Origin of the sequence: Paraburkholderia sp. JPY419 (genome assembly GCF_050435705.1) — a bacterium.
GTDB classification, from domain to species: Bacteria; Pseudomonadota; Gammaproteobacteria; order Burkholderiales; family Burkholderiaceae; genus Paraburkholderia; species Paraburkholderia youngii.
In genome coordinates this window covers 115,344-1,038,089 of sequence record NZ_JBNDKV010000004.1, presented here as the reverse complement: position 1 = coordinate 1,038,089, position 922,746 = coordinate 115,344, and the positions used below count along the sequence as shown (strand labels likewise).

Here is a 922,746-nt window from a genome sequence, read left to right as displayed (position 1 = left end):
CTAGTCTAACCGCAAGGAGGACGGTCACCACGGTAGGATTCATGACTGGGGTGAAGTCGTAACAAGGTAGCCGTATCGGAAGGTGCGGCTGGATCACCTCCTTTCCAGAGCTATGCATTCAGTGCATTCAAGTGCTCACGCTTATCGGCTGTGGTTTAGAGAAGCAACGCAGACAGACTCAGGGGTCTGTAGCTCAGTCGGTTAGAGCACCGTCTTGATAAGGCGGGGGTCGATGGTTCGAATCCATCCAGACCCACCATCTTTGTCTGTGGTGCTGACTGGGACACCCTTGAGTCGGGTATGACCGGGGGATTAGCTCAGCTGGGAGAGCACCTGCTTTGCAAGCAGGGGGTCGTCGGTTCGATCCCGTCATCCTCCACCAATCCTCAATGCGCAGGGTTCTGCCTGAAGGCAGAGCGTTGCGCATTGGCGATTGAGCCAGTCAGAGCGGTACACGACTCAATCGTGATATCGGCTGTCGTTCTTTAACAATCAGGAAGAAGTAGTAAAGAGATTCACGAAAGCGTACCTGGAGATGGGTATGCGAGTAGGTGAATCAGGGTTGTGATTGTATCGATGTATTTTAAGGGAATCGAGAGATTGCCTTTGGAATACGGCGCAACACGAATACTCAACCTGTAGCGGCATGTGATCTGCGGTGAGCAATCATTGAGACACACCCGTTATAGGGTCAAGCGAACAAGTGCATGTGGTGGATGCCTTGGCGATCACAGGCGATGAAGGACGCGGTAGCCTGCGAAAAGCTCCGGGGAGCTGGCAAACGAGCTTTGATCCGGAGATGTCCGAATGGGGAAACCCACTCCTAATGGAGTATCCGTAGCTGAATCCATAGGCTACGTGAAGCGAACGCGGTGAACTGAAACATCTAAGTAACCGCAGGAAAAGAAATCAACCGAGATTCCCAAAGTAGTGGCGAGCGAAATGGGATGAGCCTGTACTCTTTATTCTCATTGTTAGTCGAACGCTCTGGAAAGTGCGGCCATAGCAGGTGATAGCCCTGTAGACGAAAACAGCGGGAAAGAACTGGGTGTACGAGAAGTAGGGCGGGACACGTGAAATCCTGTCTGAAGATGGGGGGACCATCCTCCAAGGCTAAATACTCGTGATCGACCGATAGTGAACCAGTACCGTGAGGGAAAGGCGAAAAGAACCCCGGGAGGGGAGTGAAACAGATCCTGAAACCGCATGCATACAAACAGTCGGAGCCTCTGCGAAGGGGTGACGGCGTACCTTTTGTATAATGGGTCAGCGACTTACATTCAGTGGCGAGCTTAACCGATTAGGGCAGGCGTAGCGAAAGCGAGTCCGAACAGGGCGTCCAGTCGCTGGGTGTAGACCCGAAACCAGGTGATCTATCCATGGCCAGGTTGAAGGCACGGTAACACGTGCTGGAGGACCGAACCCACTAACGTTGAAAAGTTAGGGGATGAGCTGTGGATAGGGGTGAAAGGCTAAACAAACCTGGAAATAGCTGGTTCTCTCCGAAAACTATTTAGGTAGTGCCTCGTGTATCACCTTCGGGGGTAGAGCACTGTCATGGTTGTGGGGTCCATTGCGGATTACTACGCCATAGCAAACTCCGAATACCGAAGAGTGCAATCACGGGAGACAGACATCGGGTGCTAACGTCCGGTGTCAAGAGGGAAACAACCCAGACCGCCAGCTAAGGTCCCCAAATATGGCTAAGTGGGAAACGAAGTGGGAAGGCTAAAACAGTCAGGAGGTTGGCTTAGAAGCAGCCACCCTTTAAAGAAAGCGTAATAGCTCACTGATCGAGTCGTCCTGCGCGGAAGATGTAACGGGGCTAAGCCATATACCGAAGCTGCGGATGCACATTTATGTGCATGGTAGGAGAGCGTTCCGTAAGCCTGCGAAGGTGCACTGGAAAGTGTGCTGGAGGTATCGGAAGTGCGAATGCTGACATGAGTAGCGATAAAGGGGGTGAAAGGCCCCCTCGCCGTAAGCCCAAGGTTTCCTACGCAACGTTCATCGGCGTAGGGTGAGTCGGCCCCTAAGGCGAGGCAGAAATGCGTAGCTGATGGGAAGCAGATTAATATTTCTGCACCATTGTGAAATGCGATGGGGGGACGGATCGCGGAAGGTTGTCCGGGTGTTGGAAGTCCCGGTCGCTGCATTGGAGAGGGTGCCCTGGCAAATCCGGGCACAGGACTCAAGGGTGTGGCGCGAGCTTCTTCGGAAGCGAAGCAACTGGAAGGGGTTCCAGGAAAAGCCTCTAAGCTTCAGTTTCACAGTGACCGTACCGCAAACCGACACAGGTGGGCGAGATGAGTATTCTAAGGCGCTTGAGAGAACTCGGGAGAAGGAACTCGGCAAATTGGTACCGTAACTTCGGGATAAGGTACGCCCTGGTAGCTTGACTGGCCTGCGCCAGGAGGGTGAAGGGGTTGCAATAAACTGGTGGCTGCGACTGTTTAATAAAAACACAGCACTCTGCAAACACGAAAGTGGACGTATAGGGTGTGACGCCTGCCCGGTGCCGGAAGATTAAATGATGGGGTGCAAGCTCCTGATTGAAGTCCCGGTAAACGGCGGCCGTAACTATAACGGTCCTAAGGTAGCGAAATTCCTTGTCGGGTAAGTTCCGACCTGCACGAATGGCGTAACGATGGCCACACTGTCTCCTCCCGAGACTCAGCGAAGTTGAAGTGTTTGTGATGATGCAATCTCCCCGCGGCTAGACGGAAAGACCCCATGAACCTTTACTGTAGCTTTGCATTGGACTTTGAACCGGTCTGTGTAGGATAGGTGGGAGGCTGTGAAGCGTGAACGCCAGTTTGCGTGGAGCCGTCCTTGAAATACCACCCTGATCTGTTTGAGGTTCTAACCTTGGTCCGTGATCCGGATCGGGGACAGTGCATGGTAGGCAGTTTGACTGGGGCGGTCTCCTCCCAAAGTGTAACGGAGGAGTACGAAGGTACGCTAGGTACGGTCGGAAATCGTGCTGATAGTGCAATGGCATAAGCGTGCTTGACTGTGAGACTGACAAGTCGAACAGGTGCGAAAGCAGGTCATAGTGATCCGGTGGTTCTGTATGGAAGGGCCATCGCTCAACGGATAAAAGGTACTCTGGGGATAACAGGCTGATACCGCCCAAGAGTTCATATCGACGGCGGTGTTTGGCACCTCGATGTCGGCTCATCTCATCCTGGGGCTGTAGCCGGTCCCAAGGGTATGGCTGTTCGCCATTTAAAGAGGTACGTGAGCTGGGTTTAAAACGTCGTGAGACAGTTTGGTCCCTATCTGCCGTGGGCGCTGGATATTTGAAGGGGGCTGCTCCTAGTACGAGAGGACCGGAGTGGACGAACCTCTGGTGTACCGGTTGTCACGCCAGTGGCATCGCCGGGTAGCTATGTTCGGAAGAGATAACCGCTGAAAGCATCTAAGCGGGAAACTCGCCTTAAGATGAGATATCCCCGGGGCTTCGAGCCCCTTGAAGGGTCGTTCAAGACCAGGACGTTGATAGGTCAGGTGTGCACGTACAGTAATGTACTGAGCTAACTGATACTAATTGCCCGTAAGGCTTGATCCTATAACAGGTGTGTCTCGACAACCGTTAGCGCTTTAGCGCTTACGGGTGTCCGATCCCCGAAGGGGATGAAGACATGCAGTTTGAGATCGGTGTTGTGCCAGAAACAACACAACCCCAAAACACGAATCCTTTACGCTTCTTCCCGATTGGCTGTGGCGCCGGGTTGACCCCAACCCGACTGCGACGCAGCAACCCGTCATGCCTGATGACCATAGCGAGTCGGTCCCACCCCTTCCCATCCCGAACAGGACCGTGAAACGACTCCACGCCGATGATAGTGCGGATTGCCCGTGTGAAAGTAGGTAATCGTCAGGCTCCCCCAAAAGCCAGAAACCCCACCGCCCAGCGGTGGGGTTTTTGCGTTTACGCGGCCGAAATCAAAAACAAGATGCTCGACCGAGGGCAAACAATACGCGTGGCCGGACGGCGTTGCCAGCCACTGGCGAAAGTAGCCCGTTTTTCGACGGCAACTACGTCGCGCATATGGCCAAAGCCTGACGCGCCAACGGCGCTCTCGTGTATTGAACACTTCAATGAGCGCCACCCGCATAAAGCCCTGAAATCCGCTCGCCGCGCGAGTTCAGGCGTGCTGCAGCGGGTTCATAGACCTAACGGTGTCCGCATGTCCTGAGTGACAGGGACGACAACTCCGCCCATCTGCACTGAGTCATCTACGCATCCCATTTGCGCCACCTCGGCAAGCAACGCTTCGTCGCGCGCAATCACTTTGGGCAGATGCGAGCGCAAGAATTCGACCCACGTGCGCGTCTTTGCATCGATGAATTTGCGCGACGGATAGAGCGCATAAACAGTCGTCTTCTGCAGCGTATATTCTGGCAACACGCGAACCAGCGTACCATCGCGCAACCCGGAAATGGCCGCGTAGAGCGGCACCATGCCGATGCCCATGCCTTCGCGGATCGCCACGATCAGTGATTCTGCGATGTTCACATGCACGGGTCCGTCGACTTCCATCAACTCACTGCCGTTCGGGCCGTCGAGCGTCCATTCATGTGGCGGGAACGCCGGCGTATGAAGGATCAGACATTCGTGATGCGCAAGGTCAGCCGGTTCTTGCGGCGCGCCGTGCGCGCGCACGTAAGCCGGCGATGCGCACAAGATGCTGAACGTCGTCCCCAGCGGAAACGATATGAGGTCCGAATTCGGCAGCATCGACGCGCCGATCACGGCCACATCGGCGCTGCCCTCGAACAGATCGGGCATGCGCTGTGACAGCGTCAACTCGACGGTCACATCAGGATATAGCTCGCGATAACGCGAAATAGCCGGCAGGACGTAGTGCTGGCCGATGCTCGCAAAGCTATGCATGCGCAGCGCGCCGGTCGGTCGCTCGTGTGCGCAACTGGCTTCTTCTTCCGCGATATCGACATCCGCGAGAATCTGCTGCGATCGCTTCAGATAGCGCTCGCCGGCGGTGGTCAACGCAAGCCGACGAGTCGATCGATTCAGCAGGCGCGTGCGCAGGTGTGCTTCAAGTTCCGAGACCGCGCGAGACATCGCGCCGGTCGTTGAATTGAGCGATTGCGCGGCCGCGGTGAAGCTGCCGGCTTCAACCACGCGCACGAACACTCGCATGTTTTGTAGCGTGTCCATCAAACCTTCTGTTTCATGACCAGGATCATATTTTCCGTCAGTCCCGGGGCACTATTGTTGTCTGTTTTGGAACAGATGTTCTGCACTCGTCGTCTTAATGCGTGCAACGGGGACTCCTACAATCGGCGCCTCGCCTGTCGGTGTCAGCGATTCTGCCCGGAGGCTCTCTCAGCGACCACGTGGGGTGCACTGTTTTCAGATGAAACCCGATCATGCGATCGAACCGTCGTCGGATTTCTTCGGTCCGCGCGGTCTCATGCGGCGACGACTCGGTCGAGCCAAACTCAATCGGGTCTTGCGTGACTGGGCCAGCAGCGACGGTCTGACCTGGCTTCATCTGCTGAAGACGGTAACCGCCGGGCTGCTGGCGCTGGGCATCGCGATGCTGCTCGATTTGCAGCAGCCGCGCATTGCGATGACGACGGTCTTTGTGTTGATGCAACCGTTCAGCGGCATGGTGCTCGCGAAGAGCTTCTACCGGATTCTCGGAACGGCGGGAGGGACCGCGGCCGCGCTCGTGCTCGGCGGGCTGTTCGCCCAGCAGCCCGAACTGTACATGCTCGGCATGATCGCGTGGGTGAGCGCCTGTATTGCTGCGGCGGTCCGGTATCGGCATTTCAGATGGTACGGTTTTGTGCTCGCCGGTTACACCGCCGCGCTGATCGGCATTCCGAACGTGACGACGCCCGAGGGACTGTTCCTCGCAGCACTCGCGCGCGCGGCGGAAGTGGCGGTTGGCATCGTGTGTTCGAGCGCGGTCAGCGCATTGCTGCTGCCGCAACGCTCGAGCCTTGCGCTACGACGTAACCTTCAGATCAGGTACGCGGATTTTACTGCCTTTGCTGTCGATGTGCTCGCACGCGGGCTCGAGCGCCATCAGTTCGAACGGCGGTTCGCGGATTTCGTCGACGAAATCGCTGGCTTCGAAGCAACGCGTACGTTCGTCGCATTCGAAGACCCGGCGATGCGCTCGCGCAGTGCGCATCTGGCGCGCCTGAATAGCGAATTCATGGATGCATGCGCACGTCTGCATGCGCTGAATCAGTTGCTCAAACGGTTGCGTGCGAGCGGCGCAGTGTCGATACTCGCGGCCATCGATCCATACCTCGACGAACTCGGAGCCTTGTTCGAAGCACAAGCACCAGTTGAAGCAGGCGTCGAAGCCTCGCACGCAGCAGCCGATCTGCGCCTCTTTCGAGCAAACCTGCCACGCCGGGTACGCGAAACGAGGCGGCCCCTCGAAGCCGCGTCCGCGGAATCGCTCGCGGACTTCGACACGGCAGCCGAATTGCTGTATCGATTCGTGGGCGAATGGATGAATTATTCGCAAACCTATGCAAGCTTGTGGCGCAAATCAGAAAGCCGGCAGCAAAGCCTGCGACGCGGCTCGAGCCCACAAAAGAGCGACTGCACGAGCAGACCGATCAGCCACACAAACCACTTCGCCGTATTGTTCACGTTTCTGCGCTCGGCTGTCGTCATCGGGATTGCCGGCGCGTTCTGGATCGCGACCAACTGGCCGAGCGGCGGCCTTGCCGTGATCGGCGCAACGCTGGTCTGTGCGTTGACGTCCACCGCGCCGAGCGCTACCAGGATGGCCATGCAGATGGCGATCGGCGCGGTGCTCGCGACGCTGACCGGCTACGTGTTCATGTGCTACGTGTATCCCAACATCGATGGTTTCCCGCTGCTTTGCGCGGCACTCGCGCCGGTGCTCGCACTCGGCGCATTCATCGCGACACGTCGCGGCGCAGCGGGGTTTGGCATCGGCTTTTCGGTGTTCTTCTGTCTGCTGGCCGGACCGGATAACGTCGTCAGCTACGTGCCTGATCTGCTGATCAACAACGGCATTGCGCTGAGCGCGTCGATGCTGCTCGCGGCTGTTGCATTCGCGGTGGTCTTTCCCGCCGATATGCGCTGGCTGATCGACCGGATCATGGGCGACCTGCGGGCGCAAACGGTATCGGCATGCAAGGAGGCTCTGCCGGGACTGAACCGACGTTTCCAGGCGGGCACGCACGATCTGACTTCACAACTGCGCGTGCTGCTGACGCGTCGTTCGCGACGACGGCGCGACGCACTTCGCTGGATGCTCGCGACGATCGAAGTGGGTCACGCCGTCATCGATCTGCGCAACGAAGCCGCGCGCGCCGATTATGCCGACATCCTCCAGCCGCGCTGGCGCAGCGTGATCGAACACACCTGCGACGATCTCGCCCGGCTCTTCGAACGCCCCGGTCCGGGCTCGCTCGAACGCGCACTCGTCACCGTGCGCTCGGCCACCTGGCTCGCGCAAGACATGCTGCGGACCGTGCATGCCGAGCGCGACCGGCGTCACGATCTGCAGCGCATCCTGAGCTGTCTGCACTTCATTCGTAGCGCGTTGCTCGACAAAGACGCGCCGTTCAATCGTCGCTGAGCAATGCTTCGTAAATTCTTCTGCCATATGGAAAGATCTCTTCCGGGCGGCCCCGTTAATCCGCGTCGATGCCGGTCATATAGTGCCGTCACTGCCTCGCAGTAGGCGTCGCAGTAGTTGTAAGCACTGGAGAATGAGATGAAAGTCTTGAAGTTGGTCCTGATCGCCTGTTCTTTGTCTACCGCTGCCGCCGCCTATGCACAGACGGCGCCGGCCGCGCCGGACCAGCAGGTTGCGCAAGCGGATAGCCAGCGCGCCGATAAAAGTGCCGCGCGCAAGCATGCGCAAGCGCCGAAAGGGAAAGCCGACGAATGCGTTGGCCCGATGAGCTTCTGCAACATCTTCTTCGGCAGCTGAGTCCGGCTGCTTCACGCGCAACAACCTGTCGCGGACCCTGTCACGCGACCCGCCACCTGCTCGCGACGCCGTCCGATCGAGACGCCGCAGCGGGTGCGGCTACCGCCTATTGAGCGAAGCACACCGCAGACGTGCGCACCAGTAGACGGAGCTGGCGACTATGGAGAGACTCCCTTTCATGTACGAAGACCGAATTCGCTGCACCGCCCTGCGCGGAAAAATCACCACGGCCGCTGACGCGGCGCTTCTGATTCACGACGGCATGCGCGTTGGCGCAAGCGGTTTCACGCGCGCGGGCGACGCGAAAGCGGTGCCGGTCGCGCTTGCCGAGCGTGCGCGCCAGTTGGGCGAGCCGCTGCGCATCACGCTGATGACGGGCGCCTCGCTCGGTCATGACGTCGACCGCATGCTGACCGAAGCGCATGTGCTCGCGCGCCGTTTGCCGTTTCAGGTGGACAAGACGCTGCGCGACGCAATCAATCGCGGCGAAGTGATGTTCGTCGATCAGCATCTGTCCGAGACCGTCGAGATGCTGCGCGCGAACCAGCTCGGCAAGCTCGATGTCGCGATCATCGAGGCCGCCGCGATCACGGAAAGCGGCGGTATCGTGCCGACAACTTCAGTCGGCAATTCGGCGAGCTTCGCGATTCTCGCGGACAAGGTCATCGTCGAGATCAATCTTGCGCAGCCACTCGAGCTCGAAGGCCTGCACGACATCTGGATTCCGGGGCGCCGGCCGCATCGCGAGCCGCTGCCGATCGTGCGCGCGCAAGATCGCGTCGGCACACCCGCGATCGAGATTCCGCCGGAGAAAATCGCGGCGATCGTGATCACTGACATGGCCGACAGCCCGTCCACCGTGCTGCCTGCGGATCGCGAAACCGCGTTGATCGCCGGCCACTTGATCGAATTTTTCCAGCACGAAGTCACGCGTGGCCGCATGCCGAAGCAGTTGCCGCCGTTGCAGGCTGGCATCGGTACGATCGCCAACGCGGTGCTGGCGGGCTTCGTCGATTCGCCTTTCGATGTGTTCGAAATCTATTCGGAAGTCTTGCAGGATTCGACGTTCGATCTGATGGACGCCGGCAAGGTCGCGTTCGCGTCCGGCGCGTCGATCACGTTGTCGGCCGCTCGGCAGGCGCAGGTGTTCGGCGATATCGAACGCTATCGCGACCGGCTCGTGCTGCGTCCACAGGAAGTCAGCAACCATCCCGAGGTGATTCGGCGGCTCGGTCTGATCGCGCTCAATACCGCGCTCGAATTCGATATCTACGGTAACGTCAATTCGACGCATGTCGGCGGCACGCACATGATGAACGGCATCGGCGGCTCGGGCGACTTTGCGCGCAATGCGTCGTGCGCGGTGTTCGCGACCAAGTCGACCGCGAAGGACGACCGCATCTCGAGCATCGTGCCGATGGTGCCGCATTGCGACCACAACGAACACGACGTCGACGTCGTCGTCACCGAGCAAGGTCTCGCCGACCTGCGCGGCCTCGCACCGCGCGAACGTGCGACGCTGATCATCGAGCATTGCGTACACCCGCGCTATCGCGAACTGTTGCGCGACTACTACCGCGATGCGTTGCGTTGGGGAGGGCAGACGCCGCATTGCCTCGATCAGACGTTTGCATGGCATACGCGGCTGCGCGATACCGGCTCGATGCTGCCGGCCTGATCCGCAACGGCCGCAGCGCCAAAATCGCCGCGATAAAAGCAGCAGAAACAGGCAATAAAAAAAGCGCCAGCGGCACGAGCCCGCTGGCGCTTGATGAAATCGAATGCTGTGCTCAGGAGCCTCGTCGCACGAGCCGGATAATAAACAGCAGAATGACCGCGCCGATCACCGCGGTGATGATCGAGGCGATCCAGCCGCTGCCGATCGAGATATGCAGCACGCCCGCGAGCCAACCGCCGATGAACGCCCCGATGATCCCGACGATGATGTCGACGATCAGGCCGAAGCCGCCACCCTTGACCAATACGCCCGCGAGCCAGCCAGCAATCGCGCCGATGATGAGCCATGCAATGATGCCGTGTTCCATATTCGAGACTCCCTGGTTGAGTGTGAACAAATCACGGTGACAGAGCTTAGTCGAAGGTTATGGGACGGTCCACGTTCGGGACGCGGAATTAACACTACCTGAATCTGCTGCAAGCTAAGTGTAGACGATGCGCGCGAACAGAGGAGACTTGTGCACAGCGCTTCACTCCGGTGTCGGTTCCGCTTCCCGCGCGGTCCAACTGACGCTGGAGACGCTCTTTTCCATGCTCAGGCGGCTCGCCATCTGTTCGAGCTTCGATTGATCCTTCGGATGCATCGTCAGCGTCGCCGTCACGCGAATGCGCGCCGGCTCGTCCTCGACATCCTCGCTGGTCAGGCTCTGGAACGACAACGGCGCCGAGTACATCGAGTTGGAAATCGCGGTGCGAATGTGGATCTCGTCGGCTTCGCGGCAGACGATCGTCAGCACGTACTCGCGCACGAGGTCGGCGTTTGAAACCGGTGTCTGGTTGATCATCCGGCTCACTTCGCGCAGTACGGTGTTGGCCAGCAGCACGACCGCGGTGCCGGCGAACGCCGGTCCGTAATGTCCCGCGCCGCTCAATACGCCGACGGCCGCCGAGCACCACAGCGTCGCCGCGGTGTTGATCCCCTGGATCGAACCCTTGTCGCGCATGATGACGCCGCCGCCGAGAAAGCCGACGCCGGACACCACATAGGCCGCAATCTGCGTAATGCCGCTGACGCCGTTGCCGGTCAGCACGCCGAGCGTGACGAACAGGCACGCGCCGCTCGCCACGAGCGTGATCGTGCGCAGGCCGGCAGTGCGCTGGCGGATCTGTCGTTCGAGGCCGATCGCGACGCCGCAAGCAAAAGCGGTCAGAAGCCGCAGGAAGAATTCGAGTGTCATCGTTCAGAAAGGTTGGCGTGCGTGCTGTCGCAGTGTGAAGCCTACGCGTGAGAACACCAGATCGTCTACCTCGTGCGCGGCAAACGCATGCGGCGGGACGAAGTACGCGCGCACACAAGTGCAGCGGCCGGAGCGTGCGGTATCGGCATGGCATCGAGCCACGCCGTGCTTTACCGACAGTACGCGAATGACAATGAAATGAGAGCGACGTGCGCCATCGAGCCTGAGGGCAGGACGGCGACAGAAAAGACTGACGCGGAAATCCTGCGGCTCAGGCGAGCGGGCAAATCGATACTCGGCTCGTACAACTGCTACTGTCCAAGATCGTGATTCCGGTTAGAAGAATTGCGCGAATTTTAGGGGGCTGCGCAAAGATCAGTCAAGCCGCGAGCGGTACGGAGTGTGCATTTAGTGTTGCCATAGCCCTAATGCTGAAAGACTGCAATTAATTGCTCCGGACTGCGAATGTTGAGTTCAATCGGGTTCGCCCGGTACGAGTCTCAACCGTGTGATCTCCGAAGGCGCGCCGAGTCGTTTGGGCGGTCCCCAATAGCCCGTGCCGCGACTCGTATAAACCCATAGTCCGTCCAGACGCGCGAGGCCCGCCGTAAACGGCTGCTGCAGCCGCACGAAGAAATTCCACGGAAAGAACTGACCACCGTGCGTATGACCCGACAACTGCAGCGTGAAGCCGGCCGCCGCGGCCGCTTCGGCCGAGCGCGGCTGATGCGCGAGCAGCACCCTGATCAGCACGTCCCCCGGCGCGCCGGCGAGCGCCGCGACCGGGTCGCTGCGATGCGCGGGGTCGTGATGACCCGCCGAGTAATCGGTGACGCCGGCGATCACGGCGCGCGCGCCGTCATGATCGACGATCACGTGTTCGTTCAGCAGCACCCGCAAGCCGAGCCGGCGGAATTCAGCGATCCACGAGTTCGCACCGGAGTAGTACTCGTGATTGCCGGTCACGAGAAACGCGCCGTGCCGCGCGGCGAGCCGCGACAGCGGCTGCGTATGCCGGCTCAACTGCGGCACGCTGCCGTCGACGACATCGCCCGTCACCGCGATCAGATCCGGCTCGAGCCGGTTCACCGCGTCGACGATCGCGTCGACATAGCGGCCCTTGATCGTCGGGCCGACGTGGATATCGCTGATCTGCACGATCGTGAAGCCGTCGAGCTCGGCGGGCAGATCGTCGATCGGTACTTCGATCGTGACGACACGCGCGCGACGGCGCGCGTTGACGAGACCGATCAGCGTCGACAGCAACGCGAGCAGCGGCACCGCCGCGGCCGAGCCGGTGCGCCAATGCGCGATCGTGAGCGTGTTCGGCCAGATCGCGTCGATCGTCAGCAGCGACGCCAGCATCAGATCGCGCGCGAATGTCAGTACCAGCAGCGACGAGAAGAAGCCCATCGCTAGCAGGCCAACCCACGCGAGCCGGTCGCCGAGCGGCTGGCGCTTGAAGCCGCGCGCCATCATGCCGACCGGGATCAGGTAGATCGACAGCAGGAGCCACAGCACGCACAGTCCGCGGCCGGCCGGGTCGATCGGCATGTCGGGAATCAGGCGCAAACCAACGTAAATATGCAGCAGGATGCCAATCAGGATGATGCGGACAAGAAACGATGAACGTCGCATAAAGAGGATCAGGACGGGAAGGAGGCCAAAGGGCCGGCATGACAGCGACAGCGCGGCGGCGATCCGTTGGCGGGCAGCGCTTGCGTGCGCGACGGTTAGCGAACGCGGCGAATCATTCTACCGACATGTTGGGTCCCTTGCCGTGGCTGCAATATTCATGCTCCCGCACCGCACGAGACGCCCGCCGGAAGGCGCCGGGACGTGCCACGACAGCGCTTCGCCGGGGGCAGGCGCATTCCGTGCTCAGCACATACTTACAAGGGCACCCGCGACGTATTTAATGCCTATGCAAACGAATTAAATGGGCTTTGAATGGTATTCATGCGTGGAGTATGCTTGAAACCAAACAGCTTGTTGCCGGGGCAGCGCAGCGCGCTTCGGCCATGACTGGTTCTGTCGCCGGAGAAGACCGGCGGGGGGAGGCACACCATGAAGCTGCTCAAACCGGGCCACCTGTGGCACCACGCGGACGACGTGCATCATGCTCATCATGCGCATCATGTCGGATACGAGGGTAGCCATGTGATGCTGCCGCTCGTCGGCATTTCGCTGATGGCGATTGCGCTTTACATCGGCGTGCGCGGCATCGATTTCTCCGAACTCGGCAAAAGCGCGCTGTTCGACGTCGTGATGGTGTGTGTCGCGCTCGGCATCGCGGGCCTGTTCGGCGCGGTCGGCGCGTGGCTGCGCTCGAATGGCGACGAAGCCGATGAGGGCTTCTGCTTCGTCGGCGCGCTGATCGGCACCGTGGTGTTTTATATCGCGCTGCTAACCTGACGAGATTCGATTCAACGCGAGGCGCGACACCCGCCGCGCCATCCATCATCAACGCACCGTCACACTATCCGCGCCGCTTCGTCGAACGAAAAACGCGGGCTGCGAGGAAACACCTGGACGGATCGCCATAGCCGAGATTGATCAGGAAGTTCGACTTCACCGTCGCGCCCGCAAAGAACGCTTCGTCGACCTTGGCCTGATCGAAGCCCGACATCGGCCCGGTGTCGAGACCGAGCGCACGCGCGGCGAGAATCAGATAGCCGCCTTGCAGCGTCGAATTGCGAAACGCCGTGTCCGCGATCAACCGCTCGTTGCCGACGAACCAGCTGCGCGCATCGGCATGCGGAAACAGTTTCGGCAGCTGCTCGTAGAAGGCCATGTCCATGGCGACGATCACCGTGACGGGCGCGGCCATCGTTTTCTCGAGATTGCCGGCCGACAACGCCGGGCGCAGTTTCTCCTTGCCCTCCGGCGTCCTGACGAACACGAAGCGGCCTGGACTCGAATTGGCCGAGGTCGGGCCGAGCACGACGAGCTCCATCAACTCGCGCAGCACGGCGTCGTCGATCGGTTTGTTCTGCCAGCCGTTGTGCGTGCGCGCGTCGCGAAAGAGCTGCGCGAGCGCGTGATCGGAAAGTGTCATGGAAGCGACCCGTGCGAAAGAATAGAGGGAACGCGCAGAGCCGCGTCGAATGAAACAGCAAGGCGGGTGAATCAGCGCGTGAGCCGTCGTCGCCATAATAGCCAAGGTACTTACTCGTCCGCTTGCATCCAGGCATTCCGATGAACACCGATCTTTTCAACGACCTGCCGACCCCCGACGTCGACTGGTATCCCGACTGGCTCGCACCGGCCGACGCCGAACGCCTGCTCGCCCGCCTGATCGACGAAGTGCAATGGCGCCAGGACATCATGGGCACGCCTGGCGGCCGTGTTGCACTGCCGCGTCTGACCGCCTGGCAGGGTGAGCCGGACGCGGTGTATGTCTACTCGGGCATCCGCAACGTGCCGCAAGCGTGGACACCCGCCGTCGCTGAACTGAAGGCCGCCGCAGAGGCGACCAGCGGCGCGCGTTTTAACAGCGTGCTGCTAAATCGCTACCGCAGCGGCGCCGACAGCATGGGGTGGCATGCGGACCGCGAGCCCGAACTCGGCAAGCAACCGGTGATCGCGTCGGTGAGTCTCGGCGTCGCGCGCAGGTTCGATCTGCAACACAACCGCAGTGGCGTCGTGCAATCGTTCTCGCTGAAGGGCGGCAGCCTGCTCGTGATGAAGGGCGACACCCAGGCGCAGTGGCGTCATCGGGTGCCGAAGGAGCCGCGCGTGAGCGGCGAGCGCATCAATCTGACGTTTCGCTGGGTCACCCCGAGAGTCACGCCGAGCTGAATCAGCGAGGGGCAATGCTCTGATCGGCGCGCTATACCAAAATTGGTATCGAGGGCGCGAATCATATGATTGGACGGTTAACGCGTCGCACAGTACGCTACATCACGATCCATGCGCCGTGAGGGCCACGAGGGCCGGGCTGACCGCTGGGTCGTCTACACAACAACGATTGGAGACTGTCATGGCGAATACACGACGTGCCGCGTGTCGCGCTCTGGGCGCGCTCGCGCTTTCCGCGAGTCTCGGAGTGCTAACGCTGGCCACGCCAGGCGCGCATGCCGAAGACAAGAAAATAACGCTCGGTTTTGCGCAAGTCGGTGCGGAAAGTGCATGGCGCACCGCGAATACCGAATCGGTAAAGTCGGCAGCGACGGAAGCCGGTATCAACCTCAAATTCTCCGACGGGCAGCAGAAGCAGGAAAACCAGATCAAGGCGATCCGCTCGTATATCGCGCAAAAGGTCGACGTAATCGCGTTCTCGCCGGTTGTCGAATCGGGCTGGGAACCGGTGCTGCTCGAAGCCAAGGCCGCGAAGATTCCGGTGATCCTGACCGACCGCAACATCGACGTAAAGGATCCGTCGCTGTACGTGACGATGATCGGCTCGGACTTCCTCGAAGAAGGACGACGCGGCGGCAAGTGGCTCGAGGAGAACTACAAGAACGATAAAGGTCCGATCAACATCGCCGAGCTGCAAGGCACGGTCGGCTCCGCGCCGGCGAATGACCGCCACTCGGGTCTGATCGAAGTGATCAAGAGCGATCCGAAGTTCAAGATCATCGCGTCGCAAAGCGGCGACTTCACGCTTGCCGGCGGCAAGCAGGTGATGGAAGCGTTCATCAAGACCTACGGCAACAAGATCAACGTTGTCTATGCTCATAACGACGACATGGCGCTCGGCGCGATCCAGGCGATGGAAGAAGCCGGCATGCATCCGGGCAAGGACGTCGTGGTGGTTTCGTTCGACGCAACCAAGGGCGGCTTCCAGGCGATGGCCGCCGGCAAGATCAACGTCGACGTCGAGTGCAGCCCGCTGCTCGGACCGCAGCTGATGACGGCGGTGAAAGACGTGGTGGCTGGCAAGCCGCTGCCGAAGCGCATCCTGACTCAGGAGACTGTCTTCCCGATGAGCGTCGCTGCGCAAACTTTGCCGTCGCGTAAGTACTGACGCGGCGCGCAACGTCGCCGCGGCATCGCTCGCGCGAGTGCCGCGGCGTGTGCGGTGTTCAGGCGCCCGGGCCGACGCGGCCCACGGCGCGAAGGAGATGTGCAGTACGGACGCATCGAACAGGTTTCTCCAGTGGTGCCTGACCGCCCGGGCTGCTTCCTTCTGCAGCGGGCGGTCTCTTTTCAGGAGCCTGCGTCCGCGGGAGCATGCCGCTGGGGCCTGCCGAACCATGCATAGCCGATCGAGCGAGGTCCATGACCCAATCCGCTACCGAACCGACTCAGCCGGACCAGCCGCAGCGCGGCACGTCGCCGGGTGCGCGAAGCCAACAGAATGACACGAGCGCGCGCGAACCGATCCTGGCGACCTCCGGCGTCAGCAAGACATTTCCGGGCGTGAAGGCGCTGCAACACGTCGACTTCCGCCTGTTTCCCGGCGAGGTCCATACGCTGATGGGCCAGAACGGCGCCGGCAAATCCACGTTGATCAACGTGCTCACCGGCGTGCTCGCACCCGATGCCGGCACGATCCGCCTCGGCGGCGAGGTGGTCGCGTTCGCGTCGCCGCAGGAAGCCGAGGCGGCCGGCGTGCGCACGCTGTACCAGGAGGTGAACCTGTGCCCGAATCTGTCGGTCGCGGAGAACATCTTCGCGGGCCGGCAGCCGCGTCGCTTCGGCGCGATCGACTGGCCCGACATCAAGCGGCGCGCACAGGAAGCGCTCGCGCGCCTCGACGTGTCGCTCGACGTCACGCGCTCGCTCGACGCCTATCCGATCGCCGTGCAGCAGATGGTCGCGATCGCGCGAGCGTTGTCCGTCGATGCGCGCGTGCTGATTCTCGACGAGCCGACTTCGAGCCTCGACGACAGTGAAGTCGCGCAGCTTTTCAAAATCCTTCGCCATCTCAAGCAATCGGGCATCGCGATCCTGTTCGTCACGCATTTCATCGAGCAGACCTACGCGATCTCCGATCGCATCACGGTGATGCGCAACGGCGAGCGCGAAGGCGAATATCTGGCACGCGATCTGTCCGCGGATCAACTGGTCGCGAAGATGGTCGGCCACGAGCGCATGAGCGCGCGTCTGCGAGAAGCGGCGCACGAAGGTCAGGCCGCCGACGATCTGCAGGAGATCGCGCACGATCACCCGGAGCAAGCAACGGCCAAGCAGCCGTTCATCGAACTGCGCGGCGTCGGCCGTCGCGGCACGCTACAGCCGATCGATCTCGAAGTGCACGCCGGCAAGATACTCGGCCTCGCGGGACTGCTCGGCTCGGGGCGCACCGAAACCGCACGTCTGCTGTTCGGCGCGGATCGCGCGGACAGCGGCACGATCCTCGTCGAAGGGCGTCCCGTGCGGTTGCGCACGCCGCACGACGCGGTGCGCCACGGCATCGGCTATTGCGCGGAAGACCGCAAGAAGGAGGGCATCGTCGCCGAGCTGTCGATTCGTGAAAACATCATGCTCGCGTTGCAGGCGCGGCGCGGCTGGTGGCGCAAGATCAGCCGGCAACGCGCGCGCGAACTCGCCGATACGTGGATCGAGCGGCTCGGCATCAAGGCGTCCGACGCCGAGCAGCCGATCGCGCTCCTGTCCGGCGGCAACCAGCAGAAGGCGCTGCTCGCGCGCTGGCTGGCAACCGATCCGAAACTGCTGATCCTCGACGAGCCGACCCGCGGCATCGACGTCGCCGCGAAGTTCGACATCATGGACCGGCTGCTCGCGCTGTGCGCGAACGGCCTGTCCATCCTGTTCATCTCGTCGGAGATCAGCGAGGTGCTGCGCGTCAGCCATCGCGTCGCGGTGCTGCGCGATCGCCGCAAGATCGCCGAGGTGGCCGGCAAGGCATCGAACGAGGACAACATCTACCGACTCATCGCAGGGAGCGGCGAATGAAGCTATCGAACTGGTTCGCGCGCGACGGCGTCGAGCGGCCGCTGCTGTGGCCATGCGTGACGCTGGTATTGCTGTGCGGACTGAACCTGCTGGTCAATCCGCATTTTCTCGCGCTGCGCACGCTCGACGGTCACCTGTTCGGCGCGCCGATCGACATTCTGAATCGCGCGGCGCCGCTGGTGCTGGTCGCGATCGGCATGACGCTCGTGATCGCGACGCGCGGCATCGACATCTCGGTCGGCGCGGTGGTCGCGATCGCGGGCGCCGCGGCCGCGACGATACTCGCGACTCAGGCCGTGCCGAGCGGTGCGCTGATCGTGCAGGCGCTCGTGGCCGCGCTCGTCGTCGGCATCTTGAGCGGCATGTGGAACGGGCTGCTCGTCGCGTTCGTCGGCATGCAGCCGATCATCGCGACGCTGATTCTGATGGTCGCCGGCCGCGGCATCGCGCAACTGCTGACCGCCGGGCAGATCATCCCGATCGGTGCGCCCGGCTATCTGTTCGTCGGCGGCGGCTACTGGCTCGGCGTGCCGTGCTCGGTATGGATCGCGACCGTAGCGGTGCTGGCGACCGCCGCTTTGGTGGAGGGCACGGCGCTTGGCCTGTTCATTCGCGCGATCGGCGTGAACCCGGTCGCGACCCGACTCGTCGGCTTGCGCTCGAAGGCGATCGTGTTCGCGGTGTATAGCTTCTCGGGCTTGACCGCGGCGCTGGCCGGCATCCTGATCAGCTCGAACGTGCGCAGCGCGGACGGCAACAACGCTGGCCTGCTGCTCGAACTCGACGCGATTCTTGCCGTGACGCTCGGCGGCACGTCGCTGCTCGGCGGCCGCTTCAGTTTCGCGGGCACCGTGCTCGGCGCGCTGATCATCCAGACGCTCACGTACACGACCTATTCGATCGGCGTGCCGCCGGAAGCGACGCTCGTCGTCAAGGCGGCCGTCGTGCTCGCGGTCAGCGTGATCCAGTCGCCTGCGGCGCGCGCGCTCGCGGTGTCGTTCGGCGCGTCGCTCATCAAATCGCGCGGGGTGGCACGATGACGCGCTTTCTCGAAGCACTCGCCCGCGTGATCGATCCGCGCACGCTGCCGATCGCGGTGACGGTCCTGCTGTTCTGCGCGCTATTCGGCTTTGGTTCGGTGATGTACACAGGCTTCTTCTCATGGCAGGTGCTGCTCGATCTGCTCGTCGATAACGCGTTCCTGCTGATCGTCGCGATCGGCATGACGTTCGTGATCGTGTCGGGCGGCATCGATCTGTCGGTGGGCTCGATCGTCGCGCTGACGACGATCGTCGCAGCCGTGCTGTCCGAGCACATGCACGTGTCGGTGTGGCTGATCATTCCGATCGTGCTGTTGATGGGCACGGTGTTCGGCGCGGTGCAGGGCGCGCTGATTCACTATTTCCGCCTGCAGGCGTTCATCGTGACGCTGGCGGGGATGTTCTTCGCGCGTGGCCTGTGCTTTCTGATCACGACGCAGTCGATCACGATCACCGATCCGACCTTCAAGGCGATCTCCGCGTTCCGTCTCAATGTTGGCGTCGGTTCGGTATCGGCGAACGTGCTGATCGCCCTCGTGGCGCTCGCGGCCGCGATCTATGTCGCCCATTTCACGCGCTTCGGACGCAACGTATATGCGGTCGGCGGCAATCCGCGCTCGGCGCTGCTGATGGGGCTGCCGGTCGCGCGCACGCGGGTCGGCGTGTATGCGCTGAGCGGCTTCTGCTCGGCGCTCGGCGGCGCGGTGTTCACGTTCTATGTGCTGTCGGGTTATGGGCTGCAAGGGCAGGGTATGGAGCTGGATGCGATTGCAGCGACGGTGATCGGCGGCACGCTGCTGACCGGTGGCGTCGGTTATGTGGTCGGCTCGCTGTTTGGCGTCGGCATTCTCGGCACGATCCAGACGCTGATTACGTTCGACGGCACGCTCAGTTCGTGGTGGACGCGGATCGTGATCGGCGCGCTGCTGTGCGCGTTCTGTTTGCTGCAACGCTTGATCGAGCGGCATGCGAAGTCCGTGCGTCGGCCCGGCGGCACCAATGCGGTCACCACCACGGGGCATGGGCACGGCCATGACGAGCCGTCGACGACGGCGGCGTCGTCGGATTCGCAGGTGTTGGGGCGCGCGCCCGGCTAGGGCGCGGTCTTCCAGCGCGTCATACGGCGGCGCCCCGTTCTTCGGGGCGCCGCTTTTCCATCAGTCGCTAACGACTCGATTCGCTCGCGTCGCTGCCTTCGGTGCACGGCGATCGCAGCATCGTCCATGCCGGTCTGTCGTATTGGCGCAAGTGTGCCGAATTCGCGAGGATGCCGGTCCCCGACGAATCGCCCGGCCACCATTTCTCACCCGCGATGACCGCGCTCGAGGCAGCCGCCGACGGCGCTGGCGTCGTCGTCAGCTCGCCGTTTCCGTCGCTACGCCGGTGCGCAGCGACGTTGCCGATGAGCACGTTTCCGTTCGTGTGACCTATTATCTGAAAGAGTTGTGACCAGTACGACCGCGGTTGCGAGGCAACTGATTGCAGATGTCGTGGGGAAACAAGCGATGGTTCGCACGGAAATACTCAACGCGCTGCGGGCATACACCGATCCGTTCCGCGTCACGAGCGGCAAAGATTTCTTCCTGAAGAATTTCGATCCCGGCGAGACGCTGGGACTCAAAATGCATAAGGGAGAGGCGCAGCAACTGCTCCAGCGCGGATCGAAATGGCTCGCGATGGAGCAGGAGATCCTCTACGCGCAGGATTCCTGGGCCGTGCTGCTGGTATTCCAGGCCATGGACGCCGCGGGAAAGGATGGGACGATCAAGCACGTGATGTCGCGCGTCAATCCGCAAGGGTGCGATGTCATCTCGTTCAAGCAGCCGTCGGATGAGGAACTCTCGCACGACTTCCTTTGGCGCTATTCGAGGAAAGTGCCTGAGCGCGGGCACATCGGTATTTTCAACCGCTCGTACTATGAAGAGGCGCTGGTGGTGCGCGTGCATCAGCATCTGCTCCGTGCGCAGAAGATTCCGCCGGTACGGGTCGGCAACAACATATGGGACGAACGGCTCGCCGACATCGCGCGCTTCGAAGACTATCTGACGCGCCAGGGCGTGGTCATAGTCAAGTTCTATCTGAACCTGTCGTACGGAGAGCAGAAGAAGCGGTTCATGGAACGCCTCGACAATCCCGACAAGAACTGGAAGTTTTCCGCATCCGACGTTCGCGAGCGTCGCTACTGGAACCACTATATGCACGCCTATGAAGAGGCGATCCGCGCGACGGCCTCCGCAGCGGCTCCGTGGTACGTCGTGCCTGCCGACAACAAGCCTTTCACGCGCCTCATCGTCGCGGCGGCGATCGTCGAGGCCGTCGAGAAGCTCGACCTCGCATATCCGAAAGCGACGCCAGAGCAGATGAAGGATCTCGCCGCCGCGAGGGAGGAGCTCGACGCTGAAGCGGTGGACGAGACGTGACCCGATCAACCCGGGGACGATCCGGATCATTGAGAGCGGCCCCCTGACCCGAAATCACTGGAACCGGGAGACACGAGGATGAGCTCAGTTGAGAGTGCGACGCCGTGGCATGCGATGCCGGCCGGTGACATCGAACGGCAGTTCAACGTCGATCCCGCGCAGGGCCTCGATGCCGCGGAAGCGGCCGGGCGGCTGGCCACCTATGGGCCGAACCGCCTGCCGCAGGGCAAGAAGAGAGGGCCGGTCGCACGCTTCCTGATGCAGTTCCACAACATTCTGATCTACGTGCTGCTCGTGGCCGGTTTCATCAAGTTCATGATGGGCCTTTGGCTCGATGGCACGGTCATTCTTGCCGTCGTGATTCTCAACTCGCTGCTCGGCTTCATTCAGGAAGGACGCGCCGAGAAGGCGCTCGATTCGATTCGCAACATGCTGTCCGCCGAGGCGCGCGTGATGCGTGGTGGAGCGGTTCGCTTGATCCCCGCCGATGATCTCGTTCCTGGCGACATCGTGCTACTGGAATCGGGCGACAAAATCCCGGCGGACATGCGTCTCGTCGACGCGAGGAATCTGCACACGGAAGAAGCGGCTCTCACGGGCGAATCCCTCCCGGCCGAGAAGAGCACCGCGCCGGTGCCCGCCAAAGCGACGGTCGGCGACCGCGAGAACATGGCGTTCTGCGGCACGATGGTCCTGTCGGGCCGGGCAACCGGTGTCGTGGTGACGACCGGCAGCCAGACGGAGCTCGGCCGGATCAACCAGATGCTCGCCGAAGTCAGCGCGCTCGAGACGCCGCTGCTGCGCCAGATCAAGAAATTCGGCTACGTCATCACGGCGGTTATCGCCGTTGTCAGCGTGCTGCTGTTCTCCTATGGGCATTGGCTCGGACACATGACGTTCGTCGAGCTGTTCCAGGCCATCGTGGGGATTGCGGTGTCGGTGATCCCGGAAGGCCTGCCGGCGCTGATCACCATCACGCTCGCCATCGGCGTGCAGCGGATGGCGCAGCGCAACGCCATCATTCGCCGCCTGCCGGCGGTCGAAACGCTGGGCGCCGTCTCGCGCATCTGCTCGGACAAGACGGGCACGCTGACCCTGATGGAGATGATGGTGACCTCCGCCGTGACGGCGGAAGCCGGCTATTCCGTTACCGGCGACGGCTACGCCAGCGAAGGAGAGGTCAGCGCCGATGGCAAGCCGCTCGGCGCCGCGCCGGACGTGCTGAAGCTGATGGGCCGTGTGTCGCTGTTGTGCAACGACGCCGAGCTCTTCGAGGAAGAAGGGAAATGGAAAGTGGAGGGTGACCCGACCGAGGGCGCGCTCTATCCGTTCGCTTCCAAGCTGGGCATGGACCGTCCCGCCGAGACCGCGGCCGCGCCGAGGATCAACGTGATTCCGTTCGAGTCCGAGCACAAGTTCATGGCGACGCTGAACCGCTCGGTCGACGGCGAGATGCTGCTAGTCAAGGGCGCGCCAGAGGTCATCATCGATCATTGCGACCGGCAGCAGACGGCGCAAGGCCCGGTCCCGCTCGATCGCGAGCATTTCGCAAGAGAGGGAGACCGGCTCGCCGCGCAAGGTGAGCGCGTGCTCGGGCTGGCGTGGCTGCCTGAGCCGGGTCTGCGCACAGGGACACTCGGGCCGCAGGACCTGCCGCGTAATCTCGTATTGCTCGGCCTCGTGGGCCTGATGGACCCGCCGCGCAAAGAGGCGATCGAGGCCGTGCGCGAATGCCACGGCGGGGGCATCCGCGTGACGATGATCACGGGCGACCACAAGATCACGGCGGCGGCAATCGCAAGAATGCTGGGCATCGGCGACGGCAAGACGGCCGTGTCCGGCGCCGAGATCGAGGCGATGAACGACGCGGCGCTGCAGGAATGCGTGCGCAGCGTCGACGTGTTCGCGCGCGCGAGTCCCGAGCACAAGCTGCGGCTCGTCAAGGCGATCCAGGCGAATCGGCAGATCGTCGCGATGACGGGCGACGGCGTCAACGATGCGCCCGCGCTGAAGAAGGCCGACATCGGCGTCGCGATGGGGATCAAGGGCACCGAGGTGACGAAAGAGGCGGCTGGAATGATCCTCGCCGACGACAATTTCGCGTCGATTTCCGCGGCTGTCAAGGAGGGGCGCACGGTCTACAACAACATCGAGAAGGCGATGCTGTTCATGCTGCCGACCAATATCGCGCAAGGCGCGGTGATCGCGGTGGCGATCCTGTTCGCCTTCACGCTGCCGATCACGGCGCCGCAGATCCTGTGGGTCAACATGGTGACTTCGGTCGCGCTCGGCCTGACCATTTCTTTCGAGCCGCACGAGGCCGACGTGATGCGCCGCTCGCCGCGCGCAATCGACCGGCCGATCGTCACGCGTTTCGGCATCTGGCGCATCCTGTTCGTCGGCGCGGCGCTCGTGCTCTATACGCTATCGACCTTCTTCTGGATGAAGTCGCACGGGGCGTCGGATGATTTGGCGCGCACGGCCGCGGTCAACGCGATTACGCTGGGCCAGGTGTTCTATCTGCTCAACATCCGGTATCTGCTCGATTCGTCACTGACCGTGCGCGCGCATATGGGCAATCGTCATCTGTGGTACGGGATCGCCGGGGTCGTGGTGTTGCAGCTTCTGTTCACCTATACGTTCCCGTTCCAGGCCGTTTTCCACACCGAGGCTTTGCCGTTGTCGGCTTGGGGGTGGCTCTTTGCAGGTGGCGTCCTGTTCTTCCTCGTGGTGGAACTGGAGAAGCTCGTCTTCCGACTCACTCCCGCATTGAGAGGATTTGTGACTTCGCAACAGGAGGGCGGCGCGGCCTTGCGCAATGATCCGGCGGGGTAGGCCCGCCGTGGCGGACTGCCGCTACATCTTTTGAACGCGGCGGAGGATGAAAAACAGATTCGCCGACACTGCATTGACGATCGGTATGCGCTCGAAAGCCCGGTTCAGCTTCATGCCGATATTGGCCAGTGCATTGAGCGCTCCACCGCCCTTTATGCCTTTTGCGAACGTCGGAAAGACCTGATGATAGCCGCATTCTTCCAGTACGAATCCCGACCTGAGAAACAGGCGCTTCGCGTCGCTGAGGCTGTACAGTCGATTATGGCCCGTGTACTTCTTCATCACTCTGCAGGCGTTTTCTGTTGCCGATAAGCGGTTAGGTAGAAATGTGATTATCAGCAAACCATTGTCTTTCAGCACGCGCCATAGCTCGTCGATGCTTTTTTGTTCGCGAGCCACGTGCTCGAGTACACCGCTTCCAATCACCACATCGAATTGATTGTCTTCGTACGGCAGCAGAAATTCATGATTGAGCGCAGCGAAAGATAACCCGGCGTACTGATGGAATTCCGCGAATTGCTCATCATTGCATCGGTCGCAGCCATAAATCTCGATGTCCCGGAAGAGCGTACGAAGCATGCACGAATCTGGGGCGTGACGGCATCCCCAGTCGAGCACTTTCATTCCACGCTTGATATACGGGGCATAAATTTCGAACGCGCGCACATGACGATCGAGACTAGCGTCGTTGGCAATGACCGATTGCACATAGTCCCGGTATTCACCATCGGCGCGATGCGCAAGGTAGTCCTCGCAAAGCTTGGCATAAGTCGTCTTGACCTGCTGCAATTCATTGCTCGGAATCGTTTCGGTGTCGATGGGTCTATGCATGTCTCCCTCATATCGGTGCGAAGGCGGAGTTCTGCGCAACTCGTTTCCAGAATGCCGGCTGTTGCTACACGTGTGACATCAGACCGATAAATTCGCGGGAAGTTGATCAGTCTGAATTTGAACCTGCTGCTTCAACTGCGTTGCGGTTCAGGTTTTGTGTAAGGCTCTGTGCAGCCGGACAATCGCTCGAGGGCGGTGCACGCGACATGTGTCGCAGGCAACCCGGCAATGGAACGACGGGGCAAAAAATGTCGCGATAGTGCGGGACAACTCATGGATCCCTCTTTCCGAGTGCGCGCGCATGGGAGTGCGCTCGAGAACGGGTCGACTTCTTTCAAGGATAGCAGTTGGCCCCCCCGCATTTGGCCACGAATCTCCACGTTTCGCGCCTTATTGTGATGGTTTTGCGCCCTCGGCTCCCGGTGATGCGGTCGAGACCCGTCCCGCCGGGTCGAAGTGGGCTCTGCAAGGTATGCAAATGAAATATCCGGGCGGAGAAATCGATTCGGGCGTGGCAGCGTTGCGTTAGGGCAGACACCTGGGCGAATCTCGCGTTGTTCAGCGGCCGACACATTCAGGGGCAACCGGAAGATTTATATGAAACGCTTATGCTCCGCGCTCGAGGCGCCTGCGCACCGTCCCGACCAGTCTGTCGAACGGCCATGCACTGGCAGCCAGCGCGCTAGTCTCCGAAAAATACTCCTTCACGATATCCGTCAACACCTGCCCCGGCGGCGCCTCGACCAGCACATGCGCGCCCATTTCCTGCATCACGGTGAGCGCATCGAACCAGCGGACGGTGTAGCGCATGTTCGTCGCAAGATCTTCGCGGATCGCGTCGGCCGTATACAACGGCCGTCCACCGCGATTGCCGATATAGATGCCGCGCGGTGTTTCGAAACGCAACTCGCGCGAGTACGCCAGCAGTTCGTCGCTCGCGTGCGCGAGCAACTCGCAATGCGAGGGCACGCTGACCGCGAGCCGGGTGGCCTTGCGCGCGCCGGCCGCAAGTGCGCGTTCGATGAACAGGTCGAGCGCATCGTTCGCGCCGGCCATCACGATCTGGCGCGGCGCATTGACGTTGCCGATATAAACGGGTTGCCGCTGCTCTTGCGCCTGCTGCGCGACGAGCGTTTCCACCTGCTGCTCGTTCAAGCCGGATACGGCCGCCAGACCATAGCCCGACGGGTAAGCGGTTTCCATCAATTCGGCGCGCCGCCGCACCATCATCAAGGCATCGCGAAACGGCACCGCGCCGCTACTGACCGCTGCCGGATATGCGCCGACCGACAGCCCCGCGCTGATTTCCGCCACCAAACCTTCAGCGGCGAGCGCGCGCGTGATCGCGACGCCCGCGATCGTCAGGCCCAGTTGCACGGCGACGGTCGAGTCCAGAGCGTCGGGCGAGTCGAGCGTCAGCACGTCGACGCCGAGCGTGTCCGATGCTTCAGCGAACGCGTCCTGTACCGCGCGATGCGGCGGCAGTCGATTCAGAAAGCCTTCGCTTTGCGCACCCTGACCGGGGAAGATAAGCGCGAACATCAGGTAGCGCCATCCTGAGCGACCTCGGCCCACGGATTGGCGATCAAGCGGGGACCGCTCGCGTGGCGGGCCAGCACGCGCGCCTTTCCCGCAGCCCACTCCGCGAGCGCGACGCCGCCCGCGGGCGTTTCGAGTTGTGCATCGATGCGCACACCGATACGAGCCGAGAGCGTTTGAAGTTGCTCCAGCAAAGCACTCGCAACCTTCAACGCCAGCGGTTCGGGCACGCGGATCAACAGATCGAGATCGCTGGCTTCGTTCACGGTGGGAGCATGCGTCGCCAGTTCGAATCCCGCGCTACCAGAAGGACCCCAAGCGAATCCAGAAAGCGGACCGCTCCGGTCACGTTGCAACGAATTCAGCGCAACGAAGGAAGGCAATGCATCACGCTCGGGACCGGGTCGCGCCTGCGCCAGGGACTCCGGCGCTACGACGCCGACGATATCGTCCGCATGCGCCCAGGTGCCGTAACGCTGCGCTCGCTCTGCGCCGCGCACGCCGATCGCGACGAAACCTTCAGCGGCGAGCGCGCGTCGCACGACCGCGTACGGTGCGCGTTCGAACGCAGCGCGGACCCACGCGGGTTCGTCATCGAGCGCATCGAGTCGTCGCAAGCGCAGCAGATCATGCGGCCGCCAGCGCGCGTCGCACGACGTGGCGCAAGCGGTCGGAAAGGGCGCAGCCGCACACACGCGCATCACACGGCGTCCCACTGCTCGGCAAGACGCCGCCGCACCTCGATCGACGCGGCGCGAGTCTGCCGCGCCGCAACCGATTCCAGCCGACGCGCGAGCGTCCGATCCCCGTCGCGCGCGCTGCGAATCTGTTCGACCAGCACGGTGCGCACGCGCTCGATCTGCGCCGCGTCGGGCGCATCCGCGTCGACGCCGTCGATCAGCTGATCGAGCAGCCCCAGCTTCGCGAACGAGGCCATCGAATACGACATCGGCACGATCGTCTCGCCGAGTTCGTCGAGTTCTTCGACCGTGCGGCGCGTGACGCGCGCGGCTGCTTCCTTGCCCATCGCGTGGACCATCGTGCCGGGCACGTCGAGCGCGACGATGCGGTTCGCCTGATAGCCGTGCGCGAGGAACGCGCCGGACATCGCCGGACCGACGATCAGCGCGATCACCGGATGGCCGGCGTCGCGTGCGCTCGCGTAGGCGTCGACCGCGGCCGCGCAGGCGAGGTGGATGCCGAGCATTTCCTCGCGATAGCCATACGCCTGGCTTTTCACATCGACGATCGCGACGATCGGGCGGCGTGTGCCGGCGCCTCGATCCGCCTCGATGACTGCGCGCACCGCGCGCGCGAGTTGCCAGCCCTGTTCGAGTCCGACCACGTTGCTGGTCGCGCGTGGAAAGCGGTTCGCGGCATCGGGCACGACCGCGATAAAGCGCGCGGTGTCGCCGCCGAGCGGCGCATCGCTGCTCCAGACCGGCGCGGCGCTCGACGATTCGCCGGCCAGTGCGTTGAACCAGCGCGCGCCGCGCGTGAGTGTCGTGTCGCTCATGCCTGCTCCTTGTTCGATGCATCGCCCGCTTGCGGGTTGTACACATCACGCATTGTCTCGGGCGTGACGCTCGCCGGATCGATCCGCGCGAGCCGCCGCAGGAACGTGTCGACCTGCTCGCTGCGATGCGCGGCCGGCACGCCCTGCGCGAACGCGGCGAGCACGGCGGCGCGCACCGCGTCGGCATCGTCATCAACCAGGGTATCGGCGAGCGCGCTCGCGACGCGCTGCTCGCCGCCGATCAGTTGCCACACGCGGCGGCGATCGCTCGCATCGAGTTCTTCGATCCCGGCTTCCTGCTCGATCACTTCGGGTCCGTTCATGCCGAGCCGTCCCTGCTTCGTCACGATCAGGTACGAGCACAGCGCGGCCGCGAGCGACATGCCGCCAAAACAGCCGACCATCCCCGCGATCACGCCGACTACCGGCACGTGCCGGCGCAGCGCGACGATCGCCGCCTGAATCTCGGCGATCACCGCGAGCCCGAGGTTCGCTTCCTGCAACCGCACGCCGCCGGTCTCGAACAGCACGACCGGGCGCACGAGCTTGCCGCGCTCGCAGTCGCGCCGCGCCATCTCGAGCGCCGCGGCGATCTTGCTGCCCGACACTTCGCCGATGCTGCCGCCCTGGAACGCCGCTTCGATCGCCGCGACCACGGCCGGTTCGCCGTCGATCGTGCCGCGCGCGATCACACAGCCGTCGTCGGCCTGGCAGACGATGCCCTGCATGGGCAGCCACGGCGACGCGATGCGGTCGAACGGTCCGAGCAGTTCGCGGAAGCTGCCCGCGTCGAGCAGCGAACGGGCGCGCTCGCGGGCGGGCAGTTCGATGAAGCTCTCGTGCAGCAGCGGTGCGCGGTGAATGCTGGCGCTCGTGCTCATACGCTGTCTCCTTCCTCGGCCGCTTCGACCGCTTCCGCGAGCCGCAGCGCGACCACGCCCGGCGTCGCGCCGAAGTCGTTGATCTCGATGTTCGCAGCGCCGTCGTAGCGCGTGAAAAAGCGGTCGAGCACGCTCTTCCAGATGTGGCTGTAGCCGTCGACGCTGGTGCGCACGACCACGTGCGCAGCAAGCGCCGAGCCGCCTGCTTCGGCGGCGGGCGACAGCAGTACTTCCAGATCGCCCGAGCCGACTACGCCGACGTGCGCGCGGGTCGTGACGGCGCGTTGCGCCGGATAGTCGAAGGTCAGATGTTCCATGAGGCTCAGCTCCGGCTGGCGTCGCGATGCGCCAGCATGTCGAGAAAGAGGGTGGCGGCGAGCAGATCGGCCGCGCCGCCAGGCGATGCGTTCAGCGCCAGCAGTTCGCGATCGAGCGCGTCGAGCGCGACGCGGCCCGCGGCTGTCGAACTGCCGCCCGCGTCGAGCACGCGTCGTGCGCCGCGCTGCCCCGCATGCAAGCCGGCGAGGCCCGCGCGATGCAGCAGGCAGGTGTCGTCGAGCGTGCTCATGATCGCGAGCAAGGCGTCGATGCGCGCGGTGTTTTCGTCGATGCCGCGTGCGCGCGCCGCGTGCAATGCGGGCAGGCCGACGTCGAGCGCGTGCGGGAAGCCGTCCTGCGCTTCGCGCCGCGCGCCGCCGACCTGATAGCGTCGCCGCGCGCGTTCGCCGTGGCTATCGGAAGAAGCGGCGAAGCGGTCCGGGAAGCAGGCGATCTGCGCGGCCAAAGTGCACACGCGCGAGGTATCCAGAGGGTTCGGCGCGCCAGGTCCGTGCGTATGCATCGAGGCACTCGAAGACGTTTCGAGCGCGACGCCCGCAACGAGCAAGCCGATGATCCAGATCGCGCCGCGATGCGCGTTGCAACCGCCGGTCGCCTGCATCATGTCCTGTTCGCCCGCGCGGCCGATCTGAGCGAGTTCGGCGCGCAGCAGCGCCGACGGTTCGCCGCGACGGCGCGCGGTGCGCGCGAGCGCCGCGAACGTCGGTTCGAGCGCGTGCGCGGAGCGCCGCATGATCGCGAGATCGAGGTCGCGATGCGCGCCGCTGCCGCGCTGGTCGACGAGCGCGGGCTTCGGCGTGAGCTCGGCCTCGTCGATCAGCGCGGTGATCGCGTCGCGCGCGAGTTGCGCGTCGGAAAACGGCGCGATCGGTGAAGTGTCGCGCGCATCATTGCGCAGGACTGGAGCAAATAGCGCGTCCAACCGTTCGAGAACAGCAGCAGCGGACGCCATCGTCACCAGCTCCGGAAGCGCGCGGGTGGCGCGTACAGTCCGCCCGACCACGTGACCAGATCGTCGATGCTGCGCGCCGCGAGCAGCGAACGCTTCGCTTCGCCGCGCCGGATGCCGAGATCTTCCGGATACGCGACGATGCCGCGCCGGCGCAACTCGGCGGTTTTCTCGGGCTTCGCGCGCAGGCCGATCGGCGTGACACCGGCCACCGCCGCGATCGCCGCGCGCCGCTCGTCGATGCCTTCGGCCTTGTGCAGATGCGCGATGCCTTCCTCGGTGACCACATGGCTCACGTCGTCGCCGTAGATCATCACCGGCGCGATCGGCATGCCGTTTTTCGCGCCGACGGCGATCGCGTCGAGTTCATCGACGAAGGTCGGCTCGCCGCCTTTCTTGTACGTTTCCGCGAGTTGCACGACGAGCTTCTGACCGCGCGACACCGCGCCGTCGCCCTTCAACAGCTTCAGCCACGCCTCGCTCGCATGACGCCGGCCGCGCGGATCGTGGCCCATGTTCGGCGCTCCGCCGAAACCGGCGAGCCGTCCGCGCGTGACCGTCGACGAATTCGCGTCCGCGTCGATCTGCAGCGTCGAGCCGATGAACAGATCGACGCCGTATTGGCCGGCCAACTGACACAGCACGCGGTTCGAGCGCAGGCTGCCGTCGTTGCCGGTGAAGAACACATCGGGGCGCGCCTCGATATACGCCTCCATACCGACCTCGCTGCCGAAGCAATGGATGCTGTCGACCCAGCCCGATTCGATCGCGGGGATCATCGTAGGGTGCGGGTTGAGTGTCCAGTTGCGGCAGATCTTGCCTTTGAGGCCGAGCGCTTCGCCGTAGGTGGGCAGCAGCAGTTCGATCGCCGCGGTATCGAAGCCGATGCCGTGATTGAGCGACGTGACGCCATACGGCTCGTAGATGCCGCGAATCACCATCATCGCGGTCAGCACCTGCAAGTCGCCGATATGACGGGGATCGCGCGTGAACAGCGGCTCGACCGCGAACGGCCGGTCCGCCTGCACGACCACGTCGACCCACGAACCCGGGATGTCGACGCGCGGCAACTCATCGACGATCTCGTTGACCTGCACGATCACGATGCCGTGACGGAACGCGGCGGCTTCGGCGATGGTCGGCGTATCCTCGGTGTTCGGGCCGGTGTACAGATTGCCGTGACGGTCGGCCTTGTCCGCGCACAGCAGCGCGACGTGCGGCGTCAGGTCGACGAACATGCGCGCGTACAGCTCGACATACGTATAAATCGCGCCGATTTCCAGCTGGCCGTCTTCGAGCAGTTGCGCGACGCGCAGACTCTGCGGCCCCGCGAACGAGAAATCGACCTTGTGCGCGATGCCGCGCTCGAACAGCGTCAAGTGTTCAGGACGACTGATGCTCGAAATCAGCAGATGCACGTCGTGCAGCTTTTGCGGATCGACCTTCGCGAGCGAGCGCGACAGGAAGTCGGCCTGTTTCTGGTTGTCGCCTTCGAGCGCGACGCGCTCGCCGGGCTGGATCAGCGTTTCGAGCGCATCGACTATGCGGTGCGTGGGCAGCACGCCGTCTTCGAGCCACGGCGCGATGGCCGCGAGGCGGCGGTTCTTCTCGTCGCGACGGGTCGTCCACGAGCGGGCAGTGGACCGCGATGCGGCGGCTTCGGCGGGGTGGTTCATCGGCTCGGGCATCGGCTCATTCATCGGCTCATTCATCGGTTCAGTCAGCTCCCGGTGTGGACGCGCGGGCGTCGGCCGCGCGGCTTCGGTTGATGCGCCAGCGCTTCTTCGCGCGCGCGCTCGGTCAGGAAACGATGCAGAAGCTCGCCGGTGCCGAGCAGATGCGCGACCACCAGCGACTGCGCGGTCGCGATATCGCGGCGCTCGACGGCTTCGAGTAGCGCGGCGTGCTCACTGTCGGACTCGCCCTTGTACGACGGCAAGCCGAACTTCAACCGCAGATAGCGTTCGCCGCGCCGGTGCAGCAAGCCGATCATGTCCTGCAACTGCGGCCGGCCGGCGGGCGCGTACAGACACATATGGAACGCGGCATTGCGCGTCACGTATAGCGACGGGTCCTCTTCGCGCTCGGCGGCGCTGCACAACTGCGCGGCTTCGCGCAGCGTCGCCGCGGTGTGGTTCGGAATCGCGAGGCCGAGCGCGAGACTTTCGAGCGCCGAGCGGATCTCGTAGATCTCGCGCGCCTCGCTGGCGGACAAAGGCGCGACGGTCGCGCCTTTGTGGACGGCTGCGCGCGCCCAGCCCTCGCTTTCCAGCTGGCGCAGCGCCTCGCGCACGGGAATCGCGCTGACGGAGAAATGCCGGGCGATCGCGTCCTGGCGCAATGGTGCGCCGGGCGCGAGCGTGCCGTCGACGATCGCCGCGCGCAGCGCCTCCGCAATCATGTGCGAGGTGCTTTCGCGGGGTGCCGCGGCCGGAAGAAACGAGCCGGGCAGGGGCGCGTCCAGGGGAAAAACCTTCAGTTGCGTCGGTCATAGTATCAAATATTATATATAAAAAGACGCGTATTTCAGCGCGGGCAAACCCGGACGGGTCTTCACCCACAGTCCCGGCAATTTCCCCGCGCCGTCCTCTGAATCAGTTGTACGAGGACATCGCCGATCAATCAACGTCGTCGATCCAACCCCAAGCGCGCCCGTCGTTTTTCGTTACGTTCAACCATCGTAGGCTGGAGGAGCAAGATGAATACACTGACCGACCGACGAGCGCTCGCGCGTCAGCGCACACCGCTCAATCGTTCGCAGATCGCAGGGTTTTGGGGCGCGTGGGCCGGCTGGACGCTCGACGGCATGGACTCGTTCATTTATGCGCTGGTGCTCACGCCAGCGCTGACCGAGTTGCTGCCGCGTTCGGGCTTCGCGGCCACGCCGTCGAATGTCGGCCTTGCGGGATCGATCCTGTTTGCGCTGTTCCTGGTCGGTTGGGGGCTGTCATTCATCTGGGGACCGCTCGCCGATCGCTTCGGCCGCACCAAGGTGCTCGCCGCGACGATCTTTACGTTCGCGATTTTCACCGGGCTTGCCGCGACCTCGACCAATGTGTGGCAGCTCGGTATTTATCGCTTCATCGCGGGCGTCGGCATCGGCGGGGAATGGGCGCTCGCGGGCACCTACGTGGCCGAGGCGTGGCCCGAGGATCGCCGCAAGATGGGCGCCGGTTATCTGCAGACCGGCTACTACGCGGGCTTCTTTCTCGCGGCCGCGCTCAATTACACGATCGGCGTGCATTTCGGCTGGCGCGCGATGTTCCTGACCGGCGCGGTGCCGGTCGTCGTCGCGATTCTGATTCTGCTGCGCGTGAAGGAGCCGGAGAAGTGGCAAAAGGCCGACGCCAAGACAGTGCGCGTGAAGCCGCTGCGCGAGATCATGGGGCCGGCTTACCGGCGTCGCACATGGGTCGCGTGCATTCTGCTCACCATCGCGATCATCGGACTGTGGGCGGGTGCGGTCTACGAGCCGTCGGCGGTGATCCAGCTCGCGGCGCGCGCCGGCATGTCGAAGGGCGATTCGATTCGCACGGCGTCGCTGGCGACTGGCTTGCTATCGATCGGCACGATCCTCGGCTGTCTCGCGCTGCCGGCGATGGCCGAGCGCATCGGCCGCAAGATGACGTTGGCGGTGTACTTCGCGGGGATGGCGGTGTCGATCGCGGCGAGCTTCGGCTGGGCGTTCTATCTGCCGAACGGGCTCGCGCCGTTCATCGCGTGGCTGTTCGTGCTGGGCTTTTTCGGCGGCAACTTCGCGTTGTTCAGCCTGTGGCTGCCCGAGCAGTTCGAAACCCGCGTACGCGCGACCGCGTTTGCGTTCTGCACGTCGTTTGGACGCTTCGTCGGCGCGGGCGTCAACTTTCTGCTCGGCGCGGCGGTGCTGCATATGCAGACGCTCGGTGTGCCGGTCGCGTTGACCGCGCTCGCCTTCGTGCTCGGCCTGTTCGTGATTCCGTTCGCGCCGGAGACGAAGGGCGAGACGCTGCCGCAGTGAGCACCAGGCGGGCGGCGCGCGTTATTTCGCGTGACTGCGCGCGTGACTGCGCGCCCGCCCGGCCGGATGCAGCAGCGTCAGCAACGGCCAGCCGAGATTGACGCCGAGACTCGCGGCGACGATCAACGCCATGCCGGCCAGTTGCGCCAGCGACAGCGCCCGGCCATACACGAGCGCATCCACGACGATCGCGGTCAGCGGATAAACGAACAGCAGCACCGCGATCACCGGCGTGCTGAGCTTCGGCAGCGCGCCGTAAATCAGCACGTACGACAATCCCGTGTGCAGCACGCCCATGCCGATCAGCCAGAACCACTGCATCGGCCCGATATGCGTGAGCGTCAAAGGCGCGATGAACGGCGCGATCAGCGGCAGGCAGATCACGCCGACCGCGCATTGCATGAGCGTCAGCAGATGCGGGCGCATGTCGCCGAGGCTTTTCGCGATCAGCGTGACGCTCGCGTACAGCAGCGAGCCGAGCAGCGCTTCGCTCAAGCCGATCAGGTAGCTGGTGTGGCCCTGCAGATTGCCGGCCGCGATGACGCCCGACGCGAGCACGAGCCCGACGAACGCCGTCGCGATCCAGCCGAGCCGGTCCGCACCGAGCCGCTCGTTGAACAGCGCCGCGCCGATCAGCACGACCCAGAACGGCTGCACATGAAACACGACGGTCGCGACCGCGATGCTGGTGCGATGAATCGCGTCGAAAAAGCCGACCCATTGCGTAACCATCAGCACGCCGGAAATCAGCGCGAGCGCGACCGTGCGGCGCGTGAACTGCGCGCGCGTGAAAAAGCCCTTCCACGCGCAATAGGCGGCGAGCGACAGAAAGCCGAACAGGCAGCGGAAGAACACGAGCGTCAGCGCATCGAGCCGCGCCTCCTCGACGAAAACGCCGATCGTGCCCATCAGCAGCCCGCCGCCCGCCAGCGTGATCGCGCCTTGTTGACGTGAGGTGAGGGACATGCGCAACGACTCCGTTAGATGATGCCTGCGAGTATTGCGCCGCTTGCGGGCTTATCACAAACGAATTAAATTGAGCAATTCCATAAGCCCGGTTGATAAGTCGTGAACCCTGAATTCGACGTCGATCTGTTGCGCAGCTTCGTCGCGGTCGTGGAGGCGGGCAGCTTCACGAAGGCGGCGGCGAGCGTGCATCGCTCGCAGGCGGCGGTCAGCATGCAGATCAAGCGGCTCGAAACGATGCTCGGCACGACGCTGTTCGCCCGCAACACGCGCAACCTGTCGCTGACACGGCCCGGCAACACGCTGCTCGAATACGCGCGGCGCGCGCTTGCGTTGCAGGAGGAGGCGTGGTCGGCGATCGTGCGGCCCGAGGTGACCGGGCGCGTAGTGCTCGGCGCGCCGGACGACTATGTGTCGTCGCTGCTGTCGCCGGTACTGCGGCGTTTCGCGACGCTGTACCCGCGCGTCGAGATCGAGATCGTCTGCGCGCAGAGCACGGCGCTTGCGCCGATGCTCGCCGACAACAAGATCGACCTCGCATTCGTCACGCGCGACCGCAAGCTGCGCGGCGAATTCGTGCGCAGCGAGCCGATGGTGTGGGTCGGGGCGTCGGTCGATACGCCGGTGTTGAAGGCGTCGCCGTTGCCGGTGGGGTTGTACGAGCCTGGCTGCGTCGCGCGTCAGCATACGCTCGCCGCGCTGGATGGCGCGCGCATCCGCTATCGCGCGGCGTTCAGCAGCGCGAGCCTGATGGGACTCGTCGCGACCGTCGATGCCGGTTTGTCGGTGATCGCGCTGACGCGTTGCAGCGTGCCGCCGCGGCTCGCGATTCTCGGCGACGCGCAAGGCCTGCCGAAAATCGCGCCGCTCGAAATTGTCGTCGCACGCAGCGCGAAATCGGATCGGCCGACCTGCGATTATCTGGCGCAGCAGATGGTGCAGGATCTGTCGTTGCGGTAGCCGAGCTTGCCAACCCTGGTCGCCCTTCAAGCCCGCGTATAGGCGGTCACTTCACCCTCGACCGCTAGCCGCACGCGCTCGCCCGGACGCGGGCACAGATAACCGGGCACGCGTGCGCGCACCATCGTCTGCGTGGCGGACTGCAATTGCAGCGCGACGCTCGCGTCCTGCCCCTGGAAGATCACATCGGTGACGAGCGCATCGTGCGCGGCACCCGTGCGCGCGGTTTCGTCGGCGCGCAGCAGACGGATCTGCTCGGGACGCAGCATCACGTCGACCGCGCCGTTGCCGACGGGCGCGGCCAGTGCTAGTTCGCCGAGCTCGCAGCTCGCGCGATCCTGATGCGCGACGCCCGGCAACAACACCGCCTCGCCGATGAACGACGCAAGCTCGCGCGTCACCGGACGGCGGTACAGCGCTTCGGGCGTCGCGGTCTGGATCAGCCTTCCGTTCCACAGCACCGCGACCTCATGCCCGAGCGACAACGCCTCGGACTGATCGTGCGTGACCAGCACGGCAGTCGCGCCAGCCGCGGCCAGCGCATTCGCGACCGCCTGACGCGTCTCGACGCGCAACGCGGCGTCGAGCGACGAGAACGGCTCATCGAGCATGACCAGCGTCGGCGCGGGTGCGAGTGCGCGGGCGAGCGCAACACGCTGCTGCTGACCGCCCGACAACTGCTGCGGCGCGCGCTCCCCGAAATGCGCGGGCAGACCCACCAGCTCCAGCAACTCGGCCACGCGATGGCGCGCGCGACGCTGCGTGCGCGACAGGCCGAACACGATGTTGTCCGCGACCGACAGATGCGGAAACAGCGCGCCTTCCTGCGGAACATAGCCGATGCGGCGTTGCTCCGACGGCACGTGCAGGTTGTCGCCAACGACACGTCGGCCGTCGATCTCGACACTGCCGCCGTCCGCGCGCTCGAAGCCGCACAAGAGCCGCAGCAGCGTGGTCTTGCCGCTGCCCGAGGGCCCCAGCAACGCGAGCAGCGTGCCGGGCTCGACCGAAAGATCGATGCCGTGCAGCACGGGATGACCGTCGAACGATTTCTGCAGTCCGCGGATACGAAGTTCGCTCATGAAATCCCGAAGAAGGTCGAACAAAAAGCAGCGATGAAAAAGCCGACGCGTGTCGGGTCAGCCGCGCTCGCCGAGCAGCGCCGAGCGGCCGAGCAGCGCGAACAGCAGCCCCGACGCGCACAGCGAGATGCCGGTTAGCAGCGCCGCATACGGCGCGGCGGCGGCGAACGCCATCGTCGACGTATCGGCCCACACCTGGGTCGCGAGCGTTTGCGTGTCGAGCGGCGACAGCAGCAGCGTCGCGTTCAGCTCGGTGACGACCGAGATGAACACCATCGCGGCGGCCGCGCCGAGCCCGGGGCCCGCGAGCGGCAGCACGACGCGCACGAGTGTTTGCGTCCAGTTCAGGCCGAGCGCGCGCGCGGTTTCCTCGAGGCGCGGCTGCGCCTGCATGAACGCCGCGCGCACGCTGACCAGCGCGACCGGCATGAACAGAATCGCGTAGGCGACGATCAGCAGCGTAGCGCTTTGATAAAGCGGCCGCAGCGCATGCACCGCGAGCGACACGATCGCGAGCGCAATCACGAGCCCCGGCACGCCTTGCGCGAGAAAAACGGTGCGCTCGAACAGCGTCGCGAAACGGGTCGGGTAACGCACCAGCAGAAATGCGAGCGGCACCACGAGCAACGTGGTCAGCACGGCGGCGGCGAGGCCGAAACCGAGCGAAGACATCGTCGCGTTCCACAGCAATTCGGGCGAGACATCGGCGGGTGTCACCGCGGCCGCGCCCGGCTGCGTGAGCCAGAAGCCGATCATGCCGAGCGGCACGCCGAGCGTCGCGAGCGTCAGCAGCGCAAAGCCCGCGACGACGAGCCAGCGCCACGCACCGAGCTCGTAGCGCAAAACCGCGCGGCGCGTGCCGCGATCGACGCGCTCGTAGCGCGCCGCGCCGCGCACGCGAAACTCGAATGCAAGCACGACGAGGCAGATCACGATCAGCAGACACGCGAGCAGCGATGCGCCGCCGGCGTCGAAGCTGGTGCGGAATTCCGCGTAGATCTGCGTGGTGAAGGTATGAAAACGCAGCAGCGTGAACGCGCCGAACTCCGACAGCACGCCGAGCGCGACCAGCAGCATGCCGCCGAGCAGCGCCGGCCGCAGTTGCGGCAGCACGACGCGCACGAAGCTGGTCCAGCGGTTGCAGCCGAGCGCGCGGGCGCTTTCCTCGAGTGCCGGGTCCATGCCGCGCAGCGCGGCGGCGACCGGCAGATAGACGAGCGGAAAATACGCGCAGGTCAAGACGAGCAGCGCGCCGTTGAAATCCTGCAAGTCCTCGCTCAACGACACCCACGCGTAGCTCGAAATGAAAGCCGGCATCGCGAGCGGCGCGGCACACAGCACGGCCCACGCGCGCCGCCCCGGCAGATGCGTGCGTTCGACGAACCACGCGGCGGCCGTGCCGATCACCGCGCAAACGAGAGTCGTGGTGGCGGCGATCAACACCGTATTGACGAGCAGCTCGCCGACGAGCGGCCGCCAGATCAGATCGAGCGCGTCGCCGATGCCGAAGCTCGCCGCGCGCCAGAACGTAAACGCAATCGGCAGCAGCACCAGCAAAGCGCTGAGTGCCGCCGCCGCAAGCAGGCCGCGCGGCGCGCGCGTGCGTGCACGCGCCGGGGCAGGGGGGACAGCCGGCGGACCGGCTGACAGGGCGTCGCTCATTTACAGCAGGCCTGCCCGACGCAGCAATTTGCCCGCCTGGCTATCGTCGCCGAGCTGCTGAATCGTCAGCGTGGGCGGAGTCAGTTCGGCAAACGGTTTGAGGACCGGGTCAGGCGCGACACCCGCATGCAGCGGGTACTCGAACATCACGTGGCTATTGGCCATCAACTGCTGCGCGCGTTCGCTGACCAGGTACGCGAGAAACTTCTGTGCGCCGTCCGGGTTGTGCGTGGACTTCAGCACGCCCGCGCCCGAGACGTTGACGAGCGCGCCGGCGTCGCCGTGGCTGAAGTGGTAGATCGCGCTGCGGGTTTTCGCATCGCCGATTTCCGCATGCAGACGCGACCAGTAGTAGTTGTTGATCAGACCAGTCGCGACCGCGCCGCGATTGACCGCGGCGACCAGGCCTTCGTCGTCGTCGAAGATCTGCGAGTTGGCTTTCAGGCCCTTCAGCCACGCGAGCGTCTGCTCGTCGCCCTTCAGTGCCAGCACCGCGCTGACGAGCGGCAGGAAGTCGGCGTCGCTCGGCGCGATGCCGACCTTGCCTTTCCATTCAGGCTTCGCGAGGTCGAACACCGATTGCGGCAGTTGCGACGGCTGCAGCTTCGCCGTGTTGTATGCGAGCACGCTCTCGCGCGCGGTCACGGCGACCCATACGCCGCTCGGCGAATTGAAGCGCGCCGGCACCGCGCCGAGCGTCGCTGCGTCGACCTTCGCGAGCAGACCCTTTCCCTCCAGCAGCATCAGCTCCGGCGAGTTCTCGGTGAAGTACACGTCGGCGGGCGAGGCCGCGCCTTCCGCGACGATCTGCGCGGCGAGCGCCGGGCCTTCGCCGTTGCGGATTTTTACCGAGATGCCCGACTGCTTTTCGAAGTCCTTCGCGAGCAGATTGACGACCTGCTCGTGCTGCGCGTTGTACAGCGTGATCGATGCCGCATGGGCCGCCGACGGCATCGTCGCGAGGGCGGTGAGCGACAGCGCGGCCACGCTGCCGAGTGCGCGCAGGCGGGAGGCAAACCAGGAATGAGCCATGTTGCAGAAGTCCGTTCAGATTGTGTTTAGTGAGAGAGGCGCTGCGCGCCCGGCGTGCTTCATGTGCTTCATCACGCTTCGAACAGCCCCGCGCCGACATACGAACCCGGCTTCGCCCCGGGCGGCACGACGAAGATCGCGCTGCCCACGTGGGTCGTGAACTGGTTCATCATGTCGAACTTCGCGAGGCGGTCGTTGATCGGGATGAAGCCGGTGCGCGGGTCGCTCTGATGCGCAATGAAAATCAGCCCCGCGTCGTACTCGGTTTCCTGACGCCACGGCGGCCAGCGCTCGATATAGAAGTTCGTGCCTTCGTTGTACGAATAAGAGCGCCGCAGAATCTGCGCGCCGTTGTTGCTCGCCTGATTCGACAGACGCACGTGCGAGTTCTCCGGGATCACCGGATCGCCGTTCTTGTCCTCGGCTTTCAGGTCCACCGCGTCGAACTCGTTCTTGCTGCCGATCGGCGCGCCGCTGTACTTGTGGCGGCCGAACACCTGTTCCTGGAAGCCGAGCTCGGTGTTGTCCCAGTGTTCGAGCGTGATGCGGATGCGGCGCACGACCGTGTAGGTGCCGCCTTCCATCCACGGCGCGTCGTTGGTGGCGCGGGCCCACACGAACTGGTTCATCAGCTCGGGTTTCGCGGTCGACGGATTGTTGGTGCCGTCCTTGAAGCCCATCAGATTGCGCGGCGTCTGGCCGCGCGGACCGGACAGGAAACCGGCCTGGCCCCAGCGCATCGCTGCGACGCCGTAGGCCCGGCGCGACAATTGGCGCACCGCGTGAAACGCGACCTGCGCGTCGTTCGCGCATGCCTGGATGAACAGGTCGCCGCCGGTCTTCTCCTTGATCAACTGATCGCCGTTGAAGCGTGGCAGATCGACGAGCGCGGCGGGGCGGCGCGACGCGAGCCCATAGCGGTCCTTGCCGTCCTTCGTGAAGAGGCCGGGGCCGAAGCCGAACGTGATGGTCAGACCGTTCGGGCCGAGGCCGAGCACGTCGCCGGAATCGGGGGCGGGCTGGTCGTCGCCGGCGGGCATCGCGAAGGCCGTGCCGCCTTGCGTGAGGCGCGCGGCTGCTTCGGTCCATGTGCGTAGCAGTGCGATCACGTCGTCGCGCTTGTCGGTGGTCAGATCGAGCGCGGCGACGTAGGTGTGGCTCTGCTGCGGCGTGACGATGCCGCCTTGATGCGGACCGTAGAACGGCTCGACCGCGAGCTGCGGATCGGCGTTCTGCGCGCTATGCGCGGGCGCCGTCGCGAGCGCGTCCGGCGAGCTCGCGAGGCCGGCGCCCAGCGATGCACCGGCGGCGACCGCCGCGCCACCCGCTTTGAGAAAGCCGCGTCGTGACGGCCGTGGGGGTTGATCGTTTGTCATGGTCACTTCACCTTCCTGCAGCCTGCGTGGGTGCCGCTTACTTCGCGAGCACCAGCGTGTTCACGTCGTCTTCGACGTAGTAGAAACCGTCGCCTTCGGGCGTCATCGCGATACCGAACAGGTCGCCGTTGCCGGGGGGCGATTGCGCCTTGTCGGTATCGATCCAGCGTGCGTATAGCTGCTTGCCGGTCGCCGGGTCGATTTCGACGACCTGGCCGTTCAGCGCGTTGGTCACGAGCAGGTGGCCGTTGGGCGCGGTGGCCATCGCGAGCGGACGATGCAGCAGGCCGTCGGCGCTCAGCTGGCGGCCGACGCCCGCGCTGGTGTCGCGCGTGAGCGGATCGTCGATCTCGGTGATGCGGTTGCCGATTGCGTCGGACACGTACAGCAGTTTCTGATCGGCCGACAGCGCGAGCCCGGTCGGCCCGACGAGGAACACGCCCTTGTCGGCCTGCGCGCCGAAGCCGCTGCCGATCACGGTTTCCTTCTTCACGACGGGCGGCTTGCCTTGCGGTACGTCGAGGTCGATGCGCAGGACGGTGGCCTGCTTGAACACGGGCGGATTGCCTTGCGCGCCGCCGACGCCGAAGCCCGCGTTGCTGACGAACAGCGTCGCGCTCGCGCCGTGATCGACGACCGCCATGTTGCCCCATGGGTCGTTGATGTTCGGCGTCGAGATCGTCGAGGCGATCTTGCCTTGCGGGTCGATCACGATCAGGCAGCCGGCGCCTTTGGTGCCGGTCGTGCCGTCGTTGCTCGGCGTGCTGCCGACGATCACCCAGCCCGACTTCAGCATGGTCATCGCGGTCGAGAGGCCGATGCCGCCCGGACATTCCTTCAGATCGCGCGGCACGGTCGCGAACACCGTCATCTGTCTGGTGTCCGGGTGATAGTCGATGATCGTGCTGCCGGTGCCCTGCAGGTTCGTCGAGTTGTTGAAGTTGCCGACCAGCACGTCGCCTTGCTTCACGGTGCCCGCGCTGACGGGCGCGACCACGATCGCGTACGGGTTCTGGTCGCCGTTGTCGGGGACGGTGTTGGTCAGCGTCGTGTGATGCTTGATCGTTTCAAGGAAGCCTTGCGGCTCGGCCTGCGCGGGCGCAGCCATCGTAAGGGCGGCAGCGCCGGCCATCGCGGCGAGCAGGGCGCGCGCGGCGCGCGGCGCAAACTTGCGCGTGACTGGGTTCACGATTGGGCCTCCGTGCGGGCGCAAAAAGCGGGAGTGGCGGTGACGGTCGAAAGCATGGGAAGTGCTGGTCCGGTTGCGTGGGGTGGCATGTGCTTGCGTGGATGAAAGCGCGCGGCGGGCGGCATCAGAAGTTGATAGTGGTCCGCACGCCGACGACGAACGTATTGCGCAGCGGCTGCGTCGGGTCGTTCGGGTTCTGGCCCGCACCGGCGTTGAACGTGTATTGCGCGTCGGCCTGCACTTGCCACCACGGATTGATCTGGTACTGGTACGTCGCCTCAAGCGTGGTTTCGCTGGTGCGCACGCCGTACGGGCTGCCGTTGAATGCCAGGAAGTCCTCGTCGAGTCCGTTCACGTGGCTGCCGACCTTGATGTAAGTCAGCGCGAGGCCGGCGCTGTCGTTGTCACGCCCCTTGAACGGCGCCTTCAGCACGACGCCGAGATTGGCCGCGACTTGCACAAGATTGCGATCGCCCGGCGCGCCCATCACGCGCGCGAACACGCCGAGGCTGCGCGGTTCGTCGGGGTCGGGGCGCCACACCATCTGGTCGGCGACCGCATAGAAGCTGTAGTTGCCGCTGTGATGCGCGGCGATGCCGGTCGACGCAGGATTGGCGAGCGACAGTCCCATGTTGTCGAAACGCTGATCGGCGAATTTGTTGGTGTTGTACCAGACGCCGAGCTTGTAGGTGCCCGGCAGACCGCCGCCGCCCGTGCCGACCATTTCGCCGTCGGACGGCTGGTTGATCGCGTACTGCAGCTCGCCGATCCACAACGCGCCGTTATGCAGGTTGAAGTTCGTGCCGCTCATGTTGTCCGGGTTGTTGCCGAGCGGATCGCCCGAATACACACCGGCCAGCGCGGTCAACGAAGGGGTGATCTGGCCGCGCACGCGCACACCCAGACCCGCGAGCGGATAGGCGGGACCGCCCGACGGCAGGTCGTATGAGGGCAGCGCGGGCCAGCCGAACATGGTGTTGAGGAACAGCGCCGCATACGTGCTCGTGATGAATTCCTGGTCGAGACTCTGCTGACCGATCTTCACGTCGACGCGTTTGTTGAGGAACGACTGCTGATACCAGAGCTCCCACAGACGCGTCGCGTTGTCGGCCTCGATGCCGCTCGCCGTGTTCAACGTGCCGAGCTTGTTCGCGCTCAGGTTCGAGCCGTGAATCTGTAGCGCGCTGACGTTGAAGAGGCCGCCCGGCAGGCCGAACGCCTTTTGCGTATCCATCTGCAAGGTGGCGGTGGTCAGGCCGTCGTAGTCGGCGCCGCGCGCGAGACCGCCGCGCAGATTGGCCAGCACTTCGCTGGTTTCGGTCAGCGTGAAGGTCATGCCGTACTTGCCGAGCCACGGACGCAGGCCGCCCATGTCGCCGAGCATCTGCTGACGATTCCAGAAACCGGTCCACTGGCTGGTCTGCGTCGCCTGAATGTTCAGGTCGGCTTCGGGCGCTTCCGGGTTCGCATCGGGATTGGCTTCGGCCAGCGCCGCGTGGCCGGTCAACGAGGCCCACGCGAAGGCCGTGCACAGTGCGACGCGCCGCATAGAAGGCAAACGCGTACGATGAATTGCGCCGGTACGTGCCGAAGAGTCGCAAAAGGGACGCGCGTTGGCGCGCAGTCCATTGAGTTGGGCGAACTTCATCGAAATCCTTATTGGTGTTGGTTCGTCCGATGCCGAAGCAGCTGATGGCGAGATCGTACGCAGGCCATTTGCGAGAGTCAACACAAATGAGAACGATTCGCATCAATATTACTGGCATGTAAACCCGGGATTAACGGACTGCTCGTAAAGCGCATGAAGGTGTAATGCCGTAGTAATGCGCTCGTAATGAAATAGTATTGATGTAGTCAGACCGAACGCGCGACAGGGTGAGGTGTCGAAGTGCACGAGTAACCCCGAAAGTCAAAGTGAGGAGGTCGAAATGAGCAAGCGCATTCTTCTGGTTTCGTTGCTGGCGAGTGGCGGTCTGTTGTTGGGCGGCGCCGCGCACGCGCAGTTGAATCTGAAGCAGTTCGGTATCGGCGGGGGCGGTGACAGCTCGGCCAGTGCCGAGGCGTCGTCGGGCGGCGTGTCGCAGCTGCTGCAGAGCTATGTTGGCGCGAACCAGCAGGTGCTGAGCGGGCAGTCGAGCCTCGCGTCGGCGATGGGCATGACGAGTGCGGCCGGCCAGGCGCAGCAGGCGGCGGGGCTGCTCAGCGGTGGCACGCCGTCGGTCAGTCAGTTGACGCAGGTCGGCAGCACACAGCAGTCGCTGTCGCAGAAGCTCACCGATGCGTTCGCAAATCATGCAAGTGGCGGCGCGTCGGCGACGCCGGTCAACAAGGAAGCGTTCACCCAGGGGCTGTCGTCGCTCGGCAAGGGAGTGAGCCAGTATTCGAGCTTGCAGTCGGGGCTTGGCAGCCTTGGTCAGATGAGTCCGTCGTCGCTGCTGCAATCGGGCCTCAATCCGCAGACCGCGCAAAGCGCTTCGTATATCGCGCAGTCGGCGCCGGGGCAGTTGCAGTCGCTGATGTCGACGCTGAGCTCGGCCGTGCAGTTCGCGTCGAGCCACGGTATTACGGTGCCGTCGATCGCGACGTCGGCGTTGAAGGGCATGTAGGCGCGTTTCGCTTCGCCTCGCGCGATTGATTCAACGCGAAAGCGCTATGATCGCGTCGAACCCGCTACTCAACTGGAATTCCGCCGATGTCCCACTCCGTCAATCTGGAAAACTACTTCGCCCGCATCGGCTATCAGGGCCCGCGCGCCGCCACGCTCGAAGTGCTGCGGGCGATTCACCTGCTCCATCCCGCCGCGATCCCGTTCGAGAACCTGAACCCGCTGACTCGCCAGCCGGTCAGGCTCGAGCTCGAAGCGATCGAACGCAAGCTCGTGACCCAAAAACGCGGTGGCTACTGCTTCGAGCAGAACATTCTGTTCGCGAACGTGCTGATGCAACTCGGCTTCAAGGTCACGCCGATGCTTGCGCGCGTCATATGGGGCCGCGAGCCCGGCACGATCTCGCCGCGTACGCACATGGTGCTGCGTCTCGATATCGACGGCGACGAATGGATCGCCGACGTCGGCTTCGGCGGCGTCACGCTGACCGCGCCGCTACGCCTGACCGCCGGCCTTGCACAACCGATTCCGCTCGGCACGTTCCGTCTCGCCAACGCGGGGCACGACACCGTCTATCTCGAGGTGCTGGCGCCGGACGAGAGCTGGTCGCGCGTCTATCACGTCGATCTGCGCGCAGTCGAGTGGGTCGACTATGAAATCTCGAACTGGTACACGTCGACGTCGCCCGATTCGAAGTTCGTGAATAACCTGCTGGCGTGCCGCGTGCTACCCGAACTGCGCCTCGCGCTATTCAACGATCAGTTGAACGAGCGCGACGCGCAAGGGCAGATCGTCAGCGAACGGCGCCTCGCGAGTGCCGCCGAACTCGCCGACTGCCTGCGCGAGCGCTTCGGCTTGAACCTGGAGGACATCGATATCGCCGCCGTGTTCGAGCGCGTGCGCACGCGTGATGCGTCCGCATAACACCAGCCCATGAGGGAGCCGCGATGGTCGCACGTCTGATTCTGCAATCGCTGGCCTGGCTGGCGTTCATGGGCGTGCTGCTGTTCGGCGCGGCCGGCACGCTCGCGTGGCCGGCCGCGTGGTGGTATCTGCTGGAGCTGGTGGTGTTGAGCCTGTGGGTCGGCTTGTGGCTCGCGCGTCATGATCCCGCGCTGCTCGCGGAGCGGCTCGCGCCGTTCGTGCAGGCGCAGCAGAGCCGCTGGGATCGTGTGTTCATGGTCGCGATTGGAGCCGCGTGGTGCGGCTGGCTGGTCCTGATGGGCTTCGACGCGATGCGGTTTCGCTGGTCCGGGCCGCTGCCGTTGTGGCTGATGGGCTTCGGCGCACTATGCGTGTTCCTGTGCATCTTCATGTGCCGCTTCGTGTTTCGCGCGAACAGCTACGCCGCGCCGGTGGTCAAGGTTCAGGCGAGCCGCGGGCACAAGGTCGCCGACACCGGGCCTTACGCGTACGTCCGTCATCCGATGTACGCGGCCGCGCTGGTGTTCTTCGTCGGCACGCCCTTGATGCTCGGCTCGTGGTGGGGGCTCGTGGCGCTGCCCGTGATGGCGTGCGGCATGGGCTGGCGCGCGGTGCGCGAGGAGCGGCTGCTAGCCGAGCAACTCGACGGCTACACGGCGTACATGGAACGTGTCCGTTACCGTTTCGTGCCGTTTATCTGGTAGCGCGTCCAGGTGGTCTCGCCGCCGTCGAAGCGGGTAAGATGGCTCCCGGCCGCCGGAGAACCGGCCACGGTGTACCTGATGTAACACCGGCGAATCACCGATGAGGTTTGGAGTGAAAACAACTACACAGGCGCGCATCGCGCCCGCCGCACAGGCCGAGCAGAACCAGGACGCCGCCGATCGCAACCGTGACACGCCGGTCAAGGCGATGCCCGCCTACGAGCAGATCAAACGCTACGTGCTCAAGCGCATCAGCGAAGGTGCATGGAAGCCGGGCGGACTGATTCCTTCCGAAACGGAGCTGGTCAAGGAGTTCGGCGTCGCGCGCATGACGGTGTCGCGCGCGCTGCGCGAGCTGACCGCCGAGCGCGTGCTCACGCGCGTGCAAGGCTCGGGCACCTTCGTCGCGCCGCAGCGATATGAATCGACGGTGCTGGAGATCCGCAATATCGCCGATGAAATCGCCGCGCGCGGTCATCGTCATTCGGCGCGCGTGCTGACGCTCGAACCGAGTGACGACGCCGATGCGCTCGAAGCGCTCGGTCTCGCGAGCGGTCCCGCGTTTCATTCGTGCATCGTGCACAGCGAGGAGGGCGAGCCGATTCAATACGAGGACCGTTTCGTCAATCCGAGAGTGTTCCCCGAATATCTGCAACAGGACTTCTCGGTCGAAACACCGAATCACTATATGGTGCGGCTCGCGCCCGTGCAGCGTGCCGAGTTTCGCATCTATGCGCAGAAGCCCGACGCCTATGTGCGGCGTCATCTGATGATGGATATCGGCGAGCCGTGTCTGCTGCTGTGGCGGCGCACGTGGGTCGGCGAGAACGTCGCGACGTCGGTGCGGCTATGGCATCCGGCGTCGCGGTTTCATCTGGCGGGGACCGTGTAGTCCGGTTGCTGAAGCACGCTTTATCCCTGCCGCTGCGACGTATTCGGCGAAAAGCGGCAACCAAGCCGGTAGCGCGAACCCGGATGCACGAAACGCGCGAACGTCACCGCGACGCCGCTCGTCCACGTGCGGCGTGTCAGCGTCAGGCACGGTTCCTCCGCGTGAATTTCGAGCAGCTCGGCTTCGGCGGGCGTCGGCAGCGCCGCGTCCACGACGTGTTCGAGATCGTGCATCGGCACGGCCGTCAGCAGATACTCGGACGGCTTCAGCGCCGAAAAATCGTGCTGCAGAAAATCCGGCGCGACGGCCGGATTCACATAGCGATCTTCGAGCTGCACCGGCAGGCCGTTCTCGCGATGCACGCAGACCACATGAAACACCGAAGCGCCCGGCGCCAGCCCCAATGCGTTCGACACCGTGACCGATGCGGTCTCGCGCTGCAACAGCACCATGTCGCAACGATATGCGTGGCCGCGCGAGCGGATCTCGTCGCCGATATGGGCAATCATCAATAGTGTGGATTGCGGCTTGTTCGGTGCGACGAAAGTGCCGACGCCCGATACGCGGGTGACGAGCCCCGCGTCGGCGAGCTCGCGCAGCGCGCGGTTGACCGTCATCCGCGATACGCCGAGCGTCCCGACGAGATCGAGTTCGGAGGGCAGACGATCGCCCGCCTGGCGTTCGCCCGAGTCGATGATCTGGCGAATGTGCTGCTTGACCTGCTCATAGCGCGCGGCGGGCGCCTCATCACTGCCGCGCGCGGTTCTGGCCGCGGCGCGGGCCGCGCTGGCGGAGAATTTGCCGTGAGGCTTGTTGCGAGCGGTGGTGCTCATAGCGGCGGGGTGTCGTCGGGGCCGCGCGTCCAGAACGCATTGCGGTCGAAATAGTTCTGTAGAAACTGCCGCAGACGCGGCTGCGCGGCATTGTGAAACACGTCGCGCGGCTTGCCCTGCACGGCAATGCGGCCTTGGTCGATGAACATGACCTTGTCGGCGACCTGCGCGGCGAAGCCCATTTCGTGCGTGACCACGGCCATCGTCATGCCGTCGCGCGCGAGCTGCTTCATCACCAGCAGCACTTCGCCGACGAGCTCCGGATCAAGCGCCGAAGTCGGTTCATCGAACAGCATGATGTGCGGCTCCATCGCGAGCGCGCGTGCAATCGCGACGCGCTGCTGCTGACCGCCCGACAGCTTCGCCGGATACGCATCGCCCTTGTGCGCGAGGCCGACTGTCTCCAGCATCGCGTTCGCGCGGCGGCGCGCTTCGTCGTTCGACAGGCGCCGCACGCGCAGCAGCGCTTCCATCACGTTGCCGAGCGCGGTCATGTGCGGCCACAGGTTGAACTGCTGGAACACCATGCCGACGTTGCGGCGCACGCGGTTGATCTCGCCATGCGACGCGCGCACGCGTTTGCCGTTGCGCTCGGTATAGCCGAGCAGTCCGCCTTCGATGCGCACGTCGCCGTGGTCGTAGGTTTCGAGCGCGGCGAGGCAGCGCAGCAGCGTGCTCTTGCCCGAGCCCGACGGCCCGATGATGCAGACCACTTCCGAGCGCGCGATCTCGAGATCGATGCCGCGCAGCACCTCGACATCGCCGAAGCGTTTGCGCAGATCGCGCACTTCGATCAGCGGTGCGGCATTCGATGCGTTCGCCGTTGCGCTGGCGGACGGCGCGGATGATTGCGCGGGGGAGTGCATGTCGGCGATGGCGTTCATAGGGGGTCCCGGAATCATGCCATGAAGCGTGCGAGGCGGGCTTCGGCCCACATGCCCGCGCGCGAGGTCAGCTCGACCAGCGCGAGATAGCACACGCACAGCACCAGCAGCGTTTCGACGAAAGCGAAGGTGGCCGAGCCGATACCGGTCAGCACGAAGGTCAGTTCGGGCACCGTGACGATCGACAGCACGGCCGTTTCCTTGCTCAGCACGATGATCAGATTGGTCAGCGCGGGCACGATCAGCACCAGCATTTGCGGCGCCTGGATGCGTATGATCGCCTGCCAGCGTGTGAGCCCGAGACAGGACGCCGCTTCGAGATGGCCTTTGGGCACCGACTGGAAGCCGGAGCGGAACGCCTCGGCGAAATACGCACTGCCGTAGAGACCCAGGCCGACGATGCCGGCCGTCATCGGTTCGAGCGTGAGCCCGATCGACGGGCCGCCGTAGTACAGCAGAAACAGCTGCACGAGAAACGGCGTGCCGCGCAACAGTTCGATATAGACGCGCAGCGCGGCGCGCAGCCAGCGTCCGCAGAACAGTTGCAGCACCGCGATCAAAAAGCCGATCACGAGACCGATGGCGACGCCCGCGGCCCAGCTGCCGAGCGTCGTCGCGAGACCGGCGGCGATAGGCTGCAGGTTGTGCGTGATGACGGTCGGATCGAACGTTTGCATGGCGAGGTTGGCTTAAACGTGAGTCGATTCAGGCGTGCTGCAAACGGTGCTCGGCCGCATGCGCGACGAGCGCGAGCGAACCGCAGATCACGAAGTAGATCAGCCCTGCCGCGACATACGCTTCGAGCGGCCGGTAAGTGCTCGCGGCGATGTTCTGCGCGGTGCGCGTCAACTCGGCGACGCCGACCACCGAGATCAGCGAAGAAGCCTTGATCAGCAGCACCATTTCGTTGACGAGCGACGGCAGCGTCAAACGGAATGCTTGCGGCACCAGAATGCGCCGCAGCGTATCGAGCGGGGAGAGCCCGAGCATGCGCGCGGCTTCGAGATGTCCGGGCGGGATGCTTAGAAACCCGCCGCGCAGAATCTCGGCTATATACGAGGCCGAGCACAACGACACCGCGCTGATCGCGGCGACGATCGGCGACACGTTGATACCGGCGAACGGCAACAGGTAGTAGACGAGCAGCAGCTGCACGAGCATCGGCACGCCACGAAAGAAGAACACGTAGGCGCCGCCCGCGAGCCGCGCGGCGCGATGCTGCGACAGCCGCGCGGTGCATACGCCGATGCCGACGAAGAAGCCGATCACGAGCCCCGTCAGCGAAATGCCGACGGTGGCGAGCGCCGCATGCAGCAGCAGTGGCAGGCCCTGAACGAAGACGGTCGTGTTGAACATGGGTCGCGGCCGGTGGAACTGGAAGGACGACGCGTGCCGCCCACGGACGCTCAGTAGTTCGGCGTGGGCATCGTGGAAGGCATCTCCATTGCGACGCCGAACCACTTCTTCTGCAACGCGGCGAGGCGGCCATCCTTCTGCATCTTCACGAGCGCGGCATTGAACGCGTCGGCGAGCGGCTTGCTGTCGGCGTCCTTACGCAATGCGTATGCGAAGTACACCTTCGCGCCGAACGGCGGCTGCACGACCGCGAACATCTCGGGGCGCTGCTTGGCGACATACGCGATGTTGGTCATCGAGTTCGCCACCGCGGCGATGCGGCCCGCCGCGAGGTCCGCGTAAGCCTGATTGTTGTCGACATACTCGCGGATTTCCGGCGGCTTCGGCAGCGTGGCCGCGTAGCTCTTCAGCTGATCGAGCTGCGCGGAGCCCTTGCCCGCGCCGATCGTTTTGCCCGCGCTATCCGCCGATTGCTTGATCGACGCATCGTTCGCGCGCTTGAGCAGCGCGTCGGTCGCATCGGCGACGGGCAGCGTGTACGTGTAGCGTTCCATGCGCGCCTTCGTGACCGTCAACGGGCCGCCGACCATATCGAACTTGCCCGCTTCGAGACCGGGCAGCACGCTCGGCCACGGCAGATCGATGAAGCGCACCTTGACGCCGATTTCCTTGCCGATCTCCGCGAACAGGTCTTTGTTGAAGCCGGCCTGCTGACCGTTCTCGAGGAAGTCGAACGGTGCGAACTGCATTTCGGTGCCGACCACCAGTTCGCCGGCCTTCTTCACTTTGGCGAGCTGGTCTTCGGCGTGCGCTGCGACGCTCGCCGCGCACAGCGCCAGCACGACCAGACCACATTTCCAGCCTGCAAGGATACGCATGAGGTTCTCCGGGGCGAATTGCTGTTGGGTGGCCGGCGTGTCGAAGTCTTCGTTGTGGACCCGCCGCGCCGACGCCGATTGCGGGCCCTGCAGGGCAGTATATACTGCGTTTCAGGCGAAAAATAAATGCTCGCGCGAGTAGAGAAAAGCCCTGACATGGAGGTGCGCGAAGCAACTTGCGGCAGTGCTTTTGGCGGTATATACCACTGCAATACCGATCCTCGAAGGAGCAGCGCGATGCCCGCGACTCGCATTCCGATCATCGATGTCGCCGGCGTGCGCGCGGGCGACCAGCAGGCGCTCCGACGCGTCGCGCAAGAAATTCATGAAGCGTGTACGACGATCGGTTTCTTCTACATCGTCAATCACGGCGTACCGCAGGCGACGATCGATGCCGCCGCGCAAGCCGCGCGCACCTTCTTCGCGTTTCCGGTCGACACCAAACGACGCGCGGCCGTCAATCATCGGCATCGCGGTTTCAATGCGCTGGGCGACGCGACGATGTACCAGGCCAAGCGTCCCGACTACAAGGAGTTCTTCAGCATCGGCCTCGAACTGCCGGAAGACGATCCCGACGTGCTGGCGGGGCAAGCACTGCGCGGGCCGAACAACTGGCCGGAGTTCATGCCCGGGTTGCGGCCGGTGTTGTATGACTATTACGAGGCGGTCGGCGCGTGCGGCGCCGATCTGTTGCGCGCGGTCGCGGTGAGCCTCGGCGTCGAGGAAAATTTCTTCGTGCCGCGCTACACGAAGCGCATGCAGCGCACGCAAATGGTCTACTACCCGCCGCAGCCGCCGCAATCGGATGAAGATCAGTTCGGCGTCGCGCCGCATACCGACTACGGCTGCATCACCTTGCTGTGGCAGGATCAGGTCGGCGGCCTGCAGGTGCGCGAAATCGCCAACGATACGTGGGTCGAGGCGCCGCCCGTCGAAGGCAGCTTCGTCGTGAACGTCGGCGATCTGCTCGCACGCTGGACCAACGACCGCTTTCGCTCGACGCTGCATCGTGTGATCAATGCATCGGGGCGCGAGCGCTATTCGATCGCGACGTTCTACGATCCGACCTATGGCGCGCTCGTCGATCCCCGTGAGCTGGGCGCGAGCGACGCGCAAAGCAAATATCAGCCGGTCGCCGCGGGGGACTATATCCTCGGCCGCATCAACGATTCGATGGGCTATCGTAAGAAACTCGCCGCTACGGCACGGTAAGGAACTCCTGCATGACAGAGCAGAGCATCACCGAAGACAAGAGAACCCAGATCGCAAGCGCGACCGCGCCGCTCGCGACGACACTCGAGGCGTTGCGCGCCGCGCTCGGCGCCGACGCGGTGCGCGTCGGCGAACAGATCGGCGAACACGCAATGACCGACTGGACGCGCCACGAGCCGACGCGTCCGGCGGCGCTGCTGCTGCCGCACACGACCGACGAGGTGTCGCGCGCACTGGCGATCTGCCACGCCGCGCATCAGCCAGTGGTGCCACAAGGCGGCATGACCGGACTCGCGGGCGGCGCGATTGCGCGCGCCAACGACATCGCGTTGTCGCTGGAACGCTTGAGCGGCGTCGAAGAACTCGACGCGGCGTCGGCCACACTGACCGTGCGTGCCGGCACCACGTTGCAGGCTGCGCAGGAAGCCGCCGAGCAAGCAGGCTTCGAACTCGCGCTCGATCTCGGCGCGCGCGGCTCATGCCAGATCGGCGGCAATCTGGCGACCAACGCGGGCGGCAATCGCGTGATCCAGTCCGGCACCGCGCGCGATCAGGTGCTCGGTCTCGAAGTGGTGCTCGCGAATGGCGACGTGCTCAGTTCGCTCGGCAAGATGGTCAAGAACAACACCGGCTATGACCTGAAGCACTGGTTCATCGGTTCGGAGGGCACGCTCGGTGTGATCACGCGCGCGGTGTTGCGGCTGCATCCGCGACGCGCGGCGCGTCATACGGCGCTCGTCGCGCTGAACGATTACGATGCCGCGGTGAGCCTGCTGCGCCGTCTCGCGACGCGCTTCGGCAACGACATCGGCGCGTTCGAGATCATGTGGCCGGACTTCTACGATTTCGGCGTGAAGCTGACCGGCGCGCGCTCGCCGTTCGACGTCGCGTATCCGCTCTATGCGTTGATCGAACATGCGGGTTTCGATGCCGACGACGCTGGCGAACGCTTCGCGCAAGCGCTAAGCGATGCGCTACAGACGGGCGCGCTGCGCGACGCGGTGATCGCGCAGTCGGTTGCCGATGCGCGCGCGCTATGGGCGATCCGCGAGTGCACCGCGGAGTTTCCGCTCAAGCTCGACCCGATCAACTTCGACGTGAGTCTGCCGATCGGCGAGATCGGCAGGTTCGTCGACCGTTGCCGCGCGGCGCTCGATCAGTGCTGGCCCGGCAACGAAGCGTATTTCTTCGGGCATATCGGTGATTCGAATCTGCATCTGACCGTTGATGGCCATTCGATTCCGGGCGTCGATCATCACTCGGTCTATGCGTTTGTCTACGAGATGCTGGGGCCGCTGCGCGGGTCGGTGTCGGCCGAGCATGGCATCGGGTCACTGAAGCGCGAGTTCCTGCCGATTTCGCGCTCGCCGGCCGAGCTTGCCGCGATGGTCGCGATCAAGCATGCGCTCGATCCGCACGGCGTTCTGAATCCGGGCAAGCTGTTTTGATACTGATGGAGGCGGCGCGTGCGCCGCCTGATCGCTCAGTGCGCGGCGACCGGATCGAGCCCGGTTGCACGAACCGTTTCCTGTGCGGCCGGCGACGCCGAGCCGCTTGAACATCGCGCTGAATATAGACGCCGCTTGCGCTGTCCGAGTAGGCGATCGACTTCGCACGGCACATCGGCGATGCCGCGCCGTCAATGCGCGTTCAGATAGCTGACGATCAGCGGATAAACATCGACCGCCGCGTTCTTGCCGAAGATGCAGTCGATATGCCCATAGCCGGGAACCAGATGCCGCTCGTACGGCTGCTCGGGGAAGCGCTCGCGCAGCAGGTCGTAAGTGCGTTCGGTGCTGACCGGCAGATAGGTTTCGTTCTTCTCGCCGTGAATGAAGCCGATCGGCAGACGCATGCCCTCCAGTCCTTTCATGCCGTTTGCACCGCTCAGATACACGTCGTCGCCGCGCGCATCGACGACATGGCCCGCGCGGACCATCGTGGCCAGATGCTGGAACACGGCCATGTCGTGAATGCCGAACAGTTCCTGCAGGTTCGCATGCAGCATCTCGTTCAGCTTGTCGTGCTCATAGAGCAGGCCATACAGGAACGTCGCCCGATGACAGATCGCATTGCCGCAGCCCTCGTCGTGATCGACCGGATAGAGACGCAGCGCTTCGTCGAACAGGTTCTCGGGCCACGAATCTTCCTGCGTATAGGCAGTGAGGTCGCGGATGCGCAGATGCTGCATCAGGTCGGGAATATGCAAGCCGGCCTTGATCCGTTGCAGCGTGCCCGGCACCGGATGTGCGGACACCTGCGAAATCACCGCCGAGCGCACGCCCTTGAGTCCGTATAGCAGCGACATGCTGAGCGCGAGGCCGCCCAGGCAGTGGCCGAGTACCTGGATGTCCGGCGCGCCGGTCACCTCGCGAATCTTCGCGACCGCGGCGGGAATGTCCTCGCGCGCGACCATGTCGACGTTGGCCGGCACCAGCACGCTCGGCAGTTCGATGCTGACCCGCAGATCGACGAGCCATACGTCGTAGCCCGACGCGACCAGATATTCGACGAGGTTGGTCGATATCAGATCGGTCGAGAAAATGCGGCTCGAGACGCCCGAGCCGTGGATCAGCAGGATCGGCTTCGACTCTTTGTCCGCGGCGGGATCGAAGTAGCGCGTGAGCTTGAGTCGAGTGCGGTCCGGTGTATCGAAGTAGGTGATCTGCGGCGCCGGCGCGCGCAGCGTGCCCTTGGCGCGCGGCGGCGTGTACGGATCGTAGAACTGCAGCGGCGCGGCGACGCCGCCGTATTCGTTGAACAGCACGCCCGCGAAGAATTTGCCGAACTTCAGCGTCCATTCGAGGCGCGTCTTCAGGTCGGGCGCGTGCGTGACTTCGAGCGTGCGCTGCTGCTTGAGGAAGTTTTCCGGCGTGATGACGAGCGTGGCGGTGCCCACGACGGGCGCATTGTCGTTATTCGACGCGCGTATCTCCGCATACAGCGTGTTGGTCTGCTCCCACAGGTTGATCGGCGACGTGCGCGTGATGATCTTCCTGCCGGTCAGATACCAGGTGTTGCCTTCGGCCGCGTCGAGCGTCATCCGGTAGTTCATGTTGCGCTCGTCGACGTCGGACTCATCGACGACGAACAGGTTGAACGTGCCGTCGCTGATCGTCAGCGGTTGTGCGGAGAGGGCGCCGCAGGTCAGCGTGCCGGCGGTGCGCGCGAGGTGATCCGGGTTGCTCAGCATGTCGGCGAGATCGTCGGACTCGACCGTCAGCGTGAATTCGATCGAGCTCTTTGCAGCTTCGCCCGCCACCTCGGGCGTGTAGGTGCCGACCATCGTTTCGGTGAAGCGCAGGCCGATCTTCTGCGCGGGCGGCGCGGCGGCGGTGCCCTTCGACGCGTAATCGATCGACCAGTCGTGCGCTTTGGCCAGCAGCGCGCAGTTGCGTTCGGCGAGCGCGGAGATGGTCAGGAGTGGATTGACGCCGAGCGACATCGGCATCACCGCGCCATCCATCACGTAGAGGCCGTCGTGCACCGCGGCGCCGTCCGTGCCGCTGAACACGCGGCCCAGATGATCGACCACGCCATGCGCGGCATCCTCCGCCATGCCGCAGCCGCCGAGCGGATGCACGGTCACGGTGCGCCGGCCGGCGATCTTCGTCGAAATCGGGTTGCGCAGATATTTGCCGCCGAGCGGCTTGCTGGCCTCGATCAGCACGTCCTCGACGGTCTGGAAGATCGGCTGGCGTCCGGCGTTTTTCCATTCGATGCGCGCACGGCCTTTGTCACCGATCTTGATGCGGCCGCTTTCGTCATCGTGCGCCATCACGAGGTAGCTTTGCGTGTGATTGAGCGCACCGTGGTACGGGCCGCGGATCAGGCTCTCGATCGCGCGCGCGTCGTAGGCCGTGCGCTCGAGCAGCGACGGGGCGCCGGCCGCATCCACGCCTTCGAGCGGCGCGACCGCGCCGAGCATGCCGACGAGCGCTTCGCCGACCGGGCCGGCCAGCGAGCCTTCCTCGATCACATAACCATCCCTGACGTTTTTCTCGGCGGCGCGATTGTCGATCAGGCCGGTGATGGTCGGCCCGACCGGAGGAATCTGCCCTGGCTTGTGCTCGCCCCAGCCGACGCCGTTGATCGGGTCCTTCGTGTTGTACGCGAAGGCGAGCACGTCGCCGTTGCCGGTGAAGTGCTGGCCGAGCATCTCCGACGTGCTCAAGCCGGCGGCGCGCGAGCGCAGCAGCAGCGCGGTCGAGCCGATCGTGCCCGCCGCGACGATGACGATATCGGCCAGCACGAACAGATCGGGCGCGTCGTAGCTTTCGCGGCCGAGCTTCACGAGCTGGAAGTTGACCTTCCATTGCTGGGTGTCGGGATCGCGCAGCACCGAATGCACGGCCGTGCCGGTGAAAATCTGCGCGCCGTGGGCGACCGCGTCGGGCAGATAGTTCATGTGGGTCGAGTTCTTCGCGTCGTAGTTGCAACCGGAGTTGCAATCGCCGCAACCGACGCAGCGCTGCTGCTCGACGCCCGCCGCGTTCGGGCCGGTCTCGAACGTGACCGTGATCGGCGGACGGCTGAAGCGGTCCGCCATGCCGAGCGCCTGCGCCGATTTTTCGAGCGCCTGCAGCTTCGGCAGCGGCGGGAAGTCGTCGGGGACCGGCGACGGCGACAGCATTGTCCGGGCGAGCGCATAGCCGTCGTCGCGTCCGGCTTTGTCGGCGCGCAGCGCGGCGGGCCAGCGCGGGTCGTCCCACAGGCGCGGATCGGCCTCGAGCGCGACGTTCGCATTGATCAGCGACGTGCCGCCGAGCCCGCAGCCCACCACCGCGTTGACGTCCTCGTTCACGTGCACTTCGAGCAACGCGAGCGGTGAACCGATCTGCGCCTCGGCCGTGTTGTACTGGATATTCTCGGCGCCCTGTACGGGCGTGCGCGGATACTCGCCGGCCATGAATTCGCGGCCGCGCTCGAGCACGCATACGCGACGGCCCGCGCGCGCCATGCGGCTCGCGGCGATCGCGCCGCCGTAGCCCGAGCCAATCACCACCACCTCGTAATGCCGTTGCAGCGCCGTCGGCGCGCTCGATAAGCGGTTCATCAGGACCACCTCGTCTGGAATCGGATGCGGGGAAAGGAAGCGCGGCTTCGGAATAAAGACGGCGTGCTGCGGCAGCTTTTTTATCGTAGGCGGAATATCGCTGCAAAAAAAGCGAATGCAAAAAATGCGCGCCATGAAGGGGCGCGCCGAAGTCGTAGCGTGCGACATTCAGGGCGGCATGACCGGCCGGCCATTGCCGGGTGTACCCGGCCGTACGGGCATGCGCTCTTACTCCGCTTCTTATGTGGCCTGTTGGTTCTCCGAACTATTACGCGGCCACTTCATTGAATTCGCTATCGCTCGATTCCGCCGCGAGCAGATTCAGCGCAACCAGAATCGCCGCGCGATTGTCGACGTCGATCTCGATGCCGAGCGCGTCGGTGAGCCAGCGGCCGATCTTGGTGTTGGAAAATTCTTCGGCGCCGGCCGTCTTTTTCATCGTGACGCCGAGTTTGACGGCGCGATAGTGATAAGAGGGCACTCGATGCTGCGCCGCCACCGCCGAAAGCCCGCCTTTGCCTTCCGAGCACCAGCCGAGGCTGCCGGCCAGCACGATCCGCTCCGGTTCGTCGAGCCCTTCGATGAACTCGCGCGCCGCGCGCCGCACCTGCTGTTCGTCGAGGCCGCATTGCAGCAGCACGCTTGCCACCGGGTCTTCGAGCGCGTGCGCGTGCAGATCGATTTCCTGCGCGACGCCCTCGGTCTCCATCGACACGTTGCGCTGATGGCACGCGCTGCGCAGGCAGTCGATCAGATAGCGGCGGAAATACGCGCACACTGCGTAGCTGTTGGAGGGCGCGCTGTCGGCGCAGGCGTTCGTTTCGGTGTGGCCGGGCGCGAGGCGCAACACCTTCGCGTAGATGAACTGCGCGACCAGTTCTTCCTTGTCCTCGCCGAGCGCCTGCAATTCGAGCGGGTGATAGGTCCGCAACGCGCGCTTGACCAGTTCGACCATCGACACCATTTCGTCGGCGGAGAGCCGGGTGCGTCTGCGCCACAGGTCGGGCAGGATCGCGTCGTCGAGTTGGCGGGCGAACTCGTAGCTCGGGACTGCGCCCATGGAAACCTCCGTCACGGTTGGCAGGGAGCGCGGTGAGCCGCGGCGCGTGGGCCGCGAAGCGGGGGGATTTGCCTGTGTTGCCGCGCTGAAACGTGAATGCAGTATGGTTCGCGGCAAGGCCTTCGCCTATATGGAAGAAGTGTTAGCTGATGGGTAAACTCCCGGGTAAACCTTCTGACGGATTGCTGACGATTCGTCTGAAGCGTGCGCATTCGCCGTAGAATGAACCGCGCGGGCGGCGCGTTTGGTCGCCCGGTTCGACCCGCGGTTTTGCCGGAGCATCGCCGCCTGGCCAGTGCTTCGTCTCAACGAAGTTGCGATGCCCCCGCGATCAAACTGCGTGGGATCGGATCAGGCGCTAAAGCGCTAACGCCGATCGACAAAGGAGAGCGCCCCATGCGGGCCGACCCGATCCAGCGTGCCATCGACGAAGACCTCGTGCGCGTGCTCTACGCGCAGGACCCGATCGCGTTCTTTTCGCACTGGTTTTCGATTGCGGTGCTGGTAGCCATCTACTGGCCGCATGTGCCGGCGCCGCCGTTGTTTATCGCGTGCTTCGTTTTTTATGCGCTCGCCAATTGCGCGGGCCTCGCGCTGTGGATTTGCAATCGCCGCTATCCGCAGCTGGCGTCGCCGCGCGACTGGATCTATCTGCACGCGCTGCGTGGCGTGCTCCTGTACAGCGGACCGGGCTTCGCTGTGTGGTTCGCGTTCCAGAGTCCGCAAACCGATCTGCCGCTATTGCATACCGTGCTGCTGGTGACGCTCGCGGCCGGCGTGTTCATGTCGAATGGGTTCGACCTCCTCAATTTTTCGACGTCGATTCCGTTTCTGCTGCTGCCGTCGATCGTGCTGCATTTCGGCTCGCATACGTTCGATCGCACGATTCTCGCGATCGTGCTCGCGTTTTTCTTCTGCGCGATCAACGTCTACGCGATGAGCTATCGCAAGCTGTTTCGCCAGGTCGTGCAGGCTCGTGTCGATCAGCAGTACCTCGCGGAATCGCTGGCCGCGCAAAAGCGCGTAGCCGAGGAAGCGAGCCTCGCGAAGACGCGCTTTTTCGCGGCCGCAAGCCACGATCTGCGTCAGCCGCTGCATGCGATCGGGCTGCTTGCGGCGTCGCTGAACGACCCAGCGGCGACGCCCGCGCAGCACGCGAAGACGGCCGGGCACATCGTCTATAACGTCGAGGCGCTCAATCAGCTGTTCAACCAGGTGCTCGATCTCGCGCGGCTAGAAAGCGGGGTGACCCAGGTGATCCGGTTGCACTTCCGGCTCGCCGAGCTGTTCGAGCGGGTCGGCAGCCAGTATCGTCCGCAGGCCGCGGCGAAGGGGCTCGCGCTGCGCATCGCGCCGACTTCGATGGTCGTCTATGACGATCCCGTGTTGCTCGAGCGCGTGCTCAGCAATCTGCTGTCGAACGCGGTGCGTTACACCGAGCAAGGCGCGATCTGGCTCGGCTTCCGGCGCGCGGGGCGACAAAAGGGCGGCTATATCGAGGTGCGCGATTCGGGCGTCGGCATTGCGCCGGAGGAGCATCAGCGCATTTTCGAGGAGTTTTACCAGGTCGAGAATCCGCAGCGCGACGCGCGTCAGGGACATGGGCTCGGATTGCCGACCGTCAGGCGGCTGGTCGGCCTGCTTGGCGGCGAGTTGCAGCTGCGCTCGGCGCCGGGGCGCGGCTCGGTGTTTCGCTTTGCGGTGCAGGCGGGCGACGCGAGCGGCATCGTCGCGAGTCTGAACGATTCGGTTGCGGGCGGCCCGGCTTCGCTGGGGCGGCGCGTGCTGTGCATCGACGACGAGCCGTCGATACTCGAAGGCCTCGCGAGCCTGCTCGAGCGTTGGGGCTGCGAGGTGCGCGGCGCGCGCGACGAGGCCGGTGCGCTCGCCGCGCTGGCGGAGGGCTTCGTGCCCGACGCGGTGCTGTGCGACTACCAGCTTGCCAATCGTCGCACCGGCGCGCAGGCGCTGAGCGCGATGCGCGGCGCGCTCGCGCGCGAGGGGCACGGCAATGTGGTCACGCTGCTGATCACCGGCGATATGGCGTCGGCGGAGCTGGCGGCGCTCGCGTTGCAGGGAATTCCAGTGCTGCACAAGCCGGTGACGCCGGCGCGGTTGCGGCGCACGCTGGAAATGCTGTGGCAGCAGACGGAACTCGACAAGGGGCGGCTGGCGGGACCAGTAGTGTTGGGAGACGGGGCGGCACAGGTTGGTTCAGCGCAGTCGCGCGCGGGGGGCGGCTCGCCGCAAACGGAAGCGGGCTCCGGGGCGCAAAGCGAAACGCAGCCTTAGCAACGCGGAATCAGCGACGGTTGGCGCTGCGGCGCAGCGCTACAGCGTTTTCCCCGCCTCCAGCCATCCATTGATTACCGCGATCGCCGTCGAGCGGTTATGCACGCCGAGCGCGCGGAAGATCACCGACAGATGCACCTTCACGGTACCCTCGGCGACGCCGAGATCGCGCGCGATCATCTTGTTGGTCCAGCCGCGATGCACGAGCCGCATGATGTCCTGCTGACGTGGTGACAGATTCTCCAGCAAATGCTGCTGATGCGGCTGCAGCGACGGCATCTGCCTGAGAGGTTCGGTCTGCGCGGCGGCGTTCGGGGGCGGCGCTGCTGCCGATGCATCCGCTTCTGCGCCCGCGCAGCCGGCCGCCTGCGTCTCGCGCGTGCCGAGCAGACTCAGCGCTTCCATCGGCACATAAGCGCCGCCGGACAGCACCAGTTCGATTGCCTTCAGCATCACACTGGCGGGCTGGCGCTTCGGCACGAAGCCGAGCGCGCCGGCCGCGAGCACGGCGCGCATCTCGTCGGGCGATTCTTCAGCGGACAGCACCACGACCGGCAGCGCCGGATTCGCCTTCAGCAGCGATTCGAGCGACGTCGCGCCGCTCATCCCCGGCATATGCAGATCGACGATCGCCAGATCGTGATTGGCGTCGGGGCGCGCGGCGGTCGCAAGGGTTTCCCAGCTGTCGGCTTCGTCGAACTGGGCGTCGGGATCGAAGCCGCGCAGCATGCCTTTGACGCCTTGCCGGATCAGTTCATGGTCGTCGGCTACAAGAAACTTCATGATGTCTCCGCGAGTCGAGCCAGTCCGTTGAGGGCTGCCGCCGATGCGCATTCCGCCGTTGCGGGCTGCGCACTTGCAGCGTAAATAACTGCGGTACTCATGACACACATCATGGCCGGTCTTCCGCGCTTCTTGGTCGATCTCAGGGACCCCGGACGAGCCGATCCGATTGCCGTTCTCTCGTGCTGCGATTCGCATCCGGCATCGTTCCAGCTCGCCAGGGTCCCGCTCCCTTGCCGTGCCGCGCGCCGCTTGGCAGGGCTGCGACGCGCATGGCCGGCTGCCGGCATCGTTCGATGCGCTTCGTGATGTTAAGGCAGGTCTCCCGCGCATAGGTTCCGGCTTGCTACGTAGACGAGCCGCGCGCACCTTTTTTGAAGCGCTGGCGGGCGATCCGGCAAGTTATGCCCATCGGATCGGCACGGGTTCGCGCGCCACTATCTGACCGCAAACAGCGTCGCTTTCATCAGAAGCTTGAAGGCGAAACCGAGCGACATCGCCGCGGCCACGCCGAAGCACCAGAGCGCGATGAACCAGAGCCAGCCCGGCAGCTTGCGGCCGGGCGCTGCCGCATTGGTAGCGGGAGCCGACGCGCGGACACCCAGCTTTTCAGTGGTAGTGACGTTGGTCGCCATGACGCACCTTACCTCGAAAGACCCAGTAACCCATCGTCGTATAGGCGACGATGATCGGCAGGATCACCGCCGCGCCGGCCAGCGTGAACGTCTGGCTCGTGCGTGGCGCGGCGGCTTCCCATAGCGTGAGGCTCGACGGAATCGCGTACGGCCACAGGCTCACCAGCAACCCGAGATAGCCGAGCAGCACGAGCGCCAGCGCGAGCACGAACGGCGTGTTGTGGTGGCGCGCGCGCACCGCGCGATGCATGAAGAACGCGCAGATCGCGACGAGGAACGGCACCGGCAGCAGACGATAGAAGATCCCGTCATGGAACCAGCGTTGCGCGATGCCCGCATCCATCAGCGGCGTCCACAGGCTCACGAGCGCGATGAAGCCGAGCAGCACCAGCGTCAGCGGCCAGACCACGCGATGCAGTCGGCGCTGCAGGTCGCCTTCGGTCTTCGCGACGAGCCAGCAGCAGCCGAGCAGCGCGTAGGTCGCGACGAGCCCGAGGCCCGTCAGCAGGCTGAACGGCGTGAGCCAGCCGAACGCGTCGCCGGCATACGCGCCATCGACGACCGGAATACCTTGCAGGAAAGCGCCGAGCACGATGCCCTGGAAAAACGTCGCGCCCGCCGAGCCGCCGATGAACGCGAGGTCCCACAGGTGCCTCGTGCGACGCGACTTCGCACGGATCTCGAACGACACGCCGCGAAAGATCAGGCACACCAGCATGAACACGAGCGGCAGATAGAGCGCTGACAGCACGGTCGAGTAGACGACCGGAAACACCGCGAACAGCGCGGCGCCGCCGAGCACGAGCCAGGTTTCGTTGCCATCCCATACTGGCGCGACCGTGCTCATCATCAGGTCGCGTTCTTTCTCGTCCGGGAAGAACGGAAAGACGATGCCGATGCCGAGGTCGAAGCCGTCCAGCACGACGTACATGAAAAGGCCCAACGCAATGATCGCGGCCCAAACGACGGTTACGTCCATATTCTTTCTCTCGTAGCGTGGGTTAGACGACGTCGATCATCCGATCGGCGGCGGACAGCGGGCGGCGCGCGGTCTGCGCGGGCGTCGGCTGCGGCAGGCCGTGCGGCGTGTCGTGCGGCTTGCCGCCGGGCAGTGCGGGACCCGAGCGCATCAGCTTCAGCATGTAGTAGATGCCGGTGCCGAACACGAGGAAGTAGACGGCCACGAACGTCATCAGCGACAGACCGACCTGCTGCGTGGTCAGCGGCGACACCGCCTGCGACGTGCGCATCACGCCGTACACGACCCACGGCTGACGGCCCGCTTCGGTGGTGACCCAGCCGGCCAGCAGCGTGATGAAGCCGCTCGGCCCCATCGCGACGCATAGCCGCTGGAACCACTTCGCTTCGAACAGACGTCCACGGCGATGCAGCACCCACGCCGCGATCGACATCGCGATCATCAGTACGCCGAGTCCGGCCATGATGCGGAAGCTCCAGAACACCACGGCCGAATCCGGCCGGTCCTGCGGCGGGAATTCCTTAAGCCCGCGGATTTCGCCGTCCCAGCTATGCGTGAGGATCAGGCTGCCGAGGTGGGGGATCGACACCGCGTAGTGCGTGGTTTCGGCCTTCATGTCGGGGATGCCGAACAGGTTCAGCGCGGTGCCGCCTTTTTCGGTGTCCCAGATGCCTTCGATCGCCGCGATCTTCGCCGGCTGATATTCGCGCGTGTTCAGGCCATGCTGATCGCCGACGAATGCCTGGATCGGCGTCAGAATCAGCAGCAGCCACAGCGCCATCGAGAACATCTTCTTGACGGCGGGATCGCGTCGGCCGCGCAGCAGATGCCACGCGCCGACCGCCGCGACCACCAGCCCCGCGACGATGAACGCCGCCAGCGCCATATGCGCGAGCCGGTACGGGAACGACGGATTGAAGATGATCTGGAACCAGTCGAGCGGCACGACATGGCCGTCGACGACCTCGAAGCCCTGCGGCGTCTGCATCCAGCTATTGGACGCGAGAATCCAGAAGGTCGAGATGAGCGTGCCGATCGCGACCATCAGCGTCGCGCCGAAGTGCGCGCGCCGACTCACGCGCTGCCAGCCGAACAGCATGATGCCGAGGAAGCCCGCTTCGAGAAAGAATGCGGTCATCACCTCGTACATCAGCAGCGGACCGGTGACGGGCCCGGCGAAACTCGAGAAGCCGGACCAGTTGGTGCCGAACTGATAGACCATCACGACACCGGAGACGACGCCCATGCCGAAGGCCACTGCGAAGATCTTCGACCAGAACAGACAAAGATCTTTGTAGTAGGCCTTGCCGGTTTCCAGCCAACGCCATTCGAGAACGGCAATGAAGCTGGCGAGACCGATGCTGAGCGCGGGGAAAACGATGTGAAAAGAAACCGTGAACGCGAATTGAATGCGCGCGAGATCGAATGCCGATAGTGCCGAGTTCATGATCCTGTTGTGCGTGATGGCCGCGTGAGCGGAATTACGCGCATCGACCGATATCGGTGCGCACTGCGCGGGGCAGATGGCGCAAGAGTAGGGGATCGAAACAAAATGTGTTGCAATGCGCTGTGCGTCAAAAAACCGCCTTGTTTTATGCCAAATACGCTAATCGATGAGGCAAGCCGTTGATGAGTCTCAAGTTTCCTTTAGCGGCCGATGCATGGCCGCATGTGCGTCGTTGCGGGTGCTGCGTCAATCGACCGCGCTGCAGCAATGCTGGCTGCGCGGCCTTGCGCGGCAAGGTCGAGAGCGGTGCCCGTCGTCAGCCGACAATCGATCCATCCAAACCGACTTCGTCGGCTCGCGCGCTAGTCAGGCGATTTTTTTATCTCTACGATTCGGCCGTTTCCGTAGTTCGGTTATCCATTGCCGTATTCGCACGGCGTTCCGTCATGCGTCGCGCGCATGCTTCGTGAGCAGCTTCCGCTTCATCCACCTGCCGGCGACGGCAGACTTCATCGAAAAAGGAGTCAGCAGATGAGCACGATCAGGACGAAAGACGGTACTTCGATTTTCTACAAGGACTGGGGCAAGGGTCGCCCGGTCGTGTTTTCGCACGGCTGGCCGCTGACCGCCGATGCGTGGGATGCGCAGATGCTGTTTCTCGGCAGCAAGGGCTTTCGCGTGATCGCGCATGACCGGCGCGGCCACGGCCGCTCGGAGCAGCCGTGGGACGGCAACGAGATGGACACCTACGCCGATGACCTCGCCGCACTGATCGAACATCTCGACTTGCAGGACGCGACGCTGGTCGGCCATTCGACGGGCGGCGGCGAAGTCGCGCATTACATCGGCCGGCACGGCACGGGGCGTGTCGCGAAGGCCGTGCTGATCGGTGCGGTGCCGCCGCTGATGCTGAAGACCGCCGATAATCCGCTCGGCCTGCCGATCGATGTGTTTGACGGCATCCGCAAGGGCGTCCTCGACGATCGCTCGCAGTTCTTCAAGGACCTGGCCGTGCCGTTCTATGGCTACAACCGCGAGGGCGCGAAGGTGTCGCAGGGCGTGATCGATTCGTTCTGGCGCCAGGGCATGGCCGGCTCGATCAAGGGGCTGTACGACTGCATCAAGCAGTTCTCCGAAGTCGACTACACCGAAGATCTGAAGAAGATCGACGTGCCGACCCTGGTGCTGCACGGAGACGACGACCAGATCGTGCCGATCGACGCAGCCGGCCGACGCACCGCGGAGATCGTCAAGAACGCGACGCTGAAGGTCTATGCGGGCGGCCAGCACGGCATGTGCACCGTGGAGGCCGACAAGGTCAATGCCGACCTGCTCGAATTCATCGGCGCTTGAGCGATCAGAAACGCGCAATGAGGTGATTTTTTGACCGCGCGGGCGGCGCATGGACGCCGCCTGCGCCGGATGCCAGGCGACCGCGGGCGTCAGGCGAATGCACTTGTCGAACAAAAAAAGCAGCTGAGTTATACGATGTCACATGAACACGACATTCGTATGTCTTTATTTTTTAAGACGATATGAAACCCGCCTATGCAATTTTAGGGTAAATGCGGAGTTGAAATCCGCTGGTTCATCGTCGATAGTACGTTATCGTACAACTTTGGTGTGTTATGCGACGCGCGCAGCACGCTCCGCCGGCCGCTCAAACCTCTGTCTGTTCTCTGTAGACCTCGCGCGCGGCGCAGTTAAAGGAACCCCTATGAAGAAGATTGCCCTGAGTGGCGCCGGCGGCCAGCTCGGCTCCGTGGTACGTGCTGAATTCGTCGCGCGGGGCGTGCCGTTGCGCTCGGCCGCTGGCTCGAAAGTGCTGACGCCGCTCGTCGAAGGCGAAGACGTGATGAACGGCGACCTGCGCGACCCGGCGGTCGTCGACCGTCTGCTGAACGGCGTGGACGTGCTGATCCATTTCGCCGGCACGAGCGTCGAGCGTCCGCTGCCCGAGATCATCGAGAACAACCTGCGCGGCCTCGTCGAAGTCTACGAAGGCGCGCGCCGCAACGGCGTGAAGCGCATCGTGTTCGCGAGCTCGAACCACGCGATCGGCATGTATCCGGTCACCGAGCATCTGAGCCTCGACTGCGAACTGCGCCCGGACGGCTTCTATGGTCTGTCGAAGGTGTGGGGCGAAGCGCTCGCGCGCATGTACTGGGATAAGCACGGCATCGAAAGCGTGTGCGTGCGCATCGGCAGCTGCCTCGAGCGTCCGACCGAGCAGCGTCACCTGAGCACCTGGTTCGGCCACAAGGACCTGATGCATTTTCTCGATCGCTGCATCGAAGCGGAAGAGGTCGGCTTCATGACCATCTGGGGCGTGTCGGCCAATACGCGCAGCTGGTGGGACAACAGCGTCGGCGCCGCGCGTCTCGGCTACGAGCCGAAGCAGAACGCCGAAGACTACGCCGAAGACATCCTGTCTCGCCCGAATCCGCTCGATGAACTGGGCCAGCGCTTCCAGGGCGGCGGCTTCGTCGGCATCGACTATTCGCGCAAGGACTAAGTCCCGGGCAGTTCAACGGGCAATGCATCACGAGGAGATGGAGCGGTGAAGATCAAGGGTATTCGCTGGTGGATGGTCGCGCTGGTCGCGGCCGGCCTCATCATCAATTACCTGGCGCGCAACACGTTGTCGGTCGCGGCGCCGACGATGATGAAGGAGCTCGACATCACGACCGAGCAGTACGCGCACGTGGTCGTGGCGTGGCAGCTCTGCTATGCGTTCATGCAGCCGGTCGCCGGTTTCGTGCTCGACACGATCGGCACCAAGATCGGCTTCGCGGTGTTCGCGCTGGCGTGGTCGGCGGCTTGCGCGGCGGCATGGGCGACTACAAGCATCCGCGCAACCAAAAGCTGCTGGGCAACGCCGAGCGCGACTATATTCTGAGCGGCCAGGAAGCGAAGCATCACGATGACATCAACACGCCGAAGCGCAACTGGCGCGCGATGCTCGCGAGCCGCGATTTCTGGGCGATCGGTATTCCTCGGATTCTGTCCGAGCCGGCATGGCAAACGTTCAATGCGTGGATTCCGCTGTACATGATGACCGAGCGTCACATGAACCTGAAGGAAGTCGCGATGTTCGCGTGGATGCCGTTCCTCGCTGCCGATATCGGCTGCGTGCTCGGCGGTTATCTGAGCCCGCTGTTTCACAAGTACGCAAAAGTGTCGCTGTTCACGTCGCGCAAGATGGTGTTCGTGGTCGGTGCGCTGTTCATGATCGGGCCGGCGTGCGTCGGTCTCGTCGAAAGCCCGTACATGGCGGTGGCGCTGCTGTGCGTCGGTGGCTTCGCGCACCAGACGCTGTCGGGCGCACTGTACGCGATCACGTCGGATATGTTCGGCAAGCACGAAGTCGCGACCGCGACGGGCATGGGCGGCATGGCTGGGTATCTGGGCGCCGCGGCGTTCACCACGCTGTTCGGTGTGCTTGTCACGCAGATCGGCTACAGCCCGCTATTCGTCGTGCTGGCGGTGTTTGATCTGATTGCTGCGGTCGTGGTGTGTCTGATGGCCAGGAGCTCGGAGAAGATGCCGGAGCCGCAGTGGGTATCGTCCGATGCGGTGGCGGCGAAGTAAGGCGAAGTGGGGTCGGCTCTGGGGGGCGATCCGGCGAAAGAAGCGGCGCTCATGAGGTGGGCGCCGTTTTTTTTTTGGTCGGTTGTGCGGCCGTTTTCGAGTTGGCGATGTCGCGCCGTGAGTGTTGCAGCCGGCAAGCAGACTGGTCGCCCAATAGACGTTTTAATTCTTCTAAGAAGGATGCGGGAGCATCGGGACAAACTACTCGCTGAGAAGCCTCTTTAATTCGTCAAGAAATGAGGCGGTCGTGTAGCCCCATAGTTTGGGAGAAAAATCTTGACCATAGGCATCTTTGAACGCTGAGTCCAAATCGTCCCGGCGTTCGACCATAAATGAATTGATTTCATGAACCATCTCGAGGTGGCTCTCCCGTGGGCAGTCTCTCTTGTAGCAAGAGATGATTTCAGGAATCGTATCTCCCCATATTTCAAAATCCTCATTCAGGTATGCACCAAACAGCTGATACATTTTGGGGTAGCGGGTTGATAGCATAGATTTCTCTATCTAATGTAAGCAGTAACAATATAGTATGGCATTCCGTTGTAGGTTTGATATTTCAGAACGACTACAACCTCATTCATGGGCGTCAGTTTTCCTGTCTTATGCCATAGCCGACGTTACCCGCTACGCGCCGCGTCAAAGCGAGAGGGCCGCCTCGGCCCGAAGACTGCGCCCATTCCCGAATGATGGTCGCATTGGCACGCATGACTTCTGAGATGGCCGATTCGGCCCGTTCAAGGTTGGTGAACGACGAAACCTTCTCTCGACGCGGCTCGCGTTTGAGTCTTTCTCGCAACTGCGCTTCGGTCCGTCCGACATGCTTCAAGAGCGTGTGTCCGCCTATCCCGCTCCCTGCCCTCGCTTCGTGCATGTCCAGACTGATCCGGCCCATCGCGATGCGCGAAGCCCGTATAGCCTTGATCGAACTAGCAAAGCCAAACGGCACGACCATATCGAGCCACAGACCGATATTGTTCGCCATATCGGGGCTGGCCTTCATCGCTTGCGCGAGTTTCGTCGTGCCCTGTTGGGTCAGCGTCGCCGTATCTCGCGCCGTCCAGATCTGACGCAAGCCAGCGGCCGCCGTGTCCGAGCCATGTACGCCGAACACAACGCATCCAGCCTTGCTCGCCATGGTCGGTTCAGGCATCACACACAGCGCGCCGGCCCCGACCATTTCCAGCAAACCGCCGACAAGTTGCAATCCGCCCCATAACCGGTTGGAAAGCATTTCGCCGTGGCTGATCGATTGGCGGGTCAGCACCGCCGCTAGTTGCGGCGCACTCAGCACGACACGCACGCCGTCTCTATCTTGTTCGCACGACATTCGGTATTCCTCTGTGATTGTTCGAGGCCGCCAACGTAGCAGTCGACCACAGGGACAGGAAATGGGCGATGGATGATTCTTGTGTCCCATTAATCCGATGAGCTGCGATTCATTGACTGCATATCGCTGGTAGTCATGCACTAGCGACGCGGCTTAACGCACAGGAGCAGACGTCAATCCGAGGAGACACGGGGTAGGGAGTCGCCATCGCTAAACACGATACAAACGTGTCGCGTCAGGCGGCGAAAAAGCTCTACGGCCCGGAAGAGGGAAAGGGCATCACGCGCGAACTACGCACGACGCCCAAAAATGCAGAGTGCAATCGAGCCGGCCATAGGTCAAATAAATACCGACGGACAACCCGATTGCAACGATTTCGAACCTACATCAAATCAAGCCGTCTTCTGCCCAATCTCGTGATTCGCGAGCACTTCGAGCGCGCGCACCATCGCCGAGTGGTCCCACGCCTTGCCGCCGTGCGCGACGCACGCGTTGAACAGCGCCTGGCAGGTGGCGGTGTTGGGCAGCGACACGCCGAGCGCCTGCGCGGTCGACAGCGCGAGGTTCAGGTCCTTCTGGTGCAGCTCGATGCGGAAGCCCGGATCGAACGTGCGCCTGGTCATGCGCTCGCCGTGCACTTCGAGAATGCGCGACGACGCAAAGCCGCCCATCAGCGCCTCACGCACGCGCACCGGATCGACACCCGCCTTCGACGCGAGCAGCAGCGCTTCGCCGACCGCTTCGATGGTCGCCGCGACGATCACCTGGTTGGCCACCTTGCACACCTGGCCCGCGCCCACCGCGCCGATCAGCGTGACGTTCTTGCCCATCATGTCGAACATGGGCTTCACGCTGTCGAACGTGGCCTGTTCGCCGCCGACCATGATGGTCAGCGAGCCGGCCTTCGCGCCGACTTCGCCGCCCGAGACCGGCGCGTCAAGATAGTCGGCGCCGGTTTCGCGCACCCGCGCCGCGAACTCGCGGGTCGCCATCGGCGAGATCGAGCTCATGTCGACGACGGTCTGGCCGGCGCGTAGCGCGCTCGCGAGGCCGTTCTCGCCGAACAGCACGCGTTCGACGTCCGGCGTGTCCGGCACCATGATGAAAATCACGTCCGCGTTGGCTGCGACCGCGGCGGGGTTGTCGCATGCGACGGCGCCGGCCTGCGTCAGTTCCGCAGGCACGCCGCTACGCGTGAACGCTGCCAGCGACACGCCGTTTTTCAGAAGGTTGGCGGCCATGGGCTTGCCCATGATGCCGAGTCCGATAAAGCCTGCTTTTTTCATGGAATGCTCCGAAGATATCGTGGCGGCCGCGTTCAAGCTTCGCCCGCCGGTTTCTGCATGAAGTGTTTCTGCGCCGCTTGAGCGGCGCCCTTGAGCAGCCCGAGATCCGCGCAGACGGCGACGACGCGCGCGCCCATCGACAGATAACGTTCCGCGTCGGCCTGCACCGGCGCGAGAATGCCGCTCGACTTGCCTGCCGCCCGCGCGCGCTCGAACACATGCGCGATCGCCTGCTGCACGTCCGGATGGCCCGCGTTGCCGAGGTGGCCATACGATGCCGCGAGGTCGGACGGACCGATGAAGACCGCGTCGATGCCGTCCACCGCGAGAATGCTGTCGATCGCCTCGACTGCCTTGCGGCTTTCGATCTGCGGAATCACGCAGATATTGTCGTTGGCGAGCGCAAAGTAGTCGGGCACGGTGCCATAGCGGTTGCCGCGATGGCCGACCGACACGCCGCGGATGCCCTGTGGCGGATAGCGCGTTGCCGCGACCGCGCGGGCCGCGTCGTCAGAACTGTCGACGAACGGCACGAGAAAGTTCGAGAAGCCGCTGTCGAGGAATCGTTTGATCACGACGCTGTCGTTAGCCGGTGGTCGGACGACCGGCGCGCTGCCGCTGTCCTTGAGCGCCATCAACTGGGGGATCAGCGTGAGCACGTCGTTGGGCGCGTGTTCGGCGTCCAGCAGCATCCAGTCGAAGCCGACCGTGCCCAGCAGTTCAGTGGCGATCGGGCTGGCAAGCGATGCCCAACAGCCGATCTGGGTTTTTCCCTCGCGCACCGCGCGCCGGAAGCGGTTGGGCAAGGATTCGTAAGGCGTGACGGCGGGCATGCGGTGTCTCCTCGAACTACGATGGATCGGGAACCAGGCTTCGACGACCGCAACAAATCACGCAGAATGCGAGGTTATAAGTCGTCGTATGACCGTGGCAGATTAGCACTGAGCCCCTTGGTTGTAACGGTCGTGTAAACCCGAATGAGCCTGTCCGGCAAGCGTTTCGGGTTGCGTGGAGGCCCCGCAATGTTGTAGGATGACCTATATCTGAAGCCTTCATTTAAGGAAAGCCAAAATGCCCATTACCGGTGAAATGCTGATCGGTCGCAAAGCAGTGCGCGGCGAAGAAAAACCGCTGCGCGCGTTCAATCCTGCCACGGGTTCCGAGATTGCCGAGCCGGTGTTCGGCAGCGGCACCGTGGAGAACGTCGAGCAGGCCTGCGCGCTCGCGCAGCAGGCGTTCGACGCCTACCGTCAACTGCCGCTCGCAGTGCGCGCCGAGTTTCTCGATCGTATCGCGGACGGCATCACCGCGCTCGGCGACGAGCTGATCGAACGCGCGATGGCTGAATCGGGCCTGCCGAAGGCGCGTCTGGAAGGCGAACGCGGCCGCACCACCGGCCAGTTGAAGCTGTTCGCGCAAACCGTGCGTGCGGGCCAATGGCTCAACGCCACGCTCGATTCGCCGCTGCCTGAACGCAAGCCGTTGCCGCGCTCGGATCTGCGCATGCAGAAGATCGCGCTCGGCCCGGTCGCCGTGTTCGGCGCGAGCAACTTCCCGCTCGCGTTCTCGGTGGCGGGTGGCGACACCGCCGCGGCGCTCGCTGCCGGTTGCCCGGTCGTCGTGAAGGCGCACCGCGCGCACCTCGGCACCTCGGAGCTGGTCGGTCGTGTGATCCAGCGCGTCGCGCAGGAAATGGATCTGCCCGAAGGCGTGTTCTCGATGATCGTCGGCGCGGGTAACTCGGTCGGCGAGGCGCTGGTTGCGCATCCGGCCATCAAGGCGGTCGGCTTCACCGGTTCGCGCGCGGGCGGCACGTCGCTGATGCGCGTCGCGGCGGCACGTCCGGAGCCGATCCCCGTCTACGCCGAAATGAGCAGCATCAATCCGGTGTTTTTGCTGCCGAACGCTCTGACGGCACGCGGCGACAGCATCGCGCGCGGTTTCGTCGACTCGCTCGTGCTCGGCGCGGGCCAGTTCTGCACGAACCCGGGTCTCGCGATCGCGATCGACAGCGACGCGCTGAAGGGCTTCGTCGCGACGGCATCGGAAGCGCTCGCCGCCAAGCCGGCGCAGACCATGCTGACTTCGGGCATCCACGCCGCGTATGAAGACGGCGAAGGCAAGCTGGCTGCAACCAGGGGTGTCGAAGTCGTGGCACGCGGTGTCGCCGCTACCGGCCCGACCCAGGCTTGCGCGGCGCTGTTCGTGACCGACGCGCAGACGTTCCTCGCGAACCCGGCGCTCGAAGACGAAGTGTTCGGCCCGGTGTCTACGATCATCCGCTGCAAGGACGAGCAGGAAATGCTGAAGGTCGCCGAGCACTTCGCCGGCCAACTAACCGCGACGCTGCAGATGGACAGCGCCGACGTGGCGGCTGCGAAGAAGCTGGTGCCGATTCTCGAGCGCAAGGCCGGCCGCATTCTGGTCAACGGTTTCCCGACTGGCGTCGAAGTGTGTCACGCGATGGTCCACGGCGGCCCGTTCCCGGCAACGTCGGACAGCCGCGCGACCTCGGTCGGCACCACCTCGATCGACCGCTTCCTGCGCCCCGTCTGCTACCAGGACTTCCCGGCCGAGCTGCTGCCGCAAACGCTGGCCGACGGCAACCCGCTGGAACTGTGGCGTCGTCGCGATGGCGAACTCACGCGCGGTTAATCGTGTGACGCCGTCCTGAACGGATGCGCGCCTGGTGCCAATATGGGCATGGGCGCGCATCGAAGGGAAGGGCAGTTGCAATCACAAAAAAAGGCCGGGAATTTTCCCGGCCATTTTTTTTCGCCCGCGTGCTTCGTGAAAATCAGCTGTTCGCGTCGTTCGCTTCATTCGCGCGACGCAACCGCTCGCGGCTATTCGACAGATGCATGCGCATCGCCGCCCGCGCGCCTTCGGCATCGTGCCGGCTGATTGCCTCGAGGATGCTTTCATGCTCGAGGTTCACGAGCGACAGATATGCATCCGGATCGGCGCGCGCGATGCCGGCCGAGTCGAGCCGGTTGCGCGGAATCAGTGCGCTGCCCATCTGCGACAGGATGTCGACGAAATAGCGGTTGCCGGTTGCACGCGCGACCGAGATGTGGAACTGCAGATCGGCCTCCACACTGTCGAGCCCGTTGTGACGCGTGGCTTCGATCGCGTCGAGTGCGGTACGCATGTGCGCGAGGTCGTCCGGCGTCGCGCGTTGCGCGGCAAGACCGGCGCATTCGGTTTCGAGGCTGATGCGCAGTTCCAGAATGGACAGCACGTCGCGCAGCGTGGTGGCGGGCACCATGTCGATGCCGAGTTTTTCGCGCTGCGGCTCGAGCACGAAGCTGCCGATACCGTGCCGCGTCTCGATGATTTTGCCTGCCTGCAGGCGGGAGATTGCCTCGCGGATCACCGTGCGACTCACGCTGAGCGTGTTCATCAGCTGCGATTCGGTCGGGAGTTTGTCGCCCGGCTTCAGCACGTTGGCCGCGATCTGCTCGGTGACGTAGTTGACGACGAACTCGGCAAGATTGCGAGCGCGTCGTGGCGGTGCCGCGGATGCTAGTGGTGTAGCCATCGAAAACGCTCCTTGTTTGAAAAATCGCGGGGAATCCTGCATTTTTATTATATCGTCGTCTGACGACTGATTATATAAGCGCCGGATCGAATTCGGCGCGATTGTCACGTATACCGGCGGATGCCTGAAGTTTGGCGCCTCGGTGCGCATGGCTCGCGCGAGGCGCCGGGCGTCCGCCGCCCGGAAGTACGATAACCGGAACGATAACTGAGCCTATAACGGCCTCACGCCGAACGCAACTCGACTCGCCGGATGTCCTTGACGATCACCAGATAGCTGATCACCGTCATCAGCGCGTTCGCGCCGACGAACACCAGCGCGCCATTGAACGAGCCCGAACGCGCGACCAGATAACCGATCACGATCGGCGTCACGATGCCGGCGATGTTGCCGAACATATTGAAGATCGCGCCGGACAGACCGAGCGCTTCCTTCGGCGCCGTATCGGCGACGACGGCCCAGCCGAGCGCGCCGATGCCCTTGCCGAAGAACGCGAGCGACATCAGCGCGACGACGATCCAGTCGGTCGACACGTAGTTGCAGCCGATGATGCAGGTCGACAGCAGCATGCCGCCGACGATCGGCGCCTTGCGCGCGACGGTCAGCGACCAGCCGCGGCGGATCAACCCGTCCGACAGCACGCCGCCGAGCACGCCGCCGAGAAAGCCGCAGATCGCCGGCAGCGAGGCCACGAGGCCCGCCTTCAGGATCGTCATGCCGCGCGCCTGCACGAGGTAGATCGGAAACCACGTCAGGAAGAAGTAGGTCAGCACGTTGATGCAGTACTGCGCGAGATAGACGCCGAGCAGCATGCGGTTACCGAGCAACTGACGCACGAGCGTCCAGCCGCCGGTCTTCGACACGTCGTCCGGACCCGTCTTGCGCGCACCGCTGACGAGGCCGCCGCCTTGCTCGATGTACTCGAGCTCGGCGCGCGACACGCCCGGGTGATCGGCGGGATTCTTCATGACCTTCAGCCACGTCAGCGCGAGCAGCAGCCCGACCACTCCCATCACGACGTAGACCGTCTCCCAGCCGAACGCATGCGTGAGCCACGCCATCAGCGGCGTGAACACGACCGCGGCGAAGTATTGCGCGGCGTTGAAGATCGCCGACGCGGTGCCGCGCTCGTTGGTCGGGAACCAGCTCGCAACGACCTTCGCGTTCGCCGGAAACGCCGGCGACTCCGCCGCGCCCATCACGAAGCGCAGCACGAACAGCGCGGTGATCGCCGCACCGGCGCTGCCGAGCAGGCCGACCGAGCTTTGCAGCAGCGTGAACAGCGACCACAGGAAGATGCTCGCCGCGTACACGCGGCGCGCGCCGAAACGGTCGAGCAGCCAGCCGGCCGGCAGTTGCGACAGCACGTAGGCCCAGCTGAATGCGGAAAAGATATAGCCCATGCGGATCGCGTCGAGGCTGAACGCGGTGCGCATCGCGGAACCGGTGACGGACAGCGTCGCGCGGTCGGCATAGTTGAGGGTGGTGATCACGAAGATCAGCGCCAGAATCCCGTAGCGGACCTTGGTGCGTGCCGCGCTAGAGGCGGCGTCGGTGGAACTGGCCGTGCGGCTCAAGTCCATTGGTCATCTCCTGTATTGTTGGGCGAGGTGTGGTGTCCAGGCCGGGCGGTCCGCAGACCACCTGCCTGTCGCGCAAATGCACGAACGCCCGGCAACGTTGCCGTGCCGGGCGTTCGCAACGGGGCCGTCTATGCAGCCCTCGTCGATGAGGCTCGCGAGCTTCTTCGCTCGAAGCCCGACGCCGGTGCGTTACTGCGGTCCGAGCTTCTTGATCAGCGCGTCGAGCTGTTCCAGTTCTTCCGGGGTCAGGTCGGTCAGCGGTGCGCGCACCGGACCTGCGTCGTGGCCGACCAGCTTCGCGCCAGCCTTGACGATGCTTACCGCATAGCCTGCGCGGCGGTTGCGGATCTTCAGGTACGGCAGGAAGAATTCGTCGATCAGCTTGCCGGTCGTTGCGTGGTCGTCAGCGGCGATCGCGCGGTAGAACCCCATCGCCGTCTTCGGGATGAAGTTGAACACCGCCGACGAGTACACCGGCACGCCCAGCGCCTTGTACGCGGCAGCGTAGACTTCCGCGGTCGGCAGGCCGCCGAGGTACGAGAAGCGCTCGCCGAGCCGGCGGCGGATCGTCACCATGTTTTCGATCTCGCCCACGCCGTCCTTGAAGCCGATCAGGTTCGGGCAACGGTCGGCCAGACGCTCGAGCATGTCGGCGTTGAGCTTCGAGTTCGCGCGGTTGTAAATGATCACGCCCATGCCCGGAACGGCCTTGCAGACCTCTTCGGCGTGCGCGGCGATACCGTCCTGGCTTGCTTCGGTGAGGTAGTGCGGCATCAGCAGGATGCCGTGCGCGCCGAGGCGCTGCGCTTCCTTCGCATAGGCGATCGCCACGCGGGTCGGGCCGCCTGCGCCGGCGAGGATCGGTACCTTGCCCTTGCAGACTTCGACCGCGGTCTTGACGACTTGCGTGTAGTCGTCTTGCGTCAGCGAGAAGAATTCGCCCGTGCCGCCGGCGACGAACAGCGCCGAAGCGCCGTACGGAGCGAGCCATTCGAGGCGCTCTGCGTAAGTGTTGGCGCGGAAGTCGCCGTTAGCGTCGAAGTCGGTGACGGGGAAGGACAGGAGGCCTTCGGAAACGATCTGCTTGAGTTCCTGCGGTGTCGTCATGATCTAAATATCCAGGCGTCGGATTGGGTCGTTAGTAGGGTCCAACTAGTACGACAGACGTCGTACCAGGAGAAAATCTGAAAAACAGATTTCTTATACGTCATCGTACAACAACGAATCCCGTAACTCAACGGGGTTCTCGCGGCATAATGCTGTCTATAGGGTAAATACGGAACAGCCGAGCAAACTCTAACGTTGTAGGATGACGTATGATGCCTGGCGAAGGAGGCCTGTCACGCCTCAAGGATTGATCAATGGAACAAACTCCGCTCTACATCCGCGTTCATCCCAATGACAATGTCGCGATCGTCGTGAACGACGGCGGTTTGGGCGAGGGCGCGGTATTTGCCGATGGGCTCAGGCTGCGCGAGCGTGTGCCGCAGGGCCACAAGGTCGCGCTGGCCGATCTCGCCGAAGGCGACGAGGTCATCCGCTACAACGTCGTGATCGGTTATGCGCTGAAGCCGCTGCCGAAGGGCAGCTGGATCAACGAGCACGTGATCCGCATGCCGAGCCCGCCGGGACTCGAAGACCTGCCGATCGCCACGACCAGGGCGCCGGACATGCCGCCGCTCGAAGGCTACACGTTCGAGGGCTACCGTAACTCGGACGGCTCGGTGGGCACGCGCAACATCCTCGCGATCACGACCACCGTGCAGTGCGTCGCCGACGTCGTGCAACACGCGGTCACGCGCATCAAGGCCGAGCTGCTGCCGAAATATCCGAATGTCGACGATGTCGTGAGCCTCGGCCACACCTACGGCTGCGGCGTCGCGATCGACGCGCCCGACGCGATGGTGCCGATCCGCACCGTGCGCAACATCGCGCTGAACCCGAACTTCGGCGGCGAAGTGATGATGGTGAGCCTCGGCTGCGAGAAACTGCAGCCCGAGCGTTTGATGCCGCCGGGTACGATCCCGATCGCCGCGGTGGTCGACGACGTCGCCGACATCGGCGATGTCGCGCTGGACCAGAACGGCGACGTCGTGGTGCTGCAGGACGAATCGCACGTCGGCTTCCAGTCGATGATCACGTCGATCATGAGGATGGCCGAAGGGCATCTGAAGCGCCTGAACAACCGTCGTCGCGAAACCTGTCCGGCGTCGGATCTGGTGATCGGCGTGCAGTGCGGCGGCAGCGACGCATTCTCGGGCCTGACCGCGAACCCGGCCGTCGGCTTCGCGACCGACCTGCTGGTGCGCGCCGGGGCGACCGTGATGTTCTCGGAAGTCACCGAAGTGCGCGACGGCGTCGATCAGCTGACCGCGCGCGCGGCCAACGCGGACGTCGCGGCGGCGATCATCCGCGAGATGCAGTGGTACGACGATTACCTGAAGCGCGGCGGCGCGGACCGCAGTGCGAACACGACGCCCGGCAACAAGAAGGGCGGCCTGTCGAACATCGTCGAAAAGGCGATGGGCTCGATCATCAAGTCGGGCAACTCGGCGATCTCCGGCGTGCTGTCGCCCGGTGAGAAGGTCAATCAGAAGGGCCTGATCTACGCGGCGACGCCGGCCAGCGACTTCATCTGCGGCACGCTGCAGGTTGCGTCGGGCATCACGCTGCACGTGTTCACGACCGGCCGCGGCACGCCGTACAGCCTCGCCGAAGTGCCGGTCATCAAGGTGGCGACGCGTTCGGACCTCGCGCGTCGCTGGCATGATTTGATGGACATCAACGCCGGCACGATCGCGACCGGCCAGTCCAGCATCGAGGAGGTGGGCTGGGAGCTGTTCCGCCTGATGCTCGATGTCGCGAGCGGCCGCAAGGAAACCTGCGCGGAGAAGCTCGGGCTGCACAATGCGTTGACCCTCTTCAACCCGGCGCCGGTGACCTGATCAGGCAACCCGCACCATCCAATCTCAGGCGAGCGCCGGTCCAACCGGCGCTCGCTTTTCCGTTCAGAACACCCGACCGCAATCACAACAGCAAAGATATATGACCGATTTGAACGTTGACCGCTCCGCGGCAAAGAAACCCTTCCGCCGTCTGCTGCTCACTGGCGCCGCGGGCAACCTCGGCAAGCAACTGCGTCCCGCGCTCGCGCAGTGGGCCGACATCGTGCGCGTATCCGATATCGCGCCGCTCGGCGAAGTCGCCGCGCACGAGGAAGCCGCCGTCGTCGATCTCGCCGATGCAGCGGCCGTGCACGCGCTGCTCGAAGGCGTGGACGCGGTGGTGCATCTCGGCGGCATTTCCGTCGAAGCGCCGTTCGAAGACATCCTCGAAGCGAATATCCGCGGCCTGTACAACGTGTACTCGTCGGCGCAAAAGCACGGCGTGAAGCGCATCGTCTACGCGAGCTCGAATCACGCGGTGGGTTTCCATCCGGTGACGTCGGTGCTCGGCACCGACGCGCCGCTGCGTCCGGACGGCATGTATGGCGTGTCGAAGTGCTTCGGCGAATCGCTGTCGCGCTACTACTTCGACCGCTTCGGCCTCGAAACCGTGTGTCTGCGGATCGGCTCGTCGTTCGAGCAGCCGAAGACCGCGCGCATGCTCGTCACGTATCTGAGCTACCGCGACTTCATCGAGCTCGTGCGCTGCTCGCTGTTCACGAACCGCGTCGGCCACGCGATCGTCTACGGCGTGTCGAACAACCGCACCGCGTGGGTCGACAACACGAACGCCGCGTTCCTCGGCTACCGTCCGCAAGACAGCTCGGCGCAGTTCGAGCACCTGTTCCCGCCGAGCGCCCCCGACACGCGCTTCGACGACCCGACCCAGCTGTACCAGGGCGGCCCGTTCGTGCTCGCCGGTCCGATGGAGCCGAAGCGGGAGCCTAAATGATGAGCGCGAATCCGCAAGTGGAACGCTTCGAAGCGGCCGGTCCGTTGCCCGCGGCCACCGGTGAAAGCCCGGTCTGGCGCGCGGCCGAGCAGGCGTTGTACTGGGTCGATATTCCGGCGAGGAAAATCGTGCGCGGCTCGCTCGAAACTGGCAAGCGCACCGAATGGCTACTGCCGGAGCAGGTTGCCTGTATCGCGTTCGATCACGCTGGCACCGTGCTCGCCGGCTGCGAGACCGGCTTGTTCGCGGTCGCGCTCGCCGACGCGTCGAATGCGCGGGGCGGCGAGCCGCTGACAGCGTCGCTGCGCAAGCTCGCGGCGCCTGAATTCCCGCATCGCGGCATGCGTTTCAACGACGGCCGTTGCGATAGGCAAGGGCGCTTCTGGGCCGGCACGATGGTGATGGACATGGCGGCCGCGATCCCGGGCGGCGCGCTGTACCGCTTCGATGAGAAGGGCTTGCTGTCGGCGCCGGTCGTCGATTCGCTGATCACGCAGAACGGCCTCGGCTGGTCGCCGGACGGCACGACGATGTATCTGTCGGACTCGCATCCGCTGCGCCGGCTGATCTGGGCGTTCGACTACGACGTCGACACCGGCGAGCCGCGCAACCGCCGCGTGTTCGCCGATCTGCATCACTATTCGGGCCGTCCGGACGGCGCGGCGGTCGATGCGGACGGCTGCTACTGGATTTGCGCGAACGACGCCGGTCTGCTGCTGCGTTTCACGCCGCAGGGCAAGCTCGACCGGCAGATTCCGGTGCCGGCCATCAAGCCTGCGATGTGCGCATTCGGCGGCCGCGATCTCGATATTCTGTTCGTCACGTCGATCCGCCCGGCCAACGGCGCGAGCGAGCACGATGGCCATGTGTTCGCACTGCGGCCAAGCGTGAGCGGGCTGCCTGAGCCCGAATTCGCGGGCCAACTGTAATCTTGCTTACATGAGGCATGCGCCGGGACGAACTTTTTCTCCCGGCGTTTTTATTTTCGGGGCCGTTCGTGTGGCCCTTTATTCGTCACTCGTCATACAACATTTGGCGGGAAGACCAGTTCCCGCATCTTTGTTCGGCAGAAATACAACAATTCCGGAGACCGATGCCAATTCGCTCTCATTCGGCGCCGGACGGCGCGGGGCTTGGCGGCGTGCGATGCCGGTCATATATGCCGGCGCTCTTCTTGATCCGGGTAAATACCGTCTGTACAAGTTAAAACCTCTTTTATAGACTTCGTATGTCGTCGTACAACATATAAGTCCAAACAAACGGCTTTCTGTGTTTGTGTGACAAGTGCAATTTGGTAGGTTTTCAGGTCAGTCGTGCGGCTTTGGTCGATGCCGCATGCATGTCGGAAGCCGGCCGGCGTGATTGAAATAAGTAGTCGAGTTGTCGATTGGAGTGCTGGGTCAACTGTGCCGGGGAAGTTGCACAGCCAGTACGGCCAGCGCCCGCACCTGCGAAGGCGGCGGGCGCGAAGCCGGAGACGCGTCAAAACCATGTCACATCCGCTGTCGCTGGGATGGTCCATTTTTCAAGGAATGTCACGATGAACAAGAAGTTTGCCTCTTCCCGTGTTTCGATGATCGTCGCAGCCGCGGCGTTGGCGTTCAGCACGATGTCGGCTGAAGCACGCGTGTTCCGCGTTGCCGATGTGCACGGCGACACCTTCCCGACCAACATGGCCGTGAAGTACATGGGCGAGCAGATCAGCAAGGCGACCGACGGCAAGGACTCCGTGAAGGTGTTCGGCAACAGCGCGCTCGGCTCGGAAAACGACACGATCGACCAGGTTCGTATCGGTGCGCTCGACATGACGCGCGCGAACGGTGCTGCGTTCAACGAAATCGTGCCGGAATCGATGATCCCGTCGCTGCCGTTCCTGTTCCGCGACGTCGATCATTTCCGCAAGGTCATGTACGGTCCGGAAGGCCAGAAGATCCTCGACGCGTTCACCGCGAAGGGCATGATCGCGCTGACGTTCTACGAGAGCGGCGCACGCTCGATGTACGCGAAGAAGGCAATCAAGTCGCCGGCTGACATGAAGGGCCTGAAGGTTCGCGTGCAACCGTCGGACCTGATGGTCGACGAAATCAAGGCAATGGGCGGCACGCCGACGCCGATGCCGTTCTCGGAAGTCTATACGGGCCTGAAGACCGGCCTCGTCGACGGCGCCGAAAACAACATCCCGTCGTACGAAGAAACCAAGCACTTCGAAGTCGCTCAGGTCTACTCGGAAACCCAGCATTCGATGACCCCCGAAGTGCTGGTGTTCTCGAAGAAGGTGTGGGACACGCTGTCGCCACAAGAGCAGCAGATCATCAAGAAGGCCGCGGCTGACTCGGTGCCGTACTACCAGAAGCTGTGGACCGCGCGTGAAGCCGACGCGCAGAAGACCGTCACGAAGGGCGGCGCAACGGTGGTCGCGGCTTCGCAGATCGACCGTGCGGCTTTCGTGAAGGTGATGCAGCCTGTGTGGACGAAGTACGAAAAGACCCCGCAGATGAAGCAGATCGTCGACGAGATCCAGGCAATCAAGTAAGTCTCGCGTCCCGGGCGCAATCAGCAATAGCAACGTTTGTCGCAGCAGCGGCGTGAATGGTCCGCGAGGAAACTCGCGAGACATTCCGCCGCGCAGTTTCGCGCGCGCGGATCGCGTCGGGACGGCTGAATTTCAAGCACAGGTCGGACGTAAGCAAGGACAGGATCATGAGTTTCCTGAAACGCCCAAATGATTTTCTTTTTCGCGTGCTGTTGGTCGTGGCGTCGGTCAGCCTCGCCGCACTTTGCCTGCTCGTGATTTATAGCGTGGTGATGCGCTACGTGTTTAGCGACGCACCCGATTACGTCGAGCCCATCGCATTGTTGCTGGTGATCCTGATCGCGATGTTCGGCGCCGCATTGAAGGTTCGCGAGGGCGGTCACATCGGACTCGACTCGCTCGTCAAGAAATTGCCTGAGAAGGGCCAGGTGATCGCGAAAGGGATTCAGCACCTCTGCCTGATTGCTTTCGCGGTGGCCGTTTTCGTCGGTTGCTTCGAGATGGCCGAAACCACGATGGGCGACCGCATTCCGATCATCGGCGTGCCGGAAGGCGTGCGCTACTGTATCCCGATCTTCGCGAGCGTGTGCATCGCGTTGTTCTCGATCGAGCATCTGCTCGAGCTCTTTGCCGGGAAACGGGAAGAGCCAGCGCTCGAACTCTCCGCCACGGAATAAAAGCAGAGCCATCATGGAACTTGCCCTCCTTACCGTCAGTTTTCTGGTTTTCCTCTTTCTAGGGGTTCCGGTTTCCTTCGCGCTGGGCCTGTCCTGCGTCCTGACGTATCTGTTCGAAGGTCTGCCGACCGCGACCGCGATGCAGTCGATGATCTCCGGCATGAACGGTTTCTCGTTCCTCGCGGTGCCGTTCTTCATCTTCTCCGGCGAGCTGATGCTCCACGGCGGCATCGCCGACCGCATCCTGCGCTTCGCGCAGGCCACGGTCGGCCATTTCCGCGGCGGCCTCGGCATGGCCAACGTGGTCGCCTGTACGCTGTTCGGCGGCGTGTCGGGTTCGCCGACCGCGGATACGTCGGCAATGGGCGGCGTGGTGATCCCGCTGATGAAGCGCGAAGGCTATAGCGCCGCCTACGCGGTCAACGTGACCACGCACTCGTCGCTCGCCGGCGCACTGATGCCGACGTCGACCAACATGATCATCTACGCGTTCGCGGCGCAAGGCGTAAGCGGCGTGCTGAACGGCAAGCAGATGAGCGGCGTGTCGATCGGCGATCTGCTGTTTTCGGGTCTGTTGCCGGTGCTTTGGGTGATGGGCCTCGTGCTGATCGCCGCTTACTGGCAGGCCGTCAAGTTCGGCTATCCGCGCCGTCCCGACGGTTCGACCCAATTGCAGCGTTTCCCGGGCTGGATGGCGGTGCTGCGTACGTTCATCGGCGCGGTGCCGGGTCTGATGGTCATCGCGATCATTCTGTTCTGCGTGGCGCGCGGTATCGCCACTGCGACAGAGGCGGCCGCGATCGCCGTGGGTTATTCGCTGATATTGACCATCGTCGTATATCGCACGCTGACGCTGAAGAAGCTCGGCCATGCGCTCGGCAAGGCCGCGAAAACGACCGGCGTGGTGCTGCTGCTGATCGGCGTGTCGAACATGCTGCGCTTCCAGATGGCCTATCTGGAGATCCCGGACGCGATCGAACGCATGCTCGACGGCGCGACCTCGCTGCCGTGGCTGATGTTGTTGTACATCAACGTGATTCAGGTGTTCCTCGGTACGTTCGTCGACATGGCGGCGCACATCCTGATCACGACCCCGCTGTTCCTGCCGATGGCGATGCACAACGGCGTGGGCCCGGTTCAGTTCGGCATCATGATCCTGCTGAACTGCGCCTTGGGTCTCGTGCATCCGCCGATTGGCTCGGTGCAGTTCATTGGTTGCGCAATTGGCAATGTGTCGATAGGGGAAACTACTAAGGTGGCGTGGCCGTATTACCTCGCTATCTTCTCGGCCATCAATATTGTCACTTACGTACCGTGGTTCTCGACGTGGTTGCCGAGCGTCATCAACGGTCATCCGGTGTTCTGATTCAAATAAAACGTCTTACCCACACTCTGCGGCGCTTGCATAGCGCTGCTTCAAAAAGTTTTTAACAGAGGAGTAGAAATGAAAAAGACTCTCGTGGCTTCGGCAGTGGCGTTGGTCGCGCTTGGTGCACATGCTCAAAGCAGCGTGACGCTCTACGGTATCGTCGATGCTGGGTTGGGCTGGCAGAACAGCTCGACGTCGTTGAGCGCACTGGGATCGTCGAAGCCCTCGCCCGGTGGTGCTTCGAAAGTCCAAATGATCAACGGCGTCTGGGCTGGCAGCCGTTTCGGCCTGAAGGGCTCGGAAGATCTCGGCGGCGGCACGAAGGCAATTTTCCAGTTGGAACAAGGCTTTAACAGCGCAACCGGCGCGCAAGGCGTGTCGGGTCTGGCATTCAACCGCCAGGCATGGGTGGGTATGACGAACGGCCAGTTCGGTACGCTGACGGCCGGCCGCCAGTACACGTCGTACTACACGCTGCTGTCGCCGTATAGCCCGACCACGTGGCTGACCGGTTTTTACGGCGCGCACCCGGGTGATATCGACTCGCTGGATACGCTGTACCGCGCGAACAATTCGCTGGTCTATACGTCGCCGAGCTTTGGCGGCCTGACGGTCAGCGGTTCGTACTCGCTGGGCGGCAACGCAGGCAGCTTCGCCGCTGGCCAGGTTTGGAGCGTGGCAGCACAGTACCTGAACGGCCCGGTCGGCATCGCCGCAGGTATCCAGCGTATCGACAATGCGGGCATCTTCACCCCCGCCACCGCCACGGCCGCAGCCAGCACGAACTGGAATTCGGCGATGTCGAACAACGGCGCACAGCCGGCGGTCTCGGCAATCAACAACGGCTTCCAGACCGCAGCGAAGCAGCAGCGCGTCGCAGTGACGGGCGGCTACGCGTTCACCTCGGCGTTGGACGTTTCGTTCGCATACTCGAACGTTCAATACGCTGCAGGTTCGGGCTCGTTGTTCCACGGCACCCAAATCTGGAACACGGGTGGCGCAGTGCTGCACTGGAAGCCGATCTCGGTGCTGGACCTGGCCGCTGGCTATAGCTACACCCGTGCAACCTCGTCGAACGGCATTTCGGACACGGCCAGCTACAACCAGTTCAACCTGTCGCAGTACTACACCCTGTCCAAGCGCACCGGTCTGTACGCGCTGGAAGCCTATCAGCGTGCTAACGGCAAGACGCTGGCAGGCGACGGCAAGACGATCATCAACGCACAAGCAAGCATTGGTGACGGTCAAAACAGCGCGCCGGCATCGTCGCGCAGCCAGGTCGCTGTCGGCGTTGGTATCATCCACAAGTTCTAAACAGTTACTGAACACGTGGCGGCGCGTTGTTTTGCCGCCACATCGACGCGTTTTTTTTCGCGTTGTAAGCCTCGAAAGCTGCGCACCTCACGTGCGCAGCTTTTTTTTCGATGCCTCGTTTTTTATGCATCGAGGCGCTGGTCTCGCCAGCGCTTTTCCGGGTCGATCAGGCCTCCGACCACAAACGCCCACCCGTCGCCCAGTTTTCGCGCTTCACGTCGGTCGGGATGATGTCGACCGAGTTCGGCTCGACGCCGAGCGACTCGCAGGTGGCTTTCGTGATCGCTTCGACGAACTGGCGTTTCTGTTCCAGCGTACGGCCTTCGAAGAGTTCGATATGAAACGTGGGCATGACGTTGCTCCGTGGGGTTGTGAGTTGGGACTGGAATGAAGCGGACCGGCTCGGGCGTTCAGGCGCGATAGCCGCGATCGAGTCGATCGAGCTTGCGCAGCAGCGCGAGCCATTCGAGCGCGCCTTCGATCGGGCCGCCATCGTAGAGCTGCTCCGCCGTGCGCGCGGCGACCGCGTCGCTCGGCACGACCAGCGGCGCGCCGCAGCTTTGCGCCTGAATCTGGATTTCACAGGCTTTCAGCGGCGTCGCCATCAGCACATAAGTTTCGGCAACCGTGCGTCCGAGCGTCAGCGTGCCGTGATTGCGCAACAGCATCGCGGGGTGATCGGCGAGATGCGCGACGAGGCGCTCGCCTTCGGCCGGCGTGAACGCGAGGCCTTCGTAGTCGTGATATGCAAGCTGGCCGTAAAAGCGCAGCGCGTGCTGCGAAGCCGGCAGCAATGCTTCCGGCTGCGCGGACACAGCCACGCCCGCGGTGTTATGCAGATGCATCACACATGCCGCGCCGTCATGCGCGCGCATAAGGGCCACTATTGACGCGGAATCCTCGGAGAGTGGAACGAGCTTCACCGTGCAACTTCCGCGCTTTCCGTGGAATTCGCAGTGACCTGTACGGTGTTCCGGCTCGACCCGCGACTGGAATGGCGGTCGTCAGGAAAGCGGGCTTACGTCTCGTGCCTGACCAGCGTCGGCAATGGGTTTGCGTGTCGCCCTTGGCTGCGCCGCAGGTATCGACGAGGGGCGATCGGCAAAAGTCGGCCAATAGCCGCCGATCACCGTCGCCGTCATGCGGACCTTCGAGCGGCTGCTCCGCGCAGGTTTCGGACTTTGATGGTCCGTGGGTCGCTGTCGCTTGACAGTCACCGAGCCTCGCCTGCCACCATGCGAAACATGACTGGTGAAACATGACTGGTGCGGCCCCCAATCACCTAAACTTGCCAGTACGTCGCGCGCGCTTCCGTCGGCGCGCGACAAACAGCACTTTTCGCTGCGCATAGCGGGCGACCCGTGGCCCCTTGCGTATGGCTACATCCCCTGATCATGGCGAAGGGTTGTCTTGATGAAGCGCATCGTGATGCCGGTGCAGACTGTCATCCTTGTCAGCTTCGTACTGGCGGGCTGTACTGCAACCCTCCCCAATGTCGCAGTGCCACCATATCAGAACCGCGCCGTGACACGCATCGAGGGCGACGTGGAGGTTTCGACAGCCGTGCTTTCGCCGGCGGAGAGTGCAGCCATCTATGGCGTCCCGCTTGCTGAAAGGAGGATTCAGCCCGTCTGGATCGAAGTCCGAAATCGCGAAGACAGTAACTACTTTCTTCTGTCGCCTGGCCTTGACCCGAGCTTCTTTCCCGCGTCGGAGGCGGCTGAAGCGTTCGCGGGTAACGCTTCCCGTAAACAGCAGGCAGAACTGGACAGCCGCTTTCGTGCGCTCGCCTTCCGTAACCCCGTGGGTCCCGGGGAGACGGTATCGGGATTTGTTCTGACCAACCTCAACGTCGGTGCGAAGCTGGTACAGATCGACCTCGTCGCGCGGGGACGCGCCCGGACGTTTTCGATCTTCGTGGCGGTACCCGGCTTCGAGGCCGACTACAAGCGCAGCCAGGTCTTCCAACGCGCTGCCGATCCTGACGAGCCTATCGTCAATTTCACCGATGACGAAAGCTTTCGCGCCGCGCTCAAGGCCCTGTCATGCTGCGCAACGAACGAAGACGGCTCGAAGAATGGCGACCCCCTCAATCTTGTGATCGTCGGCGGCCTCGACGATGCCTTTCCGTCGCTCGTTCGCCGGGGCTGGCGGCTCACAGAACAGAAATGGTCGGGCGCAATCAGGCGGATGATCAGCGCCGCGCTGTCGGGTGAACCTTACGTCAACGCACCCGTGAGCGACCTCTACCTGTTCGGCCACGCTCAGGACCTCGCGCTGCAAAAAGCGCGCGGCGACATCCACCAGCGCAATCACATGCGTCTGTGGCTCAGCAACATGCAGTACCACGGAAAACCCGTCTGGGTCGGACAGGTCAGCCGCGATATCGGAATCCGTCTCACATGGCACTCGTCGACGTTTACCACGCACAAGATCGACCCGGACGTCGATGAAGCGCGCACCGCGCTGACGGAAGACATGACGTACTCGCAGAATCTCGCGAAGATCGGCCTCGTGAATGGCGTGGGTGCCGTGCCGGAAAGCGCACCGCGCGAAAATCTGACGACCGACCCGTACTTCACCGATGGCTATCGCGTCGTGCTCGTATTCGACCGCACGCCGACCTCGCTGGCGGACATCGAAGTCTTCCCGTGGGTCACGCCGTACAAGGTCGTGCGCGTCGCACCGGGAGCGAAGCCATGACTGCGCGCGCTCCCATGCATAGAGCACGGATGCGTGCAGGCGCGCTATTGCTCGTGCTGACGCTGGCCGGATGCGCGACATGGCAGGCACCGTCCGCGGTGGACGAAAAGCCGCTGCGCGAGCGTGAAGTCAGCGATACCCATCACGGCGTTCGCGTGGGCGCAACCGTGATGAGCAGCGAAGACATCAAGCGCATCTATGGCGCCGACATCAACGATACGAAGGTCCAGCCGCTATGGATCGAAGTGCATAACGGGACCTCGCAGGCGCTATGGCTGTTACGCTCAGGAACCGATCCGGACTACTTCTCCCCCGATGAGGTCGCGTGGTCCATGCATACCATGCTCGGAGGTTCAACCAACAGGAGCATGGACGACTATTTCAGAAGCCTCCGCTTCGGCAACCCGATCGCGCCGGGTGCGACCCAGTGGGGCATCCTGTTCACCAATCCCGATCGTGGCATCAAGCTCGTCAATATCGACCTGTTCGGAAACCACACGCTGATTCCGTTCTCGCTCTTTCTGCGCGTGCCGGACAGCACGACAGATCCGAGCCTCGCGCAGATTCCTTTTCCGTTCCCCGCGTCTGCCGTCACGGACTGCCCTGATCTCACATCGCTGCGCGCCGCAATCGAACGGCTGCCATGCTGCGCCACCGATGCGACTGGCACGGTTCAGGCCGATCCGCTGAACGCCGTCGGGATAGGCCAGCTCACTGACATCGGGGCGGCGCTGGTGCGGCGCAACTATCGGCGCGATGCGCGCGAGATCGACCTCGCGCAACGGGTCTTCGGGCGTGAACCGGACTTCGTCATGCGCAAACAGGCCCACGCGGGTGCCCCTGCGGACCTGGATCCGCGGATGGCTCGCCCCGATCCGCTTTCAGGGGCAACTGGTCTACATCGCGCAGGTCGGTCGACCCGTCGGCGGACGCTTCGCGTCACGCGGCGAGACACGCCTGACCCTGCACGAGAACGTCGATGAGGCTCGTAACTACCTGATCCAGGACCTGATGTATTCGGGCGGTCTCGACAAGCTCGGCTTCGCGAACGGCGTTGGCGAGGCATCGCCGGCCCATCCCCGCACCACACTCGACGGCGCGACCTACTACACGGACGGATTGCGTGCGGTCGTGTTTTTCACAACGCGCCCGCACAGCCTGTCGGATGTGGATTTTCTCGACTGGGTGCCCTATCTGGACAGACGCGACAACCTTCAATCTGGAGCAACCGGCGATGCACGTCAGTGACCCGGAAGGAACGCCATCACTGGCCTTGCCACATCGACAGGTTGTCGCCGCCGCTGCGTGGCGTGGAGGCCGCGCAGCACTGGCAATGGCGACTGCATGCGCTGCGCTCGGTGCATGCGCGACGAAGCCGTTGATCCCGTACTCGACCGATACGCCGCCGCTGATTCTCTCACCCGCGACTCAGGCCGGAATAGCGGATGAGCGGGGACGCTTCCGGGAAATCTTTTGTGCGGTCCTCGAAGCGCGCGGAGCTGAGGTGCCCGATAACCGTCACTGCGAGGACGCGCTGACCCGCGTGGGCAAGGAGCCGGCACCGACGGGCAGACCTGTCGACTTGGGGCAATCCCGACAGCATCTGATCGCGGTCGTCGTGCCCGGTGTCGGCTACGACTGCTTCCGGCCGTGGCTGGATTCGCCGAATACCGTGATCTCGCATGTGCGCCGGTTCGGTTTCGACGCGTCGCTGCTCGACGTCGATGCGCTGTCGAGTTCCACCAACAACGCACGCCAGATTCGAGACGCTCTCATGGCGATGCCTGCACCTGACGGGCCGCCGCGCATCGTGCTGATTGGCTATTCGAAAGGCGCGCCGGACGTCCTTGAAGCGCTGGTCGCCTATCCAGAGATCCGCAGCCGCCTTGCGGCCGTGGTGAGCGCCGCCGGCGCGGTGGGCGGATCGCCGCTTGCCGACGACGCCGAGCAGTACCAGGCCGACCTGCTGCGCCATGTTCCCGGCGCAACCTGCACGTCGGGCGATGGGGGCGCGGTGCAAAGCCTGAGACCGGCGACCCGCAAGGCTTGGCTCGCGCAGAACCCGCTTCCGCCCGGACTGCGTTATTACTCCATCGTCACGTTTCCGCAACCCGAACACATCTCGTCCATCCTGACATCAAGCTATGACAAGCTCTCGCGAGTCGATCCACGAAACGACAGCCAGCTGATCTTCTATGACCAGCTCATTCCAGGCAGCACACTTCTCGCTTACGTGAATGCCGACCACTGGGCGCTGGCTGTACCCATCGCCCGAACGCATCCGACAATTGGCGCGCTCTTCGTAACGCAGAATGCGTATCCGCGCGAGGCCCTGGTGGAAGCCATCTTGCGCTTTGTGGAGGAGGAAATGACGGAGCCCATCCGGTGACACCGTGCCGCCCCGTGAAAGGGCCGTTTGCCTTTAGAAGCGGTCGTTGAGCTTGCGCGAAGCCCGGCGTCAGCAATGGGTCGACTTGCGGCGGTGGTCGTCGGCCCGGGTTGCTAGCACGATGCGGTTGTCTTGGCGTCGGTGTAGGCGAGTTTCGCCCACGCGAACGCCTGCGGGCCCATCAGTTCCTCGCAGCAGTCCGTGTAGGCGCAGAAGTGCTCAAAGTCATCCATCGCGGTATGGCCGCGATCGTTCGGTTCAAGCGGCACCGTTTCGAGCAGATTTTCCAGCAGTTCAACGGGTTTCTGGTAGCACATGGCGCGGCCCTCCGACGTTCAACGCGGTCGACCACCACAGGCGATTTCCGCGCGAACGTCGCGGCGCACCGGAATACGGTCGAACTGCCGAAAACGAAAGCCAGGCAAGGCTGTCAGCGCGTTTTTAGAGTTATTTATAGTCGACACGACAGCACAGAGAACGCGTCGTCGCGCGCGGCATGCACGGCCGCGTGCAGCGCAAAGCCGGTGGCATTCACCGGATGTTGGCTGGCGCCGACGACATTGCCCGCGATGTCGATCTTCACGAGATTCGACGCGCATACCTCATCGAACGCGAGGCCGAACGGATTGATCAGGAAGTGACCCGGTTCGCCGGGCACGCTCGCGGAAATGTGTGTGTAGATCAGATCGTCCCAGCCGTTGAGCGCGGCGAGTCGATAGGCGGCGGCCAGATCGATGCGGGTTCGCTGTTCCGCTTCCGACAGCGGACCGGACTCCGCGATGCGGCCGGCGGGTAAGTGGGCGAATGACATATCTGTCTCCTGTCGGCCGGAGTGAGTGTTTTAGCACTGACTGCGGCGCCATGCGATTGATCGCCAAGGCAAGAAGGTTGCTGAATGCGAGGCCGCGCGACGCGGGAACCGGCTTGGGATGCTACCGCACAATGCCGCGCCGTTGGCGACAGCGCACGCCCCATTCTTGCGTTACGCGCTGCGGCGCCCGAGCGACTGGATGGTCCACGTTGCGAGCACGAACGGCGCGGTCATCGTAAGCCAACCGCAATGCAGGGCGGCCGCTTGCAACAGCACCGACATCGCGATGCCGCCCAGCATCGCAGGGTAGCCCGAGTCGGCAAGCGCGAGCGCGGTCAGCGCGCCGTTGAACCCCCACAGGCCGGCGTCGAATGAAGCAACGCTCGCGCCGAGCAACAGATGTGCCGCGCTCGCCAATGTCGCGCCGCCCAGCGCATAGAGCGCGTGTTTGCGCGAGGCGGCGGCAATCCCGAGCAGCACCAGCACACCCGCTGGCGCGCCCGACGCGAAGCCGGTCTGCGCAACGCCCGCGAGCACGCCGCTGACGAACCGCATCGCGCCGAGCGGATGAGCGGCGTCGGGACCCGCCGACAAGGAACGGCTCGCGATCAGCGGCAACCATAGCCACGTGACGATCAGGCACGGACTCGACAGATAACCGAGCCCACGCACATGCAACCAGCGCGACCACGGTCGCAGCAGCCATGCGGTGGCCGTCGCCGCAAGAATCGCGACGGCCGACGCGCGCGCCGGATCGCCGATGAAGCTGAACGCGGCGAGGCCCGCGAGCGCGCCGTTGAAGCCGGGCAGGCCAGCAACCAAGTCGGCGTCGGCCGAACCGGCGAGCATCGCGCTGACGTTGGCCGCAATCGCGCCGAGCAGCGCGGCGCACACGAGACGCGGCTCGCTGAGAAGCCACGCGCCGAGCATGCACGCGCCGGTCGCGGCGTTCGATTGCAGCACGATCTGGCCGAGGCTGCGCAGCAGCGTGCGCAGCGGGGCGCTGAGCGAGGAAGACGGGGCATCGGTCGCGGCGGCGTGCATCGGCGGCGGGTTCGGAGTCACGACAAACCGCGAGCATAGTCGAGCGGCCAGCACTCAGGCATCTCGCGCGTTGATACTGGCTATTTGCCGGCCGTAAGCGCCTGGGTCGGGATTGACTCGCGCGCGCACTTTCGCGCTACGATGAAAGGCCGGCGCGCCCACTGCGCCGTTTCGCGAGGAGACGCCGATGCGTGAATTACGATGGGCCTCGGAAGAGGGCGACGGCATCGAACATCTGGTATTCGATGCGCGCGACGACGGCTTCGCCGTGGAAAGCGTCGTGATCGGGCAGCGCTATGGCAAGGCGTACGGGCTGCATTACGCGGTGCGCTGCGACGCGCGTTGGCGCACGCGCTATGCGCACCTGAAGATCGTCGGCGGCGGCGAGCTGGAATTGCATGGCGATGGCGAAGGCCATTGGCACGACGGGCACGGCCTCGCGCTGAGTGCGATCGAGGGCTGCATCGATATCGATATCGCCGCGACGCCGTACACCAATACGTTGCCGATCCGCCGGCTGCAACTGGCCGAGGGCGAACGTCAACCGATCGAAGTCGCGTACATCTCGACGCCGGACTTGCAGGTTACGCGCGCCGAGCAGGCATACACGTGCATCGAGTTGAATGGCGAGTACCGCTACGAAGGCATTTTTCGCGAGTTCACCGCCAATATGCGCGTGGATAGCGATGGCCTCGTGATCGACTATCCGACCTTGTTCGCGCGTTTGCCGCGCGCGCGTTAGGTTTAGCCTTCGGCGTCGCGGTTGCTAGGCCGCGCCGTGCGCGCGGCGGACTACCCGTGCGTGCCGCCTGCCGCGTTTGAAACGTCGTCGGGCCCGGTCGATGCGCCGCGGCCGAGCGTGCGTTGCATCAGTGTCGTGTCGAGCCAGCGGCCGTGCTTGTAGCCGACCGCCTTCAACGTGCCGGTCAGCTCGAACCCGAGCTGCGTATGCAACGACAACGACCCGCCGCTGCCGCCATCGGCGATCACCGCGATCATCTGACGCCAGGGTCCGGTCTCGCAACGATCGATCAGCGCCTGCAGCAGCAAGCGTCCGATGCCGCGTCCGCGATATGCGTCGTTCACGTAGATCGAGTCTTCGATCGTGTTGCGATAGGCGGCGCGCGGGCGATACGGCGTCGCATAGCAATAGCCGGCGATCTCGCCGTCGATCTCCGCGACCATATACGGCAGTCCGTGGCTGCGCACGCTTGCGAGCCGCGTGCGCAGCTCGTCGACGGACGGCGGGGTTTCTTCGAACGACGCGACACCGGTCAGCACGTGATGCGCATAGATCGCCTGGATCGCGGGGAGGTCGGCTTCGGTGGCGTCGCGGATCAGCGGGGCGTCGAGCGGAGGGCGGGTTGAACTCATGCGTGATCCGGTCGTGGCAGGCTCAGTTTGGTGGAAGCCTTCACTATGCCTGTGGCCGGCGCGGATTTGAAGCGGGTCAAAGATCGAATTGGTCGAATTCGCTCTGCAACTCGCGATTGCGCGCCACGCGTTCGTCGATAGCCGGCCCGCGCCGTTCGACGACCGCCGAGATCAGCAGGTTGAACAGGCACGTCAGCGGCGCGAGCGAATCCCAGAACTGACCGACGTCGGTCTTCACCTGCAGCAGGTCGCCGTCGAAATCGCGCGCCCACGGACAGTAGATATCGGTGACCAGCGCGAACGGCAGACCGCGTTGCGAGGCCGCCTGGCAATAGCGTCGCGCGATCGTCGAATAGGCGCGCGTGTCGGTGACGATCAGATACGGCGTGCTGAACTCCGAGTTCAACGAATCGACGTAGGAACCCGACATGCCATCCGAATAGAACACGCGCGGGCGGATGTATTCGAGGTAGCTGTAAAACGCGTTGCTGATACCGCGCGTCGACTGGATGCCGAGGATATAGACCGCATCGGCGTTCGCGATGCGCTCGGCGACGCGCGCGAAGGCCGGCGAGCGCGCGAGTTCGTATACGTGTTGGATCGCGCCGATCTCGAGCTCGAGCGATTGGGCGAGCGCCGCGTCGCGCGGCGAAGCGCCGTCAGCGACGCACGGTTCATGCGGCTCACGGGTTTGGGTGCTGTCGCTCGGTCCACGGCGGAACGCGTCGAGCCGGTCCGTAATCAGCCAGGGCCGCTGCTGCGTGCCGCGCAGCTCGCGTTTCAGATCGTCGAGATTGCGATAGCCGACGCTGCGCAGAAAGCGGCCGACCGAAATGCCGCTGGTGCCGGCTTGCTGCGCGATCTGGTCGGCGGTCTCGAGGCCGAGCCGATCGAGGTTCGCGAGCATGTAGCTGGCGACGCGTTTCGACGTCGGCGTGAGTTCGGCAAAACGGGCTTCGACGGTTTGGGCAAAAGCGGTCGTCATCGTCAGTCGCGGCGCAAGGCGCTGGTTGTGCCAATCTGCGAAATGATGACATATCGACCCACGACTCGCGCGATTCGATCGTGAAAAAGACCGTTTGCCGTGCGCTGGTCGAGCCGCGTCAGGCCGCCCGCCGCGCCGGCGCCGCGTGCGAAAAATGCCGAGCGCCCGCCACGCAGGCGACCACGATCACGGTGACGATGATCATCGACGGCGGGACCTGTTCGTGCAGCAGCACGCCGGCGAGCAGAAGCCCGAAAAACGGCTGCAGCAACTGCAGTTGACCGACCGCCGCGATACCGCCGAGCGCGAGTCCGCGGTACCAGAACACGAAGCCGATCAGCATGCTGAACAGCGACACATACGCGAGTCCCCACAGCGCGGCGGCGCCGACACCGTCGAACGACACGGGGCGCGTCCACCAGGCGAGCGGCAGCATCAATGGCAGCGACAGCACGAGCGCCCACGAAATCACCTGCCAGCCGCCCACGTGACGCGACAGCCGCGCGCCTTCCGCGTAACCGAGCCCGCACACGATGATCGCCGCGAGCATCAGCGCGTCGCCGAGCGGCGACGCGTCGATGCCGTGCCGCAATGCGAACGCGGCCGCTGCCGCGCTGCCGAGCGCCGAGAACAGCCAGAACGCCGGCTGAGGCCGCTCGCCGCCGCGCAGCACGCCGAAGATCGCGGTGGCGAGCGGCAGCAAACCGATGAACACGACCGCATGCGCAGCGCTCACATGCCGCAGCGCCAGCGCGGTCAGCAACGGAAAGCCGACCACGACGCCGAGCGCGACCACCACGAGCGGCAGCAGATCGCGGCGCTGCGGCCGCGTCTCACGGAACACCAGCAACAATAGAAGACCGAGAACGCCCGCGATCGTCGCGCGCGCCACGGTCAGAAACACCGGATCGAGTCCCTGCACGGCAAGCCGCGTGGCCGGCAGCGAGCCGCTGAAAATCAGCACGCCTGCGAAACCGCTGAGCCAGCCGTTGGTGGTCTTGTCCATTGCGTACATCCCTGCGCTCAAAGAGTCACATGATGCGCGCCGCCGCCGTAAACGTTAAGCTACAGATCAGTACAGTTCGCACAAACTGTACCGAACATGGAGCAGTACAGATGGCGGGAAGCGACAGCAACGAGACGGTGCCGGGCACGCGCGTCGGCCTCGTGATGGACAATCTGCGCGAGCGCATCGCGAGCCGCTCGCTGATGCCGGGCGCGCGCGTGCCGTCGATTCGCGCGATGACCGACACGCTCGGCGTGTCGAAATCGACCGTGGTGGAAGCCTACGACCGTCTCGTCGCGGAAGGGGTGATCGTCGCGCGGCGCGGCTCAGGGTTCTTCGTGTCGGGCCATGCGCCGCCGCTCGCGCTCGCCGATCTCGGGCCGCGGCTCGATCGCGAGGTCGATCCGCTGTGGCTTACGCGGCAGTCGCTGGAGACCGGCTCGAAAGCGCTGAAGCCAGGCTGCGGCTGGATGCCGGCGTCGTGGCTGCCGGAAGACGGCGTGCGCCGCGCGCTGCGTGCGGTCGCCCGTGATCCGCAGTCACTGCTCGCCGACTACGCGAGCCCGGCCGGCTTGCCGGCGCTGCGTCAGCAGCTTGCGTGGCGGCTCTCCGCGCACGGCGTCGATGCGCCGCCCGAGCAGATCCTGCTGACCGACGGCGGCACCCATGCGCTCGATCTCGTGTGCCGCTTCCTGCTCGAACCCGGCGACACGGTGTTGATTGACGATCCGTGCTACTTCAATTTTCAGGCGCTGCTGCGCGCGCATCGCGTGCGGATTGCGAGCGTGCCGTACACGCCGCAGGGACCGGATCTCGCAGCGTTCGAGCGCATTCTGGTCGAGCAGCGTCCGCGGCTCTACGTGACCAACTCGGCGATCCACAATCCGACCGGCGCGACGCTCGCGCCGGCCGTCGCGCACAGGCTGCTGAAGCTCGCTGGGGAGCACGATCTGCTGATCGTCGAAGACGACATCTTCGCGGACTTCGAAGACGAACCTGCGCCGCGACTCGCCGCGTTCGACGGGCTCTCTCGCGTCGTGTCGATCGGCAGCTTTTCGAAGACGCTGTCGGCGGCGGTGCGCTGCGGCTATATCGCCGCGCGAGCCGAATGGGTCGAACCGCTGATCGATCTGAAGCTCGCGACGTCGTTCGGCAACGGCCAGCTAGCGGCGAGCGTCGTGCATCGGATGCTGGTCGACGGTACCTATCGGCGTCATCTCGAGGCGATGCGCGCGAAGCTTGCCGATGCGATGGGAGAGACCATCAGGCGTCTCGGCTATGCGGGCCTCGAGATCTGGACACGGCCGCGCGCGGGCCTGTTCGTGTGGGCGCGCTTGCCCGAGGCGCTCGATGCCGCCGACATCGCCCGTCATGCGTTGACGGCGGGCGTCGTGCTCGCGCCGGGCAACGTGTTCAGCGCGTCGCAAGCGGCGGCGGGCTTTCTGCGTTTCAACGTGTCGCAATGCAATCGCCCGAAGGTGTACGAGGCGTTGCAACGGGCGATGGATGCGTGCGCGGTGTCGGCCGACGCGGCGCGCGAGCGCGTCTGAAACGAACCGAATCGAATCAGGCGCGCGGTCCTTGCTACGGCGTTATTTGCACAGCAGAAGCATCCGCTCCTGTTCCGAGCAGGGCGTGTGCGGTTTCGGCGCGGGTTGCGCGGCCGCCGCGCTCATCGCCGCGGTGCGGTTCGCGAGACACGCGCGCAGGTGCTTCTCAACCGGACCGTAATACTTCCATCCGCGTACGAGCGTCGGCAATTCGAGCTTCACCTGTTTCCATTTCGGATGGCCGTGCTCCTGCAGATTGTCGAAGTTCGCGCACAACGAGTCGGCGAAATGATTCAGATTGCTGACGGTGTCGCGCAAGCCATAGTCGTAGGTGACCAGAAACGCTTTGACCGTGAGGCCCGGCACGTCTTCCTTCAGCCAGCCTGGGTAGCTGCTCTGACGGATCGTCGTCGGAAAGTAGGTCTGCTTTGCGCGGTTCGTCTCCGGCGCGCTGGGATCGGCGGGCAGCAGACGCAGTTGTGACAGCAGGTCGGGCTTCATGCTGGTGAATAGATTCGCGGGTTGCCCGACCACGATGATCGCGACGTCGATTTTCTTCACGATCAGCGCGGCCAGCGCGTCCTCGTTGCTCAGATGCACGACGTTCTGCTCGGGAATCGGCTGGCCGAACATCAGGCGGTAGAGCGTCGTCGCCGACTGCGCGGTGCCGCTGCCCAGCAGGCCGACGCTGATGGTCTTGTCCTTGATGTCGGCGAGCGTTTTCAGCGGCGAATCCGCCCGCACGACGACGTTAATTTCCTCGTCGTAGAGCGGCATGATCAGTCGCAACGGCCGGATCGTCGTGCCCGCATCGGGATTGCCCGTGTTGGCCATGTCGATGAACGCCTGGTACACGTCGGACTGCACGAGCGCGAGCTTCACGCCGGGCTCGAAACGCATGCGCTGCACGTTCTCGGCCGAGCCTTTCGACGCCACCACTTCGAGGTCGATGCCGACCGGCTGGGCCACCCATTTCGACAGGTCGTTGCCGATCTGGATATAGGTGCCGCGCTCCGGCCCGGTGACGATCTTGTAGTGCGCCGGTTCCGCGCCGGCCAGCGAACATACGACCAGTACCACCAGCCCCAGCCAGCCCGCGAGAAGTCTCTTCAGCATGGTCATTCTACCTATCGGTCAGGTTGATCCCGCTTCACGCGTGGCGCGTGGAAGCACCAGTGATCCGGTTGCCATGTCATGTTCAAACTGCTGTCAGGGCCCCTCCGTCTGTTGCCGCTCAGAGGGCGAATGATTATGTGGGAATCGGCACAGACGGCGACCATTCGATCTGGTATGCGAAGCAATGTTTTTGCGCGACGGCGCAGTCTTTCGCGTCTCCGCGACACTGAACGGAGGGTTGCGTCGCGCTTGAGCGCTAGTTGCTCCGCGGCGTCGCAGTTCGTACGACGCCGGCGTTCGTTGCCGTCGCGGCAAGCGCGCCGTGCTCCAGCATGCCGGCGGGCAGCGGTACCTGCAGTTGCGCCTGCGCGAGCGGCGCGCCCGGTGCGGCGTCCGTTGCCGCATGCGGCGGAGTCAGCGGCGCCCAGCCGGTCTCGCGAATCACGCGCTCGAGGATCACTTTCGCCGCGTCGTTGCTGCTGTCGATCGCGAGTGCCTCGTTCGCGTGCTGACGCGCGCACGGCCACGACTGCTGCGCGACGCAGACCTGCGCGGCCTGCAGCGCGGTATCGCGACGCTGGACGAGCGGCCGCATCTGATCGGCCAGAACCTGCGCATCGCTGTTTCCCGGTTGCAACGTTTGTGCGGCCGCGAGAGCGGCCTGCGCGGCGGACAGGTCGTTGGCGCGGATCGCGGTCCTCGCGACCTGCAACGCCTGTGCGGCGTCGTGGAATGGCGTCGCGGGCCGCACGGGCGTCGCAGCGAGCGGCGGCGCGACAGGCGGCGCAGCCGGTGTCGCCGGAATGACGGGAACCGTGGGCACGACGGGCGCGGGCTTCGCCGCCAGTTCGCTCACGGGCGGAGGCGCAGGCCTGGCCGCGGCCGGCGCGTGTGCGGTCTGTGCCTGAGCCATCACCGGTGCGGACGCAAGCGGCGCGATCATGCCGGTCGTCGTGGTGCGGACATCCTGAGTAATCTGCTCGACGCCTTTATCTTCCGATTCGCCACCGTCGCTGAATAACGTATAAGCGATATACGCCAGGCCGATCGCGATGACCGCGCCGATCACGTATAGCACGCGCCAGATCGTCTGCGCAGTGTTGCGCGGCGCGTACATCGGATCTTCGTAAGGTGGGATAGCGGTGTCGGTCGACACGAGCGCCGTGTGCATGATCGGCTCGCTCTGCAACAGAGATTCGGACGCCATCGCGGCCGAGGCGATGACGGGCTCATCCCGTGTGCCGAGCTCGTCGTCGAAGCGGGGCAGCGGCTTGTGCGTAGCGCTCGCGCGGCTGCCTGGAATACCGGTGCGGATGTGCGGATCGTCTTGCTCGAACGGATGCGCAGCGCCACAGTAGGGGCAGGCGTCGACTTGTCGGTACAGTGCGCCGCCGCAGCGTTTGCAGGGCGTGGGAAAACTTTGGCCGGTTGCTGTCTGGGTGGACATGCCGTGGACCCACCTTTGGAAAACGATGCCGTAAAGGCATGCTCCGGATCGTGTTGAGGCAGGAGCCTTGTCCGCGGAATCACGATCCACATGCGCCGGAGGTCGCGGAGACGTAGGCCGCGCCTGCGTTTCCACGGTTTCCAATATGTGATGTTTCACGGGGGACGTCAACGCGGTAGGCCCCTGGATTGTGTGCGCTACCGCTCATTCGGAGGTATGAAGAAACTTTGCCGTTACGCTCAAAAACGAATGTATGTGTCTGTTGTTTCACGACAAATGCACGGGCGCGCCCCATCTAGTGAGCGCGACAAAAAAACAACGAGGCCGACGCGCTGCGCGTGCGGCCTCGTGATCGCCCGGCTATTGGATGCTTGCCGGTAAGTGTTTCATCAGCATCCGGTTCAGGCGCAGACGAACGCTCAGTGCCTGCGCAACGGATGATCCTTCAGCAGCCATGCCAGCGCGAAGGCGAGCACCACGACGCACGCGGCCGACAGATACACGGTATGCAACGCGCCAGCAAACGCATGCAGATAGTCATTGCGCAATGCTTCGGGTAGCTGATGAATCGCGGCGGGACCCAGGGCCTGCGGAAGTTCGGTATCGGGCGGGATCAGCTTTTCGAGGCGTGCGGCGAGTCCGTTCGAAAACACCGCGCCGAAACCGGCCACGCCGATCGAGCCGCCGATCGAGCGAAACAGCGTGACGCCCGACGTCGCCACCCCCATATGCTTGAACTCGACGGTGTTCTGGACCGCGAGGACCAGCACCTGCATCACCATGCCGAGGCCACAGCCGAGCAGGCCCATGTACAGATACATCACATGAATCGGCGTATCGATCTGCAGGCGCGCGAGCAGCAGCATCGCCACGGAGACGAGGAACGTGCCAATGATCGGGAACAGCCGATACTTGCCGATCTTGCTGATCAGACGGCCCGTCACCATCGACAGGATGAACAGCCCGCCCATCATCGGCAGCATCTGCATGCCGGCTTGCGACGGCGTGGAGGCCTTCACGACCTGCAGATAGAGCGGAATGAACGTAACGGAGCCGAACAGCGATACGCCGATGATGAAGCTCACGAGGCTGCTGATCAGAAACGTGCGCTGCTTGAACAGTCCGAGCGGCATGATCGGCTCGACCGCGCTGCGCTCTTCGTGAATGAAGCCCCAGATCGCTACGAGGCCCATGCCGAGCGTGAACCACAGTTGCGGCGAAGTCCACGGCAGGATCGTGCCGCCTTGGCTCGTGAACAGGATGATGCAGGTCAGCGCGCCGGCGAGAAAAGCGGCGCCCATGTAGTCGATCGTGTGCTTGACGTGGCGCACGTGCGGCTTGAACACCGCGCCGATCACGATCAGCGACAGGATGCCGAGCGGCAGGTTGATGTAGAAGATCCAACGCCAGGTCAGATGCTCGACCAGAAAGCCGCCGAGCAACGGACCGATGACGGTGGCGAGACCGAAGATGCCGCCGAACACGCCCTGATAACGGCCGCGCTCAGCGGGCGGAATCACGTCCGCGATCGCCGCCATCGTCACGACGAGCAGGCCGCCGCCGCCGAGGCCTTGCAGCGCGCGCAGCACGATCAGCTGACTCATGTTTTGCGCGATGCCACACAGCGCCGAGCCGACGAGAAAGATGACGATCGCCGTCTGCAGCACGATCTTGCGGCCGAACAGGTCGCCGAACTTGCCGTACAGCGGCACGACGATCGTCGAGCTGAGCAGGTAAGCGGTCACGACCCACGACAGGTTATTGAGCCCGCCCAGATCGCCGACGATGGTGGGCAGCGCGGTCGACACGATCGTCTGGTCCAGCGCGGCGAGCAGCATGACCAGCAGTAGCGCCGGAAACAGCAGCCGGATCGGCGGATGAGCGGCTGCGTCTGCAGCCGAAGCCTGGCGGGGTTCGTCGGGCGCGGAGTCGACGGACAGGGTCGTAGCGGGTTGTTCCATGGTGGCAACGCGTTGAAATTAATTAACCGAACGATTAATATAGGCGACATCGCCTCTCACGTCAAATTCAATGCAATGACAAGGATCTCGTCTGATGACGCCGCAGCGGACCACGTCGTGACAGATGCGGGGCCACCCGCGCGAATTGCCGCGAAAAAGCGTGGCGCGTCGAAGCCCAAACTCGAGGCGACGCAAGCGGATACGCAAACCGCGAATCTCACAAGCGGCGCGCCAACCGGGTCGCCCGCCCGCCGCCCCGGCCGGCCGACGGGCGCCGCGCGCGGCCCAGAGCAACGTGCGCGCTTGCTCGACGCTGCGCTAACGTTGTTCGCAAGGCAGGGCATCGTCGAGACATCGCTCGGTGAGATCGCCCGCGAGGCCGGCTTCACACCCGCGATGGTGCACTACTACTTCAAGACACGCGATCAACTGCTCGATGTGCTGATCGACGAGTGTTTCGCGCCGTTGCGCGCAAGCCTCGGCCTGCCGTTCCGGGAAAATCCCGACGATCCGGTCGCGGCGATCACGCAGTTCACCGAGCGGCTCGTGCAGATCGCGAGCGATAACCCGTGGTTCGCGTCGCTATGGATTCGCGAAGTGATCGGCGACGGCGGTCTGCTGCGCCAGCGCATGCATGAGCGTTTCGGCTTCGCGCATCAGAAGGAGTCGCTGCTGGCGATCGCGCGTTGGCAGAAGGAGGGGCGCCTGAATGCATCGCTCGAACCCGCGCTCGTATTCGTCACGCTGCTCGGCATGACGATTCTGCCGCTCGCCACCTCGAAGCTGTGGCGTAATGATCCGTTGCGCCGCAATATCGGCGGCGCGGAGATCGCACGGCATGCGGTGGCGTTGCTGGTGCAGGGCATCGGGCCCGCCAAGGGCGCTTGAACCGGCGGCCGGTGTGGTGTGCACCGGTCGCCGTTCCGTTTCAAAAGGCCCCTAGATTTTGCGGTTTTTCTTCCACTCGTCGAACGCCGCCTTCGTCTCGTCGTTCGGCGGATAGGTGCCGGGTAGCGCGGCGCCGGCACGAATCCTTTCGGTCAGAAACGCTTCGAGCCGTTCCTGTTCGGCCGCGGCTTGCGCGACGTCGTCGGCCATCTTCAGCGGAATCACGACGACCCCATCCCCATCGCCGACGATCACGTCGCCCGGAAACACCGCGACGCCGCCACAGCCGATCGGCACGTTGATGTCGACCGCGTGATGGCGGATCAGATTGGGCGGCGCGCTCGCGCCGGCGCAAAACACCGGCATGTCGAGCGCGGCGATCGTCGCGCTGTCGCGCACCGGCCCGTCGGACACCATGCCGGCCACGCCGCGCACCTGCAAACGCAGCGACAGAATCGAACCGAACGACGCGCTGCCGCGCTCGCCGCGGCAATCCTGCACGAGCACATGGCCCGGCGGAATGGTCTCGACGCATTTGCGTTGCGCGTACTCAGGGTCCGCGAATAGCTCCAGCACGTCGATGTCTTCGCGCGACGGGATATTGCGCAGCGTGAACGCCGGCCCAACCAGATTCGCGCAGCGGAGCGGACCGAGCGGTGCGACGCCCTGCATGAAGGTATTGCGAAGACCGCGCTTGAATAGCTGCGTGGTCAGCGTGGCGGTGCTGACGTGACGAAGGATCTCGAGCGTCGCGGAGCAAAGCGCGGACGATGTGGCGGACATGGTGTCGGGTGGCCTCGGGTTGGGATGAGGGGACATCGATAGACGCGTGCGGACGGCCGCGAACCCAAGCATGCCGCGCATGCGCGCCCACGATGATAGCGCCGCGGCGCCAACGGTTAGCGGGTAAGCGCCAATTCATCTTTTTGTCATCGACACGCGCGACCCGGCCCCTCTTCACGTGACGCGAACCCCTGCATGGAGGCACGCGACATGCTTGCAGAGTCGTCGGATGCGAGCGGCGCAACACGAACGACAGCGCCGCGTCGCGCAAACAATACGAAGGACGGAATCGAGACCGGGCGGAGAAGGCCGTACGAACGGGGTTCATGCGAACCGCGCCGGAACATCGGGTGCCGGCAATCGGCGAGCCGCGGAAAAACTGCGGACACTCAGCAGCTAAATCGCGGCATGCGTCGAGCGCCGTTTTTTCATCGACGTGCAATTTTGGCGCGTTACCGTGCGCACGCGTTGTACTCGGGAAGGTGCTCAGCAATGTTTTACAATCGCGGACCTGTCTGCAACTCGGCGTGCGAAATCGAGTCGGAACCATGGACAGCAACACATCGGCCGCGCAAATCGGCGGCAATCAGCAGACTGAAACATTGGCCACTTCCGATGGCCTAACCGGTTTTCCAGAGCAACAACATACGATGAATGCAGCAATGAGGCTCGATCAGGCCACGATCGTGCTGGTAGAGGACGACCCCGACAGCCGGGAATCGTTGACCTTGCTACTCGAGGCGGAAGGCGCGAAGGTATGCGCGGTCGCCGATGCGGAAGAGGGTGTCGTGGCGGCGATGGAGTTGCTTCCCGACGCGGTCGTCTGCGACCTCGACTTGCCGACCATGGATGGCTTCTATCTGATCCAGCGGCTGCGCGACCACGAGATTTGCGGCGGCCATTCACCCGCGGTGGCGGTGGCGCTGACCGGCCATACCGACGACGCATATCGCCTGCGCAGCATCGGCGAAGGCTTCCAGCATTTCATGACCAAACCCGCGTTACCCGAAGCGCTCGTGACGTTGCTGCGCGACGCGATCGACGCCCGCGCGGCGGGGTGATCGCCGCTTCGTAGCGGGCTCGCAGCGGGCTTTCGTGGAGAGCGAGTAGTAGCAGGCCGGCGCGCGGCGGGAAGACGTCGTTTTGCGGAACAGCGCGCGGCCATCGACGCTTCGCAGCGCATCACACCGCGTTGCGCACCTGACGCGTAGCGCGCCGCTATTTCGCCGCGGCCACCGGCGCGGCTTCGCCAGCCATTGCGGCCGCCTGACAGGCCGCACAGAGGCCCTTCAACTCGATTTCGTCGCTCGCGAGCCGATAGCCCGCGTCTTCGATCTGCGCGATCAGGGCCTGGCGCAGCTTCGGTTGATGCAACTCGGTGACGCTGCCGCATTGCTGGCATACGACGAGAATGCCGTGCTGGCATTGCGTCAGATCATGGCAGACGGTGAACGCATTGATTGACTCGATCCGATGCACGAGTCCCGCCGACAGCAAAAAATCCAACGCGCGATAGACGGTTGGCGGCGCCGAGCCCGGGTGAATCTGGCGCATTTCGTCGAGCAGTGAATAGGCCTTGGTCGCGCGTCCCGAGTTCAGCAGCAGTTCGAGCACCTTGCGCCGGATCGGCGTGAGTTTTTCGCCGCGTTCGCGGCAATATTGCTCGGCCAGTGCGAGAGCCGCTTCCTGCGACGGCTGATGCACGTCGTGATGCACATGATGCTCGTGCGCATCGGCGGCGGAGGCGGCAGGTGCGGGAGTGACCGGATGGCCGGTTGCGGCGGGCTTGGCGGCGGGGTTGGCGGTTTTCATGCGTCGATTATAGAGGCATGCGCGGTGGGTCGCCGCGCCGGTCGGTGGATCGGCGCGGCACAGGCGCGGCACAAGCGCGCGGGCGGCGCTTACGAAGTCGCCAATGAACCGGCCGTTCAGGTCAACGGAAAATCCACGTACTTCTTGAAGCCGGTGCGCGTCGTCAGACGCGAATACCAGCGCTCCAGACTCGGCAGCGACGGCCGCTGCAAACCGTCGAGGCCGAACCAGCGCTTCGCGTACGCGCCGATCACGATATCGGCGAGCGTGAACTTTTCGCCTTCGAGAAAGAAGCGGCCCTGCAGATGCGTGTCGAGCAGGCGCCACAGCACGGTGACCGCCTTCACGTCGGCGGCGAGTTTGGCGGCGTCGCGCTCGGCCTCCGGCGTGCGCACGAGCGACCAGAACACGGGACGTTCCACCGGCTGCAGCGTCGACAGCGACCAGTCCAGCCAGCGGTCGATGCTCGCGCGCAGTTTCGGCTCGGCCGGATACAGCAGGCTCGATTCGCCGTATTGCATCGCCAGATAGCGCAGGATCGAGTTGGATTCCCACAGCACGAAGTCGTCGTCGACCAGCGTCGGAATCTTGCCGGTCGGGTTCATCGCGAGATAGTCGGGTTCGTTGTTGCGGCCGAATTGCAGGCCCGCGTCGATGCGGTCGAATGGCAGTACGAGTTCGTCGCAGCACCACAATACTTTCTGGACGTTGACTGAATTGGTACGTCCCCAGATCGTAATCATCCGGTAAATCCTTTTCTCTTACGGTTGGCAAGCCGCGCCTCGCGCGCGGCGTTCAGCCAGTTACGATACACGATGCGCGAAGCTTTGCGCGGCATCCGAGAGGCGCCCTCCGCGCGAGGCGGCACGCAGCCTCGCGGATGCGACGCCCGCCACCGCGTTGCGTACAATGACCGCACCCCGAATTGCGCACTGAGCCGACACGCGTGGACTCACGCATCCAAACCCAATAAGGCACCGCATGGCCCGCATTGTTCCCGACGACTGGAAGAGCCTCGAAGCGACCGGCGCGGCGGCGCGCGAACGCGAAACGCTCGCGCTGCTCGAACAGGCACTGCCCGACGATTACACCGTCTATCACGGCGTGCATTGGACTCGCCTGAACCAGAACTTCTCGGTATTCGGCGAGGCCGACTTCGTGATCGTTAGCCCCGCCGGGCGTCTGATGATCATCGAGCAGAAGACCGGCTTTCTGCGCGAAACGCCGAAGGGGCTCGTCAAGGTGTATCTGCAGACCGAGCGCAACGTCGCGATCGCGCTCGCGCATACGATCGAGAGTCTGCACCGGCGTTTTACCGCGGCGTTCGGCGCCGGCACGTATTTCATCGAGGAACTGCTGTACTGTCCCGATCACATCGTCAAGGATGCGGCGATCGCCGGCGTGAATCCCGCGCGCATCGTCGACGCGACACGGCGCGAACGGCTCGCGGCGATCATCCGCGAAGCGCTGCCGGCCGATGAGCCGCGCCTTCCCAGCGCATCGAAAATGCATCACTTTCTCGCCGACGAACTCGCGCTGGCACCCGACACGAGCGCGCTCGTCGGCCAGGCGGGCACGCTCGTCACGCGCCTGTCGGGCGGACTCGCCACGTGGGCCCGGCGGCTCGAATTCGCGCCGTTCCGTTTGCGCGTGGTCGGCACGGCGGGCTCCGGCAAGACGCAACTCGCGGTGCAGGTGATGAGGGACGCGGTCGCGCGCGGCGAGCGGCCGTTGTACGTGTGCTTCAACCGGCCGCTCGCCGATCACATCGCGCGGGTCGCGCCGCCGGAGGCGAAGGTCGCGAACTATCACCAGCTGTGCGACTGGATCATGCGCGACGCGGGCCGCGCGCCCGATTTCCAGTCCGCGCAGGTATTCGACCAACTGGAGGCCGGATTCGCCGACACGCCGATCGAGCCGCGCTGGCGGTTCGACGTGCTGATCGTCGATGAAGGGCAGGATTTCCAGCAGTCGTGGATTGCCTCGCTCGAGCGGCTGCTGCGGCCGGGCGGCGCGTGGTGGTGGCTCGAAGACCCGCTGCAGAATCTGTACATGCGCGAGCCGGTGTCGTTACCCGGCTGGGCCACGCTGAAGGAAACCACCAATTACCGCAGTCCGCGTGACATCCTCGACTATCTGCGCGATGTGGTCGGCTCGTCGGTGCCGCTTGCCGCGGCGCTCGCGTCGGGCAGTCCGTTCGACGGCTCAGACGTTTCGGTGTCGGTCTACGACGAAGCGCAGGCCGCCGAAAGCAGTATCGACGCGACCAAGCGCGCGATCACCCACGCGCTCGGGCTCGGCTTTCGCAAGCAGGACATCGTGGTGCTGTCGTTCCGCGGCAGGGACGGTTCGGCGATGAGCGCGCTCGATCATCTCGGACCGCATCGGCTGCGCAGCTTCACCGGCAAATACGATCTGTTCGGCAACCCGGAGTATCGCGACGGCGACGTGCTGTTCGAATCGATCTACCGCTTCAAGGGGCAGGCGGCGCCGTGCGTGATCTTCACCGAGATCGACTTCGACGCGTTCGACGAACGCGTCGCGCGCAAGCTGTTCGTCGGCGCGACGCGCGCGACGATGAAGCTGATCGTCGTCGCGTCGCAGCGGGCCGCGCGTCATTTGCAGTTGCGCGAGGGCAAGGACAAGTAGAGCGCTGAGCTCGGCTCAACTCCACGCCCTTGCGCTCACCAGCATCCCCGTGCGCGTCAGCGCATCCCACCAGATCACTCGCAACAAAGGCGCCTGCTGCGCGATCAGCAGCGCCTGCACCGGATCGCTTTCGACGAAGTGCGTGACACCCGAGCGCAGCGCCGCGCTCGCCTTGTGCGCGGCCGCGCCGGAGGGGCTGTCGTCATGCAGGCCGGGCGCGCGCATCACCAGTTGCAGATGAGCGAAGCCGTGTCGCGCGAGCCACGCTTCGGTGCGCGCGCGATCCATCTCCGGACGCCCCGTGATGATCGTGCGCACGTGTTGCAGGTCGATGCCGGGCAGCACCTCGAACGGCAGCAGCGCGTCGCGCTCGGCGAGCGCGCCGGCAAGGTCTTCGTCGTAGCGCGCGAGCGGGACGTCGGGCAGCAGGATGCCATCGAGGTCGATCGCGTAAGCCGCGTATTCGTGGTCGTAGGCCATCCCCGGCGCGGCGCCGGCTTCGACGCGTGCCCAGTCGTCGCGGTAGCGCTCGGTGTACGCCTGGCGCTCCCATGGAAAGAGGGCGAAGTAGCCGCGCGCGTCGATCGCGTAGTCGGGCTGCACGCGGCTCAGTTCATCGACCGCGGCGGTCAGCGTTTTGACTTCGAGCCCGTGCGACTGCAGGAACGCGATGCAATCGGCGAGCGTAAAACCGCGTCCGGCGATGTCCTCGCACAACAGCACTTTCGAGCCGGCGGGCGGGATCGGCAGCGTCGAATCCCATGCGACCGCGCGCGTCTGGCGATCGTAGCGCAGGAACGCGACCGGCGCGCCGACCGCGTGCGACACCATCAGCGCGAGCGGCGCGCCGCCGCGCAGAATGCCGAGCGCCATCGTGAAACGCTCGGCGAGCAACTCGGTTTGCAGCGATTCGATCCAATGATCGAGCTGTTCGTACGTCAGGGGCAAGACCGGCTTGTTCATGACTATCGGGTTTTTGAGTCAGCGCATTTTGGCGATATTATGCATTCGGGTCAAAGGTCGCGTGTCGGGGCGGCACGCGTTTGACTGCACGGTATGGCGCAACACTTCGCGTGGCATAAGATCGGTTGACCGTGGCGCCGCCCACGGTCCGGCGAATCAACTAAAACGGATAAAAAAAGCAAATGGCCAACCTGATTGCAACGCTGCGCAATGCAGCCGGCGAAACCGGTGTGCCCTCGCGGATGCGCTGGCTGGCGGGGCTCGCGGGACTGATCGTCGGGCTTACCGTCTATGGCGCGCATGCGCAGCCGGGCGTGCGGCAGTCGCCGGCGCTGGCGCTCGACGTCGAGGGCAAGATCGCCAACACCAACGACGCCGCGCATCGCAGCTATCACTTCGACGAGGCTCAACTGCTCGCGCTGCCCGTGCATACGATCACGACTTCGACCACCTGGACACCGCGCTCGACGTTCGCCGGTCCCAGGCTCGCCGACATCCTGAAGGCCGTCGGCGCGCGCGGCAGCGAAATCGAGCTTCACACGTACGACGATTACACCTACACCGTGCCGGTCGCGGACTGCGAACGCTACGGCGTGATCGTCGCGTACAGCATGAACGGCCAGCGCCTGAAACTCAGCGACTTCGGGCCGCTGTTTCTGATCTATCCGCGCGACGCTTTTCCGGATGAACTGACTGGCGCGGTCGGCGACTCGAAATTCGTATGGCAGATCAAGGCCCTCATCGTCAAATAGCGCGTCGTCCGTGGCGGCGCGGGATGTACGTGCTGATCTGGCTGATGGCGCTCGCCGCGCCCGTCGGCGCGATCGGCTACCTGCTGTATGCGAACCTGTTGAACCCGCGCGCGACCGAGCAGTTGACCGGCACCTACGACGGTTTCTACTGGGACGCCGCACAACTGCAGATCGCCTACGCTCGCTTCGAGAACCAACTGCTGCTGTATCAGTCCGGCGCCGACGACGACTATCAGCGGTTGCTGCTGCGCTTCCAGCTGCTGCAATCGAAGCTGCGCGTGATGGCCGGCTCGACGCAGCGGCTCTCCGCGCAGCTCGCTCTGTTGCAACGGCAGATCGACGAAATCAGGACGCTCGAGAATGTGCTCGACGACATCCAGCCCGAGATCGACGTACTACCGCGCGACCGCACCCGTGCCGCGCGAATCGACGCGCAGCTGCGCCAGCACTGGAGCGAGGTCAACGATCTTGCGCTGTCGCGCCGTTTCGCCGATGTCGCCGACCGCGAAGCGATGAACCGCGATTTCATCGACAAACGCCGCCTCCTTTTCGCGGGTGGTCTGGTGCTGCTGTTGCTGTCGGCGGCGGCGACGCTGCTGCTCGTGCTCAACGGCCGGCGCCGCACGCGGCTCATGCGCCAGCAGCGCGCGGCGCTGGAAGCCGAGCATCAGGCAAGCCGCGCGGCGCGCGAGGCGAGCCTCGCGAAGGATGCGTTTCTCGGCATGATCAGCCATGAGCTGCGCACGCCGTTGCATGCGATCGTGTCGTCGGTGGAACTGCTCGGCTTCCACTATCACACGGAGGCCGACCGCAAGGTTATCCAGCGGCTCGAAACCGCGGCGCGCCATCTCGAAGCGCAGATGAAGGACCTGACCGACTACGCGCGCCTCGGCGCCGGCAAGCTCGAACTGCGGCACCAGCATTTCGAGCCGCGCGAGCTGCTGGCATCGATCGTCGATGAACACACGATGTCCGCCAAGGCGCGCGGCCTGAAGCTCGAAAGCGAGGCGAGCGGCACGAGCGGGCTCGTCGAGTCGGACCCGCACCGCATCCGGCAGATCGTCAACAACCTCGTCACCAACGCGATCCGCTACACCGAGACCGGCACGGTGCGCGTCGAGCTGCGCCAGCAGCCGGCGCTGCTGGTTTTCGTCGTCAGCGATACGGGACCGGGCGTGCCGGCCGAGCAGATCCCGCTGATCTTCGAGGAGTTCACGCAGCTCGACGCGAAGCGCTCGCGCCGTTTCGAAGGCGCCGGCATGGGGCTCACGATCGTGCAAGGGCTCGTCAAGCTGTTCGGCGGCACGGTGGATGTCGCGAGCACGGTCGGCGAGGGCACCCGCTTCACGGTGACGATTCCGGTCGTGCCGGTCGCCACCGTCGAGCCGGCCGACGTCGCGGTGCAAGCAGAGCCGGACGGCGCGCAACCGTGCGTGCTGATCATCGACGATAACAGCCTGATCCGCGAGTCACTCAGCGAAATGGTCGCGCACATGGGCTACGACTCGCTCGCACTCGGCAACGCGAACGACGCGCTCGCGTGGCTCGCTACACACCGCTGCGAAGTGGTGCTGCTCGATCTGCATATGCCGGGGCGCGACGGCTACACGTTTCTCGAGGACTTCGCGGTGCGCGGTGGACCGTCGGCGGGCGTGCCGGTGATCGTGGTCAGCGCGTACGCGCCGGAGGTCGTGCGGGATGATGAAGGTGGGGTGACTGGCGCGCCGTCGGTGTTCGAGGCGCTGTTAAAGCCGGTCCATTACGAGGATCTGAAGCACGCGCTGCAGCGCGCGCTGGCGGCGCGGCATCAGGCGTGAGGGCGGTGCCGCGCCCGGGGCGCATCGGCGCCAGCGGTTCAGAGGCGATTCAGCCGCTTCGACAGATCGGCGACGAGGATCGCCATGCGCGCGGGCTTTTCGTAGCACGCGACGTCGTAATCGCGGATCACTTCGCTGATCTCCGATTCGCTGGCCTTGCCGGTCAGCAGCTCGCCCGTCAGCACGAAGATCGGCGCGTCCGGGTTCTCCGACGCGCGCACCGCGCGAATCGCGGCCGCCGAGGTCTGCGAGCCGAACAGCCAGTCGATGATCACACCGTCGAACACCTGGGTTTGCAACTGCTCGCTGAAGGCCGCGAGCCCATAGATCGCGACCGCCGCGAAGCCGCTGCGCTCCAGATAGTCGCGCAGGTTATCGGCGCTCGCGCAATCGTCGTCGACGACCGCGATGGAAGGCTTGTCGGTTTCGGCGCGGCGCGGATAGATCTCGATCTTGTGGACTTCATAGGCGCTCTGATACAGCGCGCCATCATGTCGCGAGACACGCCATTGACCGAGCCGCGAATAGGCGACGAACTCCGGACGGCTACCCGGTTCGAGCGCGGCGCCGACCCACGCGGTACAGGCGATTTCGGTCGCGCCGATGCAGAACACCGCCTCTTGGGCGATCGCGCCGACCACGCCCGGATCGAGCGACTGCGCGCCGAACAGCTGCGCCGCCGGTTCGTCGAATACCTCGGCGACTTTCTTGATCTGCGACAGCGTCCATGGACTATTGCCGCGCAGTTTGCGGTGCCCCTGAGAAAAACTCAGATCGAGGATGCGGCATAGCTCCGTGGTTTGCTGGCGCTTGCCGATTCCATGCCGGCTCATCAACTCGCGCACGCGCTCGGCAACCGCGATGGAGTCCGGTGAGTGTGTTTCGTTGGCCATACTGCGTGAAAATCCGCGAGTTAAAAGGTACAGGTGGTACGCGGTCGACAGGCGCAAGCCGACCGTGCGCATGCAATGCGCATGAATCGGCCACGCGGGGACAGCAAATGTACCGTAAAAAAATTCACTGTTTATGATTTTGTCAGACCGTCGCCGAGGCCGCTAATGCAAGCGACGCAGCCGTCGCGCGGGTGACTTTTGATGCATTGAGCATCAAAAAGTATTCTACCGGTGAAACGATGACGAAACCGTAGGGAATCCACGAATGAGTTGTGCGCAAGCCAACGGTTCCGGCTTCTGGCCGCAAAGCGTTCAACTCGCCGGCATCGTGTCGAGCCGGGCCGCCGAGTTTTGAAGTCCCTTGAAAATCCGCTCGGCGACCTTGCCCGGAAAGCGCTCGGGCAACGCCGCCGACACCCGCTCGATCACGCCGGGCGTCTGCTCGATCAGACGCTGGATCAGCGGCTCGGCGTTGGCGCCGTACGAACACTTCAACGCCATCGCGTTGAAATGACGCCGCTGCACGTCGCGAAACGCATCGTGCTTGCTGCGCGACCACAGACCCATCGCAAGCCGCACCTTGTACCACGACCACTGGTTCGGGCCACTGGTTCGGGCCATTGCCTTCGACCGGCCAGATCGACATCACGTCGTAAAGCGGCGTCAGACGGTACTGGCCGCCCGCGAGCAGACGGATGCTGAAGTTCTTCGCGTGGCCGTCCGGCGCGGCCAGCATCCAGAACAGGATCTGGCTCGCGAGCAGGGTCTCGAGGTCCTGCCGCGCATCGACCGACTGCTGCAGAATCCGCGCGAGATCGAGCACGCCGGGGCCGCCCTCGTTCTCGTACTTGCGATGCGACGGCACGCCGTACACCTGGCAGAAATCTTCCTGCGGCAAACGCAATAGCCAGCTGCCGCTCGAATGCATCTGCCGGTCGAAGCGTTCGACGGCGAGCACGCGCTGTTGGCCGAAGCTGAGCACCTCCGTGTTCGCGACCGGCAGGCCGAACTCGCGCAGAATCCGCATGCACAGCCACTCGTTTTCGACCGACGTGCTCAGATCGGCGAGCCGGTTGCCGACTAGCCCCAACGGCAGCTTGAAGATATGCGTGGTCGGCGTCGCGCCGTGCGGCCGCTGCCATTGGCCGTCGTGCCACAGCAGCGCGGTTTTCTCCTGCGCGCCGGCGAGCGAGATGCGGAAGTCGTCGGGTTCGTCGGGCGCGCCGAGCGTCGGTTTGCCGACCGTTTGCGCGAGCAGCGCCTCGATGTCGTCGTCGGAGAGCGGCGTGCCTTCGATGCGCTGAACCCCGACCGGCGCGTCGTCTTCGCCGAGCAGTTGGACCGCGCCGACGCAGTCGCGGCCGATGGCCCGCAGCAGGTCGAACGCGTCGAGCGTTTCGGTCCGGTAGCGCTGCGCGATGCGTTTGCGGATAGCGTCGCTGTCGGGCAGCAGGTTGTCGAAGTAGTTGAGCACCCGCGGCCCTTTGTGCGTCATGTTGCGGGCGTGAACGGCAGCGACAGCGACAACGGACGACCCGCGGGCGACGCGATCCAGGCGGCGTCGTAGGCGAACTCCATCGGACCACGCGCGGGCAGGCGCCAGACGCCGACGCGCTCGCCGTTGGCCCAGACCGACAATGCCTTCGAGGCGGTTTGCCGGGCCATCTCACCACTCGACGTTCGGTGCCGGCTCGGCGCTCGGCTGATTTTTGTCGCGCAACTGCAATTGCAGGCCGTAGGCGCCGCACAGCGCGAGCAGCTGCGTAAGCGTGAGCCCGCTCGCATCGGTTTCGAGCGCGGAAATGCGGCTTTGGCTCACGCCGACGCGCGCGGCCGCCTCGGTCTGCGTGAAGCCGGCCTGGCGGCGGCTGGCCGCCAGCAACTGCGCGAGCTGGTCCGACGTGGTGATCAGATGGAGCATGGCGGATTATTTGCGAGACGAATAAACGCAATTTATGCGTTACACGAATATTTGTCAAATATTTGCGTCACAGATAATCGACGAATATCCGTGTGACGGATAATCGCGGAATCCGGCAGGAGCCGGTGCGTCGTCCTGGCTGCGACCAGCAGCGGTGCCGAACTCACGCGGCATTGCGGACAATGGCCGCCACTGCGAAGATGACGCCCACGTCTCCAACCCGCCCAACCAATGACCACGACTTACCCGCTGCACTCGACCTTCACGCCCGCCGACCAACCGTTTCCCAGCCGCGCCGACGTCGTGATCGCGGGTGCCGGCATCATGGGCTGCGCGGCCGCTTATTACCTGGCGCGGCGCGGCCTGTCGGCGGTGGTGCTCGACAAGTCGCGGATCGCCGGGCAGCAGTCGTCGCGCGCGTGGGGCTTCGTGCGCCAGCAGGGTCGCGAAGCCGCCGAGGTGCCGCTGATGATGGCGTCCATTCCGTTGTGGAAAGAACTCGAGCGTGAGCTGAATTTCGATCTCGAATGGCGCCAGGGCGGTTGCCTGTATGTCGCGACCAATGACGAAGACTGGACTTCGTTCCAGCAATGGCTCGAAGTCGCACGTCAGCACGGCCTCGACACCCGCACGCTCGACCGCGGGCAGATCGACGCCGTCGTCACCGGCATGCAGGGGCCCGCGCTTGGCGGGCTGTACACGCCGAGCGACGGTCAGGCCGAACCGCGCCGTGCGGCCGCGGCGTTCGCCGCACGCGCGGCTGAAGCCGGCGCTTTGTTTTTCGAGGGCTGCGGCGTGGTCGGCGTCGAACGCGCGGGTGGCGCGATCGCCGGCGTGGTCACGGAGCGCGGCACGATTCGTACCTCGCGTTTGATCTGCGCGGCCGGCGCGAGCAGTTGGCGGCTCCTAAGGACGCTGGGTCTCGAACTGCCTCAGCAGGCGGTGCGCGGTACCTGCATGCGTACCAATCCGCTGCCGCCGATCACGGCGTCGACGTTCTGGGGGCACGGCCTCGGCATCCGGCAGCGCGCGAGCGGCGCGATCAATCTCGCCGACGACATGCAGGTCGACGTCGACATGACGCTCGGCCATTTCCGCGCGCTCAAATGGTTCTTGCCGGAACTGTGGACGCAGCGCGAGAAGTTCAGCTTCCATCTGAACGGCGCCTGTCTGCGCGATCTGCGCGAACGTCTGCCGGGCGGCGTGCCCGACGCCGAACGTGTGCTCTATCCGCGCGACCCGCATCCGCAGCCTAACCCGAGCCACGCGCCGCGCGCGCTGAACAAGCTGCGCGCGCTGTTTCCGGCGTTGCGCGACGCCCAGGTGGTCGAGGCGTGGGCCGGGCTGATCGACGTGTTGCCCGATGGAATTCCTGTGATCGATGCGCCGCCGCAGGTCGCTGGCCTGACGATCGCGACCGGTTTTTGCGGACATGGGTTCGCGATGGGGCCGATCGTCGGCAAGCTGCTCGCTGAACTCAACGATGGCGGCAACGCGTCGCTCGATCTGTCGGCGTTCCGTTTGCAGCGTTTCTTCGACGGCACGATGAAGCGGCCGCGCAGCATGCTGTGATTGTGCGCAACGCAACCCGACCCAGTACAACTCGACCCGATCGATACCAGCGATGACCGAACCCGTTCTCCGCCACGCCGATGTTCCGTACTACACGCAATGGGGCAGCCCCGAGTGGGTGCGCGACATCGTCGAACAGCAGCGCGATCCGTGTGACGACCCGCACTGGCAGCGCAGCGGTTTCGCCGACCCCGAGCACTATCGTTTCTGGGCGCAACGCCTGTGCGGGCTGACGTGCCTGGAATCGGCGCTCGACTACTGGGGCATCGATCACGCGCCGCGCGCCGCATTGCTCGACGACGCGCTGCGGCACGGCGTGTATCGGCTGCGCGACGATGGCGGTGTCGACGGGCTGATCTACCGGCCGTTCGCCGACTGGGCAGGCCCGGCCTTCGGCCTCGATATCGACGTGCTGCCGCAGGCGTCGCTCGAGGAGATCGCGGCGCGGCTCGACGCCGATACGCTCGCGATCGTGTCGGTGAGCCCCGAGATCCGCTATCCGGAGCGGCCGAACCGGCAGCGGGGCGGTCATCTGATCCTGCTGCACGGCCGGGATCGCGACGGCGTGTGGTTCCATAACCCGTCGGGCGTCGCGCCGCATCAGTCCGACGTGTACCTGCCGTTCGCGACGATGTCGCGTTTCTATGCAGGGCGGGGGATGACGCTCGGCCGCAGCACGAGCTAGCTGGCGCGCTGGGCATGACGCGGCCTTCGCGATTCGGGTCTGCTTCCTGCTGAGGCAGCATCTTTGACGTGCGACCTATCGGATCTCCCATGAATCGAGCCTTCCGCCTGCTTGCCGCCAGCCTCGTCGTGCTCGACGCTGCCGGCGCCGCGCAGGCCGCGACCCGCGAAGAACAGGCCCATGCGTGCCGTCATGATGCGTTCCATTTCTGCGCCGCGGAGATTCCGCACCGGGCGAAGATCATCGCCTGCATGAAGCGGCACCTCGACGAACTGAGCCCGGCGTGTCGGGCGATGTTCGGCAACGGCAACGGTAACGGCAACGGCAAGAACGGCGACCAGAACCGCGACGGTAACGGCGGGAAGTAGCCGCCCACACGACTAGTCAATTTTCTTGCGCTCGGTTACGGTGACGCCATGCCCACTCCATCCAGCATTGGACCGTCCCGCCCATGACCCGCCCGACCACGCAGATCTTCGACGCCGCCGCCACCGCGCGGCTGATGCCTTATGCGGCGCTTGTCGACGCATTGCGGCGCGCAAGCATCGACTACGCGCAACGACACATCGTGAGCCCCGAGCGGCTCGTCGTGCCGCTGAACGCCGGCGGCATCATGCTGTCGATGCCCGCCACCGCGCCCGATCTGGCGATCCACAAACTCGTCAACGTGTGCGCGAGCAACGGCGCTCGCCATCTGCCGACGATCCACGGCCAGGTGATGGCCTTCGATGCCGATACCGGCGAGACGCTGTTCGTCCTCGACGGTCCGACCGTGACCGGCCGCCGGACTGCGGCGATGTCGATGCTCGGCATCGCGACGTTCGCCGCGCGCACGCCGCGCGAATTCCTGCTGATCGGCACCGGCACGCAGGCGCTCAATCATCTGGAAGCGATCGGCGAACTGTCTCCCGACGCGTGCGTGTGGGTCAAGGGCAGCGCGCCCGCGCGCGCCGAAGCGTTCTGCGCGGCGCAGCGCGGCAAGGTGCGTGAGTTGCGGCCGCTCGCGGAAACCGGCGCGACGATTCCGGCTTCGGTCGAGGTCGTGATCGCGTTGACCACGAGCAAACAGCCGGTCTACGACGAGACAGCGCGCGCCGAGCGGCTCGTGATCGGTGTCGGCGCTTTCACGCCGCAGATGGTCGAGATCGGCGCGACGACGATCGCGGGCAGCGCGCTGTTCGTCGACGACGAGGCCGGCGCGAAGCACGAGGCCGGCGATTTCATCCAGGCGGGCGTCGACTGGGCGCGGGTGGGCGGGATCGCCGCGGTGCTCGGTGAGACGCAGCCGGTGCCGGCGGGACCGGTGGTGTTCAAGAGCGTCGGCTGCGCGGCGTGGGATCTGGCCGCGTGCCGGGTCGCGCGAGACGCGCTGGCGCGCGGCTGACCGTCGGCGGTCCACCCGCCAAAATCGCGCAAAATATCCCGAAAAACAACCGCGTGGCGCGCAAGCTTGGCAACTTGCGCTAACCTGCGGCAGATGTTGCCGTGCAAACTATCTCAAAACGTTGCACCATAGAAGTTTGCCGGAAAAAGCGCCATACCGGACGTGAGCCATAGCCCGTCCGCCCGCCGCCGATTCCTGATCGACGCCTTCCCCCTAGACGCTGCGACCGTGCCATGAAGACCCAACAAGCTCCTGCCACACCCGACCTGCCGCTCGACATGATCATCTTCGGCGGCACCGGCGACCTGTCGTTCCGCAAGCTGCTGCCCGCGCTGTACATGGCGCATCTGCACTGCAACCTGCCGCCGGACACCCGCATTCTGACGATCGGGCGCAAGCCCTGGTCGCGCGAGGAATACATCAGCGAATTCATGGAGCAGAAGGCCAGGCCCTTCATCGACAAGAAGGCGTTCGATGCATCCGCGTGGGACAAATTTCTCGCGATTTTCGAATACGTGCGGATGGACGTCGATTCGCCCGAGGACTACCAGCGCCTGAAAGAAGCATCGCGCGACGGCGTGAACCGCGTGTTCTACCTGGCGACGTCGCCGGATCTGTTCACCAATATCTGCGACAACCTAGCGTCGGCTGGGCTTATCGACGGTAATTCGCGTGTGGTGCTCGAGAAGCCGCTCGGCCACGATCTCGCGTCCGCGCAGGAGATCAACAACGCGGTCGGCAAGCATTTCGAAGAATCGCAGATCTACCGGATCGACCACTACCTCGGCAAGGAAACCGTGCAGAACCTGATGGTGCTGCGCTTCGGCAATCCGATTTTCGGGCCGCTGTGGCAGGCGCCGTACATCAAGAGCGTGCAGATCACGGTGGCCGAAACGGTCGGCGTGGGCACTCGCGCGGGGTTCTACGACAAGACCGGCGCGCTGCGCGACATGGTGCAGAACCACCTGCTGCAACTGCTGTGCATCGTCGCGATGGAGCCGCCGGTGTCGCTCGATCCCGACGCGGTGCGCGACGAAAAGCTGAAGGTGCTGCGCTCGCTGCGGCCGATGACGCCCGAGGACATCGCCCGCGACACGGTGCGTGGCCAGTACACGGCGGGCGCCGTCGACGGCGAGGCGGTCAAGGGCTACCTCGAAGAAGAAAACGTGCCGGCGGGCAGCCGCGCCGAAACCTTCGTCGCCTTGCGCGCGCGGATCAACAACTGGCGCTGGGCCAACGTGCCGTTCTTCCTGCGCACCGGCAAGCGGATGCAGAAGAAGCTGTCGGAGATCGTCATCGAATTCTCGGAGCTGCCGTTCTCGATCATTCCGAGCAATGGACGCACCTACGGCAACCGGCTGGTGATCCAGTTGCAGCCGGAAGAGTCGATCCAGCTGCAGGTGCTCGCGAAAGAACCCGGCAGCGGCATGCATATGCTGCCGGTGAACCTGAACCTGGACCTGCAGCAGGCGTTCACCGAGCGTCGCGCGGAAGCCTATGAGCGGCTGCTCATCGACGTGATCCGCGGACGGCTGACGCACTTCATGCGCCGCGACGAACTCGAAGCGGCATGGGCGTGGGCCGAGCCGATTCTCGACGGCTGGGCGAAGTCGGGCGAGCGGCCGCGCTCGTATTCGGCGGGCACGTTCGGACCGGCGGCATCGACCTCGCTGATGACGCGGGAGAACGCCGTGTGGGCGGAGGAATCGCAGTAATGCGCCTTTGACGGCGCGCAATTCGAGGCGGCTCGCGACGTTGCAGTGGCGTCGCGAGCCGCTTTTGCTTGCGCTGTCGTTGTGCGTTGATTGTTCGTCATTCACATGGCTTGCGCCTATGATGGTTTCCTTGTCCGCGTCATTCAGCGGCATTTCAAAGGAGGCATCGATGAGGCGAATTCTCGTGGCATTGATCTGGGCGGCAAGCGTGGCAATCACACTCGATCTCACGGCTTACGCCAGCACCGGTGTCAATGCCCGAAGCGATCCGCCGAAGGTGATCATCGACAGCGACTACAACACGCTCGGCGACGACGGGCAACTCGGCGTGATGGCCGCGCAATTGCAGGCGCAGGGTTCGCTGAAAGTGCTCGGCATTACCGTGGTGTCCGGCAATCAGTGGCTCAAGCAGGGTGTTGCCGATGCGTTGAAATCGGTCGAGCGGCTCGGCGTCGAACAACAGATCGGCGTGTATGCGGGCGCGAATTACGCGCTATCGCACGACTTCACGACGATCCAGCGGGAACTGAAAGAATTCCCCGGCGGGGACGGTTACATTGGCGCATGGAGCAAGCCCGAGCCGAAATCGGCAAGCGAGCTCGTCGCGCCGCCGGATGGCTTCGCGACGCACACCAAGGTGCGAAGCCAGAGCGCGATCGACTTCATCGTCGAATCGGTGAAGCGCTATCCGGGCGAGGTGACGATCCTCGCAATCGGCCCGCTGACCAACATCGCGTTGGCCACCCGCGAGCACCCCGAAATCGTGCCGCTGATCAAGCAGATCATCTACATGGGCGGCGCGATCGACGTGCCGGGCAATACCACGCCCACTGCCGAGTTCAACTGGTGGTTCGATCCCGAAGCGGCGAAAACAGTGCTGCATCTGCCGATCAGACAGACGGTGATTCCGCTCGACGTAACGAATACCGTGCAAATGGACAAGGCGCTTTACGACCGCATTGCACACGATCCGGCGAAGCAGACCATCATCACGCAACTGTTCAGGACGCTGAACGGTTACGGCTACGACGGCAAGAACGGCTTCGAGACCAATCCGAACTACACGACGAACATTTGGGACACGCTGACGCTCGCGTATCTGATGCATCCGTCGTTCGCGACGCAGACCGTCGAGGAATGGGTGGATGTGGATACGGGCATCGGCGCCAACGATGGCAAGGCAACGGGCTACGCGAGTTCGCCGCCGCCGGGTTTGCAGAAGATGACGGTCGTCAAACGATTTGATAATCCGGCGTTTTTCAATTTCTTTGTCGATCTGTTGACGAGGCCCGTGCCGGTGCGGCCGATGGACTAATCAACGCGCGAGCGCCGCGCGCCCGCACCCGCTTTATGCGGGATGCAGGCCGCGCAGCAACTGACGCACGCGCGACAGATCCTGCTCGACGTGGCCGGCCTTCTCGAACAGCTCCGCGAGCCAATCGACGAACGCGCGCACGCGCGGCGACACGCGGCGGTTTTTCACGTACGCGACCGAGACCGGCATCGGCACGGGTTTCCATTGCGGCAGCACTTCATGCAGCAAGCCCGAGTCGAGGTAAGGCTGTGCGGCGATGCGCGCGGGCTGGATCATGCCGAGGCCTTGCAGTCCGCAGGTGAGGTACGCCTGTTCGTCGCTGACCTGCACGAAGCCGTTGAGCTTGACCTTGCGCGCTTCGCCGTCCACTTCGAAATCGAAGTCGCATTCGCGGCCGCTATGCGGCGACACGCAGTTGACCGCGACGTGCGCGCGCAGCTCGTCGAGATCGGCTGGCGTGCCGTGGCTGGCCAGATAGGCTGGACTCGCGCAGGTGACCTGATCGAGCGTGCCGAGTTGGCGCGCGACGAGATTGGAATCGGGCAATTCACCAAGCTGGATGCTGCAGTCGATTGCTTCGGAAACCATATCGACGGTGCGGTTGCTGACGCCGATCGCGAGATCGAGGTTCGGGTAACGGGCGTGGAACTCGTCTAGCGATGGAAGCACGATTGCGCTTGCTACTGCGCTCGGCATTTCTATGCGCAGGCGGCCGGTCAGGTTGTCGGTCGAGTTGCGGATGCTGGCTTCCATTTCGTCGATGTCGGCCAGTATTTGCGCGCAGCGTTCGTAATAGGCGGCGCCTTCTGGTGTGATGCTCAGGCGGCGGGTCGTGCGGACTAATAGCGCTGTTCCTAGCAGGGCTTCCAGGTTCTGTACGATCGTCGTCGCGGTTGCGCGCGGAATGTTCAATGACTCCGCTGCGCGGGTGAAGCTGTTGGTGTCCACGATTCGGATGAATGTGCGCATTGCAGTTATTCTGTCGATCACTGGGATGCTCCAAATGAGGTTTCTCTTTTTTTGCCTGCGGCGGGTGGTTTGTCTTTGTTCTTTGCGGTGTTGGCCTTTCCTTGATTTGTTGTCGGTCTATTAGCGTTGCCCCTGTGCGGGGCGGCACCTACTTTCTTTGCTGCTGCAAAGAAAGTAGGCAAAGAAGACAGCTCAAACCGCTAATTCTTAAGCGGGCACCGTGCCCCACAAGCGGCAGTGGTGCATCTGGAATCCGTGCCCCCCACATTCGACGGCAGTGACAAAGCCGTCATCCATCCCACTCCGCACTACGTGCGTCGCGGACCGGTATGCAGGGGAAACCAGTGTGTTTTTTTGTGTTAGTGGGGCCATCGGCTGCGCCTCGGCGACACGCTGAAACAACCAATGGTGAGAACAGTGCTTCGGCGCGCGCAGCGCCGCCGGAGGTATGACTGCCTTGTCACTAACGCGAAATGCGCGAGATGACAGATTCCAGATGCACCACTACCTCACGCGGACCGAGGGACCCGCTTATGAGCTTGCGGTTTGAGCTGTCTTCTTTGCCTACTTTCTTTGCAGCAGCAAAGAAAGTAGGTGCCGCCCCGCACAGGGGCAACGCTAATAGACCGACAAGAAATCAAGGAAAGGCCAACACCCTAAGAACACAGAAAAAGCGCGAAGGCAAAAAAACACAACAACAAAACAAAACAGAACCTCGCGCCGCGGGCGCAAAAAAATGCCACCCGCTGCGCGGACAAAAAAAAGCAACTATTTCCGCAGGGAATCCATATCAACCACAAACCTGTACTTCACATCGCTCTTGAGCATCCGCTCATAAGCCTCATTGATCTTCTGCATCGGAATCATTTCAATATCCGAAGTAATGCCATGCTCCCCGCAGAAATCGAGCATTTCCTGCGTTTCGGCAATACCGCCAATCAGCGAACCAGCAAGGCGCCGCCTCTTGAAGATCAGATTGAACACCTGCGGCGACGGATGATCGTGCTCCGGCGCACCGACCAAGGTCATCGTCGCATCCCGCTTCAGCAGATTCAAAAACGGATTCAGATCATGCTGCGCCGCCACCGTATTGAGAATGAAATCGAAGCTATTCACATGCGCTTCCATCTCCTGCGGATTCTTCGAAACAACAACTTCATGCGCGCCAAGCCGCTTCGCATCCTCGATCTTCGACGGCGACGTCGTAAACAGCACGACATGCGCACCCATCGCCCGAGCCAGCTTCACACCCATATGGCCGAGTCCGCCGAGGCCGACAATCCCGACCTTCTTGCCCGGGCCCACGCCCCACGTGCGCAGCGGCGAATACGTGGTGATGCCCGCGCACAGCAGCGGCGCGACACCCGCAGGGTCGAGATTCTGCGGCACGCGCAGCGTGAAAGCTTCGTCGACGACCAGTTGCGTCGAATAGCCACCGTACGTGATCTGTCCGTCGACGCGATCGACACCGTTGTACGTGCCCACCCAGCCGTTCTCGCAATACTGCTCGAGACCTTCCGCGCAGCTCGAACAGGTGCGGCACGAATCGACCAGACAGCCGACCGCGACCAGTTCTCCGACCTTGTACTTCGTTACGTTCGGACCGACCGCGGTCACGCGGCCCACGATTTCGTGGCCCGGCACAACCGGGTAGATCGTGTTCTTCCATTCGTTGCGCGCCTGATGCAGGTCGGAATGGCACACGCCGCAGTACAGCACTTCCATCTGCACGTCATGGGCGCGGGATGCGCGGCGCTGGAATTCAAATGGGGCGAGCGGCGTGGTGGCGTCGGTCGCTGCATAGGCATACGTCGTGCTCATGGGTAAACTCCAGCAAAGAGGGTGATGGCGCAACATGCGACGCGCCGGCGATGCGCAACACTGGGTTGCGGATGCGGCGGGCCGCAGCATGAACCGGAGTCGGGGCGCGTGCGTAGGTGGCCAACATCAGCGTCCAGCAGACTGATGGTGGCCAATTACCGCGCACGCTGCGCGCGGCGAAAAGGGCGATCCGGCAGGGTTCCCATCTTAGGAGTCCGGCACCCGCCGGGGAATACCTGATTGTCTTGAAGGTTTGCCTAAAACTCTGGAGGAGCAGCGCGATACACTGTTTGGTGCTAAATTCCAGGCATTATTCTCCTGGCTGTCACCATATCGTCATGTCCACTCAAGCTGTCGATTACGTCACGAACGATGCGGCGCAGCGCCGCGTGCTCGAACTGTTCAACCTGCTCGCGCCGAATCCCGGCATCACGCGTTCGAGCCTCGAAGGCGTCGACCTGCTGCGCGCGAATCAGCCGATGGCGCGCAGGCCGGTGATGTACGAGCCGAGCATCGTGATCGTTTGCCAGGGACGCAAGCGCGGCTTTATCGGCGATCAGGTGTTCCAGTACGACGCGCAGCAGTACCTGGTGTTGTCGGTGCCGTTGCCGTTCGAATGCGAGACCGAAGCAAGCGAACAGGAGCCTTTTCTCGGCATTTCCGTGCGCGTCGATCTGACGATGGTCGCCGAGTTGCTGATGGCGCTCAACGAGACTCAGGGTATCGCGCAGCACGAACCGGCCGGCATCTACTCGACGCCGCTCGATCCCGCGCTGAGCGGCGCAGTGAAGCGTCTGATGGAAGCACTCGCAGCGCCGCTCGATGCGCGCATCCTCGCCCCTGGAATCGTGCGGGAAATCTGTTATCGCGTGTTGACCGGCGAGCAGGGCGGCGCGATTCGCGCGGCGCTCACGCACCAGAATCACTTTGGCCGCATCGCCAAGGCGCTGCGGCGCATTCATGCGGACTACCACGGCTCGCTCGATGTCGATACGCTCGCAGCCGAGGCCGGTATGAGTCTCGCGGTGTTTCATGCGCAGTTCAAGGCTGTCACCGCGACGTCGCCGATGCAGTACGTGAAGACCACGCGTCTGCATCACGCGCGTCTGTTGATGGTGCAGGATGGCTTGAATGCCGGCGCAGCCGCCGCGCGGGTCGGGTACGAAAGCGCGTCGCAGTTCAGCCGCGAGTTCAAGCGGCTATTCGGCCTGAGTCCCGGCGACGAGGTCAAGCGCATGCGCGCCGCTCACGATGCGCCGCTGCCGCGCGCGCACAAGCCGGTGCCGCGTTATGTGACCGCGGTCTAGAGTCCGCTGAACCAGTTGTAGCCCTGATCTTCCCAGTAGCCGCCGGGGTTCGTGTTGGTCACGAAGATCGCGGCGATATGCTTCGGGTTCTTGAAGCCGAGCTTGGTCGGCACGCGCAGCTTCAGCGGATAACCGTATTTGGCCGGCAGCGGCGCGTTGCGGAAATCGAGCGTCAATTGTGTTTGCGGATGGAGCGCGGTCGCCATGTCGAGGCTCGAGTAATAGCGGTCCGCGCATTTGAAGCCCACGTAGCGCGCGCTCAGATCGGCGCCGATCAGTTGGAGAAAGGTGCGAAACGGTACGCCGCTCCATTGTCCAATCGCGCTCCATCCCTCGATGCACACGTGACGAGTGATCTGCGAAACTTGCGGCAATTTGCGCAACTGCTCGAGACTCCAACTGCGCTTGTCCGCGACGAGCCCCGACATTTCGAGCCGAAAGCTCGAGCCGTCGATATCGGGTGCATCGAACTCGGGATAGAACGCGTTGAACGGAAACGGATCGGTGATATCGCGCGCGGCATAGGTCGGCGCTAGCTTGTTGCGATTGAAGAGCCACGCCTGCACGCGATCGTTCCAGCGCGACATCGCCCACAGCACTTTGTCCACTGAATCATTGTCCTGCAGATTGCAGCCGGACAGCATCGCGAGCGCGCCAATGGATAGCGAGGAGCGCAGAAATAAGCGGCGTTGCAATTGCTCGATTTGCGGCCGGTGCTCGGCAAGCACGATGCATGAGCGGCGCGCGCCGTCTGTGTTGGCGTGTGTATCGTTCGCCGTGTCGGTTCGTTGCGGGGCGCTCATGCGCGAGTCCTCCGAGGGACTTGATTGATCCGATGCGTGCGGTGCCGGGCGCGTCCGGTGAACATCGGCGGCAACGTGCGCGGCACCAGCAGCACCAGCAGCACATGCACGACGACGAAGCCGACCACGCCGGCCATCGCGACGAAATGCACGCGCCGCGCAAAATCGAAGCCGCCGAACAGCGCGGTCAGCCACGAGAACTGCACCGGCTTCCAGATCGACAGTCCCGATGCGACGAGCAGCACCCCGAGCAGCAGCACCAGCAGATACAGCGCGCGCTGCACGGCGTTGTACCGGCCGGTCTCGTGCGGCAGTCTGAAGCGCAACGCGAGCGCCGCATCGCGCGCCACGTCGCGGGCACGCACCGGCAGCAGCTTGCGACGCAAATGGCCGCTGGCGACGCCGTAAGCGAAATAGAGCAGCCCGTTCACGCACAGCAGCCACATCGCCGCGAAGTGCCATGCGATCGAGCCGCCGAGCCATCCGCCGACCGTCGCCCCTACGGGAAACCGGAACGGAAAGATCGGCGACGCGTTATAGATTGCCCATCCGCTCATCACCATGCAGACCATCGCGAACGCGTTGATCCAGTGCGTCACGCGAACGAAGAGAGGATGAACGATCAGAGCTGCTTGCGAGTCGGGCATTGGCTTCAAAGACGAGAGGGAGGAAGACGAAAGAAGTGCCGCGTTACATCGGCGGCGTCACGCCATGCTCACCGGCCGAAATGAAATTCGCCGCCATCGAGCCGTCTGCCTCCTTGTGCGCAAACAGCACGACCTTCGCGCCGGGCGTCAGCAGCGCGCGGCTGCCAGGCTCCAGACTGACGATGGGCACATCCTGCGGAATCACGATCTTCTTCTCGCCGTCCTTGTACTTGACGGTGATCGTGCGGCCGTTGCTGACCACCAGCGAGCCGACCGTGCCGTTCGTCATCGTGCTGTTCGCGCCGAGATCCCACGGTCGATGACCTTCGCCCGAGCCGCGCATGCTCGGCGGGAACACATGCACTTCGAGCGCTTTCAGCGTGCCGTCGGACTGCGGAATCGCGGCGGTGCCGACATAGCTGTCCGGCTTGATGTCGGTGACGTTCGCGAGCGTGACGCCGCGAATCGGCGTGTCGGCGGCGAGCTTCACGTCGACGTCCTGGCCGTCGCGCGTGTGGACTTTGAGCAGATCGCCCGACAGCGACGTGACCGTGCCGCGCACGCCGGTCGGCACGGCAGTCTGGGCCAAAGCCGCGAACGTCGTAGCGAACAGCGCGGCGGCGAGTGCGGGGACGGCGAGGGCGCGCAGCGTGCGTGCGCGGACAGTGTTCATGCGTGTCTTCATCAGGCAACTCCAGGAAAGGGATGCAGCGTGGTGGATGGTGCTTTCAGACTAGCCGCCACATCGGCTCATCAAGGTGACGGGAGGATGACAAAAACGTCATCAATGGCCGACGGCGGCCACGTAGAATGGCCGCCGGGGAGCGTCGCAAGTTTTTTCGAGCGCTCCCGTCAGGCGTTTATTGCGCGCGCGAGCCCGGCCTTGCGGGTCGAGTCGTGCGCAGGAGCGGCGAGCAACATGAGCATTCTGGTTATCGAAGACGATCCGAAAACCGGCGACTATCTGAAGAAGGGCCTGCGCGAGAACGGCTACGCGGTAGACCTCGCGCGCACCGGCACGGACGGCCTTCACCTGGCGCTCGGGCACGACTACGAACTCGTGGTGCTCGACGTGATGCTGCCCGGCATCGACGGTTGGGAAATCATGCGGGCGTTGCGCGCGCGACGCGATTTGCGGGTGATTTTCCTGACCGCGCGCGATCAGGTCAGCGACCGCATTCGCGGTCTGGAACTCGGCGCCGACGACTATCTGGTCAAGCCGTTCTCGTTCACCGAGTTGGTGCTGCGCATTCGCACGCTATTGCGCCGTGGCGTGATCCGCGAAAGCGACGTGTTCGAAGTCGCCGACTTGAAGCTCGACGTATTGCGCCGCCGGGTCACGCGCGAGGGCGTCGACATTCCGCTGACCAACAAGGAGTTCATGCTGCTGCATCTACTGGTGCGCCGCGAGGGCGAAGCGCTGTCGCGTTCGCAGATCGCGTCGGAAGTGTGGGACATGAATTTCGATAGCGACACCAACGTGGTCGACGTGGCGATCAAGCGCCTGCGCGCGAAGGTCGATCACCCGTTCGAGAAGAAGCTGATTCACACGGTGCGCAGCATCGGCTACACGTTTGGCGACGGCGCATGAGACTCTGGACCGAACGCTCGCTGATCGCGCGCACCACGTTGCTGTTCGCGCTAATCGCCTGCGCGGTGATCGGTTCGCTCGGCGCGTATTTCTATCATTCCGCCGAAGTCGCGCTGCAACGCCGCGCCGATGTCGTGCTGAGCGGCCGCGTCGAGCATTTCAGCCGCATCGTGCACGACCTTTACTCGGTCAGCGAACTGAAGAAGCGTCCGCTGCTGTTCGAGACGATGCTCGGCGCGGAGGAGGACGTGCTGATCTTCCGGCGGCCGGGCGAAGCGCCGTTCGTCGACGTGAATCCGGGCGGGCTCGCGGTGCCTGATTTGCCGCTCGCCCCGGCAGGTGATCCGCCGCGCGCCACCGACGTTCGTCGGACGCACCTTCCCGACGGCGTGCCGGTGCATTGGGCGATCGCGACCGCGACAGCGCGCGAGGATGGCACCGAAGTCGAGGTGATCGCCGGCCATCCGATGACACATGAAATGCGCATGCTGGCCGAGTACCGCAACCGCATCGTGCTGGCGGCGCTGACCGGCATGCTGGCCGCGACGCTGCTCGCTTACTGCGTGCTGCGCCGCGCGCTGCGACCGGTGCGCGAGATCGCCACCCGCGCCGCGCAAATCAGCCCGACGAATCTGGCGGTGCGGCTCGACGATCGAGCGGCGCCGGTGGAACTGCGTCAACTCACGTACGCGTTCAACGCGATGCTCGATCGTCTCGCCGACGGCTATCAACGCCTGCAGCAGTTTTCCGCCGATCTCGCACACGAGATTCGCACACCGGTCGGCGCGCTGGTCGGCCAGACCCAGGTGGCGCTCGCGCAGCCGCGCGAAGCCGACGAGTATCAGCAACTGCTCGAATCGAATCTGGAGGAGCTGAATCGCCTGAGCCATATCGCGGAGAACATTCTGTTTCTCGCGCATGCGGACCATGCGGCGTTGTCGATCGAGCGGCAGCCGGTCGATCTGCATGGCGAGCTCGTCAGAATCGCCGACTATTTCGAAGGCCTGGCCGACGAACGCGGCATGCGTTTCGAAGTCGACGCGGCAGGCATCGCGTCGGCCAATCCGATGCTGTGCCGCCGCGCGATCAACAATCTGGTCGTCAACGCGGTGCGTTACGGCGCGGGCGGCACGATCGTGCGCCTTCGCGGCGAGCAGGACCAGGCGGGCGCGCTGGTGACGGTCGAGAACGAGGGCGAGCCGATTCCGGCCGCGCAACTCGACCGGCTGTTCGATCGCTTCTATCGCGGCGACGCGGCGCGCAGCGCGTTCACGGAATCGAACGGACTCGGGCTCGCGATCGTGAAGGCGATCATGCATCTGCATGGCGGCAGCGCGCGCGTGGTGTGTCCGCTGCCGGGCGTGGTGCGTTTCGAGCTGCGCTTTCCGGGCGCGTGACCTGCTCGCGGGGTAGGTCCGGCGCCGCGTCAGACGCCGCCGCCTATACTTTTCAAAGCGCTTTGAAAGGATCGTTCGCTGCCGACCTCACCAGGAGTCGCATCATGGTCAAGCTCGCTTTGTATGTCCGTCTGGAAGCCAAGCCCGGCAAGGAAAAGGAAGTCGAGGCGTTTCTGCTCGGCGGCCTGCCGCTCGTCGAGCAGGAACCGGCCACCGCAGCGTGGTTCGGTCTGAAGCTCGGTCCGTCGATCTACGCCATTTTCGATGCGTTCGACGACGAAGCCGGCCGCGACGCTCATCTGAACGGCAAGGTCGCGGCCGCGTTGATGGAGAAGGCGGCCGAGCTGTTCGCGTCGCCGCCGAGCATCGTCCGGCTGGATGTGCTGGCAGCCAAACTGCCGGGCTGAGTGAGCTCGAGCGACGAGCGTTGCGCCGGCGTGGCGAACGCCTGACGCCCTCGGCCGTTACTTCGCCGCCGCCTCCACGCCCGGCTGCGCGTCGTAGTGCGCGCGCTTTTCCTCATACATCAGCAGATCGGCGCGCTGCACGCCCGCTTCCAGCCGATCGCCGCGCTGGCAGGTCGCCGCGCCCATCGAGAAGCTCAGCGGCGAGCCCGGATAGAACTGGTTGTTCATCTCGACCAGCTGGCGAACCGCGTCGATCATCGCCGCGCCACCGCGCTCGTCGGTATCGGGCATCAGGATCGCGAACTCGTCGCCGCCGATCCGCGCCGCGTGGAACGGCGACTCCATCGCCTTCACGAGCACCTCGCCAGCCCGCCGCAGCAGCGCGTCGCCGGCCGCGTGGCCGAGCTGATCGTTCACGCGCTTCAGGCCGTTCAGGTCGGCCATGATGATCGTGACGGGCCACGGTCCCTTGCGTTCCAGCCGGTTCAGTTCGTCGACGTAGAACGAGCGGTTGCGCAGCTTGGTCAGCACGTCGTGCTTGCCGAGAAATTCCAGATAGGCCTCGGCCTTCTTGCGCGCGGTGATATCGGTCAGCGCGACGAGCACGAGATCCCAGTCCCGCTCGTGGCCGGGCAGCACCGAGAATTGCAGGTGTACGTGAACCTCGTTGCCGTCGAGTGAATAGTTGAGCACCTCGCGCTGCTGGAACAGCTTGTTGTCCCACAGGTCGATCAACTGCTCGCGGAAATGCGGGCGCATCTCGTCGCGGAACACGTCGGCGAGGCGCGCCAACAGCGTCTTCTTGTCCTTCGCGCCGAACATACCGAGCGTGTGGTGGTTGACGTCGAGCACATGGATTTCCGCCATGCAGCGTTCGACGAACTCGGGATGGACGTCGGTAAACACCCGGAAATCGTTGATGCCGGCCGCGCGCGCGCCGTCGAGCAGGCGTTTGACCGCGCTGAAATCTTCGACCCACAGCGATACCGGCGAATGTTCGAAGAGCCCGCGCGCGTATTCTTCCGCTTCCACGACACGGCGCCGCGCGCCTTCGAGCTCGGTGATGTCTTCGGTCGACACCAGCACGCGGTCCCAGCGTTGCTCGTGACCGGGCAGCACCGCACCCTTGAGCAGCACGTCGAGGCGCCGTCCGCCGAGCGTGTAGTTGACCGTGTGGCTCGTGAAGCTCGACTGGCCGGCCAAGAGCTGGCACAGCTCCTCGAGGTGCGTTTTCAGCATGTCGTCGCGGAACACCGACGCGAGGTTGCTCGTCAGCGTGTCGAAATCGGCGGCCTCGAATTGCGTGAGCGTCTGCCGATTGACCTTGATCACGCGGATGCGGTGAGCGCATTCGGCAACGTGGAGCGGGTCTGCGGCGAAATGGGCGCGCAGATCGGTCACGCCCGCGGCTCGCCATTCATCGAACAACGCGCGCACGCCGCTGAAATCTTCGAGCCACAGCGACACCGGCGCGAGTTCGAACATTCCAGAGTCGTCGTTGATGGGCGCGGCGCCGCCCGTGAGGGTATCCAGCATGAGGTTCTCGGAATCGGAAGTGCGGCTATTTTAGACAGGTTGGCGCCGGCCGAAAATGAAAGACGATTGGCCTGTCGTTTTTGCGCAGATGTGCCTGGCGAGTGACGGTGGTCCGCTATTTCTGATCGTCGCGCGCCGCGCGCGTGCCGATGTACTCGTACTCCTCGGTATTGAGCCGCGAAATGCGCAGTTCCACCGCGCTGCGGTGATACGAGTACGCGATGCGCCGAATCTCGAGCAGCGGCGCGCCGACATCGACGCCAAGCTGCGCGCTTTCGAGCTCATTGGCGAGCGCAACGCTCACACGCTCATCGGTCTCGACCACGTTGATGCCGAAACCGTCCTGATAGAAGTTGTACAGCGTGTTCGGCCGGTTGCGCAGCTTGCTTTCGGTCAAGCCGGGAAACAGCGCTTCGGGCACGGTGATATGTTCGATCAGCACGGTCTTGCCGTGCAGCGCGAGCCCGTTGACGAACTGCAGCACGCGCGCGCCGGTCTCGATACCGAGCGCGGCGACCGCCTCGCGCGACGCTCGCGCCTTCTTGAACTCGATCAGCGTGAAAGCATCGTGCTACGAAATGAATCTGACTTGACTTGTCCTGACACATTGATTCTGGGTCTCAAATTCGGTGCGCGTCGAGTCACAGCCACCTTTCAAGGAGTGACCCGTCTAGGGCTCGAGAACGGCGGTACAGTCAATATCGTGCTGTCGATGGAGAGGGCACGGCCGAACACGCAAGTTGAAGCACTTGCACGCAATCTGTTGAAGTGCTCATTGCCGGGTAAAAGAACAGCTCAACACATTGTCTATCTGCATCCGACTGCCGGCTTTGCGATCGCTATAGAGTTCGATTTGTTCATCATCCGGGAACATGCAAAGTGGAGACGAATATGCCGCCCCTCACAAGTCGTTTTTTTTGTGCCTCTCTCTTCGGCCGCTTCTACAATCAACCCGCCATGCCGGAGACATGCGCCGCCCACTCTTCCTTCATCGGGCAGCGCTGTTCGAGCAGGTCAGTCTTGTGATAGGCCACATCAACCTTGTTCGCAACCATATGCGCGAGCGCGCACTCGACAAAATTCCAGTTAAATCTTCAGTCCCGGTCATAACCATAAAATGAGCGAACCAGATACCGAAACGACAAGCCCAAAAGAGTTTGCTGCCGAATCCATCGTACAACGCGGCCCGATGCGGCAGGGCAACTATCCTGCACGTCGTCGAGCCAAAATCCTGCATTGATCTCGGCGAGGGGAACAGCAGGCGCATCGTTTTAGCCCGGGTCGACGCGGCGGCTGAATGCGAACTTTTCGGACCTCACGGCCTAGATTAGTTGCCACGGTCGCTTTGCGACCTTATGGGGGTACTCACATCCGCGCCGCTCGCTCCCAACCTGCCACTACCCGCACGCCCCCACCTCCCCGCACGCGGTACAAAAATCGCAGCCATCCTTGCGAATCACCGCATTCGCGCCACACGAAGCGCATTTGCGTCCGAGCATCGTGTGCAGCCCTTGCGTGCCGTTCGGCTGCAGCAACGCGTCGGCGCTATCCGCCGGATTCGGACGCAGGCCGAAATCGGCGGACAGCGCCAAGTCTGTTTTCATTTGTCCGCGGGGCAAACGCGCAAGCATCCGCGATGCGATCTGATTGCCCTCGGCGTCGAGAAAGCCGCGTCGATAGAGGATCTGCTGGATCGCGAACGCGAGCGCCGCCACTTCGGAATCGTGCCAGCGCGGTGCGCGATGACCGTCGAGCCGCTGCACGTCGCCAAGCCGCACCTGGCCGCGATCCCACGACACCTTGCGCATATCCTGCAGATTGCGCGCGACGAAGCCGCCGCGCGCGGCCAGCGACAGCGAACGCATCGTCGCGGTGATCCATTGCTGCGACTCGTCGCGCTGACCGACCGGAATGAAGAACTCGATCGGCCGCTCGATCGTCACGTCCTCGCCGCCGAGCCGCCCCGTCACCTCGATGAACGACACCGCGACATACAGTGACTTCTTGCCCGCCTGCGTCAGATACTCGACCTTCTCGATGATCGCCGGCAATTCGCCCCTCGGCCGATGATCGATCGCGATACGCAGCGGGTCCTGATCCATCTCGGCGAGCGTGTCGTCGGCCTGCGCGGACGACACGCTCAGCACCGCGCCGAGCGTGTCGTTCGGGCGATAGGTGGCAAGGCCCTTCAGCCCGCTTTTCCATGCATCGAAGTAGAGGCTTTCGAACGCGTCGAACGGATAGTCGGCGGGCACGTTGACGGTCTTCGAGATCGATGTGTCGACGTACGGCTGCACGGCCGCCATCATGTCGAGATGGTCGCGCGCGGACATCTGCAGCGCGCTGACGAAATAGTCGGGCAGGCTGGTCACATCGCCGCCGAGCTCGCGATAAAGCCGGTATGCGTAGTCCTCGACGTCGAACGATTCGCGGCCGCCGTCGGCCATCACCTTCATGCGCGTATAGGTCCACGAGAACGCCGGCTCGATGCCGTTCGACGCGTTGTCCGCGAACGCGAGGCTCACGGTGCCGGTCGGCGCGATCGACAGCAGGTGGCTGTTGCGGATGCCGTCGCGGCGGATCGCCTGCTTGATGTCGTCGGGCAGACGCGATGCGAAGGTGCCGGCTTCCAGATAGCGCGCGGCGTCGAACAGCTCGAACGCGCCGCGCTCCTTCGCGAGTTCGACCGACGCGCGATACGCCTCGTCGCGCATCAACCGCGCGATGCGTACCGCGAAATCGCGGCCTTCCTGCGAGTTGTAGCGCAGGCCCAGCATCACCAGCGTATCGCCGAGGCCGGTGAAGCCGACGCCGATGCGCCGCTTCGCGCGCGATTCGGCGTATTGCTCGGGCAGCGGCCACAGCGTGACGTCGAGCACGTCGTCGAGAAAGCGCACCTGTGTGCGGGTGCGGCGTGCGAGGCCGTCCCAGTCGAACGATGGCTGGCGCCCCTGCATCTGCGCGAACGGATCGACGACGAAGCGCGTCAGATTGAGCGGTCCGAGGTTGCAGCAGCCGTAGGCGGGCAGCGGCTGCTCGCCGCACGGATTGGTCGCGCGGATCGTTTCGACCGCGCGCAGATTGTTGTCCTCGTTCATCCGCGAGATGAACACGATGCCGGGCTCGGCGACGTCGTACGTCGAACGCATGATGCGGTCCCAGATCGCGCGCGCTGGACGTTCGCTATAGACCCACAGGCCGTCATCGCGCTGCCGCACGTCGCCGGCCGCGCGCAGCGCCGGCGACGGCTCGGCGCGATGGACCAGTTGCCACGGCTCGTCGTTCTCGACCGCGCGCATGAATTCGTCGGTGACGCCGACCGACACGTTGAAGTTGTTCCAGCGCCCCTTCGAATGCTTGGCCTCGATGAATTCGAGCAGGTCCGGATGGTTGCAGTCGAGCACCGCCATCTGCGCGCCGCGCCGCGAACCCGCGCTTTCGACGGTGCGGCACGATGCGTCGAACACGTCCATGTAGCTGCACGGACCCGAGGCGGCCGAACTGGTCGTGTGAACCCGCGCGCCCTTCGGCCGGATCGCGGAGAAGTTGTAGCCGACGCCGCCGCCGCGGCGCATCGTTTCGGCCGCTTGCAGCAGCGCGACGTAGATGCCCGGCAAACCCTGTTCATCGACGCCCTGAATCGAATCGCCGACCGGCTGCACAAAGCAGTTGATCAGCGTCGCGGCGATGCCGCTGCCCGCCGCGCTCATGATGCGGCCCGCGCCGAGCGCGCCGTGGCGCATATTGTCGACGAACTGTTCCTCGACCGACGCTCGCAACTCGGGCGGCTCGGCCTCGGCGACGCCGCGCGCGACGCGGCGATACACGTCGTCGGCGGATTGCTCGTCGCCTTTCGCATACTTTTCGAGCAGCACGTCGAGCGAGAACTGCTGCGGCGGGATCAGCGAAGCGGGAGGAGCGGAGGAAGCGGGAGGCGTGGAAGCGGCGGTGGCCGCGCGGGTTTGCGGCGTGTCTTCTGCCATGATCGGCCCTCAAACGGCGTCGCGGCGGGCGCGGCGCGGTGGTGGAAGGCGCGCAGCCGGCGCCGGGTAGCGAGCCGGCAGTCGGGCGGGCGCAACGAGTCCACCTTAACGCACGAGGCGCGGGGCGGCAACCGTGAGCGGGGGCAGCGCGGCGGCGGATCATGCGATGCCGCGGCGGCCGGGCACACGGTCGTTAAGGGGCGCATGGGCGGAAGGAAGACAGACGAGGTTGAAACTCGCGCTCCGGCCGCGGTAGTCGGGAACGTTCCGTGCGTCAGGCCGCTTCGAGCAGCGGTTCGAGAATTTCCGCGCAGATCATCGCGGACGCATTCGATGGCGCCGGGCGCTCGGCCGGCTTGAACACCGGGTCACCGCGGCGGATCTTGCGGCGCGACACCGCGCAGGTGCCAGACGAATGCGCCGAGCGGCGGCGCCAGCGCTGTTCACCGTAGTGGCAGCGGCCCGGCTCGACCCAGCGGATCACCAGCGTCGTGTCGGAGCTCTCGAGAATTTCGATGCGTACGCCATTGCTACCGTCGAGGGGGATGGACTCCAGGGTCATCATCGACTCCGTATTGTGGAGTGGCGAATTTAGTCCCGTGCGCGCCGGATAGCCATTGTGTCATCGTTGAAACACCGTTCCGGAATTAGCAATAATCACACTTGACATTTGCGACTTGCTGAAATGACGGGCGTTGCAAGCATTTTTATGTGATTTTTTAATAATGCACGTTTTTGCAACGCTGTGTTGCCTATGGCGCGACGAGGAGGGCGGCCGGGAAAAGGGCGGCAACGCTTCCTTTAAGATGTTGAGTGTCGGGCGGCGAACTGAGCCGTCAGTGTAGCGGGTTTGAATTTTTCAGGTCGGCTCGTGCGCACACTGTTCAAAAAACACCAGAGTTCACATGATTCCACGCCCTCCCGCCGTCCCGCCCAACTCTCCCGAAACGCCGTCCGTCGCCGTCGAGCGCCAGAAAAAGCAGAGGGCCGCGTCGGTCGTGCTCTATATCGGGCTCGTGCTGCTCGCATTGTGGGTGGTGCGCGATTTCATCGTGGTGGTGGCGTGGGCGGCGGTCGTCGCGATTGCACTGTGGCCGCTGCTGCACAAGGTGGCGGGGAGCCGCTGGTTCAGGGGGCGCACGACCCTGCTCGCGACCGTCTTCACGCTGGCGATTGCCGTGCTCGTGCTGCTGCCGGTCGGGCTCGGCATCGCGCAGGCGCTGCGCGAGGCGCATGAACTGAACGAGTGGTTCCGCAGCGCGCAGGAGAACGGCATCCCGCTGCCGGACTTCATCAACCGTCTGCCGTTCGGCGTGCAGCAGATCAGCTCGTGGTGGCAGGCCAATCTCGCTCAGCCGCTGCGCGACTCGGCGGCGATGAAAGGCTTGCACAGCGAAACGGTGATGACGCTCGGCCGGCATTTCGGCGCCCGCGCCGCGCATGCGGCGATGGTGTTCGCGTTCATGCTGGTCACGCTGTTCGTGATTTTTCAGGCGGGGCCGCGTCTGTCCGGCTCGTTGCTGAAGGCCGCGCGACGCGGTTTCGGCGATAGCGGCGCGGACCTCGTCGCGCATATGGGGACCGCTGTGCGCGGCACCGTGTCGGGCTTGATCGTGGTCGGCGTCGGCGAGGGCCTGCTGCTTGGCGTCGCGTACTTCGTGACCGGCGTGCCGCATGCGGCGTTGCTCGGCTTCGTCACGGCGATCGCCGCGATGCTGCCGTTCTGCGCGCCCATCGTGTTCGGTCTCGCGGCGCTGTGGCTGCTCGTGCAGGGCTCGATGGTCGCGGCAGCCGGGCTGCTGATATTCGGCTCCGTCGTCGTGTTCGTCGCCGAGCACTTCGTACGGCCGGTGCTGATCGGCAACTCGACGCGCCTGCCGTTTCTGCTCGTGCTGTTCGGCATTCTCGGCGGCGCCGAGACGTTCGGGCTGCTGGGGATTTTCATCGGCCCCGCGTTGATGACGGTGCTGATGGTGCTGTGGACCGATCTCGTGGAATAGCGCCGGCTCAAGGCCGTTGATTGGACGGATGCTCCAGCGCCGGCGCCGGCGGCTTCACGCAGCCGAGCGTGTATTTGAGCGCGGCTGGCAATAGCGCGCTCCACACGTCCCACGTGTGGCCGCCGTCGATGATCCGCAGCGCCGCTGGATTCCCCGCAAGCCGCAAACGCGTGTACAGCAGCGACGCGTCCGCCTGGATATCGAGGTCGTCGTCGCCGGATGCGATGAACATCGGCAGGCGATACGGCTGGCTCATATAGCGGTCCCACTGCGCCGGATAGTTGAGCTCGTGCCAGATGCGCGGATCGAACTGATGCTCGCCGAACACGCCGACCCGCCGCGCCGCCGACGCGCGCGGCGGCTCGTTCGCGTAGATCGCGGGACTCAGCAGCAGCGCGCCGCAAAACATCTCGGGCTGCGTCAGCGCGTAGCGCAGCGCGCCGAAGCCGCCCATCGATACGCCGCCGATCATCCGGCCGCCGCGCTGCGTCGCGACCGCGTAGTGCGTTTCGATCTCGGGCAGCAGATCGCCGAAGAACGCGCTCTCCATCTTTTCCTTGCGGTCGACGTACCAGTCCGTGCCGCCTTGCGGCATCACGATCACGACCGGTGCAATCTCCTTGCGCTCGATCAGCGTGTCGGCGGCACTCTGCAGATGACCTTGCGCGAGCCAGTCGTTGGCGTCGCCGTTATTGCCGTGCAGCAGGTAGAGCACCGGCAGGCGCGGACCGTCCGCGCGATAGCCGGCCGGCAGGTAGATCGTGTAGTTCCAGTCGCGGCCGAGCGCATCGGAATGGAAGCTGCGGCTCGCGACCGTGCTCGCGAACGCGGGCGCGCCGACGGCGGAGGCAAGCAGTGCGAGGGCGAAACAGAGGAATCGACGCATGTCAGTGAGGATGGCCGGCTGGCGCGGGATTCGCGCGCGGCCGTCATCCTATCAGCATTGGCGCCAGATTTGAGATGGGAAGTGGCGGACAGGCGGACGGCGCTTTATGCGCGCAAGGTTCTTCAGCCCGAGGTCCGCAGCCGCCCGTCAACGAAGCGCGCGACGAAGCGCTTCAGCGGCTCCACGCCCAGCGCGACGGCAAACAGCGCGCCGACCGCGGCCGCATCGGCGAGCAGTCCGAGCGGATAGTTCAGGTAACCGTCGGTCGCCGCGTAGAGCACCGAGTCGATCACCAGCGAAATCACCGCGCCGGCAATGAAGCACAGCAAGCCCTGCCGGCCGATCAAGCCGACCCACGGCAGCCGCCCCGCGACCTTCTTCGCCCAGCCGAGCTCGATCAGATTGGCGACGAGCCACGCGATCGCGAGGAAGTTGCCCGCGCGCAGATAGGACAAATTCTGCTTGAGGCTTCCGGGAAGGGGCGCGTGCAGCAAAACCAGCTTGTAGTAGGCGGCGCCCACGACCACCGCGAACGCCAGCACGCTGACGAGCCAGCCGGATCGATGCGCGCGGGTTCGCTGATACACCGGCTGGCAGCGCGCGAGCACGCCGAGCACGAACAGCAGTTGCCACGCGAACGGGTTGAAGTCCCAGTGCATGTCGGGCGCGGCGGGCAGGTACTTGTTGATCGCCGGCGCGCCGGCCCACAGCGCGACGCTGCCGGCGACCAGCAGCCACGGCTTGCTGCGCGCGAGCGGCAGGATTGCGGGGACCAGCAGCGCGAAGAAAGCGTACATCGGCAGCACCGACGCGAGGTACGGCTGGCGGCGCAGCAGCACGATGTCGCGCAGTGCGGCGAGCGGCGTGTCGATCAGGTCGTCGAGATCGGTCGTGGCGAGATTCGGCCCGTCGATGCTGAATGCGGTGAGCACCGCGCTGACCAGCAGCATCAGCCCGGCGGTGACGAGAAACGCGCGATAGATCTCGAACGAGCGGCGCACGAAGCGGCCGCGCGCGATCGTCTCGTTGCGCCGCTCGGCGAGCGTCGCATAGGCGGTGGCGGTCGCGAAGCCGCCGAGGAACACGAACACTTCGGCGGCATCGCACAGCGCGTACGCATGCAGCGTCACGCGCGACAGAATGCTGCCGCCGATGTGATCGACCACGATGATCAGCAGAACCAGTCCGCGGAAAAAGTCCAGTTCGATCAGGCGGGAGGAGGGCTTGTCACGCATTGTTCGAGTCAAAAGCAGCCCCGTGCGACGGCGCGCTGATCCAGCGCGGCGGGCGTCTCACAAGGCTTTGTAATATGGGATTGGGTGCTGCGGCGGGAAGGCGATCCGGGTTGGCGTCGCCTGTGGTCCGCGTCGCCGACTTCGGCCGCCATTTCTGGGCGGCGGGTCAGCGGGCTGTAAAGATGACCTTCGCTGCGGCATCGAGTTCCGTTGCATGGCAGCAGAGGCAGGGGATTATATTTCTTTTTATGACAATCACGCAGCGAGACCGGCAGCCGCGGCTGCCGTTTACCTGAACCGACCTTACGAAAAAAGAGGAAACAACGCGCAGTGGAGAATTAGCAACATTCCCGCTGCTTGGCGCATCCACTCATGGACGGCCGGACGATGTCGTGTGAGGATTTCTGGAAAGCGCAGCCATTGGAGCAGTCCTCAGAACTGCTGGGAAAGTGATGAGAATAAAAAGCAAAGAGAACAAAGCGGCCGGATCGAGTTGTCCTATCACTCGAGGTGCAGGGAGATCATCATGAACAAGCAAGTGTTCGCGCTGGCTGTCTCCGTTGCTGCGTCTTCCGTTCTTGCCGTGCCTGCCGTCGCGCAGACTAGCGTCACGCTGTATGGCGTGATCGACGAAGGCATCAACTACACGAACAATGTCGGCCACGGCCATGTTTATGAACTCGCCAGCGGCCTTGCACAGGGGAGCCGCTGGGGCCTGAAGGGCGCCGAGGATCTGGGGGGCGGACTGAAGGCGATCTTCCAGCTCGAGAATGGTTTCGATCTGAATTCCGGGCGGCTCGGGCAGGGCGGCCGCCTGTTCGGCCGCCAGGCTTTCGTCGGACTCAGCTCGCAGGCGTACGGCACCCTAACGTTTGGCCGACAATACGATTCGGTCGTCGATTATCTGGCGCAGACCACGGCCAACGGCAATTGGGGCGGTCAGCTGTTCTCGCATCCGTACGACAACGACAACACCGACAACACGTTCCGCCTGAACAACACCGTCAAGTACACGAGCCCGTCGATCTCGGGCTTCCAGTTCGGCGGCACGTACAGCTTCAGCAACGACACCAGCTTCGCCAACAATCGCGCGTACAGTTTCGGCGGCCAGTACACATATGGCGGGCTGCTGGTCGCGGCGGCCTATCTGCAGGCCAACAATCCTGGCGGCAGTGCGAACGGCGCGGTCGCCACGAACGACGCCGGCTTCGTCGCGACGCGCATGCGCGTGTTCGGCGGCGGCATCACCTATACGTTCGGACCGGCGACGGCGGGCTTCGTCTACAGCAACTCGAACTATCTGGAGCCGACCGCAAACGGTTATCTAGGCATCGAGCCGTTAGTGCCGCTCGTGCCCGTCACGCCGCCGGGCGTGCTGCTGAACTCGCTCAAGTATCAGAACTTCGAGATCAACGGCAAGTACCAGATTTCGCCGGTGCTGTTCGTCGGCGCGCAGTACGTGTACACGATGGAAACCTACGACGCATCGAACGGCGGCGTGAAGCCGCGCATCCATACGTTCGGGCTGATGGCCGACTACAACCTGTCCAAGCGCACCGACCTCTATCTGCAGGGCGCCTATCAACAGGTCGCCGGCGATTCCACACTGTCGATCCTCGATTTCGCATTCATCCCCGGCACGCAGTCGCCGTCGTCGACGTCGAAGCAGGTCGTCGTGCGCGCGGCGATCCGGCATAAGTTCTAGTTCGCTGCTCGTCGAACGCGGATTGGCCAGCCTTCGAATTTCGAAGGCTGGCTTTTTGTGCTCTCCGCCTCGACCGATGACTATTCAAGTTCCCCCCGCATCTGCCGATAAGCCGAAGGTCAACGAGTCTGAACGCGCCGCGGCGAAGCGGCGATGTGTGCGTCGTTGATGTGCCCAAATACGTGCCGTCGTAACGCGGAAATACGGCTCGTAACGTCTGTATCAGAGTGTGTGGCGCGGCGCGTTTTTATTAAACGGCACTTTAGAATTCCGCCAGAAATTTGATCGGCAAGCAGGCACGGGGTGAGCGCCCTTCGAGGCAGCTTAGCCGTGTCGTCGGGAAGGCCACGCGGCCGAAGATCGCGCGCCTTGTCAGCGGCATCGGCGTATCCGGCTTGCGCATCTATACAGCAGGAGTCGGACAGAATGAGAAAGCGTTTCGACAGAACGATCTTGGCCGGTCTCGCCGGCGCATGGGTCGCGCTGGCCGTCAGCGGTTGCGCGAACGTCGGGCAGCCGAACGCGCAGAACGATGTGGCAAACAGCACCAACGCAGCGTCCGGCGTGCTGGCGGCGAATGCGACGGGAGCCGCGTCTGGCGATGCGGCGGCAGCCGCGCCGCTGTCGATCGATGCCAGCGATAACACGTCGCTGAAAAAGTCGCCGCCGCTCTTGTATCGGGTCAGGCGCGGCGACACGCTCGCGCGGGTCGCGCAGCGTCACCACATCAGCGTCAAGCAATTGCAGGCATGGAACGGGCTGAAGGCGTCGGCGCGGCTGAAGCCGGGGCAGGTGCTGCACGTCGCGTCGCCGGAGACGGTGCGCGCGGTGAAGGCGGCCAATGCGGCGGCCGCCGCGAAGGCGGCGGCGCGATCCGCGGCGCCGAGTGATTCACAAGCGACAGCGCCAACGTATTCACAAGCGACAGCGCCAACGTCGGCACAAGCTTCGACGCAGTCCGCCGCACCCGCTCCGGATGCCGCGGAAGTCCGCCAGGTCACGCGGGAAACCCGCCGGCATGCGAGCAGCGTGACGCTTGCATGGCCTGCCGCGGGCAGCGTCGTCGAAGCGTTTCAGCCGGGCGAAACACGCGGCATCGAGATCGGCGGTAAAGCGGGCGATCCGGTGCGAGCCGCCGCCGACGGCAAGGTGATGTACGCGGGCACCGGACTGAACAGCTACGGCAGCCTGATCATCGTCGAACACAACAAGGATTTTCTGACCGCGTATTCGCACAACCGCAAGCTGCTGGTGAAGATTGGCGACATCGTCCGCAAGGGGCAGCAGATCGCGGAGATGGGCGACGAGAACAACTCGCGTGTGTCGGTCGGGTTCGAAGTGCGGCACGACGGCAAGCCGGTCGATCCGCTGCGCTACCTGCCGCAGGGGCGCAGTTGAGCTTCGGCGTTCCCGCAAAAGCTCACCTTGAATTTATTCAGCTAACCCAGGTAATCTGCTTGGCCGCGCCTTCCAGGCGGTCGACAAATCGTTGCCAAAGTACCTTCACGTCAGAGCATTTCGCTCAATTTACGCAGAAGTACCGGCCATCGACGATGCCGCACCGACGTGCGGCCGCTTATCAACGGTGAGGAAATGCAGGAGCCGGCAAGCTGCGCACGCGCCGCCGCCGTGCTCCGCGCGAATCGCCGTTAGGTCGTTTGCACGCTGCGCAGCAAACGCGATACCTCGCCGTGGTAATGCAGGATCGCCGGATCGGCCTGCAACAGAGGCAGATAACGCGGCAGGAAGTGGTTGTTCGGTTGCTCGGGCGAGAACAGTCCGATCACGGCCTCGGCCGTCGCGAGACGGTCGCCGGCCTCGGCCTCCGCGTCGTCGAGAGTCTCATCGACGCTCGCGATCACCGTTGAAAGCGGTGTCAGCCAGCGAAACCCCGAACCGTTGATCAGCACCTGCAGGAATGCCGCCGGCGTCACCGGGCCGAACTCCTTTTCGTATACGGCGCGTTCGTGATCGAGAATCGCCTTGTGCAGCGCAAGCAATGGTCGGCGAACATCCGTGAGGAATTGAATACATTGCGGGTCGTTCATCGGCGGCTCCAGCGGCTGAGGTGACACGACGGAATCGCGCGTCGCAACACCACTCGGTGCGATGCAGCGGGTCGCGCGACGGATCGATCCATCGATGGTAACGCATCGCCCCAGTCGGTACATGCGATCCACCCCGCATAGCATGCGAGGTGCCGCCTGGCACCGCCAAAGCGCACTTCTTTCGACACGACTACAATCGGCCGGTTTTCTGTCGACACCCGCTCGATCACAGGCCGCTTTTCATCGCGGATTAGCGCGACATGCCGAACAAAACCGCGCATGTTCGCGCTCTGGTGCGGTGTCGCGATCTAAACCGCGTGACCACGACAACATCCCCACCGGAGCCGCTCATGACAACGCTCAATATCAACGGCGAAACCCATACCGTCGATGCCCCGCCCGACATGCCCCTGCTGTGGGTGCTGCGCGATCTCGTCGGGCTGACCGGCACCAAGTTCGGCTGCGGCATCGCGCAATGCGGCGCATGCACCGTGCATCTCGATGGCGTCGCGGTGCGTTCGTGCGTGTTCCCGGCGGCGGCGGTCGGCGACCGCAAGATCGTCACGATCGAAGCGGTCGGCGCCACGCCCACGGGCCAGAAAGTGCAGCAGGCCTGGCGTGAACTCGACGTCGTGCAGTGCGGCTACTGTCAGTCCGGGCAGGTGATGTCGGCGGCGTCGCTGCTGGCGCGCAATCCCAATCCGAGCGACGCGGACATCGACGCCGCGATGGCGGGCAACATCTGCCGCTGCGGCACCTATCACCGCGTGCGCGCGGCGATCAAGCAAGCTGCGAAGGGGGCCTGACATGTCCCAGGGATTGCTCGATGCGCAGAACGGCGCGCAGCCGACCGACACCAACACGCGGCATGCGCACGGCATCTCGCGGCGCACGTTCCTCAAATTCGGTGTGACGGTCGGCGCCGCGGCCGGCGGCGGTCTGCTGCTCGGCTTCAGCATGCCGGCCGCGAGCCAGGATCAGAAGGCGGCCAAGAGCGTGATCGGCGGCGATGCGAACGAGGCGCCGCAAAGCGGCGTGTTCGCGCCGAACGCGTTCATCCAGATCGACACCGCCGGCAAGGTCACGCTCGTGATACCGAAGGTCGAGATGGGTCAGGGCGTCTATACGTCGATTCCGATGCTGATCGCCGAAGAACTCGAAGTCCCACTCGACTCGGTCACGCTCGATCACGCACCGCCCAACGAAAAGCTCTTCATGGACCCGCTGCTCGGCGGGCAGTTGACCGGCGGCTCGACGTCGATCCGCTTCGCGTGGGAGCCGATGCGCCGCGCCGGCGCGACTGCGCGCATGATGCTGATCAACGCGGCCGCGCAGCAGTGGCAGGTCGATCCGGCCAGTTGCCATGCACAGGCCGGGCAGGTGGTCCACGCGGCCAGCAATCGCAGCGCGAGCTATGGTCAGCTCGCGCAGGCGGCGTCGGCGCTTCCCGCGCCGCAGAACGTGCCGTTGAAAGACCCGAAGGATTTCAAGCTGATCGGCACGCCGGCGAAGCGTCTCGATTCGCCGGAGAAAGTCGACGGCACCGCGCAGTTCGGCCTCGACGTGCGCTTGCCCGGCATGGTCTACGCGGCGATCGCGAACTGCCCGGTATTCGGCGGCACGCTCGCGAGCGTCGACGCGACGCATGCGAAGCAGATTCCCGGCGTGCGCGAAGTCATCAAGCTCGACAACGCGGTCGCGGTGATCGGCGACCACACGTGGGCCGCGAAGCGCGGTTTGCAGGCGCTCGATATCAAGTGGAACGAAGGCGCGGGCGCGCAGGTCTCGATGAAGCGCATCGTCGAAGATCTCGCGGCGGCCTCGCAACACGGCGGCGCGGTGGCGCGCAAGGACGGCGACGTCGGCCGCGCGTTCGGCGATGCGAAGTCGCGCGTCGACGCGGTCTACCAGCAGCCGTTCCTCGCGCACGCCACGATGGAGCCGGTCAACGCCACGGTCCACGTGCGCGGCGACGCGTGCGAAATCTGGCTCGGCTCGCAGGTGCCGACGCGCGTCGTCGATGCGGCGGCCGCGGTCACGGGCTTGCCTGCCGACAAGATCATCGTGCACAACCATCTGCTCGGCGGCGGCTTCGGGCGGCGGCTCGAAACCGACATGGTCACGCAGGCCGTGAAGGTCGGCAAGCAGGTGTCGGCGCCGGTCAAGGTGCTGTGGACGCGCGAGGAAGACATCCAGCACGACATGTACCGGCCGTACTACTACGACACGATCTCGGTCGGGCTCGACGCGAATGGCAAACCGATCGCGTGGCAGCATCGCATTGCCGGTTCGTCGATCATGGCGCGCTTTGCGCCACCCGCGTTCAAGAACGGGCTCGATCCCGACGCGGTGGAAGTCGCCGCCGATCTGCCGTACGACCTGCCGAATCAGCTGGTCGATTACGTGCGCGTGGAACCGCACGCGGTGCCCACCGCGTTCTGGCGCGGCGTCGGGCCGACGCGCGGCACGTTCGTCGTCGAGAGCTTCATCGACGAGCTCGCCGCGCACGCGAAGATCGATCCGGTGCAGTACCGGCGCAATCTGCTCGGCAAATCGCCGCGCGCGCTGAACGTGCTGAACGTGGCCGCGCAGGCCGGCAACTGGGGCAGCGCGCTGCCGAAGGGGCAAGGGCGCGGCGTCTCGGTGATGCACGCGTTCGGCAGCTTCTTCGCAATCGTCGTCGAGGTCGCGGTCGAGCAGGGCGAGGTGACGGTCAAGCGCGTAAACTGCGCGGTCGATTGCGGGATGTACGTGAATCCGAACACGATCGAGGCGCAGGTGCAGGGCGGCATCATCTTCGGCATCACGGCGGCGCTGTACAGCGAGATCACGATCAAGGACGGCCGCGTCGAGCAGAACAACTTCACCGACTACCGGATTTTGCGCATCAACGAGACACCGCCGATCGACGTGCATCTCGTGAAGAGCGGCGAGGCGCCCGGCGGCATCGGCGAACCCGGCACCGCGGCGCTCGCGCCCGCGCTGACCAATGCGATCTATGCGGCGACCGGCACGCGGCTGCGGCAATTGCCGGTTGGCCGTCAACTGCACAGCGCGTAACGCGCAAGGAGCCCGACATGAAAAACATGCTGAAGGGTCTTGGCGCGGCGCTGTGCGTCGCCTTGCCGATTCTCGCGCAAGCGCCTGCTGATGCCGCGACTCCGGCGGGTGCCGGCGCAGCCGATCAAGCGCTCGTGCAACGCGGCGCCTATCTCGCTCAACTCGGCGACTGCGCGGCTTGCCACACCGCGCCGAAAGGCAAGCCGTTTGCCGGCGGTCTGCCGATGAACACGCCGATGGGCCGCATCTACGTGACCAACATCACGCCCGATGCGCAGACCGGCATCGGCGGCTACACGGAAGCGGACTTCGCGCGAGCGCTGCGCGAGGGTGTCGCGAAAGACGGGCACAACCTGTATCCGGCGATGCCGTACCCGTCCTACGCGAAGGTCAACGACGACGACGTGAAGGCGCTGTACGCGTTCTTCATGCACGGCGTCGCACCGGTGCAGCAGGCGAATCGCGAGTCCGACATCAAGTGGCCGCTGAACATGCGCTGGCCGCTGATGTTCTGGAACATGGCGTTTCTGCAGAAGGGCGCGTATCGCGACAAGCCGGGCAAGGACGTCGCGTGGAATCGGGGCGCGTATCTGGTGCAAGGGCTCGGACATTGCGGGTCGTGTCACACGCCGCGCGGCGTTGCGTTCCAGGAAAGCGCGCTCGACGAAAGCGGCAGCGCGTTCGTGAGCGGCGCGCTGCTCGACGGCTGGTTCGCGTCGAACCTGACCGGCGAGCACAACAGCGGGCTCGGCCGCTGGAGCGACGAGGATCTGCGCACATTCCTGAAGACCGGCGCGAATCGCCATGCGTCGGCGTTCGGCGCGATGACGAGCGTGATCAACAACAGCACGCAAGCGCTGAGCGACCAGGACATCGCGGCGATGTCGGCGTATCTGAAGTCGCTGCCGCCGGTCGGCGGCAACGGCGCGCCGGCCTATACGTACGATCCGCAGGCGACGAAGGTGTCGCTCGATCGCCCCGCGAACGATGCCGGCGCGCGCGTCTATACCGCGTATTGCATGCACTGCCACGGTGTCGACGGACGCGGCTTCGCGCCCATGCTCGCGCCGCTTGCCGGCAATCCGAACGTGCTCGCGAAGGACGCATCGTCGCTGATCAACGTGACGCTGAACGGCACCGGCGATCTCGTGATCAACGGCGTACCGTCGCCGTTCCCGATGCCCGGCTTCGCGGCGGTGCTCGACGATAAGCAGATCGCCGACGTGCTGAGCTTCGTGCGCGCGGGCTGGAACAACGGCGCGCCGGCGGTTGGGGCGGCGGAGGTGGCGAAGTTGCGGCAATCGACGCAGGCGGGGCGGTGATCGAGAGGTGAGTGCGGGGGAACGGAGCGCAAAAGCGGCAACCCATGCAGCGCAGGGTTGCCAGTTTGCTCGAGAGCACGGCTTTATGATTTGTGTTGCGAGAGTGCTGGAACAGCATGCATTGCTCGACGCTCCGCATCCTCAAACATCTCACGTAGCGTTTGTCGCTCGTTGTCGCTCAGATGTGACGCAGCGGACGGCATCGCGAGAACCAGATGTAACGTCAAGTCCCCGCGCGAGCCGCTATGGTTCGTGAGTCCATGCCCAGGCAAGCGGATCGTGGTGCCCGCGTTCGCATTCGGTGGAATCTCCAGCTGGAGGGTGTGGCCGAGGATCTGTGCGGCGAAGTTGCCGCCGAGCGTGGCCGTCACGAAATCAACATGGATATCGCACGCGAGATTCAGCCCGTTGCGACGGAAGGCCGTATCGCACACGATCACGACCGAGAAGATGGCGTCGCCCGGCGGACCACCATTCGTCCCGGGATGGCCGCTGCCTTCGACGACAAGACGCTGGCCATCCCAGGCGCCCTGCGGAACCTTCACCACCTCTGATTTCCGGTAGGTCCTGCTACCCATGCCGAGACATGTCGGGCACGTCTCACTGGTTGGCGGGCGCCCGGTGCCGTCGCAGTCGGGGCAGCGCGAGCTGGCGGCCGACAGGCCGCTGCCGTGGCAGCTCATGCACGGAGAGCCCCTTTCCTGACATTGCTGACACGGACCCTTCACAGGGTAGCTCGCTTCGATCTCGCCGCCATAGATAGCGGCTTCGAGCGGCACGAAGAGTTCGATCAGGCAGTTCGCGCCACGCATCGGCGGCGCGTTATGGCGCGCGCGAGAGCGAGCTTCCTTGTCGTGATCCTGAGCCGACGTCCCCATCGAGCTTCGCACGGGCGAGCTGCGCTCACCGGTCAGGATTTCAAATGCTTCCTGAATGCGCTTGAACACCGGCTCGACCATCGATTCGCGCCCCTTGTTGCGGTCCGGATGGTACTGAGCTCTTAGCCGCCGGTATGCGCGCTTGATGTCTGACGGTGACGCATTGCACGGCAGGTTCAGCCGTCTGTAATATTCATCGACGCTCACACACTGCTCCGTCGTTCTTTTAGAAGGCGTAACTCTATCAAGACAAAGCGAAACGGCTGTCAGTTGACCTCGAAACTTCCAATGGAGATCATCGGCGTGGCAGTGGGTTGCCGATGCCGGATGAGTTTCGTTGCGCAGGGGAGACGGCAGGGCGTCGGAAAGCAGTGGGCGAGGGCATGTATATGTGGCTCAGGACGACCCGGAACTGCCCTTCAAGCATGCACAAAATCAACGGCAGCTTCCGGGTGCAACGGCCCTTCGGGTTCATTTCGGAAATTCCGCTTTGCGGTCGCCGTGACGACTCCGGCTAGCCGGGTTGCGGCCAGCTCGACGTTCATCTAGCCGCCAAAAAAATAGCGGCGTTTCGCGTCGACACACCGCACAAGGAAATTAGGGAATTGTGCGGCGCGTTGCATTCTGGGCCAGGTGGGCCGCGTCGCCATTAGTGAAGGTGCTTCGGAGGCCACCGCGGGCGCGGTTTCCTTCTGGCCAGCTATTGTCGGTGTGCATCGCGAAACGTGAGATGGGGGCTTCCATCGGTCGATGCAATCGCCTGGAGGCGGCCTTCATGGCAGCACGACGATCTTCCCTCCAGCCTTGTTCTCTTCCATGCACCGGTGTGCTTCCACGATTTCGTCGAGCCGGAAAACCTTCCCAACGGGGACGCGAAGTGTTCCGGCCTTCACCTGCGCCAGTAATTCGTCATACGGCGTCGCCATGAATTCATTGACTCCGCCGTCGTAAATGGTGAGTTTCACCGTGCTCGGTATCACTTCCATCGGACTGAAGGTATCGAACGACCACTGGTTGCCAACAATGCCAGTCATGCACACCACGCCGCTTTGTTTTGCACAGCGCAACGAGTCCTTCAGCGTCGTGGTTCCGATGAGTTCCAGCACTTTATCCACGCCGCCGGGCGACACTTCGCCGATCTCCTGCGCGATTGCGCCCGAGTCTATTACGACACGGTCGGCGCCGTTCGCACGCAGCGCGTCGCCTTTCTGCGGATTGCGGGTCGTCGAAATCACAAACGCACCGTGCGCTTTGGCAATTGCCGCGGCGGCAAGTCCAACCGATGTCGTTCCGCCTCGAATCAGCAGCCGGTCCCGCTCTTGCAGCGCGAGGGCCTTGAACAGCGAGCCCCACGCGGTCTGAAGCATTTCCGGCATTGCGCCGAGCGTTTCCCAAGCCAAGCCAATGACCAGTTTTTGCACCTGCCGGGCAGGTACGCAGGTGTACTCCGCATAGCTGCCGTCGAACTCACGCCCCAAGCCTCCCATCGCGGTGGCAACCGTATCGCCCTTGGCGAACTCCATTCCCGGTGCGTCTTCCACGATGCCGACCGCCTCGATTCCCAGCACGCGCGGAAACTTCACGCTCTGGGAAAATCCCTGGCGCGTAAACATTTCGGACCGGTTGAGTCCGAACGCCTTCACGCGGATCAGCACCTCGCCTTGCTGCGGCGTCGGTATGGGACGTTGTTCGAGCCTGAGCACCTCAGGACCACCCGGCTCGTAGATCACTGCTGCTTTCATGGTCGTCATCGACGCCTCCTTTGCGGCTCGCGAGTGTCTATTCGAAACCATAGACGAGCCGCGATTTTCCGGTAGACGGAAAAGCAAAAAAACGTTTTCCAGTTCCGGGAAGGTCGGCGTGCCATGACGTGTCACGTGCGCGCTCGTACTCCCGGGTCGGCGCCCGTTCTTGCGACGCCGCTGACGATTGGCGCACAATGGTTTTCCAATGATGGAAAAGCGATGGCGAACCTCAGCTCGCTGGTGATATTCGCAAAGGTGGTCGAATCGGGCAGCCTTTCCGGGGCGGCACGCCGGCTTGGCATGCCGGTCTCTACGGTCAGCCGGCACATCGCAGAGTTCGAGAAGGCACTGGGCGTTCGGCTCCTGGAGCGCTCCACGCGTAATCTCACCCTCACCGACCTCGGCAAGGAGGTGTATGAGCAAGCCGTGCGAGGCGCCGAGCTGGGTGAGGCCATCGACAGAGTCGCTTCCAGCCATCTCTCGGACGTGTCAGGGCTCTTGCGCCTTTCGGCGCCGCCGAGCGTTTCGGACACCTTGCTGACGCCGCTCGTCTTGGAATTCCAGAAGCGCTATCCGAACGTGCGTTTTCAGATTCTCGTTACCGAGCGCTATGTCGAACATATCGCGGACGGCGTCGACCTTGTGTTCCGGGTTGGTGCATTGCGCGATTCGTCGCTGGTCGCGCGGGCGCCTTCTGGCCTATCGGCATCGCATCGTGGCAACGCCCGCCTGCCTTAAGCGCTGCGGGGCGATCCGAAAGCCGCAGGATCTGCTCGAGCATCGCCTCCTTGCGTTTTCGCACTGGAAGGCGGATTGCAGCTGGTGCTTCGTGCACGAGAATGGAAGGGAAAAGCAGACGCTCACGTTCCAGCCGTTATTCGCGATGAACGATTTTGCCGGCCTCGCTTCCATGTTGCTGGCGGGTGCCGGCATCGGTGAACTGCCCCCTGTGGTCCGGCCCGATCTTGTCCGCGAGGGCAAGCTGGTGGAGGTGATGCCGCAGTGGCGCCTCCCGACATACGACCTCTCACTCGTGTACTTGGGCAACCGGCACATTTCGAAACCGTGCAGGCTCTTCAAGGAATTCGCGATTGAAATGGCACCCGTGTTGTTTCCGGATTTTCCGGAGCAAAGCGCGGAACATTCGAGCTCCTGACGGACGGACTTCGAATGGTTGAAACGGGGTTCGGTGGTATCGCCTGTTTTCGCCTTTTCAGGACGGTAAGGTGCCAAAGAGCCCAGGCACCATCTTCGACGCAAAGTCCCTGAAGATGCGGACCTGCCGGGGCAGATAGCGGTCGCGCAGGTTGGCGATGGTCAGGTCGAACACCGGCAGATGCCAGTCCGGCAAGACCTCGACGAGCTGCCCGCTGCGCACGAGGTCTGGCTGGACGATGGGCGGCAGTTCCCCAATGCCGCAGCCCTCGAGCAGCGCCACAATGAGCCCGGTGTAATCGTTCATGGCAATTGTCGGCTGGAAGGAAACCGTTTCGGTATCCCGGCCGTTGACATGAACGAAGCTCCAGCAATAGTCCGGCTTCCAGAAAGAGAACGCGAAAAGCCTGTGCGCGGGAAGGTCCCGCGGCGATTCCGGAGGCGGGCATCTGGCGAGGTACTTTGGACTTGCAACGAGCTGATGCCGGTAGGTCAGAAGCGTGCGCGCTGCGAGCGTCGCGTCGGTGAAGGTTCCGACCTTGAACGCGATATCGACGTCCTCGGCAATCTGGTCGACGATGCGTTCGGTAATGAATACCTTCACCTCCACGTTCGGGTAAGACTGATGAAAGGCTCCGACGACAGGTACGATCAGCGAATCGGAGAGGTTTGGCGGCGCACAGAGCCGTACGGCGCCGGACACCTCGGGCAGGCGGTTCGAAATGACATTGTCGACCGCTTCGCTGACCTCGGTGGCCTGTCTCGCGAGCTCGAATACTTCGGTGCCGAAGTCTGTGAGCCTCAGGTGATGCGTGGATCGATCGAGCAAACGAACACCCAGCTGATTTTCGAGTTCGGCAATACGGCGGCTCACTGAGGAAATGGGCATCTTCAGCCGCCTCGCGCCCTCCGAGAAACTGCTCGCCTCGACAACCTTCGCAAAAATCAGCAGCGTATTCAGATCTTTCATTACCGTTACGCTCCGTCTGCCCCGCACCTTGCTGACGATCTGCGGCCTCAATCGTCTGACGCAGATTACCGCCGCAACCGGGCGGCAGCAAGGCAGCCGTCCGCCCGTGGCGACGTAAAGGATACAGTCGCCTACAGCACGACTCGCTCGCCGTTCGGATTGCCTTGAAAAGTCCAGCTTCCGCCGCTATGGAACGACGCGCCTGTCGCGAACGTGTCCTCCATGAACTGGAGATACGTGCAGCGGCCATGTTCGACCTTGGCGAACACTGCGAACGGCGTTGTCACGATCTTTGAGAGTACCCTCGATCGGTACGTGAAACGGCCGAACATGGCGGCGTATTCGTCAAAGGTCTTCACGATGCTCTCGGGACCGCGATACGTACCCGGCCCACAGCATGATCCGTTCAGAACGGGATTCTCGTAGTTGAGCGAAACATAGGTCACGTCAGGTGTGACGAGCGCACGGACGCGCTCGATATCGGTTGGCTTCTCGAGTATCGAGGACAGCACTTCGGTTGGCGCGAGCACGGGCTTCTTCCTCCCCATCAGGGGCACAAGTTCGAGCATACAAACGCGGCCTCTCGCGTGAGCTTTCCAGAAATGGAAATCCGATTTCCGCGATGTCCGTTAGCGGTCAGCCGAACGCTTGGCTACCATCCAGAACACATTGCGTGTCACGAGCGTTTGAGCAGTAGCTCTTAACGAAACGGGAAACCGGACGGGAGTGTGATATGGCTTTTAATTTGCGAGGTCGGCCTGGCTTCACCGCGCAGACGAACACGCGAATGTGCGAGGTGTTCTGCGAAGTCGCTAGTCTGCCTGCGGGCGTCGTCAACGATGGGCCGCTCGCGCCGGGCGCCTTCTATCGTTCGGCACTTCTGGAGCTCAACGACCATTCCCCGGCGATCGCACAGACGGAAGTGTTCGGGCCGATCCTCGTCGTGCACGCTTTCGACAGCGAAGACGAATGCAAAGCGTCACTGATTACATCATCCGCCGCGATGCACCGTTGCGGTTACGCAGGCGGGAAACAGAAAGGAGCGCAACTGTCATGAGCACGGCAATCATCGGCCTTGGAAACATAGGCTCCCGGCTGGCGAAGAATCTGGTAACTGGCGGGGAGACGATCATCGTCGCGGCAAGGACGCCGGATAAGGCCGAGGAGGTGGCCCGGGACCTCGGCCGCCATGCCGAAGCGTCGACGGTCGAGGATGCAATGGCCAAGGCGGACGTCATTGTGCTGGCGATCCAGTTCGACGCAATCAGGCAATTTCTCGTCACCCATCGTGAGGCGCTGGCGGGGAAGATCATCGTGGACCCATCAAACCCGATCGCCCCGGACGGTAAGGGCGGATACACGAAGATCATTCCTGACGAGCAATCTTCTGGCGTGTTGATTTCCGGGCTGCTCCCGGATCGGGCGCGTCTCGTCAAGGCGTTCGGCACGCTGGGCGCCGAATCGCTGGAAGCCGGCGCAAACCGGTCGCCGGAGCGTGCCGTGCTGTTCTATGCAGCGGACGATGCGCAAGCCGGCGAGGTCGTGGCAAGACTCATTACCGTCAGCGGTTTTTCTCCCGTGCGCGTGGGCGGCATCGACCAGTCGATCCGGATCGAGGTTGGCGGCGATCTGCACGAGTATGGAAAGCTTGGCAAGCTGGTCAGCGCAAAAGAGGCCGTGTCGCTCGTCTAAGCGGCCTGCGCACCGTGCATCAGATCATGGAGGAACGACTCACCATGAACACCGAAACGCGCACCGTCTCCACGCTCGCCGAATTGCAGACGGCAGTCGATGACGACCAGGTTCTGTATATCGTCGTTTCAGCGCAGATCGATGGGGTCGCAGCCCTTCGCCTGCGGCCCGGTCTGGCTCTGACCGGCATCGACGCACATGCCGCCCTGCGCTTCGCGCCCGGCAGCGACGGGCTCCAGCTGTCGGCCGACAATCGGGTCGAAGGCTTGCGGGTTGCCACGGACCCCGATCGGCGCGCCATTTTCAACGACACGCGTGTCGACGGATTCGGTCGGCTCGTGCTGCGCCATTTGAGTGTTGCGGGCGTCGTGCAACTGCTGGCCCGCGACAGCGTGGCTGGCGGCCATGTCGAAGCACACGATATCGACATTTGGGCCGCGGACGCCCGTGGCTATGAAGAGCGCCCGAAGGGATACGGCGTCGAAGTCGTTCCTGGCGTCTTCACGCTCTGGAATCAGAGCGAAGACCGCGGCGTGGTCATCACGGCGGACCTCACCGGGCTTTCGGCGGGCCGTGCCGGTGCGCCGGTCCGCGGCAGCGGCATCTTCGTTGGTGGCGCCGGAGAGACGGGCGGGCGTGTCGTGGCGAATCGCCTGGAGACAGGCGCCGTCCACAGCGATGGCGGCATCGCGCCCGGGACGCCGGATCGCATCACCGGCGGCGTGTTCGTCGTGTCGGGCGCATTCGTTGCCAGTGTGCGCAATCACGGCCCGGTGACGACCTACGGTTCGAATGACATGGTGCTCGACAACTGGGGAACCGTCGATCGCTGGATCGTCGACGGGAAGGTCACGTCCCACGGGCCGAGCGGCATCGGCTTCGTCAATTTCGGCTCCCTCGAGCGGCTCGAAGTCAACGCGTTGATCGAGACGTTCGGGCAGGGATCGCGCGGCTTCAATGTCTACACGGGCACCGTGCGGTCGGCGCAATTCGAGCGCGTCGTCACGCATGCTGATGGCGCAGTGGGCATTCAGATCAGCCAGCCTGTCGGCGAAATCACCGTCCGCCGGGGCATCGAGACGTGGGGGGGTACGGGCGACTCACTGGTCAAAGGCGTCGTTGTCCGGCTTGCAGCGACGGCGCTCAGCATCAAGCCCGGAGGATCGGCGCGCAAGATCGGAATCGCCGGCGGCCTGATCACGCATGGCGAAGGCGTCAATCCGCTGGAACTGCATGGCGCGATCGATGCGCTTGAGGTCAGCGGTGGATTGACGGCTGCCGGTGGCGGATTCGCCACCATCTAGCATCGAACGACAACCAGGGAACGCAATGGACCACACGACAAAATCCGGTATGGCGGAACAGGCTCGTGCGCGGCGCGAATTTCTGCGTGCGGGCTCGACCTCGGCACTCATGCTTGCCTTGTCCCGCCCGGCGCTGGCCGGGGGCGAAAAGGCCAGGGCCGACGTGGAGAGGGGCGGCTTGCCGCGGCCGGGCGGACCGCTTCGGTCTGCGGGAGCCCTTGAGTTCGGGCCCGACAATGTCCTCTTCGTCGGCGATATCACGGGTGCGGCCGTCCATGCGTTCGCACTGAAGGATTCGGACGTAACCTCACAGCTCGACGTGGAGATGGGAAATTTTCACAACTTCGAAGGCCGCGATCTGGTTTTGGGCGTAGATCAGAAGCTCGCTGCGCTCTTCGGCACGACGGTCGGAAATATTGTCATCAACGATATGGCGATCCATCAGCCGTCGCGACAGATCTTCATGTCGGTCGAGCGCGGCAGCGGACCAGGTGCCATGGCTGCGATTGTGAAGGTCAATCACGGCAAGCTCGAGTTGCTCGAACTGGACGGTATTGCGCACTCGCAAATGGCAATTCCAAACGAGCCGGACCAGAGGGCGATGCTGGAGTTCGAGCCCCAGCAGGTCTATGCGATTACGGATGTCAAGTACTACAACGGCGAGGTTTTCGTCACAGGGATCTCGAATCAGCGCTTTGCATCGACGCTCTATCGCATGCCGTACCCGTTCAGTTCCCGCCTGTCGACGAGCACCGTAGAAATCTGGCACCCGACGCACGGGGAGTTCGAAACGCGCGCCCCGATCGTGCGGCAACTGATCCGGGAGATGGACGGGAAACCGTATCTGTTTGCGGTGTACGGTTGCACGCCGCTCGTCCGCTTCCGTCTGGAAGATCTGAAGGACGGCGCGCATGTGCGTGGGGACACGATCGGCGAGCTGGGCTATGGGTCGAATCCGCTGGATATGCTGACTTATACCGATCCGACCGACCATAAGGACTATTTGCTGGTGACCATTGATGTGCGGAGCGCGTCGCGTATCGAAGCTGCGGAGTTGACGACCGCGAAACCCGGGCCGACCGGTGGTCCCATCGACTTTGGGCCGGGCGGCCTCGGGCGCACGCAGCGCGATCTGCCAATCCGGGCGGAACATATCGCGATTCTCGATCCACGGTGGGCAGTCGTCATCTGGCGGCATCCGAAGACGTCCTGGCGACTGGACATCGGCACGCTGATGGTTCCGTACTTCTTCGACCGCAGATTGGGAATGGCGGAAATGAACTGGCCGAATGGCCCCGATCCGTTCCACTACCGCGAACATCGCAACGAGATCGACCACGCGTAGCGGTGGGCAGATCACGCAACGAGACTGGGTAAGGATGCCAATGACACTTCAGCCAACACTGCGGGTCGACCACGAGACACAGCGGAGCGGGGCGGCTTGCGTCGGCGTGTACAACCTCGATGCGGATCTCATTGAGTTTCTCGTCGAACGCCAGGGAACAGCCCGCCAGCTGCAATCCGTGCTGCGTGTGAACGTCATCGATGCTGCCATGCGCGGCGGCGACGAACTTCCCGATGTGGCCGGCCGCTATCAGCTTCTGGAGGCCGGGGTGCGATTCGTTCCGCGGTTTCCGTTCGAACCGGGCGTTCGCTATCGGGCAAGCTTCGATCCGCGGCCGCTCGGCCGGGTCGGGTATGCGGACGTGCTGACACTCGAATTCTCGCTACCGAACCCATTGGGGGGCGACCCGGCTTCGGTAACGGGTGTCTTTCCATCCGCCGATGTGCTGCCGGAAAACCTGCTTCGCTTCTACGTTTGCTTTTCCAGCCCGATGCGGCGTGGCGGTGCCGAGGCGCAGATCAGTCTCATCGGCCCCGATGGACGGCCTGCGCGCGACGTGCTCTATCGGCCTGCGGTGGAGCTCTGGGACAGGAGCATGCGATGCCTGACGGTTCTGCTGGATCCGGGCAGGCTGAAACGCTGGGTAGGTCCCAATCGGGAACTGGGTCCGCCGCTGAGGTTGGGGCAACGCTACGCGTTGGCCATCGGCTCGGCAATGGTCGACTCATCCGGTCGTCCGCTTCGGCAGAATTTCTACAAGCATTTCGTTGTCGCTCAGGCGGTCCGGGAGCCCGTTGCGCTCGCGGATTGGACGCTTCTACCTCCTGCGGCGCAGAGTTATCAACCTCTGGAGATGGTGTTTCCCAGGCCGCTGGATTGGGCGTTGCTGCGGCGCGCGATTATGGTCGTGAGCGACGACGGACTTCCGGTAGCAGGGCGCGTGGCGATCGAAAAGGGCGAAAGACGCTGGACCTTTACGCCGGATTCGCCCTGGACGGCGACGCGGCCAGCCATTCGCGTCGCGCCGTACCTTGAGGACGTCTGCGGCAACAATCTGTTCGAGGCGTTTGACGGGCCGCTCCGAGCGCACCGCGAATTGACCGTGGAACGCACCAACCACAGGATTCGCTTTGAACTCACACGAGCAGCGAATTCAGCGTAACGAGCGTGGCGGCAACCCTTGGCCTTCGGCGGCTAGTCGTCACCTCACCGATGCTGCCCGACCTTCTGCCGCTTCTCCAGCACGCGCGCATACCAGGTCAGCGGAAAACACATCGCGAAGTAAATCATCGCGACCATGCCGTAAATCGGAAACGGCCGGAACGCGGCATTCGTGATCATCGTGCCGGTCTTCGTCAGTTCGATGAAGCCGATGATCGACGCAAGCGCGGTGCTCTTCACCACCTGCACGAGAAAACCGACGGTCGGCGCGACCGCGATCTTCAGTGCCTGCGGCCACACGATATAGCGCAACTGCTGGCCGAACGTCATGCCGAGGCTCGCGCCCGCCGCCCACTGACCGCGCGGCACCGCTTCGACGCAGCCGCGCCAGATGTCGACCAGATAAGCGCTCGTATAGAGCGTCAACGTGACGGCCGCGGCGGCCCACGGCGACACGTCGATGCCGATGAGCGGCAAGCCGAAGAACGCGAGAAAGAGCTGCATCAAGAGCGGCGTGCCTTGAAACACCTCGACGTACAGCACGACGATGCGGCGCAGCCATGCGATCGGTGACACGCGCATCGCGAGCAGCACAAGCCCGACGACCCCGCCGCCGACGAACGCGATCAGCGACAGCAGCACCGTCCAGCGCGGCGAGCAGCAGATTGCGGGCGATATCCCACAGCGTGAATTCGACCATGATCAGCGCTCCGTCGGCAGGGTACGCGCGCCGCGCCACATCAGGCGGCCGCGCCAGTTGCGCGGCAAGCCGTCGTTGCCGCTGCTGCTGCTGTTGGCGCCACGCGCGGCGCGGCCCGCGAACAGCCCGCGGCCGAAGCGGTTCAACAACTGCCGCAACACGATCGACATCAGCAGATACGTCGCCGTGATGATCACGTAGCTCTCGAACGAACGGAAGTTGCGCGACTGGATGAAGTTCGCCGCATAGGTCAGGTCGGGCACCGAGATCTGCGACACGACGGCCGAGCCGAGCATCACGATCAGCACCTGGCCGAGCAGCGCGGGAAACACGTTGGCGAGCGCCTGCGGCAGCACGACGTAGCGGAACACCTGGCGTCCATGCAGGCCGAGCGCCTCGGCGGCCTGCACCTGGCCGCGCGAAATCGAATCGATGCCGGCGCGCACGATCTCGGTTGCGTACGCGCCGAGATTGACGCTCATCGCCAGAATCGCGGCCTGGATCTCGTCGATATGAATGCCAAGGCTCGGCAGGCCGAAGAACACGAAGAACAGCTGCACGAGAAACGGCGTGTTGCGGATCAGCTCGACGTAGCTCGCGACCAGCCAGCGCGCCCACTTCGGCCCGGCCGCCGCGATGCTCGCGCCGGCAATCCCGACGAGCCCGCCCGCCAGGGTCGAAACGGCCGTGAGACCGAGCGTCACGGCGGCGCCGCGCGCGAGCATCCCCGCATAGAGGCCGAAGCCGCTGAAATCGAATGCGTAAGTCATGGCCTCGTGCCCATCGTAGGATCAGTTTGCGGCGCGGACTTCACAGCACCGAGCCACGGGTTTCAGAGATCGGCTGGCAGCGGCGCGCGCAGCCACTTCTGCGAGATCGCGTTCATCGTGCCGTCCTTGCGGGCCTTGGCAATCGTTTCGTCGACCTTCGCCTTCAGGCGCGGCTCGTTCTTGTTCAGACCGACGTGATCGGGCGAGCTGAACAGCGCGAACTTTTGCTCCGGATCATTTGCCGGATGCCGCGCGAGAATCGTCGCGCCGACGTCGTTGCCGACCACCATCAACTGTACCTGACCAGAAAGAAACGCCGAAATTGCGCCGTTCGGATCGTCGAAACGTTTGATGTTCGCCGACGGCGGCGCGATCTTCGTGACGCTCAGGTCTTCGAGCGTGCCGCGCGCGACCGAGATCGACTTGCCGCCGAGATCGGCGGCGTTCTTCACCGGCAGCGACTTCGGGCCGAACACCGCGAGGTAGTACGGCGCGTACGGTTGCGAGAAGTCGATTACTTTTTCGCGCTCCGGCGTCTGGCCGACCGACAGCAGCATGTCGGCCTTGCGATCGGCGAGGAAAGCCATGCGGTTGTCGCCGGTCACCGGTACCAGTTCGACCTTCGCGTTGAGCGCCTTGCCGATCAGATTGGCGACGTCGATGTCGTAGCCAACCGGCTTCATGTCCGCACCGATCGAGCCGAACGGCGGATAGTCCTCGAACACGCCGATGCGCACGGTGCCGGACTTCGCGATGTCGTCGAGCGCGTCGGCATGCGCGGCCGATGGCAGCGCGCCGAGCGCGGTGATTGCGAGCGTCGCGGCGAGGGTCGCGAACACGCGGCGGGTCGATTGGAGAGCGGGGCGCTGGTTCATCATCTGGTCCTCTGTCGTCATGCGGTTTTATCAAAGCGAAGCGTGTGGGATGGGTTCGGGAATCAGGCGGTGCGCGCTGCGATCAGCTTACAGGCGTGCGGCGGCAGCTCGGCGAGCACCGGCATGCCGAGCGCGAGCCCGGGCGTTTCGCGCGGCGTGGTCGCGGCGGTCAGCGTGAAGCCCGCGCAATCGATCGTCGCTTCGAGCGAGGCGCCGACGTCGCGAATGAATGTGACGGTGCCGGGCAGCCGGTTCGCGTCCGGTGTCTCCGTGGCCGCCTTCACGCAGATGTCCTCGGGGCGGATCAACAGGCGGATCGCGTCGCCGCTCGCAACCGGCTGCCGCGCATCGGCGAGCGGCGCGCCCGGGTTCGGCGTCACCGCGATGCGCCGTCCGCCCGGCAGGCTCACGACGCCCGCGCCGTCGTACCGCACCGGCAGGATATTGCCGAGCCCGATGAAGTCGGCGACGAACTCGCTGACGGGATCGCGGTAGATGTCGAGCGGCTTGCCGACCTGCGCGATGCGGCCTTTCTCCATCACGACGATCTCGTCGGCCATCGTCATCGCTTCGCGCTGGTCGTGCGTGACCATGATCGTCGTGATGCCGAGGCGTTGCTGCAGCAGGCGGATTTCGACCTGCATCGCTTCGCGCAGCTTGGCGTCGAGCGCGGACAGCGGTTCGTCGAGCAGCAGCAGTTGAGGCTCCGAAGCAATCGCGCGCGCGATCGCGACGCGCTGACGCTGTCCGCCCGACAACTGCGTGACCGGCCGGTTCGCCATGTGCGGCAGCCGGATCAGTTCGAGCAGTTCGGCGACGCGGCGCGTTTGCTTCTCTGTTGCGACCTTGCGCAGCTTCAGCGGATACGCGACGTTCTGCGCGACCGTCATGTGCGGAAACAGCGCGAGCGACTGGAACACCATGCCGAAGTCGCGCCGGTTGGCCGGCAGCCACGTGATGTCGCGGCCGGCGAAATGGATGCTGCCCGAGCTCGGCGTTTCGAGCCCGGCGATCATCCGCAGCAGCGTGGTCTTGCCGCAGCCTGACGGGCCGAGGAAGCAGACGAGCTTGCCGTCGGGCACGCTCAGGTCGACGTCGTCGACGGCATGCACGGCGCCGAAGCGCCGCGTGACGGCTTGCAAGGTCAGATGGGTCATCGCAGGCTCCAGCAAGGTGGCGGGTTCACAGCGCGACGCCTTCGTCGCCGATCAGCTTTTCCAGCAGCCAGATCAGCGCGAAGTCGATCGCGACGATGACCACCGCGAAACAGAACACGGTCGGATCGAGCGACGACACCGTGCGGCTATAGAGCCACACGGGTAGCGTCATCGTGTCGATGCTATACAGGAAGAACGTGACCGTGAACTCGTTGAACGACACGATGAACGCGAACAGCATGCCGGCGAGAATGCCGGGGCGCATCAGCGGCAGCACCACGTCGACGAGCGCGCGGCCGGGGTTCGCGCCCATCACGAGCGCGGCTTCCTCGAACTCGGGGCCGATCGATGCGACCGACGCCGCGCAGTTCTTCACCGTGAACGGCAGCGCCAGGATCACATGCGCGATGATCAGCCGGCCGACGCCCAGCTCGACCGGCAGCACGTTGAACACCAGCAGCAGCGACAGGCCGAGCATCACGAGCGGATAGACGAGCGGCAGCGCGACCAACTGCTCGACCGCCGGCTTGCCGCGAAAACGGTAGCGCGACAGTGCATACGCGGCGGGCACGGAGACCAGCGTCGCGATCAGCATCGTCGATAGCGCGACGATGAGGCTCGTGGTCAGCGCGGCGCCCATCGACAGCGTATCGGTCGCGTCCGGCGACACGAAGCTGTGCCACGCCGCGCGATACCAGTGCAGGCTGTACGCGTGCGGCGGGAATTCGAGCGTGTCGGCCGCGCTGAACGACATCGCGATCATCGTCAGGATCGGCAGCGCGGCGAGAAACAGCACGACGCCGGCCACGAGCGCGGTTGCGCGGCGGAGCTGCCCGGGCATCGTCTCGGGCAGGCGCGGGAAGCGCGGCGAACGAGGTTCGGTGCGCGGCAGGCGCGAAGCTGGCAGCGGCGTGCTCATGAGTGAGGCTCCCCGGTCAGACGTTGGGTGCGGCGCACGAGCCGTTGCGAGAGTGCCATCACGGCGAGCGTCGCGACCATCAGCACGACGCCCGAAGCGGAGGCCGCCGGCCAGTTCAACAGCGGCGCGACCTGATCGTGCACGAGCACGGCGAGCATCGGCACGCGCCGGCCGCCGAGCAGCAGCGGCACCGCGAACGCGCTCGCGTTATACGCGAACACCAGCAGCGCACCCGACACGAGACCCGGCATCGCGAGCGGCAACAGCACGTGGCGCAGCGTTTGCCAACGCGTTGCGCCGAGCGTCGCGGCGGCTTCCTCGTACGAGATCGACACCGCACGCATCGCGCTGGACAGCGGCAGCACGGCGAGCGGAAACGCGGTCTGGATCAGCCCCAGCAGTACGCCATGCTCGCGATACAGCCACATGACCGGACGCTCGACGAGCCCGCTCGCGAGCAGCGCGTGATTGAGCAGGCCCGCCGGGCCGAGGATCACCAGCCAGCCATAGCCTTGCAGCAGCAGATTGACCAGCAGCGGCAGCAGCACACCCGCGAGCAGCAGCCGGCGCGCGAGCCGCGAGGTCGTGCGCGCCATCGCGAGCGCAACCGGAATCGCGAGCACGACCGCGCACAGCATGCTCTGGAACGCGAGCCGCAGCGTCAGCCACAACGACTTGAGGAAGTAGCCGTCGAGCAGGTCCGCGTAGTTCTGCAGCGTGAAGCTGCGCCATTCGTTGCCGGACGTGCCGAAGCTCATGCGCAGCACGACCAGCGCGGCCGCGCCGAGGATCGCCAGAAACACCAGGATCGGCGCGAGCAGCAGCCACGGCCGGGCTTTCGCGAGCGTCGTTGCGCCGCCAGCGGGGGCGGTCAAGGCAGTCTCGACGATTACGGAAGCGCAGGCAGCGCCGCCGGGCGTCGGACCCGGCGCCGCTTCGTCCGGCATCATCGCGGCACGCCGCGGGAAGCGCGCGAGCATCGTGGTTACGCCGAGAAGATTTCGGTGTAGCGCTTGATCCACGCCGGCTGCACGACGGCGAGCGCCTTGTCGTCATGCAGCACGGCTTTCTCGGCGATCTGCTGCGGGCTCGGCACGAACGCGCGGCTCTCGGCCGGAATCATCGCTTTCGAATTGACCGGGCCGTTCAGCACGTCGGCGGCCATGCGGCCTTGCACGCCGGCGTCGAGCGAATGATTGATGAACGCGTGGATCAGGTCGCTGTCGCCCGGATGCGCTTTCGGGATCACCGTGAACATCAGCTGCGTCGCGAAGCCCTCCTTCATGCCGTAGGTGACGCCCATCTTGTACTCGGGCTTGCGGATCTGGTCCGGGAAAAACGCCGGCGAATAGATGCCGCCGATGTCGAGCGAGCCGGTGCGGAACAGGTCGGCCACCTGGTTCGGGTTCTCGCCGAGCGTCATCACATGGTCTTTCAGTTGCGCGAGCTTCCTGAAGCCGGGCTCGATGTTCTGCTGTGAGCCGCCGTTCATCTTCGCGGCGATGATCGCGAGGTCGACCGCTTCGGCCCACTCGGGCGGCGGGAGGAATACGCGACCGCCGTATTTCGGGTCCCACAGTGCCTCGTAAGACGAAGGCGGCGTCTTGACCGTCGCGGTGTTGTAGATGAGGCCGTCGGACCACAGCAGATAGCCGACGCCGAAGCCATTAGCGCCGGTGCGGTATTGCGGCGCGACGTCTTTCAGGTTCGGCAGGCGGTCGAGCTCGGGCTTCATCAGCAGGCCCGCGTCGGCGAGGCCGGCCGCGCCGACGCCGGCGAGCGTGATCACGTCGTAGGTCGGGCGCTCGCCCGCCGCCTTGACTTTCGCGACCATGCCGGAAGTGCCGTCGGCGCGATCGGCGATCACCTTCGCGCCGGTCTTCGCGGTGAAGGTCGCGGCGATGTTGCGCAGCGCGGCCGTGCCGGTATCGTCGGACCATGTCAGGATGCGCAGCGTCTTGCCGCTGAAGTTGTGCTCCTGTGCGCGCAGATTGAGGAACGGCATCGGCAGAGCGGATGCCGCGAGCGCCGTACCGATCGTCTTGATGACCTGCCTTCTACCGCGTTTGATCTGCTGCATGACGGTCTCCTGTGATGAACGCCCGTTGCCCATGAATCGCTATGACCGCTGCCGGATGAACCGTGCGTGGAGGCACTGTAGGTTTGCCAAAATCACGCAACAATCGAAATATGCGCATGGGTGGCATGACCTGCGCTCATGGCTCGTGGTGCGCGGGCGCGGCGGCGCGCGGTTCAGCGACGCGACAGGAGACTACGGGCGACGGTGCATGCGGGTTAACGTCCATCTCTAACCGGTGAATACAAGGTGCATCGGGGTATGAGGAAAGCTCGGTTCTGGTGCGGGTGCGGCAGGTCTTTCGCACCACGGCGGTGCCACATCGGGAGGAACGCGCATTTTTCGCGCGCCATGAGCGGAACGCATGCGGGTTCGCCCGCACGCCGGCTCGTGCGCGCGCGGCCGATCGCGTATGCTTTGGGCATAACGGGCAGGGCGGCGACGGGCGCTGCCGCAGCCGCGCAATGATTTTTTCTGATCCAGGACGACATCCGATGCGACGCCTACCGCCGCTCAACGCGCTGCAGATTTTCGAAACTGTCGCGCGGCATCGCAGCTTCACGCGTGCCGCCGACCATCTGTGCCTGACGCAAGGCGCGGTCAGCCGGCAGATCATCGCGCTCGAGGAGTACTACAAGTTTCCGCTGTTCAAGCGTCACGCCAAGGGACTGACGCTGACCGCCGAGGGCGAAATGCTGCTGCCGACGGTCAAGGAGAGCTTCGCGCGGATCGAGGAAATGTCGCTGCGCCTGACGAGGCAGCGCACCGATCTCGCGCTGAAGGTGCCGACCTGCGTGATGCGCTGGATGCTGCCGAAGATCATGCGCTTCCAGTCCGAGTATCCCGATCTGCACGTGCAGATCACGACCACCTGGCAGCACGACGTCGATTTCCAGGGCGAGCCGTTCGACGCGGCGATCATCTACGGTTCGTCGCCCGGTGCGGACGTGCAGGCGGTGTCGCTGTTCGAGGAGCGTCTGACGCCGGTCTGCACGCCCGAGCTGCTGAAGGACAAGCCGCTCGCGCAGGTGGCCGATCTCGCGCGGCACACGCTGCTGCATCCGACGCGCGATCACCGCGACTGGAAGATGTGGCTCGCGAAAGTCGCGGAGACCGATGCGACGGGCGCTGCCACGATCGACGCGGAGCTCGGCCCGAGCTTCGATACGCTCGACATGGCGACCAATGCCGCAGCGCAGGGCTTCGGCGTCGCGATCAGCGACCTCGCGCTGATCGACGAGGACGTCGCGGCGCGGCGCCTGATCCGGCCGTTCGACACCGTGCTGAAGACCGGCTGGCGCTATTACTTCGTGTATCCGGACTCGGTCGCGCAACAGCAGAAGCTGAATCTGTTCCGCGACTGGATGGTCGAGCACTGGGAAGAGTGAGTCACCGTCCGCCCCAGCGTCGGATTGGACAACAGATCAAGGCGCGAACGACAAAAACAGATAAGCCGCGAACAGCGATAGATGCACGGCGCCTTGCAGAATCGTCGTGCGTCCGGTGCTGAGCGTCAGCGTGGCGACCACCAGCGTCAGCGCGAGCAGCACCATGTCCTTGCCGTTGATGCCGAGCACGATGGGCTGACCGATATACAGGAACACCCCGGCGACGGTGGGAATGGTCAGGCCGATACTCGCCAGCGCCGAGCCGAGCGCGAGGTTCAGGCTGGTCTGCAGACGATCGGCGCGCGCTGCGCGCAGCGCCGCGAGTCCTTCCGGCAATAGCACCAGCGACGCAATCACGATGCCGACCACCGCCGGCGGCGCGCCCGCGCCGAGCACCGCGGATTCGACCACCGGCGACAGCACTTTCGCGAGCAGCACGACCGCGACGAGACTCACCAGCAGCAGCACGCCGCTGATGGCTGCGAGGCGCGCGCCCGGCGGCTCGGCATGGACGTCTTCGTCGGGCACGCCGGCGAGGAAGTAGTCGCGATGGCGAACCGTCTGCACGAACACGAACACGCAGTACAGCACCAGCGACGACACACCGGCAAACGCGAGCTGCGGCGGCGACAGGACCGGCCCGGGGCTGGTGGTCGTGAAGTTCGGCATCACGAGCGTCAGCACCGACAGCGATGCGAGCACCGCCAGCGCGGCCGCCGCGCCGCGGCTCTGGAAGTCCTGTTCCAGATGGCGGATGCCGCCCGCCAGCAGACATAGTCCGACGAGCCCGTTGCAGACGATCATCACGGCCGCGAATACCGTATCGCGCGCGAGGCCGGCTTTCTCGGGACCGGACGTCAGCATCACCGAGACGATCAGCGCCACTTCGATCACGGTGACGGCGATCGCGAGCACCAGCGTGCCAAACGGCTCGCCGACGCGATGCGCGACCACTTCGGCATGATGGACGGCGGCAAACACGGCCGCGCACAGCGACACGCCGACCAGCGCGAGCAGCAGCGCATTGCCCGGGATCGCATAGGCGGCACCGAGCACGATCCAGCTAATGACTGGCGCGACGAGGGTCCAACGGGGCAAGACGGTCACCGGCGAAGTCATGCGGCCTTCCTTTCGGTGCGTGTATGAACTTGAAGTTATATCTTAAGGATCGACCTTAAGCTGTTCAATTATAAGGGAAAAGCTGCCCCAATAAACCCGCGCTGCACGGACTCGTCCGTTCAACATATCGCGGTTTCGAGGGCGCGGGGAAATCGTCGCGTCGGGCGGTGCTAGGGCTGCACCGGGGTAATCGTGTCGAGCGACGGATCGGAGGGGAAATTGGCGTCGCGACGGAGCTTTCCGCCATCGACGCCAGCTTGCTGCTTTTACCGCAACTTCTTCGGCTGGTTCACCGGCTTACTGGCCAATTGCGCGGATCGACAGTGCGCTCTTCACCGACGTCACGCCATCCACGCCTTGAGCGGCGTTCGTCGCGATTTCGATCTGAGCCTGCTCCGGCACCGAACCTTCCAGCGTGACGGCGCCGTTGCGTGCGCGCACGGTGATGTTGCCGACGGTCAGGCCCTTCGTACGTGCGAGCTTCGCGCGGACCTTCTTCTGCAGAGCGCGATTAGCCTGTTTATCCTGCTTGGTGGTCGGTGCCGCTGCCGCCGGCGCTTCGGTCGCGGCCGCATCGCTGCTTTGCGCGTACGCGTTGAGGGAAGCGAGAACGACCAGCGCGCCGCCGATCACCTTGATTGCCGAGAATGCTTTCATTCAACCATCTCCTATTGTCGTAGAACGTCGATCCCCCGGATGGGGTCGATTTTTTTTTACACCAGCGGGTACAGCGGGATTCAATGCGAATGAAACAGGTACAGCAGCCATGCGAACACTTTCAGCCGACACGGATGTTTCCGCGAGCCGCGAAGTGCGCGCCGAAACATGCAAACGGCCGTGTGACCGGCCGGAAGCACACGATACAGCAATTGGTGCCATGTTGACTTGCCGGCGCAGAAAATGAGGCGTCGGTACAACGAATTTGTAGATCGCAATCGGTCTATGACGTGGGATTTCAGCACCGGCTTAAGGACATCCAGCCCATGCGAAACGAAGCTCTTCCGATCCGACCGTTACACCGCGACGATCTGCCCGTCGATACGGTCGAACTCGCGCGCTTCATGGTCGGCAAATATCTCGTGCACGATCTGCCCGAAGGACGCCTGAGCGGCCGCATCGTCGAAACCGAGGCGTATCCGCTCGGCGATTCGACGAGCCACGCGTTTACCGGAAGGCGTCCGTACAACGGCTCGATGTTTCTCGCCCGCGGTCATGCCTACGTGCGGCTGACCTATGGCGTGTCGTACATGCTGAACATGTCGTCCGAAGCGGAGGAGGTCGGCGCCGGGATTCTGCTGCGCGCGATCGAACCGCTCGAAGGACTCGCGCTGATGGAAGCGCGCCGCCCCGGCGTGCCGCTGCGCGATCTCGCCCGCGGACCCGGCCGGCTGACAGTGGCATTCGGCATCGGCCAGGCGTTCGACGGCCACGATCTGTGTACGGGGCGCGGGCTATGGATCGGCGTGATCGAAACCGGCGACGCACCGGTCGGCGTGACGACGCGCATTGGCCTTTCGCGCGAGATGCACCGGCCGCTGCGGTTTTTCGAGCCGGGCAGCGCGTTCGTCAGCGGCCCGCGCAAACGACTGATGATTCCGCATTCGGGAGCATGACATTTCGGCCGCGCCCGGAATGTTCCGGACGATTGTTGCCCGCAACATCATGCGGGGCGCATCGACTCCGAGATATTCCGCGACATTGTTGCGATCAGCACAATTTTATATCTCACAATTAAGGGTTTTCCCTTGCTCATGCGGTGACTAGACTGAACTTGTTCGCTGCACACCACGGTGTCGGCGATGCAGAGAAAACCACATTGGAGGGAAGTCATCATGAAATCGCTGATCAAGGCAGTTGCCATTGCAGCCATTGCCGCCGCGCCGATCGTATCGTTCGCGCAATCGAACCAGCAGCCGGTCACCCGCGCCCAGGTTCGCAACGAACTGATCCAACTGGAGCGCGCGGGCTATAACCCGTCGACCTCGAACGACACGGAATATCCGGCCGACATCCAGGCCGCCGAACAGCGCGTGCAAGCGCAAAATCCGGCCGTCGCGCAAACCCAGCCGACCGCGAATACCAGCGGTTACGGCGCGCCGATGAGCGGAGCGACGCAAGCGGGTCGCCCGACCCAGCCGCAGCCGACGAGCGGCCCGAAGAGCGTGTATTTCGGCAACTAATTTCCCTAACCGGTAACCACGCACGCAGCACCACGCTGTGCGCCGCTTTCGCGGGCGCACAGCGTTTCGTACCAGGTACTGTTTAAATCAAGCGCGCCGCACCCATTCGCCAGCGAGCGTGTGATCCGTGCGCGGGTTGCGTTCCTCTTTCCGAAGGAACCTCCGCTGCCGCAAGGTAGCTTGGCCCAAGCTCTTCCTGGCTTGGGCCTTTTTTGCGGCCGGTCCCGAGCGGATGAACGCCAGGCGATCGCTCGGCGAAACTCGTGCTTCAGCGTCATTCGCCGTGGAGTCGTTCGCCGTGAATATAGAACTCGAGTTGCTGGATGGTGAACTGCTGTTCCGCGATGATGTCCTTCACGAGGTCCCCAATCGACACCATGCCGATCAGCCGGTCGTTCTCGATGACAGGCAGGTGACGCATGCGCCGCTCGGTCATCAGCGCCATGCACTCTTCGGTCGTCTGGTCGGGGCGAACGAAGCGCACCGCCTTCGTCATGATGTCGCGTACCGGCGTCGCCTTCGACGACCGGTCCATCAGCACCACCTTGCGAGCATAGTCGCGCTCCGTGATGATGCCGGCGATGCTGTCGCCGTCGGTCACCACCAGCGCTCCGATACCCTTCTCGGCCATCAACCGGATCGCCTCATAGACGGAGTCGTCGGCGCCAATCGTGTAGACGTTGGAGGGGTTCGGTTTCGTTTTGAGAAGCTGTGCAACGCTTGACATGGAGCGGCTCCGTTTCGCAATGCAGCACGCCGAAGTGGCGCGCTGTCGTGAGGGACAGGCGATTCCAGTATAGGCGCGAGGTTCGCCCGCGGTACACCGGGAATACCTCTGGCACGCCGGACGATGTGCGCTGGTTCGGCCAGATTCGCACGGACTTGCCGGTCCCGTCGTGGGGCGCCAGCCGTTGTCGCGGGGGGCTGCGTTCCGTGCTCGCGAAGGGGCATCCGGGTGCGGCATGCGGATTAGCGGTAAACTCGCAGTCCACACCTTATCCCCGGCTCGCCGGGTTCATGCCTGCACCATTGCTTAACGCCATGCTCACGTCTCAGGATTCATCGCCCGCAGCGGACGGCGCCGTCACCGGCGAATGCGTCGTTCTCGACGCCACCGCCACGCTACCCACGCGCTATGGCACGTTCACTTCCTATGTGTTTCGCGTGCTCGAAAGCGGCGCCGAACATCTCGCGCTCGTAATGGGCGATGTCGCCAACCAGTCGTCCGTGCTGACGCGCCTGCATTCGGAATGTCTGACGGGCGACGTGCTCGGCTCCTATCGCTGCGACTGCGGCGAGCAACTAGACCTCGCGCTGCGCTATATCGCGGCTGAGGGATGCGGCGTGCTGCTGTATCTGCGCGGCCACGAAGGACGCGGCATCGGCCTGTCGAACAAGATCCGCGCGTATGCGTTGCAGGAGCAGGGGCGCGATACCGTCGAAGCCAACCTCGATCTCGGCCTGCCCGACGATTCACGCGAATACGATTCGGCCGCGGGCATCCTGCGCACGCTGAAGGTCACGTCGGTGCGGCTGATGAGCAACAATCCCGAGAAGTTCGACACGCTGTCGAAGCACGGCATTCCGGTGTGCGAGCGTGTCGCGCTCGCGATTCCGATGCGCGAGGAAAACGAGCGCTATATCCGCACGAAGCAGCTGAAGTTCGGGCATTACTTCGACGAGAACGAATAGTAGCAAGTCGAGACCTGTCCGGGTTCGTCCATAGTGAGCCAATGGATGCTTCAAGTATCTGAATAAAAAAGAAAAAATATCGGAATAGCTCGCTCAATTGGCACATCAACGCTTTTCTGTGTGCGACTAAACTCGGTACCTTGGCGTAGGTTCTTGCTGCATTGTGCTGCAAACCTACGCCGAGTATGCTTCTCTCAGAAAAACCTACGCCGAGGGAAGTATGCGCTTTGATGCACGTGTCGCAGCTAAGCTGCCCAGTGGCGAGCACATGACCTTTGAGGGGTTTCCAGGACTAAGACTCCAAGCTTCGGCGAGCCGCAAATCGTGGACGTACCGCTACAAGTCGCCAATCGACAGCCGCATGCGGCAAGTGAAGCTTGGTGAATGGCCGGCAATGTCGTTTGCCGCAGCTATCGCTGCGTGGGAGAAGAGCCGTATCGAGAGGGACTCCGGTGCGGAACTCTCCGCGCTGCGTCGAAAGCAGGAAAATGAGGCCAATCGGCCATCGCCAGGTGATTACACCGTTAGACAGTTGTGCCACGACTATCTGCAGGGATATGTAGAGCTCAATCGAAAGGCAAAGGGCGCGACCGAGGTCGCACGTATATTCAGGGCGATGTTAGGGCCGGTTGCGGATACGCGTGCAATTGCTGTCACGCGCGCCCAGGCTTTCGATTTCCTGGAGTCATATCGTTCGACGCCTGTTCTCGCTGCACGCCTTCGCATGGAGCTCGGTAATGCCTGGCGTTACGCGCTAGATGCCGGTCGTCTTCCTGAAAACACCGCGAATTGGTGGAAGGAAGTTCTACGAGGGCAACTGAAGAGCAAAGGGCGCAAGATTGAAGGCAAATACACCGGGACACAGAAAAGGGTGCTATCGGTAGACGAGCTCGGCACATTGATTCGGTGGTTGCCGAATTTCAGTCTGACTGTCGCTGATGCGTTGACGCTCTACCTCTGGACAGGCACGCGGGGAGGCGAGATCGTCAGTATGGAGAGCACGGAGATCGCAGACGAAGGCGACGGTCTTTGGTGGACGATCCCCAAGCAAAAGACCAAAGTGCTACATAACGAGAAAGCAACGGATCTGCGCGTGCCGCTCATAGGCCGCGCCGAAGTAATCGTGCGGCGACGCCTCGATCAGGCCAAGGGAACGGTCCTATTTCCTTCCTCGCGTGGGGTGGCGATGGATCAGACCGTGGTCCAGCACGGCGTCTACTACCATCAGCCGTACTGCAAGATTGCTCCGAACCATGATCGGCCTCGTTTACCCGTCACGCATTGGTCAGCTCATGATCTTCGACGCACAACCCGGACGCTGCTTGCGACCCTTGGATGCCCAAACGAAATTGCCGAGGCAGTCCTCGGGCATGTTCAGCCTGGCATCATCGGCGTCTATAACCGCCATACCTACGACAGCGAGCGTCGCGAATGGCTGGGGCAACTGTCACATCGCCTGGAAGCGATTGCGGCGGCATATCCCCCAAAGAAGTAGCACGCATGTAACCATTGCGCGGGTGTTCGGCAGTGGGGCGAGATCAGATATCAACGGGGCATCGCGTGAAGCATTCCACTTCCCGTTACACCGGCCGGATCCAATCTCCATCGAACTTCAAATGAGAAGGATCAACGCTAAGCAGCAGGCATTGAGAAGTTTCCGGCTCAGCGTCGTCTAGCAAGCGGCTCTCTGCGGAACTTTCCGGAAGCGCATCGCTTGGTGGCTGCGCTGGCAAACAGAATTTTCTTTCTCTGAGGGCGTTTGCCACAATTAGTGCTGCCAATTAAATTCCGATGTACGTGCTCAACCGTAACGATGAATCGCTCGCAGATCAATCCTCCGTTCGTTCATGTTGACGACGCCTCAGTGCAGTCCGGAACCAACGGTAACAGACGAAGGTAAAGTCGCAATGAAGATCTGTCTCTCTCTAAAAGAAGTGGCAGAGGCACTCTCTCTGTCACCGACGACCGTACAGCAACTGGTACGCGAGAAAACGTTCCCCGAACCACGATTGCTTTCCGGCCGAAGGGTGGGATGGCTCGCACATGAGGTTCAGAACTGGGCTGACGCACGCCCGATCGCCAAGCTACTGCCGCCAGAGAATTCAGGCGCTAAGAAGCGGCAAGTCCCTCGAGACGTGATCGGCCGAAATAAAGACGATTTGGACTCCATGGCGAGAACTGCGGCGACAAGTGACGCGGCCATTCGGACGCCCGCGAGAGTGCTTTGAGTTCTGGAGATCTATTGTGGGGATGACAAATTGGGGCGACCCAGCAATAGATAAGCGGAGAAGGAATCGGCCAGATGAACAGACAAGATGTCGGCGCCAAACGCGTGGTGCTGCACAGCGGCTTTTTCCGCTTCTCGGACTGATCGACGAAGCGGGCGCTTTGAAAAAAGGACATCGACGTTCAGATCGACGCGCGCGTCGATTGTCTGTCGATCGACTGAGCGCGCGGTCTGCCGGCAGTGAACTACGTGCCGCCCGGCTTGCCGGGCAGCACGCGCTTGAATACCTCATCGCGCAGCACGTAATGATGAAGCAGCGCGGCGGCGGCATGCACCGCAGCGATGACGATGATGGCCCAGCCGACGAGATCGTGCGCCTCGCCGATAGAATGAGGCGTGGCCTTGCTGGTCGGCGCGAACGGAGCGGGAATCAGCAGCCCGAAAAAGCTCATCGATTCGTTGCCGGACCAGCACAGCACGAAACCCAACACCGCTTCGGCCACAGCAGTGCGTACAGAAGATAATGGATGCCTTTGGCGCCCGACTCCATCCATCCCACGGCGGACACGGGACTATGATGTCCGGGTATCAGCCGCTATCGGATGCGCACGATCAAGACGGCCGACAGCACCCAGTACGACGCTTTCTCGATCCTGTTGGATCACGGCCATTCTGGTGGTGTGATGCGTTTCGAGTGCGTCGTCGTCGACGCGACGCGGGGTTCAATGCGACCCGCCATCGTTCTTTTGCCGCAAGCCTGTGGCCGGCTCCTCTGACGTTGGTCGTCTTCCGCTAAGATCGTCGCGGGATTAACCGACCCACACGACGGCGGCTCCATCAAGTGCCACGCCTAAGCGCAAGTTCACCACCCAACACGCCATGGACCGTATCGACGCCATGAAGGTCTTCGTCGCCACGCTCGACGAGGGAAGTCTCGCAGGCGCAGGCCGCCGGCTCGGCCGCTCGCCGGCGGCGGTGAGCCGGGCCATCGCGTTTCTGGAGACCCACACGGGCACGCCGCTGCTACACCGCACCACGCGCACGATCCGGTTGAGCGAGGCGGGCGAGCGCTATGCGCTCGCGTGCCGGCGCATTCTCGCGGACCTCGAGGAGGCGGACCTGCTCGCCGCCGACGAGCGCTCCGCGCCGCGCGGCCTGCTCGGCGTGACGGCGGCGATCGCAGTGGGCGAGGAGGTGCTGCGCCCGATCGTCGATTCGTTTCTCGATCGCCATCCGCAGGCGTCGATCCGCCTGCATCTGCTCGACCGGCCCGTGAGCCTGATCGACGAAGGCATCGACGTGGCGTTGCGCATCGCGCATCTGCAGGACTCGACGCTCGTCGCCATTCCGGTGGGCGAGGTGAGGCGGGTGGTGGTCGCGTCGCCCGACTATCTCGCCACGCATCCGGCCATCGTCGCGCCCGCCGATCTCGCCAGCCATCCGATCATCTCGATGACGCATTTCGGGCTCGATTCATGGAGCTTTCCGGCGACCCGTCAAACGGCGCTGCCGCAGGTCGTGCGGTTCACGCCGCGCGTCATCGTCAACACGATTCGCGCGGCGCGGGCTTCGGCCGTGGAGGGGCGCGGGCTCACACGGCTCTTTTCCTATCACGTGGCAGATCACGTCAAGGCCGGCGCGCTGAAAATCGTGCTGCGCGACAGCGAGCACACGCCGCTGCCCGTGAATCTGGTGACGCCGCACGGCCGCCTTGCCGTGCCCAAGGTGCGCAGTTTCGTCGATTTCGCCGCGCCGCTGCTGCGCGAGTATTTCGAACAGGCGAAGCAGATCACCGACGCCGATCGCCGCTGAATCGATCGCCGCGCGGAAGAATGACTTACGCAGCGTGGCGATTCTCCCGGAATGCGACTCGAGCTAGACTGCTCCCATCTTCATCGGGTGCTTAACAGCACGGGTCCGCGGGAGTCGTCATGCAGCAAGCCGTCTCGAATCCGGCCGGTCCGGCCGGCTACAACGTCTGGCGGGGCACGCTCGCCGGGGCCAGCGCGAGCCTGATCGGCATCGGTCTCGCGCGGTTTGCCTATACGCCGCTTTTGCCGGCCATCATCGGCGCGCACTGGTTTCCTGCTTCGACCGCCGCCTATCTCGGCGCGGCGAACCTCGGCGGCTATCTGGCCGGCGCGCTGCTGGCCGGTGCGATGGTGCGCGTGGCGAAACCCGCCACCGTGCTGCGCGCGATGATGCTGCTTGCAACCATCGCCTTCGTGGCCTGCGCGGTGCCCGTGTCGTTCCTGTGGTTCTTCATCTGGCGCCTCGCGTCGGGAATTTCGGGCGGCGCGCTGATGGTGCTCGCCGCGCCCACCATCCTTGCGCACGTGCCGGCGGCTCGTCGCGGCTTCGCGAGCGGCGGGATCTTCACCGGCATCGGGCTCGGCATTGCGGCATCGGGCACGATCGTGCCGATCCTGCTGCGTCAGGGACTCACGTGGACGTGGCTCGGGCTCGCGGCCGTTTCGCTCGGGTTGACCGCGGTGGCGTGGAACGGCTGGCCCGAGCACGCGGCACCGGCGCATGTTCATGCGCATTCGCGCTTCGAAACAGCCCCGGCCTATCCGCGCGCCGGCCTGCGCTCGCTCTATGTCGAATATGGCCTGAACGCGGTGGGACTCGTGCCGCACATGCTGTTTCTCGTCGATTTCGTGGCACGCGGGCTGGGGCGCGGCGTCGAGGCGGGCGCTGAATTCTGGGTGCTGTACGGCTTGGGCGCGATCGTCGGGCCGCTCGCGGCGGGGCATCTGGCCGACCGCGCGGGTTTCGGCCGCGCGCTGCGTGTCGCGTATCTGGCGCAGGCCGCTGCGGTCGCGATTCCGGCCGTGGGCTTGTTCGGGCCGGCGGGACTGATGGTGTCCGCCTTTGTCGTAGGCGCGTTCACGCCGGGCATCGTGCCACTGGCGCTCGGTCGGGTGAACGAACTGCTTGCGCACCATCCGTCCGCGGTCAAGGGCGCGTGGAGCCGCGCGACCACGAGCTTCGCGGTGATGCAGGCGCTGGCGGCCTATGGTCTTTCGTTCGTGTTTTCTTCGAGCGGCGGCAATTATCCGGTGCTCTACGCGATCGGCGCGGTGGCGCTGCTGCTCGCACTCGCGGTCGATCTGCTGGCCGCACGGAGCGCGAAATGAACTCGCCGGTTTCGTCCTCATCGGTGGCGCTCGCGGCGCCGCCTGCGCGGCACGACGCGCGGCCGCGCGGCTATGCGGAGCGCAACGTCCAGTACTGGCGGCGCAATCTCGTCGTTTGCGTGTTCGGCTCGTTCACGACGCTCGTGAGCCTCAGCATGCTGCTGCCGTTCCTGCCGCTCTATGTGCGGCAACTTGGCGTCAGCTCGCAGTCCGCGGTGATCCAGTGGTCGGGCATCGCATTCGGCGCGACCTTTCTCGGCACCGCGCTCACCGCGCCGCTGTGGGGGCGTCTGGCCGACCGCTTCGGGCGCAAGCCGATGCTCGTGCGCGCGGCGATCGGTATGGCGGTGGTGATGTCGTTGATCGGCGTGGCGCACAATGTGTACGAACTGGTCGCACTGCGTCTGATCGCCGGTCTGGTAGGCGGCTACGCGTCAGCTTCCACGGTGATGGTGGGCACCCAGGCGCCTCGCGAACGCGCGGGTTGGGCGCTCGGCATCCTGTCGACGGGCGCGCTCGCGGGCAACCTGGTAGGGCCGCTCGTCGGCGGCGTGCTGCCGGACTGGATCGGCATTCGCGGCACGTTCTTCGCGGGCGGCGCGATGATCGCGGCGGCGGCGCTGCTGACCATCTTCGTGGTGAAGGAAGAGTTTCACCCGGCCAGCGACGGCAAAGCGCGCGCATCCGGCAGCTCGGACGTACCCGTGCGGCGCACCAACTACGCGGTGATCGCGGCGCTGCTCGTCACGGCGATGATGGTGTTGCTCGCCAATATGTCGATCGAGCCGATCATCACCGTGTACATCGGTGATCTCGGCGTGAGCGCGCCGCATCTTGCTCGCGTTGCGGGCGTGGTCATGGCATGCTCGGCGCTCGGGAGCATGCTGACGGCCGCGCGCCTCGGCGCGCTGGCCGACCGCTTCGGGAGCTGGCGCGTGATCGTCGCCTGCCTCGTGCTGACGGGACTGGCAATGGTGCCGCAAGCCTTCGTCACGCAGTGGTGGCAGCTCGCGGGGTTGCGCGTGCTGATGGGTATGACGCTCGCGGGTCTGTTGCCGTCGATCGGCAAGCTCGCGCGGCAGTCGGTGGATGAAAGCAGGACCGGCGGCATGCTCGGCTATCTGCAATCGGCGCAATTCAGCGGCCAGGTGGTGGGCCCGGTGATCGGCGGCGTGATCGGCGTTCACCTCGGGCTGCACGCGGTGTTCTTCGTGACTGGCGCGCTGCTGATCGCCTGCGGCGGCCTCGCGCGCTGGGCGCACCGCCGCACTGGAGCCTGACCGGCTGGCAAGCTGGCAGCCACATTGAACCTCTAACGCATCCGGTGGGAAGGGAACATGAGCACTCAAGCGAACAACCGCGCGTTGTTGCGCACGCTCGGCATCCACAAGCCGATCATTCAGGCGCCGATGGCCGGTGTCACCACACCGGCGCTGGCCGCCGCGGTGTCGAACGCGGGCGGTCTCGGCTCGCTCGGCGTGGCGGCGATGAACTCGGAGAACGCGCGTAAAGCGATTCACCAGACCCGCGAGCTAACGACGAAACCGTTCAACATCAACGTGTTCTGCCATCGCCCGGCAACACCCGATGCGGCCGTCGAGCGTGCATGGCTCGCCTGGCTCGAACCGGTGTTCCGGCAATACGGCGCGACGCCGCCGCAAGCGCTCTCGGAGATCTACACGAGCTTCGTCGTCGACACCGCGATGCAGGCGATGCTGCTCGCGGAGAAGCCGGCCGTCGTCAGCTTCCATTTCGGCTTGCCGCCCGATGCGGTGATCGCGCAACTGAAGCACGCGGGCATCCGTTTGCTCGCGAGCGCGACCAATCTCGACGAAGCGGCGGCGGCCGTCGAGGCAGGCGTCGATGCGATCGTCGCGCAGGGCATCGAGGCGGGCGGTCACCGTGGCGTGTTCGACACCACCGCGCGCGACGAACGCCTCGGCACGTTCGCGCTGACGCGGCTCCTCGCCAGCGAGTTCGACCTGCCGGTGATCGCGGCGGGCGGCATCATGGACGGCGCCGGCATCGCGGCCGCGCTCGCGCTGGGCGCGCAGGCGGCGCAATTGGGCACCGCGTTCGTCGCGTGCCCGGAAACCTCGATCGACGACGCCTATCGCCGCGCGTTGCTCAGCGATGGGGCGCGCTCGACGACGTTCACGTCGGCGATCTCGGGGCGCCTCGCGCGCAGCATCGTCAATCGCTTCACCGCGCTCGGCGAGGACCCGCAGGCGCCGCGTACGCCGTCCTATCCGATCACCTACGACGCCGGCAAGGCACTCAATGCAGCGGCCAAGGCCAAGGGCGAGTTCGGCTACGGCGCGCAATGGGCGGGCCAGGCTGCGCCGCTTGCGCGGTCGTTGGCGGCGGGCGAACTGATGGCGCAGCTGGAGCGCGAAACGCGGGAAAGTATCGAGCGGCTGCAATCGGTGTGGAACTGAGCAGTCGGGCCTCGATGCCTCGCACGCATGGATGGCATCGAAACACGTGGCGCACGCACCTGCCGATGCGGGTGTGGCTTCCGGCGTCAATTGTCGGTCGTCAGTTCCGCGTCCATGCGTTCGCTGCCGCGCGGCCGGGATCGACAGGTTCTTGAGCCAATAGACGAAGGCGGACAGGCATGCAACGCAAATTCGACGATCTGCTGCTCGGCAGCATCGAGCTCTTCTGCCTCGCGGCCGAGCTCGGCAGCTTCACACTGGCGGCCAATGCCGCGAGCGTCACACCCGCGGCCGTGAGCCGCTCGGTCGCGCGGCTCGAGGAGCGGCTCGGCGTGCGCCTGTTCGTGCGCACCACGCGCCAGATTCGACTGACCGATGCGGGGCGGCGTTACTTCGAGCAGTGCCGCCAGGCGCTCTCGCAACTGATGGATGCCGAGCGCGAAGTGACGGGCGAGCAGACCACCCCCGCTGGCGTGCTGCGCATCAGCATGCCGACTCCGTACGGGCACTATCGCGTGTTGCCGCTGCTGCCGGCGTTTCACGAGCGCTATCCGCAAGTCCAGGTCGAAACGCACCTGAGCAACCGCAACATCGACTTCTCGGAGCAAGGTTTCGATCTCGCGATTCGCGGACGCGCGCCAGCCGATTCGAACCTCGTCGCGCGCAAGCTCGAAGATGCCGAAATGGTCGTGGTGGCGAGCCCCGCCTATCTGAAGCGCGCGGGCGTGCCGAGGAGCATAGAGGACCTGCGGGACCACGAATGCATCCAGTTCGAACTGCCGAGCAGCGGGCGTCATCTCGCGTGGACCTTCGAGGGCTCGCCCGAGGATGGCGACGTGCTGACGAGCGGAAGCTATCGAACCTCCGGCGACGCGCTTGCCGGCGTGACGCTCGCGCGTGCCGGCGCGGGGCTGTTTCAGACCTATCGCTTCGTCGTCGAGGATGATCTGCGCGAAGGGCGCCTCGTGGAAGTGTTGCGCGACGCGGGCGCACGCACGCGGCCGTTCATCCTGCTCTATCCGCATGCGCGTTATTTGACGTCGCGCGTGCGCGCTTTCGTCGATTTTCTGATGGAGCAGTTGGCGAAGCCCATGACGCCCGCCGCGCCGGTGACGCGCGCGCATTGAGCCTCGTACGCGCGCGTCGTGTCGTGGTTTGCTCAGTGGCCCGCGCTCTGGCCGCCGTCCACGTGCAGGATCTCGCCCGTCACGAACGGCGCCGAGTCGAGATAGAGGATCGCATTGACGATGTCGCTCATCTCGCCCATATGACCGATCGGATGAAGCGCGCCGAGCGCCGCATGCGTTTCGGGCGCATGCATCGGCGACTTGATGATGCCGGGCGACACCGCGTTGGCGCGGATGCCGCGCTTCGCGTACTCGATCGCGAGCGAGCGCGTCGCGGCGGCGAGGCCGCCCTTGGTCAGCGAGGCCAGCACCGACGGCACGCCGTCGATCGCGTGATCGACGAGCGTCGTCGTGATGTTGACGACGTGGCCGCGCTCACGCTTTTCCATCTGGGCGACTGCAAGCTGCGTGATGTAGAAAAATCCCGCGAGATTGATGCCGGTGACCGTCGCGTAATCTTCGGCCGTGTATTGCGCGAACGGCTTGGCCACGAAAATGCCCGCATTGTTGACGAGCGTATCGACCCGCCCGAAGCGCGCCACGGCTGTTTCGATGACCCGTCGAGCCGTGGCCGGATCGGCGATGTCACCGGCCACGGTGACGAGGTTGGGATCGTCCGACGGCTTGATGCTGCGCGATGTCGCGACGACGTTGTGGCCGAGCTGGCGAAACGCCTTGACCGTTTCGGCGCCGATGCCTTGCGACGCACCGGTAACCACGATGACTTTGGGAGACTGACTCATAGTGAACCTCGAAGTAAATTGGATCAGCACTGTGTGATCGGGCTGATGGCTCCGACGGCTACTAATTTATGCAGTCGTGCTCCGCTTTTGCATACAGGGCGCGGACAAACACTTGTGAGCGGCAGGAACAAGAGGTCAGTCGTGACACGTCGCGTGCGTGTCGCGGCGTCTGACCTCAGCGGCACCGATCCGCATTCAGGATGTTTGCGTTCGCGGATCGTGATCGAACTCGAGCCTGATCCCGCCCGGTTCATACACCATCGTGTGGCGTTTGGGACCGGCACCGAGGTCCTCCGGCGCGAATTCGACCTTCACGCCGGGCCACGCCGATACGCGCGCGAATATATCGGTGAGCGCTTCCTCGCTGCTCACGCGCAACGCAAGATGATGAAGTCCGACATGAACCTTGCGATCGAATTCGACGATGCGGCTCGGGTCGGTGACCTGCCACAGCGTCAACATCACGTGTCCGTCCGATACGAACGCCGCCGGGTAAGCGGGCCGTTCGCCAACCTGTTTCCAGCCGAGGCACTTCACGAAGAAGTCGCGTGTGAGGTTCAGATCGCGGACCGTGAGTCCGACGTGATCGATACCTGAAGTAAGCGGGTTGTCAGTCATGATTCTGTCTTCCTGAAAAGAAAGCGGCGGTCGAATCCCCGCCAGAACATCATAGCCACATGTAGCCACATGAAATCGCGTCGATTGTCGCTGGCGGCGCAATTCAGTTTTTACACCATGTGGCGCATCTGGCGAACAAATCCGCTTGCTTAAATCTGCATAGTCAAATAATCTGAAGTCAGATATCTTGGAGACGACCGATGGACGATTCGACCAACGAAGACTTTGAGCGCGCGCAAAAGCTGGTGTCCGTGCTGGGTCAGGCGCGTCAGCTGATTGGAAGCGAGCTCAGATCGGGGCTCGCGGATGCAGGGCTGAACCTGCAGGCGCGCGGCGTCCTGCTCACGCTTGCGCGCGGCAACGTCACAACGCCGGCCGCACTTTCGAAACAGGCAGGTATCCCCCCGGCCCGGATGACCCGCGTGCTGGACAGGCTCGAAAAGAGCGGACTGATCGAGCGCGCGCGTAACGAGAGGGATCGCCGTCACGTGGACGTGTCGTTGACCCGGGAAGGGCAGGCCGTCGCCGCCCGCAATGTCCGAATCACCCGTGGCGCTTGGAGCGAGCGGCTCTCGCACTTCTCGAAGTCGGACTTCGATACGTTGAACGTGCTGCTGTCCAGACTGCTGAACGACTAGGCGGCATTTTTTTTATTCGATTATCTGACATATCAGATATCAGCCCGCAATCGAAGGGCGCTTCGAACCGAGACGAGGAGTTGCAATGAACCCATCGACCAACCCGGCCGCGCCGGCCCAGCTGACTGGCGCGAAATTCGCCATCGGCACGTTCGCCGTGGCGCTCGCGACCTTCATGAACGTGCTCGATTCGTCGATCGCCAACGTCGCGATTCCGACGCTCTCGGGCAACCTGGGCGTCTCGATCGACGAAGGCACGTGGGTCATCACGCTGTTCGCCGCGGCCAACGCGGTGTCGATTCCGCTGACAGGGTGGCTCACGCAGCGCATCGGGCAGGTCAAGCTGTTCGTCTGGGCGATCCTGCTGTTCGTGCTGTCGTCGGCGGCGTGCGGCATGGCTCCGAACCTGCTGGTGCTGCTCGTCGCGCGCGTCGTGCAGGGCGCGGTGGCGGGGCCGCTGGTGCCGCTGTCGCAGGCCATGCTGCTCGCGTCGTTTCCGAAGGAAAAAGGCTCGAGCGCGCTTGCGCTGTGGGCGATGACGGCGACGGTCGGGCCGATCGCGGGCCCCGCGCTCGGCGGCTGGATCACCGACAGCTACAGCTGGTCGTGGATTTTTTACATCAACGTGCCGGTCGGCCTGTTTGCCGCCGGTGCGATCTGGGTGGTCTACCGCGACCGCGAGACGCCGTCGCGCAAGCTCCCGATCGACAAGGTCGGGCTGATCTCACTGATCGCCTGGGTCGCGCCGCTGCAGATCATGCTCGACAAGGGCCGCGACCTCGACTGGTTCAGCTCGCCGGTAATCTGGGTGCTGACGATCGTCGCCGTGGTCAGCTTCCTGTTCTTCCTGATCTGGGAGTTGACCGAGGAAAAACCGATCGTCAACCTGCGGCTTTTCGCGAGACGCAACTTCCTCGGCGGCACGATTGCGATTTCGGTCGCCTACGCGATCTTCTTCGCCAACCTCGTAATCCTGCCGCAGTGGATTCAGGGCTTCCTCGGCTACCGGGCCGTCGACGCCGGGCTCGTGACCGCGCCGCTCGGCATTTTCGCCGTGATCCTCGCGCCGGTGATGGGCAAGATCATGCCGCGCTCGGACATGCGGGTGCTGGCCACGCTTGCGTTCGCCGGATTCGCTGCGGTGTTTTTCATGCGCTCGAACTATACGACCGGCGTAGACGCGTGGACCCTCGTGCTGCCGACGCTGCTGCAAGGCATCCCGACCGCGTTGTTCTTTACGCCGCTGACGGCGATCATCCTGTCGGGCCTGAATCCGGAGGAGATTCCGGCGGCGGCGGGTCTGTCCAACTTCGTGCGGATTTTCGCGGGCGCGGTGGGCACCTCGCTGATGAGCAATGCATGGAACGACCGTACGATCCTGCACCATGCGCGACTTGCCGAGCAAACCAGCGTCGAGAACCCTGGTTTCACCGGCGCGATCGCGCACCTGCAGGCGGCGCTGGACACGAGCGTTCCCAAGGCCACGGCGTTTTACGAGGCCTCACTGAACGCGCAGGCCACGATGCTGGGCCTGAACGACATCTTCTGGATTTCGGCGGTGATCTTTTTGGTCATCATCCCGCTGATCTGGGTCACGAAACCGACCAAGGGTGGAGCCGCGGGCGCGGCAGCCGCCGGCGGACATTGAACCCGATTGGGCAACCCGGTTTGGGGCGGAAAATGAAACACACAATCCTCTCCTTGACATTATCTGATGATGCAGATATTGTTGAAATCAACAAGGAGAACACCGCCATGGACCACTACACGACGAAGAACTTCATGCTTACCGAAAGTATCGGCTTCAGGCTCGTCAAGGCCCGCAACGTCGTCGTCGCGGAAATGGACGCGGCGCTCAAGGACCTGGACATCAACGGCCAGCAGATGGGTATCCTGCTTTCGCTGAAGCAGGGTGTGGCCACCACGCCTTTCGAGCTGTCGAAGCTGCTCGGCATCGACACCGGTCTGATGACGCGGATGCTGGACAAGCTCGAATCGAAGGGGCTGCTGGAACGTTCGCGTGACCCGCAAGATCGCCGCGTGGTCAATCTGACGTTGACCGCGCAGGGGCAGAAAACCGCCGCGCGGATTCCGGAAGTCGCACCGCATGTGTTGAACGCGCGCTTGCGCAAATTCACGAAGGCCGAGTTTGCCGAGCTGGACCGCCTGCTTCGCAAGTTCACAGGCGAGTGAGCGGCGCGGCCGTGGGCCGCGTTTTTTTGACCCATTAATCTGATTAGTCAGAAAATGAAAACGCAAACTTCCAGGGCAAACACCGTCGCCCGTTCGCTGAAGCTCGGTGTTTCGGTGATCTCCTTCGCAGTGCTGGCAGCATGTGCAAACTATGCGGGCATCCACAGCGACAAGCAGATCAATCAGCCACAACAGCTGGAAACGGCCCGGAGCCTGCCGCAGGAGCATGGGAACTGGCCGTCCCCGGACTGGGTCGACCAGTTCGGCGACGCTCAACTGAAGGCGTTGATCGCCGAGGCGCTGCAAGGCAGCCCGACGCTTGCCCAGGCGCGCGCCCGGGTCGAACAGGCACAAGCCTACAGCGAAACGGCGAAGGCGGGCACGCTGCCGCGCGTCGACGCTTCGTACTCGCTGACGCGCCAGCAGTTCAGCAGCAGCGCGCTGATCCCGCCGCCCTATGCCGGTTCGTGGCAGACGGAGAACAAGGGGCTGCTCAGCGCTTCCTACGATCTCGATCTGTGGGGCAAGAACCGCGAAGCGCTGCGCGCGGCTGTGTCGGAGGCGTCCGCTGCCGAGGCCGACGAGCAGGTCGTCAGGCTCACGCTCGACACCTCGATCGCCCGCACGTACAACGAGCTGGCGCGGCTCTACGCGTTACGCGATATCGCGCAACAGGAAGTCGCGCGGCGCGAGCAGATCGACCGCATTACCTCCGGCCGCATCGCAAACGGTCTCGACACCGAAGTGGAGCGCAAGACGGCCGACGCGAATCTGTCGACGAGCCGTGCCCGCGTCAGCGCGCTCGACGGCAGCATCCTGAGCACCCGCTATCAACTGGCGGCGCTGCTTGGCAAGGGTCCCGACCGCGGACTCGCGATCACGCGGCCGACGCTCGGCGTAGGCGACGACGTGCGTCTGCCGGACAACCTGCCGGCCGATCTGCTGAGCCGGCGGCCCGACATCGTCGCGGCGCGCTGGCGCGTCGAGGCGATCACGCATGAGGTGAAGGAAGCGAAGGCCGAGTTCTATCCCGACATCAACCTGAGCGCGGCGATCGGTCTGGACGCGTTCGGCTTCGGCCGCTTCCTGAGCGCCGCGAGCCGCACGGCTTCGGTGGGCTCGGCGATTCATCTGCCGATCTTCGACGGGGGCGAGTTGCGCGCGCAGCTGAAGGGCCGCTACGCCGAGTTCGACTATGCGGTGGCGACCTACAACCAGACGCTGATCGGCGCGCTGAGCGGCGTGGCCACGCAGCTCGCGCAGATTCGCGCGAGCGACGCACAGCTCGGCGATGCACAAGCCGCGCAGCAGGCCGCGCGCGACGCCGACCAACTGGCGACCACCCAATACAAGGCTGGCCTGACCAACCAGTTGACCGTGCTCAACGCCGACGTCACCGCACTGAACGCCGACGAGGCGATCGCCAATCTGAAGATGAACCGCCGCGACCAGCAGATCGAGCTCGCGTCGGCGTTGGGCGGCGGCTATGTCGATACGTCGGCGGACACCGACCATCATGCGGACGCGGCTCGCGCATCCGCCAGTCAAGTCAATCCCACGGTTGCCGCACGTTGAACGGCTCGCCGGGAAACCTATCAGGAGAACTGCAATGAGCGATTCGATCACGACCGACCGCGAACTGGCGGATCAGGAAGCCGTACAGAAGACCGGCGCGCAAGCGCCCGCCACGCCCGAAGGCGACAACAAGGCGACGCCCCCGTCGAGCCGCAAGCGCCTGATCGCGCTGCTCGGTGCCGCGGTCGTGCTCGCGGGCGCGGCCTACGGCGGTTACTACTACACCGAGGGCCGCTATCATCAGGAAACCGACGACGCGTACGTCAGCGGCAATCTCGTGCAACTGACGCCGCAGGTCACCGGCACGGTGATCGCGGTCAACACCGACGACACGCAGATCGTCAAGCAAGGCGACCCAGTCGTCACGCTCGATCCGGCCGATGCAAAGCTCGCGCTCGCCGATGCCGAAGCGCAGCTGGGCCAGACCGTGCGGCGCGTCTCCGGCCTGTATGTGAACAACGACTTCTACGCGGCGAACGTCGCGCAGCGCGAAGCCGATCTGGCCCGAGCCCGCGACGACCTGCGCCGGCGCGAGGCCGTGGCGGACACGGGCGCCGTGTCCGCCGAAGACATCGCGCACGCCCGCGACGCGGTCAGCGTCGCGCAGGCCGCGCTCGACGCCGCGCGCCAGCAGGGCGAAGCCAACCACGCGCTGACCGACCGCACCACGGTCGAACAGCATCCGGACGTGCAGGCCGCCGCCGCGAAAGTGCGCACCGCGTGGCTCGCCTATGCGCGCGATACCTTGCCAGCGCCGGTGACCGGCTACGTCGCGCAGCGCCGGGTTCAGGTCGGCCAGCGCGTCGCGCCCGGTACGCCGCTGATGGCGATCGTGCCGCTCGACGGCGTATGGGTCGACGCCAACTTCAAGGAAGTGCAGCTCAAGCACATGCGAATCGGCCAGAAGGTCACGCTCACATCGGACGTCTACGGCCGCCGCGCCCGCTATCACGGGCGTATCGAGGGCTTTTCGGCCGGCACGGGCAGCGCGTTCGCGACGCTGCCGGCGCAGAACGCCACCGGCAACTGGATCAAGATCGTGCAGCGGCTACCGGTGCGCATCGAACTCGACCCGGCCGAGCTGGCCGCGCATCCGCTGCGTATCGGCCTGTCGATGACGGTCGATGCCGACACGCGGGACGAGTCCGGTTCGCAGCTGGGCGCAGCGCAGAACACGCGCTATAGCACCGACGTTTTTGCGCGGTACGATGCAAAGGCCGACGCCGAGATCGACAGGATCATCAAGCAAAACGAAATGGTTTCCCGCGCGATAGCCGCGCAACCGCAATCACAATCCGAATCGCAACGCTTGGCGTCGCACCAGCACAAGGCAAACGCGGGTTGAATCGATCCAGGTCCAGCCAGCCGCGACACGGCATCGAGCGGCAGGCCACCGAGGCGGGGCTCAACTACCGAGCGCCGCCTCATCTTCGGCCAGTGCCGTCGGCACGGTCTCGCGCAGAAAATCGACGAAAGTTCTGATCTTGGCGTCCAGATACTGGCGCGATGCATGGACCGTGAAGGCCGTCAGCTTCTGCAGCCGATACTGCGGCAGCACGCGAACCAGCGCACCGCTGTTGAGCAAGGGCAGGGCACTCGACATCGGCAGCGCGCCGATGCCCACCCCTTCGCGCAAGGCGACACCGAGCGCATCAGGCAAGTTCATTTCGACCGCGGCTCTTGGAAGCACAATCGTTTCGCGGCCGTTGGGTCCGTCCAGATGCCAGCGATCGCGCGGGAAGATCGACATGACGAGCTGTAGGCACGTGTGACCGCGAATGTCCTGCACCGTGCGCGGCGTGCCGCGCGCATGCAGATAAGCGGGCGCCGCGCACAGCACGCTGTGGACGTCGCCGAGCCGATGCGAAACGAGTCCGGAGTCCGGAAGATCGGTCGAACTCAATCGAAGCATCAGATCGTAGCCATCGTCGAGAAGATCGGGCGTGCCAGACGATAACGTCAGCTCGACCGACACGGCAGGATAGCGCTCACGATAGTGGACCGCTGCCGGCACCAGATACGTCGTGCCAAAACCAGGCGACGCATGCACGCGCAGCCGGCCCGAGGGTTTGACTTGCGCATTGGCTGCCTCGGCGTCGGCCTCGTCGACCGAGGCGAGTATCTGTTGGCAGCGATCCAGATATCGCTCGCCCGCATCGGTCAGCGCGAGCCGCCGGGTACTCCGGTGCAGCAGACGAGTGCGCAGATGTATCTCGAGTTGCGCGACCGCCCGCGACGCGTTGGCCTTCGGAATGTCCAGACGGGAGGCCGCCGCCGTGAAGCTTCCTTCTTCAGCGATGCGGACGAATATCCGCATCATGTTGAGCTTATCCATTACAAATGCATGCGAATCTTTTCGGTAAATGCCCGTATCACTTCTTCATTGCGCGACAGGAAAACCCATTGGCCGACTCGCCGCGGAACCAGAAGTCCCGCATCGACCAGCAGGGCGACATGCATCGATACCGTCGACTGCGCCAGACCGCTGCGCGCCTGGATCGCGTGCACGGGTACGCCGCGGCCGTGGCCTGCGTAGTCGTCCGGAAAGGTCGCGGCGGGGGCTCTCAACCACCCGAGGATGTCGCGCCGCAGCGGATTCGCGAGAGCCTTGTGGATCAGGTTCATGTCTAACATCGATTTCTCCGTACGCACCCGGCGTTTCGTTCCGGCAGCGTCAACAACGCCGTGGCGATCGTTCCCGCGGCATGTTCGCCGAGGTCTTCCCGCACCAGCGACAGCGCGAGGTGGATTGCCGCACTCGCACCGCCCGACGAGTACAGGTTGCCATCCTTCAGGCAGCCGGGATTCGATACCACATGGACCAGCGGATATTCGGCCGCGAGGCGATCGGCGTCGCGCCAATGGGTATTCAGCCAGCGGCGATCGGCGAGACCGGCGCTGGCAAGCAGAAACGCGCCGTTCGAAATACAGGCGAGCCTATGGGCCTTTGGCCCCGCATCGCTCAGCCAGTCCACGAGTTCGCGATGCTCGCGCGCAGAACCGGGCACCGGCGAGCCGGGCACGACGACGAGATCGAATGGCGGGCGCGAATCGAACAGGCATTCCGTCGTACCCACGGCCGTTCCGTTCGAAGCACGCACCGGCCCGGGCGACGGGCCGATCAGATGCGATTCATAGAAGACACCCCCATACAGCCGGTTTGCCTGATGAAACACATCCATCGGACCGCTGACTTCGAGCAGCTGAAATCCTGCATAGAGCATCATCGCGACACGCATACGCACTCAGCCGGTGAACGCTCGCGACACGAGCGCGGATTGCACTGCCGCATGCGCCGCGTGCGATCCCGGCGCGGTCGATGCCCAGGCATCCGGTCCCGCGTACAGCAGCGCCTTGCCGGTCGGCAGAATCTCGCGTAGCAGCGGCTCGGCGAAACTCCATGCGCCCTGGTTGCGCGCTTCCTCCTGGCACCAGACCACGGTCTTCAAGTTCGGATAGCGGGCGAGTTCGGCGGCCAGCTGTTGCGCCGGAAACGGATAGACCTGCTCGACGCGGATGATCGGGGTGTCGGTGATACCGGCGCTGCGGCGATGATCGAGCAATTCGAAGTAGAGCTTGCCGCTGGTTACGATCACACGCTCTACACCAGCCGCGCGGGACGCGTCGATGTGGATGTCTGGCAAAACCTCGCGGAATTCGCCGTGACTCAACTCGTCGAAGGTGCTGGTCGCTTCCGCGTGGCGCAGCAGCGACTTGGGCGTCATCACCACGAGCGGGCGCCGTGCGACGGTGCCGGCTTGCATCAGCAGCAAATGGAACAGCTGCGCGGGGGTGGTCGGTTGCGTCACCCGCATATTGTTCTGCGCGCTCAATTGCAGGTAGCGCTCGAGCCGCGCCGATGCATGCTCGGGGCCCTGGCCTTCCTGCCCGTGAGGCAGGAACAGCGTCAGGCCGCTGTGTTGTCCCCACTTGGCCTCGCCCGCCGCGATGAACTGGTCGATCACCACCTGCGCGCCATTGGCGAAGTCGCCGAATTGCGCTTCCCAGATCACCAGCGCATTGCGATTCACCGTCGAATAGCCATACTCGAATGCCAGCACGGCGGCCTCGGAAAGAATTGTGTTCGTCACGCTGAACCGGCCTTGCGCTGCGCCGAGATGATCGAGCGGAACGTAGACCCCATCGGGACGATGCATGCGAGTCTGATCGTGCAGCACCGCGTGCCGGTGGTTGAAGGTCCCGCGCGCGCTGTCCTGCCCGCTCAGCCGCACACTGACCCCGGCTGTGAGCAACGAGGCGAATGCCAGGTGTTCACCCATGCCCCAGTCGAGCAGGCGTTTTCCGGAGGCCATTTCCTGCCGCCCGCTGATCATCTTCCTGACGAGCGGATGCAGCGTCAGGTCTGCGGGAACGGTCGAGATCCGCTGCGCGAGCGCGCGCAGATCGTCGGCCGATGGGACGAGGTGGCGGGCTGCGCCTGTCTGCGCGGCTGAGCGCGCGCGCTTGGCGCGTTCGTCGTGCAGCGGCGACGCATAGGAACCGACGGTTTCGTGCGCCCGCTGGAAAAGCTCGCGGCGCGCGCTGACGTAGCGTTGCGCCTCTTCGGCCGTCAGCACGCCTTGCTGGATCAGCCGGTTTGCGTAGCGGGTCCGCACGCCTGGATGATTCGCGATCGAGCGATACATCAGCGGCTGTGTGATGCCCGGAGTGTCCTGTTCCTGATGCCCGTATCGGCGGAAGCAAACGAGATCGATGACGACGCTGCGTTTGAAGGTGGTGCGATAGTCGAGCGCCATCCTCACCGCCATCGCGACCGCTTCTGGGTCGTCGCCATTGACGTGCAGGATCGGCGCTTCAATCATCTTCGCGACATCGGTCGTATAGAACGACGAACGCGTGTCGCGCGGATCGGAAGTCGTGAAGCCGATCTGGTTGTTGACGACGACGTGGACGGTGCCGCCCGTTCCGTGTCCGCGCGTATAGGAAAGGCTCAGCGTTTCCATCACCACGCCCTGGCCGGACATCGCCGCGTCGCCGTGGATTTCCACCGGCAGCACGTCGTCGCCGTCGGCACTGCCGGCGAGATCCGCCTTCGCGCGCGCCATGCCTTGCACGACGGGATCGACGATCTCCAGGTGCGACGGGTTGAACGCGAGCGTCACTTCAACCGGTCCGTCGTCGGTTTCGACCGAACTCGTGAAGCCCTTGTGATACTTGACATCGCCTGCCGTCAGTTTTTCGGCATTCTTGCCATCGAATTCGTCGAACAGCGCGCGTAGCGGCTTGCCGACGATATTCACGAGCACGTTCAGGCGGCCGCGGTGCGCCATGCCCATCACGAGCGCGCGCAGCTTTTTGGACGCACCATAGCGGACCAGTTCGTCGAGCAGCACGATCAACGACTCGCCGCCTTCCAGCGAGAAACGCGTTTGCCCGACATAGCGTGAATGCAGGTGTTTTTCGAGCCCTTCGGCCGCGCTCAAACGTTCGAGCAGCCGCAGTTTTTCCGCGGCTTGTAGCGTCGGTCTCGCTCGCGTGGATTCGAGCCGCATCTGCCACCAGCGCCGTTGCTGCGCGTCGGCGAGGTGCATGAACTCGGCGCCGAGTGTGCCGGTGTACGTTTGCTCGAGCGCGTCGACGATGTCTTTCAGCGTCGCGTCGTCCTCGAACAGAAAGGTGTCGGCGGTGCTGAAGGTGGTCGACATGTCGGCGGCCGACAGGCCGTAGTAGGCCGGGGTCAATTCGGCGTAGGAGCGGGGCGGCGTCCAGGCGAGCGGGTCGAGATCGGCGACGCGCGTGCCGATCATCCGGAACGCGGCGATCAGCGATTGCACCGCGACCTGCTTTCTCGCGAGGCCCAGCGCGTCGACGGCCTTTTTATCGGTCTGGTTATCGTCGTCATGGCTGGCCGCGACGACGGCACGCGGCGTTCGCTTTGCCAGTTCGACGAAGCTGGAGATCACCGGTGCATGCGGCTGGTCGTCGCGATCGCTGCCGTCGCTGGCGGGGGTATCGCGCAACGCATCGAACCACGCCCGCCACTCGGCCGTGACCGCATCCGGGTCAGCCAGGTAAAGCTCATATTGCTCTTCGACGTAGGGGGCGTTGCCCCCGAACAGGAAGGATCGCTGACGTTCCTTGAACATGATGAATCTGCCCTTGGTCGCTGTGCGGTCGTGAGCCGGCCGCAACACATGAAGTGACTGCTATCGCTGCGTATAGTCGCCCCCGGTACAGCCAGGCATTGACGCGCGTCACAAGCGCCGTCCTGAGCGGGAGACTTCCCGGCATGCCCGGTTGATATGCCCGGGCCGCGGTCGTGTACACAGTCTAGTTAAGCGAGGCAGTGGCGGAAACATGCCGATGGTGAGTTCATCTGCCAACTAGTTGAGGTTTTGAGCCACGCACGCGGTCGAGGCGTGCGGCGTGTCGGGCATCGTGGCGGCGACAGATTTGTTACTCGCAGACACAATAGTTTTTCCAGACGCTGACGGCATGCGCGGCCGATGATGCGGTAAGCTGCGCCACGCATCGCAAACATAGTTCCCGTCATGAAGGTCACGGCATGAAAGTCGCCATTGTTGTATTCGATGGTGTGCAGGCGCTGGATGTAGCAGGCCCACTCGATGTGTTCGCCGAGGCGAATACGTTCCTGCCCGAGCATCAGCGCTACGAGGTCACACTGGTCGGGCGCGAGGCGGGCACCGTGACCTGCTCGAATGGCATGCAGCTGGCGGTTTCGTTCGGCTATGCCGACCGTGACGTTCAATGGGACCTGCTGCTGGTGGCAGGAGGACCGCAGTTACCCGATGCCCAGCCATCGAATGAATTCCTGGCGTGGTTGCAGAATCAGGCGCGCAGCGCGAGCCGCTTCGGCTCCGTGTGCAATGGCGCGTTCGTGCTCGCGCATGCCGGGTTGCTCGACGGCAAGGAGGTCACGACGCACTGGTCGGACGCGCATCGGCTGTCCAGTGAATTTCCGCAAGCCAATGTGCAGCCGGACAGAATCTTCGTTCGCGACGGACGGCTATTCACATCGGCCGGCGTGACCGCTGGCATCGATCTGTGTCTCGCGCTCGTTGCCGAGGACTGGGGGCACGAGCTCGCGGTGCGGGTCGCGAAGCGTCTGGTCGTGTATATCCAGCGCGAAGGCGGTCAGTCGCAGTACAGCCCCTACATCGGTGCGGGCAAGGACGAAGATCCGATCCTTCACAAGGTCTATCGATTTGTGAGCGAGCATATTGCCGAGGCGCTGTCGATCGACGACCTCGCGAGCGCGGCCTCTGTGAGCCGCCGCACCTTGTCGCGGGTGTTCGCGAAGCACGCGAAGTTGACGCCCTCGGTGTTCGTCGAGCAGGTGCGCGTCGATACGGCAAGAAAGCTGCTCGAGAATACCGATGCTCCGCTAAAGACGGTCGCGTTCAAATGCGGCTTTCACAACGCCACGCATATGCGCACGACTTTCTCGCGGCGACTCAACGTCACCCCGAAGCAATATCGGATGCGATTCAGAGGGGAGGCGAGTGCGCAACAGTGAGTCCATCGCGGAGCTTTCAGACGTGTCGCCGATAGCGAATGACGATGCCGCGCAATCCCTGCCCGACGTCATCGGGCCCGGATTGTCGATCCTCTTTTGCGGCATCAATCCCGGATTGCTCGCGGCGTCGACTGGACATCACTTTGCAGGCAGAGGTAACCGGTTCTGGAGGGTTCTTCATCGTGCAGGTTTCACGCAGGAGGAGTTTCGCCCCGAGAACGACCGTCAATTGCTGAAGGGTGGATATGGTCTGACTGCTGCGGTCGCCCGCCCGACGGCTCGTGCGGATCAGTTGTCGAAGGCGGAGATTCAAGCCGCTGCGGCGCAGTTCGAACAGAAGATCCGCCACTACGCGCCGCGATTCATCGCGTTTCTCGGCAAGGTGGCGCTCGCCGAAATGTCCGGCCAGCGTGAGATCGAATGGGGCCTGCAAGCGCGCAATTTCGGCGGTGCGCGCGTATGGGTGCTGCCTAACCCAAGCGGCCTGAACCGGTCCTTCAGCCTCGATGCACTGGTGAGCGCGTATCGCGAGCTCCGTATTGCGGCGGAATTGACGCGCTTCGATTAGGCGGCCGCTTGCTGCCTCCATCTCGCTTTGCTGCCTCCACGGCCGCACTGAGCCATATCTCCCGCTTTGGCCCGAACACATACGGGTCAATTCCGGCCAGCCGGTAACCACTGGTCGCGCATCGGCGTTTCGCCTGACTCAAGCCAGCAACTGAATGGAATGGCCCGCGACGAACCACCCGGTTTCGTCGCGACGCACGCTTTTGCGCCCGTGCCGCGCGCGGCACGCAGCCGTTCGCGACAGCGTGGCCTGGCCAGTTTTCCGTACTAGATGGCCCAAAACCCGACATGCCGAAGCTTTCGGAAATCGTCCCGATCTCTGACAATTAAGCAATCGGTGAACAGCAGCGAAGCGCGGTGAGCCGACAGCTGACTATCCCTATCGGGCAGTACAGCTAACCAAACGGGAGCGGGTGAAACCTATGACGACTGAAATGGAAGCGCCGAGTATTCCGCGATCGCCGGAGCCCGCTCCCTTGCGCGTGATGGCGGCGCCGCCCCAGACGCCCCCTGCGCAGGTGAGCTTCACGGCGCGCATCGCGCTCGGGCTCGTCGGCATGCTGTTCGCGTCGCTGCTGGCGATCCTCAACGAGCAGGTTACCGCGGCCGCGATGGCGGATATCCAGGGCGCCTTCCTGATCGGACATGATGACGCAACCTGGCTAACCGCACTATTCGAAGCGGCGAACGTCGCAACGATGGTGTTTGCGCCGTGGTTCGGCATCACGTTCACGCTCAAGCGCTTCACGATTGGCGCGGTGCTGGCGACGATGTGCTTAGGGCTGCTGTGCCCGTTGGCTCCGAATCTGCCGGCTCTGTACCTGTTGCGCATCCTGCAGGGAATCGCGGGGGGAAGCCTGCCGCCGATGCTGATCATCGTGGCGCTGCGCTATCTGCCGCCCAATCTGAAGCTGTATGGCCTCGCGGGCTATGCGCTGACGGCTACTTTCGGCCCGGCCCTCGGCACGCCGCTCGCCGCATTGTGGACCGAGTTCGTCAGCTGGCGGATGGCGTTCTGGCAGATCGTTCCGCTAGGCGTGCTGTGCTGCGTAGCCATTCAGCAGGGGCTTCCCGCGGATCCGATGAAGCTCGAGCGGTTTCGCTCGTTCGACTGGGTCGGCTTCGTGACCGGATTTCCCGCGGTCGCGATGCTCGTGACCGGTCTATTGCAAGGCGATCGTCTCGACTGGTTCGACTCCGGGTTCATTCGCGTGATGTTCGGCGCGGGGTCGCTGTTGCTGGTCGCATTTCTCGTCAACGAATGGTTTCAGCCGGTGCCGTTTTTCAAGCTTCAGCTGCTTGCGCGCAGGAACTTCACACATGGACTTTCGACCTTGCTCGGCACCGTGATCCTGCTGGTGGGCATGGCGGCGATTCCGGGCCAGTATCTCGCGAAAGTGCATGGCTACCGCCCGCTGCAGACCGCGCCGCTGTCGCTGTCTCTGGCCATCCCGCTGTTGATCACATTGCCGCTGACGGCTGCTTTGCTCAACACGCGCCGCGCCGATCACCGCTGGGTGATCGCCACGGGTCTCGCGCTGATGTTCGCGACCTGCGCGTTGGGAAGCTTTATGACGTCGGAATGGATTCGCGACAACTTCTACCTGCTGCAATCGTTGCAGATCGTCGCGCAGCCGTTGGTGATCATGTCGATCCTGATGGGCGTGACGACGGGGCTGCCGCCCACCGAGGGTCCGTTCGCTTCGGCGATGTTCAATACCGTCAAGACGTTTTCCGCGGCGCTGGCGAGCGGACTCATCGAAGCTGTGGGGACTGCGCGCGAGCACTTTCATTCGAGCATGCTGGTCGATCAACTGGGCAACCGGTTACTGATCGCGAACCAGGGCGTCGACGCGAACTACGGTCTCGGTCAGCTCGCGCACCGGATTCACGAACAGGCGGTGGTTCTGACTTCCGCCGATCTGTATCGCGTGATGGCGTGTGTTGCCGTTGCGCTTCTTCTGCTGGTTCCCGTGTTGCCTGTGCGCATCTATCCGCCGTGGAGCACGACGCCGCCTTCTTCGCATTGAGGAACGATTTCCATGTCATCGACTATGCCATCCCCACTGAAGATCTTTCGTGTTGCCGCGGTCATCGGCGTCGTCGGCCTTGCTGCATGGGCTGCCACGCGGCTCTTTGCGAGCCCGAGTACCGAGTCCACCAACGACGCCTACGTCACCGCGGACTTCACGCTCGTCGCGCCGCGCGTCCCGGGCCAGATCACCGACGTACTGGTCAACGACAACGAGGACGTGAAAGCGGGCCAACTGCTCGTGCGCATTGATGACCGCGACTTTCGCGCGGCGTTGATGAGCGCCGATGCGGAAGTGGTCGCGGCGAAGGCGTCGGTGGCGAACTTCGACGCGGAGATTGCGCGGCAGCCGTCGCTGGTCGAGCAGGCGCGCGCGACGCTGCGTGCCGACGACGCATCGATCGGTTTTGCTCGGGCTAACGCGTCGCGGTACCAGAACCTTTCCGACGCCGGCGCTGGGACGGCACAGGAACAGCAACGCGCTTCGAGCACACTCGCGCAGCAGCTTGCGCAGCAGTCGCACGATCAGGCGGCGTTGCTGGCCACCGAGCAGAATCTGGACGTGCTGCGCACGCAGCGCGACAAGGCCGCAGGCGCACTGCAACATGCCGAGGCTGCGCTCGAGCAGGCGAAGCTGAACCTCTCGTATACGGAGATCCGCGCGCCCGTCGACGGCAAGGTCGGCCGCCGATCGGCGCGGGTCGGCGCGTTCGTGACGCCTGGCGCGCCGGTGCTGGCGATCGTGCCGCTATCGGATGCATACGTGGTCGCCAACTTCCAGGAAAGCCAGATCACCAACATGCGGCCGGGTGAAACCGTGCGCGTGACGGTGGATAGCCTGCCCGGCGTCGTGATCCGCGGCCGGATCGATAGTCTCGCTCCCGCGACCGGCGTCAGCTTCGCGCCAATCGCGCCCGACAACGCCACCGGCAACTTCACGAAGGTCGTGCAGCGCGTACCCGTCAAGATCACGATCGATCGCGGCCAAGCGAAGGCGTCGGCATTGAGCGTGGGGCTTTCGGTCGAGGCGGAAGTCAAGGTAGGTCACGGTGACGAAGCCACGGCCGAGGGAGCGGAAAGAGAATGAACACGAGCGAATACTCCTTGCGCGGTGTCGTCGCCGCGCTTCTGACCTGTATTGCGCTGACGGCATGTACGGTGGGTCCGAACTTCGAACGTCCACAGACGGCTACGCCGCGGGTGTTCGAGCGCACGCAAGCCGCGCAGTCGCCGAGCCGCGCCGTGCAAGCCCAGTTCGGTCCAGACTGGTGGACGCTGTTCAACGATCCGGTATTGAACGATCTGGAAAAGCAGCTAGCCGACGCCAATCTGGACGTCGCAGCGGCCTCCGCGCGTTTGCTGCAAAGCCGGGCCGAGCGCCGCGTGGTCGGCGCGGCCGAGTACCCGACCCTCGACGGCGCCGCTTCGTACAACCGCGAACGCGGCAGCGAAAACGGCATCCTGTCGCTGCTCGGCGTTACCCCGACGCAGAGCCAGCCGCAATCGGCTTCCGGCAGCGCGCCGCTCGGGGTGGCGGCCATGCCGGGCTCCAATGGCTCGCCCGCCTATAACCTGTATCAGGCTGGGTTCGATGCGTCGTGGGAGATCGATCTGTGGGGGCACGTGCGCCGCAGCGTCGAAGCGGCGACCGCGATGTCAGAGGCCTCGTATGAGGACCGCAACGCCGTGCTGTTGAGCGCGCGCGCGGAGCTGGCGCGCGACTATATCGAGCTGCGCGACACGCAGGACCTGCTCCAGATCGCGAAACAGAATCTCGACATCGCCAATGATGCGCTCAAGCTCACGCGGGTTCGTGCGCATGAAGGCGTCACCACCGATCTCGACGTATCGAACGCCGCCGCGCACGTGGAAAACATCGAAAGCCTGATTCCGACGCTGGAGTCCCGCTCCGAGACCACGATCAACGCGATCGGGCTGCTGCTCGGGCAGGATCCCGGGGCGCTGCGGCAGACGCTTGCCGCGCCTCGCGAGGTGCCGGTGTTGCCCGCACAGGTGCCGATCGGCTTTCCGTCGGAGCTCGTGCAGCGCCGGCCCGATATCCGCAAGGCGGAGGCGGACCTGCATGCGGCGACCGCGACGGTCGGCGTCGCGAAGGCCGATTTCTATCCGCGCATTACGCTGAACGGTAGCGCGGGCCTGCAGAGCCTGCAATTGTCGAATCTCGGCAGCTGGGCGTCCGGGCAGTTCGTCGTGGGACCGTCGATCACGTTGCCGATCTTCGAGGGCGGTCGTCTGAAGGGCACGCTGCAATTGCGTGAAGCGCAGCAACAGGAAGCCGCGATCGTCTACAGGCAGACGGTGCTGCGGGCGTGGCAAGAAGTCGACGATGCGCTCGTCACCTACGATGCCGAACAACGCCGCCGCGATCGGTTGGCCGCGGCCGTCAGCATGAACGAGCGCGCGCTCGTGGTCGCGCGGGCACGCTACAAGGCGGGCGCGCTCGACTATCTCGACGTGCTGAACGTGCAGCGGCAACTGCTCGAAGCGCAGAGCAATCTGCAGACGAGCAAAGCCACCGCCGCGACCAATCTGATCACGCTCTGCAAAGCGCTGGGAGGGGGATGGGAATCGACCTACGGCGGGTAACCAACGCGCCGGCGATGTCGTGGAAATCGCGTCCGGAGTGTAGACCGCCGCGACGCGGCCGCGCTCAGACCTCGGTCACTCTGATCGGTTGTCCTGAGATGCGCGCGTGCAGCCGTGGTGTCGCGAAGTCGAGAAAGGCGCGCAGCTTCAAAGGCAACGGCGTTTGCCCCGCATGCACGAGATGGATCGGCAACGGCGCCGACTCGAACGCATCGAGCACGACACGAAGCTCGTTCGCATGGATCGCGTCCGCCACCTGGTAGGAGAGCACACGTATCAGTCCGACGCCGAGAATCGCCGCCGCGATCGCGGCGTCCGCCGTGTTCACGGTGAGGCGAGACTGCACCGGCACGGTCAGCACCGACTGGCCGGAGCCGAAGGTCCACGCGCGCGTCGACTCGAGCACCTCGAACATGATGCAGCGATGCGCGCCGAGATCCGCTGGTCTGGCCGGCACACCCTGCGCATCGAGGTACGCGGGACTGCCGCAGATGACCCGGCGCACCGCGCCGACGCGCCTCGCGACCAGCGTGCTGTCGGGGAGTTCGCCGATCCGGATCGCGACGTCGGCGTGCTCGTCGAGCAGATGCACGATGCGGTCCGTCAGCACGAGATCGATGTCGATTTCGGGGTAGTGCGCCAGAAAATCCGCGACTACCGGCACGACGTGCAGACGGCCGAAAACGATCGGCGCGGTGACCACCAGTTGGCCCCTCGGTGCCGCGTATTCGCCCGTCGCGGCGCGCTCGGCTTCGCCGATCTCTTCGAGAATCCGCCGGCACGCGGCGACGTAGGAAGCGCCGGCCTCGGTCAACGATAGCTGGCGCGTGGTGCGGTGAAGCAAACGTGTTTTCAGATGCGATTCGAGTTCTCCAACCTTGCGGCTGACCGTGGCGAGCGGCATGTCGAGCCGGCGGGCGGCAGCCGACAGACTGCCCGCATCGACGACCGCGACGAGGATGGACATCGCTTCGAGACGGTTCATGATCCTCTCGTTCGATGGAAGGATGAATCTCGATCCTGACGGATTCTCTTGATCAGCGCAAGCGCGTAACGTTCATAACCGGAAGCCGGAGGGCGGCATGTCGCCGCAAAAGCCGGAGCGAGTAAACAATAAGGAGCTTTGCAGTGCCCGACTCAACCCACCTCACCGATCGGTCCGCCGCGCCCGCATTCGTGTCGCGCGGAAAGATCCTCATGATGGCGATCATCGCCGGCGCGGTGATCACCAACATTTACTGCACGCAGCCGATCCTGCCGCTGATCGCGGCGGGCCTGCGCGTCGACGTGACGACGGTCGACCTGGTCGCTGCGGCGGCACTGCTCGGTTTTTCGAGCGGGCTCGCATTGCTGCTGCCGCTCGGCGATCGGTTCGACCGCCGCAAGCTCGTGCTGATCCAGATCGCGCTCGCGTGCGTGTTCGGCGTCGCCGCGGCCGTCGCGCCCGGCATCTGGTCGCTCGTCGGGGCGTCGTTTGGTCTCGGCATCGTCAGCTGCGTTCCGCAGCAACTGGTGCCGTTCGCCGCCGTCATGTCGCGGCCGAGCGAGCGCGGGCGGAACGTCGGCACCGTCGTGAGCGGGATCATGATCGGCATCCTGGCCGGACGTACGGTCGCCGGCGTGATCGGCGCGGCGTATGGATGGCGCGCGGTGTACGGCGCCGAAGCGGCCTTCATGGTGCCGGTCTGGATCGCGGCCGCGGCGCTGCTGCCGCGCGGCGTGCCGTCGACAAACCTCTCCTATGGACGTCTGCTCGCCTCGCTGTGGCCGCTTGCGCGCGACAATCGTCCAATTCGCGAATCGATGCTGATCCAGGCTTTGCTGTGGGCGTGTTTCAACGCGTTCTGGGTCAATCTCGCGGCGCTTCTCGCGAGCGGACCGTGGCATCTCGGCAGCGCGTGGGCGGGCGGTTTCGGCGTAATTGGCGCGGCCGGCGCGTTCGCCGCTTCACTCGGCGGCAATGCGACCGATCGCGTCGGGTTCCGCAAGGTGATCGGCGCCAGTATCGGCATCGTCACGCTCGCGTATCTGTTGCTGTCGGGCGCGGCGAGCTCGCTGACGCTGTTGATCGTCGGCGTGATCGTGCTCGATATCGGCGTGCAGTCCGGCCTTGTATCGAATCAGACGCGCGCTTTTGCCGTCGATCCGAAAGCTCAGGGGCGCATCAATAGCCTTTATATGACGGCCACGTTTTTCGGCGGTGCGGTCGGCGCGACGCTTAGCGGCTGGCTGATGGCGCGCTATGGCTGGACCGGCATCGTCGTATTCGGCATCGCGCTCGGCGTGCTCGCCGCCGCGATTCACTGGATCGGCGCGAATCGGGGAACGGTAGTCGATGTCCAGACAACCCCCGATTGATCGCGTGTTACCGCCTGGTTCGAAGGTCGTTGACTGCAGAGGTGAATCATGAAGGTCGCGATGAAAACTGTCGTCCGTAAAGATGATGCTCCGACGATCGTGCATGCGATGAAGTCGGTCGATCCCGACGCGAAAGTCGAAGTCGACGTCGTCATCCGAAGCCGCTTCGCCGGATCGGATCGCCGCGCCGTTGGATGGCCCGGATGCGATCCATGCTGGCCCGTGGATGAACCTTTTGTCCAGGCAAGCCGCGGCGATTGTCGTCAGAATCCAGAGGACCAGTTTGACGCGAGTCAGGTATGAGCAAAAACCCGAAAACTGCCGTACAGGAAATTCATGAAGCACCGTCTGCCGGTGAATCGATGTCGGGTGCCGACATCATCTTGCGCGTGCTCAGCGAACAGGGCGTCGATACCGTGTTCGGCTATAGCGGCGGTGCAATCCTGCCGACCTACGACGCTGTGTTCCGTTTCAACGAACTGCATGCACACGATCCGGCACGGCAGATCAACCTCGTCGTACCGGCCAACGAACAGGCTGCGGGCTTCATGGCCGCGGGCTATGCGCGCGCGAGCGGCAAGGTCGGCGTTTTCATGGTCACGTCCGGCCCCGGCGCGACCAACGCGGTGACGCCGATCGCCGACTGCAACGGCGATTCGGTGCCGGTCGTGCTGATCTGCGGACAGGTGCCGCGCGGCGCGATCGGCAGCGATGCATTCCAGGAGGCGCCGGTGTTCAACATCATGTCGGCGTGCGCGAAGCAGGTGTTTCTCGTCACCGATCCGGACAAACTCGAACAGACACTGCGCACTGCATTCGAAGTCGCGCGCACCGGACGGCCCGGCCCCGTCGTCGTCGATGTGCCGAAAGATATCCAGAACTGGACCGGTAGGTGGCAGGGGCAGGGCACGCTCGCGTTTCGCGGCTACTCCGATCGTCTTCGCAAGGTGGCCAAAGGCGCGCATCTCGACCACGGCAAGCGCGCGGAGTTTTTCGATTTGCTCGCGCAAAGCCGGCGTCCGCTGCTGTATGTCGGCGGCGGCATCATCACAGCTGGGGCGACCCGGGAGCTGCGGCAGTTCGCCGAGCGTTACCGGATTCCCGTGGTGCATTCGTTGATGGGGCTCGGCACGATATCGGTAAAACACGAACTGGGCCTTGGCATGCTCGGCATGCACGGGGCAGCCTGTGCGAACTATGCAGTAGAGGATTGCGATTTTCTAATCGCGGTGGGCGCACGGTTCGACGACCGCGTCGCCGGCGGCCGCCCCCACGCCTTTGCGCCGCGAGCGCGCTACGTCGCGCACATCGATATCGACGAGGCCGAAATCAACAAGGTGAAACGCGCGCATTGGGCCCATGTCGGCGATGCGAAGAACGCGTTGCTATCGTTGATGGACCACGATGCACAGTTCGAGGCTCCGGCGGCGTGGCTCGACCATATTGGCGAACTGAAGCGGCATTACGGCATGAACTACGAGCGCAACAGCCCGCTGATCCAGCCGCAGTTCGTCGTCGAAAAGCTCAGCGAGATCACCGGCGGCCGGGCCATCGTGACTACCGGCGTGGGGCAGCACCAGATGTGGGCTGCGCAGTTCTTCGACTTCGTCGAGCCGCGAAGCTTTCTGAGTTCGGGCAGCATGGGGACGATGGGCTTCGGGCTGCCCGCGGCGATCGGCGCGCAGATAGGGCGCCCGGATGCCCTCGTGATCGACATCGACGGCGATGGCAGCATGCGGATGAATATCGGCGACCTCGAGACCGCGACCACGTATGGCGTTCCAATCAAGGTGCTGTTGCTCAACAACGTCGGTGACGGGATGATCCGGCAGTGGCAGCGTCTCTTTTATGACGGACGCTTATGCGTGAGCGACAAGTCACTTCATCGGAAGGACTTCGTGATGGCGGCCAAGGCCGACGGGTTCGAGTTTGCGCAGCGCGTCGAGTCGATCGCCGAATTGGAAGGCAAGCTCCGAGCTTTCGTCGGATTCCCCGGACCGGCTTTTCTCGAAGTGATGATCGACCAGAACGCCGATGTGTTTCCGATGGTCGGGCCGGGACAAAGCTATGCGGAGATGATCACCGGGCCTTTCATCCCGTCTCGCAATGAGCAGGAAGCTGGCGGCAAGCACGCGGTGCGTCAGGCGGCGTCGGATATGTTCTAAGTGAAGTGAGCCGGCTTTGGGCCGGCTCACGAGGCGCTTCGAGTCGCGACTTGCGGGGCGCGAAGCGGGAAGGGCATCAATTGCGTGTGGTGCGGGCCGCTCAGGCGCGCGGAATCTTAGCAATGGCGACAATTTCGACCGCAGCGTTGGCGGCAACCTCGCTATGCGAAAACGCCGAGCGCGCATGGGCCGCCTTGTCGGCGACCACGGCGGCGAACACCTCCAAAACGCCGCCGACCACGGCGGGCTGATCGTAGAAGCCATCGGCTGAACTCGCGTGCATGCGCAATGGGCAAGCGAACACGACCGCTACCTGTCGTCCCTCGGATTGCCTGCAACGGCGGAGCCATTCCAGCAAACGCAGATCAGCGATGACGCTCGCGAATTCGGCCAGGCTGTGGATGGCAGCCAACTCGCTAGGGGAAGCATCCTTAACTCGTTTCACATCGCGCTGAAGTTCAAGGCTGTCTGGATAGTGTCATCTTGCGTGCGTTCTTGCCTGCGGTTACTGGCAAGACCGGTGGCAGATTGATTACGTCCTACGCCGGTCCGCTCCATTACGCGGCGGAATAGTGTCTATGACGCCGCGTCTATAGAGCGATCATTCTGGCTAGCCTAATGTAGTCCAACAGCGACGGTTCGGAAGGCACGGTGTACGGCCAAATCCCGAGCGTTCTCCATTGCGGGTGACCAGTAGGTCTGCCCGATACCGGGAAAAGTGAAATGTCCTACGCGCAATTACCACCGCAAGCGGCGCCGCGCGGACTCGAGCGCGAGTCCGCAGCGTGCATCATTCCACGACGATATCCGCACGCGGAAGATTTGCGAAATGACGATTCGCGAGCAGGACATTCGCGTGCAATCGAGCCCATGACGTATAACGGTTCGCGAACCTCCGCCGCAAACAAGCCCGATTTCCCCAATCTGATGTTCGCCCCCGATTACCCGGTCCATTCCGATCGGGACCGAAACTCATAGCGTTCCGACGAAGCGCGCTTCAGACGCTTTGCGGCGCTTGTGCTTACAGCACACGTACACGCCCGGTTCGCATCGCCGGGCTGGTGCGTGAGGCGCACGGCCTCTCACAAGCACTTCATTCGCAGTCCAACTCAGAGCAATACATCTAAAGCGCCGTGCGTTGCCTGACGAGCGCGAAGGGAAAGCCATGCCCTTTTTCGAGTATCGCGGCTTGCGTCGGTGTGTCAGCGTCCCGCTCATCGCGGGCGCCGCGGTTGCATCATGCTGCCGGGTAGCAACCGTCCATGCAACCGAGGGCGGGGGGAACAACTATCCGGTCGGCGTGAACACACTGCTGCCGGGCATTCAGCCCGCCCCAGGCAATCACTTGTATGTCTACCTGCAAGACTACGAAGCGACCACGCTGGCAGGAAACAACGGCGACCCATCGAGCAGCGTATCGGATTTTTCGCTTCATGCGCAGGCATTGGCATTCCGCTTGTCGCACGTGTGGCGGGACGTGACGCTGTTCGGTGCGACGCTCGAGTCGAGGACCAACATCCCGTTCGTCAATCTCGACGTGCACTTCGACGCGCACACGCCAAAAGGTCGGGTATACAAGAGCGGGCATGCGACGGGGCTGTCCGATCTGACGCTCGGACCGCTTTTCCTCGGCTGGCATATCGGCAACCTGCATCAGGTGATTGGCCTCGAATTTTTTGTCCCGACAGGCAGCTACGACCCGGGCCGGATCGTCAATCCCGGCCGCAACTACTATTCGATGCAGCCGAATTACGCGGTCACATGGTTGCCGACGCCGAATATCGAATTCAGCGCGCGAGCGCTTTACAGCGTGAACTCGGTCAATCACGCTACCGATTATCACTCCGGCAATGAATTCATCGTCGACTACAACGCCGGTTATCGCTTCACGCCGATGTGGCAGGTCGGCGTGAGCGGGTATTTCTACAAGCAGACGACGGACGATTTACAACACGGCGTTCCGGTCAACGGCAATGGCAACCGCGGACAGGCGTTGGGCGTGGGCCCGTCGATCGCATACGGCAATCGCAAGTTTTCCGTCGCACTCAAGTACCAGCGCGAAATGATGGTCCGCAACCGGCCAGAAGGAAACCGCGTCTGGCTGCAGATGTATATGCCGTTTCAATAGTAGATGTGCGATCGAAGCCTCGTCGTCGATCCGCATCGCATGAGGAGAGACGAGCTTCATTCCACGACGGAATAGTGTCCATGACCCGACATGCGTAGTACTGAACATATCGACGCGGTACTGTAGATAACAGAAAGACACACGACGCGTTCACGATGCGACGAATGCAATAAGTGTCCATGATTTGCGCGTTGTTTGCCGATGCATCCATCACTGACCTGATAAGGAGTCGCTTCGCACATGAGTACAACGAATTACACCAACGCGGAGCCGCGCGCGTGCTCCAGTTGTGAATATCCAATCAATCCCAACACGGAGGTGACACCATGTCCGTCGCGCTAATCACTGGAGCAAGCCGAGGTATCGGCGCAGCCATTGCGGCCGCCTTGGGCAGGCAAGGCTACAAGGTCGTCGTCAATCATCGCAACAGCGCGGCTCAGGCCGATGACGTGGTCGCCACGATCGCTGCGGCCGGCGGTGAAGCCATCGCGATTAAAGCCGACGTCACCCGGCCTGACGACGTCGCCGCGATGGTGGAGCACGTGAACGAGCGCTGGGGCGGAGTCGACGTCCTCGTGCACAACGCGCTGACGCCGTATGACGTGACCTCGTTCGCCGACCTGAGCTGGGAGCAGCTTGGCGGAAAGCTGGATACGGAACTGCACGCCGCCTTTCTGGCAACCAAGGCCGTGGTTCCGGGCATGATGACCCGGAGGCATGGCCGGCTCATCTATCTGAGTGCGCTGCTGTCACGTCGGCCGCGCAACGGGATGATCACGCTCGGCACCGCGAAGGCGGCTCTCGACCAGTTTGTGCGCTATGTCGCGCTTGAATTGGCGCCGCACGGCATTACCGCCAATCTCGTCGCGCCGACCACCGTCGAAGGTGCGACCTCGGCAGGCCTGATTTCCGCGGAGCGCCTGAAGGCGATCGCGGCATCGATACCGATGGGCCGGCTCGCGCATCCGACGGAAGTGGCCGATACGGTCGTCTACCTCGCAAGCGAAGCGTCGGGCTTCACCACCGGGCACTACCTTCCCGTCAGCGGCGGCTTTGGAATGGAGTAAGCACGGCAGGTCGCCGAATCGGATCCACGGCCTCGCGAAACACACTTTCAATTGCATCTGATTGTCCTGACAGGAGATTCACATGACGAAGCTCTCGATCGACCTGACTTATGTTGGTGCGGGTATTCACGAAGAACTGGTCGCGCATGTCGCTGATCAGGAGGGATATTTCGAAGATGAAGGCGTTCACGTCGCGTTGCGTGACGGCGCCGTCTGGAAAACCGAGCGCGTGCGCGCCGGCGCAACCATCGGTCTGGGCCGCGCTTTATTGTCGCGGATGACCGACGGCATCAAATGGACGGCGCTGAGCGTCAATACGCACCAACCGCTGTTCTGGTTCGTCGGCGCTAATGGCGTGCGGTCGATGGAACAGCTGCGTGGCCGCCGTCTGGCCGTGCACGGGGCGCGCACCGCGCCGGGGGTGTTCGCTCGGATCGTGTTGCGCAAGCACGGGCTGGATCCCGATCGCGACGTCGAGTGCGTCGAGCGAATCCCCGGCGACTACCAGATGGATTTGCGGCGTCTGCGCGACGGAACGATCGACGCGGCTTACGTGGGCAGCACGTTGTCGGCAGAACAGGTGGCACGCGAAGAAGGCTTTTCGGTGTTGGCCTGGGTCGGCGATCACTTCCAGATCCCCACCGTGGGGCTCGCGGTTGACCCTTCGCGCATCGCACTCGACGACCAGGCGCTGCAAGCGCTGGTACGCGCGTACAAACGATCGCTGAAAACGATCGCCGAACAGCCGAGCCTCGCGGTCGAACATATCGCGTCGATGTTGGGGCGACTCACGCGCAGCGAAGCGGAACAACACTACGAACGCTACATCCGGCCGCATTTCACCTCCGATGGCCGGGTCGATCTCGCGCTTGCGAAACAGGGGGTGGCAGCGGTCGCCGCCGAACTGGGGCTCGCCACGAAAGGGGCCGACGAGATGTACCTGGCGACGTTGTAATCGGGTAGTCAAGTCAATCGGGTCGAGTTGGAGAAGGTGTCGAAGTACTTCGCCACTTACCTTCTCGTCCCGGGTTCGCGGGCGCGATGCGCTTCCGTGGCGTTTGGAGAACGCAGCCCCCGCACAACGTTGGATTTGGAGACCGCGTCATGCCTAACACGCAGAAAAGACGAGAGCTGGCATCCGACTCTGCCATCGCCACGCTGCAGCCGAATCTGCCGGCGACGACGGTGGCGGACGTGAGCGCGACCGACTTCAGGCAGGCGCTGTCCAGCGCGATCACGCCGGTCACGATTCTCGCCACCGATGGGCCCAACGGAAGGGCGGGTATGACCTGCTCGGCCGTTTGCTCCGTATGCGACACGCCGCCGACCGTGCTCGCCTGTGTAAACCGCAAAAGCTTCGCCAATGGCGTAATCAAGGCGAATGGCGTACTCACGCTCAACTGGCTCGGAGCCGAACAGAGCGAACTTTCGCAGCTCTTCGCCGGCGTCGGTGCCGCCTCCATGCAGGAACGGTTTGCCGGCAGCGAGTGGGGAACCCTCGCGAGCGGTGCGCCGTATTGCAAACAGGCGCTGATGACGCTCGATTGCCATCTCGTCGATGCGATCGAGTTCGGCACGCATAGCCTGTTGTTCGCTCGCGTGATCGCGACGATTCAGTCGGACGACGGCCGGCCGCTTGCTTACTATCAGCGCGCCTATGTAACGACTCACCCCGCCACCTGTTAATCAGCGGTCTCTTCACTTCATTACGCAAAAGGAATAGTCATGATCCGAACCGGTCGCCAATACCTCGAATCCCTGAATGACGGGCGTCAAGTCTGGGTGGGAAACGAAAAGATCGACAACGTCGCCACGCATCCGAAAACGCGCGATTATGCGCAGCGCCACGCGGATTTTTACGACCTGCATCATCGTGAGGATTTGCAGGACGTCCTGACCTACGTCGACGAGAACGGCGGGCGCCGTTCGATGCAATGGTACGGACATCACAACAAGGATCAACTACGGCGCAAGCGGAAGTATCACGAAACGGTGATGCGGGAAATGGCCGGCGCGTCGTTTCCGCGTAGTCCGGACGTGAACAACTACGTGCTGCAGACTTACCTCGACGATCCAGTGCCGTGGGAGAAGCAATCGATCGGCGCGGACGGCCATATCAAGGCAAAGAACATCGTCGATTTCGTCAACTTCGCGAAAGACCACGATTTCAATTGCGCGCCGCAATTCGTCGATCCGCAAATGGACCGCTCGAATCCTGACGCACAGGCACGCTCGCCGGGCCTTCAGATCGTCGAGAAGAACGAAAAAGGCATCGTCGTCAACGGCATCAAGGCGATCGGCACGGGTGTCGCATTCGCCGACTGGATTCATATCGGCGTGTTCTTCCGGCCTGGCATACCCGGTGAGCAGGTTATTTTCGCGGCTACGCCGGTCAATACGAAGGGAGTGACGATCGTCTGCCGGGAAGGCCTCGCGAAGGAGGACTCGATAGAACATCCGCTCGCATCGCAGGGGGATGAACTGGACGGCATGACGCTTTTCGAAAACGTATTCATTCCGTGGTCACACGTGTTTCACATCGGCAATCCCGAGCATGCGAAGCTCTATCCGCAACGGGTTTTTGACTGGCTCCACTACCATGCACTGGTACGTCAGATGGTGCGCGCGGAGTTGATGGCGGGCCTTGCTGTGCTGATCACCGAGCATATCGGAACCAGCAAGATTCCCGCGGTGATGACGCGGGTCGCGAAGCTGATCGGGTTCCATCAGGCGATGCTCGCGCACGTGATCGCGGCGGAAGAACTCGGGTTTCATACGCCGGGGGGGCACTACAAGCCGAATATTCTCATCTACGACTTTGGACGCGCACTGTATCTTGAGCACTTCTCGGCGATGATCTACGAGCTCGTCGACCTGTGCGGGCGCAGTGCGCTGATCTTCGCGAGCGAGAAGCAGTGGAACGATGCGACGCTCAAGCCGTGGTTCGAGCGCCTGAACAGCGGCCCGGTCGGCAAGCCGCACGACCGCCTGAAGATAGGCCGAGTGATCCGCGACCTGTTCCTGACGGACTGGGGCAGCCGTCTGTTCGTGTTCGAAAACTTCAATGGCACGCCGCTGCAAGCGATTCGCACGCTGACGATGCAGCGCGCCGAGTTCTCCGGCTCGGGCCCGTACGCGAAGCTCGCCCGGCGCGTCTGCGGAATCGAGTCCGAAATCGACGACGACAGCGACTACAAGGCGACCGCGGACTACGCGAAGGCGCTCGATTCGGCGCGGCATCAGGAGTCGCTGGCATTGAGCGGCACCATGGCCATCTGAATAGTCAACGGCTCGGATCAACGTGTGACTCGAGCGGCGGGCGATGCGAGTACCGTGCATGAGCACGGTACCGTTCTTCTCAACAACGGGAGTCTTGAATGCTAGTCATCTCCGATCCACGCGAATTCAGACTATCGGGGTCGGTGGTGTCGATCGGCATGTTCGATGGGGTCCATCACGGACACCGACATGTGCTGCAGAAGTTGCGGGAACGAGGTGCGGTCTCGTCGCTTCCTACGGTGGTGGTCACGTTCGATCCTCATCCGCTCGCCACCCTGCGTCCCGCCGCCTGTCCCGCGTTCCTGTCCACGCTCGAAGGTCGGATGTCGCTGCTCGCATCCACAGGCCGCGTCGACTATTGCGTGGTGCTGCGGTTCGATCGGGCTCGCAGCGAAGAGTCCGCGGACGATTTCGTCGAGCAAACGCTGGCGGGCAGACTGGGCATCCGCTCACTCGTCGTCGGCGAGAACTTTGCGTGCGGCAGCGGGCGACGGGGCGATATCGAGTATCTGAGTGCGCTCGGCGGCCGACTCGGCTTCGAGGTCGTTCCGGTGCCGTTGCAACTCGATTCGCGCATCGCGGGTGGCGCGCATTGCTCGTCGAGCGAGACCAGACGTTTGATCCAGCGAGGCGATATCGTCGCGGCCAATGCGATGCTGGCCCGTCCGCACGAGTTGCCCGGCACCGTGCACGGCCTGCTCGCGGCGCCTTGCCATGCAATCGACTTGACCGTGCCCGGTGACATGTGTTCACCCCCCGCCGGAAACTACGCCGGCACGGTGAAAAAGCAGGGCGCGTCGCCATGGACCAGCGCGATCCTGCAGGTACGCGAGCAACAACCCGGCCGCGGTGGCCGCGCGGTTCGCGTGCTGGCCGCGAGAACCACGAAGATCGTCATCGGTGACGCAATGACCGTTAGGTTCCTCGATCGAACCAGCGTGACTGCGAGCCGCGTTGCGGTCGGCACGACAGCCGATCCAAAGTAATTGAGGTGACTACTATCATGAACGAGTTCGTTTATACGAGCCATGCTCAGCGCGTCGTATTTGGTGCCGGAGCTTTGAGCCGGCTGGAAGCGGAAGTCGAGCGGCTGCGCGCCCATCGCGCATTGATACTCGCGACTCCCGATCAGCGCGAGGACGCCGAGCGCGTTGCGGCACTTCTCGGCGCGCGCGTAGCTGGCGTGTTTGCGAAAGCGGCCATGCATGTGCCTATCGAAGTTGCCCGCGAGGCACGCGAGGTGGCGCGCCGTCTCGACGCTGACTGTGCGATCGCCATCGGTGGAGGATCAACGACAGGACTCGGAAAGGCCATTGCATTGGAGTCGGACTTCCCGATCCTCGCTATTCCGACGACTTACGCCGGCTCTGAAATGACACCGATCTACGGCATCACCGAAGCGGGTTTAAAAAAGACCGGCCGCGACAGTCGCGTGATACCGAGGACAGTGATTTACGATCCCGAGCTCACGTATTCGTTGCCGGTATCGCTGAGCGTGAGCAGCGCGATCAATGCGATTGCTCATGCGGCTGAAGGCCTTTACGCGGTGGACGCAAATCCGATCACGGATCTGGTCGCGGGCGAGGGCATCGCCGCGATCGGACGGGCACTGCCGCTACTGACTCTCGATGCCGACGATGCGAACGTACGGCGCGCACGCGCGGATGCGCTGTATGGCGCATGGCTGTGCGGATCGGTGTTGGGGGCGGTGACAATGTCGCTGCACCATAAGCTTTGCCATACGCTCGGCGGAAGCTTCGACCTGCCGCACGCGCAGACGCACGCGATCATCTTGCCGCACGCACTGGCCTACAACGCGAAGGCCGCCACACGTGCGATGGGGCGGATCGCGAGCGCGCTTTATGGCGTCAGCGCACCGCAAGCCGTGTTCGACCTCGCGGAAAAGAACGGCGCACGGCTGGCGCTGAAAGACATCGGCATGAAAGAGTCGGACCTCGACAAGGCGAGCGCGATCGCGCTGCAGAATCAGTATCCGAATCCCAGGGCGCTAGAAAAGTCGGCGATCAGGCAATTGCTACAGGACGCCTACGAAGGCGTGCGGCCGAGTATGTGACACGGCGAGTTCAGCAAGCGGTGTGACATAGGCTTTCGCATCGCTCGATTAGCGTTATCCACGCAACTTCCTCCGGAGCCAAACATGCGCAATCTCGACGAACACACTGTCACGGACGCAGTGCTCGATCTGCTGGCCGCTACGCCGGATCCCCGTTTGAAGTTCGTCCTCACGAGCCTCATTACTCATTTGCACGATTTCGCTCGCGACGTCGAACTGACCGAAGCCGAATTGCGCGCTGGGATCGAATTTCTGACCCGGACCGGGCACAAGTGCGACGACAAACGTCAGGAATTCATCCTGTTGAGCGACGTGCTGGGATTGTCGATGCTGACCGTCGCGATGAACAACAGGAAGCCGCGAGGTTGCACGGAATCGACGGTGTTCGGCCCATTCCACGTGGACGGCGCGCCCGAGTACGCAAATGGCGCGGACATCGCCAATGGGGCATCGGGCGAACCTTGCATCGTGCGTGGCACGGTGAAGAACCTCGACGGCGTACCGTTGGCGGGTGCGCGGATCGAAGTGTGGCAGGCCGACGCCGCGGGTAATTACGACGTTCAGTACCCGAATCTCGACATCCATCAGGCGAGAGGCGTGCTCAGCTCACAGGAGGACGGCAGCTTCGAATTTCGTACCGTGCTCGCCGTCGCCTACCCGATTCCGGACGATGGCCCGGTCGGGGAACTGCTGCGCGCGACTGCGCGACACCCGTGGCGTCCTGCGCACCTTCATTTCATGATCAACGCAAAGAACTATCAGACCCTCGTCACGCATGTGTTCCGCGAAGGGGATCGCTATCTGGATTCCGATGCCGTATTCGGCGTGAGAGAAACGCTGGTGGCGGAGTGGGTCAAACAGCCGGACGGTGGCTACACACTAGACTACGATTTTGTGCTGAACTCAGTGAACTGAGCCAGGCGGTGCACATATCGTGTGTGACGCAGCCGTAGCAAAGATCTTGCGACGCCCGCGGATTCCGATGCGAACTTCCATCCGGATTCGCGTTCGGGTTTCCATTCGATCCCGCCGTGGCGGAATGAGTTCAGCACCGCGTCGAAAAGAGCTTGCGAAAGGTATTGCGAAGCCACTGGTTGCCGGGCTCGAGGTGACATCGATCGTGCCAGTACTGGGCGATTTCGAGCCTGGGCAGCTCGATCGGCGGCTCAACCAGTTGCAGATCGAGATCGCGGCACATTGCAACGGCGAGGCTTCGCGGCACGGTCGCGATAACATCCGAGTGTTTCGCTATCAGCGCCGCCGACGTAAAGACCGGAACCCGACACACGATGTTCCGGCTCGGTACCTCGGACTCGATGAGCCGCTCTACGGCCAGGTGTTCGTGACCGGTGCCCAGTGCGGACACGAGTGCATGCTTCTCCGCGATGAAATCCGCTTTGCTCGGATGACTGCCGATGCGCGGGTGGTCCCTGCGCGTTACGCTCACATAGGACTCAGTCCACAGCGGGACGCGCCGGATACCCATCGTCAGCGAAGGGAAGGAGCCGATCGCGAGGTCGACGAGACCCGATTCGAGCCACAGATCTAGATGTTGCGCATCGCAGGGAATCGACTGCACGCAGATGCCGGGTGCTTCCGCCGCGAGATAGTTCAGAAGTGCCGGGAAGATCTTGATTGCCCCCGCATCGACCAGAAAGAAACTGAATTTGCGTGTCGACATCTTCGGATCGAATGATGCGTACTCGGAGCGAAGAGCGCGAAAGTTCTTGAGTATCGACCTCACGGGTTCCGACAGCTCGAGCGCTTTGGGCGTCGGCTCCATGCGCAATCCCACACGCACGAACAGCGGGTCGCCAAAATACAGTCGCAGCCGCGCGAGCGTCTTGCTCAACGCGGGCTGCGAAAGGTTGAGCACGCGCGCGGCTTTGGTGAGGCTGTGTTCGGTCAGCAGGACATCGAATACTTGCAGATGGTGAAGATCGAGTTCGAGGTCGCTCTCACTCTTTTGAGGAATGGTGTGCATGCAGATGCAGCCCTATCAATCTCTGATTGGCCACTGTAGCCGATTCAGAAATCGCTGCCACTCGGCGTTATCACCGACGTCGTGCGTGCTTTTCAAAGCGCGCCAATCGCCAAATCCTGCCGCCGTGGAGTGTACCGTGGCGAGCACGCATGGTTCTGTGATTATTCGAAATATCTGGAACGAACGGCCGATACCGCACGCACGCATCCCGGAGCTGAAGAACGCCGTTTCGGATCACTGTGAACGGGCCGGTGTCGGCAGGCTGGCGTCGACCAACCACCGAGCCGAGCGCGCAGTCATGCGATAGGCTACCCTGTCAGCTGTCGAAGTAATGAAAATGGTCAGGAAAATGGCAGATGAAAGACGCGGGTATTAGCGGACTGTGTCGAGCAATCCTATTCGCCGATTATATAAGTGATCCTGATCTTCCAGGAACCGCGTCGTCACAATATTCTTATCGCGACACAACCCCTGTCCATCGTTTGCGTTCTCAGGGGCAACATGCCTGGCCTTTTCCTGAGCCGCATAGCAAATTGACGACTACCATGGAACACATCAGCCCGGACCTGTGCGAGCAATCGCCGTGCTTATTGACCCCCATACTCCGCGTTTATGCGGTCGAGTTCGCCCGATTGGCGTGCCTGCTCAAGCTCCTGCTTAACCTGGGCCCGGGTCTTTCCCATTGGAGCGCCAGCGTCACTCCTCGTGGCGGGCACACCACCCACAGAATTTGCCGAAGACACGCTGGGATTTGTGGGCTGTGTTGCGGGCGCCATATCCTGCGCCTGGACATATCCGAATGCAATAACCGCGGCGATTGCTACCACGACTTTTGGCGATTTCATATCTATGTACTCCATGAAGTTCGATAGGTTTGGTTTTCTGACTCGCGGCCCAATCAACGCGTGGTCATTGAAATTTCCGCGTGCGGGTCAGGCCTGCGTTGGCGACATAGGAGGAGCTAGCTGCCCTGAAAGATATCGCACGAAAGGCCCACTGTGCACGGCGCACCGTTTCTGGCTTTGCCGCTGCCGCTGCTTCCACCGGGCTGGGGTCCATAGCCCGGGTCAGTGGTGTGGTCCAAAGCCGTGGCCGGCTGAGCAGTTGTCATGGGCTGCGCAGACGACGGCTCGGTTGCGCCCGGCGGTTGCATTTGCTGCGACTGGGCGGCGCCGGTCGCACCGAGCAGGTACACCGCACTGACTACACCTATAAGTTGCACTTTCATCTCGTCACCTCTTTTTCGTCAATGGGTTGCAAAAAGCACGATCCTCGAATAACAAGGAAATTGGCATCCGGTGTAGCGTGCGAAAGTTGCAATAGACCTTTTCTCGCTACTTGCCGATTCTTTTTTCGCTCCATCAGATGCCAAACAGCGTCGTCTCCAACGACGTTTAGCCGAGCAAATGCGAAGTTGGCTTGTGGCACCGTTTGCGCGCAAAGCCTGACCTATTCGATGACTACGTGGGCGAGGCTGGGACCGGGCGGGGCAGAGGGGGTGCGCAACAAGTGTGCTGGCGAAAGGACGTTGTCAAGTCATTGACCAATAAGAACCTTGCTGCATCTATGTTATAGAACACTAAGGTCGCGATTGACAGCGGAATCGACAATCGGCAAATCAGGGACGACAGTTGCGCCTAGTCGTTCGCACCGCTAGGCGCGCCAAAGGGTGCTTTGCGGTTTGTAAGTGGTCGAGACGGCGACGCGCCTACCAGCATCGATCCGCGATGGTCTTTGAAGACAGTCCACGCTCAATCGTGCATGAAGTCCGAAAATTCTTCGATCAGATGTGCCAAGGGTCGGGTCTCCTGTTGTGGCTGCTCCAGGCAATCGAGAAAACGCGGCCATGATCTGGCCGTTGAAACGAATCGCTGACGAGACCAGCGACAATGGCGAATCCGCTGGCGTCGACACTGAAGGCGTACCCAGCGATCAGCGGCAGCCTCTACGTCCTGTGCGACGAACGTGAATTCACTGATATCGAAGTATTGGGCGCGACAACGAGGAGTTCAGCGGCAATCTGTCGAAGTGCCGCGCGCGCAAAACCCCGTTCGGAACAATGCGCAAGAAAACGCTCACGCTCCTCTGGCCATGATCCATCCCGATAGCGACCCAACGCTTCCGGATAGCTATAGATGCCCCAAAGATGATCCACGTTCCCATTTCGCGACCCGGTACTGCAACGCTCCGGCGATGACGATTCGCCATGATGAGTTGCGGGCGGCGCCCGCGCCGGGCAGCCGCCACTCTTTTGGCACGAGGGCCGAGTCTCAGTGACGCTTGCTCAACTTCTCCAGCAATGCCTTTGCGGCCGGCCCCGACGATGCGGGATTCTGGCCGGTGAGCAGCAGCCCGTCTTCGAGCACATACGGCTGCCAGTCGGGGCCCTTCGAAAAGTTTCCGCCCTTCGCCTTGAGCTCGTCTTCAACGAGGAACGGGACCACCTTGGTGAGCCCAACCGCTTCCTCCTCGCTGTTCGTAAAGCCGGTGACCGACTTGCCGTTGACGAGCGGCTTGCCATCCGGGCCCTTCACGTGTCGCAGAACCCCGGGCGCGTGGCAGACGAGATCGACGGGCTTCCCGGCTGCGATCGTGCGCTCGATAAGCCCGATGGAGTCAGGGTCTTCCGCGAGATCCCAGAGTGGACCATGGCCGCCGGGGTAGAACACGGCGTCGAATTCGTCATGGGCGACATCCTTGAGCTTTGCCGTGTTGCCCAGATCCGCCACCGCAGCCGGGTCTGCTTCGAAGCGACGTGTCAGGTCAGTCTGAAAGTCCGGCTCGTTGCTCTTGGGGTCTAGTGGAGGCTTGCCACCCTTGGGCGACGCAAGCACGATCTGCGCGCCGGCGTCCTTGAACACGTAGTAGGGCGCGGCGAGTTCCTCGAGCCAGAACCCGGTCTTGCGTCCCGTATTGCCCAATTCGTCGTGCGAAGTCAAAACCATCAGAATCTTCACGATGCTCTCCTTGAATGCATTTTCACAACTTCCGGTTGCAGAGAATTCCGGTCGACGCGCTTGGCGCGCCGAATCAGATTACCGATCCGCCATCAGCCGAAAGCAGCAAGATGAATCATGGCGTTCACGTTCAGGGGAAGGACAGGCGTTCGGGTAGAGGGCCGGTAGATGATATCGCCGCCACGGATCGCTTTGCCGCTCACCGCGCACATGCCGGCCCGGCGTGCCTTTGCGCAGACCCAGATTTGATAGCCGTAGTGGCACGAGGCGGAGCACCAGCGCAACACAACGGTTCGGGGGGAGAGGCGCTCGAGCAGCGTAACGACGGCTGCGCAGGGTGCGTCGATCGTAGCGTCGCGCCCTTTGCCGCACCTTCCGTCGTTGCGGTGTGGCCCGGCGATGCGCGCACTGGGTGCGGGTTCGGTGGAGCTGAGGCTCTGTGCGCGTGATTCCGCCGCACCCAGCCTGTCGAGTAGCAGGAGTGTCTGCTCCCATGGGTCCGGGCGTGAGGCGTGTTTGTTGCCAGCCATTGCCGCCAGGTTCGCGCGGCTATTGCGCGAACGTGTTCGAAGTCCCTCGTCCGTGTTCATGCGAGGCCTGAGATGAAAATTGATAGCGGCACAATGCAACCGGTGCAATTGCGCGCGAAGCTCGCTCTCGAGCGGGCCACGCGCGTTTACTTGATGAGTCCCTTCTGTCGTCGATAGACGTCGGTAGGCAGGCCACCCCATCCCCAGTTTTCCGTTGGCACTTCTTCGATGACCACGAAGGTCGCCTCCAGCGGTTTGTTCAGCACGTCAAGCATGAGCTGGCTCACGCCCTTGATAAGCTGGGCCTTTTCTTCCGCGGTGACGGAATCCGTGCCGGGCCGTGTGCCCTCGCGTGTAACCTGAATTGTGACGATCGGCATTTCGCTTTCCTTAATGTTGATCTTTGCAAGGCGCGCCGGCGAACGGCGCTCCTCGTCTGTCCGGCGGAGCCAGTGGAGCGCAGCGCGCTTTAGTGGCCGGCGACCTGACCGCCGTCGACGTGAAGGATTTCGCCCGTCACGAATGGCGCCGAGTCGAGATAGAGAATGGCGTTCACGATGTCGTTCATCTCGCCCATATGTCCCATCGGATGCAGCGCGCCGAGCGCGGCGTGGGTTTCGGGCGCGTGCATCGGCGACTTGATGATGCCGGGCGAAACCGCGTTGGCGCGAATGCCGCGCCTGGCATACTCGATAGCCAGCGAGCGCGTTGCGGCGGCGAGACCGCCCTTGCTCAGCGAGGCCAGCACCGACGGCACGTCGTCGATCGCGTGATCGACGAGCGTCGTCGTGATCGTGACGACGTGCCCGCGCTCGCGCTTTTCCATCTCCGCAATTGCGAGCTGCGTGATATGAAAGAACCCCGCGAGATTGGTAGCGGTCACCGTCGCGTAATCCTCAGCCGTGTATTGGGTGAACGGCTTTGCCAAAAAAATGCCGGCATTGTTGATGAGCGTATCGATGCGGCCAAAGCGCGACACGGCCGTTTCGATGACACGGCGACCCGTGGCCGGGTCGGCGATATCGCCGGCCACTGCAACTAGATTGCCATCGTCAGTCTGTTTGATGTTGCGCGACGTTGCGACCACCTGGTGGCCGAGAGCGCGGAATGCCTTGGCGGTTTCCGCGCCGATACCTTGCGATGCGCCAGTGATCACGACGACTTTGGGGGATTGACTCATCTAAACCTCGAAATAGGTTGGACTATCTTTCTGATCGGGCTTGCTGTTCCGATGACGACAAATTTACGCATCTACGCCTCCGGCGTGAATACGGGACGTGGACAAACAGTTGTGAGTCGCAGGAACAAATGGCAGCAAGCCGGGCGCGATGACGCGCAGTGAAAAAGCCATACGAACGACGCTTACTTTGCTTGGGATCAGGCTAGCTTCCATGCGACTGCATCAACAACGTTCTGGCGTTGTTCCCGCCGCACGTTCGTCGAGCGGGTTCGCGTCGACATGGCGTGGAAACTCCTGGAGGACCCTGATTCGCCGCTCAAGACGCTGGCATTCAAATGCGGCGCTTTCATCGCGCCCCGCATATGCGCATGGCGTTGTCTCGGGGGCTGAGCATCACCCCAAAAGAACTTCACGTGCGATTCCGGGGGAGGGACGAGTGCATAACGACGATTCCCGGTCCGAGTTGGCTACCGAGAACTCAGTATGACGGCTGACGTGTCGCGTGAATGAATAAGCGGCTGTAGATATTGGGCATGCGCTTCGGAACGCCTTGAAAGTTCACTATCGCGTTGACTCAGCATGCATTCGCCTTCGGTCGTCACGCCGCTCTCGCATAGCATAGAAGATACGCATTGTTTCGCAGCGTTTCAGTAACGAAGGACATGAAAGACCGAATTTTTCGGCTCGTCCCGCGCCGCTTGAGATGAAGCAGGTTGACCGGCGTTGATTCCTGCTCGTATGACACGAAAAGTGGGCACCAGATTTCCGCGGTTGCGAAACTCCGGTAACAGAAACGCAAATGTGGCTGACCAGATCGCGCGGATGCGCGGGTTCTCCATGCTCGGCGAAATAAGCGGGAGCCGCGAAGGTTTGCCGCCGCATGGAGCCGAAACGCCCCCAAATGTGGACGATTCTTCGAGATGACCGATACTTATGGCGATATCCACGCCTTCCTCAAGCAGGCGTGTGAGACGATCTGGGCAAACCGCGTTCACGCTGACTGCTCAGCGGAAGTGCGGGCTTTCAGAGTCTGCAACCCTCGAGTCTGGCCACTTGGGCGCCCGGGCAGTTCGTCGTCGGCCCTTTCACGACGGCCCCTCTTCAAAGGCAGTCGCCTGAAAGAAGCGGCGCAGCTGCGTGAGGCGCAACAACAGGAGGCTGCGATCGCCTACGAGGAGACGGTGCTGGGCGCGTGGCAGGAGGTGGACGACGCGCTCGTAACCTACGAGGCCGAACAGCGCCGCCGCGACCGGCTGGCGCAGGCCGTGACCATCAACGAGCGCGCGCTCTCGGTCGCGCAGTAGCAAACCTCGAATAGCGCAGAGCCACGGCGGCCACGAATCTTATTACGCTTTGTAAAGCGCTGCGAGCGGGATGGCAGTCGACCTATGGCGGGTAATCCATCGCTCGATGTCCATTGTTCAGGTCAATCGATGACTTCGCTGCGCCGGCAATGGCGCAAAGACGGGCGCGCGCGCAAAATCATCTGCGAATGAAAATCGCATCATGACAGGAGCGTCCGCCGTGGATCTCGCTGGATATGAGCTGGAGCCGCTGCGCGACGACGGCGATTTTTCACTGTATCGCGCCCGCAAACCCAGCCATCCCGTCTCGGTGCTCGCGCTAGTCGCCACGCGTGCGGACCTGGCGGGCGTGAAGCGCCTCGAGCGCGAATACGGGTTTGCCGCGTTGCTCGATTCGAGCTGGGCGGCGCGGCCTCTCGCGTTCTACCGGCACAGAGAGCCGCCCATGCTCGTGCTCGACGACGACGGCGGCGAGCCGCTCAGTCGCTCGCTTGCGGGCCCGTTCGAACTCGCGCGCCTGTTGCGCATCGCGGTCAATCTGGCGAAGGTGGTGGGCCACGTGCATCGATGTGGCCTCGTTCATAAAGACATCAAGCCGGCGAACGTGCTCGTCGACAGCAGCGGCAACGTGCGGCTCACCGGCTTCGGCATTGCTTCGCAACTGCCGCACGAACATCAGCCGCCCCCACCGCCCGAGATCGTGGCCGGAAGCTTCGCGTATATGGCGCCTGAGCAGACCGGACGCATGAACCGTTCGATCGACACGCGCAGCGATCTCTATTCTTTCGGCGTCACGCTTTACGAAATGCTCACCGGGTCGCTGCCGTTCAAGGCCTCGGACGCGATGGAGTGGATTCATTGCCATATCGCGCGCAAGCCCACGCCGCCCCGTGCGTTGCGCGACGCGATTCCGCAGGCGCTCGAGGGCATCGTGCTGAAGCTGCTTTCGAAGGCCGCCGAAGACCGGTATCAGACTGCGGCGGGATTGGAGGCCGATTTGCGCTCATGCCTCACAGCATGGGAAGCGCAGCATCGCATCGACCCCTTCCCGCTGGGGGAGCACGACGCGTCCGACCAGTTGCTGATCCCCGAGAAGCTGTACGGGCGCGAGGCGGAAATCGAGGCACTGACCACCGCGTTCGATCGCGTGGTGGGCAGCGGGTCGGTCGAACTGGTGCTGATCTCGGGCTATCCAGGCATCGGCAAGTCGTCGGTCGTGAACGAGCTGCACAGGGTGTTGGTCCCGCCGCGCGGTCTCTTCGCGTCCGGCAAGTTCGACCAGTACCGGCGCGGCATTCCGTACGTGCCTTTCGCGCAAGCCTTCCAGAGCCTCGTGCGCAACCTGCTGAGCAAGCGGGAAGCCGAGGTCGAGCCGTGGCGGCGCGCATTGATGGAAGCGCTCGGGCCCAACGGGCAACTCATCGTGAATCTGATTCCCGAGCTTGCGCTCATCATCGGTGAGCAGCCGGCCGCACCGACGCTGCCACCTCAAGACGCGCAAAATCGCTTCCAGATAGTATTTCGACGTTTTCTCGGCGTATTTGCGCGGCCAGAGCACCCACTCGCCTTGTTTATCGACGACCTGCAGTGGGTGGATACGGCGACGCTCGATCTGCTCGCGCATCTCGCCACGCATCCGGACGTGCGGCACGTTCTGCTGGTCGGCGCCTATCGGGACAATGAGGTCGACGCTTCGCACCCATTTGCCCGCACGCTCGAGTCGATTGCCCAGGCCGAAGGCAGAGTGCGGCAAATCGAGCTTGCACCGCTCACGAGGGACAGCGTGGCACACCTCGTGGCGGATGCACTTCACTGTGACCGCGCGAACGCCGCACCGCTCGCGCAACTGGCGCATGAGAAAAGCGGCGGCAATCCGTTCTTCACGATCCAGTTTCTGACCGCGCTCGCCGATGAAGGCCTGCTCACATTCGACCCGCGCGCGGCGAAATGGCGTTGGGAACTGCCGCGCATTCGCGCAAAAGGCTACACCGAGAACGTCGCCGATCTGATGGCGACCAGGTTGAGCCGGCTGCCGCCCGCCGCGCGCGACGCACTAGGCCAGTTGGCGTGCCTGGGCGATGTTGCCGAAGTCGCCGCGCTGACCTGGGTTCGAGGCGGCTCCGAAGAGAAGATGCACGCTGACCTGTGGGAAGCCGTGCGAGCGGGCCTGGTGTTTCGCGAGGCCAATGTCTATGTATTCGCGCACGATCGGGTGCAGGAGGCAGCGTACGCTCTCATTCCCGCCGACGAGCGTGCCGCCGCGCAACTGCGCATAGGCCGTGCGCTGGTGTCGCGCACACCGCCGGATGCACTCGAAGATGCGATTTTCGATATCGTCAATCATCTCAATCGCGGCGCGGCGCTGATCGTGGACGAAACGGAGCGTGAGCAGGCCGTTGCCTTGAACCTCATCGCGGGAAGGCGGGCCATGCGTTCGACGGCCTACGTGGCCGCGCGCGGCTATCTGGCGCAAGCCGTGGCGTTGCTGTCGCCCGATGCGTGGACGCGGCGCTACGAGAGCACGTTCGAACTCTATCTTGCGTTAGCGGAGTGCGAATATCTGGTGGGCGATTTTGCAAAAGCGGATGCCCTGGCGGACATGATGCTTGCCGCGGCGCACTCCAGTCTTGACCGCGCAAAGGTCTACAGCCTGCGCATCGAGTTGTATCAGCTCGCCGGAAGATATGACGAAAGCTTCGCGGTCGCGCTCGTCGCGCTTCGCGGCTTCGGTGTCTGCTTTCCTGACACCGACCAGGAGATTCAGGCGGCGTTCCATACCGCCTTGCACGACGTCCGCGTCAATCAGGCCGGCCGCTCCATCGGCGAACTGGTTGACGCGCCGGTGGCGACGGACCCTGCGATCCACGCGATCGTCAATCTGCTCCTGCAGGCGATGAACTGCGCTTTTGCGGCGCGGCCCGCGTTTTATCCGCTCATCGCGCTAAAGGCGGTCAATCTGTCCTTGCAGCACGGCAATACCGAGAACTCCAGTTTTGCGTTCGGCAATTACGCGCTCATCCTGGTTTCGCTGATCGGCGACATCCCAACTGCGGTTCAGGTTTCGGAGATGTCGCTGAAGCTAAACGAGAAGTTCGGTAATCGGCACCTCAATGGGAAACTGCTGCACCTGTATGGCGCTCATGTCAATTTCTGGCGCCGCCACATCGCCGAGAATCTTCCGGTGCTGGAACGGGCGACAGCCGAATGTATGGAAGCGGGCGATTTCGTTTTTGCCGGCAACGTGGCGTTCAACGCGGTTTGGCAGGCGCTCGAGAGCGGGGCCGCGCTCGAAGACGTGCAGGCGATAGCGGAAAGGTACGCGGCGCTCATGCGGCAGAGCCACAACGACGCGGTCTACGAACTGATTCGCGTCGAACGGCAATGCGTCATCAGTCTGCGGGGACGGACCGCCAAAGCTTTCGATCTGAATGACGAGACCTTCGACGAAACCGCCTGTTTCGCGTCGATCGTCAAGTCGAATTTCGGTTGTGCCATTGGCGTCTATCGAATCATCAAAGTCATTCTCGCGTTTCTCGAAGGCCGTTACGCCGATGCGCTGAAGGCCGCGCAGCGGGCACAGGCAGTACTTAGTCCGGTGATGGCGCTGGCGATTGAGCCGACCTTTCACTTTTTTCATATGCTGACGCTGACGGCGCTTTATCCCCAGTCCTCCGCCGAGCAGCAGAGGATTTACAAACGCACGCTAGCCGAGGCACTCGAGAAGTTTGAAATCTGGGCCGCACACTGTCCGGAGAACTATCAAAACCGCCATGCGTTGCTCGGCGCGGAATTCGCGCGTCTGGAAGGGCGCGATCTCGACGCGATGCACCTTTACGAGCAGGCCATTCGCTCCGCTCGCGAGAATGGCTTTGCGCATCACGAAGGCCTCGCCAGCGAACTTGCCGGCCGCTTCTATTTGCGCATGGGTCTCGCGACCAGCGCCGAAGGCCATTTGCGCAATGCGCGCCGATGCTTCGTCGCATGGGGCGCGCAAAGCAAGATCGTGCAGCTCGACGGCGAATTCCCGCGTCTGGCCGATCTCGAAGGCAGCACGCTGACCTCGACGCTCAGCTTCGGTTGGCGTCAGTTCGACGCCGCAACGCTGCTCAAGGCATCCCACGCACTTTCCAGCGAGATCGAACTGAAGAGCCTGGTCGAGCGCCTGATGACGATCGCGCTGGAAACCGCAGGCGCCGACCGTGGTCTGCTGATCATGCCCGAGCAGCCAGACGGCTACCGCGTCGAGGCGGAAGCGCGTATCGACGGCAACGGAATCGAGGTGAAGCGTTTGCCGGATAGCGGCTGCGCGACACCGGCCGCGCTGCTGCGTTACGTCATGCACACGGGCAAGCGCGTCATCATCGACGATGCCGTGACATCCGGTCTTTTTCCTGAAGACGGGTATCTGGCGAGCGGAGCCACGCGGTCCGTCTTCTGCCTGCCGCTCGTCAGACAGGGAAAACTCAGTGGGTTGCTGTATCTGGAGAACACCGAGACTTCGCACGTGTTCACCGCACGCCGCTCCGCACTGCTCGATTTGCTCGCGTCGCAGGCTGCCATTTCTCTGGAGAACACTCGTCTGTATGCCGATCTTCAGGAACGCGAAGCAAAGGTGCGGCGTCTGGTGGATTCCAATATCATCGGCATCCACATCTGGGACTTGGAAGGCAATGTCGTCGACGCCAACGATGCGTTTCTGCGCATCGTGGGTTATTCCGCCGAAGATCTCCGATCCGGGCGGATTCGCTGGCCCGACCTCACTCCGCCGGAATGGCACGAACGCGATGAACATGTGAGGGCCGAATTGACGGCCACGGGTAGCGCCAAACCATTCGAGAAGGAATATTTTCGCAAGGACGGCAGCCGGGTGCCCGTTATGGTTGGCGCAGCGGCATTCGGCGACCGCGAGGGGCAGGGCGTCGCGTTCATCCTGGACCTGACCGGGCAGAAGCGTGCGCAACAGGATGTGCGCGACAGCGAACGACGCTACCGCGAACTTCAGACGGTGTTGGCGCATTCGAACCGCGTGGCGACGATGGGTCAGCTATCGGCGTCGATCGCGCATGAAGTGAAGCAGCCGATCACCGCGATCGCGGCGTATGCGAGCGCGGCCTTGCGCTGGCTCGCGGCCCGCCCACCGAATTTCGACGAAGCGCGTCTCGCGCTGACCCGGATCGTCGCGGACAGCGACCGCGCCAATGGCATTGTCGACAGGACCCGCGCTTACTTCAAGAAAGAGCCGCTGCGCACCGATGGGCTCGATGTCAACGACATGATTCAGGAACTGATCGCGCTCGTGCGCGGCGAAGCCGGCAAGTCCAGGGTTGAACTCACGGTGGAGCTTACCGAGGAGTTGCCGCGCGTTCAGGGCGACCGGGTGCAACTGCAGCAGGTCATGCTCAATCTGATGATCAACGCCCTCGAAGCGATGAGCGAAATGAAAACCGGCGAGCGCACGTTACTTGTCCGCACGGATAGGGCCGGCGAAAACGAACTTTGCATTACCGTGCAGGATTCTGGGCCGGGTCTCGGCGCCGGCAATCCGGAGGACGTATTCGAGGCTTTTTTCACGACCAAGTCCGACGGTCTGGGCATGGGATTGCCCATTTGCCGCTCGATCGTGCAAAGCCACGGCGGGCGCTTATGGGTGACGCCGAACGACCCCGTTGGCGCCCGCTTTCATTTCACGCTTCCCGCACAAGGCAACGCCTCGCCGCCAGTCCGTGTTTAGCGCCGCATCGCCACGCCATTCGACTCTTCGGATAGCGAAGACTTCCGCTTGGTCGCCCTGGCCGGAAACGAGCCCGGAATGTCCCGAAACCGTCGCAGCTAGCACCTCAGTCGGCAGCCGTAAAACATAGACTGTTCTCGTCGGTGGTCAATGACTGTCGATCCCGGCGGGGAGTCATGCAGATGCCCGGCCACTTGACTTGATGCGCGCTGAAATGCGGACTCTTTTCGATCCATGCGCAGCGCTGGACCTGTAAAGGATGGACGTATGAGCGAAGCAAACCAGGGCGCGGTGCGCCAACTGAAACATTTCATCGACGGTGAATACACCGCTGGCGCGAGCGGCCGATTCAACGACGTGTACGATCCCGCCCACGGCCGCGTTTCAGCGCGCGTGCCGGTTGCCAATACCACTGAAGTTGCCGCCGCCGTCGCGGCCGCAAAGACCGCCTTTGGGGCCTGGAGCGAAACCCCGCCGCTCAAGCGCGCACGCTTGATGTTCAGGTTCAAGGAGCTGCTAGAGGCACACCTGGACGAAATCGCCGAACTCATTACACGCGACCACGGGAAGCTGCTCTCGGACGCCAGGGGCGAGGTGATGCGCGGCATCGAAATCGTTGAATTCGCGTGCGGCATTCCGAACCTGCTCAAGACCGATTTCACCGATCAAAGCAGCAGCGGCATCGACAGCTGGAATTTGCGTCAGCCCCTGGGCGTGATTGCCGGCGTCACACCGTTCAATTTTCCGGTGGTGGTGCCGTGCTGGATGTTCGTCATGGCCGCCGCGACCGGCAATACATTCATCCTCAAGCCTTCGGAGCGCACGCCGTCGTCGTCGATCCGGCTGGCGGAACTCTTCATCGAGGCGGGTTTTCCCAAAGGTGTTTTCAACGTGGTGAATGGCGACAAGGGCACCGTCGACGCGCTGATTCAGCATCCCGACGTAGCAGCGATGTCCGTCGTCGCCTCCACGCCGGTGGCCGAATATATCTACGCGGAGGGCGCCAAACGCGGCAAGCGCGTGCAGGCGCTGGGCAGCGCGAAGAATCATCTCGTCGTGATGCCCGACGCCAATCTCGATCAAGCCGTCGATGCGCTGATCAACTCGGCATACGGCTCAGCGGGCGAGCGGTGCATGGCGACTTCGGTCGCGGTGGCGGTAGGGCGCATCGGCGACGAACTGGTCGAGCGTCTCGCCACGCGCGTGCGCGCGCTGCGCATCGGTTCGGGCATGGAGCCCGATCTGGACATGGGGCCGCTTATCAGTGCCGCACATCGCACCAAGGTGCGGAGCTATATCGATGCGGGCGTCGAGGCTGGCGCGAAGCTCGTCGTGGACGGGCGTGGCCATACCGTGGCGGGGCACGAAGAGGGCTTCTTCCTCGGCGGCACGCTCTTCGACAACGTGCAGCCGAATATGAAAATCTACCGGGAAGAAATCTTCGGGCCGGTGCTTTCGGTGGTGCGCGTCCCGGATCTCGCCAGTGCAATCGAACTTGTCAACGCGCACGAACTGGGCAATTGCGTCACCCTGTTCACAGCGGATGGCGCAGCGGCGCGCACGTTCACCAGGAAGATTCAGATCGGCATGGTGGGCATCAACGTGCCGAGTCCAGTGCCGTCGGCGTGGCATTCGTTCGGAGGCTGGAAGCGCTCGCTGTTCGGCGATCATCACGCCTACGGCGAGGAAGCCGTACGCTTCTACACGCGCTACAAGAGCGTGACGCAGCGCTGGCCCGACAGCATCGACAAGGGCGCTGAATTCGCCATGCCCGCGTCGAAGTGAGCGAAGCGCGGCGTGAATGCGCCGCGCGCTCGAAGTTGGCCGGCCGGGCATGGCCGGCTACCACTCGCTTTTGTACGGGTGCACCCCTGGGCCATTGGAAGGCGTCCAGGAGCTAAAGCCAAGTTGGTTATCGGCTAAGTGGGTGTGATCTTCTGAACCCATTGGCTGCGCCAACCGGGCGCCTCAAAGGGATCCGAAAAATATTGAGTTTCGTGCACGACCTTGCCGTCATGGAACTTCATGATGCTCACGGTGAAAGCAGATCGCCCCTGGTATGTGATGGTGTACTCGGTCACCCAGAGATTGCCTTCTCCCTGCATTCGTCTGACCTTGAAACCGGACGGCCTGTCGGGGTGATGTCCGCGTAGGGCCTGCAAATTCCTGCGCCCATGGATGCGTTCGCCCGATTGGGGATAGTCGCAGATGGCGTCGTCGGCGTAGATGTCATGTTCGGCTTCGAGATCGCCGGCCGCCGACGCTTGCCAGTGCGCATGCAGCGCTTCACGTATGTTCGCGTGTTGCATGAGAAACCTCCGGGATAAAGTACGGCAGTACTTCGCTGTGCAATTCGTCCAATACGTCGGCATACGGGCGAGGCGTGACTTTCGGATTCAGCGCGACGTGGCTGACGCCCGCTTCTCGTGCCTGCTCGAGAAAGTATCTGAGCGAGCGGCTGCCGATGACGAATCCGCCCTTGATGGCGCGGAACGGGTAGTCAGGCCTTGGGTGCAGATAGAGGTAGCCGCCAAACGCAATCGGCTTGAAGGCTTCGCGGCCCATCGACTGAGCGACGTGCTCGTTCCAGCCGCGCACGAATGCATCGAGCGCGTCGGGGCCGGGCACGAAGCCGAGGTAACCGTCCATATGCGCCGCGATCCATTCGAGACTCTGCTGCGCCCGTCCAACCGCAATCGCCGGGATGCGTCCGTACTGCGGCTTGGGCAGCATGTCGAGCGTGCCATCCGATTTGCCGAAGCGGAGTGAGGAGAACACAGGAAAGGGTTGCTCGCCGACCGTGCGGTAGGTCTGGAAGGCGTCGCGAAACCGCTCGCCGCGCGTATCGAAGTCGATGCCGAAAACAGGATACTCGGAGGGCCGATCTCCCGACGACATGCCCAACAGCAGCCTTCCATTCGTCAACTGGTCGAGCGAATTCGCCTGCTTGGCCAGCAAGAGCGGGTCGCGCATCGGCAAGACGATGCCGGTCGTGCCGAGCGCGACCTCGCTCGTCACTGCCGCAAGGCTGGCGATATACACCAGCGGTTCGAAAATCTGCCCGGCGTCGCCATACGCGGGGTCGTAGAACGGGATGTCGCGCATCCACAGCGCGGCCAAACCCATCGACTCGGCGCGCTGCGCCATGGCGACATGATCGCGCATGGTCGGGAAAGGCGAGTCCGGATGCGTTTCGAGCGGCAGGATGAGTCCCACCGTGAGCGCGCCCTCGCGAAACACCCGGCGCCACGCGGGCTGCTCCGCAAGCGCGGGTTCGATGGGCGCGGAAGCCTTGATGGCGGTGATTGCTGACATATCCATTGCGTCTCGCCTTGCGTTTTCCCTATTGCGAGCCAAGATTACGCACGAACGACGCTGACAGAAACCGCCTGCGATGAACAACAGTTGATACTCGCGCGCAATAACGCGGGGAATTCAAGCGGTGGACATGCGCGCCTCGAGGCGCCGCGACATGAAGTCGAGAAACGCGCGCAGCTTCAACGGCCGGGGCGCTTGCCCCGCATGCACCGGATTGACGGGGCTTTGATTACGCCGTGTAAAGAGTGAATTGAGGCGCCCCTGGTTGGTGGCAGTGGACGTTGATCCTATAGTTGTCCAGACTGGTTCCCCATACAGAGAGGTGGAAAATGAAGTTCGCGATGAAAACTGAGATCCGCAAGGACGATCTTCCGACGATTGTGCATGCGATGAAGTCCGTGGATGCCGATGCGAAGGTCGATGTCGATATTGGCGCACAAACCGTGAGCGTCGATTCGTGGTTGATGCCAGAAGAGTTTCTCGTGGCGTTCTACGACGAGGACTTGGACGTAGGCATTGCCGAATGGTAGGGGCAGCCGACGGTCAGCCGCGGTGTTTCGTTTAACGAACTGCCACGCCGATGAGCCCGAGCGTCGGATCACCCTCGTCGTACCCGCCAACGAACCGACCGCCGGTTTCATCGCTGCGGGTACGCGGGCGCGAGTGGAAAGCTCGGCGCGTTCATGGTGACGTCGGGTCCCGGCGCGACCCATGCCGTGACACCGATTGCCGATTGCCGATTGCAATGGCGATTCGGTCCCGATGATCCTGATTTGCGGAAGGTGCCGCGGGTCGCGATTCTCGACGATCGCGTCGCCGGCGGCCGCCCTCAGGCATTTGCGCCGCGAGCGCACCACGATGCGCATATCGCATTCAGCCGCGGTTCGTGGTGGAAAAGTTTCGTTCCATCGAGGGACCGCGACCAGTCCGGGGGCACGCGCGCAGGTGATCAACCGGCTTCCGACATGTTCCAGCCCGGTACAAGCGCGCGGGCTCGCTCGTGAGTCGCATTGCGTCTTTCCGCCATGTAACAAAAGATGTTCTGGCTACTGCGTTTATCGAGTCAGACCGCAACCCTATAGTCATTGCGATGGCTGGGAGCGATGCGGGGCATGGGGTCCTGCGGGCCCCGCGTTGTCTCTTCATTTGGGCGAGCAAGAATGAAACTGATCTATGTCGGCGATCCGATGTGTTCGTGGTGCTATGGCTTTGGCAAGGAGCTCTCAGCGCTCGTCGCGCGCGTGCCGGATCTGAAACTGGAAATCGTGGTCGGCGGCATTCGCGCGGGCGCGACCGATGTTCTCGATGCAGCCGGCAAGCGTTTCCGGCTGCAGCACTGGCAACGCGTGGAAGCGCTGAGCGGCTTGCCGTTCAACCGCGAAGCGTTCATGGCGCGCGAGGGGTTCGTCTACGATACCGAGCCGGTTTGCCGTGCCGTTGTGGCGGCGCGCCGGTTCGTCAGTGGCGATGCATTGCTTTCGGTGTTTCGCGCGCTTCAGAATGGCTTCTATGTGCAGGGGTTGGATACGACCGACGCTCGCGTGTTGAGCGATATCGCAGCGACAGCGCTGGCGGCCGTAGGCGTTCAGGTGAGTGCCGACTCGTTCTACCTGGCATGGGCAGGGGTAGAAGCGAAAGAAGAGACGCAGCGCGATTTTGCGCGCGCGCGGGCGCTTGGCGTCGCGTCGTTTCCGACCTTGCTGCTTGAAGAGCAAGGTCGGATGTACGCCGTGAATTCGGGCTACGCGAGCGTCAACACCCTCGAAGAAAGATTCAACCAGATCGAGCGGCTGGTTGCCTGATCGCGTTTGATCCTGGGTTGTTCGAAACGGGCTGCGCAAGCGATTGCACAGCCCGTTTCGAATTGCGGACCGGGCGGAAATCAATAAGGAGCGGACTGCAACGAACAATAGCAACGAAATCGTCGAACTCGTCCAGCACTATTTCGACGCCATCCGGCGAGGGATGTAAAGCCACTGAGAATGGTGTTCGATGCGCACGCGATCGTGGCGGGGGAGGTGAATGGCCGGCCCTGCTACAAGACGATGGACGAGTATCTTGCGGGTGTTGCAAACAGGCCATCGCCGGCCGAATTGGGCGAGCCGGTCGAAACGGAACTGCCGATGCTCGAAGTTTAGAAAAACATCGCGGCGGCGAAACTGCGCGTACGCATGCTGCGTTTCAATCACTACAATCACTTGTCGAACATCCGCCAGCGCGACGCACGGCTCGTCATTACGAAGACGCTAACCCACGTGGCATGAGCGGCTGCCGCGCGCCTGCGCCCCGACGAGCCATCAAGTCTCGGAGCGCGGGCGTTGCTCGAGCGCTTAGTGACCGGCGCTCTGGCCGCCGTCCACGTGCAGGATTTCGCCCGTCACGAACGGCGCCGAGTCGAGATAGAGGATCGCATTGACGATGTCGCTCATTTCCCCCATGCGACCGATCGGATGCATCGCGCCAAGCGTGGCGTGCGTTTCGGGAGCATGCATCGGTGACTTGATCACCCCGGGCGAAACCGCGTTGGCACGGATTCCCGCACGCGCATATTCGATTGCGAGCGAGCGCGTCGCAGCGTTCAGACCGCCCTTGGTGAGCGACGCAAGAACTGACGGTACTTTGCTGTTGGCCTTGTCGGCAAGCGTGGTGGTGACGTTGACCACGTGCCCGCTGCCGTGCTTCTGCATAGCTTCGATCGCATATTGCGTGACATGGAAGAAGCCGTTCAGGTTGACGTTCAGGATCGCGGCGTAGTCGTCGGCGGTGTACTGCGTGAAGGGCTTCGCAATGAAAATGCCCGCGTTATTGACGAGCGTATCGACACGACCGAAGTGCTCGATGGCGGCGTTCACCACGCGGCGAGCCGTGGCAGCACCGCCGATATCGCCGGCCACGGCGACATAGTCGGCTTCAGCAGCCGGTGTGATGGAACGGGCCGTGGCGACCACGCGATGGCCCTGCGCGCGGAAGGCCTTGACGGTTTCAGCGCCGATGCCTTGCGATGCCCCGGTGACGATGATGATCCTGGAAGTGCTCATTGTGTATCTCGCGGTAAGGGTAAGTCGGCCAGACGGCCGTTCGAATCGACGGATCCGGTGAAGGAGCACTGTAGGCGCATCGGTTGCTCATGCGAACACACACCATGGACAAAGAGTCTTGCGTCATGAGAACAAATCGCGGCGGGCTGACGTCGCTGCGCACGCGGCGATCACTCAGGCGGCGACCTCGGTCGGGTGGCACTGTTGGCGGTATTGCCGGGGGGTAAGCTCGAGGAGCCTTTGAAACACCATGCGCATGTGAGCGGCGTTATGAAAGCCACAATCGAACGCGACGGTTTTCATCGGAATGTTGCGTTCCTCCAGGAGCTTCTTTGCCGCACCGACACGGACCTGATCCACGAATGCAGAAGGGGTCGTGTGGAGATGCTTCGCGAAAATCCTGGATAGCGTGCGCCGGCTTACATGGACCGCGCCGGCGAGTTGCTCTATCGAAAGGACATCGGACAGATGGTCGTCGATATGGCGTTGTACTCTTCTGATAATCGTGCTTTCATCGCCTGGCGTGGCAATGCAAGGATTGCGTTCGCAGGACTCGCTGTGCAGTTTGGCGCCAAGACGCCTTGCCACCTGTTCGGCGAGCGTCTGGCCCCAGTCTTGCGAGACGAGAGAGAGGCCAAGGTCGAGTCCGGCAGTCGCGCCGCCAGATGAAATCAGGCGTCCGTCGCGGATCAGATTCTTGTCGGGACGTATCCGGGCGCGAGGGAATTCGCCGGCCATCTGGCTCGCGTCGGCCCAATTCGCAACGATCTCCTTGCCATCGAGCAGACCTGCGCGCCCCAGCAGCCATGCGCCGTTGCAAACGCAGCCGTATCGCTTCGATTCGAGTGCGCGTCGCCGCAGCCAGTCCAGAAAATCCTGCTTCGGCCGGACGTGAGTTGGGTGAAAGGCGCCTGTCACCAGCAGAACATCGAGGTTTGCGCGAAAGTCCACGTAAGCCCACGGCACGCACAGTTGCATTGCGTTCGAACAGGTCACCCCGCCTGCGTGCTCTCCGACGAGGGACACCCGATACCGACGTGACTCGCTGAGCAAACGATTCGCTTCGGCGAACACGTCGAGCACGCCTGCCACGTCCATCGCCTGAACACCATCATGCACTACAAGAGCGACTTTCATTTTGCGCACCCACTCTGACCGACGATGCCGACAGCGCGATGACCCGTTCGTAATATAGGTTAGGCGTGCAGCGCCACCCTGACCATTCTCCGAATGGCTGAAGCTATATCTTGCCGGCATGCGGTCCCTCATACGCCGGTATGACCCGTGAAGCTCTCAGGCGTGGTGTGCCATAAGGAGCCGGGCTGACGAGTGTGATTTATGGGGGCGCCTGCTTCAAAGGAAAGCAATGCTCACAGTTTGCAAGCGGTAGCGATAAGTCTCGATATTGCTTACCATACGGCGAGCATCGGCAGCTTTACGCCGTCACGAACATTTCGAAGATCGAGCGATGACACACGATAGCGTTGGGACGCGAAGTGAACAACTACCGGACTCGCTCGTGTACGTGATCGACGACGATGAGTCTATCCGAGGCGCGCTCACCAGTCTGCTGAGGTCGGTGGGCATCGAGGTTCGAGCGTTCGCATCGGCTGACGAATTTCTCGCCGAGAAGATGCCGGATGTGCCGAGCTGTCTCATTCTCGACATTCGATTGCGAGGCGAGAGCGGTCTCACGCTTCAGCAGGAAGCTTTTAAAGAGAGCATTCGATTTCCCATCGTCTTTCTGACGGGACACGGCGATATCGGCATGACCGTCAAGGCGATGAAAGCCGGTGCTTTCGATTTTATGACAAAGCCATTCAAGGATCAGGATCTGCTCGATACGATCGCTGCGGCGCTCAAGCGCGATGGCGAACTGCGGCGCCAGGCGAAGCTCGTTGCGGGCATTCGTCAAGCCTACGATTCACTGACCTCCCGCGAGCGCGAGGTGATCGGGATGGTTGCGGAGGGTCTGTTGAACAAGCAGATTGCCGACCGCCTGTGTCTCAGCGAGGTCACGGTCAAGATCCATCGGGCGCAGGCCATGCACAAGCTCAATGCGCGCTCTGTCGCCGAACTCATCAAGAAGTTGCAGCAAGTGCAGGCTCCTCAGAGCGCCAGATAAGCATTTGCCCATTCGCTGCGCGATGGCTGCCTGCGTCAGCGCGCGGATCTCCCCCGGCTAATACGGACTGGCACAAGAATCATTCGAAGGTGTGATTGCTGCACAATCGGCCGGCTTGTATTTTGCAGAAAGATTCAATCTTTCTGCATCATTTCGATGGCCACCGGACCCCAGATAAAACCAGCGCTTTCGTCTGCAATGATCGGCCTGGTGGACGACGATGAGTCCGTCAGGATGGCGCTGTCCAGTTCGCTGCGTTCGGCGAACTGGAACGTCATCGACTACGCGTCCGCGCATCATCTTCTGGGCGATACGCGCCGCTCCAAACTGAAACTCGTCGTCGCCGATATCCAGATGCCAGGCATGGATGGTTTTGCGCTACTCGAGTCGATCAAGCTGTGGAAGCGTCCTATCCCCGTCATTTTCATTACCGCGTACACAACCCCGGAAGTGCTGGAGCGCGCAAAACGTAACGGCGCCGCAGGCTTCTTCTCGAAGCCTGTGGATGACGCGGGACTTCTCGCACGGGTTAGTGAACTGCTAAAGCAATGACGTGGCCGAACGCTCTAAAATTGGGCGCTATCTGGCCTGAGGGATCTGCCGCTATGCCGGCCGCTGGTTCAGGCCATCCGGATGTATTAGACGCGCACGCGCCTGCATCAGGCGTCACATCATATTGGACGATACCGCCGCGCGGCTTACGCGATTAAGCTTGAATCGTCGACCAGAGCGAAACTTGCGAGGTGCGTGATGGACCAGCTTTACATGTTGCGTGCATTCGTCGCTGCTGCGAGGTATCAGAGTTTCAGCAAGGCCGCCGAATCGTTGAACGTGACCACCGGGTCTGTTTCAAAAGCGATCGCCAGGCTTGAAGAATGCGTCCAGACGAGAGTCTTGCTCAGGACCACGCGGTCCGTTTCCTTGACAGACGCAGCACAATCGTACTATCTGATTTGTTGCCGTTTGCTCGAAGAGCTCGACGAGGCTAACCGGCGCATTGCGATGGAGCACGAGGTCAATGGCGGAAAATTGAGCCTTGTCGTGCACCCCATGCTGGTAAACGGGGCGTTCCCACGCTTGGTGCGGCGCTATCGAGCCATCGCGCCTCATGTGAATCTGATGGTTTCCGTTCAGGATCACCCCGCGAACCTGTTCGATGGCCGTTTCGATATCGCCATTCTTCCGCCTCAGCTGGTCGAGCAGTCCACCGTAATTCGCCGGACGCTAGCGCACTCGCCTCGCATTCTCGTCGCCGCTCCGGCCTATCTCGAGCAATATGGCGCACCGGAATCCGCTGCGCAGCTCGCCAATCATTTTTTACTGATCGATTCGGAAACGAGAAAGAAAAATGCGGAGTTCATCGATCTCTATGAGGGTGTCCGGAAGGTGAGCGTTTTGACCATGTCGTCGATGGAAGGTGACCAGCTGCTGCTTCGCGCGGCAGCGCTCGAAGGTACCGGCATTGCCACGCTGCCTGAAACCATGGTTCGCGACGACATTGATAGGGGAGATCTCGTGCACGTCCTGCCGGAATGTACGGCATCGGAAAGCAGCATTGAAATATGCCTTTTCTATGCTCATCGGGAACTGATCTCGGCACGGATCAGGATGTTCGTCGACTTCTGCACCGAGTTCTTTCGGGCTCCTGCCAGGTCGGCAGTTATTGATGTAATGCGCGTGCCGCGACCGGCCGTGCGGACCGAAGATCTCGAGATGATTTCGTGATGGCGTGTTGATGCCCCGCCCACTCGCGCCGTATTTGCAAAATGGACGCCCGCAGCCCTAACTGGGAGAGGAGACGCCCGCAATAGAGTGGGCGTGTTTGAGGAGGTGGTATCGCAGCGACGCCTCATTGCGATATATACCACCACTCGTTGACGACGTCCCGTAAGCCAGCTTCTCGATACTCCCATGGAATGGAAGGATCATTCCCGAGGCTACGGGATTCTCTTGGCTATTGAAGGTGATTAATCTGCCTAGGTGTTTCCCCGGGAGGCCCCCCTCCATCACCTTGCTAGAGAGATCGAAATGAAATTGCTTACTGCTGTTCTTTTTGCATGTTCGCTGTCGGCCAGCTTCGCTGTTCACGCAGAACCCCTTGCCCCCGCGCATGCGGATGTTCAACAAGCGGCCGAGGCGGGTACGTCCGCGGCGAATACATCCGAGGCGAATACGAATCGCGCGCCGCGGCGCCGGGCTGCGGCTCCGGCCAGGGACCCTAATGCCTGTGTGGGTCCGGCGAGTTTCTGCGACCTGTTTTTTGGCAGTTGAGGTTGCTAAGGGTTGGCGCCGCGCGCATCGATTGATCGCGATCGAGCACACACAGCGGGAAAAAAGAGCGATTCACCGAGCGTGTGAATCCCCTCATCGAGGCGCGGCGACCATAGTTTCTCGTCGTTGAACTCAACCGCCGGATTGGCGCGCACAGCGTGTCCAGGCGAACGCATGACTCCGGGTTGCGACCGAGCCTGAACTTCATTCAGCCATCGGAGCGCATCGGTGCAGAATCATAAAACCTACGGCTTGCACTGACCTGCCGCGAAACCGATCGCTCCTGGTGCCGGCTTGCTTGTGGACGAGGATGGGTCGATGCTGTGGAAGAACTCAATGACCGTCTCTCTCACGACGTTTTCGGGGGTCTTCTTACGGGCACGCGTGCGGGCGAAGGTTCATCGGCCGTATCGGCGCGACCGCGCTTCCGTGTATCACAACGCCTTTTACGGAGTTCGTGGCCCGGAGAACGAGCTTTCCATGCTGCTCCAAGCTTCGCATGACGCGCTTGGTCGGCAGCCGCAGGTTATCGCGCTTGTCGCGGAGGCACGCCTCAGGAAGACCGGCATCTTGCAGGAGTTCTGCCGTTGGCTGAACCAGTTTGAGGATGCCAGGAACTACTGGCCCGACACGCTTCCAGGCGGCGATGGCACCCAGCATGTCAATCGTATCTTCAAAGGGTATTTCTAGCCATGTTCAATATCCTCCTCGTTCCGCTGGACGGCACAGCCCAGAGTGTCCGCGTCGTCGACCTGGCCAGCCGCGTGGCGGCTCCAGGCAGGGCAACCGTACACCTTCTTTGCGTTGTCGACCCATCCTACTTTTTGCCTCCCGGTAGCGAAAGTGGCACCGCACCCGATCGCCTGAATTATCCGCCTGCACGGGCGCAGACATCTTTCGCACAAGCCGTCCTGACTGCAGCAGCCGCCCAGCTTGCCGACCGGAATCTCACCGTGGAACAGCACCTCTGCGCGGGAAATTCCCCGGCCGACGTCGTCATCGAACAAGCCCGGCTGCTGACCGCGGAGGTCATTGTGATGGGACATCACCATTTGTCGCGGCTACGCCGCTGGGCGAACCCGTCGACGAGCGGGGAGGTCATTGATCGGTCGCCGTGTGCGGTACTGATCGAGACATGGGACAAAGGCTAACCGGGGTGACTTTGATTTCCGGTCAATTCTCCGGCTAGCCGCACCCAAGCTAGCCGTGGGTTTGCCTTTGCTCGCCAAATCAAATACGTGCAAAATCAGTTGGCTGCTGTCTATCCGCCCGCGCTGCAACGCGTCAATGCTTTTGTAAACGGCGCAAAGTGCCAGATGCCGCGATAGACGCTTTTTCAGATTGGCCCGACACCGCCGCACCGCAGTTCGTCGTGTGCCTCATGATCTTACGTTGAATTGATTCCAACATCGCCGTGGTTCGTGGGCGGAGCACGATAGCCTTGGGTCCATTCCGAGGAACGAAGCGATGCGCGCACAGACGAAGGATGGTGCCATGCAGACGAACCATGGCGATACGGCAGGAGGTAGGGCAACGGTTGAAAAGGGGATGGCCGGAGTTCTGGAAAGGTTGTCAGGACGTCTTCCCGCGGTATTGATCGACTCGCTGCGAGAGCAGTGGAGGGGCCTGGATACGATCGACCGGCAGGGCGGTCAGATCGAGCGCCGGTTGCTGGAGTGGATGAAGGACGATCACTCAGCCAAAGCGATCGCAGCAATTCGTTGCGTAGGGCTACTCACTTCGACGCCGGCAGTGGCTACGATGGAACACGCCGAAGCCTTCAGATCCGGCCGCGAGTTTGCTGCATGGCTGGGTCTTGTGCCGGGCCAGACTGGCTTTGGCGGAATATCAGGCTGTGAGGACTCAGTAGGCGAGGTGACACATATCTGAGGACTTTGCTGGTTCATGGAACGCGCAGGATTATCTATCGGACCAAAGAGCCGGGGCAGTGGGTGGAGCAGATGAAACAGCGGCGTCCGTTGAACGTCGCAATCGTCGCCATGGCCACCAAGCTCGCCCGAATAGGCTGGGCGGTGCTGGCGCATCAACAGCCATACCGTGCAAATCACCGGCGCAAAAAACCTGCGTGATCCAGACGGCAGTACCTTGCTCATCTTTGAAAGTAAGCGTAAGCGGCTCGGCAGGGCCGGTCCCCGATCCTGCCCGGTCAAACGGCGGGCGGGGGCGGAGTGGCCGGATTCAGTTTGACGGCCACGTTCCAGGGAAGCAGTTAGTCGATGCGGTTGACCTTGTGGTCCGCAATATGAGTGAGCACGTATTCGAGATAGGCACGTGGGTTGATTTCGTTGAGTTCGCACGTACCGATGAGACTGTACATCGCCGCCGCACGCTCACCGCCGCTGTCGGAGCCGACGAACAGGTAGTTTTTCCTGCCCGACGCTACGCAGCGCAGGGCATTTTCCGCGAGCACGTTGCTGATCTCGGCGCGTCCGTCCTCGCAGTAGAACGTGAGTGCCGCCCAGTGGTTCAGCGAGTAGTTGATCGCGCCCGTGAGCGTGGACTTCTTCGACATCGTCGCAAGCTTTGCACTGATCGTCGATTCGAACGTGTTGAGCAGCGGTTTGCTCTTTTCCTGCCGCACAGGGAACCGCTCATCGGGTGGTTTGCCGCGAATGTCGGCTTCGATGCTGTAGAGCTCGCCAATCATCTCGAGTAGTTTCCGGGTATCTGGAGTCGGTGTACGCTCGTGAACGTCGCATATGTACTTCCTCGCGTGATCCCAGCACGCCGCTTCGTGCACGTCGCCGTTCGCATACAGGTGATCAAGCCGGCGTAGGCATCCGCCTGCAGGATTCCCTCGAAGTTGGCGAGATGCGTTTGCGGATGAATACCCTTGCGGTCCGACGAGTACGTGAACCAGACTGCCGCAGGTCCGCCGAGCCCGAGCGCCTCACCCAGCGAATGCATGTTCGTCGCGCATCTGGGGCAGAGCGGATCAGGCTCGAGTACGATCTCCTCGCGCGGCAGGTGTGGCGGGAGCGGCTCTCGCGAAGCCGATTTGCTGGCCGGCGCATTCGGTGTCCTGTCTCGCTGTTCGCGCCTCGGCAGCACCACGGCCGCCCGTCAGGTCCTCCAGCTGCGCCTCGAGCTTGTCGATCTGCGCCTTCAGGCGTTCGATCCCGTCATCTCGCGCGGCGAGTTCCTGCACCATCTTCGCGATCGATGCCTGGTGCTCAAGCAGCGATGCCTGTTGCGCGAGCACCATGGCATGAGCTCGGCGACATTATCGGGCAGCGGCGCTTGATCGGGCATGCGTCGCAGTTTACGAGCCTTCCTCGCGGTTTACAACATCGAGAGTGCGGCGGTGCGTCGTGGCTGTCGCCAGTCGATGCCCTCGAGCGACATCGACAACTGTGCGCTCGTCAGATGGATCTTGCCGCCATCGGCCTGTGGCCAGATAAAACGGCCTCGCTCCAGACGCTTTGCGATCAGCCAAAGCCCGTCGTCGGTCGCCCACAGAAGCTTCACGAGATCGCCGCGGCGCCCGCGAAAAATGTACAGGTTGCCGCCCAGCGGATTCTCCTCGAGTGCCATTTGCACCTTGGCAGCCAGGCCCTGGAAGCCTCGGCGCATGGCCGTGATGCCCGCAACAAGCCAGATATGCGTACCCGTTGGCGGAGAAATCACGAGCGCAAGCTCCCCAACACTGTCCGAAGCATCTCAGCGTCGACAATACCGTCGACCTTAACCAGTGCCCGGCCGATCCGAACCTCGATTGACCCGGCCGGCGCAGCGGGCCTCACGACCTCAGACTCTGGCAGCGCAGAAGGTTCATTGACCGATGACACCTCGTTCACGATTGCCACTGGAACGAGTTGCACCGCCTCGGCTTGCTGTTCCGCCAGATATCGGCGCCGCCAGGTGAACACGAGGTTCGCGTTCAAGCCGTTCTTGCGGGCCAACCTGGAGATTGACACCCCCGGTTCGCAAGCTGCCATCGCCAGGCGACGACGGAATTCGGCACTATGGTTCGGGCGACCTTTACGGCTACCGGGCCTCTGTGTTGGCTCTGACAAAATGGTGTCCACCACTTCGAAAATGATGGACATCACTTTGATGCCGATACTTGCGGCCGTCTACAACGGCCACCGCGAGCCGCTTACTGTGCTCCTCCAAATGCTGTTTGCGTTTTCATCGTCAAGCGCTTATTTCACCTCTACGGCCAGGACGTGTCTGGCAAGGTTTTATTTCGAAAGAGGGTATCGCGTCGGCAGCTAATCGACTTCTTCACTCAGCGTTGATCCTTGGGCGCCCAAAACCGGCGACGGCCTATCCTGCCATCCCTCGTTTTAATATCGTTTTTTAACCTGCTGGCTAAACGCTTTCAGGAAGCTCGGCCGGAAAATTCCGTAAAGTGGCCACATGCGTCCGCGGGATGCACCTCATGAATCCGCTGGTCGTCCTTTGCTCGACCGCACACCGTATCTCTTGATGCGTGATGTCGATTGAACGAGTCCGCAACCGGGCAGGCCGATTTCTGAGTAGTGATCCGGTCCACTGCCGCTCCCTGACGGTCAGATGTCTGCGAGGGCTGCAGCTTGAGTCGGAAATCGCAGGCACTGAATCGGCAACGTCGATTCAGCTTCGGGCCGCTGTTGATCTCCTAAAATCTCCCGGATCTTTCCCAAAGGTATGCAGGCAGGGCTATCGGGAGTTCGTAGAGAAGGGATATGGTCTGCGAGACTATCATGACTCTGTCGGCTCGCAGTTCCATTGTGTGGATCCTGACGGCCAGAATGATTCGTCCCGTTTCCTGTGATCGTTCTGCGCCTGCGCCGTCGTGAAGTTTGCCCGGAATGCCTTCGCTACGTCTTTCCGGACATCGGGCCGGTCCGTTGCTCGTGCCAGACGCGTCCAAAAAATTTCTTTATTCCAGCGCGATCCGGCTGATTCCACGACGTCCCGACAGCGAAAATCCGGCAAAAAAACAGCTGTTGACGGCGCCTTCGTGAGTGAACAAGATGGGATGAAGAGAGCACGACGGAGCGAGCCATGCCAGTTGCGAAAAGCTATACCCGGGCGCAATGGGATGAGCTTGTCCGTTCTCTGGAATCACTGCCGGTCAAGCCAGAGGCCGAGCAGCGCCTCTCTATTACCGATGCGATGAAAGAGATGCGTCTGGTGATCGGTGCGGTGAGAAAGAAGGGATATACGCTGGAAGAAATCGTCGAACATGCAAGAAAGAAGGGCGTCGATTTTAGTGTTGGCTCCGTCAAGTACGCGCTATACCCGTCGAAGAAAGACAGGCCAGTTCGACAGGCTGCAAAGGAATCGGCAAGAGGCAATGCCGCGCCATCGCCTCGTGCGAAGAGAGGAAGCAACGACGATGTACCGCGCGCGGAGGCTTTCAGAGAAAATCAAAAGCAGGATGGGGGAAAGATGGGTGGCAGGCCGGGAAGCATGGTGATGCGTGACGCGTTCTCATTCGAGATCAGGCCTGACACCGAGAACCTTTAGAGGATTCAAATGGACATGACGACTTACCCCATCTATCTCGTCGGTGGCAGCAAGGGCGGCGTGGGCAAGAGCTTTGTTGCGCTCGCGCTGGCCGATTATCTGCTCCGGCGGGATATTCATGCGGCGCTGGTGGAAACGGATACTGCCAACCCGGACGTGATGAAAGCAGTCCAGGATGAGATGCGTTGCATCGCCTATAACCTGGACGATGCAGACGGCTGGATCGGCCTCGTCAATTTCTGCGATGAGCAGCGGGACGCGGCGATCGTTGTGAACACTGCGGCGCGGAGCCAGACGGGTGTTGAGCAGTTCGGTGCGACACTGGCCGGTGCGCTTGGCGAGCTTCGGCGCCGGCTTGTTGTCCTGTGGGTGATCAATCGGCAACGCGACAGCCTCGAATTGCTGAGCGCTTTCAGCGAGACGTTCCCGGACGCGGTAACGAATGTCGTGCGTAATGGCTACTTCGGTCCGGCGGACAAGTTCACGCTGTATCAGGGATCGCAGCTTCGCCGTTCCGTCGAATCGCGCGGTCACTCACTGGACTTTCCCGATCTTGCGGATCGGGTTGCGGACGAGCTTCGCAGTCAGCGCATGTCGATCCGCAAGGCGGCGGCGACGATGCATATCGGTGAACGGGTCGAGCTATTGCGTTGGCGTTCGTTTTGCGATGCCATGTTCGCGAAGGTAACGGTCGATGGATAACAGGCAGGGCAGGCCGGTGGATACGCTTGCCTGTCTGTTTCTCGATGTCACGGGTGAATTGCCTGACAACGCCAGTGTGCTGCGAATGCGGCGGGTGTCGAGTGCGCTCAACCTCCGCGACAACGATGCATTGTGGTCTGTGCTGGTCATGCTCGAACATTACGGGCGACTCTACGAAGCCATGCCGGAGCGGATCCGGCAGGCGGGCGCGGACAGTATGGATCTCGTGCGGACGGAGGCGCGGGCAGCGACGGATGCGTTGATGATGCAGCATCGTGACGCGCTTGCCCGCTGCAAGGCCACGATCGAACTGGCGGAGCAAATGACCGCCGAGCACGAAGCGCGCTACCGGGCTGCGGTTGCGGCGCTGAACGACGAGGCGCTGGCTACACTCACGCAGCGGGCAGCGAACCACATTGCCCGCGTTGCTGGTAACCGGCTCGTGGGGGCGACGGCGGTCGCTACACGTGAACAGCAGAAGCGGATCGATACGGCGCTCACGTCATTCGAGCGCATCGCCATGCGGCGGCTCGTACGGGCGTGCCATGGGCTGGTCGTTGGCGGATTGATTGTGATGCTGCTGGCAGCGGGCGCGGGCGCGCTGGCCGGATGGTGCGCGGGCGTCCACTGGGTGCGGGCAGACGGTTCGTCGTCAGCCCGCACGGGTTACACCTCGTCGGTGTCGCCCTTCATGAATTCGGCGGCGTGGCGGAGCACGTCTGCTGCCGTGCCGTTCTGGTCGAAGGCAATCATCGGTGCGAGGGAGCCTTCATCTTCGGCGCGGGCAAGGGCCATGTCATAGTCCTGGCCTTCGTCGTATTGCAGATCGGTGGCTTCAACGAAAGTCAGGTAGAGGTCGGGCGAGCCTTCGGCATTGGTGGCGAGCACGGCCATGCGCATGCGGTTGGTCATGATGGGTTTCTCTCGTTCAGTCCGGCAGGCGGCGGATACGGGCTTGCCGCCTGCTTCGCCTCGTTGCCGGGGCGAGGGGTTGCATTACGTCGCGAGCGGGCGGGATTGCGTGCCATTCATGCTGTCGGAAGTCGGGAATGGCCACGGCGTCGGCGGGCTACCGGCGGCGGGTGCAACTCCTGCGTCGGTGGGTGTGTCGTTGACGTATTCTGTGCCGTTACTTGCATCCAGTTCCGCACCGGGGGCCTCGCCTTTCGGCGTTTCGTCCGCGCCGTCTCCGGTGTCCGCGTCGTCGCTGTCGGTCTCACCCTCGTCGTCACGGTTTTCCCATGATGATATGGCCGGGAATTCACGATCGGTGAGGATTTCCGGGAGCCATGCTGCCTTTGCGAGCCGAAGCTCCGCTGCTGCTGCCGCGTCTGCTTTCTTCATCTTTTCGAGGTCGATTGCGGCCTTGGGTGACACGGCGGCGGACACGACTTCTGCGATACGCGCCTTGCTGACATGATCGAAATACGTCGCACGCGTCGCTGTCCAGTACCGGGTCATGTCGAGGTTCAGCGCACTTGCGAGCGTGTTGATCGCAAGCGGCTTTTCCTCGGCCACGATTCCGTCGAGCAGGGTGCCGGTGCAGAACGCGAGCAGGTCGAGCAGCGTCGTGCCGGGATCCTGTTCGATCAGCCACGGCAGGAGGTCGCTCCGCTCTGCGGGCAGTTCCCCAATCCAGCGCGCCCGCTGCGTTTCGATGGCATTCCATGCAGGGCTGGCGGACAGGTCGTCGGCAGCACGCAGCAGGCTGTCGTGGTTGTTCTCGCCGGACAGTGCGAAATAGCTGCGTGAGGACGCCTGCCCGTAGTGCTCGGGCAGCGCCTTCGGGACCAGGTAGTGCAGCAGGGCGGCGAGCGCTACGGTGGGCTGCGCGACCAGTTCCGCGTGGACGGCAGCGGTGCGGTGTGCCGTGAGTCGCTGGCAGAGTTTCGCGCTGTGGACGGGTTTGACTTTCACAGCCTTCGCGCATGCGGTATCTGGGCCTTCGGCTGTGGCGATGCCAGTTACGGTCGCGCCTGCCGCGTCGAGCGCGGCGCTATTCTCGCGTCGCACGAGGCCGCGTTCGATGACGAGTTCGCCCTGCGGCCCAACGATCACGAATGCACCCGCATCGGCCATTTGCTGCGCGTCCCAAACGAGCGTGCGGCTTTCGAGTGCGATGATCGCGGCATTGACCTGCTCCATTTCGTCGTTGAGCCGGTCGGCTTCCTCGTAGGCATCTTCGTCGCCCTCCGACAGTGCTTCGATCTTTTCAGCCAGTTCGTCCTGCTGCGCGGTGAAGGCGTCCATTTCGCGCTGTTCGTCGTCGGTGTATTGGCGCTGCACCGGGCGCAGCCTGCCGTGGCGGTTCAGTTCGGCAAAATCGCGTTCGACTCGCGTTTCCGTCCAGCCCCATCCCTCGGCCTGGACTTCGGCTGCAGCAGCGTCGAGCTTTTGCGCGACGAGCTTCTGCAGCAGTTCCGCATCGGCGATATAACCGGCGTTCTCGTCGTCGCTGAACAGGTCGCGACGCACGTAGCCGCCCGCTGCTTCATAGGCGGCGAGGCCAACAAAGCGTACGAGACGGCTACGGCTCGCGTCGATCTCGGCGCGCGTGATCGACTGCCGCAGGTAGTTCGGCTGACGTTGCCACTCGTTTGCGTCGAACCACATATTTTCCTGTGTTTCGTGATCGTCTGCGAGGGCGAGCGCAGCAAGCTGATCAAGCGTGATTGCGTCGTCGCGCAGCAGCGTGAGCAGTTTGGGCGACACGTTAGCGAGCCTCATGCGACGCTTGACCGTGAGTGGCGAGGCAGAGAACAGCGCCGCGATGTAATCGACACTGCGGCCTTCCTCAGCGAGCATCCGGTACGCGCGCAGCACGTCGAACGGGTCGAGTCCTTCGCGTTCGCTGTTCTCGATCAGTGAAATGGCGAGGGCTTCGCCTTCGCTGACGATCCGCACCGGCACCGGATAGTCCGCCGCGATATGGTTCTGCTCGTAAAGCAGGTCGAGCGCGGCTTTGCGACGCTGGCCCGCGCAGACCCCATACCGGCGCTGTTTGCCCCGCGATCCCTTCATCTCATGGACGACGAGGTTTTGCAGCAGACCCTTTGCCCGGATGCTCGCGGCAAGCGCCGGAATGTTGGAGAGCGGTTTCGTGCGGGCGTTCAGCGGCGAGGGCCGCAGGCTGGAATACGCCACGGTGGCGACCAGCTGTTCGTTGCCGAAGTTGGTTTCGAGCGGCGAAACGGTTTCGTCAGTGGTTGCCGCAGGGGTTTCGACTTGAGATTGCATGATCTGACTCCAGAAAATTAAAGAAGGTTCCGGGACGGGTCCTGCCGGATTCCATCAGGACGTATCCTGGCTAGGAGTCCTGATGGAACGAGGCGGGGGGACGTTGCCGTCCCTGAGGCGCTTATGCTTTCATCTGGCGCATGGCGTCAGCGAGCATCCACAGCGCGCGGTTGAGCTTCACGTTCTGGTCGATGCCGGTGATGGGGCGAGTCGACATGGCGCGTCCACTGCGCGAGCGTCCATGCAGCCCGCCCTTCGTGAGGTTTTCCTGCACGCGGTTGAATACGGTCCACAGGTCGTCGCGGCGATCCTCGAAACGGCGCGGTGCCAGTAGCTGGCTTTCGGTGACGGGGGCCAGTGCCTCGGCGTCGGTCGGGTCGTAGCGCAGCGCAAGGGCGGAACGGGCGAATGCATGCTGCTCGTCGCGGCTCAGATCGACGGCGCGCATGCTGTCCTTCTGCTCGCGGATCAGGTCGAAGCCGTCGAGCACGTCGAAAGCGCCATTGATTACGTTCTGGATGACGTTGCCTTTGTGTGGCACGCGGATATCGGCGATGTTCTCGCCCGCGACCATGCCGTTCTGGCAGACAAACCGGAATGTGCCTGCCAGCATCTGGTAACTGCTGGTGCCGTCGTGCGAGTTCAGCAGCACGATTTCGTCGGCTTCCTCGCCGGTGATCTGGTCGGCGTGGCGAAGCCGCAGCATGTGTTTTGTGAACTCGCGCTTGCCCTGATCGCGAACACGGGTCTGGCAGATCATGAACGGCTGAAACCCTTCGTTGCGCAGACCACGCAGGACGTCGATGGTGGGAATGTAGGTGTAGCGTTCGGAACGGCTTTCGTGTTTGCCGTCTGCGAAGATGGAAGGGGCAACGTGGCGAATCTGGTCGTCCGAAAGCGGCGAGTCAGCGCGCAGCATCGGGGACCGGTTATGGAAAGAGGAAGCGAGTTGCATGGCAATCTCCACAGTCAAGGTTGAGGACCTGAACCGGGCGAGGGGAGGTTCCTTGGCATTGCGGTTGGACACTTCCCGGTGGAACTCGGGGTTGGCGTTGCTACCGCCTGGCTCCCGGGTTCCCGCCCGTGCGACTGGAGGAGCTGATAGCGGGCGGGTGTCAAGGAAAAAGGCGAGGGAGGGGTGCGGGCAACACGGTCCCTCGCCCCTTGATGCGCGCCCGCTATCGGCTACTGTCGCGGGTCAAGGGCGGGAAGCTGGGAGCCGGGTGCATGCCATGCCGTGAGTTGACCGGGCATTAAGGAGCGGTTCTAAGGGCATGGCCGTGAAGGCCGGCCCTCGATAGAAAGCGACGGGGTTGACTGTGGTGCCTTCAATTGCTGACCGACCATCGGCGCAATAGGGTGATTAACGATGGTGCGCGAGTGCAGGCCAAAATGCCCCCGTCCTCCTCGGACTGACCGCAGTTCTGCAGCCTTCCGCTTCCACGGCCTCGCGGCCGCCGGCCTCTCTTAGCGAAGGGATCGGGAACTTGCCGACATCGTGACGCGGGGCGGGTTTTCGGCCACAGCCGACATTGGGCTGGGCTGAGTTCTACGTCAGCGATAAGGCGGATTGCTGACGGTCGTGGCACCGACCAGCCGAACGACAGCTTCCTCGATCGGCGAACTCACACTCCCGTTAAGGGTTATTCGATGCCTGCCCATACGCACAGGACCGTGCGGCGCTTGCGGGCAGGCGTCGAATAAGCCTCGAGGGAGGAAACCGCGGAGTGGTCCGTTACGGTCAGAGTGTTGGATGGCTATGGCGATTGATGGTCCGGCATCCTCAGCCTTGATAGAGCAAGGCGGCGCAAACGGGATGCTCGAAGTGCCCAGGCGCCTGGATGATGCGATGAATTCGCGCGACGATGGTGACGAAGTCGGCGTTCAAGGGAGTGCTTGAAGCGGCGGGCGCGAACGTCTGCTCGTGGGTCGCGTTGCCGCAAAGCCGACGTTGGTAAGCATGGAACAGTAGCGTTCATGTTGCGCCCCGCGAGATGGGTGGTGCGCGAATCGGTGCGGTGCGCTCGAGGATATCGATGACGATCATCGGGGCGCCACAGTGCCGGCAGATGAAGGTGGGCCGGGTTTCGGTGCCGGTGTCGTCGGATGCCGTGTCAGGTTCGGGCGTGACATGCAGCAGCGCACGCACCTTGGCGAGACTGGCGCGGCGCACCGGGTTGGCGAGCAGCCCGTAGTGACGGATGCGATGGAACCCGCCGGGCAGCACGTGCAACAGGAAGCGGCGCATGAACTCGCCGGTGTCCAGCGTCATGGTCTTGTAGCGGGTGCGCCCATTCTCGCGATAGTCCTTCCAGCGGAACGTCACGCCGCGCTCATCGAAGGCGAGCAGACGCTGGTTGGAGATCGCGACGCGGTGCGTATAGCGCGAGAGGTAGGCGAGCACCGCTTCCGGTCCCGCAAAGGGACGCTTGGCGTACACAAACCAATCGCAGGCACGCAGCGGTGCCAGCCACCGTGCAAAGGTGGCGGGATCGGCGAGCGCCGCATACTCACCGAAGAACTGCAGCTGGCCGTGCCGGTGGGCATCGGTGAGCGCTTCGACGAAGCGGCGCCGGAACAGGCGCGAGAGCACGCGCACCGGCAGGAAGAAGCCCGGCCGGCAGCCGATCCAGTGCTCACCATCGGGCGACAGCCCACCACCGGGAACGATGCCGTGCACATGCGGGTGATGCGTGAGCGCCGAACCCCAGGTGTGCAGTACGAGCGTGGCGCCGATCTGGGCGCCGAGATGCCTGGGATCGGCGGCGATCGTGCGCAGCGTGTCGGCGGCGACGTCGAACAGCAGGCCGTAGATGATCCGCTTGTTGTACCAGGCGATCGCACTGATGGGCGCGGGCAGCGTGAAGACGACGTGGTAGTACTCGACCGGCAGCAGATCAGCCTGACGTGCTTCGAGCCAGCGGCGTGCGGCATTGCCCTGACACTTCGGGCAATGGCGATTGCGGCAGGAGTTGTAGGCGATCTCGGTGCGCGCGCAGCCGGAACAGCGCAGCACATGCCCACCCAGCGCCGCGCTGCGGCACTGTTCGATGGCCGACATCACCTTCAGCTGCCCGAGGCTCAGGGGGACCGTGCGTCGCCACGCTGGCCCGCAGGCGCGGAAGATGTCCGCGACCTCCAGCATGAGGCCCTGCGAAAGGCTATTGGGCGGGCAGGCGCTCCAGCGGACTGATGACCTCGCGCAGCAGGTCGGTCGCTACCTGTGCGTAAAGCGCGGTGGTCTCGAGCTTCTTGTGGCCGAGCAGCACCTGGATCACGCGGATGTCCACCTTCTGTTCGAGCAGGTGCGTGGCGAAGCTGTGGCGTAGCGTGTGCATTGACACGCGCTTGTCGATGTCCGCAGCCACGGCGGCAGCATGAATGGCGCGGTTCAGTTGATGCGTCGTAAGCGGATCAATGGGGTCGAGCCCGGGAAACAGCCATCCGCCGTCCAGCATCTTGCCCTGGGCACGGGCCACGCGCCACCAGACGCGCAGGCGTTCGAGCAGCACCGGCGAGAGCAGCGCGTAGCGGTCCTTGCGGCCCTTGCCCTGTTCGATGCGCAGCGTCATGCGCTGGCTGTCGACGTCGCCGACCTTCAGCGCTACCACTTCGCCGGCGCGCAATCCGGCGCCATAAGCGACCGATAGCGCGGTCTGGTGCTTCAGGTTGCCCGTAGCAGCGATGAGCCGCCGGACTTCATCGGGGCTGAGCACGACGGGCAGCGTGCGGGGTACGCGCACGGGCTGCATGCGGGCCATCCGTTCGGGGTCGTGTAGCGTGACTTCGAAGAAGAACTTCAGCCCCGTGATTGCGGCGTTCAGCGAGACCGGGGATGTGCCGTGGTCGACCAGGTGCAGCTGGTAGCCTCGCAGATCCTCGACGGTGGCCGTATCGGGCGAGCGTCCGAGAAACCGGGCAAACTCGCGCACGATGCGCAGATAGGTGCCTTGTGTCTTGGTGGAAAGCTGGCGCATGCGCATGTCGTCGATCATGCGCTGGCGCAGCGGGCTGACGGTCGGTTGGGCGGAGGTCATGATTCGGCTCCTGCTGGAGAACGAGGCGGATTGCCTCATTCGCCAACATAAAACCGCGTGACCGGCCTCTCCCTGACCCCCAGCGTCGGGACGGAGCCCCCTACCGCGCGAGCGGTTTCGTTCCCCGACCCGAAGCTGCCTATCGATTGCAGAAGATCGAATGGCAGGTTGCCGAAGGTAACCGGCCAACTGCTGCCCTAGAAGTTGTATTGGAAGTAGATCTGGCTAAAGTTCAAGCCTGGGTCCGGCTGCTTGATGTCCGCGTTCGAGATGTGCTGAAAGCGAAATCCGGCCTGATAGCTCCCATGCTCGCCGAATTGCGCTCCAATGCCTACCATGTCCGCGAACTGGAACGACGACGACATCGTGCGGGACGGCGTCTGCCGCACATGGGACAGCAAGCGTATGCCTATGCCTGCCTCGAAGAACGGCTTGAACCAGCCGGTGTCCTTAATGATCCGGAACACCGGCGTGACGCCGAACTCCCAGGTGTGCGAATAGATGGCGTTCGAGTCGTCCAGCTTCCAGTACGCAACGTGCGCCTCGCCGACGACCGTCAAGTGAAAGCCGGCGATGTGCCACCATTGCAGCCCCGGATCCCACACGAGGCCGAGGTCGAGCTTTTTCACGTTGTCATCCGCAACGCCCGGGCCGAACTGGAAGCCGAACCTGTTCTCCGCATGTGTATTAGCCGCAGCACATGCAAAGAGCGCCGCGCACGCACCACGCACGACACGCGCTCGCCAGACCGATGATCTCGCTGTCATGTATTTCCCCGATTCGGAAAATTCAGCACGACGTCAGTGTCCGGAACGGCTCACATCGGCTCCATCCATACCCGAACTTCGCCTCGCGAATTCAATCGCGATATGCACTGCAGCACATTCGCATTCTGCCAATCGAAACGCGCACGCCCTCCGACGTTCACTCATGATCCACGCGCATATGAGTCCGCAGTGTAGCCTCGAAAAAGTCAAAACGCTCGTTGCCGCGCCAACACCGGGAAACCGCGTGAAGCCCACGACATCGCAGTTGCGGACTGATTGCTTTCACGGTGAATTGCCATTTCTGATCAATGACCTGTTTCGACCGGTCAGACGCAGAATTTGAGGAGTATCGGTAGCACCTTTGTTGGTGGATATGCCGCGATTGCCCCTTTTCTGTAAAAACGACTGGGTCAAGCCGGGGGGAGGTGGTTACTGGCGTTTTCCGGCGACAGGGTTCGCGCGCATGGGATAGGTCACGGCCGCCAGCGAACGAGTGCGCGCACCAGGCCGCTATTGAGTGCGGAGTTGAAGTTCGAACGTCCTTGAGAAGGAACGAGGCAATGACGGGGGATGGCCGACTTCACCCGGACGCGCATGCCCGCAGGCGGACCCGGAGAACGCGTGGCTTTCAGTCTCGCCGGCCGCTCGACAAATCAGGGTCTGCGAACGGATTGCTTTCACACGAGCTTCAGGCCGCGCCTTACTCCTCGGCCCGGTCCCGGTTATTTGTCAACGTGCCAGCTCGCCTTCCGTTGCCGCGACGGCGAGTCAGGCCGAAGGGCTGGCAGAAAGTTCTCCCTGCATAGCCGTCGTCTTTGTGTGACGCAAAAGCAGTTGGAACACTCGTGATGTGAGCCGCCTGCCAGCACCGTGGCGGCCGGCAAGCCACGCTTTCTCATTCTTTGCCGGACTGCGTTGCGGCTTGTTCGATCAGCTTCGCGACCTCCGCCGGGTGCGAGATGTAGGCCACGTGGCTCGAGTTGATCTCGACCGTCTTGCTGCCCGCGCGCCGGGTCATGAAGCGTTCCAGATCCGGATTGATAGCGCGGTCCGCGGTCGCCACGACAGCCCAGCTTGGCTTCGTTCTCCACGCGGCGTGCGTGATCGGAACGCCGAACGATTGCGCGGCGGGCGTGACCTGTGAGATGGCCATGAAGCCGGCTTCGGCGCTGGGCAGGTCGGCGGCGAAATCCGCGTGGAAATTAGCCGGGTCGATGTACAGATGGCCGTCGGCAGTCGCCTTGATCGCCTTGGTCGCGGGCGGCGTCTTTTTCGTCAGTTCGATGGGCGATTCTCCCGTGTCTGGCTGGAACGCGGCCACATAAACGAGACCCGCGACCTTGTCGTCGTTGCCGGCCTCGGTCACCACCGCGCCACCGTAGCTGTGGCCGACGAGGATGCTTGGACCGTCCTGCGCATCGACAACGCGGGTAGTGGCTTTCACGTCGTCGTCAAACGAGGTTTCCGGCTCTTGCACTACCGAGACCTTGTAACCATCGCGCGTGAGGATTCTGGACACCGCCTGCCAGCCGGAACCGTCGGCGAAATAGCCGTGCACGAGGACAATGTTCCTGACGGGTGCGGCGCTAGCCGCCTGCGAGCCGAGTGCGGCTGCCAAAAGGGCAACTGCGGCGGCTATGGTTAAGAATGAGGAAACCTTCATTTTGACGCTCCTGAAAAGAGGTTGCTTGAGAATCGACCACAGAAGATAGGCTCTGCGCGATGTAGCCATCCTACTAGTAGGATGGTAGATTTGCAAGCACTTTGTCCGAGCTGGCAATGGGTCCCCGGGCCGCGTAAACTGTCAGTGATTCAACCGACTAGATGGTAGATACAATGACGGTAAGCGGAAGTCAGACGGCAGACAGGATCATTGCCGCGGGGCGGCAACTCATCATGCGTCGCGGCTACAACGGGTTTAGCTATGCCGACATCTCAGAGGCGATCGATATTCGCAAGGCGAGCATTCACCACCATTTCCCCACCAAGACGGATCTCGTTATCGCGGTGCTGAACGAATGGCAGCAGGCATTCGACGCCGATGTGGCGGCACTCCAGGCGAGCGGCGCCGATGCCATTGCGCAGTTACGTGCGTACATCGGACATTGGGAACGCTGCATCGCGGACGACACGGCTCCGTTCTGCATAGCGGGCATGCTTGGTGCCGAACTCCCTTCGCTGCCTGCCGAAGTGGCACAACGCGTGAAGGCGTTCTTCGAAAACCTGACTTCCTGGCTTGAGCAGGTGCTCGAGTCGGGCGCGAGAGGCGGCCTCATCCAACTTGATTCGTCGATTCAAACTGAGGCTGCAGCACTCATATCGTTGGTCTACGGCGCCATGCTTGCGGCGCGCGCTTTTGCCAACGTCGGGTTATTCACGGAGGTTACCCAGGGCGCAGTGCAAAGACTGGCGCAGCCGCGCAAACGCACACGATCCAGCTGACGCGGTGCGGGAGATCTCGGTTTTTCAGTCAGGTGACAGGCCGCTACCGGCAGCTTAACGGACGTTTAGACGTCCAGGAATAGGGACGCGCGAATGGCCCTTCGTGGCCGACTGTACTCATCCACAGAAGCCCCCGAAAGCTGCCGTCGAAAATTTCAACGGCGGCTGTTCAGACCTTCATCGAACTGGTGCTCTCGGCCAAATTCCGCCGCTCGCTGGACTCGCAGAGCGGTCACTCGAACGGCTGGTGCAGTCAGTAAGCGGCGCGAGGCTCAACGCGGGGCTACCGGCCGTTGAGGTGGCCATGCCAAGTGCTGATGTCGCTCTTCTGCTCTTCGCTCCCGGATCGTCGGAGGCGTCAGCGCGCGCTGTCCGCAGATATGTACTCTCGACGCCTTATGTGCAGACCGAACTATGCAAGAGCGCACAGAAGCCAAAATGACGGACGAGCACCGATCCTCTCGTGTCTAGCGCCTGCTGTAGGGACGTTGCCCATCGTGCGGGTCGCCATACACCAGCGGTGCCGTAGTCAGTAACGTTAGCAGTGAAGGGAGGGATACCCTGACGCCGCCCTGAACTCGTCATGTGGCGCGCTTTCAAGAAGAACAACATGCGGGCAAGACGTCCTATGCTGCTGTGGACGACAGAGCATCCTCGAGCAGTGTCCGACCTTCCGGTCTTGGCGTGGGAACACCCGATCTCCACACGGCCGCAGCGGCAATCGCCGTCTTCCGGGAGAGCAACTCGTTCGTGGGCGCATTGGCGCTTCCGGGCGATGCGTCTCGTCTTAATGTTGCTCACACCGATGATGATTTCGCCTTGCGGCGCCTGAGCGCAGCAACGATTCATCGCTGCATATCGGCACGAGCGTCGCGATCCACGAACAAATTTTTCGCAAGTGACGGCGCACAGTCGAACCCGGGTTAAACACCATAAAGCTTGCTGCAGAGGTCGGCACTCGCGCCCAGCCGTCGGGAAAGATCGGCCGCCGTATCTAACTGTGCGCGGTCGAGCGCGCCACTCGCACCGGCCTCACTGAGACGCGATGCAGGACCGGACAGCGTTAGCGCGGCCATGAACTTGTCGCCCGCGCCGAAAATTGGCGTCGCAAAGGCCGCCGTGTGCACGTCGCGCGCGCCCGACGTAAAGAGCGGCAAGGTCGGCTGTTCTCTGAAGATCGGCTCCCCCAACCCCCAGAAGCGGATCACCTGACTGATCGCTGTATCGTCGAGCGGAAGGGATGTGCCCGCGAGCCGCGTTTCGCGCAAACCTTCGGACGGTTCCACCCGGAACAGGCAGAGCCGTTCCCCCTTTTCGTGGACGTAGTACGATGCGCTCTCTTTTGTCAGCGCTGCGAGCGCACGCAGCGCCGGCTCGACAACAGAAGCAAGACGAAACGACTGCTCGTAAAGCTTGCCGAGATACAACACGCGATGGCCGAGCGAGTAGTCTCCCGTCTGCGAGCGCACGACATAGCCCATCCGCTCCAGAGAATTCATCAACCGGTACACGGTTGTCTTGTGCATGCCGGACGCCTGCGCCAGCGCCGATAGAGAGTGCGATTCGGCCCCCGGCCTGAAGCAGTCCAGCAGCGACAGCGCTTTCTCCACCGCCGCAACGCCTTCGTTTCCCATCTCGCTCTCCGGTTAGTGGTTCCGCTGCATTGTACTCCGTACAACAGCAATTTACTTGATAAAAGGGTTAACGCCAGTGGTCTCCCGCCCATGCCTTGCCTTATAGTGGTTTCACGTCGTACACGTGCGTTGTACAGAGTAAAACATATCACTGAGGTGAAATCCATGAGCGCAGCTTCCGCAGGACAGTCCCCCATCAATCGCAATATCGAGCGCGTGTCGCCTGAACTCGTTCAGGCAGCCGCGAAGTTTCAGGCCGCCATCCTCGCGGACGTCGCCGGCCGGCGCGGCACGCTGCACGGTCGCGTGCAGCCGCTGTCGAAGGCGATGAAAGTCGCAGGCCCGGCGATCACGGTCGAAGTCCGTCCCGGCGACAACCTCGCCATCCACGCGGCGCTGGCTATCGCGAAGCCGGGCGACGTGATCGTCGTCGACGGCAAGGGCGATCTGTCGTGCGCGCTGCTGGGCGAAATCATGGCGACGCAGGCGAAGGTGAGCGGCATCGCCGGCATCGTCATCGACGGCGCCGTGCGCGACTCGCATGAGCTCGCGAAGGGCGACTACCCGATCTTCGCGTCCGGCCTGAATCCGTGCGGCCCGACCAAGAGCGTCGCGGGCGTCGTGAATGCGCCGGCTTCGGTCGCGGGTGCATCGATCAATCCGGGCGATCTGGTCGTCGGCGACGCGGATGGCGTCGTCGTGATTCCGCGCAACGATGTCGCACGCATCATCGAACTTGCGCAGAAGAAGCTGGATGCCGAAACGGCGCGCATCGCCGGCATTCTGAAAGGCGAGGCGTTGCGTCCGGCATGGCTCGAGAAGGAACTGCGCGCGTTTGGCATGCTGGGCGAAGGCGAGGCGCTGTGATGTCGACGACCCCGCAAAAGCCGGTGATTCTCGTCACCGCCGCCGATCTCGCGCCGCAAGCGCTCGACATGCTGACGCAGTTCGACGTAGTGTTCGCGGGCAAGCAGCCGACCGAAGACGAACTCGTCGCATTGAGCGCGCAACATAACCCGGTCGCGATCATCGTGCGCTACGGCAAGATCAACGCGCGCATCATGGACGCGGGACAGAAGCTGCAAGTCATCTCGAAGCACGGCAGCGGCATCGACGTGATCGATCAGGCGGCCGCGGCCGAGCGCGGCATCGCGGTGCGCGCGGCGGTCGGTGCGAACGCTGCGGCCGTGTCGGAGCACGCGTGGGCGCTGATCCTGGCGTGCGCCAAGTCGGTGCCGCAACTCGACTTGCGCATGCGTGACGGCCATTGGGACAAGTCCACGCACAAGTCCGTCGAACTCGATGGACGCACGCTCGGTCTCGTCGGCCTCGGCGCGATCGGCCGCCGCGTGGCGTCGGCGGGCATCGCGTTCGGCATGAACGTGATTGCGTTCGATCCCTACGCGAAGGACGCGCCGCAAGGCATCAAGCTCGTTTCGCTCGACGAGCTGTACGCGCAGTCCGATGTCGTGTCGCTGCATTGCCCTCTGACCGCCGAGAACCGTCAGATGCTCAACCGCGAGACGCTCGCGCGCTTCAGGCAGGGCGCGATTCTCGTCAACACGGCGCGCGGCGGGCTTATCGACGAAGCCGCGCTCGCCGAAGCGCTCGCGAGCGGCCGGATTCGCGCGGCTGGTCTCGATAGCTTCGACGTTGAGCCGATGGCTACGCCGCATCCGTTCCAGCGCATTCCCAACGCGATTCTGTCGCCGCATGTCGGCGGCGTGAGCGATGCCGCCTACGTGAACATGGGTCGCGGCGCCGCAGCCAACGTGCTCGCGGTGCTGGAAGAGCAGACCCGCGACGTCGCCTGAAACGGGCAAGGGAAGGTTCAGCATGTTCTATCTCATCTCGCCCGAAGTGCGAGCAGCCGAAGTCTTCACGCGCATGCCGGAGAAATTCCGCAAGCCCGACGTTCAGACGGACTGGGCGCGCGCCAACCGCGGCGGCCTTGCCACGGACTCGTTCCTCGAAGGCCCCGTGTGGGACCCGCAAGGCTATCTGTTCGTGACGGACATTCCGCACGGACGCGTCTTCCGGATTTCACCTTCGGGCGAATGGGAGCTCGTCGTGCAGTACGACGGAGAGCCGAACGGCATGAAGCGTTTCGACGATGCGCACATGCTCATCACCGACTATCGCTACGGGCTGATGCTGCTCGATATCGAACGCGGGGAAGTGCGTCCGTATCTCGAGCGCCGCAACAGCGAGCGATTTCGCGGCGTGAACGACCTCACGTTCGATTCGCAAGGCAACCTGTATTTCACCGATCAGGGACAAACCGGCCTGCACGATCCGACTGGCCGGGTGTACCGCCTCACGCCCCAAGGCAAGCTCGACATGCTGCTCGGCAATTGCCCGAGCCCGAACGGCCTCGTGCTTTCGCCCGACGAAAAGGTGTTGTTCGTCGGCATGACGCGCGGCAACTGCGTGTGGCGCGTGCCGCTGCAAGCCGACGGATCGGTCAGCAAGGTGGGCCAGTTCTTCACGTCCTACGGTCCGAGCGGTCCTGACGGACTGACGGTCGATTGCGAAGGACGTCTGTTCATCGCGAATCCGGGACTCGGGCGCGTATGGGTGCTGAACCACCGCGCCGAGCCGGTCGAGATCCTCACCAGCCCCGAAGGCGCATCGCTCACCAACCTGTGTTTCGGCGGCGCCGACATGAAGACGCTCTTCATGACCGAATCCGTTTCCGGAACCGTGCTCAAGGCACGAATGAGTATCGCCGGAGCGCTGCCGAAACGGGCACTGAAACTGCTCTGAAGCGCGGTTGCAAATCAACATGTCGCACCGGAAGAAGTGCGATGGAGGAGCAAGCATGACCATATCGCAAACCATCGCCGGCGAGCGTGCCGGGGACGACGCGAAGGCGCCGCAGGACGCGCTGCGGGAGACGCATATCGGCAGCGAGGAATACGCCGCCAGCGAGCGCACGCTCGCGAAGGCGTTCCGCCGCATCCTGCCGTTCATTTTCATTTGCTATGTCATCAGCTATCTGGACCGGACCAACGTCGGGTTCGCCGCGCTGACGATGAACAAGGATCTGGGCCTCACCCCCGAGCAGTTCGGCCTCGGGGCGGGGCTGTTCTTCATCGGCTACTTTCTGTTCGAGATTCCGAGCAACCTGATCATGCAGAAGGTCGGTGCGCGCATCTGGATCGCGCGCATCATGTTCACGTGGGGTCTCATTTCGATGCTGACGGCGTTCGTCGTCGGCCCGAAAAGCTTCGCGGTGGCGCGCTTTCTGCTCGGCCTCGCGGAAGCCGGTTTCACGCCGGGTATCTATCTCTACTTCACGCATTGGTTCCCCGGCAAATGGCGCGCGAAGGTGACGGCGGCGTTTCTCGTCGGCATTCCGGTCGCCAACATGATCGGATCGCCGATCTCGGGCGCGTTGCTGCAACTGGGCGGCCTGCACGGTCTGCGCAGCTGGCAATGGCTGCTGCTCATCGAAGGCGTGCCAGCGGTTCTGCTCGGCATCGCGTGTCTGTTCGTGCTCGACGATCGTCCCGAGAAGGCCAGGTGGCTCACCGCCGAAGAGAAGCATTCGCTTGCGCGCCGTCTCGCGCTCGAACAGGGCGATATCGGCGCGAAGCATGGCACCGACTTACGCGACGCGATGACCAACTGGCGTGTATTCGTGCTCGCGTTCGTCAACTTCTGCGGGATCGTGGGTTCGGTCGGCGTCGGCATGTGGATGCCGTCGATGATCAAGCAGTTCGGCGTCGAGCATGCCGTGGTCGGCTGGTTGACCGCCATCCCGTATCTGATCGGCGCATTCGCGATGCTCTGGTGGGCGCGCGTCGCCAATCGCGCGGTCAACCGCGTTCGGTATGTGGCGGGCGCGCTGGTCATCGCGGCGGCCGCGCTTTGCGCGAGCACGTTGGTCGACGCACCCGCGCTCAAGCTGATCGCACTCTGCTTCACCGTGAGCGGCATCCTCGGCTTCCAGGCCACGTACTGGGCCATTCCATCGAGCTTTCTCACCGGGCGCGCGGCGGCGGGCGGCCTGGCGCTGATCGTGTCGGTGGGCAATCTCGGCGGCTTCGTCGGCCCTTCGATGATCGGCTGGCTCAAGCAAACCTCCGGCGGCTTCACCGTGCCGTTGTTCGCGGTCGCGGGCTTCCTGCTGCTGGGTGCACTCACCATCGCCTGGCTGGGTGATCCGGGCGCGGACGCCGGGGAAGCGCGCGCCGCCCGCAAGTAACGGGCGCATGTTTCATCGCGTTCGAATAAATCTAAAACTAACTCTGTTCGGAGACTGTATGTTGTTCAAGAAGGCCAGCAACCCTGCCAACCTCACATCCCGTTTCGCACTCGCGGCTATCGCCGGCGCGTGCATGAGCTTCGCCGCCAGCGCCGCGCACGCGCAAAGCAGCGTGACGCTCTACGGTATCGTCGACGTGGGCATCGAACATATCAACAATACGACTGCTGGCGGCGGGGTCACCCGCATGACTTCCGGTAACCTCTCCGGCTCGCGCTGGGGCATGAGGGGCAGCGAAGACCTCGGCGGCGGCATGAAGGCAATCTTCACTTTGGAAGACGGCTTCAACGTCAACGACGGCACGCTCGGTCAATCGACGAAGGGTATCGGCGCCAACGCAACGACGACCACGCGTCTGTTCGGCCGTCAGGCGTGGGTCGGCATGTCGTACAAGGACCAGCAACTGACCTTCGGCCGTCAGAACTCGCTGCTATACGAACAGGCAGTGGCGTTCGATCCGATGGGCGCTTCGTCGAAGTATTCGGTGCTGTCGATCGACTACGCTACGGCCGGGCGCATCGACAACTCCGCGCGCTACACGGGCAACTTCGGCCCGCTGACCGCGCAGGCAATGTACAGCACGCGCTACGACACCGGCTACGGGACGGAAGTGCCGGGCGCACAAATCACCGGCCGCTTCTTCAGCGGCGCCCTGACGTTCGCGCAAGGCCCGCTCGCGGCGAGCCTGTCGTACGAGCAACGCAATAGCAACACCGTGGCGACGAACACCGCCACCGAGCGTCGCGCGACAGCCGCCGCTTCGTATGTGTTCGGTCCGGTCAAGGGCTTCGCGGGCTATCGCTACCTGCGTGCGTCGAACGCGTTTTTGCCGGTGAACCCGATCGCGGTCGCGAACGGCTCCGAGGCGAGCGCCGCCAATCTGTCCTGGGCGGGCGCTCAGTACATGATCACGCCGTCCTTCCAGTTGACGGCCTCCGGCTACTACCAGGACGTGCATTCGACAAGCGCCGATTCGTGGCTGGCCGTGCTGTGCGCAGACTACTTCCTGTCGAAGCGCACGGACGTCTACGCCACCGCGGGCTATTCGCACAACAAGAATGGCGCGGCGCTCGGCGTGGGCGGCTACGGCACGGTTGCGCCCGGTTACAACCAGACCGGCTTCGTGCTCGGCATGCGTCAGAAGTTCTAAGAGGAAGCTCGCCGTGCAAATCGTTCATGCGCCTCATGTGACCGTCCGGCCCGACTGGCTCGCGCAACGCGTGGAGCCGGTGCTTGCGCCGGAACTCGTCATCGTCGATGCGCACCATCATCTTTGGGACCGGCAAACCGGCCGGTATCTCGCGGAGGAATTCGCTGCGGACGTGGGCTGCGGACACCGCGTCGTATCGACCGTCTACGTGCAAGCTCGTTCGATGATGCGCGCACACGGCCCCGATGCGATGAAGCCCGTCGGCGAGGTGGAGTTCGCCAACGGCATCGCCGCGATGTTCGCGAGCGGGGCGTATGGACAGGCGCGGTGCTGTTCCGCGATCGTCGGCGGCGCGGATCTGACGCTCGGCGTGGAACTCGACGCCGTGCTCGAGGCCATGTCGCAGGTCTCGGGCGGACGTTTGCGCGGCATCCGCAATCCGCTCGCGTGGCACGAAAACCCCGAGGTAACGTCGAGCCCCGTCACGCCGCCGCGCGACCGCATGCGCAATCCCGCATTCCGGCAAGGCGTGCGCGCGCTCGCGCGTTTCGGCTTGTCACTCGATGCGTGGGTGTATCACACGCAGCTCGACGAACTTTACGAACTCGCAAAAGCATCGCCCGATGTGACCGTCGTCATCGATCATTTCGGCGGGCCGCTCGGCGCGGGCCCGTATGTCGGCCGTCGCGATGAGGTCATCGTGCAATGGCGGCAATCGCTCGCGCGTCTCGCGAGCTTGCCGAATACGCGCATGAAGCTCGGCGGCGCGGGGCTGACGGTATTCGGCTTCGATTTCGCCACACGCGATCTGCCGCCGTCATCGGAAGAACTGGCTGCTGCGTGGCGGCCTTACTTCGACATCTGCATCGATCTGTTCGGCGTGAATCGCTGCATGTTCGAGAGCAACTTCCCCGTCGACAAGGGAATGTTCAGTTACGGCGTTCTGTGGAACGCCTTCAAGAGACTGGCGAGCGCGATGTCCGCCGACGAAAAGTCCGCGCTGTTCAGCGCGACGGCGGCATCGACGTATCGCCTCGAGATTTCCGGAGACAACGCATGAAGACGAGCGCGACCGTATCGAACGACGAGAACAGCGCCGAAGCACACGCCAAGGGGTTCAGGAACATCACCGCGGTCGAGTGGCGCTCACTGACGCTCGCGGGTCTCGGCTGGACCTTCGAGAGCTACGACTCGTTCCTGCTCTCGCTGCTTTTGCCGACGCTCGCGCTTCAGTTTGGCCTGAGCAAGGCCCAACTGGGCCTGTTCACGAGCATTACGGCGGCGGGGCAGATCATCGGCGGAATTCTGTTCGGCTATGTGTCGGACCGTCTGGGCCGCGTGCGGACCGCGTTGCTCTGCGTCGGCATCTATTCGCTGTTTTCGGGCCTCATCTCATTCGCGCCTAACGAGCAATGGTTCGCGGCGTTGCGCTTCTTCGGCGCGCTCGGCATGGGAGGCACATGGACAGCGGGCGCGGCGCTGATCGCCGAAACCTGGCACGCGAGCCGTCGCGGCAAGGGCGGCGCACTGATGCAGATGGGCTTGCCCATCGGCGCGATTCTCGCCATCACGATTTCCGGCATCGTCAGCAACAGCTATGGCGGCCTCGCGGGTCACGGATGGCGCGTGCTGTTCATGATCGGCGCACTGCCGTTCTTCATCCTGTTCTGGGTGGCGAAGAAGACGCCCGAATCGCCGATCTGGCTCGAACGCAAGCACGCGAAAGCGCGGGCGGTCGCCAAGGCCAAAGCGAGCGGCGACGCGCTCAACGTGCGCGGCCTCCTGACGGCGTTCGGCTTCATTTTCTTCCTGCAATACCTCTACTGGGGCGTGTTCACCTGGACACCGACGTTTCTCGTCACCGTCAAGCACCTCGATTTCGTGCACAGCCTGAAATTCGTGCTGTCGCTTCAGTTCGGCGCAATCACCGGTTTTTTGCTGTTTTCCGCATTCGTGGACCGGCTCGGCCGTCGTCCAATGTTCCTTGCGTATCTGCTTGTCGGCGCGGCAGCGGTGTTTGTGTACATCCTGTCGGCCGATCCGCTGCTGCTGATGGTCGCAATCTTCTTCACCGGCTTCAGCGTCAACGGCATCTTCGCGGGCGCCGGCCCGTTCCTCGCGGAAATCATCGGCAACACGGCGTCGCGCGGCTTTCTGATGGGCCTCGCGTACAACGGCGGACGTCTCGGCGGCTTCATCGCGCCGCTCGTGATCGGCGCGCTGGCATCGACGGCGGGCGGTTTTGTGCTGGGCCTGTCGACGACCATCGTCGCTTTCATTGCCGCCGCGGTGGTCGTGTTCTTCGCGCCCGAAACGCGCGGCAAGTCGCTGTCATGACCACGGCCGCCGATCTGGGCTTCGTCAACCGGCTGTTTCCGGCGCTCAGCGAGGCGTCGCTGCGGCGCTATCTGAGCGGGCAGGTCGCGTCCGTGCTCGGCAGCTGGACGCAGAACGTCACGCTGAACCTGCTCGTTTATCACCTGTCGGGTTCGGCGGCGATCCTCGCGCTACTAAACTTTTTGCTGTACGGGCCGCAGTTGGTCGTGGCGCCGGTTGCCGGCTCGCGCATTCGCTCGGAAAACGCGAAGCGCGTGACGCTCTGTGTGCTGCTAACGTCGCTGCTGCTGACCATGAGCCTTTTCACGCTGTCGCTGCTGGGCGTGCTGAGCGTAACGCTGATCCTCGCGCATGCGCTCGCGATCGGCATATCGAGCGCGGTGGAGACGCCCGCCCGTCAGGTGTTGCTGCTGACGAGTCTCGAAGACGCGGCGCACACGTCGAACGCCGTCGCGATGAACACGATGGTCTACAACGTGGGCCGCATGGTCGGTCCGACCATCGCCGGGTTCGTTTATCCGACGCTTGGACCCCGCACGTCGTTCGTGATCTATGCGCTGGCGCTGTGCTTCATGGCGACCTGCGTGCGCTCGATCAGGACAGACGCGCCGGTGCATCCGTCGCGTGCCGCGAGCGGCCTGCGAGATGCGGTCGGCTACGTGATGGCGGACGCATTTTCGGCGCGCTATCTGCCGATTCTCGCTTGCATCGGCCTGTTCGCGGGCAGTTATCAGACGCTCGTGCCGTTGCTGGCCGACCAGGCTTTTCACGACGCGGCGCGCTTTACTGGCGTGTTCTTCGCGTGCGCGGGCGCGGGGTCGCTCACGGCGGCCCTGCTGTTGTCGTCGGCGTTGGGGCCGCGTGCATCGGCAAGACTCATCGGGTTGGCGCCGTGGACGGCCGTCGTAGCGCTCGCGATGTTGTCGATGACAACCGCTGCGGCGGCATCGATGCCCGCTTTTTACGCGCTCGGTTTCAGCCTGACCTTCGCGGCCACGTCGACCAACGCGACCATCCAACGCAACTGCCCCGTGCACGTACGCGGCGGGCTCGTCGGCATGTACGGCATGGCCTACAACGGCACGATGCCGTTCGGCTATCTGCTGGTCGGAACGGCGTCGGAAGCGCTCGGGGTGCGACACACTTTCGGCACGATGGCCTTCGTGCTGGCCGGCGGCGTGGTCGCGATCGTCGTTTGTAGTCGTATTAGAGAAAAGCGCGCAGGCGCACAATAGATTCAGGAGTGAGACATGCAAATCAATGCCGGCACCGTATCGAATATCGAGCGACAGACCATACGCAAGGTGGTCTGGCGCCTCCTTCCCTTTTTGATGATCTGTTATCTGCTGGCATTCATCGATCGCGGCAACGTTGGAATGGCATCCTTGCAGATGAACCACGATCTCGGCCTTTCAGCGAGGAACTTCGGCTTCGGCAGCAGTCTGTTCTTCGTGTCGTACTTCTTCTGCGAAGTGCCGAGCAACATCGCGCTGCAAAAGTACGGCGCGCGAGTGTGGATCGCCCGCATCATGATCACGTGGGGACTGGTGTCGGCGTCGACCGCGCTGGTGCGCACTCCGACCTCGTTCTACGTCCTGCGCTTTCTGTTGGGCGCGGCCGAAGCGGGCTTCTTTCCGGGCGTGCTCCTGTACCTCTCGTACTGGATTCCGCCGAAGTACCGGGCGCGGATCGTGGCGACTTTCATGGTCGCGATTCCGGCCGCGAGCTTCATCGGCTCGCCCATTTCCGCCGCGCTCCTGCAGATGGACGGGCTCGCGGGTCTGCGCGGCTGGCAGTGGCTGTTCATCATCGAAGGCATTCCGACGGTGATCCTCGGCATCGTGTGTCTCGCGGTCCTGACGGACCGGCCCGAGCACGCGAAATGGCTCACCGACGAAGAGAGCACATGGCTCACGGGCGCGCTCGCCAACGAAGCGCGCGAGCCGAAGAAGGTCATGCATATGCCACTCGCGAAGCTCTTTCGCAATCGCTATGTGTTGTGTCTCGCGCTCGTCGATACGTGCGCGTCGGCGGCGGGCAGCACGCTGTCCGTGTGGCAGCCGCAGTTGCTGAAGTCGTTCGGCCTCACGGTCATGCAGACGGGCCTGCTCAATTCGCTGCCATATCTGATGGCATCGTTTCTGATGGTGTATTGGGGACGCCGCTCCGACAGACGTGGCGAGCGCCGCTGGCACACTGTCATTCCGATGCTGCTGATCGGCTTCGGCCTGTTCGGCACCTCGCTCTCCGGCTCGCTGCTCCCGACGATAATTATGCTGTGCGCGGTGCTCGTCGGCGCGTACGCGTTCAAAGGCCCGTTCTGGGCGCTGGCTTCCGCCATGCTGTCGAATAGCACGGCGGCGGCGGGTCTTGCGACCATCAACGCGATCGCCAATCTGCTCGGCGGTGGCCTGATGGTCAATGTGTACGGCTGGGTCAAGCATGCCACCGGCAGCTATTCGCTCGCGCTGATGCCGCTCGGCATTCTGACGCTCGTGAGCGTGGTGACGCTGTTGCTGCTGAGCCGCCCGTCGCTTCCGGATGCCCGGGTGACGAACAAGACCGAGGCGGCCTGAGCATGCGCGAGATGAACCGCAGGGAATTCCTCGGCTGGAGCGCGGCCGGGTTGATCGGCGCATCGTTTTCTTGGACGGTGATGGCGCGCGAAGTGTGGTCGAGCGGCATGGAGAAGCCGAAAATCGGTCTGCCCGTAGGCACGATCGACTGCCACATGCACATCTATGATGATCGCTTTCCGAGCGCGCCGGGCACGACGCTGCGGCCGCCGAACGCGAGCATGGAACAGTATCGTGCGGTGCAGAAGCGGCTCGGCATCCATCGCAACGTCGTCGTCACGCCCTCCACTTACGGCACCGACAACAGTTGCACGCTCGATGCGCTCAAACGCTTCGGCAACGATGCACGCGGCGTCGCCGTGGTCGACACTTCGGTGACAAAGCAGCAACTCGTCGAGATGCATGACGCCGGCGTTCGTGCGATCCGCTTCAACCTGAGTTACCCGGGCGCAACGACCGTCGACATGCTCGTGCCGCTCGCATCGCGCATCGCGCCGTTCGGCTGGCATATCGAGCTCGTCGTGCAGGGCGCGAAGCTGCCGTCGCTCGAAACCGCGTTGTCGGGCCTGCCGTGCCCGCTCGTCATCGATCACATCGCGCACGTGCCGCAGCCCGGCGGACTCGAATCCGACGCCATGCGCACCGCGCGCGCAGGCTCGTGGATCGCGGCAACACCTGGATCACGCTGTCGGGTCCGTATGTCGATTCGAAGAGCGGCGCGCCCGCGTATGCCGATGTCGCGCCGGTCGCGAAGGCTTTCATCGACATGGCGCCCGAGCGCATGCTCTGGGGCACGGACTGGCCGCATCCGACTCAGAAGTCGGAGAAGCCCGACGACGCGAACCTCGTCGATGTAATCGCCGGCTGGATCGGGCGGCCCGCGTGGCAGCAGATCTTCGTGTCGAATCCGGAAAAGCTCTACGGTTTCGTCTGACGCACAGCGCATGAAAGTGCCGCACGCTCCGGCGTGCGGCGTGCAAAAACGCAAGGAGACTCCATGTCCGATGCCTTCAGCTTCCGGGACTATCCGCTCGCGAGCCATACCGTGCCGCGCACCGGCACGGCGCCCAAGGTGTCGCGCCGGTTGCAGCACATTCTTTCTCTCGATGACTTCGAGACCGCCGCGCGCCGCTTGCTGCCGAAGCCGATCTTCGCGTACGTCAACGGCGGCTGCGAAACGGATCGCACGCTGCGGCACAATCGCGAAGCGTTCGAAGCCTACGACTGGATCACGCGCGTCTTCACCGATACATCGCGGCGCACGCTCGACGTTGAGTTGCTCGGCCACACGTTCAGCGCGTCGTTCGGCATCGCGCCGATGGGCATCAGCGCGCTGTCCGCCTATCGCGGCGATCTGATCCAGGCGCGCGCCGCACGCCGCGCCAACGTGCCGATGATCATGAGCGGCTCGTCGCTGATACGCATGGAAGAGGTGTGCGAGGCGAATCCGCACGCGTGGTTCCAGGCTTACGTGCCGGGCGAACCCGACAAGATCGTCGCGTTGATCGAGCGCGTGCGCGCAGCGGGCTTCGGCACGCTCGTCGTGACAGCGGACACGCCGGTGTCCGGCAATCGCGAGAACAACGTGCGCGCCGGCTTCTCCACGCCGTTGAGGCCGAGCGCGCGTCTCGCCTGGGAGGGCATGACGCATCCGCGCTGGCTTTTCAGCACCGCGTTGCGCACGCTGGTCAATCACGGCATGCCGCATTTCGAGAATTCGCGCGTGTCACGCGGCGCGCCGATCTTGTCGTCGAACGTGCTGCGCGATTTCGGGGCGCGCGATCATCTCAGCTGGGACCATCTGAAGTTGATCCGCGATACCTGGCCCGGCAAACTTGTCGTGAAAGGTATCCTGCATGCTGACGACGCACGACGCGCATGCAAGTTCGGCGCCGATGGCGTCATCGTGTCCAACCACGGCGGACGGCAACTAGACGGCGCTTGCGCTTCCCTCCGCGCGCTGCCGGATGTGGTCGAAGCGGTGGGCGAACGCTGTACGGTCATGGTCGACGGCGGTTTCAGACGGGGCAATGATGTCCTGATCGCACACGCGCTCGGTGCCCGCGCTGTCTTCGTAGGCAGGCCGTTCAACTACGCGGGCGCGGTGGCTGGCGAGCCCGGCATTCTTCACGCTATTGCGATCCTGGCGAACGAAATGCTGCGCAACATGGCTCTTCTGGGCGTCAATGCGCCGTCTGATTTGACTGGAGCGCTTTGCGGCGGCGCGGGCAATAAATCCCGGCCGATCAGGTGATACGGTTCCAGGCCGAAGGCGTCGCTGAAGCCGATCGTAGACGGTGACAGGGCTGCGTTGTGGGCGCGCTTTTGCTAAGACTGGGCCAATGTCGCCCCACGCCGTTGCCGAGGCAGGGACATTCGAGTGACCGTTCGCCTCCCCGAGACAAGACACTGAGATAACAGAGGATCGTGCGTCAGGAAAGGGTCGGGAGTGTGAGTTCGCCGATCGAGGAAGCTGTCGTTCGGCTGGTCGGTGCCACCACCGTCAGCAATCCGCCTTATTGCTGACGTAGAACTCAGCCCGACGCAATGTCGGCTGTGGCCGACCAGCCGCCGGCCGGCTCAGTTAGGCAGTGGTGACCTGACGGTATCGCAGACGGTGTCAACCTCCGAAGTGAACTGGAGATGCATGGTTTTAGACGATCTTTCTTGAGCAGGCGGCGCTGATTTTCCGATGCGGCCCACCTAAGGCCGTTGAGTGCCGGGCGGGAATGCCGGTATCGCTGACGGTATCGGCGGGCGCTAGGGGACCCGAGTCAGGCCCAGCGTTGGGTTTGCGGCGGGTGGTTGTCAATTGAGTGGGTGCTGGATCTTGACCGAACGCGTTCCACGTTCTAGTTAGTACTGCTTGTCCGGTCATGCATGGCCAATTCCAGCACCACGGGTTTCTCTGTTGCCGAAATACGACACCGATATGCCTAGGAGTTGCGAGGGAATTCAGCGTAGTTTTTGGCGTAGGTTTGGAAGCGGAGGCCTGTCAGGAAAGGCCGCTACACTACTTCGACGAGAACGAATAGAGAAAATTGCGGACCTTTCTGGGTAAATCCGAAGTATTCCGCCGTCGCCCGGCAGCCTACCCGGGAGCCTGCGTTTCCGCCTGCGTGGCCTGCTGCCGCCGTCCGATCGCGATCGCGCGCTTCATCGGTTCGCTTTCCCGCACTTGCGCCACGACAAATTCAACAAATGCCGTGACGCGTGGCGGCAGATGCCTGCGAGCGGGGTAGTAGACGCAGATGTCGCTGCGCCGCTCGGCGCAACCCGGCAGTACATGCTTCAGTCTGCCGGCGTCGATCAGCGGCGCCGCGTGATGTGCGCCCAACAGGGCGATACCACAGCCCGCGACGGCGAGTTCGGTCAAGGCCTCGGTGTCCGTCACGACGAGCCGGGAGCGAGGCTGAAGCACGATCTCGCTCGTGCGCGCCTGAAACTTCCACGTCTGAATTCGTCCGGTATTCGGCGAACGAAACGAAATAAGCTCGTGGTGCTCCAGCTCTTCGACGGACGAGGGCTCCCCATGCCGTTCAAGGTATGTCGGCGCCGCGCAGAGAATCAACGTCAACGGTGCGAGCGTTCGCGCGACCACACTCGAATCCGTATCCTTGAGCTGACCGATCGCGCAGTCATAGCCCTCCAAAATCAGGTCCACGCGGCGATTATCGAAACGCAGATCGAGCTCGATCTGGGGGAAGCGCTCCCTGAATCGGCCCAGCACGGGCAGCAGCGCTGCGCGACTGAATGCGATCGGCAACGATACCTTCACGGGTCCGCTCAACTGCGTTTCATCGGATGACAACGTCGTGATTGCGTCCTCGATCTGCTGCGTCGGCTGCCGCACCTGCGCGTAGAGCCGCCGCCCTTGCTCGGTGACCGACAGGTGCCGCGTGGTCCGCTGAAACAGCCGGCAGCCGACCAGCGCCTCGAGCATGCCAATCTGTTTGCTCACAGCGCCGGGTGTGACCCCGAGCTGGCGGCCGGCGGCCGAGAAATTCGCCAGATCGACCGTCGCGGTAAACGTCTTCAGTGCCCGCAAGAGGTCAATCGAGCTGGCTCCGTCCGCTTTCATTTTGCACCTCCGCTCACAACTGTTTTCTCTCCGGGTAGCATAGACGAGCACTGCCCCGGCGCTGAAAATGGTCTCCACTTGGCAACAGTCAGGAGGTCGACCATGGTCCAGGAATCGACGGCGCTCCCGCGGCGCAAGTGCATGCCGCGCGGTCAGCTTCTTATCGACGGCAACTGGCGTGACGCATCCGACGGATCGACCCTTTCGAGCATTGATCCGACCACCGAAGGGACGGTCGTGGAGTTCGCGAAGGCGACTGTGACGGACGCCGACGCGGCGGTCAAAGCAGCACGCAGGGCATTCGAGACGGGCGCCTGGCGGCGCATGCATCATGAAGCGCGGGCAAGAATCCTGTTTCGCGTGGCCGACCTGCTCGAAGAGCGGGCGGAAGATTTCGCGTTGCGTGAATCGATGGATATGGGCATGCCGTACCGCGATTTCGTCGACGTCATCATGCCCCACTGCGCGGGCCTTTTCCGTTTCTTCGGCGGGATCGCGATGCACGCGATGGGAGGCGCCTATCGCAGGTCCTACGAACCACACATCCGTATCCTGACGCGTCGCGAACCGCTAGGCGTGGTCGCAGCGATCACGCCTTTCAATTTTCCGCTGGCGCTCACCTGCTCGAAAGTTGCGCCGGCGTTGGCAGCCGGCAACACCCTCGTGCACAAGCCGGCGTCCGATACGCCGCTGACCGCGCTCGCGCTCGCTCAGGTGATGCTCGATGCAGGGGTGCCGGAAGGCGTTTACAACCTGATCACGGGACCCGGCGGATCGCTCGGCGACGCGCTCGTGAAACACCCGCTCGTCGACAAGATCGCTTTTACCGGTTCGACCGCTGTCGGCCAGACGATTATGCGCAACGGCGCGGACACGCTGAAACACACGACGATGGAGCTCGGCGGCAAGTCGCCGAACATCGTGTTTGCAGATGCCGATGTGGATGCGGCAGTCCAGACGGCCTTCTGGGGAGTCTTCTGGAACAAGGGCGAAGTCTGCGTCGCCGGTTCACGACTGCTCGTGGAGCGGCCAGTCTACGACGAGGTCGTCGAAAAGCTGGCGCGGATGGCGCAGGCCGCCGTGCTGGGCGATCCGCTCGATCCACGCACACAGGTCGGGCCGATTGCGTCGAGGGCGGAATTCGACAAGGTGCAGCGGTACATCGATGCCGGCAAGTCATCGACGGCCCGCCTCGTAGCCGGTGGCGGCACCCGCCGGATCAACGGCAAGGGGCTCTTTATCGAGCCCACGGTGTTCGCCGACGCGACGAGCGATATGGTCATCAGCCGCGAGGAGATTTTCGGACCGGTGCTGCCGGTCATTCCGTTCCGGGGCGAACAGGAGGCCGTGCGCATCGCGAATGACACGCCGTATGGGCTCGCCTCAGGCATCCAGACTCGCGATCTGGGCCGCGCATTGCGGCTCGCGGATCGCATCGAGGCCGGCACGGTCTGGATCAACACCTGGCACAAGTATCACCCGAGCGGACCCTTCGGCGGCTACAAGATGTCAGGCTACGGCCGCGAGCAAGGTGCCGAAGCGCTCGAGAGCTATACGCAATACAAGTCCATCTGGGCAAACATTTCGCAGGCCTGACGATAGGGAAGGAGGCTCGACCATGAAAATCGGCATCATCGGTGCGGGAAATGTCGGAACCGGTCTCACGAAGCATCTGCTCGGCAAAGGGCACTCAGTGATGCTGAGTTTCAGTCTCGACACAGAGAAGCTCCGGGCAACGGCGGCGGAGCTGGGCGCGGAGGTCGGCAGTGTCGCCGAAGCGGTGCGATTCGCTGATGTCTCGGTGCTGGCGACGCCCTGGGGCGCCGCGGCCGACGCGCTCGCGCAGGTCGGCACGCCACCCGGGCGGAAGGTGTTGTGGGACTGTACCAATGCGCTGAGGCCCGACATGAGTGGTCTCGTCGTCGGCACGACGACTTCCGGCGCCGAAGAGATCGCGAAGCTGGCCCCCTGGGCAACAGTGGTCAAGGCCATCCCGCCTTTCGCGGAGTTGCTGCATTCGACGGAAGTAAAGGTCGGTGGCGAGCGGGTAGGTGTGTTTGTCTGCGGCGACGACGCAAACGCGCGGACGGTCGTCGCGCAACTGGTTGGCGACATCGGCGCCGAGCCGATCGACGCCGGACCCCTCACGCTTGCGCGCTACACTGAACCTGCCGCCATGCTGCTCGTACAACTCGCATACACACGCGGGTTCGGCACGAGAATCGGCTTCTCGTTATTGCGCGATATAGCGGGAAACGTGCCGGGTGGCTCGCGTTCCTGATCGCGCAGGTGACGCTGGCGATCGCCGGCGGAGGAGAGGGTGAAATGAAAGTTGGTGTATTGGGTTCAGGTGATGTCGGACGGGCACTGGCGGCAGGTTTTCTCAAGCATGGGCACGAAGCGATGCTGGGTACGCGCACGCCCGGCAAGAACGACGTGCAGGAATGGGCGCGCAATCACGCCGGCGCAAGGACCGGTACGTTCGACGAGGCCGCCCGCTTCGGCGACATCGTGGTGCTGGCAGTCCTTGGCCGCATTGCGGGAAACGTGATCGAGCTTGCGGGAGCGGACAATCTCGCCGGCAAGACCCTGATCGACGCCACCAATCCGCTCGCCGATGAGCCACCTGTCAACGGCGTGCTGAGATATACGACGGGTCCGAACGAATCAGTCGGCGAGCAGATTCAGGCCCAGATTCCTCGTACGCACGTGGTCAAGGCATTCAACAGCGTCGGTAATGCGCTGATGGTGGATCCGCAGTTCCCGCAAGGCACGCCGACCATGTTCCTCTGCGGCAACGACGAACAGGCGAAGGCACGGGTTGCCGCGATCATCCGCGAGTTCGGCTGGGAACCCTACGATTGCGGAAGCATTGTCTCGGCACGCGCGCTCGAACCGCTTTGCATGCTGTGGTGTCTACCGGGCTTCCTGCGCAATGAATGGCGGCATGCGTTCAAGCTATTGACCAGCGAGGGGTGAGCCATGCAGCCATTACCCGTACCACCGGCAGGCGATCCGGGATTCACGCTTGAAGAAATGAAGCGGTTCGTGATCGAGCACTTCGAAAACTTCGTGAACCGGAAGAAAGCGGAAGTTGCGCGGCAGAACCTGAGCGTCGATTTCCTCGACCACGACGAACCGTCAGGTCCCCAGGTCGGCCCCGAAGCCGCGATTGAGATGATGACGGAGCTTTACAAAAAATGGCCGGACCTGCATGTCACTGTCGAAGACATCCTCGCTGAGCGGGACAAGGTGATGGTCAGAAACACCTGGCGCGCGACCGACGCGGCGTCCGGGCAGAAGATCGAGTTCCACGGCTTCGTGCTGTGGCGATTTGCGAATCGCAGGATTGTCGAGAGATGGGCCACGGTGACCGCGCCGCGCGCAGCGTGACAAAAGCTGCAGTAAGCCGGAACGCCAGCAACCTAGAACACGCCGAAATCGTCGTTGCTATCGGGAATCGCGGCGAGCAGGTTCGCAAGCGCGCGGCAGCCGATCAGGCTCGAAAGCGTTATCGCCGCGCGTAGCCAGCACTCGGCGCGTGAGTCTGGGTACGCCGCTGCTTGCGCCACGCCGTCCGCTTGCCGGACGTCCATGCAGCTCACCGCGCCGCCGCTTGCGTACCGCCCACGCGCGATAGCAGCACCTCTAATACCTGTCGCAACGTCGTGGCGCCGAAGCGTCGCTCGCTCACGTTCGCCTCCACGTCGATGCGGCCAGCGTTGTGCGCGTCGTACAGATCGACGATCAATTGCGCGTGACGCTCGCCGAGCCCGGCGCCGCGCAGCACGCCACCCCATTCGTCGCGCGGCACCCGCTGGGCGATCACCGGCCGCCCCGACAGTTCCGCCAGGGTGCGCGCGACGTCGAGCGCGCTCACCCGTTCTTTCGCTTCGATACTGACCACCCGCGGCGTTTCGCGCGACGGCGCTTCATCGAGCAGCAACTGCGCGGCGAGCGCGCCGACGTCCTCGGCGGCGACGGTCGGAAACAGCTTGTCGAGCGGATCATGCAGACTCGGCAGCGCGCCCCGGCCGAGCGCGACCGGCAGCACGCGCGCCCAGTTGTGCATGTGCTCGGCGGCGCGCAGCAAGATCAGCGATGACGCGACGTTGCGCAACTGCGTTTCGAGGTAGTGGAACAGCGTCGTGATGCCGGTGCCGTCCGAGTGCTCGGCGCCGTAGTCGGATAGCGCGAGAAGCCGCGGCGGCGCGGCCGTGCGCAAGGCGGCGACACCCGCGTCGATGATGCGCCGCATGGCGGCCGCGGGATCGTCATGCGCACGCGGGACTGGACAGAGCCATTGCACCGCCTGCGCGCCGTCGATCGCGCGCGCGACCGATCCCGCGTCGTTGAGGTCGGCGAGCGCGATCTCGCAGCCGATTGCCGCGAGGGCTTCCGCTTGTGCTGCGTCGCGCACCACCGCGCGTACTGGTTGGCCCGCGCGACGCAAGGCGGCTGCGCTCGCCTGTCCCACATGACCGGCCGCTCCGAAAATGACGAACACGTTGTGCTCCTTGTGAGGATCGCTATGGCGTGATGGTAGGGACGCGGTGCCTGCGAAGCGCTCAGATCCGGATGACATTGCGCAGATATGGATGATTTTTTACTGCGATGCCGCGCAGGTCGCGCGGATCGCGTGGGCGGTTGGCACGTTACGAAATTTCGTCACGCCGGCGAAGCCGCCGAAAACACCGCACAATGCAGGTTTCTCGCCGTCATTCAGGTCACTCAGGAGACAAGCGATGAATGCCGTCACCCCGATTCCCGCGCCGGCGCCGCACAGCGGCTCGCGCATCGCCGTACGCACCAGCAGGGCGCTCGGCTGGCATGGCTTCGGTGCGGATCTGGTCAACGTGTCGGCCGGTTTGCATCGGATGCCGGCGTTCGTCCATCACCGTGTGGGCGTGCACGTCGGCGCGCCGGTGACCGCGCGCTGTCAGTGCGATGCGCGCCGCCATACGCGGATTCAGGCGCACGGCGACGCGGACGTGATCCCCGCTGGACTCGAAGGTCAGTGGAGCGATGATGCCGCCTGCACGATTTTCAGCGTCTGGTTTGCCGAGGACTTCGCGCGACGGACCGTCGAGCAACTCGCATTGAAACCGGCCGACGCGCAGCTGCGTCCGCGCTTCCAGATGCGCGATGCGCGCTTTCAGCATCTCGCCTGGGCGCTGCGCGCGGAGCTCGAAGCGGACGATGCATCCGATCCGCTGTACGCCGAAAGTCTGTGCACGGCGATGCTGGTGCGTCTGATCGGCGTCGAACCGCTGCCTGCCAACCGGCGGCGGACGCTCGCGCCGCGCACGGCCGCGCGCGTGATCGAGTTTATCGACGCGCATCTCGATCAGCGTCTGACGCTCGACGAGCTCGCCGCGCAGGCACAACTGAGCGTGCCGCATTTCAAGGCGCTGTTTCGCGACACGCTCGGTGTGCCCGTGCATCAGTACGTGGTACAGCGCAGGGTGGAGCGCGCGCGAACGCTGCTGCTGCAAGGACGCCTCAGCGCAAGCCAGATCGCGCTAGAGACGGGCTTTGCGCATCAGAGCCATATGGCGCACTGGATGTCGCGCCTGCTGGGTGCAACGCCGCGTGAACTGCGCGTCGCCGCGCGCGATGACGCGGTGACGTCGGAGCAGGCGAAGACACTACGTTGATGCGCGGAACCGCGCGGCGCGGAACGCATTCGATTCAACCATGCGCCGCACCCGTCAATTGCGCATAGACATCATGCGCGAGCTGCAACAGCTCGTTGCGATCGATCCCGCCCGACACCGCATAGCCAAAATCGCCGTCGACCCAATAGAACACGTTGACGGGCCCCGCCTGATACAGCTTGAACGCCGTCGTATTCGCGTTGTCGCGACGATGCGAGATGCACAGCGTGACACGCTCGCCGTTCGGTCCGCGATACATGAACTGCGCGGTCGGTCCATCGTCGCCGGGCAGCAGGCGGCCGCCCGACAGCATGAAACCGCTCTTCGACAGCATCGGCGGATGCACCTCGGTGCCGAGCCGGTCCGCGAGCCATTGCACGAAGTCCTGCTCGTGATCGGCGCTCATCTCGCTCGGCCGGTCGATCGCCGGCATGTAGACGACATGCGCGACCGCCGCCCGGCGCGCGAAACCCTCGGCGCTGTCCGCGCTGACCGCACGATCGCCGGCTTGAGTTGCGGCCCCTGTGTCGGTTCGATCGATCGCAACGGGTGGAATCAGATCGTTCCTGTGCATGCCGATGCCCAGGCCGAGCACGAGCGCGGCAGCCATGCCCGCGAACTGCGCGGCATAGCGCGGCCAATTCGCGGCCGCCCGCGAGCGGCGCGGCGCGCCGGTCTGCAGACGCTTCGGCACGGGCTCGCTGAGCACGCGGTCGTAGCGGTCGTGAAGCAGCCCATTGAGAGAAAAGTAGTCGCTGACGCGCGCGGCCAGCTCCGGATTCTGTTCGAGCGCGCGTTCGACCTCGTCACGGCGCTCGCCGGACAGCGTGCCGTCCACGTACGCGTGCAAGTCTTCTTCGCCGATCGGCATTTGCGGCTCGCTCATCGCACCACCTGTAATTTCGCACCGGGCTGGGCGCCCGCCATCAAAGCTCGCAGCCGTTCGCGTCCGCGCGACAGCCGCGACATCACCGTACCGATCGGAATGTTCAGAGCGAGCGCGACGTCGGCATAGCTCATCTCCTCGAGACCGACCAGCAGCACCACCTCGCGCTGTTCGACCGGCAGCCGCTGCAGCGCGTAGTCGAGGTCGCGCATTTCGAGCGAACGCGTCTGGCCCGACGGCACCGAGAGCTCGCTTTCGGCGATGCTGTCGTCATCGACCGCGACGTGGACCGCGCGCGCCGCCGCCTTGCGCGCCTGATTCGCGAACACGTTGTGCATGATCGTGAACAGCCATGCGCGCAGATCGGTGCCCGGCTGGAACAGACGGGTGCGGCCGAGCGCGCGCTCGAGCGTGTCCTGCACGAGATCGTCGGCGAGCTCGCGATTGTTGATCAGCGCCCGCGCATAGCGCCGCAGACGCGGCACATGCTCGATCAGCTCGTCACGGACATCCATGGTCAGTCCCGGTCAGGGGGCGTGGGGGTGGCATCGGCTTCACTCGCGTCGGTATCGATACGCACCGGGCCGGTCGCGGAAGCTTCCGTCGCGCGATGCGTTCGAACTGCAAACACCTGTCAGCGCATTTTATTCCGCGAGGGCCGCGCGCCCCGGCGTCAGCGCGCGGTCATCAGATCGGCGGCGCGCATCAGGCCGTGGGTGCGCGCATCGCCCGCGACGACGAAACGCTGCCGCCGCGCGGTCCACGTCAACAGCCGCAATTCGCCGATGCGGCGCGCGGCCCACTGCGGCTCTTCGCGCGCAAACGGCGCCGCCGCCGACAGCACCACCACCGGCTGCTGATCGCCGTTCAGATAGACGAGCTCGTCCACGCGCTGCAATGAGCCGAGCCGCAGCACGCGTTGCTCGACGAGGCGCAGGCCGACCGCGCCGAGATCCGGCGCGGCTGGATCGGCGCGCGTCGGCGATGCCGACGAAAAGGGCCGCGCGCTGGCTTCGGCGAGCGCCATCACGGCGGCGTTGTCGAGTGCTTGTGCTGATACCTGCGCCGCCGCGAGCCAGCCGCTGACGGCGATCACCATCAGCGCGAGGCCTATGAATGCGACGAGCGTTCGACGCGCGGGACCGGCCGGTTGCGCGCGCATGCGAAGCCGGCGCGATCCGCGCAGGTACCCATGCGCGGGCTCCTCGGTGGTCTGAAACGTCGCCTGGATCTGTGCGTTCAAGCGGTCGTAAAAGGCCACCCGCCGTGCTTCCGCCGGATGCTTGTTGAGATAGTCGCGCAGCGCCGCGGCACGTTCGGGCGTCAGCGTGCCGTCGGCATAGGCCTGGATGTCGTCTTCGGACGGAGGAGTGCCGGACGGGCGATGAGTCGAGGTCATGGTGATGCGCGGTGTTGACTACTGCTATCCGAGTGCAAACACAGGCGCTTGCGCATTTATTCCCCGCGCCTGCGATGTTTTTTCTCGCGGCGAATACAGGAATAAACACTGCCGACTCGTGGTTCTCCCTGGTGCGAACCCGCACAACACTCACTGGAGTCGATCATGAAAAAGCTTTCGTTCGTCGCTTTGTCGTTCGTCGTTCTGGCCGCTTCGTCGAGCGCGTTTGCGCAGGCCAAGACACGCGCTCAGGTGTACCAGGAATTGATCGAGGCCCAGCAGAACGGTCTCGACTACGTCACCGACGCGTCGTACCCTGACGTCAGTCCCGTGTTCGCACGTCAGGTCGAGCAGCACAAGATTGCGCTTGCCGCGCAAGCGGCGGCCGCCGCGAGCCACGTCGCGAACTCGGGCGCGCCGGCTGTCGGCACCCGTTGAAGCATCGGCCACCGGCGCGCGAATGGGTTTGAACGGGCGCGCCGGTGCCGGATGGAATAGATCGTTGCGCGGCGTGTTTGCCCGTACGTTGGTATCCATCCGGCAAGGAGTCTCCGTGACACAACCCTCCCGACCCAAACCTCCTCCCCCCGGCTCCGGCCCGCGGCCGATCTGCGTGCCATGTCGGCTCGGCGCGATCGGCGCGGTCGTGCTCGCGCTTGCGGGCGGCTTCGCGTACACCGCGGGCTGGCTCACGCCCCCGCGTCTCACCGCTCCGCGCATCATCGATACGTTCGAAGCAGTCGCGGGCCAGCATCCCGGCTATCGACGCAATCACGCCAAAGGCCTATGCGTGGACGGCTATTTCGACAGCAACGGCAATGGCGCGGCGCTGTCGCACGCGGCAGTGTTCGCGCCGGGCCGCACGCCGGTGTCGGGCCGCTTCGCGGTGCCCGGCGGCAATCCGTCCGCGCCCGATACGAGCTCGCCGGTGCGCAGTCTCGCGCTGCAGTTCCGGCTTCACGATGGCGAACAGTGGCGTACCGGCATGAACTCGACGCCGGTGTTCGCGGTGCACACGCCCGCGCAGTTTTATCAGCAGTTGCTGGCCTCGAAGCCCGACGCCGCGACCGGCAAACCGGACCCCGCGAAGCTGAAGGCGTTCTACGCGGCCAATCCCGAAACGCGGCCGTTCCAGCGCTGGGTCAAGTCGCACGCGCCGTCGTCGAGCCTCGCGAACGCCGCGTACTACGGCATCGACGCATTTCTGTTTACCGATGCTCACGGCACGACGCGCGCGGTGCGCTGGGCCGTCGTGCCAGATACGCCATACGCGCCGATCACCGCCGAGCAACAGGCCGAAAAGAACTTCCTCGCCGCCGATCTCGACGAGCGTCTGCAACACGGCCCCTTGCGCTGGCATCTGATATTGACCGTCGCGCAGCCGGGCGACCCCACGAACGACGCGACGCTGCAATGGCCCGAGGACCGTCAGCGCATCGACGCGGGGACGCTCGTGATCGAACGCACGACGTCGCAGGAAGACGGCACCTGCCGCGACGTCAACTTCGATCCGACGATCGTGCCGGCCGGCATCGCGCCATCGGATGATCCGCTGCTCGCCGCGCGCTCGGCGGCCTACGCGCAGTCGTTTCAACGCCGCACGAGCGAGGAGGCGCTGCATCCCGAGCTCCATCGAACCCAGCCAAACGGAGAGCACTCATGACCGGCGATCGCACTCACTTCAGTCCGCTCGCGCGGCTGCTGCACTGGACGATGGCGCCGCTGATCGTCGCGATGCTGTTCATCGGCGTGGGCATGGTCGCGACGGTATCGCGCACCCACGATGCGTTGGTCGCGCTGCATCGGCCGCTCGGCATCGCGTTGCTGCTGCTCGTGCTGGTGCGGCTCGCGGTGCGCGTGATGCGCGGCAGTCCGCCATTGCCCACGCGCATGTCGAAGCCGCAGCGAATCGCGGCGCATGCGTCGCACGTCGTGCTGTACGGGCTGATGCTCGCGATGCCGCTGATCGGCTGGGCGATGCTGTCGGCGGCCGGCTATCCGGTCACGCTGTTCGGTCCGCTGCATCTGCCGCCGATCGCACCGCAGGACGTCGCGCTGTTCGCGCTGCTGCGCGCGCTGCATACGTGGCTCGCGTTCGCGTTGTTCGCAACGGTGCTGCTGCATCTGGCGGCGGCGTTGCTGCATGGGCTGATCCTGCGCGACGGGGTGTGGGGCAGCATGGCCCGCGCAGGACGCTGATCCCGGCCGAACCGGCCGCGCCGCGGCTCGTTCGGGCCGTTCTCGATTCGACCAGATCGGCCGGCCCAGCGATTTTCGTCCAACGCGTAAAATGGCCGGTTACCACAGGCAAATCGCAGCTGGACAGAATCGGCCGGGCGTCGCGAGCGAGCGTCTCCCGTCGCATGGTTCGACCCGCGCGCGCTTGCCTTCGCCGGTTTGAACAGGAATGCACGCGGATGTCGTCAGTTTTCTTCGATCGGGAAAGCATTGCGGAATGGCTCGGTGAGCACACCGTCGCCAAGGCGCGCTCGGTGGGCGCGGTCAGCAACGTCAAATGGCAGGGCGAGACGCTGTCGGGCGACGTGCAGGGCTCGCAGCCCCAGCCTTACCGGACACGGGTCCGATTTCGGACCGATGGCGGGTCGCCGTGGGCCACAGGCGATTGCACGTGCCCGGTCGGGCGCAATTGCAAGCACGTCGCGGCGCTGCTGCTCGCGGAACTCGACTACCACGACGAGATGGATCACATCACGCAGGTCGAGGACGACAGCGACCCGGCCACGTCGGAGGTGTTCGTCACGCGACGGATCACGGTCCCGAGCGTGCCGCCGGCGCCATCACCGTCATCATCTTCGACTCCGGGTGTGCGGCCCGAACTGGTCAGCTGGCTCGAGCGTTTTCGCGCACGAGCCCGCGCGGCTGACGCCGCTGCCGAAAAAAATGCCGCCCGCAAGGTGCAGGCCCCAAGCAGGGAAACGCTCGCCTATCGGCTCAACTGGTCGCGTTTTCATCTGCGCCACGAGGTCGTGCTGCATCGCGCGCGTTGCGACGCCGACGGCGTGATCGTCGAAGTCGGCGACAGCTGGGGCGACGTCGAAGGCGCGCTGCTCAGGCAGCCGCGCTTCGTGTCCGACAAAGACCTGTCGATTCTGCGCGGCCTGTGGCTTGGCCGCTCGCGCGAGGACTTGGGCCAGTTCGTGCTGCGCGGCACGAGTGGCGGGGAAACGTTGCAGAAGCTGATCGCGACCGGCCGCCTGTTCTTCGACTTCAGGATCGCGCCGGGCGAGGCCCGACCGACGCCGCTCGCCCGCGCCGCCGACCGGCCCGGGCGCATCGAATGGGAGCCGCTCGCCGAAGAGCGCCTGCGCCCGGTGCTGCGCACCGAACCGCGCGCGAGCATGGTGCTGCCGACCGAGCCGGTCTGGTACGTAGACGGCGTCGCCAACGAGGCGGGCGTCGTACCGCTGTCGCTGCCGTTCCAGCAATTGCCCGACTACCTCGCGATGCCGCCGATTTCGCTCGCCGAGGCGCCGCTCGTCGCGTCGGTGCTGCGCGAGATCGCGCCCGAGCTGCCGCTGCCGCCGACCCACGACGCGCCCGCGATTCGGGTGATCGATGTCGAGCCGGTGCCGGTGCTGACGCTGAACAGCCACGCGCTGCCGGGCACCGCGAAGGGCATGAAAACGGCGAAGGCCGCAACAACCGCGAAGGCCGCGAAGGCCGCCGAGCACAAGTCCGCCGCGGTCGAGCTGGCCGCGGCGAGCTTCGAATACGACGGCGTCAGCATCAACGCCGACAGCAGCGTGACGCTGGTGCCGCTGCCGGGCGGCGACGTGATTCACATCCGCCGGCGCTACGACGTCGAGAAAAAGCGCTTGCTGGAATTGCGCAAGACCGGTCTGCAGAAGGTGCCGACGCGCAATATGCAGGCGGCGCGTCTGTTGCCCGACACCATGCTCGGTCTGCCCGATGCCGACGCGTGGTCGGAGTTCGTCAACGACGCGGTGCCGGATCTGGTCGCGAAGGGCTGGCGCGTGACGATGGCGCCCGAGTTCCGCTACAACGTGATCGAGATCGACTCGATCGACGGTACCGCGCAGCAAGCCGGCGACGGCTGGTTCGATCTGGAGATGGGCATCCGCGTCGGCGAGCGCAACGTGCGGCTCGAGCCGCTCTTGGCCGATCTGTTCCGGCGCGACCGGCGTTGGCTGTCTGGCGCGCTGGAGAGCATCCGCGACGACGAGCCGATCGAGCTGAAGACCGAGGAGAACAAGCGTCTGCGGTTGCGCGCCGATCGACTGAAGCCGGTGGTCCGGGTGCTGGTCGATCTGTTCGAGTCGCTCGGCGGCGCGCTTGCCGAAGGCGCGCCGCTGCGCGTGCCCGCGGTCGATGCCGGCCGCCTCGATGCGCTGCACGACACCGGTCGCTGGCAGTTCAGCGGCGACGCTTCGATTCGCGAGCTCGCGCGCCGTCTGCAAGCCGGACCCGGCTTGCGCGAAGTGGCGGTGCCGCGCGGTCTGAAGGCCGAGCTGCGCGCGTATCAGCACCAGGGCCTGAACTGGATGCAGTTCCTGCGCGAACAGGATCTGGCCGGCGTGCTCGCCGACGATATGGGGCTCGGCAAAACCGTGCAGACGCTCGCGCACATTCTCGCGGAGAAGGAAGCGGGGCGGCTCACGCAGCCCGCGCTGATCGTCGTGCCGACCACGCTGGTGCACAACTGGCGCGAGGAAGCGCGCCGCTTTGCACCGGAGTTGAAGGTGCTGGCCCTGAACGGGCCGCACAGGAAGGAACGCTTCGAGCAGATCGGCGAACACGAGCTGATCCTGACCACTTATGCGCTGCTGTGGCGCGATCAAAAGGTGCTCGGCGAGCACGACTATCATCTGCTGATTCTCGACGAAGCGCAGTACGTGAAGAACGCGACCACCAAGGCCGCGCAGGCGATTCGCGGCTTGCGGGCGCGGCATCGGCTGTGTCTGACGGGCACGCCGCTCGAGAATCATCTCGGTGAGCTGTGGTCGCAGTTCGATTTTCTGCTGCCGGGCTTTCTCGGCAGCCAGAAGGACTTCACGCGACGCTGGCGCAACCCGATCGAGAAGAACGGCGACGACGTGCGACGCGCGTTGCTCGCGCGCCGCATCCGGCCGTTCACGCTGCGCCGGCGCAAGGACGAGGTCGCGAAGGAACTGCCGCCGAAGACGACGATCGTGTGCCCGGTCGATCTCGAAGGCGCGCAACGCGACCTGTACGAAACCGTGCGCACGGCGATGCAGCAGAAGGTGCGCGCTGCGGTCAGCGCGCAGGGGCTCGCGCGCAGTCACATCATCGTGCTCGATGCGTTGCTCAAGCTGCGCCAGGTGTGCTGCGATCCGCGGCTCGTGCGCACCCCGAGTGGCATCACGGACGGCGCGGCCGCGAGCGGCGGCGAGCGGGCGATGCGCTCGGCCAAGCTCGATCTGCTGCTGTCGATGCTGCCCGAGCTGATCGAGGAAGGTCGTCGCGTGCTGCTGTTCTCGCAGTTCACCGGCATGCTCGCGCTGATCGCGGAGGCGCTCGACGAGGCCGCGATCCCGTACGCGATGCTGACGGGCGACACGGCTGATCGGGTGACGCCGGTCGAGCGGTTCCAGCAGGGTGAGGTGCCGCTGTTTCTGATTAGCCTGAAAGCGGGCGGCGTGGGGCTGAACCTGACCGCCGCCGACACGGTGATCCACTACGACCCATGGTGGAACCCCGCCGCCGAGAACCAGGCGACCGACCGCGCGCATCGGCTGGGACAGGACAAGCCGGTATTCGTCTACAAGCTGATCGCGGCCGGCAGCATCGAGGAAAAGATCGTCGAGCTGCAGGAACACAAGGCCGGGCTCGCCGACAGCATTCTCGCGGAAGACGCGGCAGGCGCCGCGAAGTTCTCGGACGACGATCTCGACGCGCTGTTCGCACCGATACCGGAAATCGAGGGCGCGCGGTGAGCGCGAGCGGATGATCGGACGAGGCAATGCTGGGGCAATGCGCAGCATCCATCGGGGGAATCTGATGCGCTGCAGCAACGTTAAAGGGGGCCGGACTGTAACAAAACGTCTGCGTGTGTAAATGGCGGCCGCGGGAGGCTTCAACTCATACCAATTTCGAACTCGCGCTGTGCAAGACTTGCGCGTCGCGTGCTTCGGGGACCATGCGTAATAACTACTTTCCCAGCGGTTACAAAGGAAATTCTTTCTTCTTGAGCGCGGCTTCGCGCCGGGCTAACGTGACATTACTCGTGCGGCTAGACCCCGGCGAGCGTGTGTAGTGTTCTTTAGGCGGCGTTGCTTCGACAGGGGCAACGCCGCTTTTTTTTGCCCGCGACACGCGCGCCCGGCATCATCCGCTGACTGCCTTTGACGCATTGCGTCATCGCATTGGCCATCAATGTGAAGCACTCGAACGCCTCATACAAAAACGGGCTGCGCGTCTCGCGCACCTGCATAAGGACTGCATCAAATGACAACTCGCCCCGAGACGAAATCTAACAATGTTTAAACGATTTATTCTGAGATTATTCTTATACTGAACACGCAATTGTTAAATAAGAGTATCTGAAAGGAATCTTAAAGCGGATAAGCGGCATCGCCGAAAAGCCGCTCCAGCAAGGATCTGCGGTCCGCATTGTGATGTCCGCCCGGGGGCCTCGCAGTGCTGGCAGACCGGAGGAACCTAAGAAACATGCCAATCGTTTTCGATTAGGGTTTTTCGCGACGGATTGCCGGTCCACGGTAAGCGGGATGAAAGAGGGTTTTCGATTATCATGATCTGCCCTGCATAAATCGCTATGGAAATCACATTTATGCGCTGATTTCAGCTTCATGAAACCAGCGTCATAGCAGGGTACGGCGAGGGACCATTAGTCAGAAAGTAGCAGCCGGAATTTTATGGAAAGCCGGATCGGCGGCGCTATGTCGTCATCCCGGTCGTCAGCCGGTGCGCCGGCCGTCAGCCGCGAAAGGCGCTGTTACGTTGTGGGGTGTTATGAGAATTGCTGTCCTCGAAGACGATTCGGCTCAGGCCGACCTTGTGTGTCAAACGCTATCCGCCGCTGGACACGTCTGTCATGCGTATGGCGCAGGGCGCGAACTGGTGCGCCAGTTGCGTCGCCAGACGTTCGACCTGCTCGTGCTCGACTGGAACGTTCCCGACATGTCCGGTGAAGAGGTGCTTCGCTGGGTACGCGAGAGCCTGTCCGAGCGTCTGCCGGTGCTGTTCATGACGAGCCGCGGCCGCGAATCCGACATCACTTCGATTCTGAATATCGGTGCCGACGACTATCTCGTCAAGCCCGTGTCGGGCGCGGTGCTGCTCGCCAGGGTCGGCTCGCTGCTGCGGCGTGCGTATTACCTGAAGCCGCCGGCGACCAGGGAAGTGTTCGGTGACTTCGAGTTCGACCTCAGCGCCAAGCACGTCGTCGTGCGCGGCACGCCGGTCTCCGTCACGCAGAAAGAGTTCGAACTCGCGCTGCTGCTGTTTCAGCATATGAGCCGGCCGCTGTCGCGCGCACACATTCTCGACGTGATCTGGAAGCAGGCCACCGACATCCCGTCGCGCACGATGGACACCCACGTGTCGATGTTGCGCAGCAAGCTCGGTCTGCGCCCGGAGCAGGGTTATCGGCTCACACCGATCTACGGCTATGGCTACCGCCTCGAGCGGATCGAAGCCGACACACGACCTACCGCCGACGACGAACCCACTGAAGAAGCGGGGGAGGCGTGACCGTCTGCGTGGGTGGGGCGGCGTCGGGCAGCAGCGCTATCTCCGGCCGCCGCGCCGCCGCGTGGCTTGCCGCGGCCTGTCTGATCGCAACGGGCGCGACCGGTTGGAGCGCGCTCGCGCACGCGCAGCCCGCGCGCGGCAAGGCCGGTGCGAAGGCGTTGCCGGTCTACGCTTCGTACACCACGCACGAAGGCGACACGCTGTACGACATCGCCGCCCGCTACATGGCCGACCCGTCCGACTGGGCGCTGTTGAGCAGGCTCAATCACGTGCCCGCGCCGCGCCGCATGCCGGCCGGCATCGTGCTGCGTTTGCCGTTCCAAAGGCTGCGCCAGGATCGGGACACGGCGCGCGTGGTCGCGACCAGCGGTCCGGTCGAGCACGCGTTCGACACGAGCCCTTATCTGCCGTTGAAGAGCGGTGAAACGCTTGCCGAAGGCGATCACTTGCGCACCGGCGCGAACGGGTTCGCGACGCTCGAACTGCCCGACGGCTCGTATGTGACGGTCGCGCAAAACGGCGAACTCAATATTGAGAGGCTGCGGCACATCACGCTGACCGGCGCGGCAAATCGCATCTTCCAGCTGCGTTCGGGCGAGGTCGAAAGCCAGGTCACGCGTGCTACGCGACGCGACGATCGTTTCCAGATCCGGTCGCCTTCGGTGGTCGCCGGGGTGCGCGGTACGCGCTTCCGCGTTGATTACAACGGCGACACTCAGACCACCGCGGTGGCCGTGCTCGATGGCGCGGTCGGCGTCGATCCGGCCACGCAGCACGGCCAGAGCGCCGCGCCGGCGCCGGGCAGGCCGCTGCAGGCGTCCGACCAACTGGTCAAGGCAAGCTTCGGCAACGTCACGCACTCGGGCGAAGCGGTCGGCAGTCCGCTCCAACTGTTGCCGGCACCTTCGCTCGCGCGGCCGGCGCGCGTGCAGGACGGCAAGACCGTCGCGTTCGACGTCAACCCGGCCGAGCACGCGCTCGGCTATCGGCTGCAGATTTCGCACGATGCCGATCAGCTTGACCTGGTGCGCGATTTACGCGTGAGCGTGCCGCACGCCGACTTCGGCGATCTGCCCGACGGCACATATTTCGTACGTGTTGCGTCGACCGATAGCAACGGCCTCGATGGCCTGCCGAGCGTGTATGCGTTCGAGCGCCGCCAACTCGGGCTGGACGCTTCGGCCGCGCAGCGCGCGGGCAGCCACGACTACGAGTTCCGCTGGTTCGTCAGCCACAGCAACGTGCCGACGCGTTTTCGCTTCGTGCTCGCGAAGACGGCTGATCTAAGCCATCCCGTGATCGATCGCACCGATCTGCCGGGCGGCGAGCTCGTGATCAGCGATCTGCCGCCAGGTGTCTACTACTGGACGATCGTCGCCGAGCAGTTCGACAACGGCCGCTTCTACGAAAAGAGCAGCCCGGTCCGCTCCTTTACGCTGGCGCGCTGACGCTGGTAGATTCTCGGAGCCGGCCTGCTGGCCGGTCCGTCCTCTGGTTCCCGACTACATCGTCCCTTGCCCGCCACTTCTACGCGACTGAGCCTCGATCCGCGCGCCCGTCTCGGACGGCGGGCCGGCCGGCGCTTTCTGATCGAGTGGCTCAGCGTCGGCTGCCTCGGCCTCGCGGTGGTCCTGCTGACTTCGCTCGGGCGCGTCGGCGCGGGCATCGATCTGCTGGTGTACGACCAGTTTCTGAAGCTGCGCGCGCAGCCGCTGCTGTCGGACATCGTCGTCGTCGAGATCGACAATGCGACCATCGACGAGCTCGGCCGCTGGCCGTGGCCACGCAGCGTGCATGCGCGGCTGCTCGATCGGCTCGCCGCGGCCAAACCTGCCGCGGTGATCTACGACGTGCTGTTCACCGAGCCCAACCTCGACGACGCCCGGCTCGCCCACGCCATCGCGCTGAGCCCGACCTATCTGCCCGTGCTGCTGACGCCGCCCGATGCGAGCGGCGAGCGCACCGTCGATCAACCCGTCACGCCGCTCGCGCAGGCGGCAGCCGGGCTCGGTCACATCAATTTCGAAGTGGACAGCGACGGCATCGTGCGCAGCGTCGCGCGCTTCCAGGGCGACGAGCACTCGCGCTGGCCGCAACTGACGGTGCTCGTCGCCGACGCGGTCGAACACGGCAAGCTGCATCTTCGCAACGGGCTGCCGCCGCGTCGCTCGAACGAGGCCGCGCGCGGCAGCGACGACGGCCGCGAAGACCGCTTCCTGATTCCATTCGGCCCGAATGCCGCGAACTACGCGAGGTTCAGTTTCGCCGACGTGCTCGCCGGCAAGGTGCCGGCCGACCAGTTGCGCGGGCGCATCGTCGTGATCGGCGTGACGGCGTCGGGTCTGTACGACCGCTTCGCGACGCCTGTGTCGGGCGAGCTCGGTCCGCTGCCAGGCGTCTACATCCACGCGAACGTGCTCGACACGCTGCTGACCGGCCGCGAGATCCAGCCGGTCGCGCTGTGGATCGTGTTCGCGGCGGCACTCGCGCCGCTCGCCGCGTTGCTCGGCGGCTTCCTCGTGCTGTCGCCGCGCCGCTCGCTGATGCTGACCGGCGCGCTGGTGCTGCTCGCCGTGGCCGGCAGCGCGCTGCTGCTGTACGGCGGCAGGCTGTGGATGTCGCCGGTGCCGGCGATCCTCGGCGTCGCGATCGTCTACCCGATCTGGAACTGGCGCCGCCTCGAAATGACGATGGCGTATCTGCGCGGCGAGCTGCAACGTCTCGCCGACGAGCCGCATCTGCTGCCAGAAACGCCGAGGCGCCGCCGCGAGTTCGGCGGCGACGTGCTCGCACAGCACATGGCGCTGATGGCTGAGGCCGCGCAACGGGTGCAGGACATGAAACGCTTCGTGTGGGACAGCCTCGACAGCATGCCGGAGCCGATTCTCGTCAGCGATGTGGGCGGCGTCGTGCTGATCGCGAATCACGCGGCGAAAGCGCATTTCGCGCGGCTCGGTGCGCCGATGCCCGAGGGCCAGCCGATGCAGAGCGTGCTCGGCGGGCTCACGCTCGTGAAGACGATCGATACCGGCGCGGCCTCGGACAACCAGCGCAACGTGTACGCGCACGCGCACTGGCCGGCGCCGCTCGATCCGACGCGCGGCGAGTTCGCGGCGCTGATGGCGCAGGGTGTCGAGGTGCGCGACACGAACGAGCGCGACCATCTGCTGCGCTATGCGACCTGCACCAACGCGCAGGGCGAGACGACCGGCTGGATCGCCGGTTTGGTCGACGTGTCGGCGCTGCATGCGGCCGAGCGTCAGCGCGAGGACGCGCTGCGGCTGCTGTCGCACGACATGCGTTCGCCGCAGGCGTCGATCATTGCGCTGGTCGAGATCGAGCGCGCGCGGACCGAGCCGGCGCTCGCGCGCGGCGTGCTCGAGCGCATCGAACGCTACGCGCAACGCGCGCTCACGCTCGCCGACGACTTCGTGCAACTGGCGCGCGCCGAATCGCAGGCCTATGTGCTCGAGCCGCTGAGCCTGACCGAACTCGTCATCGATGCGAGCGACGAGGTCTGGCCGCAGGCGCACGCGAAGCGCATGACGCTGCATACGGAAACCGGCGACGACAGCAACGACGAACCCTGGATTTGCGCCGACCGCTCACTGATGACACGCGCGCTCGTCAATATTCTGAACAACGCGGTCAAGTACAGTCCGCCCGACACGCGCATCGTGTGCAGCTTCGCGAGCCAGCCGGCGGCGAGGCGCGAAGGCAGCGGGGCGGCTCGCGTGGCGTGCACGATCCGCGACCAGGGCTATGGCATCCCGAAGGAGCAGCAGGCGGGGCTATTCGAGCGCTTTCGCCGTTTTCACGAGGCAGAGCGGCCGGAAGTGGGCGGCGCGGGACTCGGCATGGCGTTCATCAAAACCGTCGTTACGCGCCACGGCGGCAGCGTCGAAGTCGTCAGCGCGCCCGGCGAGGGGACGGCCTTTACGATCTGGCTGCCCGCGCTCGACGACGCGCCGCTCGATGAAACGAGCGCACCGCGCGCCTGATGCGCTCGTGATGGATTCGATGGACTGGAGAGAAGACAGAAAATGGCGAAGATCGCTCACCTCTGTGCCGCGCTGGCCGCGGCGAGCCTCACCGCTTGCGCGGGCCTCGGCGTTGACGTGCACACCATCTGCGCTAACGGCGCCGACCGCGCCGTTGCGCTGCAAGGCGAGCAGACCTATTCGCTCGCGCGCACACAGTCACAGGACGACAGCGCCGACCATCCGCAAGTCGAAAAGCTGCTGCGCGACGAGTTGGCGAAACACGGCTTCGTCGATACGGCGGGCAACCCCGCGCATTATCTGCTGTCGATCGCGTATAGCACGCGGCCGGCGTCGATCGGCATTGGCGGTGGGGATTGCGCGCCCGCCGATTGCGGCGCGGGCAGCGACGGTCCAGGCGCGCTGCTTTTCGGGCGCAAGTATCAGCACGCGCTGACGCTGCGGTTTTTCGACTATGCGAGCGGCACCGAGCGGTACAAGGTCAGCGCGGTGTATAGCGATCGCGACGCGGACCCGCTGCATGCGCTGCCGCTGCTCGTGAAAACCGCGCTTGCGAAGCTGCCGTACGACGCGCCGGCCGACTGGCGTGTGAAGCTCAGTATCGACAAGGCGAGCGGTGCGCCGAACGTCGAGTCGATGGAGCCGCTGCGGCGCTAAACAACGCGGCTTCGAGTCGCCGGAGCCGTGCGTGTCGGTTATTCCGGCGCCGGCTTGCCGCCCGGCCAGCGGTTTTCGAACACGCAATCGGCTAGCGGCAGACGGCTCGCCCAGCGCTCCGTTTCGAGCATCGGCTCGCTGTAGAACGCATCGACATGGCCGAGGCACAGAATCGCGACCGGTCGTGCGCCTTCCGGCATCGCCAGTAGCTGGTGCACCGCGTCGACATCGAACAGCGACACCCACCCAAGCCCGAGTCCTTCCGCGCGCGCGGCGAGCCACATGTTCTGGATCGCGCACGCGACCGACGCAAGGTCCATCTCCGGCAGCGTGCGACGGCCGAACACGTGCCGCTCGCGCCCGTCCATCAAAGCGATCACCAGCAGTTCCGCGCAATCGCGCATGCCTTCGACCTTCAGCTTCATGAACTCGTCGCGGCGCTTGCCGAGCGCGTCGGCGGTAGCGAGCCGTTCGCGCTCGACGATCTCGCGCAAGCCCGTGCGCAACGCCGCATCGGTGATGCGCACGATGCGCCACGGCTGCATGTAGCCGACGCTCGGCGCGTGATGCGCCGCGTCGAGCAGACGCCGCAGCACCGCCGGATCGACCGGATCGGGCACGAAGTGGCGCATGTCGCGGCGTTCGTAAATCGCGCGATAGACCGCCTCGCGCTCGGAGTCGTCAAAAGGCTTCGCCATGAAAGAGGGCGGCCGTGAAAGCCGGGTTGGAGGGCCAGTAAGCGTGCATATAGGTTGCCACAATCGGGCCCACGCGGAACACCGCTTCGCCGGGGGTGTCGCTGTGCGCGCGGGTGGCGAAGCGCTGCGGTTCGAGCGGTGTGGCGAGCTTCGAGTAATGAAACGTGTGGCCGGTCAGCGTGCCGTGCAGGCCGTCGATCTGCTGCATGCCGAGCGACGTGAAGCGCGTTTGCATCGTCGCGTGACCGGGCAGCAGGCCGAGCATCCGCGTGCTCGTGCCTTGAGCGTCGGTCAGGGTGTCGAGCAGGTAGAGCATGCCGCCGCATTCGGCGACCACCGGTTTGTCCGCCGCGACGTGCGCGCGGATCGATGCCGCGCTGCTCATGTTGCCCGCGAGGGTCGCCATATGCAGTTCGGGATAGCCGCCCGGCAGATAGAGCGCGTGCGTGTTGGCGGGCAACGCTTCGTCGGCGAGCGGCGAGAAATAGCTGAGCCGCGCGCCGAGCGCTTCGAGCAGCGCGACGTTGGCGGGGTAGATGAACGAGAACGCGGCGTCGCGCGCGATCGCGATGTGCGTGCCTTCGAGCAGACGCGGCAGCACCTCGGGCGACGGTGTGCCGAAATCGACCGGCGGCGGCAGTTCGGCGAGCGCGGTCGACGCGAGCGTATCCGCCGCGTGTTCGAGGCGCGCTTCGAGATCGTCGATCTCATCGGCTTGATGCAGGCCGAGGTGCCGGTCGGGCAGCGTGATCTCGTCGCTCGTGGCGATGTGGCCGCACCAGCGCAGTTCGGGCGGCAGCGCTTCCTGCAGCATCTGCGCGTGCCGGGCCGAGCCGACGCGATTCGCGAGCACGCCATGAAACGGCAGTTGCGGTCTGAAGCGCGCAAGGCCGAACGCGAGCGCGCCGAAGGTCTGCGCCATCGCCTGCGCGGAAATCACCGCAAGCACCGGCACGCCGAATGTGGTCGCCAGATCGGCGCTGCTCGGCGTGCCGTCGAACAGGCCCATCACGCCTTCGATCAGGATCAGATCGGCTTCTTGTGCCGCCTGCGCGAGCAGGTTGCGGCACGCGCTTTCGCCGACCATCCATAGATCGAGCGACAGCACCGGCGCGCCGCTCGCGCGCGCGAGGATCATCGGGTCGAGAAAATCCGGCCCGGTCTTGAACACGCGCACGCGACGTCCGAGCCGCCGGTGATAGCGCGCGAGACCCGCGGTGATCGTGGTCTTGCCTTGTCCCGAGGCGGGCGCGCTGATGAACAGCGCGGGGCACGCTGCGGAGCGAGTCCGCTTGGGGGGCGCCCCGAAGGAAGTCCCCGTGGGGGGTGCGGACATCGCTCAGAACTCCACGCCGCGCTGCGCCTTCACACCCTGCTCGCGATACGGATGCTTGATCGCGCGCATTTCGGTGACGAGGTCGGCGGCTTCGATCAGCGCGTCGGGCGCATGGCGCCCGGTCACGACGACGTGCAGCATCGGCGCTCGCGCATTGATCACGGCGAGCACTTCGTCGAGCGGCAGGTACTCGTACTTCAGCACGGTGTTCAGCTCGTCGAGGATCACCATCTGGTAGTCGCCGCTTTCGATCATCCGCCGCGCTTCGTTCCAGCCCTTGCGCGCGGTCGCCATGTCGGCTTCGCGGTTCTGCGTGTTCCACGTATAGCCGTCGCCCATCGTGACGAAATCGCATTGCGCGATCGCGCCGAGGAAATCGCGCTCCGACGTATGCAGCGCGCCCTTGATGAACTGCACGACACCCAGCCGCATGCCGTGGCCGAGCACCCGCACGGCCATGCCGAACGCGGCTGTGCTCTTGCCCTTGCCGGTGCCGGTGTTGACGATCAGCAGGCCTTTTTCGACGGTCGCGCTGGCCTGCTTCTTTTCGTGGCCTTCGCGGCGGCGCTCGGTCATGCGTTGATGCGATTCGGGATCGGTTTTCATCGGAGGTCCTGGTCTTGAGGGGCGGGATGGAAGGGCGCTGCGTCGCCGCGTGCGGTGTCGTTCGCCGCCGCAATCGCGACGGTAATGCCGGCGTGCGTGGTCTTGCGTACGACCAGACGGGCGTTTTTCGCGATTGTCGCGCAGACCGACGCTGCTGCCGCCAGTAGCGCACACGGTTCGCACACACCGTCGACACCAAGATGCGCGCGCGCGGCCGCCGACGGCGACGCGACCGGTGCGGCGGCGATCTGCTCGCGGCTGAACAGTTGCAGCGGTAGTTGATGGCGCGAACAGAATTCGAGCAGACCTGCTTCGTTGGCCTTGGCGTCGATCGTCGCGATGGTGTGGATCTGCTCGAAGGCATTCGAACCGAGTGCTGCGCGCACGGCGGCTTCGATGTCAGCCGCATCGCTGTGCAAGCGGCAACCTATGCCGACGCTCAGCGTTTTAATCGCGCTCGCAGCTTGTTCGTGATCGACTCGGCTGTCGCGTTTGGCCGCATCACGCGCAAGCGCGAACGAGGCCACGCCGCCGATCACGACGATCGCCGGCGAGCCGAGCCCCGCGCGCACGACCGCCTCGGCAAACTCGCGCAGCGGCGCGAGCACGTGACGCTGCTCGGGCCGCGTCGCCGATTCGATCGCCGCGCAGGGCGTATCGGCGGACATGCCGGCCGCGAGCAACGCGCCGACGATTTCGCCGAGCCGCCGCATGCCCATATAGATCACGAGCGTCATGCGCGTCGCGGCGAGCGCGGCCCAGTCCGGCTCGCCACCGCCGGCGCCGTGGCCGGTGACGAACACGACGCCCTGCGCGTAATCGCGATGCGTGACCGGGATGCCGAGCGTCGCGGGCGCGGCGATGCCGGCCGTGATGCCGTTGATCACGTCGACTTCGATACCCGCCGCCTGCAGCGCCTGCAATTCTTCGCCGCCGCGGCCGAACACGAACGGATCACCGCCTTTGAGCCGCGCCACGCTGCGTCCCGCGCGCAGATGCCCGAGCATTTGCGCGACGATCTCCGCTTGCGGCGTTGACGGATGGCCGCCGCGTTTGCCGACGTACACGACTTGCGCGTTGGCGCTTGCAAACTGCAGTACGTCGGGATTGACCAGATCGTCGACCAGCACGACATCGGCCTGGGCGAGCGCACGAGTGGCCTTCAGGGTCATCAGTTCGACGTCGCCGGGACCGGCGCCGATCAGCCAGGCGCGCGTCATCGCGGCGTGCATGGCGCATGCCATGCGGAGATGGGGGGAGAGAAGCGGCGTGCGACGGTGCACGCAGCGGTGAATATGGATGTCATGCGGTACAGCGAATCGGGGTGCGGCCACTCGTGCGGTTCGCGGCGGATTCTTAAGTGAGAACGCCACGACACACGCGATGCCACGTTTCTACGCCTTCACATCCGTTCCCCGCGGATTCCGGCGGCCGGCGGCGCAACCTGATGCACGGATGCATGCGGCGCCGCCTCCGCGTCTGGCCGGTATCCGGGCTGGCGGCCTCACGCGCTTCGCCTTCCCGTGCCGGTTGCGAATCTGCGGATTCGCGGGACAGTGGCATCAAAAAACGCATGCGCGGCACGGTGGAATCGAAGGCGATTCGAATCGCGCGCCGCAGGTCGCTTACCGTTGCGGGGACAGCACAGGTTGAACGCGCGACGCGCTGCCTGTTTCCCGTTTAACTGCACATGCGAGCGCATGTGCAGGCACCAAACGCGCGCATACGATAGCACATGACGCCTTGCCAGATAAGCCTCGGCGGCGCTTTCCGGCGCTCTGCGTTGCTTGACTGCGCATGCCCGGGGGCCTACACTCGCACGCACTTTGGGTGCTCGCGTGCGCGTTCATGCGCATGCAGTTAAACGGGAAACAGGGAGCCATCTGCGCTAGAGCGGCTAACCTGTGCTGTCCCCGCAACGGTAAGCGAAAAGCGGTTCCGGCTTGATAGCCGGGCGCCGCGGTGCCGGCTTCGATGTCCTCGCGCAAGGTCGCGTCGACATATCACCACTGGACGAGAAACCACTCGTCCGGGAAGGGGGAGCGGCGCTTTCGCCAGCCCGGATACCGGCCCGAAGAAGCAGAACGACCGCCGCGGGGATGCGGCGGCGCGTTCATGACCTCAGTTCCGCTTTCTGTATTTCCGTTGTCGCGGCAATGCCGTCGTTCGTCCCCGTGTCTAGTGATCGCTGGTACTGTTGCGCGTGCTTCATTCGCTCCATTCGCCAGCCGATGCCGACCGATGCGCGGAACTTGCGGCAGACCGATGCAACGCAAAGGGATGGACCTCACGATGCAAACTCAATTGCGCAAGATTCCCGTCACGATCGTTACCGGCTTTCTCGGCAGTGGCAAAACTACGTTGCTGCGGCACATCCTTCAGCATGCGGGCGGCAAGCGCATCGCGGTGATCGTCAACGAGTTCGGCGAACTCGGCATCGACGGCGAAATCCTCAAGGGCTGCGGCATCGGTTGCAATGAAAACGGCGTCGAGACCGAAGGACAATTGTATGAACTCGCGAACGGTTGTCTGTGCTGCACCGTGCAGGAAGAGTTTTTCCCGGTGATGGAAAAGCTCGCGGAGCGGCGCGACGAACTCGATCATGTGCTGATCGAAACCTCGGGGCTCGCGTTGCCGAAGCCGCTCGTGCAGGCGTTCAACTGGCCGCAGATCCGCAACGGCTTCACGGTCGACGCGGTGGTGACGGTGGTGGATGGCCCGGCCGCCGCAAGCGGCCAGTTCGCCGATAACCCGGTCGCCGTCGATGCGCAGCGCAAGGCCGATCCGAATCTCGATCACGAGTCGCCGCTGCACGAGCTGTTCGAAGACCAGTTGTCGGCTGCCGATCTGGTGATTCTGAACAAGACCGATCTGATCGACGACGCGCGGCAGCACGAAGTGGAAGCCGCGATCCGCGCGGAGATTCCGCCGCAGGTGAAGATCGTGCGCGCGCAGCGGGGGCAGCTCGACCTGCATACGCTGCTGGGGCTCGAAGCGGCGTCGGAACAGACGATCCATCTGCGTCACGACCACCACGGTTCCGCCGACGACCCCGATCATCACCACGACGAATTCGATTCGGTCGTCGTGCAGGCATCGGTGCCGTCGCGCGACGCGGCGCTCGCCGCGTTGCAGACGCTGGTCGAAAGCCACACGATTTACCGTGTCAAAGGCTTCGCGGCACTGCCGGGCGCGGCGATGCGCCTCGTGATCCAGGGCGTGGGCCGGCGCTTCGACAGTTACTTCGACCGGCGCTGGCAGGCGGGCGAAAACGGCGACGACGCCCTGAGCCGCTTCGTCCTGATCGGCGAAGACCTCGATCAACCCGCGCTGCAACAGGCGTTCGACGCGGCGCTCGGCGCGACGTCGAACGCGACGGCATAACGGGCGCGCCAGCATGCATTTGCTGCGCACGACGCCGGGCGGTTTCGTCGACGATACGCAGGGCGTGATCCGCATCGATCAGCAGCCCGCCGATATCGTCGTGCTCAGTTCCGCCGACACCACGCTGTCGCTGCTCGCGAGCGTGGTGCCGCGTCTCGATGACGGCTTCCCGAGCCTGCGGCTCGCGAACGTCACGTATCTGCGTCAGCCGGCCTCGGTCGATTTCTATCTCGACGACGTGTTGCAGCATGCGCGCGTGGTCGTCGTCGATCATCTCGGCGGCGAAGCGTATTGGCCGTACGGCATCGAGCAGGTCGTCGCGCTCGCGCAGCGCAAACAGCAAACGCTCGCGATGTTTTCCGGCGATCTGCAGGAGGACCCGAACCTGCTCGCGCGCAGCACCGCGAGCGCCGAGTTGTGTCAGCAGTTGTGGCGCTATCTGCGCGAGGGCGGTCCGCAGAACGCCGAGGCGTTCTTGCGCTGCATCGCGTACCGCGCGCTCGGTCGGGGGCGCGCGCCCGAGCCGCCGCGCGCATTGCCGGCCGCGTCGCTGTATCACCCCGAGCGCGATACGCCTACCGTTGCCGACTGGCAGGCGCGTTGGCGGCAGGACGCGCCGGTCGTCGCGATCCTGTTCTACAAGGCGCATCTGCAGGCCGCCAATACCGCGGTGTTCGATGCGTTGATCGATGCGCTCGAAGCGCAAGGGCTCAATCCGCTGCCGCTCGCGATCACGTCGTTGAAGGATGCGATGAGCCGCGATGTCGTGCAGTCGCTGTGCGCGCAACATGGCGTCGCGCTGGTGCTGAACACCACCGCGTTCGCCGCGTCCGCGATCGACGACCCCGAGCCGCTCGCACTCGCCGGCGACGCGCCGGTGTTCCAGGTGATCCTGAGCGGCGGCAATCGCGACGATTGGCTGAAAGACAACCACGGCCTCAATTCGCGCGATATCGCGATGCACGTCGCGCTGCCCGAAGCGGACGGGCGCATCATCACGCGCGCGATCAGCTTCAAGGGGCTCGCGTATCGCTGTGCGCATACGCAGGTCGACGTGGTTCGTTATCAGCCCGACCTCGAACGGGTGCGCTTTCTCGCCGAGCTGAGCCGGCGCTGGTGCCGTCTGCGTTCGCTCGATAACGCCGACAAGAAAGTCGCGTTGATTCTCGCGAACTATCCGATGAGCGAAGGGCGCATCGGCAATGGCGTGGGACTCGATACGCCGGCATCGGTGGTCGGCATTCTGTCGATGCTGCGCGATGAAGGCTATCGTGTCGGCGAATTGCCAGACAGCGGCGACGCATTGTTGAACAGGCTGACCGAGGGCGTGACCAACGATCCGGTCGTCCGCGATCTGCGTCCGGCCCTGCAAAGCCTCGCACTCGACGACTATCGCGCGCATTTCAACGCGTTGCCAGCGAGCGTGCGCGACGCGTTGAACGCGCGCTGGGGCAAGCCCGACCAGGACCCGACGCTGCGGCGCGGCCGCTTCATGATCGCGGGCTGGCGCTGCGGGCAGGTGTTCGTCGGCATTCAGCCTTCGCGTTCGCGCGAACAAGGCGACTATGCGAGCTATCACGATGCCGAGCTCGTACCGCCGCATGCGTACCTCGCGTTCTACTTCTGGCTGCGCCACCAGTTCGGCATCGACGCGGTCGTGCACGTCGGCAAGCACGGCAACCTGGAGTGGCTGCCGGGCAAAAGCGTCGCGCTGAGCGACGCGTGCTGGCCCGATCTGATTCTCGGGCCGATGCCGCATCTGTATCCGTTCATCGTCAACGATCCGGGCGAGGGCAGCCAGGCGAAGCGGCGCGCGCAGGCGGTGATCATCGATCATCTGATGCCGCCGCTGACGCGCGCTGAAAGCTATGGGCCGCTGCAAGACCTCGAACGCCAGGTCGACGAATACTACGAAGCATTGATGGTCGATTCGCGTCGCGCAAAGCTCTTGCGTCGCACGATTCTGACGACGATCGTCGAGCATCGGCTGCACGAAGAACTGAGTCTCGCGGCGCCGAACGGACAGGACGATGAAGACGCGCTGCTCACGCGCGTCGATGCGTGGCTGTGCGAGCTGAAGGAAGCACAGATTCGCGATGGCCTGCATACGTTCGGGCAGTCGCCGCGCGGCGTGCAGCGACGCGATACGCTGCTCGCGCTCGGGCGCTTTCCCATCGGCGATGGACAGGGCGGCAAGGCCGGGCTCGTCGACGCGCTGGCGCGCGATCTGCGCATCGATCATCTGTTCGATCCGTTGAGCGTGGATTGGGCCGCCGCATGGGACGGCCCGCGTCCCGAAGTTTTGCAGCGGGTCAGCGACGCACCGTGGCGACATTGCGGCGATACCCGCGAGCGCCTGGAGTTGCTTGCGGGCGAGCTGTTGCGCGGCGTCTGCAGTGTCGATTGCGATGACGCGGATCGTTCGCGGGCCGTCCCCGCAGGCGACGAGAGTCTGCCGCAAGCGGCACAGGTGATCGCGCGCCTGCGCGACGACGTGCTGCCGCGCCTCGACGCCTGTGGCCCGCAGGAAATGACGCAGCTCAAGCGCGGCCTCGAAGGGCGTTTCGTGCCGCCAGGTCCGAGCGGCTCGCCTTCGCGCGGTCGGCCCGACGTATTGCCCACCGGCCGCAACTTCTATTCGGTCGACACGCGCGCGGTGCCGACCCAAGCCGCGTGGGCACTCGGCCTGAAATCGGCACAGCAACTGATCGAGCGGCATCTGCAGGAGCATGGCGATTATCCGCGCGCGATCGGCCTGTCGGTCTGGGGCACCGCGACGATGCGCACCGGCGGCGACGATATCGCCCAGGCGCTCGCGCTGCTCGGCGTGCGGCCGAAGTGGGCGCCGGGCAGTCATCGCGTGACGGACTTCGAGATCATGCCGATCGAAGCGTTCGACCGGCCGCGTATCGATGTCACCTTGCGCGTATCCGGTTTCTTTCGCGATGCGTTCGCGAACGTGATGCATCTGTTCGATGCGGCCGTGCAGGCGGTTGCCGAACTCGACGAGCCCGCGGAGCTGAATCCAATTCGCGCGCGCGTGCAGCGCGAACGCGATGCGTTGATTGCCCGCGGCATGGACCCGGTCGATGCGCGCAAGCGCGCCGGCTGGCGCGTGTTCAGCGCGCGACCCGGCGCGTACGGCGCGGGTCTGCAGCAGATGATCGACTCGCGCGAGTGGCGGACCGACGCCGATCTGGCGAACGCGTATCAGGCGTGGGGCGGATATGCGTATGCGCAGAAGAGCGCGGGCGAGGAGGCGCATCAAGCGTTTGGCGCGCGCCTCGCAGCGCTGGATGTGGTGCTGCAGAACCAGGACAACCGCGAGCACGACGTGCTCGATTCGAACGACTACTACCAGTTTCAGGGTGGCATGGTCGCGGCGGTACGGCATCTGGCCGGTCAGCAGCCGAGTGTCTATCACGCCGATCACAGCAATCCGGCCGCGCCGCGCGTGCGGACGCTGCAGGAGGAGATTGCGCGCGTGATCCGCTCGCGCGTGGTCAATCCGAAATGGCTCGATGGCGTGAAGCGCCACGGCTACAAGGGCGCGGCCGAGATCGCCGCGACCGTCGACTATCTGTATGGCTACGACGCGACCGCGCGCGTGATCGCCGATCATCAGTACGCGCTCGTCGCCGATGCTTATCTGAACGACGCCGACACCCGCGCGTTCATGCAACGGCACAACCCGCATGCGCTGCATTCGATCTGCGAGCGTTTGCTCGAAGCGATGCAGCGAGGGCTGTGGCAGCAGCCGGGCGACTATCGCGCGCAGGTGGAAGCGCATCTGCTTGCGAGCGAACAGCAGATCGAAGGAAGACAAACATGAATGGAGCGATGCGAGGAATGGACGACCTGGGTGGCGCCGGCTCCTCATCGGGCACCGCGTCGCGGCCGGTTTTTCCGTTTGCGGCGCTGATTGGCCAGACTTCGTTGCAGCAGGCGCTGGTGCTCGCCGCGATCGATCCGGGCTTGGGCGGCGTACTGATCAGCGGACCGCGCGGTACCGCGAAGTCGACCGCCGCGCGCGCGCTCGCCGATCTGCTGCCGGAAGGGCAGCTCGTGAATCTGCCGCTTGGCGCGAGCGAGGATCGTCTGATCGGCACGCTCGATATCGAAACCGTGCTGCGCGACGGCTCGGTACGCTTCTCGCCGGGGCTGCTCGCGAAGGCGCATCGCGGCGTGCTGTACGTCGATGAAGTCAATCTGCTGCCCGATGCGCTCGTCGATGCGTTGCTCGATGCGGCGGCGAGCGGCGTGAATACCGTCGAACGCGATGGCGTGTCGCACAGTCATGACGCGAACTTCGTGCTGATCGGCACGATGAATCCCGAAGAGGGCGAGTTGCGGCCCCAACTTATCGACCGCTTCGGTCTGATGGTGGAGTTGCAGAACGCGTTCGAGCCGCAGGTGCGGCAGGCGATCGTCAAAGCGCGGTTCGCGTTCGATCTCGATCCCGCGGGGTTTCGTGCCTCTTATGCGGAGCAGCAGGCTTCATACGTGCAGCGAATTCGCTCGGCGCGCGCGGCGCTGCCGCTGCTGGCGTTCGATGACACCGTCCATGCGCGCGTGAGCGCGCTATGCATCGACGCGGCCGTCGACGGCCTGCGCGCCGACCTCGTGATGCTGCGCGCGGCGCGCGCGCTGGCCGCGTTCGAACAGACGGATGCGGTGACGGTCGGACATGTGGAGCGCGTCGCCGATGCGGTGCTGCTTCATCGGCGACGTCAGCATGATTCGCAACATGGGAATCAGCGTCAGCCGGAAAGCGAGGCGCGGTCACAGGGCGTCGCCGTGGGGGCGTCCGGCGATACGGCGATATCTTCCGCTGACTCGGACTGGGGTTACCTGCCGCCCGAGCCGACCGCGACTGTGCCCGTCAAAGGCGTCATTCCGCTCGACGCAAAAAAACGCTGAGCCATCGGAAGGGCGCCGCCGCTGACTCGCGCAGCGGTTTTCGATGGCCGCAAGGTGCGGGGGCGGATGCGCGCGACACGTCGCGCGGCGAACCGGGCCGGCGCATTGCCTGGCCACCGACGCTCGCCGCGATGCGCGAGCGCACGCTGCGTCGCGAGCATCTGCGTTTCGCACGCGAAGCGCCGCGCGGCGGTGTGCTGCATTGCTTCGTGCTCGATTGCTCCGGGTCGATGCTGGCGGGCCAACGTCTCGCGCTCGCGAAGGGGCTACTGACTGCCTTGTTCGACCGTGCGAGTGCGATGCGCAGCGAGGCTGCGCTGATCTGCTTCGGCGGTGCGGGCGCGGACATACGCTTCGGCCCCACCGTGCCGCGCTGGTGGAACGAGCGATGGCTCGCGCCTGTGGGCGGAGGTGGCGGCTCGCCGCTCGCGTCGGGCGTGCGGAGCGCCGCGCATTTGCTCGAGCGCTGCGCGCGGCGACGGCCGGCCCAGCAGCGCTGGCTCTGGATTCTGACCGACGGCCGCACGCGCGACGAACCCGCGCGGCCGGCCGACGCCGACGAAGTCGTGTTCGTCGATTTCGAGCGTGGTGCGATACGGCTCGGCCGTTGTGAAGTGCTCGCCAATGCGTGGGGAGCGCGGCGGTTGACGCCGGAACAGTTGATCGGCTGATCGATGTGTGCGCAGCGAGCTCGGAGTGCTCCGTCCGCGCGCGCGTTGGTTGCCAGCCGGAGCGTTTATTTCAGCCCGGTGGACCAATGCTGCACATCCTCCTGACGATCGAACACGAACACCTTCATCGCCATCTGTTGAGCGGAATCGAGTTGATCCAGTTCGAGCCCATGCATGGACGGCTCGCCAGGCGTCTCGCCCTTGTGAACGTTGCGGATCACTGCCATCGTCTCGATCTGCGAATCGTATTCGGCCGACTTCAGCCGAAACGCGATGCGCAGCCGCTCGCCGACCTCGCCCAGTGTCCATGACGCGCACAACGACATGCCGAGTGCGCTGATGCCTTTGGCGAGGCCAAGGCCTTCGTATGTGTCGCCGGCCACACCGATGCCAAACCGCACGGGCAGATGCGCGTGGACGCGGATCGATTTGCGCTCGCGTAGCCGGCGGACCATGCCGGGTCTCGACAACACGACATAGTCGAACGGCACGCGGCAGACTGCTTCGACCGTGCAGACGAAACGGAACACGGCCTGACTCGCGATCGCGACGAGCTCGACGTTCTCGCCGGGCGTGAGCGGCAGCGGTTGGCCCTGCTGCGTCGGCGGCGTGACGAACAGCGCATGATTCGGCGCGAAACCGATGATGCGGCATGGGTGCATCGGCGCGCCGCTGCCGAGTTGCGAACGCATGCCGATCAATGCGCCGATCTCGAGGTGCATGTCTTTCAGTGTCAGCTCGACGGTCTCGTCGGGCTGGGTCGTGGGCGCCGGCAGTTGTCGTGCGCCGAGGTCGTGCAGGTCGCCGCGGTGCGGGTGGAAGTGTTGGAACAGAAAGGCGCGTTCGTCGGTGGTCGCGAGCGTCGTCGCGCTTGCGAACAGCAGCGTACCGTCGGCATCGACGATCGGCCATGGGAGCGGCGTGCCTACCGGCACCAAATCGGGTTCGAGCGCCGGCGATGCAGCGGCGCGCTGGGTTTCCTCGACGTGTGCGTCGACGGGATTGTCCATAGTCGGCAGCTAATTTAAGTGGCGGGATGATCTGATTGACGGCGAGGAAGGGTAAAACTTTAACTTGGGGAGCGGTGGCGGATTCGAGCTGTGCACGGACTACTTTGTTTTGTCGGTATCTGGACTTCAGTGGATTGAATTGGAGGACTAACTATTTTTGCTTCTTTTTAGGTCTGACGTGAGTTGACTCTTTTGCGGGTGCGGGCAAGGAGATGGAGACGAGTGTCTTTGCTCCCAAAAGAAATTCGCAGAAGGGCTTGACGGGTTGTCGATCGCTCTCCATAATCTCGTTTCTCTGCTGCAGACGCAGCGACGCAAACGAAGCAGTGCCGGGTGGTGGTAGTTCCGGCGTTGCGGGTTGGGCGGATCGATCTTTAAAAACTAACAGCCGATAAGTGTGGGCGCTTGATGCGGAATGCGGCGGCGGATCCGTATGGATCTGCTGCAAGGCAAAAGTATCAGAAGCCTCACACAGTATTAGAGGAAGGTTTATCTGTCGAAAGACGGATGGATCATCGTCAGTACGTTGAGTGAGCGACCGGTTCGTCAGCAGGAAACTGCGGAACCGAAAACAGTAACAGGTTTGAACTGAAGAGTTTGATCCTGGCTCAGATTGAACGCTGGCGGCATGCCTTACACATGCAAGTCGAACGGCAGCACGGACTTCGGTCTGGTGGCGAGTGGCGAACGGGTGAGTAATACATCGGAACGTGTCCTGGAGTGGGGGATAGCCCGGCGAAAGCCGGATTAATACCGCATACGCTCTGTGGAGGAAAGCGGGGGATCTTTCGGGACCTCGCGCTCAAGGGGCGGCCGATGGCAGATTAGGTAGTTGGTGGGGTAAAGGCCTACCAAGCCGACGATCTGTAGCTGGTCTGAGAGGACGACCAGCCACACTGGGACTGAGACACGGCCCAGACTCCTACGGGAGGCAGCAGTGGGGAATTTTGGACAATGGGCGCAAGCCTGATCCAGCAATGCCGCGTGTGTGAAGAAGGCCTTCGGGTTGTAAAGCACTTTTGTCCGGAAAGAAAACCTCGTGGCTAATATCCGTGAGGGATGACGGTACCGGAAGAATAAGCACCGGCTAACTACGTGCCAGCAGCCGCGGTAATACGTAGGGTGCGAGCGTTAATCGGAATTACTGGGCGTAAAGCGTGCGCAGGCGGTGCTGTAAGACCGATGTGAAATCCCCGGGCTTAACCTGGGAACTGCATTGGTGACTGCAGCGCTGGAGTATGGCAGAGGGGGGTGGAATTCCACGTGTAGCAGTGAAATGCGTAGAGATGTGGAGGAACACCGATGGCGAAGGCAGCCCCCTGGGCCAATACTGACGCTCATGCACGAAAGCGTGGGGAGCAAACAGGATTAGATACCCTGGTAGTCCACGCCCTAAACGATGTCAACTGGTTGTCGGGCCTTCATTGGCTTGGTAACGTAGCTAACGCGTGAAGTTGACCGCCTGGGGAGTACGGTCGCAAGATTAAAACTCAAAGGAATTGACGGGGACCCGCACAAGCGGTGGATGATGTGGATTAATTCGATGCAACGCGAAAAACCTTACCTACCCTTGACATGGATGGAATCCTGGTGAGAGCCGGGAGTGCCCGAAAGGGAGCCATCACACAGGTGCTGCATGGCTGTCGTCAGCTCGTGTCGTGAGATGTTGGGTTAAGTCCCGCAACGAGCGCAACCCTTGTCCCTAGTTGCTACGCAAGAGCACTCCAGGGAGACTGCCGGTGACAAACCGGAGGAAGGTGGGGATGACGTCAAGTCCTCATGGCCCTTATGGGTAGGGCTTCACACGTCATACAATGGTCGGAACAGAGGGTTGCCAAGCCGCGAGGTGGAGCCAATCCCAGAAAACCGATCGTAGTCCGGATCGCACTCTGCAACTCGAGTGCGTGAAGCTGGAATCGCTAGTAATCGCGGATCAGCATGCCGCGGTGAATACGTTCCCGGGTCTTGTACACACCGCCCGTCACACCATGGGAGTGGGTTTTACCAGAAGTGGCTAGTCTAACCGCAAGGAGGACGGTCACCACGGTAGGATTCATGACTGGGGTGAAGTCGTAACAAGGTAGCCGTATCGGAAGGTGCGGCTGGATCACCTCCTTTCCAGAGCTATGCATTCAGTGCATTCAAGTGCTCACGCTTATCGGCTGTGGTTTAGAGAAGCAACGCAGACAGACTCAGGGGTCTGTAGCTCAGTCGGTTAGAGCACCGTCTTGATAAGGCGGGGGTCGATGGTTCGAATCCATCCAGACCCACCATCTTTGTCTGCTGGTGCTGACTGGGACACCCTTGAGTCGGGTATGACCGGGGGATTAGCTCAGCTGGGAGAGCACCTGCTTTGCAAGCAGGGGGTCGTCGGTTCGATCCCGTCATCCTCCACCAATCCTCAATGCGCAGGGTTCTGCCTGAAGGCAGAGCGTTGCGCATTGGCGATTGAGCCAGTCAGAGCGGTACACGACTCAATCGTGATATCGGCTGTCGTTCTTTAACAATCAGGAAGAAGTAGTAAAGAGATTCACGAAAGCGTACCTGGAGATGGGTATGCGAGTAGGTGAATCAGGGTTGTGATTGTATCGATGTATTTTAAGGGAATCGAGAGATTGCCTTTGGAATACGGCGCAACACGAATACTCAACCTGTAGCGGCATGTGATCTGCGGTGAGCAATCATTGAGACACACCCGTTATAGGGTCAAGCGAACAAGTGCATGTGGTGGATGCCTTGGCGATCACAGGCGATGAAGGACGCGGTAGCCTGCGAAAAGCTCCGGGGAGCTGGCAAACGAGCTTTGATCCGGAGATGTCCGAATGGGGAAACCCACTCCTAATGGAGTATCCGTAGCTGAATCCATAGGCTACGTGAAGCGAACGCGGTGAACTGAAACATCTAAGTAACCGCAGGAAAAGAAATCAACCGAGATTCCCAAAGTAGTGGCGAGCGAAATGGGATGAGCCTGTACTCTTTATTCTCATTGTTAGTCGAACGCTCTGGAAAGTGCGGCCATAGCAGGTGATAGCCCTGTAGACGAAAACAGCGGGAAAGAACTGGGTGTACGAGAAGTAGGGCGGGACACGTGAAATCCTGTCTGAAGATGGGGGGACCATCCTCCAAGGCTAAATACTCGTGATCGACCGATAGTGAACCAGTACCGTGAGGGAAAGGCGAAAAGAACCCCGGGAGGGGAGTGAAACAGATCCTGAAACCGCATGCATACAAACAGTCGGAGCCTCTGCGAAGGGGTGACGGCGTACCTTTTGTATAATGGGTCAGCGACTTACATTCAGTGGCGAGCTTAACCGATTAGGGCAGGCGTAGCGAAAGCGAGTCCGAACAGGGCGTCCAGTCGCTGGGTGTAGACCCGAAACCAGGTGATCTATCCATGGCCAGGTTGAAGGCACGGTAACACGTGCTGGAGGACCGAACCCACTAACGTTGAAAAGTTAGGGGATGAGCTGTGGATAGGGGTGAAAGGCTAAACAAACCTGGAAATAGCTGGTTCTCTCCGAAAACTATTTAGGTAGTGCCTCGTGTATCACCTTCGGGGGTAGAGCACTGTCATGGTTGTGGGGTCCATTGCGGATTACTACGCCATAGCAAACTCCGAATACCGAAGAGTGCAATCACGGGAGACAGACATCGGGTGCTAACGTCCGGTGTCAAGAGGGAAACAACCCAGACCGCCAGCTAAGGTCCCCAAATATGGCTAAGTGGGAAACGAAGTGGGAAGGCTAAAACAGTCAGGAGGTTGGCTTAGAAGCAGCCACCCTTTAAAGAAAGCGTAATAGCTCACTGATCGAGTCGTCCTGCGCGGAAGATGTAACGGGGCTAAGCCATATACCGAAGCTGCGGATGCACATTTATGTGCATGGTAGGAGAGCGTTCCGTAAGCCTGCGAAGGTGCACTGGAAAGTGTGCTGGAGGTATCGGAAGTGCGAATGCTGACATGAGTAGCGATAAAGGGGGTGAAAGGCCCCCTCGCCGTAAGCCCAAGGTTTCCTACGCAACGTTCATCGGCGTAGGGTGAGTCGGCCCCTAAGGCGAGGCAGAAATGCGTAGCTGATGGGAAGCAGATTAATATTTCTGCACCATTGTGAAATGCGATGGGGGGACGGATCGCGGAAGGTTGTCCGGGTGTTGGAAGTCCCGGTCGCTGCATTGGAGAGGGTGCCCTGGCAAATCCGGGCACAGGACTCAAGGGTGTGGCGCGAGCTTCTTCGGAAGCGAAGCAACTGGAAGGGGTTCCAGGAAAAGCCTCTAAGCTTCAGTTTCACAGTGACCGTACCGCAAACCGACACAGGTGGGCGAGATGAGTATTCTAAGGCGCTTGAGAGAACTCGGGAGAAGGAACTCGGCAAATTGGTACCGTAACTTCGGGATAAGGTACGCCCTGGTAGCTTGACTGGCCTGCGCCAGGAGGGTGAAGGGGTTGCAATAAACTGGTGGCTGCGACTGTTTAATAAAAACACAGCACTCTGCAAACACGAAAGTGGACGTATAGGGTGTGACGCCTGCCCGGTGCCGGAAGATTAAATGATGGGGTGCAAGCTCCTGATTGAAGTCCCGGTAAACGGCGGCCGTAACTATAACGGTCCTAAGGTAGCGAAATTCCTTGTCGGGTAAGTTCCGACCTGCACGAATGGCGTAACGATGGCCACACTGTCTCCTCCCGAGACTCAGCGAAGTTGAAGTGTTTGTGATGATGCAATCTCCCCGCGGCTAGACGGAAAGACCCCATGAACCTTTACTGTAGCTTTGCATTGGACTTTGAACCGGTCTGTGTAGGATAGGTGGGAGGCTGTGAAGCGTGAACGCCAGTTTGCGTGGAGCCGTCCTTGAAATACCACCCTGATCTGTTTGAGGTTCTAACCTTGGTCCGTGATCCGGATCGGGGACAGTGCATGGTAGGCAGTTTGACTGGGGCGGTCTCCTCCCAAAGTGTAACGGAGGAGTACGAAGGTACGCTAGGTACGGTCGGAAATCGTGCTGATAGTGCAATGGCATAAGCGTGCTTGACTGTGAGACTGACAAGTCGAACAGGTGCGAAAGCAGGTCATAGTGATCCGGTGGTTCTGTATGGAAGGGCCATCGCTCAACGGATAAAAGGTACTCTGGGGATAACAGGCTGATACCGCCCAAGAGTTCATATCGACGGCGGTGTTTGGCACCTCGATGTCGGCTCATCTCATCCTGGGGCTGTAGCCGGTCCCAAGGGTATGGCTGTTCGCCATTTAAAGAGGTACGTGAGCTGGGTTTAAAACGTCGTGAGACAGTTTGGTCCCTATCTGCCGTGGGCGCTGGATATTTGAAGGGGGCTGCTCCTAGTACGAGAGGACCGGAGTGGACGAACCTCTGGTGTACCGGTTGTCACGCCAGTGGCATCGCCGGGTAGCTATGTTCGGAAGAGATAACCGCTGAAAGCATCTAAGCGGGAAACTCGCCTTAAGATGAGATATCCCCGGGGCTTCGAGCCCCTTGAAGGGTCGTTCAAGACCAGGACGTTGATAGGTCAGGTGTGCACGTACAGTAATGTACTGAGCTAACTGATACTAATTGCCCGTAAGGCTTGATCCTATAACAGGTGTGTCTCGACAACCGTTAGCGCTTTAGCGCTTACGGGTGTCCGATCCCCGAAGGGGATGAAGACATGCAGTTTGAGATCGGTGTTGTGCCAGAAACAACACAACCCCAAAAACACGAATCCTTTACGCTTCTTCCCGATTGGCTGTGGCGCCGGGTTGACCCCAACCCGACTGCGACGCAGCAACCCGTCATGCCTGATGACCATAGCGAGTCGGTCCCACCCCTTCCCATCCCGAACAGGACCGTGAAACGACTCCACGCCGATGATAGTGCGGATTGCCCGTGTGAAAGTAGGTAATCGTCAGGCTCCCCCAAAAGCCAGAAACCCCACCGCCCAGCGGTGGGGTTTTTGCGTTTGCGCGGTCAATTCCGCGCGCTTCACTACTTTCCGATCCGCAGCGCATCCGCGTAACCCGTGAGTTCCAAATAGGCCCGCCCTACATAGGCATTCTGTTGACTCACTCGCACCGCGCCTTCCCAATACACCGCGCCGGTCGACTGTCGTGAGTCGAGTTCCTGATCGTCCATCAGCGGATCGAGTCGCCATGTCAGAGTTCCGGCTCTAACCGTCATCGATACCGGGTACAAAGTATTTGTGCGCGGCGACCGCCACATGCGATGCGGCGTGAACGAAACTTCGCCGGGGCCGAAATTCCTTACTTGGCCATCGCGTCTGCGAAGCGTCGCGTGGGCCCATGTTGCATGTCCATCGCGGCTACGGATCTTGAATGCCATGAGCGCCGACCCGTCCGTCAAATTGGCGCCGAGCCAATCCCATCCGACCGCATTGGCGTCGAGCAATGTGCTCGACCATTCGTGATCGAGCCATGCGGTGCCCGTCACGGCAGCATTGCGCGTCGAGTCGTTTGCACCCGCGGCCGGGCGCACCACAGTGCCCGTCACGCTGAGTTGCGGTTCGCTGTAGTAATAGCTTGCCTGTTCGGGACGCGGTCCTTTGCGCGAGTAGCCGCGTTCGCCCTGAATCAGCGGTGGCTGCGTTGGCGTGAGCTGCAGGTGTAGCGAGAATCCGCTTGCGTCGGCGGTGACGTCGTAGTGACCGTCCGCGGCGCGAATCATTTTCCATGCGTCGAGTTTGACGTTGGTGTTGTCGGGCTTCGCGTAGGAAAGCCCGAGACCTTGCCGGGCGATGCGTTGATCGTGAACGAGGTGGCCGATGGCCGGATCGCTCAGCGCAGCGTGCGCAATGATCAGTTGCGAGGGGGCGAAGGCGCTGGGGTCGGTGGCATCGTGACCAGTCGCCGAACGGAAGAACGTGATCTGGAATCCGAGCGGTTGGTGGTCGGGTGTCGTGAGCCAGCCCGTCGCGTACCACCATTCGGTGCGGAATTCCGGATGGGCACCGGTGTCCCGCGGAAACGAGATCAGATGTTCTGGCGTGACTACCGCGAAGGTGGCCGGCGTGGATGCAGAGGAGTCGCTGCTAGCGGCAAAAGAGGGCGACGCAGCGGCTATGCCAACGCAAAGTAGGCTCCGAAAAGTTCGATGAGGGTATGGGAGTGAAGATTTGCTGGTACTCCAAAGCAATCGCATCCCCCACGCACGCCGCACAACTCGCATCACCAGTCCTCCTTCACCGCGCGCACGGCATCCACCGACACCGCACCCCGTCCCGCTACCACCGCCGTCGTGCACGACAGCACTAGCATCACCAACGCGACCGTGCCCAGCACGAACCACGGCACATGCAGCGACATGCTCCAGTGAAACGACTGCGGATTGACGACGAACACGAGAATCAGGCTGATCGCGAAACCAAGCGCGAAACCCAGCGCAATGCCGGATGCGGTGAGCAGGCCGCCCTCCGATGCGAGGATCGCAAAAATCTGCGCGCGCGTCACGCCGACGTGGCGCAACATCCCGAACTCGCGGGTGCGCGCGAGCGTCTGCGCGGAAAAGGTCGCGGCGACACCGAACAAGCCGATCACGATGGCCACCGCCTCGAGCAGATACGTAACCGCGAAACTGCGATCGAAGATGACCAGCGTGCGCGCACGGATCTCCCCCGGTTGCGACATCTCGAGCGAAGCGCCGAACGGCAACGCCTTCAAACTTGCGACGACGCGTTCGACACTCACGCCCGGCTCGACAGTCACCGCGACATCGGTTGCGGTGGAGTCGCCGGTGAGCCGCCGATAATCGTCAAGCCGTATCTGAATCGCGCCGCTCTGCCGCGCATAGTCGCGCCAGACGCCGGCGACGACGAACATCTGACCATGTTCGCCGAGCGGCAACCGCACGTGTTGACCTGACTGATACCCATACAGGTCGACCATTGCTTCCGAAACCCAAATAGGTTTGTCTCCGGTGCGAAGCGCGGACGCCGACAGCACCGCGCCGGTCATCTGCAGGGTCGCACCCGGATCGGCCGCATCGATCTCGCGGGCGAGCAGCGAGACGTCCGGGCGGGCGGGATCGAGCGTCAGATGCGTGATGCGCGAAAACGCAGCGTGGCGGATGCCGGGGACCGTCGCGATGCGCGTCTGTTGGTCGGGCCGCAAGCCGCCACTGTCGCCGCTATTGCCGCCGGAGGTTAGGCGCACATAGAGATCCGCGGACAGCAGATGCGTGATCCAGTCGTCGACGGATACGCGGAAACTGGCCACCATGATCGCCATCGCGACGATCAGCGCGAAGCTCGACAGCACGCCGCCCATCGCGATCGAGGCCTGCCCCGGCGCATTCGCGAGACGCGCAATCGCGAGCGTAGTCGTCGCGCCCGCGCGGCGTCGCGTGGCGCGCGCGCGACTCGCCGCGCCGAAAATCAGCGCGGTCACGCGCGGCATCAATGCAATGCCGCCGACGAGCAGCAGCGCGACCGCCAGATAGCCAGCAATCGGCGCATCGAACCACGGCGGCACGCGCGTCAGCGCGGCGGCCGCCAGCAAACAGCCGAACGCCGGCCACGGCGTCGCGAGCCGCGCCAGCGCGGTTTCCTCGGCGCCGGCCTTGAGTGCCGCGGCAGGCCGTGCGCGTGCCGCGTCGATGGCGGGCGCGACGCTGCCCAACACCGACACCGCGACCCCGAGCGCGAGAAACACCGCGCTCGCGAGCGGCTCGAAACCGACTCGCGGTTGCACACCCGGAAAATAGCCGCCGCCAAGATCGCTGCCGAAAAAGCGCAGCGCACCGCTTGCCATCGCGTAGCCGAGCGCAAGTCCAAACAACGAACCGAGTAGCCCGAGCAGCGCGCCTTCGAGCAGAATCTGCCGCAATAGCTGAGCTCGCGTGAGGCCGAGCACGCGTAGCATTGCGAACTGCGAGCGGCGTCGCACGACACCGAGCGCCTGCGTCGAAAACACGAGGAACGCGCCTGTGAACAGCGCGACCAGCGCGAGCACGTTCATGTTGATCCGGTAAGCACGCGACAGACGATCGGTGCGGCTCTCAGTGTCGCGGGTCTCGGCGACTACCCACGCGCCGCCGAGCCGCTGTTGCAGACGGCGTTTGAAGCGTTGCCGATCGACACCGCGTTCGAGTTGCACGTCGACGCGCGACAGCTTGCCCACCTTGCCGAACCGCCATTGCGCGGCGGCGATGTCCATCACCGCGAGCCGTTGACCCGGCCGCGTGCGCACGAGCCCGCCCGCGACGCGCAACTGCAGATCCGAGGTGCCGACCCGCAGCGTCACGTCGTCGCCGGTCTTGACGTTCAGCCATTGCTGCGCGGCCGTCGACAGAAATATCGCATCGGAGGCGAGCGTGTCGAACGGGCGCTCAGGCGAGGGTACGCCGATCAGATCGGGCGTGATCCGGCTCGCCTTGAAGACGTCGATGCCGAGAACGGGCAGTGCACCATTGCGGCCGGGCACCGCGACGTCGAGCGCGAGCACGGGACTCGCCAGCGCCACGCTCGGCTCGTTGGCCAACTGCGGATAAAGGGACTCGTCGACGAAAGGCTGCGCGCCGCGCACTTGCAGATCCGCTTCCCCGGACAGACTGCGCGCGGCCGCGGAGAATTCATTGAAGGCCGCGCTGTTGATCAATTGCACCGCGTAGCCGAGCGCGACGCCGAGCGCGATCGTCGCGATTGCGACGAGTGCGCGTCCGCGATGGCTGCGCCATTCCGCGGCCAGTAGCCAGCGTGCGAGAACGCGATAGCCGGGCGCGCGCGGCAGTGGCTGAAGGTCAGCTGCCATCGTCGGTCGAGCGGGCCGCGGCGTGCGCGACGTTCGCGGCTTTATCGCGCGCGGCATGCAAGCCGCCGTCGCTCAGGATCAACACCCGGTCGGCCACGGCTGCCGCGGCTTCCGAATGCGTGACCATGATCGTCGCCGCGCCGGTCGCCTTGCTTTGCGCGCGGAACAGGCCGAGTACGTCGTGCGCGGTCGCGGGATCGAGGTTGCCGGTGGGTTCGTCGGCGAGAAGCAGCGTTGGACGATGCACGAGCGCGCGTGCAATGGCTACGCGCTGCAATTCGCCACCGGAGAGATCGCGCGGAAAGTCGTCGCCGCGTCCGCCGAGGCCAACCGCCGCGAGCATGTCGAGCGCGGCGGCCGTCGGCAGATCGTTGAGCAGCAGTGGCAGCGCGACGTTCTGCGCGAGCGTCAGATGCGGCAGCACATGAAACGCCTGGAATACGAAGCCGAGCTTCTGGCGGCGCAGACGCGTCGCCGCGTTATCGTCGAGTTGCTCGACCGGGCGTCCGTCGATCAGCACACTGCCGCTATCGGCGCGGTCGAGTCCGGCGATCAGGTTGAGCAACGTCGACTTGCCAACGCCCGAGTCGCCCATGATCGCGACGAACTCTCCCGCAGCGAGCGTGAAGTCGAGCTGCGCGAGCACGATGCGGCCGGTGCCGTACCGCTTGCTTAGGCCGCGGCATTCGAGTGCGGGTACGACGTCGTCGTCACGAAGCGCCATGCGAGGAGGTCCGGAAAAGGGGCCGGGCGAGGGGCGCCGGCCAGGCGAAGTGAGTGTGCCTCGCCGCGCGAATTTCCGCAGCAGCTACCAGGCCAAACGCTGTTTTTGCGTAAGGTAAATGGAAGATTGGCGCGCCTCGGTGGCACAGTTTTAGCGCATCTTGATCCGATGCGCTCGGCCTCGTTGCCCCTGTTCGCCGGTCGTTTCGGACAGCCCGGACAAAAAAATTTTTTGTCGTCGACAACGCAAATTCTTGTTCAAATGCGGGTGTCGCCGCCAAAGGACGGTCCAGCAGGATCCGTTCCAGCTGATCCGGCCACACAAACAGGCGATGCCTAAAAGCGGCCAACCTCTGGCTAACTGCCGGCTTTTGCTGCCAAATTATCGAGAGTCTACGGGTCCTTTGTAATCAAGTGAAAACGCACATTTTGATCCGTTTTGCAAGCGTCCAAGTTGCAACAATCTAATCCGAAGGGATTTGTTCGCTGCTGCGATGCAAAATTATTCTTATCTTGGTAATCTCCCACCCTCGGTCGGTCGGCTGCGGGTAAACGTGTAGCGGGAAACCCCTCCACGCGTCAATTTCAGCGCACTCCAACTTACATTTCAATTTCAATGCCTGCTGTTTTGGCGGCATTGACGCAGCGTTTTGTACTTCAAGTTTTGACAGAGCACATGCCATTGCCTCTCCTAAGTCTTCTCATCTGGATTCCCATCGTCGCCGGCTTCGTGGTTCTGCGCGCCGGGTCCGACGCGGCGCGTAATCGTACGCGCTGGCTCGCGCTGATCGGCGCGGTGGCGGGCTTCTTGCCGGTGATCCCGGTCGTGGCGAATTTCCGCAACGACGTGACCTCGATGCAGTTCGTCGAGAACGTCCGCTGGTCGCCGACGTTCGATATCGCATGGCATGTGGGAATCGACGGGATTTCGCTGTGGCTCGTCGCGCTGACCGCGCTGACGACGATCATCATCGTGATCGCGTCGTGGGAGTCGATCACCCAGCGTACCGCGCAGTACTACGGCGCGTTCCTGATGCTGTCGGGTTTCATGCAGGGCGTGTTCACGTCGCTCGACGGCATGATGTTCTTCATTGCATTCGAGGCGACGCTGATCCCTCTGTATCTGCTGATCGGCACGTACGGTCACACGAACCGCACTTATGCGGCGGTGAAGTTCTTCTTCGTGTCGTTCCTCGGCTCGCTGATGATGCTGATGTCGCTGCTATATCTGTATAGCCAGACGCACAGCTTCGATCTCGCCGTGTGGCGCGAAGCGCATCTCGACATGGTGCCGCAGACGCTGATCTTCCTCGGCTTCCTCGCCGCGTTCGGCGTGAAGGTGCCGATGTGGCCGCTGCACACGTGGCTGCCCGACGTGCACCTCGACGGTCCCACCGGCGCCGCGGTGATGATCGGCATGCTGAAGATCGGCGGCTACGGTCTGCTGCGTTTTGCGCTGCCGATCGCGCCGCAAGCGAGCCACTTCTTTGCGCCGATGATGATCACGCTGTCGCTCGTCGCGGTGATCTATTCGAGCCTGCTCGCGCTCGTGCAAACCGACATGCGGCGCCTGCTCGCGTATTCGACGGTCGCGCATATGGGCCTCGTCACGCTCGGTCTGTTCGTCTTCAACCGCTTCGGCCAGGGCGGCGCAATCGTGCAGATGATCTCGTATGGCGTGGTGTCCGGCGCAATGCTGTTGTGCACTGGCATGCTCTACGACCGCACGAAAAGCGCATCGATCGCCGAATACGGTGGCGTCGCCAACACGATGCCGCGTTTTGCCGCTTTCGTGATGCTGTTCTCGATGGCCAACATCGGTCTGCCGGGCACGTCGGGCTTCGTCGGCGAATTCATGGTGCTGATGGGCGCGATCCGCTTCAACTTCTGGATCGGCACGATCGCCGCGACCACGCTGATCCTGAGCGCGGCCTACACGCTGTGGATGTATAAGCGCGTGATCTTCGGCGCGATCGCCAATGCGCGCGTCGCGAATCTGAAGGACCTCGGCAAGCGCGAGTTCGCGCTGCTCGGTGCGTTGGCGTTGCTGGTGCTCGCGATCGGTCTCAATCCGAAGCCGTTTACCGATGCGATCGATCCGTCGGTCGGCACGCTGCTAGCGCAATCCGAACGCTCGGCGCTTCCTTCTGACAACGTGCCGGCCGAAGCTGGCGAGCATCTGCAGGCGGCGGCGCCCGGACCGGCACCCGTCGCCACGCACAATCCGGGTTAAAAGAACAGAGCGCAAGAACCGTTGTCGCATCCGCGCGTCAGGATGCGGCGACGCTTTTGCGCTTTTGCGCGTCGCTACGAATCCCTTTGTGAATGCATGCTCGACGAAGTACTGCGAAACCGCTGCGCGTCCGGCGGTTTTCCAGTGCTTATTTGAAGGGGATCTTGCGACGCGTCAACTTTTCGATGCTTCGTTTTGAAGCGTCGCAAACGACGCTGGTGAATAGGGTGTGCGGGGAATGCGGCAACGTGTCGCACTGCGGCGGGATGCAATAGATCGTTGCAAATTCGAGTGTTTATTAGCATTCGATGCCCCCCTATTATGCGAGCGCTTATTACTGGAGAGCCGTCGAATGACGTTCGTTGAAGTCAAAAAAACGAGGCAGTGGATATGAAAGGACGGGCGCTGGGAAGGCCGGCAAGTTTCATTTCCGCCGGCCTCATGTTGCTGCTTTCGGGTTGCAGCAACCTCGATATTCTGAATCCGAAGGGGAGTGTGGGACTCGCGGAGCGTGATCTGATCGCGACTTCGGTGTGGGCCATGCTGATTGTCGTGGTGCCGGTCATTCTGATGACACTGTTTTTCGCGTGGCGTTATCGCGCGTCGAACAGAAACGCTGAATACAAACCGGGGTGGACGCATTCCACCGCGATCGAAGTCGTCGTCTGGACGATTCCGGCGCTGATCATTTTGTTCCTCGCCGTGTTGACGTGGAAGAGCACGCATGAACTCGACCCGTATCGTCCGCTCGAGTCGCAGATCAAGCCGATCAACGTCGAAGTCGTCGCGCTCGACTGGAAGTGGCTGTTCATCTATCCGGACCTCGGTATCGCATCGGTGAACCAGCTCGCGATCCCGGTCGGCACGCCGGTGAACTTCCGGATTACGTCGGACACGGTGATGAACTCATTCTTCATCCCGCAGTTGGGCGGCCAGATCTACGCGATGGCAGGCATGCAGACTCGCCTGCACCTGATCGCCGATCACACCGGCGACTACGCCGGCCTCGCGGCGAACTTCAGCGGCAAGGGCTTCTCGGACATGAAGTTCCGTACGCTCGCCTGGTCGCCTGAAGAATTCAACGCCTGGGTTGAGAAGGTGCGCGCTTCGTCGGACCGCCTCGACATGGACCGCTATCACGCGGTGTCGGAGCCGAGCGAAAAGGACCCTGTGCGGTACTTCTCGACCGTCGATCCGAAGCTCTTCAACAACATCATTGCCAAATACAACAACGGCAACGTCATCGACAACATGAAAGACGCCAACTGTGCGCCTAAGGGGTAACTCATGTTCGGAAAACTAACTCTCGATGCGATTCCGTATCACGAGCCCATCATCGTCACGGCGGGCGCCGGCATGGCCCTCGCCGCACTGGCGGTGCTCGGCGGAATCACGTATTTCGGCAAATGGCGCTACCTGTGGAGCGAATGGCTGACGTCCGTCGATCATAAGAAGATCGGTGTCATGTACATCGTCGTCGCGTTCATCATGCTGTTGCGCGGCTTTGCCGACGCAATCATGATGCGTATGCAACTGGCGCTGTCGTACCTGAGCCCAGGCTATCTGCCGCCGCATCACTACGACCAGATCTTCACCGCGCACGGCGTCATCATGATCTTCTTCATGGCGATGACGTTCATGATCGGTTTGATGAACATCATCGTGCCGCTGCAGATCGGCGCGCGCGACGTCGCTTTCCCGTTCATCAACTCGCTGAGCTTCTGGCTGACGGCAGTCAGCGCGATCCTGATCAACATTTCGCTGGTGGTTGGTGAATTTGCACAGACGGGCTGGCTCGCTTATCCGCCGTTGTCGGAATTGCAGTTCAGTCCAGGTGTCGGCGTCGATTACTACCTGTGGAGTCTGCAGATCTCCGGTGTCGGCACGTTGCTGACTGGTGTGAACTTCTTCGTGACCATCGTGAAGATGCGCGCTCCGGGCATGTCGTGGATGAAGATGCCGGTGTTCACGTGGACCTCGTTGTGCGCGAACGTGCTGATCATGGCGTCGTTCCCGATCCTGACCGTCACGCTCGCGCTGCTCGGTCTCGACCGTTACCTCGGCATGCACTTCTTCACGAACGAAGCCGGCGGCAACGCGATGCTGTACCTGAACCTGATCTGGGCATGGGGTCACCCCGAGGTGTACATCCTGGTCCTGCCGGCGTTCGGTATTTTCTCGGAAGTCGTCGCGACCTTCGCGAAGAAGCCGCTGTTCGGCTACAAGACGATGGTCTGGGCGACCTGCGCGATCATGGTGCTGTCGTTTCTCGTGTGGCTGCATCACTTCTTCACGATGGGTTCGGGCGCGGACGTGAACGCGTTCTTCGGCATCGCGACGATGGTGATCTCGATTCCGACCGGCGTTAAGGTGTTCAACTGGCTGTTTACGATCTACAAGGGCCGTCTGCAATTCACGACGCCGGTTCTGTGGACGATCGGCTTCATCATCACTTTCACGATCGGCGGTATGACCGGCGTGATGCTGGCGATCCCGGGCGCGGACTTCATGCTGCACAACAGCCTGTTCCTGATCGCTCACTTCCACAACGTGATTATCGGTGGCGTGCTGTTCGGCTATCTGGCCGGCTTCAACTACTGGTTCCCGAAGGCGTTCGGCTTCAAACTGAATGAGAAGCTCGGCAAGGCCGCGTTCTGGTTCTGGCAGATTGGTTTTTGGGTCGCATTCACGCCGCTGTATGTGCTCGGCTTCATGGGCGCGACTCGTCGTCTGAACCACTACGACAACCCGAACTGGCATCCGTGGATGATCATCGCCGCGTTCGGCGCGGTGCTGATCGCAATCGGTATCGCTTGCCAGCTGCTGCAACTGGTCGTCAGCATCCGCGATCGCAACAAGATGGAAAACCGCGACCTCACGGGCGATCCGTGGGACGGTCATACGCTGGAATGGGCGACGAGCTCGCCGCCGCCGGTTTATAACTTCGCGCACATCCCGGACGTCCGCTCGCTCGACGCGTTCACCGAAATGAAGTCGCGCAAGGGGGGTGTCAAAGTGCCGGCGTATCGCGACATTCACATGCCGTCGAATACGTCCGCGGGTCTGCTGGTGGGGCTGTTCTCGCTGGTGCTCGGATTTGCAGCCGTGTGGCACATCTGGTGGCTTGCGATAGTTGGCCTGGTTGGCACGATCGCCACCGTGATCGTGTACAGCTTCATGGACAACGACGGCTATTACATTCCGGCCGACACTGTCGCGCTGATTGAAGAGAAACGCAACGGCGGTGCTGGCGCCGTGGCCGGTGTCGGCGCAAGCGTCGGCAAGCAGGTCGCGCTGGAGGTGGACTGATGTTACAGAAGACTATTGCGGTTGAGCCGCATCTCGCGCCGGACCACGTGCCGTCGCACTCGGTGTTCGGCTTTTGGGTGTACCTGATGACCGACTGCATCATCTTCGCGGCACTGTTCGCAGTGTTCGCGGTGATGAGCCAGCAGTTCGCGGGTGGTCCGAGCGGTAAGGACCTGTTCGAGATCCCCGGCGTCGCGCTCGAAACGACGATGCTGCTGCTCTCGAGTATCACCTACGGCTTTGCGATGCTCGGCGCGCACAAGAACCGCAAGGGCGCGCTGCTCGGCTGGCTCGGCGTGACTTTCCTGCTGGGTCTCTCGTTCCTCGTACTGGAATTGCGCGAGTTCTCGCACATGATCGCCGAAGGCGCGGGTCCGAGCCGCAGCGCGTTCCTGTCGTCGTTCTTCACGCTGGTCGGCACGCACGGTCTGCACGTGACGTTCGGCCTGATCTGGATGGTGGTGCTGGCGCTGCAGGTAATGCGTCATCGCGACCTGACCGAACGCGACATGATCCGTCTGACGTGCCTGAGCCTTTTCTGGCACTTCCTCGACGTCGTGTGGATCGGCGTTTTCACCTTTGTCTATCTTGCGAGCGTGATCTAAATGGACCATAGCCATAGCGCCCATGGCGCACACTCGGAAGGCGGTCACGGCAGCTTCGGCAGCTACATGACGGGCTTCGTGCTCTCCGTCATTCTGACCGTCGCGGCATTCGCGATCGTAATGACCGGTACGTTGACGGGCCAGAGCGCGTTGTTCGCGATCGCAGGCCTCGCGGTCGTGCAGATCCTCGTGCATCTGGTGTTCTTCCTGCATATGAACGCGTCGTCATCGCAGCGCTGGAACGTGACGGCGTTTGTGTTCACCGTGCTGACCGCGGTTATCGTGGTCGGCGGCACGTTGTGGGTGATGCATAACGTCAGTATGAACATGATGTCGCGCTAAGCGGATAACGCCTTAGCGTTAGCCTCGATAAAAAAGCCCCTCAAGATTGAAATCTTGCGGGGCTTTTGCTTTGTTTGGACGGATTGCTTTTTGCTGTGCTCGTGGCGCGCGGAATACGAAAACGTCATCGATATGCAGGAGCGATGCGAATCGCCAAAGGCCGTCGCAATAGGGCAATCGCGGTCCACGTTCGCCCGTATCTACCCCGAGACGCTTGCTAATTCTCCAACGGACCACCAGGTTGAAGACACAAGTCGAAACATAACAACATGAATTTTGGACGTGTTCCACTCTCTATTTCCTACGCGCATTTGGTCTTACGATCGGCGCTATGGACATTAGATTCGAGATGATCTATTGGTCAATTCGAGCCTATTGATTTCATTGAGAAAACTTTAGAGTGGCGCTCTGGATTCCTTTGCTCACTACGTGTGAGCGGCGGCCGTAAGGTTTGGAAGGAAGGAATTCTAGAGATTCCGTCTTGAGAGTCGGAAGAGGTTCGTCGCTGATTCGATCGGTAATTCCCATGTGAAAATCTGCGGCAGATCCTCAGGTACAATGCAGCCGGCCTAATTGAGTAGGCGGTCGTTGACTCCTAGGCGGCCGGTCTTGCGTCAAGCCATACAGTTTCGGTCTCGCATATTCCACAACTTTTGCTATCGCATGAATTCGATTACAACGGAACAGGATCCTGTGTTCTCCTCGCTTGCAGTAGCGACCGAGGAGCGCCCGGACGCGCCAAATACCGTGACAAATGCGCGATCCTTAGATACAGCCCAGCACTTCTGGCGCAAAGACGAGAACCGTTTAATGCTGCGCGACATGATTCTGGACGAGCGGAGCAGAATCAAAGCGATCGAAAGCCGATATCGCGCAATCGCGGATGCGGCAGCGGCCGAAGTGGCGACAATGCGCGAAACATCTGCGCAGTCCATCGCAGGGCCACGTCGTTCATGGACGCGATTCCTGCATCCTCTGACCAAGCACTTGAAGCGAGTCATGCCGTCGGTTCAGTTAGAAAGCGCTCCACTGCCGCCGGTGACGCCTCCCGAGGCTGGCCGTCCTATCGAAATTGACTATAGCGTCAAGGTTCCGTTTCAGTTTCCGACGTTGAAACAGTTGAAAACGGATCGCGTCGCCGCAGTCCTCCATTTGTTTTATCCGGAACTCGCGCCAGAGTTCCGTGTGTATCTGAACAACATCCCGCTCGATGTCGATGTGTATATATCGACTTGTGATTCATTCTCGGCCGAATTAATCCAGAACGCTTTCAAGGGCTGGGCGAAAGGTACGGTCGAAGTTCGGGTTGTCCCAAATCGAGGTCGCGACATCGCGCCAAAATTGCTTGCATTCAAGCCCGTTTTTGAGCGGTACGACTTTATTCTATGTCTGCATGGGAAGCGTTCGCATCATGCAAGTGCATTGGCTCAATGGCGTCATTTCCTTCTCGAAAGCCTTTGCGGTTCGGCCGAAGTCGTCAGCAGTGTTCTTTACGCATTCGAGCATGATCCCAACCTCGGCATGATTGCTGCGCAGCATTTTGAAACGATGCGGCATTGGACCAACTGGGGAGGCAACTTCGACGGCGCGCAGAAGCTTGCAAACCGTCTCGGTTTCGGTATAGACAAATCGACACCACTGGATTTCCCATCGGGTTCGATGTTTTGGACGCGGGCGGCAGCCCTGAAAAATCTGGTCGAGTTGAATCTGAGCTTTGACGATTTTCCGGCTGAAGCTAATCAGACCGACGCCACGCTCGCGCATTCCATCGAGCGGCTTTTCTTCTACGCTTGCGAGCATGCAGGTTTCCATTGGATGAAAATCGCGCGGCCAGAGCTGTATGATAAAACGCCAGCAATGATTGCCATCGCTTCTGCTCCCGATTTAAAAGCATTTGCCAATCATTACGTCTTTCGTCTTCTTGACCCAAAGGGTGTCAAGATCCGCGCTGTTCGGCCTACGCCGATCGCTGAGCCGCCTCGACGATTAGCTGACGTCATTCAGCAACGAGCTCTCGGTTTGCCTTTCAAAATTCCGCATGACACAAAAATCGCGATTGGCATCGTTACCTATAACAATGACCGGGCGGAACTTCAGCGTGCGATCGAAGCGGCTCGTATCTCTCTGTCAGAGGCGGGCTTGCCGGTGGAGAACAATCTCTACCTGCTCGATAACGGTAACTCGACCGAACATTACGATCTGGACCGCAGCTTCCTGACACGCTTGCAATCCGAGGGAAATGTCGGCTTTGGCGCCGGTCACAATAGGTTGATGCGGGCGGCTTTCAAAGACGATGCGGATATTTATATTTGCCTTAACCCTGATGGAATTTTGCATCCGGACGCGATTGGCAGCCTGGTTAAAGCTGTATTGGCAGCAGACGGAAGATCATTGGTCGAAGCACTTCAATTTCCATCCGAACACCCCAAGCCCTACGATCCCCTGACACTTGAAACTCCTTGGGTTTCGGGTGCATGCCTGGCAATTTCCCGGACGTGCTTCGAGGAATTGGGCGGATTCGATGACAGCTTCTTTATGTATTGCGAAGATGTCGACCTCTCGTGGCGTGCCAGAGCGCTTGGTTTCAGTCTGAAAACTTGTCCGCAAGCACTCTTCCTTCATCGTGTCACCAATCGCAAGATGAGCGTATCGACGGTGGAAATGATCTACACATCTGCTTGCTTGCTGGCCAGGAAGTGGCGTGGCGCGGAGTTTGAGCAGTGGGTGCAGAGCGAAATGGATGGCTTGGGGAAGCAGTTACCCCAGCATTACCCAGAGCCTGTTCCCGTCGAGTGGAGCAAGATCGCCGATTTCACCGCACATACAAGCTTCGCGAAACCGCGTTGGTAAAACCATGATTGAAAATCAAGTCGACTGTATCGTTAGGCTTCACGACGTCAAGCGCCTCAAAGAGCTTGAACGTTGCGTTTTCTCGCTGGTCGGACAAACCTATCGTCCACTCAATATCATTGTCACGTTACAGAGGTTCTCGCCTTCTGATATTGCGCAGGTAGAGGCATCGCTCGCGCGCTTGCTGAAGATGCACGATGCCCCGTCGCTGAAAATAGTGAATTTCACTGCGGAAGAACCTAAAGATGCCCGAACAGAACTGTTGAATCTGGGCCTATCCAACGCAACCGGTCAGTACGTCGCTTTTCTTGACTACGATGATGTCTTGTATCCGGAAGCTTACAGTCTTCTGGTCGGCCAGTTGAAGGCCAGCAACGCCGCGATCGTCTTCTCATCTGTCAGAGTGGTCCACGCCGATGTATCCCCGCAATTTATCGTGGCTGCACGCGCGGACTCCAAGGTTTTTCCTGGCGAAGGTCTCGAGGACCTTTTTGTGGCCAACTTCTGCCCAATTCACTCCTATCTGATCGATAGATCGATTGCTTCTGCAGAACTCTATTTCGATACTCTGCTGACTTGGGAGGAAGATTACGATCTTCTGCTGCGCGTTACGGCCGCGTATCCTTCAGATTTCAAATTGGTTGGGACCATCGTCGGTGACTATTACATCAAATCCGATCTGAGCAATTCGACGGGCGTTACCGGGGCGGAAGGCAAGCTCAGTGGGGACCGCTTGCGCGAATACGAACAGGTCGCCGCGTTGATCGAGGCCCGACGCAGAATTACCCGACTCAGTGAGACCGTAAAGAACAAGCTTGGTTTGCAAAACAAAGCTGGGAATCTGACAATCCGAAATGCCCTGAGAGAATTGGGAGTAGACGAGGTATTCGCTGAGTCCGTCGCCTCCGGCTCCGTCGATAAGCCGAAAGTCGAGATCGCAGGCGCGGCACCGATTCATCCCAACGACGACGTGTTCGAGGGTTCCTTAGCCCACTACGAGTCGGTCGGTTCGCAGATGGCGGAATTTGTGCAGCGGGCTGCCAACTTGTCCGGTGTCAAAGACCCGACAATCCTTGAGCTTCCCTGTGGTTACGGACGCGCCACCCGGCATCTCGTCAAGAAATACAAGGCGTCTGATGTCCATGTTGCCGATATCGTGGCGCCCGCTGTCGACTTTTGCAGTTCGACCTTCGGCGTACACGGTCATCACATCGTTCGCCCACTGTTTGAATTTGCGTCAATCGAAAACGCAAGGTTCGACGTCGCTGCACTGGAGTCTTTCGTCACCCATCTTTCGCAGGCAGACGGCCCGATCGGCAATGAAGCATTTCTTCAGCAAGATCAGGTCTGGCGGTATTGGTGTCGTAACCACACACGGCGCGCGCTCGAGGGAACGTCTAAGCGAAACGGATTGCTATTCGGTAGGCGAGGAAGCGCGAGAACGCTTGCTTTCGTCTTACGACGCCGGAGAATACGCCTTTGTTGACTCTCAAACTACGAAATCGTCAGCAGCGAAAGTCGCCAGGGATCTCGGGGAACGTTACGGTGTTTCAATGATTCCAGAACGCTGGCTTCGGACTTTCTGCGAAGAGTTCAGACTGACGATCGTGGAACGTATCGTTGGTGGCTGGGACGACAACCAGGACGTTTACTTCATTCGCAAGTAACTGCTCGGCGTTGAATAATCGCGCCGCGCCGGCAAGCACGGCCGACTTCATGCGCCTAATGAACGGCGACGTCGAAGTCGTCATCGCCGACTGGCGAAAAGGAATGATTTTGGCGGTGCTGCTTGCGAGCCAGGTGCGGTGGACGTGAAGTTGACGGCTTGACATGCGCATGGGCTTCAAGGATTGCAAAACTTGTTTAATCTAGAACAGAAAAGAAACAAGACAGGGTGGCTGTCAGAGTACTGGCACCCGTCGCCGGAAGAGCGGTTCTGCCTGCCGAGTGCGATTTACTTCCTGTTGAAATTTAGAGCCGACCTTGCGCCTTTCGATGCGGACCGGTTGGACGATCGCGTAACGCTGTACTTCTGGTGGGAAATGACGGCGCGTGAGACGTACCCGGATTTCGATTGGGCGCTTCGTCAGGAAGATCTTGAATATCTGCATCAACTGGACAACAAGACGTTAATCGATCAGCATCCGGACGCAGTTACATTCTGGCTGGTCGCGGCGGCGCCGAGCGTGCTCGACACGAAGCAACTTGTCGAAACCTTGCTGGAACCGATTTCCTGGCCCGAAATGCTGGGGCCGATCGACGCGCCGCAGTCCGGCAACATACCGTTGCCGCGCTTTCTCGCGCTCATTACGACCGGGCGCCCCGATCTGCGCAGCGCCTTCGACCTGACTACGCTGACCGGACGGCTCGGTTGCCTGAACTGGTGGGCAGAGCATGGCCACCTCGAGTACAAGCGGATCACGTGGACACCGCCGCCGATCGGCGGCGGGCTGCTCGAACCCGCGCAGCCTTCCGTCAACGACGGGCCGCACGTGCCGCGCTTCCTGTCGCAGATCGTCGCGGAGCGGCAGGACCTCCAGACCGCGTTCGGTTCGCTGCAAACCTTTATTGGTCGGCTCGATTGCCTGTCGTGGTGGCTTGAACATGGTCAATCCCAATATCGCACGATCAAGTGGGTGCCGCCTGCTCTATCCGCGTCACTGTTCGAGATGGAATGGGGCGAGCATCCCGACAGTTTTCCACTGCCTCGTTTCCTACGCCTGATCGTCGAGGAGCGTACGGATCTTCAAGGGTTCTGCTCGTTGGAGAGCTTCATTGGACGCATCAAGTGCCTATCGTGGTGGGACAGCGACGGACAGCATGAGTATCGCGCCATCAAATGGTCGGCTGTCCGTATAGCTGAACTGCTGGTCAACCTCGACGACGAGCAGCATGCCGATGCCTCGTTGTTACCGCGCTTTCTCATTCTGATCGCGAACGAGCGCGCCGACGTACGCAGCGCATTCGACATGAACACGGAAGCGGGCCGCTCTCAACTCGTAAGCTGGTGGAACGAGTGGGCCAGAGTCGAATTTCCGTTGCTGGAATCGCTCAAGGTACGGCGGGTCGGGAGCACCAAAGAGGACAGCGATGACGACGAGCGCGAGCCGGCCCGCTACCTCGCGCGCATCGAAGGGGACGGCTATGAGCATGGCGTAAACGTGATTGGCTTCCCGCAAGGCGTGCTCGGCCTGGGCGAAGATGCCCGCATGGCGGCCCGCGTGCTGCAAATGTCGTCCACGCCCGTCACGCTGATCAACGCGCCGATGCAGGGGCCGGCGAGGCTTGATCACTCGGTCGATCACCTGCTGAGCGATGAGCTCAAATATCGCATCAGCCTGATTTGCCTGCCGGCGCCCGAAATGGTGCGCCTTGCGCTGGAAGGCGGCCGTAAATTGATCGACGCGCCGACGCACAAGATCGGCGCGTGGCCGTGGGAACTGCCTCATTGGCCGAGCGCATTCGGCAAGGTGCATCAGATGGTCGACGAGATCTGGGCGCAGAGCCGGTTTGTCCAGAGCGTCTATAGCCGGCTCGGCGACACGCCGGTCTACCAGATGCCAATGGCGGTCGAGGTACCGACGCCGGTCCAGCCGAAGCGCGAGCGCTTTGGGCTGCCGACCAACGAATTTCTGTTCTATCTGATGTTCGACGGCAACTCGTGGCTCAGCCGCAAGAACCCGCTTGCCGGCGTGCGGGCGTTCAAGCAGGCGTTTGGCAGCAGCTCGCCCGGCGTCGGGCTCGTCATCAAGGCGATGAACGTGCGCGACGACGATCCGGCGTGGCGCGCCGTGCTCGATCTGGCCGCGGGCGATAGCCGCATCCACATCGTGTCCGAGCGTCTGAGCCGCCAGGACTCGACCGACTTCATGGCCTGCTGCGACGCGTACATTTCGCTGCACCGTAGCGAAGGTTTTGGCCGTGTGATCGCCGAGGCGATGGCGTTGGGGCAGCCGGTCGTGGTCACGAATTTCTCGGGCAACGTCGATTTCTGCGAGCCCGACACCGCTTTCCTGGTGGATGGCGAACTCGTGCCGCTGCGCCCCGGCGACTACCTGTTCGCCGAAGGTCAGTACTGGTGCGATCCGGACGTATCGATCGCGGCGGAACAGCTCAAACGCATGATCGACGATGCGCCACTCCGTGAGCGCATCGCACTGTCGGGGAAGGCGCGCATCGAGCGCGACTACTCAGCTGAGGCAGTCGCACGCGCGTATGAGCGGCGGTTGAACGACATTGTGGAGGCGAAGAGGATTTGACGCGGAGGGCTCAAACGCGAGCGAGCACGACCGGACCCGGACGGCGTCTCACGCCATATGCCAACCTCGCTGCCACGTCCCGGCAGATCGTATCGTTTGCGCAGATCCCGCAATCTTGACTCTGAATCCCTCCTGCGCCTCCTCCGGTAACCGAACAGCAAAGCCACAACGCTCGGACGCATAGCCGGCGGCAGCCACATCCGGCCGCGGGTTGCCAGTCAGCGTCGTCGCAACCAGCTTTTCCCGTACCCATATTTCAATCGGTACGCATTTGTCCGGTACGCTCAGATTCACCGCCCAGCCGTGCACCATGTCGTCGTTCACTGCGTCCACGAAACCATCGAACAGGTCGCCGCATTCGCGGCGACGCGATTGCGCCAGCTCAATATATGCATCGATCGGAGAGAGATCAGCCGAAGTAGCGACCCCGCGCACCATATGTAGATGATTTTCGTCGAATCCGAACATGTTCGACTTGCCGGTATAAATATAGGGATTGTCGAGAGCATCGATCCGCCGCTGAATCTGGCGAACAGCTTCTATGGCCCGGGTATAGATAGCGCCGTACGACTCCCTTTCCCGTGCGATCTCATCGCACACATACTGGTACAACTCGTAGTCCAGGTGATTGTCTTCGACAAATTTTTCACGGGCTCGCTCGGATAGCGGCGAGCGCTCTTTGGGCACGCCTTCCGTCACATTGGTACGGATGAAGAACGGTAAACGCATTCCGGTTCTACCGCAAAGACGAAGCAGAAAATCGCTCATGTCTTCACAGAGACCGACCGTCGGGATATGTTGCCGGACGTTCTCAATCGCGATTTCGAGGCTTTCACGGTTCACGCGGCCATGACCGCTCAGCATATGCACGAACAGATTCTTGCCGCTGCACGATTCGCCCACCCAATCGTCCAGAGACAATTCACCGCCTTGCGCCAGCGCTTCAGCCTCGGAAACCGAAACTCCGCGCGCGACGCCCCCGTTTTTTCCATTACGCGCGAACCAGTAATGCGAGGTCTGCCGACTGAGCGGCTCGCGCAAAATACTGCAATATTCCAACGGCATCTTGAGGTCTCGATGAATGCCGATAGGATCATGACCGCCGCCGATTCCGCTTGCCAAAAATCGCTCTCGCGTTTTTTCCTGAGATACACCGCCCCATACGAAATTGATGAACTTATCGCTATCGAGATTAAGGTCAAAAAAGGAAATAACACTGGAACCGCCACATTTCGGCGGATGTATGAAGAACAGAGGTTTGCTCACGTAGATTATTGCTATGTGTTGGGTAGCCTCAATTTTAAATCCAATGGCGGGCCCGAGGTGTAACAACCAGTTGTGATATAAAGCCGCGCAGCCCCCGAAAAGGCTCGATGTACTGGTGAGCAACAAGCCCGCATAGGCGCTGTACCGGCGTCGCGGCTTCGCCGAATTGCCGCGCAGGGCACCGATCTCGGCGCGCCTGCCGCACGAGCTCGAACCGGTGCGAATAGAGTGGGTGGGGAAAGAATAACGGGCGCCGTAACAAAGACGGCCTGCAAGATGCGACGCAATCACGGGGCAGATGCCCGATGCAGTCGATTCATAAGACATAAACGAGGACCTGAAAACATGTACATCCATCCCGTAGTTCTTTGCGGCGGCAGCGGCACACGACTGTGGCCGATGTCGCGCGGCGGCTATCCGAAGCAGTACCTCGCACTGACAGGCGAACACACGCTGGTCCAGCAAACCGCGTTGCGCTTGCGCGGCATCGATGGTGTCACCGCGCCGATCGTCGTCACGAACAACGAGCAGCGTTTTCTTGTCGCCGAACAACTGCGCCAGGTCGACGTGGGGTCCGCAAACATCGTGCTGGAACCGGCAAGCCGCAACACTGCGCCGGCCATCGCGGTGGCCGCGTTGCTCGCACTGCGCGACACGTCGGACGCTTTGCTGCTCGTGCTGCCGTCCGATCATGTGATCGCGGGCGAGGCCGCATTCGTCAAGGCGGTCGAAGCGGCCGCGCAGATCGCGAAGGATGGACGTCTGGTCACATTCGGCATCACGCCGACCGAGCCGCATACCGGCTACGGCTACATTCGCGCGGGTGCGCCGCTGATCGACGGCACGCAGACGTTCGCGGTCGACTCGTTCGTCGAGAAGCCCGATGCCGCGACCGCTCGGCGCTTCATCGATGAGGGCCGCTACTACTGGAATAGCGGTATGTTCATGCTGAAGGCGTCGACGTATATGGACGAGCTGCGCCGCTACGAGCCGGAGATCGCGCGTCAGGCCGAGTTGTCGCTGCAGAACGCGCAGCAGGATTACGATTTCGTGCGTCTCGATGCCGAGTCGTTTGCCGCCTGCCCGAACATTTCCGTCGACAACGCGGTGATGGAGAAGACCCAGCGCGCGGCCGTCGTCGCGGTCGCCGACCTCGGCTGGAACGACATCGGTTCGTGGACTGCGCTCGCCGACATCGCCGAGCGCGATGCGCAGAACAACGCATTGATCGGCGACGTGCTGACCGACGCGGTCAGCAACTCGTATATTCGCGCCGAGCATCGGCTCGTGGCCGCCATTGGGCTCGAGAACGTCGTGATCGTCGAGACCGCGGACGCGGTGCTGGTCGCTAATCGTGACCAGGCGCAGAACGTGAAGAAGATCGTCGCGCAGCTCAATGCGATGGGGCGGCACGAGTCGGTCACGCATCGTCGCGTGGTGCGGCCTTGGGGTTCGTATGAGGGCATCGATAGCGGCGAGCGCTTCCAGGTCAAGCGCATCGTCGTCAATCCGGGCGCGCAGCTGAGTCTGCAGATGCATCATCATCGCGCCGAGCACTGGATCGTCGTGAAGGGCACCGCGCTCGTGACGAACGGCGACAGGGAAATCATGCTGACCGAGAACCAGTCGACCTATATTCCGCTCGGCGTTACTCACCGGCTGCTGAACCCCGGCAGGATTCCGCTCGAGTTGATCGAGGTGCAGTCGGGCGCGTATCTCGGTGAGGATGATATCGTGCGGTTCGAGGATACATACGGGCGCGTGGCGAAGGGTTAAAACCCGCGGAGTTTAGCCCCGGCGTCGCGCCTCAAAGGCCATCGGTCGAAAGACCGGTGGCCTTTTTTTATTCATGCGAGCGGATCTGGACACTGACGGCGCGTGCGAAGGGTGAGCGTCGAGCAGCTGGTCGACGGGCCGTCGATATAAAGCGTGTGCGGACCACGGGCTCATCTGCTGCTGGACAACACATTTCTTTAATGAATGTCAGGTTTATTCGCATTGCATGACCTGTGAGCAATTTTTCAGAGTTGCGCCATTGTTTTTCCATGAGAGGAAGGGAACGATCGGAGGGCGGGCACCCGAAGTAGCCGCGCAATTCAGAAAGTGTTAATTGGGCGACTGATGTACGTCGTCAATCTCAGGAGTGAACACTTGAATTTACGTAATCCAGTTGTGCGTCCGGGTATCGACGTTCACCAGTATTACACCCTCGAAATCACTGCTACACCGAGTGCCGCTCTTGCCGATATCTACTCGTTCAAGGGGATGAGCGGTATGGGCGTGCCGACGAAGTACTCCATTGAGTTCACGCACCCACAGCGCGACCTGCCGCGTAGCGATTACATCAACAGGATGGCGACGTTCGTCATCCAGCCGCCGCGCGCGACCAGTTGGAGCGAACCCGAGGCAGCGCGACGTGTCTATGGCGTGATTACCGGCTTTGCACAGATTGCCAGCAACCACGACCAGACTATGTACGAGGTCACGCTGGAGTCGCGCCTTGCGTTGCTGCGGAACATGCCGCGGACCCGGTTCTTTCTTGACGAAAGCGAACCAGAGATCATCGAGAAGATTCTCAGCGAGAACGGGTTCAACCAGATTTTCGCTGACTACCAGTTTGACCTTTATCGCACATACCGCAAGCGACCGATCATTACCCAATGGTGTGAAGACGACCTCACGTTTATCACGCGCCTTTGCCGGCGCGTTGGCATCTGGTTTGCATGTGAGGCGGGCGAGCGCTGCGAGATCGTCCACTATGGGGATGACTTCACGAAATACCGGCGCGACCCGGAACGCTACAGGGTGCCGTATCTGGAGCCAAGCGGCTTGGACGCCAACGGCCGGGAATCGGTGCAGTCGCTCGCGATGCGCACGGCGATGGTGCCGGCGAAGTTCACGGTGCGCAGCTACAGCCCCGAGCAGCCGAATAACCTGTGCATAGATGGCACGGAAACGATCCATAGTGACCCGACAGTTTACGGCGAAACCTACACCTGGGGCCTCGATCTCAATGACGAACGGGACGCCGCGCGCGAAGCGGAACTGCGGCAGGAGGCGGCGCTTGCGGAGCAGGTTGTCTACACCGGGACATGCGACATGCTCGATATCGTTCCGTCCTGCGTGCTGGAACTGTCGAACCGCGAACTGCCCGAGGTGAAGTACGGCCTGTTGGTTACGCGCGTGACGTGCAGCGCTTCGCGCAAGCAGGGTTACAAAGCCGAGTTCACAGCCATACCCAGCGACCGGCAATACCGGATGCCCTTGATGGAGGAGACATGGCCCAGGATAGCGGGTGTCATCACCGGCACGATTGCGTCCACGAAAGATTACGTGGGTCCTTACCTGGACGACCAGGGGCGGTATATCGTCAATCTGCATGTGGACCGCGACCCGCGCACGCCGGGACTGGACAGTTGCCCGATGCGGCTTGCCAAGCCATTCGCGGGACCGGGGAACGTAGGCTTCCACTTTGGACTGGAACCGAAAACGGTCGTGGCCGTGGCCTTCCTCTGGAGCAATCCCGATAGGCCGTTCATATCCCACGTACTGCACACAGCCAGGCACACAGACCCGATTCACGCGGGGCATCCGTGGGCGCAGCGCAATACCATCCACACCCGCAGCAACAATACGCTGCAGATGGACGACCGGCAGGGCCAGGAGCATATCAAGCTAGCCACCGAGCATGGCAAGTCGCAACTCAATCTCGGCCACGCGGTCAATCGGAAAAACGAACAGAGAAGCAACGGGGTTGAGCTGCGGACGGACAATCAGGCCGCTATTCGCGGTGGCGGCGGTCTGCTGTTATCGGCAGATAACCAGCCGCAGGCGCAGGGGCACCAGACGGACACGCAATCTGCCAGCGCCCAGTTCAGTCTCACGCAGACGCAGGCGCAGGAACTGACACAGGCAGCCAGGACAGCCAAGGCGGAAGTTGCGGACGTAAAGGCGGAAAACGAGTGGCTCAAGAATGAACTTGCAAGCCTGAAGGAGGCCGTCATCGCGCTATCTGCCCCGCGCGGTATTGGCATGGCGACGCCGGAGCGGATGATGGTATCCACGGGGAAGGACAGCAGTTTCGCCACCTCCGCAAGCTTCAACGTCAATGCCTTTCGAAAGATCGTGATGGCGGCGAAAGAAGTCATTTCGATGTTTGCCCAAACCGGTATCAGCCTGATCGCAGCGCGCGGCAAGATTCAGATATATGCGATTACTGACGGGCTGGACGTCACATCGCAGAAGGACGCCTACATCCGCAGCGTCGGCGGCAAGGTCATCATCGAGGCAAAGGAAGAACTGCTGCTCAGGTGCGGCGGCTCCTACATCAGCCTCAGGCCACACCACCTCATCAACGCGACACCGGGCGATTACATCGAACGCGCCGCTTCATGGAACAAGGCAGACCCGGACGGCACGATGACAAAAGCCGCGGTGCCGTACATCAACGACATTGCGGACCTGTCCCGCCACGGTTCGAAGTTCTCAGGCTGATTACTGATTCATTCCAGATATTTAATGATGACAAAACCGAACAGTCCGCCTCAGCCCGCGCATGAACAGCGGCCAGAGCCGCCGAAGGTCTGGCGCTATCCGTTTCTCGCGCGGGGCGGCAAGGAAATCACCGATCCGCAGATCCTTTACTGGGCGCTTGGCCGGATGGAGGACGGGTTCTTTCCGCTTGGCGTGAATGGTTTTCCGCATGGTGGCGTGCATTTCGGCGCAGCCTCGGCGCGTGACCTCGACCAGAACGCCGGCGTGCGCGTGATCGCCAACGGTGAGATCGTCGCGTTCAAACTTGACGACGCCTATTCGCATATCCAGTTCACGCAGGACCATCGCTGGGGCATGTATTCGACAGGATTCGTCCTGGTGCGTCACAAGATGACCATGCCGCCCGCGCCGGGTAGTACGGCAGCCCAGCCCGCCGACGAGACGCTGACGTTCTACAGTCTCTACATGCATATGGCCGACTGGGCGACCTATCTGGCGAATGGCGATCTCGTGCGGCCTGGCTGGTGGCCCGGCGTGGATGCATTCCGTATCGGCAACAAGCAGCGTCAGATCGGCAGTACCGACGCAGAGGGGGTGGCGGGTGCGTTCGTCTATCAGGAACCGAAGGCAGACAAGAAAGGTTGTTTCACACCAGGCGCGAGCGTCGGCTTTCTGCCTGAAGACAGCGAAGTCATCGTTAGTGAAAAGCGCGGCTCGTGGGCGCACATCAAGTCCATTTCGTCGGGCGCAATGATCGCTGCGAGTAGCGGTGGCTACTTCGGGCAGGGGGGACGGCAGTAACGTGCCCTGGCTGCGCCCAGATGGTGATGAGCATGGCTCCGCGCCACTTACACCAGAGGGTGACTGGGGCTGGATTAACTATCATGACCAGCGCGCAATGAAAGAGCCACACGACGTGGGCAAGGTGGTAGTCCCGCCGCACCCGATCCAGATAACTGCGGGAACGCTACTGGGCCAGCTTGGCGAGTATCACGACTATGAGCGTTCGACACCTCTGCCACCCGTGCCGGCGCGTCAGCTTCTGCATCTTGAAGTATTCGCGGGCGACGAACTGAAGCCATTTATCGAAAAGAGCCGTGCGCGTGCGGCCCAACTGCCACCTGGTGAACAAACCATTCTGCTTGTGCATGCAGGCGCGAAGCTCGTACCGAAGCCGATTGACCCTGACATGACGTTGGGACAGTCGCGACCGCTTCTAAAGCTTGTACCGACCGAGAACAGTCCAAAGACAGGTCGGTGGGTTCTTGTGCAGCCGTGGCGTCACGATCAGTTCACGACATTGAACGTGTCGGATGGGAGTCCAGTGTGGGTCGCACGCGATGACCAGGGCAAGTTCACGTCACCGAACGGGATGCGGGCGTGGAGTCGCTTTCCGCTGCAATCGAGTGCGGCAGGCGATCCGGCAAACGGAACGGCACTGGCAATATCGCATGCGCAACTTGACAGTCTGGACAAGGACAACGTAGCTGCCGATGAGAGCGGCGTCAGGTGGTGGCGTATCGAGTTCGGCACCGCAGACGGCAAGCAGAGTTCTGGCTGGGTGCGTGGCAAGAACCAGTCTGGCACAAGCTATCCCGGTACGACCTGGGAGAGTCCGTGGGCGTGGCCTGGTTTCGAATTCGTGGACGCTACGGGAATCAGCCTTGCCGATGCATTCAGGCGCAATCTGGTTGTATGCGGCAATGCCGACTGGAAGGAGCAGAGCGAGTTCGAGCCATCCTTGGCGGCAGTCAATGACAATTCCCTGCTTCAGCGCCTCGAACAGACAGTCGCACGCCTGCCGCTCGGATACAACGAAAAGCGTGAGAAGGGCAAGAACGGCGAGGAAGTTGTTACGGCAAAAAAACTGCAGCGCGCGATGTACACGTACTCACTCGCCAGCGAACTCGCACATGTGATCCTGCGTTATGAAAGTGAGTGGGGCGGTGGCATGGCCCGATGGGACGCGATTACCCCGCTCATGCGCAACGCGCGCGAGAATTGGCAGTGCGAGCTTACGCGGATCCGGAAGCTGCAATGGTGGGATGACGTGAAGGGTAGGGTTACGGGGTTTCCGTCGAGTCCGGTTGTCAACCATATCCATCCGGTGGCAATGATTGCAAATTTTGTGGGGGTATGTCCGGATGAATGCACAACGAAGACTTATGAGTTTCACACGACTGAAGGTTTACTCCGGGTTTCAAAAAAGGCGTTTGATTTTCTCCTCTCGAAGGAAGGCTATAAGGCTCATCCCTACGTGCCAGATGGAGATCAGTCAAGTGGCGTTACGGTTGGATATGGATATGATTTAGGGCAACAAACGAAAGCGACAATTTCCGCTGACCTTGATGGAATTTTCCAGTCCGATCACGTTGCGCGCCTTCAAGAAGCCTCCGGCGTTCATGGTAATGCAGCTAGACATCTAGCTCCTTCTTTTGCCGATATTTTCGTGACGCAAGACATGGCGTTACGTCTGGTCATGGTGATGAAGCGGCGATTTGCTCAGCAGACGGTTGACGCTTTTCCTGGCGTCACAAAAATTCATCCCCACTGCCAGGGGACGCTCTTGAGTCTGGTCATCAATCGGGGGCCAGGGATGGAAGATAAGCCACATCAGAAATCCAGGGCTCAAATGCGCACAATTAGGGCTGATATAGCAGGCAACAATTTGCATGACGTGCCAGTACAACTGCGAAAGATGAAGAGCTATGGCAGGGCAGCGGGCAAGGCGGTCTTTTGAGCCGTCGCGATGACGAAGCAGCCTTGTTTGAAGGTGGGATGAATTGTAATTGCTGGAGATAATTTCATGAAGCGAAATCTTCTTGTTGTGGCTTTGGTAGTTTTTATGCCTGAAATCTCTATGGCATATACGGCATGCACGGGCGGCGTGACTTTTGATTTGGAGGCATGCGCAAAAATCAACTTCGAAGAATCGGATAAGTATTTGAACTCCAATTATAAGAGCCTCTTTGCTACGCTCTCGGAGGGCGATAGGGACGTTCTTGTTAAAGCGCAGAGGAAATGGGTTTCATATAAAGAATCAACCTGCCAAGGTGCGTATGACGCCACGTTTCCGGGAGAAGAGGCTGGTATCGACAAGTGGTCCTGCCTGGATCAAATTACAAGAGCGAGAAAGCGGGAACTGGAGTACCTAAAGTCAGGCATAGGAGGCGACGAATTCTTTCGTGCAGCGGATATCGTTTCGAAATTCTACGAACATGGTAAACGCGAAAATTTCATTTCTAAGTTGGTCAAGGAATTTTCGAAAGATTCTGACTCCAAGTGGCGCGAGTACGTTAGCAACAATTGTGCGCTGGCCATTTCGCGAGTCCATGATCAGAAGGATCAATGCGTGGCGCGTCAAGAGTTCTATAAGTATTAGCCCGTTTTCTGGATTTAATGTCAGTGTCCGATTCAGCTGCTTCGGGCTTTGAAGGTAAGCATGACGGGAAGATAGTTCATTTTTTGTTGAAGGATGCAGAGCCGGCTAGCGCTAAGTTGAAAGCCAATTTGGAGAGGTAATTCATCATCTTGTAAAGAGGTCTGCGATCTCGTGAATACGGTCGACCATATTTTCGCGACGCCTATCAGGAGGTGGTCGAGTGGGATAACGCGCGGTTGCAGTGGGCAGCGAAGCGCGCCGTTGAATACTGGAAAGCAGTATGGTGGACAGGACAGAATGCACGAACGCCGCTCTGTTCGACTCCGAATTCCTGCAATGTCATTTCATCGATTTTGCAGACCATTGATAGCTCTGAGGAGTGTTGATTGAATCAACGTTATGAGATTTGCGACGGTGACATGACGACTGCTGGTGGGCGCGTCATCGCGATGCGTTCAAACGACACGTTTCGGGGCCGATCGGTCGCTTATGAATACGACCCCGTATGGTGTCCAAAGTGCAATACGACCGGCAAGATTGTATGTGTCAGACCTCGGCACGATACTGGCCCGAATGGAAAGCAGTGTGCGTTGAGCGGTGACTGGTGCCTCTGTAAGTGCGATCCGCACCCGTTGCTGATTGCGAGGCAACAGGATTCGTCCACGTCATGAACGCGGAGAACGTGGATCCTTAAATTGGAATGCCCGCATCGACGCAGGAGGACCGAGATTGAAATGACGGCGCCCTCCAGCGGCGCGAGATCATTCACCGCACGCATTCGCCACAGCAAGCGCACAATACCCCGACGCCCACCAGCACCCCTCCAGGAGCCCCCATGCCCCAACCCAAACCCATCGAATACGCCGACGCATCACCGAAGGTCAAAGCCGTCTACGACGACATCAAAGCGACCCGCCAGGTCGACGACGTGAACAACTTTTGGAAATACATCGCGCAACATCCGCCGACCCTCGCGCGCACATGGGACAGCCTGAAAGAAGTGATGGCGCCCGGCGCGCTCGATCCGCTCGTCAAGGAGTTGTTGTACGTCGCTGTCAGCGTGACGAACAACTGCGGCTATTGCGTCGCGAGCCACACGGCGGCGGCGCGTCGCGCCGGCATGACCGACGAGATGTTCGGCGAGTTGCAGGCGATCGTCGGAATGGCTAACGAAACGAACCGGCTCGCGGTCGGCTACCGCGTGCCGATCGATCCGGCCTTCGAATAAGAGCATGAAGCGCATGATGCGGCCCGATCGTACCGACCCGGGCCGCAACACATGCCTGCTTGCGCCGTTGCACGCAGCGGCGCGAGGCCTCGTGCTTACAACGGCACGACCTTGATCGGCTCCGGATGGCAGACCGGGGTGTAGACCGGCTCGCAGCCGTAGTGCACCGGATGGCAGGGATTGTAGGAGGGCGGGTTGTAGTAGGACGGGCCACGAACCGGCGGTTTTTCGCCGTAACACGAAGGCGGGTATTCGGGCGAGTGGCACGAGTGGCCGCCGCGCACGGACTGCGCAGCTGCGTGGTCGAGGTCGTCGCAGCGCGACAGGTCGGCAAGGGTCAAGTTGGACATGATGAATCTCCGGCAACGTTGGATGGGTATCGAGCGCGCCAATGCCTTGCGCTCGGGCGTTCCAGTTGCACGCAACATGCCATGCGGCGGGATTCAACGTCGGTACTGGCGCAAGCGCTGATCGACCGCACCTGCGCAGCCGAAAACTGGTCGTGGTCGGCCAACTCGCGTCAGGCCGGTGTCGTTCAACTGCCAACACGTCGGCCGAATCAGCGCGTACTCCATCCCGCGAGTAACGCCGGTAGCTCGGCCATGTCCCTGAACACGTGCACCGCGCCCGCGCCATGCAACGCGGTCGCGCTGCTATGGCCGAGGTGCGTCGGGCAATAGCCGAATACCGTCGCACCCGCTGCGACGCCCGCGGTCGCTCCCGTCACCGTATCCTCGATCACCGCGCAGCGTGCCGGCTCGACGCCGAGTGCCGCGGCCGCGGCGAGGTAGACGTCGGGAAACGGCTTGCTGCGCGGCGTTTCGTGTCCGCTGAAGATGCGCCCGGCGAAGCAGTCGAGGAGGCCGGCCTTCACGAGTTGCAATTCGATCTTGATGCGATCCGCGCCCGACGCCACCGCAATGCGTCCGTTCAACGTTTGGTGCAGTGCGCGCACCGCGAAAGACGCGCCGTCGATCGCGCGCAACTCCTTGTCGAGCGCCACGTTGCGACGCGCGCGGAACTGCGCCAGCCACTCGGCCGTGATGGCAAAGCCGGTGTGCGCCTCGATCAGTTCCGCTTCGTCCTTGACCATCTTGCCGACGAAAATGCGCATCGTCTCTTCGACGCTCATATGCCAGCCGAGCTCGCCGAGCATCTCTGTGAGCACGCGGTTCGTGATGGGTTCGGAATCGACGAGCACGCCGTCGCAGTCGAAGAGCACGGCATCGAAAGGAAAATCGGCCATCGGGGGAGGGGTACGGATAAGGTTCGCTAAAGCGGCAAGGATACCCCACCGGTTCGCGGGCCGCAGCGCGATGGCCGCCCGACAGCTCTGCGCCGCGCTTCGCGTTGCGCGAGCGCAGTCATTCCCGGTACCCGTCGCTCAGCGTCTTCAGGAATGCGGATTCGCACCGGTGATCTCCTCGACGATCCCGCCGATCGCGGCCGGCATCCGTTCGGGACACACGAGAGTGCGTACGCGGAGAACGCGGCCAAGCCGAGCACGATCGTCGCCGCGCGCCCTGACTTCCGGTTCACGCCGTGCTAACCGTGAAACGCTTCCTTCCCGCCGCACTTTTTTTGCAGACAGAGCGACGGATTTCGCCCCGCTGACCCGTTGAAGCAGAAACGGGGCCATTCTGGCTCCGGCTCGTTTCGGTCCTATGGGAGAAAACGACATGATCTCGAACCGCATGAGTCGCCTGCTCGGTTCCACGCTCAGCGCCGCGCTGTGCTGCGCGGCCACGCTGACGGCAGCACCCGCCTTCGCACAAGTGGTGATCGCGCCGCTGGCGCCGCCGCCGCCGCGCGTCGAACTCGTGCCCGCGCCTCGGGACGGCTATGTGTGGGATCAGGGCCGCTGGCGCTGGGAGCACGGCCGCTATGTGTGGGCGCCGGGCCACTGGCAGCCGGTGCGGGTCGGCTATCACTGGGTGCCCGGGCATTGGGCGCAACGTGGGCCGCACTGGCGCTGGATCGAAGGACATTGGGCTTGAGCGAGGCTTGCGATGAAAACACTCGTGATGATTCTGCTGGCCGCCTCGCTCGCCGGCTGTGTGGTCTATCCGGCACGTCCGGCCTATTACCGGCCGGCGGTCGTCGTATATTGACCGCATACGTGATACCCGGCCGGCTTGCGCCGTAGCGCACGAAAACCATAACAACACGATAGTCGAAGGAGCGGCGGCAAGTGAACGACGTTGATCCCGTGATGCGGCCCGCACGCGAACGCGCGCGCGTGATGTCGCGACGGAGCCGCACGCCTTGAGCGACGCGCCGCCCGATCCGGACGCCGAGCTGATCGCGCGGGTGGGCCGCGAGGAGCCCGGCGCGGTCCGCTCGCTGGTCGCGCGCAAACTGCCGCGGCTGCTCGCGCTTGCCACACGCATGCTCGGCGATCGCATGGAAGCGGAGGACGTCGCGCAGGAGGTCTTCGTGCGAATCTGGAAACAGGCGGCTCGCTGGCGTGAAGGCGAAGCGAAGTTCGACACGTGGATGCATCGGGTCGCGCTCAATCTTTGCTATGACCGTTTGCGCAGCCAGCGCGAAGACCCGAGCGACGAACTGCCCGACGCGGCCGATCCCGCCGCGCCATCCGACGCGCGGCTCGAAGCACGCGCGGACCACGCGCGCGTGCGCGCGGCGCTCGCCGCGCTGCCGGCGCGACAGCGCGAAGCGCGCTCGTGCTGAGCTATTACCAGGAGATGTCGAACGTCGACGCTGCCGCCTTGATGGGCATCAGCGTCGACGCGCTGGAAAGTCTGCTCAGCCGCGCGCGCCGCGGTTTGCGCGCTCAACTGGCCGGCAGCGGCCTTAGCAAGGACAAGTCATGACGCCCGAAAGATTCCATCAGATCGTCGCAGCGTACGGCGCCGACGCGCGTCGCTGGCCGGAGCGCGAACGCGAGGCCGCGCAGGAGTGGGCGCGCGCGCATCGCGACGAAGCCGACGCGGTGCTGAGCGATTCGGCCGGCCTCGACGCATGGCTCGCCGCGGACCGGATCGAGCCGCCGAGCCTCGAACTGCAACGCCGCATCATCGATGGCGCGCCGTCGCGACGCCCGGCCGCGCGCTGGCGTTTGTGGTGGTCGGGCGCGGCGGTGGCAGGCGTCGGGCTGCTCGGTGGCGTGGCTGGCGCGCTCGCGGTGTCGTTCTTCGTGCTGACCGAGAACGCGCCGGTCTTGCATGAATCCTCGTATCTGACTTCGAGCTTCGGCGGCAGCTCCGCCGATTGGAGCGGCGAATGAACGAGCGCTCGTGGAAATTTGCGCTGCTGGGCTCCGCGGTGCTCAACGTGTTCCTGCTCGGCGCGATCGCCGGCGGCGCGTATCAGTGGTTCGCCGCGCACGGCGCGAATCAGCCGGTGACGCAGGACCAGCGCGCGTTGCGGTTCGCCGCCGAGCCGCTGTCGGCGCAGCAGCGGCAGGCGTTTATCGACGGCCTGAAAAACGCGCGGCGCGACGGGCGCCAGTATGCGCGTGACGCTCGCGAAGGGCGTCGTGAGGTATTGCGTCTGCTGGCCGCGCCGCAGTTTGATCGCGCCGCGCTCGATGCGGCGCTCGCGCGCACCCGCGCGGCCGACAGCAGCCTGCGCGCGATGGTCGAAGCGAGCGTCGCCGATTTCGCGGCGACGCTGACGCCCGAGGAGCGTGTCAAATTCGCCGAGAGCCTGAAGCTGCGCGGGCAATGGCGCGAAGCGCAGCCGGCGCCGAACGCAAAGAAACCGGCGGCGAATGCCGCCTCGGGCGAATAAAAAAATGCGTGCGGTGGCGACGGATTCCGGCGCGTCGGCCGTTTAACGAACATGCAGGCGTCTTACCTGCCGACGAGGATCGTATGGCCCACTCACCGAACCTGAATGCCGCGGCGGTCGCACTGAACCGCTTCGGCCTCGGCGCACGCGCCGACGATACGCCGCCAGCCGATCCGAAGGGATGGCTGCTCGCCCAGTTCGAGCAGTACCAGCCGAGGCCGGACGCGTGGGCGAATCAGCCCGATTCGATCGCGTTGTCGAGCCAGCTCGCGCAGCAGCGCATGCAGATCGAGCAGCAGGCGAAACAGAAGGCGGGCGAAGAGTCGAACCCGAACCAGAGTGCGAACAACCGTGCAACCAACATCGCCAGCAACGCGGCAGCAGCCAGCCAGACCGACGTGCAAGCTGCGAAGCTATCCGAACGAAAGGCGTTTCGCGTCGAAATCCTCGACCTGTACCGCTCGTCGGTCAATGCGCGCGTCGCAAGTGCGCTGAGCACGCAGACGCCATTTGTCGAACGCCTCGTGCATTTCTGGGCGAACCACTTTGCGGTGTCGGCCGAAAAACCCGGCGTCGCGGCGCTTGCCGGGTCGTTCGAAGCGGAAGCGATTCGCCCACACGTGCTCGGCCGTTTCGAGGACATGCTGGTGGCCGTCGAGCGTCATCCGGCCATGCAGCTGTTCCTCGACCAGACCCGCTCCGTCGGTCCCGACAGCATGGCGGCGCTGCGCGCCGCGCAGCGCAATCCGGACAACAGACGCGGACTCAACGAGAACCTCGCGCGCGAGATCATGGAACTGCACACGCTCGGCGTGCGCAGCGGCTATAGCCAGGACGACGTGACCGAGTTCGCGCGTGCGCTGACCGGCTGGAGTCTCGTCGGCAATCCGGGGAACGGCGGCGCCAATGCAAACCGGCGCACGATGGAGCCAAGCGGCGAACCCGGCAGCTTCGTGTTTCGCCAGGCGCTGCACGAACCGGGCTCGCGCACGATCATGGGACGCCGCTACGACGAAGCCGGCGAGCAGCAGGCGCTCGCGATCCTGCACGACCTCGCGCACGCGCCGGCCACCGCGCAGCATATCGGCGCGAAGCTCGCGCGCCATTTCGTCGCCGACAATCCGCCGGCTGGCGTGAGCGTTCGTCTGGCCGATGCGTTCACCCGCAGCGACGGCGATCTGCCGACCGTCTATCGCGCGTTGATCGATATGCCGCAAGCGTGGTCGCCGGGCGCGGTGAAGTTCAAGACGCCGTGGGAGTGGACCATTTCGTCGATGCGCGGACTCGGCTGGCACGACCTCGGTAATCTGCAGAGCGCGCCGATCCTGACGCAGCTAGGGCAGCCGGTGTGGCGACCCGGTTCGCCCGCCGGCTACGACGATATCGCCGCGAGCTGGGCCGCACCCGATGCGCTCGTGCGCCGCGTCGAAGTCGCGCAACGCTTCGCTTCGCGCGTGGGCGACCGGCTCGATGCGCGCTCGCTCGGGCAGACCTTGCTGGCTGGCTCGCTCAGCGAGCCGACGGCCACGGCGGTGTCGCGCGCGGAAAGCGCGGCGACGGCCATCGCGCTGCTGCTCGTATCGCCCGATTTTCAACGGAGGTGAACGCCATGCTGTCACGCCGCCAGTTTCTGAGCGTCGCCGCCGCTGGTGCCGGCGCACTGCTCGTGTCGCCGCGAATAGCGTTCGCGCATGTCGCGACCGACCGCCGCTTCGTGTTCGTGATCCAGCGCGGCGCGGCCGATGGCCTGAACATCGTCGTGCCTTACGCGGACCCCGCGTATGCGAGTTTGCGCGGACCACTCGCGATCGATGCGTCGAACGCGCCGCATCTGGACGGCACGTTCGCGTTGCATCCGGCGCTCGCGCAAATGGCGAAGCTGTACGCGCAGCGCGAGGCGCTATTCGTGCACGCGGTCGCTTCGCCGTACCGCGACCGCTCGCATTTCGACGGACAGAACGTGCTGGAAACGGGTGGCACATCGCCGTATCGGACGAAGGATGGTTGGCTCAACCGGCTCGCCGCGCAATTGCCCGCGACCCGCGAGAACGCGATCGCGTTCGCGCCAACCGTGCCGATGGCGCTGCGCGGTCCCGCTTCGGTGACGTCGTATGCGCCGTCGGGGTTGCCGCAGGCGTCCGACGATCTGCTCGCGCGCGTGTCGCAACTGTACGAGCAGGACGCTCAGTTGCGTCCGCTGTGGGAATCGGCGATGGCGGCGCGCAGCGTCGCCGGCGATGCCGGCGCACGTCAGGACCCGGCGAGCCTCGGCAAGCTCGCGGCGAGTTTCCTGGCGCGCGACGACGGTCCGCGCATCGCGATGATCGAGACCGGCGGGTGGGACACGCACAGCGCGCAGAACGCGCGGCTCGCGAATCAGCTGAAGGCGCTCGACACGATGCTCGCGGCGTTGCGCGACGGCATGGGACCATCGTGGAGCAAGACCACGGTGCTGGTCGCGACGGAGTTCGGCCGCACCGCGGCCGCGAACGGCACGGGCGGCACCGATCACGGCACCGGCTCGGTCGCGATGGTGCTGGGCGGCTCGGTGCAGGGCGGTCGCGTGATAGCGGATTGGCCGGGGCTCGCGCCGCATCAGCTGTATCAGTCGCGCGACCTGAAGCCGACCGCCTCGCTCGATGCGTTGATCGCAGGCGCCGCGAGTGAAAGTCTCGGGCTCGACCCGGAACGGACGGCAGCAGCGCTGTTTGGCCGGACCGTGGCGGGCGGACCGATGACGGGCGTCGTAGGGGCGTGACGCGTCGATGGTCGGCGCGGCGAGCGAAAGTATTGCGCTCGATCCGGTCCGCGCCGCAGCCGCGCTATTCGGCCGGATGATCGCGGCGGTCCGCCGATCTCAACGAGCCGTGCGAACTCAACGGGCGCAGGCGGACGCTTCGCATTGATTCGCCGCGACCTGATGCGTCGCGTGCACCGAGCGCTCGCCGACGCGATGATAGCGGCGTCCGTAGTAGATCAGCGCATCGCCCGCGCCCCGCGTGCGCGTGGCCTTCACCGCGCAGAAGAACACTGTGTGCGTGCCGACTTCAGTCACCGACCCGATCTCGCAATCGAGCGACGCGAGCGCGTCCTGCAACACCGGCGCGCCGGTCTCGAGCTTGCCCCATTGCGCGGCCGCGAAGCGCTGTTCGATCGCGAGCGCGCTCGTGGCGAAGTGCGCGGCAAGCGCCTGCTGCTCGGCGCTCAGCACGTTCACGCAGAGCTTGCCGTTGCTGCGAAACGCGGCGTTATTGCGGCTGCCGCGATTGATGCAGACGAGCAGCGTCGGCGGCTCGTCGGTGACGCCGCAGACCGCGGACGCGGTGCAGCCCGCAAGGCCGGCTTCGCCGTCGCTGGTGATGATGTTGACGGCCGCGCCAAGACCGGCCATCGCGTCGCGGAACGTGCTCTTGTCAAGCATGAAGGCCTCTGCTGGAAGTCGGGGTTCGCTAAGACAACGGTGATCGCGTCAGCCGCGAGCCTCGTCGGCCGGTGCTGCCGCGCAAGCCGGCGATCGGAAGCGCGCCGCGGTGTGAGTCTCGGGCAGCCGCGCATGGCCGAACAGTTTTTCGCGCAGCGTGCCGTCGCGGTACGCGCGCTTGTACGCGCCACGTTCCTGCAGCAGCGGCACGACCAGTTCGATGAAATCGTCGAAGCACTCGGGCACGACGGTGCGCGACAGATTGAAGCCATCAACGCCGGTTTCCTCGGTCCATGCGATCAGCTCGCTGGCGATTTTCTCGGCCGAGCCGACGAGCGGCTGCTGGCGGCTGCCGAGCACCATCTGTTCGAGCAGCTTGCGCCTCGTCCATTGCGGACCGGCCGCGCGCGTCATCGCTTCGACGTTCGACACGATCGCCTGGCTATTGCCGGTTTCGATCGGCTCGTCGAGGTCGTAACGCGCGAAGTCGATGCCAAGCGATGCGGCCGCGTGCACCAGCGCCGCCTCCGAGCTCACATAGCGGCGGTACTCGTCGAATTTCTCCTGCGCTTCCTGATCGGTGCGGCCCGTGATGACGGTCTGGCCGAGCAGCACCTTGATGTCGTCGGCGCGGCGGCCGCCGGCGACCGCGTGCGCGCGAATGTCGTCGACGATCGACTTGACCGCCGGCTTCGCCTGGCCGTTGACGAACACGCACTCCGCGTGTGCCGCCGCGAACTGTTTGCCGCGCGCGGACGAGCCGGCCTGATACAGCACGGGGGTGCGCTGCGGCGACGGCTCGGCGAGATGCATCGCATCGACGCGGTATTGCTTGCCGTGGTGGTGGATCACGTGGACCTTCGACGGGTCCGCGTAGACGCCGTGCGCCTTGTCGCGCAGCACCGCGTCATCCTCCCAGCTGCACTCCCACAGCTTGTAGACGAGCTCCATGTACTCGTCGGCGAGATCATAGCGGTCGTCGTGCGCCATCTGACCGGTCAAGCCGATCGCGCGCGACGCGCTGTCCAGATAGCCGGTCACGATGTTCCAGCCGACCCGGCCGCGCGTCAGATGATCGAGCGTGGACATGCGGCGCGCGAACAGAAACGGCTGCTCGACCGACAGATTCGACGTGACGCCGAACGACAGATGCCGCGTGACCGCGGCCATCGCTGGAATCAGCAGCGTCGGATCGTTGACCGGCACCTGCACGGCACCGCGGATCGCGGCATCGGGTTTGCCGCCGTAGACATCGTAGACGCCGACCACGTCCGCGAAAAAGATGCCGTCGAACAGGCCCGCTTCGAGCTTCTGCGCATAGTCGGTCCAGTACTGCAGGTCCGTGTAGCACGTGGACTGGTCGCGCGGATGGGTCCACAGCCCTTGCTGGATGTGGCCTACGCAGTTCATGTCGAACGCGTTGAGAACGATTTGCTTCGGCATGGCGTATTCCGGCTGGTGAGCGGTTCGGACGACGGAGTTTCGTTTAATATAGTGGACGAAAAATCACTATGCAAGACATTGTTCGGCGGCTCCGGAGGGTGCGCGTTGAACGCCGTTTGCGCGCCCGCGGCGGCATCGCATCGATATAATTTCGCGGTACTCACCTCCGCACCGACGCCTCCCATGTCCGAAACTTCCGCAATCGATCTGACCCAGGCGATCTCCGCGCGCGTAAAGACCGAGCGCGAGGCGCGCAACTGGTCGCTCGCCGAACTGGCCGAGCGCTCGGGTGTGTCGAAGGCGATGATCAGCAAGATCGAGCGTGGCGAGGCGAGTCCGACCGCGACGGTGCTCGGGCGTCTGTCGGGCGCGTTCGGGCTCACGCTGTCGACATTGCTCGCGCTCGCCGAGCAGACCGGCGAGCGGCTCGTGCGTCATGCGGACCAGTCGCTGTGGGAAGACCCCGAAACCGGCTATACGCGGCGGCGTATTTCACCGCCGACCGGCGGCGTGCTGGAGCTGCTCGAAATCGAATTGCCGATCGGGGTGAGGGTGCCTTATCCGTCGGATGCGTTCGCGTTTCAGCATCAGCAGATCTGGGTCACGCAAGGGGTGCTGATGTTTCGCGAGGGCTCGCTGACGTACCGGCTCGAAGCGGGGGACTGCCTGCAACTCGGTGCGCCGGTCGACTGCGAGTTCTTCAATGCTGGCACTCAGGTGTGCAGATATGTGGTGGGCTTGGTGCGGCGCTGAGCTGTGCCGGATGGTGCCCGCAGTCCAGATAGCAGGACGACGACCAGGGATTAGCGGGAGACACCGCATGCATCGCAGGTTCGCGGCGCTCCCGTTCGCGAGTCGAATGCCGACGCTCAGCTTCAACCACCGCCGCGGGACGGGAAATTCAGCGTGAGCTTGTTGGTCACGGAGGTCACGCCTGGCACGCCTTTCGCCACGTCGGCAGCCTGCTGGATCATGCCGCTCTCAGGCACCGAGCCGGTCAACGTCACTGCGCCGCCGCGCGCTCGCACGAACACATTCGACACGTTGAAGCCCTGCGCTCTCGAGAGCGCGCGCCGCACGTCGCGGCCGAGCTTGCGATCCGCCGCACGCGTCGATTGGGTGGTCGTGGCCGGCGCGGCTGCCGTGGCGGCAGGCGCCTGCGCGTCGCTTGCCTGCGCGTAGGCGCTGGATGCGGTTGCCACGCACAATGCAATTCCGAGCACCTTCAAAAGATTGAGTGTTTTCACGGTTTCACCATCCTCGATAAGTTGATGTCGCTTCGTTGCATGTTAGAAACGTCGCGCTTTTGTCGAGCTGGTCCGGACTCTGGGAAGTGCCTGTCTTATAGAGGAGTGGTGGTTTCGGCGCTTCCGGCGCGGTTAAACGATACTCCTGGCGGGGCGGTCTTGCCAAAAGACCGCATCACGAATGGATGTCTGATCGCCCAATGCCGGATATCACTGTGATGGATCGGGTAGCAGAGCGGTTCGTGACGAAGCGATGAACGCGCTCGCCGACCGTTACGACGCGCATCCCGCCATTTACCTGTAAGCTTCCCTGACGGGTTCGCGTCCAGGCTGCGCGACCCGCCGTGGTGCTTCACGATTCGCAGACGGACTCGTACGTTATTACCAATCAACCAAGGGATCTCAGTTATGAAGAGCTTCGCCATCAAACGAATCATGTTTGGGGTTTCGGCCGTCGCACTGATGGCCGGCACCATTCCGCTCGCGCTCGCTCAGGGCTCGACGGATGCCGCGGCCCAGGAAGGCGCGACGACGACCACCCCGAAGCCAACGAAGGCCGAGCGCAAGGCAGCGCGCAAACAGGCTCGCGCGAAAAAGAACGCCGAGCTGAAGAAACTCGAAGACGCGGGCTACCAGCCGGCGCAGAACGATCCGAACTATCCGGACAAGCTGCAGGCGGCGCAGAAAAAGGCCGGCGTCGGTGCGCCGGCCAGCCAATAACGGACAAGCCCACGCCCGGCGCGGTATTCAGCGCCGACGAGACGCCGGGCGGCTTCGGTTAGGCTTTGCCGTCAGCAACGCGATCCGCGGGGAACGTGATCATGGCAACGAAGCATGAAGTGAAACGCTACAAGGCGAACCTCTCCGACGAACTGCACAGCGCCGCCCTGTATGAGACGCTCGCGCGAGTCGAGAAAGACGAGACCCGCAAGCAGGTCTATCAGGATCTCGCGCAATCCGAACACAGTCACGCGCAAGTGTGGGCCGACAAGCTCCGGGCCAACGGCATCGAACCGAAAGGCGGCGGTCATGCGATCAAAACGCGTCTGATGAAGGCGCTCGTGCGCGTGTGCGGCGCGGACTTCGTGCTGCCTACTCTTGCCGCCGCCGAATACGCGGACCGCAACAAATATCGAGGCCAACGCGACGCAGGCCACATGTCGGCCGATGAGCATCATCACGCGGCGGTCGTGCAGACGCTCGCCAGCACCAGCAATACCGACCTGTCGCCCGGCGCGCGCATCGCCGCGGCCGAGTCGTGGCACAAGGGCGCCGCGTCGGGCAACGATCTGCGCGCGGCCGTGCTCGGCGCGAACGATGGCCTCGTGTCGAACTTCTGCCTGATCATGGGCGTCGCCGGCGCGGGCACCGGCAACCAGGCGATCCTGTTGACCGGCCTCGCCGGGCTGATCGCCGGTGCCTGTTCGATGGCGCTCGGCGAATGGCTGTCGGTCACCAATGCGCGCGAACTCGCGAGCACGCAGATCGCCAAGGAAGCCGAGGAGATCGAAGAGCAGCCCGAAGCGGAGGAGCACGAGCTCGCGCTGATCTACCGCGCGAAAGGGCTCGACGCGAACGAGGCGAAACGCGTGGCCGCGCAGATGATGCGCGACAAGGACAAGGCGCTCGACACCCTCACGCGCGAGGAACTCGGTCTCGATCCGGCGGAACTGGGCGGCAATCCGTGGTCGGCGGCGGGCGTGTCGTTCTGTCTGTTCTCGCTGGGCGCGATTTTTCCGGTGATGCCTTTTCTGTGGTCGCACGGCGTCAGCGCAATCGTGCAGTGTGTCGTGCTGAGCATGCTGGCGCTCGCGTCGATCGGCGTGTTCACGTCGCTGTTCAACGGCCGCAGCGCGGGATTTTCGGCGTTGCGCCAGATCATCATCGGGCTGGTCGCGGCGGGATTTACGTTCGGCGTCGGACGTTTGCTGGGCGTGTCGATCTCCTGAGCGGTTCAACCCGCGGGCACCGTGTCGCGCTCGCTGCCGTCCGGGAGCACCGCTTGCTCTGTCGCGACATCCTCCGCGCGCCGGCCAACCGGCGCCAATCCCTTCTGCCACAAGGCTTTCGTCGCCGCGTCGAGCGCTTGCGGCGCGGCCGGGTGTCGCATTTCCTCATGTGCTTGTCGGAAATAGTCGGCTAGCCGCACTTTTTTCTAGCAACTATGTAGGCACAGCGCGGGCGACGTCCGCAAGCGAGGAGAGCATTCGATGAATTCCCCCAAGGTCGTGGTCGAAGGGCTGTGCAAGGTGTTCGGCACCAACCCGAAACAGGCGCTCGCAATGCTGGCCAGCGGTGCCACCAAAGAGGAGGTGTTTGCCCGCACCGGTCAGATCGTCGGCGTGCACAACGCGTCGTTCGAGGTTCGCGAGGGCGAAATCTTCGTGCTAATGGGCCTGTCAGGCTCCGGCAAGTCGACGCTGATTCGCCTGATCAATCGGCTCGTCGAGCCCAGCGCCGGCAAGGTGCTGATCGACGGCCGCGATGTCGCGAGCGTGCCGCGCGCCGAGCTGACGGCGCTGCGCCGCAAGGACATGAGCATGGTGTTCCAGTCATTCGCGCTGATGCCGCAGCGCACCGTGCTGGCCAACGCGGCGTTCGGCCTCGAGGTCGCGGGCGTCGGCCGCAAGCAGCGTGAGGCGCGGGCGCTGGCGGTGCTCGAACAGGTCGGCCTCGCGCCGTTCGCGCAGAAGCTGCCCGCCGAGCTGTCGGGCGGCATGCAGCAGCGCGTCGGGCTCGCGCGCGCGCTCACGGTCAACCCGTCGCTGATGATCATGGACGAGGCGTTCTCCGCGCTCGATCCGCTCAAGCGCAAGGAAATGCAGAACGTGCTGCTCGATCTGCAGCGCGAGCAGCAGCGCACGATCCTGTTCGTATCGCACGATCTGGAGGAGGCGATGCGCATCGGCACGCGCATCGCGATCATGGAAGGCGGCCGCGTCGTGCAGATCGGCACGCCGCAGGAAATCATCAAGAACCCGGCCGACGACTACGTGCGCGCATTCTTCGAAGGCATCGACACGAGCCGCTATCTGACGGCCGGCGATCTGATGCAAACCGACGACGTGCCGCTGATGCACGCGCCGCAGATCGACGCGTCGAGCGTCGCCGCGACGCTGAACGGCAGCGCCGACTACGCGTTCGTGCTCGACAGCGAGCGCAGGATACGCGGCTTCGTATGCCGCGACGCGACGGGCAGCGTGTCGCCGCAGCTCAACCAGATCGAATGCATCCATCGCAGCACGCCGCTCAACGACGTGGTCGAGCGCGTGGTGGCGAGCCGCGCGCCGCTGCCGGTCGTCGAAGCGGACGGCTCCTACTGCGGCTCGGTCAACAAGACGAACGTGCTGAGCGTTCTCACGCATCATCGAGGTTCCCATGTCTGAAATGATTCCGCTTGGCGCCTGGGTCGATCATGGCGTTCACTACCTGCTCGATCATGATGCGAAGACCTTCGACACGATCGGCAAGGTCATCGAGAGTTTCGCCGCGGCCGTCGAGCAGGGTTTGCAGGCCGTGCCGATGTGGGCGCTGATGGCGTTCTTCGTCGGCATCGGCTTGTGGCGCGTCGGCTGGCGCTTCGCGTTGTTCACGCTGGCCGCGCTGCTGTTGATCTGCGGCACCGGCTTCTGGGATCAGATGGTGATCACGCTCGGCCTCACACTGTCGTCGACGGTGATCAGTCTCGTGCTCGGCGTACCGCTCGGCATCTGGATGGCGAAGAGCCGCACCGTCGAAATGATCGTGCGCCCCGTCCTCGATCTGATGCAGACGATGCCCGCGTTCGTCTACCTGATTCCGGCTGCGATGCTGTTCGGCCTCGGCCGCGTGCCCGGCATCCTGTCGACGGTGATCTTCGCGATGCCGCCCGCGGTGCGTCTGACCGCGCTCGGCATCAAGCACGTCAATCATGAAATCGTCGAAGCGGGGCAGGCGTTCGGCTGCACGCCGTGGCAGCTGCTCTACAAGGTGCAGTTTCCGAACGCGCTGCCGTCGATCATGACCGGCGTGAACCAGACCATCATGATGGCGCTGTCGATGGTCATCATCGCGTCGATGGTCGGCGCGGGCGGTCTCGGCAACGACGTGCTCGCGAGCATCCAGCGGCTCGATATCGGGCTCGGCTTCGAAAGCGGCATGTCGGTCGTGATGCTGGCGATCATTCTGGACCGCATCACCGAGAGCTTCGGCCGGGCGCCGGGCAAGGCACGCGCACCGCTGTTCGCCGGATTGCGCCAGGCGATGAAAGTGCGCCGCGAGCCGGCGGCGCAACACGGCTGATGGCCTGATCCGATACGTCCATGAAGCGCGACGCAATCGCCACCGCCGAACAAGCCGATGCGCGGCTGTCAGCCGTCGCGCACGTCGGCTTCCTGACGCTGCCGAACTTCTCGATGATCGCGTTCACCAGCGCGGTCGAGGTGCTGCGCATGGCGAACTACGTGGGCCGCGCGCAGCACTACCGGTGGTCGGTAGTCACACCGGATGGCGAGCCGGCGCGCGCGAGCAACGGCATCACGGTGAAGCCGACCACCACGCTCGCCCAGGCCGGCATGCCGGACCTGCTGTTCGTATGCGCGGGCTGGCACGTGCGCGAGTATGTGAACGACGCGGTGATTACGCAACTGCGCGAGGCGGCCGCGCACCGCGTGCCGCTCGGCGGCATCTGCACGGGCCCGTATGCGCTGCTCGCGGCGGGGCTGCTCGACGGCTATCGGGCGACCGTGCATTGGGAGGACATGTCGCCGTTGCACCAGCGCTATCCGCACGTGCACTTCGACGACGAGCTGTTCGTGATCGACCGCGACCGGCTGACCTGCACCGGCGGCACCGCGCCGCTCGATCTGATGCTGCATCTAGTGGGTATGCGGCTCGGGCCCGCGGTGGCCGCGCAGGTGTCCGAGCAGTTCGTCGTCGAGCGGATTCGCGGTTCGACCGATCACCAACACATTCCGGTCGATGCGCGGGTCGGCCTGTCGCGCGCCGAACTGATCGAAGTGGTGCGGCTGATGGAAGCGAACATCGAGGAGCCGCTATCGCTCGATGAACTCGCGCGGCTCGTGAACCTGTCGCAGCGTCATTTGCAGCGGATGTTCAAGCTGTTCCTGAACGCATCGCCGACGCATTACTACCTGAGCCTGCGGCTGCGCCGCGCGCGCGATCTGCTGCGCAATACCGATGCATCGATCGCGCGCGTGACCGCGGTGTGCGGTTTTCATTCGCCGTGTCACTTCAGCAAGGCGTATCGCGCGCAGTTCGGGCATGCGCCGAGCGTCGAGCGGCGCATGCCGGAGTAGCGCACGCCGCGTCAATTCAGATTGCCTGCGCGCGGCCCGGAAAGGTTTCGTCGTAGCACGAGCCGTCGTCGACTTGTTCAGCCGTGCCGCGCTGCTCGCGATACATCATCGGCGGCACGCCGAACTGTTTGCGAAATTCCCGCCCCAGGTGCGACGCGTCCGAAAAGCCGCAGCTCGACGCGATATCGGCGACGGTCTTGTCCGAACTCGTCAGCAGCCACGCTGCGGTGCGCAGACGCACCTGCTTCGCGTAGGCCTGCGGCGCCTTGCCGGTCTGCGCCTTGAACAGCCGTTCCAATTGACGCGGCGACAGATCGAGCTTGCCCGCCAGTTCGTCGAGCGACAGCGCGCGGCCCACGTGCTGCTCCATCAGCAGGATCGCGCGCTTGACCTTCGGATGCGAGGCCGGCGCAAGTCCGGGCGGATGCGGCTGCGGCGCATTGCCTTTCTGCAGGTCGTCGACGAGCAGGATGCGCAGCGCCTTCTGCACCGTCGCGGTTTCGAAGTGCCGCAGCAGGATCGCGGCGGCGACGTCGATCGACGCGCGCCCGCCCGAACACGTGATGCGCCGCCGGTCGATCACGAACAGCCGGTCGGCGACCAGCATCTGTTCGTCGACCGACGGAAAGCGCTCGATGAAATCCCAGTAGTGAAACCAGCTCACGCAGATCCGGTGGCCGTCGAGCACGCCCGCGCGCATCAGCGAGAACACACCGGTGCACATGCCGACCAGCGTCGCGTCGCGCGCGGCGGCGCGGCGGATGAACGCGAGCGTCGCCTCGCTCGCGGCGGGCCCCGAGTGCAGCAGTCCGCCGACCACCACCACATAGTCGAACTTTTCGGCGGTCTCGAAGGTTTCCCACGGCGTGATCTGGATGCCGCAACTCGCGCGCACCGGAGCAAGGGTTTCCCCGATCACGCTCCACGAGCAGCGCACCGGCTTGCTGAAGTCGCCTTCGTCGGCGGACAGGCGCAGCAGATCGACGAAACCCGAGAACGCGGTCAGCGTGAAGTTCGGCAGCAGGATGATGCCGAAGCGGATGCGCTGCTTCGCGGCGGTGTCGAGTGAGGAAGGGGCAAGCGTTTCAGCGGAATTCATGCGCGCGGCGGGTCGGTGATCAGAGCTGCGAAAGAGGAACGAACGTTGACCGAAAAGGCTGTAGGCAAGCATAGCACCACGGACCTTCAGCATTGCCTGCCGGCGTCGGGTCGCCTTTCGCGAATGCGTCGCAAGTCATCGCAAATCCGCCGGGAGGCCCGCGTGGCGGGTCATTTGACGACGCCATCCCATTGCGATGCCGTTTTTATTCTATCGATCGGGCCTGCCGTGCGGTGCAATAGACGCACTTTCCATCCGGGCGCATCGGTCGAGTCGAAGCGCTTCCGGCCATCGCAACTCGCAAGACTCAACGCACAAGGCACGCCATGAACGTCAGCGTCTTCGATCTGTTCAAGATCGGCATCGGTCCATCGAGCTCACACACGGTTGGGCCGATGATCGCCGCATGCCGCTTCGCATCGCATGTCGAGGACGCGAATCTGCTCGGCTTCGTGCGGCGCGTCAGAGCCGAGCTGTTCGGCTCGCTCGGCGCGACCGGCAAGGGCCACGGCACCGATAAGGCGGTGCTGCTCGGCCTCGAAGGCAATCTGCCCGACCAGCTCGATCCCGACCTGATCGAGCCGAGGCTGCGGACGATCCGCGAGACCAAACAGCTCGTGCTGCTCGGCAAGCATCCAGTCGCGTTCGACGAGCGCGAGCATGTCGGCTTCTACCGCAAGCTGATGCCGGGCGCACCGGGCTCGGGTGTCGTCCATCCGAACGGCATGCGCTTTCAGGCCTTCGACGAGAACGGCCAGTTGCTGGTCGAGAAAGAGTATTTCTCGATTGGCGGCGGCTTCGTCGTCAATCGCGACGGCGATCGCGTGAATGGACGGCGCGCGACCGCGGAGGTGCCGTATCCGTTTCGCACCGGCGCCGATCTGATGCGCGTGTGCCGCGAAAGCGGCCTGTCGATCGCCGAAGTGACGTTGCGCAACGAATGCGCGACCCGGCCCGAGCACGAAGTGCGCGAGGGCCTGCTGGCAATCTGGCGCACGATGGCCGCGTGTGTCGAACGCGGCTGCAAGGTGCTCGGCGAACTGCCCGGCCCGATGCACGTGAAGCGCCGCGCGGCCGGACTGTGCGAGCGCTTGCGCGCACGCTCCGAGGAATCGCTGCGCGACCCGCTGTCGATGCTCGACTGGGTCAACCTGTACGCGATGGCCGTCAACGAGGAAAACGCCGCGGGCGGCCGGGTCGTCACCGCGCCGACCAACGGCGCGGCCGGCGTGATCCCGGCGGTGCTGCACTACTACGTGAAGTTCATGCATGCGGCGAACGACGCCGGCATCGTCGACTTCCTGCTGACCGCCGCTGCGATCGGCATCATCTACAAGGAAACCGCGTCGATCTCCGGCGCCGAAGTGGGCTGCCAGGGCGAAGTGGGCGTGGCCTGCTCGATGGCCGCCGCGGCGCTCGCGGCCGTGATGGGCGGCACGCCCGCGCAGGTCGAGAACGCCGCCGAAATCGGCATGGAACACAACCTCGGCATGACCTGCGACCCGGTCGGCGGGCTCGTGCAGATTCCGTGCATCGAGCGCAACGCGATGGGCGCGATCAAGGCGATCAACGCGGCGCGCCTCGCGATGAAGGGCGACGGCAAGCACGTGGTGTCGCTCGACAGCGTGATCCGCACGATGCGCGAAACCGGCGCCGACATGAAGACGAAATACAAGGAGACGTCGCGCGGCGGGCTGGCCGTGAACGTCATCGAGTGTTGAACCCGCTACACCGTATCTGCAAAACCGCAAAGGACCCACGATGAGCCGCTATTCGATATTCAGCCTGCTGCGCAACGGGATGTCGTACCACGAGAACTGGGAGCGGCAATGGCGCAGCCCCGAGCCTAAACGTGAGTACGACGTCGTGATCGTCGGCGGTGGCGGGCATGGTCTCGCGACCGCGTACTACCTCGCGAAGGAACACGGCGTGCGCAACGTCGCGGTGCTCGAGAAGGGCTGGATCGGCGGCGGCAATACCGCGCGCAATACGACGATCGTGCGCTCGAACTATCTGTGGGACGAATCCGCCGGGCTCTACGAGAAGGCGATGAAGCTGTGGGAAGGACTCTCGCAGGATCTGAACTACAACGTGATGTTCAGCCAGCGCGGCGTGATGAATCTCGCGCATACGCTGCAGGACGTGCGCGACACCGAACGCCGCGTCAACGCGAACCGGCTGAACGGCGTCGACGCCGAATTCCTCACGCCCGCGCAGATCAAGGAACTCGAACCGACCATCAATCTGAACAGCCGCTATCCGGTGCTCGGCGCATCGATCCAGCGGCGCGGCGGCGTGGCCCGACACGATGCGGTGGCCTGGGGCTTCGCGCGCGGCGCGGATCAGGCCGGCGTCGATATCGTGCAGAACTGCCAGGTGGTCGGCATTCGCCGTAACGGCAGCCAGGTGACGGGCGTCGATACGACCAAGGGCTTCATCAAGGCGAAGAAGGTCGCGGTGGTCACGGCCGGCAACACGTCGACGCTCGCGGACATGGCCGGCGTGCGCTTGCCGCTCGAAAGCCATCCGTTGCAGGCGCTGGTGTCGGAGCCGATCAAGCCGGTGGTCAACACGGTCGTGATGTCGAACGCGGTCCACGCGTACATCAGCCAGTCCGACAAGGGCGATCTGGTGATCGGCGCGGGCGTCGATCAGTACACCGGGTTTGGGCAGCGCGGCAGCTTCCACATCATCGAGGGCACGCTCGAGGCGATCGTCGAAATGTTCCCGGTATTTTCCCGCGTGCGGATGAACCGGCAGTGGGGCGGCATCGTCGATGTGTCGCCGGACGCGTGCCCAATCATCAGCAAGACCGATGTGAAGGGGCTGTACTTCAACTGCGGCTGGGGGACGGGCGGCTTCAAGGCGACGCCCGGTTCGGGATGGGTCTTTGCGCACACGATCGCGAAGGACGAACCGCATCCGTTGAACGCGCCGTTTTCGCTGGACCGGTTCTATACCGGTCATCTGATCGATGAGCACGGCGCTGCCGCCGTGGCCCACTAGTCGACGAGGAGACACAGATGTTGCTGATCGAATGCCCGTGGTGCGGTCCCCGCGCCGAAACCGAATTCTCCTGCGGCGGCGAGGCGGACATCGCCCGCCCGCTCGACACCGAATCGCTGACCGACAAGGAATGGGGCGATTACCTGTTCATGCGCAAGAACCCGCGCGGCGTGCATCGCGAGCAATGGTTCCACACGCAGGGCTGCCGCCGCTGGTTCAAGGCGCAGCGCGACACCGTCAGCTATGCGTTCCAGGGTTATCAGACGTTCGAGCGTCCGTTGCTGGCGTTAGACAGTAGCGATGCACAGGCAGCCAACGCACAGGCAAAGGCACAAGAGGGCAAAGCATCATGAGCCAGAAAGACCGACTCCCAACCGGCGGCCGCATCAACCGCGCGATCGCGCTGAGCTTCACGTTCAACGGCGTCGAATACCAGGGCTATCAGGGCGATACGCTCGCGTCCGCATTGCTCGCCAACGGCATGCACTTCGTCGCGCGCAGCTGGAAATATCATCGGCCGCGCGGCATCGTGACCGCGGGCGTCGAGGAGCCGAATGCGGTCGTGCAACTGGAGACCGGCGCCTACACGGTGCCCAATGCGCGGGCCACCGAGGTCGAGCTGTACCAGGGGCTCGTCGCGAGCAGCGTGAACGCGAAGCCGAGCATCGAGAAGGACCGCATGGCGATCAATCAGAAGATCGCGCGCTTCATTCCGGCGGGCTTCTACTACAAGACCTTCATGTGGCCGCGCAAACTGTGGCCGAAGTACGAGGAAGCGATTCGCGACGCGGCCGGCCTCGGCACCGCGCCGAAACAGCGCGACGCGGACCGCTACGACAAGTGCTTCGCGCATTGCGACGTGCTGGTGGTCGGCGGCGGCCCGACCGGGCTCGCGGCCGCGCACGCGGCGGCGTTGTCCGGCGCGCGCGTGACGCTCGTCGACGATCAGCCGGAACTCGGCGGCTCGCTGCTGTCGTGTGCCGCGGAGATCGACGGCAAGCCCGCGCTGCAGTGGGTGCAGAAAATCGAAGACGAATTGCGGCAGTTGCCCGACGTGAAGATCCTGAGCCGCAGCACCGCGTTCGGCTATCAGGACCACAATCTCGTCACGGTCACGCAGCGCCTGACCGATCATCTGCCCGTGTCGCAACGCAAGGGCACGCGCGAACTGCTGTGGAAGATCCGCGCGAAACGCGTGATTCTCGCGACCGGCGCGCATGAACGGCCGATCGTGTTCGGCAATAACGATCTGCCTGGCGTGATGCTCGCGTCGGCGGTATCGACCTATCTGCATCGCTATGCGGTGCTGCCGGGTCGCAACGCGGTCGTGTTCACCAACAACGACGACGGCTATCAATGCGCGCTCGACCTGAAAGCGGCCGGCGCGCAGGTGAGCGTGATCGATCCGCGCGCCGGTGAATCGAAGGGCACGCTGCCCGCGCTCGCGCGCCGCCACGGCATCAAGGTGCTGAACGGCACGGTCGTCACGGCGGCGCATGGCAAGCTGCGCGTCGCGTCGGTGTCGCTCGCGTCGTATGCGAAAGGGCAGATCACGGCGCAACAGGGCCAACTGCCGTGCGATCTGCTCGCGATGTCGGGCGGCTGGAGCCCGGTGCTGCATCTGTTCGCGCAGTCGGGCGGCAAAGCCCATTGGCACGACGACAAGGCCTGCTTCGTGCCGGGCAAGGCGGTCCAGCCGGAGACCAGCGTCGGCGCCTGCGCGGGCGACTTCACGCTCGGCCAGGGCATCCGTTTCGCGGTCGATGCCGGCGTCGAAGCGGCGCGCGCGGCCGGGCACATCGTCGCGCGGCCCAAGCCGGTGCAGGTCGCCGAACTGAGCGAAACGAAGCTGGAGCCGCTGTGGCTCGTCGGCGGACGCGAGCTGGCCACGCGCGGGCCCAAGCAGTTCGTCGATTTCCAGAACGACGTCGCGGCGGCCGACATCTTCCTTGCCGCGCGCGAAGGCTTCGAATCCGTCGAACACGTGAAGCGCTACACCGCGATGGGCTTCGGCACCGACCAGGGCAAGCTCGGCAACATCAACGGCATGGCGATTCTCGCGCAGGCGCTCGGCAAGACCATTCCCGAGACCGGCACCACGACGTTCCGGCCGAACTACACGCCGGTCACGTTCGGCACGTTCGCCGGCCGCGAGCTGGGTGAATTGCTCGACCCGGTGCGCAAGACCGCGATCCATGAATGGCACGTCGAACATGGCGCGGCGTTCGAAGACGTCGGCAACTGGAAGCGGCCGTGGTTCTACCCGAAGAAGGGCGAGGACCTGCACGCGGCGGTTGCGCGGGAATCGCTCGCGGTGCGCACGAGCGTCGGCATTCTCGATGCGTCGACGCTCGGCAAGATCGACATTCAGGGCCCGGACTCCGCGAAGCTGCTGAACTGGGTGTACACGAACCCGTGGACCAAGCTCGAAGTCGGCAAATGCCGTTACGGCCTGATGCTCGACGAGAACGGCATGATTTTCGACGACGGCGTGACCGTGCGCCTCGCCGAGCAGCACTACATGATGACGACCACCACCGGCGGCGCGGCGCGCGTGCTCACTTGGCTCGAACGCTGGCTGCAAACCGAATGGCCCGACCTGCGCGTGCGGCTCGCGTCGGTCACTGATCACTGGGCGACGTTCGCGGTCGTCGGACCGCAGAGCCGCAAGGTGCTGCAAAAGGTTTGCGACGACATCGACTTCGCGAACGCGGCGTTCCCGTTCATGACATATTGTGAAGGCACGGTCGCGGGTGCGGCGGCGCGCGTGATGCGCATCAGCTTCTCGGGCGAACTCGCTTATGAAGTCAACGTGCCGGCCAACGTCGGACGCGCGGTATGGGAAGCGTTGATGGCCGCGGGCGAGGAGTTCAACATCACGCCGTACGGCACCGAGACGATGCACGTGCTGCGCGCGGAGAAGGGCTACATCATCGTCGGCCAGGACACGGACGGTTCGATGACGCCGCACGACCTCGGCATGGGCGGGCTCGTCGCGAAGTCGAAAGACTTTCTCGGCAAGCGCTCGCTCTCCCGCGCGGACACCGCGAAGGCGGGCCGCAAGCAACTGGTCGGGCTGCTATCGGAGGATGCGTCGTTCGTGATCCCCGAGGGCTCGCAGATCGTCGCTGGTCCGTTCCAGGGCGATACCGCGCCGATGCTGGGGCATGTCACGTCGAGCTATTACAGCCCGATTCTGCAGCGCTCGATCGCGATGGCGGTCGTCAAGGGCGGCCTCGACAAGATCGGCACGACGGTCACGATTCCGCTCGCGAGCGGCAAACAGATCGCGGCGAAAATCGCGAGTCCGGTGTTCTACGACAGCGAAGGAGCACGTCAACATGTGGAATGAAACAGGCGGAACGGTATCGATCGTGGACCGTACGGTCGGGCGGCAGAACGGCGCGTGGCAGGAGTCGCCGCTGGTCGGTGTGGACGGCCAGCTGAAACAGCATCAGGCCAACGCGACTGCCGCGTTCCGGCTCGGCGAGCGGCCGTTTCTCGAACTCGTCAACGTGCGCGGCGATACGCGCGACGCGGCGTTCATCCGTGCGGTGGAACAGGTGGTCGGCTGCAAGCCGCCGGAGAAGGCAAACACCGTCGCGCGCGGCAACGGCTACGACATGCTGTGGCTCGGCCCGGACGAATGGCTCGTGCGTTCGGAGGCCGCGCATGATGCGACGCGCGCGGCGCCGTTGCTGGCGTTGCTCGGCGCGTCGTTCGCGGGCGTGTTCGCCTCGGCGGTCGATGTCGGCAGCGGCTATACGGTGCTCGAAATCACTGGCACGCGGACGCGCGACGTGCTCGCGCGCGGCTGCCCGCTCGATCTGCATCCGAAACTATTCGGCGTGGGGCAGTGCGCGCAGAGCCATTATTTCAAGGCGTCGATCACGTTGCTGCCCACGGGCGCCGACAGTTTCGACATCGTCGTGCGCCGCAGCTTCGCGGATTACTTCGTCAGGATCATGCTCGACGCCGCCGAGCCGTTGATGTCCTGAGCGGGACACGATGGGCTTTGCCAATCGATGGCGGCCGGTGTGTGCGCGCCCCGGCCGCCGTTTTTTCCGTCTCTTCTTCCCCGTCTTCCGCCATGACGTCGACCCGGGTCGCCACCGCGCGTCTCACCGCGCGCGCGTGCGATGAGCACGATGCCAGTGCCGCGCTCGCGCTGCTCGATCAAAGCATCGCGCTGCGCCACCGCCGCATCGCGCTGATCCGTTATCTGCTCGCACGGCAACTCGGTGCGCCGCTCGAAGCGCGGCATCACGCGTACGTCGAAAAAGTCGCGGCCCGTCTGAGCGCAGAGGCGCTTGCGCGGATCGCCAGCGCCGCGCATGCGCGGCTGCGCACGTAGCGCCGAAACCTGGCGGCATGGCGGACGCGTCACGACGCCTCTGTTCCATCCCGACGACGCATTTCTTCTATGTGGCCGATTTATGTCGGCATCTACTGAGGACACAGTTTGCCCCATCCACGCGGAAGTCACCGCGTCAACCGCCGTATCCACGAGGGGATCACATGTCCACTGCTTTCCCGCTTCGCGCCAGCGCAGCCGCCCGGCTCGAACGCTTGCCGTTCTCCCGCTATCACCGAACCCTCTTCATCATCGTCGCGATCGCGTTCTTCTTCGATTCGGTCGACCTCGCCACGATGACCTTCGTGCTCGGTTCGATCAAGAACGAGTTCCATCTGTCGACCGCGACGACGGGGCTCGTCGCCAGTGCGAGTTTCTTCGGCATGGTGCTCGGCGCGGCCGTGGCGGGTCTGCTGGCGGATCGCTTCGGACGCCGGCCCGTATTTCAATGGAGCATGGTGCTGTGGGGGCTGGCGTCGTATCTGTGTTCGACCGCGCAGAGCGTCGATGTGCTGATCCTGTATCGCGTGCTGCTCGGCGTAGGCATGGGGATGGAGTTTCCGATCGCGCAGACCTTGCTGTCGGAGTTCGTGCCCGCCGCATCGCGCGGCCGCCTGATTGCGCTGATGGATGGTTTCTGGCCGCTCGGCTTCATCACGTCGGGCGTGGTGTCGTATTTCGTGCTGCCGAACTTCGGCTGGCGCAGCGAGTTCGCGCTGCTCGCGATTCCGGCGGTGTTCGTGCTGATCGTCCGCCGTGTGGTGCCCGAGTCGCCGCGTTGGCTCGAACATCGTGCCCGTCATGAGGAAGCCGATCGTATTCTCGCCGGCATCGAGGCCAAGGTGATGCGCTCGGCGAACGTGAGCCGATTGCCAGCACCGGTGATGCTCGCGGAACCCGCGGTGGCGAAGGGCACTGGCGCGTTACGCGAAATCTGGAGCCTGGCGTACCGGCGTCGTACGATCATGGTCTGGACGCTGTGGTTCTTCGCATTGCTCGGCTTTTATGGGCTGACGTCGTGGCTCGGCGCGTTGATGCAGCAGGCGGGCTTCGCGGTGACGAAGTCCGTGCTGTACACGGTGCTGATTTCCCTGGGCGGCGTGCCCGGCTTCATCTGCGCGGCGTGGCTCGTAGAGCGCTGGGGCCGCAAGCCGACCTGTATCGCGTCGCTCGCGGGCAGCGCGGTGATGGCGTACGTCTACGGGCAAACGGCGCTCCATGTGCAGACGCCGGGGCTGCTGATCTGTGCCGGACTCGCGATGCAGTTCTTCATGTTCTCGATGTGGGCGGTGCTGTACACGTACACCCCCGAGCTTTACGGCACCGGCGCGCGGGCGACCGGATCGGGCTTCGCGTCCGCGGTCGGCCGGGTCGGCTCGCTCATCGGTCCTTATGTCGTGGGCGTCGTGCTGCCGGTCTTCGGACAGGGCGGTGTGTTCTCGCTGGGCGCGATGTGCTTCGTGGTCGCCGCGGCGGCGGTGTGGATACTCGGGATCGAAACGCGTGGCATGGCGCTGGAAACACTCATGTCCGAAGCGGTCGAAGCCGATGCGCGCAGCGCGTTGACCGCTGTGCGGGAATGAAAGTCACGGGACGGAGCGCGCCGCACGCGACCGTACCCCGTCCCGTCGTACTCAATCCATCAATGCTCGCCGCCATCCAGCGCCGTGAGGATCTGATGCGCGGCGCTCACGCGCGCCTCGTTCGGGAAATTGCGGTTGGCGAGCAGCACGATGCCGATGCGCTTTTGCGGCACGAAGGCGACATACGCGCCGAAGCCATTGGTCGAACCGGTCTTGTTGATCCAGACATTCTGCTGCGGCTGCAGCGGTGGTTTGATTTCGGTCGCCGGCTTGGCGTCGAGGACCATTTCCGCCGAATTGCCGGCCAGCAAGGTCGGCAGCGCGACTGGATACGGGTACTGCTCCCAGATCAGATCCTGGGTCAACACGCCCGCCTGGAAATAGCCGGTATGCGTGTCCGTGATCGCACGCTGGAGCTGGCTGTCGAGCGGAAGCAGGTTCATGTTCGCCTGCACGTAACGCAGCATATCGGCGGCGGTCGACTTCACTCCATACGCTTCGGCGGAAAGCACACCGCCCGTCAGACGGACCGGCGCACCGTCTTTCGCATAGCCCTGCGCGTAGTCCGGCATTTTCGCCGCTGGGACGTCGATGTAAGTGCTCTTCATGCCGAGCGCCGGAAACATGCGTTGCTGCATCAGCGCGGTGAAGTCCTGCCCCATTGTCTTCGCGGTGATCAGGCCCAGCGTGCCGATGCCGGGATTCGAGTAGGTGCGGAACGTGCCGGGCGGATGAGCGGGCTGCCAGTCGTGCAAGTACTGCAGCAATTGCGCGTCGTTGTGGATGTCGTCCGGAACCTGGAGCGGCAGACCGCCGGGCGTGTGCGTGCCGAGGTTCAGCAGGCTCACTTTGCCGAACGGCCGGCCGCGCAGCGTCGGCAGATAGCGCTCCGTGCCGTCCGCCAACGACAGCTTGCCGTCGAGCTGCGCATACGACGCGAGCGTCGCCGTGAAGGTCTTGCTGACCGAGCCGAGTTCGAACAGCGTGTCGCGTGTGACCGGCTTGCCGGTTTGCGTCGATGCGACGCCGTAGTTGTACACGTAGGGCTTGCCGTCGTCGATCACGCCAACCGCCATGCCGGCGATATGGTACTTCGCCATCAGCGGCCGGATCGCCGCATCGACGGTGGCTTGGCGTTGCGCGGCGGCTGGCTCGGCCGCGTGACCGGCGGGTGAGATCGCGGACAGCGTGAACAGCGCGAACGTCGCGGTTGTTATCAGTTTGAGCGCTCGGGTCTTCATTGCAAACGGGTCCTCGGTCGGGGAGTGTGAGTCGGCGGATCGGCGATTCGGCTGAGGCAGCACTATCGGGCTTTTGCGAAACGCTGGCAAACGAGGATATGTTGCGCGGGGGTAAAGAAAAAGTTGTGGGCCGCAGCGCGAGCGATGCCGGCGTTGTCGGTTGTGGCCAAACGCGTGTCGGGTTCGGCACAGGTGCCGCTGCGAGCGGCCGCTACGCTGGTGGAACGGCGCGCCATGCAGCGTGCGGGCGCGCCGCTCACGAACATGGAGACGAGACAATGAGCAGCAATCGCGGCGTCGTGTATCTGGGGCAGGGCAAGGTCGAAGTGCAGTCGATCGACTATCCGAAGATGGTCGATCCACGCGGCCGTTCGATCGGCCATGGCGTAATCCTGAAGGTGGTGAGCACGAATATCTGCGGCTCCGATCAGCACATGGTGCGTGGCCGCACGACCGCCGAGGTCGGCCTCGTGCTCGGGCACGAGATTACCGGCGAAGTGATCGAGGTAGGGCGCGACGTCGAAACGCTGAGCGTCGGCGATCTGGTGTCGGTGCCGTTCAACGTGGCCTGCGGACGCTGCCCGACCTGCAAGGCACAGCATACCGGCGTGTGCCTGAACGTCAATCCGTCGCGCGCGGGCGGCGCGTATGGCTATGTCGACATGGGCGGATGGATTGGCGGCCAGGCCGAATACGTACTCGTGCCGTATGCAGACTTCAATCTGCTGAAATTCCCGGACCCGGCGCAGGCGATGGCGAAGATCCGCGACCTGACCTGCCTGTCCGACATTCTGCCGACCGGCTATCACGGCGCGGTGATGGCCGGCGTGAAGCCCGGCGCGACAGCCTATATCGCGGGCGCGGGACCGGTCGGCATGGCGGCGGCCGCGTCGGCGCGCCTGCTGGGGGCGGCCTGCACGATCGTCGGCGACATGAACGAGGCGCGCCTCGCGCACGCGCGCAAGATGGGCTTCCAGACCATCGATCTGTCGAAGGACGCGACGCTCGGCGAACAGATCGAGCAGATCCTCGGCAAGCCCGAAGTGGATTGCGCGGTGGACTGCGTCGGCTTCGAAGCGCACGGTCACGGCAGCAGCGGCTCACACGAGGAAGCCCCGGCCACGGTGCTCAATTCGCTGATGGAAATCACCCGCGCGGCCGGCGCGATCGGCATTCCCGGACTCTACGTGACCGACGATCCGGGCTCGGCCGACGCCGCCGCACGCAAGGGCAGTCTCAGTTTGCGTTTCGGCCTGGGCTGGGCCAAGTCGCATTCGTTCCACACCGGGCAGACGCCGGTCATGAAGTACAACCGCAATCTGATGCAGGCGATCCTGTGGGATCGTTTGCCGATCGCCGATATCGTCAACGTGACGGTGGTCTCGCTCGACGATGCGCCCGAGGGCTATCGGCAATTCGACGGCGGCGCGCCGAAGAAGTTTGTGATCGACCCGCATGGGCTTTTGAAGGCGGCTTGAGGTTCGCCAGCCGCCAGAGTGCCACCGAAGCGCTGGGTGGGCTGCCGGTCCACGCAGCGCGTCGTCTTACGCACGCGCTGAACGGGTACGCCGTTCAGCGCGTATCTTCATTGATCAAGCCGCCAGCACTGGCGCATTGGACAGCGAAGGCGCCTGGCTGCGGCGCTCGCGCGTCGGCGCGGTGCCGAACGCATCGCGATAGCTCTTCGAGAAGTGGCAGGCCGACTGGAAGCCGCACGCCATCGTGATGTGCATGATCGACATGTCGGTCTGCAATAGCAGCTCGCGTGCGCGCCGCAGGCGCAGCGTCAGGTAGTAATGCGTCGGTGTCATGCCCAGGTGCTCGCGGAACAGCCGCTGCAACTGCCGTTGCGACATGCCGGCGAGCCGCGCCAGTTCCTCGCGCGACAGCGGCTCCTCGATGTTGTTCTCCATCAGCGAGATCACTTCGAAGAGCGACTTGTTGGCCGAGCCGAGCCGCGCGACCAGCGGCATCTTCTGCTGCGCGCTGGTGTCGCGCACGTGCTCGACGATGAACTGCTCGGCGATCTGCGTGACGCGCGCGGTACCGACGCGTGGCGAAATCAGGTTCAGCATCATGTCGAGCGGCGCGACGCCGCCGGTGCAGGTCACCCGATCCCGATCGATCACGAACAGCTCTTTCAGAAAGCGCGTGTCGGGAAACTCCTCCTTCAGCGCCGACATGTTTTCCCAATGAATCGCGCACGCATAACCGGCCAGCAGACCGGCGCGCGCGAGCGCATAGGTGCCCGTGCACAGACTGCCCAGCATGCAGCCCATACGCGCGAAACGGCGCAGCGCGGACAGATGCTCGCCGGTAGTCGAGCGCTGCACGTCGATGCCGCCGACCACGAACACGATATCGGGTTGCCCGACGCATTCGACCGGACCCGTATCGACGGAAAGCCCGTTGCTCGCCATGACCGGCCCGCCGGCGGGACTCACGATCGACCAGCGGTAAAGCGTCTGGCCCGTCAGGTAGTTCGCCATGCGTAGCACTTCGATCGCGTTGGTGAACGCGATCATCGTGAAGTTGGGAACCGGCATGAATGCGAAATGCGACAACGATGCCGTGCGATCGGTGGACATGGGAACGGGGAATCCTGATTTGAATGTCGCGTCGCCGTGGGGCAGGCGACTATCTCAATTCTGAATATCAGGGCAACTACCGTGCCATCAGGCTAAACCCTTGGATGCTGCGCACAAAGCGTGATGGCTAAGCAATTGACTGATTAAATCGCTTCCACGCGGCACCAGAACGGCGCCGCGACGGCGGTACGGCGCACCCGAACGGCGCAGTAAGACTGCCTTGTAGTGCAGCCCCGCGCAGGCGGACTGCGCCGACTTGTCGAAAAAGGACGCGCATGGCGGAAAAGGCAAAGAACGCGTCTGAATTCGTAAATCGACGCGCGGGCCGACCGTCAAGAATAGATCCAAGGCAAAGCGGCGGCGCGATCCGCCGGCAACCCGCAACAGCCTCCCGTCAACGTTCTTACGGACCTTCCATGTCGAACCCGAATCCCTTCTTCGAAGACTCGCTGCCGGCGCGCGATCCGGCGGTGCGCGGCGCCATTCTGAAAGAGCTCGAGCGTCAGCAGTCGCAAGTCGAGCTGATCGCGTCGGAAAACATCGTGTCGCGCGCCGTACTCGACGCGCAGGGCTCGGTGCTGACCAACAAATACGCGGAAGGGTATCCGGGCAAGCGCTACTACGGCGGTTGCGAATACGTCGACGAGATCGAGACGCTCGCGCTCGATCGTATCAAGCGACTGTTCGACGCGAAGTTCGCCAACGTGCAGCCGCATTCCGGCGCGCAGGCGAACGGCGCGGTGATGCTCGCACTGACGAAGCCGGGCGATACGGTGCTCGGTATGTCGCTCGACGCGGGCGGGCATCTGACGCACGGCGCGAAGCCCGCGTTGTCGGGCAAGTGGTTCAACGCGGTGCAGTACGGCGTGCGGCGCGACACGATGCTGATCGACTACGAGCAGATCGAGGAACTGGCGCAACAGCATCAACCGACGCTGCTGATCGCAGGCTTCTCCGCCTATCCGCGCGCGCTCGACTTCGCACGGCTGCGCGCAATCGCCGACGGCGTCGGTGCGAAGCTGATGGTGGACATGGCGCATATCGCCGGTGTGATCGCGGCCGGCCGTCACGACAATCCGGTCCCGCATGCGCACGTGGTCACGTCGACCACCCACAAGACCTTGCGCGGTCCGCGCGGCGGTTTCGTGCTGACCAACGACGAAGAGATCGCGAAGAAGATCAACTCCGCCGTGTTCCCCGGCTTGCAGGGCGGCCCGCTGATGCACGTGATCGCCGGCAAGGCGGTCGCGTTCGGCGAGGCGCTGCAGCCGGGCTTCAACACCTATATCGACAGCGTACTCGCGAACGCGCGGGCGCTCGGCGACGTGCTGAAAGCGGGCGGCGTCGATCTCGTGACGGGCGGCACCGACAACCATCTGCTGCTGGTCGATTTGCGGCCGAAGGGGCTCAAGGGCAATCAGGTCGAACAGGCGCTGGAGCGCGCGGGCATCACCTGCAACAAGAACGGCATTCCGTTCGATACGGAGAAGCCGACGGTCACGTCCGGCATTCGTCTCGGCACGCCGGCGGGCACGACGCGCGGCTTCGGCGTCAGCGAGTTTCGCGAGGTCGGGCGTCTGATCGTCGAGGTGCTCGATGCGCTGCGCGCGTCCCCCGAAGCCGACGCCGCAACCGAACAACGTGTGCGCCGCGAGATTTTCGCGCTGTGCGAGCGCTTCCCCATTTACTGAGTACGCGTGGAGCAAACGATGAGTCAACTGCACGAGAACAGCATCATCATCGACGGGCTGAACATTTCGAAGTTCGAGCGCTCGGTGTTCGAGGACATGCGCAAGGGCGGCGTCACCGCCGTGAACTGCACGGTGTCGGTCTGGGAAAGCTTTCAGAAGACCGTCGACAACATCGCCGAAATGAAGCAGCAGATCCGCCAATACAGCGAGATCCTAACGCTGGTGCGCACCACCGAAGACATTTACCGCGCGAAGAAAGAGAACAAGACCGGCATCATCTTCGGCTTCCAGAACGCGCACGCGTTCGAGGACAACCTCGGCTATATCGAGGCGTTCAAGGACCTCGGCGTCAACGTGGTGCAGCTTTGCTACAACACGCAGAACCTCGTCGGCACCGGCTGCTACGAGCGCGACGGCGGTCTCTCGGGTTACGGGCGCGAAGTGATTCAGGAGATGAACCGCGTCGGCATCATGGTCGATCTGTCGCATGTGGGCGGCAAGACCTCGTCGGAGGCGATCGCGGCGTCGAAGAAACCGGTCTGCTATTCGCATTGCTGCCCGTCGGGGCTCAAGGAGCATCCGCGCAACAAGACCGACGAGCAGCTGAAGGAGATCGCCGATGCGGGCGGCTTCGTCGGCGTGACGATGTTCGCGCCGTTCCTGAAGCGCGGCCCCGATGCGACCGTCGAAGATTACCTCGAGGCGATCGAGTACGTGGTGAACGTGATCGGCGAGGACCACGTGGGAATCGGCACCGATTTCACACAGGGCTACAGCACCGAGTTCTTCGACTGGATCACGCACGACAAGGGCCGTTATCGCCAGTTGACGAACTTCGGCAAGGTCGTGAATCCCGCAGGCATTCGCACGATCGGCGAGTTTCCGAACCTCACCGCCGCGATGGAACGCGCCGGCTGGAGCGAGACGCGCATCCGCAAGATCATGGGCGAGAACTGGGTACGGGTGTTCGGCGAAGTCTGGAAGGTGTGAGCCTTCTTACAGCGGATAAAAACGGAGTTCCCACATGCAACCTCAATTGCCCATCGATGTGAATCCGGACACCGGCGTCTGGACCACCGACGCGCTGCCGATGCTCTACGTGCCGCGTCATTTCTTCACCAACAACCACGTCGCCGTCGAGGAGGCGCTCGGCCGCGACACGTACGCCGAGATTCTCTACAAGGCCGGCTACAAGTCCGCCTATTTCTGGTGCGAGAAGGAAGCGAAACAGCATGGCCTCACCGGCATGGCGGTGTTCGAGCACTACCTGAACCGTCTGTCGCAGCGCGGCTGGGGCCTGTTCAGGATCATCGAGGCCGATCCGGCGAGCTCGCATGCGCGGATCGAACTACGGCACTCGTCGTTCGTGCTCGCGCAACCGGGCAAGACCGGCAAGCTTTGCTACATGTTCGCCGGCTGGTTCGCGGGCGCGATGGACTGGGTCAACGACACCGCGCCCGACGGCGCGCGCAAGGGCCCGCCGTCGCAATCGAAAGAAGCAAGCTGCGCGGCGGAGGGACACGAGTACTGCGTATTCGAAGTGTCGCCGCTGGCGTCAATCTAATCCGAGCATTCCGAGGTCGATCGCGATGCGTTACCCGAACCTTTTCAAGCCGCTCACGTTGAACAAGCTGACGCTGCGCAACCGCATCGTCAGTACCGCGCACGCGGAGGTCTACGCGGAACCGGGTGGCCTGCCCGGCGACCGTTATATCCGCTACTACGAGGAAAAGGCCAAGGGCGGCGTCGGACTCGCCGTGTGCGGCGGGTCGAGCCCGGTGTCGATCGACAGCCCGCAAGGCTGGTGGAAGTCGGTGAATCTCGCCACCGACAGGATCGTCGATCCGCTCGCGCGGCTCGCCGAAGCGATGCACGCGCATGGCGCGAAGATCATGATTCAGGCCACTCACATGGGACGCCGCTCGGCGTTCCACGGCGAGCACTGGCCGCATCTGATGTCGCCGTCGGGAGTGCGCGAACCGGTGCATCGCGGCAACGCGAAGATCATCGAAGTCGAGGAGATTCGCCGCATCATCGGCGACTTCGCGGCGGCCGCCAAGCGCGTGAAGGATGCGGGCATGGACGGCATCGAAATCTCGGCCGCGCACCAGCATCTGATCGATCAGTTCTGGAGCCCGCGCACCAACTTCCGTACCGACGAATGGGGCGGCTCGCTCGAAAACCGCCTGCGTTTCGGCGTCGAAGTGTTGCAGGCGGTGCGCGCGGCGGTGGGCGCCGACTTTTGCGTCGGCCTGCGCATGTGCGGCGACGAATTCCATGAAGACGGGCTCGATCACGAACAGCTGAAGGAAATCGCCCAGGCGATGAGCGAGAGCGGTCTGATCGATTATCTCGGCGTGATCGGTTCCGGCGCGGACACGCATAACACGCTCGCCAACTGCATGCCGCCGATGGCGCTGCCGCCCGAGCCGTTCGTGCATCTGGCGGCCGGCATCAAGCAGGTCGTCAAGGTGCCGGTGATGCACGCGCAAAGCATTCGCGACGCGGGCCAGGCCGAGCGGCTGCTCGCGAGTGGGATGGTCGATCTGGTCGGCATGACGCGCGCGCAGATCGCCGATCCGCATATGGTCATCAAGATCCGCGATGGCCGCGAGGACGAAATCAAGCAGTGCGTCGGCGCGAACTACTGCATCGACCGTCAGTACAACGGGCTCGACGTGCTGTGCGTGCAGAACGCCGCAACCTCGCGCGAAGCGACGATGCCGCACGTGATCGCGAAGTCGCGCGGACCGAAGCGCAAAGTCGTCGTGGTCGGCGCGGGGCCGGCGGGGCTCGAAGCGGCGCGCGTTGCGAAGTCGCGCGGTCACGACGTGGTGCTGTTCGAGAAGAACGATCACGTCGGCGGCCAGATCATGCTGGCGGCGAAAGCGCCGCAGCGCGAGCAGATGGCGGGCATCGTGCGCTGGTTCGACATGGAGACGAAGCGCCTCGGCGTGGACCGCCGCCTCGGTGTCGCCGCCGACGAGCGGACCATCATGGCCGAGAAGCCCGACATCGTCGTGCTCGCCACCGGCGGTTCGGCGTTCACGTCGCAGGTCGCGGCGTGGGGTGTCGACGCGGGGCTCGCGGTCAGTTCGTGGGACGTGCTGGCCGGCAAGGTCGAGCCCGGCAAGAACGTGCTCGTGTACGACGGCGTCAGCGCGCATGCGGGCGCGGGCGTCGCTGATTTCATCGCGAGCCGTGGCGGCAACGTGGAGATCGTCACGCCGGATGTGAAGGTTGCCGACGACGTCGGCGGCACCACGTTCCCGATCTTCTATCGCCGTCTGTACGCACAAGGCGTGATCCATACCCCGAACTACTGGCTCGACAAGGTGTACGAGGAGGACGGCAAGAAGATCGCCGTGATCCGCAACGAGTACATCGAGGAGCAGGAAGAACGCGCGGTCGATCAGGTCGTGATCGAAAACGGCAGTACGCCGAACGATCAGCTTTACTGGAAGCTGAAGACTGAATCGGTCAATCGCGGGCAGGTGGACGTGCACAAGCTGTTCGCGTCCGAACCGCAGCCGTGTCTGGACGAGCAACTCGGCAATGGCCGCTTCCTGCTGTTCCGGGTCGGCGACTGCATCTCGATGCACAACATTCACGGCGCGATCTACGACGCGCTGCGCCTTTGCAAGGATTTCTGACGATGAGCCCCGTGTTTGTCATCACCGTCCTGCTGTGGGTGTCGGTGGCCGGTCTCGCATTCGCGCTGGCACGCCGCGCCGCGTACTGGCGCGGGGGCCGCGCGACCGTCGCGGGCGCCTACGGCTGGGCCAATCTGCTCGCGATCCCGAAACGCTACTTCGTCGACCTGCATCATGTGGTTGCGCGCGATCCGTACATCGCACGCACGCACGTTGCGACGGCGGGCGGAGCGATCCTCGCGATGGCGCTCGTGTTCGTCAACTACGGCTTCGCGATCTACTCGCCGTGGCTCGACAAGCTGATCTTCGTCGCCGCGCTGGCGATGCTGATCGGCACGGTGTTCGTCTGGCGCCGCCGGCATGGCGCGAAGACGGTGCCGGCGCGGCTCTCGCGTGGGCCGTGGGATCAGTTGCCGCTGCTGCTGGGTTCGTTCGCGCTCGGTCTTGCATTGTTCATCGCATTGCCTGCGACGGCGATGTCCGGTGCGCTCGCGGTGATCGTTGCGCTGCTGATCGCGGCGGGCGCGTTCACGATGACGTTCGGCGCGGCGCGCGGCGGTCCGATGAAACATGCGTTGGCCGGGTTGCTGCACCTCGCGTTTCATCCGCGTCAGGAGCGCTTTGCCGATGCCGCCGCGGCGCGTAACGCTCCCGACGCAGTGCCGCCCACGGCATTGAAAATGCCGCTGCTCGACGCGAAGGAATACGGCGTCGGCAAGCCGGTCGAATTCCGCTGGAACCAGTTGTTGAGCTTCGATGCCTGCGTGCAATGCGGCAAATGCGAAGCGGCGTGCCCCGCGTTCGCGGCGGGACAGCCGTTGAACCCGAAGAAGCTGATTCAGGATCTGGTGACGGGCATGGTCGGCGGCACCGACGCGCAATACGCGGGCAGCCCGACGCCGGGCATTCCGATCGGCAAGCATGGGGGCGCGCCGGGCAAGCCGCTCATTTCGACGCTGATCGAAGCGGACACGCTGTGGTCGTGCACAACCTGCCGCGCCTGCGTGCAGGAGTGCCCGATGCTGATCGAGCACGTCGACGCGATCGTGGACATGCGCCGCAATCAGACGCTCGTCGAGGGCAGCGTGCCGGGCAAGGGGCCGGCGACGCTCGCGAATCTGCGCGAGACCGGCAGCAGCAATGGCTACGACATCGGCGCGCGTTACGACTGGGCCGTCGATTTGCAGGTGCAGGTCGCGCAGCCGGGTCGTCATGTGGACGTGCTGCTGATCGCCGGCGAAGGTGCTTTCGATATGCGCTATCAGCGCACGCTGCGCGCGCTCGTCAAGGTGCTGAACCGCGCGGGTGTCGCTTACGCGGTGCTGGGCGGCGTCGAAACCGATACCGGCGACACCGCGCGGCGTCTCGGCGACGAAGCCACGTTCCAGCAACTGGCTCGTACGCTGATCGGCACGCTCGCGCAGTACTCGTTCGCACGCATCGTCACCGCCGATCCGCATGTGCTGCATAGCCTGCGCAACGAGTATCGCGCGCTCGGCGGCTTCTATCAGGTGCAGCACCACACGGCGCTGATCGACGAACTGATCGCGAGCGGCAAGCTGTCGCCGCGCGTGGCCGCCGCCCTGGCGGAACGCAACATCACGTATCACGACCCGTGCTATCTGGGCCGTTACAACGGTGAGACGGAAGCGCCGCGCCGTGTGCTGCAGAGCATCGGCATCAAGGTGGTCGAGATGGAGCGACACGGGATGCGCGGGCGCTGTTGCGGCGGTGGCGGCGGCGCACCGCTGACCGACATCCCCGGCAAACGGCGGATTCCCGACATCCGTATCGATGACGCGCGCGCAAGCGGCGCGGAGATCGTCGCGGTCGGCTGCCCGAATTGCACGGCGATGCTCGAAGGGGTAGTGGGGCCGCGCCCGGAAGTACTCGACGTGGCCGAACTGGTCGCCGCGGCGCTGGAGTAACGCGATGATGAATACGCTCAAACGAATCGATCCGCGCCGGCCGTTCACGGTGACGGCGCAGGGACTCCGGCGCATCACGCTCGGCGCCGTTGGCGTGGCGGATGCCGGCGGCAGTGCGTCGCTAGCTGAAGCGCGTCACGCCGCGCATCACGAACAGCCGAAGCCGCGCCGCACGACGGCCACGCCGCACCATGTGCTGCTGGTTGCGGCGCACGCGGATCGGGGCGCGCTCGATGAACATGCGCGCCAAACGCTTGCGGCCGCCGCGCTGATCGCGGACTTGCAAGCCGAAGTCGTGCTGCTCGTGTTCGGCGAATTCACCGGCGATGCCGCCGCGCTCGGCGCCGACAAGCTGATCGAATTGCCGATGTTCGATCGCCGCACCTACGCGCCGGACGATGAGCTGAATGCGCTGGCGGCCTGCGTCGCAGCCTACGCGCCCGTCCACGTCTTTCTGCCCGACAACGCGACCGGCGACGGCGACCTGGGCCGCCGTTATGCGTCGACGGCCGATGCAAGCGTCGCGACGCACGTCGTCGAGATCGACGCAGCGCACGTGTCCACCTATGTCCGCGCGAATACGGCGCTCGCCAGCCGCGCGCTGCCCGAAGTCGTGCTGCTCGCACCGAATGCGGTCGATCCGAAGCTGCCGTTCGTCGGCGCGGGCGAACGGGTCGCGTGGCGCTTCGAGCGGGAGGCGGATAGCCCGGTCGCGCAACGCGCAATCCGCGATCTCGGCATCGACGAAATCGATGCGGCGCAAGTCGCGCTGGAAGAGGCGGACTTCATCGTATCGGCGGGCAACGGCGTGAGCGACGTACCCGCGTTCGAGCGGCTCGCGACGACCCTCGGCGCGGCGATCGGCGCGAGCCGGGTCGCCGTCGACGACGGCAAGTTCACGCGCGACAAGCAGATCGGCGCGACCGGTAAGACCGTCGAGGCGAGCGTGTATATCGCGTTCGGCATCTCCGGCGCCGTGCAGCATCTGCAGGGCATCAAGGATTGCCGCCATGTGATCGCGGTCAATCTCGACGCGAGCGCACCGATCGCGAAGCGCGCGAATCTGACCGTGATCGCGGACGCGCAGGAAACCATCGCGGCGCTCAACGAAGCCGCGGCCGCGGCGCGCGGCGCGCGCGCCACCTCGGCCGCACTGCTGCAGCCGGGCAAGCTTGCCGAAGGAGTGCTCGCATGAAGATTGCCGTGCTGGTTTCAATCGGACGTCATCCGGTCAGCGGCGTCGCGCGCTACAGCCGCAATGATGCGGCGGCGTTGACGCTGGCGCTGTCGCTCGCGAGAGCGCATGGCGCGACGCTCGACGTGCTGCATGCGGGCGATCCGTCGAACGCTGCATTGAACGAATATCTGGCGCTCGGCGCGCGTTCGGTCGAAGTGCTGGAGATGCCACCCGACGCCGATCCGGCGCCGCAACTCGCCGCGCGTTTGCGTGGCTACCAGCTGGTGCTGACCGGCACGCGCGCCGAAGGCGGCTTCGATAGCGGCATGTTGCCGTATCGCGTCGCGCATGCGCTGGCGGTACCGCTCGTCGGCGCCGCCGTCGATCTGGTTGTGCGCGACGGTTGCGCGCAGGTCCGGCAGTTCATGCCGAAAGGCTTGCGACGGCGCGTCGAAGTGCGGCTGCCCGCGTTGATCGCCGTGCATCCGCTCGCGAACGCCGCGACGTCGTACGCATATGCGCGGCTGCGCGAAGGCAGGATCGAGCGCACCGCCGCGCCGGGCGCCGCCGCGCCGCACGGCACTCCTCCCGAACAGTCCGCATGGGCCATCGGCCCCGCCACCGCGAAGCCAGTGCGACTCGCCGCCGCCGAAAAGCGCTCGGGCCACGCACGCATGCTGTCGGCGACGACGACCGAGAGCCGCGGCGGCAGCGTCGTAATTGAAGGGAGTTCCGTCGAAAAAGCACAAGTGATCCTCGCGTATTTGCGCGAGCATCAACTGGTGGATTACTGAATTCCGGCTCGGGCCAGCATGCGACCAGGAGGGCCTGGCGCGGCGCCAGACGTGACACGCAACGGAGCACACAATGAAAGTTTCCGCAGACGTTCGCGCAATGATCGAACGCCGCAAGCAGAATTACACGCTGGAAGCGCCGTTCTATACGAGCGAGGAAATATTCGCGCTCGATATCGACGCGATTTTCCGCCAGCACTGGATTCAGGTCGCGGTCGAGCCCGACGTGCCCGAACCGGGCGACTACGTGACAGTCGAGATCGGCAACGATTCGATCCTGATCGTGCGCGACGACGATATGCAGGTGCGCGCGTTTCATAACGTCTGCCGCCATCGCGGCGCGCGTTTGTGCAATACCGGCAAGGGCTCGCTTGGCAACATCGTCTGTCCGTATCACAGCTGGACGTATAGCCTGACCGGTGACCTGATGTTCGCCGAACACATGGGCGAACAGTTCGACCGCTGCAAACATCGCCTCAAAGCCGTGCATGTCGAGAATCTCGCCGGGCTGATTTTCATCTGCCTCGCCGAGCAGCCGCCCGCCGATTTTTCCGTGATGCGCGCCGCAATGGAACCGTATCTGTTGCCGCACAATCTGGCCGGCTGCAAGATCGCCGCGTCGATCGACATCATCGAGGAGGGCAACTGGAAGCTGACGATGGAGAACAATCGCGAGTGCTATCACTGCGTCGCGAACCATCCGGAGCTGACCATCTCGCTGTACGAATACGGCTTCGGTTATCAGCGCACACCGGCGAACGAGGAGGGCATGGCCGCGTTCGAGGCGACGGTCGCGCGCCGCACCGCGCAGTGGGAGGCGATGCAGTTGCCATCGGCGGAAATCGAGCGGCTCGCCGATCTGGTCACCGGGTTTCGCACGCAACGTCTGCCGCTCGATCGCGACGGCGAATCGCAGACGCTCGACGCGAAGGTCGCCTCGAAGAAACTGCTCGGCGGTTTCAAGGAGGCCGATCTCGGCGGCCTGTCGTTCTGGACGCAGCCGAATTCGTGGCATCACTTCATGAGCGACCATATCGTCAGTTTCTCGGTGATTCCGCTGTCGGCCGGCAAGACGCTGGTGCGCACTAAATGGCTCGTGCACAAGGACGCGCGCGAAGGCATCGATTACGACGTCGACAATCTGACCGCCGTGTGGCGCGCGACCAACGACCAGGATCGCGCGCTCGTTGAATATTCGCAGCGCGGCGCGACGAGCAGCGCGTATGAGCCGGGTCCGTATTCGCCGTTCACCGAAGGACTCGTCGAAAAGTTCTGCGAATGGTATATCGGCCGTCTCGCGGATTACGACGCGAATCCGCGAGCAGCGCACGACGAGAAAGTCGTGTCGTTCGCGCGCTGAGTGCAACACCGCAATGACGAGCGGGGGGACAACCATGATGCGCGACCAGGCCATGTTTCAACCGGACATCGAGCAGACTTCTGAGAATCCAGCTGGCGCGCCGAGCCGCGTCACCCAGCCGCGCTTCTGGGATGCGCTGCCGGCGCGCTGGAGCAGTGATTCGGACGACACGCTGGAGTGCTGCCAGGTTCGCAGCGAAACGCACGACGTGAAGAGTTTCTTCTTCCGCGCGCCATCCGGCCGGGCGTTCGTGTTCGAGCCGGGGCAGTTCATTACGCTGGAGCTGGAGATCGACGGCGAGCGGGTCAATCGCTGCTATACGATCTCGTCGCCGCCCACGCGGCCCCATACGATTTCGATCACCGTGAAGCGCGTGCCGGGCGGCCCGGTGTCCAACTGGCTGCACGACAATCTGCATGCGGGCATGCAGGTACGCGTGCTGGGGCCTGCCGGTGAGTTCACCTGCGCGCGGCATCCGGCGCGCAAGTTCCTGTTTTTGTCGGCGGGCTCGGGCATCACGCCGCTGATGTCGATGAGCCGCACGCATCATGAACTCGGCGAGGACAGCGATATCGTCTTCGTGCATAGCGCGCGCACGCCGGACGACATCATCTTCGCGCGCGAGCTCGATCTGATCGCCGCGAATCAGGCGCATTTCCGCACAGCCTTCGTTTGTGAGCGCGTGGGCGCGCGCACCAATTGGCCCGGCATCACCGGCTTTCTGACGCTGCCGCTGCTGAAGCTGATTGCACCGGATTTTCTGGAGCGGGAAATTTTCACCTGCGGCCCTGCGCCGTATATGCAAGCGGTGCGCAAACTGCTCGACGAAGGCGGCTTCGACCGCCAGCACTATCACGAGGAAAGCTTCTCGTTCGAGACCGTCAGCGAGGTGGCCGCGCAATTGACCGAAGCGCATGACGCGGACGCGCTGCGCGATGCGCCGGCGGCGCCGGTCGAAACCGGAACACGCTACAAGGTGAGCTTTACGCGCAGTCATCGCGAGATCGAGTGCGGCGCCGGCCAGCATGTGCTCGAAGCGGCGAAGCAGGCGGGCGTGCGGCTGCCGGCGTCGTGCACCCAAGGCATGTGCGGCACCTGCAAGGTGAAGCTCGTGTCGGGCGAAGTGGCGATGAAGCACGCGGGCGGTATCCGTCAGCGCGAGATCGATCAGGGCATGGTGCTGCTGTGCTGTAGCAAGCCGCTGAGCGATCTCGTCGTCGACAAGTAATACGACTGACAACACCACGAGAACACGGCAAATACTGCGCGGATTTGCGTGGAAGTCGCATGCGGACAACTGCATGTCGCAAAACAACGCTACCCGGCAATTCTGGTTGGCGATTCTAAATGCGCGATCTGCAGTTCGATGGCAAACGCGTCAATGGGCAAATGTATCAACGGGAGAACGTCGATGAGACTGATCGGAAAGATAGTGGTGGCAAGCGCGTTGGGGGTGATGCTGGCGGCGGTTAGTGCGGGCGTGTCGGCCGATTCGAAGCCGACCATCAAGATCGGTTACGTGGAGGGCTGGGACGATAGCGTTGCGACGTCGAACGTGGCCGCCGAGGTGATCGAAAAACGCCTCGGTTATCAGGTGCAGCTGGTGCCGGTCGCGGCCGGCGTGATGTGGCAGGGTGTGGCGCGCGGCGATCTCGACGCGACGCTGTCCGCGTGGCTGCCGGTCACGCACGGCGCGTACTGGAACAACTTCAAGGACAAGGTGGTCGACCTCGGGCCGAACTTCAACGACGCGAAGATCGGGCTGATCGTGCCGGACAACGTGGACGTGAAGACCGTCGGCGATCTGCAGGCGAAGAAGGCGGAATTCGGCGCGCGCATCGTCGGCATCGATGCTGGGGCTGGCGTGATGCAGAAAACCAGCGAGGCGATCAAGGCCTATGGGCTCGACTATCAGCTGATGCCGAGTTCCGGCAGCGCGATGACCGCCGAACTGGCGCGCTCGGAGGCGGCCAGCAAGCCGATCATCGTGACCGGCTGGAAGCCGCACTGGATGTTCGCGAAGTACAAGCTGAAATTCCTCGACGATCCGAAGAAGGTGTTCGGTGAAGCGGAGCACGTCGATAGCGTGGTGAATCCGGAGCTCGAGAAAAAAGCACCGACCGTGGTCGCGTTCCTGAAGAAGTTCCAATGGAAGCCGGGCGAAATCGACGCGGTGATGCTGGCCACGCAGAACGGCGAAAAGCCGGCCGCGGCCGCCGACGCCTGGGTCAGCGCGCACTCGGATCGGGTGGATAGCTGGGTGAAGTAAGCCGGCAAGCGTTGGCGCAGCCTGATGAAACGCCGCTTTTCAGCGGCGTTTTCTGTTTACCTCAGCACGACGGTGCGCTCGCCGTTAATGAACACGCGCCGCTCGACGAACGCCTTCACCGCGCGCGCGAGCGTAATGCATTCGACGTCGCGTCCGGTCGTCAGCAGCCGTTCGGGGCTGTACGAGTGATCGACGGGTTCGACTCCCTGCTCGATGATCGGACCTTCGTCGAGATCGTCGGTAACGAAATGCGCGGTGGCGCCGATCACCTTGACGCCGCGCGCATGGGCCTGGTGATACGGTTTCGCCCCCTTGAACCCGGGCAGGAACGAATGATGGATATTGATCGCGCGCCCGGCGAGCGCGCGGCTCGTTTCGGCGGACAGGATCTGCATGTAGCGCGCGAGAATCAGCAGCTCGGCGCCGGACGATTCGAACAGTTCGAGAAGTTGCGCTTCCTGTTGCGGCTTCGTGTCGGCGGTAATCGGCAGATGATGGAACGGCAGGCCGTGCTGACGCGCGAGCGGTTCGAGATCGCGATGATTCGAGCCGATGCCGACGATGTCCATCTTCAGCTCGCCCATGCGCCAGCGAAACAGCAGATCGGCGAGGCAGTGTTCGAGTTTCGACACCATGATCATGACCTTCGGCCGGACCGACAGATCGTGGATCGCCCACGTCATCCGGAAGCGTTCGGCGATCGGCGCGAATTCCTGCTTGAGCGTGGCGAGCTGCAGCGCGTCGTCGCGATCGACGTGGTGAAACACGCAGCGCACGAAAAAGCGCTCGCTGAGTTCGTCGTCGAATACGGTCAGTTCGTCGAAATAGCAACGATGCCGTTCGAGAAAGCCGGCGACGGCGGCAACCTGGCCCGCCGCGCTCGGACACGCGACGGTGAGGACCCCTTGAGCAGGACGGGAAATGGCGGACATGAGCTCTCCACATTGACGATCAGGCGAGGCCGCGGGGCGCGGCGCGCATCGTCGCAGTAGAGCAAATCGGGCGATCGCGGGGATAGAAGCTAACCGCCGTTGCGCTGGAATGGGAACGCCAGGAGGATCTGCCGCACTAGTCCGCAGGGTCCTGCCCGAGCCTTCGCTTCAGCGTATCGATCAGCGCGCGGACTTTCGCCGGCGGGTGACTCGTCGGCGGAAACACGGCCTGGATGCTCGCCGGCGCGGTTGCCCATTCGGGCAGCAGCCGGATCAGCCGTCCCGCCGCGACGTCGTCCGCGATCGAAAAATCCGTCAGCAGACCGATGCCGCCGCCCGCGAGCGTCGCCGCCCGGCAGGCATCGGCCGTGTTGACACGCAGCGCGGACGCGCAGCGCACGCTCGCGGTTTTACCGTCGACGTGCCGCAGATCGAGCGTCAACGGATGCGGCAGCACCGACAACGCGCAATAGGGCAGCGTCTCCAGCGCGGCCGGCGTGTTCGGCACGTCCCACGTGCGCAGGAACTCGGGACTCGCGACGAGCCACTTGACGAAGCTGCCGAGCTTCACCGCGCGATAGTTCGAATCCGCGAGACGACCAAGCCGGATCGCGACGTCGATGCCGTCGGCAATCAGATCGACGTAGCGGTCACTGCTCAGCAGCTCGACGTCGAGCTGCGCGTGCGTGCGGCGCAATTCGACCAGAGCGGGCGTGACGACGAGCGCGCCGTAGTCGTTCGGCGCGCTGACGCGCAGCGTGCCGCGCACCGGCGAGGTTTCTCCGCCGAGCGCGTTCAGCGCGTCCTCGGTGGCGCGCAGAATCTTCACGCTCGCCTCGTAGAAGGTGCGGCCCGCCTCGGTGACGCCGAGCCGCCGCGTGGTGCGCACCAGCAGGCTCGCGCCGACCTCCGCCTCGAGCCGCTGCATGTGCGTGCTGACCATCGTCTTCGCGAGTCCGAGCCGAGTCGCGGCGGCGCTCAGCGAGCCCGCGTCGATGACCGCGACGAAGATCGCGAGGCGGTTCAGGTTCACGTTGCGCACATCGGCCATGATCGATTGTCCATTCTCGCTTGACTGTGTTTCCCGGATTATCGGGCTTCCGCGCGACAGTGCCTACGCCCTATGCTGGGCGTGTCATTCAACCTGTCCGGAGACCTCCATGTCCGCCACCCGACCCGCCCAGCCTATCAAGCTCTATACGACACGGCTGTCAGGCCACGGTCATCGGGTGAAGCTGTTTCTGACGCTGCTCGATCTGCCGTTCGAGTTGATCGAGCTGGACATGAAGGCGGGCGAGAACCGCAAGCCCGAGTACCTCGCGCTGAACCCGTTTGGTCAGGTGCCGACGATTCGGGACGGCGAGCTGACGCTGTTCGATTCGAACGCGATTCTCGTCTATCTGGCGAAGCGCTATGGCGATGCGTCGTGGCTGCCGGACGATCCGCTCGGCGCCGCGGCGGTGCAGCGCTGGCTGTCGCTCGCGGCGGGCCAGATCGCATACGGGCCGTGCGCGGCGCGGCTCGTTACCGTATTCGGCGCACCGCTCGACCACGAGCGTGCAAAGCAGATCGCCGTCAAGCTGTTCGACGTGATCGACGCGGAGCTTGCCGGCAAGCCGTTCGTGGCCGGCGCGCACGCGACGATCGCCGATATCGCCGCGCATACGTATATCGCTCACGCACCCGAGGGCGGTGTGTCATTGCAGCCGTATCCGAACATTCGTGCATGGCTGAGTCGCGTGGAGGCATTGCCGCGTTTCATCGCGATGCCGTCGACGAAGGCGGGTTTGCTGGCGGCGTGATACGCAGTTGGAGCCGCTTCAGTTCTTGCAAGGGAGTCAGATCATGTCCGAATTCGTTCCGCTCAATAACTGGGGAACTGACGTGTCGCCGTTTCATGCCGGCGAGCAGGATGCGCAGCAGCGCGCGGGTGTGCGTGACGTGGCGGAGTCGATGGGGCGTCGGGGCATTCGCCGTTTCATGCCGGAGCAGCATCGCGAGTTCTTTGCCGCGCAGCCGTTCCTCGTGATCGGCGGCGTCGATGCGAGCGGTCAACCGTGGGCGACGCTACGCGCGAGTTCGCCGGGCTTCGTCACGTCACCGGATGCGCGCACGCTGCGCATCGAAGGCGGCGCATTGGCGGGCGACCCGCTCGCCGCGGCGTGGCGCGAAGGCGCGCAGCTCGGTGCGCTGGGCATCGAGCCGCGCACGCGGCGCCGCAATCGGGTGAATGGCGTCGTACGGTCGGTGCAAGGCGACACGTTGCAGTTCGAAGTGATGCAGAGTTTCGGCAATTGCCCGAAGTACATCCAGAGCCGTACGCCGTCTTTCATCGAGCGGGACCCGGCCGCGACGCGCGCGCAGCCCGAGATCGCCGAGCGTCTGGGCAGAGCCGACCGCGAATTGCTCGCGAGCGCGGACACGTTCTTCATCGCCAGTGCGAATCTGAGCGAGGAAGCGGGGGTGGGGAAGGGCGTCGACGTTTCGCATCGCGGCGGCGCACCGGGCTTCGTGCGCGTGGACGACGCAACGACGCTGACCACGCCCGACTACAGCGGCAACCGCTTCTTCAACACGATCGGCAACCTCGTGCACGATCCGCGCGCGGGCCTGCTGGTCATCGACTTCGCAACCGGCGATCTGCTTTTTCTGGCGGTGCGAGCGGAGGTCATCTGGGACGGCGACGAACTCGCTGCATTTGCGGGTGCGCAGCGGCTCGTGCGGTTCCATGTGGACGAAGTGCGCCGCAGCCGCGGCGCGTTGCCGTTCCAATGGTCGCAGGTCGAACTCGCGCCGCAGTTTCTGCCAAAGGTCCGGGAAAGCGCCTGAGCCGATGCGCACGCGCGTGGGTTAGCTGGGTGCGGCCGCCGTCAGTGTGCATTTCGGCCGAGCCGGTAAGACACGCCAAGTCTGGTGGCCAGTTGCCATACATAGACGCGCGAGTAAGAAATGCCGAACTGACGGCTTATCAACTCGCGCATGCGCGCATTGCTCCAGCCATCGGAGTCGAAGCCATAGTCCCGCGGCGAGGCCCTCAGCGCGTCGGCCAACCAGTCCAGATCCGCCACCGCGAGCGCGGAATGGCGGCCGCCGACGCTCATGTTTCTGAGCGCGTCGAGCCCACCTTGCTCTAATAGCTTGCGATATCGTTCGACGGTGGTCTTTGCCATTCCCATCTGTTTCGCGACCTCGGCCGCGGCGATGCCGTCGAGCAGTTTCTTGCCCGCCGTGAGACGCCGTGCGACCGTCGGTAAATCGTCATTCGGTCGATGCATTGGAGAACTCCGCCGTTGGGTCGCTGACCGGACTGCAATCGGTTGCTGGTGCATACAGAGAAGAGGGCACGCCACTTACAGATAATCGAAAAGTCGCCCGCTGTGTCTAAAAGAACAAAAAATCAATCGCGTCTTTCCTCTGATAGAAAACGACGTAATCGTCGGCTAAGACGTTCGCACTGTGTTGTCTTTCTTCCCGTAAAGATCTTCCTTGCGATTGAATTTCACGTTTGCTAACCTGATTGAAATGATTTAATCAAAAGATCAATCCGGGCTGCTTCGCGCCGCTAGCGCCAATCCCTCCAAGCCGCATAGAGCTTGACGTTTGGCGCTTGTCAGTGCGCGCAGCATGCCGGAAGACTGAAGCGTTTGAATGCGTGGATTTCTGGTTTGCGAATGCAATTTGAATGCATTTTTCGATGCAGGGTGGTGTTCGCTGGAAATCTGCGAAAATGGGTTCTGAAGATTGAAAACCGTTTTGCGGCGCTTTTCCAGGCGGATTATAGGGAAACGGGACATTCGCGCAGAGTGTCGCTGTGAATCCCGACTCCAGTAACCATCTGCTTAATTTGACCGCGTCGCTCAATATCCGGAAATACTTTTTCGCCGGGCACCTTATTACTCAATACGCATAAAACGATCGAGGGTGGCAGCGCTTTCATCGGTGCCATTGGGCATCTGCCAGCAGGCGGTAAGGAGGATGACATGAACACGGATAGGACCCGCGATATCGCCGCGATGCTATTGCGTGCCGCCAGGCGCAAGAGACTCGTGTCTTATCAGGAACTGCACGCGCTTTTCGGTCGCGACGAACCGTTGCAAAGCCGTTATCGCGCGTTGGCGGACGCGGCGCGCTCGCTGAGCGATTGCGCGTCGCTCGACTACGGCTGCCTGATGAGCCTCGACAACGGCCTGCCGGGTGATGACTTCTTTAATCGTTTCAGGCACGACAGGCCGCATGAATACGAAAAGGTGATGGGTTTCGGATCGGCGGGACGCTCGACGATCAAGAAACGACTGATTGCGGATGCCGAGCGTCTGCGGGTGTTTGAACATGCATCGCAGACGGAGGCAAACGGGAACGCGGCGAACGCGTTGTGTCCGTACGCCGCGTCGAAATGCACGTAGCGCATGCGCAGTCTCCGAACGCGACGAGACGCTCGCGGGTCGAGAGAATATGCGAAACGTCTCTGAGCCACGATGCAATAGACAACGATTAAAAATCCGCTTGAGCGGCGACAGCGGTATTCGCGTTAGCTTGAAAGCTATTCTCGTGGTGGACCAAGAAGGATTTAACGATTGTCTAATTGCGGTATATGGCGCGCATGGGAGGATGGTAAGTCGTGAAGGGAATCTCCCGGTCCGCGTCCAGCATCCGGGTGTCGATTGCGGTATGAAGGAGACGCGCGCTTTGGATGCCTCGCCATCGTGAGTGAGCATCGTCGGTGTCCGAGTGGTGGCGGTCTCCGACGGATACGGTATTTGACATAAGATAAATTATCAACAGATTCAGTTGTAACGGCTAAGTTGTAATGTCCGCTTTTAGCCAAGTTCAAATGTCCGCTTTTTGAGTCGATCGTAAGCTGATCAACCGCTGGGATTCCAGTGTTTGGGAGCTTTGGATGTCGGCAACAGAACGGATAACGATGACGATGCGTGAGCTGGACAGACTCAAGGTCATTCAGGATGTGGTGGACGGCAGGCTCAAACCGTTGCGTGCGGCGCAGAGACTTGGTTTGACGACGCGGCAGATTCGTCGGCTGGTTGGCCGATTGCGTGAACACGGGCCCCAAGGTCTCGTGTCGCGGCGACGCGCGAAGCCCAGCAACAACCGGCTGGATCGCGTAACTGCAGAGCGGGCGCTGTCGATTGTCCGTGAGCGCTATGCCGATTTCGGGCCCACACTGGCGTGCGAGAAGCTGTGGGAATGCCACGGCATCCGCCTGGCGAAGGAAACGGTCCGGCAATTGATGATGGATGCCCAGCTGTGGGTGCCGCGCCGTCAACGTCCGCCGAAGATCTATCAGCCACGTGCTCGTCGCGCCTGTCTGGGCGAACTGATCCAGATCGATGGTTGCGATCATCGCTGGTTCGAGGACCGCGCACCGGCCTGCACGTTGCTGGTGTACGTGGACGATGCGACGAGCCGGCTGATGGAACTGCACTTCACCCAGACGGAATCGACCTTCAGCTACTTTGAGGCCACTCGCGCGTACATCGAGCGCTATGGCAAGCCTGGTGCGTTCTACAGCGACAAGGCCAGCGTATTCCGCAGCACCAGTGCCGAGCGGACCGAGCGCAGCGTGACGCCGTTCGGGCGCGCGATGTACGAGTTGAACATCGACACGTTCTGCGCGAATTCGAGCCAGGCCAAGGGGCGTGTGGAGCGCGCCCATCTGACGCTGCAGGACCGCCTGGTAAAGGAACTGCGGTTGCGCGGCATCAGTACGCTGGACGAAGCCAACGCATGGGTGCCCTCCTTCATGGCGGCCTACAACGCGCGCTTTGCCAGGTCGCCGAAGAGCGATTTCGACGCACACCGGCCACTGCGAGCCGAAGAGAGCCTTGATCTGGTCCTCACCTGGCGCGAGCCGCGAAAGGTCAAGAAGTCGCTGACGGTGCAGTACGACCGGGTGATGTACCTGCTGGACGATACGCCGGAGAACCGCAAGCTGATTGATCGATATATCGAGGTCTGGGAGTATCCGGACGGGCGCATCGAGCTGCGGGCGGATGGCCGGGTAGTGCCGTACCGCGAGTACGACCGGCTGACCGAGGTTGACCAGGGCGCCGTCGTCGAACACAAACGGTTGAGTCACATACTTCAGGTCTCACAGGTCATTCAGGCTCAACGCGATCACAGCCGGATCGGCAAGGCGCCCTCGCGCACGCACCGCGGTGACTCGACCAGGACCAACCGGAATACGCCACAGCCAGGCAAGAAGAAGCAGCGCGAGGTTACGCAGACCGACGTCGAGCACGTGGTGATGGAACTCGCGCAACTCAGAACGTCGCCAACGCAACCCGGCAAACCTGGCCGGAGGTCTGCAAGGGACAGTGGAACAGGCGTAAGCGCCCTGCCAATTCAAACGCCATCCATCGACACTGCGTGAGCTGAAACCCTAAGAAACAGATTTCCAACCCCTAAAAGCGGACATTTGAACTTGGCCAGTAAGCGGACATTTCAGAATGGCTTTGACATCAGTGTAGGTCCCAAATAGAAATGTCGTGTTCTGGCTATTTACAGATGTCGGGTTTCTGAACACCGGCGCGCATCGTCGCAGTCGCAGCCATTTCCAAATTCTCGTAATGTGATTTAGAAAAGCGGTCAGAGAAATCCGACTTCAGATTTAATCATCGGAATCAATCACCCGAAGGCTTTATGTACGCTGCCGCACATCGTGCGCGGCTAGTAGGGAATATTTTTCATTTCGGTTGTAGAGCAAAAAACGAATGGAAATCTGGGCTATGGACACCCTGACAGACGTGCGTGGGCACACTGAGACTAACCGGATTCGAATCGACCAAAGCGTCGCCTTGAAATCTTTTGATGACGTGATTCCCCAGGAAACGATCGCCGAAATCAACCAGTTCATCGACCATCTGTTTGACACCACCGCACCGCGCTCGCAATCGGGCGCGAAAATCGCTGAGATACTACGTCGCGCTCAGGCCTTTCGCGAACTCGAGCAATCGATCTGCGCGAATGCGCGCGCGATGGCCGCCAAAATCGGGCAAACAAACTTACCGACCGAGCCGTTCCACGTACTGCGCTGCGCGAGCAAGACTTCGCTGACGGAAAGCCACTGCCGCCATTACGACTCGCACCTGCTGACGCTGCTGGTTCCGCTTCAGCTCGCGCCCGACGGCGTTCACAACGGCGATCTCGTGATGTATTGCAAGCCGCGCCTGTCGGTCACGACGCTGACCAACCTGATCTGCAAGATGCGTCATGGCTTCCTGCATAGCCTGCCGCTCAGTTGGCGCAGCTGGCATACGCTCCATGACCTGCGTGTCGGCAACTGCAAGCGCATTCCGGTCAAACCCGGCAGCGTCTACGAATTCAATGGCTTCGCGCTTCAGCATGCGAACCTCGACGTACAGAACGGGCAGCGGCGCACGCTCCTGATTCACTACTACGACCCCGGTCACACGCTCGGCCTGAGCGGCGTGCTGCGGCGCGGGCGGATCGGCTGAGATTGCACATCGGCCCGCAGCACGCCCGCTGCTGCGCGCGCCAGCCATGCCACTGCCCTGTCGCCCCGACGAAGCAAGCCGATTTCACTTTGCTTTTAATCCGGCATAGACTGAATTCAGACTTTTTCCGTTAGACCGCTTTCTTCGCACTTGCCGTGACCGTTGCCGTGCGCGGCGACGGATGTTTTTGTCGTGCTCCGCGAGCCGATGACCAGTCTGACCGGTTCGTGCCTAATCAACACTGAAAAAGGGACGACTCATCATGGCCGATACCGGTTACATGGCACGCAAAACCATCGCTGAGATCGTCGCCAGCGCCGACGTCGAAGAAGGCCGCCATCTGTCGAAAACGCTGGGCGCGACGAGTATCACCGCGATGGGCATCGGTGCGATCATCGGCGCCGGCATCTTCGTGCTGACGGGGACCGCCGCCGCGCAGTTCGCGGGCCCGGCCATCACGCTGTCGTTCATCCTGGGCGGCATCGCGTGCGCGTTTGTCGGCCTGTGCTATTCGGAGCTCGCGGCGATGCTGCCCGTGTGCGGCAGCAGCTACACGTACACGTATGCAACGCTCGGCGAAATCTTCGCGTGGATCATCGGCTGGGACCTGATCCTCGAGTACGCGATGGGCGCCGCGACCGTCGCGGTCGGCTGGTCCGGCTATATCGTGAGCCTGTTGCGCAATGTCGGTATCGACATTCCACCTACCCTCGCCGCCGCCCCCGGCACCGTCGTCAAACTGGCCGACGGCTCGACGGTCACCGGCGTGATCAACCTGCCGGCGGTGGTGATCATCGCGATCCTGACCACGTTGCTCGTGTTGGGGACCAGGGAATCGGCGCGCCTGAACAACGTGATGGTCGCGGTCAAGCTGACCGTGGTGGTCGCATTTATCGCGATCGGCCTGTTTTTCATCAAGCCGGAACACTGGCATCCGTTCATTCCTGCCAATACCGGGCAGTTCGGCAGTTTCGGCATGAGCGGCATCCTGCGCGGCTCGGCCGTGGTGTTCTTCGCGTTCATCGGCTTCGATGCTGTGTCCACCGCCGCGCAGGAGGCGCGACAGCCGCAGCGCGACATGCCGATCGGCATTCTCGGCTCGCTGATCATCTGCACGGTGCTGTACATCCTCGTCGCCGCCGTGCTGACCGGCCTCGTTCCCTACACCGAGCTGAACGTTCCCGATCCGATCGCCAAGGGCGTCGACACGATCGGGCTCACGTGGTTCGCGATCCTGATCAAAATCGGCGCGTTGACGGGGCTGACCACCGTGATACTCGTGCTGCTCTATGGACAAAGCCGCATCTTCTTCACGATGTCGCAAGACGGTCTGTTGCCGCACTTTTTCGCGAAGGTGCATCTGCGTCTGCATACACCTTATCTGAGCCAGATCCTGATCGGCACGGTCGTCGCGATCGTCTCTGCGCTGACGCCGATCGGCGTGCTCGGCGAGATGGTCAGCATCGGCACGCTGTTCGCGTTCGTGCTCGTGTGCGGCGCGGTGATCTATCTGCGGCGCAGCGACTCGGAGGCGGCGCGTCCATTCCGGGCGCCCGGCGTACCGGTCGTGCCGGTGCTCGGCATCCTGTTCTGCGTGCTGCTGATGGTCGGCCTGCCGCTCGTCACGTGGCTGCGGCTCGTCGTGTGGCTCGTGATCGGCATGACGATTTATCTGTCATACGGCCGCAATCATTCGGTGTTGCGCCATCCGGAGCGCAAGCGTGCGTGACTGTTATTGGGTGACAATTGCATGCCTTTAAATAGCGGCGATTGCTGGATGGTAATTGACACGTAATTGACGATTGCCATTCAACCTGGCGGTCTCTTTGGGCATGCGCGCTGCGTCTCTGTTCGGCGACCCACGCGCTGTCTCGCTTGCGAGCGGCAAGCCCTCCCACTCGCGACACCAAGAATAAATTGACAAGCCACCCAGACGCGGTAGGATCAACGGAAATATTTTCCCGCGCATTAACGCGTCAACACTCGTTCCGAATAGTTAATTCGACCGCAAACCGGAAAAACCGTCACCGATCTCACGCGCAAAAAAGACTGCCTTGATCAAAGGAGTTTCTCTTGCCTTGCTCCGCATTCCGCCTGCGTAGTCGTGCCGTATCGCTGCTGATCACCGGTTTGCCGTTCCTGCTTGCCGCCTGCAACGACCGGTCGCAGACTCCGACCGCCGCGTCGATGCCGCCGCCGGTTCCCGTGCTGGTCGAAACGGTTTCCACCACCCCTGTCGCCGATGTCGTCGAGTTGCCGGGCCGTATCGAGGCCGTGCGCACCGCCGAGATTCGCGCGCGCGTCGATGGCATCGTCGAGCGCACGCTCTATCAGGAAGGCACGGACCTGCCGGCCAACGCCCCGCTCTTCCAGATCGACGCGAGCGACTATCGCGCGCAGTTGCAGCAGGCGCAGGCCGCGCTCACGCGCGCGACCGCCGTGCGAGACAACGCGGCGTCGGTCGTGGAGCGGTTCAAGCCGCTCGTCGGCCGTCATGCGGTCAGCGCGCAGGAATACGACGCCGCGCTCGCGACGATGCAGCAGGCCCAGGCCAATGTCTCCGATGCGCAAGCCGCGGTTGCGCTTGCGCAACTGCGGCTGGATCGCTGCATCATACGCACGCCGATCGCCGGGCGCGCGGGCCGCGCGCTCGTCACCGAAGGCGCGCTCGTCAGCGCGGGTGCGGCCACGCTGCTCACGCAGGTCAATCAGCTGACGCCGATCAACGCGGTGTTCACGCAGTCGAATACCGTGATGCTCGATGTCGAGCAGCAGATCCAGTCGGGCGCGCGCAAGCCGACCAGCATGAAGCACGTCGAAGTGCAACTGATCCTCGCCAACGGCCAGGTCTACAACGAGCGCGGTTTTCTCGACTTCGCCGATCTCGTCATCGATCCATCGACCGGCACGCAGACGGTGCGCGCGCGCTTCGCGAATCCGGACCGCACGCTGTTGCCGGGGCAATTCGTGCGCGGGCGCATCATCGCGACGGGCACTCTGCAGGGCATCCGTATTCCCGAGCGGGCGGTGCAACTCGACAACGGCGTTGCGAGCGTCGCGCTGGTCGCCGACGACGGCACCGTGGTTCGCCGCAACATCGATCTGGGCGAACAGGGCGAAGGACGCTGGACCGTGCGCGGTGGTTTGAAGCCCGGCGAGCGCCTGATCGTCGACGGCTGGCAGAAGGTGCAACCGGGTCAGCATGTCGACGCGCGGCCCGCGCCCGATGCTTCGCCAGCGGCGCAGCCGGCCGCGCAGTTGGCCAAGCCCGCCGCCCCCGCTTCTGCCGCGCACTGACGGGCGGCCCGATGAATCGATTCTTCGTCGCCCGGCCGGTTTTCGCGTGGGTCATCGCGCTGTTCATCGTGCTGTTCGGCGCGATCGCGCTCGCGCTGCTGCCGGTCGAGCAGTACCCCGACGTCGCCCCGCCGTCGCTCAGCATCACCGCGGTGTACAGCGGCGCCGACGCGAGCACGTTCGAGCGCACCGTCACGTCGATCGTCGAAGACGAGATGAACGGCATCGACAATTTCCTGTACATGTCGTCGGTGAGCCGCTCGAACGGCACGATGCAGATCACCGTGGTGCTGAAGCCCGGCACCGATCTCGACGTCGCGCGCAGCCAGGTGCAGGACCGTCTGAGCCGCGTCGAGCCGCGCCTGCCGCTCGAAGTCCGACAGGTCGGCGTGCGCGTGACGAAGGCGTCATCGGGCTTTCTGATGCTGCTTGCGCTGCAGGCGACCGACAGCTCCACCAGCGCCGTCGCGATGGGCAACTTCGCGTCGAACAACATCGTCAATGAGCTGCGCCGGATCGACGGCGTCGGCGATGTACAGCTATTCGGCTCGTCGTACGCGATGCGGATCTGGATCGATCCGCGCAAGCTCGCGGGCTTTGGTCTGTCGGCAAGCGAGGTGCTGCAGGCGATCCAGGAGCAGAACAGCCAGACCGCCGGCGGCGGCCTTGGCGATCAGCCGATCGCGCCGGGCTCCGAATTCACCGCGCAGATCGTCACGCAAAGCCGCTTCACGACGCCCGAGCAGTTCCGCGAAATCATCGTGCGCGCGAATCCGGATGGCTCGACCGTGCGGGTGGGCGACGTCGCGCGCGTCGAGCTCGGCAACGACAGCTATGGCAACCGGCTCACCGTCAACGGCAAGGCGTCGGCCGGCATCGCGATCCAGCTCGCGAGCGGCGCGAATGCGCTCGCGGTCGCCAACGCGGTGCGCCAGCGCATGAGCGAATTGCAGCCGATCTTCCCGCGCGGCGTCACGTGGACCGTGCCATTCGACACCACGCCGTTCATCACGACCTCGGTGCACGGCGTGATCCGCACGATGATCGAGGCGCTGCTGCTCGTGACCGTCGTCGTGTTCCTGTTCCTGCAGGACTGGCGCGCGACCCTGATTCCGACCATCGTCGTGCCGATCGCGCTGATCGGCACCTGTGTGGGGCTGTATCTGTTCGGGCTGTCGATCAACATTCTGTCGCTGTTCGGCATGGTGGTCGCGATCGGTATTCTCAACGACGACGCGATCGTCGTCGTCGAAAACGTCGCGCGCATCATGCGCGAGGAAGGGCTCGGCGCGCCGCGCGCAACGGTGAAAGCGATCGGGCAGATTTCGGGCGCGGCGATCGCGAGTACGCTGGTGCTCGTCGCGGTGTTCATTCCGATGGCGTTCTTTCCGGGCTCGACGGGCGGCATCTACCGGCAGTTTTCGGTCACGCTCGCGGTGTCGATCCTGCTGTCGACGGTGCTGGCGCTGACACTCGGCGCAGCGTTGTGCGCGGCGATGTTGCGCAGCGAGGCGGCGTCAAAGGAACGGCCGAAGAACCCGGCCTCACGTCTGCTGCACGGCGTGTTCGGCGGCTTCAATCGCGGGCTCGAAGCGGGCACCACGCGCTATATCGGCGGCGTCGATGCGATGTTGCGCTCGCCGCTGCGCTGGCTGCTGGTGTTCGTCGCGGCCTGCGCAATCACCGCGTTTTTCTTCACGCGGCTGCCGACCGGCTTTCTGCCGACCGAGGACCAGGGATACATTTTCGTCACCTATACCGGGCCGCCGGGTTCCACCGACCAGCGCACGCAGCGCGCAATCGATCAGGTCGAGGCGTTTCTGCGAACGCAGCCGCAGGTGCGCAACGTCGCGTCCGTGACGGGCTTCAGCTTCTTCGGCCAGGGGCAATCGGCGGCGCTGTCGTTCGTCGATCTGAAGCCGTGGGACGAGCGCTCGGGCGAGGAGAATTCGGCGAGCGCGCTGGTGCGTCGCGCGAACGCCGCGTTCCGGCAGATTCCCGAGGCGATCATTTTTGCGCTCGATCCGCCGCCGATTCCGTCGCTCGGCACCGCGACCGGCTTCACGATGAAGATCCAGGATCGCAGCGGCGTCGGCGGCGAAGCGCTGCAACAGGCCGCGCGGCGCATGATGATCGAGGCGTCGCAAAGCCCTCTTCTCGCCGGCGTGCGCGCCGAGGGCATGCCGGAGGCGCCGCAACTGTATGTCGAGATCGACCGCGTGAAGGCGCGCGCGCTCGGTCTGCAGATCGGCCAGGTGAACCAGGCGCTTGCGCTGACGTTCGGTTCGAACTACGTGAACGACTTCGTGTTCGAGGGCAACGTACTGCGCGTGCTGTTGCAGGCGGACGCCGAACAACGCATGCGCGCCGAGGACGTGAGCGCGCTGCGCCTGCGCAACAACCGCGGCGAGATGGTGCCGTTCTCGGCGTTCTCGCACGTGCGCTGGATTTCCGGGCCGCAGCAGCTCGAACGCTATAACGGCTTTCCGTCCGCGACGCTGTCGGGGCAGGCCGCGCCCGGCCGTTCGAGCGGCGCGGCGATCGCCGAGATGGAACGCATCGCGTCGCGCGTGTTGACCGGCAGCATGAGCTACGAATGGACCGGCACCGCGTTCGAGGAAAAACAGGCGAGCGGCCAGATCGGCATGCTGCTGGGGTTGTCGCTCGTGGTCGTGTTCCTGCTGCTCGCGGCGCTGTACGAGAGCTGGGCGATTCCGGTCGCGGTGTTGCTGATCATCCCGTTCGGCGTGATCGGCGCGGTAGTGCTGACGATGCTGCGTGGACTGTCCGCGGACGTGTACTTCAACATCGGCCTCGTGACGATCATCGGCCTTGCCGCGAAGAACGCGATTCTGATCGTCGAGTTCGCGATCAAGGAGGAAGCCGCAGGAAAGGACGCGCTGGCCGCCGCGAAGAACGGCGCGCAGCAGCGTCTGCGCCCTATTCTGATGACTAGCGTCACGTTCGTGCTGGGCATGCTGCCGCTCGTGCTCGCGACCGGCGCGGGCGCTGCGAGCCGGCGCGCGGTCGGCACCGGCGTGATGGGCAGCATGCTGACCGCGACGATGTTCGGCATCTTCTTTACGCCGCTGTTCTATGTGGCCGCGCGTCGCTGGCTGAGCCGCAAGAAGCGCAGCATCGATCTGGACGATGACGATCGGCCAACGGCCACGCCGGACGAATTGGGTGGAGGGCAGCGCGATGCCTAAGAGCCTTCATCAGAGCCTTCATCGGTGCCTTCATAAGCGCCTGCTGCTGCCCTTCTTCTGCTGCTCGCTCGCCGCCTGCAACTTTGCGCCGAAGTATCAGCAGCCCTCACTGCCGATCGCCGATCATTTCGACACGACGGAGACCGCCAATCCGGCCACCGCGCATCTGGCAAGCGAAGTCGACTGGCAGACCTTCTTCGCCGATCCGCGACTGAAGCTGCTGATCGAGGCCGCGCTCGAGCACAACCGCGATCTCGCCGCGTCGGTCGCGCGCATCGAGCAGGCGCGCGCGTTCTATCGCATCCAGAACGCCGCGCGTTTGCCGCAGGTCAATGCGAACGCGGCTGCGACCCGCACGAAGGCGCCGCTCGGTTCGATCGATCCCGAGTTCGACAACACTGACATCTCGGTCCAGTTCAACCAGTACAACGTGCAGGCCGCGGTGACGTCGTTCGAACTCGACTTCTGGGGGCGCGTGCGCAACACCAGCGAAGCGGCGCGGCGCCGGTATCTGGCCACCGTCGACGCGCAGCACGCGTTCCGTTTGTCGCTGATCGGCAATGTCGCGTCGAACTACTACGCGATCCGTTCGGGGGAAGAAGGCATCGCGCTCGCGCAACAGACGCTCGACAGCCGGCGCTACGCGCTAGAAGTCGCGAAGATGCGGCTCGACGCGGGCGTCACGTCGATGGTCGATTACGACCAGGCCGCCATTCTCGTCACGCAGGCGCAAACGCAGCTCGCGGAGCTGCAACGGACCACCGCGCAGCAGCGCAATCTGCTCGAGGTGCTGATCGGCGGGCCGCTGAACGAGGCGCTACCGCAAGCGCCGCCTATCGCCGACGCCGCGCAGTTCCGCGAACTCGATGCGGGCCTGCCCTCCGCGTTGCTGATCGACCGGCCGGACATCCAGCAGGCCGAGCAGCAGCTGCGCGCGGCCAATGCCGACATCGGCGCCGCTCGCGCTGACTTTTTCCCGCGCATCGCGCTGACGGGCAGCTTCGGTTATGTGTCGCCCGAACTCGGCGATCTGTTCGTGCCGGCCAAGCAGGCGTGGTCGTTCGGCGCGCTGGTCGGCATGCCGATCTTCGATGCGGGACAGCGCCAGGCGCAACTCGCGCAGGCGCGCGCGCGGCGCGACGAGCTGGTCGCCGACTATCAGCGCACGGTGCAGAACGCGTTTCGCGAGGTCTCCGATGCATTGGTCGCACGGCAACGCTACAAGGAGCAGATCGCGGCGCAGGAACAGGCGGTGCAGGCGCAGCGGCAGCTCGCCGAAACGGCGCAGTTGCGCTACGAAAACGGGATCTCGATCTATCTCGAGGTAGTGGATGCGCGACGCAATCAGTTTGCCGCCGAGCAGCAATTGATCCAGCTTCGGGCGACGGCCTTGCAGAATGGCGTGTCGCTTTACGTCGCGTTGGGGGGTGGACCCGACGAGCCGCCGAACGTATCGCAAAGCACGTCACACGCGGATGGGGTCCAGCCGTCCAACTGAGGCACGCGCGCTGCATCAGCGCGTCGTGCCCGCCGCCGGCATTGCACCGGCGGTTTCTACTCATCAGCCAAGCGTCACGTCGACCGACGCTTGTTCACCATCGCGCACCACGGTGACGGACACGCTGTCGTCCGCCTGCGCGATCATGCGGCGCAACTGTTCGACGCCGCGAATCACCTTGCCGTCGACGGCAACGATGATGTCACCCGCCTGAATGCCTGCCTCGGCGGCCGGACCGGTGGCCTGCTGCACCACCACGCCGCCCGGCAACTGCGCTTGCTGCAATTCGTCACGGCTCAGCGGGCGCACGGCGACGCCCAGACGCGGACGGTTTTGCTGCTGCGGTTGGGGCTGCTGCTCTTCGCGCGGCTCGGCCGACGCCAAGTCCGACGCTTGCTGCGTGCCCACCGTCACCGACAGCTTGTTTTCGCTGCCGTTGCGCCACACGCTGATCGTCGCTTTGCTGCCCGGCGACAGTTGCGCAACCTGACCGACCAATTCCCTGGTGTTATCGATATGCTTGCCGTTCACGCCGACGATCACGTCGCCCTGGCGCAGACCGGCTGCGTGCGCGGGACCATTCGGATCGACGGAGCCGACCAGTGCGCCGCCCGTCGAGTCGAGGCCGAGCGCCTTCGCCTTGTCGGCGCTGAGCGGTTGCACGGCCACGCCGATGCGGCCGCGAGTCACGTGACCAGTGCTCACGAGCTGGTCTTTTACATGCATCGCCGCATCGATCGGAATCGCGAACGACAGACCCTGGAAGCCGCCAGTGCGCGAGTAGATCATCGAGTTGATGCCGATCACTTCGCCATTCAGATTGAACAGCGGACCGCCCGAGTTGCCCGGATTGACCGGCACGTCGGTCTGGATGAACGGGATCGGGCTATCGTCGGACATCGAGCGCGATTTCGCGCTGATGATGCCCGAAGTCACCGTGCTGTCGAAGCCGTAGGGCGAGCCAATCGCTACGACCCATTCGCCGACCTTGCTGCTGTCCGGGTTGCCGATCTTCACGGTCGGCAGATTGTTCGCGTCGATCTTGACGACGGCGACGTCGGTGGTCTTGTCCTTGCCGATCACGCGGGCGCGGAATTCACGGCCGTCGGTGAGCTTCACGCTCACGCTGGTCGCGCCGTCGACGACGTGATTGTTGGTCAGGATGTACCCGTCCTGGCTGATGATGAAGCCCGAGCCGAGCGCTTCGCCGCCGCTCTTGCGTTGACCGTTCTCGTCGATCGACGCGGCTTCCTTGACGCCGATATGCACGACCGCCGGACCATAGCGCGTGACGATGCTGGAGAAGTCGGGCGCCGACGAGCGCGAGCCGACGATATCGGACACCGCGTGCAGCGACGACGTCGAGCCCTGCGTGCTGCTCACGGATGCATCGGCACTGCGATGGCTCAGTGCATACGCGCCGCCAAAGGCGAGTACTACGCAAATCGCAGCGCTACCGCTCCAGTATTTTTTCGTGGTCATAGTCAAGGGAATATTGCCGAAAATTTCGAGATGGATGCGTAATGTAGTGGCCTCCTCTTAAACAAGGCTTAAAGATGGTGCTCGATCAGAACAGGCGAAGAAGCCTTGATTTATGGGTTATTTGCGCGTCGTGCGCTTGTGGCCACCGTTGCGCATGCACCTGTCGCGCGATGTGAGGATGAATTCACGAGTGGCTTATCGTGCCCGACCGGTGATTTCCCCAGGATTGACCTCGCCGAAACCGGTTCCGATAATAACCATATCGTGGACTTGTTATCCACAATGTGGACGTCAAGTTCTTTTGGCACACTTCGCGAGGAATTTCCCCATGCCAGAGGCCAATCAATCCGATTTGACGCGGTACCAGCTGCCGTTCCCGAAAGAAGCGCAAAAGGAAATCGTCGTGCCCTTCGCGATTCCGGCCGACGAACGCGTGTGGGTCCCGCAGGCCGAAAACGTGTCGTTCCGTCCGCTGTGCCTGAACGCGTCGCAGGGATACTGGATGAATCTGCTGCGCGTGCGCCGCTCGGGTGTGCTGAGCCGGCATCGTCATCCGCAGGCCGTGCATGGCATGGTGCTCAAGGGCCACTGGCGCTATCTCGAACATGATTGGGTCGCAACCGAAGGCAGCTACGTGTACGAGCCGCCGGGCGAAACGCATACCTTGTATGTGCCCGAGGACGTCGAGGAAATGATCACGTACTTCCAGGTCAACGGCGTGATGTTCTATTGCGATCCGTACGGCAACCACACCGGCTACGAAGACGTGTTCACGAAGATCGACATGTGCCGCAAGCACTACACGGCGGTCGGGCTCGGCGAAGACTACGTCGATCAGTTCATCCGCTAAACAACGCAACGCGCCCAACGACTCTGCAATACCAGGCATCACAGCAACACCATCCCCCCACAGCAGGACACATTGCGCAGGAGACAAGCATGCTTCAGAAGTCGCAACGTCTGAAACGTATCCAGGTAGTCGCCGTCGTCTTCCTGACGGTTGCGGGCATCGTCAATTATCTCGACCGCAGCACGCTGTCGATCGCGAATCACCTGGTCAGCGAGGAGTTGCATCTGTCCGCTTCGCAGATGGGGCTGCTGCTGTCCGCGTTCTCGTTGTCGTACGCGTTCGCTCAGTTGCCGGTCGGCGCACTGCTCGACCGTTTCGGCTCGCGCGTGATGCTCGGCCTCGGCATGCTCGTATGGTCGATCGCCCAGGTCGCGGGCGGCTTCATCCAGACGCTCAATCACTTCCTGAGCGCGCGGGTCGTGCTCGGCATCGCCGAGGCGCCGCTCTTTCCGGCCGGCGCGAAAGTCGTCAGCGAATGGTTCGCGTTACGCGAGCGCGGCACGCCGATCGGCACCTTCATCTCGTCATCCACCATCGCGCCGATGATCGCGCCGCCGCTGCTCACGGTGCTGATGCTGGCCTTCGGATGGCGAACGATGTTCGTCATCATGGGCGTGGTCGGCATCATCGTCGCGCTCGCGTGGTACGTCGTCTATCGTAATCGCAGCGAAATCGCGCTGACCGAAGCCGAAACCGCGCATTTGAACGAAGGCGCAACCGCCCAGGAAAACCCGCAGGGCCTCAGCTGGTCCGAATGGGGCGCGCTGTTCAAGCTGCGCAATACGTGGGGCATGATCTTCGGCTTCATGGGCGTGATCTACATGGTGTGGCTCTATCTGACCTGGCTGCCCGGCTATCTGGAGCGCGAGCGTCATTTGAGCATCGCGCACACCGGATGGCTTGTCGCGATTCCCTATGTGTTCGGCACGATCGGCATGGCGAGCAGCGGCGTGATCGCCGACTACCTGTTGAAGCGCGGCATGGCGCCGATCCGCAGCCGCAAGTGGCCGCTGTGCATCGGCCTCGTCGGCGCGGCCGCGTTCACGGTGCCGGCCGCCTACACCCCGAGCACGACGCTCGCGATCGTCTACGTGTCGCTCGCGATGCTGTTCGTGAACCTGTCGAGCGGCAGCGCATGGGCGCTCGTCAGCGTCGCCGCGCCGCGCCATCTGGTGGCGTCGCTCGGCAGCATGCAGAACTTCGGCGGCTATCTGGGCGGCTCGTTCGCGCCGGTGATCACCGGCATCGTCGTCGATCAGACGCATTCGTTCGTCAATGCGCTCCTCATCAGCGCGGCGGTTGCGTTCGCGGCGGCGCTCGTCTATCTGTTCGTCGTCAAGGAAGTCGCGCCCGCGCCGCTCGCGACCTCGATCGAGACCCAACCCACCTGACGCGGCTTCTCACATGACATTCCCGAATCAGCTACTCGAAGGCAAGACCGCGTTCGTGACCGGCGGCTTGTCCGGCATCGGCGCGGCAATCGCCAACGCGCTCGCGCAACTCGGGGCGCACACGGTGGCCGCCGGTTTGCCGCTGCCCGAACGCGCACCCGATACGCTCGATCGCGAGATTCCGCGCGTCACGCTGGACGTGCGCTCGGCCGAGGCGGTAAGCGCAGCGGTTAACGCGTTCGAGCGTCTCGACATCGTGGTCAACTGCGCGGGCGTGATCAGCCGCGTCGAAGAACATCGGCTCGACGTGTTCGAACGCGTGATGGATATCAATCTGAATGGCACGATGCGGGTGTGCGCGGCCGCGCGCGACTTGCTGAAGGCATCGGCGGGCTGCATCGTGAACACGGCGTCGATGCTGAGTTTTTTCGGCGGCGGTCTCGTGCCCGCCTATAGCGCGAGCAAGGGCGCGGTGGCGCAGCTAACAAAGTCGCTCGCGATCGCGTATGCGGCCGACGGCATTCGCGTCAATGCGGTTGCGCCGGGCTGGATCGCAACGCCGCTCACGCAGGCGTTGCAGGACGACGCTGGCCGCTCGCAGGCAATTCTCGAGCGCACACCGCTGCGTCGCTGGGGCACGCCGGAAGAAGTCGCGCAGGTCGCGGTGTTCCTCTGCACGCCGGCGGCGTCGTTCATGACGGGCGCGATCGTGCCGGTCGACGGCGGGTATCTGGTCGCGTGAGCGAGTCGTTGCGTGAAGCGGCGTCACCGTCGATTGGGGCCATCGATAAAGGCATAATTGCGTACCCCTGCCCTGCCTCCGTGTAATGTCCAGTTCCGCTTCCAAACCCTCTTCGCGCGCTGGCCCGCCCCGCCATGATGCCGTCCGGCACGCTGAAAACAAGACCGACTCCAAGGCTGTCGCCGGCGCCGCCGCGTTCTCGAAGTTCATCGCGGTGCTGCAACTGATCGCCGATGCGCCAACTCCGCCCAACGTCGCGAAACTGAGCGCGGCGAGCGGCTATCCTCGCCCGACCGTGCATCGCATTGTCGCCGCATTGCAGGCCGAAGGGCTGGTCATCGCGAGCGGCAGCGGCAACACCTTCGGCCTCGGAGCGCGCCTGATCAATCTCGCGAGCCATAGCTGGGAGCGCTCGGACCTGCGGCTCGCGGCCGTCGATGCGTTGATGGCGTTGCGCGACCTCACGTCGGAGACGATCCACCTCGCGGTGTCGAGTCAGGGCGAGATGGTCTACATCGAAAAGCTCGAAAGCCCGCACGCGGTGCGCATGGCCTCGCGCATCGGCACGCGCGTGTCGCTGACGTCGAGCGCGGTCGGCAAGGCGTATCTGGCGACACTCACGTTGCCCGAGCGCGAGGCGCTGCTGAAGAACGCGCCACTCGCGCGTTTCACCGAGCACACGCTGACCGACCTCGACGCCGTGCGCCGCGAGATCGATGCGACCGCGCAACGCGGCTACGCGGAGGATCGCGAGGAGAACGAAGCATCGATCTGCTGCTACGGCGCCGCGATTCTCGGCCCGGACGGCCGCGCGGCCGGCTGCGTGAGCATCAGCATGCCGACCTTCCGCCGTCGCGACGATGTGCAAGCTACTTACATCGAGCCGCTGCTTGCGGTTTGCCGCACGATCGCGGCGCGGCTGGGCCCGGCGAGCGGCAGATAGCGGACGATAGTGCGGCCGCGGCCGTCGATAAACTGCTATTCTTGCTGTCGCGCGGCCGCTCTGGCCGCCCGCCGCGTGCAAGCGGCAGACCCCGACAAGCTCCCGGCGGCGCTCGCGCGCCCGCCTTCGCAAAGACAGGAATACGCATGTTCGGTTTTCTGCGCGGCTACTTTTCCAACGACCTCGCGATCGACCTCGGCACGTCGAACACGCTGATCTACATGCGCGGCAAGGGCATCGTTCTCGACGAGCCGTCGGTCGTGTCGATCCGCCAGGAAGGCGGGCCGAACGGCAAGAAGATCATCCTCGCCGTGGGCCGTGAAGCGAAGCAGATGCTCGGCAAGGTGCCGGGCAACATCGAGGCGATCCGGCCGATGAAAGACGGCGTGATCGCCGATTTCAACATCACCCAGCAGATGATCAAGCGCTTCATCCAGATGGCGCACGAGTCGCGGCTCTTTGCACCATCGCCGCGCATCATCATCTGCGTGCCATGCGGTTCGACCCAGGTCGAGCGTCGCGCGATCAAGGAGGCCGCGCATAGCGCGGGCGCCTCGCAGGTCTATCTGATCGAGGAACCGATGGCCGCCGCGACGGGCGCCGGCCTGCCGGTGTCGGATGCGACCGGCTCGATGGTCGTCGATATCGGCGGCGGCACCACCGAGGTCGGCGTGATCTCGTTAGGCGGCATCGTGTACAAGGGCTCGGTGCGAGTCGGCGGCGACAAGTTCGACGACGCCATCGTCAATTACATCCGCCGCAACTACGGCATGCTGATCGGCGAGCAGACCGCCGAGGCGATCAAGAAGGAAATCGGCTCCGCGTTTCCGGGCTCCGAGGTCATGGAGATGGAAGTCAAAGGCCGCAACATGTCCGAGGGCATTCCGCGCAGCTTCACGGTGTCGAGCAACGAAATTCTCGAAGCGCTGACCGATCCGCTGAATCAGATCGTGTCGTCAGTGAAGATCGCACTGGAACAAACGCCGCCGGAACTCGGCGCGGACATCGCCGAGCGCGGCATCACGCTCGCCGGCGGCGGCGCGCTGCTGCGCGATCTCGACCGTCTGCTGGCCGAGGAAACCGGCCTGCCGGTGTTCGTCGCCGAGGCGCCGCTGACCTGCGTCGTCCGCGGCTCGGGCATGGCGCTGGAGCGGATCGAGAAGTTCGGCAGCTCGTTTTCCTACGATTGATGTGCGTGCCAACCACTGAACGATGACGACCCTGCCCGCCTACGAGCCGCCCGTCGACGAAACCGAGTTGCTGTTGAAATGGATTCGCCGCGCGCGCGAATCGCAGATGAGCCATTACGACATGGCGGATCTGCTGTCGGCGCGCGAGCGCCGCATGGGCTGGCTCGTGACCGCGCTGACCGCGTTCGTCGGCACGGCGGTGTTCGCGTCGTTGAGCGTGCCGCCGGTGTCGTTCGAGATGCGGATATTCGTTGGGCTCGTCAGCGTGACGGCGGCGATTTCCGCGGCGTTGCAAACGTTCCTGCGCTATGCGGAGCGTGCCGAGAAGCATCGCGCGGCCGGTGCGCGCTATGGCGCGGTGCGCCGGCGGCTCGAAGCGGTGTTTGCCGGCGACGCCGATGCGCGCGAAGCGCACTATCTCACCGGGATTCGTACCGAACTCGACCGTCTCGCAGAAGACTCGCCGAACGTGCCGCCGCGGATCTTCTATCGCACGCAGCGCACGTTGCTGGCGGACAGGCCGCGTCGGCGCGATGCGTGAAACGGGCGGCTTTGCGTTTCCGTTTCCGTCTGCAATTCAGATCACAAATCGTCCGCGCTGATACCCAGCTCGGCCGCCATGCGCCGCACGACGGCCTGCAGACGGCTGACTTCATCGGCGAGACGCTTCTGCTCGGCCTTCAGCGCCTCGAATGCGGACAGCGGCACGCTGTCGTCCTCGGCAACCGCCGACTGCGCGGCTTCGCTGATGCTGACCTCGCCGCACAACAGATGCATCCAGCGATTTTCGCGCTCGCCCGCCATGCGCGGCAGCCGGACGACGCGAGGCGGATCGTTCGCGGCCAGTTCGTCGAGAAACGCTTCGACCGACGAGATATCGGCGAAACCATGCAGACGCGCGCTGTTCAGGCGCAATTCGGCGGCCGTTTGCGGGCCGCGCAGCAGCAGCGTGGTCAACAGCGCGATCGACTGTCCCGGCAGTCCGAGCACGCGGTTCATGTTGTGCTCGAAGCGCGGCACGCGGCTGCTGCTGCCCTCGAACACGAGGCTCAGGCGTTTCAAGCCGTCGATGGCGGTCAGCACCTCGGCCTCGGTCGCGTTCATCACCGGCGCGCGGCCGGTCTTCTGATTGCAGCCGAGCGTCAGCGCGTTCAGCGATAGCGGATAACTGTCGGGTACTGTGTTCTGTTTTTCGACGAGCACACCGAGAACACGTCCTTCGAGCGCGGTCAGCGCGCGCAGCGAGGGTCGGGAAGGAGCTTCGGGAGTCGAATTCATGGGGATGCGAGGTCTCGTGGAAGATGCGCGCGCCGTTCGCGGCTGGACGGCGCGTTCTGTCAGGTGGCCACTATGATAAACGCGGCGCGGTTCGCGCGGTGCGGGAATCTGCGCTGCCGGCGGCGTCGCGGGTCAGGCGGTCTTCGAATACTTGAAGGTGCCCTGCGCGCTCGCGATCAGCAGCTTGCCGTCCACCCACGCTTCGGCGCGCGAAAAGAAAATGGAGCGGCCCGACCGTTCGAGAAAGCCCTTCGCGGTGACCGTCGCGCCGAGCCCCTTGTCCAGATAGTTGGTGGTCAGCGACAGTGTGAAGCCGTGCCGCGCCGGTTGTCCCGGGTGCGCATACAGGCCCGCGTAGCCCGCGGCGGCATCGAGCAGCGTCGCGATCGCGCCGCCTTGCAGCACGCCCTGACGATTGAGTTTGCTCGCGTCGATCGGCATCAGCAGCTCAGCGTAGCCGTCGCGCCATTGCGTCAGACGCACGCCGAGCGATTCGAGAAACGGGTTGTCGATGGGAAAGTCGGACATGATTCGGGCGTGGGCTCGGTCGGAACGAACCGTGAGCATACCCTTGAAACGCGCGCGGCCGCGGCCAGGCGCGCACGCGGGCAAATTCCGCCGCATCTGCTAGTGTGAAGGGATTGACATTCTGTTTCGTGGAGACTCGATGCGCTCCGCTAGCTCGAAATCTGGCGAGCCTGCCCGCCTGACCGATGCGCAGATCGCCGCGGAAGCGGCGCGCCGTCTCGCGTGGGACTCGGCCGTGCCGCCGCGCGCGGTGCGCGTGAAGGTCACGCGCGGGCGCATCACGCTGTCGGGTGAGCTTCAGCGCGAAGCACAGCGCATCGCGATGCTCGAAGACGTGACGCGGTTGTTCGGCGTCACCGGCATCGCGGACCGGACCGTCGTCAAATCGGCATAACGCGGTTCAAGCGGATCAGGCGCGTCAGCTCTAGCCCGCTAGCAGCAGTTCCCGGCAATGCCGCGCGATCTGCTTCTCCTCCTCGGTATGCAGCACCCTCACCTTGCCCGCCGGATCGCCCTCGACCAGCCCAAGAAACGCAAGACCGTCGCATACGCGCCGCCGAACCTCGGCGCTGTGCTCGCCGATCCCGCCGGTGAACACCAGCAGATCGATGCCGCCAAGCAGTGCCGCGTATCCGCCGATCGTCTTGCGCACTCCGGTCGCAAACGCATCGAGCGCGAGCGACGCGTGCGCATCGCCGGCCGCCGCGCTTTTTTGCAGCGCTTGCATGTCGCTTTCGCCGTCCGCGTAACCGGCCAGACCGCTCTGGCGATTGAGCAGCGTGTCCAGCGCATCGGCGTCGAGCCGTTCCGCGCGCATCAGATACAGCAGCACGCCCGGATCGAGGTCGCCGCTGCGCGTGCCCATCGGGATGCCGCCGGTCGGCGTCAGGCCCATCGTCGTATCGACCGAGCGGCCGTCGAGCAGCGCGCACAGGCTCGCACCATTGCCGAGATGCGCGAACACCGCGCGCGACGGCAAAGCCGCGCCGAGTTGCTTGACCAGCGATTCGTACGACAGCCCGTGAAAGCCATAGCGGATCACGCCGGCGTCCGCATAACGGCGCGGCAGCGGGAGCCGCGCGGCGCGCGGCGGCAGCGTCGCATGAAACGCGGTGTCGAAGCACGCGTAATGCGTAGCGTCGCGGAAAATCTCCGTGGCTTCGTTGATCAACTCGAGTGCCGGCGGGATATGCAGTGGCGCAAAGTGCAGCGCGTCGAGCAACTGACGGCGCACGTCGTCGGTGATGCGCTGGTGCGTGCGCAGATGCGGGCCGCCATGCACGACGCGATGCCCCACCGCCGAGGGCCGCGCATGATGCTGCTGCACGAGCAGTTGCGAAAGCTGTTGCAGCGCCTCGGTCTGCGAGTCGAGCTTCTGGTCCTGCTGCAACAGCACGCGGCCGTCGGCCGCCTTGATCCGCAGGCGGCCATCGGTGCGGCCGATGCCCTCGGCCGCGCCTTCGAGCAGCAGCGTTTCGTCGTCGGCCGAAGGTGCGAAAAGCCCGAACTTCAGCGACGAGGACCCGCTATTCAACACGAGGATCGTGCGTTCCTGATCGTGGTCGTGCATGGTGTCCCCCTCAGCCTTTCCACGTCCAGTTGCGGATTTCCTCCTTGTCGATCCCCTCCTCGTGCGCATACGCGAGATGCTCGATGATCTGCCCGCGCAGCCACTCCTTCGTATGATCGCCGACACCGCGCAGCGTGGGTACGCGATCGATCGCATCGATCGCCAGCGTGAAGCGGTCGACGCCGTTGATGATCGCGAGTTCGAGCGGGGTATTGATGTTGCCCCTCTCGTTGTAGCCATGCACGTGCATGTTGCCGTGGTTCTTGCGGTTGTACGTGAGCTTGTGTACGAGCGCCGCATACGCGTGGAAGTTGAAGATCACCGGTTTGTCGGTCGTAAACAGCGAATCGAAATCGCGGTCGGACAGTCCATGCGGATGCGCACGCTCGGGCATCAGGCGGAACAGATCGACCACGTTGACGAAGCGGATCTTCAGCGTCGGGCAGTGCTCCTTCAGGATCTGCACGGCGGCGAGCGCTTCCATCGTCGCGATGTCGCCCGCGCACGCCATCACGACGTCCGGCTCGGCGCCCTGGTCGGTCGACGCCCAGTCCCAGATGCCGATACCTTTGGTGCAATGAATGACGGCCGCGTCCATGTCGAGATAATCCAGATGCGGCTGCTTGTCGGACACGATCACGTTGACGTAGTCGCGCGAGCGCAGGCAGTGGTCGCCAACGCTCAGCAGACAGTTCGCATCGGGCGGCAGATAGATGCGCACCACTTCCGGGCTCTTGTTCGTGACCACGTCGAGGAAACCGGGGTCCTGGTGCGTGAAACCGTTGTGATCCTGGCGCCACACGATCGACGTGATCAGCAGATTGAGCGATGGCACCGGCTGCCGCCAGCCGAGCTCGCGCTTGGATTTTTCGAGCCATTTCGCGTGCTGGTTGAACATCGAGTCGATCACGTGCACGAACGCTTCGTAGGTCGCGAAGAGCCCATGACGGCCGGTCAGGTTATAGCCTTCCAGCCAGCCTTCGAGTGTGTGCTCGCTGAGCATCTCCATCACGCGGCCGTCGGGCGACAGGTAGCCTCCGTCGGCGTCGCTCGGTTCGAGGGGATCGAGCCAGGTCTTGCCCGACACTTCATAAACCGCATGCAGTTTATTGCTCGACGTTTCATCGGGGCCGAACAGCCGGAAGTTCGACATGTTCTTGCGCATCACGTCGCGCAGGAAGGTGCCAAGCACCGCGGTCGGCGACGTATACGCCGCCGCCGGTTTCTTCACGGCCACCGCGTAATCGCGGAACGACGGCATGTCGAGCATCTTGCACAGCAGGCCGCCGTTCGCGTGCGGGTTGGCGCTGATGCGGCGCGCGCCTTCGGGCGCGAGCGCGCGCAGTTCTTCGACGAGCCGGCCATTCGCATCGAACAGCGTTTCAGGACCGTAGCTGCGCAGCCAATCCTCGACGATCTTCAGACTCTTGCGATTGGTCACCGCATCGGCCACCGGCACCTGATGCGAGCGCCACGAGCCTTCCACCTTGTGACCGTCCACTTCTTTCGGCCCGGTCCAGCCCTTCGGTGAGCGCAGCACGATCATCGGCCAGCGCGGCCGCGTGGTGTCGTTGTTCTGCCGCGCGTTCTGCTGGATCGCGCGAATGTCGCTGATGCATTGTTCGAGCGTCGCCGCCATCTGCTGATGCATCGTGTCGGGATCGTCGCCTTCGACGAAATAGGGCTTGTGCCCGTAACCGACCATCAATGCTTCGAGCTCTTCACGCGGAATGCGCGCGAGCAGCGTCGGATTGGCGATCTTGTAGCCGTTCAGATGCAGCACCGGCAGCACCGCGCCGTCGCGGATCGGATTCAGGAATTTGTTCGAATGCCACGAGGTGGCGAGCGGCCCGGTTTCCGCTTCGCCGTCGCCGATCATCACGGTGACGATCAGCTCAGGATTGTCGAACGCGGCGCCGTAGCCGTGCGACAGGCAGTAGCCAAGTTCGCCGCCTTCGTGAATCGAGCCCGGCGTTTCCGGCGTGCAATGCGAACCGATGCCGCCCGGGAACGAGAATTGCCGGAAAAACCGCCGCATGCCGTCTTCGTCCTCGCTGCGGTCCGGATAGACCTCCGAATAGGTGCCTTCCAGATAGCAGTGCGCGAGACTCGCCGGCGCGCCGTGACCGGGGCCGGACAGAAAGATCATGTCGAGATCGTGTTTGCGGATCAGCCGGTTCAGATGCACGAGCACGAAGCTCTGGCCGGCATCGGAACCCCAGTGGCCAAGCAGCCGGTTCTTGATGTGCTCGGGCTTCAGCGGTTCGCGCAGCAGCGGGTTGTCGCGCAGATAGATCATGCCGACCGACAGGTAATTGCATGCGCGCCAGTAGCGATCGAGGTTGCGCAGCGTATCGGGGTCCAGAACTTGCGGTGGGGTGGGATGCGAGGTTGCTTCGGCCATGGCGTCACTCCTCGAAAAGAACTGTCAGGCTGGTTGGCGGATGATGCGGTGCACTCGAAACGAAGCCGTGGGGCACGGGTCGAATGTACTAAGCTGCTCAAACCGGGGCGAATGTTTTTTACCCCTCGCAGTATCTCGCGCTGAATGTGGCATTCGTACTGCAATTGCCTTGCGCTGTCTGCTTTCTTTTCGTGATCCTCTGTCGCAGGTCAATGGCCGCCATGTCGAGATCTCCCAGTGCGCTCAAAGTGCTTAAGGTTCTGGTCCTTACGCTCGTGTTGACGTTCGTGGCGGTCGGAATACCGATAGGCGTATTCGGGCTGCTGGTCAAGCTGTTCAGCCATGCCTAGCACAGCGGCGCCGCTGTCGGCACGCGGACGCGAGCGCCGCGGAATCTGTATGCTCTTTGTGAGACCGGGCGCGACATTTGCATCGCGCCGCTCATTCAACGCAAGGAGAGAGCCTTGGCCAACCACAGCGCCCCCACCAACAACCCGCCCGCTTCGCAGCCCGATCCTGAATTGCAGGCGCTCGCCCGCGAAGTGTTCGACCTCGCGCGACGCGGCGATGCGACGATGCTCGCCGCCGTCATCCAAAAAGGCGTACCGCCGAATCTGCGCAACGAACGCGGCGACAGCCTGCTGATGCTCGCGAGCTATCACGGCCATGTCGACGCGGTGCGCACGCTGCTCGAACAGGGCGCCGATGCGAACCTGCGCAACGATGCAGGACAGACGCCGATCGCGGGCGCTGCGTTCAAGGGCTTCGACAACGTGATCGAAACCTTGCTCGCGCATGGCGCCGACGTCGAAGGCGCATCGCCCGATGGCCGCACCGCGCTGATGATCGCCGCGATGTTCAACCGCACCGCAAGCGTCGATCTGCTGCTCGCGCACGGCGCGGACCCGCATGCGCGCGACGCGAACGGCGTCAGCGCGGCCGATGCCGCCGCACGGATGGGCGCCGCCGATACCCAGGCGCGCCTGAAAGCGCTGGGCGCTTGATCTCGCGACTTCACCCGCGGCTTCACCCCTGATGCGGTGCCCGCACATCGCGCGCGGCGCCGCCTAGTTGCCCTTCCCGCTACGCAACAGCGTCTCCACGTCGATCTCCGCCAACTCGCCGATTCGCCCGACGCTCACGTCCGCGGGCGGATTGTTCGCGATCTCCTTCGCATCGAACGCATAGTGTCCCTGGCGCGGAAACACGGTCGTCAGCTCCGTGCCCCATGCCTTCTTCATCGCGCCCAGAATCCGCAGCTTGTCGTCGACCATCACGTAATGGCGCGCCGGATAGCAATCCATCACCTGATCGAGCATCAACTCCTTATGGATGTAGATCAGCACGCGCCCTTCGACTTCGTCCCACAGGCCCGAGCGCGAAATCTTGCGGGGCTGGAACACGACGTCGCCGTCCGACAGGATCACCGTCGGCCCGTACTTGCCCACATGCCGCAGCGCGTCGAGCGCACCCGGATAGAGCCGGTTCGCAAACGGATACTCGATCAGGAACGACGACATCAGCAGCAGGCGCGTGTCGCGCGGATGCTCGGTCCGGTAGCGCTGCAGCGCGCCGAGGTAGTCGGCGTAGCCGAGTTCCGTGCGCAGGTTCTCGAAGATTTCCCAATAGCGCGCACTGTTCTCTTCGCCGAACTGCCCCATCATGTGCGCGCGCAGATCCTGCAGCACGTGATCGTTGTCGAGCAGCGTGTTATCGCAATCGAACAGAAAGACGACGTCGTGCGGCGTGGCGGAAGTGACTGGCATCGCGGTTCCTCGTGGCAGGTTCGTGGATCGCCTCGGCTACTTCAGCCCGCCGTCCGGCGCGACCGGTTTTTCCGCATGGCCGCCGAAATCGTGCCGCATCGCCGACAGCACGCGGTTCGCGAAATCGGCTTCTCCGCGCGAACTGAAGCGCGCGAACAGCGCCGCGCTGAGCACCGGCGTCGGCACGCCTTCGTCGATCGCCGCCGCGACGGTCCAGCGCCCCTCGCCCGAATCCGATACGCGGCCCGCGTAGCCTTTCAGCTCGGTGTCGCTGGCGAGGGAGCCGGCGATCAGGTCGAGCAGCCACGAGCCGATCACGCTGCCGCGCCGCCACACTTCCGCGATGTCCGCGAGATTCAGATCGTACTGATACTGCGCGGGGTGGCGCAGCGGCGACGTCTCCGCATCGGCTTCGCGCGCGTGGCGGCCGGCGTCGGCGTGGCGCAGTACGTTCAGGCCCTCGGCATAAGCGGCCATCAGCCCGTACTCGATGCCGTTATGAACCATCTTGACGAAATGCCCCGCGCCTTGCGGTCCGCAATGCAGAAAACCCTGCTCGGCGGTGCTCGCGCCCGCCACGCGGCCCGGTGTCGCGCTCTCAGTGCCGACGCCGGGCGCCAGCGCCGAGAAGATCGGTTCGAGCCGTTTCACGACCTCGGCCTCGCCGCCGATCATCAGGCAGTAGCCGCGCTCGCGCCCCGCCACGCCGCCGCTCGTGCCGACGTCCACGTAGTGAAGCTGGCGCGCGCCGAGTTGCTGGCCGCGGCGGATGTCGTCGTGATAGTAGGAGTTGCCGCCGTCGATCACGATGTCGCCCGGTTCGAGCAGCGGCACGAGTTTGTCGAGCGTCGCGTCGACCACCGCGGCGGGCACCATCAGCCACACGGCGCGCGGCCTGGCGAGCTTCGCGACGAGGTCTTCGAGCGAGCTGGCGCCGGCCACGCCTTCCTGCTTCAGCCTGTCGACGGCCGCCGGCTGCACGTCGTACACGATGCATTGCTGAGCACCGCTGGTCAGGCGCCGCACCATGTCGGCGCCCATCCGTCCCAATCCAATCATGCCTAGCTGCATAGCTCGCTCCGGAAGATGCTGCGTTGCGCTGTCCGATTTTCTGGTCGTCGTGTTGCGGCGGCGTGGTTGCCCTTAAGCATAGGCGCTGTGTCGCAAGGTGCGCCGAATGGGTCGAAAGAAGCCGCACTTTTTTGCAGAGGTGCGGCGCGGGTCAAAGTTCCGCGCGGCTGGAGGCGCGCCGCATCCGCACGAAGGCGGATGCGGCGGTGTCGCGCGTCATTCGCTGCGCTCGGGCACGCGCGTGCCGCGGCGCGCGGCCAGCTTCGCGTATTGCTCGGCCGCGAAGCGCTTCACCGCGCGCCACATCACCGGGTAACGATAGCCGGGCACCGCGAACAGCACGAGCGCGCACAGCCCCAGCAGTCCGCAAAACAGGAACGTGCCGCGATAGCTGAACGCCTGCACGAGCAGCCCGGACAGCACGCCCGACAGGATCGAGCCGACCCGCGCCGCATTGAAGAACAGCGCGGTCGCGCGCCCGGGCGAATGCGGCATCAGATCCTGCACGTAGGTCATGCCGAGGCAGGAGGTCACGGCGACCACGAACGCGTTCAGCATCTGCATCGGGATCAGCACGGTGACGTTGCCGGCGAGCGACATCGCGACGAAGTACACCGCATGCACGGCCGCGCAAGCGGCAAGCCAGTTCGGCTTGTGCAGCGACGACGACTTCGCGCCGAGCGCGAGCATCATCGGGATCTCGGTCAGCGCGCCGAGACCGAGCATCACCGACACGTCGAGATGCGTGCCGTTCAGCCCGTGCACGATGTAGAGCGGCAGCACGATCATCGTCGCGTTCGCGGCGAGGCCGAGCAAGGTCAGCGCGGTCACCGAGCGCAGGATGTCGTTCGCCGACGCGGCTGGCAGCGTTTCGTGCGCATCCTCGCCGGGTTGCCGCAGCGGCGGCACCGTGATCGACGCGGACGGCTCGGACGCGGTGTCCTCGACCGTGTGATCGCCGAGATGGCTCTGCGGCTCCTGCATGCGCCAGACGATGAAGCCACAGGTCGCGAAGCTCGCGGCCGCGAACAGGAACAGCCCGGTGAAGCTCGTCGCGGCGAGCACCAGCGCGCCGACCGACGGCCCGAACACCCATGCGGCCGACAGGATCGTGCGCAGCGTCGCGCTCGCGAACACGCGCTCGGCGGGGTCCGGCACCGGCAGCGCCGCGCGGCTGAACGAGAACACCATCGAAATCGCCGAGCCGCCCGCGCCGATGAACACGATGCCGACCACGAGCAGCAGCCGGTAATCGCGCACCACGCACAGACACAGGTAGCCGAGCGCGGCCAGGATCAGCGCCGCCAGCAACAACGGCCGGTGCCGCCCGCTCCGGTCGCTCCAGCGCCCGGCGGCCGTGCTCGCGAGCACGCCGCTCGCGGCGATCAGCGTCATGAATACGCCGAGCCGGAACGGCGTCATGCCGGCGCGTTCGATGCCGAACAGAGACAGATACGGTGCGGTGAAGGACATCGCCACACCGAGCATCAGGGTGGCGGCAGCGAGCGGCTTGAAGCCAGGAATGCGAAGCAGGTCGAAAAAACGCGCAGTTTTCAACACGGGGGCGGAGGGTCAGGTGGAGCGGGCCTCGCTGCGCTTCGATGCGCTCGACGGCACGATAGGCGTCGCGGGTTGGGGCCAAAACGACCGGGGGCATTATCGACCCGGAGCGCGGCTCGCGTAAACCCGCGCAACAGCCGTCCCAAATGTGGAATGCGCGCGCCCGTGCGCAGCGCCGCTCGCGCCGTGCCGTGCCGATGCGTGCGGTTAGCGGCAAGCTGCCGGCACGCTCGCCGCTATTTGCCCTCAGTTGCGCGCATTTGCTGCGCCTGCGCCTTGTAGTCGTAGGTCGGATAGAACTCGGTGTGATAGCCGCCCCACGCGGTCGATTCGATCGCACGGTTCACTTCGCGCAACCGGCTCGCGGGCACGCGCAGCGTCACGACCTGTCCGATGCCCATCATCACGTACCACGACACGACTTCGATGCCGGGCGGCGGAAAGGTCTTGAAGAAGCCCTGCTCGCGCAGTTGATCGTTGATCTTCGGCAGCGGCTTCGATTCGTCGTGGCGCAGGAAGATCGTCAGCAGGAAGGTGTCGTCGGCGGGAGCGGACGCTGGTGTGGCGGGGGTGGCGGCGAGCGTGGCGGGGGGCGCCGCGTCGGCGGCGTGGGCGAGCGGCGCGATGGCCAACATTCCCAACGACACGGCGAGGCCAGCGACTGTCGATCCAATGAGCATGAAACGCCTCCATCACGGATTGAACTCAGCTTCGATCAAACGTCTGCGCGCAGCAATCCCCGCTCCAGCGTGAACGCATCACACGACGACGTAGCCGCGCTGTTCGAGCGTCCAGCGATGCCAACGGTTGCCATACGCGCCGCACGCGAACGCGAACAGGATCGACAGCACGAAGCCGATCAGGTCGGCCGTCTCGCCCCACAGACCGATGCCGAGCAGAATCACGTTGATGCCCAGCATCACGAACGCGGCGAACCACATTCTTTTCGACAGCGCCCAGATGAAGCCGAGCAGGCACGCGCCCCAGCTGAAGCCGGTCGCGACCGCGATTGCGTCCTTGTGCTGCGGATGTTGCAGATAGATTCGGGCGTTCATGTTTTGCGAGGTTCCGTGCGATGACGCGGCGCGTCGATCGGTCGAGCACGTGCGCACCGCTTTTTAACATGCCGCGGCGACATCACGCGCATCGGCTGCATACGGCCGCTGCGCTGACGATCCGCAGCATAGCTGCTACCCTTGGCAGATCAAGATCAAGAGCGGAGCACGCATGACCTCCTCGACAGCTTATTCCCCGAAAGCCCCTTCCCGCGCCGAGCTCGACTCGCTGCCCGGCGCCACCGTCGTCGAATTCGGCACCGACTGGTGCGGCTATTGCCAGAGCGCGCAGGCCTCGATCCGGCAGGCGCTCGCGCCGCACGCGGGCCTGCGGCATCTGAAGATCGAGGACGGTCCCGGCCGCCCGCTCGGCCGCTCGTTCAAGGTCAAGCTGTGGCCGACGCTCGTGCTGATGCGCGACGGCGCCGAGGTCGCGCGCGTGGTGCGGCCGCGCAGCGCCGAGGACATCGAGGACGCGTTCGCGTCGCTCTGAGATTCGAGTTCCATCATGCGCCAGGTCATCCATCATCTGCGTGTCCAGGCCCGTGGCCGCGGCCTGGTCGAATTTACCGACGACGCGCGCCGCTTCGTCGACGATACGGACATCCGTACGGGTCTCTTGACGGTGTTTTGCCGGCACACGTCGGCATCGCTGCTGATTCAGGAGAACGCCGATCCAACGGTGCGGCGCGATCTGCAGCGCTACTTCGAGAGCCTCGCGCCCGAGGACGACACGCGCTACGAGCACGGCACCGAAGGCCCCGACGATATGCCCGCGCATCTGCGCACGGCACTCACGCAGGTGCAGCTATCGGTGCCCGTCGAGCATGGAAGAATGGTGCTCGGCACATGGCAGGGGCTCTATCTGTTCGAACATCGGCGTCAGCCACAGCCGCGCGATATCGTGTTGCATCTGCTCGGCGAATAAAGTCCGCTTTCGCACCCACTCGTCACGCAAAGGAAACCGTCACCGGCACTTCTCCGCACACCGCATCGTACGGAGCCTACCCAAGGGAGCACACCTCATGGACACCCGTAGCGAGCTGCAAGCCACCGTCAAGGCGATGATTCAACCGGGCAAGGGTCTTCTCGCCGCCGACGAAAGCGGCCCGACCATCGCCAAACGCTTCAAGACGATCGGCCTCGAATCGACCGAAGAAAACCGTCGCGCGTATCGCAACCTGCTGCTGACAACACCCGGCCTCGGCGAGTTCGTGAGCGGCGTGATCCTCTACCAGGAAACGCTCGGCCAGAAAGCCGACGACGGCACGCCGTTCCCGCAAGTGGCCGCGGCGAACGGCATCGTGCCCGGCATCAAGGTGGACCTCGGCAAGGTGCCGCTCGCGCTCGCTCCAGGCGACGAGATCACCGAAGGCCTCGACGGTCTCGCCAAACGCTTCGTCGATTACAAGCGCCAAGGCGCTCGCTTCGCGAAGTGGCGCGCGGTCTACAACATCAGCGCGAGCCTGCCGAGCCGGCTCGCGATCGAGGCGAACGCCGATTCGCTCGCGCGCTACGCGGCAATCAGCCAGGAGGCCGGCATCGTGCCGATCGTCGAACCCGAGGTGCTGATGGACGGCGATCACACGATCGAGCGTTGCGCCGAAGTGACCGAGGCCGTGTTGCACGAGGTGTTTCATGCGCTGCATCGGCATCGCGTCGTGCTCGAACATATCGTGCTGAAGCCGAGCATGGTGCTGGCCGGCTCCGAGCATGAGCAGCAGTCGAGCACCGCGCATATCGCGGCGGCGACCGTGCGCGTGTTGATGCGCACCGTACCCTCTTCGGTGCCGGGTCTCGTGTTCCTGTCGGGCGGACAGTCGCCCGAGGAAGCTACCGCCAATCTCAGCGCGATGAACCGGCTCGGCGCGCTGCCGTGGAATCTGAGCTTTTCGTATGGGCGTGCGTTGCAGGAGCCGCCGTTGAATGCGTGGCGCGGCCAGCCGGGCAACGTAAAGGAAGCGCAGCAGGCGCTGCTCAAGCGCGCGCGTCTGAATGGCGCGGCCGCGCTCGGCAAGTACGACCCGTCGATGGAAAAGGATTGAGCGCTGGCGGGCGCAGCGCGAATCGCCCGTCAGCACGCTTGTGCACAAAAACGCAGGAGCCGACACGCCAGGGGACCGGCGCGTGGCTCCTTCTGCACTTCTGTCTCAATACGCGGCGCTTACTGCCCCTTCGTATCGCTGCTCGCGTCGGCGCCCGGCATATTCGTCGAGTCGGTCATGGGCTTCTTCGACTTCGAGTGCTTCTTCATGTGATGGTGGGTCGCAGGCGTAGCCGTCGTCGCCGGGCCCGCATCGCCGCCCTCGCGTGACGAGGTCGCGGCGTTGGTGTTCGGGTCGGTGCCGGCCGGCCCCCCGCCGCCGCCGCCGCCACCGCCGGCACCTTGGGCCATCGCGAGCGACGAAGCCGCGAGCAAGGTGGAAACGAGCACTGCGTGTCTGATCTTCATGGCGATTCTCCTGGGTGTCGAGAGTGTCGAAACGAAGTGGGCGCGCGGCAGCCGCACGCGCAAACCTCGCACGCTTGTGAGCAAGGGCTGTGCCGCACCACAGCACGACAGGAAAAGCCCATGCACGCAATGCGCGAACGGCGTGCCGCGGCTTCAGGTGCCGCACGCCACCAGCGCATGCAATTCGTCGATATTGAACGGCTTCGAGAGGATTGCGATGCCGAGCCGACGCGCGCGGTCGAGCTCGTCGGCGTAACCGGTCATCAACGCGATCTTCTGCGACGGCCACGCGCTGCGGATCTTCTCCGCGAGCTCGATACCGTTCAGCTTGCCCGGCATCTGGATGTCCGACAGCACGAGCTCGAAGCGCTCGCCGGCGCTCAGCACGTCGAACGCCTGGTCGGCGGTCGGCTCGTGATGGACCTCGCAGCCGAAGGTTTCGAGCACCGCGGTCACGCCGGCCGCGACGTCCTCGTTGTCCTCGACGAGCAGTATGACCCCGGCCGCGCTCGGCAACGGCTGGCGCGCATCGACGCCGGCCGTTGCGGCGCGCTCGCGATAGCGCGGCAGAAACATCCGTACCGTCGTGCCGCTGCCCAGCACGCTGTCGATCTTCGCGGTGCCGCCGGCCTGCTCGGACATCGACAGGACCTGGGCGAGCCCGAGGCCGGTGCCCGAGCCGCGCAGCTTGGTCGTGAAGAGCGGCTCGAACGCGCGTCGCGCGACCGATTCGGGCATCCCTTCGCCGTCGTCGGAGCAGGCGATCAGCACGTACTCGCCGTCCGGCAGCAGCGTGTCGCTGCCGACCAGCCGATTGTTCTGGCAGCGGATCACAAAGCGCCCGCCGCGCGGCATCGCATCGCGCGCGTTCATCGCGATGTTCACGATCGCGAACTCGAGGTCGGTCGGATCGACGAGCACCTGCCACAGGCCCTCCGGTATGCGCAGCGCCAGCTCGATCGTGTCGCCGAGCGCCGCGTTGATCAGCGGCACGGCGGCCGGCAGCCAGCGTGCCAGCTCGACGGGCTCCTGCTTCAGCGGCTGCTTGCGCGCGACGCTGAGCAGACGCCGTGTCAGCGCTTCGGCCGTGGCGGTGGCACGCTCGACCGCATGTACTTCCTTCTCGAGATCGTTGTAATGCTTGAGCCGCGCTAGCTCGGTATTGGCCGACACCACCATCAGCAGATTGTTGAAATCGTGAGCGACATTGGCGACCAGATTGCCGAGCGCGCCCATGCGCTGCAGTTGCCGGCTCGACGCCTCGGCCGACAGACGCATCGCGACCTCGCCCTGCCAGCGCTCCCACGCGCGCCGCTCTGCTTCGAGCTGGCGCAGCGAATACAGTACGAGCGCCCAGATCGCGATACAGGGCACCGCCGTCAGCGCCGCGATGAACAGAAAGTGCGTGCGCCACCCCGCCACGATCGACGACGTCGCATACGCGCTCATTACATACAACGGGTAGTCGCCGACGCGGCGAAACGCGAGCAGACGCTCGACGCCGTCGACGGTCGAATTCAGACGCACGTGGCCGAACAGCTGTTTGTCGCGCAACGCGGACATGAACGCGCTGTGCATCGACGGCCCGCGCGCCGGCCGGCCAAGGCGGATAGCGCACCAGCAGATTGCCGTCCTGCCGGTAGAGTGCGAGCGCGAGCGACGGATCGCCGTTGGTCAGTTCGCGATAGAAGCGCGAAAAATATTCGTTGCGCAGCGCGACCGTGACCGCGCCGAGAAACCGGCCGTTCGCGTCCGAGCGGCCGATCGCGGTCGTGAAGACGTCGACCTTCGACAGTGGGCCGAACATCGGCAGCGAGTAATACGGCTGCGGACGCATCGCCTTCGCGGCGAGAAAATCGTCGCGCTGGCCGGTCTGCAGCGCCGGCGCCGGATACGCGAGGCTCGATACGAGCAGCTCGCCGTTCACGCCGAGCAGCGCGATCGATGCGACCTGCGGAAAGTCGCCGCCGATGCTCTTCAGGCGCTCGTGCAATTCGCGCTCGCGCGCACGGATCTGCGCATCGTCGGAATTGCCGAGCAGCTCGATCACGCGCGAGGCCATCTGCCGGTTCAGATCCAGCACCTTGACGGCCTGCTCCTGCGCCACGCGCGCGAGGCGGTCGATCATATCGTTCGCATCGGAGATCCGGCGCTGGTAGTCGAAGTAGCCATAGCCCGCGAGGCAGGCCAACGGAAACACGATCGACACGGCCAGCACGATCAGCAACATGCGCCGTGTCGCCGCGAAGTTGCGTGACGGCATCGGCACATCGACTGCGACACGTTCTGCACGCTGCACGGTCACCCGCTCCATCAAAGTTGCCTAAGGTCAGGGAAGGCATTGCCTGTGAATTCGCACGCCGCTGTTCGCGCGCTAATTCCCCTGCCTCGAAATTTACCGCAACTCGGCCTATCTTCCCAAGCGGGTTCGCTGCATCACTTCGCTAGGCCGCGCGGGCACACTGATTGCTGCCCTATCGCTGCTCGATGGCCAGCCCACTTCCGTTCCTGCTCGCGACGCGCCTCGCTGCGCTGCGCGAGCCTTTCCATGCCCGAGGCCTCACCATGTCGACGACTGCCCGCCGCGTTGCGCGGCTATCGGATTTGCCGGCGGAGCGTGCGGTGCGCGTCACCGTGGACGACACGCCGATCCTGCTCGTGCGCGACGGCGACACCGTGCACGCGTACTCCCCGGATTGCCCGCATGCGGGGGGCCCGCTCGAAGAGGGTGCGCTGTGCCACGGCCGCATCATCTGTCCGTGGCACAAGGGCACCTTCGATGTCGCGACCGGCAACGTGCTGGAGCCGCCCCCGCTGCTGCCGCTCGATCGCTACCCGGTCACGCTCGATGGCGACGACGTGCTCGTATCGCCGGAAAAAATCGCCGCGCCGGATGCGGCGGCGCACACACCCGCGCTCGATGCCGCGCAACGCAAGCACTACGTGGTGATCGGCGCGGGCGCGGCCGGCGCCGCCGCCTGTGCCGCGTTACGCGAGTTCGGCTTCGAGGGCCGCATCACGCTGATCGGCGACGAAGCGCACGCGCCGTACGACCGCACCTCGCTGAGCAAATTCGTTCCGTCGTTCGAAATGCCACCCGCCGACGTGCCGCCGCTGTTGCCGCCCGATTGGCTGCACACGCACGGCATCGAACGGATCGTCGCGAAGGTCGCGCGGCTCGACGTGCCCGCGCGCACGATCCATTTCGAAGCCGGCGCAGGTAATGGCGGGCAGAGCATCGAGCCGCTCAAATACGACACCGCGCTGCTCGCCACCGGCAGCGTGCCGAAAGTGCCCGACATTCCAGGCTGCGAACTCGGCGGCGTGCACGTGCTGCGGCACCTCGACGATGCCGCCGCGTTGATCGACGCGCTCGGCGACGATGCATCGCAAACCCGCGTCGCGATTCTGGGCAGCAGTTTCATCGGCCTCGAAGTCGCATCCGCGTTGCGCAAGCACGGCGTGCCCGTCACCGTGATTTCGCGCGACAAGGTGCCGTTCGTGAAGCAGTTCGGCGAGCGCGCGGGCCAAATGTTTCGCGCGCTGCACGAAAGCAATGGCGTGAAGTTTTATCTCGACGCGAAGGTCGCCTCGCTCGAGGGCGAGGAAGGCAACGTGCATACGGTGATGCTCGCGGACGGCGAAGCCATCGCCGCCGATGTCGTGCTGCTAGGCACGGGGGTTGCGCCGGCTACAGGGTTCGTCGAAGGACTGCCGTTGCAGAAGGACGGCGGCGTGGTCGTCAATGCCGGCATGAGCGCCGCGTGCGGTCTGTATGCGGCCGGCGATATCGCCGTGTTCTCGCTGCACGAGAACCAGGAGCCGCTGCGTATCGAACATTGGCGCGTCGCGCAGCAGCACGCGCGCATCGCCGCGCAGAACATGTGCGGCTTGCGTACCCGCTATGCGGACGTGCCGTTCTTCTGGACCTATCACTACGGCAAGAACTTCGAATACCTGGGCCACGCGAGCGAGTGGGATGAGATCGTCGTCGATGGGGACTTCGATCATCACCAGTTCATCGCGCTGTACGTGCGCGACGGCAATGTCGACGCGGTGTTCGCCTGCGAGCGCGAGGCGCTGACCGCGCGGCTTTCGGACGCGATGCGCGGCGGGCTGTCGCGCGCCGAGGCGCTCACGATCATCGGCGCGACGGCCGGCAGCGCGCCGCAAGCGGCGGCGTCGTGAGCCATCGTCTTGCCGTTCAACCTTGAGGAAGGAGCCACCATGACGACACACAAGGAACAGCATCCGCACTCGGAAAAGAGCGAACAGCAGATCGACGAACAGGTCGAGGACAGCTTCCCGGCTAGCGACCCGCCTTCGACGGGCGGCACCACCAAGATCGAGCCGGAGCAGGACAAGGCAAAGGCCGGGCACGACAAGCCCGCCGGTCAATAGGCGCGTGGCGGCGCGCTGCGCGCTGCCCGTGCTTCCCGAGCGCCCGCGGCCTCGTGCATTGCTGTGATCACGGCGGCCGCGGGTGGCATCTATTGCACTCCACCATTCTCAACCCACTGGAACGACGGAAACGACTCACCATGTCAGACGAGACCGGCTCGGCCAGCACCGGGAAGGAAGCATCCGGGCGCGATGCGTCGCGCGGCGATGCGCGCCGCGACGGCAACGACGCACGCGATGACGGCGGCAAACGCGGCAACGACAAGAACAAGGACAACGGCGACGACGACGGCCAGCAGAAAAAGCCCGGCAAAAAACCGCTGATCATCCTCGGTGCGCTCGTGATCCTGATCGGCATCGTCGGCTTCGTCTGGTGGTTCGCGACCCGCAACGAAGTAACGACCGACGACGCCTACACCGACGGCAACGCGATCACGATGGCGCCGAAAGTCTCCGGCTACGTGGTGACGCTGGCGGTCGACGACAACCTGTTCGTGCACAAGGGCGACCTGCTGCTCGTGATCGACAAGCGAGACTACCAGGCCCAGGTCGATCAGGCGAAGGCGCAGCTCGGTCTTGCGAAAGCGCAATTGAACGCCGCGCAGGTGCAGCTCGATATCGCGCGCGTGCAGTATCCCGCGCAGTACCGCCAGGCGAAAGCGCAGACTTCGTCGGCGGAAGCGAATCTGCGTGAGGCGCAAGCCGCCTGGCAGCGTCAGCACTCGGTCGATCCGCGCGCGACCACGCAGCAGAACGTCGATACCGCCGACGCGCAGCGCCAGTCGGCCGACGCGAGCGTCGCGCAGGCGCGTGCGCAGCAGCGCACCGCGAGCCTCGTGCCGCAGCAGTTGCGCCAGGCCGAGGCCAGCGTCGACGAACGCCGCCAGCAGGTGCATCAGGCCGAGGCGCAGCTCGAACAGGCGCAGCTGAATCTGTCGTACTGCGAGGTGCGCGCGCCGTCGGATGGCTGGATCACGCGGCGCAACGTGCAGCTCGGCAGCTTCCTCACCGCGGGCGTGTCGCTGTTCTCGATCGTCACGCCGCAGGTGTGGATCACCGCGAACTTCAAGGAATCGCAGCTCGAACGCATGCGCCCCGGCGACAAGGTCAAGGTCGACGTCGACGCGTATCCGCAGCTCGAGCTGCGCGGCCATGTCGATAGCGTGCAACTCGGCAGCGGCTCGCGCTTCTCGGCGTTCCCGACCGAAAACGCGACCGGCAACTTCGTGAAGATCGTGCAGCGCGTGCCGGTCAAGATCATCATCGACGAAGGTCTGCCGCGCGATCATCCGCTCGGGCTCGGCTTGTCGGTTAAGCCGAAGGTGTACCTGAAATGACCGCGTCCGATGCCGCGCCAGGCGACGCATCGTCGAACTGGAAGCCATCCGCGAATCCGTGGCTGATCGCAATCGTCGTCACGCTCGCGGCGTTCATGGAAGTGCTCGACACGACCATCGTCAACGTCGCGTTGCCGCATATCGCGGGCACGATGTCCGCGAGCTACGACGAAGCGACGTGGACGCTGACCTCGTATCTGGTCGCCAACGGCATCGTGCTGCCGCTCTCGGGCTTCTTCGGCCGGCTGCTCGGCCGCAAGCGCTATTTCCTCGTCTGCATCATTGCGTTCACCGTGTGCTCGTTTCTGTGCGGCATCGCGACCGATCTGTGGCAGCTCATCATCTTCCGCTGTTTGCAGGGCTTTTTCGGCGGCGGACTGCAACCGAACCAGCAGTCGATCATTCTCGACACGTTCGCGCCGCAGCAGCGCGGCCGCGCATTCTCGATTTCGGCGGTCGCGATCGTCGTCGCGCCGGTGCTGGGGCCGACGCTCGGCGGCTGGATCACCGACAACTTTTCGTGGCGTTGGGTGTTCCTCGTGAACGTGCCGTTCGGCGTGCTGACCTCGCTCGCGGTGATGCAGCTGGTCGAGGACCCACCGTGGAAACGCAAGGGCGACCTGCGCGTGTCGGTGGATTACGTGGGCATCGTTCTGATCGCGATCGGCCTCGGCTGCCTGCAGGTGATGCTCGATCGCGGCGAGGACGACGACTGGTTTTCATCGAACTTCATTCGCACGTTCGCGGTGCTCGCGGTGTCCGGCATCGTCGGCGCGATCTACTGGCTGCTGTACACGAAGAAGCCGGTCGTCGACCTGCGCTGTCTGAAGGACCGCAACTTCGCGCTCGGCTGCGTGACGATCGCCGCGTTCGCGACGATTCTCTATGGCAGCGCGGTGCTCGTGCCGCAGCTCGCGCAGCAGCAGCTTGGCTATACGGCGATGCTCGCGGGCCTCGTGCTGTCGCCGGGCGCGGTGCTGATCACGATGGAAATTCCGCTGATCAGCAAAATGATGCCCCACGTGCAGACGCGCTTGCTGGTGGCGACCGGCTTCGGGCTGCTCGCGTGCGCGCTCGCGTATTCGCATACGCTCACGCCGGACATCGATTACTTCACGCTAGTGAAGATGCGCAGTGCGCAGTCGCTCGCGATCGGCTTCCTGTTCGTGCCGATCACGACGCTCGCGTATCTGACCGTGCCGCCGCGACTCAACGACGACGCGTCCGCGCTGTTTACGATGTTCCGCAACGTTGCGGGTTCGATCGGCATCTCGCTGTCGACCGCGATGGTTCGCGAGCGCACTCAGGCGCGCATGGCGCATCTGTCGGAGTTCATGTCGCCGCTTTCGCAGAACTACAACGATACCTTGCAACGCAACGCCCAGAGGATCGCCGACATGAATGGCATGCCGCTTTCGCAGGCGCTGCAAACCGCAAATGGCCATCTGTACACCACGTACATCTCGCAGGCGACGTTCCTCGCCTATGTCGACGTGTTCGCGTTCCTCGCGATTTTCTGCACGCTTTGCATTCCGATCGCGATTTTCTTTTCACCGGTCAAAGCGTCCGGCGGCGGAGGACATTGAAGTGAAGCTTCGTTCGAGGCGCGGCGTTCTCGATTCCGCTACGGGTTTGATTGCGTGTGTCGTCGTCGGCATGCCCGCGCTGCTGCTCGCTTCCTGCACGGTCGGCCCCGACTTTCATGCGCCGCACGCCGACGTGCCGGCGCAGTGGCACGATACCCAGCGCACCGCTGCGAGCGATGCGGCCGCTAGCGGCGCATCATCCGCAACGGCGGCCAACGTCGCTTCGGTGCCGACGCTCGACACCGATCCCGACCCGCGCTGGTGGCGCAGCTTCAACGATCCGACGCTCGACGCGCTGATCGCCCGCGCGACGCTCGGCAACCTGGACCTGCAGCAGGCGGTGCTGCGCATCGTCGAAGCGCGCACCCAGGTGCAAGCGGCGGCCGCGCAAGGCTTGCCGAATCTGCGCGCGACCGGCAGCTATCAGCGCGAGCAGCTCGGCCTTAAAGGTTTTCTGGAGGAGAACGGCGCGTTCGATAAGGTCGATCAGCTCGGCGCGCCGAATTCGCCGGCCAACAGGATCGCACCGGGCGCGGGGGCCGCGCTGCAAAACGGCGCGAACAACCTGCTCGATCAGCTCACGGCGCCGGTCAATCTGTGGCAGGTCGGCTTCGACGCGACCTGGGAGCTCGGTCTGTTCGGCCGCGTGCGTCGCTCGGTCGAGGCCGCGAACGCGCAAACCGAGGCCGCGTACGAAAGCCGCAACGACGCGTTGCTATCGCTCGAAGCCGAGGTCGCACAGACCTATATGCAGTTGCGCGGCGCGCAGACCTTGCACGACATTGCGGTGAGCCTCGTCGAGCAGCAAGGCGAGACCGTCGCGTTGACGGAGAACCAGGCGAAGGTCGGACTCGCGAGCCAGCTCGATGTGCAAAGCGCCCGCGCCCAGCTCGCGCAAACGAAAACGCAGTTGCCGCAATACGATCAGCAGATCGCCCAGGCGCTGAACGCGCTTGCTTATCTGATCGGTGAGCCGCCCGGCGCGCTCGAAGCGCAGCTGAGTGCGCCGCAGACCGTGCCGCCGGTGCCGCCCGTCGTGCCGGTAGGCCTGCCGTCGACGCTCGCGCGGCGCCGGCCCGACATCCGCCGCGCCGAGGCGAACCTGCATGCGGCGACGGCGAGTGTCGGCGTCGCGGTCGCGCAGTTCTATCCGGACGTGTCGCTGACCGGCAAGGCCGGCACGCGCGCGACGAATGCGCGCGATCTGGCGCGCTGGTCGCACTTGTTCTATTCGTTCGGACCCACCGTGTCGCTGCCGATTTTCGAGGGCGGCGCGCTGGTCGCCAATCTGCGGATGTCGGAGGCCCAGCAGGCCGAGGCCGCGCTCGATTACCGCAAAACCGTGCTGACCGCGCTGCGGGACGTGGACAACGCGCTCGTCGTCTATCGCACCGATCAGGCACGGCGCGATGCGCTCGCCGACAGCGTCGCCGCGCAGCAGACCTCGTTCGATCTGTCGCGCGACAGCTATCGCAAGGGGCTCACGAGTTTCATCAACGTGCTCGACGCGCAGCGGCAGCTCGCGCAGGCACGCGAGCAATACGCTCAAGGCACGACCCAGGTCAGCACAGATCTGGTGGCGCTGTACAAGGCGCTAGGCGGGGGCTGGCAGAGCGATGCGGATGCGGCGGCGGGGGCAACCGGCGCCGCGGCGCCGCCTGGCAGCGGCGGATAACCGGCCGCGATGCGGCGAGGCCGCAAGACGGCGAGGCCGCAAGGCGTCAGCCATGCTCGAACTGCGGCTCCTCAATCACCGTTCGCGTCGCATCGAGATGACGGCACGCGGCTAGCATCTGCTGCAACGACGTCACCGCGCAATCCGCTTCCAGCGACTCTTGCTGCTCCGCGCTCCACTGCTGCCTATCCTCGGGCGCCCAAAGGCCGACCACGATCGACACGTTCGGCAAGCGCGCGCGGATGCGCCGGATCAGATTGCGCAGATGCGACGGGATGCCGTCGATCTGCAGATACAGAAGGCAGACGATGCCGACGTCGCCAGCCTCGAGGCGATCGATCGACGCGCGCGACACCGCCTCGTGCAGCAGCGAGCGCGCCGCGAAGCCGTGCTTGCCGAGCAACTGCAGCAGGATGATCGTCGCGAGCGCGTCGAGCGGACCACGGCCCGGCAGGCACAACACGCGGCTCGTCGGCGCATGCCACGCGAATACGGGCTCTACGACGGACGGTTCGCCGCCCGGCTCCTGCTGCGGGCCGTGGGTCTGTTCCGGCGTGAGCGTCGCGGTGCTCACGCCACTGTTCGCCGCGTCGACCGATCGTGGCATCGCCCCCGTGGCCCGCGTTTCGTCGGAGGGCGCGAGCGGCCCCGCCGCGCCCCAGTTCGACTGCGTCGCGAGCGGTGCGGGTTCGCGATCCTCGTAGCCGTCGAGGCCGTCGACCAGCTCGTTGGTCGTCGATTCGATGCGCGCGAGCTGTGCGCTCGTCACGCTGCCCCTCGTTACGTCGCTGGCCGCGAGCCGCAAGGCCCCAATCGCGACTTCATCGTAATAGGCCGACAACGAGCGATCACGCAGCAGCACTTCGGCCTGCTCGATCGGTTGATCCGGATCGCCGGCGAGCGCGCGTTGATAGAAGTTTTCGACCGGCGTCAGCGGCGGCTGATCGCCGAGCAGCACGTCGAGAAACTCGAGACGCCGCACATGCCGGCCGAGCACCAGCAGACACAGCGTCAACGGTGTCGACAGGATCAGTCCGATGGGCCCCCAGATCCAGCTCCAGAAGATTGCCGCGACCACCACCGAAAACGGCGACAGGCCCGTGCTGCGCCCATACAGCAGCGGCTCGACCACCTGCCCCACTGCGAGCTCGGCGACCACGAACAGCACCAGCGACCAGATCGCCATCTCCCAGCCGGGACTGACCGCGGCCGCGAGCGCGGTGGGCAGTATCGCCGCGATCCAGATGCCGACGTAGGGCACGAGCCGCAGCAGCGCCGCCAGAATGCCCCACAGGACCGGGCTCGGCACGCCGATCAGAAACAGCCCCGCGCCGATCACGACACCAACGCCGGTGTTCACGCCGAGCTGCGACACGAAGTAGCGGCTCAGGCGCCGCGCGGTCTCGTCCATCACCGTGGTCGTGCGATGCAGGTCGCGCGAGCCGAACAGCCGGATCGCGCGATCGCGCAGGTCGTCGCGTTGCAGCAGGATCACGATCGTGACGACGAACACGATGAACGCGGTTTCCAATGGACTGATGGCCGGCGACAATACGCGTCGCGCGAGCTCGAACGGCGTGGGCACCGGCTCGCGCACTTCCACCGGCACCGCCGTCGATGCCTGCGGGCTCGCCGCGGCCGCACCGTTCGGCGCTGGTAATTGCGGCGGCTCGATCGTCGCGGGCTGCAACGCCTGCCCTGCCTCGCTCGCGAAACGGTTCAGCTTGCCGATCGTCAGGCTGTGCACGGTATCGAGCTTGTGATGGATGGTCGCCTGATAGCGCGGCATGCCGGCGGCGAGATCGGTCAACTGTGTGGCGATCACCGCGCACAACAGCGCGATGACCGACACCGAGATCAGCACCGCCGCGCACACCGACGCGACATGGCCGAGTTTGAGCCGGGCCAGTGCATCGGCGAGCGGCGCGACGAGAAAGCTCAACAGGATCGCGAGCGTGATCGGAATCATCACCGCGCTCGCGAAGTACAGGCATGCGACCGCGATCACCGCGACGACGAATGTGACGAGGCCCTCGATACCGAATGCGGCGGTCGCTGCCTGAATACGCGCGGCGGGGCTCGTGGCGCGCGGCTCGGGTGTGTCGTTCATCTCGTGAAGGAAGATCGGGCGTGGGAAAGCGGTCCCTGAGCCGCGCGCGATGCGCCGGCTCAGAGTCTCTTTACTCCGGAAGGCTAAGTAACGCCTATTTCATCGTGTCGCCCGACACCGGCCCGCTCTCGACCGGTGGTGCCTCCTTCTCGATCTCACTGCGCGCCTGCTCCCAGTATTGCTCGGGCGTGCCCTTCGGCTCGGCCGCCTGCTCCCACAGATAGTAGGCGCGCGTGCGGATCTGCTCGTCGACGCTCGGTTCCTGTTCCATGTGTTCACCCCAGCTTGGCTGTTTGCGTTCGCGCGTCTATCGTCGCGAAGATCGGAGACACGTGCGTGTCGTCAACCACAGAGGGAGCAAACCTTGTACCCGGCCTGCGGCCCGCTTTTACCACGGAGTGCGACGGAACTGGCGTCGCTCGCTCACCCGGACTAGCCTGGCGATGAGTCGCCTTCGTCGGAAGTCAACTGCTCTTCGAGGCGGTCGAATACGCGCTGCGTCGCGCGGCTCGGCGCTTCGAGCGCGAACAGCAGCAGCGAGCGGCCCGTCACCTGGTAGGCATCGCCCGCGCTGAATTGCGGCAGCTCGGCGCGCACCGGCATGTTGGTATCGACGAGGCAGGTCCAACGCTCGCCCTCGGGAATGTCGGGCAGCGTGAAATTGACGACGTCGTGATGCGCGTTCAGCACCAGCAGCAAGGTCGCGTCGGACGCGAGACGGCGAATGCCGCTCGCCTGCGCGCGGCCATCGATCACGAGGCCGAAGCAGCGCATCGCCGGATCGGCCCATTGCTCGGCCGTGATGTCGGTGCCGTCCGGCGATAGCCAGCGCGTGTCGGTCACGTCGAGCGTCTCGTTGTATTCGCCGGTCAGAAACCGGCCTCGCCGCAGCACCGGCAAGCGGTGGCGCAGCGTGGTCAGCTTGCGCACGAACTCGGTCAGCGCGCGGCCGTCGTCGTCGATCGCATCCCAATCGACCCAGCTGATCTCGTTGTCCTGGCAATACGCATTGTTGTTGCCCTGCTGCGTGCGGCCGAATTCGTCGCCGGCGAGGACCATCGGCGTGCCCTGCGACAGCAGCAGCGTCGCGAGCAGATTGCGCTTCTGGCGCTCGCGTTGCTGGCGGATGTCGGCGTCGTCGGTCGGTCCTTCGGCGCCCATGTTCCACGACCGGTTGTCCGCATGGCCATCGCGGTTGTCCTCGCCGTTTGCGTCGTTGTGCTTGTCGTTGTACGAGACCAGATCGTTCAGCGTGAAGCCGTCGTGCGCGGCGATGAAGTTCACGCTGGCCCAGGGCCGCCGGCCGCGGTGATTGAACTTGTCGCCCGACGCGGTGATGCGTGTCGCGAGATCCGCGGCGGTGCTCTCGTCGCCCTTCCAGTACGCGCGCGCGGTGTCGCGGAAACGATCGTTCCATTCGGCCCAGCCCGGCGGAAATCCGCCCACCTGATAGCCGCCCGGGCCGCAATCCCACGGCTCGGCGATCAGCCGGATGCTGGAGAGCACCGGGTCCTGGCGGCAGCTGTCGAGAAAGCCGCCGCCTTCGTCGAAGCCGTGATCTTCGCGGCCGAGGATCGTCGCGAGATCGAAGCGGAAACCGTCCACTTTCATTTCGGTGACCCAGTAGCGCAGACTGTCGGTCACCATCTGCAGCACACGCGGATGCGACAGGTTCAACGTGTTGCCGGTGCCGGTGTCGTTGATGTAGTAGCGCGGCTCGTCCGGCATCAGCCGGTAGTACGACGCGTTGTCGATGCCCTTGAACGAGATTGTCGGGCCGCGTTCATTGCCTTCGGCCGTGTGGTTGTATACGACGTCGAGTATCACTTCGAGGTCGGCCTGGTGAAAGCGGTCGACCATCTCCTTGAACTCGCCGACCGACTCGGTCGTTGACGCGAAGAAACGCGGATCGGCCGCGAAAAAGCCGATCGTGTTGTAGCCCCAGTAGTTCGTCAGGCCCTTGTCGAGCAGATGTTTGTCGTTGACGAAGGTCTGGATCGGCATCAGCTCGACCGAGGTCACGCCCAGACTGCGGATATGATCGAGCACCGGCTGCTGCGCCAAACCCGCGAACGTGCCGCGCAAACGCTCGGGCACTTGCGGATGACGTTTCGTATAGCCGCGCACGTGCGTCTCGTACAGAATCACCCGCTCCCACGGCAGCGCGTTGCGCTCCGGATGACCCCACGAAAAATTCGCGTCGACCACCTTGCATTTCGGCACGAAGGGCGCGCTGTCGCGCTCATCGAATGACAGGTCCAGCTCTTCCGAATCGAGCGTATAGCCGAAAATTTCCGGCGCCCATTTCAGCTCGCCGATGTGCGCCTTCGCATACGGATCGAGCAGCAGCTTGTTCGGATTGAAGCGATGCCCGTTCTGGGGCTCGTAGGGGCCATGCACGCGATATCCATAGACGGCACCCGGTTTCAGATTCGGTATGAACACATGCCATACCTCGTCGGTGTACTCGGGCAGTTCGATGCGTTCGAGTTCGTGCCGGCCGGATTCGTCGAACAGACACAGTTCGACCTTCGTCGCGTGCGCGGAGAACAGCGCGAAGTTGACGCCGTTGCCGTTCCATGTCGCGCCGAGCGGAAATGGCGTGCCTTCGGAAATGCGCGTCGAGTAGCTGGCTGGGGATGACATAAGTGTTCTCAGTGGATGCAAGGAGGCTGGTATCTCGGGGGCATGCATGTGTTTTTTTCAACTGCCTTCCCACGTGTTCCGGGCTGCTCGATATTCAAGTTTAGGCATTCGGGGCGAACGCGCCGGACATTGCACAGCGCGCACCCAGCAGGCGAGTTCGAACAGCAACTTTTGGGCCTGACGGGCTTGCTTTCCCTCAGGTCAAAAGTCGCGGCATGAGATTTGCAGCATAGCGGCAAGGCGCACGCGTTCCGCGCCATCGAAAAGCCACGACAGCAATCAGGGAGAACACAGATGATGCGCAACACGCAGATCAAACCGCTGGCCGCTTCCGCATCGCTTCTCGCCGCCATTACGCTGATTTCCGCGTTGGGTCCGTGCGGCAGCGCGTTCGCGCAAGGCGCTCCGCAAGCGATCACCGAAAAACGCACCGACGTCGTGCAGCTCGCGAGCGGATATCGCGCGTCGAAGCTGTCGGGCGCGGACGTGTACAACCGCAACAAGGACAATATCGGCACGCTCGACGATCTGATCGTATCGCCGGGCACCGAGCGCACCACCTACGCGATCCTGTCGGTCGGCGGCTTTCTCGGCGTGGGCAAGCATCTGGTCGCGGTGCCGTTCAATGATCTGCAGATCGACAACCGGCGTGTCGTGCTGCCCGACGGTACGAAGAAATCGCTCGAGGCGTTGCCGGAGTTCAAGTACGCGGATTGAGGGCGGCGCTGCCGCGTCGAATCGATCGACGCGGCTACGGGCCGTCAGCCGAGCAGCTTGTCGGGTGTAATCGGCAAATCGCGGATGCGTTTGCCGGTCGCATGCCAGATCGCGTTGCAGACCGCCGCGGCCACGCCCACCACGCCGATTTCCCCGACGCCTTTGACGCCGAGCGGATTGACGATGTCGTCACGCTCGTCGACGAATAGCACGTCGATCTCGTGAATGTCAGCATTCACGGGCATATGGTATTCGGCGAGATTGTGATTCATCTGCCGTCCGAGCACGTGATCGAACTGGCCGTGCTCGTGCAGCGCCATGCTGATGCCCCACACGACGCCGCCCGCGATCTGACTGCCCGCCGTCTTCGGATTGACGATGCGCCCCGCCGCGACCGCGCTCACCACGCGCGTCACGCGCACGGTGCCGAGGGCTTCGTCGACGCGCACTTCGGCGAACACCGCCGAATGCGTGCCCATCGAATATGCCTGCTGCTTGACGTGCGGCTCCACGCTCGCCTGCTCATCGAGTTCATCGAGTCCGGCGCGCTCGAGCAGCGTCGCGATTGCGATCGAGTCGTCCGCGTGCGGGCCGCACACGAGCCGGTTGCGCTCGCGCCGCACTGCTTCGCGATCCACCGACGCGAAGCGCGCACCGCCATGTTCGCGCGCGAGTTCGACGAGACGATTGTGCAGGCGCGTGCAGGCCGCATCGACAGCGCTGCCCACTGACGACACCGTCCACGATCCGCCCTCGATCGGCGCCTTCGGCAGCCGCGTATCGCCGAGTTCGAAGCTGACGTCCGCGAGCGGTACGCCGAGCGCATCGGCGGCGATCTGCGTCATCGCGGTGTAGGTGCCGGTGCCGATATCGGCGGTCGAGCTCGACACCCTGACGCAGCCATCGGGCGTCAGCACCGCACGGGCGGCCGCTTTGTTCTGCATCGCGTCCCATGCACCGGTCGCCATGCCCCAGCCGATCAACTCGTTGCCTTCGCGGCGTGCACGCGGTTCGAGCGGCCGCCCGGCCCAGCCGAAGCGCGCCGCGCCTTCGCGATAGCAGTCGCGCAGCGCCTTGCTCGAAAACGGCAGGTTCTTGTTCGCGTCGCGCTCCGCGTAGTTGACGAGCCGCAATTCGAGCGGGTCCATCCGCAATGCCTCGGCGAGTTCGTCCATCGCGACTTCGAGCGGAAAGAGCCCTTGGGTCGCGCCGGGCGCGCGCATGTCGGCCGGCGTCGGCACGTCGAGCTTCGCGACCTTGTAGCCCATCGACACGTTGTCGCATCGATACAACTGCCCGGCCCAGTTGACTACCACGTCGCAGAACTCCTCGTAGCGCGAAGTTTCCGACACCGCCTCGTGGATCACCGCCTGCAGGCGGCCATCGGCCGACGCGCCGAGCGCGACGCGCTGCACCGATTGCGGCCGATGCGCGAAGGTGAACATCTGCTGCCGGGTCAGCGTGACGCGCACGGGCTTCTTCAGTTCGCGCGCGGCCATCACCGCGAGCGCCAGATGATATTGCGGCCGCAAGCCGGAGCCGAACGCGCCGCCGACGAACGGCGACACCACCTGCACTTCGTCGTCTTTCAAACCGAACACGCGCTGCAGATAGCCCTTCGTATTGACGACGCCCTGAGTCTTCTCGTAGACGGTCAAGTGTCCTCGCGCATCGGGCACGACGGTGCAGCCGTGCATTTCCATCGGATTGTGGTATTGCGCGGGCGTGGTGTAGAACGCGTCTACGCGCACCCTGGCATCGGCCAACGCTTTGCGCGGGTCGCCGCGCTCGGGCGGCGGCGGATCGAAGCCGCCCTTCTCCGCCGACGGCGGCACGGCGCTCATCAACGCCGCCTCGATATCGGTCTGATGAGAAGCGACCTCGTAGCGCACCCGCACCAGCGACGCCGCGTAGCGCGCGAGTTCGAGCGACTGCGCGACCACCAGAGCGACCGGCTGCCCGCTGTACCACACGCGCTCGTCCCACAGCGGTCTCAATGGCGTGCCGGCCGGCGCGATCATGTCCTTGAACGCATCGACGTCCGATGGCAGCGCCGGACGCTTGCGATGCGTGAGCACGAGCAGCACGCCGGGCAGCGCTTCGGCGGCCGAGGTATCGATCGAGACGATCTTGCCCGAAGCGATCGTGCCCGACACGACGACGCCATGTACGAGCCCTTCGGCGCAGAACTCGGCCGCATATTGCGCGGCGCCGGTCACTTTGGCGAGGCCGTCGACACGCGATTGCGGCACGCCGATCGCGTGCTTCGTGCTGCCTGTCGATGGCAAGGTTTCGGCACGGTTCATCGTGCGGCCTCCTCGAACGAACGTTGTGTGGCCTCGCCGAAGGCGCGCAGGATCACGCGCGCCGCGAGTTCGATCTTGAACGCGTTGTCGCGCTGGGGGCGCGCATCGCGCAGCAGCGCCGCCGCGAAATCGCGCAAGGTCCGCGCGTTCAGCGTCTCGCCGCGCAGTGCGGCTTCGGCGGCGGGATCGCGCCACGGCTTGTGCGCGACGCCGCCGAGCGCGCAACGCGCATCGACGATGCGCGAGTCGTCATCCAGTTCGACACCGACCGCGGCCGACGCCAGCGCGAACGCATACGATGCGCGGTCGCGCACCTTCACGTAGGCGTGATGCGCCGAAAAGCCTTGCGGCGGCAACTCGATCGCGGTGACGAGTTCGTCGTCGCGCAAGTTGGTATCGATATGCGGCGTGTCGCCCGGCAGCCGGTGAAAATCCGCGAACGGCAGCGTCCGTGCGCCGTCGTTGCCGATCAGATGCACGGTGGCGTCGAGCGCCGCCAATGCGACGCACATATCGGACGGATGCACGGCGATGCAGTGTTCGCTCGCGCCGAGGATCGCGTGAATGCGGTTCACGCCGTGCAGCGCCGGGCATCCGCTGCCGGGTTCGCGTTTGTTGCACGGCGTGCCCACGTCGTAGAAGTAGTAGCAGCGCGTGCGTTGCAGCAGATTGCCGCCGACCGTCGCGACATTGCGAATCTGCGGCGACGCGCCGGCCAGGATCGCTTTCGCAAGCAGCGGGTAGCGCGCTGCGACGGTATCGTCATACGCGAGCGCGCTGTTCGTTACGAGCGCGCCGATCATCAGGCCGCCTTGCGCCGACGCTTCGATCCGCCTGAGCGGCAAACGGTTGATGTCAATGAGCAAAGCCGGCCGCGCCACGTCTTCGCGCAGCAGGTCGACGAGATTCGTGCCGCCCGCGATGAACGCTGCGGCCTTGTCCGACCGATGCCGTTCGAGCGCATCCTGCACCGCCTCGGCGCGCGTGTACGAGAAGCGGTTCATGGCCGCGCTCCGCGCTGATTCGCGACCGCACTGGCTTGCCTTGCATCCTCGTCACCGAAATGCGCCGCGTCGAGAATCGCGGCGACGATATTCGTATATGCGCCGCAGCGGCACAGATTGCCGCTCATCTGCTCGCGCACGTCGTCCGCGCAGCGCGCATGGCCTTCTTCGAGCATCGCGTACGCCGAGCAGATTTGCCCCGGCGTACAGTAGCCGCACTGGAACGCATCATGTTCGATGAACGCTTGCTGCAATGGATGCAACGTATCGCCGTTCGCGAGACCTTCGATGGTCGTGATCGATGCACCGTCGTACATGACCGCGAGCGCGAGGCAGGTATTGATCCGCTGACCATTGACGAGCGCCGTGCACGCGCCGCATTGGCCGTGATCGCAGCCCTTCTTGGTGCCGGTCAGGTGCGCATGCTCGCGCAGCAGATCGAGCAGCGAGGTCCACGCTTGAACGCCGAAGTGCCGCGTCTCGCCGTTGATCTCGAACGTCAATGCATGCGACGCGGGCGCGTCGGCCTGCGCGGTTTCAGCATCGGGGGTAGCCATCGGATTTCCTCCTCACAAGGCGTCGCGCAAGCAACGCGGCGCGCGACGAAACTCCATGCAACTCGAACCCATGCAAAACGGCGGCAGCGCGCGAGCGCGATGCCGCCGCGGCGTGCGGCGCGTCGCAGCTCGACGCGCCCGGCTGAACGCTTATTGCCCCGCCGCGCTACCCGCGCGCGGCGGCGTCGCGCCTTTGAAGCGCTGGTTGGTGGTGGTGCGGCCATTGCCGCCGCCGGCAACCCCATTGGTCGCGCCCCCCGACTCGCCGACGTTGCCGTTCGCGTCGTTCGCGCTGGTCGTATCCGGCGTGCGCGATTCTTCCAGACTTGCGCCGGGTTGTGCGGCGGACTTTCCGGGTTGCATAGACGGATTGGAACCGGTCTGCGCGAAGCCCGCCTGCGCAAAACCTAGCGCAAGGCAGCCCGACACGAGCGCGGCACCCAGTTTGACGGATACATCGATCTTCATGTCACTCTCCCTTATGACATTATGGAAACCACTGCGAGAAGCTGCTGCGCGGTCCATGGCAGCCTCGCCGCCTTCGGTTCGACAACCTAAATAATCGGCGCGCCGCCTGTCACGGCAATCGTCGCGCCCGAGATATAGCTCGCTTCGTCCGACGCGAGCATCACATACGCGGCCGCGAGTTCCGCCGGTTGACCGGGGCGCTTCATCGGCACCTGCTTGCCGAACTGCTCGACCTTCTCGGGCGGCATCGTCGATGGGATCAGCGGCGTCCAGATCGGTCCCGGCGCCACGCAGTTTGCGCGAATACCCTTTTCCGCGAGCAATTGCGCGAGGCCGCCGGTGAAGTTCTGAATCGCACCCTTGGTGGTCGCGTATGCGATCAGGCCGGGATTCGGATGATCGGCATTGATCGACGACGTGTTGATGATCGCGCCGCCCGGCTTCATATGGCGGACCGCCGCACGCGTGATCCTGAACATCGCGCCGATGTTGGTATCGAAGGTCTTGTCCCATTCTTCGTCGCTGATCGCGTCGAGCGACGGATAGCTCATCTGATACGCGGCGTTGTTGACCACCACGTCGAGCCGGCCGAAAGCCTCGATCGCCTTGTCGACGATCGCATCGCAATGCTGGCGATCGCGGATATCGCCGCCGACCAGCACCGCCTTGCGACCGGCGTCCTCGACCCAGCGCGCGGTCTCGCGCGCATCGTCTTCTTCGTCGAGATAGGCGATCAGCACATCGGCGCCTTCACGCGCGAACGCGATCGCGACCGCACGGCCAATGCCGCTGTCGCCACCGGTCACGATCGCTGCCTTGCCAGCGAGACGCCCCGAACCTTCGTAGGTTTTCTCGCCGTGATCCGGTTGCGGGTTCATGCCGGCCGTGCGGCCGGGCGTCTGGTCCTGCTGCTGTTCAGGAAACGGCGGTGCCGGGCGTTGCTTGTCGCTCATGTCTGATCTCCCTCGTTGCAAATGACCCTCGGCGGCGCGCACGAGCGCGCCGCGTCATCGGTCTTTCAGCAACGAGTGGGCCTGCGTGTGCGAGCGAAGTGAAACCCCTGCGTGAACTGCAACGTAGGGGCTCGCATGGCTAAGGAAGCTGCGGCGCATAGAACGGTGGCAGCCAGATGGCAGATAAATGACAAATAGATTCGCAACGCGCCGAGTGCGATCTCCGGCGACGACCGTGCATAAATGACAGCACGCTCAGCAATTTTTCGCTAACAGCCTGATTCAGATGACGGCTCCGCCGCATGCAACGCGGCCGCCGATTCGAGCACGCGCAACAGACGCTCGGGCGTCAATGGTTTCGCGCAATGCGCGTCGAAGCCAGCCGCCTTGGCGAGCGCACGATCCTCACGCGACGCGAACGCGGTACACGCAACCAGCAACATATGCGCAGTCTGCGGATGCGCGCGCAGACGCCGCGCAAGTTCGAGCCCGTCGAGCCCCGGCATCTTGATGTCGAGCAGCACCGCAAACGGCTGCCACTCGCACGCGGTCTGACACACGGCATACGGATCGTCGAGCGCACGGCACTCGAAGCCGTCGGCTGTCAGTAGCATTTGCAGCGCGTCCGCTGCTTCCCGGTAATCGTCGACTACCAGAATGCGACGATGCGCGGCCATCGCATAGCGGATCGGCCGCCATACGAGCACGTCGTCGCTGCTGTCCACGCTGTCGTTGAACACAGTCATTTTTTCTCGCCCTTTTACATTCGCCCTGAAGGGCATCTCGCGCCACGCGCGCAAGATTCGATCCCATTGCGTCTGCCGGACTACAACCAGGTTTTTGTTATTTCCGCTTCATTCGGACGATGCGCGACCGGCACGCGTCGTCCCGCACTCCAGCGTTGCAATTACCTGGTATGCGGGATTCAGCGTGCCCATACATCACGGCGTTTGAATGACGGCGACTGCGATGTGCGTGCTGCGCAACATCGTTTAACGCACTGTCCTTGTGCGATCCGCCTCACTCAGGGGCGTCGCACGACATCGGTATTCCAACGGATAGAGGGGGCCACGCAATGCATGCCGCGAGCGCTCTTATGGCGCGAATCGATGACGCGGTCATAAACAAAGCATAAGCGACGATGCCGATAAAAAAATGCTCGACGTGTTAGGGGTTTGTGCTCTGCGGGTTATCCCGCACGATTATCGATAAAGCCTTTCAGCATCACGAGCGTGTCGGCGTCGTCGATATGCTTGTCGGTACGCCAGCGCAGCATGCGTGGAAAACGCACGGCCACGCCTGACTTATGGCGCGAACTCGCTTGTATCCCTTCGAAGCCGATCTCGAACACGAGCGTCGGCGTTACGCTGCGCACCGGGCCGAATTTATCGACGGTGGTTTTGCGCACGATCGCATCGACGCGATGCATCTCTTCGTCGGTAAGCCCTGAATAGGCCTTCGCGAACGGCACGAGCGTACGCACGCCGTCGGCTTCGTCCCACACGGCGAATGTGTAGTCGGTGTAGAGACTCGCGCGACGGCCATGACCGCGCTGCGCGTACACAAGCACAGCGTCTACCGCATAGGGCTCGATCTTCCATTTCCACCACGTGCCCGATGCCTTGGTGCGGCCGACGCCATACATCGATTCGCGCTCCTTCAGCATCAAGCCTTCGACGCCGCGCGCGCGGCTCTCTTCGCGCAAGGCCGCGAGCGCGCTCCAGTCCGCGCCGTGGACGAGCGGCGATACGCGCAGCAGACCGCGCGCGAGCGTGCCATCGACCGAAGCGCTCAACGCATCGAGCCGCGCGCGCCGATCAACGAGCGGGCTCATGCGCAGGTCCTGGCCGTTCGCTTCGAGCACGTCGTACGCGAGCAGCGCTGCCGGCGAATCCGCAAGGATCTTGCGCGTCAGCGTCTTGCGCGCGATGCGCGGTTGCAGCCGCGCGAACGGCAACGGCGCGGCCGCGCCGGGTTCCCAGGCGAGAATCTCGCCATCGATCACATAACCATCGGGTAAGGACTCGCCCAATGCCGCGACCTCGGGAAAACGATCGGTAATCAGATCCTCGCCACGCGACCACAACCACACGCGGCCGCCGCGTTTGACGAGTTGCGCGCGTATGCCGTCCCACTTCCATTCGATCAGCCAGTGCGCGGGATCGCCGAGCGTCTCCGGCTCGCTCTGCAACGGATGCGCGAGAAAGAACGGGTACGGCAAACCCAGGTCGCTATCGTGTTGACGCGCATGCGTTTGCGTATCGTCGCCGGTCTGCGGCGCGATCAGACGCAGATAGCGCGCCGCATCGGGCTTCTGTCGCGAATCGGTCCAGCCGACCATTCGTTGCGCGACCCGCTTGTGATCGACGCCGGCCACTTCGGCGAGCGCGCGCACCACCAGTTGCCGCGCGACGCCGACACGAAAGCCGCCGCCGATCAGCTTGGTCAGCAGGAAGCGGCCGCCCCAGTCGAGTTCGTCCCAGTAACTGAGTAGACGCGTGCGCAACTCGTCGGGCGGCAGGCCGCGCAACGGCAGCATGCGTTGCTCGATCCATTGCGTGAGACCCAGCTCGGAGTCGCGCGACGCGGGCGGCAGGATATGCGCAATGGTTTCGGCCAGATCGCCCACCGCGTGATACGACTCCTCGAACAGCCACTCGGGCAAGCCGGCGCGCTCGCGCGCGATGTCGGTCAGCAAACGCGTCGGCACCAGTTGACGCGGTTTGCCGCCCGCGAGGAAATACGACGCCCATGCGGCGTCTTCCGGCTCGGCCATCGAGAAATAACTGGTCAGCGCCGCGAGCTTGTCGTGCGTCGACGTGGTCGCATCGAGCGCGGTGTAGAGGGCCGCGAAGCGTTTCATACGGTATCCGTCATGATTCGCTCGCCGCCGGCGCTTCGTCGGCGCCGGCCGCATCGGCTTCGACGGTATCGTCGCCGTATTGCGTTTCGAACGCACTCGCCTGCAGGCCCTGCTCGTTGAGCCAGCGCACCATCGGTTCGATCGAGCCATGCGTGACGATCACACGCGAGGCGCCGCTCTCGCGGATCGCCGTTTGCAAACCCGGCCAGTCCGCGTGATCGGACAGCACGAAGCCGCGATCGACGCCGCGCCGGCGCCGCGCGCCGCGCAGGCGCATCCAGCCCGACGCGAATGCATCGCTGTAATCGCCGAAGCGCTTGAGCCACGCGCTGTTCTGCGCGGACGGCGGCGCGACGATCAGCGCCTGTCTGAACACGGCCTTGTCTTTCGCGGCGATCTCGCTGACGAGATTGACCGGCGGCAGACGCACGCCCGCGTCGCGATACGCGCGATTGAGCGGCTCGAGCGCGCCGTGGCAGAAGATCGGCCCGATCGCGGCATCGACGCTCGCGAGCACGCGTTGCGCCTTGCCGAACGAGTAGCAGAACAGCACCGACGCGCGCCCTTCGGATGCGTTGTGACGCCACCATGAATCGATCGAATCGAACACGCTTTGCGGCGTGTCCCAGCGATAGATCGGCAGACCGAACGTCGATTCGGTGATGAAGGTATCGCAATGCACCGGTTCGAACGCGGCGCAGGTCGGATCGGCTTCGAGCTTGTAGTCGCCCGATGCGACCCATACGCGGCCCGCGTGTTCGATGCGCACCTGTGCCGAGCCGAGCACGTGCCCGGCCGGATGCAGCGACACGCGCGCCGCGCCAACCATGAGCGGCTCGCCGTAGTCGAGCGTGTGCAGTGCGATGCCGGGCAGCCGCGCCAGCAGCACGCTCGCGCCCGCGCGCGTCGCCAGATAGCGCTGATGACCAAAGCGCGCATGGTCGGAATGCGCATGCGTGATCACCGCGCGTTCGACCGGCCGCCATGGGTCGATGTAAAAATCGCCGGCCGGGCAATACAGTCCCTCGGGCCGCGCGACCACCAGATCATTGGCTTGCGGCGCGGTGTTGTTCTGACGGGGCGGCTGATCCATCGGCTGTCCTCGGGAATGGCGGGCGATCTTTCGAAACGCGGCCAAGCAAACTGTATGCCGCGCCATTAATGGCCCCGTTTCTGCTTACGGTATATAAAGCACACAGGCGTGTCGAGAGCGGCTGCCATCCGGCAGGGCCCGGCGCGCACCGCGAGGCCTCATGCCGATCCTGCTCGACCAGCATGCGCTGTTTATCGCCCGGCATCCCGGGCGCTTCCTGCTGCAAACGCTGAAAGCGTTTCGCGCGAACCAGGGGCTGCTGCTCGCGGGCGCGGTCGCATACTACGCGTTGCTGTCCATCGTGCCGCTGCTGATCCTGGTCGTCATCGTGCTGTCGCGCGTGGTGCCGCAGCAGCTGGTGCTCGAAGCGCTGTCGCATCTGCTGCGCTGGCTCGTCCCCGGGCAATCGGCCGCGCTCGTGCGTGAGCTGTCGAACTTTTTGGAGCATCGCGCGGTGATCGGCTGGGTGCTGCTGCTGACGATGCTGTTCTTCAGCTCGCTCGCTTTCACCGTGCTCGAAAACGCGATGTCGCTGATCTTCGTGCACCGCGTCGTCGTGAAGCGGCGCCACTTCCTGGTCTCGGCGTTGCTGCCCTACTGCTACATCATGTTTCTCGGCGTTGGCCTGCTGATCGTCACGTTCGTATCGAGCGCGCTCGACACGATCGGCGCCGAAGGTCTGCAACTGTTCGGCCTCCATGTGTCGTTGCAGGGCTTCACGCGGGTGCTGCTGTATCTGCTCGGGCTCGCCGGTGAAATCTTCGTCCTGACTTCGGTGTATCTGGTGATGCCGGTCGGACGTCCGTCGCTCAAACACGCGCTGATCGGTGGCGTGGTGGCCGGCGTGCTGTGGGAGGTCACGCGGCACGTGCTGGTCTGGTATTTCGCCACGCTGTCGCAGGTGAGCCTCGTCTATGGCTCGCTGACGATGGCGATCGTGATCCTGCTGAGCTTCGAATGGCTCGCCACGCTGCTGCTGTTCGGCGCGCAGGTGATATCGCAGTACGAGCGCTTCGGCACCGAACCGCTCGACGCGCCCCAGCCGAAGATCAAGACCGGCTGAGCAAGCCAGTCGCAAGGAACAGCCCTTGCTCGTTCGATACCGACCAAAGCCGCCCATTCCACGCGGCGGCATCGACTGGATATCGAGGGAGCGAGGATCATGGCTGAAACCGTTGGCGATTTCATCATCGGGCGGCTGCATGCGTGGGGCGTGCGGCGTATCTATGGCTATCCGGGCGACGGCATCAACGGCGTGTTCGGCGCGTTGAACCGCGCGCAGAGCGAAGCGAAAAAGCGCCATAGGGGCACGGATCAGCCGGGCCCGATCGAATTCATCCAGGTCCGCCACGAAGAAATGGCCGCGTTCATGGCCGCCGCGCATGCCAAGTTCACCGGCGAACTCGGCGTGTGCATCGCTACCTCGGGGCCCGGCGCTTCGCATCTGCTGACGGGTCTCTACGACGCGCGCATGGATCACATGCCGGTGCTGGCGATCGCCGGTCAGCAGGCGCGCGCGGCGATCGGTGGACACTATCAGCAGGAGCTGGATCTGCCGGCGATGTTCAAGGACGTGGCCGGCTCGTTCGTCGGCTTTGCAACGATGCCCGCGCAGGTGCGTCATCTGGTCGATCGGGCGGTGCGTATCGCGCTTGCCGAGCGCGCGGTGACCGCGCTGATACTGCCGAACGATCTGCAGGACATTCCGTATGAACCGCCGGGGCGCAAGCACGGCACGCTGCATTCGGGCATCGGTTACGCGCGTCCGCGCGTGGTGCCGGGCGACCAGCAGTTGCGCCAGGCCGCCGACGTGCTGAACGCCGGCCGCAAGGTCGCGATCCTGGTCGGCGCGGGCGCGCTGCACGCGACCGACGAAGTGATCGCGGTCGCCGAGAAACTCGGCGCCGGCGTCGCCAAAGCGCTGCTCGGCAAGGCGGCGCTGCCCGACGATCTGCCGTGGGTGACCGGCTCGATCGGCCTGCTCGGCACGAAGCCGAGCTACGACATGATGACCCATTGCGATACGTTGCTGATGATCGGCTCCGGCTTCCCGTACTCGGAGTTTCTGCCGAAGGAAGGCGACGCGCGCGGCGTGCAGATCGACATCAAGGCCGACATGCTGAGCCTGCGTTATCCGATGGAAGTGAACCTCGTCGGCGATAGCGTCGAGACGCTGCGCGCGCTGCTGCCGCTCATCGAGCAGAAGCAGGATCGGCTGTGGCGTGAGCGCATCGAAGGCTGGGTGTCCGACTGGTGGAAGACGCTGGAAAAACGCGCGCACGAACCCGCGAAGGATGGCCTGAATCCGCAGCTGTCGGTATGGGAGCTGTCGAAGCGCATACCGTCGAACGCGATCGTCACCAGCGATTCGGGTTCGGTCGCGAACTGGTACGCGCGTGATCTGCAGGTGCAGCGCGGCATGATGTGCTCGCTGTCGGGCGGGCTCGCGTCGATGGGCGCGGCCGTGCCGTATGCGATCGCCGCGAAGTTCGCGTACCCCGAGCGGCCCGTGATCGCGCTGGTCGGCGATGGCGCGATGCAGATGAACAACATGGCCGAGCTGATCACGGTCGCGAAGTACTGGCAAGGCTGGAGTGATCCGCGCTGGATCTGCATGGTGCTCAACAATGGCGATCTGAACCAGGTCACGTGGGAGCAACGCGTGATGGAAGGCGATCCGAAGTTCGAGGTGTCGCAGGACATTCCTTCCGTGCCGTATCACCGCTTTGCGGAGTTGATCGGTTTGAAGGGCATCTATGTCGACAACCCCGAGCAGATGGCGACCGCATGGGACGACGCGCTCGCGTCGAATCGTCCCGTCGTGATCGAGGTGAAGTCCGATCCGAACGTGCCGCCGCTGCCGCCGCACGTCACGCTCGCGCAGGCCAAAGCGTTTGCCGAGACCTTGCTGAAGGGCGATCCCGATCAGGGCAACGTGGTGGTCGAGACGGCCAGGCAGGTGCTCGGTGCGGTGCTGCCGGGGCATCACGACAAATGATGCGGTAGCGGTTCGACGACGTGTGCGCGCGCCAACGGTTCGACAGAGGACGTGACTGGTAAAATGGCGCGCGCTTCGTGCACGCGCTCATTGGGCCTGCTTCCGCGCAGCCCATCACGCCGCCCCTTATCTCATGCTCACACACGTCCTCGCCGTTTTCGCGGTGGCCCATTCTGCGTCATTCGCGCAAGTCGCATCATTCGCATCACCTGGCATGGACGCTCTCGCCCATGCTTGACGAAACCCGCATCGCACGCGCATTGACCGCGCGCGGCATCACGCCCGATCTGCGCCAGCGTGAGGCCATCAGCGCGCTCGTCGCGCTGCTCGGTGGGCAGCAGCGAGCACGGCGTGCATGGTCCACCGCCGCGTTCGGGCCGCAAGGCGTCTACTGTCACGGCTTGCCGGGGCGCGGCAAGAGCCTCGTCGTCGATACGCTGTTCGAGCTCGCGCCGTGCCGCAAACGGCGCCTGCATTTCCACGAGTTCCTGCGCGAGATGAACCGCCGGCTCGTCCAGGCGCCGCGTGGCGACGACCGGCTCGGCGACGTATCGCGGCAATGGCTCGACGGTATCGAGCTGCTGTGCTTCGACGAATTCCATGTGCACGATATCGCCGACGCGTTCCTGATGGGCCGCTTTCTCGACACCGCGATCAACCTCGGCACGCGGATCGTGCTGACGTCGAACTACGCACCGGACGATCTGCTGCCGGACCCCGAGTTTCACGAGCGCTTTGTGCCGACCATCGCGCAGATCAAACGCGCTTTCAAGGTGATCCATTTCGACGGCGCGCGCGATTACCGCTTCGGCGGCGAAGCGGCCGAGGTGCCGCGCTTTTTCGCGCCGCTCGATGCGTCGAGCGAGGCCGCGTTGCGCGAGATCTTCACAAGCCATGAAAGCGGCGCTGCGATCGAACCGGTCAAGCTGAGCGCGGCGGGCCGCCCGCTCGAAGCGCGCGCGGCCGGCAGCGCGCTGCTGTGGGCGGACTTCGAGCAGCTATGCGTCGCGAGCCGCTCGCACCTCGACTACCTCGATCTCGCCGAGCAATGGCAAGGCTTGATCGTCGATCGTCTGCATTCGGACGCACTGAGGCAGTCGCATACGCTGCAGCGCCTCGTGTGGCTAATCGACATCTTCTACGACCGCAAGCGCGCCCTCTTCATCGCGTCCGATCAGCCGATCGAGACCGCGTTGATCGGCCTCGAAGGCGCGCATGATCTGTCGCGTACGCTGAGCCGGCTCGCCGAGATGCAATCGCGCGCGTATCGCAGCGCGCTCGAGCGAGGCGGCGAGGACCAAGCGCAAGACGGCGTCGACGCCGAAGCTTGAAAGCCGGGCATCCACCCTGCGAATTCTGCAATTCTTGCAAGGCAGCGGTAAAGCGTGCCAACGCCCTTTCGCGGCGACGCACGTGCGACGCCGCCGCGCGCTGCGCCGGAGCGACAACGAAGCGCCCCCCTGACCCGGCCCGCCGCTTGCGCGGGAATGGGTTCTGCTTACGCCGAGCGCAGACCCCATTGTTCAGCGGATTACCGCCGCTCGCGCCCGCCCATGCTCAGAACCGCTTCCGTAGCCGCCACGTTGTGCGCGGCCTGCCTCACGTCCGCCTGCGTGCATATCGGCCCCTCGCGTCTGAAGGCCGATCAGGTCGACTATGCGCGCGCGCTCGGGGACGCGAAGAAGCGCGCGATCCTCGCCGCCGTGATCGGTCTACGCTACGGCGATGCGCCCGCGTTCCTGACCGTCAGCAGCATCATCGCCGCCTACACGTTCGACACCACCGGCGGCGCGACGCTCAACGCCGGCTCGGGCACCATGCCGAACTACGCGCAGGCGACCGGCAGCGTGTCGTACTCGAACCGGCCGACCTTCACGTTCACGCCGACCACCGGTGAAGCGTTCGCGTCCGCGTATATCCGGCCGCTCGCGCCGGCGCTCGTGTTGCCGCTCGCCGAGGGCGGCGTGCCGATCGATCTGCTGTTGCGCATCACCGCGCAGTCGATCGGCGGTCTGCGCAACGGCGATGTGCTCGGCGGCAACAACAGCGCGGGCGCGCCGGGCTTCTTCGAATTGTTGCAGGCGTTGCGTCGTCTGCAATTGGCGGGCGAACTGAACGTCGAGACACGTCAGCTCGATGTGAAGGCCGATCTCAAAGGCGGCCAAAGCCCCGCACTGGCCGTGTTCCTGTCGATCGGCGCGACCACCAGCGGCGAGTCGCCGGACACGGCCGCGGATGTCGCGCGCGTGCGCAGGCTGCTGCGTCTGTCTACGAAGACACGTAGCTATGAGGTCGTGTATGGGCCGTCGTCGACTTCCGCGAAGGGCGAGCACATTACGATGGTCACGCGCTCGGTGCTCGGCATCCTCAGCGATCTCGGCGCGCAGGTGCAGGTGCCGCAGGAGCGCATCAGCGACGGTTCGACGAAGCCGACCGTCGGGTTGGTCGGCGGTGAAACCAGGCCGACGATCATCGTACACTCGGGCAAGGTCGCGCCGGCCGATGCTTATGTGTCGATCGCATATGGGCCTTCGGTGTACTGGGTCGAGCGCAATGACTTCGACTCCAAATACGCATTTACGGTCGTGCAGAATCTGATGGCGCTCGCGGAGTCGGATACGAGCAGTAAGGCGCCGGTGGTGACGATTCCGGCGAATTGACGAGCGAATGTAAGCCGCTCACCCGCCGCTCACCCGCCGCTCTTTGCGGCAAAGGAGAAGCCATGGAAAAGATCCCCGTTACCACCGCCTTATTCATCGCGGGCTTTGGCCCGATCGTGACCGAGGCCCAGCCGAGCCGCGATCTCTATGGCCGGGCCTTGGGTATCCCCTTCAAAGAAGAGAACGGCGGCTATCTCCATACGGAGAGTCTGAACGGCGCAAACTCTTTCGCGTTGTGGCCGCTCTCTCACGCCGCTCAGTCTTGCTTCGGCACCGAAGCGTGGCCTCCCGACGTACCCATCCCGCAAGCCTGGATCGAGTTCGATGTCGACGACGTCGAAGCGGCAACGGCAGAACTTGAATCGCAAGGGTATCGAATGCTGGTCAGAAACCGGAACGAGCCATGGGGCCAGGCTGTCAGCCGCTTTATCGGGCCGGAAGGATTGCTGATCGGAATCACGTATACACCCTGGCTGCGGGACAAGAAATGATGGCGGCCGCCGCACAGATCAGGGCTGAGCGCGCACCGAATTGCCCGGTTAATTCCTGAAATCGATATTCACCATTGTGAATAATGCGCATAACTATCAGCCTTCGCTTTCCTAAACTTGGAGTCTCGCGACCCTGACGGAAACGTGCGTGAGCATCGTTTGCGTCGATATCGCAATCCATTAAAGGAGAAGCGCTTCATGAACAAGGCAACCAGCACATTGATCGCGGCCGTCGCCGCACTGATGCTGTCGGGCGGCGTATATGCCCAAAGCAACAACACGCTGGCGACTCCGTCCACGAAGTCGCCGGCCGCTCCAACGAGTGGCTACGGCACGCCTGGCGCCACCGGCTCGGACAGCGGCTCGGCATCGCCGAACTCTGGCCAGCCGATGAGCACGATGAGCACGGACAGTAGCTCGATGTCCCGCCAGCCCGCTTACGGGGTCAACAACTCGCTGGCGACCCCATCCACGAAGTCGCCAGTCGGCCAATAAGCGCAAGCTTGGCTGGCAACCCCGCGCGGTAAATCGAACGTCGCCTCTGCCCCGCATGCGGTCGTTCGATCCGCGAATGCGTACACTCGCCGCGCGCGGCTTCGGTGGACGCTGACCTAGAATAAAAGCATGGTCGCGACCCAACGAGGAGGCTGCCATGACACTCACGCTAACGTCGCAAGCCTTCCGACAGAGCGGCGAGATTCCGGTGCAGCATACCTGCGAGGGCGCCAATGTATCCCCGCCGCTCGCGTGGTCCGGCGTGCCCGCGAACGCAAAAAGCCTGGCGCTGATCGTCGACGACCCCGACGCGCCGGACCCCGCCGCGCCGAGAATGACCTGGGTGCATTGGGTGCTCTACAACATCCCGCCGACAGCAACCGGGTTACCCGATGGCGCTGATGCACAGCCTTTGCCGGGCGGCACGCTCGAAGGCACCAATGACTTCAAGCGTGCCGCTTACGGTGGCCCGTGTCCGCCCGTGGGACGCCACCGCTATTTCCACAAGCTGTATGCGCTCGACACCGTACTGCCCGATTTGAAAAGCCCCAGCAAGGCCGCTCTCGAGAAGGCCATGCACGGGCACGTACTCACGCAGGCCGAACTGATCGGCACCTATCAGAAGCGATGAGCGCTGGCATCAGTGCGACGACACATAAGCCGTATCAGCGAATACAGCCGGGATCGCGAAGCTCTCGCGCATCCGCTTAGCCTCCGCTGCCGGCGTCAAGCCGAACAGACGCCTGAATTCCCTGCTGAACTGGGACGGACTCGCGTAACCCACAGCGTGTCCCGCCGCCTCCGCGGTCATGTCCTGGCGCACCATTAACAGGCGCGCCTGATGAAGTCGCGTCGACTTCACGTATTGCATCGGCGACACCTGTGTAATGGCCTTGAAGTGGCTGTGGAAAGTCGGAATGCTCATACCCGCTTCGTCGGCCAGTCGCTTTACGTCGAGAGGCTGCGCATAGCTTGCATGAATCACGCGCAGTGAGCGGCCTATCTGGCCGAACTGTCCTCGCATCGCCAAGGCCTCGCGCAACGAGCTTCCCTGGGCCCCGGTGAGCACCCGGAAATACAGCTCACGCAGCAGCCCGGCACCCAACACAGCAGCTTCGAGTGGCCGATGCATCGCGTCGAGAAAGCGCAGCACGGACGCTTGCATCGCGTCATCCATCGGCGTCGACATCATGCTCCGAGGTGCTGGTGCGCGCTCAGCCACCCCTTCGCGGTCTATCAGCTCCGCAAGTTCGGCGGCCAAGGCGAAATCGAGGTGCAGATACAGCGCGAGCAGTGGTCGCTCCTCGGTTGCGTCGGTCTCCATGCTGAATGGCACTGGCACGGATACCGCCAGATAGTGATGCTCGTCATACAGGTACATCTGGTCGCCGAAATAGCCTCGCTTGCGGCCCTGGCAGACGATCACGATACCGGGGTCGTACAGAACGGGCGTGCGCGATAGCGCCCGGTTCGACCGCAAGATGCGGACGCTCGGCAGCGCCGTCAGGTTGTAGCCCTCGTTGGGCGCCAGCGTGCGCAGCAGCGCAACCATGCGTTTCTGGCTGCGCGAGGATAGAGCTGGGTGCTGGGTCGAAGCGCGTAGCGTGTTCATAGTTTTGTGCAAGAAACTCAGCGGAATGCGGCTTATTTTGCCTGCTTTGTCAGAATACTATGCACTCTCCAATCGACATTCGGGAGAAGCTTCAATGGCATCCAGCAAAACTCTGCTCATCACCGGCGTCAGCAGCGGTTTTGGCCGCGCGCTCGCACAGGAAGCGCTGGCGACGGGTCACAAGGTCGTCGGTACGGTGAGAACTGCCCAGGCAAAGCGCGAATTCGAGTCCCTGTCCGCGAACGCCGCTTGGGGACGTGTGCTCGACGTGACCGACTTCGACGCGATCGACGGCGTGGTGGCGGAAATCGAGGCCAGCGTCGGACCCATCGATGTGCTGGTCAACAATGCCGGCTACGGGCACGAAGGCATCATGGAGGAATCGCCGCTCCCGGAGATGCGCCGACAGTTCGATGTGAACGTATTTGGTGCGGTCGCGATGATGAAGGCCGTCCTGCCATTCATGCGCCAGCGCCGCCGCGGTCACATTGTGAATATCACATCGATGGGCGGCTACATCACGATGCCGGGAATCACCTATTACTGCGGCAGCAAGTTTGCGTTGGAGGGCATCTCCGAGGCGCTCGGCAAAGAGGTCAAGCCGTTCGGTATTGCCGTGACGGCGGTGGCTCCGGGCTCGTTTCGCACAGACTGGGCGGGTCGCTCGATGACGCGGACACCCCGCTCGATTCCGGATTACGACGATATTTTCGATCCCATCCGCCATGCCCGCGAGGAAAAAAGCGGCAAGCAATTGGGAGATCCAAGGAAAGCGGCGCGCGCAATGCTGGCCGCCATCGCAGCGGAACATCCGCCCGCGCATCTTTTGCTCGGTAGCGACGCACTCGGTCTCGTTAGAGACAAGTTGTCGGCGTTGAACGCGGAAATCGGTGCGTGGGAGGCTATCACCGTTTCGACGGATGGCTGATGAACGCCGTCTTGTTGACGCGGTCGGGCGGCCTCACTGTCAGGCGGCGTCGATTGGGTAGTCCCGCCCAAGCACCTCGACGAGAAACGCAGCGACGTGCCGCATACGCTTTTTCGCAACTGCGACCCGGAACGCCCACTTCGCTTTCTGACAATTTGCGCACTGGAACCCGGCCAGTCATACGTCATCGAGCTTTGAAGATCAGTTGCGCTTCGGACGCTTCGGTGGCATTGTCACTCTCGACGCTGGCCGAAGTTGCCGCCGAAGCAGGCACGGTGACAAGCATTGGAGGTAATTCGCGAACGCTTTGAATGTGTGCGATAGCGCACCAAATCGTCCCGACATTCGGGGGGAGCATTGCGAGGCACCCTCTACCCACCAACCGGCGCCGCCGGTTGTGGGCACTCGCGTGTTGATGTGGCGTTAGGCTCCTCACATAACCCTGTGCAGGTTGCTACGGAATCGAAATTCAAATGCTGAACATCGATCTCAGGTCACAACTGCAGACGTATTTGCGAAACCTTCGCAGACCCGTCGAATTAATCGTGTCGCCGGGCGGTAGTCAAACATCGCACGAAATGCTGGCGATGCTGAACGAAATTGCGTCGTTGACCGACCTGGTCACGGTCGTCGAAGAGCAGCACGGCGACGAGCGCAAGCCATCGTTTTCAATCAGGCAGGTGGGAGCAGATGCCTGCATTCAGTTTGCCGCCACCCCAACAGGGCCTGAATTTTCGTCCCTTGTCCTTGCAATACTCCAGGTTGGAGGGCATCCCGTCGTAGCCGACAGTACGACCATCGAACGGATTCGAACACTGGAACGTGACTACTATTTCGAAACCTATATTTCGTTGTCGTGCGGAAGCTGTGTGGACGTTGTGCAAGCGCTGAACATGATGGCGGTGATCAATCCACGGATTCACAACGTTACGATCGACGGCGGAATTTTTCAAAGTGAGCTGTCCGCGCGTGAAATTAGCGTCGTGCCGACGATCTACATGAACGGCGAGGTCTTCGGCGAGGGGCGCAGCAGCTTCGTGGAACTCGGCGCAAGACTTCTCGACATAGAAATGAGCATGAGAGCGGCACTGCGTGCGGCGAGCAAGTCGTAACCGAGCCGTCGCACAGAAAACCAACCTTTGATGAAACCTCGCGCGAAGCCCATTTCATGGATCGCGAGCAGCATCGTCATACGCTCGCTCGCGAGATCGCGTACGATCAGATTGATCCACGCGCCACCGAAATGAGCTTCGAGGAGCGCCGGCCCAAGCACAGCTACCGCGATCCCGTGGATGCAAGCGCCATGATGCGAAGCACGGGCCGACCATCGACGTTCTTCAGCGGGAAGTAAGTGCGGTGTGTCGCGGGATCGACGCCGACGACATGGGCGTTGGGTCCTACCCTGCCCTCACCTGCTTTCGATACGGCAGACCCCGCGACGCGGAACATCGACACGATGCCGGCTTCGCCGGCCACGTAAAGCAGATGCGCGCCCGGATCGTAAGCGAGCACGTCGGGCCCGCCGCCGACGTCGAAAGTCTGAGTGACGCGCCTCGTCAGCAGGTCGAGCACGATCAGCTTGTCATTGTCTTCACACGCGATGAACGCGAGATGCAATCGAGGGACGATGGCGAGGCCGTGGTTGCCTTTCGCACCAGGCAGATCGATCCGGCTGATAATCGTGTCGGTCGACGGATCTATTTCGACGAGCTGCCGCCGCGTCTGCACATTGACGAAGATATGGTGCGAGTCGGGGTCGTACTGCGTGTTGCCCGCTTCTCCACCCAACTGGATAGTGCTCTTTCGCTGGTTTGTGCGCGGATCGATCACGGTTACCGTGCCGCCCGTCTCATCCGACACATAAAGACAGCAGCAACAAGCGCAGGGCGACGCGATTGCCGACAAAGCCGATCAGAACCGTGGCGAGAGCAGATCCGAATAGCGTTGTGGTGCTGATCAACCCGACAGTCAATTGGCCGAATCCGAGCCGGAGAAGATAGACAGGCAACAGCACCGCGACGAATCCATCGCAGATACCCCGCAAGCCGCGAGCCGCAAGCAGTGTCAACGCGCCACCTTCCACGCCGCCCGGCAGAACCAGACTGGAGAGCCGGGAGTGAAGGGTCGCCGATGAGACGTTGCATCGCATGAGAGTGCTATGCGCGCGTCGCTGCCTTTAGCCGCGAAGCCGCGTTCCCAGTTGGTGATGTTGAAAGGCTGGCTGACGTACTCGCCATCTGACCACGCGTATAGCTGGGCACGTGTGCGCTCGTCGTGCTCATGGGCGCCTTCCCGTATCGCCGCCTTTTTCACTGGCCGCGAAATGCGTGTACATCGCGTCGAGCACCGGGCTGATCGCGGTGAGCAACTGGTCGTCGTCAGCCGTGCGCTCGCGCGAGCCGGCCATGATCGCTTCGAACCCGATGGCTTCCGGCACGCTCACACCGCCGACGTCGAGTGCGTGAACCATTGCGCCGAGCCGCACGAGCGCCGGATTCTTGTCCAGACCGAAGCTCGCCAGCAGTACTTCGAACCTGACGCGTTCTCCGGCATGGGTAATGGCGGCGCCATCGAAATCGAAACCGAGCGCGTCTGGCGGACAGGCTTCGGGTGACGGTAACCAGATAAAACGCGCGTCGCGGTCGATGAAACGGCGGATCAGCCATGCGCTCGCCACACGGTCGACCCACATGCGTCGCCGGGTCGCCCAACTCCGTCCTTGATAGTCCTCGACAGAAAGCGAGCGGATTGCGCGGGTTGCCGCGTGTGGCTCGCCAGGCGACAGCACCGTGTCGACGTGCGCGAGAAAATCCCGCCAGGCGGCCTCGGCACGCCTCACGCATCCGCGCGGTGGCGTTCTCTGTCGGAAGAGTCAGCACCAGTAGCAACCAGGTTGAAAGCGTGCTCATGTAGATTACGTTACGTCCCAGTAACGATTTCTACAAGCAAGCTCTTGGCTGCCTGCTAAGAGTTTGATCCGTCACCCCAGCAATGGTCTGTAAACTGTCCCTTCTGCTGCGAACATGAGGTTGAAGTTGTGAAATCAGGATACGCCGCGATATTCACCGCCTTGGCCGCTGCGGCGCTGTTCGGCGCCGCGACACCGTTGGCCAAGGCGCTGCTGGGCTCGGTCAGCCCATTTATGCTCGCAGGCCTGTTTTATCTCGGTAGCGGCCTGGGGCTTGGCGTCGGCATCGCGTGGCGCGCCTTCCGATCGCGCGGGCGTCAATCCGGCGCGCGCCACCGCATCACCAAAGGCGAGCTACCCTGGCTGATCGGGGCAATAGCGATGGGCGGCGTCGCCGGGCCCGCATTCCTGATGCTGGGCCTGTCCACCACACCAGCGGCCACGAGTTCGTTATTGCTCAACCTCGAGGGCGTGTTGACCGCAGTGATTGCCTGGGTGGTCTTCCGGGAAAATGTCGACATTCAGGTTTTTCTCGGGATGGTGGCGATCGTTGCGGGCGGCGTGCTTCTGTCGTGGCATCCGGGCCAGACAGGCGTGCCGGTAGGTGCGTTACTGATCGTCGGCGCGTGTCTGTGCTGGGCAATCGACAACAACCTGACGCGCAAGGTCTCGGCGAACGACGCGATGGTGATCGCGTGTCTCAAAGGGTTGGTGGCCGGTCCCGTGAATCTCGGCATCGCGCTCGCGGCTGGCGCTTCGCTTCCTTCAGCAGGAACCATGGCGGCGGCGATGCTGACCGGGCTCAGCGGTTACGGCATCAGCCTCGTCTTGTTCGTTATCGCGCTTCGGCATCTCGGTACGGCGCGTACAGGCGCGTACTTTTCTGTAGCGCCGCTTTTCGGTGTGATCCTTTCGCTGATCATATGGCCCGCCCTGCCCAACCTGTCTTTCTGGATTGCCGCGGCCCTGATGGCGCTGGGTATCTGGCTGCATGTGCGCGAGCGGCATGAGCATGAGCACAGTCATGAGTTTCTCAAACACGCGCACCGGCATCGTCATGACGAGCATCATCAGCACGAGCATGATTTTCCTTATGCCGGTGACGAGCCGCACACGCACCCTCACGTGCATCTGCCTATTACCCATTCGCACGCGCATTTCCCCGATATTCATCATCGGCATCAGCACTAGTTGTGCGCACGAGGATCGAACTAGTCCAAGGTCGAGAATGCGTCTGGCGCGAAGTCTGCAATTTCGTCGCCGCGACCTTGCCGCACCTTTTCGAACATGCTGCGTCTTGCAGCAGCGCACGTCCCACTGCCGCCCGATCGAACTCTCCTCGTTCGAGTCGCGCTAGCAGCCCGTTCAGTGGGGGCCGATCGCGCGATTTTGCCTCCCGGCCAGGTTCAGGTTCGCGTCGAACTCCGAAAACGCGGGCTGCCAGTAGATGCCGAAGTGGCGTCGCTAGCGTGGATCAGCAGAATTGGCGTTTGCGTGATTTGCAAGACCCGCCCAGCGACGCTGCCGAGTATCCAGCGTGTGATGCCGCGCCTGCCATGCGTACCCATCACGATCAGTTGCGCCTCCCAGCCGCCCGCCTCGCGCACGATGGCATGAGCAACATCATCGTCGGTTCGGTTCGTCCTGACGAGCGCTGTCGAGACCCGCGCCGACACGCGCGCCAGAACCGGCTCGGCAGCGGCTATTGCCTCCTTGCCTTCGCCGACGAACGAGTCCTCGAGCGAATCGATCGGGATCCAATCGGAGAGCCGCACGGCGCGATCGATCACATAGACCGCTCGCAATTCGGTGTCGGACGTAGCGAACCGTATTCCGTACTGCAACGCGGACATCGACAGAGAACTACCATCGACCGCGAACAGGATGCGCTCGGGCAGCTCGCTATGCGTCGTACTGTAGCTCTGCGGGACGACCAGCATCGGGCAGCGCAGACGTCGCGTCAGCCGTTCGGACACCGTACCCTCGGCCCAACGCTGCAACCCCTGGTGTTGACGCGCGCCTATCACCATCAGGTCGGCTCTCCATGTGTCGGCCGCATCGATCAGGGCATCCACGACGTCGTTGCCGCGCTTCGCGAGGTCGATGACTTCCGAGTCGATACGCGCATCACACGCGGCTAGCGATTGCGTCGCCCGATCGAGCGCCTCGAGCGCATCGCGGAGCAATTCATCGCGCGCCAGATCCAGCATGTGGCCGACGCGCCGGCCCGTCGGAAATAGCTTATGGGGATTCTCGGCCACGCTCACGAGGCGGACGTCGCATCCGGCGGGAAGGAGGTTTCGCGCGTAGTCGAGCGCCTGTCGGGATGCTTCCGATGAATCGACTGCGATCAGCACTCTGCGCGGCAGCGTCGAGATGGCGTCGCCTGAATGGGGGGAATTCATGGTTGGCTCCGTACTCGCAGGTTTGGCGGCGTTCTGATAACCATCCTACTGCCGAAGAGTCCTGGTTGGTTGTCTGAGCGGCCCCTCTGCGATGCCCCGCTCATCACAGAGGGCCGTCTGCGATCAAGCCGGGGGTGCCTGCCGTTCCTCCGACGTCGTCATTTCCCCAGGGCGGCGCAACATCTTGTCGACCTCGCCCGCGTGCATCTCTTCGACGTGGATCATTTGACGGGCAAATTCCTCGAGTGCAACCGAGCGGTCTTCCACGAGCGCCAGCAGATCGCGATACAACTGCAACGCGACATTCTCGGCTTGCAACGACTCGCGGAGGATCGAAGCGATATCGAAGGTATGCGAGTCGAGCAGAGGACCGATCGCCAGCGACGGATAGGCGCCCAGCGTGGTAATCCATTCGCCCGCCTGCTGTGCGTGCAACAACGATTCATCCGCCTGAGCGCGCAACCACTCCCGGATCGGGATGCGTCCGAATCCGAAAACAAGCAACGAATAGTGCGTATATCGGACGACGCCGGCCAACTCGGATTCGAGAATCCGGTTCAGCACCGCGACCACGTCCTCCTTATTGATCTCGGCCATTTGATATCTCCTTTCACTCAAACCGTCGCCGCACGCTCAAGCGCCCTTCCCCTTCTTCACCCGCTCGATCTGCTGCTTCGCCGCCTGATACACCGCTTCCGGCGTGAAACCGAACTTCTTCTTCAGATCCGCAATCGGCGCCGACGCGCCGAACGTATGCATGACGACCTGCGCGCCGAGCCGCCCCGTATACCGATCCCAACCGAGCGACGCAGCCTGCTCGACCGCGACGCGAGCTTCCACGTCCGCCGGCAGCACCGACTCCTGATACGCGCCATCCTGGCGCTCGAAGATGTCCCACGACGGCATCGACACGACGCGCGCCGCGATGCCCTCGCTCTTGAGCTTCTCGTACACGTCGGCGCAGATCGACAGCTCGCTGCCGGTCGCCATCAGGATCACCTCGGGCTTCTTGCCATCGGGCGCATCGGCGAGCACATACGCGCCGCGCTTCACGCCGCTCGCGGACGCATAGCGGCTGCGGTCGAGCGTCGGCAGCGGCTGGCGCGACACGACGATGCACGCCGGCCGATGCGGCTGCGTCAGGGCGACCCGCCACGCCTCGGCCGCTTCGTTCGCGTCGCCGGGACGCAGCACCGTGAGGCCGGGCACGCCGCGCAACGATGCGAGCTGCTCGATCGGCTGATGCGTCGGACCGTCTTCGCCGACGCCGATCGAATCGTGCGTGAACACATAGATGGCCGGCACTTCCATGATCGCGGACAGGCGGATCGGCGGCTTCATGTAGTCGCTGAAGATCAGGAACGTCGAGCCGTACGCGCGCAGATTCGATAGCGCGAGCCCGTTGACCACCGCGCCCATCACATGTTCACGAATGCCGAAGTGCAGATTGCGGCCGCCATAGCTATCCGCCTGGAAGCTGCCGGCGCCTTCGAACTTCAGGTTGGTCTTCGTCGACGGCGACAGGTCGGCCGCGCCGCCGATCATCCACGGCACGCGCGCGGCAATCGCATTGAGCACCTTGCCCGACGATTCGCGTGTCGCGATCCCCTTAGGATCGGCGTCGAAGCTCGGGATGTCGCTGTCCCAGCCCTGCGGCAATTCGTGCGCCTGCATCTGCGCGAATTCGCGCGCGAGCTCCGCGTACTGCTTCTTGTAGCTGTCGAACTTCGCCTGCCACTGTTCGCGCGCCGCCTTGCCGCGCGCGCCGATGCCTTGCGCGAAGCGTTCGTGCACGCCCTCGGGCACGTAGAAGAACTTGTCCTCGGGCCAGCCGTAGAACTTCTTGGCCAGCGCGACTTCGTCGACGCCGAGCGCTTCGCCGTGCGCGGACGCGGTGTCCTGCTTGTGCGGCGCGCCCCAGCCGATGATGCTGTGGACCACGATCAGCGTCGGCCGGTCGGTCACCCTCTTCGCTTCGACCAGCGCCTTTTCGAACGCGGCGGTGTCGTTCGCATCGCCGACGTTCAGCGTGTGCCAGTTGTAGCCGTGAAAGCGGCTTGCCACATCGTCGCTGTACGCGAGGTCGGTATGGCCTTCGATCGTCACGCGGTTGCTGTCGTAAATCCAGATCAGGTTCGACAGCTTCAGATGCCCCGCGAGCGAGGCCGCCTCGTGCGAGATGCCTTCCATCATGTCGCCGTCGCCGCACATCGCGTACACGCGGTAGTCGAACAGCGGCGCGTCCGCCCGGTTGAAGTGGTTCTCGTACCAGCGCGCGGCCATCGCCATGCCGACGCTATTGCCGAGCCCCTGGCCAAGCGGTCCCGTGGTGGTCTCGACGCCGGTCGTCATCCGGTACTCGGGGTGGCCCGGCGTGTTGCTGTCGATCTGGCGGAAATGCTGGATGTCGTCGAGCGACACGGCCGGCGCGCCGGTCGGCTTGCCGTGTTCGTCGACGGCTTTCACGTTGGCCAGATGCAGCAGCGAATACAACAGCATCGATGCATGCCCGACCGACAGCACGAAGCGGTCGCGATTCGGCCACAGCGGCTCGTCTGGGTCGTAACGCAGATGGTGTTGCCACAGGTGATAGGCGATCGGCGCGAGCGCCATCGGCGTGCCGGGGTGGCCGGAATTGGCCTTCTGCACGGCGTCCATCGACAGCGTGCGGATCGTGTTGATGCACAGCTGATCGAGGGAGGGATCGTTTTGCATGGGACGCTCCTTGTTCGGCATTGCGGGAGACGGCCGACGCACACCGCTGAGCGCGCGGACGGATCGGCGCATCGTGTCGTCATGGAAAACGCGCGCGTCCGGGCGTGTCCACGAGGACACGAAGCGGGACGCAAAGCCGCACGTGGAACCGCACACGTGCCGACGCTACTGCCGAAAGCGCGCGGGAAAATCGCGGCGAAGCCCACAGATGATGCGCCTAACCGCGCAACTCTGCACGCCACCCCGCAGCAGACCGGCTGCTTCGCGAACGACGAAGTTCAGGCCGCCTGCAGCCAAAGCTCGACCACCGGACCATGCTTGCCGTCGATCGGATCGAGCGGCGGAAACGGCAGCGCCAGCATCTCGGTGAGTTCCTGCGGCGTCAGCGCTTCGCGGCGAATGTCCCACTGCTGCCCCAACGGATAGCCCGCCACCACCTGAAAATGCGGCTCGAACGATTGCAGACAATGGCCGGTGCCGGCCGGCAGCAGCAGCACGTCGCCCGTATGCAGCTTCACCACCCGTCCGCCGGGTCCGCCGACGATCACTTCGGCGCTCGCGTCGGTCACGCCGAGCACCTCGTGCGCGGTCGCGTGAAAGTGATGGAAGTCGAAGATGCTGTTGCGCCACTGCGCGGGCCATGCATTGCGCTCGAACAGGATTTCGAACGCGGCGGGCAGATTGCCGCTGCCGGGCGACAGCGCGCGCCGGTACAGCACGACCGGCAGCTTGCTGTTGTTCGGTACCCAGCCGTGCGGTTCCAGCATGAAAGCTTCGTATTCGGTCTGCGCGGCGTCGAAGCCGTGCTTTGACTCGTTGAACATGATTGCTCCTGGCTTGTGATGCGGTTGCCGCGAACCGGCGCTCCAGCACCGGCTAGCCTCCGCCGATGCCCTGCAGCACCTTGCCCGTGCCGCCGCACACGGTGCAGCGAGCACCGTCGACCTTGCCGGTGCCGTGGCAGGCGCGGCAAATGTCTTCGCCCGCGCCTGGTGTGTTGGGCGGCGCTTCGTCGCCGGGGTTCATCGATTCAGTTGAGTTGTCCGGTTGCATGCGCTTTCTCCGGTTGAAGGTTGACGGACTGGATGCACGGGCTGGCTCACAACGCGCCGCGTCATTGCTCGCCCGGCTGCTTGCGATGCGATTCGCGCCCGCCGCCCCCTGGCGGTTCGGCGTGCTCGCCGGTGCCGAGCGGCACCTCGGCGCCGTGCCGCGGGCTCTCGTTCGAACGTGGCGGATTGGTCGCTTTATCCACGCCGGTCTGCACGACCGGTTCGATGCCGAGCGGACTCGGCTCGACGTAGTGCGTGCCGCTCGGCTTGTTGCGGGCTTTGACTTCGTCGGATATCGCGGGCGCGGCGCGCTCATCCGGCCTCGTGGACTGCTCGCCGCCAGGTCTGGCGGCCTGCTGCCGGGTGTCGGCGTTGGTCGATTGGGGATCTGGCATCACGCCCTCCTCGTGTGTTCGGCCGTCGATTCGCGTCGTGACGCGGCATGTCGAACGGCCACCTGGTTCATGCAGCAACATTCGAGCCTTGCCGATGAAGTCAAGCGCAGCGCGACAGGCACGGCCATTGCGATCTCTCGCTTTGTAAAAAGGAGAACCCAAAGGAGAACCCTATGAGCATCACGACTATTCGCGTATCCGGCACCGAGGTGCAGGTCGAGCGCACGCTGTACACGTTCGCGCAAAAGAGCGACGCCGATGCGTTCCAGAACTGCCTCGTCGAGGGTTCCGTCGACACCTGCTATCGCGATCACCCGCCGCTGGCGACGCGCCCCATCGAGCCCGACGAACATCCGGACGATCCTGCGCGTGGCAGCACGATTTCGCCGTCGCTCGGCGGTATGCCTTGATCGCGTCCGCACGTGTCGCGGAACAGGCACCGCACCGGCCGCGCGCGCTCAGCCTTCGGGTGCGGCGCGATCGGCCGCGACGATCTCGCGGCCATACGCAATCGCGGCGCGGCGAGCTTCGTCGGCGGTCGCATAGGGGCCGATCTGCGGTGCGCCGTCGAACGGAAACAGAATCCGCCTGTCCGCTTTCCTCACGACCTTCAGTCCACCTAAGTATCGGCCGTCGCCTGTTCCGTGATAGCTGGCGAAAATCTCGAAGTCGTCGTCAGCAACGTCGGCCTTGTGTCGCGCCATATGCGTTCCTCTTCCTGTGCTTTGCGTGGGTGATGTCCAATGCGAGCCGGGCGCGCGCGGGCACCGCGATGCGGCGTGTGCGGGTTTTCAGCAAGTCGCGTTCCACGCAACGACACCCGTCGTCATGCGGCACGAGCATTGCGCGTCTGAACGAAGACTTTGTGGAGACCCTGATGGATTTACCTGACACGAGCCGGCAAACGCCACGTGCAATCGGCACATTCGGCCTGGACGCACCCACCCCGGCGCGGATTTCGACGCAGACGCTGCCGCTGCATCTGCATGTGCCGACGCCGCCCGAGGTCGACCCCGAGATCCCGCCCAAGACGCCGCCGCCGAACATCGACCCCGATCCGATCCCGGACGATCCGCTCGACGACCCCGACGGACCACCGGAAGGCGACCCGCCCGCAGCGCCGCCGCCGTTGCACGCATGGCGCCAGCGGTTGCCGTGCGTCGCGGATTGAGCCCAGGTTGGGACGGCCAATATGGGAGGATCGACAGTTATCCTCATTGCCATGAGCGCGCCGACCTGCTACGGGGTAGTCGCCCGCATCGTCGCGATCGGAGTCAGGAATTCCGACACGCCGGTCAGGATGATCTGCACGCCGATGCACAGCAGCAGGAACGCCGACACCCGCAATGCGACCTTGGTGCCCTCGACGCCGAGATAGCGCGCCAACACCGTCGCGCGGCTATAGATCAGATATACGCAGACGGCCACCGCGAACGTGATCGCGACCGAAGCGATGCTCGACATCACGAACGCCGACAGCTTGTGCGTACGATTCGCGGACAGCGCGATCGCGGTCGCGATCGAGCCGGGCCCGGTGGTCAGCGGCACGGTGAGCGGAAAGAACGCACGGGCCTTCGCAGTCTCCGCATCGACGCGCTTGACGTCCGTCTGCTCGGCCGGCGTGTCGGGCGCATTGAGCATCTGCCAGCCGCCGACGGCGAGCGCGAGCCCCCCGCCGATGCGCAGCGCCTCCATCGAGATACCGAAGAAATGCAGGATCGGCGTGCCGATGAAGAACGCCACCAGCAGCACGCAGGCGGCGTTGATCGCGACCTTGCGGGCAAGCGCGTCGCGCTCGTCGAGCGTCAACGATGCGGTCCGATCCAAAAACACGAACGCGCCGCCGAACGGATTGATGATGCTGATCATGCCGATGAAGCCGAACATAATGTCCGAGATCAGACTTTCGACCATGTGCGTGTCCGTGTGTCTGCGTGTGCCTGCATGTGCTCGCGGGGGTTCGCGCCTGGGCGCGGTGCCGGTCATGAATCCGGCACGCATCGCGCGGACCGGAAAATGCTGGAATGCTCGCAGATCATATCGCGGTGCGCCAGTCGCCCAGTAAAAAAGCCGCGCGATACATGGCGCGTCACGTCGCGTCCCGCTTTGCACCGCAGCAATCCGTGCGGGAAAGATGCAATTGCAACGGTCGAAATCCTCGCATTTATTTTGACCTACTTTACGGGAGCGAAGTATCCGGCATACAGTCATCAGCGAAGCCGGAATTTCAACGACACATAACTACCCGTTCGAGGAGTTGCCCGCATGCTTCTTCGTGTACTTGCCGCGTTGCCGTTCATCGGCATTCTGGTCGGCGTTACGTTTGTCAATCGGGTCGAGCCCATCGTGTTCGGCATGCCGTTCGTGCTGGCCTGGATCGTCATGTGGGTGGTGTTGAGCGCGATCATCATGGCGATCGTCTACAACCTCGATCCGTCCAACCGGCGCGTCGCCGCCAATGGCGAGGAGGTTCGCCCATGAGCGCACTCGTCATCATCGCTGCCGTTACGCTGTTCGCGCTGTTCCTCGGCGTGCGCGCGAAGCGCGGCCACGACATGAGCCTCGAGCAATGGAGCGTGGGCGGCCGCAGCTTCGGCACCGCGTTCGTGTTCCTGCTGATGGCAGGCGAAATCTATACGACCTTCACGTTCCTCGGCGGCAGCGGCTTTGCATACGGCAAGGGCGCACCGGTCTACTACATCCTCGCCTACGGCACGCTCGCGTACATCCTGTCGTACTGGATGCTGCCGCCGATCTGGCGCTACGCGAAAGCGCACCGCCTCGTCTCGCAGCCGCACTTCTTCACGCGCAAATACGAAAGCCCGGCGCTCGGCACGCTGGTCGCGCTGGTCGGCGTGGCCGCGCTGATTCCGTATCTGGTGCTGCAATTGAAGGGCCTCGGCATCATCGTCGCGACCGCGTCGTATGGCGTGATCTCGTCGACGGCGGCGATCTGGATCGGCGCGATCGTCGTGACCTCTTACGTGATCGTGTCGGGCGTGCGCGGCTCCGCATGGAACTCGGTGGTCAAGGACCTGCTGATCCTCGCGATCGTGCTGTTCCTCGGCATCTATCTGCCGCTGCATTACTACGGCGGCTTCGCCGCGATGTTCCGCACCATCGACGCCGCCCGTCCCGGCTTCCTGACCTTCCCGGCGCACGGCTCGAGCGTCGTATGGTTCCAGTCGACCGTGCTGCTGACCGCGCTCGGCTTCTTCATGTGGCCGCATACGTTCGGTTCGATCTTCACGGCGAAGGACGAGCGCATCTTCCGCCGCAATGCCGCGATCCTGCCGCTCTATCAGCTGATCCTGCTGTTCGTGTTCTTCGTCGGCTTCGCGGCGACGCTGCGCGTGCCGGGCCTGAAGGGCGCCGACATCGACCTGTCGCTGTTCCGCCTGTCGCTGCAGACGTTCGATCCGTGGTTCGTCGGTGTGATCGGCGCGGCCGGCATCCTGACCGCGCTGGTGCCGGGCTCGATGATTCTGACCTCGGCCTCGACGCTGCTCGCCAACGACGTCTATCGCGGCATGGTGAACCGCAAAGCGTCGGATGCGTCGGTCGCGATGATCGCGCGCGTCCTCGTGCCTATCGTGGCGCTGGTCGCGGTCTTCTTCACGCTGAACGGCGGCGAAACCATCGTCGCGCTGCTGCTGATGGGCTACAGCTTCGTCACGCAACTGTTCCCGGCCGTGATCTGCAGCCTGTTCCCGCGCAACCGCGCGACGAGGCAAGGCGCGTTCTGCGGGATCGTCGCGGGCGTCGCGGTGGTCACGCTGACCACGACGCTGCACTGGAGCGTCGGTCAACTGATGCCGTTCCTGCCCGAGGCGCTGAAGGACGTCAACATCGGCTTCCTCGCGCTCGCGGTGAACGTGATCGTGTTCGTGATCGTCAGCGCGGTGACGCAGTCGAGCGCGGCCGAGCAGGAGAAGCACGCGTCGGCGCATTGAAAGACAGCTAGCGCCTGATGCATCTGAAGGGGCTGTTCGCTTCGGCGACAGCCCCTTATTCTTCCGGTTCACGGTTCGACCGCTCATCCCTCGACCCACGGAGCCCGACATGTCCTACGTTCTCTACTACTCGCCCGGCGCGGCCAGCATGCCCGTGCACTGGATGCTGCTCGAAATGGGCGTGCCGTTCGAAGCGCGCCTCGTCGATATCGACGTGGGCCAGCAGCACGATCCCGAGTATCTGCGTTTGAATCCGGCCGGACGCGTGCCGACGCTGGTCGTCGATGGCGTGCCCCGGCATGAATCGGCCGCGCTGCTGATGCTGCTTGCCGAGCGCCACGCCGACGCCGGGCTCGCGCCCGCGCCGGGGTCGGCCGCGCGCGGCGAATGGTTCGAATGGATGATCTACCTCGCGAACACGCTGCTGCCCGCGATGCGCGACTGGTTCTACGCCGGCAGCGACGGCGACCCAGCCGGCGCCGACGCGGTGCGCGCGCTCGCGCAACGCCGCATCGAAGCGGCGTGCGAGCGGCTCGACGCGCATTTCGCCGGCGGCCACGCGTACCTCGCGGGCGAGCAGCTCAGCACCGCCGATCTGCTCGCGCTCGTGCTGATGCGCTGGACGCGCAACATGCCGCACCCGGCGACGGTGGGCTGGCCGCATCTCGCGGGCTATATCCGCATGCTGCGCGCGCGGCCGGCGTTCATCGAACTCAATGAGCGCGAGAAGCTGACGGAGTGGCGCAACGAGGCTCAGTGACAATCGACAGGTTCACATCGTCGCTTCCCTGCCCGTCTGCGCCGCGAACGCGAAACCGTTCTTGCCGTCGCGCTTGACCTGATACATCGCGGCATCGGCGGCGGCGATCAGACGGCGGTGATCGTCGACATCGTCGGGATAGCTCGCGATGCCCACGCTCGCGCGCACGCGGCCGATTCCCATCTGCTCGTCGGTCTCGACCACGCAGGCCATCAGCCGGCGCGCGATCTCGGCGAGCTCGTCATCGCCGGCGAAGGTGCGCACCAGCACCGCGAATTCGTCGCCGCCGATGCGCGCGACCAGATCGCCTTTGCGCACCGACGCGCGAAACCGCTCGGACACCGCGGCGAGGAATTCGTCGCCGGTGCGATGTCCGAACAAATCGTTGACCTGCTTGAAGCCGTCGAGATCGATGTAGAGCACGGCGAGGCGCGGCTCGACGGCCGCGGTCCGCGCGTTTCTGGCGGCGGCGTCGAGCGCGCCCAGCAGCTTGCGGCGGTTCGACAGGCCGGTCAGCGAATCGTGCAGCGACGCCAGTTCGAACTCGTGCGACTGCCCCGCGAGCTGGCGGTTGCGCTTCGCGTACATGCCGAGCGCCGTGATCAGCATGCAGAACAGCAGCGCGGCGAGCGCGATCAGCGTGCGCGCGACGTGCGTGACGCGCAGCCGCACGTCGGCGCTCGCCGCGTCGCGCTGCGCGCGCCAGTAGGCCGAGACGCTGCCGAGCACCGCCGCGACGGCTTCGGGCGTCGCCTGGGTCGGTGACATCGACGGAATGGGCGGCGCCGGCGACGGACTCGCGTTGACGAGCGCCGCGAGCGACGCGAAACGCCGCACGAGTTCCGCGCGCGCCGCCTCATAGCCCGGCACGAACGACGCGTCGTGGCTCGCCGGTGCGTTGGCCATGTGCTGCCACGCGGCCAACTGTTCGCGCGCGCTGTCGACGCGCCCGGCGGCTTCGAGCACGAGGCCCGCGTACTCCTGCTTCAACTGATCGGAAAACACCGTGCGGATCTGCATCGCCACATACAGCAGGCCGAACAGCAGACACAACAGCGCGGCCACGGCGACGCTCGCGGGCCCCGGCCGGAAGCGCCACACCGGCCCGCGCGCGCGTGCGGCGCCGCGCAGCCACGCTTGCCCCGCTGACCCGGCGACCCCGTGCTCAGGGATGGGAGTAGGGATCTTGCTGTCGGCCGTTGTCATGTTGACGATAGCTCACGCGTCGAAAGAACTGTCCGATCCGCGCAAACAGACCGCCGTTGTGCTGCGACGACGCGCGCCGCTCCTGCTGCGCGACGCGCGTTTCTTTCGCATGCTGACCGCCCGCGGGCTTCGCCGTCGAATTCGCGACGTGCCGCATGGAGCGCGGCGGTGGCGTCGGAACGATCGGGGCGGTGGGTGGGTGGTCCGACAGACCCGCCGACAGATCCGCCGAGGCATCGACCGGGGTATCGGCCAGCGCGGCGGTGAGATTCGACTCGGGCGTACTCGGGTGGACCTGCCCGGACCACACGGCCGGGTTGGTGTCCTCGAAGCCGCCGTTCGAGCCGGCCGTTGCGAGCGCGACGTCTGACGCGGTGGGCTGCGTGGCTGACTGCGCGATGGCGGGCGTGGCGGCCTCCTGCGGCGCGTGCGCGACGGCCACCGTCGGCACCGCGGGCGCCGATGAACCGAGCGCCTGGCGTGCGCCCGCAATGGCATCCGCGTAGGTCTGCTGATCCTGGTTGAACCAGACGCCGTAGGCGACGGTGCCCATCACGCCAAAGGTCAGCGCGCCGGCCGCCGCGAGGCATAGCGCGAGGCGGCCGAAGCGCGGCGGCGGGACGCCCGATTCGTCCGTGCCGTCGGGTTCAAAGGAGGAACGGCCGTCCGTTGTGGAATGACGCAAGTCGGTATCGTCGGGATCGGTAGCCATCGCAATACGCTCCGGGTATGCCACTTCCTGCTGACCAGCTGGCGCACTGACGAGCCGCCGCGTAAGCCGCGCTCGCGGGCTGCCGCCGCACGCAATGCTCAATGAATGTAATCCTGTCGCGAACGGCCGACAACACAGCAGCGTTGCGTTTGCGCGTCGCTTCCAGGGTGCTTCGAACGACGCCGCCGGATACCGCGTGAGTTGGCAAAAAAGTGTGCAAAGCTGGTAAAAACTCCAACTCCGCTAATCGCTCGACAGCCAGCCGCGCGCCTGCCGTCACCGCGACGCCCGATGCGACGCGAGTTCCGCGAAACGCGCCATCGCGGTGGCCGTTTCGCATGCAACAACCGCGCCTGAACGCGCACTCACGCGCGACCCCGACAGCGCCGTTTGAAACCCTCGTGGGGCTGAGCGCCGCGCGCCCTTAAGCAGCATCTCGCGAACCTGATGGCGTGCGAATTCCCGAAACCATTCGCGCCCGGTGGTAAGGTCACCTGCGCGCATGTCGCGAATGCGCGCCGTGCCTGACGCGGCCCGGCCTGACGCGGTCCGGCCACATCTCATCGGTCAGCATGAGAATCATGTCGAACAGGTATCAGCACCAACCCCTCACGCCGCTGCGCCGCGCGCTCGCGCGCTTTTCTCTTTTGGAAACCGCCAGGTACACGAAGCTGACGCTCGGCCTGTGGATCGGTTTCGGCATCCCGTACCTGCTCGGTTTTCCCGACGCGGCCGTGCCGCTCGCTGGTTCGACGATGCTGACGCTGGCGCTCGGTAGCTCGATTTCGGCGGCGCGAAGCTACTTCTACAAGCGGGTGTTTTCCAACGTGGTGGCGATGCCGATCGGCACGCTGCTGATCTGGCTGACCGCACCGCACCTGTGGATGGGCGCGGCACTGCTGCCGCTCGTGATCTTCAGCATCGTCGCGCTGCGGCCGTCGCTGTTCCAGATGACCAGCATCACGGTGCCGATCACGCTCGTGCTCTATACGGGCGAACATCTCCCTCTGCTCGAACAGCGTCTGATCGGCGTGGTGCTCGGCATGTTCCTCGGCTTCTGCGCGTCGAGCGTCCGCCGCTCGACGCCCCGCCTCTGCATATCGAGGACCTGCGTCAACTGACCGAGGACCTGCCCGCGTCGAACGTGTTTACGAGCGTGTACCTCGGGCATCTGACCGGCTACGGGATTCTGCTGTGCCGGTTGAGCGAGCTGCATACCGCGTGAGCGGCGCGGGTTGCCCGGTTCGCCTCGCCGCCCATGGCACCGCTCATTGCACGGTAATGGTCGCCCTCATGTTCGGATGAATGCCGCAGAAGATCTTGTACACGCCCGGTTTATCGAATTTGAATTGATAGGTGTCGTTCTGATCCAGCGCGGACGAGCGGAACAGCCCCGCGTCGTTGACCACGGTGTGCGGCTCGCCGTCGAGATTTTTCCATGTGACCGTCGTGCCCGCCTTGATGGTCAAATCCGTCGGCGTGAAATTAAAGTTTTTCATGAACATCGCGTTAGGCGTCGCCGCGACGGTCTGCTGCTGCGCCGGCTTCATCGGCATCTGCATCGGCATGGTGGTTTGCGCGAAGCCGAGCCCCGCCGACATCGCCAGAATCGCGGCACTGCCGAGCGCAACTGCGAGTACTCGGCCCATCAGGTTGGTTGGCATCACTGATCTCCTCGAGCGTAAAAGTAGCGCGTGCGGTCACGCGAGCGTCGTGTCGTCGAGCGTCGCCCTCAGCGGATGACGCGCGATGCTGACGCTCGTCACGCCGAGCATCTTCGGCAACTGGTCGCTCGCGACCTTCAGCGGCCCCGGGCCTTCGCCCTGGCCGGCGGTCGGTTGCGGGTAGGCGGTCGAGCGCGCGGTATGGAACGTCACGTTGCCTTCGACCTTCGTCACGATTTGGTGAATGTGACCGTTCAGCACCGTCACCGAACCGAAGCGCTTCAGATAGTCCATCGCCTGTCCCGCGTCACCCGTGCCCCAGCCCCACGGCTCGTAGATCGTCCACATCGGCATGTGCGCGAACACGACGACCGGGGTGCTCGACGTGCGGCCTTTCAGATCGTTTTCGAGCCATTCGAGCTGCTCGCTGCCGAGACCGCCGAGGCCATTCGGCTTGAAATGCATCACGTTGACGAGGCCGACGAAATGCACGCCCTGATGATCGAAGCTGTAATAGCCGCGGTTATCCGACGCCTTGCCGAAACGGTTGAAGTACTCGGTGCCGGGGCCGTCGGTGACGTCATGCTCGCCGGGGACCGTGTGCAGCTCGGTGATCTTCAGTCCCGACATCAGCTGCGCGGCCAGATCGAATTCAGAGGGCTTCGACAGATGCGTGATGTCGCCGGTGTGAATCGCGAGCGGCGGCCGCGACGGCATCGCGTTGACGTAATCGATCGTCTGTTTCAGCGTGCCCGCGACGTCGGGATTCGCTTCCTTGTTGAAGCCGATATGCGTGTCGCTGATCTGCAGGAAAAGCGGCGTGCCCGCCACTGGCGTCGCGGTGTTCGCGTCGGCCGCGAGCGCGAGTTCGACCGGCGTCAGCACGCCGCCCGACAGCATGAACACGGTGCCCAGGCCACCGAACGCAAGACACTTCAGCGCGCCGCGACGCGCCGGATCGAATGAATGTTGTGACGACATGATGACCTCACGATAGGGATTCGCCGAACCGAACCCGGTTCGTGAGGCATGACTGTCGTGTGGCGGGTTTTATTCCCGTGTCGTGCGGCGTTTGCGGGACGTAAGGCGTGTATGCAAATGGAAAGCAGTCAGTAAACGCCGTGACGGATTGCACACTGAATTGCGCATCACGTCAGCCGCCGACCGCCGCGACGATCCGAGCGCGCATAGCGGCGTCGGGCAGCGGTCCCGATCCCGCGCGCACGTTGTCCGCCATGTATTGCGGCCGGCCGGTGCCGGGAATCACGACCGTCACCGCAGACTGCGCGAGCACGAATTTCAACAGAATCTGCGCCCAGCTCGTGCAGCCGATTTCCGCGGCCCATGCGGGCAGCGGCGTTTTCATCACGCGCGCGAGCAAACCACCGCCGCCGAACGGCTGATTGATCACGACGCCGATGCCGAGATCGGCCGCGAGCGGCAGGATGCGTTGCTCGGCCGCGCGATCGTCGGCGGCGTAGTTGATCTGCACGAAGTCGGGCTTCTCGCCGTGCATCACCGCCGCGACCTCGTCGAACGCGCTCGACGTGTAATGTGTGATGCCGAGATAGCGAATCCGGCCGCGCGCTTTCCAGTCGCGCAACGTCGCGAGCTGTGTGCGCCAGTCGAGCAGATTGTGGATCTGCATCAGATCGACATGCGGCTGCTGAAAACGCCGCAGCGATTCCTCCATCTGCGCGATGCCGGCTGCGCGTCCCTCGGTCCAGACCTTGGTGGCGACGAAGGCCTTGCGATGCGCGTCGAGCTGGGTGAGCAGCGCGCCCGCGACCGCTTCCGACGAACCGTACATCGGCGAAGAATCGATCACCGAGCCGCCCGCTTCGAACAGGATGCGCAGCACGTCGGCGAGCTGGGCGCGCGCGGCGGCATCGTCGCCGACGTCGAAGGTGCGCCACGTGCCGCAGCCGATCACGGGCAGCGCTTCGCCGGTGGACGGGATCGCGCGGCGGTTCATGCGGGGTAAGGAGGTACCGGATTGCGCGGGTGTTTTAGTCTGCGCGGACGTGACGCGCGACCACGCGAGTGTTGCCGGTAATCCGAGCGCCGCGCGCAGAAAGCGGCGGCGGTGATCGTGGTTCGACGCAAGTGCCATAGCGGGTAGGTGCCCTCGTGCGTGGAAATTCGACCGTCATCGCAGCGGTTAAAGCACACCCCGCCGCGCGAATTCGACCGCCAGGCCATCCGCGTCGACGAACCGGTAGGCCTGCAACCCAGCCGCGAGCGCGCCGTCCACGTTGGCCTCGCTGTCGTCGATGAACAGCGTCTCCGTTGGGGCCGCGCCGAGCCGTTCGGCGCAGCGCAGATAGGTTTGCGCGGCGGGCTTCGCCGCGCCGAACACCGCCGACGAATACACGTGCGGCCCGAACAGCCGCGCCACGGGCGGATTCAGATAAGCGATGTGGTCGGTCAGCAGGCGGCAGTTGTTGGTCAGTATCGCGATGCGGCAACGCTGCGCCGCGCGCGACGCCAGCGCGAGCGCCGCTTCGTTTGGCATGATCGACGCGAGCCGCGCGTCGAGCCATTCGGCGCGGCTCACCGGATAACCGAGCAGCGCGCCGAGTTCGCGCAGATATTCGTCGTCGCTGATTTCGCCGCCGTCGGCGCGCGCCTCGAGTCCCGAGCCCCAGATCGCATGACGCACGGTCTCTTCCGTGCAGCCCGCGATCGCCGCGAGACGCTCGACACGCGCGGCGCGGTCGTAGTGCGACAGCACACCTTCCAGGTCGAACAGAAGCAGCGTGACGGGTGCGCTCATGCGGTCGGTCTCCCGGGTTGAGGTTTGCGCCGTGCGCCATGCGCCATGCGCCATGCGCCATGCGCTTTTTGCGCGCTACGCTGCGGCCTAAGGTGTTTTCTGCCGCAACGGCCTGAAGAACTTGCGAATCTCGGCCGCCAGCAACTCTGGCTTTTCCATCGCCGCGAAATGCCCGCCGGCCGGCATTTCGCTCCACTGCACGACGTTGAAGGTTCGTTCGAGCCAGCTGCGCGGCGGATGATTGATCTCTTTCGGAAACAGCGCGAAGCCGACTGGCGTGTCGATGCGCTCGCCGTCGGTGAAACGCATCGGCTGCAGGCGGTTTTCCCAATACATCTGCATCGCCGGCCCGATGCACTGCGTGAACCAGTACAGCGAGATATTGGTCAGCAGCTCGTCGATCGAGAACACGCTTTCTACGTCGCCGCCGCAATCGCTCCACGCGCGAAACTTCTCGCCGATCCATGCGGCGAGTCCCACCGGAGAATCGTTCAGCGACGCGGCGACGGTCAGCGGTTTGGTGCTGTGCTGATGCGCGTAGCCGCCTTCGAGTGCGGCCCAGTCGTTCTTCTCGCGCAGATAGTCCCGCTCGGCCGGGGTCAGCTCCCGCTGCGCCGCGCCGATCGCCGGCTCGTAGGAACTCGGCAGGAAGTTCAGGTGGATGCCGTCGACCGCCCGCGGATGATGCGCGGCCAACGCGATCGACACGCCCGCGCCAAGATCGCCGCCCTGCGCGCCGAAGCGCTCGTAGCCGAGCCCGCGCATCAGCGACACCCACAGGTCCGCGACCCGGAACGCGGACATGCCGGCCTGCGCGGGCGCAGGCGAAAACGCGAAGCCCGGCAGCGACGGCGTGACGACGTCGAAGGCGTCGGCGGGATCGGCGCCGAACGCGGCCGGATCGCACAACTGATCGAGCAGCGCGTGAAACTCGAAGAACGAACCGGGCCAGCCGTGCGTGATCACGAGCGGATAAGCCTGGAATCCCGGTGTGACACTCGCGGCGCGCCGATGCGCGAAGTGCACGGTCTGGCCGTTCACGTCGGCGAGAAATTGCGGCAGCTGGTTCAACTTGCGTTCGGCCGCGCGCCAGTCGAATTGCCCAGCCCAATAGGTCGCGAGTTCGCGCAGCCAGGCCGGGTCGGCGCCCTGCTGCCACGCGGGCGCGGGCGTCGCGGGCGCCCAGCGGGTCGCACGGATGCGGCGGCGCAAATCGTCGATGTCCTGATCGGCGATCGCAATCTCAAACGGGTCGATCTGCATGGCGGGTCGTCCTGGGTCGGTTAGCGGCTCAACGTCATCGTACGCGCGTCGAATGAAAGCCGGATAATGGGCGTCCCTTCCCTACGATCCATTGACCGACCCACAGGAGATTGAATCGATGTCCGCTTACGAATCCAAGGTGCCGCGAGTGCTGCTGACGAACGACGACGGTATCGACGCGCCCGGCCTCGCCGTGCTCGAAGCGGTTGCCGCCGAGCTCGCGCACGAAGTCTGGGTGGTCGCGCCCGAGCACGACCAGAGCGGTACGTCGCATTCGATCAGCCTGCATTCGCCGCTGCGCGTGAGCCGCCAGGGCGAACGCCGTTTCGGCGTGACTGGCACGCCCGGCGATTGCGTCGTGATGGGCGTGCGTCATCTGATGCGCGAGGCGCCGCCGACGCTGGTGCTGTCCGGCGTCAATCGCGGCGGCAATCTCGGCATCGAAACGATGTTCTCGGGCACGGTCGGCGCGGCGATGACGGGGCTGCTGCTCGGACTGCCGTCGTTCGCGCTGAGCCAGGTATTCACCGATCGCGAGCGCGTGCGCTGGGAAACCGCGCGCACGCTCGCGCCCGGCGTGATCCGTCAGTTGCTCGCGATCGAGCATGCAGCGCCGACCTGCCTGAACATCAACTTCCCGGACGTCGATGCAGCCGATACCGGTCCGCTGACGCCGACGCGCCAGGGCGTCGGGCTCGTCAGGGACATCGAGGTGCTGCCGGAAGTCGATCCGCGCGGCATCGCGTATCACTGGCTGCGCTTCGATCGTGGCCCGCGCGAGAACGATGCCGACAGCGAAACGGCGACGGTCGCGGCGGGCCGCGTATCGGTCACGCCACTCGCGTTCGATCGCACCGACGAGACCACCTTCGCGCGGCTCGCCGCGTCGTTGATCTAGAGGTTGATGGGACGCGGCGCGGGGCCCTGCTTCAGTGCGCTCCAGGTCCCGACGGTGCGGGTCTGCCGAACGCGGGCATCGTGCCGTTCTCTCTCGCGCGCACGAGTTCGGCCTCTACCTCGGCGCGCGTTTTGGGGCCGCTGTTGACAACCGCTTGAGTCGCGGCCTCGCTGCTCTGCCCCGCGCGCTGCATCGACCACGCCGATTCGACGCCTTGCGTTGCATGTTGCGGCGACGGCCGCGCCTCTGGCATCACGCCAGCCGCTTTCTTGCCGGAGCGCTCGGCAGTAGAACTTTTCCGGTAGCTGCTGCCCCGTGCATGAGTACCCGATGTCGTCACAGCGCTTTGCGCTGAATGCGGTTTCGTGGTGGTGCCCGATGCAATCCGGCTATGGTGTGCGCGCACGGTCTTTGCCGCGGGCGGCGCCTGGGTCCAGTTCGAGGTGACCGCGGGCTGTGGCGGCAAATTCGTCGGCTGCGGCTGCGGTTGCACCTGCGGTTGCGGCTTGTTCGACTCCCGCGCGTACTGTAGCGCCGCGATGGCCAGTGCGTCGCCCGCCTGCGCTCCGATCGACGCGGCCGGCTGAGACCGCAGCGCAGTCACGTCGTCGCGCAGCGGATGGTGCCGCGTCGCCGCCGCGCCCGTCGCGCCGACACCCCGTTCGCCATCGGCGACGAGGCTCGCGTCCCGGCCGGACGACCAGTCGTTGTCCAACTGCGACACGTAGGCCCCAATCGTCACCGCGCCGAAGACGAGGCCCGTCAACACGATCATTCTCGGTTCGCTGTACAAGGCACGCTCCCCATTCCGACAGATCGACGACCCATTAGTCAAAGTGTCGGCGATCCGAAGGACAGTGTTTTCCTTTTAGACCCAACAACTGACGAATCGGCGGATCTCGTCGTGGATGTGTCCGAAACCGACGGGGATTCTTCTGTGCAAACGGGCCCTTTAATCGGAGTCTCAAGCCAAGAGGTCCATTTCGCCGCGAACCAGAGCGCGTCGATCAAGGTCGAGTACGTGCACGGCAGCGGAGCGGCGAGCATGCATCTGTTGTGGTCGAACCCGGCTGCGAAGAGCCCTGATGTGTTGAAGGTCGTGCCGCCGGATTCGATGGTGACGTCGATCTGATAGAAAAAACAACGCGGCGCACCGGAAAATCCGTTGCGCCGCGTTCTTTTTAGGCAAGGCTTTTAGCAAGCTCGGGCTATTGATTTCTCAAAGCAAAACCCGTTTTAAATGCCACGTCAACCTGCATAAATTTCCGGATTCTCTGTAAGCGACAAAAAGTTACCGGTATTCCCATCGAGCGCGAGCATTTCGCCGCTTTCGATATCGAAGATCCAGCCATGCAGCCGCAGCGTCTTGTTCACGAGCCCGACCGCCACCGACGGATGCGTGCGGATATTGGCCAGCTGCGCGATCACGTTGTCCTTGACCAGCGCCGCGAGACGCTCCGCATCCGAGCAATAGTGACGCGACGCGTTGATCGCTTTCGCCGCATCCGCGTGACGCAGCCAGCTCGCGACCGCCGGCATGTGCTCCAGGTTCGTGCAGGACGAGATCGCCGTCATCGCGCCGCAGTTCGAATGGCCGCAGATCACGATGTCGGTCACGCCGAGCACGGCGATCGCATATTCGACGGTAGCCGACACGCCGCCCGGCTCCGGGCCGTACGACGGCACGATGTTGCCCGCGTTGCGGATCACGAACAGTGAGCCCGGCTCGGTCTGCGTCAGCAGTTCCGGCACCACGCGGCTGTCCGAACAGGTCACGAAGAGCGTGCTGGGATTCTGCGCGGTCGATAAACGCTTGAAGAGCGCGCTTTGCTGTGGAAAGACCTCGCGTTGAAAGCGGATCAGACCTTCGATGATTTCCTGCACGATTTTCTCCAGAGAATCGAAGAGACGGATTTAAAGTTTGCCGCGACTATACCGCAGCCTTTCACTCGTCGCGCGAATCACCGTGCTAATCGTCGGACGCTCCAGCATCGAATTGCCAGCGAAATAATGGTGTGCCTGGACGCGCCCATAAAAAAAGACCCGGCTGCCGGCAGCCGGGTCCAACTCTCTCGCTCACACGCATGAAGCAATGTGTGCGTCGATACTTTAGCCGCGCCGGCGTCGCGGATATAGCCGCCGCGGTGGAAGAGTCCTTTCCACCGCGGCGAGAATCAGTTGACCCGATACGCGCAAGCGGGCCGCTCAATCGAAGTCGCGCGTTTCGAGTTCCACGGATCGTCCCCCGTTGCGTTCGAGCACCCGCCGCGTAGCATTTTCAATGCGGGCGCGATTCGCCTCGAACGTTCCCACCAGATCGTGAGCCGACGGGGCGCCGTTGCCGAGGCTGCCGTTGCCGAAATGGTCATTGAGCGCGTCGAGCGACACGCTGCACCATACGTCCTTCCCGTCCACATTGGCCTCGTAGGCGACGCGCGCAGCAGCCACCACTTCCCGCCGTCCGGTGAATTCGATCCTCATGATTGTCCTCCGTGTGTCAAAGGGAAATCGGAATACGCAACGCTCATGCCCAAACTGGCCGGCTGGCCGGCTGCGCTGGCGCGAGCGCGCATTCTGCGCAAGGTGCATACACCTGAGCGGCCGTCGTGCGCGGCCGCGCCGATGCGCCGCAGCAAGGCCTCCTCCGGGCCGTCGACGCAGTCAACATACCGATACTACGCCCTTCATGTCCCGCAATACTCAATCTTCACGCCCGCGCGCCGGCAGCGTCGCCGCGAAGAAATCACGTACCTGTGCCGCGGTTCGCGCATGAATCGCGGCGCGATCGACGCCCGGCCCGTCCTTGCAGATCGGCGCCAGACGCTCCATCAGCTCGGGCTCGCACACATCCATGAAGGTGTAGTGCGAGGCGCCCGGCACCATCGTCACCGTCGCTTGCGGCATCAAGCCCGCGATGCGGTGAATATTGGTGTCGACGGGCGCCGTCGTGTCCGCCTCGCCCGCGAGCAGCGCGACCGGAATCGTCACTTCCTTGAACGACGAACTGTTGAACGCCTCGCCGAGCGCGGGCGCGATCGCGAACGCCGCCTTGACGCGCGGATCACGATACGAGTCGCCCGAACGCGCGCGCGATGCATTCGTCTCGGCCGATAGCCCGTCGACCGTCAACGCCGGCGCGTCCGGCGCGTGCGCGAGACTCGCGGCTTCGGGCGGCGAGCAGATCGCATCGGCTTCGGGCGATGTGCAAAAACGCTCGAACGCCGCGCGATCGGTACGTGCGCCCGCGACTTCGAGCACCGTGTAGCCGCCGAGCGAAAAGCCGAGCGCGCCGATCCGCGTCGTGTCGATGCGCGGACCGAAACGCGGGTCCGCGAGCACGCCGTCGAGCACTTCGCTCAAGTCGGTCGCGCGCTCCCACCAGAGGATGAACCCGTCGCGCGTGCGCGGCTCCAGCGCGTTGTTGCCCGGATGATTGACGCCCGCGACGATATAGCCCTGCGCAGCCAGCGATGCCGCGAGCCAGTCGAGACTGTCCGCGCTACCGCCGGTGCCATGCGACAGCAGCAGCAACGGGTATTTGCGTTGCGCCGTGGACAGCGGCGCATCGTCGGCGGCGGCGTGGCCGACGAACATCGGATGGCCGGGCGCGCCGATATCGTGGGGCGTCTCGGCTTGCGTCGCATCGGCCGGATACCAGATGCGCGTGATCAGCGCCTGCGTTTGCGCGCCGCGCCAGTTGCGGGCCACCTCGGGATGAAACACGCGGCTCGTCTCGCCGACATGCCAGTCGGCGGATGCGGTTCGCGCGTCGGCATGCGCCGGCGACGCAGCCCACATCGCGCCGCCCAGCGCCCCCGACAATGCCACGCTCAACGACACCACCACCGCGCTCGACAGCGCGGCACAGCTTCGACGCATCATGGTTAGTCCTCCCGAATGGGGATCAGCAGATCGGTAATGCAGGGGTGCAGCGCGCCGCGATCGGGCGCACTTCGATACAGTTCGAGCCCCGGCCGCTGATCGCGCCGGTAGCCGCTGCGGGGCAGCCAGCCGCTGTACAGCGCCCTGAAAGTCGGCGAGATCAGCGCATAAGGACCGACCAGGCGGTGCACCGCGTACAGCCCGCCTTCGAGCTGCAGCGGCTCGATGCCCGGTGGCGGCCCCGCAACACGCGAGCGTTGCGCGGCATCGTCGAGCCGTCGCATCGCATCGCTGCACGCCGCCGGCGACCCGGCGACGACTCCCGCGTGGTAGCAAAGCCCGCCCGCGATCGACGGATCGCGCGCGCAGATGCCGACGCGCTGTTGCAACACCGGGTTCTCGTCGCAGCGCAACGTCGTCATCAGCGTGTGGAAGGTCTGGCCGATCGTCACGACCGGGCCGTCATGGCGAAGGCATAGCACGTCGAGCGGCGCGATCTCGATGACTTCGACGGATGGTAATGCGGGCGTGCTTTGGTTTTCAGCGTATTCGTCGCGGCAGCCGTCAACGCCTATGCGATCGCCTTCGCCATGCTGCGCGATGCGCGCATGCGCCGTTCGCCGCGTCTGCGCCAAAGCCGCCGGATTCGCCACCAGATGCCGCTGCCGGGTCCTGAACTCGCTCGGCGATACACCGGCGAAATCGCGAAACGCACGCGCGAACGCCTGGGGGCTGTCGTAGCCAGCGTCGTGCGCGACCGCCGTGACTTGCGCGGCGTCGGTCAGCCGCTGCGCCGCCTCGGCGAGTCGCAGACGCTTGACGGTATCGACGACGCTCTCGCCCATCAACGCGCGATAAATCCGGTGGAAGTGGTATGGCGACATATGCGCGACGGCCGCGAGGCTGTCGAGCGTGTGTCGCGCGCCGGGCTCGACCAGAATGGCCTCGACCACGCGAGCGATCCGTCGACGGTAATCACGTTCGGTGCTGGGCTTCATCATGGCGCCACGATAGCGGTCTGCGCGCCGCGTGGCGGTGCAGAACTTGCGGATTTTCGCGCTTTCGCGCTTTCGCGTTTTGCCAGGAAACGGGCGGCCACGCTCGCGCGCTGCGTCACATTATGATCGACAACGCACGCCGCTTTCCGACACCCAAAAGACTGTCACGGCGCCGTCAACTGCCGTTCCCATACAGCGTCGAATCGGCGAAACCTTCGGCGGCCAGCACCTGCCCGACCAGAATCAGCGCGGTGCGCTCGATCGCGCTGCCCTGCACTTTCGCGACGATATCGTCGAGCGTGCCGGTGATCTTTTCCTCGTCGGGCCAGCTCGCACGATAAATCACCGCGATCGGACACGCGCCGCCGTAATGCGGCCGCAATTCATCGACGATGCGCGAGAGATGCCGCACGCCGAGGTGAATCGCCAGCGTCGCGCGATGCCGCGCGAGATCGGCCAACTGCTCGCCTTCGGGCATCGACGTTTTGCTGGCGTAGCGCGTGAGGATCAGCGTTTGCGACACGCCGGGCAGCGTCAGCTCGCAGCCGAGCGCCGCCGCGGATGCGGCCGTCGCGGTCACGCCGGGTACGATTTCGTAAGGGATGTCCAACTCGCGCAAGCGGCGGATCTGCTCGCCGACCGCACCGTACAGCGACGGATCGCCCGAATGCACGCGCGCGACATGCTGGCCCTTCGCGTGTGCCGCCGCGAGCAGCGCGACGATCTGGTCGAGATCGAGTTCCGCGGTGTTGACGACCTGTTCGGCGCTATGACCTTCGAGCACCGCCGCCGGCACCAGCGACCCCGCATACAGGATCACCGGACAACTGCGCAGGAGACGCTGCCCTTTCACCGTGATCAGTTCCGGGTCGCCCGGACCCGCGCCGATAAAAAACACTGTCATTCAGTACTCCAGTTATTTGCTCACTGATCCGAAGCCGAAGCCAAATCCACCCGCGCGGGCAACGCATCGAGAAGATCGGCAACGCTGCCAAACTCGCGATCGACGTCGGGCAACACCGGCCGTCGCAGCATGATCATCGGCAAGCCGCGTTCGCGCGCAACGTCGAGCTTGGCCTCGGTCGCGCCGCCGCCGCTGTTCTTGCTGACGACGACGTCGAACGCCTGCAGCGCGAACAGCGCGCGTTCGCCGTCGAGCGTGAACGGTCCGCGCGCGGCGAGGATGCGCGAGCGCGCGGTGTCCGGATGCGAATCGAGCACGCGCACGGTCCAGAATTGATACGGCGGAATCTCGTCGAGATGCGCGAGCGGTTCGCGTCCGAGCGTGAACAGCGGCTGTCTGAAAGGCGCGAGCGCGTCGATCAGTTCGTTCCAGTCATCGACCATGCGCCAGTCGTCGCCGGCTTGCGGCCGCCACGCCGGACGCCGCAGCGCCCAGCACGGCACCTTCGCGACGCGACACGCCTGTACCGCATTCGCGCTGATCCGCGCCGCGTACGGATGCGTGGCGTCGATCACGAGGCCGATCGCTTCGCTTACGAGGTAACGCGCCAGCCCCTCACTGCCGCCGAAGCCGCCGACGCGCACCGCGCACTTCAGGTCGTCGGGCACCTTGCCGAGCCCCGCGAGACTGTACACATGCGCGCGACCGAGTTGGCGCGCAATCTTCAGCGCATCGCCGGTGCCGCCGAGCAGCAGGATGCGGGTCATCGGGCGACTCCGACGAAGTTGCCCTGCCGGTCGATCGCGAAAATTTCGACGCTGACCTGCGGCGGCACGATATCGTGTGCAACGGCCAACGCGTGCTGACAGACGATGTCGCCGAGCGGCACCTGTTGCGCGTGCGCGAGCGCGAGCGCCTGCTGGCTCGTGTTGGCCGCGCGCATCGCCGCTTGCAGCTCGGCGTCGGCGCCATGCTCGGCGGCCCAGCCGGCGAGTTGTTCGAGATCGATGCTGGAGTTGCGGCTATGCAGGTCGAGATGGCGGGCCGCGAGCTTGCTAAGCTTGCCGAAGCCGCCGCAAATGCTCAGACGCTCGACCGGCGCGCGCTTCACATGCTTGAGCACCGCGCCGACGAAATCGCCCATTTCGATCAACGCGATATCGGGCAAGCCGTAGTGCGCGCGCATCGCGTCCTCGCTCGCATTGCCGGTGCAAGCGGCCACATGCATATAGCCGTTCGCGCGCGCAACGTCGATGCCCTGATGAATCGACGCGATATACGCGGAACACGAAAACGGCCGCACGATGCCGGTCGTGCCGAGTATCGACAGTCCGCCGACGATGCCGAGCCGCGGGTTCATCGTTTTCAGCGCGAGCGCTTCGCCGCCTTCCACGCCGATCGTCACTTCGAAGCCGCCGCGATACGCGTGGCGAGCGGCGAGTTCGTCGAGATGCTGCGTGATCATCTGGCGCGGGACCGGATTGATCGCCGGTTCGCCAACCGCTAGCGTGAGCCCCGCGCGCGTGACCGTGCCGACGCCCGGCCCCGCGCGAAAAATCACACCGGTCTCGGGCACGAGGCGCACGCGCGCGAACACCAGCGCGCCGTGCGTCACGTCGGGATCGTCACCGGCATCCTTGATCGTGCCGGCCTCGGCGATCCGCTCGCCGTCCATCTCCGCGAGACGGCAGAACGTGAGCCGCATCGGCACATGCTGGCCCTTCGGCAACACGATCTCGGCGACCTCGCTGACCTCGCCCGCCAGCAGCAGACGCGCGGCCGCAAGCGACGTTGCGGTCGCGCAGCTGCCGGTCGTATAGCCGCTGCGCAGCGGCGCCGGCTGTTCGGGGGTTTCGTCGCGCATCACGAATCGGCTGACGGTTTGGCGGGTTTGGTCACGTCGAGCAGCGTGATTGGCAACGCCTGGCGCCATGTATCGAAGCCGCCCAGCGGTTGCGCGTGCGCGAGCGCGATGCGTGTCAGCGTGCCGCCATGCTGCTCGCGCCACGCGGCGAGCACCGCCTCGCCTTGCAGGGTGACCGCGTTCGCGACGAGCCGCCCGCCATCGCGCAGTTGCGCCCAGCAGGTGTCGAGCACGTCCGGCACCGTCACCCCACCGCCGATGAACACCGCATGCGGCGCGGGCAGTCCGCGCAACGCGTCCGGCGCGCGGCCAGCCACGAGTTGCATACCGGGGCACGCCCAGCGCATCGCGATTCTGTTCGATGAATCGCTGCCGCGCGTCGTTCGCCTCGATCGCGATCGCACGACAGGTGGGATGCGCGCGCATCCATTCGATACCGATCGAACCGCTGCCCGCGCCGACGTCCCACAGCAACTCACCGGGCGCGGGCGCGAGGCGCGCGAGCGTGATGGCGCGCACGTCGCGCTTGGTCAACTGGCCGTCGTGGATAAAGGCGTCGTCGGGCAGGCCGCAGGTCAGCGGCAGACGCGGTGCTTGCGCCGCCGCGCGGCAGTCGAGCGCGATCAGATTGAGCGCGGCCATCTCGCCGCCCGGCCATTGATCGGCGCGGCCATCGACGCGCCGTTCTCGTTCGCCGCCCAGATGTTCGAGTACCGTCATGTGAGTCGCACCGAAGCCGCGCGCATCGAGCGAGGCCGCCAGCGCCGCAGGCGTGCGCCCGTCCGCGCTCAGCACGAACAGACGCGCGCCGTCATGCAGATGCACATTCAGCGCGGCAAGCGGCCGGCCCACCAGCGACACGGTCGCGACATCCTGCAACGGCCAGCCGAGCCGCGCGGCCGCGAGCGACAGCGACGACGGTGCGGGCAGCACGCGCAATTCGCCGGCCGGCAACTGCCGCGCGAGCGTCGCGCCGACGCCGAACAGCATCGGGTCGCCGCTCGCGAGCACGCACACCGCATGCGGACGCTCGGCGAGCAACGGCGCGAGATCGAACGGACGCGGCCACGCGGCACGGCGCGCGGCGAGCCGCGCGGGCAGCATCGCCAGATGGCGCTCGCCGCCGTACACGACCGACGCGCCCAGCAACGCACGCCGCGCGGGCCGCCCCAAACCGGCGAAGCCGTCGTCGCCAATGCCCACTACGGTCAGCCATGCCGGCATGCATCCATCCTCATCAGTTGCGTCGATTTTTGAGCGATTGCACCGCGCCGCGTCATGCATGCGGCTGCGCGCAGGCTCGGACCGCGGGTTGCGAAAGTCCGCATGATACCGCCGCCATGTGGCCCGCGGGTCCGCGGCACGGCGCCGTGCGTCGCGATCGGCAGCATCGTGCGATGGCCGGCAAACAGGCGCTGCGGCCATTGCGTAAAGATATAATGGCCGCTTTCATTGCCCACGGTCAGCCCGAAGCGCTTTTCGGCCGCATGATTCACGCCGGCCCTCATCGGGCAGCATGCAGCGAGGCCGCCACCATGCCGTCGCGCGACGCTAAACCCGGTGCCCCATTGAATCGAGCTTCGCCTCCCCCCGTTTCGTCCCACGCCGTCACGACACCGCGCTCCTCGGCATGTCCCGGGTTGCTGCGCATCGTCCCCGCACGCGACGGCGGCATCTGCCGCATCAAACTGCCCGGCGGCGTGCTGAGCGCGGCGCAGGCACACGCGATCGCCGATGCAAGCACACGGCACGCGAACGGCGTCGCCGAGTTGACCAATCGCGCGAATCTGCAACTGCGCGGCGTGCGTAGCGGACACGAAGCTGCGTTGAGCGCGGCGCTGATTGGCGCGGGACTTGGACCGTCCGCCGCGAACGACCCGCACCCTCACACCACCGTCCCCACCGCACTCAGTTACGCCGACGACGTCCGCAACGTGATGATCAGCCCCGCCGCCGGCCGCGATCCGCACGCGCTGATCGACACGACGCCGCTGTGCGCGGAGCTGCTCACGCTGCTGCAAAGCGATGCGCGTTTCGCCGCGTTGTCGCCGAAATTCGCGCTGCTGCTCGACGGCGGCGAACGACTCGCGCGAGTCGATCATCCGCATGACGTGTGGCTCGCCGCGTCGACTGAGGAACAAGGCGTGCGCTTCGCGTTCGGCCTCGCGGGGTGCCCCGGCTCGACAGGCAATAACGCGAACGCCGGCGGCCATCCCGATGCCGACGGCACGGGCGCCCTCGCGGCCGTCCCGCCGTCGCGCGTGCCCGCGCTCGTGCGCGCGTTGCTGCACACGTTCCTCGACCTCGCCGCCGCCGACGCGACCCGCATGCGCGACCTGCTCGCCACGCACTCCGCCGATGCGGTGCTGCGACACGCGCAACGTTACGTCGATTTCCCGCTCGCCCGCGACGCATCGCTGCGCCGCTGGCAACGCCACATTCCCGCCGACGCATCGCTGCGGCTTGGCGCGCACGCACAGCGCGGCGACGGCATGTGGCACGTCGGCAGCCAGCCACCGCTCGGCCGGATCGACGCGGCCACACTGCACGGCCTTGCCGCGCTCGCGCAACGACACGGCAACGGCATGCTGCACGCAACGCCGTGGCAAAGCGTACTGCTGACCGACATCGCGACGAACGCCGTGCCCGCCGTGCTCGCGAAGCTGAGCGCACTCGGCCTCGCCTGCGATCCCGCGCAGGCCATCACGCATGTGATCGCCTGCGCCGGTTCGGCCGGCTGCGCGAAGGGCCTCGCCGACACCAAGACCGACGCGCTGCAACTCGCCGAACGCTTACCCGCCGGCGTCGACGTGCATCTGACCGGCTGCCCGCGCTCGTGCGCGGCCGCGCATCGCGCGCCGTACACGCTGCTCGCCGCCGCGCCCGGCCGCTACGACCTTTATCGACGCGACGACCGCCCCGGTTTCGGCCAATGCGTCGCGCCCCAACTGACGATCGACGAGGCCGCCGCGCTGCTCGCGCGCCTCGCCCGGAGTACTCCACATGCTTGATTACATTCGCGACGGTCAGGAGATCTATCGCCAATCGTTCGCGACAATCCGCGCCGAAGCCGACCTCGCGCGCATCCCCGCCGACCTCGAAAAACTCGCGGTGCGCGTGATCCACGCGTGCGGCATGGTCGACGTGATCGACGACCTCGCGTTCTCCGCCGGCGCCGGCAGCGGGGGCCGCCGCGCGCTCGCGCAAGGCGCGCCGATCCTGTGCGACGCCGGCATGGTCGCGCAAGGCATCACGCGCGCGCGGCTGGCCGCGAACAACGAGGTGATCTGCACGCTGACGCACCCGGACGTGCCCGCGATGGCGCGCGAGATCGGCAACACGCGCTCGGCCGCCGCGCTCGAATTGTGGCGTCCGCATCTGGCGGGCAGCGTCGTCGTGATCGGCAATGCGCCGACCGCGCTGTTCCATCTGCTCGACATGCTCGATGCCGGCGCGCCGAAGCCCGCGCTGATTCTCGGCTTTCCGGTCGGCTTCGTCGGCGCGGCGGAATCGAAAGCGGCACTCGCGCAAAACAGCTGCGGCGTCCCCTATGTGGTGGTGCACGGACGACGCGGCGGCAGCGCGATGGCCGCCGCCGCGGTCAACGCGCTTGCGACGGAGGTCGAATAAATGACGAGCCAGATAACGAGCCGCGGACGGCTATACGGCATCGGTGTCGGTCCCGGCGACCCGGAGTTGCTGACGTTGAAAGCGCTGCGGCTGCTGAAAGCGGCGCCGGTGGTCGCATATTTCGTCGCGAAGGGCAAGAAGGGCAACGCGTTCGGCATCATCGAGGCGCATCTGCACGACGCGCAGCAGCATCTGCCGCTCGTCTATCCGGTCACGACCGAAGCGCTCGAACCGCCGCTGTCGTACGAAGCGATCATCGCGGACTTCTACGACACCGCCGCCGAAGTCGTCGCCGGCCATCTCGACGCGGGCCGCGACGTCGCCGTGGTCTGCGAAGGCGATCCGTTTTTCTACGGCTCGTACATGTATTTGCACGACCGGCTCGCGGCGCGCTACGACAGCGAGGTAGTGCCCGGCGTGTGCTCGATGCTCGGCGGCGCGGCGGTGCTCGGCGCGCCGCTCGTGTATCGCAACCAGAGCTTGTCGGTGCTGTCGGGGGTGTTGCCCGAAGACGAATTGCGCCGCCGTCTGGCCGATGCCGACGCGGCGGTCATCATGAAACTCGGCCGCAATTTCGACAAGGTGCGGCGCGTGCTCGACGAACTTGGACTCGCGCAGCGCGCGCTGTACGTCGAACGCGCGACGATGCGCAATCAGCGCATCGTGCCGCTCGCCGAAGTCGATCCGATGGCGTCGCCGTATTTCTCGCTGCTGGTCGTGCCGGGGCAGAAATGGCAAGGATGAACGCGCCCGCGATCGTGATTCTCGGCACGGGCGCGCTCGCGACGGCGCGGCGGATTCAGGCGCTGTATATCGAGCGTGGCGCGCATGCCGCGGCCGGCGTTGCCACGGCATGTCGGGTCCACGCGCTGCAAGGCCGCGTCGAGGCCGACGTGTCGTACAGCGAACTCGGCGCGCATCTGCGCGAGCTATATGCGCGCGGCACGCCGATCGTCGCGTTGTGCGCGGCCGGCATCGTGATTCGCTGCCTCGCGCCGCTGCTGTCGAACAAAGGCGCCGAGCCGCCGGTGCTCGCGGTTGCCGAGGACGGCAGCGCGGTCGTGCCGCTGCTCGGCGGCCTCGCGGGCGTCAACCTGATGGCGCGCGACATCGCTGCCGCGTTGGCCGTGCAGCCCGCGATCACGACGAGTGGCGAACTGCGCTTCGGCACCTGCGTGCTCAATCCACCCGATGGCTATGCGCTCGCCGATCTCGGCCAGGGCAAGCGCTTCGTGTCGGATCTGCTCGCGGGCGAAAGCACGCGCATCGAAGGCGACGCCCCGTGGCTCGACGACGCGCAACTGCCGCGCTCGGACTCGGCGCGTCTCGCGATTCGCGTGACGCCGCGCGCGTGGGATGGGCGCGAAGACGAGCTCGTGATTCATCCGCGCAGCGTGGTGGCGGCTGTCGTCAGAGACAATGCCGACTGCGCCGATGCGATCGTCGCACGCGTGCGCGCGGCACTGAGCGCGCACGGTCTCGCGATGCTTTCGCTCGCGGCCTTGCTCGCGCCGTCGCCGAGCATGGCCGACCCGGCGCTCACGCAAGCGGCACGGCTTCTCGATGTGCCGCTACGTTTCGCCGATGCCAGCGCCGAACCGGGCAAATCGAGCGCCGCGCGCTTGCTGCATACCGCGCTACGCGTCCCCCACGAAACGCTGCACGACGACGCATACCCGAACGTCGCGCTCGCCCTCTCCTCGCTCGCCATCGACCCGGCGACGCTCGGCCGCCCGCGCGGCCGTCTGACCGTGATCGGCCTCGGCCCCGGTTGTGCCGAACTGATGGTCCCGGCCGCGCGCACCGCGTTGAACGAAGCGACCGACATCCTCGGCTACGACACCTACGTGAAAATGGCTGGCCCGCTGCGCGCCGATCAGCGTGTGCACGGCACCGACAATCGCGAGGAATTGCAGCGCGCGCGGCACGCGTTCGAGCTTGCGAGCGATGGCCGCTCGGTCGTGATGGTGTCCTCGGGCGACCCCGGCGTGTTCGCGATGGCGGCCGCCGTGCTCGAAGCGCTCGAAGCATCGCACAACGATGCATGGGCCGCCGTCGAACTATCGATCGTGCCCGGCGTGTCGGCCGCGCTCGCGACCGCCGCGCAGGCCGGCGCGCCGCTCGGCCACGACTTCTGCATGCTGTCGCTGTCGGACAACCTGAAGCCGTGGACGATCATCGAAACCCGCCTGCGCCATGCGGCGCAAGCCGATCTGGTGATGGCCTTCTATAACCCGATTTCGCGCGCGCGTCCGTGGCAACTCGACAAGGCGCTCGATATCGTGCGGGAATATCGCGCGCCATCGACCCAGGTAGTGCTTGGGCGCGATATCGGCCGGCCAGGTGGCACGCTGCGCACGCTGACGCTCGGCGAGCTGCGCTCGGCCGACGTGGATATGCGCACGATGGTGATCGTCGGGTCGTCGCTGACGAGAAAATTCGCTTGCGGCGACAACGGCGCGCAGTGGGTGTACACGCCGCGGTGGTACGAGTAAGCGGGCCGTACCGGGTGATGCCAGCCCGCTCCGCTCATGCCACCTTCAGATCCTGCACCGCCCGCTGCCTGACGCCCAGGTCGTCCCACAACTCCGGATGACACGTGAACACCAGAATCTGATGCCGCGTCGCCGCGTCGATCAATATGCGTTTGAGTGCGTCGCGGCGCGCGGCATCGGTGTGGACCGCGGCATCGTCGAGCATCAGCAGAGTCGGCCGGCCTGAGGCCTGCAACAGGTCCGCGTACGCGAGTCGCGCCAGGATGCCGAGCTGTTCGCGCGTACCGAAGCTCAGCGCGTCGAGCAGTTCCGCGCGGCCGTCGCGATCGAGCATCGCCGGAATCAGATCGTCGCCGAGCGCGAGGCTCGACTGCGGAAAAATCCGCTTCAGGTAGTGACCGAGCCGCTCGGTCAACGGCGCGCGCAGTTGCGCGAGCGCGGCGTCGCGTTCGTCGACCAGCACTTCGTCGAGCAGATTCAGCGCGCTCGCGCGCAGGCTCAGTTCGTCCTTGCGGCGCGTGGCCTGCTGGACCTGCGCTTCGAGCACGGCAAGCCGTTCGCCGAGACCCGATGCGCCCATCGTTTCGAGCTGGCTACGCAGCTCCGCGATCCGCAGCTGACGCTCGTGCTGCTCGTTGCGCGCGAGTTCCGCCGATGCGCGGTAGCGCTTCGCCTCCGCCACGGGATCGTCAAGACGCGCCGCATCGAGTTCGCGCTCGCGCTCGCCGCGCTGGTTCTTCAGCACATCGACCTTCACGCGCTGCTCGACGATATGCGCCTGCCACTGCGCGCGGTTGCGTCGGAACGCTTCGTCGTTCAGCTGCGCTTCTTTGCGCTGCAGCTGCGCCGTGAGCGAATCGGCCTTCGCGACGCCGGTGGATTGCGCGCCCGCCGCCTGCGCGAGCACCTTGCGCGCGGCCTCCAACGTGTCGCGCGCGATTTCGGCATTGCGGCGCGCGTCGTCGAGCGGCGGCGCCGCCGACACGTCGGGCAGACCCGCAAGGCGCTCGCTCGACGCCTGCAAGCGCGCAGCCGTCGATGCCAGCGCCGCGCGCAACGCATCGATGCCTTGCGGCGCATGGACCCCGAGTATCCCGGTCTGGCTCTTCTGTTGCGCGACCAGCGTTTTCCATTGCTCGTGACGCGCCTGCGCATCGCCCACCGACGCGACGCCCAGCGTGAGCAGCAACTGAGCGTGCTGCGCCTCGAGCGACGCCAGTTCCGACAACTGCGCGGACAGATCGGACACGCCCGGAATCACGCGCAATTCGCCGAGCTCGCCGAGGCCGATGCGTTTTTCTTCATCGACACGCAGCACGCCTGTGCCGCTGATCGTCACAGCGCCGACGCTTAACTCGCCGTTCAAGCTGTACTCGACGCGCGTCATCGCCGCTTCGGTCCGCGCGCGCAGCACGGTCAATTCGCCGTCGAGCGTGACGAGGCGCTTGAATTGCGCGTCGTCGAGTTCGAGCGCCGCCGCGTCGCGCGCGGCCTGCAGCACCGCCGCGTTCGCCTTGTCCGCCTCACCGATCGACGCTTCGAGCCGCTGGCTCTCCGCCCGATAGAAATCGACCTGGCTGCGCAGATCGGCGGCGGTCACGGCCGCGTTCGCGAGTTCGAGCGCGCGGTTCGCCTCGGCGGCTGCCTGCTCGAATTGCGCCACGCGGCTTTGCGCCTGCGCATGCGCGGTTTGCGCAGCCGCGACTTCGGCGCGCGCCGCGTCGAGCTGCTCGCGCTCGCGCGCGATGGCCGCCTCCAGTTCGAGCGCACCCTGCTCCTGCTGCACTGACAACGCGAGTTCCGCCTCGCCGATCTTCAGCGATTGCGCGAGCCCTTCGAGACCGCGTTCGAGTTGTTCGACCGCCGCGGCACGTTGCTGCGCGAGCGCGGCTTTTTGCTCGTGAAGCTCCCACGGACGCCGGCGCTCGGCGTCGTCGAATGCCTGCTGTTGTGAGGCGAGGCGCGCGATGTTGTCGTCGAACTGCTGGCGCTGCTGTCGCAGCTCCTCGCGGCTCGCGATCAGCGCGGCCAGCTTCTGCTCCGCCTCGGCAAGCGGCCCGGTCGATTTCTGCGTGCGCGCGGTCAGCAGTTGCCGCAACTCGCGCTGCACGGCCGCGATCAGCGCGTCCTCGCCGCCCGCTTCGCGGCCGCCCGAAAGTTGCGTGAGCGCGTCGCGCAGATACTGCGCCGCGTGCCCGGTCGAATCGCGCATCTCCTGCGTGCCGCCTTGCTGCACCCACAACAAACCCGGCACGCCGGCGTTCTCGGCTTTCATCGGACCGCGCGCCGCGCGCGAAAAACCGAGCAGCGCGGCGAGCTTGTCTTCGGCTTCGTCCTCGCTGTACACGGCCTGGCCGATCCTCAGCTCGCAGCGCTGACGCGACACGAACTGCTTCGACAGACGGCACGCTACCCCATCGAGTTGGAAGCTAACCTCGACCGACGGCTGCCCGTTCGCGAGCCCCCACGGCAACAGGTCCTTCAGGTGCGAGGCCTTGTAGCGTTCGAGGAACACCGTGCGCACCGCTTCGGCAATCGTGCTTTTGCCGGCCTCGTTCGGGCCGACGAACAGGTTGAGACCGGGCTGCAGATCGTCGATCACGATCCGCCCGCCGAACTGCCTGAATTCCTGAATCGCGATACGTTGCAGCTTCATGCGCAGGCTCCTTCACGCGGCGCTTCAGGTTGCCGATCGCGCGCCTGCGCAGGTGGTGCGGCATGGGAATCGCGGTGCCACTGTCCGCGCTGAAAGCGCGCCAGCAGCAGCAACGCTTCGGCCGCGCGCCGCGCCTGTTGTGGATCGGCCTGCGCGTCTTCCTGCAAGCCGCGCAGCCGTGCCACCACCTTCGCGAGATAGCCGCTTTGCGCGCCGAGTTCGGCGAGATCGTCGGCGGTGGGCAGCACGTGCAGGCTGCTCAGATCGGCACGCAACGCGCGCACCCGGGCGCGAGCCTCTTCGACCGCGACATGCAGCGCCTCGGCATCGGCGAGCGCCACCGCGCCACCGACCTCGATGCGCAGCACGTCATTCGCGCCGAGTTCGGCGAGGCGGGCTTTCAGTGCGTCGATATCGGTCGGCACCGATATCGTCTCGTCCCAGCGATGCCACCGGTATTGCCCGACTCGCACCGCGTCGACCTGCGGCATCGCGCCCGGCTCGCTAATCGTGACGTCGAGCACGAAGCCCGGTTCGTTCGCGCGGAAGCGGTCCTGTTCGTGTGTGCCCGCGTACCACGTGCGTTCGTCGACACGCAGATGGCCGTGCCAGTCGCCGAGCGCCAGATAGTCGAGCCGCGCGCTCACGGCGCGCGTCGGCGCGATCGGGTTCGACGAATCGATGCCCTCCTGCAGGATGCCGCCGACGCTGCCATGCGCGAGCCCCACGCGGTGATAGGCGTGCGGCGTCTCGGTGGAATCGAAGAATGCGGTGGTGTCTTCGTAGGTGATGCGCTGCGTGAGCGGCGCGCACAGCAGCGCGCAACGGCACGCGTCGAGCAGCACGACGCCGGTTTCGAGCACGACGCGCACGTTCGGCGGCACGCAATTGAGCCGCTGCGCGCGGGTCCACACGCTTTCGACCAGCGCCGCGTCGTGATTGCCCGGCAGCATGATCCACGTTCCGGAAAACGCTTGCAGCGCGGCGAACAAACGCCGGATCACGGTGTCCGACACCGTCTGCAGATCGAACACGTCGCCCGCGACGAGCACCGCGTCGACGTTGCGCGCGGCCGCTTCTTCGGCGATGCGGCGCACCGTGTCGAAGCGTGCTTGAGCGAGATGCGCGGCCTCGTCCGCTTCGAACTGACCGAACTGCGTGCCGATCTGCCAATCCGCGGTGTGCAGAAACCTGATCACTGTGCCTCCATTGCGATTGCGTTGCGTCGTCTTGCGGGTGGCTCGACGACGAGCCCAACCGCGAATGTTACCTTGCCGAAGCCCCGGCGCGTATCGCGCGCGCGCATCCGGGCTGGACGCGTGCGCGGGCCGTACCGCATCATTGCAACCGAACCGGCTGCCGCGCCACCTTTCAGCCGCCCGCCGCCCGACACGATCAACCGCGCCCGATGGACAAGACCACCGAACTGAAGAAGGCCAAGCGCACGCCTTTACTGCTGCTGCTCGCGGCCGCCTGCGTTTTCGTCGTCACCGCGTTCCTGCCGCGCGGCCTGTGGGTCGACGGCATCAAGGCCGTCGCCGAGGCCGCGATGGTCGGCGCGCTCGCCGACTGGTTCGCGGTCGCGGCGCTGTTTCGCCGCGTGCCGATTCCGGTCGTGTCCGCGCACACCGCGATCATCCCGCGCAACAAGCACAAGATCGCCGACAACCTCGCGCACTTCGTGCAGGACAAGTTTCTCGACGTGCCGTCGCTGGTCGGTCTGATCCGCCGGCACGATCCGGCGCGGACCATCACCGCGTGGCTCAGCGAATCGGCCAACACCGAGCGTCTCGGCGACTACGTGGTGCGCCTCACCGGCGGCATCCTCGAGGTGGCCGACGACGCGCGCATCCAGAACTTCATCAAGGTCGGCTTGCGCGACGTGCTCGCGAAGGTCGATCTGTCGCAATCGCTCGGCGCGATCCTCGACACGCTGACGCGCGACGGCCGTCATCAGGAACTGCTCGACACCGCGATCGATCAGGTGATCGCGGTGCTGCGCGAAGCGCCGGCGCGCGAGTTCATTGCCGCGCGCATCGTCGATTGGGTGAAAAGCGAGTATCCGACGATGGAGAAGTTTCTGCCGTCGGCGTGGATCGGCGACAAGGGCGCCGAAGCGATCGCGAGCGCCGCGAACCGTATGCTCGAACAGATCGCCGAGAACCCCACGCACGAGCTGCGCGACAGGTTCGACCGGATGGTGCAGAAGCTGATCGTGCGGCTGAAGACAGATCCGGTTTTTCTGCAACAGGGCGAAGCGCTGAAGCGCTATCTGGTCGAAGGCGAGGCTTTCAGCAGCTACGTGAAGGACATGTGGGGCGAACTGCGCGCGTGGCTCAAGCGCGATCTGCAAAGCACCGACTCGGCACTGCATGCGCGTGTCGCCGCGATGGGCGCGTGGGTTGGCCGCGAACTCGCGCGCGACCCAGCGCTGCGGCAATCGCTGAACGATCACCTCGAAGAAGCCGCGCGCGCGATGGCGCCGGACTTCGCGCAGTTCCTGACGCGCCATATCAGCGATACCGTGAAGAACTGGGACGCGCATGAGATGTCCCGGCAGGTCGAGATGAATATCGGCAAAGATCTGCAGTACATCCGCATCAATGGGACGATCGTCGGCGGATTTATCGGCTTGCTGCTGTACGCGAGTTCGCAATTGCTGGAGATGTTGCGAGTGCATGTAGGCTGACGATTCGAGCTCATCGAGCGACCCGCCGCGCAGCCGCGCCTGAGCCCTGCTCCCACCAAACCGCCTACAATTCGGGCATATGTCTTGCGGACGACCAGTGCTCCGCTCGGTCGTCAACGCGTCCCAACCGGAATCGTGTTTACATGAAAATATCGCTACCGCCGCCGCATGGGCGCCCCAACCGCGTTTATCCGCCGGGCACGCCGGGCCTGCATGGCCTCGTGTCGCTAATCACCGGCGTGGTGGTCGTGTGCGCGCTGTACTTCGGGCGGGAGGTGCTGATTCCGATCACGTTGTCGGTGCTGCTGAGCTTCCTGCTCGCGCCGCTCGTGCAGATGCTGCGGCGTCTGCACATGGGCCAGTTGCCGTCCATCTTCATCGCGGTGCTGTTCGCTCTCGCGTCGCTGCTCGCGATAGGCGCGCTGATCGGCGCGCAGCTCGTGCAGCTCGCGAACGCCCTGCCGCAGTACCAGGAAGCGATCGAGCAGAAGATCGAAACCGTGCAGGAAAAGACCGTGGGCCGCGCCGATTCGCTGATGAGCAGCGCTGCCAGCGCGTTGCAGCGCATGGCGCCGTCGCGTCCCGCGCCGCCGCGCCCGACCGGCCGCGCCGCGCGCAACGCGCCGCAGGTGCCGCAACAGGTTGAGGTGCACGAGCCCGCGCCGACGCCGGTGCAGCTCGCCCAGCGCGCGCTGACGCCGGCCATCGCGCCGATCGAGACGACCTTCATCGTGCTCGTCGTGACGATCTTCATCCTGCTGCAACGTGAGGATTTGCGCGACCGTTTGATCAGCCTGTTCGGCTCGCGCGACCTGCACCGCACGACTACCGCGATCAACGACGCCGCCGGGCGCCTGTCACGCTATTTCGTCGCGCAGCTCGGCGTGAATCTGAGCGCGGGCGGCATCATCGCGATCGGGCTCGCGATCATCGGCGTACCGGGCGCGCTGCTGTTCGGCGTGATCGCCGCTTTGCTGCGCTTCGTGCCGTACATCGGCATCTGGATCGCCGCGATCCTCGCGGTATTTCTCGCGGCCGCGATCCAGCCGCAATGGACGATGGCGGTCCTCACGCTGATCCTGTTCATCGTCGTCGACGTGGTCGCCGGGCAGATCGCTGAGCCGCTGCTGTACGGTCATCGCTCGGGCCTGTCGCCGCTCGCGGTGGTGGTCGCGGCGATTTTCTGGAGCTGGCTGTGGGGGCCGATCGGCCTCGTGCTGTCGACGCCGCTCACGCTGTGCGTCGTCACGCTCGGGCGCTACGCGGACCGCTTGAACTTCCTGACCGTGCTGCTCGGCGATCAGCCCGCGCTGACTCCCGCGCAGAACTTCTATCAGCGCCTGCTCGCCGACGATCCGCACGAGGCGATCGTGCAGGCCGAACGGCTGCTGCGCGAGATGTCGCTGATCGACTACTACGACAAGGTCGCGCTCGAAGGCCTGCGGCTCGCGCGCAACGACGCGCAGCGCGGCGTGCTGATGCCCGGGCAGTTGCAGCGGATCAACGACGCGCTCGCCGATATCGTCGAGAACCTCGAAATCGCCGACGGGCTGCCCGATACGCTGTCGCCTGCCGAACCGGCGGACGCGGGTAACGCGCTGCTCGCGGGGGCGCCGGAGCTGGCGTCGCCGGGCGCGGGTGCTTCGGAGCGCTACGGCAGCGATCCGCTGTCGCGCTCGCCACAGTCGGACGAAGCGGGCAAGGCGGCGGTGTTGTGCGTGCCCGGCCGCGGCGCATTCGACGAGGTGACGACGGCCATCGCCGTGCAACTGCTGAACCGCCAAGGTTTCGCGCCGCTGATGGCGACGCACTCCGGCTATCGCAGCGCGCGCGCCGATGAGCCGAGCTTCAAGGACACATCGATCATCTGCATCGTGTCGCTCGACGCGCCCGAGTCGCCGCCGTATCTGCGCAACATGCTGCGGCGCACGCGCGAATGGCGGCCTCGCGCGACGCTGGTGGTCGGCGTCGGCGACGCGCCGGACGACAGCGCCGAACTCGATGCGGGCGGCGAGCTGCATGCGTCGCCGACGTTCCGCGCGATGATCCAGGCATGTCACGCGGCGACGAGCGGGCAGCCCATGCGGCAGCAATCGCAGACGGCAAGCGCGGGCTGACGCTGTTGGCCTGAAGCAGGCCACGTCGAAAAACAGGATTTTTGCTTCAAGCATCCATCTGCGGCTATGGCTAGCGCGCACCGCCCCGCTCAGGGCTTACGTTAAGCCTCGCTCGAATCCCATTCTCATGGTCCGTCGAGGCTTCCTTCCCGACCACCAAGCTGCAATGTCTCGTTGGCATCGATCGCTTTGAGCAGACTCGCGACGACTCGTCTGCTTTCTCCGAGATCGCGCATCTTGACGTCGAGCTTTTCGACCTCGCGCCGCAACGCAGCGCGTGCCTCGGCACACGGATGGAAAACGGGCTTGGCGCCGAGCACACAGGGCAGCAACAACCGGATACTGCTGATCTTCAGTCCCGCCGCGCTGAGCACGCGGATACGGTGTGCCGCGTCTATCTCCTGCGGACCGTAATCGCGGTAGCCCGATTCGGTTCGCATTGGTTTGAGCAAACCTTCGTGTTCGTAATAGCGCAGCATGCGTTCACTAACGCCGCTGCGGCGAGCCAGTTCACCGATACGCATGACATCTCCCATACGAAACGCTTGACTTTGACAACGCTGTCAAAGTTTAGCCTGATCTGGCTGGCCGGATCGCCCGCCGCTACATTCACCAAGGGACTTGCTCATGACATCCACCGATGACACGTTTGACGGAACGTTTCCGTTTTCGCCGCGCTTCAGCGACGCTGCCGGCTTTCGAATGCATTACGTCGATGAAGGCCGCACCGATGGCGAGGTTGTCCTGTGTCTGCATGGGGAACCGACATGGAGCTATCTGTTTCGCGACCTGATCGTGGCGCTGTCAGGCAGCTACCGTGTGATAGCGCCCGATCACATGGGATTCGGCAAGAGCGAGACCCCGGAACATCGCACGTACTGGCTGCAGGATCATATCGACAATCTCGAACAGTTCGTGCTGGCCCTGGATTTGAACGACATCACGCTCGTCATGCACGACTTTGGCGGCCCGGTCGGCATGGGACTCGCCGCGCGGCATCCAAGCCGCATTCGCCGAATCGTCAGCACGAATGGCCCGACTCCGTTTGGTCAGCACACGTTACTCGATAGATGGAACGCCAATACCGCGGTCGCGCCGTGGTTCCAGTGGATCGTTCGCGCCGAATCGCAAGGGCGCCTTGAATCCGTGCTGGGCGAACTCGGCTTCAATATCCTGAGTACGTTGAAGCTCAACGGCTTCGAAAACCATACGCGCATCAACGACACGTGGCTGCGCGCCTACGGTTCGCGTTTCGTCGTGCCCGCCGACAGCGCCGGCGCAATTGGCTGGGCCAAAGGCTTCGCGATCGGGGCGCATCGTTTCGAGGTGCCCGAAGCTGCTGCGCTCGACGCGATCCGGTCGAAACCGGCGCTCGCCATTTGGGGCGATGCCGACCGTACGCTGGCCGCGGAACACTTGCTGCCGCTGTTCAGCGAACTATTTCCGCTGGCGCCGATTCACCGGCTCGCGGGAGTCGGCCATTACAGCTTCGAAGACGCACCGCAGGAAATCGCAGGCCTGATCGTCGAATTCCTGAAGACCCACTGACGCAAGCCTGGACGGGGTCAGTTCGCGTCGCGGCGTCGTACCCAAAATGCGGACAGCCGCGCACGCACGCTGCCGCATACTGCGTCGATAACGCAAGCAAACCGGAGACACGCATGACCCGTCCGTTCAAACCCTATCCGTTCGCGCCGCGCCGTTATCCGGCCGCGCTGCCGCCGCTCGTCGACGGACGCGATCCACAAACGCGCGCCGTCGCGATCGTCGGCGGCGGTCCGGTCGGCATGACGCTCGCGATTGCGCTCGCGCGCCAGGGGGTGCGCTCGGTGCTGATCGAGGCCGACGACAGCGTCTGCACCGGCAGCCGCGCGATCTGCATCTCGCGACGCAGCCTCGAAATCTTCAAACGGCTCGGCGTCGTGGAGGGGTTTCTGCAAAAGGGGCTGGCGTGGACCGGCGGGCGCAGCTTCTATCGCGACACCGAGGTGTTCCGCTTCGCGATGCATCAGGACGACGAGCAGTCGCTGCCGCCGATGATCAATATCGCGCAGTATCAGATCGAGCAACTGCTGCTCGACGAGATCGAACGGCATGCCGATCTGATCGACGTGCGTTGGCAAACGCGTGTGACGGGCCTCGCGCAACGGCCGCAAGGCAGCGCGACCTTGACGCTGCGCAGCGCCGAATCTGCCGATTCGCAACGCGCGAGCTGGCAGATGGACGCCGCGTGGGTCGTCGCCTGCGACGGCGGACGCAGCACGATCCGCGACCTGCTCGGGCTTAAGCTTACCGGCACGACCTACGAAGGCCGCTACGTGATCGTCGATATCGAACTCGACAGCACGCGCGCGACAGAACGCCTCGCTTATTTCGATCCGCCGTCGAATCCTGGTTCGACGGTGCTGGTGCACAAGCAACCCAACAACGTGTGGCGTATCGACTATCAGTTGCGCGACGACGAAGACCCCGACGCCGCCGTGCTGCCCGAGAACGTGATGCCGCGCGTGCAAAACCTGCTCGACTCGATGGGCGAAACCGGCGCGTGGTCGCCGATCTGGATCACGATCTACAAGGCCAATGCGTTGACGCTCGAACGCTACCAGCACGGCAACGTGCTGTTCGCCGGCGACGCCGCGCATCTGGTGCCGATCTTCGGCGTGCGCGGCGCGAACTCCGGCATCGACGACGCCGACAATCTCGGCTGGAAGCTCGGCTGCGTGATCAACGGGAGCGCGTCGCCAGCGCTGCTCGATAGCTATAGCGACGAACGTGTGTACGCGGCGCGCGAGAATCTGAGCTATGGCGTGAAAAGCACCGAATTCATGGCACCGCCGACCTTCGCGTTCGATCTGCTGCGCACGGCCGTGCTCGGACTCGCCGAGCGTCATGCGGCGGTGCGGCCGCTGATCAATCCGCGCCAGACGCATGCGATCGCGTATCGGCAATCGCCGCTGAACTTCGTGGGCGACAAGGCCGATGCATTCGATCGCGGCCCCGCGCCGGGCACCGTGCTGCCCGAGTGCAGGCTGCTGAAACAATCGCAGGATGGCGCATGGCTCGGCATTCACCTAACCGACCTGCTCGGACCGTGCTTTACGGCGATCCGCTTCGACGCAGACCACGCGAACGACGGTGAGTCGTGGCAGCAACTGCAAAGCATGCTAGCCAGCCAGGACATTCCGTTCAACCTGATCGATATCGTCACGGCCGAAGCTCAATCGGCGAACAGCCCTCAAGCGATCGACCCAACCGGCCGCCTGCACCACATGCTCGATGCACAGCCCGGCACTGTCTATCTGATCCGCCCCGACGGCCACGTGCTGGCGCGCTGGCGCAACGGCAGCGCGGCCGCCGTGCGGCACGCGCTCGATGCCACGCTGACGCCGCAGAACTAACGCGCAAGGACCCTCGACACCATGACCGATTCCGATCTCGACCTCGTCTATACGACGCTGTGCAACACGCTGACCCACGAAGGCGAAGCGCAGGCGTCGCTGTATCTGGCGCGCCTCGCGCTGTTGTGCCTGACCGAACTCGACGACCCGCGGCGCGCGTTGTCGTTGATCGAAGCGGCGAAGCTGCCGGCTGCCGTCGCGGTCTAGCAGGGGCAAAAGAAACCGCCTCCCAGGAGGCGGTGACAAGAGGATTATTTTTCCGCGAGCCGATGACCGCCGCCATGCGGCTCGACGCGATAGCGCTGGCGAATCTCCTTCAAATGATCGAGATCGCCGGGGTGCTTGCCGTCGGGAAAATCGACTTCGGCGATGCTGTGGCCAGCGCTCGCCTTGAGCATCCCGCGCTTCTGGCCGCTGCTAGCCAGCACGGCGATCGCTTTGATATTGCCTTGCTGATCGTATTCGATATGGACCTTCATGGGGGACTCCTCGTCATGTTCGATGGAATTGAGCGGATGCACAGCGGCCAGGTTCATATTGCGTCGGTCCATGCAATGAAGAGTCCGTAGGAAGCATAGTCGGTTGCGCTCGTGTTATGCACCTCCAGCAGCACGACGCGATTGCCTTCGGCGTCGCAATCGTTGGAAAGGTTGCGGACTTCGATGTTCTTGTCCCACGGCGGTCCCGACAGGGGGATCGCTGCCGCCCACAGGATTTCGCCGTAGTTCATCGGACCCACCCACCAGAACGCGGAGTCGCCCGCATTCAGATCGACTCCGCTGCCGAGCAGTTGGCCATTTACATTGATACCCATCGCTGTCTCCCAGTTGCAGACGGCCACAGCGACGCGTAATTGCCCGTGTGCCCGTGGCGGTGGTTACACCGCTGACTAGAGGACGGCGACGCTTGATGCGTTTTGAAGGCAGCCTGTTATTCTGCGAATGCCCACAAAAAAAGCCGCGCGATCAACGCGCGGCTTTTCTTCCTTCTTCGAAGCGAAGGCGTTACGACAACAACCTCACTGCTTCGGATACAAGCCCAACGTACTGGCATGCAGCCGCGCGAGCCCGAGCAACGCATCCGTATAAGGCGTCGGCACCCGCGTCAGTTGACCAAGCTCGCGCACGGCGCCGACCAGCGCATCGAGTTCGACCGCCTTGCCGGCCTGCACGTCCTGCAGCATCGACGTCTTCATCGCGCCGAGCTTCAGCGTGACCGCGTGACGGTCATCGGGCGCCTGGTCGATCGGGATGCCGAAGCGAGCGCCGATTTCCTTCGCCTCCAGCATGATGTGCGTGACGAAGCCGCGCACCAGTTCGTCGCCGAGAATCCGGTCGGTCGTTGCGCCGGTGATCGCGCTGACCGGGTTCATCGTCATGTTGCCCCATAGCTTGAACCAGACGTCGCGCTGGATCTGCGCGGAGGCCGTGGCATGGAAGCCCGCCGCCTGCAGCAGCGCGGCAAGCAACTCGACACGCTCGCTCGCCTTACCCGACGCCTCGCCGACGATCAGCCCATTGCCCTGGTGATGCCGGATCACGCCGGGTGCGTCGATCAGGCAACTGGCATGCACGACGCAGCCGATAGTCTGCGCGGCCGGGATCGCGGCTGCGATCGCGCCGTCGGGATCGATCGTCTTCAGGCGCTGGCCGGCGAGCTCGCCGCCGAGGCCGTCGCAGAACCACCACGGCACGCCGTTCATCGCCGTCAGCACGATCGTTTCCGGGCCGAGCAGCGGTTTGATATGCGCGGCCACCGCCGCCATCGCCGGGCCCTTCACCGCGATCACGACTAGCTCCTGCACGCCGAGATCGGCCGGCTTGTCGCTCGCCTTCACCTGCTCGGCGTAGATCACGCCGCCTTCGATCAGCCGCAGGCCGTGCTGGCGCACCGCGTCGAGCGTCGCGCCGCGCGCGACCACGCTGACCTGATGCCCAGCCTGCGCGAGCTTCACTCCCATCCAGCCGCCGATCGAGCCGGCGCCGTAGATCGCTACTTTCATCGCCTGAATCCTTGCCTGTTTCTGTGTTTATCGCAGCGTTGATTGTCGCGCTCTTTTATGCGTGGCTTCAATCATTGCCGGTAGCTCGCATCGATCCGGTCGACCCGCCGCACCAGCGCATCGAACACGTCCTGCCCGGCGCCGTGGCGCGGGTCGAACTGCAACGCGTCGCGCGAGCAGCGAATCGCGACCTCCTCCGGCACCGGCCGCGCGCGCCCCATCGAAAACGTCGCCATCTGGATTTCGCACGCGCGATTCAGCGTCCACAGAATCGCGAAGGTCTGCGGCAACGTCCGTCCCCACGATAGCAGACCGTGGTTGCGCAGGATCACCGCCTGTTTGTCGCCGATATGCGCGAGCAGCCGCGGGCCCTCTTCCATATGAATCGTAATGCCTTCGAAGTCGTGATACGCGATCCGGTCGTGCAACTGCGCGCTATAGAAGTTGGTCTGCTGCAGGCCCTCTTCGAGACAGGCCACCGCGACGCCCGCGGTCGTATGCGTGTGCATCACGCAGTGCGCGTCGGGCAAGCCTCCGTGAATCGCCGCGTGCACGACGAAGCCGGCCGGATTCACCGGATACGGCGAGCCGTCGAGCACCCGCCCCTGCGCATCGATCTTCACCAGATTGCTCGCGGTCACTTCGCTGTAGTGCAGCCCGAACGGGTTGATCAGGAAGTGACGCTCGTCGCCGCTGACGCTTTTGGGCACGCGCAGCGTGATGTGGTTGTAGATCATCTCGGTCCAGCCGAGCAGATCGAAAATCCGGTAGCACGCGGCGAGCTGCACGCGCGCCTGCCATTCGTCCGGATGCATCGCGGCGGCCGGTCTGGGCAAGCTCGCCGATTGCGCTTCGAGGGTCGTGGCCATCGTCGGTGTCTCCATGATTGTGGTTGTGACGGCGCGGCCATGCGCGCCGCCACCCTATTCACGTGTGCCGCAACAGCGGCTGGACCGCCGGACGGCTTCAGGCGCCCGACACCACCGCCGCGATCGACGACGCGACATAGTCCGCGTTGCGCGCGTTCAGCCCGGCGACGCACATGCGGCCGGAGCGCAGCACGTACACCGCGTATTCGTTGCGCAGACGCTCGACCTGGCTTTCGGACAGGCCTGTGTACGTGAACATGCCGCGCTGAGCGACATAGCGCGCGCGCATCACTTCATCGACGCGTCCGTCGAGCCCCGCGTGGATCACGTTGCGCATCGCGAGGATGCGCTCGCGCATCGCGCCGAGCTCGGCTTCCCACGACGCACGCAGCGTCGCATCGGCGAGCACGTTGGCGACGAGACGCGCGCCGTGCGTCGGCGGATTGCTGTAGTTCGCCCGCACCGCCGACATCAGCTGACCCGCCACGCGCGCCGCTTCGTCGGCGCTCTTGCAGACCACGCTCAGCGCGCCGACACGCTCGCCATACAGCGAGAAATTCTTCGAGAACGAGTTCGCGACGATCAGCGGCACGTTCGCGTCGGCGAGCAGGCGCACCGGTGCGGCGTCTTCTTCGAGGCCCGCGCCGAAACCCTGGTAGGCCATGTCGACGAACGCGATCAGCTTGCGGCGCTGCAAAACCGGCGCCAGTTCCGCCCATTGCGCCGGACTCAGATCAACGCCGGTCGGGTTATGGCAGCACGCGTGCAGCAGCACGACGCTCTTTTCCGGCAATGCGTCGATCGCGGCGAGCATCTCGGCGAAACGCAGGCCGCCCGTTTGCGGGTCGTAGTACGGATAGGTGTTGACCGTCAGGCCCGCGCCTTCGAATATCACGCGATGGTTTTCCCAGCTCGGGTCGCTGATCCACACCTGCGAGCCGGGGAAATAGCGCTTCAGGAAATCGGCGCCGACTTTCAGCGCGCCCGAGCCGCCGAGCGTTTGCAGCGTCGCGATCCGGCCTTCGGCGCGCGCCGCGCTATTGGCGCCGAACACCAGCGCCTGCGCGGTGTCGCGATAGAGCGGCAGACCCGCCATCGGCAGATACGAGCGCGGGCCGATCGCGTCGAGCAGCGCGGTTTCGGCGCGGCGCACCGCGTCGATCACCGGCAGCTTGCCGGCGTCGTCGAAGTAGATGCCGATGCTGAGGTTGACCTTGTTCGGCCGGGGGTCCAGCTGGAAGTCTTCGTTCAGGCTCAGAATCGGGTCGCCCGGATAGGCGGGAATATGGTCGAACATGACGGGTCCTTGAAGACGGCCTGTGCAGGCCTGTGGTAGCGGTCGTCCGCGCGCCGCGTGACGACAGGGCAAACCTTAAGTCTAAGCGGGTTTGCCGGGCTAAGTCGACCCGCACGAGTGTCGGTCGCCGCCGGGCCGCGCACAATCAATCGATTTTTCACGATTCGTAAGTTTTTCTTTAGAATCGATCGTATGCCTCTTACCCGCGTCACGATCCGCCAATTCGAAGCGTTCCTAGCCATCGTCGATCTGCACAGCATCGGCGCGGCGGCAGAGCGGCTCGGGCTGACTTCGTCGGCGGTCAGCCAACTGCTTGCCGAGCTCGAAACGGAGCTCGGCTTCCGGCTGTTCGATCGCACCACGCGGCGTGTCGCGCTGTCGAGCGCCGGGCAGGACTTTCTGGCGTCGGCCGAATCGGTGCTGCGCCACGTGCGCATGGCCGCCCAATCCGCCGACGACATCCGCAACCGCGCGGCCGGCATCGTGCGGGTCGGCGCGCCGCTCGTGATCGCATCGACGGCGCTGCCCGCGGCGATCGCCGCGTACGCGCGCGGCAAGCCGAAGGTGGTCGTGCGGGTCTGCGATACCGTGGTCGAGCAACTGGTGGAGCGCGTGGAGAGCGGCGATATCGATCTCGCGATCGGCCCGGACCGGCAAAGCGGGCCGCGCGTGCGCTCCGAGGCCGCGTTCGCGAGTCCGTGGGTCATGTGGTGCGCGGCCGCGCATCCGCTCGCCGCTCGCCGCCGCGTGCAGTGGCAGCATCTGCGCGACGTGCCGATCGTCGCGACCGGCCGCGACCACGAGCGCGCGGTCGATCAGATGCGCGCTAATCTGCCGGTCGAGGCACGCATCATTCCGGTCGATGTCGTCGATAACGTAACCACCGCGTTCGGCCTCGCCGCGCAAGGGCTGGCGGTCACGCTCGCGCCGGCCTATGTGGCGCCGCTCGCGCGCACGTTCGGGCTCGTGATGAAGCGCATCGTTGATCCGGAAACGATTCGCGAGGTGTGCGTGTATCGCTCGACCGAACGGGCGCTGTCGCCATCGGCCGATGGTTTCGCGGATTTCGTGATGCCGTGGTTGAAACGCTGGGATCGGGAGACGCAGGCCGAGGCGCGGGGTAAGCGGAGTTGATGCGTGATGCGACGCATCGCGCATCTAGGGCTGCATACACAGCGCGAACAACTGGCGCTGATTCGAAATCCCGAGCCGCGCATACGCGCGCTTCTGATACGTGACGACGCTCGCCGGCTTCACACCCATCTGCCCGGCGATCTCGGCGGCGCTTGCGCCTTCGAGCGTGCCACGCAACGCGTCGAGTTCGCGCGGCGTCAGCGCCGGACATGCGCGCCGCACGCGCGCGAGCATCGCCGCGCCGGTGCCCTGCTGATGCTGCCCATTCAGCGCGTAATGACCCTTGGCCGCATGCGCGAACAGCGGCGCGACGCTTTCGATCCGCTCCAGATCGCCCGGTGTGAACACGCCGTATGCGCGGTCGCGATACAGGTTGATCGACAGCCACACGCTATCCGCGGGCTGCACCAGCAACGACAGCCGGTCCGATACGTTCGGCTGCGCGTAGCAGACCGCGCGATACGCTTCATTCTCGATTTCGTCGCCGCGCTGCTGATGCAGCACCAGCGCATCGCGCGAAGCGCTGCGCCGCTTGCCGTCGGTCTGGCCGATGATCGCGCGATTGCCGTCCAGCGCATAAAAATGCGCGGCGTAGCGTTCGGCGACGTCGCGCAGAAAATGCCCGCCGCGATGATCTGCTGCCGACACCGTACGCGGCCGCGCATCGAACTCGTACGCGAAGATCGTGCACTGCGAAACGGGCAGCGACAATGATTCGCCCACCGTCTGCAGAATGCTCGCGGCGAGCGCGTCGGCATCCGGGTGCGAAATCGCCATGACGAGGTCGGTGGCGCGCGCGGTGCTGATCTGACCGCTGCGCTGCGGTGATGCGAGACTCCAGGAACGCATGATGGGATTCGTGCTTGCGCTGCGTGGATTGGGTTGCGGCAAGCGTAGCACAGCGGGCGCGCGGCGCAGGGCTGCCGGCGTGATCGACTCGTCAGCGACGCCTTATCGCCGGGTAAACGACCCCCGCTGCAACGCCACCACCCTCGGCAATTCGATCGTAAAGGTCGTGCCGGCCTCGTCGGTGGATACGACGCTGACGTCGCCGCCATGCATCCGCGCGATCTCCTGCACGATGTGCAGCCCGAGCCCGAGCCCTTCGCGCGAGCGCGCGCCGTTGCCGTTCGACCCGAACGCCTTGAACAGATGCGGAAACACTTCGGCCGGAATCGTGCCGCGATTGGACACCTTCAGCCGCACGCAATCCTCGGCCTCGCCATCGACCTCCACGCCGATCTCGCCCTCCGGCGCGCCATGATGCAGCGCATTGCTGACGAGATTCGACACCGCCTGCCACACGAGATCGGTATCCCACGCGCCGGCCGTATTGCCGGTGCAGGTGAACACGATCTGCTTGCCGCCCTTCTGCGACGCGAATTCATCGATCACCGAGCGGCACAGCGTCGCGAGTTCGATCGAGCGCGGCTGCAACGGCAGACGTCCGCCTTGCAGGCGTGCGAGGTTCAGTAGCTGATCGACCATCCGCGCCATCCTCAGCGAACTGTTCTTCACGCGCGCGGCAACGGTCGCGGCCTGCTCGTCGGCGGCCGTGCGCATCAGGTATTCGGCCGACGCGAGCACCGCGCCGAGCGGCGTGCGCAGATCGTGACTGAGCACCGCCATCAGCATTTCGTTCGCTTCGAGCATCTGGCGCGTCGTCACCAGTTGCGCGGCGAGCTGGCGCTTCTGCTGCTCCAGCTGCACGAACACGTCGACCTTCGACTGCAGGATGCGCGGATCGAACGGCTTGTACAGGAAATCGACCGCGCCCGCCTCGTAGCCGCGGAACGTGCGCGACGCGTCCTGCGCGGTCGCGGTCAGGAAGATGATCGGGACGTGCGAGGTGCGCGGGCTGCCGCGCATCAGCGCAGCCAGCTCGAAGCCGTTCATGCCGGGCATATTGACGTCGAGAATCGCCAGCGCGACTTCGTGCTTGAGCAGCAGATCGAGCGCGGCGGTGCCGGAGTCGGCGACCAGCACCGCGACGTCGGGCCGCGCGAGCAATGCTTCGAGCGCGGTGATGTTGTGGGCGATGTCGTCGACGATCAGGATGTTCACAGGTGAGTTCGTCATGGCACCGGATCAGAGGGAAGTCGGCAGCGCGGCAAGGCGCCTGGCCAAGGTTTCGGGATTGAAAATCGCATCGGCGGCGCCACGCGCGATCGCCGCGCGCGGCATTTCCGCCGAACCGGCGCTGGCGGGGTCCTGCACCCATGCGGTGCCGCCGAGCGTGCGCACGCGTTCGAGGCCGAGCGCGCCGTCGTCGTTGGCGCCGGACAGCAGGATCGCGAGCAGCCGCTCGCGGTACACCGTGGCGGCCGATTCGAACAGCACGTCGATCGACGGCCGCGAGAAGCGCACCGCCGCATCGGTCGATAGCGCGACCGTGCGGTCCACTTCGACGAGCATGTGGTAACCGGGCGGCGCGACGTGCACGCGGCCCGGCTGGATCAGCTCGCCCGCATCGGGTTCGAGCACCGGCAGCGCGCAGCGATGCGCGAGCGCCGGCACCAGATAGCTCGGCGAATCGGGCGGCAGATGCATGACGATCATCACGGCCGCCGCGAAGCGCGCGGGCAACGCGGCGAGCAGCACGTTGAGCACCTCGATGCCGCCCGCCGACCCGCCGATCACGACCAGCTCGTAACCGCGCGGCGCGTGCGGGTGCGCGGCGCCGCCGGCATCGGCGGTCTGGGTCATCGCAGGTTCGTCGTTCAAGGATGGCATCGCGACCTCGCTAACGCTTCTGATAAATGCGCTCGGCCGCGCGGAACTCGTCGAACGCCGGGTAGTGACGCGAAAACCGCAGGCTTTCCTTACTGCCCAGGCCGAGAAAGCCGCGCCGCACCAGCGCGTTCTCGAACAGCCCCAACGCGCGATCCTGCAAGCCGCGGTCGAAATAGATCAGCACGTTGCGGCACGACACCAGATGCGCTTCGAGGAACACTTCGTCGGTGGACAGGCTGTGATCGGCGAACACCACGCGCTCTTTCAGCGAGCCGGCAAAGCGCGCGCCGCCATACGCTGCATGATAGTAGTCAGACAGCGAACGCGTGCCGCCCGCCGCCAGATAGTTCTGCGTGAAGCCTTGGATGCGTTCGAGCGCATAGATGCCCGCCTCCGCGCGCGCGAGCGCGTCGGGGTTGATGTCGGTCGCATAGAACAACGTGCGCTCGGTGAGGCCCTCCTCGTCGAACAGGATCTTCAGCGACCACAGCTCCTCGCCGGTGCTGCATCCCGCGACCCACACCTTGATCGACGGATAGGTGCGCAGGCGCGGCAGCACGTGTTCGCGCAGCGCGAGGAAATAGAACGGATCGCGAAACATGTCGCTGACCTGCACGGTCAGGTACCGGAACAGCCGCGAAAACTCGTTGCCGTCGCGCATGATGCGGTCCTGCAATTGCGACAGCGTCTCCACGTTGAATTCATCGAGCGCCTGCGCGAGGCGGCGGCGCAGCGACGACATCGCGTAGTGGCGAAAGTCGTGCTGATACTTCAGATAGATCGCCTCGAGCAGCAGCCGCAGCTCGATGTCGAAATCGCCGAGACGCTGCGGTACGTCGGATGCGGACGGTTTCATCGCGTTTCTCGCTTGCGTGCTTGCGCTCGCGCTGTCAGCGCTGCCGCAGCCACACGCGGCACAGCGCGACGAGCTTGTCGACGTCGATCGGTTTCGACACGTAGTCGTCGGCGCCCGCTTCGAGGCAGCGCGTGCGATCGTTCGCCATCGCCTTCGCGGTCAGCGCGATGATCGGCAAATGCGCGAAGCGCGGATTGCGGCGAATCTCGCCCATCGCGGTCAGGCCGTCCATCTCGGGCATCATCACGTCCATCAGCACCAGATGCACTTCCGGTCCGCTCTCCAGTTCGTCGAGCGCCTCGCGGCCGTTGCGCGCGATCAGCAGCTTCGCGCCGAGCGGTTCCAGCACGTGCGACAGCGCGAAGATGTTGCGCACATCGTCTTCGGCGAGCAGGATCGTGCGGCCCTCGAACGCATTGTCCCGTTGGCGCACGGTGCGCAGCATGCGCTGCTGCTCCGGCGCGAGCGACGACTCGACGCTGTGCAGGAACAGCGTGACTTCGTCGAGCAGACGCTCCGGCGATTTCGCGCCCTTGATGATGATCGACTTCGAATAGCGGCGCAGCCGGTGCTCCTCTTCGTCGGACAGCATGCGGCCCGTGTAGACGATCACCGGCAGCGATGCATGCGCGGTGTTGGCGGCGAGACGTTCGAGCAGATCGTAGCCGGTGCCGTCGGGCAGCGCGAGATCGGTGACGACGCAGTCGAACGCCACCGTCGACAGTTGCTCGAACGCCTCGGCGAGCGTCGCGACCGCGACGATCTCGGTGTTCTCGCTTTGCAGCAGCGCGCGGATGCTTGCACGCATCGGCGCGTCGTCCTCGATCACCAGCACGCGCTTCAGGCGCTGTTGCAGCCGCGCTTCGAGGCGGCGGATCGCGGCCTCCATCGTCGAGCGCGCGGTCGGCTTCAGCGTGTAGCCGATCGCACCGAGGTGCAGCGCCTTGTCGGCGTGATCGGTAGCCGACACGATATGAATCGGAATGTGGCGCGTCAGCGGATCGTTCTTCAGCCATTCGAGCACCGTGAGGCCCGAGCGGTCCGGCAAACCGACATCGAGCAGCACCGCGGCCGGCCGCATGTCTCGCACCAGCGCGAGGCCGCTGGCGGCGTCGCTCGCGTGCACGAAGTCGAAGTCGAGTTCGTGCACGAGATCGCGCAGAATCGCGGCGAACGGCGGATCGTCTTCGACCGCGACGATCAGACGGCCTGCGCGGGTGCGGTTGTCGCGATCGTCGGCAATCGGCGCAGCAGCGGGCTCGACGGTGCCGGGCTGCAAAGCGTCGCGCGATGCGACGGGCGACGCCCGGTTCGCCAGACCATTCGCCGGCGAGATCACCGCGGCGGGCGCCGCGTCGAGCGGCGTGTATAGCAACGGCGTATCCGCCGTCGCCTGCGCGCCCATGCCCGCGTTGATCGCGCTGTCCGCGGCCTCGCCCGCTTCGAGCGGCAGCCACAGCGAAAACACGCTGCCCTTGCCGACTTCGCTCGCGACCGTAATGCGCCCGCCCAGCAGCCGCGAAAACTCGCGCGAAATCGACAACCCGAGACCACTGCCGCCATATTGACGGCTCGTCGAACCATCGGCCTGCTGGAATGCTTCGAAGATCATTTCGAGCTTGTCTGCCGGAATGCCAATGCCGGAATCGCGCACGTCGAAGCGCAGCACGTTGTCCTCGACCTTGGCGACCTCGAGCGTGACCTCGCCGCGCTCGGTGAACTTCACCGCGTTCGACAGCAGGTTGCGCAGAATCTGCGTGAGCCGCTGACCGTCGGTGACGAACGTATCCGGCGTACCGGGCAACTTATCGAAAGCGACCCGCAAGTGCTTGGTCGCCGCGATCGGCCGGAACATTTCGTCGAGCGATTGCAGCGTCGCGTCGATCGACACCGTTTCGGGTTCGACCGTCAGCTGCCCCGCCTCGACCTTCGACAGGTCGAGAATGTCGTTGATCAGCACCAGCAGATCGCTGTTCGACGCGTAGATCGTCTCCGCGTAGCGCACCTGCTCATCGGTGAGATTGCCGCTGCGATTCTGCTGCAGCAGCTTCGCGAGAATCAGCGAGCTGTTCAGCGGCGTGCGCAATTCGTGCGACATGTTGGCGAGGAATTCGGACTTGTAGCGGCTCGACTGTTCGAGGCGCTCCGCGTTGGCCGCCAGATCGTTCTGCGCGCGCAGCAGATCCGCTTTCTGCCGCTCCAGCCGCTGCGCGTATTCCTCGAGCTGCACGTTGGTCCGTTCGAGCTCGGCCTGCTGCGCTTCGAGGCGCCGTTGCGATTCCATCAGCGCGCGGCCGCGTTCCTCGAGACCTTCGTTGGAGACCCGCAATTCCTCCTGCTGGACCTGCAACTCCTCGTTGAGCTGCTGCGTCTCGGCGAGCGCATCCTGCAGGCGCTCGCGATACAGCGCCGCTTCGAGAAAATCGCCCATGCTGTGGCGGATCAGCTCCATGAACTCTTCGTCGCGCGGCCTCACTTCGCGCAGGAAGCCCATTTCGATGACGCCGTTGACCTGGCCGTCGTTGTCGATCGGCAGGATCAGCAGATTGCGCGGCGCGCCGCTACCCGTCGCCGACGTGACCCGCACATAATCGGCGGGCACGTCGCGCAGCACCAGCGTGCGGTGCGAGCGCGCGGCCTGGCCGACCAGCGTTTCGCCCTCCTCGAAACTCAGGGCGGCGGTCTGTTCGCTGTCGCGGCTGTACCCATACGCGGCGATGCGGCGCAGCGTGCCGCTTTGCCGGTCGCGCACGTACAGCGCGGCGACGACCGCATCGAGATACTGGGCGAGAAACTCGAGCATCGCGCGGCCGACGAGCGGCGCGCTCGTCTGGCCGACGACCTTGTCCGCTAGCAGGCGCTGGCCCGAGCGCAACCAGACCTGCTGCTCGAGCAGCGTGGTCTGCTCGGCCTGCTGACGCAACACACTGTCGTAGGTCTCCGACAGGTCCAGCAGTTCGCGACGACCTCGCCATGCGAGCAGGCCGCTGACGCCGAGGCTGAACAGCAGGAACAGGCCGACCAGCGTCGCCGTCACATTGCGCGTCGCTTCGGCGCGCTGCTGGCGCAGCCGCAATTCGACATCGAGAAAATCGTCGAATTCGCGGCGCATTTCGTCGAATTCGACCTTGCCGCGCCCCGCCGCGATCGCGCTCTCGTAGTTCAGGTTGCGCCGGCGCGCGTCGATGATCGCTTCGGCGAAGCGGGTCCAACGCTGCTGCAACGCCTCGATCTGCTTGAGCCGCGCGATTTGCAGCGGGTTGTCGGCGACCTGCTTCCGCAAGCTTTCGAGCTGCGCGTTGAATTTCGGGCCGCCGTTTTCATACGGTCTGAGAAGACTCTCGTCACCGGTGATCAGAAAGCCGCGCATCGACGATTCGCGATCGACCGCGAGCCGCAGCATTTCGTTGGCGTCGCCGATCACGCGCTCGGAGTGCTCGGCCCAACTCATCGTCGACACGAGGTAAGCGATCAGGCCGACGAACAGCGCCATCGTGACGAGGCCGACGCCCAAAGGCAGCGCGATATTGCGGCGAAGGATGCGGCGGAAACGAGGTTGATCGACGGCCTGCGATGCGGTCATTTTTCCTGTAAGTGGCATGGCGAATCGGGTCGATGCGGAATATTTTGCGAGTCTGCGCACGGTGTTGAGTACCGCGAAGCGACCGCCGTCATCATACAAGGACGACGCTCATCCTGTAGCGGAAAGCGGCTGGCTGAGCCTTGCTGGCAGGGCGCGGCACGCTCGTGCGAGCGCTCGCGTGCGGCGCGCAATGCAAAAAAGAACCTGGCCGGCTCGCACCGGCCAGGTTCCTGCATAGAACGCAGATCATCGACACGCCGCATCGCGGCTACGCTCAGCACCGTTTAGTGTCTAACGCGGCAGCGCAACCTGCCCGGCCCGCTCAGGCGGGCACCGATTCCGCCTGCGCCGCGCGCGACCAAACGCGATGCTGCCCGGCGGCCTCGATGAACGCCTTCAACACATCGGCGCACTGCGAATCCTCGCCGGTCGCGACGCCGTCCGACTGCGCGGGCAACTGCGCGGCCGTGAGCAACTCGCGCCCCGCGCCGAGCGCCGCGATCGCCTTCAGATGCTTGAACGCTTCGAGCACGAAGTGCCTCGCATCGCCCGATTGCGTCAGCGCCTTCGCCCCCTTCTCGCCGCCGACGACGATCACCGCGTCGAACATCACCGACGGCAGCCCGGCGATCGTCGCGTCGGGTGCGAGGCCATCGATCCCGGCGAGCGTCGGTGCGATCAGCATCGGCGTCGCGCCTTCGCCCTTGAGCGCCTGCTGCAGCTGTTTGATCGCCGCGGCATCGGAACCGGGCGCGGCGAGCAGCGCGATCTTGCGGGTCTTGATGCCGGGCTTTACGCGATTGAGCAAACTCAACGCCGGCGACGCCTTCGGTCCAACCAGCCTGGCCGTGCCCTGCTTCGGCGCCGGCAGACCGAGTCCAACGGCCACTTTCGCGGCGAGACCGGCGTCGAAGTTCGCGAGGATCTCGTTGACCTGGCGCGCGCGAATCTCGGGCTTCGTCACCTTACCCAGTTCGAACAGATAGGCCGCCGCGATATGGTCTTTTTCTGGCTGCGACATGCTGTTGTAGAACAGCGCGGCCTGCGAGAAATGATCGGCGAACGAGTCGCTGCGCACGCGAATCTTCGTGCTCTCGACGCGTTCCTGATAGCTGTCGAAGCCGCCATCTTCGGCGGCCGGATCGGTTTCCTTCGGCCAGCCCTCGTTCAACGAGTTCGGCTCGTACGACGCCTGGCCGACGTGAATCGCCTGTCGATGCATCGCATCGCGCTGATTGTTGACGGACGCACAGACCGGCCGGTTGATCGGAATCTCGTGAAAGTTCGGGCCGCCGAGGCGGCTGATCTGCGTGTCCGTGTAGGAGAACAAGCGCCCTTGCAGCAGCGGGTCGTTGGTGAAATCGATGCCCGGCACGATATGCCCCGGATGGAACGCGGCCTGTTCGGTCTCAGCGAAGAAGTTGTCCGGATTGCGATTGAGCGTCATCTTGCCGATGATCTTCAGCGGCACCAGCTCTTCAGGAATCAGCTTGGTCGGATCGAGCAGATCGAAATCGAACTTGTGCTCGTCGACTTCCTCGACGATCTGCACGCCCAATTCGTACTCGGGATAGTCGCCGCGTTCGATCGCTTCCCATAAGTCGCGCCGGTGAAAGTCCGGGTCCTTGCCCGCGAGCTTCTGCGCTTCGTCCCACAGCAGCGAATAGGAGCCTAGCACCGGACGCCAGTGGAACTTGACGAAGCGCGCCTTGCCCTCTGCATTGACGAAGCGGAACGTGTGGACGCCAAAACCTTCCATCGTCCGGAAGCTGCGCGGGATCGCGCGATCCGACATCGTCCACAGCACCATGTGCGCCGATTCGGGCACGAGCGAAACGAAGTCCCAGAACGTGTCGTGCGCGGACCCGCCGGTCGGCATTTCGTTCGGAGCTTCCGGTTTCACCGCATGCACGAAATCGGGAAACTTGATCGCGTCCTGGATGAAGAACACCGGCATGTTGTTGCCGACCAGATCGAAATTGCCTTCCTGCGTGTAGAACTTCGTCGCGAAGCCGCGCACGTCGCGCACCGTGTCGGCCGAGCCGCGCGGACCTTGCACCGTCGAGAAGCGCACATAGACCGGCGTCTCGGTGGCCGGATCCTGCAGAAACGCGGCCTTGGTGTACTCGCGCATCGATTCGTAGACCTTGAAGACGCCATGCGCGGCCGAACCGCGCGCGTGCACGATCCGCTCCGGTATGCGCTCGTGATCGAAATGCGTGATCTTCTCACGCATGATGAAATCTTCGAGCAGCGACGGGCCGCGTGGCCCCGCGCGCAACGTGTTCTGGTTGTCGGCGATCTTGACGCCCTGATTGGTTCGCAGCGCCTCGCCTTGCGGCTTCACGCGATTGCGTTCGAGATCGTTCGATTTCGCGTCGTTCGACTGCGCCGCCCCGTTTTCGTGAACCGCGGGCTTCTGGGTATTCGCTTTACCTGCCATGGGAATCGACTCCTTGTGTTCGGGCGCGCGGCGACGAAGGCGTCGCGGCGCGCGATTACGGAGTCAGCAAGGGCTATACCTACGAAGTCGCGGCGCAAGGGCTGCGCGGCACGCTACGTCAGAACCGGTAGTTGATCGATACGTCGGCGACACCGGTCGCGCGGCTGCGCGTGATCGGACTGTTGCCCGCGCTGCCGACGAGCTGCTCGAACGCGCCGTCGGCGGTCGCGAACCAGTGCTTGCTGAACAGCCAGATCGCGCTGATACCGAAACCCACCGACTTGAAGCCCGCGCTCGCGTGATACTGCGGATACTGCGAGTGAGCAGCCTGCTCCTGATTGACGCCGAACCAGCTGTTCATGTACTTGGAGTCCGCGAGCACCACGTTCGGGCCGGCGAACCAGAAGAACTGCTTCGTGCTGCCGGGCATCGGCATATAGGCGCCGAGATCGCCGATCCAGCCGTTCGATCCGCCGAAATAGCGGCGGATATCGGCGCGCAGCACGAGCGGAAAATCCTTCGAAATGACGTACTCGCCCGAAAGCTTCAGACCTACCGCCGGGTTGATGTTGCCGAGCCCGTTGAGTTCCTGCGGATCGTCCTGGGCGCGCCGGCCGAGGTCGTATACCGCGGCGAGACTCATGCGCCAGTTTTCGCCCTGCGCGAAGTTCACGCCGAAGCCTTCGCCGCTCGACAGAAAGAGCAGATCCTTGTAGCGCACGTCGATGCTCGGACCGGCCACCAGGTGATAGCGGTCCGATCCCTCGAAGCGCGGCTGGAACGACGTGGCCACGCCGAAGCGCAATTGCCAGTCGGGAATGTTCGGCTGCCACATCTTCTGCAGCGGAACGCCCACCGAGTATTGCCATTCGCCGAGCGGCGACGGCGTCTGCGCGTGGACCACACCCGGCACGCAGGCCATCGCACTCAAGGTCGCGGCGACGAAGGAGCTCGCCGCGATGCCGGTTTGTTTGTGCCGGGGCGAGGCGCCCCGCTTCTTTCTACGGCTGTTCACCACCGGAAGCCTCCGATCCGCTCGTCGCGATGAGGTTAGGTTTTCGCCCGGGGTCCAGCGCGGACCCAAAAAGCACGGACGACCGCCGCACTGCTACTTACGGCGTGTAATTTTTCCAATCGATGACGCGGGCGGCGCGATGCGCACGAGGCGCGGCGAGCCCGCGTGACCCGCGCGGTCGTGTGGCCAGTGCGCATGATGCTTGCGCGCCGCGGTGACGCGGACAATGGCCACGGAGCATCGCTTCGCAAGATATGCGCCAAGCCTGTGGAAGATTGATGACGAGCGCGACGCGACCGTTCGGCCGGGTCATTGCCCTGCTTGAACGAGCACCGGCTTGTCGCGATACAGGCTGGGGAACAGGCGCTTCAGGTTGGCGATTTTCGGCATGTCATTGAACACGATATAGGCCGAATCGGGATGCAACGTCAGATAGTTCTGGTGATACGACTCGGCCGGATAGAAGCCCTTGTACGGCTCCGTCTTTGTGACGATCGGCGCGGGGAACACGTGCGACTTGTCGAGCTGCGCGATGTAGCTTTGCGCGACGCGCCGCTGCGCGTCGTTCAGCGGAAAGATCGCGGAGCGGTACTGCGTGCCGCTGTCGGGCCCCTGACGATTCAGCTCGGTCGGGTCCTGAACCACCGAGAAATACACCTGCAGCAACTGACCGTAGGTGACCTTGCCGGGATCGAAGGTGACCTGCACCGATTCCGCGTGCCCCGTGTCGCCGCCGCTGACGGTCTCGTACTGCGCAGTGTCGCGTGAGCCGCCCGAGTAGCCGGACACCGCCCGCGTCACACCACGCACATGCTGGAACACGCCCTGGACGCCCCAGAAGCAGCCACCCGCGAGCACTGCGGTTTCCTCGTGTGCGGTGCTCGCCGGGAGCGGTTCATCGAGCGCGGGCGGTGCGATGACGACGGCGTTCTCCGCCGGGAACGCGACGCGCTGCGCAAGCGGCGACGCGAAGGCGGCGGCGCCTAGCAGCAACGACAGTGCGGCCGCACGCGAGCGTTTCGAGTTGCCGCCGGGCGATGTAAGGGATTGCGGTCTGTTGCCAGTCATGATGGTCGCTCCGAAAAAGTGCCGACGCGCGGCCCCGCTTTGCCACCGTGCAGCCAGGCCGCACGCGGGTGCGCCGAAGCTTGGTCGCGCGGGCGCGGCGTTTATGACAGCATGCGCGTTTTTGCGGCCGGCTGCGCGGCCGGGTGGCCGAGCGGCTTACAGCGGAAATTTCGTGGTCGAGAGGATTTCCTTCAGCACCATGAACGAGCGGATCTGCCGCACGCCCGGTAAATACAGCAACTGCTCCGCGTGGAGGCGATTGAAGCTGTCGCTGTCGCGCGTGCGGATCACCATGAAATAGTCGAACTCGCCGGTCACCACGTGGCACTCCATGCAGCCGGCCACCTTCTGCGCGGCCTTTTCGAATTCGGCGAACGACTCGGGCGTCGAGCGATCGAGCACCACGCCGATCATCACCAGCATGCCCGCGCCCGCCGCCTTCGGGTCGAGTAGCGCGACCACGCCGCGAATCAGCCCCGATTCCTTCAAGCGTTCGACGCGTCGCAAACACGCCGGCGCGCTCAGCTTCACTTTCGCGGCGAGCGCCACGTTCGAAATGGACGCGTCGGTTTGCAACTGCCGCAGGATCGCGCGATCGATGCGATCGAGCGCGTGGTGGGGATCGGATGGTTTCGACCCAGTACGAACTTTCGTTGCGCTGATGGCCATGTATACGAACTTTTATGAGGAAGAAGACAGTCGTTAATTTTTAAAAGTACGTGCGCGCGATTTTTTTCGCAAGCTCATTTCTGGTGGTTTTTTCTAACATGAACCCACGGAAATCACCACCACGGAGCCGCGATGAACCTGCAACGTTTCCCCCGCTACTCGCTCACCTTCGGGCCGACGCCGATCCGGCCGCTCAACCGTCTGAGCGAGCATCTCGGCGGCAAGGTCAAGCTTTATGCCAAGCGCGAGGACTGCAACAGCGGCCTCGCGTTCGGCGGCAACAAGACCCGCAAGCTCGAATATCTGATCCCCGACGCGCTCGCGCAGGGCTGCGACACGCTCGTGTCGATCGGCGGCATCCAGTCGAACCAGACGCGCCAAGTCGCGGCGGTTGCCGCGCATCTGGGCCTGAAATGCGTGCTGGTGCAGGAGAACTGGGTCAATTACTCGGATGCGGTGTACGACCGCGTCGGCAACATCCAGATGTCGCGCATGATGGGCGCCGACGTGCGGCTCGTGCCGGACGGCTTCGACATCGGCTTTCGCAAGAGTTGGGAGGACGCGCTCGACAGCGTGCGCGCGGCCGGCGGCAAGCCGTACGCGATTCCGGCCGGCTGCTCGGATCATCCGCTGGGCGGGCTCGGCTTCGTCGGCTTCGCCGAAGAGGTGCGCCAGCAGGAAGCCGAACTGGGCTTCAGGTTCGACTACATCGTCGTGTGCTCGGTGACGGGCAGCACCCAGGCAGGCATGGTGGTCGGTTTCGCCGCCGACGGCCGCGCCGAGCGGGTGATCGGCATCGACGCCTCGGCGAAACCGGCGCAGACGCGCGAGCAGATCACCCGCATCGCGAAGCGGACCGCCGAGAGCGTCGAGCTGGGCCGCGACATCAACGCGAAGGACATCGTGCTCGACGAACGCTACGGCGGTCCGGAATACGGTCTGCCGAACGACGGCACGCTCGAGGCGATCCGCTTGTGCGCGCGGCTCGAAGGCATGCTGACCGATCCGGTGTACGAGGGAAAATCGATGCACGGCATGATCGACAAGGTCCGTAACGGCGAATTTCCGGCCGGCTCGCGCGTGCTGTATGCGCACTTGGGCGGCGTGCCGGCGTTGAGCGCGTACAGCTTGATCTTCCGCGACGGTTGATGGGGTTTAGAAGATTTAGCCGACGGGCGTCCGCGGGTCGGCCGCGAGCTTTTTCCTCAAATGCTTGCGCAGAAACTCGACGAATGCCCGGATCGTGACCGAGCTTTGCCGATGCTGCGGATACACGGCATAGACGCCCGTCGCCGACGGCAGGAACGCTTCGAGCACGGGCACGAGCTGTCCGCTGGCGAGCGCATCGGCGATGATGAAATCGGGCAGCCGGACGATTCCCAGTCCCGCGACGGCCGAATCGCGAATCAGCTCGCCGTTATTGGCCCGCAACGGCCCGCGCACCTCGACGCTCCTGACCGCGCCGTCGACCCGAAACTCCCAGCTCACCGCGCCGCCGTGGCCGTACAGCAGGCAATCGTGATTCACGAGATCGGCCGGCACGGCCGGGCTGCCACGCCGCCGCAGATAACCGGGGCTGCAGCACGCAATCATCCTCACATCGATCAGCTTTTGCGCGATCAGCGACGAATCCGCCAGCGTGCCGATACGGATCGTCATGTCGAAGCCCTCGCCGACCACATCGACGGCGCGATCGCTCAGTTCCATATCGAAGCGCACGTCGCGATGCTCGCGCAGAAACGCCGCGACGAGCGGCGACAGATGCGTCATGCCGAACGACATCGGCGCGCTCACGCGTAGCAGCCCGCGCGGCCCGGCACGGCGCAACGACATCGCCTGCTCGGCGTCCTCGACCTCCCCGAGGATGCGCTTCGCCCGCTCGTAGAACTCCTGGCCCAGATCGGTCACCGCCAGCTTGCGCGTATTGCGAATCAGCAGTTGCACGCCGAGCGCTTCCTCGAGCGCCATCACACGGCGGCTCACGAACTGTTTCGACAGCGACAGCCGGTTTGCCGCGGCGGTGAAATTGTGGGCGTCGACAGTCGCGACGAAGATTCGCATGTCATCGAGTTGCATTGTATTGTCCACTCATCTGCGACAGTGTTTCCGGTTTTTACCATGATTATAACGAGCTGGATTGACCTACACTGTCATTCATCGATCGCAGCCAATCATCTGGCCCGGATCACACGACAAAACTCAAGGAGAAAACAGCATGCTCGAAATCAGACACGCCAACCAACGTGGCCGCGCGGAACACGGCTGGCTCAGCTCGCGCCATACGTTTTCGTTCGCGCACTATCATGATCCGAAGCAGAACGGCTTCTCCGACCTGCTCGTGATCAACGACGACCGTGTGGCACCGGCGCAAGGCTTCGGCAAGCATCCGCATCGCGACATGGAGATCTTTTCGTACGTGCTCGAAGGCGCGCTCGAACACAAGGACACGATGGGCACGGGCTCGGTGATCGTGCCGGGCGACATCCAGTTGATGAGCGCGGGCACCGGCGTGGCGCACAGCGAATACAACCATTCGAAGAGCGAGCCGGTGCATTTCCTGCAAATCTGGATCGCGCCGTCGCGGCAAGGCACGAAGCCGCGCTATCAGCAAAAGCACTTCGGCGCGGCCGACAAGCGCGGCGTGCTGCGGCTGGTGCTGTCGCCGGACGGTGCGAACGGTTCGCTGCAATTACAACAGGACGCACGTGTGTATGCGGGTCTTTTCAACGGCGACGAAACCGCGCGGCTCGAACTCGCGAAGGACCGTTATGCGTATGTTCATGTGGCGCGCGGCACCGTCACGGTGAATGGCGTCGAGCTTGGCGAGGGCGACGGGGCACGGGTGCGTGGCGAAGAAGCGCTGACGTTCACGCAGGGCCGCGACGCGGAAGTGCTCGTGTTCGACCTGCGCAACATCGAGACCTCGGCACTGTGGGCATAAGCGCTCCGCTTGCGCCGTTAATGACTCAATCTTGAACGTGGCTCGCTGGACGACGATGTTCAGCGAGCTTCAACTCTCTACCCTAACGGGAAAAATCATGCGCTATACGCTGTTTGAAAACCAGAAAGACGCTGTGGTTCTCGTCGCTCGAATCCTGCTGATGGTGCTGTTCGTGATGTTCGGCTGGTCGAAGCTGACCGGCTTTTCCGGCACCGTCGCTTATATGACGTCGACCGGCGCTCCTGTGCCGGAGTTGTCCGCCGTTATCGCGGTGCTGATGGAACTGGTCGTGGGCGTCGCGCTGCTGGTGGGTTTCTTCACGCGACCGCTGGCGCTGCTGCTTGCGCTGTATACGCTCGGCACCGCGATCATCGGCCACCACTACTGGAACATGACGGGCGCGATGCAATACGACAACATGATTCATTTCTACAAGAACATCGGCATCATCGGCGGCTTGCTGTTGTTATGCGTGACCGGCCCTGGCAAGTATTCGTTCGACCGGCGTTGATATCGATTTCCGCGCTTTTACGAAAAAGGCCCGCTGCAGCGGGTCTTTTTTCGTGCGCAAACTGAAACGGCGGCCCGCGGGCCGCCGTTTGCGTCTCTCATCTGCCGGATCAAACTGCTGCTTCGGCTTCCGCTTCGCTGACCGCCGCGACTTCTTCGCTGTGGCGAATCAGGTGATCGAACGCGGACAGCGATGCCTTCGCGCCTTCGCCCACCGCGATCACGATCTGCTTGAACGGCACCGTGGTCACGTCGCCGGCGGCGAACACGCCCGGCACCGACGTCGCGCCGCGCGCATCGACGACGATCTCGCCATGCTTCGACAGCTCGACCGTGCCCTTCAGCCATTCGGTGTTCGGCACGAGACCGATCTGCACGAACACGCCTTCGAGTTCGACCTGCTTCACTTCGCCCGAAGCGAGGTTCTTATAGACCAGTCCGTTGACCTTCTTGCCGTCGCCTGTGATTTCCGTGGTCTGCGCCTGCGTGACGATCGTCACGTTCGACAGGCTGCGCAGCTTGCGTTGCAGCACTTCGTCGGCACGCAGCGTCGCGCCGAATTCGAGCAGCGTTACTTCGCGCACGAGACCCGCGAGGTCGATCGCCGCTTCGACGCCCGAGTTGCCGCCGCCGATCACCGCGACGCGCTTGCCCTTGAATAGCGGGCCATCGCAGTGCGGGCAGTAGGCGACGCCGTGATTGCGGTACTCGCGCTCGCCCGGCACGTTGATTTCGCGCCAGCGCGCGCCGGTCGCGAGGATGATCGTCTTCGCCTTCAGCACCGCGCCGTTCGCCAGACGCACTTCGTTGATGCGCCCCGGAATCAGCGCTTCGGCACGCTGCACGTCCATGATGTCGACGTCATACGCCTTCACGTGCTGTTCGAGCGCCGTCGCGAACTTCGGCCCTTCGGTTTCGGTCACCGACACGAAGTTTTCGATCGCCAGCGTATCGAGCACCTGGCCGCCGAATCGCTCGGCCACGACGCCAGTCGCGATGCCCTTGCGCGCCGAATAGATCGCCGCCGCAGCGCCCGCCGGGCCGCCGCCGACGATCAGCGTATCGAACACCGGCTTCTTTTCCAGTTCCTTCGCGGCGCGCGCACCGGCGTTGGTGTCGAGCTTCGCGAGGATTTCCTTCACGCCGCTGCGGCCCTGGCCGAAGGTCTCGCCGTTCAGGAACATCGTCGGTACCGCCATGATCTGGCGCGCTTCGACTTCGTTCTGGAACAGCGCGCCGTCAATCGCGACGTGACGGATGCGCGGATTGATCAACGCCATCACGTTCAGCGCCTGCACGACTTCCGGGCAGTTCTGGCACGACAGCGAGAAATACGTTTCGAATTGATAGTCGCCGTCGAGGCTGCGGATCTGTTCGATCACCGCATCGTCGAGTTTGACCGGATGGCCGCCGACCTGCAGCAGTGCGAGGACGAGCGACGTGAATTCATGACCCATCGGAATGCCGGCGAAACGAATGCCCGCTTCCTTGCCCGCTTCGCCGATCGAAAACGACGGCTTGCGCTCGTCGTCACCGCGACGCTCGATCACCGTAACGCGCTCCGACAGAGTCGCGATGTCGTTCAGCAGGGCCAGCAGTTCCTGCGATTTCGCGCTGTCGTCAAGCGATGCAACGAGCTCGATAGGCCTGCTAACTTTTTCGAGGTACGACTTCAGTTGAGTCTTGAGATTGGCGTCAAGCATGGCGTTTGCGATTCCGTGACGAGGGGTGTTGGTGTCCCGGCGCCGCGCACGTCCGGATAGGACATGCTGGGCCCGGGGAACGCGCGAAACGCCGTAGCAGGCGATTCGCGCGGTAATGCGCCGGGATGACCCCGGCAGATGCAGACTGCGAGGGCAGCGTGAGCTGCGCGGACCTTAGATCTTGCCGATCAGGTCGAGCGACGGGGTCAGCGTTTCTGCGCCCGGCGTCCACTTGGCGGGGCACACTTCACCCGGGTGAGCCGCGATGTATTGCGCAGCCTGAACCTTGCGCAGCAGTTCGCCAGCGTCACGGCCGATGCCGTTGTCGTGGATTTCGCACAGCTTGATCTCGCCTTCCGGGTTGATCACGAACGTGCCGCGCAGCGCGAGCCCTTCTTCTTCGATCAGCACGTCGAAGTTGCGCGAGATAGCGAGCGTCGGGTCAGCCAGCATCGGGTACTTGATCTTCTGGATCGTGTCCGACGTGTCGTGCCATGCCTTGTGCGTGAAGTGCGTATCGGTCGACACGCTGTAGATCTCAACGCCAATCTTCTTGAACTCTTCGTAACGATCGGCCAGGTCGCCCAGTTCGGTCGGGCACACGAAGGTGAAGTCCGCCGGGTAGAACACGAAAACCGACCACTTGCCCTTCAGGTCTTCTTCAGTGACGGTCGTGAAATCGCCGTTGTGGTAAGCCTGTGCTTTGAACGGTTTGACTTGACTGTTGATGATCGGCATTTGCTGAATCCTCTTTGGAGGGTGGTTGGAAAGTAGAGTCAGTATCTCAGACTACACTTAATAGGTAAAGTGGATTGTGTTAATGAGTTCGATAGTCCCATCCTATTAGTTTTGTCGGTCGAGACTATCGGGTCGAATGGCGCGGCGTTTCAGCCCTTCAGAAGCCGCCACAGCGTGGTTCGGCCGATGCCGAGCGCGCGGCTGGCGGCGGCACGATTGCCGCCACATTGTTCGAGGGCGCGCAGCGCATCCTCGCGGCTGGGGCTGGCGCGGGGCGCCGTGCTGCCAGGCCTCGCGTCCTGAGACGCTTCCGTGATTCGCTCGTCCCCGGCCAGCCTGATCCGGCCGAACTCGGGAAACACCGCCAACCAGTCGGGCAAGGCGTCGGCGGTCGAGTTCCCGGACATCTCGCTGGTCCCGTCGCCGATATAAATCGCCGCGCGCGCCAGCAGATTTTCCAGTTCGCGGACGTTGCCGGGCCACGCGTAGTTCGCGAAAAGCGGGTCGAGAAACGCGAGCACCTGCCCGAGCGCCGCCGCCGACAAGCCGTACTGGAGCGCGCTGCGCTCCAGCAGATGCCGCGCCAGCGGCGCGATGTCGGCGCGGCGTTCGCGCAGCGGCGGCAATTTTATCTGAAGCAGATTTAATCTGAAATACAGATCCGCGCGAAACGCGCCCTGCTCGACTAGCGCATGAAGATCGCGGTGCGTCGCGGCGATCACTCGCACGTCGACCGGCGTCGCGCGGCCCGCGCCGAGCTTCATCACCTCGCGTTCCTGCAGCACTCGTAGTAGCCGGCTTTGCAGCGCGGCCGGCATTTCGCCGATTTCATCGAGAAAGATGGTACCTGTGTGTGCGATTTCAAATAGCCCCGGCTTGCCGCCGCGTCGCGCGCCCGTGAACGCCCCTTCCTCGTGCCCGAACAGCTCGCTTTCGATCAGCCCCTCGGGCAGCGCCGCGCAGTTGAACGCGACGAACGGATTGCCGCGCCGCCGACTCGCGTTATGGATGCCCTGCGCGACCAGTTCCTTCCCGGTGCCGCTTTCGCCGCTCAGCAGCACGGTCGCGTCGTGCGCGGCGCCGGCGCGCGCGAGCCGGCGCACGCGCTCGAGCGCCACCGACGCGCCGATCAGATCGTCGAGCCGATGCCGCGCGACCAGATGCCTCGGCCGCTGGCTGGTACGCAGCGAGCGGTCGATCCGTTGCGCAACGAGCGCGTCCTGCGCGGTCACGACGAAACCGGCCCGCGCGCCCTGCTCGATGATCGGCACACAGCTGACAATCAGCGCGCGCCCGCCGATCTGCTCGATGCGTTCGTCGACCGGCTGGTCGGCGACGCGCGTCTCACGCAACAGCGGCGCGAGCGCGCGCCCGACCCGCGCGGGGGTGTCCTCATCGTCCTGCGGGGCCGCCTGTGCGGAGCCTGAACCGAGCAGGTCGAGCATCGCCGGGTTGACGGCTTCGAGCTGGCCGGCTTCGTCGAACGCGGCGACGCCGTCGCGCAGGTGCGCAACGATCGTATTCAGGCGCACCCGCTTCGATTCCTTCTGGCGGCTCACGCGCGCCAGTTCGACCGAGCGCTCGAACGCTTCCTCGACCGCGGCGAGCGAGTACAGGAACACGCTCTCCATGCCGGCCTGCTGAGCCAGATCGCAGGCCATGCCCGCGCCGACCACCACGCGGCAGCCCTGCGCGGCGAGTTCATCGACCGCGAGCCGCACTTCGTCGATCGACCTGTACGCGCGCTGCCGCAGATCGACGTTCAGCAGCGGGCTCAGGTCGGCCAGCTCCTGCGCGATCGCTTCATGCAGCACCAGCCCGATGCGCGCTTGCGGCCACGTGGCTGTGGCGCGCGTGATTGCGCTCAACACGTCGAAGCCGTTCACCTTGACCATCACGACCGGCACGCTGAGATTCTCTTGCAGATACGCGCCGTTCGAGCCGGCGGACAGTACGACATCGACGGAACCTGCGTCCACGTAAGCCTGCAGCGCGGCGACGGCCGCGCCGTAACCCTCCCGCACCGTGAAGAATTTCGCGCGGCCCGCATAGCGCGGCGCTACCGCCTCGCAAAGCGATTGCAGTCGGCTGATACTGACGAGTGCGACGCCGGGGCGGCCGACATCGACAGCGGGGCTCCGGTTCGCGAGGAATGGGGTGAACGTGGACACCGCGGCTCTCCTTGATTGAAACGTTCCGCGAAACGTTTCATGAAACGTTCCACCGATTGTGCCACGAACGCCCAAGCCGAGCCCACCGCGCGCAAACCGTTGTTTCATCGGCACAACGCGTGGAATGCCCGCAGGTGGCACGTTTCCTGCAGAATGTCGCCCGCCTTCCACTCCCCCTTTCCTTCTGGAGACCCGCATCATGACCACCACTTCCGCCAGCCGCCGCGCCGCCTTCCGCGCCAAGGTCAACCAGCGTCAGGGCCTGCTCGTGCCCGGCGCGTTCAATGCGATGAGCGCGCGCGTGATCGAGGACGCCGGCTTCGAGGCGGTCTACATCACCGGCGCGGGCGTCACGAATATGTCGCTCGGTCTGCCCGATCTCGGCTTCATCGGCCTCGCCGAAGTCGCCGAGCACACCGCGCGCATCCGCGACGCGGTCGCGCTGTCGCTGATCGTCGATGCCGACACCGGCTTCGGCAACGCGTTGAACGTGCGCCAGACCGTGCGCGTGCTCGAGCGCAGCGGCGCCGACGTGATCCAGTTCGAAGACCAGGTGATGCCGAAGAAATGCGGCCACTTTTCGGGCAAGGAAGTCGTCGCGACGAGCGAGATGGTCGGCAAGATCCGCGCGGCCGTCGACGCGCGCGAAGACGCGAACCTGCAGATCATGGCGCGTACCGACGCGGCGGCGGTCCACGGCATCGAGGACGCGATCGAGCGCGGTCATCGCTTCATCGAGGCCGGCGCCGACATCCTGTTCATCGAGGCGACCGAATCGCTCGCCGACATCGAGCGTCTGCCGGGGCTGTTCGACGTGCCGCAGCTCATCAACATTGTGATCGGCGGCAAGACGCCGGTGCAGTCGCGCGATGCGCTCGCGAAGCTCGGCTACGGCATCGTGCTGTACGCGAACGCGGCGCTGCAGGGCGCGGTGCTCGGCATGCAGCGCGCGCTCGGCACGCTGCAAAGCAACGGCCGCCTCGACGAGGACGCGACCATCGTCGCGCCGTTCAGCGAGCGCCAGCGGCTCGTCAACAAGCCGCTGTATGACCGGCTGGACAAGGAATATGCGGCCAAGGACTGACGCAACGGCGGCGGCGCGGCGGCGCGCTGCACGCGTGCGTGAAAAGGGACCCTTTCTTGCGTTAGGATTCAGGGCTGGAAAGCGGGGCTGAAAATCAGGCAAGCTGATGTCACCGCCAGCCCGAAGCACAAAAACGCACACGACAGGTAATCTCAAGCACCATGAAGTCACACCCTTCGCGCGCCGCGCGCCGGCCCGTCAATGGTCTTTGCGCGCCTATCAGCGCGCCGCGGGAGCTCGCGCGATGAGCAGCAGCGGCACCCGCACCGCGCATGTCGGCTGGCTGCCGTACATCGTCGCGGCCACCTTCTTCATGGAGTACCTCGACACCACGGTGATCGCCACCGCGCTGCCGCAGATGGCGCGTTCGTTCGGCGTCGGTCCGAACAGCCTGAGCCTCGGCATGACCGCCTACATGCTCGCGCTCGCGATCTTCATCCCAGCGAGCGGCTGGGTCGCCGACCGCTGCGGCGCGCGCACGGTGTTCGTCAGCGCGATCGGCGTGTTCACGGTCGCGTCGGTGCTGTGCGGGCTGTCGCAGAATGTGCCCGAGTTCACGGCCGCGCGGCTGCTGCAAGGCATCGGCGGCGCGATGATGGTGCCGGTCGGCCGTCTGATCGTGGTCCGCAGCACCGAGAAAGCCCGCATGATGCAGGCGATCTCGACGATCACCTGGCCGGCCATCGCGGCGCCGGTGGTCGGGCCGCCGATCGGCGGCTTCATCACGACTTACGCGTCGTGGCGCTGGATCTTCCTGCTGAACGTGCCGTTCGGTCTCGCGGCGATCGCCGTCGCGCTCGCCATCGTGCCGAACCTGCGCGGCACCGAACGCAAGCCGCTCGACGTCGTCGGCCTGCTGCTGAGCGGCGTCGCGCTGACCGCGATCCTGTACGGCGCGGAGCTCGCGAGCCAGCCGGCCACCAATGCGTGGCTCGCGATCGCGGTCGTGGCGGGCGGTCTGCTGGTCGGCGCGATCGCGTTCCTGCACGCGAAGCGTCATCCGCATCCGCTCGTCGACGTGTCGACGCTGAAAGTGCCGACGTTCTCGGTGACCGTCATTACCGGTTCATTCACGCGCATCGGCATCGGCGCGGTGCCCTATCTGATGCCGCTGCTGTTCCAAGTCGGCTTCGGGCTGTCGGCGTTCCGTTCGGGGCTGCTGCTGCTCGCGAGCGCGGTCGGCAACCTCGGCATGAAGGCGCTGACCACGCGCATCCTGCAGCGCTACGGCTTCCGGATGGTGGCGATCGTCGACGTGGTCGTGGCAGGCATTTTCATCACCTTGTGCGGACTGCTGACGCCGGACGTACCGCTCGTGTTGGTGCTGATCGTCGTGTTCGTGTACGGCGTCACGCGCTCGATGCAGTTCTCGACGCTGGCGACGCTCGCCTACGCCGATATCCAGCAGACGCAGATGAGTGCGGCGAGCACGCTGTGGAGCGCGGCCATGCAAATGACGATCGGTCTGGGCATCGCGTTCGGCGCGGTGTCGCTGCGCGTGGCGGCGCTGTTCAACGGCGAGACGACCGGCCACGTGTTCACGCTCGACGATTTCCGCCTCGCGTTCCTGTTCGCCGGCGTGCTGACGCTGCTGTCGGTGATCGGTTATATGGGGCTCGCGCGCAATGCCGGACAGAGCATTGGCGGGGGTTCGCGCGGTGGCGAGACTGCCGCGAAGGGCTAAGGCACACGCCGCCGCTACGCGAACCAGGAGACACCCCGTGCAAGCAAGCGAACTGACGATTTCCAGCCGCATCGACGATCTCGACTTCGACATGGTCTACGCGTTCCTGTCGCTGCAAACGCCGTGGGCCAAGGGCATGCCGCGCGCGACCTTCGAGCGGTCCGTCGCCGGTTCCCTGTGCTATGGCGGTTTTGTCGACGGCGAGCAGATCGCGTTCGCGCGTCTGATCACCGACGAGGCGACCTTCGCTTACCTGTGCGACGTGTTCGTGCTGCCGGCGTATCGCGGCAAGGGGTATGCGTCGGCGCTGATGAAACATATGTTTGCGAGCCCGTCGCTCGCCAGTCTGCGCAGAGTCGTGCTGGTCACGACCGACGCGCATCACGTCTATGCGCCGCACGGGTTCACGTCGCTCGCGAACCCCGAGAGGTATATGGAGCTGCACCGGCCGGATGTTTATAAAGCGGCCGAATAGGCGCCGCCTCAGCCGTACGCGCGCTCGCGCATCCACTTCGTCATGATCCATTTGTCGCCGGCCAGCACCGGCGCGCCACCGTGCAGCGTCGACGGGTCGAGCTGGCGTTCATCGTTCATATAGCGGAAATACACGGCGCCGCCCGCCCGCGCCGCGACCGATAGGCCCGCCGTGGGAAACACCGTCTCTCCGCCGTCCGCGACGTCGTTCAGATAGATGATCAGTGTCGCGACGCGTTGGCCGCCCTGCGCGGTATGGATCGCGCTGCCCGGCTGATCGGGCGCGAAGAAGTCGAAATGCGGGCTGTACTCGCCGCGCGTGTCGTAATGAAGCACCTGCAGGCCTTCGCCGTTTTCGAGCGGCCAGTTCGTCAGGCTAGCGATGCGTCGTTCGATTCGCGCGATCAACCGGTCTTCGCCGCGCCGATACCAGACGCCTTCGCTGGTCCGGCTGCGGATCATGTCTTCGTGGCCGGTGAGTGGATTGACCGTCGTCGAGCGCTTCAACCGATGTCGCGAGCGTTCGATCAGCTGGCTACATTCGCCGGCGGACAGCACGTCGGCGAACACGACCAGCTGCGGCCGCTCACAGCGCAGCAACACGCGTACGTCGCGGTCAGCGGCGCGGATCAGGTTGCCGCGCGCGAGCGGCGCAGCGTCGTATCGATAAGGATTGGTGGCGGGATCGGCCACTGTGGCGGGCGCTGGGGGGCCGCACGCGCGCCGGTCGAACGCATGGTGGACCGCCACACGGGCTTCGCCGTCGGCAAAGCCGGCCTGCACCATCGCGTCGATCATCGAGCCCGGCGTGCAGCCGCGCGCGACATTGCTGCTCAGCCATTCTTGCCAGGCGGCATCGACGACTCGCATAGCGTTTCCTGTGCGGCGGCCCGGCAAGGCGTGCGGGCAAGCGCGTGCCTCGATGATAGCAAGCGCGATGCGCGCGCCGCCGCCCGCACGCGCCTAGCCGCGCTCGCGATTCAACTGCCCGCGATAGTGCAGCAGCCCCCGGCGCGCCTGCTGCCTGAGCATCCGCTGCACGAACGGCGACCAGCCGAACAGCGTGCCGCGCACGCCCATCGCCTGGCGCATCCACAGCCACAGATCGAAGCGGTCGCGATGCTCGACGATGAGCCCGTCGCGGAACACGAAACGCGCTTCGATCCGGTTCACGACGTCGCGCCCGGTCTGGACGAAACGGTAGCGCGCCACCCACTGTGCGCGGCCGGTACGGTCATCCGCCTCGATGTCGCTGAAGCTTAGCGTGAAGTCCTGCGCATGCTTGACGAGCATGCGCCACATATCGCGCACTTCGTCGCCGACCAGCTCGCCGAAGGCGGGGTCGCTGAAGACGGCGTCGTCGGCATAACAGGCGACCATGGTCTCGGCGTCGCGATGCTGGAAGGCGGTGTAGAAGCGTTCGATCAGCTCGGTGTTGGGATGGCTCATTGATGTCGTGTGGTGTATTGCGGGAGCGCATCACGTGTCATGCACGCGCAGAGTCGCGCCGCGCTCCGGAAAAACAGCCCGCGCGCGGCAGGCGGCGGGCATCGCGCACACGATATAGGAAAACGGTGTGAATGGGGGCCGGCGCGAGCCGACGACGGCTTTACCCTTCCGATACCGCCACACCGATAGCGCCGACGCCATCGTGGGCCCTTCACGAGCGGATCAGTTTCACCAGTTCGGCGATCTGCTTCGCGCAGCTTCGCCGCGCCTCTTCCTCGACGTCCCGATACAGCCGGATGATGGTTTCGCCGACCGGCGTCAGCGTGCAGCCGCCGCCGCTCTGACCGCCCTGCTCCGATTGCGTGGCCGGCGACTTCAGCGAGCGATTCAGCTCGTCGATCAACAGCCACGCGCGCCGGTATGACATGTCGAGACTCCGCGCCGCCGCCGAGATCGATCCATATTCGCGCACCGCTTCGAGCAGATCGACCTTGCCTGGCCCGAGTGCAACCGCATCGCCGTTGCGGATGCGCATTCTGAAGCGCACCTCGGGACGCGCCCTGGTGGACTTCGTCGCCGGAGCGGCTCTGCTTTTAGTGGGTTTTGCGGTGTCGGCCATGCGCGCAAGCATACACGAACGGTTTCGCGCCGACGCCTCAGTGGCGCGCTTCAAGGCTGCCGTGGGAAGCAGTACCCGTAGTCTTCGCAGCCCGGGCAACCCGGCGCAGGTCCCGGTTGCAGACCCAACGAGATCGCGCATTGCGCGGCGAGGAATTTCTTCCAGCGCAGGTTATCGACGTTGCGCTCGACCAGCGTCGGGAAGTAGCGCGTGAGCATCCACGTCACTTCATCGCGGCCCGCGAGGCCAAGGTCGCGCCATAGATGATCCGGACGCAAACACGCATGGGCGATGATCGTCGCGAGACAATGCGCGTCGTCGGGATGGACCGTGCTGCTCGCGCTCGCGACGAGCAGCGCGTGCAGTGCATGGACGAAGCTCGCGTGTTCGCTGGGGACCACCGGAAGCGGCAATGCCGGAATGCGCGCACGGACGAAGTGCCTCGCTAGCAGCGCGCGCCATGCATGCGCTTGCAGGCCGAGCAACGCGAGTTCGTTGCGAGCGTCGCGCGCGGCGATCAGTTTGGCGAACAGACGCGTATCGGCGTCCTCGGGTTCGCTGGCCTCGCGTAGCCACCCACGCATGCAGTCGGCCGTCAACGGATCGTCAGGCATGGCTCGGTCAAACTTCCTCCGCATAGGCGCGGCCTCGAATCTCGGCCAGCGACGTATCGACCAGCAAGCGGCCCGTATCGAACACCGTCTCGAGCACTTCGTCCCACTCGCCCGCCACCGTGCGCTCGTCCCACACGATCGGCAACGTGACTGTCCGGTACTCGCCGCTGCCGCGATGGCGCAGCAACGTGAGCCGGCCTTTCTTCGAGCGCTTGCCGTGATCCGTGACCGGGTCCTTCGACACATCGTGCCACGTGTCGCCGAGCCGGATCGCGGAGCACTTCATCGCGAAGCGCTGCGTATCGCGGTTGATCTTCTGCAACAGCGCGCCGCCCATGCCGAACACGATGTTGTCGGCGGCGAAGCCCGCCTCGTCCATCGCGGCAAGAATCGCGGGGATCGAATCCGGGTTCACCTCGTCACCCTGGATCACGCGTACGTGGTCGAGCACGCGCCGCCCCTTGCTGTTCGTCTGCGAGCCGAACGACGCCTCCAGCGAGCGCAGCGTGTACAGCACGATCGTGCACGGATCGCCGGAATCCGGGCGAATCACCAGCGTGCCGCCGGAATCGAGCACGGCCTGCTTCAACTCGCCGCCCCATGCGTTCAGCGCGGCGAACAGGTCGTAAGAGTCGGACACCACAGAAACGATCGCGCCCGGCTTGCCGAAGCGGGCGATCATGTTGCGATACGCGTCGACTTCGCGCTCGCGGCCCCACGCCGTGATCGTGCTGTGCTCGGCCGCCGGCACCGAGAACGCGGCCATGCTGTCGTGGTAGTAGTGATTCGCCGCAAGCACGCCGAGCACCGTATCCGAGCCCATGAAGCTGACGAGGTGCGCCGCGCCGCCGATCGCGGCCGACTCCGCGCTCGACACGCCGCGCGCACCGAAATCGTGCAGTTTGAACGGCAACTGCGAGAGATCGTCGCTGCTTTTCAGCAGAGCTGCGCGGATTGTCTGGCGCAGATGCCAGCTTTGTGTCGCGACCGTGATCGGATACCACACGCGCATCAGCATCGTCTCCAGATACGACGCAAGCCAGAACACGTGGGGATCGTCGCATTCGACAGTGACGAGCACGTTGTGCGTCGGCACGACCGAGCCTTCGGGCACCGCGCGAATCCGCACCGGCAGATGGCCGCCATATTGCTGTACGACGTAGCGCCAGCCCGCTTCGTTGAACGGCTCGCCGTGCGCGCTGAAGAACGCGCGCGCCTGGTCGATCATCGCGTCGGTGACCGGCCAGCATAGGTATTCCTTCAGCAGCATTTGCAAGCCGAAAAACAGCGTGCGCTCGTAACGTCCGCCGCGCGATTCGATATACGAGAACATTGCCGTCGCGTCGGGCGGATATTGTAGAAAGTGCGATGCCTTGTACGAATCCGTATTCAGAATCGGATTGGACAGGATCGACGCGAGGTCGCTGAAACCCTGCGCGTGTTGCATGGACGGTGCTGCGCTCACGTGATTTTCTCGCTCGAGTGACCGGACGGCGCGAGCCGCTCTACCTCTTCAGAATAGGCCGGGGGGATGACCCTGTATCTCACCTTACTACGGTATGCGCGATAGCGCTCGTCGTCGGCTTAGACCCCTGGCTTCAATTACGGCGGCAGATTCGGCCACGTCGCGAGCAGCCGGCCGAGCATGCTTCTGCGGCGCTCCGCACCCGCCGGCCACAGCATGTTCGCGAGCAGGACGATGCCTTGCGCGAGCCCGCTGTCGCGCGCGCACGCGACGATCGGCACGCCGAGGCTCAGCGCCTCGTCCACGTGCCGATCGTCGCGCGGCAGTTGATGCGCGACCCTTGCGCCGAGCGTGCGTTCGAGCATCGGCAGATTGATCTGCGCGTCCTTGTCGTACTGATTGACGACGACCCGCACCTTGCTGGCCGGATGCCCCAGCTCGCGAAAGATATCGAGCATGCGGCGCGCGCCATGCAGGTACAGCGGGTTCTGCCGCACCACCATGCAGATCGCGTCGCTATGCGCGAGCGCGCGGATCGTCAACGGATTCAGGCTCGGGCCGACGTCGATCAGCACCGCGTCGTAGCGCTGGCGCACCAGCGTCAGAATCCGCTCGAGTTGGCCGGGCAGCAGTTCGGCGGCCTTCAGCGGATCGCCGGCGCCGGCGAGCAGATCGAGGTTCGGGCGCACGTGCATCGCGCATGCGTCGAACAGCGCCGCGTCGAGTTGCTCATTGCGCGAGCACAGATCGGCGAGCGTCATCGGCGGCGGGCGATTCGCCATCAGCAGGCTCGCGTCGGCGAATTGCTGGCTCAGGTCGATCAGCAGCACGCGCCGCTCACGCCGCGCGGCGAGCGCGCACGCGAGGTTGACCGCGATCAGCGTGGTGCCGCTGCCGCCCTTGCTCGACGCGAGGGTGACCACGTGCGCGCGGCGCCGCTGGGGCGCGCGACGCCGCGCTTCGATCCGCGCGAGCGCATCGGCGACGGCGTGAGCGTCGAGCGGCCACGACAGCACCTGCCGCACGCCGACGCGCAGCGCCGCGCCGATCAGCGCGCTGGACGGCGCCGGCGTCACCAGCATGCAATGGAGCGTCGGCGCGCAGGCAAGCGCTTCCTCGACACCGGCGAGTCCGCGGACGTTCAGATGGGGGTCGTCGACGATCAGTAGGTCGGCTGTGCGGAGCATGCGCGCGTGGATCGGCAGTTGCCGGGCCGAACCGTACGCGGTGTGCAGCCGATAACGCACGCCGCTCTGTTCGAGCCGCACGACGATGCGCTGCGCGTTTTCAATGCTCGCGGCAATCAGGAAGATGTCGATCATGGCAGCTCTGCGGCGCTTGGCGCGTCATGCGCGGGTTTTTATTCAAGTCGTGCGTTCACGATCGACGACGCAGGCTTCGGCGCGAACTCCTTAGCGCGGCGCTCCTCCGTGAAAACCATGAGCCGGCAAACGGTGTTATCGAATTCCTGTACGGCCGTCGCGAGCCGGTATCGAGCGGCAAGCGTCAAACGTCGTTTTCATCTTCGTCGTGCCGATGCGCCGCGTTGCGATCAGCGCGCACCGGCATCTCGTACAGCGCGTCGCGCAGCACGGCGCGGCGGAGCTCGGCCTGGGCGCGGCGCTCGAGCGTCTCGGCGACGACGAGCGCCAGCAGATCGACCGACGACCCCGCCGCCTGCGCGAAAAAGCGCGCGCGCGACGCCGCGACATACCGCCGGTAAGTGCGCCCCGTTCCGTCCGAAGCGGCCAGCCTGCGAATCAGTTGTGGTTTCATGACAGCCCCCGATGTCGATCGGATTTGCGCCAGGTTACGCCGCTTCGCTGCAGCGCCCCGGCCGTCGGGTCAGGATGCCGTGCCCGTGCCAACCCACGGACACGGCCCCTGGTGCACCTCGTACATTCGTCTCTCTGTGGAGACGATGGCCTCTCTCCCCGCTTCATCGCGCCGGCCGGTCCTGATCCGGCGCTGCCCCTTCCCTTTGCGGCGCGTCGCTCGCGAACGTTGCCAGCGCGTTGCCTGTCGTTATCGCCATCCTTTTCGCGTCGTCAGGACAAAAAGTCGAAAAGGAAAAACGGCGAAGTCGATGCCCTTTTTGTGGTCCGGTTTTGAATGGCCGTCATACCGGTCCGCCATTCAACCGTTTTTCTCACGTATTTAATAAGGCCCCGCCGCGCTCCCGCAGACACTTGATGGCTTCCCCGACCATGCCTGCGAGTGAGCTTTTTACCGCCAGTCTTTTTTAATCCGGTTTTCCCCGTACCGTCGACATGGCTGCAAACATTTTTCTGTGCAGACCTTATTGCAACGCTTATGCCAACCCGCTTAACGATCGGTAAGGCGCCCGTCAAAGCTTCACGCTGCCGTGAAATCGGTTTGCTTTCGACGCGGCGCGAGCCTGCCCGATTTTTGGCGCAGCGCGCATTGATTCGTTTCTGACACGCCAATTCGCCGCGCGTTGGCGGCAAAGCGCGCTCGCCGCTGCCTCTCGCCAGCCTCCAGGCTGGCCGCAGGGCCGGCTACACGCGGCTTCGCCGTTCCTCGAGGTTGTAAAAGCGTCCCGCCCGGCACGGCAAAGCGCAGTCGACTCATGCTGTCCAATCTGTCGCAACTGTGAAACACGACTGCTTACGCTTCGTCAGTTTTAGTCACGTCTTAATACCAGGGCAATTGCTACGCAATGTGCGATTCCTCGCATAACCGATCTTGACCGTTTATTCATTAGTGATCCGTGTTAATCAGAAAGCCAACAAGCATTCCTGATCCATGATTCTTTTATCTGGCGCTTTCAGGCGCTTTCGCTTATCGTTAGGCCATGCGCCAATCAGAGCGCTTGTATCAGGTCAACGAGGCAAGCCACGGTTCAAGTGGTTTTCACGATTCGGGGATAAAGTCGCCGGGCAGTTTCAGCAATGAACGACAAGGTCGCCGCCATTGCATGAATCGGTCCGCCATCCAGCGCGTTCCGGTTCGCGCCGCGCTTGCAGTGTCCCTTGTTCGTGTTCGCTGCTGCCGTGAATGCGTCGCAGCCGGAGTGCAGTAACTGGCCGCCTGAATCTCACAACGCCGCACAGCAGTCCTGAGGATCGAACGGGGGGAATCATGACTACGACTTGCACGCCGGCCGACACGGAACGCACCGTTCTGTACGTGGCGAACGCGCCCGACCAGAAACTCGCCGAGTTTCTGGCCGCGTCGGGATGGCAAGCCGTGCACGCAAAAAGCACGGCCGTGGCCGAACGCATGATCGAACGCGGCAACATCAAGGTTGGTCTCGTTCAGTTGCCCGAAGATTGCACGTCTCAGCAGCTATCCGCGTTCGCGCTGTGCATGCGCCGCGTCGAGACCAACTGGGTCGCGCAGATCGTGCCGGGCCAGGCCGACAACGAACTGGTCAGCCGTTTCATCCTTGATTACTGCTTCGACTTCGTCACGCAGCCGTGGCTCAACGAGCGGCTCGTGTTCGCGCTCGGCCACGCTCATGGGCTGTCGAACCTGCGTCAGCCGCGCGTCGCGCCGGAGCCGTCGGTCGGCCGTCACGGCATGGTCGGTCAATGCGAGCCGATGCAGCAGCTCTACCGGCGCATCGACAAATGCGGCGTGACCGACGCACCCGTGTTCATCGCAGGCGAATCGGGCACCGGCAAGGAGCTGACCGCTCGTGCTATTCACGAGCGCTCGCCGCGCGCGGGCCGCACGTTCGTCGCAATCAATTGCGCGGCGATTCCGCCGAGCCTGTTGCAGGCCGAACTGTTCGGCCACGAGCGCGGCGCATTTACCGGCGCGCTGCAACGCAAGATCGGCCGCATCGAGAGTGCGCATGAAGGCACGCTGTTTCTCGACGAAATCGGCGACATGCCGCACGAATGTCAGGCGGTGCTGCTGCGCTTCCTGCAGGAAGGCACGATCGAGCGGCTTGGCGGCAACGGTCCGATCAGCGTCGACGTGCGGGTGATCTCGGCCACCCACGTCGACCTGGAGCGCGCCGTCGAAGACGGCCGTTTCCGCTCCGACCTCTATCACCGGCTGTGCGTGCTGCGACTCGTCGAGCCGCCGCTGCGCGAGCGCGGCGGCGACATCAAGCTGCTCGCCAATTACGCGCTCAGCATGTACAAGCAGGACGGCGCGCGCAAGCTGCGCGGGCTGTCGAGCGACGCGATCGTCGCCATGTCGAACTATCCGTGGCCCGGCAACGTGCGCGAGCTGATCAACTGCGTGCGCCGCGCGGTCGTGATGAGCGAGGGCCGCTTCATCACGGCGAGCGACCTGGGCCTGCCCGAGGCCGACAATGGCCCGGCGGTCACGCTCGCGGAAATCCGCAGCAAGGCCGAAAAGGATGCGATCGAGAACGCGCTGCTGCGACACGGCTACAAACTGTCCGATGCGGCGGCCGAACTCGGCATTTCGCGCGCGACGCTGTACCGGCTGATGCACGCGAACCGGCTGCATCAGGAGCCACCCGGACGCGGCGCGAGCAGCGGTCCCGATGCCGGCGACGAAGCCGAGCGCCAGACCTCGTCGTTGGCATGAGCGCGGATTTAAGCGTTTTTTGCAGTGAACGCTTATTAGCGCATGGTGACGGCAATTGATCGATGAAGACTCACAAGCGCTCTGCTTGCAGCTAGCGTAGTCATACGGCGCGTCCCCGCGTCACCGCCAGCATTGCCACCCGGCAAGCGGCCTCCTACCCCTTGCGCCGCCTCGCCCACGGGGCCTTCCGGGCAGGCTTTCTGCCGACTTCGCCAGGCCTGCCGGCCATCATCGGCTATGCTATCGGCTCAACGCCCCATCCGGCGAGCGCCGCCCTCGCCGCCCTTTCGCCCGTCCGGCGGGCCTCCGCCGCAGGAACTTCAGCGCCCGAACCCGTGTCCGTCCGGGGTCGCCCCGCTGAAACAGCCCTGCGTTCCGGCACAATCGTCCGCCCTGGCTTCGTCCCGCTCTACACCCCATGCAAAAATTTCTCCGTATCTGTTTTTTCATTTTTCTGGTCGCCGGCGCGGCGCCCGTGTTCGCCGCCGCGCCTGAGTCCGCCCATTCCACGCCCGCTTCCGCCGCCGTCACGCTGACACCTCAGCAGGCTCGCGACGCGCTCTCCGTCCTGAACGACCCCAAACGCCGCGCGCAGGTCGCCGATACGCTGCAGGCGATCGCCGCGGCCGGCGCGTTGAGCGCGCCGCCCGCTTCCGCGCCGGCGGCCGCGTCGGCACCGGCCGCCGCCAGCGGCGCAGCCTCGCTCGTGCCGGCCGCGTTCAAAAGCAATGGCCTCGCGTCGCAGATCGCGCGTCAGGGCGCGCATTACGTCGGCTATGTCGCGACCTCGCTGCGCGGCTCGATCGCCGCGCTGCTCGATGTCGCTTCGGTGCGCGCATGGTGGAACTGGCAGTTCGCCAACCCGCACGCGCGCGTGGTGCTGCTCAAGGTGCTGTCGTCGCTGCTCGCCGCGCTGATTCCCGCACTGTTGCTCGAATGGCTGACGCGCCGGCTGCTGCGGCGCATCTACCGGGCGATCGCCGCGCGCCGCGAAGCCGCGCAGCTGGATGACAACGGCAACGCGCCGCCGGTGCTCGACGCGCACGCGGTCACCACGGGCCCCGCCACGCCGCACGCGACGCCATCCGAGAAAGGCCGCGCGATCGAAGCCGAAGGCAAGCGCAACGCGACGCACCACTGGACGCTGCTGCAACGTCTGCCGCGCGCGTTGCTGATTACGCTGGTTCGGCTGATCCCGCTTGCAGTATTCGTCGCCGCGGCAAGCGCGGTGATTTCGATCATCACCGACAACGGCACGCCGCAGGACCGCGCGCTCGATTCGCTGATCGACGTCTACGTGGTGTGCCGCTGCGTCGTGATCGTCGGCGCGTTCTTCCTGCAGCCGAGCGCGCCGCGTCTGCGGCTGCTGCGCATGGGCGATGCGTGGGCCGCGTTCATCCTCGGCTGGATCGTGCGGATCGTCAGCGTGGTCGGCGCCGGCGTCGCGCTAGCCGAAGTCGCGCAGGCGCTCGGGATGAACGACGCCGCGCATCTCGCGCTGCTGAAGGTGGTCGCGCTGGTCGGTCACGTAATGATCTCGATCCTCGTGCTGCGCTGTGCGAAGCCGGTTGCCAACCGGATCCGCATTCGCTTTTCCGCGCACGAGTCGTTGCAGATGTTCGGCCACGCGCTCGCGGACGCGTGGGCTTGGGTTGCCGTGGTCATCGTGATGGGCCTGTGGTTCGTGTGGGCCTTCGACGTACAGAACGGCTATCACGCGCTCGTGAATATCGGCGGCATGACACTCGCGATTCTGATCGGCGCGCGGCTCGTGTCCATCGTGATCTTCGGTGCGCTCGCGCGCATCTTCCACGTGCAGGACGAAGCGTCGCGCTCGCTCGTGCATCAGCACGCGTACCGATACTATCCGGCGCTGCGGCGCGTGATCGGCTGGGTCATCGGCATTGTCACCGCGTTCGTGCTGTTGCAGGCGTGGGGCGTCGATGTCGTCGATCTGTTCCGCAGCGGCACGATCGGCCACCGCCTCGCCTCGGCGCTCGCGACGATCGCGGTCGCAGCGATCATCGCGCTGGTGGTGTGGGAGGTGGTCAACGTGTCGGCCGAACGCCGCCTCGACGACTGGACGAGCAGCGGCGATCTGGTGCGCGCCGCGCGCCTGCGCACGCTGATGCCGATGCTGCGCAGCGCGCTGTTCTGCGTGATCGCGCTCGTCGTCGTGCTGACGGGGCTGAGCGAACTGGGCGTGAACATCGGGCCGCTGCTCGCGGGCGCGAGCATCTTCGGCGTCGCGCTCGGCTTCGGCTCACAGAAGCTGGTGCAGGATTTCATCACCGGCATCTTCCTGCTGATGGAAAACGCGATGCAGGTCGGCGACTGGGTCACGCTCGCGGGCGTGTCGGGCACCGTCGAATATCTGTCGATTCGCACCGTGCGCCTGCGCGGCAGCGACGGCTCGCTGTTTACGGTGCCGTTCAGCTCGGTGTCGACCGTGAACAACACGAATCGCGGCATCGGCAACGCGGCGGTGCGCGTGAATATCGTGTTCGGCCAGGACGTCGAGCGCGCGATCGACACGCTGAAGGAAATCGGCGCATCGCTGCGCGCGGATGACAAGTTCAAGGACGGCATCCTCGCGGACTTCTCGTTCTGGGGCGTCGATGCGGTCGACGGTTCCGCGATCACGCTGGCCGGCCAGATGCAATGCCGCGATACGTCGCGCTGGGGCGTGCAACGCGAGTTCAACCGGCGCATCCTCGAGCGCTTCAGCGAGCTCGGCATCGAGATCGCGAATCCGCAGCGCCATCTGCTCACGTGGGACCCGGCGAGCAAGGCCAAGGTCGATGCGGGCGTGCCGCGCATCCACCACGTTGGACAGTCTGATGGCGGCGAGCACACTCCGCACAAGGGCGACGCGCCGCTCGACGATCAGATCCCCGTCGATCCGAGCCCGGCCGGTGGCCCCGGTACGCCCGCCAATCCGGGCTCGACCTCGCCGCACGCGTGACGTGACACGCCGCACGTCGCACGCGTGAAGGTTCGCTAGCGCCGCGCAGCGCTAGCGAACCTGCCACCAGCGCGGCAACAGGCGCTGCACTTCCGGCCTGCGAAAGCGGTCGTCGATCAGATGCACGACGCCGCGATCCTGTTCGGTGCGGATCACGCGCCCCGCCGCCTGCACGACTTTCTGCAATCCCGGGTACAGGTACGTGTAGTCGTAGCCATTGCCGAAGCGCGCATCGAGCGCACGGCGCATCTGCTCGTTGACGTCGTTGACCTGCGGCAGACCGAGCGTCGCAACGAACGCGCCGATCAGTTGCTGTCCGGTCAGATCCACTCCCTCCGAAAACGCGCCGCCGAGCACCGCGAAGCCGATCCCCTGATTCATCGTCCTGAAGCGCGCGAGAAACGCATCACGCGCGGCTTCGTCCATGCCGGGCTCCTGCGTCCACACCGGCAAGCCGGGATGCCGCTCGCGCAGCAGCGCGACCACGCGTTGCAGATAATCGAAACTGCTCAGGAACCCGAGATAATTGCCGGGCTGCGTGTCGTACTGTTTTGCAATCAGCTCCACGATTGGCGCGAGCGAGCGCTCGCGATCACGCCAGCGCGTCGATACATGAGCCGCTACGTGCACCTGCAACTGCTCCGCGCGAAACGGTCCTTCGACATCGAGCCATTGCGTATCGTCGGCGAGCCCAAGCGTGTCGCGATAGAAATGCTGCGGATTTAGCGTGCCGGAGAACATCACCGTGGTACGCGCGGCTGCATAGCGTGGCGCGAGAAACGGCGCGGGGATCACGTTGCGCACGCATAGCGTCGCACTGGTTTTGTCGCGCGGCGCGTAACGGTCGGCGCTCAATGTCACGTCGAACATCGAGTGCTCGCCGAACTGCTCGGCGAGCGCGACGAAGTGCATCGCATCGAAGAAAAAGCGCAGCGCGTGTTCGTCGATCGACAGCGGCGCGTCGGCGAGCTGATCGGTCACTGCGCCAATCAGATTCTGCGCGGCGGATAGCAACTTTCCGGGTATCTCCGCGTACACCTGGTAGCTGGCCGTCTGCGCGCGCTTCAGCGCATTCCATTCGCGCTGCAAGCGTTCGAGCGGCTTCTTCAGCGCCGCCGGCGCGCTCTTGCGCGCGAGCCGGAACGCGCTTTGATCGAGCGACGCGGTATACATGCGCCGCGCGCGTTCCAGCAGGTTGTGCGCTTCGTCCACCAGCACGCCCACGCGCCACTGATTGATCTGCGCGAGCGCATGCAGCATCGCGCTCGCGTCGTAGTAGTAGTTGTAATCGCCGACGATCACGTCGGCCCAGCGCGCGAGCTCCTGCGCCAGATAGTACGGACACACGTCGTGCGCGAGCGCGGCCTCGCGCACCGCCGCGCGATCGAGCCGCGGTGTCGCGAGCGCCGCGGCGCGCGCCGCATCGAGACGATCGTAAAAACCGCGCGCGAGCGGACATGACTCGCCGTTGCAGGCTTTATCCGGATGCTCGCAGGCCTTGTCGCGCGCGACGAGTTCGAGCGTTCTGAGCGGCAACGGCGCGCTCCGATGCAGCGAGTCGATCGCATCGAGCGCAAGCGCGCGGCCCGGCGTCTTCGCGGTCAGAAAGAACACGCGATCGAGCCGGTCTTCGCCGCAGGCTTTGAGCAACGGAAAAATCGTCGCCAGCGTTTTGCCGATGCCGGTCGGCGCCTGCGCCATCAACGGCTTGCCGTCGCGCGCCGCACGATACACGGCCACCGCGAGCTCGCGCTGCCCACGGCGAAACTGCCCATACGGAAACTGCAACTCGACGAGCGCCGCATTGCGCGCAGCGCGATGCGCGTCTTCCTGCACGGCCCAATCGAGAAATCGTTCGCACTGGTCGACGAAGAAGATTTCGAGTTCGCCCGCGCTGTGCTGCTGTGTCAGCACGGTTTCCTTCTGACTGCCGATATCGAAGTACACCAGCGCAACCGTCAGTTCGCCGAGCCCGCGCGCCCGGCACAGCAGATGCCCATAGACGAGCGCTTGTGCCCAGTGCAGCACGCGATGATTGGCGGGCATGCGCGCGAGATCGCCGCGATAGGTCTTCACTTCTTCGAGCCGGTTCGCGATTGGATCGTAGCCGTCCGCGCGGCCACGCACGGTCAGACTGCGATGCGTGCCCGTCAGCGTGAGTTCGGTTTCGTAGCCGCCCGCGCGACGGCCGGCGACCATCTGATGACCGGCAATGCCTTCGAGCGAAGTCGGCGCGGGCGTGAAGCGCAGATCGAGATCGCCGCGCCGCGCGGTGAATTCGCACATCGCGCGGACAGCTACCACGTAGCTCATACGACGCGCTCCGCTTCGGCTCGCGTCGCGACGTCCGCTTCGCCCTGCGCCTCTTGCCCGGCCCAGCGCAGGTCGACGACGCGCACCGGCATGCCGTGCTGCGCGCAGTACGCGAGCCAGCGGATCTGGTTGTCCTGCAGACGATCGCCGGGGCCTTTTACCTCGATCAATTCATAGCGACGCTCGGCCGGCCAGAACCGGATCAGGTCGGGCAAGCCGGAACGATTGCCGCGAATGTCGCGCAGCAAGCGCTCGAACCACAGCTTCAGATGTTCGGCGGGCAGACAGTCGAGCGCAAGCGCGACGAGTTCGGGCGTCAACAGTCCCCAGAATACGAACGGCGACTGCATACCGGTCTTCTGATGCAGATGCCGCAGAATCGTGTCGCGATACACACCGCTATCGAGTTGCGCGAAGCACGCCGCGAACTGCGTGGCGCGGCGCGCGTGAAAATCGGGCGCGTGCAGATCGGCCGGTTCGCGCTGGAACGGATGAAAAAAAGCGCCGGGCAGCGCCGCGAACACCGGCTCCCAGCACAGCAGGCCGAACAGCGAGTTGATCAGCGCGTTCTCGACGTAGTGCACCGGCGCGGCGTCGCTGCTCAGATGATCGCGCACCACGTATTCGACGGGCACCGGCGTGTCAGGCTTCGGCAGCACCAGCGTGCCGCGCTCCACCCGTCGCGCCGCCGCCGCGCGCGGCACAGGCACGCCGCATTTGCGCCGCAGGCGCGGCAACATCCGGGCGACACGCTGCGCTTCTTCTTCGCTCTCGGGCGCTGCATCGGCCTGCAAAGCCAGCGCGAGCGCTTCGCCGTCACGCTCGCTGCGTTCGAGCACGCGCATGCGTCGATGACGCGCACCCGGCCACGCGCATGCGTCGTACACCTCGAGTGCGGTGCTCCACTGTTCGCGCCGCTCGCACTCCTGGCCGATCCGGAACAGCAGTTTCGCGCGACGCGTTTCCAGCCACGGATTCGCAGTATCGATCGAGCGGACGGTCGCGATCAGTTCTTCAAGCGTGGCGGCGCCGGTGTCGACCGGTAGCCATTCGAGCGCTTCGCGGCACGCGTGCAGCGCGAGATAAGCGTCGATGTCCGCGCGTTTCTGGAACGCGCGCGACGACGGTCCGAACGCGACCTTCTCGTACTGAAACACGCCAAGATCGGCGAGTACGAACTCCGACCAGTTCTGATATAGATTGCCGAAGAACATCAGCCGCAAACGATCGCACAACGGCGCGATCGCGACGTGCAGCACGCGGTCCGTAGTAGCGTCGTGCCACGCGGCGAGCGGACGTGATGGGCATGCTTGCGCTTCCCCGCTTTCGGCTTCGTAAAACGCGCGCAGCGTTTCGAGCAGATCCGGTTTGCGCAATGCCTTTGCACCGGGAATTCGCGCGAACGCGTGCGCGAACATCTCCAGCAATTGCGCACGTGTGCTGAGGGCAAACAGATCGTCGAGTGACAGAGCCGGTTCGGTGTCGATCCAGCGATGCACCGTCATCGGCATCGCCGCCTGCAACGGACAACCGATTTCCTCATAAACGAGGCGGCTCGCGCGAAACAGCGTGCCCTTGCGCATCAGCATACGCACCAGCAACGCACGCGATGCCTGCGGCAATGTCGCGAAAGTGGTCAGAAAAGCGTGCTCTTCGTCGTCGAGCAGGTCGTCGTAACGCGCGGCGAGCCACGCCAGCGCGCGCTCGAAATTCAGCAGATAGTAAGGGGCCTCAGAGCGGATCTCTGAGCGAGCATGGGTTGCCACGGACTTTGTGCAGGACCTGTATGTTTATACAGTGATGATAGCAAAGTCCGGCGCGGTAACTGCCGCGCGTCAGGCTGCGAGCCACACGACCGTCAACGAGCGCACGCCCTGCGCGCCGCGAATCAGTACGCCCTCGATATCGGCGGTGGCTGAAGGGCCGGTAACCAGCGCCGCGTAGCGCGCGCTGCGAATATCGTCGCGACGATAGACGTCTTGCAGTCCATCGAGCAATTGCGCCGGATCGAGCAACACGACCAGATGCTGGACGATGTAGCCCAAGGCATTGACCACATATTCGCGCTCGCTGAACCACACGGAGCCGGTTTCGGCAACGCCAAAGCGCGCCCGCACCACACCGACGTCGACGTCCTGCAGCGACGCGGGGTCCGTATCGGCGCCGATCACGCGCGTGCCCGGCACTTGCGCGCTCGCCGATGCAATCGATACCGCCGCGCCAAAACGCTCTCGAATCAGTTCGCTAACGTCGCTCGCGCTTGCTGCCTCGACGCAAGTGCCGCCCATCGTTTGCAGCGCCGCCGTGAAACGCGCTCGCAGATCGCCGCCAACCGCATCGAACAGCGGCACGTCGGGACGCGGCCGCGCGGCCGGTTGCGCGGCGCGTATTTTGGCAAGAAAAGCCTCACGCGTTGTCATTGCCGCCTCCGCGATTCTTTTTGTACCAGGCATGGAAAGTCATCTTCGGCGCTTCCGGCAATTCGCGCTGCCGGCCCCAGATATTCAGCGGGTTGTACAGCACGAAATTGGGCAGCCGCCGTAACGCGCTGCCCATCGACGCCACCATCGCGCGATACAAGGTCGGACTCGATAGCAGACGCCCCGCCATCTTCAGCACTTCCTGCTTCACGAAGGGCACTTCGTGCTGCTCGGCGATCACCGCGCGCCATTTATATATCTGCTCGTGAATGTTGATCTTCACCGGACACACGTTCGTGCAACTGCCGTTGAGTGTCGATGCGAACGGCAGCGCGCTATAGCGCTTCAGATCGAAAGTCGGATTGATGATCGCGCCGATCGGCCCCGAATAGGTGCCGCCATACGACAGGCCGCCGCTGCGGCGATACACCGGACAGGTATTCATGCACGCGCCGCAGCGGATGCATTTGAGCGAGTACCAGAAGTCCTCCATCGCGAGCCGTTCGGAACGGCCATGATCGACGAGGATGAAATGCATCTCGGTGCCCGGCCGCGGCGCACGAAAATGCGATGTGTACTGCGTGATCGGCGAACCCAACGCACTGCGCGACAGCATGCGCACGAACACGCCGAGGTCCGAGACCTTCGGTATCAGCTTCTCGATCCCGATCGATGCGATATGCAACGGCGGCACGTTCGCCGAAAGGTCGGCATTGCCTTCGTTCGTGCAGACGACTACTGTGCCCGTTTCCGCCACCGCGAAATTACAGCCGGTCATGCCAGCCGTTTTCTCGCGCACGAAATACGGCCTGGTATTCATGCGCTGGCTTTCGGCCAGATAATGGATGTCGCTATTCTTCGGATCGGTGCCGATGGTACGGCCGAACAGTTCGGCCACGTCCGCGCGCAGCTTGTGCACGGCCGGCACGACCATATGACTCGGGTCCTGATGATCGAGCTGCTGGATGCGCTCGCCGAGGTCCGTCTCCATCACGGTAATGCCGCGCGGTTCGAGGTACTCGCGCATCCGGCATTCGTCGGTCAGCATCGACTTGCTCTTCACGAGCGTCGTCATGCCGCGCTCGGACATCAGCTGATGGACGATCGCGTTGTGCTCTTCCGCGTTCGCCGCCCAATGCACGACCACGCCATTGGCCGCGGCGGCCGCCGCGAACTGCTCCAGATAGTCGGCCAGATGCGACAGCGTGTGTTCCTTGATGCCCGACGCCAGCGAGCGCAACGTTTCCCATTCGGCAATGCCGTGCGCCTGCGCATCGCGCTTCTCGCGCAGGTCCCACAGACGCTTGTCGTGAAACGCGACATGCTCGGTTTTGCCGATAAAAGAACCCGCGGCTTTGGCGTGATCGATGCGGTGATGATCGCCGCTCATGCGCGTGCTCCATTGAGAACCTGCGCGATATGAATGAAGCGCGCGTCGGCCTTCATGCGTTCGGCGCAACCCTGTTGGTGCATCAGGCAGGACATATCACCCGAAACGATGTACTCGGCACCCGCATTCAGATGGTCGCGCACCTTGTCCTGCCCCATGCGCACCGACACCGCCTCTTCGGTGACCGAGAACGTGCCGCCAAAACCGCAGCATTCGTCGGGCCTCGCCGGCTTAACGAACTCGATGCCTCTCACGCCTTCGAGCAATGCGCGCGGCTTTGAAAACGGCGTGCCGGCAATTTCCGACGCCGACGCCTGCCTCAGATGACGCAGCGCGCTGCAACTGGTGTGCAGACCGACGCGATGCGGAAACTCGGCCCACGGAAATTCGCGCGCGCCGATCACGTCGTGCAGAAACTCGACCAACTCATAAGCGCTTGCGCGCACTTTCTTCACTTCATCGGTCTGCTCGAGCGCGGTCAGATGCTCTCGCACGTGATGAATGCAACTCGCGGACGGCCCGACGATGTAGTCGTAGCCGGCGAAGTTGCGCGCGAATAGTCGCTCGGTGGCGGCGGCGTCCGCATGTGCGCCGCTATTGGCCATCGGCTGGCCGCAGCAGGTCTGCTGTTGCGGATAGTCGACCTCGATGCCGAAACGTTCGAGCAGTTCGAGCGTCGCGATGCCGACCTCGGGATAGAACGCGTCGATAAAGCACGGGATGAACAGCGCGAGTTTCATAGGGCCTTCAGGAAATGCGGCGGGGATGATGTCGATTGACTGGTGCGGCCCCGTCGGGCCGTCTTGGTCATGTTGGTCTGACCAAGACTATAAGAAAGTCAGTAGGCGGTGTCAATTCGCGCCGCCGATGCCACGCCAGCGTAAGCGCGACCGCCGTCAGCGGGAGCGAGCCGACTCGTTTGTTCTCCAACACGACCGCTCAAACCGACTCCCGCAGCACCAGCCGATGCTGCAAGATGCGCGGCGCGGGGCGTCGGCCGTCCAGCAGCGCCAGCAGCATTTCAGCGGCCGCGGCGCCCAGTTCGACCATCGGCTGGGCCACGGTCGTCAGCCCCGGCTCGAAGATGTCGGCGATGGGCACATCGTCGAAGCCCATTACCGCCACGTCGTGCGGCACCCGCCGGCCGGCCTTGCTAAAGCACTTGATCGCGCCGATCGCCAACGTGTCCGACACGGCGAACACCGCGCTCGGCGGGTCGACCACCGCCAGCAGATTTGCCGCCGCCTGGCTTCCGGCGGCGTAGCTGTTGTCGCCAGTCACACACACAAGCTCGGGCGCAGGCGCGAGGCCGGCGCGCAACAGTGCCGCGTCATAGCCCTCGCGGCGCTGACGCGCATACAGGAAGCGCTCATCGCTGGTGATGAAGCCGATGCGCCGGTGGCCCTTGTTGATCAGGTACTGCACTGCGTCCGTAGCGGCCTGGCGGTGATCGATGCTGACATAAGGAACATCACTACCGGGCATGAACTCGGAGCAATTGACCCACGGCTTGCCATTCGCGGCTTCGCGCCGGGCTGCCTGGTCGGACATCGGCACGAGATTGATGACGCCGTCGCTCAGACTGCCGAGCAGCGTCGGCAGCGACGCGTCCGCTGTGCCCGCCCAGGCTTCCAGGTCCGCCGGAAGCAGCGTGTAACCGGCCTGGCGACTGACTGCGGCGGCCCCGCGCACGATCTCGGCGTAATAGGGGTTCGCGAAGTCCGGCATCAGCATCAGCAGAATGCGACTCTGCCCGGTACTCAGGCTGCGGCCGAACGGATTGACGCGGTAGTCCAGTGCGCTCACAGCCGCCTCGACCCGCTCACGCGTGGCCGCCGACACGGGCTTCGTCCCGTTGAGCACACGCGACACCGTGGCAATCGATACGCCAGCTTCGCGGGCGACGGCTTCGATAGAGGGTTTGCTTCGCATAGGTAACAATTGTAGCACCGTTGGGAAAATTTTTTCCCGATATGCGTTACCCATAAGCAAAATTGAGTGGAGATGCAGACGTAGATTGCCGGGTGCGTGGCTATATCTACCTACGTAGGGGTAAAGCCCATGTTCCTGAGAAGCAGGAAAGCGCTTACCCTCTGACCTGCACTGCTTCACTGCAATCGCTGCTCCAATTCGTGCCGCATCCCTTGACTCCTTGGACTGACGACCATGAATCAAGCCTTGCCCATTTCCATCCAGATTTACAGCCTGCGTAATGCGGGCGGCCTCGACCGGCAGTTCGACATTGCAGCCCAAGCCGGATTTCGCCAGGTCGAGCTGATCGGGTCCTTGCTGGAAGATGCGGCCGACACCCGGAACAAGCTTCGGGCCCGCGGCCTGAGCGCCTCGTCCAGCCACCTCAGCATGGCCATGCTGCGTGAGCGTTTGCAAGATGTCATCGCGGCGTGCGAGACCATCGGTTTCACCCAGTTGGTCATGCCCGCCGTGCCGCCGGCCGAGCGCGACAGTGATGCCGCATATTGGCGGGCGCTCGGCAGCGAGCTGGGCGAGCTCGCTCATCGGCTCGCCGATCAGGGCATCGGTCTCGCTTACCACAACCATGATTGGGAACTGAGAGCGAAAGAGAACGGCGCCACGGCGCTGGAACTGCTGTTCGAGTCCGCCGGGGCAAGCCCGCTCGGCTGGCAGGTGGATGTAGCCTGGCTCGTTCGCGGCGGCGCCGATCCGCTGCCGTGGCTGCGTCGTTATACGGGCCGTGTGGTCTCGGCCCATGCGAAAGACCTCGCGCCCGCAGGTGAAAAACTGGACGAAGACGGCTGGGCCGACGTGGGTCACGGCGTCATGGATTGGCCCACGCTCTCCGCGGCCTGCCGCGAAGCGGGTGCGCGTTTCCTCGCCGCCGAGCACGACAATCCCAGCGACGGCGAACGCTTCGCCCGCAATGCCTTTGCCTATCTGCACCAGCTCGGAGCCTGATCCATGAAACCTGTCCTCATCGGCATCATCGGTTGCGGCAACATCAGCGATGCCTATTTCACCGGCGCGGCGAATTCGGAGTTCGCGCGCGTCAAGGCTTGCGCCGACTTGCGTCCGGAAGCCGCCCGGGCCAAGGCCGCGCAGCACGGCGTTGCCGCGATGACGGTGGACGCGCTGCTGGCCGACCCCGACATCGAAATCGTCATCAACCTGACGGTGCCGCACGCGCATGTGCCGGTAAGCCTGCAGATTCTCGAGGCGGGCAAGCACGTCTACCTCGAAAAGCCTTTGGCTACCGACTTCGCGTCCGCACGCGCGATGCTGGCTCGAGCCGAGGCGTCGGGATTACGCGTGGGCTGCGCACCTGACACTTTCTTCGGCGCTGCCCATCAGGCCTGCCGCGCGGCGCTCGATGCCGGCCGCATCGGGCGCGCCATTGGCGGGGCCGTGGCCGTGTTGTCCCGCGGCATGGAATCCTGGCACCCCAATCCAGAGTTTTTTTTCAAGCCGGGCGGCGGTCCCATTCACGACATGGGCCCGTATTACGTGACCCAGCTCGTCAACCTGCTGGGACCGGTAGCACGCGTGACCGCGTGCGCGAGCATCGGTTTTCCCCAGCGCATCATCTCCAGTGAGCCGCTCCGCGGCCAGATCATCGATGTCGAGGTGCCCACGACGGTCAACGGCATCCTGCATTTTGCGAGCGGAGCCAACGTGTCGATGAGTGCCTCGTGGGACGTGTGGGCCCATCAGCGTGCCCCCATCGAAATCTATGGCACCGAAGGCACCCTGTTGGGCGTCGACCCGAATTTCTTTGGCGGAAGTCCGCGCGTGGCCGAACGTGATAGTGGCTTCAAACCGCTCGACACACAGCATCATCCCTTTGGTGCCGACAACTTCACATTGAGGAGCGGCGCGCATGTGGCCAACTACCGCGCTGTGGGTGTGCTGGACATGGCGGTGGCGTTGCGTCGGGATCGGCCGCATCGCGCGAGCGGCGCACTGGCGTTGCATGTGCTGGAGGTGCTGGATGCCTTCGAACGCTCTTCGCGCGAGGGACGGCACATCGATATCGACACCGCCGTGCAGCGACCCGTGGTCGTGCCATTGGGACGAGGCGAAGAGGTATTTCTCGCCGACTGACCCGCCTCGCCTCCGTCGCCAGAGGTTTCGCGTGGCCGGGCTACTCAGGAAATCACGGCAGCCGACAGCTTCGTCGCATCGTCCTCGTAGATCTCGCGCACGAAGGCCAGATGCCGCTCGGCGGCCTTGCGTGCTTTGGGCGCATCGCGTGCGACGACCGCGTCGTAAATCGCCTGGTGCTGGCTCATCAACTGCTTTTCCATCGCATCGTCGTAATCGATCAAGCGATGATACTGGCGCATGCCCTCGCGAATCAGCGTGTGAATGCCGTGCATCACGTGCGCCAGCGCGACGTTGTGCGTGGAGTCGGCGATCGCCAGATGAAACGCGGCATCGAGTTCGGCGAGATTCGCGCGATCGCGCGACAAGGACGCAGCCTTCAAGGCCTCGAACGCCGCGCGGATTTTCCTCAGGTCGGTGGCGGTTGCGCGCTGCGCGGCATAGACCGTCGAAATCGCTTCGAGCCCCTGGCGCAACTCCAGAATGTCGGCACTGGTACGCGGATTCTGCAGCAGCAGTTCGGCAAGCGGCTTCGAGATGATCGGCGCGGTCACGTCGACCACCGTGAAACCGCCGCGCCCCGACGTTTCGATGTAACCGTCCGCTTCCAGCCTGATCAGAGCCTCCCGCAGCGACGGCCGCGACACCCCGAGCTGCGCCGCGAGATCGCGCTCGGCCGGCAGCCGGTCACCGGGCATCAGCGAGCCCTCCGAGATCAGTTGCTTGATCTGGTCGGAAACCACGTCGGAAATGCGCTTGCGCGCGAAGGACGGAATCGGGGTGAATGGCATAAGCGGCAAACGATGAAGCGCGGTTGACGGAGCGCGCGGCTACTGCACGGTGCGTGAAATTATACCGTTCGACATCGTGCGCCGATTCGCCGATCTCAACGCGGCTGAGCCGTATAAAAGCTCACGAGATCACGCTTCATCGCGTGCATCGCGGCATCGTCGAGGTACACCATGTGGCCGGTCGGATAGTAGGCAATTCGCACGTTCTCGCGCAGCGACCGGTCGAGGCCGAGATGCGCGAGCGCATATTCGGTCGCGTAGAACGGCGTGGCGAGATCGAAGTAGCCGTTCAGCGACAGCACCCGCAACTGCGGATTCTGCCGCATCGCTTCGGCTAGATCGCCGCCCGCGTACGGCAGCTCCAGCCGTTCGCCCCACCATTCACGGTGTTTCCAGTCCCACTGCTTCAACGCGTCGTCGCTGAACACCATATAACGGTCGGTCGGCGTGTAATGCAGGTCTTCCGACAGATGCTGATGAAGCGCCGCATTGAACGCATTTGACACGCTGTTCACCGACGCATCGAAATCGGGATCTTCCGCTGCATCGTCGTAATTCCGGCCTTCGACTCGCGCATCGTAGCGCCCTACGCTGCGCGACTCGTTGCGCAGCAACTCGTTTCGAAAGCGCGACGGATAAAGACGCAGACGGTTGCGCTTCACGAAGCCCACGTCGAGACCGGTGAAGTACGCGACGCGCGCGGCGATCGCGTCGCGCTGATCGTCGGGCAGCGCATCGCCCTGATCGAGCGCCTGCGCATACGGTCCGCGTGCGAACGCGCGCGCTTCGTCGAGAAACGCCGTCAAGTTCGCGGGCTTCGGCGCGACCTTGTCGTGATACCACGCGATCGCCGCGAAACTCGGCAGATAACTCACGCTCTTGAAATCGGTGCCGGGCGTGAACGCCGCGGAATTGAGCACCGACGACAGCAGGATCACGCCGTTCAGCGCGATATTGTTCTGCCCGAGCCGATAAGCGAGCATCGCCGCGCGCGCGGTGCCATACGATTCGCCGAACAGGTACTTCGGCGAATTCCAGCGCTGATTCACAGTCAGATAACGGTCGATGAATTGCGCAAAAGCACTGACGTCCTGATCAACGCCCCAGAAGTCCTTGCCCGTGCCATGCCCGACCGGTCTCGACAGGCCCGCGCCGACCGCGTCGACGAACACGAGGTCCGAGACCTCGAGCAGGCTGTCGGGGTTGTCTTCGAGCGTGTACGGCGCGGGCGGCGTGCTCGCGGGGCTCGCGGTGCGCACCCGCTTCGGGCCGACCGAGCCCATCATCAGGAACACGCTGCCAGCGCCTGGGCCGCCGTTGAACAGAAAGGTGATCGGACGCGTCGCCGGCGTTTTGGTCGGCACCGTGTACGCGACATAGAACACGCTCGCGGTGGGCGCGCCGGACTTATCGTGCAGCAACAGATTGCCGGCGCTCGCCGTGTAGTCGAGCTTGCGACCGTTCAAGCGAAGCGAATGCGTGGTCACGCTGGTGGTTTCGGGCGGCACCGGAATCGCCGGCGCCGACGCCCGGTCGTTGTGAGGCCTCGCCGTCGCGTCGGCCGAGTCCGGTGCACTCGATGCAGCCGCCGTCCGCTTGCGCGGCTCGTCGTTCGGGCGCGCTGTCATCGGGTGCGGCTCGCCCGATTCGCCGACCTGCGGCGCGGTCGGCGCGGATGCGGCGGCGTCCGTGCCTCCCCTCGCATCGGCCTGTCCGGCTGCCATGCACCGTTCGCCGAACGACACCACAGCGGCGACGCAAAGCGCCACCGTCAGCGCGGCGCCCGGCAATGCCACTGTCAGCAAGCGGCGCAATGAGGAAGAGAAGCAGGAAGAGAAGCGAAGAATCATGAAGTCGTCCGCGACGAGTCGAAATGCGCTGGAATTCCGTCTAGCCGCATTCCGGGGCAAACCCGGCGTTCGATTCTTGACGCAAGTCTGCGCGGCGTCAACCGTCGATGTCACGGCACGCGCCAACATTACATTGCGCTTTGTCCTCCACGTGGCGCACACCTGCGCAGTCATGGCAGAATCGACAGCGCCTTCGTCGCCTTGCCGAGAATACCCAATGGACCAACTGGTACTGGATGCATTCGACGCCGCCGCGCTGATCCCCGGCTTTCGCGCGCCGCACTTGCCGCAGGAACAGCCGGACGCCTCGGCCCTCGACGCCGCCGAGCACGCGATGCGGCACTGGACGAGCACCGTCAGCGGCCCGCTGACGCCCGGCTCGGACGTGCACCGGCACGAAATGTGCCGCATGTTTCGCGAAACCTTCAATCCGTATCGCCCGTCCGTGCTCGCATGGCCGCCGCTCGAAGCCGCGACGCTCAAGCGCATCGTCGATCTGCCGATCTGGGACATCGCCGTGCAAACCGAAGGCAGAGCGCGCCTGCGCATGGCCGCCTACGCGGCGACGCTCGACACCCCGGACCTGCGCGACGCGCTCGCTCTTAACGCGTGGGAAGAAAACCGCCATAAGGAAGTGTTGTCGCGCATGGTGCATGCGTATGGCATCGAGCTCGCGAGCGAGCCGCCGTACATCTATCCGAAAGACACGGAACGGGCTTACCTCGTGACCGGCTATAGCGAATGTATCGACAGCTTCTTCGCGTTCGGCCTGTTCGAGGTGGCGCGGCGCTCGGGCCTGTTTCCGCCGGAACTGACCGAAACGTTCGAGCCGGTGATGCAGGAAGAGTGCCGCCACATTCTGCTGTTCGCGAACTGGGTCGCCTGGCATCGCGCGCAGCTTTCGTGGTGGCAGCGTATCCGCTTCGAGCTCAAGGTGGCGGGCGTGTGGGCGTTTCTGATTTGGGAGCGTATCGGGCTCGCGCGTGCGATGGATGCCGATGGCAACGTCCACGAGCACGATAACAACTTCACGGTCAACGGCGCGCAGTCAGTGACGGATGTCGATATCAGCGTGCCCGAATTGATGCAACTGTGTCTTCAGGAAAACGAACGTCGCTTCGCGGGGTATGACCCACGGCTGTTGCGACCCGAAACGATGCCGCGGCTGGTGCGCTTCGGCTTGAAGTTCGTGCGCAAGAAAAGATAAACCGCGAGTAAGCCACGCCGAACGCATACGCGTTCTGCCGGCGCGCGCCCCACATTCGAGAATTGCGAATCGCTGCTTGACGGAAGAAGTCACTCGCCATCGAAGCGAATGGCGCGGCAGTCATGCCCGCGTCAGGCTGACGCCATACGGCTTGCGTAAGCTAGGAACCCGGACGAACGACAAGGAGCGCGCAATGGAGTCTTTCCCGCTGTTCATCGTCGGCTCGCCCAGGTCCGGAACGACCTTTCTTTGTTCCGTGCTGAACGCGCATCCTCTGATCCAGCTGACCAACGAATGCCGCGTCTTTGCATTGCTGAAGGACTTCCTCGAAGTCGGCTGCCATCGCGCCGATCTGCTCGGCGAGAGTTCACGGGACCGCCTGCTCGCATTCGGCCGTCGTACGCTGGGCGGGTGGGTCGAACGCTTCTATCGCGAAGAGTTGAAGTTCGGCGCGCCGATCTGGGGCGACAAGCATCCGTCGTACGCCGACCCTACGGTACTGTCGGGCCGAACGGGTTCGATCGAACGCCTGCCGCGCTCCGGTTCCTGCTTGCGTCTGATACGCGAACTGCTGCCGCAGGCGCGCTTCATTCATATCCACCGCGATCCTCGCCACGTGGCCAATTCCCTCTTGCACAAGCATTGGACCGGATCGATCGAAGACGGCATCCGCGTGTGGGGGCAATACGTCGGCGAGATCAACGCATTCTTCGAAGAGATCCCGGCGCCTCACGCATTGACCGTGTCGTACCGGAAGGTCATCGAAGAACCGTGTGAGACGGCGGCCAGCATCGGGCAGTTTCTCGGCCTCGCGGATGCATCGCCGATCAGCGACTTCCTGATCTCGCAACGCCACTCGCCGACGCCGTTCAGCGATCCGGTGACCGATATCGGCGATCTATATCTGATTCCCGATACGGCCGCGAGCGACGACACCCTGCTCGCTCTCGCGGGAATCCAGGCGCGCCGGCTGGGTTATGCGGCAGCCTGAGGTGGCCTCTCAGCCGCGCACCCCTTCCACGAATCGCGCGATCCTGTCGCACGCCTCGATCAATCGATCCTCGCCCACCACCAGCCCCAACCTGACGAAGCCGTTCGCCGTTTCCCCGAACGCGCTGGCGTCGAGCACGGCCACGCCTCGCGCGCGAAACAGCTGCCACGTGAACTCGGTCGTATCGTGCCCGGTCCCGCTGACATCGACCATCACGAACATGCCCGCTTCGGGCAACAGGCATCGCAAGCCCGGCACGCGACGCAAGCGCTCGAACACGACGTCGCGCCGCCGCCGGTAGATCTCGCGGATCTCGGCGACGAACTCGGCCCTGTTCTCCAATGCCGTCAATGCGGCCTGCTGGATGAAGCCCGGCAGGCCGTACAGCATTGCGAGCGCGAGCCGCGCCATGTGCTCGATCAGCGTCGCCGGCCCGATTGCCCAGCCGACGCGCCATCCCGCCATCGCGTGCGACTTCGACAAGCTGCCGATCGTGACCGTGCGCTCCGCCATGCCGGGCAGCGACGCAATGCTCACATGGTCGCGTTCGAACGTCAGTTCCGCATAGACCTCGTCGGACAGCACCCACAGATCGTGCTCGCACGCAAGCCGCGCGATGCGCTCGAGATCCGCGCGCTGCATCACGACGCCGGTCGGATTGCATGGCGTCGCGAAGAAGATCGCCTTCGTGCGCGGCGTGATCGCCGCGGCGAGCGCGTCGCAATCGACGTGAAACGCGCGCGCCGGATCGACCGGCACCGCGACCAGCGTCGCGCCCGCCGCGCGCACGCAGGCCTCGTAGGTCAGATACATCGGCTCGGGAACGATCACTTCGTCGCCGGCTTCGAGCAGGCACAGCGACACCGCGAACACGCCGTTTTGCGCGCCGGCGGTCAGCACCACGTTGGCCGCGCTCACGTCACGGCCCGTGGTACGCGCGTGCTCGGCGGCGATCGCGGCGCGCAGCGGCTCGCGACCGGCCATCGCCGTATAGTGCGTATCGCCGGCGCGCAGCGCATCGATCGCGCGCTCGACGATCGGCGCGGGCGTCGAGAATTCGGGGTCTCCTACGCTCAGCACGATCACGTCTTCGCCCCTCGCTGCCGCCTGCTGCGCGACCCGATGAATTTCCCACGCCGACGTGCGACGCCCTTGCAGCCGCTCGACCAGATTCGAATACTTCATTGCGCTCACCCGTTCCATTCGACCCGCCAATGTAAAGGCACGCCGGCGAAACGTCCAGATACGAAAAAGGGTCATGCGAGCGGACAACCTCGCATGACCCTGTGCGCAATGTACTGCTGTTTGAACGACTGCTTTGCTTCAAACCCCCGTTAAAACTTCGGTGCGTCAAAGCTGCCGGCGCAGTTCCGCCGGCGGCACCTTCATCAGATGCCGGTATTTCGCCACCGTGCGCCGCGCGACCAGCACGCCCTGATCCGCGAGCATCTTCGCGAGCGTCACGTCCGACAGCGGATCGCGCGTGTTCTCCGCGGCGATCATCTCCTTGAGCAGCGCGCGCACCGCCGCGGCCGAGCAGGTGCCGCCGCTTTCGGTGCCGAGCTCGCGCGGGAAGAAATGCTTGAACTCGAAGATGCCGCGCGGCGTCGCCATATATTTGTTGCCCGTCGCCCGCGAGATCGTCGATTCGTGCAGACCCAGCTCGTCAGCGACGTCGCGCAACACCATCGGCTTCAGCGCGATCTCGCCGTACTGGAAGAAGGCCTTCTGATGCGCGACGATGCATTCGGCCACCCGCTGGATCGTGTCGAAGCGCTGCTGCGCGTTGCGGATCAGCCAGCGCGCTTCCTGCAGCTGCTGTGCGAGCGGCGAGCGGCTCGCGCCGGCCGACTGCGCGAACAGCTGTGCATACATGCGATGGATTCGCGCCCGCGGCTGCACTGCCGGATTGATCGACACGACCCACTTGTTGCGTACCTGACGCACGAGCACGTCGGGCACCACATAGTTATCCTCGGCGCGGCCGTAGCAATTGCCCGGCTTCGGATCGAGCTTGCGCACCAGCGCGCAGGCAACGCGCAGTTCCTCCGCGCTGCAGCCGATCTGCTTTTGCAACTCGGCCTGTTCGCGGCGCGCGAGACGTTCCAGATGATGCTCGGCGATCTGCCGCGCGACCTCGCGCCCCGGCGTATTGGCGGGCAGCGCATTGATCTGCAGCGCGAGGCATTCCGACAGCGAACGCGCGCCGAGCCCCGGACGATCGAGCGATTGCACGAGGCGCAACGCGACCAGCAGTTCTTCCTCGGTCAGCGTGGGCTCGAGATCGACGCTGTCGGCGAGGTCGGCGAGCGACTGCCGCATATACCCGTCTTCGTCGAGTGCCTCGATGATGAAACGGGCCACCGCGCGATCGCGGTCGTCGAGCCGGTATAGGCGCAACGCGTCGTGCAACTGCTCGCGCAGCGTGGGTTGCGAGCGAGCCCATTCGGCCGGGTCGCTGCCGTCTGCGTCGCCGTTCTGGCGCGCCGAACTGCGCGAACCGTAGTCGCCGGAAAAATCGGCGGGCATGTCGTCCTGGCCCGCGCTTTCGAGCGTATCGCTAGCGGAGTTTTCCGCCGGCAGTCCGTCCGGCTCGGCGACGGCTAGCGTATCGGCGGCGGGCACGTTGGCGTCTTCGCCGTCAGCCGGCGTCGTGCCGGCGAGCGCGACGTCCTCTGCTTCGGATGAGTCGTATTCGAGGAACGGATTGGTATCGAGCGCCGTGCGCAATTCCTGCTGGAACTCGAGAGCCGACAATTGCAAGAGACGCACCGACTGCTGAAGACGAGGCGTCAGTGCAAGAGACTGCCTTGTGCGTAGTTCGATTGAAGGCATTGGAGTAGATCCCGTTCGTTGGTAGTCAAAGACTCAATGAGCCGAGTGCACTCTTCAACGCAACGTCCGTACCAGGTCGCGCAAGACGCTGTTTTGATTACGCTTTGTTTATTCAGACGGAGGAATTGACGGGACCGCGAGCGCCGGTTTTTACAAACGGCTGGCAATTTCCGGTCCCTTTTCTTCACACCTCGGACGGCCTCGGGCACGGTCGCAACGCAGCCCGATTCATCAGTCGAAAAACCCAATGGATACGGCTTTCGCGAGCGGTGTCACCGGGACCGCAGCGGCCGGGCACGATCCATGCGGAGCAGCGTGGTGTGGACGGACGCCGCCCTTCGTAAACACGCCAGTCATGCGTGGATGCGAGTACGGCGCACGGTGTCGAGAAACGGGCCCCTGACGGTACCGTAGCGGCGACGATCCCACGTGTGTCATCAGCGGCTCGCGCCGCGATCGGCCACCGGCAACAAGACCGCCATTTTCATCACCACCTGAAGGAGAAAACCATGAAGACGATCCAGCTTCTGAAGACCGCGGGCAGTATCGCTGTCGTCGCGTTCGCGCTGAACGCGAACGCCCAGACCAGCGCTTCGGCTCCGCCCGCGGCGTCGGAAAGCGTCGGCCAGCATATCGACGACGGCACCATTACGACCAAGGTCAAGGCCGATCTGCTTGCCGCGAAGAACGTCAAATCGACGCATATCCACGTGAAGACCCGCAAGGGCGTCGTGTGGCTCACGGGTTCGGTGCCATCGGCCGAAGACAAGACCGCCGCCGAGGATGTCGTGCAGAACGTGAAGGGTGTCGAGAGCGTGAAGAACCATCTGAAGGTGGCCGCCGACTGATATCCGCATGATCGGTTCACGCCGATTCGACTGAGCGGAACGAAAAGAGCCGGCTGCGGAGCCGGCTCTTTCTATTGCATCGATGCGTCGATCAACGCTTCATCGCCGCATACCGGTCGCGCAGATCGCGCACGCGATCATGATTCTGCAGTACGCCCTGGTATTGCCGCTCGACGATCGCACGCACATCGGCCGGCAAATCCTTTTCGAGCGCATCGTGATAGCGCTTCTTCGCGACGTCCTCGCCCTTTTCGCACTCGGCGAGAATCGCATGGTCACTGCGATCCGAAACCGCCGATCTGACGTCGACCCAGCCGCGATGCAGCGCACCGGTCATGCTGCCGCCGGTTTCCGGCTTGCCGCCCAAGGTCTGAACGACATCCTGCAACTCGCGCGCGCCGCGCGAGCACTCGTCTGCTGTCGAGCGAAACAGCATCTTCAGCTCTTCGTCGTGCGCATCCTCGGCTGCCTTCATAAAGCCCTTTTCGCCATCCTTCGACGTTTCGACCAGGTCATTCAATACGGAAACAACGTTGGTAGCCATTCAATACCTCCAAGGGTTTCGTTCATCGCGGAATCCGCCGCGCGGCGCTTTTTATGTGCGTCGCGATGAATCGGTCCGACGCGCGGCGGGCTGCATTGGATAGCTCGCATCGCGCGTGCCCGGCATACACGCCTGGCGCCGCGTTTCGACAGATTCGCGCGCACATCGCGTCGCCGGGCGCGGCGGCGCCTCAGCCGCATGCAACGATGTCGACGTGCGGCCGCTCGCATGACGGCATCACGGCGGCCTCATGCCGGCCGACGAATAGCGAAAGCCAGCTCGAACGATTTCAGCCGCCGCACGACACGCGGCAACCGTGGGTGTAGCGCGAGGTCGAAATCGCGCGGTAAACCGAAAACGGCCCGATCATCGTCATCGGGCCGTTTTCCGTTGGCATACCGCATCGCTTACATCACTCGCGCTTCTCCGCGAATTCCTTGATCGGTTCGGGCGTCTTCAGCGGATCGAAATCGGCCCAGTGTCCCTGCTGCCAGCGGCCGGTCGCCTTCTCGATCGACACGCCGCCCGCTTCGCGCAGCACGCGTGCGGCATCGAGCTGATTGTCGGGCGACACGTGCACGGCGACGAGCACGCCCGATTTGCGGGCCTCCTCGTGATAGGGCACGCGATAGTCCGATTTGCCATGCTCCTTGGTGCGCAACATCGCGCCGATCAGCGAGCCGACATACGCGCCGACGCCCGCCGCGATCGGCGACACCAGCAGCGGTGCGGAAAACGCCGCGAAAATCGCCACGCCGATCACCGCGCCGATGACCGCACCGATCGTCACGCCCATGCCTACGCCTTTAGGCGCCTCTCGCGCGCCGGGGTCGGTATCCGTGTCGCCGCCGATCGGGAAACGTGCGTGCTGGCCGCGCGGATTGACGAAAAACAGCGTGACGTCCTCTTCGACGAAACCCGCCTCGAAAAGCTTTTGCGCCGCGCCTTCCGCGGCCGGAAACGTCGTGAAGCGTGCTGCGACGATGAGTGACATTACGCCTCCGTTATCGTTGACTAGCGTTCACGGACCATACCGTCGCCGGGGCGGCGCGCGTCACGAGCAGCGCGCCCAGTCAGTGCGACACGCGGCACCCCTACGCCGCGGTGCCGCGATCCGGTTCCATGCCTTCCACTCTGAACAGTCCGCTATGCAACACCACGCCTTTTCCGTTGTTCTGGTCGAGCGCTTCCGCGCAGACCGAGCGGATGCGCTGACGGCCTCTGTCGAACGCGGCCATCAACGCAGGTTCGAGCGCGGATTCCGCGCCGAAATGATCTTCGAGAGCCTCGGCGGTGATCGAGCAGACCACTGGCTCGCCATCGACGCGCGCAAGAAACCGCACGGTCAGATTGGCGCCGTCGAAGACCGGGTCGTCGTCGGGGAAAGTGATCTGCATCAGAGAGTCCTCATAAGCAGGCCGTGGCAGGATCGCGTTCATGACGAGCCCTTCAATTTGCCGGCCAGTTGCTGCGCCATCTCGAGGTGATGCTTGATGGTTGGCAGCGCTTGCATGGCCGCGGCCTTAAGTTGCGCGTCGGTGCCGCTTTCGCTTTGCTGCTGGAACAGATCCACCGCACGCTGATGCGCTTCCACGCCGACCTGCTCGACGTAGGCCGCATCGAACCCGGAGCCCTTCAACGTCTGCAGTTTGCCGACCAGCGCGGAATCCGCGGACGGCGTCGGCTTGAAGCCCTTTTTCTCGACCAGCGCGGCCATCGCATGCGAGAGCTTCGTGTGGTCGGCGATCATCTGTTGCGCGAACTTCTTGACCTGCGGATCGTTCGAGTTCTTCAGCGCGATCTTGCTGGCGGCGATTTCGGTGGCGTCCGACTTTGACGCTTCGAGCACGAACTGCTGATCCGCGGGCGACAGCGTCGTTTTACCGGCCGGCGCGGCACTCGCGGGCGCATCGCTCGCCTGCGCGCTGGCCGTGTCGATCGTTGCCGCGCTCGCGCCCAACGCAGCCAGCGCGGCGGTCAACACTTGTAGGGAATACCGGAATTTCATGCACTTTCTCCCTGTCGAATCGCCGATGCGCAGTATCGAATCACAACGCGCCGGCGTCGAAGCCAGCGCGCCGCCCTTCGATCAAGCCGCCTTGCGCTTCGTCAGTTGCCCGATCAGCGTCTTGTTGAATGCGGGCAGGTCGGCGGGTTTGCGGCTCGAAATCAGATTGCCGTCCTCGACCACTTCCTGATCGACCCACGTGCCGCCCGCGTTACGAATATCGTCCTGCAGGCTAGGCCAGCTCGTCACCGTGCGCCCCTTGATGATCCCCGCCGATACCGGCAGCCACGTGCCGTGGCAGATCACCGCGATCGGCTTCTTCGCGTTGTCGACCGCTTTGACGAAAGCCTGCGCCTGCGGCAGCAGTCGCAACGCATCGCCGTTCACGACGCCGCCCGGCAACACCAGCGCGTCGTAGTCTTCGGGACGGGCCTTGTCGAACGTCGCATCGACATCGACGGTGTCGCCCTTGTCGACGTGCTTGAAGCCCTGGATCTTGCCCGGCTTCGCCGAAATCACGTGGACCGTCGCGCCCGCCTCGGTGAGCGCGCGTTTCGGCTCCACGAGTTCCGCCTGCTCGAAGCCGTCTACGGCGAGTACCGCTACCTTGTAGCCATTCAGTGCATCACTCATGCGTCCTCTCCTTCCAGTGGCCCCGCGCTCGCTCGCTTGCTCGTTATGCAGGTGCATAGCGCGGCGCCTTCACAAAAACGTTGTTCCGCAAGACGCGTGCCCGGTTGCGCCGGTCGGCGCGAGCCGCTTCGTGCGCGAAACGCAACCTGCTCAGACATCGGTTTCCTCTTCACCGGTTCGCTCCGCGCCCGGAGGCACTCGCGGATCGACGACGTGGTCGGTGTCGATATCGCGATCCGCTTCCAACGTCGAATCGCCGTCCGCCGACGCGCGCTCGCCCGTACCCGAGCGATCGGTATCGCTGCCGAGTTCCGCGTCGCCGGTTTCGAGCGCGTGATTGTCGAGCTCCGTATCGACGTCGAAATCGTGACGCTTCGCGCCCGCCACGTCGCTACCGCTATCGGACGAGTCGCTGGGACCCAGCGCGCCCGTCGTGCCGGAGGTTTGCTTGACAGTCCGCTGCGGCTCTTCATCGGGATTGAGTGTGCTGGTCATGAAAGCCCCCTTTCCAGTTGGTCACATCGACTTTTTCCGCAAGGACCGTTCCGCTCAAGCGCCCTGGTTCAGTGTGAATGGCATTCCCCTTGCTTCAGCCGCTTGAAACTTCTACTTGCGACCATGACTACCGCGACTCATTCCACGACCGCATCACGCAACCCGGCGAGCGCGACCGACCACACCGCACCGCAGCCGATGCCGCCGGGCCTGCGCCACGCCGACGACACGCAACCCGGCTACACACGCAAGCGCGAGCGGAACGGCTTCATCTATTTCGACCTGAACGGCAGGCGCATCGTCGATGAGAACGAGATCCAGCGCATCAACTCGCTCGCGATTCCCCCCGCCTATGAAAACGTGTGGATCTGCCCCGATCCGCGAGGTCATCTTCAAGCGACCGGCCGCGACGCGCGCGGCCGTAAGCAGTACCGCTATCACCCGCGCTGGCGCGAAACGCGCGACGCCGACAAGTACGAACGGATGGCCGAGTTCGGCCGCGCATTGCCGAAAATCCGCGCGCGTGTCGCGCGTGATCTGAAGCTGACCGGCATGCCGCTCGACAAGGTCGTCGCGGCCATCGTGCACTTGCTCGACACGACGCTGATTCGCGTCGGCAGCGCCGAATACGCGCGCGACAATCAGTCATTCGGATTAACGACGTTGCGCAAGCGGCACGTGAAGATAAAGGCCGGTCAATTGCGACTCCAGTTTCGCGGTAAGAGCGGCATCGAGCACGACGTGACCGTGGACAATCCAACCGTCAAGCGCATCGTGCGACGTTGCGCGGAGCTGCCCGGCCACGACCTGTTCCAGTATCTCGACGAAGACGGCACGCGCCACGGCGTCGGCTCGACCGATATCAATGACTACCTGCGCCGCGTGAGCGGCGCCGACTTCACCGCGAAGGACTACCGCACATGGGCCGGCAGCGTATACGCGCTGGCGGCATTGCGCCGTTTGATGTGCAGCAGCGCAGCCGAAGCGCGCGGTCATATCGTCGCAACCGTGAAAGACGTGGCGAGCCTGCTGCGCAATACGCCCGCTGTCTGCCGGCGCTGTTATATCCACCCGGCGATCATCAGCGCGTTCGAGGCGGACGAATTGCGGAGCCTCGCGCCAGGTCAAGCGCGCCGCGGACTCAAGGTGGATGAAGTGGCCTTCGCGGTGCTGCTGGCGCAGGCGGAAAAACGCGCGGCGAAACTCGCGCGCGCGACCAGTGGGAAAGGACGCAAGACGCGGGAGTCGCCGGCCGACGACACCATCAACGGTTCGCTGACGAGTCTGCTGAAAAAATCGCGCGTGGTGCGCAAGAAATCCCCGGCCGCGAAACACGAAAGCGGCGCGGCCCAAATGCACACTGGGCTGGAACTTCCATCTGAATCGAAACCGGCGGCCCAGTGACGGGCTCGGCGATGAATCGGCGAAGGCTCAAACGTCTTCCTCGAATGCCGCCATCACGAGCCAGACATCGCGCTCGCCGTCGCGTATCTCGGCCGCCAGCGCATACGCGTCGCCAGGCGAACAAACGCTCGCGAGCGTGTTATGCGCGACTTCGCCGTTGTCGAACACGCGCTCCGACAACGGCCGCACTTCCTGCTTGCCTTCGAACATCGGCTGTTGCCGACGATACACGAGCGTCTCGGATTTCCAGTTGCTGAAGCACTCGCGAACGTGCGCGAAGTCCCCCCCGCAGATGTTCGCCTGATAATGAATGTTCCTGGTCACGATATTCTCCCCCCGATGCGAAGCGGCATCGTCCGTGCGTCACGAGGAACGCAACGGCGCATTGCCGCTTGCGCATCGATCCAGCGTTACTGTCCCTTTGTATCGCTGCTGGCATCGGCGCCGGGCGTGTTCGTCGTGTCGTTCATTGGCTTCATTGCCTTCGACTTCTTGTGATGGTGTTTCATCGACGAAGTCGAGCCCCCGGTGCTGCCCATCGCATTCGGTGCGGGCTCGTTGCCCGCCGTCGGCGCGGCGGTCGCCGCGCCATGCGCATTGCCGCCGCCGGCGCCGCTATTGCCGTTGCCGCCGCCCGTCTGCGCGAACGCGGCGCCCGACGCGACGGCGCCCGACGCGGCCACACATGCCGCGACCAGCCATGCCTTCGGATACTTGCTCATCTGGCTTCTCTCCATGAAGTAAAAAGGACGGTTGTGATCCTTCAGTTCCTGCCGCCATCGCTGAAAGTCGAGCAAGGCCTATGCCGCGCGATGCATGCGTCGCATGCGCGCATCGCGCTTCGATGGGCAGCGCTTGCGTCGGCATGGACGCAAAAATTGCAAACGTGCTCGCATCCTTTACGCGCGCGGCGCCTCGTCGGGAGAATGCGGCGCCGGGTGCCATGGAGTAATGGCGCCACACGGCTCGATGGAACGGCCGTTGCTAAATGCCTCGGTACATCCACCCCATCAAAGGAGCCCATCATGGTGATGCAGACCCAGACGCAAGGCGCGAACATCGTCGGCAAAGGCGCCGCGACCGCGGAAGGCCCAGGCCCGGACGTAATGGCTGCGGCTACGCTCGACGGCAACAAGGTCATCAGCAGCGACGGCGAGCACATCGGCAAGATCAAGGACATCATGCTCGACGTGCGGTCGGGCCGCATCGCGTATGCAGTGCTGTCGAGCGGCGGTTTTCTCGGCATCGGCGACAAGCTGCTCGCGATTCCGTGGAGTGCGCTGACGCTCGATACGCAGGAAAAATGCTTCGTATTGAACATGGTGGCCGAGCGCGTGAAGAACGCACCGGGATTCGATAAGGATCACTGGCCATCGATGGCGGATCAGACGTGGGCCACCACCGTGCATCAGTACTACGGCAGCGAACCGTACTGGGGCGGCGACGTCTATACGAACCGCAATGACGTGGGCGTCGGTGACATTCCCCCGGGTTCGTCGGATGCACCCGAGGCCGGCGGCGTGAAGCTCTAATCGCCGAACCGACCATTTCCGATGCGTGGCCAGTTCCGCATTCCGCTTCAGGAGCAAACACAATGGCGACCCGAAAGACCAGCAGCAGATCGAAACGCCCTGTGTCGCGTGGCAAGTCGGGACGGCCACCGCGCCAGCGCCATGCGCAGGCGCAGGCCGCGCATCGCGCCAAAACCGCGAAGTCGAGCGGCGCATCCGGCGCGAAGAAATGGTCGCATCACGTGATGGAAACGAGCGACGCGATGGACATCCAGAAGGATATTTTCAAAACCGGCAGCGCGGAGTCCATCGCGCAATCGTTGAAGCACTCGTCGACGGTGAGCCGACGACGCAAGGGCACGCCGTTTCAATCGGCGATGTCGATGCTCAATTTCTACGTCAATCGGGCGGGCCGAAACCTGCCGAAGGAGCGGCGCGATACGTTGCAACAGGCCAAGCGCAAGCTGCGCGAAGCGTTTGGACGCGAGCCGCGGTGAGCTGCCGGGATCGCGGCGGCATTACGCGCCAGACGCTTCAGTCGTCGCCAGGCTGAATGCCGAAGGCACTCTGCACGGCCTCGAATCGCGAATTGACGTTGAGTTTCTCGAACACATTCTTCATATGCCATTTGACCGTCTCGGGCGCCAGATTCAGCGATCGCCCGATTTCCTTGTTGGACAGCCCGCGAGCGACGTAGCCCAGTATTTCGAGTTCTCGCGCGCTCAGTGTGCCCGGCGTTACCTTGGTGTCGGCATGACCCGGCGAAGACGATGGCGGGTGATCCGCTTCGTCGAAAGCCGACAGCACCGTGTCGATATACGTCGCGTGCCCGCTCGCGATTTCCGATGGCGCGCGGCGAAAGCGTTCCAGTAACGCACGCATCGGCGGTCCCTCGTCCACGAAGCTATTGATCATCCCCATCGCGCCGCCGATCCGCAGCGCGTTTCCCAGCGCGCCGAAAGCCTGGTCCGAAGCGCCGTTCTGCTCGTGCGCGAGAGCGAGCAGCAACGAAACGACGGCCTCGGTGTAGCGCCAGCCCAGTGCAACCAGATTGTCGAGTAAGCGCGAAAGAAAACCGACGGCGTTCGCGGCGGCATTTTCGGCGAGCAGAACACGGGCTTGCAGCACACAGTAGCTCGCCCACGTTTCCATCGCCGAGCCCCGTCGGCTTTCGCACATCATCGGTACGCTCGCGCTCAGCTCGTCGGCGACCTGACGCGCCTCGACCACCCTACCGTCGGCAAGCAGCTGCCGGACGGATTCCGCATCGCACGCGAGCTTCAGACGCAACCATCGACGGGTAATCGCGAGCTGTCGGCCGTCCTCGAGAACGGCCAGCGCCGGCCCCTTTTTGCCATCGCGCCACAGCAGGCGCGCCGAGGTGAGCATATAGCGCATCAACGCGGCGAGCGGTGAGGTCTCCAGCGCGATGGTCATGCGAGCGTCGATCAACTTCCGCGCCTGGGACAATTGGTTGCACTCGTAGTAAATCGACGCAAGGCAACCGGAAACCGCGGCCGCGGCCGCCGACCACTCCCCCAGCTTGTCTTCGGAGTAGCGCATCGCGACCTCCATCACCCGCCTCGCATCGGGAAGATCGCCGTGTATCAGCGCGGCGACGCCGTACACCGCGTCGCGCAGCATATCCGCGCTGTTCGGCTTCTGGCTGAGTCCCATCTGATCGACCCGCGCTCTCCAGACGCGCGAGATATAGGCGAACTGCCCTCTATACATCAAGCCGAAAATCTCCGCGCTTTGCCCGTATTGGCGCACCCAGGGTTCCGCAGGCGCCGTCGATGCCTCGACGGCACGCCCGAGTTCCAGCGCATGCTCGCTGTCGTCGTTCACACAAGCGATCACCGCGCGGATCGCGTCGATCTCCGCCCACGCGACCTCGTTGGCTGCGGTCCGATCATCACGAGCCATACGCTCGAACTCGTCAGCAATCTCGCCGATCTCCTTCGACGCGCGCGCGGTTTCGAGCGACATCGCGAGTGCCCACGCTTTCGCCAGACGCAAGCGCAGTCGACTCGCGATCACGTCCGGCGGAAGTTTGCGAATCCAGCCCGGCAGCATGAACGGGTCGCCGCGTTGAAGCATCTCCATCGCACAGTTTTCGGCCCACTGCGCCGCCTGCCCGATGTCGCCCGCGGCCAGCGCATGTCGCACGGCTTCGGGCCACAGACGCGCCCGCGCGAACCATAGGCTGGCCCGACGATGCAGCAACGGAACCTGTCGTGGCGACTGACGCATCAGTCGGCGGCGCAGCGCATCGCTCAGCAACGCGTGATAGCGATACCAGCTTTGCGCTTCATCGAGCGGCCGGATGAACACGTTATGACGCTCGAGCCAGTCGAGCTTCTCACCGCTGTCGCCTTCACCGCCCACGACGTCGTCGCACAGCGTCGCGGTAAGCCGTTCGAGAATCGACGTGTACAGCAGAAACGTCAGCATATGCGGCGGCAAATGCGCAAGCACCGTATCGTTCAGGTAGCGATCGATGCCGAATCGGGAACCGGCGAGATGACTGGCGAGCGCGGCCACGTCATCCACCCGGTTCAGTCCGAGGGAAGCCAGCTGTAAGCCGGCAACCCATCCCTCGGTCGCGCTGTTCAACAACTCGACGCTGTTGCGGTTGAGCAGCGCATTACCGGTGTGATGGAAAAACGCTTGAGCATCGTCGAGCGAAAAGCGCAGGTCGTCGACGGTCACACGCGAAAGTTTGTCGGGGGAGCGCAGCGCGCTCAGCGACAACGCCGGTTCGCCGCGCGCGCCGAGCAGCACGTGCAGGTTATCGGGCGCGTAGCGCAGCAGGCGCGACACGATCGCGAGAACGGGTTTCGCGCTCAGGCGGTCGACGTCGTCGAGCACGAGGAAAACCCCGCGGCCGTATGCGGCGATGTCATTGAGCAGCACTGAAATGACCGTTCTGACCGGCGTGTGTGCATCGTTATCGAGAAGTTGCTGCGCCCGCCATGCGATCTATCTCCTTCGACGCCCGACAAAGCGTCGCCACCAGATAGGCGCCGAGTTGCTGCGGGTCGTCGTCTTCTCCATCGAGACTGAGCCACGCAACGGGACGCTTCTTTCTCGCTTGCGCTTCGCTCCATGCGGCAAGCAAAGTCGTTTTGCCGAAGCCCGCGGGCGCGGTCACGAGCGTAATGTGACGCGGACGTCGTTCATCGGGTCGCCGGAGCAAGCCCGGCCGTTGCACGCAACCCGCGGGAAGACGCGGCGGCATCATCTTGGTCTGGATCAGCGACACGATCCGTTCACGCTCGAAACCATCAGCGGGTGTATTCATGGGTGGTCCTCTCACCGGCTATCCGTGAGAGGCATGGAGGGGTCGTTGTGAATTCGTCTCGAAGATACGCCGAACCGTGTGACGACTCAATGCAGAGCTGTGCAACGAGCCGCGAGGACCGGTATCCGCTTCGGGTCGCATAGGGTCTCGGGTCGAATCGCTAGCGCAGATTGCTTTGTGCGCGCTGCGCGGGCGTGTCGATCTCCGCGACGGGATCGTCCGGCTCGGAAACCTCGGACGCCTGCGCATTCGCACTGCCGGTATCGACCTCGTCGAGCCGGTAGCCGTGCGTATAGACGGTCGTCAATCGCACGCCGTTGTCCGGCCGCAGCGCCAGCTTGCGTCGAAGCCGGTAGATGTGCGTATCGATCGTGCGCGAGGTACTGTCCAGTTCGCGGCCCCAGGCAAGCTTTGCCAGAAGCCGTTTGGAAACGACCCGTCCGACGTGCGCGAAGAAATAGGCGGCCACGTCGAATTCCTTTTCCGTCAACAGAATCGATTCGCCGTGCAGAAAAACACCGCGCTGCGTGACGTCGAAGATATACGGCCCAACGGCGATGGCGCTTTCCACTTTTATGTTGCGCCGTGTGCGACGCAACAGCGCGCCAACCCTTGCCGCCAGTTCTTTGGCCCGGAACGGCTTGACGACGTAGTCATCCGCGCCGGCGTCCAGCGCCTGCACGATCTCCACTTCCAGAAGCCGTCTGGTCACGAACAGCACCGCGGGTTCGCGGCCCAGATGACGGCGTATCCAGTACAGCACCTCGAAGCCGCTCATGCCCGGTAGTTCCCAATCGAGCACCACGAGATCGACCTCATTGGCCTGCAGAAAACTGATTGCGTCCTTGCCCCGCTCGACCTTGCTGATTCGATGTCCGGACTGTCCGATTTCCCTTTCGATCGAATCAGCTTGTGCGGGATCGTTTTCGACCAACAGGATATTCATCTATCACCTTTTTTCCTTCTCGCTGCCGACTGGAAGACCGGCCCCCCACAAATGCGGCAGGTAGGCGTGAGCGGCCAATTGAGCCGGTCCCGTAGGCCTTGTTGAATTTCGAGAAGAAAGATAGAGCCAGTCGCTTTTCAAATCCCCCCCTTCGGGGAGGGGGGGATGGCGTTTTCGAAGGGGGGGTTCATATTGCGTGGACGCCCCCCCCTTATCGGTGATTCGATCTCACCTGCGATTTATGGGCAAGCGAGTCGTCATTGAAGGTGTCGAAACCGCAGAACTGTTTGGGTGGGTCAAGACAATCGATCAGATCGATTGTGAGGGGTTACTTTATTTCCGCCTCGATCGCCAACGAGCAGATAGATACGCTCGTTGCGCGGCACGGGCTGCTGCATCGGTCGGACAAGCCGGCGCCCCCGGACGGCGCGCCGCAAAGCGGCGTCGCGACAGCCGGCTCAGTCTGGATAAACCTCACACCCCGCCGCCGCCCACGGTCCGCTGACTCTTCCACTGCCCCTGCTGCACCTCGAACAGCGTATAAGGCGGCTTGATCAGATCCCCATGCGGATCGAACGCGATTTTCCCCGTCACGCCCGTTACGTTCACTTTCGGGAAAGCCGCGACGATCTTCGCGCGATCGAGCGAGTCCGCGCTCTGAATTGCCTGAATCATCGCGAGCGCGGCGTCGTAGGCGAACGGCGCATACAGCTCGACATCCTGATTGAAGCGCGCCTTGTAGCGCTTGCCGAACTCCTGCGCGGACGGCAGCTTGTCGAGCGCAGGACCGGGCTCGAGATCGCGCGTCCCCTCGCCCGCGTTGCCCGCAATCTGCAGGAACGCGTTGCTCTTCAGGGCCCCCGCGCCAAACAGTTGCGCGGGCATGCCGAGCGAGCGCATCTGCTTGACCAGCATCGCGCCCTGCTCGTCGAGTCCGCCGAAAAAGATCAGGTCGACGTTTTTCTGCTTCAACGAAGTCAGGATCGCGCGCAGATCGACCGCCTTGTCGTTGGTGAACTCGCGGTCGACGACATTGCCGTTCGCCTGCTTTGCGCCCTTCTCGAACGCATCGGCGAGGCCCTGGCCGAAGGCGGTGCGATCGTCGATGATGCCGATGCGCTTCGCCTTCAACTGCTGCACCGCGAACTCGCCCGCGATCACACCGCCCACGCCGTCGTGCCCCATCGTGCGGAACACGTTCGCGAAACCCTGCGCGGTGAGCGCCGGATTCGTCGAGCCCGGCGTGATCATCGCGACGTTCGCCGTGTGATAGACGGCCGAGGCCGGAATGCTGCAGCCCGAGTTGTAATGGCCGATCACGCCGACCACGCCGTCGTCGACGAGCTTCTGCGCGACCTGGATCGCGATGCGCGGATCGGCCTGATCGTCCTGCACGTCGAGCACATATTTGACGGGTTTGCCGCCGATCATCGGATGCTTCGCGTTCGCTTCATCCACCGCGAGCTGCGCGCCGTTCTGCAGATCCTTGCCGACCCGCGCGACCGGTCCGGTCAGCGGTCCGACGAAACCGATCTTGACGATTTGCGGCTCAGCGCCGTACGACGGCGCATGTGCGCACAACATCCCAAGGGCGAGTGCGACAACCAGGTTTCTGCGTTTCATGATGTCCGTCCTCTTCCGTGCAGCAGTTGCGGTGGTTAAAAACGACGCGGGCTGTAAGGCGCGAGATCGACCGGCGGCACGCGCCCCGCCACCAGATCGGCGACGACGCTGCCCGTCACGCCGCCCAGCGTGACGCCCAGATGCTGATGACCGAATGCGTAGACGACGCGCGGCGACGCGCTCGACGCTCCGACGACCGGCAGGCCGTCGGGCAGGCTCGGCCGGAAACCGAGCCAGTCGCTATCCGGTTGAGGCAATTGCGGCAGCGCGAGCCGCGCGGAGCGCGTGATCAGATCGAGCAGTGCGGCATTGCGCTGCGGTCCATAGCCGCCCAGTTCGACGGTGCCCGCGGCGCGGATGCCGCCGTCCATCGGCACCATGTAGAAGCCGCGCTCGGCCCAGCCGCACGGCCGTGAAATCAGCGACGACGTGCCGGGGAAGCGCACGTGATAGCCGCGCTCGGTATCGAGAGGTATGCGGTCGCCGCATTGGCGCGCGAAGCGGCCGGAAAATGCGCCGGCACAGACGACCGCCTGCGCGGCATCATATGCGCGACCCGCGTCGTCGACGATGCGCACGCTGTTGGCGCCCGGCACGAGCGTGCGAACCGCGACGCGCTCATGCCTGAGGCCGCGAGCGAGCAGCGCCGCGTGCAACGCCTGCAAAAAGCCGCGCGGGTCGCCGAGGAACCAGCTGTCGTTGAACAACGTGCCGTGCGCAAAGATCGGCGCGAGATTCGGTTCGAGTGCGGCGATGCCGGCGCGGTCGAAGTTTTCGAAGCGCACGCCGAGCGAGCGGCGCAACGCGAGCGACGGCTGGGCCGCGTCGAACGACGCCGCATTCGAATACAGGTAGAGGCATTCGCGCGGCCGCACGAAGCGCGACAGGTTATCGCTTTCGAGCATCTCGCGGTAACCGTCGAACGCGCGCGACAGCAGGCTTGCGAGCGCTCGAGCGCTGTGCTCGTAGCGCCGCGGCATCGACGCGCATAGAAAACGCACAAGCCAAGGCGCGAGTTGCGGCAGATAGCGCCAGCGAATCCGCAGCGGACTCGTCGGCGAAAACAGGAAGCGCGGCAGATTGCGGAACACCGCCGGGTTGTTCACCGGAATGCAGCCATAGTTGGCGAACGTGCCCGCATTGCCGTATGACGTGGCCTCGCCCGGACCGAGCGCGTCGAACAGCGTGACGTGGTGACCGTCGCGCATCAGCCAGTAGGCGCTCGACAGGCCGATGAAGCCCGCGCCCAGCACGGCGACTTCGCTCATCGCGTCCGCCGCCCGGCCCCACTGGCCGCCCGACCCGAACTTCCGCCCGATGCATCGACCGGCAGGAGCGTGCTCTGCTGCTCTGTCACGACCGTCCTCCTGTACCACAGTTGCGCGTCGTCTTTCGACACAACGCCACACAAACCATGCTTTAATACTCACACAAAGTTTTTTTGTGTGCAATTAATTTGGCTTTGTGTGGACTTAGGTACTTTCCCCGAGCGAAACGGGCTGGCATCGTGCAGTGCGATGTACTTCCAATTGCCGATCCGACGACGAACGGGTTTAGTATTGGCAGGGTCCTGCACGCTCGAACGGGTTTTTGCATGGAGATTCACGCTGGATGAAAAGCGCAATTGACCACACAAACGGTGAGGACGTGCTCCAGACAAAGGGCCGTCAACCGACTTATCTCGAAGTGTCGCGCAGCCTCGAGGAACAAGTCCGCAGCGGCCTCTACCCGCCCGGCAGCCGTCTGCCGCCGCAGCGCGAGCTCGCGTTGGAGCTGGGCCTAAATGTCTCCACCGTGTCGCGCGCGTACAAGGAGTTGCAGGCGCGGGGGCTGATCGTCGCGAGCAAGCGGCGCGGCTCGATCGTCACCGGCGGCGCCATGCCTGCCGTGCATGCCCGCAGCGACAGCACATCGACAAGCGGCCACGCCGACGCGAACGCCGTGCTGGACCTGACCGTGAACCGGCCCGCCACCGGTGAATTCCTCACACAACTCGCGCGGACGATGGCGCAGATCGCGCACGATCCGCGCTATCCGCAGACCCAGGAATATCAGCCGCCGCAGGGCCCCGAATGGGCGCGGGCCGCGGGCGCGCAATGGCTCGCCGCGCCCGGCTTCACGCCCAGCGCCGACAGCGTGGTCGTGACGAGCGGCGCGCAGCATGGCCTGTATGCGGTGCTGAGCAGCCTGATGGGGCATGAAGGCGTGATCCTGTCGGATCAACTGACCTACTATGGCCTGAAAGCCCTCGCGCCGGTGTTTCAGTTCGAACTGGTCGGCATTGCGAGCGACGACGAAGGGCTGCTGCCCGACCGTCTCGAAGACGCGTGCCGGCATCGGCGCGTAAAGGCGATCTTCACGGTGCCGAATCTGCAGAACCCGACCGTCGTGACGATGAGCCTCGCGCGTCGCGCGGCGCTCGCCGAGATCGCGCGCCGGCATCACATCGTGATCATCGAAGACGACGTGTACGGTCCGCTGCTGCAAGCGCGCTTGCCGACGATTGCGAGCCTGTGCCCGGAGCTGACCTTCCACATCACGTCGACCTCGAAGATCCTCGCACCGGGCCTGCGCATCGGCTATCTGCACACGCCGCCGCATGGCGCGGCGCTGGCCGCGGAAGCGGTGCGCACGACCGCATGGATGCCCGCGCCGCTGTCGACGCTGATCGCCACGCGCTGGATCGAGGACGGCACCGCGCAGACGATCCTCGACGCGCAACGCGCCGAGTTGCGCGCGCGCCAGGAGATCGCGCGCGAACTACTGCCCGCCGAGCATCTGAAGAGCGATCCCGCATGCATGTTCGTGTGGTTGCGTGTGCCGCCGCCGTGGCGCTCGGACGATTTCGCGGCCAACGCCCTCGCGCGCGGCGTCAACACGATGCCGGCCTCCGCGTTCGCGGTGGATCGCTCGACGGTCGAACACGGCGTGCGCATCAATCTCGCTTGCGCCGAGTCGCGCGAGCAGCTGACGCGCGGCCTGCAAATTCTCGCGCACACGCTGCGCGACCGGCCGCGCGCGCTGTTCGGCACGATCTAGACAGCGGTGGAAGCGTCGGGCGCAGCCGCTAGAATATGGCACGACCCTGCCCTTGCGAGCCGCCTTCATCCGATGACTCCGTCCGACGATTCAAGCCCCTCCTCGCGCACGCCCGCCGCCGATGCGCTGTTCGCTTTCCTGAAGACGCTGCCGCTCGGCGACCGCTTGATCGAGGGCGGCTTCATGGCCCTGCAGGCGGTGGCGGGCGCGAGTCTCGCGTTCGGTATCGGCCGCGCGCTGCACACCGAGCAGGCGTTCTGGGCCGCGATCACCGCGATCGCGGTGAGCCAGCACAGCTATATCGACACTCGCAAGCTGTCGCGCGACCAGTTCATCGGCGCGATGGTCGGCGGCATTTGCGGGCTGATCGGCACGCTCGCGGGCGGCGGCCATTTTGCCGCGTACGCGGCGACCGTCGCGGCCGCGATCCTGATCTGCTGGGTCGTCAACGTCGGCAGCGCGGCGCGCCTTGGCGGCATCACGGCGACGATCATGCTGCTGGCGCCAGGCATCGGCCCCGCGTGGGACAAGGCTTTTCTGCGGCTTGCCGAAGTGACGCTCGGGACGGTCTGCGCGCTCGTGGTCGCGCGGCTGATGGCGTCGCTCGAAAGACGTGCGTTCAGCAAGGGCGAAACGCCCAAATAGAATCACGCGCGCGCGTCGATTCTTTAGTCAGTCATCCGGAGCATCGTCCGTTTGCGTGCGACGCCGGTAACGTCCCGGCGTAACGCCGACGCTTTGCGCAAACGCCTTGCCGAACGCCGCCTCCGACTGATAGCCGACCGCCTCGCCGATGTCCGCCGCGCTGCGTTGCGTGCGCAACAGCAGGTCGCTGGCGATCGCCATGCGGATCTGCGTCAGAAAATCCATCACGGTCATGCCCGCGCGCTCGTTGAAACGGCGCGCGTAGGTTGCGCGCGACATCGCCGCGCGCTCGCCGAGTTCGGAGATCGTCCACGCGCGTTCGGGTGCGTCGAGCATCGCTTGCACCGATGCGCCGAGTCGTGCGTCCGTCAGCAACGCGAGCATGCCGGCGCTGTTCGCATTGCGCTCGCCGTGCACGCGCAGTGCCATTGCGAACAGCGCGTGGCTCAAGGCCGTCACGATGGTGAGCGCGCCAGGCTGACGCCGCGCCGCTTCACCGCGCATCAAAGTGATCAGCGTTTGCAACGCATCGAGCGTCTGCGCGTCCCCGAGCGACACGTGCAGCGGATCGGGCAGCGCATCGAGCAGCAACGCCGACGAACCGGGCGCATAGACGAAGCGGCCGCACAGCAGATCGACGCCTTCATGAGTCGCGGTGTGGTTGGGCGTCTGCGCGGATGTGGCGGCTTCCTCACCGTCGTTGCGCCGCACCGGCAGCATGCCGTCGTGCCCGAGCGTCAGCGGCAGGCCGCCCGCCGAGCGCTTCAAGTCGCGCACGCGATGCGCGTCGCCACGCGGAAACAGCATGAAATCGCCGACCTTCAATTCGAGCTGCTCGCCGGCGGCGGTCTCGATCACGCAACTGCCGTCGAGCACCAGATGAAACGGCGCGACGCCCCTCTCCAGCGGCGCGTGATCGATATCGAATGCGCCTGATAGCAGGCAGCGAAGATCGAGACTCGCTTGCGGCCGGGCAAGGTCGATCAGGCGACTGAGCGTGTCCATGAGACGAGCGCGCTAAAAGTTGAGTCGAATGAGTATTCAGGATATCGCGGCGCGGCGCAATACTGTTTCCACGACGCCGGCGACCGCTGGCGCGCAACGGACCAAGGAGCACTGCCATGTTGAACTGGATCGATTACCGCAAGGAACTGTTCGGCCGTATCGGCGAAATGTCGAAGCTCGCGCCGGACAGCGTGAAGGCGTATCAGGCGATGTCGAATGCCGGTCAGAAGACCGATCTGCTCGGCGCGAAAACGCGCGAGCTGATTGCGCTCGCGGTCGCGGTGAGCCTGCGCTGTGACGGCTGTATCACGGTCCATACGGCCGAGGCGCTGAAGCACGGCGCGACCCGCGAGGAAATCGCCGAAGCGCTCGGCGTCGCGATGGCGGTCAACGCGGGCGCGACGCTGGTGTACTCGGCGCGCACGCTGGACGCGGTCGCCGCGCATGCGCAGGGGTAAGCGAGTCGATGATGAGCCGGGCGCTCGCCAAGTCGGCGTGCGTCGTAACGCGCCGCATCGACCGATCATGTTCGGCGATGCGGCGCGCGGCCTTTGTTGAAGCGATTGATGAAGCGAGTATCAGCCTGCCGAGCGACCTTTCCTCAAAACTGGATCGTCGTGCGCAAGCCGAGAACCGCTTCGTTCCTGATGCGCTGGGACGAATCGTCCGGGTCCGGAATCCCGCCGCCCGGCCGCCAGAAGTACTGGAAGTCCGCTTGCAGCATCCACCACGGCGCGACCTGGTATTGATAAGTGGCTTCGAGCACCGTCTCCGCGCTGCGTGACGGATAGCCCGGTGTGTACAGCGCCTGCGCGCTCGCCAGATTCTGCGCGTGAGAACCGATCTTTGCATAGCCGAGCGCAAGCCCGACCACATCGTTGTCGCGCCCCTTGAACGGCGCCTTGAGCGTGACGCCCGCGTTGACGCCGAGATCGACCAGATTGCGATCGCCCGGCGCACCCATGATGCGGGCGAACACGCCGACCGACTGCGGACTGTCGGGGCCCGCGCGCCACACCATCTGGTCGGCAACCGCGTAGAAGCTGTAGTTGCCGCGATGATTCGTCGGCATGCCGTTGCTCGCCGGATTCGCCAGCGACAGGCCGCCGGTGTCGAAACCCTGATCCGCGAAGTGGTTGCTGTTGTACCAGAAGCCGAGCTTGTAGGTGCCCGGCAGGCCAGCCGGCCTCGGATCGGAAGGATTCGCCGACGGCTGGTTGATCGCGTACTGCAGTTCGCCGATCACGAGCGCGCCGTTGCCGAGATTGAAGTTCGTGCCGCTCGCGTTGAGCTTTTGCGGATCGCCGACGCCTGGCGCCGGGTTGCCGTCGAATACGCCGCCCAGCACGGTGACGCCGTTCGCGAACGATGCGCGCGCCCTCACGCCGAGCGACGACAGCGGATAGGCCGGTCCGCCCGCGGGCAGATCGACGGCCGGCAGCACCGGCCAGCCAAACGTTGCGTTCATGAAGGTGGCCGCGTACTGGCTGACCATGAACTCCTGATCGAGACTCTGCTGGCCGATCTTCACATCGACGTTGCCGAGCGACTGCTGATACCACAGTTCCCACAGACGGGTCGCGGCGTCGGCTTCGATGCCGCTCGCAGTTTGCAGTGTTTGCAGATTTCTGGCGGTCAGGCTCGTGCCGTGAATCTGCAGACCGGAGACGTTGAAGGTGCCGCCCGGCAATCCGAAGGCCTTTTCCGTATCGACGACGAGTCCGAACCCGGTCAAGCCTTGGTAGGCACCGCCGCGATTCGTGCCGCCCGACAGGTTGCCCATGTATTCGCTGGTCTCCTGCAGATTGAACGTCACACCGTAGTTGCCGAGCCAGGGACGCAGGCCGCCCATTTCGCCGAACAGGTTCGAGCGCTCCCACAATCCGGTCGGCGCTGCGACGGTCTGATCGGCGGGCGCCGCCTTGTCCGTGGCGCCGGGAACCGGTGCGGCCGGTGCAGTCGATGGCGCCGCTTGCGCCGGGGTGGCGTCGCCGGGTGTCTGCGCGAACGCGCAAGGGCCGAGGCCGAGGGAAAGGACCGCAGTCACGGCGATCGAACCGCCGGAGCCCAGTAGTCTGCGCTTGTCGATATTTTTCATCGGTTGTTGGGGATTGGAGTTATAGCCGGATCGCTCCGTCGTTATTCGCACATGCACATGGACGTGTGCGAAAGGTCCGGCAAACAACGAGCGCAAATGCGAAAGCGCAATCGCCTCTGCAAGCGGGCTCGCAAACGACGGTCAAAAAAAGAGCAGGCGTGCTACAGAACCGACGGCAAGGCCGGTTGGAATTGAAGCGCGCTAACCCGACTTCAGCGAGTCAGCGGCGAAGGAGTGAACCTGCGGCGACTATCTCGCGGTGGTGCTGCCGGTGCTGGCCGGCATCGGACTTCCACTTTCTGGACACGGGTCCATGGACGACTCCTTTGATACGTTGGGGCGGATTGTATTGACGTGCTCCCCAAAAGCGCAAGTAAAAATCGCACAAGGACGGCCTCGGGTTCTTTCGAAGAATGTTGGCTCTGCTTACAGAATCTGGTTGACTCCGGGTTTTTACCGTCCGCGCCCCTTCCCCGCGCCGCCGTTCCGCCAGCGGGCGGAACGGTGCGCGCCGCAGCAAAGCCCGGCTCCCCACGCTGTGGCGCCGCATCGGCTCGCTTTTCTCCTGAGTTCTGCCAAGCTCCTGTCACGAATCGACGCCATCATCGAAAGATTGTGGTGTTGCCTCGTCGTGACAGTTGCTTGCTGAATAAGCCCTTTCATCAACTTGCAATTCGTTATGTTCCAACTCAACGATCCGTCGCGAATCGATGCGCAGGCCAACGCCCTGTACGGCGGCACGACTTCGCTGCTCACCAATACTCACGGCCCCGGAGGTGATTGATGGAGTTCGGTTTCAATCTGAACCGCACCGCCAACGCATCCGCGCGGCGGCTGCTTCCAAACGGCTGGGACTTCGTTGCCTTTCCGCTGATCATCTGCCTGATCGCGATGGCGTCGATCGGCTTTCACGAGACGCTCGCGCCGATGTCGACGCTAAAGACCCAGGCGATCTCGCTCGATCCGGCCAACCTGCCCGAGTACGCGATGCGCACCACGCTGCGCATGCTCGCGGCGATGGTCGCCTCGCTGATCTTCACGCTGGTCTACGGCACGCTGGCCGCAAGGAGCCGCCGCGCCGGCCTCGTGCTGGTGCCGATTCTCGACATCCTGCAGTCGGTGCCGGTGCTCGGCTACATCTCGTTTACGGTCACCTTCTTCCTCGCGATGTTCCCGGGCCGCGTGCTCGGCGCCGAGCTCGCCGCGATCTTCGCGATCTTCACGAGCCAGGCGTGGAACATGACGTTCAGCTTCTACCAGTCGCTGCGCACGGTGCCGCGCGACCTCGATGAGGTGTCGCGCGGCTTTCACCTGACGTCGTGGCAGCGCTTCTGGAAGCTCGAAGTGCCGTTCTCGATGCCGGGCCTGATCTGGAACATGATGATGTCGATGTCGGGCGGCTGGTTCTTCGTCGTGGCTTCCGAAGCGATCACGGTCGGCAACAACACGATTACGCTGCCGGGCATCGGCGCCTACCTCGCGCAGGCGATCAGCGACAAGAATCTGCACGCGATCGGCTGGGTCATCCTCGCGATGACGGTCGTGATCCTCGCCTATGACCAGTTGCTGTTCCGTCCGCTCGTCGCGTGGGCCGACAAGTTCCGCATGGAGACCACGAGTTCGGGCAACGCGCCGCAGTCCTGGCTGCTCGACATGATGCGGCGCACACGTCTGATTCATCAGTTGCTGACGCCGGCGGGCGTGATGCTCGCGAGCACCGCGCGCATCCCTTTGCGTGTGCCTTTCGCGAACGTCCGGCGTGCCAGCCGAGCGCGCAGCGACACTTCGACACGCGTCGGGGACATCGTGTGGGGCGTGCTCGTATTCGTGCTGACGGTCTATGTGATCTATCGCGTCGTCGCCTATGTGCGTACCGGCGTGACGCTCGACGAGGTCGGTCACGTGTTCCTGCTCGGGCTCAGCACGCTGCTGCGCGTTGCCGTGCTGATCGCGATCTCGTCGCTGATCTGGGTGCCGATCGGCGTGCTGATCGGCCTGCGTCCGGCGCTCGCGGAAAAGGTCCAGCCGCTCGCGCAATTTCTCGCCGCGTTTCCCGCGAATCTGCTGTTCCCGGTGTTCGTGATCGTGATCGTGCGCTTTCATCTGAATCCGGATATCTGGCTGTCGCCGCTGATCGTGCTCGGCACGCAGTGGTACATCCTGTTCAACGTGATCGCGGGCGCGACCGCCTATCCGAACGACTACCGCGAGGCGGCCACCAACTTCCGCATCCGCGGCTGGCAATGGTGGCGCCAGGTGATGCTGCCGGGCGTGTTCCCTTACTACGTGACCGGCGCGATCACCGCGTCGGGCGGTGCGTGGAACGCGAGCATCGTGTCCGAGTTCGTCCAGTGGGGCGATACCAAGGTCGCCGCGCATGGCCTCGGCGCCTATATCGCCGAGACGACCGCCGCCGGCGACTTTCCGAAGATCATCCTTGGCGTCGCCGTGATGGCGCTATTCGTCACGCTGTTCAACCGCGCGCTGTGGCGCCCCCTGTATGCCTTCGCCGAATCAAGGCTCCGACTCGACTAGGAGTAAAGCCATGCAAAACGTCATTCAAGCCATCCCCGCCGACCTGCTCCAGTCGTCGCCGCGCCTGGGCGCGCAGGTGCTGAACATCGAGCACGTGAGCCGCGGCTTTCATAAAAATCAGAGCGAGCTGCTGGTGCTCGACGACGTGAATCTGACGCTGCGCGAGGGCGAGATCGTCGGACTGCTCGGCCGCTCGGGCTCGGGCAAGTCGACGCTGCTGCGCATCATCGCCGGTTTGATCCGGCCGACGAGCGGCAACGTCACCTACCTGGGCAAGCCGCTCGACGGTCCAGCCGAGGGCGTCGCGATGGTGTTCCAGACCTTCGCGTTGTTTCCGTGGCTGACGGTACTGCAGAACGTCGAAGCGGGGCTGGAGGCGCTCGGCGTCGGCATCGAGGAGCGGCGCACGCGCGCGCTCGCGGCGATCGATCTGATCGGTCTCGACGGCTTCGAAAACGCGTATCCGCGCGAGCTGTCGGGCGGCATGCGGCAGCGCGTCGGCTTCGCACGCGCGCTCGTCGTCGACCCGACCATCCTGCTGATGGACGAGCCGTTCTCCGCGCTCGACGTGCTGACCGCCGAAACGCTGCGTACCGACCTGCTCGACCTGTGGAACCAGGACCGCATGCCGATCAAGTCGGTTCTTATAGTCACGCACAACATCGAGGAAGCCGTGTTCATGTGCGATCGCATTCTCGTACTGTCGTCGAACCCCGGGCGCGTGGTGGCCGAGACCGTGGTGCCGTTCGCTCATCCGCGCAACCGGCTCGACCCGGATTTTCGCGCGCTCGTCGACGAAATCTACGCGAAGATGACCGCGCGCCCCACTGGAGCCGCGGCCAAACGCGAACTCGAACCCGGCAGCTGGTTGCCGAACGTGTCGACGAACCTGATGGCTGGTCTGATCGAAACGCTTGCGGCAGCGCCCTATAACGGCCGCGCCGACATGCCCGAGATTGCGCGCACGCTGCAGTTGGAAGTCGACGAACTGTTCCCGATCGCGGAGATGCTGCAGTACCTCGGCTTTGCCGAAGTCAGCGAGGGCGATGTGTTCCTCACGCCGCCCGCGCATCGATTCGCCGAGGGCAGCACGCAGGAGCGCAAGATCATGTTCGCCGATCATCTGTTGCAGTGTGTGCCGCTCGCCGCGCGAATCAGGAAGGTCCTCAACGAACGGCCCGGACATCGCGCGCCGCGCGTGCGCTTCGAGCAGGAGCTCGAGGACCTGCTATCCGACAGCGCGGCGCAGGAAACCCTCGATGCGGTGATCGACTGGGGCCGTTACGCGGAAATCTTCTCGTACAACGACAAGACGGAAACCTTCAGTCTCGCGGATGTCGAGACCTGAGCGGGGCCGAAACGAAATGGCCGCGCAGAGCCTGATCTAGCTGCTCCGCGGCCATTTTCCAGTTCGCACCGACCTTCACGGATTGATCTCGCCCGCACCGGGCCGGTCACGCAGCCGCCCGGCGATGCGGCCGAACGCGTACCACTGCTGAGCGATCAGCCCATCCCCATACGAGCGCGCGGCACCATGCGGCGCGGGCAGCTGATCGCGGATGCCGGTCGGCTCGACGGCGCGCTCCCACGACGCGGTGCCGAACAACATGTCCCACCACGGGAACAGCACGCCGAAGTTGCAGCCGTAGCGGGTGCCTTCGTGGCCATAGCCAATCGCATGATGACGCCGATGAAACGCCGGGCTCACGATCAGGCGTTCGAGCAGCCATCCATACGGGAGGCGCGCATTCACGTGCTGCACACTCTGCATGAAATTGCCGAGCGCGACGAGCACGACGAATTGGTTTGGCTGCACGCCGATGAACAGCGCAATGGCCGCAAAAAACGCCGCCTGCAAGATGTCGTCCAAAAAGTGATTGCGGTCGTCGGCCCACAGCGACATCTGCCGCTGGCTGTGATGAACCGCATGCAATTCCCACCACACGCCGAACCGATGTTGCCAGCGGTGATACCAGTAGCCGGCGAAATCGAGCACGATCAGGTAGATCAGAAACGACACGAGCGGCTGATCGGTGACGCCCGGCCACAAATCATCGACGTCGATGTTGGGCACGTCGTGGATCGCCATCAGGCTCTGCCAATGATTGAAGAACGGCTGCAGCAGAAAGAAGAACGCAAGATTGACGATGCCGAGCTTGGCGATCCACGTGTAGATCACGTCCGCGCGCAACGCCCTGCGGTCCGCCCATGTCTCCACCGGGCGCAGCGCTTCGAGCGGGCGCAACACCAGGTACGACACGAGTATCTGCATCGCGCCGACGATCACCCAGTAGAGCGCGTCGTAAGTGTCTTCGTCATAGCCCATCAGATTGAAGCGGTAGAAGATCGGCTGGACCACGTCGACGTACAGCAGCGTCTGCAGGGCTGAGATGCCATTGTCGAGTTGAGCGACGAGTTCGTGAATCATGTAAAGCCTTTCGGGTTGCCTCAGTCGGGATTGGGCGCGTAGACCGGCGCGCGGTTGGCGAAATAAAGACCGTGCGGCGAGCGCCCCACCGCGATCGTATCCACCAGCCGATGCGTGCTCAGGTCGATGACGCCGACGTGCCTCGCAAAGCGGAACGTGACCCATAGATAGCGCCGGTCCGCCGATAGTTCCATGTCGTCAGGGCCCGGCATCAAACCGGTGATGTCGGCCACTTTGGTCAGCGTGTTGTAATCGAGAATGCTGATCGTGTTCTCCACGCGATTCGACACGGCAAGATGCTGGCCATCGTCGAGATTGCGGAAGTTGTGCGCGCCGCGGCCCGTGTGGATCTTCTTCACGAGTTGGCGGTTCTTCCAGTCGACCACCGCGACATTGTCTTCGCCCGTCATGCCGACGAGCAGATAACGATCGCCCGGGGTCATCCAGAGTCCGGCCGGCGTCTTGCCCACGTGCAGCTTCCACGACACTGACTGTGTCGGCAGATCGATCGCCGCGACCTCGCCCGTGTCCTGAAGCGTGACGAACACGGTGCGGTTATCGGCTGCAAAGGTCAGGTGGCTCGGGGTCTTCGCGAGCGGAATCCGCTTCGCGAGCGTCACGTTCTCGCCATCGTAGTGATAGATATCGATGCGATCGAGCCTCAGGCCCGCTGTAACGAACCACTTGTGGTCGGGCGAAAAGCCGAGCTGGTACGGGTCTTCGATGCCCTCGACACGGCGCTGCACCCGGCCGCTGTGCGGGTCGACGAACATCAGGTCGTTCGAAATCGCATCCGCGACGATCAGCGAACGACCATCGGGCGTGATCATCAGATGATGAGGCTCCTTGCCGGTCGGCTCGGTGCCGATCACTTTGTGCGTGACGGGATCGATCAACGTAAGCTGCGCTTCGCCCGAGTCGAGCACGATCACTTTGTCGGCGGCGTGGGCGAGATGAGGCAATGTCAGCGAACAGCAAGTCAACGCCACGAAAGCGCCGGTTTTTGTAATCGAAGCGAATGCGAATGTCACGAACCGGATAGGACTCTGAAATACAACGCTGGGCATCGGTGCGGCCGATGCGGAAGAAGACCTGCCGTTTGAAGTCTACGCGCAATCGCGTGGCAAATGTGATGAAGATCGCGGCCGCGCGAGCATCGAACTCGCGCCGCCCAACGATGAAGATCAGGCTTTCTTCAGCGTTCGCGAGAACGCCGTCGCGCTATCGCTGCACGACATGCCGAACCTCGGCCAGTTGTTGCCGGCGCTGTTCGCCTTGCCGCTCCAGCATCCAGCCCGGATACTCGGCGGGCAGCGCGCTGACCTCGGCGAGCTTCGCGAGCTCATCGGCGGATAGCGCGACGTTGGTCGCCGCGATGTTGTCGTCGAGCTGCTCGATTTTCTTCGCGCCGACGATCACCGTGCTGACGACACGCTGATGCAGCAGCCACGCCAGCGCGATCTGTGCGACCGATACGGTCTTCGCCGCGGCCATCTCGCGCATCACGTCGATGCAGTCGTACGCGCGTTCGCGATTGACCGGCGGAAAATCGAAAGTCGTGCGACGGCTGCCCGCTTCGCCCTGCTGTTCACGTCCGTATTTGCCGCTCAGAAAACCGCCCGCGAGCGGACTCCATACCATCAGGCCGAGGCCTTCGCTTTGCAGCATCGGCACGAGCTCGCGTTCAAGATCGCGGCCCGCGAGCGTGTAATACGCCTGCAGCGTTTCGAAGCGCGCGGCGCCGAGCCGCTCGGCGATGCCGAGCGCCTTCGCGATCTGCCATGCCGCCCAGTTCGACACGCCGACATAGCGCACGTGGCCGTGCTGCACGAGCGTATCGAGGGCGCGCACGGTTTCTTCGATCGGGGTGGCCGGATCGAAACCGTGGATCTGATAAAGGTCGACGTGATCGAGTTGTAGACGCTTCAGGCTCGCCTTGATGCCGTCGAGGATGTGATAGCGCGACGCACCGCGCGCGTTGGCGAACTCGCCCGTCTGGCCGAACACCTTGGTCGCGATCACGACCTTGTCGCGCGGCACTTTCAGGTTTTTCAGAGCGTTGCCCGTGATCAGCTCGGACAGGCCGCCCGAGTAGACGTCGGCCGTGTCGATGAAATTGATGCCCGCGTCGAGCGCCCGGCCGACCAGCCGCTCCGCGTCGCTTTGCTGCAGATCGCCGATCTGCCGCCAGATGCCTTCGCCACCGCCGAAGGTCATCGTGCCCAAACACAACTCTGAGACAAACACACCGGTACGGCCCAACTGGTTATATCGCATCGTCGACGCTCCATCGTGGGGACAGGGAGAATCGTCAAGCGTACTGCAAATGGCGGACGCTGGCAGGACGGGCGCACGCGGCGAAACTACGAATTCAAGCAGTTACGCAACGCCCAACGCGCCGCACACGAGCGCCGAAAACCTGCGAGACTGACCGCTACTGCGTCGTCAGCGTCGAATGCCCCGCAACCGCAAAAACGGGCGACATGAGCGGGTACTGATCGAGCCGCCCCCACTGGATATCCCCCGCGCCGCCCTCATCTACACGAGCATGACTTCGGCAAAATCTGCCGCCGCACTCGACGCGGCGCCCCGCTCCCGCAAGGCCCGCTCCACCGCGAGCGCGGCGCGGCCCGTCGCACCTGCCTTACAGCCGGCCCCGCAGGCGCTCGCCGGCTTTCACCCGGCCGTTGCCAGCTGGTTCCAGAAAACCTTCGCCGCCCCGACCGATGCGCAAGCCGCCGCCTGGCCGCAAATCCGCAGCGGCCGCTCGACGCTGGTCGCCGCGCCGACCGGCTCCGGCAAGACGCTGACGGCGTTCCTGTCCGCGCTGAACGACCTGGTGTCGCAAGGCCTCGCGAACGACGGCGTGCTGCCCGACGAAACGCTGGTCGTCTACGTGTCGCCGCTGAAGGCGCTGTCGAACGACATCCGTCTGAACCTGCAACTGCCGCTCCAACGCATCGCCGCCGAACTCGACGCGCTCGGCCTGCCGCCGCTCGACATCCGCACCGCCGTGCGCACCGGCGACACCACGCAGCAGGAACGCAACGCGCTGAAAAAACGCGCGCCGCACATTCTCGTGACGACGCCCGAGTCGCTGTACGTGCTGCTCGGCTCCGATTCGGGCCGCCGCATGCTGGCGACGGTGCGCACGGTGATCGTCGATGAAATTCACGCGCTCGCGGGCAGCAAGCGCGGCAGTCATCTCGTGCTGAGCCTCGAACGGCTCGACGCGCTCTGCGGGCGACGCCTGCCGCGCATCGGGCTGTCGGCGACGCAAAAGCCGGTCAGCGCGGTCGCGCGGTTTCTGGTCGGCGGCGCGAGTCTGGACAGCGACGTGCCGGCCGAATGCGCGGTGATCGACGTCGGCCACGTTCGCGCGCGCGACCTCGCGCTCGAGATCCCGCCGGTGCCGCTCGAAGCGGTGATGGCCAACGAAGTGTGGGAGCGCGTCTACGACCGGCTCGCCGAACTGGTCGCGCAGCATCGCACGACGCTGATCTTCGTCAACACGCGCCGCATGGCCGAGCGCGCCGCCCGCCATCTGACCGAGCGGCTCGGCAAGGACGCCGTCGCCGCGCATCACGGCAGCCTCGCGAAAGAACATCGTTTCGACGCCGAACAGCGCCTGAAACGCGGCGAGCTGCGCGTGCTGATCGCGACCGCGTCGCTGGAGCTCGGCATCGATATCGGCGACGTCGATCTCGTCTGCCAGATGGGTTCGCCGCGCGCGATCGCGCCGTTCCTGCAACGCGTCGGCCGCTCGGGGCACCACGTCGGCGGCATGCCGAAGGGGCGGCTGTTTCCGGCCTCGCGCGACGATCTGCTCGAATGCGCGGCGCTGCTCGATTGCGTGCGGCGTGGCGAGCTCGATGCGTTGCGCATCCTGCGCGCGCCGCTCGACGTGCTCGCGCAACAGATCGTCGCGGAGGTATCGAGCGCCGAGTGGAGCGAGGATGCGCTGTTCGACATGCTGCGGCGTGCCGCGCCGTATGCGGATCTGCCGCGCGAGCAATACGACGCGGTGCTGCGCATGCTCGCCGAGGGCTACACGAGCCGGCACGGTCCGCGTGCTGCGTATGTGCATCGCGATGCGGTCAGCGGCACGTTGCGCGGCCGGCGCGGCGGCAAGCTGGTCGCGGTGACCTCGGGCGGCACGATTCCCGAGAACGCCGATTACGCGGTCGTGCTCGAACCGCAGGCGCTCAATATCGGCACCGTCAACGAGGACTTCGCGGTCGAAAGCCTCGCCGGCGATGTGTTCCAGCTCGGCAACGCGTCGTACCGGATTCTGCGCATCGAAAGCGGCCGCGTGCGGGTCGAGGATGCGCAAGGCCAGCCGCCGAACATTCCGTTCTGGCTCGGCGAGGCGCCGGGGCGCAGCGACGAGCTGTCCTTCGCGGTTGCGAGATTGCGGGAGCAGGTCGAAGCGTTGCTGACGGAGGGCGAGACACGAGCAACCACGGCAACCGCCGTAGCCGCAAGCGAACTCGAGCCCACCGCGCCGCGTCTCGACCACGCTATCACCTGGCTCGCCGACAACCTCGCGCTCGACGAACCGGTCGCGCGCCAGATCGTCGAATACCTGGCGCGCGCCCGCGCCGTGCTCGGAGTCTTGCCGACGCAGAGCACGCTCGTGATGGAGCGCTTCTTCGACGAATCGGGCGGCACCCAGCTCGTGATCCACTCACCGTTCGGCAGCCGCGTGAATCGCGCGTGGGGGCTCGCGCTGCGCAAGCGCTTCTGCCGCAGCTTCAACTTCGAGCTGCAGGCGGCGGCCACCGAAGACGCGATCGTGCTGTCGCTGACCGGCAGCCACTCGTTCGTGCTCGACGATGTGTGGCGCTATCTGCATTCGAACAGCGCCGAGCATCTGCTGATCCAGGCGCTGCTCGATGCGCCGTTATTCGGCGTGCGCTGGCGCTGGAACGCGACGACCTCGCTCGGCCTGCCGCGCTACACGGGCGGGCGCAAGACCGCGCCGCAACTGCAGCGCATGCGTAGCGAGGATCTGCTTGCAAGCGTGTTTCCCGAACAGGCCGCGTGTCTGGAGAACGTCGTCGGCGAACGCGAGGTGCCGCGCCACCCATTAGTCGACCAAACCATCGACGACTGCCTGCACGACGCGATGGACAGCGAACGCTGGCTCGCGCTGCTACGCCAGATCGAGCACGGCGAGTTGCGGCTCGTCGCGCGTGATCTGCCGGCGCCGTCGCCGCTCGCCGCCGAAATCCTGACCGCGAAACCGTACGCGTACCTGGACGACGCGCCGATCGAGGAGCGCCGCACCCAGGCGGTGCTGAACCGCCGCTGGACCGACCCTGAAAGCGCCGACGATCTCGGCGCGCTCGACGCCGCCGCGATCGACAGCGTGCGCGACGAGGCCTGGCCGCAAGCACGCAACGCCGACGAAATGCACGAAGCGCTGACGGGCCTCGCCTGCATCACAGAAGCCGAGGCGCGCACGCAGGAGGATTGGCCCACGCTGCTTGCGGCGCTGGCGCAAGCCGGCCGGGCGACGCGCTTGCCGCTGGCCGCGCAAGCAGACGCAAGCACGCGCAACGACAAGTTCAGCGACGGCGCACTGTGGCTGCCCGCCGAACGCCTGACCTGCTTCGAAGCGCTCTACCCCGGCGTCGCGCGCAATCGCTACACGCCGCCGCTGAGCGCCCCGAAGGGCTACACCGAAAGCTGGAGCGCCGACGACGCGCTCGTCGACGTGCTGCGCGCGCGGCTGACCGGTTTCGGCCCGCTGACGGTCGACGCGATCGCGCGCCCGCTCGGTTTGCCCGCCGACCGGATCGAACCGGCGCTGATCCGTCTCGAAGCCGAGGGCTATCTGTTGCGCAGCCGCTTCACGCCGCACACGAGCCACGAAGAATGGTGCGAGCGGCACCTGCTCGCACGCATCCATCGCTACACGGTGAAGCGGCTGCGGCGTGAGATCGAGCCGGTCGAGCGGCACGACTTCATGCGCTTCCTGTTCGAATGGCAGCATCTGACGCCGACCACGCGCGCCGAAGGCCGCGACGCGCTCGCCGCCGCGCTGGACCAGCTCGAAGGCTTCCAGGCCGCGGCCGGCGCATGGGAGGAGGACATCCTGCCCGCGCGGGTGCGCGCCCACACCAGCAGTTCGCTCGATGAGCTATGCCGCGCCGGCAAAATCGTCTGGACCCGCCTGACCGAGCGGGCGCGCGGCGCCGCCGGTCCGGTCCGCGGCACGCCCATCGTGCTGCTGCCGCGCGCGCAGTTGCGCGCGTGGCGCGCGCTGCTGGATCCGGCGCGCCAGGTCGAGCTGTCGGCGCTCGCGCAAAGCGTGCACGACACCCTCGCGCAACACGGCGCGATGTTCTTCGACGAACTGCTCGCCGAGGTGCGCGTGCTGCGCATAGAGCTCGAAAACGCGCTCGGCGAGCTGGTCGCGGCCGGCCTCGCGAACTCGGACAGCTTCGCGGGTCTGCGCGCGTTGCTGAAGCCGGTCGCCAAACGCAACGCGTTTTCCAGCAGCCGGCGCGCGCGAGCGAGCGCGCTGATCGGCGGCATGGACGACGCCGGGCGTTGGGCGCTCGTAAGCCGCCCGTCCGCCGTCGGGCCGGAAAATCCGTCCGAGCGGCGCAGTCAGTTGCCGCCCGAGGTGCTCGAACACGTCGCAATGACGTTGTTGCGCCGCTACGGCGTGGTGTTCTGGCGCGTGCTCGAACGCGAGGCCGAATGGCTCCCGCCGTGGCGCGATCTGCTGCGCGTGCTGCAGCGGCTCGAGGCGCGTGGCGTGATCCGCGGCGGGCGTTTCGTCAACGGGCTCGCGGGCGAGCAGTTCGCGCTGCCCGAGGCGATTCCGCTGCTGCGCGAGGTGCGGCGGCAAGCGAACGACGGTGCGCTTATCTGCGTCGCGGGAACCGATCCGCTGAATCTCGTCGGCACGCTGCTGGTCGGCGACAAGGTGCCGGCCGTGACCGGCAACCGCGTGCTGTATCGCGACGGCGTGGTGGCGGCCAAGCTGGTGGCCGGCAAGTTCTGCTTCGACGCGGCGCTCGACGCCAATCCGATCGAGCGCGAACGCGCCCGCGCGCTGCTCACACACCGCTTCTAACGACGTCACCGTGGCCTCGTTTTGCCATGCCATCGTGCCGCCGAGCGCGGCCACGCCGGCCCGTGCTCGTGGTTAGCAAAACGTTAATGATTCTTCGCTCGAACTGTCACGCTTAGATACAATGGGGCAGTTTCACTTTAGTATGAGGAAGACCGTCTGCCGCCGCCCGCCTTGATAGCGACCGCCGGCACTCTCCGGGGATTTCATGAGCGACGAGCTACACGACCAGGTGCTTCACGCGCGGTTTGGCACGAGCAGCCCTCGCTGGTGCCTGGCGGCGGCCAGCGACACGCTGGAACTCGCGCCGGCGCACGGCCACGCGGCTGCCGGCGTCGCCATTCCCCTCAACTCTTGCCAAGCCTCCCAGATCCGCGCGCTGAGCGGCGTCACCTCGCACGTAGTCGTCGACGTGCAGTTGGACGGCGCGGCGCGGCGGCTGCATCTGGTCGGCAAGAAACTCGATTGTCATCGCTGGGGCGGCACCGCCTCGACCCATGCCGACACCGAATCAGTCGCGCGCGCACTGCTCCACGGTCTGTCGTTCGCCGAACAGGTCGTCTCCGAGGTCAATTCGGTCGTCGTCATCGTCGACCGGCACGGCCGGATACAACGCTTCAACCGGCTCGCCGAGGAGCTGACCGGGCTCAAGGAAGAGGACATCATCGGCCGCAGCGTCTGGACGCTGTTCATGTCGTCAGACGACGGCGCGGTCTCGAACCAGGTCGGCGCGCACTTCTTCAACCGTGGCGAACCGTACGAGATCGAACGGCGCATCAAAACGGTGCATGGCGAGCGGCTGTTCCTGTTTCGCAACAAGTTCGTGAGCAGCGGCAGCGGCATCGAAGACCAGTTCCTGATCTGCTCGGGCACCGACATCACTGAGCAACGGCTCGCACAAGACCGGCTGATCGAGCAGGCCACCACCGACCCGCTCACCGGCCTCGCCAATCGCAACGCGATCCAGGAGCGCATCCAGATCGCGATCGAACAGGCCGCGCCCGGCGAAACCATCGGCGTACTGTTTCTCGATCTCGACAACTTCAAGAAGGTCAACGATCACTACGGCCACGTGTTCGGCGACCGGCTGATCTGCGATGTGTCGGACGCGATCCGCAACTGTCTGAATCCGGGCGACTCGCTCGCGCGTCTCGGGGGCGACGAATTCATCGTGCTCGCGGCGAAGGGCTCAGCGCATGGCCTGGAAAACACCGCGCAGCGCATTCTCGATCGCATGCGCATGCCGTTCGCGGTCGGGCTCGTCGAGGTCTATACCGGCTGCTCGATCGGCATCGCGCGTTGGCCCGAGCATGGCGAAACGCTCGAATCGCTGATCCGTTCGGCCGACACCGCGATGTACGTCGCGAAGGACGAAGGCAAGCGTACGCATCGCGTGTTCTCGCCGGACATGAACCGCCGCGTCGCTGAGTTCATGTGGCTCGACACGAATCTGCGCCGCGGGCTCGAGGAAGGCCAGTTCGCGCTGCACTATCAGCCGAAGCTGAACCTCGCCACGGGCGCCGTGCAAGGCGCGGAAGCGCTGGTGCGCTGGAACTCGCCGGAGCGCGGGCAGATCATGCCTGCGGAATTCATCCGTTATGCCGAGGAATCCGGCTTGATCGGCGTGCTCGGCCGCTGGGTGATGGAGACCGCCGCGAAACAGGCGGCCCGCTGGAAGGCGGCCGGCTACGACCTGCGCGTGGCGATCAACGTGTCGGCGCGACAGCTCACGGATACGGCCGTGGTCCGCCATTTCACCGAGGCGTTGCAGCATGCGAGCCTCGATCCCTGCCTGATCGATCTCGAGTTGACCGAAAGCTGTCTGATCGAAAACGAAGCGGCCGCGATCGAACTGATCAAGCAGTTTCGCCAGCTCGGGGCGCAGGTGCATCTGGACGACTTCGGCACCGGCTACTCGTCGCTGTCGCAACTCGGCCGTATTCCGCTCGACGTGATCAAGCTCGACCGCAGCTTCACGCGCTCGATCCACGCTGATATGAAGGCACAGGCGCTGGTGCGCTCGATGGTCGCGGTCGCGCAGGAACTCGATTTCCAGGTCGTCGCCGAGGGGATCGAAACCGAAGCGGAAGAAACCTTCATGAAGGGCCTGGGCGTCGATTACGTGCAGGGTTTCCTGTACGCGCGGCCGATGCCCGCCACCGAATTCGAGCGCTGGCTGCTCGATCAGCGCAAGCTCAGGCTGATCGCCTGAGCCTTGCCGTCGCGCGCTTCAGCCGAGGCGCGCGGACCAGCCTGCCACTTCGTCCGCACTCATTCCGACGGCGCGCGCCGCGCAGTGGATTTGCGTCCACGTAGCCGCGTCGATCGGAATGCCGGCGGCCTCGCGTTGCGCGCGCGTGACGCGCTCGGGCTCGCCGGGTTCGTAGATGCGCTCGGTGCCCGCCGCGAGCGGCGACGCCTTCACCCACGCGAGGAACGCATCGGCTTCGGCTTGCGCATCGGGCGCGTCGAATGCGGTCGGATCGATGATCACCGACAGCATGCAGTTAATGATCGCGTGCGTGGTGCCGAGCGTGTCGGCGTGCGTCGTGAAGCCGCCCGACAGCGCGCCGCCGAAAATCTCGCACATCGCCGCGAGCCCGAAACCCTTGTGGCCACCGAACGGTGTCAGCGCGCCGAACGGCGCTTCGTGCATGACTTTCGGTTCGAGCGTCGGCATGCCTTCGTGATCGATCAGCGCGCCGGGTGGCGTGTGCTTGCCCTGGTTATACGCGACGCGCGTCTTGCCGAACGCGATGGTACTGGTCGCGAAGTCGAGCACGAGAGGCGGCTTGCCGGGTCGCGGATAAGCGGCGCAGAACGGATTCGTGCCGATGCGGCGGTCCGCGCCGCCGAACGGCGCGACGAGCGGATCGCCCGCCACGTTGACGAAGTGGAACGACACCAGACCGGCGCGCGCGCACTGCTCGGCCCAATGCCCGATGCGGCCGATATGATGCGCGCCGCGCAAGCCCACCGCGCAGATGCCGAGCCGCCGCGCGCGCTCGATGCCCCGCTCCATCGCCTCGAACGCGATCACCTGACCGAAGCCCTTGCCGCCTTCGACGGTCAGCACCGCGCCGGCGTCTTTGATCACGTCGGCATGCCGATTCAGTTGCAGTTGCTGGTCGGCGAGCGATTCGACATAGCGCGGGATCATGCCGACGCCATGCGAGTCGTGTCCGGTCAGATTCGCGGCCACCAGATGATCGGCGATCAGCTCCGCTTCGCGCGGCGCACTGCCCGCTCGCTCCCAGATCGCCCTGACGTAGGCATGCAGTTGATCGGCCGGAATCCGGGGCGTGGGGGTTTGGGCAGTCTGGGAGTCGGTCATTCAGCTTATCGGTGTGGTTCGAACGGAAGGGAGCATCAGTCAACAACGGGCTCGGGTCGCACCCGAGCCCCACTCAAACGAGGCGACAACTCACGGCGCCGCGGCGATCACTTCGGCAACCGCGGCCGTCAGTTTCTTGCCGTACGGCACGTGCAGGAACTCGTTGGGCCCATGCGCATTCGACTTCGGCCCAAGCACGCCGCACACCATGAACTGCGACTTCGGGAAGCCCGCCTTCAGCACATTCATCAATGGGATGGTGCCGCCGAGGCCCATGTAGGCGGCGTCTGCGCCGAAGTGCTGACGCGATGCATCGCTGAGCGCGGTGGCCAGCCACGGTGCGACCTCCGGTGCGTTCCAGCCGCTCGCCGCCCCCGCATCCGGCTTGAACGTGACCTTCGCGTTGTACGGCGGATCGAATTCGAGCAGCGCCTTCAGTTCGGCGACGGCCTTTTCCGCTTCGATGGTCGGCGGCAGACGCAGCGACAGCTTGAATGCGGTGCGCGGACGCAGCACGTTGCCGGCGTCGGCGAGCGCGGGCAAGCCGGCCGCGCCCGTCACCGACAGCGAAGGACGCCACGTCGAATTGAGCAGCGCCTCCTGTGGATCGGTCGTGGTGGGCAGCACCTGACGACCGTCCTGCCCGCATGCCCACGGCATCTTCTTCCACACGTCATCGCCGAGAATCCTCGCGGCAGCCTCCGCTTCGCGCAGACGATCGGCCGGCACCGGGCAATGAAAACCCTTTGGCAGCAGCGTGCCGTTCGCGGAGTCTTCGAGACGGTCGAACAGTTGACGCATGATGCGGAAGCTCGACGGCACGATGCCGCCGTAGACCCCCGAGTGAATCCCCTCGTCGAGCACCTGCACTTCGAGATCGCCGGCGACGAGCCCGCGCAGCGACGTGGTCAGCCACAGCTGGTCGTAATTGCCCGCGCCCGAATCGAGACACACGACCAGCCCGACGTTACCAAGCCGCTCGCGCAGCGCGTCGACGTAGGGCAGCAGATCGTAGCTGCCCGACTCCTCGCAGGTTTCGATCAGCCCGACACAGCGCGGACGCTCGACACCCTGCGCATCGAGCGCGGCGAGCGCCGTCAAGCTCGCGTAGATCGCGTAGCCGTCGTCCGCGCCGCCGCGGCCGTACAGCTTGCCGTCCTCGAGCTTCGGCGTCCACGGACCGAGGTCGTTGCGCCAGCCATCGAACTCGGGCTGCTTGTCGAGGTGGCCGTACAGCACGATGGTTTCGGTGCTGCCCGAGCGCGTCGCGGCGGTCTCGAAGAAGATCACCGGCGTGCGGCCCGGCAGGCGGATCACTTCGAGCTTCAGGCCGCGCACCGGTTGCTGCTCGGCCCATTTCGCGGCGTCGGTGATCACGCGCTCGAGGTAACCATGCTTCGCCCAGTCGGGATCGAAGGCCGGGCTCTTCGCCGGCACCGCGATGTAGTCCGTCAGCGCGGGCACGATCTCGTCGTTCCACTTGCGCTCGACGAATGCTCGTAGCGTGTCCGGGTTGAGGTGGGCCTGCTGGGTCGTGTCGGTGATCATGATCGGGTCCGTGAAGTACTGTTCGGTCGAAACGATCATCATAGTCCCGATGCGTGTCGGGCTAAACCCCTTGCGGTGATTGCGTCGGAACTGGAACGCGCAGGGCGCGCGGCGGGCGGCGGCCATTCGCGCGACAATCACTCCATGCATCGCGCATGAGGAGCTTTTATGAGTGGCAACGTGGCCGTTCAGGCCATCGGCGCGGCATTCGCGCTAGCGCTGTATTTTCTGCCGGCGATCATCGCGGACCGGCGCAAGCGTCGTGACGTGCTGACGCTCGCGCTATTTAACGCCTGCCTCGGCTGGACCGTGCTTGGTTGGGTGCTCGCGCTGTATTGGGCGCTACAGCCGAATCCGGCGGAGAGCCTGGCGAGCGAGGTCGTCGAGACTCGCAAGCTGTCGACCTTGCGCGCGTTTTCATCGGCACTGACGCTGCGCGTGCGGCGACGCGAGGCCGCGCGCGACCGGCCCGAGCGCTGAAACGATTCGGGCGGCTCGCGCAATACGAGCAATAAACGAAAAACAGGAAACGGCTTGATTGAAGCGCACGTGCGTCACTCAGGCCGCGCGCCCGATGCGACTCCACTGTACCGAGCCCGCCGGAATCGAGCGCGGTTCCGCACGCACGGCTTGCGCGGCAAAGGTTTCATGACGCAGTTCGCCGTGTTCGTCGAACCACTCGCAGATCAGCCAGTCGCCCGGACTGCGTGCAACCGGACCTGCATACGTCACGGTCATGCGCGGGCCCCCTTCTTTTAACTTGACGACGTCGCCCACGTTGAAGGCGGCGGATGTTGTCTGGAATGCGTCAATGGTAGCGGTCAGCATCTTGGGTCCCCCTATCTTGAGCGTTTTTAAGTTGAGCCCGGCTTTAACGACTTCGACCTGTTGAATGGGTACTCTAAAGTTTAGACAGATTAACAATCGAATTTAAACGCGGCAAGCGCTTTTTATTGATACCGTTTTCACTGAACCGAGGTTGATGCCAAACGGTTAAAGTTCCCCGGCATTCCAAAACATTCGCCGCGAAAACTTGCGGCTAACCCTATGTGCGGTACCGCACAAATGCAAGAGTTACTGCCGGCGGTTTGCAGGCCGGTAGAAAATACGCCGGTTTCCTCTGATTAGAAAACCCGACGCGATAGCGTTGAGCCGTTAATCAGAAAGACCTGTTTGATCTAAATCAGAATTACCTGTGAACGAGTAGATCGCCGGTAAATGCCACGTAGTTCGTTATACCGCTTCGTCCAAATTGAACGATTTTGCTGAGCGAACCAACTAATGAAAACGATTACCAACGGCTTAATTTCAAACCGCTGGAGCGACTGAGCGCCGTACGCTTTGCTGATGACACACCAGCAGCACGCTCAGGCCGATACACACGAACATCAGCGCGGCATTGATAGCAAGGCTCAACTGAAACGCGTGTGCATAAGACGCGGGTGCCGCGCTGCCACCGAGCGCCCCGAAGAACGCGCCGCTCACCGCCGCGGTGCCGAACGCGGAGCCGATCTGCAACGTCGACGACACCACCCCCGATGCCAGCCCGGCCTTCTCGGGCACCACCTCCTGCAGCACGATGCGCATGATCGACGGCAACAGCAGACCATGTCCGACACCCGCGCACACCAGCCCGCAGTAGAACAGCAGATCGGGCGTCGCGGATCGAGTCGCGGACCAGCCGGTCACGGTGAAGCCCAGCGTCATCATCGAGAAACCGAGCGTCAGCACATGCGCGCCGATGCGCTTCACCACGGCCGGCGACGTCAGCGGCCCGATCACGAAGCCGAGCGCGAACGGCATGATCGCCATGCCCGACGCGAGCGGCGTCCAGTGCAGGCCGGTCTGCAGGAAGATGCCGTAGGTCAGGAAGAACGCGCTGTTGCAATAGAACAGGAATGCGAGCACCAGACCGAGCGCGAACGCGCGATTGCGGAACAGTTGCAGATCGACGAGCGGATGGCCACCGCCGCGCTCGACGCGCCGTTCGGTCGCGACGAACAGCGCGAACACCGGCACCGCGAGCGCGAACATCGCGAAAGTCCACGCGGGCCAGCCGGCTTCGCGGCCGTGCGTCATCGGATAAATGACCAGCAGCAGCACCGCCGACAGCAGCGCAACGCCCTTCAGATCGACGCCGGTATGAGTGGCCGGCTGGTTCTCCGGCACGAACTTCCATGTGCCGATGAACGCCGCAATGCCGATCGGGATGTTGATCAGAAAGATCACGCGCCAGTCGAGCCCGAACGGGTGATACGTGATAAGCGCGCCGCCGCCGAGCTGCCCGACGATCGACGACAAGCCGAACACGAAGCCATACAGACTCATCACGCGCGTCTGCTGATGCAACGGTACAACCGCGCGAATCGTCGCGAGCACTTGCGGCGCCATCACCGCGGCCGCGATGCCTTGCACGATGCGCGAGATCACCAGCATATGGCCGCTCGTCGCGAAGCCGCACAACGCCGACGCGATCACGAATGCCGCCATGCCCGTCATGAACATGCGACGGCGGCCGAACAGATCGCCGAGGCGGCCGCCCGTGATCAGCAGCACCGCGTAGGCCGACGCATAGGCCGATACGACGAGTTGCAGCTGTGCGTCGCTCGCGTTCAGGCCCGTGTGAATCGACGGCAGCGCCAGGTTGACGATGAAGTAATCGAGCGGCGCGAGAAAGGCGCCGACGAACAGCACCGCGAGCGCGAGCGCCTGGCGCGGGAAGCCGGGCGCCGCCGCTTTGGCGGCGACAGCCAGGCCTACCATCGCTGGTCCAGGGCCGGTCACGGCCCCAGCTGCGCTCCCCGCGCCGCTAGCGGATCCACCGAATGCCGCCGGAGCGGACTTGATTGCTTCGCTTTTCATGACCGACCGTTCAAAAAATAGGTAAAAAATTTGCGGCTGTGTTCGCGAACGAGTTGCTAAACCAGCGCGCGCATCGCCACATCGACGATAGCGATCAGCGCATCTTGCTGTTGCGCGACCCGTCCCATCACCCGCAGGCCCTGCATCACGCACAGCAGGAAATCGCCGACGGCTTTTTCGTTCAGCGACGAATCGAACGCGCCGCTCGCCTGCCCGCGAATCACCGCCGCCGCGAGCAAGGTCGCCATGCGCCGCTGAATCGCGGCGATGCGCGCGCGCAGCAATTCGTCATCGGGCTGCATTTCGAGCGTCGTATTCGTGATGAAACAGCTGCGCCGGCCGCTCAACGCGCACGACACCCGCGCGTAGTGCAGCAGCGCGTCGCGCAGCGCCTGCTCTGGATCAGCCGTCGCGCTCAGCCGCTGCGCAAGCCGTGCGACCGCGCCTTCCGAGTAATGCTCCAGCGCGGCGAGCATGATGCCGTGCTTGTCGCCGAACACGCCGTACAGGCTGCCGCGCAGCAGACCGGTGGCCTTGCACAGATCGTCGATCGACGTCGCGTGGTAGCCGTGATCCCAGAACACCTGGCTTGCGTTCGCCAGCACGGTGTCCGTGTCGAACTCGCGCGGACGGCCGCGCTGGGATGTTTCGCCGGCTTTTTTCGCGGCTTGCCTGGAATGACTCAATTGCGATGACCTCGTTGCTATGTTCGCGTCGGTCTGTGGATATTATGACTGGATGTTCAATAAATCAAGGACGGCTTTCCGTAGGCCTACTCGCGTCGTGGTCATCCGTTCATTCCGACTACCGCGATGAAAAAGCCGGCGGCGGGCATCGCCCTTCGCCGGCTTCGTTGCGCTGAAAGTGACAGCAAAGGCTTAGGTCTCCAGCTTCGCATCCATCGTAATCGTCGCATTCAGTACCTTCGACACCGGACAACCGGCCTTCGCGTCCGCCGTGGCCTTGTCGAACGCGGCCTTGTCTGCGCCCGGAATCTTTACGGTGACGTCGAGATGCACCGCGGTGATCGTGAAGCCGCCGCCGTCCTTGTCGAGCGTGACGGTGGCCGTGGTGCCGATCCGCTCCGGCGTGATGTTGGCCTTGCCCAGCTCCGCCGACAACGCCATCGAGAAACACCCCGCATGCGCAGCCGCGATCAGCTCTTCCGGATTCGTGCCGATGCCGTCCGCGAAGCGCGTCGCGAACGAGTATTGGGTGTCCTTCAGGACGCCGCTGTCGGTGGAAATCGAGCCCTTGCCGTTCTGCAGGCCGCCTTGCCAGACTGCCGATGCCTTGCGCTTCATTGCTCTCTCCTGTTGATGCCTTGCCGCGCACGCTGCTCGACCGAAGATGACGCCCGCCGCGGCGGTCAGCCCGGATGTGTCCGCGCCTGGGCATCGGTCGCAGGTGCCGCGCGGCTTGCAGGCGCGGGCGTGGACCGGATTTCATGATAGGCGCTTCCGTGTTTCGGCGCGGAAAAGCGCCCTTTTTACTATCTCAAAACCCGCAACAATATTTCGCCAGAAAGCCGCTTTTTTGCCGACCTCGTAAGAAATAGACTGCGTTCAACGGATCGGGAAATGCAATTCAAACCGGTTCACCACACAATCAATTGGAGGTCGTTATGAAATCGCTTCTTGCCGCCGTTGTGGTCGCATCCGCTCTTATCGTTCCGGCAGTGTCGTTCGCCCAGCAGGCAAACGGTCCGATCACGCGCGCTCAGGTGCGCGCCGAACTCGTAGCCGCACAAAAAGCGGGCCTTCTGAACCAGAACGACACCACGTATCCGAAGGCCGTGCCGCAGGACTCGACGATCGTCACCGCTTCGGCGGAGGGTACGCAGGATGTCGGCGGCGCGAAGGCCAGTTCGTCGGAAGCAGGTGCGCCGGCGACGGTGCAGCAACGCCTGTTTTCGACGTATCGCGGTAACTAAAAGGTGGTAACCAAGCGTCTTAACTAAGCGTGATAACTGAGCACGCTGGCAGTTAAGGCAGCACGCAGTAAAAAGCCCCGGTTGCGAAGTTCGGCAACCGGGGCTTTTTTTCGTTGGCGCGAGCGACGCTGCTGCGCGGCCGCTCGTTGGTAAAAACGCTATTCGGGAAACGGCAGGCTTTGCTGTCCCACTGCGCGCATGTCGAACACGTTCAGCGTCATCGCGACCAGCGCGTAGTAGCCGAGCAGGCCGACCAGGTTGATTACGACCTGATGCCCGAACCGCCGGACCGCCTGCGCATACGTCGCGTCCGATACGCGCCTGGTCTCATACAGTTCGCTTGCGAAGTCGTAGATCAGTGCGTCGTCGGCATCGGCGAACTCGGGGCGGCGCCCCTGGCGGATCGTCTCGGCGTCCGCAGCGGCCACGCCCGCCTGCAGCGCGATCGGATAGTGGATGTGCCACTCCGCCTGGGCCTGCCAGCGCGAAGCGGTGACCAGAATCGCGAGTTCCGACAGCCGCAGCGGCAGCCCGGTCTGGTAGCGGCAAAACGCGCCGAGGCGTTGCGCGTGCTGCGCAAGTTCCGGGCTATGGATCCAGCCGAGGAACGGCCCGTTCAGGTTGCCGCGCGGGCCGGACAGGATTTCATCGAGCACCGCCTTCTGCTCGGGCGTGGCGGTGGATATCTCGAAGTGAGGCAAGCGCTCGGTCATCATGGTTCTCGCTAGGGGCAATGGTTCGGAACAGCTTAGACGGCGGCGAGCGACGCGCCGATCGCATCGTCGAGACGGCTGACGATTTCGTCGATGTCGCGCGCCGTGCAGATGAACGGCGGCGCGATCAGCACATGGTCGCCGCTCTTGCCGTCGACGGTGCCGCCCATCGGATACACCATCAGGCCGCGCGCGAACGCTTCGCGTTTGATCGTTGCGTGCAGTTTCAGTTTGGCGTCGAACGGCTCTTTGGTAACGCGATCCTTCACGAGTTCGACGCCAACGAACAGCCCTCGCCCGCGCACGTCGCCGATATGCGCATGCTGCGCATAGAGCTCGCGCAGCCGGCCGCGCAACTGCTCGCCACGCGCCTGCACGTTCGCCAGCAGATTGGCTTCCGCGATCACGCGCTGCACTTCGAGCGCGGCCGCGCACGCGGTCGCATGGCCGATATAGGTATGGCCATGCTGAAAGAAGCCGGAGCCGCCGACGATCGTCTGATAGATGCGGTCGCTGACCAGGGTCGCGCCGATTGGCTGATAACCCGCGCCAAGGCCCTTGGCGATGGTCAGCATATCCGGCGCCACGCCGTCTTCGTCGCACGCGAACAGATAACCGGTGCGGCCCATGCCCGACATGATCTCGTCGAGAATCAGCAGCACGCCGTAGCGGTCGCACACCGCGCGGATCTTGCGGAAGTATTCGCGCACCGGCGGCACCGCGCCCGCCGTGGCGCCGACCACCGTTTCCGCGACGAATGCGGCGACCGTGTCCGCGCCGAGTTCGAGAATCTTCTGCTCGAGTTCATCGGCCAGACGCTGCGCGAACGCTTCTTCGGTTTCGTCCGGGCGCTGTTCGCGATACGCGTAGCATGGGCTCACGTGATGCGCTTCGATCAGGATCGGCAGGAACGGTTCGCGGCGCCATGCATTGCCGCCAATCGCGAGCGCGCCGAGCGTGTTGCCGTGATAGCTCTGCCGACGCGCAATGAAATGACGCCGCTGTGTCTCGCCCTTCTCGACGAAATACTGACGCGCGAGCTTCAGCGCCGCCTCGATCGCCTCCGAGCCGCCCGACACGAAGTACACGTGCTCGAGTCCGGCCGGCGCGCCCGCCACGAGCCGGTCGGCCAGTTCCTCGGCCGGCTCCGTCGTGAAGAACGACGTGTGCGCGTACGGCAGCTGTTGCGCCTGCCGCTTGATCGCGTCGATCACGCGCTGGTTGCTGTGGCCGAGGCACGACACGGCGGCGCCGCCCGACGCGTCGATATAGCGCTTGCCCGTGGAGTCGATGATTTCGATACCGTCGCCCGCGACGGCCACCGGCAAGGACTGCTTCGGAGAACGATGAAAAACGTTGGTCATGATGTTCAGCTCCTGCTGATGGAGGTGCGGACTGCAACGCGGGCCGGCTCGGGCGTCGCGCACGCGATGAAAGTGTCGAACACGCATTGCCGCTGGCGATACGCCTCATCGACACGCCCGCACTGCCGATGCCGAACAGCACGGTCGCTAAGGTGTTTCGTCGTCGGAATCGTGCGGATCGTCGCTGCATCGACGCCACGGGCCGCACCGATATTCAACAATCGGTACGTATTTATACGCCTATACAACATTTGTTGTCAAACGTTGTTGGACGGCACCAGCTGGAGCGCGGCGTGCCCTCACGCAATCGTTCAAGGCACGTACGCGCCCTTCGCATGCAGCGATTGTTCGGCGAGCGCGAGCTGCTCGAGCGCATCCGCGCCTTCGAGCGCGAGCAGATGCGCGACCAGCGCTTCGGTGATCGCGGTGGCGGCCACCAGCGACGGAAAGAACGACGGGCTTTGGTGCGAGAAAATCAGCACCTTGTCGGCGTTCAGCGCGATCGGCGACACCGCGCTGTCGGTGATGGCGATCAGCTTGCTGCCTTTTTCGAGCGCGGCCTCGGCGACGCGCGCGGCTTCGACCGAATACGGCGCGAAGCTGATGACGATGGTCGCGCTGTCTCGCTCGATCGTGCGCAGCTGCATTTCGAGCGTGCCGGCCTCGCCGTTGAGCAGCGATACCGACGGCCGAAACAGCCGGTAGCCATAGACGAGGCCGAACGCCACCGGATAACACGAGCGGAAGCCCGCCACGTGAACGTGCGGCGCGCGCCGCAATACCCGTGCGGCCTCGACGATCACGCGACCGTTATGCGCGGCGGTCGTTTCGAGATTGTGCTGTTGCGCGACGAGCAGGTCGTTCGCGAGCGCATCTTTCGATTTGACCATCGAGCGCGCCCGGCTCGTCAACGGCTCCGGCCGCGTGCGCACGCGCGCGACGAACAGATCGCGCAATTCGTTCCAACCGGGAAAGCCCAGTTGCTGCGACAGCCGCACCAGCGACGCCGGCTGCACCTGCGCGCGCTCGGCCACCTTGCGCATCGACGACACCGCGACCTCGTCCGGGTGATCGAGCAGGAAGCCCGCCCCCATCTGGAACTGCGGGCTCAGTTCGGGGAAGCGCGCCCGGATCAGGGCGACGAGCTGATCGAAGCTGTCTGGCATGTTGAGGTGGCGCGGCGCCGGGGTAAGAGATGACAACAAATGTTACCACCGGGTAGCAGTGTTTCAACGGCGCGAAGACGCTCTGGCGCCCTTAAGTGACTCCAGATTGCGCGGCCGAGGTCGGCGGGATCGCGCCAGTCCGCAGACAGCGCAAGCGCGGCGCCGCCGAGTTCCGTGGCAGCGGCTTCCAGCCGCGACGAGTTTGTTCCGATCACCCGTCAGCTCACTCCACCAGCGCTTCCCGATGCGCGTCGACGAAGCCAGCCATGCTGTTGAAGCGGAAGTCGAGGTTCGGCTGCGAGCCCGGGTCCATCGTCGCGCCGAAGCCCGGCTGCGAATGACGACGGTAAATCCAGCACGACGCCAGCCCGAACTCGTTTGCGGGCTTGTGGTCATGAAAAAGGCTTTCTGCGGTGTGAAGGATTTTTCCCTTCCTGATGCCCCGCTGATCGAGCTTCTGAAGCATGTACTCGAAGTTGCGCGGCGACGGCTTGTAGGAGCCGACGTCCTCCGCCGTGATGATCGCGTCGAACTCAACCTGCAGCCTGGCGTTGCTGTAGGTGAAACTTTCGTTGTCGATGTTCGACAGGATGACCAGCTTGTAGTGCTGCTTCAGATATTGCAGCGCGGCCGCCGAATCGGGGAATGCCGGCCAGTTTCTGATCGAGCGACCGTACGCCACGCATTCTTCGTGGGTGTAGGGCAGGCCCCATTCTTCTGCCATGCGCTTATACACGATGGACAGCAGTTCCTGATAGCGCTTCGCGGGCGTGAATATCTGCTGCGACGACTCGTGGCGAGCATGCGCTTCCAGAACCTGGTCGCGCGTGAGCGGCGTCCGGGCTCGCTCCAGCAGAGGCTGCAGGGCTTCAAAGATGCCACTCTCCCAGTCGATCAAGGTGCCGTAGCAGTCAAAAGTCAGTGCCTCGAAATCGGTCAGTTTCACGACTCCCTCCTGTCAGATGTCCATGAGGACAATCACAATGGATTGAGCAACTGCCGGAACCAGAACTTTAATGCAGCAGCGAAGCGACAGCGTCATTTCTCTTCGCAAACCCTGGCGTTTTCCCGAATGCGATCCCACGCCGAAGCGGAGCTAATCTGATCAACCCGGTCCAACACCTGGAGACTTTATGCGCCCCCTCGTCATAACAATGGCTGTCCTAACAGCCGCCGGCATCTCCGCATCCGCCAACGCTCAATCGGTGGTCACCCTCGGTCACTCGGCTCCGCTCACAGGCCCGCAGGCGCCGAACGGAAAGGACAACGAGAACGGCGCCCGCCTCGCTATCGACGAACTCAACAAGAGCGGTGTCACGGTTGCTGGCCAGAAGGTAACGTTCAAACTGGACTCCGAGGACGATCAGGCAGACCCGAAGATCGGCGTTCAGGTCGCGCAGAAACTCGTCGACAGCGGCGTGATCGCCGTGCTGGGCCCGTACAACTCGGGCGTGGCGATTCCGGCATCGCGCGTCTATAACACGGGTGGCGTACCGATGCTGCCGGTTGCGTCCAATCCGGCGCTGACGAAGCAGGGCTTCAAGAACATCTTCCGTATCGGCGCGAGCGACGAGCAGCTAGGCGGGACGATGGGCCAGTTTGCGGCCAAGACATTGAAGGCCAAGACCGCCGCGGTGATCGACGACCGCACGGCCTATGGGCAAGGCGTGGCCGAGCAGTTCATCAAAGAGGCCAAGGCAAACGGAATTCAGATCGTGGACCAACAGTTCACGAACTCGTCGGCGACTGACTTCCTCGGCATTCTGACCAGCATCAAGGCGAAGAATCCGGATGTCGTCTTTTTCGGCGGATACGCTGCTCAGGGCGCGCCGATGGCCAAGCAGATGCGCGCACGCGGACTGCGTGCCAAGCTGCTTGGCGGCGATGGCATTTGCTCGGCCGACATGGGTAAGGTCGCCGGTGACGCGGCCTCCATCGTGTATTGCGCCCAGGGCGGCATTGCGCTCGACAAGACCCCAGCAGGCCGCGAGTTTCTGCAGAAATACAAGACCGCCTTCAACACCGACACGCAGGTCTATGCGGTCAGCTATTACGACGGCGTAAAACTGCTGGCCGATGCGATGGTCAAAGCGGGCACCAGGACCGACAAGGCAAAGCTGACCGCCCAGTTGGCAAAGACCGACTACAAGGGCGTGGCAGGCACCTACTCGTTCGATGAAAACGGCGATCTGAAGGGCGCACCCACGACCGTCTATGTGATCAGAAACGGCCTTCCGGTGCCGTACGGGCAGTGACGTTCAATCGAGTAACCCCAAAGCACCCATGAAAATCACCCGCACAATTTCAACAGTCGAGGTTCACACCGGCGGCGAAGCGTTCCGTATCGTGACGAGCGGGCTGCCTCGTCTTCCCGGCGACACCATCGTCAAGCGTCGCGCGTGGCTGAAAGAGAACGCCGACGAAATTCGTACCGCGCTGATGTTCGAACCGCGTGGTCATGCGGACATGTACGGCGGATACCTGACCGAACCCGTTAGCCCCACGGCAGACTTCGGGATCATCTTCGTCCACAACGAGGGTTATAGCGACCACTGCGGGCACGGCGTGATCGCGCTGTCCACCGCGGCGGTCGAGTTGGGGTGGGTTCAGCGCCAGATTCCCGAGACCCGCATTGGCATCGACGCTCCTTGTGGTTTCATCGAGGCCTTCGTGCAATGGGATGGTGAACACGCCGGCAACGTACGTTTCGTGAACGTTCCATCGTTCATCTGGGAAGCGGATGTCACGGTTCAGACGCCGTCGTTTGGCACGGTCAGGGGTGTGACATCGCGTTCGGTGGTGCCTTCTACTTCTATACGGACGGTGCGCCGCACGGCCTCGCAGTCCGCGAGTCTTCAGTCGAGGAACTCATCAGGTTTGGCGCCGAGGTAAAACAAGCCGCAAATCACGCTTACCCGGTTGAGCATCCCGACATCCCGGAAATCAACCACATCTACGGCACCATCATTGCCAATGCGCCGCGGCACGAAGGCTCCACGCAAGCCAATTGTTGCGTGTTCGCCGACCGTGAGGTGGACCGTTCGCCCACCGGCTCAGGGACGGGCGGGCGCGTCGCGCAGCTCTATCTGCGTGGCGAACTTGCCATGAACGAGACGCTCGTCAACGAGTCCATCATCGGCACGGTCTTCAAGGGACGCGTACTCAGCGAGACGACCGTCGGCGACTTCAAGGCGGTCATCCCCGAGGTCGAGGGCAGCGCCTATGTTTGCGGCTTCGCAACCTGGATCGTGGACGAGCGTGACCCGCTAACTTACGGTTTCCTCGTCCGATAATCGGCTCAAGCTCTCCTCCGGTTCCGAAGCGCGAAGTACATACCGGCCCCGAGCGCAACGAGCAGGACCACGATCAGGCCGCCCCCCATGCCGGGCAGACCTGTCATGCTGCTGGTCGCACTGGGCGCCGCAGAGGCAGCCACCGGCGCTGAAGCCACCGGCGCGACCGGTTGCGGAAGCGCCACACCGGCTGCACTACCTTGACGCACCAGAGAAGCCTCCGATGTCGGCGAGGCCGGGGACGCCTGCGGCACTTCAGGCGCGGACGCGACAGCAGGCGCTTGCGGATTGGGTCCGACAGGCGCCATCGTGGTTTGCGAAGGCACCACGACAGATGCGGCCGCCTGAGGACCGGCTTCGAGCGCCCGCGCCAGCGTCTTCCACTTGTCGAATACGCCATCCACGCAGTGCACGTCGATACACGCGTTGCGCGCGTGCCGCCACTGCGCCAGCTGCGCGGACGGCAGTTTGCCGCTGCCGAGCAGTGCCTGTTGCTGCGCGAAGATGTCGTCGTACTCGTTGTTCAGGATCGCGTGATCGCAAATGACGCGCTCAGCGGGTTGCTGTGTGGTTGCACACTGAATGTCGTTCGCCGACGCCGCAGTCGAACCCAACGCCGCCAGGGATAGCAGCAATACTCCAATACGTCGTGCCAGGTGCACCCGTCCTCCGAGAATGTGAGCGTCAAAGTCCAGGCACCACGATGAATCCGCCCGACTCGTCACCGTATGTATCGACTCTGCCTTCCAGCAGATAATGTGCCGCCAACGCGCATAGGGCCGCGTCGACATGGTCGATCGATGTCAGCGGTGCAGTCGCGATGCCTTCCCGTTCGAGAATGGCCCGGCGCTGCGGGCCCTTTTGCTTCGCGGATGCAACGTCCGTCCCGAGAAAAGCGCACGTGATCGCGTGAGGAAACGTTTCGAAGCACACGCGACCCGTGATTTCTTTGCCGCCCCCGAAAAGCGCAAAGTGCGCGGCGAATGCGTCGTAGACGCGCTCGCCGTTGAACATCCATGCATAGAAGCCGCTTTTGCTGGCCATCGCATGTTCGCGAGCCGGTGTCGCGAACGAAAAGATGCGCTGCCGCGCAAGTGCCTTCTCGGCAAGCCTTCCCGCGGCGCCCGTTCGCCAACGACACGGCGCATCGATGCCGACCGCCGCCACCTCGTGCGCGCGACACCGCTCGAGCATCTGTTCGGCGGTCGCGTTGCCGAGTTTGCACAGTATCCGAGTGCCGCGCAGGATGACCAGATGGTTGCCCTTCCGGTCCCCGCCGACATCGATGCCCGCGACGGTCGGCGGCGTCAAAGCAGCGCCACCACCCTCACATCGCCCTGCTCCGCCGACGCCACCACCTTCTCGCCGATCCGGCGGAACGTGATCGACACCGACGAATCCCCGACCCGCAGATCGCTGACCTCGAGCCAGTCGATACCTTCGGGAAGCATCGGCTGTTCGATCAGCACTTCGCGGCGCTCGGCGTCGATCGTGATGCCCAGACACGCCTCGAGCATCATGAACGGCGAACCGGCCGCCCATGCCTGCGGCAAACACGCGACCGGATAGGCCGTGGGCGGTTCGCCGCGGCGTCGCGGGAAGCCGCAGAACAGTTCCGGCAAGCGCATGTCGAAATTGACCGCGGCCTCGAACAGCGCCTGCAGCAGTTTCACGGCCGACCCCTTGGCGCCATAGCGCGACAGCCCGCGCGCGCATAGCGCGTTGTCATGCGGCCAAACCGAGCCGTTGTGATACGCCATCGGATTGAAGCGCGCCTGGCTCGCCGCCAGCGTGCGCACGCCCCAGCCGGTATGAAACAGCGTCGAGTCGAGCGCGCGCACCAACGCTTCGCCGCGCTCGCGCGTGGGCAGGCCGAACGCCAGCAGATGCCCCGCGTTCGATGCCATCACGCGACACAGCTCGCCATGACCGTCGAGCGCGATGCCGTAAAAGCCGACCTCGTCCATCCAGTACTTTTCTTCGACGCAGCGACGGATCTTCTTCGCGCGCTCCGCATACTGCGCGGCCGCGTCGCGCAGACCGCGCAGCTTCGCGAAGCGCGCCATCGTGTCGAACGCGGCGCTCGCATAGGCCTGCACTTCGACGAGCGCGATCGGGCCGTCGGGGAAGCGCCCGTCCGCATGAAACACCGAGTCGTGACTATCTTTCCAGCCCTGATTCGCGAGGCCGCCATCCGATTCGCGCTGGTAATCGAGCAGTCCGTGCCGGTTCTTGTCGCATACGCCCGCGACCCACTGCGCCGCGCGTTCGAGCGCGGGCCACAATTCATCGATCAACGCGACGTCGCCAGTGCGGGCCGCGTAGGCGCCGGCCAGCACGATGAACAGCGGCGTGGTGTCGACTCCGCCGTAGTACAGCGCGAACGGCACTTCGCCGGCCGCGGCCATTTCGCCCTTGCGCATCTCGTGCATGATCTTGCCCGGCGCGGCGTCGCGAAACGGCGAGTTCTCGCGCGCCTGATGCTCGGCGAGAAAGCGCAGCACGCCGGCCGCGAGATGCGGCTGCAGCCACAGCGTTTGCAGCGACGTGATCACCGCGTCGCGGCCGAATGGGGTCGAAAACCATGGGATGCCCGCGTACGGGTACGGGCCGGTCGCGAGATCCGTCGTCAGCAGTTCGAGGTCGGCGAACGAACGGTCGATCCATGCGTTGAACAGCGGGTTGCTCGAACGCACGCGCGCGCTGGCGCGGCGTCGCTCGCGCATCACCAGGTGGGCATCCACCAAGGCCGCGCGCACCGCCGCACGGCCGACGCGCGGGCGTTCCGCGTCGATCTGCGACATATGCGCTTCGCTCAGCGCGTGCACCGGCTGCGACACGTCGGCGCCGGGCCTGCTGCTCATCGGCACGACGTGCACGGCCACCGACAGATAGATCGACACGCATGCCTGCGCGGGCAGCTTGACGGTGTAGTCGGCGCGGTCGGCGAACAGCTTGTCCGGCTGCGGGGAGAACGCAATCTGCACGTTGCGCGCGACGTCGTCGAGACCGACATACCCGAGCAGCACCTGCTGATTCTCGACACGCGCGGGCTGCACGCGACCCTGTTTGTCGCGCTTCAGGCCGCGCACTTCGAACATGTCGCGGAAGTCGCTGGAAAATGAAATGGACAGCGGCACGGTCGCATCGCGCGTGCCGTAGTTCGTGAGCTCGATCGCCTCGTTGAGCACGGTGCCCGACAGCACGCGCACACGCTGGACGTGGATCACGCCTTCAGGCGTGCTGTCGCCGCCGAGCGGCGGCAGCGGGCGGTTGGTCAGATGCGCGGTGAACGTGGTGTTGTCGCTGCTGACGCTGCCCGACAGCAGCGACGGCGCGCGCCCGCCGAAGGTCAGCCGCAGTTGCGACATCACGCGGGTGTCGTTGACGAACAGGCCGTCGTCGTGACCGGTGATATCGCCGAGCGGATCGTTGACGATGAAGGTGTCGCCCGACTTGAGCACGTGCTGCGTGGCGCTCGCGACGTTGAGGTTTTCCGTCGGGATGAAGACGCCGTCCTGCTCGGGATCGCGATGATCGACGCCGCCCGAGTGGGTCAGCCCGCCGAGGGCTTCTGGCTGCTGTTTCAAGGTCGCTCCTATGAATTCGCTGCTGCTTTCAGTTGCACTTCGGGTCTCGCCTCGGATTCGCCGCCGTGTTGGCCAGCCCATCCGATTGTAGAGGCTCTGAGGGCGTCAGACGAAGTTATCGCGTAGGAGTTTCGGCTTTTTGCGCCATTTTTTTGACGCCGTTTTCGGTGGCACAGGACGTGCAGGCGGCCGGATGCGCGGAATGCAAAAACCCACGGCCTCTTGAGCCGTGGGTTCGGGACCGTCGTTAAACGCGTTGTTGGACGTCTATCCGGCCTGTTACCGCTTTGCAATGGGTTTCGCCTCGCGCAACGTCTCGCCGATGAACAGCTGACGCGGACGACCAATCTTCTGCTCAGGATCAGCGATCATTTCGTTCCACTGCGCGATCCAGCCGACCGTACGCGCCATCGCGAAGATACACGTGAACATCGACGTCGGAATGCCAAGCGCGCGCTGCACGATACCCGAGTAGAAGTCGACGTTGGGGTACAGCTTGCGCGACACAAAGTATTCGTCTTCGAGCGCGATCTTTTCGAGTTCCATCGCGAGCTTGAACAGCGGGTCGTCGTGCAGGCCCAGTTCTTCGAGCACTTCGTGGCAGGTTTCGCGCATCAGCTTCGCGCGCGGGTCGTAGTTCTTGTACACGCGGTGGCCGAAGCCCATCAGCTTCACGCCCGAGTTCTTGTCCTTCACCTGCTTGATGAACTCAGGGATGTTGTCGACCGAGCCGATTTCTTCCAGCATGTTCAGCGCGGCTTCGTTCGCGCCGCCGTGCGCCGGGCCCCACAGACACGCGATACCCGCTGCGATACACGCGAACGGATTCGCACCCGACGAACCGGCGAGACGCACGGTCGACGTCGACGCGTTCTGCTCGTGGTCCGCGTGCAGGATCAGGATGCGGTCGAGCGCGCGCACCAGCACGTCGTTGACCACGTACTCCTCGGCCGGATTCGCGAACATCATGCGCATGAAGTTCGCGCTGTACGACAGGTCGTTCTTCGGATACACGAACGGCTGATCGATGCTGTACTTGTACGCCATCGCGACCAGCGTGGGCAGCTTGGCGATCATGCGGATCGCCGATAGGTCGCGATGCTGCTGGCTCGTGATGTCGAGCGAGTCGTGGTAGAACGCCGACAGCGCGCCGACTGCGGCAACCAGAATCGCCATCGGGTGCGCGTCGCGACGGAAGCCGCGGAAGAAGAACTGCATCTGCTCGTGCACCATCGTGTGCTGCTTGACGGTGTTCTCGAACTCGGCTTTCTGCTGCGCGTTCGGCAGTTCGCCCTTCAGCAGCAGGTAGCAGGTTTCGAGGAAGTCGGCGTTCTGCGCGAGGTTGTCGATCGAATAGCCGCGGTACAGCAGTTCGCCCTTGTCGCCGTCGATATACGTGATTTCGGAGTTGCACGCCGCCGTCGACATGAAGCCCGGGTCGTACGTGAATTTGCCGGTCTGGCCGTACAGCTTGCGGATGTCGATGACGTCGGGGCCGAGCGAGCCCTGATAGATCGGCAGATCGATGGTCTGGTCGCTGTCGGAAAAGCTCAGCGTTGCGTGTGACTTCGAGTTCATCTACGTGTTCCTTTTGCTTGATACCGCAGTCGTACCGGCATGCATCGCGGTCGTACTGCGAGGCGCGACCTCGGCGCTCTCGAACCAGTACAGGCATGCTCAGGTTCCGCTGCGCATTCTACGGGCCGGCGTGTCGTTGATTGCGTCGATTGCTCGCAACAGACCATCTCCGCGTGCGCAACATTCGTTGTTGGCATGGGGCGCTGGCATCGCGCTGCTGATGAAAGTTGTTCGAAAGTCGGAACACCAGCTGCAACAATGTTTTGCTGCCAGCAGACTGCGTCGGGCTGGGTCCGTCTGCGATACTCGGTGTGTGCATTGATGCTTGCGGCCCGCGATTCGAAGCGGGCTTTTTTGGTCACACAGAATCGCAGGACGAATACAAATGAATGCCTCTCTCGAAACGCTGTTTCCGGATCACGTCCATACCGAAGGCCACACGGTCACCGCGCTGAATCATCAGGACATCGTCGTCGCGTTGTCGGCGGCGCTGAAGACGCAGGACGTCGCGGTGCTGCATATGCTCTATCCACGCACCGACGCGCGCACGCATCGCAGTCTCGACACGCTCGTCGACGTGCTGCATGGACACGGCCTGCATGAAGTCGCGGATCTGATCGCGGGGGAAGCGCACTACCTGTTGTTCACGGACCCGGTGAGGGCGTGGAAGGTGTTCCACGAAATCCGCAACGATTCCCTCGCGATCGGCGTGCATCTGTACTATCACGGGCTCGTCGGCGAAGCGGCCGAACGCGCGCTCGACAAGGACGCGCATCGCAAGGCTTGAGGCTGTCAACGGGCGGTCGGCGGCGACGCGCGCCGCCCAATCGCCGTCGCTCTTCGCTTCACTTCCTCAGCGCGCGCTCACCGCCTGAATGAATTCATCCACGTAACGATTGAACGCGGACGGATGCGCGAGGTTCATGCCGTGCGACGCACCGCGTACCGTTTCGCGGCGTGCATCGGGCAACCATCCCTGCAACGCCGTCACCGTGCGGTGGAACATGTCGGGACTTTTCTCGCCGTCGATCAGCAGCACTGGGCAGCGCAGCTCGGCCGCGTCCTCGGGCACGTAGGCGGGTAGCGGATCGCGGAATTGCCGCGCGAGCGTGTGCGCGTTGTCGGTCGCCATGCGGCGAAAACCCGGCGTGCTCATCGCCCAGAAGCCGGGGCGGCTCACCGAATCGACGAACAGTTGCAAGCCTGCTTCGACCTCGCCGCTTTCTATCAGTTGAGCCGCTTTCGCGCGCAATGCGTTGACCGGCTCAGGCAGGCTCGCGGGCGGACGTCCGGCGATCTGCAGCGGGCCGCCCGGATCGGCGAGCGTCAGCGTGCGCACGTGTTCGGGATGGCGTCGCGCGCAATGATAGGCGACGCAACCGCCGCGCGAATGCCCGACCACATGCGCGGGCCCTGCGCCGAAACCAGCGATGAACTCCGCCACTTCATCGGCGTGGCTGCTCCAGCTGAACGGCAGGTCCGACGCGCTATCGGTGACTGGCCAGTAATGCGTGAGACTGACCGCGATGCAGCGATAGCGCTTCGACAGACCGGCCAGTTGCGGCTGCCAGTAGCGGTAGTCGCACAACGAGCCGTGCACGAACAGCAGCGGTTCGCCGGCGCCGGCCTCGATGTAAGGCATGCGCAAGCCGCTACGTAGGTCGATGAAGGATGGTGAGGACCACAGAGACGAAGTGAAGACGGATTGATTCACGGGTGGTGCGGCGCGACGTCGGCACGCGAATGCGTGCGGAGCCGGCAATGAGAGCTTTGGGAAATAAGCGTACCGACGTCCATCAAAATGAGAAGCGATGTGTATTGTCACATAAGCGTTGGCGACGCGTCGGGCGGCATCGATCCACCCACGCGTGGCGACACGCGGATTATTCGCGTTAAGAATACTTCATCAGTTGGGCGATGCGGACACCATGGCATCAAATGCCAACATTGCCGCGCGTAAAGACATGCCAGAGGACATGGAATCGTCCACGCGCCGGCGACAGATGCACTACTCGCTCAGGAGGCGCTGTATCTCGTCAAGGAAGGAGGTAGTCGTGTAACCATCTACCTCGTAACGAAATCCGCGACGGAACCATTTTTGGAATGCGGCTTCCAGATCATTCTCGTTCGGGTGCTCGCTCCTGAACGAGGCTAATTCTCGGATCAAATTTCGATGCCAGTAAGATTCATTTCTTTTATAGCTCGCGATAATTTCCGGGACGGTATTTCCAAAAAGGTCGAAGTCCTGGCCAAAATAGGTAGTGAATATATGCTCCATCGCAGGATAGCGCTCTGATAAATCCATGTCTTTCTCAATCAACGTAAGCGGTAAAGACGTAATAGGGCATTCCATTACAGGCTTCGTACTTCAGCGTGACAAAAACCTTGTTTTTTCGAGTAAGTTTTCCAGTTTCCCTAGCTATTCCGTAACCAATGTCACCGGAAACGATTTTGGTAACTGTGATCGTGGTGTTTGGGGATGCAGTCTGAGCCCATTGCCTGATTTTTGCCGCGTGGGCGTGCAGTGTTTCCGAAATGGCGCGTTCGGCCTGTTCAAGGTTCCTAAACGACGATACCACGTCTCTTTTGGGTTCGCGTTTCAGCCGGTCCCTGAGCCATGCCTCATCTTTTCCGACATGCTTCACGATGGTGTGTCCACCCACTCCGCGAAGCATCTTTGCCTCATGTTCAATCAGCCTGATCCGGCCCATTGTGACACTGGCCGCGCGTGCTGCTTTGATCGAGCCAGCAAAGCCGAATGGCACAGCCATATCGACTGACAGGCCGATGTTGTTCGCCAAGTCGGGACTGGCTTTCATCGCCTCGGCCAACTTCGTCGTCCCTTGCTGGGTCAGCGTGGCAGTATCCCGGCCCGTCCAGATCTGACGCAGACCTGCCGCCGCCGTATCAGATCCATGCACGCCGAACGCAACACATCCGGCCTTGCTCGCCATCGTCGGTTCTGGAAGCACACACAGAGCCCCCGCACCGACCATTTCCAGCACTCCGCCGACAACCTGCAAACCGCCCCATAGACGGTTGGAAAGCATCTCCGTGGGGCTGATCGACTGGCGGGAGAGCACCGCGGCCAGTTGCGGCGCACTGAGCACCACGCGCACGCCGTCCGAATCCTGTTGATAGGACATTCCGAACTCCTGTAGCTATTGGGACTGCCAAGCTAGCAGGCGACCACAGCGGCACGGAATGGGCGATGGATGATTTTAATGTCTCGTTGCGATCAACGAAATCGTAAATAGTTGTCAAAACGGACTTATCCCGAATTAATGTGATTGACCATGGTCCGCTTCGATGGTTAATTCGCGAGGTATCACGTGAAAGCTCTTGAGGATTGCAATGGAGCTACTGAAACAGCAAAGCAGTGAAACGGATTGGACAGTCGAGGAAGAATGCGATCTTTGCCGTATCACCTATTCGATCTACTCAAACTTCCCGCCGATGCCGCACGCACAGGCCCTGAACGCCGAAACCGGCGAGTTCTTTCCTTTTGACAGGGTCAGTAAGATGAAATCCGGCTACGCCATGGCCGAAGCGCTGGGTTACGCATGGGCGTGCAACTGTCGCGAACGCTCACAGAGGCATTTCGACCAGCAGTTCACGCTGCGCGACAGCGCTGGCCGTTCGCTTCCACAGACGCCCTATACGGTCCGTTTCCCGTCGGGCGAACTGAAACATGGCGTTACCGATCACGCAGGGCGTACAGCCCGCCACAGAACACGCGACGGCAGCAACTAGCGGTGTACTTTGGACACAGGGAGGCTTGATGTCGGCTATCTACCGCAGATTCACAGGAACGCACCGGGCGCTACAGTACACACGGGACCCGATCGGTTCAGATTTCATTGGTCACGGGGGACGTAATGCCTGATGCAATTGGAAGCGCTCTAACAGACACAAACCCGAATTCGTGCGTTGACCTGCGTTGCGACAGGCATGGCAAGCCGTGGACCGTCACCGAAAATCCTATTCAGTTCACCGCGCAGTGGGAAGCATTTCGTGCACACCTTTACGATAATGATGGCGGCGGCCGGGGCGGAAATACCACGATCGGATACGGCCATTTGGTACATATGGGGCCGATCAATGGCTCCGCATCGGAGACTCCGTGGTTAGCGGGTGTCACGGTGCCTCAAGCCTTCGCGCTAATTCGCGAGGATATCAAGGTTGCAGAGCGCATAATAAATCAAAGGATTCTCCTTCCGCTTTATCAATACGAATATGACTCACTCGTCGATTTTGTCTATAACGTTCGGGGGCATACCAAGGAAAGTCAGCTGAAACTGGTAAACACTGGTCACTATGACAGAGTGCCCGCAAAGTTATTGGAATATACCAGTGCGAGTGGGGCTCGCCCAGGCGGGTTACTGAAACGCCGACACGCTGAGGCAAAAATGTTCAGAGACGGAATCTACGATGCGAGTCACTAACGTCTTAGCCGCAACTCTCATTAGTTGCGTTTCGATTTCCGCATTTGCTGACGCTGCCTGCGACGCCAAGGCAAAGACGCGCGACGACTTTCTGGCTTGCACCAGCATCGATACGGATCGGGCGTTATCTGGAGCGATGCGTTTGTATCAGGCAATCAGGCCATTGACAAAAGGTGAAAAGCAAGTCGCGCTAGATCGTAATTTCAATATTTGGCAAAGTCGCCTCAAATCAGATTGCGATGTTTTAGGAAAAGCATTCAATGATTGGGGAGACGACTATTCGCCGGATACGGACTTTCAAATTGCAGAATGCCGTTTAAAGATATCAGCACAAGAACTAGAGTTTTATAGTTGGCTCGCCTGTCCTGATGATATCGAGACTTCAGACAAGGCGAAATGTGCAGCGCTCAAGGAAGCCTTGGGGCAACATAAATAGCAGATGCCCCGCTTCGGCGGGGCTTTTACCTTGGGCGCTTCGGCGCTGTAGATCGCGCGTCGTGTCATGCAACGAACCGGTACGATGCGGCCTTCGCGGCTACGCCATGGCCGGAGCGCTGGGTTATGCATGGGCGTGCAACTGCCGCGGCCCCGCCCCCAAACGGTCCAATGAGCAAGCTCAATGAGCACACTCTCGCACGTTTGCTTCGTGAACTTCGCAGATACGCATGCGCCGATGCTTGCATCATCGGGCCGCGCGAGTGTTGTCGTCTGGGTCAATATCACGTGGCCGCGCTTTCGCACAAGCGTGGGACTGTCGCGCTAGTGCACCTGCGATGCAATGGGGTGGAATGCAATTCGGCAGGCAACCAAGCCCCCACCCACCACTCACTCGCCCCCGGCTTCGTCCACCCACCCCGCCGCTGCCGCCGCCCCAGCGCCGCGCACCGCGCAGGTCAGCGGTTCGTCGGCGACATGCACGTCGAGGCCGGTTTCCTCACTCAAACGCCGCCCCAGATTGCGGAGCAGCGCGCCGCCACCGGTCAGCACGATGCCCTTGTATGCGATGTCCGTGATGAGTTCGGCGGGGGCCGATTCGAGCCCGCGCTTCACCGCGCCGATCACCTGACTCAGCGGCGCTTCGATCGCCTCCGAAATATCGCGGTTGCTAAGCTGCACCGTGCGCGGTAGCCCGTCGTCGACGCTGCGGCCGGTTGCGTTGATCTGCTCGAGCGGCACGTCGTGCACGGCCGAGGCGATGGCTCTCTTCACGTGCTCGGCGGTCTGCTCGCCGAGCAGCACACCGTACAGATTGCGCACGTAGCTGATGATCGCCGCATCGAAATTGTCGCCGCCGACGCGCACCGAGCCGCTATACGCGGTGCCGCCCAGCGCGATCACGCCGACTTCGGTGGTGCCGCCGCCGATGTCGACCACCATCGAGCCGGTCGCATCGCGCACCGGCAGGCCCGCGCCGAGCGCGGCCGCCAGCGATTCGCCGATCAGGCTGACCTTCCACGCGCCGGCCGCCTCGGCCGCTTCGCGGATCGCGCGGCGCTCGACATGGGTCGCCGCGGCCGGCACGCACAGCGTGAATGCCGCGCGCCGGCTGAACAGCGAGCGCGGCCGCGCCATGTCGACGAATTGCTTGATCATGTGTTCGGCGGCGGTGAAGTTGGCGATGACGCCGTGGCGCATCGGCCGCACCGTTTCGAGATTGCGCGGCGCGCGGCCGAGCAGTTGGTGCGCCTCGGCGCCGATCGCGGCGATCCGTTTCGCCCCGCTCGCGGGCTGCGTCTCGAAGCACACGACGGACGGCTGGTTCAGCACGACGCCGCCGTCGTCGGTATAGATAAGGGTGTTGGCCGTGCCGAGATCCACCGCCACGGAGTAGCGGAACAGTCGCTCAAAGAGCGGGTAATGCGGCGTCGGTCTGGCCATATGCAGGCTCTGATGTGTCGTTATCCGCCTTCTTGGGCGGTCTGGAAATGCGCCCCCGGGTCCCCGAAGCCGCGCGACACGCCCGCTGGGCGTTGCGCTTCCCGCGCGGCGGGGGTGATTTTCAAGCTATTGCCCGTATGACGGCAAGCTCATCAGAATCTTTAGGCCCGCTTTCTATCGGAGTTGTGTCAATCGCGCGACAGCTTGCCCAGCGCGCGTTCCAGCGCGTCACGGCCGAGCGCGACACCGTCGGCGGTGATCGTGTGGCCGACGCCGGGCAGCATGTAGGCGTCGACTGGATAGCCGGCGGCGCTGAAAGCGTCGGCCGCGAATTCGAGTTCGCGCACCGGGATCACCTCGTCGTCCTCGCCGTGGACCAGCGTGAGCGGCGTCGCGCGGTTCGACGAGACGATCGGCGAGGCGAGCCGCCCCGAATACGCGACGACGCCCGCCGCGCCCTCCGCGCTCGACGCGACGTGATGCAGCGCCATGATCGAACCTTGCGAAAAACCGACCAGCGCAAGCCGATCGAAAGACAACTGCCAATGCTCGAGCTCGGCATCGAGCACCCGGCGCAGCGCTGGATAGGCGGCGCCGACCCGCGCCTCGCGGTTCGCCCCGTCGACGTCGCGCAGGCTGAACCACTGGCGGCCGCCGAAGCCGCCGTCGAACGGGTCGGTGCCGTCGAGCGACACGAACGCCGTGCCGGGCAGGCCCTCGCTCCAGATATCGGCGAGCGGCATCAGATCGCGCGCGTTGCTGCCGACGCCGTGCATCAGCACGACGAGGCTCGTCGCGGGCGCGTTCCGCGGTGCCGTGTGCGGCGCGCGCCGCCAGCCGTGTTCGAATTGCTGCCAACTCATGGTGGTGTCCTTTTTTCCGTGGTTTAGTGGTTCTGGCCTTGGGGGCTCAGCCTTAGCCGCGAGCATACGCCGCGTGCCGCGTTCGCGTCGCCGGGACCCGCATCGGCCGCTGCTGTGGCCGACGCCGGCGGGCGAATGCGGGTATGCTTTTGCGCATCGACGGAGCCGCCGCCGTGGCGCGCGGTCCGAGGCAAAACAATCCGGAGAACACCGTTTGAGCCAGCCCAACGCCGCGCCTGATTCCGCGTCGCCGCCGCCTCAGCCCCCCGCGCCACCCCCGCCGCCCGCGCCTCTCGAAGGCGGCCGGCTGGTTCTCGCGACGATCGCGGTCGCGCTCGCCACCTTCATGAACGTGCTGGATACGTCGATCGCGAACGTCGCGATTCCGACCATTTCGGGCAACCTCGGCGTCTCGGTCGACGAAGGCACCTGGGTGATCACCGTGTTCGCGGCCTCCAACGCAGTGGCGATTCCGCTGACCGGCTGGCTCACGCAGCGCATCGGCCAGGTGAAGCTGTTCGTCGGCGCGATCCTGTCGTTCACGCTCGCGTCCTGGTTGTGCGGCGTCGCGCCGACCCTGCCGATCCTGCTGCTCGCGCGGGTATTCCAGGGCGCCGTGGCCGGCCCGCTGATTCCGTTGTCGCAGGCGATCCTGCTCGGCTCGTATCCGAAAGAGAAATCGTCGACCGCGCTCGCGCTGTGGGCGATGACCGCCACCGTCGGTCCGATCGCGGGTCCGGCGCTCGGCGGCTGGATCACGGATAGTTATAGCTGGTCGTGGATCTTCTACATCAACATCCCGGTCGGCCTGTTCGCGGCCGGCGTCACGTGGATGATCTACCGCAATCGCGAATCGCCGACCCGCAGACCGCCGATCGACGTGGTCGGTCTCGGCTTGCTGATCACGTGGGTCGCGTCGCTGCAGATCATGCTCGACAAGGGCAAGGATCTCGACTGGTTCTCGTCGCCGGTGATCTCGATTCTCGGCCTCGTCGCGCTGATCAGCTTTGCGTTTTTCCTCGTCTGGGAACTGACCGAAGAGCACCCGATCGTCGATCTGCGGCTCTTTCAGCAGCGCAATTTTCTCGGCGGCACGATCGCGATTTCGGTTGCATACGGGGTGTTTTTCGGCAATCTGGTGCTGTTGCCGCAATGGATGCAGGAGTATCTGAACTACCGATCGATCGACGCCGGTCTCGTCACCGCACCGCTCGGCATCTTCGCGATCATTCTCGCGCCGATACTCGGCCGCGTGCTGCCGCATTCGGACGCACGCGTGATCTCGACGGTCGCGTTCGTCGGCTTCGCGATCGTGTTCTACATGCGCTCGAAGTACGTGATCGAGGTCGACACGTGGCACCTCGTGCTGCCGACGCTGCTGCAAGGCATTCCGATGGCGCTGTTCTTCGTGCCGCTGACGGCGATCATCCTGTCCGGCCAGCCGCAGAGCCGGATTCCGGCGGCGGCGGGTCTGTCGAATTTCGTGCGCGTGTTCTGCGGCGCGGTGGGCACGTCGATCGCGGGTACCGCATGGAACAACCGAACGATCCTGCATCACGTGCGGCTCACCGAACAGGCGTCGGTCGACAACCCCTTGTTCGCGCAGCAGATCGACAACACGGAGTCGGTGCTGCATCTGAGTCCGCAATCGGCGCATGCGCTGTTCGATTTCACCGTGAACACCCAGGCCGCGATGATGGGCCTGAACGACATCTTCTTTGTGTCGGCGATCATCTTCGTGCTGATCATTCCGCTGATCTGGATCACACGGCCAGCCAAAGGCGGCGGCGGCCCGGATGCGGCCGGCGCGCATTGACGCAGCTTCGGTTGCGCGCGACGGCGTCGCTCGCGCGGTGGCTGGGGAGCGGCGGCGAGCTTGCGTCAGCGGAAATAGCGCGCCGGCGTGTCGCCGAACGCATCGCGAAACACCGCGATAAACGACGACACGTCGTTATAGCCGACTTCGAACGCCACCTGCGTGACGCTCTCACCGGCGCCGAGATGTTCGAGCGCGGCTAGCAGACGCAACTGCTGGCGCCATTGCCCGAAGGTCTGCCCCGTTTCCTTCGCGAACAGACGCGCGGCCGTGCGCGCGGTGACGCCAGCGGCCGCGGCGAGTTCCTCGAGCACCAGCGATTGCGCGGGATTCGCGCTGAGCGCCTCGGCGATGCGCTGTGCGCGCGGATCGCCCGGCCAGTTCAGGCCGAGCGGCGCGGCGGGCAAGCCGGCGACGCGATCCAGCAGCACCTGCAGCAGACGGCGGGCGGGTTCGTCGGGAGGGCGATCGTGCGGCAGATCGGCCGCGGCGGCGAGCAGCGCCTGCACCAGCGCGTCGGGGATAAGCGCGCCGGTCTGCGTGGGTAGCGGCGCGAGGTCGGCGGCGGGGTCGGCGGTGTCGTCCATCGCGGAATCGGTCGCGACGTAGAGCGAATACAACTGCACGGGCCGCCTCGCGTGCAGGCAGTGCAGCGTATTCGTGGCGATCCACAGCGCGCGGGCGGGCGGCACGACCCAGCGGCCGGCCTTCGTGCGCACCGTCAGCACGCCTTCGCAGACGTGAATCAGATGCGCGCGCCGATACGCGCGCCACGGCTCGTCCAGCGTCGCATGGCGCTCGCCGACCACGAAGACCGCTTGCTCGATGCCGTCCGGATCGAAGGCTTCCGTCATGGTGTCTGCTCTGACGCGGGACGTCCGCGAAGGGAGCAAGATTAGCACGCGCGCGGGGCCCGGTTGCGGGCCGGCTTTACACGGTTCGGCAACCGTGAGCGCGGCCCCGCCCAAGGCACGGCTTACCCGGTCCGCCTCACCAACTCCTCCAGCACCGTCCGATACGAGGTCGTGCCGACTACCCGCTCGTTCACGCCATCCTCGAAATCGATCCACCCCGAGTTGAAGCCGTCGAGCATCTCGATCCGCGGTGCGGGCCACTCGGTGCCTTGGGCCTGAAATTGCGCTTGCCATTGCTCGCGCGGCACCGTCCGCGCTTCGACCGGGCGTTCGAGCAGGTCGCCGAGCATCTCGGCGATCTCGCGCTGCGTATAGCGCCGCGGCCCCTCGATCTCGATCACGCGCCGCCCCTGCCACGACTGCGTGAGCGTCTGCGCAACGACCTGGCCGATATCCGCGGTCGCGACCATTGGAAACGCACGTTCGAGCGGCTGCAGAAAGCTCGGCATCACGCCGGATGTGCGCGCCGGGTCGATGTCCCACAGCGAGTTCTCCATGAACCAGGCCGGCCGCAGGATCGCGGTTGGGATCGACAGATCGGCGAGCGCCTGCTCGAGAATATGCACCTGCGTGATCAGGCCGAGCCCCGTTTCGCGTTGCCCGCCCACCGACGACAACGCCGCCACCCTCCCCGGCCGCGCCTTCGACAGCGCCTCCTTGAGCACCGTGGCCGCCGCATGCGCGTTCGGATAACCGGGCAGCGGCGCGAAGTTCGGCGCGATCATGACGAACACGCCGGCCGTGCCGCGAAACGCGGCGGTGAGCGCGTCGGCGTCATCGAACGACGCCATCGCGATTTCGGCGCCACGCTCGCGCCACGGTGCCGCTTTGCTTTCGTCGCGCAGCACGGCACGCACCGCGTGCCCCGCGTCGAGTAACGCGCGTGCCGCCGCGCCGCCCACCTGTCCTGTCACACCGGTAATTGCAAACATGCTCTTCTCCTCGATGACGGCGGATGCCGTGATGGGAAGAATTCTCGGTGTGCCGCGGCGATTTCGCGAGAGCACGGATGTCATTTGTTTGGTGACTTGATGTCATCAAGTCTCCTGTCGGCGCATCTTATATATCGCTGGATCAGTCTCCTCCGTTCATGTATGGCCAAGAAATGCACGAAACATCGGACCGGTGTTTTTGCGCGCGGCGATCAACGACTAGCCAATGTCCATGCCAAAGGAGAAGAAAGTAAAGAAGCCGTCCTCCGTTGGCGTTCAGGGAGGAAAGCGAGGTGTCATGTGCAGCTGCGAAGTGTCGCAAAATCGGACGCTCACAGAGGATCGACGTTGGCGGGATGTCTGAAAATGGGACGCATCGAGTGTGAAGGGCTCGATTGCATGTGGGGTAGCGTCGTCGCTCAGAGAGCGAAGTGCGCGATGTCAGCTAGAAAGACTGACGCCTGGATAGACCAGGGCTCGAAGGAGAGTGATGGCAGGGGAAGAAGGATTCGAACCTTCGAATGCCGGAATCAAAATCCGGTGCCTTAGGCCAGCTTGGCGACTCCCCTACGTAGGGGCGAGATCCTACCAGAGGATTCGCAAAGAACAAAGGGTTCTCGCAGATCCGGTCAGACGGGTTCGCTCAATGATGATCCACCGGTCGCGGCCTGAGCGGCTCGCCTCCACGGCATTCGAGTGCCGCCCGGTTCCAGCCGCCGAGATCCGCGGCCGCTTGATACGTGCTCTCGAGAAAAACCAGCAGCGCTTGCTCGGGGTCGTTCGACGTGCGGACGGTTTCGTACGGAAGGATGAATTCGCCAAGCTTGTCGTCGAAATAGGCGCCGGCCGGCAGGGGTGTTGCCTTGGCAAAGCCGTCAGGCGACGGGTAAGCGTAAGAGTAAAACGCCGGGAAAGGTGTCGCCGGTCCCCCCGGCCAGAATCCGGCCGACGATACTTCGTGGCTGTAGGCTTCGCGCGTCACTTCATCGGGTAGCGCCGGAACGCCGCCGGGGTGGAGAGGCGCGCGGCGTCCAGAAAAACGCGTCACGGCGAGATCGAAGCTACCCCAGAAAAGATGGACCGGGCTAACCTTGCCGATATAGCCGGTACGAAACCGCTCCAGCACGCAGCAGACCGTGACGAGCGCTTGAAAGAAACGGGTCACGGCATCCGCGTCGTAGGGGCGCGCTGCATGGTCGTCCTGGAAGGGCACGGCGTTCGGGATCTCGTTGGGTCGGCCGTGAAACACGGGTTTGCCACCGAGCTGCGCAACCAGATCCAAAAAGTTGGCGTGGAATTGTGCAACCGACATCGGTACGAGCGCGAAGTGCGCCTTGCGTCCATCGGCAGCGCTGCCGACCACGCGATGCTCGAGAAAGTCGAACTCGATCTCCACGCCGCTCGCATCGGGAATAAGCGACGTCGTCAGGCCACGCGCGCTAACGTACAACGTAGCGTGCCACGAATGGTTCAGCCATGGAGTTCGGGCGAGCTTGTACTTGCCGGCGATTTGCGTGTAGAGGTGCAACGCGGCGCATGTGCCGCGCCAGGCATCGTACGGAATATCAGTCCAGGTCGCGCTCATAGAGGCTCCATCACATACTCGTCTGTGTCATCGCCAAATGACGCGCGCCCCAGTCCTTCAAGGTGCGCTGGTCGCTGAATGACCTTACGCCAGACGCAAAGTCTTGTCACCTATCGCGCAATCCGATGGTTACCGGTTGCGCAGGCCTGCTCCCGCACTACTCGGTCCAGCCGAGCGCGTTCTGTGAGCGCACGGATAAAAAATAGTTTGACAGACTATCGTAAGATATATATCTTACGATGCATCTTACGACATTCATGGGAGACTCCCAGATGCGTCATCCTCATCATTTTTCCGGCCCGCGCGGCGCGCAGAACCGTTGTCACGCGGGCTTCGGCCATCCGTCGCTGCATGCGGGCGGCTCAGCAGGCCGGGACGCGGCTGACACCGCTACTTCCCCCGACCCTCGTCATCGCTTCCTGTTCCACGTTTTGCTTCACGGCTTCGGCCGTCATCACGCACACCGTTTCGGCGGCCGTGGCTCGCGCTTCGGCGGTCATGGCGGCCCCGGCGGCATGGGCGGATATGGTGGTTTCGGCGGCGACGGCGATGGCTTCCCGCGTGGCCGCAAATTCAGCTCCGACGATCTGCAACTGCTGCTGCTATCGCTGATCGACACGCAGCCGAGTCACGGCTACGAACTGATCAAGGCGCTCGAAACACGCTCGAACGGTTTCTACAGCCCGAGCCCCGGCATGGTCTACCCGGCACTGACCTACCTCGAAGAGCTCGGCTACGTCACCGTGCAGCTGGAAGGCAACCGCAAGCGCTATGAGCTGGCGGATGCAGGCCGCGAATATCTGGCCGCGAACCGCGAGCGCGTCGAACTGATGTTCGCGCGGCTCTCGCATATCGCCCGCAAGATGGATTCGGTGCGCCGCGCGTTGGCCGGCGAAGAGCCGGCCGACGTCAGCGAAGGCGGCTGGGTGCCGGAGTTGAACGAAGCGCGCCGCACGCTGAAGAACGCGCTGCTGCGCCGCGACAACGCGCCGGCCGACGAGCAGCGCCGTATCGCCGCGATCCTGATGCGCGCGGCCAACGAAATCGAAGGCGGCAGCAACGGCGGTAAAGCTAAGTCCGGCAACGACAGCGAGCCGACCATCTGACAACGCGCGCTCGTCCGCAAGACAACCCGCGGGTCCTCCCAAACCGAGCAGGAATACCACCCTCATGCAAGAACAACTCACTCGCCCTGACCTCGCCGTGCATCGCGTGCGGCATCCGCTGAAGTTTCGTCTGCTGCAGGTCAAGCAGGTGCGCGCGCTGACACCCCACCTGATTCGCGTGACCTTCACCGGCGACGATCTGCACGACTTCGTGTCAGCGTCGTTCGACGACCACATCAAGGTGTTCTTCCCCGAACCGGGCGCCGACAAACCGACGCTGCCGCAAGCCGGCCCCGACGGCCCGGTGTTCCCCGAAGGCAAGCGGCCGACCGCGCGCGATTTCACGCCACGCCGTTTCGATCGCGACGCCCGCGAGCTCGACATCGAGTTCGCGATGCACGACGCGGGGCCCGCGGCGACATGGGCCGCGCAGGCGCAGGTGGGCCAGTATCTGGGCGTCGGCGGCCCGCGCGGCTCAATGGTGATTCCGACCGGCTTCGACTGGCATCTGCTGATCGGCGACGACACCGCGCTGCCCGCGATCGCACGACGTCTCGAAGAGTTGCCGGCGGGCACGCGCGTCGCCGCGGTAATCGAGGTCGCCGATCCGTCGGCGCGCATCGAGTTCATGACACAGGCCGAGCTGCACCTCGTCTGGTGCTATCGCAGCGAAGCCGACACGCAGACTGGCACGCGCGGCGAAGCGCTGTTGCACGCGGTGCGCGACACCTGGCTGCCGGAGAACGGCGAAGGCTACGTGTGGGCCGCCGGCGAGGCGGCGACGATCCGCGCGGTGCGCCAGCATCTGTGCGGCGAGCGCGGCGTCGACAAAGCGCGGATTCGCGCGGCCAGCTACTGGAAACAGGGCGCCGTCGCGGTCCACGAAACGATCGACGACTGAGCTCCTGCTCGCGTCGCGCGCGGCATCAGCGGCGTACTTCGAACAACAACAAAAGGAAATCAACCGATGTACTCAATCACTGCACGGCACGAACGCCATCTGCTGTGGGTGCTCGCGCTCACGCAGTTCACCATCATCATGGACTTCATGGTGATGATGCCGCTCGGTCCGCAGATCATGAGCGCGTTCCAGATCGCGCCGGCCGCGTTCGCGACGGCGGTGTCCGCGTATTCGTGGTGCTCGGGGCTGTCGGGCCTGTTCGCGGCGACGTATATCGACCGCTTCGATCGGCGCCGTCTGCTGCTCGCCATCTACGCGCTGTTCGTGCTGTCGAACCTTGCATGCGCGCTCGCGTCGAGCTTCGCGCTGCTGCTCGCCGCCCGCGCATTCGCCGGCATCTCGGGCGGCGTGCTCGGCTCCGTGATCATGGCGATCGTCGGTGACGTGATCCCGCTGCAACGGCGCGGCGCCGCGACCGGCACCATCATGACCGCATTCTCGCTCGCGGCGATCGCCGGCGTGCCGGCCGGCGTGATGCTCGGCGCGCAGTTCGGCTGGGCGGCGCCGTTCTTCCTGCTGGTCGCGTTGTCGCTGCTGGTATGGTTCGCGGCCTCGCGACAGGTGCCGTCGCTGGCCGCTCATCTGAGCCGCAGGCAGCCGCCGCTCGCGAAAGTGCTGCCCGAGCTGTGGAGACTGCTGAGCAACCCGCGGCATCTGAATGCGTTCGCGCTGACGTTCGTGATGATGATCGCGCACATGCTGGTGATTCCGTTCATCTCGCCGATGCTGGTCGCCAATCACGGCGTCGCGCCGCGTCAGCTGTCGTGGCTGTATATGGGCGGCGGTGCGGCGACCTTCTTCACGTCGCGCCTCGTCGGCAGGCTCGCCGACCGCTTCGGCTCGCAGCGCGTGTTCCGCTGCGCGGCGCTGCTGTCGTTCGTGCCGGTGCTGTTCGTCACGCATCTGCCGGACCTGCCGTTCTACGCGCTCGTGCTGTTCTTCCCGTGCTTCCTCGTCTTGATGAACGGCCGCATGGTGCCGATGCAGGCGCTGCTGACCACGGTCCCCGAGCCCAGCCGACGCGGTGCGTTCCTGAGCGCGAACAGCGCGCTGCAGGCGCTCGGCACGGGCACCGGCGCGTGGCTCGGCGGGCTGATGCTGAGCACGTCGGCCGATGGCCGCATCGCCGGGTATGGAACCGTCGGCTGGACCGCGGTGGCGGTCGCATGCGCGGCGGTGCTGTGGGTCTCGCGTGTGAAGGCTGCGCCGCGCGAAGCGGCGCCGGCCAGCGACGCTGGCGCGACGATGCCTCGCACTGCTGGCATCGAAGCCCACATCGCCGGAGAAGGATAACGATGCAAGGTCGCGCGCTACGCCTCGTCGTCGGTGCTGCCGGTCAGCGCGCGCCGCGCGGCTTCGCCCGGTTCGTGCGACGCCGCGTAAAACACCCGCGCCCGGCCAATCACGATTTTTAGCGTCGCGATCACGGGCACTGCGAGAAAGATCCCCGCGACGCCGCCGAGCTGGTCGCCCGCGAGCAGTCCGACGATCACCAGAAACGGACTGACCTCGACGCCTTCGCTCATCAGATACGGATTGAGCACGTAGTCCTGAAACAGCCGGTACAAGCCGATGAAAATCACCAGCCACAACAGGTGCGGATAGCCGCTGAAGACCGCGACCACCAGCGTGATCGCGACCGCGGCCAGCGGCCCCGCGAACGGCACGAATTCGAGCAGCCCCGCGCTGACCGCGAGCAGAAATGCGTACGGCACGCCAAGCAGCGAGAACGCGACGCCGTAGCAAAACAGCGTGGCGAGCGACAGGAACAGCAGCGCGCGCACGTACTTCGACAGCAGCACGTTCACATCGTCGACGATCTCGTTCCACAGCACGCGATGCCGCCGGTTCAGCAACGCGAGAAACGCGTCGCGCATCCGTTCGCCGTCCTTGATCAGCAGGAAACTCAGGATCGGTATCAGCACCAGATAGATCAGGTTGCTCGCCGCATGCACGACGCCGAGCCCGAGGCTGCGCGCGAACGGCACGGCCTTGTCGGAGCCGGTCTCGATCTGGCTGCGCAGGAAATCGACGATCCGCTCGCGCAGCGGTTCGAGAAAATGCGGCAACGGCAAACGGTTCGGCACGTCGGTGCGTAGCAGCCCGGGCAATTGCGAAAAGAGGCGCGTCGCCTGAGCCTGCAATTCCACTCCGAACACCGAGCCGACCACCGCGAGCAGCGCAACGACGACGACGAACACGACCGCGATCGACATGACGCGCGGCACGCGGCGCGGCCTCACGCGTTCGACCAGCGCGACCATCGGGTAGATCAGATAGCTGAAGAACACCGCAAACACGATGACGAGCACCGTGGTCGACGCGACATAGATGACGAAAAACAGCAGCGCGAGCAGAGACGCGGTCCAGACTTTCCTGGCCGCGCCGACGTCGAATCCCAGCATGAGGCGTCCTCGAATGGGCGATGCGGTACCGACGCAAAGAGTGCGCCGGCTGACTCTGGACCGTAACAGAAATTTACACGATACGTGTGTCGAACACCGCGCCGCGAGGCCGCGACGCGACGAGCACCGACGGCGTGCGAGCGCTACGCACGTGGTGCGTCAGTGCACGGCTCGCGTGCCTGACATTGCTGCGCCCGAAACCGGACAGTCCGGATAGATAACGCTGGGATGCACGAAACCGCGACGAAACAGTCGCGCGCTAGCTCTTCACGCGCTCACGTTCCTCTTCGGCTTCTTCGGCGATTCTCGCCTGGATCCTGCCGGCGATTTTCTCGGCCGCTCCTTCGGCCTGCTTCGCGCGATTGCCGGTGACCTTGCCAATCGCTTCCTTGACCGAGCCCTTGAGCTCCTTCGCTGTGCCTTCTACACGATTCCTGTCCATGGTGCCTTCCTGCTAGGTTTGACTGTGGAGTTGCCTGCTGGCGTTGCAACGAAACAGCCAACGTACGGCGCGACGCGCCTCGTGATGGCGCGGATCAGTTCTGACGAAACGATCCGCGTCGGAGCAACCTGAAAATTCCTAGCATGCGGCGTTCCCGATACTACTGCGCCGCGCTTCGTCACTTGACCGTGACGGCGCCCTTCGCGGCGTCGCTGGCGTCATCCTTGCCGTGAGCCGGTTCAGGATGATCACCTTTCGAGCCGTGAAAGATATGCTGGAAAAGTTCCTTGTTCTTTGCGCCATTCAAAAGGTTCCGCAGCGCGGCATCGTCATCCGCGGGCTTGAACGAAAGCACTCGCTTACGGTAGCGCTCCCTGCGTTCGTCGAGCATGTAGCTCGCCGGCAGCGGCAGTTCCCGGCTGCCCCCGTCGAGATCGATGCCCTCGAACGTCAGCAGCCCCGCATCGTGATTGATGAAGCATGCGGGAGGCTTGGTCCGGTCGATCACATAGACGCACTGCTTCTGCAGATTGCCGGCGTCCGGCAGCTTGCCGCGAAAGATCTTGTCCCGCAGGAAAGTGCACATTTCTTCCCAGCACTGCTCGGCGGATTTTCCCTTCGCGCAAGACCGCAAGATTTCGCCCTTCAGAATGTCCTCTGGCACGGCATAGTAAATCGGATAACCGGCCCTCAGGTAAAGTTGTAGTTGCAACACTTCGTAACAGCGCCCCAACGCATGGATCGACGGTACGAGCAAAGACCTTTCATCCGACTCGTCACCTTCGCTGGGTCCGGTCGCCGTCTGGCTGCGAATCGAAGGATGTTCCGGCAGCCCCGAATTCTGCGGTTCCGGTTGTCCGCCGCCCCACAGGATCAGGTCGCGAAACAGGATCATCGGCAGGAACGAATGGACGATCAGATCCGTCGACGCCCGGCGTTTGGCGCGTTCATTCGCATCGGCTTGCGCCGGCAACGTGGGATGCCACTTGCGCGACGAGCGCACGATATCGCCGATCGCCTTCGCCACGCAGATGCCGTTCGGCAGTCCGCCGCCCTCCTCGTCGGCCCAGGTCTGCACCAGATCCCACGGCTCGCCGATCGGCACGCCGAGGAAGTAGAGACCCAGCGACACCGCGGTCAGCAATTCGACATAGAACTGATTCGCCTGATAAGGCGCTGCGGGAATGCCCCGCATCAACTGCGAGTCGGCGAGCAGCTTCTTGCCCGATCCGACCTTGCACAGCGCGCTGGCGCAGGCCTTGAGCCGGTCGACGAGACCGCGCACGTCGCGATCGGCAAGCGGCGACTGCCCGCCGACCAGATGATGCCTGACCATCAACGAAATCGGCGTCGTAAAATTCGAGCGGTCCGTGGTTTTCGTCGGCACCACGATGGACATCACCAGGTCGCTGATGATCTCCAGGTCGGCCAGCACCACATCGATGGAAGGACTCTTCATTCGACCTCCGCTGCTATCTCTTTGATCGACGGATCGTGCTGGCCGTCGATCGTCGCCGTCTGCCCCGGCTTGGACGCGGCGATGATCGCCACGGCATCCCGGATCAAGCCCTTGCAGCGTGCCGCCAGCACTCTCTTGCGAATGCCCGACGGCGCGTCGCCTTCGTTCGCCCATTCCTTGAATCCGAGTCTTTCGAGTATGTGATCCTCGTTCTGTCCGAAGGTGGCCGCGCCGTCCGCGGGTATGGCCTGATGGGCATCGGTCAGGCAGGTGCAGATGTACTCCTCGGCGGTCGGGCCACGCGCCGCCAGCGTTTGAATTTCGCGCTTGGCCCAGCGTGCGAGCGATACCGAGATCTCATCCATGTCGTGCGTCAGGTTGCGCACCTTGACGTCCTTGCCGCGATCGTCGCCGAGAATCTGATAGACCGTCCGATCGACCACATGCAGCCACAGCGAGGTCTGCGCAATGCGGATCTTGTGCTCGCACACGAGCTCTTTCGAGTCGCCCTCGAGCGCGCGCCGTACGTGCCACAACACCACGTAATGCCATACGAGGCCAATGAACTTGCCGAAGAAGAGTGCCTTGTCCTGCATCGATTCGCCGTCGAACTCGGGATATTCGAGCGGTGTCACCAGCGTCATCTTCGTGCGCGCGCCTTCCTTCAAGGTTCGATAGAGCGTCGCCGCGGAGCTGTTGCGATACTCGTCCCACGTCTCTCGGGTCCACCATTGCTTGTCGATATCGAAGAAACGATAGATCGAGAAAATGCCTTTTTCCGACTCGTGAACGTTCGCCGCGCCGCCCTGAGGCGGGTGTGCCGAGCCCGGCTGCAAACGCTTTCTCTCGTCCGCGCGGGACTGGTCCCGATTCGGGTCGCGATAGGCGTCGTAAATCACGCGAAGACCATAGCGGGTTCCCATCGCGTTATCGATGCTGGCCACCTTGTCGCTGAGTTCCTTGCGGATGGTCTCGAGCACCGCCTCCTGCTCATCGACGAGCTTGCGCTGCTGCTCGAGCGCGGAATAGTGTTCGGCGGCCACGTAGATCGCGGCGAGCGCCAACGCGAGTACGACCGCATCGGTATAGCCCTCCCATATTTCTCCGCCGAACAGCAATACCGCGGGGAAATAGCAGAACACGGGAATCCACCAGCGCGACACAAACCACTTTCGCAGCTTGCCGATTCCCCCCTTCGAACGGGAGATGCTTGCGGGCGCGGGTTCCCCTGCCTCTTCCGCGATGCGTTTGCGCTGTTCGAATTCACGCTCCGCGATTGTCCGCGCCCGCTCTTCCTCGCCACGGCAAATGTGCACGTAGAAAACCAGGAACGTGAAGGCCGTGACGAGCAATGCAAGCAGCCAGCTCTCGCCTATGCTGGTGGCGCGCTCCGCGTCGCTGACTTCCTTCATCACCGCGGCGATCTTGCTAAAGCACTCGATGCCGGGAGGAAAGCAATTCGCATCCGGCACGCGATGCGAAAAGGTGATTACCCAGTAGACGATGCTGCCCGCCACCACCACCATGCCGCCTAGCGCAGTGAGGACGAGCTTTGTTGCACTGGGGCCCTGCTCGACGCGGGAATCGGCTTTGTCGCCGAAGGGTTTGGAGCGGCGATTCTCATCTGACGGCTTTTCCATACGCATTGCCTCCTGACGGGTCAAGAGCACGAGAATGCGGAAACGGTGACGTGTGAACGCACCGTAGGTCGGAAGAGCGCCCGTGATGAGGGCTGAGAGCAGGCTGTGCCAGTCGGGACGGGGCTGAACTCTCTATCTAAGATTGCGCCCGGGTGGATGTCAATTGGCGCGCGTGGTCTGTGTGCGCCAAACCACAATCAGTATCGGGCGGCTGCTGGGTGGGACGTTGGGACTCGTGATGCCTGGCAGAGCCAATCGCGCTCGCGTTCCAGGCTCGCGCGCGGACGCCGGGCCCCGCTCACCGCGCACATCTTGCGGCATGCGCGATGCCGCACAAGTCAGTCGCCATGCCCCGCGCCCAGCGCCGCCAGCGGATGCGCGCCGCCTTGCCACGGCGAGCTCAGGAAATGCCGCACGCGCTCGGGTTGCACATCGGCGAGCGTCGCCGGCGACCAGCGCGGTCGGCGGTCCTTGTCGATCAATTGCGCACGCACACCCTCGCGGAAATCGCCTTCGTCGATCGAGCGCTTCACGATGCCGAGCTCCATCCGGAAGCAGTCGGCGAGCGTCATCTGCCGGCCGCGCAGCAGTGCTTCGCGCGTCACGTGCAGCATCGTCGGCGAATGGGCGCTCAGTGCGTCGTAGGTCGCTTGCAGCCATTGCCGCACCTCGCGCGGCGGCTCGCGTTCGAGATCCTGACGCAGCGTCGCGACGATGCGCTCGACGCCCGAGCGCCGGTCGAAGTGGCGCAGTATCAGTTGCGTCAGAGCACCGAGCGGCGCGTGCGGCACGACATTGCACGGCGGCTCGAACGCGGCGCGCAGCGCGTCGATGCGCCCGGTGTCCAATGTGTCGTGCGGCATGCGCTGCAAACGTTCCTCGAAGCTCGCGAGCCAGTCGGCCGGCACGCACAGGTCGGCCAGTTGCAGGCGCATCGCATCGGCGCCCGCTAGCGTCGCGCCGGTCAGCCCGACATACAGCGCAAGCTCGGGCGGCATCACATTCAGAAAGCGGCTCGCGCCGACGTCGGGCACGAAGCCGATGCGCGTCTCCGGCATCGCGATGCGGCTGCGCTCGGTCACGATGCGCAGCCGCGCCGCCTGGCCGAGGCCCATGCCGCCGCCCATCGCGATGCCGTCGAGCAGCGCGACCACCGGCTTCGGAAACGTGTGCAACGCGTAGTCGAGCCGGTATTCGTCGACGAAGAACGCGAGCCAGCGCGGGTCGCCCTGCGTTGCGAGCCGATGCACCTCGCGCACGTCGCCGCCCGCGCAAAAGCCCTTGTCGCCGGCGCCTTTCAGCACCAGCGCGACGATTCCGGGATCAGTGCGGCATTGCTCGACCAGCACGGCGAGCTCGCGCACCATTGCGTGCGACAGCGCGTTGAGCGCGGCAGGCCGGTTCAGCGTGATGATCGCCACACGGTTGACGACGCGAAACAGCACGTCCGCTTCGGCTTGCGTATTCGGCGCATTGCGCGCTTCGAGCGCAACGCTTTGCAACGTGCTCATCGCTGCGTCTCCCTTGGTGCATGGCTCGTCTGCCAGCGCGGCGGGCGTTTTTCGAGGAACGCGTTGACGCCCTCGCGCTGATCGGCGCCATCGAACAGATCGACGAAACGCTCGCGTTCGAGCGCGAGCGCCGCCGCGCGCGGCACGCCATGCCGCGCCTGATGGATCAGCTCCTTGCTGAAGCTGACCGCCTGCGGACTCGAACCGGTGACCCGCTGCGCCATCTTCAGCGCGGCTTCCCGCGCGCCGCCGCGCTCCACCACTTCTTCGACGAGGCCGATGCGCAGCGCGCTCGCCGCATCGACGCGCTCGCCGATCAGGATCATCCGCTTGGCCCAGCCTTCGCCGACCAGCCACGGCAGCGTCTGCGTGCCGCAGCCGCAAGGCAGCAGGCCGACCGCGGTCTCTGGCAGCGCCAGCACCGCCTGCTGCTCGGCGATGCGGATATCGCATGCGAGCGCGCATTCGAGACCGCCGCCCATCGCATAGCCGTTGAGCGCCGCGATCACGACCGGCCGCGCGTTTTGCAGTGTTTCGAACGCCGCGCCGAAACGCGCCGCCGCGGCGCGCGCGACTTCGCGATCGCCGTCGGCGAAGGTGTTCAGATCGGCGCCCGCGCTGAAGAACTTCGGGCCGTCGCCGGTGATCACCAGCGCGCGCACGCGCGCATCGGCGTTCAACTGCTCGACGGTGCGCTGCAATTGCAGCAGACCGTCGGGCGTGAAAGCGTTCGCGGGCGGCCGTTTCAACGTGATCAACGCAACGGCGCCGTCGTGCGCGTAATCGAGCTCGATCATTGGGTGCCTCCCTGGCCGTCACCGCCGCGCTCTCGCGAGCGATACAGCTTGATTACCGCCGAAAAGTCCAGACGTCCCGCGCCGTTCGTGCTCATCGTTTGATAAAGCTGCTGCGCGAGCGCGCCGAGATAGACCGGCTGACGCACACCGCGCGCGGCATCGGTGGCGAGGCCGAGGTCCTTCAGCATCAGGTCGGTGCCGAAGCCGCCGGTATAGCCACGCGACGAAGGCGCGGTCTCGATCACGCCCGGCATCGGGTTATACGTGTCCGAACTCCAGCAACGCCCGGTCGACGTATTGATGATGCTGCCGAGCACCTTCGTGTCGATGCCGAGCGCCTCGCCGAGCGACATCGCCTCCGCGACGCCCGCCATCGAGATGCCGAGCACGAGGTTGTTGCAGATCTTCGCGACCTGGCCGGTGCCGGTATCGCCGCAATGGACGATGTTTTTTCCCATCGCCAGCAGAGCGGGCTTGACCTGCTCGTACGCGCTGGCGCTGCCGCCGACCATGAAGGTCAGCGTGCCCGCCGCCGCGCCGCCCGTGCCGCCCGACACCGGCGCATCGACGAAGCTGTTGCCATGCGCCGCGGCGAGTTCGGCAAACGCCTTCACGCTGGCGGGATCGATCGTGCTCGAATCGATGATCGGCACGCCCGGCGCAATGCCGGCGAGGATGCCGTCGTCCGCGACGAGCACGCTGCGCACGTGAGCCGCGGCGGGCAGCATCGTGATCACGCATTCGACGTCGCTCGCGGCGGCCTTCGGCGAGCCGGCCGCTTGCGCGCCCGCATCGACGAGCGTGCGCACGGCCTGTGCGCTGAGGTCGAACACGTTGAGCGCGTGGCCCGCCTTCAGCAGGTTCAGCGCCATCGGCGCGCCCATGTTGCCGAGTCCGATAAAGCCTATTTTCATGGTGTCGTCTCCGTATGTGCGTTCATGCGTTCAACGCAGGCGGATCGTGGTGTTGACGCCGTCGTTGACGGTGTCGTCGTCGAACCAGCGCGCGGTGACCGTCTTCGTCTGCGTATAGAACTGCACGACCTGCTTGCCGTACGGACCGAGATCGCCGAGTTTCGAGCCGCGCGAGCCGGTGAAGCTGAAAAACGGCACCGGCACCGGAATCGGAATGTTGATGCCGACCTGGCCGATATCGATCTCGCTCTGGAACTTGCGCGCCGCCGCGCCGCTTTGCGTAAACAGGCCCACGCCGTTGCCGAACGGGTTCGCGTTGACGAGCGCGATCGCGTCGTCGAGCGTCGCGACGTTGACCACCGCGAGCACCGGTCCGAAGATTTCGGTGCGGTAGATGTCCATGTCGGTCGTGACGTCGTTGAATACCGTCGGGCCGATGAAGTTACCCTGCTCATAGCCCTGCACGCTCACATCCCGGCCGTCGAGCGCGAGTGTCGCGCCCTCCTTCACACCCGCGTCGATCAGACCGAGAATGCGTTGCTTCGCCGCGCGCGACACGACCGGCCCGACATCGGTGCCCGGCTCGTGCCCCGCGTTGACCTTCAGCGTCTTCGCCTTCGCGACGAGCTCGGGCAGCCACTCGCGCGCGGCGCCGACCAGCACCGCCACCGAAGTCGCCATGCAGCGCTGACCGGCCGCGCCGAACGCGGCGCCCGCGAGCGCGTTGAGCGTCTGTTCGCGATTCGCGTCGGGCAGCACCACCGCGTGGTTCTTCGCGCCCATCATCGCTTGCACGCGTTTGCCGTGTTCGCTGCCGAGGCGATACACGTGCGTGCCGACCGCCGTCGAGCCGACGAACGAAATCGCCTTTACCAGTTCATGCGCGCACAGCGCATCGACCACTTCCTTGCCGCCGTGCACGACGTTCAGCACGCCCTTCGGCACGCCGGCTTCGAGCGCAAGTTCGACGAGCTGCATCGTCGACAGCGGGTCTTGCTCGGATGGCTTCAGCACGAAGGTATTGCCGCACACGAGCGCCATCGGGAACATCCACAGCGGGATCATCGCGGGGAAATTGAACGGCGTGATACCGACGCAGACGCCGAGCGGCTGACGCAGCGTGTAGGTGTCCACGCCACCAGCGACGTTCTCGGCGAATTCACCCTGCTGCAACGTGCCGATAGAACACGCGTGCTCGACGACTTCCAGACCGCGGAATATGTCGCCCTCCGCATCGGGAATCGTCTTGCCCTGCTCCGCTGACAGCGTCTTCGCGATGCGGGGCATATGCTCGCGAATCAGCGCCTGGTACTTCAGCATGATGCGCATGCGCGCGCCAATCGGCGTGTCCTTCCACGTTTTGAACGCGGCGTGCGCGCTGCGCACCGCCGCGTCGACTTCCGCGACGGTCGCGAACGGCACGCGCGCGAGCGCCGCCTGGGTGGCCGGGTTCACGATGTCGCGCCACTCGGTCGTCTTCGATTCGACGAACTCGCCGTCGATCAGCAGTTTGACGGTGGCCACGGCGCCGGCGACGTCGCGGCTGGTCTCGTTCGAAGCAAAGGTGCTCATGCTGAAACTCCTGTGCGATGGCCGCGCGGCGGCCGGACAGCAATAGAAAGGAAAAAACGGTGCCCCGACGCGTTGAATCCGAAGCTCGAATTCGACGCGTGCGATTCAAACCGGGGCGGCAAAACCAGCAATGGCGAGGAATGAAGACAGTCAACGCAAGTCGGGGAAATCCTCTTCCCAGTACTCGTCGGGCAGACGCGCGGGTTCGGCCGCGCGCTCCATTTCGCGGCGCCGCAACTCGACGCGGCGGATCTTGCCGGAGATCGTCTTCGGCAGTTCGCTGAATTGCAGACGACGAATCCGCTTGTATGGCGCGAGTCTTTCGCGCGAGAACGCGAACACCGCGCGCGCGAGTTCGGGACCGGCCTCATAGCCCTGACGCACGGTGACGAACGCCTTCGGCACCGACAGACGCAACGCGTCCGCGCTCGGCACGACGGCCGCCTCGCCGATCGCTTCGTGTTCGATCAGCACGCTTTCGAGTTCGAACGGACTCAGCCGATAGTCGGACGACTTGAACACATCGTCCGAGCGGCCGACGTACACGTAGGAGCCGTCGTCGCGGCGCAGCGCGACATCCGACGTGCGATAGAAGCCGTTGCGCATCGCCTGCGCGGTCGCGTTCGCATTGTTCGCGTAGCCGGTCATCAGGCCGAGCGGCCGTTCGGCGAGCGGCAGCGCGATTTCGCCTTCGCTCACGGGTTGGTCGTCGGCATCGAGCAGTTCGACGCGGTAGCCCGGCAGCGGACGCCCCATCGAGCCGGGCACGACCGGCTGGCCCGGCGAATTGCCGATCTGGCAGGTCGTCTCGGTCTGGCCGTAGCCATCGCGGATCATGATGTCCCACGCGTGCTTGACGCGCTCGATGACCTCCGGATTCAGCGGCTCGCCCGCGCCGACGATCTCGCGCAGCTTCACCGGATAGTCGCCGAGCGGCTCCTGCACGAGCATGCGCCAGACGGTCGGCGGCGCGCACAGCGTGGTCACGTTGAAGCGCACCAGCGCGGCGAGTGTGTCTTTCGGCACGAAGCGCGGGACGTTGAACACGAACACGCAGGCCTGCGCGTTCCACGGCGCGAAGAAGCAGCTCCACGCGTGCTTGGCCCAGCCCGGCGAGCTGATGTTCCAATGGATGTCGCCGGGTTGCAGGCCGATCCAGTACATCGTCGACAGATGCCCGACCGGATAGCTCTGATGCGTATGCTCGACGAGCTTCGGCTTCGACGTGGTGCCGGACGTGAAGTACAGCAGCATCGGATCGCTGGCGTGGGTGACGCCGTCCGGCGTGAAATCCGGCGCCGCCTCGTACGCGGCGGCGACATCGATCCAGCCGTCGCGCGGTGCGCCGACCGAGAAGCGCGTGAGCGGCACGTCTAGCGCATCGAATTTGCCCAGCTCCGCGCTGTCGACCACGGCGAACTTCGCGCCGCCGATCTGCACGCGGTCGCGCACGTCGTCGGCGGATAGCTGCGTGGTGGCGGGCAGCACGATCGCGCCGAGCTTCATCGCGGCGAGCATCACGTCCCATAGCTCGACGCGGTTCGGCAGCATCAGCAGCACACGGTCGCCTCGACCGACGCCTGCGCTGCGCAGAAAGTTCGCCATCCGCGACGAGCGCTCCGACATCTGCGCGTACGACAGGCGCAGGCCGTCGCTGGAAGGATCGTCGACGATCCACAGCGCGGGGTTGTCGTTGTTGCGCGCAATCGCGTCGAAGTAGTCGAGCGCCCAATTGAACTCGCCGAGCGCCGGCCACGTGAATTCGCGGTACGCGCGCTCGTAGTCGGTGCGATGGCGCACTAGCAGATCGCGCGCTTCGAGAAAGGCTTTCGCTGCTGTCATCGTCGTCTCCAGGTGGCGCTCTGGGCGCTCAGTTTTTTTGCCGCTGGTTTTTGCCGCTCTTCCGCTCAACGAAGCATCACGGCCAGGCTATTGTGCGCTCAAACGCCGCCCTCAAACATGGCGCGCGATCACCATCCGCTGCACCTCGCTCGTCCCTTCGTAAATCTGCGTGATGCGCGCATCGCGATAGTGGCGCTCCACCGCATAGTCCTCCAGATAGCCGTAGCCGCCATGAATCTGAATCGCGTTCGAGCAGATCTCCTCGGCCAGCTCCGACGCGAACAGCTTCGCCTGCGACGCCTCCGACAGACACGGCCGCCCGGCCGAGCGCAGCCGCGCCGCGTGATGCACGAGCAGGCGCGCGGCGTTCAGGCGCGTCGCCATGTCGGCGAGCATGTTGGCGATGGTCTGATGGCCCTTCAGCGGCTTGCCGAACTGTTCACGCTCGCTCGCGTAGCGGCGCGCGGCATCGAACGCGGCTCGGGCAATGCCGACCGCCTGCGCGGCGATGCCGATGCGCCCGCCTTCGAGATTCGACAGCGCGATGCGCAGACCCTCGCCCGGTTCGCCGAGCAGGTTGGCCTCGGGCACCGCGCAGTGATCGAGCGAGATCGGACAGGTGTCGGACGCGCGAATGCCGAGCTTGTGCTCCGGCCGGCCGACGTCGAAGCCCGGCGTCATGGTCGGCACGATGAAGGCCGACAGGCCGCGCTTGCCGCGCTCGGGATCGGTGACCGCGAACACGATTGCGAGCCCGGCGCGCGCGCCGTTGGTCACGAACTGCTTGCTGCCGTTCAGAATCCACTGCCCGTCGTGCAGCTGTGCGCGGGTGCGCAGATTGTTCGCTTCGGAGCCCGCCTGCGGCTCGGTCAGGCAGAACGCGCCGATCGTGCGGCCAGTGGCGAGGTCGCGCAGATAGCGGTCCTTCTGCGCGGCGCTGCCGAAGTTCAGGATCGGCGCGCAGCCGACCGAGTTGTGCACGCTCATCAGCGTCGCGCAGGCCGCGCAGCCGGCTGCGATCTCTTCGAGCGCGAGCGCGTAGGCAACGTAGTCGGTGTAGGAGCCGCCCCACTCGGCCGGCACCATCATGCCCAGAAAACCGAGTTCGCCCATCTGCGCGACGACCTCGGCCGGCAGTTGCGCGTCGCGATCCCATTGCGCCGCATGCGGCGCGAGACAGTCGGTCGCGAAGTCGCGCGCGGCGTCGCGGATCATCCGTTGTTCGTCGGTGTAGAAGCTGTCCATGACTGCGTCCTCGTGGGTGCTGACGGCCGTGCTGGCGATCTCGGTGATGCGGCAAGTGTAGGCATGCGGCTCGCGCCACTCGATGCTCGCTCCGCTCACATTTGCTGAGCGCTTTTGCCATACTGCTACCATGCGCGTGCATGGGGCCTCGTCATTTCAGGGGTTTCACGAACCACGTGCCCACCGATGCTGAGCGCTTTTGCCAGATAAACCGAATTCCGATGAAAAGCGACAAAGGCACGATCTCCGTCAGTCTCATCGAGGAAACGCTCGCGCTCGCAACGGCGCGCGGGCTCGATGCGCGAGCGTTCGCCGAGGCGGCCGGCATCGCCGCGCCGATGCTCGCGTCGCCGAAAAGCCGCGTTTCGTCGGCGCAATACGGCGCGCTGTGGGCCGGCATCGCGCGCGCGCTCGACGACGAATTCTTCGGCCAGGACTCGCATCGAATGAAAAGCGGCAGCTTCATCGCGATGACGCAGATGGCGCTCGGCGCGCGCAACGGCGCGCAAGCGCTCGCGCGCGCGGTCGGTTTCATGCGGCTGGTGCTCGACGACCTCGGCGCGACGATCGACACCGAGGCCAAGCGCGTGCGCCTGACGTTCGTCGAACGCGCGGGCGCGCGCAAGCCGGCGATGTTCGCTTACGCGACTTATTTCATCCTCGTGTACGGACTCGTCTGCTGGCTCGTCGGCCGGCGCATTCCGTTGCTCGAAGCGCGCTTTCGCTGCGCCGCGCCGCCGGCCGCGCACGAATACCGGCTGATGTTCTGCGAAGACATGCATTTTGACGAGCCCGAGTCGTACGTCGATCTCGACCCCGCGTTTCTGGAGCTGCCGGTGATCCAGACTTCGCGCTCGGCGCGCCCGTTTCTGCGCGATGCGCCGGGCAGCTTCATCGTCAAGTACCGCAACCCGGGTTCGCTCGCCGCGCGCGTGCGCAAGACGCTGCGCGCGCTGCCGATGTCCGGCTGGCCCGCGGCCGATCAGATGGCCGCGCGCCTGCACGTCGCCGAGGCGACGATGCGGCGGCATCTGAAGCAGGAGGGCCACACGTATCAGTCGATCAAGGACGCGCTGCGGCGCGACATCGCGATTGCCGAACTGCAGCGCACACAGCGCACGATCGCCGATATCGCGAACGCCGTCGGCTTCGCCGAGCCGAGCGCGTTTCATCGCGCGTTCCGCAAATGGACCGGCATGCGCCCGACCGACTATCGGCCGGCCCGGGCCACGGGGCTCGATCTCACGCTTCGCGCCGAATCGGACTAATCTTTAAGCGGCAACCGGCCAGCCTTGATCGAGGTATGGGCCCGCGCCGCCGGTTCACCCCGGCTGGCGCGACGGCCGTCAGCGATGAACACGACTCCGCGTCTCCCGCTCCGGCAGTCCGGTCCGCGCACGCCGCTTATCCGCGGCGGCATCGCGGGCCGTTTGATGCGCGGCATCGCCGTGCTCGGCGTGCTATGCGCGCTCGGCTTCGCGACATGCGGAGCGCTGGCGCCGCTGCAAGCGGCCAATGTGGCGACACCGGCCAACGTCGGTGCCGCGACCTCGAACAGCGTCGAGGTGATTCCGGTGAACGGCGCGATCGGGCCGGCCACCGCCGATTTCATCGTGCGGGGTTTACAGCGCGCGGAGAGCCAGCACGCGCAGCTCGCGGTGCTGCAACTCGATACGCCCGGCGGACTCGACACGTCGATGCGGCAGATCATCAAGGCGATCCTCGCCTCCCCGGTACCGGTCGCGACCTTCATCGCGCCGAGCGGCGCGCGCGCCGCCAGCGCCGGCACCTACATCGTCTACGCGAGCCATATCGCGGCGATGGCGCCGGGCACCAACCTCGGCGCCGCGACGCCGATCCAGATGGGCATCGGCGGCAACGAGCCACCCGGTGGCGGCGGCCCGCCGGGAATGCCGGGCACGCCTGGAACACCGGGAACGCAGGGCACTCCAGGCACGCCGGGACTGCCGGACATGCGCACGCTGCCCGGCGGCGCGTCCGGGCCCGCCTCCGCGCCTGCGCCACCCGGCGCGTCATCCGAAGCCGCCAGCGCGCTGCCGCTCGACACCCAATCGACCGAACTGCGCAAGCAGGTCCACGATGCCGCCGCCTACATCCGCGGCCTCGCGCAGATGCGCGGGCGCAACGCCGACTGGGCCGAGCGCGCGGTCCGCGAAGCGGTCAGCCTGTCCGATGAAGAAGCGCTCGCGCAGCACGTCGTCGATATCGTCGCGCGCGACGTGCCCGACCTGCTGCGCCAGCTGAACGGCCGCACAGTCGTCACGAGCGCCGGCAGCGTCACGCTGCAGACCGCGCATGCGCCGCTGATCACGCTCGAACCCGACTGGCGCAGCCGCTTCCTCGCCGTGATCACCGATCCGAGCGTCGCGCTGATTCTGCTGATGCTCGGCATGTACGGCCTGTTCTTCGAATTCGCCAATCCGGGCTTCGTGCTGCCCGGCGTGGTCGGCGCAATCAGCCTGCTGCTCGGCCTGTTCGCGATGCAGATGCTGCCCGTCAGCTATGTCGGCCTCGGGCTGATCTTTCTCGGCATCGCCTTTCTGATCGGCGAAGCGTTCCTGCCGACCTTCGGCTCGCTCGGTTTCGGCGGCGTGGTCGCGTTCGTGGTCGGCGCAATGATGCTGATGGATACCGATGTGCCCGGCTACGGCATCCCGCTGCCGCTGATCGCCGCGGTCGTCGTGTTCAGCGTCGCGTTCGTGCTCGGCGTGTCGCGGCTCGCGCTGCGCGCGCGGCGCCGGCCGGTCGTGACGGGCTCGGAGGCGCTGATCGGCTGCGTCGGCGTGGTGCTGGACGGCGGCTTGCTGCCCGAACCCGAACACTCGGCCAGCGGCCCGCTGGGCGGCTGGGCGCGCGTGCACGGCGAGCGCTGGCGCGTGTCGAGCACGACGCCGGCCGCGCCGGGGCAGAGCGTGCGCGTCACGGCGCGCAACGGGCTCACGCTGACCGTGGTGCCCGTCAAACCGGCCGCCCCAATACAAGGACAAGGAGAACCCTCATGATCGGCTTCACATTCGGCTTCGGCAGCATCCTGATCCTGCTCGTGGCCGTGCTGATCGCGTCGTCGGTGCGGATTTTTCGCGAGTACGAGCGCGGCGTCGTGTTCATGCTCGGCCGCTTCTGGAAGGTCAAGGGGCCCGGACTGGTGCTGATCATTCCGATCGTGCAGCAGGCGGTGCGGATGGATCTGCGCACCGTCGTGTTCGACGTGCCGACGCAGGACGTAATCACCCGCGACAACGTGTCGGTGAAGGTGAATGCGGTCGTGTATTTCCGCGTCGTCGATCCGGAGAAGGCGGTGATCCAGGTCGCGCGCTACTTCGAGGCGACCAGCCAGCTGGCGCAAACGACGCTGCGCGCGGTGCTCGGCAAGCACGACCTCGACCAGCTGCTGTCCGAGCGCGAGCAGCTGAACACCGACATCCAGAAGGTGCTCGACGCGCAAACCGATGCGTGGGGCATCAAGGTGTCGATCGTCGAGATCAAGCACGTCGATATCAACGAAACGATGATCCGCGCGATCGCGCGTCAGGCTGAGGCCGAGCGCGAACGGCGCGCCAAGGTGATTCACGCGGAAGGCGAGTTGCAGGCGTCGAGGCAGCTGCTCGAAGCGGCGCAGACGCTGGCGCGCCAGCCGCAGGCGATGCAGCTGCGCTATTTGCAGACGCTGACGACGATCGCCGCCGACAAGAACTCGACGATCGTGTTTCCGCTGCCGGTCGACCTGGTGAGCGCGGTGATGGAACGGTTCAACAAGCCTTCGACGTGATAGGACGAAATTTTGTCAGGACGCCCATTTGGCATCGACTAGCGCCGAAATTTTGAAGTTTTAGCCAAACCCGCCCGCTTCCGCGTTGCTTGCGCTCCGTGGGGAACTCGGCTCGCGGCGGGTTCGATCCGCCGGCAGAAATGGTGCGCTGCTTTTTTCCGCCTCACCCGGCGCGCACCGAAAAACGACCAGGCCCGGCTGTTTTTCCGCTCCGCAGGAGCCCGCCATGAATCTGTTCTCCCGCATTGGACTCGGTGCGCTGGTTGCCGCCGTGAGTATCAGCACCGTCTACGCGCAAGCGGTGATGCAGCCCAACGACCCGTCGGCGCCGAAAACGCGCGCCCAGGTCCGCGCCGAACTCATCGAATGGCTTGCCGCCGGCTACGATCCGAACGACTGGGTCAACTATCCGGAGAACGCGCAGGAAGCCGGCCGGATCGTCGCGCAACGCCGCGCAGAGCGGCAAGGCCTCGAACCGACGACAGTGCAGTAAAAGCAGTCGCTGCCGCACCCGCAGCCTGAATGCCGCCCGCCGCGGGCGGCAGGGAAACCCTTTGCGTCGCGGCAAGGTATCATCCCGTCCCGCCACCCCCCACGCACCAAACCAGCCGCACCTAGCCGGAATCCGCACCATGCCAATCTGGGTCGATGCCGACGCCTGCCCGGCCGTCGTCAAGGACATGCTTTATCGCGCGGCGCGCCGCACCGGCATGCCGCTGACGCTGGTCGCCAACGCGTTCCTGCGCGTGCCGCCGTCGCCGCTGATCCGCGCGATCCAGGTGCCGGCCGGCTTCGACGCCGCCGATCAGCTGATCGTCGAGCGCGTCGTCGCGGGCGACCTCGTGATCACCGGCGACATCCCGCTGGCCGCCGCCGTGCTGGCAAAAAATGCCCACGCGCTCGATCCGCGCGGCAACTGGTTCACGCCCGGCACGATCGAAGAACGGCTGCGCATGCGCTCGATGCTCGACCAGTTGCGCGCGAGCGGCGTCGACACGGGCGGTCCGTCCGCCTTCAGCGCGCGGGATGGCAAGACGTTTGCTGGCGAACTCGATCGCTGGCTCGCGCGTCATGCGCCGCGGTGATGTGCCGGCGCCACAATCGCCCGGCAAACCGCCCGCCTGACGGGTCCGAGAGGGCTGCCGGCGCAGCCGCAAGCGACGAGGCGCCGCCGTTGGTGTTTACAATTCCGCCGTAACATCGCCGCGCGGCCCGTTTTGCCGGGCTGCGCGGCGACTGCCTTGATCACAAAAACACTTTCCGAACGACGAAAGAGAAAACCCGCCACATGGACTCGATCAAACGCTACTTCGGCTTCGACGCCGTCGACACCAACCTGCGCACCGAGGTGCTAGCCGGCGTGACCACCTTCCTGACGATGGCCTACATCATCTTCGTGAACCCGGCGATTCTCGGCGACGCCGGCATGCCGAAGAGCGCGGTGTTCGTTGCGACCTGCATCGTGTCCGCGCTCGCGTCGCTGATCATGGGTCTGTACGCGAACTACCCGATCGCGCTCGCGCCCGGCATGGGCCTGAACGCGTACTTCGCGTACACGGTCGTCAAGGGCCTGGGCTATACGTGGGAGGCCGCGCTCGGCGCGGTGTTCATCTCCGGCTGCCTGTTCCTGATCGTTACGCTGTTCCGCGTGCGCGAGGTGATCGTCAAGGGCATCCCGCATTCGATCCGGATCGCGATCACCGGCGGTATCGGCCTCTTTCTCGCGATCATTTCGCTGAAGTCGGCCGGCGTCGTGGTCGGCAATCCGGCCACGCTCGTCACGCTCGGCAATCTGCACGACGCGCACGTCGTGCTCGCGGCGATCGGCTTCTTCGGCATCGTCACGCTCGATCATCTGCGCGTGCGCGGGGCGATCCTGATCGGTATCGTCGGCGTGACGATCCTGAGCTTTTTCTTTGGCGGCAACCAGTTTCACGGCGTCTTGTCGATGCCGCCGTCGATCGCGCCGACGCTGTTCCAGCTCGATATCCGCACCGCGCTGTCGAGCGGCATTCTGAACGTGGTACTGGTGTTCTTCCTCGTCGAGCTGTTCGATGCGACCGGCACGCTGATGGGCGTCGCGAACCGCGCGGGGCTGCTCGTCGAAGGCAAGATGCATCGGCTGAATCGCGCGCTGCTCGCCGACAGCACCGCGATTCTCGCCGGCTCGATGCTCGGCACGTCGTCGACGACCGCGTATATCGAAAGCGCGTCCGGCGTGCAGGCCGGCGGCCGTACCGGCGCGACCGCGATCACGGTCGCCTTGTTGTTCGTCGCGGCGCTGTTTTTCGCGCCGCTCGCCGAAGTGGTGCCGCCGTATGCGACCGCGCCCGCGCTGCTGTACGTGTCGTGCCTGATGCTGCGCGAACTGGTCGACCTGCCGTGGGACGACGCGACCGAAGTCGTGCCGGCCGCGCTGACCGCGCTGCTGATGCCGTTCACCTACTCGATCGCGAACGGCGTCGCGTTCGGCTTCATCTCGTACGCGGCGCTCAAGCTGCTGACGGGCCAGGCGCGCCAGGTAAAGCTGGTCGTGTGGATCATCGCGGCGATTTTCCTGTTCCGGTATTTCTATCTCGGCAGCGAGTGAGGACGTCGCGCGGTTCGGTTGCGTGGTCGAAAGTGTCGTCGGGTTCGGCGAACGTTTATCATCCGATGTTTCGAACGACGATCGATCGGGTCGCGATAGATCGGGTCGCCCCCAGGAGCCGCCATGTCCTCATATAACCGCACGACGGACCGCTACACGAGGCCCGCGATTTTCTTCCACTGGATGATTTTTCTGCTGGTCGCGCTGGCCTATCTGGCTATCGAAATCCGCGGACCGCGCGGCTCCGACGGCCGCGAGTTCTGGACCGGCGTGCATTTCTGGGCGGGCACGCTGGTGCTCGTGCTGGCTGTGCTGCGGCTGGTTTGGAGACTGTGGGCCGGCGCGCCCGAGGAACTCGAAAACAACCGGCTGCTCGCTTTTGTCGCGCGCTCCGCGCACCTCGCGCTCTATGTGTTCATCTTCGCGCAGCCGCTGCTCGGTATCCTGATGGTCAACGCGGGCGGGCGGCCGGTGTCGCTCGCGTGGACGGACATCAGCTTCACGCTGGTGCGTGCGGATTCGATCGCGCGGCCGCTGTTGAAGGACGCACACGAGTGGCTTGGCAACGTGTTCTATTGGGTGATCGGACTGCATGCGCTCGCGGCCATCGCGCACCATGTGGTGTTCAAGGATCGGGCGCTGCGGCGGATCATTTGAAAGCGATGGAGTTGGCTGCGTGCAGTCAGTTACGCCAGTTCGCCTCATAAAAACGCACGTAGCCGCTTCTGAGCACGAGACACTGCGCGCGCGTTTCCGACAACAGCCGGCGCGTGGCGGCCTCGATGCGCGGCCGGTGCGTGTCGAACGCAACGATCATGTCCTCCTGCCGGGGGGACGCGGCGCCGAAGTGATCCTCGAGCGCTTCCGCGGTGATCATGCACTCCACCCTCTGCCCATCGACCATTGCCGGAAACGCCAAGGTAAGTTCGCGACCTGAATATTCAGGGGCTTCGTTCGGAAATTGGATCTGCATGGGAGTCACCTGGAAGAGTGCGCGTACGATGCGCTCGGGTAATGCACGCGCTGATTGCTCGCTATCGCGCCAGCCGCTCGTTCCTCCTTGTCCCATGCAGTCGACGCGGGCCGTCATCTCAGCGCGGCATAGTCAGTTCGCGCCACGCGGAGGTGAATTGATTCACTTTAGACGAGTTCGGGCCAGGTGCAAGATTTCCCCGATTTTTTCTTGACAACGCGACTGATTTGCCTATGTTGCAGCGCGGTATCAAGCGGCGCCCGATCCGTGTAAAGTGTCGCGCACCAAGTGATTAACCTGCACGATGTCCGCCCCCACCCGCCCGCCTGTAGTTCGCGTCGAACCGCTCGGCCAGAGCTTCCAAGCGCCCGATTCGCTGACGATTCTCGAAGCCGCCGCTTTCGCGAATCTGCGTTTGCCGCGTTCGTGCCGCAACGGCACCTGCCGCACCTGCTTGTGCCGGATGACGTCCGGGCGTGTGCGCTATTCGATTGAATGGCCCGGTATAAGCCGTGAGGAAAAGGGGGACGGTTATATCCTGCCGTGCGTGGCGATCGCGGAAACCGACGTGGTGATCGAAGTGCCGGATGCGGTCGTGATACCGGTGGGGTGAATGATGGCGCGAGCGTGAGCGCGACGCGCCCACCCTCGCGGACGCTTCAGACGCCGCGTGTTACCGCCCATTGCCCATCGCGCGGGCGATTTTCTTGTCCGTGTTGTACTGGCTCAGCGCATACACCGACCAGATGGCCGCCGGCACCCAGCCGATCACCGTGATTTGCAGAATCAGGCAGATGATGCCCGCAAACGGACGGCCGATCGTGAAAAACTGCAACCACGGCAGAATGATGGCAAGCAAAAGACGCATTCGGTTTTCCTGTTCCTGTCGTTAAGGCAGCATGCGTTAGTCCGAGAGGGACGCATCTGCTTCGTTGTTGAACTCATCGAGCGGCGCGAAGCGCGGCACCTTGACGCCGTCCTGCTCGACCAGCTCGAAAAACACCGTCGCTGGACGGGTCCGGTTCGTACCATTGGCCGCCTTGTAGACGATCATCGTGACCGTCGGATCCGATTCGAGCGTGGCCTCGCAGACCAGTTCGTAAAGGCCGCCTTTGTAGTGTCGGTAGCGCATCGCGTATGTCCTTATTTTGGGCGTCATCGAAGCATTTTCAAGCACCGCGCGCCTGAGCTCAGCCGCCCTCTTTCATCTGCTTCAGGATCTTGTAGACGGTCGCGCGACCCATCGTCAGCACCGCGGCCACGTAGTTCGCCGAGCTGCGGCCACGAAACGCGCCCTGCGCGTGCAGCGCTTCGACGATTTCACGCTTGTGCTCGCGCGTCAGCGCATTGATGCCGATCTGCCGGTCGCGCAACCACGTGTGCAGATACGTGTTGATGCGGTCCTGCCAGTCGTCGCGGAACAGATCGTCGCCTGGCGCGTCCGTCATCGTGCCGCCCTTGATGAACAGATCGAGCGTCGAGCGCACGTCTTCGAACACCGCGATGTTGAAGTTCACGCACAGGATGCCGGCGGGCTTGCCATCGTCGTCGAGCAGGATGTTGCTCACGCAGCGCATGCGGCGCCCGTCCCAGTTCAGTTTCTCGTAGGGACCGATGGTCTGGCCGCGCGCCGCGAAGTGCGCGTCGTCGAGCACCGACGGCGCGCCCACCTCGAGCCGCGACAGATTGTTCGCCAGATACGCGATGGTCTGGTCGCGCAGATCGTGAATCACCACTTCGGCGCACGGATAGAGCAGCGCGGCGATGCCGTCGGCAATCGGCGCGTAGCGCTTTAACAGCAGGTCTTTGACAGGAGACACGTTCGGGTTGCGCAAAGAAAAAACGCGAGGTTCGAAGGAGGCGGCGCGCGATCGCGAATGCCGACGATGCCAGATGCCAGCAGCAGGCTTCGGCGCGCACGCTCGGTCCGCCATTCAGGAAGCCGCCATTGTAGCGGCCTCGCGCTGGCGCCGCGAATCGCCGCCGGACGGCAATTTTGTCCACCTCGCGAGCGCATTTTTTTCGTGCGATAAACGCTGAACCACCGACATCCAACCGAACGGAGCCGACCGATGGCCACACTCGAAGCGCTTCGCGCCGTGCTCGACGACACGCGTACGCCTGAGATCATTCGCAATCACGTCATCGATTCGCTGCAGTACGCACTGCGCAACTATGGTCAGGTCTTCACGGCGAAGGAAGTCGAATGGCTGGCCGGCTGGGACGATGCGCGCTTGCCGCTGGCGGCCGCGCGCGAATTGCAGAAGCGCGTCGCCGAGACGTCGCGCTGACGCCCGCAAAGCCCCGCCAGGCGGGCGTTCCGGCCGTGCACTGAAGTTTGCACTATCCAATCAGCCCTATTTCAGGCATCATATTGCAATAGTTGCACCTCGCACCCATATAGCACTGGCAGCACCAGGCAGTCTCAACCCGGCATCTCCGCACCACCCCCGACAGTTCGACCGCCCCTTATCGGCGATCCCGTCACTCCGGCAATGCGCCGTCCGCATTCGCCGCCGCGAGAAGTACACCGAGCGGTCGTTCAGCATCATGCGTCCGGCGCACGAATTGGCGCGCCGCTTCAGCGTTTTCGCTCGAATCCGCGTTTTCGCGCGACCGCTCGAGCCATTGTCATTGAGCCGCCGGGTCTAGCAGGCCTGTGCCAACCATTTTCATCGCGGCGCGCCCATCGGGTGCTGCGCCGCCGGTCCGCGTCGCGACGCCTCGAGCAGACGTTGCCGGCAGCAGCGCCCCGCACGTGGCGCGCGGACCACGCAATACAGGACACGTTTTCATGAATTCAGCAGTCAAGACCTACAAGGGTTACGAAATTCACCCGCTCGTTTATCCGCGCCGGCCGCCGGGCGCGCAAGCGACGCGCAATACTGGCGCCGGTTACGACGCATCGGTGCGCATCTGCCGCGTCGGCGCCAATCCGGCGGCCGACGGCCGGGTGTTCCGTCTTCAGTATCTGTTTCCGTTCGACGGCATGGGCAAGGCGCGCATCGCGTGCATGGCGCATGCGGAACGGCTGATCGACGGCCAGGTGAGCGGTCAGTCGGTCAGCGATCTTTGAGCGGCGTCATCGGCGCGTCACTCATGTCGCGCAGCGTGCGTTTGGGCGCCGCTGCTTTTCCAACGAATCCACAGTCGCGCCGCTCGCAATGCCCGCGGCCGATTTCCCCTTTATCCCATCGACCAGGAGTGATGCATGGCGAAAGAAGAACTGATTGAACTTGACGGTATCGTCGACGAAGTGCTTCCGGATAGCCGCTACCGCGTGACGCTCGACAACGGCGTCGTGGTCGGCGCTTATGCGTCCGGACGGATGCGCAAGAACCATATCCGTATTCTCGCGGGCGATCGCGTGACGCTCGAAATGTCGGTCTACGACCTGACCAAGGGGCGGATCAATTTCCGCCACAAGGACGAACGCCCGAGCGGTGGCGGTGCGCCACGACCGGCGTCGCAGGGTGCGCGGCGCAGATAAGCAGTGGTGACGGCGCCGCCCTGCGTGCCTGCGATGCCATTGCATTGCAGGTGACGCGGGCAACCCGCCCGAACCTCGAGAGTCAGCGCGAGGCCCTACAGACTCGCGCCCCACCTTCGGCTCCGCGTTCTGCTCGGACGAACGCGCGGCGTCTTGACTGGAATCTGGCGGCGCGCCGCTTCGGCGACCCACCCACGTCGCAGCGTCTCGCTAAACTCCGAACACCGCCCCCAGATCCTCCCCATCCGCGCTTTTGCGCACCTGCTCGACCACCCGCTCCTCCAGCTCCGACAGATGCTCGCGCATTGCCGTCAACGCGGCTTGCAGGTCGCCGGCATCGAGTGCGTCGATGATCCGCGCATGCTCATCGGCGGAACAACTCGAACCCTTCGACGGATCGAACAGCGCCTTGTACAGCTCGGTCTTCGCGACCAGTTGCCCGACCAGCGCTCACATGGCACGACCTCGCGTGCCTCGGCGCTATCGTCGTGATCGGCATCAATCTGCGGCCATTGCTGACCTCGATCAGCCCGTTGATGACGACGATTCGCGACGCGACCGGCCTGAGCTTCTACGGCGCGTCATTGCTGACCAGCCTGCCGGTCGTCGCGATGGGCGTCGGCGCACTCGGCGCGGCGGCGTTGACGCGCGGCGTCGGCGAAACGCGCGGAGTCGCGCTCGGCCTCGTCGCGATCGCGCTTGCATGCGCGGCGCGCTGGCTGGCGTCGAGCGGCTTCACGCTGCTCTCGACGGCGCTGCTCGCGGGCGCCGGCGTCGCCGCGATTCAGGCGCTGCTGCCCGCCGTCATCAAGCAGCGTTTCCACGCCCGCGTGCCACTCGCGATGGGCGTGTTCTCCGCGTCGATCATGGGCGGCGGCGGCCTCGGCGCGAGTCTGAGTCCGTGGGTCAGCCGCGCGATGCATTCCTGGCATGCGGGGCTCGCGGTGTGGGCGCTGCCGGCCTGCGTCGCGCTCACCGGCTGGTGGCTGTTGACGCGGCGGCACGCCGTGGTCCACATCGCCGTGCGCACCTCTGCCGCGCCCGCGCCGGCGTTCTCGCCGTGGACCACTCAGCGCGCGTGGACGCTCGGCCTGTACTTCGGCATCGTCAACGGCGGTTATACGAGTCTGGTCGCGTGGCTGCCGGCGTTCTATCAGCAGCGCGGCATGAGCGTCTCAGCGAGCGGCTCGCTGCTCGCCGCGATGACGGTCTTCCAGGCCACGTCGGCGTTGCTGCTGCCGCTGGCCGCCGCGTCGTTCCGCGATCGCCGACCGTGGTTGCTGCTCGGGCTATCGGCGCAACTGGCTGGCGTTCTCGGCCTGATCGCACAGCCCGACGCCGCGCCGCTGCTATGGGTCGGCATCGCGGGCGGGGGGCTCGGCGGCGTGTTTTCGCTGACGCTCGTGACCGCGATGGATCATTCGAGCGATCATCGCGTGGTCGGCCCGCTGGTCGCGTTCACGCAGGGCGTCGGCTTTATCGTCGCGGCCGTCACGCCGCTCGTCGCCGGCATCGTACGCGGCTGGAGCGGCGGGTTCGCCGCCGCGTGGATCATGCTCGGCGGCTGCATCGCCGCGATGATGGCGGTGACCTTGCTGTTTTCTCCACGCAGTTATTCGCGCTGGCTTTGAGGCTTTGAGCCTTTGAGCCTTCACCGTTTCGTACGCGATGCGCCGCTTCGGTGCATCGGGCGTCCGCTGTCCCGCATGCCCCGCGCCGGTGCAGCGCGACCGACGTGGCCGCACACCTCGTTCGCGGATGATTCGCAGCCCTCGCCCGCAAGAAAATCCCAATCGGCCCGCGCCGTTTACGCGCAACGCTGTTCACACACGTCGCCAATCCCCGTCGCGCGGTGATTGGCACATCCATTGCTTTACCGGTAGTCAGATGTCCCTTCCCCTGACTCCATGCTGCGCGTTCTCCTTGTCACCGACACCGACAAACCCATCGGCGATCTGCGCGACGCGCTCGCCTGTCTCGGCTGCGAAATGCTGGCCGGCACCGCGACGCCGCAGGCGCTGCATCGCGCGGTGCAGGACGAGCGGCCCGACGTGATCATCATCGATACGGAGTCGCCGTCGCGCGATACGCTCGAACAACTCGCCGTGATGCACGCGACCGCGCCGCGCCCCGTGCTGATGTTCAGCCACGACGCGAACCAGCAACTGATCCGCGAAGCGGTCAACGCGGGCGTCACCGCGTATCTGGTCGAAGGCCTCGCGACCGAGCGGCTCGCGCCGATCCTCGAAGTCGCGCTAGCGCGTTTCGCGCAGGAGTCGCAATTGCGCGAGCGGCTGGCGCAGGCCGAAAACGAACTGGCCGAGCGCAAGCTGATCGATCGCGCGAAACGCCTGCTGATGGATCAGCAGAAACTTACCGAACCAGCCGCCTACGCGAGTCTGCGCAAACGCGCGATGAGCCAGGGCGTCAAACTCGCCGAGGTCGCGCGCGAGGTCGTCGCGTCGGCCGGCTCGCTCAAATGATGCGCTCATGAATCCAGCCACTTCCGTCACCGCGGCGGCCTCTGCCGAGCCGCCTGAAAAGACCCATCTGCGGCTGGGCTTCGTCGCGTTGTCCGACGCGGCGCCGCTGATCGCCGCAAAGCTGCTCGAGTTCGGCCATGCGCACGGACTCACGCTCGAACTGTGCCGCCAGCCGTCGTGGGCCGCCGTGCGCGACAAGCTGCTGTCGGGCGATCTAGACGCCGCACACGCGCTTTACGGGCTCGTGTATGGCGTGCAGCTCGGCCTCGGCGGACCGCGCACCGACATGGCCGTGCTGATGGTGCTGAACCGCAACGGCCAGGCGATCACGCTGTCGAATCGGCTCGCCGAGGCGCTCGCGAAGCACGGGACTTTGCGCGACGCGCTCGCGACGCTCGGCCGCAAGCCGGTGTTCGCGCACACCTTCCCGACCGGCACGCACGCGATGTGGCTGTACTACTGGCTCGCGGCGCAAGGCGTCGATCCGTTGCGCGACATCGACAGCGTCGCGATTCCGCCGCCGCAAATGGTCGCGGCGCTCGCCGAGGACCGGCTCGACGGTCTGTGCGTCGGCGAGCCGTGGAATGCGATGGCCGAGGCGCACGGCGTCGGCAGAACCATCGCTTATACCAGCGAGGTGTGGCCCGCGCATCCGGAGAAAGTGCTCGCCTGCCGACGCGATTTCATCGACGCGCATTCGCGCACGACGCGCGCGCTCGTGCAGACCGTGCTCGAAGCGTGCCGCTGGCTCGACGGCGCCGGGCATCGCGACGAGATCGCGCGCTGGCTTGCGCGGCCCGATTACATCGGTATCGACGAATCGCTGATCGCGACGCGCCTTGGTGACCACGTCGACACGGCGCACCTGCGCCGCCTGCCGATGCGTTTCTTCGACGACGGCGCGGTCAACTATCCGCATCCGATCGAAGGCGCGTGGTTCCTCACGCAGTTCGAGCGCTGGGGCATCATCGATGCGCGCGACGATTACGAAGCGATCGCCGAGCGCATCAACCAGACGCAGCTGTATCGCGAGGCCGCCGCGCGCGTGAACGTGCGGGTGCCTGGCAAGGATGTGACAAGGGAATTGATCGATGGCGAGGTGTGGGGAAGCGGATCATCGCCCGCCGCGTATGGACAGCGTTTCCCGATCCGCCGCTGAGCAGACCGCACGCGAACGCTCGTACTGATGCGCTAACTGCCCACGCGCCGCCAACGGCGGTCAAGTGGACAGTCGGCGTCGCCGAAGCTCAAAAGTTGTACTTGTCGATATTGCTCGCATCGAACGTGGTCGGCGGTCCGAGAATGATTTCGCCTTGCGCGCCGATGGTGCGCTTGCCGAGCTTGCCGGCGTCGAACGATTCGCCCTCCTTACCCGAAATCTTGCCCGACGCGAGCGACGCCGCCGCGTACGCGGCTAGATAGCCGAGCTCGCTCGGGTCCCACAGCTGGAATGCGGTCACGGTGCCGTTCTTCACGAACGCGCGCATCTGGTTCGGCGTGCCGAGGCCCGTCACCGCCACCTTGCCCTTGCTCGACGACGACGAGATATAGCGCGCCGCCGCCGCGATGCCGACCGTCGTCGGCGCGACGATCGCCTTCAGGTTCGGATACGCCTGCAGCAGGCCCTGGGTTTCGACGAAGGACTTCTGATCGTCGTCGTTGCCGTACGCGATCTTGACGAGCTTGATCTTCGAGTACTCCGGTTTCTTCAGTTCCTCCTGCATCCACTTGATCCACGTGTTCTGGTTGGTCGCGTTCGGCGTCGCCGACAGGATCGCGAACTCGCCCTCGCCGCCCATCAGCTTCGCGACCAGTTGCACCTGACCGCGGCCGATGCCCTCCGCGTTCGCCTGATTGACGAACAACTGGCGGCCTTCGGGCGCGGTATCGGAGTCGAACGTGACGACCTTGATGCCCTGCCCCATCGCTTTCTTCAGATACGGCACGACCGCGTTCGCATCGTTCGCGGCAATCACGATCGCGTCCTGGTGCTGCGTGATGAGCGTGTTGATATACGACACCTGCGACGATGCTCCCGCATCCGACGGCCCCACCGCCTTGCCCACGCCGCCGAACTCCTTGATCGCGGAGAGGCCGCCGTCGTCGGCGATCACTTCATACGGGTTGTTGATCTGCTTCGGCACGAACGCGATCTTCAGCCCGCTTTTCAGGTCCGCGGCGAACGCGCCGCCGCAGCTGAGCGCGAGCAACGCGGCGCATAGCGCGGCCATGCCGGTGTGACGTAGAGGTTTGAACATGAAGTGTCTCCTGCGTTGTTGTTGGACAGAGAGGGGTCCGGGTTATCGGTCCTTGGGAGCTTCGTACAGAACGGTGACCACTAGGATGAAGAAGACGCTGCTGCGGACTTCGCGATGAAACGCCGGTCGCGCGCCGCACGCCAGCGCGCGACGAGGTTCGGAATCAGCACCGACGCGAGCAGCAGCACGCCGGTCACGATGGTCAGCGTTTCGCTCGAGACGTCGTCGAGCGTCAACGCGTTTTTCAGCACGCCGATGATCAGCAGCGACAACAGCACGCCGACCATCGAGCCGCGTCCGCCGAAGATGCTGACGCCGCCGAACAGCACCGCCGCGATCACCGATAGCTCGAAGCCTTCGCCGTTATCGCCGCGCGCACTGGTGAAGCGCAGCGTATAAACGATACCTGCGAGCGCGCTGACGAGACTCGACATCACGAACAGACGCAAGCGGATCTTCGCGACTTCGATGCCGGAGAACGCGGCGGCGGTCGGATTCGCGCCGATCGCATAGAGGCTGCGGCCGAACGCGGTGGCTTGCAAAAGCACGGTGAACAGCACGGCCGCGACGATCACGATCACGAACGGCAACGGAATGAACGTGGGCCCAAGCGTGTTCATGCCGAACGCCGTATACGCCGCCGGAAAATCCGCGACTGCCTGATCGCCGAGCAGCACATACGCGAGACCGCGAAACAGCGCAAGCGTACCGATCGTGACCGCGAGCGACGGCAGGTTCAGCTTGACGATCACGAGGCCGTTCAGCAGACCCGCCAACGCGCCGGCGATCAGGACCAGCACGATCACGACCGGCATCGGCAGACCCATGTGCCACAGCACGCCCATCAACGCGCTCGATGCGCCCAGCACCGACGCGACCGACAGATCGATTTCGGCCGCGACGATGATCAGCGTCATCGGCAGCGCCATCAGCGCGATCTCGGTCAGATCGGCGAACACGTTGCTCAGGTTCGCGCCGGTCAGAAACACCGGCGACAGCCAGCGCCCCAACACCAGCGACACGATCAGCACGATCACCAGCAACACTTCCCATTGCAGCGGCGTTTCGCGCTTGCGCGTGAGCAGCGCGGAATCGGGTTTAGCCATGATCGCGTTTCCTCATCATCCGTTTGGCGACGGAGCGGGCCAGCAGCGTATCGGCGGCGATCGCGGCGACGATCAGCGCGCCCTGGATCGCCTGCTCCCAGAACGGCGACACGTGCAGCACGACCAGCGCGATGCTGATCACGCCGAGCACGAGCGCACCGAGCGTCGCGCCGAGGATCGTGCCGACGCCGCCCGTGATCGCGACGCTGCCGACCACCGCCGCCGCGACGACCTGCAATTCGATGCCCTTCGCGGTGCTCGCATCGACGGTGCCGAAGCGCGCGAGCCACAACGCGCCCGCGAAGCCCGCAATCGCGCCGGACAACAAAAAGCCCGACATCACGCGACGCTCGACGTTGACGCCCGCGAGCCGAGCGGCCTCCGGATTCGAGCCGATCGCGTAGTGCTCGCGACCGCCGCGAAACTGCTTCAGATACACCGACAGGCCGGCAAGCACGACGACCGCGATCAGCGCGAGCGTCGGGATACCGAACAGCGTGCCGGTCGCGAGCCGCGAGTACGCGTCGGGCAGACTGGTCGCGTTGATCTGGCCGCCGTGCACCCACGCGTAATCGGCGCCGCGAAAGATGTACAGCGTCGACAACGTCGCGACGAGCGAAGGCACGCGCCCCACCGCGACGAGCAGCGCATTGATGCCGCCCGCGACGAGCCCGATCGCGAGCCCCGCGGCCAGTGCGACGAGCACCGGCATATGCGGGAACGCAACGTACAAACTCCCTACCGCATACGCGCTGACACCCACCGTCGAGCCGACCGACAGATCGATATGCCGCATCAGGATCACGACGGTCATCCCCGCCGTCAGCAGCCCGATGATCGACACGTTCAGCAGCACGTCGCGCAGATTCTGCATGTTCAGGAACTGCGGCTTCGCAAGCCCGGTCCCCGCGATCAGCAGGATCAGCACGACGAACAACGTGGTTTCGCGGCTCTTCGCGATGCTCGCGACGAGACCGCCCGACGAAGCGGCGGAACGTTTCGGCAGCGATTGCTGGACCGGCGCGGGATGGGTCGAATGGCGCATCATGCTGCACGTCCCAAGGGTGAGAGTCCCTGACCGAGCGCGGCGCCCATGATCCGCTCCTCGTTGGCGTCGGCGCGCGCGATCTCCGCGCTGATGCGGCCTTCGTGCATCACGAGCACGCGATCGGCCATGCCGAGCACCTCGGGCAACTCGCTCGAAATCATCAGCACGGCCATGCCGTCGCGTACGAGTTCGGCCAGCGCGCTGTAGACCTCGGCCTTTGCGCCGACGTCGATGCCGCGTGTCGGTTCGTCGATGATCAGCACTTTCGGGCCGGTCGCGAGCCATTTGCCGAGCACGACCTTCTGCTGGTTGCCGCCCGACAGCGTGCCGACCGGCGCATTCGGGTCGCCGGCTTTCAGGCGCAGCCGCGTGCCCCACTTGTTCGCGAGCTGCGTTTCGCTGCGCGTCGAAATGAGACCATGCCGCACGAGCCGTCCGAGCACCGTCATCGACGCATTGCGCGCGATGCTCAGTTCCAGCGCCAAGCCTTGCTGGCGACGATCCTCCGGCACCAGCGCGAGCCCGGCACGCACCGCGGCCGCGGGCTTGCCGGCGTCGAGCCGCTTGCCGGACAGCCACACTTCGCCCGCATCGAGCGGATCGATACCGAAGATCGCGCGCGCGACCTCGCTGCGCCCCGCGCCGACCAGACCCGCGAGCGCGACGATCTCGCCCGCGCGCACGTCGAACGAGACGTCCTTGAACACGCCGATGCGCGTCAAGCCGCGCACCGACAGACGCACTTCACCTGGCGTGCAATCGGCCTTCGGATAGAACGTTTCCAGATCGCGGCCGACCATCTTTGCGACGATTGCGTCGGTGCTCAGATCGGCGGTCAGTGCGTCGAACACTTTCGCGCCGTCGCGCATGATCGTTACGCGCTGCGTCAGCGCGAACACTTCGTCGAGCCGGTGCGTGATGAACAGAATCGCGACGTCCCGTTCGCGCAGCTTGCGCACGATCGCGAACAGCCGCTCGACTTCGGGCAGCGACAACGCGGCCGTCGGCTCGTCCATGATCAGCACGCTCGCGTTCAGCGACAACGCCTTGGCAATTTCGATCACCTGCTGATCCGCAATCGACAGACCGCGCACCAGTTGATCCGCGCGCAGTTCGACGCCGAGCGATGCAAGCAGTCCGTCCACTTCGCGATGCATCGCGTCGTACTGGATGCGGCCGAAGCGATCGACCGGCTGCCGGCCCATGAAGATGTTCTCCGCGATCGACAGATCGAAGAACAACGTCGGCTCCTGATAGATGACCGCGAGTCCGGCGTCACGGGCTTCGGCGGGTGTCGCGAAGCGGCGCGGCTCGCCGTTCAGCAGCAATTCGCCGGCATCGGGCTGATGCACGCCGGCAAGAATTTTCACGACTGTCGATTTGCCCGCGCCGTTCTCGCCGAGCAGCGCATGCACCTCGCCGGCCCACAGCACGAGGTCGCCGTCGGACAGCGCGCGCACCCGGCCGAAGGATTTGCTCGCGTGCCGCAATTCGAGTCGCGGCACCGCGGATGGGGATGGCTGCACTGCGTGTCTCCTTTTTTTCGGCTGCGTTCTGCTCGACGCGGCGGCGCGTCAAATCCGGTAATACCGTTCCGCGTTACGCCGAAACAGCGCATCTTTCTCAGCCTCGCTCGCATCGCCAACGATCGACGCATACGCGTGCCACAAATCCGTATACGAACCGAACAGCCGGTCGACCGGAAAGTTCGACGCGAACATCGCGCGTTCGACGCCAAACGTATCGATCGTTTCGAGCACATACGGGCGCAGGCTTTCGACGGTCCAGTGATGATCGAACATCGCGAGTCCGCTGATCTTCACCGCGATGTTCGGACAGGCCGCCAGCAAGCGCATGCCATCGCGCCACGCGCGATAACCGGCCACGCTATTGCGATCGACGAACATGCCCGCATGATTGACGATCAACAGCGTGTCCGCATGCGCACGCGCGAGCGCGGCCGCCTCTTCCATCTGCGACGGATAGATTTGCAGGTCGAACGACAGGTCGAACTGGCGCAGCAATGCGAAATGCTCGCGCCACTGCGGCTCGCGCATATAGTGACGGCCGACGTAATCGAACAGCTTGTTGTCGTGCACGTTGAGAATCTGCCGGATGCCGCGCGTATTCGCGTACGACGCATGCGCTTCGAGCAACGCCGGTGCGTTCTGCGCGGTCAGATCGACAGCGGCGACGATCGCATTCGGCATGCCGCGCGACGCGTCGCGATTCGCGATCGACTGCAACCAGCGCGTTTCTTCGACGGGATCGGCCGGATCGTGATTCGCTTCGACGTGCACGAGCTTCAGCACGTCGATGTCGCCGGCTTCACCGAGCAGATGCTCGAGCAGATAGTCATGCTTCAGCTCCCGCGCATCGCCGACGAACGACACGCCCGGATTCTCCAGCCACGGATAGCGATGCGTTTTCAGGTCCCACAGATGGATATGCGAATCGACAACCTGCATGCGGCACCTCAATGACCGAGATGAAAGACCGGTTCGAGCGTCTGCGACAGCGGCGTGTGATCGGGCGCGGTCTGCATGATGTCGGCCATGTAATCCCACCATTTGCGCATCACGTCGAGTTGCGGCAACTGATCCATCGTGTGATCGCTGATGCGCGAAAGCACCGCGAAAAGACGATGCGTGTCGGGGTCGAAGAAGATGCGGTAATCGCGCACGCCGGCGTTGTGCAATGCGTCAACGAGCTCGGGCCAGATCTCCGTGTGACGCCGTTCGTATTCTTCGCGCATGCCGGGGTTCAGCACCATCCGGAAAGCGATCGTCTCCATTGCGGCCTGTCTCCTGTCGACTTCTTCGAACGACTATAATTCCTGCATCGATAGCCTCTCAATCCGTTGTTGGGATTGGGCGATCCATAAACCGAATCGCACGGGCACCTCTACTGGCACCATGAGCCAACATTCAGCCGCCGTCGCACTGGTCAATCGTCTCAAGTTCAAGCATCTCGCCCTGCTCGTCGCGCTCGACGACACCCGCAACCTGCATCAGGCCGCCGAGGCCGTCAACGTCGCGCAACCGAGCGCGAGCCGCATGCTCGGCGATATCGAGGAAGCGTTCGGCTTTCTGCTGTTCGAGCGCAACGCCCGCGGCATGACCCCGACGCCGCTCGGCGTCGTCACGCTCGCTTACGCGCGCCGCGCGCTTGCCGAACTCACACGCTTCGCCGAAGACCTCGATGTCAAACGCCGCGGCGGTCACGGGCAATTGACCGTCGGCGCGATCATGGGCGCCGCGCCCGATCTGCTGGCGATGTCGGTCGCTGTGCTGAAGACCGAAAGCCCGCTGCTCAACGTGCGCATCCTCGGCGAAACGAGCGACCAGGTCGTGCAATTGCTGCATCGCCGCGAGGTCGATCTCGCGCTGGGGCGCCTGACCAATCCTTTGCAGCACAACGACTTCAGTTTCGAGCCGCTCGCGCGCGAAACGCTGCTGCTCGTCGTGCGCGCCGTGCATCCGCTCGCGCGGCGCACGCGCATCACATTGCGCGAACTGGTTGCGTGGCCGTGGGTGGCGCAGCCGATCACGAGTCCGGCACGCGTGCTGTTCGAGGAAGAACTCGCGCGCGCGGGGCTCGCCACGCCAGTCAATCTGACCGAATGCGCGTCGATCTTCGCGACGCTGCAATTGCTCGAAAACTACGATGCGGTCGCGATGCTGCCGGAATCGGTCGTGCGCGATCATGTGCGCGGCGGGCTGCTCGTCGCGCTGCCGCTGGAAATCGGCAAGAGCCTCGCGGGTTTCGGCATTCTGACGCGCAAGGAAGAGCCGCTCGCCGAGCCGGCGCTGCGCTTGATCGAGCTGCTGCGCGGCTTCTCGCGCAACCTCGCGCGCGACAATCCCGCCATCGCACCCGGCACGCTGACTGCGCCCGTCACGGTCAATTGACGCCCGCATCGCGCGTCGCTTATTGCAGGTTCACGAACAGGCCGCCGTCGACGAGCAGCGCAGCGCCCGTCACATAGCGCGCGCGGTCCGACGCGAGAAACACGACGCAATCGGCGACGTCGTCGGGATGCCCGAGGCGGCCGAGCGGAATGCGCTTCTCGAAGTAGGCCTTCTTTGCTTCGTCGGCGAGATCTTCGGCGTTCAGATCGGTCGCGATCGTGCCCGGCATCACCGAGTTGCAGCGGATGCCGTACGGCCCCAACGCAATCGCGCACGACTGCATCAGCGAATGCACGCCGGCCTTGGTCGGCGTGTAATGCGTCTGCATGCCGCCGCCCACCAGCGCGCTGATCGAACTCGTTGCGACGATCGCGCCACCAGTGCCCTGCTTTTTCATCTGCTGCGCGGCCGCTTGCGTGACGAAGAAAGCGCCGTTCAGATTGACCGCGACCGTCGATTCGAGCACATCGGCCGGCATGTCGAGAAACGCGTGGAACGGACAGATACCGGCATTGCTCGCGAGCACGTCGACCTTGCCGAACGCGTCGACCGTACGGCGCACCAGCTCCTGACCGGTATCGCGCGCCGCGACGTTGCCCTCCACCGCGATCACGCGTCGCCCCAAAGCCTCGATTTCGCCGACCACTTCCTCGACCGCCGAGCGGCGGCCATACGATGCGTCGTTGTCACCCCAGTAGTTGATCGCCACGTCCGCGCCTTCGCGGGCGCAGGCCACCGCGATTGCGCGTCCGATACCGCGCGAGCCGCCGGTGACGATCACGACCTTGTCCTTGAGCAGCACCTTAGTCTCCTTTGCCGGGGTTCGCCGTTCGGCACACGTTCAAAGCATTCAACTCGTTCAATGCTGATAAGGCCGCACCAGTGAGCATTCCGGATTGAGCCGCACGCCGAAGCCCGGCGTATCCGGCACCTTCATGCGCCCGTTCACCGGCACCGGCTCGTCGAGCAGCAGCGGGTTGAACATCGGCACGACTTCGTCGGCTTTCGGCGCCATCATCAGAAACTCGGAGAACGGCGAGTTATGGCGCGTGACGACGAAGTGATAGCTGTACACCGACGAACCGTGCGGCACCACCATCACGTTGTGCGCATCGGCGAGCGCGGAAATCTTGATTAGCTCAGTGATGCCGCCGCACCAGCCGACGTCGGGCTGGATCAGATCGCAGCACTGCATCTCCAGCAGCAGCCGGAAGCCCCAGCGCGTCGCCTCGTGCTCGCCGGTCGACACCATCATGCCGCGTGGCACGTTGCGGCGCAGTTCGGCGTAACCCCAGTAATCGTCGGGAGGAAGACATTCCTCGAGCCATTTGAGGCCGTATTCGTGCGCACCTTGCGCGAGCCGCGTCGCGTAGCGCACGTCGAGGCTCATCCAGCAGTCGTACATCAGCCAGAAGTCGTCGCCGACGCGCGAACGCATGTCGGCGAGCTTCTCGAGGTTCTGCCTGAGTCCGTCTTCGCCTTCCGCGGGACCGTGCTGCAACGGCAGCTTGCCGCCGATGAAGCCCATCTCCTTCGCGAGATCGGGCCGCGCGCCGGTCGCATAGAACACCAGCTCGTCGCGCACCGGGCCGCCCAATAGTTGATACACGGGCTCCTTGCGAACCTTCGCGAGCAGATCCCACAGCGCGAGATCGACGCCGGAAATCGTATTGAGCACGACGCCCTTGCGCCCGTAGTACAACGTCGCGAAGTACATCTGATCCCACATCTTCTCGATGTCGGTGACGAGCTGCCCTTCGAGAAAACGCGCGAGATGCTTTTCGACGATGAACGCGCCGATCTCGCCGCCGGTCGTCACCGCGAAGCCCACGGTGCCGTCGCTCGCCTCGATCTCGACGACCAGCGTGCCAAGTACGTTGATGCCGAATGACTGGCGGCTCTGACGGTACTCGGGATAACGCGCCATCGGCGTCGCGATGTGATCGTCGATCCAGTGCCCGCCGGCCTGGTCGTGATAGTCCGCGCCGCCGCCGCGAACGATGAAGGCACGCACGTGCCGGATGGTAGGCATGGCCATGAAAGGGCTCCGTGAGAGAGGCGTCGAAGCGGCTCAACGCGGGTTCGACGCGTGTGCAATGCTCGAGCAGCGCGATCAATAAGTGGCGCGGCCGCCGGACAGGTCGAACACCGAGCCGGTGCTGAACGCGCAGTCTTCGGAAGACAGCCACAGGATCAGCGACGCCGCTTCTTCCGGCAGCAGGAAACGGTTCATCGGAATCTTCGACAGCATGTAGTCGATGTGCTGCTGCGACATCGAATCGAAGATCTCGGTCTTGGCCGCCGCCGGCGTGACCGCATTGACGAGGATGTTCTTGGTCGCGAGTTCCTTGCCGAGCGACTTGGTGAGCCCGATCAAGCCCGCTTTCGACGCGCTGTAGTGCGAAGCATTCGGATTGCCCTCCTTGCCCGCCACCGACGCGATATTGACGATGCGGCCATAGCCCTGCTTCAGCATCTGCGGCACGACCGCGCGGCAGGTCAGGTACGGGCCGATCAGATTCACGTCGATCACGCGGCGCCACAGGTCCGGCTCGAGCTCCCATGTCGTGCCATTGCCGCCGGTGATGCCCGCGCAGTTGATCAGCACGTCGATCGAGCGGTGCTCGGCGACCGTTTGCGCGGTGGCTTGCTGGACCGCGGCTTCGTCGGTCAGCTCGACCGCGACGGCGCTGACCTTGCCGAGTTCGCTCAGCTCGCGCTGGCTGCGCGCGAGGCGTTCGCTATCGACGTCCCACAACGCCACCGACGCGCCCGACTGCAACGCCCGCTGCGCGACCGCGTAGCCGATGCCGCGCGCGCCGCCGGTGATGACGACCGCGCGCCCCTCCAGATCGATCCGATTCATTGCTGTGCTCCTGTGGGCCGCCGTGCGGCGCGCCGTCGAGTTGTTGCATATCGCTGCAGTCAATATACGGGCGGTGCGATGCACCAACAATTCGACTATCGGAGGGGGCGATAGCAAAAGTGAATCGGCAGCGGGATCGAGCGCTAATGGGAAGCGAAGATGCTAGTCATCGGCAGCGACGAAAAGCATCGACACATACAGAATGGTCGACACGACGATGATGCCGACACCGATCAGCACCCTGGTCCGGTCGAAGTTGATGCCGCCGATGATCGCTATGCCGATCCCGAACACCGACGACAACGTGCCGAGCGCCGCGAGGCCCACGTGGATCTTGCTGCGGACGAGCCTTTTGCGCTCCGATTCGGCAGTGGTTTCCGTTTCGCTCTGTTCCATTCCCCGCTCCTTCGCGCGCGACGCGATGACCCTGGTGAAACTTGAGCCGCGATGGCCGGCGCGCGCCATCGAACCCCCGGTTGCGGTTCGACGCCGCGCGCCTCGATACGCTTCAGCGTAGTTTATTTAAGCCTTCCCGAGCGCCGTTATTTGACGTCCGAGCCATTGCGCGACACCGACGCCGCGATAGCCGACACGAACACCGCGCGCACCGAATCGCCGACCTTCAGTTTATCGAGCGGAATGTCCGGCGCCACGTCGAGCGTTTCGGTGCGCGACGGCCCGCGCAGCGTGATCGTGCGCTGCTTGCGATCGATCTTGCGCACCGTCGCCACGACTTCGACGCGCCGCGCCGATGCAACCACACCGTTGGCCGCGGGCTGCGTGACCTCGGTATCGATGCGCTGGCGAATTCCGCTCGGCGCGAGTTTGTCGACGCCGACCAGTAGCGCCTTTTTGTACGCAATCGTCACTATGTCGCCGATATGCAGCTTGCTGACGTCGGCGGCTTGCGGATTCACGTCGAAGGTTTCGTCGCCGCCGTGGGGGCCGCGCAGCGTCACGCTGTTCGTCGCGGGATCGATCGCGACGACGCGCGCTTGAACGTGCAACAGCGCGGCGGCGCCGATTGCCCGCTGTTCCGGCGCGGACGCCGCGTTGTCCTGCGCGAACGCCGAACCCGCCGCCGCAACCAAAACCGCTAACGCAACTGTGATCGCCTTCGCCCGCATGAGCCCGGAGCCCGTTGTATTGGAAGCCATGAACTGCTCCTGTTGATTGCGTCGTTTTTACGGCAAATGGTTTGTCGCAGATCGCGTACTACGCGCAGCAGCGGCAACTGCGGTCGCTTCGAATAAAAAGGAAAACGGACTATTAATCGCTTTTAACAGACGGGGTACGAATTTTTTGAAAACCAATAACGGTTCGTTTGTGATGGCCGATTTGTCTCAGCAGAACTGAGCGTAAAAAGCGGGTGGTAGCGGGTGAGCTCGCGCAAGGCGCCGCGCGGCTTTGCGCACGCGTTCCCCGAGCGTCAGCGGAGTGGTTGAGAGCTAGCCATAACATATGCCTCGCAACGAGATGGAGACTACCAGGTGACCCCAATGCTAACCGGTCCGGAAATTGCCGGCGTTATGACTATTTCAAACTGTCTCGGGGATGCTAGCAAACGGGTCAAGGAATGGCAAGATAAGGGATCGCGCATCGCTAGTCCGGATTAATCGGGCTTGCTGCGTCAAATCTTTTATGACGAGTGGCGATTCATTTGCCATAAAAATATGATGATCGTTGTTTCGACTGTGGATGAATTGGCAATCGGCGAACGACTCAGCATAAACCCCTAATGGATGACACTGACGCTATTGCGCATCACTTCGCGACGAATACAAAAAATTGTCGTCAATCATTGGAATACTGCGCAACACGGCCGGATCGATCGAGCGAATTTTGCCGTCGAGGTCACAGTCATGTGGCATCGCAGGCACAGCGTTTGCTATCGCTCGCGTCGGCGTTTAACGCACAAACATTGGAATATCGAAAGGACACCACACACATGGTCACGACTCGCCCCTGCACCGCCGCCTGCGTCATCGACGGCCGTCTCGTCACGCTCACTTTCTATCCGGACAACGGCGTATTGCGTATTGCCGATCCGACCGGCGTCTGTCTACGCGAAACGCGCTGGCATGGGTCATGGCGCGCTCTGCTGGAAGTGTTCCGCGGTTACTACGATCCGGCGGAAAACCGCGACACGGCACGCGGCGTCGACGATATCGTCGCGCGCCTCGGCGAGCGCAGCGCTGATGTTCCGCGGGAATTGGCTTTCTCGTGAAATGGCATGCGCTTGCGGTCAAGCGCATACGCGGCCGCCGGGCGCGCGGCGCCGGTTCGCTGCCTGGAAACCCCGCGCCACTGCGGGTGCGCCTCATCCGGCGCGCCCTGCTGCCGCTCCAGACCGGTCATTGACCGAAATAGGTTTTGCACTCAGTGCTGAACGAGCAGGACTGGCTGCGCCGGCCACCCGCTTGCGACTCGCCCGCCGCAACACCACCATACGACGCGTTGCGCACGCCCTGCTCGCGCGGGTCCCAGCTCCGACCGTAGGACATGTCGGTTGTCGCCTGCGCCGATTCGTTCGCATTGAACTGCATCATCGCGCGACCTGACATGCCGGGGTCCGCCTGGCCGCTCACTTCCTCCGCGGCGGCGGTTCTCGGTACCAGAAACAGGACGGCGGTCGCGGCAATCATCAATATACGTGCTCTCATTTCCGGACTCCTCGATCCGGCGCAGCAGTGTTCGTCCTCCACAAGTATTGATCCGCGAACAGCCAGCCTGCCCAATGGGGCCGAGGAACGGGTCGATGCCAATGCGCTACTGCTGCGACGGGTCACCGAACTAAACAGATGAAGAATTACCGCGCTGGCAACCGATGCTCGACGCGTTCCCGGAGCGTCGGCGGACTCGGTGCGCATAAGGCGGTTGTAAGTCTGCGTTGCGCAGCTTTTCGTCTTTCTTTTATAGGTCGCGCCCCCCGGAATTCAATCCAGGAGCTTCCAGCAGCGCGACCGATCGTCCGCACCGTTCGATAAACCGCATTCACTGACAAATTCAATGTGAACTAAGCGTGCTTTGCTCGCGCATTGCGTTATGATGTTGCTACAAAGCACAAAAAGCGAACCCGCACATCGACGAAAGTCCGGTGAAAGACGGACAGCGTGGAATGACTCCATCCATTCGCAATCATTGCATCGAGACTCAGAGTTTTTCATAGCGAACGTCAGGCTTACCGGACTCGTTCGCCGCACTGCGACATGCTGAAATATTTGCTGATCGAGACTCTCAGTTCCAGGGTCGGTTGTTCCAGCGGCCGTCTTTGTCCGAGGCCGTATTGCAATTCGGGGAGCAACGTTTTTTAACCCGGCACATGGCATTTCCGTCAATCGACAACCCCACCGCGGGGCGACCCCATTCAGTCGGGCTCGACGCTTCGCAGCTTTTTCCTCGCAATCTGTCTTCGACAGTACGCTGCACGTTTTAGAAGGACAAATATCCTATGGACGAAAGGAAGCGAGATAGCATGATTGCGTATCTCCGCCATCGCATGGAAGAGTTTGGTATCAGGCCAGAAGACCTCGCCGCGGCGCTGGCAACCGAGTCATTGGCCAAAAAAGCCGAGCGCTATCGCAATGCGACCGGAGACAGCTGGGATGGCAATGGCGAAATGCCGCAATGGTTGAAGCAAGCCATTAGTGCCGGCCAGAGCATTGAGCATTTCGAATTGGCCGCAAAGCCGGCGCCCGCACCTCAACCGAAAACCCAACCGAAAAAACAGGTGGACTGGTCGAATGACCCGTTCGCCGGCACGCGGCTCGCGCGCCCGAATAGCCGCTAGGTGCAGGCCGCCGCGCTCGAAGGCGCGGACACCATGGCTGCGGATTCGAAACGAACCGCCGTGCCACGCACCGGTTTTGCGCCACCGCCTGGCATATTCACGGTATTCGCGGCATTCACCGTATTCCCCGCATTGATGGCATTCGCCGGATCGGCGATATTCGCGTGATTCGACGCAGACTGCGCATATTGCGGCAGCTCGATAAACGCGCTGACCTGCCGCACGATCTGCCAGAAGGTCTTGTCGAAGAGACGGGCCTGCTCGTCAGCGGACCCGTGGCCGCCCGCGAGCGGATCGGCAATGGTCCAGTAGACGAACGCCGGCGCGCCGGGAAATACCGGCGCATGCAGTCCGCCGACGAATTCGTCGAGCGCGATCACGATATCCATGCGCGGCGCCCATTCACCGGTGAATTCCAGCCAGCTTTTGGGGCTCAGCACCGCGCGCCCCGAAATGCCGGGCTGCAATTGCGCGACCGCAAGTGGATGAAGGCGCGCGGCCGGTTCAGGGCCCGCGCTGAACGCCTCGAACCGGTGCCCCGCCAGTTCGCGAAGTAAAGCTTCTGCAATGATGCTGCGGATCGAATTATCGCGGCAGAGAAACAACACCTTATATTTTCTGGACACGCTTACCCCGTACCGATGTTTTTTTATTTAGCCTCTGGGCGGAATTGTGCCGCTCCAGTCTTGCGCCCCCGTGACACTACGGCGTCTTTTTTATTTGCGCCACGGGATTCGCGCCAGCTACCTCGAGTCCGGGGCACAGAGCACAACTTGCGAACGATGGGCAGTGTACCAGTGTCCTGCCCCCAGTTTCAGCACCCTTTTTGAATATTTGCCAGATCGAGCGGTGCTGCCGCCGTACCGGCGATTCGGCGCGCTCGGCTTGTCCGGTCGCAGTCGCCAGCGCGCGGACCTGGGCGTAGGGGTATACGCGGCAGGCGTCGCCTCGAATGAGATTGCCGCGGGCGACCCCGGGTCGTCGCGACACGTCAGAATTTCAGGCTGTTGAGGAACTGGAACCACAGATTGCCAAGCGCGCCGGCCGGATGGACGTCGCTCGCGGTCTCGTCGCGCTTCGCCTGATTCGCGCGTTTGACATGCGGCGTGTCGTGAGAAGCGGTTTCTGAAGCCGTGCCGGTATCGTGCGCGGTTTTCGCCAGTTCGGGCTCGGCCGTCTCAGCTTGCGCCGCTTCCGCGCCCTTTGCCGCCTTCCCTGCGCGTTGGGCATTTTGCGAGGCGCCCGCCTCGTCACGGCGCGCGGCCTGCAACGCCGCGACGCTGTCGGCGATCTGCGCGGCGCGCTGGGGTTCGCATTGCCGTCCGAGCAGCACGCCGAACAGCACGTCGCGATTGTGGCCCTGGTCGGCGAAGCGGATCGCGATCGACACCATCTCCGCGTACGCGGCTTCGTCGGCTGCGCGCGCCGCCGCCTCACGATTCGCCTGCGCGCGTTGCCGACGCGTGTGCTGCGCCTCCCACTCGCGCATCTGCTCAGCGTAGACAGTGTCGTAGACCTTGCGCTGCTCGGCATCCGACAGGATCGCGTACGCGTCCTTGATTTCCTGGAACGCCGCGCGCGCCACGTCCTCGGCACCGTGATTACGATCCGGATGCCACTTCATCGCGGCTTTCCGGTAGGCCCGCTTGATTTCGTCGTCGGTGGCGTGCGCGGGCACGCCGAGCGTGTCATACAGGGTTGCCATGCTGGGCTCGATCTCGCGGAAAATCACTGCGGGCATCGTAGCATGCAAAAAGCGGCGTCATCGTGAAGCGGCTACCACGCACGCGCATGCAATCGGCATTGCCCCAATGGCACATCGTCCGCCAGCGACCCACGAAAAAAAGGCCCCACCACTTGCGTAGCGAGGCCGAATCCCATGTCTAAGGAGATTTATGGAGGAGACGAGTCCATCTTATGGTCTTGCCCGCACGCGCCCAACCAACGATTCGCCATATGCTTATCGGCCGCGTGCTCACGTGCATTGCAGAACGACTCGGCGAGCTGCGGCCGCATGGTTATATCGTTAGAACAAAAAGTCGCTTAGCCGCGCGGCGCTCGCTCATTAAGATGACACTTCAAAGTCCGGTTCGCTCCGGCCGGTCCGTTCACGGCCGTGCACGTGCGTTGCTGACGCCGCATGAGTCCCGCATCGACCGCGCCGTCAACCGCAGCGTGAACCGCAATCGAAGGAGCATTTCGTTGAGCAGATCCGATCATTCCCGCCCGCCGCTCATCGTCGGTATTGGCGGTACGACGCGCGCGGCCTCGTCGACCGAGCGCGCGCTGGCCTTCGCGTTGCGCGGCGCCGAAGCCGCCGGCGCGCAAACCCGCCTGTTCGGCGGCAGTTTCCTGCATAGCCTGCCGCACTACGCGCCGGAACAGCCGGCCCGCACCGACGAACAGCTCGAGCTGATCGACGCTGTGCGTCGCGCGGACGCGGTGATCATCGCGACGCCCGGCTATCACGGCGGCGTATCCGGGCTCGTGAAAAACGCGCTCGACACGCTCGAGGAATTGCGCGCCGACGAGCGCCCGTATCTGGATGGCCGCGCGGTGGGCTGCATCGTCACCGCCTACGGCTGGCAGGCGGCGGGCTCCGTGCTGACGTCGCTGCGCTCGATCGTGCATGCGCTGCGTGGCTGGCCTACGCCGTTCGGTGCCGGCATCAATACGCTGGAGACGCGCTTCGATAGCGTCGACAGCTGCTCCGATCCGAAAGTGATCGAGCAACTCGCGACCGTCGGCCAGCAAGCCGCGCAGTTCGCGCTCGCGTTCAATGCACAGCGTGCGCACGACGCACCCACCGCGTCCAGCCATTCGGCCGCGAGCCGGGCATCCGCACAAGGCACCACCACCCCGGTCGCCGCTGACAGCCGTTCCGCGCGCGTCCTGCACGCGGTCTGAAACACTCTCCCGGGCACCGTGACGCCGCCGCCATCGCGCACGGCGCCACGCTTTGCGCCGAGCGACCGTGCGCCACATAACAGACATCGCGACCCCGCGCGAATAGAGTCACCGAACACAGCGACTTTGATCCGATCCGGGCTTCTGATTACCACTCCCGCCCCGCGCTGATTTGCTTCCGACGAAAGATTGGTTCACCCGCTGCGCAGCGCGCCCTACGCTTGACCCTGCCCGCCGCTTCACACACCTTCGGCAACGACAGGGCCGCGCCGCACGCATTGGTATTCCGCACGACACGCGCGGACACACAGACAAGTCAAGATCATGAACTCACACATCCGCTACAAGGGCTACGAGGTCGAAGCGGCAACGCAACTGCTCCCCAACGGATTATTCGCCGCCAATCTCACGATCGAGCAGCGCGACGAGAATACGCGCAAAGCTTATTCGTTCGACGCGCTCGACTACTTCTTCGACGAAGAGCATGCGCTCGCCTATGCGTCCGACTGGGGGCGCATGTGGATCGACAATCACCGGTAAGCGCATCGATATCGATGGCAGCGAGCGCGACGCGCGTCGTGCATCGCCCGGCATCGGCTTTCAGGCGGATGTGCCAGAATAGCTGAACCCTTGCGTTCGCTGTCTGCCCGCGTGACCTGTCCGCTTCTTCGACGGATGCAGTCGAACCTCGCGCCGCCCGCGACGCATCCATCGATACGGAGACGCCCGTAATGACATGGACCGTCGATGCACAACTCGCGCTCAGCGCGGCACAAGCGGTCGAGGCGCTGCAATCCGGCCGGCTCAAAGCCGCCGACTACGTCGCCACCCTGCTCGCGCGCGCCGCCGCGCTCACTCAGCTGAACGCGCTCACCACGCTCGACTTCCACGGCGCGCTCGCCGCCGCGCAGCGCATCGACGCATTGACGCCAGCGGAGCGGGCGCGATTGCCGCTTTGCGGCCTCGCCATAGTCGTCAAGGACAACATCAACACCGCGGGCCTGCCGACGACCGCCGGCACGCCCGCGCTCGCCGGCTTCGTGCCGAACACCAATGCGCCATCGGTGCAACGCCTTGTCGACGCGGGTGCGATCGTGCTCGGCAAGGCCAATATGCACGAGCTCGCGTTCGGCATCACGAGCACCAACCTGTCCGCGCACGCGGGGCCGGTGCGCAACCCGTACGATCCGTCGCTGATGCCGGGTGGCTCGTCGGGCGGCACCGCGGTGGCGATCGCCGCGCGCATCGCGCCCGTCGGACTCGGCACCGACACCGGCGGCTCGACCCGCATCCCGGCCGCGCTGACCGGCACCGCGGGCTTTCGTCCTTCGGTCGGCAACGGCGGCGCAGAGCGACGCTATCACGACCCGAATGCGGTCGTGCCGATCAGCCATACGCGCGACACCGTGGGCCCGATGGCACGCAGCGTCGCTGATCTGGCGCTGCTCGACGGCGTGATCACCGGCGACGGCGGGTTGCCTGCGATTGCGCTCGAAGGCTTGCGCATCGGCTTGCCCGCGCCGCTGTGGGACGTTCTCGAGCGACAGGTCGAAGACGTCGCGCGCGCAGCGCTGCAAAAGCTCGAAGCCGCGGGTGTCACATTCGTGCCGGTCGCGATGACCGAGTTGGAGCATCTGAACGGCATGGTCGGCGGTCCGCTCGCCATTCACGAAGCGCGCGACGACGTGCTCGCGTGGCTCGTCGCGAATCAGGCGCCGGTACAGACCGTCGCCGATCTGGCCGTGCGCATCGCGAGCCCGGACGTGCGCGCGATCTACGACGACGTGCTCGCCGACGTGCTCGGCTCGCACTATTCGGCGGCGCTCAATTACTGGCGGCCGCGGCTGCAGAACTACGTCGCGGCGACGTTCGCGAATGCCGGTCTCGATGCTCTGCTGTTTCCGACGACGCGGCTCGTCGCGGTGCCGATCGACGATCTGAACGGCTCGTCGACGGTCACGATCGACGGCGGTCCGCCGATCGATACGATGGAGGCGTTCCTGCGTAATACCGACCCGGCCAGCACATCCGGCATTCCGGGGCTGTCACTGCCGGCGGGCATCAGCGCGAGCGGGCTGCCGGTCGGCCTCGAACTCGATGGACCGCTCGGCTCGGACAGGCGGCTGCTGGCCATCGGCGTCGCGATCGAACAGGTACTGGGAGCGTTGCCGGCGCCGGTACTGTGAAGCCCGTGTTTCACGTCGGCGCCATGTGGTTTGTGTTTTAATGCCTGCGCATTACAGCCCGCATTCCAACGCTTTCCCCGCCCGAACCCCACCTAAGCGACGATGACGAACCTCGCCACCGCCCTCTCATCTCGCGGCCTCGCGCGCCGCATGGTTCATTCGACCGCCGTGCTCGCGGTCGTTCTCGCCGCCAGCGCCTGCGCGCGCCTCACGACGGTCGATTCCGACGCGCTGTGGAAGATCGTCGACATCCGCTGCGTGCCGTCGCAGCAGGCCACCGGCACGCCGGGGCAATGCACGCTCGTCGATCTCGACAAACGCTATGTCGTCCTGAAGGACATTCTGGGCCGCTCGCAGTTTCTGCTGATGCCGACCGATCGCATCACCGGCATCGAAAGTCCGCTGATCCTCGCGCCCGATGCGAAGGACTACTGGAGCGACGCGTGGGATTCGCGCCATTTCGTGCAGCAAGCGGTCAAACGCGAATTGCCCGACGATCAGCTCGGCCTCGAGATCAACTCCGAATACCGTCGCTCGCAAAACCAGCTGCATATCCACATTGATTGCATGCGGCGCGAAGTCAGCGCCGCGCTCGCCGGTCACGCTCACGACGCGCCCGGCGAATGGCGCTGGGCGACGCTAGATGGCGAGCGCTACAGGATCATGCGCGTGAGCTCACTGGGCGGCGCAAACGACCCGTTCAGGATCGTCGCGCGCGACAATCCCGATCCGGCGACGATGGCCACGCAAACCATCCTCGTGACCGGCGCGGGACCATCGGCGGCTCGGGATGGCTGGCTGATCGTCAACAGCGGTATCGACATCGATGGCGGCAGCGGCACGGCCGAAGGGCTGCTCGATCACGCGTGCCGCGTCGCTGACGATTATTGAACGCTTACCCGATACACGCTATCCGCGCCCGCTTTTCCACGATTGCGCAGATGCATTGCTCAATAAAATGGTTCGGGCGCACAGCGTTGCCCCGTACGATCGGTCTGGACCTGCGAATTTCAACCGCGGGTTCGAATACGCATTCGGACCGATTCAACGATGGCGATTTATCTCGACGACACCCAGCGCAACGATATCGACCGTCTGGCCGCAAGCCGGACCTGGCGCACGCAATGGCCGACATGGGCGCTGATCGTCGCGATCTACGGTGGCTGGTTCGGCGTCGCCGCACACGCGCGTCTGCTGGGTCTGCCACTGACGGCCGCGCTGCTGGCCATTTTCGGCGCGTGGTTCATGTCGTTGCAGCACGAGCTGCTGCACGGTCATCCGACGCGCTCGCGATTCGTCAACGCGCTGCTCGGTTTTGCGCCGCTCGCGGTGTGGTTCCCATATCACGTATATCGCGAGTCGCATCTGCGCCATCACGACGATGCGCGCTTGACCGAGCCCGGCAGCGATCCGGAAAGCTATTTCGTTAGCGCAGCGGAGTGGCAACGTGCGGGCATCGCGATGCGTGCGTTGCTGGTTTTCCGCAATACGTTGACGGGTCGCTTGCTGGTCGGGCCGGCGTTTGCGATTGCCGCGACCGGTGCGCAGGCACTCGACAAGATTCGCGACGGCGATTGGCGCGACCTACCCGCATGGCTCGCGCATCTCGCCGCGCTGGTTGCACTCACAGTGTGGTTGCAGCAGATGTGCGGGATACCGGCGTGGGTGTTTATCGTCGGTGCTGGGTACGGCTCGCTCGCGCTTGCATCGGTGCGTTCGTTTCATGAGCATCGAATTGCGCAGGAGCCCGCGCATCGCACGGTGATCAACGAAGCGGGATGGCTGTGGCGGTTGCTGTTTCTGAACAACAACTATCATCTGGTTCATCATGACTTGCCGCAGGTGCCGTGGTTTGCGCTTCGGACGGTCTATCAAACGTCCCGCCAGCAGTACATAGAACGCTCTGGAGCCTTTCTGGTTAAGGGTTACAGCGAATGGGTCAGACGCTATGGGTTCGCTGCGGTGGCGCATCCGGTGGCGATCGGCACGTCCGACTCAGGCCGACGAAATCCGCCTGCTCCCGCCGGTTTTGCGGGTAAATTGCGGGTAAAACTTATGGTAGTTGTCCGCCAAGGAAAACTCCATGAAGCTCACCTGCCCACTCCTGCAGAACGCCAAACCGCGGAGCAAGCCCTATAAACTTCGTGATCGCGACTCCATGTATTTGCGGGTCTCGGTCTCGGGCTCGAAAGTCTGGGAAGTTGACTACCGGTTGGATGGCAAGGACTGCAGTTACACGCTCGGCCGATTCCCCGATCTTTCGATAGCGGACGCCCGTCAACTTCGCAACGCTGCTGCCAAGCTGGTCGCGTCTGGCATCCATCCGAAGGCATACGAGAAGCAACTTCAACAGCAGACTGTTGCCTATCAGAAGAACACGCTCTGGCCCGTGTGCGAGGAATGGCTGCAGGACAATCGGGGAAGATGGACCGCCTATTATCACGCTCAAGCCACGCGTTTCCTTGCGCGCTACGTGAAAGGTTCACCGCTCGGCACTATGCCGGTCCGCGACATCAAGGTGTCGCACGTGTACGATCTGCTGCAGTCGATTGCAAAACGCAAAGCTCTTTCCATTACGGGTCCCCGATGCTGCGCGCTGACTCGCCGCTTTCGGACGACCAGATTCGCCAAGTTGCCCCTTCCATCTTCGCGGACGGCAAACACGAAAGCCGTTCCGAACGCTACACCTACATTCCCACCATCGACGTCCTGCGCGGTCTGCGCAACGAAGGGTTTCAGCCGTTCATGATCTGCCAGACCCGTGTTCGCGATCAGGGCAAGCGCGAGTTCACAAAACACATGCTCCGGCTTCGCCACGCCGATCAGATCACCGGCGAGGAAGCCGACGAAATCCTGCTGCTGAACTCGCACGACGGCACCAGCAGTTACCAGATGCTGGCAGGCACATTCCGGTTTGTCTGCCAGAACGGCATGGTCGCGGGCGAGAACATCGCCGATATCCGCGTGCCACACAAAGGCAACGTCATCCAGAACGTAATCAATGGCGCTTTCGACGTGCTCGACGGCTTCGACCTGACGATCACGAAACGCAGGAAAATATGTGGTTCGACGCAAACGAGTGGCAACGTCAGCCGAACTACCTGCGGCAGTCGATCACGCGCGCCGAAATCGACGCGAGCCGTAGCCGTCTCGTACGCTTTGTCGGCCTCGCCGCCTATGAAGCAGCGGGCGGCTACGTGCGTCGCGACCTGTTCAGCGACGACGAGAACGCTGGTTACATCGCCGATGCGGAACTGCTGCAGAAGCTCGTCGCGCAAAAGCTCGACGCTGCTGCAGCCGAAGTCCAGGCCGAGGGATGGGGCTGGACGGAAACGCGAGTCGAACGCGATTTTGCCGAACTGAACCGCCAGGGCAGGCTGCGCCCGGTGCAGCGCCAATACACCGACGACGAACAGCGCGAAATGGACGCCTTCACCGCGCAGCACGACGAACTGGCTGAAAAGATCGAAGCACTGTCGGAGGGCGGCGCAGATGCCTACGAGGAAGCCGACCGACTCAGCGACGAAATGGAGCAGGTCAATGCCGCGATCATCGCACTCGAAAGCCGCACGCTCGTATGGGACGCGCAGCAAATGGCCAAAGCAGGTGCATTCGTGATCGTCGGGCCGCAGGGAAGGCGAGACCCCCGGTGCGGAACCGGATGCAAGTAACGGCACAGAAGATGTCAACGACACACCCACCGACGCAGGAACTGCACCCGACGCCGGTAGCCCGCTGACGCCGTGGCCCTTCCCGACTTCGGACAGCATGAACGGCACGCAATCCGGCCCGCTTGCCGCGTGACCCCACCCCTCGCCCCGGCAACGAGGCGAAGCAGGCGGCAAGCCCGTATCTGCCGCCTGCCGGACTGAACGAGAGAAACCCATCATGACCAACCGCATCCGCATGGCCGTGCTCGCCACCAATGCCGAAGGCTCGCCCGACCTCTACCTGACTTTCGTTGAACCCACCGATCTGCAATACAACGAAGGCCAGCACTGCGACATGACCCTTGCCCGCGCCGAAGATGAAGGCTACCGGGCACCGATGATCGCCTTCGACCAGAACGACATGGCAGCAAAACGTGCTTCGTCACGCTGCTGACTTCATGGAAGGTGACACAAACGACTTGTAATCCGTGCGGGCAGACGGCGAGCCCTCTGCCCGCCCCCAATGCACGCCTGCCCACCATCCGGCCAGCGCGCCCGCACCCGCCGCCGCCAGCATCACAATGAGCCCACCGACGACCAGCCCATCGCATGCCCGCACGAGTCGCCGCATGGCGACGTGCCCGAATGATGTGAGCGCCACATCGATCCGTTTCTGCTGCTCACGTACGGCGACAGTCGTCGCCCCCACGAGCCGGTTACCAGCAACGCGGGCAATGTGGTTCGCTGCCCGCTGCGTGAGTGTAGCCAGCGCCTCGTCGTTCAGCGCCGCAACCGCGGCCCGATAGCGCGCTTCGTGCTCGGCCGTCATTTGCTCCGCCAGTTCGATCGTGGCCTTGCAGCGCGCGAGCGCATCGCGATGCTGCTCCATCAGCGCATCCGTCGCCGCGCGTACTTCGGCCCGCACGGCATCGAGACTGCCCGCGCCCGCCTGCCGGATGCGTTCCGGCATGGCCTCATAGAGCCGCCGTTAATGTTCAAGCATGACCAGCACGGACCACAGTGCATCGTTGTCGCGCAGGTTGAGTGCGCCGGACACCCGCCGCATTCTCAGGACACTGGCATCGTCGGGCAATTCACCCGTGACGTCGAGAAACAGGCGGGCGAGCGCGTCCGGCTATCCACCGCGTCTGTTATCCACCGGCCGTCACCCTGGCAAACATCGTTCCGCATAGCGCGCACCAGCGCAGCAGTTCTGCCCGTTCACCGATATGCATTGTCTCCGCTGCCCTGCGGATCGACAGGCGCTGGCTACGCAACTCGTCAGCGACGCGATCCGCAAGGTCCGGAAAATCCAGCGACTGGTCCTGCTTCTCGACAGCCGTCCTCAGTTGTGAATCCCGGTACAGCGTGAATTTCTCCGGTGAACCGAAATAACCGTTACGCACCACATGCGTCACCGCATCCGGAAACGTCGCCCCGAACTTGAACAGCAATTCGAGGCTGTCCCGCTGCCGGTTGATCACCCACAGCACAACAAGTCGTCGCGCGAGTTCATCGAGAGTACTGGCTAGCCTTGCTCCATATTGCGCGACGCCGGTCTGGCTCCGCGCTGCCGTGTTGACGACAACGGTCGCGTTCCGGTGCCGGTCGCAGAAATTGACGAAATCGATCCAGCCGCTCGCGTCATCCAGATCGCATGCCCCGCATTCGATCTCACCGTGAACCGCTTTCATGACATCCGGGTTGGACGTATCCGTCTCGACTAGCACGACGTCGACGTCCGTGCGTCGCAGGTAATCGATCAGTGCCAGCGTCACGACGCTCTTTCCGACACCGCCCTTGCTGCCGCCGACCATATAGATGGGGGGATTTGCTCTTGCCATGCCACACCTCTACAGATTTTCGGTGTCCGGGCTGATCGAAAATCCGAGGAAGCCCCTCACCGGTTGCCCCGGGCTGGTTACGCCCCCATCCCCTTTTTGCTGTGTCCCGCTGCGTGGCGGTTTATCGTGTGTTGCATCTGCCTGTGAGGGTTTCCTGCCTCGTACGGCGACCGATGCATTGGCGCGCGCCGGCTCATTCCCGACCCGCCGGATTCGTCCTTTTCCTTCCGCACGGCGCATCGCGTATCTCAGGGAATTGACCGATACAGCGATGCCTTCCTGTGCAGCCTCCTCGATCAGCTCACTGAGCGTGTATCCCCTCCCCCGCGCTGTGCCGATCTGTTTCTGGATGGATTTAACGCCGTCGCTTACCTTGAGCGGCTGATCGCCTGTCGCTTTTTCAGGCAGCGCATCGAGCCTGCGTCCGAGCGCCTCACACTGCCCTCGCGTGAAACTCCTGACAACCGGCATGACTGGCTCCGACGCACGACCTTGATCGCATCTTGAACAGGCGTTAATACGTCGTCAACACCCACCGCTGGTGCTTTCCGGCGTGGCTGGAATACAGCGGAATCCAGAGGAACAGGACGGAACAAAAAATATTTTTCTGCTGTTATTCGACGTCCCGTCCACGCACACGGAATCACGCGCATGCATCACGCATGCACGCGGACTTCAACGGCGGCGAGCACCGTACACCCGTGGATTCACGCTGCAAGACAACCGCGGCGCATTTGAAGCCACTGGTAGACGCACTCGGCACGCCTCTGCCTCACTTCGCAGTCGCCACGCCTGCATACTCGACTTGTACGGATAGTTACTGTCGTGCGAGAGGAACCCGAACGTTTAACACCACCTGCCTTGCATCACGTGACAGGTCGCGCACATTCGACGTCACCCCGTTGTCGACATTCTTTTTTCGCGCATTACATCTCGAGCGCGCAGCACTCGCAGATCAGACGCACGCCGCGCGCTTCGTTGCATCACGACCGCGAAGTCGCAGCGCACGGCAGTTACACGGAAGCGCATTCCGGTTGTACACGGCTTGCATCTCGTGCACACCGAAGTCACACTCGACACCAACAACAACTTGAAAATCGGTGACGGCAGGATAGGCTATCGCCGGTTTTGGGCGCCGCCAAAGGACCAACGTTTTGATGAACTCTATTAACTGCTGACGCGATACCTCCTCCTTTCGAATACAACTTTGCCAGACACATCCTGACCGTGGAGGTGAAATGATCGCTTGGCGATGAAACGCAAACAGCATTCCGTGGAGCAGATCGTGTGGCAACACTCAAGCAGGGTGAGCTGGTCGCGCCAAGCTGCGACAAGGTGGGCCAGCTCTCACCTGGATCTATCGAATCAGTGTAGATGGGTCTCGGACAAAGGCTGCATGTTTCATTCGGGTCGTGGGCCCTTGTGCCTTACGAACACTGCTTGTGACGGAATTCAAAAGTAACTCGCATGCTCGAAGGCTCACAAGCGGAGCGCGATTCGAACATGTCGCCCATCCACGAACTCGGCAAGAGAAGTTCGTGTAAGCCCGCAATGGCGGGGACCACCGAGACACTGCCGCAAACGTTCCTCATGTTAGCCATTTCCCTTCTGTCATCGGCTGCGCAATGCGTCACTAAGGCAGTATTTCCCGTAGACCAGGCAGTGGAACGTTCCTCCATGCGGCGGTACGTTTTCAGCGAAAACGTCCGTCGTAGCCCGCGTCGTCTTCGTACCGGCTGACGGCAGGTTTTGATCAATGGACTGGAACGCCACGACGAGGACCAGAGCAAAAACCATGAATATGGGTTTAATGTGCTTTTTCATCATCGAAACCTGATGCAGTAGTCTGGAGCGCCTCGGCAAGGTCCGGTCGGGCGGCGCCTATTGCTTCAGACACAGACGTGACAATTCAGCGGAAGCGGAAATTAATCCGCAAATGGTCTCCTGTAGGTCGAAGGGGCGTCATGTGCCCGCCTGGTTACGCTTGCACGGAATAGACGGCCCGCGCTCCAGAGAAGGGGCAGACTTGCATCCGCCCGATCCACGTTAATGGATAGCCGTCTGCACGACCTTTACGATGACGAGCCCTACCGCGACGACAAGGTAGGTACGCAGCACGCCCATCCACACGCGTGTCGACAACGTCAGGTGCTGCGGCGCCTGCAGGTCTTCGAGCGGTGGCATGCGCCACGTGTTGCGCAACTCCTTCAGGGCTGGCTTGCTGACCGGAGCCGCATCGCGGCCGACGGTTCCACCGCGCAACTTGCGCGAGAGTTCCACCACCGCGTACAAGGCAGTGGCAAGCCCGCATCCGCCCGCGAGAATCTTGATGATGGCCGCACCGCTGATGTCCGGATATACGGTGGCGGCCGTCAGGATGATCGACAGGACGACGAGCACGGCGATGACGGCGCCCGTGAACACGTTCAGTTTCTTCGAATTCACCCACGGGCCGAGCACCGCCTTGTCATTGCACAACAGCAGCAGGAACACGGTTGCGCTCGGCAGCAGCACGCCAGCCAGCGTTTGCACAGCCTCGGTCAAGAGGCCAAGCGGGCTGCCGGGTATCAGCACGAGGGCAGCCGCGAGCGCGATGATGCCGAAGTAGACGAGATAGAAGCCCTTCGCGTCGAGCACGCTGCGGTGCAGCGAGTGCTTGACCTCGAAGACATCGCCAACCGCATAGGCCGTCGAGAGCGAGACAGCGGCAGCGCCGATGATCGACGCGTCGAGCAGCGCGACGGCGAAGATCGTGGCCGACGTCTGTCCAACGTATTTGTGCAGACCCGCAATCACGCCACCCGCGTCGCTGAAGTTGCCGAACTCAGGCTTGCCGTCAAAGAGCGCGGCGGTGAAGGCCATCATTGCCACGGCGCCAATGATCACGAACGCGATACCAATCCAGAGGTCGGCCTTTTCGTACTTCATGAAGCGCGGCGTGATGCGCTTGTCGATCACATAGCTCTGCTGGAAGAACAGTTGCCACGGTGCGACGGTCGTGCCGACAATGCCGATGACAAGCAGCATCACGTCGGAGAGCTTCGAATTCGCCGGCCAGGTCGGCACGAAGAAATCACGCGCGATGACGCCGACAGGCGGGTGGATCGAAACGAGCACCGGGATCAGCAGGAGGCTCAACAGGCACAGGACAATCGCGAAGCGTTCGAACCGCCGGAAGTCTCCCGTACTGACCGCCGCCATCGTTAGAACCGCGGCGATGCAGACACCGAGAATTTTCGAAACACCGAGAAAGTCGAGCGCAAACGTAATGCCGATGAACTCGGTGACGATCGTAAGCGCATTGAGCAGGAAAAGATCGATGACGCTGAAGGCACCCCAAAACTTGCCGAAGCGTTCAAAGATGAGGCGTGCGTGACCGACGCCGGTCACGGCGCCCAGGCGCAGGACCATTTCCTGGTTCACGTAGAGAACTGGGATCAGCAGCGCGAGCGTCCAGAGCAGCGACGTGCCGTAGTTCTGCCCAGCCTGCGTATAGGTGCCGAAGGCGCCGGCGTCGTTATCGCCCACCATGACAATGAGACCGGGTCCAAGGATGGCGAGCAGCGTGCGCAGGCGCGCCATCCAGTTGCTACGAGGGGCGGTGTCGTGGCGGGCGATCGTGCCGAGGGCGCCTTTGATATCGCCCACGTGCGCGTCGTCGAGCACGGCGCCCCGACGTTGCGTGATGTTTGCAGGAGTGGTGGACATCGTTATTTATTCCTTAGTAGTACTTTTTTGAACTTAATGATTGAGACGTGGCGCTGCCCCGCCGACTGCTGATGCGGGAGCAGGGGCAGAAGTCGGCGACGCCAGGCCGTGTCAGCGAACGAGCTTTTTGAATGCCGTCCAGACGGCAGCGACTACGCCGGTTGAACCGTGCGAATGTGAGTCGAGCCCGAGCATGCCGTTGTAGTGCGTGCGAGCTTCTTCGACATGCGGGAGTTGTGAAACGAGCAGAGCGAAATGCATGGTGATTCCTCCAGATGCCTGAAACGTGGCGCCATCGATCAGACCTGCCTTCGTTTCGCTTCACGCGGGGCGAAATGCCCGGGCGTGTGGGAGGAACGTATGCGGACTGATGTCAGGCAAGGCGGGCCGCGTCTTGTGGGAACGCAGCGCAAGTCGTGCAGGGACAAGGCTCAGGGTCGGGCATTGTGAACTCCTCTGTTGTCAGCTTCCGAGTCAAACTTGACGGACGTGTTTAACCGCACGCTGGATCCCGCACGGTATTGCGTGCGCGAAAAGGGCGTGAACGTGCGGTTGCGCGAGCCAATGGCTCGACGTGCCGGGTCGCGTAGACGAATGCGCGTTACAACGCACGCGTCAATGACGACGGCCAATCGATGTGATGCGCGGGGAGAACTGCGGAAGCTACTGCGGCGCGCACCGTCTGCCTGCTGGCAGGACGGCGGCTAAGGAAAGGATCCAGGCGGGCGTCGTGCCGGTCAGGCAAAACAACTATTCGAAGGTCGACTACTACAACTGTCCAAGGCATCTGCCCCTTTCGTGGAAACAGGCGAATTCTAGTGACGACGCGCGAGCCGAGTCAACGACTATTTCAAAGATTTTTCTTTCGAATCCGTTACTTCCATTAGACGCAATTCATTTGCATCGCCTTTTTGTTATGCACTCCACAACGGATCCATTGAGCGTGAGTTTAAGAACGATCACAGCATTGACAGCCGATGTCTCCTCGCTCTGACCTCACGCCTAAGCCAGCCTGCGCCGCCGCATCGCTGTTGGTGGCGTTGCGCACCAGCATCACCGCTCCGGCCTACGCGCACTCGGAGTCAGCCGCGCCATCATCGGCGGACCACGGCTCTGCCGCAACCACGAACGCCAATACAAACGTCGCTCCGGACGGGCCGTCGCGGTTTTGTCGCGTTGAGAATCGAAGGCGAGAGAGGTCGATATGCAGTAGTAGTGCTTATCTTGCGAGATCGTAGAATCGAGCGGCGGCCGACGGGAGGGTCCCGCGAGAACGCTGCATCTGCCTTTGGCTATCGTATGCATTAGCTCGAATCCGGCCAGCAATATCCGCGCACAGCGAAAAGTCTTGAACCCCAGCATGGGCCGCGTGCGTAGCTTGATTGGCCGATGGTCCTGCTCGACCACGTTGTTGAGATATTTGGACTGGCGGATCTTGATGGGAACTTCACGACCGTGGCCTATCCGCTGAGCCTGCGTGATCTTGAGGAGATAATGGCTGAGCGCGGCGTCTCGGTGGATCATTCGACCGTGCACCGCTGGGCCATCAAGCGGCTGCCGGTACTCGAGGAAGCGTTTCGCCTGCGTAAGCGTGTCTGCGAGGATGGACAGGCACCGCGAACTGAAAGATCGCGCCATGGAATACGTTTGCACTTGCCCACGGCCGGCCGGCTGGTATGCCGATCCACGAGGCCGTTTTACCCCTGCCGGGCGTACTCCAGGAACGCGCTCACCACACGCGAGCGCTCGTGCCGGCGGTGCAGCAGCGCGATCTCCGACGGGATCGGCTTGCCTGCCAGCGGACGGTAGATCACGCCAGGCAGCGAAACGCAATCGCACAGTGTACCTGGCACGATGGCTACTGTGCCGCCAAGCGAAACGCTCGCGAGCACCGCGACCAGCGGGCCGGGTCGCTGCACGATTTGCGGAGAAAAACGCCCACGTCTCGCGACCTCCATCGTGCCGAACTCCTGCTCGGGCACGACGAACTGCGCATCGCGCAGTTGTTTCGGCGTGATCGCACTCTGCGCAGCGAGCGCGGAATCCTCCGGCAGCGCGACCACGAACTCGTCCTGATACACGCCAGTGGCTTGCAACCCTTCCGGGTAAGCCATTGGCGGCCTGACATAGGCGGCGTCGAGCTGACGGTCGACGAGCCGCACCGGGATCTCATCCATCGGCGCCTCCTGCAACCGCACCTGGATTCGTGGATGCAATCGCCGGAATTCCGTCACTGTCTTGCGCATCACCCCGGCGTAGGCAGCCGATGCGACGTACCCGATCCGCACCTCTCCCAACTGCCCGCGCTCGGCGAGTACCCCAAGTTTGCGGGCTTGTTCGAGTTGCTCTAGTACCGCGGCGGCTTCCGGAACATAAGCTTCGCCAGCAGCGGTCAGCGACACAGAGCGCCGGGTCCGGTGAAACAGTCGGAACTGCAGCAGGCGCTCCGCATCCTGGATCTGCTTCGTCAGGGACGGCGGCGCGAGCCCCAAATCATCGGCGGCCCGTGCGAAATGCTGACGCTTCGCGACGGCGAGAATACAGCGCAGATGACGCAATTCGAGTTCCACTTTTATTCATCCAGGAATGAATGAATATGATTCTATCTGCTATCGATTAGCAACGTGGCCGGCGCTAACATGTCGTTCGTCTCAACTATGAAACAAACGTTTATGTCGAACGAAGCTGGTATGAGCACGACTGTAATCGTGACGGCACCCGCCGCAGCGGCTATCGCAGCGAAGGGCTCCGTCGTGCCGCCGCGTTCGGCCGGGTCCGTGCTCGCGACGGCCGCGGCGACGTGCGCGTTGATAGTGCTCGACACGAACGTCGTCGCGGTGTCGCTGCCCTCGATCGCCCGTTCATTCCACGCGGGATTCGCGGACGTCGAATGGGTCGTCAGTGCGTACATGCTGTCGTTCGCGTCGTGCCTGCTGCCGATGGGCGGGCTTGCGGACCGCTATGGCCGAAAGAACACGATGCTGCTCGGCCTACTCGTGTTCGCGATCGCGTCGCTTGGCTGCGGACTCGCACCCAGTGTCATGTTCCTTAACTTCTCTCGCGTCGCGAAGGGCTTCGGGGCGGCGATGCTGCTGACGTCGGCGCTGGCCGTGATCGCGCACGCATTCCCCGCCCCACGGGAACGGGTGCGAGCGTGGGCGATCTGGGGGATGACGATGGGGATCGCGACGACTATCGCACCGCTCATCGGTGGCCTGATCGCCCAATGGGTCGGCTGGCGCTGGATCTTCCTGCTGAACCTGCCGGTGTGTGTCGTGCTGATTTTCTGCACACGGCGCGTGGTGACCAACTCGCGCAATCCGCACGCAAGACGCATCGACTTTGCCGGTAGCCTGTTCTTCGGCATTGGCCTCGCGTGTGGAATCTGGGCGCTGATCGGCGCCCAGGACGATGGCTGGCGTAGCGCGGCGACCGAAGCGCGCGTTGCCGGATGCGTATTGCTGCTTGCCGGTTTTATCGCGATTGAGCGGCGTGTCGGGAATGCGGTCATCGATCTCGCGCTGTTCAGGCAAGCCCGCTTCGTCGCAGCGGTGCTGGGGATGTTTGGCTACGCCGCGTGCGCTCAGGTGATGATGACGTTCCTGCCGCTCTACCTGCAGAATGCGTTCGGATGGACGCCGATTTGTGCGGGATTGGGAATGCTGCCGTTCGCGCTGTCGATGATCGTCGGCCCCTGGCTCGGCGCACGAATTGGACGGCACGCGACGGGTCCGACGTCGATACTGTCTGCCGGGCTTGCCCTTGTCGGTGTCGGCGATCTGCTGACCGCCATCGCCGTGCAATCGGGCGCGTACAGCTGGGTGGCGTTCGGGATGATCGTGACCGGCCTGGGTGCCGGCGTGCTGAACGGCGACACCCAGAAGGCGATCATGGCGTGCGTTCCGCCAAATCGGAGCGGGATGGCCTCCGGGATCAGTACGACCACCCGCTTCACGGCGATCGTCACATCCATCGGCGTCCTTGGAGCCGTGCTCGCATCGCGCGCCCGATCCGCAATCGACGCGGCAATGACGTGTCATACATCGGGCAAAGCCTGCGTGGACGCTCAATTCATGTCGGACCTGCTCGCCGGCGATATTAGCCACGCCCTCGCCCGTCTCGCGCCGGACCTCCAACCAGCGATGAGATCCATCGCCCCGGCCGGTTTCGCGAGCGGGTTTGCATCGGCACTGAGTGTTGCAGGCGTTCTTGCTCTCTCGATTTCGGTCGCAATCTGGTTACTCGCCGGTCGGCGTCGGCCCGCATGACGCGCGGCTCAAAACCACCGCGCTTTACGCGCAGGTGGCCACCGACCTGTTGCACGAAGTCGCCAGTCCGCTGGAACGCCTGCCCGCCAGATTTCCCGGCGCACTGCAAGCCGGCTTGGGCCGAACCTTTGGCTCCGGACCGCCCCGTCAGATGCCTTGGTGGCTCGACGGGCGGCTGGAGCCGGGCGGCCGCCCCCGGTCTGCTCGCCGACGAGGGAATCCGACGGGGATGTGCCGGCTGGAGACCGACCCGCAGGTTGACGCAATAATCGAGTGTTGTCACTGCCGTGTTTTCGCAGTCGGGGCTGGACCGGACTTCTGGGAATTTGGCCCGGAGACGTCAATGTCATGTCAAAGCCATTCTGAAATGTCCGCTTACTGGCCAAGTTCAAATGTCCGCTTTTAGGGGTTGGAAATCTGTTTCTTAGGGTTTCAGCTCACGCAGTGTCGATGGATGGCGTTTGAATTGGCAGGGCGCTTACGCCTGTTCCACTGTCCCTTGCAGACCTCCGGCCAGGTTTGCCGGGTTGCGTTGGCGACGTTCTGAGTTGCGCGAGTTCCATCACCACGTGCTCGACGTCGGTCTGCGTAACCTCGCGCTGCTTCTTCTTGCCTGGCTGTGGCGTATTCGCGGTTGGTCCTGGTCGAGTCACCGCGGTGCGTGCGCGAGGGCGCCTTGCCGATCCGGCTGTGATCGCGTTGAGCCTGAATGACCTGTGAGACCTGAAGTATGTGACTCAACCGTTTGTGTTCGACGACGGCGCCCTGGTCAACCTCGGTCAGCCGGTCGTACTCGCGGTACGGCACTACCCGGCCATCCGCCCGCAGCTCGATGCGCCCGTCCGGATACTCCCAGACCTCGATATATCGATCAATCAGCTTGCGGTTCTCCGGCGTATCGTCCAGCAGGTACATCACCCGGTCGTACTGCACCGTCAGCGACTTCTTGACCTTTCGCGGCTCGCGCCAGGTGAGGACCAGATCAAGGCTCTCTTCGGCTCGCAGTGGCCGGTGTGCGTCGAAATCGCTCTTCGGCGACCTGGCAAAGCGCGCGTTGTAGGCCGCCATGAAGGAGGGCACCCATGCGTTGGCTTCGTCCAGCGTACTGATGCCGCGCAACCGCAGTTCCTTTACCAGGCGGTCCTGCAGCGTCAGATGGGCGCGCTCCACACGCCCCTTGGCCTGGCTCGAATTCGCGCAGAACGTGTCGATGTTCAACTCGTACATCGCGCGCCCGAACGGCGTCACGCTGCGCTCGGTCCGCTCGGCACTGGTGCTGCGGAATACGCTGGCCTTGTCGCTGTAGAACGCACCAGGCTTGCCATAGCGCTCGATGTACGCGCGAGTGGCCTCAAAGTAGCTGAAGGTCGATTCCGTCTGGGTGAAGTGCAGTTCCATCAGCCGGCTCGTCGCATCGTCCACGTACACCAGCAACGTGCAGGCCGGTGCGCGGTCCTCGAACCAGCGATGATCGCAACCATCGATCTGGATCAGTTCGCCCAGACAGGCGCGACGAGCACGTGGCTGATAGATCTTCGGCGGACGTTGACGGCGCGGCACCCACAGCTGGGCATCCATCATCAATTGCCGGACCGTTTCCTTCGCCAGGCGGATGCCGTGGCATTCCCACAGCTTCTCGCACGCCAGTGTGGGCCCGAAATCGGCATAGCGCTCACGGACAATCGACAGCGCCCGCTCTGCAGTTACGCGATCCAGCCGGTTGTTGCTGGGCTTCGCGCGTCGCCGCGACACGAGACCTTGGGGCCCGTGTTCACGCAATCGGCCAACCAGCCGACGAATCTGCCGCGTCGTCAAACCAAGTCTCTGCGCCGCACGCAACGGTTTGAGCCTGCCGTCCACCACATCCTGAATGACCTTGAGTCTGTCCAGCTCACGCATCGTCATCGTTATCCGTTCTGTTGCCGACATCCAAAGCTCCCAAACACTGGAATCCCAGCGGTTGATCAGCTTACGATCGACTCAAAAAGCGGACATTTGAACTTGGCTAAAAGCGGACATTACAACTTAGCCGTTACATGTCAAACCGTCGCTTAACTCAATTATGTAAATTGTCACTGCACCAATCCGCATACAAGAAAATAATCCGGATGAATCCGGGCAGGAAAGACATATCCCGAGCACCGTCGTGCAGCATGGGCATACGTAAATTCGACTCCGTCCACTTCCATGGAAATTGTCTCTCTCATCCTTCATTCAAAGCTCGGTACGACGAAGCGACAAGCACGGGGCGCGTGATCAATCCGGCTAACGCGCGAATACGTCTTCCAAATGCTCGCGAGCGCTTCTGGCCGCTCGGAAGCGTTGCGAATCCGCGAGTGGACTTGCCATTGCAACCCCGCATGCAGCCAGACCCGACAGTGTCCGAGAATGCGGTGAAAGCACATGGCGCTCGCGCCAAAGAAACCGCGCTCCGACCTGGCAAGCTTTTCGCTGCGTTGCAAACAATCGCAGTCTCCCTATGTGACCGAGCATCCACTGCCCGAGATAGCTCACCTCTGGTACGATCGATGAATCGTTTGTGCAAGTCACTCGCGCAGGCGATGCCGTCTATCGCCCTCGTATTGCGGTACCCGCGCTGCACAACACGGAAGCCATGACTTTCGCCTCCGTCATGAAAGCGATTCCTCCAGAGCATGTCATCTGAGCCTCGGTCCCACTCGATTGCAGATAGCAGCCAGGTCTTATGGGAGGATGGCGAGCGAATCTTTTCGCGCGCATCGCGCCTGAGCCCGGATGGCGCGCGGACTTCGGTCATGGAGTTGCGGCCTTTAGCTACAGGCTGCACACCCGCGAGCCTCGAACGCCTCGCGCACGAATACCATCTGAAGGAAGAGCTTTCCGGCGATTGGGCCGTACGGCCGCTCGAACTCGTGTCGGAGGGCAGTCAGACCGTGCTGGTGCTCGAGGATTCGGGCGCCGTTCCGCTCGACCGGCTGATAGGCACTCCCATTCCACTGGAACGCTTCCTGCAGCTCGCCATTGACATCGTCACTGCTTTGGGCAATGCCCATCAGCGCGGCCTCATCCACAAGGACATCAAGCCGGCGCATATCCTGGTGAACGACGCAACGGGCGAGGTTAGGCTCACCGGCTTCGGCATCGCCTCGCGACTTCCGCGCGAACGTCAGAGCCCGGAACATCCTGAATTGATCGCGGGAACCCTCGCGTACATGGCGCCCGAGCAAACCGGACGAATGAACCGGTCGATCGATTCACGCAGCGATCTCTACGCGGTTGGGGTCACGTTGTACGAGATGTTGACCGGGACCCTTCCTTTCACTGCGCTGGACCCTCTGGAATGGGTGCACTGCCACATCGCGCGACAGCCCGCTGCGCCGCATGAGCGCGTCTCAGGCATCCCTGCCCCGCTCTCGGCCATCGTGATGAAACTGCTGTCGAAACCCGCCGAGGATCGCTATCAAACCGCAGCCGGCCTGGAGTGGGATCTCCGAAAATGCCTGGCTGAATGGCAAGCCGCTCACCGAATCGATCCTTTCCCGCTCGGAACGCACGATACGACGCGACAGCTTTTGATCCCCGAGAAGCTCTATGGGCGCCGCAGTGAAATCGCGACGCTTCTGGATGCGTTCGAGCGCGTCGCGGGGCAAGGCACGCGGGAGCTGGTCCTCGTATCCGGCTACTCGGGAATTGGAAAATCCTCCGTCGTCAATGAGCTGCACAAGGTGATCGTGCTGCCCCGGGGTATCTTCATCTCGGGAAAATTCGACCTGCGCCTGAAAGACATCCCATACTCCACATTGGCCCAGGCATTTGCCGAACTGATCCGACAAATCCTGAACGGCCAGGATGCCGAAATTGCTCGCTGGCGCGACGCGATCGCAGAAGCCGTTGGCCAGCACGGGGGATTGCTGACCGATCTGATTCCCGAACTCGCGAGCTTGATCGGGCTGCAGCCTCCCGTTCCCGTACTCTCGCCACTGGAAACCCAGTTGAGATTTCAATCCGTCTTTGAAAAGTTTGTTGGCGTATTCGCGCGCGCCGAGCATCCGCTTGTGATTTTCCTGGACGATCTACAGTGGCTCGATCCGGCGACATTAACGGTGGTCGAATATCTGATCACGCATACTGACACGCATCACTTGCTATTGATCGGCGCGTATCGCGACAACGAAGTCGCGCCCGGGCATCCGCTGATGGATATGCTCCGTTCGATTCGCGAGGCCGGGACGAAGGTGCATGAGATCGTACTCGGCCCGCTATCGCCGGAGGACTTCGGCGAACTGCTTTGCGACGCTTTCCGATGCACGCGCGAGAAGGCTTTGCCTCTAGCCAGACTGGTACACCGGAAAACCGGCGGCAACCCATTCTTCGCGGGCCAGCTATTGACCAATCTCGTTGAGGAAGGCCTTCTCGAGTTCGAGCCGGATTCAGCCTCGTGGCGGTGGAATCTCGAACACATCGACGCGAAGGGCTTCACCGAAAACGTCGTAGAGCTGATGGTCCGCAGACTGCAGAGACTCTCGCCTCGTGCACAGGACGCGTTGAAGATGCTGGCGTGCCTCGGCAGCCAGGCCGACTTCGGCACCCTGGCGAACGTCTGGGGCGGCTCCGAGGCCACGGTCCATGCGGATTTCCTCGATGCCGTCCGGGCCGGCGCGATCGTTTCCATGGACCGCAGCTTCAAGTTTCTCCATGACCGCGTGCAAGAGGCCGCATATGCACTGATCCCTGCCGAGTCCCGCGCAGAGCATCACTTGCGCATTGGCCGCCTGCTTTTGTCGAAGCTCGATGACGCGGACATTGCGACCAGGATATTCGATCTCGTGAACCAGTTGAATCATGGATCCGAGCTGATGATCGAACGGTCCGAACGACATCGCGCAGCGACCCTCAACCTCAATGCCGCGAAGAAGGCGAAGGCCTCGACCGCGTATCGTTCGGCTTGCAATTATCTCGCGGCCGCTGCGTCGCTGCTTTCGCAGCAAGGCTGGGACGACTGTTACGAGTTGACCTTCAGCGTCTGGTTCGAACGGGCCGAATGCGAGTTTCTACTCTCCCATTTCAGCGAAGCGACCCGATGGATCGATGACATATTGCTTCGAGCGCAATCGAAAATCCACCGCGCCGAGGCCTACCGGCTCAGGATGGTCCTGCAGCTGGTGAATGCCGACAATGCGTCCGCAGTCAGAACCGCTCGCGAATGTCTGGAAATGTTCGGCATCGACTTGCCAGATCATCCTACGGATGACGAATTATCCGCAGAATACGATGCTGTCTTCATGCGCCTCGGCGCGCGCCCGATCGAAAGCCTCCTTGACCTCCCGATGATGGAAGACCCCGAGATGCGGGAGGTCATGCAGATCTTCCATATGCTAGGGCAGACCGCCTATTTCACCGATATGAACCTTGCCCAGACGATTGCCTGCCGAATGGTCGTCGTGACGCTGCAATACGGCACGACCGAATCGGCTGTCATCGCCTATTCGTTCATCTCCATTCTTCTAGGTCCATTCTTCCACCGATACAGGGACGGCGAGGCGTTCGCCCGGTTGTCGGTCGCCGTGGCGGAGAAACATAGTTTCGCAGGTCAACAAGTGGCCGCGCACTTTTTCTTGCAAATGGCGGTTCTCTGGACGCAACCGATCGAGGTCGCATTAGGGTGCGTCGATACTGCCATGCGATATGCGCAAGAAACAGGCGAAGTCATCTATGCCAGCTTCAGCCTCGAACATCGGCTGACGGACCTTCTGGCACGCGGCTATCGCCTCGATGAGGCGTGGCTCGATTCGATCAACGCAATCGAGTTCGTGAAACGAATCCACTTCCGTCACGTGCACGATATTCTGTCCAGCATCCAACATTTCATCCAGAGGCTTCGCGGGCGCACCCGCGACCCGGCGGTGATGGAGGACGCCGCGATCGATGCTCAGATCACGGAAGGCGGCATTGCCGTGGTCAACTGCTTCCACTGGATTTTGCAGATCCAGCGCCACTACCTGATGGGCGACCCTGAGAAGGCACTCGCGTGCGCCGCCAAGGCCAGCCCACTGCTTTGGTCCGGACGCTGCCACATCCAGTTCGCGAACTACTGCCTCTATCATTCGCTCGCGCTCGCCGCGGTTCACGGCTCCGCATCAGCTGATCGACAAGCGGAGATCAAGGCCGACATCACAGCAAATATCGAGGCGTTCGCAAGATGGGCAAAAAGCTGTCCAATAACGTTTGCCCACAAGCATCTGCTGCTGCGCGCCGAACTGGCCCGTCTGAACGGGCACGCAATGCAGGCCATGCGGTTCTATGAGCATGCAGCCCGCTCGGCAGGCGAGCAGGGATTCGTCCAGGATCAGGCACTGGCCAACGAGCTTGCTGCGCACTGCTGCCTCGCCGCTGGCCTCGAACGCGCCGCGTACGCTTATTTGCGTGAGGCGCGGGACTGCTATTCGCAATGGGGCGCGCACGGCAAGGTCGAACAACTGGATCGGCTCTACCCCTTGAGCAAACCTGAAGCCGCGCCTGTCTCACGCGTGACCATCGAGGAACGCGGCGAGCAACTGGATCTCGCGACCATCGTGAAGACGGCTCAGGCAATCTCAGGCGAAATGGTGCTCGAAAACCTGATCAAGTCCTTGATGACGACTGCAATCGAGCATGCTGGCGCCGAACGCGGTCTGTTGATCCTTCCACAGGGCGCCCTGCAGCGAGTCGAGGCCGAAGCCACCATTCAAGGTGGCCGGGTCATCGTGCAATTGCAGCAACAGCCACCGAGACCGGTGGCCTTGCCGGACTCGCTCTTGCGCTACGTCGCAAGCACGCATGAACCCGTCATCATTGACGATGCCTCAGCCGAAAACCGCTTCTCCGACGATCCCTATATCCGCCAGAAATGCGCTCGCTCAGTCCTTTGTCTGCCGTTGCTCAAGCAGGCCGGGCTGATCGGTGTGCTCTACCTGGAGAACAACCTCGCGCCCGGCGTCTTCGCTCCGAAGCGCATCGCCCTGCTGAAGCTGCTCGCCTCGCAGGCGGCGATCGCATTGGAAAACGCGCGCCTTTACCGTGACCTTGCAGAACGTGAAGCAAAGATCCGGCGCCTCGTCGATTCCAACATCGTCGGGATTTTGATCGGGGATCTCGAAGGTCAGATCCTCGAAGCCAATGACGCGTTTCTTCGTATGTTGGGATACGACCATGACGATCTGCTATTGGGGCGTCCGAGTTGGAGGGACCTGACGCCACCCGAGTGGATCAAGCGCAGCGGCGTTGAGTGGGAAAAGCTGGAGAAGACCGGGATATTACAGCCCTACGAGAAAGAGTACTTTCGGAAGGATGGCAGCCGCGTGCCGGTGCTGGTCGGCATTGCCATGCTCGGCGAGAACGCGACTCAAGCTATCGCGTTTGTGCTCGATCTGAGCGAGCTCAAACGGGCGGAAGCTCAGGCGCGCCAGATGCAGCTCGAGCTCACGCATGCGAACCGCGTCACTGCCATTGGGCAACTCGCAGCGTCGATCAGCCACGAAATGAAGCAGCCGATTGCTGCGACGACCCTCAATGCGTCGACAGGTCTGCGCTTCCTGGGTCTCGACCCACCCAATGTCGAGGAGGCCCGCCTGGCGTTCGAGCGTATCGTCCGTGACGCGAGGCGTGCAGGCGAGGTGATAAAGCGTATTCATGGCCTCGTCGCCAAGGCCCCTATGAGCACCGAGATCTTGCAGATCAACGAGGCGATTCGCGAGGTGATGGCGCTTACGTCCGGCGAGGCGAACCGGAACGGCGTTTCCGTGCGGCCGCGGCTTGCGGAGGATTTACCGCCGATCAAGGGCGATCGGGTGCAAATCCAGCAGGTGATGCTGAACCTCATCATCAACGCCATTGATGCAATGAGTGCGGTTGACAAAGGGCCGCGCGAATTGACGATCGACACCGCGGTGACCGAGCCAGGCGTCGTCCGTGTGGCCGTGCGCGACTCCGGCCCGGGTATCGCCCCGGAGAACATCGAGCGCCTCTTCGAGCCGTTTTATACAACCAAGGCCAGCGGAATGGGCATGGGGCTGCCGATCTGCAATTCGATCGTCGAGGCACATGGCGGCCGCCTGTGGGCGAGCAACGACGCCGAGCGCGGTGCGATCTTTCAATTCACGTTGCCCATCAATCCCGCCGTTTCAGCGTAAGCCGGCCCAAACCGATACCAAGGTATATTGACTCCCGGTTCTCAAAAGCCGATCGTTGTAGCGTGAGGCACGCTGTAGAAAGGGATCGCGATGGAAAACGAACTCAGTCGTACTGTCGATGCGCTCCCCGGGTTGGTCTGGACAGCGTTTCCCGACGGCCGCATCGAGTTCGTCAATCGACGCTGGTGCGAATATACGGGGCTTTCCGTCGAGCAAGCGTCGGGCGAAGGCTGGCAGACGGCGTTCCATCCCGATGATCAGCCGGGACTGATCGAAGCCTGGCGAACCGTCCTCGCCTCCGGCGAGCCGGGCGAGGCGGAAGCGCGCATGCGTCGCTTCGATGGCGTGTATCGCTGGTTCACATGCCGAGCCAGTCCGATTACCGATGCCACCGGTCAAGCCGTAAAGTGGTGTGGGATCAACTCGGACATCGAGGACCGCAAGCAGACCGAAGCTGCGCTGCGCGCACAAGAGCAGCGCTTCGAGCTGATCGTCGATGGCCTCCCCACCCGGGTCATCCTTTTTTCGCCCGACGGTGACGTTTTGCACGCCAACCGTCATACGCTCGAATTTTCCGGCTCGACGCTCGATGAGTTGCGGCAATGGAAGACCAACGGCCTGACCCACCCTGATGATCGGGCGGCGGTGATCGCCCGGTTCCGGGCGTCGATCAGCACCGGCGAGCCCTATGATGCGGAGTCGCGCCATCGCCGTGCCGATGGCGTCTACCGGTGGTTCCGCGTGCAAGGCTTTCCGTTGCGCGATAACGAGGGCCGAATCGCTCTCTGGTATTTCCTTCAGACGGATATCGATGACCGCAAGCGTGCCGAGGCGCTGCTCGAGGGCGAAAATCGCCTGCTGGAGATGGTCGCGACAGGGCAGCCTCTGCCGAACGTTCTCAACGACCTATGCCGACTGGTCGAAGAGATCGCAGCCGACTGCGTCTGCAGAGTCACCTTTCGGGAGACACACGACGCCGCGTGCCTGCATCTGGGGTCTCCCGGTCTCCCGAAGCGCTTTCTCCCTCCTGCCGGTACGCGTGCCACCTCCGATGACTCCGGCCCGCTGGGCATGGCGGTGTCCCTCAAGGCGCAGGTGATCGTGCCCGATGTCGCGTCGGACGCGCGCTGGACCAAGGCGTGGCGGGAGCGCAGCCTCGCACATGGACTGCGTTCCTGCTGGGCGACGCCGATCCTCTCGCGTACCGACGAAGTGCTGGGAACGTTCACGCTGTTTCGGTCTGCTCCGGGCGATCCCACGCCTATCCAGCGTGAACTGATCGCACAGTTCACGCACATCGCGAGCATAGCCATCGAGCGGGCACATAGCATCGCTGCGCGTCAGGAGGCGGATGAGCGCTTACGCCAAAGCGCGGCGCTGATGGCCAAAGTGGAGCAACTCAGTTCGAGCGGCAGCTTCTGCTGGCACCTTGAAACCGGCGCGTTCACGTGGTCAGATCAGCTTTACCGCATCTTCGGGATCGAACCGGGGGTGCCGATTACGATAGACACGATCGCCACCCGCTTCCACCCTGGCGACCGACATCTACTTGACGAAATGATCGAGCGGGCGCGAGAAGGCAAAGATCTGGAGTTCGAAATCCGCCTGCTGCTGCCCGACGGCGCGGTCAGGCACATCCACATACAGGCGCACGCCACGCGCGACCCGCAAGGCTCGCTGGACTACATCGGCGCCGCGCAGGACATGACGGAGCGTCGGGCGTCCGAAGATGCGCTTCTCGCGTTGCGCGCCGAATTGGCCCATCTGAGCCGGGTCAACAGTCAAGGCGCGTTGACGGCCTCGATCGCGCACGAGATCAACCAGCCGCTGACTGGCATCGTGACCAACGCAAGCACCGGTCTGCGCATGCTGAGTGCGGAACCGCCCAATGTGGAAGGCGCGCTCGAGACGGTACGACGCACGATCCGCGACGGGCACCGCGCATCCGAGGTGATGAAACGCCTGCGCGCGCTGTTCAGCAACAAAACCATCACGACCGATACAGTCGATCTGGTCGAAGCGACTCGGGAGGTGATTGATCTGCTGCAAGGCGAAATTCGCAACAAGCGGATCGTGCTGCATCTGAAGACGGCCGACGATCTGCCGCCTGTCGCCGGGGACAAGATCCAGCTCCAGCAGGTGGTGCTCAACCTGCTTGTCAACGCCGTGGAGGCGATGAATGGCGTCGACGACCGGCCACGGCAGATACAGGTGAGCATCGAGCGCGACGATGGCGACCATGTGCGGCTGTCTGTGACCGATTCCGGCATGGGCATCGACCCGCAGCTTGCCGGCAAGCTCTTCGATCCGCTTTTTACGACCAAGCGCGAAGGTATGGGCATCGGCCTGTCTGTGAGCCGTTGCATCATCGAAAGCCTCGACGGCCGGTTGTGGGCCTCCTCGAACAAAGACCGGGGCGCCACGTTTACTTTCTCCATTCCGTGTCGGGCGGACAGCGTGGCGGCCGCCGAGCGGTCCGCGCCCGCAGGACAGTCCGCGCGCGCGGATGCGGAGCGACCCTAAAGGAATCTGTGATGACAGAGCGCCCGCTTATCGCGGTGGTCGACGATGACGAGTCGGTGCGCGAATCGCTGCCCGACCTGCTGCATATGTTCGGCTTCGCAACCCGGGCATTTGGGTCGGCAGAAGAATTTCTGGCCTCCGGATGCGCCGGCGAAGTGCGCTGCCTGATCCTCGACGTCGCCATGCCAGGCATGTCCGGCGACGAGCTGCAGCACGAGCTCAAGCGGTGCCGGGAAGCCATTCCGATCGTCTTCATCACGGCGCATGGGGACGAGGTGTTGCGCCCGCGCATGCTCGAACAAGGTGCCGTCGATTGTCTGCTCAAACCCTTCAGCGACACCGCCCTTCTGGGGGCGATCCAGGCCGCGCTCAAGGTCGAATGATTCACCCCGGGGCCTGTGAATGGAGTTCAAAATGATACCCGCTCGTGCAGTCGAAGCCGCCCCGAAATCATCGTCGGCGCAAGCCACGCCGGTCGTCTTCGTCGTCGATGACGATGTCTCGGTGCGTGAGTCGCTCGAAGCCATGATTCGCTTTGCTGGTCTAAGGGCAGAAACCTTTGCTTGCGCCCGGGACTTTCTCGGACGCACGCGCGCGATGGTCCCGAACTGTCTGGTGCTGGATGTCAGCCTGCCCGATCTCAGCGGCCTCGACCTGCAAAATCTGATTGCTTCCGAACGTACCGACATGCCGATCATCTTCATCACCGGCTACGGCGACGTGCCGATGACGGTGCGAGCCATGAAAGCGGGAGCGGCCGAATTTCTCACCAAGCCGTTCGACGACCAGGTGCTGCTCGACGCCATCCGACACGCGCTCGAGCGCAGCCGCGCGGCGTTGACCGAAGAAGCCGGGATGCAGTCGATCCGTGACCGCTACGCCTCACTCAGTCGACGCGAGCGGGAGGTCATGGCGTTAGTGGTATCCGGCCTGCTGAACAAACAGGTCGGAGCCGAACTGGGCATCAGCGAGATCACAGTGAAGGTGCACCGCCGACACGTGATGCGAAAGATGGACGCGCGCTCGCTCCCCGAACTCGTCAACATCGCGGGACGACTAACCCAGAGCACGCACGGGCGTGAAGGCTAGGTCACCTTACCCGCAATTCAACAGGTGCCTCGTCGCGATAGCCTCCTCCGAGCGCTTTCGACAGCGCGATCCCCTGACTCAGGCGCTGCCCGTCGAGCTCCAGCAAGGAGATGCGTTCGAGCAACACTGCCTGGCGGGCGTCCATTGCCGTCAGTCGGCTCGCAACGCCTCTTTCATAGTGCGCCTGCGCACTGGCCTCGGCGAACGACACGGCGTCGATTTTCTGTGCCTGCAGCAGGGCTTCCTGATCGAGGTCCTGAAGTCTGCTACCCGTTACCGCTACGTCGCGCACGGCGTTCAGCACGGCGTCGTTGTACTGCGCGATGAGCGTGTTGCTGGCCGTGCGCGCGCTGCTGAGGTTCGCGTTGAGCCGGCCGCCGTCGAAGATCGGCAGATACAGACCGGGTATCAGATTGATCTGCTGACTGGCATGTGTAAAGAGGTCCGCAAGGTGCAGCGCGTTGAGGCCAAAAAACGCCTTGATGTCGAAGCTCGGATAAAACGCGGCCTTCGCGGCGTCGATACGGTCGAACGAAGACTGCACATACCAACGCAGCGCTTGCAGGTCCGGACGACGTGCAAGCAGTTCGTATGACAGTGTCGGCGGCAATGCGGACTGCTGCAGCGGCAACGCGACGGGCCTGATGTCGGAAAGATCGTCCGGACCTGTGCCAAGCAACGCGCGCAGCGATTCGCGCAATTGCGTGACGCTGGCGCGCGCCGCCACAAGCTGCCTCTGCGTCGCCAACAGTTGCGCACGCGCCAGCTCGGTCTGGGTGACGGGCTCCAGGCCTCGTGCGGCACGTGTCGCGTGTGCATCCACATCGAACGCCGCGACATCCCGCAGCTGCGAGAGCAGATCGATCAGTTGATACGTCGTCTGGATGCCGTAGTAAATCTGCGCGACGTCTGTCGACATCTCAAGTTCAATGCCGGCGACCTCCGCCAACCGCGCGTTGTGCACGCCGATCGCAGCTTCAACTTGCGCGCGCTGCTCGCCCCAAATATCGATGTCCAGGCTCGCGCCGAGCCCAACGATGCCCTCCGTGTACCACGGCCCCGTCGCACCGATCGCAGGTTCGTTCGTCGAGTAGGCCCCGAGGAAGCCGTTCGACGACACGCGCTGACGGTCGAGCGCGGCGAGCGCCGTAACCTGCAGATTCGTCCCCGCGCGCACCAGATCGATATCCGATTTCGCCTGCGCGACGCGCGTATGCGCGATCACGATCGTCGGCGAGCTGGTAAGTGCCCGCGCGATCAGCGAATCGAGTTGCGGATCGCCGTAAGCGCTCCACCATTGCCTGGCTGGCCAATCGCCTGGTTCGAGATGAATGTCGCCGCTAATGCGGATTTGTTCCGGGGCGATTACGGCATAAGGTTTTGTATCGTGCCGGATCAGCGCGCAGGCCGACAATGTGCACGCCAATACGGCCACTACGCCTTTGCGCAGCAAACGATACGCTAGCGGATCAGAAGAGCCGGTCGCGATTGCGGTGTTCATGTCGCGATCCCGTTGTCCAAGAACTGATGATCGCGCCATGCCGGCAGGGTCGACACCAGTCCCATCAGACGCGTCGCCCGTGTAGTCAACCGATCGTATGCACGCTTCGCTGCATCCGTGAGCAACAACGCTTCCTCATCGGAAAAAACGGGAGCCGGTGCGTGCACTGATTGCTGGCCCCCGGTCAAGTTGCTTGCGTACCCTTCCAGCGATACCGCGACCGTCGTTGCCCAGATCGCTGCGGCGCGCTGCGCACTACCCTCCCCATTCGGCTGCGACCGGCGTTCCGCTTCGAAAGCGCCCGCCGCAAGCAGGATTTCGCGGGTCTGCGCAAGCACCGTCTGGACATGGTGCTGAAAACCTTCCCGCTGCCCTTCGCCCATTTGCCAGCCAGGCTCCAGTGCGACGCGCGCGGCCATCGCCTCACAATCTGCAAGCTCCGCCCAGAGCGCACTGGGCGCCGAGATTGCGTCTTTCTGCTGTCGCAAACTGGCGGCAAGCTTGCGCAGCAGAGCGCCGATACGTTGACGCAGCGCCTCGCCTTCCGCTTCGGGCCATATCGATGCATGCACGACGGTCGATATCGCGACCCCCAGCAGAATGCCGACTATCCGGTCCCTGATCTCGGTGAGGTTCGTCGTCGGTGCGAATTGACCGAGCAGGGACAGCCCGAACGTGAACATGAGTTGGATGCCCGCATAGCTGATCCGCTCCGATCCCGCGCTGATCCATGCACCAAGCGCGATCACCGGCAACGACATCAGCAGCAGGCCGACAATGCCGTCGAGGCGCGGGACCACCCATACCACCATCGCGAGCGCGATCGCGCTGCCGAGCGCCGCACCGCCAATCCGCAAGATCCCGCGCTGACTCGTCGCGCCGAGACTTGGTTGCGCGACGATCAGCGACGACAGCATGATCGTGTGAATGCCCTGCCAACCAGTCGCCAGGTAAAAGAGGTAGCCGACCATCGCCGCTAGTAGTGTTTTCAACGCGAACTGCAGATAGACCGGGTTCGAGAACGCATCAGGGACAAGAAGACGCTGTTTCTCCTGTTCCGTTTCCGTCGAATCGGGCGCCGCCGATCTGCTGGCAAATGCGAGAAACGCTTCCCGCATCTCCTCAACCGCACCTGGCATGCCGAGGTCCACAATGTTCGTGAGCCGCTCCGGCACGGTGAAGCGCTCCGCCGTGCGAATGGCGTGGACGAAACGCTCGCATGCGCCGCCCAGTGCATGCAGGACGCCAGCCGGGACATTCGCCATGCTTTCCGGCAAATGAGCCGCCGCCGCATACAACCGCGACACCGTTGCGACACGCGCCAGATGAAACGCCTGTTGGCGCCGGTAATTGGCGTCCCGCATCGTCGCGAACCGCAGCAGACGTTGCAGCGTCAGAGTTCCGTCTTGTATTGCTCGCGCGTTGAGTTCTACAACACCGCGCTCGCCACGCTCGAGGTGCGCGAGGGCCGAGCGCGTCACCGCAAGCTGCGCCAGCATGGCGTCTTCAAGTTGCTCTACAGGCTCCGCAGGCAGACATAACGTGTTGATCAGCAGCGTGATCGCAATCGCATAGTTCACAGCGACCCACACCCATAGCACAATCCGTACGAGCGCCTCGGCGTGATCGGTCAGGTCCACGAACGACTGGACATAGATCACCACGATGCCGACGACAAAGAAAGCAGCGCCGATTTTTGCCACCCGCATCAGGTAAGCGCTAACGAAGAACAGTGCTGCCGACAGCAGGATTCTCAGCAACGGGTAATCGAACGTCAGCTTCAGCACAAGAATCGCACTACCGATGGCCAAGGTCACCCCGACCACGAACACAACGCCGACCAGACGCGTCATCACCACGTTCGACTGTGTGACATAAAACACGACGAGCAACGACAGCGCGAGAAACGGCACCTGTAATGTCATCGATATCGTAATGACGATCGCGCACGCGAATACGCAACGCAGCATCACGTTTGCACGCCCCGGTTGAGCGCGGTTCTCATCGACGAGAAAGCGGGAGAATCGCCGCAAGCCCGATGAAGGTTTATCGAGTGTCGCCATCACCTCGCCCTCAACGCCTGGATCTCGCCGCGTCGCCGCGGTTGAGCGTTGCGACCGCCGAAGTACCGATGCGGAACAGCTCGGGATCGGGATTGCGCACGGCGATCTTGACCGGGAAGCGCTGCGATACATGCACCCAGTTGATGGTGCGCTGCACGCTCGGAAGACCCTGTTCCACCACGCCGCCATCGTCTGGCAGCACGCCATAGCCGACCGAATCGACTACGCCGGTGAAACGTCTGGCGGTGTCGCTCATCAGGTACACGGTCGAAGGCGTCCCTGCATGGACGCCCTTCAACTCCGTTTCCCGAAAGTTGGCGACGACATACCAATGCCGCGTATCGATCAACGTGAAAACAGGCTTCAGTGCCGATGCGAATTGCCCGACCGTCGTGCGCAGCGAGACCACCCGACCGTCGAACGGCGCACGCACCTGCGTGAACTCGAGATTCAGTTCGGCAAGGGCAATTTGTGCCCTGACCTCCGCGCGCTGCGCGACCAGCGCATCAACGCCGCTAACTGCCGCGCTAGCCTGCTGCGCCTCGCGCACCGCGGCATTGAGTTCCGCCTGCGCGGAGCGCTGCGCAGTACGTGCGCGATCGACTTCCTCGGCGGAGACATAGCCCTGCGCGAGCAAGGGTTCGGTGCGGCGCAGGGTGTCCTCGGCCTGGTTTGCCACTGCGCGGGCCCGCTCGACGGCAGCCTGCACGGAATCCGCGTTGTATTGCTGCGCATGCACCGTACGCTGCGTCAAAACGATCTGGTTGTTGAGCGTGTCGAGCCGTGCGCGCGCCTGATCCAGCGCGGTCTGATAGGGGCGCGGGTCGATGCGCAGTAGCAGTTCGCCTTGCTTGACGGCCTGATTGTCGCGTACGGGAAGCTCGATGATCCGGCCGCTGACTTCAGGAACGACGCTGATCGTGTCCGCGTACACATACGCGTCGTCGGTGGACGGTGCGTGATCGAGCCGCCACAGAACCACGACCAGCAAGCCGATGGCAATCAGCACAATCGCAGCTGCAGGAAGCTTCTTCATGTACCGCGCGGCGCGAGCGTCGTCAGTCATTTTGGCCCACGTCAACGGTGAAAAAACGCCAACCAGGCGGCCATCGCGAGCAGTGCACTCAGCGCCGGATAGCTGACCGCGAGCGGTGCGAGCGCCGGGATCGCACCGCGCCGGCTCAATGCGAGGTGGACGAGAATAGTCCCCGTGATGCCAGCGACAATGCAGAATAACCAGTCCGGAAAGGCTGCACCCAACAGCGGAATCGATGGCGCAAATGCGCAACCGCTGAGCAACACAGCGGGCATTGTCAGCAATGCCAGACTAACGACACTCGAGCGGCTCATTGCGGGTCGTTGGCCGTAGGGTGACCTTCGCTCAAACGTTCGCTGACACTGTCTCCGTTCCACGCCGCCAGAGCGAACGCGACAACACATGCGCCTTTACCGAGGCATTCGACCGTCGAGACGAGAGCAAGGGCAATGCTGTGCGTGTACTCGAGAGGTAACGCCGGTGCTACGGCAAATACACTTGCGGCGCAAATGAATGCGAAGACGTGACGGGTCAAGCGCAGGTCGACAATGGCAGCGAAACCAATGAGGCAAACCAGTACCTTCGACGCCACCACAGCGAGCAGTGAGGTTGAATCAATCGACCCACTCAGTTCGAGCGGTGCCTCAATAAGTGTCCAGCAACAGACCACAATGATTGATACCTTGAGCAGGCGCTCCGATCTGGGCGCGAGATCGTCGGCATCCACCGAGACTCCCGACACGTAGTGCGCGCCGGGAACGCACTTCGTCAAATTGCCAAGGCCGTGGTTCATCACACAGACCTCCACGCGGACATGGCCGGCCGCGCTTGCGCGGGCGGAAAGACATTCCACGATCCATCGTCGTGACGGAAGAAGAAAATCGACAGCAGACCGCCGGAAAGCATCGCTTCGACGCACACGCAGCGCCGATGCATACCAGTGCGGCGAACCCGCACGACATGCGTGCGCGTCGCGTGCGTGGGCGTGAGCCATTTCTCGACGGCCCAGTGCAGAGTCATTTCAGTCGGGCCCATGGCGGCCTCCTTCGCGCATTTGTCTGTATCAAACTCAACTCAAGGCTTTCATGCCGCAGTAACCGCTGCGTGATCGGCTTTGACCCGAATGCCGATGAGGGCGCTCACGAGACACAGCAGCGCGTGGACGCCTGCGCCCGGATGTTTGAGGAAGGCATGGACCTGTTCGCTGCGGCTTTCACCATCCAGACACCATGCGCAGAAGTGCTCGCAATTGTTCGTCAGCAGGCGATACCGGTCTTCGCCGAGCCGCGAGCGGGCGCGCAGCACGGTTTGGACGCCGGAATACTTCGGCAACGGACACTGGCGCACATCAACGGCGTGACCATCGGCGAACTGGTCGAGCGGGACTTCCTCGACGGGGCCGCGACGCACGGACTTCACGAAACCCGCGTAGTGAATGACCCTGCCGCTACCGACATAAATGCCGTGATGTTCGTAGCCGTGGCGTTTCGTGATCAGGTGGGCACCGAGAGCGGGTTCGTCATTCGAGCCGCCGAGCGCCACGTCGGTCGATACATAAGCGGCTGCGCGTTGTGCGCCGTGTATGGCGCCTGATTGACGGCGGTTACGATTCATTGCTCTGCTCCAGGTCCCCGGGGGACAAACGGCTGATGCCACAAACGGGCCATGCCAGTGCATGAAAAAGCGGCCTCATTTGCAGTGGCGCTTGCGAACCAATGTAGGGCGTACCCAACGCAGTCGCAATTACACCTTGGTTCAGGACACGTATTTGCTGGGGATGCGAAGGTGTGACTAACACCATCGTGCAATGGCTCCGCCCTCCGCCGAGGGCCTACCCTCACCGTGTGAACGAAGACGGTTGGAGATGATCCATGGAGACGAAAGTTAGGCGTTCCGCGCCCGCCCCCCTGAAGGCTGGCCACGTATTCGAAGAATTTGCGAAGACCCTCTGGTACCTGCGTGCGCCGCTCGCAGCGTTATTTGTGTTGTTTCTTCTGCTTTCAGCGGTGATGTATTACGCCGGCGGTTCAATGGAAGCGGGAAGCAGAACGCCATCGTCGTTTGGGGATGCCCTCTACTTCTGCATCATCACGGCGCTCACGATCGGCTACGGCGACGTGGTGCCCACGACCATCGTGGGTCGGATCGATTCGATACTGATCGGAGTGCAGGGCGTATTGGTGACGAGTATGGTCACAGCCGCGTTCGTGCACGCGGTTCAGGAGGCAGCGCGCCACGCCCGCACGCAAGACGATGCCTAGGTCCTATGCGGCCGCGGCAAGTCCGACATTGGCGAAAATCACGAAGCCGCTCCGGCTTCACGAAAACCAGCAGCCCACCCTGAATACGCTGCCAAGTCCAACACGCGCCCAACAGGTCGTCAGTATCGCGGCCAGAAGCATGGCCCCGACCACGAACGCGAGAATCGCGTAACCGGCCGGTGTCATAGGGCCGCCGGCAAGGGCAGCCCACTGTCTGGCGCTCGGCGCGATCTGGATGATGCGTCGCACCTGGCCTGTGATGTAAGCGCTACAAAGGCGCGCTGCAATGGCGGTGAAGATTTCGCTTTTCATGATGAAGGGGCGCCGCAAGCACCATCCAGACAGGTCCCAAGACAAAGACCTTGTATAGCGAGCCGATCTGACCTCCATCTCGCTGGCATTCGGGACAAAAACTTTAGCCTGCGAACCAATTTAGGCTTCGCCGGCCACAGTCGCAACTACACTTTGGTAGCAGGTTCCGGTGACCGTCTTTCCCTTCGGCGCCTCGGTATCGTTACACCTTCGTGCAATTGAGCCGCGCAACATCAACGGCCTAAAGTTGCTCTATACGGGCAACGTCTCCCAACGCTGACGTCGCTCGAACGTAGCCAATCGCACACCGCAATGGGACGGTCATCATGCTCACTGACGTACTCCAACTCTCTCGCGCGCAGTTCGCGATGACCACGATCTTCCACATCGTGTGGCCTATCCTCACTGTCAGTCTGTCGGCATTTCTGCTGCTGATCGAAGTACTGTGGATTCGCACCGGCGACGTGATGTACTACCGGCACGCCCGCCACTGGAGCAAGCTGCTCGCGCTCAATTTCGCGGTGGGCGTGGTGACTGGCATTCCGCTGGAATTTCAATTCGGCACCAACTGGTCCGGCTTCGCACGATTCAGTGGCCAGTTCGTCGGTAATATTCTTGGCTTTGAAGGCGCAATGGCGTTCATGCTCGAAGCCGGATTCATCGGCGTGATGATGCTCGGCTGGGGACGTGTGTCACGTGGCGTCCACGTCTTCGCCACGGCGATGGTAGCGCTCGGATCCAGCATTTCCGTATTCTGGATCATGGTCGCCAATTCGTGGATGCAGACGCCCGCCGGTATCACCGTCGTCAACGGCAAGCTCGTGATCACGGACTATGCAGCGGCCATCTTCAACCCCGACATGGTGTGGGCCGTCTCTCACATGTGGACGGCCGCGATCGAAACCGGGATGTTTGTGATCGCAGGCATCTCGGCATACCACCTGTTCCGCCGGAGGCACCCTGAGTTCTTTGCGCGTTCCTTCAAGATCGCACTGGGCGTGCTCGTCGTCGTTGCACCGCTTCAGGTCTGGCTGGGAGACTCCAGCGGCACCAGCGTGTTCGCGACTCAACCCGCGAAAGGTGCCGCCATCGAAGGGCACTGGCAGACCAACAAGCCGGGCACAGGCGCCGCATGGTCGCTCGTTGCATGGCCCGATCAGCAAAGGCAGCGTAATGACTGGTCGATCGAAGTGCCGGGACTCCTGAGCATTCTCGGCACGCACTCGCTGCACGGACGGGTCTCGGGTCTCACGGACTTCCCGCGCGCCGACCAACCGCCGATGCTGCCGCTCCTCTACTACGCGTTCCGGGTGATGGCCGGCATCGGCTTCGCGTTCATGCTGCTCGCGCTCTGGACCGCGTATGCGCTGCACAAAGCGCGCGGCAACCTCCAGCGCCTCCTCGCGCAGCGCAAGCTCCTGCTGGCGTGGGTACTGTGCATCCCGCTGCCTTACGTGGCCGTCGAGGCCGGATGGATCGTACGCGAGGTGGGACGTCAGCCATGGGTCGTCTACGGACTGCTGCGAACCAGTCAAGCCTTGTCCGCGGTGCCCGCGTCCTCGGTAACGGCCAGCATGGCGATGTTCTTCGTGTTCGACGTCGTGTTACTCATCAGCTTCTTCTTACTCGCGCGGCGTTGGCTGAAGAACGGTCCCGATCTCGCTGCCACACCGCCCACGACCACGAGCATCACGCCCCAAACGATGGCGACGGAATATTGAATCTTCTTGCCCCAACTGAAGGGAGATCGTTCGATGGAAAGCACCACTCATTCCCTGCTGGCCCTCACGTGGTTCGGCCTGATCGGCCTGATGCTGGCCTTCTACGTCGTGACCGATGGATTCGACCTTGGTGTCGGTATGCTGACTCTGCTGAGCAGAAATCGCGGAGACCGGGACCTGATGGTTCAAACCATCGGTCACGTGTGGGATGCGAACGAGACATGGCTGGTCGTGGTCGGCGGCGCCCTGTTCGGCGCGTTTCCGGCTGCCTACGCGGCCTTGATGCAAGCGCTCTATCTGCCCGTCATGGCGATGATAGCCGGGCTGATCATGCGGGGTGCAGCCATCGAATTCCGCCATAGCGCGCAGCACCGAAGCCTATGGGACGTCGTGTTCGGCGTGGGCAGCCTCGTCGCGGCCATCTCTCAGGGCATCGTACTCGGCAAGATGATCACGGGGTTCGTGCCTGGCGGATCCAGCACGGCGTTCATCACGGTGACAGCCATCGGGGTCGTCAGCGGCTACAGCCTGCTCGGCGCGACGTGGCTCGCCAGGAAGGCGGTGGGTCTGCTCGAACGTTGGGCCCGCCGGCTGGCCCTGTTGAGCGCACAGTTCACCGTCGCGGCCGCGATCGTGCTCACCGCGGCGACCTGGTTCGACAGCGTGGCGGTCCATGCCCGCTGGTCCGAGCCCGGGGTGTTCGCCCCGCTTGCGGTGCTCGGCGTACTCGCCGTCCTCTCGTACGGCTGGCTCATGGCGTCGCTCTATCGCGGACGCGACCGCGGGCCCTTCGGGGCGGCGATAACGCTTTTCATCGTGTCGTTCGCGGGCCTTGCAATTAGCCTCTACCCCTACTTCATTCCGGGCAGGCTCACGATCTTGCAAGCCGCGTCGGACACCCTGACCCTCGCGTTCATGTTGATCGGAGTCGGCCTCGTGTTCCCGGTGATGATCGGCTACAACCTGCACCAGTATGCGATTTTCCGCGGCAAGGTTGTCGACACGCCCCACGCGTGACAGCACGCGATTTCAGCGAAAAATCCCCATTCCAGGAGCAGCCAGTGAAAACGTCAGAGTACGCTACGTTAGACGACGCACGAGTCCAGGTGGAAATTCTCGAACACTCCGAGACGACACTGATCATTCGCTGGGTGGAGCCCGGACGATGTCACTATGGGGAGCAGCGCTGGCGTCTTCGCCATGCGAGAGCGCCGGGCGTGTGCGTGGTGTCGCGGCGTGCAATCCGCCGCGGCGACGCCGTCTTTCGCCCCGCCGAACGCCCCGCTCCAGCAAACGCATCGGCGATGATCTCTGTTGAAGCGTTTGGCTATTCAAGTCGCGGCGTTGGCTTCAACTCAACGCAATCCGCACGTTGCGTGTAATTCCGACTCGCTTCCTCATTAGCGACGCTGCGCTGCAGCGTCGTTCTCAAGTCACTCACATCTGGAAGTAACATGCCGCTCCAAAGAGCGGCGAACATGAACATCTGCTGGGCCACGAAAGCCCCTCAAGCGAGTCGAATCGCCGGTTGAGCCAATCCGTTGATTTGCTCCGCCGTCCAGAGCAGAGTTGCCCGGCGAAAACCGTGTAGCGCCTGCTGATGGCGTCGGTACAACATCGCGTGACTAAGCTGGGCAAGCTTGCCCCGAATGATCCCCCCAGGAAACAATCCAAAACGACCCAGCGTGCCGAACGAGTCGTACTCGCTCAATGACACGAGCGATCCGAAGTCCCGGAATGCGAAGCGAGGAAGAGGTTTCTTGTGACGGATCCATTCCGGCAAATGGCGCGCCAGGTGCTCCGCCTGCTGCGTGGCTACCTGCGCAGTAGGAGGCAGCGGTCGCTGCGCACCTTGCGGCGTGAGCGAAGCGCAATCGCCGAGCGCGAAAATATTCTCGTCGTTCAGAGCCTGCAGCGTGCCCGACACCATGATCTGGTTGGACCGGTTGGTTTCGAGGCCAGCTAGCCCGTTCATGAAATCAGGCGCTTTCACGCCAGCAGCCCATACCATCAAGTCCGCTTCGGCAAGCTTGCCGTCTCCATACCGGAAACCTTCCGCTTCCGCAGCGGAGACCCCTGTCGAGGTCATTACACGAAAGCCAATTTTCTCGAGCTGTTGCTGGCTGGCTGACGAGATCTCCGCAGGGAATGCGGGAAGCACGCGTGGTCCGGCCTCCAAAAGCGTCAAGCGCAGCCTGTCTCTAATCGCAGGATCGCCGTAGCTGGCCGCGAGCTCGAAAAGATGACTGAGCTCGGCCGATAACTCGACCCCGGTAGCACCAGCGCCCACGATCGCAATCCTGAGCTCCTCATCCTTGACCACGGAACGAAGAGAATGCTCGCGCAATGCGACGTTGAATGTCTCTGCCTGCTGTTGGCTGTCAATAAGATGGCAGTGCTCGAGGACTCCAGGCACGCCGAAGTCGTTCGCGCGGCTGCCTATGGACAGTAGCAGCACATCGTATGGAACTGTTCTCCTCTCGAGCATCAAGCCGCCCTCGTGCGACTCGATTGCGGCAAGTTGAACTTCACGTCGTTGTCGGTCCAGTCCGCACATTTCTCCCGGCTGATACGTAAAGCTGTGTTCGCGCGCATGGGAAAGATAGATTACACGCTGCTGATTCACATCGCGCGTACCTGCCGCAATCGTGTGCAGCATCGGTTTCCAGATATGCGTCGGGCTTCTGTCGATCAAAGTCACGCCTGCTTCACCCGACCGGCCTAACCGATCGCCGAGCCTGGTTGCAAGCAGAATCCCGGCGATTCCGCCACCTACGATAACGATACGAGTTGGCTTTTTCATAGCAATCACTCAATAAACGAAGAACGATTTCGATTGACCTGTGCCGACGACAATGCACTGGTTGGCAATGGCGGTTCCTCCAATGAGACTCATCGGTACCTTCGCAAAATAGGATATGCAGCAGGACGTCCGCAATTACACCTTGGGCGAAGGATTGAACGACAAGCCTTCCCACCCGACACGATGGTGTCGTTACACCATCGTGCAATTGAGTCGATGCCGATCACCACATAGATTGATGTCCATGAACAACGCCCCCGACACCGGCGTCGTTCAAACCCCGGCCAGTCGCTCAACGTCACGGGCGCATCGCGCGCCTCGGCGAGCGAAGATACCGATACCTGTGGCGCTCGCTCTCTGCCCGATGTTCTGCGTTCACATCACCTCCGGCAAAACGTTAAGGATGGCACATGACTACGACTCACACCAATTCAAGCAGCGTTTCTCAGGACACGGTTTGCTCGGGACGATTGTTTCTCCTCGAATTGAGCAGCAACTCGATTTACTCGATGAATCCAGATGGATCCGACCGCAAGACGATCGTCACGGACTGCCACCTCCCCGATGGAATCGCAGTGGACGCGCACGCTGGCCACATTTACTGGACGAACATGGGTCACGCTCTGAGCGCCAATGACGGATCGATCGAGCGCGCCGACCTCGACGGCAACAACCGCGTGGTCATCGTCCCCCAAGGCCTCACGCATACCCCAAAGCAGCTCCAGCTCGACCGCGACGGTGCAAAACTTTATTGGTGCGACCGCGAAGGCATGCGCGTGATGCGCGTCAACTGCGACGGCTCTGATATCGAAACACTGGTCGAGACCGGGAGCGGCGACAACGACCGCCACGACCAGAACCGATGGTGCGTCGGAGTCGCTGTCGATCGCGTGCACCGGAAGCTCTATTGGACACAAAAGGGCCCTGACAACGGCGACCAGGGCCGCATCCTCCGCGCGAATCTGGAGATCCCGAATGGCGAAGATCCGGCCACCCGCTCCGACATCGAAGTGCTGTTCGACCATCTGCCGGAACCGATCGATCTCGAATTCGACGAGGAGAACCGCGTCCTCTATTGGACGGACCGCGGCGATCCCCCGCGCGGAAACACAGTCAATCGCGCCCCGGTCGATAAAGCGGCGACCCCCGAGATCGTCATCACGCATCTGCTGGAAGGGATCGGCATCACGCTTGACGTTGCTGGTAGCCGAATGTTCGTCACGGACCTGGGAGGATCGGTCTATTCAGCGCAACTCGATGGCAGCAATCTGCGCAACTTTCTCTACGCCCAGGGCAACCTCACCGGCGTTGCCTACGCCGAAGTCTGACCCGTACATTGGAGAAATGACATGACTGACACCAAGCCCATTCGCCGCGTCGCCATCATCGGCACGGGCGTGATCGGCGCGAGCTGGGCCGCGCTGTTTCTCGCCAAAGGATTGCATGTCGCGGCGACGGACATAGCACCGAATGCGGAAGCGTCATTGAATAAATTCGTGGAGTCCGCGTGGCCAGCGCTCACGAGATTGGGCCTTTCGCCCGGAGCATCGCTCACGAACCTCACATTCACGCCCTTGCTCGAACAAGCACTCGTGAGCGCGGACCTGGTCCAGGAAAACGGACCCGAGCGGATCGATTTCAAGCAGAAGCTCTATGGACAACTCGACGAGCTGTTGCCTGCCGACGTGATCGTTGCTTCGAGTTCGTCGGGGCTCACCATGAGCGAAATCCAGAAGGGGGCTGCCGCGCATCCCGAACGCTGCGTCATCGCCCATCCCTTCAACCCGCCCCATCTGATCCCGCTGGTCGAGATCGTCGGCGGCTCGAAGACCTCGGAAGCGACGATCCAGCGCGCAGCGGAATTTTATACGACGATCGGGCAGCGTACGGTGCGGGTCAACAAGGAGATGCCGGGCCACGTCGCGAACCGGCTGCAGGCCGCATTGGCGCGCGAGGTGTACTACCTCGTCGCCGAGGGCGTAGTAAGCGCTGCCGACGTCGACACCGCCCTGTGCTGGGGGCCGGGCCTGCGCTGGGGCGTGATGGGCAACATGATGCTCAACCATCTTGGCGGGGGCCCTGGCGGCATCGAGCACTTCTTCCAGCAGTTCAGCGGCCCTATGACGGCGTGGTGGAAGACGCTCGGCGAGCCGGTTCTGAGCCCTGAGGTTCAAAAGAAGCTCATAGACAGCGTCCACGTTGAGGCCGGGTCGCGCTCCATCGAAGAGCTGGAGGCGCAGCGTGATGAGGTTCTGCTCGGTCTGCTGGAGCTACGCCGCAAGGTTGGGGGTTCGAAACAGACGAAATGACTCGCTCCGGTCGCGTGAGCCTAGGCACAACCTTCCGGATTGCTCACCCCACGTCGCGCGTTTCTTTGCCGACGCCGAGGCGCTCTATTCCTACGAGGGCACCTACCAGATGCAGAACCTGATCGTCGGGAAAGCAATCACTGGGTTCAGCGCGTTTATCTAAGACTGCAGTCGTGACGACGAGTTCGTCGCCGTCCCCCGATTCACCTGAATTAGAAGGAAAGCTAAACATGTCATCGACAACAGTGACAGCCCCAGCTTCACCCGTAGTAGTAGTGCCCGATGATCCGCAGGCGAAAGTCGTCACGCTCGCGAACGTTCTGTACGAAAAGCGCAATGGGATCGCATACGTGACCGTCAACCGTCCCAAGGTCCTCAATGCCCTGAGCACGCAGACATGGAAGGATCTGCGAACGGCTTTCGAGGATGCACGCGGGGACACCGTCGTGCGCGGCGTCATTCTCACTGGCGCGGGCGATAAGGCGTTCATCGCCGGCGCGGACATCAGTGAGCTTGCGCACGCGAGCGCGATCGAAGCGGAGCAGTCGAGCCGTTTTGGGCAAGCCGTGCTCGACCTGATCGAGAACCTCGGCAAACCGGTGGTCGCGGCAATCAATGGCTTTGCGCTCGGCGGCGGCTGCGAGACGGCAATGGCGTGCACCCTGCGCATCGCCGTGGAGCACGCGAAGCTCGGACAGCCCGAGGTAAAGCTCGGGCTGCTGCCAGGCGGAGGCGGCACGCAGCGGCTGCCGCGCCTCGTCGGGAAAGGCCGCGCGTTGCAGCTCATTCTGTCCGCGGAGCTCATCAGTGCGCAGGAAGCATGGCGCATCGGGCTCGTCAACGAGGTGGTTCCCGCGGCCGATCTCATTGGACGCGCTGAAGCCATTCTGAAGATGATCGCCTCGAACGCTCCTGTCGCGGTGAGGCTATCGCTCGAAGCGGTGAACAAGGGCCTGGACGCGAACCAGAGCGAAGGTCTCGCTCTCGAAGCCTCCTACTTCGGGCTGTGCGCCGGGACAGATGACAAAAAGGAAGGCACTTCCGCCTTCCTCGAAAAGCGCGCCCCGCAGTTCGTGGGACGGTGAAGCAGACAACACGATTTAGGAGTGGCCAATGGCAAGCGACAATATTTTTTCCGGACTGAAGGTGGTCGACTTTTCGAGCTTTATCGCGGCGCCCGGCGCCGCCGTCATGCTGTCGGACTTCGGCGCCGATGTGATCAAGGTCGAACCCCCGAGCGGTGACCCCTGGCGACACGGGCACCAGATCCCGTCACAACCGATGGCAGATGAGCCGTATCAGTGGCATCTCGCCAATCGTAACAAACGCGGCATCGCGCTCGACCTGAGGTCGCCCAGCGCCCAGCAAGTTCTCCAGCGGCTCGTCACATGGGCTGATGTGTTCACCGTCAATACGCCACATCCGGCGCGCAAGAAGTTGAAGCTCGAGTACGACGATCTGGCGCGCTGGAACCCGCGACTGATCTATGCGGATATCACCGGCTTTGGCGAAAGCGGCCCAGATGCCGATCTGCCCGGCTTCGATCTGACCGCGTTCTGGGCGCGTAGCGGCCTGTTGTCGATGACGCGTGACGCCGGCGCGCCACCAACCTGGCCGGTGGCCGGAAGCGGCGACAATGCGACGGCAGTTGGAATCTATTCGGCGATCGTCACGGCGCTTTACCGCCGAGAGCGCACGGGCAAAGGCTCTTACGTCACGACTTCGCTCCTTGCCTCAGGCGTCTGGTCGGCCAGCGTTGCTATCCAGGCCGCCCTGGCCGGCGCGACGTTTCCAGCACCGCACGATCGCACGCATCCCGCGAATGCGGCGCTCAACGTGTACCGCGCCTCAGACGGCACCTGGTTCGTCCTGGTGGTGATGCACGACAAGTTGGCGGCCGTCGCGAAAGCCATCGGACGCCCGGATCTGCTGACTGATGCACGGTTTACAGATCCGGCGAAGGTGGCGGCGAACATGCCGCAACTTACGGCCATCCTGGACGAGGTTTTCGGCGCGCAGCCGATGGCGCACTGGCACGAGGCATTCAGCAGTCTCCACGTCACGTACGGCGCCGTGCGCGGACCACAAGAGGTGATCGACGATCCGCAGCTGCGAGCCAACGATGTCATCGTTCCGCTCGAGGGCGCCGGCGGCAAATTGACCTCGACGATCAGCAATCCGATTCGGGTTCATGGCGTCGACAAAGTGCCGGCGCGACGCGCGCCCGATCTTGGCGAGCATACCGACGACATCCTCCGCGAGCTGGGCTTCGATGCAAACGACGTCGAAGGCCTGCGCGCGAGCGGCGCGGTGGCGAGCATGAAGGAACACGCCGCCTGACACACGAAGCACAGAGAGAAAGGAGCAAGCATGAGCGACATCATCACCGAGCGAACCGGCAGCGTCCTGCGGGTCGCCTTCAATCGCCCCGAGAAGAAGAATGCCATGACGGGAGCCATGTACACGAATCTCGCGGACATCTTCAACGAGGCCGCCGAAGACGAAGAAGTCCGCGTCGTGCTCTGGCACGGCGTGGGCGAGTCATTCTGCGCAGGCAACGACGTCGGGGATTTTCTCAAGCATCCGCCCCGGCTGGGCGACTTTCCGCAGGGCCGCCTGATCTCGGCGCTCATCCGGTTCGAAAAGCCCATCGTGGCGGCCGTGCAAGGCGCGGCGATCGGCGGCGGAACCACGATGCTGACCCACTGCGATTTCGTCTACGCGGGCGAAAGTGCGAAGTTCCAGTTGCCGTTCATCAACCTTGCGCTAGTGCCGGAATTCGGGTCGAGCTTTTCGATACCAGCGCGCGTAGGACATCTAGGGGCAGCGGACCTGTTTCTGCTCGGAGAGCCCTTCACTGCGTCGCGAGCAGTGGAACTGGGCCTCGCGACTCGCGTGCTGCCCGACGGCGATCTACTCGAGACCGCTACTGCAACAGCACATAAGCTCGCGGCAAAACCGGGCAGCGCGTTGCTCGCTACCAAACGACTCATCAAGCAGGCTGCGCTTCAGCAGCTCCAGGAGGCTGTGAAGAGTGAAAACCAGACCTTTTTTGCACAGGTGAGTTCAGCAGAGGCCAAGGAAGCTTTCTCGGCCTTTCTCGAGAAACGTGCGCCCGATTTTACGAAGAGCCCGAAGGGCTGATGGTATGCCTCGGATCGCCAATCAACCACTCACCAATACCGCCGAGTCAGCGTGAACCTGCTGCCGTGCAAATGATTCACCGGGCATGTATCCGGTGTCGCATAAAGGCACAGCGTGCGCCGATATCTGTGTATATGCTCCTCGCGACACGGCCGCAAATGAGCATGAGTTATGCCACGACGTGATGGAGAATGGACATGTGCCGAATTGGCTTTCTGATTAGCGACGGTTTCCTGTCCATGGATCTCGCGATGCAGTCGGTGTTCGAGTGCGCGAACGTCGTGGTCGGAGAGTCGTTCTACGCGCTCGAAACTTTTTCCGAGGACGGCGGGGAGATCCGCTCATCACTTGGCCTGACAGTGAGCACACGATCATTGCACGGGCATGTTGACGTGGACACGTGGATCGTCGGCGGGGTTATTGATCCGCTCAGTTCTCCGCCTCCTGACACCATAGTGGCGTTCCTGCGCAAAGCTTGCATCAGCGCGAGGCGCATAGGCGCGATCACCACCGGCGGATTCGTGCTCGCGGAAGCAGGCTTGCTGGCGCGCGGCGCGCCACGACGCATTGGACGAGTCTCTAGAATTGATTAAGTCGGCTGCTTTCCTCGAAATTCATAGAAGGCTTTCACCTACATAGCAAGTTAAGAGAAGCCAAGCGCAGCCGCAATAACACTTTGGGTGCAATGATCCAATTGAGCAACTGTACGGTCAGATGTGATTCCAGCAAGGCAACATGTCGGGTAACCGCAGAGGGTGGCATGTCGAACTTTACAATATCGGGCAAGGCAAGGTCCCGACTCCTCAGAAAGAACGGATCGAGTTCCTGAATTTAGACGACCACTTCCTTGATCGCCCGCATGTTCTGGGTAGGGACGGACCGCGGGTCGCCGTAAAACATGTTGCATATTGTCTCATGAAGAGCTTGGCATCTGCACCGGACGATGGCATCAATCGTCCCGATGGATATCGTGCGTAACAAAGCTGAGGTCGTTGATCGGCATATCCAACCAATCCCGATTCTGCAAGGTCTTCCGGGTATCGGCCAATCCGGTTCGCCAATGTTCCCGCATTGTCGAAATACCAAACTGATAGTCCTTGTAGTGGCCTTCGTACTCCTTATCCCGGTAGATCAAATGAATGATGTTGTAGCGCTTGTCGCATGATACTTCCTGTGCGAGCTCGTACCAGCGATCCTTTTCGCTTCCCGCGGGCAACTTCTCGAGCAGCTCCCGCACCACGCGCCGAAAATGTTGAGTTCGTTGTAGCAAGTCCGTCACGAGTCGGGTGCGGCTGGAGTACTGGACATCTTTGACGCGTCCCATGACTTCGCTTAGATCGCTCGGCACCGGCCCGGTCGCGCTCCACAGATCAACCTGAAAAGCGAGCGTGTCGCGACGTGGCGTCGCTTGCAAAACCTCGTATAGCGGAGTGTTCGACATAAGGCCGCCGTCCCAGTAATACTCGTTCTCGATCTCCACCGCCGCGAAGCCCGGCGGCAAAGCACCGGACGCGATGAAATGCTCGGCACGCAACGGTATGCGGGTATTGTCGAAATAGGCGAAGTTTCCTGTGCGGGCGTTCACGGCGCCCACCGAAACTCGTACCTCCGCCGAATTGATTCGGTCAAGGTCGCAGAATCGCTCGAGCGTGGACTTGAGCGGCCTCGTGTCGTAAAAGCTTGCCGTTAGCGGATTCCCGGTTGAGTGGAAAGCGGGAGGCGCGAAACCTGGGTACGAAAAATCCGTTTTGGCCATTGATAATCGCACTCGCAGCCTGAAATGCCGTAAAGCTCTTGCGCACATCGTCATGCACGTTGAACAACGTGTCCTCGATCGCGGCCGGTATGGGTATTCCGAACGCAGGCTGGCAGATCGTCTCCCAGAATTCAGAGAGCCGTGCCACCCGGTGCTCGGGCGCATTGCCGGCGATGATCGCCGCGTTCAACGCACCGATCGAAATGCCGGCCAGCCAATTCGGGCGAATACCTGCTTCTTCAAGGCCCTGATAGACGCCTGCCTGATAGGCCCCCAGCGCGCCCCCGCCCTGTAACATCAGCGCGATCGTCTCGTACTGGGGCAACTCGATACGCGGACTGGCGACAACGTCCACCGACGCTTGGGCACGCTCACCCACCCCATTTCCGGGGGCGCCGACGCCGACCCGCCTGACGTTGCTTTGCACCATGACGCCTCTCCTTGCGGGCTTACTGCATATACCAGCCATGGCTTACGATGAACGATTGGCCGGTCAAAGCTGCGCTCGAGAACGCGGACAGGAACAGCACCGTCTGTGCCACGTCGTCTACCGTGGTGAACATGCCGTCTACGGTGTTGCCGAGCATCACGCGTTTGACCACTTCTTCGTCGCTGATGCCGAGTTCTTTGGCCTGCTCGGGAATCTGCTTGTCGACGAGCGGCGTGCGCACGAACCCCGGGCAAACGACATGGGAGCGTACGTTATGTTTTGCCCCTTCCTTCGCAAGAACGCGCGCGAGGCCGAGCAACGCGTGCTTGGCGGTCACATAAGCGGATTTCAGCGGCGAAGCTTCATGCGAGTGCACGGACCCCATGTAGATCACGACACCGCCGCGGTCGTCCTTGTACATGTGCTTCAATGCGGCCTTGGTAGTCAGGAACGCACCGTCGACGTGAATCGCCTGCATATTTTTCCAGTCGGAAAATGCATAGTTTTCGATCGGATTGACAATCTGGATGCCGGCGTTTGAAATCAGGATGTCGACTGCGCCTAATTCCGCAGCCACCGTGTCGAATCCCTGGTTGACGGCATCTTCCTTCGTGACGTCCATCGCCACACCAATGCTTTTGCCGCCAGCCTGTTTGATTTCTTCGGCCACGGCGTTCGCCCCGCCCTGATTCAAATCGGCGATGGCGACCGCCGCACCCGCAGCCGAGAGCGTCAACGCGATCTGTTTGCCGATGCCACTTGCGGCGCCAGTAACTAGTGCAACTCTTCCGGTAAGACTATTGTTTAACAAAGACATCAGCATCTCCCAAATTGACTGTGACGGCTCGAATGTTTCGCCCACACGCTTTGCACTCAACGCCCGTTGAGATGATCGAATACAACTTCGCCAAAGTCCCAGCCTGAGGTCCGCCACGGGACGCACACCTTCATGATCTCGAAGGCCCGGCGCAACTCTCGGCAACACTGCGCAAGGCAGTCTCAGCCATCTGCACGGGCAGCCCCACGGGATCGGACTTTAGATGTCGGCGTAATCGATACCGGTCAGCACACCCAGATGAGCAACTGTAGTGAATCGCGACTCTTGCTTCGTATCGATGTTCAGCTCGCGAACGTTGCCGCCCAGATCGGTCACAAATGCGCGGCGGCCCAGTGCGTCCAGAGACACGCCAATGCCTTCCTCCAGTTCGCGGGCGAGCACCTGGTGATCAACCAGTCCGAACGCCGTGATTTTTGCGCGATTTAGTGTATTTCCGTCATGCGTAGCGTCGCCACGGTCAGTCCAGTACAGTACGCCATCGCGGTGATCGATATCGAGATCGATCGGCTCGGGCAGATCGGCCAGCAAACATTCGACATCCGGACGCTGATCGGGTGTCGCACCAGGCGGCAACTCAATGCCAGCCCTGAAGATGCGGCCCTCTCCGGCATCTGGCGGTCCCTTTTGCGTCCAATAGACATGGCCGTTTGCCTTATCCAATGCGATGCCCACACAATGGCGGGTCGCATCGCCCGTATGTTCCGGGAAATTCCCCGTGCGGACGAGTTCCGTCACCTCCGTACCGTCCAGCCGCGCGCGCATGACCCGCATGCCTTCGCGATCGCACCAATAGAGATGACCGCCCTCCTTGTCCAGCGCCAGTTCCTTAGGCGTCCCGGCCAGGCCGGAAGGCACCAGCACACGATGCTCCCTTCCATCGAGCTGCGCGCTTTCGATAGTTCCGTCGTTGGGGGGAACTGCGCCGGAAGCCGGATCGCTGTCGACCAGATGGATGCCGGTTCCCATGTTAGTCCAGTACACCACCTGGTTCTCAGCATCGACCTTGATGCCGTCGGGCGTGCGCGTAAGATTCGCGATAACGACCTCGTGTGAACCGTCCGGCAACAGAGCGATGATCGCTGGTGGACGTGCCTGCAGGACATATAGCGTACCGCCATTCTTCGTAGCCACAGTAAGTACCCTCCATCTAGTCAAAATAACTTTCGTCGTACAGCTCGGAGTCGATCCTTAGTCCCCCAGCAGGACGCTTCTCAATGTTCAACGGACATTCGGATTCGATCGTTAAACGCTTTCACCGGGTCGTCTTTTGCCCAATGCATTGCACCGAATCACCCATTCGTCGAGGGCCGAACGACGGCTCGACTGCCTGGCCAGTCAGCATATAACGTTGCGCTTGACTGAGACATTGCACGTCTCTGTAATGTTCGGATGCCGGTCCTCGTTGCTGAACGAGCTTCGAGCGCAAATGTGCACCTGCATCTGCACCTGCATCTGCACCTGCACCTGCAATGACATGGAAATACATGTCGATGCATATACACAGTTAACGCCCGAACATGGGAAAAAATCCCTCGACATAGCGGGAAGACCATGCAGGTGCCTCATTTTGAGCGCCGGCCTTCGAACACAGTTTAGGGTATGCCGAGGACAGTCACAATTGCACTTTGGATTAGGTTTTACACGACACACATTCCATTCGATATGGTGTTGCTAACACCATCGTGCTATTGCATCGCGCCCGCTTGCAACCTAAAGTTCCAGTCAAGAGCAACATCTTTGGGCGCTGGCGTAGACAAAGCGAGAGCAATTGCAGGCCGCCGGAACCAACGGTGAATCTCTCGGCTTCGGATTTACGGGGATGAAACCTGCGATGCGAAATACGGGCTCCGATATTCCGCTCATGGGCGTCGGCCCATACGAGCCATTTCGGCCGTAGCGAGTGATAACGCCCATCGCAATTGAGTCAGAGCCCCCTACCGTGAACGAGCCATTGAACCAGATACTCTATCCATGCGGAGCAGCCGTGATAAATGTACTGGTCCTGCTTTGGTCGCCTGGCCGACGGCAGCCCGTCCTGCATGCGGCACTAAAATGCGCCCTATTCGTGCTTCTGACAGTGTCGATGCTTCGATATGGCATCGTCCCCACCCAAGCCGCGCATCGATTTTCGGACCCATCCGTTCACTTTCTTCACGGAGTCCTTGAAACGGGATGGTGGCTGTTAGCAGCCGCGACGACTATGGCCGTAGTGCGAGCCTACTACGTTGTTGGCTATCGACTGCGTCAGAACCGGTTCACGCTGGACGTAATCGCAGCCCTGCTCTATCTTGGAGCAGTGATCGCAATTGTCGCCGATGTATTCGACATCCCGCTCAAGGGGGTCCTGGCCACCTCTGGCGCTTTAGCCATCATCCTTGGCCTCGCGCTCCAAAGCACCCTTTCAGACCTTTTTTCCGGCTTGTTGATTAACGCTACGTCTCCCTATCGTGTCGGAGATTCCGTAACGTTGGATGAGGTAGCGGACGGTGAAGTTGTTGAAGTTACCTGGCGCGCGACCCACATAGCCAAAGCAAACCGCGACATGGTCGTCGTGCCAAACAGTGTCATCGCCAAATCGCGAATCGTAAACCGCAGCTTCCCTCTCGGTTCTCACGCAACAGTCGCCAAGTTTGAGACCACGACGCAGCTTCGACCGTCTGAAGTTGTTCACGCCCTCGAACTCGCCCTGCAGACCTGTGTTGGCATCTCCGAAGATCCTAAGCCGAGCGTGGCTACGACCTCCATCGGTCGAAGAACAGCCATGTACGACGTCACCTTTTTCAGAACGGGTGAGCGATCAGAAATAGAGGTGCTGAACAAATTCTATGACGCAGCTCATCGCCATCTGGAGTCGATTACCGTTCCACTGGAACATGGGAACGAAGTCGCCGACATCCCAGGCGGGACACTCGCATATCGACTAGTTGAAGCTATCGGTATATTCGGGATGCTTTCTAAAGACCAACGGATTCAACTAGCAAAATCTCTGTTTCGTCGCGAATGCGCACCCGGACAAGTGCTGCTTCGCGCCGGAACGTGCTCACAATCCATTTCAATTGTCGGGTATGGAGTCGTCGCGGCATCCGCAACGGAAGACTCTGGTGGCCACTACGACATCGTCCGTCTTGGTCCTCGAGAATACTTCGGCGAGAGCGGACCAATCGCGGGTGTTGCTTCAATGGTTACGTTCGTCGCACGGACCTATGTAATCGTCTATGAATTACCAGACCACGCCGTTATGAATCTCCTTACACAACATGCCGATGTCGCACACGCTTTCGCTGCAAAGCTCGAGGCACGCGAACGAAAAGGACAGGCTCTGATGCAAGTGTCTCCAGAGGTCCACATGGCAGAGAATGGACTGATGCAGTGGCTACATCGCTGTATCGAGGCAATCCATCACAAGTTAGCATGATTGACGTCTTCCCCGTCCCTCTACTCACGGCGGCCGCGCAAAGCGCGGGAAGTACTTCAAACGATGCAAAGCCGGGCTATCTCATTGCAGTGCGTGGCTCGACTGCTCGGGTGTGGAGCGTCCCCCTTATTTCTCGATTGGACTGAACATCACGGCGCAATCCTGCACCCGCCAATGCAACGTCCCGCGCTTGCCGGATGACACGTTCACGCCGAAGTCCCCGTGGCGCGTGTGCAGTTCATCTCGACTGTCGCAAACCGAGGAAGTCCGCCGGGCGCTTCTCGAGGAACGCCCGCATACCCTCGACTGCCTCCTCATCGCCCTGCGATTCGACCATAAGTTGCGCTTCGAGGTCCATCTGCGCGTCGAACGTCTGGTGACCCGCCTGCCGGCACAGCGACTTGATGCGAGCCATTGCACGTTGAGGCCCACGTGCGATTGCTTCCGCTACGGCAATGGCGGTCGCCGCGGCATCGCCCGGTTCAGTCAGCCGATTCACCGCACCCAGTGCATGCATTCGCTCGCCCGTGACGCGCTCTCCGGTCAGGCACATCTCGGTCAACAACTGCCTGGAAACATACTCGGACAGAAAGCTCGTTGCACCACCGTCAGGGGAAAGCCCGATCTTCACGTAAGCAAGCGAAAATGCCGCATTGCGTGCCGAGACGAGAAGATCGCATGCCATCGCTAGCGAGAATCCCGCCCCCGCAGCGGCGCCCTCCACGGCCGCGATCACGGGCTTGCCACATTGCTGCACCGCGCGGATGAGACGATGCAGACGTTCGAGTTGCTCCCGACGCTCGTGCGCCGGCGTCGAGCCCAGCCTGGCTAACCGGTTGACGTCGCCTCCTGCGCAAAATGCGCCGCCCGCGCCGGTGAGCACGATCGCACCGACAGCCTCGTTCGCCTCCGCATCCGCCAGTACATGGGGCATCGCCTCCATGAACTCGGGGGTCAATGGGTTGCGCGCCTGCGGGTTGTTGATCGTCAGCAACTGAACAACCCCCTCATGCGAAATCAGCAGCGATTCATCCATCACGCGAGCCCTCGTTCAAGCTCGCGAAGTCCGCGCCGCGCTCGACGAGATCGACGAGGAGCGGAGAAGGACGCCAGAACTGCGGGTCTTCCTTCGCAAATTGGCGAATGTCGTCGAGCACCGATGCCAGGCCTACCGTGTCGGCGTATTTCATCGGGCCGCCACGGAAACGCGGAAAGCCATACCCGTGTAGGAACGTCACGTCGACATCGAGCGGACGCAGCGCGATGCGCTCATGCACGACATTCGCGCCTTCATTGATCATCGCGGCCATATAGCGGCGAATGATCTCCTCGTCGGAGAAGCTGCGCGGCGTGACTCCGGCCCGCCGGCGCTCGGCATCGATGATGGCCTGGACGTCCGGATCGGTCGCGCCGACACGCGAGCCGTCGGTGTACCGGTAGTACCCGCGACCCGTCTTCTGGCCGAACCAGCCGAGTTCGCAGAGGCGGTCGGGGATTTGCACGTAGCGTGCTTTGGGATCGCGCGTGGCCGCGCGGCGCTTACGCGTCGCCCAGCCGATATCGCCTCCGGCCAGGTCGGTCACCTGAAACGGGCCCATCGGGAAACCGAAGTCGCGTACGGCCTTGTCAATCTGATAGGGGGATGCACCGTCCTCCATCATGTGGTCCGTTGCCGCACGGTAGACGGCGAGGACACGGTTGCCGATGAAGCCATCGCAAACGCCTGCTCGTACAGCAACCTTCCGAAGCTTCTTCGCGAGTTCGAAAGCGGTGGCGACGACGTCGGCACTGACCCTCTTCGGGACGACGACTTCGAGAAGCTTCATGACGTTGGCAGGCGAGAAAAAATGCAGCCCGATGACGTTCTGTGGACGGGAAATCGTCGCGGCAATCGCATCGATATCGAGGTACGAGGTGTTCGTCGCCAATATGGCGCCGGGCTTGGCGACCCTGTCCAATTGAGCGAACACGGCCTCTTTGACCGCCATGTCTTCGAAGACGGCCTCGATGATAACGTCAGCATCGGCAAGCGATTCGTAGGTGGTGCTGCCTCTCCACCGGTTCATGACGCTCGACTTCGCGTCGGCGCTCATGCGCCCCCGCGCGACCAGGCCATCGTAGACGTTTTCGATGTGGGCCCGCCCGCGCGAGAGAGACGCCTCGTCGCGCTCGATCATGACGACAGGCAAGCCCGCGTCGAGCACGGCGACGGCGATCCCCGCGCCCATCGTGCCGCCGCCGATTATGCCGACAGTCTCGATGCGGCGGGGCGCGGCCTGGCGCGTCTCGGGCAGCTTCAGGGCTTCGCGTTCGACAAAGAACGCATGAACCAGGCCCGCGCGCTGCGGACTGTCCATACACTCAAGAAAGAACCGTCGCTCGGTGCGCATACCTTCCGCAAACGGCTGTTCGATCGCAGCTTGCGTGGCTTCAAGGATCTTGAACGGCGAGAGCAGTCCCCGCGACTTCCCGGTGACCGCGGCGCGAGCATCTTCTATCGCTGCGAGACTTGCCGCAGTGTCCTCGAGACCCTTCGCCTCGCGGGTCGGGCGGGGCCGCGCCTTCAGTGCGAGCAATTCCTGCGTGTAGGCCAATCCCTCGGTCAGCGTTTCCTCACTGGCACCAAGACGGTCGACGAGTCCCAGGTCGCGCGCTTCCTTCGCGTCGACTCGGCGGCCGCTCAATACCAGATCCAGCGCCGCGCGTGCACCGATGAGCCGTGGCGTGCGCTGCGTGCCGCCCGCACCAGGCAGCAGGCCGAGTTCCACTTCGGGCAAGCCGAGCTTCGCGCCCGCGACGGCCAGCCGGTAATGCGCTGCCAGCGCGACTTCGAGGCCGCCGCCGAGCGCTGCCCCATGAATGGCCGCAACGACGGGTTTGCGGCACGATTCGATCCGGTTGCAGACATCGGGCAACGAAGGAGGAAGGGGCGGCTTGCCGAATTCGCGGATGTCGGCTCCTCCGATGAAATTGCGCCCTGCTCCGATCAGCATCACGGCTTCGACCTGATCGTCGCTTTCGGCTTTATCGATTGCCTCCATGAGGCCACGGCGCACCGCCGCGTTGAGCGCATTGACAGGGGGATTGTCGATCGTGACAAGGAAGATCTTGCCGCGCCGCTCGCACGTCACGGCGCTGGTCTGGCTTTCGAGGTTCATGGTGGATTCCGTGATTCGATTGTTACATTGTCAAGTTCTAGCCCGAGTTGACCCTGCCCTTCTCCGAGCCGACGGAACGCGGGCTCAGCGCGGGGTCAACGCTTTCTGATGACGCTGCGCGAATTCGAACACGTTCGTCGCCGGGCGGCCGGTCAGTTCGGGAATGACGTCCGACTGACGGTCGTAGCGATTCGCGCGATGCAGGTCGGCCATTGCGCAAAGGTGGTCAACGAGATGGATGGGGAGGCGCTTCTCGAGCAACGCCGCGCGCCAGCTTTCGAGCGGCACGTCGACGTAGGTGATCGGGCGGCCAAGCGCCCTCGAGTACTCGCCGGCGTAGTAGTGCATGTTCTCGGAGACGGGTCCGGTGAGGTGGAGGATTCTGCCTATGTGAGGCGCCGGATTGTCGAGCACGCGCGCGAGGACGTGGGCAACATCGTCGGCCGACACGGGTGACGTCTTGCCGTCGCCGAACGGAAGCCGCAGCTCATTTTGTGTCCGCACGTCATGCGCCGCCAGCTGCAGGAAGAAGCCCTCGAGGAACACGGTGGGGCGCACGTGAATGACGGGCAAACCGGACCAGTCGAGCGCCTGCTCGGCAAGCCAATGCAGCTTGTGCTGCGGGCTGGCCGTCGTTTCGTCGATGCTCATCTGCGCCACGGTCATTTGCGACATGTTGACGAACGCACCGACGCCGTGATGTTTGGCGACCACTGCCGCATTCACAGTTGCCTCGAGATAGCGGTCGGAGACCGACATGCCGAAATAGACGGCGCCGCACCCCGCGATGGCGCGATGCATCGCCTCCAGATCGCACAGATCGCCCACCACGACCTCTGCCCCCATCTCGCGAAGCGCTTGAGCACGCTCGTCCTCTCGCCGGACCATCGCGCGCACCGCATGACCATTCGACAACAACAACTGCGTCAGCGTCCTGCCGATCGCGCCTACGCGCCCTGCTGCGCCCGTCACCAGAATAGGCTGCTTCTGCATCGTTACCTCCGTTGATACCTCATTGGTGCGGCGTGCGCCGCTGCCGTTTCCCGGGCCTCGCCCCCCGCAACGCCGACGACCTGCCGACCCATCACACGGCCAGTGCCAGGATGTCGAGCACTTCGCCAGACGCCTGCACCTTGCGAGGATTGCTGTAGATGAAAAACTCCGTCATTGTGTTTCGCGCAATCAGTTCGAACTGGTCCGGGCCAACATTGACATCCCGTAGGCATGTCGGCAGACCCAGACGTTCACACAAAGACTTGAAAGCGTCGGCAGCGGACCCGCCCGTTGCGCCCAGCGCCTTGGCGAGCGCGCGCTGCGCCTCCTGTGTCACCGGCTCGTTGTAGCGCAGTACAGCAGGCATCATGACCGGCGTGCACAAATAGTGCGGGACATGACAGGTGCCACCCAGCACATGGCCGATGGCGTGGCTCGCGCCCATCGGCACACGCGACTGCAGTCCGTACGAACACAGCCACGAGGCGATCTGGCACTTGCCTGCCGCCTCGAGATCATGACGGTTGGCCCGGCTAAGAGGCAGCCAGTGCGCCATCATCTCCAACCCTTGCAGCACGACAGCATCGACGAGCGGATTGCCGCGGGGCGAGCAAAGCGCCTCGATGGCGTGATCCATGGCACGCGTCCCCGAGCCGAGATAGAGACTTTCCGGCGCGTGCTGGAGGATCGACGGATCGAGAATGATCGAGACCGGCATCATCTTCGGGTGATAAAACGTCTGTTTCAGGTCGCGCTCCGTATCGGTCACGAGACACCCGGCGTTGTACTCGCCGCCCGAAAGCGTGCTCGGAATCGCGATCATGCGCACAGCCGGGCCGCGGAATGACGGAGGCTGCGGAACGCCGGCCTCGTTGAGCTTGACCGCAAACGCGTCGAGTCCAGCGGTGTCCGTGATCTGGTGCTCAAGGCAAACGGTTGTGATCTTCGCCGCATCGACGACCGAGCCGCCCCCGATCGCAACGATCAGGTCTGCTTTCACATCGAGCGCGGCGCGCGTCGCCGCGATCACGTCCTGCCGCGACGTGTGTTGTGCGAGCCCGTCGATCAACCCCGCAAAGCGAGGCCCGAGTGCAGCTTCGATCTTGCGGACTTCGTCGGTGCCGTGGTTCAACGAACGGCTGGCCATGATGAACACGCGCTGACTACCAAGCCTTTCGACCTCGCCCATCAGTGCCTTCGTGGCCGGCTTGCCAAATACCACGCGCTCCATGCTCGGAAAAACATGAGTGCCCGATTCATGCATCGCTTTGTCTCCAGTGGGTTGTCTCGTGCTGCCACCAGGATCGTGCTCCCGTCCGCAGCTTGCAAGGCTGAGTATCGTTGACTAAGATGACAGTGTCAAGTTATAACCCGATCACTCCCCCTCACGAGCCAGCTGGGCACTCGTTCGGCTCGGCGCCCATTCACTGTCATTCACGAGACCGATCGTCATGCCAACCTATCAAGGGCCGATTCACGATGTTCAGTTCCTGCTTAATGAGGTATTCGACTACGACGCGCAGATTTCGACGCTGCCGGGGTTCGATGAAGTCACGCCCGATATCGTCGCCGCCATCCTCAAGGGTGCGGCCGAATTCTCCGAGGACTGTCTCGTACCGATCAATTTGCCCGGCGATCTGACCGGATGCAAATGGGAGAACGGCAACGTCACGACGCCAATGGGCTACAAGGCAGCCTACGACGCCTACCGTAACGGCGGGTGGCCGGCGCTTGCCGCGGAACCGGAGTACGGCGGCCAGGCGCTGCCGGCCTCACTCGCGCTGATCGTGCGGGAATTCATTGCCTCGGGTTCGCTGTCGTTCGGCATGTACTGCGGCCTGACGCTAGGCGCTTATCGGTCGATATCCGCACACGCCGACGACGCGCTCAAGCGTATCTATCTGCCCAAGCTCGCGGATGGAAGCTGGGCCGGAACGATGTGCCTGACCGAGCCGCAAAGCGGCTCCGATCTGTCGTCGATCCGCACCCGGGCGGAGCCCGAGCAGGATGGCGCGTATCGCATTACGGGCACCAAGATTTTTATCTCGGGCGGTGACCACGATCTGACCGAGAACATCGTTCATCTCGTGCTGGCGAGGTTGCCGGGCGCGCCGTCCGGCACGCGCGGCATCAGCCTGTTCGTCGTGCCGAAGCGCGTACCGGTTGTCGAGAACGGCGTGCTCACCGGTACCGTCCCGAACGCCGTGAGTTGCGGCTCAATCGAGCACAAGATGGGCATCCGGGCACAGGCCACCGCCGTGCTGAACTTCGACGGCGCGCGCGGCTGGCTGATCGGCGGCCCGAATGGCGGGATGCGCGCGATGTTCACGATGATGAATTCGTCGCGTTTGGGCGTTGCGGTGCAAAGCGTCGGCGCTGCTGAAATCGCCTGGCAGAACGCCCTCGCCTATGCCAAGGATCGCCGCCAGGGGCGCGGCCCAGGCGCGGCGACGCAAACGCCGGATGGCGGCCCGGAACCGATCATCGTCCATCCCGATGTCCGCAAGAATCTTCTGACGATGAAGGCGTTCGTGGAAGGGATGCGCGGGCTTTATATCGAAGCGGCGATCGCGCTCGATGTGAAAGCGCGCCATCCTGATCGCGCGGTCAGCGACGCGGCCGAAGGGACTCTCGCGCTTTTGACGCCGGTGCTCAAGGCGTTCATCAGCGATTGCGCACTGCGCGTGACCGAAATCGGCATCGGCATTTTCGGGGGGCACGGTTATATACACGAAAACGGCATGGAGCAGCTCTATCGCGACGCGCGGATCGTGCCGCTCTACGAGGGAACCAACGCGATCCAGGCGCTCGATCTCGTTCACCGCAAACTCGCGCTCGAGGACGGCGCGATCGTCGAGCGCTACTTCGATGCTGTCTCGAAACTGATCGTCGAGCAGTGTGCGAATTCCCGCCTCGACGACATGACGGCGGCCCTCGACAACGGGCTTCAACTGCTGCGCGAAACCACGGCGGCCATGCGCCGCCATGCGAATGACGACGCGCTCGAGGCGGCCTCATCCGCAAGCGACTATTTGCGGATGTTCGGATATGTGGCGCTCGGCGCGACCTGGCTGCGCATCGCAGGTGCGGCCGATGCAGCGCTTGCGGGCTCACCCGAGCGTGCCGATTTTCTGTCCGGCAAGGTGAAGACTGCGCGCTTCTACTTCGAGCGGCTGCTGCCCGAAGCCTGGGTGTGCCATAGCGCGATCATGGCGGGTTCCAGCTCCGTGCTGGCGATCTCGGCGGCGGAGCTTTGAGCGACGCAGCCAGCCACTACGGAACTGAATTGAATCTGTGGAGACATTGCATGAGTACATCAAACAAGGGCCCGCTGTCGGGGATCCGGATACTCGACCTGACGTCGGTCGTATTGGGGCCGCTCGCCACCACGATGCTCGCGGGACTCGGCGCCGAAGTGATCAAGATCGAAGCGCCCGAAGGCGATAACGCCCGCAACGCCGGTGTGATGAAGCATGCCGGCATGGGGCACGTATTTCTCCATAACAACCGGGGCAAGAAAAGTGTCGTCCTGGACCTGAAGCGGCCTGAAGGACGCGAAGCGCTTTTGCGCCTTGCAGCGGACGCCGACGTGCTGATTTCGAACGTCCGGGCCGCCGCCATGAAAAGGCTGGGGCTGCATTACGAGGCGCTCGCCGAAATCAACGGCCGGCTCATCTATGTGACCGCGAACGGCTACAGCAGCAGCGGCCCTTACGCAGACCTGCCCGCCTACGACGATCTCATACAAGGGGCTGCGGGCATTCCTTGGCTCATGCAGCAGTACGGCGCCCCCGAGCCCTGCTATACGCCGATTACACTTGCCGACCGGCTCACCGGCCTGCATGTCGTCTACGCGGTCAGTGCGGCGCTGTTCGCGCGCGAGCGCAGTGGAAGCGGGCAGCACGTCGAAGTGTCGATGTTCGAGAGCGTCGCGCATTTCATCCTCGCCGATCACATGGGGGGACGCACGTTCGAGCCTCAACAAGGTCCTGCCGGCTATGACCGCCTGCTCTCACCCCACCGTCGCCCCTACAAGACGGCGGACGGCTATCTGTGCGTGCTCGTTTACAACGACAAGCACTGGCGCGGGTTCTTCAAGGGCATCGGGCGAGCCGACCAGTTCGAAAACGATGCGCGCTTTTCCACGCAGCAAAACCGCTCACGCAATATTCGTGAAGTCTACGCGTGGGTGGCGGAAATCATGCTGACGCGCACCACCTCCGAGTGGCAGGTGTTGCTCGATGAAGCCGATATTCCCCATCAAACGGTGCGCTCGATCGACGAACTGATGGACGACCCGCATCTGCTTGCCACAGGGTTCATTGCCGAAGAGACGCATCCGACCGAAGGTCGCATACGGACCCTCGGCACGCCGACGAGTTGGTCGGCAACCCCCACCGGCGGCGCCGCTCCCGCGCCGCGCCTTGGCGAGCACAGCGCCTCGGTGCTGCGCGAGGCGAGATACACGGATGACGAGATCCAGCACCTGGCTGCCCTCGGCGCCACCCGCATCGCCGAACGCGCCTGAAACAGACACGAGCCCTGCCGTCGACGATGGTCAAGGCGGGGCTCGGCCACGAGCGACAGTCTTTGCATAGTAGGCCCGGCGCTATTCCATGTTCCGCGGCGCGAACCGTTTCTGCAAACGCAAATCAGCGCAACAACGTTGCGCTGATTCGCGTTTCCCGTCACGACAACCGGATTGTTCCGATCAGGCCGCCTTCACCATGTCCTCGATGACCTTCTTCGCGTCGCCGAACACCATCATCGTCTTGTCCATGTAGAACAGGTCGTTGTCGAGGCCCGCATAACCGGCCGACATCGAGCGTTTATTGACGATCACCGTGCGCGCCTTGTAAGCCTCGATGATCGGCATCCCCGCGATCGGCGACTTCGGATCGTTCTTCGCCGCGGGGTTCACCACGTCGTTCGCGCCGAGCACGAGTACCACGTCGACCTGGCCGAACTCGCTGTTGATGTCTTCCATCTCGAACACGATTTCGTACGGCACTTCCGCTTCCGCGAGCAGCACGTTCATGTGCCCCGGCATCCGGCCCGCGACGGGGTGGATCGCGTACTTCACCTCGATGCCCTTCTCGACGAGCTTATCGGTCAGATCTTTGAGCGCATGCTGCGCGCGCGCCACAGCCAGACCGTAGCCCGGCACGATCACCACCGTCTCGGCGTTGCCGAGCATGAACGACGCATCGTCGGCCGAGCCCGACTTCACGGGCCGCTGCTCGACCGCGCCGCCAGCCGCCGCCGTGCCCGGCTCAGCGCCGAAACCGCCCAGGATCACGTTGAAGAACGAGCGGTTCATTGCCCGGCACATGATGTACGAGAGGATCGCACCCGACGAGCCCACGAGCGACCCGGCAATGATCAGCATCGGGTTGTTCAGCGAGAAGCCTATGCCCGCTGCCGCCCAACCAGAATACGAATTGAGCATCGACACGACCACCGGCATGTCCGCGCCGCCAATCGGAATGATGATCAGCACGCCGAGCGCGAACGCGATCAGCGTCATGATGACGAACGGCAGCCACGATTGCGTGATGAAGAACAGGATGCCGAAGCCGATCAGCGCGATGGCAAGTATCAGGTTGATCAGATGCTGCCCCGGATAAACGACGGGTGCCCCCTGGAACAGCCGGAACGTGTACTTCCCGGAGAGCTTGCCGAACGCGATCACCGAGCCCGAGAACGTGATGGCCCCGACGAACGTGCCGATGAAGAGCTCGATGCGGTTGCCGTAGGGCAAGAAGCCCTCGGGCGCGCCGGGCTCGATGAGCCCGAACGCAGCCGGCTCGGAGACCACCGCATACGCAATGCACACGGCCGCGAGACCGATCAGGGAGTGCATCGCCGCTACGAGTTCGGGCATCTTCGTCATCTCGACACGCGCGGCAACATAGGCGCCCAACCCGCCGCCCACCACGAGTGCAGCAAAAAGCAACGCGAGCCCGAGCCCGAGGTTCGAGCCGAACTGGGTGGACTCCTTCACGATCAGCGTTAGCGTGGTCAGAATTGCAATCGCCATTCCGACCATACCGAACACGTTGCCCGCGCGCGCGGTCTTCGGGTTCGACAGACCCTTGAGTGCCTGGATGAAACATACCGACGCCACGAGGTACAGCAGCGTCACGACGTTCTCGCTCACGAAGTTCAGCCCCATCATGCACCCTCCTTTGCCATCTGCTTCTTAGGCTCTTTCTTCTTGAACATCTCCAGCATTCGCCGGGTGACGAGAAAGCCGCCGAACACGTTGACGGCCGCGAGCGCCACCGCGATCGTGCCGAAGAACTTGCCCGCGTTGCCGACCGTGAGACCCGCCGCGAGCATCGCACCGACGATCACGATCGCCGAGATCGCATTGGTCACCGCCATCAGCGGCGTATGCAGCGCGGGCGTGACGTTCCAGACCACGTGATAGCCGACGTAGATCGCCAGCACGAAGATGATCAGGTTGATCACCGTGTGATTGATGACTTCCATCCGCGCCCCCTCAGGACTTGCGCGCGACTTCGCCGTCGCGGGCCAAGAGCGTGGCCGCGACGATGTCGTCCGCGAGATCGATGTTCAACTGGCCTTCCTTCGTGATGATCAGCTTCAGGAAGTCGAGAAGGTTGCGCGCGTACAGCGACGATGCGTCGGCCGACACCCGCGCCGCCAGGTTCGTGTAGCCGACGATTGTCACGCCGTGCTTCTGGACGATCTTGTCGGGCTCCGTGAGCGGGCAGTTACCGCCGCGCCGGCCTTCATACTCGGCGCCGCGTCCGGCCGCGAGGTCGACGATCACCGAGCCCGGCTTCATCGCCTGAACCGTCTCGACCGAGATCAGCGTGGGCGCGGCGCGGCCCGGAATCAGCGCGGTCGAGATCACCATGTCGGCCTGCTTCGCGCGCTCGTGAACGAGCGCCGACTGGCGCGCGAGCCACGACGGTGGCATCGGCCGTGCATAGCCGCCGACGCCCTGTGCGGCCTCTCGCTCTTCGTCGGTTTCGTAGGGCACGTCGAGAAACTTCGCGCCGAGCGATTCGATCTGCTCCTTCACGGCCGGCCGCACGTCGGACGCCTCGATGACGGCGCCCAGCCGCCGTGCCGTTGCAATCGCCTGCAGGCCCGCGACGCCCGCGCCGAGGATCAGCACGCGCGCCGCCTTCACGGTGCCGGCCGCGGTCATCAGCATCGGCATGAAGCGCGGATACAGCGTCGCCGCGAGCAGTACCGCTTTGTAACCGGCGATGTTCGCCTGCGACGACAGCACGTCGAGACTCTGCGCGCGAGTCGTGCGTGGCGCCGATTCGAGCGCGAACGCGGTGAGCCCCGCGGCGGCAAGGGCCTCGGCATTCTCGGTGTTGAATGGATCGAGCATGCCGACGAGCACCGTCCCGCGTTTCATCAGCGGCAGCTCGGCTTCGGTCGGGGGCTGGACTTTGAGAACGAGATCGGCGCCGAACGCGGTGGCCGCGTCAGCGACCTCGGCGCCGGCCGCGGCGTAAGCCTCGTCGGGAAAGCTCGCGCCGGTGCCGGCGCCGCCCTGGATCGTGACCCGGTGCCCTTGCGACACGTATTTCCTGATCGTCTCCGGCGTCGCGGCCACGCGGCTTTCATGCGGGCGCGTCTCGGCTGGCACTCCAATGTGCAGGGTATTCAAGCTTGAGACTCCTGGACCGGGTTGGAGGTAAAGGCATCCGCGTGTTGTTTCACAAAATCGCGAACGCTCGCCGGTTGCCGGCCCGTCAGCTTGAAGACATCGTCCGTCATCCGATCATAGCGGCCTGCTCGATGCAAATCGGCCATCGCCGTGAGGTGTGCGATCAAGTGCGGGGCCATGCCGCGCTCGACCAGCGTCTCGCGCCAGGGGCCAACGGGAATGTCCCGGTAAGTGATCGTCCGGCCAAGCGCGGCTGAATATTCGGCTGCGTAGAAATGCATGTCGCCGACTTCCGGGCCCGTCAAATGGTAGGTGGCGCCGATGTGCGGAGCCGGATCGGAGAGGATCGCCGCGACCGAACGCGCTACGTCGTCCGCCGCGACCGGAGACGTCCGGCCCTCACCAAAGGGCAGCCGGATTTCGTTGTCCGCCTTCACCGAGGGTGCGGCAAAGCGCAGGAAGAAGTTTTCGACGAACACCGTAGGCCGCACATGCACGACCGGCAGCCCGGACCAGTTCAATGCCTGCTCTGCCAGCCAATGGAGCTTGTGCTGCGGGCTTGGCGTGGTCTCCATGACGCTCATCTGAGCGACGCTCATCTGCGATATGTTCACGAAGGCCTTCACGCCGTGATGCTTCGCAACCGCGGCCGCGTTGACCGTCGCCGCGAGATAGGCGTCGGAAACCGACATGCTGAAATACACCGATTCGCAGCCGGCGATCGCCCGATGCATCGACTCCAGATCGAGCAGATCGCCGACCAGCACTTCGGCACCCATCTGACGCAACGCATCCGAGCGCTCGTCTTCCGTGCGCACCAGCGCGCGGACCTTCTGACCCTGCTCGATCAGACACTGGGTCAGCGTGCGACCCACCGCACCCATCCGACCCGCAGCCCCTGTAACGAGAATTGGGGTTTTCCCTTCCATGTTCATCTCCTTCGCTCTCTCCGACGGCTAATCACGCTTCACGCGCGGCGCCACGTTTCATGCCGATGAAGGCATCGAGTCCCGAACCAGCGCCGGGTCGTGTAATTCCTGTTGCGCGACCCAGTATCCACAAGTAACATAACACTGTCAAGTTTGAAAGACGTGAGCGTGCAGATCGTTCACGTGCCTGACCGTTCGGCGACATGCAGGACGCAAATCCCACCTGAATACGCACCGCCAGCGTGTTCCTTTCAGAGGCAAAGGAGAGGCAATGTTTCAAGACAACGTGTTGAAGGGCAAACGGATTCTCGTGACCGGAGGCGGGTCGGGACTCGGCAAGGAGATCGCCGCCAAATACCTGCAGTTGGGTGCGGATCTCTACATCTGCGGTCGCCGCGAAGCGGTGCTGCAAGAGACCGCCGACGAGTTGATGAGCCAGTACGGCGGCAGCGTCAAATGTCACGCCGTCGATATACGCAACGCAGAGGCGGTCGACGAGATGATCGAGTCGATCTGGCAAGACGGACCGCTCACGGGTCTCGTCAACAATGCCGCGGGCAACTTCGTTAGCCGCACGGAAGATCTGTCGTCGCGCGGTTTCGACGCGATCGCCAATATCGTTCTGCATGGGACGTTCTATGTCACCCAGTCGATCGGCAAGCGCTGGATCAAGGGCGGCCATCGCGGCAGCGTGGTCTCGATCCTGGTCACATGGGTACTGAATGGCGGCCCGTTCGTTGTGCCGTCGTCGATGTCCAAGGCCGGGGTCAACGTGATGACGAAGTCTCTTGCCATCGAGTGGGGACGCTTCGGCATCCGCCTGAACGCCATTGCCCCGGGTGTGTTTCCCACTGACGGCATGAGCAAACGGCTCTATCCGGGTCGCTCCGACGCCGGCCGCGCCGACGGCAGCAGTCCGATGGGCCGTGGTGGCGAGATGCACGAATTGCAGAACCTTGCCACGTTCCTGATGGCCGATGGATGCGAATGGCTAACCGGCCAGACGCTGACGATCGATGGTGCAAACAGCCTCGCGACCGGCGGCAATTTCTATCACTTCAAGGACTGGACCGACGATGACTGGATCAAGGCGCGCGACTCGATCCGCGAACTGAACGACCGCGACCGCGCCGCTCGCACTGTCTGAAGCGCCTGCAAGGTCCGCGCCGCGATACGTCGCCGGCGCGGCCGCCAGCTTTCGTGCTCCCCTCAAGAAAAAGCGCGCCTGAGACCGAAGTCCCGGCGCGCTGATTGTCGACGATGAGTCATCCATGACTCATCGATGAAGCTATCGGCTCGGCACGGTCCCAGGCACGACTACATGCGCCGGATACGGCTCGCGAAACAGCGCGTTCACGTCGCTGGCACGCCTTTCAATCACCGCCCGCTGGTTGAGGCTGCCTTTGTCCGTCACTTCGTATGCCTGCAACGACGGCGGTTCGGATAGCAGCCCCACGCGCTCGATTCGCATCGATGCGCCGGTTTGCCCCGCATTGACCAATTCGAGACGGCGCGCGAGTTCCGCGATCAATTTCGGATCGCTGCGCAACTGCTCGACCTGCGCGCCAGCCGGTGCGCCCAGGAATTCGCGGCATGCGTCGAGGTCGGGCCAAGCGAGCGCACCGAGTGCGTTATCACCGTCGTGAGCGATCACCGCCTCCTTCAGCAGCGGGAGGCACGAGTCGAGCAGTCGCGTGCGCAGCGCGGCCGTGCGCACCCAGGTACCGTTCGCCAGCTTGAAGTCCTCGGCGAAGCGGCCCGCAAAACGCAAACCGCGTTCAGGGCACTTCGGATCGACGAACCTCACCGCATCGCCAAGCTTGTAGAAGCCATCTTCGTCGAACGCATCGCGGCTTTGCGCCGGCGCGTTCAGGTACTCGCGAACGATGTTGTCGCCGCGGATGCGCATTTCGTACCGCCCTGGCAACGCGCTGTCCTCGACAAGCTTGAGTTCGACGCCGGGCAGCGGCAAGCCGATGCAGCCGACGTCGTCGACTGCCCAGTACTGGGTGACGGCAGGCCCCGCGGTCTCGGTCGCACCGAATACGGAGGTCAATACCGTTCGGTGCCCTGTCGTCCTGATCGATACGGCCTGGAAGCGGTCGTAAAGCTCCCGCGAGAGGACCGCTCCGCCATAGTAAGCATACGTGAGCCTCGAAAAGAAATGCTGCGCGAACGCCTCGTCACGTTCAAGCGCGGCGATCAGCAGCGAGAGACCCGCCGGCACGTTGAAATAAAGCGAGGGCGCGACATCGCGCAGGTTCTTGAGCGTCGCGTCGAAGCGGCCCGGCAGCGGGCGCCCTTCGTCAATGTACAAAGTCGCGCCGAAGCGCAGCACGCGATTCATCACGATGTTGCCACCCATCACATGATGCCAGGGCAGCCACTCCAGATACGCGGGTTGCGTCTCGGGATCGCGCTCGAATACCTGGGCCGCCATCTCCTGCGCCGCCGCCATCATGCGCCGCGTGATCACCACTGCCTTCGGGATGCCGGTCGAGCCCGAAGTGAACATGTATTTCGCGGCCATGTCCGGCGTAAGACTCGCGTGGTGTGACGCGAGCTCGGCGTTCGGGGTAGCCGCGAGCCACTGCGCAAAAGAGAGCATCTGCGGCGCGGGATGACGGGCCGCCAGCGTGCGCTCGGCAGGCACGCGCAAGGCTGCCAGCGCGCCTGCGAAGCGCTCGGCGTCCTGCACGAACACGATATGCGGGCGGACCACCTCGAAGGCCGCACGAATCCGTGCGTAGTCGCCGCCCATCAAGGAATACGCGGGCGAAACCGGAGACACGGGGACGCCGGCGTATAGCGCGCCCCAGGTCAGCAGCGCCTGTTCAGTCGAGTTTTCCGAGAGGATCGCAACCGGTTTCTCGCGCGACGCGCCCGACGACAACAGCATGCTTGCGATCGAACGGACGGCATCCCACACCTGCTGGCAGGTCATGGTCCGCCATTCGCCGTTCGCGTCGCGCTCGACCAGCATCGGGGCATCCGGCCGCTTCGCGACCCAGTGCTCGAGCCAGTCGACCGTACACCCGGGTTGCGCGGGAAGCGGATGCCCCGAGCGCAGCAACAGGATCTCAGATGTTCGCGGCTCGACGACGACCGACGGTGTGCGGAATCCCGTCTCGCGAAACGGGTAGTCGGCAATATTGAGGGGCGTTATGGACATAAGCCTTCCTGAAATGTCTCGGTGACTCTTCTGTATCTTGCTACGCACCGGCGCGGGGCCGGCGCGAGCATGCCTAGACGGCTTCGAGGATCGTGGCGATGCCCTGGCCGCCGCCGATGCATTGCGTCGCAAGCGCGAACTGCCCGCCGGTGCGCTTGAGCACCGACGCCGCTTTGCCAACGAGACGAGCTCCCGTCGCGCCGAGCGGATGGCCGATCGCGAGGGCGCCGCCGTCCACATTCGTGCGCGCCGGATCCAGCTTCAGGTCGCGCGCGCAGGCGATCGCCTGGCTCGCGAACGCCTCATTGATTTCAACGATGTCAAGATCTTCCACCGAAATGCCAGCGCGCGCGAGCGCTTTGCGGGACGCTGGAATCGGACCTATACCCATCAAGGCGGGGTCGCATGACGCCACCGCCGCGCTACGGATTTTGGCGAGCGGCTGCATCCCGTTGCGAAGCGCAAACTCGGCGCTGCAGATCAGCACCGCCGATGCGCCGTCTGTCAACGGCGAGGACGTGGCCGCGGTCACGCTGCCGTCTTCGGCGAAGGCCGGCTTGAGCTCCGCAAGCGCCGCGGCGTTCGTCCCGAGACGGATGCATCCGTCCTGCGAGACGATGCCCTGCGGCATCTTGATCGGGACGATTTCCGCGGCCAGGCGACCGTCCTCGCGCGCCGCCGCCGCCTTTTCGTGCGAGATCACCGCGAGCGCTTCCTGCTCCGCCCGGCTCACGCCGAACTGCCTCGCGACGTTCTCCGCCGTGACACCCATCGGCAGATAGGCCGCCGGAAACGTGTCCAGCAACGCCGGATTCGGAGACTTGTTGAAACCGCCCTGTGGGACCCGCGTCATCGATTCGACGCCGGCGCAGATGAACGCATCGCCCAGGCCGAGCGAAATCTGGCCCGCGGCATAGTGGACCGCCGACATCGACGATCCGCAGAAACGGTTGATCGTAGCGCCTGGCACGAGATCGCCGAAGCCGGCCAGAAACCCGATGATGCGCGCGATATTGTGCCCCTGCTCCGCCTCGGGATAGGAACAGCCCACCACTAGATCTTCGATCTGCTCCGGCTTGCACCCCGTGCGCTCGAGCAATGCGGACACCACCGCGGCCGCGAGATCGTCGGGGCGCACGTCGATCAGCGCGCCCTTGCGTGCGAAATGAAACGGTGAACGGGCAAAGCCTGCCACGACAATATCAGTCATCCTCTATCTCCTGAACTCAAACCATCGGGAAGAGCGCAATTCGACACGTTCGAAGCGCTCCATGAATTCAACGTGCGCCCTCACCGTCTGCCGGCTTTCGCTTGGGCACGCTGCTCAGCGCATACATGCGCATGACGAGGTTCCCGTTCTGATTGACGAGGTCCACACGTGCCTTGACCGTGCCTCGGCGCGGCTTGTCGGGCACCTCGAGAATCTCGACGAGCTCACGTTCGACATGGACCCGGTCGCCGGGACGCACCGGCGAATACCAGCGCAATTCATCGACACCGATGCCGACCACCGGCGTGTCTCCGTATGAACGCGCCTCGACGCACAAGCGCATCGCCAGCGCCGCCAGATGCCACCCGCTCGCGACTAGCCCGCCGAACGGGCTGGCCTTGGCCGCCTCGACATCGAGGTGAAACGGTTGCGGATCGAAGCCTCGGCCGAACTCGATGATGTCCTGTTCTTCGATCGTGACTTCCCGACTGCCCCACGATTCGCCAATCGCAAGATCTTCCAGATATCGCCTCGTCATCGCACTCACTCGCGGGACGCGCAGCGTGCGCTGCCGTCCATGGAACAGACTTGCCAAGCCCTCGCATGCTCCGCTGCTGCACGCAAGGGTTACCGTGAATCGATTGTTACACTGTCAAGTTTGTTCGTCAACAGGACGATGGCGACTTTTCCCGCGAGTTGAACAGGTGGAGTGCTAGCGATGAATGCGGCGCAAGGCGGGGATCGATGCCGCGGTGCGCCGCATGGCACGCGCCAACGATGCGGCGCCTGATATCAGCATGCCGCGACGCGGCATGCAGTCAGCAGTTTGCGCCCGTGCCGGACGGGCTCTGGAGGGTCAAGCGCTTTTCTTCGCGCGGGCCGCTGTCTTGCGGGCCGGAGCCGATGCGCCTACATGAGGCGAGAGAAGGCCACCCAGCAGGACGCCAGTCACCGACAGGCAGACATCGTCGATCCGATCGTCCGGTACCTGGCACAGGCCGCTCTTGCGGTCGGACAGCAGCGTTGCGAGTCCATGCATGCCGGACCACACCGCGATCGCGGAATACCGCGGCGGCCGCCCGTCGTCTTTCTGGTCCGCCTGGAATTCCGCAATCGAGTTGCTGAGGAACTGGAACGATGCCGCGCTCGCGTCCATCAGCTCAGCATGCCGGGTCTTGTCCGCAATCCGCGGGCCGAACATCAAATGAAACAGCTCGGGGCGCCGCAGCGCGAATCCCACATAGGCGCGCATGACCACCCGCAAGCGCTCTTCCTTCGTCATGCCGTCCTTGAGTGCCGCCAGACGATCCGCCATCAACTGGCGGAATCCTTCCGATGCGATCGCAGCAAGGAGTCCCTCCTTGTCGCCGAAATGATGCGTCGGCGCGGTCTGCGAGACGCCCGCCAGACGTGCGACTTCCCGCAGCGAAAGCTCGGCTGCGCCACGCAGCTCGAGCAGCTCGAGGCCGCGCCGAACCATCTCCTCACGAAGGTTGCCGTGATGCCAGGAGCTCTTCTTCGTAGGTTTCAGGTCGAGAGGTACTGAAGACATGTTGTCACCGTTTAGTAATTATCCGCCGATACCCGGCCGTGATCCGCGAGCGGCCGGAGCAGCCACATTTTACGCCGCCGCGTTCCGGGTAGAAGCCATGCACCCGTACGGATCAAAAAAACGGCCCGAGCCGAAATGCCATCAAAGGGAAATCCCTGATTCAAAACAGGTTGCCAGCAACCATGCCGCAAACCTAATATTTACATCGTCATCTTTACAATGCCAACTTTATCCGAGCAACCGGCTCTCGCTGAAGTTCTGGGCCGGGCTCCGATATGCCGCAGGTGTCGCGGGGGCTGGGAAGTCCGTCCGGTTCACAGTGAGATCACATTTTGGGCAACAGCATGAATGCCGCGATCCCCTCGAACAGTAGTGAGCACGCCGAAGACGCCGTACTTCGTCTGACGGCGGTACGCAAGGCGTTTGGCGCGACAGAGATCATCCGCGGTGTCGACTGGTCGATCCGCCGCGGAGAATGCCATGTGCTGATCGGGCCGAACGGCGCGGGCAAATCCACGCTGTTCCACCTGATCAGCGGCCGCTACACGGCAAGTTCTGGAACGATCCGTCTACACGGCAAGGAAATCACGAAACACAGCGCGAGCCGGATCAGCCGGGCCGGGCTCGGCCGCAGCTTCCAGACCAACAATCTGTTCGACCGTCTGAGCGTCTTCGAGAACGCCCGCATGGGCGCGCTTCGGGCCGTGGGCTATGGGCCGTCATGCTGGCGGCGCCTGCCGCGCGGCGGTGCTGCCGACAGGCGCGCACTGGGCGTGCTGGAGGAAGTCGGTCTTCTCGAGCATTGCCACCAGCCGGCCGGCCTGCTTCCGTACGCCGATCAGCGCGCGCTCGAAATCGCGCTCGCGCTGGCAGGCGGGCAACAGGTACTGCTCCTCGACGAACCCACGGCTGGCATGAACCGCGAGGAGACGCATCGCATCATCGGGATGCTCAGGCGATTGCGGGACGCCGATCCGAACCGGACGATCGTCATCATCGAGCACGACATGGACGTGGTGTTCGAGCTTGCCGACCGGATTTCGGTGCTCGTGTATGGCGAAATCATCGCGTGCGGCGACCCCGCCAGCGTGCGCGCGGATGCTCGCGTGCAGACGGCTTACGTCGGGATCCCACAGTAAGCGCAAAGGAACCGATTACATGTCAGCCATCACGAATCACAGCACGTCAACCGTCAGCCCCACGCCGGGCACGCCGCTGTTCGAAGCGCGAGACATCGTCGCGGGATATGGCGACGGCCGGGTGCTCCACGGCGCCACGGTGCGCGTGTGCGAAGGGGAGACGGTCGCGCTGCTCGGGCGCAATGGCTCCGGGCGCTCGACGCTGCTAAAGACCATCATGCGGCTCATCGCCGGCACCGGCAGCATCACGATGGGCGGCGTGGCGCTTACGCGCGCGAAGCCGCACGAGGTGGCCCGTGCGGGTATCGGCTATGTGCCCGAGAACCGCGCGATCTTCCCCGATCTGACGGTGCGCGAGAACCTGGCGGTCGGCCTTCCCCAGCGCAATCGCGCATCGCGTCCCGGTACAGGCGGTCCGCACTGGACCGAGCAGGAATTCTTCGAGCTTTTCCCGAATCTGCAGCGACGCGCGAACGTCGCCGGCGGTGTGCTGTCCGGGGGCGAGCAACAGATGTTGACGATATGCCGAGCGCTGATGGGCGAGCCCCGCCTGCTGCTCATCGATGAACCGACCGAAGGGCTGAGCCTCGCGATGATCGACCAGGTCGCGGCGCTGATTCGCGAAGCGGCGCGACGAGGGGTCGCCATTCTGCTGGTCGAACAGAAGCTCACTATCGCGCTCGACCTCTGTCAGCGCGTCAATGTGATGGGGCATGGCCAGATCGTATTCGACGGCAGCGTATCGGCGTTTCGGAGCGATCCGGCGATTCGCAACGAATGGCTCGAAGTCTGAAGCCCGAAACAAACCCTGGACGCGCGATTGCGCAACAAGCAGGAGAGAGACAAACATGGCAGCTACCCGATACAAACGCCTCGCGGCCGCCGCCGCGATTGCCGCCCCCTTGATGTGCTGCGCCTTGGCGCATGCGGCTCAACCGCTGAAGATCATGCTTATCGATCCACTTTCGGGCCCGCAATCTGCGACGATGCAAGCCACGAGCCGAAATCTCGAATACGCGGTCAAGCGCGACAACGATGCCGGCGGCCTGCTCGGTCAGAAGATCGAGTTGACGACCTGCGACAGCAAGTTCAATCCCAAGGACGCGAAGAGCTGCCTCGACCGTGCAATCGGCAGCGACATTCACTACATCCTGCAGGGCGTCGGCAACAACGTCACGATGACCTTGCTCGACGCCATCGACAAATACAACGCGCGCAATCCCGGCAAGGAGATGGTCCTGATCAACTGGGCCGGGCTCGACGAGGAAACGACCAACCAATACTGCTCTTTCTGGCAGTTCCGCACGCAGGCCCATCTCGGCATGGAGCTGAAAGGCGCGATCCTGTCGCTCGACCCTGGCGCGAAGCGGGTCTACCTCATCAACATGGACTACTCGTCCGGACAGGATGCGGACGCCGTCACGAAGCGGATGCTCAAGCAGTTCAGGCCGGACATTCAGGTGGTCGGAAGCGAGTTGTTCCCGCCCGATCGCGTTCAGGACTTCACGCCCTATGTGGCGAAGATCAAGTCGGCGCACGCCGATGTGGTCATCACCGCGGCCATCGGCACGGACCTGAACCGGCTCATCGGCGCGGGCAACGAGGTGGGCCTCGACGCACGCTGGTATACGGTCTACGCGTCACAGCACGGGCAGCTTCCCGCGATCGGACCAAAGGGCGTCAACCGCGTGTATCAGGCGTCCGACTCCGTCATGAGCATGAACCTGCCGACGATCGACAAACTGGTGGAGCAGTCACGCGCCGACGGCTACGGTGACTTCGAAAGCGTGCGCATGTACCGGGCTTATCGGTTCCTGACGAACGCGGTCGGCAAAGCCGGCACCACGCAGCCGCTGCCCGTGGCAAAAGCCATGGAGACGACCACCGTGGCGTTCGACAACTATAGCGCCACCATCCGCGCGAGCGACCATCAGGCGCAGATGCCGGTCTACCTGTCTGTGATGAGCCCGGACGCCAAGTTCAAGCAGGACGGCACGCCCTGGGGCTTCAAAGTGCTGAAGACGTTCGGCAGCGAGCAGATGAGCGAGCCCACGACCTGCCAGATGAAACGGCCTCCCGGCGCCTGATGCCGAGGTCGCAGCGCCGCCCTTTTTCGCATCGCTTCCTTTTCGCCCGGAACCCAACCGATATGCAATCGATTCTGCTCGGCCTCTGCAACGGGCTCACGTACGGCATGCTGCTCTTCCTGATGGCCTCGGGATTGACGCTGGTATTCAGCATGCTGGGCGTGCTCAATTTCTCGCATACCGCCTTCTATACGCTTGGCGCGTACTTCGCCTATACGGCGTCGCAACTGCTCGGACTCGGGTTCTGGGTGGGATTGGTGGTGTCCCCCGCATGCTGCGCACTGCTTGGGGCGGTCATCGAACGGTTCGGAATCCGGCATGTGTTGCGCTACGGCTTGCTCGGTCCGCTCCTGCTCACGTTCGGCATTCATCTCGCCCTGATCGAACTGGTCGGCCTGATCTGGGGTAAAAGCCCCGTCGCCTATGCGATGCCCGCAAGTCTCAACGTTCCATTGTTCTCGCTGTATGGCATCGACTACTCGGCGTATCGCGCGTTCACGCTGGTCATGACGCTAGCAGTGCTGGCTCTGCTCGTGGTGACGCTCAAATGCACTCGCATCGGCACGACGGTGCGCGCTTCACTGTCCCATCCCGACGTCGTGAACACGCTCGGCCACAACCTGCCGCTATTGCGGAACATGGTGTTCGCCGCGGGCGCCGCGCTCGCCGGACTGGCTGGCGCGCTGTCGGGAAATCTGCTTGGCACGGAGCCCGGGATGGCAGGCGAACTCGACGCGATTCTCATGATCGTGATCGTCGTCGGCGGCCTGGGATCGCTGGGCGGCGCGCTCGTCTCGTCGCTTCTGATCGGCGTGCTGCAGACCCTCGCGACATCGACCGAGGCGCCCTGGAGCAGTCTTCTCGGACCCTTTCACGCGCTGTTCTCATGGTCGGGCGCGGCCACCGCCGCACTGGATCAGCCGATCAGCCGTTTTGCGCCACTGGTTCCCTTTGTCATCGTCGTCGTGGTGCTGGGCCTTCGCCCGCGCGGCCTGATGGGTGCCCGTCATTGAACAATCCGGATCATGTCATTGATGAAACGTCAACCCAACACGCTCGCGTGCCATTTCGCCGAACCCTCATCGGCGAGCACCGCCGGCCACACCGCTTACTCGCGCTATCTGCCTGCCGAGCGACGCCTCTCTCTGCAGGCCACGGCGTGGATCGCCGCACTGGCGCTGCTTGCCGCGTTACCGTTGCTGTTCTCCTCGCCGTTCGCGGTATCGCTTCTGACTCAGATATGCATCGCGGTGACGTTCGCAGTCGCCTATAACGTGCTGCTCGGCGGTACCGGTCTGCTCTCGTTCGGCCACGCGCTTTACTTCGGCCTCGGTGCCTACGCGACAGCGCATGCGCTGAATCACTTCGGCGGTGCCTTCCCGCTCGTGCTCGCGCCGCTGGTCGGTTGGGCCGTTTCCGTCGTGGCCGGCGCTTTCCTGGCGTCGTTCACCGTGCGCAGCGGCGCGCTCACCTACGCGATGATCACGCTGGCGATCGGCCAGTTGGCGTTCTCCGCCGCCACCGTCCTGACAGGCTGGTCCGGTGGCGACGAGGGCATCTCGCTGGATCCCGCGAAGTCCAACGAATGGGGCATCGATTTCGGCTCGCCGGTCGCCATCTATCTGCTGATTGCCGGTTGGACATGGCTGTCGACGGTGCTGATGTTCGCTCTGACCCGCTCCGCACTCGGGCAGCTGATGCTCGCGACTCGCGACAATCCCGAGCGGGTCGAGTTCATCGGTTTCAGCCCGGCCCTCATCCGTGGTATCGCCTCGACGGTTTCCGCAGGGTTCGCAGGCGTTGCAGGTGCCCTCTATGCGCTCGGCTTCCAGGTGGTCACGATGGATTCGCTCTCCCTGCCGCAAAGCACAGCAGGCCTGCTTCACGCATTCATCGGCGGCTATGCCTCATTCTTTGGGCCGGTTGTCGGGGCAGCGCTCATCACGTTGGCGTCCATCTGCCTTGCGTCGCTCACGCATGCGTGGCCGCTCTATCTCGGCGCGTGCTTCGTGCTTGTCGTCATGTTCATGCGCAAGGGGCTCATAGACGCACCTGCGACCGTGGCACGGTATGCAAGGACGTATCGCGCAGCGCATGGCACTCCGAGGTTGATCGCGCATCTCTCTCTGGTTTGTTTGTGCGGCCTCCTGAGCGTTGCGGGCTTCGCCGCAATGATCGAGATGACCAGCGCGCTTTCCGAAAGCATGAGTACTCCGGTGACGCTGCTGAAGGCATTCAGTGTCGCGATCGTCGCCGATCCCCACCGTTCCTGGCCTTGGATAGCGGCGATATTCATCTTCCTGTGCGGGTTCTGCGGACTGCATTTTTCGAGGCGCAGACCCTCCCTCCAGCGTTAGCGGAATCAACAACGACCTAGTCCCAGGGAATTCATAGCGATATTCAGTATCCCCAGATTAAAAAAAGACACTATCCTCGGAGATCTTTATGAAGCGAAGTTCGGTTTTCGCGCTTGGGTTTTGCATCGGTTCGGCAGCGATCGGCGTCGCGCACGCGCAGTCTTCAGTGACGCTCTACGGCGTTGTCGACAGCGGCATTCTGTACAAGACGCATGCCGGAGCTGGCGGCAACTCCTGGCAGGTGGTTTCCGGGGGCGAATACACGAGCCGATTCGGCTTTATCGGCACCGAAGATCTCGGCGGCGGATGGCAAGCGACTTTCGCACTGGAGAACGGCTTTCGCGTCAACAACGGTACGTTCATCAACGGCGGGCTGCCGACCAGCACGTCGACCGTGCTGTTCGATCGCGGTGCAACGGTCGGCCTGAAAAGCGGCCAATTCGGCGCCCTGCTCCTCGGTAAGAACCAATCGCCTCTACTCAAGACGCTTGTCGACCTGGACGTTACCGGCTATTCCAATTTCGGCTCGTTGAATAATCTGCTCTACCAGAACCTCACCGGCTACTCAGGATGGCAATACTCCTGGGTCGACAATTCGGTCGAGTATCAGATTCCGGATGCGTATGGATTCCGTGGATCGGCAATGTACAGCTTCGGAGGAGCCGCCGGCGACTTCCAGACGAAGCGTGCGCTATCTGCCGGGCTCACCTGGCACGTCGGCGACCTCCTTGTCGGCGGCGCGTACTTCTCCGGCAATGATCCGACCGGCGTGACCAACAAAGAAGTCGCGCAAGCCTATACGGTCGGCGCAAACTACAAGCTTGCGCAGTTCCGCTTTGCGCTTAACTTCGCCAATTTCAAGAATGAAGCCAAGGGAACGAGCGTCAACTTCTATACGGGCGAAATCGACTACCATTTCAGTCCGGCTTTGGAATTCTCGGTGGTCTGTATCCGCCTCGATGATCGAACCAATGGCGAGATGAGCGGAACCCTCTACAAGATTGGCTCCAACTATTTGCTGTCGAAACGGACCGCGCTCTATGCCGACATTGGCTATGTGAAGAACAACTCGCTCGGCACGTTCGGCATCCAGAACTCAATCCCCGTCGGCGTGGTCGGCAAGAATCAACTCGGGGTGATCGTCGGGATGCACTACGTGTTCTAGAAGCTCTGGATGGAGGCGCTACCGATGGTTTTTGCAGCGACTTGTCCGCGGGTCGTCTCCAGTTCAGCACTGTTCTCCGGGCGGATATAGCGCAACCCGATCTGCCATTAGTAGGGACGTTTTACGAGGCGTTGCACTACAGCAAACAGACGCGTCCCAGATCGACGGTACGGCGATAGACGTTTCTGTTCAGCCACGAAACAAACGTGTACTCGTCGTATGCGTTGCTTCCGATGTAAATCCAATTGCTTAGTTCCCGGCACATGATTTCCTCTGCGTTTCGTAACTGAAGTTCCGGCCAATCCGGTCCATCTCACCGTTCATCATCCCGATGCGTCCACACCATCTCCTTCAGAAAGATGTTTACCACGGGAGCATTATCAGAGCGGATGTGCCTGAAAGTCGTGAGAAGACGGTGATGTCGAGGTGGAGCTTTGGTGAGGAAGGGACTTTCGTCCGATGGAATCTTTCGCGAACCTTTGGCGTGCTCACATCTTCCGGGAACTGCTCGAAGCGCATCGTTTGGGCGCTGGCTCGCCGAACGTCGACCAGGCCGTCGGTAGCGATTGAAGCACTCTATGCCGGCGTAATGCTCGCCGAAATACGGGATGCTTGGGCTGCCTCGCACCTGGTTCGGCTATGGGCAACCAATGACTTTTGGACGCATCGCGCGCCAAGAGGTCAATTCAACGCGTCACTGCAAATGCACCAAGAGCGCCTGCGCCATCGAGACGTCAGCGTGCGGCTGAGGGTGTGTCAAAGCTCAAAATCTCCCGATTTTCGCGCGCCGCTGTACCCTTCCGCCAACTTCCGCAACGCCGACATAGAGCATTCAGGCGAGCCATCTTTCGCGCCAGGCATAAACCTCGCATGTTTTTACACCGCCGCCTCCAAGCGGCGTCACTTACCGGCAGCGTCACACGAACAGTCAACTGTCATTTTCACGATCGAAAGCGGTTGCTGGGCGTCGCTATGAACCGTCTTCGCAACGAACCAACGCCCTGACGCAACCGACCAGAGATTGATCGCGCCATACGCCGCCATCGCCCCCGCGCCCACCGCGAAAAACAGCGGGAGCGATCCGGTCAGGCGCAACAACAGTGTTCCGAGACCCGCATACAGTGCCAGCCGCAGTGCTCCCGCCCCGAGCGGCCATTGCAGGCGGCCTGCACCCTGCGCCGCGAAATACAGCGAGAACCCGAGCCCGGAAAAACCGTAGAACGGCCCGATGATGTGCAAGCAGACCGATCCTGTCTGCAATAACTGCTCGTTCGTACCGAAGCGTTCCAGCCACGCGCGCGGCCAGAGTGAGGCCGCGACTCCGACCAGTTCGGAAAGGGCAAACGCCATCGCCCCGCCGGTCCGCGCAATGTTGCGCGCGCGTTCGTATTGCCCGGCGCCGATATTGGCTCCCACGAGCGCGACCATTGGCGCACCCAGACCGAAAGCAATCGGCATGATCAGGTATTCGAGCCGCGCGGCTGTGGCGTAACCCGCGAGCGCGGCCGTGCCGGCATGCGCGCCGACCGCCGCGCCAGTCAACGCCATCAGGGCGTTCGTCAGTATCGGATTCAGGCAGGCGAGCCCGCCGACAACGAGTATCCCCCGCATCGTCGCCCAACGTAGAGGGCCACGTACCAAACGAGCCGGATTACGCCCGCTTACGCAATACCAGCCGAGAATCATCGTACCTGCCGCGTAGTACGCAATAAGCGCCCACGCACCACCTGCGGCACCAAATCGTGGCACTGGCCCGAAGCCGAAGATCAGGCACGGCGACAGTGGGATCAAGAGCGCCGCACCGCCGCAGATCACCGCACCGGGCACGATCATGTTGCCGGTACCGCGAATCACGCTCGCAAGTGCATTCATTGCCCACAGGAGCGGCAGACCAAAAAACAGCACATGGCCGTAAGTGCTGGCTGCATCAAGTGCGGCGCCGTGCGCGCCGAGCATCTGGAACAGAGGCTTCGCGATTGCCAGCAAGACCACTGAGAACGCCATACCGATCAACACGTTCAGAGCGAGCGCATGGCGTGCGAGCTGAGCGATCAGTTCCGCGTCGCCGGAACCCAGCGTGCGCGCAACCGCCGACGAGATGCCGCCGCTCATCGCGCCCTGCGACATGTTCTGCATCAGCATCAATACAGGCATGACCACCGCAACACCCGCGAGTATCGACGTGCCGAGTTTTGCAAGAAACCATGTTTCGACGAGCCCAGTCGATGCCTGAGCGAGCATCATCAGCATGTTCGACCAGCCCATGCGCGCAAGCAATGGCTTCAAGTCGAACGTGCAGACAGCCCAACCATGACCGAACTCGCCTACGCGATGGTGCTTGACCGATCGGCGCTTGCACGGAACGTCAAGCCGCTCGAACGCGATGGATATCTCGCGCTGCGGCCCGACGAGGACGATGGCAGAAGCCGGCGCGTCGATTTGACAGCGGCCGGGCGCGCCAAGCTTACTGAAGCCAATCGCCTTTGGCGGAAAGCTCAGCGTCGTTTTGAGGAGGTATATGGCGAGGAACGAGCGGCAGCGCTGCGCGTTGCGCTCGCGGAGAATTATTCGGATGAATTTGCGGAAGCCTTCGGGCAACCGTGAGGGCTGATGGCTGAAAAGAAATTGTTATTGGCGAATTTTTCTACCTGTAGCCGACCGTCAGCCGCAAACGCTGCGCACGCCAGCTTCTATGGTGTTGCATCGACCGGGTCAGTCCGCAGAATCCCTCGGACACCCATGCGCTTGTGGCGCCGGACTGCCTGGGGCGGACGGCCAACCTCGCGCATGAAAGCGTCGCGCATATGCTCGCAGTCGCGAAACCCGGCCTCTCTGGCGATAACATCAAGCGGATGCCGGCTCTGTTCGATCATCAGCCGCGCTACCTCCAGTCGAAGTCTTTCAATAGCCTTGGCCGGAGACGCTCCCGTTTCGAGCGTAAACACACGGCTGAACTGGCGCGGACTCAGGTGAGCGATTTCGGCCAACTCATCTACCGTCAGCGAACGCCTCAGATTCTGGCGCGCATAGTTCAGGGCATTCTGGATCCGATCGGATTTCGGTGCGAGGTTCAGCATTTCTGAATGCTGCGACTGGCCGCCCGCCCGCCGCTGAGGCATGACAAGCCTGTGCGCCACTGCACGGGCCGTTTCCACACCCAGATCCTTTTCCACCATCGCGAGTGCCAGGTCAAGGCCAGCCGTCATGCCCGCGGACGTCCAGATCGGACCATCGACAATGTAGATCTGGTCTTCCTCGACGTGAATATCCGGAAAACGTTCCTGCATTGCGCGCCCGTACGCCCAATGCGTCGTGGCGCGCCGCTGCGCCAGCAAGCCTGCTTCCGCGAGCACGAATCCGCCGGTGCAGATCGCGCCTATGCGCCTCGCGCTGATACTCGCTTTGCGCAGGAACGCAACTATAGTGTCAGGAGGCGGCGAACTGAGCGGATCAATGACCCCGCCGACAATCCACGTGTCCACGTCAACGTGCCCGTGCAATGATCGTGTGCTCACTGTCAGGCCTAGTGACGAGCGCATTTCCCCGCCGTCCTCGGAAAACGTTTCGAGCGCGTAGAAGGACTCTCCGACCACGACGTTCGCGCACTCGAACACCGACTGCGTCGCGAGATCCATGGACAGGAAACCGTCGCAAATCAGAAAGCCTATTCGGCACATGTCCGTTCTCCATCACGTCGTCGCATAAGTCATGATCATAAGCGCCGCGCCGGGCGTCTGAATATATAACCAAGGTATACATACCAAGGTGTCATTCGTCGACCACCTCCGAAGTGACACCCTGGCGCAAACACTTCATGGTACGGCCACTACTACGGGCGGATTGCCGAATCTACAGCTTGATCACGATTGCGCGGAACCGCGACATCAACAAGCGCTCTGGTATTGCCAGCGTCGAGGCGAATCAGAAAAGCCGAGCCGGTGAATGTCCGGTCTGCGTCGCGCGATGTCCTAAACCATCCCGAATTCCGTCATTTCTGTCGCGCGGAAACGAAGTCAGAATGCAATTGCGCATTTATCAATCACCTTCGAAAAGCGCTCTGAATTTCCTTTAACAAGGTCGCGGCGACTAATTCGCCGTACGCGATAGCGCTATTTCAACGGCTTCTTTCATGGAGTGCTCTGTGGTTGGCCTGAACATCAACGACACAGTTCATACCGTCAACGCAACTGATGACATGCCGCTGCTCTGGGTCCTTCGCGATATTGTCGGATTGACCGGCACCAAGTTCGGCTGCGGGATTGTGCAATGCGGCGCATGCACCGTGCACCTCGACGGCGTCGCGGTGCGTTCGTGCGTGCTTCATCGCGTCGAACCCGTACCCGAGCGACGCCGACATCGACGCGGCGATGGCCGGCAATATCTGCCGCTGCGGCACGTACAACCGGATTCGCGCGGCGGTCAAGCAGGCCGCGAAGGAGGCGTGAAATGAAACTGCCTTCACGTTCCCTTCGTTCACTGTCCCCTGAGGGGGCGGTCAGCGTCCTTGAGGCGGCCCGGCGGAGGCGGATATGTCGCGCGGGCTGATCGAAGCGGGCAAGGCCGGAGCGGCCGTCTCGCGCCGTACGTTCCTCAGGTTCGGCATGACACTCGGCGCGGCGGCCGGCGGCGGTCTGCTGCTCGGCTTCCGCGTGAGGGCCGCCGGCGGCGACGCGCGGCGTTCGGTAATCGGCGGCGACGCGGGCGACGAGCCGCGTCCGGGCGTGTTCGCGCCGAACGCATTCGTGCAGATCGACCGCAGCGGGCAGGTGACGCTGGTGATGCCGAAGGTAGAGATGGGGCAAGGCGAAATGCGCTCGCGTGCTGGTTCGCACCCGTCTGCCGGTGGCAGCGGCATGCCACAGTACCACGATGATCCAAACGGAGTTGAGCCTTCGCTGGCCGCTTCGGCAAACGACTTGGGTGCAAAACTGTACGCCACATACTGCATGCATTGCCACGGGTCGAATGGCAGAGCGTTTGCGCCGCTGCTCGCGCCACTGGCGGGCAAGCCGGCCGTGCTGGAGCCTAACCCAACGTCGATGATCAATGTCATCTTGAACGGGGCGCAAGCACTCGTGATCAACGGGCTACCGGCTGCTTATCCGATGCCGAAATTTTCGAACGTGCTCGTCAGATGTGGCGAAATTGCGCGAGGCAACGGTCCATGCGGTTAGATGATCTTCAGGACGACGACTGCTTCGCCCTCCGTCAGGCTTCTCGACACATCTCGAAGCTTTACGAGCGTTACCTGTCCGAGGCCGGCATCACGCCCACGCAGTTCAGCATTCTCAGGACGCTGGGCCGCTGTCCGGGCTTGACGATGGTCAGGCTCGCCAAGGCGATGGTGATGGATAGAACGACGCTCGTGCGCGCACTCAAACCTTTGCTCCAACGTGGACTTGTGGTGGCTTCCTGCGAAGGGCAAGGGTATCGGCGACTTCGGGTCGTACTTACAAGGAGAGGTTTGACGAAGCTTGACGAAGCGGTCGTTCACTGGGCCACAGCACAGGCCCGCTTCGAGCGAAGCTTTGGGAAGCAACAGGCTGCTCATCTGCGAACCGAACTGTTCCGCATGACTGGCAACGTGTCCGAGGAGTAAAAAAAAGCAACAAACGTTTTGTATCGCGAAGCATTGATGGGCGAACCACCGATGGCTAAGAAGTGCATATGCACAATAAACCTTGCGAACCCAGGTTATGCGGATGAGCGAAAGGAAATGGAAACCATGACGGATCACTACGAATTCCAGCTTCGAGCGAGCACATGGGCCGCGTCGATAGCGGCGGCGGTGGCTGCGCTTGGTCTGGCCGGATGTGTCAACTACGCCGGCATTAAAAGCGACAAGCAGATTGCACCACCTTCGAACTACGAGACGAAGGAGAGTTTGCCCGCCGAGGGCGGACAGTGGCCGGCAATGGACTGGGCCGGCCAATTCGGCGACCCGCAACTGTCCACGTTGATCGACGAGGCACTGGCCGGCAATCCCACGATCGATCAGGCACGTGCCCGCATCGAGAAAGCGTATTCCTATGTCGGCACGGCCAATTCCGCACTGTACCCGAACGTGACCGGCAGCTATTCGTGGACGCGCGAGCGCTATAGCGCCAACAGCATTGTTCCACCGCCGTTCGGCGGCACTTGGCAGAGCGAGAACAACGTGCTCGCCAGTGCGTCGTGGGACCTCGATCTGTGGGGAAAGAATCGGGAGCGGCTTCGTCAGGCCATCTCGCAGGAGAAGGTCGCCAACGCCGAAGCCGAGGAGGTGCGCATTTCGCTCGCGGCGTCGGTGGCAAGCACCTACAACCATCTTGCGCAGCTCTATGCGCTGCGCGATATCCAGGTCCGGGAAGTGAAAAATCGCGAGGGCATCGTGCAAATCACCCATGGACGCGTAGGTGCGGGACTCGACACCAACGTCGAACAGCAGACCGCAAACGGCGAAACCGCAACGAGCCGTTCGAGCGTCAGCGATCTCGACGGGCAAATCACGACGGTGCGCTACCAACTAGGTGCGTTGCTTGGCAAGGGGCCGGACCGTGGTTTGACGATCGCGCAGCCATCGCCAGCAGACGTTGCCGACTTCGCCTTGCCGGACAATCTTCCGGCCGACCTCATTTCACGCCGGCCGGACATCGTGGCGGCCTACTGGCAGGTGGATGCAGCCGTGCACGATGTGAAGGAAGCGAAGGCCGAGTTCTATCCGGACGTCAATCTTTCCGCAGCTGTGGGACTCGTCGCGTTCGGCTGGGGTCGGTTCCTGACGGCTGGTAGTCGTCAGATTCAGGCGGGACCCGCGATTCATCTGCCCATCTTCGATGCCGGTGCCTTGCGCGCCCAACTGAAGGGCCGCTACGCAGATTTCGATTACGACGTCGCGACCTACAACCAGACTCTGATCAACGCTCTGTCCGCTGTGGCCACGCAGGTCACGCAGATCCGTTCGGACGACCGTCAGCTGGTGGACGCGCGGCAGGCGCTCGACGCGCAGACCAAGGCGTATCAGTTGGCATTGGTTCGTTACAAGGCGGGGTTGAATCAGCAGTTGCAGGTGCTTAATGCGGACGACAACCGCCTCGCTGCCGAAACGGCAGTCGTCAACCTCGAGATGGGCCGCCGCGACGAGCAAATAGGTCTGATCAAGGCGCTCGGAGGGGGCTTCAATGCGGCGCGCGAGGGCCTCGCGGCAAACACCGAAACACCAATTCCCGCGCCATCCGTTGACGCCGCTACTCACTGAATCGACCGACTGGCCGTCGGGCGTGGTGCCGGACGGCCTACGTTCAACTTTGCTGGAGCTATCGATGAACACCCCTCAGCCACCGTCGGCCAACGAGCCGGCAAAAAAAGCCGGTAAGCGCAAATTCCTGCTCGTACTGCTTGTCGCTTCCCTGGCGATCGCGGGGGCTGCGTATGGCGCCTATTATTTCCTTGACGCGCGCTATCACGTAGACACCGACGACGCCTACGTGAACGGTAACGTCGTGCAAATCACACCCCAGATCACGGGCACTGTGATCGGGGTCAATGCGGACAATACGCAAATCGTCAAGAAGGGCGCGCCGATCGTCCAGATTGACCCCGCTGATGCCAGGATCGCCCTGCAACAGGCCGAGGCCAATCTGGGCCAAACCGTTCGCAGAGTCCACGGCCTGTATGTCGACGATGACAAATTTCGTGCAGATATCGCCGAACGCCAGACGGATCTTTCGAAGGCACAGGACGACTTGAAGCGCCGACTTTCCACGGGCATGACGGGGGCCGTATCCGACGAGGAGATCTCGCACGCCCGCGATGCCGTCAGGTCGGCACAGGCGGCGCTAGACGCTGCCCGGCAACAGCTCGGTGCCAATCGCGCATTGACGGCCAATACGTCAGTCGCAAACCATCCAGACGTACTGGCGAGCGCCGCACGAGTTCGCGACGCCTACCTGGCTTATGCCCGCACCACGTTGCCTGCACCCGTCACAGGATATGTCGCACAACGAACAGTTCAGGTGGGCCAGCGCGTTTCCCCTGGCGCGGCACTGATGTCCGTGGTCCCGCTCGAGCAGGTTTGGATCGATGCCAACTTCAAGGAGTGGCAGCTTCGTCATATCAGGGTCGGACAACCTGTCGAGCTCACCGCCGATGTCTACGGCACCTCTGTCGTCTATCACGGCAAGGTGGTGGGCTTTACGCCGGGCACCGGGTCGGCCCTGGCGCTGTTGCCGGCGCAGAACGCCACGGGTAACTGGATCAAGGTGGTGCAACGGCTGCCCGTGCGGATCGAGATTCCGCCTGAGGAGCTGGAAAAGCATCCGCTGCGGGTGGGGCTGTCGATGAACGTGGATGTCGACGTCAAGGACTCTGCCGGTCCGCAGCTCGACACCGATCCTCCGTCGACCTACAAGACCGACGTATTCGCAAAGTACGGCAACGAAGCGGACTCGGCGATCGCACGCATCATCGCTAAAAACGAATGAGCTTCGCTCATGGAGCAGGGAGCACGTGAACGACTTCGTGCCTTTCCCTTCAGACATGCAACAGCGGGACTATCACCATGACCACCGACCATCAGAATCCCCCCCCGCTTACAGGGGCGACGCTTGCTTTGGGCTCGCTAAGCGTGGGCCTTGCGGGCTTCATGACCGTGCTTGACTCATCGATCGCCAACGTCGCCATTCCGACCATCTCCGGAAACCTGGGCGTATCGGTCGACGAAGGCACGTGGGTCATCACCGTATTTGCCGCCGCGAACTCCGTATCGATACCCTTGACCGGCTGGTTGACCCAGCGGCTGGGCCAGGTTCGCCTGTTCGTCGGTTCGATTCTATTGTTCGTCATGGCGTCGTGGCTATGCGGAGTTGCGCCGTCACTGCCGATGCTGCTTTTTGCGCGCGTGCTGCAGGGCGCCGTGGCCGGACCGCTGATTCCGATGTCCCAGGCGCTGCTGCTCAGTTCCTGGCCCAGGGCGAAATCCTCACTGGCACTCTCGCTGTTCTCGATGATCATGGTAGCCGGGCCGATCGTGGGGCCGACACTCGGTGGTTGGATGACGGACAGCTATAGCTGGTCATGGATCTTCTATGTGAATATCCCGGTCGGGCTATTTGCTGCCGCAATGGTGTGGACGCTGTATCGCCATCGCGACACGCCGACCCGAAAGCTTCCCGTGGATGTCGTCGGACTGCTGCTGCTGATCGTCTGGGTGGCGTCGCTCCAAGTAATGCTGGACAAGGGTAAGGATCTGGACTGGTTCTCTTCGAACACGATCATTGTCCTGACTATCGTTGCCGTAGTGGGGCTGGCGTTTTTCATTGTCTGGGAGCTGACGGACAAGAACCCGATTGTCGACCTGACGCTCTTCAAGCAGCGTAATTTCCTCGGCGGCACGGTTTCGATTGCTATCGCATATGCCATCTTCTTCGGAACGCTGGTGTTGCTTCCGCAGTGGATGCAGGAGTATCTGGGCTACCGGTCATTGGATGCGGGGCTCGCGACGGCGCCACTGGGCATTTTCGCGGTGATCGGCGCACCGATCATGGGCAAAATACTGCCGCGTTCCGATGCACGCATCATCGGCACGTGCGCGTTCGTCAGCTTCGCGATCGTCTATTACATGCGTTCGTTTTTTTACACGGATATCAGCGAAGGCTACATCGTCCTGCCGACCCTGCTGCAAGGCATCCCGATGGCGCTGTTCTTCGCCCCGCTGACCACGATCATCCTGTCGGGGCAACCACCTGAAAGAGTGCCCGCCGCCGCCGGCCTATCCACCTTTGCGCGCATGTTTTTCGGTGGCGTCGGCACATCTATCGCGGGTGTGGTGTGGAACAACCGGACGATCATGCACCATGAAATCCTGACGCAGCAGTCAAGTCCGACCAACCCGGTGTTCAACGCGCAAATCGATGCCTACCACTCGTTGCTTGGTCTGGGAAAAGGCGCATCGTATGCCTTGTTCGATCATACGGTGCAGACACAGGCGGCGATGTTAGGGCTGAACGACGTGTTTTATGCCGCAGCGGTCATCATGATCGTCATTATCCCGCTCATCTGGATCACCAAGCCGGGCAAGGCCAACAGTTCGAGCGACGCCGCGGCGGGCGCGCACTGACAACCGCCCGGGCTTTGAGCAGGAAAAAAGCGCCTTCGGTCACGCGATCAGCAAGCTAACTCGCAAAGTAACTTGAAGTGACGCGAGCCCTATCGGTGCGTGTTCGTTTTCCAGCGGACGATGTCCTAAACCCACCCGAATTCCGTCATTTCTGTCCCGACGAAACAAAGCCAGAATTCAATCACGCGTTCATCAATCACCTTCGAAACGGAGTGAAATCATGGCTCAGGTACACCAAGGTACAGCCCTCATTACCGGGGCTTCGTCGGGTCTCGGTGCAGTCTACGCCGATCGGCTGGCACGCCGTGGCTACGACCTGATTCTGGTCGCCCGAAACCGCGACCGGCTGATCGCCCTCGCCGATCGCATCACGAACGACACGCACCAAAGCGTCGAAATCGTCGACACCGACCTCAACGACCGCACAGCGCTTGCCGGCGTTGAAGCGAAACTGAAACAGGACGCAAGCGTCACGCTGCTGGTCAACAACGCGGGTGTAGGCACGCATACGCCGCTGCTGGAAAGCGATATCGACGCGATGACCCGGATGATCGATCTGAACGTCACCGCCCTCACCCGCCTCACGTACGCGGCTGTCCCGGGCTTCATTGCGCGTGGCACGGGCGCCGTGATCAACATCTCGTCGATCGTCGCGCTCTCGCCGGAGACACTCAACGGCGTCTACGGCGGCAGCAAGGCCTTTGTTCTCGCCTTCAGCCAGTCGTTGCACCACGAACTCGCTGACAAGGGTGTACAGGTGCAAGCCGTGCTGCCCGGCGCGACGGCCACCGACTTCTGGCAGACCGGCGGGCTCCCGATCGAGCACTTGCCAGAAGGAATCGTCATGTCTGCCTCTGACATGGTGGACGCGGCTTTGACGGGCTTCGACCGCTGCGAACTCGTCACCATCCCGTCATTGCATGCCGGCGAAAAATGGGAGGCTTATGAAGCCGCTCGCCGCACGATGTCGCGGCATCTGTCGAACGATGTCCCTGCACCGCGGTATGCAACCGCACTGTAAGTCCCGGAAAACAAACTTCCACCTTATTCCCCCGGAAAACACCCTGTCGCCCCGAAAACTCTTCGCCGCGGGGGATAGTCCCCGTCGGAGGGACCCGGCACACAGCAGCGACAGGGGTGAACGCGCAAACAATTTTCAAGGACCTAAGCATGAACAGATTCCAGAGTGTTTTCGACGCACAAAAATCGCATTTTGCCAGCAATATCACTCGTTCCTATGGATGGAGAGTCGAGCAACTCGAACGCATGGGCCGGATGATCTCGGAAAACGAAGATGCATTGCAAAAGGCAGTTGCCCATGACTTCAAGACTGCAAGCCAGGAGTATATTTTTGAAACAGCTGCCTCCATCGTTGAAACCGAATACCAGAAAAGCCAGCTGAAGGACTGGATGACGCCGGCTGAGATGCCCATTCCCAAGGCACTCTCCAAGTCCGGTCATAAGGGCGTCGTCTATCGCGACCCCTATGGCGTCGCGCTCGTCATCGGTCCATATAACGGTCCTCTCCTGCTGCTGCTCCGACCGGCGATTGCGGCGCTAGCTGCCGGTAACACCTGTGTCCTCAAACTCAGCGAGGCATTACCAGCAACCTCTGGCTTGCTCCAGGATCTCGTCAAAAAATATTTCAATTCCCGGGCAGTCGTCGCTGTTCGCGGCAATCGCGAGGAAATTGGCGAGCTTTTGAAATTGCCCTTCGATTTCATCTTCTTCACGGGCAGCACGAAGGTGGGCAAAATCGTTGCGCACGCGGCGGCCGAGAACCTGACGCCTGTTCTCCTCGAACTTGGTGGGCAGAACCCTGCCATCGTCGATCAGACGGCGAATATTCCGGATGCCGCCAAGAAAATAGTATGGGGAGCAACGGCATGGGGAGGCCAATGGTGCACCTCGCCTGGCTATGCTTACGTGCACGAGTCGGTTGCAGAAGCCTTTGTTGCGGAAGCCCAAAAGAGCGTCGTCGAGCTTTATGGGCAGGATCCCAAGAGTAACCCGGATTACTCTCGCATAATCAGCTCGAAGGAGGTATCTCGACTTGCTGCGCTTATTGATCCTGCCAAAGTTGTCTACGGCGGCTCGTCCGATCCAGAGGCTCGCCATCTTGATCCGACCATTCTCTATCCCGTTTCGTGGGATGACGAAATCATGGAGGACGAGATTTTTGGACCGATCCTGCCGATCCTGACTTACAAGACGTTGGACGAGGCGCTTTCAAAAATTTCCGCCAACCCGCATCCACTAGCCGCCTACATTTTCAGTCAGGATCAAGCGACCATCGATCGCTTTAGCAGCGAACTGTCATTTGGCGGAGGGGCGGTCAATCAAGTCAATATCCACCTCTTCATCGCAACCATGCCGTTTGGCGGAGTTGGTCCGGCAGGGATTGGACACTATTACGGCAAGTATGGCTTTGACATGTTGACACACGCAAAATCCATGTTGATTTCACCGGCGAATGTCGCGATCGACCATCTTTTCCCTCCCTATTCGGAAGAAAAGAACCAGGCCCTTTCCCAGTGGTTCAACTACTGAGGTCATGCCGAGGCCACACACCTCGATATCACCGTCCCAATAAGACATTGCGTGCGATCCCGCATCCATGCCATCGCACGCGTGATTCCCACCCGGGCCATCGATGTGTTGGTAAATGACTCGCAATCAAGCTGCTTTGGAGGCAAACCCGTGGAACTCATATCAACCTACCGCGCAGTCCAGGCGGTCAGCCCAGGCCGCCTGGAGCTGACGCAGAAGCCACTGCGAGCACCGGGTCCCGGCAAGGTACGCATCCGCATCGAGGCATGCGGAGTTTGCCACTCGGATGCCGGCACCGTGGAAGGCCTGTTTCCGATTGATTGGCCGCGCGTCCCCGGCCATGAGGTCATTGGGCGAATCGACGAGCTGGGTTCCGGCGTCCAGGGCTGGGCCATCGGTCAACGGGTAGGTGTTGGATTTCTTGGCGGCGCTTGCGGCTACTGCGCATTTTGCCGCTGTGGTGACCTTGTGAACTGCCGGAATCAGGAATATACCGGCATTCATCAAGACGGCGGGTACGCTGAAGTGATGATCGCAAAGGCGAGCGGACTCGTATCCGTCCCTGACGATCTGTCCTCGGTCGACGCTGCACCGCTGCTATGCGCAGGACTGACGACGTTCAGCGCGCTGCGAAACGCGCCAGCGAAGGCCGGTGATCTCGTCGCCGTGCTCGGTATCGGCGGCCTGGCTCATCTGGCTGTTCAATATGCCCGGCATATGGGCTTCGAGGTGGCGGCAATTGCGCGCGGCCGCCACAAGACTGACCTGGCAACGAAGCTTGGTGCCCACCACTACATCGACAGTGCTGCGAGTGACCCCGCGCAGGCATTGCAGGCGCTCGGCGGTGCCAAGCTCATTCTGGTCACGGCTGCCGCGGGTAAGACCACCGCGGCGACCTTTAAGGGCCTGCGCCCCGGTGGTGTCTCGATCGTACTCGGAGTCGGTTCCGAGCCGATCGACGTGTCGGATACGGATCTTATCTTCGGGAGCCGGACACTCGCAGGCGCGCTGACGGGCGACCCCGCTACTGGCGACGCAACACTGCGGTTCAGCGCGCTCGCCGGCGTCTCCGCGATGATCGAGAAGGTCCCGCTGGAGGAAGCGGCGAAAGCGTACGAAAGAATGAAGACTGGAAAAGCACGGTTTCGCATCGTGTTGACGATGAGCTGACCGCAGGAGATTGAGCGCTCGAATAGTGTTCGTCCCATCTACAAATTTGGTTGTTATTGCCGAAAGCCAGGATTCGACTGGCCAGAGCATCTTTTCTTCGGAGTGTAAATTTATGAAGGACCTGCTGACGTTTGCTATTGAGGCCCATGGCGGCCTAAAACGGTGGAAAGAGTTCTCCGAAGTATCCGCGGACTTGAATGTTGGCGGAGCACTTTGGGGACTGAAAGGGCAGCAAGGATTCGTCGGAACCTCGCACGTCACTGCATCCTTACATCACCAGTGGGCGTCACATTCCCCGTTCCTGGAACCTGCGCACCGAAGCTCCTTCAAAGGCGAGCGCGTTGCTATCGAGACGCTGGATGGCCATGTTGTTGAGGCTCGAGAAAACACACGGGCGTCCTTTGCCGGTCATACGCTTGCGACGCCGTGGGATCGTATTCAGCTTGCCTACTTTGCCGGATATGCTATGTGGACATACCTCACATCACCTTTCTCTTTGGTCACAGATGGCTCCGAGTCAGCAGAAGTAGAGCCGTGGCAAGAAAATGACGAAACATGGCGAGTTCTTCGGGTCCGTGTCCCGAAATCGATTACCACTCATTCTACTGAGCAGATCTTCTATTTTGACGATGAGGGTCTCTTGAGACGGCACGACTACGATGTGGACATATCCGCCGGATCAGGGGCGGCTCACTATGTCTACGACCATAAGCCGTTCAACGGCATCATCGTTCCGACCAAGCGGCGAATCCATATTCGCGGGGAAGATGGAAAGCCGCAAATGGAACCCCTGCTTGTGTCAATTAACCTCAGCAACATCAAGTTTAGCTGATTGTCCGTTCTGCGAAGAGGTCCACTACGACGGTATTGAATTACTTTAGGACACGCACTTTGATCCTGCATATGGACTCGGGATTGCACAAGCGCTCGGCCTCGTCGAGTAGATATCTACCTCGAGCATCTTGTCCAGTCTGTGGCAGCCATGCCGGGTTGCCACAGTTCGGTGCGCCGCCGAAGAACATCATCATGCTGTTCATGACGCAGCAGTCGCGCGCAAAATTCGTCAACTCAATGATCTGAGCGGCGCTTCGGCATGCGCCAAGGTAAGCGCCCCTATTTGATCCGCCAGTGCATGGCGAAATAGCCGCGCGTTCTGTTGCACCGACTTACGTGAACCAGGGAGGTGGGGATGCGCTATGTAACGCGATCTTGCGCAGAGCGGCGCACTTATGGGGTGCGTGGCGTGTGCACGGTGGGGCGGCCGAAGGCGGCAAAGGCCGCTTTGGCGCGGCAGCGCGTTACTGCGCGCGTGCCCGCCGGCAAGAATCGGATTCCAGGGAGCATGACTCCGGGTCTTCACACGACCGCGCGCCGGCGGGGTGTTCTGATTCGCGCTATCGACAGCGTCGATGCGAAATACCCGGGAATCGCAATGTGCATCGCGATCCTTACTGCGTTGCTGTATTTTCATCTCGCGAGCGACCCAGGCAATCTCGACCCCGCGGCCGTGCACATGCATGTGAGCTCGCCGACAAACTGATCTCGTCGCTTTCCGGGAGGTCTGCCGAGCAATGCCGATATCGTGCTGTCCAACCCACTCATGTGCTAGTCGCTTGCTGCCTGTTCGCTATCGATGGCGGCCTACGCGACTAGGTTTGGTTTCACCACTACGGAGAAGGCGAATGTGTTTGCCGGTCGCCGTCACCACGCGGGGTACTCTCTTGTCCTCATTGGCTGCTCCTGGAATCAAGCCGTTTAACTGATTCGCGTACCCTCAAGCGTGGGTCCTGCCGTTCACCTCGCCACGGAAATCGCGGGGTGGTACAGAGCGTAGCCGGCCATCGCCGGGAGCAAGAGGCCAATCCGGACCAGCATGAACGCGAAAGTCACACATCCGCTGCCGTCAGTGGACAGCGTGACATGGCGGAAACTCTACGTTGCAAGAGGTGCACCAGTCCATTGCACAATGGTTTAGCTAAACCTTCGTACCGGTGGCACGAAGCGGCATCTCATACGTAACCCAAAGTGCAATTGCGACCGCCCGGGGCTTACTTTAAATTCATTCGTAGACGGAAGCCTTGTTGTGGACTTCATCAAAGCAGCCGGCTCGGAGTCTCTTCCCCTTCAGAACATGTTTGTTGGGTTCGAGGGCGTGGTCATCGGTGCACCGTTGATTGTGGCTGCCATGCCGAGCCGCGATCTGGGTGAGTAGACCAGATTGGTCTTCTCAGTCCGCGTGAGAAGAGGACGTTGTCCGGCGACATTGTTGCGATACTTAAAATACCTGATCATGCGCATTGATCTTGAACAGATCAGAAAACAGGCGGACTTGATGACGGGTGAGGTGGCCGATACCCTTCGACAAGTCGCCAACGAGATCGAGCTACTTCGCAAGCACTTGATCGAGGCCCATACCAGCAATGCGGACAGCGAACGACTCAACTGGTTAAGTGAGCAGGCCCATGACGAGTTTTACCGTGAAATATGCCGCACCTACATAACACTGCCCCGCATCAAGACGCAGAAGAATGGTGTAACCGCCATGACTTTGAGGGAGGCTATCGACCTCGTTCGCAAGCCTCGGGATCGTGACCTCTAGGAAACATTTGTTCGACCAGCCGCACTAGCCTGTGGCGCTTTGCGAGCGGTAGTCGACTCGTCGACCACACCGTCTATGCTCGGTCCAGCCGCTGATCACAAGCCCCGATATCTCGCCTGCCGCACATGTTTCCAGCCAATACCGGGGAACCCCCTCAATCAACCGTTCCCCTGCTGCGTCGCCGCCCAGTCATGCTGTTTCTCTGTGCAGCTGTATGCATTCTGGTCGGGACCGGCGTTGCACTGTGGCGATACTTCGGCGTCGGTGGAGTAACCAGCTACTCGAATCAGGCTGTTCTCTTCCTAGACTCCGACCTGCGTCTGCCGCCGGACCTGGCAGGCAATACCGGACGCATTCGTGTCGTGCATTTCTGGGACCCCGACTGCGCAAGCTGTAACGAGAACACCGACGCCCACTTGAACTATCTGATCACGATGTTCAGAGGCGCGGATATCGACTTCTACAGCGTGCGCAAGCCCGGTACCGACGGACAACTACCGGCCTTCCTGCGAGGCAAGCTCAAGCCTTTACCGGGAATCGAAGGAATGGAGCGCATACCGGCCAGTCCCGCTATCGCCATTTGGGCTGCGGATGGCAAGCTCGCCTACGCGGGACCCTACAGCGCGGGTCTTGTCTGTAGTTCGAACAACAGTTTCGTGGAGCCGATTCTCGACAAGCTGGTCGCGGGGGCACATGTCGAACCTGCTCCAATGGTCGCCGTCGGCTGCTATTGCCCGTGGAATATCGGCCGCGGCCAGCACGCATAGAGGGGTATCGTTGGTCGCGCTAACGACACGCTGTGCTCCGCAAGCGACCAGCTTCGCCCCTGCCTCCTTCTCATGGAGTTTCAGCATGTCCGAGACCATGAAGCGCCGCCCGTCCCAAAGTGCGCCGTCACCACGTCGCCGCCGTCTGCTCGGTGCTGCGCTCCTGCTCGCCTTGGCGGCGTGCGGCAAAAGAATCTCATCGAAGCTACACGGTGTCGACCTGTCCTCGATGAAGCTACCCGGGACGTTCCATCTGCGCGATACCGACGGCAATCCGCGAACGCTGGAGGACTTCCGGGGCAAGGTGGTCTTGCTTGTCTTCGGATACACACGGTGTCCAGACGTGTGTCCGGCGACTCTGGCTCGTGCGGCACAGACCAAGCGTCTGCTTGGAGATCAGGGTAACAGGCTGAAGGTGATCTTTATCACGGTCGATCCGGAGCGGGACACGCCGGCGATTCTGGAGGCCTACACTGCTGCGTTCGACCCGACGTTCATCGGACTATACGGAGACGCTCAGCAAACAGCTGAGGCCACCCGATCCTTTGGAGCGTATTACCGCAGAGTCTCATCCGGCAACTCATATACGATGGAACACTCGGCACTTGATTACATAATCGACACCAAGGGCGTGGTGCGCTTCGCGCTGCAGTATGAGGAAAGTGCCGAGGACACCGCGAAAGACCTGAAACTTCTGCTTTAATTCCTAGCAAGCAGCGCGAGATTGGTCGGCAGTTGGGGCCGGGAACTGTCCACCGACATCGCAGCGCTCAATACGCTCACGATGATGATCGACGCAAAGAAGATCTTGCGTGCCCATCTGCCCTCGTTTGACGCGGTACATCCCGCAACGCACAGCCCGAACCAGTACAACCCCGCCACTAGCGCGGCGAGCATATAGATCTTGCCGGCATAGCCAAGGAAGCCGAGTGTCAGGGTGGCCGCCGTAAAGGCGACGATGTAGGCCAACATGTGGCGCTTCGCGGCCGCAAAGCCCCGGACAACCGGAAAAACGGGAATCGAAGCCGCGCGATAATCCTGGGCCCGGAAGATGGCGATCGCATACGAATGCGGCATCTGCCAGAGACTGAACATGACTAGCAATGTGACGGCGGCGGCGTCGAACCTGGTGCTCGCCGCACAGTATCCGGCCACTGGTGGCATCGCACCGGCAATGCTGCCGACCAGCGTCCCGTAAATCGAATTGCGCTTCATGTACAGGCTATATAGCCCAACATACACGGCGTAGCCGACGAGCATCAGCGCGAGGGGCAGGACGCACCGCGTGCCCGCGTAGAGCACGTTCATGCCCGCGAGGACGAGCACGGCGCCATACAGCAAGGCAAACGGCACTGATACGCTGCCGGTCACCATTGGGCGATTGCGTGTCCGGGCCATCAGGCCATCTATATCCCGGTCGATCACGTTGTTGACCACACACCCGGACGCGACGACCAGCATGACGCCGACGGCCACCAGAGCGCCCCGGAGCCAGTCGACGCTGTCGTGCGAACCCAGCAGAAAACCGCCCGTGACGGCGATAAGATTGCCGATCACGATGCCGGGCTTCGTCAGTTGCAGGTAAGGTGGATACATAGTCCGGGGCGTTCTTCGTCGGATGTGCGCGGTAGATCAGTGGATCATCATGTTGAAGTGCATGCTCCAGGTGATCCAGACCGAGAGCGCCACGACAATGAACAGGATCACCAGCGTGAACACGAAGCTGATCAGGTTCCAGCCGCCCTCCGAGGAACGGCTCATGTGCAGAAAGTACACGAGGTGCGCCACCAGTTGCAAAACCGCGAATATCACCGCCACGAGAAGCGTCGTCGCACGCGGCAGCATCGGATGCATGACCAGCGCGAACGGGATCGCCGTCAGGACGATCGAGAGAATAAAGCCCGTATTGTAGGAATTCGCGCTGCCGTGGGCTTGGCCGGCGCGGGTAGTCGCATCGCTTGCCATGGTCAGAATGCTCCGATGAGATAGACAATCGTGAACACGCAGATCCAGACCAAATCCAGAAAGTGCCAGAAAAGGCTCAGGCATGAGAGGCGTGTCACATTCGTGGGTGTCAGTCCTTTGATCGCCACCTGATGCAGGATCACCGCCATCCAGAGCAGGCCGGACGCGACGTGCAGTCCATGCGTGCCGACCAGCGTGAAGAAGCCAGACAGAAACCCGCTGCGCTGCGGTCCGAAGCCTCGCGAAACGAGGTGATGGAACTCGTGCATTTCCATGCCGATGAAGACGGCGCCCAAAATGAAGGTCAGGGTCAGCCATCGGAGCACGGTGTCCTGATCGCGGCGGTGCACGGCAAGCATCGCGTAGCCGCAGGTGATGCTTGAAAGCAGCAACACGAACGTCTCGGCCAGCACGTACGGTAGCTCGAAGATGTCCTTCGGGCCGGGGCCACCTGCAAACGCGCCGCTCAATACGGCGTACGACGCGAACAGCGAACCGAACAGGATGCAGTCGGACATCAGGTAGATCCACATGCCCAGCACCTTGCGCGAGCCCGTGTCGTGGCCGTCTTGCGCGTACTCGTCCTCAGTCCCGATTGTTTCAATCAGTGTTTGCGTAGACATGGTTCAGATCTCGTTTCATGAGAGTAGCGGGTGCTTTTTCGATCCGTGCGATTTCGTCGGCCGGAACGTAATAGTCGATATCGTCGTTATAAGAGCGGACGATCACCGTCGCGATTGTGGCAACGAAGCTGGCCCCCACCAGCCACCAGATGTGCCAGATCAGCGCGAAGCACAGCAGCAGGATGAATACACCGAGGATGAACGGCACGCCGGTGCTGCGCGGCATATGAATCGGCTCGTACCTCTTCGGGCGCGGCGGAAGTCCGCGTTTCTTCGCCGCGTAGAATGCGTCGACGGCATCCACGCGCGGAACCACGGCGAAGTTGTAGAACGGCGGCGGCGACGACGTCGACCACTCCAGCGTGCGCGCATTCCACGGATCGCCTGTGACGTCGAGATTCTGCTTGCGCTCGCGGATACTGACGAGAATCTGCGCGATGAGCAGTCCAATCCCCGCAAGGATGAAGACCGCGCCCACCCACGCGACCTGGAGATACGGCGTCCAGGCCGGGTTGTCGTAGTGATTCAGGCGCCGCGTCATGCCCATGAAGCCGAGCATGTAAAGCGGCATGAACGCGAGATAAAAGCCAATGACCCAGCACCAGAACGAATATTTGCCGAGACGCTCGTTAAGCCTGAAGCCGAAGACCTTTGGGAACCAGTAGTTCAAGCCGGCGAAATAGCCGAACAACCCGCCTGCGATGACCGTATTGTGGAAGTGGGCGACGAGAAACAGGCTGTTGTGAAGCAGGAAGTCGGCCCCCGGAATCGCGAGCAAAACGCCGGTCATGCCGCCGATCGTGAACGTTACGAGGAACGCCAGCGTCCAGAGCATAGGCGTCGTGAACTCGACGCGCCCGCGGTATATCGTGAACAACCACGTGAAGATCTTCACGCCAGTCGGAACCGCGATGATCATCGTCATAATGCCGAAGAAGCTGTTCACGTCTGCACCCGAACCCATCGTGAAGAAGTGGTGCAGCCAGACGAGGAACGACAGGATACCGATTGCCAGCGTCGCGCCCACCATCGACTTGTAGCCGAACAGCTTTTTGCGGGCGAACGTCGAGGTAACCTCGGAAAATATTCCGAATGACGGGAGAACGAGTATGTAAACCTCTGGGTGCCCCCACGCCCATACGAGGTTCACGTACATCGTCGGATTACCGCCGAACTCGTTCGTATAAAAATGGAAGCCCAGATAGCGATCAAGCGCCAGCGCAGCCAGCGCAACGGTCAGGATCGGGAAGGCGGCAATGATGATTACGCTCGTGACGAACACCGTCCACGTGAAGATCGGCATCTTCATCAGCGTCATACCCGGCGCGCGCATCCGGAGAATGGTCACGAAGAGGTTAACGCCCGTCAACAGCGTTCCGAGACCCGATGCCTGCAGCGACCATATGTAGTAGTCCACCCCCACTCCGGGACTGAACTTTATGTCCGACAATGGTGGATAGGCGACCCAGCCTGTCTGCGCGAATTCGCCGACGCCGAGCGACAGCATGACGAGCACGACACCCACGACGAACAGCCAGAAGCTGAAGGCGTTCAGGTATGGGTACGCCATGTCGCGAGCCCCGATCTGAAGCGGCACGACGATGTTCATCAGGCCCACGACGAACGGCGTCGCCGCGAAGAAGATCATGATCACGCCGTGCGCCGTGAAGATCTGGTCATAGTGATGCGGCGGCAGGTAGCCCAGGTGCCCGGGACCGGCGAGCGCAAGCTGCGTTCGCATCATGATGGCGTCGGCGAAGCCGCGGATCAGCATCACGATCGCCACAAAGATGTACATGATGCCAATGCGCTTGTGGTCGACCGAGGTGATCCAGTCGTTCCAGAGCACCGTCCATTTTCTGAAGTAGGTGATCGCGCCCAGGACCGCCACGCCCCCGAGCACGATGCCCGCCAGGGTGACCGCGATGATGGGCTCGTGCAGCGGCACGTCCGCCCATGTCAATTTGCCGAACATGGATGTGTTACTCCTCTCTTTTCGACGAAGCGCTGACGTCGAGAGCAGCATGCGCCGCGGCGTCCGCTCCCGGGCCAACGTATTGGTCGATCACCGCCTTGAAAAGGCCCGGCTGAACCTGCGAGAATTGCACGATCGCAGTACCCTGGCTGGGCCTTGCCACTTTCTGGAAGGTGTTGAAATCGAGCCTGTTGGGCGACGTCTGGACCTGCTTCACCCAGTGCTGGAAGTCAGCCTCGCTGGTGGCGGTCGCAATGAACTTCATGTCGGAGAAACCGGGTCCATTGAAATTGCCCGACATGCCACGAAATTTCCCCTCCTCGTTTGCCATGAGGTGCAGCTGGGTCCGCATGCCTGCCATCGCATAGATCTGGCCGCCGAGCTGGGGAATGAAGAACGTCCCCATTGTTGAGTTGGAGGTGATGCTGAACGTCACCTCGCGATGTGCGGGAAATACCAGTTGATTGATCGTGGCGATTCCCAGCTCTGGATAGATGAAGATCCACTTCCAGTCGGTTGCGATGACTTCGACGTTGATGGGCTGGCCGGGCACGTCGAGCGACCGGTACGGATCCAGCTCGTGTGTCGATTTCCACACGATGATTGCCAATGTGACGATGATCAGGATCGGGATACCCCACACCACTGCTTCGATCCGCGTTGAATGCGTCCACTCGGGCATATACGTGGCGTTGTGATTCGACGACCGGTACTGCCCCGCAAAGACAAAGGTCAGCACGATGGCCGGCAAGACCACGATCAGCATCAACCCGATGCACAAGATGATGAGGTCGCGCTCCTGAAGGCCGACACTGCCCTTCGTGTTGAACAGGACCCAGCTGCAGCCACCGAGGCTTGACAGCCCCGCGACTATTGCAGCGGGACGAAGAACTTTCCGGCAGATTTCTCTCATACAGGCACCTTGCTCTATGGCGGCTCTGAAAGCGGCAGGGAAAGGGTTGAAGGAAGAGGAACTTCATTCGATGGAGCCATCGATGTACCTGCTCGTCCTACCGAATCATCGAGCCGCCTTGTCGCCGCGATTACGTCTCGAGTCGTCCTGATAGTCGCCTTCCAGAGAAGATTAGGTGCAAAGCGGTGCGCAACTCAATTGCACAATGGTGTAGGAACATCGCCGCATCGACGCGAGTGAATCTCTTTCCACTCCTCACCTAAAGTTTCATTGCGGCCACATTGGGCATGGCCTAAATTCGTTCAGAGGCCAACGCTTCAAACGCAGGTCTGCCGCACGCCCACGCATGACACCCCCTAGTCGGCGAAAGATTCCTCTTAAATGCACGCGATATGTATATGCACCGTGCAGTGCCGCTAGAGTCGTGGCAGCAGAACTATCAACCTTTAACCGCAACGCCCGCTTAGTGCGTTGAACGTGACTTTTCTTCATGGCGGGTGCGCCATGAGGACACGTGTCCCGCTCAGAGGAGGATTTCTCGTGCATCCCAAGAAAGCAGCCGACATGATCGACCCGATGGACTACAAGGACGTCTTATCCGAACGTATTCCCAAAGAACCCGTCGAGTTAGCAAAAAAATGGGACCTGCTTTTCAGCGCATCTGTCATCGCGGTATGCGTATGGGCAGTGATTGAGACACCTTTGGAGCTTGGTGGCGCGCTTGATCCAACCGCGCTGCTTGCCTTGGTGGCGTCGAAGGTACTGCTCAGCATCACTGGCACGGCTGCCGTAGCCAACCTGCGCTTTGCCCGTCAGTTCTTTACGTTCATCTGTGGAGTGAGCGTATTCGCCTTGGCACCAGCGCTACCCCTTGAGTACACGCGCTACGTTGCCATCGCAATCTTCTCGACGATTGAGTGCATTGCCAAAGCAGCGTGCGTTGCATCATTCGCCATCGCGTCGTTGGCGGGAGACAGTGTTGGCGTTCACTTGAGCGTAAGAAAACGCACGACCAACGACCAAACATGAGCTTGTGAGCCGCATTGTATCGGCCAAATCAGAGCGCCAGGCGGCCAGCGCCGACCCTTTGCGGGTCAGACGCAAGGCGCTTACGTGCAATCGCTCATACGAACGCGGCGCAGCATCAGTGCTAGACACCCCCGGATCGATGCTCGATTCGTCGCTAGCCGATCGGGAGCAGCGGGAGCTGGCGCGCACACGGCTTCCCGGCGCATGGTCGGGTCGCTCGCGTAGTCTTCCGGCGATTTGCCCACCGCTTTACGCGACTTTTTGCAGCGCGGCGTTGGGCGCGCGGTCATGATGAAGTCTTCGCGCCATGTTGATCAGTTCGGCGAGCGTCCGTGCGTTCATCTTTCGCATGACCTGCCTGCGGTGCATCTTGACAGTGATCTCGGCGATGCCCATCTCGGCTCCCACCTGCTTGTTAAGGAGCCCGGTCACGACCAACGCCATGACCTCGCGCTCGCGCCCACTGAGTGAGGCGTGGCGATCCCGGATCGACTGCATCTCGGCTTCCTCGCTCAATGCCACGCGGCTGCGCCCGATGGCGTGCCGAATAGCATCGAGCATGGCCTGGTCGTCAAAGGGTTTGGTGAAAAATTCAAGCGCTCCAGCTTTCATGGCCTGCACCGTCATCGGCACGTCGCCGTAGCCGGTGATGAAGATGATCGGTGTGTCGGTACGCTCGGCGGCAATGAGATTCTGAAGGTCGAGGCCGCTGAGATCGGGAAGCATGACGTCCAACACCAGACAACTCGGGACCCTGACGCGTGGACGTTCGAGAAAGTCCCGTGCGCAGGCGTACGTCTCCGCCCTAAGACCAGCAAAGTGGATCATGGCTTCGAGCGCCTCACGTACGGAGACATCGTCGTCGACGACGAAGACGACCGGCATGGCTTGCGCCAGCGAGAGTTCCGATTCACGTTCGACTACATATGCTGGTGTCATTGAGAACTCCATTCTTAGGCACCTGGATGAATCATTTGGCGTAGAGCGCGGCCCGGATCGCCCCGAGTAGAGCGGTATCGCTGAATGGCTTGAAGAGACATTCAACGGCGCCCTTTTCTAACACGCGTGAGCGGAGGGCTTCGTCGCCATGCGCCGTGATGAAGATGATCGGAACGGTTTGTCGGCGCTGCTGCAGTTCGCGCTGCAGATCACAGCCGGACATACCGGGCATGCACATATCGAGGATCAGGCAGCGCGCCTCGCCAACACAGCTGGAGGCCAGGAACGCCTTCGCCGAAGAAAAGGTGCGCGACGCGAAGCCGAACTCACGCAACAGGTCAGGTAGAGACTCGCGTACCGACTCGTCGTCGTCGACCACCGCGATAAGCGAGCGTTCGACCATCACGGGTCACTCACGATCTGCTCTATGCCCGAGCGCAGCTGCAGGCCCATGTCGGCAGAACCGTCCGCGGCCGCCATGGGTTCGGCTCGACACGGGATCGAGAATGAAAAGGTGGCACCAAAGCGCTCGTTCGAGGTGGCCCACAAGCGGCCACCGTGGCGCTCGATGATGCAGCGGCTTACGGACAGCCCGATGCCCAATCCTTCCCTCTTGGTCGTAAAAAACGCGTCGAAGAGCCTGCCCGCATGCTGCGGGGCGATGCCCTCGCCGGAATCAGTCACAGCGAGTCGTACGTGGTCGTCATCGTCGCGCTCTATTTTGACCAGCATTTGCCGTGAGCGGTCATCGATGCCATTCATCGCCTCGACGGCGTTGAGAAGAAGGTTCAGCACAACCTGCTGGAGCTGGACCCTGTCGCCTGTGGCCGGCGGCAGGTTGTCGGCCGTCTCCAGTCGTAGCACGATCCGCTTCTTGCGAAGCTCTGCGTGCAGCAGTTCGATGACGTCGTTCGCGGCTTCGACCAGATCGACGGCATCCGTCGTTACCGCCCTCTTGCTGAATAGCGCGCGCAGACGTGTCATCGTCTCCGAGGCACGCTGTCCGTCCCGGATCGTGCGCTTCATGGTCCCGAGCGCGCCCTCGACATTCGGTGGCTGTGCGCTCAGCATGCGCAAGCCTGTGTTGGCGTTGGTCATGATGCCGGCCAGCGGCTGGTTGATCTCGTGCGCAATCGAGGCGGTCAGCGCTCCCAGGCTGTTGACCCGGCTTGCGTGCGCCAATTCGGCGCGCAGGCCGTAGAGCGCTTCTTCGGACTCGCGGCGTTCGGTGACATCATGTACGGCGCCGATGTAGTCCAGCCGGCCCTGCGCGTTACGCGTGGCGTGAGCCTGTATGCGCACATGCCTGACTGAGCCGTCGGACAGCAGCAGGCGGTGCTCGAACTCCAGGTGCTGGCCATCCTGCGCCCGCTCGATCATTTCATGCAGCAGATGGAGGTCGCCAGGGTGGACTCGCGCGGCGATCGTGTCCAGCGTGATTCTCACCCCTAGCTCGAGGCCGAAGATTCGATAGAGCTGTTCCGACCAGGTGAATGAACCAGTCTCTGGGCGCCAGCTAAAGCTTCCGCTCAATGTGAGCTGCTCCACTTTGGCCATCAGCGCCGCGCTCTTGCGCAATTGCTCCTCCGCCTGCTTGCGTGCGGTGATGTCACGTGTGACGCCCAGTTGCACGATCGCGCCGTCGCTGTCGTGCATCGGCGCGGCATGGGTTTCGAGGTGCCTTCGCTCGCAGTGTGGCGAGATTAAGTCGAACTCCAGGACGCCATCCCTTCCCGAGCAAATGTTTCTGTTGAACTCGACATACCGCGCGCGATGTTCAGGAGCAACGAAATCGAAGTAAGACGCACCGATCACGCCTTCCGCACGCACCGATCCCAAAGCGCGGCGTCCAGCCGAATTGACCCACAATACCGTTCCGTTGTTAGCGAGGACCGTCACGCTTTCCGGTGTCGTGTCCACGATCGCACGGAAACGCTCCTCGCTTCGCTTCAGTGCGAGTTCGCTCCGCGCACGCTCGATCGCGATACTCGCGAGGTGTGTAAGCCGTCCTGTGAGATCGGATTGAAACGGGGTGGGGGTTCCAGGCTCCGACCGGAATATCGCGAATGTTCCCAGCACTTCGTTTGTACGCGAGAGAATCGGCGTCGCCCAACACGCGCGCAGACCGTGCGCGAGAGTCAGGTCGCGCCATGCCCGTGGCCAGCGTGACTCGGACGCGATATCTGATACGACTATCTGCTCGCTGAGGGACGCTGCTAATCCGCAGGGTCCCATGTCCAGGTGGACGCGGCCGCCACTCGAAGGATAGGTGTAGGTCAAAGCGAGGCCTGGCGCGTTCACCCGCTGGAATGTCATTTCGCCGGGACCGATCAACGCAATGCTGCAGAAGCAGTCGCTCGCGATCTGTTCGACTAGCTGGCATAAGTCATCGAGAACCGTCGGCAGGGGCAGGCCCATGGCGACCATTTCGAGCAGGCGCTTCTCGCCTGCAAGCAACGCCTCGGCCCGCTTACGGTCGTCGATGTCCGTCTGCAAGAAGTACCAGAGAGCGATTCGCCCTTCCTCATCCCGTAGCGGAAAGCCTTGTACGCGGAACCATCGATAAACGCCGTCGAAGCGACGATGGCGCGACTCAAAATCGTATGGCTCGCCGGTTCTGATCGACGCATAAAAACGGGCAACAGTCGCGCGTCGATCATCCGGGTGGGTAAAGTCTCTGCTAGTCCACTGCTTTAGTTCTTCAACCGTCGCGCCAGAATATTTGAGCGTATGGCGGTTGGCGTGACATACCTCCCCCTCCGGCGTAAAAAGAATCACACGCGTAGGCAGCCCGTCTACGATTAGCCGAAAGCGCTCCTGGTGTGCCCGCAGCGCAGCTTCGGCCTGCTTACGGTCCTCGATATCCGTGTTGATACCGCACCACTTCACGACTTTTCCGGCAGCATCGACGACTGGGCTGACACAGCATAGAAACCAGCGATACGTGCCATCGAAGCGACGCATTCGCGCTTCTGCCTCGCCCCGCATACCAGAAGCAACGACGGCTTTCCAAGCCTCAAGCAGCACGGGCCGGTCTTCGGGGTGGAATGCCGAATGCCAACCCTCGCCGCACGCGTGCTCTGCGGAAAGCCCCGTATATTCGCACCAGCGGTGATTGAGGAATTCAATGCGGCCGTCCGGCACTGCGGTCCATACCAGGCCTGGAAGCGCATCCACGGTACGACTAAGCTCATTTTCCATCGCGGTTCTTCTCTGCAGGCGCGCTACCAGCGCGAACTTTTCCAATCTGCGCCCGTGATGGCGCGCGGTGCGTCTGACTGTCATCGATTTCCCGCAGCCAAACCGGGTGGGAGCCGGCCCAAGCATCCAGGGTTTCGGCGCGCAATATGACGGCCTGGCGGGCTTCGGTCGGCACCAACAGCCGGGGCGACGTTCTGCGTACTCGTGCTGCGCTTCTGGACGTTCCCCGAAGAGGCGCACGCGGCTATGGCTCGAAAAATATTAAGTATTCCATTCAGAATAAATCGTTCCGATGGGACCATTGTTAGTGAGAAGGTGCCCGGAAGTCGTGAGGAGGCGGTGATGTCGAGGTGGAGTTTTGGTGAGGACGGGTTTCGGCGATCGGAGCCCCGGTGGCGTAACTCGAATCCAATGCGCGGAGATCTCGCCATCGATCCCGCACCTGAGGTTCTTGCCGACGACGATCCTCCCGTACTGCGCGACGCAGTTCGCAATTTCGAACGCGTTCGACATCGCATAGTATTGCGGCCTGCCTTTGATAACTTCGATGGAGCCTTGACGGTAGTTGTCGTCATTCGCCATACAGCGCCTCGGCGTAGGGGAATGCTCGTGCGGACGGTATTCAGCAAAGCTATAATTCTGACAACCAACCGGCTGGTGGAGAGACCCGATGGACGACCTCCGAGTGGGGAACTGGGTGGTCACCCCCAGCCTCAACAGCATCTCTTCCCTAGGCAGGACCGTTCGCGTCGAGCCAAAGGTAATGAAAGTCCTGGTGTGCTTAGCCCAGCACCCGGGAGACACGGTGTCCAAAGAGCAGCTTTTCCAAGCCGTGTGGCCCAGGACCGTGGTGACCGAGGATGTATTGAAGCGCTGCATCGCTGCGTTGCGTCGCGCCTTTGACGACGATGCCCGCGATCCACGTGTCATCGAGACCATCTCGAAACAAGGCTATCGACTGGTCGCACCGGTAGCTGCAGGCAGCACTACGCCTGCCCCCACCGAGAGTGTGATAAACGATTCCATCGTGGTACTGCCGTTCGTCAATATGAGCGCACATCCGGAGCACGAATACTTTGCCGACGGAATCACTGAGGAAATCATCGACGCGTTAGCCCAGATCCAGGAGCTTCACGTCGTGGCACGAAGCTCCGCCTTCTCGTTCAAGGGTAAGCACATCGACCTGCGCATTGTTGGCGAGCAACTGAACGTGCGCACCGTTCTCGAGGGAAGCGTGCGCAGAGCGGAAAACCGTCTGCGTATCACGGCACAACTCGTGTCTGCAGTGGACGGATATCATCTTTGGTCGGAGCACTATGACCGTGAGCTAAAGGATGTGTTCGCAATTCAGGAGGAGATTGCGCAAGCGATCGTGGAGCGCTTGAAGATCACGTTCCCGTGGGGTAGGAAAAACCTGGTGAACCCTGGAACCCCGAATCTCGAGGCCTACGAGTCCTACCTGAAGGGTCACGCTCTACTCTACAAGAGGGGGCCCGCGATTTCCCGTGCCCTCGCCTGTTGCCAGCGAGCAGTGGATCTCGATCCAGGCTATGCATTGGCGTGGGCCGATCTTGCAGATTGCTACTCGATGCTTTGCTTCTACGGGTTTGCGGCTCCTCAGGCTTTCATGCCAAAGGCCATAGAGGCCGCTCGACACGCGGTGGCACTGGATTCATCGCTCGCCGAAGCACACTGCGTCCTGGCTCTCACCGCCCTGCTCTGGACTTGGAACACGGCGGAAGCCGAGCGTGAATTTCTTCGCGCACTCCAGCTGAATCCGAAGTACATCTCTGCACTCGGATGGTACGGAAGCGCTTATCTCCAGTTCTCGGAAGGGCGGCTGGCGGAGGGAATGGAGCAAGCGAGGTTAGCACTGGCAGCGGACCCGCTATCGGCCTACGCACACGCCTTATACGCACTGACCTGTACTGTCGCAGGCAAAACCGGGGAAGGTGTGGAGGTCAGCGGGCGCGCCATCCAACTCGATCCGGAGAGCTTCCTTGCTAACTGGGTGCTGCAGATGGCACTGCTGGTGAATGGTCAGTTCGAAGCGTCCATCGTGGCGGGAGAATCGGCATTGGCGATGTCCGGCCGGCACCCTTGGTCCATGGCGTGGCTTGCCGTGGCCCTCGCAAGTTTGGGCAAAGCCACTGAGGCCGACGCGATTTACGCCGAAATGCAGGCCCGAGTGCGTCGTGAATATGTCACGCCGACGTCACTCGCTATCGCGGCTTGCGCGGTGGCGCGGGAAGATGAGGCGATTTGCTACGCCCGCGAAGCGTACGAAATCCGCGACACCAATTTATTTTATTTTTCCAGATATTTTCCTTTGTCATATCGGTTGTATCGTTATCCGAAGTTTTGCGAAATCATCGCACAGATGGGGCGCAGTGATTGGTTGCGCGATCAGCCGCCGCTAACGGTTACGCAGGAGCCACGCAGCACAATTTTGCGCGCTGCTCCACCTGACAAGGCTCTTTAGATGGTCATGCAACTGGCTGCTCTATTCGAATAACGGACTTGCTGCTACGGCGCAATACCCCCCATCGCTCACGAAGCTGCGTTGCAGCACCGCCCGTGGCCCGCATTCAGGATGAAGTCTCCACTCCATGCTTATCAGATCGGCGAGCGAGCGGGCGCTCATCTTTCGCATGACGTGCCTGCGGTGCATCTTCACGGTGATTTCGCAGAGGCCCAATTCGCCCCCCACCTGCTTGTTCAGAAGACCGGTCACCACCAACGCCATGACCTCGCGCTCGCGTTGACTGAGCGCGGCGTAGAGATCCTGGATCGCCTGCAACTCGGCCTCCTCCCGCATTGCCGCACGGCTGCGCTCGATAGCCTGGCGAATGACATCGAGCAGGACATGGTCGTCAAAGGGCTTGGTGAGAATATCAAACGCCCCGGCTTTCATGGCCCACACCGCCGTGCGCACCTCGTCGAAGCCGGTCATGAAGATGATTGGCATGTCGGTACGCTCGGTTGCAATCAGTTTCTGCAGGTCGAGGCCGCCGAGTTCGGGAAGACTGACGTCCAGCACCAGGCAGTTCGGGACTATCGGGCGCGGGCGCCCAAGAAAGTCCTGCGCGCAAGCAAACATCTCAGGAATGAGGCCGGCAGAGCGAACCATTGCTTCGAGCGACTCACGCACCGAAGCGTCATCGTCGACGACAAATACCACCGGCGTGTCGTGCGCCGACGATGATTCCGATTCACGTTCAACTGCGTGGCAGGGTGTCATTACAAGCTCCATTCACAGGCGCCTGGATGAATCATTCGATCTTGCAGTCCGATGCGGTCGCAGCCGTCATGCCCACGGACGTCCAGATCGGATGCCTCATGAACTTCAGTCATCTCCGCGGTACACTTTGCACAACAGACGACCGTCATATTCGAGCAATAGTTCACGCGCTTCTTGGCGTCCTCCTTCAACTCGCCGCATTCATCGCAGCGAGTCAAGGCACGGACCTGCAACGGTCGTGAGCGCCACCGTTCGAGAGCGTTCATGTCAGCAGCCTTCACGTTGATCTCGGGTGCCGACGGCGATGATGTTCATCGCCATCTTCCGTAGTTCTATCGACGCCGGATCATCTCGGCGTAGTTCAAGCAAATCTCTTGCGTACATGCTCATCATGGTCCTTTCGATAAATATGAGGCTATGGGCAACAGTCCGGTCTTGATCATCCCGCCGCGTCCACACCATCTCCTTCAAAAATATGGTTACGACGGGAGGATTATTGGTGTGGATGTGCCCGAAAGTCGTGAGAAGACGGTAATGTCGCGGTGGAATTTTGGTGAGGACGGTACTATCGTTCGATGGAATCATTCTCCAGCCTTTGGCGTGCGCACCTCTTGCGGGAACTGCTCGAAGCGCCGCACGCGCTCGAGGGTGCCCGCTCGCCGCACCCCGACCAGCCCGCTGGCGGCAACCGAGGCGCTCTATGCCGGCGTATTGCTCGCTGAAATCCGGGATGCCAAGGCTGCCTCGCATCCGGTGGGAACCGATGACTTTCAGACGCGTCGCGCTGCAACAGGGGCGCAAATTCCTCTGCGACAACCTGGAGATCAGTGCCCAGCTCGCCAGGGAGCTATGCAAGCGCGTCTCCGTAGCCGCGCATCAGCGCATCGGGAGATGTGCACGGGGAGATCCAGGCGCCTTGCAAGCACGCATTCAAACACCGCTTTAGGGTGTGTGCGCCGGTCTGATCGACCAGCGCGAATTGCATCGCAACAACCGCGACAGACGCGCTCCACGGCGAGATCGCCGTACAGCTCCTCTGCGTCCGCGAATGCTCGTGCGAACGGTATTCAGCAAAGCTATAATTCTGACAACCGACCGGCTGGAGGAGAGACCCGATGGACGACCTCCGAGTGGGGAACTGGGTGGTGACCCCGAGCCTCAACAGCATCTCTTCCATGGGCAGGACCACTCGCCTCGAGCCCAAAGTAATGGAAGTCCTGGTGTGCCTGGCCCAACACCCGGGAGACACGGTTTCCAAAGAGCAGCTTTTTCAAGCCGTGTGGCCCAAGACCGTGGTGACCGAGGATGTATTGAAGCGCTGCATCGCCGAGTTGCGTCGCGCCTTTGACGACGATGCCCGCGATCCACGCGTCATCGAGACCATTTCGAAACGAGGCTACCGGCTGGTCGCACCCGTAACCGCAGGCAGCGCCACGCCAGCCCCCACCGAGAGTGTGATAAATGATTCCATCGTGGTACTGCCGTTCGTCAACATGAGCGCAGATCCGGAGCACGAATACTTCGCCGACGGAATCACTGAAGAAATCATCGACGCGTTAGCCCAGATCCAGGAGCTTCACGTCGTGGCACGAAGCTCCGCCTTCTCGTTCAAGGGTAAGCACATCGACCTGCGCATTGTTGGCGAGCAACTGAACGTGCGCACCGTTCTCGAGGGAAGCGTGCGCAGAGCGGAAAACCGTCTGCGTATCACGGCACAACTCGTGTCTGCGGTAGACGGATATCATCTTTGGTCGGAGCACTATGACCGTGAGATGAAGGATGTGTTCGCAATTCAGGAGGAGATTGCGCAAGCGATCGTGGAGCGCTTGAAGATCTCGTTCCCGTGGGGTACGAAGAACCTGGTGAACCCTGGAACCCCGAATCTCGAGGCCTACGAGTCCTACCTGAAGGGTCACGCTCTGCTCTACAAAAGGGGGCCCGCGATTTCCCGTGCCCTCGCCTGTTGCCAGCGAGCAGTGGATCTCGATCCAGACTATGCATTGGCGTGGGCCGGTCTTGCCGATTGCTACACGACCCTTTGCTGGTACGGGTTTGTAGATCCTCGGTCTTTCATGCCAAAGGGCATAGAGGCCGCTCGACACGCAGTGGCACTGGATTCATCGCTCGCCGAAGCACACTGCGCCCTGGCTCTCGCCGCCCTGATCGGGGCTTGGAACACGGCGGAAGCCGAGCATGAGTTTCTTTGCGCACTACAGCTGAATCCGAAGTACATCCCGGCACTCTGCTGGTACGGAATTCTTTATCTCCAGTACTCGGAAGGGCGGCTGGCGGAGGGAATGGAGCAAGCGAGGTTAGCACTGACAACGGACCCGCTATCGGCCTACGCGCACGCCATATACGCTCTGACTTGTATTGTCGCAGGCAAGACCGGGGAAGGTGTGGAGGTCAGCCGGCGCGCCATCCAACTCGATCCCGAGAGCTGGCTTGCTAATGGAGTGCTGCAGGCGGCACTGCTGGTGAACGGTCAGTTCGAAGCGTCCGTCGCGGCGGGAGAAGCGACATTGGCGATGTCTGGCCGGCACCCTTGGCCTATGGCCTGGCTTGTCGTGGCCCTCGCAGAATGGGGCAAAGCCACTGAGGCCGACGCGGTTTACGGCGAAATGCAGGCCCGAGTGCGTCGTGAATATGTTACGCCAACGGTACTCGCTATCGCGGCTTGCGCGGTGGCGAGGGAGGATGAGGCGATTCGCTACGCCCGCGAAGCCTACGAAATCCGCGACCCCAATTACCTGCAATTATCCAGATACTTTCCCATGGCGTCCCGCTTGTATCGCTATCCGCGGTTTTGCGAAATCATCGCACAGATGGGGCGCAGCGATTGGTTGCAAGATCGACCGCCACTGACGGCTAGCCAGGAGCCACGTGCATAGGAATGAATTTAGGCTGCGCATGGCTGCCTGCACCACTACAGCAGATGTCATCTCTACGGACAAGCCGAATGTATTTGCCGTCTCTGCCAGTACGCGACGCGCTCGGCTGTCGTGGGCTGGAGCCTATCGAGAGGCGCTCAGCAGCGCCAGTGACTACTGCGCACGACGCGGCACGGCATGCAGGCCAGCACGAAACTCGATCTCATACGCAGCGGACATGAACTGGAAAAGGGGAGAACAGAGTTGGCCTTCGAGTGCCGTCGAAGTCAAGCTATTTCTCACAAACGACGGCCGACATGACAAGCGGCATGACTTCTCTCACTGTCGCCGGGCTTCCAGCTTCACTGATGCGATTGTTGACCACATCTTTCCCGGCCATCACGACGACCCCATAGACCTGGTGGGGCACTTCAGCTCCGCCTCGCCTCTGAATGAACATGTCGTCGTTATGGGCGTAGCCAAAAACAGCCCGCACCCTGAATCCAAAAGCGGTGAAGTTCTGATTCGGTTTCACCCGATACACGTTGACCGCATTGTCCGACACTCTCATGGGTAGCGGATCGATCTCCTTTCCTTCGACCAACTGTTCAATGAATGTGTGCGGACCAGCTCGGCAATCGAAGTTTGCACCGATCTCGTGTGCGTGTATTACCCTCGATACGATGGTTGTTCCGATGGCTGCGCATCGAATGAAATGAGAGACTTTCATGGATACCTACCTTTGGAAGATCGGTTCATTTATTAAGTAGCCCAATCGGCGCACGATCGCGGTTGCCTCACTGCTAATCATCTCTTGACTCTCCTGATCGTTCATTTTCAAAACGAAGATTAACCGTTATCCGGTACGCGTTTCAATTGCACTATGGTATAGCCCAAGTTCACACTTCGGCAGCGACGGAGCCAACGTTTCGTCGGACAAAATCAGAGCGCCAATGTAGCCTTCTCGCTACGGCCGGTGAGTCATTCGCCGGAGGTCGCGCGTCCACTGATATTCTCGGGATGCCAAGTCGAATAGCCCAAACGCCTCCACAGATATCATCGCAGAGGCGTTCGCCCGAGCAGGGCGTTCGGCGGGACTAAACACGGCATCACCGCGGCGGATTGCACGTTGCGACACAACGCACACACCGGGGGCCCTCGCAAAACGACGACGCCAGCGCTGCTCGCCATAGTGGCATCGCCCTGGCTCCACCCACCGGATGATGAGAGTATCTTCAAACTGTTCAAGAACTTCGATCTGGACACGCGCTACTTCTACTTCAGAGCACTCTCTCGTCATCATTAGCTACTCCTGAAATCGAGCCAGTTTCAATCATTCGCGTATCCACATGTTCGAGACACTTCACCCAATTCACCCTGGAACGGCGAATCATGTGTTCGATGCTGTGAGTGAACAGCGCGACATGACAGCAACTCTAGGATGCAAGCGGTGTGACGGTCCACTGCACAATGGCTTACCTGCATCTATGTGTCGATGGGAAGTAGCGTCATGTCATATCTAACCCAAAGTGTATTTGCGTCTTCGCGTGGCCTACTCTAGATTGGCTCGTAAGCGGAAAGCCTTCTTGTGGATTTCAGGAAAGCGGCTGACCTGCTCAACCCGAGAGACTAATTTTCTTTAAAGCCATTGACGCGGCGGCGTGCAGTGTCTCCCCGCGTGGTGGCCTGGATCTTCGCGGCCAGCTCGTCATGCACATACCACCGAGCTTCGTGGGCAACCTCGTGCCGCAATGGGTATCGTCTCCGTTGCTTCCGGACATACGGATTGGGTTCGAGGTCGTGCTCATCGGCGCACCGCTGACTGTGACGCGATCTAACCCTCGTTGCTATCGCTTCCTGATTACCGGAGCAATCGGTGGTCTGCTTCACCAATTGGTGAGCTTGAACATCGAGCGTTTACACACCATCGGATAATGGTGTGTCTTGAAATCTCCGATTATCCTTTTGTCTAAGACATCCTGAATGAATGAGGAAAAGAACAGAAGAGTTTACGAATTGAACAGCTCTGAGCGTCTCAGGCAAGCAGGCGCCTGTCGTTAATACTCGTTCCAGGTGTGAGGAGGCATGCGGCAGCGAACGCAACATGCATCCACGCACACGATGCAGCGCCACGCGTTGAGCCTTTCACGCAGTTCATATGAGCCAGTCTCCGCTTGCCGCGTCAGTCGAAACAGGCCGCGCAGTTTTGATACGGATTTCAACTATGTCAGACTCTCCTCTCACGTCACGCCGCGGCTTCCTGCGCACGGCGGCAGTACTCGTTCCTGCAGGAGCACTTGCCGGCTGCGAACGGGGCTCGCGAGCTTCCCCCGGTACTGCGCAGCAAGGCGGCCAGCCTTCCGAGTCCGCGGGTGTGGCGCATCAAGCCCATGGAGACTACAAGCCGCGCTTTTTCGACGCCCGTGAGTGGGCGTTCCTCCAAGCGGCCGTGGACCGCATGATTCCCGCGGATTCCGAAGGCCCTGGCGCGCTCGAAGCGGGCGTTCCCGAATTCATCGACCGGCAGATGGATACGCCTTACGCGCACGGCGCGCTCTGGTACATGCAGGGACCATTCCCGCAAGGCGTGCCCGAACTCGGCTATCAGTTGAAGCTCGTGCCGCGCGACATCTACCGGCTCGGCATCAAGGCCGTGAACGTGTACTGCTCGAAGGCCTACGGCAAGGACTTCGACGCGCTCGACGCCAATACGCGCGACAGCGTGCTCACGGCGCTCGAAGCGGGCAAGGTCGACCTGGACGGCGTACCCGCCTCCGCGTTCTTCGGCCAGTTGCTGCAGAACACGCGCGAGGGCTACTTCTGCGACCCGATCCACGGCGGCAACCGCGACATGGCCGCGTGGAAGATGATCGGCTTCCCCGGCGCGCGCGCCGACTTCATGGATTTCGTGAACCAGAACGGCAAGCCCTATCCGTATGGCCCCGTTTCGATCAATGGGGAGCGTGCGTAAATGGCCCAGAAGAAACCGCATGTCGATGCCGTGGTGGTCGGCTTCGGCTGGACCGGCGCGATCCTCGCAAAGGAACTGACCGAAGCGGGCCTGAAAGTGGTGGCGCTGGAGCGCGGCGAGTACCGCGACACCTACCCGGACGGCGCATACCCCAACACCATCGACGAGCTCACGCACAACGTCCGCAAGAAGCTCTTCCTGGATCTTTCAAAGACCACGGTCTCGATCCGCCACGGCGTGAACGACGCGGCGCTGCCCTACCGCCAGCTTGCGGCGTTCCTGCCCGGCGAAGGCGTGGGCGGCGCGGGCCTTCACTGGTCAGGCGTGCATTTCCGGATCACGCCGGAAGAGCTGCACATGAAGAGCCACTATGAGGAGCGCTACGGCAAGAAGTTTATCCCCGCAGGCATGACGATCCAGGACTACGGCGTGAGCTACGACGAACTGGAACCGCACTTCGACTTCGCCGAGAAGGTGTTCGGCACCTCGGGCCAGGCGTACAAGGTGCAGGGCAACGTGGTCGGCGACGGCAATGTGTTCGAGGCGGCGCGCAGCGACAACTTTCCGTTGCCCGCACAGCTGAACACGTATTCCGCCCAGCGCTTTTACGACGCAGCGAAATCGCTCGACCTGCATCCCTACCGGCTGCCCTCGGCCAACACCTCGGGCCCGTACACTAACCCCTATGGCGTGCAGATGGGCCCGTGCAACTTCTGTGGCTACTGCAGCGGCTACGCGTGCTACATGTACTCTAAGGCCTCGCCGAACCTCAACATCCTGCCCGTGCTCAAGCAGGAGAAGCATTTCGAGCTCCGCTCAAAGTGCCACGTGCTGCGCGTCGAGCTCGACGACACGAAAAAACGCGCCACGGGCGTCACTTACGTCGATCCCGCGGGCCAGGAAGTGTTCCAGCCCGCCGATCTCGTGATCGTCGCCGCGTTCCAGTATCACAACGTGCACCTCTTGCTGCTCTCGGGCATCGGCAAGCCCTATGACCCGATTTCGGGCGAAGGCGTGGTGGGCCGCAACTTCGCATACCAGAACCTCTCGACCATCACGGCTTTCTTCGACAAGGACACGTGGACGAATCCGTTCATCGGCGCGGGCGGCAACGGCGTGGCCGTGGACGACTTCAACGCCGACAACTTCGACCACGGGCCGCTCGGCTTCGTCGGCGGCTCGCCGCTCTGGGTGAACCAGGCGGGCGTGAAGCCGATCAGCGGCATCGCGACACCCGCGGGCACGCCGAACTGGGGCGCCGGGTGGAAGAAGGCTGTGAAGGACCACTATGCGCACACCATTTCGATGGACGCGCACGGCTCCAACATGTCGTACCGCGACGTGTACCTCGACCTCGATCCGACCTATCGCGACTCGTACGGTCAGCCGCTCTTGCGCATGACCTTCGACTGGAAGGACAACGACATCAAGATGGCGCGGTACGTGACGGGCCAGATGCAGAAGATCGCCGAGGCGATGGGCCCAAAGGCCATCAACGTCTACACGCGCGAATTCGGCGCCCACTTCGACTCACGCCGCTATCAGACCACTCACCTCGTGGGCGGCGCCGTGATGGGCACCGATCCGAAGACGAGCGTCATCAACCGCTATCTGCAATGCTGGGACGTGCCCAACGTGTTCGTGATGGGCGCATCCGCGTTCCCGCAGGGGATCGGCTACAACCCCACCGGCCTCGTCGCCGCTCTCGCCTACTGGTCCGCGAAAGCGATTCGCAGCCAATATCTGAAGAACCCCGGCCCCTTGGTGAGCGTGTGAGAAGCCCATGACGATCATGAAGAAAAACCTGGTCCCCGTGCGATTCGCTCGTAAAAGCGCACGCGGCGCACTGCGCCGCCTGAACCCCGTTTCGAAGGCGGCGATCACGCTCGCCGTCTATGCTGTGTTATCCATGGCGTTTGCGCTGCTCACGGCCCGTGCCGCCAACGCCACTGCTAAGCCCGCAGACCCCGGGCTCGTCGCGCACGGCGAATACCTCGCTCGCGCTGGCGACTGTATCGCTTGCCATACCGCCCAAGGCGGCAAGCCCTTCGCGGGCGGGCTGAAGTTCGATACGCCCATCGGCGCGATCTACTCCACGAACATTACGCCCGACCCCGGGAGCGGCATCGGCAAATGGAGCTACGACGATTTCGCGAAAGCCGTGCGCCAAGGCGCGCGCCCGAACGGCGAAACGCTCTACCCGGCGATGCCCTACCCGTCGTACGCGCGCCTTTCCGACGACGACACGAGGGCGCTCTACGCGTACTTCATGCAGGGCGTCGCGCCCGTACACGCACAGAACCGCGCCGCGGAAATCCCCTGGCCGCTCTCGATGCGCTGGCCGCTTTCGATCTGGCGCACGCTATTCGCGCCCAAGGTGCAGGTGTTTGACGACTCGCACTATATCGACACCGCCGTCGCGCGCGGCGCGTATCTAGTGCAGGGCCTCGGCCATTGCGGCGCGTGCCACACGCCGCGAGGGCGCACGATGCAGGAACTCGCGCTCACCGACCTCGAAGGCGAAGACTTCCTCGCGGGCGGCGGACCGATCGACGGCTGGGTGCCGTCGAGCCTGCGCGGCAACGCGCGCACGGGCATCGGCGCGTGGACCGAGGACGACATCGTGCAGTTCCTCAAGTCGGGCCGCAATCTGCACACGGCCGCTTTCGGCGGCATGACCGACGTGGTTCAGCACAGCATGCAGCACATGACCGATGCGGACCTGCTCGCGATGGCTCGGTACCTCAAGACACTGCCCTCGAACGACCCGAAGGAAACGCCCTACGCCTATAACGCCATCGCCGCGAACGCGCTGCAAAGCGGCGACGCGAGCGCACGCGGCGCAGCCGTCTATCGCGACAACTGCATGGCCTGCCACCGCAGCGACGGGCGCGGCTACACGCGCGTGTTCCCGGCGCTCGGCGGCAATCCGGTGGTGCAGGGCAAAGACCCCACATCGTTGATTCATGTACTGCTCAGCGGCAACACGCTCGAAGGCACGAAATCGGCGCCCTCGCCGTTCACGATGCCGGCGTTCGGCTGGCGCCTGTCCGATCAGGACGTAGCCGATGTGGCCACCTTCGTGCGCGTCAACTGGGGCAACACCGGCGCGCCGGTCATCGCCGACGACGTCGCCAAGGTCCGCAAGATGGTGGCCGTCAACGCGCCCGAACTGCCGCCGGGCGCCTCGTTCAAGCACTAACGCTAACGCCAATGCGGTAACTCGCTGGCGCTTTCAATCGCGTTTTCTTCCAGCGCCTGCCGCTGGCCGGCTCGGCCGTTCCACTCGTGTAACGGTCCATTGTTAACGGTCGAGATAGCACATGATCAAAAAGCTTCTCATTTCTGCACCAATTGTCTTGTCGCTAGCGGAAACAGCGGCGGCGCAAAGCGCCGTCGCGCTTTACGGCATCGTCGATGCAGGCATTACCTACCGCAGCAACGAACGCACCAGCAACACCGGCGCGAGCCAAGGCCATTCGAATGTGGCAGTGACGAGCGGCAACCTCTCAGGCAGCCGCTGGGGGCTCAGGGGAAAGGAAGAACTCGGCAACGGGCTCGCCGCGATCTTCGTACTCGAAGACGGTTTCGACATCACCAATGGCACCGAGGGCCAGGGCGGCCGCCTGTTTGGCCGCCAGGCATTCGTGGGATTCGCCGATAAGCAGTACGGCTCGCTCACGATGGGTCGCCAGTACACTTCGCTCGACGACTTCGTCGGCCCTGTCGCTCCGGTCAGCGCGATCGGCGGCTTCGGCGCGCATCCGGGCGATATCGACGATCTCGACCAGACCACGCGCGTCGACAATTCGATCAAGTACACCAGCGCGAACTATGCGGGCTTTACGTTCGGCGCGCTGTACGGCTTCGGCGGCCAGGCCGGCAGTCTCAAGAGCCAGAATACGTGGAGCGTGGGCGGCAGCTATGCGCACGGCCCTCTACAAATGGGCGTGGGCTACGAACACTCGGATAACAGCAAGACCGGCCCCCAAGACCCGACATCCGGCAAGTGGCAAGGCACCTATGACGGAACATTCAATTCGTCGATCAACGAAGGCTTCGCGAGCGCGCAGTCGCAGCAGGTCGCGGCTGCTGGCGTGACCTGGGACTTCGGCCCGGGGATCGTGGGCGCGAACTACAGCAACGTGCAATACAAGGCCGGTGCGAACTCGCTCTATTCGGGCACTGCGACGTTCAATATTGCCGGCCTTTTCGGAATGTGGAAAGTGCAACCTCACATGCATCTGTTCGCAGGCTATAGCTACACGCGCGGCAGCCAAGTGGACGGCATCGAAGACGAGGCGCAATACCACAACGTCTCACTGGGCGCGCTGTATGACCTCTCGAAGCGCTCGACGGTCTATCTGCTGGGCGGCTACCAGCACGCTTCGGGCATGACGCTCGATGCACACGGCAACCCGGTGGCGGCCACGGCTTCGGTCTCGGACAAGGGCAACGGCCACTCGGCGGCGACCCAGTCGCAGGCGATTGTGAGCTTTGGATTCCGTCAACGGTTCTAGCTGTTGGCATGTCCGTCGGCATTCGGGCCGACCGTCTCAAAACGTGCCGGCGCCACACCGCCGCCGTATGCTCGGTGCGGCGCTCCTGTTCGCCCTGGCGGCGTGCGACAGAATAAGCGACATTGTCGGGCTGTATCTGAGCCGGCGGACCGGCACGCTGGTACTCTTCGTCGACTAGAAGATCCAGTGCCAGGCGCTGGCGCGCACGCAGCCGGTATTGTCGATGAGTCTGGGCTACCTACAGGAGCGACTCATGACTACATCCGGCATGGCGCGACAACCCTGTTCACCGCGCTTGCCTCCCGAGCGAATAATCGTCCCACGGGAGCCACAACGAGCCGCTGACATCCCAGTTTTTTGCGTATACCGGTGCGTATACCATGGTTATCAGAGTCAATTTTCTTGTTTTTTTCCGCTGTTTACTACTTTAGTTCGAGTCCTCTCCTGAACTGCACCTAACCAACGCCCAGTACCACGATCACCGGCTCCACGCTTCAATTAGACGCCCTATCTTCGACCTGCTTCGGTCCCGAGCCAGGCCACGCTGCGAGTGCGTCGCGACAGACCGAGCTCCCGTCCTGCGGGTAAATTGCGGGTAAAAATCAACATCTCACCCCTCAAGACTCCGTGTGATCCCCGGCCAGTAAAGCCTCGCACGACGACAAGCTGCTCCTGAACAACAACTATCATCTGGTTCATCATGACTTGCCGCAGGTGCCGTGGTTTGCGCTTCGGACGGTCTATGAAACGTCCCGCCAGCAATACGTCGAACGCTCCGGAGCCTTTCTGGTTAAGGGTTACAGCGAATGGGTCAGACGCTATGGGTTCGCTGCGGTGGCGCATCCAGTGGGTGAACTCCCGTCCGGTCACTTCCGCGGAAATCCGCCTGCTTCCGTCAGTTTTGCAGGCAAATAGCAGGCGAATCAGAGGTAGAATTCATGGTAGTTGTCCGCCGTGGGGCGCGCCATGAAGCTCGCCTATTCGCTCCTGTTGAACGCGAAACCGCAAGCTAAGCGTTATAAGCTCAGCGACCGCGACTCGCTGTATTTGCTCGTGTCGGTTACGGGTACGAAAACGTGGAGGTTCGACTACCGACTCGATGGCAAAGCCTGTACATATACTTTGGGGCGCTTCCCCGACCTGTCGCTTCTTGACGCACGAAAGGCACGAAGCATTGCGGCCGAGCTGGTAGCGGCCGGCATCCATCCCAAGGCTCATGAAAAGCAGTGCCAACATGAGACCATCGCCCATCACAAGAACACGCTGTGGCCCGTCTGTGAGGAATGGCTCAACGCTCGAATCAGCAATATGGACAATTCCTGGCGAGCGGATGAAAATGCGACATCCGCATGTTGTCCCACTCAGCACGCAAGCAATCGAGATTTTGAAAGAAGTTTGCGAGATTACCCGAGCTAAGGGCGTCGACGACTACTTGTTTCCGAACGTCAGAGACAGCTCGCGCCCCATGGCGGCTACGACAATCAATGCGGTGCTGATCCGTGCTGGATTCAATCACGAGCGACTGTTCAGGGCACACGGCGCCCGGGGTACATTCAGCACGTGGGCGCACGAACAGGGGTTCACTCCATTGGCAGTCGAACGTCAACTCGCCCATGTCGAGAAGAACCGGGTGAGCCGAGCGTATAACAAAGCCGAGTTTTTGCCTGAGAGGCAGAGAATGATGCAGGACTGGGGTGACTATCTTCAAGACATTGACAGTTGATTTTTCAAATCCTTGCTAGTCTCGATGTCCCGACGGACTCCTTAACGCCTCTTCTCGAATCCCCACTCAACTAGCAACTACCCACCGCAAACCCAACGCTGGACCTGACTCGGGTCCCATGGCGGCCGCCGATACCGTGAGCGATACCGACATTCCCGCCCGGCACTCAACGGCCTTAGGTGGGCCGCATCGGAAAATCAGCACCGCCTGCTTAACAAAGATCGTCTAAACCATCCATCTCCCATGCTGGGCAGCAATGCTCGGTTAGCGTAGTGCCGCTGCAGCGCAGACGGTCCGATGCGCGATGTGTCCGGTGTCTCACACAGACACAGCGAACGCCGACATCTGAGCACGGCCTCCCGGCGGCACAGATGGGCGCCCGATTGCGACCGTTTGGCTCATTGCCGATCAGCAGGCGCCCTCCCCTCCCCGTCACGTGTATGGTTCAGCTGCAAGGGCGGCGATCCGGCGCGTTACGGTCATCCAACCCTGCGTCTGAAGGAGCAGAGTTCTTAAGGCTTGTTCGACGCCTGCCCGCATGCACTGACGCGTGCTTGCGAGCACGCGGACATGGGCAGGCGTCGAACAAACCTTAAGACAAGCGCGCGTTGCGCATCAGGCGGGTCCGAAGTGGACCAGCCGTGCGAGTGACCACTTCTGTATGGCTCAGGCGAACCCGTCAGGTTGATCTGCCATCCTGGCTCTCGGCCTCTGAGCCCGCGATTGGTCGACGAAAATCGACTGTCCGAAGCACGGGCCCGGAGAGCGCTTCCTGCATCCGTCCCAGCTGCAACTCCGGACTGTCGCCGCCCTTCCAGAAGAGGCTCGCGCCAACTTCAGAGTAAGCCCGAGGCCGACCATTTTCGTAGGACACCTCCCGAACCTCACGCCTGACCTCTTCCGCGCTGTCGACGTCCGGTACCCGACCCAGTTGCCGCGCGGTGGCCATGGGCAGGCGCAGGAGTATCGTGGCCGGCGCTCCCCACAAATTTCCGATCATCGTCACATCGGCTTGTACGCGCTCGAGCTGCCGTCGGATTCAGAAAAGCGCAATCGCCATTTTGAAAGCTGCTTCCTACTATAGCGAATCATCACCCGCGTCCACACTGCCATGAAAGATTCCTCATCACGCTTCGGTTCAGTCGGCCGCTACAACTCTCTTGCGTCGGTCCCACGACCGCCCTTCCCAGGCAGCAACCAGCGCAGTGCGGGCATTCGGGACGGCGTTTCAGTGACGGTAGGACCCTATCCGGACGTTGAGCCCCGCATCACCTCTACGGCTGCTATCAGGTGTTCCACGGCCATCTGGCGTCGTTTCGGCAGACATGGCGTTGCTGTTGTTTGGTTCGGTCCGCTGCTCTTCCGCACCCTCGCGCAAGCGCGTTGCTTCGCGGCCCGTGTGGTCTGGCCGCGAAACACAAATTCAACGATCGAATACGAGCAAGGTAGAGGTTGCGGATGCGTAGAGCTTGCCCTGCGAATCCGTGATGCTGGCCTCCGTGAAAGCGGCGCGCCGCCCGATGCTGAGCACGCGCCCTTCGGCGCGCACGACGCCGGTATCGGCGGTCATGGGCCGGTGGTAGGCGACTTTCAGTTCGAGCGTGGTGTATCCCTGACTCGGGCCGAGGCGCGAATGCGCGGCGCACCCGCAAGCGGAATCGAGCAGCGTCGCGGCATAGCCGCCGTGCACTGTGCCGATCGGGTTGTACACGTGCGTGCCGGGCGTGCCGGCGAACACGACACGGCCCTCTTCCGCTTCGACGAGTTCGAAACCGAGCGTCACTCCAATAGACGGGCCGCGGCCCCCTTGCATCATGCGCTGCAGTTGTTCGAGGCCGGTCAGGCCGGCGGGAAATTCTGTAATGAGGTTCATCGAAGCGATCTCCGTCGAAGGTCGCGCGTCTGGGCGCGCACGCTGATCAAGCGGCGGAGTGGCCCGCCGATTCGCCATAGTACTATTTTCCGAACGATCGTGCTAATTCTTCGGGTTGCTTCGACGTAGGCACCGCTTCCTTTCTTCCTATTGTTTCAATACCCGCTTGCCTCTGATTCGCTTCCTCGAGTCCGACCGACCGGCTACCTGGGGCCACGGCGAGATTGCCGCAAGCCAGCCGCATGAGACGGCAAGCAGTCCTCTTGCGCACGTGGGATGACCGGTGCGCAAGCGATCTGAATGGCACGAAACGTCGATGGCCGCCCAACCGCTGCAAAGCAGCGACAGCTTGTGGCCGGCTAGCGCCCGACGACGGGATCTTCGATTCGTCGGTCGTGAAAAACGGTGTCCAGCCGAACTCGGCCAGGTTCGCGCCGGTGAGCACACTTACACAGGCTTAAAGCGGCGATAGTCGTCGAGCGTATTCATCGTCTCTTGAAAAATCACGTCCGCGCCCGCTTCGACGTAGCCGACAGCCCGCTCGATGGCGGCATTAATTTCTTCGGCCGCGGCTGAGTCATCAGCGCTAAGCGTATCCATGACAATTATTTGATTGTCATCCTAGAGCGGCCTTACGCTATCCCCTTAGCGTAGCGAAGATTTGATCGACCTCGACCAAGCCGGGCACTTGCTGGCAATTCCCGCGCTGCATGGATATCAAGTAGGAGGGTGAATGAAATTGTCTGACAGTCGTTTTTCGCCGCCGCGATGGAGTTCGCGCACATCGTGAGCGTGGCGACGGAACGGGCAAAGATCGACCTGGCGCTGAGAAGAAGCGAGGAAAGCTTTCGGGCGATCGTGGAAACGACACCCGAATGCGTGAAGGTCATCCGGACGCGGCCAGACTTTTTGACGCGTTCTACACGACCAGACGAGAAGGGATGGGTATGGGCCTGTCCGTGAGCCGCCATATCATCGAGCGCCACGGAGGCCGGCTGTGGGCGACCTCGAACGAACAGTTCGGCGCCACGTTTCTATTCTCCGTCCCCTGCGGCGCAGGTTCCAGGTCGCAGACCGATGCTTCTGGCATTCAATGACGAGATCCTGCTCGATGCGATCCGTTGGCCATCGAGCGGAGCCGCGCAGCATTGAGCGAAGCGGCAAGGATGAAGGCGGTCCAGGATCGCTACGCTTTGCTCAGTCGACGCGAACGCGAGGTCATGGTACTGGTAGTGACTGGGCTATTGAACAAACAGGTGGGCGTTGAGTTGGGCATCAGCGAAATCACCGTGAAGGCGCATCGCGCGCAGGTCATGCGAAAGATGAACGCGCTCTCGCTCGCGGGTCTGATAAACATGGCGCAGAAACTTCAACTGAACTGCCCACCGGGTGCAGCGCTCGAAAGAGCTGCATGAGGGACGCAGTGGTTCGTACTTCCTGATCGCTGTCCCAATTAAAATTTCCTAAACTCATTCTGGCTCCGAAGGTCACACTAACGCAGCGACGCGATGGTCTTCCGCGTGCTGCGCTAACGCACGCATTCGTGGCGGTCAGTCGCGGGAACGCAACCGCCAAGGGCTGCGCATGTCCGCGAGCGCATATCGAGATGTGCCCTGAACCCCTTTTTCAGCCGCCGGCTCTCACCTTCCACACGGTAGCCGCCCCCCCTCTCATCACTACCCGCTCGCTGTCGACGACAGGGCCCGGCGTTGCGATGCGGGTTCACCTTCGAATCGATCCTGCATCGGACTGACTCCCGTAGAACCCACGTCGGGACGACCAATACCAAAATATCGCCAATACCTTTGAACAATAGAACGCACGTGGGCTTTAGCGTAACGTTGTTCCGGGATAGCCAACCTTCAGGTGTCGGTCATGCGGATATTTGCGCATCGCGTTTCAAAAAATGCCACCGGTGCGGCGACTGGATGGGAGCGCTCTTCCAAACCACTTGTCCTTGTTGTCTGTGGGTGGTCATTGATTGAGGCACCGTTTGAGCTCGGTGTTTCGGTCTATTCCGGGGCGTTGCTCGTTGTGGCGGTGCCGAAGCTGATGCTGCTCCTGATTGGCATGGCGGCCATAACTGACCTGCGCTGTGCCCGTCAGACGTTTACGTTTATCTGCGCGGCGAGCGTATTGGCAACAGCACCCGCGTTGCCCATTGAATTCGGGCGATGCGTCCCAGTTGCACTGTTCTCAACGATCGAGTGCATTGGCAAGGGCATGTGCGCCACAGTGCTCGCATTCCTTTCCCTATGCAAGAGATAGTCAAATTCAAAAGAGGAGCTTGTATGCCAGACGATTTTGATCTTCAGCACCTCGCACGCCCACGCTTTATCGGTATGGCAGCGGCGGCGACCATAGCTACCGCCTCGCTCACGAGTATTGTGTTCGCGCGGGCTTCCAGTTGCTGCGATGACCTGAGCATGGCGATGCGTTGGTGCCGTGGTGCGGTCGAAGCATCTCGGCCGTCACGACTGCGCAGGCTCGGCTTGGCTAGGCAATGTGTGGAAAGGAATTGAACCTCGAGAGGAGAGTAGTGATGGAAGATCAAATGGACACACGTCGCCGGCACTTCCTCGCCGTGGCTGCCGTGAGCGTAGGAGCAATGGAACTCGGCCTGGGAGGGCCCGCATTGGCCGCATCCAGTGATGGTGCCAAGTGGGATCCGTACACTCGCCGGCTGGCTTCGCAGCTATCGTTCGACAGGATCAGGCAGATCGATGCGGGCGCTCTGAATGTCGGATATGCGGAAGTCGGTCCGGGCGACGGCCCCGCCGTGATCCTGCTTCACGGCTGGCCCTACGATATTCACAGTTTCGCCGATGTTGCGCCGCGCGTTGCACAGGCGGGTTATCGCGTGATCGTTCCGCACCTGCGCGGTCATGGAACGACGCAGTTTCTATCAAGCGATACGGTGCGCAATGGTCAGCAGTCGGTACTGGCCGTGGACGTCATCGCATTGATGGATGCGTTGAAAATCCAGAGGGCGATCATTGGTGGTTTCGATTGGGGCGCGCGTACGGCCAATGTCGTCGCTGCGCTATGGCCGGACCGCTGCAAGGCGCTGGTGTCGGTGAGCGGTTACCTGATCGGCAACCAGGCGGCCAACAAGGCGCCGTTGCAACCGAAGGCAGAGCTGGCGTGGTGGTATCAATTCTATTTCGCGACGGAACGCGGCAAACTCGGCTATGAAGCCAACCGCCACAATTTCGCGAAGCTCATTTGGCAACTTGCTTCGCCGAAATGGAACTTCGACGATGCCACGTTCGAACGCTCGGCTGGCTCACTGCAGAACCAGGACCACGTTGCGATCGTGATCGACAATTACCGGTGGCGGTTAAGCCTCTCGAACGGCGAGCCGCAATACGATGCACTAGAACGGCGTCTTGCGGCAGCACCCGTCATCACGGTGCCGACGATCACGCTCGAAGGCGACGCGAATGGCGCGCCTCATCCGGAGCCGGCAGGGTATGCGAAGAGGTTCGTCGGCAAATACATTCACCGCAACATCACGGGCGGCGTCGGGCACAATCTGCCGCAAGAAGCGCCAGATGCATTTGCCGACGCGGTGCTCGAAATCGCCAGTTATTAGGCTGGAAATCACTGACGATTTGAGTCGCAAAGGGCTCTGGACCTCGCCTTATTAATAATGCTACCAGCTCGCAGATTGTTTGCTATCCTGAAAGTTAACGCGCCCATTCGACGCAAAACCAGTCACGCCATCAGAACTTTCATTTTGACTCTAACCGGAGATTTTCATGCCCGTCTTTCACGCTCACATTCCCGCTGGCCGATTCTCAAAGGAACAAAAGAAAGCGATCGGCAATGCCTTGAACCAATCGCTCGTCGAGGCCCTCGGCATTCCGCCCGGCGACCGCTTTATCATCGTCAGCGAACATCAGGAGGACGAGCTCTTCATCGACCCGACCTTCATGGATATGAACCGAACCGCTGACGCAATGATCATCACGGTGCAACTCGGCGCGCACCGCCCTGCCGAGGACAAGCAGAAATTGCAATCTGCCATAGCCCGGCTTCTGGAAGAGACCGTGGGCATATCGCCCGACGACGTCTTTACTTCGCTTATTCCAGTACCCAATGAGAATTTCTCGTTTGGTCGCGGAATCGCGCAACTCGCGGGTATCGCGCCGCGCTGGTAGCGCGAGCCGATGTCTGTAGACCAACTTTTTGGAGGCGCAACGAGACTGGCACGCAAGGACCTATCTGCGACGCTCACGCGGGCTGGTTCAGGGCCGCCGCGCATGGGGGCGCCCTTGAAAGCCGACGGAGACAACGCAATGCATTCAGTTCCCATGAGCCGTGAGCCGTCTTCGTCAGCGTGCTGAACGTCTATGTCTTGTATCCGTCACGACATTTCCTTGACGCAAAGATTCGTGCTTTTATCCACCTCCTTCGCGAAGAAGTACCGTCGATGTTGGAGGCGGATGAGCTCGCACTAGCAACGATCGACGGATGATCGTCAAAATCTCAGGTGTGAGATTCACAGACATCATTTAACTTCCTTGAGGGCCGTTTTCTTGGCATGAGAGAGGTCGTAGTTCCGGCAGGAACTCCCCGCTCTGTCAACGGTAGAACCAGAATTCGTTAAGGCCAGTCAGTCGTGAGCGTTCGACCTTGCAGTTGAAATGTTGCGAGCGCGGCGGAATCGGTCGAAATTTTTAATGTATTCGTCCATCGGACGCCGCTGCACTGACTCGGCAAAAACTCGGCACCCCGATCAGTCTGGATACGCTGGATCGGAGACGGCATTCCCTCGATGACGCGATCAAGAAAAAACAGTGTACTGCGAGCATTTCTGCGCGGCTATACAGCCAACACGCGATAGCGCGAGCAGTCGTCGATCGCGGTGTATTGGTAGACACCTCGCGTGATCTTCATCGTGTACATCCGGACCCGATCCCCATAAACCGGGACGGCTGTAGCGTTCCGGTTGTGCCGGCCGCCTGGAGCGGATTAAGGGTTCACAGAGGCTTCGCACAGAACCGATGCTCCTCTCAATGGACCACCGGCTATTTGAGATATGTGCACAAAAGTCAGCACGAGTAAAAACTTCGCGTCAAAGATGCAGCTTGAACCAGTCGAGCGCCTCTCGCGACGAGGTCGGCAGTTCCGCCAGGTATGGATCGAAGTGGCCGCCCTTGAGCATGACTATCCGTTTTGGTTCCAGTGCTTGCTCGTATGCCTTGAGCGCCAGATCGGTCGGGGCGATATGGTCGTGCTCAGCTACCAGCATCAGTAGCGGCGTCGGCGACACGCGATCAATGAACACACCTGGCGAGTACATGCGTGCCCAGCGTGTCGAGCGCAGTGAGAGCCGATTTTCCCAAACGCCTTTGGGCAATGCCTGAAGGTAAAAGCTCACGGCATCCGCGGCTCGATAAGCCGCCGGTTTGTCCGGATCGCTGCTCACGATCTGCTGCATTGCCGGTGCCTCGCCAGCGAGTTGTGCCCGATCGTCGGCCACGAACCTCGCCTCGATGTCAGCAACCGCTTCCGCCGGCACGCGTCGCAGCCCGCTTGCATGGCCGTCAACGGTGGGCGCTTGCGACACCACAGCTTTCAGGCGTCGGTCCGTTGCACCGAGCACAATGGCATGCCCGCCGGCAAAGCTGGTACCCCAGATGCCGATTCGATTCGCATCTACTTCCGGCTGCGCTTGCAAATAGGAGATCGCTCGACGCCAATCGTCAATTTGCTGCCAAGGGTTAATGTCTTGCCGGGGCAAGCCTCCACTGTCTCCGAAGCTGCGGTGGTCGTGCAGCAGTACGACAAAGCCAGCCTCTGCAAACGCTTCCGCAAACGGTTCGATGCCATGGTATCGAGTCCCCGCGAAGCCATGCGCCATGGTGATGGCCGGCATAGGGCCGTTCTGTCGCTCCGGCACGAATAACCATGCCGACAGTTCGACGCCACCCTCAACGGGGAAATTTACGTCCCGCTTCTCAAACATCTGTACCCTCCTGGTCGTCATTCGCCGAGTTCGCCAAGCAGTCGAGCGAGGTCAAGTTCTGCTTCCCGAGTTTGGAAGCCGCGCGCCATGGCGCCTGCCATGCGGCGTTGCGCTGTTTCTTTCTGCACGTCTTCTCCAAAGAGCTCGGAGTCCCGCCGGAAGTCGTCGACCGGAGCGAGGGCAATCGCATTCACGCGCGCCTTAACGACGGCGTGTCCAGCCGCAGGAAAGCATGCAATGCGACGTGCAAGCGACGCGACGTACGCATCGAGCTCCGTGGCGGGAAGCGCCCGGTTGATCCACCCGTACCGCTCCGCGATATCGGCGTCGTAATCCGACGCGCTCAGCATGACTTCCAGTGCCCTACCTCTGCCCATCAGGCGGGTGAGGAACTGCGCCGCGCCGCCGCCGGGAAGCAATCCGAACGCTGCCTCCATCTGGCTGAATACTGCCGTTTCCCGTGCTGCGTAGCGCATGTCGCACGCCAGCACAAATTCGCTGCCGGCACCGCGCACACGCCCTTCGATCTGCGCGATGGAGACAAGACGACTTGCACTCAGGTGGCGAAACAGTAGAGCGATCGACGGCTCGCCGGTCAATTTCGCGGCTTCCTCACGGTACTCCTTCACCTTGGTCACGTCGACGTGAGAGATGAAGTAGTCGGGATCGACACTGCGGAATACAAGGACCTTGGTACGGTCGTCGGCTTCTGCATTTCGGATCACGGTAATCAGATCACGCACGAGCGCGGGCCCGAGCAGATTCATGGGCGGCGCGTCGATTTCGATGACCAGAACCGCGCCCCCGCGCTTCACTTTGAGCGTATCAAGCATCATGGATGGCTTCCTAATGACCGGCTAGCAATTGAATTTGGTGCAGGACGCCCGAGGCGCTGACGCCATGTGACACAGGCCGCACGGAGAGAATCTATGCCTCTCCCGATCTGCGGAGTAGCTATCGCCGCCAACAAGATCTCCATCGCCTGGAGTCGGCATAGAAAAACGTCGCAAACCCCTGCAGTGCCGCCACATGCCGCGCAACACCTGCTGTGCTGCACTACGGCCGGTCATGCGGTGAGAGAAGATCGCAAGCATGATCACCATGAATGGGAACGACGCAATCACACCGCTCGTTTTGGACCCGACATAACGCGCAACCAGCGTTACGCTGACGACTAGGCCCGCGATGAGCGCCATGCGCGAGGGCATGTTCCACCACGGCGGATCGAGCCTGTCGGTTGTGGCTGGTTTGTTGGGGATGAGGTTGAGTGCGGGCCTGACGGCCAGGATAGCAACCAGAAACAGTCCGGCATGTGGCAGCGCGCTCCACTGCAAGAGGCCATCTACGATCGAAAACGTCGCACGGCCGCGGCGACCGGCAAGGCTTGCAGCCAACAGCAACAGCAGTGTTACGACGAGCTTGAACTCAAGAACCATGATCACGGATTCAACTCAAGGAATGCCAGTCTTGAAGGACGTACGCGAGGCGCCGCTCTTTTGTGTCAGACGAATGGCGCGATGTTGGCCATCGCGCGCGTCACGTAGGTCTCCTTCTCCCCCACTGGGGCGACATGCTGCATCGCGGCGCGCGCAGCCTCGACGCCCGCCAGACGCGCGATCACCCACGCGGCCAGACACTGCGACGACAGGCACCCGCCTGCCGTCGCGACGTTTCCCTTCGCCGCAAACGGCCTATTGACCACCGCCACGCCCGCCTCTTCGACCCACGGTTTGGTGGTCAGGTCCGTACAGGCCGGAACGCCATCCAGCAGGCCCAGCTTCGCGAGTATCAGCGTGCCCGAGCATTGCGCGCCCACAAGCTGGCGCGCCGGATGGAGCCGCAACTGCGACATCAGCGCAGCATCCGCGGCAACCGCGCGTGTCTGTATTCCGCTGCCGACCAACACCACGTCGGCCTCGCATGCGTCCTTCAGCGTCGCTTGCGCCTCCAGCACCACGCCGTTCATCGACCGCACTTTCGCAGTCGGGCTGGCGATCGCAACCCGCCAGCCCGGCTTCTTGACCCGGTTGAGGATGTTCAGCGCGATCAGCGAGTCCAGTTCGTTGAAGCCTTCGAAGGTCAGAATGGCGATGTGCATGGCGTCCTCGTGTGGAGAGGTTGTGCGACACCATGGTAGGGTCGATAATCGATACAATCAAATCATTGTCATGGATACATTGAGCCATGCCTGAGGCCCGCTACAAGCAAGTGGTTGATCGCCTGGCGGCTGACATCCGCGACGGTCGCCTGCGTCCGGGGACGCGTCTGCCTACGCACCGCGAGCTGGCTGCTCGTGAGGGCCTGGCACTAGTCACGGCGACGCGTGTCTATGCGGAGCTACAGACGATGGGTCTGGTGAGCGGCGAAACCGGCCGTGGCACCTTCGTCAAGGAGCCTCTCCCTCGTGGTGAAGGCGTTGACTTGCACGCATGGAGCTCCGTAACAATCGACCTGAGCTTCAACTACCCCTCTGCGCCGGGTCAGACAGACCTCCTCCGGGCAGCGCTGCGCCAGCTCGCGGCGGCCGGCGACCTGGAGTCGCTGCTTCGATACCAGCCGCACGGTGGGCGCGAGCACGAGCGCGCGACGGCGGCACGCCACCTGGCCAGCCGGGGTCTGGCAGCAACGGCCGGAACCACGTTGCTCGTGAGCGGGGCACAGCACGGACTGACGACGTCTGCCATGGCGCTACTCGAACCCGGCGACCTGGTTGCCGTGGACGCGCTAACTTACCCGGGATTCAAGCTCGCCGCCGAGGCCAGTCGACTGGAACTCGCGCCGATTCCAGCCGCTGGGCGTGGTCCCGATCTGGACGCATTGACGGCCCTGTGCAAACGACGACGCGTACGCGCCGTCTACGCGATGCCTACGCTGCACAACCCGCTCGGCTGGGTCATGAGCGCTAGCCGTCGCCGCGAGCTTGTCAGGATCGTCCGACAGCATGGACTGATCCTTATCGAGGACGCGGCCTACGCGTACCTCGCCGAAGACGCTCCGCCGCCGTTAGCATCGATTGCTCCGGAAACGACGGTCTATGTCTCAAGCCTGTCGAAGAGTGTCGCGACGGGTCTGCGCGTCGGTTTCGTCTGCGCACCACGCGAATGGATTCCAAAGTTTGAACGGGCGATCCGGACAACGACGTGGAATACCCCGGCAACCATGACGGCGATCGCCTGCAACTGGATAGACGACGGCACGGTGGCACGGCTCGAAGACGAGAAGCGTCGGGACGCCACGATGCGGCAAAGTCTCGCCACCGAAGCTCTCGGCAAGCTCACGACGATCAGCCATCCCGCCTCGTACTTCATCTGGATTCCTCTGGCACAGGAAGTTCGCGCCGACGCGATTGCGATGGCGTTGATGCGCGAACGCATTTCGGTGTCGACTGCCCTGCCGTTCGCCACATCGACTCAGGTGCCTCATGCGATTCGACTGGCGATTGGGTCCGTCGATCTGCCCACGCTGCGACGATCGCTGGAGACCGTGGCCCGGATTATTGCCGAACAGACCTACTAACAGGCAGTCGCAGGGGCGCAGTCTGTCCAGCAGTATTGTCTGGCCTTGTAGTGCAGCACGGCGGCGTCGTACGCGTCGATCGACGCGCGGCGCTGCGCGAACAGCGCGCCGCCATGGAAGATCGGCTGCGAGAGGCTGGCCCCGATGGCCCACGGCCCGCCCGCACCCGAAACCACTGCCGGCCAGCTGAAGCCGCCGCGACCCATCGCGCCCGTCGGCGACAGGCTTGGGAAGAGTTGCGCCGTTGCCTCGCCCACGTCGGCGGCTGCGGCCTTGACGGCCGCGTCGGCTGCCTGGATGTCCGGGCGCGAGCGCAACAGGTCCGAAGGCACGGCGACGGGCACGTGCTCGGGCAGCGACAGCTTGTCCAGATCCGGCACGCTCGGGGCATTGTCCGGTGTCCGGCCGATCAGCACTGCGAGTGCATGAACCGCAGTCGCGCGTTGCTGACGCAGCGCGGGCAACGTCGCCGCGATGGAGGCCGCGTCCTGTTTCGACTCGAACGCCTGGGCTCGCGAAACCGAGCCGAGCGCGTAGCGCTGCGCATCGTCGTTCGCCGCATCGTTCGACACGGCGACGAGCCGCTCGGTGAGCGCGATCTCCCGGTCGAGGGCCGCCACATTGATCGTGGCTGCCACGATGTTCGCGGCGAGCGCACGGCGCGACGCTTCCAGCTCGAACGCGTGCACATTCACACGGGCCGCGCTCGCGGAATTCGCACAGCGCGTTTGGCCGAACAGGTCGAACGTGTAATGCGCCTGCAGCTGCCCGGCAAAGAAGTTGTATTGCACCTGCTCGGGCAGACCGAGCTGGGGCGCGACCGGTGAGCGGGCGCGCTGGACCTGCGCCGTGCCATCGATCGATGGCAGCGTCGATGAGCCGATCTGCGCGCGCAACTGCTCCTGCGCCGAGGCAAGCGTACGCTGCGTTGCCGCGTCCGTCGCAGTCGTGGAAGCGGCTTTGGGAGCCGCCATATCCATCTGTCCGCCGCGTGCGTGGAACGCGAGCCAAATGAGCGCGACGAACGGCAGCAATAGTGCCCAGAACCCGACATGCCGATATGCGAGCGCGCCTGCGATGGCTCCCGCAGCGAATACGAGAATGGTCGGCCGCATCTTGCCGAGACGCATTCGCGCCACCGCTCGTGCGTCGGCTGACACCTGCGGCGACAGAATGTCGATCGCATCGAGCACGGCCTGCGTCACGTTGCCCGTCATCACGGTGTTGGGCACACCGGGACGCGCGACAAGCCGGCCGTGCGCATTCTGCACGCCCATTGCTGCCGCGCCGACCATCCCGCAGACAATGACGGGCATGCTGTCCGCATGCACGACGGACGAGACGCCGACACCCGCGATGCAAAAGGCCAGCATGAGCGCCGCCTGGAGTGCATAGAGAAGACACGCCGCGCGGTTGGGCGTCGCGGGTTCGACGCTCTTCACGAGCACGCTGCTGACGATCACGCCCGCAACGAATGAGGGGAATGCCATCAGCTTCATGAACACGCCCTGGCCGAAGCCTGCCGCCTCGGCGCCGATCAGCACGAAATTGCCCGTGACGTGTGCGGTGAACAGCCCGAAAAGCGCGACAAAGCTGAGCGTATCCACATAGCCTGCGATGGCGGCGAGCACGCTGTCTTCAGATTTCATCGATCGTCTCCCGTCCCAGGGATGTCATCAAAGCGGACCGCATGGGCGCGCTCGTCAGGCATGCGCGTGGGGGCCGGCAAGCAGCCGCACGCAGCACGCCGCGCTTACTGCGCCGCTGCATGTATCTCGGCGATGTAACCACCGGGGAACTGCACGACTGCGGCTTCACGCTTATCGGAAGTGAACGGCGGGATCAGCACCGTCACCCCTGCCGCCTTCGCCTTTTGCAGCGTGTCGCTGAGATTCGTCACTTCATATCCCGTCATCTCGCGGCCGAACGGATAGGGCAAGTGGCCGTCCGTCGCTAGCACGGTCACCTTGCCGAAACCCGACTCGATCCGCACACGCCGGTACGTATCGCCCGGCCGGCCAATTTCGACGCCAGGCGCGTTGTGATCATCTGAAACAACTTTGCCATGCGAAAAAGCCACGAAGTTGCGAATCAGTAAATTGGCGCGCTCCGGCGACACGTAAACCCGGTTCTCCGGCACTGTCTGAAGGGGATCATAGTTCGGCGCCTGGTTGTGCCAGTACAACTGCATGCTGACGCCGCCAGGCCAGGTGATGATCGCGTCGCGGCCGATCGGATCGGGGAACGTCGCCACAATGACGTCAGCGTGGTGCCTCTTGGCCGATTTGACGGCGGCGTCGATATTGGTCACAAGATATCCGGTGCGCTCGCTACCGAACGGATGCGGCACAGGCGTCTTGTAGCCGAACGCCGACAACGTCCCGACAGGTGTGAAGACGAGTTGCGACATCGTCTGGCTCGATGTGGGCGTCACCTGAAAAACGCCCTGCTGTGACTTGTGGCCGCCGAAGGTTGCAACAAGGCTATCGGTGAACTTGTCGAAGTCTTCCGGAGCAATATAGACATGTGTGGTGTCGTATTGCGGCCCCACAGCGACCTGGGGTTCCGCAGTTGGCCGTGGAAGTCTTGGCGGTGTGGCCGGCGCGACTGACGATGCAGCGAGACAGATGACGCCAAGCGCTGTCGCTACCAGGGAACGGAGGTTACGCATGATGTTGAAAATCCGTTGAGTTTTTACTGAACTCCGCCATGGACGGAGGAATGTTTGATGCCGACAAGGCATGTCGCCATGACGAGCGCAGCGATGAATCCGATATGCTCGAAGAAGGCGTTCAACGCGAAAAAGTGCGCGTCGCCCGCTAAGTTCCAGAGGTCATTCGCGACGAACATCGCAACAGCCGTCAATGCGGCCAGGGCAGCCGCGTCCAGCCACACGAAGCGGTTCGCGATCACGCAGGCCGAGCCGCCAAGCTCCACGACGATTGCGAGCGCCGCCCCCAGCCATCCCGGATGCAGCCCGAAATGCTCCTGCTCAAGCACGGCGACATGAAAGTTCGCGAGCTTGGCAACGCCTCCAATCACATACGCGGACACGAGCGCCGCGCGCACCACCAGCAGCAGCCGGCGCTGCGCGAGCATCGCGGCGATCCAGTGCGGATTCTCTTGTGCGCGCGTGCTCATGTCAGACCGCCCAGCAGGCGCAGCCGAGCGCGCCCCAGAACGAGCGCAGGTCTGACGCCGGCGCGTTGTTGGACCAGGCGCGCGCGTGGTCGTGTCCATGCACGGCGCAACCATTCGAGCAGCCGCACGACGTCACCGCCATCTGCTGCAACGAAGCCTCGCCCTCGCCCTTCGAATCCTTCCACGCAGCGAAGCCCCCGAAGCGACGCACGGGCGACCAGTCGGGCATCGCCGGAGGCGGCGCGCTGTCGTCGAGATGAGCGAACGCTTCGGCGCCGAACACGATGCGGCCGCCGACAATCGTCAGATGCGAGACCATGCCCGTGATCTCGTCCTCGGGGCAGGTGAAGAAGTCGCGGTCGGGAACGATCAGGTCCGCGAGCTGACCCACCGCGATCTGGCCTTTCTTGCCTTCTTCGTTGGAAAACCAGGTGCCCTTCTCGGTCCACATCCGCAGCGCCGTATCGCGGTCAAGGCGATTGCGCTGCGGATAGAGGCGCAGGCCGCCGACCGTCTTGCCCGTCACGAGCCACGCAAGCGACACCCAAGGGTTGTACGATGCGACACGCGTCGCGTCCGTGCCCGCCGACGTTCGCACACCCTTCTCGAGCATGCGCGCGATAGGCGGCGTCGTCTCGGCTACCGCCGCGCCGTAACGTTCGAGGAAATACTCCCCCTGATAGGCCATTCTGTGTTGAACCGCTACGCCTCCACCGAGCGCCGCGATACGGTCCATCGAACGCTCGGAGATCGTCTCGGCGTGATCGAAGAACCAGTGGATGCCGTCAAGCGGAATGTCGCGGTTGACCTTCTCGAAGACATCCAGTGCGCGGCTGATGGTCTCGTCATAGGTTGCGTGCATGCGCCATGGCCAGCGGTTTTCGGCGAGCACGCGCACGACCTCTTCCAGTTCATTTTCCATCTGCGGCGGCATGTTCGGGCGCGGCTCGCGAAAGTCCTCGAAGTCCGCAGCGGAGTACACCAGCATCTCGCCTGCGCCGTTGTGGCGGAAGTAGTCGTCGCCCTGCTTGTACTTCGATGTCTTCGTCCAATTCAGGAAGTCCTGCTTCTCTGCCTTCGGCTTCTGCGTGAAGAGGTTGTACGCGAGACGCACCGTCATCTGTCCGTCGTCGGCCAGCTTCTGGATGACCTCGTAGTCCTCCGGGTAGTTCTGGAAGCCGCCGCCTGCGTCGATGACACTCGTCACGCCGAGCCGGTTCAGCTCGCGCATGAAATGGCGCGTCGAATTGAGCTGATAGTCGAACGGCAGCTTCGCCCCCTTCGCCAGCGTCGCGTACAGGATCGACGCATTCGGTTTCGCGAGAAGCAGTCCCGTCGGGTTGCCGTCGCCGTCGCGCATGATCTGTCCGCCGGGCGGCTCGGGCGTGGCTTTCGTATAGCCGATCACGCGCAGCGCCGCGCCGTTCAGTAACGCCCGGTCGTAAAGATGCAGGATGAACACCGGCGTATCCGGTGCAACGGCATTCAGTTCCGCGATCGTGGGAAGCCGCTTCTCGACAAACTGCTGCTCGGTGAAGCCACCGACCACGCGGACCCATTGGGGTGGCGGCGTAACGGCAACCTGGCGCTTCAGCATGTTCATCGCATCGGCAAGCGAGCGCACGCCGTCCCACCGCAGTTCCATGTTGAAGTTCAAGCCGCCACGCACGACGTGTGTATGGTTGTCGATGAGCCCTGGAAGAACGGAACGTCCCTTTAGGTCAATCACTTTCGTCGCCGAACCGGTCAACGACATGACGTCGGCATTGTCCCCAACGGCAATGATTTCCCCGTGCTTGATGGCGACCGCGCTCGCGGTCGGGTTCGCCCGGTTCAGCGTCGTGAAGCGGCCGTTGTGCAGGATGAGGTCAGGGGCTGTTGCAGATGCTGTCATGAGCGTATTTCCTTGCTATTGGCTTTTTCGCGGCTGGCCTGTTCGACGGTATGCCGGCTCGGCAGCACGCCGGGCACGTGCGCTGCTCCGCGTGACTCGTTCAGAGCCGTCGGAAGCCGCGAGCCGAAAAGAAGATGCTTGCTTACGGGAATGATCTGCTCGCCGCCAAGGATACCGAGCAGGCCGACGAGCGCGACGAGCGGCGGCGCTGGCGAACGCAAATGCATCAGGCTGTAGATGACACCAACCAATATGCCGGCCCCCAGTGACAACAGATACACTTTCATCAACTCACCTTGCTCGCATCGTCGATTATGAAAACAGCGGCTGGCGCTCGAACGCGCCAGCCTTGCCACTTTTACGTGAGGTCAGTGACCCTCGCTGCCGCCGAACATGGTCTTCGCATAGATCAGGCCGAGACCGTAACCGCCACCGTGCTGGATCGACGTCGCCACCGTCCGGTTATATGTTTCGCTGCGCGCCCAGTCGCGCTGCAGTTCGAGCAGGTATTGCAGCGACGTCATCGGGCGCGCGCCCAGCTGGATCATCCGCTCCATGGCGCAATCGTGCGCTTCGTCGGAGACGTCGCCGCAGGCATCGGCGATCACATAGACTTCGAACCCCTGTTCGAGCGCCGAGAGCGCCGGTCCGACGATGCAAACCGATGTCCACAGTCCGGCGAGGACGATCTTGCTCTTCCCGTTGGCGTTGACGCGCTCGGCAATGCGCGCGTCTTCCCATGTATTCATGGTGGTGCGGTCAACCACGTCCGCTTCGGGGAACACCGAGCGGATCTCCTCGAACATCGGGCCCGAGAAGGTCTTCTCGGCGACCGTCGTGAGAATCACCGAAACGTTGAACTCCTTCGCCGCCTTCGACACCAGCGCTGCGTTGTTGCGCAGCGAGACGGCGTCGATCGATCTGGTGGCGAACGACATCTGCGACTGGTGATCAATCATGATCAGCGTGTGGTTACTTGGGTCGAGCAGTGTCTTGCCTGGTTGGGCTTTGGCTGTGGGCATCATTGCCTCCTTTAAATTGCCGGTTGTTACTGGAAAGAAGGGGGTGTCCTCGATCAATGCTTCGTTCGGAGTATTCATTGTCAGTTTTCCTTTGGGAAGGGATGTTCATCAGCGCGGCCTGCTGGATTGCTGAAAACCCCGTGGTTACCACTCCATAACAACGCCTCGAACGTTACTCAAACGTAGTCGTCTATATTCGCGGCAACCGAGCGTGTAAGCAGTTCGTCGACCAGAGAGCTCGAGAAAGCAAGGGCCCGTCGTTCCTACGGCCTCTCGGTCCCAACGCGGGAGGGAGGCGTCCCTGTCGCGCGCAGTTGGAAATTAATACAGCGACGCAGTTAGGAATTGATACACCTCGTTGTAGGGTTGCCCCTTTTGGTCGGCCCGTGAAGTCTAGACGCTCAGCCCCACGGAAAACCATTATCCAAACGTATACGCGCGATATCCACCGATGACTGCAGCGACCGTTCGTAGAAAGACTCGCGCGCTCGTGGCAACGATTGGTGATGCCGAGCACGTTCGCAACGGACGGCAACTCGCTGCGTACCTCCGTCTCGTCCCACGGCAGCACTCCAGCGGCGGAAAGCAAAACCTGCTCGGCAGCAGCAAGCGTGGCGATTTCTGCGGGTGCTGCTGATCCACTGGGCCCGTTCGGTGACCTTATGTGAAGGGTGGGTGCATGAGCTCATTCGCCCCCGCAATCACAACGTCGCCGCGGTCGGGCATGAAAGCTTGGCAAGCAGTCGCAAGCACTCCGAGCATTAAGGTCCGCCCACGCAAATAGGTACGTCACTCTGGAGCGCCACGGTGTTCACCAGCAGGTGGACGCGACCGTCCTCACGATCACACTCCACCAGTTCCGCCTCGAAGTCGGCGCAGACGCTGGAAAAGATGCTGTGCAGGTCGCCGAGCTGAACCAAACCAAGTATCTCTTGAGCAGCGACGACTGCCAATGGTATCGATGACGGCGACTGCAACATCTGCCGGACGAAGATGGCTGCCTTCCGCTGACGGGTCATGTAACGAGGTCGAGTTGGGCACTCGGAAATGTATCCATGACAATTATTTGATTGTAGTGGGGGTTTGCGCATAGCATCTTCTCACTACTCTCACCAACATGCATGAAACGCGACGTCATGCGTATTGCGATTGTGACCTTCGAATTCGTTTCCACACTGGCCCTCCTGACGATTGAGGGACTCCACAGAGCCGTGCCGGCAGGCAACACGCGGCAGGATGAAGGCACCAAATCCCCTTGTTCAACTGTTTGCTAAGGCTACATGACCATCCAGCACATCAAGAAGACAACGAACACGCCGGAACTCGAATCCTGGGGCTCCGTCGGCATTCCGTTGAGCGATCCCGCCTGCGAGCTTCGAGGCATCAAGAAGGTCATTCCCGGAAGGGAGGCGATCGACACGGGTGTCTGGGAGTGCACGCCTGGACGCTTCCGCCGACAGATTACCGAGGGCGAGGTGATGCACATTCTGGCCGGGCGCGCCACTTTTACACCGGACGACGACCATCCGATCGCGATCGAGACCGGTGACACCGTGTTCCTCTCACCCAACACCGTCGGCATCTGGGACATCCAGGAAACGGTGCGTAAGGTCTACGTCCTTCTTTAGTCTCGAGTGTTCGAAAGATCTCAAACGACTGCTGCCCGCCGCGCACCTAAGCAGCAAGTCATTGTCGGATCGGTGCTCGTTTGAATAGGACATGAGAGGAAAGGATGAATCCGCTGGAAATGAGCGGTCTTGAATTACTGCGCGCCGCCGCGTCCGGCCGCTTGCCACAGTCTTCGATGGCCAAGACGATTCCGATGTCGTTTGCAGAGGTCGACATGGGGTATGTGAAGATGACGGCGCGCGCTGGTGTCCAGCATCTGAATCCAATGGGTGGCGTGCACGGCGGCTTCGCGGCAACCGTACTCGACTCCGTGACGGGTTGCGCCGTGCAATCGGCGTTGGAGGCCGGCGTTGGTTACGGCACGATAGACCTGCAAGTGAAAATGCTGCGACCTGTGCCGCGCGATCAGGACGTCATGGCGGAAGGCCGGATTGTCCACGTCTCGCGGAACCTCGCAACCTCGGAAGGCACGTTGATATCCCGCGAGGGGAAGCTTCTGGCGACGGCGACGGCAACTTGCTTTTTGAAGAGAGGCTAAAGCGGCGAAGGTCAGGTGATGTGCCTGTCTGCGGCAGTAGATGACTGGTCGTTTTTCTTGGCTGAGGGAATGAAATGAAGACTACCGCCCGTCGCGGGCTCGAGGCTGTTTGCCAGGAAACCCGAGTCTCGAAATTGAGGATCGCAGCGCGGCGATCCGGAGCGCATCGCCGCGAACTTCGAGACATGGAGCAGTCTCTTCGACGAGTGCATTGCCGCAGCGCAAAGCACAGGTGACGTCAGCAACCGACTGCCGGCGTCGATGCTGGCCCTGCCGAGCAGTGCTGGCGGCGTAAGTAACGCCATCTAGACCTTGCGCCAGTCGTACTCGGTCGGCCAATAACGTGCGAGTTTCTGCGTGGTCGCGAGCTGGTCGCTTGCACGAGGCCTCGCATAGGTGCAGTGCTGAACACGAACCGTGTCGCGGAATAGGCACAGCTGACGCAAGCCTAAATGTATCCATGACAATTCTTGGCTTGTATTGCTTGCCAAGCCTATCATGCGTAACTGCCTGCCTCGACCTGCCGTACCCCGTCGGCATTGTCATTGCGGACCCGGGCAGACATCACAAGGATGGAATTCGTGCGGATAATGAAGCGGCCTTTGCGGGAGTGTGACGCAAAAAGCGCATTTCGGTGGTTTCGTGATTTAGGTTCTGGTGCCATAAATAAATGGCAAAAATTGTGCGCCGAGGGTGCCTACTGCGGAGTTGCCAATGGCCCCAATCCGTGCAGTTGAACGTGAATTCGAGTTGCCGCCGGAGCAAGCGACGCCGGTCGTCTTCGTCGTCGACGACGACGTCTCATTGCGTGAGTCGCTCGAAGCAATGGTTCGCTTCGCCGGTCTTAGGGCAGAGACGTTTGCTTGCGCGCAGGACTTTCTCGGACATCCGGCCGCCAGGGTGCCGAACTGCCTGGTGCTGGACGTCGGTCTTCCCGATCTCAGCGGCCTCGACTTGCAGAATCGTATTGCATCCGAGCGTACCGACATGCCAATCATCTTCATCACCGGCTACAACGACGTATCGACGACGGTGCGGGCCATGAAAGCTGGAGCAGTTGAATTTCTCACCAAGCCCTTTGACGACCAGGTCCTGCTCGATGCCATCCGGCACGCCATCGAGTTAAGCCGTGCGGCGATGAGGGAGGCGGCGGAGTTGCAGGCGATCCAAGATCGCTACGTTTCACTAAGTCGACGCGAGCGCGAGGTCATGACGTTGGTGGTGACCGGCCTTCTGAATAAGCAGATAGCGGGCGAATTGGGCATCGCGGAGATCACGGTGAAGGTGCATCGCGCGCAGGTCATGCGAAAGATGAACGTCCGCTCGCTTGCCGAACTGGTCAAAATCGCCACGAAACTTAATCCTGACCGCGCGCCTAGGGCAGCGCTGCAACGCGCAGCGTGAGGGACGGGGCGTGGGTCGCGAAGCCAATCAGGCGGCACATGGCCATGTGTGCGCAACTGTATCGTTGCAAGGCTTGGTCAAGGTAGGCTCGGCTCGGCGCGCCGACCGAGGGCGATAGTCCATTTCGGAGCGCTATTCGGCGCATGCGGCCCCGTGTTTCCCGGTGGAGTGTCATGTTCGCGACGCCGCACGGTTGCAGAAGGAGGCCGGCACGCAAGGCAGCCAATGGATCATGGTGGACGCGCTCATCCCCAGCGCTGCGTAATCCGTAGTCGCGCGGGCGCACTCGGACTGTTCCTGCACGTCGTTCAATTCACCGTTCCGCGAGTGCTGTCTTCAATGCGCTTTGATGTCACGCCCAGACGCCGAACTGCGCGGGGAACGCTGAGTGCGCTGAACCATAACGAGGCGCACAAGACCGCAAAGAATTCTCCCACCGCCATCAGCAGGAGGGCGCCGACCGATCGCGGGTCCACTGCCAGGTTGAAGCGAACGATAGCCCGACGCCGGCGGCAATAAAAAGGACAGCGAGACGAAACCGAAATGCGTCGGCCTCAGTGGAAGGATAGTCCTTGCTCGCTCCGACGAAGACACGAACGACTTCCATGCAAGTGCGAGACCGCTCAATTAGTGAAACGCGTAGTTCTTCGTGCTGTTCAAATGTCGCTCTTCGGTCTGAAGTCTGAAGGGAAGCCGACGCTCGCCGGTCATACCGGAATGGCTCAGTTTGGCCGACTACAGTCCCATGCGTTTTGCATGCATTCGTGCCTGTGTGGTGCTGCGGTGACCGCCCTAGAGCGACCCCTCTTGGTCCTTCGGGCGGTTTCGTGAATAGTCACTACTCTGCGACAAATCGCCAGATTCTCCTTTCCCGCTTTGGAATCCGATGCTTATCATATCCGAGACGAATCCCGGAGCATGACCTCGAGCAGATGCGTGTATCCGGCATGGTTTCAGTTGCTCTGTGGCGCGCTCGAATTATTCAGTGCCCACGGATAGCCCGCCTCCCTCGCACGCGCTCGAATCCCAATGTCAGCTCAACCTTAAGAAGCCACCACTTAGCCGCCGTGCAGGTCAACGGCCGAATTGGGTCGACAGTACGCACTCGTTAAACTCGGCAGCAGTCGTTCGGCACCGGCCTTGGTCGAACGACTGGTGACCAGGCGTATCCGCGTCGTCACACGAACATCAGCAGTGGCCGACTAGCGCGCGTTGCGCATCGGGCGGGTTTCGGAGTGGACCAGCCGTTCGAGTGACCACAGCATCCCTGCGCCTGCCTCGCTACCGGATTCCGATAATCATCGAGTTTTGCCCGACCAGCGGCTCGACTTTAACCTCCCGGAAACCTGCCTCGGTCATCCATCCACGGCACTGCCTGGCGGTATAGTCGAAACCACCGGGGGTCTCGATCAACATGTTCAAACTCATCAGCAAACCGAAAGCGTTCCGTCTGCGCTCGTCGTCAATCACCGCGTCGTAGACGATCAAACATCCGCCAGCAGGCAGCGCCTCGTAACTCTTCGCGAGCAACTCGCGCTTCTGTTCGAGATTCCAGTCGTGAAGAATATGTCCCATCACCAGCACGTCGGCCGAAGGCAACGCGTCTTTGAAGAAGTCGCCTGGATGAAAGTGAATTCGATCCTGTAGATCGTTCGCCGCAATGTAGTCGTTGAACACGGGACTGACCGCGGGCAGATCGAACCCAATACCCGCAAGATGCTCGTGCGCACGCGCGACCTCCGCCGCCAAGGCACCCTGCGCAGTACCGACGTCGACGAACGAGCGATAGTTCTGCCATGGAAACTTCTGCGCAATCTCTTTTGCCAGATCCAGGCTCACGCCGGTCATCGCGCCCAGAAACTCACGGAGCCCGCGTTCGTCCTGATAGATTGCGTGGAACGGGTCACCGCCCTGCTTTGCTTCGTTCTGCGGTAGCCCGGTGCGCAGCGCTTCGGTCAGCGAACCCCAGAACGGGTATAAGCGGTTGTTGGTCATGAGCAACATTCCTCCGATACAACCCGGCTTTGCTCTGTCTAGAAACGCACCCGCGTCAGCCGTGTTCCGGTACAGGCCGTCGTCTCGATTCAGGACCCCTAGCGCAACCAGAGCATCGAGAAAGTCCAGCGCCGATCTCGGATGCAACTGCAATTCCTCGATCAGTTGGGTCGCATTGCGGGGGCCCTTTCCAAGAACCGTGAACAGGTCAAGTTCGACCGCGGATAGCAGCGTCTTTGAGGCCCAAAACCCCATCGCCAACTGAAGCAGCTTTTGGGGAGAGTCGGCGGATGCACTCCCGGTTTCAGACGTGAAGGTGCTCGATTGCGTTTCCATTGGCTTATTTCCTTTCGCAGAGGTACTAAGGTGTTCCCCGCTGGCCTTGCTTCGCTATGTGAATCTTCTTCTGAAACGTACCGACTCCGTTGGCGACGACGACTTCCTGGCGAATGTCGAATTGCCTGTTTGCAACAACAGAACACTGTGCCGGCGAACATTATTCCCCGCTTGCCTCACATTCCCCACATCGGCAACGCGTCGTTACGTTGCGCGATGTCGTGCCAGCGCCGCCACGTCCCCAGCCTCCAGTCACATGAATCGTCAGACGCTATGAGCTTTCCCGCAGCGCCTGGTAGGCAAGTCCGGTAGACATGCGCTTTTCTGTAATCGCTAGTGCACGTTCGGTGACCGTCGCGAGGATGTCCGCCGGCGCTGTTTCGAATCGGACTGGAATGGTGGCTGCGGATCGTAGGCCATATAGAGTTGCGCCCCTTCTCTGGCGACTCATCGCTGCTGGTTTACGCCTGCCAGGCGTATTGCCGGAACATCTCCTCGAGCGGCGGGTTGGTGACGCTGCCGGTATAGTTCGTCATGGTCGACGCTGCGACGACCAGGATGACATCGAGCACCAGAGCCTGTTCGAACCCGGCGGCCGTAAAGGATGCAACGTCCTGATCGTCGAGACGGCCACGCTTGTCGATCAACGAATAGTGATGTACCGGAGCCTCGCCAATTACATCGCACGCAATAGAAAGGTGCTCGCTGACCGAAGATTGGATGACACGGAACAAACACCGGGTGTTAGCTGTTATGTGGTTGTTCTCTCCGGCCTTTACTTCCTCGCGAGTCAGTCATGACGCTATTCGATCCAGACAAACTGCTACGTCCTGTCGATGACCATTCCCCGACAGGCGATAACCTCGAATACGACCCGGAATTCATCGCGCTCGAACAGATCGCAACGCCGATATCCGAGCGGGCGATGGGCGACAGCCTGAAGGCCGCCGTAGAACCCGACTGGGACAGGGTGGCAAGCGCCGCCGAGGCTTTATTCAGCCATACCAAGGATCTGCGCGTAGCGATCCATCTGACGGCTGCCGCGGCCCGCATACACGGCGTCGCAGGTTGGAGCGCCGGCCTTGGGCTGGTTCGTGGTCTGCTGGAGCGTTACTGGAATGAGGTGCACCCCCAGTTGGATGCCGACGACGACAACGACGTGACGGCGCGCTCCAACGCGATCAGGCCACTTGGCGATCCCCGGAGTGTGCTCGCGTATTTTCGCAAGGCGCCCTTCGTGACCTCGCCTCGGCTCGGCCGCTTTTCGTTGCGCGATCTGCGCATCGCGACGGGCGCAATCGATCCGACGCCATCCGCCGAGGGCGCGCCGCCGACACTGCCCGAGCTCGAAGCGTGCTGCATGGATTGCCCCGTCGACCAGTTACCCGCTGCGTCAGCGGCGCTTGCCTGCGCGCTGGATCACGCGCGCGCCATCGCTGCGATTGCGAGCGAAAAGCTGGGTGCGGCTGGGCCCGATCTGAACCAGCTCTGCTGGCGATATCGAAGAACTGAAGAAGTTCGTCGATACGCAATTGTGGAGGCGCTTTCCAGAACTCGGCGAAGCACACACCTTAGGATTGGCGTCGGCCGGCGAGGACGCGCCCGGCGAGCATCCACTCGCCAAACCGGGCCCCCGGCGCGATGATGAAAAAAATAACGGGCGAATCCGGGGACCTGACGACATCGCCCTGCGTCTCGATGAGATCTGCGAATACTATAAACATCACGAACCGTCCAGTCCGCTTCCGGTCCTACTCAAGCGAGCCCGACGTCTGGTCGGCAAGAGCTTCGCGGAGGTCCTGAAAAACGTCGCACCCGGCAGCCTTGCGGAACTGCAGACGCTGACCGGGCCCGAGGAAGAATAAATGCCGCGGGCCGCTATCGAGCAAAGGCCGACCAGCAAAACAGCACGGTGCTCACCACGACTACGCAGAGCAGCAACGCGCACGCGCCAAGCAGCCTGACACTGTAGCCCCGGCGCGGTGCCGCCCCTTCAGCACTGCGGGCGCCGTCGGCCGCCCGCCCCTCGCTATTGCCGGCACCCGCAGTATCCCTAACCATCGATTCGAGCAAGACGCGGCGGCGTTGCCGATATTCGTTGCGCTGAATCCGCTGCAAGCGATGAGCTTCGTCGAGCGCACGCAATGCTTCGTTGACCTGTTGTTCGTCCACGCTCATTCCTGCCGCCTCCTCTTTCCATCGCCGGCACTTCCGGGCGTGTGCTCGTTCAGCGCCTCGCTCTTGTCGAGCGCTCCGCCGAGGCCGCGCTCCCGTTGCTGCATGCCGTTGCGATTGGCGAGCTTTTCGTAGGACATCACGATGCTTCAAACCGCACGATGACGGCGGAGATGTTGTCGCGCGCCTGGCGTGCCAGGGCGAGCTCGAACAGGCACTCGATCTGCAGGTCTGGACTACGCGGCTGACGAAAAGTCGCCGTCAATTCGCCGTCGCTCAATTCCTTGTTGACGCCATCCGAGCACAGCAGAAATTGCAGGCCGGGACGGCTGGCGGCAACGGCCCAGTCAACGTAGAGCGTTTCATGGGCTCCAACTGCCCGGGTCAGCGCGCCCGCGCCGGCGCCGGTCTGCGCGCCGCGTCCAGCATGCATGACGTCAATCGGCAGAACTTCCGCGTGGTCGCGGGTGAGTTGCGTCAGTGCGCCGTTTTCCTGCACGTACACCCGGCTATCGCCGACCCAGCCGCACAACACGAACTGCGGATCATGCACCAGCAGCGCGACGGTCGAGCCGATCAGGTCGGCTCGCCGCGTGGCGGCGGCCTCGCGCAGTTCGGTGTTCACCTGCTGCAGACCGTCTTCGATCGCGGCAATGAAATCGAACACGTCTTCATTGCGTTTCAGCGCGCCGAGCCGCTCGACGATCAGCGCGCTCGCATAGTCGCCCGCGCAATGGCCGCCCAGACCATCGGCCACCGCCCACAGTCCGAGGTCCTCGCGAACGAGAATCGCGTCTTCATTGCGGCTGCGGACGTTGCCTGTCTCGGTGCGGCCCGCGGAGCGGCAACGCGTCGTCATGAGCCGACTCCGATCACGGCCAGCGGCCATTGCTCGGGCCGCCCGGCTAGCCCCGCGCACGCCGCGAGATGCAGGCGGGCGTCCTCGTTCGTGGGCAAGGCCAGCGCATCGCTCAGACACGCGCGCGAAAGCTCGGTGAGCGCGCGCGTGACGAGCAGCAGCAGCCGGTCCCCGTCCTCGAGCGTGACGCACGCTTCGTCGCAATCGGGCTCTTCGGCGGCACCGATGCCCGGCATCGTGAGCCAGGCATTGCCGAACAATAGATCGTCGAATTCGCCGCCCGCGCCGGCCGCCCGCTCGACGAACAGCGGTTGTAACTGGCCACGCCGGTAGTGCCAGGCAGCCACCGCGCCGACGCGCAGCAATCGCACCTGCGCCGCGTCGAAACGCGCGACGAGGGCGGCGCCGTTTTCTGTTGCTGCGTGGCGTGCATCGCGCCGGGGCTCGCGCAATTGCGCGTGCAGCGCCAGCAGGCCGGACCGCAAACCGGGCAGATTCGCCGCGCAGCGCTGCGCCGTCTCGCGAATGGCGCGGGCCGCGTCTCGCTGCGGGTGGGACGGCCCGTCGTTGGCGCTCAGCACCAGCGTGCGGCCGTCGTCGAGCAGCAGTAATGCGTCATCGGGGTCCGCAGAGGGATGGACTGCCGACACGGCTTCGGGCAACGCTTGATCGTCAATATGCGACGCAAGCGGGGCGCACGCCCTGTATGCCGCGTCCAACGACGGCACATTCGTCGATGGATCACCGGAGGCTGCCCCGCTGAATGCCAATCCCTCGACGTCCAACGGATCGCACGTCTCATGCATCGCCACCGGGTCCAGCAACGCCACATAGCTCAGCGGCAAGCCGCGTGTGGCGAGCAGGCGCCCGGCGCCCTCGGTCCACCAGAGGCACCAAGGCCCCGGCCGCCGGCCGAGCTGCGACCAGGCTTCGGCAAGCATCACCGCTGCGGTTACGCCTTCGGGCAGCGCCAATTGCCATTGGCCGCCATCCCACGGCAGCGCGCGCCAGAGCGTGGCCATGTCCGTCGCCGGTTCCGCGCGCGTCTGCGGACCGGGCAATGCCGCCACGCGCGCGTCGAACGTTTCGACGCTCACGGCTTCGCGCTGTGCGCCGCGATAGACGCGCTCGAGTGCGTCGAACCATGCGTGATTGCCGAGCAGCGTCGCGATATCGCTGCCGCAGGGCGCAGCCAGCACCATTGGAAAGGCTCGGCCGAGCCGGTCGTGAGCCGGGCCGATCAGCCCACACCATGCGACGTTGCCGCACACCCCTGCGGGCAGCACGAAGCGCCACGCCGCGCCCTGCCGCCACGCGCCGTGCCAGTGCGCGCCGAACTCGCGGCATCCGGCTTCGATCGCGCGCTGGAAGTGACGGTCCCAGCTTTCGACGAATGCGGATGGCAGCCGCCGCTGAACGAAATCGCCCGCACCGGGCAGCTTGCCGAAGAAGCCGACGCCGCCGTTCATCGCGGGCACCTGAAACGCCGGACCGCATCGTTGAGAAATGGGCTCTGCAGACTCGCCGGCGCGACAGGCAACTTCGCGGCATGGCCGCCGAAGTCGAAACTCGCCAGATAGCGCAGCTCGCTCTGCCTTTGCAGATGGCCCGCATCGAGAGCGTGAAAGAGTGCCCACTCGCCGTCGAACTTCAGCGGCGTACCGACGATTTGCCCCGACGCGTCGAACGCGCTGACGACCACATGCCCAGGCTGCGGCCCGGGCCAAGTCATCTGCATGCTGGCGGGACCATTACCCGCACTACCGGTGTAGTCGTACTTCTGCCCGTCGACCTCGACAGTCAGCCTCGCGATCGACGGGTCGAGCTGCGGCGCGAGCAGCGTAAAGCCGACCTGCGGCTGCGCGCCATTGCGGAAATAGATCTGGCGGATCGCGTCGGCGGTCTGCGCATCGCTCAGCACGGCATCCGGGGCGGCAGCAGAGCCAGGCTTCCAGCGCCAGTTGCGACCACTGGTATCGACGGATCTCGCAAGCGTCGACTTGAAGAAGCTGTCGAAGCGGCCGCCGCTGCCAAACAGCTCCGCGAAATTCTGCAAGGGAACATCCGATGTGCCGTTCGACGCGAACGGATAGCGTCCGTCCACGAGCCTCGCACAGTCGTTGCCCGCCGCTTCGCGAAACTGGCTCGCGAGCGCTGCGCTGCCGCCGCTTGCGACGAGTTCCACGCTCTTGCCTGTCAAGCCAGAGATCAGCGTAGCCACCTGCGGCGGCAACTGTTCGCTCTCCTGGCGCGCCGCGAGCACGGCCGGGTTGTTCTGCGTGCCGGGCGCGCTCAGGTCGGTCATCGTGAGCAGGTTCTTGCCGAGTTGGTCGAGCACGGTGCTCATCTGATCGAGCGGCGTCGAACCGGGTGTGCCGACGCTCACCTGGTTCAACTGTGCGAAATGCGCCTCGATGGCGGCGCCCGGCTGGCTGGCCGACGCCTGGCCCGAACCCACGCCAGCGTTTGCGGCATTTGCGCCGCGGCTGCCCGGTGGCCCGTTCGGCAGCATCGCGCCCGCACCACGCAGCTCGCGTGCGAGACGCGTGTTCAGCGCGCGTCGCGTGACGAGGTTCTCGCCGACCGTCGCCGCCTCCGCACCCACCGCCGACGCCGACGAAGCCGGCGTTGCACCGTCGACCGCAGTACCGCGCAACATATCACTGGTGTTGTCACGCACGAGATGCAACAGCGCCTTTAGCGGCGAACTCGGGCCTGACAGTTTCGCGGCCAGCGCACTCGCGCCCTGAATATCGGACACCGGCTGAAGCTGGAGATCGGACAGCAGCGCGTCCCATGCCTTGATGTAATCCTGCTCGTACAGCGTCAGCACTTGCTGCTCATAACGCGAGCGAGCGAGCGGATCGATGCGGCTGGCGTTGAACACCCAGTAGTCTTTCACGAAACCGTCCACCGACCGATCGATTCCGCCGTACGCCTGGGCGGCGAATACCGGCCTCGTGAACAGTGCGGGAAACGGCTGCGAAAGTGGTGCACCGCTTTTCCGGTTGAATACATTGCCAAGAAGTCCTAGCAGGCTGTTGAAAAGCGCCCCGTCATGACGACCGAAGCTACGTTCAGGAGACTTGCGCGTGCAATTTCCCGCTGAATTGCCGGTTTGCCGCGCGATCCGCGCGGGGCATGCGCACGCATGCAGCCCCGCTGGCGCGCAGTCTTCACGCCGTGACGGCTCATCGCGCCGCTCCTTGCGGCACCACCCCTGGCATTCGGGCCATGCGGGTCAGATTGCTCGCAACCATCGTCAGCTTGAAGTGCTGGTCGACGCGCTTGATACCGCGATAGACCGTCTGCCGGATCCGACCGACCGTTTTACCCCAGCCGAAATGCTCTTCGATTCGTTTGCGGATGATCTGGCTAATCCGGTAGCCCGTATGCCGCGAAGTGCGACCATCGATTGCGCTGCCGCCCCAACGCTCATCGTTGCGCGCGACATGCGGTGTCACGTTGCGAGCGCGGCAATCGTTCACGAAGTCGCGGGTGTCATACGCCTTGTCGGCACCAACTGTCTTCGCATGAGCGCCTGGCACGCAATCGAGCAATTGCAATGCGCTGGCCCGCTCGGCGAAACCATCTGCGTGACTCACCACGGCGCCGACCACCAGCCCCGAGCGATTCTCCATCAGGATGTGCCCGTGGTAGCACAGGATGGCCGGGCTCTTGTGGCTCTTCTTGAACAATCGCGCCTCCGGATCAGTAGTCGACTCGTGCGTGGCATTGCTACGTCGCTCGCCTTTCCAGTCAGTGTCGGCGTTGCGGCCACCGCCGGCTGGCGGACCATCGTCCGGGCCGTCCTTGCGGCGGAAGCTCTTGTGACTGGCCCACGCCTGAATCAGCGTGCCGTCCACCGAGAAATGCTCTCTCGACAGCAAGCCCCGCTTGTCCGCCAGGCTCATGACTTCGGTGAAGAACGCTTCCACGACTTCATGCTCCAGAAGCCGGTCGCGGTTCTTCGAGAACACCGAGTGGTCCCACACCGCGTCCTCAATCGCCAGCCCGACAAACCAGCGGAACAGCAGGTTGTAGCGCATCTGCTCCATCAGCATGCGCTCGCTGCGCACCGAGTAGAACACCTGCAACAGCAGCGCCCGCATCAGCTTCTCAGGCGCAATCGAGGCACGGCCGGTGTCCGCGTAGATGACGCTGAACAGCCCGTTGAGCCGTTTCAACGCGTCATTCACCAGCAACCGGATCGGTCGCAACGGGTGATCTGCCGGGACGAAGTCCTCGAGCTTGACCGTCGTGAACAGGGGTTCCTGCATCTCATCCATTCCGCGCATCGCATCCGCTGCCAAAGATCATGAACACGATATCCATAACGCCCGTCCCTCAAACCCCGTTTACACGGGACCCAAATTCAACAGCCTGCTAGAGACTGATCGAGACGCACCGGCGGCGCACCCGAACGATTCGCGTCGAGCTGGACGCTGCCGTAGATCAGCGTAGCGAGATCGGCCGTCTTCAGCGTCGCCCGTGCCTGATCGATCAGCGCATTGTCGAGTGTCAGCGCGCGCGGCTTTACCGGATCGTCGACCAATGCAGAAAAGTGCTTGTCGAGCGCCTTCCGGATCGTCGGGTCCTGCGGGAACAGACGTTGCCATTCGATGCGGGCGAGCGCGGCCAGCTCGCCAGGATCGAAATGCTGAGGCTGGCCCAGCATCAGATAGCCCTTCAGGTAGTCGTAGAGCGACTGCGCATCGTTCGCGCTGGCGCTGAGTCCTTCGCGAAAGCGCACGCCCGCGCCGGGCAGCAAAGTGCCATCCAGTTCGCGCAGATACGCGCGATGCACCTGCTCGAATAGCGCGTGCCCCTGGAACAGGCCTAAGCGCATCAGCCATGGCACATGGCCCTGATATCGACCCGCGACGTCCTGTGCGCCGGAGATGACTTCGAGGCGAGCAAGCGCACGCGCGAAATAAGCGTTGATGTCCGGTGCTGCGGCGAGGCTGCTGGCGGGCGGCAAACCTTCCAGCGAGTCCCGGACCTGCGCGACGTAAAGGCGGTTGCGCGTGTAGCTGGTGGCGAAGCCGCCAATCAATAGCGTCGTGACGAGCGCGATGCCCAGGTACGCGCCGGTCTGCATCAGAAGCATCCGCCGTTCAAGCCGCGGATTGGTGCCGACGAGGCCCGACTCGCGGAACAGCACTTCTTTCAGCAGCCGCTCGACGAAAAAGGTCCGCGCTTGCGTGCTGCCGCCCTGCACGCGTGCAGCGTCGACGCCGAAGGTGCGCGCGACCGCGCTCAGCATACGGTCGATGGGCGCGTCCTGCTGGGTGCCGGAGGTCAGATAGACGCCGCGCAGCAGCGGTGTTGCGCCGTATTGATGCCGCCCGAACACGCCTTCGACGAACTGCCGGGCGATTTCGCGAAACGCCCCGAGCTGCTGCGGAAAGCTGAGCACGGCGGCGCGCCGGCTGCGATCGCGCTCTCCATGCAAACGCTCGATCACACGCGTATTGAGACGCTCCAGCAAGAGGTCGAACTCGTCCGCGAAGCACGCACAGGCGCCGCCTTCGATACCCGCCGCGACGGGAAACGTCATGCCCCAGACCTGGCTGCGCAGATCAGGCCCGAGGTCGTCAAAGAACTCGGTGAAACCCGCCACGAGATCGCACTTGGTGAACACGAGGTACACCGGCACCGCCACCTTCAGATGCTGAGCGAGTTCGTCCAGGCGCCGACGCACCGCGCGCACGTGCTGTTGACGCGCAGCTTCGTCGAGTGTCAGCAGATCGGACACGCTCATCGTCACGATCACGCCGTTCAACGGACGGCGTCGCCGGTACCGGCGCAATAGCGACAGAAATGCCAGCCATGCCGAAGCATCGGCGGTCGCATCGGAGTCCTGCGTGGTGTAGCGGCCCGCGGTGTCCAGAAACACAGCCTCGTCGGTGAACCACCAGTCGCAGTTGCGCGTGCCGCCGATGCCACGCAGCGCCTCCTTTCCAAAGCGCTCCGACAGCGGAAACTCCAGGCCGGAATTCTGCACCAGCGTGCTCTTGCCCGAGCCTGGCGGACCGATCACGACATACCAGGGTAGCGCATAGAGATTGCTGCCGTTTTTGCGTGTCTTGCGCAACGTGTCGATCGCTTCGCGAAAGCGCAGCCGCAACTGCTCGCGCTCGGCGCCGGCGGGATCCCCGGCGGGAAGCTCGGCGTCCTGGCCCGCAAGCTCGCCAGACAATTGCGACGTCTTGCGCCGCGCGCGCCATTGCAGCGCCTGCTCGTAAAGCAGCCAGGCCAGCACGAGCGCGAAGATCAGCGCGAGCCGCGCTGCGGGGCTCGCGAGCGGTTGCCGTGCGCCGATGCCCAGATAAGGACCGCCCAGCCAGATCAGCGCAGCGATCAGCAGCAGGCCGATCGCGACGGGGAACCACCGGGACGTCACCCAGTTCTTCAGCGTTTTCATGGGCTCAGTGCTCCGGGATATACAGGATTTCCACGCGCCGGTTACGCGCGCGGTTCGCCGGTAGATCGACCGGCGTCGCGATCGGCTGCGAGGAACCGGCGCCGCTCGCTTCGAGGCGATTGGGATCGTCGAGTCCTTGCGCGAGAATCCGCTGCGTGTTTTGTGCGCGCGCCGTGGAGAGCGCGAAGTTGTCCTTGAAGGACAGCGAACGCACGGGCTGGTCGTCCGTGTGGCCGACCACGATCACCCGGCCCTTCAACTGGTTCAGCGCCCACGCGATCCGGTGCAGCAACGGCACGACGTCGGGTGCGATGTCGGCGCCACCGGACGGAAACAGTTCGGCGGCGGCGAGACGCACAGTGTCACGACCGTCGGATTGCTCGTCAACGCTCAACTGGCCCGCCTGCTCCTGCGGCGCGAGCAGTTGCTTGAGCGTCATCCGTGCAGCCGCGGGTGCGGGCGCGATGCCTTGCGGCGGCGGCGCGTTTTCCAGACCGATCGCGGCAAGCTGCGCGCTGACTGGCGCGGCGAACGCGTTGAGCTTCGTGAAGAACACCAGGAACGCTCCAAGCAGCACGACGGCCGCCGCCGATGCAGCCACCCACAGCGGCACATGCCGCATCACAGGATTGCGGCGGTCTTCGACACCGCGCCAATGTGGCGCGAGCTCGGTGGCGGGCGCTTCGCGCAGACCGCGAATGCGCCGATAGAGATCGTCCTGAATGTCAGCGAGACGCGCGAGGCCGCCTGGCTCCACGAGATAGCGCCCGCCAAAGCCCAGCGCAAGACAGATGTACATCAGCTCGATCAGATCGAGATGGCGCGAGAAGTCGACGCTCAGGCGATCGAGGATCTGGAAGAACTTCGCACCGCCGTAGGCCTCGCCGTGAAAGGTCACGAGCAAGGTCTTTTGCGCCCAGCCGCTCATGTCGCCCCACGGTGCGTTGTTCACCGCCTCGTCGAGCATCGTGCAGAGCACATAGCGCGCCGCCATGATGGCTTGTGTGTCGACGCCGGCGGACTGTGCATGGCGCTCGAAACTGCGAACCTGGGCGACGGCCTGCTCGCGCAGACGGCCAACGTCGGCCGGCGGCGATACGCTGTGCCGCAACTGCACGGTCAATAGCAGCAGCGGATTGGCCGCGCGCACGAGCGGATTGCCGGCACCGCTCAGGAAGTCACTCAGTTCGGCGCGCAGCGGCGCCTTGCCCGGCGATTGTGATGAGCGGGTTCCCTGTATGACGCGCGAGGCCGGCGGTATGGGCGACACGATATGGGTGCCGTCGTCGGTGTGGGCGCTGGCAGAGCGCTGCGGGCGCACCATCGTGGCATTGCTATCCTGGGCCGCGTTGCCGGCACGATCGTTGTTGGCGTTCATGCGCGTACGGCCCACAGTTGCAGGTCAAGACCGGCGAAGCCGCTGCCGAAGTGCATCGCGATGCCGCCCGACGTCTTCAACATGCGCCACATCGGCGAGTTTCTGTCGCACTCGAAATAGAGAAATCCGGATGTGTACGGCAACTGGCGCGGCGCGACCGCCATCGGCGACACGCCGATGCCCGGCAGTTGCAGGTTCACCAGATCGCGGATTTTTTCCACGGGACCGATCTTCGATTGCGCGGGCAATTGCCGGCGCATGTCCTCCGACTTCAGGTCCGCCTTTGCCGCAAGCACGAAAGTGGCGGTGTCAAGCAGCGTGACATCGGGCACCATGCCCACCCACACGCCGTATTTGCGTTGCTGTAACGCAATCGCGACTGCACTCTGTTCGAGCACCGCACTCAACGCGATACGCAGCGCCGCAATCACCGGCTCGAAGCTTTCGCGCAGCAGTTCGTGCCGATACGGGGGGAAAGCCCGCGCGCGCTTGCCTGGCGCGGTGAACGTGGCCAATTCTCCGCCCAGTTCCAGCAGCAGCCTGTAAAGCGCTTCGGGATGCAGCAGCGGTGCTTGCGCGAGATGCGCGACGAGCGGCTGATAGCGGTTGATCACCTGCAGCATCAGAAAGTCCGCAATTTCCGCGGCGCCGCCCCGATCGGTCTCGGCCACGCGTCCCGCTAGCGCCTCGCCGCGCTGATGCAGCAGCCCGAGCAGTTCGGACATGAACGTCACGAGCCGTGCGGCCGCTTCGGTGCTCTGCGCAGTCGGCATGAAACCCTCGTCGAGCATCACCCGCCGGTCTGCACGGCATTCGACGACGCGCGCCAACGGAATCCGCATCAGACCTTCCATCGGCTGCGACTCGGGTAAGAGCCGCGTGCTCATGCCGGCCACCTCGAGCGCGGTCGCGCCTTCCATGCTGCCCGACGCATCGTGCACTTCGGTTTCGCGCACGCGATAGCGGAACAACTGATCGCCACCCGTGTCGGGCCATGCGCTGTCCGGCTGGGTGCGCGAGCGCAGCGGCAAGGTCAGATGCACGATCTGGTCGCGCCAGTTCGGATCGATGTCGAGTGGCGGCGGTAGCGGATCGTCGCCGGGCATCGCAAACGGCGTGCCGTCGGGAAACACGCCGCGTGCACGCTTGATGCCGAGTTTGCCGATTGCGAGCAGATCGCTTTCCACTTCGAGTTCGTGAAAGCCCCATGCGTGCGGACGCAGGCTGCCCGCGCGCAGTTCCACGTAACGCTCGAAATAGCGTTCCTGCTGCTGCATGTGCTGCGGCCTGAGAAACAGGCCTTCGCTCCAAATCACCTTGTTGCTCTGGGTCATGTCGATGTGCCTGGTAAGGGTTGTCAGACGTCGCGCCGCTTTTTCAGGCTTCCGAGCTGTTCCTCGTAGGCGCGTGCGAATTCATCTCCGAACAGCCGCTGGAAGCACTCGTCAGGGTTCCTGGTGACTGTCTCGAACTGCTCCTTGTAGCGCTCCCAATAGCGCGGCCTTCTCCCAAGTGAAAAGCGACGCATACTGCCTCCGGTTTCCTGTTCGACGCGGGCCGGATCGAAATGCGCGAGCAGCGACCGGAACGCTGAGCGCACGCCGGCGAGCATCGCCATCTGGTGATTGCGGATGTCGTCGGCGGCATCGTTGAGCGCGGCGCGGCCAGACAGGAATCCGCCATCAGGCGGCGCAAGCAACCGCTGGACGGCATCCTGCGCGGTCGGCGCGAATTTCAGCGGGTTGTTTTCCGAACGCTGGATCAGCGTCGCGGGCAAGCGGAAGCTGTTCTTCAATTCGGCCCGCGCGCGCAGCACGTCCATCATCGCCTCGACGGCGATGTAAAACATTTCCTTCAGCTCTGGGGCCATGTCCGGAGCAGCGGGCGAATGCTGTGGCGATGGCATTTGCGACGGCACACGGTGCTCGCCGGCCGTCGCGGATGCCTCCTCACCAGGTTTGGACAGCACCGGCTCGCGACGCGCCGCGACCAGACTCGCGGCCGCGTCCCAGTCTTCCGGGAGCACGGAGCCTTCGAGCCGCGCGGCCTCGGTCTGTGGTGGCCGAAAGCGGTCGGCCGCCGCTGGCGTGTGATTCCATCCGGGCGCTGCGGACATGCGCGGCGGCGGCTCGTCGGCGTAGGACGACGGCGCGTCGAACAACGCTAGCGGATCCAGACTCGCACCGGGCCGTGATCCATCGGCGACATCTGGAATCAGGCCTTCGGATTCGCCTACGTGCTCCGCCGGCGTAGTGCGTCGCGGCGCGAGCAGCAGGCTCAGATCCAGCGCATCGTCGTTGCGCGCAGGCGCGCAAGCCGGCATCGGCGCGGACGACATAGCGGGTGCCGTTCGCACCGGATCGTGCGAATCGTGCGGATCGTCCAGATCGCCGCGCATCTTCGCTTCAGTTTCATCGTTTCCGCTCAAGCGGACGCTGATCTCGAACGTATCGATCAGCAACCGGTCACCTTCCTTGAGCGCTGCCGGGTCGCCCTTTCGCAGCGGCGTGCCATTCATCGACATGCCATTGGTGCTGCGATCCTCGATGAAATAGATGCCGTTCAGGTAGCGCACCAACGCATGCAGACGCGAGACGCCCTCCGCGCCAAGCGTCCAGTCGCACTCGTCGGCGCGGCCAATGCTGCCGTCGCGGCAGTCGAACACCCGCTCGAGGCGCGCGCCAGCCTGGCCCGCCCGCTCGGCTTCGATCGAGAGAATCAGCCGTTGTGCGGCACTCATTGCAGGCCTCCATCGATACCCTCGGGAACACCCAGGAGGCCCAGTGCATCGCGCGCAAATGCGGCACGGCGCGCATCGAACTGCGCGGGAACCAGCGCGGCCAGGTAATTCACCGCCGCCGTCGCCGCAAGCGCGCTCAGGTGTTCCGGCGGCGGCGTTGGTCGCTCGTGATCCGGGTTCAGGTTGCCGCCTGCCCATCCCGCGGCGGCGGCCGTCCACGCGCCGATCGTCTGGTAGCGGTGGGCCTTCGCGAACGCGAGCGCCGCGGCGCATTGCGCCTCCACGGGATCGCGCAGCCACGCTTCCGCCAGGCGCGAGACCCGCGCGGTCGTGCTCGTCGAGCGTTTGACGGCGGCCGCACTGGCACGCCCACGCCACCACATAGCGATGCGGCAGCAGACGGCTGAGCAGGCTCAACGCATCGGCGCAATAACCTGCGTCTAGCAGCGCCTGAACGGCCGCGCGCGCCGTCATCGAAGGCCGCAGGCAGGCCCGAGCGCGCGCGGAAAGCCGCATCTGGCCCGCTGCTTCGAGAATCGGCGGCGTGCTCATAGGATCATCGGCGCCGCGCCGCCCAGTACCGCCGTGGCGGTCCCGATCAACTGCAGGTTGGTGGACTGCACGAGACAGTCGGCCTCGGACTCGATTTCCATCGCCGCAATCGAGCTCATGTTCAGATTCGCTTTCGAGTTGATCTCCATCGCGAGACCCGATGCCATTGTCACGTTCATCTCGCCGTTAAGCGTGATGTTGGTGCCCTGAATCGCAATCTCGCCGGTGCTGTTCATCGTGATGCTTGCGAGTCCTGTGACGAGCTTGATCTGGTTGCCCGCGGTCAGTGTGTAGTTGTGCGCGACCTGCACGTCATGGTCGTGCTCCGACTCTTCGCGCAGATCCTTTTGCGCATGAATCAGCACCTGCTCGCTGCCCATCCGGTCTTCGAAGCGGATCTCGTTGTAGTCGTCGCTGCCGCCGCCCTCGTGACTGCGACTTTTCACGCCGCTCTGGGTCTTGTTCTCTGGCAGGTTGTACGGTGGCATGTTGTCGGCGTTGTAGACACTGCCGATGATGAGCGGCCGGTCCGGATTGCCGTCGAGAAAGCTGACTACCACCTCCTGCCCGACGCGTGGAATGAATTGCGCGCCCCAACGCTTGCCGGCCCACAGCTGCGCGACGCGCACGGGGCAGGAGTTTTGCGCGTTGGGCTTGCCCGGACGGCTCCAGAAGAACGTGACCTGCACCCGGCCGTATTTGTCGACGGCTATGTCCTCGGGCGTATTGCCGTAGACCACCGCGGCCTGCAGACCAGCAATGACCGGACGCGGCGTGCTCGGCATTGTGCGAAACGGCTGACGGCTGCGGAGCACCTTGAAGTCGCACTCGAACGGCGTTTCACCATCGTCACCGCCGCCACCCGTCGAGTAGTCCGGCTCGACGAGACGCGTGACCGTTTCGATCACCATGTACTCCTGATTTGCATCGACAAGCGGAAAATCCTTGAGCGTGAACAGCGCCCCCGTCGCGAGACCGCAGGCATCGGTTCGCCCTGAGCTCATCGCGAGCGGCACGTTCAATGCGTCCGCGCGCACCTGCGCATACCGCTGCCCGTCGGACAGACGCTCGTCGAAGCCGACGTAGTCGTACCCGTAGTCGTAGATGTCGAGGCCACTTACGCCGTGCGCGTCCTCCATATCGGTCAGCTCTTCGGTGGCGAGGAGTGACGCTTTCGGCTTCAGATAGTCGTAGTCGTCGAGCTGCACCTTCGTTGTATTGACAGCGCGTGAGCTTGTCCAATCACTGATCGAGGCCTTCATGCGCTTACCGTGCTCGATTGGCGGCGCATACGGAATCTGCTCGAATCCTGGCACCGCCGAGTGCGCGCCGAGCGAATCGGCCAGCACCATCGTGTGCGTGCTCTGCGTATGCGTGAAGAAGTAATAAATGCCCTCCTGCTCCATCAGCCGGCTGATGAAGTCGAAGTCGCTTTCGCGGTACTGCACGCAATAGTCGCGCGGCGCATAGTTGCCGCTCAAGCTGAGCTTCACATCGCTATAGCCGATGTCGTTCAGCACCGACTGGATGATCTGCGGCACGCTCATGCTTCGATAGATGCGGCAATCGCGCTTGCGCGTGGTCAGCCACGGCTTTGGCACAAGCGTGAACGCGTAGACCGCATGGCGCACGTTCTCGATATTGACGAAGCCGCCTTGCTCGCCCTCGCAAACAATCGCATTGAAATAACGCGTGTAGCCTTGCGGCGTGACGAGCTTCACCGTCATCGGCGTTCCCAGCAGCGAGCGCAGATCCACTTGCGGGTTCTTGCTGATAGCTTCGAGCCGCCAGGCAAAGAGCCGGCCGAGCGATTCGGTCGCGGTCATGTTGGCGAACAGGAGACTGCTACCGAGACTCGAAGTGAGGGTGATTGCGTGGGCCATGAGGTGCTCTGTCGATGGGTTGCTGTTGCGCTTCAGAAAACAGAACAGCCAGCGGGCCCGGCCTATTCCCTCCGGGTACGCGACGACGACCCGGCCGGCTCAATGAGGAAAGACGTTGGCGTTCAGCTGGCTCTTCCACGCATCGAAGTTGCCCGGGTCGTAAGATACCTTTTCCGCCTGGAGGTCCTGCCTGATCGCGAGAAGCCACTTTCTGACAAGCCCCGTGAGCTCGCCTTTGATGAACTCCGACAGCTCGACACATCGCCCGCGGCGAGCATTTTCGCTCGCGGGCGTTCCCTCCAAACTCGACCCTTGTTTGACATACGATTCCTGCGCCGCGACATCCGATCCGGCATTGACCAACTGACGCCAGTTTTCCATCGGATCGTCAGCGGCAACGGCCATCGCCCACTTCATGACTGCGGCTTCAAAAGCGGCAGAAGCCCTACCGAAATCCTGCGAGTTGCCATCGTTGGCGATGACGGGACGGTCGTCCTGAGTGGCACCGATCAGCGCTATTTTTTCGTGATCCCTGATTTGCCTGAAGAAGTGATACGAATATTTGTACTTCGATCGAAGCACGGCTTCAGCGTCGGCTACGTTCGCACCGCTGCCATTCACGGCATCGAGATCCCGGTCATTGCCGTAAAGCGCCAGAATTTTCTTGAACGCACCGAGAATAACCTTGTCGAAACGGTTAAAAACGTGATTGCCTTTTGCCATCGTGCACTCCGCGCAGGGGTGATCAGCCGCAGCCGGCTACAGCTCATTGACGATTGACGCGTACTTCGCGCCTACCGTGTTGGGGCCGAGCCCGCGGAAATAGATCAGGTAGTCGTCCTTTTCGAGCGGTCTCCAGTTGGATGTGTAGTTCCCGTTGACGTCGAACCGGCCGAATCGCTTCGCGACATGGTTGTAGGCCTTGAAGACGATTTCGAGCTTGTTCAGGTCGGCGCTCTTGCTGTCATTCCTCAGCACCTCTTTCATGACGCGCTCCACGAGCTTCGACCTGGCGGCCTCCGAAGTCAGCGCCACCACTCTGGTCAGTTCGCGATTCATCCGGGTGCCACCGTCACCACCGAGCTTGAGCGCGTCTATCAAGCAATCGCGTGCTGCGGTGCCGGGATTGCTCACGTGGTTGTAGTCCGTGAGCATGATCTTCGCGCCGTTGTGAGCATAGGCAAACAACGTAAAGTTCTTCGAACGGAAGTAATAGGTATGGACTCCTCCTCCGCTGTCCGCATAAGTGACCTGCGTCTCGTGCCCTGCATTTTGCTCCCGGTCCACCTGGCGAAACTCGGTCAGGAACCGCGAGTAAGCATGCGGTTTGAGTTCGAGCGTCAATGTTGTCGTCACGTCGGTTTACTCCACTGTGGACTGTGGATAGCTGCGAGTCGGGCTGTACATTCGCCGCGAAGCGATACGCGAATTCGCCGTCCGTCACGCCGACGTCCACGCGCGCGACGTCCTCGCCACGAATCATGCGATCGAGAAACTCGCGGCTTATTGCAGGCAACATGGTGTTGGTCAGAATCGCGTCGATCATCCGGCCGCCCGATTCGCTTTCCGTGCAACGGCTCACGACGAGTTGCACCACGGCGTCGTCATAGGCGAAAGGCGCGTTATAGCGATCCTCGACACGTCGCTTGATGCGCTCCAGCTGCAGCTTCACGATCTTCGCGAGCATCACAGGGCTGAGCGGGAAGTAAGGGACCGGCACGAGGCGGCCCAGCAACGCGGGTGGGAACACATCGAGCAGCGGTTCGCGCAACGCCGTGGCGAGCGCGCCGGCATCCGGCGTCCGCTCTGGGTCATTGCACAACCGGGCGATCACATCCGTGCCCACGTTGGTCGTCAGCAGGATCAGCGTGTTCCTGAAATTGATCGAGCGGCCTTCGCCGTCATCCATCGCGCCCTTGTCGAAAACCTGAAAGAAGATTTCGTGGACATCGGGATGCGCTTTCTCGACTTCGTCGAGCAGCACGACCGAGTAAGGCTTGCGTCGTACGGCCTCGGTCAGCACGCCGCCTTCGCCATAACCGACATAGCCGGGCGGCGCCCCCTTGAGCGTGGAAACCGTATGCGCCTCCTGAAACTCGCTCATGTTGATCGTGATCAGGTTGTGCTCGCCGCCGTACAGCGCTTCGGCCAGGGCCAGCGCGGTCTCGGTCTTGCCGACACCCGATGTGCCGGCCAGCAGGAATACGCCGATGGGTCGATCGGGGTTGTCGAGCCCGGCCCGCGATGTCTGGATACGCCTCGCGATCATCTCCATCGCGTGGTCCTGGCCGATCACGCGCTCGCCCATCAGACTAGCGAGGTTCATCACCGTCTTGAGCTCGCTGCGGACCATCCGTCCGACCGGAATGCCGGTCCAGTCGGCGACGACCGAGGCAACCGCCTGATAGTCGACGTTCGGCAGTATCAGCGGGTTTTCGCCCTGCCGCTCGGTAAGCTGCGCCTGCAGTCGCTTCAGCTCCGCCAGCGCCTCTCCCCTCGTGTGATCGTCGAGCGCGGGCGGCGCACCCTCGCCTCTCAGGCGCGAGCGTAATCCGAGAATCTGCTGAACCAGCGACTTCTCGTCGTTCAACGCGGCGTCCAGTTCCCGCAAACGCTGTCTTTCCATTTCGAGCGCTGCCGAAGCCTGCGACTCGCGCGCCTGCACTTCGATGCCGACGCTTTTCTCGCGCGCGATGATCGCCTGTTCGGTCTTTAGCGCCTCGATCCGCTTGCGGGCGTCATCAATTTCCGGCGGTACTGCATGCTGGCTGATCGCAACGCGCGCGCACGCGGTATCGAGCAGGCTCACGGCCTTGTCCGGCAATTGGCGCGCAGGAATATAGCGATGCGAAAGCTTGACGGCCGCTTCGAGCGCTTCGTCGAGAATCTGCACACGATGATGCTGTTCCATTACGCTCGCGGTGCCGCGCAGCATCAGGACGGCCTTTTCTTCGCTGGGCTCGTCAACCTGCACGGGCTGGAAACGCCGCGTCAGCGCCGGGTCCTTTTCGATGTGCCTGCGATATTCGGCCCACGTGGTCGCGCCGATCGTGCGCAGATTGCCGCGCGCAAGCGCGGGCTTGAGCAGGTTCGCCGCGTCGCCGGTGCCCGGCGCGCCGCCTGCGCCCACCAGCGTATGCGCTTCGTCAATGAACAGAATGATGGGCTTCGGCGAGGATTGCACTTCGTCGATCACCTGACGCAGACGGTTCTCGAATTCGCCCTTCATACTCGCACCGGCCTGCAGCAGGCCAATGTCGAGCCCGCGTACCTGCACGTTCTCCAACGGCGGCGGCACGTCGCCCCGCGCGATGCGCAGCGCAAATCCTTCGACCACGGCTGTCTTGCCGACACCCGCCTCGCCAACCAGCATCGGGTTGTTCTGGCGCCGGCGCATCAGCACGTCGACCAGTTGGCGAATCTCGATGTCGCGTCCAACGACGGGATCGATCTTGCCGTCGCGCGCGTGCGCGGTCAGATCGACCGTGAACTGCTGCAACGCCTGCTGCTTGCCCAACTGGGCGGGCGCGATTCCAGCGCCGCTTCCGGCGGGTGCTTCGGCGCCGGCGAGAAAGCCGTCCGTGGCGCGCTGACCGCTTTCGGGCGAGCCTTCGACGATCCCCTCAAAGTTGTCGACGAGGGTCTCGACCCGAAGCTCGTCGAATTGCGCCGACACCTCTAGCAATGCGCGGCGCAAATGCCGCGTGCGCAACAGGCCAACAATCAGATAGCCGGTGCGCACCTGACTCTCGCCGAACAGCAGCGTAGCGAATACCCAGCCACGCTCGACCGCTTCTTCCACCTCGGCGGACAGATCGGAGATGCTGACGCTGCCACGCGGCAAACGTTCAAGGGCGGCCGTGACGTCTCGCGCGAGGTGCGAAGCATTCAGGCCGAAATGCCTGACGATGCGATGCAAATCCGAATCCTGTAGCTGCAGGATCTGATGAATCCAGTGTGCCAGTTCGACGTATGGGTTGCCGCGCAGCCGGCAAAACACGGTGGCGCTTTCGATGCCCCTATAGGCAAGCCCATTCAGCTTGCCGAACAACGCGCCGCGACTGATGTCTGCCATGATTTCAATCCTGTGTGACCGTGAGGCGGCCGCAAGGCCGCCGGTTCAGTTGAACAATGCGCGAGTCTGCGTACGCCGGCCTTCATTCGACCGGTCTGAACACGACCTCGTCCGCGTCGCCGGGTTTCGGATAGCGGCCCATCCACGTGTTGAAGCCCATGCTGCCGCCCTGCCCCAGATGCGTTAGCGGAACTTCCTCTTTCTTCAGCACGAGTTGCACGTCCCAGCCCCGCTCCTCGCCCACGTACAGCTTGACCGCGGCCACCAGTTGCGGGAGCGTGTCGCCGCCCGGAAGAAAGCGATTGAACTCGTTGCGGGTCAGCGGCCCGACACGCAGCCGGAAGCGCTGCTGCGCGCCACGCACCTGTGCACCTAGCAATGCATCGCGGCCTAATGCCGCCATGCTCTTTCCGATGTGAAAACGCGCGTCCCGGGGTAATTTCATCCACCCGGCGACAAACTCGATCACGCCCATCTGCACGCCGAAGTAATGCTCAAGAAAACATTTGAGCCCCTCGGCATTGCGTGCCTGAGGCACGAGCCGCCCGGCGAAGAAACGCTTGTACTGATCCGGCAGCGCATCGCGCCCGTCGAGATGCGGCGTAGCGATGCCGATCAGCGCACCGATCCATGTGCGAAACCGGTCGTCTTCCGGGCGGTCCATCTGCACGGTGGGCTGCGAATCAGCCCACGCGCGATAGAAGAGGCTCAGCATCCGGTGATGAAACACGTTGGCGAACGCGATCAGCGTTGGGTCTTTCGCATTCTGCTCGCGCTCGATCGCGTGTTCTGTGAGGTGCTGCGGCAACGGTCCGTGCGGCCCGAATAAGCCGAGAAACAATCCGACCACGCGCGCCGGCCGGCCGTTTTTTTCCGGCTCGAATCGCGCGATGCTGCGCGATGGGAACTCCAGCGTCGCGGCATGCGCGAGACGCACGGGATCCTCAGCCGGCCGGGTCGAATGACCGAGCCGCGGCCGCTCGGGATAGCCGCATTCGAGGCGGCGCATGGCCTCGAAAAACTCGAAATCCCGGGGGCTCGCATGCAACGCCGCTGCGAGCGTTACAGGATCGGACGCTTGCCGAGCTTCGCGGGCCATCGGGCCACCTCATTTCGTTCGAGCGTGCGCAACACCGTCTCAGCGAACGAATTCAGCGAGACGTAGCGCGCAAAGAAATGCTGCAATACCGACGCGAACAGGAATGCACCGCTGCCTTCGAACGCGGCGTCGTCGCAGGTCAGCGTAATCTCCAGCCCGCGTCCGTACGTGACCGGCCCAGGCACCGGCACGCGTCGTGTGACCGGCTTCGCCGCGACATGCTTGACGCCTTCGATCTGCCGCCGTGTCGCAGCGTCGAACGGGTCGTGGTACAGGCCCAGCATTTCGCGCAGCGCCGCAGCGCCCGTTTCTCCCTCTTCGTCGAGCAGCGACAGGTAGTTCAACTGCAAATGACTGATCAGGCGCCAGGCGGATTCGCCGTTCGCCACCGGCGCGCGAGGCCGGGTCGGTCCGGCTACACACCGAATCGACGAAACGGGCGCGTCGGTGTCGAGCGTGAAATCGGTGTATGACTTGCCCACTGGCATATGCAGCGGTAAATCACGATTCGTGCACAGGAGCCGTAGCCCAAGCTGGCGCAGTGTGGTCGCATAGGGCGCGTCGTTGGCATCCACCAGTGCGATGAACGTCTCGCTGCCGCCGTAGCTTGAGCGCGCGCCGCGCTGCCTCTGGCGACCGGACAGCAGGCGCGGCTCGCGGCGCAACGTATAGAACGTCGCCTGCGGACTGTGCCAGTTACGCGCGGTGCTGTCGTAGAACGGCAGAAAGCTTTGCTCCGGCTCCTGGCGATCGCCGTAGCCCTGCACTTCCAGTACGCTATGCACTTCGAAATCCATCGGCCGGGTGCGGTCACCGAGGACGTGATATTCGGTTGCGCCCTGTTGCAGATGAATGCGGTCCGAACGTCGCTGGAACAGGTTGACGGCCGGTGTGCAAAACAGCCGAAAGTTGCCCGCGTCGATCGCGTTGTGGAGCCGCGTCGCACTGCGCTCGAGCCACACCACGATCTCGAACTCGTTGCTCCGCGAACACGCGAGCGCCGCTCGCAATCCGGTGAACTCCGCAAACAGGAAGCGCTCCGGACAGGCGAAGTATTCCTGCAACAGCCGGTAACCGCTGAACGAGCGGCCGCCGTAGGGCAGCATCGCGTCGTCTTCGTCGAAGCCCTTGGCGCGCAGCGCCACCGCGTGATGGTGGATCTCGACGGTTTGCCCATCCTGCGCGGCCGTGCGCACCGTATAGCCGGTACGGTTCGCGATCAGCTGCTCGTACAGCAAACGCGGCAGATCGCCGGCGCCGGCGAGAAAAACCGGCAAAGCGTCGAGCGCGAGCGTGTTCACCGCCACACCGGCCAACGTTCTGAACTTCAGGCGCAAACCCGCGCGTACCTGGCCCGCTTGCGCCGGCGGCACGAGTTCCGCGGCGGCAAGCGCCGCGGGCGTGTCGAAGTATCTCGCCTCCGCAATGGCGAGCGGCCACAGCCTCACGTCGTGCGCGGTGCGGTATTCACATGCGGTAGGCTCGCCGAAGCCGATGAGGCTGCGCAAGACCGTGTGCCGCGCGACCGGATGGCCTGCTCCGGCCAGATCCTCCGCCTGATCAGGATGCAGTTGCACGACGGCCATCGACGGAACCGGCGTCAGGTAATGCGGGTAGATCATCTCCAGCAGATGCTGCGTGAACACCGGATACTGCGCATCGAACTTCAGTTGCACGCGCGCGGCGAGGAACGCGAAGCCTTCGAGTAAGCGCTCGACGTACGGGTCCGCGCAATCCAGGCCGTCCATGCCGAGACGGCCGGCGATCTTCGGATATTCGCTCGCGAACTCCGCGCCCATTTCCCGGACGTGTTGCAGCTCGCGATTGTAGTAATGCAGGAGTCGTGGATCCATGACGTTCAGCGCAAGCGTTGCGACACATGAAACTCGCCGGTCTCGAGATCGACGTCAGTGCGCAGATAAAGGGCGAGCGGCATCGGCTGGGCCCACATGTCCGCTTCGATCACAAACTGCAGAGAACGGCCGTCCATGCGGGTGTCGTCGATCTCGACGCTGACCTGAACGGTACTGGCAATCAGGCGTGGCTCGAAGTCGAGCAGCGCCGAGCGGATACGGTTCTGCAGCCCCGCGACGTCGATACCCGAGTGCGCTGTACCTACAAGATCAGGAATTCCGAAGTTCAGCGTGGAATGGCGCACGTGGGGGAATCCGGTCAATTCTTCGCCGCTCCATTGACGCGTGCAGTTGAGCAGCCACGCGATGTCGCGCGTAACGTATTCGCGCAAACGCGCAGCCGTAATGACTCGCTGCTCCCGGCTCTCCTGGTGCTGCGCAGGATCGAGATCGGTCAGACGATCAAGCAGCGACGGCTGCAGACGTTCCTGGGGCATCAGTTCTGCCATGACGTGCGCTTCCTCAACAACGTGTCTCGAACACGGGAAAGCCGGGCAAAGGGCAAACGGCCCGCCGCCGAGGCCTGCTTACTGCTTGGCGACCTGCTGGATATCGAAAGTGAAGTCCTTGGTGCCGCCGTTGGCTTTGCCTTCGTCGTCCTGCGGCTGGAACGCATACTTGAATTTGCCGAAGTGCAACGTAACGTTCTCTGTGAGCCGCTCGTCGCCACCGCTGCCGCCCGTCGATACCGACGTGATCAGTACACCCTCGCTCATCTCGATGGTGAGGAAATCGGTCTGCTGACCGGTTGCGTTGGTGACGTACAGATACGCGTCGTCGACGCGCGCACCCGTGCAGCAAGCGTTCAACAGTGCGTTCGAGCAACTGTCGATGTACTTCGTGATGGTGATGTCCTGAATGTTGGCCTTGCCTCCTGCCGCGTAGCCCGCGCCCGTGTGCAGGTTGCCCGTATTGCTGACGCCCCACGACCACGCGATGATCGGAACCTGGTTCTTGTGCTTCGAATGGTTGGAAGCCCCCTGGATCGTGACCGTTCCAGAACCAAATTTCAGGTGCATATCGAATGACATAGTTACCTCTATATGTGAGCCAGAATGATGTTCTCGCCGTAGCGGTGAACGATCGGGACCGGAACGCTCCCGCTCCGGATGCTTGCCTGCAAGCCCAGGTCCGGCAGACGCCTCAAGCCGCCTGTGCGGACGGCAGACGCGACACGAGGCGCAGCGATACCGTCAGTCCTTCGAGCTGGTAATGCGGTTTGAGGAAAAACTTCGACGTGTAGTAGCCGGGATTGCCTTCGACTTCTTCGACGACAACCTGCGCAGCAGCCAATGGCTTGCGTGCCTTGCTTTCTTCGCTCGAATTCACCGGATCACCATCGACGTAATTCATGACCCAGTTCGACAGCCAGCTTTCCATCTGTTCGCGCGTGCTGAACGAGCCGATCTTGTCGCGCACGATGCACTTGAGGTAGTGCGCGAAACGGCAGCACGCGAACATATAGGGCAATCGCGCAGACAGATTCGAATTCGCCGTGGCCGCGGGATCGTCATACTCTTCCGGCTTCGCGACCGATTGCGCGCCGATGAATGCCGCGATATCCGAATTCTTGCGATGCACGAGCGGCATCAGCCCCATCTTGTCGAGTTCCGCCGAGCGGCGATCGGTGATCGCGATCTCGGTCGGACACTTCATGTCAATGCCGCCGTCGTCGCTCGGGAAGGTATGCACCGGCAGACTGTCGACCGCGCCGCCCGACTCCACACCGCGAATGCGCGTGCACCAGCCGTAGTATTTGAATGAACGGTTGATGTTGACCGCCATCGAAAATGCCGCGTTTTGCCACGTGTACTTCGCCGAATCCGCGCCTGCGGTGTCTTCCTCGAAGTCGAACGCATCGACCGGGTCGGTCTTCGCGCCATACGGCAGGCGCGCGAGCGTGCGCGGCATCGTCAGCGCGAGATAGCGCGCGTCGTCCATTTCGCGCAGCGACCGCCAGCCGGCGTAGTCCGGCGTCGTGAAGATCATCGAGAGATCGCGCTTGCCCGACAGTTCGGTCCAGCTTTCCATGCCCAGCAACGTCGAATCCGCCGCCGAGATGAAGGGTGCATGCGCGGCGGCGGCAATCTGCGAAATGCCGCGCAGCATTTCGACATCCTGAGGACTGTGGTCGAAATAGTAATCGCCGACGAGGCAACCATATGGCTCGCCGCCGAGCTGGCCATATTCTTCTTCATAGATGCGCTTGAACACGGGACTCTGGTCCCACGCAACGCCCTTGAAGCGCTTGAGGTTTTTCCCCAGTTCCTGTTTCGACACGTTCACCACGCGGATCTTCAGCATCGGGTCCGTTTCGGTGTTGGTGACGAGATGATGCAGCCCGCGCCACGAGCCTTCCAGCTTCTGGAAATCCGCGTGGTGCATGATGGCGTTCAACTGCTCGCTGAGCTTGCGGTCGATCTCGGCAACATACGCGTTGATCGTCTGCATCAAATCGTCCGAGACGATGTGCGAGTCCTGCAGCACTTGTGCGGCAAGGGTGCGCACCGCTGATTCGACTTCTTCCTTCGCGCGCTCGTTCTTCGGCTTGAACTCCTTGCTGAGGAGCGCGGAGAACTCGCTGGCTTCGCTCACTGCGTCTTCAACATCCTGCCCGATCTGCTTCTGGATCTCCATGATCGCGCTCACTCCTGTCCGGATTCGGTGTCGGCCGCGGCGTCGGTATCGGCATCAGCGGGCTTCGGCGCCGCGCCCAGCGATTGCAGGAGCGCGGGGTCCTTGATTGCCTGCGCGATCAATTTTTCCGCGCCCGCCTTGCCGTCCAGGTAGGTGCCCAGGTTGGCGAGCAGTGTGCGCGCCTCCAGCAGCTTTGCAAGCGCGTCCACCTTGCGCACCACTTCGGCAGGCAAAAAATCGTCCATGCTTTCGAAGCTGATATCGACGCCGAGCTGGCCCTCGCCTGTGAGCGTATTGGGCACGCTGAAATTCACGCGTGGTTTGATCGACTGCATGCGACTGTCGAAGTTATCGACGTCCACTTCCAGCGCCTTGCGCGCTTCTATCGGCGGAAGATCGTCAACATTTGCACCGGACAGGTCCGACAGCACACCCATCACGAACGGGATCTGCACCTTCTTCTGCGCACCGTACAGCTCCACGTCGTACTCGATCTGTACGCGCGGAGCCCGATTGCGCCCAATAAACTTCTGACTGCTCTGCTTCGTAGCCATTTCGTCGATTCCTCAGGTATCCGTACAGTTATATGAGATCGCCGATCCGCGAGGGTCCTTCGATCGACTCGAAGTGTTGGCGGCGGGTCATTCACCATCCATAACAGCGCAGCGTCGCGATCTATTCCATATGCTTCGTAGGTACCGCGAATTGGCTCCGGATCACGCTTGTCGTCATCTTCGCAAACCAGAACAGCTGAGCGCGGCGCGATATTCCGTGGATGTTGCGAGTCGGGGCTGTGTTTCGCCTGCGATGCCCTGGGTTCGTCACTAGGTGGGATGCGCTTGACCGCGGCATTCGTCTGAAATCCGGAATAAAACTGCGACGCGGCTGTTTTGGTAATACCCGCGCGATTCAACGCGCTGCGTTCACTGTGCGTCGTGATAGGAAATGCTCCGCAAAGCTCATTCGTTGATCCTCAGACCGCTCAAGAGCCTCATACCGTTCGCGTTGCTGCTGACCACGCCGTATGCCAACGCGGCGTGGAAACTCGTGCAGGCCGACACGCCCGTCACCGTCATTCATGAGACGGGGCTGTATCTGGCCAATGGCGGACAGCGCTTCGCACTTGACGACATCGTCCAGACGCCAGCGAGCGGCGGCATACAGATTCAGGACGGTGCAGGCGATAGCGTCGCGCTGGGCCCCGCCACTCGCGTGCTGCTGATGAGGGACGCGCGCATCGCGTTGCTCGGTGGCTGGGTGAAGGTGCAACACACCTGCGATACCCAAACGGCCTACTGTGCGGCACCCGTGATCGAGACCGCACGCACGGCCATCACGCCAGCCGACGGCAGCGCGCTGGTGATCGCCGCAACGGCGGCGAATTATCAGACTCCCAACGCGCAGGACACGACGGCCCTCGCCACCGACGCCGTGTTCTGCGAGAGCGGCACGGTCAGCATGCTCGGCATCGGCGGCTCGCGAAGTCACGCTACTCCCGTCAAGCTTGACGCGCATCGCTTCGCTACGCATTCCACCGCGAGCGACACGATTACTGTGTCGGCACGACTCGACCCGGCATTCATCGCCGCGATGCCGGCAATGTTCCGCGATGTGCTCCGGGTTCTGCCGATGCCGTCCCCTCTACGCAACGATCCGCCGGGCAACATCCGTCCGGTCGCGTACGACGACGTATCGGACTGGCTGGAGAGCGGGCTTGCAGCGCGCGGGTACCCTTCGACGCGCTTTACGTCGCGCTTTCGCGCGCGCCTGGCCGACCCTGCTTTTCACCGCGCCGTAGTGCAGCACATTCGAGATCTGCCGGACTGGCGTCCGCTTGTCTTTCCGCCGCCACAACATGCGGTGATACGGAGCACAGCGATTCAGACTCGGTCCGCCTATCTATCCAGCTACTCCAGCTACTCATCCGGCCCGCTACGCCCATGAAGCTCTCGCTCGCCATCAAGTTCAATCTCGTGTTCATCGCGGTCTTCGCGATCGGACTAACGGCAATCGGTTTCGTTGCGGATCGGGTGCTGCAACAGCAGGCGCTCAACGAAACGCGTCACGATGCCGACGTGCTGCTCAGCGCCGCCTCCGCCATGCAGAACTACACGGCCCAACACATCACGCCCCTGCTCGCGACGCAGATCAAGTATTCATTTGTGCCGGAGTCGGTGCCGGCGTATTCGGCGATCGAAATGCTGAACTCGCTGCAGAGCGCGTTTCCAAACTTTTCGTACAAGGCGACGATGCTCAATCCCACCAACCCGCGCGACCGGCCAACCGATTGGGAAAATGAAGTCATCACGCATCTGCACGATCATCCGGAATTGAAGGAAGCAACCGGAGAGCGCCGCACGCCGGGTGGCGACCAGTTGCTGTTTCTCGCGCATCCGAGCCGCATCACCGACACCGCTTGCATGCAATGCCACAGCACGCCGTCTGCGGCGCCACCCACGATGCTCGACAAATACGGACCGGCCAACGGTTTCGGCTGGACCATGAACGACGTGATCGGCGCGGAGTTCGTGTCGGTGCCGATGTCCGAATCGATTGCGCGCGGCCACGTGGTATGGCGTAGTCTCATGCTGTCGCTAACCGCGGTGTTCGCGGTGGTGCTCGTCGTGCTGAACGCGATGGTGCATTTTCTCGTCACGCGGCGTTTGCAGATGTTGTCGCGCGCCGCAGACGAAGTGAGTCTCGGCAAGCTCAGCGACGTCGAATTGCCGGCAGGTGGCAGCGACGAAATAGCCTCGCTCGCGGTGTCGTTCGGACGGATGCGCACGAGCCTCGTCACCGCGTTCGAAATTCTCGAAGAGCACCAGGAGTAAGGGGGCCGCCTATCGTGAAGGACGCCATGACTTCGCGCCCCGCCACGACACCCGCACAGATCGGCCGGTACCGGATCGAGCGCGTGCTCGGACGCGGCGCCATGGGCACGGTCTATCTCGCGACCGATCCGCACATCCAGCGCCAGGTGGCGCTCAAAACGATACACGCCGCGCTGCTGAACGACGGACAAGCCACGGCGGGACCAACCCACACTGAACTGACCGCCCGCTTTCTCAACGAAGCTCGCGCCGCAGGACGGCTCGTGCACCCTCACGTTGTCGGCGTGTTCGACTATGGAGAGGCACAAGGCGTTGCTTTCATCGCGCTCGAATATGTGCGTGGCGAAAATCTCGCGCAACGGCTCGCGCAGCACGCCCGCAACGGCGGCACGATACCGTTGATGGATGCGCTCACGTGGTTCGCGCAATTACTCGATGCGCTTGCGTATGCGCACGAACTTGGCGTGATCCATCGTGACATCAAGCCCGCAAACCTGCTGATCGCCTCACGCGGCGAATGCAAGGTGACGGACTTCGGCATCGCACAGCTCGATACGGGACGTCTGACGCAAGCGGGCACGATGATCGGCACACCAAGCTATATGTCACCGGAGCAGTATGCGGGCGGAGAGATCGATGCACGTAGCGATCTGTTTTCCGCCGGCGTCGTGCTATACGAAATGCTGAGCGGGCATTGCCCGTTCACCGGTGCATCGGCGGCCGTCATGCATCAGGTGATCAACGAGATGCCGCCACCTCCGTCGACGCATGCCGCGTGGCTGCCCGCCGAACTCGATGCCATGGTACTGAAGGCAATCGCCAAACGGCCTGAGGACCGGTTCGCGTCCGCACAAAGCTGGCGCAACGCTTTGTTGACCTTGCAGCACACATTGATGGCGCGGCTCGACCCCAACCATACCGTCGTGCGTGGGGGGCCGGCGCGTGAGGCGTTCGCGCCGCCAGCGGCCAGCGCCGCGGCTGGTTGGCCGCCGGAGTTTCTGGCTGAAGTGGAGCAGCGCCTCGCGAGCCATGTCGGACCGGTTGCATCGCTGCTCGTGCGGCGCGCTGCATCGCAGGCGAGCGATTCGCGCGCCCTACTGGAACAACTGGCGCGCCATTTTTCCGGCGAGTCGGCGCGTCGTGAGTTCGATACGCTGATCAAGCAGCATACTATCGCCTTAGCCGATGGCTCCATGCGAGGCGCGATGTCTGCTGCGGATGCATCCGCAGCGTGCGCGCCGCTCGATTCCCGGCAGGTCGAAGTCGCTGTACGGAGGCTCGCATCGCACGTCGGCCCGATCGCGCGCATCGTTGTCGAGCACGCCGCGCGTGGCGCGGACACGGCGACCTTCCGCGCGCGATTGGCCGAAGCGCTGCCGACGCAGGCGGACCGAGCGGCCTTTTTGCGCGCCCTCGACGATCTGCAGCCTTGAGCCGTGGGGAGCCGACGAAAAGGCAACGCAATCAGATCAGCGCGTCCACGCTGCTGTTCGTGATCTGTTGCGCGATCGACTGGAGATCGACCGAGTCCGGCTTGCCGATCAGCGCGAACGCCAGATCGTTTTGCCGCCACGATACGACGGTCATGCCGTTCAATTGCTGTTGCGCAATTGCCTTGTCCGGCCGCGCGTCTTTCATCACGCACAGAGCGACGGGCGCGCCGTCGGCGGGCAGATAGACGATCTGGACCAGCGGCTTGTCGTTGAAACGCAGGCGCGAGACTCCCTTGAACGACAGCCCCGCCGCCTGCAGATCCGGCACTCGCAACGCAACGCCGTCGACCTGCCGGATCGCCGCAACGGTTCTCGCGGAAGCTTTGAGGTCGGGCGTGATGTCGGCGACGGTATCGCGCGTGAAGAGCCGTTGATAGTCGACCGCCGCGCGAATCCACGGCGACGCCTCGCCCGATGCGACGGTCGTCGCACCCCCGCCCCCGCCGCCCGGCATGCCCAGCAACGCGGGGCCGAGCCGCAGCGCGAGGCCCGCGCAAAACGCTCCGGCGACAAATGCCGCGGCGAGCCACAAACGCGCCTGCGGCTTTCGTGACCGCACGGGCTGGCTAGCTATGGGGTTCGATTGCGCGAGCCGTGCGGCGCTCGCCATGGCGTCGATCTGGCGTTGCAATTCGACCGGCAACGGCGGCAGTTTCTGCGCTGCAAACGCCTCGCGATAAGGGAGTTGCGACGCGCGCAGCAATTTGACGCTCTCCTGCAATTCAGGTGAAACGGCGAGTTCTTTCTCGATCGATGCAGTCTCGGTCGGGCCGAGGTCGCCATCGACATACGCCATCAATCTGCTGTCGTCGGGTCTCATAGGTCGCCAGGCTGAAAGGAAATCGAGCGTGACCGGGATTCGCCCGCACTCGTCTGCACCAGGCAGGACGGGCACCGCTCGTTGGTCGTCAAGTCTCTATGATAGTCCGGGTTGCACGTTCTTCCCAGGTCGCACTCAGTGGCGATTCCCCCCGGCAGCGGCCTCTTCTTTCGTTCGGCGGTCGAACGAGACACCATATGCCGACGAACGTGCTACGAGCAACGGGTCGGCGGATGGCACGATGCCGTCGGGCAGAATGGTCGGATCGAACGAAATGTCGCGACATGGCCCATCGATCTGCGTTTGCGCGCGATCGATCACGACCGTGCCCGCGTCGATCCGCTCGCGTTGCGGCGAATCGTTCCATTGCTGCGTCGAATCGTCGATCGGATCGCCGGGCATCGCCACGCTCAGCACCAGATGCCAGCGCAACGGCCCCTTCGCGAGTTGCATCACCAGATCGTGCGACAGGAAATCGGGATCGATTTGCGCGCGTGCTCCGACAGGACGCCAGGGGCTGTCCGGCACCACGTCCCAGCGGACGAAACGCTTCACGCCACGCGCATCGGTGGTCTGGAAAGAACTGATACCGTAATAGGTTGCATTGCTGAAGCGGGACGATGGCGGGTGCGAACGGACCCATTCCATAAACGCACGGGCCTCCGGATGGCCATCGAGAAACGCCTGCACTTTTGCGGGATTGGCGTGGCCGGTTCGTGGATCCGACGCTTGCGCACGCAGCTCATCAAATAGCGCCTGCGGCGTGCGCACCACGAAGATCGGCGCCGAATTCATCGCGAGGCGCCACTGTTCGCCGTGCGGCAGCGCAATGCGCAGCGCAAAGCTACGCACCATGCCATCGTCGTCGTCCTCTTGTGGATTGCTGCCCGGTATCGACAGGCGCCCGACGATGGCGTAGCTGCCGCGTTCGAATACGCTCGCGCGCGAAAGCTGTGCGCCGGCGCCGTTGCTGTCGAAATGTCCGGTGACGCAAATACCTTTCGCATGATTGCGCCGGAAGCCCGGATGCGGCGTCGACGTCGCCTCGAATGCATCAACGATGCGCTGTGCGGTCAGGCCGGGCGCGAGCCATCCCGCGCACCAGGCAAACAGCGCGGCGAGCAGCGCGGGCACCGCGAATACCGCGAGCCAGCGCACCGCCAAACCGCGGCCACGCCGCCGATCAGGACAACCTGGCGTATTCATTTGCGTCGTTGCGGCCGATGGTGGTCGACACCTGCCCGTCATATAGCTGCTTGCCCAGCGCGTCGAGATCGAGGCCGCCGTGCTCGCCAATCAGCGCATAGCCGAGTTGGCCCCGCCGCCACGCCACGACATCCATCCCTCCGACACGATCGCTCGCGGGCACCGCATCGGCTTTCGCCTCTTTCAGCACGCATAGCGCGACAGGGGCGCCGTGCTCCGGCAGGTAGACGATCTGAACGAGCGGCTTGCCCCGAAAATTCAGGCGCTGCACGCGCTTGAACGAGAGCCCCTGACTCCGCAGATCGGGGATCTTCACAGCCAGGCCGTCGTCCCGGCGGATCTCGGCGACGGTTGCAGCGGTCGCGCGCAGGTCAGGCTGCAGCGAGGCGATAGTGTCGCGTGTGTAAAGCTGCTGATAGCTGACGGCCGCAGTAATCCACGGCGACACGCTCGAATCGTTTGACTCCGTCATGATTGCGCCGCCTGTCAATTGAGGCAACAGACGGTACGCGAAGCCGCAGCAGACGGCGCCCGCGACAAACGCGACCGCGAGCCACGGCAACGAGGCGCGCGGCTTCGGTCGATGGAGGTTGCCGCCGGACGCGAGCCATGACTCGCCTGACTCACCACCGCCGGCAATATCAATTGCATGGATTGCAGTGGCGTCATTGACCGCCTGAGGAGCGCGTGCACCCGCCAGATGCTGGCGTAACAGTTCGTCGACGTTGCGGCGCAAGGTCTCCGGCAGCGCCGGCAACGCCTGCCTGCTGAACGCTGCCGCGTACGGTAATCGCGACGCTCGCAAGGTCGACATATGCAACGACAGGTCGTCCGACTCCCGGATCGCACGCTCGACATGCGTGCACTCGTCCGGCGGTAATGCTCCGTCGACGTAGGCTAACAGGGTGGCGTCATCGATCATCATCGGACTGCTCGCTGTGGGATGACCGCGCAGTCGTTGCCTCGCGGTGACCGAATCGCGTCCCAATAGTCTGCCGGGCGCGCGACAGCCGGCTCATGATCGTGCCGATCGGCACACCGAGCGTCTCGGCAGCCTCGGCATAGCTCATGCCCTCGACGGCCACCAGCAGCATCACTGTTCGTTGCGCCTCGGGAAGCCGCTCGACTGCCGCGATGATCTCGCCGTGCAGCATATTCTCTTCCGGCGTGCGCGCACCGGGATCGGCGACGGTCTGCAGAAACTCGTCGTCCCAGTCCATGCTCGAGCGGTTGCGCACATTACGCGCTCTCAGTTCGTTGATCCAGGTGGAGTGGACGATGGAAAACATCCAACTAAGGGGAGATGTGCCTGGCTGCAACTGATCGGCGCGCTCCAGCCCTCTAACACAGGCGCGTTGGAGAAGGTCCTCGGCGTCATGCTGGTTGCCGCTCAGGCGCAACGAGAACGCCCACAATCGCGGCAGCATTCCCGGCAGCAGACTGGGCAGACTCTCATCCTCTGCTGTTGACATGATTGACTGGCTGATAACCGATGAAAGACGGTCGGACAGGCCGACGAAAGACTGGCCGCACCGGGCCGAGCGGCGACGTCTGTATTGTGCAACGTCCGGAAAAATTTCGCAGATGGCGACGATCGCGGCCGACCCGGTCGAAAGATTTGGGCCGTCGCAGCGCGCGGATGCGGGCGTAACAGTGGGCTACATGCCCAATACGAGCAGAAGTTATCATTTCACTCTCCTTGCGTCTTCGTCAATGAATGCACTAATGGCTTTCAAGGTCAATGATGCAGCGTGTAATTTACCCACGCCCACCGAATCCACGCGGCATTCCCCCACATATTGAGACTGGCATCAACGCCAGCAGCCCCGGCATGCTCAACGTAACGTCCGAATCGTCCTGCAACCTTCATCGTCCCCGACATGAGGTATTCGTCCGACTACCGCTACTCAATCCAGTCCAGTTAACGGAACGGGAGAACACTCGCGAAATATAAATCCGTCGAGCTCTGCCCCTTACACACGTGTCAGTTTTGTCGTTCAGCCTAAGTCGCCAATACCCTGCACCTGCATGGTGATGGATCCTCCAGAGCAGGTAGCCCGGCGTGTGACGCTTCTTCAATAAGTTTTGCAAACGAAAACTATCCAGAACTTGCAACCGAATCTGTACCGTCAACGTCGCGGTCGCCGAATCCGGGTTCAATGATGGGACTGGCGCGCGATTGCGCCCGATCTTCCTCAACGGCGGATATCGCTAACGCGCTTGCATGGGTCTGCACACCCGTATCGCTTCGAGAAAACCAGCGATTTTTCGGGGCAATGGCTCGGACGTGGAATAGATCGCGAACTCTTGTTGTTCTAGAGGCGTGGACAGCATTCAGAAATTCATCCCGCGCCCGATGGGCCTCATACCGCTCGTCCATCGCAAGGACTCCGATGTGGCCGCTTTGATCGGCGCGCAGTCGGTCGCCAAACCGAATGAGTACGACGATCCGACGGCCACCACCAACTCCACCCTCTCGGCGCGTTCGTCGTAAATATTTGCCTGCTGCCGCTTCGCGCATTACCTGAGGGGCATCAGCGCGGAGCGCACTGTGTGAAAACCTCCGAGACGCGAACCATGGCTGCCGACCGCAACGTTTTGCCTCGCCTGAGTTCCACCTTCGATGAATGGCTGCGCACCACCTCACGCGCGATGCACGTGCGCAGCGCTAGCCTGAAGGCTTTAGAGTGGTCCTCTCTCTACCTGGAAACCGTTGGATACAAGTCCAGCAGCAACGATAACTTCGTCAGCGCCTTGATCAAGCCCGGCTAAGGGCTTGATTATCTAAGGCGTGAGCTCGATCGACCATCCGCAGAGTACTTCCTTCAATTTTTCCCGAAACGCCGATGGCGAATTGAGTGAGGCCGCACTAGCTCTCAAGATGGCAAGCCACGGCTGTTCCTCTCAGCGGCGTCTCCGGATTTTCCACGCCGTCTCTCTCTCGTTGCACGACGGGCAAAGCCACACGGGAATAAAGATTCGTTGGCGATTGTTTTAGAGAAGCAGGCCGATGACCCTCCGGCGAGTGCCCGGAGAGCATGTCCATTATCGATAGTGGGGCATGAGGACGCGAGATACGGCTCAGTTGCCAGCGGGCCCCTATCACGGCCGGCGTGCATGCGGTTGTTCTCAGGCATTCCACGGAATCTGAAATTTAGTAAGCCTGAAAATATCTCTTCGTCAACCTCGCGCACGTTCAGCGGGAAATCAATGATTTATGCGGAGTTCCGGCACGTCTGGAGGCGCTTCGGAACAATTGGACTTGATAAAAAATGGAGCTTGAAATGACCTTTTACCAAATTATTGGTACCCTTGCATTGGGTGCAACTGCCGGAATGCTGACGGCGTGCGGCGGCGGCGGAAGCGGTGGGAGCAACAGCGCGTCAGATCCTTCCGCTACGCCTTATGTTGCGACGACGCTGGTTTCAGACGGAAGCTCGCCCGCTGTACACACCGATCCCAACCTCCAGAACGGATGGGGAGTTGCTTTCAATCCCACCGGTACCTTCTGGGTATCGGATAACACCACCAACAAGTCGACCCTGTACGATGGGAATGGCGTGGTTCAGTCGCTGGTGGTGACGATTCCAGCCGGCAGCAGCGGCACAGCCGCCAACACGGGGATGGTGTTCAATAAGGCTTCCGGTTTTGCCATCAGTTCCGGCGGCAAGAGCAGCAATGCCGTCTTCATATGGGCGACGGAGGGTGGAACGATTGCCGCGTGGTCGCCGAAGGTCCTGCCGACCGAGGCCGTCACGGCCTTTGACGGCGGGGCAGATGGCGCCAACTATAAAGGCCTGACGCAGTCGAGCGTCACCGGTCAACCGTATCTTTACGCTACCGACTTTCATAACGCAAAGGTCGACGTGTTCGATACGAACTTCACCAAGGTCCAGCTAACCGGCCAGTTCCAGGATCCCAACTTGCCGTCGGGGTTCGCACCGTTCGGCATTCAGGCAATCGGCACAAAGATCTTTGTGTCATACGCGATGCAGAACGCCGCCGCGAGAGCCCAGGTGGTAGGGGCCGGATTGGGGATTCTCGACGAATTCGATGCTTCCGGTAATTTCATCGAACGCATCGAGAACAATGGCGGTTCGTTGAATGCCCCCTGGGGTATCGCGCAGGCTCCGGCCAACTTTGGCCCGCTCAGCAACGCTTTAATGGTGGGCAACTTCGGTGACGGCACGATCGAGGCGTTCGATCCCGGTACGGGACACGATCTGGGTAAGCTCACGCTGTCCAACGGACAGCGGTTCGCACGACCAGGTCTATGGGGGCTCAGTTTCGGCAACAATGTCGACAGTCAGCCCTCTAATACGCTCTTCTACGCGGCCGGCCCGAGCAAGACGACGGGCGTTTTCGGCCGGATCGACGCAATGCCGGCAAACTGATTCCTGGTTGCCGCAAAGAATGGGCGGGATCCTGCTAACGATCCCGCCGATATGGCTGCGAAGCGGCAGCGATGATCCCGTGTCTTCGCGCGCATTGATGCGGAACCGCAACACTATCCGACCGAGAGCCGCCGTTCGCGGGCCAACACGGCGAACGTCGGGGATGGGGCCCACTGCGGACCCCGACCAGCTGTCACCTCAACTGCCTGCCTCAGGGTGCGGAGCGGACGACGATGTGAAAATGCAGCTGGCAATCACGAGAATCCAATATCAGAGGTTTTTAAGTCAAAGCTCCTGCAAGGCGCGGAATTAGCGTTTGATCGCGCGCGTCGTTAGATAGTGCTGCCGCACCATGTTGTTTTCCAGATGGCGGCCGATGCAGCCATCCAGCTCGGCGCGGAAGGCCGCCAGCCTGGTCGCGTCACCCTGCAAGGTCTGCACAAGCTTTACTACAGGCACAAATGTCTCTTCGCAACGTTTCCGTAGTGCTGCGGGCTTAACGCCGGGAAACATATTACGCCGCGGTCGAACACGATTTCAGCGACCGTTTCGCGCAGCCGCTGGCGGACGATATTCGGGTCGCCCCATTGCAACGGGGGCGCAACGCCCGGTGGCGGCGGCTGGTATTGACCAACCAGTGCAGCCATTTAGCCGACGAAGTCTTCCGGTGGCCAGGTTGAAAACGCGATGGTGCCGCCCGGTTTTAATACGCGCAGGATTTCCACAATCGCCACTTCGGGCCGTGGCGCGAATATATGGCCGAATTGGCTTAGCACTACGTCGAAGCTAGCATTGTCATAGGGGGTTGCCTCGACATCCCCTTCCCGGAAATCGATCTCGACGTCGGCCAGTGCGGCATTCTTCGCACGCTCATTCAGTGCCGGCGCCAGATCCAGCGGAACTATCGATTGTCGCAATTGCGACGCTGAGACGTTTTCCAGCGCGCGCCTGAATGACATCGGTAGTCCGGCGTCAGGATCAACCCCGCTCCGGAAAAAATAGCTGGACGATCGCATCAAGCATCGGCGACGGAATGCTGCCAAGCGCCTTGATCGTGTCAAGCATCTGGAAATACCGCGTGCGGTTTGCGTGAGGCTCGGCCCCGAGGTCAGTATCCATCATGACCAGCGTATGGACTCGCGACGGATCGCGCAACGCAAGCTCCGCGCCCCAACATGCCGCCGATAGACAGGCCAACGACGGCGCATTGCTGGACGGCAAGCGCATCCGGCAGGCGACTCGCGTGCCTGGCGAGATCACCCAGGGTACGCGTGCTCTCAGGAAGACTGGCAGATCGGCCATGGTCCCAGAGATCGGGAGCGATCATCTGGAACGAGCGCGATAGTATCTCGATTTGCGGCTCCCACATGACCGAGTCCCACAAGTAGCTGTGTCCGAGCAGAACCGGGAAACCAGTACCCCGGGTCTGGTAGTGCAGGGTTCGGCCTTCGATTTCGACAAATGGCATGACGGCACGATGTTGCTGCCGAGCCCGTGGCGCGGCTCACGCGAATGTTGCAGCTCAGATACGTCACAGGACGGTCCATCGCAGCGGCTCTTACTCTGACACTTACCCTCTTTCCCGGCTGACATGGCAAAGACGAGCCTTACGTAGCGCGGCGGCTGTCCAGATGCTGCTCGCCGATTGCTTTCAGCCTGGCCCGGTCCACTTTGCCTAACGAATTGCGCGGCAACCGGTCAACGACGATGAGCCGCTCCGGCATCTTGTAGCTCGCAACCCTAGTGGACAGGTCGAGCAATACTTCCTCGACCTGCGTCGCGCCTTCGGTCAGTTCAACAAAACCGATTACGCGCTGACCGAGGACGGCATCCGGCACACCGACTATCGCTGCCTCGCGCACGCCGCGATGGACAAGAAGCGCGTCCTCAACTTCGACCGGCGAGATATTCGACCCGCCACGGATGATCAGGTTTTTCTTTCTGGCGACGTACCAGAAATCGCCGGCTTCGTCCTGTCTCAGCACATCGCCCGTGGCCCACCAGCCATCCTTGCGTGCGTCGTCGATGTGTCCGGGCCCATGCCAGTAGCCGACGAACATGTTCGGACCGCGCAGCAACAGTTCGCCCGCTTCGCCGCGTCTGACGGTGTTGCCTTCTGCGTCGACGAGGCGGACGCGGTTCATGTCGACTGCGCGGCACACCGGCCCGATATCGAATCCGTAGGTGAACGTGCCCATGCTTTCGCTCATCGCAAGCACGTTGCGCATCCTGACGCCGAACACCCGCAAAAACTCCTCCTGCAGACCTCGCGGCGTCGTGTCGCCTACGACGAGGCAGGTGCCCAGCGACGTGACGTTGCGTGGCTGCGCAATCTGCTCGGCGATCGCCCCCGCATACATGAACGGCAACCATATCAGCAGCGTGCAACGGTGCCGCTCTATCAGGTCGAGCGCGGGCGCTGGCTCGAATCGGTCCAACAGGACGCAGATGCCATTTGTGGCTAACGTCGCCAGCACAGTAACGAGCCCTGCCCCATGCATCATGGGCGCGGCAATCAGCGCGACGTCGTACGGCCTCGACGCGACGGCCTGGCATGCTCGCGTTATCGCGGACACGGTGCGCTGGGTGTGGGTGACGAACTTCGGCTCCCCCGTAGTGCCGGACGTTGACAGCAGAAGCGCAGGTTCATCGACGTGCGCCAGCGCGAGCCGCACCTCGTCTTCCGGGTGCTCAAGCAACTCGCTCCATGCCTTTGCGCCCGTGCTCTGGGACGAGCCGTCGACAAGAAAGCGCCGGTCCGCATCGAGGATCGAACCATCCATGCCGGCAATTGCGCCGTACAGATCAATCTGGCCCAGATACAACGAAACCTGCAGCCGTCGCAATTGCCGCTCGAGTTCCGCGCGTGTGAGCCGGTTATTCAGCGGCACCGCAATCATGCCTGTCAACATGCACGCGTAATACGCGACGACGGTTTCCGGTTTGTTCGTCAAGTGCAGTGCAACGCGATCGCCTGGTTTCAGACCCTGTGCGCTCAGGCCTTGTGAAAGCTTTCTGACATACCGTGCCAGACGACAGTAGGTCCATGTATCGTCGCCGGCGATCAGCGCAATCGCATCAGGGTGGGCTTCCGCGGACTCGAACAGGCGCTCGTGCAACGTAATGAGTCGCGGCGTCTGTGTGGGTTGGGGGCGTGTTCCGAGACAAGACATGGCGGTTGCTCCAACGGGCCGATTGGCTTTTGATGACTGGGCCATCCGGACAACACTCGACGCTCGCTATATATTCCGGCGCGCTCGCGCTGCGGCCACGCCGAACGAGATCATCTGCGGGGAGCGGACAGTTTGACAATCTCGCGGATTGCCGAGCAGTCCAGTGAACGCGCTCGCTGTGCGATTGGTTGCTCAACGCTGGACAAGGGGTTTGCCATCTGACTGCTCCTGTAAGGGCGTCATCATAGGCATCACGCGGCCCCTGAAAAAGCGGGGAGCGGAATGGCATGGAGGACGCCTCTCGAGTCGAAGCGGGCTTTGATCCGGGACAGCTTCAATGCATTGGGGCCGTAGGCGTGGGCTATCCGGTCCGATGCGCGGTCGGGCAGGAGGTTAGCGTACCCCCCCGGCAACGAGGTGGGCGCGAGTTCGCCGTCCAGGGACGCCGCCCACATCCGATGCAACGCCGCGTCGGCCAGCGGAGGCTCCCAGGCTGCGTAGATCAGAGCAGTGAAGTGCGGATCTCTCATGCCAAATGCGGTCGCGTCGGCCGCGACCCGTGTAGCGGCTCCATGGCAATGATGGACGATGATCGAGGTCAAGGGCGACGTGCGCGCCTCGAACGCTGCAAGGAGTACGTCGATCGTCGCGCCCGTGAGGGCGCTGAACCACCGCGTCGCAACCTCGTAGCCGACACCTTGGGCGAGCTTTCCGTCGGTCAGGGAGAGGAGGTCGCGCGCAACCGTCGGGTCGGCCCTGACGACAATGGGATGACCGGCTGCCGCCACCTCGCCGATGATTGCCTCGCCGGCTGCCTGCTCTCCAGTCCAGACAAGCGAGATCACGATCACCGGCTTACCGCCTGATCCGGTTGCCAGGACGGCGGCGCTGAACAGCTCGTCTGGCGCCCGGAGCATCAACCCGGCATAGTGCGCAAGGACAGCACGCCCGTCAGTCCAGGGGTACACAATGGTACCGACCAGCGCGTCATCCAGCGTGTGAAGACGTAGGCGCATCGACGTGACGACCCCGAAGTTCCCACCGCCGCCGCGCAGCGCCCAGAACAGGTCAGGCTCGCGCTCTCCGTCGCACGTCACGATGCTTCCATCGAGCAGTACGACCTCGGCCGACCGGAGGTTGTCGCATGCCAATCCGAAGCGAGTCATGAGCGGTCCATAGCCGCCGCCGAGCGTGAGGCCGGCCATGCTCACCGCCCCGTCGTTGCCGATCACCGCGGCAAGATCTCGTTCGCCCGCAGCGCGATTGAGCTGAGCGCTCGTCACGCCCGCGCCGATCGTCGCTTCTCTGCGCCCGGTGTCGATCTCAATGGTCCGCAAGTCGCAAAGATCTAGCAGCAGACTGCCGACGCGCATAGACCGACCGTTCCAGTCCTGCCCGCCGTTGTAGACGGCGAGTGGAGCATCGAAGGCGCTCGCCGCGCGCATCACACTCGAGACCTGAGCAACGGTGCTGCATCGGACCAGCATTTTCGGACGGGGATCCAAAGCGCCGTTCCAATGCGCAATTTTCCCGCCAACTGCGGGCATCATCAGCACTTGGCAGCCGGCCTCGATGAGCCTGCCCTTCAACGCCGCACAGTCAGTCTGATCGATGTTTGCGATTACTTTTTCGCCGTCCATTCCACTCACTCCATCCAGTACGAGACCGCGTTGTCTGGAACTTCCAGCCGGGAACAGCAGGTCTCATCTCCGCTAACGAGCGGGCCGCCACCATTGACGGCAGGCGACTTGTCCGGTCACGTTCGTTCCAGCGCAGCCGCACGTGCATTCCATCAACACGTTGCAGGGCGCCTGTTTTCGGGATCAACGCATGCCGCCGCTGGCAATAATGTGTTGGCCTGTCAAGCATCGTGCGTCGTCCGATGCAAGAAAGACTGCAATCGACGCGATGTCATCCGGTTGGCCCAGACGGCCGAGCGGCGTCCGGCTGAGGATCAACTGTTCAACCTCAGGCGTGACCCACCCTGCTGTGCGCAAACCCTCGGTCGTCACCACGCCTGGATTAATGGCGTTCACGCGAATCTTGCGCGGACCAAGTTCGCGCGCAAGCACACCCGTGATTGCATCGACGGCACTTTTCGTACCGCTATAAACGGCCGTCATCGGCGGCGTGGCGCGGCTCACGAACGAACCAATGTTGATGATGCACACCCCTCCCCGAAGTGCTTCACGGCGGCTTGCGTCGTGAGCAGAATGCCAAGCACGTTCGTGTTGAACTGCCTGTGGAAGTGCTCTTCGGTCACATCTTCGATCGGCAACATCTCGAAGAGACCGGCATTGTTGACGAGGATGTCGAGGCGTCCATAGGTTTCGACCGCCGCATTGACGATGCCTCGCGCGTCCGCTGCCTTTGACACATCGCCGCCGACACCAACGGCCTTGCCGTTCGCCGCGGTAATGGCAGCAACCACAGCATCGGCGCCTGCCCTGCTGCTTGCATAGTTGACGACTACGCTGGCACCGTCCGCTGCAAGTGCCTGGGCGATAGCGGCTCCAATACCCTTGGACGCACCCGTGACGACGGCCACCTTACCTGAAAGCTTACTCATGATCTCTTCCTCAACGTAACTCCTACCAACGGCCCCCCCATCAGGGCGTGATTGACCGCTTTCCTCCGATCTGGTGAACAGCTCAGGGAGCGCGGTTATGCGGTGCTGTGTGCTAGAGACTTGGAAACGCAGGGCTCCATTGCAGCAGCGCGTCTCGTCCGAACGGACATTCCAGGACCGGCGAGTCGCTGTTGAACGTCAGTTCCCGGCCGACTACTGTCTGATGCGGTCGGCCGTATCCGCCCCATTGCGGACGTTGCACGACCACGCCCCACCGGAGATGGCAGTCGTGCCCCTCAGGCGTTGGTGCCGCCGTCGACGGTGAGGCTTGCGCCGGTGATGTAGCTGGCCTCGGGGCCGGCGACGAACGCCGCCATCGCGGCGATGTCGTCGACGTGGCCGAACCGCTTGAGCGCCGTGATCGCGATCTGCGGCGCCGCCCAGTCGCCGGCCGCGGGGTTGTTATCGGTGTCGATCGGCCCCGGCTGGATGTTGTTGACCGTGATGCCGCGGGGGGCGACCTCGCGAGACAGGCTCTGGGTGAACATCTTCACAGCGCCCTTGGTTGCGGCGTAGGTCGCCAGGACCGGGATCATGTTCCGCTCGCCGACGCAGGAGCCGATCGTGATGATGCGGCCGCCCGCCTTCAGGTGCTTGAGCGCGGCCTGGGTGGCGACGAACACGCCGCGCAGATTGATGGCGATCACGCGGTCCATCTCCTCCAGCGTGGTCTCCTCGAACGGCTTGGGGATGAGTATGCCGGCGTTGTTCACCAGGATATCGAGCCCGCCGAAGGTGGAGACGGTCTGTTCGACCGCGGCCGTGACGGCGTTCGCGCCGGCGGCGTCCGCCTGGATCGCGATCGCCTTGCCTCCGGCGCTCTCAATCTCCTTCACCACCCGCGCGGCGGCGTCCGTTCCCCTGATGTAGGTGATCGCCACCCTGGCGCCGTCGGCGGCCAGCCGCTTGGCGATCGCAGCGCCAATGCCGCGCGAACCGCCGGTGACGATGGCGGTCTTGTTGGTCAGTGTTGCCACGGGACACTCTCCTATAAAATACAGCTTCCATGACTCCATGCACGTGTGCATCCATGCCCTGAGACCTCGTACATAACCGGTCTCTAACGGAGAACAGTCGAATTGGACAATCTATTCCGGATTTGCCGCGATCAGAACGATGGTTACTGTCCCTGTCTATCTGGCACCGTATTGTGTTGAAGCTAGTCGAGTCTTTTTACGGCATTCCATAGATGCTTCAGCGTTTCACTCTTACGACGCCTCAAAATGCGGGAAATCATTTGGCTTCCTGAGCGCATAGGGTTGACTCGAGGTAAAAATCAAACCAGCCATTAACGCCTGACACTGCCCTGCAGGATCGGAGATCGTCAGCTGGCGTCGACCCACACGCAAGCTGGAAACTTCCGTCTGCTGATGAATGACATCACTAGAGTAACGGCTGCCTGCGGAAACGAGAATCAGCAGGTCTTTCATAAGACTCAGTCCCAAAGAGAATCAATCGCTGGATAGAGTGATCGAACTACACGTTGAGTTCGACGAATGGCTTACATGGCTGGGTCGGAGCTTCGATGGTCGAGCGGCGAATGAACGGCTGCGAATGAACGGCTGCGGTTGAATCCGCAACGTGCACCGGTCATAGTCATACGCGCCTTCGGAACCGGCGATACGGCCCAGGCATTCTGCCTTTCGGCGTTGCGTCCTCAACGGCTCGACCATGTCCTCGCTTTGAGCAAATGCGTGTTATGGCTTAAGGGACGGGCCGCAGCCGGGCGGCCTCGAATGCGTCTATTCATCGTTGCCGCCGCTGGCCGATGACGTTGGCGACAATCCTGTCGTTGCATACGGGCGCTCAGCCATTGGACGATGCATCGTTCCCCTTCCTCTAGTTAAACATTTCCGGCCGCAAGTCGCTTACCTCGATGATCACATCGGCCGGCAGATTGGCCCGGCGCGCTGCGGCGCGGATGGCGTCAGCGCTGGGCGCCTCATACAGGCAATAAGTCTTCTTCTTGTCCGCGCTGAGAAACGAAAAGAGCCACTCGACACCTTCCTCGTCGTTGATTCTCTTCACGGTTGCAGCACTTTCGCCCGTGACCTCGAGTTGTTCTGCAAAATTACGTTCAATCATAAACCGCGGCATATGATTCTCCTTGAGTAGCGACTGCACATTGCCCGTCAAACTGTGCGATAGCCTGTGCTAACTTTTGAGCCCTGTTCTTGCCTGCGCGCCACTAATACGCTCGACGAGTGCGAACATCTTGAGTTTTTTGGCTGCGGCGGCGGCCATCGAGAGCAGATCTTGCGCACGTGCTCTATCTCTAATGCCATTGCGTGCCGCCAGCATGAGCGCGTATTCGTACCGGCTGTGCGCGAGCCAGGGCCATGCTCGCAAGCGCTCGTCCATGCGCAACGCGTATTCGAAATGCTGTTCGGCGGCTGACCAGTCGCCCAGAGCACGGGCCAATATGCCCAGAAACCGTGCCGCAGATCCACAGCAGAGCGTAAAGACTGGAACGGTGACGACCTGATGCTGGAACGGCAGGAGAAGGGCATAGATGCGCTTGGCATGTTCGACGTCCCGCAGGCGGGCAGCAACCTCCGCCAGATATGTCAACGTCACGAGCCGCTTGCTGTCCACGGGGATGCTGTATTCCGATTCCGCAAGCCGAACGAGATTGTCGCGGGCCTGCGCCTCGAAGCCGAGATCACTGCAGATCAACATGAATCCTGGCCGCCACGTGGCGTCCTCGGAATGCTCGTCGACAAACCGCTTGAATATGGGCGCTACCTCGGCGAGCCGGCCCTGTTCGCGACGTATCGCGAACATCTGCATGCCGTAGACACCCGTAGCGAGATTCGCGTCGGCGTTCTGCGCCATCCGCAACGAGTCGCGCGTTTTGTGCTCCGCCTCGGCGAAGTCACCAACGAGTATGGCCCGCATCGCCTGCGCCCCCGTCACGCACCACTTGTCGACGAAGTGCTGTCCGCTGGCGGCGATCTGCCGATACCGTTCCAGCGCGCTCTCGAAACGGTCCACCTCACCGATTTCCAGGTAGCCGGCGAGACATCGGGCGCATGCATGACCGATGGTCTGCGCATCGCCGAGATCTTCCGCCATCTGCCTCAACTCCAGCAACACGCTTGCACGCTCCAGAAACCTGTTCGCAGCTAAGGGGAGAGCCCCGACATGCATCAACTCGCACGCCAATGCATCGAACAGGCTCGGCAGATCGTTCAGGCGTCTGGCGAGAGCGACGGCCTCCTGGGCAAATTCACTACTTTGTTCGCGTGCACCCGTCATATGAACGGTGCGAACGAGGCGACTCAACAGGCGGCAACGCTCGACCGATTCCTCGGTGCCGACCAGGGCGAGGGCCTCTTCCAGCAACGAAAGCGATGCATCGCCGGAACCTTCGAGGAAGGTCTCGGCGGTGTCAAACTCCAACGCTGCCTGCACGAGATACGATGTGAGCTTCCGTTCGCGGGCAATTCGCGCGGCCTCGCGGAAGGTCGCAATCGCCTCGCGTTGGGCCAGTCTGAACTCTGCCCTGCCTCTTGTCAGCAGCAGAGGCAGCAGATGAGCGGCCCGATCCGGCTCGCTGTAGGAGCATCGGTTGACCAGTTCAAGTCCGCGCTGCACATGGGCGATAGCCTCATCGTATGCGGCACCCGCAAGCGCCCGTTCTCCGGCACGCTGCCAATAGCCAATCGCGCGATCCGGCAGGTCGGCCGCGGCGAAGTTCTGAGCGATCAATTCGGGTTGCCGCTCGACGATGTCCGGATAATGTTCTTCGAGAGCAGCGCCAATTAGCGCGTGGAAGTGGCGGCGACGCGCAAGCAGCAGGGATTGGTATGCGATCTCCTGGATCAATGCATGCCGGAACAAAAAGGCGTCTCCTTCACCGAGTTTCCCTGAAGCAGGAACAATGATTTCGGCTGCAATCAGGCGGTCGAGCGATTCCTGCAGTTCGTCCTCTGACCTCGAAGCAATCAGGCCAAGCAACGTCCTGCCGAACTCACGTCCCACGGTGGCCGCGACCTGCGCAGTTTCCTTGACGGCTGGCTCCAGTCGGTCGAGCCTCGACAGCAGCGAGCCCTGCAGCGTGTCCGGAATTGCGATCGTCTGCGGCGGGCCTTTCAACTCGTAGCTGGCGCCGGCATCCAGCAACAGATCACCCTGGAGAACGGCCTTGGTCAGTTCCTCGACAAATAGCGGCACGCCGTCCGTCTTGGAGACGATCTGATCGAGCATGATATCCGGCAGCCGCTTGCCACCCGTCAGCCGCTCGACCATCGCAACGCAATCGCGGCGCGATAACCGATCGAGATTGAGTTGTACGAGATGAGGGTAAGTCCACCCCGGTTCAAACTCGGGCCGCGCCGTGATGAGTACCATTAACCGCGCGGACAGCAGCCGCTCAACCACGAGCCGAACGAACTCGAGGGATGACGGATCGATCCAATGCGCGTCTTCGACAACGAAAAGCACCGGCTGAACGCGCGTCATCGTTTCAAGCACGGCCACCAGCACGTCCAGCGTCCGGCGCTTGAAGGAGGGAGAAGATGTGTCAATTGCCGAATGGCGCGCGCCTGTCGGAATCCCGAGCAAGTTTGTAAGGACCAGGAGTGCCTCGTCGACATCGACTCCAAGTCTTGCGATTCCGGCCTCTATCCGTTCCGTATCCGACGCATCCGACGTGCCGGCCCCGACGCCAAAAGTTCGCTGTAGCCAGCGCTGTACCGGCCAAAATGGGCTGTTGCGATCGTACGAGGAACAGTGAAGCGAAACGATCACATGCGAGTCGTCACTGATGCCGTCGCAGAGCGCGCGCAGCACACGAGATTTTCCGATTCCCGGCTCGCCGGTCAGCAGCACGCAGCGCATTTCGCCATCGACGCTTTGCTTCCAGCGCCGCCAGATCATCTCGAGTTCCGCAGCCCGACCAATGAGCGGCGTCAACCCATGGACGGCTCTGATTTCGAAGCGGTCGATCATGTCCGCTTGCGCCAGCACACGTTGGACCCTGACCGGATTAGTGACCCCTTTCAGTTCGCGCCGGCCAAGGTCCTCAAGCTTGAATGACCCTTCGATCAGATGTTGGGCGGCCGGACCCACGACGACCGCGTCGGGCGGAGCGAGCGACTGCAGCCTTGCAGCGATGATTGGCGCCTCCCCGATGATTGCCTGGTGATCCAGCGAAGATCCAGCGCCAATCGCGCCGGCGACGACCAGTCCCGTTTCGATCCCGATCCGCATATGCAAACGCACGCCATACTCGGTTTCGATGAGATCGTTGGCATCGCGAAGCGCCGTGGTGGCAGCGAGCGCGGCGAGTACCGCACGTATGGCATCGTCTTCGTGCGCACCCGGATAGCCGAAATAGACGAGCAGGCCGTCGCCGATATAAAGCGCGATGTGACCTTCATGAGCTTCGATTGCCCGCGCACAGGCTTGATGGTAGACCCCTAGCAAACGTCGCATATCCTCTGGATCGAAGCGCTCCGCCAGCGCTGTCGAATCGATGAGGTCGATGAACATTACTGTGATTTGACGCCTCTCGGCCTCGATGGCTGGGGATGCAGGCGACGATGGCGGGTCTCCGGATTCCCGTACCCGTACAAGCGAATGTGCGTGGGCTTCGTTTAGCGCTGCAAGTCCTCTTTTGCGAGCCGCTTGCGGTCGCCAAGCGTAAGGCCTAGTTCCTTCAGGTCACCGTCGGAAAGATCGCCGAGCACGTCCCAGTCGATTCCTTGTGAGGTGAAGTTCGCAGCGTGGGCGCCGAGGCCAATCTGCGCTAACCATGTCGTCAGATCGTCGGACATTACTGAATCTCTGAAGTCCCCATCCAACGTCATCATCGGCGTGGTAGCCCAACTTGTCCATCCGGCTTCTCGCCTCTTTCCGACGAGTGTCGGGACAGGCGCATGCGGTGGGTCTTATTAAGTAGGCGCGACGAACATTGCGGGTTGATGACCCGGTATCGAGGACTCACACGTCCGGTCCGCGACCGGCATGCGTAACGCTCTATTGTTGGAACAGCCATTCGCGCGGCGTCTCGGCCGGTGCGTTGTTGGCCAATGCGGACGCTCGTCGGTCAGGCGCCGTGTGGCGGCTGCTTGCTTGCCGAGCGGAGCGATTCGGACTACCCCCTCGCGCAACGCCGCTTTGACGGCATTCTCTCCGTTGAAGCGCTCGTCATGCTGGCCGTACTTGCGCTGGCTGCTGTACTGGGCCACACGTCGCCGACGGGCGGCTAGCGGAGCGGGCATGTGGACACGCGACCGGTATGACGATCGAGCCGCACCCTCGTGCGGCGACCCACGCCCCGCCGACCCGTCACATTTTCCTTAACGTAGAACAGGAGGTTATGCCATGCACCACCCCTTCTTCCGCCTGGTTATCGCGCTGCCGCTCGTGACTGCTTCGCTAACCGCTTTCGCCGCTTCGTCGGGCGCCATGATGGTGTCCGACTGCTGGATCCGCTCGATGCCAGGCGACGTGCCGTCCGGCGGCTACTTCAAATTAATGAACATGGGTGACAAGCCCGTTGATCTCGAAGGTGTCAGCACGGAAGCGTTCGGCATGTCCATGCTGCATCAGACGCAGACTACCGGGAGCACGTCGAAGATGGTCATGGTCGACAAGGTGACCGTCCCGGCCAACGGGACACTGACATTCGCGCCGGGCGGGTATCACGTAATGTTCGAGAAGGCCCAGAAGCCCCATTATTGGCTGTGGCAGCAATATCCCGAGCAAGCCAATGACTACGCTGGCTGCGGCTAGCGCGGTGATTCCAAGAAATTGCCCAATAGCGATGTGCTGTGCACGAAAGCTGCGATCTGGAAACCAGCCGATGAGCAGGGCAAGGTCATCAATGTTCGTTGCTACAAACGTGGCAGCAGCCGTGGCAAGTAGCATTGGGAGTGCAGACATCTTTTCGCCGTACTAGGAGACGCCTGCAGAACTCGGAATATTTCGTACGCCGGCAGTCCGCGTTTAGCCTCCCTGGTCGACTCGTCAAGATCCGGGGAAGCGTGCTCACAAAGGTCCGGTGGAAGTAACCTGAGCGCTATTGCGGCGCGGCGGGAAATTGGACTCCTTGCCGCGTCGACAGATCTCCGATCGGGATTGCACTATGCCGCTGCGGCATGGGTGATAGCGCGCCTTTTCCAGCGTCCGATGTACGGAAATGAGGTGCCCGTCACAAAAGCGGAACGGTCCCCCCATATTGAACTCCGTCGCTCCCATCACCTCGCCCTCTCTGAGGCCTTCCTATCGGCCGCGCAGAGTGTCGCTGAGACAGTATTTCCCATAGAGCAGGCAATGAGACGCCGCTCCGTTCAGCGATCCGTTGCCCGGCAATTCATCAGCGACGACACGCGTGGCGTTCGACGCAGGCACCTCACAGCTCTCGCTAAAAGTCACGAGGGTACCGGCGACAAATACCAGAATTGCGATCAGGAATACTGCAAGAAAGTTGTCCGACACCGCTCACGGCGCCCAGACGCAGCACCATTTCCTGGTTGACGTAAAGCACTGGAACCAGCAGCAGCAACGTCCACAACAGCGTGGTGCCGTAGTTTTGCCCGGCCTGCGTATAGGTGGCAAATGCACCGGCATCGTTGTCGCCAACCATCACGATCAGACCGGGTCCGAGGATCGCAAGCAGCGTACGCAAACGCGCCCACCAATGCGTGCGCGGTGCGATGTCGTGGTGCGCGATCGTGCCCAGCGCACCCGTGATATCGCCCAGATGGGCTTCATCGAGGACCGCGCTGCGTTCTAGCACGGCGCTGCGTGCCGCTGAGGTTTCTGCTGGAATGGACATTTTGTTTGCTTCCCCGGTGACGGATTTGCGAAACGAAAATGCTTGGCAATCCGGGATACGCGAGGACACGATCACGGAACGACCGCATTTGCCCTCGCGTATGGCGGAGCACAGCCCGGTGCTCAGGAGAAAAGCGATTTCAGACGGTGCCAGAAGATGGCAAACCGATGCGATTCATGGCGCTGCAGCGACAGCATCGCGTCGTAGTGGAGGCGCGCTTCATCGACGTGCGGGAGGTTCGACAGGAGGAGGCCGAATTTCATGATATTGCTCCGTGCGTCTGGGTGGATGCGTAATTGCGGGAAGCCAGCAGACACGGGCACGGGGCACGTCAAAGGCATCCGGCCGCGGTCTGTCTGCCTTCCTCGGTTAGTGATCGAGGTGATTGCCATAAGGGATAACTGTCGCTGTCTTGCATTTCGACTCCTTTCTGCTTCAAGTTCGCATGCGGCGAATGCTGCATACGCGTTTCACCACGCGCCGGTTTTCAGATGAATTGACCGGGCGCGAATCAGCGCGCCGCGAGTTCAGTCTGGCGGCGCGATGCCATGCGGTGCGCACGAAGGCGGCTCCACATGTGCTAATCAAAGGTGCACGGGAATATTGCTACGACGCGCACCGTCTGCCTGCTGGCAGGACGGCGGCTCGGAAAGGCGGGCGCGGACGTCTTGCCGGTCAGGCAGCGAATGGGTTCGAAGGTCGACTACTGCAGGTGTCCAAGGCGCAAGCCCCCTTAGTGAAGACTTTTAAAGTTTAGGAGACGAATAAAGGACAGGTCAATGTAAATTCGTAAGCAGAACCGTATATTTTGCGTAAACGACGGTCGTTGTCAGGCGCTCCGTTTCTGGATCTTTCGATGACCGATTAGGCATCGCGGCGCTGGTTCAAGCTGGATTTGCAAAGAGCCCATCAAATTTTTCGAGCAGCGTTTTTAGCTCCCGTCTCTGCCTGTCGATCTGTGCAGGCGCGTCTCGTCCCATCACCAGCGTTGCGTATTCGTGCGGACTTAGCATGTGTTCTCCTTCATTGAACCGGGCCGGTGAAGGCATCATCGTCAGCGGGTGACGTCTCGGCAATCTCTCCGGAGTCGATGCTCATTCCGGCATGGGTTCAGCGTCCCTTGCTGACCAGCTGATGCTGGATACACCCTTTCCCATGCCGATTCGACTCGCCATCAGTTCCAGCTTCGACTGGTATTTCGGGTGCCAGCGTACGGTCGCGGTGACCGCGACACGCGACCGGTCACCCTCGGCGTCGTGGCTAACGAGGCCCTGGAACGGCAACGGCTGCGAGTACATCGAATTCGAGAGCAGGGTGCGAATATGAGTCTCGTCCTGTTCGCGGCACACGACGTTCCACCTGCAGCGTTCCGTGGCGAGTCAGAGGGATATTGTCTGCGGGTTGTAGATCGGGAATGCGACTTTCGTCTTCGGTGCACTGTCATCTGAAGCCACCACCAGTGGTTGCCAGTGTTCAGTGTTCTTTCTTCAATTCGATCCCGGGCGCGACTTGCTTGGGTCAAGTCGCCAACGAGCTAACCACGACTGCAGAATGACCAGATCTTGCCGACTAATACTCGACGCGGTCAGCCGAAGTCGACCCGACTCGGCCGTTGGCCGGTTCGGCGGGAAAACGCCCGCGATACGGCGCAGATCCACCATATTGAATGCCACCGATCGCACATGCGTCGACGCATGACGATTTGATTCCCATCTGTCGATCGGCGGCGCGCGCCGAATTCACTGCGACTGTCGAATGCGACATTCCCTTGAAGCGCTTAAGCGACAGTCGTCCCAGGAAAATCGCGCGACCATTTCCGGAGCGAACGCGGCGTTTTAGTGACCGTATATCCAGGCCTGTTCGCAAAATCGTGGGTAGGCCCGAACATCGCACAGCGTCACACCATCAGAACGTGATTACCGTCCGCACTCCAGCCACTGCCTCGTTGCCGATGCGTGCACCGCTGTTGTTGGGATCGGGGATGCCGCCACCCGGATGGAAGATGTACTGGAGTTCGCCCTGCAGCAGCCACCACGGCGCAACCTGATACTGGTACGTTGCCTCGATCACCGTTTCCGCCGAGCGCATGGGGTAGCCTGGCGTACGGAAGGTTGCAATGTCACGATCGAGCGCGCTCGCGCTCGAGCTGACGTTCGCGTAGCTGAGCGCGAGCCCGACCGAGTCGTTGTCCCGGCCCTTGAACGGCGCTTTCAGCACGACCCCCGCATTGATGTTGAAGTCGAGCAGATTACGGTCGCCCGGCGCGCCCATCACACGCGTGAACACGCCGACCGATTGCGGGCTGTCGGCACTCGGGCGCCACACCATCTGGTCAGCGACGGCGTAGATGCTGAAGTTGCCGCGATGCGTGGCCGGCACGCCGTTCGACGCGGGGCTCGCGAGAGAAATGCCGTTGGTGTCGAGGTGCTGATCCGCGAAGTGATTGTTGTTGTACCAGAAGCCCAGCTTGTAGGTGCCTGGTAGCCCGCTCGGCTGTGCCGCCCCGGATCCGCTTGCGGGCGGCTGATTGATCGCGTACTGGACCTCGCCGATCATCATGATGCCGTTGTGCAGGTTGAACTGCGTGCCACTTCCGTTGAGCTGCTGAGGGTCGCCGTTGCCCGGCGCGGGGTTGCCGTCGAAGATGCCGCCGAGAATCGTCATCGAATCACTCGGCTTGAACCGCAGGCGCACGCCAAGCGACGAGAGCGGATAGGCGGGGCCGCCCGCAGGAAGGTCGGTGGCGGCCAGCACGGGCCAGCCGAATGTCGCGTTCGCAAACGTGCTGCCGTACTGGCTGATGATGAATTCCTGATCAAGGCTTTGCTGGCCAATTCTGACGTCGAACCTGTCGCCGAACGCCTGCTGGTACCAGAGTTCCCACAAACGCGTCGACGCTTCGGCCTCGACGCCGCTCACCGCTTGCAGCGAATTCAGGCGTGCCGCCGTGATGCCGTGTCCGTGAATCTGCAACGCATCGACGAAGAAGGTACCGCCCTTCAGGCCGAACGCCTTGTCGGTATCTACGTTAAGGCCGAACTGTGTGGCGCCGTTGTATGAAGCGCCCTTCGAGATACCGCCGGAGAAGTTGCCGTAGAGCTCGCTGGTTTCCTGGGCGTTGAACGTAACGCCGTGGTCGCCCAGCAACGTGCGCAGTCCGCCCATGTCGCCGAGCATGTTCGAGCGCTCCCAGAATCCGGAGGGCGCCGGGGCGGCGTCGGCCGGTGCCGCGTTTGCGTCGGTGTTCGTTGCTGGGGCGGAGTCGTGGTCCGCCGATATGGGAGCGGGTGACTGCGACTGTGCGTAGGCCGGATCGGATGTGCCGACGGTCAGCGCAATCAACAGCGCTGCGGTGGCGCTGAGCGGCTTAATGCGCGAGGATGGGTCGAGGAGGCCTCGCGTGCCAATGCAATTGTCGTTTTGTGTGGGCGTGGCAAAGGAGATCATTTTTGCTTTCTTCTGGTAAATGAACTGATGAATGAGCGACGCCGAAGCAGGAAGGTGTTCGGCGTCAACTCGCTGCAGGCGGCAGTTTTAGGGGTCGTATTCGCGACGGCCGGCTCAGGCGGGCCATGAAGTAGTGCCGGTGTTACGTTTTGACGTGGTCCAGAGGGCCGCGACCGAGGTGCCGCGTTGCACTGCCTCGGGTGGGAGGGCGCCTGGGCGCCCCCAGAGCTGGGCTGGTCCGTCAAGTTCGCGGCGCGGTGCGATTGCCAGCGTCGTACGCAGGTAAGCGCGTGAGACGTGAAGAAAGCGTTCGATATGCATGATTCAACTCCCGTCGAGCCCGGCCAGGCCGGGCAACGTTCGATAAGCGGCACGCCGCCAGCGCAATCAAGCGCTGTCGGTGTTCTTAAGCAAAAATGGGAGCGAGCTACAGATAGACCACACAGGCGGTCCAGAAGAAGCGCGCTGACCCGACAATCGGAGTCAGCGGCAGGAAGGAAAGTCCGGCGTCGCTAACGCGCGATTGCAGTCTGGGTGCCGGCACAGGCCGGCGTACAAGATCGACTACTAGGGCTTGCGTCCACGAAGGACTCTCCTGTTTCTAAGACAGGGCGGATTCTATGCGCGCCGTCTGCGAACGTGCAAGCAGAAATTGTCACGCAGTGCTTAGTAGCTTGAAAAAGGGATACCGAACGCAAACTCGCGAGACATAGTCTCTGCTGCGTGAATGCGCAACGAAGACTTATGCGAATGATTTGCATCCACTGCCAGTAACGGATTCGAAAGAAAAATCTTCGAAATTTTCGTTGACTCGGTTTGCGCGTCGTCACTAGAATTCGCCTGTTTCCACGAAAGGGGCATATGCCTTGGACAGTTGCAGTAGTCGACCTTCGAATAGTTTTTCTGCCTGACCGGCACGACGCCCGCCTGGATTCTTCCTTAGCCGCCGTCCTGCCATCAGGCAGACGGTGCGCGCCGCAGTAGCTTACCGAGTTTCTCTCCCGCGCATCACTTCGATTGGACGCCGTCATGGACACGTGCGCGCTAATGCGCATTTGTCCAGACGTTTCGGCGCGTCGAGCCATTGGCTCGCGGCGCCGCTTGTTCACGCCGTTTTCGCGCACCTGATGTCGCGCGAATCCGGCGTGCAGTTAAACACGTCCGTCAAGCTTGAATCGGACCCAAACGCCAGAGGAGTTCACGATGCCCGACCCTGAGCCTTGTTCCTGCACGACACAGTACGCGTTCTCGCCGAACGCCGCTCGCTTCGCCTGACATCTGGCCGCACACGTTCCTCCACCACGCCCGGGCGCTTCGGCGCGCGTGAACTGAAACGAGAGCAGGCCTGGTCAAAGGCGCCACGTTTCAAGTTATTGGAGAAATCATCATGCACTTCGCACTCCTTCTTCCGCAACTTCCGCACGTCGAAGAAGCTCGCTCGCACTACAACGGCGTGCTTGCGCTCGACGCCCGTTCGCACGCATCGGCTCGTGTGGTCGCCGCCATCCGGGCGACCCTCAGGAAGCTCGCTCACTGACGGCCGGTGGCGTTACCTCCGGCACGCGGCAACCCGCCGGCCTTCCGGGTATCAAATTCAGGCGTTACCGATAAGGAATAAGTCCAAATGTCCACCACACCTGCAAACATCGCGCAGCGCCGCGCCGCTGTGCTCGACGACGCACACGTCGGCGATATCAAGGGCGCCTTCGGCACGATCGCTCACCACGACACCGCCCCGCGCAGCAACTGGATGGCGCGTCTGCGCACGCTGCTGGCCATCCTCGGCCCCGGCCTCATCGTCATGGTCGGTGATAACGACGCCGGCGCGTTCGGCACGTACACGCAAGCTGGCCAGAATTACGGCACGTCGCTGCTCTGGACGCTCGCTCTCCTGATCCCGGTTCTCTACGTCAACCAGGAAATGGTCCTGCGCCTCGGTGCCGTGACCGGCGTCGGTCACGCCCGCCTCATCTTCGAACGCTTCGGCAAGTTCTGGGGGGCCTTCAGCGTCATCGACCTCTTCCTGCTCAATGCACTCACAATCGTCACCGAGTTCATCGGCATTACGTTTGCACTCGACTTCCTCGGCGTGTCGAAGGTTCTGGGCGTTTGCATCGCCGCGGTCCTGACGATGGCCGCGGTCAGTACCGGCGATTTCCGGCGTTTCGAACGCTTTGCGATCGTGCTGTGCCTGCTGAGCCTCCTGCTGATCCCGGTGCTCGTCTCGATACACCCGCCTGTCGGCGTCATCGCGCGCGACTTCCTCGTGCCGACCTGGCCGAAGAATGCGAAGCTCTCCGACGTGATGCTGCTTGTCATCGGCATTGTCGGCACGACCGTCGCGCCGTGGCAACTGTTCTTCCAGCAGAGCTATGTGATCGACAAGCGCATCACCCCGCGCTTCATGAAGTACGAAAAGGCCGACCTCTGGATTGGTATCGCGTTCGTGATCATTGGCGCCGTGGCAATGATGGCCTTCACGGCTGCGCTCTTTGAAGGCCGGCCCGAGTTCGGCAACTTCACTGATGCCGGTGGCGTAATTGCGGGTCTCCACAAATACGTCGGCCAGACGTCCGCTACGATCTTCGCCGTCGCGCTCCTCGACGCGTCGATCATTGGCGCTGCCGCTGTTTCGCTCTCGACCGCCTACGCGATCGGCGATGTGTTCAAGGTCAAACACTCACTGCATCGTAGCGTGCTTGACGCGAAGGGTTTCTATCTCGTCTACTTCGGCATCATTGCGCTCGCTGCGGCCCTCGTGCTGATGCCGGGCAGCCCGCTTGGCCTGTTGACTGAAGCTGTGCAGACGCTTGCCGGCGTACTGCTGCCGAGCGCAACCGTGTTCCTGCTGCTGTTGTGCAATGACAAGGCGGTGCTTGGCCCGTGGGTGAATTCGAAGAAACTGAATGTGTTTACGGGTGCAGTGATTGCCGTGCTCGTCGTGCTGTCGATCATCCTGACCGCGGCCACCGTGTTTCCGGACATCAGCGGGGCGGCGATCGTCAAGATTCTCGTGGGAGGATGCGGGCTAGCCATGGCCGTGTACGCCGCGGTGGAACTCTCGCGCAAGTCGCGCGGCGCGGATGTCGGTCATGGTGCATTGCCGCTCACCAAGCCAGCCCTCAAGGAGTTGCGCAACACGTGGCGCATGCCGCCGCTCGAAGACCTGTCGGCGCCGCAGCACCTGACGTTGTCGACACGTGTATGGATGGGCGTGCTGCGCACCTACCTCGTCGTCGCAGTGGGTCTCGTCATCGTGAAAGTCGTGCAGATGGCCATTCACTAAAGCAAATCGGGCAGGCGCACGTCTGCCCCGATTTTTGGAACGCGCGGCGCACGATTTTGCGTGCAGGCATAGGCATGTGGGTCACATGCTGCGCCTTTCAACCTGCCGGAAACTGTCCCGTGATCGAATTCCCGCGTCGTTGAATTCTCGCACCGGTGTCTGAAAGAAATCGACGCTAAGAAGACGGCGAGTTACTCGCAAACCAGGATCGTCAGCGGACTGCTCCTGTTAAAACCCTTTTAAGCATGGTGCGAACAGGCTTGCTAAAGGGGCTTTCTCGCGGCGTCCTTGACATGTTTTCATTTGGGGACTTCGATGCTCAGCCACCATGAAATCGGGACGTTGCTAACGCTGGCGAACCGGGAAATGCGGGTACAGACACTCGACCCAAACATGCGAGCACTGCAGACTCGGCAGCTTATAGAGACCCAGGATCGTGCGCCTGGGTGGATCATCGTGCGGCTAACGGATTCCGGCCGCGCGCTGCTGCAGCGCCTGCAGGTTGAGTCGTGATAGCTGTAAAACGAAGCAATTCGCACGGAGTCCGCGTGAGCCTCACTCCGCAATCGAGACTCTCCGGTCCGGATAGGCCGAGGAGGCGGCAATAGCGGCTAAGGCATGCACCGGACATGTCGACGAGCAGGTCTTATGTGGCAGATCAGAATGGGCGAAACCGCCGGGCGAGAATCGGCTTAAGACCAGCCACCCGTCACCATGACATCCTCCGACGTGATCATGCGGCTGTCGTCGGCCGCGAGGAAGAGCGCCATGCGCGCGAGATCGCCGGGCTCCATTTCCTCGTCGATACACTGGCCGCGCCGTATCTCTTCGCGGCCTTCGTCGGTGAGCCACAGGTTGCGCTGTTTCTCGGTCAAGACCCAGCCCGGCACGAGCGTGTTCACGCGGATCCCATACGCGCCGAGCTCCTTGGCGAACCCGCGCGTCAGGCCCTGTACGGCCGCCTTGCTCATCGCGTACACCGGGAACTGGCTGCTCTTGAGCATCCAGCAATGCGAGCCGAGATTAATGATCGAGCCCGCGCGTGCGGCCTTCATATCCTCGACCACGGCCTGCGCTGCGAACAACTGATGCCGCACGTTGACTGCAACGCCCGCATCGAACGACTCGGGCGTAACGTCGGCGAGCGCGTGGCGGCGATCGTTCGCCGCGTTGTTCACGAGCACCTCGATCGGTCCGAACGCAGCCCGCACCTCGGCGATGGCCGCGTGCAACGCGGGGATGTCGGTGACGTCGCAGGCGACGAAGAGCGGCTTATGGCGCGCGTTACCGAGCGATTCGGCAAGAGCTGTTCCCGCGTTCATGTCGATGTCGAGAAAGCCCACACGGGCGCCTTGCGCAACGAAGTGCTCGACGAACGAAGCGCCAATGCCACTCGCGCCGCCCGTGATGAGCACGACCCGGTCGACCAGACTGGGATAGCTCGCGTACCGTGCTTGTCCAGAAGATTCTTTGATAGAAGTTGCCATTGACTTTCCGTATTGAGAATCGCGTACACCGCGATTTTTTTTAATCGATCAAGCAGCACCGCCGCGAGCACGATCACGCCGTGCACGAGGTACTGACAGAACGCCGCGATGTTAAGCAGATTGATCACGTTGTCTTCGATGCCCCGCCCTGCGACGTCGCGCTCGATGGCACGGCGGCGTTCTTTTCTGCCGCCGATGATCTGGGCGACACTTCGGAGGCGCTGCCGAGGGGGGATTTGACCACGCTTGACCAGTTCAGGGATGATGACGACGATGGCCTGGTGAAGCTGGACTGGCTCGTCGAGGTCGCACATCCAGTGTTCTTGATCTTCACGTTGGCACACCCGTCGCCTGCCTTGCACCAATGCGTTGGGCCAACGCGACTGCTTTTCGACGTATTCGTCGACCAGCGGACCGATCTGTCCAGCCACCTGTACAAGGTGCCGGGAAAATCAGACGCACAACTGCGCGCTACATAGCCAGTAGAACTTCAGGTTCCAGGCACCGAATCGGCATCAGGCGACGGCTTGGATTTTACGCCCAAATCAGGAAACGGGAAGATCGCGGTTTCGGGAAGTACAACTCGACGGACGAATCACATGCGAACATGCTGTGCGACGACGAAACCGGCGGTGCCCCATGCAAGGTTTCTTATGGGCTAAGCAGATCCGGCTTAGTGGCGTCCTCCCGTCTGACGCCCAAACGACGCGTTGTCTATTGCATCTCCTCAACGGATGTCAGCAGGACCCGGTTTTACAAGCGTTCAATCAAGCGCGGATCCCCCAACTCGCAATACCTGTGACATGCCGCACGCGCCGCGTTCGCCGCGCCATGTACGAGCAGCGGCGCACCCGCGCGGCGTGACATCGACACCACGATGGACGGCGGCAAAGGCTGCAACGGCAACTCCACCACGTCGCCGCGGGCGATCAGATCGTCGACAAAGAGGCGCGGAATCGCCGCCACGCCAAATCCATCGCGCACGAGTTGCACGATCACCGAAATCGACGCGCGTGCAACTTGGTGTGCAGTTGGTTGAGCGACCTGTTCGCGGCTCGCAGGTGAAGGCGCTTTGATGGAAGCGTACTATCCAGCGCTAAAACGTGCATCCCGCTGCGACGGCAACTCGGACTGGACCGGCGCTTCGACCGCTACGGTGCTTGCATGCGATACTTTCGGAACGACTCAGTCCCTAGAAATCACTTCCGTGACAGCCCACTACACTTCTTCTATCGGCTTCAATCTGAATCCGCTTGACCGTCGCTCGGAGAAACGTCAAGACCAGGCGTTCATCGATGGTCTGCGCATTTCCACGACTACCCGCTTTCTGATTTTCGACGGTGACGTTCCAGTCCTCAAACGAGGCAGCGAACACGATCCATGGTTTCACGGGGACGAAACGACCTCCTTCGGACAACCTCACCAAAGCGTTTTCCTGGGCCAGGAGGCCGATGGGAATGCGCGCTTCGCGCTTGGTTTCACGTTTGGCGATGCCCTTAAGGACCAGTCATCCCGAGCGGATCTCGAACGCGTCGACCTCCGCTCGATCGCGCTGCAGGGCCTCATTGCTCCGGCCGTGCTTGGAATGCTCGGCCAAGCGAAAGCAATGCTCGACTGGCATCGCCGCCATTCTTTCTGCGCAAACTGCGGCGCCAGGAGCAGTCCTACCGCAGCAGGCTGGCAACGTACCTGCGACGCTTGCGGAACGAGCCACTTTCCACGCGTGGATCCCGTCGTGATCATGCTCGTGATCGATGGCGAACAATGCTTGCTGGGACGCCAGCGGCACTTTGCGCCAGGGATGTACTCGGCACTCGCTGGCTTCGTCGAGCCAGGCGAAACGGTCGAGGATGCGGTACGCCGCGAAGTTCTCGAGGAGGCACGCGTGCATTGCACGCAGGTTGCCTATTTTGCGTCGCAACCGTGGCCATTTCCATCGTCACTGATGATCGGTTGCTTTGCCCAGGCGAGCGATGCCGATATCGTAGTCGATACCATGGAGCTCGAAGATGCTCGATGGTTTCAGCGCTCAGAAGTTGCCGCTATGCTCGTCGGAACGCACGGGCGCGGCCTGTCAGCGCCCAAGCCATTCGCTATCGCTCACCATCTACTGCAGGCTTACGCTTCAAACGGCGTCTCGGTCTTGCGTATTTGAACCGAAGGCGAAACCAAGCTCGCGCGTCTAGTTGAACCACACCAACTAGTCAACTGAAGACTGACAAACCGTGTAACTCCCTTCACTTCGGAAAACTGCATGGAAAGGTAGCACGCCGCCCGGATCGTTTTGGGGCGTTCGCCGTTCGCGGCACTTCGCGTTCAGGCGCCGCATGCTACGGGCCGAGGGCTCTCGTCCATGGCATAGCGAAGCGCTCTCCCTTACCCATAGATATCGACGCAACACCTGCCATCGCTCTGAACAACGCCGCGATACATCCCCTCGGTGTTGAACGGCATCGATACATGCCCCTCGACATCGACGGCAATGAGCCCTCCCGTGCCGCGTTGCTGCGGGATCACGTCGTTCACGACCGTGCGCGCAGCCTCTTCGACTGTTATGTGACCATACTTCATCCGCGCGGCGACGTCATGGGCCGCGACAGCGCGGATGAATGCTTCTCCCGTTCCAGTCGTGGACACGGCCACGCGTGCGTCGGCATACGTGCCACATCCGATCAGCGGAGAATCGCCGATTCGCCCGTGGCGCTTGTTTGTCAAGCCACCGGTGGACGTCGCTGCGGCCAGACGCCCCATTGCATCGAGCGCGACGGCACCAACCGTGCCTAACTTGTGCTCGCCATTGATGAGCCGGCTCGCGTCGCCAGAATCGTCTTTGCAAAGCAGTGCAGTGCCGTCGTGATCAAGCAATTCGCGTCCGGTATCGCGCACGGCGAGTAATTGCTGCCAGCGGAAATCGGTGTAGAAGTATTCGGGGCTCTCGAGAGCCAGTCCTTCGTCGGCGGCAAATTGCTCAGCACCAGCACCCGAGAGCAACACGTGAGTGGAACGATCCATCACGCGTTGTGCCGCGGTGACGGGATTCTTGATGCGCGACACACCGGCCACCGCGCCTGCGCGTCCGGTATGGCCTTCCATGATGGCGGCGTCCATTTCGTGGGTGCCCGCATGCGTGAATACGGAGCCACGCCCTGCGTTGAAAAGTGGGCAATCCTCCAATGCGACCACGGCGGCGACGACGGCCTCGACGCTCGATCCGCCGCCTTTCAGAACCTGATGGCCTGCCTCGAGCGCGCCTTCGAGTGCCGTCCGATGAGCGGCTTCCTGTTCCGCCGACATGACGCCGCGCTGCAGCGTTCCGGCGCCCCCATGAATTGCCAAGATGTACTGTGCCATTTCACGCCTCGTACCGTGTTCGATCAATGCGCGTGAGTCACGGCCTGGGCCGATTCGTCCCCGACGAGCTTTTTCATCATCGGCATCATGAGGAACAGCAGGGCAGACACGGCGATGAGCCCGGCGGCGATGCCCCCATAGAGCAATGTCAGCCGTGCCGGGACAGGCATGTAAAAGCCCGCGAGGTAACCGGCGAGCTTGTAGCCGAATGAGCTTCCGAAGAACCAGAGTCCCATCATCAATCCAACGAGGCTCACCGGTGCGAGCTTCGTGACGAGGTTCAGGCCGACAGGGCTCAGGCAGAGCTCGCCGAACACTTCAAACAGGAACAGACCGGCAAGCCAGAGCGGATTGATCTTGGCGCCGGCATAAAGCGACGACGACATGATCGCAAACCCTGCATAGCCAATGCCGATCAACAGCGGCGCCAGGGCGAGCTTCGCGAGGCTCGAGGGTTGACGAGGGCCGAGCTTCGCCCAGAGCGCCGCGAACACCGGCGCGAGCAGGATCACGTACAAGGCGGTCAGCGACTGGAACCAGGCTGCCGGTACGAGGAAGCTGCCGATATTTCGCTGCACCATTTCCTTGGCAAAGAGACTCAAACTCGAGCCTTTCTGTTCATATGCGGCCCAGAAAGCAATCGTCACGATGAAATAGATACCCATCACGGCGAGGCGCTTCCACTCGGCAACTGTCAGTTGTTCCTGCAGGCCCATCATGACGACCAGAACGAGCGCATCGAAAGCCAGCAGGAACGGAAGCACGTTCTGCCAGTTACTTCCGGCGAGCAACGTACCGATGACCGTGAAGGCGCCGAGCGCGATATAGACCGTCGTGCGCAGCAGGCCGCCTTGCTGCTTCTGTGCTGACGGGACGGGCTTTGCCGCGCGCTTGTCTCCGACATGCTCGAGACGGACTCTTTGCCGCCAGAAAACGATCAGACCGAGCAACATGCCGACGCCTGCCGCTGCAAAACCGAAGTGCCAGCTATTGACTGGATCGATGCCGAATGAGCGCAGCAAATTCCTGAATGGCTCCGCTTCCGCAAGAAAGCCGCAGACAAGCGGTGCGAGGAATGCGCCGATGTTGATGCCCATGTAGAAGATCGAAAACCCGCTGTCGCGGCGCTCGTCATCCTGTGAGTAGAGGCCGCCTACAAGGGCACTCACATTTGGCTTGAGCAGACCCGTCCCGCATGCGACGAGCACGAGTCCGGCGAAGAACGTCGGCACCGCCGGAATGGCCATGGTGAAGTGGCCGCTTGCGATGATGATGCCGCCGATCAAGACCGCCCGACGCGTGCCGAGCAACCGGTCGGCGATGACGCCGCCGGGAAGCGCGAGCAGAAACGCGGCCATTGAGTACGTACCGTAGATCGCCGTCGCATGGGGCGTGTCGTAGCCGAGGCCGCCGAGCCCAGGAGCCGCAACCATGTACAGCACGAGAATGGCTCTCATGCCGTAGAAGCTGAATCGTTCCCACATCTCGGTGAAGAACAGCGTGGTGAGCCCGCGCGGATGCCCCGCAAGCCCCGTTGTGTCCCTGAGCTGCTGGACCGATGAACCGACCGCGCTATCCGAGGTAGTGTTCATTTTGCGCCTCCTCTGCTTCTCGACCTGCTGAAACAATTTAGGGCGATCGTCGCAACGTCACGATTGGTTGCGAAGTTTGCGGGTCGCAACATTACCGCCATCGCCACCCTTTCGGTTGATGACCCTGGTCTTGCTGCTGCGCCTCGCGCCTGCTTCGGCTTTCGCCCTCGTCGATGTGGTTGTGTCGAACACGAGGTATGGCAGAACCGTTTGCGACAAAGTGGCCGCCATTGCTTTTGTCTGCGGTGTTGCTTTCAGCACTTCAGATGTCAATGTTTCGATGAGCGCCACCATCGCCACGGCACTCGACGACAGCAGCCGATGCTCAGCCGGAGCCAACAATACCGCGTCAGCCGTCGCGGCGAGAGGCGCGGTTGGATTGTCGGTCAGGGCGGCGACGAAAGCGCCGCGTTCGCGGGCAAATCGAGCAAGTTCGACCGTGTCGCGCGAATAGCGGGGTAGAGAGATCGCGATCAACGTGTCGCCTGCGCCAATCTTTGCCATGTGCCGCGCGGCTTGCTCGCTACCTCCTCCAGCAGCGGCCCATACGACGTGCCGGTGGTACGGCATCAACGTGTCCGCCAATAGCCCGGTCAAATAGGTGCTCAGACCTAGCCCGAGACAATACACGGCGTTGCTCGCAATGATGCGAGTCACCGTCTGGGCCAATCGATCTCGTTGCAGCGACGAACCCATCGCGACAAGGTTGCGTTGGTGATCTGCCAGCCATGCGCCGATTCCTTCCTGAGCCGTCGGCGCTTCCAGTTTCTCCACCGGTTGCAGCGCTTGCCGCACGACTGCGGCAAGTTCCGCCTTCAGATCCGAAAACCCGCGATATCCAGCGTACCTGGCGAACCGGTTGACGCTGGCCACCGAGCCTCCGCACGCTTTGGCGACTTCCTGGATCGTGAGCGTCGCGGCGTCGAGCGAATGAGAGACAAGCCATCGTGCGACGGGCTTCAACGCCGCCGACGCGGTGGCGGATGCACAGTGAATGCGCTCGATCGCGTCGGGCAGTTCGGTTTCGCTCACAGGCAGGAATGGCGCGTTTGAGTGAAGGAACGCTTTTAGTATGGTCGAGTGAACTCGAATTTTCAAGTTTGTGACATTGTGAAAATTTCTATTCATCCAACTGCGCAAGCAGGTGCCAGGGTGCAATTCGCCTGACTACCTGTGTAACGGACGTGTGGTCGACCGCGGCCCGACCTGGACCGGCGGGCGAGTCGGCCATAGATCGGCCGCGTCGGGCGGCAGTCGACACAATTTCTGACCGTGGGCCCGGCGCCACCTCCCTGGCCCCTTTCAAGGCTAAAACGGCCCATTCGCTGATTCGAGTAGTCGATTGCCGATATATCTTCTGCTTGATTCGCTCGGCGAAAATTGACGGCATGTCGCAGGTCTTATCACCTTGAGGAACTGCAAGTTCATCGACGGACCTTTTTAAATCTCCTGGGCTTGTTCTCGTCCAATCTCTAGCCACAGTAGCGTCCCTCGCGTCCAAACCAGTGTGTTGCTTATCGCGCGACTGAACTCTCTGCGAGCCGACGACCAAGTTGGCGAGGATCCGCCACTTGGTCATTTACCCACCGGAGACTCGTCCATGTCAGCGAAACAAGACCTTTTGAACCCGGAACTCGTTCAGTGGCTTACTGAGCGGCAGAACTCCCTTCATATCGTGAAGACCACCAGCACGCCCAGCGGAACGTTGCTGGATTGGGTGCCCATCGAGAGCCAGGTTCCTGGCGGCAAGATCGCCACGCCGCCACCAGTTCCACAGGAGCGTTTTGATGATACCTTGCGTCAGGCAAGGCCGGTGGTCTTCGAACTGGACGATCCGACCGTGGAGCGTGGTCCGTCCGGTACGGTTCCAATCGTTCGACCCGATCTTTCGCGCCTGAATCGCGCGGTTGCGCTGACGGATTACCTGGCCAAACGGGGAGGACTGCGCGTGAACCGCAATCGGCGCGGTGAAGCGCCAGCCAATCCCAACCCCGCCGGCTATTTCCACAATACCTCAGGCGAGTCGGGAACCTTTTACGGTTGGGACGGTTACTTCAATGTTTGGGATCCGATCATCAACGTTCCCGGCGGTGGCAGCGGCGAAGACCACTCGATCCTCCAAGTCTGGCTGCAGAGTAGCAGCGACACGGCTCTTCAATCTCTTGAAGGTGGCTGGACCGTTGACAGAATCCTCAACGGCAACACGCTCCCACACGTCTTCACCTACTACACGACGAACTCGTATGCGAGCGATGGTGACAATATCGGCGGCTATAACGCCATCCATAAAGGATGGGTTCAATACAGTGGTCCCAGTACAACCGGCCGGACTGTCCATCCTGGAATCGGCATCACCAGCATCAGCGCATTCGACGGCTCGCAATATGACCTTCAGATGAAGTTTCAGCTTTTCGCCGAACCCGGCACCGGGGAATTGAACTGGTGGGTGAGTGCCGAAGGCGTCTGGATGGGTTATTACCCGGCCTCTCTCTTCAATCCGGAAGCGCTAGGAAGCGTGGTCGAATGGATTGCGTCGGGCGGCGAAGTCTATTCCGATCTGCAAAGTCCCGAAGCGACTGCAGATCAGATGGGTAGCGGCACTCAGGCATTGGCCGAGGCGGGCAAGGCGGCGTACCTGCGCAACCTTCGCAATCAGTCCAGCATGGACGGGGCCATGGTCGATCACAACGGTTCAGCGCTGAGCGACGTGGCGACCCCGGGCGGAGCGGCCTCCTATACGATTCTGATGGATATGAAGAGCGGTGGTAGCTGGGGCAGCTATCTATACGTAGGCGGCCCGACGCCACCAACCAACATTCTGGCGACCTGGCCGACCGACAATGTCCCACTGCCCAAGGGCGTCTGGGACGGTAAAGACTGGACAGAGGCGCAACATGCTCGCGCCAGCAACGACCGGTTCCTTGAGCCGCCGGGAGGAGAAAATAGCGCGATACGCTTTCTCGTCACCGCGACGACCGACAACGTCAATGAAATCAGTTTTAATCTTGCCATCGATCGACCCGGAGGCGATCCCACGTGTTTTACGGGCCTCGGGAACAATTCCGTCGTCGAGTTGGGACCCGTGCTTCAACATTTGGGTCTTAGCCTGGTCCAGGCGAATCAGCGCGGATTTTATATCTCTGAGGTCCATGGTGCCCATCAGCCATTCGAGGTCATCGCGCAGTTGGCAGATTAGCCATGCGATAACGGACATGAGCCGATATAGCGGCAACGGCGCCCATGCGAAGCCCGTTTGGCCGCCACGGGCGCAGATCTTTCTGAAACGGTCCAAGGCGTTGCTGAGCACATTTCTGGATTGGCACGGGCCATGCCAATCACCGACGCATTCCCCGCGGCCCAATTGAAGCCGCGGGATGCGCTCTTCTCCTCACAACCCCGATCGCGCCTGTTCATCGCGACGGGTGACAGCATAGGTTTTTGCCGGAATTCGCCGTCATGCGAATAGACGGCTAAAACAGGCCCTTTTTGCGAAAGTCGTCGACTCTCGACGATTTTGAACCCAAGCGTCTACTGCGTGGAAGCGAAAGGTGTTGACTACCTGAGGACTTCCTGAGCGGCTTTCTGACGGCAGACGGCTACGCCGTGGGTCGACCCGTTGGCGCCGCACTTGACGCACACGGGCGTTGCTCGTGGCTGACGACGTCGCTAACGCTGAATGGCGAGTAGCGCCGAGCAAAAACGTCGAGTCGGCGGACATCCCGCCGGCAGGCAAATGATGCTGCATAGACTCCGCACAGAAAGACCTTGCGGCTGAGCTTCTGATGAGTGTCGCGTGCAAGGCCAGCGATAGCGACCAGATGCGTCCCATCGGAACTGCCGAACACTCCGCGATCCTCACCTGGCACTAGCTGACGCGCGAAGTGGTCGGCAGGGAAAGACGCTTGCTCTTGATAGCTGAAAGGCAAACGACTCGGCACGCGGGATGCTGCGTCGCACACGTCGCTTTAAAGAGGGCAGCATGCGGATCCATCTCGACACGCTCGGCGGCATGGCGGGCGACATGTTCATTGCAGCACTGCTGGACGCATTCCCGCAGTGTCTCGACGGCCTCACGACGGCCATTCACACGGTGTTGGGGCCGCAAGCCGTAGTGTGCCGGCTCGAGCACTTCGACGACGGCGTCTTCCGGGGCAAGCGTTTCGTCGTCGCTCAGGGTCACGACCGTCATACTGGTCACGATCATGCTCATCCGCACGTCGCGCATGCCGGGCACGATCATGCGCATTGGAAAGACATCAGGCAGCGCCTCGCGAACGCGTTGCCGTCGCCAATCGGCCGCACCGCGACGGGCATTTTTCAGTTGCTTGCCGAGGCCGAAGCGTATGTGCATGGAACGGCGCCCGAAGACGTCACGTTTCACGAAGTAGGCAACTGGGACTCGATCGCCGACGTCGTCGGCGCCGCGTATCTGATCGACTCCATCGGGGCGGACTGGACCGTCAGCGAGATCCCGCTCGGCGGTGGACGCATCGAAACGATGCACGGACTGATGCCGCTGCCCGCACCGGCCACCGCCCGATTGCTGGAAGGCATGCTGGTCGTCGACGACGGCATCGCTGGCGAGCGGGTCACACCGACCGGCGCCGCGATCCTTCGCTACCTGAGCCCGCAGGTTCGGGTGCGCTCCGGCGCACCGCAACGCATCGCCGGAACGGGGACAGGGTTTGGTTCGCGGCGCCTCGCGGGCGTCAGCAATTGCGTGCGCGCGCTGATTCTCGAAGATTCAGCGCCGGCCGCCTCATCTCGCCCGGGCGTTCACCGCGAGCTTGCCGTGATCGAGTTCGAAGTTGACGACCAGACACCGGAAGACCTCGCGACGGGCATCGTCCATTTGCGCGCTCATCCGGCCATTCATGACGTCGTTCAGATGCCGGTGACCGGCAAGAAAGGCCGCATCGCCACTTCGGTACGCATTCTCGCCTCTCCGCAGCAGATCGAGGCCGCGCTCGATGCCTGCTTCCGTGAAACGACGACCATTGGACTCCGCTATCACTTCGTACAAGGCGCAGCGCTGGAGCGGCGCATGGTCGAAGTTGACGTGGACGGGCACACGATGCGCGTCAAACGGGTCGAACGTCCGGGCGGCGCTACGGCGAAAGCCGAGGCCGACGATGTCGTCGAGCGGCAGGTTCAAGCGGAGCGCGCAGCGTATCGGCAACGCGCCGCGGCGCTCGCGCTGCAATCGGCGCCCACCTCTAGCCACGAGGATCCACGATGAACCCCAGGCTCGCGCAAATTCTCACCGAAACTGGCGACGTCGCGGTCGCGGTTAGCGGAGGCATCGACAGCCTGACACTCGCCATGGCAGCTGTGCAAACCGCGCAGCGAAGCGGGGCGCGTGTCGAAATCATGCACGCGTCGTCCGCCGCGGTTCCGCCGGAGGCGACCGCACGCGTCGAGCGGCTAGCCGCCGAGCATGGCTGGTCGCTGCGCGTCATCGAAGCAGGGGAGTTTTCGACGCGGGAGTATGTAGAAAATCCCGCCAACCGATGCCTGTTTTGCAAAAACCAGCTTTACAGCGCAATGGAACGGTTGACTGATGCGCAGCTGGTCTCCGGCGCGAATCTCGACGACCTCGGAGACTATCGTCCCGGACTGGACGCGGCGCGCGCCCATCAGGTAAGGCATCCCTATATCGAAGCGGGCATCGGCAAGGCAGCGGTTCGCCAGCTCGCCCGCGAGCTAGGCCTCGGAACGCTTGCCGAGCTGCCGGCTTCGCCGTGTCTGTCGAGCCGCATCGAGACGGGCATCCGGATCGAGCCGATGGCTCTGCGATTCGTGCATGAGGTCGAACGGCTCGTCGCCGGAATCCTTCAACCGTCGACGGTGCGCTGCCGCGTGAGAGCGTCGGGCGTCGTCGTCGAGCTCGACGAGGCGACCTTGATGCGCGTCGACGAGCATGCGCGGCAAGCGCTGACGGCACAGATCCTGGCGCGCACAGCGGCGCTTTCGCCGGGCATCGAGGCGCCTGCGGTGAGCTTCGCGGCTTACCGGATGGGTAGCGCATTCGTCAGAGGAACAGGCCCATGAGCGACGAAGTCACGTTTGACTGGGCGCGAAGCGAGCGCACGGGTCTCGACGAAGCGGTGCTCGCGAGCGGCAAGTCCGTCGCCCAGATCACGGCGATCGTCGAACAGGCGCAAGCGCGGCATTCGCGCCTGTTCGTGACGCGCTTGTCGCGCGATCAGTACGACAGCCTGTCGTCGGCGATTCGCGCGGCACTCGACTACTGTGACGTGTCCTGCACCGCGCGCCTCGGCGCCGCGCCGAGCTTCGCGCGTGCGCCGCGCGTGGCGATCGTCGCTGCAGGCACGTCCGACGTCCCCGTAGCGCGCGAGGCGCGGCGCACGCTCGCCTACTACGGCGAAGACACGGCGTGGTTCGCGGATGTCGGTGTCGCCGGTTTGTGGCGTTTGACAAGCCGTATCGACGCGATCCGCCAGCACGGACTGATCATCGCGGTCGCGGGCATGGACGCGGCGTTGCCGACGGTGCTCGCGGGTCTCGTCAGGAGCGCGATCATCGCGGTCCCGACCTCGGTGGGCTATGGCGTGGCGGCCGGCGGCCACGCCGCGCTCAATGCGATTCTCGCGAGCTGTTCGCCCGGCATTTCAACCGTGAATATCGACAATGGCTTCGGCGCCGCCTGCGCCGCCATGCGCATCCTTCACACGCTCGATCACCACGAGGCGGAACGAGCGGCTGCGAGCGGCTCGCTGCCGGAAGCGTCTCAATGAGGAGTCTCAACCATGAAGCGACGTCAATTTCTGCAAGGCACGGCCGCGGGCGCCGTGGCGCTGGCCGCCCGCCCGTCACGATCGGCCGGCTCCACTAGCGCCGAACCGGCCAATCCCGACGGTACGACCGGCTCGCTCGATCCGCGTGACCTGTTGCGCGTGACGGACCCCGGAGAACGGCGCGGCGACATGCTCTACCGTACGCTCGGCCGCACCGGGGAGAAAGTCTCGATCATCGGTCTGGGCGGCTCGCACATCGGCAAACCGCCGGTCGATCCGCAAATGGCCGTGCGCCTGATTCACGCGGCGCTCGATCGCGGCATCAACTTCCTCGACAACTGCTGGGACTACAACGGCGGTCAGAGCGAGTTGCGCATGGGCACCGCGCTTAGCCAGGGCGGCTATCGACAGAAAGCGTTCCTGATGACCAAGATCGATGGCCGCACCCGCACATCTGCGATGCAGCAGCTCGAAGAGTCGATGAAGCGTCTGAAGACCGACCATCTCGACCTCGTGCAGTTTCACGAGGTTCTGCGCTTCGAGGACCCCGATCGGATCTTCGGTCCGGACGGCGCGATCGAAGCGCTCGTGCAGGCGCGCAAGGACGGCAAGGTTCGTCATATCGGTTTCACCGGTCACAAGGATCCGCGCATCCATCTATACATGCTGGACGTCGCGGCGCGCCACGGCTTCCAGTTCGACTCGGTACAGATGCCGCTCAACGTGATGGACGCGCATTTCCGCAGCTTCGGACATCTGGTGGTGCCGGTGGCTGTTCAGCAGCACATCGGCGTGCTGGGAATGAAAACCTTCGGCGACAGCGTCATTCTGAAGAGCGGTCTGCCGGTGACGCCGATCGACATGCTGCACTTCTCGATGAACCTGCCGACCTCGGTGATCATCACGGGAATCGACAACGAAAAGGTTCTCGACCAGGCGTTCGAAGCTGCCAGGACATTCCGTCCGATGGACGCGGATCAGGTCGCCGCGATCGCCGATAAAACGCGCGCTTACGCGATGGAAGGCAAGTACGAACTCTTCAAGACGTCCAACTACTTCGACACGACGGCCAAGCATCCGGACTTCCTGGGCGGCCTGACGCCCGGCGTCGAGGATCTCGCGCCGGGGCCCGCTACGTGAGCGCTACATCAGCGCTAGACAAGCCCAGCGAAACGAAGCAATCCACGCTCGCCATTGGCGCTTATGACAATTCACCTCACCCGGACCTCCGCCCCCGCCTCCGCTGACCCGCCCGGTTTCCCCGATGCCGATGAACTTGCCGTTCTGCGTGCGTGGTATGCAGGACTGCCCGTGCGCGAGGCGGTCGAGCGCTACCAGCCCGCCGCGCTGGGCGACGGCAGGTCCGCCCGGGGCGTGCTCGGGCGCCTCCGGCGCCGGCTGCAGGCCATCGCGCGCACCGCGCATCGCGACGACCTTGCCGCCCTGTTCGATCATCCCGCGGACATAGCGATGAGGTGAAGCGCGCACGATAGATCGGGGATGCTTTTTCTAGTGACAGACGCCGGTAGTCAGGGCGCATCCGGCGTTGAGAACCACTGGCTTCCACGCAGTCCGAAGCGGCTCGCCAAGACCTGCAACCCGCCCACTGTGCCCGCACCCGAAATGCATAACCTGTGCAAAAATCATCGTGACCTGATCCGAAGCGCCGTCCTTGCCACCTATGGAAACTGCTGAAATCGTCGAACTTGCCCCACAGGTGCTCGCCAATCGCGTGGGCGTGGCATTTTCTCTCGTCTTCCAGAACCGCCCGGTCGAATGCATGATCACGATCACGGCGCTGGAAGCGTATTTCTGGCTCGACCCACGCGCAGGCGACGAGCGCATCCTCAAGACCTTTCGCGATGGCTACGGCCGCATTCGGGCGATGGCCGAACGGAAGCTGCTCGCCCTACCCATCCCGCGGCACGACTCGAGCTGACGCCGGCAGATTTCTCGCGCCCCTGAGACGCCGGTTTTCGCCTGTGGCGCATCCTTCAGCTCACACCAGAATCGACTCCGACAGCGCGCGTGCAACAGGTCTGCAGTTGGTTGAGCGACGGGTTCGTGGCTCGCAAGCGAAGGTGTCTTGATGGAAGCGTACCAGCCGGTGCCAATCAACTGCATCCCGCCGCAACGGCAACCTGGCTGGCCCGATGATTGTTCAGCAACGCTGGAAGAAACGTGGTCGCGCATGCGGTGACAGGCTCAGCGCGACGTGCGATTACGCCCAAACATCGGACACTCACTAAAGATCTGGCAGAGACGGCTTCCAGACATCGGACAGCGAGTGGATAAACAGGTCTTCCACAGTCTTGCTGGTCAAGGTGTGTTCTCACAGGAGGGCAGAAAATCGAGAGGCGAATGCACAGGATGCGGGGCGACCCACGTACATCTCGACGCCATTAACGCCCAACGGCTGTTCTCGAATTCCTGACGCTCTAGAAAATATAGCCGAGACGTAAGTGCTCTTCCGGGGAACGCCTCATGCGGAAGAAGGCAGTCCCCTGCCAACCTGCGGTGCGTTTTCCACTCTTCGCCAGAACCCATCCTTATGAGACATCCGTTACGAAAGCGTAGCGGGCGACGTGCGTGTAATGATCCCGACCAACGCTTTCGGGATGGGCGTCGATATTCCCGATATCCGTTTCGTCGTGCCATGGTGGCATCGATCTGGCGCGCCGGCTGGATAGCGGACACTATGCTTTCAACCGCGCCGGCGTAGTGACCGGTTCCGCGGCGTCCACGCGCAGCTCGAGCAGCGCAGCTCGTGGCGAAGCCAGCGTTGCGGCCAGCGCTGAGCGCAATGCTCCGGTCTCGTTGCACCGGATGCCGTCGGCACCGCACGCCATTGCGACCTGTGCATAATCGATTGCGCCAAGCTCGCAGCCGTAAGGCGGATTGCCGAGTTCCTTCTGCTCGAACACCACTTCGGCCAGCATGTCGTTGCGCATCACGACGATTTTCACCGGTAGCTGGTTCTTGACCGCCGTCGAAAGCTCCGCCATCAACATGGCAAAACCGCCGTCGCCGACTATCGCGACGACCTGACGGCCGGGGTTCGCCAACTGTGCGGAGATCGCGAACGGCAAGCCCGGCCCCATCGTCGCGAGCATCCCGGTCGCGACCAGTTGCTGCTGCCTTCGCAACGTGAGAAAACGAGCGGCGAAATGCGTGTTAGCGCCGCAATCCAGACATACGATCGCATCGGGCGCCAGCGCGTCGCTGATCGCGCGCATCGCGCTTTGCGGCCGAAGGGGGCTACGCTCGACGGCGGCGACCCGCTCCAGCAGTGTGTTCCATTGCGCGACGCGCGCCTGGATGTCGCGCAGGAAGGACTCGTCCTTCTGCCGCAGCAACGGCAGCAGCGCGCGCAACGTTTCCTTCGTGTCGCCCACGAGCCCCACCTCGACAGGAAAGCGCAGGCCGATCCGTTCCGGCCGCACATCGATCTGCACGCCGCGCGCCGCGCCGGGCTTCGGATAGGAATCGACCCAGGGCATCGTCGAACCGATGATCAGAACGGTATCGCAACGATGCATCGCCTCCTCGGACGGCATCGTGCCGAGGTGCCCGATGCCGCCCGTCGAAAACGGTGAATCGTCGGGCAGTACCGTGCGGCCGAGCAGCGCCTTGGCAACCGGCGCATTGAGCCGCGCGGCCACACGTTCGAGTTCGTCGCGCGCGCCGAGCGCGCCCTGCCCCGCCAGGATCGCGACGCGGCTGCCGGCGTTGATCAGCGCGGCGGCGGCCTGCAGGTCCGCGTTCGATGGCGTCGATGCCGGACGGCTCCATGCGGTCGATGTCCGCAAACCATGGTTTTCCATCGACGCCTTGTCATCCCCAAGCCGCTGCGCCTGCACGTCCTTCGATACCGCCAGATGTGCGACGCCGCGCTGACCCAGCGCATGGCGGCACGCGAGGTCCGTCACTACGACTGCATGCCGCGGGCCCGTGACGGCGACGTTATAAAGCGCCACATCCTCCATCAGCGCGGGCGTGTTCACGCTTTGCTGGAAGCGGGTGCCGTGCAGGTCGTGAAACGTCAGTCCGGTGATGGCAAGCACCGGCGCGCCGTCGAAATGCGCATCGTAAAGGCCGTTCGTCAGATGGACGGCGCCGGGCCCCGTCGTGGCCAGGCACACGCCAAGACGCCCGGTCGCTTTGGCCCAGCCGCTCGCCATGAACGCCGCAGCTTCTTCATGTCGTACGCCGATGAAGCGGATCTTGTCCTGACGTTTGCGCAGCGCTTCGATGAGCGGATTGATGCCGTCGCCCACCATCCCGAACACGTGATCGACGTCCCATGCGAGCAGCATGTCGACGATCACGTCGGCAGTCGTCGCATCTTGCGCAACGTCGAACGACGGTTGCCGGTCCTGATTCACCGGCTGACCGTGCGGAGCAAGCGCATCGGACTGCGCTGGTACGAGTTGCGCAGAGAAGAGTCCCGCGCCGCCGGCCGCTGCCGCTTTGAGCAACGAGCGGCGGCGATCGGAGCGCGGCGCGTCGGGGCGGGGATTCGACGGCTGCGTTTCGTCCGCGGCCTCGTTACCGGAATCTGCTGCGGTCGAAGGCATGAGCGTGCTCCTTTGCGCCGGGAGACCCGGGTGCGGTAACTGATAGGCATGACCACGCGCCATGCCTGCGGGTAACGGACCGGCCGTTGGAACGAGCAAATCCCGCTCCCGCAGGCTCCAGGGAAATCCGCTGCTTCACTACTGGCCCGCTCCGGTCGAAGCGCTTTTCCCTGGTGCGGACGCCGACACGTCCATCTTGCCGCCGCCCGCGCTCATGCTGTCGTTGCCAGCCTCGTGCGCTTTCTGACAGGCCGCCAGGCTGGATACCAATAGCGTAGTTAGCAACACCACTCTGATGAATCGTTTCATCGTGAGTCCTCCCGTCTGTCGTTCGCGACGCTGCCAACGGATGTCTACGCATGCAGCACCGGGCATGCCCGGCCGCGCAAGCGACGGCGACCGACAGTCAAGCGCAACGTTCAGGCATGGCTAATGCACGCGATGAGGACACCGGCTCCAACACCCAAAGGAAAAGTCATGTCCACCCCGCCGTCCCTTATCCGACATCCGGCCAGACGTCCATCGCGACTCACCGCCGCGATTTTCGAGCTGTTGAACCCCGTTCCGTACGGAATGTTCGTCGGCGCGTTGATCTTCGACCTGACCTACATGAGCACGCGCAACGTGTTCTGGGGCAAGGGCGCGGCGTGGCTCGTCACGGTGGGCCTCGTCATCGCCATCATTCCGCGGCTGCTCAATTTCGGTCACGTATGGTTGCAGCGGCGTCGCCGGGTGACGCGTATCGAAAGAATCGACTTCTGGCTCAATCTGCTCGCCATCATCGCGGCGATCGTCAATGCGTTCGTGCATAGCCGCGACGCTTATGCGATGGTTCCGGACACTGTGATTCTTTCGGTCATCACCGTCGTGCTGCTGAGCATCGCGCACATTGCCATGGCGATGAACCGGCTCGATCTCGTGGAGGTGACCCATGGATAAGCGCATCGCCGGCAGCGCGCTTTTCATCGCCATGTCGGCGCTCATGAGCGGCTGCAACGAACAGGCGCAGTACGACCCCGCGCAGCAGGCCGGAGGCAATCCGTCGATACCGCAGGCACGCAACTTCTTCTCGCCGCCGATGCAGGTGCCCAAGTTCGCGGGATGGAAAAACGGCGCGACGCCGAAGGTAGCCGAAGGCCTGAAGATCGAGAAGATCGCCTCGGGACTCGTGCATCCACGTCAGGTCTATACGCTTCCGAACGGCGACGTCCTCGTCGCGGAATCCAATAGCCCGAACGAAGAGGCCGTGACCACGCCGAAGCAGGGGATCGCCGGGCTGATCGAAGCCAGGTCGGGAAAGAAGGCGAAGGGCGCGAATCGCATCACGCTGCTCAGAAAACCCGCCAACCGTAACGGCGAATGGGAGCGGTATGTGTTCATCGACCACCTGCACTCCCCGTTCGGCATGCAGCTCGTCGGCGATACACTGTATGTCGCCGATACGGATGCGATCCTGAAGTTTCCGTACAGGACGGGCGAAACCAGCATCAGCGAGCGCGGCGTCGAACTCGCCGATCTTCCCGATACGGTCAACCATCATTGGACCAAGGCCCTGCTCGCCAGTCCCGACGGCAAGAAGCTGTATGTCGGTGTCGGCTCGAACAGCAATGTCGGCGAGAACGGCCTCGACGTCGAGTACCGGCGCGCGGACGTGCTCGAAGTCGATACGGCGAGCGGCGCAAGCCGCATTTACGCCGCGGGCATTCGCAATCCGACCGGCCTGCAATGGGAACCGACGACGGGCCGACTCTGGGCCGTCGCGAACGAACGCGACGAGATCGGCCCGGATCTGGTGCCCGACTATCTGACGTCGGTGAAAGAAAATGCCTTCTACGGCTGGCCGTACAGCTACTACGGCCAGCACGTCGACCCGCGCGCTCAACCACAGCGTCCCGACCTCGTCGCGAAGGCGATTCCTCCCGACTTCTCGATCGGCTCGCATGTTGCGCCGCTAGGCCTCACGTTCTATACCGGCAGCAATCTGCCCTCGCAGTATCGCGGCGGCGCGTTCATCGGCGAGCACGGCAGTTGGAACCGCTCGCCGTTGAGCGGTTACGTGGTCTCATACGTGGCGTTCGCGAACGGCAAGCCGGTCGGCGCGCCGGAGGATGTCGTGACGGGCTTTACATCGCCGGATCAGAAAGAGTTGTATGGGGCGCCGGTGGGCGTCGCTCAGGATCGCGACGGTGGCCTGCTGATCGCCGATGATGTCGGCAATACAGTGTGGCGCGTGACGGGTGCAGGCGGCTGACGCTTGAGACTGTCTTTTACGGGCCTTTCAGTTCAGCGAAACACAGTTTGAGCTGCCGTCCGGCCAGTTCGCCGTGCAATCTTTCGAGCACGTCGGCGGCCGTGAGATCGATGTCGGTGACGGGCTCCGCCGCGATGACGATCCAGCGTGCCGGCTCGGGCGATTCATCGACGGCGCGCAACACGTGCTCGCGGAAGATCTCGCCATTGGCGAAAAAGAGGGGGCATCCTAGCGCAGCAGCACAAGACCGGGCACGCGCCGCGCTTCCAGATGGCGCGACACGTCGTGATAGCCCTTCAGGCCGTCGACGCGTCCGAGCACGGCATCGTAGGGCCGCCAGGCGCGCCATAGAAAAGACAGCACGCTGAGAAACAGCGCCAGTGCAATGCCGTTTACGACACCGAGAATTGCAACGCCGACAAAGCACACCACCGCCTGCACGAACTCACTTTTGCGCAGCCGATAAAGCCGCAGGACGCCTTGGACCTCGACCATGTTCAGGCATCAACCGTAGCTGGACGTGGCCGCAAATCCCTTGCCGTAACACCTTGCGCTACGAGCCCGATCCGCTGGCCGGCGTTCGCGGCCCAGGTTTCCCGTTCAGTAGATTCCGCACGCGCGCGGGCATGCAGCCGACACCCGTCGCGCTCGAACTCGCGGACATCGTCGGTCACGCGCTCGATACGGTGCGCCAGGCGCTGCGTTACGCGGAACGTTTTGATCCGGCGACGAGTACGCGCACGTTTCGCCTGTCGCTATCGGATGCGGGCGAAATGGCCTATCTGCCGGCGCTGTGCGCGGCGTTGCAGAAGTCTGCGCCGCGCGTGAAGTTGGTCGTCGAACCGCTGCCGGTGGAGGAGATCGAGGAGGCACTGCGTTCGAGCCGGTTGGACTTCGCGATCGGCAATCTGCCTTCGCTGCTGCCGCGCACGCGCCATAGCCTGCTGTTCGAGGAATCGTGTGTGTGCATGACGCGCAAGCGCCGCGACCTGCCGAGCGGCAACACGCTGAGGCTCGAACGCTTTCTCGCCGCCTCGCATATCCAGGTGCGCTCGCTCGAACATAGCCACCACGCGCTCGACGATGCCCTGCGCGCGCAAGGCGTCGGCCGCAATATCGCTTTCGCGTTGCCACACTTCGTCGCGGTACCCGGCGTGCTGGCCGCGACGGATCTGTTCGCGACGCTGCCCGAACGGCTCGCGCATATTCTCAATCGCGGCGACGCGTTCCGGATCTACGCACTGCCCGTGCCGTTGCCGAAGGCCGCCGTGACGATGCACCGGCACGAGCACTTCCACGAAGACGAAGGCATCGCGTGGATGCGCGGCCTCATCGCCGAGATCCTCGCGAGCTTCGAAAAGATGTGATTACGCGCAAGCGAATCAGAGGTCGAGCACGAGCACGGGGGTACGCGAGCGCGACACGCAGCAGCAGATCACGCTATTGCTCGCGCGCTCGGCCTTGCTCAGGCAGTGATCGCGATGCTCGGGCTCACCGCTGACCACGTCGACCATGCAGGTGCCGCACACGCCTTCGCCACACGACGTATCGACTTCGATGCTGATCGACGCGAGCGCATCGACGATCGACGTTTTTGCATCGACCCGCACCGTTTGACCGCTGCTCGCGAGTTGCACGTCGAAGCTGTCGAGCGACGCTGCGGCCGCGGGCGCCGGCTCGGCCTTGAAACGTTCGAGATGAATCGCCTCCGCGGGCACGCGTTGTTGCGCGCTCGCGACCACCCGATCCATGAACGGCGAAGGACCGCAGGTGTAGACGTGCGCATTCGCGCCGGCATCGTGCAGGCACGCATCGAGCGCAGGTGCCAGCTCGGCGGGCTCCACGCCGAAATGCAGCTTCACGTGCTGCGCGAACGGCTCGCGCGTGAGCAGCGACATGAACGCCGCGTGCGCTTCGCTGCGGGCGAAATAGTGGAGCGTGAAGCGCGCCTGCCGCGCGGCGAGGCGATAAGCCATCGATAGCAACGGCGTAATGCCGATGCCCGCGCCGATCAGGATGTGCTCGTCCGCGCTTTCTTCGAGGCGAAACAGATTGCGCGGCGCGCCGACCGACAGTTCGGTGCCGACGCTCACCTCTTCGTGAAGCGAACGCGAGCCGCCGCGCGATTGCTCTTCCTTCTTCACCGCGAAAATCTGCGAGTCGAGACACTCCGGGTCGCCGCACAACGAATATTGCCGCGTGACCCCCGAAGGACTCGTGACGTCGATATGAGCGCCGGGTTTGTAACGCTCGAACGGCAGCCATCGAGCCGCGAAATGCTGAACGAGCGGACGCCGTGCGCTTCTTCGCACAGCGTGTCGACGCGGACTTTCAGGGCTGATGCTTGCATGATGGCCTTCCAATCTATTGCTGGGACGATATGCCGAGAGTAGCGCCCTACACCAGATAAGCCAAATAGATTAAAAAACCTGACAGCATCAACGTAGTTTATATTCTGGCAAGGTATCACGCACCCCGCAGCGCGTCTTTCCGCTTGCTTTCCGATTCGCTGCGCGGCTGCGTCGCGTCGTTCGAAAACGGCACGTTCGGCTTCATGAAGAAGCTCAGCACGATGCCGAATATCATCACGCCGATCGACAGCACGAAGGTCAGATCCCAACTGTGCAAGCGGTCCGCGACCAGCCCGGCGATGACCGGACTCACGATCGCCGCGGTAAAGCCGGTGCCGCTCATGATGCCGCTGGCCGTGCCGGAGCGGTCGTAGGCCACGTCCATCGGGATCGCCCACATCGGGCCGACGTTCATTTCGTTGAAGAACATCGCCGCGGCAAGGAAGATCAGCGAAATCATCGGATCGTGCAGCAGCACGACGGGAACCAGCGACAGAGCGGTCAGCGCCATGCACGAGGCCACCAGATAGCTGCGCGCGAGCTTGACGTTGCCGGTCCTGCGCAACAGGCGGTCGCTCACCATGCCGCCGACCAAATCGCCGATCACGCCCGCGACGAACACGCCTGACGTGAACACGACGGCCTTTTTGATGTTCAGATGGAACGTATGCATGAAGTAAAGCGGCATCCAGTCGAGCATCAGCCACAGGATCCAGTTGTAGCAGAAGTACACCGCCGAGATCGGTGCCATGCGTTTATACAGGCGCATCCACGTGCCGCGCGGATCGACCGGACGCGTCGTGGGAGGCGGCAGCTTAGCCAGTTCCGCACGCGTGATGCGCGGGTGATCGGCGGGGCGTTCCGTGTATGTCAGATGCCAGAGAACCAGCCAGACGGCGCTCATCGCACCGAGCAGATAGAACGAGAAGCGCCAGTTGAAGGCGGTCATCAATGCGAGGACCAGCATCGGTGCGATGGCGTTGCCGAGGCGCGCGGACGAGTGCGTGATGCCCTGTGCCATGCCGCGCTTGTCACGGGCGATCCACGAGGCCATCGCGCTGGTCGACGCGGGAAACGTCGCGCCTTCGCCGAGACCCAGCAGCAAACGCGCCGCGATCAGCGAAGCGAAACCGCCGGCCATGCCGGTCAACGCGGTCGCCACGGCCCAGATCGCCGCACAGGCAAGCAGCGTGCGGCGCGCGCCAAAGCGGTCGCTGACCCATCCGCCGATAAACTGGAAAATCACGTACGGATACGCGAATGCCGAAAAGATGATGCCTAGTTGCGTATTGCTGAGACCGAGCTCGCTCTTGAATTGCCCCGCTGCCGTACTGATGTTGACGCGGTCCACATAGGTGATGAAATACATCAGGCACAACATCACCAGCACGGTGGTCGTGGCCTTCAGCGACAGACGTTTCATGTGTCGTCCTCCAGATGTCATTTATTTTTTGTGGTGAAACCACGCCATTGCGTGTGCAATCCCGGACGCTCAGCCCTTCGGCGTTCCCGAGCCGAATGCAGCGACGGCGTCGCGGAATCGCTGGCTGCCGTATACCCGCTCGACGAGATCATCGTCGGCGAGGCTTTGGTCAATCACGATGCGCCGCAAGCTCTCCTTGACCGCCTGCTGCGTAACGGGCGAGAGCGCAACGAGCCGCTCGGCGAGCGCGCGCGCCGCGTTGCCGACCTCCTCTTTCGCCGTCACGTCGTACACATAGCCGCACGCGTGCGCTTCGGCGGCGCTGAGAAAATCAGATAGCAGCAGCATCTTCTTCACGCGCGGCACGCCGAATGCCGCCACGAGCCGCGCAAGATTGCGCGACGACAGTGTGTTCGACAACGTCTTTGCGATCGGCGCGCCGAAGCGCGAACCCTCCGCACAGATGCGGAAGTCGCACGCGGTGGCGATGGCGAGTCCGCCGCCAACCGCCCAACCGTCGATCGCGGCGACAGTTGGCACCGCAATGCGCTCGACCGCGTCGATCACCTGCTCGACGAGCGCTTCGTATTCGACGCCCTGGCGGCCGGTCGTGAAGTCGCGGAAGTAGTCGATGTCGGTGCCTGAAACGAAGGACTTGCCGCCCGCGCCGCGCAGTACGATGCAACGCACCGTTTGGTCCGCCCGGCATTGGTCGATCAGCGCCAGTAAAGTCTCGTACATCGGCATCGACATCGCGTTGTGCCGCTCGGGGCGGTCGATCACGATCTGCGCGACCGACTCCGTCAGACGTTCGAGCCTGACCTTCTCACTCGGCGCTTCGCTCATTTCGCCGCCCCGTTGATCTCTGCGTAAAGCTCGTCGTTGTGCTCGCCAAGCCGGGGCGGATGGCGTCGCACGCGCTGCGGCGTACCGAGCATCTTCACCGGAAAGCCGATGTTCTTGACCTTGCCCTCAACCGGATGGTCGATCTCCATGCACATGCGGCGATACTGCGCATGTTCGCTGCCGAAGGCTTGCGGATACGACAGGATCGGACCGGCAGGAATGCCGGCGGCAAGCATCGTCTCGATCCATTCCTCGCAGTCGCGCTTGCCGAACGACGTCTCGAGCGATTCGATCAGCGCTTCCCGGTTCTTCAGGCGCAGTGATACGGTTTCGAACTCGGGATTCGTCAGCAGATCGGGCCGCTCCAGCAGTTCGCAAAGACGCGACCACAGCTTCTGGTTGGTTGCACCCATCACGAAGTAACCATCGCGCGCCTTCACGGCCTGATACGGCGCGCTCATCTTGTTGCTGGTGCCAAGCGGCGTCGGCTCGACACCCGTTCCCCAGTAATCCGACATGTCCCAGATGGAAAAGGCCATCGCCGAATCGAACAGCGACGCGTCGATGTGCTGCCCCTGCCCGGTCTGCTGTGCGCCGATATAAGCGGACAGCACGCCGTACACGGCGAACAGCGCGCAGCCTATGTCGGCCACCGGCACGCCGGCCTTCACCGGCTTGCCGCCTTTGTAGCCGGTCACGCTCATCACGCCGGACATCGCCTGCGCCATCAGGTCGAAGCCGGGACGTTGCGACCACGGGCCGCTCTGACCGAAGCCCGAGATGCTCGCGTAGACGATCTTCGGGTTGATTTCACGGATCGTCTCGTAGTCGATCCGCAGTCGCTGAACCACACCCGGCCGATAGTTCTCGACGATCACGTCGGCGGTCCGGGCCAGCTTGTAGAAAAACTCGCGCCCTTCATCGGTCTTCAGGTCCAGCGCAACCGACCGCTTGTTGCGGTTCATGTTCAGAAAGCCCATGCTGTCCGGGCCTTTCATCTTGAAGCCCATCGCGCCGCGGGTCTGGTCGCCTCCGAGCGGTTCGATCTTGATGACGTCGGCGCCGAGATCGGCGAGCATCATGCAGGCGAACGGGCCGGCCATCACCTGACTGACGTCGAGCACGCGGATGCCTTGCAGCGGCAAAGGCCGCTCGGGCGTGTCAGTGTCGTCGTTGGAGGGTTCCTGTGCGTGGCTTTGCGTCATGTCGTCTCCTGTTTTTCCGGCCGGTCTGCGCTCGCGCAATGCACGTCGCGCAGCGGCCCGTTGCAGCACCGTGTTGGCGTGCGTCAACTGTCGCGCACGCGAGGGTGCCGCCGCAAGAACGCGACGGTCATACCTGGTTTCGCAAAAGACGAAAGGGGGTGCTCTGTGTGCGAGGGCGCCGAGCGCGTCGAGGGCGTCGAGGGCGGCGACGACCGCGCTCATGCTTCAGCGACCGGACACGCGCGGTCCGGCGGTGAGCGCGGCTTCGACGCGGCGCAGCGTCTGCGCCTGCGCATGACCTTCCACGCAAGACAGCACGTAACTGCGCTGATGCCAGTCACCCGCGAGCTCGACGACGCCGAGGCCGTCCTCGGGATGGAAGCTGCGCAGCACGTCGGGCGGCATCAGACCCACGCCGAGCCCATGCCGCACGACTGCGAGCATCGTGTCGAAGCCGTTGACCAGATAGTCGCAATCGAAGCGGCGGCCGCGGCTGTGGAACGCGCGCTGCACGGCGGCGAGGATCGCCGAGCCCTTGCCGAGACTGACAAGCGGCAGTTCGAGCAATGCGTCGAGCGAAACGGGCTGTGGATCAAGGTTGAAATGTGCGCGGCTATACACGAGCACCAGCCGGTCCTCGCGATAGCGCAATTGCGGCAGGTCGAGGAAACCGCTCTTCTTTTCATAGACGCCGATGTCGATCATTTTGTCGCGCAACATCTGCTGCACGATGCGGCTGTTCTCTTCGATAATCTTCAGCGAGATGCCTGGATAGGCATGCTGGATCGCGGCGATATCCGCGGCGAGAAATTCGATGATCACGGCTTTCGGCGCGCCGATGACGATGCGCCCGTCGAAGCCGCTCACGAGCGCCTGCGCCTCGCTCGCGAGCCGGTCAACCAGCGTGTCGACCTGCTGCAGATACCCGAGCAGCTTGCCGCCCGATTCGGTCACTTCTACCCCATGCGGCACGCGTCTGAAGAGTTTCGTGCCGAGTTGCTCCTCGAGATCCGTCACTCGCCGCGACGCCGCCGCGACGGCAAGGCCCAACCGGTTGGCCGCCCGCGAGATGCTGCCCTCTTCGACCATGGCGACGATGAGACGAACGGTGGTGGTGTCGACTTTCATGCGCTGACATGAGGACCGGGGCTGGGGGGAGCGCCATGTTACCGCACTCCGTTACCCCGGACCGTACGCGCCAAAGCGAAGCCTTCGTGCGCTGCGCGTCACCGCGCGAAGGCTTCCACGACGACAGCCGGGCGAAGCTTTATGGCTGACACGTTCGTGCGTGAACTTCAGCGTCACGACGGTGATGAGACCCAGCACGATCAGGAACATGGCTACCGGCCAGTTAAGCCTGGTAGTGCGCGAGACGCGCGCCGTCCGTAGCGATCGCCGGCATGCCCGAACACGATGCCGCCGAGCGGACGCGCGACGAAGCCGATCGCGAATGCGGCGAACGCGCCGATGGTGCCGATCAGCGGGTCCGCGTGCGCGGGAAAGAACAGTTGCCCGAGCACGAGCGCGGCGGCCGTGCCGCATACAAAAAAGCCGTACCACTCCATCGCGTTGCCGGCCACCGACGCGATGATGATTTTCCTGAGTGCGCGAACCGACTCTGCCGTGGCGCGCCCGGCCGTGATCGGGGATTGAACGGAATACATGTCTGCTCGCCTCTGAATTGGGGGATTGCGGCCTTTGAAAAAGGGCTTCGCACGGTGTAGGCAGTGTCAAGGCGACAGATAGCCGCGTCAAATTAGCCGAAAAGCAGGACGGGTACCAGCCGAATCCTTGACGGTGATCTCGACGTCGCTCGGTTTGGTGAGCGTTGCCGACGCCAGAAACGCGCGCAACTGCTCGGCGGCCTTTGGATCTTCGCGGGCCAGTACCGTGTGTTGCGCAGTAGCCCAAGCGTCAACAGTCTATCCCATGGATTCGCGCTCAGCTCTGTCCGTTGGCCATTGCCAGCCCACCGACTGTGCTCCGTTGGATTTGCCGTGATCCGAAGAAGCAATCTTCAACTCCGAGATGCGACGAGGTGAGAATTCGCCGCTCAATACGGCAACCCTAACCTGTACCATGCAGTGCGCCCCTTCGTCGGTCCAGCGCATCTGTCTTTTCTTGGCTGGAGATGACCCGCTTCCGTGGGCGGTTAAGCGGTTGACTTTTGATCGGGCTGATTCCCTCCGGTTTGGGCAGTGCCGCGAGTTGTGCACGGCCGGTCGGCGGGTCGCCTATTACGACCACGACGTCGGCCGGCGGTGGGCAACTCGCCATTGATGCAGATTCGGTTGTGTTCGTCATGAAGTTGCTCATAGCGCATCGGCGAGTGGTAACCGATGCCGCGCCCGATATGCAACGCACGTTTTTTCTCGTGCGTGCCTCGTGCATGTAGTGCATCGCGTGTCAGGAGATTATCTATGCTTCCTCAAGTTCAATCCTTTCACGACGTAGTGACGGGCACCGTCAGTCACGTCGTTTATGCGGGCGTCGGTTCGTCCTGCGCCGTAATTGATTCCGTGCTGGATTACGACGCGGTGTCGGGACGCACATCGACGGCCTCGCTCGATCGCATCGTCATGTTTATCCGAGAGTACCAACTGGATGTCACATGGATTCTCGAAACGCATGCGCATGCGGATCATCTGTCGGGCGCGGTCGAGTTGAAGCGCCACGTGGGCGGAACCATCGCGATCAGCGAGCGTATCACCGACGTGCGTTCGCTGTTCTCGGCGACGTTCGATCTCGCCGACGAACACGGTTTCGATCATCTGTTCGGCCCTGACGAGGAGTTCGCGCTCGGCACGCTGCGGGCGCGCGCGATTCCGACGCCGGGACAGACGCCCGCCGACATGGCCTATCTGATTGGCGATGCGTTGTTCGTTGGCGATACGTTGTTCATGCCCGACCTCGGCACGGCGCGTTGCGATTTCCCGGGTGGCGACGCGAGAACGCTCTATGTGTCGATCCGGCGGCTGCTGGCGCTGCCCGCATCGACTCGCGCATTCGTCTGTCACGACTACCCGCCTGCGAGGCGAGGCGTGCGCTTTTCGGCGACGATCGCCGAACAACGTCAACACAATATTCATGTGCGAGAGGGCATCGGCGAAAGCGAGTTCGTTGCGATGCGAACGACGCGCGATCCACGCTGAAGGAGCCCGCGCTGCTATACCCTGCGATGCGGGTGAATCTGCACGGCGGACATCCGCTCGCCGCCGACAACAATGGCCGCCTCATGACGCGGCTTCCGGTCGAAGAAGCCCATTTCGTGGAGGGGGGCTCGTGATCAAGGCGCTGCGCCTGTTGTTTGGGCGCGCCCGTCCTGGCGGCGGCATCGCGTTGTGCGCCGACCCGGAAGCGGCGAACGGCGGATGCATCGATGGAGAGGCAATACCGCCGTCCGCGGATACCGGCGCGACATCTGTCGTGCCGACCGACGAAGAGATCGAACTCATGCGCTATCTGCTGCTGCCGATCGCTGCTGCCTATTGAACGCGGCATTGCTGATCGCCAATGAAAACCGTTGACGCGAGATCGGACCGCCTCGCTGCGGCGGTCGGCCGTTTGTCGCGCGACTTGCTTTGAGGACCCTTCCAGCTGCGAAATCAAGCAAGACTCAACACGTCCAGTTCGCGCAAGCGCAATGCCGGATCAATCGCCATACGCCTTCTGCCCGCGATCCTGGTGCTGTTGGTCCTGGTCGCGAATGCGTTCGTTCTTGGCATCGCAGCATAGGTGCGCATCGCCACTCGCGCCCGCAGATCCCATGATGCATCTGGCGCAGTTGAAAAGCCGGGGTGTATCAACTATCAAATGGCGCGTTCTCGATAAGATCGCACACGTTGGGGCAGGAGAAGCCGTGCACGTGGCGGTGTCCAATATCCACGAGCCCCGTACCGATTGCAGTATGAGGCTTGCGAGCGACCACTGCGGTCAGCGCTTCGATGAACGAGGTCTTCATTCCCACGCGCGGATACAGCTCCAGAATTTCGTCGACAAGCGAAGGCGTGATTTCGTCGAGACGCAGCCCAAACACATCGACATGGGTGCCGAAATGAATCAGCGCAACTTCCGGTTGCTTGCGATCTGCAATTCCCGCCGACGTATGCAGTGCGATCGCATCCCAGACCAAGTCAACCTTGTCCGTGGGATAGTGGTTGCCTTCGAGAAAGCGGCTGGCGGCATCCGCACCGTCGACTTCGAATCGCTGCTCACCCGCGTACTGTGATGTGAGTCCGAGGTCGTGCAGCAGGGCTGCGAGATACACCAGTTCGCGGTCGTATTTCATTCCCCGTTTCTTGCCGATGAATTCGGCGAACCACCATGTCCGGTGCACGTGGTGCAGCAATGCTGACGAATGGATCTGCTCGACCAGGGAGGCCGCCTTCTGCGCAAGTTGAGAGTCCGGCGCGATGACTCCTCCGACCGTCAATGGGTGCTTCATCACTTCACCTCTTGCAAGGGGGGATTCCAGTTCAAGTGATTCTCCGGGCTGCGAGGAGAACACCGTACGTTCAATTTACTATTCCCAACACCATCCGCAACGACAATGTGCCATGCGCACCCATGCTGCCTCAGGGAACTCAAATCGCGCGAAACACGCGTAGCAAGCGAGGCACGGCGGTGACGCCGTCGCCGACTTCGAGCCGCAGCGCGCGCCAGGCGTCGCGATCGAGCTCGGCCTTGAGCAAGTTGCCGCCGCGGACTTCGAGCTCGACGCGCACCGAGCCGCCGAAGGTCATGACACGCCGCACGTTGACGACGATACCGCCATCTGGCACTTCGCGCTCCCCGCTGGCGCCGGCGCGCGGGTAAAGCGCCAGATCGTGCGGACGCACGTAAGCGCGCGCCGGCCCCGAGAAGTCGGCGGTGACCGAGATCGGCTGCGCCGCGCCGTCCGCGACGAAGCCGGCTGCTTCGACGCGGCCGCTCAGGCGATTCGCGGCGCCGAGGAACTCGTAGACGAACGACGTCCGCGGACGGTCGTACAAGTCCTGCGGCGCGCCGGCCTGCTCGACGCGCCCGTGGTTCATGACGACGATGCGGTCGGCCACCTCGAGCGCCTCCTCCTGGTCGTGCGTGACGAAGATCGTCGAGATATGGAGCTCGTCGTGCAGGCGTCGCAGCCAGCTGCGCAGCTCCTTGCGGACTTTCGCGTCGAGCGCGCCGAACGGCTCGTCGAGCAGCAGCACCTTCGGCTCGACGGCGAGCGCTCGAGCGAGCGCGGTCCGCTGCCGCTGGCCGCCCGACAGCTCGGACGGATAGCGCTGCGGGAACCCGTCGAGCTGCACGAGACGCAGCAGCTCGCGCACCTTGTCGCGAATCGCCGACTCCGAGGGACGCTGCCCGCGCGGCTTCACACGCAGCCCGAACGCGACGTTCTCGAACACAGTCATGTGCCGGAACAGCGCGTAATGCTGGAACACGAAGCCGATCTGCCGCTCGCGCGCGCCGACCGGGCCGACGTCCTGCCCTTGCAGCACGACCTGCCCCGCATCGGCATGCTCGAGTCCCGCAACCACCCGCAAGAGCGTCGTCTTGCCACAGCCGGACGGGCCGAGCAGCGCGACGAGTTCACCCGGCGGAAAATCGAGCGACACGTCGTTAAGCGCGGTGAAGTTGCCGAAGCGCTTTTGCAGGTTGCGAACGGTAATGCCCATGGTGGAATTCCTCCTTATTGGACCAGCTGGGTGGCGCCGCGCACCGTGACGGCGGCCTGCGGGCGGACGGCGGCGCCCGCGACGCTCGCCGCGCCCTCGCCGGCACCGTCGGCAAGCGAACGCTCCCGCGCCATCCCACGCTCGGCGAGCAGCTTCAGGCCGAGCGTCACGAGCGCGAGCAGCGCGAGCAGTGACGCCACGGCGAACGCGGCCGAAAAGTTGTACTCGTTGTAAAGGATCTCGACGTGGAGCGGCATCGTATCGGTCTGGCCGCGGATGTGTCCCGAGACGACAGAGACCGCGCCGAACTCGCCCATCGCGCGGGCGTTGCAGAGAATCACGCCGTACAGGAGGCCCCATTTGACGTTCGGCAGCGTCACGCGGCGAAAGATCTGCCAGCCCGACGCGCCGAGCACGTGTGCGGCCTCCTCCTCGTCGCTGCCCTGCGCCTGCATGAGCGGGATCAGCTCGCGCGCAACGAACGGGAAAGTCACGAAGATGGTCGCGAGAACGATGCCCGGCACCGCGAAGATGATCTGCACATCGTGACCGGCAAGCCAGGTGCCGAACCACCCTTGCGCGCCGAACATCAGCACATAGAGGAGCCCCGAGATCACCGGCGAGACCGAGAACGGCAGATCGATCAGCGTCGTCAGGAGCGCCTTGCCCCTGAACTCGAACTTCGCGATCGCCCACGACGCCGCAATTCCGAACGCGAGATTCAGCGGCACGGCGACCGCCGCGACGAAGAGCGTGAGCCTGATCGCGGACCATGCGTCGGGATCGGCGAGCGACGCGAGGTAGAAGCCGACGCCCTTTGCAAAAGCCTCATAGAAGACGGCCGCGAGCGGCACGACGAGAAAAAGCGCGAGGAACGCTAGCGCCGTGCCGGTCAGGAGCCAGCGGACCGCGCGCCGTTCCGTGACGGGGTCCGGACGGCGCGCGGCGGACCCTGCGGTTTTGGTTGCGGGCCGGGTCATCGCGTGCCTCCTTCGGCCACGGGCGCGGCGCTCGCCGGCGCGGAGGACGCCATCCGGCTCGTGCGCCGCTGCAATGACCATTGCAGCGTGTTGATCATGAGCAACATCAGAAACGAGGCGACCAGCATCACGACCGCGAGCGCCGTCGCGCCCGCGTAGTCGTACTGCTCGAGCTTCGTGATGATGAGGAGCGACATGATCTCCGATTTCATCGGCACGTTACCCGCGATGAAGATCACCGAGCCGTACTCCCCAAGCGCGCGCGCAAACGCGAGCGCGAAGCCGGTCAGGAGCGCGGGCGCGAGCGCCGGCAGCACGACGCGCCGGAATGTGAGCCAGCGCGACGCGCCGAGGCACGCGGCGGCCTCCTCCTGCTCGCGCTCGAACTCTTCGAGTACCGGCTGCACCGTCCGCACGACGAACGGCAGGCCGATGAATGTCAGCGCGATGAGCACGCCGAGCGGCGTGAACGCGACTTTGATGTCGAGCGGCTCGAGGAACCGGCCGATCCATCCGTTGCGCGAATAGACGGCGGCAAGCGAGATGCCGGCCACCGCGGTCGGCAGCGCGAGCGGTAAATCGACCACGGCGTCGACGATGCGCTTGCCCGGAAATGGATAGCGCACGAGCACCCACGCGACGAGCAGGCCGAACCCGGCGTTCAGCAGTGCGCCGCCGAACGCGGCGGAAAACGTCAGACGGTAGGACGCCAGCACGCGCGGCGCGCTAACCGCGTACACAAATGGATTCCAGTGCAGCGTGGCTGTCTTCAGGAACGTCGCGGCGAGCGGAATCAGCACCACGAGGCTCAGATACGCCACCGTGATACCAAGCGTCACGCCAAAGCCGGGCAGCGCGCTCGGCTTGCGAAAAGTGAAGGTCGTCATGTTGATGCTCTTTCAGGTGCGGCTCGATGAAGCCGATCAGCGGGCTGGCGCGTCGCGACGCGCGCGTCCCCTTACGTCCCGGTCGTGCCAGCCGGGGCCTCGCGCCTTACTGCGGCTGGTAGATCGAATCGAATACGCCGCCGTCGGCGAAGTGCGTCTTCTGCGCATTGGCCCAGCCGCCGAACGTGTCGTCAACCGTGTACAGCTTGAGCTTCGGGAACCTGTCCGTGAGCACGGGCGGCACCCTATTCGAGCGCGGACGGTAGAAGTTCTTCGCGGCAATCTCCTGCCCTTCCTCGCTATAGAGAAACTGCAGGTAGGCCTCGGCGACCTTGCGCGTGCCGCGCTTGTCGACCACTTTGTCCACCACTGCAACCGGCGGTTCCGCGAGAATGCTCGCCGACGGCACGACGATTTCAAACCTGTCGGCGCCGAACTCCTTGCGCGCGAGAAACGCGTCGCTTTCCCAGGCGATCAGCACGTCGCCGATCCCGCGCTGCGCGAAGCTCGTCGTCGCGCCTCGTCCGCTCGAATCAAGCACGCCCGCGTTCTTGTACAGCTCCGTGACGAACGCCTTACCCGCCTGCGCATTGCCGCCCGGCTGGTGCACCGCGTACGCCCAGGCCGCGAGGTAGTTCCAGCGCGCTCCGCCTGAGGTTTTCGGGTTCGGCGTCACGATCGAGACGCCGGGCTTCACGAGGTCGTCCCAATCCTTGATGTGCCTGGGATTGCCCTCGCGCACGAGAAACACGATCGTCGACGTGTAGGGCGACGCATTGTCGGGCAGGCGCTTCTGCCAGTTCCTGTCGATGAGGCCGCGCTCGGCCAGCACGTCTATGTCGTAGGCGAGCGCGAGCGTCACGACGTCGGCCTGCAGGCCATCGAGGACCGAGCGCGCCTGCGCGCCCGAGCCGCCGTGCGACTGATTGAAGGCCACCGTCTCGCCGGTCCGCGCCTGCCATGTCTTGCCAAACGCCCGGTTGACGTCCTGATACAGCTCGCGCGTCGAGTCATACGATACGTTCAGGAGCGCCCCGCTCCCCGCATGTGCGTTGCCAGTCAGGCACGTTGCCAACGCGACGTACAGGACAAGCGCTGCAATCCGCTTCCAGATCATTCCTGCAGGCACAAAACCGTGAAGTCTCCGCCCTGTTCTTCCGGACGTCATTCGCTCATAAATCATTTGCATACCAATTCCGATTTGAATCCAGATCCTTCTGGCCAGGGTCGCCGGGTCGAAGGACGCTTTCCCATACGCCGCCGATGCGCGTCAATAGCATCGGCGGCGCGCCACGATGCTGCGAGGGAGCACTGTTGCTTCCAGCAGCGTCAGAGGTGGACCAGCCTCGCGATCGATATTCCCGCGCCACAAAATATGTCATTCTCGTCACGACAGTCACGGCCAACCATTCGAGCGTCATCATAAGAAGCAACCATCGACCGAAAAACCCTTCTGACGCACTTGACTGTCTCCATCAGGAAACGATGATCGAACGATTGACTGATATGCCAGACGGTTTCGCCTGGCAGACGCCGCGCCATAGCGTGCACTCTGAAAAATTTCCCTGGGTAGCAGTCGTGGCAATGGAGCGCGCAAATCGATTGTTTCCGTGAGGCGCAAATGAGTTGTGTTTGCGCTAGTTTTCCGACGGTGAGATGTGGGTAGACTCAAATCCATGAAGTCGATGGATCTCTGTGAGGAAGCGCCGAAAGCCATCATGAGATGCACGTAAGCATGCCGGTACACCCTCCACTCTCCGGCGCCTTTGTTTCCCTCTCGCCCAGCGCATGTACTGGCTGTGGCGGCTGGCCCTTCTTCTACTGGTGGCAAGCCGCCTGCGTTCTTGCTGGCGCGCTTCGTACAGGCATGGCCAATGTCCTCGACGTACCAGCTGCTCCCGAACCGGTGGGCGAGAATCCGGCGTACGAAGAGGGGCACACGGCATGAGCACGCCTATCCTCGTCTTCGTTGCACTGTTCGTCCTAGTCAGCATGCCCGGCATGTTTGCGTCACGATGGCGGCGTGCCGATCTCTCCGGTATTCAGGAATGGGGACTGGCTGGCCGGCGCTTCGGCACGCTCATGAGCTGGTTTCTGATCGGCGGTGACCTGTACACGGCGTACACCTTCGTTGCCGTACCCGCGCTTCGTATTCGCCGCGGGAGCCGCGGGATGCTTTGCAATTCCGAACGTCGCCATCGCATTTCCGCTCGGCTTCCTCGTGCTGCCGCGCCTATGGCGCGCTGCACGCCAGCACGGACACAAGACGGTCGCCGACTTCGTCGAACACCGATTCAGGAGCCGGCCGCTTGCGCTCGGAATCGCGCTGACCGCATTCTGGCCACCATGCCCTATATCGCCTTGCAGCTTGTGGGCATTCAGGTCACGTTGGGCGCGCTCGGCTTTCCCACGCACGGGTGGCAGGGCGAGTTACCGCTTCTCGTCGCGTTCGGCGTGCTTGCCATCTACCCGTGGTCGAGCGGCCTTCGCGCGCCAGCCATCATCGCGGTGGCCAAGGACCTGCTGATCTATACGACCGTCATCGGCGCTATCGCCGTCATTCCTGCAAGGCTCGGCGGCTTCGGGCATATGTTCGAAACCTTGCCCGCAGCGAAGCTGCTGCTCAAGGCACCGGACGCCACTGGCCTCAATGGCCACTCGAGCTACGCGACATTCGCACTCGGATCCGCGCTCGCATTGCTGCTGTATCCGCACGCAATGACCGCGACCCTGGCGTCGTCCTCCGACCGTGTCATTCGCCGCAACATGGCGCTGCTTCCCGCGTATTCGCTGATGCTCGTGTTCGTCGCGCTGCTCGGCGTGATGGCGCTTGTCGCGGGCGTCGGTGCAATGCCCGAGTATGCAGCCCAGTTCAAACAATACGGGCCCAACTTCGCGGTCTTTGCGCTGTTCCAGCACGTCTTCCCGCCCTGGTTCACCGGTATAGCCTTCGCGGCGATCGGCATCGGCGCGCTGGTCCCCGCCGCGATCATGTCGATTGCTGCAGCGAACCTCTTACTCGCAACGTGTGGCGGCCGTTCGCCGCCCGCGACTGCTCCGCCGCGCAGGAGACGCGGGTGGCACAGAAAGCCTCGCTGTTCGTCAAGTTCGGCGCGCTCGCCTTCGTGCTCTTCGTACCCGTTCAATTCGCAATCCAGTTGCAAGTATTGGGCGGCATCTGGATTACGCAAACGCTGCCCGCTGTCGTGTTCGGCCTGTTCGTGCCCTCGGCGCGTGCCCGAAGCCTTTTCGCAGGCCTCGTGGCCGGCCTCACCACCGGCACATCGATGGTCGCGCAAAGCGGCTTTCGCAGCGCCAGCTTCACCTTGCCTCTGGCTGGCGTCGCCGTGCCGGCCTATGCCGCCGTGCTCGCGCTTTTCGTCAATGTTGCCGTCGTGCTCGCTTGCTCGATACGGTCGGCCCACGCTCGAACCAAAGGAATCCAACGTGACTTGCAAACCTGAACCGATCGAAGCCGGGATGGTCGACGAACTTGTCCGCGACGCGCTGCTTTCGCAATTGCGCTGCCCCACCGGAGCAGTCGGAAAAGTTGTCGGCAATATGATGGAACGCGTCAACGCAGGCCTGATCGACGCGGCCTACCGCAAGCTTGATCCGCAAGCGGGAGATCGAATGCTCGAAATCGGACTCGGAAACGGCGGACATGTCGCCTCGGCGCTCGCCCTCGCACCTTTTCTGACGCTGACCGGCATTGACACATCGCCCACCATGATCGCGGCCGCTCGTTCGCGCAACGCAAAATTAATCGAGAGTGGACAGCTTCACCTCGAAACCGCCAGCGTGACGGACATGCCCTTTGAAAACGACGCATTCGACAGGGCCATTTCGATCAATTCCGTCTATTTCTGGCCAAATCTCACAGCCGCGTTGCGGAGGATACGTCGGGTGATGAGCGACGACGGCGTGCTGGTCATCGCCGCCATGACGCCCGAGGCTTCGCTCGCCATGCCGTTCGCCGAGCACGGCTTTCGTGTGTACGATCCGCTGACATATCGCAGGACGTGCTCCGACGCAGGATTCGAGTTCGTACATATCGGGCGCTACACCGAAAAGCGGGCCGTGCACGCAGCCGCTCAAACCGGTCGCGAGTTCCTTCTTGTTCGAGCCACTTGCAAATGATTCAACACGCTTCATGAAATTCCATGATTCCCAATGTTGAATCGTTCTACGACACCGCGACCGGCATCTTGAGCCATATCGCTTACGCCGGCACCCCATGCGCCGTGATCGATCCGGTTCCGGACTACGACGCTGGAACGGGTCGCACGATCAGTGCACCGAGCCTGCTTGCCGAATAGAACGGTTCAAGGTGCTCCATGCAGGGAATCTCTCACAAGCGCGATAGCTGCAGCTCTCTCCTCACCTGCAGGGACGGCGACGTCGGGTACCACGCCTTTGCCTTCCCATCCCACCGTGGAGTGAGGGGCAACCACCATTTTCACCGGAAGGACCATTCTCAATCCGTGTCCCAGTTCGATGTACGCAACGGCAATTCCAGCCCCGTAAGTACGCTGTCCGAAGATAGTGGCGCGTTTGAGATTTTGCATCGCGAACGCAAAACCTTCTGCAGCAGACGCCGTACGCGAATTTACAAGAATGTAGACTCTGGCATTCGGCATGCGTGGACCCGGCACATAGGCGTAGGTCCATTCCTGTTCGTCCTGACCTCGATCTTTATAGAACCCGTTAAGGTAAAACTTCTCTTCCCCGACCTTATAGAAGTATGAAGCCAGCAGCCAAGCGCGGCGCCCGTGCGGCCGGCGACGCAGTCAATCGCCTTCGCGATGCCATTGCCGCCAGTGGCCGTCTTCAACTGCTCGGACCAGTTTTGGTCCGCAGTGCATAGCACGACGTCACCCCCAAGCGCCTTGATTTCCGCGACTTGCTCTTCGCGGCGAACGAGGTTGATGGTGCGGAACCCCTGCGCTTTCGCGATCTGCAGGACGAGCCGACCGACCGTCGAGCCGGCCGCGCTCTGCACAAGGCAGTCGCCGCGCCCGAGCTGGTGCTCGCTCATCGTCATCGCCCATGCCGTCATCGGGTTGATGAGGGCCTGTGCTGCGTCCTCGTCGGAGATCGCCTGCGGTACAGGTATCGCACGGTCGGCCGGACTAATAACCTGCTCTCTCCAGGTTCCGGGCACGTCCAGCAAGACGACACGCTCGCCTATCCGCGTGCGAGGCACGTCGTTGCCCACGGCGTCGATGATGCCGACGCCCTCGGATCCCGGTGAAGCCGGCAGTTCCGGCTGACGCTCGCGGGCGAAACGACCACGGATGACGTGCAGGTCGGACGGGTGCACGGGCGCCAGCAGCATCCTCACGCGGACTTCGTCCGGCCCGGGCGTGGGATCGGCCGCATCACGCCAGTGAACCACCTCTGACGGCTCCCCGTTGCGTTCGAATATCAGGGCCTTACTGTCTCCTTCACCTGCGTAGGTATGAACGTACGATGCCCAACGGCTCGCGCCCTTTGGCAACGATGGGTGCCAGACACTTTCACGACGGACGGCGACTCGCTGCATGGCTACGCGTACTGCTACGGCCGCACTTCCAGGGCGAATAGTAAGAGGTGGTCAATAGGACGCGTGGCGGTCGGTTTATCGCGCTGCCCGGGTCGAGCCCGTCCGAAAATCGCTCCGGTTAACCGTGGAAAAATTCGGGCCACACAAACAAATCTCCGTTTTGATATCGAGCGATACCTGTAGAAAGACTGCGGCGAAAGCCCGGCTTTCACCGCAGTCGATTGAGTTCACGCCCCGGCTAGTTTCGGATCTGACTAATGCACTCAACCCTCGCTCGGCTCATATGGCGACGCCCGGTTTTCCAGCTTCCATTTCTTCTCAGCTTCCGTGTCAGGCCGAGGTGGTCGAATTCCATCGATCAACCACAGTTCTCGCGGCGTTTCGCCGACGTGCAGCTCGTAGTGATAGCCCCGCTCCTGGACAAATGGCGCAATCGCAGCGTTCGCCTTGCGCAACCACGACTCAGTCCACACGGGGTCCTTGGCAATGTGCCTGGCGAATTGATCTAATCGGATTCTGACAAAATCGTCCCGCGACACTCCCCCCATAAAGAAGGAGTCTTTCGGCTGTTCGTGAAACAGTACACCGACGTAGAAGCGGGGGATGATGTAAATGTCGGCAATTCGCTTCGCCATCTCCTGCTTGTCTTCTGCCGTGTAGGCACCGACGGGATGATAGATATTCCACAAAGGCATTTTTCTCTCCATGCATCGATAGATGCCGCGTTCCTTATTCCAGAGCATCCAGATCCCCTGAAACAAAGGATGAACCAGACATGAGTGAGGCGGCGGTATGAATAGCCAAAGGATAGGCTACCGTGTGAAACCAATGCTTTCGCAACGCAGCATTTTTAGTGAATTCAGTCCCGCATCTATTGACGATGAGGAAGGCTGAGTATTTTGCGCGTCTCGTCAGGTGTTGCCACGTCCGCGCCAATGCTTCTGACGATACTGACCGCGCGTTTGACCAGTGCGGCGTTGCCCGGCGCCAGTTCCCCTTTGGCAAGATAAAGGTTGTCCTCGAGGCCGACGCGGACATGTCCTCCCAGAATCACACTCTGCGCCACGATTGGAAATTGAGCGCGCGAGATGCCGAATGCCGACCAGCGGGCGTTCTCGGGCAGATAGCGTTTCATCTGCAGAAGGCTCTCGGTGTCGGCGGACGCGCCCCATGGCACGCCAAGACACAGCTGAAACAGCGGAGCCTGCAGAAGGCCCTGCGTTTCGATCAGGTGGCGCGCCAGCCGCACGTGGCCCAGATCGAATACCTCGATTTCTGGCTTCACGCCCGCTTCTTCAATCAAGGTTGCCATCTTGATCAGATGGTCGGGCACGTTCACGAATGCGCGACTGCCGAAGTTCATCGTCGCAATGTCCAGGGTGCAGATTTCCGGACGCAACTCGAGCACATGCCGCACGCGCGCCTCGGGCGTCATCATCGTACTCAGTTCGCTTCCCCGATTCGGGTCTTCGTCGCTGGGAACGAATCGTGCGCCTGGGCCCGTCGTCAGATTGATCAAAATCGGGCACCCGCTATCGCGGATGCGCGAGACGACTTCACCATAAAGCGACAACTCAGTGCTCGGAGCGCCTGTTTTGGGATCCCGTACGTGAATGTGCGCGATGCTCGCACCCGCTTCACACGCAGCGATGGCCTCATTGGCGATTTGCTCAGGCCTCACGGGCACTGCGGGGTTCAGCCGCGGTGTATCGTCGCTTCCTGTCAGTGCACAACTGATAATCGTCTTGCCTGTCATGATGTTCGTTCAAAAAGGTGGGAATTGAGCAATGCCATCGTGCGTTCATGCGGCCCGCGCGGGGCCGAACGGCGCCGCCCCAACGGGTGCAACCCTGATCAGCTTTTTGTTGACGAATTCGTCGAAGCCCAACTGAGACAGCTCCCCGCCAAAGCCTGAACGTTTGACACCACCGAACGGCAGTTCGGCCGCCGTGCCGAACGGCTGATTGATGAACACCATGCCGCTGTCGATCTGCGCGGCGACCCGCTCTCCGCGCTCGGTATCCGCAGTGAATACCGACGCACCGAGACCGTACGGCGTGCCGTTGGCAAGCGCAATTGCGGCTGCTTCGTCCTCGACGACGTGAAAGGCGGCCACCGGGCCGAACAACTCTTCGGCGAATACGGGATTCTGTGGCGAGATGTCGGTCAGGACAGTCGGCTGCAAATAGAAGCCCGGGCGCTCGACGCGCTTTCCGCCACACACGATGAACGCGCCATGCGAAGCCGCGCGATCGATTTGCTCAAGCAGCAGATTCAATGCGCGCTCGGAGGACAGCGGTGCGACTGCGGTGGCTGGATCGGCTGGATCGCCCGTCGACAGCGCGGCCATCTGCTTTGCGAAGCCTTTGAGGAAAGCGTCGCCGCGCGCCTTGCCGACCACGATGATTCGCTTGGATCCTACGCAACATTGACCCGCATTGAGCATTCGCCCCGCGACCGCGCTTTGAATCGCCCAATCGAGCGGCGCATCCTCGAGCACGATGAACGGATCGCTGCCGCCCAGTTCGAGAACGACTTTCTTCAGATTCCGGCCGGCACGCTCTGCAACGGCAGCGCCGGCGCGCTCGCTGCCCGTCAGTGTCACGCCCTGGACGCGCGGATCGTCAATGACTCGCCCCGCCTGGTCGATCGAAATGAACAGATTCGTATAGACGCCTTCGGGCGCGCCCGCTTCCTCGAACAACCGCGCAAAGGCCAATGCGGATTGCGGAACGCTTTCCGCATGTTTGAGCAGCAGGACGTTGCCGACCATCAGTTGCGGGCCGGCTACGCGCGCGATCTGGTAGTACGGAAAATTCCATGGCTCGATCCCGAAAAGCACGCCGATTGGCTCGATGTGCACGGTTGCGCCGGGCGCTTCCGCGAGTGGACGGGGTTGCAGATAGGTGCTCGCATGCTTTGCGTAGTAGTCGAGAATATTTGCAGACGATTCCACTTCCTTGCGCGCTTCGCCGCCACGCTTTCCCATTTCCAGCGTCAGATAGCCCGCATATTCGTCGGCCTTCCTGCGCAACAGCGCCGCCGCGCGCGACATGATGCGCGCCCGATCGCTGACGGGACGACGGCGCCAGTCAGTTTCGAACGCGCGCTGCGCGGCAGCGAGCTTCGTTTCCAGCGACTCGTCGGATATGTCGTCGTAGGTGGCAAGCAGTTCGCCGGTTGCAGGATTGATAGTCGTGTACGGCATGAAGTTCTCCACGAAAAAATGGCATCGAGTCAATGCGTCGGCACATGCTAACACCGTTAACACCTATCCGCGCCAGCCTTTTTAGCCAGGAAAAACCCTCATTGATATTGATGTTTGTGCCGTTAACATTTGTACGTACGTTCAACCGGAGAGCGAAATGGCAAAAGGATATTGGGTGGCGGCTTATCGGGCGGTCCATGACGCAAGCAAACTCGCGGCGTACGGTGTCCTCGCGACACAGGTGGTGAAAGCGGCGGGTGGAAAATTTCTGGTGCGGGGCGGCGAAGTCGTTGCATTTCAGGCCGGCCTCAAAGAACGCACCGTCGTGGTCGAATTCCCGAGCTTCGAGCGGGCTCTCGCCACGTTTCAGAGTGAGGCTTATCAGGAAGCGCTAGCGGTATTGGGAGACGGCGCTGAAAGAGATGCGCGCGTAGTCGCCGGTCTCGAAGATTGAGAAGTTTCGAAGTAACCGCTAAGGCCATCTCGGTTCGCCATAGTACTTATATCGCGTCACATACCGCGCCTCGTATCACGCCGTAGCCTGATTATTGCCGCTACGGCACGGGAAATAATCTCTTTGGTTGTCACCTTTTTTCAACAAGAGAATGCCGACATCAATGGTTTATTGCGATGTTATGCTTGTTAACATGTGGATGTGGAAATGTCCGAATCTGACGAAATGGAGCAAAGAATGGACGAAGCACTTGTTCAGAGAGAAAACAAAGGCCCCGTGACGGTTCTTACAATGAACCGTCGCCCGCACAACTTGATGGGACCGACGTTGTATCGCGCCCTGCTCGATGAATTCGATCAGGCAGTGAAACGCGGCTCGCGCGCGATCCTGCTGCGCAGTGGTCTGCGGCACTTCTCAGCCGGCGCTGAAGTGGCGCTTTTTCCCGATCGCATTGCCACGCAAGGCAAAGCGCTGATGGATCCGCTCGAGGTGCTGCGTGGCTTCGAGACACTACCGATCCCGATTGTTGTGGCGGTGAACGGAACATGCCTAGGCGGTGGATTCGAAGTGGCGCTCGCCTGTGACTTCAGCGTCGTCGCCGAATCGGCCAAGATCGGCTCGGTTGAGGTCGCACTCGGTTTGCACCCGCTGCTCGGCGGCATCCAGCGTCAGGTGATGCGAGCCGGTCCGGCTCGCGCGAAAGAACTCGCGTTGCTCGGTCGCCGGTATGACGCGGTCACGCTCGAACGCTGGGGCCTGATCAATCTCGTTGTGCCCGACGACAAGCTCGATGAAGTGGCGCTGTCGATTGCGCAGGAACTGGCCGCCGGCCCGACCGTCGCGCATGCCGCCACCAAGCAACTCGTGCGTGTTGCGGTCAATGAGGGCGTTGCCGCCGCCGACGAAGCGATGTTCGAGTTGCAAAAGCCGATCTGGGCGTCGCAGGATCTTAAACGCGGACTGGAGGCCTTCGATCAGACTGGTCCTGGCTCCGCTATTTTCGAAGGGAATTGACATGACCGGACCGCTCGAAGGACTCAAGGTCGTCGATTTTTCCCGCGTGCTGGCCGGCCCGCTGTGCGCGCGGACGCTAGCCGATCTTGGTGCCGATGTGATCAAGATCGAGCCACCGCGACCCGACGTGTCGCGCGCCGCGTTTCCGAATCGCGACGGCATGTCCGGCTACTACGCTCAGCAAAATAGCGGCAAACGCAACATCAGCATCGATCTGAACGCACCGGGCGCACGTGATTTCGTGCTACGCCTGTGTGACGACGCCGACATCGTCGTCGAGAATTTTCGGGCTGGCACGCTCAAGGGTTTCGGACTCGACTACGCGACACTCGCGCAGCGCAATCCCAAGCTGGTCTACGTTTCGATCACGGGCTACGGCCAACACGGTCCATGGGCGTCGCGCATGGCCTATGCGCCGACGGTGCAAGCCGAAACGGGATTCACGCACAACACACTGCGACATTTCGATAACGCCGGCGACGGCCGTAAATGGACCGATCCCCTGTCGCACGCGGATGTCTATGCGGGCCTGCAAGCGACCATCGCCGTGCTCGCGGCAGTGCGCAAGCGTGAAGTCACCGGACGCGGCCAATACATCGACGTCGCGATGGCGGCCGTGATGCTGTCGATCAACGAGCGCGCTCACCTCGATCTCGCGGGTGTCGATACGGGCGCGGAGCCGGGCATCCTCGGTGCCGCCGACGGCCCTCATTTCATCGGCCCGGGTGGCGAAGAGTTTGTGGCGGCGCAAAGCATCGTCGGCAGCAACACGTTTCCGAATTACCTGAAGGCGATGCGTCGTATGGACCTGGCGCACGATCCGCGTTTCTGCACCGCTGAGCACCGCCTGCGGAACTACAAGGCATTGCACGCAGTGATCCAGACCTGGATGCGGTCATTCCGCGATCTGAAGACGCTCGATGCGCAACTCGACGAGGCCAAGATCGCGATTGGCCAGATTCGTACGCTGAAGGAGTTGGCCGAGACCGATTGGGCGAAGCAATGGAGTGCGGTGCACGAGATTTCGGATCGCCGGGGCGGCTCATATCTGATACACGGCTATCCATGGCACTTTTCAGATGACGAGCTTGGAATGCGCAGCGCGCCCGCATTTCGCGGCGAGCACAACGAGCAGGTTTTCCGCGAAGCGGGCCTCGCGGATGCCGAAATCCGCAATGCAATTGAGAGCGGCATTCTGGTCGGTGGGCCGCCGCCATCGACGAATAGGATCGACGCTTCCGTTGTGCTGGAACCGGGTGAGTTGCAGAAAGTGACGGACGATCTTTGATCGCCGCAGTACGCCTCGCATTACTGGTATCAACACAACTCGTCGGAGGACTGGATGGAAGTGGTGAAACAAGCCCGTGTGGAGACGTCATCGATAGATGACAACGCCCTGCTTCGGAAGGCCTACGCTTCGGCGCAGTGGAGGATCCTGCCGATACTGTTTGGCTTATGGATGCTGGCGTGGGTCGGCCGTTCGAACGTTGCTTTCGCGAAGTTGCAAATGGTCGTGGATCTGCGATTCAGCGAGACGATCTATGGACTGGGCGCCGGCCTCTTCTTCGTCGGCTACGTGCTGTTCGGCGTCCCTACCACGATGCTACAAAAAAAGCTCGGTGCACGCGCCGTGCTTGCTGGTATCGCCGGCGCGTGGGGCCTGACAAGTGTCGCGATGACGTTCGTCAATAGCGCACCGACGTTCTACGCATTGCGGTTCCTGCTCGGCGTGTTCGAGGCCGGATTCTATCCCGGCGTCGTGTTGTACTTCAATGCGTGGTTCCCGGGAACAAGGCGCACGCGCAACTTCAGCATCTTCCATTCAGGGTCGCTCTTCTCGACGGTCACGGTTGGCCTAACGGGGGGCTTCGTGCTAGAGCACATGAACGGACTGGCCGGCTTTCAAGGCTGGCGATGGATGTTCTTCGCTCAGGCCATCCCTACGGTCGTGTTGGCGTGCGTTGCGTTCATGATACTTCCGGATCTGCCTCGCGGCGCCAAGTGGCTTTCGGCGCGCCAGCGTACGCTCGTCGAGGACGATCTCCGAAATAGCGCCGAAACGATGAACGATGCGCACGACGAGGACCGGCCTCTTTTCCTCAACCCCGCCGTCTGGATCCTGAGCGCGGCCTACTTCTCCCTCCTCGCCGCGACGGCCGCACTGTTTTTCTACTCCCCGACGATACTTCGCGAGGCGGGATTCGGCGGATACAAAGAGATCGGCCGTGCAGTCGCGGGTGCCTGCATTTTAGGGGCATTGGGCAATGTGCTTATCTGTAGCATCGGGGGCAGTGCGCAGCGTCGGCGGCTCTTCTGTGCGCTGGCGTCGTTTTTTACTGCGGTGAGCCTTTCGGCGCTCGTCTTCGTATGGCACAGTAGCACCATCGCGACGTTCTTCCTCCTTGCTCTGGGCTTCGCGGGAACGGGAGCGGGTATAACGCTCTTCTGGCAAATGACTGTCGGCCTCCTCAGCGGTAAGTCGTTAGTGGTCGGCGTGCCGTTGATCAGTTCCGTCGCCAACGTCGCAGGCTTCGTTACACCCTTTCTTATCGGATATGTCCGCGACGCGACTGGAACTTACGCGAGCGGGTTCATAATGATTGCGTGTGTTCAGGCAATCGGCGTAGCGGTTCTTCTTTTTGGCGTGCAACACATTATCAGGAGCCGATCGCCCGTTGACGACGTAGCGGTTCGATGCTCAACTTGAACAGTCGACGCCTACAGGGCGCCGGGTAGTCATGGCAAGCGCCCGCGTTGCGCGTTGAAAGGCGGCAGTCGGCGCTGTACGCTCGCAGCAGATGGGGATGCGTTGGAGCCTGACATCCAGCCACGCCACCAAGCCCCCAGAATGCGCGTAGTGACGCTCGCTTGTTTAGCGCCTCATCCGCGATATTGCTTGCCTCTTTGCGCAGAATTTATAATCGATTCCTTGTTTTGCTCCACCAACGAAGGCCACGTGAGTCCTAAGTCATCTATCACAAAGAACGCGGATTACCACCATGGCAATCTGCGCAATGCGCTCATCGAAGCGGGGCGCAACGCGCTCAAGGATGTGTCTGCACAAGATTTGAGTCTTCGCTACCTCGCGCGAATGGTGGGTGTATCAGAAGCCGCGCCCTCGCGACATTTTGCCGGTATCGACGAACTTCTGGCCACGATCGCGGCGAGTGGATATCGCGACCTCGCTGCGTTGCGCGTTGCGATCCGTGACAGCGACGACACCGCACTTGCCAAAGCGTACCGGATGATGCGGGTGTATGTTGAGTTCGCGCAGCGCCACAATGGACTGTTCGGTCTGATGATCGGACCTCGCATCGTGGCGCATCAGGCGTATCCAGAACTCACCGAGGAAAGTAACAGGTCTTTTGGGTTGTTTTCCGAGACGATTGAAGCACTAGCTATCGAGAGTGGCTGGGCCCATGCCGATCTAAAGCTAGTGACTCATGCCGCGTGGAGCATGGAACATGGTCTCGCCACGCTGATCCTGGCGAACCGCGCACCGAGGGCGGACACCAAGGTCGCAATACCTAAGTTGATCGATTTCGTCTTGATGACGTTGCTAAGCGCGATCACGATCGGCCCGGATCATCTCCAGCGCGTGATTCAGCAGTGCATGCTCTCTGAAAAGCCTGTGGTGACCCGCACAGCGCGCAAGCGCGCCAAAGCGTAGCCGTCGTTGCTGTCAAATGCGAGCGCCGCCGCAGAATACTGTTCTGGTGGTTGCCTAGCCCTGAGAGGTCCGGCTCGTTGTGTCGCAGGGCGTCGACATAGCACTTCGTCGCTTCTTCGATGAAATCCGTGTAGAGGTCCTGCAGCCGAGCGCGCTCATGCACGCGCCACTCCGCGCCAGCCTGTGTGCGTTGGGTCAGCCACGACGCGAGCGCCGAAGTAAGCCCGCCTGTTCCGGCACCGACGAGTGCGCCCGAGCCCCCGCGGAATGTCGCTAACCATCGTACGACCTCGCAGGTAGCAGCCGACACCACGGTAATCCATCGTCATCCATTTTGTGGCTGCGCCTCGAGATAGCCGACCCGCACCGGCGGCACGAACCACGCGAGACACAGGCCGACCATCGCAGCCACGGCTGCCACGATGAGGCCAGTGTGGATCGAATCCACGAGCGCGCTGCGCGCCGAGTTCATCATCGCATCGCCCGCGTGGCCGGCGCTGACGAGGCGATTGATCAGCGCGGCCTGCTCGGCGCGGTCCACGAGCAGTTCGGGACTTGCAAACGACTTGAACCACTGCGCCGCCTGGTACGAATCCAGCGAGCGATTCACGCCCATCGTATAAAGGTGCCCAAGCAGCGCGCCTGTCATCACCGTGCCAAGCATGCCGCCGAATGTGCGCAGCGACTGCAGCAATGCCGTGGCGGCGCCGAGATGGTCTCGCGAGACGATCTGCTGCGAGCAGACCGTGAGGCTCGTGCCTACTAGGCCCAACCCCAGGCCGCTCGCGCCCATGCACGCCATCCACACGAGGTACGGCTCGTGGCCTCGCAGCACGACCACCGCGAGGCTCGCAAAAGCGGACAACGCGAAGCCGACGTAGAGGATCGCGTTGGCGCGCCGGATGCGCGTGACCACGCGGTTATTGATGAAGCTGCCGACCGTCGTGCCGAGCAGGAGCGGCGTGATCAGCATGCCCGAGGCACGCGGAGACATCGCATAGCCGCCCTGAAATAGCAGCGGCACGTAGAAAACGAGAGAGAACAGCGCGAACCCGCCGAGCATTGACATTGCAAAAAGCGCACCGAGCTTGCGGTCGAGCAGCATGTCCACGGGGATGATCGGATAGCCCATGCGCTTTTCCCAGAAAAAAAGCGTCAGCGAACAAGCCAGCACGATCACGGCCAGTATGATCGTAGACGCAGTCCATCCTTGCCTTGGCACGAGCTCGATCGCCAGTTGCAGCGCGCCGAACGTCACGGCGACGACGAATGCGCCGAGCCAGTCGAGGCGCAGCCGCGCACCGTCGCGGACATGGCGCAAGTGCGGAAGGAAAGCACGCACCAGGAAGAGCGCCACCACACCGACCGGTACGTTGACGAAAAACACGAGCCGCCAGCTTCCGTGCTGGGTCAGCATGCCCCCGAGCATTGGCCCGACCATGTTCGCAAGGCCAAACGCCGAGGTCACGAACACCAGCCAACGCAGGCGCAGCCTCGGATCGGGGAACAGGTCGGCGACGGTCGCGAACACCGTCCCCAACATGATGCCGCCACCGATGCCCTGAAGACCGCGGGCGAGCACGAGAAACAGCATGTTGGTCGCGATCCCGCAGAGCACCGATGCGACGGTGAAGACAAGGATGGCAGACAGCATGAAGGGCTTGCGACCGAACAGATCGCCCAGGCGCCCGAAGATCGGAATTGTGATGACCGACGTAAGCATGTAGGCCGTCGCGACCCACGCATAGAGTTCGAAACCCTTGAGCTCGGCGACGATGCGCGGCATCGCGGTGCCAACGATGGTCTGGTCGAGCGCGATCAGCATCGAAACCGACGCGACTCCGAGCATCGCCAATATCGACTGGCGAAATGGCAGCAGTTGCCGTCGCTGATCGTGAAGCTCGATACCAGTGGCCATGAAGCGCTCCTCGCCGCTGAGAAGCGGCAGATCTGCCGCGCGCCGCCCGGTTTCGTCGAACCGGTCGGCCCCGCGTGTGCAACCTTCATGCGTTCTGCAGTGATGGTACGCCCACAAACGCGAACGTGACGGCTGAATCGCGAGTGTTCGTCAGAGGCCTGCATGCGCTCAAGCGAATCGCAAGGCTGGGGGGTGCGCGATCGGAGCGCCCTCGCGACGGCGTCGGTCAACGGCGTTGACGTGAGCGCATGCGACTTCTGTGTGTCCGGTCAGCTAAAAGGGCGAACGGCCGTCGCTTAGACCAACCCGCCGGATATGTGCACTGCTGCGGCGCACTTCAAAGATCCTGGCCAGTAATCTCGGTACGCTCTCCGTTAGATGGAGGCATTTTGCGTGCCGCCACTCCCGCAAGCCTTGGCCTTGCCAACTGAAACGCGAGCAGCAACTGCTTCTGGCTGTCGTCAGCCGCTCCGAGGTATTCGCAAACAACCTCTGGCCTGAGTTCGAAGGCGCGGTATCCCCAGCCGAAGCCGTATGCAGAGAACCACAGTGTTGACTGGCTGGCGACGACGGGGGCTGTCAGATTAATGTATGACGAATCCATGGCGTTCGCTCTCCAGACGAGTGGTAGACGACGCCGATTGTCCCACGCCAGCCTTCATGGCCAGGTACTCGGCGGACATCAATGCGCTAGTGCGTGCGCGTGCCGGCCTGGTCGAGCATGGCACGCGCGTTTTTGGAGGTTTCGATCTGAAGTCGTGCATGGAGATTTCGAAGCACGGCACGCGCTCGTCCCCGACGCGGTAGGCCGGCCTAACCGTCGAATGATTGCGACCCCGGCTTGCAGCCGACGGCGACTCCGACGCCTATTTCCCGGGACCGAAGCGGTTCGTGGCTTCAAAGTCTGTAGCAGGTCGAACACCGGATGTTGGCACGCATCGCGGCAGACAACCTGCAACCGTCGTGGTCGCCCCAGCAGATCGCCGGATTGCTCAGGCGCGCGTAGCGGCAACGTGGATTGCCCGTGTCGCACGAGATATGTGACTCGCCGCTTCCGCGCAACCTCAGCCCGCAGTTACAGCATCTCCAGCGCGAGCGCGATACCCTGACCGCCACCGATGCACAGCGTGACGATGCCGCGCTTCAAGCCATCGCGGCGCATCGAATGGACGAGACGCGTAGTCAGGACCGCGCCGGTTGCGCCGATCGGATGACCGTGCGCAATCGCGCCGCCTTCGACATTGACGATGTCCTGCGGGAGTCCAAGCTGCTTGGCAACCGCGAGCGGCACAGCAGCGAATGCCTCGTTGATCTCGACGCGTTCGACGTCGCTGAGCTTCCAGCCCGCTCGTTCCAATGCGATATGCACCGCCGGCACGGGACCGAGGCCGAACATACCGGGCTCGACTGCGGCAATACCAAAAGCGGCGAGACGCGCACTCGCTTCGATGCCCGTCACGTCGGCATAACCACGCTCGGCCACGATCATCGCCGCCGCACCGCTGTTCAGGCCGGGAGCATTGCCCGCGGTAATCGTGCCGTCGGGACGGAACGCGGGACTCAGCTTCGCCAGCGTTTCCACGGTCGTCTCCGGACGCGGCTGCTCGTCGCGCGTGAACTGAACGCTGCCCTTGCGCCCTTCTATTTCCACGACGACGAGTTCGGCATCGAATGCGCCGCGTTCCTGAGCAGCCGCGAAACGCTGCTGTGAACGCGCCGCCCACTCATCCTGGGCGCGCCGCGTCAGGTCGGTCTTCGTCACGAGATCTTCCGTGTGCCAGCCCGAGTGCTCACCCGAGAACGCATCCACGAGACCGTCGCGCAGCATGCTGTCGTGCACCTGAGCATTACCCATGCGAGTGCCCCACCGGGCGGTGTCCAGTAGATAGGGCGCGCGCTCCATGCTTTCCATGCCGCCTGCGACCGCCACGTCACCGTAGCCAAGCGCGATTTCCTGAGCCGCCGAGACGATCGCCTGCGCGCCCGAGCCGCAGACGCGGTTGATGGTAAGCGCCGGCACCGATACGGGCACGCCCCCGCCGATGGCGGCCTGCCGCGCCGGATTCATCCTGTTGCCGGCCTGGACGACATTGCCCATCACGACGGACGACAGCGCTTTCGGATCGAGCGCGGCGCGCCGCAACGTTTCCCTCACGGCCAGCGCGCCGAGCGCGGTCGCGGGGACGTCCTTCAACGATCCGCCGAATGCGCCAATCGGCGTACGAACGGCGTGGGCAATGACAACTTCGCGGGTATTCATCGCAATTCCTTTGAATGAAGTGCTGCACGGGCATGCCTCCTTCGGAGGCAAGTGGAGTGTCTGTAGTTGCATTTCGGGGCGAGGCCGCCGGCTCCGCCGCCGATGAGAACGTCGTCGTGTTCTGTCGATTCACGAGCACCGATTCGCAATCAATGATCGACCGGCTTGATGGGTAAGAGACCCGTTTGGCCATAAAACTCCTGCATGGCAAAGGCTTCGCGCTCCCGCTGGGCGCCGACGCCGCGATCCAGCATCGAGAAGGTCCAGATGCCCGCGAAAGCCAGCGGCACCGAAATCAACGCAGGGTTGTCGAGCGATACGAGCGCATGCGCCTGATGCAGCACGTCGACCCATACCGACTTGGAGAACAGCGTCAGCAATACCGCCGACACAAGTCCGAGGCCGCCCCCCACGACAGCGCCGCGAGTCGTCATGCCGCGCCAGAAAATCGACGAGACCAGCACCGGAAAATTCGCGCTGGCCGCGACCGCCGCAACCAGGCCGACGAGAAACGCCACGTTCACATGCTCGAACAGAACGCCGAAGAAGATCGCGACGACGCTCAGCATCAACGTCGCTGCTCGGGATATGCGCATTTCGCGCGCTTCATCGCCGTTGCCGCGCGCGAGCCAGCACGCGTAGAGATCGTGCGAAACCGTAGTCGCACCTGAAAGCGTGAGCCCGGCGACGACCGCGAGAATCGTCGCGAACGTCACGGCGGCAATGAAGCCGTAGAACAGATTGCCGCCCAATGCACGGGCCAGATTCACCGCGACCATGTTCGAGCCGCCGAGCAGATCGCGCGTGAGATCGAAATGGCCATCGACAGCGGTCTTGAAGAACTCCGGATGTTGGGCGAGCAAGGCAATCGCCGAGAAGCCGATCACGAATGTCAGCAGATAGAAGTACCCGATGAACCCGGTCGCGACGAATACGGACTTGCGCGCCTCTTTCGCGTCGGGAACGGTGAAAAAGCGCATCAGGATATGCGGGAAACCGGCCGTGCCGAACATCAGCGCGATGCCGAGGGAAAGCGCATTGAACGGGTCCTTCAGCAGTTTGCCGGGCGCCATGATGCTGAGCGCCGCGGGATGAACGTCGACGGCGCGCCGGAACATCTGATCGGGACTGAAGCCGAATTGCGCGAGCGCGGAGATCGCCATGAACGTCGCGCCGCACAACAGCAGCACGGCCTTGATGATCTGCACCCACGTCGTCGCCGTCATGCCCCCGAAGAACACGTAAATGACCATCAGCGCGCCGACGATCACTTCGGCCATCCAGTACGGCAAGCCGAACAGCAACTGGATGAGCTTTCCCGCGCCGACCATCTGCACGACGAGATAGAAGATCACGACGACGAGCGATGTGGTGGCGGTCAGCAGACGAATCGGCGCTTGCTCGAAACGATAGGCGACCACGTCGACGAACGTGAACTTACCGAGGTTTCGCAAGGGCTCGGCGAGCAGGAACATGACGAATGGCCAGCCGACGAGAAAGCCAATCGAATAGATCAGGCCGTCGAAGCCGAACATGAAGACCATGCCGGAGAGACCGAGGAACGAGGCCGCGGACATGTAGTCGCCCGCAATCGCAAGTCCGTTCTGGAAGCCGCTGAGGCCGCCGCCAGCGCTGTAGAAGTCCTTCGTGGTGCGCGTTCTGCGCGCTGCCCAGCGCGTGATGCCGAGCGTGACGAGCACGAACAGCAGAAAGGTGGCGATCGCGACGGGGTTCAGGTCGACATGGTCCCGCGCCGAAACTTCGATGGAAGACGCGCGAGCGAGCGCGGACAGCGATGCAAGGCTCCCGGCGAGGATGACGCGAACGGTTTTCATCGCTCAGTCTCCTTGCCGGAAGTCGGCGAGCAGCGCGTTCACGGACGGATCGAACCTGCGGTTTGCGCGCAGCACGTAGCAGCCGGTCATCGCGACCGCAATCACGATGATGCCGACGCCCGCGACGATCCCAACGCTCGTCGTGGCGCCCGCATAGAGCGGACGCGCGAGCAGATGGGGCGCGAGCGCGACGAACAGGATGAAGCCGTAGTACGTGACGATCATCAACGCCGTCAGCGTGAAGCTGAAGCGCCGCCGCTGCGCGACGAGCCGACGATACGCGGGGTTCGCCGTCGTTCGATCGATGTGAACTTGCTGCATGGGACTGTCTCCTTCATGTCTTTGAATGACGTCGTTTGACGTTGGCTGCTCAGCCCAGCTCTTTCGTCAACTCCGGAACGACTGCGAACAGATCGCCGACGAGGCCGTAATCGGCGACGCTGAAGATCGGCGCCTCCGGGTCCTTGTTGATCGCGACGATGACTTTCGAGTCCTTCATGCCCGCCAGGTGCTGGATCGCGCCAGAAATGCCGACCGCGACATACAGTTGCGGCGCGACGATCTTGCCCGTCTGCCCGACCTGATAGTCATTCGGCACGTAACCGGCATCGACGGCCGCGCGCGATGCGCCCAGCGCCGCGCCGAGCTTGTCGGCAAGCGGCTCGAGCGTCCGCGTGTAGTTCTGGCCGTTGCCGAGCCCCCGGCCGCCCGACACGATGATGTTCGCGCTCGTCAGCTCCGGGCGATCCAGTTTCGTCACTTCGCGGCTCACGAACTGCGAGATGCCTGCATCGGCTGCTGCTTCGATCATCTCGACCGTTGCGCTACCGCCCTCGGCTGCCACTGCGTCGAAGCCCGTCGCGCGCACAGTGATGACCTTGATCGGATCTTGAGATTGAACCGTCGCGATGGCGTTGCCCGCGTAGATCGGGCGCTCGAACGTATCGGCGCTGGCGACGGCGGTGATATCGCTGATCTGTGCGACGTCGAGCCTCGCGGCGATACGCGGCGCGACATTCTTGCCGTAGGCAGTGGCCGGCGCGAGTATGTGCGTGTAGTGCTTCGCCGCATCTTGCACAAGCGTCAGCACCGTTGCTTCGACGTTTTCCGCGAGGCCATCGGCGAGCTGAGGCGCATCTGCCACCAATACCTTCGACACGCCCGCGATCTTCGCCGCTGCGTCCGCCGCGCCCTGCACGTGCGAACCCGCGACCAGCACATGGATGTCGCCGCCGATCTTCGTGGCAGCGGCAACCGTGTTCAGCGTGGCTGACTTGAGCGACGCGTTGCCCCCCAAGGGGGCTTCCTTCGGGGCGTCGTGCTCTGCAATCACCAGAATCGTCATTTTTCGCGTCTCCCTTTACAGTACTTTGGCTTCGCTTCTGAGCTTGCCGACCAGCGTCTTCACGTCCGGCACCGTGATACCGGCTGAGCGCTTCGGCGGCTCGGAGACTTTCAAGGTCTTCAGACGTGGCGCGACGTCGACACCCAGCTCGGACGGCGTCAGCGTGGCGAGCGGCTTCTTCTTCGCCTTCATGATGTTGGGCAGCGACACGTAGCGCGGCTCGTTCAGACGCAGATCGGTCGTGATCACTGCAGGCAGTTGCAACGCAAGCGTCTCGGCACCGCCGTCGACTTCACGCGAGACTGTCGCCTTGCCGTCGGCTATCACGACTTTCGACGCGAACGTCGCCTGCGGCAGACCTGCCAGTGCAGCAAGCGTCTGGCCTGTTTGATTGGCGTCATCGTCGATGGCCTGCTTGCCGAGAATGACGAGCCCGGGCTTCTCCTGGTCCACGATCGCCTTGAGAAGTTTGGCCACCGCCAGAGGTTGCAGTTCGTCCGGTGTCTCCACCAGCACCGCTCGATCCGCGCCCATGGCTAGCGCCGTGCGCAACGTCTCCTGGCACGGCGTTGGGCCGCACGACAAAGCGATGACTTCGGTCGCCACACCCGCTTCCTTCAATCGCACCGCCTCTTCAACGGCGATCTCATCGAAGGGGTTCATCGACATCTTCACGTTCGCGGTATCGACGCCCGTGTTGTCCGACTTCACCCGGACCTTCACGTTGAAGTCGATGACTCTCTTTACCGGCACAAGTATCTTCACTCCACACTCCTTGCATTGTTCAGCTGAGCGCCACACGCCCCATCGCCTGCCGCATGTCGCGCTCGAAACGCTGCACGATCTCGGCAAGCGGTTCGATGCGATCGACGAAAGCTAGCGACTGTCCCGCGGACAGCAGCCCCTTTTTCCAGTCACCGGTGACGTAAGCATCGCGACCGATCTTGCCCGACACCATTGGCATGAGGTCCTGAATGGTCACGTTCGCGTTGCGCGCCTCGATTTCCTTCACGGCAGCCGTGGTCTCGTTGCGCAGCGTGCGTACAGTGTTGCGCAGGGATGTCATGCACAGGTCGGTGTCGGTCGGCCCCGCTTCGACGAGGCGCCGCTTGTAGTCGTCGTGTGCCCAGATCTCCTCGGCCACGACGAAACGCGTGCCGACGACCACGCCGGAAGCGCCCATCGCGAGCGCGGCGGCAAGCTGCGAGCCGCGCCCGATGCCGCCGCCGATCAGATAGGGAATCTCCAGGTGACTCTCGGCCCATGCCGCATTGACGAACGATCCGACCATGTCGAGCCCCGGATGCCCGCCACACTCGGCGCCGACGATCGCGACCGCATCGACACCGACCGACGCCGCCTTGACCGCGAAACGTACCGACGGAACCTTGTGCAGCACCTTTACGCCAGCGTCCTTCAGCAGCGGCAGGAATTCTTCGGGATTGCGCCCCGAGGTTTCAACGAACTTCACGCCTTCATCGACGATCAACTCGAACACTTCGCGCGTCTTCTCGCCGGGAACGAGCTTTGGCAGCATCGACACGTTGACGCCGAACGGCCCGCCCTCGCACAAGTCGCGGCAGCGCCTGATTTCCGAGCGCAACGCTTGCGGCTCCGGAAAACTCGCCGCCGTGATG

The 922,746-nt window shown here is 63.3% G+C and carries 785 protein-coding genes, 5 tRNA genes, 6 rRNA genes, 56 pseudogenes and 2 riboswitches (2 of these 854 running past the window's edge); of the genes and pseudogenes, 414 read left to right on the top strand and 438 right to left on the bottom strand.

From position 1 onward, the window contains the following. From QFZ91_RS33275 to QFZ91_RS33250, 6 genes and pseudogenes are all read left to right on the top strand, one after another. A 16S ribosomal RNA gene (locus QFZ91_RS33275) occupies window positions 1–104 on the top strand (it extends 1,429 nt beyond the left edge of the window). Window positions 105–182: 78 nt separating this feature from the next. Then, a tRNA-Ile gene (locus QFZ91_RS33270) sits at window positions 183–259 on the top strand. A gap of 47 nt (window positions 260–306) precedes the next feature. Next, a tRNA-Ala gene (locus QFZ91_RS33265) sits at window positions 307–382 on the top strand. A gap of 307 nt (window positions 383–689) precedes the next feature. After that, window positions 690–3,571, top strand: a 23S ribosomal RNA gene (locus QFZ91_RS33260). 201 nt (window positions 3,572–3,772) lie between these two features. Next, window positions 3,773–3,886: ribosomal RNA gene (rrf, locus tag QFZ91_RS33255) — 5S ribosomal RNA — on the top strand. The 16S, 23S and 5S rRNA genes sit together here with 2 tRNA genes alongside, the layout of an rRNA operon. Window positions 3,887–4,039: 153 nt before the next feature. Beyond that, window positions 4,040–4,177: pseudogene (locus QFZ91_RS33250) on the top strand (IS3 family transposase); the annotation flags it as partial. Here QFZ91_RS33250 and QFZ91_RS33245 read toward each other — a convergent pair. Then, a complete protein-coding gene (locus QFZ91_RS33245; protein ID WP_176368229.1) occupies window positions 4,172–5,185 on the bottom strand; it encodes a LysR family transcriptional regulator in 1,014 nt (337 codons plus the stop codon). The pseudogene QFZ91_RS33250 and the gene QFZ91_RS33245 overlap by 6 nt on opposite strands. Window positions 5,186–5,384: 199 nt before the next feature. On the opposite strand from QFZ91_RS33245, the gene QFZ91_RS33240 reads away from it, so the two are divergent. The 3 genes from QFZ91_RS33240 (at window position 5,385) to QFZ91_RS33230 (ending at window position 9,639) form a co-directional block, all read left to right on the top strand. Next, window positions 5,385–7,604 carry an FUSC family protein gene (locus QFZ91_RS33240; protein WP_429569796.1) on the top strand — a complete coding sequence of 740 codons (2,220 nt, stop codon included), beginning with the start codon at window positions 5,385–5,387 and terminating at the stop codon, window positions 7,602–7,604. A gap of 138 nt (window positions 7,605–7,742) precedes the next feature. Then, window positions 7,743–7,961 carry a hypothetical protein gene (locus QFZ91_RS33235; protein ID WP_429569795.1) on the top strand — a complete coding sequence of 73 codons (219 nt, stop codon included), beginning with the start codon at window positions 7,743–7,745 and terminating at the stop codon, window positions 7,959–7,961. 178 nt (window positions 7,962–8,139) lie between these two features. Beyond that, a complete protein-coding gene (locus QFZ91_RS33230; RefSeq protein WP_429570938.1) occupies window positions 8,140–9,639 on the top strand; it encodes an acetyl-CoA hydrolase/transferase family protein in 1,500 nt (499 codons plus the stop codon). Between the two features lie 112 nt (window positions 9,640–9,751). Here the strand turns inward: QFZ91_RS33230 and QFZ91_RS33225 are convergent, their stop codons facing one another. The 3 genes from QFZ91_RS33225 to QFZ91_RS33215 all read right to left on the bottom strand — a co-directional run bounded on the left by QFZ91_RS33225 (window position 9,752) and on the right by QFZ91_RS33215 (window position 12,514). After that, window positions 9,752–10,006 (bottom strand): GlsB/YeaQ/YmgE family stress response membrane protein, encoded by a 255-nt coding sequence (locus QFZ91_RS33225; protein ID WP_176105653.1) that lies wholly within the window; start codon window positions 10,004–10,006, stop codon window positions 9,752–9,754. Window positions 10,007–10,168: 162 nt separating this feature from the next. Beyond that, entirely contained in the window at window positions 10,169–10,876 is a 708-nt protein-coding gene (locus tag QFZ91_RS33220) for an MgtC/SapB family protein (RefSeq protein WP_176123196.1), read from the bottom strand. A 474-nt stretch (window positions 10,877–11,350) separates the two neighbouring features. Further along, the gene (locus QFZ91_RS33215; protein ID WP_429569794.1) at window positions 11,351–12,514 is read right to left on the bottom strand and encodes a metallophosphoesterase; all 1,164 of its coding nucleotides are present in this window, start codon (window positions 12,512–12,514) and stop codon (window positions 11,351–11,353) included. Between the two features lie 429 nt (window positions 12,515–12,943). Between QFZ91_RS33215 and QFZ91_RS33210 the strand changes: the two genes are divergently transcribed. After that, complete coding sequence (locus QFZ91_RS33210; protein WP_176382735.1) at window positions 12,944–13,291, top strand: hypothetical protein; 348 nt, start codon at window positions 12,944–12,946, stop codon at window positions 13,289–13,291. Between the two features lie 59 nt (window positions 13,292–13,350). On the opposite strand, the pseudogene QFZ91_RS33205 reads toward QFZ91_RS33210, so the two are convergent. After that, window positions 13,351–13,934 (bottom strand): annotated as a pseudogene (locus tag QFZ91_RS33205) (malonic semialdehyde reductase). Between the two features lie 140 nt (window positions 13,935–14,074). Here QFZ91_RS33205 and QFZ91_RS33200 point away from each other — a divergent pair. From QFZ91_RS33200 to QFZ91_RS33165, 8 genes are all read left to right on the top strand, one after another. Beyond that, window positions 14,075–14,677 carry an alpha-ketoglutarate-dependent dioxygenase AlkB family protein gene (locus tag QFZ91_RS33200; RefSeq protein WP_429569793.1) on the top strand — a complete coding sequence of 201 codons (603 nt, stop codon included), beginning with the start codon at window positions 14,075–14,077 and terminating at the stop codon, window positions 14,675–14,677. A 181-nt stretch (window positions 14,678–14,858) separates the two neighbouring features. After that, a complete protein-coding gene (locus QFZ91_RS33195) occupies window positions 14,859–15,845 on the top strand; it encodes an ABC transporter substrate-binding protein (RefSeq protein ID WP_176105659.1) in 987 nt (328 codons plus the stop codon). Between the two features lie 254 nt (window positions 15,846–16,099). Beyond that, entirely contained in the window at window positions 16,100–17,740 is a 1,641-nt protein-coding gene (locus QFZ91_RS33190) for a sugar ABC transporter ATP-binding protein (protein WP_368591697.1), read from the top strand. Continuing rightward, window positions 17,737–18,780 carry an ABC transporter permease gene (locus tag QFZ91_RS33185; RefSeq protein ID WP_368717728.1) on the top strand — a complete coding sequence of 348 codons (1,044 nt, stop codon included), beginning with the start codon at window positions 17,737–17,739 and terminating at the stop codon, window positions 18,778–18,780. The genes QFZ91_RS33190 and QFZ91_RS33185 overlap by 4 nt, the downstream gene beginning before the upstream one ends. Further along, entirely contained in the window at window positions 18,777–19,877 is a 1,101-nt protein-coding gene (gene yjfF, locus QFZ91_RS33180; RefSeq protein ID WP_176105662.1) for a galactofuranose ABC transporter, permease protein YjfF, read from the top strand. Before QFZ91_RS33185 ends, yjfF begins: the two co-directional genes overlap by 4 nt. Window positions 19,878–20,047: 170 nt before the next feature. Beyond that, a complete protein-coding gene (locus tag QFZ91_RS33175; RefSeq protein WP_429569792.1) occupies window positions 20,048–20,206 on the top strand; it encodes a hypothetical protein in 159 nt (52 codons plus the stop codon). 79 nt (window positions 20,207–20,285) lie between these two features. Then, window positions 20,286–21,200: a polyphosphate kinase 2 family protein gene (locus QFZ91_RS33170; protein WP_429569791.1), complete on the top strand. Its 915-nt coding sequence runs from the start codon at window positions 20,286–20,288 to the stop codon at window positions 21,198–21,200. 78 nt (window positions 21,201–21,278) lie between these two features. Further along, entirely contained in the window at window positions 21,279–24,035 is a 2,757-nt protein-coding gene (locus QFZ91_RS33165; protein WP_429569790.1) for an HAD-IC family P-type ATPase, read from the top strand. Window positions 24,036–24,056: 21 nt separating this feature from the next. Here the strand turns inward: QFZ91_RS33165 and QFZ91_RS33160 are convergent, their stop codons facing one another. The 9 genes and pseudogenes from QFZ91_RS33160 to QFZ91_RS33120 all read right to left on the bottom strand — a co-directional run bounded on the left by QFZ91_RS33160 (window position 24,057) and on the right by QFZ91_RS33120 (window position 32,582). Continuing rightward, entirely contained in the window at window positions 24,057–24,866 is an 810-nt protein-coding gene (locus tag QFZ91_RS33160; protein ID WP_368598647.1) for a class I SAM-dependent methyltransferase, read from the bottom strand. Between the two features lie 606 nt (window positions 24,867–25,472). Beyond that, entirely contained in the window at window positions 25,473–26,408 is a 936-nt protein-coding gene (mdcH, locus tag QFZ91_RS33155; RefSeq protein ID WP_429569789.1) for a malonate decarboxylase subunit epsilon, read from the bottom strand. Next, window positions 26,408–27,106, bottom strand: coding sequence for a malonate decarboxylase holo-ACP synthase (locus tag QFZ91_RS33150; protein WP_429570937.1), 699 nt, complete (start codon window positions 27,104–27,106; stop codon window positions 26,408–26,410). Before QFZ91_RS33150 ends, mdcH begins: the two co-directional genes overlap by 1 nt. Further along, on the bottom strand, window positions 27,106–27,921 hold the full coding sequence (gene mdcE / locus QFZ91_RS33145; protein WP_429569788.1) for a biotin-independent malonate decarboxylase subunit gamma: 816 nt from the start codon (window positions 27,919–27,921) through the stop codon (window positions 27,106–27,108). Before mdcE ends, QFZ91_RS33150 begins: the two co-directional genes overlap by 1 nt. Then, window positions 27,918–28,802, bottom strand: a complete 885-nt coding sequence (locus QFZ91_RS33140) for a biotin-independent malonate decarboxylase subunit beta (RefSeq protein ID WP_429569787.1) — start codon at window positions 28,800–28,802, stop codon at window positions 27,918–27,920. Before QFZ91_RS33140 ends, mdcE begins: the two co-directional genes overlap by 4 nt. After that, on the bottom strand, window positions 28,799–29,119 hold the full coding sequence (locus QFZ91_RS33135; protein WP_429569786.1) for a malonate decarboxylase subunit delta: 321 nt from the start codon (window positions 29,117–29,119) through the stop codon (window positions 28,799–28,801). The genes QFZ91_RS33140 and QFZ91_RS33135 overlap by 4 nt, the downstream gene beginning before the upstream one ends. A 5-nt stretch (window positions 29,120–29,124) precedes the next feature. Beyond that, window positions 29,125–30,093: a triphosphoribosyl-dephospho-CoA synthase gene (locus tag QFZ91_RS33130; protein WP_429569785.1), complete on the bottom strand. Its 969-nt coding sequence runs from the start codon at window positions 30,091–30,093 to the stop codon at window positions 29,125–29,127. A 2-nt stretch (window positions 30,094–30,095) separates the two neighbouring features. Next, window positions 30,096–31,766: a malonate decarboxylase subunit alpha gene (gene mdcA / locus QFZ91_RS33125; protein WP_429570936.1), complete on the bottom strand. Its 1,671-nt coding sequence runs from the start codon at window positions 31,764–31,766 to the stop codon at window positions 30,096–30,098. Window positions 31,767–31,810: 44 nt separating this feature from the next. Beyond that, window positions 31,811–32,582 (bottom strand): annotated as a pseudogene (locus QFZ91_RS33120) (GntR family transcriptional regulator). Between the two features lie 206 nt (window positions 32,583–32,788). Here QFZ91_RS33120 and QFZ91_RS33115 point away from each other — a divergent pair. Continuing rightward, on the top strand, window positions 32,789–34,087 hold the full coding sequence (locus QFZ91_RS33115; protein ID WP_429569784.1) for an MFS transporter: 1,299 nt from the start codon (window positions 32,789–32,791) through the stop codon (window positions 34,085–34,087). A 21-nt stretch (window positions 34,088–34,108) separates the two neighbouring features. On the opposite strand, the gene QFZ91_RS33110 is transcribed toward QFZ91_RS33115, so the two are convergent. After that, window positions 34,109–35,053 (bottom strand): DMT family transporter, encoded by a 945-nt coding sequence (locus QFZ91_RS33110; protein ID WP_429569783.1) that lies wholly within the window; start codon window positions 35,051–35,053, stop codon window positions 34,109–34,111. A 102-nt stretch (window positions 35,054–35,155) separates the two neighbouring features. Between QFZ91_RS33110 and QFZ91_RS33105 the strand changes: the two genes are divergently transcribed. Beyond that, on the top strand, window positions 35,156–36,013 hold the full coding sequence (locus QFZ91_RS33105) for a LysR family transcriptional regulator (protein WP_176368242.1): 858 nt from the start codon (window positions 35,156–35,158) through the stop codon (window positions 36,011–36,013). 26 nt (window positions 36,014–36,039) lie between these two features. Here QFZ91_RS33105 and QFZ91_RS33100 read toward each other — a convergent pair whose 3' ends face one another. From QFZ91_RS33100 to QFZ91_RS33075, 6 genes are all read right to left on the bottom strand, one after another. Further along, entirely contained in the window at window positions 36,040–37,095 is a 1,056-nt protein-coding gene (locus QFZ91_RS33100) for an ABC transporter ATP-binding protein (RefSeq protein ID WP_429569782.1), read from the bottom strand. Window positions 37,096–37,152: 57 nt separating this feature from the next. Next, complete coding sequence (locus QFZ91_RS33095) at window positions 37,153–38,757, bottom strand: ABC transporter permease (protein ID WP_429569781.1); 1,605 nt, start codon at window positions 38,755–38,757, stop codon at window positions 37,153–37,155. Next, complete coding sequence (locus tag QFZ91_RS33090) at window positions 38,758–39,789, bottom strand: iron ABC transporter substrate-binding protein (RefSeq protein WP_429569780.1); 1,032 nt, start codon at window positions 39,787–39,789, stop codon at window positions 38,758–38,760. A 71-nt stretch (window positions 39,790–39,860) separates the two neighbouring features. Continuing rightward, window positions 39,861–41,165 carry an iron uptake transporter deferrochelatase/peroxidase subunit gene (efeB, locus tag QFZ91_RS33085; RefSeq protein ID WP_429569779.1) on the bottom strand — a complete coding sequence of 435 codons (1,305 nt, stop codon included), beginning with the start codon at window positions 41,163–41,165 and terminating at the stop codon, window positions 39,861–39,863. A gap of 37 nt (window positions 41,166–41,202) precedes the next feature. Beyond that, window positions 41,203–42,297, bottom strand: coding sequence for a hypothetical protein (locus tag QFZ91_RS33080; protein ID WP_429570935.1), 1,095 nt, complete (start codon window positions 42,295–42,297; stop codon window positions 41,203–41,205). A gap of 181 nt (window positions 42,298–42,478) precedes the next feature. Further along, window positions 42,479–44,002 (bottom strand): carbohydrate porin, encoded by a 1,524-nt coding sequence (locus tag QFZ91_RS33075; RefSeq protein WP_429569778.1) that lies wholly within the window; start codon window positions 44,000–44,002, stop codon window positions 42,479–42,481. 280 nt (window positions 44,003–44,282) lie between these two features. On the opposite strand from QFZ91_RS33075, the gene QFZ91_RS33070 reads away from it, so the two are divergent. The 4 genes from QFZ91_RS33070 (at window position 44,283) to hutC (QFZ91_RS33055) (ending at window position 47,479) form a co-directional block, all read left to right on the top strand. Next, window positions 44,283–44,960, top strand: coding sequence for a hypothetical protein (locus QFZ91_RS33070; protein WP_429569777.1), 678 nt, complete (start codon window positions 44,283–44,285; stop codon window positions 44,958–44,960). Between the two features lie 86 nt (window positions 44,961–45,046). Continuing rightward, a complete protein-coding gene (locus tag QFZ91_RS33065; RefSeq protein ID WP_429569776.1) occupies window positions 45,047–45,883 on the top strand; it encodes an arylamine N-acetyltransferase family protein in 837 nt (278 codons plus the stop codon). Between the two features lie 23 nt (window positions 45,884–45,906). Beyond that, the gene (locus QFZ91_RS33060; RefSeq protein ID WP_429569775.1) at window positions 45,907–46,587 is read left to right on the top strand and encodes a methyltransferase family protein; all 681 of its coding nucleotides are present in this window, start codon (window positions 45,907–45,909) and stop codon (window positions 46,585–46,587) included. 112 nt (window positions 46,588–46,699) lie between these two features. After that, window positions 46,700–47,479, top strand: coding sequence for a histidine utilization repressor (gene hutC / locus QFZ91_RS33055; RefSeq protein WP_429569774.1), 780 nt, complete (start codon window positions 46,700–46,702; stop codon window positions 47,477–47,479). A gap of 20 nt (window positions 47,480–47,499) precedes the next feature. Here hutC (QFZ91_RS33055) and hutC (QFZ91_RS33050) read toward each other — a convergent pair whose 3' ends face one another. Genes hutC (QFZ91_RS33050) through QFZ91_RS33030 form a run of 5 tightly spaced genes read right to left on the bottom strand, consistent with a single transcriptional unit; the run spans window position 47,500 to window position 51,430 of the window. Beyond that, window positions 47,500–48,312, bottom strand: a complete 813-nt coding sequence (gene hutC / locus QFZ91_RS33050) for a histidine utilization repressor (protein ID WP_176382770.1) — start codon at window positions 48,310–48,312, stop codon at window positions 47,500–47,502. Further along, a complete protein-coding gene (locus QFZ91_RS33045) occupies window positions 48,309–49,196 on the bottom strand; it encodes an amino acid ABC transporter ATP-binding protein (RefSeq protein WP_429569773.1) in 888 nt (295 codons plus the stop codon). Before QFZ91_RS33045 ends, hutC (QFZ91_RS33050) begins: the two co-directional genes overlap by 4 nt. A 14-nt stretch (window positions 49,197–49,210) precedes the next feature. After that, entirely contained in the window at window positions 49,211–49,873 is a 663-nt protein-coding gene (locus QFZ91_RS33040; protein ID WP_184228211.1) for an amino acid ABC transporter permease, read from the bottom strand. A gap of 28 nt (window positions 49,874–49,901) precedes the next feature. Further along, entirely contained in the window at window positions 49,902–50,552 is a 651-nt protein-coding gene (locus QFZ91_RS33035) for an amino acid ABC transporter permease (protein ID WP_176105687.1), read from the bottom strand. A gap of 50 nt (window positions 50,553–50,602) precedes the next feature. After that, window positions 50,603–51,430: a transporter substrate-binding domain-containing protein gene (locus QFZ91_RS33030; protein ID WP_176105688.1), complete on the bottom strand. Its 828-nt coding sequence runs from the start codon at window positions 51,428–51,430 to the stop codon at window positions 50,603–50,605. A gap of 237 nt (window positions 51,431–51,667) precedes the next feature. On the opposite strand from QFZ91_RS33030, the gene QFZ91_RS33025 reads away from it, so the two are divergent. Further along, window positions 51,668–52,642, top strand: coding sequence for an isopenicillin N synthase family dioxygenase (locus QFZ91_RS33025; protein WP_368717710.1), 975 nt, complete (start codon window positions 51,668–51,670; stop codon window positions 52,640–52,642). A gap of 11 nt (window positions 52,643–52,653) precedes the next feature. Further along, window positions 52,654–54,090 (top strand): FAD-binding oxidoreductase, encoded by a 1,437-nt coding sequence (locus QFZ91_RS33020; RefSeq protein ID WP_429569772.1) that lies wholly within the window; start codon window positions 52,654–52,656, stop codon window positions 54,088–54,090. Between the two features lie 93 nt (window positions 54,091–54,183). On the opposite strand, the pseudogene QFZ91_RS33015 reads toward QFZ91_RS33020, so the two are convergent. The 3 genes and pseudogenes from QFZ91_RS33015 to QFZ91_RS33005 form a co-directional block, all read right to left on the bottom strand. After that, window positions 54,184–54,259, bottom strand: a pseudogene (locus QFZ91_RS33015) (ABC transporter substrate-binding protein); the annotation flags it as partial. Window positions 54,260–54,281: 22 nt separating this feature from the next. Beyond that, window positions 54,282–57,698: an alpha/beta fold hydrolase gene (locus tag QFZ91_RS33010; protein ID WP_429569771.1), complete on the bottom strand. Its 3,417-nt coding sequence runs from the start codon at window positions 57,696–57,698 to the stop codon at window positions 54,282–54,284. A gap of 268 nt (window positions 57,699–57,966) precedes the next feature. Continuing rightward, window positions 57,967–58,758 carry a hypothetical protein gene (locus QFZ91_RS33005; RefSeq protein ID WP_429569770.1) on the bottom strand — a complete coding sequence of 264 codons (792 nt, stop codon included), beginning with the start codon at window positions 58,756–58,758 and terminating at the stop codon, window positions 57,967–57,969. On the opposite strand from QFZ91_RS33005, the gene QFZ91_RS33000 reads away from it, so the two are divergent. Next, window positions 58,757–58,915 carry a hypothetical protein gene (locus tag QFZ91_RS33000; protein ID WP_429569769.1) on the top strand — a complete coding sequence of 53 codons (159 nt, stop codon included), beginning with the start codon at window positions 58,757–58,759 and terminating at the stop codon, window positions 58,913–58,915. The genes QFZ91_RS33005 and QFZ91_RS33000 overlap by 2 nt on opposite strands. Window positions 58,916–59,154: 239 nt before the next feature. Further along, window positions 59,155–61,050 (top strand): hybrid sensor histidine kinase/response regulator, encoded by a 1,896-nt coding sequence (locus QFZ91_RS32995; RefSeq protein WP_429569768.1) that lies wholly within the window; start codon window positions 59,155–59,157, stop codon window positions 61,048–61,050. Between the two features lie 39 nt (window positions 61,051–61,089). Here the strand turns inward: QFZ91_RS32995 and QFZ91_RS32990 are convergent, their stop codons facing one another. The 4 genes from QFZ91_RS32990 to QFZ91_RS32975 form a co-directional block, all read right to left on the bottom strand. After that, a complete protein-coding gene (locus QFZ91_RS32990; RefSeq protein WP_429569767.1) occupies window positions 61,090–61,833 on the bottom strand; it encodes a response regulator transcription factor in 744 nt (247 codons plus the stop codon). A 437-nt stretch (window positions 61,834–62,270) separates the two neighbouring features. Further along, window positions 62,271–62,468, bottom strand: coding sequence for a hypothetical protein (locus tag QFZ91_RS32985; protein WP_429569766.1), 198 nt, complete (start codon window positions 62,466–62,468; stop codon window positions 62,271–62,273). Beyond that, entirely contained in the window at window positions 62,443–63,447 is a 1,005-nt protein-coding gene (gene cydB, locus QFZ91_RS32980) for a cytochrome d ubiquinol oxidase subunit II (protein ID WP_429569765.1), read from the bottom strand. Before cydB ends, QFZ91_RS32985 begins: the two co-directional genes overlap by 26 nt. A gap of 22 nt (window positions 63,448–63,469) precedes the next feature. Further along, window positions 63,470–64,894, bottom strand: coding sequence for a cytochrome ubiquinol oxidase subunit I (locus QFZ91_RS32975; protein WP_429569764.1), 1,425 nt, complete (start codon window positions 64,892–64,894; stop codon window positions 63,470–63,472). A 214-nt stretch (window positions 64,895–65,108) separates the two neighbouring features. Between QFZ91_RS32975 and QFZ91_RS32970 the strand changes: the two genes are divergently transcribed. The 4 genes and pseudogenes from QFZ91_RS32970 (at window position 65,109) to QFZ91_RS32955 (ending at window position 68,485) form a co-directional block, all read left to right on the top strand. Continuing rightward, a complete protein-coding gene (locus tag QFZ91_RS32970; protein ID WP_429569763.1) occupies window positions 65,109–65,429 on the top strand; it encodes a hypothetical protein in 321 nt (106 codons plus the stop codon). Beyond that, window positions 65,426–66,247, top strand: a complete 822-nt coding sequence (locus QFZ91_RS32965) for an alpha/beta fold hydrolase (RefSeq protein ID WP_176105698.1) — start codon at window positions 65,426–65,428, stop codon at window positions 66,245–66,247. Before QFZ91_RS32970 ends, QFZ91_RS32965 begins: the two co-directional genes overlap by 4 nt. Window positions 66,248–66,611: 364 nt before the next feature. Further along, entirely contained in the window at window positions 66,612–67,409 is a 798-nt protein-coding gene (locus tag QFZ91_RS32960) for an NAD-dependent epimerase/dehydratase family protein (RefSeq protein WP_176105699.1), read from the top strand. Window positions 67,410–67,454: 45 nt separating this feature from the next. Continuing rightward, window positions 67,455–68,485, top strand: a pseudogene (locus QFZ91_RS32955) (MFS transporter). A 201-nt stretch (window positions 68,486–68,686) separates the two neighbouring features. On the opposite strand, the gene QFZ91_RS32950 reads toward QFZ91_RS32955, so the two are convergent. The 4 genes and pseudogenes from QFZ91_RS32950 to garL all read right to left on the bottom strand — a co-directional run bounded on the left by QFZ91_RS32950 (window position 68,687) and on the right by garL (window position 71,931). Next, the gene (locus tag QFZ91_RS32950) at window positions 68,687–68,977 is read right to left on the bottom strand and encodes a contact-dependent growth inhibition system immunity protein (protein ID WP_429569762.1); all 291 of its coding nucleotides are present in this window, start codon (window positions 68,975–68,977) and stop codon (window positions 68,687–68,689) included. Window positions 68,978–68,985: 8 nt separating this feature from the next. Next, window positions 68,986–69,812: pseudogene (locus QFZ91_RS32945) on the bottom strand (RNase A-like domain-containing protein). Between the two features lie 392 nt (window positions 69,813–70,204). Beyond that, complete coding sequence (locus QFZ91_RS32940) at window positions 70,205–71,134, bottom strand: 2-hydroxy-3-oxopropionate reductase (protein WP_429569761.1); 930 nt, start codon at window positions 71,132–71,134, stop codon at window positions 70,205–70,207. Then, window positions 71,131–71,931, bottom strand: a complete 801-nt coding sequence (gene garL / locus QFZ91_RS32935) for a 2-dehydro-3-deoxyglucarate aldolase (protein WP_429569760.1) — start codon at window positions 71,929–71,931, stop codon at window positions 71,131–71,133. Before garL ends, QFZ91_RS32940 begins: the two co-directional genes overlap by 4 nt. 238 nt (window positions 71,932–72,169) lie before the next feature. Between garL and QFZ91_RS32930 the strand changes: the two genes are divergently transcribed. Further along, on the top strand, window positions 72,170–73,753 hold the full coding sequence (locus QFZ91_RS32930) for an aldehyde dehydrogenase (NADP(+)) (protein ID WP_176382802.1): 1,584 nt from the start codon (window positions 72,170–72,172) through the stop codon (window positions 73,751–73,753). A gap of 142 nt (window positions 73,754–73,895) precedes the next feature. Here QFZ91_RS32930 and QFZ91_RS32925 read toward each other — a convergent pair whose 3' ends face one another. The 3 genes from QFZ91_RS32925 to kdgD all read right to left on the bottom strand — a co-directional run bounded on the left by QFZ91_RS32925 (window position 73,896) and on the right by kdgD (window position 77,329). Next, on the bottom strand, window positions 73,896–74,639 hold the full coding sequence (locus QFZ91_RS32925; RefSeq protein ID WP_429569759.1) for a FadR/GntR family transcriptional regulator: 744 nt from the start codon (window positions 74,637–74,639) through the stop codon (window positions 73,896–73,898). 224 nt (window positions 74,640–74,863) lie between these two features. Further along, complete coding sequence (locus QFZ91_RS32920; RefSeq protein WP_429569758.1) at window positions 74,864–76,222, bottom strand: MFS transporter; 1,359 nt, start codon at window positions 76,220–76,222, stop codon at window positions 74,864–74,866. 189 nt (window positions 76,223–76,411) lie between these two features. Then, window positions 76,412–77,329, bottom strand: a complete 918-nt coding sequence (gene kdgD, locus QFZ91_RS32915) for a 5-dehydro-4-deoxyglucarate dehydratase (protein ID WP_429569757.1) — start codon at window positions 77,327–77,329, stop codon at window positions 76,412–76,414. 254 nt (window positions 77,330–77,583) lie between these two features. On the opposite strand from kdgD, the gene garD reads away from it, so the two are divergent. The 7 genes from garD to QFZ91_RS32880 all read left to right on the top strand — a co-directional run bounded on the left by garD (window position 77,584) and on the right by QFZ91_RS32880 (window position 86,012). After that, entirely contained in the window at window positions 77,584–79,167 is a 1,584-nt protein-coding gene (gene garD / locus QFZ91_RS32910; RefSeq protein ID WP_429569756.1) for a galactarate dehydratase, read from the top strand. 100 nt (window positions 79,168–79,267) lie between these two features. After that, the gene (locus QFZ91_RS32905) at window positions 79,268–80,119 is read left to right on the top strand and encodes an NAD-dependent epimerase/dehydratase family protein (protein WP_368598612.1); all 852 of its coding nucleotides are present in this window, start codon (window positions 79,268–79,270) and stop codon (window positions 80,117–80,119) included. Then, window positions 80,119–81,048: an SMP-30/gluconolactonase/LRE family protein gene (locus QFZ91_RS32900; protein WP_429570934.1), complete on the top strand. Its 930-nt coding sequence runs from the start codon at window positions 80,119–80,121 to the stop codon at window positions 81,046–81,048. The genes QFZ91_RS32905 and QFZ91_RS32900 overlap by 1 nt, the downstream gene beginning before the upstream one ends. 611 nt (window positions 81,049–81,659) lie before the next feature. Continuing rightward, a complete protein-coding gene (locus tag QFZ91_RS32895) occupies window positions 81,660–82,652 on the top strand; it encodes a TRAP transporter substrate-binding protein (protein ID WP_176105711.1) in 993 nt (330 codons plus the stop codon). A 167-nt stretch (window positions 82,653–82,819) separates the two neighbouring features. Continuing rightward, window positions 82,820–83,329 carry a TRAP transporter small permease gene (locus tag QFZ91_RS32890; protein WP_176105712.1) on the top strand — a complete coding sequence of 170 codons (510 nt, stop codon included), beginning with the start codon at window positions 82,820–82,822 and terminating at the stop codon, window positions 83,327–83,329. Between the two features lie 13 nt (window positions 83,330–83,342). Then, window positions 83,343–84,695 carry a TRAP transporter large permease gene (locus QFZ91_RS32885; protein WP_176105713.1) on the top strand — a complete coding sequence of 451 codons (1,353 nt, stop codon included), beginning with the start codon at window positions 83,343–83,345 and terminating at the stop codon, window positions 84,693–84,695. Window positions 84,696–84,773: 78 nt separating this feature from the next. Then, complete coding sequence (locus QFZ91_RS32880; RefSeq protein WP_429569755.1) at window positions 84,774–86,012, top strand: porin; 1,239 nt, start codon at window positions 84,774–84,776, stop codon at window positions 86,010–86,012. A gap of 166 nt (window positions 86,013–86,178) precedes the next feature. Here QFZ91_RS32880 and QFZ91_RS32875 read toward each other — a convergent pair whose 3' ends face one another. Next, the gene (locus QFZ91_RS32875; RefSeq protein WP_429569754.1) at window positions 86,179–86,505 is read right to left on the bottom strand and encodes a 4-oxalocrotonate tautomerase; all 327 of its coding nucleotides are present in this window, start codon (window positions 86,503–86,505) and stop codon (window positions 86,179–86,181) included. Beyond that, window positions 86,423–86,872: pseudogene (locus QFZ91_RS32870) on the bottom strand (class II aldolase/adducin family protein); the annotation flags it as partial. The gene QFZ91_RS32875 and the pseudogene QFZ91_RS32870, both read right to left, overlap by 83 nt. Window positions 86,873–87,425: 553 nt before the next feature. Between QFZ91_RS32870 and QFZ91_RS32865 the strand changes: the two are divergent. From QFZ91_RS32865 to QFZ91_RS32850, 4 genes are all read left to right on the top strand, one after another. After that, window positions 87,426–88,715, top strand: coding sequence for an LssY C-terminal domain-containing protein (locus QFZ91_RS32865; protein WP_429569753.1), 1,290 nt, complete (start codon window positions 87,426–87,428; stop codon window positions 88,713–88,715). Beyond that, entirely contained in the window at window positions 88,712–89,698 is a 987-nt protein-coding gene (locus tag QFZ91_RS32860) for an LssY C-terminal domain-containing protein (RefSeq protein WP_429569752.1), read from the top strand. Before QFZ91_RS32865 ends, QFZ91_RS32860 begins: the two co-directional genes overlap by 4 nt. Then, a complete protein-coding gene (locus QFZ91_RS32855) occupies window positions 89,589–89,963 on the top strand; it encodes a hypothetical protein (RefSeq protein WP_429570933.1) in 375 nt (124 codons plus the stop codon). The genes QFZ91_RS32860 and QFZ91_RS32855 overlap by 110 nt, the downstream gene beginning before the upstream one ends. An 85-nt stretch (window positions 89,964–90,048) precedes the next feature. Next, a complete protein-coding gene (locus tag QFZ91_RS32850) occupies window positions 90,049–91,104 on the top strand; it encodes a hypothetical protein (protein ID WP_429570932.1) in 1,056 nt (351 codons plus the stop codon). Window positions 91,105–91,217: 113 nt separating this feature from the next. Here QFZ91_RS32850 and QFZ91_RS32845 read toward each other — a convergent pair whose 3' ends face one another. The 3 genes and pseudogenes from QFZ91_RS32845 to QFZ91_RS32835 all read right to left on the bottom strand — a co-directional run bounded on the left by QFZ91_RS32845 (window position 91,218) and on the right by QFZ91_RS32835 (window position 92,959). Next, window positions 91,218–91,421: a hypothetical protein gene (locus tag QFZ91_RS32845; RefSeq protein WP_368598602.1), complete on the bottom strand. Its 204-nt coding sequence runs from the start codon at window positions 91,419–91,421 to the stop codon at window positions 91,218–91,220. Between the two features lie 149 nt (window positions 91,422–91,570). After that, window positions 91,571–91,915 (bottom strand): annotated as a pseudogene (locus tag QFZ91_RS32840) (class II aldolase/adducin family protein); the annotation flags it as partial. A 171-nt stretch (window positions 91,916–92,086) separates the two neighbouring features. Then, window positions 92,087–92,959, bottom strand: a complete 873-nt coding sequence (locus tag QFZ91_RS32835) for an urea transporter (protein ID WP_429570931.1) — start codon at window positions 92,957–92,959, stop codon at window positions 92,087–92,089. A 187-nt stretch (window positions 92,960–93,146) separates the two neighbouring features. Here QFZ91_RS32835 and QFZ91_RS32830 point away from each other — a divergent pair, with 187 nt between their 5' ends. Further along, entirely contained in the window at window positions 93,147–93,701 is a 555-nt protein-coding gene (locus tag QFZ91_RS32830) for a putative glycolipid-binding domain-containing protein (RefSeq protein WP_368591652.1), read from the top strand. 50 nt (window positions 93,702–93,751) lie between these two features. Here the strand turns inward: QFZ91_RS32830 and QFZ91_RS32825 are convergent, their stop codons facing one another. The 3 genes from QFZ91_RS32825 to QFZ91_RS32815 form a co-directional block, all read right to left on the bottom strand. Next, window positions 93,752–94,333 (bottom strand): N-acetyltransferase family protein, encoded by a 582-nt coding sequence (locus QFZ91_RS32825; RefSeq protein WP_429569751.1) that lies wholly within the window; start codon window positions 94,331–94,333, stop codon window positions 93,752–93,754. 76 nt (window positions 94,334–94,409) lie between these two features. Beyond that, the gene (sapR, locus tag QFZ91_RS32820) at window positions 94,410–95,318 is read right to left on the bottom strand and encodes a sap1 transcriptional regulator SapR (protein WP_176382814.1); all 909 of its coding nucleotides are present in this window, start codon (window positions 95,316–95,318) and stop codon (window positions 94,410–94,412) included. A gap of 118 nt (window positions 95,319–95,436) precedes the next feature. Further along, window positions 95,437–96,324 carry a DMT family transporter gene (locus QFZ91_RS32815; RefSeq protein ID WP_429569750.1) on the bottom strand — a complete coding sequence of 296 codons (888 nt, stop codon included), beginning with the start codon at window positions 96,322–96,324 and terminating at the stop codon, window positions 95,437–95,439. A gap of 110 nt (window positions 96,325–96,434) precedes the next feature. Between QFZ91_RS32815 and QFZ91_RS32810 the strand changes: the two genes are divergently transcribed. Then, window positions 96,435–97,874, top strand: a complete 1,440-nt coding sequence (locus QFZ91_RS32810) for a PLP-dependent aminotransferase family protein (RefSeq protein WP_429569749.1) — start codon at window positions 96,435–96,437, stop codon at window positions 97,872–97,874. A 42-nt stretch (window positions 97,875–97,916) separates the two neighbouring features. Here the strand turns inward: QFZ91_RS32810 and QFZ91_RS32805 are convergent, their stop codons facing one another. The 3 genes from QFZ91_RS32805 to QFZ91_RS32795 all read right to left on the bottom strand — a co-directional run bounded on the left by QFZ91_RS32805 (window position 97,917) and on the right by QFZ91_RS32795 (window position 102,398). Continuing rightward, window positions 97,917–98,990 carry a TAXI family TRAP transporter solute-binding subunit gene (locus QFZ91_RS32805; protein ID WP_429569748.1) on the bottom strand — a complete coding sequence of 358 codons (1,074 nt, stop codon included), beginning with the start codon at window positions 98,988–98,990 and terminating at the stop codon, window positions 97,917–97,919. Between the two features lie 256 nt (window positions 98,991–99,246). Beyond that, window positions 99,247–100,437, bottom strand: coding sequence for a hypothetical protein (locus tag QFZ91_RS32800; RefSeq protein WP_429569747.1), 1,191 nt, complete (start codon window positions 100,435–100,437; stop codon window positions 99,247–99,249). A 419-nt stretch (window positions 100,438–100,856) separates the two neighbouring features. Beyond that, window positions 100,857–102,398: an MDR family MFS transporter gene (locus QFZ91_RS32795; protein ID WP_429569746.1), complete on the bottom strand. Its 1,542-nt coding sequence runs from the start codon at window positions 102,396–102,398 to the stop codon at window positions 100,857–100,859. A 117-nt stretch (window positions 102,399–102,515) separates the two neighbouring features. On the opposite strand from QFZ91_RS32795, the gene QFZ91_RS32790 reads away from it, so the two are divergent. After that, window positions 102,516–103,286, top strand: coding sequence for a TetR/AcrR family transcriptional regulator (locus QFZ91_RS32790; RefSeq protein ID WP_429569745.1), 771 nt, complete (start codon window positions 102,516–102,518; stop codon window positions 103,284–103,286). A 51-nt stretch (window positions 103,287–103,337) separates the two neighbouring features. On the opposite strand, the gene QFZ91_RS32785 is transcribed toward QFZ91_RS32790, so the two are convergent. Then, window positions 103,338–104,069 carry a ribonuclease activity regulator RraA gene (locus QFZ91_RS32785; RefSeq protein ID WP_429569744.1) on the bottom strand — a complete coding sequence of 244 codons (732 nt, stop codon included), beginning with the start codon at window positions 104,067–104,069 and terminating at the stop codon, window positions 103,338–103,340. 548 nt (window positions 104,070–104,617) lie between these two features. Here QFZ91_RS32785 and QFZ91_RS32780 point away from each other — a divergent pair. Next, window positions 104,618–105,130, top strand: a complete 513-nt coding sequence (locus tag QFZ91_RS32780; RefSeq protein ID WP_429569743.1) for a response regulator — start codon at window positions 104,618–104,620, stop codon at window positions 105,128–105,130. Between the two features lie 157 nt (window positions 105,131–105,287). Here QFZ91_RS32780 and QFZ91_RS32775 read toward each other — a convergent pair whose 3' ends face one another. Continuing rightward, a complete protein-coding gene (locus QFZ91_RS32775) occupies window positions 105,288–105,881 on the bottom strand; it encodes a Fur family transcriptional regulator (RefSeq protein ID WP_429569742.1) in 594 nt (197 codons plus the stop codon). A 116-nt stretch (window positions 105,882–105,997) separates the two neighbouring features. Then, entirely contained in the window at window positions 105,998–106,624 is a 627-nt protein-coding gene (locus tag QFZ91_RS32770) for a glutathione S-transferase family protein (protein WP_429569741.1), read from the bottom strand. 238 nt (window positions 106,625–106,862) lie between these two features. Here QFZ91_RS32770 and QFZ91_RS32765 point away from each other — a divergent pair, with 238 nt between their 5' ends. Next, complete coding sequence (locus QFZ91_RS32765; RefSeq protein ID WP_429569740.1) at window positions 106,863–108,530, top strand: ATP-binding domain-containing protein; 1,668 nt, start codon at window positions 106,863–106,865, stop codon at window positions 108,528–108,530. 15 nt (window positions 108,531–108,545) lie between these two features. On the opposite strand, the gene QFZ91_RS32760 is transcribed toward QFZ91_RS32765, so the two are convergent. Next, window positions 108,546–109,493: a phosphoribosyltransferase gene (locus QFZ91_RS32760; RefSeq protein ID WP_429569739.1), complete on the bottom strand. Its 948-nt coding sequence runs from the start codon at window positions 109,491–109,493 to the stop codon at window positions 108,546–108,548. 182 nt (window positions 109,494–109,675) lie between these two features. Here QFZ91_RS32760 and QFZ91_RS32755 point away from each other — a divergent pair, with 182 nt between their 5' ends. Both QFZ91_RS32755 and QFZ91_RS32750 read left to right on the top strand, forming a co-directional pair. After that, window positions 109,676–110,245 carry a molybdopterin-dependent oxidoreductase gene (locus tag QFZ91_RS32755; protein ID WP_176123130.1) on the top strand — a complete coding sequence of 190 codons (570 nt, stop codon included), beginning with the start codon at window positions 109,676–109,678 and terminating at the stop codon, window positions 110,243–110,245. Continuing rightward, window positions 110,215–112,062 carry an ATP-binding response regulator gene (locus tag QFZ91_RS32750; RefSeq protein ID WP_429569738.1) on the top strand — a complete coding sequence of 616 codons (1,848 nt, stop codon included), beginning with the start codon at window positions 110,215–110,217 and terminating at the stop codon, window positions 112,060–112,062. Before QFZ91_RS32755 ends, QFZ91_RS32750 begins: the two co-directional genes overlap by 31 nt. A gap of 38 nt (window positions 112,063–112,100) precedes the next feature. Here the strand turns inward: QFZ91_RS32750 and QFZ91_RS32745 are convergent, their stop codons facing one another. From QFZ91_RS32745 to QFZ91_RS32735, 3 genes and pseudogenes are all read right to left on the bottom strand, one after another. Next, on the bottom strand, window positions 112,101–112,955 hold the full coding sequence (locus tag QFZ91_RS32745; protein WP_429569737.1) for a helix-turn-helix domain-containing protein: 855 nt from the start codon (window positions 112,953–112,955) through the stop codon (window positions 112,101–112,103). Between the two features lie 312 nt (window positions 112,956–113,267). Beyond that, window positions 113,268–114,620, bottom strand: a pseudogene (locus QFZ91_RS32740) (type II toxin-antitoxin system HipA family toxin). Window position 114,621: 1 nt separating this feature from the next. After that, window positions 114,622–114,876, bottom strand: a complete 255-nt coding sequence (locus QFZ91_RS32735; RefSeq protein ID WP_018433135.1) for a helix-turn-helix domain-containing protein — start codon at window positions 114,874–114,876, stop codon at window positions 114,622–114,624. A gap of 231 nt (window positions 114,877–115,107) precedes the next feature. On the opposite strand from QFZ91_RS32735, the gene QFZ91_RS32730 reads away from it, so the two are divergent. The 6 genes from QFZ91_RS32730 (at window position 115,108) to QFZ91_RS32705 (ending at window position 121,547) form a co-directional block, all read left to right on the top strand. After that, on the top strand, window positions 115,108–116,448 hold the full coding sequence (locus QFZ91_RS32730; RefSeq protein WP_429569736.1) for an NAD(P)/FAD-dependent oxidoreductase: 1,341 nt from the start codon (window positions 115,108–115,110) through the stop codon (window positions 116,446–116,448). Between the two features lie 52 nt (window positions 116,449–116,500). Beyond that, the gene (locus tag QFZ91_RS32725; RefSeq protein WP_429569735.1) at window positions 116,501–117,133 is read left to right on the top strand and encodes a C39 family peptidase; all 633 of its coding nucleotides are present in this window, start codon (window positions 116,501–116,503) and stop codon (window positions 117,131–117,133) included. Window positions 117,134–117,222: 89 nt separating this feature from the next. Then, entirely contained in the window at window positions 117,223–117,501 is a 279-nt protein-coding gene (locus QFZ91_RS32720; protein ID WP_429502833.1) for a hypothetical protein, read from the top strand. Between the two features lie 83 nt (window positions 117,502–117,584). Then, window positions 117,585–118,517, top strand: a complete 933-nt coding sequence (gene lhpI, locus QFZ91_RS32715; RefSeq protein ID WP_429569734.1) for a bifunctional Delta(1)-pyrroline-2-carboxylate/Delta(1)-piperideine-2-carboxylate reductase — start codon at window positions 117,585–117,587, stop codon at window positions 118,515–118,517. A 233-nt stretch (window positions 118,518–118,750) separates the two neighbouring features. Beyond that, window positions 118,751–120,232, top strand: a complete 1,482-nt coding sequence (gene zwf, locus QFZ91_RS32710; RefSeq protein WP_429569733.1) for a glucose-6-phosphate dehydrogenase — start codon at window positions 118,751–118,753, stop codon at window positions 120,230–120,232. Between the two features lie 169 nt (window positions 120,233–120,401). Next, on the top strand, window positions 120,402–121,547 hold the full coding sequence (locus tag QFZ91_RS32705) for a nucleoside hydrolase (protein ID WP_429569732.1): 1,146 nt from the start codon (window positions 120,402–120,404) through the stop codon (window positions 121,545–121,547). Window positions 121,548–121,580: 33 nt separating this feature from the next. Here QFZ91_RS32705 and QFZ91_RS32700 read toward each other — a convergent pair whose 3' ends face one another. Further along, window positions 121,581–122,537, bottom strand: a complete 957-nt coding sequence (locus tag QFZ91_RS32700) for a LysR family transcriptional regulator (RefSeq protein ID WP_429569731.1) — start codon at window positions 122,535–122,537, stop codon at window positions 121,581–121,583. Window positions 122,538–123,049: 512 nt separating this feature from the next. On the opposite strand from QFZ91_RS32700, the gene QFZ91_RS32695 reads away from it, so the two are divergent. Beyond that, the gene (locus tag QFZ91_RS32695; RefSeq protein ID WP_429569730.1) at window positions 123,050–123,340 is read left to right on the top strand and encodes a hypothetical protein; all 291 of its coding nucleotides are present in this window, start codon (window positions 123,050–123,052) and stop codon (window positions 123,338–123,340) included. Here QFZ91_RS32695 and QFZ91_RS32690 read toward each other — a convergent pair. Further along, the gene (locus QFZ91_RS32690) at window positions 123,285–124,337 is read right to left on the bottom strand and encodes an NAD(P)-dependent alcohol dehydrogenase (protein ID WP_429569729.1); all 1,053 of its coding nucleotides are present in this window, start codon (window positions 124,335–124,337) and stop codon (window positions 123,285–123,287) included. The two genes, QFZ91_RS32695 and QFZ91_RS32690, sit on opposite strands and share 56 nt — an antisense overlap. Window positions 124,338–124,675: 338 nt before the next feature. Here QFZ91_RS32690 and QFZ91_RS32685 point away from each other — a divergent pair, with 338 nt between their 5' ends. Beyond that, the gene (locus QFZ91_RS32685; RefSeq protein WP_176384610.1) at window positions 124,676–125,644 is read left to right on the top strand and encodes an AraC family transcriptional regulator; all 969 of its coding nucleotides are present in this window, start codon (window positions 124,676–124,678) and stop codon (window positions 125,642–125,644) included. Here QFZ91_RS32685 and QFZ91_RS32680 read toward each other — a convergent pair. From QFZ91_RS32680 to QFZ91_RS32670, 3 genes are read right to left on the bottom strand one after another with little or no spacing between them, the layout of a single operon-like run. Further along, window positions 125,641–126,447, bottom strand: a complete 807-nt coding sequence (locus QFZ91_RS32680) for a molybdopterin-dependent oxidoreductase (RefSeq protein WP_429569728.1) — start codon at window positions 126,445–126,447, stop codon at window positions 125,641–125,643. The genes QFZ91_RS32685 and QFZ91_RS32680 overlap by 4 nt on opposite strands. Beyond that, window positions 126,444–127,094 carry a cytochrome b/b6 domain-containing protein gene (locus tag QFZ91_RS32675; RefSeq protein ID WP_429569727.1) on the bottom strand — a complete coding sequence of 217 codons (651 nt, stop codon included), beginning with the start codon at window positions 127,092–127,094 and terminating at the stop codon, window positions 126,444–126,446. Before QFZ91_RS32675 ends, QFZ91_RS32680 begins: the two co-directional genes overlap by 4 nt. 43 nt (window positions 127,095–127,137) lie before the next feature. Continuing rightward, on the bottom strand, window positions 127,138–127,767 hold the full coding sequence (locus tag QFZ91_RS32670; protein ID WP_429569726.1) for a hypothetical protein: 630 nt from the start codon (window positions 127,765–127,767) through the stop codon (window positions 127,138–127,140). Window positions 127,768–128,013: 246 nt separating this feature from the next. Between QFZ91_RS32670 and QFZ91_RS32665 the strand changes: the two genes are divergently transcribed. The 3 genes from QFZ91_RS32665 to QFZ91_RS32655 all read left to right on the top strand — a co-directional run bounded on the left by QFZ91_RS32665 (window position 128,014) and on the right by QFZ91_RS32655 (window position 130,489). After that, window positions 128,014–128,685, top strand: a complete 672-nt coding sequence (locus QFZ91_RS32665; RefSeq protein WP_176123114.1) for a heavy metal response regulator transcription factor — start codon at window positions 128,014–128,016, stop codon at window positions 128,683–128,685. Beyond that, complete coding sequence (locus tag QFZ91_RS32660) at window positions 128,682–130,082, top strand: heavy metal sensor histidine kinase (RefSeq protein WP_429569725.1); 1,401 nt, start codon at window positions 128,682–128,684, stop codon at window positions 130,080–130,082. The genes QFZ91_RS32665 and QFZ91_RS32660 overlap by 4 nt, the downstream gene beginning before the upstream one ends. A 104-nt stretch (window positions 130,083–130,186) precedes the next feature. Continuing rightward, a complete protein-coding gene (locus QFZ91_RS32655; protein WP_176384599.1) occupies window positions 130,187–130,489 on the top strand; it encodes a putative quinol monooxygenase in 303 nt (100 codons plus the stop codon). A gap of 57 nt (window positions 130,490–130,546) precedes the next feature. Here the strand turns inward: QFZ91_RS32655 and QFZ91_RS32650 are convergent, their stop codons facing one another. From QFZ91_RS32650 to QFZ91_RS32635, 4 genes are all read right to left on the bottom strand, one after another. Continuing rightward, complete coding sequence (locus QFZ91_RS32650; protein ID WP_429569724.1) at window positions 130,547–132,025, bottom strand: diguanylate cyclase domain-containing protein; 1,479 nt, start codon at window positions 132,023–132,025, stop codon at window positions 130,547–130,549. A gap of 115 nt (window positions 132,026–132,140) precedes the next feature. Then, the gene (locus QFZ91_RS32645; RefSeq protein ID WP_429570930.1) at window positions 132,141–132,578 is read right to left on the bottom strand and encodes a GntR family transcriptional regulator; all 438 of its coding nucleotides are present in this window, start codon (window positions 132,576–132,578) and stop codon (window positions 132,141–132,143) included. 844 nt (window positions 132,579–133,422) lie between these two features. Continuing rightward, window positions 133,423–136,008, bottom strand: a complete 2,586-nt coding sequence (locus tag QFZ91_RS32640) for an adenosylcobalamin-dependent ribonucleoside-diphosphate reductase (RefSeq protein ID WP_429569723.1) — start codon at window positions 136,006–136,008, stop codon at window positions 133,423–133,425. A gap of 274 nt (window positions 136,009–136,282) precedes the next feature. Continuing rightward, on the bottom strand, window positions 136,283–136,570 hold the full coding sequence (locus tag QFZ91_RS32635) for a DUF3331 domain-containing protein (RefSeq protein WP_013091570.1): 288 nt from the start codon (window positions 136,568–136,570) through the stop codon (window positions 136,283–136,285). A gap of 343 nt (window positions 136,571–136,913) precedes the next feature. Here QFZ91_RS32635 and QFZ91_RS32630 point away from each other — a divergent pair, with 343 nt between their 5' ends. Next, complete coding sequence (locus tag QFZ91_RS32630; protein WP_429569722.1) at window positions 136,914–138,008, top strand: AI-2E family transporter; 1,095 nt, start codon at window positions 136,914–136,916, stop codon at window positions 138,006–138,008. Between the two features lie 7 nt (window positions 138,009–138,015). Here QFZ91_RS32630 and QFZ91_RS32625 read toward each other — a convergent pair whose 3' ends face one another. Beyond that, complete coding sequence (locus QFZ91_RS32625; protein ID WP_429569721.1) at window positions 138,016–138,894, bottom strand: alpha/beta hydrolase; 879 nt, start codon at window positions 138,892–138,894, stop codon at window positions 138,016–138,018. 122 nt (window positions 138,895–139,016) lie between these two features. Next, window positions 139,017–140,129, bottom strand: a complete 1,113-nt coding sequence (locus QFZ91_RS32620) for an OpgC domain-containing protein (protein ID WP_429569720.1) — start codon at window positions 140,127–140,129, stop codon at window positions 139,017–139,019. A gap of 526 nt (window positions 140,130–140,655) precedes the next feature. On the opposite strand from QFZ91_RS32620, the gene QFZ91_RS32615 reads away from it, so the two are divergent. Both QFZ91_RS32615 and QFZ91_RS32610 read left to right on the top strand, forming a co-directional pair. After that, window positions 140,656–141,834, top strand: a complete 1,179-nt coding sequence (locus QFZ91_RS32615) for a porin (protein ID WP_176368831.1) — start codon at window positions 140,656–140,658, stop codon at window positions 141,832–141,834. A gap of 426 nt (window positions 141,835–142,260) precedes the next feature. Then, complete coding sequence (locus tag QFZ91_RS32610) at window positions 142,261–143,232, top strand: peptidoglycan DD-metalloendopeptidase family protein (protein WP_429569719.1); 972 nt, start codon at window positions 142,261–142,263, stop codon at window positions 143,230–143,232. 251 nt (window positions 143,233–143,483) lie between these two features. Here QFZ91_RS32610 and QFZ91_RS32605 read toward each other — a convergent pair whose 3' ends face one another. Beyond that, a complete protein-coding gene (locus QFZ91_RS32605; protein ID WP_176384589.1) occupies window positions 143,484–143,882 on the bottom strand; it encodes a hypothetical protein in 399 nt (132 codons plus the stop codon). 350 nt (window positions 143,883–144,232) lie between these two features. Here QFZ91_RS32605 and QFZ91_RS32600 point away from each other — a divergent pair, with 350 nt between their 5' ends. The 3 genes from QFZ91_RS32600 to QFZ91_RS32590 are packed head-to-tail and all read left to right on the top strand — an operon-like array spanning window position 144,233 to window position 148,264. Beyond that, window positions 144,233–144,688 carry a (2Fe-2S)-binding protein gene (locus QFZ91_RS32600; protein WP_368598570.1) on the top strand — a complete coding sequence of 152 codons (456 nt, stop codon included), beginning with the start codon at window positions 144,233–144,235 and terminating at the stop codon, window positions 144,686–144,688. A 1-nt stretch (window position 144,689) separates the two neighbouring features. Further along, window positions 144,690–146,942 (top strand): molybdopterin cofactor-binding domain-containing protein, encoded by a 2,253-nt coding sequence (locus QFZ91_RS32595; RefSeq protein ID WP_429569718.1) that lies wholly within the window; start codon window positions 144,690–144,692, stop codon window positions 146,940–146,942. A 17-nt stretch (window positions 146,943–146,959) separates the two neighbouring features. Further along, window positions 146,960–148,264, top strand: coding sequence for a c-type cytochrome (locus QFZ91_RS32590; RefSeq protein ID WP_429569717.1), 1,305 nt, complete (start codon window positions 146,960–146,962; stop codon window positions 148,262–148,264). Window positions 148,265–148,347: 83 nt separating this feature from the next. On the opposite strand, the gene QFZ91_RS32585 is transcribed toward QFZ91_RS32590, so the two are convergent. Then, complete coding sequence (locus QFZ91_RS32585; RefSeq protein ID WP_176384582.1) at window positions 148,348–149,349, bottom strand: DnaJ C-terminal domain-containing protein; 1,002 nt, start codon at window positions 149,347–149,349, stop codon at window positions 148,348–148,350. Between the two features lie 566 nt (window positions 149,350–149,915). Then, entirely contained in the window at window positions 149,916–150,893 is a 978-nt protein-coding gene (locus QFZ91_RS32580; RefSeq protein ID WP_429569716.1) for a zinc-binding alcohol dehydrogenase family protein, read from the bottom strand. A gap of 213 nt (window positions 150,894–151,106) precedes the next feature. Between QFZ91_RS32580 and QFZ91_RS32575 the strand changes: the two genes are divergently transcribed. Both QFZ91_RS32575 and QFZ91_RS32570 read left to right on the top strand, forming a co-directional pair. Further along, window positions 151,107–151,625, top strand: coding sequence for a LysR family transcriptional regulator (locus QFZ91_RS32575; RefSeq protein WP_429569715.1), 519 nt, complete (start codon window positions 151,107–151,109; stop codon window positions 151,623–151,625). Next, on the top strand, window positions 151,603–152,043 hold the full coding sequence (locus QFZ91_RS32570; protein ID WP_429569714.1) for a LysR substrate-binding domain-containing protein: 441 nt from the start codon (window positions 151,603–151,605) through the stop codon (window positions 152,041–152,043). The genes QFZ91_RS32575 and QFZ91_RS32570 overlap by 23 nt, the downstream gene beginning before the upstream one ends. 57 nt (window positions 152,044–152,100) lie before the next feature. Here the strand turns inward: QFZ91_RS32570 and QFZ91_RS32565 are convergent, their stop codons facing one another. Then, window positions 152,101–153,012, bottom strand: coding sequence for a LysR family transcriptional regulator (locus QFZ91_RS32565; protein ID WP_429569713.1), 912 nt, complete (start codon window positions 153,010–153,012; stop codon window positions 152,101–152,103). Between the two features lie 131 nt (window positions 153,013–153,143). Beyond that, the gene (locus QFZ91_RS32560) at window positions 153,144–153,581 is read right to left on the bottom strand and encodes a hypothetical protein (protein ID WP_429569712.1); all 438 of its coding nucleotides are present in this window, start codon (window positions 153,579–153,581) and stop codon (window positions 153,144–153,146) included. A 164-nt stretch (window positions 153,582–153,745) separates the two neighbouring features. Between QFZ91_RS32560 and QFZ91_RS32555 the strand changes: the two genes are divergently transcribed. Genes QFZ91_RS32555 through QFZ91_RS32535 form a run of 5 tightly spaced genes read left to right on the top strand, consistent with a single transcriptional unit; the run spans window position 153,746 to window position 158,515 of the window. Beyond that, window positions 153,746–154,069 carry an aldehyde dehydrogenase family protein gene (locus tag QFZ91_RS32555; protein WP_429569711.1) on the top strand — a complete coding sequence of 108 codons (324 nt, stop codon included), beginning with the start codon at window positions 153,746–153,748 and terminating at the stop codon, window positions 154,067–154,069. After that, a complete protein-coding gene (locus QFZ91_RS32550; RefSeq protein WP_429569710.1) occupies window positions 154,066–154,704 on the top strand; it encodes an NADPH-dependent F420 reductase in 639 nt (212 codons plus the stop codon). The genes QFZ91_RS32555 and QFZ91_RS32550 overlap by 4 nt, the downstream gene beginning before the upstream one ends. A 44-nt stretch (window positions 154,705–154,748) precedes the next feature. Continuing rightward, on the top strand, window positions 154,749–156,008 hold the full coding sequence (locus QFZ91_RS32545; RefSeq protein WP_429569709.1) for a hypothetical protein: 1,260 nt from the start codon (window positions 154,749–154,751) through the stop codon (window positions 156,006–156,008). A 25-nt stretch (window positions 156,009–156,033) separates the two neighbouring features. Further along, complete coding sequence (locus QFZ91_RS32540) at window positions 156,034–157,353, top strand: hypothetical protein (protein ID WP_429569708.1); 1,320 nt, start codon at window positions 156,034–156,036, stop codon at window positions 157,351–157,353. Between the two features lie 40 nt (window positions 157,354–157,393). After that, complete coding sequence (locus QFZ91_RS32535; RefSeq protein ID WP_429569707.1) at window positions 157,394–158,515, top strand: hypothetical protein; 1,122 nt, start codon at window positions 157,394–157,396, stop codon at window positions 158,513–158,515. A gap of 44 nt (window positions 158,516–158,559) precedes the next feature. On the opposite strand, the pseudogene QFZ91_RS32530 reads toward QFZ91_RS32535, so the two are convergent. From QFZ91_RS32530 to QFZ91_RS32500, 7 genes and pseudogenes are all read right to left on the bottom strand, one after another. After that, window positions 158,560–159,214: pseudogene (locus QFZ91_RS32530) on the bottom strand (amino acid ABC transporter permease). A 2-nt stretch (window positions 159,215–159,216) separates the two neighbouring features. After that, complete coding sequence (locus tag QFZ91_RS32525) at window positions 159,217–159,984, bottom strand: amino acid ABC transporter permease (protein WP_429569706.1); 768 nt, start codon at window positions 159,982–159,984, stop codon at window positions 159,217–159,219. 62 nt (window positions 159,985–160,046) lie between these two features. Beyond that, window positions 160,047–160,859, bottom strand: a complete 813-nt coding sequence (locus QFZ91_RS32520; protein ID WP_176123209.1) for a transporter substrate-binding domain-containing protein — start codon at window positions 160,857–160,859, stop codon at window positions 160,047–160,049. A gap of 62 nt (window positions 160,860–160,921) precedes the next feature. After that, window positions 160,922–162,016 carry an ABC transporter ATP-binding protein gene (locus tag QFZ91_RS32515; protein ID WP_429569705.1) on the bottom strand — a complete coding sequence of 365 codons (1,095 nt, stop codon included), beginning with the start codon at window positions 162,014–162,016 and terminating at the stop codon, window positions 160,922–160,924. A 25-nt stretch (window positions 162,017–162,041) separates the two neighbouring features. After that, the gene (locus QFZ91_RS32510) at window positions 162,042–162,935 is read right to left on the bottom strand and encodes an ABC transporter permease (protein WP_429569704.1); all 894 of its coding nucleotides are present in this window, start codon (window positions 162,933–162,935) and stop codon (window positions 162,042–162,044) included. Beyond that, window positions 162,932–163,915 carry an ABC transporter permease gene (locus QFZ91_RS32505; protein WP_429570929.1) on the bottom strand — a complete coding sequence of 328 codons (984 nt, stop codon included), beginning with the start codon at window positions 163,913–163,915 and terminating at the stop codon, window positions 162,932–162,934. Before QFZ91_RS32505 ends, QFZ91_RS32510 begins: the two co-directional genes overlap by 4 nt. Window positions 163,916–163,920: 5 nt before the next feature. Continuing rightward, window positions 163,921–165,015 carry an ABC transporter substrate-binding protein gene (locus QFZ91_RS32500; protein ID WP_429569703.1) on the bottom strand — a complete coding sequence of 365 codons (1,095 nt, stop codon included), beginning with the start codon at window positions 165,013–165,015 and terminating at the stop codon, window positions 163,921–163,923. A 491-nt stretch (window positions 165,016–165,506) separates the two neighbouring features. On the opposite strand from QFZ91_RS32500, the gene QFZ91_RS32495 reads away from it, so the two are divergent. After that, window positions 165,507–166,400 carry a LysR substrate-binding domain-containing protein gene (locus QFZ91_RS32495; RefSeq protein ID WP_429569702.1) on the top strand — a complete coding sequence of 298 codons (894 nt, stop codon included), beginning with the start codon at window positions 165,507–165,509 and terminating at the stop codon, window positions 166,398–166,400. A 36-nt stretch (window positions 166,401–166,436) separates the two neighbouring features. Here QFZ91_RS32495 and QFZ91_RS32490 read toward each other — a convergent pair whose 3' ends face one another. Both QFZ91_RS32490 and QFZ91_RS32485 read right to left on the bottom strand, forming a co-directional pair. Next, window positions 166,437–167,519 (bottom strand): calcium:proton antiporter, encoded by a 1,083-nt coding sequence (locus tag QFZ91_RS32490; RefSeq protein ID WP_176384554.1) that lies wholly within the window; start codon window positions 167,517–167,519, stop codon window positions 166,437–166,439. Window positions 167,520–167,816: 297 nt separating this feature from the next. Beyond that, window positions 167,817–168,176, bottom strand: a complete 360-nt coding sequence (locus QFZ91_RS32485; RefSeq protein ID WP_176384552.1) for a BON domain-containing protein — start codon at window positions 168,174–168,176, stop codon at window positions 167,817–167,819. 326 nt (window positions 168,177–168,502) lie between these two features. Between QFZ91_RS32485 and QFZ91_RS32480 the strand changes: the two genes are divergently transcribed. Together QFZ91_RS32480 and QFZ91_RS32475 are read left to right on the top strand one after the other, a co-directional pair. Continuing rightward, complete coding sequence (locus QFZ91_RS32480) at window positions 168,503–169,132, top strand: DNA-3-methyladenine glycosylase (protein WP_429569701.1); 630 nt, start codon at window positions 168,503–168,505, stop codon at window positions 169,130–169,132. A 219-nt stretch (window positions 169,133–169,351) separates the two neighbouring features. Then, window positions 169,352–169,699: a DUF4148 domain-containing protein gene (locus tag QFZ91_RS32475; RefSeq protein WP_176384547.1), complete on the top strand. Its 348-nt coding sequence runs from the start codon at window positions 169,352–169,354 to the stop codon at window positions 169,697–169,699. Window positions 169,700–169,973: 274 nt separating this feature from the next. On the opposite strand, the gene QFZ91_RS32470 is transcribed toward QFZ91_RS32475, so the two are convergent. After that, on the bottom strand, window positions 169,974–170,426 hold the full coding sequence (locus tag QFZ91_RS32470) for a CBS domain-containing protein (protein ID WP_176123078.1): 453 nt from the start codon (window positions 170,424–170,426) through the stop codon (window positions 169,974–169,976). 314 nt (window positions 170,427–170,740) lie between these two features. On the opposite strand from QFZ91_RS32470, the gene ribA reads away from it, so the two are divergent. The 3 genes from ribA to QFZ91_RS32455 all read left to right on the top strand — a co-directional run bounded on the left by ribA (window position 170,741) and on the right by QFZ91_RS32455 (window position 173,619). Next, a complete protein-coding gene (gene ribA / locus QFZ91_RS32465) occupies window positions 170,741–171,391 on the top strand; it encodes a GTP cyclohydrolase II (protein ID WP_176123077.1) in 651 nt (216 codons plus the stop codon). Window positions 171,392–171,611: 220 nt separating this feature from the next. Next, complete coding sequence (locus tag QFZ91_RS32460; protein ID WP_429570928.1) at window positions 171,612–172,886, top strand: tyrosine-type recombinase/integrase; 1,275 nt, start codon at window positions 171,612–171,614, stop codon at window positions 172,884–172,886. A gap of 352 nt (window positions 172,887–173,238) precedes the next feature. Next, complete coding sequence (locus QFZ91_RS32455) at window positions 173,239–173,619, top strand: helix-turn-helix transcriptional regulator (protein ID WP_368598553.1); 381 nt, start codon at window positions 173,239–173,241, stop codon at window positions 173,617–173,619. 244 nt (window positions 173,620–173,863) lie between these two features. On the opposite strand, the gene QFZ91_RS32450 is transcribed toward QFZ91_RS32455, so the two are convergent. Beyond that, complete coding sequence (locus QFZ91_RS32450; protein ID WP_368367471.1) at window positions 173,864–174,121, bottom strand: cytochrome b/b6 domain-containing protein; 258 nt, start codon at window positions 174,119–174,121, stop codon at window positions 173,864–173,866. A 99-nt stretch (window positions 174,122–174,220) separates the two neighbouring features. On the opposite strand from QFZ91_RS32450, the gene QFZ91_RS32445 reads away from it, so the two are divergent. The 6 genes from QFZ91_RS32445 to QFZ91_RS32420 all read left to right on the top strand — a co-directional run bounded on the left by QFZ91_RS32445 (window position 174,221) and on the right by QFZ91_RS32420 (window position 180,323). Next, complete coding sequence (locus QFZ91_RS32445; protein ID WP_429569700.1) at window positions 174,221–174,394, top strand: hypothetical protein; 174 nt, start codon at window positions 174,221–174,223, stop codon at window positions 174,392–174,394. 103 nt (window positions 174,395–174,497) lie between these two features. Further along, entirely contained in the window at window positions 174,498–175,430 is a 933-nt protein-coding gene (locus tag QFZ91_RS32440) for a LysR family transcriptional regulator (protein ID WP_176105777.1), read from the top strand. Between the two features lie 119 nt (window positions 175,431–175,549). After that, window positions 175,550–176,758, top strand: coding sequence for a YbfB/YjiJ family MFS transporter (locus tag QFZ91_RS32435; protein WP_368598551.1), 1,209 nt, complete (start codon window positions 175,550–175,552; stop codon window positions 176,756–176,758). After that, window positions 176,755–178,038, top strand: coding sequence for an MFS transporter (locus QFZ91_RS32430; RefSeq protein WP_429569699.1), 1,284 nt, complete (start codon window positions 176,755–176,757; stop codon window positions 178,036–178,038). The genes QFZ91_RS32435 and QFZ91_RS32430 overlap by 4 nt, the downstream gene beginning before the upstream one ends. Before the next feature lie 57 nt (window positions 178,039–178,095). Then, a complete protein-coding gene (locus tag QFZ91_RS32425) occupies window positions 178,096–179,196 on the top strand; it encodes an NAD(P)H-dependent flavin oxidoreductase (protein WP_429569698.1) in 1,101 nt (366 codons plus the stop codon). 179 nt (window positions 179,197–179,375) lie between these two features. After that, window positions 179,376–180,323 (top strand): LysR substrate-binding domain-containing protein, encoded by a 948-nt coding sequence (locus QFZ91_RS32420; protein WP_429569697.1) that lies wholly within the window; start codon window positions 179,376–179,378, stop codon window positions 180,321–180,323. A 32-nt stretch (window positions 180,324–180,355) separates the two neighbouring features. Here the strand turns inward: QFZ91_RS32420 and QFZ91_RS32415 are convergent, their stop codons facing one another. Both QFZ91_RS32415 and QFZ91_RS32410 read right to left on the bottom strand, forming a co-directional pair. Further along, window positions 180,356–181,066: an SDR family NAD(P)-dependent oxidoreductase gene (locus tag QFZ91_RS32415; protein WP_429569696.1), complete on the bottom strand. Its 711-nt coding sequence runs from the start codon at window positions 181,064–181,066 to the stop codon at window positions 180,356–180,358. A 195-nt stretch (window positions 181,067–181,261) separates the two neighbouring features. Continuing rightward, window positions 181,262–181,684: a VOC family protein gene (locus QFZ91_RS32410; protein ID WP_176384532.1), complete on the bottom strand. Its 423-nt coding sequence runs from the start codon at window positions 181,682–181,684 to the stop codon at window positions 181,262–181,264. Window positions 181,685–181,884: 200 nt separating this feature from the next. Here QFZ91_RS32410 and QFZ91_RS32405 point away from each other — a divergent pair, with 200 nt between their 5' ends. From QFZ91_RS32405 to QFZ91_RS32385, 5 genes are all read left to right on the top strand, one after another. Beyond that, window positions 181,885–182,322, top strand: a complete 438-nt coding sequence (locus tag QFZ91_RS32405) for a MarR family winged helix-turn-helix transcriptional regulator (protein WP_429569695.1) — start codon at window positions 181,885–181,887, stop codon at window positions 182,320–182,322. An 85-nt stretch (window positions 182,323–182,407) separates the two neighbouring features. Then, window positions 182,408–183,970 (top strand): DHA2 family efflux MFS transporter permease subunit, encoded by a 1,563-nt coding sequence (locus tag QFZ91_RS32400; protein ID WP_429569694.1) that lies wholly within the window; start codon window positions 182,408–182,410, stop codon window positions 183,968–183,970. A gap of 107 nt (window positions 183,971–184,077) precedes the next feature. Continuing rightward, the gene (locus QFZ91_RS32395) at window positions 184,078–184,515 is read left to right on the top strand and encodes a MarR family winged helix-turn-helix transcriptional regulator (protein ID WP_176386049.1); all 438 of its coding nucleotides are present in this window, start codon (window positions 184,078–184,080) and stop codon (window positions 184,513–184,515) included. 54 nt (window positions 184,516–184,569) lie between these two features. Further along, window positions 184,570–186,090 (top strand): efflux transporter outer membrane subunit, encoded by a 1,521-nt coding sequence (locus QFZ91_RS32390; protein WP_429569693.1) that lies wholly within the window; start codon window positions 184,570–184,572, stop codon window positions 186,088–186,090. Between the two features lie 34 nt (window positions 186,091–186,124). After that, on the top strand, window positions 186,125–187,435 hold the full coding sequence (locus tag QFZ91_RS32385) for an HlyD family efflux transporter periplasmic adaptor subunit (RefSeq protein ID WP_429569692.1): 1,311 nt from the start codon (window positions 186,125–186,127) through the stop codon (window positions 187,433–187,435). Window positions 187,436–187,495: 60 nt separating this feature from the next. Here QFZ91_RS32385 and QFZ91_RS32380 read toward each other — a convergent pair whose 3' ends face one another. The 4 genes from QFZ91_RS32380 to QFZ91_RS32365 are packed head-to-tail and all read right to left on the bottom strand — an operon-like array spanning window position 187,496 to window position 192,197. Further along, window positions 187,496–188,425, bottom strand: a complete 930-nt coding sequence (locus QFZ91_RS32380; protein ID WP_176383633.1) for a LysR family transcriptional regulator — start codon at window positions 188,423–188,425, stop codon at window positions 187,496–187,498. Then, window positions 188,425–188,724, bottom strand: coding sequence for an ArsR/SmtB family transcription factor (locus tag QFZ91_RS32375; protein WP_176383631.1), 300 nt, complete (start codon window positions 188,722–188,724; stop codon window positions 188,425–188,427). The genes QFZ91_RS32380 and QFZ91_RS32375 overlap by 1 nt, the downstream gene beginning before the upstream one ends. Beyond that, on the bottom strand, window positions 188,718–189,317 hold the full coding sequence (locus tag QFZ91_RS32370; protein ID WP_368599802.1) for an AraC family transcriptional regulator: 600 nt from the start codon (window positions 189,315–189,317) through the stop codon (window positions 188,718–188,720). Before QFZ91_RS32370 ends, QFZ91_RS32375 begins: the two co-directional genes overlap by 7 nt. Before the next feature lie 18 nt (window positions 189,318–189,335). Then, on the bottom strand, window positions 189,336–192,197 hold the full coding sequence (locus QFZ91_RS32365; RefSeq protein ID WP_429569691.1) for a 2-oxoglutarate dehydrogenase E1 component: 2,862 nt from the start codon (window positions 192,195–192,197) through the stop codon (window positions 189,336–189,338). A 419-nt stretch (window positions 192,198–192,616) separates the two neighbouring features. Between QFZ91_RS32365 and QFZ91_RS32360 the strand changes: the two genes are divergently transcribed. The 5 genes from QFZ91_RS32360 (at window position 192,617) to QFZ91_RS32340 (ending at window position 198,794) form a co-directional block, all read left to right on the top strand. Beyond that, window positions 192,617–193,588, top strand: a complete 972-nt coding sequence (locus QFZ91_RS32360) for a GlxA family transcriptional regulator (RefSeq protein ID WP_176383625.1) — start codon at window positions 192,617–192,619, stop codon at window positions 193,586–193,588. A gap of 31 nt (window positions 193,589–193,619) precedes the next feature. Continuing rightward, window positions 193,620–194,156, top strand: coding sequence for a G/U mismatch-specific DNA glycosylase (gene mug / locus QFZ91_RS32355; protein ID WP_368599805.1), 537 nt, complete (start codon window positions 193,620–193,622; stop codon window positions 194,154–194,156). Between the two features lie 421 nt (window positions 194,157–194,577). Continuing rightward, on the top strand, window positions 194,578–196,185 hold the full coding sequence (locus QFZ91_RS32350) for an MFS transporter (RefSeq protein WP_429569690.1): 1,608 nt from the start codon (window positions 194,578–194,580) through the stop codon (window positions 196,183–196,185). 12 nt (window positions 196,186–196,197) lie between these two features. Then, on the top strand, window positions 196,198–197,274 hold the full coding sequence (locus QFZ91_RS32345) for an HlyD family secretion protein (protein ID WP_429569689.1): 1,077 nt from the start codon (window positions 196,198–196,200) through the stop codon (window positions 197,272–197,274). After that, entirely contained in the window at window positions 197,271–198,794 is a 1,524-nt protein-coding gene (locus tag QFZ91_RS32340; RefSeq protein ID WP_368718449.1) for an efflux transporter outer membrane subunit, read from the top strand. Before QFZ91_RS32345 ends, QFZ91_RS32340 begins: the two co-directional genes overlap by 4 nt. A 64-nt stretch (window positions 198,795–198,858) precedes the next feature. Here QFZ91_RS32340 and QFZ91_RS32335 read toward each other — a convergent pair whose 3' ends face one another. Beyond that, on the bottom strand, window positions 198,859–199,779 hold the full coding sequence (locus QFZ91_RS32335) for a LysR family transcriptional regulator (RefSeq protein WP_368718448.1): 921 nt from the start codon (window positions 199,777–199,779) through the stop codon (window positions 198,859–198,861). A 143-nt stretch (window positions 199,780–199,922) separates the two neighbouring features. Between QFZ91_RS32335 and QFZ91_RS32330 the strand changes: the two genes are divergently transcribed. From QFZ91_RS32330 to ilvB, 3 genes are read left to right on the top strand one after another with little or no spacing between them, the layout of a single operon-like run. Then, the gene (locus QFZ91_RS32330; protein WP_429569688.1) at window positions 199,923–201,152 is read left to right on the top strand and encodes an MFS transporter; all 1,230 of its coding nucleotides are present in this window, start codon (window positions 199,923–199,925) and stop codon (window positions 201,150–201,152) included. A 48-nt stretch (window positions 201,153–201,200) separates the two neighbouring features. Next, window positions 201,201–201,455 (top strand): hypothetical protein, encoded by a 255-nt coding sequence (locus QFZ91_RS32325; RefSeq protein ID WP_368614060.1) that lies wholly within the window; start codon window positions 201,201–201,203, stop codon window positions 201,453–201,455. Further along, window positions 201,452–203,317: a biosynthetic-type acetolactate synthase large subunit gene (ilvB, locus tag QFZ91_RS32320; protein WP_429569687.1), complete on the top strand. Its 1,866-nt coding sequence runs from the start codon at window positions 201,452–201,454 to the stop codon at window positions 203,315–203,317. Before QFZ91_RS32325 ends, ilvB begins: the two co-directional genes overlap by 4 nt. Before the next feature lie 100 nt (window positions 203,318–203,417). Here the strand turns inward: ilvB and QFZ91_RS32315 are convergent, their stop codons facing one another. Beyond that, window positions 203,418–203,729 (bottom strand): hypothetical protein, encoded by a 312-nt coding sequence (locus QFZ91_RS32315; RefSeq protein WP_429569686.1) that lies wholly within the window; start codon window positions 203,727–203,729, stop codon window positions 203,418–203,420. A 753-nt stretch (window positions 203,730–204,482) separates the two neighbouring features. Between QFZ91_RS32315 and QFZ91_RS32310 the strand changes: the two genes are divergently transcribed. From QFZ91_RS32310 to QFZ91_RS32275, 8 genes are all read left to right on the top strand, one after another. Beyond that, complete coding sequence (locus tag QFZ91_RS32310) at window positions 204,483–205,445, top strand: SphA family protein (RefSeq protein ID WP_176383609.1); 963 nt, start codon at window positions 204,483–204,485, stop codon at window positions 205,443–205,445. A gap of 326 nt (window positions 205,446–205,771) precedes the next feature. Beyond that, window positions 205,772–206,512: an SDR family oxidoreductase gene (locus QFZ91_RS32305; RefSeq protein ID WP_429569685.1), complete on the top strand. Its 741-nt coding sequence runs from the start codon at window positions 205,772–205,774 to the stop codon at window positions 206,510–206,512. 82 nt (window positions 206,513–206,594) lie between these two features. Continuing rightward, window positions 206,595–207,467 carry an ABC transporter substrate-binding protein gene (locus tag QFZ91_RS32300; protein ID WP_429569684.1) on the top strand — a complete coding sequence of 291 codons (873 nt, stop codon included), beginning with the start codon at window positions 206,595–206,597 and terminating at the stop codon, window positions 207,465–207,467. Between the two features lie 149 nt (window positions 207,468–207,616). Beyond that, window positions 207,617–208,198 carry a flavin reductase gene (locus QFZ91_RS32295; protein ID WP_429569683.1) on the top strand — a complete coding sequence of 194 codons (582 nt, stop codon included), beginning with the start codon at window positions 207,617–207,619 and terminating at the stop codon, window positions 208,196–208,198. A gap of 39 nt (window positions 208,199–208,237) precedes the next feature. Beyond that, a complete protein-coding gene (locus QFZ91_RS32290; protein WP_176383603.1) occupies window positions 208,238–209,791 on the top strand; it encodes a 4-hydroxyphenylacetate 3-hydroxylase N-terminal domain-containing protein in 1,554 nt (517 codons plus the stop codon). A 98-nt stretch (window positions 209,792–209,889) separates the two neighbouring features. Continuing rightward, window positions 209,890–210,777, top strand: coding sequence for an FMN adenylyltransferase (locus QFZ91_RS32285; protein ID WP_368718442.1), 888 nt, complete (start codon window positions 209,890–209,892; stop codon window positions 210,775–210,777). Between the two features lie 17 nt (window positions 210,778–210,794). After that, the gene (locus QFZ91_RS32280; RefSeq protein WP_368718441.1) at window positions 210,795–211,865 is read left to right on the top strand and encodes a maleylacetate reductase; all 1,071 of its coding nucleotides are present in this window, start codon (window positions 210,795–210,797) and stop codon (window positions 211,863–211,865) included. A gap of 84 nt (window positions 211,866–211,949) precedes the next feature. Next, entirely contained in the window at window positions 211,950–212,780 is an 831-nt protein-coding gene (locus tag QFZ91_RS32275) for an intradiol ring-cleavage dioxygenase (RefSeq protein WP_429569682.1), read from the top strand. Between the two features lie 130 nt (window positions 212,781–212,910). On the opposite strand, the gene QFZ91_RS32270 is transcribed toward QFZ91_RS32275, so the two are convergent. From QFZ91_RS32270 to QFZ91_RS32245, 6 genes are all read right to left on the bottom strand, one after another. Next, window positions 212,911–213,849, bottom strand: coding sequence for a LysR family transcriptional regulator (locus tag QFZ91_RS32270; RefSeq protein WP_176383594.1), 939 nt, complete (start codon window positions 213,847–213,849; stop codon window positions 212,911–212,913). A 587-nt stretch (window positions 213,850–214,436) separates the two neighbouring features. Beyond that, entirely contained in the window at window positions 214,437–214,694 is a 258-nt protein-coding gene (locus QFZ91_RS32265; protein WP_368614051.1) for a DUF4148 domain-containing protein, read from the bottom strand. 1,425 nt (window positions 214,695–216,119) lie between these two features. Continuing rightward, a complete protein-coding gene (locus QFZ91_RS32260; RefSeq protein ID WP_176383590.1) occupies window positions 216,120–216,806 on the bottom strand; it encodes a type 1 glutamine amidotransferase domain-containing protein in 687 nt (228 codons plus the stop codon). Window positions 216,807–216,898: 92 nt separating this feature from the next. Continuing rightward, window positions 216,899–217,396 carry a DUF3331 domain-containing protein gene (locus QFZ91_RS32255; RefSeq protein WP_429569681.1) on the bottom strand — a complete coding sequence of 166 codons (498 nt, stop codon included), beginning with the start codon at window positions 217,394–217,396 and terminating at the stop codon, window positions 216,899–216,901. An 86-nt stretch (window positions 217,397–217,482) separates the two neighbouring features. Further along, window positions 217,483–217,716, bottom strand: a complete 234-nt coding sequence (locus QFZ91_RS32250; protein ID WP_176383589.1) for a tautomerase family protein — start codon at window positions 217,714–217,716, stop codon at window positions 217,483–217,485. A gap of 89 nt (window positions 217,717–217,805) precedes the next feature. Next, entirely contained in the window at window positions 217,806–218,516 is a 711-nt protein-coding gene (locus tag QFZ91_RS32245) for an SDR family NAD(P)-dependent oxidoreductase (RefSeq protein ID WP_429569680.1), read from the bottom strand. Between the two features lie 1,003 nt (window positions 218,517–219,519). Here QFZ91_RS32245 and QFZ91_RS32240 point away from each other — a divergent pair. From QFZ91_RS32240 to QFZ91_RS32230, 3 genes and pseudogenes are all read left to right on the top strand, one after another. Next, a pseudogene (locus QFZ91_RS32240) lies at window positions 219,520–219,915 on the top strand (efflux transporter outer membrane subunit); the annotation flags it as partial. 125 nt (window positions 219,916–220,040) lie between these two features. Next, window positions 220,041–225,551, top strand: a complete 5,511-nt coding sequence (locus tag QFZ91_RS32235; protein WP_429569679.1) for a trifunctional serine/threonine-protein kinase/ATP-binding protein/sensor histidine kinase — start codon at window positions 220,041–220,043, stop codon at window positions 225,549–225,551. Window positions 225,552–225,818: 267 nt separating this feature from the next. After that, window positions 225,819–227,336: a CoA-acylating methylmalonate-semialdehyde dehydrogenase gene (locus QFZ91_RS32230; RefSeq protein WP_176383585.1), complete on the top strand. Its 1,518-nt coding sequence runs from the start codon at window positions 225,819–225,821 to the stop codon at window positions 227,334–227,336. A gap of 134 nt (window positions 227,337–227,470) precedes the next feature. On the opposite strand, the gene QFZ91_RS32225 is transcribed toward QFZ91_RS32230, so the two are convergent. Together QFZ91_RS32225 and QFZ91_RS32220 are read right to left on the bottom strand one after the other, a co-directional pair. After that, entirely contained in the window at window positions 227,471–227,860 is a 390-nt protein-coding gene (locus tag QFZ91_RS32225) for a nuclear transport factor 2 family protein (protein WP_176105813.1), read from the bottom strand. Further along, window positions 227,838–228,872 carry an LLM class oxidoreductase gene (locus tag QFZ91_RS32220; RefSeq protein ID WP_429569678.1) on the bottom strand — a complete coding sequence of 345 codons (1,035 nt, stop codon included), beginning with the start codon at window positions 228,870–228,872 and terminating at the stop codon, window positions 227,838–227,840. The genes QFZ91_RS32225 and QFZ91_RS32220 overlap by 23 nt, the downstream gene beginning before the upstream one ends. Window positions 228,873–229,198: 326 nt before the next feature. Here QFZ91_RS32220 and QFZ91_RS32215 point away from each other — a divergent pair, with 326 nt between their 5' ends. From QFZ91_RS32215 to QFZ91_RS32200, 4 genes are all read left to right on the top strand, one after another. Beyond that, window positions 229,199–229,399 (top strand): copper chaperone, encoded by a 201-nt coding sequence (locus QFZ91_RS32215; protein WP_368598940.1) that lies wholly within the window; start codon window positions 229,199–229,201, stop codon window positions 229,397–229,399. Window positions 229,400–229,552: 153 nt separating this feature from the next. Further along, on the top strand, window positions 229,553–229,873 hold the full coding sequence (locus tag QFZ91_RS32210) for a hypothetical protein (RefSeq protein WP_429569677.1): 321 nt from the start codon (window positions 229,553–229,555) through the stop codon (window positions 229,871–229,873). A gap of 156 nt (window positions 229,874–230,029) precedes the next feature. After that, complete coding sequence (locus QFZ91_RS32205) at window positions 230,030–230,671, top strand: DsbA family protein (RefSeq protein ID WP_368718434.1); 642 nt, start codon at window positions 230,030–230,032, stop codon at window positions 230,669–230,671. A 180-nt stretch (window positions 230,672–230,851) separates the two neighbouring features. Next, window positions 230,852–231,007 carry a hypothetical protein gene (locus QFZ91_RS32200; RefSeq protein ID WP_429569676.1) on the top strand — a complete coding sequence of 52 codons (156 nt, stop codon included), beginning with the start codon at window positions 230,852–230,854 and terminating at the stop codon, window positions 231,005–231,007. Between the two features lie 192 nt (window positions 231,008–231,199). Here QFZ91_RS32200 and QFZ91_RS32195 read toward each other — a convergent pair whose 3' ends face one another. Beyond that, a complete protein-coding gene (locus tag QFZ91_RS32195; protein ID WP_429569675.1) occupies window positions 231,200–231,907 on the bottom strand; it encodes an SDR family NAD(P)-dependent oxidoreductase in 708 nt (235 codons plus the stop codon). A gap of 174 nt (window positions 231,908–232,081) precedes the next feature. Then, window positions 232,082–233,044: a GlxA family transcriptional regulator gene (locus QFZ91_RS32190; protein ID WP_429570927.1), complete on the bottom strand. Its 963-nt coding sequence runs from the start codon at window positions 233,042–233,044 to the stop codon at window positions 232,082–232,084. Window positions 233,045–233,375: 331 nt separating this feature from the next. Here QFZ91_RS32190 and QFZ91_RS32185 point away from each other — a divergent pair, with 331 nt between their 5' ends. From QFZ91_RS32185 to QFZ91_RS32160, 6 genes are all read left to right on the top strand, one after another. Then, a complete protein-coding gene (locus tag QFZ91_RS32185) occupies window positions 233,376–234,032 on the top strand; it encodes a response regulator transcription factor (protein ID WP_176105817.1) in 657 nt (218 codons plus the stop codon). A 156-nt stretch (window positions 234,033–234,188) separates the two neighbouring features. Further along, on the top strand, window positions 234,189–234,584 hold the full coding sequence (locus tag QFZ91_RS32180; protein WP_429569674.1) for a response regulator transcription factor: 396 nt from the start codon (window positions 234,189–234,191) through the stop codon (window positions 234,582–234,584). 198 nt (window positions 234,585–234,782) lie between these two features. Continuing rightward, window positions 234,783–235,757, top strand: a complete 975-nt coding sequence (locus tag QFZ91_RS32175) for a LysR family transcriptional regulator (protein WP_429569673.1) — start codon at window positions 234,783–234,785, stop codon at window positions 235,755–235,757. Between the two features lie 864 nt (window positions 235,758–236,621). Further along, window positions 236,622–236,993: a hypothetical protein gene (locus QFZ91_RS32170; protein WP_176383569.1), complete on the top strand. Its 372-nt coding sequence runs from the start codon at window positions 236,622–236,624 to the stop codon at window positions 236,991–236,993. Between the two features lie 2 nt (window positions 236,994–236,995). Next, on the top strand, window positions 236,996–237,454 hold the full coding sequence (locus QFZ91_RS32165) for a universal stress protein (protein ID WP_176105821.1): 459 nt from the start codon (window positions 236,996–236,998) through the stop codon (window positions 237,452–237,454). A gap of 343 nt (window positions 237,455–237,797) precedes the next feature. Beyond that, entirely contained in the window at window positions 237,798–238,193 is a 396-nt protein-coding gene (locus QFZ91_RS32160) for a transposase (RefSeq protein ID WP_429569672.1), read from the top strand. Between the two features lie 340 nt (window positions 238,194–238,533). Here the strand turns inward: QFZ91_RS32160 and tnpC are convergent. From tnpC to tnpA, 3 genes and pseudogenes are all read right to left on the bottom strand, one after another. Further along, window positions 238,534–239,576: pseudogene (tnpC, locus tag QFZ91_RS32155) on the bottom strand (IS66 family transposase). A 30-nt stretch (window positions 239,577–239,606) separates the two neighbouring features. Further along, on the bottom strand, window positions 239,607–239,951 hold the full coding sequence (gene tnpB / locus QFZ91_RS32150) for an IS66 family insertion sequence element accessory protein TnpB (RefSeq protein WP_176383568.1): 345 nt from the start codon (window positions 239,949–239,951) through the stop codon (window positions 239,607–239,609). Continuing rightward, window positions 239,948–240,373 (bottom strand): IS66-like element accessory protein TnpA, encoded by a 426-nt coding sequence (gene tnpA / locus QFZ91_RS32145; protein ID WP_368598948.1) that lies wholly within the window; start codon window positions 240,371–240,373, stop codon window positions 239,948–239,950. Before tnpA ends, tnpB begins: the two co-directional genes overlap by 4 nt. Window positions 240,374–241,316: 943 nt before the next feature. Here tnpA and QFZ91_RS32140 point away from each other — a divergent pair. The 3 genes from QFZ91_RS32140 to QFZ91_RS32130 are packed head-to-tail and all read left to right on the top strand — an operon-like array spanning window position 241,317 to window position 243,285. After that, window positions 241,317–241,781: a hypothetical protein gene (locus tag QFZ91_RS32140; protein ID WP_429569671.1), complete on the top strand. Its 465-nt coding sequence runs from the start codon at window positions 241,317–241,319 to the stop codon at window positions 241,779–241,781. A gap of 9 nt (window positions 241,782–241,790) precedes the next feature. After that, complete coding sequence (locus tag QFZ91_RS32135) at window positions 241,791–242,483, top strand: protein mobD (RefSeq protein ID WP_429569670.1); 693 nt, start codon at window positions 241,791–241,793, stop codon at window positions 242,481–242,483. Continuing rightward, entirely contained in the window at window positions 242,476–243,285 is an 810-nt protein-coding gene (locus tag QFZ91_RS32130) for a hypothetical protein (RefSeq protein WP_429569669.1), read from the top strand. The genes QFZ91_RS32135 and QFZ91_RS32130 overlap by 8 nt, the downstream gene beginning before the upstream one ends. A 194-nt stretch (window positions 243,286–243,479) precedes the next feature. Here QFZ91_RS32130 and QFZ91_RS32125 read toward each other — a convergent pair whose 3' ends face one another. From QFZ91_RS32125 to QFZ91_RS32100, 6 genes are all read right to left on the bottom strand, one after another. After that, on the bottom strand, window positions 243,480–245,720 hold the full coding sequence (locus QFZ91_RS32125) for a ParB/RepB/Spo0J family partition protein (RefSeq protein ID WP_429569668.1): 2,241 nt from the start codon (window positions 245,718–245,720) through the stop codon (window positions 243,480–243,482). 121 nt (window positions 245,721–245,841) lie between these two features. Then, window positions 245,842–246,675, bottom strand: a complete 834-nt coding sequence (locus tag QFZ91_RS32120; RefSeq protein ID WP_429569667.1) for a DUF932 domain-containing protein — start codon at window positions 246,673–246,675, stop codon at window positions 245,842–245,844. A 1,020-nt stretch (window positions 246,676–247,695) separates the two neighbouring features. Next, window positions 247,696–248,865 (bottom strand): IS91 family transposase, encoded by a 1,170-nt coding sequence (locus tag QFZ91_RS32115; RefSeq protein ID WP_429569666.1) that lies wholly within the window; start codon window positions 248,863–248,865, stop codon window positions 247,696–247,698. A 16-nt stretch (window positions 248,866–248,881) separates the two neighbouring features. Further along, window positions 248,882–249,757 (bottom strand): tyrosine-type recombinase/integrase, encoded by an 876-nt coding sequence (locus QFZ91_RS32110; protein WP_429569665.1) that lies wholly within the window; start codon window positions 249,755–249,757, stop codon window positions 248,882–248,884. A 197-nt stretch (window positions 249,758–249,954) separates the two neighbouring features. Beyond that, window positions 249,955–250,524, bottom strand: a complete 570-nt coding sequence (locus QFZ91_RS32105) for an acyloxyacyl hydrolase (RefSeq protein ID WP_429569664.1) — start codon at window positions 250,522–250,524, stop codon at window positions 249,955–249,957. 895 nt (window positions 250,525–251,419) lie between these two features. Further along, window positions 251,420–252,187 (bottom strand): alpha/beta hydrolase, encoded by a 768-nt coding sequence (locus tag QFZ91_RS32100; protein WP_429570926.1) that lies wholly within the window; start codon window positions 252,185–252,187, stop codon window positions 251,420–251,422. Between the two features lie 173 nt (window positions 252,188–252,360). Here QFZ91_RS32100 and QFZ91_RS32095 point away from each other — a divergent pair, with 173 nt between their 5' ends. Then, window positions 252,361–252,966 (top strand): TetR/AcrR family transcriptional regulator, encoded by a 606-nt coding sequence (locus tag QFZ91_RS32095; RefSeq protein WP_429569663.1) that lies wholly within the window; start codon window positions 252,361–252,363, stop codon window positions 252,964–252,966. 923 nt (window positions 252,967–253,889) lie between these two features. Here QFZ91_RS32095 and QFZ91_RS32090 read toward each other — a convergent pair. After that, window positions 253,890–254,600 carry an IclR family transcriptional regulator gene (locus QFZ91_RS32090; RefSeq protein WP_429569662.1) on the bottom strand — a complete coding sequence of 237 codons (711 nt, stop codon included), beginning with the start codon at window positions 254,598–254,600 and terminating at the stop codon, window positions 253,890–253,892. Between the two features lie 165 nt (window positions 254,601–254,765). On the opposite strand from QFZ91_RS32090, the gene QFZ91_RS32085 reads away from it, so the two are divergent. From QFZ91_RS32085 to QFZ91_RS32035, 11 genes and pseudogenes are all read left to right on the top strand, one after another. Next, entirely contained in the window at window positions 254,766–255,467 is a 702-nt protein-coding gene (locus QFZ91_RS32085; RefSeq protein WP_429569661.1) for an RraA family protein, read from the top strand. After that, complete coding sequence (locus tag QFZ91_RS32080; protein WP_429569660.1) at window positions 255,467–256,414, top strand: hydroxyacid dehydrogenase; 948 nt, start codon at window positions 255,467–255,469, stop codon at window positions 256,412–256,414. Before QFZ91_RS32085 ends, QFZ91_RS32080 begins: the two co-directional genes overlap by 1 nt. A gap of 22 nt (window positions 256,415–256,436) precedes the next feature. Beyond that, entirely contained in the window at window positions 256,437–257,366 is a 930-nt protein-coding gene (locus QFZ91_RS32075; protein ID WP_429569659.1) for an SMP-30/gluconolactonase/LRE family protein, read from the top strand. Between the two features lie 55 nt (window positions 257,367–257,421). Further along, window positions 257,422–258,810 carry an MFS transporter gene (locus tag QFZ91_RS32070; RefSeq protein WP_429569658.1) on the top strand — a complete coding sequence of 463 codons (1,389 nt, stop codon included), beginning with the start codon at window positions 257,422–257,424 and terminating at the stop codon, window positions 258,808–258,810. A 58-nt stretch (window positions 258,811–258,868) separates the two neighbouring features. Continuing rightward, complete coding sequence (locus QFZ91_RS32065) at window positions 258,869–260,020, top strand: porin (protein ID WP_429569657.1); 1,152 nt, start codon at window positions 258,869–258,871, stop codon at window positions 260,018–260,020. A 13-nt stretch (window positions 260,021–260,033) separates the two neighbouring features. After that, a complete protein-coding gene (locus tag QFZ91_RS32060; RefSeq protein WP_429569656.1) occupies window positions 260,034–261,080 on the top strand; it encodes an amidohydrolase family protein in 1,047 nt (348 codons plus the stop codon). Next, complete coding sequence (locus QFZ91_RS32055) at window positions 261,077–262,357, top strand: MFS transporter (protein ID WP_429569655.1); 1,281 nt, start codon at window positions 261,077–261,079, stop codon at window positions 262,355–262,357. Before QFZ91_RS32060 ends, QFZ91_RS32055 begins: the two co-directional genes overlap by 4 nt. Further along, a complete protein-coding gene (locus QFZ91_RS32050) occupies window positions 262,354–263,592 on the top strand; it encodes an MFS transporter (RefSeq protein WP_429569654.1) in 1,239 nt (412 codons plus the stop codon). The genes QFZ91_RS32055 and QFZ91_RS32050 overlap by 4 nt, the downstream gene beginning before the upstream one ends. Before the next feature lie 15 nt (window positions 263,593–263,607). Further along, window positions 263,608–264,933, top strand: coding sequence for an MFS transporter (locus QFZ91_RS32045; RefSeq protein ID WP_429569653.1), 1,326 nt, complete (start codon window positions 263,608–263,610; stop codon window positions 264,931–264,933). Between the two features lie 107 nt (window positions 264,934–265,040). Next, window positions 265,041–265,867: pseudogene (locus tag QFZ91_RS32040) on the top strand (amidohydrolase family protein). Between the two features lie 63 nt (window positions 265,868–265,930). Beyond that, window positions 265,931–267,187, top strand: a complete 1,257-nt coding sequence (locus tag QFZ91_RS32035) for an alpha-hydroxy acid oxidase (RefSeq protein ID WP_429569652.1) — start codon at window positions 265,931–265,933, stop codon at window positions 267,185–267,187. Between the two features lie 837 nt (window positions 267,188–268,024). On the opposite strand, the gene QFZ91_RS32030 is transcribed toward QFZ91_RS32035, so the two are convergent. Next, on the bottom strand, window positions 268,025–269,014 hold the full coding sequence (locus tag QFZ91_RS32030; protein ID WP_429570925.1) for a LysR family transcriptional regulator: 990 nt from the start codon (window positions 269,012–269,014) through the stop codon (window positions 268,025–268,027). 102 nt (window positions 269,015–269,116) lie between these two features. Between QFZ91_RS32030 and QFZ91_RS32025 the strand changes: the two genes are divergently transcribed. The 4 genes from QFZ91_RS32025 to QFZ91_RS32010 are packed head-to-tail and all read left to right on the top strand — an operon-like array spanning window position 269,117 to window position 272,407. Next, a complete protein-coding gene (locus QFZ91_RS32025) occupies window positions 269,117–270,610 on the top strand; it encodes an aldehyde dehydrogenase family protein (protein ID WP_429569651.1) in 1,494 nt (497 codons plus the stop codon). A gap of 22 nt (window positions 270,611–270,632) precedes the next feature. Then, window positions 270,633–271,295 carry an NADPH-dependent F420 reductase gene (locus QFZ91_RS32020; RefSeq protein WP_429569650.1) on the top strand — a complete coding sequence of 221 codons (663 nt, stop codon included), beginning with the start codon at window positions 270,633–270,635 and terminating at the stop codon, window positions 271,293–271,295. An 8-nt stretch (window positions 271,296–271,303) separates the two neighbouring features. Next, window positions 271,304–271,993: an NADPH-dependent F420 reductase gene (locus tag QFZ91_RS32015; RefSeq protein ID WP_429569649.1), complete on the top strand. Its 690-nt coding sequence runs from the start codon at window positions 271,304–271,306 to the stop codon at window positions 271,991–271,993. Window positions 271,994–271,996: 3 nt separating this feature from the next. After that, window positions 271,997–272,407 (top strand): ester cyclase, encoded by a 411-nt coding sequence (locus tag QFZ91_RS32010; protein WP_429569648.1) that lies wholly within the window; start codon window positions 271,997–271,999, stop codon window positions 272,405–272,407. A 32-nt stretch (window positions 272,408–272,439) separates the two neighbouring features. Here the strand turns inward: QFZ91_RS32010 and QFZ91_RS32005 are convergent, their stop codons facing one another. After that, complete coding sequence (locus QFZ91_RS32005; protein WP_429569647.1) at window positions 272,440–272,610, bottom strand: hypothetical protein; 171 nt, start codon at window positions 272,608–272,610, stop codon at window positions 272,440–272,442. Window positions 272,611–272,615: 5 nt separating this feature from the next. Beyond that, entirely contained in the window at window positions 272,616–273,521 is a 906-nt protein-coding gene (locus QFZ91_RS32000; RefSeq protein ID WP_429569646.1) for an NAD(P)H-binding protein, read from the bottom strand. 238 nt (window positions 273,522–273,759) lie between these two features. Between QFZ91_RS32000 and QFZ91_RS31995 the strand changes: the two genes are divergently transcribed. Further along, window positions 273,760–274,671, top strand: a complete 912-nt coding sequence (locus QFZ91_RS31995) for a helix-turn-helix domain-containing protein (protein ID WP_429569645.1) — start codon at window positions 273,760–273,762, stop codon at window positions 274,669–274,671. A gap of 34 nt (window positions 274,672–274,705) precedes the next feature. Here the strand turns inward: QFZ91_RS31995 and QFZ91_RS31990 are convergent, their stop codons facing one another. From QFZ91_RS31990 to QFZ91_RS31980, 3 genes are all read right to left on the bottom strand, one after another. Beyond that, a complete protein-coding gene (locus QFZ91_RS31990) occupies window positions 274,706–275,557 on the bottom strand; it encodes an anti-sigma factor family protein (protein ID WP_429569644.1) in 852 nt (283 codons plus the stop codon). Then, complete coding sequence (locus QFZ91_RS31985) at window positions 275,554–276,072, bottom strand: RNA polymerase sigma factor (RefSeq protein ID WP_176105843.1); 519 nt, start codon at window positions 276,070–276,072, stop codon at window positions 275,554–275,556. The genes QFZ91_RS31990 and QFZ91_RS31985 overlap by 4 nt, the downstream gene beginning before the upstream one ends. 158 nt (window positions 276,073–276,230) lie before the next feature. Next, on the bottom strand, window positions 276,231–276,956 hold the full coding sequence (locus QFZ91_RS31980) for an anti-sigma factor family protein (protein WP_429569643.1): 726 nt from the start codon (window positions 276,954–276,956) through the stop codon (window positions 276,231–276,233). A 165-nt stretch (window positions 276,957–277,121) separates the two neighbouring features. Between QFZ91_RS31980 and QFZ91_RS31975 the strand changes: the two genes are divergently transcribed. The 4 genes from QFZ91_RS31975 (at window position 277,122) to QFZ91_RS31960 (ending at window position 282,892) form a co-directional block, all read left to right on the top strand. Continuing rightward, on the top strand, window positions 277,122–277,394 hold the full coding sequence (locus tag QFZ91_RS31975) for a DUF4148 domain-containing protein (RefSeq protein WP_429569642.1): 273 nt from the start codon (window positions 277,122–277,124) through the stop codon (window positions 277,392–277,394). A gap of 115 nt (window positions 277,395–277,509) precedes the next feature. Next, entirely contained in the window at window positions 277,510–278,619 is a 1,110-nt protein-coding gene (locus QFZ91_RS31970) for a catalase family peroxidase (protein WP_429569641.1), read from the top strand. After that, window positions 278,616–279,155, top strand: coding sequence for a cytochrome b (locus QFZ91_RS31965; RefSeq protein WP_429569640.1), 540 nt, complete (start codon window positions 278,616–278,618; stop codon window positions 279,153–279,155). The genes QFZ91_RS31970 and QFZ91_RS31965 overlap by 4 nt, the downstream gene beginning before the upstream one ends. A 218-nt stretch (window positions 279,156–279,373) precedes the next feature. Continuing rightward, window positions 279,374–282,892 (top strand): SNF2-related protein, encoded by a 3,519-nt coding sequence (locus tag QFZ91_RS31960; RefSeq protein WP_429569639.1) that lies wholly within the window; start codon window positions 279,374–279,376, stop codon window positions 282,890–282,892. A gap of 326 nt (window positions 282,893–283,218) precedes the next feature. Here QFZ91_RS31960 and QFZ91_RS31955 read toward each other — a convergent pair whose 3' ends face one another. Beyond that, entirely contained in the window at window positions 283,219–283,389 is a 171-nt protein-coding gene (locus QFZ91_RS31955; protein WP_429569638.1) for a hypothetical protein, read from the bottom strand. A 539-nt stretch (window positions 283,390–283,928) separates the two neighbouring features. Here QFZ91_RS31955 and QFZ91_RS31950 point away from each other — a divergent pair. From QFZ91_RS31950 to QFZ91_RS31935, 4 genes are all read left to right on the top strand, one after another. Next, window positions 283,929–284,669 carry a response regulator transcription factor gene (locus QFZ91_RS31950; protein WP_429569637.1) on the top strand — a complete coding sequence of 247 codons (741 nt, stop codon included), beginning with the start codon at window positions 283,929–283,931 and terminating at the stop codon, window positions 284,667–284,669. After that, a complete protein-coding gene (locus QFZ91_RS31945; protein WP_429569636.1) occupies window positions 284,666–286,117 on the top strand; it encodes a FecR domain-containing protein in 1,452 nt (483 codons plus the stop codon). The genes QFZ91_RS31950 and QFZ91_RS31945 overlap by 4 nt, the downstream gene beginning before the upstream one ends. Before the next feature lie 66 nt (window positions 286,118–286,183). Continuing rightward, window positions 286,184–288,670, top strand: coding sequence for a CHASE2 domain-containing protein (locus tag QFZ91_RS31940; protein ID WP_429569635.1), 2,487 nt, complete (start codon window positions 286,184–286,186; stop codon window positions 288,668–288,670). 42 nt (window positions 288,671–288,712) lie between these two features. After that, window positions 288,713–289,327 (top strand): DUF4136 domain-containing protein, encoded by a 615-nt coding sequence (locus QFZ91_RS31935; RefSeq protein WP_429569634.1) that lies wholly within the window; start codon window positions 288,713–288,715, stop codon window positions 289,325–289,327. Window positions 289,328–289,365: 38 nt separating this feature from the next. On the opposite strand, the gene bluB is transcribed toward QFZ91_RS31935, so the two are convergent. The 5 genes and pseudogenes from bluB to cobA form a co-directional block, all read right to left on the bottom strand. Continuing rightward, window positions 289,366–290,025, bottom strand: coding sequence for a 5,6-dimethylbenzimidazole synthase (gene bluB, locus QFZ91_RS31930; protein WP_429569633.1), 660 nt, complete (start codon window positions 290,023–290,025; stop codon window positions 289,366–289,368). Then, on the bottom strand, window positions 290,009–291,361 hold the full coding sequence (locus QFZ91_RS31925) for a cobyrinate a,c-diamide synthase (protein WP_429569632.1): 1,353 nt from the start codon (window positions 291,359–291,361) through the stop codon (window positions 290,009–290,011). The genes bluB and QFZ91_RS31925 overlap by 17 nt, the downstream gene beginning before the upstream one ends. A 3-nt stretch (window positions 291,362–291,364) precedes the next feature. Next, the gene (gene cobO, locus QFZ91_RS31920; RefSeq protein WP_018421084.1) at window positions 291,365–291,967 is read right to left on the bottom strand and encodes a cob(I)yrinic acid a,c-diamide adenosyltransferase; all 603 of its coding nucleotides are present in this window, start codon (window positions 291,965–291,967) and stop codon (window positions 291,365–291,367) included. Next, window positions 291,964–292,398, bottom strand: coding sequence for a cobalamin biosynthesis protein (locus tag QFZ91_RS31915; protein ID WP_429570924.1), 435 nt, complete (start codon window positions 292,396–292,398; stop codon window positions 291,964–291,966). Before QFZ91_RS31915 ends, cobO begins: the two co-directional genes overlap by 4 nt. Before the next feature lie 63 nt (window positions 292,399–292,461). Continuing rightward, window positions 292,462–293,187, bottom strand: a pseudogene (gene cobA / locus QFZ91_RS31910) (uroporphyrinogen-III C-methyltransferase); the annotation flags it as partial. Between the two features lie 244 nt (window positions 293,188–293,431). After that, window positions 293,432–293,698, bottom strand: a riboswitch (cobalamin riboswitch). A gap of 80 nt (window positions 293,699–293,778) precedes the next feature. Then, window positions 293,779–294,056, top strand: a riboswitch (cobalamin riboswitch). A gap of 203 nt (window positions 294,057–294,259) precedes the next feature. On the opposite strand from cobA, the gene cobW reads away from it, so the two are divergent. The 4 genes from cobW to QFZ91_RS31890 all read left to right on the top strand — a co-directional run bounded on the left by cobW (window position 294,260) and on the right by QFZ91_RS31890 (window position 300,942). Continuing rightward, entirely contained in the window at window positions 294,260–295,351 is a 1,092-nt protein-coding gene (cobW, locus tag QFZ91_RS31905) for a cobalamin biosynthesis protein CobW (RefSeq protein ID WP_429569631.1), read from the top strand. A gap of 13 nt (window positions 295,352–295,364) precedes the next feature. Continuing rightward, on the top strand, window positions 295,365–299,183 hold the full coding sequence (gene cobN, locus QFZ91_RS31900) for a cobaltochelatase subunit CobN (protein ID WP_429569630.1): 3,819 nt from the start codon (window positions 295,365–295,367) through the stop codon (window positions 299,181–299,183). After that, on the top strand, window positions 299,180–300,271 hold the full coding sequence (locus QFZ91_RS31895; RefSeq protein WP_429569629.1) for an ATP-binding protein: 1,092 nt from the start codon (window positions 299,180–299,182) through the stop codon (window positions 300,269–300,271). Before cobN ends, QFZ91_RS31895 begins: the two co-directional genes overlap by 4 nt. Before the next feature lie 131 nt (window positions 300,272–300,402). Beyond that, on the top strand, window positions 300,403–300,942 hold the full coding sequence (locus tag QFZ91_RS31890) for a vWA domain-containing protein (RefSeq protein WP_429569628.1): 540 nt from the start codon (window positions 300,403–300,405) through the stop codon (window positions 300,940–300,942). A gap of 65 nt (window positions 300,943–301,007) precedes the next feature. On the opposite strand, the gene QFZ91_RS31885 is transcribed toward QFZ91_RS31890, so the two are convergent. After that, window positions 301,008–301,952 (bottom strand): flagellar brake protein, encoded by a 945-nt coding sequence (locus QFZ91_RS31885; RefSeq protein WP_429569627.1) that lies wholly within the window; start codon window positions 301,950–301,952, stop codon window positions 301,008–301,010. A 585-nt stretch (window positions 301,953–302,537) separates the two neighbouring features. Here QFZ91_RS31885 and QFZ91_RS31880 point away from each other — a divergent pair. The 5 genes from QFZ91_RS31880 (at window position 302,538) to rrf (QFZ91_RS31860) (ending at window position 307,854) form a co-directional block, all read left to right on the top strand. Then, window positions 302,538–304,070: ribosomal RNA gene (locus QFZ91_RS31880) — 16S ribosomal RNA — on the top strand. 78 nt (window positions 304,071–304,148) lie between these two features. Beyond that, a tRNA-Ile gene (locus tag QFZ91_RS31875) sits at window positions 304,149–304,225 on the top strand. Window positions 304,226–304,273: 48 nt separating this feature from the next. Then, window positions 304,274–304,349, top strand: a tRNA-Ala gene (locus QFZ91_RS31870). Between the two features lie 307 nt (window positions 304,350–304,656). Beyond that, a 23S ribosomal RNA gene (locus QFZ91_RS31865) occupies window positions 304,657–307,538 on the top strand. Between the two features lie 202 nt (window positions 307,539–307,740). Further along, window positions 307,741–307,854: ribosomal RNA gene (rrf, locus tag QFZ91_RS31860) — 5S ribosomal RNA — on the top strand. Window positions 307,855–307,928: 74 nt separating this feature from the next. Here rrf (QFZ91_RS31860) and QFZ91_RS31855 read toward each other — a convergent pair. The 3 genes from QFZ91_RS31855 to QFZ91_RS31845 are packed head-to-tail and all read right to left on the bottom strand — an operon-like array spanning window position 307,929 to window position 312,428. Further along, the gene (locus QFZ91_RS31855; protein ID WP_429569626.1) at window positions 307,929–309,125 is read right to left on the bottom strand and encodes a lipocalin-like domain-containing protein; all 1,197 of its coding nucleotides are present in this window, start codon (window positions 309,123–309,125) and stop codon (window positions 307,929–307,931) included. After that, the gene (locus tag QFZ91_RS31850) at window positions 309,125–311,704 is read right to left on the bottom strand and encodes an FtsX-like permease family protein (RefSeq protein ID WP_429569625.1); all 2,580 of its coding nucleotides are present in this window, start codon (window positions 311,702–311,704) and stop codon (window positions 309,125–309,127) included. Before QFZ91_RS31850 ends, QFZ91_RS31855 begins: the two co-directional genes overlap by 1 nt. Next, entirely contained in the window at window positions 311,694–312,428 is a 735-nt protein-coding gene (locus QFZ91_RS31845; protein ID WP_184228599.1) for an ABC transporter ATP-binding protein, read from the bottom strand. The genes QFZ91_RS31850 and QFZ91_RS31845 overlap by 11 nt, the downstream gene beginning before the upstream one ends. 675 nt (window positions 312,429–313,103) lie before the next feature. On the opposite strand from QFZ91_RS31845, the gene QFZ91_RS31840 reads away from it, so the two are divergent. From QFZ91_RS31840 to QFZ91_RS31810, 7 genes are all read left to right on the top strand, one after another. After that, the gene (locus QFZ91_RS31840) at window positions 313,104–314,660 is read left to right on the top strand and encodes a complex I subunit 4 family protein (protein ID WP_429569624.1); all 1,557 of its coding nucleotides are present in this window, start codon (window positions 313,104–313,106) and stop codon (window positions 314,658–314,660) included. A 390-nt stretch (window positions 314,661–315,050) separates the two neighbouring features. Next, window positions 315,051–315,944 carry a ubiquinol oxidase subunit II gene (cyoA, locus tag QFZ91_RS31835; RefSeq protein ID WP_429569623.1) on the top strand — a complete coding sequence of 298 codons (894 nt, stop codon included), beginning with the start codon at window positions 315,051–315,053 and terminating at the stop codon, window positions 315,942–315,944. Window positions 315,945–315,947: 3 nt separating this feature from the next. Continuing rightward, window positions 315,948–317,969 carry a cytochrome o ubiquinol oxidase subunit I gene (gene cyoB, locus QFZ91_RS31830; RefSeq protein ID WP_429569622.1) on the top strand — a complete coding sequence of 674 codons (2,022 nt, stop codon included), beginning with the start codon at window positions 315,948–315,950 and terminating at the stop codon, window positions 317,967–317,969. After that, window positions 317,969–318,574: a cytochrome o ubiquinol oxidase subunit III gene (gene cyoC / locus QFZ91_RS31825; protein WP_176381355.1), complete on the top strand. Its 606-nt coding sequence runs from the start codon at window positions 317,969–317,971 to the stop codon at window positions 318,572–318,574. The genes cyoB (QFZ91_RS31830) and cyoC (QFZ91_RS31825) overlap by 1 nt, the downstream gene beginning before the upstream one ends. Then, window positions 318,575–318,916 (top strand): cytochrome o ubiquinol oxidase subunit IV, encoded by a 342-nt coding sequence (gene cyoD / locus QFZ91_RS31820; protein WP_429569621.1) that lies wholly within the window; start codon window positions 318,575–318,577, stop codon window positions 318,914–318,916. Between the two features lie 693 nt (window positions 318,917–319,609). After that, window positions 319,610–321,766 (top strand): rhamnan synthesis F family protein, encoded by a 2,157-nt coding sequence (locus tag QFZ91_RS31815; protein WP_429569620.1) that lies wholly within the window; start codon window positions 319,610–319,612, stop codon window positions 321,764–321,766. Between the two features lie 4 nt (window positions 321,767–321,770). After that, a complete protein-coding gene (locus QFZ91_RS31810; RefSeq protein WP_429569619.1) occupies window positions 321,771–323,252 on the top strand; it encodes a glycosyltransferase in 1,482 nt (493 codons plus the stop codon). Between the two features lie 64 nt (window positions 323,253–323,316). Here the strand turns inward: QFZ91_RS31810 and QFZ91_RS31805 are convergent, their stop codons facing one another. Beyond that, window positions 323,317–323,598: a hypothetical protein gene (locus QFZ91_RS31805; protein WP_429569618.1), complete on the bottom strand. Its 282-nt coding sequence runs from the start codon at window positions 323,596–323,598 to the stop codon at window positions 323,317–323,319. Between the two features lie 27 nt (window positions 323,599–323,625). Between QFZ91_RS31805 and QFZ91_RS31800 the strand changes: the two genes are divergently transcribed. Beyond that, a complete protein-coding gene (locus QFZ91_RS31800; RefSeq protein ID WP_429569617.1) occupies window positions 323,626–326,025 on the top strand; it encodes a glycosyltransferase family 4 protein in 2,400 nt (799 codons plus the stop codon). Between the two features lie 48 nt (window positions 326,026–326,073). Here the strand turns inward: QFZ91_RS31800 and QFZ91_RS31795 are convergent, their stop codons facing one another. Beyond that, window positions 326,074–327,618 (bottom strand): chondroitin 4-O-sulfotransferase, encoded by a 1,545-nt coding sequence (locus QFZ91_RS31795; RefSeq protein ID WP_429569616.1) that lies wholly within the window; start codon window positions 327,616–327,618, stop codon window positions 326,074–326,076. 18 nt (window positions 327,619–327,636) lie between these two features. On the opposite strand from QFZ91_RS31795, the gene QFZ91_RS31790 reads away from it, so the two are divergent. The 7 genes from QFZ91_RS31790 to QFZ91_RS31760 all read left to right on the top strand — a co-directional run bounded on the left by QFZ91_RS31790 (window position 327,637) and on the right by QFZ91_RS31760 (window position 336,395). Continuing rightward, window positions 327,637–329,067 (top strand): mannose-1-phosphate guanylyltransferase/mannose-6-phosphate isomerase, encoded by a 1,431-nt coding sequence (locus QFZ91_RS31790; protein WP_429569615.1) that lies wholly within the window; start codon window positions 327,637–327,639, stop codon window positions 329,065–329,067. A 375-nt stretch (window positions 329,068–329,442) separates the two neighbouring features. Then, entirely contained in the window at window positions 329,443–331,785 is a 2,343-nt protein-coding gene (locus QFZ91_RS31785) for a type VI secretion system Vgr family protein (protein WP_429569614.1), read from the top strand. A gap of 27 nt (window positions 331,786–331,812) precedes the next feature. Beyond that, window positions 331,813–332,586 carry a hypothetical protein gene (locus QFZ91_RS31780; protein WP_429569613.1) on the top strand — a complete coding sequence of 258 codons (774 nt, stop codon included), beginning with the start codon at window positions 331,813–331,815 and terminating at the stop codon, window positions 332,584–332,586. 1 nt (window position 332,587) lies between these two features. Continuing rightward, on the top strand, window positions 332,588–334,525 hold the full coding sequence (locus QFZ91_RS31775; RefSeq protein WP_429569612.1) for a pesticin C-terminus-like muramidase: 1,938 nt from the start codon (window positions 332,588–332,590) through the stop codon (window positions 334,523–334,525). A gap of 66 nt (window positions 334,526–334,591) precedes the next feature. Continuing rightward, on the top strand, window positions 334,592–335,167 hold the full coding sequence (locus tag QFZ91_RS31770; protein ID WP_429569611.1) for a lysozyme inhibitor LprI family protein: 576 nt from the start codon (window positions 334,592–334,594) through the stop codon (window positions 335,165–335,167). Between the two features lie 419 nt (window positions 335,168–335,586). Then, window positions 335,587–335,838: a PAAR domain-containing protein gene (locus QFZ91_RS31765; RefSeq protein WP_429570923.1), complete on the top strand. Its 252-nt coding sequence runs from the start codon at window positions 335,587–335,589 to the stop codon at window positions 335,836–335,838. A gap of 164 nt (window positions 335,839–336,002) precedes the next feature. Further along, window positions 336,003–336,395: a carboxymuconolactone decarboxylase family protein gene (locus QFZ91_RS31760; RefSeq protein ID WP_368717797.1), complete on the top strand. Its 393-nt coding sequence runs from the start codon at window positions 336,003–336,005 to the stop codon at window positions 336,393–336,395. A 95-nt stretch (window positions 336,396–336,490) separates the two neighbouring features. Here the strand turns inward: QFZ91_RS31760 and QFZ91_RS31755 are convergent, their stop codons facing one another. Both QFZ91_RS31755 and QFZ91_RS31750 read right to left on the bottom strand, forming a co-directional pair. Beyond that, on the bottom strand, window positions 336,491–336,745 hold the full coding sequence (locus tag QFZ91_RS31755; RefSeq protein WP_429569610.1) for a hypothetical protein: 255 nt from the start codon (window positions 336,743–336,745) through the stop codon (window positions 336,491–336,493). Window positions 336,746–336,954: 209 nt separating this feature from the next. Further along, on the bottom strand, window positions 336,955–337,641 hold the full coding sequence (locus tag QFZ91_RS31750) for an HAD family hydrolase (RefSeq protein ID WP_429569609.1): 687 nt from the start codon (window positions 337,639–337,641) through the stop codon (window positions 336,955–336,957). 433 nt (window positions 337,642–338,074) lie between these two features. Here QFZ91_RS31750 and QFZ91_RS31745 point away from each other — a divergent pair, with 433 nt between their 5' ends. The 6 genes and pseudogenes from QFZ91_RS31745 (at window position 338,075) to QFZ91_RS31720 (ending at window position 342,906) form a co-directional block, all read left to right on the top strand. After that, window positions 338,075–338,392, top strand: a complete 318-nt coding sequence (locus QFZ91_RS31745; RefSeq protein ID WP_429502734.1) for a YXWGXW repeat-containing protein — start codon at window positions 338,075–338,077, stop codon at window positions 338,390–338,392. 268 nt (window positions 338,393–338,660) lie between these two features. Continuing rightward, window positions 338,661–339,229 (top strand): annotated as a pseudogene (locus QFZ91_RS31740) (RNA polymerase sigma factor). Continuing rightward, window positions 339,226–339,642 (top strand): hypothetical protein, encoded by a 417-nt coding sequence (locus QFZ91_RS31735; RefSeq protein ID WP_368596289.1) that lies wholly within the window; start codon window positions 339,226–339,228, stop codon window positions 339,640–339,642. Before QFZ91_RS31740 ends, QFZ91_RS31735 begins: the two are co-directional and overlap by 4 nt. After that, on the top strand, window positions 339,639–340,148 hold the full coding sequence (locus tag QFZ91_RS31730; RefSeq protein ID WP_429569608.1) for a periplasmic heavy metal sensor: 510 nt from the start codon (window positions 339,639–339,641) through the stop codon (window positions 340,146–340,148). Before QFZ91_RS31735 ends, QFZ91_RS31730 begins: the two co-directional genes overlap by 4 nt. 83 nt (window positions 340,149–340,231) lie before the next feature. Continuing rightward, on the top strand, window positions 340,232–341,752 hold the full coding sequence (locus tag QFZ91_RS31725) for a DUF1800 domain-containing protein (RefSeq protein ID WP_429569607.1): 1,521 nt from the start codon (window positions 340,232–340,234) through the stop codon (window positions 341,750–341,752). A gap of 5 nt (window positions 341,753–341,757) precedes the next feature. Continuing rightward, window positions 341,758–342,906 (top strand): DUF1501 domain-containing protein, encoded by a 1,149-nt coding sequence (locus tag QFZ91_RS31720; RefSeq protein ID WP_429569606.1) that lies wholly within the window; start codon window positions 341,758–341,760, stop codon window positions 342,904–342,906. A 117-nt stretch (window positions 342,907–343,023) separates the two neighbouring features. Here QFZ91_RS31720 and QFZ91_RS31715 read toward each other — a convergent pair whose 3' ends face one another. Together QFZ91_RS31715 and QFZ91_RS31710 are read right to left on the bottom strand one after the other, a co-directional pair. After that, window positions 343,024–343,569 carry a flavin reductase gene (locus QFZ91_RS31715; protein ID WP_429569605.1) on the bottom strand — a complete coding sequence of 182 codons (546 nt, stop codon included), beginning with the start codon at window positions 343,567–343,569 and terminating at the stop codon, window positions 343,024–343,026. A 48-nt stretch (window positions 343,570–343,617) separates the two neighbouring features. Continuing rightward, entirely contained in the window at window positions 343,618–345,012 is a 1,395-nt protein-coding gene (locus tag QFZ91_RS31710) for an LLM class flavin-dependent oxidoreductase (RefSeq protein WP_429569604.1), read from the bottom strand. A 183-nt stretch (window positions 345,013–345,195) separates the two neighbouring features. Here QFZ91_RS31710 and QFZ91_RS31705 point away from each other — a divergent pair, with 183 nt between their 5' ends. Continuing rightward, entirely contained in the window at window positions 345,196–345,765 is a 570-nt protein-coding gene (locus tag QFZ91_RS31705; RefSeq protein ID WP_429569603.1) for a helix-turn-helix domain-containing protein, read from the top strand. A 122-nt stretch (window positions 345,766–345,887) separates the two neighbouring features. Here QFZ91_RS31705 and QFZ91_RS31700 read toward each other — a convergent pair whose 3' ends face one another. Then, the gene (locus tag QFZ91_RS31700; protein ID WP_176105882.1) at window positions 345,888–346,259 is read right to left on the bottom strand and encodes a BON domain-containing protein; all 372 of its coding nucleotides are present in this window, start codon (window positions 346,257–346,259) and stop codon (window positions 345,888–345,890) included. 408 nt (window positions 346,260–346,667) lie between these two features. Between QFZ91_RS31700 and QFZ91_RS31695 the strand changes: the two genes are divergently transcribed. Together QFZ91_RS31695 and QFZ91_RS31690 are read left to right on the top strand one after the other, a co-directional pair. Then, window positions 346,668–346,979 (top strand): hypothetical protein, encoded by a 312-nt coding sequence (locus QFZ91_RS31695; RefSeq protein WP_429569602.1) that lies wholly within the window; start codon window positions 346,668–346,670, stop codon window positions 346,977–346,979. A 101-nt stretch (window positions 346,980–347,080) separates the two neighbouring features. Next, the gene (locus QFZ91_RS31690) at window positions 347,081–348,208 is read left to right on the top strand and encodes a VIT1/CCC1 transporter family protein (RefSeq protein ID WP_429569601.1); all 1,128 of its coding nucleotides are present in this window, start codon (window positions 347,081–347,083) and stop codon (window positions 348,206–348,208) included. Window positions 348,209–348,213: 5 nt separating this feature from the next. Here the strand turns inward: QFZ91_RS31690 and QFZ91_RS31685 are convergent, their stop codons facing one another. Beyond that, window positions 348,214–348,369 carry a hypothetical protein gene (locus tag QFZ91_RS31685; protein ID WP_429569600.1) on the bottom strand — a complete coding sequence of 52 codons (156 nt, stop codon included), beginning with the start codon at window positions 348,367–348,369 and terminating at the stop codon, window positions 348,214–348,216. A 100-nt stretch (window positions 348,370–348,469) separates the two neighbouring features. Between QFZ91_RS31685 and QFZ91_RS31680 the strand changes: the two genes are divergently transcribed. The 3 genes from QFZ91_RS31680 to QFZ91_RS31670 are packed head-to-tail and all read left to right on the top strand — an operon-like array spanning window position 348,470 to window position 351,556. Then, a complete protein-coding gene (locus QFZ91_RS31680) occupies window positions 348,470–349,645 on the top strand; it encodes a quaternary amine ABC transporter ATP-binding protein (RefSeq protein WP_176125326.1) in 1,176 nt (391 codons plus the stop codon). Continuing rightward, a complete protein-coding gene (gene choW / locus QFZ91_RS31675) occupies window positions 349,638–350,540 on the top strand; it encodes a choline ABC transporter permease subunit (RefSeq protein WP_429569599.1) in 903 nt (300 codons plus the stop codon). The genes QFZ91_RS31680 and choW overlap by 8 nt, the downstream gene beginning before the upstream one ends. 20 nt (window positions 350,541–350,560) lie before the next feature. Further along, entirely contained in the window at window positions 350,561–351,556 is a 996-nt protein-coding gene (locus QFZ91_RS31670) for a GlxA family transcriptional regulator (protein ID WP_429569598.1), read from the top strand. Window positions 351,557–351,572: 16 nt separating this feature from the next. On the opposite strand, the gene QFZ91_RS31665 is transcribed toward QFZ91_RS31670, so the two are convergent. Beyond that, entirely contained in the window at window positions 351,573–352,655 is a 1,083-nt protein-coding gene (locus QFZ91_RS31665; RefSeq protein ID WP_176105889.1) for a GlxA family transcriptional regulator, read from the bottom strand. A 326-nt stretch (window positions 352,656–352,981) separates the two neighbouring features. Between QFZ91_RS31665 and QFZ91_RS31660 the strand changes: the two genes are divergently transcribed. The 7 genes from QFZ91_RS31660 to QFZ91_RS31630 all read left to right on the top strand — a co-directional run bounded on the left by QFZ91_RS31660 (window position 352,982) and on the right by QFZ91_RS31630 (window position 361,598). After that, window positions 352,982–354,376, top strand: coding sequence for an L-serine ammonia-lyase (locus QFZ91_RS31660; RefSeq protein WP_429569597.1), 1,395 nt, complete (start codon window positions 352,982–352,984; stop codon window positions 354,374–354,376). A gap of 40 nt (window positions 354,377–354,416) precedes the next feature. Then, window positions 354,417–355,661, top strand: a complete 1,245-nt coding sequence (locus QFZ91_RS31655; RefSeq protein WP_013091654.1) for a sarcosine oxidase subunit beta family protein — start codon at window positions 354,417–354,419, stop codon at window positions 355,659–355,661. A 17-nt stretch (window positions 355,662–355,678) separates the two neighbouring features. Continuing rightward, entirely contained in the window at window positions 355,679–356,014 is a 336-nt protein-coding gene (locus QFZ91_RS31650; RefSeq protein WP_429569596.1) for a sarcosine oxidase subunit delta, read from the top strand. Then, entirely contained in the window at window positions 356,011–359,013 is a 3,003-nt protein-coding gene (locus QFZ91_RS31645; RefSeq protein ID WP_429569595.1) for a sarcosine oxidase subunit alpha family protein, read from the top strand. The genes QFZ91_RS31650 and QFZ91_RS31645 overlap by 4 nt, the downstream gene beginning before the upstream one ends. Beyond that, window positions 359,003–359,659: a sarcosine oxidase subunit gamma gene (locus tag QFZ91_RS31640; RefSeq protein WP_429569594.1), complete on the top strand. Its 657-nt coding sequence runs from the start codon at window positions 359,003–359,005 to the stop codon at window positions 359,657–359,659. The genes QFZ91_RS31645 and QFZ91_RS31640 overlap by 11 nt, the downstream gene beginning before the upstream one ends. 92 nt (window positions 359,660–359,751) lie before the next feature. Next, window positions 359,752–360,015: a hypothetical protein gene (locus tag QFZ91_RS31635; RefSeq protein WP_018438003.1), complete on the top strand. Its 264-nt coding sequence runs from the start codon at window positions 359,752–359,754 to the stop codon at window positions 360,013–360,015. 164 nt (window positions 360,016–360,179) lie between these two features. Further along, the gene (locus QFZ91_RS31630; protein WP_429569593.1) at window positions 360,180–361,598 is read left to right on the top strand and encodes an MFS transporter; all 1,419 of its coding nucleotides are present in this window, start codon (window positions 360,180–360,182) and stop codon (window positions 361,596–361,598) included. 59 nt (window positions 361,599–361,657) lie between these two features. Here QFZ91_RS31630 and ampC read toward each other — a convergent pair whose 3' ends face one another. Further along, window positions 361,658–362,839: a class C beta-lactamase gene (ampC, locus tag QFZ91_RS31625; protein ID WP_429569592.1), complete on the bottom strand. Its 1,182-nt coding sequence runs from the start codon at window positions 362,837–362,839 to the stop codon at window positions 361,658–361,660. Window positions 362,840–363,117: 278 nt separating this feature from the next. Here ampC and fdhA point away from each other — a divergent pair, with 278 nt between their 5' ends. After that, complete coding sequence (fdhA, locus tag QFZ91_RS31620; protein ID WP_176381424.1) at window positions 363,118–364,317, top strand: formaldehyde dehydrogenase, glutathione-independent; 1,200 nt, start codon at window positions 363,118–363,120, stop codon at window positions 364,315–364,317. A gap of 114 nt (window positions 364,318–364,431) precedes the next feature. Here fdhA and QFZ91_RS31615 read toward each other — a convergent pair whose 3' ends face one another. After that, window positions 364,432–365,427, bottom strand: a complete 996-nt coding sequence (locus tag QFZ91_RS31615; protein ID WP_429569591.1) for a GlxA family transcriptional regulator — start codon at window positions 365,425–365,427, stop codon at window positions 364,432–364,434. Window positions 365,428–365,843: 416 nt separating this feature from the next. Between QFZ91_RS31615 and QFZ91_RS31610 the strand changes: the two genes are divergently transcribed. From QFZ91_RS31610 to QFZ91_RS31565, 10 genes are all read left to right on the top strand, one after another. After that, window positions 365,844–367,118 carry a serine hydroxymethyltransferase gene (locus QFZ91_RS31610; protein ID WP_429569590.1) on the top strand — a complete coding sequence of 425 codons (1,275 nt, stop codon included), beginning with the start codon at window positions 365,844–365,846 and terminating at the stop codon, window positions 367,116–367,118. Window positions 367,119–367,136: 18 nt separating this feature from the next. Continuing rightward, on the top strand, window positions 367,137–368,108 hold the full coding sequence (locus tag QFZ91_RS31605; RefSeq protein WP_429569589.1) for a dipeptidase: 972 nt from the start codon (window positions 367,137–367,139) through the stop codon (window positions 368,106–368,108). Window positions 368,109–368,142: 34 nt separating this feature from the next. Beyond that, entirely contained in the window at window positions 368,143–368,682 is a 540-nt protein-coding gene (locus QFZ91_RS31600; protein ID WP_184228574.1) for a DUF5943 domain-containing protein, read from the top strand. 25 nt (window positions 368,683–368,707) lie between these two features. Further along, entirely contained in the window at window positions 368,708–370,771 is a 2,064-nt protein-coding gene (locus QFZ91_RS31595; RefSeq protein ID WP_429569588.1) for an FAD-dependent oxidoreductase, read from the top strand. Window positions 370,772–370,773: 2 nt separating this feature from the next. Further along, window positions 370,774–372,699 carry a (Fe-S)-binding protein gene (locus QFZ91_RS31590; protein ID WP_429569587.1) on the top strand — a complete coding sequence of 642 codons (1,926 nt, stop codon included), beginning with the start codon at window positions 370,774–370,776 and terminating at the stop codon, window positions 372,697–372,699. 7 nt (window positions 372,700–372,706) lie between these two features. Beyond that, window positions 372,707–373,894: an electron transfer flavoprotein subunit alpha/FixB family protein gene (locus QFZ91_RS31585; protein WP_429570922.1), complete on the top strand. Its 1,188-nt coding sequence runs from the start codon at window positions 372,707–372,709 to the stop codon at window positions 373,892–373,894. Continuing rightward, window positions 373,891–374,670, top strand: a complete 780-nt coding sequence (locus tag QFZ91_RS31580) for an electron transfer flavoprotein subunit beta/FixA family protein (protein WP_429569586.1) — start codon at window positions 373,891–373,893, stop codon at window positions 374,668–374,670. Before QFZ91_RS31585 ends, QFZ91_RS31580 begins: the two co-directional genes overlap by 4 nt. A 73-nt stretch (window positions 374,671–374,743) precedes the next feature. Continuing rightward, the gene (locus QFZ91_RS31575; RefSeq protein WP_429569585.1) at window positions 374,744–376,030 is read left to right on the top strand and encodes an aromatic ring-hydroxylating oxygenase subunit alpha; all 1,287 of its coding nucleotides are present in this window, start codon (window positions 374,744–374,746) and stop codon (window positions 376,028–376,030) included. 34 nt (window positions 376,031–376,064) lie between these two features. Continuing rightward, window positions 376,065–377,258 (top strand): 2Fe-2S iron-sulfur cluster-binding protein, encoded by a 1,194-nt coding sequence (locus tag QFZ91_RS31570; RefSeq protein WP_429569584.1) that lies wholly within the window; start codon window positions 376,065–376,067, stop codon window positions 377,256–377,258. 183 nt (window positions 377,259–377,441) lie between these two features. Beyond that, window positions 377,442–378,299, top strand: a complete 858-nt coding sequence (locus tag QFZ91_RS31565) for a glycine betaine ABC transporter substrate-binding protein (protein ID WP_429569583.1) — start codon at window positions 377,442–377,444, stop codon at window positions 378,297–378,299. 56 nt (window positions 378,300–378,355) lie between these two features. On the opposite strand, the gene purU is transcribed toward QFZ91_RS31565, so the two are convergent. Both purU and QFZ91_RS31555 read right to left on the bottom strand, forming a co-directional pair. Further along, entirely contained in the window at window positions 378,356–379,231 is an 876-nt protein-coding gene (purU, locus tag QFZ91_RS31560) for a formyltetrahydrofolate deformylase (RefSeq protein ID WP_429569582.1), read from the bottom strand. Window positions 379,232–379,367: 136 nt separating this feature from the next. Continuing rightward, window positions 379,368–380,282 (bottom strand): LysR family transcriptional regulator, encoded by a 915-nt coding sequence (locus QFZ91_RS31555; RefSeq protein ID WP_429569581.1) that lies wholly within the window; start codon window positions 380,280–380,282, stop codon window positions 379,368–379,370. 109 nt (window positions 380,283–380,391) lie between these two features. Between QFZ91_RS31555 and QFZ91_RS31550 the strand changes: the two genes are divergently transcribed. Together QFZ91_RS31550 and QFZ91_RS31545 are read left to right on the top strand one after the other, a co-directional pair. Then, the gene (locus QFZ91_RS31550; protein WP_429569580.1) at window positions 380,392–381,033 is read left to right on the top strand and encodes a glutathione S-transferase family protein; all 642 of its coding nucleotides are present in this window, start codon (window positions 380,392–380,394) and stop codon (window positions 381,031–381,033) included. A gap of 43 nt (window positions 381,034–381,076) precedes the next feature. Continuing rightward, the gene (locus QFZ91_RS31545) at window positions 381,077–382,060 is read left to right on the top strand and encodes a pyridoxamine 5'-phosphate oxidase family protein (RefSeq protein WP_429569579.1); all 984 of its coding nucleotides are present in this window, start codon (window positions 381,077–381,079) and stop codon (window positions 382,058–382,060) included. Window positions 382,061–382,101: 41 nt separating this feature from the next. On the opposite strand, the gene QFZ91_RS31540 is transcribed toward QFZ91_RS31545, so the two are convergent. Continuing rightward, the gene (locus tag QFZ91_RS31540) at window positions 382,102–382,506 is read right to left on the bottom strand and encodes a helix-turn-helix domain-containing protein (RefSeq protein WP_176381456.1); all 405 of its coding nucleotides are present in this window, start codon (window positions 382,504–382,506) and stop codon (window positions 382,102–382,104) included. 705 nt (window positions 382,507–383,211) lie between these two features. On the opposite strand from QFZ91_RS31540, the gene QFZ91_RS31535 reads away from it, so the two are divergent. The 7 genes from QFZ91_RS31535 to QFZ91_RS31505 all read left to right on the top strand — a co-directional run bounded on the left by QFZ91_RS31535 (window position 383,212) and on the right by QFZ91_RS31505 (window position 394,707). Further along, a complete protein-coding gene (locus tag QFZ91_RS31535) occupies window positions 383,212–383,634 on the top strand; it encodes a hypothetical protein (RefSeq protein WP_176125351.1) in 423 nt (140 codons plus the stop codon). A 494-nt stretch (window positions 383,635–384,128) separates the two neighbouring features. Then, window positions 384,129–385,619 (top strand): ISNCY family transposase, encoded by a 1,491-nt coding sequence (locus QFZ91_RS31530; RefSeq protein ID WP_429568831.1) that lies wholly within the window; start codon window positions 384,129–384,131, stop codon window positions 385,617–385,619. A 424-nt stretch (window positions 385,620–386,043) separates the two neighbouring features. After that, window positions 386,044–386,703 carry a hypothetical protein gene (locus tag QFZ91_RS31525; RefSeq protein ID WP_429569578.1) on the top strand — a complete coding sequence of 220 codons (660 nt, stop codon included), beginning with the start codon at window positions 386,044–386,046 and terminating at the stop codon, window positions 386,701–386,703. A 262-nt stretch (window positions 386,704–386,965) separates the two neighbouring features. Then, window positions 386,966–388,432, top strand: a complete 1,467-nt coding sequence (locus QFZ91_RS31520; protein ID WP_429569577.1) for an amino acid permease — start codon at window positions 386,966–386,968, stop codon at window positions 388,430–388,432. A 344-nt stretch (window positions 388,433–388,776) separates the two neighbouring features. Next, window positions 388,777–390,000, top strand: a complete 1,224-nt coding sequence (locus tag QFZ91_RS31515) for an efflux RND transporter periplasmic adaptor subunit (RefSeq protein ID WP_429569576.1) — start codon at window positions 388,777–388,779, stop codon at window positions 389,998–390,000. A gap of 11 nt (window positions 390,001–390,011) precedes the next feature. Continuing rightward, entirely contained in the window at window positions 390,012–393,209 is a 3,198-nt protein-coding gene (locus QFZ91_RS31510; RefSeq protein WP_429569575.1) for a multidrug efflux RND transporter permease subunit, read from the top strand. Then, a complete protein-coding gene (locus QFZ91_RS31505) occupies window positions 393,202–394,707 on the top strand; it encodes an efflux transporter outer membrane subunit (RefSeq protein WP_429569574.1) in 1,506 nt (501 codons plus the stop codon). The genes QFZ91_RS31510 and QFZ91_RS31505 overlap by 8 nt, the downstream gene beginning before the upstream one ends. 63 nt (window positions 394,708–394,770) lie before the next feature. Here the strand turns inward: QFZ91_RS31505 and QFZ91_RS31500 are convergent, their stop codons facing one another. Continuing rightward, complete coding sequence (locus tag QFZ91_RS31500) at window positions 394,771–396,189, bottom strand: Do family serine endopeptidase (protein WP_429569573.1); 1,419 nt, start codon at window positions 396,187–396,189, stop codon at window positions 394,771–394,773. 328 nt (window positions 396,190–396,517) lie between these two features. Here QFZ91_RS31500 and QFZ91_RS31495 point away from each other — a divergent pair, with 328 nt between their 5' ends. The 6 genes from QFZ91_RS31495 to QFZ91_RS31470 all read left to right on the top strand — a co-directional run bounded on the left by QFZ91_RS31495 (window position 396,518) and on the right by QFZ91_RS31470 (window position 401,846). After that, the gene (locus QFZ91_RS31495) at window positions 396,518–397,039 is read left to right on the top strand and encodes a 2,4'-dihydroxyacetophenone dioxygenase family protein (RefSeq protein WP_429569572.1); all 522 of its coding nucleotides are present in this window, start codon (window positions 396,518–396,520) and stop codon (window positions 397,037–397,039) included. 89 nt (window positions 397,040–397,128) lie between these two features. Then, entirely contained in the window at window positions 397,129–398,430 is a 1,302-nt protein-coding gene (locus QFZ91_RS31490; protein ID WP_429569571.1) for an MFS transporter, read from the top strand. Window positions 398,431–398,443: 13 nt separating this feature from the next. Continuing rightward, window positions 398,444–399,172 carry an SDR family NAD(P)-dependent oxidoreductase gene (locus tag QFZ91_RS31485; RefSeq protein ID WP_429569570.1) on the top strand — a complete coding sequence of 243 codons (729 nt, stop codon included), beginning with the start codon at window positions 398,444–398,446 and terminating at the stop codon, window positions 399,170–399,172. Window positions 399,173–399,257: 85 nt separating this feature from the next. After that, window positions 399,258–400,115 carry an IclR family transcriptional regulator gene (locus QFZ91_RS31480; protein ID WP_429569569.1) on the top strand — a complete coding sequence of 286 codons (858 nt, stop codon included), beginning with the start codon at window positions 399,258–399,260 and terminating at the stop codon, window positions 400,113–400,115. A 146-nt stretch (window positions 400,116–400,261) separates the two neighbouring features. Beyond that, entirely contained in the window at window positions 400,262–401,305 is a 1,044-nt protein-coding gene (locus QFZ91_RS31475) for a rod shape-determining protein (protein ID WP_013091688.1), read from the top strand. Window positions 401,306–401,327: 22 nt separating this feature from the next. Next, window positions 401,328–401,846 (top strand): SLATT domain-containing protein, encoded by a 519-nt coding sequence (locus QFZ91_RS31470; protein ID WP_176105924.1) that lies wholly within the window; start codon window positions 401,328–401,330, stop codon window positions 401,844–401,846. 41 nt (window positions 401,847–401,887) lie between these two features. Here QFZ91_RS31470 and QFZ91_RS31465 read toward each other — a convergent pair whose 3' ends face one another. Together QFZ91_RS31465 and QFZ91_RS31460 are read right to left on the bottom strand one after the other, a co-directional pair. Beyond that, entirely contained in the window at window positions 401,888–402,583 is a 696-nt protein-coding gene (locus tag QFZ91_RS31465) for a YceH family protein (RefSeq protein WP_429569568.1), read from the bottom strand. Between the two features lie 132 nt (window positions 402,584–402,715). After that, a complete protein-coding gene (locus QFZ91_RS31460) occupies window positions 402,716–403,111 on the bottom strand; it encodes a PaaI family thioesterase (RefSeq protein ID WP_368717764.1) in 396 nt (131 codons plus the stop codon). Window positions 403,112–403,250: 139 nt separating this feature from the next. Here QFZ91_RS31460 and QFZ91_RS31455 point away from each other — a divergent pair, with 139 nt between their 5' ends. Continuing rightward, a complete protein-coding gene (locus QFZ91_RS31455) occupies window positions 403,251–403,505 on the top strand; it encodes a BON domain-containing protein (protein WP_176381482.1) in 255 nt (84 codons plus the stop codon). A 30-nt stretch (window positions 403,506–403,535) separates the two neighbouring features. On the opposite strand, the gene QFZ91_RS31450 is transcribed toward QFZ91_RS31455, so the two are convergent. Then, window positions 403,536–404,681, bottom strand: coding sequence for an acetate/propionate family kinase (locus QFZ91_RS31450; RefSeq protein ID WP_368717763.1), 1,146 nt, complete (start codon window positions 404,679–404,681; stop codon window positions 403,536–403,538). 10 nt (window positions 404,682–404,691) lie between these two features. After that, a complete protein-coding gene (locus tag QFZ91_RS31445; protein ID WP_429569567.1) occupies window positions 404,692–407,085 on the bottom strand; it encodes a phosphoketolase family protein in 2,394 nt (797 codons plus the stop codon). 464 nt (window positions 407,086–407,549) lie between these two features. Here QFZ91_RS31445 and QFZ91_RS31440 point away from each other — a divergent pair, with 464 nt between their 5' ends. Further along, window positions 407,550–408,089, top strand: coding sequence for an ankyrin repeat domain-containing protein (locus QFZ91_RS31440; RefSeq protein WP_429569566.1), 540 nt, complete (start codon window positions 407,550–407,552; stop codon window positions 408,087–408,089). A 63-nt stretch (window positions 408,090–408,152) separates the two neighbouring features. Here the strand turns inward: QFZ91_RS31440 and QFZ91_RS31435 are convergent, their stop codons facing one another. The 5 genes from QFZ91_RS31435 to QFZ91_RS31415 all read right to left on the bottom strand — a co-directional run bounded on the left by QFZ91_RS31435 (window position 408,153) and on the right by QFZ91_RS31415 (window position 412,537). Then, a complete protein-coding gene (locus QFZ91_RS31435) occupies window positions 408,153–408,851 on the bottom strand; it encodes an HAD family hydrolase (RefSeq protein ID WP_176125729.1) in 699 nt (232 codons plus the stop codon). A 36-nt stretch (window positions 408,852–408,887) separates the two neighbouring features. Further along, window positions 408,888–409,922 carry a phosphogluconate dehydrogenase (NAD(+)-dependent, decarboxylating) gene (gene gnd / locus QFZ91_RS31430; RefSeq protein WP_429569565.1) on the bottom strand — a complete coding sequence of 345 codons (1,035 nt, stop codon included), beginning with the start codon at window positions 409,920–409,922 and terminating at the stop codon, window positions 408,888–408,890. Window positions 409,923–410,138: 216 nt separating this feature from the next. Continuing rightward, window positions 410,139–411,482 (bottom strand): sugar efflux transporter, encoded by a 1,344-nt coding sequence (locus QFZ91_RS31425; RefSeq protein WP_429569564.1) that lies wholly within the window; start codon window positions 411,480–411,482, stop codon window positions 410,139–410,141. A 236-nt stretch (window positions 411,483–411,718) separates the two neighbouring features. Beyond that, complete coding sequence (locus QFZ91_RS31420; RefSeq protein ID WP_176105933.1) at window positions 411,719–412,162, bottom strand: hypothetical protein; 444 nt, start codon at window positions 412,160–412,162, stop codon at window positions 411,719–411,721. Between the two features lie 78 nt (window positions 412,163–412,240). Beyond that, the gene (locus QFZ91_RS31415) at window positions 412,241–412,537 is read right to left on the bottom strand and encodes a DUF2628 domain-containing protein (protein ID WP_176381497.1); all 297 of its coding nucleotides are present in this window, start codon (window positions 412,535–412,537) and stop codon (window positions 412,241–412,243) included. Window positions 412,538–412,709: 172 nt separating this feature from the next. On the opposite strand from QFZ91_RS31415, the gene QFZ91_RS31410 reads away from it, so the two are divergent. From QFZ91_RS31410 to QFZ91_RS31400, 3 genes are all read left to right on the top strand, one after another. Then, window positions 412,710–413,030 carry a thioredoxin family protein gene (locus tag QFZ91_RS31410; protein ID WP_368717759.1) on the top strand — a complete coding sequence of 107 codons (321 nt, stop codon included), beginning with the start codon at window positions 412,710–412,712 and terminating at the stop codon, window positions 413,028–413,030. Window positions 413,031–413,045: 15 nt separating this feature from the next. Next, window positions 413,046–413,465 (top strand): secondary thiamine-phosphate synthase enzyme YjbQ, encoded by a 420-nt coding sequence (locus QFZ91_RS31405; RefSeq protein ID WP_429569563.1) that lies wholly within the window; start codon window positions 413,046–413,048, stop codon window positions 413,463–413,465. 97 nt (window positions 413,466–413,562) lie between these two features. After that, the gene (locus QFZ91_RS31400) at window positions 413,563–414,582 is read left to right on the top strand and encodes a class I fructose-bisphosphate aldolase (protein WP_176105937.1); all 1,020 of its coding nucleotides are present in this window, start codon (window positions 413,563–413,565) and stop codon (window positions 414,580–414,582) included. 119 nt (window positions 414,583–414,701) lie between these two features. On the opposite strand, the gene QFZ91_RS31395 is transcribed toward QFZ91_RS31400, so the two are convergent. After that, window positions 414,702–414,989 carry a hypothetical protein gene (locus QFZ91_RS31395; protein WP_429569562.1) on the bottom strand — a complete coding sequence of 96 codons (288 nt, stop codon included), beginning with the start codon at window positions 414,987–414,989 and terminating at the stop codon, window positions 414,702–414,704. Window positions 414,990–415,142: 153 nt separating this feature from the next. Beyond that, window positions 415,143–417,303: pseudogene (locus QFZ91_RS31390) on the bottom strand (response regulator). 251 nt (window positions 417,304–417,554) lie between these two features. Between QFZ91_RS31390 and QFZ91_RS31385 the strand changes: the two are divergent. From QFZ91_RS31385 to QFZ91_RS31365, 5 genes are all read left to right on the top strand, one after another. Beyond that, window positions 417,555–419,177, top strand: coding sequence for an FAD-dependent oxidoreductase (locus QFZ91_RS31385; RefSeq protein ID WP_429569561.1), 1,623 nt, complete (start codon window positions 417,555–417,557; stop codon window positions 419,175–419,177). Between the two features lie 39 nt (window positions 419,178–419,216). Beyond that, complete coding sequence (locus QFZ91_RS31380; protein WP_176105940.1) at window positions 419,217–419,390, top strand: hypothetical protein; 174 nt, start codon at window positions 419,217–419,219, stop codon at window positions 419,388–419,390. A gap of 140 nt (window positions 419,391–419,530) precedes the next feature. Continuing rightward, on the top strand, window positions 419,531–420,727 hold the full coding sequence (locus tag QFZ91_RS31375; RefSeq protein WP_429569560.1) for an HlyD family secretion protein: 1,197 nt from the start codon (window positions 419,531–419,533) through the stop codon (window positions 420,725–420,727). Continuing rightward, a complete protein-coding gene (locus QFZ91_RS31370) occupies window positions 420,724–422,313 on the top strand; it encodes a DHA2 family efflux MFS transporter permease subunit (protein WP_429569559.1) in 1,590 nt (529 codons plus the stop codon). The genes QFZ91_RS31375 and QFZ91_RS31370 overlap by 4 nt, the downstream gene beginning before the upstream one ends. Window positions 422,314–422,383: 70 nt before the next feature. After that, a complete protein-coding gene (locus tag QFZ91_RS31365; protein ID WP_429570921.1) occupies window positions 422,384–423,988 on the top strand; it encodes an efflux transporter outer membrane subunit in 1,605 nt (534 codons plus the stop codon). 46 nt (window positions 423,989–424,034) lie between these two features. Here the strand turns inward: QFZ91_RS31365 and QFZ91_RS31360 are convergent, their stop codons facing one another. The 3 genes from QFZ91_RS31360 to glgX all read right to left on the bottom strand — a co-directional run bounded on the left by QFZ91_RS31360 (window position 424,035) and on the right by glgX (window position 428,744). Beyond that, window positions 424,035–426,098 carry an AI-2E family transporter gene (locus QFZ91_RS31360; protein WP_429569558.1) on the bottom strand — a complete coding sequence of 688 codons (2,064 nt, stop codon included), beginning with the start codon at window positions 426,096–426,098 and terminating at the stop codon, window positions 424,035–424,037. 94 nt (window positions 426,099–426,192) lie between these two features. Next, window positions 426,193–426,369 carry a DUF2934 domain-containing protein gene (locus QFZ91_RS31355; protein WP_176105945.1) on the bottom strand — a complete coding sequence of 59 codons (177 nt, stop codon included), beginning with the start codon at window positions 426,367–426,369 and terminating at the stop codon, window positions 426,193–426,195. Between the two features lie 161 nt (window positions 426,370–426,530). Next, window positions 426,531–428,744 carry a glycogen debranching protein GlgX gene (gene glgX / locus QFZ91_RS31350; protein ID WP_429569557.1) on the bottom strand — a complete coding sequence of 738 codons (2,214 nt, stop codon included), beginning with the start codon at window positions 428,742–428,744 and terminating at the stop codon, window positions 426,531–426,533. Between the two features lie 294 nt (window positions 428,745–429,038). Between glgX and QFZ91_RS31345 the strand changes: the two genes are divergently transcribed. Continuing rightward, complete coding sequence (locus QFZ91_RS31345) at window positions 429,039–429,461, top strand: PRC-barrel domain-containing protein (protein WP_429569556.1); 423 nt, start codon at window positions 429,039–429,041, stop codon at window positions 429,459–429,461. A 44-nt stretch (window positions 429,462–429,505) separates the two neighbouring features. On the opposite strand, the gene QFZ91_RS31340 is transcribed toward QFZ91_RS31345, so the two are convergent. The 8 genes from QFZ91_RS31340 to QFZ91_RS31305 form a co-directional block, all read right to left on the bottom strand. After that, on the bottom strand, window positions 429,506–431,767 hold the full coding sequence (locus QFZ91_RS31340; protein ID WP_429569555.1) for a xanthine dehydrogenase family protein molybdopterin-binding subunit: 2,262 nt from the start codon (window positions 431,765–431,767) through the stop codon (window positions 429,506–429,508). Further along, the gene (locus QFZ91_RS31335; protein WP_429569554.1) at window positions 431,764–432,771 is read right to left on the bottom strand and encodes an FAD binding domain-containing protein; all 1,008 of its coding nucleotides are present in this window, start codon (window positions 432,769–432,771) and stop codon (window positions 431,764–431,766) included. Before QFZ91_RS31335 ends, QFZ91_RS31340 begins: the two co-directional genes overlap by 4 nt. Next, the gene (locus QFZ91_RS31330) at window positions 432,768–433,328 is read right to left on the bottom strand and encodes a (2Fe-2S)-binding protein (RefSeq protein WP_429569553.1); all 561 of its coding nucleotides are present in this window, start codon (window positions 433,326–433,328) and stop codon (window positions 432,768–432,770) included. The genes QFZ91_RS31335 and QFZ91_RS31330 overlap by 4 nt, the downstream gene beginning before the upstream one ends. Window positions 433,329–433,478: 150 nt before the next feature. Beyond that, window positions 433,479–433,796, bottom strand: a complete 318-nt coding sequence (locus tag QFZ91_RS31325; protein ID WP_429569552.1) for a hypothetical protein — start codon at window positions 433,794–433,796, stop codon at window positions 433,479–433,481. Window positions 433,797–433,882: 86 nt separating this feature from the next. Then, complete coding sequence (locus QFZ91_RS31320; protein ID WP_368596229.1) at window positions 433,883–434,749, bottom strand: glucose 1-dehydrogenase; 867 nt, start codon at window positions 434,747–434,749, stop codon at window positions 433,883–433,885. A 269-nt stretch (window positions 434,750–435,018) separates the two neighbouring features. Beyond that, window positions 435,019–435,495, bottom strand: coding sequence for a response regulator (locus QFZ91_RS31315; RefSeq protein WP_429569551.1), 477 nt, complete (start codon window positions 435,493–435,495; stop codon window positions 435,019–435,021). 443 nt (window positions 435,496–435,938) lie between these two features. Next, entirely contained in the window at window positions 435,939–437,612 is a 1,674-nt protein-coding gene (locus QFZ91_RS31310; RefSeq protein ID WP_429569550.1) for an ATP-dependent DNA ligase, read from the bottom strand. A gap of 10 nt (window positions 437,613–437,622) precedes the next feature. Further along, on the bottom strand, window positions 437,623–438,705 hold the full coding sequence (locus tag QFZ91_RS31305) for a ligase-associated DNA damage response exonuclease (RefSeq protein ID WP_429569549.1): 1,083 nt from the start codon (window positions 438,703–438,705) through the stop codon (window positions 437,623–437,625). 160 nt (window positions 438,706–438,865) lie between these two features. Between QFZ91_RS31305 and QFZ91_RS31300 the strand changes: the two genes are divergently transcribed. From QFZ91_RS31300 to QFZ91_RS31270, 7 genes are all read left to right on the top strand, one after another. Next, window positions 438,866–439,768 (top strand): YihY/virulence factor BrkB family protein, encoded by a 903-nt coding sequence (locus QFZ91_RS31300; RefSeq protein ID WP_176369114.1) that lies wholly within the window; start codon window positions 438,866–438,868, stop codon window positions 439,766–439,768. A gap of 99 nt (window positions 439,769–439,867) precedes the next feature. Next, window positions 439,868–441,703, top strand: coding sequence for a thiamine pyrophosphate-requiring protein (locus tag QFZ91_RS31295; protein WP_184227458.1), 1,836 nt, complete (start codon window positions 439,868–439,870; stop codon window positions 441,701–441,703). A 230-nt stretch (window positions 441,704–441,933) separates the two neighbouring features. Next, window positions 441,934–443,034 (top strand): cell division protein ZapE, encoded by a 1,101-nt coding sequence (gene zapE, locus QFZ91_RS31290; protein ID WP_429569548.1) that lies wholly within the window; start codon window positions 441,934–441,936, stop codon window positions 443,032–443,034. 222 nt (window positions 443,035–443,256) lie between these two features. Then, window positions 443,257–444,363: a hypothetical protein gene (locus QFZ91_RS31285; protein ID WP_176381543.1), complete on the top strand. Its 1,107-nt coding sequence runs from the start codon at window positions 443,257–443,259 to the stop codon at window positions 444,361–444,363. Between the two features lie 62 nt (window positions 444,364–444,425). Next, on the top strand, window positions 444,426–444,854 hold the full coding sequence (locus tag QFZ91_RS31280) for a VOC family protein (protein WP_429569547.1): 429 nt from the start codon (window positions 444,426–444,428) through the stop codon (window positions 444,852–444,854). A 198-nt stretch (window positions 444,855–445,052) separates the two neighbouring features. Continuing rightward, window positions 445,053–445,349 carry a hypothetical protein gene (locus QFZ91_RS31275; protein WP_429569546.1) on the top strand — a complete coding sequence of 99 codons (297 nt, stop codon included), beginning with the start codon at window positions 445,053–445,055 and terminating at the stop codon, window positions 445,347–445,349. A 157-nt stretch (window positions 445,350–445,506) separates the two neighbouring features. Next, a complete protein-coding gene (locus QFZ91_RS31270; RefSeq protein ID WP_429569545.1) occupies window positions 445,507–445,980 on the top strand; it encodes a YbhB/YbcL family Raf kinase inhibitor-like protein in 474 nt (157 codons plus the stop codon). A gap of 9 nt (window positions 445,981–445,989) precedes the next feature. Here the strand turns inward: QFZ91_RS31270 and QFZ91_RS31265 are convergent, their stop codons facing one another. Then, complete coding sequence (locus tag QFZ91_RS31265; RefSeq protein ID WP_429569544.1) at window positions 445,990–446,901, bottom strand: AraC family transcriptional regulator N-terminal domain-containing protein; 912 nt, start codon at window positions 446,899–446,901, stop codon at window positions 445,990–445,992. A gap of 154 nt (window positions 446,902–447,055) precedes the next feature. On the opposite strand from QFZ91_RS31265, the gene QFZ91_RS31260 reads away from it, so the two are divergent. Further along, entirely contained in the window at window positions 447,056–447,889 is an 834-nt protein-coding gene (locus QFZ91_RS31260; RefSeq protein WP_429569543.1) for an oxidoreductase, read from the top strand. 473 nt (window positions 447,890–448,362) lie between these two features. Further along, window positions 448,363–449,001 (top strand): alkyl hydroperoxide reductase, encoded by a 639-nt coding sequence (locus QFZ91_RS31255; RefSeq protein ID WP_184227453.1) that lies wholly within the window; start codon window positions 448,363–448,365, stop codon window positions 448,999–449,001. 163 nt (window positions 449,002–449,164) lie between these two features. On the opposite strand, the pseudogene QFZ91_RS31250 reads toward QFZ91_RS31255, so the two are convergent. The 3 genes and pseudogenes from QFZ91_RS31250 to QFZ91_RS31240 form a co-directional block, all read right to left on the bottom strand. Beyond that, window positions 449,165–449,755: pseudogene (locus QFZ91_RS31250) on the bottom strand (YncE family protein); the annotation flags it as partial. Further along, window positions 449,739–449,957: a hypothetical protein gene (locus QFZ91_RS31245; protein WP_429570975.1), complete on the bottom strand. Its 219-nt coding sequence runs from the start codon at window positions 449,955–449,957 to the stop codon at window positions 449,739–449,741. The pseudogene QFZ91_RS31250 and the gene QFZ91_RS31245, both read right to left, overlap by 17 nt. A 210-nt stretch (window positions 449,958–450,167) precedes the next feature. Beyond that, window positions 450,168–450,740 (bottom strand): annotated as a pseudogene (locus QFZ91_RS31240) (chromate resistance protein ChrB domain-containing protein); the annotation flags it as partial. 186 nt (window positions 450,741–450,926) lie between these two features. Between QFZ91_RS31240 and QFZ91_RS31235 the strand changes: the two are divergent. Then, window positions 450,927–451,988 (top strand): DMT family transporter, encoded by a 1,062-nt coding sequence (locus QFZ91_RS31235; RefSeq protein ID WP_429569542.1) that lies wholly within the window; start codon window positions 450,927–450,929, stop codon window positions 451,986–451,988. Between the two features lie 215 nt (window positions 451,989–452,203). On the opposite strand, the gene QFZ91_RS31230 is transcribed toward QFZ91_RS31235, so the two are convergent. The 6 genes from QFZ91_RS31230 to QFZ91_RS31205 all read right to left on the bottom strand — a co-directional run bounded on the left by QFZ91_RS31230 (window position 452,204) and on the right by QFZ91_RS31205 (window position 457,364). After that, window positions 452,204–453,202 (bottom strand): universal stress protein, encoded by a 999-nt coding sequence (locus QFZ91_RS31230; RefSeq protein WP_429569541.1) that lies wholly within the window; start codon window positions 453,200–453,202, stop codon window positions 452,204–452,206. A 123-nt stretch (window positions 453,203–453,325) separates the two neighbouring features. Then, entirely contained in the window at window positions 453,326–453,799 is a 474-nt protein-coding gene (locus tag QFZ91_RS31225; protein ID WP_176123812.1) for a ferritin-like domain-containing protein, read from the bottom strand. A gap of 36 nt (window positions 453,800–453,835) precedes the next feature. Further along, complete coding sequence (gene tkt / locus QFZ91_RS31220) at window positions 453,836–455,917, bottom strand: transketolase (RefSeq protein ID WP_429569540.1); 2,082 nt, start codon at window positions 455,915–455,917, stop codon at window positions 453,836–453,838. 278 nt (window positions 455,918–456,195) lie between these two features. Further along, a complete protein-coding gene (locus QFZ91_RS31215) occupies window positions 456,196–456,741 on the bottom strand; it encodes a cupin (protein WP_176384622.1) in 546 nt (181 codons plus the stop codon). A 52-nt stretch (window positions 456,742–456,793) separates the two neighbouring features. Continuing rightward, window positions 456,794–456,970 carry a hypothetical protein gene (locus QFZ91_RS31210; RefSeq protein ID WP_176123809.1) on the bottom strand — a complete coding sequence of 59 codons (177 nt, stop codon included), beginning with the start codon at window positions 456,968–456,970 and terminating at the stop codon, window positions 456,794–456,796. A 61-nt stretch (window positions 456,971–457,031) separates the two neighbouring features. Beyond that, on the bottom strand, window positions 457,032–457,364 hold the full coding sequence (locus QFZ91_RS31205; RefSeq protein ID WP_429569539.1) for a hypothetical protein: 333 nt from the start codon (window positions 457,362–457,364) through the stop codon (window positions 457,032–457,034). A 173-nt stretch (window positions 457,365–457,537) separates the two neighbouring features. Here QFZ91_RS31205 and QFZ91_RS31200 point away from each other — a divergent pair, with 173 nt between their 5' ends. After that, window positions 457,538–457,774, top strand: a complete 237-nt coding sequence (locus QFZ91_RS31200) for a hypothetical protein (protein ID WP_176105986.1) — start codon at window positions 457,538–457,540, stop codon at window positions 457,772–457,774. Window positions 457,775–457,822: 48 nt separating this feature from the next. Here the strand turns inward: QFZ91_RS31200 and QFZ91_RS31195 are convergent, their stop codons facing one another. Further along, on the bottom strand, window positions 457,823–458,068 hold the full coding sequence (locus QFZ91_RS31195; RefSeq protein ID WP_429569538.1) for a DUF6723 family protein: 246 nt from the start codon (window positions 458,066–458,068) through the stop codon (window positions 457,823–457,825). 173 nt (window positions 458,069–458,241) lie between these two features. On the opposite strand from QFZ91_RS31195, the gene QFZ91_RS31190 reads away from it, so the two are divergent. Continuing rightward, complete coding sequence (locus QFZ91_RS31190; RefSeq protein WP_429569537.1) at window positions 458,242–458,535, top strand: hypothetical protein; 294 nt, start codon at window positions 458,242–458,244, stop codon at window positions 458,533–458,535. Between the two features lie 68 nt (window positions 458,536–458,603). Here the strand turns inward: QFZ91_RS31190 and QFZ91_RS31185 are convergent, their stop codons facing one another. Beyond that, on the bottom strand, window positions 458,604–459,278 hold the full coding sequence (locus QFZ91_RS31185; protein WP_176105989.1) for a MarC family protein: 675 nt from the start codon (window positions 459,276–459,278) through the stop codon (window positions 458,604–458,606). A gap of 351 nt (window positions 459,279–459,629) precedes the next feature. Between QFZ91_RS31185 and QFZ91_RS31180 the strand changes: the two genes are divergently transcribed. From QFZ91_RS31180 to QFZ91_RS31170, 3 genes are all read left to right on the top strand, one after another. After that, window positions 459,630–459,845 (top strand): DUF3311 domain-containing protein, encoded by a 216-nt coding sequence (locus tag QFZ91_RS31180; RefSeq protein ID WP_368596210.1) that lies wholly within the window; start codon window positions 459,630–459,632, stop codon window positions 459,843–459,845. Beyond that, window positions 459,842–461,317 (top strand): sodium:solute symporter family protein, encoded by a 1,476-nt coding sequence (locus QFZ91_RS31175; RefSeq protein ID WP_429569536.1) that lies wholly within the window; start codon window positions 459,842–459,844, stop codon window positions 461,315–461,317. The genes QFZ91_RS31180 and QFZ91_RS31175 overlap by 4 nt, the downstream gene beginning before the upstream one ends. A gap of 109 nt (window positions 461,318–461,426) precedes the next feature. Beyond that, complete coding sequence (locus QFZ91_RS31170; protein ID WP_429569535.1) at window positions 461,427–462,077, top strand: glutathione S-transferase family protein; 651 nt, start codon at window positions 461,427–461,429, stop codon at window positions 462,075–462,077. 12 nt (window positions 462,078–462,089) lie between these two features. Here the strand turns inward: QFZ91_RS31170 and QFZ91_RS31165 are convergent, their stop codons facing one another. Both QFZ91_RS31165 and QFZ91_RS31160 read right to left on the bottom strand, forming a co-directional pair. After that, window positions 462,090–463,283, bottom strand: a complete 1,194-nt coding sequence (locus QFZ91_RS31165; RefSeq protein WP_429569534.1) for a diguanylate cyclase domain-containing protein — start codon at window positions 463,281–463,283, stop codon at window positions 462,090–462,092. Continuing rightward, the gene (locus QFZ91_RS31160; protein WP_176384630.1) at window positions 463,243–463,995 is read right to left on the bottom strand and encodes a hypothetical protein; all 753 of its coding nucleotides are present in this window, start codon (window positions 463,993–463,995) and stop codon (window positions 463,243–463,245) included. Before QFZ91_RS31160 ends, QFZ91_RS31165 begins: the two co-directional genes overlap by 41 nt. 581 nt (window positions 463,996–464,576) lie before the next feature. Here QFZ91_RS31160 and QFZ91_RS31155 point away from each other — a divergent pair. Beyond that, a complete protein-coding gene (locus QFZ91_RS31155) occupies window positions 464,577–465,116 on the top strand; it encodes an aromatic acid exporter family protein (protein ID WP_429569533.1) in 540 nt (179 codons plus the stop codon). Window positions 465,117–465,263: 147 nt separating this feature from the next. Here QFZ91_RS31155 and QFZ91_RS31150 read toward each other — a convergent pair whose 3' ends face one another. From QFZ91_RS31150 to QFZ91_RS31130, 5 genes are all read right to left on the bottom strand, one after another. After that, the gene (locus QFZ91_RS31150; RefSeq protein WP_176384634.1) at window positions 465,264–465,659 is read right to left on the bottom strand and encodes a cupredoxin domain-containing protein; all 396 of its coding nucleotides are present in this window, start codon (window positions 465,657–465,659) and stop codon (window positions 465,264–465,266) included. 36 nt (window positions 465,660–465,695) lie between these two features. Continuing rightward, window positions 465,696–466,640 (bottom strand): metallophosphoesterase family protein, encoded by a 945-nt coding sequence (locus QFZ91_RS31145; RefSeq protein ID WP_176384636.1) that lies wholly within the window; start codon window positions 466,638–466,640, stop codon window positions 465,696–465,698. A gap of 172 nt (window positions 466,641–466,812) precedes the next feature. Further along, on the bottom strand, window positions 466,813–467,772 hold the full coding sequence (locus QFZ91_RS31140) for an aldo/keto reductase (RefSeq protein ID WP_429569532.1): 960 nt from the start codon (window positions 467,770–467,772) through the stop codon (window positions 466,813–466,815). A gap of 48 nt (window positions 467,773–467,820) precedes the next feature. After that, a complete protein-coding gene (locus tag QFZ91_RS31135) occupies window positions 467,821–468,435 on the bottom strand; it encodes an HAD family hydrolase (protein WP_429569531.1) in 615 nt (204 codons plus the stop codon). An 87-nt stretch (window positions 468,436–468,522) separates the two neighbouring features. Next, complete coding sequence (locus QFZ91_RS31130) at window positions 468,523–469,698, bottom strand: epoxide hydrolase family protein (protein ID WP_429569530.1); 1,176 nt, start codon at window positions 469,696–469,698, stop codon at window positions 468,523–468,525. Window positions 469,699–469,816: 118 nt separating this feature from the next. Between QFZ91_RS31130 and surE the strand changes: the two genes are divergently transcribed. Beyond that, entirely contained in the window at window positions 469,817–470,596 is a 780-nt protein-coding gene (gene surE / locus QFZ91_RS31125; RefSeq protein WP_429569529.1) for a 5'/3'-nucleotidase SurE, read from the top strand. 31 nt (window positions 470,597–470,627) lie between these two features. Here the strand turns inward: surE and QFZ91_RS31120 are convergent, their stop codons facing one another. After that, window positions 470,628–471,371 carry a DUF4148 domain-containing protein gene (locus QFZ91_RS31120; protein ID WP_429569528.1) on the bottom strand — a complete coding sequence of 248 codons (744 nt, stop codon included), beginning with the start codon at window positions 471,369–471,371 and terminating at the stop codon, window positions 470,628–470,630. Window positions 471,372–471,533: 162 nt separating this feature from the next. Here QFZ91_RS31120 and QFZ91_RS31115 point away from each other — a divergent pair, with 162 nt between their 5' ends. Next, complete coding sequence (locus tag QFZ91_RS31115; protein ID WP_429569527.1) at window positions 471,534–471,728, top strand: hypothetical protein; 195 nt, start codon at window positions 471,534–471,536, stop codon at window positions 471,726–471,728. Between the two features lie 116 nt (window positions 471,729–471,844). Here the strand turns inward: QFZ91_RS31115 and QFZ91_RS31110 are convergent, their stop codons facing one another. The 8 genes and pseudogenes from QFZ91_RS31110 to cbiE all read right to left on the bottom strand — a co-directional run bounded on the left by QFZ91_RS31110 (window position 471,845) and on the right by cbiE (window position 479,468). Beyond that, window positions 471,845–472,480: a carbonic anhydrase gene (locus tag QFZ91_RS31110; RefSeq protein ID WP_176123793.1), complete on the bottom strand. Its 636-nt coding sequence runs from the start codon at window positions 472,478–472,480 to the stop codon at window positions 471,845–471,847. Between the two features lie 321 nt (window positions 472,481–472,801). Further along, window positions 472,802–473,077: a DUF1488 domain-containing protein gene (locus QFZ91_RS31105; RefSeq protein WP_013091756.1), complete on the bottom strand. Its 276-nt coding sequence runs from the start codon at window positions 473,075–473,077 to the stop codon at window positions 472,802–472,804. A gap of 219 nt (window positions 473,078–473,296) precedes the next feature. Beyond that, window positions 473,297–474,478, bottom strand: coding sequence for an alpha/beta hydrolase family protein (locus QFZ91_RS31100; protein WP_429569526.1), 1,182 nt, complete (start codon window positions 474,476–474,478; stop codon window positions 473,297–473,299). Between the two features lie 2 nt (window positions 474,479–474,480). Then, window positions 474,481–475,479 carry an AraC family transcriptional regulator gene (locus tag QFZ91_RS31095; RefSeq protein ID WP_429569525.1) on the bottom strand — a complete coding sequence of 333 codons (999 nt, stop codon included), beginning with the start codon at window positions 475,477–475,479 and terminating at the stop codon, window positions 474,481–474,483. 172 nt (window positions 475,480–475,651) lie between these two features. Further along, window positions 475,652–476,380 carry a precorrin-4 C(11)-methyltransferase gene (gene cobM / locus QFZ91_RS31090; protein WP_429569524.1) on the bottom strand — a complete coding sequence of 243 codons (729 nt, stop codon included), beginning with the start codon at window positions 476,378–476,380 and terminating at the stop codon, window positions 475,652–475,654. 20 nt (window positions 476,381–476,400) lie between these two features. Next, window positions 476,401–477,147: a cobalt-precorrin-6A reductase gene (locus QFZ91_RS31085; protein ID WP_429569523.1), complete on the bottom strand. Its 747-nt coding sequence runs from the start codon at window positions 477,145–477,147 to the stop codon at window positions 476,401–476,403. Next, window positions 477,144–478,244: a cobalt-precorrin-5B (C(1))-methyltransferase gene (locus QFZ91_RS31080; protein WP_429569522.1), complete on the bottom strand. Its 1,101-nt coding sequence runs from the start codon at window positions 478,242–478,244 to the stop codon at window positions 477,144–477,146. The genes QFZ91_RS31085 and QFZ91_RS31080 overlap by 4 nt, the downstream gene beginning before the upstream one ends. After that, a pseudogene (gene cbiE, locus QFZ91_RS31075) lies at window positions 478,244–479,468 on the bottom strand (precorrin-6y C5,15-methyltransferase (decarboxylating) subunit CbiE). Before cbiE ends, QFZ91_RS31080 begins: the two are co-directional and overlap by 1 nt. Before the next feature lie 311 nt (window positions 479,469–479,779). On the opposite strand from cbiE, the gene cobG reads away from it, so the two are divergent. Genes cobG through cobJ form a run of 4 tightly spaced genes read left to right on the top strand, consistent with a single transcriptional unit; the run spans window position 479,780 to window position 484,369 of the window. Then, on the top strand, window positions 479,780–481,255 hold the full coding sequence (gene cobG / locus QFZ91_RS31070; protein ID WP_429569521.1) for a precorrin-3B synthase: 1,476 nt from the start codon (window positions 479,780–479,782) through the stop codon (window positions 481,253–481,255). Next, window positions 481,248–481,874 (top strand): precorrin-8X methylmutase, encoded by a 627-nt coding sequence (locus QFZ91_RS31065; protein WP_429569520.1) that lies wholly within the window; start codon window positions 481,248–481,250, stop codon window positions 481,872–481,874. The genes cobG and QFZ91_RS31065 overlap by 8 nt, the downstream gene beginning before the upstream one ends. A gap of 12 nt (window positions 481,875–481,886) precedes the next feature. After that, window positions 481,887–482,618, top strand: coding sequence for a precorrin-2 C(20)-methyltransferase (locus QFZ91_RS31060; RefSeq protein ID WP_026229202.1), 732 nt, complete (start codon window positions 481,887–481,889; stop codon window positions 482,616–482,618). Next, window positions 482,615–484,369 (top strand): precorrin-3B C(17)-methyltransferase, encoded by a 1,755-nt coding sequence (cobJ, locus tag QFZ91_RS31055; RefSeq protein ID WP_429570920.1) that lies wholly within the window; start codon window positions 482,615–482,617, stop codon window positions 484,367–484,369. Before QFZ91_RS31060 ends, cobJ begins: the two co-directional genes overlap by 4 nt. A gap of 34 nt (window positions 484,370–484,403) precedes the next feature. Here cobJ and QFZ91_RS31050 read toward each other — a convergent pair whose 3' ends face one another. Further along, window positions 484,404–487,025, bottom strand: a complete 2,622-nt coding sequence (locus QFZ91_RS31050; protein ID WP_429569519.1) for an AAA family ATPase — start codon at window positions 487,023–487,025, stop codon at window positions 484,404–484,406. Next, on the bottom strand, window positions 487,022–488,224 hold the full coding sequence (locus QFZ91_RS31045; RefSeq protein WP_429569518.1) for a metallophosphoesterase family protein: 1,203 nt from the start codon (window positions 488,222–488,224) through the stop codon (window positions 487,022–487,024). The genes QFZ91_RS31050 and QFZ91_RS31045 overlap by 4 nt, the downstream gene beginning before the upstream one ends. A 209-nt stretch (window positions 488,225–488,433) precedes the next feature. On the opposite strand from QFZ91_RS31045, the gene QFZ91_RS31040 reads away from it, so the two are divergent. Beyond that, window positions 488,434–489,714 (top strand): DUF445 domain-containing protein, encoded by a 1,281-nt coding sequence (locus QFZ91_RS31040; RefSeq protein ID WP_429569517.1) that lies wholly within the window; start codon window positions 488,434–488,436, stop codon window positions 489,712–489,714. Between the two features lie 143 nt (window positions 489,715–489,857). Further along, window positions 489,858–491,831, top strand: coding sequence for an AI-2E family transporter (locus tag QFZ91_RS31035; RefSeq protein WP_429569516.1), 1,974 nt, complete (start codon window positions 489,858–489,860; stop codon window positions 491,829–491,831). 125 nt (window positions 491,832–491,956) lie between these two features. Here the strand turns inward: QFZ91_RS31035 and QFZ91_RS31030 are convergent, their stop codons facing one another. Continuing rightward, on the bottom strand, window positions 491,957–492,355 hold the full coding sequence (locus QFZ91_RS31030) for a MerR family transcriptional regulator (RefSeq protein ID WP_176384669.1): 399 nt from the start codon (window positions 492,353–492,355) through the stop codon (window positions 491,957–491,959). A 103-nt stretch (window positions 492,356–492,458) separates the two neighbouring features. Here QFZ91_RS31030 and QFZ91_RS31025 point away from each other — a divergent pair, with 103 nt between their 5' ends. From QFZ91_RS31025 to QFZ91_RS31015, 3 genes are all read left to right on the top strand, one after another. After that, complete coding sequence (locus QFZ91_RS31025) at window positions 492,459–493,379, top strand: alpha/beta fold hydrolase (protein WP_429569515.1); 921 nt, start codon at window positions 492,459–492,461, stop codon at window positions 493,377–493,379. 113 nt (window positions 493,380–493,492) lie between these two features. Continuing rightward, window positions 493,493–495,229, top strand: coding sequence for an FAD-dependent oxidoreductase (locus QFZ91_RS31020; protein WP_429569514.1), 1,737 nt, complete (start codon window positions 493,493–493,495; stop codon window positions 495,227–495,229). 21 nt (window positions 495,230–495,250) lie between these two features. Further along, window positions 495,251–495,436: a hypothetical protein gene (locus QFZ91_RS31015; RefSeq protein WP_429569513.1), complete on the top strand. Its 186-nt coding sequence runs from the start codon at window positions 495,251–495,253 to the stop codon at window positions 495,434–495,436. A 44-nt stretch (window positions 495,437–495,480) separates the two neighbouring features. Here the strand turns inward: QFZ91_RS31015 and QFZ91_RS31010 are convergent, their stop codons facing one another. From QFZ91_RS31010 to QFZ91_RS30990, 5 genes are all read right to left on the bottom strand, one after another. Next, window positions 495,481–495,708 carry a hypothetical protein gene (locus QFZ91_RS31010; protein ID WP_429569512.1) on the bottom strand — a complete coding sequence of 76 codons (228 nt, stop codon included), beginning with the start codon at window positions 495,706–495,708 and terminating at the stop codon, window positions 495,481–495,483. Window positions 495,709–495,761: 53 nt separating this feature from the next. After that, entirely contained in the window at window positions 495,762–496,043 is a 282-nt protein-coding gene (locus QFZ91_RS31005; protein ID WP_176384677.1) for a hypothetical protein, read from the bottom strand. Window positions 496,044–496,247: 204 nt separating this feature from the next. Then, the gene (locus QFZ91_RS31000) at window positions 496,248–497,231 is read right to left on the bottom strand and encodes a 2-dehydropantoate 2-reductase (protein WP_368589957.1); all 984 of its coding nucleotides are present in this window, start codon (window positions 497,229–497,231) and stop codon (window positions 496,248–496,250) included. Window positions 497,232–497,302: 71 nt separating this feature from the next. Next, the gene (locus QFZ91_RS30995; protein WP_429569511.1) at window positions 497,303–498,100 is read right to left on the bottom strand and encodes a class II aldolase/adducin family protein; all 798 of its coding nucleotides are present in this window, start codon (window positions 498,098–498,100) and stop codon (window positions 497,303–497,305) included. 97 nt (window positions 498,101–498,197) lie between these two features. Continuing rightward, window positions 498,198–499,397, bottom strand: coding sequence for an amino acid aminotransferase (locus tag QFZ91_RS30990; RefSeq protein WP_429569510.1), 1,200 nt, complete (start codon window positions 499,395–499,397; stop codon window positions 498,198–498,200). Between the two features lie 192 nt (window positions 499,398–499,589). Here QFZ91_RS30990 and QFZ91_RS30985 point away from each other — a divergent pair, with 192 nt between their 5' ends. Further along, window positions 499,590–500,531 carry a LysR family transcriptional regulator gene (locus QFZ91_RS30985; RefSeq protein ID WP_429569509.1) on the top strand — a complete coding sequence of 314 codons (942 nt, stop codon included), beginning with the start codon at window positions 499,590–499,592 and terminating at the stop codon, window positions 500,529–500,531. Window positions 500,532–500,555: 24 nt separating this feature from the next. On the opposite strand, the gene QFZ91_RS30980 is transcribed toward QFZ91_RS30985, so the two are convergent. The 9 genes and pseudogenes from QFZ91_RS30980 to QFZ91_RS30940 all read right to left on the bottom strand — a co-directional run bounded on the left by QFZ91_RS30980 (window position 500,556) and on the right by QFZ91_RS30940 (window position 512,892). Then, window positions 500,556–501,380 carry a helix-turn-helix transcriptional regulator gene (locus QFZ91_RS30980; RefSeq protein WP_429569508.1) on the bottom strand — a complete coding sequence of 275 codons (825 nt, stop codon included), beginning with the start codon at window positions 501,378–501,380 and terminating at the stop codon, window positions 500,556–500,558. Between the two features lie 102 nt (window positions 501,381–501,482). Further along, window positions 501,483–502,610: a hybrid sensor histidine kinase/response regulator gene (locus QFZ91_RS30975; RefSeq protein WP_429569507.1), complete on the bottom strand. Its 1,128-nt coding sequence runs from the start codon at window positions 502,608–502,610 to the stop codon at window positions 501,483–501,485. A 9-nt stretch (window positions 502,611–502,619) separates the two neighbouring features. Further along, entirely contained in the window at window positions 502,620–503,237 is a 618-nt protein-coding gene (locus QFZ91_RS30970; protein WP_429570919.1) for a chemotaxis protein CheB, read from the bottom strand. 37 nt (window positions 503,238–503,274) lie between these two features. Next, the gene (locus QFZ91_RS30965) at window positions 503,275–504,120 is read right to left on the bottom strand and encodes a CheR family methyltransferase (RefSeq protein WP_429569506.1); all 846 of its coding nucleotides are present in this window, start codon (window positions 504,118–504,120) and stop codon (window positions 503,275–503,277) included. Between the two features lie 34 nt (window positions 504,121–504,154). Beyond that, window positions 504,155–507,703, bottom strand: a complete 3,549-nt coding sequence (locus tag QFZ91_RS30960; protein WP_429569505.1) for a response regulator — start codon at window positions 507,701–507,703, stop codon at window positions 504,155–504,157. A gap of 322 nt (window positions 507,704–508,025) precedes the next feature. Beyond that, window positions 508,026–510,158 (bottom strand): annotated as a pseudogene (katE, locus tag QFZ91_RS30955) (catalase HPII); the annotation flags it as partial. Window positions 510,159–510,264: 106 nt separating this feature from the next. Continuing rightward, on the bottom strand, window positions 510,265–511,164 hold the full coding sequence (locus QFZ91_RS30950; protein WP_429569504.1) for a MipA/OmpV family protein: 900 nt from the start codon (window positions 511,162–511,164) through the stop codon (window positions 510,265–510,267). A gap of 306 nt (window positions 511,165–511,470) precedes the next feature. Continuing rightward, window positions 511,471–512,229, bottom strand: a complete 759-nt coding sequence (gene msrA / locus QFZ91_RS30945; RefSeq protein ID WP_429569503.1) for a peptide-methionine (S)-S-oxide reductase MsrA — start codon at window positions 512,227–512,229, stop codon at window positions 511,471–511,473. Window positions 512,230–512,385: 156 nt separating this feature from the next. Beyond that, window positions 512,386–512,892 (bottom strand): Lrp/AsnC family transcriptional regulator, encoded by a 507-nt coding sequence (locus QFZ91_RS30940; protein WP_429570918.1) that lies wholly within the window; start codon window positions 512,890–512,892, stop codon window positions 512,386–512,388. Window positions 512,893–513,030: 138 nt separating this feature from the next. On the opposite strand from QFZ91_RS30940, the gene QFZ91_RS30935 reads away from it, so the two are divergent. After that, window positions 513,031–514,047 (top strand): 1-aminocyclopropane-1-carboxylate deaminase, encoded by a 1,017-nt coding sequence (locus QFZ91_RS30935; RefSeq protein WP_429569502.1) that lies wholly within the window; start codon window positions 513,031–513,033, stop codon window positions 514,045–514,047. 15 nt (window positions 514,048–514,062) lie between these two features. Here QFZ91_RS30935 and QFZ91_RS30930 read toward each other — a convergent pair whose 3' ends face one another. Then, window positions 514,063–514,974 carry a LysR family transcriptional regulator gene (locus QFZ91_RS30930; protein ID WP_429569501.1) on the bottom strand — a complete coding sequence of 304 codons (912 nt, stop codon included), beginning with the start codon at window positions 514,972–514,974 and terminating at the stop codon, window positions 514,063–514,065. 139 nt (window positions 514,975–515,113) lie between these two features. On the opposite strand from QFZ91_RS30930, the gene QFZ91_RS30925 reads away from it, so the two are divergent. Then, on the top strand, window positions 515,114–515,839 hold the full coding sequence (locus QFZ91_RS30925; RefSeq protein ID WP_429569500.1) for a pirin family protein: 726 nt from the start codon (window positions 515,114–515,116) through the stop codon (window positions 515,837–515,839). 97 nt (window positions 515,840–515,936) lie between these two features. Beyond that, the gene (locus QFZ91_RS30920; protein WP_429569499.1) at window positions 515,937–516,350 is read left to right on the top strand and encodes a DoxX family protein; all 414 of its coding nucleotides are present in this window, start codon (window positions 515,937–515,939) and stop codon (window positions 516,348–516,350) included. Between the two features lie 109 nt (window positions 516,351–516,459). Here QFZ91_RS30920 and ahpF read toward each other — a convergent pair whose 3' ends face one another. The 3 genes from ahpF to prpR form a co-directional block, all read right to left on the bottom strand. Further along, window positions 516,460–518,052 (bottom strand): alkyl hydroperoxide reductase subunit F, encoded by a 1,593-nt coding sequence (gene ahpF / locus QFZ91_RS30915; protein ID WP_176123766.1) that lies wholly within the window; start codon window positions 518,050–518,052, stop codon window positions 516,460–516,462. Between the two features lie 174 nt (window positions 518,053–518,226). Continuing rightward, the gene (ahpC, locus tag QFZ91_RS30910; protein WP_429569498.1) at window positions 518,227–518,790 is read right to left on the bottom strand and encodes an alkyl hydroperoxide reductase subunit C; all 564 of its coding nucleotides are present in this window, start codon (window positions 518,788–518,790) and stop codon (window positions 518,227–518,229) included. A 149-nt stretch (window positions 518,791–518,939) separates the two neighbouring features. Continuing rightward, entirely contained in the window at window positions 518,940–520,961 is a 2,022-nt protein-coding gene (prpR, locus tag QFZ91_RS30905; RefSeq protein ID WP_429569497.1) for a propionate catabolism operon regulatory protein PrpR, read from the bottom strand. Window positions 520,962–521,160: 199 nt separating this feature from the next. Between prpR and QFZ91_RS30900 the strand changes: the two genes are divergently transcribed. The 3 genes from QFZ91_RS30900 to QFZ91_RS30890 all read left to right on the top strand — a co-directional run bounded on the left by QFZ91_RS30900 (window position 521,161) and on the right by QFZ91_RS30890 (window position 524,204). After that, entirely contained in the window at window positions 521,161–522,045 is an 885-nt protein-coding gene (locus QFZ91_RS30900; RefSeq protein ID WP_429569496.1) for an isocitrate lyase/PEP mutase family protein, read from the top strand. Between the two features lie 244 nt (window positions 522,046–522,289). Beyond that, window positions 522,290–523,729: an MFS transporter gene (locus QFZ91_RS30895; protein WP_429569495.1), complete on the top strand. Its 1,440-nt coding sequence runs from the start codon at window positions 522,290–522,292 to the stop codon at window positions 523,727–523,729. Between the two features lie 37 nt (window positions 523,730–523,766). Continuing rightward, window positions 523,767–524,204: a GNAT family N-acetyltransferase gene (locus QFZ91_RS30890; protein WP_429569494.1), complete on the top strand. Its 438-nt coding sequence runs from the start codon at window positions 523,767–523,769 to the stop codon at window positions 524,202–524,204. An 8-nt stretch (window positions 524,205–524,212) separates the two neighbouring features. On the opposite strand, the gene QFZ91_RS30885 is transcribed toward QFZ91_RS30890, so the two are convergent. The 7 genes from QFZ91_RS30885 to QFZ91_RS30855 all read right to left on the bottom strand — a co-directional run bounded on the left by QFZ91_RS30885 (window position 524,213) and on the right by QFZ91_RS30855 (window position 530,126). Further along, complete coding sequence (locus tag QFZ91_RS30885; RefSeq protein WP_429569493.1) at window positions 524,213–525,073, bottom strand: 2OG-Fe(II) oxygenase; 861 nt, start codon at window positions 525,071–525,073, stop codon at window positions 524,213–524,215. Between the two features lie 93 nt (window positions 525,074–525,166). Further along, window positions 525,167–525,652: a nuclear transport factor 2 family protein gene (locus QFZ91_RS30880; RefSeq protein ID WP_184227391.1), complete on the bottom strand. Its 486-nt coding sequence runs from the start codon at window positions 525,650–525,652 to the stop codon at window positions 525,167–525,169. Window positions 525,653–525,863: 211 nt separating this feature from the next. After that, the gene (locus QFZ91_RS30875; protein ID WP_368596162.1) at window positions 525,864–526,283 is read right to left on the bottom strand and encodes a winged helix-turn-helix domain-containing protein; all 420 of its coding nucleotides are present in this window, start codon (window positions 526,281–526,283) and stop codon (window positions 525,864–525,866) included. A 38-nt stretch (window positions 526,284–526,321) separates the two neighbouring features. Then, window positions 526,322–526,885 (bottom strand): nitrogen fixation protein NifQ, encoded by a 564-nt coding sequence (locus tag QFZ91_RS30870; RefSeq protein ID WP_429569492.1) that lies wholly within the window; start codon window positions 526,883–526,885, stop codon window positions 526,322–526,324. Window positions 526,886–526,892: 7 nt separating this feature from the next. Next, complete coding sequence (locus QFZ91_RS30865; RefSeq protein WP_429569491.1) at window positions 526,893–528,332, bottom strand: nicotinate phosphoribosyltransferase; 1,440 nt, start codon at window positions 528,330–528,332, stop codon at window positions 526,893–526,895. 155 nt (window positions 528,333–528,487) lie between these two features. Beyond that, window positions 528,488–529,672 carry an AAA family ATPase gene (locus tag QFZ91_RS30860; RefSeq protein ID WP_429569490.1) on the bottom strand — a complete coding sequence of 395 codons (1,185 nt, stop codon included), beginning with the start codon at window positions 529,670–529,672 and terminating at the stop codon, window positions 528,488–528,490. 184 nt (window positions 529,673–529,856) lie between these two features. After that, window positions 529,857–530,126 carry a hypothetical protein gene (locus tag QFZ91_RS30855; RefSeq protein WP_429494670.1) on the bottom strand — a complete coding sequence of 90 codons (270 nt, stop codon included), beginning with the start codon at window positions 530,124–530,126 and terminating at the stop codon, window positions 529,857–529,859. Between the two features lie 1,326 nt (window positions 530,127–531,452). Between QFZ91_RS30855 and QFZ91_RS30850 the strand changes: the two genes are divergently transcribed. Together QFZ91_RS30850 and QFZ91_RS30845 are read left to right on the top strand one after the other, a co-directional pair. Continuing rightward, window positions 531,453–532,880, top strand: a complete 1,428-nt coding sequence (locus tag QFZ91_RS30850; protein WP_429569489.1) for a sigma 54-interacting transcriptional regulator — start codon at window positions 531,453–531,455, stop codon at window positions 532,878–532,880. 418 nt (window positions 532,881–533,298) lie between these two features. Continuing rightward, window positions 533,299–535,845, top strand: a complete 2,547-nt coding sequence (locus QFZ91_RS30845; RefSeq protein ID WP_429569488.1) for a mechanosensitive ion channel domain-containing protein — start codon at window positions 533,299–533,301, stop codon at window positions 535,843–535,845. 51 nt (window positions 535,846–535,896) lie between these two features. On the opposite strand, the gene QFZ91_RS30840 is transcribed toward QFZ91_RS30845, so the two are convergent. The 6 genes from QFZ91_RS30840 to QFZ91_RS30815 all read right to left on the bottom strand — a co-directional run bounded on the left by QFZ91_RS30840 (window position 535,897) and on the right by QFZ91_RS30815 (window position 543,900). Beyond that, on the bottom strand, window positions 535,897–538,158 hold the full coding sequence (locus tag QFZ91_RS30840) for an ATP-dependent DNA helicase (RefSeq protein WP_429569487.1): 2,262 nt from the start codon (window positions 538,156–538,158) through the stop codon (window positions 535,897–535,899). After that, on the bottom strand, window positions 538,155–539,924 hold the full coding sequence (locus QFZ91_RS30835; protein ID WP_429569486.1) for a VRR-NUC domain-containing protein: 1,770 nt from the start codon (window positions 539,922–539,924) through the stop codon (window positions 538,155–538,157). The genes QFZ91_RS30840 and QFZ91_RS30835 overlap by 4 nt, the downstream gene beginning before the upstream one ends. A 69-nt stretch (window positions 539,925–539,993) precedes the next feature. After that, entirely contained in the window at window positions 539,994–540,578 is a 585-nt protein-coding gene (locus QFZ91_RS30830; protein WP_429569485.1) for a LutC/YkgG family protein, read from the bottom strand. Beyond that, window positions 540,565–541,968 carry a lactate utilization protein B gene (locus QFZ91_RS30825; protein ID WP_429569484.1) on the bottom strand — a complete coding sequence of 468 codons (1,404 nt, stop codon included), beginning with the start codon at window positions 541,966–541,968 and terminating at the stop codon, window positions 540,565–540,567. The genes QFZ91_RS30830 and QFZ91_RS30825 overlap by 14 nt, the downstream gene beginning before the upstream one ends. Further along, the gene (locus QFZ91_RS30820) at window positions 541,965–542,708 is read right to left on the bottom strand and encodes a (Fe-S)-binding protein (protein WP_429569483.1); all 744 of its coding nucleotides are present in this window, start codon (window positions 542,706–542,708) and stop codon (window positions 541,965–541,967) included. Before QFZ91_RS30820 ends, QFZ91_RS30825 begins: the two co-directional genes overlap by 4 nt. Window positions 542,709–542,907: 199 nt before the next feature. Then, window positions 542,908–543,900, bottom strand: a complete 993-nt coding sequence (locus QFZ91_RS30815; protein WP_176383030.1) for a LacI family DNA-binding transcriptional regulator — start codon at window positions 543,898–543,900, stop codon at window positions 542,908–542,910. A gap of 234 nt (window positions 543,901–544,134) precedes the next feature. On the opposite strand from QFZ91_RS30815, the gene QFZ91_RS30810 reads away from it, so the two are divergent. Both QFZ91_RS30810 and QFZ91_RS30805 read left to right on the top strand, forming a co-directional pair. Then, a complete protein-coding gene (locus QFZ91_RS30810) occupies window positions 544,135–544,902 on the top strand; it encodes a sugar phosphate isomerase/epimerase family protein (RefSeq protein ID WP_429569482.1) in 768 nt (255 codons plus the stop codon). Window positions 544,903–544,905: 3 nt separating this feature from the next. Beyond that, the gene (locus tag QFZ91_RS30805) at window positions 544,906–546,045 is read left to right on the top strand and encodes a Gfo/Idh/MocA family protein (protein ID WP_429569481.1); all 1,140 of its coding nucleotides are present in this window, start codon (window positions 544,906–544,908) and stop codon (window positions 546,043–546,045) included. Window positions 546,046–546,089: 44 nt separating this feature from the next. Here the strand turns inward: QFZ91_RS30805 and QFZ91_RS30800 are convergent, their stop codons facing one another. Then, entirely contained in the window at window positions 546,090–546,836 is a 747-nt protein-coding gene (locus QFZ91_RS30800; RefSeq protein WP_176383036.1) for a FadR/GntR family transcriptional regulator, read from the bottom strand. Window positions 546,837–546,931: 95 nt separating this feature from the next. Further along, window positions 546,932–548,686 carry a S10 family serine carboxypeptidase-like protein gene (locus QFZ91_RS30795; protein ID WP_429569480.1) on the bottom strand — a complete coding sequence of 585 codons (1,755 nt, stop codon included), beginning with the start codon at window positions 548,684–548,686 and terminating at the stop codon, window positions 546,932–546,934. A 217-nt stretch (window positions 548,687–548,903) separates the two neighbouring features. Here QFZ91_RS30795 and QFZ91_RS30790 point away from each other — a divergent pair, with 217 nt between their 5' ends. Both QFZ91_RS30790 and QFZ91_RS30785 read left to right on the top strand, forming a co-directional pair. Then, on the top strand, window positions 548,904–549,893 hold the full coding sequence (locus QFZ91_RS30790) for a ferritin-like domain-containing protein (RefSeq protein ID WP_176383041.1): 990 nt from the start codon (window positions 548,904–548,906) through the stop codon (window positions 549,891–549,893). Window positions 549,894–550,086: 193 nt separating this feature from the next. After that, the gene (locus tag QFZ91_RS30785; protein WP_176383043.1) at window positions 550,087–550,884 is read left to right on the top strand and encodes a sulfotransferase family protein; all 798 of its coding nucleotides are present in this window, start codon (window positions 550,087–550,089) and stop codon (window positions 550,882–550,884) included. 9 nt (window positions 550,885–550,893) lie between these two features. Here the strand turns inward: QFZ91_RS30785 and QFZ91_RS30780 are convergent, their stop codons facing one another. Next, entirely contained in the window at window positions 550,894–552,069 is a 1,176-nt protein-coding gene (locus QFZ91_RS30780; RefSeq protein ID WP_429569479.1) for a pyridoxal phosphate-dependent aminotransferase, read from the bottom strand. A 165-nt stretch (window positions 552,070–552,234) separates the two neighbouring features. Further along, window positions 552,235–553,719, bottom strand: a complete 1,485-nt coding sequence (locus tag QFZ91_RS30775) for an RNA polymerase factor sigma-54 (RefSeq protein ID WP_429569478.1) — start codon at window positions 553,717–553,719, stop codon at window positions 552,235–552,237. A gap of 509 nt (window positions 553,720–554,228) precedes the next feature. Here QFZ91_RS30775 and QFZ91_RS30770 point away from each other — a divergent pair. Then, complete coding sequence (locus QFZ91_RS30770; protein WP_176106060.1) at window positions 554,229–554,567, top strand: BON domain-containing protein; 339 nt, start codon at window positions 554,229–554,231, stop codon at window positions 554,565–554,567. Window positions 554,568–554,658: 91 nt separating this feature from the next. On the opposite strand, the gene QFZ91_RS30765 is transcribed toward QFZ91_RS30770, so the two are convergent. The 6 genes from QFZ91_RS30765 to QFZ91_RS30740 all read right to left on the bottom strand — a co-directional run bounded on the left by QFZ91_RS30765 (window position 554,659) and on the right by QFZ91_RS30740 (window position 558,247). Continuing rightward, window positions 554,659–555,111: a PA2169 family four-helix-bundle protein gene (locus QFZ91_RS30765; protein ID WP_176106061.1), complete on the bottom strand. Its 453-nt coding sequence runs from the start codon at window positions 555,109–555,111 to the stop codon at window positions 554,659–554,661. A 412-nt stretch (window positions 555,112–555,523) separates the two neighbouring features. Beyond that, window positions 555,524–556,105, bottom strand: a complete 582-nt coding sequence (locus QFZ91_RS30760; protein WP_176383051.1) for a hypothetical protein — start codon at window positions 556,103–556,105, stop codon at window positions 555,524–555,526. Window positions 556,106–556,205: 100 nt separating this feature from the next. Then, window positions 556,206–556,550: a DUF1488 domain-containing protein gene (locus QFZ91_RS30755; RefSeq protein WP_429569477.1), complete on the bottom strand. Its 345-nt coding sequence runs from the start codon at window positions 556,548–556,550 to the stop codon at window positions 556,206–556,208. Beyond that, window positions 556,547–557,119, bottom strand: a complete 573-nt coding sequence (locus QFZ91_RS30750) for a DUF4142 domain-containing protein (RefSeq protein ID WP_176383056.1) — start codon at window positions 557,117–557,119, stop codon at window positions 556,547–556,549. Before QFZ91_RS30750 ends, QFZ91_RS30755 begins: the two co-directional genes overlap by 4 nt. An 81-nt stretch (window positions 557,120–557,200) precedes the next feature. Continuing rightward, window positions 557,201–557,752, bottom strand: coding sequence for a type 1 glutamine amidotransferase domain-containing protein (locus tag QFZ91_RS30745; protein WP_176383059.1), 552 nt, complete (start codon window positions 557,750–557,752; stop codon window positions 557,201–557,203). Window positions 557,753–557,902: 150 nt separating this feature from the next. Then, window positions 557,903–558,247 carry a chemotaxis protein gene (locus QFZ91_RS30740; protein WP_429569476.1) on the bottom strand — a complete coding sequence of 115 codons (345 nt, stop codon included), beginning with the start codon at window positions 558,245–558,247 and terminating at the stop codon, window positions 557,903–557,905. A 123-nt stretch (window positions 558,248–558,370) separates the two neighbouring features. Between QFZ91_RS30740 and QFZ91_RS30735 the strand changes: the two genes are divergently transcribed. Continuing rightward, window positions 558,371–559,651 carry a DNA topoisomerase IB gene (locus QFZ91_RS30735; protein ID WP_429569475.1) on the top strand — a complete coding sequence of 427 codons (1,281 nt, stop codon included), beginning with the start codon at window positions 558,371–558,373 and terminating at the stop codon, window positions 559,649–559,651. A 27-nt stretch (window positions 559,652–559,678) separates the two neighbouring features. Here the strand turns inward: QFZ91_RS30735 and QFZ91_RS30730 are convergent, their stop codons facing one another. Next, window positions 559,679–559,975, bottom strand: a complete 297-nt coding sequence (locus QFZ91_RS30730; RefSeq protein ID WP_368596136.1) for a hypothetical protein — start codon at window positions 559,973–559,975, stop codon at window positions 559,679–559,681. 86 nt (window positions 559,976–560,061) lie between these two features. Next, a complete protein-coding gene (locus QFZ91_RS30725; protein ID WP_368596135.1) occupies window positions 560,062–560,373 on the bottom strand; it encodes a hypothetical protein in 312 nt (103 codons plus the stop codon). Window positions 560,374–560,676: 303 nt separating this feature from the next. Between QFZ91_RS30725 and QFZ91_RS30720 the strand changes: the two genes are divergently transcribed. Both QFZ91_RS30720 and QFZ91_RS30715 read left to right on the top strand, forming a co-directional pair. Beyond that, window positions 560,677–561,183: a PRC-barrel domain-containing protein gene (locus tag QFZ91_RS30720; RefSeq protein ID WP_176383067.1), complete on the top strand. Its 507-nt coding sequence runs from the start codon at window positions 560,677–560,679 to the stop codon at window positions 561,181–561,183. A gap of 62 nt (window positions 561,184–561,245) precedes the next feature. Beyond that, on the top strand, window positions 561,246–561,659 hold the full coding sequence (locus tag QFZ91_RS30715) for a DUF3175 domain-containing protein (RefSeq protein ID WP_368596134.1): 414 nt from the start codon (window positions 561,246–561,248) through the stop codon (window positions 561,657–561,659). Window positions 561,660–561,696: 37 nt separating this feature from the next. Here QFZ91_RS30715 and QFZ91_RS30710 read toward each other — a convergent pair whose 3' ends face one another. The 5 genes from QFZ91_RS30710 to QFZ91_RS30690 all read right to left on the bottom strand — a co-directional run bounded on the left by QFZ91_RS30710 (window position 561,697) and on the right by QFZ91_RS30690 (window position 568,303). Next, window positions 561,697–564,078, bottom strand: a complete 2,382-nt coding sequence (locus QFZ91_RS30710) for a LuxR C-terminal-related transcriptional regulator (protein ID WP_429569474.1) — start codon at window positions 564,076–564,078, stop codon at window positions 561,697–561,699. A gap of 34 nt (window positions 564,079–564,112) precedes the next feature. Further along, window positions 564,113–564,466: a hypothetical protein gene (locus QFZ91_RS30705; protein WP_429569473.1), complete on the bottom strand. Its 354-nt coding sequence runs from the start codon at window positions 564,464–564,466 to the stop codon at window positions 564,113–564,115. Between the two features lie 160 nt (window positions 564,467–564,626). Continuing rightward, complete coding sequence (locus QFZ91_RS30700; protein WP_429569472.1) at window positions 564,627–565,412, bottom strand: response regulator transcription factor; 786 nt, start codon at window positions 565,410–565,412, stop codon at window positions 564,627–564,629. A gap of 474 nt (window positions 565,413–565,886) precedes the next feature. Beyond that, window positions 565,887–567,035: a branched-chain amino acid ABC transporter substrate-binding protein gene (locus QFZ91_RS30695; protein WP_176106071.1), complete on the bottom strand. Its 1,149-nt coding sequence runs from the start codon at window positions 567,033–567,035 to the stop codon at window positions 565,887–565,889. Window positions 567,036–567,070: 35 nt separating this feature from the next. Next, window positions 567,071–568,303, bottom strand: a complete 1,233-nt coding sequence (locus tag QFZ91_RS30690; RefSeq protein ID WP_429569471.1) for an NAD(P)/FAD-dependent oxidoreductase — start codon at window positions 568,301–568,303, stop codon at window positions 567,071–567,073. Window positions 568,304–568,646: 343 nt separating this feature from the next. Here QFZ91_RS30690 and QFZ91_RS30685 point away from each other — a divergent pair, with 343 nt between their 5' ends. Beyond that, window positions 568,647–570,074 (top strand): PLP-dependent aminotransferase family protein, encoded by a 1,428-nt coding sequence (locus tag QFZ91_RS30685; RefSeq protein WP_429569470.1) that lies wholly within the window; start codon window positions 568,647–568,649, stop codon window positions 570,072–570,074. A gap of 72 nt (window positions 570,075–570,146) precedes the next feature. Beyond that, entirely contained in the window at window positions 570,147–570,719 is a 573-nt protein-coding gene (locus QFZ91_RS30680; protein WP_176123728.1) for an FUSC family protein, read from the top strand. A 27-nt stretch (window positions 570,720–570,746) separates the two neighbouring features. Here the strand turns inward: QFZ91_RS30680 and QFZ91_RS30675 are convergent, their stop codons facing one another. Next, window positions 570,747–571,724 (bottom strand): cupin domain-containing protein, encoded by a 978-nt coding sequence (locus QFZ91_RS30675; RefSeq protein WP_429569469.1) that lies wholly within the window; start codon window positions 571,722–571,724, stop codon window positions 570,747–570,749. Window positions 571,725–571,840: 116 nt separating this feature from the next. Here QFZ91_RS30675 and QFZ91_RS30670 point away from each other — a divergent pair, with 116 nt between their 5' ends. Further along, window positions 571,841–572,182: a carboxymuconolactone decarboxylase family protein gene (locus tag QFZ91_RS30670; RefSeq protein ID WP_176123726.1), complete on the top strand. Its 342-nt coding sequence runs from the start codon at window positions 571,841–571,843 to the stop codon at window positions 572,180–572,182. A gap of 143 nt (window positions 572,183–572,325) precedes the next feature. Here QFZ91_RS30670 and QFZ91_RS30665 read toward each other — a convergent pair whose 3' ends face one another. Beyond that, the gene (locus QFZ91_RS30665) at window positions 572,326–573,822 is read right to left on the bottom strand and encodes a carbohydrate porin (RefSeq protein ID WP_176383083.1); all 1,497 of its coding nucleotides are present in this window, start codon (window positions 573,820–573,822) and stop codon (window positions 572,326–572,328) included. Window positions 573,823–574,605: 783 nt separating this feature from the next. On the opposite strand from QFZ91_RS30665, the gene QFZ91_RS30660 reads away from it, so the two are divergent. After that, on the top strand, window positions 574,606–576,357 hold the full coding sequence (locus QFZ91_RS30660) for an ABC transporter permease (protein ID WP_429569468.1): 1,752 nt from the start codon (window positions 574,606–574,608) through the stop codon (window positions 576,355–576,357). A 10-nt stretch (window positions 576,358–576,367) separates the two neighbouring features. Further along, a complete protein-coding gene (locus tag QFZ91_RS30655; protein ID WP_368590009.1) occupies window positions 576,368–577,705 on the top strand; it encodes an AAA-associated domain-containing protein in 1,338 nt (445 codons plus the stop codon). Between the two features lie 75 nt (window positions 577,706–577,780). On the opposite strand, the gene QFZ91_RS30650 is transcribed toward QFZ91_RS30655, so the two are convergent. The 3 genes from QFZ91_RS30650 to QFZ91_RS30640 form a co-directional block, all read right to left on the bottom strand. Continuing rightward, complete coding sequence (locus tag QFZ91_RS30650) at window positions 577,781–578,785, bottom strand: sterol desaturase family protein (RefSeq protein WP_429569467.1); 1,005 nt, start codon at window positions 578,783–578,785, stop codon at window positions 577,781–577,783. 20 nt (window positions 578,786–578,805) lie between these two features. After that, the gene (locus tag QFZ91_RS30645; protein WP_429569466.1) at window positions 578,806–579,852 is read right to left on the bottom strand and encodes a YncE family protein; all 1,047 of its coding nucleotides are present in this window, start codon (window positions 579,850–579,852) and stop codon (window positions 578,806–578,808) included. A 154-nt stretch (window positions 579,853–580,006) separates the two neighbouring features. Then, complete coding sequence (locus QFZ91_RS30640; RefSeq protein WP_410849349.1) at window positions 580,007–581,062, bottom strand: aldo/keto reductase; 1,056 nt, start codon at window positions 581,060–581,062, stop codon at window positions 580,007–580,009. A 271-nt stretch (window positions 581,063–581,333) separates the two neighbouring features. Here QFZ91_RS30640 and QFZ91_RS30635 point away from each other — a divergent pair, with 271 nt between their 5' ends. Together QFZ91_RS30635 and pdeR are read left to right on the top strand one after the other, a co-directional pair. Next, window positions 581,334–585,875 carry a DEAD/DEAH box helicase gene (locus QFZ91_RS30635; protein ID WP_429569465.1) on the top strand — a complete coding sequence of 1,514 codons (4,542 nt, stop codon included), beginning with the start codon at window positions 581,334–581,336 and terminating at the stop codon, window positions 585,873–585,875. Between the two features lie 205 nt (window positions 585,876–586,080). Further along, window positions 586,081–588,084 carry a cyclic di-GMP phosphodiesterase gene (gene pdeR / locus QFZ91_RS30630; RefSeq protein WP_429569464.1) on the top strand — a complete coding sequence of 668 codons (2,004 nt, stop codon included), beginning with the start codon at window positions 586,081–586,083 and terminating at the stop codon, window positions 588,082–588,084. Between the two features lie 18 nt (window positions 588,085–588,102). Here pdeR and QFZ91_RS30625 read toward each other — a convergent pair whose 3' ends face one another. Continuing rightward, complete coding sequence (locus QFZ91_RS30625) at window positions 588,103–589,206, bottom strand: malate/lactate/ureidoglycolate dehydrogenase (protein ID WP_429569463.1); 1,104 nt, start codon at window positions 589,204–589,206, stop codon at window positions 588,103–588,105. Window positions 589,207–589,296: 90 nt separating this feature from the next. Continuing rightward, the gene (locus QFZ91_RS30620) at window positions 589,297–590,754 is read right to left on the bottom strand and encodes a M20 family metallopeptidase (protein WP_176110387.1); all 1,458 of its coding nucleotides are present in this window, start codon (window positions 590,752–590,754) and stop codon (window positions 589,297–589,299) included. Window positions 590,755–590,922: 168 nt separating this feature from the next. Between QFZ91_RS30620 and QFZ91_RS30615 the strand changes: the two genes are divergently transcribed. Next, the gene (locus tag QFZ91_RS30615) at window positions 590,923–591,234 is read left to right on the top strand and encodes a superinfection immunity protein (protein WP_429569462.1); all 312 of its coding nucleotides are present in this window, start codon (window positions 590,923–590,925) and stop codon (window positions 591,232–591,234) included. Window positions 591,235–591,312: 78 nt separating this feature from the next. On the opposite strand, the gene QFZ91_RS30610 is transcribed toward QFZ91_RS30615, so the two are convergent. From QFZ91_RS30610 to QFZ91_RS30595, 4 genes are all read right to left on the bottom strand, one after another. Further along, a complete protein-coding gene (locus tag QFZ91_RS30610; RefSeq protein ID WP_429569461.1) occupies window positions 591,313–591,582 on the bottom strand; it encodes a YodC family protein in 270 nt (89 codons plus the stop codon). 480 nt (window positions 591,583–592,062) lie between these two features. After that, complete coding sequence (locus QFZ91_RS30605) at window positions 592,063–593,616, bottom strand: MFS transporter (protein WP_429569460.1); 1,554 nt, start codon at window positions 593,614–593,616, stop codon at window positions 592,063–592,065. Window positions 593,617–593,672: 56 nt separating this feature from the next. Then, window positions 593,673–594,302: a TetR/AcrR family transcriptional regulator gene (locus tag QFZ91_RS30600; RefSeq protein ID WP_429569459.1), complete on the bottom strand. Its 630-nt coding sequence runs from the start codon at window positions 594,300–594,302 to the stop codon at window positions 593,673–593,675. A gap of 192 nt (window positions 594,303–594,494) precedes the next feature. Next, a complete protein-coding gene (locus QFZ91_RS30595) occupies window positions 594,495–594,920 on the bottom strand; it encodes an OsmC family protein (protein ID WP_176106089.1) in 426 nt (141 codons plus the stop codon). A 320-nt stretch (window positions 594,921–595,240) separates the two neighbouring features. On the opposite strand from QFZ91_RS30595, the gene QFZ91_RS30590 reads away from it, so the two are divergent. Next, window positions 595,241–595,549: a DUF4148 domain-containing protein gene (locus QFZ91_RS30590; protein ID WP_429569458.1), complete on the top strand. Its 309-nt coding sequence runs from the start codon at window positions 595,241–595,243 to the stop codon at window positions 595,547–595,549. A gap of 158 nt (window positions 595,550–595,707) precedes the next feature. On the opposite strand, the gene QFZ91_RS30585 is transcribed toward QFZ91_RS30590, so the two are convergent. The 4 genes from QFZ91_RS30585 to QFZ91_RS30570 all read right to left on the bottom strand — a co-directional run bounded on the left by QFZ91_RS30585 (window position 595,708) and on the right by QFZ91_RS30570 (window position 599,738). Next, on the bottom strand, window positions 595,708–596,262 hold the full coding sequence (locus QFZ91_RS30585) for a carboxymuconolactone decarboxylase family protein (protein WP_429570917.1): 555 nt from the start codon (window positions 596,260–596,262) through the stop codon (window positions 595,708–595,710). A 35-nt stretch (window positions 596,263–596,297) separates the two neighbouring features. Continuing rightward, window positions 596,298–597,626 carry an aspartate aminotransferase family protein gene (locus QFZ91_RS30580; protein WP_429569457.1) on the bottom strand — a complete coding sequence of 443 codons (1,329 nt, stop codon included), beginning with the start codon at window positions 597,624–597,626 and terminating at the stop codon, window positions 596,298–596,300. A gap of 311 nt (window positions 597,627–597,937) precedes the next feature. Beyond that, complete coding sequence (locus tag QFZ91_RS30575) at window positions 597,938–598,792, bottom strand: MurR/RpiR family transcriptional regulator (protein WP_429570916.1); 855 nt, start codon at window positions 598,790–598,792, stop codon at window positions 597,938–597,940. Window positions 598,793–599,015: 223 nt separating this feature from the next. Next, window positions 599,016–599,738, bottom strand: coding sequence for a haloacid dehalogenase type II (locus QFZ91_RS30570; RefSeq protein WP_429569456.1), 723 nt, complete (start codon window positions 599,736–599,738; stop codon window positions 599,016–599,018). A 187-nt stretch (window positions 599,739–599,925) separates the two neighbouring features. On the opposite strand from QFZ91_RS30570, the gene QFZ91_RS30565 reads away from it, so the two are divergent. Continuing rightward, on the top strand, window positions 599,926–601,047 hold the full coding sequence (locus QFZ91_RS30565) for a branched-chain amino acid ABC transporter substrate-binding protein (RefSeq protein WP_429569455.1): 1,122 nt from the start codon (window positions 599,926–599,928) through the stop codon (window positions 601,045–601,047). A gap of 28 nt (window positions 601,048–601,075) precedes the next feature. Beyond that, window positions 601,076–602,085: pseudogene (gene lhpH, locus QFZ91_RS30560) on the top strand (trans-3-hydroxy-L-proline dehydratase). Window positions 602,086–602,090: 5 nt separating this feature from the next. Here lhpH and QFZ91_RS30555 read toward each other — a convergent pair. The 4 genes from QFZ91_RS30555 to gltA form a co-directional block, all read right to left on the bottom strand. After that, a complete protein-coding gene (locus tag QFZ91_RS30555) occupies window positions 602,091–602,747 on the bottom strand; it encodes a hypothetical protein (protein ID WP_429569454.1) in 657 nt (218 codons plus the stop codon). 22 nt (window positions 602,748–602,769) lie between these two features. Next, on the bottom strand, window positions 602,770–603,396 hold the full coding sequence (locus tag QFZ91_RS30550) for a DUF429 domain-containing protein (protein ID WP_429569453.1): 627 nt from the start codon (window positions 603,394–603,396) through the stop codon (window positions 602,770–602,772). Next, window positions 603,393–605,675 carry an amylo-alpha-1,6-glucosidase gene (locus QFZ91_RS30545; protein WP_429569452.1) on the bottom strand — a complete coding sequence of 761 codons (2,283 nt, stop codon included), beginning with the start codon at window positions 605,673–605,675 and terminating at the stop codon, window positions 603,393–603,395. Before QFZ91_RS30545 ends, QFZ91_RS30550 begins: the two co-directional genes overlap by 4 nt. A 279-nt stretch (window positions 605,676–605,954) precedes the next feature. After that, on the bottom strand, window positions 605,955–607,253 hold the full coding sequence (gene gltA, locus QFZ91_RS30540; RefSeq protein ID WP_429569451.1) for a citrate synthase: 1,299 nt from the start codon (window positions 607,251–607,253) through the stop codon (window positions 605,955–605,957). Between the two features lie 385 nt (window positions 607,254–607,638). On the opposite strand from gltA, the gene QFZ91_RS30535 reads away from it, so the two are divergent. Further along, window positions 607,639–608,040 (top strand): hypothetical protein, encoded by a 402-nt coding sequence (locus QFZ91_RS30535; RefSeq protein ID WP_429569450.1) that lies wholly within the window; start codon window positions 607,639–607,641, stop codon window positions 608,038–608,040. A 66-nt stretch (window positions 608,041–608,106) separates the two neighbouring features. Here the strand turns inward: QFZ91_RS30535 and QFZ91_RS30530 are convergent, their stop codons facing one another. From QFZ91_RS30530 to QFZ91_RS30520, 3 genes are all read right to left on the bottom strand, one after another. Continuing rightward, window positions 608,107–608,895 (bottom strand): alpha/beta fold hydrolase, encoded by a 789-nt coding sequence (locus tag QFZ91_RS30530; RefSeq protein WP_429569449.1) that lies wholly within the window; start codon window positions 608,893–608,895, stop codon window positions 608,107–608,109. A 366-nt stretch (window positions 608,896–609,261) separates the two neighbouring features. After that, entirely contained in the window at window positions 609,262–609,558 is a 297-nt protein-coding gene (locus tag QFZ91_RS30525; RefSeq protein ID WP_176383128.1) for a contact-dependent growth inhibition system immunity protein, read from the bottom strand. Between the two features lie 7 nt (window positions 609,559–609,565). Continuing rightward, window positions 609,566–610,399, bottom strand: coding sequence for an RNase A-like domain-containing protein (locus QFZ91_RS30520; RefSeq protein WP_429569448.1), 834 nt, complete (start codon window positions 610,397–610,399; stop codon window positions 609,566–609,568). Window positions 610,400–610,607: 208 nt separating this feature from the next. Here QFZ91_RS30520 and QFZ91_RS30515 point away from each other — a divergent pair, with 208 nt between their 5' ends. From QFZ91_RS30515 to QFZ91_RS30505, 3 genes are all read left to right on the top strand, one after another. Beyond that, the gene (locus QFZ91_RS30515; RefSeq protein ID WP_429569447.1) at window positions 610,608–611,006 is read left to right on the top strand and encodes a hypothetical protein; all 399 of its coding nucleotides are present in this window, start codon (window positions 610,608–610,610) and stop codon (window positions 611,004–611,006) included. Between the two features lie 125 nt (window positions 611,007–611,131). Beyond that, a complete protein-coding gene (locus QFZ91_RS30510; protein WP_429569446.1) occupies window positions 611,132–611,698 on the top strand; it encodes a glycoside hydrolase family protein in 567 nt (188 codons plus the stop codon). Then, the gene (locus QFZ91_RS30505) at window positions 611,685–612,134 is read left to right on the top strand and encodes a hypothetical protein (RefSeq protein WP_429569445.1); all 450 of its coding nucleotides are present in this window, start codon (window positions 611,685–611,687) and stop codon (window positions 612,132–612,134) included. The genes QFZ91_RS30510 and QFZ91_RS30505 overlap by 14 nt, the downstream gene beginning before the upstream one ends. A gap of 389 nt (window positions 612,135–612,523) precedes the next feature. Here the strand turns inward: QFZ91_RS30505 and QFZ91_RS30500 are convergent, their stop codons facing one another. Next, a complete protein-coding gene (locus QFZ91_RS30500; protein ID WP_429494703.1) occupies window positions 612,524–613,576 on the bottom strand; it encodes a rod shape-determining protein in 1,053 nt (350 codons plus the stop codon). 188 nt (window positions 613,577–613,764) lie between these two features. Further along, window positions 613,765–614,439, bottom strand: coding sequence for an alpha/beta hydrolase (locus QFZ91_RS30495; protein WP_429569444.1), 675 nt, complete (start codon window positions 614,437–614,439; stop codon window positions 613,765–613,767). A gap of 214 nt (window positions 614,440–614,653) precedes the next feature. On the opposite strand from QFZ91_RS30495, the gene QFZ91_RS30490 reads away from it, so the two are divergent. After that, a complete protein-coding gene (locus tag QFZ91_RS30490) occupies window positions 614,654–616,255 on the top strand; it encodes a DHA2 family efflux MFS transporter permease subunit (RefSeq protein WP_429569443.1) in 1,602 nt (533 codons plus the stop codon). Window positions 616,256–616,320: 65 nt separating this feature from the next. On the opposite strand, the gene QFZ91_RS30485 is transcribed toward QFZ91_RS30490, so the two are convergent. From QFZ91_RS30485 to QFZ91_RS30470, 4 genes are all read right to left on the bottom strand, one after another. Continuing rightward, window positions 616,321–617,109, bottom strand: coding sequence for an AraC family transcriptional regulator (locus QFZ91_RS30485; RefSeq protein WP_429569442.1), 789 nt, complete (start codon window positions 617,107–617,109; stop codon window positions 616,321–616,323). 122 nt (window positions 617,110–617,231) lie between these two features. Continuing rightward, on the bottom strand, window positions 617,232–618,101 hold the full coding sequence (locus tag QFZ91_RS30480; protein ID WP_429569441.1) for an NmrA family NAD(P)-binding protein: 870 nt from the start codon (window positions 618,099–618,101) through the stop codon (window positions 617,232–617,234). Between the two features lie 491 nt (window positions 618,102–618,592). Continuing rightward, a tRNA-Gln gene (locus QFZ91_RS30475) sits at window positions 618,593–618,670 on the bottom strand. Window positions 618,671–618,744: 74 nt separating this feature from the next. After that, on the bottom strand, window positions 618,745–619,686 hold the full coding sequence (locus tag QFZ91_RS30470) for a DUF5996 family protein (protein WP_429569440.1): 942 nt from the start codon (window positions 619,684–619,686) through the stop codon (window positions 618,745–618,747). A 272-nt stretch (window positions 619,687–619,958) separates the two neighbouring features. Between QFZ91_RS30470 and QFZ91_RS30465 the strand changes: the two genes are divergently transcribed. The 3 genes from QFZ91_RS30465 (at window position 619,959) to QFZ91_RS30455 (ending at window position 623,046) form a co-directional block, all read left to right on the top strand. Further along, entirely contained in the window at window positions 619,959–620,792 is an 834-nt protein-coding gene (locus tag QFZ91_RS30465) for a PadR family transcriptional regulator (protein ID WP_429569439.1), read from the top strand. Between the two features lie 64 nt (window positions 620,793–620,856). Beyond that, complete coding sequence (locus QFZ91_RS30460; protein WP_429569438.1) at window positions 620,857–621,693, top strand: siderophore-interacting protein; 837 nt, start codon at window positions 620,857–620,859, stop codon at window positions 621,691–621,693. Between the two features lie 66 nt (window positions 621,694–621,759). Further along, on the top strand, window positions 621,760–623,046 hold the full coding sequence (locus QFZ91_RS30455; RefSeq protein WP_429569437.1) for an MFS transporter: 1,287 nt from the start codon (window positions 621,760–621,762) through the stop codon (window positions 623,044–623,046). A gap of 17 nt (window positions 623,047–623,063) precedes the next feature. Here the strand turns inward: QFZ91_RS30455 and QFZ91_RS30450 are convergent, their stop codons facing one another. The 10 genes from QFZ91_RS30450 to QFZ91_RS30405 all read right to left on the bottom strand — a co-directional run bounded on the left by QFZ91_RS30450 (window position 623,064) and on the right by QFZ91_RS30405 (window position 635,580). Further along, window positions 623,064–624,158: an AI-2E family transporter gene (locus QFZ91_RS30450; RefSeq protein ID WP_429569436.1), complete on the bottom strand. Its 1,095-nt coding sequence runs from the start codon at window positions 624,156–624,158 to the stop codon at window positions 623,064–623,066. Window positions 624,159–624,417: 259 nt separating this feature from the next. Further along, window positions 624,418–624,600, bottom strand: a complete 183-nt coding sequence (locus QFZ91_RS30445; RefSeq protein ID WP_176106191.1) for a CsbD family protein — start codon at window positions 624,598–624,600, stop codon at window positions 624,418–624,420. A gap of 178 nt (window positions 624,601–624,778) precedes the next feature. Continuing rightward, window positions 624,779–626,059 (bottom strand): hypothetical protein, encoded by a 1,281-nt coding sequence (locus tag QFZ91_RS30440; RefSeq protein ID WP_429569435.1) that lies wholly within the window; start codon window positions 626,057–626,059, stop codon window positions 624,779–624,781. Continuing rightward, entirely contained in the window at window positions 626,056–627,699 is a 1,644-nt protein-coding gene (locus tag QFZ91_RS30435) for a hypothetical protein (protein ID WP_429569434.1), read from the bottom strand. The genes QFZ91_RS30440 and QFZ91_RS30435 overlap by 4 nt, the downstream gene beginning before the upstream one ends. Before the next feature lie 338 nt (window positions 627,700–628,037). After that, the gene (locus tag QFZ91_RS30430) at window positions 628,038–629,210 is read right to left on the bottom strand and encodes an enoyl-CoA hydratase/isomerase family protein (RefSeq protein WP_429569433.1); all 1,173 of its coding nucleotides are present in this window, start codon (window positions 629,208–629,210) and stop codon (window positions 628,038–628,040) included. After that, window positions 629,207–630,007, bottom strand: coding sequence for an enoyl-CoA hydratase (locus tag QFZ91_RS30425; protein ID WP_429569432.1), 801 nt, complete (start codon window positions 630,005–630,007; stop codon window positions 629,207–629,209). Before QFZ91_RS30425 ends, QFZ91_RS30430 begins: the two co-directional genes overlap by 4 nt. Beyond that, complete coding sequence (mmsB, locus tag QFZ91_RS30420) at window positions 630,004–630,921, bottom strand: 3-hydroxyisobutyrate dehydrogenase (RefSeq protein ID WP_429569431.1); 918 nt, start codon at window positions 630,919–630,921, stop codon at window positions 630,004–630,006. Before mmsB ends, QFZ91_RS30425 begins: the two co-directional genes overlap by 4 nt. Before the next feature lie 30 nt (window positions 630,922–630,951). Next, a complete protein-coding gene (locus tag QFZ91_RS30415; protein ID WP_429569430.1) occupies window positions 630,952–632,493 on the bottom strand; it encodes a CoA-acylating methylmalonate-semialdehyde dehydrogenase in 1,542 nt (513 codons plus the stop codon). Between the two features lie 150 nt (window positions 632,494–632,643). After that, window positions 632,644–634,335, bottom strand: a complete 1,692-nt coding sequence (locus QFZ91_RS30410; protein WP_429569429.1) for an AMP-binding protein — start codon at window positions 634,333–634,335, stop codon at window positions 632,644–632,646. 111 nt (window positions 634,336–634,446) lie between these two features. Further along, window positions 634,447–635,580: an acyl-CoA dehydrogenase family protein gene (locus QFZ91_RS30405; protein ID WP_429569428.1), complete on the bottom strand. Its 1,134-nt coding sequence runs from the start codon at window positions 635,578–635,580 to the stop codon at window positions 634,447–634,449. Between the two features lie 221 nt (window positions 635,581–635,801). Here QFZ91_RS30405 and QFZ91_RS30400 point away from each other — a divergent pair, with 221 nt between their 5' ends. The 7 genes from QFZ91_RS30400 to QFZ91_RS30370 all read left to right on the top strand — a co-directional run bounded on the left by QFZ91_RS30400 (window position 635,802) and on the right by QFZ91_RS30370 (window position 642,617). Then, window positions 635,802–636,848: an AraC family transcriptional regulator ligand-binding domain-containing protein gene (locus QFZ91_RS30400; protein WP_429569427.1), complete on the top strand. Its 1,047-nt coding sequence runs from the start codon at window positions 635,802–635,804 to the stop codon at window positions 636,846–636,848. Window positions 636,849–636,932: 84 nt separating this feature from the next. Continuing rightward, entirely contained in the window at window positions 636,933–638,603 is a 1,671-nt protein-coding gene (locus QFZ91_RS30395; RefSeq protein ID WP_429569426.1) for an NfeD family protein, read from the top strand. After that, the gene (locus QFZ91_RS30390) at window positions 638,600–639,370 is read left to right on the top strand and encodes a slipin family protein (RefSeq protein WP_176123913.1); all 771 of its coding nucleotides are present in this window, start codon (window positions 638,600–638,602) and stop codon (window positions 639,368–639,370) included. Before QFZ91_RS30395 ends, QFZ91_RS30390 begins: the two co-directional genes overlap by 4 nt. Before the next feature lie 226 nt (window positions 639,371–639,596). Beyond that, complete coding sequence (locus tag QFZ91_RS30385; protein ID WP_176106201.1) at window positions 639,597–639,863, top strand: DUF4148 domain-containing protein; 267 nt, start codon at window positions 639,597–639,599, stop codon at window positions 639,861–639,863. Between the two features lie 139 nt (window positions 639,864–640,002). After that, window positions 640,003–640,455, top strand: coding sequence for a YaiI/YqxD family protein (locus tag QFZ91_RS30380; RefSeq protein ID WP_429569425.1), 453 nt, complete (start codon window positions 640,003–640,005; stop codon window positions 640,453–640,455). A 203-nt stretch (window positions 640,456–640,658) separates the two neighbouring features. After that, entirely contained in the window at window positions 640,659–641,960 is a 1,302-nt protein-coding gene (locus QFZ91_RS30375) for an NCS2 family permease (RefSeq protein ID WP_176106203.1), read from the top strand. A gap of 123 nt (window positions 641,961–642,083) precedes the next feature. After that, a complete protein-coding gene (locus QFZ91_RS30370) occupies window positions 642,084–642,617 on the top strand; it encodes a cytochrome b (RefSeq protein WP_429569424.1) in 534 nt (177 codons plus the stop codon). 25 nt (window positions 642,618–642,642) lie between these two features. On the opposite strand, the gene QFZ91_RS30365 is transcribed toward QFZ91_RS30370, so the two are convergent. After that, complete coding sequence (locus tag QFZ91_RS30365; protein WP_013092011.1) at window positions 642,643–642,933, bottom strand: DUF1488 domain-containing protein; 291 nt, start codon at window positions 642,931–642,933, stop codon at window positions 642,643–642,645. A gap of 304 nt (window positions 642,934–643,237) precedes the next feature. Here QFZ91_RS30365 and QFZ91_RS30360 point away from each other — a divergent pair, with 304 nt between their 5' ends. Then, complete coding sequence (locus QFZ91_RS30360; protein WP_429569423.1) at window positions 643,238–643,546, top strand: 2Fe-2S iron-sulfur cluster-binding protein; 309 nt, start codon at window positions 643,238–643,240, stop codon at window positions 643,544–643,546. Window positions 643,547–643,606: 60 nt separating this feature from the next. Here the strand turns inward: QFZ91_RS30360 and QFZ91_RS30355 are convergent, their stop codons facing one another. The 3 genes from QFZ91_RS30355 to QFZ91_RS30345 are packed head-to-tail and all read right to left on the bottom strand — an operon-like array spanning window position 643,607 to window position 644,768. Continuing rightward, on the bottom strand, window positions 643,607–643,801 hold the full coding sequence (locus QFZ91_RS30355) for a YqaE/Pmp3 family membrane protein (RefSeq protein WP_013092013.1): 195 nt from the start codon (window positions 643,799–643,801) through the stop codon (window positions 643,607–643,609). 36 nt (window positions 643,802–643,837) lie between these two features. Then, a complete protein-coding gene (locus tag QFZ91_RS30350) occupies window positions 643,838–644,065 on the bottom strand; it encodes a DUF1653 domain-containing protein (protein ID WP_429569422.1) in 228 nt (75 codons plus the stop codon). Between the two features lie 58 nt (window positions 644,066–644,123). Further along, on the bottom strand, window positions 644,124–644,768 hold the full coding sequence (locus QFZ91_RS30345) for a helix-turn-helix transcriptional regulator (protein WP_026228479.1): 645 nt from the start codon (window positions 644,766–644,768) through the stop codon (window positions 644,124–644,126). A gap of 237 nt (window positions 644,769–645,005) precedes the next feature. Between QFZ91_RS30345 and QFZ91_RS30340 the strand changes: the two genes are divergently transcribed. From QFZ91_RS30340 to infA, 3 genes are all read left to right on the top strand, one after another. Further along, complete coding sequence (locus QFZ91_RS30340) at window positions 645,006–645,224, top strand: hypothetical protein (protein ID WP_176106207.1); 219 nt, start codon at window positions 645,006–645,008, stop codon at window positions 645,222–645,224. Window positions 645,225–645,727: 503 nt separating this feature from the next. Further along, window positions 645,728–646,009 (top strand): hypothetical protein, encoded by a 282-nt coding sequence (locus tag QFZ91_RS30335; protein ID WP_429569421.1) that lies wholly within the window; start codon window positions 645,728–645,730, stop codon window positions 646,007–646,009. 135 nt (window positions 646,010–646,144) lie between these two features. Next, a complete protein-coding gene (gene infA / locus QFZ91_RS30330; protein ID WP_008924062.1) occupies window positions 646,145–646,423 on the top strand; it encodes a translation initiation factor IF-1 in 279 nt (92 codons plus the stop codon). Between the two features lie 210 nt (window positions 646,424–646,633). Here infA and QFZ91_RS30325 read toward each other — a convergent pair. Then, window positions 646,634–646,870 (bottom strand): annotated as a pseudogene (locus QFZ91_RS30325) (FCD domain-containing protein); the annotation flags it as partial. Between the two features lie 41 nt (window positions 646,871–646,911). Here QFZ91_RS30325 and QFZ91_RS30320 point away from each other — a divergent pair. The 3 genes from QFZ91_RS30320 (at window position 646,912) to QFZ91_RS30310 (ending at window position 650,065) form a co-directional block, all read left to right on the top strand. Beyond that, complete coding sequence (locus QFZ91_RS30320) at window positions 646,912–648,054, top strand: cyanate transporter (RefSeq protein WP_429569420.1); 1,143 nt, start codon at window positions 646,912–646,914, stop codon at window positions 648,052–648,054. Between the two features lie 276 nt (window positions 648,055–648,330). After that, on the top strand, window positions 648,331–648,906 hold the full coding sequence (locus tag QFZ91_RS30315; RefSeq protein ID WP_429569419.1) for an ANTAR domain-containing response regulator: 576 nt from the start codon (window positions 648,331–648,333) through the stop codon (window positions 648,904–648,906). Between the two features lie 7 nt (window positions 648,907–648,913). Beyond that, complete coding sequence (locus QFZ91_RS30310) at window positions 648,914–650,065, top strand: CmpA/NrtA family ABC transporter substrate-binding protein (protein ID WP_429569418.1); 1,152 nt, start codon at window positions 648,914–648,916, stop codon at window positions 650,063–650,065. An 88-nt stretch (window positions 650,066–650,153) separates the two neighbouring features. Here the strand turns inward: QFZ91_RS30310 and rhaS are convergent, their stop codons facing one another. The 6 genes from rhaS to rhaM all read right to left on the bottom strand — a co-directional run bounded on the left by rhaS (window position 650,154) and on the right by rhaM (window position 656,112). Further along, window positions 650,154–651,164: a rhamnose ABC transporter substrate-binding protein gene (gene rhaS / locus QFZ91_RS30305; RefSeq protein ID WP_429569417.1), complete on the bottom strand. Its 1,011-nt coding sequence runs from the start codon at window positions 651,162–651,164 to the stop codon at window positions 650,154–650,156. An 80-nt stretch (window positions 651,165–651,244) separates the two neighbouring features. Then, window positions 651,245–652,270, bottom strand: a complete 1,026-nt coding sequence (locus tag QFZ91_RS30300; protein WP_429569416.1) for an ABC transporter permease — start codon at window positions 652,268–652,270, stop codon at window positions 651,245–651,247. Continuing rightward, the gene (locus tag QFZ91_RS30295) at window positions 652,263–653,318 is read right to left on the bottom strand and encodes an ABC transporter permease (RefSeq protein ID WP_368611536.1); all 1,056 of its coding nucleotides are present in this window, start codon (window positions 653,316–653,318) and stop codon (window positions 652,263–652,265) included. The genes QFZ91_RS30300 and QFZ91_RS30295 overlap by 8 nt, the downstream gene beginning before the upstream one ends. Next, window positions 653,315–654,844: a sugar ABC transporter ATP-binding protein gene (locus QFZ91_RS30290; RefSeq protein ID WP_429569415.1), complete on the bottom strand. Its 1,530-nt coding sequence runs from the start codon at window positions 654,842–654,844 to the stop codon at window positions 653,315–653,317. The genes QFZ91_RS30295 and QFZ91_RS30290 overlap by 4 nt, the downstream gene beginning before the upstream one ends. Before the next feature lie 48 nt (window positions 654,845–654,892). Then, entirely contained in the window at window positions 654,893–655,786 is an 894-nt protein-coding gene (locus QFZ91_RS30285; RefSeq protein WP_429569414.1) for an amidohydrolase family protein, read from the bottom strand. Between the two features lie 8 nt (window positions 655,787–655,794). After that, on the bottom strand, window positions 655,795–656,112 hold the full coding sequence (rhaM, locus tag QFZ91_RS30280; protein WP_429569413.1) for an L-rhamnose mutarotase: 318 nt from the start codon (window positions 656,110–656,112) through the stop codon (window positions 655,795–655,797). Window positions 656,113–656,233: 121 nt separating this feature from the next. Here rhaM and QFZ91_RS30275 point away from each other — a divergent pair, with 121 nt between their 5' ends. Continuing rightward, entirely contained in the window at window positions 656,234–657,229 is a 996-nt protein-coding gene (locus tag QFZ91_RS30275; protein WP_429569412.1) for a LysR family transcriptional regulator, read from the top strand. Between the two features lie 19 nt (window positions 657,230–657,248). On the opposite strand, the gene QFZ91_RS30270 is transcribed toward QFZ91_RS30275, so the two are convergent. The 5 genes from QFZ91_RS30270 to QFZ91_RS30250 all read right to left on the bottom strand — a co-directional run bounded on the left by QFZ91_RS30270 (window position 657,249) and on the right by QFZ91_RS30250 (window position 661,252). Continuing rightward, window positions 657,249–658,031, bottom strand: coding sequence for an SDR family NAD(P)-dependent oxidoreductase (locus tag QFZ91_RS30270; RefSeq protein WP_176367180.1), 783 nt, complete (start codon window positions 658,029–658,031; stop codon window positions 657,249–657,251). A gap of 57 nt (window positions 658,032–658,088) precedes the next feature. Further along, on the bottom strand, window positions 658,089–659,267 hold the full coding sequence (gene rhmD, locus QFZ91_RS30265) for an L-rhamnonate dehydratase (protein ID WP_429569411.1): 1,179 nt from the start codon (window positions 659,265–659,267) through the stop codon (window positions 658,089–658,091). 75 nt (window positions 659,268–659,342) lie between these two features. Further along, window positions 659,343–660,095: an SDR family NAD(P)-dependent oxidoreductase gene (locus QFZ91_RS30260; RefSeq protein ID WP_429569410.1), complete on the bottom strand. Its 753-nt coding sequence runs from the start codon at window positions 660,093–660,095 to the stop codon at window positions 659,343–659,345. A gap of 162 nt (window positions 660,096–660,257) precedes the next feature. Continuing rightward, on the bottom strand, window positions 660,258–660,491 hold the full coding sequence (locus QFZ91_RS30255; RefSeq protein ID WP_176123932.1) for a hypothetical protein: 234 nt from the start codon (window positions 660,489–660,491) through the stop codon (window positions 660,258–660,260). Between the two features lie 146 nt (window positions 660,492–660,637). Then, complete coding sequence (locus tag QFZ91_RS30250; RefSeq protein WP_176367178.1) at window positions 660,638–661,252, bottom strand: copper-binding protein; 615 nt, start codon at window positions 661,250–661,252, stop codon at window positions 660,638–660,640. A 791-nt stretch (window positions 661,253–662,043) separates the two neighbouring features. Here QFZ91_RS30250 and QFZ91_RS30245 point away from each other — a divergent pair. Continuing rightward, on the top strand, window positions 662,044–662,322 hold the full coding sequence (locus QFZ91_RS30245) for a hypothetical protein (protein WP_429570915.1): 279 nt from the start codon (window positions 662,044–662,046) through the stop codon (window positions 662,320–662,322). Between the two features lie 127 nt (window positions 662,323–662,449). On the opposite strand, the gene QFZ91_RS30240 is transcribed toward QFZ91_RS30245, so the two are convergent. Next, entirely contained in the window at window positions 662,450–662,740 is a 291-nt protein-coding gene (locus tag QFZ91_RS30240) for a hypothetical protein (protein ID WP_429569409.1), read from the bottom strand. Window positions 662,741–663,546: 806 nt separating this feature from the next. Between QFZ91_RS30240 and QFZ91_RS30235 the strand changes: the two genes are divergently transcribed. After that, window positions 663,547–663,885, top strand: a complete 339-nt coding sequence (locus QFZ91_RS30235) for an H-NS family nucleoid-associated regulatory protein (RefSeq protein WP_176381767.1) — start codon at window positions 663,547–663,549, stop codon at window positions 663,883–663,885. Here the strand turns inward: QFZ91_RS30235 and QFZ91_RS30230 are convergent. Both QFZ91_RS30230 and QFZ91_RS30225 read right to left on the bottom strand, forming a co-directional pair. Beyond that, window positions 663,882–664,511: an arsenate reductase ArsC gene (locus QFZ91_RS30230; protein ID WP_429569408.1), complete on the bottom strand. Its 630-nt coding sequence runs from the start codon at window positions 664,509–664,511 to the stop codon at window positions 663,882–663,884. The genes QFZ91_RS30235 and QFZ91_RS30230 overlap by 4 nt on opposite strands. 365 nt (window positions 664,512–664,876) lie before the next feature. Beyond that, window positions 664,877–665,590 carry a J domain-containing protein gene (locus QFZ91_RS30225; RefSeq protein WP_429569407.1) on the bottom strand — a complete coding sequence of 238 codons (714 nt, stop codon included), beginning with the start codon at window positions 665,588–665,590 and terminating at the stop codon, window positions 664,877–664,879. 497 nt (window positions 665,591–666,087) lie between these two features. On the opposite strand from QFZ91_RS30225, the gene QFZ91_RS30220 reads away from it, so the two are divergent. From QFZ91_RS30220 to QFZ91_RS30185, 8 genes and pseudogenes are all read left to right on the top strand, one after another. Next, window positions 666,088–666,792, top strand: a complete 705-nt coding sequence (locus QFZ91_RS30220; RefSeq protein WP_429569406.1) for an NADPH-dependent FMN reductase — start codon at window positions 666,088–666,090, stop codon at window positions 666,790–666,792. 324 nt (window positions 666,793–667,116) lie between these two features. Continuing rightward, window positions 667,117–667,332 (top strand): transcriptional regulator, encoded by a 216-nt coding sequence (locus QFZ91_RS30215; protein WP_176106231.1) that lies wholly within the window; start codon window positions 667,117–667,119, stop codon window positions 667,330–667,332. Between the two features lie 191 nt (window positions 667,333–667,523). After that, entirely contained in the window at window positions 667,524–668,978 is a 1,455-nt protein-coding gene (iaaH, locus tag QFZ91_RS30210) for an indoleacetamide hydrolase (RefSeq protein ID WP_429569405.1), read from the top strand. 102 nt (window positions 668,979–669,080) lie between these two features. Next, window positions 669,081–669,869 carry a CDP-diacylglycerol diphosphatase gene (locus QFZ91_RS30205; protein WP_429569404.1) on the top strand — a complete coding sequence of 263 codons (789 nt, stop codon included), beginning with the start codon at window positions 669,081–669,083 and terminating at the stop codon, window positions 669,867–669,869. A 159-nt stretch (window positions 669,870–670,028) separates the two neighbouring features. After that, window positions 670,029–671,117 carry a fatty acid desaturase gene (locus QFZ91_RS30200; RefSeq protein ID WP_429569403.1) on the top strand — a complete coding sequence of 363 codons (1,089 nt, stop codon included), beginning with the start codon at window positions 670,029–670,031 and terminating at the stop codon, window positions 671,115–671,117. Further along, window positions 671,062–671,490, top strand: a pseudogene (locus tag QFZ91_RS30195) (Arm DNA-binding domain-containing protein); the annotation flags it as partial. The gene QFZ91_RS30200 and the pseudogene QFZ91_RS30195, both read left to right, overlap by 56 nt. A gap of 74 nt (window positions 671,491–671,564) precedes the next feature. Then, window positions 671,565–672,038 (top strand): annotated as a pseudogene (locus tag QFZ91_RS30190) (DUF932 domain-containing protein); the annotation flags it as partial. Continuing rightward, window positions 672,014–672,613 (top strand): annotated as a pseudogene (locus QFZ91_RS30185) (chromosome partitioning protein ParB); the annotation flags it as partial. The pseudogenes QFZ91_RS30190 and QFZ91_RS30185, both read left to right, overlap by 25 nt. A gap of 399 nt (window positions 672,614–673,012) precedes the next feature. Here QFZ91_RS30185 and QFZ91_RS30180 read toward each other — a convergent pair. The 5 genes and pseudogenes from QFZ91_RS30180 to QFZ91_RS30160 form a co-directional block, all read right to left on the bottom strand. Beyond that, window positions 673,013–673,745, bottom strand: a pseudogene (locus tag QFZ91_RS30180) (hypothetical protein). 34 nt (window positions 673,746–673,779) lie between these two features. Then, window positions 673,780–674,472 (bottom strand): protein mobD, encoded by a 693-nt coding sequence (locus QFZ91_RS30175; protein ID WP_429569402.1) that lies wholly within the window; start codon window positions 674,470–674,472, stop codon window positions 673,780–673,782. A 9-nt stretch (window positions 674,473–674,481) separates the two neighbouring features. Continuing rightward, window positions 674,482–674,943 (bottom strand): hypothetical protein, encoded by a 462-nt coding sequence (locus tag QFZ91_RS30170; RefSeq protein ID WP_429569401.1) that lies wholly within the window; start codon window positions 674,941–674,943, stop codon window positions 674,482–674,484. Between the two features lie 1,575 nt (window positions 674,944–676,518). Then, window positions 676,519–678,180, bottom strand: a complete 1,662-nt coding sequence (locus tag QFZ91_RS30165; RefSeq protein WP_429569400.1) for an Nramp family divalent metal transporter — start codon at window positions 678,178–678,180, stop codon at window positions 676,519–676,521. Between the two features lie 1,219 nt (window positions 678,181–679,399). Continuing rightward, window positions 679,400–679,629 (bottom strand): annotated as a pseudogene (locus QFZ91_RS30160) (DDE-type integrase/transposase/recombinase); the annotation flags it as partial. 6 nt (window positions 679,630–679,635) lie between these two features. On the opposite strand from QFZ91_RS30160, the pseudogene QFZ91_RS30155 reads away from it, so the two are divergent. Continuing rightward, window positions 679,636–679,773, top strand: a pseudogene (locus QFZ91_RS30155) (IS6 family transposase); the annotation flags it as partial. 104 nt (window positions 679,774–679,877) lie between these two features. Here the strand turns inward: QFZ91_RS30155 and QFZ91_RS30150 are convergent. Continuing rightward, a complete protein-coding gene (locus tag QFZ91_RS30150) occupies window positions 679,878–680,750 on the bottom strand; it encodes a LysR family transcriptional regulator (protein WP_429569399.1) in 873 nt (290 codons plus the stop codon). Between the two features lie 120 nt (window positions 680,751–680,870). Here QFZ91_RS30150 and QFZ91_RS30145 point away from each other — a divergent pair, with 120 nt between their 5' ends. Further along, window positions 680,871–682,448, top strand: a complete 1,578-nt coding sequence (locus tag QFZ91_RS30145) for an MFS transporter (protein WP_429569398.1) — start codon at window positions 680,871–680,873, stop codon at window positions 682,446–682,448. Window positions 682,449–683,002: 554 nt separating this feature from the next. Here QFZ91_RS30145 and QFZ91_RS30140 read toward each other — a convergent pair. Then, window positions 683,003–684,377: pseudogene (locus tag QFZ91_RS30140) on the bottom strand (ISNCY family transposase); the annotation flags it as partial. An 845-nt stretch (window positions 684,378–685,222) separates the two neighbouring features. On the opposite strand from QFZ91_RS30140, the gene QFZ91_RS30135 reads away from it, so the two are divergent. From QFZ91_RS30135 to QFZ91_RS30120, 4 genes are all read left to right on the top strand, one after another. Further along, on the top strand, window positions 685,223–690,595 hold the full coding sequence (locus QFZ91_RS30135) for a trifunctional serine/threonine-protein kinase/ATP-binding protein/sensor histidine kinase (RefSeq protein ID WP_429569397.1): 5,373 nt from the start codon (window positions 685,223–685,225) through the stop codon (window positions 690,593–690,595). Between the two features lie 90 nt (window positions 690,596–690,685). Beyond that, complete coding sequence (locus tag QFZ91_RS30130) at window positions 690,686–693,118, top strand: PAS domain-containing protein (protein WP_429569396.1); 2,433 nt, start codon at window positions 690,686–690,688, stop codon at window positions 693,116–693,118. Between the two features lie 11 nt (window positions 693,119–693,129). Next, window positions 693,130–693,501: a response regulator gene (locus QFZ91_RS30125; RefSeq protein ID WP_429569395.1), complete on the top strand. Its 372-nt coding sequence runs from the start codon at window positions 693,130–693,132 to the stop codon at window positions 693,499–693,501. A 31-nt stretch (window positions 693,502–693,532) separates the two neighbouring features. Next, window positions 693,533–694,207 (top strand): response regulator transcription factor, encoded by a 675-nt coding sequence (locus QFZ91_RS30120; RefSeq protein ID WP_176379582.1) that lies wholly within the window; start codon window positions 693,533–693,535, stop codon window positions 694,205–694,207. A gap of 1 nt (window position 694,208) precedes the next feature. On the opposite strand, the gene QFZ91_RS30115 is transcribed toward QFZ91_RS30120, so the two are convergent. The 7 genes from QFZ91_RS30115 to QFZ91_RS30085 are packed head-to-tail and all read right to left on the bottom strand — an operon-like array spanning window position 694,209 to window position 700,421. Continuing rightward, window positions 694,209–695,708, bottom strand: coding sequence for an MdtP family multidrug efflux transporter outer membrane subunit (locus QFZ91_RS30115; RefSeq protein WP_429569394.1), 1,500 nt, complete (start codon window positions 695,706–695,708; stop codon window positions 694,209–694,211). After that, window positions 695,705–697,771 (bottom strand): FUSC family protein, encoded by a 2,067-nt coding sequence (locus QFZ91_RS30110; protein ID WP_429569393.1) that lies wholly within the window; start codon window positions 697,769–697,771, stop codon window positions 695,705–695,707. Before QFZ91_RS30110 ends, QFZ91_RS30115 begins: the two co-directional genes overlap by 4 nt. A 10-nt stretch (window positions 697,772–697,781) precedes the next feature. Continuing rightward, complete coding sequence (gene mdtN, locus QFZ91_RS30105; RefSeq protein ID WP_429569392.1) at window positions 697,782–698,807, bottom strand: multidrug transporter subunit MdtN; 1,026 nt, start codon at window positions 698,805–698,807, stop codon at window positions 697,782–697,784. 41 nt (window positions 698,808–698,848) lie between these two features. Further along, complete coding sequence (locus tag QFZ91_RS30100; protein WP_429569391.1) at window positions 698,849–699,121, bottom strand: YtcA family lipoprotein; 273 nt, start codon at window positions 699,119–699,121, stop codon at window positions 698,849–698,851. Continuing rightward, window positions 699,118–699,600, bottom strand: a complete 483-nt coding sequence (locus QFZ91_RS30095) for a hypothetical protein (RefSeq protein WP_429569390.1) — start codon at window positions 699,598–699,600, stop codon at window positions 699,118–699,120. Before QFZ91_RS30095 ends, QFZ91_RS30100 begins: the two co-directional genes overlap by 4 nt. Continuing rightward, window positions 699,600–699,842 carry a hypothetical protein gene (locus QFZ91_RS30090; protein WP_429569389.1) on the bottom strand — a complete coding sequence of 81 codons (243 nt, stop codon included), beginning with the start codon at window positions 699,840–699,842 and terminating at the stop codon, window positions 699,600–699,602. Before QFZ91_RS30090 ends, QFZ91_RS30095 begins: the two co-directional genes overlap by 1 nt. 48 nt (window positions 699,843–699,890) lie before the next feature. Further along, window positions 699,891–700,421: a lecithin retinol acyltransferase family protein gene (locus tag QFZ91_RS30085; RefSeq protein ID WP_429569388.1), complete on the bottom strand. Its 531-nt coding sequence runs from the start codon at window positions 700,419–700,421 to the stop codon at window positions 699,891–699,893. Between the two features lie 257 nt (window positions 700,422–700,678). On the opposite strand from QFZ91_RS30085, the gene QFZ91_RS30080 reads away from it, so the two are divergent. Continuing rightward, window positions 700,679–701,068, top strand: coding sequence for a potassium channel family protein (locus QFZ91_RS30080; RefSeq protein WP_429569387.1), 390 nt, complete (start codon window positions 700,679–700,681; stop codon window positions 701,066–701,068). 57 nt (window positions 701,069–701,125) lie between these two features. On the opposite strand, the gene QFZ91_RS30075 is transcribed toward QFZ91_RS30080, so the two are convergent. Beyond that, window positions 701,126–701,380 carry a hypothetical protein gene (locus QFZ91_RS30075; RefSeq protein ID WP_429569386.1) on the bottom strand — a complete coding sequence of 85 codons (255 nt, stop codon included), beginning with the start codon at window positions 701,378–701,380 and terminating at the stop codon, window positions 701,126–701,128. A gap of 326 nt (window positions 701,381–701,706) precedes the next feature. Between QFZ91_RS30075 and QFZ91_RS30070 the strand changes: the two genes are divergently transcribed. Genes QFZ91_RS30070 through QFZ91_RS30060 form a run of 3 tightly spaced genes read left to right on the top strand, consistent with a single transcriptional unit; the run spans window position 701,707 to window position 704,483 of the window. Continuing rightward, window positions 701,707–703,101 (top strand): cytochrome ubiquinol oxidase subunit I, encoded by a 1,395-nt coding sequence (locus QFZ91_RS30070; protein ID WP_429569385.1) that lies wholly within the window; start codon window positions 701,707–701,709, stop codon window positions 703,099–703,101. A gap of 33 nt (window positions 703,102–703,134) precedes the next feature. Next, window positions 703,135–704,118 (top strand): cytochrome d ubiquinol oxidase subunit II, encoded by a 984-nt coding sequence (locus QFZ91_RS30065; RefSeq protein WP_429569384.1) that lies wholly within the window; start codon window positions 703,135–703,137, stop codon window positions 704,116–704,118. A gap of 44 nt (window positions 704,119–704,162) precedes the next feature. Next, window positions 704,163–704,483 (top strand): DUF3331 domain-containing protein, encoded by a 321-nt coding sequence (locus QFZ91_RS30060; RefSeq protein ID WP_429570914.1) that lies wholly within the window; start codon window positions 704,163–704,165, stop codon window positions 704,481–704,483. 125 nt (window positions 704,484–704,608) lie between these two features. Here QFZ91_RS30060 and QFZ91_RS30055 read toward each other — a convergent pair whose 3' ends face one another. Next, window positions 704,609–705,904 (bottom strand): NAD(P)/FAD-dependent oxidoreductase, encoded by a 1,296-nt coding sequence (locus tag QFZ91_RS30055; RefSeq protein ID WP_429569383.1) that lies wholly within the window; start codon window positions 705,902–705,904, stop codon window positions 704,609–704,611. A gap of 410 nt (window positions 705,905–706,314) precedes the next feature. Here QFZ91_RS30055 and QFZ91_RS30050 point away from each other — a divergent pair, with 410 nt between their 5' ends. From QFZ91_RS30050 to QFZ91_RS30025, 6 genes and pseudogenes are all read left to right on the top strand, one after another. Further along, window positions 706,315–707,232, top strand: a complete 918-nt coding sequence (locus QFZ91_RS30050; RefSeq protein WP_429569382.1) for a 3-hydroxyacyl-CoA dehydrogenase — start codon at window positions 706,315–706,317, stop codon at window positions 707,230–707,232. A 21-nt stretch (window positions 707,233–707,253) separates the two neighbouring features. Next, window positions 707,254–708,213 carry a 3-hydroxyacyl-CoA dehydrogenase NAD-binding domain-containing protein gene (locus QFZ91_RS30045; RefSeq protein WP_429569381.1) on the top strand — a complete coding sequence of 320 codons (960 nt, stop codon included), beginning with the start codon at window positions 707,254–707,256 and terminating at the stop codon, window positions 708,211–708,213. A gap of 230 nt (window positions 708,214–708,443) precedes the next feature. Further along, complete coding sequence (locus QFZ91_RS30040) at window positions 708,444–709,298, top strand: enoyl-CoA hydratase-related protein (protein ID WP_429569380.1); 855 nt, start codon at window positions 708,444–708,446, stop codon at window positions 709,296–709,298. A 28-nt stretch (window positions 709,299–709,326) separates the two neighbouring features. Then, on the top strand, window positions 709,327–710,553 hold the full coding sequence (locus QFZ91_RS30035) for a CaiB/BaiF CoA transferase family protein (RefSeq protein WP_429569379.1): 1,227 nt from the start codon (window positions 709,327–709,329) through the stop codon (window positions 710,551–710,553). 30 nt (window positions 710,554–710,583) lie between these two features. Next, complete coding sequence (locus QFZ91_RS30030; protein WP_368591096.1) at window positions 710,584–711,357, top strand: enoyl-CoA hydratase; 774 nt, start codon at window positions 710,584–710,586, stop codon at window positions 711,355–711,357. Window positions 711,358–711,554: 197 nt separating this feature from the next. Then, window positions 711,555–711,928 (top strand): annotated as a pseudogene (locus QFZ91_RS30025) (DJ-1/PfpI family protein); the annotation flags it as partial. Window positions 711,929–712,306: 378 nt separating this feature from the next. Here QFZ91_RS30025 and QFZ91_RS30020 read toward each other — a convergent pair. The 3 genes and pseudogenes from QFZ91_RS30020 to QFZ91_RS30010 all read right to left on the bottom strand — a co-directional run bounded on the left by QFZ91_RS30020 (window position 712,307) and on the right by QFZ91_RS30010 (window position 715,512). Beyond that, window positions 712,307–713,543: pseudogene (locus tag QFZ91_RS30020) on the bottom strand (DUF3734 domain-containing protein). Between the two features lie 19 nt (window positions 713,544–713,562). Further along, the gene (locus QFZ91_RS30015) at window positions 713,563–714,360 is read right to left on the bottom strand and encodes a 3-hydroxybutyrate dehydrogenase (RefSeq protein ID WP_429570913.1); all 798 of its coding nucleotides are present in this window, start codon (window positions 714,358–714,360) and stop codon (window positions 713,563–713,565) included. Between the two features lie 219 nt (window positions 714,361–714,579). Then, on the bottom strand, window positions 714,580–715,512 hold the full coding sequence (locus tag QFZ91_RS30010) for a hypothetical protein (RefSeq protein ID WP_368715005.1): 933 nt from the start codon (window positions 715,510–715,512) through the stop codon (window positions 714,580–714,582). Window positions 715,513–716,446: 934 nt separating this feature from the next. Here QFZ91_RS30010 and QFZ91_RS30005 point away from each other — a divergent pair. Then, on the top strand, window positions 716,447–717,796 hold the full coding sequence (locus tag QFZ91_RS30005; RefSeq protein ID WP_429569378.1) for a mechanosensitive ion channel family protein: 1,350 nt from the start codon (window positions 716,447–716,449) through the stop codon (window positions 717,794–717,796). A 238-nt stretch (window positions 717,797–718,034) separates the two neighbouring features. On the opposite strand, the gene QFZ91_RS30000 is transcribed toward QFZ91_RS30005, so the two are convergent. The 4 genes from QFZ91_RS30000 to QFZ91_RS29985 all read right to left on the bottom strand — a co-directional run bounded on the left by QFZ91_RS30000 (window position 718,035) and on the right by QFZ91_RS29985 (window position 723,178). Further along, complete coding sequence (locus QFZ91_RS30000) at window positions 718,035–718,832, bottom strand: oxepin-CoA hydrolase, alternative type (RefSeq protein ID WP_429569377.1); 798 nt, start codon at window positions 718,830–718,832, stop codon at window positions 718,035–718,037. Continuing rightward, window positions 718,825–720,954, bottom strand: a complete 2,130-nt coding sequence (locus QFZ91_RS29995; protein ID WP_429569376.1) for a 3-hydroxyacyl-CoA dehydrogenase NAD-binding domain-containing protein — start codon at window positions 720,952–720,954, stop codon at window positions 718,825–718,827. Before QFZ91_RS29995 ends, QFZ91_RS30000 begins: the two co-directional genes overlap by 8 nt. 84 nt (window positions 720,955–721,038) lie before the next feature. Continuing rightward, the gene (locus QFZ91_RS29990) at window positions 721,039–721,947 is read right to left on the bottom strand and encodes an NAD(P)H-binding protein (RefSeq protein WP_429569375.1); all 909 of its coding nucleotides are present in this window, start codon (window positions 721,945–721,947) and stop codon (window positions 721,039–721,041) included. Between the two features lie 91 nt (window positions 721,948–722,038). Then, window positions 722,039–723,178 carry an iron-containing alcohol dehydrogenase gene (locus QFZ91_RS29985; RefSeq protein ID WP_429570912.1) on the bottom strand — a complete coding sequence of 380 codons (1,140 nt, stop codon included), beginning with the start codon at window positions 723,176–723,178 and terminating at the stop codon, window positions 722,039–722,041. Window positions 723,179–723,398: 220 nt separating this feature from the next. Between QFZ91_RS29985 and QFZ91_RS29980 the strand changes: the two genes are divergently transcribed. Both QFZ91_RS29980 and QFZ91_RS29975 read left to right on the top strand, forming a co-directional pair. Next, window positions 723,399–725,204 carry an acyl-CoA dehydrogenase C-terminal domain-containing protein gene (locus tag QFZ91_RS29980; RefSeq protein ID WP_429569374.1) on the top strand — a complete coding sequence of 602 codons (1,806 nt, stop codon included), beginning with the start codon at window positions 723,399–723,401 and terminating at the stop codon, window positions 725,202–725,204. Next, window positions 725,201–726,475, top strand: coding sequence for a CaiB/BaiF CoA transferase family protein (locus tag QFZ91_RS29975; protein ID WP_429569373.1), 1,275 nt, complete (start codon window positions 725,201–725,203; stop codon window positions 726,473–726,475). Before QFZ91_RS29980 ends, QFZ91_RS29975 begins: the two co-directional genes overlap by 4 nt. Window positions 726,476–726,658: 183 nt before the next feature. Here QFZ91_RS29975 and QFZ91_RS29970 read toward each other — a convergent pair whose 3' ends face one another. Genes QFZ91_RS29970 through QFZ91_RS29955 form a run of 4 tightly spaced genes read right to left on the bottom strand, consistent with a single transcriptional unit; the run spans window position 726,659 to window position 730,533 of the window. Next, window positions 726,659–728,107, bottom strand: coding sequence for an NAD(P)(+) transhydrogenase (Re/Si-specific) subunit beta (locus tag QFZ91_RS29970; protein WP_429570911.1), 1,449 nt, complete (start codon window positions 728,105–728,107; stop codon window positions 726,659–726,661). A 14-nt stretch (window positions 728,108–728,121) separates the two neighbouring features. Next, window positions 728,122–728,442: an NAD(P) transhydrogenase subunit alpha gene (locus QFZ91_RS29965; protein ID WP_176120393.1), complete on the bottom strand. Its 321-nt coding sequence runs from the start codon at window positions 728,440–728,442 to the stop codon at window positions 728,122–728,124. Between the two features lie 10 nt (window positions 728,443–728,452). Continuing rightward, window positions 728,453–729,595 (bottom strand): Re/Si-specific NAD(P)(+) transhydrogenase subunit alpha, encoded by a 1,143-nt coding sequence (locus tag QFZ91_RS29960; RefSeq protein WP_429570910.1) that lies wholly within the window; start codon window positions 729,593–729,595, stop codon window positions 728,453–728,455. 5 nt (window positions 729,596–729,600) lie between these two features. Continuing rightward, window positions 729,601–730,533: an NAD(P)H-binding protein gene (locus tag QFZ91_RS29955; protein ID WP_429569372.1), complete on the bottom strand. Its 933-nt coding sequence runs from the start codon at window positions 730,531–730,533 to the stop codon at window positions 729,601–729,603. A 271-nt stretch (window positions 730,534–730,804) separates the two neighbouring features. Between QFZ91_RS29955 and QFZ91_RS29950 the strand changes: the two genes are divergently transcribed. Further along, window positions 730,805–731,680 carry an SDR family oxidoreductase gene (locus tag QFZ91_RS29950; RefSeq protein ID WP_429569371.1) on the top strand — a complete coding sequence of 292 codons (876 nt, stop codon included), beginning with the start codon at window positions 730,805–730,807 and terminating at the stop codon, window positions 731,678–731,680. Between the two features lie 141 nt (window positions 731,681–731,821). On the opposite strand, the gene QFZ91_RS29945 is transcribed toward QFZ91_RS29950, so the two are convergent. The 4 genes from QFZ91_RS29945 to QFZ91_RS29930 form a co-directional block, all read right to left on the bottom strand. Further along, the gene (locus tag QFZ91_RS29945; protein ID WP_429569370.1) at window positions 731,822–733,837 is read right to left on the bottom strand and encodes an AMP-binding protein; all 2,016 of its coding nucleotides are present in this window, start codon (window positions 733,835–733,837) and stop codon (window positions 731,822–731,824) included. Further along, window positions 733,779–734,915, bottom strand: a complete 1,137-nt coding sequence (locus tag QFZ91_RS29940) for a thiolase family protein (RefSeq protein WP_429569369.1) — start codon at window positions 734,913–734,915, stop codon at window positions 733,779–733,781. The genes QFZ91_RS29945 and QFZ91_RS29940 overlap by 59 nt, the downstream gene beginning before the upstream one ends. A 67-nt stretch (window positions 734,916–734,982) precedes the next feature. Further along, window positions 734,983–735,453, bottom strand: a complete 471-nt coding sequence (locus QFZ91_RS29935) for a MaoC family dehydratase (protein WP_429569368.1) — start codon at window positions 735,451–735,453, stop codon at window positions 734,983–734,985. Between the two features lie 318 nt (window positions 735,454–735,771). Next, complete coding sequence (locus QFZ91_RS29930; RefSeq protein ID WP_429569367.1) at window positions 735,772–736,467, bottom strand: TetR/AcrR family transcriptional regulator; 696 nt, start codon at window positions 736,465–736,467, stop codon at window positions 735,772–735,774. Between the two features lie 344 nt (window positions 736,468–736,811). Here QFZ91_RS29930 and QFZ91_RS29925 point away from each other — a divergent pair, with 344 nt between their 5' ends. The 6 genes from QFZ91_RS29925 (at window position 736,812) to QFZ91_RS29900 (ending at window position 743,215) form a co-directional block, all read left to right on the top strand. Then, the gene (locus QFZ91_RS29925; RefSeq protein ID WP_429569366.1) at window positions 736,812–737,606 is read left to right on the top strand and encodes an ABC transporter ATP-binding protein; all 795 of its coding nucleotides are present in this window, start codon (window positions 736,812–736,814) and stop codon (window positions 737,604–737,606) included. Between the two features lie 19 nt (window positions 737,607–737,625). Beyond that, complete coding sequence (locus QFZ91_RS29920; protein WP_429569365.1) at window positions 737,626–738,399, top strand: ABC transporter ATP-binding protein; 774 nt, start codon at window positions 737,626–737,628, stop codon at window positions 738,397–738,399. 55 nt (window positions 738,400–738,454) lie between these two features. Beyond that, window positions 738,455–739,693: a branched-chain amino acid ABC transporter substrate-binding protein gene (locus tag QFZ91_RS29915; protein WP_429569364.1), complete on the top strand. Its 1,239-nt coding sequence runs from the start codon at window positions 738,455–738,457 to the stop codon at window positions 739,691–739,693. Between the two features lie 62 nt (window positions 739,694–739,755). After that, window positions 739,756–740,706: a branched-chain amino acid ABC transporter permease gene (locus tag QFZ91_RS29910; protein ID WP_429569363.1), complete on the top strand. Its 951-nt coding sequence runs from the start codon at window positions 739,756–739,758 to the stop codon at window positions 740,704–740,706. Between the two features lie 21 nt (window positions 740,707–740,727). Further along, window positions 740,728–742,050, top strand: a complete 1,323-nt coding sequence (locus tag QFZ91_RS29905; protein ID WP_429569362.1) for a branched-chain amino acid ABC transporter permease — start codon at window positions 740,728–740,730, stop codon at window positions 742,048–742,050. Window positions 742,051–742,138: 88 nt separating this feature from the next. After that, the gene (locus QFZ91_RS29900) at window positions 742,139–743,215 is read left to right on the top strand and encodes a porin (protein ID WP_429569361.1); all 1,077 of its coding nucleotides are present in this window, start codon (window positions 742,139–742,141) and stop codon (window positions 743,213–743,215) included. A gap of 900 nt (window positions 743,216–744,115) precedes the next feature. On the opposite strand, the gene QFZ91_RS29895 is transcribed toward QFZ91_RS29900, so the two are convergent. After that, window positions 744,116–745,501, bottom strand: coding sequence for an MATE family efflux transporter (locus QFZ91_RS29895; protein ID WP_429569360.1), 1,386 nt, complete (start codon window positions 745,499–745,501; stop codon window positions 744,116–744,118). On the opposite strand from QFZ91_RS29895, the gene QFZ91_RS29890 reads away from it, so the two are divergent. Beyond that, window positions 745,445–745,819 (top strand): MarR family winged helix-turn-helix transcriptional regulator, encoded by a 375-nt coding sequence (locus QFZ91_RS29890; RefSeq protein WP_429570909.1) that lies wholly within the window; start codon window positions 745,445–745,447, stop codon window positions 745,817–745,819. The genes QFZ91_RS29895 and QFZ91_RS29890 overlap by 57 nt on opposite strands. A gap of 86 nt (window positions 745,820–745,905) precedes the next feature. Here QFZ91_RS29890 and QFZ91_RS29885 read toward each other — a convergent pair whose 3' ends face one another. Beyond that, window positions 745,906–746,892 (bottom strand): GlxA family transcriptional regulator, encoded by a 987-nt coding sequence (locus QFZ91_RS29885; RefSeq protein WP_429569359.1) that lies wholly within the window; start codon window positions 746,890–746,892, stop codon window positions 745,906–745,908. Window positions 746,893–747,356: 464 nt separating this feature from the next. Here QFZ91_RS29885 and QFZ91_RS29880 point away from each other — a divergent pair. From QFZ91_RS29880 to QFZ91_RS29805, 16 genes and pseudogenes are all read left to right on the top strand, one after another. After that, a pseudogene (locus tag QFZ91_RS29880) lies at window positions 747,357–747,660 on the top strand ((2Fe-2S)-binding protein). Between the two features lie 84 nt (window positions 747,661–747,744). Further along, window positions 747,745–748,020: pseudogene (locus QFZ91_RS29875) on the top strand (xanthine dehydrogenase family protein molybdopterin-binding subunit); the annotation flags it as partial. Then, entirely contained in the window at window positions 747,994–748,389 is a 396-nt protein-coding gene (locus QFZ91_RS29870; protein WP_429570908.1) for a c-type cytochrome, read from the top strand. The pseudogene QFZ91_RS29875 and the gene QFZ91_RS29870, both read left to right, overlap by 27 nt. Continuing rightward, window positions 748,380–748,814 (top strand): MarR family winged helix-turn-helix transcriptional regulator, encoded by a 435-nt coding sequence (locus QFZ91_RS29865; RefSeq protein ID WP_176368102.1) that lies wholly within the window; start codon window positions 748,380–748,382, stop codon window positions 748,812–748,814. Before QFZ91_RS29870 ends, QFZ91_RS29865 begins: the two co-directional genes overlap by 10 nt. A 117-nt stretch (window positions 748,815–748,931) precedes the next feature. After that, window positions 748,932–750,452 carry an efflux transporter outer membrane subunit gene (locus QFZ91_RS29860; RefSeq protein ID WP_429570907.1) on the top strand — a complete coding sequence of 507 codons (1,521 nt, stop codon included), beginning with the start codon at window positions 748,932–748,934 and terminating at the stop codon, window positions 750,450–750,452. Between the two features lie 64 nt (window positions 750,453–750,516). After that, window positions 750,517–751,677, top strand: a complete 1,161-nt coding sequence (locus QFZ91_RS29855) for an efflux RND transporter periplasmic adaptor subunit (protein ID WP_429569358.1) — start codon at window positions 750,517–750,519, stop codon at window positions 751,675–751,677. Between the two features lie 77 nt (window positions 751,678–751,754). After that, the gene (locus tag QFZ91_RS29850; protein WP_429569357.1) at window positions 751,755–753,311 is read left to right on the top strand and encodes a DHA2 family efflux MFS transporter permease subunit; all 1,557 of its coding nucleotides are present in this window, start codon (window positions 751,755–751,757) and stop codon (window positions 753,309–753,311) included. A gap of 220 nt (window positions 753,312–753,531) precedes the next feature. Beyond that, the gene (locus QFZ91_RS29845; RefSeq protein ID WP_429569356.1) at window positions 753,532–754,332 is read left to right on the top strand and encodes an SDR family NAD(P)-dependent oxidoreductase; all 801 of its coding nucleotides are present in this window, start codon (window positions 753,532–753,534) and stop codon (window positions 754,330–754,332) included. 149 nt (window positions 754,333–754,481) lie between these two features. Then, a complete protein-coding gene (locus tag QFZ91_RS29840) occupies window positions 754,482–755,861 on the top strand; it encodes an aldehyde dehydrogenase family protein (protein ID WP_429569355.1) in 1,380 nt (459 codons plus the stop codon). Window positions 755,862–756,020: 159 nt separating this feature from the next. After that, window positions 756,021–757,031: an alcohol dehydrogenase catalytic domain-containing protein gene (locus QFZ91_RS29835; protein ID WP_429570906.1), complete on the top strand. Its 1,011-nt coding sequence runs from the start codon at window positions 756,021–756,023 to the stop codon at window positions 757,029–757,031. 112 nt (window positions 757,032–757,143) lie between these two features. Continuing rightward, window positions 757,144–757,863 carry a hypothetical protein gene (locus QFZ91_RS29830; protein ID WP_429569354.1) on the top strand — a complete coding sequence of 240 codons (720 nt, stop codon included), beginning with the start codon at window positions 757,144–757,146 and terminating at the stop codon, window positions 757,861–757,863. Between the two features lie 510 nt (window positions 757,864–758,373). Beyond that, the gene (locus QFZ91_RS29825; RefSeq protein ID WP_429536746.1) at window positions 758,374–758,571 is read left to right on the top strand and encodes a hypothetical protein; all 198 of its coding nucleotides are present in this window, start codon (window positions 758,374–758,376) and stop codon (window positions 758,569–758,571) included. Between the two features lie 543 nt (window positions 758,572–759,114). Then, the gene (locus QFZ91_RS29820) at window positions 759,115–759,243 is read left to right on the top strand and encodes a hypothetical protein (RefSeq protein WP_429569353.1); all 129 of its coding nucleotides are present in this window, start codon (window positions 759,115–759,117) and stop codon (window positions 759,241–759,243) included. 78 nt (window positions 759,244–759,321) lie between these two features. Next, window positions 759,322–759,630: a hypothetical protein gene (locus QFZ91_RS29815; protein ID WP_429569352.1), complete on the top strand. Its 309-nt coding sequence runs from the start codon at window positions 759,322–759,324 to the stop codon at window positions 759,628–759,630. Window positions 759,631–759,821: 191 nt separating this feature from the next. Next, the gene (locus tag QFZ91_RS29810; protein ID WP_429569351.1) at window positions 759,822–760,397 is read left to right on the top strand and encodes a DUF6436 domain-containing protein; all 576 of its coding nucleotides are present in this window, start codon (window positions 759,822–759,824) and stop codon (window positions 760,395–760,397) included. Between the two features lie 85 nt (window positions 760,398–760,482). Continuing rightward, complete coding sequence (locus QFZ91_RS29805) at window positions 760,483–761,100, top strand: SCO family protein (RefSeq protein ID WP_429569350.1); 618 nt, start codon at window positions 760,483–760,485, stop codon at window positions 761,098–761,100. Here QFZ91_RS29805 and cyoE read toward each other — a convergent pair. The 5 genes from cyoE to cyoA (QFZ91_RS29780) are packed head-to-tail and all read right to left on the bottom strand — an operon-like array spanning window position 761,097 to window position 765,873. Next, window positions 761,097–761,993: a heme o synthase gene (gene cyoE / locus QFZ91_RS29800; RefSeq protein WP_176379490.1), complete on the bottom strand. Its 897-nt coding sequence runs from the start codon at window positions 761,991–761,993 to the stop codon at window positions 761,097–761,099. The genes QFZ91_RS29805 and cyoE overlap by 4 nt on opposite strands. Window positions 761,994–762,029: 36 nt before the next feature. After that, on the bottom strand, window positions 762,030–762,362 hold the full coding sequence (gene cyoD, locus QFZ91_RS29795) for a cytochrome o ubiquinol oxidase subunit IV (protein ID WP_429569349.1): 333 nt from the start codon (window positions 762,360–762,362) through the stop codon (window positions 762,030–762,032). Between the two features lie 2 nt (window positions 762,363–762,364). Then, window positions 762,365–762,985 carry a cytochrome o ubiquinol oxidase subunit III gene (gene cyoC / locus QFZ91_RS29790; RefSeq protein WP_429569348.1) on the bottom strand — a complete coding sequence of 207 codons (621 nt, stop codon included), beginning with the start codon at window positions 762,983–762,985 and terminating at the stop codon, window positions 762,365–762,367. Then, window positions 762,963–764,960: a cytochrome o ubiquinol oxidase subunit I gene (gene cyoB / locus QFZ91_RS29785; RefSeq protein WP_429569347.1), complete on the bottom strand. Its 1,998-nt coding sequence runs from the start codon at window positions 764,958–764,960 to the stop codon at window positions 762,963–762,965. Before cyoB (QFZ91_RS29785) ends, cyoC (QFZ91_RS29790) begins: the two co-directional genes overlap by 23 nt. Before the next feature lie 7 nt (window positions 764,961–764,967). After that, complete coding sequence (gene cyoA, locus QFZ91_RS29780; RefSeq protein WP_429569346.1) at window positions 764,968–765,873, bottom strand: ubiquinol oxidase subunit II; 906 nt, start codon at window positions 765,871–765,873, stop codon at window positions 764,968–764,970. 540 nt (window positions 765,874–766,413) lie between these two features. Here cyoA (QFZ91_RS29780) and QFZ91_RS29775 point away from each other — a divergent pair. Then, window positions 766,414–766,902: a hypothetical protein gene (locus QFZ91_RS29775; RefSeq protein WP_429569345.1), complete on the top strand. Its 489-nt coding sequence runs from the start codon at window positions 766,414–766,416 to the stop codon at window positions 766,900–766,902. A 249-nt stretch (window positions 766,903–767,151) separates the two neighbouring features. On the opposite strand, the gene QFZ91_RS29770 is transcribed toward QFZ91_RS29775, so the two are convergent. From QFZ91_RS29770 to QFZ91_RS29760, 3 genes are read right to left on the bottom strand one after another with little or no spacing between them, the layout of a single operon-like run. Beyond that, a complete protein-coding gene (locus QFZ91_RS29770) occupies window positions 767,152–767,841 on the bottom strand; it encodes a response regulator transcription factor (RefSeq protein WP_429569344.1) in 690 nt (229 codons plus the stop codon). Window positions 767,842–767,872: 31 nt separating this feature from the next. Beyond that, on the bottom strand, window positions 767,873–768,244 hold the full coding sequence (locus tag QFZ91_RS29765) for a response regulator (RefSeq protein ID WP_429570905.1): 372 nt from the start codon (window positions 768,242–768,244) through the stop codon (window positions 767,873–767,875). Further along, window positions 768,244–771,126 carry a PAS domain S-box protein gene (locus QFZ91_RS29760; RefSeq protein WP_429569343.1) on the bottom strand — a complete coding sequence of 961 codons (2,883 nt, stop codon included), beginning with the start codon at window positions 771,124–771,126 and terminating at the stop codon, window positions 768,244–768,246. Before QFZ91_RS29760 ends, QFZ91_RS29765 begins: the two co-directional genes overlap by 1 nt. A gap of 586 nt (window positions 771,127–771,712) precedes the next feature. On the opposite strand from QFZ91_RS29760, the gene QFZ91_RS29755 reads away from it, so the two are divergent. Beyond that, window positions 771,713–773,524 (top strand): winged helix-turn-helix domain-containing protein, encoded by a 1,812-nt coding sequence (locus QFZ91_RS29755; protein ID WP_429569342.1) that lies wholly within the window; start codon window positions 771,713–771,715, stop codon window positions 773,522–773,524. 21 nt (window positions 773,525–773,545) lie between these two features. Here QFZ91_RS29755 and QFZ91_RS29750 read toward each other — a convergent pair whose 3' ends face one another. Together QFZ91_RS29750 and QFZ91_RS29745 are read right to left on the bottom strand one after the other, a co-directional pair. Beyond that, entirely contained in the window at window positions 773,546–774,283 is a 738-nt protein-coding gene (locus QFZ91_RS29750; protein WP_429569341.1) for a response regulator transcription factor, read from the bottom strand. Between the two features lie 267 nt (window positions 774,284–774,550). After that, complete coding sequence (locus tag QFZ91_RS29745) at window positions 774,551–774,868, bottom strand: hypothetical protein (protein ID WP_429569340.1); 318 nt, start codon at window positions 774,866–774,868, stop codon at window positions 774,551–774,553. Between the two features lie 530 nt (window positions 774,869–775,398). Between QFZ91_RS29745 and QFZ91_RS29740 the strand changes: the two genes are divergently transcribed. Continuing rightward, on the top strand, window positions 775,399–777,174 hold the full coding sequence (locus QFZ91_RS29740; protein WP_429569339.1) for a winged helix-turn-helix domain-containing protein: 1,776 nt from the start codon (window positions 775,399–775,401) through the stop codon (window positions 777,172–777,174). A gap of 271 nt (window positions 777,175–777,445) precedes the next feature. Here the strand turns inward: QFZ91_RS29740 and QFZ91_RS29735 are convergent, their stop codons facing one another. Both QFZ91_RS29735 and QFZ91_RS29730 read right to left on the bottom strand, forming a co-directional pair. Continuing rightward, window positions 777,446–777,883 (bottom strand): hypothetical protein, encoded by a 438-nt coding sequence (locus QFZ91_RS29735; RefSeq protein WP_429569338.1) that lies wholly within the window; start codon window positions 777,881–777,883, stop codon window positions 777,446–777,448. A 237-nt stretch (window positions 777,884–778,120) separates the two neighbouring features. Further along, window positions 778,121–778,456, bottom strand: a complete 336-nt coding sequence (locus QFZ91_RS29730; protein ID WP_429569337.1) for a DUF3331 domain-containing protein — start codon at window positions 778,454–778,456, stop codon at window positions 778,121–778,123. Window positions 778,457–779,368: 912 nt separating this feature from the next. Between QFZ91_RS29730 and QFZ91_RS29725 the strand changes: the two genes are divergently transcribed. From QFZ91_RS29725 to QFZ91_RS29695, 7 genes and pseudogenes are all read left to right on the top strand, one after another. After that, entirely contained in the window at window positions 779,369–780,124 is a 756-nt protein-coding gene (locus tag QFZ91_RS29725; protein WP_176379571.1) for a gluconate 2-dehydrogenase subunit 3 family protein, read from the top strand. Continuing rightward, the gene (locus tag QFZ91_RS29720; RefSeq protein WP_429569336.1) at window positions 780,125–781,900 is read left to right on the top strand and encodes a GMC family oxidoreductase; all 1,776 of its coding nucleotides are present in this window, start codon (window positions 780,125–780,127) and stop codon (window positions 781,898–781,900) included. A gap of 16 nt (window positions 781,901–781,916) precedes the next feature. Further along, entirely contained in the window at window positions 781,917–783,326 is a 1,410-nt protein-coding gene (locus QFZ91_RS29715; protein WP_429569335.1) for a c-type cytochrome, read from the top strand. A gap of 124 nt (window positions 783,327–783,450) precedes the next feature. Continuing rightward, complete coding sequence (locus QFZ91_RS29710; protein ID WP_429570904.1) at window positions 783,451–784,644, top strand: porin; 1,194 nt, start codon at window positions 783,451–783,453, stop codon at window positions 784,642–784,644. Window positions 784,645–785,310: 666 nt separating this feature from the next. Then, a pseudogene (locus tag QFZ91_RS29705) lies at window positions 785,311–785,657 on the top strand (fatty acid desaturase); the annotation flags it as partial. Next, the gene (locus QFZ91_RS29700; RefSeq protein WP_429569334.1) at window positions 785,611–786,060 is read left to right on the top strand and encodes an Arm DNA-binding domain-containing protein; all 450 of its coding nucleotides are present in this window, start codon (window positions 785,611–785,613) and stop codon (window positions 786,058–786,060) included. The pseudogene QFZ91_RS29705 and the gene QFZ91_RS29700, both read left to right, overlap by 47 nt. Beyond that, entirely contained in the window at window positions 785,975–786,367 is a 393-nt protein-coding gene (locus QFZ91_RS29695; protein ID WP_429569333.1) for a tyrosine-type recombinase/integrase, read from the top strand. Before QFZ91_RS29700 ends, QFZ91_RS29695 begins: the two co-directional genes overlap by 86 nt. A 1,423-nt stretch (window positions 786,368–787,790) precedes the next feature. Here the strand turns inward: QFZ91_RS29695 and QFZ91_RS29690 are convergent. Then, window positions 787,791–788,240 carry a PaaI family thioesterase gene (locus tag QFZ91_RS29690; RefSeq protein ID WP_429569332.1) on the bottom strand — a complete coding sequence of 150 codons (450 nt, stop codon included), beginning with the start codon at window positions 788,238–788,240 and terminating at the stop codon, window positions 787,791–787,793. A gap of 385 nt (window positions 788,241–788,625) precedes the next feature. Next, window positions 788,626–788,819: pseudogene (gene prpB / locus QFZ91_RS29685) on the bottom strand (methylisocitrate lyase); the annotation flags it as partial. Window positions 788,820–789,115: 296 nt separating this feature from the next. Between prpB and QFZ91_RS29680 the strand changes: the two are divergent. The 6 genes and pseudogenes from QFZ91_RS29680 to QFZ91_RS29655 all read left to right on the top strand — a co-directional run. Next, window positions 789,116–789,337 (top strand): ATP-binding protein, encoded by a 222-nt coding sequence (locus QFZ91_RS29680; protein ID WP_429569331.1) that lies wholly within the window; start codon window positions 789,116–789,118, stop codon window positions 789,335–789,337. 51 nt (window positions 789,338–789,388) lie between these two features. Continuing rightward, window positions 789,389–789,655: a response regulator transcription factor gene (locus tag QFZ91_RS29675; RefSeq protein ID WP_429569330.1), complete on the top strand. Its 267-nt coding sequence runs from the start codon at window positions 789,389–789,391 to the stop codon at window positions 789,653–789,655. A gap of 460 nt (window positions 789,656–790,115) precedes the next feature. Further along, complete coding sequence (locus QFZ91_RS29670) at window positions 790,116–790,508, top strand: hypothetical protein (RefSeq protein WP_429569329.1); 393 nt, start codon at window positions 790,116–790,118, stop codon at window positions 790,506–790,508. A 274-nt stretch (window positions 790,509–790,782) separates the two neighbouring features. Next, complete coding sequence (locus tag QFZ91_RS29665; protein WP_429570903.1) at window positions 790,783–791,835, top strand: alpha/beta fold hydrolase; 1,053 nt, start codon at window positions 790,783–790,785, stop codon at window positions 791,833–791,835. Window positions 791,836–792,001: 166 nt separating this feature from the next. Next, on the top strand, window positions 792,002–792,403 hold the full coding sequence (locus tag QFZ91_RS29660; protein ID WP_176384128.1) for a tautomerase family protein: 402 nt from the start codon (window positions 792,002–792,004) through the stop codon (window positions 792,401–792,403). A gap of 179 nt (window positions 792,404–792,582) precedes the next feature. Beyond that, a pseudogene (locus QFZ91_RS29655) lies at window positions 792,583–792,720 on the top strand (LysR family transcriptional regulator); the annotation flags it as partial. A gap of 112 nt (window positions 792,721–792,832) precedes the next feature. Here the strand turns inward: QFZ91_RS29655 and QFZ91_RS29650 are convergent. From QFZ91_RS29650 to QFZ91_RS29630, 5 genes and pseudogenes are all read right to left on the bottom strand, one after another. Then, a pseudogene (locus QFZ91_RS29650) lies at window positions 792,833–793,236 on the bottom strand (DDE-type integrase/transposase/recombinase); the annotation flags it as partial. Window positions 793,237–793,320: 84 nt separating this feature from the next. Continuing rightward, complete coding sequence (locus tag QFZ91_RS29645) at window positions 793,321–794,214, bottom strand: alpha/beta hydrolase (RefSeq protein WP_429569328.1); 894 nt, start codon at window positions 794,212–794,214, stop codon at window positions 793,321–793,323. Window positions 794,215–794,231: 17 nt separating this feature from the next. Then, window positions 794,232–795,050, bottom strand: a complete 819-nt coding sequence (locus QFZ91_RS29640) for an enoyl-CoA hydratase/isomerase family protein (protein WP_429569327.1) — start codon at window positions 795,048–795,050, stop codon at window positions 794,232–794,234. Between the two features lie 21 nt (window positions 795,051–795,071). Then, window positions 795,072–795,656: a hypothetical protein gene (locus tag QFZ91_RS29635; protein WP_429569326.1), complete on the bottom strand. Its 585-nt coding sequence runs from the start codon at window positions 795,654–795,656 to the stop codon at window positions 795,072–795,074. Between the two features lie 59 nt (window positions 795,657–795,715). Beyond that, a complete protein-coding gene (locus QFZ91_RS29630; RefSeq protein ID WP_429569325.1) occupies window positions 795,716–796,312 on the bottom strand; it encodes a DJ-1/PfpI family protein in 597 nt (198 codons plus the stop codon). An 86-nt stretch (window positions 796,313–796,398) separates the two neighbouring features. On the opposite strand from QFZ91_RS29630, the gene QFZ91_RS29625 reads away from it, so the two are divergent. Continuing rightward, window positions 796,399–797,730, top strand: a complete 1,332-nt coding sequence (locus QFZ91_RS29625; RefSeq protein ID WP_429569324.1) for a PLP-dependent aminotransferase family protein — start codon at window positions 796,399–796,401, stop codon at window positions 797,728–797,730. Window positions 797,731–797,771: 41 nt separating this feature from the next. Here QFZ91_RS29625 and QFZ91_RS29620 read toward each other — a convergent pair. From QFZ91_RS29620 to QFZ91_RS29590, 7 genes and pseudogenes are all read right to left on the bottom strand, one after another. Further along, window positions 797,772–798,671, bottom strand: a pseudogene (locus QFZ91_RS29620) (TolC family protein); the annotation flags it as partial. Window positions 798,672–798,740: 69 nt separating this feature from the next. Then, window positions 798,741–799,379 (bottom strand): annotated as a pseudogene (locus tag QFZ91_RS29615) (YoaK family protein); the annotation flags it as partial. Window positions 799,380–799,483: 104 nt separating this feature from the next. Next, window positions 799,484–800,401, bottom strand: a complete 918-nt coding sequence (locus QFZ91_RS29610) for a glyoxalase (protein ID WP_429569323.1) — start codon at window positions 800,399–800,401, stop codon at window positions 799,484–799,486. 23 nt (window positions 800,402–800,424) lie between these two features. Next, complete coding sequence (locus tag QFZ91_RS29605) at window positions 800,425–800,871, bottom strand: DoxX family protein (protein ID WP_429569322.1); 447 nt, start codon at window positions 800,869–800,871, stop codon at window positions 800,425–800,427. A gap of 1 nt (window position 800,872) precedes the next feature. Then, window positions 800,873–802,765, bottom strand: coding sequence for an amidohydrolase (locus QFZ91_RS29600; protein ID WP_429569321.1), 1,893 nt, complete (start codon window positions 802,763–802,765; stop codon window positions 800,873–800,875). Continuing rightward, window positions 802,762–803,052: a DUF1427 family protein gene (locus QFZ91_RS29595; protein WP_368715087.1), complete on the bottom strand. Its 291-nt coding sequence runs from the start codon at window positions 803,050–803,052 to the stop codon at window positions 802,762–802,764. The genes QFZ91_RS29600 and QFZ91_RS29595 overlap by 4 nt, the downstream gene beginning before the upstream one ends. An 81-nt stretch (window positions 803,053–803,133) precedes the next feature. Then, window positions 803,134–803,787 (bottom strand): hydrolase, encoded by a 654-nt coding sequence (locus tag QFZ91_RS29590; protein ID WP_429570902.1) that lies wholly within the window; start codon window positions 803,785–803,787, stop codon window positions 803,134–803,136. A gap of 484 nt (window positions 803,788–804,271) precedes the next feature. On the opposite strand from QFZ91_RS29590, the pseudogene QFZ91_RS29585 reads away from it, so the two are divergent. Beyond that, window positions 804,272–804,507, top strand: a pseudogene (locus tag QFZ91_RS29585) (transposase); the annotation flags it as partial. 89 nt (window positions 804,508–804,596) lie between these two features. Here the strand turns inward: QFZ91_RS29585 and QFZ91_RS29580 are convergent. Further along, window positions 804,597–804,689, bottom strand: a pseudogene (locus tag QFZ91_RS29580) (IS200/IS605 family transposase); the annotation flags it as partial. Window positions 804,690–805,067: 378 nt separating this feature from the next. On the opposite strand from QFZ91_RS29580, the gene QFZ91_RS29575 reads away from it, so the two are divergent. From QFZ91_RS29575 to QFZ91_RS29565, 3 genes are all read left to right on the top strand, one after another. Continuing rightward, on the top strand, window positions 805,068–805,415 hold the full coding sequence (locus QFZ91_RS29575; RefSeq protein WP_429569320.1) for a cupin domain-containing protein: 348 nt from the start codon (window positions 805,068–805,070) through the stop codon (window positions 805,413–805,415). 104 nt (window positions 805,416–805,519) lie between these two features. After that, window positions 805,520–805,954, top strand: coding sequence for a PaaI family thioesterase (locus QFZ91_RS29570; protein WP_368715085.1), 435 nt, complete (start codon window positions 805,520–805,522; stop codon window positions 805,952–805,954). Between the two features lie 714 nt (window positions 805,955–806,668). After that, complete coding sequence (locus QFZ91_RS29565; RefSeq protein WP_429569319.1) at window positions 806,669–807,358, top strand: response regulator transcription factor; 690 nt, start codon at window positions 806,669–806,671, stop codon at window positions 807,356–807,358. Between the two features lie 1,281 nt (window positions 807,359–808,639). On the opposite strand, the gene QFZ91_RS29560 is transcribed toward QFZ91_RS29565, so the two are convergent. Further along, a complete protein-coding gene (locus QFZ91_RS29560) occupies window positions 808,640–809,689 on the bottom strand; it encodes a methyltransferase (RefSeq protein WP_429569318.1) in 1,050 nt (349 codons plus the stop codon). Between the two features lie 461 nt (window positions 809,690–810,150). Further along, a complete protein-coding gene (locus QFZ91_RS29555) occupies window positions 810,151–810,336 on the bottom strand; it encodes a hypothetical protein (RefSeq protein ID WP_429569317.1) in 186 nt (61 codons plus the stop codon). A gap of 149 nt (window positions 810,337–810,485) precedes the next feature. Here QFZ91_RS29555 and tssA point away from each other — a divergent pair, with 149 nt between their 5' ends. Further along, window positions 810,486–811,334 (top strand): type VI secretion system protein TssA, encoded by an 849-nt coding sequence (gene tssA / locus QFZ91_RS29550; protein WP_429569316.1) that lies wholly within the window; start codon window positions 810,486–810,488, stop codon window positions 811,332–811,334. Window positions 811,335–811,567: 233 nt separating this feature from the next. On the opposite strand, the gene QFZ91_RS29545 is transcribed toward tssA, so the two are convergent. The 22 genes and pseudogenes from QFZ91_RS29545 to tssB form a co-directional block, all read right to left on the bottom strand. After that, window positions 811,568–811,867: a hypothetical protein gene (locus tag QFZ91_RS29545; protein WP_429569315.1), complete on the bottom strand. Its 300-nt coding sequence runs from the start codon at window positions 811,865–811,867 to the stop codon at window positions 811,568–811,570. Continuing rightward, window positions 811,864–812,004 (bottom strand): hypothetical protein, encoded by a 141-nt coding sequence (locus QFZ91_RS29540; protein ID WP_368595976.1) that lies wholly within the window; start codon window positions 812,002–812,004, stop codon window positions 811,864–811,866. The genes QFZ91_RS29545 and QFZ91_RS29540 overlap by 4 nt, the downstream gene beginning before the upstream one ends. Next, window positions 812,004–812,723 carry a PP2C family protein-serine/threonine phosphatase gene (locus QFZ91_RS29535; protein WP_429569314.1) on the bottom strand — a complete coding sequence of 240 codons (720 nt, stop codon included), beginning with the start codon at window positions 812,721–812,723 and terminating at the stop codon, window positions 812,004–812,006. The genes QFZ91_RS29540 and QFZ91_RS29535 overlap by 1 nt, the downstream gene beginning before the upstream one ends. Then, complete coding sequence (gene tagF / locus QFZ91_RS29530) at window positions 812,720–814,192, bottom strand: type VI secretion system-associated protein TagF (protein WP_429569313.1); 1,473 nt, start codon at window positions 814,190–814,192, stop codon at window positions 812,720–812,722. Before tagF ends, QFZ91_RS29535 begins: the two co-directional genes overlap by 4 nt. Continuing rightward, window positions 814,189–815,760 carry an ImcF-related family protein gene (locus tag QFZ91_RS29525; protein ID WP_429570901.1) on the bottom strand — a complete coding sequence of 524 codons (1,572 nt, stop codon included), beginning with the start codon at window positions 815,758–815,760 and terminating at the stop codon, window positions 814,189–814,191. The genes tagF and QFZ91_RS29525 overlap by 4 nt, the downstream gene beginning before the upstream one ends. 154 nt (window positions 815,761–815,914) lie before the next feature. Further along, the gene (locus tag QFZ91_RS29520) at window positions 815,915–817,021 is read right to left on the bottom strand and encodes an IS5 family transposase (RefSeq protein WP_429522659.1); all 1,107 of its coding nucleotides are present in this window, start codon (window positions 817,019–817,021) and stop codon (window positions 815,915–815,917) included. A gap of 77 nt (window positions 817,022–817,098) precedes the next feature. Further along, window positions 817,099–819,150, bottom strand: a complete 2,052-nt coding sequence (gene tssM / locus QFZ91_RS29515) for a type VI secretion system membrane subunit TssM (RefSeq protein ID WP_429569312.1) — start codon at window positions 819,148–819,150, stop codon at window positions 817,099–817,101. A gap of 4 nt (window positions 819,151–819,154) precedes the next feature. Then, window positions 819,155–820,528 carry a type IVB secretion system protein IcmH/DotU gene (icmH, locus tag QFZ91_RS29510; protein WP_429569311.1) on the bottom strand — a complete coding sequence of 458 codons (1,374 nt, stop codon included), beginning with the start codon at window positions 820,526–820,528 and terminating at the stop codon, window positions 819,155–819,157. Beyond that, window positions 820,525–821,862, bottom strand: a complete 1,338-nt coding sequence (tssK, locus tag QFZ91_RS29505) for a type VI secretion system baseplate subunit TssK (protein WP_429569310.1) — start codon at window positions 821,860–821,862, stop codon at window positions 820,525–820,527. Before tssK ends, icmH begins: the two co-directional genes overlap by 4 nt. Before the next feature lie 23 nt (window positions 821,863–821,885). Further along, entirely contained in the window at window positions 821,886–823,268 is a 1,383-nt protein-coding gene (gene tagH / locus QFZ91_RS29500) for a type VI secretion system-associated FHA domain protein TagH (RefSeq protein ID WP_429570900.1), read from the bottom strand. Next, window positions 823,265–823,651 carry a DUF6931 family protein gene (locus tag QFZ91_RS29495; protein ID WP_429570899.1) on the bottom strand — a complete coding sequence of 129 codons (387 nt, stop codon included), beginning with the start codon at window positions 823,649–823,651 and terminating at the stop codon, window positions 823,265–823,267. Before QFZ91_RS29495 ends, tagH begins: the two co-directional genes overlap by 4 nt. A 37-nt stretch (window positions 823,652–823,688) precedes the next feature. Beyond that, window positions 823,689–823,742 (bottom strand): annotated as a pseudogene (locus QFZ91_RS29490) (hypothetical protein); the annotation flags it as partial. 74 nt (window positions 823,743–823,816) lie between these two features. Continuing rightward, the gene (gene tssI / locus QFZ91_RS29485; RefSeq protein WP_429569309.1) at window positions 823,817–825,703 is read right to left on the bottom strand and encodes a type VI secretion system tip protein TssI/VgrG; all 1,887 of its coding nucleotides are present in this window, start codon (window positions 825,701–825,703) and stop codon (window positions 823,817–823,819) included. A 99-nt stretch (window positions 825,704–825,802) separates the two neighbouring features. Continuing rightward, complete coding sequence (locus QFZ91_RS29480; protein ID WP_429569308.1) at window positions 825,803–826,426, bottom strand: hypothetical protein; 624 nt, start codon at window positions 826,424–826,426, stop codon at window positions 825,803–825,805. 36 nt (window positions 826,427–826,462) lie between these two features. After that, window positions 826,463–826,762, bottom strand: coding sequence for a hypothetical protein (locus QFZ91_RS29475; protein ID WP_429569307.1), 300 nt, complete (start codon window positions 826,760–826,762; stop codon window positions 826,463–826,465). A 13-nt stretch (window positions 826,763–826,775) separates the two neighbouring features. After that, window positions 826,776–829,778, bottom strand: coding sequence for a type VI secretion system ATPase TssH (gene tssH / locus QFZ91_RS29470; RefSeq protein ID WP_429569306.1), 3,003 nt, complete (start codon window positions 829,776–829,778; stop codon window positions 826,776–826,778). 82 nt (window positions 829,779–829,860) lie between these two features. Beyond that, entirely contained in the window at window positions 829,861–830,877 is a 1,017-nt protein-coding gene (tssG, locus tag QFZ91_RS29465; protein WP_429569305.1) for a type VI secretion system baseplate subunit TssG, read from the bottom strand. Continuing rightward, entirely contained in the window at window positions 830,841–832,730 is a 1,890-nt protein-coding gene (tssF, locus tag QFZ91_RS29460) for a type VI secretion system baseplate subunit TssF (protein ID WP_429569304.1), read from the bottom strand. The genes tssG and tssF overlap by 37 nt, the downstream gene beginning before the upstream one ends. Before the next feature lie 5 nt (window positions 832,731–832,735). Further along, window positions 832,736–833,239, bottom strand: a complete 504-nt coding sequence (tssE, locus tag QFZ91_RS29455) for a type VI secretion system baseplate subunit TssE (protein WP_429569303.1) — start codon at window positions 833,237–833,239, stop codon at window positions 832,736–832,738. Between the two features lie 78 nt (window positions 833,240–833,317). Further along, window positions 833,318–833,821: an Hcp family type VI secretion system effector gene (locus QFZ91_RS29450; RefSeq protein WP_368595961.1), complete on the bottom strand. Its 504-nt coding sequence runs from the start codon at window positions 833,819–833,821 to the stop codon at window positions 833,318–833,320. Between the two features lie 112 nt (window positions 833,822–833,933). Next, window positions 833,934–835,427, bottom strand: a complete 1,494-nt coding sequence (tssC, locus tag QFZ91_RS29445; protein ID WP_429569302.1) for a type VI secretion system contractile sheath large subunit — start codon at window positions 835,425–835,427, stop codon at window positions 833,934–833,936. Between the two features lie 8 nt (window positions 835,428–835,435). Next, window positions 835,436–835,981, bottom strand: a complete 546-nt coding sequence (tssB, locus tag QFZ91_RS29440) for a type VI secretion system contractile sheath small subunit (RefSeq protein WP_429569301.1) — start codon at window positions 835,979–835,981, stop codon at window positions 835,436–835,438. Between the two features lie 391 nt (window positions 835,982–836,372). On the opposite strand from tssB, the gene QFZ91_RS29435 reads away from it, so the two are divergent. The 3 genes from QFZ91_RS29435 to QFZ91_RS29425 are packed head-to-tail and all read left to right on the top strand — an operon-like array spanning window position 836,373 to window position 839,691. Further along, on the top strand, window positions 836,373–837,371 hold the full coding sequence (locus QFZ91_RS29435) for a hypothetical protein (protein ID WP_429569300.1): 999 nt from the start codon (window positions 836,373–836,375) through the stop codon (window positions 837,369–837,371). Continuing rightward, window positions 837,368–838,258 carry a c-type heme family protein gene (locus QFZ91_RS29430; RefSeq protein ID WP_429569299.1) on the top strand — a complete coding sequence of 297 codons (891 nt, stop codon included), beginning with the start codon at window positions 837,368–837,370 and terminating at the stop codon, window positions 838,256–838,258. The genes QFZ91_RS29435 and QFZ91_RS29430 overlap by 4 nt, the downstream gene beginning before the upstream one ends. Before the next feature lie 26 nt (window positions 838,259–838,284). Then, a complete protein-coding gene (locus QFZ91_RS29425; RefSeq protein ID WP_429569298.1) occupies window positions 838,285–839,691 on the top strand; it encodes a serine/threonine-protein kinase in 1,407 nt (468 codons plus the stop codon). Window positions 839,692–839,722: 31 nt separating this feature from the next. Here QFZ91_RS29425 and QFZ91_RS29420 read toward each other — a convergent pair whose 3' ends face one another. The 4 genes from QFZ91_RS29420 to QFZ91_RS29405 all read right to left on the bottom strand — a co-directional run bounded on the left by QFZ91_RS29420 (window position 839,723) and on the right by QFZ91_RS29405 (window position 843,249). Then, a complete protein-coding gene (locus QFZ91_RS29420) occupies window positions 839,723–840,571 on the bottom strand; it encodes an anti-sigma factor (protein ID WP_429569297.1) in 849 nt (282 codons plus the stop codon). Window positions 840,572–840,706: 135 nt separating this feature from the next. After that, the gene (locus QFZ91_RS29415; RefSeq protein ID WP_429569296.1) at window positions 840,707–841,777 is read right to left on the bottom strand and encodes a catalase family peroxidase; all 1,071 of its coding nucleotides are present in this window, start codon (window positions 841,775–841,777) and stop codon (window positions 840,707–840,709) included. Then, on the bottom strand, window positions 841,755–842,702 hold the full coding sequence (locus tag QFZ91_RS29410; protein WP_429569295.1) for an anti-sigma factor: 948 nt from the start codon (window positions 842,700–842,702) through the stop codon (window positions 841,755–841,757). Before QFZ91_RS29410 ends, QFZ91_RS29415 begins: the two co-directional genes overlap by 23 nt. Continuing rightward, complete coding sequence (locus tag QFZ91_RS29405) at window positions 842,689–843,249, bottom strand: RNA polymerase sigma factor (RefSeq protein ID WP_368595952.1); 561 nt, start codon at window positions 843,247–843,249, stop codon at window positions 842,689–842,691. Before QFZ91_RS29405 ends, QFZ91_RS29410 begins: the two co-directional genes overlap by 14 nt. A gap of 851 nt (window positions 843,250–844,100) precedes the next feature. Between QFZ91_RS29405 and QFZ91_RS29400 the strand changes: the two genes are divergently transcribed. From QFZ91_RS29400 to QFZ91_RS29390, 3 genes are all read left to right on the top strand, one after another. Next, window positions 844,101–844,271 (top strand): hypothetical protein, encoded by a 171-nt coding sequence (locus tag QFZ91_RS29400; protein WP_429570974.1) that lies wholly within the window; start codon window positions 844,101–844,103, stop codon window positions 844,269–844,271. Between the two features lie 59 nt (window positions 844,272–844,330). Beyond that, window positions 844,331–844,549: a hypothetical protein gene (locus QFZ91_RS29395; protein WP_429569294.1), complete on the top strand. Its 219-nt coding sequence runs from the start codon at window positions 844,331–844,333 to the stop codon at window positions 844,547–844,549. A 512-nt stretch (window positions 844,550–845,061) separates the two neighbouring features. Further along, window positions 845,062–846,171, top strand: coding sequence for a TIGR03118 family protein (locus QFZ91_RS29390; protein ID WP_429569293.1), 1,110 nt, complete (start codon window positions 845,062–845,064; stop codon window positions 846,169–846,171). Between the two features lie 309 nt (window positions 846,172–846,480). Here QFZ91_RS29390 and QFZ91_RS29385 read toward each other — a convergent pair whose 3' ends face one another. From QFZ91_RS29385 to QFZ91_RS29335, 11 genes and pseudogenes are all read right to left on the bottom strand, one after another. Further along, window positions 846,481–846,684 (bottom strand): hypothetical protein, encoded by a 204-nt coding sequence (locus QFZ91_RS29385; RefSeq protein ID WP_429569292.1) that lies wholly within the window; start codon window positions 846,682–846,684, stop codon window positions 846,481–846,483. Window positions 846,685–846,818: 134 nt separating this feature from the next. Continuing rightward, the gene (locus QFZ91_RS29380) at window positions 846,819–847,088 is read right to left on the bottom strand and encodes a class I SAM-dependent methyltransferase (protein ID WP_429570898.1); all 270 of its coding nucleotides are present in this window, start codon (window positions 847,086–847,088) and stop codon (window positions 846,819–846,821) included. Beyond that, window positions 847,065–847,639, bottom strand: a pseudogene (locus QFZ91_RS29375) (alpha/beta fold hydrolase); the annotation flags it as partial. The gene QFZ91_RS29380 and the pseudogene QFZ91_RS29375, both read right to left, overlap by 24 nt. A 139-nt stretch (window positions 847,640–847,778) precedes the next feature. Next, complete coding sequence (locus tag QFZ91_RS29370) at window positions 847,779–849,344, bottom strand: class I adenylate-forming enzyme family protein (protein ID WP_429569291.1); 1,566 nt, start codon at window positions 849,342–849,344, stop codon at window positions 847,779–847,781. Between the two features lie 251 nt (window positions 849,345–849,595). Next, on the bottom strand, window positions 849,596–850,984 hold the full coding sequence (locus QFZ91_RS29365) for an FAD-binding oxidoreductase (protein WP_429569290.1): 1,389 nt from the start codon (window positions 850,982–850,984) through the stop codon (window positions 849,596–849,598). Window positions 850,985–851,167: 183 nt separating this feature from the next. After that, window positions 851,168–851,850, bottom strand: a pseudogene (locus QFZ91_RS29360) (SDR family oxidoreductase). A 359-nt stretch (window positions 851,851–852,209) separates the two neighbouring features. Then, window positions 852,210–852,989: an SDR family NAD(P)-dependent oxidoreductase gene (locus QFZ91_RS29355; RefSeq protein ID WP_429569289.1), complete on the bottom strand. Its 780-nt coding sequence runs from the start codon at window positions 852,987–852,989 to the stop codon at window positions 852,210–852,212. A 192-nt stretch (window positions 852,990–853,181) separates the two neighbouring features. Beyond that, window positions 853,182–853,403 (bottom strand): hypothetical protein, encoded by a 222-nt coding sequence (locus QFZ91_RS29350; RefSeq protein WP_429569288.1) that lies wholly within the window; start codon window positions 853,401–853,403, stop codon window positions 853,182–853,184. 409 nt (window positions 853,404–853,812) lie between these two features. Continuing rightward, window positions 853,813–854,070, bottom strand: a complete 258-nt coding sequence (locus QFZ91_RS29345; RefSeq protein WP_176379811.1) for a DUF4242 domain-containing protein — start codon at window positions 854,068–854,070, stop codon at window positions 853,813–853,815. A gap of 57 nt (window positions 854,071–854,127) precedes the next feature. Then, the gene (locus QFZ91_RS29340) at window positions 854,128–857,469 is read right to left on the bottom strand and encodes an ATP-binding protein (RefSeq protein WP_429569287.1); all 3,342 of its coding nucleotides are present in this window, start codon (window positions 857,467–857,469) and stop codon (window positions 854,128–854,130) included. A 104-nt stretch (window positions 857,470–857,573) separates the two neighbouring features. Beyond that, window positions 857,574–857,753, bottom strand: coding sequence for an SAM domain-containing protein (locus QFZ91_RS29335; protein ID WP_429569286.1), 180 nt, complete (start codon window positions 857,751–857,753; stop codon window positions 857,574–857,576). 550 nt (window positions 857,754–858,303) lie between these two features. Here QFZ91_RS29335 and QFZ91_RS29330 point away from each other — a divergent pair. Then, entirely contained in the window at window positions 858,304–858,714 is a 411-nt protein-coding gene (locus tag QFZ91_RS29330) for a copper chaperone PCu(A)C (protein ID WP_429569285.1), read from the top strand. Window positions 858,715–859,411: 697 nt separating this feature from the next. On the opposite strand, the pseudogene QFZ91_RS29325 reads toward QFZ91_RS29330, so the two are convergent. From QFZ91_RS29325 to QFZ91_RS29310, 4 genes and pseudogenes are all read right to left on the bottom strand, one after another. After that, window positions 859,412–859,759: pseudogene (locus tag QFZ91_RS29325) on the bottom strand (divalent metal cation transporter); the annotation flags it as partial. Between the two features lie 122 nt (window positions 859,760–859,881). Then, window positions 859,882–860,022 carry a hypothetical protein gene (locus tag QFZ91_RS29320; protein ID WP_176384156.1) on the bottom strand — a complete coding sequence of 47 codons (141 nt, stop codon included), beginning with the start codon at window positions 860,020–860,022 and terminating at the stop codon, window positions 859,882–859,884. An 831-nt stretch (window positions 860,023–860,853) separates the two neighbouring features. Next, window positions 860,854–861,111 (bottom strand): annotated as a pseudogene (locus tag QFZ91_RS29315) (MgtC/SapB family protein); the annotation flags it as partial. Window positions 861,112–861,664: 553 nt separating this feature from the next. Continuing rightward, the gene (locus tag QFZ91_RS29310; protein ID WP_429569284.1) at window positions 861,665–863,206 is read right to left on the bottom strand and encodes a carbohydrate porin; all 1,542 of its coding nucleotides are present in this window, start codon (window positions 863,204–863,206) and stop codon (window positions 861,665–861,667) included. Window positions 863,207–864,593: 1,387 nt separating this feature from the next. On the opposite strand from QFZ91_RS29310, the gene QFZ91_RS29305 reads away from it, so the two are divergent. Both QFZ91_RS29305 and QFZ91_RS29300 read left to right on the top strand, forming a co-directional pair. Then, complete coding sequence (locus QFZ91_RS29305; protein ID WP_429569283.1) at window positions 864,594–864,743, top strand: hypothetical protein; 150 nt, start codon at window positions 864,594–864,596, stop codon at window positions 864,741–864,743. An 87-nt stretch (window positions 864,744–864,830) separates the two neighbouring features. Next, window positions 864,831–866,492 (top strand): Nramp family divalent metal transporter, encoded by a 1,662-nt coding sequence (locus QFZ91_RS29300; protein WP_429569282.1) that lies wholly within the window; start codon window positions 864,831–864,833, stop codon window positions 866,490–866,492. Window positions 866,493–867,184: 692 nt separating this feature from the next. Here the strand turns inward: QFZ91_RS29300 and QFZ91_RS29295 are convergent. Beyond that, entirely contained in the window at window positions 867,185–867,979 is a 795-nt protein-coding gene (locus tag QFZ91_RS29295; protein WP_176384221.1) for an SDR family NAD(P)-dependent oxidoreductase, read from the bottom strand. 80 nt (window positions 867,980–868,059) lie between these two features. Between QFZ91_RS29295 and QFZ91_RS29290 the strand changes: the two genes are divergently transcribed. Continuing rightward, window positions 868,060–868,458 carry a hypothetical protein gene (locus QFZ91_RS29290; protein WP_429569281.1) on the top strand — a complete coding sequence of 133 codons (399 nt, stop codon included), beginning with the start codon at window positions 868,060–868,062 and terminating at the stop codon, window positions 868,456–868,458. A 274-nt stretch (window positions 868,459–868,732) separates the two neighbouring features. Here QFZ91_RS29290 and QFZ91_RS29285 read toward each other — a convergent pair. After that, a pseudogene (locus tag QFZ91_RS29285) lies at window positions 868,733–868,987 on the bottom strand (LysR substrate-binding domain-containing protein); the annotation flags it as partial. A gap of 67 nt (window positions 868,988–869,054) precedes the next feature. Between QFZ91_RS29285 and nudC the strand changes: the two are divergent. Then, window positions 869,055–870,134, top strand: coding sequence for an NAD(+) diphosphatase (nudC, locus tag QFZ91_RS29280; protein ID WP_429569280.1), 1,080 nt, complete (start codon window positions 869,055–869,057; stop codon window positions 870,132–870,134). 221 nt (window positions 870,135–870,355) lie between these two features. Here nudC and QFZ91_RS29275 read toward each other — a convergent pair whose 3' ends face one another. Genes QFZ91_RS29275 through QFZ91_RS29265 form a run of 3 tightly spaced genes read right to left on the bottom strand, consistent with a single transcriptional unit; the run spans window position 870,356 to window position 874,050 of the window. After that, window positions 870,356–871,330 (bottom strand): isoaspartyl peptidase/L-asparaginase family protein, encoded by a 975-nt coding sequence (locus tag QFZ91_RS29275; RefSeq protein ID WP_429569279.1) that lies wholly within the window; start codon window positions 871,328–871,330, stop codon window positions 870,356–870,358. A gap of 23 nt (window positions 871,331–871,353) precedes the next feature. Next, window positions 871,354–872,922 carry a peptide MFS transporter gene (locus QFZ91_RS29270; protein ID WP_429569278.1) on the bottom strand — a complete coding sequence of 523 codons (1,569 nt, stop codon included), beginning with the start codon at window positions 872,920–872,922 and terminating at the stop codon, window positions 871,354–871,356. Window positions 872,923–872,979: 57 nt separating this feature from the next. Continuing rightward, window positions 872,980–874,050 (bottom strand): MurR/RpiR family transcriptional regulator, encoded by a 1,071-nt coding sequence (locus QFZ91_RS29265; RefSeq protein WP_429569277.1) that lies wholly within the window; start codon window positions 874,048–874,050, stop codon window positions 872,980–872,982. A gap of 472 nt (window positions 874,051–874,522) precedes the next feature. Here QFZ91_RS29265 and QFZ91_RS29260 point away from each other — a divergent pair, with 472 nt between their 5' ends. From QFZ91_RS29260 to QFZ91_RS29225, 8 genes and pseudogenes are all read left to right on the top strand, one after another. After that, window positions 874,523–876,118: a neprosin family prolyl endopeptidase gene (locus tag QFZ91_RS29260; protein ID WP_429569276.1), complete on the top strand. Its 1,596-nt coding sequence runs from the start codon at window positions 874,523–874,525 to the stop codon at window positions 876,116–876,118. 362 nt (window positions 876,119–876,480) lie between these two features. Beyond that, window positions 876,481–876,659, top strand: a pseudogene (locus tag QFZ91_RS29255) (sorbosone dehydrogenase family protein); the annotation flags it as partial. Window positions 876,660–876,901: 242 nt separating this feature from the next. Next, window positions 876,902–878,161, top strand: coding sequence for a LarC family nickel insertion protein (locus QFZ91_RS29250; RefSeq protein WP_429569275.1), 1,260 nt, complete (start codon window positions 876,902–876,904; stop codon window positions 878,159–878,161). After that, window positions 878,158–878,973, top strand: a complete 816-nt coding sequence (locus QFZ91_RS29245) for a hypothetical protein (protein WP_368715074.1) — start codon at window positions 878,158–878,160, stop codon at window positions 878,971–878,973. Before QFZ91_RS29250 ends, QFZ91_RS29245 begins: the two co-directional genes overlap by 4 nt. Next, complete coding sequence (gene larB, locus QFZ91_RS29240) at window positions 878,970–879,680, top strand: nickel pincer cofactor biosynthesis protein LarB (protein WP_429569274.1); 711 nt, start codon at window positions 878,970–878,972, stop codon at window positions 879,678–879,680. Before QFZ91_RS29245 ends, larB begins: the two co-directional genes overlap by 4 nt. Window positions 879,681–879,692: 12 nt before the next feature. Then, complete coding sequence (locus tag QFZ91_RS29235; protein WP_429569273.1) at window positions 879,693–880,820, top strand: aldo/keto reductase; 1,128 nt, start codon at window positions 879,693–879,695, stop codon at window positions 880,818–880,820. Window positions 880,821–880,883: 63 nt separating this feature from the next. Further along, window positions 880,884–881,138 (top strand): annotated as a pseudogene (locus tag QFZ91_RS29230) (integrase); the annotation flags it as partial. A gap of 223 nt (window positions 881,139–881,361) precedes the next feature. Further along, window positions 881,362–881,645: pseudogene (locus QFZ91_RS29225) on the top strand (DUF1488 family protein). 731 nt (window positions 881,646–882,376) lie between these two features. On the opposite strand, the gene QFZ91_RS29220 reads toward QFZ91_RS29225, so the two are convergent. Both QFZ91_RS29220 and QFZ91_RS29215 read right to left on the bottom strand, forming a co-directional pair. Beyond that, entirely contained in the window at window positions 882,377–884,257 is a 1,881-nt protein-coding gene (locus QFZ91_RS29220) for a thiamine pyrophosphate-binding protein (RefSeq protein ID WP_429569272.1), read from the bottom strand. A gap of 138 nt (window positions 884,258–884,395) precedes the next feature. Then, window positions 884,396–884,566 carry a hypothetical protein gene (locus QFZ91_RS29215; RefSeq protein ID WP_429569271.1) on the bottom strand — a complete coding sequence of 57 codons (171 nt, stop codon included), beginning with the start codon at window positions 884,564–884,566 and terminating at the stop codon, window positions 884,396–884,398. Between the two features lie 168 nt (window positions 884,567–884,734). Between QFZ91_RS29215 and QFZ91_RS29210 the strand changes: the two genes are divergently transcribed. Beyond that, entirely contained in the window at window positions 884,735–885,196 is a 462-nt protein-coding gene (locus QFZ91_RS29210) for a DUF2231 domain-containing protein (RefSeq protein ID WP_429569270.1), read from the top strand. Then, the gene (locus tag QFZ91_RS29205) at window positions 885,189–886,508 is read left to right on the top strand and encodes a PQQ-dependent sugar dehydrogenase (RefSeq protein WP_429569269.1); all 1,320 of its coding nucleotides are present in this window, start codon (window positions 885,189–885,191) and stop codon (window positions 886,506–886,508) included. The genes QFZ91_RS29210 and QFZ91_RS29205 overlap by 8 nt, the downstream gene beginning before the upstream one ends. Window positions 886,509–886,510: 2 nt before the next feature. On the opposite strand, the pseudogene QFZ91_RS29200 reads toward QFZ91_RS29205, so the two are convergent. After that, window positions 886,511–887,012: pseudogene (locus QFZ91_RS29200) on the bottom strand (STAS domain-containing protein); the annotation flags it as partial. A gap of 107 nt (window positions 887,013–887,119) precedes the next feature. Here QFZ91_RS29200 and QFZ91_RS29195 point away from each other — a divergent pair. Next, window positions 887,120–887,875, top strand: a pseudogene (locus tag QFZ91_RS29195) (LysR substrate-binding domain-containing protein); the annotation flags it as partial. Window positions 887,876–887,890: 15 nt separating this feature from the next. On the opposite strand, the pseudogene QFZ91_RS29190 reads toward QFZ91_RS29195, so the two are convergent. From QFZ91_RS29190 to QFZ91_RS29160, 7 genes and pseudogenes are all read right to left on the bottom strand, one after another. Next, window positions 887,891–888,858: pseudogene (locus QFZ91_RS29190) on the bottom strand (PDR/VanB family oxidoreductase). Between the two features lie 116 nt (window positions 888,859–888,974). Then, a complete protein-coding gene (locus QFZ91_RS29185; protein WP_429569268.1) occupies window positions 888,975–890,282 on the bottom strand; it encodes an MFS transporter in 1,308 nt (435 codons plus the stop codon). A gap of 69 nt (window positions 890,283–890,351) precedes the next feature. Beyond that, window positions 890,352–891,128, bottom strand: a complete 777-nt coding sequence (locus tag QFZ91_RS29180) for an enoyl-CoA hydratase (RefSeq protein ID WP_368715069.1) — start codon at window positions 891,126–891,128, stop codon at window positions 890,352–890,354. Further along, entirely contained in the window at window positions 891,125–892,333 is a 1,209-nt protein-coding gene (locus QFZ91_RS29175; RefSeq protein ID WP_176384191.1) for a CaiB/BaiF CoA transferase family protein, read from the bottom strand. Before QFZ91_RS29175 ends, QFZ91_RS29180 begins: the two co-directional genes overlap by 4 nt. A gap of 225 nt (window positions 892,334–892,558) precedes the next feature. Beyond that, on the bottom strand, window positions 892,559–893,461 hold the full coding sequence (locus QFZ91_RS29170; protein ID WP_429569267.1) for a LysR family transcriptional regulator: 903 nt from the start codon (window positions 893,459–893,461) through the stop codon (window positions 892,559–892,561). Window positions 893,462–893,512: 51 nt separating this feature from the next. Further along, entirely contained in the window at window positions 893,513–893,671 is a 159-nt protein-coding gene (locus QFZ91_RS29165; RefSeq protein ID WP_429569266.1) for a hypothetical protein, read from the bottom strand. 32 nt (window positions 893,672–893,703) lie between these two features. Continuing rightward, window positions 893,704–893,997 (bottom strand): annotated as a pseudogene (locus QFZ91_RS29160) (MFS transporter); the annotation flags it as partial. 756 nt (window positions 893,998–894,753) lie between these two features. Between QFZ91_RS29160 and QFZ91_RS29155 the strand changes: the two are divergent. Both QFZ91_RS29155 and QFZ91_RS29150 read left to right on the top strand, forming a co-directional pair. After that, window positions 894,754–895,619: pseudogene (locus QFZ91_RS29155) on the top strand (MBL fold metallo-hydrolase). Next, on the top strand, window positions 895,616–895,825 hold the full coding sequence (locus tag QFZ91_RS29150; RefSeq protein WP_429569265.1) for a hypothetical protein: 210 nt from the start codon (window positions 895,616–895,618) through the stop codon (window positions 895,823–895,825). The pseudogene QFZ91_RS29155 and the gene QFZ91_RS29150 overlap by 4 nt, the downstream one beginning before the upstream one ends. A gap of 310 nt (window positions 895,826–896,135) precedes the next feature. On the opposite strand, the gene QFZ91_RS29145 is transcribed toward QFZ91_RS29150, so the two are convergent. The 5 genes from QFZ91_RS29145 to QFZ91_RS29125 form a co-directional block, all read right to left on the bottom strand. Continuing rightward, on the bottom strand, window positions 896,136–896,777 hold the full coding sequence (locus tag QFZ91_RS29145) for an HD domain-containing protein (RefSeq protein WP_429569264.1): 642 nt from the start codon (window positions 896,775–896,777) through the stop codon (window positions 896,136–896,138). Between the two features lie 139 nt (window positions 896,778–896,916). Continuing rightward, on the bottom strand, window positions 896,917–897,993 hold the full coding sequence (locus QFZ91_RS29140) for a sulfate/molybdate ABC transporter ATP-binding protein (RefSeq protein WP_429569263.1): 1,077 nt from the start codon (window positions 897,991–897,993) through the stop codon (window positions 896,917–896,919). 14 nt (window positions 897,994–898,007) lie between these two features. After that, window positions 898,008–898,973, bottom strand: coding sequence for a sulfate ABC transporter permease subunit CysW (gene cysW, locus QFZ91_RS29135; RefSeq protein ID WP_429569262.1), 966 nt, complete (start codon window positions 898,971–898,973; stop codon window positions 898,008–898,010). Further along, entirely contained in the window at window positions 898,970–899,860 is an 891-nt protein-coding gene (cysT, locus tag QFZ91_RS29130; RefSeq protein ID WP_176384199.1) for a sulfate ABC transporter permease subunit CysT, read from the bottom strand. Before cysT ends, cysW begins: the two co-directional genes overlap by 4 nt. Window positions 899,861–899,966: 106 nt before the next feature. Further along, window positions 899,967–900,977 carry a sulfate ABC transporter substrate-binding protein gene (locus QFZ91_RS29125; protein WP_429570897.1) on the bottom strand — a complete coding sequence of 337 codons (1,011 nt, stop codon included), beginning with the start codon at window positions 900,975–900,977 and terminating at the stop codon, window positions 899,967–899,969. An 827-nt stretch (window positions 900,978–901,804) separates the two neighbouring features. On the opposite strand from QFZ91_RS29125, the pseudogene mctP reads away from it, so the two are divergent. The 3 genes and pseudogenes from mctP to QFZ91_RS29110 all read left to right on the top strand — a co-directional run bounded on the left by mctP (window position 901,805) and on the right by QFZ91_RS29110 (window position 904,179). After that, window positions 901,805–903,324 (top strand): annotated as a pseudogene (gene mctP, locus QFZ91_RS29120) (monocarboxylate uptake permease MctP). Then, window positions 903,218–904,000 carry a class I SAM-dependent methyltransferase gene (locus tag QFZ91_RS29115; protein ID WP_429569261.1) on the top strand — a complete coding sequence of 261 codons (783 nt, stop codon included), beginning with the start codon at window positions 903,218–903,220 and terminating at the stop codon, window positions 903,998–904,000. The pseudogene mctP and the gene QFZ91_RS29115 overlap by 107 nt, the downstream one beginning before the upstream one ends. Window positions 904,001–904,023: 23 nt before the next feature. Then, on the top strand, window positions 904,024–904,179 hold the full coding sequence (locus tag QFZ91_RS29110; RefSeq protein WP_368715066.1) for a hypothetical protein: 156 nt from the start codon (window positions 904,024–904,026) through the stop codon (window positions 904,177–904,179). A 6-nt stretch (window positions 904,180–904,185) separates the two neighbouring features. Here QFZ91_RS29110 and QFZ91_RS29105 read toward each other — a convergent pair whose 3' ends face one another. The 5 genes from QFZ91_RS29105 to QFZ91_RS29085 form a co-directional block, all read right to left on the bottom strand. Continuing rightward, window positions 904,186–904,500, bottom strand: a complete 315-nt coding sequence (locus QFZ91_RS29105) for a S41 family peptidase (RefSeq protein ID WP_429569260.1) — start codon at window positions 904,498–904,500, stop codon at window positions 904,186–904,188. Further along, entirely contained in the window at window positions 904,470–905,405 is a 936-nt protein-coding gene (locus QFZ91_RS29100; protein ID WP_429569259.1) for a zinc-dependent alcohol dehydrogenase family protein, read from the bottom strand. Before QFZ91_RS29100 ends, QFZ91_RS29105 begins: the two co-directional genes overlap by 31 nt. Before the next feature lie 263 nt (window positions 905,406–905,668). After that, a complete protein-coding gene (locus QFZ91_RS29095; RefSeq protein WP_429569258.1) occupies window positions 905,669–906,148 on the bottom strand; it encodes a tautomerase family protein in 480 nt (159 codons plus the stop codon). A gap of 128 nt (window positions 906,149–906,276) precedes the next feature. Continuing rightward, window positions 906,277–907,161, bottom strand: a complete 885-nt coding sequence (locus QFZ91_RS29090) for a 3-keto-5-aminohexanoate cleavage protein (RefSeq protein ID WP_429569257.1) — start codon at window positions 907,159–907,161, stop codon at window positions 906,277–906,279. A gap of 45 nt (window positions 907,162–907,206) precedes the next feature. Then, on the bottom strand, window positions 907,207–908,613 hold the full coding sequence (locus tag QFZ91_RS29085) for an NAD-dependent succinate-semialdehyde dehydrogenase (RefSeq protein ID WP_429569256.1): 1,407 nt from the start codon (window positions 908,611–908,613) through the stop codon (window positions 907,207–907,209). Between the two features lie 157 nt (window positions 908,614–908,770). On the opposite strand from QFZ91_RS29085, the gene QFZ91_RS29080 reads away from it, so the two are divergent. The 5 genes from QFZ91_RS29080 to QFZ91_RS29060 all read left to right on the top strand — a co-directional run bounded on the left by QFZ91_RS29080 (window position 908,771) and on the right by QFZ91_RS29060 (window position 913,751). Further along, a complete protein-coding gene (locus QFZ91_RS29080) occupies window positions 908,771–909,067 on the top strand; it encodes a DUF1330 domain-containing protein (RefSeq protein WP_429569255.1) in 297 nt (98 codons plus the stop codon). 207 nt (window positions 909,068–909,274) lie between these two features. Next, entirely contained in the window at window positions 909,275–910,081 is an 807-nt protein-coding gene (locus QFZ91_RS29075; RefSeq protein ID WP_429570896.1) for an enoyl-CoA hydratase/isomerase family protein, read from the top strand. 1 nt (window position 910,082) lies between these two features. Further along, window positions 910,083–911,369 (top strand): CaiB/BaiF CoA transferase family protein, encoded by a 1,287-nt coding sequence (locus QFZ91_RS29070; protein WP_429569254.1) that lies wholly within the window; start codon window positions 910,083–910,085, stop codon window positions 911,367–911,369. A gap of 54 nt (window positions 911,370–911,423) precedes the next feature. After that, window positions 911,424–912,788 (top strand): MFS transporter, encoded by a 1,365-nt coding sequence (locus QFZ91_RS29065; RefSeq protein WP_429569253.1) that lies wholly within the window; start codon window positions 911,424–911,426, stop codon window positions 912,786–912,788. A gap of 249 nt (window positions 912,789–913,037) precedes the next feature. Further along, window positions 913,038–913,751, top strand: a complete 714-nt coding sequence (locus QFZ91_RS29060; protein ID WP_429569252.1) for a TetR/AcrR family transcriptional regulator — start codon at window positions 913,038–913,040, stop codon at window positions 913,749–913,751. Between the two features lie 325 nt (window positions 913,752–914,076). On the opposite strand, the gene QFZ91_RS29055 is transcribed toward QFZ91_RS29060, so the two are convergent. From QFZ91_RS29055 to QFZ91_RS29020, 8 genes are all read right to left on the bottom strand, one after another. Continuing rightward, window positions 914,077–915,669, bottom strand: a complete 1,593-nt coding sequence (locus QFZ91_RS29055; protein ID WP_176384215.1) for an MDR family MFS transporter — start codon at window positions 915,667–915,669, stop codon at window positions 914,077–914,079. 337 nt (window positions 915,670–916,006) lie between these two features. Next, window positions 916,007–916,273, bottom strand: a complete 267-nt coding sequence (locus tag QFZ91_RS29050) for a hypothetical protein (RefSeq protein ID WP_429569251.1) — start codon at window positions 916,271–916,273, stop codon at window positions 916,007–916,009. Window positions 916,274–916,744: 471 nt separating this feature from the next. Continuing rightward, window positions 916,745–917,929, bottom strand: a complete 1,185-nt coding sequence (locus tag QFZ91_RS29045; protein WP_429569250.1) for a thiolase family protein — start codon at window positions 917,927–917,929, stop codon at window positions 916,745–916,747. A gap of 149 nt (window positions 917,930–918,078) precedes the next feature. Next, window positions 918,079–919,764, bottom strand: a complete 1,686-nt coding sequence (locus QFZ91_RS29040) for a cation acetate symporter (RefSeq protein WP_429569249.1) — start codon at window positions 919,762–919,764, stop codon at window positions 918,079–918,081. 3 nt (window positions 919,765–919,767) lie between these two features. Continuing rightward, on the bottom strand, window positions 919,768–920,085 hold the full coding sequence (locus QFZ91_RS29035) for a DUF485 domain-containing protein (RefSeq protein WP_429569248.1): 318 nt from the start codon (window positions 920,083–920,085) through the stop codon (window positions 919,768–919,770). A gap of 49 nt (window positions 920,086–920,134) precedes the next feature. Then, window positions 920,135–921,109: an electron transfer flavoprotein subunit alpha/FixB family protein gene (locus QFZ91_RS29030; RefSeq protein WP_429569247.1), complete on the bottom strand. Its 975-nt coding sequence runs from the start codon at window positions 921,107–921,109 to the stop codon at window positions 920,135–920,137. Between the two features lie 15 nt (window positions 921,110–921,124). Beyond that, window positions 921,125–921,874, bottom strand: coding sequence for an electron transfer flavoprotein subunit beta/FixA family protein (locus tag QFZ91_RS29025; protein ID WP_429569246.1), 750 nt, complete (start codon window positions 921,872–921,874; stop codon window positions 921,125–921,127). A gap of 19 nt (window positions 921,875–921,893) precedes the next feature. Continuing rightward, window positions 921,894–922,746, bottom strand: partial view of an NAD(P)H-dependent flavin oxidoreductase gene (locus QFZ91_RS29020; RefSeq protein ID WP_429569245.1) — the 3' portion only. It continues 134 nt past the right edge of the window; 853 of the gene's 987 nt are visible here — the last part of the coding sequence; its start codon lies off the right edge, out of view; the stop codon is at window positions 921,894–921,896.

Bases quoted from the DNA above. Each gene is read 5' to 3' on its own strand.
- QFZ91_RS33245 (WP_176368229.1), bottom strand. From the start codon at position 5,185: ATGGACACGCTACAAAACATGCGAGTGTTCGTGCGCGTGGTTGAAGCC.
- QFZ91_RS33240 (WP_429569796.1), top strand. From the start codon at position 5,385: ATGAAACCCGATCATGCGATCGAACCGTCGTCGGATTTCTTCGGTCCG.
- QFZ91_RS33235 (WP_429569795.1), top strand. From the start codon at position 7,743: ATGAAAGTCTTGAAGTTGGTCCTGATCGCCTGTTCTTTGTCTACCGCT.
- QFZ91_RS33230 (WP_429570938.1), top strand. From the start codon at position 8,140: ATGTACGAAGACCGAATTCGCTGCACCGCCCTGCGCGGAAAAATCACC.
- QFZ91_RS33225 (WP_176105653.1), bottom strand. From the start codon at position 10,006: ATGGAACACGGCATCATTGCATGGCTCATCATCGGCGCGATTGCTGGC.
- QFZ91_RS33220 (WP_176123196.1), bottom strand. From the start codon at position 10,876: ATGACACTCGAATTCTTCCTGCGGCTTCTGACCGCTTTTGCTTGCGGC.
- QFZ91_RS33215 (WP_429569794.1), bottom strand. From the start codon at position 12,514: ATGCGACGTTCATCGTTTCTTGTCCGCATCATCCTGATTGGCATCCTG.
- QFZ91_RS33210 (WP_176382735.1), top strand. From the start codon at position 12,944: ATGAAGCTGCTCAAACCGGGCCACCTGTGGCACCACGCGGACGACGTG.
- QFZ91_RS33200 (WP_429569793.1), top strand. From the start codon at position 14,075: ATGAACACCGATCTTTTCAACGACCTGCCGACCCCCGACGTCGACTGG.
- QFZ91_RS33195 (WP_176105659.1), top strand. From the start codon at position 14,859: ATGGCGAATACACGACGTGCCGCGTGTCGCGCTCTGGGCGCGCTCGCG.
- QFZ91_RS33190 (WP_368591697.1), top strand. From the start codon at position 16,100: ATGACCCAATCCGCTACCGAACCGACTCAGCCGGACCAGCCGCAGCGC.
- QFZ91_RS33185 (WP_368717728.1), top strand. From the start codon at position 17,737: ATGAAGCTATCGAACTGGTTCGCGCGCGACGGCGTCGAGCGGCCGCTG.
- yjfF (WP_176105662.1), top strand. From the start codon at position 18,777: ATGACGCGCTTTCTCGAAGCACTCGCCCGCGTGATCGATCCGCGCACG.
- QFZ91_RS33175 (WP_429569792.1), top strand. From the start codon at position 20,048: ATGCCGGTCCCCGACGAATCGCCCGGCCACCATTTCTCACCCGCGATG.
- QFZ91_RS33170 (WP_429569791.1), top strand. From the start codon at position 20,286: ATGGTTCGCACGGAAATACTCAACGCGCTGCGGGCATACACCGATCCG.
- QFZ91_RS33165 (WP_429569790.1), top strand. From the start codon at position 21,279: ATGAGCTCAGTTGAGAGTGCGACGCCGTGGCATGCGATGCCGGCCGGT.
- QFZ91_RS33160 (WP_368598647.1), bottom strand. From the start codon at position 24,866: ATGCATAGACCCATCGACACCGAAACGATTCCGAGCAATGAATTGCAG.
- mdcH (WP_429569789.1), bottom strand. From the start codon at position 26,408: ATGTTCGCGCTTATCTTCCCCGGTCAGGGTGCGCAAAGCGAAGGCTTT.
- QFZ91_RS33150 (WP_429570937.1), bottom strand. From the start codon at position 27,106: ATGCGCGTGTGTGCGGCTGCGCCCTTTCCGACCGCTTGCGCCACGTCG.
- mdcE (WP_429569788.1), bottom strand. From the start codon at position 27,921: ATGAGCGACACGACACTCACGCGCGGCGCGCGCTGGTTCAACGCACTG.
- QFZ91_RS33140 (WP_429569787.1), bottom strand. From the start codon at position 28,802: ATGAGCACGAGCGCCAGCATTCACCGCGCACCGCTGCTGCACGAGAGC.
- QFZ91_RS33135 (WP_429569786.1), bottom strand. From the start codon at position 29,119: ATGGAACATCTGACCTTCGACTATCCGGCGCAACGCGCCGTCACGACC.
- QFZ91_RS33130 (WP_429569785.1), bottom strand. From the start codon at position 30,093: ATGGCGTCCGCTGCTGCTGTTCTCGAACGGTTGGACGCGCTATTTGCT.
- mdcA (WP_429570936.1), bottom strand. From the start codon at position 31,766: ATGAACCACCCCGCCGAAGCCGCCGCATCGCGGTCCACTGCCCGCTCG.
- QFZ91_RS33115 (WP_429569784.1), top strand. From the start codon at position 32,789: ATGAATACACTGACCGACCGACGAGCGCTCGCGCGTCAGCGCACACCG.
- QFZ91_RS33110 (WP_429569783.1), bottom strand. From the start codon at position 35,053: ATGTCCCTCACCTCACGTCAACAAGGCGCGATCACGCTGGCGGGCGGC.
- QFZ91_RS33100 (WP_429569782.1), bottom strand. From the start codon at position 37,095: ATGAGCGAACTTCGTATCCGCGGACTGCAGAAATCGTTCGACGGTCAT.
- QFZ91_RS33095 (WP_429569781.1), bottom strand. From the start codon at position 38,757: ATGAGCGACGCCCTGTCAGCCGGTCCGCCGGCTGTCCCCCCTGCCCCG.
- QFZ91_RS33090 (WP_429569780.1), bottom strand. From the start codon at position 39,789: ATGGCTCATTCCTGGTTTGCCTCCCGCCTGCGCGCACTCGGCAGCGTG.
- efeB (WP_429569779.1), bottom strand. From the start codon at position 41,165: ATGACAAACGATCAACCCCCACGGCCGTCACGACGCGGCTTTCTCAAA.
- QFZ91_RS33080 (WP_429570935.1), bottom strand. From the start codon at position 42,297: ATGGCCGGCGCTGCCGCCCTTACGATGGCTGCGCCCGCGCAGGCCGAG.
- QFZ91_RS33075 (WP_429569778.1), bottom strand. From the start codon at position 44,002: ATGAAGTTCGCCCAACTCAATGGACTGCGCGCCAACGCGCGTCCCTTT.
- QFZ91_RS33070 (WP_429569777.1), top strand. From the start codon at position 44,283: ATGAGCAAGCGCATTCTTCTGGTTTCGTTGCTGGCGAGTGGCGGTCTG.
- QFZ91_RS33065 (WP_429569776.1), top strand. From the start codon at position 45,047: ATGTCCCACTCCGTCAATCTGGAAAACTACTTCGCCCGCATCGGCTAT.
- QFZ91_RS33060 (WP_429569775.1), top strand. From the start codon at position 45,907: ATGGTCGCACGTCTGATTCTGCAATCGCTGGCCTGGCTGGCGTTCATG.
- hutC (WP_176382770.1), bottom strand. From the start codon at position 48,312: ATGAGCACCACCGCTCGCAACAAGCCTCACGGCAAATTCTCCGCCAGC.
- QFZ91_RS33045 (WP_429569773.1), bottom strand. From the start codon at position 49,196: ATGAACGCCATCGCCGACATGCACTCCCCCGCGCAATCATCCGCGCCG.
- QFZ91_RS33040 (WP_184228211.1), bottom strand. From the start codon at position 49,873: ATGCAAACGTTCGATCCGACCGTCATCACGCACAACCTGCAGCCTATC.
- QFZ91_RS33035 (WP_176105687.1), bottom strand. From the start codon at position 50,552: ATGTTCAACACGACCGTCTTCGTTCAGGGCCTGCCACTGCTGCTGCAT.
- QFZ91_RS33030 (WP_176105688.1), bottom strand. From the start codon at position 51,430: ATGCGTATCCTTGCAGGCTGGAAATGTGGTCTGGTCGTGCTGGCGCTG.
- QFZ91_RS33025 (WP_368717710.1), top strand. From the start codon at position 51,668: ATGCCCGCGACTCGCATTCCGATCATCGATGTCGCCGGCGTGCGCGCG.
- QFZ91_RS33020 (WP_429569772.1), top strand. From the start codon at position 52,654: ATGACAGAGCAGAGCATCACCGAAGACAAGAGAACCCAGATCGCAAGC.
- QFZ91_RS33010 (WP_429569771.1), bottom strand. From the start codon at position 57,698: ATGAACCGCTTATCGAGCGCGCCGACGGCGCTGCAACGGCATTACGAG.
- QFZ91_RS33000 (WP_429569769.1), top strand. From the start codon at position 58,757: ATGGAAACCTCCGTCACGGTTGGCAGGGAGCGCGGTGAGCCGCGGCGC.
- QFZ91_RS33005 (WP_429569770.1), bottom strand. From the start codon at position 58,758: ATGGGCGCAGTCCCGAGCTACGAGTTCGCCCGCCAACTCGACGACGCG.
- QFZ91_RS32995 (WP_429569768.1), top strand. From the start codon at position 59,155: ATGCGGGCCGACCCGATCCAGCGTGCCATCGACGAAGACCTCGTGCGC.
- QFZ91_RS32990 (WP_429569767.1), bottom strand. From the start codon at position 61,833: ATGAAGTTTCTTGTAGCCGACGACCATGAACTGATCCGGCAAGGCGTC.
- QFZ91_RS32985 (WP_429569766.1), bottom strand. From the start codon at position 62,468: ATGGCGACCAACGTCACTACCACTGAAAAGCTGGGTGTCCGCGCGTCG.
- cydB (WP_429569765.1), bottom strand. From the start codon at position 63,447: ATGGACGTAACCGTCGTTTGGGCCGCGATCATTGCGTTGGGCCTTTTC.
- QFZ91_RS32975 (WP_429569764.1), bottom strand. From the start codon at position 64,894: ATGAACTCGGCACTATCGGCATTCGATCTCGCGCGCATTCAATTCGCG.
- QFZ91_RS32970 (WP_429569763.1), top strand. From the start codon at position 65,109: ATGGCCGCATGTGCGTCGTTGCGGGTGCTGCGTCAATCGACCGCGCTG.
- QFZ91_RS32965 (WP_176105698.1), top strand. From the start codon at position 65,426: ATGAGCACGATCAGGACGAAAGACGGTACTTCGATTTTCTACAAGGAC.
- QFZ91_RS32960 (WP_176105699.1), top strand. From the start codon at position 66,612: ATGAAGAAGATTGCCCTGAGTGGCGCCGGCGGCCAGCTCGGCTCCGTG.
- QFZ91_RS32950 (WP_429569762.1), bottom strand. From the start codon at position 68,977: ATGCTATCAACCCGCTACCCCAAAATGTATCAGCTGTTTGGTGCATAC.
- garL (WP_429569760.1), bottom strand. From the start codon at position 71,931: ATGCCCGCCGTCACGCCTTACGAATCCTTGCCCAACCGCTTCCGGCGC.
- QFZ91_RS32930 (WP_176382802.1), top strand. From the start codon at position 72,170: ATGCCCATTACCGGTGAAATGCTGATCGGTCGCAAAGCAGTGCGCGGC.
- QFZ91_RS32925 (WP_429569759.1), bottom strand. From the start codon at position 74,639: ATGGCTACACCACTAGCATCCGCGGCACCGCCACGACGCGCTCGCAAT.
- QFZ91_RS32920 (WP_429569758.1), bottom strand. From the start codon at position 76,222: ATGGACTTGAGCCGCACGGCCAGTTCCACCGACGCCGCCTCTAGCGCG.
- kdgD (WP_429569757.1), bottom strand. From the start codon at position 77,329: ATGACGACACCGCAGGAACTCAAGCAGATCGTTTCCGAAGGCCTCCTG.
- garD (WP_429569756.1), top strand. From the start codon at position 77,584: ATGGAACAAACTCCGCTCTACATCCGCGTTCATCCCAATGACAATGTC.
- QFZ91_RS32905 (WP_368598612.1), top strand. From the start codon at position 79,268: ATGACCGATTTGAACGTTGACCGCTCCGCGGCAAAGAAACCCTTCCGC.
- QFZ91_RS32900 (WP_429570934.1), top strand. From the start codon at position 80,119: ATGAGCGCGAATCCGCAAGTGGAACGCTTCGAAGCGGCCGGTCCGTTG.
- QFZ91_RS32895 (WP_176105711.1), top strand. From the start codon at position 81,660: ATGAACAAGAAGTTTGCCTCTTCCCGTGTTTCGATGATCGTCGCAGCC.
- QFZ91_RS32890 (WP_176105712.1), top strand. From the start codon at position 82,820: ATGAGTTTCCTGAAACGCCCAAATGATTTTCTTTTTCGCGTGCTGTTG.
- QFZ91_RS32885 (WP_176105713.1), top strand. From the start codon at position 83,343: ATGGAACTTGCCCTCCTTACCGTCAGTTTTCTGGTTTTCCTCTTTCTA.
- QFZ91_RS32880 (WP_429569755.1), top strand. From the start codon at position 84,774: ATGAAAAAGACTCTCGTGGCTTCGGCAGTGGCGTTGGTCGCGCTTGGT.
- QFZ91_RS32875 (WP_429569754.1), bottom strand. From the start codon at position 86,505: ATGGCGGCCCGATCGAAGGCGCGCTCGAATGGCTCGCGCTGCTGCGCA.
- QFZ91_RS32865 (WP_429569753.1), top strand. From the start codon at position 87,426: ATGAAGCGCATCGTGATGCCGGTGCAGACTGTCATCCTTGTCAGCTTC.
- QFZ91_RS32860 (WP_429569752.1), top strand. From the start codon at position 88,712: ATGACTGCGCGCGCTCCCATGCATAGAGCACGGATGCGTGCAGGCGCG.
- QFZ91_RS32850 (WP_429570932.1), top strand. From the start codon at position 90,049: ATGGCGACTGCATGCGCTGCGCTCGGTGCATGCGCGACGAAGCCGTTG.
- QFZ91_RS32845 (WP_368598602.1), bottom strand. From the start codon at position 91,421: ATGTGCTACCAGAAACCCGTTGAACTGCTGGAAAATCTGCTCGAAACG.
- QFZ91_RS32835 (WP_429570931.1), bottom strand. From the start codon at position 92,959: ATGCACGCCGCCGCGACCGATGCCCCGTCTTCCTCGCTCAGCGCCCCG.
- QFZ91_RS32830 (WP_368591652.1), top strand. From the start codon at position 93,147: ATGCGTGAATTACGATGGGCCTCGGAAGAGGGCGACGGCATCGAACAT.
- QFZ91_RS32825 (WP_429569751.1), bottom strand. From the start codon at position 94,333: ATGAGTTCAACCCGCCCTCCGCTCGACGCCCCGCTGATCCGCGACGCC.
- sapR (WP_176382814.1), bottom strand. From the start codon at position 95,318: ATGACGACCGCTTTTGCCCAAACCGTCGAAGCCCGTTTTGCCGAACTC.
- QFZ91_RS32815 (WP_429569750.1), bottom strand. From the start codon at position 96,324: ATGGACAAGACCACCAACGGCTGGCTCAGCGGTTTCGCAGGCGTGCTG.
- QFZ91_RS32810 (WP_429569749.1), top strand. From the start codon at position 96,435: ATGGCGGGAAGCGACAGCAACGAGACGGTGCCGGGCACGCGCGTCGGC.
- QFZ91_RS32805 (WP_429569748.1), bottom strand. From the start codon at position 98,990: ATGCTGAAGAGACTTCTCGCGGGCTGGCTGGGGCTGGTGGTACTGGTC.
- QFZ91_RS32800 (WP_429569747.1), bottom strand. From the start codon at position 100,437: ATGTCCACCCAGACAGCAACCGGCCAAAGTTTTCCCACGCCCTGCAAA.
- QFZ91_RS32795 (WP_429569746.1), bottom strand. From the start codon at position 102,398: ATGGAACAACCCGCTACGACCCTGTCCGTCGACTCCGCGCCCGACGAA.
- QFZ91_RS32785 (WP_429569744.1), bottom strand. From the start codon at position 104,069: ATGTCCGCCACATCGTCCGCGCTTTGCTCCGCGACGCTCGAGATCCTT.
- QFZ91_RS32780 (WP_429569743.1), top strand. From the start codon at position 104,618: ATGGACAGCAACACATCGGCCGCGCAAATCGGCGGCAATCAGCAGACT.
- QFZ91_RS32775 (WP_429569742.1), bottom strand. From the start codon at position 105,881: ATGAAAACCGCCAACCCCGCCGCCAAGCCCGCCGCAACCGGCCATCCG.
- QFZ91_RS32770 (WP_429569741.1), bottom strand. From the start codon at position 106,624: ATGATTACGATCTGGGGACGTACCAATTCAGTCAACGTCCAGAAAGTA.
- QFZ91_RS32765 (WP_429569740.1), top strand. From the start codon at position 106,863: ATGGCCCGCATTGTTCCCGACGACTGGAAGAGCCTCGAAGCGACCGGC.
- QFZ91_RS32760 (WP_429569739.1), bottom strand. From the start codon at position 109,493: ATGAACAAGCCGGTCTTGCCCCTGACGTACGAACAGCTCGATCATTGG.
- QFZ91_RS32755 (WP_176123130.1), top strand. From the start codon at position 109,676: ATGGCCAACCTGATTGCAACGCTGCGCAATGCAGCCGGCGAAACCGGT.
- QFZ91_RS32750 (WP_429569738.1), top strand. From the start codon at position 110,215: ATGGCAGATCAAGGCCCTCATCGTCAAATAGCGCGTCGTCCGTGGCGG.
- QFZ91_RS32745 (WP_429569737.1), bottom strand. From the start codon at position 112,955: ATGGCCAACGAAACACACTCACCGGACTCCATCGCGGTTGCCGAGCGC.
- QFZ91_RS32735 (WP_018433135.1), bottom strand. From the start codon at position 114,876: ATGCTCCATCTGATCACCACGTCGGACCAGCTCGCGCAGTTGCTGGCG.
- QFZ91_RS32730 (WP_429569736.1), top strand. From the start codon at position 115,108: ATGACCACGACTTACCCGCTGCACTCGACCTTCACGCCCGCCGACCAA.
- QFZ91_RS32725 (WP_429569735.1), top strand. From the start codon at position 116,501: ATGACCGAACCCGTTCTCCGCCACGCCGATGTTCCGTACTACACGCAA.
- QFZ91_RS32720 (WP_429502833.1), top strand. From the start codon at position 117,223: ATGAATCGAGCCTTCCGCCTGCTTGCCGCCAGCCTCGTCGTGCTCGAC.
- lhpI (WP_429569734.1), top strand. From the start codon at position 117,585: ATGACCCGCCCGACCACGCAGATCTTCGACGCCGCCGCCACCGCGCGG.
- zwf (WP_429569733.1), top strand. From the start codon at position 118,751: ATGAAGACCCAACAAGCTCCTGCCACACCCGACCTGCCGCTCGACATG.
- QFZ91_RS32705 (WP_429569732.1), top strand. From the start codon at position 120,402: ATGAGGCGAATTCTCGTGGCATTGATCTGGGCGGCAAGCGTGGCAATC.
- QFZ91_RS32695 (WP_429569730.1), top strand. From the start codon at position 123,050: ATGAGCTTGCGGTTTGAGCTGTCTTCTTTGCCTACTTTCTTTGCAGCA.
- QFZ91_RS32690 (WP_429569729.1), bottom strand. From the start codon at position 124,337: ATGAGCACGACGTATGCCTATGCAGCGACCGACGCCACCACGCCGCTC.
- QFZ91_RS32685 (WP_176384610.1), top strand. From the start codon at position 124,676: ATGTCCACTCAAGCTGTCGATTACGTCACGAACGATGCGGCGCAGCGC.
- QFZ91_RS32680 (WP_429569728.1), bottom strand. From the start codon at position 126,447: ATGAGCGCCCCGCAACGAACCGACACGGCGAACGATACACACGCCAAC.
- QFZ91_RS32675 (WP_429569727.1), bottom strand. From the start codon at position 127,094: ATGCCCGACTCGCAAGCAGCTCTGATCGTTCATCCTCTCTTCGTTCGC.
- QFZ91_RS32670 (WP_429569726.1), bottom strand. From the start codon at position 127,767: ATGAACACTGTCCGCGCACGCACGCTGCGCGCCCTCGCCGTCCCCGCA.
- QFZ91_RS32665 (WP_176123114.1), top strand. From the start codon at position 128,014: ATGAGCATTCTGGTTATCGAAGACGATCCGAAAACCGGCGACTATCTG.
- QFZ91_RS32660 (WP_429569725.1), top strand. From the start codon at position 128,682: ATGAGACTCTGGACCGAACGCTCGCTGATCGCGCGCACCACGTTGCTG.
- QFZ91_RS32655 (WP_176384599.1), top strand. From the start codon at position 130,187: ATGGTCAAGCTCGCTTTGTATGTCCGTCTGGAAGCCAAGCCCGGCAAG.
- QFZ91_RS32650 (WP_429569724.1), bottom strand. From the start codon at position 132,025: ATGCTGGATACCCTCACGGGCGGCGCCGCGCCCATCAACGACGACTCT.
- QFZ91_RS32640 (WP_429569723.1), bottom strand. From the start codon at position 136,008: ATGGCAGAAGACACGCCGCAAACCCGCGCGGCCACCGCCGCTTCCACG.
- QFZ91_RS32635 (WP_013091570.1), bottom strand. From the start codon at position 136,570: ATGACCCTGGAGTCCATCCCCCTCGACGGTAGCAATGGCGTACGCATC.
- QFZ91_RS32630 (WP_429569722.1), top strand. From the start codon at position 136,914: ATGATTCCACGCCCTCCCGCCGTCCCGCCCAACTCTCCCGAAACGCCG.
- QFZ91_RS32625 (WP_429569721.1), bottom strand. From the start codon at position 138,894: ATGCGTCGATTCCTCTGTTTCGCCCTCGCACTGCTTGCCTCCGCCGTC.
- QFZ91_RS32620 (WP_429569720.1), bottom strand. From the start codon at position 140,129: ATGCGTGACAAGCCCTCCTCCCGCCTGATCGAACTGGACTTTTTCCGC.
- QFZ91_RS32615 (WP_176368831.1), top strand. From the start codon at position 140,656: ATGAACAAGCAAGTGTTCGCGCTGGCTGTCTCCGTTGCTGCGTCTTCC.
- QFZ91_RS32610 (WP_429569719.1), top strand. From the start codon at position 142,261: ATGAGAAAGCGTTTCGACAGAACGATCTTGGCCGGTCTCGCCGGCGCA.
- QFZ91_RS32605 (WP_176384589.1), bottom strand. From the start codon at position 143,882: ATGAACGACCCGCAATGTATTCAATTCCTCACGGATGTTCGCCGACCA.
- QFZ91_RS32600 (WP_368598570.1), top strand. From the start codon at position 144,233: ATGACAACGCTCAATATCAACGGCGAAACCCATACCGTCGATGCCCCG.
- QFZ91_RS32595 (WP_429569718.1), top strand. From the start codon at position 144,690: ATGTCCCAGGGATTGCTCGATGCGCAGAACGGCGCGCAGCCGACCGAC.
- QFZ91_RS32590 (WP_429569717.1), top strand. From the start codon at position 146,960: ATGAAAAACATGCTGAAGGGTCTTGGCGCGGCGCTGTGCGTCGCCTTG.
- QFZ91_RS32580 (WP_429569716.1), bottom strand. From the start codon at position 150,893: ATGACGACCATGAAAGCAGCAGTGATCTACGAGCCGGGTGGTCCTGAG.
- QFZ91_RS32575 (WP_429569715.1), top strand. From the start codon at position 151,107: ATGGCGAACCTCAGCTCGCTGGTGATATTCGCAAAGGTGGTCGAATCG.
- QFZ91_RS32565 (WP_429569713.1), bottom strand. From the start codon at position 153,012: ATGAAAGATCTGAATACGCTGCTGATTTTTGCGAAGGTTGTCGAGGCG.
- QFZ91_RS32560 (WP_429569712.1), bottom strand. From the start codon at position 153,581: ATGCTCGAACTTGTGCCCCTGATGGGGAGGAAGAAGCCCGTGCTCGCG.
- QFZ91_RS32555 (WP_429569711.1), top strand. From the start codon at position 153,746: ATGGCTTTTAATTTGCGAGGTCGGCCTGGCTTCACCGCGCAGACGAAC.
- QFZ91_RS32550 (WP_429569710.1), top strand. From the start codon at position 154,066: ATGAGCACGGCAATCATCGGCCTTGGAAACATAGGCTCCCGGCTGGCG.
- QFZ91_RS32545 (WP_429569709.1), top strand. From the start codon at position 154,749: ATGAACACCGAAACGCGCACCGTCTCCACGCTCGCCGAATTGCAGACG.
- QFZ91_RS32540 (WP_429569708.1), top strand. From the start codon at position 156,034: ATGGACCACACGACAAAATCCGGTATGGCGGAACAGGCTCGTGCGCGG.
- QFZ91_RS32535 (WP_429569707.1), top strand. From the start codon at position 157,394: ATGACACTTCAGCCAACACTGCGGGTCGACCACGAGACACAGCGGAGC.
- QFZ91_RS32525 (WP_429569706.1), bottom strand. From the start codon at position 159,984: ATGACTTACGCATTCGATTTCAGCGGCTTCGGCCTCTATGCGGGGATG.
- QFZ91_RS32520 (WP_176123209.1), bottom strand. From the start codon at position 160,859: ATGAACCAGCGCCCCGCTCTCCAATCGACCCGCCGCGTGTTCGCGACC.
- QFZ91_RS32515 (WP_429569705.1), bottom strand. From the start codon at position 162,016: ATGACCCATCTGACCTTGCAAGCCGTCACGCGGCGCTTCGGCGCCGTG.
- QFZ91_RS32510 (WP_429569704.1), bottom strand. From the start codon at position 162,935: ATGAGCACGCCGCTGCCAGCTTCGCGCCTGCCGCGCACCGAACCTCGT.
- QFZ91_RS32505 (WP_429570929.1), bottom strand. From the start codon at position 163,915: ATGCTCGCGCGCTTCCCGCGGCGTGCCGCGATGATGCCGGACGAAGCG.
- QFZ91_RS32500 (WP_429569703.1), bottom strand. From the start codon at position 165,015: ATGCAGCAGATCAAACGCGGTAGAAGGCAGGTCATCAAGACGATCGGT.
- QFZ91_RS32495 (WP_429569702.1), top strand. From the start codon at position 165,507: ATGCGACGCCTACCGCCGCTCAACGCGCTGCAGATTTTCGAAACTGTC.
- QFZ91_RS32490 (WP_176384554.1), bottom strand. From the start codon at position 167,519: ATGACTTCGCCGGTGACCGTCTTGCCCCGTTGGACCCTCGTCGCGCCA.
- QFZ91_RS32485 (WP_176384552.1), bottom strand. From the start codon at position 168,176: ATGAAAGCATTCTCGGCAATCAAGGTGATCGGCGGCGCGCTGGTCGTT.
- QFZ91_RS32480 (WP_429569701.1), top strand. From the start codon at position 168,503: ATGCGAAACGAAGCTCTTCCGATCCGACCGTTACACCGCGACGATCTG.
- QFZ91_RS32475 (WP_176384547.1), top strand. From the start codon at position 169,352: ATGAAATCGCTGATCAAGGCAGTTGCCATTGCAGCCATTGCCGCCGCG.
- QFZ91_RS32470 (WP_176123078.1), bottom strand. From the start codon at position 170,426: ATGTCAAGCGTTGCACAGCTTCTCAAAACGAAACCGAACCCCTCCAAC.
- ribA (WP_176123077.1), top strand. From the start codon at position 170,741: ATGCTCACGTCTCAGGATTCATCGCCCGCAGCGGACGGCGCCGTCACC.
- QFZ91_RS32460 (WP_429570928.1), top strand. From the start codon at position 171,612: ATGCGCTTTGATGCACGTGTCGCAGCTAAGCTGCCCAGTGGCGAGCAC.
- QFZ91_RS32455 (WP_368598553.1), top strand. From the start codon at position 173,239: ATGTTGACGACGCCTCAGTGCAGTCCGGAACCAACGGTAACAGACGAA.
- QFZ91_RS32445 (WP_429569700.1), top strand. From the start codon at position 174,221: ATGCGCACGATCAAGACGGCCGACAGCACCCAGTACGACGCTTTCTCG.
- QFZ91_RS32440 (WP_176105777.1), top strand. From the start codon at position 174,498: ATGGACCGTATCGACGCCATGAAGGTCTTCGTCGCCACGCTCGACGAG.
- QFZ91_RS32435 (WP_368598551.1), top strand. From the start codon at position 175,550: ATGCAGCAAGCCGTCTCGAATCCGGCCGGTCCGGCCGGCTACAACGTC.
- QFZ91_RS32430 (WP_429569699.1), top strand. From the start codon at position 176,755: ATGAACTCGCCGGTTTCGTCCTCATCGGTGGCGCTCGCGGCGCCGCCT.
- QFZ91_RS32425 (WP_429569698.1), top strand. From the start codon at position 178,096: ATGAGCACTCAAGCGAACAACCGCGCGTTGTTGCGCACGCTCGGCATC.
- QFZ91_RS32420 (WP_429569697.1), top strand. From the start codon at position 179,376: ATGCAACGCAAATTCGACGATCTGCTGCTCGGCAGCATCGAGCTCTTC.
- QFZ91_RS32415 (WP_429569696.1), bottom strand. From the start codon at position 181,066: ATGAGTCAGTCTCCCAAAGTCATCGTGGTTACCGGTGCGTCGCAAGGC.
- QFZ91_RS32410 (WP_176384532.1), bottom strand. From the start codon at position 181,684: ATGACTGACAACCCGCTTACTTCAGGTATCGATCACGTCGGACTCACG.
- QFZ91_RS32405 (WP_429569695.1), top strand. From the start codon at position 181,885: ATGGACGATTCGACCAACGAAGACTTTGAGCGCGCGCAAAAGCTGGTG.
- QFZ91_RS32400 (WP_429569694.1), top strand. From the start codon at position 182,408: ATGAACCCATCGACCAACCCGGCCGCGCCGGCCCAGCTGACTGGCGCG.
- QFZ91_RS32395 (WP_176386049.1), top strand. From the start codon at position 184,078: ATGGACCACTACACGACGAAGAACTTCATGCTTACCGAAAGTATCGGC.
- QFZ91_RS32390 (WP_429569693.1), top strand. From the start codon at position 184,570: ATGAAAACGCAAACTTCCAGGGCAAACACCGTCGCCCGTTCGCTGAAG.
- QFZ91_RS32385 (WP_429569692.1), top strand. From the start codon at position 186,125: ATGAGCGATTCGATCACGACCGACCGCGAACTGGCGGATCAGGAAGCC.
- QFZ91_RS32380 (WP_176383633.1), bottom strand. From the start codon at position 188,425: ATGGATAAGCTCAACATGATGCGGATATTCGTCCGCATCGCTGAAGAA.
- QFZ91_RS32375 (WP_176383631.1), bottom strand. From the start codon at position 188,724: ATGTTAGACATGAACCTGATCCACAAGGCTCTCGCGAATCCGCTGCGG.
- QFZ91_RS32370 (WP_368599802.1), bottom strand. From the start codon at position 189,317: ATGATGCTCTATGCAGGATTTCAGCTGCTCGAAGTCAGCGGTCCGATG.
- QFZ91_RS32365 (WP_429569691.1), bottom strand. From the start codon at position 192,197: ATGTTCAAGGAACGTCAGCGATCCTTCCTGTTCGGGGGCAACGCCCCC.
- QFZ91_RS32360 (WP_176383625.1), top strand. From the start codon at position 192,617: ATGAAAGTCGCCATTGTTGTATTCGATGGTGTGCAGGCGCTGGATGTA.
- QFZ91_RS32350 (WP_429569690.1), top strand. From the start codon at position 194,578: ATGACGACTGAAATGGAAGCGCCGAGTATTCCGCGATCGCCGGAGCCC.
- QFZ91_RS32345 (WP_429569689.1), top strand. From the start codon at position 196,198: ATGTCATCGACTATGCCATCCCCACTGAAGATCTTTCGTGTTGCCGCG.
- QFZ91_RS32340 (WP_368718449.1), top strand. From the start codon at position 197,271: ATGAACACGAGCGAATACTCCTTGCGCGGTGTCGTCGCCGCGCTTCTG.
- QFZ91_RS32335 (WP_368718448.1), bottom strand. From the start codon at position 199,779: ATGAACCGTCTCGAAGCGATGTCCATCCTCGTCGCGGTCGTCGATGCG.
- QFZ91_RS32325 (WP_368614060.1), top strand. From the start codon at position 201,201: ATGAAGGTCGCGATGAAAACTGTCGTCCGTAAAGATGATGCTCCGACG.
- ilvB (WP_429569687.1), top strand. From the start codon at position 201,452: ATGAGCAAAAACCCGAAAACTGCCGTACAGGAAATTCATGAAGCACCG.
- QFZ91_RS32310 (WP_176383609.1), top strand. From the start codon at position 204,483: ATGCCCTTTTTCGAGTATCGCGGCTTGCGTCGGTGTGTCAGCGTCCCG.
- QFZ91_RS32305 (WP_429569685.1), top strand. From the start codon at position 205,772: ATGTCCGTCGCGCTAATCACTGGAGCAAGCCGAGGTATCGGCGCAGCC.
- QFZ91_RS32300 (WP_429569684.1), top strand. From the start codon at position 206,595: ATGACGAAGCTCTCGATCGACCTGACTTATGTTGGTGCGGGTATTCAC.
- QFZ91_RS32295 (WP_429569683.1), top strand. From the start codon at position 207,617: ATGCCTAACACGCAGAAAAGACGAGAGCTGGCATCCGACTCTGCCATC.
- QFZ91_RS32290 (WP_176383603.1), top strand. From the start codon at position 208,238: ATGATCCGAACCGGTCGCCAATACCTCGAATCCCTGAATGACGGGCGT.
- QFZ91_RS32285 (WP_368718442.1), top strand. From the start codon at position 209,890: ATGCTAGTCATCTCCGATCCACGCGAATTCAGACTATCGGGGTCGGTG.
- QFZ91_RS32280 (WP_368718441.1), top strand. From the start codon at position 210,795: ATGAACGAGTTCGTTTATACGAGCCATGCTCAGCGCGTCGTATTTGGT.
- QFZ91_RS32275 (WP_429569682.1), top strand. From the start codon at position 211,950: ATGCGCAATCTCGACGAACACACTGTCACGGACGCAGTGCTCGATCTG.
- QFZ91_RS32270 (WP_176383594.1), bottom strand. From the start codon at position 213,849: ATGCACACCATTCCTCAAAAGAGTGAGAGCGACCTCGAACTCGATCTT.
- QFZ91_RS32265 (WP_368614051.1), bottom strand. From the start codon at position 214,694: ATGAAATCGCCAAAAGTCGTGGTAGCAATCGCCGCGGTTATTGCATTC.
- QFZ91_RS32255 (WP_429569681.1), bottom strand. From the start codon at position 217,396: ATGAACACGGACGAGGGACTTCGAACACGTTCGCGCAATAGCCGCGCG.
- QFZ91_RS32250 (WP_176383589.1), bottom strand. From the start codon at position 217,716: ATGCCGATCGTCACAATTCAGGTTACACGCGAGGGCACACGGCCCGGC.
- QFZ91_RS32245 (WP_429569680.1), bottom strand. From the start codon at position 218,516: ATGAGTCAATCCCCCAAAGTCGTCGTGATCACTGGCGCATCGCAAGGT.
- QFZ91_RS32230 (WP_176383585.1), top strand. From the start codon at position 225,819: ATGAGCGAAGCAAACCAGGGCGCGGTGCGCCAACTGAAACATTTCATC.
- QFZ91_RS32225 (WP_176105813.1), bottom strand. From the start codon at position 227,860: ATGCAACACGCGAACATACGTGAAGCGCTGCATGCGCACTGGCAAGCG.
- QFZ91_RS32220 (WP_429569678.1), bottom strand. From the start codon at position 228,872: ATGGATATGTCAGCAATCACCGCCATCAAGGCTTCCGCGCCCATCGAA.
- QFZ91_RS32215 (WP_368598940.1), top strand. From the start codon at position 229,199: ATGAAGTTCGCGATGAAAACTGAGATCCGCAAGGACGATCTTCCGACG.
- QFZ91_RS32210 (WP_429569677.1), top strand. From the start codon at position 229,553: ATGGTGACGTCGGGTCCCGGCGCGACCCATGCCGTGACACCGATTGCC.
- QFZ91_RS32205 (WP_368718434.1), top strand. From the start codon at position 230,030: ATGAAACTGATCTATGTCGGCGATCCGATGTGTTCGTGGTGCTATGGC.
- QFZ91_RS32200 (WP_429569676.1), top strand. From the start codon at position 230,852: ATGGTGTTCGATGCGCACGCGATCGTGGCGGGGGAGGTGAATGGCCGG.
- QFZ91_RS32195 (WP_429569675.1), bottom strand. From the start codon at position 231,907: ATGAGCACTTCCAGGATCATCATCGTCACCGGGGCATCGCAAGGCATC.
- QFZ91_RS32190 (WP_429570927.1), bottom strand. From the start codon at position 233,044: ATGAAAGTCGCTCTTGTAGTGCATGATGGTGTTCAGGCGATGGACGTG.
- QFZ91_RS32185 (WP_176105817.1), top strand. From the start codon at position 233,376: ATGACACACGATAGCGTTGGGACGCGAAGTGAACAACTACCGGACTCG.
- QFZ91_RS32180 (WP_429569674.1), top strand. From the start codon at position 234,189: ATGGCCACCGGACCCCAGATAAAACCAGCGCTTTCGTCTGCAATGATC.
- QFZ91_RS32175 (WP_429569673.1), top strand. From the start codon at position 234,783: ATGGACCAGCTTTACATGTTGCGTGCATTCGTCGCTGCTGCGAGGTAT.
- QFZ91_RS32170 (WP_176383569.1), top strand. From the start codon at position 236,622: ATGCTGTGGAAGAACTCAATGACCGTCTCTCTCACGACGTTTTCGGGG.
- QFZ91_RS32165 (WP_176105821.1), top strand. From the start codon at position 236,996: ATGTTCAATATCCTCCTCGTTCCGCTGGACGGCACAGCCCAGAGTGTC.
- QFZ91_RS32160 (WP_429569672.1), top strand. From the start codon at position 237,798: ATGCAGACGAACCATGGCGATACGGCAGGAGGTAGGGCAACGGTTGAA.
- tnpA (WP_368598948.1), bottom strand. From the start codon at position 240,373: ATGTCCATCATTTTCGAAGTGGTGGACACCATTTTGTCAGAGCCAACA.
- QFZ91_RS32140 (WP_429569671.1), top strand. From the start codon at position 241,317: ATGCCAGTTGCGAAAAGCTATACCCGGGCGCAATGGGATGAGCTTGTC.
- QFZ91_RS32135 (WP_429569670.1), top strand. From the start codon at position 241,791: ATGGACATGACGACTTACCCCATCTATCTCGTCGGTGGCAGCAAGGGC.
- QFZ91_RS32130 (WP_429569669.1), top strand. From the start codon at position 242,476: ATGGATAACAGGCAGGGCAGGCCGGTGGATACGCTTGCCTGTCTGTTT.
- QFZ91_RS32125 (WP_429569668.1), bottom strand. From the start codon at position 245,720: ATGCAATCTCAAGTCGAAACCCCTGCGGCAACCACTGACGAAACCGTT.
- QFZ91_RS32120 (WP_429569667.1), bottom strand. From the start codon at position 246,675: ATGCAACTCGCTTCCTCTTTCCATAACCGGTCCCCGATGCTGCGCGCT.
- QFZ91_RS32115 (WP_429569666.1), bottom strand. From the start codon at position 248,865: ATGCTGGAGGTCGCGGACATCTTCCGCGCCTGCGGGCCAGCGTGGCGA.
- QFZ91_RS32110 (WP_429569665.1), bottom strand. From the start codon at position 249,757: ATGACCTCCGCCCAACCGACCGTCAGCCCGCTGCGCCAGCGCATGATC.
- QFZ91_RS32105 (WP_429569664.1), bottom strand. From the start codon at position 250,524: ATGACAGCGAGATCATCGGTCTGGCGAGCGCGTGTCGTGCGTGGTGCG.
- QFZ91_RS32100 (WP_429570926.1), bottom strand. From the start codon at position 252,187: ATGAAGGTTTCCTCATTCTTAACCATAGCCGCCGCAGTTGCCCTTTTG.
- QFZ91_RS32095 (WP_429569663.1), top strand. From the start codon at position 252,361: ATGACGGTAAGCGGAAGTCAGACGGCAGACAGGATCATTGCCGCGGGG.
- QFZ91_RS32090 (WP_429569662.1), bottom strand. From the start codon at position 254,600: ATGGGAAACGAAGGCGTTGCGGCGGTGGAGAAAGCGCTGTCGCTGCTG.
- QFZ91_RS32085 (WP_429569661.1), top strand. From the start codon at position 254,766: ATGAGCGCAGCTTCCGCAGGACAGTCCCCCATCAATCGCAATATCGAG.
- QFZ91_RS32080 (WP_429569660.1), top strand. From the start codon at position 255,467: ATGTCGACGACCCCGCAAAAGCCGGTGATTCTCGTCACCGCCGCCGAT.
- QFZ91_RS32075 (WP_429569659.1), top strand. From the start codon at position 256,437: ATGTTCTATCTCATCTCGCCCGAAGTGCGAGCAGCCGAAGTCTTCACG.
- QFZ91_RS32070 (WP_429569658.1), top strand. From the start codon at position 257,422: ATGACCATATCGCAAACCATCGCCGGCGAGCGTGCCGGGGACGACGCG.
- QFZ91_RS32065 (WP_429569657.1), top strand. From the start codon at position 258,869: ATGTTGTTCAAGAAGGCCAGCAACCCTGCCAACCTCACATCCCGTTTC.
- QFZ91_RS32055 (WP_429569655.1), top strand. From the start codon at position 261,077: ATGAAGACGAGCGCGACCGTATCGAACGACGAGAACAGCGCCGAAGCA.
- QFZ91_RS32050 (WP_429569654.1), top strand. From the start codon at position 262,354: ATGACCACGGCCGCCGATCTGGGCTTCGTCAACCGGCTGTTTCCGGCG.
- QFZ91_RS32045 (WP_429569653.1), top strand. From the start codon at position 263,608: ATGCAAATCAATGCCGGCACCGTATCGAATATCGAGCGACAGACCATA.
- QFZ91_RS32035 (WP_429569652.1), top strand. From the start codon at position 265,931: ATGTCCGATGCCTTCAGCTTCCGGGACTATCCGCTCGCGAGCCATACC.
- QFZ91_RS32030 (WP_429570925.1), bottom strand. From the start codon at position 269,014: ATGAAAGCGGACGGAGCCAGCTCGATTGACCTCTTGCGGGCACTGAAG.
- QFZ91_RS32025 (WP_429569651.1), top strand. From the start codon at position 269,117: ATGGTCCAGGAATCGACGGCGCTCCCGCGGCGCAAGTGCATGCCGCGC.
- QFZ91_RS32020 (WP_429569650.1), top strand. From the start codon at position 270,633: ATGAAAATCGGCATCATCGGTGCGGGAAATGTCGGAACCGGTCTCACG.
- QFZ91_RS32010 (WP_429569648.1), top strand. From the start codon at position 271,997: ATGCAGCCATTACCCGTACCACCGGCAGGCGATCCGGGATTCACGCTT.
- QFZ91_RS32005 (WP_429569647.1), bottom strand. From the start codon at position 272,610: ATGGACGTCCGGCAAGCGGACGGCGTGGCGCAAGCAGCGGCGTACCCA.
- QFZ91_RS31995 (WP_429569645.1), top strand. From the start codon at position 273,760: ATGAATGCCGTCACCCCGATTCCCGCGCCGGCGCCGCACAGCGGCTCG.
- QFZ91_RS31990 (WP_429569644.1), bottom strand. From the start codon at position 275,557: ATGAGCGAGCCGCAAATGCCGATCGGCGAAGAAGACTTGCACGCGTAC.
- QFZ91_RS31985 (WP_176105843.1), bottom strand. From the start codon at position 276,072: ATGGATGTCCGTGACGAGCTGATCGAGCATGTGCCGCGTCTGCGGCGC.
- QFZ91_RS31980 (WP_429569643.1), bottom strand. From the start codon at position 276,956: ATGACCTCGACTCATCGCCCGTCCGGCACTCCTCCGTCCGAAGACGAC.
- QFZ91_RS31975 (WP_429569642.1), top strand. From the start codon at position 277,122: ATGAAAAAGCTTTCGTTCGTCGCTTTGTCGTTCGTCGTTCTGGCCGCT.
- QFZ91_RS31965 (WP_429569640.1), top strand. From the start codon at position 278,616: ATGACCGGCGATCGCACTCACTTCAGTCCGCTCGCGCGGCTGCTGCAC.
- QFZ91_RS31960 (WP_429569639.1), top strand. From the start codon at position 279,374: ATGTCGTCAGTTTTCTTCGATCGGGAAAGCATTGCGGAATGGCTCGGT.
- QFZ91_RS31955 (WP_429569638.1), bottom strand. From the start codon at position 283,389: ATGCAGGTGCGCGAGACGCGCAGCCCGTTTTTGTATGAGGCGTTCGAG.
- QFZ91_RS31950 (WP_429569637.1), top strand. From the start codon at position 283,929: ATGAGAATTGCTGTCCTCGAAGACGATTCGGCTCAGGCCGACCTTGTG.
- QFZ91_RS31935 (WP_429569634.1), top strand. From the start codon at position 288,713: ATGGCGAAGATCGCTCACCTCTGTGCCGCGCTGGCCGCGGCGAGCCTC.
- bluB (WP_429569633.1), bottom strand. From the start codon at position 290,025: ATGGCGAAGCCTTTTGACGACTCCGAGCGCGAGGCGGTCTATCGCGCG.
- QFZ91_RS31925 (WP_429569632.1), bottom strand. From the start codon at position 291,361: ATGTCCGCACCCCCCACGGGGACTTCCTTCGGGGCGCCCCCCAAGCGG.
- cobO (WP_018421084.1), bottom strand. From the start codon at position 291,967: ATGAAAACCGATCCCGAATCGCATCAACGCATGACCGAGCGCCGCCGC.
- cobW (WP_429569631.1), top strand. From the start codon at position 294,260: ATGCAAACTCAATTGCGCAAGATTCCCGTCACGATCGTTACCGGCTTT.
- cobN (WP_429569630.1), top strand. From the start codon at position 295,365: ATGCATTTGCTGCGCACGACGCCGGGCGGTTTCGTCGACGATACGCAG.
- QFZ91_RS31895 (WP_429569629.1), top strand. From the start codon at position 299,180: ATGAATGGAGCGATGCGAGGAATGGACGACCTGGGTGGCGCCGGCTCC.
- QFZ91_RS31890 (WP_429569628.1), top strand. From the start codon at position 300,403: ATGCGCGAGCGCACGCTGCGTCGCGAGCATCTGCGTTTCGCACGCGAA.
- QFZ91_RS31885 (WP_429569627.1), bottom strand. From the start codon at position 301,952: ATGGACAATCCCGTCGACGCACACGTCGAGGAAACCCAGCGCGCCGCT.
- QFZ91_RS31855 (WP_429569626.1), bottom strand. From the start codon at position 309,125: ATGCGAGTTGTGCGGCGTGCGTGGGGGATGCGATTGCTTTGGAGTACC.
- QFZ91_RS31850 (WP_429569625.1), bottom strand. From the start codon at position 311,704: ATGGCAGCTGACCTTCAGCCACTGCCGCGCGCGCCCGGCTATCGCGTT.
- QFZ91_RS31845 (WP_184228599.1), bottom strand. From the start codon at position 312,428: ATGGCGCTTCGTGACGACGACGTCGTACCCGCACTCGAATGCCGCGGC.
- QFZ91_RS31840 (WP_429569624.1), top strand. From the start codon at position 313,104: ATGCCATTGCCTCTCCTAAGTCTTCTCATCTGGATTCCCATCGTCGCC.
- cyoA (WP_429569623.1), top strand. From the start codon at position 315,051: ATGAAAGGACGGGCGCTGGGAAGGCCGGCAAGTTTCATTTCCGCCGGC.
- cyoB (WP_429569622.1), top strand. From the start codon at position 315,948: ATGTTCGGAAAACTAACTCTCGATGCGATTCCGTATCACGAGCCCATC.
- cyoC (WP_176381355.1), top strand. From the start codon at position 317,969: ATGTTACAGAAGACTATTGCGGTTGAGCCGCATCTCGCGCCGGACCAC.
- cyoD (WP_429569621.1), top strand. From the start codon at position 318,575: ATGGACCATAGCCATAGCGCCCATGGCGCACACTCGGAAGGCGGTCAC.
- QFZ91_RS31810 (WP_429569619.1), top strand. From the start codon at position 321,771: ATGATTGAAAATCAAGTCGACTGTATCGTTAGGCTTCACGACGTCAAG.
- QFZ91_RS31805 (WP_429569618.1), bottom strand. From the start codon at position 323,598: ATGTCAAGCCGTCAACTTCACGTCCACCGCACCTGGCTCGCAAGCAGC.
- QFZ91_RS31795 (WP_429569616.1), bottom strand. From the start codon at position 327,618: ATGTCTTATGAATCGACTGCATCGGGCATCTGCCCCGTGATTGCGTCG.
- QFZ91_RS31790 (WP_429569615.1), top strand. From the start codon at position 327,637: ATGTACATCCATCCCGTAGTTCTTTGCGGCGGCAGCGGCACACGACTG.
- QFZ91_RS31780 (WP_429569613.1), top strand. From the start codon at position 331,813: ATGACAAAACCGAACAGTCCGCCTCAGCCCGCGCATGAACAGCGGCCA.
- QFZ91_RS31770 (WP_429569611.1), top strand. From the start codon at position 334,592: ATGAAGCGAAATCTTCTTGTTGTGGCTTTGGTAGTTTTTATGCCTGAA.
- QFZ91_RS31765 (WP_429570923.1), top strand. From the start codon at position 335,587: ATGACGACTGCTGGTGGGCGCGTCATCGCGATGCGTTCAAACGACACG.
- QFZ91_RS31760 (WP_368717797.1), top strand. From the start codon at position 336,003: ATGCCCCAACCCAAACCCATCGAATACGCCGACGCATCACCGAAGGTC.
- QFZ91_RS31755 (WP_429569610.1), bottom strand. From the start codon at position 336,745: ATGTCCAACTTGACCCTTGCCGACCTGTCGCGCTGCGACGACCTCGAC.
- QFZ91_RS31750 (WP_429569609.1), bottom strand. From the start codon at position 337,641: ATGGCCGATTTTCCTTTCGATGCCGTGCTCTTCGACTGCGACGGCGTG.
- QFZ91_RS31745 (WP_429502734.1), top strand. From the start codon at position 338,075: ATGATCTCGAACCGCATGAGTCGCCTGCTCGGTTCCACGCTCAGCGCC.
- QFZ91_RS31735 (WP_368596289.1), top strand. From the start codon at position 339,226: ATGACGCCCGAAAGATTCCATCAGATCGTCGCAGCGTACGGCGCCGAC.
- QFZ91_RS31730 (WP_429569608.1), top strand. From the start codon at position 339,639: ATGAACGAGCGCTCGTGGAAATTTGCGCTGCTGGGCTCCGCGGTGCTC.
- QFZ91_RS31725 (WP_429569607.1), top strand. From the start codon at position 340,232: ATGGCCCACTCACCGAACCTGAATGCCGCGGCGGTCGCACTGAACCGC.
- QFZ91_RS31720 (WP_429569606.1), top strand. From the start codon at position 341,758: ATGCTGTCACGCCGCCAGTTTCTGAGCGTCGCCGCCGCTGGTGCCGGC.
- QFZ91_RS31715 (WP_429569605.1), bottom strand. From the start codon at position 343,569: ATGCTTGACAAGAGCACGTTCCGCGACGCGATGGCCGGTCTTGGCGCG.
- QFZ91_RS31710 (WP_429569604.1), bottom strand. From the start codon at position 345,012: ATGCCGAAGCAAATCGTTCTCAACGCGTTCGACATGAACTGCGTAGGC.
- QFZ91_RS31705 (WP_429569603.1), top strand. From the start codon at position 345,196: ATGTCCGAAACTTCCGCAATCGATCTGACCCAGGCGATCTCCGCGCGC.
- QFZ91_RS31695 (WP_429569602.1), top strand. From the start codon at position 346,668: ATGAAGAGCTTCGCCATCAAACGAATCATGTTTGGGGTTTCGGCCGTC.
- QFZ91_RS31690 (WP_429569601.1), top strand. From the start codon at position 347,081: ATGGCAACGAAGCATGAAGTGAAACGCTACAAGGCGAACCTCTCCGAC.
- QFZ91_RS31685 (WP_429569600.1), bottom strand. From the start codon at position 348,369: ATGCGACACCCGGCCGCGCCGCAAGCGCTCGACGCGGCGACGAAAGCC.
- QFZ91_RS31680 (WP_176125326.1), top strand. From the start codon at position 348,470: ATGAATTCCCCCAAGGTCGTGGTCGAAGGGCTGTGCAAGGTGTTCGGC.
- choW (WP_429569599.1), top strand. From the start codon at position 349,638: ATGTCTGAAATGATTCCGCTTGGCGCCTGGGTCGATCATGGCGTTCAC.
- QFZ91_RS31670 (WP_429569598.1), top strand. From the start codon at position 350,561: ATGAAGCGCGACGCAATCGCCACCGCCGAACAAGCCGATGCGCGGCTG.
- QFZ91_RS31665 (WP_176105889.1), bottom strand. From the start codon at position 352,655: ATGAATTCCGCTGAAACGCTTGCCCCTTCCTCACTCGACACCGCCGCG.
- QFZ91_RS31660 (WP_429569597.1), top strand. From the start codon at position 352,982: ATGAACGTCAGCGTCTTCGATCTGTTCAAGATCGGCATCGGTCCATCG.
- QFZ91_RS31655 (WP_013091654.1), top strand. From the start codon at position 354,417: ATGAGCCGCTATTCGATATTCAGCCTGCTGCGCAACGGGATGTCGTAC.
- QFZ91_RS31650 (WP_429569596.1), top strand. From the start codon at position 355,679: ATGTTGCTGATCGAATGCCCGTGGTGCGGTCCCCGCGCCGAAACCGAA.
- QFZ91_RS31645 (WP_429569595.1), top strand. From the start codon at position 356,011: ATGAGCCAGAAAGACCGACTCCCAACCGGCGGCCGCATCAACCGCGCG.
- QFZ91_RS31640 (WP_429569594.1), top strand. From the start codon at position 359,003: ATGTGGAATGAAACAGGCGGAACGGTATCGATCGTGGACCGTACGGTC.
- QFZ91_RS31635 (WP_018438003.1), top strand. From the start codon at position 359,752: ATGACGTCGACCCGGGTCGCCACCGCGCGTCTCACCGCGCGCGCGTGC.
- QFZ91_RS31630 (WP_429569593.1), top strand. From the start codon at position 360,180: ATGTCCACTGCTTTCCCGCTTCGCGCCAGCGCAGCCGCCCGGCTCGAA.
- ampC (WP_429569592.1), bottom strand. From the start codon at position 362,839: ATGAAGACCCGAGCGCTCAAACTGATAACAACCGCGACGTTCGCGCTG.
- fdhA (WP_176381424.1), top strand. From the start codon at position 363,118: ATGAGCAGCAATCGCGGCGTCGTGTATCTGGGGCAGGGCAAGGTCGAA.
- QFZ91_RS31615 (WP_429569591.1), bottom strand. From the start codon at position 365,427: ATGTCCACCGATCGCACGGCATCGTTGTCGCATTTCGCATTCATGCCG.
- QFZ91_RS31610 (WP_429569590.1), top strand. From the start codon at position 365,844: ATGTCGAACCCGAATCCCTTCTTCGAAGACTCGCTGCCGGCGCGCGAT.
- QFZ91_RS31605 (WP_429569589.1), top strand. From the start codon at position 367,137: ATGAGTCAACTGCACGAGAACAGCATCATCATCGACGGGCTGAACATT.
- QFZ91_RS31600 (WP_184228574.1), top strand. From the start codon at position 368,143: ATGCAACCTCAATTGCCCATCGATGTGAATCCGGACACCGGCGTCTGG.
- QFZ91_RS31595 (WP_429569588.1), top strand. From the start codon at position 368,708: ATGCGTTACCCGAACCTTTTCAAGCCGCTCACGTTGAACAAGCTGACG.
- QFZ91_RS31590 (WP_429569587.1), top strand. From the start codon at position 370,774: ATGAGCCCCGTGTTTGTCATCACCGTCCTGCTGTGGGTGTCGGTGGCC.
- QFZ91_RS31585 (WP_429570922.1), top strand. From the start codon at position 372,707: ATGAATACGCTCAAACGAATCGATCCGCGCCGGCCGTTCACGGTGACG.
- QFZ91_RS31580 (WP_429569586.1), top strand. From the start codon at position 373,891: ATGAAGATTGCCGTGCTGGTTTCAATCGGACGTCATCCGGTCAGCGGC.
- QFZ91_RS31575 (WP_429569585.1), top strand. From the start codon at position 374,744: ATGAAAGTTTCCGCAGACGTTCGCGCAATGATCGAACGCCGCAAGCAG.
- QFZ91_RS31570 (WP_429569584.1), top strand. From the start codon at position 376,065: ATGATGCGCGACCAGGCCATGTTTCAACCGGACATCGAGCAGACTTCT.
- QFZ91_RS31565 (WP_429569583.1), top strand. From the start codon at position 377,442: ATGAGACTGATCGGAAAGATAGTGGTGGCAAGCGCGTTGGGGGTGATG.
- purU (WP_429569582.1), bottom strand. From the start codon at position 379,231: ATGTCCGCCATTTCCCGTCCTGCTCAAGGGGTCCTCACCGTCGCGTGT.
- QFZ91_RS31555 (WP_429569581.1), bottom strand. From the start codon at position 380,282: ATGGCCGATGTGCGCAACGTGAACCTGAACCGCCTCGCGATCTTCGTC.
- QFZ91_RS31550 (WP_429569580.1), top strand. From the start codon at position 380,392: ATGTCCGCCACCCGACCCGCCCAGCCTATCAAGCTCTATACGACACGG.
- QFZ91_RS31545 (WP_429569579.1), top strand. From the start codon at position 381,077: ATGTCCGAATTCGTTCCGCTCAATAACTGGGGAACTGACGTGTCGCCG.
- QFZ91_RS31540 (WP_176381456.1), bottom strand. From the start codon at position 382,506: ATGCATCGACCGAATGACGATTTACCGACGGTCGCACGGCGTCTCACG.
- QFZ91_RS31535 (WP_176125351.1), top strand. From the start codon at position 383,212: ATGAACACGGATAGGACCCGCGATATCGCCGCGATGCTATTGCGTGCC.
- QFZ91_RS31530 (WP_429568831.1), top strand. From the start codon at position 384,129: ATGTCGGCAACAGAACGGATAACGATGACGATGCGTGAGCTGGACAGA.
- QFZ91_RS31520 (WP_429569577.1), top strand. From the start codon at position 386,966: ATGGCCGATACCGGTTACATGGCACGCAAAACCATCGCTGAGATCGTC.
- QFZ91_RS31510 (WP_429569575.1), top strand. From the start codon at position 390,012: ATGAATCGATTCTTCGTCGCCCGGCCGGTTTTCGCGTGGGTCATCGCG.
- QFZ91_RS31505 (WP_429569574.1), top strand. From the start codon at position 393,202: ATGCCTAAGAGCCTTCATCAGAGCCTTCATCGGTGCCTTCATAAGCGC.
- QFZ91_RS31500 (WP_429569573.1), bottom strand. From the start codon at position 396,189: ATGACCACGAAAAAATACTGGAGCGGTAGCGCTGCGATTTGCGTAGTA.
- QFZ91_RS31495 (WP_429569572.1), top strand. From the start codon at position 396,518: ATGCCAGAGGCCAATCAATCCGATTTGACGCGGTACCAGCTGCCGTTC.
- QFZ91_RS31490 (WP_429569571.1), top strand. From the start codon at position 397,129: ATGCTTCAGAAGTCGCAACGTCTGAAACGTATCCAGGTAGTCGCCGTC.
- QFZ91_RS31485 (WP_429569570.1), top strand. From the start codon at position 398,444: ATGACATTCCCGAATCAGCTACTCGAAGGCAAGACCGCGTTCGTGACC.
- QFZ91_RS31480 (WP_429569569.1), top strand. From the start codon at position 399,258: ATGTCCAGTTCCGCTTCCAAACCCTCTTCGCGCGCTGGCCCGCCCCGC.
- QFZ91_RS31475 (WP_013091688.1), top strand. From the start codon at position 400,262: ATGTTCGGTTTTCTGCGCGGCTACTTTTCCAACGACCTCGCGATCGAC.
- QFZ91_RS31470 (WP_176105924.1), top strand. From the start codon at position 401,328: ATGACGACCCTGCCCGCCTACGAGCCGCCCGTCGACGAAACCGAGTTG.
- QFZ91_RS31465 (WP_429569568.1), bottom strand. From the start codon at position 402,583: ATGAATTCGACTCCCGAAGCTCCTTCCCGACCCTCGCTGCGCGCGCTG.
- QFZ91_RS31460 (WP_368717764.1), bottom strand. From the start codon at position 403,111: ATGTCCGACTTTCCCATCGACAACCCGTTTCTCGAATCGCTCGGCGTG.
- QFZ91_RS31455 (WP_176381482.1), top strand. From the start codon at position 403,251: ATGCGCTCCGCTAGCTCGAAATCTGGCGAGCCTGCCCGCCTGACCGAT.
- QFZ91_RS31450 (WP_368717763.1), bottom strand. From the start codon at position 404,681: ATGCACGACCACGATCAGGAACGCACGATCCTCGTGTTGAATAGCGGG.
- QFZ91_RS31445 (WP_429569567.1), bottom strand. From the start codon at position 407,085: ATGGCCGAAGCAACCTCGCATCCCACCCCACCGCAAGTTCTGGACCCC.
- QFZ91_RS31435 (WP_176125729.1), bottom strand. From the start codon at position 408,851: ATGCCAGTCACTTCCGCCACGCCGCACGACGTCGTCTTTCTGTTCGAT.
- gnd (WP_429569565.1), bottom strand. From the start codon at position 409,922: ATGCAGCTAGGCATGATTGGATTGGGACGGATGGGCGCCGACATGGTG.
- QFZ91_RS31420 (WP_176105933.1), bottom strand. From the start codon at position 412,162: ATGCTCATTGGATCGACAGTCGCTGGCCTCGCCGTGTCGTTGGGAATG.
- QFZ91_RS31415 (WP_176381497.1), bottom strand. From the start codon at position 412,537: ATGAACGCCCGAATCTATCTGCAACATCCGCAGCACAAGGACGCAATC.
- QFZ91_RS31410 (WP_368717759.1), top strand. From the start codon at position 412,710: ATGACCTCCTCGACAGCTTATTCCCCGAAAGCCCCTTCCCGCGCCGAG.
- QFZ91_RS31405 (WP_429569563.1), top strand. From the start codon at position 413,046: ATGCGCCAGGTCATCCATCATCTGCGTGTCCAGGCCCGTGGCCGCGGC.
- QFZ91_RS31400 (WP_176105937.1), top strand. From the start codon at position 413,563: ATGGACACCCGTAGCGAGCTGCAAGCCACCGTCAAGGCGATGATTCAA.
- QFZ91_RS31395 (WP_429569562.1), bottom strand. From the start codon at position 414,989: ATGAAGATCAGACACGCAGTGCTCGTTTCCACCTTGCTCGCGGCTTCG.
- QFZ91_RS31385 (WP_429569561.1), top strand. From the start codon at position 417,555: ATGTCGACGACTGCCCGCCGCGTTGCGCGGCTATCGGATTTGCCGGCG.
- QFZ91_RS31380 (WP_176105940.1), top strand. From the start codon at position 419,217: ATGACGACACACAAGGAACAGCATCCGCACTCGGAAAAGAGCGAACAG.
- QFZ91_RS31375 (WP_429569560.1), top strand. From the start codon at position 419,531: ATGTCAGACGAGACCGGCTCGGCCAGCACCGGGAAGGAAGCATCCGGG.
- QFZ91_RS31370 (WP_429569559.1), top strand. From the start codon at position 420,724: ATGACCGCGTCCGATGCCGCGCCAGGCGACGCATCGTCGAACTGGAAG.
- QFZ91_RS31365 (WP_429570921.1), top strand. From the start codon at position 422,384: ATGCCCGCGCTGCTGCTCGCTTCCTGCACGGTCGGCCCCGACTTTCAT.
- QFZ91_RS31360 (WP_429569558.1), bottom strand. From the start codon at position 426,098: ATGAACGACACACCCGAGCCGCGCGCCACGAGCCCCGCCGCGCGTATT.
- QFZ91_RS31355 (WP_176105945.1), bottom strand. From the start codon at position 426,369: ATGGAACAGGAACCGAGCGTCGACGAGCAGATCCGCACGCGCGCCTAC.
- glgX (WP_429569557.1), bottom strand. From the start codon at position 428,744: ATGTCATCCCCAGCCAGCTACTCGACGCGCATTTCCGAAGGCACGCCA.
- QFZ91_RS31345 (WP_429569556.1), top strand. From the start codon at position 429,039: ATGATGCGCAACACGCAGATCAAACCGCTGGCCGCTTCCGCATCGCTT.
- QFZ91_RS31340 (WP_429569555.1), bottom strand. From the start codon at position 431,767: ATGAACCGTGCCGAAACCTTGCCATCGACAGGCAGCACGAAGCACGCG.
- QFZ91_RS31335 (WP_429569554.1), bottom strand. From the start codon at position 432,771: ATGAACCGCTTCTCGTACACGCGCGCCGAGGCGGTGCAGGATGCGCTC.
- QFZ91_RS31330 (WP_429569553.1), bottom strand. From the start codon at position 433,328: ATGGCTACCCCCGATGCTGAAACCGCGCAGGCCGACGCGCCCGCGTCG.
- QFZ91_RS31325 (WP_429569552.1), bottom strand. From the start codon at position 433,796: ATGAAGATCGATGTATCCGTCAAACTGGGTGCCGCGCTCGTGTCGGGC.
- QFZ91_RS31320 (WP_368596229.1), bottom strand. From the start codon at position 434,749: ATGAGCGACAAGCAACGCCCGGCACCGCCGTTTCCTGAACAGCAGCAG.
- QFZ91_RS31315 (WP_429569551.1), bottom strand. From the start codon at position 435,495: ATGACTGTGTTCAACGACAGCGTGGACAGCAGCGACGACGTGCTCGTA.
- QFZ91_RS31310 (WP_429569550.1), bottom strand. From the start codon at position 437,612: ATGAAACGCTTCGCGGCCCTCTACACCGCGCTCGATGCGACCACGTCG.
- QFZ91_RS31305 (WP_429569549.1), bottom strand. From the start codon at position 438,705: ATGGATCAGCCGCCCCGTCAGAACAACACCGCGCCGCAAGCCAATGAT.
- QFZ91_RS31300 (WP_176369114.1), top strand. From the start codon at position 438,866: ATGCCGATCCTGCTCGACCAGCATGCGCTGTTTATCGCCCGGCATCCC.
- QFZ91_RS31295 (WP_184227458.1), top strand. From the start codon at position 439,868: ATGGCTGAAACCGTTGGCGATTTCATCATCGGGCGGCTGCATGCGTGG.
- zapE (WP_429569548.1), top strand. From the start codon at position 441,934: ATGCTTGACGAAACCCGCATCGCACGCGCATTGACCGCGCGCGGCATC.
- QFZ91_RS31285 (WP_176381543.1), top strand. From the start codon at position 443,257: ATGCTCAGAACCGCTTCCGTAGCCGCCACGTTGTGCGCGGCCTGCCTC.
- QFZ91_RS31280 (WP_429569547.1), top strand. From the start codon at position 444,426: ATGGAAAAGATCCCCGTTACCACCGCCTTATTCATCGCGGGCTTTGGC.
- QFZ91_RS31275 (WP_429569546.1), top strand. From the start codon at position 445,053: ATGAACAAGGCAACCAGCACATTGATCGCGGCCGTCGCCGCACTGATG.
- QFZ91_RS31270 (WP_429569545.1), top strand. From the start codon at position 445,507: ATGACACTCACGCTAACGTCGCAAGCCTTCCGACAGAGCGGCGAGATT.
- QFZ91_RS31265 (WP_429569544.1), bottom strand. From the start codon at position 446,901: ATGGTTGCGCTGCTGCGCACGCTGGCGCCCAACGAGGGCTACAACCTG.
- QFZ91_RS31260 (WP_429569543.1), top strand. From the start codon at position 447,056: ATGGCATCCAGCAAAACTCTGCTCATCACCGGCGTCAGCAGCGGTTTT.
- QFZ91_RS31255 (WP_184227453.1), top strand. From the start codon at position 448,363: ATGCTGAACATCGATCTCAGGTCACAACTGCAGACGTATTTGCGAAAC.
- QFZ91_RS31230 (WP_429569541.1), bottom strand. From the start codon at position 453,202: ATGAATTCCCCCCATTCAGGCGACGCCATCTCGACGCTGCCGCGCAGA.
- QFZ91_RS31225 (WP_176123812.1), bottom strand. From the start codon at position 453,799: ATGGCCGAGATCAATAAGGAGGACGTGGTCGCGGTGCTGAACCGGATT.
- tkt (WP_429569540.1), bottom strand. From the start codon at position 455,917: ATGCAAAACGATCCCTCCCTCGATCAGCTGTGCATCAACACGATCCGC.
- QFZ91_RS31215 (WP_176384622.1), bottom strand. From the start codon at position 456,741: ATGTTCAACGAGTCAAAGCACGGCTTCGACGCCGCGCAGACCGAATAC.
- QFZ91_RS31210 (WP_176123809.1), bottom strand. From the start codon at position 456,970: ATGCAACCGGACAACTCAACTGAATCGATGAACCCCGGCGACGAAGCG.
- QFZ91_RS31205 (WP_429569539.1), bottom strand. From the start codon at position 457,364: ATGCCAGATCCCCAATCGACCAACGCCGACACCCGGCAGCAGGCCGCC.
- QFZ91_RS31200 (WP_176105986.1), top strand. From the start codon at position 457,538: ATGAGCATCACGACTATTCGCGTATCCGGCACCGAGGTGCAGGTCGAG.
- QFZ91_RS31195 (WP_429569538.1), bottom strand. From the start codon at position 458,068: ATGGCGCGACACAAGGCCGACGTTGCTGACGACGACTTCGAGATTTTC.
- QFZ91_RS31190 (WP_429569537.1), top strand. From the start codon at position 458,242: ATGGATTTACCTGACACGAGCCGGCAAACGCCACGTGCAATCGGCACA.
- QFZ91_RS31185 (WP_176105989.1), bottom strand. From the start codon at position 459,278: ATGGTCGAAAGTCTGATCTCGGACATTATGTTCGGCTTCATCGGCATG.
- QFZ91_RS31180 (WP_368596210.1), top strand. From the start codon at position 459,630: ATGCTTCTTCGTGTACTTGCCGCGTTGCCGTTCATCGGCATTCTGGTC.
- QFZ91_RS31175 (WP_429569536.1), top strand. From the start codon at position 459,842: ATGAGCGCACTCGTCATCATCGCTGCCGTTACGCTGTTCGCGCTGTTC.
- QFZ91_RS31170 (WP_429569535.1), top strand. From the start codon at position 461,427: ATGTCCTACGTTCTCTACTACTCGCCCGGCGCGGCCAGCATGCCCGTG.
- QFZ91_RS31165 (WP_429569534.1), bottom strand. From the start codon at position 463,283: ATGACAACGGCCGACAGCAAGATCCCTACTCCCATCCCTGAGCACGGG.
- QFZ91_RS31160 (WP_176384630.1), bottom strand. From the start codon at position 463,995: ATGGCTACCGATCCCGACGATACCGACTTGCGTCATTCCACAACGGAC.
- QFZ91_RS31155 (WP_429569533.1), top strand. From the start codon at position 464,577: ATGTCGAACAGGTATCAGCACCAACCCCTCACGCCGCTGCGCCGCGCG.
- QFZ91_RS31150 (WP_176384634.1), bottom strand. From the start codon at position 465,659: ATGCCAACCAACCTGATGGGCCGAGTACTCGCAGTTGCGCTCGGCAGT.
- QFZ91_RS31145 (WP_176384636.1), bottom strand. From the start codon at position 466,640: ATGTCGTCACAACATTCATTCGATCCGGCGCGTCGCGGCGCGCTGAAG.
- QFZ91_RS31140 (WP_429569532.1), bottom strand. From the start codon at position 467,772: ATGGCACTTGCGTCGAACCACGATCACCGCCGCCGCTTTCTGCGCGCG.
- QFZ91_RS31135 (WP_429569531.1), bottom strand. From the start codon at position 468,435: ATGAGCGCACCCGTCACGCTGCTTCTGTTCGACCTGGAAGGTGTGCTG.
- QFZ91_RS31130 (WP_429569530.1), bottom strand. From the start codon at position 469,698: ATGCAGATCGACCCGTTTGAGATTGCGATCGCCGATCAGGACATCGAC.
- surE (WP_429569529.1), top strand. From the start codon at position 469,817: ATGTCCGCTTACGAATCCAAGGTGCCGCGAGTGCTGCTGACGAACGAC.
- QFZ91_RS31120 (WP_429569528.1), bottom strand. From the start codon at position 471,371: ATGATCGTGTTGACGGGCCTCGTCTTCGGCGCGGTGACGATTGGGGCC.
- QFZ91_RS31105 (WP_013091756.1), bottom strand. From the start codon at position 473,077: ATGAGGATCGAATTCACCGGACGGCGGGAAGTGGTGGCTGCTGCGCGC.
- QFZ91_RS31100 (WP_429569526.1), bottom strand. From the start codon at position 474,478: ATGATGCGTCGAAGCTGTGCCGCGCTGTCGAGCGCGGTGGTGGTGTCG.
- QFZ91_RS31095 (WP_429569525.1), bottom strand. From the start codon at position 475,479: ATGATGAAGCCCAGCACCGAACGTGATTACCGTCGACGGATCGCTCGC.
- cobM (WP_429569524.1), bottom strand. From the start codon at position 476,380: ATGACAGTGTTTTTTATCGGCGCGGGTCCGGGCGACCCGGAACTGATC.
- QFZ91_RS31085 (WP_429569523.1), bottom strand. From the start codon at position 477,147: ATGACCCGCATCCTGCTGCTCGGCGGCACCGGCGATGCGCTGAAGATT.
- QFZ91_RS31080 (WP_429569522.1), bottom strand. From the start codon at position 478,244: ATGCGCGACGAAACCCCCGAACAGCCGGCGCCGCTGCGCAGCGGCTAT.
- cobG (WP_429569521.1), top strand. From the start codon at position 479,780: ATGCCGTCGCGCGACGCTAAACCCGGTGCCCCATTGAATCGAGCTTCG.
- QFZ91_RS31065 (WP_429569520.1), top strand. From the start codon at position 481,248: ATGCTTGATTACATTCGCGACGGTCAGGAGATCTATCGCCAATCGTTC.
- cobJ (WP_429570920.1), top strand. From the start codon at position 482,615: ATGAACGCGCCCGCGATCGTGATTCTCGGCACGGGCGCGCTCGCGACG.
- QFZ91_RS31050 (WP_429569519.1), bottom strand. From the start codon at position 487,025: ATGAAGCTGCAACGTATCGCGATTCAGGAATTCAGGCAGTTCGGCGGG.
- QFZ91_RS31040 (WP_429569517.1), top strand. From the start codon at position 488,434: ATGGACAAGACCACCGAACTGAAGAAGGCCAAGCGCACGCCTTTACTG.
- QFZ91_RS31035 (WP_429569516.1), top strand. From the start codon at position 489,858: ATGAAAATATCGCTACCGCCGCCGCATGGGCGCCCCAACCGCGTTTAT.
- QFZ91_RS31030 (WP_176384669.1), bottom strand. From the start codon at position 492,355: ATGCGTATCGGTGAACTGGCTCGCCGCAGCGGCGTTAGTGAACGCATG.
- QFZ91_RS31025 (WP_429569515.1), top strand. From the start codon at position 492,459: ATGACATCCACCGATGACACGTTTGACGGAACGTTTCCGTTTTCGCCG.
- QFZ91_RS31020 (WP_429569514.1), top strand. From the start codon at position 493,493: ATGACCCGTCCGTTCAAACCCTATCCGTTCGCGCCGCGCCGTTATCCG.
- QFZ91_RS31015 (WP_429569513.1), top strand. From the start codon at position 495,251: ATGACCGATTCCGATCTCGACCTCGTCTATACGACGCTGTGCAACACG.
- QFZ91_RS31010 (WP_429569512.1), bottom strand. From the start codon at position 495,708: ATGAAGGTCCATATCGAATACGATCAGCAAGGCAATATCAAAGCGATC.
- QFZ91_RS31005 (WP_176384677.1), bottom strand. From the start codon at position 496,043: ATGGGTATCAATGTAAATGGCCAACTGCTCGGCAGCGGAGTCGATCTG.
- QFZ91_RS31000 (WP_368589957.1), bottom strand. From the start codon at position 497,231: ATGAAAGTAGCGATCTACGGCGCCGGCTCGATCGGCGGCTGGATGGGA.
- QFZ91_RS30995 (WP_429569511.1), bottom strand. From the start codon at position 498,100: ATGGCCACGACCCTCGAAGCGCAATCGGCGAGCTTGCCCAGACCGGCC.
- QFZ91_RS30990 (WP_429569510.1), bottom strand. From the start codon at position 499,397: ATGTTCGACCATATTCCCGCCTATCCGGGCGACCCGATTCTGAGCCTG.
- QFZ91_RS30985 (WP_429569509.1), top strand. From the start codon at position 499,590: ATGCCTCTTACCCGCGTCACGATCCGCCAATTCGAAGCGTTCCTAGCC.
- QFZ91_RS30980 (WP_429569508.1), bottom strand. From the start codon at position 501,380: ATGCGTTCCTGGAGTCTCGCATCACCGCAGCGCAGCGGTCAGATCAGC.
- QFZ91_RS30975 (WP_429569507.1), bottom strand. From the start codon at position 502,610: ATGACGAACTCACCTGTGAACATCCTGATCGTCGACGACATCGCCCAC.
- QFZ91_RS30970 (WP_429570919.1), bottom strand. From the start codon at position 503,237: ATGACCCAGACCGCCGATGCCGGCGGCGCCGCGCACCCGCACGCGCCG.
- QFZ91_RS30965 (WP_429569506.1), bottom strand. From the start codon at position 504,120: ATGAAACCGTCCGCATCCGACGTACCGCAGCGTCTCGGCGATTTCGAC.
- QFZ91_RS30960 (WP_429569505.1), bottom strand. From the start codon at position 507,703: ATGACCGCATCGCAGGCCGTCGATCAACCTCGTTTCCGCCGCATCCTT.
- msrA (WP_429569503.1), bottom strand. From the start codon at position 512,229: ATGACTGGCAACAGACCGCAATCCCTTACATCGCCCGGCGGCAACTCG.
- QFZ91_RS30935 (WP_429569502.1), top strand. From the start codon at position 513,031: ATGAACCTGCAACGTTTCCCCCGCTACTCGCTCACCTTCGGGCCGACG.
- QFZ91_RS30930 (WP_429569501.1), bottom strand. From the start codon at position 514,974: ATGCAACTCGATGACATGCGAATCTTCGTCGCGACTGTCGACGCCCAC.
- QFZ91_RS30925 (WP_429569500.1), top strand. From the start codon at position 515,114: ATGCTCGAAATCAGACACGCCAACCAACGTGGCCGCGCGGAACACGGC.
- QFZ91_RS30920 (WP_429569499.1), top strand. From the start codon at position 515,937: ATGCGCTATACGCTGTTTGAAAACCAGAAAGACGCTGTGGTTCTCGTC.
- ahpF (WP_176123766.1), bottom strand. From the start codon at position 518,052: ATGCTTGACGCCAATCTCAAGACTCAACTGAAGTCGTACCTCGAAAAA.
- ahpC (WP_429569498.1), bottom strand. From the start codon at position 518,790: ATGCCGATCATCAACAGTCAAGTCAAACCGTTCAAAGCACAGGCTTAC.
- QFZ91_RS30900 (WP_429569496.1), top strand. From the start codon at position 521,161: ATGACCACCACTTCCGCCAGCCGCCGCGCCGCCTTCCGCGCCAAGGTC.
- QFZ91_RS30895 (WP_429569495.1), top strand. From the start codon at position 522,290: ATGAGCAGCAGCGGCACCCGCACCGCGCATGTCGGCTGGCTGCCGTAC.
- QFZ91_RS30885 (WP_429569493.1), bottom strand. From the start codon at position 525,073: ATGCGAGTCGTCGATGCCGCCTGGCAAGAATGGCTGAGCAGCAATGTC.
- QFZ91_RS30880 (WP_184227391.1), bottom strand. From the start codon at position 525,652: ATGAGCCATCCCAACACCGAGCTGATCGAACGCTTCTACACCGCCTTC.
- QFZ91_RS30875 (WP_368596162.1), bottom strand. From the start codon at position 526,283: ATGCTTGCGCGCATGGCCGACACCGCAAAACCCACTAAAAGCAGAGCC.
- QFZ91_RS30870 (WP_429569492.1), bottom strand. From the start codon at position 526,885: ATGCCTGACGATCCGTTGACGGCCGACTGCATGCGTGGGTGGCTACGC.
- QFZ91_RS30865 (WP_429569491.1), bottom strand. From the start codon at position 528,332: ATGCAACACGCGCAGGGTTTCAGCGACCTCGCGTCGATCCTGTCCAAT.
- QFZ91_RS30860 (WP_429569490.1), bottom strand. From the start codon at position 529,672: ATGATCGACATCTTCCTGATTGCCGCGAGCATTGAAAACGCGCAGCGC.
- QFZ91_RS30855 (WP_429494670.1), bottom strand. From the start codon at position 530,126: ATGAAACCACAACTGATTCGCAGGCTGGCCGCTTCGGACGGAACGGGG.
- QFZ91_RS30850 (WP_429569489.1), top strand. From the start codon at position 531,453: ATGACTACGACTTGCACGCCGGCCGACACGGAACGCACCGTTCTGTAC.
- QFZ91_RS30845 (WP_429569488.1), top strand. From the start codon at position 533,299: ATGCAAAAATTTCTCCGTATCTGTTTTTTCATTTTTCTGGTCGCCGGC.
- QFZ91_RS30840 (WP_429569487.1), bottom strand. From the start codon at position 538,158: ATGAGCTACGTGGTAGCTGTCCGCGCGATGTGCGAATTCACCGCGCGG.
- QFZ91_RS30830 (WP_429569485.1), bottom strand. From the start codon at position 540,578: ATGACAACGCGTGAGGCTTTTCTTGCCAAAATACGCGCCGCGCAACCG.
- QFZ91_RS30825 (WP_429569484.1), bottom strand. From the start codon at position 541,968: ATGAGCGGCGATCATCACCGCATCGATCACGCCAAAGCCGCGGGTTCT.
- QFZ91_RS30820 (WP_429569483.1), bottom strand. From the start codon at position 542,708: ATGAAACTCGCGCTGTTCATCCCGTGCTTTATCGACGCGTTCTATCCC.
- QFZ91_RS30815 (WP_176383030.1), bottom strand. From the start codon at position 543,900: ATGCGAAGCAAACCCTCTATCGAAGCCGTCGCCCGCGAAGCTGGCGTA.
- QFZ91_RS30810 (WP_429569482.1), top strand. From the start codon at position 544,135: ATGAATCAAGCCTTGCCCATTTCCATCCAGATTTACAGCCTGCGTAAT.
- QFZ91_RS30805 (WP_429569481.1), top strand. From the start codon at position 544,906: ATGAAACCTGTCCTCATCGGCATCATCGGTTGCGGCAACATCAGCGAT.
- QFZ91_RS30800 (WP_176383036.1), bottom strand. From the start codon at position 546,836: ATGCCATTCACCCCGATTCCGTCCTTCGCGCGCAAGCGCATTTCCGAC.
- QFZ91_RS30795 (WP_429569480.1), bottom strand. From the start codon at position 548,686: ATGATTCTTCGCTTCTCTTCCTGCTTCTCTTCCTCATTGCGCCGCTTG.
- QFZ91_RS30790 (WP_176383041.1), top strand. From the start codon at position 548,904: ATGGACCAACTGGTACTGGATGCATTCGACGCCGCCGCGCTGATCCCC.
- QFZ91_RS30785 (WP_176383043.1), top strand. From the start codon at position 550,087: ATGGAGTCTTTCCCGCTGTTCATCGTCGGCTCGCCCAGGTCCGGAACG.
- QFZ91_RS30780 (WP_429569479.1), bottom strand. From the start codon at position 552,069: ATGAAGTATTCGAATCTGGTCGAGCGGCTGCAAGGGCGTCGCACGTCG.
- QFZ91_RS30775 (WP_429569478.1), bottom strand. From the start codon at position 553,719: ATGCCTTCAATCGAACTACGCACAAGGCAGTCTCTTGCACTGACGCCT.
- QFZ91_RS30770 (WP_176106060.1), top strand. From the start codon at position 554,229: ATGAAGACGATCCAGCTTCTGAAGACCGCGGGCAGTATCGCTGTCGTC.
- QFZ91_RS30765 (WP_176106061.1), bottom strand. From the start codon at position 555,111: ATGGCTACCAACGTTGTTTCCGTATTGAATGACCTGGTCGAAACGTCG.
- QFZ91_RS30760 (WP_176383051.1), bottom strand. From the start codon at position 556,105: ATGTCACTCATCGTCGCAGCACGCTTCACGACGTTTCCGGCCGCGGAA.
- QFZ91_RS30755 (WP_429569477.1), bottom strand. From the start codon at position 556,550: ATGAACGCGATCCTGCCACGGCCTGCTTATGAGGACTCTCTGATGCAG.
- QFZ91_RS30750 (WP_176383056.1), bottom strand. From the start codon at position 557,119: ATGAAATTCCGGTATTCCCTACAAGTGTTGACCGCCGCGCTGGCTGCG.
- QFZ91_RS30745 (WP_176383059.1), bottom strand. From the start codon at position 557,752: ATGAGTGATGCACTGAATGGCTACAAGGTAGCGGTACTCGCCGTAGAC.
- QFZ91_RS30740 (WP_429569476.1), bottom strand. From the start codon at position 558,247: ATGACCAGCACACTCAATCCCGATGAAGAGCCGCAGCGGACTGTCAAG.
- QFZ91_RS30735 (WP_429569475.1), top strand. From the start codon at position 558,371: ATGACTACCGCGACTCATTCCACGACCGCATCACGCAACCCGGCGAGC.
- QFZ91_RS30725 (WP_368596135.1), bottom strand. From the start codon at position 560,373: ATGAGCAAGTATCCGAAGGCATGGCTGGTCGCGGCATGTGTGGCCGCG.
- QFZ91_RS30720 (WP_176383067.1), top strand. From the start codon at position 560,677: ATGGTGATGCAGACCCAGACGCAAGGCGCGAACATCGTCGGCAAAGGC.
- QFZ91_RS30715 (WP_368596134.1), top strand. From the start codon at position 561,246: ATGGCGACCCGAAAGACCAGCAGCAGATCGAAACGCCCTGTGTCGCGT.
- QFZ91_RS30705 (WP_429569473.1), bottom strand. From the start codon at position 564,466: ATGAATACACCCGCTGATGGTTTCGAGCGTGAACGGATCGTGTCGCTG.
- QFZ91_RS30700 (WP_429569472.1), bottom strand. From the start codon at position 565,412: ATGAATATCCTGTTGGTCGAAAACGATCCCGCACAAGCTGATTCGATC.
- QFZ91_RS30695 (WP_176106071.1), bottom strand. From the start codon at position 567,035: ATGAAACGCAGAAACCTGGTTGTCGCACTCGCCCTTGGGATGTTGTGC.
- QFZ91_RS30690 (WP_429569471.1), bottom strand. From the start codon at position 568,303: ATGAGCGAAGTCGCCGTGCTGGGCGCGGGCTTCATCGGCCTGTCGAGC.
- QFZ91_RS30685 (WP_429569470.1), top strand. From the start codon at position 568,647: ATGAAAAGCGCAATTGACCACACAAACGGTGAGGACGTGCTCCAGACA.
- QFZ91_RS30680 (WP_176123728.1), top strand. From the start codon at position 570,147: ATGACTCCGTCCGACGATTCAAGCCCCTCCTCGCGCACGCCCGCCGCC.
- QFZ91_RS30675 (WP_429569469.1), bottom strand. From the start codon at position 571,724: ATGGACACGCTCAGTCGCCTGATCGACCTTGCCCGGCCGCAAGCGAGT.
- QFZ91_RS30670 (WP_176123726.1), top strand. From the start codon at position 571,841: ATGTTGAACTGGATCGATTACCGCAAGGAACTGTTCGGCCGTATCGGC.
- QFZ91_RS30665 (WP_176383083.1), bottom strand. From the start codon at position 573,822: ATGAAAAATATCGACAAGCGCAGACTACTGGGCTCCGGCGGTTCGATC.
- QFZ91_RS30660 (WP_429569468.1), top strand. From the start codon at position 574,606: ATGGAGTTCGGTTTCAATCTGAACCGCACCGCCAACGCATCCGCGCGG.
- QFZ91_RS30655 (WP_368590009.1), top strand. From the start codon at position 576,368: ATGCAAAACGTCATTCAAGCCATCCCCGCCGACCTGCTCCAGTCGTCG.
- QFZ91_RS30650 (WP_429569467.1), bottom strand. From the start codon at position 578,785: ATGATTCACGAACTCGTCGCTCAACTCGACAATGGCATCTCAGCCCTG.
- QFZ91_RS30645 (WP_429569466.1), bottom strand. From the start codon at position 579,852: ATGCCCAGCGTTGTATTTCAGAGTCCTATCCGGTTCGTGACATTCGCA.
- QFZ91_RS30640 (WP_410849349.1), bottom strand. From the start codon at position 581,062: ATGCGATATAACCAGTTGGGCCGTACCGGTGTGTTTGTCTCAGAGTTG.
- QFZ91_RS30635 (WP_429569465.1), top strand. From the start codon at position 581,334: ATGACTTCGGCAAAATCTGCCGCCGCACTCGACGCGGCGCCCCGCTCC.
- pdeR (WP_429569464.1), top strand. From the start codon at position 586,081: ATGAGCGACGAGCTACACGACCAGGTGCTTCACGCGCGGTTTGGCACG.
- QFZ91_RS30625 (WP_429569463.1), bottom strand. From the start codon at position 589,206: ATGACCGACTCCCAGACTGCCCAAACCCCCACGCCCCGGATTCCGGCC.
- QFZ91_RS30620 (WP_176110387.1), bottom strand. From the start codon at position 590,754: ATGATCACCGACACGACCCAGCAGGCCCACCTCAACCCGGACACGCTA.
- QFZ91_RS30615 (WP_429569462.1), top strand. From the start codon at position 590,923: ATGAGTGGCAACGTGGCCGTTCAGGCCATCGGCGCGGCATTCGCGCTA.
- QFZ91_RS30610 (WP_429569461.1), bottom strand. From the start codon at position 591,582: ATGCTGACCGCTACCATTGACGCATTCCAGACAACATCCGCCGCCTTC.
- QFZ91_RS30605 (WP_429569460.1), bottom strand. From the start codon at position 593,616: ATGAAAAGCGAAGCAATCAAGTCCGCTCCGGCGGCATTCGGTGGATCC.
- QFZ91_RS30595 (WP_176106089.1), bottom strand. From the start codon at position 594,920: ATGAAGCGCAAGGCATCGGCAGTCTGGCAAGGCGGCCTGCAGAACGGC.
- QFZ91_RS30590 (WP_429569458.1), top strand. From the start codon at position 595,241: ATGAAATCGCTTCTTGCCGCCGTTGTGGTCGCATCCGCTCTTATCGTT.
- QFZ91_RS30585 (WP_429570917.1), bottom strand. From the start codon at position 596,262: ATGACCGAGCGCTTGCCTCACTTCGAGATATCCACCGCCACGCCCGAG.
- QFZ91_RS30580 (WP_429569457.1), bottom strand. From the start codon at position 597,626: ATGACCAACGTTTTTCATCGTTCTCCGAAGCAGTCCTTGCCGGTGGCC.
- QFZ91_RS30575 (WP_429570916.1), bottom strand. From the start codon at position 598,792: ATGCCAGACAGCTTCGATCAGCTCGTCGCCCTGATCCGGGCGCGCTTC.
- QFZ91_RS30565 (WP_429569455.1), top strand. From the start codon at position 599,926: ATGCGCCCCCTCGTCATAACAATGGCTGTCCTAACAGCCGCCGGCATC.
- gltA (WP_429569451.1), bottom strand. From the start codon at position 607,253: ATGAACTCGAAGTCACACGCAACGCTGAGCTTTTCCGACAGCGACCAG.
- QFZ91_RS30535 (WP_429569450.1), top strand. From the start codon at position 607,639: ATGAATGCCTCTCTCGAAACGCTGTTTCCGGATCACGTCCATACCGAA.
- QFZ91_RS30530 (WP_429569449.1), bottom strand. From the start codon at position 608,895: ATGCCTTACATCGAGGCCGGCGCCGGCGAACCGCTGCTGTTCGTGCAC.
- QFZ91_RS30525 (WP_176383128.1), bottom strand. From the start codon at position 609,558: ATGGATTTATCAGAGCGCTATCCTGCGATGGAGCATATATTCACTACC.
- QFZ91_RS30520 (WP_429569448.1), bottom strand. From the start codon at position 610,399: ATGTCCTATCAACAGGATTCGGACGGCGTGCGCGTGGTGCTCAGTGCG.
- QFZ91_RS30515 (WP_429569447.1), top strand. From the start codon at position 610,608: ATGGAGCTACTGAAACAGCAAAGCAGTGAAACGGATTGGACAGTCGAG.
- QFZ91_RS30510 (WP_429569446.1), top strand. From the start codon at position 611,132: ATGCCTGATGCAATTGGAAGCGCTCTAACAGACACAAACCCGAATTCG.
- QFZ91_RS30505 (WP_429569445.1), top strand. From the start codon at position 611,685: ATGCGAGTCACTAACGTCTTAGCCGCAACTCTCATTAGTTGCGTTTCG.
- QFZ91_RS30500 (WP_429494703.1), bottom strand. From the start codon at position 613,576: ATGGCCAGACCGACGCCGCATTACCCGCTCTTTGAGCGACTGTTCCGC.
- QFZ91_RS30495 (WP_429569444.1), bottom strand. From the start codon at position 614,439: ATGAGTTGGCAGCAATTCGAACACGGCTGGCGGCGCGCGCCGCACACG.
- QFZ91_RS30485 (WP_429569442.1), bottom strand. From the start codon at position 617,109: ATGACGGAAGCCTTCGATCCGGACGGCATCGAGCAAGCGGTCTTCGTG.
- QFZ91_RS30480 (WP_429569441.1), bottom strand. From the start codon at position 618,101: ATGTTTGCAATTACCGGTGTGACAGGACAGGTGGGCGGCGCGGCGGCA.
- QFZ91_RS30470 (WP_429569440.1), bottom strand. From the start codon at position 619,686: ATGAGCGCGACCTGGACTGATATTCCGTACGATGCCTGGCGCGGCACA.
- QFZ91_RS30465 (WP_429569439.1), top strand. From the start codon at position 619,959: ATGCGTCATCCTCATCATTTTTCCGGCCCGCGCGGCGCGCAGAACCGT.
- QFZ91_RS30460 (WP_429569438.1), top strand. From the start codon at position 620,857: ATGCAAGAACAACTCACTCGCCCTGACCTCGCCGTGCATCGCGTGCGG.
- QFZ91_RS30455 (WP_429569437.1), top strand. From the start codon at position 621,760: ATGTACTCAATCACTGCACGGCACGAACGCCATCTGCTGTGGGTGCTC.
- QFZ91_RS30450 (WP_429569436.1), bottom strand. From the start codon at position 624,158: ATGCTGGGATTCGACGTCGGCGCGGCCAGGAAAGTCTGGACCGCGTCT.
- QFZ91_RS30445 (WP_176106191.1), bottom strand. From the start codon at position 624,600: ATGGACAGGAATCGTGTAGAAGGCACAGCGAAGGAGCTCAAGGGCTCG.
- QFZ91_RS30440 (WP_429569435.1), bottom strand. From the start codon at position 626,059: ATGAAGAGTCCTTCCATCGATGTGGTGCTGGCCGACCTGGAGATCATC.
- QFZ91_RS30435 (WP_429569434.1), bottom strand. From the start codon at position 627,699: ATGGAAAAGCCGTCAGATGAGAATCGCCGCTCCAAACCCTTCGGCGAC.
- QFZ91_RS30430 (WP_429569433.1), bottom strand. From the start codon at position 629,210: ATGAGCACGTTGCAAAGCGTTGCGCTCGAAGCGCGCAATGCGCCGAAT.
- QFZ91_RS30425 (WP_429569432.1), bottom strand. From the start codon at position 630,007: ATGATCGAGCTCGATTACGCGCACGACGGCGCCGTTGCGTTGATCACG.
- mmsB (WP_429569431.1), bottom strand. From the start codon at position 630,921: ATGAAAATAGGCTTTATCGGACTCGGCAACATGGGCGCGCCGATGGCG.
- QFZ91_RS30415 (WP_429569430.1), bottom strand. From the start codon at position 632,493: ATGAGCACCTTTGCTTCGAACGAGACCAGCCGCGACGTCGCCGGCGCC.
- QFZ91_RS30410 (WP_429569429.1), bottom strand. From the start codon at position 634,335: ATGACAGCAGCGAAAGCCTTTCTCGAAGCGCGCGATCTGCTAGTGCGC.
- QFZ91_RS30405 (WP_429569428.1), bottom strand. From the start codon at position 635,580: ATGGACAGCTTCTACACCGACGAACAACGGATGATCCGCGACGCCGCG.
- QFZ91_RS30400 (WP_429569427.1), top strand. From the start codon at position 635,802: ATGAAAAGCGACAAAGGCACGATCTCCGTCAGTCTCATCGAGGAAACG.
- QFZ91_RS30395 (WP_429569426.1), top strand. From the start codon at position 636,933: ATGAACACGACTCCGCGTCTCCCGCTCCGGCAGTCCGGTCCGCGCACG.
- QFZ91_RS30390 (WP_176123913.1), top strand. From the start codon at position 638,600: ATGATCGGCTTCACATTCGGCTTCGGCAGCATCCTGATCCTGCTCGTG.
- QFZ91_RS30385 (WP_176106201.1), top strand. From the start codon at position 639,597: ATGAATCTGTTCTCCCGCATTGGACTCGGTGCGCTGGTTGCCGCCGTG.
- QFZ91_RS30380 (WP_429569425.1), top strand. From the start codon at position 640,003: ATGCCAATCTGGGTCGATGCCGACGCCTGCCCGGCCGTCGTCAAGGAC.
- QFZ91_RS30375 (WP_176106203.1), top strand. From the start codon at position 640,659: ATGGACTCGATCAAACGCTACTTCGGCTTCGACGCCGTCGACACCAAC.
- QFZ91_RS30370 (WP_429569424.1), top strand. From the start codon at position 642,084: ATGTCCTCATATAACCGCACGACGGACCGCTACACGAGGCCCGCGATT.
- QFZ91_RS30365 (WP_013092011.1), bottom strand. From the start codon at position 642,933: ATGCAGATCCAATTTCCGAACGAAGCCCCTGAATATTCAGGTCGCGAA.
- QFZ91_RS30360 (WP_429569423.1), top strand. From the start codon at position 643,238: ATGTCCGCCCCCACCCGCCCGCCTGTAGTTCGCGTCGAACCGCTCGGC.
- QFZ91_RS30355 (WP_013092013.1), bottom strand. From the start codon at position 643,801: ATGCGTCTTTTGCTTGCCATCATTCTGCCGTGGTTGCAGTTTTTCACG.
- QFZ91_RS30350 (WP_429569422.1), bottom strand. From the start codon at position 644,065: ATGCGCTACCGACACTACAAAGGCGGCCTTTACGAACTGGTCTGCGAG.
- QFZ91_RS30340 (WP_176106207.1), top strand. From the start codon at position 645,006: ATGGCCACACTCGAAGCGCTTCGCGCCGTGCTCGACGACACGCGTACG.
- QFZ91_RS30335 (WP_429569421.1), top strand. From the start codon at position 645,728: ATGAATTCAGCAGTCAAGACCTACAAGGGTTACGAAATTCACCCGCTC.
- infA (WP_008924062.1), top strand. From the start codon at position 646,145: ATGGCGAAAGAAGAACTGATTGAACTTGACGGTATCGTCGACGAAGTG.
- QFZ91_RS30315 (WP_429569419.1), top strand. From the start codon at position 648,331: ATGCTGCGCGTTCTCCTTGTCACCGACACCGACAAACCCATCGGCGAT.
- QFZ91_RS30310 (WP_429569418.1), top strand. From the start codon at position 648,914: ATGAATCCAGCCACTTCCGTCACCGCGGCGGCCTCTGCCGAGCCGCCT.
- rhaS (WP_429569417.1), bottom strand. From the start codon at position 651,164: ATGTTCAAACCTCTACGTCACACCGGCATGGCCGCGCTATGCGCCGCG.
- QFZ91_RS30300 (WP_429569416.1), bottom strand. From the start codon at position 652,270: ATGGCTAAACCCGATTCCGCGCTGCTCACGCGCAAGCGCGAAACGCCG.
- QFZ91_RS30295 (WP_368611536.1), bottom strand. From the start codon at position 653,318: ATGATGCGCCATTCGACCCATCCCGCGCCGGTCCAGCAATCGCTGCCG.
- QFZ91_RS30285 (WP_429569414.1), bottom strand. From the start codon at position 655,786: ATGCAGGTTGTCGATTCGCATATCCATCTGTGGGACCTGAAAACGCAT.
- rhaM (WP_429569413.1), bottom strand. From the start codon at position 656,112: ATGGAGACGATCGCTTTCCGGATGGTGCTGAACCCCGGCATGCGCGAA.
- QFZ91_RS30275 (WP_429569412.1), top strand. From the start codon at position 656,234: ATGAGCCAACATTCAGCCGCCGTCGCACTGGTCAATCGTCTCAAGTTC.
- rhmD (WP_429569411.1), bottom strand. From the start codon at position 659,267: ATGGCCATGCCTACCATCCGGCACGTGCGTGCCTTCATCGTTCGCGGC.
- QFZ91_RS30260 (WP_429569410.1), bottom strand. From the start codon at position 660,095: ATGAATCGGATCGATCTGGAGGGGCGCGCGGTCGTCATCACCGGCGGC.
- QFZ91_RS30255 (WP_176123932.1), bottom strand. From the start codon at position 660,491: ATGGAACAGAGCGAAACGGAAACCACTGCCGAATCGGAGCGCAAAAGG.
- QFZ91_RS30250 (WP_176367178.1), bottom strand. From the start codon at position 661,252: ATGGCTTCCAATACAACGGGCTCCGGGCTCATGCGGGCGAAGGCGATC.
- QFZ91_RS30245 (WP_429570915.1), top strand. From the start codon at position 662,044: ATGGTCACGACTCGCCCCTGCACCGCCGCCTGCGTCATCGACGGCCGT.
- QFZ91_RS30240 (WP_429569409.1), bottom strand. From the start codon at position 662,740: ATGATTGCCGCGACCGCCGTCCTGTTTCTGGTACCGAGAACCGCCGCC.
- QFZ91_RS30235 (WP_176381767.1), top strand. From the start codon at position 663,547: ATGGACGAAAGGAAGCGAGATAGCATGATTGCGTATCTCCGCCATCGC.
- QFZ91_RS30225 (WP_429569407.1), bottom strand. From the start codon at position 665,590: ATGGCAACCCTGTATGACACGCTCGGCGTGCCCGCGCACGCCACCGAC.
- QFZ91_RS30215 (WP_176106231.1), top strand. From the start codon at position 667,117: ATGAACTCACACATCCGCTACAAGGGCTACGAGGTCGAAGCGGCAACG.
- iaaH (WP_429569405.1), top strand. From the start codon at position 667,524: ATGACATGGACCGTCGATGCACAACTCGCGCTCAGCGCGGCACAAGCG.
- QFZ91_RS30205 (WP_429569404.1), top strand. From the start codon at position 669,081: ATGACGAACCTCGCCACCGCCCTCTCATCTCGCGGCCTCGCGCGCCGC.
- QFZ91_RS30200 (WP_429569403.1), top strand. From the start codon at position 670,029: ATGGCGATTTATCTCGACGACACCCAGCGCAACGATATCGACCGTCTG.
- QFZ91_RS30175 (WP_429569402.1), bottom strand. From the start codon at position 674,472: ATGGCAAGAGCAAATCCCCCCATCTATATGGTCGGCGGCAGCAAGGGC.
- QFZ91_RS30170 (WP_429569401.1), bottom strand. From the start codon at position 674,943: ATGCCGGTTGTCAGGAGTTTCACGCGAGGGCAGTGTGAGGCGCTCGGA.
- QFZ91_RS30165 (WP_429569400.1), bottom strand. From the start codon at position 678,180: ATGTCCACCACTCCTGCAAACATCACGCAACGTCGGGGCGCCGTGCTC.
- QFZ91_RS30145 (WP_429569398.1), top strand. From the start codon at position 680,871: ATGAGCACGACTGTAATCGTGACGGCACCCGCCGCAGCGGCTATCGCA.
- QFZ91_RS30135 (WP_429569397.1), top strand. From the start codon at position 685,223: ATGGAGTTGCGGCCTTTAGCTACAGGCTGCACACCCGCGAGCCTCGAA.
- QFZ91_RS30130 (WP_429569396.1), top strand. From the start codon at position 690,686: ATGGAAAACGAACTCAGTCGTACTGTCGATGCGCTCCCCGGGTTGGTC.
- QFZ91_RS30125 (WP_429569395.1), top strand. From the start codon at position 693,130: ATGACAGAGCGCCCGCTTATCGCGGTGGTCGACGATGACGAGTCGGTG.
- QFZ91_RS30120 (WP_176379582.1), top strand. From the start codon at position 693,533: ATGATACCCGCTCGTGCAGTCGAAGCCGCCCCGAAATCATCGTCGGCG.
- QFZ91_RS30115 (WP_429569394.1), bottom strand. From the start codon at position 695,708: ATGAACACCGCAATCGCGACCGGCTCTTCTGATCCGCTAGCGTATCGT.
- QFZ91_RS30110 (WP_429569393.1), bottom strand. From the start codon at position 697,771: ATGGCGACACTCGATAAACCTTCATCGGGCTTGCGGCGATTCTCCCGC.
- mdtN (WP_429569392.1), bottom strand. From the start codon at position 698,807: ATGAAGAAGCTTCCTGCAGCTGCGATTGTGCTGATTGCCATCGGCTTG.
- QFZ91_RS30100 (WP_429569391.1), bottom strand. From the start codon at position 699,121: ATGAGCCGCTCGAGTGTCGTTAGTCTGGCATTGCTGACAATGCCCGCT.
- QFZ91_RS30095 (WP_429569390.1), bottom strand. From the start codon at position 699,600: ATGAACCACGGCCTTGGCAATTTGACGAAGTGCGTTCCCGGCGCGCAC.
- QFZ91_RS30090 (WP_429569389.1), bottom strand. From the start codon at position 699,842: ATGGGCCCGACTGAAATGACTCTGCACTGGGCCGTCGAGAAATGGCTC.
- QFZ91_RS30085 (WP_429569388.1), bottom strand. From the start codon at position 700,421: ATGAATCGTAACCGCCGTCAATCAGGCGCCATACACGGCGCACAACGC.
- QFZ91_RS30080 (WP_429569387.1), top strand. From the start codon at position 700,679: ATGGAGACGAAAGTTAGGCGTTCCGCGCCCGCCCCCCTGAAGGCTGGC.
- QFZ91_RS30075 (WP_429569386.1), bottom strand. From the start codon at position 701,380: ATGAAAAGCGAAATCTTCACCGCCATTGCAGCGCGCCTTTGTAGCGCT.
- QFZ91_RS30070 (WP_429569385.1), top strand. From the start codon at position 701,707: ATGCTCACTGACGTACTCCAACTCTCTCGCGCGCAGTTCGCGATGACC.
- QFZ91_RS30065 (WP_429569384.1), top strand. From the start codon at position 703,135: ATGGAAAGCACCACTCATTCCCTGCTGGCCCTCACGTGGTTCGGCCTG.
- QFZ91_RS30055 (WP_429569383.1), bottom strand. From the start codon at position 705,904: ATGAAAAAGCCAACTCGTATCGTTATCGTAGGTGGCGGAATCGCCGGG.
- QFZ91_RS30050 (WP_429569382.1), top strand. From the start codon at position 706,315: ATGACTACGACTCACACCAATTCAAGCAGCGTTTCTCAGGACACGGTT.
- QFZ91_RS30045 (WP_429569381.1), top strand. From the start codon at position 707,254: ATGACTGACACCAAGCCCATTCGCCGCGTCGCCATCATCGGCACGGGC.
- QFZ91_RS30040 (WP_429569380.1), top strand. From the start codon at position 708,444: ATGTCATCGACAACAGTGACAGCCCCAGCTTCACCCGTAGTAGTAGTG.
- QFZ91_RS30035 (WP_429569379.1), top strand. From the start codon at position 709,327: ATGGCAAGCGACAATATTTTTTCCGGACTGAAGGTGGTCGACTTTTCG.
- QFZ91_RS30030 (WP_368591096.1), top strand. From the start codon at position 710,584: ATGAGCGACATCATCACCGAGCGAACCGGCAGCGTCCTGCGGGTCGCC.
- QFZ91_RS30015 (WP_429570913.1), bottom strand. From the start codon at position 714,360: ATGTCTTTGTTAAACAATAGTCTTACCGGAAGAGTTGCACTAGTTACT.
- QFZ91_RS30000 (WP_429569377.1), bottom strand. From the start codon at position 718,832: ATGGATGAATCGCTGCTGATTTCGCATGAGGGGGTTGTTCAGTTGCTG.
- QFZ91_RS29995 (WP_429569376.1), bottom strand. From the start codon at position 720,954: ATGAACCTCGAAAGCCAGACCAGCGCCGTGACGTGCGAGCGGCGCGGC.
- QFZ91_RS29990 (WP_429569375.1), bottom strand. From the start codon at position 721,947: ATGCAGAAGCAGCCTATTCTGGTGACGGGCGCAGCAGGGCGCGTAGGC.
- QFZ91_RS29985 (WP_429570912.1), bottom strand. From the start codon at position 723,178: ATGGAGCGCGTGGTATTTGGCAAGCCGGCCACGAAGGCACTGATGGGC.
- QFZ91_RS29980 (WP_429569374.1), top strand. From the start codon at position 723,399: ATGCCAACCTATCAAGGGCCGATTCACGATGTTCAGTTCCTGCTTAAT.
- QFZ91_RS29965 (WP_176120393.1), bottom strand. From the start codon at position 728,442: ATGGAAGTCATCAATCACACGGTGATCAACCTGATCATCTTCGTGCTG.
- QFZ91_RS29955 (WP_429569372.1), bottom strand. From the start codon at position 730,533: ATGGAAGGGAAAACCCCAATTCTCGTTACAGGGGCTGCGGGTCGGATG.
- QFZ91_RS29950 (WP_429569371.1), top strand. From the start codon at position 730,805: ATGTTTCAAGACAACGTGTTGAAGGGCAAACGGATTCTCGTGACCGGA.
- QFZ91_RS29940 (WP_429569369.1), bottom strand. From the start codon at position 734,915: ATGACTGATATTGTCGTGGCAGGCTTTGCCCGTTCACCGTTTCATTTC.
- QFZ91_RS29935 (WP_429569368.1), bottom strand. From the start codon at position 735,453: ATGACGAGGCGATATCTGGAAGATCTTGCGATTGGCGAATCGTGGGGC.
- QFZ91_RS29930 (WP_429569367.1), bottom strand. From the start codon at position 736,467: ATGTCTTCAGTACCTCTCGACCTGAAACCTACGAAGAAGAGCTCCTGG.
- QFZ91_RS29925 (WP_429569366.1), top strand. From the start codon at position 736,812: ATGAATGCCGCGATCCCCTCGAACAGTAGTGAGCACGCCGAAGACGCC.
- QFZ91_RS29920 (WP_429569365.1), top strand. From the start codon at position 737,626: ATGTCAGCCATCACGAATCACAGCACGTCAACCGTCAGCCCCACGCCG.
- QFZ91_RS29915 (WP_429569364.1), top strand. From the start codon at position 738,455: ATGGCAGCTACCCGATACAAACGCCTCGCGGCCGCCGCCGCGATTGCC.
- QFZ91_RS29910 (WP_429569363.1), top strand. From the start codon at position 739,756: ATGCAATCGATTCTGCTCGGCCTCTGCAACGGGCTCACGTACGGCATG.
- QFZ91_RS29905 (WP_429569362.1), top strand. From the start codon at position 740,728: ATGAAACGTCAACCCAACACGCTCGCGTGCCATTTCGCCGAACCCTCA.
- QFZ91_RS29900 (WP_429569361.1), top strand. From the start codon at position 742,139: ATGAAGCGAAGTTCGGTTTTCGCGCTTGGGTTTTGCATCGGTTCGGCA.
- QFZ91_RS29885 (WP_429569359.1), bottom strand. From the start codon at position 746,892: ATGTGCCGAATAGGCTTTCTGATTTGCGACGGTTTCCTGTCCATGGAT.
- QFZ91_RS29870 (WP_429570908.1), top strand. From the start codon at position 747,994: ATGCCGAAGGTAGAGATGGGGCAAGGCGAAATGCGCTCGCGTGCTGGT.
- QFZ91_RS29865 (WP_176368102.1), top strand. From the start codon at position 748,380: ATGCGGTTAGATGATCTTCAGGACGACGACTGCTTCGCCCTCCGTCAG.
- QFZ91_RS29860 (WP_429570907.1), top strand. From the start codon at position 748,932: ATGGAAACCATGACGGATCACTACGAATTCCAGCTTCGAGCGAGCACA.
- QFZ91_RS29855 (WP_429569358.1), top strand. From the start codon at position 750,517: ATGAACACCCCTCAGCCACCGTCGGCCAACGAGCCGGCAAAAAAAGCC.
- QFZ91_RS29850 (WP_429569357.1), top strand. From the start codon at position 751,755: ATGACCACCGACCATCAGAATCCCCCCCCGCTTACAGGGGCGACGCTT.
- QFZ91_RS29845 (WP_429569356.1), top strand. From the start codon at position 753,532: ATGGCTCAGGTACACCAAGGTACAGCCCTCATTACCGGGGCTTCGTCG.
- QFZ91_RS29840 (WP_429569355.1), top strand. From the start codon at position 754,482: ATGAACAGATTCCAGAGTGTTTTCGACGCACAAAAATCGCATTTTGCC.
- QFZ91_RS29830 (WP_429569354.1), top strand. From the start codon at position 757,144: ATGAAGGACCTGCTGACGTTTGCTATTGAGGCCCATGGCGGCCTAAAA.
- QFZ91_RS29825 (WP_429536746.1), top strand. From the start codon at position 758,374: ATGACTCCGGGTCTTCACACGACCGCGCGCCGGCGGGGTGTTCTGATT.
- QFZ91_RS29815 (WP_429569352.1), top strand. From the start codon at position 759,322: ATGCGCATTGATCTTGAACAGATCAGAAAACAGGCGGACTTGATGACG.
- QFZ91_RS29810 (WP_429569351.1), top strand. From the start codon at position 759,822: ATGCTGTTTCTCTGTGCAGCTGTATGCATTCTGGTCGGGACCGGCGTT.
- QFZ91_RS29805 (WP_429569350.1), top strand. From the start codon at position 760,483: ATGTCCGAGACCATGAAGCGCCGCCCGTCCCAAAGTGCGCCGTCACCA.
- cyoE (WP_176379490.1), bottom strand. From the start codon at position 761,993: ATGTATCCACCTTACCTGCAACTGACGAAGCCCGGCATCGTGATCGGC.
- cyoD (WP_429569349.1), bottom strand. From the start codon at position 762,362: ATGGCAAGCGATGCGACTACCCGCGCCGGCCAAGCCCACGGCAGCGCG.
- cyoC (WP_429569348.1), bottom strand. From the start codon at position 762,985: ATGTCTACGCAAACACTGATTGAAACAATCGGGACTGAGGACGAGTAC.
- cyoB (WP_429569347.1), bottom strand. From the start codon at position 764,960: ATGTTCGGCAAATTGACATGGGCGGACGTGCCGCTGCACGAGCCCATC.
- cyoA (WP_429569346.1), bottom strand. From the start codon at position 765,873: ATGAGAGAAATCTGCCGGAAAGTTCTTCGTCCCGCTGCAATAGTCGCG.
- QFZ91_RS29770 (WP_429569344.1), bottom strand. From the start codon at position 767,841: ATGACACCAGCATATGTAGTCGAACGTGAATCGGAACTCTCGCTGGCG.
- QFZ91_RS29765 (WP_429570905.1), bottom strand. From the start codon at position 768,244: ATGGTCGAACGCTCGCTTATCGCGGTGGTCGACGACGACGAGTCGGTA.
- QFZ91_RS29760 (WP_429569343.1), bottom strand. From the start codon at position 771,126: ATGACAGTCAGACGCACCGCGCGCCATCACGGGCGCAGATTGGAAAAG.
- QFZ91_RS29755 (WP_429569342.1), top strand. From the start codon at position 771,713: ATGGACGACCTCCGAGTGGGGAACTGGGTGGTCACCCCCAGCCTCAAC.
- QFZ91_RS29750 (WP_429569341.1), bottom strand. From the start codon at position 774,283: ATGACACCCTGCCACGCAGTTGAACGTGAATCGGAATCATCGTCGGCG.
- QFZ91_RS29745 (WP_429569340.1), bottom strand. From the start codon at position 774,868: ATGATTCCATCGAACGATAGTACCGTCCTCACCAAAATTCCACCGCGA.
- QFZ91_RS29740 (WP_429569339.1), top strand. From the start codon at position 775,399: ATGGACGACCTCCGAGTGGGGAACTGGGTGGTGACCCCGAGCCTCAAC.
- QFZ91_RS29735 (WP_429569338.1), bottom strand. From the start codon at position 777,883: ATGAAAGTCTCTCATTTCATTCGATGCGCAGCCATCGGAACAACCATC.
- QFZ91_RS29730 (WP_429569337.1), bottom strand. From the start codon at position 778,456: ATGATGACGAGAGAGTGCTCTGAAGTAGAAGTAGCGCGTGTCCAGATC.
- QFZ91_RS29720 (WP_429569336.1), top strand. From the start codon at position 780,125: ATGGCCCAGAAGAAACCGCATGTCGATGCCGTGGTGGTCGGCTTCGGC.
- QFZ91_RS29715 (WP_429569335.1), top strand. From the start codon at position 781,917: ATGAAGAAAAACCTGGTCCCCGTGCGATTCGCTCGTAAAAGCGCACGC.
- QFZ91_RS29700 (WP_429569334.1), top strand. From the start codon at position 785,611: ATGAAGCTCGCCTATTCGCTCCTGTTGAACGCGAAACCGCAAGCTAAG.
- QFZ91_RS29695 (WP_429569333.1), top strand. From the start codon at position 785,975: ATGAAAATGCGACATCCGCATGTTGTCCCACTCAGCACGCAAGCAATC.
- QFZ91_RS29690 (WP_429569332.1), bottom strand. From the start codon at position 788,240: ATGAACCTCATTACAGAATTTCCCGCCGGCCTGACCGGCCTCGAACAA.
- QFZ91_RS29680 (WP_429569331.1), top strand. From the start codon at position 789,116: ATGCGTGAAGGTCATCCGGACGCGGCCAGACTTTTTGACGCGTTCTAC.
- QFZ91_RS29670 (WP_429569329.1), top strand. From the start codon at position 790,116: ATGCGGATATTTGCGCATCGCGTTTCAAAAAATGCCACCGGTGCGGCG.
- QFZ91_RS29665 (WP_429570903.1), top strand. From the start codon at position 790,783: ATGGAAGATCAAATGGACACACGTCGCCGGCACTTCCTCGCCGTGGCT.
- QFZ91_RS29660 (WP_176384128.1), top strand. From the start codon at position 792,002: ATGCCCGTCTTTCACGCTCACATTCCCGCTGGCCGATTCTCAAAGGAA.
- QFZ91_RS29645 (WP_429569328.1), bottom strand. From the start codon at position 794,214: ATGTTTGAGAAGCGGGACGTAAATTTCCCCGTTGAGGGTGGCGTCGAA.
- QFZ91_RS29640 (WP_429569327.1), bottom strand. From the start codon at position 795,050: ATGATGCTTGATACGCTCAAAGTGAAGCGCGGGGGCGCGGTTCTGGTC.
- QFZ91_RS29630 (WP_429569325.1), bottom strand. From the start codon at position 796,312: ATGCACATCGCCATTCTGACCTTCGAAGGCTTCAACGAACTGGACTCG.
- QFZ91_RS29625 (WP_429569324.1), top strand. From the start codon at position 796,399: ATGCCTGAGGCCCGCTACAAGCAAGTGGTTGATCGCCTGGCGGCTGAC.
- QFZ91_RS29610 (WP_429569323.1), bottom strand. From the start codon at position 800,401: ATGCGTAACCTCCGTTCCCTGGTAGCGACAGCGCTTGGCGTCATCTGT.
- QFZ91_RS29605 (WP_429569322.1), bottom strand. From the start codon at position 800,871: ATGAGCACGCGCGCACAAGAGAATCCGCACTGGATCGCCGCGATGCTC.
- QFZ91_RS29600 (WP_429569321.1), bottom strand. From the start codon at position 802,765: ATGACAGCATCTGCAACAGCCCCTGACCTCATCCTGCACAACGGCCGC.
- QFZ91_RS29595 (WP_368715087.1), bottom strand. From the start codon at position 803,052: ATGAAAGTGTATCTGTTGTCACTGGGGGCCGGCATATTGGTTGGTGTC.
- QFZ91_RS29590 (WP_429570902.1), bottom strand. From the start codon at position 803,787: ATGCCCACAGCCAAAGCCCAACCAGGCAAGACACTGCTCGACCCAAGT.
- QFZ91_RS29575 (WP_429569320.1), top strand. From the start codon at position 805,068: ATGACCATCCAGCACATCAAGAAGACAACGAACACGCCGGAACTCGAA.
- QFZ91_RS29570 (WP_368715085.1), top strand. From the start codon at position 805,520: ATGAATCCGCTGGAAATGAGCGGTCTTGAATTACTGCGCGCCGCCGCG.
- QFZ91_RS29565 (WP_429569319.1), top strand. From the start codon at position 806,669: ATGGCCCCAATCCGTGCAGTTGAACGTGAATTCGAGTTGCCGCCGGAG.
- QFZ91_RS29560 (WP_429569318.1), bottom strand. From the start codon at position 809,689: ATGGAAACGCAATCGAGCACCTTCACGTCTGAAACCGGGAGTGCATCC.
- tssA (WP_429569316.1), top strand. From the start codon at position 810,486: ATGACGCTATTCGATCCAGACAAACTGCTACGTCCTGTCGATGACCAT.
- QFZ91_RS29545 (WP_429569315.1), bottom strand. From the start codon at position 811,867: ATGAGCGTGGACGAACAACAGGTCAACGAAGCATTGCGTGCGCTCGAC.
- QFZ91_RS29540 (WP_368595976.1), bottom strand. From the start codon at position 812,004: ATGTCCTACGAAAAGCTCGCCAATCGCAACGGCATGCAGCAACGGGAG.
- QFZ91_RS29535 (WP_429569314.1), bottom strand. From the start codon at position 812,723: ATGACGACGCGTTGCCGCTCCGCGGGCCGCACCGAGACAGGCAACGTC.
- tagF (WP_429569313.1), bottom strand. From the start codon at position 814,192: ATGAACGGCGGCGTCGGCTTCTTCGGCAAGCTGCCCGGTGCGGGCGAT.
- QFZ91_RS29520 (WP_429522659.1), bottom strand. From the start codon at position 817,021: ATGCGCGGAATGGATGAGATGCAGGAACCCCTGTTCACGACGGTCAAG.
- tssM (WP_429569312.1), bottom strand. From the start codon at position 819,150: ATGAAAACGCTGAAGAACTGGGTGACGTCCCGGTGGTTCCCCGTCGCG.
- icmH (WP_429569311.1), bottom strand. From the start codon at position 820,528: ATGAACGCCAACAACGATCGTGCCGGCAACGCGGCCCAGGATAGCAAT.
- tssK (WP_429569310.1), bottom strand. From the start codon at position 821,862: ATGACCCAGAGCAACAAGGTGATTTGGAGCGAAGGCCTGTTTCTCAGG.
- tagH (WP_429570900.1), bottom strand. From the start codon at position 823,268: ATGAGTGCCGCACAACGGCTGATTCTCTCGATCGAAGCCGAGCGGGCG.
- QFZ91_RS29495 (WP_429570899.1), bottom strand. From the start codon at position 823,651: ATGTGGTGGCGTGGGCGTGCCAGTGCGGCCGCCGTCAAACGCTCGACG.
- tssI (WP_429569309.1), bottom strand. From the start codon at position 825,703: ATGGCCCACGCAATCACCCTCACTTCGAGTCTCGGTAGCAGTCTCCTG.
- QFZ91_RS29480 (WP_429569308.1), bottom strand. From the start codon at position 826,426: ATGGCAAAAGGCAATCACGTTTTTAACCGTTTCGACAAGGTTATTCTC.
- QFZ91_RS29475 (WP_429569307.1), bottom strand. From the start codon at position 826,762: ATGAATCGCGAACTGACCAGAGTGGTGGCGCTGACTTCGGAGGCCGCC.
- tssH (WP_429569306.1), bottom strand. From the start codon at position 829,778: ATGGCAGACATCAGTCGCGGCGCGTTGTTCGGCAAGCTGAATGGGCTT.
- tssG (WP_429569305.1), bottom strand. From the start codon at position 830,877: ATGGCCCGCGAAGCTCGGCAAGCGTCCGATCCTGTAACGCTCGCAGCG.
- tssF (WP_429569304.1), bottom strand. From the start codon at position 832,730: ATGGATCCACGACTCCTGCATTACTACAATCGCGAGCTGCAACACGTC.
- tssE (WP_429569303.1), bottom strand. From the start codon at position 833,239: ATGGCAGAACTGATGCCCCAGGAACGTCTGCAGCCGTCGCTGCTTGAT.
- QFZ91_RS29450 (WP_368595961.1), bottom strand. From the start codon at position 833,821: ATGTCATTCGATATGCACCTGAAATTTGGTTCTGGAACGGTCACGATC.
- tssC (WP_429569302.1), bottom strand. From the start codon at position 835,427: ATGGAGATCCAGAAGCAGATCGGGCAGGATGTTGAAGACGCAGTGAGC.
- tssB (WP_429569301.1), bottom strand. From the start codon at position 835,981: ATGGCTACGAAGCAGAGCAGTCAGAAGTTTATTGGGCGCAATCGGGCT.
- QFZ91_RS29435 (WP_429569300.1), top strand. From the start codon at position 836,373: ATGCTCCGCAAAGCTCATTCGTTGATCCTCAGACCGCTCAAGAGCCTC.
- QFZ91_RS29430 (WP_429569299.1), top strand. From the start codon at position 837,368: ATGAAGCTCTCGCTCGCCATCAAGTTCAATCTCGTGTTCATCGCGGTC.
- QFZ91_RS29425 (WP_429569298.1), top strand. From the start codon at position 838,285: ATGACTTCGCGCCCCGCCACGACACCCGCACAGATCGGCCGGTACCGG.
- QFZ91_RS29420 (WP_429569297.1), bottom strand. From the start codon at position 840,571: ATGAGACCCGACGACAGCAGATTGATGGCGTATGTCGATGGCGACCTC.
- QFZ91_RS29415 (WP_429569296.1), bottom strand. From the start codon at position 841,777: ATGAATACGCCAGGTTGTCCTGATCGGCGGCGTGGCCGCGGTTTGGCG.
- QFZ91_RS29410 (WP_429569295.1), bottom strand. From the start codon at position 842,702: ATGATGATCGATGACGCCACCCTGTTAGCCTACGTCGACGGAGCATTA.
- QFZ91_RS29405 (WP_368595952.1), bottom strand. From the start codon at position 843,249: ATGTCAACAGCAGAGGATGAGAGTCTGCCCAGTCTGCTGCCGGGAATG.
- QFZ91_RS29390 (WP_429569293.1), top strand. From the start codon at position 845,062: ATGACCTTTTACCAAATTATTGGTACCCTTGCATTGGGTGCAACTGCC.
- QFZ91_RS29385 (WP_429569292.1), bottom strand. From the start codon at position 846,684: ATGTTTCCCGGCGTTAAGCCCGCAGCACTACGGAAACGTTGCGAAGAG.
- QFZ91_RS29370 (WP_429569291.1), bottom strand. From the start codon at position 849,344: ATGTCTTGTCTCGGAACACGCCCCCAACCCACACAGACGCCGCGACTC.
- QFZ91_RS29365 (WP_429569290.1), bottom strand. From the start codon at position 850,984: ATGGACGGCGAAAAAGTAATCGCAAACATCGATCAGACTGACTGTGCG.
- QFZ91_RS29355 (WP_429569289.1), bottom strand. From the start codon at position 852,989: ATGGAGTCATGGAAGCTGTATTTTATAGGAGAGTGTCCCGTGGCAACA.
- QFZ91_RS29350 (WP_429569288.1), bottom strand. From the start codon at position 853,403: ATGAAAGACCTGCTGATTCTCGTTTCCGCAGGCAGCCGTTACTCTAGT.
- QFZ91_RS29345 (WP_176379811.1), bottom strand. From the start codon at position 854,070: ATGCCGCGGTTTATGATTGAACGTAATTTTGCAGAACAACTCGAGGTC.
- QFZ91_RS29340 (WP_429569287.1), bottom strand. From the start codon at position 857,469: ATGTTCATCGACCTCATCGATTCGACAGCGCTGGCGGAGCGCTTCGAT.
- QFZ91_RS29335 (WP_429569286.1), bottom strand. From the start codon at position 857,753: ATGTCCGACGATCTGACGACATGGTTAGCGCAGATTGGCCTCGGCGCC.
- QFZ91_RS29330 (WP_429569285.1), top strand. From the start codon at position 858,304: ATGCACCACCCCTTCTTCCGCCTGGTTATCGCGCTGCCGCTCGTGACT.
- QFZ91_RS29320 (WP_176384156.1), bottom strand. From the start codon at position 860,022: ATGAAATTCGGCCTCCTCCTGTCGAACCTCCCGCACGTCGATGAAGCG.
- QFZ91_RS29310 (WP_429569284.1), bottom strand. From the start codon at position 863,206: ATGATCTCCTTTGCCACGCCCACACAAAACGACAATTGCATTGGCACG.
- QFZ91_RS29305 (WP_429569283.1), top strand. From the start codon at position 864,594: ATGCACTTCGCACTCCTTCTTCCGCAACTTCCGCACGTCGAAGAAGCT.
- QFZ91_RS29300 (WP_429569282.1), top strand. From the start codon at position 864,831: ATGTCCACCACACCTGCAAACATCGCGCAGCGCCGCGCCGCTGTGCTC.
- QFZ91_RS29295 (WP_176384221.1), bottom strand. From the start codon at position 867,979: ATGGCAACTTCTATCAAAGAATCTTCTGGACAAGCACGGTACGCGAGC.
- nudC (WP_429569280.1), top strand. From the start codon at position 869,055: ATGGAAGCGTACTATCCAGCGCTAAAACGTGCATCCCGCTGCGACGGC.
- QFZ91_RS29275 (WP_429569279.1), bottom strand. From the start codon at position 871,330: ATGGCACAGTACATCTTGGCAATTCATGGGGGCGCCGGAACGCTGCAG.
- QFZ91_RS29270 (WP_429569278.1), bottom strand. From the start codon at position 872,922: ATGAACACTACCTCGGATAGCGCGGTCGGTTCATCGGTCCAGCAGCTC.
- QFZ91_RS29265 (WP_429569277.1), bottom strand. From the start codon at position 874,050: ATGAATAGAAATTTTCACAATGTCACAAACTTGAAAATTCGAGTTCAC.
- QFZ91_RS29260 (WP_429569276.1), top strand. From the start codon at position 874,523: ATGTCAGCGAAACAAGACCTTTTGAACCCGGAACTCGTTCAGTGGCTT.
- QFZ91_RS29250 (WP_429569275.1), top strand. From the start codon at position 876,902: ATGCGGATCCATCTCGACACGCTCGGCGGCATGGCGGGCGACATGTTC.
- QFZ91_RS29245 (WP_368715074.1), top strand. From the start codon at position 878,158: ATGAACCCCAGGCTCGCGCAAATTCTCACCGAAACTGGCGACGTCGCG.
- larB (WP_429569274.1), top strand. From the start codon at position 878,970: ATGAGCGACGAAGTCACGTTTGACTGGGCGCGAAGCGAGCGCACGGGT.
- QFZ91_RS29235 (WP_429569273.1), top strand. From the start codon at position 879,693: ATGAAGCGACGTCAATTTCTGCAAGGCACGGCCGCGGGCGCCGTGGCG.
- QFZ91_RS29220 (WP_429569272.1), bottom strand. From the start codon at position 884,257: ATGCCTTCGACCGCAGCAGATTCCGGTAACGAGGCCGCGGACGAAACG.
- QFZ91_RS29215 (WP_429569271.1), bottom strand. From the start codon at position 884,566: ATGAAACGATTCATCAGAGTGGTGTTGCTAACTACGCTATTGGTATCC.
- QFZ91_RS29210 (WP_429569270.1), top strand. From the start codon at position 884,735: ATGTCCACCCCGCCGTCCCTTATCCGACATCCGGCCAGACGTCCATCG.
- QFZ91_RS29205 (WP_429569269.1), top strand. From the start codon at position 885,189: ATGGATAAGCGCATCGCCGGCAGCGCGCTTTTCATCGCCATGTCGGCG.
- QFZ91_RS29185 (WP_429569268.1), bottom strand. From the start codon at position 890,282: ATGAAACGTCTGTCGCTGAAGGCCACGACCACCGTGCTGGTGATGTTG.
- QFZ91_RS29180 (WP_368715069.1), bottom strand. From the start codon at position 891,128: ATGAGCGAAGCGCCGAGTGAGAAGGTCAGGCTCGAACGTCTGACGGAG.
- QFZ91_RS29175 (WP_176384191.1), bottom strand. From the start codon at position 892,333: ATGACGCAAAGCCACGCACAGGAACCCTCCAACGACGACACTGACACG.
- QFZ91_RS29170 (WP_429569267.1), bottom strand. From the start codon at position 893,461: ATGAAAGTCGACACCACCACCGTTCGTCTCATCGTCGCCATGGTCGAA.
- QFZ91_RS29165 (WP_429569266.1), bottom strand. From the start codon at position 893,671: ATGTTCCTGATCGTGCTGGGTCTCATCACCGTCGTGACGCTGAAGTTC.
- QFZ91_RS29145 (WP_429569264.1), bottom strand. From the start codon at position 896,777: ATGAAGCACCCATTGACGGTCGGAGGAGTCATCGCGCCGGACTCTCAA.
- QFZ91_RS29140 (WP_429569263.1), bottom strand. From the start codon at position 897,993: ATGGGCATTACCGTTCGCAACCTGCAAAAGCGCTTCGGCAACTTCACC.
- cysW (WP_429569262.1), bottom strand. From the start codon at position 898,973: ATGACCCGGCCCGCAACCAAAACCGCAGGGTCCGCCGCGCGCCGTCCG.
- cysT (WP_176384199.1), bottom strand. From the start codon at position 899,860: ATGACGACCTTCACTTTTCGCAAGCCGAGCGCGCTGCCCGGCTTTGGC.
- QFZ91_RS29125 (WP_429570897.1), bottom strand. From the start codon at position 900,977: ATGATCTGGAAGCGGATTGCAGCGCTTGTCCTGTACGTCGCGTTGGCA.
- QFZ91_RS29115 (WP_429569261.1), top strand. From the start codon at position 903,218: ATGCCGCCGTGCTCGCGCTTTTCGTCAATGTTGCCGTCGTGCTCGCTT.
- QFZ91_RS29110 (WP_368715066.1), top strand. From the start codon at position 904,024: ATGATTCCCAATGTTGAATCGTTCTACGACACCGCGACCGGCATCTTG.
- QFZ91_RS29105 (WP_429569260.1), bottom strand. From the start codon at position 904,500: ATGCCGAATGCCAGAGTCTACATTCTTGTAAATTCGCGTACGGCGTCT.
- QFZ91_RS29100 (WP_429569259.1), bottom strand. From the start codon at position 905,405: ATGCAGCGAGTCGCCGTCCGTCGTGAAAGTGTCTGGCACCCATCGTTG.
- QFZ91_RS29095 (WP_429569258.1), bottom strand. From the start codon at position 906,148: ATGCTCTGGAATAAGGAACGCGGCATCTATCGATGCATGGAGAGAAAA.
- QFZ91_RS29090 (WP_429569257.1), bottom strand. From the start codon at position 907,161: ATGACAGGCAAGACGATTATCAGTTGTGCACTGACAGGAAGCGACGAT.
- QFZ91_RS29085 (WP_429569256.1), bottom strand. From the start codon at position 908,613: ATGCCGTACACGACTATCAATCCTGCAACCGGCGAACTGCTTGCCACC.
- QFZ91_RS29080 (WP_429569255.1), top strand. From the start codon at position 908,771: ATGGCAAAAGGATATTGGGTGGCGGCTTATCGGGCGGTCCATGACGCA.
- QFZ91_RS29075 (WP_429570896.1), top strand. From the start codon at position 909,275: ATGTCCGAATCTGACGAAATGGAGCAAAGAATGGACGAAGCACTTGTT.
- QFZ91_RS29070 (WP_429569254.1), top strand. From the start codon at position 910,083: ATGACCGGACCGCTCGAAGGACTCAAGGTCGTCGATTTTTCCCGCGTG.
- QFZ91_RS29065 (WP_429569253.1), top strand. From the start codon at position 911,424: ATGGAAGTGGTGAAACAAGCCCGTGTGGAGACGTCATCGATAGATGAC.
- QFZ91_RS29055 (WP_176384215.1), bottom strand. From the start codon at position 915,669: ATGGCCACTGGTATCGAGCTTCACGATCAGCGACGGCAACTGCTGCCA.
- QFZ91_RS29050 (WP_429569251.1), bottom strand. From the start codon at position 916,273: ATGGATTCGTCATACATTAATCTGACAGCCCCCGTCGTCGCCAGCCAG.
- QFZ91_RS29045 (WP_429569250.1), bottom strand. From the start codon at position 917,929: ATGAATACCCGCGAAGTTGTCATTGCCCACGCCGTTCGTACGCCGATT.
- QFZ91_RS29040 (WP_429569249.1), bottom strand. From the start codon at position 919,764: ATGAAAACCGTTCGCGTCATCCTCGCCGGGAGCCTTGCATCGCTGTCC.
- QFZ91_RS29035 (WP_429569248.1), bottom strand. From the start codon at position 920,085: ATGCAGCAAGTTCACATCGATCGAACGACGGCGAACCCCGCGTATCGT.
- QFZ91_RS29030 (WP_429569247.1), bottom strand. From the start codon at position 921,109: ATGACGATTCTGGTGATTGCAGAGCACGACGCCCCGAAGGAAGCCCCC.